Below are 867,451 nucleotides of genomic sequence, written 5' to 3'. Positions count from 1 at the left end.
TTGATCCGAAACGGTTTGGGTTCTGGGTCGTTGGAGGGGTGTGAGCGATCTGGTGGGGGACGCGCGGCATCTGTCGCCGTCGGCGCAGGAGGCCCTGCGGCTGCGGGCGGTGGCCGCGTTGGTGGCGGGGCGGGACCGTGAGGACGTGGCGGCGGTGTTCGGGGTGTCGCTGAAGGCCGTCGACATCTGGTGGGCGAAGTGGCTGGCCGGCGGTCGGGAGGCTCTGGTGATGCGGCCGCGTGGTAAGCCGGTCGGGGTGCACCAGGTGCTCGGGGAGGCCGAGCAGGCCGCTGTGCGGCAGGCGGTCCTCGATCACCGGCCCTGTGACGTGGGGCTGAGTGGGCAGTTGTGGACGCGGCGGCTGATCGGTGACCTGATCGCGAAGCTGTACCGGGTACGGCTGACCGAACCGGGGGTGGGCAAGTACCTGAAGCGGTGGGGTCTTTCCTTCCAGCGCCCGGACAAGAGGGCCGTCGAGCAGGACCCCGAGGCCGTCCGGCGCTGGCACGCCGAGACCTGGCCCAAGATCCGGGCGAGGGCGAAGGAGGACGGTGGGGAGATTCTCTTCGCCGACCAGGTCGGCATCCGCTCCGACCAGGTCACAGGCCGCACCTGGGGAGAGAAGGGCAAGACCCCCGTCGTGCGACGGGCCGGGAACCGGTTCTCGGTGAACGCGATGTCGGCGATCAGCACCAAGGGCCGGATGCACTTCATGGTCTTCACCGAGAGTTTCACCGCCGAGGTGATGTGCCGCTTCCTGGACCGGCTCGCCGGCCACTTCGACCACAAGGTCCATCTCGTGGTCGACGGGCACTCCGCCCACCGCTCGAAGAAGGTCCGCGACTGGCTCGCAGCCCACCCCGACGACGTCGAGCTGCACTTCCTGCCCCCGTACTCGCCCGAGCTCAACCCCGACGAACTCGTCAACGCCGACCTCAAGCACAGCCTGCCCAAGCAGCACCGAGCCCGGAACCAGGCCGAACTCGCCGCCGAGACCCGCCGCTTCTTCCGCAGACGCCAGCGCCAGCCGCACATCGTCCGCGGCTACTTCGGCGGCCCACACGTCCGCTACGTCCTGGACGAGAACCCCATGAGTTTCTGATCAATAGGCGCTACATCGAGACGGATGTGGGGCATCCGCCAACCGGGTGCGTAGTGGCTTACGTCGCCGCTCCCGCTCGGGCAGGACCACTACATCCACGTCGACACCACCGACTACTCCGTCGATCCTGCGGCGATCAGTCGGATGGTGACCGTGCCCTGCGACAACGACGAGGTCCTCCTCCTGTCCACCGGAGGCGAGATCGTCGCCCAGCGCCGGCATGCTGCGGGACGAGGCACCAGACCGTCCCCGCCCTTCAGCATGCCGGCACTGGGGAGGTGATGCGCTGCGAAGTGCGCGGCCATCAGGACGCCGCCCGCGGCGCGGGATGTGAGGAGCAGAGATGCAGTTCGGCTGCATCTCCTGCGGACCGGCTCAACGAGCTTCGCTCTCACGCCAACAGGATGTGACGAGGCCGGGCACACTTACCGACATGCGCCATGGCCACGACCCACCACAGGCGCGTCAGCCGTGCGGGGTTCCAACATCACAGACTCCCCTCGCCTGAACGCCGCGAGTGAGTAATCTTGCAGCACACATGGTGGGGGGGGCACCGCCAAGGTGCAGGACTCAAGCGGTCGGTGTCCAGGACCGAAGTCGGAGGGGTTTGGGTGTCACTTGACGCGAGCGAGGCCTACGCGGAGAGCCTGGACCTGACACCATCGCCGCGACTCCTTGAGGTGCTAGGCGATATCCCATATAAGCCGTGGCAATGTCTCGCAGAGCTGATCGACAACGCGTTCGATGACTTTTTGTCAGATGAGGCTCGGGACCCAGCCGATCCCCCCTATGTCCGAGTCACGCTGCCGAAGCCCGGCACGACTTCCGAGGGCGACGAGATCGTGTGCGTGGCGGACAATGGGCGCGGCATGGGACTGGAAGCATTCCAGCTCGCTCTGCGCGCGGGCTACAGCCGGAACAGCCGATACGGAAGCCTAGGGCTGTTCGGTATGGGCTTCAACATCGCGACCGCCAACCTGGGATCCGTTACCGAGGTGCGGACTACCCGATCAGGCGACCGAAACTGGCTGGTTGCCGAGATCAACTTCCTTGAGATGCAGCAGCATGGTGAATTCAAGGCCCCGCTGCGGCGTGAGCCCAAGGACGACCCCACAATGCACGGCACCGAGATCACTGTGCGTCATCTGCGGCCCGACACGCGGACTGCCCTGCGCCGCCCGCAACTGCCTTCCACCATTCGGGAGCAACTGGGCAAGGTCTACTCGTATTTGCTTCGCGGCAAGGACGTCCTCTCCGAGCTCCCTGGCGCCGAACTCAAGGGGCGCGGCTTCCGACTGTTCGTCAACAACACACTTGTACGGCCCCGGCTGCCTTGCGTTTGGGACGCCCAGCGATCGGTGGCCTATCGCGGTTCCGACGTGAGGGCGATCCAGCCGATTGATCACCAATTGACCTCGGCCTGGGCATGCCAGGACTGTGGTCACTGGCATCGCGTATCCCCCGAGGCCTGCGTCGAATGCGGCAGCGCAAATCTCGAGCTGCGGGAGCGCCGGATCGTCGGCTGGGTGGGAATCCAACGCTACTTGCACACCAGCGACTTTGGTATCGACTTCCTCAGGAACGGGCGGAAGATCCTCATATCTGATCGAAGCCTATTCGAGTGGGAGCACCCGGACACGGGGGAAACCCTTACTGAGTACCCGATCGAGCTCGGCGCGACGGTAGGTGGCCGAATCGTGGGCGAGATACACCTCGACCATGTACCTGTGACATACCAGAAGAATGACTTCAAAAGAGATTCACGGGACTGGATCACCGCCGCCCACCTCATTCGCGGTGAGGGGCCCCTTCAGCCGAACAAGGCGAAAACGTATGGGTACGCACCTAACGACACGCCGGTAGGGCGCTTGTTCAACGCCTTCCGTAGAAATGATCCGGGCCTCAAGCACCTCGTACCCGGGGACGGCTCAAACCCGCTTCACGAGCTGGCAAGAGATTGGGCCGGCTCGTTCCGTAAAGGGCTCGCCGAATTTCTCACCGACGAGAAATGGTACGAGGCCGCACGACAACACGATGAGAGCAAAAGAGACCGAGTTCCGGTCCCGCCCGGGAGTGGGGCCAGCACCGTGCCTTCACCACGGAGTTCCATCCGCAGCACACAGAGACAGTCTGATGATCTACTCAGCCGCACGGGGCTCGGGTTTGGAAACCCCTCAACCAGCAAGACGACTGGTTCGCCAGGTACAACCACGCCGCAGCCCCAGCCAGAGACGGAAGATCAGCGCTTCACGAGGTACCGAACCGGGGCGCGCCGGCTAACCGACCTCAGCGGAGCAGTATCCGTGGCCACCCTAGGCAGGCGCATGGTCACGGTGTATGTCACGCCCGAGCCACTCCTAGACCATTCCGGCCGACCGACACCATGCGTTTCGCACACTCTGCGCGGTAACGCAATTGAGGTATTCGTTCACGGAGATCATCCAGTGTTCAGGGAGTTCGGTCGCGATCCCCGCGACTACGCGATCATCGAGATCGCGGAGGCGCTACGCGCGCTCGCCAGCACCGATGACAGTGCCGCACGCGTCGCCGCTGAAGTCACTCTGCAATTCCCAGACCAGCGCTTTACCGATGCGGCCCTGCGCGAGCGGGCAAGTGCCCTGCTCGGCCGCGTGCGAGAGGGCATCCAGCGCGTTGGGGCTCCGCGTGCCGCCTCTTTGTGGGCGAGCCTCCCTACGGCGGAGAAGCAGGCTGCGGAGAAGCACGCCGCCGGGGCGGACCCTCGATTGGTTTGGCCCGTGGCAACCCAGAGCGGCGACTTCATCGCACACCTCACCGCGGAGGGCATTGCCGCGATCATTCGCGCCCATCCCGAACTGGTGATGGATGGCGCCATTTTCTCCACGACCTGGTCTACGTGGAACGACCCCGATGCTCGCGATGCCCAGGTCGAGCGCCTCGGGAGGCTGCTTGAGGTGGCTGGAACATTCCTGGGCAACATCAGCGGTAAGACCCGTCTCGATCTCGCAATGATGCGCATGACACTCGACGTGATCGAAGAAGAGATCGCTGATGAGGAGTCGGCATGAGCTCGTCCTTCATGGCTCCCGATTTCCTTCTGGACATCGGCCCTGCGGCCTTTCCGCGGCAGGTAGAGCGACTTATGCTTCACCTCGGATTTACTGATGTAGTTAACATCGACGGCCCGAACGATCATGGTGGCGATGTCCTCGGAACGCTCAACGGCCAGCGATGGGTCTTCCAGGCGAAGTGGAAGGCGCGGGGCACGGTGGCGCCGAGCGCGGTCGACGAGGTCATCAACGCGAAGGCGTTCTATCGGACAGATCGAGCTGCGGTTGTCACCAATGCCAGGTTTGGCCCGAAGAGCGAGGAACGACGCGAAGCTCTGCGCCGAGTTGGGCATCCGATCGAGTTCTGGTCGGGGCGCGAGCTAGTCGATCTGTACAACAGCGATCAGCTGTGCGCCGAGCGGCTACCAGAACGCCCCCTCCGCGAGTATCAGGCCAAGGCTTTCGAGAGGATCGTGGAGGACCTGGAAGGCACGGGCCGCGCGTTGCTGATTCTCGCGACTGGCCTGGGGAAGACGGTGATCGGCGGGGAGGTTGTCGCACGTCATCTCCGCCTGCGCCCCTCCGACAAGATTCTCGTTGTCGCCCATACAAAGGATCTCGTTGAACAACTAGAGCGTGCGCTCTGGTTCCACGTACCCAAGGCGGCGCGCACTCAACTGCTGACGGGCGACCATAAACCGGACGATCTCCGCGGTATCACATGCGCCACGGTGGCCACCGCGCTCACGTATGTGCGCAGCGGTTACAAGCCTGCACTGGTAATGGTTGACGAAGCGCACCATGTGTCTAAAGAAGGATACTTCGCCGAATTGCTCGACCATCTGGCCGATGTGCCTCGGTTCGGCGTGACTGCAACGCCCTGGCGTGGAGACCGCTTTGATATCCGGAACAGTTTTGGCGAGTCCAGTTACACCTTGGGTATCGACGGCGGCATGAGACTCGGCTATCTCGCCGAAGTTCGCTATCGACTTTTCACGGACAACATCGATTGGGATTTCGTACACACGGCAAGTCAACACAACTACAGCGTTAGGGATCTCAACGCTAGACTTTTCCTACCTGAACGAGACGAAGCCATTCGCGATCGACTTATCGAGACGTGGGCCCAAGTCAAGGAGCCTCGGGCCGTGGTGTTTTGCCGCACTATCGAGCATGCGGAACGGCTTGCCAGTCTACTTAACCAGGTCCCCCAGTGGAAGAACGTTAAGGCAGTCCATGCCGGCCTGGATCGTAGAGATCGACAGCTTCGACTCATGGCATTCCGCCAGGGTAATATTCCAATTATCACCGCTGTCGACATTCTCAACGAAGGGGTCGACATCCCGGACGTCAACATCTTGTGCTTCGCGCGCGTCACACATAGTCGGCGCATCTTCGTTCAGCAGCTTGGCCGCGGACTGCGACTCCGAGAGGGGAAGAGTCATGTCGAGACCTTGGATTTTGTTAGCGACATCAGAAGAGTAGCCGCGATCATGAGTCTTCGAGAGCAAGTTTCTGCAGACGAATTTGAAACGCTACGTTTGGCTCCGATGGGCACACGTTTTGAGTTTACCGATGCCCGGGCTGAGAGTCTAATGCAAGAATGGATCAAGGACGCGGCGAGCCTGGAGACAGCCCTAGATGAGCACCGCCTCCAATTCCCCGATCCCGGATCGATGGCAGGACAAGCATGAGCGATATCCCGGAAGCGGTCCGCCGAACGGTAATTAAGGAAATTTACCGCAAGGCGGATGAACTTGGCTGGGATGGCCTCAGCCCGGCAGATCGCACGACTTGGTACAACCGATGGATCGACGACGAGATGTTGGGCGGCGTTCTGACTCGCTACATGCCCCGTGAGCGTGCGCGCATGTGGATCAAAGACGTACCGATGAAGCATTACAACCGAGCCCGTAGCGGGATCGGACCGTACGCAGACCTGGTGAGCACCCCACTTCCAAGCGCCTACGACATAGCCCGGATCGCCCTAGGGGAAGATTGGACGGTGCTGAGTGGGACCTTGAGAGAGAAGCCGAACCGGTGTCAAGTGACGGACGGGCAAGATCAGATGCTGCTGATCTGGGGTAACCCGCGAAACCTTAAGAGCCTGGTATGGGCTGGTCTCAATGCGCGCGTTGACGGGCTGCCGTCCCCCATCGTGGTCATCAGCCTGCTGCAAGGGGAACGCCTCACCGAGAGCGAGAAGCGGCGTCACCAGAAAGTATGCGAGCTAGCCGGCCTCAACGTCCGGGTGATCACCAGTCGAGCAGCCCGTACGACGCCTGCAGACCTAGGCAGACCGTCCCTGCGGCTGCCAGAAAGCTAAGCTCACTCACGATCCTTGGGAGGTGGCCGTGCGTGACCCCGCGGTGACCAGTCGCATCATGGCTGCCGTGCCAAATCGGAACACTAGGCCTGAGGTCACGCTCAGGAAGGCGCTGTGGCGTCGCGGCCTCCGCTACCGCGTCCGCACCACACTCCCAGGCAAGCCTGACATCACGTTCCCCGGCGCGAGGCTGGCGGTGTTCGTAGACGGCGACTTCTGGCACGGCAACGCCTGGAAAATACGAGGACTGCCCAGCTTCGAAGCGCAGTTCGACCGCATGAACAATCCAGACTTCTGGCGCGCTAAACTGCGCAAGAACATGACACGCGATGCCGAGGTGAATACTACGCTGACTCAGGCCGGTTGGACGGTCTACCGAGTCTTCGAGTCGCGGCTGAAGCGAGACCTTGACGAAGTCGTGGAGGAAATTTTCCAGCTAATTCACGCCCGTACGTCTCAGTAATAAATTATTAGACACCTATTATCCGACCTCACTTAAGCCATGACAAGGAGTTCATATGCCACGGTCGGTTGAATTGTTTGCTGGCGGTGGCGGCATGGCAATAGGCATGTTCAACGCAGGTTTCGAGCACGAACAATTGATAGAGCGAGACCCGCGCGCATGTCACATTCTCCGAGCGAATGCGGACCGTTCTCCAGATCTATGGAAACGAGAACATGTCCGTGAGGCAGACGTGCGCACTTGGCTGAAGGAGGTTCCCTCTCTTGGCTTGGAAGGTATCGATCTAGTAGCTGGCGGACCTCCCTGCCAGCCTTTCTCGATCAGTGGGGCGCATGCAGCCGAGAACGATGAAAGGAACATGTTCCCGGCTTCTGTGGAAGCCGTACGCATCCTCAAACCCAAATGCTTTGTTTTTGAGAATGTCCCCGGCCTGTTGCGCCCAACTTTCAAACCCTACTACGACTACATCGCCGATTGGTTGACCAAACCGTCTGTCAGGCCAAGAAATCGGGACGAGCACTGGACAGCCCATCACGGTCGCATCCTCAAGACGAAACGACCTGGACTCTCCTACAAGGTCCACCAGCAGGTGATCGACGCCGCCGATATTGGCGTACCTCAGGCGCGTAAACGTGTCTTCCTGGTTGGCATTCGAACTGATCTACCCGGTGTGGACCGTTGGTCTCCAGTGCAACCAACACACACCATGGACCAATTGCTTCGCGAGCAATGGATCTCGGAAGCGTACTGGCAGCGGCATGAGATCAAGAAGCCGGAAATCCCGGAACGCTATCGATCTCGTGTCGAGTTGCTGCGTAGCACGGGAGACTGGGCGGACGAGGAACTCGCCTGGCGTACAACGCGAGACGCAATTTCAGATCTCCCGTCGCCGAAAGATAACATTGACATCCCCACCGTTCTAAACCACCGGGGTATCCCCGGAGCGCGGGTCTATGCCCGCCATCGCGGCGGATGGATCGACTGGCCCGCCAAAACGCTCAAAGCTGGCGTCCACGGCGTCGCAGGAGGTGAGGCCATGATCCGCTTCCAAGACGACTCGGTTCGCTATCTCACGGTGCGGGAGTCCGCGCGAATTCAGACGTTCCCGGATGACTATGAGATTCCCGGCACCAGGACGGCGGCCATGCGCGCGCTCGGAAACGCAGTCGCGGTTGAGGTCGCGGCAGAGGTCGGCCGCCGCCTCCGAGTGGTACTCGACGACGAACCGCTAGTGCAGCAACCATTGCTTCAGCCCGTGCCCGCACAACGACGGCTGGTGGCCGACGGGAGAGGTTCTGATGCGGCTTATGCAGGGCGCTAGATCGTCCGAGAAGTTTCAGGCCATCGCTCACACCAACCCACTTCTCCTCTGAGCGATGTTCGTCGGACTCGTGGACTATGGCGTGGGCAATACCTAACAGGTCCCCCACCCAATAGGTCGCTACCTGCAACATCGCCCGGGAAGCAATGGGCCTCCGGAACCACTCAGGTGTGCGTAAGCGGGATGCTTGCGCACACCATTGGCCTGTTCTCAGTTCGTAGCGAAGAATCCGAGCTCGCTCTTTCCGAGCCCACCGACCACCAAGGCACGGTCAAGGAAGCGGTTGTACTCCTCGCATGCAGTCTCAGGAAGCAGCGCGCAGCCGTGGCAGGCGGCGAGGTTGCAGGACCCGGGCCCTTGGCCCTTGCTCTCGATGCACACCGGGTCCGAGGAGCACCATGCGGCATGAGCCAGGGCGTTCTCCAGCACTACCTCCAGCCGACCGGGCTCGCCCATTCGAACCAGGCCGCCCAAGGTGCCCTCGGAGTCCCCGGCAGCGGTGTAGATGAGTATGCCGGCCATGCCGTCCGGCCCGGGGCTCACGTAGAGGCGCTCCCTCAGGGAGGCCGAGCTGTAGCCGCACTCGTAGGTGAGCTGGTTGATGAGCAGGTGCGCCAATGTGTGCAGGAGGATGAAGCGCGGCGACAGCTCGCGCTTGGTCAGGCCGCGTTGTTCGGCCAGGTCCGAGAAGCGCTGTGTGAGTAGTTCAGCCTGCGCCAGGACTGCCCGGCGCTCCTCCCAGGCGCCCAGCAGCGCCGTGTCGAGTTCCAGATATATTCCCTCGCCGCTGACAGCGTATGCGGGAAGCCAGTTGCCACCCGGGCGAGCGGGTGTGCGACGCAGCAGTGCCTTTCGGGACGCGTCATCGTAAGGGGACTCCGCGAAGACGCGGTTGAAGCCCCATAGCACCCGAGTTTCGCGGAGCTTTTCTACAAGCCTTACGCGGGCGAAGGCGGAGGCAACACTGGGGGCGTACTGTCCTCGGGGCTCGCGTACGACCAGTTCCTCAGACTCGATCGCACCGCGCAGCGTCTGGTACTCGGTGGCACGGAACGGAGCCGGGTCCTGCGCGGAGCCGGGCTCCTCTGTCTCTGAGGCTCCGGATTCGGACTGTTGCAGCACGGCCAGTGCGCGGGCGATCTCCTCGTCGCTGAAGTCCTCCAGGAGGAAGGCGTTCCCCTGGGCCGCTTTCCGGAGCATGGGAACAGGCAAAGCCTCTCCCTTGTCAAGGAAGACCGCTGTCCTGTGCCGGGCCTGTACGATCGCCCCGTCCTGGAGCGCAGCGAGGACCTTTGGGTCAGCGGTCGACGCGGCCACCTCTGGCACGAAGATGGAGCTCTTCAGGAGCGAGTAGTAGACGTTCGCGGCGCCGCGCAGGCTGCCGCGGAGAGGGCTCCCGCACGTCTCCCCTTCGCGGTCGATCCCCAGCCAAGGCGCCCCGCCGCGGCACAGGTACGCCGGCCCGCCCGGCTCGAGCTCTTCCGAGAGGAACGTGGAAGGACCGCTCTCGGCACTGCTCCTTGTTGATGTGATGCCTTCCAGGGTGCGGGTCGCGTTGCAGGAACAGGACACCCGTTGGGAGGCCAGAGTGCCGCCGCCGGAGGACCGCAGTGAGAGGCGGTGCCCCCGGCAGGAGGGCGACGCTGACCTGTGCGTCCATTCGAACCAGGGGAAGTCCTGGAGGTGCCCTCGCTCACAGATCGCGACGAAGGGGACCTGGGCGAAGAAGGGTTTGCGGCCGGAGGACTCATGCTCCTTGCAGGCCGGACGGTTCTCCTGGTGGAGCCGGTCCTTGGCCAGCTTGCGGCAGCGCGGGCAGAAGCCCCAGGTGGGGAATCGGAGGACCGGGACGGTGAGACCGGTGTTGACCCCGTTCTCCGAACGGGTGCGGTAGTCCGGAGGAGAGTAGAGCGCGTCGACACCGAGATGCTGTTCCAGGCGCCACTCGTGGATACGGAACTCTTCCTGGTTGCGGTCGTCTCCGCGTGGAAACCAGTGGTCGAGGCCTGCCGTGACGACCGACGTCCCGTCGGACAGCACGTGCATGGCCCCGGGGCCGAACGGAGCGACCATCTGGGAGCGCCGGACCTTGCCGCGGATCATGACTGTCCTTCCTGGATCGCATACTCCGAGGTGACCTCAATCTGGCATTCGGCGTCGACGCCGCGCATGGAGGAGGGGATCGCCCAGGTCATACTCTGCGCCTGCTCGTCCGCGTACTGGCCAAGGGGGCGCAGGAGCTGGTCGCCGCTGACCGTGGGCCCGAAGTCACCCCACTGCCCGGGCTGCCACGCCTCCCACTCCTTGCGCATCCTGTCCAGGATGTCGGCTGTGCGGTCGGCTTCATCGGAGTCACAGAAGTCGACCCGGTCGAGGAGAAGCTTTCTGGCCGCTTCCCAGCCTTCGGCAGGGAACGGCTGAGGCTCAAGCGCCTCCGGTCCGGTCTGCCGGATGTAGGCAACCGCGACTGCGCGCAGGGCCCGGTCCAGAGCGGGCGGGGCGAATGGGGTGGAGCTGGTCGGTTCGACCTGCGCGTACAGGCGTTCGTGGTAGCTGCGGAAGCGCTCAAAGTGGCTGCGGTCGCGGGGTTTGCCGGCCCCGTACAGGGTGACGACCAGTCCGGGAATGCGTCGTCCAACGCGACCGGTGACCTGGATGTACTGGGAGGTGCTCTTGGGCTGGCCGACAACGGCCATGAGCGAGAGGCGGGGGATGTCGATGCCGACCTCAATCAGGCTGGAGGCCAGGCAGGCGTCTACGGCCCGCTGTTCGTCCGTGAGCTGCCGCTCGAGCTTCTGGATGGCTTCGGGGATCTGGTCCTGACGGAGGCGGCTGGTCATCTCCTCGACCCAGTTGAGGTAGCGCATCCCGGTGCGGTCCGTCTCTGAGCGGTTGTTGATGGTCCTCAGGTAGTCGGGGATGTCGGACTGCATGAGCGACAGTGAGTTGCCAAGCTCGCGAAGGCTATTGAAGAAGGCGAGCAGCGTCCACCAGGGGTCGCGGAGGCCTTCGGGAAGGTCCTTGGCGGCCTGGAGCAGGGCGGCGAACGTGCGGACTTGTGTGGTCTGCATGGAGCCGAGGGCGGGGGCGTGCACGCCGATGTAGCGCCGCCCCGGCTTGAGAGTGCCGGTCTCCGGGTCGCGGTCGTAGACGGCGAAGAAGGAGTCGGAGGCGTCGATGCCGTGCGGCGGGAAAAGGTGTACCTGCTCACGGCCGTAAAGGGCCTTGACCTGCTCCTCGTGCCGCCGGATCGTCGCGGTGGAGGCGACGATCTTGGGGAGGATGCGCGTGCCGTCTCGCCGGTCGGTGCACAGTTCTTCGATAACACCCTCGTAGAGGCCCGTGAGGGAGCCGAGCGGACCAGCGATGAGGTGCAGCTCGTCCTGGATGATCAGGGAGGGGGGCGAGTAGGCCCGGGAGCCGTCCGAGCCAAGGCCGTCGGCTCCGAAGCCGAACAAGGCCCTTGCTTTGGGCCGCCAGGCAATAAGGGCGAACTTGTCCACCGTTCCGATCACGAGCGTCGGCCGGTGCTCGTAGAGGTCATCGTCAACCACGTAGACGGGCAGTGGCGAGTCCTCCGTGGAGAAGCGGCACTCGTTGTCCGGGCAGATGAAGCGCACGGTTCCGCGGTACTCCGTGTACCCGGCTACGGGTGTGCGGGCCGCTGCTCCGGTGCGCTGGCCGGTCCTACGGCGGCGCTGCCCGGGCGCGGCGTCTTCCTCCTGGCTGGGGACGGGGCCCATCTGAGCTGAGCACCAGGGACAGCGCAGCAGCAGAAACGGGTTCTCCTGCTCTCCGCGGTGGAGCCTGCCAAGTGCTGACTTCGCATCCGCGCGTCGGTTGGGAGTGGTCTCGCCACCCACCCAGATCCCGATCGAGAAGGGGACCGTTCCGAGGTCCGGCGTGTCTGCGCGCAGCTCCTCAAGCGCGCAGACGAGAGCGGCGGCGCGCAGGAATTGCTGAGCGGTCAGCAGACGCAGCGTATAGCGCATGAGGACGGTGACACTCGTGTCACCGGGGTCACGCAGACGACGGAGCAGCATCGTGAAGGCGGACAGTCCGAGGTAGGCCTCAGTCTTGCCACCGCCGGTGGGGAAGTAGATGAGGTCAACAACCTCACGGTCGTCATGGAGGGGATCGGCACTTGAGGGGACGGCGGCCAGGAGGAACGCGATCTGGAAGGCACGCCAGTTCCCCTTGCCCTTGCGGCGGGCCTCGTTCTCATCCGGCTGGGCTCCCTCCACCTGGAACCGCCCGTCGACGGACCGCGTCGGACGCAGGTCGGCCCCGGAGCGCAGCTGCTGGCGCAGCATGGCACGGTTTGCCATCCGGAAGGCACGGCCCACGTCGCTCCGGGCGTCACGGACCAGTTCGAGCCCTTCCCGCATCCGGCCCAGAGCCTTGCGGCAGCCTTCGATGTGCTGTACGGCGGTCGGCCGGAGCCGCTCGTCGAGGCCGGCAGCCTTCTCTTCGAGTCCCTCGATCCACTTCGTGTACGCGCCGACGACCTGCTCTAGGCGCTCAGGACCGCCAGGGCCGTCCCCGGAGAGTTGCTCCATAGAGACGGTGAGCGGGCTGCCGTTCTGCCGGATGTCGGGGGTGATGCTGGGTGCCTCGTACCAGGGCAGAGGGTCGGCCTTGGCCCAGGCGGCCCGGCCCTCTGTGGGGTCGGCCCAGTCCGCGGCGCAGCCGTGCCCCACGGCAAAGGTCCGTGCTTCCCGGTAGAGCAGATTGAACGAGGCGTCGTCCGGGTGCGCCTCGGCTTCGGCCGCCTCCGGGTAGGGGGCGAGCCACCCGCCCTGCGGCTCGACGGTCATCTCGGCCTGGAACAGGCTCACAGCATCGAGTGGCTGGGTTCCGGGGGCCGTCCGGTTGACGAGGGCGACTGTGATCAGCCTGCCGTCCTGGTGACTGCGCACGTTGACGATCAGCTCCAGGTCGAGCCCGTCAATGCCACGCGAGGCGTCCGCGTCCGGCTGCGGCTTCCGCAGGACCCGGTTGGCCGTGGCGATCTCGTCCGCAGACAGCTCCCAGACCGCCGTAACGGGGCTGCGTACCCACCACCGCCGCGCATCGCCCGCCACAGACACGTTCTGACGCCCGTAGCGGCCTCCTGTGAAAACGATGCGGAGAGCCGTACCACTCCCGCCCGCCAGCATGAACGACAGGCCCATGGTGCTGGGACGTCGGTCGTTCGCGCCGGCGAGGTCGAAGTCGTCGTCTTCGGGCGGCCCGCCGACCGTGCGCTGTGCAGCTTCCTGCAGACCCTCAAAGACCTTTCCGTCGAGCTCACCTTCCACGAGACCGGCGACAACCGTGCGATCCTCGTCCGCGGGCTGAGCAGCGTTCTCAGCGGGGTACAGGACGCCGACGCCGTACCGCACCAGCGGGGCCCGGTCGAGGATCTCCTCTCCTGACTCGGGGTCCACCCAAGGGCCCCGGGCTTCCTCCCAGTTGTCGAAGGGTTCCGGGGTGAGGGACTTGCCGGCGGGCGCAGGGCCGAGCAGCTCGGCCCTCAGGGCGTCGATAACGTCCTCACGCGGACCGAGGTGGTCGCTGATGGTCATGCTGCCTTCTCCTTGAAGACCTGCTTGCGGAAGCCGGGGCGTGCGTTCTGGGACATCAGCACAGTGAGTTCGTCCCTGGCGCGGGAGGCGCCCACATAGAAGAGCGTCTGTTCGCGCGCCGACCCGAAAGAGGCGATATCGGTGAGGACGACCGCTGGGGAGTCCAGGCCCTTGAACGCGTGCACTGTCCCGTATCGCACCGCCCCCGGCCGCGGTGAGCCGAAGGGCACGAGCCGGTTCCGCCAGCGGGGGTCCTGGCAGCTGCCGGCCGCGCTCTGGTCATTGCGCAGCGGTGACAGGACGACGATGTCCTCGGGCAGGAACCCGTCGCGGGTGAGCCGGGTGAGCCTGTCCGCCAGTAGCCGCTGCTGTTCCTCGCTGTCCGTCCACCACAGGTGCTCTGCGGTCCGGTCGTTGGAGGGCCGCAGCGTTCCGGCGTAGCCCGGGTCAAGGTCGGACGTCGCTTCCACGTAGAAGGTGATGTCGGGGACGCTCCTGCAGTTGTGACGCAGTATGAATACCGCTGGCTCGCCCGCCGTCCGCCCGTGAAGGGCTTCCATTCCCTCGCCGCCGGAGTCGTAAAGGGCCTGGCGCGTGAAGTCGCCGAAGGCCAGCCACTGACCGCTCGACAGACCTCCGCGCAAGGAGGAGTCGAGGACGTTGAGGTAGGACTCGCGCATCAGGTCCTGTGCCTCGTCGATCACCAGCACGTCGAACGGCGGGCCGTCGCGCTCCAACAGGGCTTCCAGGGCGAGGTCGGGAAGCTCCTCGGTGAAGAACCCGTCGTCTCCGCTTGCTGCGGGGCGTGCAGCGGGAACCAGTCCCGCCATGTAGGAGTGAAGGTGAGCCGCCGTGATCCCCTCCACCCCGGCGGTCTCTTCTTTGAGCCAGCGGCCCAGCTGCCGGTTGAAACAGCACAGCAAGACTCTCAGACCGCTTCCGGCGAACCGCCGTGCCGCCTCCACCGCCACGAACGTCTTGCCTGTCCCTGCGGCACCGCGGACCAGGCACCGCCGGTTGGCGGCGATCATGTCGAGCACCTCGTACTGCTGCTTCGTGAAGGTCTGCGTCTCCCGCTCCATCCGCTGCCGCCGCAGCTTGGGCGGTTCGGCAAACTCGAATGAGGGCCGCAGCGCCTCCAGAATCCGGTCGGTCTGGTCGGCGTCGGGAGCAGCGGATGCCGGGTTGAACCAGCCTGCTGTGGGAGTCGAGGCGAGGTGCGCGCGGTGGGCGTCCAGGACCCCGGCGACCAGCGCGGAAATGGGACGGCTGTGCAGAGCCACTGTGTCGATCGCCTGCCATGAGTGCCACTCCATGGGGCCTGACACCGCGAACCGGCTGTGCGTGAACAGCACCGCTGACGTCATGGGTACGCCTCCGAGCCCGCCGCCGTGGCCGGTCAGCTTCTCCTTGACCGCGTGCATGGCCTCATCGGCCTGCTGGAAAGGGCTCCTCAGGGTTGGCGGGTGGCCGCCCAGCCGCCACTCGCCGCTCGGCAGGCGCCTGACCTGGTGGTGGGCCTTCACCTCCAGGACCAGGATCCCCTTCCCGGGCACGACGATGACGAAGTCGGCCTCACCTTGGATCTGCCGCGGATGCTTGGCGATACCCAGCGAGTGCAGCACCACCCAGCCCTCCGTGCCGGGGTCGTCGCGAAGCCGCTGGAACACTTCCCTTTCCCCAGGACTTGGGGTGCATTCCGGGTCGAAGGCCGACGGGATCATGCGCGCCATCAGGGCACCTCCGAAGTGCGGAGCCGGCAGAGGTAATGCGGGGGAACCCAGAGTTGCCCGGGGAGAACGGCATCGACCAGGGCCGCTCGCGCGCCGGAGTCCGTATCGTCCAGGGAGATCTCGCACCAGCGCTCCACCCAGAGCTGCTGCCACAGGTCCCCGGAGACAGCACGCTGCACAGCCTCGGCGTAGCTCCGCCCGGCACTGCGGTGTGCGTGGTCGATCCGGCCGAGGGCTTCCCAGACGTCCCGTGCCTCCCCACCGCGGCCCAGGTAGTTCATGACGACAGCGAAGTCATCTTTGCGCCGGGTCCTGATGCACCACGGGCCCGTCCAGTAGTCCAGGTTGGTCGTCACCGCGCCGCGCGCCATCAGGTCCTTAGCTACCTCCCGGCGACCGCCCGGGTGCCGGGCAATACGATCGCTCAGCTGCGCCTTCCACCCCTGCTGTATCGCCCGCAGCACAGGCGCATCGTCGCCCAGTGCGGCATCGGCCCGCTCGACCAGGCTCTGATAGTAGGAGCTGCCGCGAAGCACGACGTAGTCGCCGACCGAAATCAAGGCCCCGTCGACGGCCTCGACGGACGGCTCATCGTCCGGATCCGGCTCGACCAACAGGATTTTGTGCACGCTGGATTCCACGGGCAGCAGCACGTAAGAGCCATCGGCGAGCAGGGCCGCACGGGCCTGCACCCCCTCGTGGCCATCTGAAGCACCGTCCCGTAGGGCTTCGGCGGGAAGTCCGGCGACAGCGTCTTGAGCCAGGGAAGCGACGTCGAGATCCGTCATCAGGAACTCCGCCGGCTCAGGCGTCGTACGATCCGCGAGCTTGGGCGGTGATCCGACTATCCTCGTCTCGCGGCGGCGTATGCGCGTTGGCATGGTGCCGCGCAGCACCGGGCCCTCGTCGAACAGCGGCTGTACGTCCAGCGGCTCACGGTAGAAGTCATGGTGGACCAGTCCGAGCCGCGCTGCCCGTGGGGCGTTCAGCACGCCCGGCGGAAGCCAGCTGATGGGTCCCACGACCACGGCCGATTCGTAGACCTCGGTCCCCAGCAGGTCACTGACCAGGCCGATCTCTACCGGGTAGCCGATCGCACCGAACGCCTGAACAACGGCATCCTGGTAGGAGCGGTTGGTCACCGCTACAAGCGACCTGCCCCTGCGGTCAGATGAGAGGAAAGCCATGGCCCCGGCAGCGAGCGGATTGGAGGAGTCCTCCCCCAGGCGGGTCAAAGCCTGTGCGACGGCGGACAGCTGGCCCACCAGGCCGGCATCCGCAGCCTGCTGCAAATGAGCGCTAGTGCCCGCCAAACCGCGTGCCGCCTCCTGAAGCCTTAGCTGCCAGCTGTTGAAGGGCAGCGGCACGGTACCGAGGAGCCACCTGACACGCCGGATATCAAAGCAGGCCTGGCGCCACAGGCCAGAGCTCTCCAACTCGCCCACTGAGCGCAGAAATTGCGACGCCGCCCGCATGAACGAGTGCACCCCTGAGTGGTGCACGGGCTGCTCCTCGATGACGCAGCCCGCACGCTGGTAGACCCTGTCCGCCTCCCACAAACTCACCGCGCTGTCCCCCTGCCCTTCCAGGCCAGCAGCTCGACTCCCGGAGGGATCCGGCTGGCGAGGTCTCTGGGCACACCGAGGTCGGTTACGCTGCGCCCCCGGTTTTCGTAGAGCGCGTCCACGGCCGCCAAAGCGGTCGGGCTGGTGCGCTCGACCACGGCCACCGTCACGCCCGCGAGGCCAGCTCCAAGCCACCGCCGAACCGTCGCCGCGCCGTCGAGGACGACCGCGGTCGGCCGACAGGACCGCACCACGTGGCGGTACTTCTCCGGGTCACCCCGGCTCGACAGCACCACACTTCGGTAGTGGGAGCCAGGCGAGTGGACTGCGCGCAGGCGCAGCAGCTCTTGCAGGGGCAGTCCCGCTCCACCGGGTGCCGCAACGACGACCTGGGCGTCAGCCAGAACTGTGTTCACTGCCCCTATCACGACACTGTGGAGAGAGCAGCGTCCGTAAAAGTCGGCCAACTGGCCGGCCACCAGCCCTCCGGCACCAGCGGGGATCTCAAAAGCCTCGCTAAAGCGGTGTCGGCCCGCGTAATCAACCGGCAGGTCCGGCCAGGGGAGCAGCTGAAGCCGGTAGTCGTCCGCCGGGAACCACGAAACCGGTCCGGGACGTCTGCCGGGGCTCTTGCTGCCTGCGAGCTCGTAGACCTGCCCGTGATGGTTCGCGAAGGCCCCGCCGAACACTCCTGTGTACACGCGCTGCCCGTGGCCGGGGCCTTTGATCGGGATGACCCGGACACAGGCGCCGACTGGCAGGCCCTTGGCCTGCTCGAAGTCCTGCCCCGACTCGGCAGGGTCCGTCTCGGCCTGCGACGCTTGGTTCACCACCCCATAGGCCAGCAGCACCGCAAGGTAGTCACGCGTCGGAACGGACAGCGCCACTACCGTGTTTGAGCCCCCCTCGCGCAGGTCTGCCGCCCAGTACCCGACCTCCGAGAACCATGCGGCCCACTCAGGCAGCCTCTGCCACCTGTCGCCGACCAGTGTGGACGCGCTACGGAGCAACGTCTTGCCTCTTGCCACCGCCCCCAGCCCCCAGCCCCCACCAAGAGAACGTCCCTCAGCACCGCCATCGAAGATGTCCTCCCCTGACGGTGCGTGGATCTTACAACATCTTCACAGTTAAACCACCCCTACTTCACCTTTCGAGGCGTAGGGCGATATGAAGGGAACAGCCACCCGGGAGGAGGCTGGCTCAGGGCGTCCGGCGAAGCCGTAGACGTGCCGCCTCACGTCCGTGTCCAGCCCCACGCTCCTTCTCTGTCCCGTCGGGCGCCCTCTCCTTGGCTTGCCGCAACGTGTGGACCATCCGTGGACGAGGAAGGGCCTTCTGGCGGGCCAGAGGCACACGACCTGCACGGACGTCCGGGCCTGAAGCCCCCTCCGGAGCCGTGTGCGCAGGTTAGAATCCTGCCGGGGGCACTTCGCAGGAAGTGCCCAAGACCCCGTCACCAGCGGAAACGCTGGGTGCGGGGTCTTCGTATTTGTGCAACCGCATGCCGCTCGAAGCGGGCGCCTGCCGGGGTCTGTGGACGAGGCAGGGACGGGATCTTGGAGCATCGCCGCAGGTGAGCAAGCGAAACGACGAGACCCCCCGGGCAGTTGTCACAGGGCCTCGTGCACGGCTCAGTGATCACGCCTGAGTCTCGCGAACCAGGAGGTCGTCCCCTTCGTAGAGCTCCAGGGAGTACCTCAGACCGGAGCGGCGGAGTACGCCGTCGAGCTCGTCGAAACGTTGCGGGTCGACGACACCGTTCAGCAGAACGTCCGGGCCATCGGCCGGGGCGACCTCCAGCTGACACCAGCTGGTTTCGACCTCGTAGTCGTGCCAGGAAGACGATCTCGAGCTCCACCCAGCCTTCACGAAGTGCTGGGCCACCGCAGAGGCATCCCGGAAACCGCGCAGAATCCCGCATACGTTGTTGCCGACCTCCGCCCACTCGGGAGCGAGCTTCTGGCCATCGTCGGATACGTCCACGCGGGAAGTATGAAGCCCCAGGCCGCGGGCGATCACTCGTATGCGCTCAGCAGGTCCTCGATACGCCTTTCATGTCGCGGCCGGCGGGACCTGGGTCCAAGCCTGGCGCGTCCAGGAGAACGTAGTCGGGATCTGCCTCGCGCAGGACCTTCAGCAGGCCCGGCGCCTTGTCCGCGAGGTGTTCGATGACAGGGTGACGTAGGTGTGGGCGGTGCCAACAGAAATGCGGAAACCCGCAGCCAGCTGAGCCAGGGGCATGTCGGCGCAGCTATGCCAGAGCGAGCACCGCACGCGCGGACGGTCGGAGCTTGCATCGCCGGTCATCCTCCCGAGTGACGATCAGCATCGTCACCCGCTCCACGAATGCGTGCGGCAGATCGAGTGCGGCAGGACATGGGACCAACTGAGTTCCTGAGCTGGCGAGTTGAGAACGAAAAGCCGCTCTCAACGCCACGGGAGCCCTGTCCGTTGCCTACGGTCCGGTCGTCACCCATCCGAGGCCACCCTGAAAACTCTCACCAATCGACAGATCCCTGGAGCCTGTCGACACCGCGGCATAGAGTGCGGATGGGGGTCGTCACCGAAGTTCCATGGCACTCGGGACATCCTCGTCTGATTCGGAGGGCCTGGTACCGGGCCGAATCGTTCGGAGGGGTGGGGCCTTCAAGGTGTCGGTGGACCGGGTTGACGTTTTGGTCATCGCCGCGTTGCCAGAGGAGTTGGCAGAGGCGAAGGCCGCCGGCCTCGCCGGGGAATCCGGCGGGCCTGGGGTGGCGCTGTGGGAGGAGCGCGGCGCGGGGGGATCGGCTCCGTACTGGTGGGGTGAGTACCGTCGGGAGGACGGCCGACGCTTGTCGGTGGCATTGGCACGATCGACGCACATGGGTGCCCGGGAGACGGCTCCGATCGTCACAACGTTGACCAATCAGTTGCAGCCCAGATGCCTGGCCATGTGCGGGGTGTGTGCGGGTAACCCTGACGACATGGCTCTCGGGGATGTGGTGGTGGCCGACCCGGTCTATGAATGGGACGAGGGTAAGCAATTCCCGGCAGAGCTGAAAGGCGATATTCGGCAGTTCCGGCTGAATCACCGTTGGCTCCGCGCGGTGCAGGACTTCACCCCCGGAGGGCTGCCCAGTTACCGCCCGGCCGGCGATGAGGACGCGTTGTTGTGGCTGTTGGAACGGTTGCACCGGGGCCAGGATCCGCGGAATCATCCTGCGCGTCGTCGGTATTTCCCGGAATACGCATGGGGGGCGCGGCTGCAGCAATGGGAACAGAGAGGATTGATCGGCCGTGCGCAAACCGGGTTGGAGTTGACCGACCAAGGTGCGGAGTTGGTGCAGGGGTGGTTGTACGACGATGTGGACGGGCCACAGGGTCTGCCGTTCGAGGTGGTGGCGGCCCCGATGGCGTCGGGGAGCGCGGTGGTCGCCGATCCCGGGCTGTGGGCCCAGTTGCAGCACATGGGGATGCGAAAGATCGCTGCAGTGGAGATGGAGGCCGCTACCGTCGCCACGGTGGCGCACCAGCATCAGGTGCCGTACTGCCTGATCGCCAAGGGCGTCATGGATCACGCCGACAGCGACAAGGACGATCGGTACAAGCGGTTTGCGGCCCGCGCCTCGGCTGAGGTGTTGTACGCCTTGCTTGCTCAGTTGCTGCCCACCGCCGAAGCGGACAGCAGTGGCCACGTCCCGTCGATCGCACCGTTCGTCGGAATCGACGATGCTGATATCTACGGCGACGGCGACCCGTCGACCATCGCCTTGCAGCGCGACGAGTACGGCGCCGCCACAACCGCCCCGCTGCCCGAGTTCTCCCAGGTCATCGACTACCTGAGCGGGCACCGCATCGCCCGCGTCTCCGGCGAGTCGGGCACCGGGAAGACCACGATGGCCGCCATGGTCGGACGTGACGCCACGCGGTTCGACGCGGCCTTCTACGTCGACCTGGCGAGTCTCAACGCGCCGTTCAGCGTCACCGACACGGCTCTGCTGCTCGACCGCCTCACCACCCTCGACGAGCCAGGCAGACTGATCGTCGTCGACAACACACACCTCGATGGACGTCTGGAACGGAACATCGTCAACCACTGGATGGCCACCTGTGGTCGCGGTTTCATGCTGCTGCTCTCCCGGCGCGACGAGCACGACAACCGTGTGCCGGCCGTAAGGCTGACCGTCAGCGATCGGTCGCTGCTTGCCGTGTGGCGGCGGACAGATGCCTTCGCCCATGCTGCCCTGGCTCTGCCGTCGGACGGCGCTCTGATGAAGTGGAAGGAGACGTTTCCCGATCTGGTGACCTTCTCACTTGCGATGCGCGGAAGCATCGGTCGCCTGACCGCCGACACGACCACCCTGTCCCAGCAGGACGCCGTCGCCTTCATCCGGTCGAGGTATCTCACCGGCCGCAGCGCCGAAGAAGAGGAGAACCTTCGCCGCCTTGCCACGGCCGGACAATACGAGTTCGGCCTGGGTCCCGGCTCGCTTGTCTCCAACGGCCTGTCGAAGCTCGTCATGGAAGGTCTTGTCCACTCCCGCAAGCGCTACTACGCCCTGGGGCATCCGGCTGTGGCGCGGCTGCTGCTGCGCGCACTGGGCGTATCGACCGACTCGGCGGCGCTGAAGCAGATCGCGGTCACCGACCCTTATGCCGCCTGCGGGATCGCCTCGCGGCTCGTCCAGGCCGGACGCCGCAGCGACGCCGCGCGGCTACTCGCGCAGCTGGTCGAGAACGGCATCCTTCGCGGGGACATCCTCACGAAGTTCAATCTGCCCAACCTGTCGCGGACGACACGTCAGCTCGTCGACCTCGGTGTCGCGCGGTTCTCGGACATCGACCACCAGCTTTCATCGGAGCAGGAGCTCCTCGTCACGAAGGTCCAGCAGTCTCCACCGCCGGACGTCATGCACTTCTTGGAGTTCCTGATGCTGCTGCCACGGACTGCCGACGTGTTCAGCACGCTACTCAAGCAGCCGGCGGTACGGCAGGAGTTCATAGCCTGGTCTTACGACGCGCCGGTCTGGTCCTTGCTGAGCGTCGGGAAGGCCGCCCGCCGGTTCGACGACGAGTTGAGCAGGAAGCTGCTCGCCATCCTCTTCAGCGTCCGGGCCGCCGACGTGGCCGAGAACCTGAGCCGGGCCAGCTCGTCCGACCTGGGTAGCTGCTTTCGGGCCAGCGAGATCGCGGGGCGGAACGCCGAGTTCATCGCAGTCATGTCGGAGCGGGTCGGTGCGTCGATCCCCGAGGTGGTGCGCCACTGTATTCACCGGGGGCCTGGCGAGGTGATCCAATACGACGCCTTCCTGCAGCTGCGATGCCCGGAGCTGGTGGCGGTGTTCCGGGACCGGGTCGCGAGCGCTGAAACCTGGCCCGAACTCGGCAGCGCGCTCGCCAACAGACACGTCGGGTTCCTGGTTCGCCTGTTGGCATGGGCGGACACCCACCAGCAGGCCGATCTGAGCGGGCGCCTCGAGGAGGTCATCGGCGACCGCCTGCGAGGCGATACGCTCGCCTGGGATCTGCCACTGCTCACCGCGAGCGACTTCGCCAACATCTTCTCGGCGGCTGGCAACTCCCGGACGCTCGGCGGAGCGCTCCCGGCGGTGCGCCGGTGTCTGGGCGAGCATCTGGACAACGTGGCTCGGAACACCCTCATGCGCGGGTTGGGAGAGTACGTGCTTCTGTCCGACGTCCTCGCCTCTCATTCGGCAGAGCTGGCGCCGGACTTCCGTCGTCAGCTGCTGAGCATCGAGCTCCGTGAGCTTGCCGCAGCGCAGGCGCGGCGCGTGCCCGTACACATGGTCGTGAACATGGTCGAGTCCGTCCGCGGATGGACCGCGTTGGAGCCCGCTGCCCTCGAGGAATTCCTCGAGGGCAGCGGGCTCGCCGCGGCGGCCGCCGACCAACAGGCGATCTCGCGCGAGGACGCGGCCGCCGCTGGCCAACGGGCGGTCTCACGCAAGGGCATCGGCTCGGCCTGCCGCACCTCGGATGCCGTCTTCGAGCTGCACGGTTTCGCCGGCAGCGAGGAGTGTCGGGCTGCCCTGTCGCCGGTCGGCCTCACCGCCCCAGCCGTCATCGGGCGGTACCTCGTCCTCGCCTCGCGTCCGGACTTCCCCGACCGATCGGAGGCACTCGCCGCGTTCGCCGAGCTGTACGGGAACGAGCGTCACTTCGCACTGGTCGGCGCGATCGGGATGGTCGGTACCCGTCCAGCGGACGAAAGGGCGTTCTGGGGCGCGCTGCTCTCCTCCACGGACGCCGTGCTCACGCCGCCGATCCAGCGTTCGCTGCTTGTGGGGAGTGCGGGTCGCGCGCTCGCCGTCGCGAGAGGACTCGGCGGGGCCGAGCCCGGTGCGAAGGAGTCCGTACCGAAGCTGTGCGCGACCATCGTCCGCGACTGGTACAGCGCCGCGGACCGGGTGACTCCGCATTTCAGGGGCATGTTGTACGCGTACGCGCGTGATCCTGGCAGTACGTCGCCACCGCTGCTGCCGTATCAGGTGATCTCCATGGCACATACGCTCCGAGCGATGGGCCGCGTGGACGCGGGGCTGGAGTCGAAGCTGGTCACGACGTTGCGGCGCGAGATCATGCAGAATACGAGCGCCGTGCACCGCCAACGATTCGCAGCTTGGGCCCAATACTCCGACATCGCCTCGGCCACGCTGGCTTGAGCGGGGCCGGAGACTGGCACAGGGCCTGGGAAGGCTCAGTTTCCCGCCCCCGCCCGTCACCGGGCATGAGTTGATCAAGGTTTGACAGGGGCAACCATGGTGTGGAGCACAGCAGTCGGGCGCTCGCGCCCCTGGGGGCGCGCACCGGTTTTCGAAGATCAGTCGCATGGATGTTCCCGCTGAGTAGCATGGGATTTCCGGTGCGTAGTGGTGAGTTGGCCGCTGCCGGGATATGAGGGGATGCGTGATTGGTCGTGGGGGTCGGTAGTTGGCTTGTGTTGGGGGGCGAGGATGCTGAGCATGGGCTTCCCGAGGCGGCTGGGCAGGCGGGGCTGGTCAGTCAGTTACGGCCGTTGATCCGGGAGTTGAGTGAGCCCGGGGAGCTTGTTTTTGATCCGTTCGCCGGGTGGGGGACCACCTTGGTGGCGGCCTCCGTGGAGGGGCGGCGGGGGTTCGGGATCGAGGTGGACGAGGAGCGGGCCGAGGACGCTCGCAGGCGGCTGGCCGCCTATCCGGGGCAGGAGATGATCTGCGGGGACGCCCGGAAGCCTCCGCTGGAGGCGGGCTCCGTCGACATGGTGCTGTGCGACCTGCCGTACTTCGGGACCAATCTGAACACCGATGCCACGGACGGCGCGCAGTTCTACGCCTTGCGCGACTACGACGACTATCTCGGTGCGCTGGACGAGGCGTTCGGCGCGATCGCGGCGACCATGCGGCCGGGGGCGCGGGCCGTGATCGCGGTGCAGAACCGGCGGATCGCCGGCCGGTTCGTTCCGCTGGCCTGGGACGCGGCGCGGGTGCTGGGACGTCACCTCACGCTGGGCGACGAGCGTATTCACCTGTACGACCGGCCTACGGGCGGTGACGACCCGATGTTGACCAATCGGTCTCACGAGTATCTGTTGATGGCCACCAAATAGGGCCATCAAGTAGTCGTCACCGCCCTGGGAGCTACCTCGTGCCGTACGCCTGGCCGATCTTCTGGGCCAGGTCGGTGACGTCGGTGGCGGCCTGCTGGTGCAGGCCGCCGCCGAAGGTGACGCGGGCGGCGCCGAGGGAGCCGAGGCGGCTGGGCGAGGCGTTGCCGGGGCGGTACAGGGCGTTCAGCGGCTTGCTGACGCCGTTGGCCAGGTCGGGGAGCAGTTCCTCGGGGGCCAGGATCGGGTAGACGACGTCCGCGCCCGCGTCGATGTACAGGCAGGCGCGTTTGACCGCCGTCTCCGCCGAGCGGTCGCCGAACAGGAACGTGTCGACGCGGGCGTTCAGCACCAGCCGGTCGCCGGCCGCGACGCTGACCTCGGAGAGCCATTCCGCGTGCTGTTCGGCGTCCTTGAGCCGCCCGGCGGTGGAGTCCTCCAGGTTGCAGCCGACGGCACCCGCCGCGAGCAGTCGCTCGACGATCTCGGCGGGGGCGAGGCCGTAGCCGGCCTCGATGTCCGCGGTCACCGGTACGTCGACGGAGCGGACGATCCGTCCGATCGCGGCGAACATCTCGTCGGCCGGGGTGTCCTCGCCGTCGTCGTAGCCGAGCACGGCGGCGACCGCCGCGCTGGAGGTCGCCAGGGCGGGGAAGCCGGCCTCCGCGAACGCCCGTGCACTGACCGCGTCCCAGACATTGGGGATGACCAGCGGGTCGCCGGGTTCGGTCCGGTCGTGACGTGCCAGGAACTCCCCGGCACGGGTCGCCACCATCAGGCGGTCTCCTCTTCGTGGTCGTGGGGGACGGGTGGCAGAGTCACGCCGTCGCCCAGGTGGTCCCGCGGTCGGTGACCGGGGAGGCTGCGTACATGGCCGCGAGTTCGAACGCGACGTCCAGGGACTGGCCGAGGTTCAGCCGGGGGTCGCAGACGGTCTCGTAGCGGGTCGGCAGATCCTCGAAACGGATCTCATAGGTGCCGCCCACGCATTCGGTGACATGATCTCCCGTCAGTTCGAGGTGGACGCCGCCGGGGTGGGTCCCCAGGGACCGGTGGACCTCCAGGAATCCCTCGATCTCGTTCAGCACGTCGTCCAGTCTGCGGGTTTTGTGGCCTGTCGGCGAGGACACGGTGTTGCCGTGCACGGGATCGCAGATCCAGGCGACCTCGGCGCCTGACGCCGTCACCTTGGACACCAGGTCCGGCAGCGTGTCCCGGACGGCGCCGGCGCCCATCCTGCTGATGAAGGTCAGCCGCCCCGGTTCGCGGTCCGGGTCGAGCAGGTCGATCAGGCGCAGCGCGTCGTCCGGGGTGCTGGACGGGCCTAGCTTGACGGCGATCGGGTTGCGCACGCTCGCGGCGAAGGCGATGTGTGCGCCGTCCGGGCGGCGGGTGCGCTCGCCGATCCAGAGCAGGTGGCCGGAGAGGGCGTAGCGGCCCGCCGGGGTGGTGCGGGAGAGCGCGTGCTCGTACTCCAGGACCAGGGCCTCGTGGCTGGTCCAGAACTCGCCCCCGTCGGCGGCGGTCAGTTCGCGCAGGTGGCCGAGGGTCTTCGCGGACGCGTGGTAGACGCGTCGCAAACGGTCCGGGTCCGGGGTGCGGGCGGCGGTGGTGAACACCGGGCCGTTGACCATGTCCCCCCGGTAGGAGGGGAGTTCGACGCCGTCGCGGATCTCGGTCGGGCTGGAACGTGGCTTGGCGTACTGGCCCGCGATGCGGCCCAGCCTGATCACGGGGAGCCCCGCGGCCTCGGAGATGACGGCGGCCATGAGGTTCAGGGTGCGGTACTTGGCCGCGGTGGTGTCCGGGCCGGCCTCGGCCAGGCTCTCGGCGCAGTCGCCGCCCTGGAGCAGGAGTGCCTCGCCGCGGGCGACCGCCGCCAGTTGCTCTCGCAGGCGGTTGCACTCCTCGGCCGCTACGAGCGCGGGGAGGAGGGTGAGTTCGTCCGCGACCGCGCGCAGCGCTCCGGGGTCCGGCCAGTCGGGTTGCTGCTGCGCGGCGGGCGGTCCGGACACGGCCGAGGTGCCGGGTGGTGCGGATACGGCCGACGTGCCGGGTGCTGCGGATACGGCTGACGTGCCGGGTAGTGCGGATACGGCCGAGGTACTGGGTGGTGCGGATACGGCGGTGGTGGCGGGTGGCTCGGACACCGCGGTGATGCCGGGCGGTGCGGATACGGCAGCGGCGCCGGGCAGCGCGGATACGGCGGTGACGCCGGGCCGTCCGGCCACAGCCAAGGTGCCGAGTGGGCCAGGAACGGCGGTGGCGCCAGGCGGGCCGGACTCCGCCGACGTACCGGGCGGGCTGACAACGGCCGAGGCACCGGGCGGGCCGGCAACGGCCGAGCTACCGGGCGGGCCGGCAACGGCCGACGTACCGGGCGGGCCAGGCACTGCGGACGTGCCGGGCGGGCCAGGCACAGCGGAGGTGTCAGGCAGCCCGGGCACGGCCGAGGTGTGGTTCGGGTTCATGAGGTATCGCCCCTTCGTCCGCCGCGGGCCGGCGCGGCTCTCGCGCTGCCCCGGCGGGTTCGTCCGGCACAGGGCGGCCGCGGGATTCCCGAGCCGAAGGGTGTCCCGGTGCCGAACTCGTCCTTCAGTTCGGGAAGTTGCGGTGAGGCAGTGGTGCGAGTGGAGGGGGGCGAGGGCGGTCGGGCAGAAGTGGATCAGATCATCCGGTGACGGCGTGAACGGCGTTCCAGCCCACGTCCTTGCCGTCGTCGGAGTGGTTGATGCCGAATCGCTCGGGTCCGGCCGGAGCGGAGACCCTATGTGCAGTGCGGTGCATTTCACGAAGCGTCATCGAATTTCCCCCAGTTGATTCGCCGTGATTCAACGGCGATTGCGCTTCCAGCAGTAGACCTGACGTGCCGATTGTGAATGGCGGATTAACGCGGCCCGACCGACCTCAGCGCCCCCTCACAGCAACTATGCGTCCCCCTCGACTGACCGGACAAGATCGCCGATACTTCGGTTACGCGCACTTCGGCGAAACGAAGGATGCAAATGCGAATACATTGGAATAAATCCGACACCATGGGCTTAGTAGCGTTATCCGCCGCCGACACCAAGGACGGCACTCTGGCCATCACCCTGCCACCGGACGACCCCGCCTGCCGCGAGGCGCTGGTCCGGGTCGGCGAGGCCCTGGGAGACCTGTCCCGGGCCGTCTCCCTCAGGGCCGGCCGCGCGTCGGCGGCCACCGTGCGGGTACCCGAACCGACGGTTCCCGCACGTGGGGTCGGTTTCGAGACAATCGACGGGCTGCCCGAGATCAACGACGCGATCGAGGATCTGCTCGGCAGCGTCACGTCCGAGATCCTCACCGCCCAGCCCGACGGGCCACGCCCAAGCGCGGTGCTGGCCGAGGCGCTGAGCGCGGTGCGCGACCGCATCGCGGCCGGCGTTTCCATGCGGACGCTCTACCAGCACAGCACGCGATTCGACGAACCCACGAAGGAATACGTCCGCGCGGTCACTTCGTACGGCGCTCAAGTACGTACGCTGGCGGAGTTCTTCGACCGTATGATCATCGTCGACCGGCGCGCCGCATTGATTCCCGCGAATGCGGCGCGTACCTCGGCCGTGCTGATCACCCACCCGGCGGTGGTGCACTTTCTCGCCGACATCTTCGAACGCGCCTGGGACCGGGCCGAGTCGTATCCATTTCTCCCGGTACGGGCGGCGGACGCGGCGCCCGAGGTCATTCCGGCGATCCGCGGATCGATTCAGAAACTGCTCATCGAAGGCAGATCGGACAAGGAGATAGCCCGGCGGCTCGGTCTGAGTCTGCGGTCTCTCCAGGCGCACGTCGCCCGGCTCAAGGAGGAGCACGGCGCCGAGCACCGGCTTCAGTTGGGCTATCTGATGGGCCTTCAGGGCAGTGCCGCGGTCAGCCGGGAGCACGCTGCGATCACCCGGGAGAGCGCTGCGGTCGCCCGGGAGAACACCGCGGTCACCCCGGAGAACGGCCCCGGCCCCTCCTGACCCGCTGGGGACACGGGTGCGGCCCGGCCGGCGTCCAGTGCCGGCCGGGCCGCAGCTTCCCGGCGGCATCCGGAAACGACCGGGCCACCACACCGAGCAACCCGGCGACCGGGCGACGGCTCAGCCCGCCCCGTCGCCCGGCTCCAGCACCAGTTCCTCCAGGAACCACCCCTCCAGGACCCGCAGCCGCGCCTCGCACTCCGCCCGGTCCGCCCCCGAGACCAGCGCGGTCAGCAGGAAGTCGGCGGAGAACGCGGCCTCCCCCATCGTCTGGCCCGGTCCGACGAACACCTGGTACTTCTCGACCCAGGGGAAGTCCGGCGGATCCTCCGCGATCCGCACCACCCGGCCGGGTCGCTTCATCAGCACGAGCTGTCCCACCATCCGCCGCGGTGTGCGCTTCTCCGCGCCGAGCCACTCGGGCAGCGGCAGGCCGAGCTGGGCCCGGACCCATGCCTCGCTGGGGTCCACCCCGAACATGAGGCGGACGATGTCGCGGATCGCGGCGCCGCCGGTGCGGCAGGCGATCTCGCACAGCACCAGTCCGTCGTCGGGCGTGTGGAAGATCTCCGCGTGGAAGGCGAAGTTCTCCGGCCCGCCGAGCGCCGCCAGGGCCCGGTCGGTGAACTCCAGCAACCGGCCGGTCAGCGGATCGTCCGTGTCCAGGGTCAGGTCCAGCCGGCCACCGGTGTCGGTGCGGTACGAGGCCAGCGTGTACTGGTACTGCGAGGGCCAGGCGAACACCGTCCGGCCGTCCACCACCAGCCCGTCCACATGGCACATCCGGCCCGGCACGAACGCCTCGGCGAGCAGGTTCGGCAGATGCGGTCCGTACAGGTCGAGGCCGTCGGCCAGGTGCGCGTCCAGTTCCTCGCGGGACTCCAGGATGCGCAGGCCGACCGAGCCGGCGCTGTCCACCGGCTTGAGCACCAGCGGGAAGCCGTGCCGTTCGGCGAAGCCGATCAGCTCGGCGGCGCTCTCCACCTCCAGGTACGGGGCCACCGCCAGGCCCGCGGCCGCGACCCGGCGCTTCATCAGCGCCTTGTCCCGGTAGGGAAGCACGGTGTCCATCCGCTGCCCGGGCAGCCCGAGCACGTCGCGCAGTTCGGCCGCCCGCTCCAGGTCGCGCTCCTGGCAGGCGACGAGGTGGGCGACCCGGTGCTCGCGCGCCCACTCCAGGGCGAGGGACTCCAGGTCGCCGCCGGTCTCGTACGCGTCCACGGCGGCGGTCCGCCGGTAGGCGCCGCCCTCGGACGGCAACTCCTCCGACACCAGCGCCAGATGCTCGCGCGAGGCGATCAGCAGCAGATCGCCCTCGTAGTCCGCCAGCCACTCGTGGTACGGGGTGCCCGCGAGCGAACCCCGGTGGTGCAGCACGAGTACGGCCATCTCAGACCACCTCCGGGAACCGCGCGCCGATGCCGGCCTGGGCCCGCACCAGTTCGCGGGCCGGGCGCGCCTCGGGGTCGTAGCGCACCGCGTGCACCAGCCGTCTCCCGTCGGGGCCGCGGACGGTCTCCACCGCGTACGGGTGCCCGGGGTCGGCGGGCAGCACGCCGTCGAGCGGCAGGCCCTCCTCGCGCCGCACCGCGCCGGTCACGGCCGGTTCGACCGTCAGGCTCGGTACGAGTGCCGGGTCGGCGGGCGACAGTCCGCCCGCGACCGCGGCGCGCAGCGCGGCCTCGTCGGGCAGCTCGGCGATCACCGGCCGGTCCGTGCCCCGGCGCGGCCGGACCGCCAGCGGGTAGCCCCAGCGGTGGGCCCACCAGTACAGGTCGGCGACCCGGCGCACCTCCGCCCGGGGGGTGGTGGGGATCCCGGCCCGGGTCAGCAGCGTGTGCGCGGCCACCGAGTCGGCGAGGACCAGCGCGGCCTCCCGGGACTGGCCCGGCAGTCCGAGCCGCTCGCGCAGGCCCGCCGCCCGCACCTGGTCCACCGGTGCGAGCGCGATCACCGCCCGGACCGGCGTGCGCGCGGCGGTGTCCAGCACGGCCAGTTCGGCGGCGGTGCCGCGGTCGTAGCGCTCCACGACCGTCACGCGGGCGAAGCCCGGGTGGAGGCCCGCCCGGCCGGTGATCAGGTGCAGCTCGTCGGCGGTGTCGGCGAGCCAGCCGGGACACTCGGCCGCGTACCGGCCGTCGGGGTCCAGGACGACGAGGGTCATCGGATCTCGTCCTCCACGGACACCGTCAGCACGGTGTCGAGCAGTTCCTCGCAGAGCGCGACCGCCGCGTCGGTGTCGGCGGCGGTGACGGCCAGCAGGCCGAGCCGGTCCCAGTTGTCCTGGATCGGCCGGATCACCAAACCGGTCCTGGCCGCCAGGTCGAGGGCGAGCACCGACGGGTGGGCGCGCAGTTCGTCCGCGCCGGTGATCGCGGTGACCCGGCCGGGCCGGCCGAGGATGCCGCGCACACAGCCCGCCGCGATCGGCTTCGGGCGCTCGGTAAGCGGCTCCACCAGGCCGAACGGCCAGGCGAGCGCGTAGCGGGTGAGGTCGACGCCGTACGCGGCCTGGACCAGGTCCGGGATGTGGTCGCCGCCCAGCCGGTTGTGGCCCTCGATGATCAGGGGGCCGCGCGAGCTGAGCCTCAGCTCGGTGTGGGTGGGGCCGTCGGTGATGCCGATGGCGTCGAGGAACTCGCCGACGGCGTCGACGACGCGCTGTTCGTCCGCCGGACCGAGCCGGGCCGGCTGGGCGTGGCCCAGCTCCACGAAGTGGCCGCCGTCGGTGAGCTTCTCGGTGATGGCGACGACGGTGTGCCGCCCGGCGAAGCTGAAGCCCTCGACGCTGTACTCGGGGCCGTCGATGTACTGCTCCATCAGGAACTCGGTGACCGCGTACATCGTGGAGCCGCGGTCCATGCCGGTGCGGCGGGCCGCGCCGATCCGCTCCCACACGTCGTCCACGTCCTGCGGGCCGTCGACCCGGAACAGGGCGTAACCGGCGGTCAGGTCCACGGGTTTGACCACGAACGGGTAGCCGTGGGCGGCGCCGAACGCGGCGAGGCCGTCCCGGTCGGTGAGCGGTTCGGCGGCGACCGTGGGGGCGCCGACGGCGGCGAGGTGACGGCGCATGGCGAGCTTGTCGCGGAGCAGCCGGGCCGGCTCGTGGCCGGTGCCGGCGAGGCCGAACAGGTCGTTGACCCGGCCGGCGGGTTCGAGTCCGGGTTCGGTGAGCGACAGCGCGGCGGAGAAGTTCCAGATCGTGTGGGCGGCCCGGGCGAGCGGCTCCAGCACCGACCAGTCGGTGTAGTCGGCGATCAGGGTGACGTCGGCGAGCGCGGCCTGCTCGGGCTGGAACTTCTCCTTGTGCTGGATCAGGATCACGTCCAGCCCCAGCTCCTTGGCGATCCGCACCGGCTCGGTCTGGTGCCCGATCAGCAGCAGGGTCCGCTCGGGGCGCAGCGGGGCGGCGGGCGCGGTGTGCACGGCGTTCAGGACGGCGGAGCCGGTCTCCACCCGCAGCCGTGCCTTCGTCTCGGCGGCCAGGCGTTCGGCCTCCTCGGCGGTGCCGCCCGTCACGATCACATGGCCGTGCCGGGAGCCGGAGTGCCGGGTCTCGGGCAGCACGTCGCCCTCGGTGTACGGGAAGCGGACGCCGTGCACGTGCGGGAGCGCGTCGATGTCCGCGAGGCCCTCCAGGCGGGTGATCCGGCCCGGCGGGAGGGCGAAGAACGAGATGGCCGCCGTCCGCTCGGCCGGGGTGGGCTCGGCGGTGCCGCCGACCAGCAGGTCGAAGATGGCTCCCTCGATGTCGAAGCCGGTGGCGAGCCGGATGAGCGCGGGGATCCGGTCGCCGCCGAGCCGGGCCTGCGACTCCACGACGCGGGGGCCGTCGGCGGTGAGGATGACCTCGGTGTGCGCGGGGCCGAAGCGGTATCCGGACGCGTCCAGCACCGCGGTGACCAGGTCGCCGATCGCCGTGGCGTCGGCGTCCGGCAGCGGCGCGGGAAAGACGTGGCCGGTCTCCACGAACGCCGGGGCGGGTGTCTTGCGCTTGGCGGTGACGCCGACCACCAGGTGGCGGCCTTCGTGGGTGAGCGTCTCGACGCTGAACTCCGGTCCCCGCAGGTACTCCTCGACCAGCACCGGGCCGTCGTAGCCGTGGCCGGCCAGCTCCCGCCGCCAGGCGTCGAGGTCGTCGGGGCCGGTCACCAGCCGTACCGCGGCGCTGCCCTGGAGCCGGGTCGGCTTGACCACGGCGGGCAGCCCGAAGCCGGCCAGGACGGCGTCCACCGCGTCGGGGGTGCCGGCGAGGGCGGTGCGCACCGGGGACAGGCCGTGCTCGGCGAGCAGTGCGCGCAGCACCGCCTTGTCGTTGAGCCGCCGGAGCGCCTCCGGCGGGTTGAGGGCGAGGCCGAGGGCCTGGGCCTCCTCGGCGACGGCCACCATGGTGGCCTCCTCGCCCAGATGGAGCAGGGTGCCGACGTCGTGGGCGAGGGCGGTCTCCCGGACCAGGCGGCGCAGCCCGGCCTCGTCCGAGAAGTCCGTCCACAGCATCTCCTTGGAGACCTTCTCGACCCCTTGCAGATAGGAGGCCGGCTGGAGTGTCGGGTCCCAGATCGACCAGACCTCGAAGCCGAGCGCGACCGCCTTCTCGACGAACTGCGTGTACGGCTGCACCATCAGCAGCCGGTTGTTCGCGGGTGCCGTGTGCTCAGTCACGGACGGCCCTCCCTTTCATGGCGGGTGCGGGGGTCATGCGCCGGCCTCGGCCTTCGGTTCCTCGGCCGCGGCACGGGCGTCCTGGATCCGGAACAGGCCCCGGTACAACTGGATCGCGGCCGCTCCGAAGGCCGCGTACAGCAGGGCCATGACCCAGGAGTCGACGACCGCGCCGAGGATCACCGACAGGGAGCCGACCATGTAGCCGAGCCGCACGTGCAGTCCGTAGGCGGCCATGTACTTGGTGCGGGAGTCGGCCGGCACCAGGGCGGCCACGAGGGTCTGGTTGACGGGCTGGTTCATCAGCTCCCCCAGCGTGACCACGACGGCCGCCGCGATCATCAGCCAGGCGTTGTCGCCGAGCGCCCACGCCATGTAGCCGGCGGTGAAGATCACCACTCCGGCCACCAGGCGCGACCGCTCGTCGAGGCGCCCGAGCAGCTTGCCCACCCACAGGCCGCAGACCACGACGAGCAGGGTGTTGGTGGCGCGCAGGATGCCGAGCACGTTGATGCCGTCGACGGTCACCTGCCAGGAGCCCAGCGACAGCAGTCGCTGCTCGGGGAAGTCGGAGCCGAGCCGGACCGCGAGGTAGGAGGAGATCTGGACCTCCACGGACCAGACCAGCAGGGCCGCCAGGACGAGCCGCAGGAACACCCGGTCGCGGGCCACCGCGAGGTAGCCCTGGAGGGCGGGCTTCACGCCGCGGGGGTTCAGCGCGGCCTCGGACGGCGCGGTCTCGGACAGCGCCAGGAAGGTGACCAGGAAGATGCCGCCGGTGGCGATCGCGGCCGCGGTGAGCAGGTGGAGGAAGTAGCCCTCGTAGAAGAAGCCGCCGACCAGGGAGCCGAGCATGAAGGCGACGTTGATCACCCAGTAGTTGATCGTGTAGACGGCGGTACGGCTCTCCGGGGTGGAGACGTCCACGATCATCGCCTCGTTGGCGGGCAGCGCGACGCCCGCCATGCAGGCGGCGCACAGGTAGAGCACGTAGGTCGCCGGACCGGAGTGCAGCAGCGGCGAGTTGACCAGGGCGAGGCCGATGTACGAGAGGAAGACGCCGGCCTCTCCGGCCATCAGCACCTTGCGGCGGCCGTACACGTCGGACAGATGCCCGCCGACGAGGTTGCAGCCCACCGTCGCCACCGCCACGACCAGGGTCATCAGGCCCGCGGTGGCCGCGTCGTACAGCCGTGAGAAGTGGATGACCATCAGCGGGACGAGCATGATGTCGAAGAACCGCTGGAAGAAGCCGACGCCGATGCGCAGCTTGAGGTTGCGGTGCAGTTCGCTGAATCTCACCGCTGCTCCTCCGCGGGCCACCAGCTCAGATAGCGCTCGCCGCTGTCGGGGAGGACGGTGACGACGGTCGCCCCGGACAGGTCGTGACGGCGGGTCAGTTCCCGGCAGGCGTGGACGGCGGCGCCGGAGGAGACGCCGACCAGCAGGCCGCTGTCGGCGGCCAGCGCCCGGGTCGCGGCGGCGGCGTCCTCGTCGGAGACCACGACGACCTCGTCGATGCAGTCGACATCGGTGACGGGGCTGAGGAAGCCGCCGTTCAGGCCGGGTATGCGGTGCGGGCCCGGCGGGCCGCCGGACAGCAGCGGGGAGCCCTCCGGCTCGACCGCGACGACGCGCAGCGCGGGGTTGCGCTCGCGCAGGCAGTGGGCGATCCCGGTGAGCGTGCCGCCGGTGCCGACCCCGCAGACCAGCACGTCGACCCGGCCGCCGGTGTCGCGCCAGATCTCCGGGCCGGTGGTCTCGTAGTGGGCCAGGACGTTGGCCGGGTTCTCGTGCTGCCGGGCGTACCAGGAGCCGTCGATCTCGGCGTGCAGCTTCTCGGCGCGTTCGACGCAGCCGGCGAAGCCCAGTTCCGGGTCGGTGAACTCGACCTCGGCGCCGAGCATCCGCAGGGTCATGACCCGCTCCTCGGAGGCGTTCCGGGGAAGCACGATCACGCACGGGTGGCGGCGGGCGGCGGCCAGGGAGGCTAGCGCGATACCGGTGTTGCCGGAGGTGGACTCGATGACGGTGGCCCCGGGCACGAGTGCGCCGGATGCCTCCGCGGCACGGACCATGTATAAGGCGGGGCGGTCCTTGACGCTGGACAGCGGGTTGGCCGCCTCCAGCTTGGCCAGCACGGTCACGTCCGGTGGGACGCCGTCCAGGCGCAGGTGCAGCAGAGGGGTGTTGCCGACCAGGTCCTCGAAGGAGGCGGCCACCCCCGCGGCCAGTGGGTTGGTCATCGGATACCTCGGGGCTCAGTGCTGCTCGGTGGTGATGTTCAGGGTTTCCCGTACGTGCTTCAGCGCGTCCTCGCGCTCGGTCGGGGAGGGCGCCTCGACGAGCACATGGCCCATCCGCCGGGAGGAGGACGTCAGCGGCAGGACGGTGTCGCCGGGCTTCTTGCGCAGCCGGACCCGGACGACCGACGGGTGGGCGAGGATCTCCTCGGCCCCCGAGATCGCGGTGATCGTGCCGGGGGCCGCGGTCGGGAAGTGGGTGGCGGGCCAGGAGACCGGATCGGTGCGGATCAGCTCGTCCACGGGCAGTTCGAGCGCCAGCCTGATCACGGCCTCGTACAGGTCGAAGCCGTAGGCGAGGCCGACCGCGTCGGGGAGGTAGTCGCCCGGGGTGCGCACGGCGATCTCCATGAGCGCCGGTCCGTTCCGGCCGACCTTGAACTCCAGGTGGACCAGGCCGGTCCGCATGCCGATGGCGTTCAGTACGCCCTGGGTCAACGCGTCGACCCGGGCGGCCAGTTCGTCGTCCTCGAAGCGGTGGGCGCAGCGGTGGGTGAGTTCGACGAAGTACGGCGGCGGGGTGGTCTCCTTGGCGGTGACGTTCTCGAAGAGCACCTCACCGTCGCGGACCAGCGCCTCCACGCTGAACTCCGGTCCCTGGACGGCCTCTTCGACCAGGACCTTGCCCTCGCCCGTGCGGCGGGCGACGATCTCGGCGGCCTCCTCGGCGGTGCGGACCAGTTCGACGCCCTCGCTGCCGGCCCGGGTGAGCGGCTTGACCACCACGGGGAGCCGTTCCAGCATCCAGGTGCGGGCCTCGGCCACGTCCGGCACGAGCAGGTGCTCGGGCTGCGGGACGCCGTGGGCGGCGAAGACGGCGCGCTGCAACGCCTTGTTGCGGGAGATCACCGCGGCGTGCAGCGACGGTCCGGGCAGGCCCAGCCGCTCCTGTGCGAGCGCGCCGGCCAGGACGTGCGGTTCGGCGAAGGAGACCACGCCGTCCGGTACGCGGTCGGCGACGGCGCGGGCGACGGCCGCCGTCCAGTCCTCCTCCTCATGGCCGTCGACCCGGTAGAAGCGCTCGGCGAGATGGACCGGCCGGCTCTCCCAGCCGGCCGCGGCCTCCACGGCGCGTACCCGCAGGCCGAGCCGGGCCGCGGCCTCCAGGTAGGGGCGGCCCATCGTGCCGACGCCGACGACCAACAGATCCTTGGGGGCGCTCACGACGCCACCTCCTTCTCCACGGGAGCCGGCGCGACGCCGCGCAGCATGCGGGTGACGGGCGTGACCAGCAGCCCGGCGAGGCCGAAGACCGCCCCCAGGGCGATCCAGCCGGCCGGGCCGGCCGCGAGGACCCCGCCGGTGATCAGGGCCGGGCCGACGATCCGCTGGCCGGTGTTGCCGAGGCTGAACACCGACAGGTAGACGCCCTTGCGGTCCTCGGGGGCGAAGTCGTAGCTCAGCTCCCAGCCGCCGACGGCCTGCCACATCTCGCCGAAGGTGAGCAGCACACAGGCCGCGAGCAGGACCGCCCCGGCGACCGCCGCCGAGGACGGGGCGCCGGCCGCGGCGAGCGCCAGGCAGCAGACGGTCAGCGCCAACGCGCCGAGTCGCAGGGCACGTTCGGCGCCGCCCTCGCGGTCCACCAGCCGGGAGATCGGCACCTGGAGCACGATCGACATCAGGGTGTTGATCAGGATCAGCACCGGCAGGAACCCGGCCGACACCTCGGTGGCCTGGAGCGCCCACAGCGACAGGCCGACGGACAGGATGGTGGTGTGCAGGTTGAGCACGCCGTTGAGGGCGGTCAGCAGCAGGTACCGCCAGTCGCGGAAGTCGCGCAGCGCGGCGAGCGGGTTGACCTTCTTCTGGACGGTGGCCGCGGTGGCGGTGCGCACCCGGGACAGCATCGCGGCGGACAGCACGAAGGCCGCGGCGGTGCCGAGCACGATGCCCCGGTACGTCCAGACCCGGTCGGCGGCCAGCAGGGGTGCGGCGAGCAGGGCGCCCAGCGAGAAGCCGACGTTGCGCACCGTGCGGATGATCGCCATGGTGCGGGTGCGGTCGGTGCCCTCGGTGGTGGCGGAGGCGACCGCCTGGGTCATCGGCTGGGTGGCGGCCTCCGCGGCCGCCAGGCAGCAGGAGACCACGGTGAAGCTGACCATGCCCTCGGCGAAGGCCAGGGCGACGAACCCGCCGGCCCGCCACAACTGGAGCACCACCAGGGTGGGTTTGGCGCCGAACCGGTCGGCGAGCGCGCCGATGGGCACGGTGGTGAGGAAGCCGACGACGCCGGACACCGCGAGTCCCAGGCCGACCTGAGTGGCCGTCAGGCCGACGCTGCGGACGAAGAACACCGCCGATCCTGCCAGGTACAGGCCGGTGCCGATGGCGTTGATCAGCGAGGTGACGGCGAAGGAGCGCCCGGCCGGCGTGGCCGGTATGTATTCCCTCGGGGAGGGCAGTTTCATCGCGCGTCTCCCTCGGTGCGCACGTCGATCAGGGACAGGGCGTGTTCCGCCCGGCGGCCCGCCTCGACGGCGTCCGCGCCGGTGGTGATGACGAGTCCGGCCCGCTCCCAGGAGCTGGTGACGGACCGGACGGTGGTGCCGGGGGCGGCCGAGAGGTGCAGTTCGGTGACGCCGGGCGCGGCCCGTGCCTCGTCGGCGCCGGTCACGGACCGCACCAGGCCGGGGCGGGCGATCAGGAACCGTACGGCGACGGCGCGGCGGGCGGTCAGGGGGCCGACGGGACCGGTGCCGGTGAGCACGTGCAGCAGGTTGCGCAGGATGTCGGTGTCGTAGGCCAGGTCGATCAGGACGGTGATGCCGCCGCCGGGCAGCCGGCCGGCGCACTCGACGAGGTGCGGGGTTCCGTCGGCCAGGATCCACTCGGAGTGCAGCACGCCGGAGCGGAAGCCGACCGTGTCCACCAGCCGGGCCACGGCCTCGCGCAGCGCGTCCGCGAGGGACTGCGGCAGGCCGGCGGGCACGGTGTGGCCGGTCTCGACGGGGTGGCCGTTGTCCTGGACCAGCTTGGCGGTGATGTTGGTGAAGCCGACCTCGCCCTCGTGGACGACGGCCTCGACGCTCACCTCGGGACCGGACAGCCGCTGCTCCACCAGATAGCGGGCGGTGTCCTCGTACGGGGCGCGCAGTGTCGGCTCGTCGGCGGCGGTGGTGCGGGCCCACGCCTCGGTGACGTCGTCCTCGGGGCCGAGCAGCCGTACGCCCAGGCTGGCCTGGCGGTTGGCCGGCTTGAGCACGCACCGTCCGCCGTGCGCGGCGCGGAAGCCGGCGACGTGCTCGGCGTGTTCGGCCACGGCCCAGTCGGGCTGGGCGATGCCGCTGCCGGCCAGGGCGGCGCGCAGCAGCCCCTTGTCGCGCAGGACACGGGCCGCCTCGGGGCCCGCGCCGGGCAGGCCCCAGGCGTCGGCGAGCGCGGCGGCGACCACGACGCCGTACTCGACAACGGGGACCACGGCGCGCACGCCCGCCGGGCGGGGCACGGTCTCGACCACGCGCCGCGGGTCGGCCTCGTTCTGGCTGGGCGCCGGGAACAGGGCGGCCACGCAGGGGTGCCGGTCGGCGAGCGCGGTGATGCCGCGGGCCTCGATGACGGCCGGCTCCTCCAGGACCAGCACCGAGCCGGCCGGGAGCTGCTCGTCCAGCTTGGCGAGCATGACGGGGCTGTAGCCGACCAGGACGTGCGTCACGGTGTCCGGGACCGCCGGCACGGTGTGGACGGTGACGGCGCGCCGCACCCTGCTCTCCAGCTCGTCCAGTTCGGCGACCGTGGGGGCGTCGATGAAGAAGGAGACGGCCCGGTCCTCGGAGCTGCGCAGCGGCCCCAGTTCGGTGCCGCGGTCGTGGTGCACCAGGACCGTGCGCAGGGTCGGCGGGTCGTCGGGCGCGGACGGCCCGACCGTGGGCCACAGGCCGCCCTCGCCGACCCACACCGGCTCCACGTCGAAGCCGCTCACCCGGACGTCGGTCAGCACGCCGGGCACATGCTCCAGGTAGACCTGGCGGGCGACCCGGGACGGCTTGGGGTAGGAGGCCGGTTCGCCGAGCGCGATCCGTACGATCTCCGGCTCCAGCGGCGCGCCGGTGGCGAGTTCGTAGAGGATGCACAGCCCGTCGCCTGGGGTGCGGGCGGCGACCTCCATCAGGTAGGCGCGGCCGTCGGCGCCGATGCGCCACTCGGCGTGGGCGACGCCGTCCTGGAAGCCGAGCGCCTCCAGCATGCGCCGGTTGGCGTCCAGCAGCACCGGGTCGGCCTGCGGCCGGTCGCTGGGCACGGTGTGCGACAGCTCCACGAAGGTATGGGCGTGGGAGTCGGTCGTGGCCTTGCGGGTGGCCGAGCCGAAGACGATCCGGCCGTCCTGCACCAGGCTCTCCACGGAGTACTCCTGGCCCTCGACCTTCTCCTCGACGAGGACGGTCTCGTGGTCGGGGTAGGAGCCCAGCAGCGCCGGCAGGGCGTCCGGTCCCGTCACCGTCTCGACGCCGGAGCTGGAGTGCCGGCCGGTGGGCTTGACCACCGCCGGGTAGCGGACGGCGGCCGGGTCGAAGGACGCGCGGCTCTCGGGCGGCACGGTCAGCGACACCGGGCTGAACTCCGGGAGGTACCAGCGCTGGAGGTACTTGCTGCGGCACGCCCGGGTGGCCCGCAGGCCCGGGGTGCGCAGCCCGAGCGCGTCGGCGAGCAGACCGGTCGGCTCGACCTGGGTCTCGCCGACCGCGTAGGCGCCGACGACGCGGTACGCGTCGCGCCACCGCCGGGCGGCCGAGAGGACGCCGGGCAGGTAGGAGTTGTCGCGGCTGACGTCGCCGTCGACGAAGGCGACCTCGTCGATCACGTACGCGGGATGGTCGGGGTCCTTGGCGGCGGCGAGCGCGTCCTCGCGCCAGTAGGAGGGGGTGATCAGCAGGATCTTCAGGCCGCGGCGGGCCAGTTCCGCCAGATAGAGCGGCGCCCGGCAGACCACCAGGAACGACCCGGTGAGTATGAAGGCGTCCGGCCGCGGCCCGGGTGCCGTCTGTGTGTCCATCAGTCTGTGTGTCCGTCCGTTCGCACTGTGTGTCCGTCCGTTCGCATGGGTGCGAACCGCCCCCGGACGGGAGCGGTTCGCACAGGGGTTCCGCGGGCCGGGCTAGCTGTAGTCGAGGCCGCCGGTGCGGGTGCGCTTCAGCTCGAACAGGTCGGGGTGGTTGGCGAGCACCCGGAAGCTGTCGAAGAGTTCGGCGGCCTTCTCGCCACGCGGGATGGCGCGGAGCACCGGACCGAACCAGGCGGTGCCGTCCACGTGGATCGTCGGCGTGCCGACGTACCCGCCGGCCTCGGGGTCCTGGCCGGCGTCGTGGCTGACCCGCACGGCCTCGTCGTACGCGGGGTCGTGGGCCGCGGCGGCCAGCTCCGCGGGCAGACCCAGCTCGGCGAGGGATTCGACGACGACTTCGTCGAAGTCCGTCATCTTCTTCTCGTGGATGCGGATCCCGTACGCGGTGTACAGGTCCCGCAGCACCTCGGGGCCGTGCGCGGCGGCCGCCGCCGCGGCCACCCGGACCGGGCCGATCGACTTGTCGACCAGCGTGCGGTACCAGTCCGGGAGCTCGTTGCCCTCGTTGTGGAAGTACAGGCTCATCACGTGGAAGCGCAGCTCGATCTCGCGCAGCGCCTCCACCTCCAGCATCCAGCGGGAGGTGATCCACGCGAAGGGGCACGCGGGGTCGAAGTAGAAGTCGACCTTCGCGGTCTGGGTGGTGCTGTCGCTCACGCGGCGTCTCCGGTGGTGACGGCGGCGAAGGACTTGCCCTCCGCCGACTGACGGTACTCGGACAATGCAGCGTACTTCTCCCGGAGTTGACGCTTCAGCACCTTTCCGGTGACCCCCACCGGGAAGTCCTCCTCCGAGGCGGCGATCTCCAGGAAACCCAGCTCCGGGTGACCGGCGGCACGCAGCGCCTCGTTGGCGAGGAGCAGCAGCTTCTCCGGGTCCGCGGACGCGGAGGTGACCACCGCGACCGGCACGACGGTGTCGCCGTCCCGGCCGGCCACCACCGCGACGTCCTCGACGTCGGGCACCTGGAGCAGCACGACCTCCTCCATGAAGACCGAGTAACCGGTCCCGCCGGCGGTGTGGATGGCGTCGGCCGCCCGGTCCACCAGGTAGAAGTCGCCGTTCTCGTCCCGGTACGCCATGTCGCCGGGCATCCAGTAGCCGGACAGCTTGAAGGAGTACGTGGTGGCCGAGTCGCCCCAGTAGCCGGGCGTCACCGCCGGGCCGCGGGCCGCGAGGTAGCCGACCTCGCCGGTGTCGGCGATCGAGCCGTCGGGGCGCAGGATCGCCACCTCGGCGACGCCGACCGGCTTGCCGGCGCACCGGTCCTTCGGCTTGTTGTCCACGGTGTGGACCTGGAGCAGGCAGCCCCAGCCCAGCTCGGTGGTGCCCAGGCGGTCGAAGAACGCCGACGGGGGCAGGTCGGCGCTGCGGTTCGACAGCACCTTGTCGATGTGCGCGCGGTGGACCGCGTCGCCGATCGACACCCACACCTGCACGGAGTCGAGCTGACCCGGCTTCAGGTCGGCGGAGGCCAGCTCGGCGTAGCCGTGCGCGAAGGACATCACGGAGGTCGGCCGGTACTTCTCCACGGCGGCGGCCAGTTCGTCGCCCTTGCGGTCGCTGAGCGCCACGATCGGGGTACCGCCGAGCACCGCGTACGTGGTGTAGGCGACGCATCCCAGGTGGGACTGGGGCAGCGCGGTCATCATCAGCGCGCCGGGCGTCTCGGTGTGGTCCACCAGACGGAACTTGGGGCCGGCCACGATGGTGCTGTGGGTGTGGATGGTCGGCTTGGGGCGGCCGGTGGTCCCGGAGGAGTGCAGGATGACGACCGGGTCGTCCGCGTGGTGGTTCCAGTAGTCGCCGTCGGCGAGCCGCGCGGCCGGCGGCGCGGGCAGCTCCTCGGCCGTGCGGGTCCAGGCGATGCCCGGCAGCCGGGAGGTGTCGAGCAGCGCGAGCCGCTCCCGGTCCGCGTACAGGCCGACGGGAGCGGTCTGCTCCAGCAGCGACTGGGCGATCGGACCGGTGGCGTTGCTGTTGATCAGCACGGCGACCGCGCCGATCTGCGCGATCGCGTAGTAGTGCACCGAGTACGCGAACGAGTCCTCGAACCAGACGGCGACCCGGTCGCCCCGGGACACGCCCTGGGCCAGGTAGTACGCCGACCAGCTCTGCGCCAGCGCGTCGATGTCGTTCAGGCTGAGGTCGTGGGTCTCCTCGCCCGAGGTGGTGGTGATCGCCCGGTAGGAGTGGACGAACGGCAGCTCGGGGTGCGGGTTGGCGGCGATGGCCGACCGCAGGAGGTTGCCGCCGCCCACCGTGGTGTCGGCGGCGAGCTGCTCACGCTGCGTCGGGGTCAGGACGGTCGCGGCGAACGTTGCCATGGGATGCATCTTCCTTGTCAGAGTGAGGTGAACATCCGCGCGCACAGGTCGCGGTAGTGCGGGGCGTGCTCGCCCAGTTGGTCCCGGAGCTGTCCGAGGACGGTGGCGAACTCCGCCTCGGAGCCGTGCTCCACCAGGTCGGTGAGGAGGCGCACGCCCTCGGCGAGTTCCTTGCGCACCGCCGCCGCCTCCGGGTTGGCGGCCTGGACGTCCCGGTACACGGCGGGCGCCCCGGAGCTGATCCGGGCCAGCAGGGCGAGCAGCGCCTGGTGCGGAGGCGGGGCGATCTCGCGAATCCTCGCCAGGTCGGGGCCGAGCCGGGTCAGGGCGAGACCGAAGCCGAGGACGGCCGCGTGGGTGAGCGCCTGGGAGACGCCGGCCAGCCGGTCGTGCTCGGCCGCGTCCATCGGCACCACCCGGGCGCCCCAGCTTCCGACCAGGTCCAGCAGGCCGCCGACCTGGGGCCCGTCGTTGACGACGACGGCGGCCACCGGCCGGCCCTCGAAGCCGAGGTCCGGGGCGAACATCGGGTTCAGGCCGACCGCCTGCACGTCCGGGGCGTGGGCCCGGACGGCCGCGGTGACCGGCTGTTTGACGGACAGGGTGTCCACCAGCAGCGCGTCCGGCCGCAGCACGGCGGCCAGGCCGGGGACGGCCGCCAGCGCGACGGCGTCCGGCACCGCGAGCACCACCAGGTCGGCGTGGCCGAGGTCGGCCTCCAGCCGCGCGCCGAGGGAGGTGATGTCTCCGCGCACGTAGTGGGTGCCCGCGGGCTCGGCGCCCGGCTCGACGGTGTCGGCCACCGCCACCCGGGCACCGCCGGCCAGCAGCCGTTCGGCGAACAGCCGGCCGACCGCGCCGGCGCCGCCGACCACGACACAGCGCCGGATCACGGCCGGCTCCCGGCGGGTTCCGGAGCCGTGGCGAGGGCCGCGGGTTCCGGCGCCGTGGCGAGGGCCGCGGGTTCCAGCGCGGTGGCGAGGACGGCGGAGACCACGGCACGCGACTTCACGGCCGTCTCCGTGTACTCCTCCTCCGGGTCCGACAGGGCGATGATCGCCCCGCCGACGCCGAAGCCGAGCCGGTCCTCGGTCGCCACCAGGGTGCGGATGACGATGTTCAGGTCGGCCGCGCCGCTGAGCGAGAACCAGCCGATCGAGCCGGAGTAGACGCCGCGGGCGCCGTCCTCCAGCCGGTCGATGATCTCCATCGTGCGCAGCTTGGGGGCACCCGTCATCGATCCGCCCGGGAAGGCCGCCCGCACACAGGACACCGCCGACTCCCCGGGCCGCAGGGTGCCGCGGATGGTGGAGACCAACTGGTGCACCGGTGCGTACGTCTCGACGTGGAACAGGGAGGGCACGTGCACCGAGCCGACCTCGCAGACCACGTTCAGGTCGTTGCGGATCAGATCGACGATCATCAGGTTCTCGGCGCGGTCCTTCTCCTGGGAGAGCAGGTCCTCGCGCAGCGCCGCGTCCTCGGCCGGGGTGGCCCCGCGGGGCCGGGTGCCCTTGATCGGCTTGGACTCGGCGACCCGGTCGGCGCCGATGGTGAGGAACCGTTCCGGCGAGGCGCTGAGCACCGCCACCCCGGGGAAGTCGAGCAGCGCGCCGTACGGCACGGGCGAGATCTTCCGCAGGTGGGAGTAGGTGCGCAACGGGTCGATCCTGGCCTTGAGTTCGACCGCGTTGGTCAGACACACCTCGTAGGTCTCGCCGTCGCGGATCTCCTCCAGGCTCTCGGCGATCCGGTCCAGGTAGGCCCGCTTGTCGTGGCGCGGTGCGACGATCGGCGCGGCCTCCGGGTCGGTCATGCCGACGCCGCGGAAGCCGGCCGCCTCGCCGCGCGGTTCGCCGCCGGCCCGGGGCAGGGCCCGTACGGCGGCCTCGGCGCGGTCGAGCCAGGCGACGGCCGCGGTGTGGTCCCCGCCCTCGGACAGGGCCAGCAGATAGGCGGCGCCCTCGGCGTGGTCGAGCGCGAGCATCCGGTCGGCGAACAGCACGGCGGCGTCCGGGGTCTCCGCCTTGTGCGCCGCGCGGGCGCCCGCCTCGGCCTTCAGCTCGTAGCCGAGATAGCCGACGTAGCCGAGGTTGAAGTCGAACGGCAGCCCCTCCGGCCGGGGGACGGCGCGGACGCGCATCTGCTCGTCCAGATAGTCGAAGAAGCCCTGCTGGACGAGTTCGTCACCGTCGTCGGAGCCGCCGGGCCGGGTGATCCGGACGACGCCGTCCTCGACCCGGTAGGTCACGTACTCGGCCAGCGGGCCGGAGCCGTCGCCGAGGAAGCTGAACCGGGACAGCCCGTCGATGACACTGCTGCTGTCCAGCCAGAACGCGGTGTCGTGGTCGGCGAACAGCTCCCGGTACGCGGCCTCGGCCTGCGGCTCGGCGTCCACCCGGCGCACATGCACCGTGTAGCGCGGCTCGCGCCGCTTCGCGGCGTGGTGGGCCAGCGCCAGGTCGCGGAAGTTGGCGAGCAGTTCGCGGCCGTACTGGCTGCTGATGGATTCCGGGTGGAACTGGACGCCCCAGATGGGCCGGGTGCGGTGACGCACTCCCATCACCACGCCGTCCTCGGTCCAGGCGACGGCTTCCAGTTCGTCGGGGAGCCGGCCGGCCGCGAGCGAGTGGTAGCGGACCACGTCGTACGGGCTGGGCAGGCCGGCGAAGATGTCGGTGCCGCTGTGACGCACCGGGCACACACGGCCGTGCATCGGCTCCGGCGCGTGGACGACCTCGCCGCCGAAGAGGTGGCAGATGCCCTGGTGGCCGAGGCAGACGCCGAGCACCGGCAGGCCGCTCTCCAGGATCGCGCGCCGGCTGATGCCGAAGTCCCGCTCGCGGTCGGGGCGGCCCGGCCCGGGGGAGATCACGATCGCGTCGAAGTCGTCGAAGCGCAGGTCGGCGAAGTCCGTGCCGTTCTTCACGACCACCGGCGGGCGGCCGTTGGTCTCGCCGAGGAGCTGGTACAGGTTGTAGGTGAAGGAGTCGTAGTTGTCGATCAGCAGGGTTCTCATGGCGCGGCCCCTATGACCACGTCCTCGACCCGGCAGGTCTCCTCGATGATCAGGTCGTAGAGCCGGCGCAGGAAGTCCTGGCTGATCCCGTGCTCGTCGCCGAACCGGGCGGCGCGCTCCTGGACGATCCTGATCCGGTGCGGCTGCATCATGCGGACGTCGTTCTCGCGCTTGTAGTGCGCGATTTCCACACAGGTCTCGATGCGGGCGCGGAGTTCCTCGAGGAAACGCTTGTCGATGCCGTCGAGCTTCGCCCGAAGAATTTCGAGCCCGTCATCGGACGGACTATCCAGCACGGTTCTCCCCCTTTGTCAGGCACCTCTTCTCGAAAGCGCCGGAAAAGCCTCCGCTGGCGCCCCGATGACAGTCCCGACTCTGCCTCCCGCCTCTCGCCGGTGCCACGTTCGCGATGGTTCGGATCGACGCAGTGCGCGAAATTCCGGGGTTCATGACGGTCTTTAACCGGACAAAAGACCCGCTCCGGAGGCGGCTGAAGAGGCCCGATGCGGGCCCTCGGGGCATGGAACCGGCCAGGAGCCGGTGGCGTCGGGGGGTGTCCCCGCCAGCTTCTCGCCCCATTTGTAGAAATGCGTCCCGGCATGCTCGGGCGGTCAATCGGACACCCGGCACCCGGTCGCTTGCCAAAAAGATCCGGATGAACTCATAGTGTCGATTTGTTCGGCGCATGGGAATTCATTCGAACGGGGGATGTCGTGGAAATTCTGACCGAGCACGGCCCGGTGGCTCCGGAGCGCGGAACGGACGGATCACCGAGCCTTGTCGATCTGCTTTCGGCGCAGGCCCGGATTCGCCCCGACGCCATCGCGGTGGAGTACCGGGACGAGACCCTCACCTTCGCGGAACTCGTCGGGCGGGCCACGGAGTCGGCGGCCACGCTGCGCGCCCGCGGAGTGCGCCGCGACGACTGCGTCGGCGTCTTCCTCGAACCCTCCACCGCCCTGCCGGTCGCCGTCTGGGGCGTCCTGTTCGCCGGCGCCGCCTACCTCCCCCTCTCGCCGGACTACCCGGACGAGCGGATCCGTGCGACGGCCGAGGACTCGCGTGTCTCGGTGGTGCTCACCGAGGAGCCGCTCCGGGACCGGCTCACCGCCCTCGTGCCGCCCGGCACCACGCTCCTCACCCCGGCCGGCACGGCCACCGGCCCCCGGGCCGAAGGCGCCGCCCCGGTCGGCACGACCACCGGTTCCGGCGCCGACGCCCCGGCCGGCTCACCGGCGCCGGGCGACCTCGCCTACGTCATCCACACCTCGGGCAGCACCGGCCGCCCCAAGGGCGTGATGGTCGAGCACCGCGGCATCGTGCACCAGATGCGCTGGCTGGCCCGGACGTACGGGCTGGGCCCGTCCACCACCGTGCTCCAGAAGACGCCGATGAGCTTCGACGCCGCCCAGTGGGAGATCCTCGCGCCGTGCGTCGGCAGCCGGATCGTGCTGGCGGGACCCGGCGCCTACCGCGACCCCGAGGCCCTGGTCGACACCGTCGTCCGGCACGGCGTGACCGCCCTGCAGTGCGTGCCGACCCTGCTCCAGGCGCTGCTTGACACCGAACGGCTGCCCGCCTGCGACTCGCTGACCCAGGTGTTCTGCGGCGGGGAGGCGCTGTCCCGGCGGCTCGCGCAGCGCTTCGCGGAGACCCTGGGCAAGTGCGAACTGGTCAACCTCTACGGGCCCACCGAGTGCACCATCAACGCCTCCGCCTGCACCGTGGACCCGTCGCCGGTCGCCGGCGGCCCGTCCGGCGTCCCGATCGGCACCCCCGTGGACGGTCTGGCCTTCCATGTGCTGGACGAGCGGATGCGACCGGTCGCCCCCGGCGCGACCGGCGAGCTGTACATCAGCGGCGTGCAGGTCGCCCGCGGCTATCTGCACCGCCCCGACCTGACGGCCGAACGCTTCCTGGACAACCCGTTCTCCGACGACCCCGAGCACGCCGTGCTGTACCGCACCGGCGACCTGGTCCACCGGGAGGACGGCGCCTACCGGTTCGGCGGCCGCGTGGACCGGCAGGTCAAGCTGCGCGGCTACCGGGTCGAGCTGGACGAGATACGGCTCGCCGTCGAGGCCCACGACTGGGTCAGGAACGCCGCCGTGCTGGTCAAGGACGATCCGGCGACCGGCTACCGGAACCTCGTGGCCTGCGTCGAACTCAGCCCGCGCGAGGCCGCCCTGATGGACCAGGGCAACCACGACCGGCACCATGTCTCCAAGTCCGGCCGGTTCCAGGTGCGCGCCCAGCTCTCCGACGGCGGCTGTCGCGACACCGCCGATCTGGCCGGCCGCCGCCATGTCGACCTCCCCGGCCGCACCCCCACCCCCGCACAGCGCCGCCGGGTGTTCGCCCGCAAGACCTACCGCTTCTACGACGGCGGCGACCCCCGCCCCGACGCCCTGCTCGCCCTGCTCGCGGCCCGCACCCCCGGCGCCGCCCCGCGCCGGCCCGACCACCTTTCGGCGGCCGAACTCGGGTCCGTCCTGCGCTACTTCGGCCAGTACACCAGCGACGAGCGGCTGCTGCCCAAGTACGGGTACGCCTCCCCCGGCTCGCTGTACGCCACCCAGCTCTACCTGGAGGTCACCGGCCCGGACGGCTGCGCGGGGCTGGCTCCCGGCCACTGGTACCACCACCCGGTGGAACACCGGCTGTACCTGATCGAGGCCGGGGACGGCGGGGACGGCGCGCCCGGCATCCGGTTCCACTTCGCGGGCCGGAGGCGGGCGATCGAGCCGGTGTACCGCAACAACGTCCAGGAGGTACTGGAGATCGAGGCCGGGCACATGGCCGGTCTGCTGGAGGAGGTGCTCCCCGCGTACGGTCTGGACGTCGCCGCGGCCCCGTACACGCCCGAGGCGATGCGCCGGCTGCACTGCGCCGAGGAGGACCACTATCTGGGCGCCTTCGACCTGGTCCCGTACCGCGCCGACCGCCCGGACGTCCCCGTGGACGTGTACGTGCAGATCCACCCCGGCCGCGTGCCCGGCATGATGGCCGGCCAGTACCGCTACGCCGACGGAACGCTGGAGCGGATCGCGGACGAGCTGGTGCTCAAGCGGCATGTGATCGCCATCAACCAACAGGTCTACGAGCGCGCCGCGTTCGGCATCACGCTGGTCAGCCCCGGCCCTGAGCACCCGCACTCCTACCTGGACCTCGGACGCCGGCTCCAGCGGCTCCAGATGAACGACGCCGGCTTCGGGTTCATGTCCTCCGGATACAGCTCACGGACCGGCCACGACCTGCCCGCGGCCAGGCGGATGGAGGCCGTGCTGCGGTCCTGCGGCCGGCCCACCGGCCCCTCGTACTTCTTCGTCGGCGGCCGGGTCAGCCCCGAACAGGTCGCCCACCGGGGCATGCGCGAGGACAGCGTGCACATGCAGGGGCCGACCGAGATGATCAGGGCCGACCTGGTGGAACTGCTGCCCGACTACATGGTGCCCAACCGCCTGGTGGTCATGGACCGGCTGCCGCTGACCGCCAACGGCAAGGTCGACCTCCGGGCGCTGGAGACGGCGCCGGAGACGGACTTCACGGCCGCGGGCCGGCCCTTCGTCGCGCCGCGCACCACCACCGAGCGGATCGTCCGCGACCTGTGGCAGGCCGGGACGGGGCAGCAAGCCGCCTCCGTGCGGGACGACTTCTTCGAGTGCGGCGGCAACTCCCTCATCGCGGTCGGGCTGGTGCACCGCATCAACCGCCGGTTCGGCTGCGCGCTGCCGATGCAGGTGCTGTTCGAGTCCCCGACCATCGAGGAGCTGGCCCGGCGGGTCGACGGGCTCCGGGGCGCCTCCGCCTCCCGCCTGGTACCGCTGGGCGCCGCCCGCTCCGGCCGGGCCGTGTACTGCTGGCCGGGCCTCGGCGGCTATCCGATGAACCTGCGTCCGCTGGCCCGTCGGCTCGACACCGGCCGGCCGTTCCTCGGCATCCAGGCCCACGGCGTCAACGCGGGCGAGGACCCGTACGCCACCATCGCCGAGATGGCGGCACGGGACGTGCGGGCCATCACCGAGGCCCAGCCGGACGGCCCGTACACGCTGTGCGGCTACTCCTTCGGCGCGCGGGTCGCCTTCGAGACCGCCCACCTGCTGGAGCGCGACGGGCGCCGCGTCGACCGGCTGTTCCTGATCGCCCCGGGCTCACCCAAGCTCCGCACGGCGGGCGGCGGCGGCCGCGCCTCGTACACCGACCCCGCCTATCTGACCATCCTGTACTCGGTCTTCGCCGGGGTCGTCACCGGCCCGGCACTGGAGGCGTGCCTGCGGGCCACCACGGATGAGGAGAGCTTCGTCTCCCACCTGGTCGGGCAGTTCGACGGCCTGGACGGGGAGTTGGTCCGCCGGATCACCGAAGTGGTCCGGCGGACCTACGAGTTCCACTACACCTTCGCGGAGCTGCGGTCCCGGCGGATCCAGGCACCGGTGACCGTCGTGAAGGCGGCGGGCGACGACTACTCCTTCCTCGACGACAGCACCGGCTGGTCGGCCGCCGCGCCGGAGATCCACGAACTCGCCGCCGACCACTACGGCATCCTGCGCGAGCCCGGCGTCGGCGAACTGGCCCGCCTGATCGCCGACCGCCTCGACACCGCGGACTGACCGGCAGCAGCCCCACCCGAACCATCTGACCACCAACCCAGGGAGACACCGTGCCGCACGTCAACATCAAGCACTTCCCCACTCCGGTCGGCGAGGAGCAGTCGGCCCGTCTGGTCGCCGCGATCACCGCGGCGCTGACGGAGAACCTCGGCTGTACCGAGGACGCCGTGTCCATCGCCCTGGAGCCCGTCGACCCGTCCGAGTGGACGGAGCGCGTCTACCGCCCGGAGGTGGTGGAGCGGCGCGAACTGCTCCACAAGCTGCCGAACTACTGAACCGCGGCCGCTGAAGCCCGAGAGGCCCCGCGCGGCCGGAGCGATCCGGCCGCGCGGGGCCTCGTGCCGTGGCGAACGTGGTCAGAGCCGCTTGCGGAACACCTCGGCGGTCTCCAGGAAGACATCATCGGCCCGCTGCCCGCCGATCGTGACGCGGACGCCCTCGCCCGCGAACGGGCGGACCACCACACCGGCCTCGGCGCAGGCCGCGGCGAAGTCGAGGCTGTGGTCGCCGAGCGGCAGCCAGACGAAGTTGGCCTCGGAGCCGGCGACCGTCCAGCCCTGCGCGCGCAGCGCGGCGGTGACCCGCGTGCGCTCGCCGACCAGCGTCTCCACCCGCTCCAGCAGGGCGTCCTCGACGCGCAGCGAGGCGACGGCGGCGTCCTGGGCGAGCTGGCTGACGCCGAACGGGACGGCCGTCTTGCGCAGCGCGGAGGCGATCGGCTCGTGCGCGATCGCGTAGCCGACCCGCAGTCCGGCCAGGCCGTACGCCTTGGAGAAGGTGCGCAGCACACAGACGTGCGGGCGGTCGCGGTACAGCGCGAGACCGTCGGGCACGTCGGGGTCGCGGACGAACTCGCGGTACGCCTCGTCGAGGACGACCAGGACGTGCGCGGGAACGGCGTCCAGGAAGCGGACCAGTTCGGCGCGGCGCAGGGCGTTGCCGGTCGGGTTGTTGGGGTTGCAGACGAAGATCAGCCGGGTGCGGTCGGTGACCGCGGCGAGCATGGCGTCGAGGTCGTGGGCCCCGTCGGCGGTGAGCGGGACGGACACGGGAGTGGCGCCGGCGATCCGCGTGATCACCGGGTACGCCTCGAAGGAGCGCCAGGCGAACAGGACCTCGTCGCCCTCGCCTGCCAGGGCGAGCACCAGGGACTGGGCGACGCCGACCGAGCCGGGGCCGGTGGCGATGTGCTCGGCGGGGACGCCGACGTGCCGGGCCAGCTCGGCGGTCAGCTCGCCGACGGCCATGTCGGGGTAGCGGTTGAAGGCGCCCGCCGCGGCGACCGCGGTCTCCAGGACGCCGGGCAGCGGCGGGTAGGGGTTCTCGTTGGCGGCCAGGACGAAGGAGCCGGCGTAGTCCGGCTTTCCGGGGCGGTGGGCGGAGAGGGCGTCCAGATCCGGCCGCGGACGGGGGCCGTGCCGACGTTCGGTCACGGGATTCGAGGTCACGGGATTCGCGGTCACGGGGTTCACGCCTTTCTCGGAGGGGCGGTGCGGGAGGCCGGGGGCCGGCCGAGGGCGCGGTCGACGAGCAGCCCCGCCGCCCCGGTGTAGTGGTCGGGGTCCAGCAGGCCGGCGAGTTCGCCGTCGGTGAAGGCGTCCTTCAGCTCGGGCAGTTCGGTGAGGATCTCGGCCAGGGGGCGGCCCTCCCGGTCGGCCAGGACGGAGGCGAGGGTGAGGCACCGCCGGGCGGTCGCCTTGCCGATCCGGGGCGCGAGGACGGCGGTGATCCGCTCCGTGACGAGCTGACCGCCCGTCAGGTCCAGGTTGGCGCGCATCCGTTCCGGCCGGACGGTCAGTCCCTCGGCCAGCTCCACCGCGGTGTGGGCGGCGCCGCCCGCCAGCCGCAGGCACTCGCGCAGCAGCAGCCACTCGGCGTGCCAGGCCCCGCCGGACCGCTCGTCCTCGGTGGTCAGGCACTGAGTCAGTCCGGCCGCCAGCACGGGAACTTGCAGCGCGGCGGAGCGGATCAGCGTCGCGAGCACCGGGTTGCGCTTGTGCGGCATGGCGGACGACGCCCCGCGGCCGGCCAGAGCCGGTTCGCAGACCTCCGCCACCTCGGTGCGGGCCAGGACCTGCACGTCCACGGCGAGCTTCCCGAGGGAAGCCGCGGTGTGGGACAGCGCGGCGGCCAGGTCGGCGAGCGGGGTGCGCAGGGCGTGCCAGGGCAGCACCGGCCGGGCCAGCCCCGTCTCCTCCGCGTAGGCCGCGGTGAGCCGGTCGAGGTAGTCGCCGAGGCCGTCGTCGGTGACGCCGCCGTCGACCTTCGCGTACTCCAGATATCCGGCCAGCGTGCCGGCGGCGCCGCCGAGCGACACCGGCAGCCCGTGGGCCAGGACCCGCTCCAGCCGCTCGGCGGACGCCAGCACCAGCGCGCGCCAGCCCGCCACTTTGAGGCCGAAGGTGGTGGGTACGGCGTGCAGGGTGAGCGTGCGGCCGGCCATCGCGGTGTCGCGGTGCTCCCGGGCGAGCCCGGCCAGGGCGTCGGCCGTGCGGTGCAGGTCGGCGAGGACCAGCCGCAGTGCCCGGGCGGCGACGAGCATGGCCCCCGTGTCGAGGATGTCCTGGCTGGTGGAGCCGCGGTGGACGTACTCGGCGGCGGACGGGTCGTCCTCGGCGACGACGGCGGTGAACGCCTGGACCAGGCCGACCACGGGGTTGGCGGTCTCCCGGGCGGCCAGGGCCAGCGCCCGGACGTCCAGCCGCTCGGCGCGCGCGGCGGAGCTGATCGTGGCGGCGGCGGACGCGGGCAGCGTGCCCAGCCGGGCCTGGGCCCTGGCCAGGGCCGCCTCGGCGTCGAGCATCGCCTGGAGCCAGGCCCCGTCCCCGGTGGCCGCCTCGACGGGCGTACCGGCCCGCACGGGGGAGAGCAGCCCCGCGTCGATGTCGCGGTCGTTCATGCCACGGCCTCCCCCGCGTCGACGTGGGCGGCGTCCGCGCGGGTGTCGTCCGCCAGCAGGCTCAGCACGGCCGCGGCGATCGCGTCGGAGTCCTCGACGGTGACCGAGCCGACGCCCGGCCGGATGCCGGCCGCGGTGACCCAGTGCACCGACTCGGTCGGGACACCGTGCACGAACCGGCGCGGATGGGCGCGGCCCTCGGCGTCGACCGGGTGGTGCGGCCGGCCCGACACCGCGACGGCACCGGTCTCGTACTCGCTTCCGCACTCCCCGAGGATCCGGTAGGGCACGTACTGCCCGGTCGTCAGCAGGTGGCGCATCAGCCGGTCGTCGGTGCGGCGCAGGTCCGGCTCGGGCAGCCGGGCCTCGATCAGCGCGCCGGCCCGGTGCCGCGGCCCCGGTATCCGGCGGGAGCCGACCTCGAACGCGGCGCCGCCCTCCGTGACCGCCTCGACGACCATGCCGGGCCCGACGATCTCGACCGTGCCGGCCTCCACCAGGGCGATCAGCTCCTCGATCCTGGAGGCGGGCGGACCGATCGACAGGAAGGCGTTGAGCGGGGTGTACCAGTGCTCCAGCTCGTTCCGGTGGGAGTTGGCCTCCAGCCCGCCGTGGTCGACCGCGAGCCGGATCTCGTTGCGCAGGTCACGCAGCACGTCGAGGGCCGCCTTGAGCGGGCCGCTGACGTTGCCCCGCTCGGCCTCGACGACGTCCTGGCGCAGATGCCCCAGCAGCCAGGTGCGGAAGTCGTCGGCGGTGGCGAACTCCTCCTCCCGGTACGGCTCGGCGATCCGGTCCCAGTCCCAGCGTTCGACGGCGGGGACCCCCACGGCGTCGAGCAGCCGGGTCTTGTCGGCCGCCGAGTCCGCGGCCTTCAGGAAGCGGTCGGTGAAGGACGTCAGCTCGGCCGCGTCGACCCGGCCCGCCAGCAGGGCGGCGTAGTACACGCTCTCCACCTCCGCGGCGATCAGGGGCCACAGGTGGGTGCTGAACCGGATCCACTCGCCGTCGGCCGCGAGCGCCCGCAGTTCATCCGTCTTCTCCACCGTCAGCAGCCTGGGCCGGTAGCGGCCGTAGGCGCCCTTCTCGTTCTCGCCCCGGGCGTGGTACGGCACGCCGCGCCGCGATCCGGCGAGGATGCGCGGCTCCCGCCCGGACGGGCGGTAGACCAGCCGGCCGTCCACCCGCTCGAACGAACCGCCCCGCCCGGCGGTCAACAGGGCCATGTGGTCGAAGAAGTTGAGACCGAGGCCGCGCAGTACGACGCTCTCGCCCGGCCCGATCCGGGAGTGATCGGTGTCGGCCGGGTTCGCCGGGTCGAGGTACACCAGACCGTGCTCGGCGGCGAAGGCGGCGAGCCGCTCCTCCTGGGCGGTGGCCCGGACCGGGACGTGGCCCTGCGCCAGCACCACCGCGTCCAGGCCCGACAGCCGGGTGCCGTCGGCGAGCAGCAGCGTCTGGAGTCCGCCGTGCACACCGGACTCGTCGTCCAGGGCGACCGCGTACCCCCGGTGGACCCGGATCTCCAGGTGCCCGGGCGCCTGCGCGACCAGCGTCCGGAACACCCGGTCCAGGTAGTGCCCGTAGAACGCGCGGGTGGGGTAGGTGTCCGGGCCGAGGCGACGGGCCTCCGCGAGGGCGTCCCCGGGAACGGGGACCGTGCCGGACGCCACGTCCCGGGCCCATTCGTACAGACTCGGCCCGTCCTCGACCGGCCCCACCAGATTCACGCTGGCGTCGGCGAACACGGTGACCTGGGAGGCCACGGTGTTCATCAGCAGTTCCCGGGACTGGTCGGTGCGCCACACACGGCCGGGTCCCGGCGGATACGGGTCGACGACGTGGACCGTGATGCGGCCGGCGGACGGGGACTTCCGCTCCTGGGCGATCAGGCGCTCCAGCACCGAGAGCCCACGGGGACCGGCCCCGACGATGGCCATGGACGACGTACTGCTCTTCACGAGTGTTCTCCGCTCGACGGTGGAGGGGACGAGGGAAGCGGGAAGGGGAAACCGGCCCGGCAGCCCGGGCCGGGGCGCACGGGGGCACGGATCGGCGGACGAGGCCGGAACACCGGCGGCCCGGGGAAGGGCGAAGGAACCCGCGCCGAAGGAAGCCGGGGGCGCGGCCGCGACATCGCGGGCCGGCACCCTCACGGGCCACGGCGGCCGAGGACACCGGATGCGGGGACGGGCCTCTACGGCGGCGGAGGGCAGCCGCCGAAGCGCCTGGACCTGACCTGTACCTGTCCGGACTTAGCGGAGAGGGCTGGGGATGAGGTTCTGGATCACGTCCGCACGGACGGAACACTCTTCCGCGCCACGCGCCGAAGCCCTCAGCGTGGCAGCGTCGGCCGCTGCGGCGACATCGCGCAGACCGCGGCCGGACTCCCGGAGCGCCATCGGTTTCCCCCAGTGGACAGGTCTGTTGTCACGGCCGTTCGCGGAACGCCGCTCTGACATGACAGCAACTATGTGAAGGCCGCGCCGCCGCGGACAAGGCAGTCAATCCCTCGGATACGCGCACTGCCGGGAAGCGAGGGATGTAAAGCCGGACGGATGGGCGCAGAAGGGGGTGATCCGCCGCCCGGTCGATGTCACCGCGTGGGGCCTGGAAAGGGGTCTCAGGCCCCGAGGCCGTCACGGAGCAGGGTCTGGGCCACCTTGGTACGCGACGGGGCGAGTTCCTCGGCCATCCGGGCGGTCCGGTCCGGGTCGGGGGTCAGGGCGGCCGTCGCGGGGGTGCCGGTGAGGAGGCAGGTGCGGCGCAGGTGGGTCGGGGGGTGGGTGGCGTCCACCTGGTGGCCCCGGCGGGCTCCGGCGCGGCGCTGACGCTCGTACTCGTGCTCCGGGACGGACGCCGCGTAGGCGGCGAGCCGGTCCCAGAGTTCGTCGGCGCGGGACGCGGCCTCGCGGGCGGCTCGCGGTCCGCCGAGGGTGGCGCGGTTGACCTCGCTGCGCAGCAGGACGGCGATCGGGCCGGCGATGAGCAGCCGGTCCATGAGGCCGACCGCCGCCTGCGTGGAGGCGGTGCGGGCGGCCAGCCGGTCGGCGAGGTACTCGGCCCGTGTCCCGGCCCGCGACGTCAGCCGCAGGAGCAGCACCAGCAGGCCGCGGATCAGCAGGCGCGGCACCACGTAGACGACATTGACGACCGTCTCGATCGCGGACGGGTGCTCGATCGGCTGGAGGGCGTGGTGGCAGAGGGCGAGGCTGCGCACCGCCGAGCCCACCACCAGGCCGTTGCGGATGTCGCCGTTGGCGTAGTGGGCCAGTTCGTGGCCGAGGAGCGCGATCCGCTCCTCGGGGCTGAGGACCTCCCACAGCGGGATGCCCAGCACCAGCAGCCGTCGGCCGCGCACCCCGTACGTCGTGACGGCGGCGTTGATGCTTCCGTCCACGGCGATCGCGTGCACGCTCCGGGTGCCGACGGCCGCCGCCACCTCGTCCACCAGGGCGAAGAGTTCGGGCGCGTCGGTCCGGAAGAGGACGGGTGTGCCGGTGGGCAGGGGGTCGGGCCGCGGGGCGAGACCCAATCCCAGCGCAAAAAGCACGAAACCGATCCACGGGCTGCCGCCCCAGTCCGCCATGACGCCCCAGATTCCGCCGACGACCAGCGCGAGGGTGACGCCGTGCACGGCCAGGGCCAGCGCGGTGGCCAGCACCGCGTTGGCGTCGCGTCGCGGCTGCGGTTCCCGTCCGCTCAGCATCTCGGCGAGCAACTGTTCGCCGTGGCGTCGGGCCAGGGCGCGCTCGACCCGCTCCAGCCGTCCTCCGGCCGGCTGCGGTTCCCCGGGGTCCACGTTCCAGTCGCAGGCGGCGCACCAGACGGTGAACCGGCTGTCGCCACGGATCTCCGCGCCGCATTCCGGGCACGGCTGTGTCGTCTCTCGGGCGACGGCGGGCATGGCGCTTTCCCCTCCTCCGCGGCCTCTCCCCAGAGCCGCTACCTGCTGGTACGCGCAGATCTGATCACACGGCCGGGCCAGAGTGAAGGCGGGGTCGTCCGGATCGGACGAACCGTGATCACGCCGCAATCGACCGCGGGAGAACCGCGGGGGTGGTGCGGTGCGTGTAGGGGGTGGTGGTCGACCAGCCACCGCCTTCACCGTCCAAGAGTTATGGGGGATTTGTGAAATCCGTTGTTCGGAAGGCCGCCGGCTTCGCCGGGGTCGGCCTGTTCGTCGCCGCCACGTCCTTGACCGGGGCGTCCGCGGCGCATGCGGAGGGGCCCACTCAGGGGTGTCCGTATCCGTACGTCTGTTTCTACGTGGACAACGACGCCTTGCTCGCGGGCAGGGTGCTCTCGAAGTACAAGGACGTCACCAGTGGCTATCAGGCGGTCACGCCCCGGCCGCACTACGGCGTCCTGAACACCCGGAACGACGACGTGGTGTTCCTGCGGCTCCAGAGCGGGGGGTCGATCTGTCTTCCGCCGAACAGTCAGACCGTGTTCGCCGACGGCTACCGCGTCAACGGCATCAAGATCTCCAGCAGTTCCACCTGCCCTGCCGGTCAGTAGCCCGAGGACTCGATTCCTGCCGGGACGTCGTCGTCCGGGACCTGGACCCTGATCAGGGTGAACTTTCCTGATCGGGAGCGGGATCGAGCCTCCCGCAGGGCCGCGGTCAGGGTCTCTTCGTCGGACACGGTGATGCCGTGGCCGCCGAAGGCCCTGGCCAGGTCGTCCGCCGGGGTGGAGCGCCAGGTCGTGGGGATGTGCGGGCCGGGAGTGCCCGCGCGGAGGCGGCGGGGCCAGCCGAAGCCCTCGTTGTCCAGGACGACGACGATCACGCCCAGGGCGTGGTGGTGGAGGGCGTCCAGGGCGCCGACGCTCAGGCGGAGCGCGCTGTCGCCCGTGACCAGGACGACCGGTTCGCCCGGGCGGGCCAGGGCCGCGCCGATGGAGGCGCCCAGGCCGAAGCCCATCATCGTCTGTTCGCCGGGGCAGACCGGGCGGGCGCCGTGGGCGACCGTGAGGACCGGGTAGTGGTAGGTCCAGATGTCGTGCAGGCCGTTCTCCTGCACGAGGAGGGTGTGCGGGCCCAGGACGCGGGAGATGCGGTGGAGGGTCGAGCGGACCGGGGAGCGGTCGAAGTCCGGCTCTGCGGTGGCGTGTTGGGCCGCCGATACGCGGTGTTGGGCGGCCGACCACGCCGCTTTCGTCGTTCCGGGGGTGGCGGTCAGGCGTCTCGTCAGTTCCTGGACCACCGACTGCGCGTCTCCCAGCAGTGGATGGGTCACCGTCGGGCTGCCCTCGCCGAAGGCCGCGGGTGAGGTGTCGGCCTGGACGACCGTCGCCGTACGCCAGTTCGTCCAGCCCATGCGGGCCGTCTCCTCCAGGCGGGTGCCGAGGAGGAGCAGGGTGTCCGCCGTCTCCAGGAGGTCCGTCGCCGGGGGTGTGGTGTAGAGGCCCAGGAGACCGAAGGCGCGCGGGTGGCGTTCGTCCACGGCTCCGCGGCCGGCCGCCGTGGTGAGGACGGGGGCCTCCAGGAGGTCGGCCAGTTCCTCCACGCCCTCGATGTCGTGCGGCCAGCGGGTGCCGCCGCCCGCCACGATCAGGGGGCGGCGCGCGGTGCGCAGGGTCTCGGCGGCCTCGTCCAGGTCCGCGGGCGAGGGGAGGGTGCGCAGGCGGCGTACCGGGCGGATCACGGGTGGTGGTGGCTGGTTCGTTCTTGTCAGTTCGTCCGTGATCTCCAGGGCCGTCAGGTCCGGGCGGCCGTTCAGTGCTCGGTGGATCGCCTGGCGCACCGCCCAGGTGAGCTGGCCGGGGTCGTCCACGCGGTGGGTCCAGCCGGCCAGGTCCCGGATCATGGATAGCTGGTCCACGTACTGGAACGCGCCGCGGCCGATGTTCTCCTTCGGTACGGCGGTCGTGATCACCACCAGGGGTACGGCGAGGGAGGACGCCTCCAGCAGGCCGGGCAGCGCGTTGGCGAAGCCGGGGCCGGAGTTGAGGGCCAGGACGGTGGGTTCGCGGGCGGTGAGGGCGTAGCCGGTGGCCGCGCAGGCGGCCGTGCGCTGGTCGCCGATGACCGTGACGCCGAGGCCGGGGACGGCCGACGCGGCGTCCAGCAGGCCCGGTTCGTCGGAGGGAAGCCCGAAGACGTGGCGTACGCCGCCCGCGGCAAGGGTGTGGGCGACGGTCGCCCAGCAGGTGGGGAGGTCGTTCATGCCTCGGCCCCCTTCTCCGTGCCGGGCCCGCCCAGTTCGGCCGAAAGGAGCAGCGGGCGTGCCGTGACGGTGCCGTGGGCGCGGACGTGGCCGGCGTCCGGGCCGTAGCCGCCGAGGGGTTCGTTGCCGTTCTCCGCGTCCAGGGCGGTGCGGGAGTCCAGGGACACGGCGGTGGCTATCCGGGGCGTTCCCGATGTGGTCGTCGGCGGGTGGAGCTTCGGCTCGCCGTACACCGAGACGTACATGCCTCTGCGCCGTTCCGTCGGGGTGTGCAGCCAGCGGGACACGTCCGTGGCGGTGCCGTAGCGCATCACGCAGACGACCGGGGCGAAGAACTCCGGGGGTAAGAAGGAGTCGTCCCAGGTCAGGTCCAGGAGGGTGGGCGTGACCAGGCCGGTGCGGTGGTCGACGCGGCCGCCCTCCCTGATGTGGTCGCGGTGGGCGTCGAGGAAGGTCGCCGCCTGCCGTACGGCGTCCGGGTAGCACAGGGGGCCGACGGTCGTGGCCGGGTCGGACAGAGGGCCCACGGCTGTCGAGCGGAGCGCTTCGCGCAGGGCCGTCACCAGGTCGTCCGCGATGGAGTCGTGCGCGAAGACGACGTCCGGGCAGAGGCAGTCCTGGCCGGAGTTGTGGGTGCGGGTGCGGACTATGTCCCTTGCGGTGGTAGCGAGTTCGGCCTCCGGGCCCACGACGATCGGGTTCGGGCCCGAGCCGAAGGCCAGGAGGAGGGTGCGGTGCGGGAGGGACGCGCCGACCTCTCGGGCGTTCTCCGGGCGGCCGTTGAAGACCACGGCCTCCGTCTGGGCGCACCTGGCTATGAACTGACGTTGCGTCATGTCCGTCAGCTCGATGTCCGTGGGGTGGATGGCCCGGAAGGCCGGGTCGGAGGTGATGATGCGGTGGATCCGCCGCGACTCCTCCCCCACCCTGCGGGACGGCCGCATCACGATGTGCCCCGCGAAGCCGCTCGGGATCAGGCCGAACAGGACGTACGAGTAGAGGATGTTGTTGGAGGGGAGGAAGACGCCCAGTTCCGTGATCGTGCGCGGGCGGTGGGTGTCCGTCTCGGCGCGGGCGCCGCGCAGTGCGGCGAGGGCGCTGTCGAACTCGGCGGTGGCGGCCGCCCTCGTGGTCACGGACTCCAGCGCGGCGAGGAGTTCGGGGCGGTTGCGCAGGAGGATCGCCGTTACGGGGTCCGGGTGGGGCGACTGGCTCGCGTGGTCCATGACGTGCGGCTCGGGCATGGTTCCTCCTGGCCTCGGATGTGCGTGCTCGCCTGGGGTGGCCGGTATCCGGTGGGTATGCCGTGGGGGTGTGCCGTGGGCGTGATGTACCCGGCAGGTGTCGGGTCCACGCACGCGCCGGCGCCGAGCGGTCGGTGTCGTAACGGGCACGAGTTGGTTGCGACAAGGCGGTGGGGGCGTGGAGGAGTGGGGGAGACGGTAAGGCTGCGGGCATGAATCGGGACCGGTACGTCGACTTTCTGCGGGCCTGGGCGATCCTGCTCGTCGTCGCGGGGCACTGGCTGATCACCGGGCTGGTGCGGCTGCCGGACGGGACGATCCGTGCGCCGGAGCTGCTGGTGGCCGTGCCCTGGACGCAGTGGCTGACGCTCGGGTTTCAGATCATGCCGCTGTTCTTCCTCGCGGGCGGGTACGCGGCAGGCGGGTCCTGGGAGCGGGCGCGGGCCGCCGGCGGGACGGCCGCCGGGTGGGTGGGGCAGCGGGCGATACGGCTGCTGCTGCCCACGGCCGTGTACAGCGGGCTGGTGCTCGCCGCCCTCGGGATCTGTCTGGCGGTCGGCGTGGACCCCGGGACGATCGCGCTCGTGGGGTGGGCCATGGCCATGCAGTTCTGGTTTCTGCCGGTCTACTTGCTGCTCAGTGCGCTGACGCCCGTGCTGTACGCGCTGCACCGCCGGGGTGGGCTCGTCGTGCCGGTCGTGGGCGGGGTGGGCGCACTGGGGGTGAGTTGGCTGGTCGCGGCGACTTCCGGTGCGGGGGCGGGAGTTGTCGGGGCGGTCAACTACTTGTTGGTGTGGGGGGTCGTCTATCAACTGGGGTTCTGCTGGCGGGATCGGCTGGTCGGGCGGGGGCCGGTGGTGCCGGCCGGGATGGTGGCCGGGGGTGGCGTGGCGTTCGCCCTGCTCGTCGGGGTCGGGCCGTTTCCCGTCAGTCTGATCCTGGTGAGCGGTGAGGAGTTGAGCAACACCACTCCCCCGTCGGCGGCCATGCTGGCCTGGGCCGTCGCCCAGGTGGGGCTGGCACTGCTCGTCGCGCCCCTCGTACGGCGGGTGGTCGGGCGGGCCGGGGTCGGCCGGGCCGTACGGGGGCTGGGGGCCGTCAGCATGACGCTGTACCTGTGGCACATGCTGCCCGTGCTCGTCGTCGCCGCCGCGTTCTATCTCACCGGGCTCGCGCCGCAGCCGCCGTACGGCTCGACGGGGTGGTGGCTGCTGCGGGTGCCCTGGCTGGTGCTGCTGGGGCTGGTGCTGGGGTTGCTCGTGCGGGCGCTGCGGCCGCTGGAACGGCGGCTGGCGCTCACCGCGGCGCGCGTTCGGCCCGGTGCGGGGGTGCGGGGGCCCGGTGCCTGGCGGGTGTGGGCGGGGGTCGTGGTCAGCGCCTGGGCGTTGGCGTACTTCGCCGGGCACGGGTTCGCGTACGAGGGGCGGTTCCCCGGGGCGGCCGCCGTGGGGCTGGCCGTGGGGGTCGCGCTCGTGGCGGATCCGGGCGGGTGCCGTCAGGAGCGGGGCGACGAGAAGAGCGGGGGGAGGGCGGCGCGGGTGGGGGCCGTGTGACGCGCCCCCGCGCGCGGGCCGCGATCGCGTTCTGGGTCATGCCGTGCGTTTGCGGGCCGTCGCCTTCTTCGCCGTCGTCTTTTTCGCCGTCGCCTGCTTCGCGGTCGTCTTCTTCGCCGCCGTCGTCTTCTTCGCCGCCGTCTTCGCCGTCGTCTTCTTCGTGGCGGAGGTGCTCTTCGCCGTCGTCTTGCGGGGCTGAGTGCCGGCGGAGGTCGACTTCTTGGTGTCCGTCTGCTTGGGGGTCGCGCGGGACGACTGCTTGCGCTGCGGGAGGGATCTGACCTCCGCCTCCTTGTCCTTGGAGGGCTCCTCGCCGCGCGACTCCTTCGCCGCCCGCACACTGCTCTCCAGCGCCGCCATCAGGTCCAGGACCTTGCCGCCGGACGGGGGCGCCGGGGCCTCCGGGGGTTCCTCGCCGGCCGCCTTCGCGGCGACGAGTTCCTCGACCGCCTCGCGGTACTCGTCGTGCAGGTCGTCCAGGTCGACCTCGCCGAGGGTGTCCATCAGGGCGTCCGCCAGGTCGAGTTCCTTGTCGCGTACGGTCACCGAGGCGTCCGGGGCGACGCCCTCGGGGGCACGGACCTCGTCGGGCCAGAGCAGGCCGTGCATGGCGATCGCGTCGCCGACCACCCGCAGCATGCCGAGCCGCTCCCGGCCGCGCAGGGCGTACTTCGCGATGGCGACCTTGTTGCTGCGCTTCAGCGCCTCCCGGAGCAGGGTGTACGGCTTCGCCGCGGGGGCGCCGCCCGCCTGGAGGTAGTACGCGGCGTCCATCTGGAGCGGGTCGATCCGCTCGGCCGGCACGAAGGCGACGATCTCGATCGTCTTCGCGGTGGGGATCGGCAGATGGGACAGGTCCTCCTCGGTGATCGGGATGATCGAGCCGTCGGCGTCCTCCCACCCCTTGCCGATCTCCGCGGAGCTGACCTCGCGGTCCTCCAGCTCGCACACCTTGCGGTAGCGGATGCGGCCGCCGTCCTCGGTGTGGATCTGGCGGAAGGAGATCGTGTGGTTCTCGGTGGCGTTCACCAGCTTGATCGGGATGCTGACGAGGCCGAAGGAGATGGCGCCGTTCCAAATGGATCGCACGTGCGGCTTCCTCCTGTGCGGGCGGCTGTCCGGTCGACGAGAACACGTCGGGCGTCATGTACCGGTTTCATGTGATTCTCATGGTATGACGCCGATCACAGAGGTGGAGGGGCGGAGGCTCGCGCTCAGCAATCTGGAGAAGGTGCTGTATCCGGCCACCGGCTTCACCAAGGGCGAGGTGCTGCACTACTACGCGAGCGTGGCCGACGTCCTGCTCCCCCATCTGCGCGACCGTCCGCTGTCCTTCCTGCGCTATCCGGACGGGCCGGACGGACAGGTGTTCTTCGCCAAGAACGTGCCGCCCGGGACGCCCGACTGGGTCACCACCGCCGAGGTGCCGCGGTCGGAGGGGCCGGCCCGGATGGTGCTCGTGCAGGATCTGGCGACGCTGGTGTGGGCGGCGAACCTCGTCACCGAGTTCCATACGCCCCAGTGGGTGATCCAGGATCCCGGGCAGGCCGACCGGCTTGTTTTCGACCTCGACCCAGGGGCGCCGGCGACGGTCGTGGAGTGCAGCGAGGTCGCGTTGTGGCTGCGGGAGCGGCTGGCGGCCGACGGGATCGAGGCGTACGTGAAGACGTCGGGGGCGAAGGGGCTGCATCTGCTGGCGGCGGTGCGGGGGGCGTCGTCCGGGCGGGTCACGGAGTATGCGAAGGAGCTGGCCGTGGAGGCGGAGGGGGCGCTGGCGGGGCTGGTGGTGTCGCGGATGACGCGGAGTCTGCGGGCGGGGAAGGTGTTCGTCGACTGGAGTCAGAACGCGGCGCGGAAGACGACGGCCACGCCGTACACCTTGCGGGCTCGGGAGGAGCCGACCGTGTCGGCGCCGGTGACGTGGGAGGAGGTGGCGGAGGTGACCGAGTTCCGGGGGCCGGGGAGGCTGGTGTTGGGGGCGGGGGATGTGGTGGGGCGGGTGCATGAGTACGGGGATCTGTTGGCGCCGTTGCTGGATGTGGATCGGGCGGCGCCGGTGCCGGTGCCGGCGCCGTGAGGGTGGGGCCTCTTTCCGGGCGGGGCCTTTTTCTCGCCCCCGCCGCCCCTACCCGTCCCGTCCTCCAGGGGCGCCGCCCCTTCGACCCCGTGCTTCGGGGGCTGCCGCCCCCGGGCCCCCGCTTCGGCCCTGAACGGGCCTCGTCCTCAAACGCCGGACGGGCTGCTTGGCTCACTTGCCCCACGTCCTCCGGTCCCGTGCCATCGCGTGCAACCCCTCCACGTCCGCCGGTTTCAGGACTCCGCCCAGGCGGGTCAGGGACGGAAGGTCCAGGTCCGTGAGGACGCGGACCTCCCGGGGGGCGGTGGTGAACACGACCTCCGTCGGGGAGACCAGGGCCAGGACCGGGCGGACCTCGGCCGTCAGGGCGTGGGAGGCGCGGTCGGCCGTGGTGCGGAGGTGGCGGAGCAGGGGTTCCGGGGTGTGGCGGCCCAGGGTGATCAGGGGGTCGGCCACGTGGACGCGTTGTCTGCGGGCCTGGAGGGTGTGGATCGCGAGGAGGCCGCCGGGGCCGATGGCCAGGTGGTGGACGCGGTCGCCGCCGGGCAGCGGGACCGAGTGGAGGGTGTGCCAGCCGGCGCCGTCGAGGGCGTCCAGGGCCTCGCCGACGGTCTGTTCGGCGGCGAGGGCGCGGCGGCGCGGGTCGGTGCGCAGGCGGTGGGCGGGGCCGGGGTCGCGGTCCAGGGCGATCAGGAGGGCCTCGCCGGGGCGGTTGGGGGCGAGGTCGTCGTCGGGCGGGAGGGCGAGCCGGGCCAGTTCCGCCGGGGTCGGCACCGGGGGCGGGCCCACCGCGACGGGGCCGGTCAGGAAGGGGCCCAGGGCTTCGAGGACGTCCTCCCTGCGGTCGTCGCGGAGCAGATTGACCCGGGCCGCCTCACGGTCGTACCAGGCGATGTTCCTGCCGTCGGTGAGACAGACGTACAGCCGCTCCCGGCCATGCCGCCAGGTCGGTACGACACGCAGTCCGCTCATGCGTCATCACCCCTTTGACCATGGGAACAGGAGGGGCGCTCCAGGGGCAAGAAGGCGGTTACGTCCGCGCGGAGTTGGGAAGTTCCTCCAGAAGCACGTTGAGCACGTTGCGCATGTTGCAGGCCCTCGGGGAGCGCGTTGGGGAGGCGCTGTTGCGGACCCGCAGGAAGCAGCCCGACGTACCGGCGCCCGGAAGGCCGTGGGACGAGATCGTGCCCGGTCTGTGGATGGGCGGTCATGAGTTCCGCGGCCGGACCGGGCAGCGGGAGTCCGCCGTGGTGCGGGACGAGTTCGATCTCGTCCAGACGCTGCTGCGGCTGCCCGGGTACGGGCCGGACCCCGGTGTGGAGCACCATGTGTGGCCGATTCCGGACGGTCCGCTGGACGGCACCCAGCTCGCCGGGGTGATCCGGCTGGCACAGGCCGCGGGAGACGCGCTGGACGCGGGACGTACGGTCCTGGTCCGTTGCTACAGCGGGTACAACCGGTCGGCGCTGGTGGTGGCGCACACCCTGGCCCGCCGGGGGCACTCGGCCGACGAGGCGATCCGGCTGATACGGTCGCGGCGCTCGCCGTGGGCCCTGCACAACGAGCTGTTCGTCGCGTACCTGCGGGCGGGACTGCCGACGGCCAGGCTGCTGGAGGAACTGGCCGAGTGACCGTGAACAATCGTTTCATCGACCCGCTCCCGCCCGGTACGCAAAAAGGACTTCCCTACGAATAAGGTGTACGGGGCCCCGCAACACCCTGCATCACAGGAGTCCCGTGCCACCCCGTCGCCCCGTCCGTACCGCCCTCGCCGCAGTGGCCGTCGCCCTGCTGGTCCCGGCCGCCGCGGCCTGCGGTGACGCCGGCGGGCTGGAGGGCGCGGGCGCCACCCCGACCGCCGCCGCCCCCGACAAGCTCTGGCCGGAACTGACCCCCGCCTCCAGCCCCGCCTTCGAACTGGGCGAGGTCGACACCCAGGTGATCAAGGGCGTCACCGTGCCCGGCGGCGACATCCGCGCGGTGGACCCGGTGCGGGTGGTGGCGAAGGAGATCGCCGCCCACCCGGACGAGTACACCGACGGAAAGTACGCCGAGACCGCCCGTCGGATGGCCGACTGCGGACGCGCCGGCGAGGACGGGTCGGGGGACTCCGGGGACCGGGGGCGGGAGCGGTGTCCGGTGCTGCGGGCCTACTACCGCGATCTCACCGGTGACGGCCGGGACGATCTGACCCTGGGCTTCCGGAAGCTCCCCGGCAATCTGACCGCCGTGCGCGTCTACACCGCGCGGGGCGACCGGCTCGTCGAGGTCATGGCCTACGAGGACGCCGTGAGCGGGGTCGAGCTGGCCGGGCGGTCCGTGATCATCCGGGCTCCCTCGGAGGTCGCCGGGTACGAGTACCGGCTCCAGTGGACCTGGGACCCGCAGCAGCGGGCGATGCTGCTCACCCACGACGAGATGCTGCGCACCGGCGACCCCAAACGCTCCCCGCGCCCGAAGAGTTCGGCCGCGCCCGCCTCCCCGTCCGGCTCCGCGAGCGGCCGATGAGGCTCGCGCTGCCCCGGTGGTCCGGCACGCTCGCCGTGAAGGCCGCCCTGTTCATCACGGTGATGTGCTGCGCGCTGGCCGCCCTGCTCGGCGTCCTCGTGCACGTCTCGGTGACCAACCAGACCGTCGGCCAGGCCCGTGACCTCGCGCTGGCCCGGCTGGACGACGCGACGACGGCGTTCGAGGCCGGGGAGACCCTCGCCCCGGGCGCGGGCCTCGACCCGCCGGGGCTGCCCGCCTCGCTGCGGGCGCTGGCGCTGTCCGGGGAGCGCGGCACGGTCGTCGCCGATCACCAGGGACGGCCCACGATGTGGGCGGCGGGTCCGGTGGACGGCGGCCGGGCGCTCGCCGTCCAGGTGGACTACGCGCAGAGCGCCCGCACCATCGAGGGCCTCGACCGGGCGATCCTGTGGTCGTCGGGCCTGGCGATCGGGGCGACGCTGCTGGTCGGCGCGTTCGCGGTGACCCGGGTGACGCGGCGGCTGCACACCACGGCACAAGTGGCCCGCCGGATCAGCGCGGGCGACCTGGACGCCCGGGTGGACGACCCCCGCGCGAAGGACACCGGCCGGCCGCAGGACGAGGTGGCCGCCGTCGCCGCCGCCCTCGACACCATGGCCGCCACGCTCCAGGGCAAGCTGCTGAGCGAGCAGCGCTTCACCGCCGACGTCGCCCATGAGCTGCGCACCCCGCTGACCGGGCTGCACGCGGCGGCCGAGCTGCTGCCGCCGGGCCGACCGACGGAGCTGGTGCGCGACCGGGTGGCGGCGCTGCGCACGCTCACCGAGGACCTGCTGGAGATCTCCCGGCTGGACACCGGGCGGGAACGCCTCGAGCTGGACGCGGAGGAGCTGGGCGCGCTGGCCCGGCGGGTGGTGCGGGCGTCGGGCACGGACACCGAGGTCCGGGTCGTACGGGACGCGCGGGTGGAGACCGACCGGCGGCGGCTCGAACGGGTGCTCGGCAATCTGGTCGCCAACGCGCACCGGCACGGGCGGGCGCCGGTGGAGCTGACCGTGGACGGCACGGTGGTCACCGTACGGGACCACGGGGACGGCTATCCGGAGTACCTCCTCGCGCACGGTCCGCAGCGGTTCAGGACCGAGGGCGGGGCGAAGGGGCACGGGCTGGGGCTGACCATCGCGGTCGGACAGGCGGAGGTGCTGGGCGCGCGGCTGACGTTCACCGACGCGGCGGACGGCGGGGCGGTCGCGACCCTGACCCTGCCTTCGGAGTAGGCCGTCCGAGGGCCTCAGCACCTATGGCCCAGCGTGACGGGCGACGGCCCGGCCGCGCTCCTAATGTGGCGATTAGTCAGTTTCGATCCCTGTACGGAGGTATCGCCATGTCTCTGCGCCGCTCCGCCCTCGCCCGGCTCGCCATAGTCACCGCCGCCGCCACGCTCGCCGCCTCCGCCGCCGTCGTCCCCGCCGTCGCCTCCGACCGGGACGGGAACGGCAACGGGAACGGCAATGGGAACGGGAGCGGGAGCAGCTCCAGCCAGTGGGGCAACGGGAACGGCAACGGCAACGGCTCCGGTGGCGGCAACACCCAGAGCCAGGGCGGCAACTCCCAGAGCCAGGGCGGCAACTGGCAGAACCAGGGCGGGAACACCCAGAGCCAGGGCGGGAACGGCGGCAACGGGAACAGCGGCAACTGGCAGAGCCAGGGCGGCAACGGCGGGAACGGCGGCAACACCCAGCGCCTCTACCGCGGCCGCGTCACCGCGAACCAGCTCCTGCTGCGCAGCCGTCCGACCCGCAACAGCCAGGTGATCCGGGTCGTCCACCGCGGTGACGTCGTGCGGATCTTCTGCAAGACGCCCGGTCAGAACGTCCAGGGCAACCCCCTCTGGTACCTCCTCACGGACGGCACCTGGGCCTGGGGCTCGGCGCGGTACATCGACAACATCGGTGAGGCGCCGCGCTGGTGCTGACCGTCCATCCGCCCCACGGACCGAGGTCACAAGGAGCCCTATTTGGGTAGGTTCCGGACATGACGCGAGCCGGAGTCGGCGCCGGGACCGGTGCGCGGATCACGGTGGCGGCGGGCGACGCGCCCGCCGCCCCGGTCCGCCTCCCCCGGCGCCGGGGCATCGAGCTGTCCCTGATCGTCCTGGCCGTCCTGCTGTCGGTGTACGGCTACTGCGCGGTCGGGCTCGCCAGGAACGGCACGGTCCCGCCCGGCGCCGCCGGCTACGGCGCCGGGCTCGGCGTGCTGGCGCTGCTGGCCCACACCGCCGTACGGCTGCGCGCCCCGTACGCCGATCCGCTGCTGCTGCCCATCGGGGTGCTGCTCAACGGGATCGGCCTGGTCCTGATCTACCGGCTGGACCTGGAGACGCCCGGCGACCGGGGGGCGCCCACGCAGTTGGTGTGGTCCACCCTCGGCGTCACGTTCTTCATCCTGGTCGTGGCGGCGCTGCGCGACCACCGGGTGCTCCAGCGGTACGCGTACGTGTGCGTGGTGGCGGCGCTCGCCCTGCTCACCCTGCCGATCCTCTTCCCGGCCGTGAACGGCGCCCGGATCTGGATCAGGATCGCCGGATTCTCCATCCAGCCGGGCGAGTTCGCGAAGGTGCTGCTCGCGGTGTTCTTCGCGGCGTACCTGGCGGCGAACCGCACGGCGCTGGCGTACGCGGGCCGCAGGTTCTGGTGCGTGCAACTGCCGACCGGCCGGGTGCTCGGCCCGATCGTGGCGATCTGGCTGCTGAGCGTCGGCGTGCTGGTGCTGGAGCGGGACCTCGGCACGTCCCTGCTGTTCTTCGGCCTCTTCGTGGTCATGCTGTACGTCGCCACCGGCCGCACCGGCTGGATCGCGGTGGGGCTGCTGCTGGCGTCGCTGGGCGCGGTCGCCGTGGGCCGGCTGGAGCCGCACGTCCACGGCCGGATCGAGGACTGGCTGCATCCGTTCGCCTCGATCGAGGCGGGGCTCGGCCCCAACCAGCTCGCCCAGTCGCTGTTCTCCTTCGCGGCGGGCGGCACCTTCGGCACCGGTCTCGGCCTCGGCCACTCGCATCTCATCGGCTTCGCCGTGAAGTCCGACTTCATCCTGGCGACGGCGGGCGAGGAACTGGGCCTGGCCGGCCTTTCGGCACTCTTCCTGCTGTACGGGCTGCTGGTCGAGCGCGGTTTCCGGACGGGGCTGGCCCTGCGCGACCCGTTCGGCCGGCTGCTGGCGGTGGGGCTCGCCTCGATCGTGGCGCTCCAGGTGTTCGTGATCGCGGGCGGGGTGACCGGGCTGATCCCGCTGACCGGGATGGCGATGCCGTTCCTGGCGCAGGGCGGCTCCTCGGTGGTCACCAACTGGGCGATCGTGGCGCTGCTGATCCGGCTGAGCGACTCGGCGCGACGGCAGTACGACGACGGGAAGGCGGCGCCATGAGCGGCCGGGCGGCCGGTACGGGCCCTGTGACGTCCGGGGCGGCCCGGTGACCCGGCACATCCGGCACGCGGCCTTCTTCTGCGCGCTGCTGCTGGTGGCCCTCCTGGTCAACGCGCTGCGCGTGCAGGTCGTGCGGGCCGGTGTCTACGACGGCAACCCGGCCAACCGGCGGGACTCCATCGCCCGTTACGGCCAGCCCCGCGGGGACATCCTGGTCGGCGGCGCCGCGGTGACCGGCTCCCGGGACACCGGAGAGCAGTTGCGCTTCGAACGGACGTACCGCGACGGGCCGTTGTACGCACCGGTGACCGGGTTCGCCTCGCAGGAGTACGGGACGACGTTCCTGGAGCACGCCGAGGACGGGGTGCTCTCCGGCGCCGATCCGCTGCTCGCGCCGTTCCCGCTGTGGAACGACATGACACGGGGCCGCCCGGCCGGCGGGAACGTCGTCACGACCCTCGACGAGCGGGCCCAGCGTGCCGCCTACGAGGGGCTGCACGGCCGCAAGGGCGCGGTCGCGGCGGTGGAACCGGCGACGGGGCGGATCCTGGCGCTGGTGTCGAGTCCGTCGTACGACCCGTCGGTGCTGTCCGGGAACGACGCCGGGGCCGAGCGGGCCTGGGCGCGGCTGAACGGCGATCCGGACCAGCCGATGCTCAACCGGGCGGTCCGGCAGACGTATCCGCCGGGGTCGACCTTCAAGGTGGTCACCGCGGCGGCGGCGCTGGACGCGGGGGTGATCCGGGATCTGGACGAACCGACCCTGTCCCCCGCGCCGTACACCCTGCCCGGGACCAGGACGCGGCTGACGAACGAGGGCGAGGGCTGCCGGGACGCCCCGCTGCGGGTGGCGTTCGAGTGGTCGTGCAACACGGTGTTCGCGAAGCTCGGGGTGGACGTGGGGCTGGCCCGGATGACGCGTACGGCGGAGGCGTTCGGCTTCAACCGCGCCGATCTGCGGATCCCGTACTCGGCGGCCACGAGCACCTTCGACACCTCGCTGGACCGGGCGCAGTTGGCGCTGTCGTCGATCGGGCAGTACAACACGCGGGCGACGCCGTTGCAGATGGCGATGGTGTCGGCGGCGGTGGCCAACGGGGGGCTGCTGCGGGATCCGTACCTGGTGGAGCGGACCACCCGGCGGGGCGGGGCGACGGTGGCCTCGGCCGGGTCGCGTCCGGCGCGGCAGGCGATGCTGCCGTCCACGGCGCGGCGGATGCGGGAGCTGATGGAGGACGTGGTGCGCGAGGGCACCGGGACGAACGCGGCGATCCCCGGCGCGGTCGTCGGCGGCAAGACCGGCACCGCCCAGCACGGGGTCGGCAACGCGGGCACGCCGTACGCCTGGTTCGTGTCCTGGGCGCAGGGCGAGCGGGAGTTCGAGCCGGGGGTGGCGGTCGCGGTGGTGGTGGAGGACGCGTCGGCGCGCCGCGGTGACATCACCGGGGGCGGGGTCGCGGCGCCGATCGCCCGGGCGGTGATGGAGGCGGTGCTCAGCCCGTGAGACGGGGGGTTCACGGGGCGGTCAGGAGCGTCCTACGGTGCGCGCATGACTGATGCCGCCCTCGAACTCGCCCAGGTCAACATCGCCCGCCTCAAGTTCCCGCTGGATTCACCCGAGTTGAAGGACTTCGTCGACGCCCTCGATCCGGTGAACGCGGACGCGGACGCCGCCGCCGGGTTCGTGTGGCGGCTCCAGTCGGAGGGCGGCGACGCCACCGACGTCCCGGTCTTCGGGGACGACTGGCTGATCGTCAACATGTCGGTGTGGCGGGACGCCGACGCGCTGACCGCGTACATGTACCAGGGGCGGCACCGCGAGATGCTCGCCCGGCGCCGGGAGTGGTTCGAGCGGGTGCGGGAGGCGATGTCGACCCTGTGGTGGGTGCCGGCGGGCCACCGTCCGACGGTCGCGGAGGCCGAGGCCCGGCTGCTCCACCTGCGGGCCCACGGCCCGACGCCCTACGCCTTCACCCTGCGCACGTCCTTCCCGCCCCAGGGCGCGGACCCGGTCGCCTTCACGGTGCCGGAGGAACTGGGCTGCTCGGTCTAGGGCCCGCGGTCCCGGCGCTCAGGGCAGCGGGAGCCGGAAGAGGCCGGGCGGCGGCGGCCGGTGGTGGCCGCAGTCGATCTCCGCACCGTCCTCGTCCCCGACGAACGCGTGCGACGGGGCCCACACCGTGACCGTGCCGGGCTCGTGGACCACCTCGAAGAGACCGGCGTCCTCGGCGGTGAGCGCCCAGACCACGAAGGTCTCGCCGGGCCGCAGCCAGTGGTCGCTGCCGTACGGTTCGAGGATCAGCTCCAGCAGGTCCCGGCCGCGGTTGGTCACCCGAAGACCGGCGACCGGCCCCGAGGCGGCCGTCACGCCCGGCCCCCGGCGCCGGGCAGCGCTTCCCGACGATCCAGCCAGACCGCCGGGACCCCCTCGACGCCGGTACGGCACGCCACGACACCGCCAGTGATCGCGCACGTGGTGTCGACGTCACCGAAGCCCTCGGCGGTGGTCCACAGGGCGGAGACCAGGTCGGCGGGATGACGGGCGGCGGACCAGAGGGCGAAGGGGACGGTGTCGTCGGCGCGGACGCGCCCGCCGCTGCCGAGAGCGTCCGCGGCCTTCCAGGGCTCGGTGGCGAAGGGCAGCGCGGCGGCACGGGCGAGGCCCTCGCGGACCGCGCCGTCGGGGGTGCGGGCGGCCACCGCGTCCAGGGTCAGTTCGTGCCGTGCGGAGAGCGCCGCCGCGACGGCCACCGCGACCGCCCCGGCGATGCCCTCCGGGTGGGCGTGGGTGACCTCGGCGGAGCGGACGGCCTGGTCGGCGACCCGGTCGAGGTCGGCGTGGAACCAGGCGCCGAGGGGCGCCACACGCATCGCCGCGCCGTTGCCGAGGCTGCCCTCGCCGTCGAACAGCTCTCGGGCCGACTCGGGCCAGCGGTCGGGCTCTTGGAGCAGCCGGGGCAGCAGGGCGTGCATGCCGCGGCCGTAGCCCCGGGCGGCGTCGGCCCGATGGCCGTGCGCGAAGGCGCGGGCCAGTTCGGTGCGCCGGATCTCGCCGTGACGGTCGAGGACGCGCAGGATCCCCAGGGCCATCGCGGTGTCGTCGGTCCAGTGCCAGAACGGCTCGGGCGGGGTGCGGCGGGCGCGGATCTCGGCGTACGCCTGGCGCGGCGGGCGGAACAGGGGGAACCAGCGTTCGCCGAAGGCGTCCCCGAGGGCCAGGCCCTCCAGGCTGCGGCGCGCGGCGGTGGCGGGGTCCACGCGGTCCCCCTCCCCCGACGGTGTCTCCGGACGCGGTCAGTCTCGCACGGGCGTGCGAAGGGAGGGGAGGAAGTGAGAAGTCCACGCACGGGGATTGACGGGCTTACTGACAAGCAGTCTCATAAGAGCCATGACGACCCTCACGGATGCAGACGCACTGGAAGGGCTGCGGGACGCGCTGGGCCTGCTCAAGGACCGGGAAGAGGTGGCCGAGCGGCTGCTCGCCTCCTCCGCCAAGCACTCCTTCGACCCGGACAAGGAACTCGACTGGGACGCCCCCTTCGAGGACGGCAAGTGGTTCTGGCCGCCGGAACTCGTGTCGCTCTACGACACCCCGATGTGGAAGCGGATGAGCGAGGAGCAGCGGATCCTGCTGTCCCAGCACGAGGCGGCCGCGCTGGCCTCGCTGGGCATCTGGTTCGAGATCATCCTGATGCAGCTCCTGGTCCGGCACATCTACGACAAGTCGGCGACCAGCGCGCATGTGCGGTACGCGCTGACCGAGATCGAGGACGAGTGCCGGCACTCGAAGATGTTCGCCCGGCTGATCGCCCAGGGCGACACCCCCTGGTACCCGGTGAGCCGTGCGCACCAGCAGCTCGGCCGCGTTTTCAAGACGATCTCCACCACCCCAGGCTCCTTCACCGCGACCCTGCTCGGCGAGGAGATCCTCGACTGGATGCAGCGGCTGACCTTCCCGGACGAGCGGGTCCAGACCCTGGTCCGCGGCGTCACCCGGATCCATGTCGTCGAGGAGGCCCGGCATGTGCGCTACGCCCGTGAGGAGCTGCGCCGCCAGATGGTGACCGCCCCGAGGTGGTCCCAGGAGTTCACCCGGGTCACCTCCGGCGAGTTCGCGCGCGTCTTCTCGGTCGCCTTCGTCAACCCCGACGTGTACACGAACGTCGGACTGGACAAGCGCGAGGCCCAGGCCCAGGTGAAGGCCAGCGGACACCGCCGCGAGGTCATGCAGACCGGCGCCAAGCGGCTGACGGACTTCCTGGACGACATCGGCGTGATGCGCGGCGTCGGCCGCCGCCTGTGGAAGTCGTCGGGCCTGCTCGCCTGACGGCGCGGGGCCTGCCGGCCTGACGGCACACCCGGGGGCCGAAGGACGCCCCCGGCCGCGCGGACCGGGCGCGGGCGGCGGGCGGGGCGATTACGCTGCACGTCATGACCCCCGCCGCACCCGCCTACCGCCGGCTCAGCGTGGAGGAGCGCCGCAGCCAGTTGCTCGACGTCGCGCTGTCCCTCTTCGCGATCCGCGTCCCGGAGGACGTCTCGCTGGACGACGTGGCGGAGGCCGCCGGGGTCTCCCGGCCGCTGGTCTACCGGTACTTCCCCGGCGGCAAGCAGCAGCTCTACGAGGCGGCGCTGCGCTCCGCCGCCGAGGAGCTGCGGCAGTGCTTCGACGAGCCCCGCGAGGGCCCCCTCCTCCCCCGGCTCGGCCGCGCCCTGGACCGCTACCTCGTGTTCGTCCGGCGCCACGACGCCGGCTTCGCCGCCCTGCTCCAGGGCGGCAGCGTGGTGGAGACCTCGCACACCACCGCCATCGTGGACGGCACCCGGCGCGCCGCCGCCGAGCACATCTACGCCCACCTCGGGGTCGACGAGCCCGGACCCCGGCTGCGGATGACCGTCCGCATGTGGATCACCGCGGTCGAGGCCGCATCCCTGATCTGGCTCGACGAGGACCGCCAGCCGCCCGCCGACGAACTGCGGGACTGGCTGGTGGAGCAGTTCGTCGCGCTGCTGACGGTGACCGCGGGCCGGGACCCGCAGTGCGCCGAGCTGATCCGGGGCGCGCTCGCCGCGGAGCTGTGATCGACACTGGTGCCGTGAGAAGCGAAGAGACCCCCTTCGAGGGCGGGCCCATGGACGGCCGCGTCCTGTCCGTCCTGACCGGCCCCACCGGACAGCCGCCGAAGACGTACCGCATCCCCGTCCCCGACGCGGCCGGCGGCCCGCCCACCGTGCTGGTCTACCGGCGCGTGCCGCGCGGCCACAGCAAGCGGCTGGGACTCCCGCGGGGCTGGAAGTACGAGTTCGACCCGAGCGGGAGGGCGGCGGGCCGGCTGAGATGGCCGTGGTCGAAACCGGAAGCCCCCACGCCGGACGAACGCCGGGACGACACCGACGGGTGACCCGGTTGCGCCGAAGCGCGCACACCCGGCGCGCGGACCGCGCCCGCACGCCCCATGCTCGCCCTGCGGGACGGAGGGGCCAGCCGGGCCGCTCCCCCGCGGCGGAGGTGATGACGTGTCAGAAAGGCTGCTGCGTCTGGCCTGTACGGCGGTGACGGCCGCGCTCGCCGCGCAGGTGGTCCTGGCCCCGGGGGCCGCATGGGCCGTACCGGAACCGGAACCGGCCGGACCCTCGGCCACCGCGTCCCCGGAGGCGGGCGCGACCGCGCCTCCCGAGGCGGGCACGGCGGCGGCGCCCGGCGGGCGGTCCGTGGCCGAACTGCTGACGGAGCTTCAGCGGCTGTACCGGGAGGCCGAGCGGGCGACCGAGGCGTACAACGCCACCGAGGAGAAGCTGAAGGAACAGCGGGCCGCGACCGAACGGCTGGACACCGCCCTGGCCGAGGCGCGGCTGTCGCTGCACGAGAGCCGGGGCGCGGCCGGCCGGCTGGCCCGCCAGCAGTACCAGGGCAGCACCGATCTCTCCCCGTACGTCCGGCTGCTGCTCGCCCGCGACCCCCAACACGCCCTGGAACAAGGGCATGTGATCGGCCGTCTGGCACGGGAGCGGGCCGAGACCGTGGACCGGCTGGAGGGCGGCGAACGCCGGTCCGACGAGCTGGCCCGCGCGGCGCGCACCGCGCTCGACGCCCAGCTCACGCTGGCGGAACGGCGCAAGAAGGAGCGCGACGACGTCCGCCGCCGCCTCGGTGACGTCGAGAAGCTCCTCGCCTCCCTCACCACCGCCCAGCTCGCCGCGATCGCGGAGCTGGAGCAGGCCGGTGTCGCCGAGGCGCAGAAGCGGGTCATGGCCTCCGGCGACCTGGACGACGACCGGCCGCCGTCTGCGGAGGGCGACCGGGCCGTGCGCTACGCGGTGGAGCAGATCGGGAAGCCGTACGAGTGGGGCGCCGAGGGTCCGGCGTCGTACGACTGCTCGGGGCTGACCTCCGAGGCGTGGGGGCACGCCGGGACGCCGATCCCGCGCACCAGCCAGGAGCAGTGGGCGCGGCTGCCGCGCATCCCGCTGAACCGGCTGCGCCCCGGTGACCTGGTGCTCTACTTCCCCGAGGCCACGCATGTGGCCCTGTATCTGGGCGACGGCATGGTGGTGCAGGCCCCGCGCACCGGGGAGCGGGTCAAGATCTCACCGATCGCGTCCAACCCGGTGCTGGGAGCCGTACGCCCGGACCCGGATCCGGATCCGGTGCCGGACGCACGGCCGCAGGGCGGACCTCAGGCGCCCGCCACCTCGCCGAGGTAGGCGGCGGTCTTCTCGGGCTCGTAGAAGAAGTTCTCGAAGTCCGACGGGTCGTCGAAGGCGTTGGCGAAACGGTCGGCCACGGGCTGCAACTGGCCTGCCGCGCCCAGCATGTTCACGATGTGCTCCGGCGGCGGGGCCAGCATCGCGTTGGTCCACTTGGTGACGTGCCGCGCGGTGTCCCAGTAGCGGTCGAAGGTGGCGCGCATCCACTCCTCGTCGAACTCCTTCTCGCCCCGCTCCAGGATCGACGCGAGGTACGCGGCGGCGCACTTGGAGGCGGAGTTGGAGCCCTGGCCGGTGATCGGGTCGTTGGCGACGACGACGTCCGCGACGCCGAGGACCAGCCCGCCGCCGGGCAGCCGGCCGACCGGGTTGCGCACGGTCGGCGCGTACCGTCCGGCCAACGTGCCGCCCGCATCGGTGAGTTCGACGCTCCGCGCCCGCTCGTACTCCCAGGGCGTGAACCGCTCCATGAGTCCCAGGGTCAGGGAGAGGTGCTCGGCCGGGTCCTTGACGCCGTCGAAGACGTCGAGCGGGCCGCCGGGTATGCCCTCCCAGAAGAGGATGTCGGCGCGGCCGGACGTGGTGAACGTCGGCATGACGAACAGTTCGCCGACGCCGGGGACCAGATTGCAGCGGACCGCCTCGGTGTCCGGGTGCTCCGGGCGCGGGCCCAGTCCGTGGACGTAGGAGACCGCCAGCGCGCGCTGCGGGGCGGTGTAGGGGGAGCGCTCGGGGTCGCGGGCGAACATGGAGACCAGCTCGCCCTTGCCCGCGGAGACCAGGACGAGGTCGTAGGCGCGGGAGAAGTAGTCGAGGTCGCCGACGGCCGCGCCGTGGATGACGAGCCGGCCGCCGCGCTGGGCGAAGGTCTCCATCCAGCCGGCCATCTTCACCCGCTGGTCCACGGACTGCGCGAAGCCGTCGAGCCGGCCGAGCCAGTCGATGGCGCGCTGGGTGGGGCCCGGGTCGTGCGAGCCGGGGGCGGCCACGGAGACGCCGAGTCCCTGGATCTTCGGGGCCTGGGACTCCCAGAAGTTCAACTGGAGAGCGCGCTCGTGCTCCAGGGCCGTGTGGAACATGCACTGCGTCGACATGACCCGGCCGGAGCGGATCTCGTCCGCCGTCCGGTTCGACATCAGGGTGACCTCGTACCCGTGCGACTGGAGGCCGAGGGCGAGCTGGAGTCCGGACTGGCCGGCTCCGACGACGAGTATCTTCCGCATGCGGGGATGGCTCCTAAGGGGACTTCACTCGGGACTACTCGGGGGTTTCGTCCAGCGCGTGGCCCACCAGGGCCAGAAGGGTCTCGATCACCGAGATCCGGCGCCGCGCGTCCATGATCATGACAGGTATGTGTGCGGGGATCGTCAGCGCCTCCCGCACGTCGTCCGGCTCGAACAGCTCGCTGTCGTCGAAGTGGTTGACGGCGACGACGTACGGCAGTCCGCAGCTCTCGAAGTAGTCCAGCGCGGGGAAGCAGTCCTTGAGCCGGCGGGTGTCGGCCAGCACGACCGCCCCGATCGCGCCGCGCACCAGGTCGTCCCACATGAACCAGAACCGCTGCTGGCCCGGGGTGCCGAACAGATAGAGGACCAGGTCGTCGTCGAGCGTGAGACGGCCGTAGTCCATGGCGACCGTGGTGGTGGACTTCTCGGGCGTGCCGGTGAGGTCGTCCTCGGCCGCGCCGGCCTCGGTCATCAGCGCCTCCGTCTGGAGGGGCTCGATCTCCGAGACGGTGCCGACCAGGGTCGTCTTGCCGACGCCGAAACCGCCCGCGACCACGATCTTCGTGGCGACGGGCGCCCTGGTGCGGTCGGTCTGCCAGGGGCGGAGCGGCTCGTCCGCGTCGGACGGCGCGGCAGCGGCGGGGATTCCCGGGAGGGAGGTGACGCCTACGGAGGTGGCGGCGTCAGAGACGACGGAGTCCACTCAGCACCCTTTCCAGCAGAGCGCGGTCGGGACGGCCCGTACCGTGAGCGGTACCGGTGCCGTACACACGGATCTTTCCCTGGTCCGCGAGGTCGCTCAGCAGGACGCGGACCACACCGAGCGGCATCTTCAGGAGCGCGGCGATCTCGGCCACCGTGCGCATCCGGCGGCACAGTTCGGCGATGGCGCGCAGCTCCGGCATCACGGCGGACCTGAGCGAACTGTTCGTCAACTCCTTGCGCTCCTCGGGGGCTTCGAGGGCCGCCACGAAGGTCTCGACGAGGAGGACATGGCCGAAGCCGGTCCGGCCGCCGGTGAGCGAGTAGGGGCGGACGCGGGCGGGCTTGCGGTCGCCGCCGCGGACGGGGAGCCGCTTCCTGGCGGCCGGGCCGGTGCTCATCGGCCGCTCCCGGCCGACTCCAGCGACTGCCGTAGCTCACTGCGGAGTTCGGGGGTCAGGACATGTCCCGCACGGCCCACGAAGAGCGCCATGTGGTACGCCACCACGCTCATGTCGCAGTCGGCGGAGCCATGGACGCCGAGCAGGGAGCCGTCGCTGATCGACATCACGAAGAGGCTGCCCTCCGCCATCGCGATCATGGTGTGTTTCACCCCGCCGAACTCCATGAGCCGGGCGGCGCCGATGGTGAGGCTGCCGATGCCGGAGACGATGGTGGCGAGGTCGGCGGACGAGCCGCGCGGGCCGGCGGGTTTGTCCTCGTCGCCGGTCCTGCGGCGGCGCGCGTCGCCGGGGGCTGCGGTGCCCTCGTGCAGACGCGTCCGCGCGTGCGGGAGGTCGGGGTCCGAGGAGAGCAGCAGCAGGCCGTCGGAGGAGACGACCGCCACGGACCGGATCCCGGGCACCTCCTCCACCAGGTTGGTCAACAGCCAGTGCAGGTTACGGGCTTCACTGCTCAGTCCGAAGGTACTGGGCGCGGTCAACTGCTTGCCTCCTCGACTGTGCCCCCCGTGTCTTCTTCGGCGTGTGCGTGTGCTTCTTGAGCCGCTTGCGGGGCCGGAACCTTGTTCTGGCCCGTCTTCTCGGCGATCTCCGCCTCCACCTCGCGGTACCCGGCCTCCGCCCCCCGGCGGAAACCGCCCAGCCGACGCCGGAGGGCCTCGGCGTCGACCGAACCGCTGCGCTGTCTCGGGGTCTGTGCGGGCGCGGTGATCCGGGGGGTGCGCTTGGGCAGTCCCTTGTCGGTGACCGGCTCTTCGGGCTGGTCGGGGACGCGGGTGTGTTCTTCAGAGGGCTGGGCCCGGGCCGGGACCTGGGACTCGGGCGAGTCCGTCTGCGGGGCCGGGACCTCGTCCTCGGGTGCCGCCGGGTCCGCTTCCGCGGGCGGGATCGGCAGCAGGAGTTCCATGGTCGTCTCGGCCGGGCTTTCGGCCGGGAGTCCTACGGGTGCCGCCGGGAGTCCTACGGGTGCCTCGGGGGCCGGCTCAGGGCTCGGCTCGGGGCTGGTCTCGGGGTCGGCCTGGGCCGCCCGCGCCTCGGCGTCGGCGTCGGCGCCGGACAGCGCCTCCGCCGGTGTCTCCTTGCGGGGCCTCGGGACCGTATCCCCCCGGCTCTCCTCCCCCGCCGCCCGTACGGCCTTCTCCGCCAGCGCGACCAGGGGGTCCCCCGCGGCCGGCTTCGGGCGGCCCGGGAGGACGTTGGAGTTGGCCTCCGCGTCGGCGCCGGGGAGGGAGAAGGACTGGGCCTTGGCGGAGGCCGGTGTCGCGGACGGGACCGCGGCCGAGGGCGCCTCGGGCAGCAGCGTGGCCGGGAGGACGACGACCGCCGCCACCCCGCCCTGCTTCTGCTCGCGGAGCTGCACCCGCACCCCGTGCCGGTGCGCGAGGCGGGCCACCACGTACAGGCCGAGGCCGAGCCCCTCCTCGCCCTCCTGGTCGTAGGGGGTCTCGGGGTCGAAGTCGGTGAGGCGGGCGTTGAGGACGGTGAGGCGGTCCTCCGGGATGCCGATGCCCTCGTCCTGGACGGAGAGCATGACCTCGCCGCTCTCCAGGAGCCAGCCGGAGACCTCGACGGGAAGGTCCGGCGGGGAGAACGAGGTGGCGTTCTCCATGAGTTCGGCGAGCAGATGGCTCAGGTCGTCCGCGGCGAAGCCGGCCACGTGCGCGTGCGGCGGCAGCGCCGAGATACGGACCCGCTCGTAGCGCTCGATCTCGCTGACGGCCGCCCGGACCACGTCCACCAGCGGGATCGGGCCCGCGTGCTGCTGGACGTGCTCGGTGCCGGCGAGGACGAGGAGGTTCTCGCTGTGGCGCCGCATGACGGTCGCGAAGTGGTCGAGCTTGAAGAGGGTGGCCAGCCGGTCGGGGTCCTGCTCGCGCTCCTCCAGGGTCTCGATGACGCCGAGTTGGCGCTCGACGAGACCGAGGGTGCGCAGGGCGAGGTTGACGAAGGTGCCGGTGATGCTGGACCGCAGCCGTTCGAGCTGGGCCGCCGACTCGGCGATCTCCGCGCGCAGTTCCTCACGGGCGTCGGCCATCGCCTGGCGCTGGCCCACGAGATGCCTGCGGTCGGACTCCAGCGTGGCCACCCGCTCGTGGACGGCGACGGCGTGCGCGTGCAGCGCGTTGACCGAGCGGACGACCTGGGCGAACTCGTCGTTGCGGCCGGTGAAGGTGACGGGTTCCTCGGCGGCCGGGTTCTCGGCCCCGGCGAGCCGGGCGGAGCCGCGGCGCAGCACGGACAGCGGGCGGGTGAGGCTGCGGGCCATGCCGGTGGAGACGGCGACCGCGAGCAGCATCAGCGCGCCGAGCAGGGCGATCCTGATCTCCAGGCCGGTGACGTCGTCGTCGCGCAGCGCGGCGAGGTCGTCGGCGCGCCCGCTGTAGAGGGAGGACTCGGCGCCGCGCATCAGGTCGACGCGGGCGGAGAGCGCGGCGTCCAGCTTCTTGACGCCGGTGGCGAGTTCACCGGCGCTCAGGGTGGGCTGGTCGGTGAGGCGGGCGAGGTACTTCTCCGCGGTGTCGACGTCCCCGCCGGTGACCGTGGAGTCGTACGACTCGACGATGTCCTCGGGGGCGGACGCGCGGAAGTCGGCGAGAGCCGCGTCGGAGCGGACCCGGGACTGCTGGGCGGCGGCGGTGAGGGCGTCGCGGCGCTCGCCGTCGGCCTCGGAGGAGACCTTCTCGGTGCTCGCCAGGCCGGTGACCGGGTCGATGACGGTCCGGGTGGCGGTCGGCACCCGGAGCGCGGCAAGCAGCAGTCCGCGGGTCGCGGACGCCTGCTGGACGGCGGTGTCGAGCGCGACGAGGGCGTGCGCCCCGGAGCCCGCGCGCGCCGGGGTCTGCTCGGCGAGCCGTTCGGCGAGGCCGTGCAGGGCGGTGATCACCTTGGAGTAGGCGTCGTGCGCCTCCAGGGCGGTGCCCTCGCCGGTGAGCGCGGTGCGGCGGACGGCGGTGAGGGAGTCGAGCGCGTCGCGCAGGCCGGCGGTGACGTCCGTCTCCGCGGTCAGCTCGCGGGCCTGGCGGTCCACCCGGGCGCCGCTCTCGGCGGACGGGGCCTCGGAGTCGGGGCGGCCGGCCGCGACGTACGAGGTGACCTCGTCGCGTTCGTCGGCGAGGGACCGGGCCAGAGCGAGGGCGTCCTCGGTCTGTTCGGCCAGGGTGACCAGGTCCTGGGAGTCCTTGAGCTGCCCGGAGGCGGTGAGGAGCGCGGGGGCGCCGGCACCGGCGATCGCGGCGGCCACCACGGCCACGGCCACGATCAGCCGGTTGCGTACGTGGGTGGGGCGGCCCTTGCCGACGGGGGTGCGCTCGGCGCCGCCCTCGGAGGCCGTCCGGCTGCCTTTACGCCCAGTCCGCGTCTTCTGCACCGGTGCTCGCATTCCTGACTCGTGTACCCATGGGCCGGATGTGACGCTCCGTCAAATGATGCGTACGCCCGGTTCGGTCCCCGACCCTCCCAGTGCCGGTGGGCAGCGGTCGCGCATCGCTTCCCCCGCCACCCGAAGGAGTGAACATCGGACGGGAGTTGGCGGGCAAGTTCCCGCGGCGCGCGTGACGGCCCGGTCCGGCGGGCCGGTTGGACGTGAGCGGCAGGCTTTGACAATATTCGCCACCACGTCTGCCCCGAGCCCAGCATTCCCGCCCAAAACAGGCGTCTGACCTGGGCCGGGCGAGGCTCGCACGGCGGTCCGGCGGCGCGTGTGGGACGTTCGTGGACGCTGTGGAGCGGTCGTGCAGACTGGCTGGATGCGTACGGAACTTGTGTCGGAGCCGGGCGATCGGGCCCGTCCCAACGAGGACTTCGCGAGTGTCGGACTTTCCGCCTCCGGACAGGGCGGTTCGGTCGTCCTGCTGGACGGGGTGACACCACCGGCGGACGGCGGGGGCTGTCTGCATTCGGTCCCCTGGTTCACGGCACGGCTGGGCGGGGCCCTGACCGAACTGACCGTTTCCCTCCCGGATGTTCCGCTGGCGGAGGCCCTGTCCCGCGCCATCGCGCGTACCGCCGACGCCCATGCGCGAACCTGTGACCTTTCTCACCCGCGTACGCCGCAGGCGACGGTGGCCCTGGCGCGCTGGTCCCCGGAGACCGTGGAGTACCTGGTGCTGTGCGACGCGACGCTGCTGCTGGCGTCCCCCGAGGGCACGGTCGCACCGGTCCGGGACGACCGTCTCGCCCTGCTGCCGCGCGCCCTGTTGAGGAGCGCCGCGACGGTCGACGGGACGCTGCGCAACAAGGAGGGCGGCTTCTTCACGGCCGCCGCGGATCCGGCGGTGGCGGACCGGGCGGTGGCCGGAAGTGTGCCCCGCACGGAGGTCGTCTCGCTGGCCGCGCTGTCCGACGGCGCGACCCGCTGGACGGAGACCTTCCACGAGGGCGACTGGACGTCCCTGTTCACCCTCGTCCGCGAGGACGGCCCCCGCGCCCTCGTGGAGAAGGTGCGGGTGCTTGAGGACGCGGACGCCACGGCCCGGGCCTTTTTGGGGACCGGCAAGACACATGACGACGCGACAGCGGTGTACGTGGACCTGTAGAGGGACCAGTAGATGGACCTGTAGGGAGCGTCAGGCAGGCGGGGGCCGGCGCTACTTCTCCATGCCGCGGTTGAGCTGCTGCAGCAGCCGGGCCAGTTCGGCGACCTCGGTGCGGTCCCAGTCGGAGAAGTTGCGGACGTACCGCGCGCGGCGGGCCTCGCGGACGCGGCCGACCCGGGTGCGGCCCTCCTCGGTGAGGTCGACGAGCCAGGCGCGGCCGTCGGCCGGGTCGGGTTCGCGGGCGACCAGACCGAGCTGTTCCAGGGCGCGGAGCTGACGGGACATGGTGGCCTTGCCGACGCCGATGTACGCGGCGAGTTCGGTGGCGCGCTGCCGGCCGCACTCCTCCAGCCGGACCAGCAGACCGTACGCGGCGGACTCCAGGTCCGGATGGACCTCGCGGGCCATCTCGCCCTGGTTGGCGCGGGCGCGGCGCAGCAGCACCGTCAGTTCCCGCTCCAGGGACAGGAACTCCGTGGACTCGCCGCCCCCGTGTCCCTCGCCGTGTGTGTCCTCGTGCACGTCAGCACCCCTGCTCCGGTTCCCCGTGTCCGTCTGGTCGTCTACCTGCGTAGCTTTCCATGTTCCCGGCCCGGGTCCGGCGAGGACCCGGGCCTCCTGGGAGATCCGGGTCCCGCCGTCCTTCCGGAGGCGTCCGTCACGCCGCCACCGGAACCTCCGGCGCCGCGCCGTTCGCGGCGGGCGCGAGCGCCAGTTCCAGGACCTGGCGGACGTCGGTGACGGCGTGGACGTCCAGCGTGTCGAGGACCTCCGCCGGGACGTCGTCCAGGTCGGGTTCGTTGCGCTTGGGGATGACGACGGTCGTCACCCCGGCGCGGTGGGCGGCGAGCAGCTTCTGCTTGACGCCGCCGATCGGCAGCACCCGGCCGGTCAGGGAGACCTCGCCGGTCATCGCCACGTCCGTGCGGACCAGACGGCCCGACAGCAGCGAGGCGAGGGCCGTCGTCATCGTGACGCCGGCGCTCGGGCCGTCCTTGGGGACCGCGCCCGCCGGGAAGTGGATGTGCACGCCCCGGTCCTTGAGGTCGCCGACCGGCAGCTCCAGCTCCGCGCCGTGCGAGCGCAGGAAGCTCAGCGCGATCTGCGCCGACTCCTTCATCACGTCACCGAGCTGACCGGTCAGGGTCAGTCCCGCCGCGCCGGTCTCCGGGTCGGCCAGCGACGCCTCCACATAGAGGACGTCACCGCCGGCGCCGGTGACCGCGAGGCCCGTGGCCACGCCGGGTACCGCGGTGCGGCGCTCGGCCGGGTCCTGGGCGGACTCGGGCACATGGTGCGGCCGTCCGATCAGCGCGCGCAGATCGGCGTCGGTGACGGTGAACGGCAGCTCCCGCTCGCCCAGTTCGTGCTGGGCCGCGACCTTGCGGAGCAGCCGGGCGACGGTCCGCTCCAGGGTGCGCACGCCCGCCTCGCGGGTGTACTCGCCGGCCAGCTTGCGCAGGGCGCTCTCCTCCAGGACCACTTCCTCCTTGTCCAGGCCGGCCCGTTCGAGCTGGCGCGGGAGGAGGTGGTCGCGGGCGATGACGACCTTCTCGTCCTCGGTGTAGCCGTCGAGGCGGACCAGCTCCATCCGGTCGAGCAGGGCCTCCGGGATCGCCTCCAGGACATTGGCGGTGGCCAGGAAGACGACGTCGGACAGGTCCAGCTCCACCTCCAGGTAGTGGTCCCGGAAGGTGTGGTTCTGCGCCGGGTCGAGGACTTCGAGGAGGGCGGCGGCCGGGTCGCCCCGGTAGTCGGAGCCCACCTTGTCGATCTCGTCCAGCAGGACCACCGGGTTCATCGACCCGGCCTCCTTGATGGCCCGCACGATCCGGCCGGGCAGCGCGCCGACGTACGTACGGCGGTGGCCGCGGATCTCGGCCTCGTCACGGACGCCGCCGAGGGCGACGCGGACGAAGGAGCGGCCCATGGCGTGCGCGACCGACTCGCCGAGGCTGGTCTTGCCGACGCCGGGCGGGCCGACGAGCGCCAGCACGGCACCGCCGCGCCGCCCGCCGACGACACCCAGGCCCCGCTCGCCGCGGCGCTTGCGCACGGCCAGGTACTCGGTGATCCGCTCCTTCACGTCCTCCAGGCCCGCGTGCTCGGCGTCGAGGATCGCCTTGGCGCCCTGGATGTCGTAGGAGTCCTCGGTCCTCTCGTTCCAGGGCAGTTCGAGGACGGTGTCCAGCCAGGTGCGGATCCAGGAGCCCTCGGGCGACTGGTCGGAGGACCGCTCCAGCTTGTCGACCTCCTTGAGGGCGGCCTCGCGGACCTTCTCGGGCAGGTCGGCGGCCTCCACGCGGGAGCGGTAGTCGTCGGACTCCTCGGCGGAGTCCTTGGAGTCGCCGTTCAGCTCGCGCAGCTCCTTGCGGACGGCGTCGAGCTGACGGCGGAGCAGGAACTCGCGCTGCTGCTTGTCGACGCCCTCCTGGACGTCCTTGGCGATGGTCTCGGCGACGTCCTGCTCGGCGAGGTGGTCGCGCAGTTGCCGGGTGGCGAGCTTCAGCCGGGCCACCGGGTCGGCGGTCTCCAGCAGCTCCACCTTCTGTTCGGTGGTCAGGAACGGCGAGTAGCCGGAGTTGTCGGCGAGCGCGGAGACGTCGTCGATGGCCTGGACGCGGTCGACGACCTGCCAGGCGCCGCGCTTGCGCAGCCAGGCGGTGGCGAGCGCCTTGTACTCCTTGACCAGGTCGGTGACGTGCCCCGGCAGGGGCTCCGGCACGCTCTGGTCGATTCGGGTGCCCTCGACCCAGAGCGCGGCGCCCGGGCCGGTCGTCCCGGCCCCGATCTGCACGCGCCCGCGGCCGCGGATCAGCGCGCCCGGGTCGCCGTCGGCCAGCCGGCCGACCTGTTCGACGGTGCCCAGCACGCCGGTGCTCGCGTACGTCCCGTCGATCCGCGGGACCAGCAGCACCCTGGGCTTGCCCGGCTCGGACCGCGCGGCGGCCTGGGCGGCCTCCACCGCGGCGCGCACGTCGGTGTCGTTGAGGTCCAGCGGAACCACCATGCCGGGGAGTACGACCTCGTCATCGAGAGGCAGTACGGGCAGGGTGAGCGATGCGGACGTCGAAGCCATGATCTCCCCTTCGGCAGTCAAGTTGAGCTATGCCGACTCAATGCATGGGAGCCGCGGGATGTTCCCGGGACGTCCGTCCGTTCGCTGTGGGCGATCACCCGGCGATCCCCCAGCGATCTCCGAAGGGGGAGTCACAGCCCGTCCGTCAATGCCGCACAGCTTCTTCACCCCCGCCCGACCAGGACTCTTCGCAATCCGTCAACGTTCCGTCAGAGAAATGCCACGATGGGCCGATGGTGACGCCCTACGACATCCCCGAAGTGCTGGACCGTCGCGAGGGTCCCCACGGCGAGGTGGTGCTGCGCCGGCACGGGACGCTGCTCCAGATCATCGCGAACGGCTGCTTCCTGATGGACACCTCCGACGGCCGCTCCGAACGCCTGCTGGTGGACGCCGCGCTGACCGCCCTGGACGGCCGGGACGCCCCGGAGCTGCTGATCGGCGGGCTGGGCGTCGGATTCTCGCTCGCACACGCCGCGGCCGACCCCCGCTGGGGCGCGGTCACCGTCGTGGAGCGCGAGCGGGCCGTCGTCGACTGGCACCGCGACGGCCCGCTGTCCGCCCTCTCCGCGCGGGCGCTCGCCGACCCGCGCGCGAAGATCGTGGAAGCCGACCTGCTGGACTACGTCAATGAGACATGCGACACGTTCGACGCGCTCTGTCTCGACATCGACAACGGCCCCGGCTGGACCGTCGACGAGGGCAACGACAGCCTCTACTCGGTGGCCGGACTCACGCGCTGCGCAAGGGTGTTGAGACCCGGTGGCGTGCTCGCGGTATGGTCCGCCCAGCCCTCTCCGGAATTCGAGGGAACCTTGGGGAATGCCGGGTTCCAGCAGGTGCGTACCGAAGAGATCCCCGTTGCCCGAGGCGTGCCGGACGTCGTGCACCTCGCGGTCCGACCTGGATAGCAAAGGCGAGGTGACTCCGGGTACGTTTCATGCCTGACGCCGATCATTTACGCGTCAACCGCAGTCATGCGCAGACAAGGGACCACCCCACTGGTTCCGGAAAGCACACTCAGGGGCGGGCGATGGAGCAGACACACACCGCGCACAACGGCACGACGACGGCGACCCAGGGCGCGCAGCGTCGCGTTCTCGTGGTCGAGGACGACCCGACGATCGTCGACGCCATCGCGGCCCGCCTGCGCGCCGAGGGATTCCTCGTGCAAACGGCGGGCGACGGCCCCGCGGCCGTCGACACCGCGGAGGCATGGCAGCCCGATCTGCTGATCCTCGACATCATGCTGCCCGGCTTCGACGGCCTCGAGGTGTGCCGCCGGGTGCAGGCCGCCCGCCCGGTGCCGGTCCTCATGCTCACCGCGCGCGACGACGAGACCGACATGCTGGTCGGGCTCGGCGTGGGCGCCGACGACTACATGACCAAGCCGTTCTCGATGCGCGAGCTGGCCGCGCGCGTGCACGTGCTGCTGCGCCGGGTGGAGCGCGCCGCCATCGCGGCGACCACCCCCCGCAGCGGCATCCTGCGCCTCGGCGAGCTGGAGATCGACCACGCGCAGCGCCGGGTCCGGGTCCGCTCGGAGGACGTGCATCTGACGCCCACCGAGTTCGACCTGCTGGTCTGCCTGGCCAACACCCCGCGCGCGGTGCTCTCCCGCGAGCAGTTGCTGGCGGAGGTCTGGGACTGGGCGGACGCCTCCGGCACCCGCACGGTCGACAGCCACATCAAGGCGCTGCGCCGGAAGATCGGCGCCGAGCGGATCCGCACGGTGCACGGTGTGGGCTACGCGCTGGAGACCCCCACGCCATGAGCGGCGCGGACGGTCCGAGAGACCCCGGGGAGTCCTGGGGGAAAGTGCGCCCGTTCTCGGTGAAGACCAAGCTCGGCGCGCTGGTCGTCGTCTCGGTGCTGATCACCACCGGGCTGTCCGTGATCGCCGTGCACACGAAGACGGAACTCCGCTTCATCACGGTCTTCTCGATGATCGCCACCCTGCTCATCACGCAGTTCGTGGCGCATTCCCTCACCGCTCCGCTGGACGAGATGAACGCGGTCGCCCGCTCGATCTCGCACGGCGACTACACCCGCCGGGTCAGCGAGAACCGCCGCGACGAGCTGGGCGACCTGGCCCAGACGATCAATGTGATGGCGGACGAGCTGGAGGCCCAGGACCGCCAGCGCAAGGAGCTGGTGGCGAACGTCTCGCACGAGCTGCGCACTCCGATCGCCGGACTGCGCGCGGTCCTGGAGAACGTCGTCGACGGCATCGCCGAGGCGGACCCCGAGACCATGCGCACCGCGCTGAAGCAGACCGAGCGCCTCGGCCGGCTGGTGGAGACCCTGCTGGACCTGTCCCGCCTGGACAACGGCGTCGTACCGCTGCGCAAGCGGCGTTTCGAGGTGTGGCCGTATCTGTCGGGGGTGCTGAAGGAGTCCAACATGGTCGCCTCGGCGCGGGCCGCGATGGGGTCGGGCGGCACGCACACGCGTACCGACGTGCATCTGCACCTGGACGTCTCGCCGCCGGAGCTGACGGCGCACGCGGACCCCGAGCGCATCCACCAGGTCGTCGCCAATCTGATCGACAACGCGGTCAAGCACTCCCCGCCGCACGGCCGGGTCACGGTCAAGGCGCGGCGCGGCCCGCTGCCGGAGTCGCTGGAGCTGGAGATCCTGGACGAGGGGCCCGGCATCCCGCGCTCGGAGTGGCACCGCGTGTTCGAGCGGTTCAACCGGGGAGCCGTCCGCCGGCCGCACGGGCCGGGCAGCGACGGCGGTACGGGGCTGGGTCTCGCGATCGCCCGCTGGGCGGTCGATCTGCACGGCGGCCGGATAGGAGTGGCCGAATCCGAGCGGGGTTGCCGGATTCTTGTCACTCTTCCGGGAGAGTCTTCCGTACCAAGTTGACGTAAAGTTGAATGCGGAGCCAGATGATCCACGGCCGTCCGCACGCATGGACACGTGTGATCAGGCACAGAACCGACGGCGCACCGGCGCAGGTCGGCACGGGTCCGCACGCTCGGTGTGCGCGACCTGCGTCAACGCACCCCTTTCGCAGCGCAACCGCGCTTGTTTCCCGCCATTTCCGCCCCCGAAACGCGTGTTCCGATGTGACTTACGCGACGATGGACCGGCCCGGCCTGACCTACGTGCTCTTGGAGGCGTAGCCTTTATTCCCGCTGTCCATCACCTTGTGAAGCGGAAGAGGGCGGTTGCCGCCGTGTCGCCACAGTCCCCCAGTAACGCATCGAGCCTTTCGACCGACGCAGACCAAGCGGGCAAGAACCCCGCTGCCGCGTTCGGAGCCAACGAGTGGCTCGTCGACGAGATCTATCAGCAGTACCTCCAGGACCCGAATTCGGTAGACCGTGCCTGGTGGGACTTCTTCGCCGACTACAAGCCGGGCGCGGCCGCCGCCGCTCCGGCTACGGCGGGTACTGCGGCCGCGGGGGCCGCAGGGACCACCACACCCGCGGCGCCCGCCGCCCCGGCACCCGTGCCGGCCCCGGCCGCCGCGCAGCCCGCCGCCACCCCGGCTCCGGCGCCCGCCGCGAAGGCCCCGGCCCAGGCACCCGCTCCGGCGAAGCCCGCCGTGGCTCCCCGGCCGGCCGCCGCGAAGGCAGCGCCCGCCGCGCAGCCCGCGGCCGCGCCCGAGGGCCCGGAGCTGATCACCCTGCGCGGCCCCGCCGCCGCGGTCGCCAAGAACATGAACGCCTCGCTGGAGCTGCCCACGGCCACGTCCGTGCGCGCGGTCCCGGTGAAGCTGCTGTTCGACAACCGCATCGTGATCAACAACCATCTCAAGCGGGCCCGGGGCGGGAAGATCTCCTTCACGCACCTGATCGGCTTCGCGATGGTGCAGGCCATCAAGGCCATGCCGTCGATGAACTGGCACTACGCGGAGAAGGACGGGAAGCCCACCCTCGTCAAGCCGCCGCACGTCAACTTCGGCCTCGCCATCGACCTGGTGAAGCCCAACGGCGACCGCCAGCTCGTCGTCGCCGGCATCAAGAAGGCCGAGACGCTCAACTTCTTCGAGTTCTGGCAGGCGTACGAGGACATCGTCCGCCGCGCCCGCGACGGCAAGCTGACGATGGACGACTTCACCGGTGTCACGGTCTCCCTGACCAACCCCGGTGGCCTCGGCACCGTCCACTCCGTGCCGCGTCTGATGCCCGGCCAGTCGGTGATCATGGGCGTCGGCTCCATGGACTACCCGGCGGAGTTCCAGGGCACCAGCCAGGACACCCTGAACAAGCTCGGCATCTCCAAGGTCATGACGCTCACGTCGACCTACGACCACCGGGTCATCCAGGGCGCCGCCTCCGGCGAGTTCCTGCGCGTCGTCGCCAACTTCCTGCTCGGCGAGAACGGCTTCTACGACGAGATCTTCGAGGCGCTGCGCATCCCCTACGAGCCGGTCCGCTGGCTCAAGGACATCGACGCCAGCCACGACGACGACGTCACCAAGGCCGCCCGGGTCTTCGAGCTGATCCACTCCTACCGGGTCCGCGGCCATGTCATGGCCGACACCGACCCGCTGGAGTACCGCCAGCGCAAGCACCCCGACCTGGACATCACCGAGCACGGCCTCACCCTGTGGGACCTGGAGCGCGAGTTCGCCGTCGGCGGCTTCGCCGGCAAGTCCCTGATGAAGCTGCGCGACATCCTCGGCGTGCTGCGCGACTCGTACTGCCGCACCACCGGCGTCGAGTTCATGCACATCCAGGACCCCAAGCAGCGCAAGTGGATCCAGGACCGCATCGAGCGCCCGCACACCAAGCCCGAGCGCGAGGAGCAGCTCCGCATCCTGCGCCGGCTGAACGCCGCGGAGGCGTTCGAGACCTTCCTCCAGACGAAGTACGTCGGCCAGAAGCGCTTCTCCCTGGAGGGCGGCGAGTCCGTCATCCCGCTGCTGGACGCGGTCATCGACAGCGCGGCGGAGTCCCGCCTCGACGAGGTCGTCATCGGCATGGCCCACCGCGGCCGGCTGAACGTCCTGGCCAACATCGTCGGGAAGTCGTACGCGCAGATCTTCCGTGAGTTCGAGGGCAACCTCGACCCGAAGTCGATGCACGGCTCCGGCGACGTGAAGTACCACCTGGGCGCCGAGGGCACCTTCACCGGTCTCGACGGCGAGCAGATCAAGGTCTCCCTGGTCGCCAACCCCTCGCATCTGGAGGCGGTGGACCCGGTCCTGGAGGGCGTCGCGCGCGCCAAGCAGGACATCATCAACAAGGGCGGCACGGACTTCACCGTCCTGCCGGTGGCCCTGCACGGCGACGCGGCCTTCGCGGGCCAGGGCGTGGTGGCCGAGACCCTGAACATGTCGCAGCTCCGCGGCTACCGCACCGGCGGCACGGTCCACATCGTCATCAACAACCAGGTCGGCTTCACCGCGGCCCCCGAGTCCTCGCGCTCCTCCATGTACGCGACGGACGTGGCCCGCATGATCGAGGCCCCGATCTTCCACGTGAACGGCGACGACCCGGAGGCCGTGGTCCGCGTCGCGCGGCTCGCCTTCGAGTTCCGCCAGGCGTTCAACAAGGACGTGGTGATCGACCTCATCTGCTACCGCCGCCGCGGTCACAACGAGTCCGACAACCCGGCCTTCACCCAGCCGCTGATGTACGACCTGATCGACAAGAAGCGCTCGGTGCGCAAGCTCTACACCGAGTCCCTCATCGGTCGCGGCGACATCACCCTGGAAGAGGCCGAGCAGGCGCTCCAGGACTACCAGGGCCAGCTCGAGAAGGTCTTCACCGAGGTCCGCGAGGCCACCTCGCAGCCCGCCTCCGGCGAGTCCCACGACCCTCAGGACGGCTTCCCGGTCGCGGTCCCCACCGCGATCTCCGCGGAGACCGTCAAGCGGATCGCCGAGTCCCAGGTCAACGTCCCCGACCACATCACCGCCCACCCGCGGCTGCTTCCGCAGCTCCAGCGCCGGGCCGCGATGGTCGAGGACGGCACCATCGACTGGGGCATGGGCGAGACCCTCGCCGTCGGCTCCCTGCTCCTGGAGGGCGTGCCCGTCCGGCTCGCCGGCCAGGACTCCCAGCGCGGCACCTTCGGCCAGCGGCACGCGGTGATCATCGACCGGGAGACCGGCGAGGAGTTCACCCCGCTGATGTACCTCTCCGAGGACCAGGCGCGGCTGAACGTCTACAACTCGCTGCTCTCCGAGTACGCGGCGATGGGCTTCGAGTACGGCTACTCGCTGGCCCGCCCCGACGCGCTCGTGATGTGGGAGGCGCAGTTCGGCGACTTCGTCAACGGCGCGCAGACCGTCGTCGACGAGTTCATCTCCTCGGCCGAGCAGAAGTGGGGCCAGACCTCCGGCGTCACCCTGCTGCTGCCGCACGGCTACGAGGGCCAGGGCCCGGACCACTCGTCCGCCCGCCCGGAGCGGTTCCTCCAGCTCTGCGCGCAGAACAACATGACGGTGGCCATGCCCACGCTCCCGTCGAACTACTTCCACCTCCTGCGGTGGCAGGTGCACAACCCGCACCACAAGCCGCTGGTCGTCTTCACGCCGAAGTCGATGCTGCGTCTGAAGGCCGCCGCGTCGAAGGCGGAGGAGTTCACGCACGGCGGGTTCCGCCCGGTCATCGGCGACGCCTCGGTCGAGCCGAGCGCCGTCAAGAAGGTCGTCTTCTGCGCGGGCAAGGTCTACTACGACCTGGAGGCCGAGCGGCAGAAGCGCGGCGCCACGGACACGGCGATCATCCGCCTGGAGCGGCTGTACCCGCTGCCCGGCGCCGAGGTCCAGGCCGAGGTCAACAAGTACCCCAACGCCGAGAAGTACCTGTGGGTCCAGGAGGAGCCGGCCAACCAGGGTGCCTGGCCGTTCATCGCCCTGAACCTGATCGACCACCTGGACCTGGCGGTCGGCGCCGACGTCCCGCACGGCGAGCGGCTGCGGCGCATCTCGCGCCCGCACGGCTCGTCCCCGGCCGTCGGTTCCGCCAAGCGCCACCAGGCGGAGCAGGAGCAGCTCGTGCGTGAGGTGTTCGAGGCGTAACCGCCCTCGCGCACGCCGTACGACGGCCGGGCCGCACTCCCTCGACGGGGGTGCGGCCCGGCCGTTTCCGCGCATTTATCCTTGACCCATGTACTTCACCGACCGTGGCATCGAAGAGCTGGAGAAGCGGCGCGGCGAGGAGGAGGTCACCTTCGAGTGGCTCGCCGAGCAGCTCCGGACGTTCGTCGACCTCAACCCGGACTTCGAGGTCCCGGTGGAACGCCTGGCGACCTGGCTGGCACGGCTGGACGACGAGGACGACGAGTAGCACCCGCAGCACCGGAACGACGACAAGGGCGCCCCTGGAGGCGCCCTTCTCGTGTCTACGGCGTCGGCGGCGGGGGTTCCCGACCGGGGTGCCGTCAGTCGCGGGGGCGGCCCAGGTCGTAGGCGAGCCCGAGGAGGCCGTGGGCCAGCAGCAGCGCGCCCGCCGCGATCCAGCCGGCGCTGCGCTTCCGCAGGCCCCAGGCCGTGACCGGGACGGCGGCCGTCACCTGGGCCAGCGCGAGGACGTGCGCGCGGGGTGTGCCGGACCAGGGCAGCCAGGGGCCCAGGGGGCTGTGCTCGACCGCGTTCTCCATGGCGTCGAGTTCGGTGCGGACGGTCTCGCGCCAGCCCCGCCAGTCGATCCGCTGGACGTCGTCCCGCGCGCGTGCGGCGTCGCGGAGGGCGCGGGCCGGGGCGCCGGGGGTGAACCCGGCGGGCAGGGTGAGACCCGCGCGGGTGAGGACGGCGAGCAGTACGCCCACACGCGTGTGGGCGTCGGCCTCGGGGTCCGGGCGCGTCAGCGGCTCCAGGTCCTGGAGGTCGAGGACGGGGTCGAGGCCGAGGCGGGCGGCGAGGGTGTGCAGGGCCTCGTCCTCGCCCTCCGGGGTGCCGTCGGCGAGCCAGCCGTAGCCGACGGGACGGCGGAAACCGGACGCGACGGTGAGCCCGGCCCGCCCGGCGTCCCACCACAGCCCCAGGACGGGCCAGGGGGCGCCGACGGCCAGGGCGGCGGCCCAGCGGGCGAGGACCTCGTCGACGGGGTCGCCAGTGCCGTCGCCCGAGCCTTCGTGGGAGTCGGCGCGGGCCTCGCCGTGCGTCCACGGGGTGCCGTCGGGGACCAGGACGCTCCATTCGGCACCGGCGCCCGTGAGGAGCATGCCGGTGCGCAGGAGGTGGGCCGCGGGGGCGACGGCGTCGGGGTCGGCGCGGCAGATCAGCACGGCGCCGGAGGGGCTGTCTTCCGTCGGCATGCTCCCCACGCTAGGACGCCCGGCGACGGGCCGGGATCCGGTGGTCACCCGAACGGGTGGCTTGACTTCCCGAGGCCGCGATATATCGTGAATAGCGGGAGACGCGATATGGCGCGTTGCCCTGTCGCGTCGAGGAGGTCAGCACCATGTCCGAGTGGTCCGTCGCCGAGCCCACGAAGCTCACGTTCGACGCCCCGGTGAGCAACCTGCACGTGCGCGTCGTGAACGGCACGGTGAACGTGGTGGGCACCGACGAGGAAGCCGCCCGTCTGGAGGTCACCGGGATCGAGGGCCCACCCCTGGTGGTGACCCAGCGGGACGGCACCCTGACCGTGGCCTACGAGGACCTGCCCTGGAAGGGCTTCCTCAAGTGGCTGGACAGCAAGGGCTGGCGGCGCAGCGCCGAGGTCTCCCTCGCCGTCCCGGCGGGCACCCGTGTGGAGGTGGGCGTGGTGGGCGCCGGGGCGACGGTCTCCGGGATCGTCGGGCCCACGGAGGTCAAGGGCGTCGCCGGTGACACCACCCTGGTGGGTCTCGCGGGCCCGGTCCGCACGGACACGGTCTCCGGGAGCGTGGAGGCCCAGGCCCTCACCGGGGACCTGCGCTTCCACTCCGTCTCCGGTGATCTGACGGTCGTGGAGGCCGCGTCCTCGGTCCGGGCCGACTCGGTGAGCGGGTCGATGATCGTCGACCTGGACGCCGCGAGCGGGCCCACGGACATCGCGCTGACCAGCGTCTCCGGCGAGATCGCCATCCGGCTCCCGCATCCTGCGGACGCGCGCGTGGAGGCGAACACCGCCAGCGGCTCGGTCTCCAACGCCTTCGAGGACCTCCGGGTCAGCGGCCAGTGGGGCGCCAAGCGGATCACCGGCCGGCTCGGCGCGGGCAACGGCCGGCTCAAGGCCACCACGGTCTCCGGGTCCATCGCCCTGCTGCGGCGCCCGGCCGCGGAGGACGGACCGGCCTTCGACTCGGGGGAGAATGCCCCTTCCGGCCCGGACGACGACTCCCCCGGCTCTCCGGCCGACAGCACGACCGACAAGAAGGTGTTCTGACATGCCTCCCGTCTTCGCCCACGGCCGCCTCCGCCTCTACCTGCTGAAGCTGCTGGACGAAGCCCCACGCCACGGCTACGAGGTGATCCGCCTCCTGGAGGAGCGCTTCCAGGGCCTGTACGCGCCGTCGGCGGGCACCGTCTACCCGCGGCTGGCCAAGCTGGAGGCCGAGGGCCTGGTCACCCACACCACCGAGGGCGGCCGCAAGGTGTACGCGATCACCGACGCGGGCCGGGCCGAACTGGCCGACCGCAGCGGTGAACTGGCCGATCTGGAACTGGAGATCCGCGAGTCCGTCGCCGAACTGGCCGCGGAGATACGGGCCGATGTGCGCGGCGCGGCGGGCGATCTGCGCCGGGAGATGCGCGCGGCCGCCTCCGAAGCCCGCCGGGACACCGGTTCAGGCGGACGCCCGGACTGGGAGCCGGAGTTGGGCGACAAGGAGGCGTGGCGGGCCGCCAAGGAGGAGATGCGCCGCGTCAAGCTGGAGTGGAAGGAGCAGGCCCGCCGGGCCAAGGACGAGAGCCGCCGCGCCCGTGACGAGGCGCAGCGGGCCCGCCGCCAGGCCAAGGAGGCCCAGGACCACGCCCGGGCCCAGGCCCAGGAGGAGGTGCAGCGCATAGCGCGCCGCGTCCAGGAACAGGTCCAGGACCACTTCGCGCGCGGCGACTGGCCGACGGGCGTCCGTGAGGGCCTGACCGAACTGGCCAAGGAGTTCGGCGAGTTCGGCAAGGACTTCGGCAAGGATCTCGGCCGCGACCTGGGCCGCGACTTCGGCTTCGGCCGCACCGACGGCGGCAAGGCGTCCACCGGAGCGGCGGGCGCCGAGCGGGCCCCGGAGTACTCCGACACCCCGGAGGACTTCCCGGCCGGGTACGAACCGGCCTGGGCCCACGAGGAGTCCAGCGGCGACCCGGCCCGTGACCTCGACCGTCTGCTGGACCGCTTCCGGGACGACATCAGGGACGCGGCCCGCGACCACGGCGTCACCGCCGACCAGCTCCGCGACACCCGCCGCCATCTGTCGACGGCGGCGGCACACATCGGGGCGATACTCCGGACGCCGAAGGGCTGAGCCGGGGGCTGGGGCGAGTGCCGGGGGGGGTGGGGGCGGGTCAGCTCGCCTTGGCCTCTCCCCCGCCGCCCAGCACCCGGGTCAGGGAGGCATGGGTGACCCCGTGGTCGGCCAGGACCTCGGCGGTCGGCCCGGGGCGGACGGTCATCGCCAGCAGCAGGTGCTCGTCGCCGATGTGCCGCTCGCGGCGGGCCAGGGCCATCCGCAGCGACTGCTCCAGGACACCCTTGGCCTCCCGGCCGAAGCCCGGTCGCCCGCTCCGGCGGGCACCGGCCTTCCCGTCCCCGGCCGCCCCGTCGCCCGCCATCGCGCCGACGCCGTGCGCCTCCTCGACACGGGAGACGATCTCCGAGACGTCGATGCCCAGTCCGGCGAGGGCCTCGGTCTCGGCGCGGGACAGGCCCGCCCGGCGCCGGGTCTCCTCCAGCGCCGTACGCACCGCGTCCTTGCGGTCGGCGAGCCCGAGGGCGGCCAGCGCGAAGGAGGCGCGGCTCGCCTCCCGGTCCAGCAGCGCGAGCAGCAGATGCTCGGCCCCGACGGTCCGGCCGCCCGCCTCCGCACAGTGGTCGACGGCGCCGCGCACCACGGCCCTCGCGTCCTTGGTGAACCGCTCGAACATCACTGCCTCCCGTACTTCTTGTGCACGGCCTGCCTGCTGACCCCGAGTTCCGCGGCGATCTCCTGCCACGACCAGCCCTGATTGCGGGCGCTGCGCACCTGCACCGCCTCCAACTGCTCCAGCAGTCGGCGCAGTGCGGCGACGGCGCGCAGTCCGACCCGTGGATCACGGTCACCTGCGCGCTCGGCGAGATCCGTTGCTTCGGTCATGACGTCAACGTACGTTGACAACGGGAGGATGTCAACCAGAGTTGACGTCAGGAGTGGGTGAGCACGATCTTGCCGAACTGGTCGCCGGCCGCGAGCCGTTCGAACCCCTCGCGGGCGCGGTCCAGGGGCAGTTCCTCATCGATGACGGGGCGTACTCCGGTGGCGGCGCAGAAGGAGAGCAGGTCCTCCAGCTCGTCCTTGGTGCCCATGGTGGAGCCGACCACCTTCAGCTCCAGGAAGAAGATCCGGGTCAGCTCGGCGTGCGAGGGCCGGTCCCCGCTGGTCGCGCCGGAGATCACCAGCGTGCCGCCGGGACGGAGCGACTTCACCGAGTGGGACCAGGTTGCGGCGCCGACGGTCTCGATGACGGCGTCCACCCGCTGGGGCAGCCGCGCCCCGGGCTCCACGGCCTCCACGGCGCCCAGTTCCAGCGCCCGCTTGCGCTTGGCCTCGTCCCGGCTGGTCGCGAAGACCCGCAGCCCCGCGGCCTTCCCCAGCACGATCGCGGCGGTGGCGACCCCGCCCCCGGCGCCCTGCACGAGCACCGAGTCACCGGGCCGTACCCCCGCGTTGGTGAAGAGCATCCGGTACGCGGTCAGCCAGGCCGTGGGCAGACAGGCCGCCTCCGCGAAGGACAGCTCCTTGGGCTTGGGCAGCAGGTTCCAGGTCGGCACGGACACCAGCTCGGCGAAGGTCCCCTGGTAGCGCTCGGTGAGGATGGAGCGGGGCTCCCTGGGGCCGACGCCATGGCCGCTCTGGCCGATGACGGAGTGCAGGACGACCTCGTTGCCGTCCTCGTCGACACCGGCGGCGTCGCAGCCGAGGATCATCGGCAGCTTGTCCTCGGCGAGGCCGACGCCGCGCAGGGACCAGAGGTCGTGATGGTTGAGGGAGGCGGCCCGGACCTGGACGGTGCTCCAGCCGGGACGGGCCTCGGGGGCCGGTCGCTCCCCCAACTCCAGTCCGGAAAGCGGCTGGTCGCGGTCGATTCGGGCGGCGTAGACGGCGAACATGCACCTGACGATAGGGGCCGGACGGGACGGGCGAAACCGGGGGCGACTGTGAGACATGCCCTCTTGCGTGACCGGGGGACCACGGTGCGGCAGCCCGACCGCGGCGGCCCGACCGCGGCGGCCCGACCGCGGCGGCCACTTCACTCGAACAGGCGAGCGGGCAGGCAAAGAAACGGCCAAGTGCGGGCAGGCGAATGGCCCCGCCCGATCGGACGAGGCCATTCGAGGTGTGCATGACGCACGCGTCAGCGGCGCGCGACGCCTTCCGCCCGGGCGGCCGCGGCGACCGCCGCCGTGACCGCGGGGGCGACCCGCTCGTCGAACGGGGACGGGATCACGTAGTCCGCGGAGAGATCGTCGCCGACGACCCCCGCCAGGGCCTCCGCCGCCGCGATCTTCATGCCCTCGGTGATCCGGGACGCCCGGACCTGGAGCGCGCCCGCGAAGATCCCCGGGAACGCCAGCACGTTGTTGATCTGGTTCGGGAAGTCCGACCGGCCGGTCGCCACGACCGCCGCGTACTTGCGGGCGACGTCCGGGTGCACCTCGGGGTTCGGGTTGGCCATGGCGAAGACGAACGCGCCCTTCGCCATGGAGGCCACCGCCTCCTCCGCGACCGTGCCGCCGGAGACGCCGATGAACACGTCCGCGCCGGCCAGCGCGTCCTCCAGGGAGCCGGAGAGCCCGGCCTTGTTGGTGAACCCGGCCAGCTCGCGCTTGACGTCGGTCAGGTCCGCCCGGTCCGCGGAGACGATGCCCTTGCGGTCGGCCACCGCGACGTCCCCGATACCGGCCTCGACCAGCATCTTCGCGATGGCGACACCGGCGGCGCCGGCGCCCGAGATGACGGCCCGCAGATCGCCGACCGCGCGTCCGCTCAGCCGCGCCGCGTTGCGCAGCGCCGCCAGCGTCACGACCGCCGTGCCGTGCTGGTCGTCGTGGAAGACCGGGATGTCGAGCGCGTCCTGGAGCCGGCGCTCGATCTCGAAGCACCGCGGTGCCGAGATGTCCTCCAGGTTCACGCCGCCGAAGGAGGGCGCGAGGCGCACCACCGTCTCGACGATCTCGTCCACGTCCGTGCAGGCGAGCGCGATCGGGACCGCGTCCACACCGCCGAACTGCTTGAAGAGGATGGCCTTGCCCTCCATCACGGGGAGGGATGCCTCCGGGCCGATGTCCCCGAGTCCCAGCACGGCCGTGCCGTCGGTGACGACGGCGACGACCGAGGACTTCCAGGTGTAGTCGTTCACCAGGTCCGGCTGTTCCGCGATCGCGGTGCACACGCGCGCGACGCCGGGGGTGTACGCGAGGGACAGGTCGTCCTTGTCACGGATCGGGACGGTGGCCTGCACGGCCATCTTTCCGCCCCGGTGCAGCGCGAAGGCCGGATCGAACGAGTCGAGGGGCTCCGCACCGCCCTCCTGGCCCGCATGGTCCGCGCTATCGCTGCGAGGATTGACGATCTCCGCTGCCACTGTGTCTTACCCCTTAGGTGTTCATGGATGAGGGTGGCCACTCCTGGTGAGGAGTGGGCGGGCACCGCGCAGAGCCCTGAGGTGATGCGTACGGGCGCCTGCGCGTCGGGCGCGCCGCACACGCGCCCTGAGCCCCGGATGAGGGGTGTAAAGAACCTTCTTACCGGACGGAGACCGCAGCCGACGAGTCCATTCGTGCAAGGTCACATGGCGTCTCTTGCAGGACTCCTACAGTCCGCCCCGTGCGATCGTGCCGGGCGCGCTCAGCCGTCCTACCGCCGTGACATGACTCATGCAGGCAGAAGTGGACAACGAGTGGACAAACTCTTGACGCGGACTCAAGTCAACGGACAGGAAGCATCGGAGGCAGTCACATAGTGAGACGAACCGAAGATCTTCCGGCCGAAAACCGGGATTTCCGCAGATGGTCCGGCACTGTCCGGCCGTGATGTACCGGACTGATGTGGTTCGGGGGTCGCCCGTTATCCGATTTTGACATAGCTGGACCCCTGAATGGCGCAGTCCGAATGGCAAGATGCCGTAATCACACGAGGTCGCGACACCCGAAGGTGTGTGTTCTCGTCGACCCATCGGCATTTGCCGGCCCATCGGCATCACCATCCATCCGCCGGAGGAACCCACCATGACCGCACGCACCACCCGCCACACGACCGCCGCGCGCACGCGCCTCGCCGCGGTCGGATCCCTCGCGGTCGCGGGCGCCCTGTTGCTCTCGGCCTGCGGTGACCAGACCAAGGACAACGACTCCGGAAGCAGCGAGACCAGCGCGGCCCCGCTGGCCGACAAGCTGCCCCAGGCCATCCGCGACAAGGGCGTCATCCGGGTCGGCTCGGACATCGCCTACGCGCCGGTCGAGTTCAAGGACAGCTCCGGCAAGGTGGCCGGCATCGACCCCGACATCGCCGCGGCCATGGGCGAGCAACTCGGTGTGAAGTTCGAGTTCCAGAACGCCACCTTCGACACCCTCATCGGTGGTCTGGCCTCCAAGCGCTACGACGTCGCGATGTCTGCCATGACCGACACCAAGGACCGCCAGGAGGGCATCGACGGCGACACCGGCAAGAAGGTCGGCGCCGGCGTCGACTTCGTCGACTACTTCACCGCGGGCGTCTCGCTCTACACCAACAAGGGCGACACCCAGGGCATCAAGACCTGGGACGACCTCTGTGGCAAGACGATGGCCGTCCAGCGCAACACCTTCTCCCACGACCTCGCCAAGGAGCAGGCGGAGAAGTGCAAGAAGGACGGCAAGCCCGCCCTCAAGATCGAGGACTTCGCCACCAACCCCGAGGCCGAGACCCGGATGCGCTCCAAGGGCGCGAACGTCGTCTCCGCGGACTTCCCGATCGCGGCCTACTCCGTGAAGAACGCCGGCGGCGGCAAGTACTTCGAGATCGTCGGCGACCAGGTCGAGGCGGGCCCCTACGGCATCGCCGTCGCCAAGGACAACACCGAGCTGCGTGACGCGCTCCAGGCGGCCGTCCAGGCGATCATCGACAACGGCGAGTACAAGAAGATCATCGAGAAGTGGGGCGTCGCCGACGGCGCGATCACCGAGTCCAAGATCAACGGCGGTTCCTGAACACCGGCACCGCACGACTCGGCTCTGAAAGGCTCCACCCGTGACTGTTGACGTCAACAAGTCCGACGGTCCCGACGCGACGCCCCCCGCCGGGCCGGAGGCCATCAAGGCCATCCCGGTCCGGCACCCCGGGCGATACGTTTCGGCCTTCGTCGCGATCGCGCTGCTGGTATCCGTCGTCTACGCCTTCGCGCAAGGCAACATCAACTGGGGCGCGATCCCCGACTACTTCTTCGACGACCGCATCCTCCACGGCGTCTGGAACACCCTGCTGCTCACCGTCCTCTCGATGGTGATCGGCATCGTGGGCGGCATCCTGCTCGCGGTGATGCGTCTGTCGAAGAACCCGGTGACCTCGTCCATCGCGTGGTTCTACATCTGGTTCTTCCGCGGTACGCCGGTCCTGGTCCAGCTCTTCGTCTGGTTCAACCTGGGCCTGGTCTTCGAGTACATCAACCTCGGCCCGATCTACAAGGACTACTGGTCGTCCTTCATGACGCCGCTGCTGACGGCGCTGCTGGGTCTGGGTCTGAACGAGGCCGCGTACATGGCCGAGATCTGCCGTGCCGGTCTGCTCTCGGTCGACGAGGGCCAGACCGAGGCGTCGCACGCCCTGGGCATGAGCCACACCAAGACGCTCCGCCGGATCGTCATCCCGCAGGCCATGCGCGTGATCGTGCCGCCGACGGGCAACGAGGTCATCAACATGCTGAAGACCACGTCGCTGGTGTCGACGGTCCAGTACGTGGATCTGCTCAAGGCGGCTCAGGACATCGGCCAGAACGCCGGTTCCACGGTGGAGATGCTCTTCCTCGCCGCCGCCTGGTACCTGATCCTGACCTCGATCCTGAGCGTCGGCCAGTACTACGTCGAGCGGTACTACGCCCGCGGTTCCAGCCGCAGCCTGCCGCCGACGCCGCTCCAGCGCTTCAAGGCAGCCGTCCTGCCCGCGCGCCGCCCGAAGGGAGTCTCGGCATGACTCACCCCATGGTGAAGGCCGAAGGCGTCCACAAGTCCTTCGGCTCGGTCGAGGTCCTCAAGGGCATCGACCTGGAGGTCAAGAACGGCGAGGTGTTCTGCCTCATCGGCCCGTCCGGCTCCGGCAAGTCGACCTTCCTGCGGTGCATCAACCACCTGGAGAAGATCAACGCCGGCCGGCTCTACGTCGACGGGGATCTGGTGGGCTACCGCCAGAAGGGCGACAAGCTGTACGAGCTGAAGGACAGCGAGGTCGCGCTGAAGCGCCGGGACATCGGCATGGTGTTCCAGCGGTTCAACCTCTTCCCGCACATGACCGCGGCGGAGAACGTGATCGAGGCCCCGGTCCAGGTCAAGGGCGTCAGCAAGGCCCAGGCCCGGGAGCGGGCGAAGGAACTGCTGGACCGGGTCGGCCTCGCCGACAAGGCCGGCAACTACCCCTCGCAGCTCTCCGGCGGCCAGCAGCAGCGCGTGGCGATCGCCCGGGCGCTGGCCATGGACCCGAAGCTGATGCTGTTCGACGAGCCGACCTCGGCCCTCGACCCGGAGCTGGTCGGTGACGTCCTCGACGTCATGCGCGACCTGGCCGAGTCGGGCATGACGATGGTCGTCGTCACCCACGAGATGGGCTTCGCCCGCGAGGTCGGCGACAGCCTGGTCTTCATGGACGGCGGTGTGGTCGTGGAGTCCGGCAACCCGCGCGACGTCCTGGGCAACCCGCAGCACGAGCGGACGCAGGCGTTCCTGTCCAAGGTGCTGTAGCGCGCAGTCAATGACGAAGGGGCGGTACGGAGAGATCCGTACCGCCCCTTGCGCATGCCGGGACTACTTCACCGCGAGCAGCAGCGTGTCCGAGGGCGAGCACCACACCGGGCGGGCCTCGGTGAAGCCCTTCTCCCTCAGTACGCGGGCGTGCCACGCGGGGGAGGGCATGTCGCCGTCGGCGTGCTCGCCGTAGATCTCGAAGCGGCGGGCGGTGGGGGCGGCCAGGGCCGGGTCCTGGGCGGCGAGCTGCCACCACTCGGCCCAGTCGACGGCCCCCTGGGACTTGGCCTGATCCATACGGGCGTGCCGCTGCGCGCGTTCCGCCGCGTTGATCCGGGGCGTCGACTCGTCGATCATGTGGTCCGCGTTCATGAAGACACCGCCGTCGCGGACGAGTCCCGCGATCCGGCCGTAGAGGTCCGCGAGGGGTTCGCTGTGCAGCCAGTGCAGGGCCGTGGCGGTGAGCACGGCGTCGTACGAGTGGTGCGGCAGCCGGGCCGTCCAGTCCGGGTCCTTGAGGTCGGCGGTGACGAGGGTGACGCGGTCGTCGCCCGCGAAGGTGCCCTCGGCGATGGCCAGCAGGGCCGGGTCGAGGTCGACGCCGGTGCTGGTGGCGCCGGGGAAGCGGGCGAGCAGCCGGGCGGTGATGGTGCCGGTGCCGCAGGCGAGGTCGAGGACGCGCGGCGCGGTGCCGACGAGGGCCTCGACCATGTCCAGCATGATCCGGAAGCGGTCCTCCCGGTCGGGCATGTACCACTCCTGCTGACGGTCCCAGCTCTCCTGCCAGGCCGCCCAGTCGGTTCCCGTGCCCGTTCCCGTTCCGGTGCTCGTGGTCATGAGAGCCCTCTCCTCCGTCGCCCGCGTAATACCCTTGGAGCACGATCAGCTCTTACCCGACCGCACGCACGACCATAGAGCCCCTCCGTAAGGACTACAAGTGGAACTGGCCTATTACTCGGACTACGCCGTCCGTCTCGTCAACAGCGAGGAGCCGACCCGGGGCAAGGACGCACTGACGTCGGTCGAGGCCGTCCGCGATCTGTTCGGCGGCAACCGGTCGGCGGCCCGCCGGGCCACCGAGGCGGACGTCACCCGGTTCCGCGCGGTGCGGGCCCGGCTGCGGGCGGTCTTCGAGGCGGCCGACGGCGGCGACGAGACCCTCGCCGTGGACCTGCTGAACTCGCTGCTCCTGGAGTTCCCGGTCAGCCCGCAGATCTCCGGCCACGACCACCGCGACGACGACGGCCGCCCGCTGTGGCACATGCACCTGGCCGACCACCCCTCGAACGCGACCGCGGGCTACGCCGCCATCGCCGCCATGGGCCTGGCCTTCCATCTCACCGAGCACGGCGTCGACCGTCTCGGCCTGTGCGAGGCGACGCCGTGCCGCAACGCCTATCTGGACACCTCGACCAACCGCTCCCGGCGCTACTGCTCCGACCGCTGCGCGACCCGCGCCAACGTCGCCGCCTACCGGGCCCGCAAGCGCCAGGAGGCCGACCGGGTGGACAGCACGGGCCTCGCGGCCGAGAACGCCCAGCGCACCAGCGCCAGCGGCGAGCGCTGATCCCGCTTGCGCGGCCGGTAGCGCAGCCGCGCCCGGCCGAGGATCAGCTCGTCGGGCACGGTCCCGTAGTCGGTGCTGTCCCCGCCGGCGAACGCGTTGTCGCCGAGGACCCACCAGCCGCCCTCCCGGCGCTCCGCGGCCCGCTTGACGACGAGCAGGTCCTGCTGGAACGGATGCCGCAGCACCACGACGTCCCCCGCCCGGACCCTGGCCCCGTACCGCACCACCAGCACATCTCCGTGATACAGCGTGGGCACCATGGACGGACCGGTCACCTCGGCCAGTCCGAAGAGCGCGGCGACCCTGCCACGCTCGGTCTCCCGCGACAGCTCCGGCATCGCCGGCACCTCCCCTGGTCCGTTCCTCCACCAGTCTCAGTCTGACCCCGGACTTTTGTCCTAAGCCCACGGGGGCACTCGCGAAAACCCGTCGTGCAGGGAGTAATGTCCCACCTGAGAAGACGATCACGAGGAAGGAACGCTCCATGCTTTCCCGCCTGTTTGCCCCCAAGGTCAAGGTCAGCGCGCACTGCGACCTGCCCTGCGGCGTGTACGACCCGGCCCAGGCCCGCATCGAGGCGGAGTCGGTGAAGGCCGTGCAGGAGAAGATGGCCGCCAACGACGACCCGCACTTCCAGGCGCGCGCCATCGTCATCAAGGAGCAGCGCGCCGAGCTCGCCAAGCACCACGTCTCCGTGCTGTGGAGCGACTACTTCAAGCCCCCGCACTTCGAGAAGTACCCGCAGCTCCACACGCTGGTCAACGACACCCTGAAGGCCCTGTCGGCCGCCAAGGCGTCGAGCGACCCGAAGACCGGCGAGAAGGCCCTTGAGCTGATCGCCGAGATCGACCGTATTTTCTGGGAGACCAAGGCCTGACGACCGGTCTCCCCCACCGGCGGTCGGTGCACCACCGCCGCGCAGGGACGTCCGGGAAGGGGCCCGGCCGACGCACCCCGTCGGCCGGGCCCCTTCGGCGTCTTCCGCCCCGCCTACGATCACCTCATGGACTCCCGTCACCGCGTCCGCTGGACGTACGCCTTCATCGACCGGCCCGCCGAACACCTCGCGCGGGCCTGCTCCTTCTGGACGGCCGTCACCGGGACCCGGCTCTCCGAACCGCGCGGTGACGACGGCGAGTTCGTCACCCTGCTGGCGGAAGGCGCCGACCCCTGTGTGAAGGCGCAGGGCGTCACGGCCGGGGCGGGCGGCGCCCATCTCGACTTCGCCGTGGAGGACGTGCCCGGGTTCGTCGCCGAGGCCCTGGAACTGGGCGCGCTCATCGAGGCCGCGCACGACGGATGGGCCGTACTGCGGTCCCCCGCCGGGCAGTTGTTCTGCGCGGTGCCGTGGGCCGGTGAGTCGGTCCGCCCTCCGGTGGTCGCGGGCAGCCGCCTCGACCAGGTGTGCGTGAGCGTCCCGCCGTCCGCCTACGACGCCGAAGTCGCCTTCTTCACGGCCCTGTTGCCCGAGTGGACGTCCCGGGCCGGCTCCCGGCCCGAGTTCCATGTGATCGCGCCGCCGGACGGGCTGCCGGTCCGCGTCCTGCTCCAGCGGCTCGACGGCGAGGAGCCCGTCACCGCCCATGTCGACCTGGCGAGCGGTCCGGACACCGGCGCCGTCCGCGCCCGGCACGAGCGGCTCGGCGCGGTCCCGGTCGCCGAGCATCCGCACTGGACGGTGATGCGTGATCCGGCGGGCGGGCTGTACTGCCTCACCGGCCGCGACGCGCGCACCGGCGGGCTGCCGCGCGCGGAAGCCTGAAGCCGCGCGGAAGCCGGAAGACCCTGTGGGTCAGGGCTCGCGCCGGTCGGTCGGGGGCGCGGGGGTCCGGGCGTGCTGCTCGGGCGGCGGCGCGCCCTCCTCGACGTACGCCTCGCACTTCGGGTTGTGGCAGGGGCCCGCGACCCAGCGCGGTACCCAGGCGCCCAGCGTCTTGTGGCGCCGGACGACGGACTGCACGGACTGCCCGCAGGCGGGACAGAAGCGTTGTTCCCGGTCCATGACCTCAGGGTAGGGCGGCACCGGCCGAGGCGCTCCCCGCTGTACGCGAGAAACTCGGCCGGTGCGGGCGGGTCCCGCACACCGTGGGGATGTGCGGGACCCTCGGGGCCGGCGGTCCGTCGCCTCAGGTGCTGCGGCGGGTGACGAACTCCGCCAGGGACAGCAGACCGCCGGCCGCCTCCGGGTCCGGGATCGCCCGGGCCAGTTCGGACATCGCGCGGGACATCCGGTCGGCCGCCTGCTCCTGCGCCCAGGCGCGCCCGCCCGCCCGCTCCACGGCGAGCACCGTGCGGTCCAGGTCGGCCGGTTCGAACGGGGCCGCGTACAGCGCGGCCAGCTCGTCGGCCGCCGGGGTGCCGGAGGACAGGGCCGCCACCACCGGCAGGGACTTCTTGCGGGCGGCGAGATCCGCACCGGCCGGTTTGCCGGTGTGCCGCGGATCGCCCCACAGGCCGATCACGTCGTCGATGAGCTGGAAGGCGAGCCCGGCCTCCCGGCCGAAGGCGTCCAGCGCGTCGACGTCGTCGTCCGCCGCGCCCGCGTACAGCGCGCCGACCGCGCAGGCGCAGCCGATCAGCGCGCCCGTCTTGGCCTCGGCCATGGCGAGCACCTCGTCGAGGGTGACCTCGGCGGGGTCGCGTCTCTCCAGGGCCGTGTCCACCTGCTGGCCGGCGCAGAGTTCGACCACACAGGCCGCGAGCCGGGCGACGGCCGCCGTGGACGCCGGGTGCGGGTCCTCGGCGAGCATGCCGAGGGCGAGCGCCTGGAGGGCGTCCCCGGCGAGGATCGCGTCGGCGTCGCCGAACACGGTCCAGGCGGTGGGGCGGTGACGGCGGGTGGCGTCCCGGTCCATCACGTCGTCGTGCAACAGCGTGAAGTTGTGGACCAGCTCGACCGCGGCGGCGGCCCGCGCGGCCGCCGCCCGGGCCGCCGGGCCGCCGAGCGCGGCGGCCGCGGCGAGGACGAGGGCGGGGCGGATGGCCTTGCCGGCGTTGCCGGTGGCCGGGGTGCCGTCCGGATGCTCCCAGCCGAAGTGGTAGCGCGCGATCCGGCGCAGCGGTCCGGGCAACGCGTCGACGGCGGCGCGCAGTTCGGGGTCGACGGACACCCGTGCGCGCTCCAGGATCGCCGTCGCCTCGTGCCCGTCGGCCGTGCCCGGCCCGGTCCCGCCGGTCCCGCCCTGGCTCCCGATGGACGCCCGCCCTCCCCGAGTCCCCTGCGGCCTGGTGGCGGAGGTCACCGCCAGCGGCCGATCTCGACGTTCTCCAGAACGCCCAGCGCGTCGGGGACGAGGACGGCCGCCGAGTAGTAGGCCGTCACCAGGTATTTGATGATGGCCTGCTCGTTGATGCCCATGAACCGCACGGACAGGCTCGGCTCGATCTCGTCCGGCAGGCCGGACTGGCGCAGGCCGATCACGCCCTGGTCCTGCTCGCCGAGGCGCAGCGCGATGATGGAGCTGGTGCGGGCCTCGGTGACCGGGATCTTGTTGCACGGGTAGATCGGCACACCGCGCCAGGTCGGGATGCGGTTGCCGCCGATGTCGATGGTCTCGGGCACCAGACCGCGCTTGTTCAGCTCGCGGCCGATCGCGGAGATCGCGCGCGGATGGGCGAGCAGCATCTTGGTGCCGCGCCGCCGGCTGAGGAGTTCGTCCAGGTCGTCGGGGCTGGGCACGCCGTCGTGCGGCTGGAGGCGCTGGTCGTACTCGCAGTTGTGCAGGAGCCCGAACTCGCGGTTGTTGACCAGCTCGTGCTCCTGGCGCTCCTTGAGCGCCTCGACCGTCAGCCGGAGCTGCTGCTCGGTCTGGTTCATGGGCTGGTTGTAGAGGTCGGCCACACGCGTGTGGATGCGCAGGACGGTCTGGGCGATGCTCAGTTCGTACTCGCGCGGACGGGCGTCGTAGTCGACGAAGGTGTGCGGGATGTCGGCCTCACCGGCGTGGCCCGCGGCCAGGTCGACCTCCTTCTCGCCGTACTTGTTGGTGCGCTGCTCCGGGATGGCCCGCAGCTCGTGGAGGTGGGCGCGCAGGGTGTCGGCGCGCTCCGCGACCTGTTCGACGTCCTGGCGGGCCAGGACCAGCACCGTGCAGGCGGTGTCGGCGCGGGCGGTGTACTCCCAGATGGCGTCGGCGTCGAGCAGGGCCTGCTCGCCGAAGTAGGCGCCGTCGGCGAGGACCCCGAGGACCTGGTCGTCGCCGTAGGGGCCGGTGCCGACCTTCTCCACCCTGCCGTGCGCCAGCAGATAGACCTCGTCGGACTGGCTGCCGAAGGACGCGATGATCTCCCCGGGGGCGAACTCCCGCTGCCGGCAGCGCTGGGCCAGCTCCCCCAGCACCTCTTCGTCCTCGAAGTCGCGCAGCGCCGGCAGCTCGCCCAGCTCGGCCGGGATCACCTCGACGCGGTCACCGGTCTTGACGAACGTGATGCGGCCGTCACCGACCGCGTACGTCAGCCGCCGGTTGACCCGGTACGTGCCGCCCTGCACATCCACCCAGGGCAGGGTCCGCAGCAGCCAGCGCGAGCTGATCTCCTGCATCTGCGGCGCGGACTTGGTGGTGGTGGCCAGGTTCCGCGCGGCCGCCGTGCCGAGACTCTGCTGCGGCTTGCCCGACTCGGTGCGGACCTCTTCGCCTACCGACATGAGAAATTGCCCTCCCAGCTCATGCACGGGCGCCGAACTGCGCCGGTGCACTGTTCACGCGGCCAGCCTTCCATCACTTTGTGTGCTCGTGCCATTACACGAAAGAGCGGGAATGGATCACGGTCGAGCCGGGAAGCGGAGGGTTCGGACGAACGGTGTTCGACAATGGGCGGGTGACCGACCTGCGCCCCCGACTGCCCTCGCCGCTCCAGGAGGTGGCGGACGACCGGTTCGAGCGGCACGGCGTCCGGCTGCTGCTGAAGCGCGACGATCTGATCCACCCGGAGCTGATCGGCAACAAGTGGCGCAAGCTCGTGCCCAATCTGGAGCGGGCGGCGGGCCGCACCCTGCTGACCTTCGGCGGCGCCTACTCCAACCATCTGCGCGCCACGGCGGCCGCCGGCCGGCTGCTCGGGCTGCCCACGGTGGGCGTGGTGCGCGGCGACGAACTGGCCGGGCGTCCGCTGAACCCGTCCCTGGCCCGGTGCGCGGCCGACGGCATGCGGCTGCACTTCACCGACCGGGCCGCCTACCGCCGCAAGGCCGAGCCGGAGACCCTCGCCGCGCTGCTGCGGGCGGCCGGCGCCGAGGACGCGTACGTCGTGCCCGAGGGCGGCAGCAACACGCTCGCCGTCCGCGGCTGCCGGGCGCTCGGCGAGGAGCTGCGCGGCCGGGCGGACGTCGTCGCGCTGGCCTGCGGCACCGGCGGCACGCTCGCCGGGCTGGCCGCCGGGCTCGCCCCGCAGCAGCGCGCCCTCGGCATTCCGGTTCTCAAGGGCGGTTTCCTCGGCGAGGAGATACAGGCCCTCCAGCAGCGGGCTTTCGGCGCCCGGCGCGGCGACTGGCGGCTCGACGAACGGTTCCACTTCGGCGGCTACGCACGGGTGCCCGCGGAACTCGACGCCTTCGCCGACGACTTCGAGCGGCGGCACGGGATCCCGCTCGAACGTCTCTATGTCGCCAAGTCGCTCTACGCCCTTGTCACCCTGGCCGAGGAGGGGGCGTTCGCCCCCGGGACCCGGCTCGCGGCGGTGGTGACAGGGGCGCCGTTCGGCGGGTGAACCGGTCCCGGCTAGCCGGCCTCCCGGTAGGCCGCCGCCTCCTCCAGGTCCAGCCGGCGCAGCAGGACGCGCAGCATCTCGTCGTCGATGTAGCGGCCGTCGCGGAGCCGGACGAAGACCTCGCGCTCGGCGCCGATCATCTCGCGGGCGAGCCGGCGGTAGGTGTCGTCGACGGTCTCGCCGGTGACCGGGTTGGTCTGGCCGAGGCGCTCCCAGACGGCGTTGCGGCGCCGCTCCAGGACCGTGCGCAGCCGGTCGGCGAGGGGCGGCGGCAGGGCGTTGCGCTCGTCCTCCAGGAGCGCGTCGAGGCGTTCCTCGGCGACCCGGGACGCCTGTGCCTGGGCGTTGGCCTCGGCGAGGGTGGCGGTCTGCGGGTCGGGCTCGGGGAACTTCAGCAGATGGATCAGCGGGGGCAGGGTCAGCCCCTGCACGACGAGGGTGCCGATGACGGTGGTGAAGGTCAGGAAGAGGATCAGATTGCGGTGCGGGAAGGGCGCCTCGCCGTGGTCCACGGTGAGCGGGATGGAGAAGGCGATGGCCAGCGAGACCACGCCCCGCATCCCGGCCCAGGCGATCACGAAGGGCCCGCGCCAGGTCGGGTTCTCCTCCCGCGCGCGGATGCGGGCCGACAGCAGCCGCGGCAGGAAGGTCGCCGGGTACACCCACAGGAAGCGGACCGCGACCACCACGACGAACAGGACGACGGCGTACCAGGCGGCGTCCGGGCCCTCGTAGTCGCCGAGCCCCCTGAGGACGACCGGGAGCTGGAGGCCGATCAGGGCGAAGACCGCCGACTCCAGGATGAAGGCGACCATCTTCCAGACGGCCTCCTCCTGGAGCCGGGTGGCGAAGTCGACCTCCCACGCGCGGTGCCCGAGGTACAGGGCGACGACGACCACGGCGATGACCCCGGAGGCGTGGAACTGCTCGGCGGCCGCGTAGGCGACGAACGGGATCAGCAGGGAGAGCGTGTTCTGGAGGAGGGGTTCCTTCAGGCGGGTGCGCAGCCAGTGCAGCGGGGCCATCAGGACGAGGCCCGCGGCGACGCCGCCGATCGCCGCCACCAGGAACTCCTCGATGCCGCCCGCCCAGGAGGCGCCCTCGCCGACGACGACCGCGAGAGCCACCTTGTAGGCGGTGATCGCGGTGGCGTCGTTGAGCAGGGACTCGCCCTGGAGGATCGTGGTGATCCGCGACGGGAGGCCGACCCGGCGGGCCACCGCGGTGGCCGCGACCGCGTCCGGCGGCGCCACGACCGCGCCCAGCACCAGCGCGGCGGTCAGCGGCAGCCCCGGGACCAGCAGGTAGACGGCCCAGCCGACGACGAGCGTCGCGAAGAGCACGTACCCGACCGAGAGCAGGGCCACCGGCCGCACCTGGGCGCGCAGGTCCAGGTAGGAGCTCTCGGACGCCGAGGTGTACAGCAGCGGGGGCAGCAGCAGCGGCAGGACGACGTCCGGGTCCAGGGTGTAGTCCGGCACCCCGGGCAGGTACGACACCGCCAGGCCCACCGCCACCAGCAGCAGCGGCGCGGGCACGGGGGTGCGCCGGGCCGCCGCCGCGATCGCCGCGCTGCCCGCCACCAGCAACAGGAGTGGCATCACGTCCATGTCTCGCCGTCTCGCCGCCCTTCGTTTTTCCGCGCGGTCGTCCGCACGCCCGTCGTAATCTGGCAATCATGAAACAGTGCACGCACGCCGACGCGCTGCCGGACCCCGAACCCGCCCCGTTGGGCGAGACGTGTCCCGAGTGTGTGCGCGACGGCACCCACCCGGTGCAGCTCCGGCTGTGTCTGTCGTGCGGCCATGTCGGCTGCTGCGACTCCTCGCCCGGCCGGCACGCGACGGAGCACCACAAGGACTCCGGGCACCCGGTGATGCGTACCTTCGAACCCGGTGAGAGCTGGCGGTGGTGCTTCGTCGACCACGTCCTGGTGTGAACGTCCCGGGCGCCCCGGACGTTGCAGTTCATGTACGGCGGGGCACGGTACCGGCGAGACGGTCCGGCCGTCCGACGGGTACGGTTCGACGGTCTGACGTCTGGGTACGTCAACCCGGCGCGCCCTCTTCCCTTTTGGGTCCGCAGACCCCCTAGACACGGAGCGTGTTCACAGCTTTACTGTGAGTGACGCCAGGGGGTTGGGGTCCCGGGACGGGAGACCGGAGAGCGCGGTAGCGTCACCGCTGCACCACACACGCGTTACCCCCGGGGGGAGACCCTCGGCCCCGAAAAGCTTGTACCACCTTGGAGGTGAGGGTGTCCCAGATCGCAGGCGAGCCCGCGACCCAGGACTTCGTGGAAGTCCGGCTGCCGGCTGCGGGTGCCTACCTGTCGGTGCTGCGGACGGCCACGGCCGGCCTCGCGGCCCGTTTGGACTTCACCCTGGACGAGATCGAGGACCTGCGCATCGCGGTGGACGAGGCCTGCGCGATCCTGCTCCAGCAGGCCGTGCCCGGCTCGGTGCTGAGCTGCGTGTTCCGGCTCGTCGACGACTCGCTGGAGGTGACGGTCTCGGCGCCGACCACGGACGGTCACGCCCCCGCGCGCGACACCTTCGCCTGGACCGTGCTGTCCGCCCTCGCGGGCAAGGTCTCCTCCGCCGTCGACGACGACAAAACCGTTTCGATCAGCCTCTACAAACAGCGCGGCGCGGGACCCGGGCCGGCGTGAGGGACGGGGACGGGCCGGTGCGGGACGAAGAGCGCGGCACACGGGAGCTGCCGGCCGAGGACACGGTCTCTCCGGGCGATTCCCGACGCATGACGGCGGATGGCATCAACGGCATTCCCGACCAGGCGAGACCCCACCCGGAGGACGCCCCGTCCTCCGCGGCGGCCGGTCTCCCGGAGGACGCCGTGCAGGACGGCCCGCCCCGGGAGGGGCGGATCGGGGGTCCCCCCGGCCGCTCTGCCGAGGCCAGGGCTCGACAGAGGGCGACGGGCGGGACGATGAGCGAGCACCAGCGAGACGACGAACAGGGCGTGCGGGGCACCCAGCACGAACCCCGTCAACAGCACGAGCCCCGTCACGAAGGGGACCGCAGCGGGGCACGGGCGATGTTCGTCGAGCTGCGCGGACTGAAGGACGGCAGCCCCGAGTACGCCGAGCTGCGCAACCAGCTCGTCCGGATGCACCTGCCGCTCGTCGAGCACCTCGCGCGCCGCTTCCGCAACCGCGGCGAGCCGCTGGACGACCTCACCCAGGTCGCCACCATCGGCCTGATCAAGTCGGTCGACCGCTTCGACCCGGACCGCGGGGTGGAGTTCTCCACCTACGCGACCCCGACGGTCGTGGGTGAGATCAAGCGGCACTTCCGCGACAAGGGCTGGGCGGTGCGGGTGCCGCGCCGTCTCCAGGAGCTGCGGCTCGCGCTCACCACGGCGACCGCCGAGCTGTCGCAGCAGCACGGCCGCTCCCCCACGGTGCACGAGCTGGCCGAGAAGCTCGCCATCTCGGAGGAGGAGGTCCTGGAGGGCCTGGAGTCCGCCAACGCGTACTCCACCCTCTCCCTGGACGTCCCCGACACCGACGACGAGTCCCCGGCGGTCGCGGACACCCTGGGCGCGGAGGACGAGGCGCTGGAGGGCGTCGAGTACCGGGAGTCGCTCAAGCCGCTCCTGGAGGACCTCCCGCCGCGCGAGAAGCGGATCCTGCTGCTGCGGTTCTTCGGCAACATGACCCAGTCGCAGATCGCGCAGGAGGTCGGCATCTCGCAGATGCACGTCTCCCGGCTGCTGGCCAGGACCCTGGCGCAGCTACGGGAGAAGCTGCTGGTCGAGGAGTAGAGCCGACCGGGGCGTGCCTAGCCCTGGTCCGCCGCGTTGCCGGGCCCCCGGATCCCGAGGGCCCGGGTCGTCTCCGCGTTGACCAGCAGGATCAGCCCCGTGACGGCGAGCGCCGCGAGCGCGATACCGGCCGGGATCGCGAGGCTGTCGGCCTGGAGCAGGTTGTAGGCCACCGGCAGCGCCAGGATCTGGGTGATCACGGCGGGCCCCCGGCTCCAGCTCCGCAGGGCGAGCAGTCCGCGCGCGGCCAGCAGCGGCAGCAGCGCGAGCACCATCAGCGTGATCCCGCCGGTGACGGCCTGCTGCCGGTCGTCCGGGTCGCCGGTGAAGCCCAGGACGAGGATCCAGATCCCGCCGGCGACCAGCGCCAGCCCTTCCAGACCGGTCAGCGCGGCGGCGTACGTCAGCCGGCGCGGGCGGGCGCCCTCGGCCTCGGCCTCGGGGGCGAGGGGGGTCTCGGGGGTGGCGGGGGTCTTCTCACTGCTCACCCCTGAAGGGTAGCCGTCGGCCGGGACGGCGCCCGTGGCGAGCCTCACCTCCCGATCTCCCGCCCGATCCCCACCTCGCCCTGTGCCGGGTACCACCCAGTAGGTACGCTGCAACCCATGCGTGCACTTCTCGTGGTCAATCCGGCGGCAACCACTACCAGTGCACGGACGCGTGACGTCCTGATCCACGCGCTCGCCAGCGAGATGAAGCTGGAGGCGGTCACCACCGAGTACCGCGGACACGCGCGTGACCTGGGCCGGCAGGCCGCGGAGAGCGGGAACACCGACCTGGTCGTGGCCCTCGGCGGCGACGGCACGGTCAACGAGGTGGTCAACGGCCTGCTGCACGCCGGACCGGACCCGGACAACCTGCCCGGTCTCGCGGTGGTCCCCGGCGGTTCCACCAATGTCTTCGCCCGCGCCCTGGGGCTGCCCAACGATCCGGTGGAGGCGACCGGCGCCCTGCTGGACGCGCTGCGCGAGGAGAGCGGGCGCACGGTCGGCCTGGGTCTGGCCTCGGGCACGCCGGGTTCGGAGGACGAGTCGGTGCCGTCGCGCTGGTTCACCTTCAACGCCGGGCTCGGCTTCGACGCGGGGGTCGTCGGACGGGTCGAACAGCACCGGGAGCGGGGCCGCAGGTCCACCCACGCGCTCTACATCCGGCAGGCCGTGCGGCAACTGCTGGGCGAGTCCGAGCGCCGGCACGGATCGATCACGCTGGAGCGGCCGGGCGCCGAACCGCTGACCGATCTGGTGCTCTCCATAGTCTGCAACACGGCGCCGTGGACGTATCTGGGCAATCGCCCGGTGTACGCGTCACCTAAGGCGTCGTTCGATACAGGGCTCGACGTACTCGGTCTCAGCCGTCTGTCCACCGCCGCGGTTGCCCGGTATGGCACCCAGTTGCTCACTTCGTCCCCCGAGCGCGGCCCGCACGGCAAGCACGCCCACTCCCTCCACGATCTGGACCGGTTCACCTTGCATTCCAAGGTCCCTCTGCCCCTTCAGATGGACGGCGACCACCTGGGACTGCGTACGAGCGTGACGTTCACAGGCGTACGCCGTGCACTGCGTGTGATTGTGTGAGCAGAAAGGGCTGAAGTCCTTTCACTCGAACGTTTAGGCCAGGGTCCACCCCATGGAAGTACGGCTGTGACCTAGTCGACACCGAGGAATCAAAAAAAACTTTCCGGAAGGGGTTGTATCCGCCGCTGAGGTTTGCGACGCTCTACGTGGCGATCGGGACGGCCCGCAAGACCGGCCTCCACTGATCACCAGAACCCCTCTTCGAACCACAGGACCACGCCAGCGAACCTGGCGGGTTGGCCCTTCACTTGTTGAGGGATTCGTGAAAGCGTTCACATTCACAAGCAACCTGCATGTAATACCAAGGAGAGGTAGCAGCCATGGACTGGCGTCACAACGCCGTTTGCCGCGAGGAAGACCCCGAGCTCTTCTTCCCCATCGGCAACACCGGTCCTGCGCTGCTGCAGATCGAGGAAGCCAAGGCCGTCTGCCGTCGCTGCCCGGTGATGGAGCAGTGTCTGCAGTGGGCGCTCGAGTCCGGCCAGGACTCCGGCGTCTGGGGTGGTCTCAGCGAGGACGAGCGTCGCGCCATGAAGCGCCGCGCCGCCCGCAACCGGGCCCGTCAGGCCTCCGCCTGACAACACCCGCCCCGTACACGGCCTGAGCTTGGCGGCGCGTACAGCGCGTACGCAACTCCCGCCCCCGAGCCGCAGCGCGCAGTACCCCCGATGCGCAGCTAATCGCTGGCAACGAGCATTTGAGCCCCGGACCCCTGAACGGTCCGGGGCTTCTTGCTGTGCCGGACTGTGCCGGAAGCTGTGCCGGAAAGGGAATACACCGCATTCCCCGGCGCATTCCTATTTCTGGGCCGGCACCGGAATGTCGAGGATCACCTGCGTACCGCGTTCCGGCGCCGGGACCATGTCGAACGTTCCGCCCAACTCCCCTTCCACCAGGGTCCGTACGATCTGAAGGCCGAGGTTGCCCGAGGTGTGCGGGTCGAATCCCTCGGGCAGGCCCACGCCGTCGTCCTGCACCGTGACCAGCAGGCGGGCCTCCTTCGTCGTACCGCCGCGGACCGCCGCGACCTCGACCGTGCCGGTGTCGCCCTCGCGGAAGCCGTGCTCCAGGGCGTTCTGGAGGATCTCGGTGAGCACCATGGAGAGCGGGGTGGCGACCTCCGCGTCCAGGATGCCGAAGCGTCCGCTGCGCCGGCCGGTGACCTTGCCCGGGGAGATCTCGGCGACCATGGCGAGCACCCGGTCGGCGATCTCGTCGAACTCCACGCGCTCGTCCAGGTTCTGGGAGAGCGTCTCGTGCACGATGGCGATCGAGCCGACCCTGCGCACCGCCTCCTCCAGCGCCTCCCGGCCGCGCTCGGACTCGATCCGGCGGGCCTGGAGCCGCAACAGGGCGGCGACGGTCTGGAGGTTGTTCTTCACCCGGTGGTGGATCTCCCGGATGGTCGCGTCCTTCGTGATCAACTCGCGTTCGCGGCGGCGCAGTTCGGTGACGTCCCGCAGCAGGACCAGCGAGCCGATGCGGGTGCCCTTGGGCTTGAGCGGGATCGTGCGGAACTGGATGACCCCGTCCTTGGCCTCGATCTCGAACTCGCGGGGCGCCCAGCCGCTGGCGACCTTGGCGAGCGCCTCGTCCACCGGGCCACGGGTGGGGGCGAGTTCGGCGGTGGTGTGGCCGAGGTGCTGGCCGACGAGGTCGGAGGCGAGGCCGAGGCGGTGGTAGGCGGAGAGCGCGTTCGGGGAGGCGTACTGGACGAGTCCGTCGCCGTCGACCCGGATCAGACCGTCGCCGACGCGCGGGGCGGCGTCCATGTCCATCTGCTGGTTGGGGAAGGGGAAGGAGCCCGCCGCGATCATCTGCGCGAGGTCGGAGGCGCTCTGGAGGTAGGTCAGCTCCAGCCGGCTCGGGGTGCGCACGGTGAGCAGATTGGTGTTGCGGGCGATCACCCCGAGGACCCGGCCCTCGCGCCGCACGGGGATGGACTCCACCCGTACGGGGACCTCTTCGCGCCACTCCGGGTCGCCCTCGCGCACGATCCGGCCCTCGTCGAGCGCGGCGTCCAGCAGGGGGCGGCGGCCGCGCGGGACGAGGTGGCCGACCATGTCGTCCTGGTAGGAGGTGGGGCCGGTGTTGGGGCGCATCTGGGCCACCGACACATAGCGCGTGCCGTCGCTGGTGGGGACCCACAGGACCAGGTCGGCGAAGGAGAGGTCGGAGAGCAGTTGCCACTCCGAGACCAGCAGGTGCAGCCACTCGAGGTCGGAGTCGTCGAGGGCGGTGTGCTGGCGTACGAGTTCGTTCATGGAGGGCACGCTGCGAGCGTACCCGCGGGTCAGGCCATGGCCTAAAACACCCGGGGGCGAAACACCCGGGCCCGGAAACACCCGCGGGCCGCGGCGCCTGGGAGGGACCCTCAACCCTCCCGGCACCGCAGCCCGGAGCAATATCGGCCGCGGGGTGTGCGGTCCCGTCGGCCGAAGGTGAGGAGCCGGGGCAGTCAGGGCAGAGAGCTCCGGACCCTCGGTCCGCCTTCCTGTGCGGGGAAGACGGAAGTTCGCGGTGGTGCGTGTACTGCTTCGCTTCTCCCGACCATTGTGGACTAGACCACTAGGTGTGTCCATGAGGAGGAGCAACTGTCTGATCGATCGTACGCACTCGTATCCACAACGCAGCCTAGCCTGTGGGAGTTCCCGTGCGGAGCCGGAACGGCGGGCAATGTGCGCCCTGGCGCAACCACCCCCCTCTGCTAGATTGGTCTAAACCACATAGCAGTCTCTCCAGAACGGCAGGCCCAGCGTGGAAGTTGTCATCGTTCCGGACGCCGCGGCGGGCGGCGAACTCATCGCCGAGGCCATGGCGCGGCTGCTGCGGGGCACCCCGGGCGCCCTGCTCGGTGTGGCCACCGGCTCCACCCCGCTGCCCGTGTACGAGGCGCTGACGGCGAAGGTGCGCGCCGGGGAGGTGGACGTCTCGCGGGCCCGGATCGCCCAGCTCGACGAGTACGTGGGCCTGCCCGCCGACCACCCCGAGTCCTACCGCTCGGTGCTGCGCCGTGAGGTGCTGGAGCCGCTGGGCATCGGGATGGACGCGTTCCTGGGGCCGGACGGCACCGCCGGGGACATCCGGGCGGCCTGCGCGGCGTACGACGCGGCGCTGGCGGCGGCCGGCGGGGTGGACCTGCAGTTGCTGGGCATCGGGACCGACGGGCACATCGGGTTCAACGAGCCGTGCTCCTCGCTCGCCTCGCGCACCCGCATCAAGACGCTGACCGAGCAGACCCGGGTCGACAACGCGCGCTTCTTCGACGGTGACATCGACCAGGTCCCGCACCACGTGATCACGCAGGGTATCGGGACGATCCTGGAGGCACGGCACCTGGTGCTGCTGGCGACGGGCGAGGGCAAGGCGGACGCGGTCGCGTCCACCGTCGAGGGCCCCGTCGCCGCGGTCTGCCCCGCCTCCGCACTCCAGCTCCACCCGCACGCCACGGTCGTCGTGGACGAGGCCGCCGCGTCCAAGCTGAAGCTGGCCGACTACTTCCGCCACACCTACGCCCACAAGCCGGAGTGGCAGGGCATCTGACACGCCCGAGCACACGCGAGAAGGCGCCGCCCTCCCCACGGGGGAAGCCGGCGCCTTCCGCATGACCACGGCAGGCGCCGGCCCCTAAGGGCAGCCGGCGCCCTACGCATCGCCGCAGCGGGTGCTACCCACCGACCACCTGCTCCGCCGCCGTGCGGCCACAGACCTGGACCCCAGAGCCCGTACGCGCAAAGGGCGCCAGCCAGCCCCTCCCCCTGAAGAGGGAAGCCCAGCGCCTTCCGCACGCCTGCGGACCTCAGGGCACCGCAGGGCGCGGTCCGCGGCGGGATTCCTGACACCCCCGACCACGGACTCCATCGCCGCCCGGCCAACAGATCTGCGCCCCGCCATGGGTGGCCAGGTGCAGGGCGCCGCCTCCGGCGGGACGCGCCACGCCCCCGACCAGCCCCCCCCCCAAAAAAAAGAGAAGCACCCACACGCAGAGAGGCGCCGACCGCCCCTCGAAGGGGAAGTCGGCGCCTTCCTCACAGCCGCGGCAGGTCCTACCCCCCGATCAGGACCTCCGCCGCCGCGCGGCCGCAGACCTGGGCCGCGCCGTGGGTGGCCACGTGCAGGGCGCCGCGCGGTGGGGCCTGCGGGACGCCCATCTCGACGACAACGGTGTCCGGGCGGGCCGCGAGCAGGGTGTCGAGGGCCGCCGCCATCCAGGGGTGGCGGTGTTCGTCTCGGACGACCACCACGAGACGACGCTCCCCCGCCGCGGCCAGCGCCGCGTGGCCCGCGTCCTCGCCGGTGAAGCTGCCCGTCGCCGTTCCCGGCAGCAGCCGGGCCAGTTCCGCGGCCACGCCCCACGGGGTCTCGTCACCGACGGCGATGTTCGCGACCGGGGCGAGCGCGGCGACGTAGGGCGCCTCGGTGAGCGGGGCGAAGCCCTCGGCGCCGGTGACGCGCAGCGCCCGGCGGGCGGCGGTCAGACCGACCTCCGGCTCGGCCCCGTCGGCGGCGGTGGGCGCCGAGGCGGCCCAGCCGGCCAGCTCCCGCACCCGCCGCGCCGCGTCGGCGAGCCGCTCCTCGGGCAGGTCACCGGCGCGGACCGCGGCGGTGAGGGCGTCGCGCAGCCGCCGTACCGTCTCGTCGTCGGCGAGGCCGCCGCCCACGCAGATGGCGTCGGCGCCCGCGGCGATGGCGAGGACGCTGCCGCGCTCGATGCCGTAGGTGCCGGCGATGGCCTGCATCTCCATGCCGTCGGTGACGATCAGGCCGTCGTAGCCGAGTTCCTCGCGCAGCAGGCCGGTGAGGATGCGGCGGGACAGGGTCGCCGGGTGGACCGGGTCCAGGGCCGGGACCAGGATGTGGGCGCTCATGACCGCCCGGCTGCCGGCGCCGATGGCCGCGCGGAACGGGACCAGCTCGCGCGCGGAGAGGACGTCCGCCGGGACGTCGATGCGCGGCAGCGCGTGGTGGGAGTCGACGGCCGTGTCGCCGTGGCCGGGGAAGTGCTTGGTGCAGGCGGCCACGCCGGCGGCCTGGAGGCCGGTGACATAGGCGGCGGTGTGCCGGGCGACCAGGTCGGTGTCGGGCCCGAAGGAGCGGACGCCGATCACCGGGTTGGCCGGGTTGGAGTTCACGTCGGCCGACGGGGCCCAGTTGAGGTTGACCCCGCACTCGGCGAGCCGGCGGCCCAGCTCGTGGGCGACCCGGCGGGTCAGGTCCACGTCGTCCACCGCGCCCAGCGCGTGGTTGCCGGGGAAGGAGGAGCCGGTGCGCACCTCCAGACGGGTGACGTCACCGCCCTCCTCGTCGATGGCGACCAGGACGTCGTCCCGCTCGGCCCGCAACTGTGCGGTGAGGGCGGCGAGTTGCTCCGCGGAGGCGATGTTGCGGCCGAACAGGCCGACCGAGGCCAGGCCCTCGCCCAGGCGGCGCAGCAGCCAGTCGGGGGCGGTGGTGCCCGGGAAGCCGGGCTGGAGGACGGTCAGGGCGTCCCGGGTGAGCGTGTCGGTGCCGCTGGTGATGGTCGTCATCGGGGCGTCATCCCTTCACGGCGCCCGCGGTGAGACCCGCGGCCATCTTGCGCTGGACGAGGAGGAACAGGGCGACGATCGGAACGGCCATCAGGGTGGCGCCGGCCATCATCGGGGCGTACTCGGTGCCGTGCTTGGTGGTGAAGTTGCCGAGCCACACGGTCGCCGTCTGGTTCTTCTGGCTGAGCAGCATCAGGGCGTAGAGGTACTCGTTCCACGCCTGGATGAAGGCGTAGACGGAGGTCGCGACCATGCCGGGGGCCAGCAGCGGGAAGACGACCCGGACGAAGGCGCCGGTGCGGGTGCAGCCGTCGACCATCGCGGCCTCCTCCAGCTCCTTCGGGATGTTGACGATGAAGCCGCGCAGGGTCCACACCGTGAAGGGCAGGACGAAGGTCAGGTACGTGATGATCAGGCCGGACAGCCGGTCGTACTGGTTCAGGTCGTTGAGCAGCAGGAAGACCGGGATGATCATGGCGACCAGCGGGACCATCTGGACGGCGAGGATGCCCACGATCACGATCTTGCGGCCGCGGAAGGCGAACCGGGAGATGGCGAGGGCCGCGAGCAGTCCGATGACGATGCCGATCACGACGACCGTCATGGAGACGACCAGGCTGCGCCAGACCGGGCCCCAGAAGTCGGCGATGTCCAGCGCGCGCCCGAAGTTGGAGAACGTCATGCCGGTCGGCAGCAGGCTCGGGTCGGGGTCGATGGCGTCCTTCGCCGGTTTGAACGCCGTGTTGAGCATCCAGTAGACGGGGAAGCCGGCGACGACGAAGACGAGGAGTCCGACGAGGTTCCAGCCGAGCTTGGACCGCCCCGGGGTGGAAACCGTGCTCATTCGACCTCTCCGATCTTCAGCATCTGGCGCATGTAGACGGCGACCACCCCGAGCAGCAGCAGCACCGTGATCAGGGCGATCGCGGAGCCCTGGCTGTAGTCGTTGACGACGAAGGCACGGTCGTAGGAGTACGTCGTCAGAAGCTGGAACTCGGGCTCCGGGTGGCCGTTGCGCATCACGAAGACCTGCGGGAAGACGCCCATGTCCCAGATGACCGACAGGGTCGTGAGCATCACGATGATCGGCTTGAGGATGGGCAGGGTGACGTACCGGAAGACGCCCCAGGCGCCGGCGCCGTCGAGGCGGGCGGCCTCCTCCAATTCGGCGGGGACCTGGGTGAGTCCGGCGCTGAGGGTGATCACCACGAAGGGCACCGCGCCCCAGATCACCAGGAGCATGATGACGGCGAGGCCCTGCGGTCCGCTGGCGAACCAGTTGTGGCCGATCAGATCGACCCCGGGGAGCCGGGACAGGACCGCGTTGAGGATGCCGTAGTCGGAGTCGAACAGCCACTTGAAGACCGTGGTGGCGACGATGATCGGCATGCCCCAGCTCGCCACCAGGGCGATGTTGACCAGGATCTTCACCCAGCCGGAGACCCGCTGGAGGAGCAGCGCGATCAGCATGCCGATGACCATCGTGAGGATCACACAGCCGGCGGCGAAGACGATCGTGCGGACCACGACCTGCCAGAACTCGGTGTCGCCCAGCACCTGCGCGAAGTTGTCGAAGCCGACGGACTCGGCGGGCTGGAAGCCCCAGAGCTGGGACTGGCCGAACTTCTGGAAGGACAGGGTGACCAGGCGGACCAGCGGATAGCCCATCACCAGCGCCAGGACCAGCAGACAGGGCGCGAGCAGCAGCCAGGGCGTGCCGGCGCCGGCCTCGCCGCGCCGTCGCGGTGGCTTTCTCACGTCGGCCCGGGGTGGGGGTGACGGCCGCGTCGGCGGCACCTTGGCAGGGGTGGTCGTGTCTGCGGCACTCATCCGCGCGCTCCTCAGCGGTCCCTCGGTCGTAGGGAGGCGGGGCCCCCGCCCGGTGGGGAACCGGGTGGTGGGGCCCCGCCGTCAGGTCACTTGGTGTTGATGACCTTGTCGATCGCGGCGTCCGCTTCCTTCGCGGCGTCCTCGACGGACTTCTTGCCGGTGCCGATGCTCTGGAGCATGGTCTGGAGCACCTGGGCCTTCTCGACCTGGCCCCAGCCGGGCGCCATCGGGACGAACCAGCTCGACTCAGCCGCGGTGGCCGGGACGACGGTGGCCGGGTCGTTCTTGAGGGAGGCGAGGTCGGTCAGGTTGTTGGGCAGGTTGCCCTTGGCCATCAGGCCCTTCTGGCCTTCCTTGCCGGTGAACGCGGCGATCCACTCGGCGGCGAGGTCCTGCGCGTCCGACTTCACCGGGACGGCGAGGTCGGAGCCGCCCAGGAACACCGGGAGGTTCTTGCCGGACGGACCCGGCATGACGAAGTTCTCCAGGTTGTCCTTGAGCTTGCCGGTCTTGTCGTTCTTCGGGTCGGCGGCGGTCGCGCCCTCCCAGGCCGCGCCGAAGATCATGCCGGACTTGCCCTGGCCGTAGACGATGTAACGGTCGGACTCGTCCTTGGTCTTGTCGCCGTGCATGTAGGAGTCGACGACCTTCTTGTACTCGGTGAGGCCCTTGAGGGACTCCGGCGAGGACAGGTTGGCCTTCCACTGGCCGCCCGACTCGGTGGCGATGGAGCCGCCGGCGTCGTAGACGAAGGACATGGCCGCGTACCAGTCACGGGTGGGCTGGTACCAGGCGGAGAACTTGTCGCCCTCCTTCTTCTGCACCTTGTCCAGGGCCGCGGTCAGCTCGGCGTAGGTCTTCGGCGCGGCCTTGACGCCCGCGGCGGCGAAGACGTCCTTGCGCCAGTTGCCCACGCGGCCGCCGGCGTAGTAGGGGACGCCGTAGGTCTTGTCCTCGTAGGTCACCGAAGCCTCGAGGCCGTCCAGCCAGGCGTCGGAGTTCTCGAACTTCGAGGCGTCCAGGGGCGCGAAGGCTCCCTTGACCATGTAGCCGAGCATCTCGGTGTTGCCCATCTCGACCACGTCGGGGGCCTTGTCGGTGGCGAGCACCGCGTCGAGCTTGGCGTTCTTGTCCGGCCAGCCGTAGTACTCGTGGTTGATCTTGACGCCGGGGTGCTTCTTCTGCACCGCCGCGTCGGCGGCCTTGACCAGCTCGGGCCAGTTGTTCTGGGCGTCGACGGTCAGCCAGACCGTCAGTTCCTTGGCGTCGGACCCCTTCGAGTCCCCGCTGCCACTGTCCCCGCACGCCGCGATGGAGACCATCATGCCCGCGATACCGATCGCGGCTATCAGCTTGCGCTTCACGCCACCCTCCTCAGGGATGCCACAAACCCCCCTGCCTCCCCGCCGCGGTCGAGCGTCAACGCGTACCGTCCGTGGGGCCAGGACCTGGACCATTGGTGTAGACCAGTACCGGGAGCTTGGCTCAGACCAATAGGGCTGTCAAGGGTGTGCGAGCGCGGTTGAACCGTCCGTTACGCGACCGCGATATGCAGGGACTTTTCGTTTTTCGGCCACCGGAACGGACCATGGACGGCCGCTCGCGCGCGGGTGTACCACCGGGCCTCCCACCGGCCCCGGAAGCGGAATCCTGGACTAGACCAAGGGCGGGCGTGAAGGTATACAGAGGAGATCACGGGCGTGCGAGGTCACCCACACGGGACCCCGCGCGTACCGAGCCGTGCCACGATGTGAGGCGCGGCCGACGGGGTGTCGGCCATTTCGGCACCAGGAGCCGGGAAGGCAGGCCATGAGCACCGACGTCAGCAGTGCGGAGAACGAGGGTGGGGCGACCGTCCGTACCGCGCGTGTGCCCAAGTACTACCGGCTGAAGAAGCATCTGCTCGACATGACGGAGACCCAGGCGCCCGGCACGCCGGTCCCGCCGGAGCGCACCCTGGCCGCCGAGTTCGACACCTCCCGCACCACCGTCCGCCAGGCCCTCCAGGAACTGGTCGTCGAGGGCCGTCTGGAGCGCATCCAGGGCAAGGGCACGTTCGTCGCCAAGCCGAAGGTCTCCCAGGCGCTCCAACTCACCTCCTACACCGAGGACATGCGCGCCCAGGGTCTCGAACCCACCTCGCAGCTCCTGGACGTCGGCTACATCACCGCCGACGACACCCTCGCCGGACTGCTCGACATCACCGCCGGCGGCCGGGTGCTGCGCATCGAGCGGCTGCGCATGGCCAACGGCGAGCCGATGGCGATCGAGACCACCCATCTCTCCGCGAAGCGCTTCCCCGCGCTGCGCAGGTCCCTGGTGAAGTACACCTCGCTCTACACCGCCCTCGCCGAGGTCTACGACGTCCATCTCGCCGAGGCCGAGGAGACCATCGAGACCTCGCTGGCCACCCCGCGCGAGGCCGGTCTGCTGGGCACCGACGTCGGTCTGCCGATGCTGATGCTCTCCCGGCACTCGCTGGACAAGGACGGCAAGCCGGTGGAGTGGGTGCGCTCGGTGTACCGGGGCGACCGTTACAAGTTCGTGGCGCGTCTGAAGCGGCCCACCGACTGAGTCCGGGGCGGCCCGCCGACGGAGCGAACCCCCCGACGGAACGAACTGCGTCCGAACAGTGCAGATGCCGGGGTGATATCCGGAGGAGGTCTTCCGCCGCGCTTACCCGTCACTTACATTGCCTGCGCATTACAACGTGATCAAGGCGATGAGCGACGAGTGAGGGGACGGAGCCGCCGATGCCAGACACCCCAGTCACACCAGACACCCCCGAGAGAACCGGAGATCCGGTGGTGACGCCCGTACGGGTCGTCATCGCCCTCTGCCTGCTCGCGCCGTTCGTGGCGATGCTGTGGGTGGGCTCGTACGCGAAGACGGACCCGGCGTACATCGGGATCCCCTTCTTCTACTGGTACCAGATGCTGTGGGTGCTGGTCTCGACCGGACTCACGATGACCGCCTACACCCTGTGGCGGCGTGACCAGCGCGCCCGCCGGACCCGGAGCGGAGGCGGCGCGCAGTGAACGACGGCGTCAACGGCGTGGCACTCGCCGTCTTCATCCTCTTCTTCGTGGCCGTCACGGTCATGGGCTTCCTGGCCGCGCGCTGGCGCAAGGCCGAGAACGAGCACAGCCTCGACGAATGGGGCCTGGGCGGCCGCTCGTTCGGCACCTGGGTCACCTGGTTCCTGCTCGGCGGCGACCTCTACACGGCGTACACCTTCGTCGCCGTACCGGCGGCGATCTACGCGGCGGGCGCGGCCGGCTTCTTCGCGGTGCCGTACACGATCCTCGTCTACCCGCTGATCTTTACCTTCCTGCCCCGGCTGTGGTCGGTCTCGCACAAGCACGGGTATGTGACGACGTCCGACTTCGTGCGCGGGCGCTGGGGCTCCAAGGGGCTGTCGCTCGCGGTGGCCGTGACCGGCATCCTGGCGACGATGCCGTACATCGCGCTCCAGCTCGTCGGCATCCAGGCGGTGCTCGACGTGATGGGCGTCGGCGGCGGCGAGACCACCCACTGGTTCGTCAAGGACCTGCCGCTGCTGATCGCGTTCGGCGTGCTGGCCGCGTACACCTACTCGTCCGGTCTGCGGGCCCCCGCACTGATCGCGTTCGTGAAGGACACGCTCATCTACATCGTCATCGCGGTGGCGATCATCTACATCCCGATCAAGCTCGGCGGCTTCGACGACATCTTCGCCAAGGCGAGCGAGGCGTTCGGCCAGACCAACCCGGCGACGGGCAAACCGCGCGGCTCGCTGGTCCCGGCCGAGGCCGGCCAGTGGACGTACGCCACCCTGGCGCTGGGCTCCGCGCTGGCGCTCTTCATGTACCCGCACTCCATCACCGCGACCCTGTCGTCCAAGAGCCGCGAGGTGATCCGGCGCAACACCACGATCCTGCCGCTGTACTCCCTGATGCTCGGACTGCTGGCGCTGCTGGGCTTCATGGCGATCGCGGCGGGCGTCAAGGTCAGCAACGGGCAGCTCGCCATCCCGCAGCTCTTCGAGAACATGTTCCCGGCCTGGTTCGCGGGCGTGGCCTTCGCGGCCATCGGCATCGGCGCGCTGGTGCCGGCCGCCATCATGTCGATCGCGGCCGCGAACCTGTTCACCCGCAACATCTACAAGGACTTCATCAAGCCGGACGCCACGCCCAAGGAGGAGACCCGGGTCTCCAAGATCGTGTCGCTCCTGGTCAAGGTGGGCGCGCTGGTGTTCGTCCTGACCATGGACAAGACCGTCGCCATCAACTTCCAGCTCCTGGGCGGCATCTGGATCCTCCAGACCTTCCCGGCCCTGGTCGGCGGCCTGTTCACCCGCTGGTTCCACCGCTGGGCGCTGCTCGCGGGCTGGGCGGTCGGCATGGTCTACGGCACGGTCGCCGCGTACGGGGTCGCCTCGCCGACCCAGAAGCACTTCGGCGGCTCGTCGGCGGAGATCCCCGGCATCGGTGAGATCGGCTACATCGGTCTCACGGCGTTCGTCCTCAACCTCGTCGTCACGGTGGTCCTCACGTTCGTCCTGAAGGCCGCGAAGGCACCCGAGGGCGTCGACGAGACCAGGCCGGAGGACTACACGGCCGACGCGGGCGATCCGGGCGTCCAGGTGGAGCTGCCCCCGGCCACGGCGGGCTCGGCCCACTAGGGGCCCCACACCTCCAGCGAGCGCACCACCTCAGCGGGCCGCCGAAAGCGACATCTTCGGCGGCCCGTTGACACTCTGAAACCACCCCGACACAACATCTGGGGGTGGCGCGACGGGTGAGCACAAGATGTATGCTCATGCTCGCTGTCGCCGCAGGGGAATCCGGTGCGAATCCGGAACTGTCCCGCAACGGTGTACTTGTGCATGTCCGTTCCTTCTGTTCCCGGAACAGCCATGCCCAGGAGTCAGTCCGAGGACCTGCCGACAGCGCACCCGGCCGTCCGGCTCGGGTGCCTGCCGTCCGGGCCTCGTGGAGTGGGCCGGTGGACCGCGACGCCGTGCGCGCTCGTGTGCTGCCCGCTGCCCTCCGCCAGGCCCCATGCCGAGCGAGGGAGAGCCCCACGTGACCATCGCGCCAGCCGATCCGGCCTCAGCCATCACGCTGGACACCGACGGTCCCGGGACCGCGTTGCTGCGGACCCTGACCGAGCTGACCGCCGACCTCCCCGACGCCGACCCCGGCCGGGTCGCCGCCGCCGCGCTGCGCGGCCGGTCCGCGCGGGCGGACGAGACGGAACTGCGCGAGCTGGCCACGGAGGCGGCCGCCGGACTGATCTCCGAGGACCCGGCCTACTCCCGGCTGGCCGCCCGGCTGCTGACGATCGGCATCCGCGCGGAGGCCGCCTCCCAGGGCGTCACCTCCTTCACCGAGTCCGTCGCCGTCGGCCACCGCGAGGGCCTCGTCGCCGACCGCACCGCCGCCTTCGTACGGCTGCACGCGGCCCGGCTGGACGCGCTGATCGACACCACCGCCGACGACCGCTTCGGCTACTTCGGCCTGCGCACCCTGCACAGCCGCTACCTGCTGCGCCACCCGCACACCCGCAAGGTCGTCGAGACGCCCCAGCACTTCCTGCTGCGGGTCGCCTCCGGCCTCGCCGAGGACGACACCGCCCGCTCCGTGGACGAGGTCACCGCGCTCTACGGGCTCATGAGCCGGCTCGACTACCTGCCGTCCTCCCCCACGCTCTTCAACTCCGGTACGCGGCACCCCCAGATGTCGTCCTGCTACCTCCTCGACTCCCCGCTGGACGAGCTGGACTCCATCTACGACCGCTACCACCAGGTGGCCCGGCTCTCCAAGCACGCCGGCGGCATCGGACTGTCGTACTCCCGCATCCGCAGCCGCGGTTCGCTGATCCGCGGCACCAACGGGCACTCCAACGGCATCGTGCCGTTCCTGAAGACCCTGGACGCCTCGGTCGCCGCAGTGAACCAGGGCGGCCGGCGCAAGGGCGCGGCCGCGGTCTACCTGGAGACCTGGCACTCCGACCTGGAGGAGTTCCTGGAGCTGCGCGACAACACCGGTGAGGACGCCCGCCGTACGCACAACCTGAACCTCGCGCACTGGGTGCCGGACGAGTTCATGCGCCGGGTCGACGCCGACGGGCCGTGGTCGCTGTTCTCCCCGTCGGACGTGCCCGAGCTGGTCGACCTGTGGGGCGACGAGTTCGACGCCGCCTACCGCGCCGCCGAGGCGAAGGGGCTGGCCCGCAAGACCGTCCCGGCGCGTGATCTGTACGGCCGGATGATGCGCACCCTCGCGCAGACCGGCAACGGCTGGATGACCTTCAAGGACGCCGCCAACCGCACCGCCAACCAGACGGCCGAGCCGGGCCACGTCATCCACTCCTCGAACCTGTGCACGGAGATCCTGGAGGTCACGGACGACGGCGAGACCGCGGTCTGCAACCTGGGCTCGGTCAACCTCGGCGCGTTCGTCGACCAGGCGGCCGGCGAGCTCGACTGGGAGCGGCTGGACGAGGCCGTCCGCACCGCCGTGACCTTCCTGGACCGGGTCGTCGACATCAACTTCTACCCGACCGAGCAGGCGGGCCGCTCCAACGCCCGCTGGCGGCCGGTCGGCCTGGGCGCGATGGGCCTCCAGGACGTCTTCTTCAAACTGCGGCTGCCCTTCGACTCCGCCGAGGCCAGGGAGCTGTCCACCCGGATCGCCGAGCGGATCATGCTCGCCGCGTACGAGGCGTCCGCCGACCTGGCCGAGCGCAACGGCCCGCTGCCGGCCTGGGAGAAGACCCGGACCGCCCGCGGTGTGCTGCACCCCGACCACTACGGCGTCACGTTCACCTGGCCGGAGCGCTGGGCGGCGCTGCGCGAGCGGATCGCCGTCACCGGTATGCGCAACTCGCTGCTGCTGGCCATCGCGCCGACCGCCACCATCGCCTCGATCGCCGGGGTGTACGAGTGCATCGAGCCGCAGGTGTCCAACCTGTTCAAGCGCGAGACGCTGTCCGGGGAGTTCCTCCAGGTCAACTCGTACCTGGTGCAGGACCTCAAGGCGCTGGGCGTCTGGGACGCGCGCACCCGTGAGGCGCTGCGCGAGTCCAACGGGTCGGTGCAGGGCTTCGCGTGGATCCCGGCCGAGGTGCGGGACCTGTACCGCACGGCGTGGGAGATCCCGCAGCGCGGTCTCATCGACATGGCCGCCGCCCGTACCCCGTACCTGGACCAGGCCCAGTCCCTGAACCTGTTCCTGGAGACGCCGACCATCGGCAAGCTCTCCTCGATGTACGCGTACGCGTGGAAGTCGGGTCTGAAGACGACCTACTACCTGCGCTCGCGCCCGGCGACCCGGATCGCGCGGGCCGCCCAGGCCCAGGCTCCGGCCACCATCCCCGTCCAGCAGGCGTCCGACCCCGACGCGGTCGCCTGCTCCCTTGAGAACCCCGAGTCCTGCGAGGCGTGCCAGTGATGACCAGCGAAGCCAAGAACCTTCTCGACCCGGGCTTCGAGCTGACGCTCCGCCCGATGCGCTACCCGGACTTCTACGAGCGCTACCGGGACGCGATCAAGAACACCTGGACCGTGGAGGAGGTCGACCTCCACTCGGACGTCGCCGACCTCGCCAAGCTGACGCCCTCGGAGCAGCACCTCATCGGCCGGCTGGTGGCGTTCTTCGCGACCGGCGACTCGATCGTCGCGAACAACCTGGTGCTGACGCTCTACAAGCACATCAACTCCCCCGAGGCGCGGCTCTATCTGAGCCGTCAGCTCTTCGAGGAGGCGGTGCACGTCCAGTTCTATCTGACGCTTCTGGACACCTATCTGCCCGACCCGGAGGACCGCAACGCCGCGTTCGCGGCCGTGGAGAACATCCCCTCCATCCGCGAGAAGGCCGAGTTCTGCTTCAAGTGGATCAACGAGGTCGAGAAGCTGGAGCGGCTGGAGTCGAAGGCCGACCGCCGGCGCTTCCTGCTCAACCTGATCTGCTTCGCCGCGTGCATCGAGGGCCTGTTCTTCTACGGCGCCTTCGCGTACGTCTACTGGTTCCGCAGCCGGGGTCTGCTGCACGGCCTCGCCACCGGCACCAACTGGGTGTTCCGGGACGAGACCATGCACATGAGCTTCGCGTTCGACGTGGTCGACATCGTCCGCAAGGAGGAGCCGGAGCTGTTCGACGAGCAGCTCGGGCAGCAGGTCACGGACATGCTCCGGGAGGCCGTCGAGGCCGAGCTGCAGTTCGCCCGTGACCTGTGCGGCGACGGCCTGCCCGGGATGAACACCGACTCCATGCGCCAGTACCTGGAGTGCGTCGCCGACCAGCGCCTCACGCGGCTCGGCTTCGCCCCGGTGTACGGCTCGGAGAACCCCTTCTCCTTCATGGAGCTCCAGGGCGTTCAGGAGCTGACCAACTTCTTCGAGCGCCGTCCGTCGGCGTACCAGGTGGCGGTGGAGGGCACCGTGGACCTGGACGAGGACTTCTGATCCTTCTCCCCCTCGTGCCCCTGGGCCCCGTCGTGCTCCTGGGCCTCCTCGATCTGACGGTCGATGCGCCGGTCGCGCACGATCCCGATCAGTGACGGGAGGACCAGGAGCGCGAGCATGCCCAGGACGACGACCATGGCGAGCAGTGTCTGTGTCTGTTCTGTAGTCATGACACCACTGTCGCGCCGGACACTCCTGTCGAACAGTGGCAGGACTGCCGCACACCCTCGATTTACTGCCAGTGGCGAGGCACACTGGCAGCATGCTGAAAAACGTCGCCGCCGTCCTCCTCGACGGCGTGCACCCCTTTGAACTGGGCGTCCTGTGCGAGGTGTTCGGCATCGACCGCAGCGACGAGGGCCTGCCGGTGTACGACTTCGCGGTGGTCTCGGCCGAGGGCCCCTCGCTGGGCACCCATGTCGGCGGGCTGACCGTCTCCACGCCGTACGGCCTGGACCGGCTGGAGGAGGCCGATCTGATCGCCGTGCCGGCCGGGAGCGGGTACCACCGGCGGGAGTACCCGCCCGGACTGCTCGACGCCCTGCGCCGGGCCGTGGACCGCGGGACCCGGGTGCTCAGCGTGTGCTCCGGGGTCTTCGTGCTGGGCGCGGCCGGACTGCTCGACGGCCGGCGGTGCGCCGTGCACTGGCATCACGCCCAGGAGCTGTCGCGCCACTACCCGCGGGCCCGCGTGGAGCCGGACGTGCTCTACGTCGACGAGGACCCGGTGATCACCTCCGCCGGCACGGCCGCCGGGATCGACGCCTGTCTCCACCTGGTCCGCAAGGAGCAGGGGCCCGAGGTCGCCAACCGGATCGCCCGCCGGATGGTCGTACCGCCGCACCGGGACGGCGGCCAGGCCCAGTACATCGAGCGGCCGCTGCCCAGGTCGTCGTGCGACACGGTCGGCGAGGTGCTGGCGTGGATGGACGAGCACCTCGACCAGGAGGTCACGGTCGAACAGCTCGCCGCCCGCGCCCACATGGCCCCGCGCACCTTCGCCCGCCGCTTCCAGCAGGAGACCGGCACCACGCCCTACCGGTGGCTGCTGCGCCAGCGCGTCCTGCTGGCCCAGCACCTGCTGGAGGCCACGGACGAGACGGTGGACGCGATCGCCTGGCGCACCGGCTTCGGCACGGCGGGCGCCCTGCGCCACCAGTTCGTACGGGCCCTGGGGACCACCCCGAACGCCTACCGGCGCGCGTTCCGTGGTCCCCAGGCGGCCGCCTGACCCGCGTCCGCCGCGCTCAGCTCACCCCGGCAGAACCTTCAGCCGCAGCCTGCGCGGCCGCAGCGTGATGCCGATATGGGTCCGGGGGTCGGAGCCGGGCGCCTCCTCGAAGCGGAACGCGTTCGCCACCACCGCGGTGATCAGCGTCAGCTCCGCCATCGAGAAGTGGTCGCTCGGACACTTCCGGTTGCCGACGCTGAACGGCACCATCGCGTACTTCGGCACCTCCTTGGACCGATCCGGAAGCCAGCGGTCGGGATCGAACTCCTCGTTCCGGTCGTACGAGCGCGGATCGCGCTGGATCGCGTACGGGCTGTACACGATGTCCGCACCGGCCGGAATGCGGTAACCGCCCAGCTCCGTGTCGGTCACCGCCCGCCGGGTCAATATCCATACGGCGGGATACAACCGCATGGTCTCGATGACGACATTGGCGGTGTGCCGCAGCTTTCGGACGTCGTCGAATGCGACCGGCCGGTCACCGACGACGTTTTTCACCTCCGCGCGGATCTTGTCCACCTGATCCGGATGCCGGGAGAGGACGAGGAGCAGCGACATGAGTACCGAGCCGGCGGTTTCGCTGCCCGGGGTCAGTATCGCGATGACCTGGTCGTGGATCTCCTGTTCCCCGATCGGGTCGCCATTCTCGTCCTTCGCCTCCAGCAAAGCCGTCAGCAAATCGTCCGGTTTTTGACCGGATGCCCGGCGGTCGGCGACGATCTCGTCGACGAGCCGATGCAGATCGGCCAGTGCCCGGTTGAATTCGCGGTTGGCCGGAATCGGTACCCGATAAAGCGGGCCGAGGGGCACCACCATGCGCTGGTACATGCCGGCGAACAGGGTGGCGAGCGCGGAGGTGATCCGCTCGGAGCGGGCGTCCATGTAGCTGCCGCGCATCAGACAGCGGGCGGAGATGCGCACGGAGACCCGGAAGCACTCCGCGGTGGCGTCGAGGACCTCGCCGTTGTTCCAGCGCTCCACGAGCGCGTGGGTCTCCTCCTCCATGATCGGCCCGTAGCCGGGGATGGCGTCGAGCCGGAAGGCGGGCTGGATGGTGCGGCGCTGGCGGCGGTGGAGCGGGCCGTTGGCCGTGGCCACGCCCTCCTTGCCGAGCAGGCTCTCCAGGGACTCCCACAGCGGGCCGGAGATGATGTAGTCGGGGCTGAGGGCGAGGGCGCCGGTCAGGTCCGGCGCGGTGACGGCGTACACCGTCTTGGGGCCCAGCTTCAGGCGGACGACGTCGCCGTGGTCGCGCAGCCGGGCCAGGAAGGCCAGCGGGTCGCGGGCCATCCGCCAGCCGTGGCCCAGCAGCGGGACGCGGCCGCCCGCCAGGGGCGGCTCACGCAGCTCGGGGACTTCGGACGTCGTGGGTTTCACCGACTCGACGGTCATTTCTCACCTGCCGCTTCGTTGTTGACGTACGGGGGCGTGGACCGGTCGTCCCAGCTGTCGACCATGTAGCGGCCGGACTCGTGGTGGAACCAGTAGACGGAACTGAACCAGTTCCGCATATTCGCGAGGCAGGCCCGTACGGCGGCGCCGAGTTGCTTTCCGCGAACCGTCCCGTCGTCGAGACGGTCGGCGAGCCGTAAGACGTCCTGCTCGACCACGAGGAATTCCGATATGCATTCCTCGACACGGCGCCGGACGTCGTCCACCGCCTCTTCCAGATTCAGCCCCTCATGGGTGATGAGACTGATTCCCAGATTGTGCACCTCGTCGCCCGCTATTTCCTTGGGGAGCGAACAGAGGTCGTTGTACCAGGCGGCGAATTCCTGACTCAGCAGTGCCGCCCGCCGATAGGCCGGGTGTTTGCGCACCGGATCGGGCAGTTCGCATTCCGCACTCGGTTCGAGCAGGTCCGTCCAGATCCAGTGGGCGAAGGTGAGCCGACGCAGCGCGAGATATTCTTCGACCCCGGGAATGCGGCCTTCGAGACGATTGCGGAATTCCCGGTCGTAGGCGTCGATCACCGCGTGGAAGTGCCGGGTGAAGCGGGCGTTCCAGGTGTCGGGAAGGAACGAGAAGAGCCGTCCCGCGCTGTCCGCGAGCCCGGCCACCAGCGGATCCCGGTCGTGCAGGTGGTCCGCCGGTGCGTCCAGCGCGGCGTGCAAGCGGAACCTGAGCCGCCGCCACGCCTTGGTCCGGCCGTGGACGACGTCCCGGTCGTGCCGGTCGTCCCAGACGAAGAACCACGCGCTGTAGTCGGCTATGGCCTGGAGCACCTCGTCGGGCGCCCCGAGGTAGTACCCCGCCATCAAGTCCGTGTAGCACAGGCCGTCGGCATATTCTGCGACCTTGTCCGCCGGCATCAACCGTTTTTCCAGCAGCCAGGAGCGGGTCTTCTCCTGCAACTGCGGCCAATACGGATGCAGTCGCCGGGGAAAGGCCCTCTCGATGACCGGAAGAGAGAGCGAAGGCGGGACCGCGGGCGCGGCCACCGTCGCCGTGGTGCTGTATGTGGTGCTGTATGGGAAAGCTGGCACGAACAACCCCTCTCAGCCGCCAGTGGGCGCACACCCCTCCCGCCGTGCCGGGCGTGCGCCGTTGCGTATCCCCGCACTTCCCATTCAGCACTACAACTGACCGTTCTGGGAACGGATTTGCTTCATTCACTACCCCAACATGCTGAGAATCCACCCCTGTGTGACTGGTTATGGATCAGCGGGTGTGCGTAAGCGATCGAACATCCGACGGACATACGAACGACGCCTGGCCGGGAGGTTCCGGCCAGGCGTCATGATCGCGGGGTGCGTGGTTCAGTCGTTGGCGACCACGGGGTAGCGGGGCTCGTTCTCGGCCATCTGCCGCAGCGCGTCCTTGCGTTCACGCTTGGAGAGCCGGTCGATGTAGAGGTAGCCGTAGAGGTGATCCGTCTCGTGCTGCAAACACCGAGCGAAGTACCCGGTGCCCCGCACCTTGATCGGGTTGCCCTTCTCGTCCTGCCCGGTCACCTCGGCGTAGTCCGGGCGGGCCAGCGGCGCGTAGGCGGTGGGCACCGACAGGCAGCCCTCGTTGCTGTCGTCCAACCGGCGCCGCTCGGCGGGCAGTTCGACGAGCTTGGGGTTGCAGACCACACCGGTGTGCCGGAGGCCCTCGTCGTCGGGGCAGTCGTAGACGAAGACCTTGAGGTCGACGCCGATCTGGTTGGCGGCCAGGCCCACGCCCTCGGCGGTGTGCTGGCTCGCGAACATGTCGTCCACCAGCTTCAGCAGGTCGTCGTCGAAGACGGTGACGTCCTTGCACTCCTTGTGCAGCACCGGGTTCCCGACGACGGTGATCGGCCGCGAGGTGCCGCGCTCGCGGTACGCCCGCTCCCGCTCCTCGGTCTCCTCGGTGTCGATGACGAAGCCCTCGTCGTCCACGGGAAGCACGCCCGTGTGCTGCTGATCGGTGTCCTGCTGCGCCATGACCGACGTACGCCTTCCTGCAACCTGAAGTGAGAATCTGCGAGTACAGCCTAAGGGGACCGCGGGGAGGGGCCGGCGGAAGCCGTTCAGCAGACCTCTTCGAGGTCCCGCCAGGCCCGGGAGTCCGGGCTGTCGGCGACCCAGCCGTCCAGCAGCCCGCGCACCAGCGACGCCGGCGCGGCCACCCCGCACTCCCGCTCCGGCACCCAGAGCTGTCCGTCCGTGCGGTGCCCCAGCGGTCCCGGGTGGCCCGGCTCGCTGTGGTCGTGCGGGTCGAGGTGCTCGCCGTCGCCCTCGTCCGACGGCATCCGCGACTCCGAGCACATCCGGCACAGCAGCCGCACCGACGAGGACCAGTCCTCCGCCGCGAAACCGGCGTCGGCGGCGAGCTGTTCCAGGGCGTCCCGGTCGTCCTCGCCGGCCGCCTCCAGCAGCACCACCCAGGTGGGCACCGGCGACGGCGCCCACAGCTCGATCTCGTCGAAGACGGGGTAGGCGTGCCCGGCCGACGTGGTCCGCTCGCCGTGCGGGACGCCGTCGTGCAGCACGACCTCGCCCCAGCGCCGCCCGGACGACGGCAGCGGGATCGACAGCACCTCGATGCGCGCGGGATCCAGCCGCCGCCCCCACACCACCTCGGCCTCGCCCTCCGGCGACAGGCGCACGGCCGCGCTGCCCAGCTCCATCCCGACGGGCTCGCCGGAGCCGGTCACACTGCCGGGGACGTGCAGCCCGTACGCCTGCCAGGCGCGGCGGGCCAGCGGCCAGTCCTGGAGGGCGGTGGCGGCGATCCCGACGTTCCACCAGTCGGGGGCGCCGGTCTCGCGGTCGAGCAGGGCCACGGCCCGCAGGCCCGCGGTCCGCGCCTGCTCCCAGTCGTGCCGGAACTTGTGCAGCAGGGCGAGGTTGAACCAGGACTCGGACAGCCAGGGCTCCAGGTCCGCGGCACGTGTCAGCAGCGCGCCCGCGTCCTCGTAGCGTCCGTCGCCGATCAGCGTGAACGCGCGGTCCGTGGCCTGCCGCCAGGAGGCGGAGGGCCGATGCCGTCCCTTGCCGAAGATCCTCACGATTCCCGCCTGCCAGTTCCGTGGTGTGGGCTGGCCAGTGCCCCCGGACACTCTCTCCCTCGCATCCAACCACGTGTGGCTGGAAGGCCGCTCATTACCCATGGGTTACCCACCCCCGGCCAAGGTCAGACAGGCCGGCCCGTCGCCCGCCGGCCCCCGGTCCGGGGCGCTGTCCGCCGCCCCCTCGGTTCCCGAGCACCCTGGCCAGCGCCTCCACGACCTCCGGGGCGTAGGCGCCGCCGGTGCCGAGGCGCAGCTCCTCCAGGGCGGTGAGCGGTCCGCCGGGACCGGCGTCGCGCACCTTCTCCTCGTAGGCGTTGACCACCCGGACGATCCGGGCGGCCACCGGCTGCTCGGGATAGGGGTCGGCCTGCCGCTCGACGACCGCGGCGACCTGCGGGCCCGCCCCGGTCCGGCGTACGACGGCCCCGCCGAGCAGGGCGATCCGGCGCTGCTCGGCGGCGGGCAGGTCGGCGGTGGCGCCGGCCGGGACCGGGTCGACCAGGCTGAGCTGGCCGATGTCGTGCATGAGGGCCGCGTACTCCAGGACCGTCAGCTCCGCCTCCGCCAGCCCCAGGTCCCGGCCCACGGCCTGGCCGAGCGCGGCGACCCGGCGGGCGTGCCCGGCCGGGGTGTACCCGGCGATCTCGGTGGCGCGGGCCAGGGAGGCGATGGTCTGCCGGTAGGTGGCGCGCACCGCCGCGTACCGGCGCAGGGAGAGCTGGGTGAGCAGCAGCGGCACCGAGAACACGGGCAGCGCCCATAGGCCGACGACGGCCACCGCGAGCGCCATCACCGCGCCCGTCGCGCACACCGCGGACCCGATCCCGGGCACCGCCCGCAGCTCGTCGCGGAGCAGCGGCCCGAAGGGCCAGCCGGTCGCGGAGTGCGCGAGCGCGGCGGCCACCACGGCGTCGCACAGCACGGTCAGCACCAGCAGGGCGAGCAGCAGCAGCGCGTACGCCGGGCCGCTCCAGCCGTCGAAGAAGCCCCGGTGGTAGAGCGGCTGGAAGCACACGGCGGTGAAGCCGACGGCCAGGATCCGCCGGACCAGATGGTCGAGGACGGGCCCCTGTCCCCGGGCCAGCCGCGGCACGCTGCCCAGCAGCGCGGCGGCGGCCACGACACAGACCACCTGCGCCACCCCGTGGTGGGTGGGCTGCCCGGCGTGCTCCCCGAGCAGCGCGTACGACAGGGCCCCGGCGGCGCCGAGCGGGGCGGCCTCGCGCAGCCCGGACCCGGTCGTCCCCTGCGCCCCGTGCGAGGCCGTCAGGTGCGGGGTCGCCGGGTCCGGACCGAGCCGGGCGCCGGGGCGGATCAGCTCGCCGACGGCCACCAGGACGCCGAAGGCGAGGGCGGTCGGGCGGGCGTCGAGGCCGTCGGCCAGGGTCACGAGGAGGGAGCCCGCGGCGAGCAGGGCGGCGGCGGACCGCAGGGCGAGCAGCGGGCGGCGGGAGGTCATCGGCGTACCTCGGAGGCCTGATCCGTCGACGGTTGCGCCGGTGGCGACGGCTGGGCGGGCAGGCCCGGCGCGGGCTCGTCGGCCGTGACCACCGGATGCCAGCCCTCGCGGCCGATCACCCGCACCAGGGCCGTCACCATCCGGGGGTCGAAGTGCGCCCCCGCGCACCGCCGCAGCTCCGCCAGCGCCTGGTCCACCGGCCGCGCCCGGCTGTAGCTGCGGTTGGACGTCATGGCGTCGAAGGCGTCGGCGACGGCCACCACCCGCGCGGGCTCCGGGATCTGACTGCCCACCAGGCCGTAGGGGTAGCCGCTGCCGTCGATGCGTTCGTGGTGGTGGAGGATCGCCGAGCGGGCCTCGCCGAGGAAGGAGATGCCCCGGGTGATCTCGTGGCCGTACTCGGGGTGCAGCTCGATCACGCGGCGTTCCTCGGGGGTCAGCGGCCCGTCCTTGCGGAGCAGCCGGGTGGGGACGCCGAGCTTGCCGACGTCGTGCAGGATCCCGGCGAACCGCAGCACCTCGACGCGCCCCTCGTCCATGCCGAGTTCGCGCGCGATCATCATGGACGCCTGGCCGACCCGCTCGCTGTGCCCGCGCGTGTACCCGTCCTTGATGTCGACGGCCTGCACCAGCGCCCTGATGGTGGCGCGATGGGCGGCGTGCTCGCGGTGGTACTGGGCGAACACCCACCAGGAGACGCCCACCGGGAACAGCACGAGCAGCGCGGAGACCGGCCCGTAGGGGCTGCGCCAGAGCACGGCGGTCATCAGTCCGGCCAGGCCGTGCACGGCCAGCGGCGCGAGGGAGCGGACGAACAGGCTCCGGCAGATCCGGCGCGGGGGCAGTCCCTCGGTGAGCGTGCGCATGCCGCCGTCCAGCAGGGCGAGGGCGGCGCAGTAGACGAGGACGGCCGCGCCCGCCGGGAGCAGCGCGTACGGCAGCGCGGCGCCGAGCAGGGCCTCGGGGCCGCCGAGCGCGCCGTGCACCCGGGCGGCGGCCCACACGGCGAGGGAGGACTGGGCGGCGCGCCAGATCCGGCGCAGCGGGGCGGGGCCCTGCTCGACGTGCGAGAGCAGCGCGCCGGGCAGCGGGACGAGGGCGGCGGCGGGGGCCGGCAGCAGAAAGGCGCCGGCCAGCAGCACGGTGGAGAAGGTGCCCGCGAACCGGCGCCGGGCGATCCGCTCGCCCCCGGCGTACAGGGCGGCGAGCAGCGCGACGGTCCACCAGGGGGTGCGTACGGTGGTGAGCGGGGCGAGGCAGACCAGGGCGCCGAGTACGGCCGCGGCGGCGTAGACACGCGCGCGTGCCGGTACTGCCTGCATGTGCGCCCTCCCCCAGCCGTGCCGTTCCGGGCTCAGGAGCCTAGGGCGGCCGGGGGCGGTCGTGCGGGCGTATCACCCGCCGATTAGCACATTCGAGTGATACGAGGGCCGTTCCGATACGACGGCGGTTCAGGACTCCGGTTCAGGACTCCTGGGGAGTCGGCGTCGACGAGGCCGGAGCCGCCGGGGAGGCCGTCACGTCGTGCTCGGGCACGGCCTGTCCCGAGCGGATCAGGTCGAGCCGGCCGAGGACCTTGGCGCGCAGATCGGTCGGCACGTCGTCATGTCCGCAGCACCGCTTGACCAGCTTCTTCACGGCCTGCTCCAGGCCGTACTTCTCCAGACACGGCGAGCACTCGTCGAAGTGGACCTTGATCTTGTCGCGGTCCCCCTCCGGCATCTCGCTGTCGAGGAACTCGTAGAGATGGTCGAGAACCTCGCTGCAATCCGTCTCGTGCGGCTCTCCGCAGCTCATGAGCCCGAGCCTTTCGCTTCGTTCGACTCTCCGGCGCCGGCCGGGACCAGTCCGCGCTCACGCGCGTAGTCCTCGAGCATGCCGCGCAGTTGACGGCGGCCCCGGTGCAGCCGGGACATCACCGTACCGATGGGTGTCCCCATGATGTCCGCGATCTCCTTGTACGCAAAGCCCTCGACATCCGCCAGATACACGGCGATGCGGAACTCCTCGGGGATCGCCTGCAGGGCTTCCTTCACGTCCGAGTCGGGCAGGTGGTCCAGCGCCTGCGACTCGGCGGAGCGCAGACCGGTCGACATGTGCGACTCGGCGCGGGCGAGCTGCCAGTCCTCGATCTCCTCGGCCGCGCTGCGCTGGGGTTCGCGCTGCTTCTTGCGGTAGGAGTTGATGAACGTGTTGGTGAGGATCCGGTACAGCCACGCCTTGAGGTTGGTGCCCTCGCGGAACTGGTGGAAGGACGCGTACGCCTTGGCGTAGGTCTCCTGCACCAGGTCTTCCGCGTCCGCCGGGTTGCGCGTCATGCGCAGCGCGGCCGAGTACATCTGGTCGAGGAACTCCAGCGCGTCCCGCTCGAAGCGCGCGCTGCGCTGCGCGGTCGACTCCGAACTGCTCGCGCCGTGCGTGCCCTGGCCCTCGGGCAGCTCCGCCTGGCCGTTGTCGGTCCCTGCGTCGGTACCGGTGACCGGACCCACCTCCTCAAGATCGCGGGCAGAACCGAAACCGGTCCCACTCGAATCGGAGGATAGACGACTACCCGTACCGGCCGCCCCTCGAACAGGGGTGGTCCGGGCCGCGTGCAGCACCGTCCAGTCCAGGTCGGTACGGCTGCTGCGGCTCGGGCAGATGGTCGAACCCATGCGGCGGACTTCCTCTCCCACATCGTCGGTGCCGGGTGTCCGGCGCCTCTGATCCGCACAACAGAGAGGGGGGCCTCGACATTCCCCAACCTTTACCCGAGCGACGCGGTCCAGCGCACGACGGCGGACGTGACGATCTCCAGGGCCTCCTCCTGCCCGATCCCGGCCCGCTTGGGCACGGCGAGGCCGTGGTCGCCCCACGGCACCTCCACCAGGTCGTACTCCCCGCCCTCGGGGAACTCCGCGGGCCGGCCGAAGGTGTCGTTGCCGCCCTGGACGACGAGCGTGGGCACCCCGGCGCCGAGCAGTTCGGCGGCGCGGGACTTCTCGGGGCGGCCCGGGGGATGCAGCGGGAAGCCGAGCGCGAGGACGGCGTGCGCGCCGAGTTCCCCGGCGGTACGGCAGGCCACCCGCGCCCCGGCCGACCGGCCGCCGGAGATCACCGGCAGCCCGGGCTCGGCGACGGCCGGCCAGATCCCGCGCCAGCCGGTGTCCAGCGTCTTCGGCGCCGGTGCCACCTTGCGGCCGGCCACCCGCCAGGGCTGCTCGACCAGGGCGACGGTGACGCCGTGGCCGGGCAGGACACGGGCCAGCGCCTGGAGGTCGCGGGCCTCGATGCCGCCGCCGGCGCCGTGGCCGAGGGCGAGGACGAAGCGCGGCCGGGCGGCCGGATGCCAGGTGACACGGGCGTCGCCCGCGTCGGTGGGGACGGTCTGTGCGGTCACGGTGGTCACGTCAGAAGAGTGTGCCCTCCTCCGGGCCCTCCAGCTCCTTCAGCAGCTCCGGACCGGCGTTGCGGACGTTGCTGACGGCCGTCGACACCGGGTAGGCGCGCATCAGACCGGCCGGCGGCGGCTCCAGGAGGGAGCGCAGCTCGTCCGGGTCGGTGCGGGCCGGGTCCAGCCAGGCGTCCCAGCGGTCCGGGGTGAGCATCAGCGGCATCCGGGGGTGGATGTCGGCGAGGGCGTGGGGGCCGTCGGCGGGGGCGACCGCGAGGGGCGAGGTCTCCGCCTCGGTGGTGATCACCGAGCAGGTCACCCACCAGGCCAGCGGATGGTCGTCGGGCAGGGTCCGGTCCCGCCAGAACTCGTAGAGCCCGGCCATCGCGAACACCGAGCCGTCGGCGGGCAGCACGAAGTAGGGCTGCTTGCGGGGGCGCTTCCGCTTCCCCTCGACCTCCAGCTCCCGCTCCTCCTTGGCCGTGACCCACTCGTAGTAGCCGTCGGCGGGCAGGATGCAGCGCCGGGAGGAGAAGGCCCGGCGGTACGACGGCTTCTCGTGCACGGTCTCCGCGCGCGCGTTGATCATCCGGGCGGCGCCCTCGGGCGACTTGGCCCAGGACGGCACCAGCCCCCACTTCAGCTTGCGGAGCTGGCGAACCGGGCGCGGATCGGCGGCGTCTTTCACCGGACGGTCGAGGACGGCGTAGACCTCCTTGGTCGGCGCCACGTTGTAATCCGGCTCCAGAGTCTCCTCCGGCTCCCACTTCTCGATCTCAAAGACTCCTGCGAGATCCTCGGGCCTGCGACTCGCTGCATACCGTCCGCACATGCGTGCCACACTGCCAGATCCGATACGCCGAGAGGGAGCCACCACCGAACATGGAGAGCACCGCCGCCCTTGCGCTGCCCGACCTGTGGGACCGTCTCGTCGGCACCCAGACCGACCCCGACCTGTGGGTGGTGATCGCCACCGCGGTCGCCGCGCTCGCCGTGGTGGTCCCGCACACGCTGTGGCGGATATCCCGCAACGCCATCACCATCGCCCACGAGGGCGGGCACGGCCTGGTCGCCCTGCTCACCGGACGGCAGCTCACCGGCATCCGGCTGCACTCCGACACCAGCGGGCTGACCGTCAGCCGGGGCAGGCCGTACGGCCTCGGCATGATCCTCACGGCGGCGGCAGGCTACACCGCTCCCCCGCTGCTCGGCCTGGGCGGCGCGGCCCTGCTCGGCGCCGGCCGCATCACCCTGCTGCTGTGGCTGGCCACGGCCCTGCTGGCGGCGATGCTGGTGATGATCCGCAACGCGTACGGGGCGCTCACGGTGGTGCTCACCGGCGGGACGTTCCTGCTGGTGTCCTGGCTGGCGGGTCCCCAGGTGCAGGCGGCGTTCGCGTACGCGGTGGTGTGGTTCCTGCTGCTGGGCGGGGTGCGCCCGGCCTTCGAACTCCAGCTCAAGCGGACCCGCGGCGGGGCGGGCGACTCGGACGCGGACCAACTGTCCCGGCTGACGCACGTACCGGCGGGGCTGTGGCTGTTCCTCTTCCACGCGGTGAGCCTGTGCTCGCTGATGGGCGGCGGGCGGTGGCTGCTGCGGCTGTGAGGCGTGGGAACGCCCCTGACGGCCTCACGCGCCGCAGCCCGGTCGTCCCCCGCCGACTACAGTGAACGCATGCCCGTGAACCCCGCCCACACCGCCCTCTGGCCCGCCCCCACCGCGAGCGGGGCCGTCGACGCGACGGTCCATGTGCCGGGGTCGAAGTCGGTCACCAACCGCTCCCTCGTCCTCGCCGCCCTCGCCTCCGAGCCCGGCTGGCTGCGCCGCCCGCTGCGCTCCCGCGACACGCTGCTGATGGCGGAGGCCCTGCGCGCGATGGGCATCGGCATCGAGGAGGGCGTCGGTCCCGACGGCACCGGCGAGGCGTGGCGCGTGCTGCCGGCGGGGCTGCGCGGCCCGGCCACGGTCGACGTGGGCAACGCGGGCACGGTCATGCGGTTCCTGCCGCCGGTCGCGGCGCTCGCCGACGGCCCGGTCCGGTTCGACGGCGACCCGCGCTCCTACGAGCGTCCCCTGCACGGCGTCATCGACGCGCTGCGGGTCCTGGGCGCCCGGATCGACGACGACGGCCGGGGCGCGCTGCCCCTGACCGTGCACGGCGGGGGCGCGCTGGACGGCGGCCCGGTGGAGATCGACGCCTCGTCGTCGTCGCAGTTCGTGTCGGCGCTGCTGCTGTCCGGGCCGCGCTTCAACCAGGGCGTGGAGGTCCGTCACACGGGCGCCACCCTGCCCTCGGTGCCGCACATCCGGATGACCGTGGACATGCTGCGCGCGGTCGGCGCCCAGGTCGACACCCCGGAGTCGGGCGGCGAGCCGAACGTCTGGCGGGTCACGCCGGGCGCGCTGCTGGGCCGGGACCTGACGATCGAGCCGGACCTGTCCAACGCGCAGCCGTTCCTGGCCGCCGCGCTGGTGACCGGCGGCCGGGTGACGGTCCCGGACTGGCCGGCCCGCACCACCCAGCCGGGTGACCGGCTGCGCGAGATCTTCACCGAGATGGGCGGTTCCTGCGAGCTGACCGATCTCGGCCTGGTCTTCACCGGCTCGGGCTCGGTCCACGGGGTCGACGTCGACCTGGGCGACGTCGGCGAGCTGACCCCGGGCATCGCGGCCGTCGCCGCCCTCGCGGACTCGCCGTCCACCCTGCGGGGCGTGGCGCATCTGCGGCTGCACGAGACGGACCGGCTGGCGGCGCTCACCAAGGAGATCAACGAACTGGGCGGTGACGTGACGGAGACGGCCGACGGCCTGCACATCCGCCCGCGCCGGCTGCACGGCGGGATCTTCCACACCTACGACGACCACCGCATGGCGACGGCGGGCGCGATCATCGGCCTGGCCGTGGAGGGCGTACAGGTCGAGAACGTGGCGACGACGGCGAAGACGCTGCCCGACTTCCCCGACCTGTGGACCGGGATGCTCGGGATCTAGGGACGTTCGCCATGCGCCGCTACGGCAAGCACACCGACGAGGACGACATCCGCAGCCGCCCCAACCGCAAGGGCAACCGGCCGCGCACCCATATCCGCCCCAAGCACGAGGACGCCGCCGAGGGCATGGTCCTCACCGTCGACCGGGGCCGGCTGACCTGTCTGGTCGACGACCGGATCGTGATGGCGATGAAGGCCCGTGAGCTGGGCCGCAAGGCGGCGATCGTCGGCGACCGGGTGGCCATCGTGGGTGATCTGTCCGGCAAGAAGGACAGCCTCGCCCGGATCGTCCGCATCGAGGAGCGCACCTCGGTGCTGCGCCGCACCGCGGACGACGACGACCCCTACGAGCGCGTGGTGGTCGCCAACGCCGACCAGCTCGCCGTCGTCACCGCCCTCGCCGACCCCGAGCCCCGGCCGCGTCTGATCGACCGCTGTCTGGTCGCGGCGTTCGACGGCGGCCTGACCCCGCTGCTGGTCATGACGAAGTCGGACCTGGCGTCGGCGGACGAACTGCTGGAGCTGTACGGCCACCTGGACATCCCGTACGTCGTCACCAGCCGCGAGGAGCTGGAGAACGGCGACGCGGCGGACCGGGTGCGCGAGCATCTGGCCGGGCGGATCACGGCGTTCGTCGGCCACTCGGGCGTGGGCAAGACGACCCTCGTCAACGCGCTGGTCCCCGAGGAGCGGCGCCGGCTGACGGGTCATGTCAACGCGGTGACGGGCCGGGGCCGGCACACCACGACCTCGGCGCTCGCCCTGCCGCTGGCCGGCACCGACGACTGGGTGATCGACACTCCGGGCGTACGGTCGTTCGGCCTCGCGCACATCGATCCGTCCCGGGTGATCCACGCCTTCCCCGACCTGGAGCCGGGGACCGAGGGCTGTCCGCGCGCGTGCAGTCACGACGAACCGGACTGCGCGCTGGACGCCTGGGTGGCCGAGGGCCACGCGGACCCGGCCCGGCTGTACTCGCTGCGCCGGCTGCTGGCCACGCGGGAACGCCGGGACGGGGACTGACGAAAGTGCGGGCGTCCGCGTTGTTTGTGGGTGGGTGCGGCCGGTAAGTGCATAATCGCACCGAGCCGCACAACGGGAGGACAGCACATGGCGTGGCTGCTGGTCATCGTCGCGGGACTGCTCGAGACCGGCTTCGCCGTCTGCCTGAAGCTGTCGCACGGCTTCACTCGGCTCTGGCCGACGATCGCGTTCTGCGTCTTCGCGCTCGGCAGCTTCGGCCTGCTGACCCTGTCCCTGAAGAAGCTCGACGTCGGCCCCGCGTACGCGGTGTGGACCGGCATCGGCGCGGCGGGCACCGCGATCTACGGCATGATCTTCCTCGGCGACCTGGTCTCCGTCCTGAAGATCGTCTCGATCAGCCTGGTGATCATGGGAGTGATCGGCCTCCAGCTCTCGGGCTCGGCGCACTAGGTCCTGCCATGGAGTTCTAGCCCTGCCGTTGCAGGGCGCCTCGCACCAGCTCCGCCACCCCGTCCTCGTCACCGGGCGGGGGCGCGGCGACGCAGGAGAGGGCGAGGCGGACGGCGAGTTCGCAGGAGCGGGCCAGTTCGGCCATGTCCGCGCGGGCCGCGCCGGGACCGCCCAGCGCGGCCACGGCCCGGTCGCGGACGGCCGCCATGAGGTCGCCGGGCGACGGCAGCGGACCGTCCGCCCGCCGCTGCGCCGGGACGGCGGAGGACGACGGCACCGCCGACAGCGTCGGGGACGGCAGGCGCTCGCTCCAGCAGCCGGTGAGCACGGCCCGGACCAGCGCGTTGTCACGGGCCGCGCAGACGGTCCAGCGGGCGGTGGCGGTCAGCCGTTCGCGCACGTCGCCGGGCATGGCGAGCGCCCGCTCGGCGCCCGCGAGATAGCCGTCCGCCTCCCGCCGCACCAGCGCGCGGGCCAGGCCCTCCTTGCTGCCGAACTCGTTGTAGAGGGTCTGCCGGGACACCCCGGCCGTCGCGGCGACGTCCACCATCCGCACCGCCGACCAGGGCCGCCGGGCAAGCGCCGCGAAGGCGGCGTCCAGTAGGGATTCCCGCGCTGCAGGCATCATCGCCTCCCTGGGGCGAGCGGCTTGGTGTCAGGTTTGACGCGGACGGGGGCACTGTCAAGGGTGCGCGGCAGCCGTCGGCCACGCCCGCCGTCCGCACCGCGGTCCCCTGTGGCCCCGTCCGTCCGCCGCCGGATACGGTTCGTCCCATGCCGGACTACCTCGACGATCTCCGTCTCGCGCACGTCCTCGCGGACGCCGCCGACGCCGCGACCATGGACCGTTTCAAGGCGCTCGACCTCAAGGTCGAGACCAAACCGGACATGACACCGGTGAGCGAGGCCGACAAGGCCGCCGAGGAACTGATCCGCGGTCAGCTCCAGCGCGCCCGCCCCCGGGACGCGATCCTCGGCGAGGAGTACGGCCTGGAGGGCACGGGTCCGCGCCGCTGGGTGATCGACCCGATCGACGGCACCAAGAACTATGTGCGCGGCGTCCCGGTGTGGGCGACCCTGATCTCCCTGATGGAGGCCGGCGAGGGCGGCTACCAGCCGGTCGTCGGCGTGGTCTCGGCCCCGGCCCTGGGCCGCCGCTGGTGGGCGGCGAAGGGCCACGGCGCCTACACCGGGCGCAGTCTGTCCGCCGCGACCCGGCTGCACGTCTCGCGGGTCTCCAAGCTCTCCGACGCCTCGTTCGCGTACTCCTCGCTCTCCGGCTGGGAGGAGCGCGGCCGGCTGCCCGCCTTCCTCGACCTGACCCGCGAGGTGTGGCGCACGCGCGCGTACGGCGACTTCTGGCCGTACATGCTGGTCGCCGAGGGCGCGATCGACCTGTGCGCCGAGCCGGAGCTGTCGCTGTGGGACATGGCGGCCAACGCGATCGTGGTGACGGAGGCGGGCGGTACCTTCACCGGCCTCGACGGCCGTCCGGGCCCGCACAGCGGGGACGCGGCCGCGTCCAACGGACTGCTCCACGGCGAGCTGCTGGGGTATCTCGACGGGGGCGACTGACCCCGGCAGCGGGCGCGACCGATCCCGGCAGCGGGCGCACCCGATCCCGACAGATGAGCGCGCGCGCCCTCAATTGGCCGCGCGCGCCCTCTTGTTGACCCTCGCTTTACCTGGGACGCTGACAGCACCGCCACTTGTGAACTTGTGAATCCATGAACTAGTCCCTCCGGATTGGCCCTCATGGATCCCCTAGGAGGTGCTCCAGCCCATGCTCGTCCGCGACGCCATGAGCACAGTGGTCCTCACCATCGGCCCCACCCACACCCTCCGTCAGGCCGCAGCCCTGATGGCCGCACGCCGGGTCGGCGCCGCCGTCGTCCTCGACCCGGACGCCGGCGGCATCGGCATCCTCACCGAGCGGGACATCCTCAACTCCGTCGGCCTGGGCCAGAACCCGGACTCCGAACGCACCCACGCCCACACCACCAACGACGTGGTCTTCGCCGCCCCGACCTGGACCCTGGAGGAAGCGGCGAACGCCATGGCCCACGGCGGCTTCCGCCATCTGATCGTCCTCGACAGGGGCGAGCCGGCCGGGATCGTCTCGGTCCGCGACATCATCCGCTGCTGGGCACCGGTCCGACAGCACGTCCCCGCCTGACGGCCGTCGGGTGTGACCTTGGCCCGAGCCGGGCGGCGATCCTACAATGGACACTGTCCAACTCGAGCCCGGCTCCAAAGTCACACCCGATCGGGATCTGTTCCCCCTGCTGTTAGGCTGGTGCGCATGAGTGACCTTCTGGAACGCCTGCGCGGACGCGGCTGGCGGATGACCGCGCAGCGACGCGTCGTGGCCGAGGTCCTCGACGGCGAGCACGTCCATCTGACGGCCGACGAGGTGCATTCCAGGGCGGTCGCCAAGCTGCCCGAGATCTCCCGGGCGACGGTCTACAACACGCTCGGTGAGCTGGTCTCGCTGGGCGAGGTGCTCGAAGTGGCCACCGACCGGCGCGCCAAGCGGTACGACCCCAACGCGCACCGCCCGCACCACCACCTGGTGTGCGCCCAGTGCGGCGCGATCCGTGACGTCCACCCGACCGGCGATCCGCTGGCGGACCTCCCGGCCTCGGAGCGCTTCGGCTTCTCCGTCTCGGGCGTCGAGGTGACGTACCGCGGCACGTGCCCGAACTGCGCGGCCGCGTAGTTTTTCTTCGTTTTCTTCGTTCTTCATCGGAGGACAAACACCGAGGGCCGGAATCCTTGTCGGATTCCGGCCCTCGGCCTTCAGTAGCGGGGACAGGATTTGAACCTGCGACCTCTGGGTTATGAGCCCAGCGAGCTACCGAGCTGCTCCACCCCGCGTCGTTGAATGCAACGTTACGTGAGGGAGGAGCGCAGAAGCAAATCGCTTTCCGATGTCACGCCGACAGCTCTTCCCGGAGCGCGTCCCGGAGCCGCTCCGCCCGCTCGGAGACCTCGGCGGGCCCCAGGGACACCGCCCGGTCCGCCCAGCGCTGTCCCTCGGCCAGTTCACCGCGGCGCGCGTAGACGAGGGCGAGCCGCAGCGCCGCCCGCCCGTGCCCGTCGTCGGCGGCCCGGGTCCACCACACGACCGCCTCGGGCTCGCTGCCCTCCCGGGCGAGGAGCAGCCCCAGGTTGAAGGCGCCGTTGCGCGATCCGGCCTCGGCGGCCGTCCGGTACCAGCGCGCCGCCTCGACGACGTCGCCCCGGGCCGCGGCCAGCATGCCGACCCGCACCTGGGCACGCCGGTGGCCCTGGGTGGCGGCCCGCTCGTACCACTCCTCGCACTCGGTCTTCTCGTGCACGATCTCGCCCAGCTCGTGCGCGGGCTGCGGCGGACGGCGCGCGTCGAGCACGGCCGCGAGCCGGTACGCCGCCTCCGCGCTGCCGCCGCCCGCCGCGCACCGCAGATGCCGTTCGGCCTCGCGCTCGTCGCCGTCCCGCAGCAGGGCGATGCCGACCTGGAGCGCCGCCTCGGTGTGCCCGGCCGCGGCCGCCCGCTCGTACCAGGGCAGCGCCACGGCCTCCTCGCCCCGCCCGGCGAACAGGATCCCCAGGTTGAACGCGGCGTCGACGCTGCCCGCCTCCGCCGCCTTGGAGAACCACGGTTCGGCCCCGGCGGTGTCCCCGACCTGGAGCAGCAGGACGGCGAGCGCGTTGGCGGCCTCCCGGTGTCCGGCGTAGGCGGCGCGCCGGTACCACTGCTCGGCCTGCGCGGTGCGGCCCTGTTCGGCGCAGAGCAGCCCGAGGTTGTAGGCGCCGTTGTCGTCACCGGCGTCCATCGCGGCCCGGTACCAGCGCTCGGCGGTCTGGGTCTGGCCGCGCTCGGCGTGCAGCGCGCCCAGCGCGTTGGCCGCGTTGCCGTCGCCGTCCTGGGCGGCCCGCAGCCACCAGATCGCGGCGTTCTCGGTGTCGCCGGCGTCGCGCAGCAGGAAGCCGAGGGCGCAGGCGGCCCGCGGCTCGCCGTCCTTGGCCGAGGTCAGATACCAGCGGCCGGCCTCCTTGAGGTCGCCACGCCGCTCCAGGATCGCGCCGAGGTGCAGCGCGGCACGCCGGTGCCCGCGCGCGGCGGCCTGCCGGTACCACTGCTCGGCCTCCGCCTGCCGCGAGACACCGTTGTCGGACGCGGCTCCGAGCAGCGCGGCGACCCGGGGCTCCGGGCCGCCGTCCGTGCGGTCCGGGCCGTCCGGCGCGTCCTGGTGTTCGAGGGCGCGGGCCAGCCGGTACGCCGCCTCGCGGTGGCCGCGTTCGGCGGCGGCCCGCATCCAGTGCTCGGCGCCCGCGTCGCCGCGGTGCTCCAGCAGGTCGGCGAGGGCGTACGCGCCCAGCGCGTGGCCCTGCTCGGCGGACTGGCGCAGCCAGTACTCGGCGGCGGGTTCGTCGCCGCGCTCACGGTGGTGGCGGCCGAGGGCGTGCGCGGCCGCGGCGGACCCGGCGACGGCGGCGACCCGCCACCAGCCGGCGGCCTCCTCGGGGTAGCCGCGCTGGTGCAGCAGGACGCCCAGGTTGTTGGCCGCGGCACGGTCACCGGCCGCGGCACCGGCGCGCAGATGGGGCTCGGCTCCGTCGAGGTCGCCGCGGCGCAGCAGCATGGCGCCGAGGACGCTGGTCGCCTCGGCGTCGCCGGACCCGGCCGCGAGCCGCAGCCGCATCTCCTCGACGGCCTCCCCCGTGTCGAGCGACTCGACGGACACGGCCGTCTCGACCATGTCGACGGACTCCGCCGTCTCGACGGATTCCACCGTCCTGTCCCGGCCCTGGTCCGGGGCCGGGATCGCTTCCCGATCGGAAGGCTGCACAAACCGCCCTGTCTCGAACAGAGTTGCCTTGTCCCCCATAACGTCCATCGTCGCACCACCTGCAACCCGGGTACACCTGGTATACCGCAGCCCGTGAGGTCACTTCAGCGTTTTGTCGACATGCCCACAGAGAGACAAGTCAAACACAACTCCCTCAACTCCCCACAGCGGCGCGGCGGTCCCGGGACGCGGCACATGCGTTCGCCCTCACACACCACGAAGGCCCGGATCCATGTCTGGATCCGGGCCTTCGTCTTCAGTAGCGGGGACAGGATTTGAACCTGCGACCTCTGGGTTATGAGCCCAGCGAGCTACCGAGCTGCTCCACCCCGCGTCGTGTGAAACAACCGTACCACGACGCGGGGCGGGCTTGATCACCCGTCGGCGGCCGCCTTGGTGGGACTCGGAGCGGCCGTCGGACCTGCGGACTTGCTCGGACTCGCGCTCGGAGTCGCGGCCGGGCTCGGGCTGCTCGTGGCCTTGTCGCCGTTCTTCCCGGCGGCCGCCTGGGCGTCCTCGGCCCGCTTGAGCGCGGCCTCCAGGTCGTCCTGCGCCTTGCCGTACGCCTCCCAGTCACCCTTCTTCAGGGCTTCCTGGCCGGCGGTGAACGCCTTCTGCGCGTCGTCCAGCGCCTCCTGGACCGTCGGGTTCTCGGTGGCCGGCGGCGGTGGCGTGGTGGTCCCGCCGTCGTCCTCGGGCGGCGTCGGGGTCGTGGCCGTCGCGCCGAAGACCTTGTCGAGGGCCTGGTCCAGGGTGTCCTCGAAGGCGGTGTTGCCGCCGTACGTCACCAGGACCTTGCGCAGCAGCGGGTACTGGAGTCCGCCACCGCGGACGTAGACCGGCTCCACGTAGAGCAGTCCGCCGTCGAGCGGCACCGTCAGCAGGTTGCCGTACTCGACCTCCGAGTCGCCGCCTCTCAGCAGCCTGATCGACTCGGCGATCGCCTGTTCGGAGTTGAACTGGCTCTGGACCTGCTTGGGTCCGTCGACCGTCGTGCTCGTCGGCAGTTTCAGCACTCTGATCTTGCCGTAGCCGGGGGTGCCCGCCTCGGAGTCGACCGCCATGAACGCGCTGAGGTTGTCCCGGCCGTTGGGCGTGAAGGTCGTCGTCAGCGAGAACGCCTGCGCCTTCTGGTCGGGCATCTTCATGCTCAGGTAGTACGGCGGCACCGCGTCGCCCGACTTGTTGGTCGGGTCGTCCGGCACCTGCCACACCTCGCTGCCGCTGAGGAACGTCGTGGCGTCCTTCACGTGGTAGCGGGTGAGGAGTTCACGCTGGACCTTGAACAGGTCCTGCGGGTACCGGAGATGGGCCATCAGCGCGTCCGAGATGGTGCTCTTGGCCTTCACCGTGCCCGGGAACGCCTTCATCCAGGTCTTCAGGACCGGGTCCTCGGTGTCCCACTGGTAGAGCTTGACCTGACCCGTGTACGCGTCGACGGTCGCCTTCACCGAGTTGCGGATGTAGTTGACCTGGTTCTGCTGGGCCACCACCGCGCGGTTGTCGTTCGTCGCCGTCAGCGAGTCGGCCGTGGTGTCACCGAGCGTCGTACGGGACGCGTACGGATAGCCGTTCGTCGTCGTGTACGCGTCGACGATCCACTGGATCTTGCCGTCGACCACGGCCGGGTAGGCGTCGCCGTCGATGGTCAGCCACGGGGCGACCGCCTCGACGCGCTCCTTCGGCGTGCGGTTGTAGAGGATCCGCGAACCGTCGCCGATGGCACCGGAGTAGAGGATCTGCGGCTCACCGAACGACACCGCGTACGCCGCCCGGTTGAGCGGGTTGGAGAGGTTGACCCCGCTCTTGCCGGTGTAGCTGGTGGTCTTCTCGCCGTCGTCGTCGGAGTAGTCGATCTCCTTCTGGGGACCGCCGACGATCGAGTACGACGTGGTCTTCTCGCCGTAGTAGATCCGCTGCTCGTAGTCCCCGAGGACGCCCTGGGACGGCAGGTCGGACTCGGTGAAGGCCGGCCGGCCCTCGGAGTCGGCGGTGGTGCCCTTGGCGGCGACCACGCCGTAGCCGTGGGTGTAGCGGAAGTGGTTGTTGATCCAGTTCTGCTTGTCGACCCCGGCGAGGTTCAGCTCGCGCAGACCGATGACCGTGTCCTGGTCGGAGCCGTCCACGGTGTAGCGGTCGACGTCCAGGTTGGTCGGGAAGGCGTAGTACTTCCGCATCTGCTGGAGCTGCTGGAACGTCGGCGAGACGATGTTCGGGTCGAGGACCCGGATGCTGGCGGTGGCGTCGACGTCGTCCCGCAGCTTCGTCTTGTCCTCGGTGGGGCTGGTGCCCGAGTACTCGGTCACCTGGGTGCCGGAGATGCCGTACGCCTCGCGGGTCGCCTTGAGGTTCTTCTCGACGTACGGCGCTTCCTTGGCCTGCTCGTTCGGCTGGACCTGGAACTTCTGGACGATCGCCGGGTACAGGCCGCCGATGAGGATGGCCGACAGGACCATCAGACCGAAGCCGATCACCGGGAGCTGCCAGGTGCGCCGCCACAGGGTGGCGAAGAACAGCAGGGCGCAGATGACGGCGATGCAGAACAGGATCGTCTTGGCCGGCAGATACGCGTTGGCGTCGACGTACCGCAGGCCCGTCCAGTTGTCCGTGGCCTTGAAGTCGCTGGACTTCACCGCGAGGCCGTAGCGGTCGAGCCAGTAGGCGACCGCCTTCAGCGCGACGAAGATGCCCAGCAGCACCGACAGATGCCCGGTGGCGGCGGCCGTGGCGCGCGCGCCGGGGCTGGTGACGCGCAGCCCGCCGTACAGGTAGTGGGTGAGCGCGGCGGCGATCAGGGAGAGGATCGTGGCGGCGAAGCCGAAGCCGAGCAGGAACCGGTACCAGGGCAGGTCGAACGCGAAGAACGACACGTCGAGGTGGAACTGGGGGTCCTTCTGGCCGAAGGACACGCCGTTGACCCACATCAGCCAGGTCCGCCACTGGCCGGCCGCCGAGGCGCCGGCGATCAGACCCACCAGGGCCGTGATGCCGAACAGCAGCCACCGCTTGTAGGGCGCGATGCCCATGCGGTAGCGGTCCAGGCTCTGCTGCTCCACGGACATCGCGCTCAGCGGCGGCCGCAGCCGGTGGGCCAGCCAGATGTTGAAGCCGACCGCGAGGGCCATCAGCAGACCGAAGACGGAGAACAGCCCGATCTTGGTCCACAGGGTGGTGGTGAACACCGACGAGTAGTTGACCGAGCGGTACCAGAGCCAGTCCGTCCAGAACCCGGCGAACATGGTGAACGCCATGCCGAGAACGGCAAGGACGCCCAGTGTCGTCAGCAGGGTCCTGACCCGCCGGGACGGGCGGCCCACTCTGATCCGCGGCCCTGTCGGGCCTCCGCCGCGGTCCGGCATCTGGAAAGCCAAGGTGCGCACCTCGAAAGTCGCTGTTGATCCGTCAGGCCCGCGTGTTCGTGGACCGTGAGTGGCCCCCCGAGATCGCGGGCCCACACCTATGCAACTTACTCACCCTTTACTCGGTTCCCGATTCCGGCCAGGAACGAGAGAGGATTGTGACCATGTCCAACACTCCCATGGCGGCGAGCCCGCTCACCCGGGCCGTACTCGAGATCGACGAGTACGCCTCCGGCCTCGGCTGGGACCAGCCCGCCCGCCTTTTCGCCCTCGTCGACACCGCACGGCTGCGGGCTCAGGAACCTTCGCTCGCGGCCCAGCTCGGCCTTGAGGACGCCCCCGAGACGACCGGTCTCACTCCGATCGAGCAGGACGAAGTGCCAACGGACAAGCCGCTCGACGAGTTCCTGGCGACGATCGCATGGCCCGACGCGGTGGCCGGCTGCGCACTGACCGTGGAGCGGCTGATGCTGCCGCCGTCCGCCGAGTCCCAGGTCCCGGAGGGCCTGAGCGAGGCGAAGCTGGCGCGCTGGGTGGCCGACCACCCGGACCGCCAGGAGGTCCGGATGACGGTCGCGGTGCTGCGCGACGGCACCCGTGACTCGGCGCTGCGGCTGCGCGAGAAGGACGCGCCGACGGAGGTCCTCACCGGCGCGAGCCTGGTCCCGGGCCTGGCTCAGGCCCTGTCGGCGACCTTCGAGGAGTAGCCGGCTGCCCGGCTACCCGACTACTTCGTGCACTTCGGCAGGTCGGCGGTGTCGCCGCTGCGGATGTCCTTCAGCGCGGCGAGGGCGTCGTCGATGGTGTGGACCTTGACGAGCCTGAGCCCCGCCGGGGTGTCCTTGGCGGCGGCCGCGCAGTTCTCCGCCGGGGTCAGGAAGTACTGGGCGCCCTGACCGCGGGCGCCCACGGTCTTCATCGCGATGCCGCCGATCGGCCCGACCTTGCCGTCGTCGTCGATGGTCCCGGTGCCGGCGACGAACGTGCCGCCGGTGAGGTCGCCCGGGGTGAGCTTGTCGTAGATGCCGAGGGCGAACATCAGTCCGGCGCTGGGCCCGCCGACGTCCGCGAGCTTGATGTCGATCGTGAACGGGAACGTGTGATCGGTCCCGGCGGAGATCCCGACGATCGCCCGCTTCTCGCCGCTGTCGTCCGAGGCCGCGGTCCTGATCGTGACGTCCTGCGTCTTCGTCGCCGTCCTGCGCGCCTTCTCGGCGGCGGCCTGCTCCTTGGCCGGGACGATCGTGAAGACGACGTCCTGGCCGGGCTTGTGCTTCGTCACCAGTCCGGCGACGTCACCCGGCGCCTTCACCGCCTTGCCGTCCACCGCCTTGATCACATCGCCCGCGTGCAGTCTGCCCTCGGCCGGCGACCCCTTCACCACGGTCGAGACGATCACCCAGGACGCCACCGGGATGTCCAGCTCCTTCAGGGCGGCGACCTTGGCGCTCTCCTGCGACTGGCTGAACTCCTCGGCGTTCTCCTGGGTGGACTCCTCCTCGGTCTTGCCGTCGGGGTACAGCGTGTCGTGCGGCACGACCTTGTTGTCGTGCGCCAGCCAGCCGTAGACCGCCTCGACGAGGTTCATCCGGTAGTCCGCGCTGGTCACCCGCACGGTGGTCATGTTCAGGTGGCCGTCGGCCGGGTACGTCTTGCGCCCGGCGATCTGGAGCACCGGCTCGCCGTCGTGCTCGCCCAGCGTGTTCACCGTCGGCCCCGGGGACATCTCCGAGTACGGCACGGGGATCAGCACCCCCGCGCACAGGAGCGCGATCAGCATGAGGGTGGAGGCGAGCATCGTCGCGGTGCGGCGTGGCATGACTCGACAGTACGGGACGCGTCTGTCAGCGCACCGTCAGGGCCACCACCCGGGTCAGGGGCCCTCAGGTGCCCTCAGGTGCCCGAGTGGGAGGTCTCCCTGGTGGTGCGCTCCACGACCGGGGTCCGCTCCATGACGGCGGACCTCTCCATGGCGGCGCGGAAGCGCGCGTAGCCGTCCAGCTCGGGTCCGTCGCTGCGCGCTCTGCGGGTGCGGTTGGCCCAGCTCCCCCACAGACCGGCTCCGACAGCGGCCACCAGCGGAATCAGCAACCAGGCGAGTGCCGCCATGCCGACCTCCCAACCCCGTCCCGCGAACTGACTGATCAGCAGATTAACCATCCGCACTGACAACGCTCACGGCAGGGGGCGGGTTACGCAACCGGAATCCCGGACGGGCGGGCTCGGGCGCTCAGCAGGCCCCGACCCACTCCTCGGTCCCGTCGGAGAACCGCTGGTGCTTCCAGATCGGCACCTCGTGCTTGAGGTCGTCGATCAGCTTGCGGCACGCCTCGAAGGCCTCGCCCCGGTGCGGGCACGACACGGCGACGACCACCGCGAGATCACCGACCCGCAGCTCACCGACGCGGTGCACCGCCGCGAGCGCGCGGACCGGGTACTCGGCGACGACCTTCTCCGCGACCCGCCGCATCTCGGCCTCGGCACTGGGGTGGCAGGAGTAGCCGAGCGAGTCGACGTCGGCGCCCCCGTCGTGGTTGCGCACGGTCCCCACGAAGAGCGCGGTGCCGCCGGCCGCGTCGTCCCCGACGGCCCGGAAGACCTCGTCCAGGGAGAGCGGGGCGTCCCGTACGGCGATCAGCTTCAGGGGGTCCTGCGCGGCCTGCTCGCCGGGGTGATCGTTGGTGGCTGCCATACCTCCATCGTGCCGCACCCCTGCGGCGCGACGGAACAGCCCCGTGGCCCGCCCCTCGCCCCCGCCTGCTCCCCTCGTCCGCCGCCGCTCAGCGCCGCCGCGCCTTGCGGGCCCGGCGCACCACGGCCGCCGCGCCCAGCAGGGCCACCGTCGCACCCGCGGCGCCCGCCGCCGTGGCGTCCTTGCGCCCGAGCCTCCGTCCGGCCACCGTGTGCCGCCCGGCGACCTCCTCCAGCAGCTCGGCGAGCACCTCCTCGTTGGTCCACCGCGCGCGCCAGCCCGCGTCGTGCAGCCGCGACCCGCTCACCACCCAGGGGTACATGGTGTACGCGAGGTCGCCCGCCGGGGACGGCGTCAGGCCGATGCGGTGCAGCCGGGCCGCCGCGCCGAGCGCCACCGCGGACGGCAGCTCCATGCGCCGGATCCCGCTCAGCTCCTCGACCTCCTCCTGTTCCAGCCATCCGTCGCAGCCGACGGCCAGCTCGCCGTCGACCTTCTCCAGGACGGCGTACTCCAGAGCGCTGCACAGGTCCTCGACGTGGCAGAACTGCCAGGCGGGCCGCGATCCGGCCACCACCAGCAGCCGGGGGGACTCGAAGTAGCGGGTCAGGGCCGTGTCGGTGCCGCCCACCAGGACGGCGGGCCGCACGACGGTGACGTTCAGTCCGGGGTGCGCGCGGGGCGCCCGGCGGGCCAGGCGTTCGATCTCCAGCAGGTCGCCGACGCCCGTCGCCTCGGCCGTCGCCCGCAGCTCCGCGTCCTCCGAGAGCGGCAGTTCGTTGTCCTCCAGCGCCCCGTAGACCATCGCGGAGGTGCACAGCACCACGCGGTGCACCCCGGCCGCCGCGGCGGCGGTCAGCACGGTCTGGGTGCCGCGCACGTTGTAGGCCGTCCGGGCGGCGGCGTCACTCCCCAGGTCGAGATCGAGCGCGAGGTGGACCACCACGTCCGCCCCGCGCAGCTTGTCGGCGATCGCGGGGTCCCGGACGTCGAGGATGTGCCACTGTGCCGCGTCGCACTCACCCCGCCGTTCGTCGATCGCGACGACCTGCTTGACCTCGTCCGACGCGGCGAGACGCGCCGTGAGCAGGGCACCGACCCCGGTCGCGGCGCCGGTCACGGCGACGACGGGCCCGCGCGCACCCGCGGGGGCCGAGTGGTTTCGCGCTGCGCGAACCTGCGGATCTGGGGAACTCACCAGGTGTCTCCAGCGGTTGTCTTGGCATACGGGCGCGACGGACGCGTACGTACCAGGTGGCATCCATCCTGCCGCAGGCCAGGAGTCGGCGAAGCACCGAGGCCCGATCGGGCCCCGGGGTGTCTACGCTGGGTGTTGCAGGGCAGCCGCGCTGCCGGACCAGAACCGGCGGCCTTACCAGCCGAGGAACCCCGTGAGTGACACCCCATTCGGATTCGGCCTTCCGCCGGAGGAGCCGGAGGACGGCGACGAGGGCAAGAAGAAGGACCAGCAGAGCGGTGGTGGTCAGGGACCGGCCAACCCGTTCGGTTTCGGCGGGATGCCGGGAGCCGGAGGCTTCGGCGCCCCGGGTGCCGACAATCCGCTCGCAGCCATGTTCGGTTCGCTGAACCCCACCGACCTGGGCGCCGCGTTCCAGCAGCTCGGCCAGATGCTCTCCTACGAGGGCGGCCCGGTGAACTGGGACATGGCCAAGCAGATCGCCCGCCAGACGGTCTCCCAGGGCACTCCCGACGGCGTGAAGGACGCGAGCGTCGGCTCCGCCGAGCGCACCGCGGTCGAGGAGGCCGTCCGCCTGGCCGACCTGTGGCTGGACGACGCGACCTCGCTGCCGTCCGGCGCCGGCTCGGCGGTCGCCTGGTCGCGCGCCGAGTGGGTCGAGGCGACCCTGCCCGCGTGGAAGGAACTCGTCGACCCGGTCGCCGAGCGCGTCGGCGCGGCCATGGGTGACGTCCTGCCGGAGGAGATGCAGGCCATGGCGGGCCCGCTGATCGGCATGATGCGGTCCATGGGCGGCGCCATGTTCGGCTCCCAGATCGGCCAGGCCGTCGGTGTGCTGGCCGGAGAGGTCGTCGGCTCGACCGACATCGGCCTGCCGCTCGGACCGGCCGGCCGCGCGGCGCTGCTCCCGGTGAACATCGAGGCGTTCGGCAAGGACCTGGGCGTGGCCAAGGACGAGGTGCGGCTGTACCTCGCGCTGCGCGAGGCCGCCCACCAGCGCCTCTTCACGCACGTGCCGTGGCTGCGCTCGCACCTGTTCGGCGCGGTGGACGGCTACGCGCGCGGGATCAAGGTCGACACCGCCAAGCTGGAGGACGTGGTCGGCCAGTTCGACCCGCAGAACCCCGAGCAGCTCCAGGACGCCCTTCAGCAGGGCATGTTCCAGCCGGAGGACACCCCGGAGCAGAAGGCGGCCCTGGCCCGGCTGGAGACGGCGCTCGCGCTGGTCGAGGGCTGGGTGGACGCGGTGGTGCACGCGGCCGCGAAGCCGCGCCTGACCTCGGCGGACGCGCTGCGCGAGACGCTGCGCCGACGCCGCGCCACCGGCGGTCCCGCGGAGCAGACGTTCGCCACGCTGATCGGTCTGGAGCTGCGCCCGCGCCGGCTGCGCGACGCCTCCCGGCTGTGGGCGTCGCTGACGGACGCGCGCGGGGTGGACGGCCGGGACGCCCTGTGGGCCCACCCGGACATGCTGCCCACGGCCTCCGACCTGGACGACCCGGACGGCTTCGTGCACCGCGAGCACATGGACTTCTCCGAGCTGGAGAAGATGCTCGGCGAGGCGGGCGGCGCCGCGGACACCGGGGAGCGGAAGCCGGACCTGACCAAGGACGACAAGGACGACAAGGACGGCGGCGAGAACGACGGCAAGGGCGACGACACCGAGTGAGCCTGCATGACGACGCGGTCCTCGTGCTCAAGAACCACGAGGGCCAGGACGAGCTGCGCCAGAGCTATCTGGACCACCTCGACACGCATCCGGACGGCATGTGGAAGGCGTGCAGCGACGGCCATGTCACGGCCAGCGCCCTGGTGATCGACCCCGAGCGGGGCCGGGTCCTGCTGACCCTGCACCGCAAGCTGCGGATGTGGCTCCAGATGGGCGGCCACTGCGAACCGCAGGACACCTCCCTGGAGGCGGCGGCGCTGCGCGAGGCCACCGAGGAGTCGGGCATCGCGGGTCTCACCCTGCTGCCGGGCGGCCCGGTGCGCCTCGACCGGCATGCGATCCCGGCGCCCTGTAACTGGCACTTCGACGTGCAGTACGCGGTCCTGGCGCCCGCCGGGGCGACCCAGGCGATCAGCGACGAGTCGCTCGACCTGCGCTGGTTCCCCTACGACGAGGTGGCGTCGGTGGCCGACGCCTCCGTCGTACGCCTGCTGGAAGGCACGCGCGCGCGGCTGTGAGCAAGGGGCGACCGCCCACGCGGTCGCCCCTTGCCGCGCCGTCGGTCAGCTCCAGACGTTGCCCTGGTTCTGCCCCCGGGCGCCCTGCTGGCCCATCCCGTACTGGGCGGCCAGACCGGAGCCGATCTGGGCGTTCTGCGGCGGCAACAGCTCGCTGGGCTGCACCAGCGCGAAGCCGGTGCCCATGAAGCTCAGCTCCCAGCCCTCGCCCGTGTTGCCGCGCCGGCGCCACACCCCGGAGGAGTGCGTCTGGGCCTGCATCTGCACCCGCAGCCCGGTGGACCAGGCCACGATGGCGTCGGCGTCGCAGTTGACGTACTTGTCGGGCGTGACCTGGAGCATCAGCGGGGCGCCCGAGGTCATCAGGGCGACCCGGCCGCGGCCGGTGATGTTGAGCTGGTACTTCCCGGAGCCGGAGATGCCGTAGAGGCTGTCCACGGCGATGACCTCGTGGTGCAGCGAGGAGTCCATGGCCAGGACATAGCTGCTGTCGACGGTCAGACCGTCCTGGTCGCAGTCCACCAGGTGGACGTGCTGCTTGAGGTTGGCGAGGTAGACCGTGCCCTGCCCGTGGCAGCGCATCAGGTCCAGGCCCTCACCGGTCCGCGCACGCGCGCGTGCCTGGCCTGCGGCCTGGTACTCGGCGTCGAACTCGACGAGGCCCTGGTAGGCGACCATCGTGCCCTTGCGGGCGAGGATGTCGTCGTGACCCTCCAGGTTGACGCGGAGCATCTGCTTGTTCTGGAGGCTCCAGCGCTCCTGGGACTGCTGGTCGTTGTAGGCGAAAAGCGGGCTCTGCATGGCTTTCTGGCTCCCCCTCAGCCCCGGATCCGGAGGCGGTCGGTGCTGTCCTCACTGGGCTGGACGACGACGATGCCCTGGCCGGAGAAGGCCATCTGGAACGCCTCGCCGCTGCCCCGGCCGATCAGGGACTGCGCCTTGAAGCTGCGCTTGCCCTTGACCTTGAGGTTCGGGGACCAGGCGACGAGCGCGTCCGGGTCGACGTACGTCTCGTCCTCGCCGCCGCCGCAGTCGACGACGATCGGCTTGCCCCGGGAGGTCAGCGCGACCCAGCCCTGCCCGGAGATCTTGGTGTTCCACAGGCCCTGGCCCGCGAACTTCGCCAGGCCCTTCACCCGCTCGACGCCCCAGGTGAGGTGCGCGTCGAAGGCGAGCAGATTGGTGGCGTTGACGGAGATGCCGTCGCCGTTGAGGTTGATCACGACGACGTTGGCGCCGTAGTCGGCGAGGTACAGCAGACCGTCGCCGGAGCACTTCATCAGGGGCGCGCCCTCGCCGGTCATCCAGTCGCGGGCGATCTGGCGCACGGCCGGCGGGTTGGGCTCGTACTGCACGAAGCCCTCGTAGGCGACCATCGAGCCCACGCGCGCGAGGAGGTCGTTGCCGGTCTGCATGGCGACCTTCAGCATGTGATTGCCGTGGTTCTCCATGCGGGCGGTGACGGGTGCGGGAGCGTATCCCGCAAACGGCTGGTTCATGACGGGCTCCCTCAGACCTCGTACGGCTGGACGACGATGAAGTTGCCGGGGGCGCCCCGGAACTGGAGGTTGACGCTCTCGCCGGTGTCGCCCGGGTAGGCGTTGCGGCGCATCCGCACCTGGCTGGAGACGACCACCTGGGAGGCGGCCGACCACGCGACGACGGCGTTGCAGTCGGCGAAGGTGGTGGGCGTGACCGGCAGGACGACGGGGACGCCGTGCGTCTTCACGACGATGGTGCCGGTGCCCGTGAACTGCATGGTGAACAGCGCGCCGCCGGGGATGCCGTGCCCCTCGATGCGGCGGACCTCGTACTGGAGGCTCTCGTCGAACGCGAGGACGTTCTCGGCGGAGACGCAGATGCCGTCGCCCTGGAGCTCGATGGGGTGCAGCATCGTGGAGTTCTCGGCGAGGAACACCTGGCCCTGGCCGGTGCAGCGCATGAGCTGCATCTCCTGGCCGGTGGCGTTGCCCACGATCCGGCCGGCGAAGCCCGCGCCCTTGTAGCTGAAGTCGACCTTGCCCTGGTAGAGCACCATGCTGCCCTGGCGGGCGAGCACGGGCTGGCCGCCGATGCCGAGGTCGACGCGGACGAGCTTCTTGTTCTGCTGCGTCCAGCGCTGTCCGGTGGGCGTCTCCTTGAACTGCTGGAGCGCCGCGGCCACCCCGGCGCCGCCCTGGGGCGCGCCCTGCGGGACGCCGTACGCCTGCTGGGCGGGGGCCTGTCCGAAGGGGGGCTGCTGGCCGTAGCCGGGCGGCATGGGGGCCCCCGGCGGCTGCGGGGCCTGGGGCGGCTGGCCGTAGCCGGGCGGCATCGGGGCGCTCGGCGCGGCGGGCTGGCCGTAGGGCTGCTGCTGGGGCGGCTGTCCGTACGGCGGCTGCGGCTGGCCGTAGGGCGCGGGGGCCGGGGCCGGCGGGGGCACCGGGACGCCTGCGGGCGGGGTCATGGGCGCGACGATGGTCGGCGCGCCGTGCACCGAGGGCGCGGGCGCCGGGGCGGGCGGCGGGGTCGCTCCCGGGGGCGGTGCGAAGCCCTGCGCGGGCTGCGGCGCGGGCGCCGGAGCCGGGGCGGGGGCGGGCACCGGGGCGGGAGCCGCAGGGGCCGCGGGGGCGGCGAACGCGGGCGGGGCGAAGCCGGGGGCGGCGCCGGTCTGCGGCTGGGGCGCCGGCGCGGGCGCGGGCGTCTCCTCCTCCGCGACCTCGCCGCCGAAGTTGCGCAGCAGCGCCTCCAGGCCGCCGTCGAAGCCCTGGCCGACGGCCGCGAACCGCCAGACGTCCTTCAGGTAGAAGTCGCCCAGCATCACGGCGCGCTCGGTGGTGAACTCCGAGCCGCTGAACGCGTACCGGGCGACCTCCTCGCCGCCCGCCACGATCCGGAGGTACCCGGGGCCGATCTGGGACATCTGTCCGGCGCCGTCGATGGTCGCCGTGAAGGACAGCTTCTGGATCTGCGACGGGATCCGGTCCAGGGTGATGCGGAAGGACTCGGTGTCGCCCGCCTGGGCGCCCAGGAGCTGGATGGACTCCTCGGGGGACTTCGGCTGGTTGAAGAAGACGAAGTACCGGTCGTCGGAGAGCCGCTCGTCGGCGTCCAGGCCGAAGCAGCTGATGTCGAAGCTCAGCCCGGGAGCGGTGATCTGCACGCCTACGTACAGATCGGTGCCCGCGGTGAGGTCACTGATCTTGGCCTTGTGGCCGCGCTGGAATTCCCTGGGCATGCGTAACGACCGTCCCCCATCCCGATTGCGAGTGCGTCGCGTCAGGCTAACGGCAAAGTCGGACAACGCACGATGTCGGTACAGACCCGGTACACAACCGGCGCTCGGGGTGGCGGCGGGACTACTCTCCGCGCGCGCCCGGCAGGTGGGGCAGCCGCTCGGCCGCCACCACCCCTTCCAGATAGCCGCGGGCCCGCTCGGTGCGCGGATACGCCTCCAGCAGCCGCCAGAAATCGGGGCCGTGCCCCGGGACCAGCAGATGCGCCAGCTCATGGGCGAGCACGTAGTCGATGACGTACTCCGGCATGCCCTTCAGCCGGTGCGACAGCCGGATGCTGCCCTCGGCCGGGGTGCAGGAGCCCCAGCGGGTGTTCTGGTTGGTCACCCAGCGGACCGAGGTGGGCCGGGCCCGGCCGCCGAAGCACTGCTCCGACAGCCGCTGCGCGCGCTCCGCCAGCTCGGCGTCGCCCGGCACCCGGCGGCTCTCCTGCGCGGCGAGCTTGTCGAGCATGACGCTCACCCAGCGTTGCTCCTCGGCCTCGGACATCCGGGCGGGGATGAGCACGATGGTGCGGTCGCCCTCGCGGTAGGCGGAGACGGTACGACGCCGACGGGCGCTTCTGCGGACCTCGATCGGGCTCGTCCGGGAGCCGCCGGGCGGCTGGCTCGTCGTGCTGCGCTGTGGCGCTGCGGCGCGGTGCAGTGGGTCGGCGGGCACGCCCCGACGTTACCCGCTGCACACGGCGGAAGTCCCGACTCCGGGACGGCCGGGTTCCGTGCCCCTGCCCCTGTTGTGCCTCGTACGACGGATTTGTACGACGAACTCCCCTGCCTGTGGACAACTTTCGGCACGGCTCGGCGGGGCCGGGCATGCTGGCGGTCGGGAGCGCCGTCGGGGCGTGTCCGAGGGAAGTGCGTGGAGTACGGGGGTTCTTCGATGCATCCGATGGTGAAGCCGGCGCTGCGGCGCGGCTGGCGGGACCTGAACACCGTGCAGTTCGGGATGGCTCCGGCCCACGCGCTCACGCTCGGTCCGGTGGACACGGCGACGGGCAGCTTCCTCGACCTGCTGGACGGCACCCGCGGGCTCGCCCTGCTGCGCGAGGAGGGGCGCCGGATGGATCTGCCCGACGGCCATGTCGACCGGCTGGTGGCGGGGCTGGCCGCGGCCGGGCTGCTGGACGACGCGCGCGGCGGCGGGCCGGACGCGGACGCGCTGCGGGAGCGGAGTGACGTCCTGGACCGGCTGCGCCCCGATCTCGCCTCGCTGTCGCTGACCACGTCGGAGCCGGGTGAGGCGATGGGCCGGCTGGCCGCGCGGCGCCGGACCCGGGTGCGGGTGCGGGGCGCGGGCCGGGTCGGGGCGCTGGTCGCCTCGCTCCTCGCGGGCGCCGGGGTGGGCGAGGTCGACGTCCGTGACGGCGGCCGGGTGGACCCGGCGGACGTGGCACCGGGCGGGCTGCCGGCGGAGGCGGTCGGGGAACGCCGGGACGAGGCGGCGCGGCGGGCGGTGCGCCGGGCCGCCCCGGAGCCCGCGCCCCGCCGCAGCGCGGGACCGTCGGCGGAGCCGGGCGCGGACGGCTTCTCCCTGGTGGTCCTCGCGCCGCGCGACGACGTGTCCGTGCACACGCCCGACCCGGCGGCGGCCGAGCCGCTGATCGCCTCGGGCACCCCGCATCTGTTCGCCGGTGTGGTGGAGGCCACGGGAATCGTCGGCCCGCTCGTGCTGCCCGGGGAGACGGGCTGTGCCGGCTGTCTGCATCTGGAGCGCACCGACCGCGACCCGGCCTGGCCGCGGCTGGTCGCACAGTGGCGGTCCGGCCGACGGCGCCCGGCCCGTGCCTGCGATCTGTCCCTGGCCACCACGGTCGCCGGGCTGGCCGCCGCGCACGCGCTCGCCTTCCTCGACGGCGGGCGGCCCTCCGGCGCGGACGCCCGCTGGGAGGTGTCCCTGCCCACACTCCAGTGGCATGCGAGACCGTTGTGGCCGCATCCCGCCTGCTCGTGCGGGGCCGCCGCGCGAGGTAAGCGGGAACACAGCGCCGACTCCGGGGAGTCGCACGACACAATGGCGGGGCAACGGCATTCGAAGGCATCACGCCGTACGACGGTGGCGGCGCGGCAGGCTGGGACTTGGAGGGCGCATGTCTGATCTTCCCCGGAAGGCGGTCACCCGGACCGCCAAGCTCGCCGCGCTCCCGCTCGGCTTCGCCGGCCGGGCCACCTGGGGTCTGGGCAAGCGGATCGTGGGCGAGTCCGCGGAGATCGTCGGACGTGAGCTGCAACAGCGCACGGCGGAGCAGTTGTTCAAGGTCCTGGGCGAGCTGAAGGGCGGTGCGATGAAGTTCGGGCAGGCCCTGTCCGTCTTCGAGTCGGCCCTGCCCGAGGAGGTCGCGGGCCCCTATCGGGCGGCCCTGACGAAGCTTCAGGACGCGGCGCCGCCGATGCCGACCCGCACGGTCCACGCGGTGCTCGCCGAGCGGCTCGGCGACAACTGGGCCGAGCTGTTCGCGGAGTTCGACGACCAGCCGGCCGCGGCGGCCTCGATCGGGCAGGTGCACCGCGCGGTGTGGCGGGACGGCCGTGAGGTCGCGGTCAAGGTCCAGTACCCCGGCGCGGGCGAGGCCCTGCTCTCCGACCTCACCCAACTCAGCCGCTTCGCCCGGCTGTTGGGTCCGCTGATCCCGGGCATGGACGTCAAGCCGCTGATCACCGAGTTGCGGGACCGGGTCTCCGAGGAACTGGACTACGGCCTGGAGGCCGCGGCCCAGCGGGCCCACGCGCGGGAGTTCGCCGGTGATCCCGATGTGCTGGTCCCGGCGGTGGTCCACCAGTGCGACCAGGTGCTGGTCACCGAGTGGATGGACGGCGTCCCCCTGTCGGAGGTGATCACCGACGGCACCCGGGAACAGCGCGACCGCGCCGGCCAACTGCTGTCCCGCTTCCTCTTCTCGGGACCGGCCCGCACGGGTCTGCTGCACGCCGATCCGCACCCGGGCAACTTCCGTCTGCTGCCCGGCAGTCCGGGCGGCGAGGACGACTGGCGGCTGGGCGTCCTGGACTTCGGCACGGTCGACCGGCTCTCGGGGGGCCTGCCGGGCCCGATCGGCGAGTCCCTGCGCATGACGCTCGACGGCGACGCGGACGGGGTCTACGACCTGCTCCGCGCGGAGGGCTTCGTCAAGGAGTCCATCGAGCTGGATCCGGACGCGGTCCTCGACTATCTGCTGCCGATCATCGAACCGGCCCGGGCGGAGGAGTTCACGTTCACCCGGGGCTGGATGCGCAGCCAGGCCGCCCGGATCGCCGATCCCCGCTCCCCCGCCCACCAGTTGGGCAAGCAGCTCAACCTGCCGCCGGCCTATCTGCTGATCCACCGGGTGACGCTGAGCACGATCGGTGTGCTGTGTCAGCTCGGCGCGACGGTCCGGCTGCGGGACGAGCTGGAGGAGTGGCTGCCCGGTTTCGTCCCGGCGGACGAGCTGGATCCGGCGGTGGAGGAGTCGGTCGCGGAGGCCGGGGCGTAGCCGGGACCGGAGCCGGGGCTGGGGCGTGAGCCTTCCGTGGGCTCACCACCACTCCGAGTCGAGGCGGCCCTCGATCGCCCGGAGGTTGTCCCGGGCGCAGGTCTCGCAGTAGTGGCGGCGGACGCCGTGCTCGACCGAGCAGGTCCAGGTGACGGGCGGCGGGTCCCCGGTCCGGGTGCCGCAGCGGTCGCAGCGCAGAGCGCCGGGCTCCTTCGGGGAGCCGCCGTGATCACTGCCGCCGGATGGACTCGTCACTCTCGCGACGATACGCCGCGGGGGCCGGTCCGTTCGGTCGGACCGGCCCCCGCCAGGTGAGTTTCCGCCTCCCCGGTTCGGGGAGGCCACCGCTCTTCGGTGTGATCGTTACTGCATCACGGCCATGGCGAGCGCCCGGCGGGCACGCATCGAGGCGCGCTCCGCCCGGCGCTGCATCCGGCGAGCGGTCGCCAGGCGCAGCGCCCGGCGTTCCCGCTCGGCCTCGTGCAGGCGGTCGTGCATATGCGCACGAGCCAGGGCTTCTGGGATGAGTTGCATCTCACGGGTCCTGTTCTGACGCGAGTCGATCGCGCCGGTGGTGGTGACGTCTTCGGTTGCGGAGCCTTCGGGCTCGCTGGTGAACGGCTTCATCGGGGCCTGCTTCTGGGGGTCTTGCGTGAGGGGGCGGTCGATCGTTCCTGCGGTGTTCATGCCGTGACCGGGTTCTTGCGCGGGCGACCACGCGGCCGCTTCCGGGCGACGACGACACCCTGGACGAACAGCTCGCCACCCCAGACGCCCCAGGGCTCACGCCGCTCCTTGGCGCCGGCGAGGCAGGCCTCCATCAGCGGGCAGGTGCGGCAGAGGGACTTGGCGTACTCGACGTCCGCGGGCGACTCGGCGAAGAAGACCTCCGGGTCGTAGGAGCGGCACGGGACGGGTACGCCGAGGTTCTCGATGGCGTCGTCGAGCGCGGTGAGCGCGGTGAGGGGGGTCAAGGCGGAGTCCTCCGTGAGGCCGGGCGGGGGGATCGTTTCGGAAGGCGGTACGGACGGGGCGTGCGCTTCGAGTTGCACGATTCGTCTTCCTCGTCTGGTCGGTCCGGCCCTGTTGGGCCGGGTGTCGGCGTTTCTTGTCCCGAGGCCCCTTCGCCCGTTCGTCCCCGTGCGGGGACAAACAGAAGGGCCGCGGATCCCGGGTGGGGTTCCGCGGCCCTGAAGGCGCCGGCCTGATCGACGATCAGGCTGGATCACTCCAGGGTTCTGGCCCACGGAAGGCCCACATCAGGTCGTGCTGCGTCGTCTGCTTCCGGAATCCGGCACCGGCCGCCGCGAAGGCATAGACATGCGCCTGTGCCTCTACTGCTTCCAGTGCCTCGGTCGGTCGCTCATCGCGCTCACGGGTGAGAAGACCCGTGGGGGCAACGGAGGAGGACGCCGGCAGCTCGGCACGAATGCCGGACAGACCGGTGCCCAGGTTGGAGGCGCCGAGCATGCACGTGGAGACGACCGGACGATCGGTCACTTTGGCGGAGCTGATGAAGCTGCTGCTGTTGATGATGATCACTGGAATCGCCTCCTCTCGGCGTCTAGGGGGACCAGGGGTGAGCCCGATCCTGCGGATATGAAAGTAGAACACGGAATCAGGGCCTCCGAGAAGGCCGCCGTTCCCGTGTCTAAGAACCTATGGGGATTGCCGGGGCATGCGCAAACTATTTTTTCGACGAGTTCGCATCAGTCCCCGACTTCTTCCTCGGCGAGGGGCCGGCCCGCGCAGAGGGCCAACACCTCGGCGCCGTAACGGTTGAGCTTGCGCACGCCGACCCCGGGGATCCGCGCCAGCTCGCCCGCCTCCTCGGGGACGGACTCGGCGATGGCCATCAGGGTCTTGTCGGTGAAGACGCAGAACGCGGGCTGTCCGTTGTTCCGCGCCTGCACCTCGCGCCACTCCCGCAGCCGTTCGTAGAGCCCCTCGTCCATGTCGGAGGGGCAGCCCTCGCAGCGCATCAGCTTCATCTCGCCGGCGTCGGTGAGGGTGCGCCCGCAGACCCGGCAGCGGGCCGGGGTGCGCTGTCTGCGGCGCGGCACGTCGGGCGTGCCCACGACGGCGCCGGAGAAGCCGCGCTCGACGCCTCCGGAGGCCAGGGAGCCGGTGCGGCCCGCCGCCGTCCCCGAGCCGGGGCGCAGTCCGTCGAGGAAGCGGCTGGGACGGCGGCTCGGGCGGCCCCCGGGCGCGCGGGACACCGCCCAGGAGACATGGAGGCGCTCGCGGGCCCGGGTCACCCCGACATAGAGGAGGCGGCGCTCCTCCTCGATCTGCTCGTCGGTCCTGGCGTAGGTGATCGGCATCATGCCCTCGGCGACGCCCACCAGGAAGACGACGTCCCACTCCAGGCCCTTGGCGGAGTGCAGGGAGGCGAGGGTGACGCCCTGGACGGTGGGGGCGTGCTGGGCGTTCGCCCGCTCGTCGAGTTCGGCGACCAGGTCGGCGAGGGTGGCGCCGGGGCCGGCGGCGGCGAAGTCCTGGGCGAGGTTCACCAGCGCGGCCAGGGACTCCCAGCGTTCTCTGACGGCTCCGGAGCCGGCCGGCGGCTGTGGGGTCCAGCCCTCGCCGGAGAGGACGGCACGCACCTGGGAGGGCAGGTCGACGGTGTCCTCGAGGAGGGTGTCGTTGGCGCCGAAGCGGGCCGCGCCGCGCAGGGCCACCGTGGCCTTGCGGACCTCGGGCCGGTCGAAGAACCGCTCGGCGCCGCGGAGCTGGTAGGGGATGCCGGCGTCGGCGAGGGCCTGTTCGTAGGTCTCGGACTGGGCGTTGGTGCGGAACAGGATCGCGATCTCGGCGGCCGGGACGCCGGCGGCCAGCAGTTCCCTGATCCGGCGGGCGGCGCCCTCGGCCTCGGCGGGCTCGTCGGTGTACTCGGTGTAGGCGGGGTCGGGCCCGGGGCCGCGCTGGGAGATCAGCTCCAGGCGGTGGTCGGCGGCCCGGCCGCGGGCCTGGGAGAGCAGACCGTTGGCCAGATGGACGACCTGGGGGGTGGAGCGGTAGTCGCGGACCAGTTTGACGACGGTGGCGCCGGGGTGGCGGGTGCGGAAGTCGAGGAGGTGGTCGGGGGTGGCGCCGGTGAAGGAGTAGATCGTCTGGCTGGCGTCGCCGACGACGCACAGGGAGTCCCGCTCTCCGAGCCACAGCTCCAGCAGGCGCTGCTGGAGCGGGCTGACGTCCTGGTACTCGTCGACCACGAAGTGCTGGTACTGGGCCCGGACCTGTTCGGCGATGTCCCGCCGGTCCTGGAGGACGGCGACGGTCAGTAGCAGGACGTCCTCGAAGTCGATGACCGCGCGGTCGCGCTTGAGGTTCTCGTAGGCGGCGTAGAGCTGGGCGATCTCGGCGGGGTCGCGCGGGGCCTCGCGGCCCGCCTCGGCCGCGGCGGCGGCGTAGTCGGCGGGGACGGTCTGGGTGACCTTGCACCACTCGATCTCCGCGGTGGCGTCCCGCAGCTCACCGCGGTCGAGGCGGATCCGGCAGGCGGCGGCCGCGTCGGCGACGAGCTGGATCTTGCGGTCGACGAGCCGGGGCAGCGAGCCACCGATGGCTTTCGGCCAGAAGTACTGGAGCTGGCGCAGGGCCGCGGAGTGGAAGGTGCGGGCCTGCACGCCCTGGGCGCCGAGCTGGCGCAGCCGGCCGCGCATCTCGCCGGCGGCACGGTTGGTGAAGGTGACGGCGAGCACGCTGGAGGGCTGGAGGATGCCGGCGCGCACCCCGTAGGCGATGCGGTGGGTGATCGCCCGGGTCTTGCCCGTACCGGCTCCGGCCAGCACGCACACCGGACCGTGCAGGGCGGTGGCCACCTCGCGCTGCTCGGGGTCGAGCCCTTCGAGCACCGCGTCGGCCGAGTCCGGTACCCGCGGGAAGAGGGGGGAGTGCGTTGCTGCTGTCACATGGCCATGCTGCCAGGTCGGCGGAGACGGGCGAGCCGGTTGTCCACAGGTGGGGCCCTGCGGTCGTACTAATGCGGCGGAGGTCACGCCCGTCCGCTCCCGTCCCGGAGCGTTCCCGTGCGCTCCGGGAATGCCTGCGCTTTCAAGTACGTTCTCCTCCCTGCGACCGCTCTCCCCGACCCGCCGAAGGAGCACGAGAGACATGCTGGGCACTGTGACGATGTACAGCACCACGTGGTGCGGCTACTGCCAGCGGCTGAAGAAGCAGCTCGACCGCGAGGGCATCGCGTACACCGAGATCAACATCGAGCACGACCCGGCGTCCGCGGCGTTCGTGGAGAAGGCGAACGGCGGGAATCAGACAGTGCCGACCTTGCTCTTCGAGGACGGCTCGACGCTGACGAACCCGTCTCTGGCGCAGGTGAAGCAGAAGGTCGGCGCGTAGGTCCGCCTGTGCCGAAGGGCGGCTCCCGGAGTTCCGGGGGCCGCCCTTCGGCGTGCTGTGCGGTCAGATGAAGCTGTGCGGGTCAGATGAAGGTGCGGGTCGGGAGGGGCTTGCCGTACCAGAGTTCGATCAGGCGGGCCGCGATCGAGATGCCGTACGGGGGCAGGACCTCGCCGGACTCGAAGGCCGCGCCCAGTTCGTCGCGGGAGAACCAGCGGGCCTCGTGGATCTCGTCGCCGTCGACGTCGATGTCGGTGGAGGTGGCGCGGGCCACGAAGCCCAGCATGAGGCTGGACGGGAAGGGCCAGGGCTGGCTGGCGACGTACTCGACGCGGCCGACGGTGACGCCGACCTCCTCGAAGCACTCCCGGCGCACGGTCTGCTCGATGGACTCGCCGGGCTCCACGAAGCCGGCGAGCGTCGAGAAGCGGCCCTCGGGCCAGTGCACCTGGCGGCCGAGCAGGATGCGGTCGTCCTCGTCGGTGACGGCCATGATCACCGCGGGGTCGGTGCGCGGGTAGTGCTCGGCACCGCAGGCCGGGCAGCGGCGGATGTGGCCGGCGGCGGCGATCACCGTGCGCTCGCCGCAGCGGGAGCAGAAGCGGTGGGTGCGCTGCCAGTTCTCCAGGCCGACCGCGTGCACCATCAGGCCCACGTCGCGTGCCGACAGCAGCAGTCCGGCCTCGCGCAGCCCGGCGGGGCGCGCGGACTGGTCGATACGGCCGGGCAGGGCGTCCTTCTGGAGGGCGAAGTAGCTGACGCCGTCCTCGTCGGTGCCCAGGAAGTAGCGGTGCGCCTCGGTGAGGGGCGCCTCGAAGGACGGGGTCATGACCAGTTCGGTGCGGCCGTCGGGCGTCTCGTCGATCAGGACCTGGCCACCGGAGACGACGAAACAGCGCGTGCTGGGGTGGCTCCACGCCGCGGCGAGCCACGCCTCGTCGAGCCGGTGGTGCGCGGCGCGGTCGATGCCGCTGGGCGCGGTGAGCGAGATGGGCCGTTCGGCGTTCTGGTCGGTCCAGGTGGTCACGGGTGCTTCCAACTCCCCCGGTGGAACGGTTGATTCGGCGGGTGGTTCAGCGGAATGTGCGGGAGGGGCGGTGCGCGGTGCCGTCAGGGCGCACGGCGCCAGTTCGCGGCGAGGTCGCCCCAGAGGTACGCGGTGGTCTCGACGCCCTTGAGGAGGAGGTCCAGCTCGACCTTCTCGTTCGGCGCGTGCCAGCCGTCCGAGGGGACCGAGATGCCGAGGAAGAGCACGGGGGCGCCGAGGACCTCCTGGAGGTCGGCGGCCGGTCCCGAGCCTCCTTCGCGGGTGAAGCGGACGGGTCCCTCGAAGGCGCGGCCCATGGCGCGCACGACGGACTGCAGGGCGGGGTGGTCCAAGGGCGTCAGGCACGGGCGCGTGGCGGGGCTGAACGCGATCTCGTACCGGATCCCGGCGGGCACCTGGTCGGCGGCCCAGGCGCGGACCGCCTTCTCCACCTGGTCCGGGTCCTGCCCGGCGACCAGCCGGAAGGACAGCTTCACGAACGCGGTGGCCGGGATGATCGTCTTGCTGCCGGGGCCCTGGTAGCCGCCGCCGATGCCGTTGACCTCGGCGGTGGGGCGGGCCCACACGCGCTCCAGGGTGGTGTGCCCGGTCTCGCCGTACGCGGCGTGCGAGCGGGCCGTGCGCAGCCACCGCTCCTCGTCGAAGGGCAGCTCGGCGAACAGCTCGCGCTCGCGGTCGGTCAGTTCCACGACGCCGTCGTAGAAGCCGGGGACGGCCACCCGCGCGTGCTCGTCGTGCAGGGCGGCGACCAGGCGGGCGGCCACGGTCGCCGGATTGGGCACGGCGCCGCCGAAGGACCCGGAGTGGATGTCCTGGTCGGGGCCGGACAGCCGGATCTCGCACTCGGCGAGGCCGCGCATGCCGGTGCACACGGTGGGGGTGTCCTCGGACCACATGCCGGTGTCGGAGACGATCACGGCGTCGGCGGCGAGCCGCTCGGCGTGCGCCTCGACCAGCGCGCGGAAGTGCGGGGAGCTGGACTCCTCCTCGCCCTCGATCAGCAGCTTCAGATGGACGGCCGGGGCGGTGCGGCCGGTGGCGGCGAGGTGGGCGCGGACACCGAGGGTGTGGAAGAAGACCTGCCCCTTGTCGTCGGCGGCCCCGCGCGCGTAGAGGCGGTTGCCGCGGACGACGGGCTCGAAGGGGTCGCTGTCCCAGCCGTCCTCGACGGCGGCGGGCTGCACGTCGTGGTGGCCGTAGACCAGGACGGTCGGCGCCTCGGGGTCGTCGGAGGGCCACTCCGCGTAGACGGCGGGCGCGCCGGCGGTCGGCCAGACCTCGGCGACCGGGAAGCCGGTCTCCTCGAGCTTCGCGGCGAGCCAGTCCGCGCTGCGGCGCACATCGGGGGCGTGGTCGGGCTGCGCCGACACCGAGGGGATGCGCAGCCACTCGGCGAGGTCGTCGAGGAAGGCGGCGCGGTGCTGCTCGATGAATGTGCGGACGGCGCTGACGTCGGTGTCAACGGGATGGCTCATGGTCACGAGCCTATCGGCCCGCGCCGACATCCTCGCCGGGCGGACGGGCGCGGTCCGCCTGCCCGGCCGGCCCTTCCCGGTCGCCGGAAACGGCCTCTTCGCCCGTCAACAGGCGCTCCAGGGCCGCACGATCGGGCAGCCCGGCGGGCCGTACGACCTCTCCGGTGCGCACATAGAGGAACGCCGCTGTGACGGATTCCACGGGGACGCCCTGCTGCTCGGCCCAGGCGAGCCGGTACAGGGCGAGCTGGAGCGGGTCGGCGGTGCGCAGCCGGTTGGTCTTCCAGTCGACGATCTCGTACGTCGCCGAGGCGCCGTCGCCCTCCTTGTAGACGGCGTCGATCCGGCCCCGTACGACGCGTCCGGCGAGGGCGAGCTGGAAGGGGGCCTCGACGCGGTAGGGGGTGCGGCGGGCGTAGTCGGTGCGCTCGAACGCCTCCTTGAGGGCCTCCAGGTCGTGTTCGTCGGCGATCTCCGCGTCGGCGCCGGGCAGTTCGTCCGGTTCCAGCAGCGGAAGCGTCAGTTCCTCGAAGCGGGCCTCCACCCAGGCGTGGAATCGGGTGCCCCGGCGCGCGGCGGGTTGCGGCGGGCGCGGCATGGGGCGCGCGAGTTCCTGCGCGAGCCCGTCGGGGTCGGTGGCCAGCCGCAGCACCTGGGAGGCGCTCAGGGTCGTCGGCAGGGGGACGTCGGTGACGCCGCGGCGGGCGCGCAGCAGCTCCCCGGAGAGCGCGTCGAGGTCGCGGTCCCAGGAGCCGACGGTACGGGCCTCCTCCGGGGTGAGACGGGGGCGGCGGCGGCCGGGATCGGGGGTGGGGGCAGGGGTGGTGACGGGGGTGGTGACGGGGGGCTCGGGGGGTGGGGCCTGGTGGGGGACGGTGACCCGGGTGGTGTCGTCGTACGGGTCGTCCCCGAGGGTCTCGTCCCCGAACGGGGCGTCTTCGAACGGGTCGTCGCCGAACGGGTCCTCCTCGTCGTACGCCTCGTAGCCGTCGTGCTCGTCGTCCCCGTCGGGCGGTGGCGGCCAGTCCGGGTCGTCGTACATGTCCGGATCGTGGGTGGCGGTGGCGGCGGGGTCGTCGGACGCGTGTGCGGCGAGGGCGTCCAGGTGGGCGAGGACCGTCTCGGCGGCGGCACGGCGGCGGGCGAGCGCGGCGTCGTCCAGCGGGAGCGGCCAGACCTGGTCGGCCCGTGCCGCGTGCAGGGTGGGGTTCTCCTCGTCCTCCGCCGGTTCGTCGGCCCATGCCTCGATCTCGCCGTGTCCGGCCGCGCAGTGCTCGTACAGCGCGTGCAGGAAGTCGGAGGGGCCGCGCGGTTTCTTCTGGGTGGGGCCCCACCAGTGGCCGGAGCCGAGGAGGAGGGAGCGGGGGCGGGTGAACGTGACGTAGCCGAGGCGGAGTTCCTCGGTGTGCTGGTGGTCCTTCATCGCCTCGTGGAAGGACTTCATGCCCCGGGAGTCCCAGGCGTCGATGTCGGGCAGGGTGTCGGCGTCGCCGCGCAGCGCGTGCGGCAGCACCTTGGCCTGGGCGGTCCACTTCTCGCGGCCCTGACCGCTGGGGAAGGTGCCGCTGACCAGGCCGGGGACGGCGACGACGTCCCATTCGAGGCCCTTGGACTTGTGGGCGGTGAGCACCTTGACGGTGTTCTCGCCGCCGGGCAGGGCGTTGTCGAGGCCCTTCTCGTACTGGGCGGCGGTGCGCAGGAAGCCCAGGAAGGCGAGCAGGCTCGCCTCGCTCTCGGCGGCGGCGAAGGACGCGGCGACGTCGAGGAAGTTGGACAGGGTCTCGCAGCGGCGGGCGGCCAGGGCGTGCGGGGACGCCGACAGCTCGACCTCCAGGCCGGTGACGGCGAGGACGCGGTGGAGGACGTCCATCAGCGGGTCGGACAGGGAGCGGCGCAGGTCGCGCAGTTCGGCGGCGAGCCGGGCGAAGCGCACGCGCGCGTCCGGCGAGAAGGGCAGTCCGTCGTCGCGCGCGCCCTCCAGCGGCGTCTCCAGGAAGGTGTCGAGGGCGTCCGCGAGCGATATCACCTCGGAGGGGTCGACCCCCTCGACGGCCTCGGCGAGACGGCGGTCGAGGTCGCCGTCGTCGTCCCCGCGCGCGTGGGAGACGAGCAGCCGGGCCCGCCGTCCGAGGAGGGCGAGGTCGCGGGGGCCGATGCGCCAGCGCGGGCCGGTCAGCAGCCGGACCAGGGAGGCGTTGGCGCCGGGGTCCTGGAGCACCTCGCAGACGGCGACCAGGTCGGCGACCTCGGGCAGGTGCAGCAGTCCGGAGAGGCCGACCACCTCGACGGGCACGTCCCGGGCGACCAGGGCGCCCTGGATCTCCGCGAAGTCGGTGGCGGTGCGGCACAGCACGGCGATCTCGCCGGGGGCCGTGCCGGTGGCGACGAGGTGGGCAACGGAGTCGGCGATCCAGTCGATCTCCTCGGCGTGGGTGGGCAGGAGGGCGCAGCGGACCGTGCCGTCGCGTTCGGCGCCGGGTGCCGGGCGGAGCGCCTCCACGCCCGCGTGCATGGCGCGCAGGGGTTCGGCGAGGCCGTTGGCGAGGTCGAGGAGACGGCCGCCGCTGCGGCGGTTCTCGCTGAGCGCCTGTCGGGTGGCGGGGGTGCCGTCGGCGTGGGCGAAGTGGTCGGGGAAGTCGTCGAGGTTGGCGACGGAGGCGCCGCGCCAGCCGTAGATGGCCTGGCAGGGGTCGCCGACGGCGGTCACGGGGTGGCCGGAGCCGCCGCCGAACAGGCCGGCGAGCAGGATGCGCTGGGCCACCGAGGTGTCCTGGTACTCGTCGAGCAGGACGACCCGGAACTCGTCGCGCAGGATCCGCCCGGCCTCCGGGATCCCGCCGAGCTGCGCGGCCAGGGCGATCTGGTCGCCGAAGTCGAGCAGGTCGCGCTCGCGCTTGGCGGCGCGGTAGCGCAGCACCAGCTCGGCGAGTTCCCGGCGGGCGGCGGCCGTCTCGGGGACCTTGCGCAGGTCGGCGTTGGTGAGCTTGGCGCCTTCGAGGGCGGTGAGCAGCCCGGCGTCCCAGGTGCGCAGGTCCTCGGGCCGGACGAGGTGTTCGGCGAGTTCGGCGTCGAGGGCGAGGAGGTCGCTGACCAGGTCGGCGAAGGAGCGGGTGAGCGAGGGGTAGGGGCCGGGGGCCTCGCGCAGCACGCGCGCGGCGAGCTGGTAGCGGGTGGCGTCGGCGAGGAGCCGGGCGGACGGTTCCAGGCCGATGCGCAGTCCGTGGTCGGTCAGCAGCCGTCCCGCGAAGGCGTGGTAGGTCGAGATGACCGGTTCGCCCGGCGGGTTGTCCGGGTCGATCACGTCGGGGTCGGTGACACCGGCCCCGACCAGTGCCGTGCGGACGCGTTCGGCGAGTTCGCCCGCGGCCTTGTTGGTGAAGGTGAGGCCGAGGACCTGCTCGGGGGCGACCTGGCCGGTGCCGACCAGCCAGACCACGCGCGCGGCCATCACCGTCGTCTTGCCCGAGCCGGCTCCGGCCACGATCACCTGCGGGGCGGGCGGCGCGGTGATGCAGGCCGTCTGCTCCGGGGTGAAGGGGATCCCGAGGAGCTCCTTGAGCTGCTCGGGATCGGTGATACGGGCGGGCATGGGGCGAAGGCTAGCGGCGACCACTGACAGTCGATGACAAATCGCCTCGCCGGGATGGGAGAAGCGCAGGTCAGCGCCAGTGGTGCGGTCCGTCACACGAGCCGCGTCGCACGAGCCGGGTCACACGAGCCGGGTCACACGGGTACGGCCCGATCCCCGCCGTCTCACTCGACCACGTGGCGGCCTTCGGGCCGGGCGCTGCACGACGCGCGGAAGGCGCAGTGTGTGCAGTGCTGTCCGGTGCTCGGGCTGAACCGCTCGTCGAGGACCTTTCCGGCGGCCGTGGCGAGCAGGTCGCCGACCCACTCCCCCTCCAGCGGCTCCTGCGCCTGCACCTTGGGCAGGGTCTCGCCGCCGTCCCGCTGGGCGGCGCCCTGACGCAACTGGACGAGTTCGGCGCCGCCCGGCAGCGGGCGCACGCCGTCGAAGGCGTCGTCGACGGCACCTTCGCGGACGGCGAGCTGGTAGACGGCGAGCTGGGGATGGTGTGCGACCTCGCGGGCGGTCGGGGCCTGCTTGCCGGTCTTGAAGTCGACAACATAGGCGCGGCCTTCGCCGTCCGCCTCGACGCGGTCCATCTGGCCGCGGATGCGGACCTCGTAGTCGCCCGCTTCGAGGGTGACGTCGAAGTCGTGCTCGCTCGCCACGGGTGTGCGCCCGGTGCGGTCCATGACGTGCCACTTCAGGAAGCGTTCGAGCGCCACACGCGCGTGCTCCTTCTCCTGCGCGGACTTCCAGGGCGCGTCGAAGGCGAGCGCGTTCCACACGGAGTCGAGGCGCTCCATGAGGACGGCCAGGTCGGCCGGGGTGTGTCCGGAGGCGACCTCGTCGGCGAGGACGTGCACGACGTTGCCGAACCCCTGGGCGACGGTGGCGGGGGCGTCGGCCTTGACCTCGCGGCCCAGGAACCACTGGAGGGCGCAGGTGTTGGCGAGCTGGTCGAGGGCGCTGCCGGAGAGCACGACGGGCTGGTCGCGGTCGCGCAGCGGCACCTTGCTCTCGGTCGGTTCGAACATGCCCCACCAGCGGTAGGGGTGCGCGGACGGCACCAGCGGCCGGCCGTCCTCGTCGGCGAGCGCGGCGAGCCGGGCGAGCCGGTGGGCGGCCGCCTCCCGGAGGGCGGCGGACACACGCGGGTCGACGGTCGTGGAGCGCAGTTCGGCGACGAGCGCGGCGACGGACAGCGGCCGCCGCGGGCGGCCGGTGACGTCCCTGGGTTCGACGCCCAGTTCGGTGAGGAAGCGGGACGGCTGGTCGCCGTCGTCGGCGGGCGCCTTGACGGCGGTCACGACGAGGCGGTCCCGCGCGCGGGTGGCGGCGACGTAGAAGAGGCGGCGCTCCTCGGCGAGCAGCGCGCCCGGGGTGAGCGGTTCGGCGAGTCCGTCGCGGCCGATGCGGTCGGCCTCCAGGAGCGAGCCGCGGCGGCGCAGGTCGGGCCAGAGTCCCTCCTGCACACCGGCGACGACGACCAGGCTCCATTCCAGGCCCTTGGCGCGGTGCGCGGTCATCAGGCGGACGGCGTCGGGGCGCACGGCGCGGCGGGTGAGGGTGTCGGCGGCGATGTCCTCGGCCTCGATCTCGGCCAGGAAGTTCAGGGCGCCGCGGCCGCCGGTGCGCTCCTCCGCGCGCGCGGCGGTGGCGAACAGGGCGCACACGGCGTCCAGGTCGCGGTCGGCGTTGCGGCCGGCCGCGCCGCCGCGCCGGGCCGCCCGCTCCAGGCGGGTGGGCCACGGGGTGCCCTCCCAAAGGTCCCAGAGCGCCTCCTCGGCGGTGCCGCCGCGCGCGAGGCGTTCCCGGGCCGTGGCGAGCAGCGCGCCGAGCCGCTGCGCCCCGCGCGCGTAGGTGGGGTCGTGGGTGACGAGCCGCTCGGGCTCGGCCAGGGCGCGCGCGAGCAGTTCGTCGGAGGGCGGCGGCAGGGGGGTGCCGGCGGCGCGCTCCTCCTCGCGCAGGGCGCGTCCCAGGCGGCGCAGGTCGGCGGCGTCCATGCCGGCGAGGGGGGAGGTGAGGAGGGTGAGCGCGGTCTCGGTGTCCAGCCAGCAGGCACCGGGCCCACCGGGCTCGCCGGAGGTCTTCTCCGCTACGGCGGCACCCGCGCCCTCCCCCGACGACGCCTCCGCCATGGCCACCGCCCGCAGGGCCGTCAGCAGAGGGGCCACCGCCGGTTCGTGGCGCAGCGGCAGGTCGTCGCCGTCGATGTCGAGGGGGACGCCGGCCGCCGTGAGGGCGCGGCGGACCGTGGGGATGGTGCGGGAGCCGGCGCGGACCAGGACGGCCATCTCGCCCCAGGGGACGCCGTCCTCCAGATGCGCGCGGCGCAGGATGTCGGCGACGTTGTCCAGCTCGGTGCCGGGGGTCGGATACGTGTAGACCTCGACGCGGCCCCCGTCGCGCGCGGCGGACAGTTCGCGGTGGGCGCGGACCTTCTGCGCCGGGAGGCGGGTGAGCGGCATGCGCTGGGTCAGCAGCCGGGTGGCGGCCAGCAGGGTCGCGCCGGAGCGGCGGGAGGTCCGCAGGACCTCCACGGGGGCCGGGCGGCCGTCCCGGCCGGGGAAGGCTTCGGGGAAGTCCAGGATGCCGTTCACATCGGCGCCGCGGAAGGTGTAGATCGACTGGTCGGGGTCGCCGAAGGCGACGAGGGTACGGCCGCCGCCGGCCAGCGCGCGCAGCAGCCGTACCTGCGCGGGGTCGGTGTCCTGGTACTCGTCGACGTAGACGGCGTCGTACCGGGCGGCGAGGCGCTCGGCGACCTCCTCGCGGTGGGCGAGGAGGACCGCGCGGTGGACGAGTTCGGCGTAGTCGATCACGCCGTGCAGGTCGAGGACGTCGAGGTACTCGGCGAGGAAGGCGGCCGCGGCCCGCCAGTCGGGGCGGCCGATGCGGGCGGCGAAGGCGTCCAGCGCCTCCGGGCCCAGGCCCAGTTCACGGCTGCGGGCGAGCACCGCGCGGACCTCGTCGGCGAACCCGCGGGTGGTGAGGCAGGCGCGCAGTTCGTCGGGCCAGCGCACATGCGCGAGGCCGAGGCGCTGCAGGTCGATCTGGCCGGCGAGCAGGCTGCGGACGGCCACGTCCTGCTCGGGGCCGGACAGCAGCCGCAGGGGCTCCACGAACAGCTCGGAGTCCTGGTGGGCGCGGACCAGGGCGTAGCAGTACGAGTGGAAGGTGGTCGCCTGGGGCGCGCGGGCGGCGCCCATGCGCAGCGCCATCCGGTCGCGCAGCTCGACGGCGGCCTTGCGGCTGAAGGTGAGCACGAGCACCCGCGCGGGGTCGCCGCCGCGGGCGATCCGGGCCGCGACGGACTCGACGAGGGTGGTGGTCTTGCCGGTGCCGGGTCCTGCGAGGACGAGCAGCGGTCCTGCGGTGTGCTCAACCACGGAGCGCTGTGCGGCGTCCAGGGGAGGGGGATCCGTCTGGGCCGGCCGGGAACGGACCAGTCGGTAAGCGCCACGGTTCCCCTGTCGCCCCTGGGGGTGCGACAGGTGCCTGGTGGAGAAAGAGGAGCTCACGTGGTTCGCCGGTCCTGGTGGGTGTGCTGTTGGTCACCGTCGGCGCGCCACGCGCGCCACCTGCCCCTCGAACGTACGCCATGCCACGGACGTCCCCGGCTCCTCCCGGTTCCCCCGGACGGAGTACGGGCTGCCCTCGGCACCCTCCGATGGCGGAAGCTGTCAGGTGTGAGCTTCCGCGTGTCCGCCGCCGTCCCATCGCGCGCGTCTCATGTCGAGGCGCGGCAGATGGCCCTCGGCGGCCCTGCTCGCCTCCTTCAGGGGCGTGCCCTCGGCGCGGTAGTTCTCCAGCGCGCGCAGTTCGTGCCCGGGCAGCAGACGGCCGTCCGCGCGCACCACGCGCCACCAGGGCACCGCTCCGCCGTAGAGGGCCATCACCCGGCCGACCTGCCGGGGGCCGCCCTCGTCGAGCCACTCGGCGACGTCGCCGTAGGTCATGACCCGGCCCCGCGGGATCAGCTCCGCGACGCCGAGGACCCGCTCGGCGTACTCGGGGAGGGCGTCCGTGTACTCCGGGCGGGCGTCGTCCGGAAGGCTCTGCTCGCTCATCCGACCCATCCTGCCGCACCGCACCGACAATGCGACGGGCCCGCCACCGTGCGTGACCCTCGCCCCGGGAACGGCCTTCGGGCAGACTGTGCGCCCCCGCGTTTGCACCCTGATGCCCCCGTGTGTCGGTGCGGCATGCCACCATCGTGCGGGCGGTGACCGGTGATACGAGATCAAGAAGAGACGATGAAGCAGCAGGGTGTGCACCCCGAGGACGCCGAGGGCACCTCTGACGCCGGGTCGCGCCCGGAGGCCGCCGACGACCGGCGGGAGGAGGTGCACATCGACGAGGTGGAAGGCGACGAACCGCTGCTCCCCGCGCGTGTGCACCGCCCTTCCGACCTGATGCGGCTGCTGGTCGGTGTCCTCGCGATCGCCGTGCTCCTGGGCATCGCCGCCTTCGCCCACGGCACGACCTCGGGCCTCGAACAGGACATCAACAAGGGCACCGGACAGGCGCCCGACCTGCTCATCAAGATCGCCGGACTGGCGTCCAGCATCGCGATCCTGCTGGTGCCCGTCGCATTCGCGATCGAACGCCTCATCAAACGGGACGGACTGCGCATCGCCGACGGTGTGCTCGCGGCCGTCCTCGCCCATGGTGTGACCCTCGCCACCGACCTCTGGGTGGCGAAGGCCGCCCCGGGCTCGATCCAGGAGGCGCTGACCCAGCCCTCCCCCGGTGACATCCACGCCCTCACCGACCCGGTGCACGGCTATCTCGCGCCCGTCATCGCGTACATGACGGCCGTCGGCATGTCTCGTCGGCCGCGCTGGCGGTCGGTGCTGTGGATCGTGCTGCTCCTCGACGCGTTCTCGATGCTCGTCACCGGCTACACCACCCCGTTCTCGATCATCCTGACGGTACTGATCGGCTGGACGGTGGCGTACGGCACGCTGTACGCGGTCGGCTCGCCGAACGTACGGCCCACCGGGCGCACGCTGATGGCGGGCCTGCGGCACGTCGGCTTCCACCCGGTGAGCGCGGCCCGTGAGGAGGCACCGGACGCCGCCGAGACCGGCGACCGCGGCCGGCGCTACTTCGTCACCCTGGAGGACGGTCCACCGCTGGACGTCACGGTCGTCGACCGCGAACAGCAGGCGCAGGGCTTCTTCTACCGCGCGTGGCGCAATCTGACGCTGCGGGGCTTCGCCACCCGCAGCAGCCTCCAGTCGCTGCGCCAGGCCCTCGAACAGGAGGCGCTGCTCGCCTACGCGGCGATCGCCGCGGGCGCCAACGCGCCGAAGCTGATCGCGACCTCGGAACTCGGCCCGGACGCCGTGATGCTCGTCTACGAGCACACCGGCGGGCGCACGCTCGACTCGCTGGCCGACGAGGAGATCACCGACGAGCTGCTGCGGGACACCTGGCACCAGGTGCGCGCCCTCCAGTCGCGGCGCATCGCACACCGCAGGCTGGTGGGGGACGCGATTCTGGTGGATCGTTCCGGCACGGTCATCCTGACCGATCTGCGCGTCGGTGAGATCGCGGCGAACAACCTGCTGCTGCGCATGGACATCTCCCAGTTGCTGGTGACGCTCGGCCTGCGGGTGGGCGCCGATCGGGCGGTCGCCTCGGCGGTGAGCCTGCTCGGCCCGGACACCGTGGCCGACTGTCTGCCGATGCTCCAGCCGATCGCGCTCAGCCGCTCCACGCGCGCGACGCTGCGCCGCCTGGCCCGCGAGCGCGCCCAGCGCGAGCGCGAAGCGGTCCTGGAGGCGTCCCGGCAGGCCAAGCAGGCCAGGCTGGGCGACGGGCACGACGAGCCGGTGGACCTGGAGAAGGCCGACAGGAAGGCTGACCGGAAGGCCGACAAGAAGGCCGTACGCGCGGAGCAGCGGGCCGAGAAGCGGGCCATCGACGAGGCGCTGGAGGAGGCCCGCGAGGAGGATCTGCTGACCCAGATCCGGCACGAGGTGCTGCTGATCCGCCCGCAGGCCCCGGTCGAGCCGGCCCGGCTGGAGCGGGTGCGGCCGCGCACCCTGATCAGCTTCATCGCCGGCGCCATCGGCGCGTACTTCCTGCTCACCCAGCTCACCCACATCGAGTTCGGGCCGCTGGTCGCCAACGCCGAGTGGGGCTGGGTGGCCGCGGCGGTGCTGTTCTCGGCGCTGAGCTATCTCGCCGCGGCGATGAGCCTGCTGGGGTTCGTGCCGGAGAGGGTGCCGTTCGTGCGGACGGTGGCCGCGCAGGTCGCCGGGTCGTTCGTGAAGATCGTGGCCCCGGCCGCGGTCGGCGGCGTCGCCCTCAACACGCGGTTCCTCCAGCGGGCGGGGGTGCGGCCGGGGCTCGCGGTGGCCAGCGTCGGCGCCTCGCAGTTGTTCGGGCTGGGCTGCCACATCCTGATGCTGCTGTCCTTCGGCTATCTGACGGGCACCGAGAAGACACCGTCGCTGTCGCCGTCCCGTACGGTCATCGCCGGGCTGCTGACGGTGGCGGTCCTGGTCCTCGTGGTGACCTCGGTGCCGTTCCTGCGGAAGTTCGTCGTCACGCGCGTGCGGTCGCTGTTCGCGGGCGTCGTGCCGCGCATGCTGGACGTGCTCCAGCGGCCGCAGAAGCTGGTCACCGGCATCGGCGGCATGCTGCTGCTGACGGCCTGCTTCGTGATGTGTCTGGACGCGTCGATCCGCGCGTTCGGCGACGAGACGACCTCGATCAGCATCGCCAGCGTCGCCGTCGTCTTCCTCGCAGGCAACGCGCTCGGCTCCGCCGCCCCCACCCCGGGCGGTGTCGGTGCCGTCGAGGCGACCCTGACGGTCGGCCTGATCGCGGTCGGGCTGCCCAAGGAGGTCGCCGCCCCGGCGGTGCTGCTCTTCCGGCTGCTGACGCTGTGGATCCCGGTGCTGCCGGGCTGGCTGGCTTTCAACCACCTCACCCGCAAGGGCGCCCTCTAGGCGCTCCCGGGCCGTACCTCGTACGGCCCGCGCCCCGCGCGCGGGGGCGGGGCCGACCGCAGGATGGGGGCATGCCGAACCCCTCCCGTCTGCGCGCCGCCGCCGTGTCCGCCCTTCTGCTGTCGTGCCTGGTGGCCGGGTGCGGCAAGGATGCCGGGGACGAGGATCTGACGGCGCAGAAGCTGGACTGGGAGGACTGTCCGGCCCCGTCGCAGGCGGAGGGCGGCGGCAGTGCCCCCTCCCCGCTGCCGAACGGCGGCACCTGGCAGTGCGCCACCATGAAGGCACCCCTGGACTGGGACGACCCGAAGGGCGACACGATCGGGATCGCGCTGATCCGGGCCCAAACGAGCGGCCCCGCTGACCGACGGATCGGCTCCCTGGTCTTCAACTTCGGCGGCCCCGGCGGCTCGGGCGTCAGCACCCTGCCCGCGTTCGGCGAGGACTACGAGAAGCTGCGCACCCGCTACGACCTGGTCAGCTTCGACCCGCGCGGGGTGGGCCGCAGCGCCGGGGTGCGCTGCGAGAACGACCGGCAGCTCGACGCGTACTTCCAGCAGGACACGACCCCCGACGACGCCGCCGAGCGCGCCACGCTGCTGGACAACACCGAGGAGTTCAACGCGGCCTGCGAGCGGAACTCCGGGAAGACCCTGCCGCATGTGCGCACCACCGACGCGGCCCGTGACATGGATCTGATGCGCCAGGTGCTGGGCGACCGCAGGCTGTACTACTTCGGCATCTCCTACGGCACCGAACTGGGCGGCGTGTACGCCCACCTGTTCCCGAAGAACGTGGGGCGGGCCGTGTTCGACGCGGTCGTCGATCCGACGCAGACCTCCGAGCAGGGCGCGCTCGGCCAGGCCAGGGGCTTCCAGCGGGCCCTCGACAACTACGCCGAGGACTGCACGTCCCAGGTGGAGGACTGCCCGGTCGGCGACACCGCCGAGGACGTGAAGAACCGGATCGCCACGCTGCTGAAGGACCTCGACGCCAAACCGATCCCGGGTGCCTTCCCGCGCGAGCTGACCCAGAGCGCCGCGACCAACGGGATCGCTCAGGCCCTGTACTCCAAGGACTTCTGGCCGTACCTCACCGAGGGGCTGGAGCAGGCGTACGACGGGGACGGCAGGATCCTGATGCTGCTGTCCGACTCGATGAACGGCCGCAGCGAGAACGGCGAGTACAGCAACATCGCGGCCGCCAACGTCTCCATCAACTGCGCCGACGACAAGCCGCGCTACTCCGTCGCCGACGTCGAGGCGCGGCTGCCGGAGTTCCGTGCCGCCTCCCCGCTGTTCGGGGACTTCCTGGCCTGGTCCATGGTCACCTGCACCGACTGGCCGGTGCCGGGCGCCGCCGACCACCCCGACGTCAGCGCGCCCGGCGCGGCGCCGATCCTCGTCATCGGCAACACCGGTGACCCGGCGACCCCGTACGAGGGGGCGGGGCGGATGGTGGACGCGCTCGGCGAGGGCGTCGGTGTCGAACTGACCTACCGGGGGCAGGGGCACGGCGCCTACGACAGCAAGAACGAGTGCGTCCAGTCGGCGGTGAACGGCTACCTCCTCGACGGCACGGTGCCGGCGGCGGGCACCGTCTGCTCCTGACCTCACCCCGAGACCTCGAAATCCCCGGGGATCTGGCAAAGCCGCAGGTCAAAAGGTTATCCACAGGCTCATCCGGGTGCGCCCCACTCCGCCTACCATGGCAGGACTGCCGTCCCGCCACCCGGCGCGGACGGTCCGCGAGGGGGGAAATGCACATGGCGCGATACCTACGGTGGGCGGCGCTCGGCGCCACCGCCGCACTGCTGGCGACCGGCTGTAGCGGCGGCTCGTCGGACGACGGGGGCGACGGCAAGGGGGCCTCGGCCGGCGCGCGACCGTCGGACGGCTCCCCGGCCACGGCGGCGCTGCCCGCCTCGCTGACCGGGCAGAAGCTCGACTGGGGCCGGTGCAGGTCCACCGCCGACGACTCCGCGCCCGGCGGGGAGTGGCGGTGCGCGTCGCTGAAGGTGCCGCTGGACTGGTCGAAGCCTGAAGGCAAGACCATCGACCTCGCGCTGGTCCGCGCCGCATCCCGAGCCAAGGGCGACAAGCGGGTCGGCTCGCTGCTGTTCAACTTCGGCGGCCCCGGCGGCTCCGGCGTGTCCACGCTCCCCTCCTACGGCTCCGCGTTCTCCACGCTCCGCGACAGCTACGACCTGGTGAGCTGGGACCCGCGCGGGGTGAGCCGGAGCGAGGGCGTCCGCTGCCGCGACGACAAGGAGATCCAGGCCGCCGAGTCCCTCGACTCCACCCCGGACACCGCGGCGGAGGAGCGGGCCTACTTCCAGGACGCCGAGGACTTCGGCAAGGGCTGTGAGAAGAGCGCCGGCTCCCTGCTGGCGCACGTCTCCACCACGGACACCGCCCGCGACATGGACCTGATGCGCCAGGTCCTCGGCGACACCAGGATGCACTACTTCGGCATCTCCTACGGCACCGAACTGGGCGGCGTGTACGCCCACTTGTTCCCGAAGAACGTGGGGCGGCTGATCCTGGACGCGGTCGTCGACCCGAGCGCCGACACCGTCGGCCACGCCAAGAACCAGGCCCGGGGCTTCCAGCGCGCGCTGGAGGACTACCTCAAGTCCACCGGCCAGGACCCGAAGCGGGGCAGCGCGAAGATCGCGGACCTCCTGGACCGGATCGACAGTGACCCGCTGCCGACCTCGGACGGCCGTGAGCTGACCCAGTCGCTCGCCGTCATCGGTGTCGTCCTGCCGCTCTACAGCGAGCAGAGCTGGCCGGCCCTGACCAGCGCGCTGGAGGCGGCCGAGCGAGGTGACGGCTCCGAACTGCTGTCGCTCGCCGACAGCTACAACGAGCGCGACCCCTCGGGGAACTACGGCACGACGACCCACTCCCAGCGCGTCATATCGTGCTTGGACGACAAGCAGCGGCCGACCGCCGAGGAGACGAAGAAGCTGCTGCCGGAGTTCGAGAAGATCTCGCCCGTCTTCGGCGACTTCCTCGGCTGGGACACGGCCGGCTGGTGCCACGACTGGCCGGTGGCGGGGCAGTTCGACACCCCGGAGGTGAGCGCGCCGGGTGCCGCGCCGATCCTGCTGGTGGGCAACACCGGCGACCCGGCGACCCCCTACGAGGGTGCCCGCGAGATGGCCGACGAGCTGGGCAAGGGCGTCGGGGTGCTGCTCACCTGGAAGGGCGAGGGGCACGGTGCGTACGGCAGCGGGAGCGACTGTGTCGACGCCGCGGTGGACGCGTATCTGCTCAAGGGCACGGTGCCGAAGGACGGCACGGTCTGCTCATGACGACGGCGGGGGCTCCGGGCACCCGTGGTGTCCGAAGCCCCCGCCGCTCGGCCGGTGAGGCAGGTGAGGCCGTCAGGGCTGTTCGTGCCGGGTCAGTAGACCGGCTTGCTCGGCTCGATCTGGTTGACCCAGCCGATCACACCGCCGCCGACGTGCACGGCGTCCGCGAAGCCCGCGGACTTCAGCACCGCGAGGACTTCCGCACTGCGGACACCCGTCTTGCAGTGCAGGACGATCTTCCGGTCCTGGGGCAGGCCCTCCAGGGCGGTGCCGAGCAGGAACTCGTTCTTCGGGATCAGCTTGGCGCCCGGGATGGAGACGATCTCGTACTCGTTCGGCTCGCGGACGTCGATGATCTCGATGTTCTCGCCGTCGTCGATCCACTCCTTGAGCTGCTTGGGAGTGATCGTCGAACCGGCCGCCGCCTCCTGGGCCTCCTCGGAGACGACGCCGCAGAAGGCCTCGTAGTCGATGAGTTCGGTGACGGTCGGGTTCTCGCCGCAGACCGCGCAGTTCGGGTCCTTGCGGACCTTGACCTGGCGGTACTGCATCTCCAGGGCGTCGTAGATCATCAGGCGGCCGACCAGGGGTTCACCGGTGCCGGTGAGGACCTTGATCGCCTCGGTGACCTGGATGGAGCCGATGGACGCGCACAGCACACCGAGGACACCGCCCTCGGCGCAGGAGGGGACCATGCCCGGCGGCGGGGGCTCCGGGTACAGGCACCGGTAGCAGGGGCCGTGCTCGGACCAGAAGACGGACGCCTGGCCGTCGAAGCGGTAGATCGAACCCCATACGTACGGCTTGTTCAGCAGCACGCACGCGTCGTTGACCAGGTAGCGGGTCGCGAAGTTGTCCGTGCCGTCGACGATCAGGTCGTACTGGCTGAAGATGTCCAGCACGTTCTCGGCCTCGAGCCGCTCTTCGTGGAGGATCACGTTCACGTACGGGTTGATGCCCTTGACGGAGTCGCGCGCGGACTCGGCCTTGGAGCGGCCGATGTCGGCCTGGCTGTGGATGATCTGACGCTGGAGGTTGGACTCGTCGACCTCGTCGAACTCCACGATGCCGAGCGTGCCCACGCCCGCCGCCGCCAGGTACATCAGCGCCGGCGAGCCCAGGCCGCCGGCGCCCACACAGAGCACCTTGGCGTTCTTCAGCCGCTTCTGCCCGTCCATCCCGACGTCCGGGATGATCAGGTGGCGGGAGTACCGGCGAACCTCGTCTACGGTGAGTTCGGAGGCTGGCTCGACCAGGGGTGGCAGCGACACGGGGACTCCGTTGGTCGGTCGATCACTACAGTTGTTCTCCCCGTAACACTGCCACGCGCTTCTTCATTCCGAGACACCTGTTCCGATCCGCGAGACGAGATCGTCCCAGTAGCCGGGCATGGTCTCCCAGGGGTCGCACCGGCCACCCTGGTCGTGCCGGTCGGTGAACCAGATCGTCCCCGCGCCCTGCCAGCGGGCGATGCGCAGCGCCTCGTCGAGATGGCTTCGGGGCACCCCGTGCACCAAGTGGCAGAAGCGCTCGGGCGGATGGTCCGCGGTCCACTCGGCGACCTGGGACCAGCGGTAGTCGCTCCAGGCGCCGGAGAAGGTGACGAGCTGGTCGGCCAGCTCGGCGTAGCCGGGGTGCGGATGGACGCCGTGACCGAGCACGATGTGGGGCGTGTCACGCAGCGTGCGGAGCGTGGTGACGGTGCGACGGATCTCGGGGAGCGTGGCGCGGTCGCTCGGACAGCGGTCCAGGAGGAAGCCGTCGACCTGGTACCAGTCGAGGTAGCGCCGCGCGTCGGCGATCCGCTCCGCGAAGGCGCGGAAGCCGTGCGCGGTGTCGACCCGGCCGAGGACCCGGACGCCCGCGTTGCGCAGCCGGCCCGCCGCGGCGAGGCAGTGCGGGTCGGGGCGCGCCCCGGGGCCGCCGGCGACGTCGAGGACCACCCAGTGCAGAGGCGGGCCGGGACGGGCGAGGTCGCCCCACTCGGCGGGCGCAAGGAGGGGGTGGGCGATGCCGGGGACACCGATGCCGGTGCGGACGTCGGTGGTGCCGGCCCCGGCGAGGCCCGTCGGAGTGCCCGTCAGATACGACATGCCGCCTCCATCCAGATGTCGGCGAGGGACTCCTCCAGGTTGATCCGGGGCCGCCAGCCCAGCCGGTCGCGGGCGGTGCGCACATCGGCCTGCTGCCAGCTCCCGCAGCCGTCCGGGTACGGGTACGCGACCGGTGCGGCGTGGTCGGGGTCGGAGCGGGGATGGCCGATGGTGGCCCGCAGATGGCCGCCGGGCGGTCCATCGAGTTCGTGGAGGGCACCGCCGTATCCGGCGACGCGCGCCAGGATCGCGGCGGCGTCGCGGAGCCGGACGGCGCGGCCGGAGCCGATGTTGATGACGCCCTGTGCCGCGGAGAGCGAGGCGGCGTGGACGGCGCGGGCGACATCGCGGACGTCGACGAAGTCGCGCTGGGCGCCGAGGCCGCCGAGTTTGAGTTCGCCGTCGCCGGACTGCATGGCGCGCCGCATGGCCTCGGCGAGCCGGCCCAGCGGAGATCCGGCGGGGGTGCCGGGTCCGGCCGGTGAGAACACGCGGAGCACGACGGCGTCCAGGCCCGAGCCGAGGACGAGTTCGGTGGCGGCGAGCTTGCTGACGCCGTACGGGCCGCCGGGGCGCGGTACGGCGTCCTCGGCGGTGGAGGAGCCGGGCTGGCTCGGGCCGTACTCGGCGCCGCAGCCGAGCTGCACCAGCCGGGCGCCGCAGCCGCTGCGGCGCAGCGCCTCGCAGACGGTGGCGACGGCGACGGTGTTGTGCCGGGTGAGGTCGCGGGCGCCGCCGCGGGTGGCGCCCGCGCAGTTGACGACGACCTGCGGGTGGACGGCGTCGAGGAACCGGGTCAGTGCGCCGGGGCTGCCGGTCGCGAGGTCGAAGCGGACGTCCGCGTCGTCGCCGCGGCCGAGCGCGGTGAGCTGGACGGCCGGGTCGGCGAGCAGACGGTCGGCGACGAAGCGGCCGAGGTAGCCGTTGGCTCCGATCAGCAGGACCCTCATCGTGCGGCCCTCCGGGTGTGCGTCATGGCCGGTCTCGGCGGTGCGGCGGCTCCTGTGACCGCGGGGGCTCCCGCGACCGCGGGGGCACCGGGCGCCCCGGTGGCTCCGGTCGCTCCGGATCGGGAGGTGGTCATCGGGTCTCTCCTTGAGGGGGTGGTGTCGAGCGGGTGGTGCGCCGGTCTGCGGCTGGGGCGCGGAGCGCGTGCGTGGTGCGTGGATCGGGGCGCGGCGGGGGTGGTGCCGGGCCCGGGGGCGCGGGGGCGTGGCCGGGCGTCAGCACGGCGGGGCCGTTCGGGCGTGGGCCGAGGCCCTGGTCAGGGTGCGGGCGGCGGGCACGAGCAGGGCCAGCGCCGCCGTGCCGCACACCAGGGCGGCGACGGCGGACGGGCCCCGGGCGGACACCAGGGTGTCCACGGGGACGGCGAGGAAGCCGCACCCGGGGAGTCGTCCCGCGAAGACGGTGGCGACGGCGAGCGCCTCGGCCGCCGCGGCGCCCGCGAGGGCGGCCGCCGGGGCGTGGGGGAAGCCGTGGGCGTGCAGGAGGCGGGCGGCCAGGAGGAGCGTGCCCAGGGTGAGGGTGGTGGCGTAGCCGGCGGGTTCGCCGAGGGCGGCCGCGCAGAGGGCGGTCAGCGCGGCGAGCGCGCACAGGTACAGGGCGAACGTGCCGAGCAGCAGGGGCCGTACGGAGGCGGCGAACTCCTCCAGGCCGTGGCTGGTGTCCAGCCGGCGGCGGGCGCGGACGGAGAGGAGGTGGGCGCACCAGGCGGCCGGCGCGCAGGACAGGAGGAGAGCGAGGACCGGCGCGAGGGCGACGGGCCAGGCGCCGCCCCCCGTACCGGCGGGCAGGTCGTCGGGGCCGCCGGCGACGGCGGCGCGCAGCAGGCCGTCGCCGAGGGCGGCGTGGACGAGCAGCCAGCAGGTCCAGGTACCGCTGCGGTGGGCTCCGGCGCGGATGCCCTCGCGTGGGCCCAGCGGCCCCCTGCGCAGGGCCGCGCGCAGGGCGAGGACGACGGCGAGCGCTCCCACGGTGACGAGCAGGAGGCGGGTCCTGCCGTGGGTGAGGCGCAGACCGGTGATCGTCGCGGCGCCCAGGACGCCGGGCAGCAGGGTCAGCAGCGCCCAGGTCCGCCGGGGCGCCGGGGACGCGGGCGGTGTGCCGGGCGCGGGGCGTGCGGGTGGGTCGGCGTCGCGGGGGACGCGGGCGTACATCTCCTCGGCGAGGGAGAAGACGTCCCGGTGCCGGAAGCGGGCGGCGGTGCGGTCGGTGACGCCGTGCGCCTCGAGGCCGGCGGCGATCTCCAGCGGGTCGACGGCGCGTTCGCACAGGTCGCGATGACGGTGCATCAGGGCCTTCACCGGGTCCACGGCACCGCGCCGGGCGGCGGCGGGCGACGGGGCTGTCCCACCGGGCACACCGGCCACACCGGCCACACCGGTCCCACTGGGCACACTGGGCACACTGGGCACACTGGCCACACCGACCCCACTGGGCACGCCGGCCCCACCGGCGCGCACGCCGTCACCAGCGCGCGCGCCCGCGTGCACGCCCTGCCTCCCGCTCTCCGCCCCCACGGCCAGGTCCTCGCCGACGCCGCTCATCGGGCTCCCTCCGCCGCCGGGACCGTGGAACGCGGAGTGCCCGGAGCGGCGGTGCCCCGTACCGGGGCCCCCGCCGCCCATCCGGGCACGCGCCGGGCCGCGGTGCCGACCGTTCCCGGGCCGGTCCAGCGGCCGGGCAGCCGGGCCTCGGCGGGGACCGCGAACGGCAGCGGGTCGCCGGCGGCGTCGAGGGCGGACCGGCGGACCGGGCTCCGCGCCACGATCTCCAGATACAGACCGTGGAACGCCTCGATGTTCTGCTCGACCGAGAACAGTTCCTGGGCGCGTGCGCGGGCGGCCGCGCCCAGGCGTGCACGGCGCTCGGGGTCGCGCAGCAGTGCCGTGCACGCCTCGGCGAGCGCCCGCGGATTGCGGGGCGGGACGACGAGCCCGGTACCGCCGATGACCTCGACGACCGCGCCGACGTCCGTGGACACGGTGGCCCGCCCGCAGAACATGGCCTCGACCAGTCCGGCCGGGAACCCCTCCACCACGCTGGACAGGACGACGACGGCTCCGGCCGCGTACGCCTCGGCGAGCGTGGGCGCCTCCGGGCCGCCGATCTCCTCGAAGGAGACGGGGTTGCAGCCGACGGCGTGCGGCCCGTCCGCCTCGTCGGGGAAGAGCTGCGCGGCCAGCATCCGGCAGTGGCCGAGGTAGGCGTGGCCCTCGGGTCCGGCCGGCGTACCGATGATCCGCAGGCGGGTCCCCGCTTCCGCCCGGTGGATCTCGGCGAAGGCGTGCAGCAGGGAGACCAGGTCCTTGGCGGGCTCGACCCGGCCGACCCAGACCAGGGTGCGCGGGTCGGCGCCGTCCGGGCCGTCGCCGACCTCGGCGAAGCCGTCGGCGGCGATGCCCGGGTGGACCGTGCGCAGCTTGTCGCGGTCGGCGCCGCAGCGCTCCTGCCAGCGGCGGGTGTGCGTGTTGCCGGGGGTGATGACCGCGGCCTGCCGGTAGACCTCGGCGGCGAGCCGTCCGTGGAACGCGGCGAGCAGGGCGCGTACGGCGGGCGCGGCCTCGTCGGCGGGCGTGCCGGGCGCCTGCGAGCTGAGGTAGTGCGTGCGCAGCCGCACGCCGTACTCGGTGAGCAGCAGCGGTACGTCGTAGTGGTGGCGGGCCAGCAGTCCGGGCAGCGCCGCGACGCCGCCGGACGTGGCGTGGCAGAGGTCGACCGAGCCGAGCCCCCGTGTGCCGGGCGCCCCCGTGCCGGTGCCGCCGTCGGGCTCGTACCAGTCGAGCGACAGGGGGCGCAGGGCGCGTTCGAGGTGGGCGGCGACGGCAAGCAGATCGGTGACGCGCGCCTCGCGCGCCGTGCGCCGGGCGCCGGGGGCGCGGCAGGCGCGTTCCAGGGCGCGCACGGCGCCCTCCGAGCGGAGCGCTCCCACCAGCCCGCCTTCGTCACGGGCCAGCCCGGCGAGCCCGTACAGCGCGTTGGCGAAACGGTCCGCCTGGGCATCGGCACGGGAAGCGGGGCGCTCGACGGGTCCCTGCGAACCGCCCTCCGGACCGCGCTCCGTACCGCCCCCCGCCCGGCCCTCCGCACGGTCCTCCGTCCGGCCCTCCGCCCGGTCCTCGCAGAGAACGGCCGCCAGCTCCTCGTAGCACTCGGTGAAGCGCCGGCGTGCGCGCCTGCCGTGCGCGACCCCGTCGTCCACGGCCGTCCACAGCGGTGCCGTGCGGACGCCGCTGACCTGCGGCGGCAGCGCGACCAGGCCGGCTTCCTCGTGCCGCGGGCCGCCGCTGAGCGCGTAGACCTCGAACTCGTGCCGCCCGAGCCCGCGCACGAGCCGGTCGCACCAGAGTCCGGCGTCACCACGCACAAACGGATAGCCACCCTCTGTCAGCAGTCCGATGCGCACGCACGCACCCCCGATCTCCCGTTTGGGGAGCCGCCGTTGACCCGGCGGCTCGCAGCGGGAAGAACGTATGCGGACAAGAGGGTGGTGCGACGGACGGTTGTCCGTCGCACCACCGGAAGGGGTGAACGCTCGTAACTTTCCGACGCGGAGGGCGTTCCGTCACGCTAGGAGATCACTCGGGCACGAAACGTCACCGCGGCGACGGGACGCCGGTGCCGGACGATCAACTCTTCGGGTACGCCCAGGGGTTGGGCAGACAGTGGACGTCGCCGTGGTCGAGGAACTTGGTCTGCTGCTGCATCACGGGCGCGAGATCGCCGTCCTTGTCGCAGGTCACATGGGAGTAGCCGAGCCGGTGACCAACCTCGTGGTTGATCAGCATCTGGCGGTACGCGTGGATGGCGTCGCCGTAGGTCGGTGAACCCTGGGCCCAGCGATAGGCGTTGATCATGACGCGTTCGGTGGCGGCCGAGTCGCAGGAGACGTTGTCCTCGGTGGTGTCCAGACCGGACTTGGCGCACCACTCGGCGGTGGTGCCGGGGCTGGCCAGGGTGATGACGAAGTCGGGTTCGCCGGAGTGGATCCGCTCGAAGGTGCGGGCACCGTTGTGGGCCCAACTGCGGTTGTCGTTCAGCGTCTTGTGCACGGCTTGGGCGAACAGGGCGCCGTCCAGGCCGAGTCCGCGCTCCACGTCCACGCGGTAGGTGAACTTCTGCCCCTTGCCGGGCGCCTTGTCGATGCCGGGGACGGCGTCGAACTTCCCGGACCCGTCGAGCTTCGCGCTGAGCTTGTAGGTGGCGTCCATCTTCTGGTCGTAGGTCAGCGTCACCGGGACGGGGGACGCGGAGGGGGCCGGGGCACCCGACTCCAGGGCCTTCTGCGCGCCCTGGGCGACCTGGCCCGCCCGGTCGTCGGCCCGTCCCGCGGCGGCCTGTGAGCGGGCGGCGTCGTCGTCCCGTGTGTCGGTGACCTGTCCGGCCACGACGACGGCCAGCACGGTGGTGACGGCGGCGGCCGCGATACCGGTGAACGTACGGCTCTTGGCGCCCTTCTCGGGCGCGGGCCCCCCGCCGGACGACGCGCCGTCGCCCGGCCCACCGGGGCCCCCGGGAGCGACCGGGTCCGCGTACTCGTCCAGACCGGTGCCGGTACCGCCGGCACCGGGGGCGGGGGCGTACGGGCCCGCCACGCTTCCGAAGCCACGGGGAGCCGTACCGCGCGGTGAGCCGTACGCGTCACCCGCACCCCCGTACCCGTCACCCGCACCCGCGTGCCCGTCGCCCGCGCGCATCGCCGCGTACGGCCGTCCCGCGCGCGTGAAGACGTCGTCGTCGGCGTCGAAGGCGTCGAGGTAGTCCTGACGCGGCCCCTGCGACGGCGCCCGCCCCTGCGACGGTGCCGGTCCCTGCGGCGGTGCGGGCCGCTGACGCGGTATCACCGGCTGCCCGGCGCCGCCCGCCGGCCCGCCCCTCAACTCGCCCCAGCCGCCCCCGGCCTCACGCTGCTCGGGATGCCCGCCGCGCACGCGCGGGACGCCGTGGGCCGGGGTGCCGTCCGGGTACCGGGGCACCCCGTGGGCGGGGGTTCCGTCGGGCAGACGGGGCACACCGCGCGCGGGGGTGCCGTCGTACGGGCCGGGCCGCGCGCCCGCGGTCCGGCCCTGGGAAGCGGCACCCGAGGCACCGCCGGAACCCGAACCGGAACCAGAACTGGAACCAGAACTGGAACCGGAACCGGGTCCACCGACCCCGTCGGAACCCTTCTTCGGCGCACCCTTGGGCGCCGGCCCGCGTCGACTGTGCCGTCCCACCTCTGCCTCAGCCTTCCGGCGTCGCGGACGCGGTATCGGCGAGCAGGTCGCGGAAGGCCAGGGCGACCGTGTCGGGATACTCCATCATCGCCACGTGCCCGGCGTCGGGCAGGGTCAGCAGCCGGGAGTCCCGGAAGGCGCGGGCGGAGCGCTGGGCCATCCGGAAGCCGACGAGCTGGTCACGGCCGCCGTAGACGAGGAGGGTCGGGGCGAGGACCCGTTCGGCCTGGCGCCACAGGCTGTGCTGTCCGCCGAGCGTGTAGGCGCTGAGCAGCCCGCGCGTGGAGCGCGAGAGCGCGTCCCAGAAGTACGGCAGCGTCAGGCGCCGTTCCAGTTCCTCCACCGCGTAGCGGAACGCCTCCGGGCTGACCCGGCCGGGATCGCCGTAGCAGAGCCCGAGGACGCCGCGGACGCGCTGTTCGGCCGTCCATTCGCGGGTGAGCCGGCTGAAGAGCGCGGCCACGCCGGGCAGGCCGACCAGGCCGGTGGGCACCGCGGTGCGCTGGACGCGCAGTTCGGGCAGCGCGGGCGAGACGAGCGTCAGGGTCCGCACCAGGTCGGGCCGTACGGCGGCGACCCGGGTCGAGACGGCGCCGCCGAGCGAGTTCCCGAAGAGATGGACGGGACCGTGTCCGGTGGCGTCGAGGTAGCGGATCACGGCACGCGCGTGTGCCGTGATGGAGTAGTTGCCGTCGTCCGGTGGCGGGGAGTCGCCGAAGCCGGGCAGGTCGACGGCCTCGCTCGCCACCGCGCCGTCGAGCAGCGCCATGAGCGCGGACCAGTTCTGCGAGGAACCGCCGAGGCCGTGCACGAACAGCGCGGGCGGGAGCCCCTCGCGCGCGGGCGGCCGGGAGCGGATCGTCAGCGTGACGCCGGGCAGCCCGACCGACCGCAGCCGCTCGCCCTCGGCGACCCGGACGGCGGCGGCCTTCGGCAGCACACTGGTCGGCGGCACGGAGGGCAGCTCGGTCGAAGACATGCGGGCAATGTTACGAGACGATCACGCGCGGTCTTGTGTGTTCGGCGTCACACGTGTGCGGCGACCGGACCGAGGTACCGGCGCGATTCAGGCGCACATCGCATAGCGTCCGAAACGGGTGTCTCCTAGGCTCGTAGCGAGGGCACCCGCTTGTGGCCCCTGCATGGTCCAGGGACGTTCGTTGGAAGGGAGCCCACCATGACCGTCGACCCCACCGACCCCGGGACGTTCGAGGAAGACGACGACTTCGGGGAGATCGACGTCGAGGCGCCGGAGAACGACGCCGCGGAGCAGTACGCGGACATCACCCCCGAGCGTGACGACCCCTTGGAGGACGTGGACCCCGCGCGGGCGAACGAGGCCGATCTCGCCGAGCAGGCACGCGTCGTCTCGCTCGACGAGGACGACTACCGCTGATCGAACACAGGAGCGGCGCGTCGAACAGGAGTGGGGCCGTATTTTGCCCGGACCGACCTGAATCAAACCTTGTGCACCACTTTTGTGATCGTCCGGTCCGTGAAATTCTGCGCTCGCACCGCGCACACGAGGGTTACCGAAAAGTACGATGGCCGCGCGGCGCACACCGCACGCGGTGCACACCGCAAGAGGACGACTTTGGGAGGCGGCGTGACAGCCATCGAGCAGACCGAGGCGGCACGCCCGCGAGGCACGCGCCTGCCGCGCCGTGCCCGACGGAACCAGCTTCTGGGCGCCGCCCAGGAGGTCTTCGTGGCTCAGGGCTACCACTCCGCCGCCATGGACGACATCGCCGAGCGGGCCGGGGTCAGCAAGCCCGTGCTGTACCAGCACTTCCCGGGCAAGCTCGACCTCTATCTGGCCCTGCTGGACCAGCACTGCGAGTCGCTCATCCAGGCCGTGCGCGGGGCGCTCGCCTCGACGACGGACAACAAGCAGCGCGTCCGCGCGACCATGGACGCCTACTTCGCGTACGTCGAGGACGACGGCGGCGCCTTCCGGCTGGTGTTCGAGTCGGACCTCACCAACGAGCCCGCGGTGCGCGAGCGCGTCGACAAGGTCACCAACGAGTGCGCCGAGGCGATCTGTGACGTGATCGCCGAGGACACCGGCCTCTCGCGCGCGGAGTCGATGCTGCTCGCCTCGGGTCTGGGCGGTCTGGCGCAGGTCGTGGCCCGCTCCTGGCTGCACAGCGACCGCAGTGTCCCGCGCGACCAGGCGGTGCAGCTCCTGGCCTCGCTGGCCTGGCGGGGCATCGCCGGATTCCCGCTGCACGGCATCGAACAGCACTGACCGCGGCGCGGCGTCGGACGGCACCTGTTCGCTCCTGGCGTGGACGGCCGCACGGTATCCGTCCCCTCACCGGGCTAATGTGTGCAGCGTACGGCGCGGACGCCCGCGCACTCAGTGACCGTCGGAGGGACATAGCCGTGGAGGTCAAGATCGGCGTGCAGCACGCGCCCCGCGAGATCGTTCTGGAGAGCGGTCAGACTCCCGAGGAGGTCGAGCGCGTGGTGGCCGAGGCACTGGCCGGCAAGTCGCAGCTCCTCAGCCTCGTGGACCAGCACGGCCGCAAGGTCCTGGTGCCGGCCGACCGTCTGGCCTACGTCGAGCTGGGCGAGCCCGCCCCCCGCAAGGTGGGCTTCGGCGCGCTGTAGACACACGTATCGCGCACCTCGCGCACGGAGGGGCCCGGTGGTCGTCACGACCATCGGGCCCCTCCGTCGTCTGCACACCCCGGCCACATACGGCGCACAGGTCCTCCACGGGCGAGGATTGCATTCCGCAGGTCACGGGTATGACGGGCTACGACCTTGGTGCACGGCCCCGCTGTCCTGGAGGGACCCCCACATGATCTTGGAAGCGCTCGGCTCCGCTGTGCTCGGTCTCGCCCTCGCCTGGGCGGCGCTGCACCGCCTGTCGCACCGACTGCCGCTGCGCGCCCTCGTCCTCGCCACGGGCGTCGCCGGAGCCCTGTTCGGTGATTTCGTCACCCACAGCGCGCTGGGCCCCGGCACCGTCCTCGTGAGTCTGGTGGGAGCGGCGGTCGTCTCCGCCGCGTCCCTGTCCCTGCTGGTGCGCCCGGCCGGACACTTCCGCCGGCGATCAGCCCCCGCGCGGGTCTGACGCCCCCGACGGGGCCGGAAGAGCCGCGGAGGGACCGGCCGGGAACCGCTCAGGCCGCCAGCCCCAGCGCCGCCATCCGCTTGGTGTGCGCCTCGGTGATCCGGGAGAACATCCGGCCGACCTCGGCGAGGTCGAAGCCGTCCGCGACTCCGCCCACGAGCATCGTCGACAGCGCGTCCCGGTCCGCGACCACGCGCTGCGACTGCGACAGCGCCTCGCCCATCAGCCGCCGCGCCCACAGAGCGAGCCTGCCGCCCACGCGCGGGTCGGCGTCGATCGCGGCACGCACCCGGTCCACGGCGAAGCCCGCGTGCCCGGTGTCGTCGAGCACGGCGAGGACCAGGGCGCGGCTGTCGGTGTCCAGACGCACCGCGACCTCACGGTAGAAGTCGCTGGCGATCGAGTCGCCGACGTACGCCTTGACCAAGCCCTCCAGCCAGTCCGAGGGGGCCGTCTGCTTGTGGAAGCCGTCGAGCGCGGCCACGAACGGCTCCATCGCGAGGGTCGGCTGCTCGCCGATCTCGGTGAGCCGGTCGCGCAGCCGCTCGAAGTGGTGGAACTCGGCCGACGCCATCTTCGCCAGCTCGGCCTTGTCCTCCAGCGTGGGCGCCAGCTTGGCGTCCTCCGCGAGCCGCTCGAACGCCGCCAGCTCGCCGTACGCGAGGGCGCCGAGCAGATCCACGACCGCGGCCCGGTACTGCGGGTCGGCGGACGCCCGCGCCCAGTCCTGGGCGGCGATGCCCGTGGGCGCGGCGGACTCGGCGGGCTCGTCGGACACGTGGTCAGGCTTGTCAGGGGTCGTCATGAAGCGCACAATAGCCCGCCCGTCGCACAGCGGAAGTCCCTGGTCAATCCGCGTGGCCACGACGACGCGACCGACCGGTCCCGACACTGTGACAACCACAACGTGACCGAATCGGCCATCGCGTGTGCGCGAATCCGGGGTATGGTGGTAATGCGCCTGCCGAATATTCGACGGGCCGCACGTATGAGGATGCCCGGTCGGTGGCCCGATCGGCTCCGACCCGACAGCCCTCCCCGACCGTACGGCACATCGCGTACGACCACCGGAGGGAACCCCTCAGCGGTACGAGAGCTAGAGCGTCGGCAGTGGTCCCGTGTCATACGGCTTGCCTTTCACGGCACGCCCGTACGGCGGCCGACGTCCCCGGCACGGTCCGTCACACGACCCCCGCGCTCGCCTCGCACCGCGTACACAGAAGAGGCAGCACCCTGACTACGACGTTCCGAGAGCTCGGAATCCTTCCCGAGACCGCCGAGGCCCTGGAGGCCGTCGGCATCATCACCCCCTTCCCCATCCAGGAGATGACGCTCCCCGTGGCCCTGTCGGGCACGGACGTCATCGGCCAGGCCAAGACCGGCACCGGCAAGACGCTCGGCTTCGGCCTGCCGCTCCTGGAGCGGGTGACCGTCCCCGCCGACGTCGAGGCCGGCCGCGCGAAGCCCGAGGACCTCACCGACGCCCCGCAGGCGCTCGTCGTCGTCCCCACGCGCGAGCTGTGCACGCAGGTCACCAACGACCTGCTGACCGCCGGCAAGGTCCGCAACGTACGCGTGCTGGCGATCTACGGCGGCCGCGCCTACGAGCCCCAGGTCGAGGCCCTGAAGAAGGGCGTCGACGTCGTCGTCGGCACCCCCGGCCGGCTGCTGGACCTCGCGGGCCAGAAGAAGCTCGACCTCAAGCACATCCGCTCACTCGTCCTCGACGAGGCCGACGAGATGCTCGACCTGGGCTTCCTGCCCGACGTCGAGAAGATCATCAACCTGCTGCCGGCCCGCCGCCAGACCATGCTGTTCTCGGCGACCATGCCGGGCGCCGTCATCGGTCTCGCCCGCCGCTACATGTCGCAGCCCACGCACATCCGCGCCACCGCGCCGGACGACGAGGGCGCGACCGTCGCGAACACCTCGCAGCACGTGTACCGCGCGCACAACATGGACAAGCCCGAGATGGTCGCGCGCATCCTGCAGGCGGAGGGCCGTGGCCTCGCCATGATCTTCTGCCGCACCAAGCGCACCGCGGCCGACCTCGCCGACCAGCTCAAGCAGCGCGGCTTCGCCTCCGGCGCGGTCCACGGCGACCTCGGCCAGGGCGCCCGCGAGCAGGCCCTGCGCGCCTTCCGCAACGGCAAGGTGGACGTCCTCGTCTGCACCGACGTCGCCGCGCGCGGTATCGACGTCGAGGGTGTCACCCACGTCGTCAACTACCAGACGCCCGAGGACGAGAAGACGTACCTGCACCGCATCGGCCGTACCGGCCGCGCGGGTGCGAAGGGCATCGCGATCACCCTGGTCGACTGGGACGACATCCCGCGCTGGCAGCTCATCAACAAGGCGCTGGAACTGTCCTTCAACGACCCGCCGGAGACGTACTCCACCTCCCCGCACTTCTACGAGGAGATGAACATCCCCGCGGGCACCAAGGGTGTCCTGCCGCGCTCGGAGCGCACGCGCGCCGGGCTCGACGCGGAGGAGCTGGAGGACCTCGGCGAGCCGGGCGGCCGCGGTGCGCGCGGCGGCCGCGGTGGCCGGAGCGAGCGCGGCGGCCGGGGCGAGTCCCGTCCCGCCGAGCGGTCCGAGGACCGTGAGCGCCCGGCCCGCACCCCGCGCCGCCGACGCCGTACGCGCGGCGGAGCGGTCCTGGACGGCGCGCCGGAGCAGGTCAACTCGCCGGTGCCCGCCGCCGATCCGGCGCCCGAGGCGGAGGAGGCCGGCCCGCGCACCCCGCGCCGCCGGCGCCGTACCCGGGGCGGAGCGGGCTCCGAGGCCGCCGTCGCGGTGACGGCCGCGCCCGAGGCCGCCGAAGCCGCCGTGGCGACGGCGGAGGGCCCCGCCCTCGACACCCCGGAGGCCGCCGAGGCGCCGGCGAAGCCGCGTCGCCGCCGCACCCGCAGGAGCGCGGAGAGCGCACCGGCGGAGCAGCCGGTCGTCACCGAGACGGTCACCACCGAGCCAGTCGTCACCGAGCCGGTCGTCACCGAACCGACCGCCGCCGAGACGGCCGTCGACACGGTCGCCGCGCCGGAGGCCGTCACGGCCGCGCCGCGCCGCCGCACCCGCAAGGCGACGGTTCCGGCCGAGGCCGCGACGGTCGTCGAGACCCCGGAGGTCCCGGAGACCGTCGAGGTCGCCGCGGAGACCAAGCCGCGCCGCACCCGCAAGACGGCCGCCCCCAAGGCCGCGGCGGAGACCGCCGAGGCAGTCCTCGACACCGTCGAGGCCACCGAGGCCAAGCCGCGCCGCCGCACCACCCGTAAGGCCGTCGCGGCCCCGGAGACGGCGGAGATCCCGGCGCAGAGCACGCAGGACGCGGAGGCGGAGTCCAAGCCGCGCCGCACCCGCAAGGCGGCCGCCGCCCCCGCGGAGGCCCCCGCCGAGGTGACCGAGGCCAAGCCCCGGCGCACCCGCAAGACCGCGGCCGCTGCCGCCGAGGCCGTCGTCGACACCGTCGAGGCGACCGAGGCCAAGCCGCGCCGTACGCGCAAGACGGCGGCCACGGCCGCGGTCGACACCGTCGAGGGCGCGGAGCCCGCGGCCAAGCCGCGCCGCACCCGGAAGACGGCTGCCGCCGCGGAGACGGCCGTCGAGACCGCGGACGGCACGGAGCCGGTGGCCAAGCCCCGCCGGACCCGTAAGACCGCGGCCGCCGCCACGGCCACCGCCGAGATCCCGGCCCAGGCCACGCAGGAGGCGGAGGCGGAGACCAAGCCGCGCCGCACCCGCAAGACCGCGGCCGCGGCGCCCGCCGAGGCGGCGGAGGCCGCCGCGGAGCCCAAGCCGAGGGTGCGCCGCACCCGTAAGGCGACGGCCGCCGCGGAGTCCACGGACGGCTGACCGGCCCGCAGTACCGCCGAAGGCCCGGCCCCTCCCCTCGGAGGAGCCGGGCCTTCGGCGTCCGCACCGCACCCGCACCCCCGCCTCCGCCCCGGCGCCCGGTAGCCTCGGCACGTGACCAGGCCGACCAGCACCTCCGCCGCCTCCTCCCCGTTCCCGCCGCCCCCCGGTGCCCGCGCGTACGCGCTGTCGACCGCGCGGGGCGCGTTCGCCGTCGTGGACTCGCCCGCAGCCGCCGGTGTCGAGCCGCGGGGTGTCGCGCTGCTGCTGCCCGGCTTCACCGGCAGCAAGGAGGACTTCCACCTCCTGCACGGGCCGCTGGCCGCGCGCGGCTACCGGGCCGTGGCCGTGGACGGGCGCGGGCAGAACGAGAGCGACGGTCCGGCCGAGGACCAGTCCCCGTACTCCCGCGCGGAGTTGGCGCGGGACGTGCTCGCCCAGGCGGCCGCCCTCGGCACTCCGCTGCATCTGGTCGGGCATTCGCTCGGCGGGCAGATCGCGCGGGCCGCGGTCCTGCTCGACCACTCCCCCTTCGTGTCGTTCACGCTCCTCGCCTCGGGCCCGGCCGAGATCTCCGAGTCCCAGAAACTGCGCGTGAAGCTGCTGCACGACGCGCTCGCGGGGATGTCGATGCCGCAGGTGTGGGAGGCGATCCTGGCGATGGGTCCGCCCGAGGAGGTCGGCGGCCCGGCCCGCGGCTTCGGCTCCGTGGAGCAGATGCGGCTGCGCTGGCTGAACCACAAGCCCGCCCAACTGCTCGCCACCGGACGCGAGTTGTGCACCGAGCCGGACCGGGTGGCGGAGCTGGCGGCCGTACCGCTGCCGTTCCACGTGCTGTCGGGTGCCCGTGACGACACCTGGCCGGTGACCGTGCTGGACGAGATGGCCGTACGGCTGGGCGCGCACCGCAGTGTGATCCCGGGCGCCGAGCACTCGCCGAACCTGGACCGCCCCGAGCCGACGGCCTTCGCCCTCGCGGACTTCTGGGACGGCCTGCCCACGGACGGATCCGGCCCCCGGGGCTAGTACTGCGTCTGCACGTGCTCCCAGAAGCCGTCCCGCAGGGCGCGCCGCAGGTCGGCCTGGCCGCGCAGGGAGTACTGGAGCAGCCCCTCGGCCTCCACCAGGAGGTCCTGGTCGACGGAGCCGGGCAGATAGGGGTGGCCCGGCAGCAGTTCGACGAGGGCCTCACGGCCGCGCGCCGCGAGCCACTTCGCGGCGATCTGCGCGCCGACGAACCGGACGTCCTCGCGGCTGGGCCGGGTGCCGCCGCCCGAGTCGTAGGGCTGGGCGGTGCGGCGGGAGACGTACGGCTTGAAGAAGTCGAGGTCGAAGGTGCGCTGGCTGTCGACCTCCCAGAGCAGGGGCTCGGCCTGGTTGCGGCCCTCGGGGGCCTCGATGCCCCAGAGGTGGACGCGGGCGCCGTACCCCTGGGCGGCCTCCACGGCCGAGACGAGGTCCTCGTCGCCGCCGAGGAGCGCCGCGTCGCTGATGGCGCGGTGCCGGGCGAGGGACTCCAGGTCGGTGCGGATCAGCGAGTCGACGCCCTTCTGCTGGTTGTTGGCGTTGAGATTGCCCAACCGCACCTTCACGTCGGGCAGTTCGGCGATGGACTGCTGCTCGGCGGTGTGGATGCGGCGGCGGGCGCCGTCGTACCAGTAGACGCGCAGCAGTCTGCTGTCCGCGAAGATCGTGCGGGCGCGGTCGATGAGCGCCTCGATGAGCCCCTCGGCGTCGAGGTCGAACGCCCTGCGGTCCTCGGTGCCGGCGATCAGCCGCCCGGCGGCCGCGTAGAGGTATCCCGCGTCGACGAAGATCGCGTGCGTCGAGGGCGTCTTGGCCACCTCGGCGAGCATGCGCTGGAGGAGTTCGTTCGTGCGGTCGATGCGCGCGGCGAGGGCTGCGTGGTCGTCGTTCATCGCGTCCATTGTCTCGGCGGTCACGCAATGAACACAACCGATCCCATTCAGTCTCCGGATGTCATCCCTTACTGGTCAGTAATTAGTCGTTCGAAAAATTTCTTTAGCGTAGGGAATGTTTGTAACACGCACCCCGTTGACTCCCTTGTAGCAACGTATGCAGCGAGTAATCCTCCGGGGAGGATGACCAGACGAAGGGAGAAGCCACATGCGCTTCGAGATCATGCGACTCGACGATGTCGACGGCACGCCCGTGGACAGCACTGTCGTGGACGCCGCCTCCGTCAACCGGATCGTTCAGCAGGCCGCCGCCATCGGGCAGCGGCTGTGGATCCGTCCGGCCGACTCCACGGCCTCGTAGTCACGAGCCCGTCGGCACATCACACTTCAGAGCCCCGCACGGCGACCGTCGCCGTGCGGGGCTCTGCGCGTGCCGGGGCCGCCGGTCAGCTCCCCTGGATCACCTGGGTGACGCCGTTGATGATCTGCTGCACGGCGATCGCGGAGAGCATCATGCCCGCGAGCCGGGTCACCAGGACCACGCCGCCGTCCTTGATGACGCGGATGATCAGCAGCGAGTAGCGCATCACCAGCCACAGCACGACATGGATGGCGAGGATCGCCATCCACACCGACACCTGCGTGGCGACGCTGTCGGCCTTCTGCACGGCCAGGATGACGGACACGATCGCGCCGGGACCGGCCAGCAGGGGCATGCCCAGCGGGACGAGCGCCACGTTCACGTCCTTGGTCTGCTTCGGCTCGTCGGTCTTGCCGGTGAGCAGGTCGAGCGCGATCAGCAGGAGCAGCAGCCCGCCCGCGATCATCAGCGCGGGCACGGAGACGTGCAGATAGTCCAGGATCTGGTGGCCCAGGAGCCCGAAGACGGCGATGACACCGCCGGCCACGCACACGGCCTGGAAGGCCATCCGCTTCTGCACCTTGACGGGGCGCCCGGAGGTCAGCGCGAGGAAGATCGGGGTGATCCCGGGGGGATCCATGATGACGAAGAGGGTCAGGAAGAGTGAGCCGAAGACGGCGACGTCGAACATCAGTACTAGAGCCTTGCCGAAAGAGGGTGAAGGGGGACGCCGAGGTGAGGCTCAGGCTCCGCCGGTCCCGGGCACCGGGAACGCCCCGGTCGCGCGCCGGGTGATCTCCCCGTAGACCTCGGGGTCGGTGGTGTACTCGCCGAGCACACAGGTCTTGCGGCTGCCGTGGTAGTCCGAGGAGCCGGTGACCAGCAGCCCCAGATCGGCGGCCAGCCCCCGCAGCCGCGCGCGCGTGGCGTCGTCGTGGTCCATGTGGTCGACCTCGATGCCGTCGAGCCCGGCGGCGGCCAGCTCGGCGATCGCCGGCTCCGGCACCGTGCGGCCGCGCTTGCTCGCGCCCGGGTGCGCGAAGACGGTGACCCCGCCCGCGCCCTTGACCAGCCGGATCGCCTCGAACGGGTCGGTCTCGTGCTTGGGCACATAGGCCCGGCCGCCGTCGGCGAGCCAGTGCTCGGTGAACGCGTCGCTCACGGTCGGCACCACGCCCAGCTCGACCAGCGCGGTGGCGACGTGCGGCCGTCCGACGGACCCGTCCCCCGCGATCCGCGCCACCTGCTCCCAGGTGACCGGCACGCCCAGCTCCTGGAGCCGGGCGACCATGCCCCGGGCGCGCGGCACGCGGTCGTCGCGCACCAGCTCCCGCTCGGCGAGCAGCGCGGGCTCCTCGGGGTCGAAGAGGTAGGCCAGCAGGTGCATCGAGACGCCGTCGATCCGGCAGGACAGCTCGGCTCCGGTGACCAGGGTCAGTCCGGCCGGCAGCGCGGCGATCGCCTGCGCGTGCCCGCGGGTGGTGTCGTGATCGGTCAGCGCCACCACGTCGAGTCCGGCGGCGGACGCGTGACGCACCAGCTCGGCCGGGGTGTCCGTACCGTCGGAGGCCGTGGAGTGGCAGTGCAGATCGATGCGCACGCGGGCTCCCAGCGGGGACGGGACGGAGGGGACGATTCAGCATAACGGCAATCCGGACGCCGGATGTCACACCCGAAACCCGGGGTCACCCCCTACACACGCCTGCCCCGCGCGGCGGCCGGCTACGGCTTGAGCAGGCGCGGCGACAGCGCCCCGCAGGGCACCAGGTCCACCTCCGCCCCCGCGTCCCGCAGGTCGGTGAGCACCAGCTCGTCGTACATCAGCAGTCCGGACTGCTCGGGCCAGACCACCGCCCACAGCCATAGCCCGCGGGCCTCGCCGGCGAAGACGGCGCGGTCGTCCGGTGTCGCGGAGACGTGCCACAGCGGGGTGGGCCGACCGGCGGCGAGCACCTTGGCCTGCGGCGGTTTCTCGACGCTCATGTACGGCCCCGGGTCCGGGCCGTCGACGCCCGCGTACCAGGCGCCGAGGCCGACGCCCAGTTCCTCGGCGACGAGGATCAGCTCGCCCATGCCGCCGAGCGGTCCGGGTCCGGAACAGGCCACGGCGGTGGCGCGGCCGCCGCTGCGGTCGTCACCGGCGTAGGTGACACCCGTGAAGAGCCAGCCCACCGGCAGCGGCCAGGGCATCCACACGGGCACCTGGGTGCGGTGCACCACGACGCTGAGGGCCTCGACGCTGGGCGGGATCACGGGCTGGAGTGGATGCACCGTCCCGTGCACATCGCACTGCCAGGAGTCGGAGAAGAGTCCGGGAGCCCTGACCCGGCCACCACACTTCGGGCAACTGGGTTCGCCCCTCATAGAGCCCCACGGTCCTACCCGAGCCCGCTCACGTCAAGGACGATCACCCGTCCGGACGGAAGAGGTTCACTTCCGGCCACCCCGCCGATTTAGATGTAGCTTGCATTAATTAGCTGATCTAACTTATCGTGTGTATATACCAACCTTCTCTCGAGGACCGGAGTACGCATGCAACGCACGGACCCCCTCGACACCGGAGCGGGCGGCCTGCTGCGGCAGCCCAAGGCGGTGTGGGCGACGGCCGGCGCGTCCGTCGTCGCCTTCATGGGCATCGGACTGGTCGACCCGATCCTGCCGTCGATCGCGCAGGGACTCAGCGCCACCCCCGGCCAGGTCTCCCTGCTCTTCACCTCGTACTTCCTGATCACCGCGTTCGCCATGCTGGTGACCGGCTGGGTCTCCAGCCGCATCGGCGGCCGTCGCACCCTGCTGCTGGGACTCGCCCTGGTGGTGGTCTTCGCGGGCCTGTCGGGCACCTCTGACTCGGTCGCCGAACTCGTCGGCTTCCGCGCGGGCTGGGGCCTCGGCAACGCCCTGTTCGTGTCGACCGCGCTCGCCGTCATCGTCGGCGCGGCGGCCGGCGGCAGCGCGGCCGCCATCCTGCTCTACGAGTCCGCCCTCGGCCTCGGCATGGCCTGCGGACCCCTGCTGGGCGCACTGCTCGGCGACGCGAGCTGGCGCTACCCGTTCTTCGGCACCGCGGCGCTGATGGCGGTCGGCTTCCTGTGCATCACGGCGTTCCTCAAGGAACAGCCGCGGCCGGCCCGCAGGACCGCGCTGCTCGACCCGCTCAAGGCGCTCGGCCACGGCGGGCTCGCCTCGGTCGCGGCCTCGGCGTTCTTCTACAACTACACGTTCTTCACCGTGCTGGCCTTCACGCCGTTCGTGCTGGACATGAGCCCGTACCGGTCGGGCGCCGTGTTCTTCGCCTGGGGTGTGCTGCTCGCGGTGTTCTCGGTGGTCGTGGCACCGCGTCTCCAGCGGCGGTTCGGCTCGCTGAAGGTGCTCGGCGGCTCACTGCTGCTGCTCGCGGCCGACGTCCTGGTCCTCGGGTACGGCGACCACGGCACGGCGGTCGTCTGCACGATCCTGTCCGGCGCGTTCATCGGCGTGAACAACACCGTCTACACGGAGTTGGCGCTCGGCGTGTCCGACGCCCCGCGTCCGGTGGCCAGCGCCGGCTACAACTTCGTGCGCTGGTTCGCCGCGGCGGCCGCGCCCTATTTCGCTCCGCGGATCGAGGAATGGACCGATGTGCACGTGCCGTTCGTCGTCGCGGCGGTCACCGCGGTCGCCGGCGCGGCCGTGGTCGCCGTACGGCGCGGGGCACTTGTGCGCGAGGTGGAGGAGCTGGAGCCGCGGCACGCGGCCGAGGACGGGGTGGCGGTCTTCGCCGACTGACGTCCGCCGAGGGCGAGTTGGTGACGTCAGTCACTCCCCGGCCGCCGGGACGTCAGTCCAGCGGGACGGATCTGCGGGACGGGTCGCGCAGATCCGTCCCGTGCGTCAGCCACCGCTCCTGGAGCGCCTGGGCGCCGTGCACCCGCTTCCAGGCGGCCTCGTTCGGGGTCATGGGGAGCAGCGGCAGGAAGCGGACCGGGTCGAGCGGGGCGTCCAGCTCCAGGTCCTCCACCAGACCGCCCGGCTCGGCGACCAGCACCGAGCTGAACGGGGCGCCGGGCCATAGGGGTTCACCGACGTCGAGGGAGGCGCCGGGGGCCACCACCACCCCCTCGACCTGCGGGGACGCGGCGAGCACGGCGAGCGGGCGGAGCACCTTGCCGGTCTCGGCGCGGCCGCCGCGGACGGAGAGCACCAGCTCCGCGCGCGGCCCGCGTTCCGGATCGGCGAGCATCGCGGTGGGGTCCGCCATGGGCTGCGCGGACATGCCGAGCGTGGCGTAGCGGACGATGTCGCCCTCCTGGAAGCGGAGCACCTCGATACGGTCCGTGCCCAGGAAGGTGACCGCGGCGCGGGCGTCCGGCTCACCCAGCGCGGTACGCAGCCGGGCCTCGACGAGAGGAAGAACATCAGCCATGCGGCGAGCATAGAACTCGTCAGCACCGGGCAAAGCAGCGCCTTGACACTTCAGTCGGCTGATACTCTTGCCCGGTCGTTCGGGGCAGCGCGGAACACGGCGCGGTGATCTCGCCCCGGCGCCGATGGGACTCCCTTACGAGGGACCGGCAGGAGGAGGTGGGGCTGTCATGGATCGAAGTCACCCGGGCAGTACCACTCGCTCTTCCCGCCGCTGACACCCCGGTATCTCTCCGGCTGGTCGCCACCTCTCGCGCACGTCTTCACTCGGATGCGTCGGACGCGGAAGAGCACTTCGTCTCGTTTTGCCTGATCTGTCTGATCTGAATCAGCAGCGAAGTCCGCCACCGCGACGAAGCGGTGCTCCCCGCTTTGTGGACGTGCCAAACACCTGCGGTCAGAACGTCCTCATTCCGGGTGGTTCCACCCGTCACAGCGGCCTTTCGTTGCCCGAAGCGAAGGACCCTGCCATGTCGATGATCCGCGACCTGCGAGCCGTGGTCCGTCCCGCCCGCCCGTCCGCGGGCGGTGTCCGCGTGGACAGCGGCCCGTACGACAGCACGCGCGACCCCGCGACCCCGTCGGCCGTCGTCGACTGCGCCGTCTACCGCCACGGCGCGCGCGTGGCGTCCGCGCAGCCGCTGACCCCGCAGGAGGCCATGCGCCAGGTGCGGCGCGACGGCGGCTTCGTGTGGATCGGGCTGCACGAGCCGACGGAGAGTGAGTTCTCGGGCATCGCGGGCGAGTTCGGGCTGCACCCGCTGGCCGTGGAGGACGCCGTCCAGGCCCATCAGCGCCCCAAGCTGGAGCGCTACGACGACTCGCTGTTCACCGTGTTCAAGACGATCCACTACGTCGAGCACGACCGGCTCACCGCCAACAGCGAGGTCGTGGAGACCGGTGAGGTCATGTGCTTCACCGGCAAGGACTTCTTCATCACCGTCCGGCACGGCGGCCAGGGCTCGCTGCGCGCCCTGCGCCACCGCCTCCAGGACGACCCCGAACTGCTCGCCAAGGGCCCCTCGGCCGTGCTGCACGCCATCGCCGACCATGTCGTCGACGGCTACATCGCGGTCGCCGACGCCGTGCAGGACGACATCGACGAGGTCGAGACCGAGGTGTTCTCGCCCGGCCGCAAGGGCACCCCGCGCGGTACCGACGCCGGCCGGATCTACCAGCTCAAGCGTGAGGTGCTGGAGTTCAAGCGGGCCGTCTCCCCGCTGCTGCGCCCCATGCAACTGCTGAGCGAGCGGCCCATGCGGTTGATCGACCCCGACATCCAGAAGTACTTCCGGGACGTCGCCGACCATGTCGCCCGCGTCCAGGAGCAGGTCATCGGCTTCGACGAGCTGCTCAACTCGATCCTCCAGGCCAACCTCGCGCAGGCGTCCGTCGCGCAGAACGAGGACATGCGCAAGATCACCTCCTGGGCGGCCATCATCGCCGTACCGACGATGGTGTGCGGGGTGTACGGCATGAACTTCGACTACATGCCCGAGCTGCACTGGAAGTTCGGCTACCCCGTGGTGATGTCGGTGATGGTGGGCCTGTGTGTCGGCATCCACCGCACGCTCAAGCGCAACGGCTGGCTCTGAGGGCCGTGGATAGGCTGGACGCCATGACAAGCGAGCCGCTCGACCCGGCCCTCCTCGACCAGGCGCTCGTCGAGGAGGCCACCAAGAAGTCCGGCCTCGTCTGGGTGCGGGGCGCCGGCGCCCCGGCGGCGCGTGCGCTGTGGCACGTGTGGCACGAGGGCGCGGCCTGTGTCGTCGGCGACGGCCCCGGCGAACAGCCGCTGACCGGTCTGGAGGACGGCGGCTCGGCCGAGGTCACCGTGCGCAGCAAGGACAAGGGCGGCCGGCTGCTCTCCTGGACCGCGCGGGTCGTCGCGCTCACGCCCGGCTCCCCCGCGTGGGAGGCGGCCGTCGCCGAGCTGAAGGGCAAGCGGCTCAACGCGCACGACGGCGAGGCGATGCCCGGGCGGTGGGCGCGCGAGTGCCGGGTGCTGCGCCTGGAGCCCACCGGGCGGGTGCTGCCGCCGCCCGACGGCGATCTGGCGGCCCGCCCCGTGCCGTCACCGGCCACGACCCGCCGGGCGATGCCCGCGGGACTGCCGAAGCTGCTGCTGCGGAAACGGCGGCCCCGGTAGGCGGGGCCCGTCAGGACGACGGCAACTGCTTGCCGTAGTCCACCGTGTCGTCCTCCGCCGGCTCGCGCAGGGCGAAGTCCTCGCCCCAGGAGGAGAAGCTCAGGGTGCCGGCACCGCCGCCGCGCACCAGGCGCAACGGATAGGGCTCGCCCTCCAGCGAGACGTCCAGGGTGCCGCCGTCACCGCCGTCACCGGTGATGCGGATGGTGCGCACCCCGGACTGCTCGTGGTGCCCGTCCGTGCGCACCGCACCGTGCAGGGTCAGCAGACCGTCCAGGAGGAGGTCCTTGTCCGTGAAGCCGCTGAACTTCTTGTACGAGGGGTCCCCCGTCGGGACCTTCACGTACTTGCCGTCGAGCTTGTCGGCGGCCGCCTTGTCCGCGGCGCCGGGCTTGCCGTCCTCGTGCTTCCAGAACGCGGCGTCGGCCTTCAGGAAGAGCTGGTCGTCGACCTTCAGCAGATGGAAGGTGCTGCCCTCGGCGGTCACCGAGCCGCTGCCCCCGTCGGCCTTCAGCCGCATGTCGAGCTTGTACGTCTTCCCGCTGGTGACCACGGTCCCCGACAGCCGGACCGTGTCCACGGACCCCGCGGCCTTCTGGGTGCGGGCCTGGATCTCCTTCGCGGGCAGCTTGCCGACCCCGTTCGTGCCCGCGTCCGGATCCTCGCTGCATCCCGTCGCTCCCAGACCCACGGCCAGTGCGCACACGGCGCTCACCAGCGCGGCCCGGCGGGTACGGCTCTGGGGAATCGCAGTCACAGAGAGAGCTGCCTTTCTGCGGGGATGTGCTGAGCGGCGTACGGCAGCGTACCGGGGTCCGGGAGCGCGAACGGAGCCAGTCCGTCCGGACCGCTCACCAGGGCGTATTGGATCGGGACGGGCTAGCCTGAAGCCCGCAGGAGCGGGCAATCCGGATAAGGAACCCAGCGGTAGCGCAGTCGGCAAAAGGAAGCAGGGAACCACAGCCATGGCAGCCGGTGTCCCCCGGATCTTCGTCTCGCACCTCTCCGGCGTGCCCGTCTTCGATCCCAACGGCGACCAGGTGGGCCGGGTGCGGGACCTGATCGTCATGCTGCGCGTCGGCCGCCGGCCACCCCGGCTGCTCGGGCTCGTCGTCGAACTCGCCACGCGCCGCCGCATCTTCCTGCCCATGACCCGGGTGACGAGCATCGAGTCCGGACAGGTCATCACCACCGGGGTGCTCAACGTCCGCCGCTTCGAGCAGCGGCCCACCGAGCGGCTGGTCTTCGGCGAACTCCTCGACCGGCGGGTCACGCTCGGCGAGACCGGCGAGGAGGTCACCGTGCTCGACGTGTCGGTGCAGCAGTTGCCGGCCCGCCGGGACTGGGAGATCGACCGGGTCTTCGTGCGCAAGGGGAAGAAGGGCGGCGCCTTCCGCCGGGCCAGGGGCGAGACGCTGACCGTCGAGTGGTCGGCGGTCACCGGGTTCTCCCTGGAGGAGCACGGACAGGGCGCCGAGAGTCTGCTCGCCACCTTCGAGCAACTGCGCCCCGCCGACCTCGCCAACGTGCTGCACCACCTCTCCGCGAAACGCCGGGCCGAGGTCGCCGCCGCCCTCGACGACGACCGGCTGGCCGACGTCCTGGAGGAGCTGCCCGAGGACGACCAGATCGAGATCCTCGGCAAGCTGAAGGAGGAACGCGCCGCCGACGTCCTGGAGGCCATGGACCCCGACGACGCGGCCGACCTGCTCGCCGAACTGCCCACGGCCGACCAGGAACGGCTGCTGAGCCTGATGGAACCCGCCGACGCGGCCGACATGCGGCGCCTGATGTCCTACGAGGAGCACACGGCCGGCGGTCTGATGACGACCGAACCGATCGTGCTGCGCCCGGACGCCACCGTCGCCGACGCCCTCGCGCGGGTGCGCAACCCCGACCTGTCCCCCGCCCTCGCCGCCCAGGTCTACGTCTGCCGCCCGCCCGACGAGACACCCACCGGCAAGTACCTGGGCACCGTGCACTTCCAGCGGCTGCTGCGCGAACCGCCGTACACCCTGGTCAGCGCGGTGCTCGACGACGACCTCCAGGCGCTCGACCCGGAGGCCGAGCTGCCGGTCGTCGCCGGGTTCTTCGCCACGTACGACATGGTCGCGGCACCCGTGGTCGACGAGGCCGGGTCGCTGCTCGGCGCGGTCACCGTGGACGACGTCCTCGACCACATGCTGCCCGAAGACTGGCGGGAGACGGAGTTCCACCTGGACGGCGAGACGGCGGAACCGGTGGAACCGTCGGAGCCGGCCGACGAGGACGAGGGGGTGGCCCCGCATGGTTCCTGAGCGCGACGCCACCCGCGAGCGGACGCCCTCCGGCGCGACCGCCTCCACCCGCACCCGCGCCCGGCTCGACCAGCCGCGCGCGCCGCGCCGCCGGCTGCTGCCGGAATGGGACCCGGAGGCGTTCGGCCGGCTGTCGGAGCGCATCGCGCGGTTCCTGGGCACCGGACGGTTCATCGTCTGGATGACGATCGTCATCATCCTGTGGGTGGTGTGGAACGTCTCCGCCCCCTCCGACCTGCGCTTCGACAACTACCCGTTCATCTTCCTGACCCTGATGCTGTCCCTCCAGGCGTCGTATGCGGCCCCCCTGATCCTGCTCGCGCAGAACCGGCAGGACGACCGGGACCGCGTCAACCTCGAACAGGACCGCAAGCAGAACGAGCGGTCGATCGCGGACACCGAGTACCTCACCCGGGAGATCGCCGCCCTGCGCATGGGCCTGGGCGAGGTCGCCACCCGTGACTGGATCCGCTCCGAGCTCCAGGACGTGCTCAAGGAGCTGGAGGACCGGCGCGACGGCCACGGGAGTCACAGTGGTCACAGTGGTCACAGCGGCCCCGGTGGTCACGGCGGTCCCGGGGTATTCCCGGCAGATCGGTCGCCGGGACGTGACACAGACGACCGCTGAGGGGCTGGCCGGTTGCCCCCGTGGGCGCCGTACCATCGTCCTTATGGCTAGCGAAGACGCGGTGCGCGAGGCACTGGCGACGGTGAACGACCCCGAGATCAACCGACCGATCACCGAACTCGGGATGGTCAAGTCGGTGGAGATCGGGGCGGACGGAGCGGTCGCGGTCACCGTGTACCTGACGGTCTCCGGCTGCCCGATGCGCGAGACGATCACGCAGCGGGTGACCGACGCGGTCACGGCGGTCGAGGGCGTCACCCGGGTCGACGTCACGCTGGACGTGATGAGCGACGAGCAGCGCAAGGAGCTGGCGAGCGCCCTGCGCGGCGGCCAGACCGAGCGCGAGGTCCCCTTCGCCAAGCCCGGCAGCCTCACCCGGGTCTACGCCGTCGCCTCCGGCAAGGGCGGCGTCGGCAAGTCCTCGGTGACGGTCAACCTGGCGGCGGCGATGGCCGCCGACGGCCTCAAGGTCGGCGTGGTCGACGCCGACATCTACGGCCACAGCGTGCCGCGCATGCTGGGCGCCGAGGGCCGCCCCACCCAGGTCGAGAACATGATCATGCCGCCGTCGGCGAACGGCGTGAAGGTCATCTCCATCGGCATGTTCACCCCGGGCAACGCGCCGGTCGTCTGGCGCGGCCCGATGCTGCACCGCGCGCTCCAGCAGTTCCTGGCGGACGTGTACTGGGGCGACCTGGACGTGCTGCTGCTCGACCTCCCGCCGGGCACCGGCGACATCGCGATCTCGGTCGCCCAGCTCGTCCCGAACGCGGAGATCCTGGTCGTCACCACCCCGCAGCAGGCGGCCGCCGAGGTCGCCGAGCGCGCCGGGTCCATCGCGGTCCAGACCCACCAGAAGATCGTCGGCGTGGTCGAGAACATGGCCGGCCTGCCCTGCCCGCACTGCGACGAGATGGTCGACGTGTTCGGCACGGGCGGCGGCCAGACGGTCGCCGACGGCCTGACCCGCACCACCGGCGCCACCGTGCCGGTCCTCGGCTCCATCCCGATCGACGTCCGGCTGCGCGAGGGCGGCGACGACGGCCGGCCGGTCGTCCTGAGCGACCCCGACTCCCCCGCGGGCTCCGCGCTGCGGGCGATCGCCGGCAAGCTCGGCGGCCGTCAGCGCGGCCTGTCGGGCCTGTCCCTGGGGATCACCCCGCGCAACAAGTTCTGAGGACGCGTTCCGTCCTACGGCCATGAGGGTGCCCACCTCCTCGGGGGCACCCTTTGTCGTGTCCGGTTGTCGTGTCCGGGCGCAGAGGGCGCTACGCGTACTCGGCGATGTCCTTGATCACCGAGAAGCCGAGGCCGTACGCGCTCATCCCCCGTCCGTACGCCCCCAGGTGCACGCCCGCCTCGGTGGAGCCGGCCAGCACCCAGCCGAACTCCGACTCCCGGTAGTGGAACGGCGTCGGCACGCCGTCGACCGGCAGGGACAGCGTCGACCAGTCCGGACCCGCCAGATCGTCGGCCAGCACCCACGCGGTCTCGGTCTGCTGGTCCAGCCAGTCGTCGCGCAGGCTGTGGTCCATCTGGCCCGGCCAGGTGAAGGACAGCAGCCCCACCCCCGCCAGCCAGGCCGCCGAGGAGACCGACGTGGCCTCCATCACACCCGTGCCGTCGGCGCTGCGCCGCACCGGGTTGGCGGCGACGGTCACCACGACCGCGAACCGCCCGCGGTCCTCGCCCGCCGTCTCGTGCCGTACGGACGGCTCGTCGCCGTGCCCCACGGAACCGTGCTCCACCGCCCCGTCGGCCCCCGCGCCGACCTGCATCAGCCAGCGCCGCCCCGTGAACGCCTCGTCGAGGCCGTACCAGGGAAAGGGCGCCTCAAGGTAGCCGTCGACCGTGCGCCGGGCGGAGGGGACCTGCTGTCCACCCTCCGCGGCCGGCGCCTGTTCGACAGCCCGACTCGTCGTCTCCATGTGCCCGGACGCCTCCTCGCTCTCGGCGGAGTGGTCCGGCCCGCCCCCCTTCGGGCGTACTCGTCCGCTCCGCACAACAACCAGGCAGCATAGCCACCCCGTCACGGACGGCGGTGAAGCCGCCCGGCGTCGTCGTTCAGGTGGCGTCCGCGTCGAACGGCGGGCGGTCGTCCGCGGCCGGGGCCTCGGGCTTCTTCGTCATGTCGATCCGGCCGCCGGACGACCCGCCCGCGGAACCGGCCGCGGACTCGCCGTCACGGCTGTGGACGGCGTCGGTGACCTCGGCCATCTCCTTCTTCAGGTCGAAGCCGTTGCGGATCTCCTTGAGCCCCAGCTCGTCGTTGTCCAACTGCTTGCGGATGAACGTCTTGGGGTTGAGGTCCTCGAACTCGAAGTCCTTGAACTCCGGGCCGAGTTCCTGCCGGATGTCGTGCTTGGCGCTCTCGGAGAACTCGCGGATCTTCCGGACGGTGCGCATCACGTCCTGGATGACCTTCGGGAGCTTGTCCGGACCGAAGACGAGCACGGCCAGGACGACGATCGTCACCAGCTCGAGCGGTCCTATGTCATTGAACACCTGAAGCTCCTTGCGATGTCCGCGGGTCCTCGGCCCTCGGTCGGTCTCTTCCGTGGTCCGGGCCGGGTCCACGGTACCTGTCGCACCTGTCGGACCGGTACCGTGCCGCCCGCGCCGCGCTCAGTCGCCGTCGGCGGAGCCGAGGACCAGGGAGAGGGTGCGTTCCGCGCCGTCGCGCTCGACGGTCAGCTCCAGACGGTCGCCGGGGCGGTGCGCCCGGGTCTTGACGATCAGTTCGTCACCGGAGTGGATGCGCTGTCCGTCGACCTCGGTGATCACGTCCCCCGGCTCGATGCCGGCCAGGTCGCCGGGGCCGCCCGGGGAGACGGGGGCGCCGCCGTCACCGCCCTTGGTGCCGACCCTGGCGCCGTCGCCGGTGTAGTCCATGTCGAGGGTGATGCCGATGACGGGGTGGGTCGCCCGGCCGGTGTTGATCAGCTCCTCGGCGACGCGCTTGCCCTGGTTGATCGGGATGGCGAAGCCGAGCCCTATGGACCCGACCTGGCCGTTCTCCGGGTCCGAGCCGTCGGCGGCGGAACGGATCGCGGAGTTGATGCCGATGACACGGCCGTGCGCGTCGAGCAGCGGGCCGCCGGAGTTGCCCGGGTTGATGGGCGCGTCGGTCTGGAGGGCGTCGACGTACGACACGTCACTGCCGTCGCCGCTCTCGCCGCCGGCCGTGATGGGGCGCTCCTTGGCGCTGATGATGCCCGAGGTGACCGTGCCCTCCAGGTCGAAGGGGGCGCCGATGGCGACGACCGGGTCGCCGACCTGGACGCCGTCGGAGTTGCCCAGGGTGAGCGGTGCGAGGCCGCTGACCCCGCTGACCTTCACCACGGCGAGGTCGTATCCGCTGTCCCGGCCGACGACCTCGGCCTCGGCGGTCTGGCCCCCGTTGAAGACGACGGTGATCTCGCCGCCGTCGCCCGCGGGCTCGACGACATGGTCGTTGGTGAGGATGTGGCCCCGGGTGTCGAGCACGAACCCGGTGCCGGTGCCGGACTCCTCGCTGCCGGACACATGCAGGGTGACGACGCTGGGCAGGGCCCGGGCGGCGATCCCGGCGACACTGTCCGCGGCGCGTCCGGTGGGCTCGGCGGCGGCCTGCGGCAGCTCCACCTGCTCGAACCCGCCGTTGCGCTCCAGATGGGCCCCTACGAGCCCGCCCAGCACCCCGGAAACAAGCGCGAGCGCCAACGCACCCCCGACGACCCCCTTACGAACCTTGCGCCGCCGCTGCGCTTCACTGGGCACGGCGGCACCGGTCTGATGCAGGGCCCCGGCACCGGCGAGCGGAGTCGGAGACCAGGGGTCATAGCGCCGCCAGGGGTCGGAGGCGGGCTTTCCTGGGGCCGGGTCGACCGGCTGCCCGGGGGCGGGATCCGGGGCGATCCCCGGCGCGGGGGCGGGTACCGGCCCGAGGTGGGGCGGGGCGGCCGGAGCCTGGCCCAGGTGGGCCGTGGCGGCGGGCGGCGGGGTGAGGTGGCCGGGCGAGGCCACCGCCGGGTGCTGGACCGGCGGCGCGGGCGCCCAGGGGCCCGGCTCGCCGTACGGAGGGGTGCTGTAGGCGTCGGGGTCGTGCAGGGGCTTGGGCCGCTCGACGGAAGGCGGGGGCGGGCCGACCGGCCCCGCCACGCCGGAGCCGTCGGCCTCGGGAGAGGCCCCCCGCGCTTCCCCGGCGCCAACGACAGAAGAGCCCTGGCCGTCGGACGGAGTAGCCCCGTCCGACGCGGGTATCGCCGTGCTCACCGGCCCGCTCAGCTCATAGTCACCGGAGTCGGGGCCCGCGGGTGGCAGTGGGCGGGCCAGTTCGAAGTCGCCGTCGCCGTCGCCGTCGTCCGGTGACTCCGTCCGTGCCGAAGGGGTCTGCGGGTGAGGACGGCTCCACCACTTCGCCTTCGCGGGCTTCCCCTCGTCCATGCTCTCCCCACAGTCGGCGGTCCCTTCCTGGATTCAACCAGGTTCAGTGCCGACCGGCGCTGTGAGCCGAGGAGGAGGGGTCCGGCGCCCAGGTGATGAGGGAGACCGGCGGGGTCGCCGGGAGCGGACGTATCAACGGGGACATCGCGGCCGCGCCCGCCACCACGGGGGTGGTGAGCGTGTGCCCCGAGGCCGGGGTGGGCCCGCCGGGGAGCAGCGGGGCGGAGAGCGCGGTCGGGGCGGCCGGGCTGTCCCCGAGCAGCTTGCCGCCCTGGGCGAGCAGTGGCCCGGTGGTACGGCGCCGCTGGCTGTCAGGGGTGGTGGCGGCGCCGGAGCCGGGCGAGCGGGCCGGGGTCACATTGCTGCCGTTGCCGGAGCCGCCACGGGCGTCCGTGGTGTCCGGGACGCCGGTGTACACCCCGCCGAGGGCGATCGCGGCCAGCGACACCGCACCCGCGGCGACGAAGGCGAACCGCAGTCCGCGGGAGCGCTCCGGGTCGGGCCGGCCGACCGCGTGGATGCGGAAGCCGCGGTCGGAGGACGCGAAGACGGATCCATGGCCGCCCGCCGGCACATAGCCGAACTCGAACGGCTCTTCCCCCCGCACGCCGAAGACTCCACCGGAGCCACCGGCGCCGCCGAAGGCTCCCCCGCCGAGAGGTGAGCCGCCGCTGTCGGCGTCGCCGCCGGGGAGCCCCTGGAGGCGGGCCAGGAAGCTTTCGGAGGGGGCGGGCGGGGCCACTTCCGCGAACACGTTCTTCAGCCGGCGCTGGGCGTCGACCTCGGACTTGCACTTCGCGCAGGTCGCCAGATGCGCCAGGACACGCTCGCGCGTGTCATGACCGAGCTCGCCGTCCACCAGGGCGGAGAGGCGGTCTCCCAGGTGCTGTTCCGCGAGGAGTCCCTCTGCGGGATTGCGTCGGGTCTCACTCACGCGGTCGCGCCCCCTCCTCCCAGAGCGGGAACACGGGCCGCGAAGGAGCGGCGCTTCTCCCGGGCCTCCGGCGAGCGGTGGGCGAGGGCCTTGCGGAGCTGTGACCGGCCGCGGTGGATCCGGGAGCGGACGGTGCCGAGCTTGACGCCGAGGGTCGCGGCGATCTCCTCGTAGGACAGTCCCTCGATGTCGCAGAGGACGACGGCGGCGCGGAACTCGGGCGCCAGGGTGTCGAGGGCCTGCTGGACGTCCGCGTCGAAGTGGGCGTCGTTGAAGATCTGCTGCGGGGAGGGTTCCTTGCCGGCCAGCCGCTCGGCCGCGTCGTCCCCGAGGGAGTCGAAGCGGATGCGCTGCTTGCGGCGGACCATGTCCAGGAAGAGGTTGGTGGTGATGCGGTGCAGCCAGCCCTCGAAGGTGCCCGGCGTGTACGTCGACAGGGAACGGAAGACACGGACGAAGACCTCTTGCGTGAGGTCCTCGGCGTCGTGCTGGTTGCCGGTGAGGCGGTAGGCGAGCCGGTAGACCCGGCCGCTGTGCATGCTGACGATCTCCTCCCACGTGGGCGGAGTCCACGCCTGCCCGTCCGCGTCGGTGGAGAAGGTCGCGGTCTGGGCGGGGCCGGAGGTGAAACCTGCGGCCTGGCTGTGGTCAGCAGCGGTGTCGTTCACGGATTTCGGCCTGCCTGCCGAACCGAGAAAGCGCCGCAGCACTCCTCCCCGATCCACGGGCGCGGCCGCACCTCCCCTGTCGGCTCTGGTGGTGTCCAGTGGAGCCCCTACCATAGCCACCTCGCCCGTTAGCTCCGGATAAGCGGTTTTACGAGAATTTGATCGGTGCTGATCCGGCTCATACGGCTCCGTCAGCACCTGCTGGGACCGTCGTCCCTGGTCGTGATCCAACTGTGTCCCCCCGGTCGTCGTTCCCACCCCTACAAACGCCCGGTCCCATCTGCGGGTTCCCAGCGGCAGCGGATACAGTCACGCCGAGGCAACCACGGGGACAGGAGAGGCTCATTACCGGCAACCGGCAGGCAAGCTGGGCGTTCGCAGACGCCTATGCCGCCGAGGACGAAGCGCTGCGCTGGGCCCGTGACCGGGCCCGCGAGGCAGGGCTGCGCTCGGTGTCGCCCAGCACGGGCGCCGCGCTGCGGTTGCTCGCCGCCACCGTGGACGCGAAAGCGGTCGCGGAGATCGGGACCGGCACCGGTGTCTCCGGGATCCATCTGCTGCACGGCATGCGTCCGGACGGCGTCCTGACCACCGTCGATCCGGAGCCCGAGCACCAGCAGTCGGCCCGTCAGGCGTTCCGCGCGTGCGGTTTCGCCAGCAACCGGGCCCGTTTCATCCCCGGCCGGGCGCTGGACGTCCTGCCGCGGCTCGCGGACGCCGGATACGACCTCGTCTTCTGCGACGGGGACCGGCTGGAGTTCCTGGACTACCTCGCTGAATCGTTGCGCCTGCTGCGGCCGGGCGGTCTGGTGGTCTTCGAGGGCGTCTTCGCCAACGGCCGCACGGTCGACTCGGGACCGCAGCCGACCGAGGTCACCAGGATCCGGGAGCTGCTGCGGGCGGTGCGCGAGAGCCAGGAGCTGGTGCCGTCGCTGCTGCCGGTGGGCGACGGCCTGCTGTGCGCGGTCAAACGCTGAGCGACCCGCTCGAACGGGGAGTGACCTGCCCGACGGCGGCCGCTGGGCCGTCCGGGGGAGGCGGTGGCGGCACAGCAGTCGCCCCGGCACCCAAGAGGATGCCGGGGCGACTGAAGGGGTATGGTCGCTTCCGCGTCAGCCGACGACCTTCTTGAGGGCGTCGCCGAGCGCGTCGGCCTCGTCCGGGGTCAGCTCGACGACGAGCCGACCGCCGCCTTCGAGCGGAACGCGCATGACGATGCCCCGCCCCTCCTTGGTCACCTCGAGCGGGCCGTCGCCCGTCCGCGGCTTCATGGCCGCCATGCTCGTTCCCCTTCCTGAAACCAGCTCACGTCACAGCCGACGGCCCCTGGGAGGGCACGCGCTGTCCAGCGTGGGACACGCGACACCGGCATCGAACACATTGCTTCCCAGCCATTATCCCGCATCTCAGGACCCGATGACCAACATCGGTCTGCATCGCTTGGACAACGCGCGCGAGCAAAACCACTCAATTCGGCGATGTGACTGCGATACTGCGCCGCCGCACGGACATCGGCCCGCCGGAATCGAGTCCGAATTGTTTGACGCAGGTCACACGTCGGGTCCGGTCCTCGGACAACGATCTCCGCCATGCTTTCCTCGTACCCGGGACGTACCGACGAGTAGTACGCCCGAGCCGCGACACGGAGGGGATACACCATGGCCGACACCGTGCTCTACGAGGTGAGCGACGGGCTCGCGACCATCACCCTGAACCGCCCGGAGGCGATGAACGCGCTGAACGTGGCGACCAAGGTCGCCCTGCGGGACGTGGCGCGCGCGGCGGCGGAGGACGACGCCGTACGGGCCGTGCTGCTGACCGCCGCCGGGGACCGGGCGTTCTGCGTCGGTCAGGACCTCAAGGAGCACATCGGGCTGCTGGCCGAGGGCTCGGGGCAGGTCATGAGCACCGTCAAGGAGCACTACAACCCGATTGTGCGGGCGCTCACCGAGGCGCCGAAGCCGGTGGTCGCCGCGGTGAACGGCGTCGCCGCGGGCGCCGGTTTCGGGTTCGCGCTCGCCGCGGACTACCGGGTCGTGGCCGACACGGCGTCCTTCAACACGTCGTTCGCGGGGGTCGCGCTCACCGCGGACTCCGGGATCTCCTGGACGCTGCCCCGGGTGATCGGCCCCGGGCGCGCCGCCGACCTGCTGCTCTTCCCGCGCACGATCAAGGCGCAGGAGGCGTACGAGCTGGGCATCGCCAACCGGGTGGTGCCGGCCGCCTCGCTGCACACGGCCGCCGAGCAGGTGGCGCGGATGCTGGCCTCCGGTCCGACCGTGGCGTACGCCGCGATCAAGGAGTCGATGGCGTACGGGTTCTCCCACTCGCTGGCGGAGACGCTGGAGAAGGAGGACGAGCTGCAGACGCGCGCGGGCGCCTCGGAGGACCACACCATCGCGGTGCGGGCGTTCGTGAACAAGGAGGAGCCCCGCTACCTGGGCCGGTGACGTCCTAGGCGGCGGTTCTGCTCACGCAGCCCGCCAGGTGGTCGTCGACCAGGCCGCACGCCTGCATCAGCGCGTAGGCCGTCGTCGGCCCGACGAACCGCAGGCCCTTCTTCTTGAGGGCCTTCGACAGGGCCGTCGACTCGGCGGTGACGGCGGGCACGTCGGCGAGGGTGCGCGGGACCGGGCGGCCGGCCGGGTCCGGGGCGTGGGACCAGATCAGTTCGTCCAGCTCGCCCGGGGCCCAGCCGGCGAGCGCCCGCGCGTTGGCGAGGGTGGCGTCGATCTTGGCGCGGTTGCGGATGATGCCGGTGTCGGCGAGGAGGCGGTCGCGGTCGGTGTCGGTGAAGGCGGCGACGGAGGCGATCTCGAAGCCGGCGAAGGCGGCGCGGAAGCCGGGGCGGCGGCGCAGGATGGTGATCCAGGACAGGCCGGACTGGAACGCCTCCAGGCTGAGCCGTTCGAACAGGGCGTCGTCGCCGTGGACCGGGCGGCCCCACTCCTCGTCGTGGTAGGTCACGTAGTCCGGGGTGGACAGCGCCCAGGGGCAGCGTGCGGCGCCGTCCGGTCCGGCGAGGGCGGTGCCGTCGCTCACTGCTGGTCCTCCTGGTCCGGCTTCTCGAAGGAGACCTGCGGTCCGGCGGCGCGGGCGCCGGTGAGAGCGGACTCCAGGTCGGCGATCCGGGCGTCCCGCTCGGAGAGTTCGGCGGCGAGGCGGTTGAGGGCGTCGTCCACGTCGGCCATGCGGTAGCCGCGGGCGGCGAGCGGGAAGCGCAGCCGGTCGATGTCGGCGCGGTCGAGCGGGCGGTCCGGGGGCAGCGGGTCGTGCAGCCGCTGGGGCTCCGCGTCGGGCAGCGGTCCGGTGCCCTCGCCGCCGCCCACCACGGCGAGTGTCACCGCGGCGACCACCACGGCGAGCGCGATGACCAGGAACAGGAACATAACCATCGGTGGGGCCCCCACGCTCGGAGTGCTCGGTGTCGGACTGTGTGTGGGTCCGATCGTGCCATGCGGGTCGGACAGTTAGGGTCGCAGGCGGTGGTTGCGCGGGGACGTACCAGGACGTTCGAGGAAAGGTCACAGGGGATGCTCAGGCTGGGCAGGCGGGAATTCGGGGCGCACGAGCCGGTGATCATGGCGATCGTGAACCGGACCCCGGACTCCTTCTACGACCGGGGCGCCACCTTCCGTGACGAGCCGGCGCTGGCCCGGGTGGAGCAGGCGGTGGCGGAGGGGGCCGCCATCATCGACATCGGCGGGGTGAAGGCCGGTCCCGGTGACGAGGTGAGCGCCGAGGAGGAGGCGCGGCGCACGGTCGGTTTCGTGGCCGAGGTGCGGCGGCGTTTCCCCGAGGTGGTGATCAGCGTCGACACCTGGCGGGCCGAGGTCGGCGAGGCGGTGTGCGAGGCGGGCGCGGATCTGCTGAACGACGCGTGGGGCGGCGTCGACCCGGGGCTCGCGGAGGTCGCCGCGCGGTACGGGGTGGGGCTGGTGTGCACGCACGCGGGCGGCGCGGAGCCGCGGACGCGTCCGCACCGGGTGACGTACGACGATGTCGTGGCCGACATCCTGCGGGTGACGGTGGGGCTCGCGGAGCGGGCGGTGGCGCTGGGGGTGCCGAGGGAGTCGGTGCTGATCGATCCGGGGCACGACTTCGGCAAGAACACCCGGCACAGCCTGGAGGCGACCCGGCGGCTGGGCGAGATGGTGGAGACGGGCTGGCCGGTGCTGGTGTCCCTGTCGAACAAGGACTTCGTCGGGGAGACGCTGGACCGGCCGGTGAAGGAGCGGGTGCTCGGCACCCTGGCCACCACCGCGGTGTCGGCGTGGCTGGGGGCCCAGGTGTACCGGGTGCACGAGGTGGCGGAGACCCGGCAGGTGCTCGACATGGTCGCGTCGATCGCGGGCCACCGGCCCCCGGCGGTGGCCCGCCGGGGACTCGCGTAGCCGCTGCGCCGTCTAGCGGCCGGCCTCCTTCGAGACCAGCGCGACCGCCTCGTCCACGTCGTCCGTCACGTGGAAGAGCAGGAGGTCCTTCTCGGCCGCCTTGCCCTGCGCCACCAGGGTGTTGCGGAGCCAGTCGACCAGGCCGCCCCAGTACTCGGTGCCGAAGAGCACGATGGGGAAGCGGGTGACCTTCTGGGTCTGGACGAGCGTGAGGGCCTCGAAGAGTTCGTCGAGGGTGCCCAGCCCACCGGGCAGCACCACGAACCCTTGAGCGTATTTGACGAACATCATCTTTCTGACGAAGAAGTACCGGAAGTTCAGGCCGATGTCGACGTAGGGGTTCAGCCCCTGCTCGAAGGGCAGTTCGATGCCCAGGCCGACCGAGGTGCCGCCCGCCTCGCAGGCGCCCTTGTTGGCCGCCTCCATCGCGCCCGGACCGCCACCGGTGATGACCGCCCAGCCCGCCTCGACCAGGCCGCTGCCCAGCCGCACGCCCGCCTCGTACTCCGGGGAGCCGGCCGGGGTCCGGGCCGAGCCGAACACACTGATCGCCGGGGGGAGTTCGGCGAGGGTGCCGAAGCCTTCGATGAACTCCGACTGGATGCGCAGGACCCGCCAGGGGTCGGTGTGCACCCAGTCGGAGGGGCCTCCGGCGTCCAGCAGCCGCTGGTCGGTGGTGCTCGCCGTGACCTGACTGCGCCGTCGGAGAACCGGGCCCAGGCGCTGTTCCTCCGGTGGCTGCTTCTTGCCCTCGGGGTTGCCGGTAGCCATGTGGACTCCCTCCGCTTGCGGTTGTTCGGACCTCAGCGTAGATCTACGCGGGTTACGGAGGGGGGACGTCGGTGTGACCGGTGCGCAGCGCCCGGGCCCAGGGCGGGGTCGGGGCCGGATCGGGACCGCCTCGGGACCGGCTCAGGCGGTGAGCCAGGCCCGCAGCCGCTCCTCGCCGGCGAGGATCTTCGCGGTGTCGACGCGCTCGTCCCGCTTGTGCGCCAAGTGCGGGTTGCCAGGGCCGTAGTTGACGGCCGGAACACCCAGCGCGGAGAACCGGCTGACGTCCGTCCAGCCGAACTTGGGCTGCGGGGTGCCGCCCACCGCCTCGATGAAGGCGGCCGCGGCCGGGTGGGAGAGACCGGGCAGGGCGCCGCCGCTGTGGTCGTCCACCACGAACTCCTCCACCCCGCAGCCGTCGAAGACCTCCCGCACATGGGCGAGCGCCTCCTCCTCGCTGCGGTCGGGGGCGTAGCGGAAGTTGACGGTGACCACGCACTCGTCGGGGATGACGTTGCCGGCGACCCCGCCGCGGATGCCGACGGCGTTGAGTCCCTCGCGGTACTCCAGGCCGTCGATCACCGGGTTCCGCGGCTGGTAGGCGGCCAGGCGGGCCAGGATCGGCGCCGCCGCGTGGATCGCGTTCGAGCCCATCCAGCTCCGCGCCGAGTGGGCCCGCTCGCCCGAGGTGCGCAGCAGCACCCTGAGCGTGCCCTGACAGCCGCCCTCGACCTGGCCGTCGGAGGGTTCGAGCAGCACCGCGAAGTCGCCTTCGAGCCACTCCGGGTGCGCCTCGGCGACGTGCTTGAGGCCGTTCAGGTCCGCGGTGACCTCTTCGTTGTCGTAGAAGATGAAGGTCAGATCGCGGTTGGGGGCGGGGACGGTCGCCGCGATGCGGAGCTGGACCGCCACGCCGGACTTCATGTCGCAGGTGCCGCAGCCCCACAGGACGCCGTCCTCGTCGAGGCGCGAGGGGACGTTGTCGGCGATCGGGACGGTGTCGATGTGGCCGGCGAGGATCACGCGCTGCGGCAGGCCCTGCTCGGTGCGGGCGATCACGTTGTTGCCGTAGCGGTGCACCGTGAGGTGGGGCAGCGCGCGCAGGGCGGTCTCGATCGCGTCCGCGAGGGGCTTCTCGGTGCCGCTCTCCGAGGGGAGGTCGACGAGCCGCGCGGTGAGCTCCGCGGCGTCCAGAGTCAGGTCAAGCAGGGGGTCGGCCATGGCGTCGACCCTAACGCGCCATACGTGGCGGCTCGCTCTGCCCTCCGTCGCACACGCGTCCCCCATGTCCGCCTACCGTCCAGTACCTTGTACGCGTGCCAGAGCCGTCCTCCTCCCCCAAGCGCCGTGGCCGTCTGCTGCGTTCCGCGGCGGCCTGTGTGGTCCTGTCCGCGGTCGCCGGTTATGTGGTGGTCCAGTACGTCACCGGGGGCCCGCACGCTCCCGGGTGCAAGGTCGTCTCCGCGACGGCCGGCGGGGCAGCGTACGAGTTCACCCCGGAGCAGGCGGTCAACGCGGCCACCATCACGGCCGTCGGCACCGGCCGGGGCATGCCCGAGCGGGCCGTCACCATCGCGCTGGCCACCGCGCTCCAGGAGTCGGGGCTGCGCAACCTCGACCACGGCGACCGGGACTCCCTCGGGCTCTTCCAGCAGCGGCCCTCGCAGGGCTGGGGCACGCCGAAGCAGGTCACGGACCCGGCGTACGCGGCGGACATCTTCTACGAGCACCTCGCCAAGGTGCCCGACTACACCGAACTGCCGCTGACCGTCGCCGCGCAGCGGGTGCAGCGCAGCGGCTACCCGGAGGCGTACGCCAAGCACGAGCCGGACGCGACGCTGCTGGCGGCCGCGCTCACCGGCTCCTCGGCGGCCACGCTGACCTGTGAGGGCACCCCGCGGACCACGGCCAGCTCCGGCCCGGACGGGGTGCGCGCGGCGCTGCTGCGGGACTTCGGGCGGGACGCGCTGCGCGAGGCGGGCGCCGAGGTCTCCGACGACAAGGCGTCCTCGACGGACACGGAGACCAGGACGGACGCGCCGCGGGCGGTGACCGACGGGCGGACGGTGATCCTGCCCGTCGCCGAGGACACCACGGCCGCCGGACGCGACGTCCGAGAGCGCGGCTGGCAGCTCGCCCACTGGGCGGTGGCCAACGCCTCGGCGCTGCGGATCCAGAAGGTGTCCTACGCGGGCCAGGAGTGGAAGGCGGGCCACACCGACAGCCGGTGGCGCCCCCTCGCCTCGGGCGGCACGGAGGCCGCGGGCACCGGCGGGGCCGCGGGGGCGGGCGACGACACCGGGAGCGTGCGGATCGTCACCGCGCGGTAGAGCAGTGGTACGGACACGGGTGCGGGGGTTCACCCCGGCGGGTGGTGCCCGGTGGTCCGGACGGCGGTGTGCTCAGGTTTTCGCCCCGTCACCCCCGACCGCGGCGGATCCCTTGCGAACAAAGGACTCCGCGGGTTTGGCGGACTTTCATATCGGGCGGTTTTTGCCCGTTTTTATCCACAGCCGATAATGCGACGCATTGCCAACTCTTTACGTCGGCCGTGCGCAACCTTCGTGGGCTTCGAGCGGTAGTCACTGCGTCCGGGCCCGGACAGACAGTTTTCGCTCTGTGTTCTCCGAACCCTGTTCTCTCCCGTCGAAGGAGCATCATGTCCCTCCCCCTGACCCGCCGGATCGCCCGTGCCGCGCTGCTTGTCGCTGCGGGAGCGGCCGCCGGGGTCGGTGCGGCCGGCTCCGCCAGCGCGGCCCCCGCCGCCCTGCCCGCCGCCCCGGACCTCGGCGGGCTGACCGCCCTGGACGCGGCGAACGTCGGCACCACGCTCGACGGTGCGACGCACACCGCGACCGGGCTCGCGGGTGCGGCCGGCGGCAAGGCGGTCAAGCAGGTGGCGCCGGCGGCGAAGAAGCCCGGTGGCAAGGCGGCGAAGAAGCCGGCCGCACCGGCCAAGAAGGCCGCCGGGAAGACGGCGGGCAAGTCCGGCAAGGCCGCGGGCGCCGCGGGCCTGCTCGGCGACGCCGCCAAGACGGTCACGAAGGGCGGGCTGCCGACGGAGGGCCTCACCCAGGGCGGCCTGCCGGGCGCGGGCACGCTGCCGATCGGCTGACGCCACGACGTCACTTACGGCTGGCGTCACGATCGTCCGACGCGGCGCCGAGCCGGTGACCGACGGGGTCCGGGGTCGTCCCCCGGGCCCCGTCGTGCCGTTCGTCCGGACTACCGGGCGGCGAGCCGCTCCACCGCCGCGCGGACGCGTTCGTCCGTCGCCGTGAGGGCCACGCGGACGAACTCCTCGCCCGCCGTGCCGTAGAAGTCGCCCGGCGCCACCAGGATGCCCCGGTCGGCGAGATGGGCGACCGTGGCCCAGCAGGACTCCCCCCGGGTCGCCCACAGGTAGAGGCTGGCCTCGCTGTGCTCGATACGGAAGCCGTGGCCGAGCAGCGCCTCGCGCAGCAGGGTGCGGCGGACGGCGTAACGGGCGCGCTGCTCCTGGACATGGGCGTCGTCACCGAGGGCCGCCACCACCGCGGCCTGGGTGGGCGCCGACGTCATCATGCCGCCGTGCTTGCGGATCTCCAGCAGCGGGCCGAGGACCGCCGGGTCACCGGCGAGGAACGCGGCGCGGTAGCCCGCCAGGTTGGAGCGCTTGGACAGCGAGTGCACCGCGACGACGCCGTCGTACGAGCCGCCGTTGACGTCCGGGTGCAGGACCGAGACCGGGTCGGCCTCCCAGCCCAGCTCCAGATAGCACTCGTCGGAGACGACCAGGACGCCGTGCTCCCGGGCCCAGGCGACGATCCGCGTCAGCTCGGCCTTCGGCAGCACCCGGCCGGTCGGGTTGGACGGGGAGTTCAGCCAGAGCAGCTTCAGGCCCTCGGGGTCCAGCTCGGTGGGGTCGTCGTAGACCTCGTGGTCCGCGCGGGCCAGCCGGGCGCCGACCTCGTACGTCGGATAGGCCAGCCGCGGGTACGCCACCCGGTCACCGGGGCCCAGGCCGAGCTGGGTGGGGAGCCAGGCGACGAGTTCCTTGGAGCCGACTATCGGCAGCACATGGCGGTGGGTGACCTCGCGGGCGCCGAGCCTGCGCTCCAGCCAGCCGGTGATCGCGTCGCGCAGGGCCGGGGTGCCCCAGACCGTGGGGTAGCCGGGCGAGTCCGCCGCGTCGATCAGGGCCTTCTGGATCAGCTCGGGGACCGGGTCGACCGGGGTGCCGACGGAGAGGTCGACGATGCCGTCCGGGTGCGCCGCGGCCGTCTTCTTGTACGGCTCCAGCTTGTCCCAGGGGAAGGCGGGGAGGCGGTCGGAGACTACGGAGGACACGGTGATGCTCGCTCTCTCAGGTACGGGAAACGCCCGGGTACGGGAAACGCCTCGGTCCCGTACGGCGGCGATCAGGCCGTACGGGACCGAGGCGGCACGATGTGCGGGCCGCTGGTCGCGGACTACTCGGCCTGCGGCGGCAGCGCGGCGACGAAGGGGTGGTCGCGCTCGATCACGCCCAGCTTGCTGGCGCCGCCCGGAGAACCGAGCTCGTCGAAGAACTCGACGTTCGCCTTGTAGTAGTCCTTCCACTCCTCCGGCACGTCGTCCTCGTAGAAGATGGCCTCGACCGGGCAGACCGGTTCACAGGCGCCGCAGTCGACGCATTCGTCCGGGTGGATGTACAAGGACCGGGAGCCCTCGTAGATGCAGTCGACCGGGCACTCCTCGATGCACGCCTTGTCCTTCACGTCTACACAAGGCTGCGCGATGACGTAGGTCACGCTGTCGTTCCTCCTCGATAGGGCGCTGGCGGGCCTCCGTAGGCTCCGCCGCCTGGCGCGCGGGAGCGCGGCGTCGTCGATGCCCGCACCTAGTATCTCCGTTCTTGGGCATGATCCGAACAGGAGGGGTGAACCGACCTGTGGAATTCTCGGCCGCGGGACGCCTCGAGGTCCGCATCACCGCCGCTGACGTGGGCAAACGTGTCTCCGTGCGGCGTTTGACCGATCCGGGCGTCACCGAGGGGAAATTCACCGACACGGTGGGTGTTCTCACATCATGGGACGACGGTGTGCTGGTGATCACACGGAAGAGCGGGGACAGCGTCCGGATTGACGCGTCCTCGCTGGTCGCGGGGAAGGTCGTGCCGCCGGCCCCGGCCCGCCGCCGGGGGCCCGCCGCGTCGTTCGAGGAGCTGTCCCGGATCGCGGCGCGGGCCTGGCGGCCGGTGGAGAGCGAGCGGCTCGGCGACTGGGAGCTGCGGGCCGCCTCCGGGTTCACCCGGCGCGCCAACTCCGTCCTGCCGCTCGGCGACCCGGGCCTGCCGCTGGACGCGGCCCTGGACGCCGTACGGCGCTGGTACGCGGAGCGCGGGCTGCCCGCGTACGCGCAGACGGCGACCGGCGCCGAGGGCACGCAGGAGCTGCTCTGCGGGGAGCTGGAGCGGCGCGGCTGGGTGCGCGAGGTGACCGCGGAGCTGTGGATCGGGGCGCTGGCGCCGCTCGCCGACGTCGCCGCGCCGGACGCGGGCGCGTCGGTCTCGTCGGCCCCGTCCGTCGTGCTGGCGCGTTCGGCGGACGAGGCGTGGCTGTCCCGGTATCAGCGCAAGGGGGTGAGCGAGGTGGCCCTCAAGGTGCTGGGCAGCGGGCCGTCGGTGTGGTTCGCGACCGTGCCCGGCGCGTCCGGCGAGGCGCCCGCGGCGATCGGGCGGTGTGTGGTGGACGGGCGGTGGGCCGGGTTCGCGGCGGTCGAGGTCGATCCGGCGTGGCGGCGGCGCGGGCTCGCGACGGCCGTGATGGCCGCGCTGGCCCGGCGGGCGCTGGACGAGGGCGCGTCGGCCGCCTGGCTCCAGGTCGAGGCGGACAACGCGGGGGCGCGGGCGCTGTACGGGCGGCTGGGCCTGGGGGCGCACCACGCGTACCACCACTACCGGGAGCCGCGGGAGGCTTCTTCGTGAGCGAGCCCGTGGACGGCTTCGAGGACGGTGAGGTGCGCCGGCTGTTCGCCGAGGAGGCGCGGGCCGAGCGGCCCGACCTCGCCGTGCTGTGCCTGCTGATCGGCGCGGAGGCCGACCCCGGGTTGGGTCCGGCCGGGCTCGACGCCGCGCAGGCGGAACTGGACCGGCTGGCCGGGGAGATGCCGTACCGGCCGGGCGGGCCGCACGACTGGGCGGTGGCGCTGCGCGATCTGCTGGGCGGGCGGTACGGCTTCGGCGGCTCCCCGGCGGACTATCAGCGGCTGGAGTCCTCGCTGCTGCACCAGGTGCTGGTACGGCGGCGGGGGCTGCCGATCCTGCTGTCGGTGGTGTGGGTGGAGGTCGCCCGGCGGGCCGGGGCCCCGGTGTACGGGGTCGCCCTGCCGGGGCACTTCCTGGTCGGGCTCGGGCCTTCCGACGGGCAGGTGCTGGTGGATCCGTTCGACGGGGGCCGGGTGCTGGGCGAGGGCGAGGCGGGCGCGCTGGTCTCCAAGGCGACGGGTGCCGTGCTGGAGCCGTCGATGCTGGAGCCCGCGGAGCCGCTGGAGGTGGTGATCCGGATCCTCAACAACATCCGCTCCTGGGCCGCCGCCCGCCCGGAACGCTCCGACGTCGCCCTGTGGGCGGTCGAGCTGTCCCTCCTGATCCCTCACCACCCGGCCCGCCTGCGCCACGAGAAGGGCCAACTCCTGGTCCGGCGCGGCGAATTCGTGGCGGGCGCCGTCGAACTGGAGGAGTACGCGAACCTGGTGGAGGTCGTCGACGAGCCCACCGCGGAACGGGTGAGGAACGAGGCCCGCGCGGCCCGCGCGATGCTGAACTGACGCCGCCGCGCAGGGTGTTGTCAGAGCCAGCCCTTCTCGCGGGCCGTGCGCACCGCCTCCGCCCTGTTGCGGACCGAGAGTTTCTGGATGGCCGTCGACAGGTAGTTGCGGACCGTGCCCTGGGAGAGGTGCAGGGTGTGAGCGAGTTCGGCGTTGGTGGAGCCGTCGGCCGCCGCTCGGAGGACCTCGCGCTCGCGGTCCGTCAGCGGGTTGGCGCCCTCGGCGAGGGCGGCTGCCGCGAGGGTGGGGTCGATGACGCGCTCGCCCGCCAGCACCTTGCGGACGGCTTCGGCGAGTTGGGCGGCGGGGGCGTCCTTGACGAGGAATGCGTCGGCGCCCGCCTCCATCGCACTGCGCAGATAGCCGGGGCGGCCGAAGGTGGTGAGGACGACCAGCTTGACGTGCGGCAGCTCCCGGTGGAGCTGGGCGGCGGCCTCGATGCCGGTGGCGCCCGGCATCTCGATGTCCAGGAGGGCCACGTCGACCCGGTGGGCGCGGGCGGCCGCCAGGACCTCGTCGCCGCGGGCCGCCTGGGCGACCACCTCGATGTCGTCCTCCAGGCCGAGCAGGGCGGCCAGCGCCTCGCGGACCATCGACTGGTCCTCGGCCAGCAGGACCTTGATCACGTCACCGGTCATGCCGGGGATCCTATGTCCGCGCCGGCGCCCGCCGGGACCCGGGCGACCAGCCGGAAGCCGTGCCTGGTCCGGCCCGCCTCCAGGGTGCCGCCGGCCTTCTCCAGCCGCTCGGTCAGACCGGTGAGGCCGTTGCCGGGAACCGTGCCGGGGCCGCCGGAGCCGTTGTCCTCGACGGAGAGTTCCACGACCGGGCCGTCCAGGGTCTGGCGGCGGACCACGTCCACCGTGCAGCGGCCGGCGCCGCTGTGCCGTACGACGTTGGTGACCGCCTCGCGCAGGGCCCAGGCGAGGGCGGACTCGCTCTCCTCGGGGACCCCGTCGAGATCGGGCTCGGCGGGGACGTGGGCGGTGACACCGGCGGCCGCCAGGGCGACCTGGACGCCGGCGAGTTCGGCGGCCAGCCGGGGCCGCCGGTAGCCGGTGACGGCCTCCCGGACGTCCACCATGGCCTGTCTGCTGACCTGTTCGATGTCGGCGACCTGCCGGGCGGCCTTCTCGGGGTGCTCGGGCAGCATCCGGCCGGCCAGCTCGCTCTTGAGGGTGATCAGCGACAGGGAGTGGCCGAGCAGGTCGTGCAGGTCCCTGGCGAGCCGCAGCCGCTCCTCGTTCGCGGCGAGCTGGGCGACGGTGGCGCGGGCCTCGCGCAACGCGATGGTGGTGCGGACCAGTTGGCTGACGCCGGTCATCGCGAAGCCGATGAGCAGCACCAGCACGAGCAGGTCGGCCGCCTGCTCCACGCCGGTGCGCAGGCCGACCAGCATCATCGTGGCCGCCGTCGCCGGGATCGCCCAGAACGCGGCCCGCGGCGGCAGCACCATCCCGCAGGCCACCGAGACGTAGCAGAACAGGCCGAGCCAGGGGGCGCCGAGGGTGAGGGAGAGGGTGACGGCGAGGGCGGCCATCGAGCCGATGAGGGCGACGACCAGCCTCCGCGGATAGGGCGCGTCCCCCATGTCCCTGAACAGCAGCGCGAGATAGACGCTGACGAACACCGCCAGGCCCAGCGAGCCGGCCGCCGTGCCCGCGGAGGTGTGGCGGCCGGAGACCAGGTCGTGGACCGGCGAGCTGAGGAAGACCAGCCAGACGCCGATCCACAGGGCCTTGCGCCGCCACAGCTCACGGCGGGTGCGGGCGGTCCTTCCCAGCCCGACGGCCATCTCCCGCCGGACCTCCTCGGGCAGCAGGTCGTCGTCCGTCATGGCGCTCACGCCTTCAACGTGTCCTTCCGGTAGAGCCAGGCCGCGCCGCCCGTGAACAGGGCGAAGAAGACGGCCAGGATGACGATGTCCTGGGCGTGCGGGGCCTGGTTCCGTTCGATCGCCTGCCCCAGCGCAGCGTACGCGTGCGTGGGCACCCACTCGGCGATGTCCTGCAGCCAGGACGGGAAGGTGGTCGTCGGCATCCACAGCCCGCCGAGGATCGACAGCCCGAAGTAGGTGATCATGGTGACCGGACGGACCGCGTCCCCGCTGGTCAGATAGCCGAGGGCGACCCCCAGGGCGGCGAAGACCAGGCTGCCGGCCCATATCGCGCCGGTGAGCGCGAGCCACTGCCAGGCGTCCAGGCGGACGTCCTTCACGGCGGCCGCGACGGCGAAGACGATCACGATCGACGGCAGGCTCACCACGGCCGCGCTCGCCGTCTTGGCCAGGACGTACCCCCGGCCCGGGAGCGTGGTCAGCCGGAGCTGCCTGACCCAGCCGCTCTCGCGTTCCTTGGCGATGCGTTCGCTGTTGCCCATCAGGACGGCGGTCAGGGCCCCGAAGGAGGCCATGGAGACCATCATGTACGTCGGCAGGGTGAGGCCGGTGCCGTCGACCTCGGTGGTGCTGTCGGCGCTGCCCGCGATCAGCAGGAACAGCACGGACGGGTAGATCACCGAGAAGAACAGGAACTTGCGGTTGCGCAGGGCGCGGATGAGTTCCAGTTTGATCAGGCCGTTCACTTGGTCTTCGCCTCCTCGGCGGTGGTGAGGGCGACGAACGCCTGCTCCAGGCCGAGCCCGGCGACCTCCAGATTGCGGGGGCGCAGGCCGAGGCCGTAGAGGGCGTGGACGGTGGTGTCGGCGTCGGCGGACTGGATGCGCACGGTGTGGCCCGACACGTCGAGGGTGGTGAGGAAGGGCAGGGCGCGCAGGGCGGCCTCGTCGATCTCGCCGTCCAGGTCGAAGGCGATGCGGCGGGCTCCCGCCCTGGCCTTGATCTCGGCGGCGGTGCCGTCGGCGAGCAGCCGTCCCCGGTGCAGGACCAGCACCCGGTCCGCTATCGCGTCCGCCTCTTCCAGGTAGTGGGTGGCGAAGAGGACCGTGCGGCCCTGGTCGGCCTGTTCGCGCATGGTGGCCCAGAACGCCTGGCGGGTGGTGACGTCCATGCCGGTGGTCGGCTCGTCCAGGACGATCAGGTCGCTGTCGCCCGCGGTGGCGAGGGCGAAGCGGACCCGCTGGGCCTGGCCGCCGGAGAGCTTGTCGACCTTGCGGCCGGCGATCTGGGAGACCCCGGCCCGGGACATCACCTCGGAGGGCGGGTACGGCCGCGGGTGCAGGGCGCAGGCGAGCGTGACCAGTTCGGCGACGGTGACCTCGTCCATCAGCCCGCCGCTCTGGAGCATCGCGCCGACCCGGCCGGCGACGATCGCCTCACGCGGGCTGGTGCCGAAGACGCGGACGGTGCCGCCGTCGGGCTGCTTGAGGCCGAGCAGCAGGTCGAGGGTGGTGGACTTGCCGGCGCCGTTGGGGCCCAGCAGGGCCACGGTCTCCCCGGGGTGCAGGGCGAGGGTCAGGCCGTCGACGGCGCGTACGTCGCCGTAGCTCTTGGTCACCTGGTCGAAGGTGACGGCCGGGGCGGTGGCCGGTGCCGTCCGCCGTGCTGTCCTCGGTGCGGTCGTCGTCATGACAGCAATCGTCGCCCGGCGAGAACGGCGGCGGCAGTGTCGGCTGTCCTCGGTGCCGCATGACAGATGTCATGTCACGCGGCACCGAGGGAGGGTCAGCTCGGGTCGGTCTCGATCGTCGCGGTGCGTTCGGCCGGGGTCTTGCCGAGGAGCGCGGGACGCAGGGCTGCGATCACGTCCTCGACCGTCACCCCGGTCTTGGCGCCGGTGCCGCGGGTGATCAGTACGCCGTCGAAGGTGTCGCCGTACAGCTCGGTCAGGGCCTTCTTGTCGTACGTCTCGACGAGCTTGCCGTCGACCCCCTGCACGCCCAGGAACTTCCACAGGGACTTCTGGGGGCTGAACGACACGCTCTGGCCGCTCGGCGCCCGCACGGTCACCAGGCCCGACATGGCGGGCTCGGCGAACTTCTTCATCATCCGGTCGACCTCGGCGTTGGAGATCGTCGGCTGCTTGGTGACGGTCGGGACCTTCACCGCGGTGGTGGTGCCGGTCTCGACCTGGGTGCGGTAGGCGGCCACGACGGACTCCTCGGCCCCGGCCGCGTCGACGCCCTGACCGGGCTTGCCGTAGACCGCGACGGCCTTGCCCGCCTGGAACGTGATGGTGCCGTCGTTCGACGATCCGGAGCCGCCCGCGGCGGACGCGAGGGCCGCCTGGAGCTTCTCCTCGTCGACCGGCATCTGCGGTTCGACGACCCGCTCCTGGCCGAAGAGCGTGCCGATCACGGAGACCGGGTTGTAGTCGCTCTTGGTCACGCCGTCCACGGTGGCCTGGATGTCGAACTGGAGGCCCGCCTGGTCCGGCTTGAGGGTGAGGGTGTCCCCGCCGACGGACAGCTTCAGGGGCTGGTCGGCCCGCTTGTCGAAGGCGTCCTCCAGCGTCTTGACGGCCTCGTCGCGGGTGCTGCCGCCGATGTCGACGCCGAGGACGGTGGTGCCCTTGGGCACGTCGGAGTGGTTCATCAGCAGACCGGCGCCGTAGGCACCGACGCCGCCGACGACCAGCAGGACGCCGACGAGGACCAGCTTGCTGCGGCCCTTCTTTTTCTTCTTGGCACCGGCGGTGGAGGTGCTCTGCGCGGCCGGCGCGGGCCGCTTCGGCGCGGTCTGCGCCGCGGGTCCACCGGCGCCGGGGCCGCCCGGACCGGCCGGGCCGGCGGCGGGGACGACGGGGATGCCGCTGGTGACGGTGTGCCCGGAGACGTTGTCCGCCGGACGGGCGCCGTAGCCTCCGGCGCCGGAGCCGGGGGCCGGGAACTGGGGGGTGAGCTGCGCGGTGTCGTCGCTGAACCCGCTGCCGGGGCGCCGGGTGCCGGGGGCGGCACCGGGAGCCGCACCGGGGGCGGCTGCACGCGGGCCACCCGGGGCGCCGGGCATGCCGTGGTCGCCGGGCATGCCATGGTCGCCGGGTGTCATCGGGGGCACGATCGGGCCGTCGCCGGTGACCGGACCGCCGGTCGGTCCCGCGGGGCCCTGCGGGCCGCCTCGGCCGCCGGGTCCGCCGGGCAGGTCGGGGCCGTTGAAGTCGTACGAGCTGCCGGGACCGGCGAAGCCGTGCTGGTCGGCGGGGCCGCCCGGACCCGCGTAACCGTTCTGACCGCCTTGGCCGTTCTGCCCGTTGTGCCCGGCCTGGCCGCCCTGGCCGTTGCCGGTGAAGTACGGCAGTTCGTCGCGGCGGGGTTCGGCGGGGGCGCCGCTCTGGGTCGGGCGGGTGCCGCCCTGGAGCGGGCCCGCGGCGAGCGCCTCGGTGACGTCGAAGGAGCCCGTGCCGCCGCCGTGTCCGGGGGCGACCGGACCGCCGGTGGCGCCGCCGGGCAGGCCCGCGCCGTTGCCGCCGCCGGGGCGGGGCCCGATGGCGCCGATGGACCCGGTGGACGGACCGGGACCGGCCGTGCCGCCCGGCCGGCCGCCGCCGGGACGGGCGCCGGGAGCCGGGGCACCGGGCGCGGGGGCGCCGGGGACGGTGCTCGGGGGGCCGCCGGGCAGGGCGCCCGCGGCCGAACCGCCCGGCAGTCCCGCGCCGTTCGTGCCGCCGCCGGGGCCGCCCTTGGCCGGGCCGGACTTGCGCGGCGCGAACCAGTCGCTGGTCTTCTCCTCGGCGGCGGGCGCCGGAGCGGGCGCGGCCGACGGGGCCGGTGCCGGGGCGACGGGCGCCTCGAAGGTCCCGGTGGTGTCCGCACCGGATCCCGGGGCGGCAGGCGTCTGCGGCGCGGCGGTGTCGGTGCCCGCGCCCTCGGTGTCCCCGACGGGCTTGCGCACGACGACCGGCGGAATGGGCCGCGAACCGGGGATGTTGATCCGGATCCGGGTCGTCAGCGTGGTCTCGGTCTTGCGTTCTTCCGGCGGGGCGGCCGAACGGCCCGCGTCCGCACCGGCGTCGGACACCACGGGGGTGCCGTACGGCGGCGTACCCGACGGGTATGCGGCTCCGCCGCGCCCGTTGGGCCCGGAGGACGGACTGTCAGTTTCACGACTCAAGGCAGGTTCTCCAGGTTGGCTCCGCCGCGCACCACGTCCTCACGGGCGGCTCGGCGGCGCGCACCACCATACTGGCCACTTCTGGCGCGTATCCCGTGACCGTCGTGGAAACCCACACCGGACTCGCACGGCCACGCCATGGCGAAGTGGTACGTCACTTCCCAAGTCGGACGTCGTCGCGCACCGGTTGCCGCCCCAGCGCGAGGGTGGCGCAGATCACAGCGAGTGCCATGCCGCCGAGCAGGAAGAGATAGGAGCCTCCCGCCGCGCCGAAGAGGAAGTCCCCCTCGGGGCGGCCGGCGGTGAGCACGACGACGCCGACCATCCAGCCGGCGGCGGGCGCGACGGCTCCGCCCCGGCTGTCGAGCGCCCGGGCGCCGCCGAGGAACAGACCGGCCGCGCCGAGGAGTCCGAGCAGCAGTCCGCCGGGGAACCAGCCGGCCTGGACGAGCGCCCCGGCCAGTCCGGTGACGGCGCCGAGCAGGAAGAGGACGACATAGGCGACGAGGCGCCCGGGGGACGGCATGCGCAGGGGCTGCGCGAGCATCGAGCCGCGGTCCGGCATCAGGCCACCTCCCCGGTCCCGGCGAACAGGTCGCTCTCCCTGTTCCGGCCGTCGTCGGGGGCGGGTTCGCCCTGGACGAGCTGGTAGTACTCGGTGGTGAAGAGGGGCTGCGCCAGTTCGTTGGAGAGCGCGAAGGCGCGCTCGCCGGGGGCGACGTCGATCTGGGTGGCGTGCGCGCGCATGGCGGCGGCCTTGGCGGCGGCGTACGCGGTGCCGTCGATCTCGGTGGTGATCGACGCGTCGTCCACCACGCCGGGTACGTCGGAGACGGCGGCGCTCTTGGGGAAGGGCAGCGCGGGCAGTTCCTCGCGGAGCCGGGCGAAGGCGGCCTCGGCGACGGAACGCGGGACGCGGTTGTAGTAGACCTTGGGGACCGTCCAGCCGGCGCGGGCCGCGTGCTCGACGGCGCGCAGGGCGACGCGGTGGGCCTGGATGTGGTCGGGGTGGCCGTAGCCGCCGTGGTCGTCGTACGCCACGACGACCTGGGGGCGGATCTCCAGGATCACCTCGGCGAGCGTGGCGGCGGCGGTGTCGACGTCGGCCCGCCAGAAGCAGTCGGGGTCGTCGTTGTCGGCGAGGCCCATCATCCCGGAGTCGCCGTAACGCCCCGCGCCGCCGAGCAGGCGGACGTCCTCGACGCCGAGTTCGGCCATGGCGGCGGTGAGTTCACGCAGGCGGTGTTCGCCCAGGGCGGCGCCGGTGAGATGGCGCAGCTCCGGCGGGATGACCTCGCCGCGCTCCCCGAGGGTGCAGGTGACCAGGGTCACATGGGCACCCTCGGCCGCGTAGCGGGCCATGGTGGCGCCGTTGTTGATCGACTCGTCGTCCGGGTGCGCGTGCACCAGCAGCAGACGACGGGCGGGCAGTTCCGTCATGCCCCAACCCTATTCCCCGGGGCGTCAGAACTTGATGCTGCCGATCATGCTGGCCACGCTGGTGGTCAGGTCGTTGATCGTGCCCGCCATCGTGGACGAGGCGAGGTAGAAGCCGAGCAGGATGCAGACAACCGCGTGACCGCCCTTCAGTCCTGACTTCTTGATCAACAAGAAGACGATGATCGCCAGCAGCACCACCGCCGAAATCGAGAGTGCCACGGCGGCTCACCTCCAAGAACCCGGGAACGTGGGGGAAAACAGAACGAGGGACCTTGTACATCCGTACAACTGCCAGCAGGTTCATACCCACACAGCGCTAGTGATCATAACTATGAGTGCGTGCGCATCTCTCGGCGCACGGCCGCACAAGGGGGCGCATGGCCAATATGGTCGGGGGATGACGACCGAGTCCGACTCCTTCCCCCGCCGGCACGCGCGCACCCAGCGCTTCACGCTCGGCGCGCCGCGTTCGTTCACGGTGGCTCCCGACGGCTCCCGGGTCGCGTACCTGCGCTCGGCCTCCGGCACGGATCGCGCCAACTCCCTCTGGGTGCTGGACCCTTCGGACGGCACCGAGCATCTGGCCGCCGACCCGCACGCGCTGCTGGGCGGCGCCTCGGAGGATCTCTCGCCCGCCGAGCGGGCCCGCCGCGAGCGCAGCCGCGAGGGGAGTGCGGGGATCGTCGGATACGCCACCGACGACGCCGTGGAGCTGGCGTCTTTCGCCTTGTCAGGGCGGCTTTTCACGGCCGAGCTGCGGGCCGGTACCGCGCGGGGGCTGCCCGTGCCGGGGCCGGTGATCGACCCCCGGCCCTCCCCCGACGGCCGGCTCGTCGCGTATGTGGCGGGTGGCGCGCTGCGGGTCGTGGGCGCGGAGGGCGAGGGCGACCGGGCGGTGGCCGAGCCGGAGTCGGAGTCGGTTTCCTATGGATTGGCCGAGTTCATCGCGGCCGAGGAGATGGGCCGTTCACGGGGGTACTGGTGGTCGCCGGAGTCGGACCGGCTGCTGGTGGCGCGGGTGGACGACACGCCGGTGGAGCGGTGGTGGATCTCGGATCCGGCCCAGCCGAAACGTGACCCACAACACGTGCCGTATCCGGCTGCCGGGACGGCCAACGCGGAGGTCCGGCTGTTCGTCTTCGGCCTCGACGGGGTGCGCACCGAGGTCGTCTGGGACCGGGCCCGCTATCCGTACCTGGCCCGAGTGCACTGGTCAGGGGCGGGTGCGCCGCTGCTGCTCGTGCAGGCGCGCGATCAGCGCAGCCAGCTCTTTCTGGCCGTGGACGGCGACACCGGCGCGACCCGGATGGTGCACGCCGACGAAGATCCGATTTGGCTGGATCTTTTCCCTGGAGTGCCCTGCTGGAGCCCCTCGGGACGGCTCGTGCGGATCGCCGACGAGGGGGGCGCACGGGTCCTCGCGGTGGGTGAACGCCCTTTGACCGGCGCCCAGTTGCACGTTCGGGCGGTGCTCGACGTGACCTCGGACGACGTACTGGTCTCGGCCTCGGCCGGACAGGACGCGGAACGCCCGGAAATCGGCGAGGTGCATGTCTACCGGGTCAACGAACTGGGGGTCGAGCGCATCTCCCAGGAGCCCGGCGTGCACACCGCGGTACGCGCCGGGGGCGTGACCGTCCTGGTCTCGGCGACACCGGACCGGCCGGGGAGCGTGGCACGGGTGCTGCGGGACGGAAAGCCGGTGGCGACGGTCCGGTCCCATGCGGAAGATCCCGGTCTGTCCCCGCGCGTGACCCTCACCGAGGGGGGCGCACGACGGATCCCGTGCGCCGTGCTTATGCCTAGGGACTACCCCGGTGACACCTCGCTGCCCGTCCTGCTCGACCCCTACGGCGGTCCGCACGGCCCCCGGGTGCTCGCCGCGCACAACGCCCACCTCACCTCGCAGTGGTTCGCCGACCAGGGCTTCGCGGTGGTCGTCGCCGACGGCCGGGGCACCCCGGGCCGCTCCCCCGCCTGGGAGAAGGCCGTCCACCACGACTTCACGGTCAGCCTGGACGACCAGATCGAGGCGCTCCAGGACCTCGCGAAGACGCATCCGCTGGACCTGAACCGGGTGGCGATCCGCGGCTGGTCCTACGGCGGCTGGCTGGCCGGTCTGGCGGTGCTGCGCCGCCCCGACGTCTTCCACGCGGGCATCGCGGGCGCCCCGGTGACCGACTGGCGGCTGTACGACACCCACTACACCGAGCGCTATCTCGGTGATCCCGGGGCGGATCCGGAGGTGTACGCGAAGAGTTCGCTCGTCACCGACGAGGGCCTCTCGGCGCCGGCCGAGCCGCACCGGCCGCTGATGATCGTGCACGGGCTGGCCGACGACAACGTGGTGGTCGCGCACGCCCTGCGGCTGTCCTCGGCGCTGCTGTCCGCCGGCCGCCCGCACGAGGTGCTGCCGCTGTCCGGCGTCACGCACATGACCCCGCAGGAACAGGTCGCGGAGAACCTGCTGCTGCTCCAGGTGGACTTCCTGAAGCGTTCTCTCGGGCTGACCTGACCGGTACGGGTAACGGGCCGAGGCGACATGGCGCGCCCCGGCCCGTTCACGGCACCCGCACGGCCGTACGCTGTTCAGAGTGGCCCGTCCGTATATCGGAACCGGGTCGGCCAAGTTGCCTGTGTGTTAACGCGGTTGATCCGTGTTTGGGCGGCTATTCCCGGCCTTCTTCAAGATCGTCCGGCGGTACCACCCGCTTCTCCTCCGCGAAATGGCACGCCGAGTCGTGCGCCGCCGGGCCGGTGTCGAGCCGGAACTGCGCGGGGACCGCGAGCAACGGCACCTCCTGGGCGCACTTCTCCTGGGCCTTCCAGCAGCGGGTGCGGAAGCGGCAGCCGGAGGGGATGTTGGTCGGGGACGGGACGTCGCCCGAGAGGATGATCCGCTCCCGGTGCTCCCGCGCCTCCGGGTCCGGCACCGGGACCGCGGAGAGCAGCGCCTGGGTGTAGGGGTGGGTGGGATGGTCGTAGATCTCGGCGTCCCGGCCGATCTCCACGATCCGGCCGAGGTACATCACCCCGACCCGGTCGGAGATGTGCCGGACGATCGACAGGTCGTGCGCGATGAACAGGTACGACAGCTCGAACTCGGCCTGGAGCCGGTCGAGCAGGTTGATGACCTGCGCCTGCACGGAGACGTCCAGCGCCGAGACGGGTTCGTCGGCGACGATCACCTCGGGGCGCAGGGCGAGGCCGCGGGCGATGCCGATGCGCTGGCGCTGGCCGCCGGAGAACTGGTGCGGATAGCGGTTGAGGTACTCGGGGTTGAGCCCGACGACGTCCAGCAGCTCGCGGACCCGTTTGCGCCGGTCGCCCTTGGGGGCCACCTCGGGGTGGATCTCGTAGGGCTCGCCGATGATGTCACCGACCGTCATCCGGGGGTTGAGGGAGGTGTACGGGTCCTGGAACACCATCTGGATGTTGCGGCGGACGGCGCGCAGGGCCTTGCCGGACAGCTTGGTGATGTCCTCGCCCTTGTAGCGGATCGTCCCCTGGGTCGGCCGTTCCAGATGGACCAGCATCTTGGCGACCGTGGACTTGCCGCAGCCCGACTCGCCCACGATGCCGAGGGTCTCGCCGCGGCCGAGGGTGAAGTCGACGCCGTCGACGGCCTTCACCGATCCGACCTGCTTCTTGAAGAGGATGCCCTGGGTCAGCGGGTAGTGCTTGACCAGCCCGCTGACCTCCAGGATCGGCTCAGCCATGCAGGCACTCCCTCCAGAAGTGGCAGGCGCTCCTGCGCTCGTCGGAGACCTCGTACAGGGGCGGTACGTCCGTCCGGCAGACGTCCTGGGCCATCGGGCAGCGCGGGTTGAAGGCGCAGCCGGGCGGGATGTTCATGAGGTTGGGCGGCAGGCCCTTGATGGCGTACAGCTCCTGGCCCTTCTGGTCCAGGCGCGGGATGGACTCCAGCAGGCCGCGGGTGTACGGGTGGGCCGGCGCCTTGTAGATGTCGTGCACGGGCGCCGACTCCACGATCCTGCCCGCGTACATCACGGCGATCCGGTCGGCGACGTCGGCGACCACGCCGAGGTCGTGGGTGATGAGGATGAGCCCCATCCGGTACTCGCGCTGGAGTTCCGCGAGCAGGTCCATGACCTGGGCCTGGACGGTGACGTCGAGGGCGGTGGTGGGTTCGTCGGCGATGATCAGGGCCGGTTCCAGGGCCAGCGCCATGGCGATCATGATGCGCTGGCGCATCCCGCCGGAGAACTGGTGCGGGTAGTCCTTGACCCGCTCCTTGGCGGCCGGGATGCGGACGTGGTCCATCAGCTCCACGGCCTTGGCCCGGGCGTCCTTGCGGGACATGCCCCGGTGCACGGTGAACATCTCGCCGAGCTGCTCGCCGACGGAGAGCACCGGGTTCAGGGAGGACAGCGCGTCCTGGAAGATCATCGCCATCTCGGCGCCGCGGACCGTGCGCCGCTCGTCCTCCTTGAGCGTGAGCAGGTCGCGGCCCTTGAAGAGGATCTCGCCGCCGGCGATCCGGCCGGGCGGCATGTCGAGGATCCCCATGACGGCCTGCGCGGTGACGGACTTGCCGGAGCCGGACTCGCCGAGCACCGCGAGCGTCTCCCCCTCGTCGACGGCGTAGCTCACCCCGTTGACGGCTTTGGCGACGCCGTCCCGGGTGCGGAACTCCACGTGCAGATCGCGTACTTCGAGCAGCATCCGCTCATCACCTCAGCTTCGGGTCGAGGGCGTCGCGGACCGCGTCGCCGAGCATGATGAAGGCCAGGACGGTGACGGCGAGGGCGCCCGAGGGCCACAGCAGGGCGTGCGGGGCGTTGCGGACGTAGGGGGAGGCGGCGGAGATGTCGATGCCCCAGGAGACGCTGGGCGGCTTGAGGCCGACGCCGAGGTAGGACAGGGTCGCTTCCAGGGCGATGTAGGTGCCGAGCGCGATGGTCGCCACGACGATCACCGGGGCGACGGCGTTCGGGGCGATGTGCCGCAGCAGGATGCGGGAGTTGGGGGCGCCGAGGGCGCGGGCGGCCTGGACGTAGTCGTTCTGCTTGGCGGTGATGACCGAACCGCGGGCGATACGGGAGATCTGGGGCCAGCCGAGCAGCACCATGAACCCGATGACGGGCCAGATGGTGTTGCTGGTGACCACCGAGAGCAGGACCAGACCGCCGAGGACGACGGGGATGGCGAAGAAGATGTCGGTGATCCGGGACAGGATCGAGTCCCCGACGCCGCCGAAGAAGCCGGCCAGACCGCCGAGCACACTGCCCAGGAGGGCCACGCCGACGGTGGAGCAGACGCCGACGGCGACGGAGGTGCGGGCGCCGTAGACGGTCCGGGTGTAGACGTCGCAGCCCTGGCCGTCGAAGCCGAAGGGGTGGCCGGGCTGGGAGCCCTCCTGGGCCTTGGCGAGGTCGCACTTGAGGGGGCTCATCCAGGTGATGGCCCCGGGCCACAGGGAGATGAAGACCAGGAACAGGATGATCAGCCCGGAGATGATGAAGACCGGGTTGCGGCGCAGATCGCGCCAGGCGTCGGACCACAGGGAGCGGGGCTTCTCGGCGGGGCCGGTGCCGAGCGGCCCGTCGGTGGTCTTCTCCAGCGTCTCGCCCTCGGCCGTGGCCAGGTCCATCGCGCCGCCGGCGCCGGTGTCGGCGATGACGCCCTCCTCCGGGGTGCGGGCCGCGCCGGGCACGTGCGGCCGCTTGTCAGGCGGCTCCGGGGTCGGCTCAGGCATAGCGGATCCTCGGGTCGAGTACGGCGTAGAGAAGGTCGACCAGCAGGTTGGCGACCAGGAAGACCAGCACGAGGACGGTCACGAAGCCGACCACCGTCTGGGTGTTCTGGCGCAGGATGCCCTGGTAGAGCTGGTAGCCGACCCCGTGGATGTTGAAGATGCGCTCGGTGACGATCGCGCCGCCCATCAGGGCGCCGATGTCGGTGCCGATGAAGGTGACCACCGGGATGAGGGAGTTGCGCAGCAGGTGCCGGGTGACGACCCGCCGGTGCGGCAGGCCCTTGGCGACGGCGGTACGGACGTAGTCGGAGCGCTTGTTCTCGGCGATGGAGGTCCGGGTCAGCCGGGTGACGTAGGCGAGGGAGACCGAGGCCAGCACCAGGCCCGGCACGATCAGTTCGCCGAAGGTGGCGTCGGTGGAGACCGACGGTTTGATCCAGCCCCACTCGACGCCGAGCAGCAGTTGGAGCAGCAGACCGGTGACGAAGGTGGGGACGGAGATCACCACGAGGGTGAGCAGGAGGACGCCGGTGTCGACGGGGTGGCCCCGGCGCAGTCCGGTGACCACGCCGAGGGTGACGCCGATGACGATCTCGAAGAGGATGGCGACGATCGTCAGCCTGATGGTGACGGGGAACGAGGTCGACATCAGCTCGGTGACCGGCTGGCCGTTGAACGCCGTACCGAAGTCTCCGGTGAAGACGTTCCCCATGTAGGTCAGGTACTGCTGCCAGACGGGCTTGTCGAGGCCGAACTCCTTCTCGAGCTGGGCCGCGGTCGCCGGGTCGCACTCGCGGTCGCCGCAGAGTCCCGCGATGGGGTCGCCCATCACGTTCACCATCAGGAAGATCAGCAGCGTGGCCCCGATGAACACCGGGATCATCTGGAGCAGCCGCCGGATCACATACCGCCCCATCGCGGTCAGCTCACCTTGATCTCGTTGTAGACCGGGACGGAGAACGGGTTGAGCTTGACGTTGGAGAGGCGCTCGGAGTAGCCGGCGCTGCCGTTCTGGTACCAGAGCGGGATGGCGGCCATGTTGTCGCGGACCACGCCCTCGGCCTCCTTGAAGGTGTCGACGGCCTTGGCGGTGTCGGTCTCGGCGTTGGCCTGGTCGACGAGGCCGTCGAACTCCTTGTTGGACCACTTGCCGTCGTTGGAGGAGGCGTTGGTGTAGTAGAGCGGCTGGAGGAAGTTCTGGATGAGCGGGTAGTCCATCTGCCAGCCGGCGCGGAAGGGGCCGCTCATCTTGCGGTCGCTGATCTGCGAGCGGAAGTCGGCGAAGGTGCCGACGGGGTTGCCGACGCACGCCGTCTCGTTGTCGAGGGCGTTGTTGATGGAGTTGCAGACCGCGTCGACCCACTGCTTGTGGGAGCCGGTGTCCGCGTTGTAGGTGATCTTGACCTGGCCGCCGGGGAGTCCGCCGCCCTCCTCGATGAGCTTCTTGGCCTCGTCCGGGTCGTACTCGCAGGCGTCCCCGCAGAAGCCCTCCTCGAAGCCGCCCTCCTCGCCGAGCACGGGGGAGGTCCAGTCGCTCGCGGGGGTGCGGGTGTCCTGGAAGATCGTCTTGGTGATCTGGTCGCGGTCGATGGCCCGGGAGAGGCCGGTGCGGACCTTGTCCGAGCCGCTCTTGTTCCAGTTCGGGTCGTAGAACGGGAAGGCCAGGGTCTGGATGATGCCGGCGGGGGTGTTGAGGTAGCGGTCGCCGAGGTCGTTCTTGACGTTCTTGAGCTGGGCGGCGGGCACGTCGTCGACCAGGTCGAGGTTGCCGGCCAGCAGGTCGGTGTAGGCGGTGTTGTTGTCGGTGTAGACCTTGAGGGTCACGCCGCCGTTCTCGGCCTTGTCCTCACCGGGGTAGTCGTCCCACTTCTTCAGCACCATCTGCGAGCCCTTGGTGTAGGAGTCGATGGTGTACGGCCCGTTGCCGATCGGCTTCTTCAGCCAGCCCGCGTGGTCGGAGAAGAAGCTCTGCGGCAGCGGCGCGAAGGCGGGGTAGCCGAGGGTGTCGGGGAATGTCGAGAACTTCTGCTTGAGCTTGACGGTGAAGGTCATCTCGTCGGTGACCTTCAGCCCGGAGAGGGTGCCGGCGCTCGGGGCGCTGCCGTCGTCCGGGTGGATCTTGCTGTAGCCGTCGATGTACTCGAAGAAGTACGCGTTCTTCTGGTTGTTCTTCAGGTCGGCGCCGTAGTTCCAGGCGTCGACGAAGGACTTGGCCGTCACCTTCTCGCCGTTGCTGAAGGTCCAGCCGTCCTTCACGGTGATCGTGAAGTTCTGGGAGTCGGTGGTCTCGATCTTCTCGGCGAGCCAGTCCTCGGCGGCGCCGGTCTCCGGGTTGTACCGCTTGAGGCTGCGGAAGATCATGTCGAGCACCTTGCCGCCCTGCACCTCGTTGGTGTTGGCGGGCTCCAGCGGGTTCTGCGGGTCGCCCCAGGAGGAGCTGAGCGTGGCGCCGCTGTCACCGCCGCCGTTGTCGCTCCCGCCCCCGCAGGCCGTCGCCACGAGGGCGACCGCCGCCGCGCATGCGGCCCACTTGGCGTGCGTGGCTCCACGCATGGATGCCTCCTCTTGCTTGCTCTACCTGAGCGCCGTGCCGTCCGGACCGATCCACTGATCCTTTATCGGTCCATAGCAACGCAAGACAGGGCATCACGCATGTGCACCGCGGCCGTTCGGAGGTCGGGCCGGGGACGAGCTGGGGACGGGCCGGGGGCGGGCCTGTCATGGACACCACCGATTCACCTGTCTGTGGCAGACTGCCGCGATGGTCGATCGTGCGTTCGCGGATGCCTCGTTGGCCCGGTTCTACGACCCCCTCAATCCCTGGGGGGCGGGGGACGACTTCTACCTCGGGTTCGTCAGCGGGGCCCGCTCCGTGCTGGACATCGGGTGCGGCACCGGGCGGCTGCTCGGGCGGGCCCGGGAGACGGGGCACGCGGGGCGGCTGGTCGGGCTGGACCCGGCGGCGGCGATGCTGGTGCAGGCGCGCCGGGACGGGCCGGGGATCGAGTGGGTGCTCGGCGATCTGCGGACCCGCCGCTGGGCCGGGGAGTTCGACCTGGCCGTGATGACCGGGCACGCCTTCCAGGAACTCGTGGGCGACGAGGAGATCCGGCAGGCGCTGCGCGCGGTCCGCGCCGCGCTCGGCCCGGACGGCCGGTTCGTCTTCGAGACGCGCAATCCCGGCGCGCGGGCGTGGGAGCGGTGGAACCCGTCGCGGGTGTACGAGGTCACCGACACGGACGGCAGCACGGTGCGAGTGTGGCACGAGGTGGTGGAGCCGGTCCGGGGCGACCGGGTGACGTTCACCGAGACCTACCGGGGCGGGCGGTGGGACCGGCCCGTGGTGTGCCGCTCCACGCTCCGCTTCCTGGACACCGGCGCGCTGGACGGCTTCCTCGCGGAGGCGGGGTTCCGGGTGGCCGAGCGCTACGGCGACTGGGGGCGCGGGCCCCTGACGCCGGCCGCCCCGGAGATCATCACGGTGGCGGTACCGGCGTAGGAACGGACCGGCCCCCGGCGCAGCCGAGGCGCCGGGGGCCGGTTCGTGTCACGAAGGCGGTCAGTCCTTCGTCAGGTCCTTCGGGGTGTCCTGCGGCCCCTCGGAGTCCTCCAGGGCCGCCAGGGCCGGGTCGAGGACGATGTCCTCGGCGCGGGCCTCCGTACTGGGCTCCTCCGGGAAGTGGCAGGCCGTGAGGTGACCGGCCCGGTTGCCGGAGATCTGGACGAGCGGGGGCTCCTCCGTGGCGCACCGGTCCTGGGCCTTCCAGCAGCGGGTGCGGAAGCGGCAGCCGGACGGCGGGGCGATCGGGGAGGGCACGTCGCCGGCGAGGCGGATGCGCTCCTTGTTCTCTTCCATGCCCTCGACCGGGACCTCCGGGACGGCGGAGAGCAGGGCGTGGGTGTACGGGTGGGTGGGACGGTTGTAGATGGAGTCCCGGTCGCCCACCTCGACGATCTTGCCGAGGTACATGACCGCGACGCGCTGCGAGAAGTGCCGGACGACGGCGAGGTCGTGGGCGATGAAGAGGAAGGCGATGCCCATCTCCTCCTGGACCTTCTGGAGAAGGTTCACCACCTGCGCCTGGATCGACACGTCCAGCGCCGACACCGGCTCGTCCGCCACGATCAGCTTCGGCTTCAGGGCCAGCGCCCGTGCCACCCCGATGCGCTGGCGCTGGCCGCCGGAGAACTCGTGCGGGAAGCGGTTGTAGTGCTCGGGGTTGAGACCGACCAGCTCCAGGAGTTCACGGACCCGCTTCTCCCGGCCGCCGGCCGGGTTGATGCCGTTGACCTCCATCGGCGACTTGATGATGGTGCCGACCGTTTGCCGCGGGTTCAGCGAGGAGTACGGGTCCTGGAAGATCATCTGGATCTCGGACCGCACCGGCGCGAGCTGCTTGCGCGACGCGTGGGTGATGTCCTGGTCCTGGTAGAGGATCTTCCCGCCGGTGGGCTCCAGCAGACGGGTGATCAGCCGGCCGGTGGTCGACTTGCCGCAGCCGGACTCGCCGACCAGGCCGACGCTCTCGCCCACACCGACGGACAGGTCGATCCCGTCGACCGCCTGGACGGCGCCGACCTTGCGTTTGATCGGGAAGCCGCCGTAGATCGGGAAGTGTTTGGTCAGGCCCTCGACCTTGAGGAGAGTCTCCGTCGACGCGTCCGGGGCGCTCTGCTGTGCGGGGAGGGTGAGGTTGTCACTCATGTCTCGGTTCCTAGCGCAGCCGGGGCTGGATCTTGTCGAGGAAGATGGTCTGCTTCTGGTCCGCCGTCAGATGGCAGGCGGCGGCGCGACCGGTGGCGAGCGACGGGCGCTCCCCCGAGCAACGGCCGCCCGACACCTCGCCGGTGAAGGCGCAGCGCGGGTGGAACGGGCAGCCCGAGGGCGGGTTGAGCAGGCTGGGCGGCGAGCCCGGGATCGGGGTCAGCGCCTGGCTGGTGTCACCGCCGAGGCGGGGCATCGAGCTCAACAGGCCCCAGGTGTACGGGTGCTGGGGCCGGTGCAGGACCTCGGTCACGCTGCCGCGCTCCACGGCCCGGCCGGAGTACATCACCAGCAGGTCGTCGGCCATGTCGGCGATGACGCCCAGGTCGTGGGTGATGAAGATGATCGCGGAGCCGAACTCCTGCTGGAGGTCCTTGAGCAGATCGAGGATCTGGGCCTGCACGGTCACGTCGAGGGCCGTGGTCGGCTCGTCGGCGATCAGCAGGTCGGGGTCGCAGATCAGCGCCATGGCGATCATCGCGCGCTGGCGCATACCACCGGAGAACTGGTGCGGGTAGTCGTCCACACGCGTCTGGGGCTGCGGGATGCCGACCTTGGCCAGCATCTCGATCGCCCGCTGCCGGGCCTCCTTCTTGGAGGCGCCGGTGTGCTTCATGAACGGCTCGGCGATCTGCCGGCCCACCGTGTAGTACGGCGAGAGCGCCGTCAGCGGGTCCTGGAAGATCATCGCGACCTTGTTGCCGCGGAGCTTCTCCATCTCCTTCTCGGTCGCGGTGACCAGTTCCTGGCCGTCCAGGACGATCTCGCCGTCGACGGTGGTGGAACGGGGGTTGTGCAGGCCGAGGACGGTCAGGTTGGTCACGGACTTGCCGGACCCCGACTCACCCACGATGCCCAGCGTCTTGCCCCGCTCGACGTCGAAGGAGAGCCCGTCGACCGCCTTCACAATGCCGTCCTCGGTGGAGAACTGCACCCGCAGATCGCGGACCGAGAGGAAGGGCTGCGGCCCGGTCGGGGCCTTCTCACCTTCGGTCTTGGTCAGTGTGCTCACGGTTGTTCTCCTAGCTGAGGCGTACGCGGGGGTCGATGTAGGCGTAGGCGATGTCCACGACGATGTTCAGGAGCAGGATGAAGAAGGCTCCGAACAGCATGACGCCCATGGTGAGCGGCAGGTCCTTGGACAGCGACGAGTCGACCGCGAGACGACCGAGGCCCGGGAGGTCGAAGGTGAACTCGGTGACCACCGCACCCGACAGGAGCGCGCTGAGGTCCATGCCGATGATCGTGACGATGGGGATCAGCGAACCGCGCCAGGCGTAGCGGAAGAAGACGTACCGCTGGGCCATGCCCTTCGCGCGGGCGGTGCGGACGTGCTCCTCCTGGAGCTGCTCGATCATCGTGGAACGCGCCATACGCGTGTACTGCGCGGTGAAGATCGTGGCCATCACGACCCAGGGCAGCACCAGCCCCATGAACCAGCGGCCGGGATCCTCCGTGATCGGCACGTCCGCCGGGTTCTCCATCCAGCCGGTGCTGTAGACGAAGATGCCGAGGAAGATCGGGCCGAGCAGGTAGATCTGGAAGGAGCTGATCACCACGGACGCGCCGGTGACGGCCTTGTCGACCATGGTGCCGCGCTTCCAGGCGGCCAGCATGCCGGTGCCGAGACCGAACACCAGGAAGAGCACCAGGCCGCCGACGGTCAGGGAGAGCGTCAGCGGGAAGCGGTCGATGATCGAGTCCCAGACGAAGTCGCCGGAGTCGAAGGAGACGCCGAGGCAGGGCGCCGAGCAGTGGCCGACGGCGAAGTCGCGGCCGGCGACGATTCCGCGCATGAACTCCCAGAACTGCGCGCTGATGGGCTTGTCCAGCCCGAGGTTCTCCCGGATGACCGCGAGGTTCTCCGGGGAGCAGTTCTTGCCGCAGGACAGCGCGGCGAAGTCTTGTGGGACTGCGTAGAACAGGAAGAACGTGAAGGCACCGATCAGGAACATGATCACTGCGGCGCCTGTCAGCCTGCGAATGAGGAACTGAAGCATGGCGGGTCGGATGCTCTCTTCGAAATACGGCGGCAGGAGGGGGGTGCGGCCGGACGGGGGTGCGCTCCGCCTGACGCGCACCCCCGTCTGGATCAGCCGGGACTAGGTGTTACGGCTGCTTGACGAACACCTGGTTGATGTCGATGTAGCTGGAGTTGGTGCTGAAGCGCGCACCGCCGATGTTCGAGCCGAAGAGCTGGATCTGCTTCGAGTAGTAGACCGGGGCGGCCGGGTTGATCTCCTCCACCAGACGGTGGTGAGCCTCTTCCCACTTCTTCGCGGCCTCTTCCGGCTGAAGCTTGAGGGCTTCCTGGATGAGGGCGTCGACCTTGGCGTCCTTGACGTGCGAGTAGTTCGAACCGCCGTCGGCGATCAGGCTGCCGTCGTAGACCGGGGTCACGACCGTGGACGGGGAGGACCAGTCCTGGCCCCAGCCGGTCATGTACAGGTCGTACGGGTTGTCCAGCTTGCCGATCTGCTCGTAGAAGCTGGCGCGGTCGATCTCCTTCGACTGGACGTCGAAGCCGATCTTCTCGAGGGCGTCCTTGATGATGACGGCCTGGGCCTGGCCACGCGGGCTGTTGGAGTAGGCGTAGGTGATCTTGGTGCCCTCCTTGAAGCCCGCCTCCTTCAGCAGTTCCTTGGCCTTGGCCTGGTTGCCGTTCGGGGTCTTCTTCTTGCCGAACGGGTCGTAGCTGTCGTCGTAGCCCGGCAGGGTCGGGGCGAACAGACCACCGGCCAGCTCACCGCCGTACTTGCCACCGTCGGCCTGGATCAGGGCCTGGTTCGGCAGCGCGTACGTGATGGCGTCGCGGATCTTCTTGTCCTTCAGCCGGTCCAGGTTGAAGGTCATCTGCCAGACGTAGACCTGGTAGCCCTTGATGGTGCGCTTGTTGACGTCAGGCGCGCTGACCACGTCCTGGATCTGCGCGGGGTCCACGCTGTCCGTGAACTGGATGGCGTTCCTGGCCTCACCCTGGTCGGCGATCAGACGCTTGGTCTGGCTGGCGCCGTCGATCGTCAGGCTGAAGTTGAAGCCGTCCGCGTACTGGTGACGGACCGAGTCGGTCTTCGGGTCCCACTGGTCGTTCTTGACCAGCTTGAGGGTCTTGCCGGACTTGTACTCGGCGATCTTGTACGGACCGAGGGCCTTGGGGGCCTTGTCGTACTTCTCCTTGGTGTCGTCCTTCTCCGGCACCAGGGCGTAGCCGGCCATGGCCAGCGCCTGCGGCAGGTCGGGACGGGGGGTGTCGAACTTGAAGATCACGGTCTTCGCGTCCGGGGTCTCCAGGACGGAGTCCGGCAGGTGCTTGCCCTTGTACGGGCCGTCCGGCAGCGCCTTGCGGTAGTCGGAGCCGGAGAGCCAGCTCTGCACGAAGGTCGGGCCGTCGAAGATGACCTTCGAGTACAGGCGCTCGATGGAGTGGCGGACGTCGGCCGAGGTGATGGCGTGGCCGTCCTCGTCCTTGATGCCGTCCTTGAGCGTGTACTTCCAGGTCTTGCCGCCGTCGGTGGTGGTGCCCGAGTCGGTGGCGACGTCGCCGACAACCGTCAGGTTGCCCTTGTCGTCCTCCTGGTAGTCCGTCAGACCGCGGTGGATCAGGTTGGAGAACTGACCGGCGTCGCTGACGTAGATCTGACCCGGGTCCATGTGGGTCAGGTCCGACTGCATGTAGACGTTGATGGTGCCGCCGGGCTTGGCGCCCGTGACTTCCTTCGCCGGTCCGGTCGAGCCTGCCGCGTCGGCGTACGCCACCGGCTTCGACTGCTCGGCCGCGTCCTCCTTGCTCTTCGACTCGTCCTTGGCCTTGCCGCTGCCGTTGTCAGAGCAGCCGGTGAGGGCGAGGGCGCCGGCCGCTACCGCGACCACCATGGCACGCGCTCTGCGCGATCGGATGGGCTTCATGATGCTTGAGCACCTACCTGTCGATTGGTAACCAAATGAACTGACTGACGCGCAGGGCTGGCCGGCGCGGGGGTCAGCGCCCCCCATCGATGGACGATCAGCGTCCGGTCTTTGGGTCGAAGGCATCCCGGACGGAGTCGCCGAGAAGATTGAAGGCGAGCACGAAGATCACCAACGCACCGCCCGGGAAGAGCAGATACGAGGGGTCCTGCTCGTAGATCCGGGCACCGGTCGCGAACATCCGGCCCCAGTCGGGGGTCGGCTCGACGAAGCCGACACCGACGAACGAGAGGAACGCGATCGTCAGGATGGTGCTGGGGAGGATGTACGTCGTCTGCACCAGGATCGGCGTGACGATGTTCGGCAGGATCTCCTTGCGCACGATCCGCCAGGACGAGGCGCCGGACACCTTGGCCGCCTCCACGAACTCCCGCTCCCGCAGGGAGAGCGCCGAGCTGCGCACCAGTCGGGCCATGCCCATCCAGCCGAGCACCCACATCACCAGGATGATGGCGACCGCCCGCAGATAGGTCGGGGTCTCGTCGCGCGGGTCCACGAACAGCGCGGTCACGACCGGCATGAACGCGATGAAGAAGAGCTGGCTGGGGAAGGCCAGGAAGAAGTCGGTGATCCGGCCGAGCCAGTAGTCGACCCGCCCGCCGAAGAAGCCGCTCACGATACCGAGCAGCACACCGGTGCCGACGCTGAGCACGGTCACCAGGACGGCCATGTACAGCGAGGTGCGCATGCCGTACAGGAGCTGGGTGAACACGTCCCGGCCGAGCTGCGGTTCGACACCGAACCAGAAGTCGCCCGAGACACCGCCGAACCCACCCGTGGGCATGGCGAAGTCGTCCAGCAGGAAGGGGTATTCGGGCTCCTGTGCGTAGAGCGTGTACGGGTCCTTGCCGTACAGCTTCGCGATCACCGGGGCGAGCGCGGCGATCACGAAGAAGAAGATCACCACGCAGGCCGAGATGACGCCGACCCGGTCCCGCCGGAAGCGCAGCCACATGAGCTGGCCGGGCGAGCGCCCTTCCAGGGCCTCGGGTTTCTTCTTCGGTGCCGGTTCGCCCTCTCCGTCGACGACGGTCAGAGCGTCGCCGCCGCTCTCAAGGTCGATAGAACTTGTCACAGTTCGCCCATTTCACAGGTGTGGATGTACCGAGCCCACGGCCGCGCGGAGGTGCGCGCCGCAGACCGGATCATGAAGAAGCGTCGCGGTGCCCGGGAGGGGAAACCCGCAGTCGGACGCGCGTAGGCGCAGGGACGCGCCGGGCGGCCGACAGGCTCCTCAGAACCAGTCGCTGTTTGCGCACGGACACGTGCCCGACAGGGACGTTGCGACCCACTTGGTGCTTGTGACACCGCACATGGGACTCCTCCTCATGACTCCACGCGTTCACCAACGGAAGGGGGTGGGTGTCATCTCCCCGTCACCCCTGACGGAGGGTCGGACACCCCCTGGTGCTCGTGAGCCGGCGCCGTCCCCACGGCGCGAGGCTCATTGACCCGAGCGCTACGCGGCTAACTATCTGCCATGAGCCAAGCGACCGACCACCGTCTTTAAATCTCAATTCAGTCACATCTAGCGCGTACTTCTTCCAAAATCTGGACAAACTGTTCGCTCAGAGAAGGCCACGAAACGGACGTGTTACATGCGTATCGGGTGTGGTTCACCGAACATCGGACACTTCTCACAGCGCTCGGCTCTGAAAACCGGTTGCAAAAAGCCCGGGCACCCCCCATAACGGGGAGGCCCGGGCTCAGGCGAACCGGAGTCGGATCAGGCGTGCTTGGCGCGGCTCGCGGTGCGGGCGCGGTCACGCTGGTCCAGGACGACCTTACGGATGCGCACGGCCTCCGGGGTCACCTCGACGCACTCGTCGTCCCGGCAGAACTCCAGGGACTGCTCCAGGGAGAGCTTGCGCGGCGGCACGATCGCCTCGAACGAGTCGGCCGAGGACGACCGCATGTTCGTGAGCTTCTTCTCCTTGGTGATGTTCACGTCCATGTCGTCGGAGCGCGAGTTCTCGCCGACGATCATGCCCTCGTACACCTCGGTGCCGGGGTCGGTGAACAGCACACCGCGCTCCTGGAGGTTCGTCATCGCGAACGCGGTGACGGCACCGGAGCGGTCGGCGACCAGGGAGCCGTTGTTACGGGTCGTCAGGGTGCCGAACCAGGGCTCGTGGCCCTCGTGGATGGAGTGCGCGATACCCGTGCCGCGGGTGCCGGTCAGGAACTCGGTACGGAAGCCGATGAGGCCGCGGGACGGCACCACGAACTCCATCCGGACCCAGCCCGAGCCATGGTTGGACATGTTGTCCATGCGGCCCTTGCGGACGCCCATGAGCTGGGTGACGGCGCCCATGTGCTCCTCGGGCACGTCGATCGTCATCCGCTCGACCGGCTCGTAGACCTTGCCGTCGACGGTCTTGGTGACGACCTGGGGCTTGCCGATGGTCAGCTCGAAGCCCTCACGGCGCATCTGCTCGACGAGGATGGCCAGCGCCAGCTCACCGCGGCCCTGCACCTCCCAGGCGTCGGGACGCTCGGTGTCCAGCACGCGCAGGCTGACGTTACCGATCAGCTCGCGGTCCAGCCGGTCCTTGACCTGGCGGGCGGTGACCTTGCGGTCCTTGACCGCCGCCTTGTTGTCGGCGCCCTTGCCGGTGCCGCCGCGGCCGACCAGCGGGGAGGTGTTGGTGCCGATGGTCATCGAGATCGCCGGCTCGTCGACCGTGATCAGCGGCAGCGCGATCGGGTTCTCGGGGTCGGCGAGGGTCTCGCCGATCATGATGTCCGCGATACCGGCGACGGCACAGATGTCACCGGGGCCGGCCTTCTCGGCGGGCTTGCGGGTGAGCGCCTCGGTCATCATCAGCTCGGTGATGCGGACGTTGGACATGGTGCCGTCGCGCTTGATCCAGGTGACGGTCTGGCCCTTGCGCAGCTCGCCCTGCTCGACGCGCAGCAGCGCGATACGGCCGAGGAAGTTGTCGGCGTCCAGGTTGGTGACGTGCGCCTGGAGCGGGGCCGACTCGTCGTACTCCGGAGCCGGGACGTGGGACAGGATCGTGGAGAAGAACGGCTCCAGGTTGTCGCTGTCCTGCGGGACCGTGCCGTTCTCCGGCTTGGTCAGCGAGGCGACGCCGTCCCGCGCGCAGGCGTAGACGATCGGGAACTCGATCTGGTCCTCGTCGGCGTCGAGGTCGAGGAAGAGGTCGTACGCCTCGTTCACGACCTCGTCGATGCGCGAGTCCGGGCGGTCCGTCTTGTTGATGCACAGGATGACGGGCAGCCGGGCCTGGAGCGCCTTGCGCAGCACGAAGCGGGTCTGCGGCAGCGGGCCCTCAGAGGCGTCGACCAGCAGCACGACGGCGTCGACCATCGACAGACCGCGCTCCACCTCACCACCGAAGTCGGCGTGGCCGGGGGTGTCGATGATGTTGATGGTGATGACGTCCCCCCCGTCCTTGGGGTGGTACTTCACCGCCGTGTTCTTGGCGAGGATCGTGATGCCCTTCTCACGCTCCAGGTCGTTCGAGTCCATCATGCGGTCGTCGAGCGACTCGGCGGCGTGCGCGGCGAAGGCGCCGGCCTGCTTGAGCATGGCGTCGACCAGTGTCGTCTTGCCGTGGTCGACGTGGGCGACGATGGCTACGTTGCGAATGTCGTGGCGCGTGGCCATAAAGCGGCGTTCTCCCGGAGTGTGAGGGCGACCCTTGCTGCGTACGTGTTACGCGGGCCCTGCCGGGCTTGACACGCCACGGCCTCACCCCATGGTACGTGGCCCGGCGGGGGGCGGCCTCCGCAGGGCCACGGCGATCACTTCCCGCGTCACTTCCCGGAGGGGTGCGCGGCGGGCCTGGCGCCCTTCTCCAGGAAGCCCATGTCCTCGTAGACCGGGGTCTGGAAGCCGAAGGCCCCGGCGTTGGCGAGATTCTTGCGGGCGGCCGTGAGCTGGGGGCGCTGATAGAGAGGAATCGATCCGGCAGCGGCCCAGATCCGGGTGTCCGCCTTGCGGATCAGGTCCCGCTCCTCGCCCTCGTCCAGGGTGGAGATCGCCTGGTCGAAGAGCTGGTCGACCTGGTCGGTGCCGACCCGGGTGTAGTTCTGCTCGACGTTCAGCGATCCGTCCGCGGCCGGCTGCGGCTTGGCGTAGATCGGGCGGGCGTCGGTGGCGGGGAAGGCGGAGGCGGGCCAGGAGTACAGCGCGAGGTCGTAGGAGCCGGACGCCACGTGGTCCTTGAAGTAGCTGTCGTCGGCGACCTTGACCGTCTCGGTGCGGATGCCGACCTTCGCGAGCATCCGGGAGATCCGTGTGGCGACCTGGCGCAGGGACTCCGAGCCGGGCCCGGACGGCAGCACGAACCGCAGGCTGAGCGCCTTGCCGTTCTTGGCGAGCGCGCCGGCGGCGGCACCGGCGGGCGCGGCGGTGCCCTTGGGGGCGTAAGCGCCGGGGGCTCCGCCCTGGTGGGGGTGGGTGAGCTGCTGCTTGCCGTCCTGGGCCAGTTCCTTGCCGCCGGTGGTCTCGCCGGGGGCCTTGCCGTCCTGGCCGACGATGTAGGTGCCGTCGTCGTCCTTGTTCTTGTCCTCCTCGTTCTTGTCCTTCTCCTTCTTCTCTTCCTTCTCTTCCTTCTTCTCGTCGGACTTCTTGTCCTTCGACTTCTCGCCCTTGGCGCCGGCCGCCTTCTCGCCGGTCTCCTCCTTGATCGGGCCCCCGGCCACCCATCCGGCGTCCGCGAGCAGCGCCTGCGCCTCGGCGGTGTCCTGGCCGCCGAGCGCGCCGCTGCCGTCCGCGTACGCCTCCTGTCCGGAGAGCGCGAGGTGGCTGCCGACCGGCACCGCGGGCAGGCCCAGCGGCTTGAGCACGAGGGCGGCCAGTTCGGTGCGGTCCAGGGCGCGGGCCACGGCCCGTCGTACGCGCTCGTCGGCGAGCGGGCCGTCGGCGCCGTTCAGCGCGAGCTGGGTGTAGGCGGGCTCCAGCGAGCGGCGCACCTCGAAACCGGCCAGAGAGGTGTCGGCCTTGTCGGCCTTACTGGCCTTGTCCGCCTTGTCGGCCTCGCTGGGCTTGTCGTCCGCCTTCTTCTCGGCGGCGCCGGAGCTGCCCGACGCCACGGACCGCGGCCCGGCCGCGCCCTTCGCCGCGGAGGCGCTGTCGATGCGCTGGGCGGCGGCGGGGTCGATCTCGGCCAGGTCGAGTTTCCCGGCGGCCAGCGCCGCGGCCCGCTTCTCCCGGGGCACGGCCGTCAGGACGATCTCGGAGAGCTTGGCCGGCCGCCCCCACCAGCGCGGATTGCGGGCCAGCCGGACCTGCTCGTTCTTGCGGTCGACCTTCTTCACCACGAACGGTCCCGCGGTCACCTTCAGCTTGCGCCGCGCCCCGTCGTTGAAGGAGTCCGGGGTGCCCATCACCTGTTTGGGGTAGAGCGGCGAGAACAGTGACTGCCAGTCGGCGTAGGGCCGGGCGAAGGTGACCCGGACCTCCAGGTCGTTCTCGCCGCGCTCGATCTTCTCGATGCGGTCGTAGCCGGCGTTGCGGGCGGTCCAGTACGCGCTGTCCTTGCCCGACAGGGCGCGCCACTGGGCGGCGAAGTCGGCGGCGCCGATCTCCCGGCCGTCGCTCCAGACGGCCTGCTGGTTCAGCTTGTAGAGCACGACCTGCTTGGGCTCGCTGTCGACGACCTTCGCGGACTCCAGATAGGCCGGATTGCGCTGCGCCCGGCCGTTCTCGTCGATCCGGTAGAGGGACGGCAGCACGGCCTGGGCGACCCGGGTGGTGGTGGCGTCGGCGTCCGACTGGAAGGTGTTGAAGGTCTCCGGGACCGTGTCCACGGCCCAGCGCAGGGTGCCGCCCTGGGTGACCTGGGCGCGGGCCGCCGGGGCGATGTCCTGGCCGGCCAGGGGCTTGCTGGTCTCGTCCTCGGAGCCGCAGCCGGTCAGCAGGGGCACCGCGAGCGCGCCCGCGGTGAGGAAGGCGACCGAGCGCATGACCGCGCGCGGGCCGACGCCGTCGTAGGACATCTCTGGTACCTCCGGGGAGCCGCTGCCGCCGGTGACACGGGCGCGATTGGGTGCGTTCTGATCACGTTTGGCGGTATTTTGGATTTGATCAGATCTACGGCCCACTGAAGAGGAAAGGGTTCGCCTGCCGGGCGCGACACGGCGGGGGACGGGCGCAAGGCCACCCGTGCGGAGCACAGGACCCGCCAAAGCACCCGCCAATCGCTGCACACGCCTTCACAGCGACAGGTGTGACGCGCAACACTCGCAGGCGCATGAACGTTGCCGTCCAGGGCACCGCCCACGGAAGCGAGGTCACGTCATGTCCGTGCACGACGACCTGAGTACCGTCCAGCGCTGTCTCGACGACCTCTCCCGGTCCGTCGGCCGACTGGAGCAGCAGCTCGGCAGCGGCGGTCTGGAGATGCGGCGGGTCCGCACCGACGCCGCCCATCTGCGGGAGAGCGTGGCGCTGCTGCGCGACGCCGCGGCCCAGCCCGCCGCGCCGCGCAAGCCCGAGCTGGTCACCATCCCCGACACCCCGTACGACGACTCCCTCTGGATCGACACCGACGACGAGGGACTCGGCGCCCGGGACCGGCACGCCCCCTGAGCGGTCCCGTCCCGCGCCGGTACGCCCGTCCCCGACCCGCACGCCACCCGACCCGCACCGCCCACCGACCGGAGTCCTGCGTTGGCCACTGGTACGGAACCCTCGACCGACCCTCATCCACGAGGCGGCGTACGCGGCGCCGGGCGCGCCGCGATCGCCGCCCCCCATCTGCGCACCGACCGCTGGTGGCTGGCGCCCGCCGTCACCGCCGCCGGTCTGCTGGCGTTCGTCGTGTACTCCACCTGGCGGGCCTTCGCCAACGCCGACTACTACGCCGCGCCCTATGTCTCGCCGTTCTACTCGCCCTGTCTGGCGGACAACTGCGTGCCCATGCGGGGCGGCCCCAACGCCGAGATCTTCGGCGGCTGGTGGGGCATCTCGCCCGCGATCATCATCCTGATCTTCCCGCTCGGTTTCCGGCTGACCTGCTACTACTACCGCAAGGCGTACTACCGGGGCTTCTGGGCCTCGCCCCCCGCCTGCGCGGTCGCCGAGCCGCACGCGAAGTACACCGGTGAGACCCGCTTCCCGCTGATCCTCCAGAACATCCACCGGTACTTCTTCTACGCCGCGCTCGCCGTCGCGGGGATCCTGACCTACGACACCGCGCTCACCTTCCGCGACGAGCACTACGCCTGGGGCCATATGGGCCTGGGCACCCTGATCTTCCTGGTCAACATCGTGCTGATCTGGGCGTACACGATCTCCTGCCACTCCTGCCGGCACATCGTCGGCGGCAAGCTCCGGCACTTCTCCCGGCATCCGGTGCGCTACCGCGCCTGGCAGTTCGTCGGCCGGCTCAACGCCCGCCACATGCAACTGGCCTGGGCGTCCCTGCTGAGCGTGGCGCTCGCCGACTTCTACGTGTACCTGCTCGCGTCCGGTGTCTTCGACGATCCGAGGTTCTTCTGATGAGTGGGGCGTGCTGATGTCCGTGGTCGACCGCCAGGAGTGGGACGTCGTCGTGGTCGGCGCGGGGGGTGCCGGGCTGCGCGCCGCGATCGAGGCGCGCGAGAGGGGCGCCCGTACGGCCGTGATCTGCAAGTCCCTGTTCGGCAAGGCGCACACCGTGATGGCCGAGGGCGGGATCGCGGCCGCGATGGCCAACGCCAACGAGCACGACACCTGGCAGGTCCACTTCCGCGACACCATGCGCGGCGGCAAGTTCCTCAACCAGTGGCGGATGGCCGAGCTGCACGCCCAGGAGGCCCCGGACCGGGTGTGGGAACTGGAGACCTGGGGCGCCCTGTTCGACCGTACGAAGGACGGCCGGATCTCCCAGCGCAACTTCGGCGGCCACGAGTACCCGCGGCTCGCGCACGTCGGCGACCGCACCGGCCTGGAGCTGATCCGCACCCTCCAGCAGAAGATCGTCGCGCTCCAGCAGGAGGACCACCGTGAGACCGGCGACTACGAGTCCCGGCTGAAGGTGTTCCAGGAGTGCACGGTCACCCGGATCCTCAAGGACGGCCCGCGGGTCTCGGGCGTCTTCGCCTACGAGCGGGAGACCGGCCGGTTCTTCGTCCTGGAGGCGCCCGCCGTGGTCGTCGCGACCGGCGGCATCGGCAAGTCGTTCAAGGTGACGTCGAACTCGTGGGAGTACACGGGCGACGGGCACGCGCTGGCCCTGCTCGCCGGGGCGCCGCTGGTGAACATGGAGTTCGTCCAGTTCCATCCGACGGGCATGGTCTGGCCGCCGTCGGTGAAGGGCATCCTCGTCACCGAGTCCGTGCGCGGTGACGGCGGGGTCCTCAGGAACTCCGAGGGCGAACGGTTCATGTTCGACTACGTCCCGGACGTCTTCAAGGAGAAGTACGCCGAGTCGGAGGAGGAGGGCGACCGCTGGTACGAGGACCCGGAGCACAACCGGCGTCCGCCCGAGCTGCTCCCCCGCGACGAGGTGGCCCGGGCGATCAACGCCGAGGTCAAGGCGGGGCGGGGCTCCCCGCACGGCGGGGTCTTCCTGGACGTGTCGACGCGGATGCCCGCCGAGGTCATCAAGCGGCGGCTGCCCTCGATGTACCACCAGTTCAAGGAGCTGGCCGATGTCGACATCACGGCGGAGGCGATGGAGGTCGGGCCGACCTGTCACTACGTGATGGGCGGGATCTCCGTCGACTCCGACACCGCGGCGGCGCGGGGCGTGCCGGGGCTGTTCGCGGCCGGTGAGGTGGCCGGCGGGATGCACGGCTCGAACCGGCTGGGCGGCAACTCCCTCTCCGACCTGCTGGTGTTCGGCCGCCGGGCGGGACTGCACGCGGCGCGGTACGCCGAGGCCACGGACGCGCGGCCGCCCGTGGACGAGGCGGAGATCGATGCGGCGGCGACGGAGGCGCTGCGGCCCTTCGCCGCCGGTCCGGAGGAGAACCCGTACACCCTGCACCAGGAGCTCCAGCAGGCCATGAACGACCTGGTCGGCATCATCCGCCGGCAGGGCGAGATGGAACAGGCCCTGGAACGGCTCGCTCAGTTGCGGGCCAGGGCCGCCCGGGCCGGCGTGGAGGGGCACCGGCAGTTCAATCCGGGCTGGCATCTCGCCCTCGACCTGCGGAACATGCTGCTGGTCAGCGAGTGCGTGGCCCGGGCGGCGCTGGAGCGCACCGAGTCGCGGGGCGGTCACACCCGCGAGGACCATCCGGCGATGGAGCGGGCCTGGCGCAACGTCAATCTGCTGTGCCGGCTGGCCGAACCGCCGGGCGACGGGGCCGCGATCGACCTCGTCCGGGAGAACACCGACCCCATCCGCGCCGATCTGCTCGCCCTCTTCGAGAAGGAGGAGCTGGTCAAGTACCTCGCCGAGGAGGAGCTGTACCGATGAGCGGCTACGAGGCACGGTTCAGGGTGTGGCGGGGCGACGTCGAGGGCGGAGAGCTGGAGGACTACGCGGTCGAGGTCAATGACGGGGAGGTGGTCCTGGACATCATCCACCGGCTCCAGGCCACCCAGGCGCCCGATCTCGCCGTCCGCTGGAACTGCAAGGCGGGCAAGTGCGGTTCGTGCTCGGCGGAGATCAACGGGCGGCCCCGGCTGCTGTGCATGACCCGGATGTCGGTGTTCACCCGGGACGAGACGATCACGGTGACCCCGCTGCGGGCGTTCCCGGTGATCCGCGATCTGGTGACCGACGTGAACTTCAACTACCGCAAGGCGCGGGAGGTCCCGGCGTTCGTGCCGCCTCCCGAGCTGGGTCCGGGCGAGTACCGGATGTTCCAGGAGGACGTGGACCGGCCGCAGGAGTTCCGCAAGTGCATCGAGTGCTTCCTGTGCCAGGACACCTGCCATGTGGTGCGCGACCACGAGGAGAACAAACCGGCGTTCGCCGGGCCGCGGTTCCTGATGCGGGTGGCGGAGCTGGACATGCATCCGCTGGACGCGGCCGAGGAGTCCGGCCTGGACCGCAAGCGCACGGCCCAGGACGAACACGGGCTGGGCTACTGCAACATCACCAAGTGCTGTACGGAGGTGTGCCCCGAGGGCATCAGGATCACGGACAACGCGCTGATCCCGCTGAAGGAGCGGGCGGTCGACCGCAAGTACGACCCGCTGGTCTGGCTGGGGAACAAGATCCTGCGGCGCGGCTGAGGCGGGCGCTCAGTCCTGCGCCCGGGCCCGGAGATAGCCCGAGTGCGCCACCTGCCCCAGGAAGGTGAACCGGGTGGTGCCGGCCGCCATGTGCTTGTCGAACGCCTCCTTGATCCCCGGCCACTTGGGGTGCCCGAAGTCGTCCAGGACGACGATCCCGCCGGGCGCGACGAGGGTCTCCGCCCACTCCAGGTCGGCCGCCACCCCGGCGGCCGAGTGGTCGCCGTCGACCACGACCACACCGTAGGAGCGGTCGGAGACCTGGGCGCGCACCGCGGGGTCCTCGGAGAAGCCCTGCCGGATCCGGGTGGCGGCGCCGGCCGGTCCCACCAGGCTCAGGTTGGTGCGCACGGCGGCCTCCCGCACCGGGGTGCCGGAGGCGTCGGCGCCCATGGTGGTGCCGGGCTGCAACTGCGTTCCGGCGAGCGGGTCGACGATGGTCAGCCGGGGTCGCGTCCGGCCTTCTCCATCATCCGGATCAGGGACGCGCCGAACATCCCGTACAGCGTGCCGATCTCCAGCAGGTCGTCGTTCGGCGGGTCCAGCAGCGGGACGGCGGCGAGCTTGCCGACGATGTTCATGGTGCCGCCGGCGATCCGGCCGACCCCGAGCGCCTCCATCGCGACCAGCAGCCGGAACGCCTGCGCGACGGTGCCCTCGGCGGCCTCCGGCTTCCCGGTCACCTCGGCGAGTTCGGCGATCGTCCGGTCGAGATGGGGTGCGGACGGGAGCCGGGAGGCGCCGCGCCCGGTGCCGTCGAAGAACAGCTCCAGCGGCCGCTGCCGGTTGCGCAGGGTCTTCAGTTCCCGCGCCACGTCCGACGGGACGGCCCCGCCGGTGTTCCCGACCACGCGCCGGACCTGCCGCTCGACGCGCTGGTCGACGAGTTCGGCCACCGGGCGCAGCGCCCGCCGGACGGCCTTGCTGGTGAGTAGCGATCGCATCAGTGGAAGACCTTCACAGGGAGAGGAGATGAGGACGCTAGGACCCCCTCCTCCCCCGCACAACCAACACCGGCACCCCTGTGGGAGAAGCCCGCGTGGCGAATGGGCGACGGGACGGCTACCCCCGCGGCCCGGCCCCCGCGCCCCCCGCCAGGTCCAGTGCCCGGAGCAGATTGAACTCGGCGATCTCCCGCATCGGGGCGGGGTCGGGGAAGTCGCCGTCCAGCAGCCGCAGCGGGCCCGCGACCAGGGAGAGGTGCAGGGCGAGGCGGTGGAGGGCGAGCCGGTCCGGGTCGAGGCCGGGGGCGCGCAGGACGTCGTACCAGGGGCCGAAGCGCAGCTCCAGGAAGGCGTGTTCGCGTTCCGCGTCGCAGTAGCCCAGGTCCTCGATGTCGATGAGGACCGGTTCGCCGTCCGCGGCCAGCAGGACGTGGTCCGGGCCGAGTTCGCCGTGGACCAGCGAGGAGGCGGGGCGGGGGCGGACGGCGCCGTGCAGTTCCCGGATCCGGTCCCGCAGCCGGGCGCGGGCCCGCCGGGCCCGGGGGTCGCGCGCGGCCACCTCGTCGATGTCGGCCAGGGCCCGGTCGGCGACGGCCCGCGCGCAGGCGACGCCGTCGGGCGCGGGGCCGCCCTCCTCGACGGAGGTGACCCCGCCGTGTCCGGGGGCGGTGCGGGCGCGCATCGCTTCGAGCATCCGGGCCAGCCGTTCCAGGGCGGGGCGCGCCCGGTCCGGGTCGTCGCGCAGGGCGGTCTCCAGGGTGGGGCCCGCGACGTCCTCGACGACCGCCGCGCAGGCCGGCAGGTGCGTTCCGTCCGCGTCGAGGAACAGGATGCGCGGCACCCGCACGCCGAGCGCGGTCAGCCGGCGGTGCGCGGACCGGAACAGGGCGAGCCCTGCTGCCGGTTCGGGGCGGTCGGTGGTGTCGGGCCGGGCCCAGTAGTCCTCCTGCGGGGACCAGACGTAGGCGATCGCGGTGGAGCCGTCGTCGTGGACGAGCCGGTAGACGCCCTTGCTGGTCCCGCCGGTGAGGCGCGCGGCGGCCGACAGGGTGCGGTGCCCGCCGGCCGCCGCGCGGGCCAGCGGCGCGAGGTCGGCGGTGGTCAGATGGCGGCGCGGGGACGGTGGGGTGGTCATCCGGCCGAGTCTTCCGGATCCGTCGTCACCGGACCCAGCCGTTTTCGTACGACGCCCAGTCCGTCTCCGAGGCCGCGAAGTCGACGTAGGCCGCGACGCCGAAGTTCTCGCGGTCGGCGTCGGTGCGGGAGAGGCCGAGGCGGACGCCTCGGACCGCGGCGGCGACGGTTTCCGCGTGGGCCCAGTGGCCGAAGCGGTTCTCCTGGTAGAAGGGGAGGCCCATGAGGAGGTCCGTGGAGGGCGGGGTGACCTCCAGGGCGAGGGAGGTCTGCTGGGCGACATAGCCGCCGTAGGTGCTCTCCAGGGGCTGCATGGTGTCGTACGACATCACGGCGATCTGGTCGACGCGGCGGGCTACCTGGCCGAAGAACCACTGGGACCACCACTTGGGGTGTCCTGTGGTGGCGCCCCAGAAGGAGTGGAAGCCGGGGACCGGGTCGATCTGGTGGGCGGCGACGGAGAGCTGGGCGCCCCGGGAGCGGGTGAGGTCGCGCAGGGAGTCCAGGAGGGTGAGGTAGTCGCGGTCGCCGGAGTGCAGGGGCTCCAGGTCGAAGTGGGTGCCCTCGAAGCCGGTGTCGAGGATCTGGCGCGCGGAGCGGACGACGGCGGCCCGGGTCCCGGGCTTCTCCAGCCGCATGCCGTGCGGGCTCTCCGAGGCGAGGACGTCACCCAGCCACGCCTGCACGCGGATGCCGGGGGCCTCGCGGTGGATGGCGTCGACGAACCAGGCCGCCTTGGGGTGCACCGAGGCGGGCAGGGTGCCGTCGTGCTCCAGCGGCCCGGCGTGCACGTACAGATCGTGGATGCCGGTGTCGCTCAGCCGCTTCGCGAGGCTTCTGACGTCGGCGTCGGTCTTGCGGCCGTCGACCCAGGCGTGGCCCAGCCAGAGCGCGTCCTTGCCCCGGGTGTGGGTGCCCTCGGCGGGGTCGCCCAGGTTGTTCACCCCGAGGGCGATCTGGGAGGCGACGACGGGTGCCAGGAGCAGCAGCACGGCTCCGAGGGTCCAGCGGCGCCAGTGGCGGAGTCGGCGGCGGGGTCGGGGGCGGGGGCCGCCGGGCGGCTCCGGCGGGGTCTCGCCCGTGTCCGTGGTCTCTCCGGTCGTCGCCTCGTCCGTCGTCATCCCGTTTTCCCCTCCCGTGGTCCCGTGCCCCACCGCCCCCGGCTCGGGTGCGCCCCGCTCGCGTGCCCGCAATCGCGGCCATACGCTCCGAAATGTGACGTCATCCCTGTCCCGAGGCCGGCCGCCGCGCGTCCCCTCCCACATATCCGTGCGGGTGGCGCACGCCGTGCTGGGCGCCGCGGCCGGGCTGGTGTGGCTGGTGCTGCCGGGAATGACGTCGCAGAACGAGGCACCGGTTGCGATCAAGGAGCCCGGACCCACCGCGAGCGCCGCCGCCGCGCCCGCGGACGAGGCGTCGGGCACCGATCTGGTGCTGCCGGTCGCCGCGGTCGGCGCCGCGGGTCTGCTCGCCGGGTACGGGTACATACGCCGGGTCCGGCGCACCCGTGACCGGACCACCCCCGGCTCGGCGGCCACCCCGCCGCCCCCGGCCTCGGATCCGCCGCCGGCCGGCCCCGACGAGGAGGCCCGCGAGGCGCTGGTCCTGGCGGACGACCGGCTGCGGGCCGCGCGCGCGGAACTCGGCTTCGCCGAGGCCCGGTACGGCACGGAGGCCGTGGCCCCCTTCGCCGCCGCACTGGCGCAGGCGGGGCACGAGTGGGCCGTCGCGGCCCGGATGCGACAGCGCTACGACCACGGGGAACCGGCGGAGGAGGCGGCCCGCCGGCACGCGCTCGCCGGGATCGTCGGGCGGTGCGCGGAGGCGGAACGCCGGCTGGACGCCGAGGCGGAGGACTTCGCCCGGCTCAGGCGACTGACGGAGAGCGAGGGCCTGGAGGCGGCGCTGGCGGTGGCCGAGGAGCGGTTCCGGGAGCTGGCCGGGCGGGCCCTGGCCGCGGACGCCGTTCTCGCGGGACTGCGCGAGCGGTACGCGCCCACCGCGACCGCGACGGTCGTCGGCAACCTCGAACAGGCCAAGGACCGGCTGCTGTTCAGCACCACCCGGCTCAACCGGGCCCGCCAGTCGGCCGACGCGGGGGACATGGATCGCGCGGCGCGCCAACTGCGGTCCGCCGAGGGGGCCGTGACCCAGGCGGCCGTGTTCGTGGACGGCGTCGAGCGGCGGGCGGGCGAGCTGCGGGCGGCCGAGGAGACCGTGCCGGCCGCGCTCACCGGCGCGCAGGCGGAGCTGGCCCGGGTGCGCCGGCAGGCACCAGCGGACGGCGGCCCGCCCGAGGGCGAGCTGCGCTCCCGGCTGCTGAACGCCGACGCCGTCCTGGCCTCCGTACGCCAGGAGATCACCGCGCGGCGGCCGTACGATCCGGTGGCCGTGCTGCGGCGGATCGTGCGGGCGGTCGGGGCGGCCGTCCCGGAGCGGGGCGGGGTGCTCGGTGCCGCCGCGCTGCTGGTGGCGCGGGCCTCGGCCGACGCCGCCGAGGACCGGGTGGCCACGCACCGGGGTGTGGTGGGCGCGACCGCCCGCACCCGGCTCGCGGAGGCGCGGCGGCTGCTCGCGGACGGCGATCCGGCGGACCGGGCGGCCGCCGACGCGCTCGCCCTGGAGGCGCTGGACCTGGCCGAGCGGGACGTGCTGGCGCACGGCACGCCCTACACGGGTCCGGACGCGGGGCCGGAGAGCGCGGCCGGGACGGGCGGGGCCGTGCTCGGCGGGGTGGTGCCCGCCGCCGATCCCGAGAGCGGCCCGCCGTCAGGCTTCTGACTCTCCGTCACACGGTGGCGAGCCCGCCCCTCAGAACAGGCTCAGCAGGGCCTCCGCCGGGTCCATCAGGCCCGACTGCCCGTCCGGCAGCGGGAGTTCGAACCAGACCGTCTTGCCGCGCGGGGTGCGGCGGGAGCCCCAGGCCGCGCTGAGCAGGCCGACGAGCTGGAGGCCGCGGCCGCCCTCGTCGGTGTCGCGCGCCCGGCGCCGGCGCGGCTGGACCAGGCCCGCGTCCCAGACCTCGCACACCAGCGTGCGGTCCAGCAGCAGCCGCAGTCTGATCTCGCCCTCGCCGTACCGCAGCGCGTTGGTGACCAGTTCGCTGACCAGCAGTTCCGTGGTGTCCACCAGGGGTTCGAGATCCCAGGACAGCAGTTGGCCGCGCGCGTACTCGCGGGCCCGGCCGACACTGCGCGGCTCGCGCGGCAGCGTCCAGTCGCCGACGGACTCGGTGGGCAGGCCCTGTACACGTGCCATCAGCAGCGCGATGTCGTCCTCGCCGTGGTGGGTGTCGAGGGTGTTGAGAACGTGGTCGCAGACGTCCTCCAGCGGGCTGGAGGGGTCGGCCAGCGCGCCCACGAACGCCTGGAGGCCCTCGTCCAGCGGATGGTCGCGGGACTCGACCAGGCCGTCGGTGTAGAGCGCCAGCAGCGCGCCCTCGGGCAGGTCGACCTCCACCTCCTCGAAGGGCTCCCCGCCGACGCCGAGCGGCATGCCGGGCGGCACGTCGAGCATCAGCGCGGGCTCGCCGGGTTCGACCAGGACCGGCGGGAGATGGCCGGCGTTGGCGAAGGTGCAGCGGCGGGTGACGGCGTCGTAGACGGCGTAGACGCAGGTCGCGAGGTACACCTCGGAGAGGTCGGCCTCGCGGGGGCGGCGGGCGGCGCGGGTGGCCTGCTGGACGCCGCCGGGGGTGCCGAGGCCGCGGGCGATCTCGTCCAACGCGGAGAGCACCTCGGCCGGTTCGAGGTCGAGCAGGGCCAAGGTGCGGACGGCGGTGCGCAGTTCGCCCATGGCGACGGCGGCGCGCAGTCCGCGGCCCATCACGTCGCCGACGACCAGCGCGGTGCGGTGGCCGGGCAGTTCGATGACGTCGAACCAGTCGCCGCCGACCTCGCTGGGGCGGCCCGTGGAGGCGTTCCCGGGCAGATAGCGGCAGGCGATGTCGAGGCCGGAGGCGACCGGGTCGCCGGGCGGCAGCAGGGACCGCTGGAGCATCAACGCCCGCTCGTGCTCGCGCCGGTAGAGGCGGGCGTTGTCGATACAGACGGCGGCGCGGGCGGCCAGCTCGACGGCGAGGTCCCGGTCCCGGTCGCCGAACGGCTCGCTGCCCTTGGTGCGGGAGAACTGGGCGAGGCCGACGACGGTGTCGTGGGCGACCATCGGGACGGCGAGGGTGGACTGCACCAGGCCGCCCTCCTCGCCGGGGACGGCCTTCGGGCGGGCGGTGCGCAGGGCGTCCGCGCAGGGCGAGTTGAACGGGAAGTGGTGGACGGCGCCGACCGCCACGGAGGGGCCCGCACCGGCGAACGGGGCGTCGGAGACGGCCGAGGAGAAGGCGACCCGGCGCAGTTCGGCGCTGCCGTCGGCGAGGCCGGGCGGGGTCTCGTCGCCGGTCAGCAGGCCCTGGTAGAGGTCGACGGTGGCCAGGTCGCAGAAGCCGGGCACGACCACGTCGAGGAGTTCGCGCGCGGTGGTCTCCAGGTCGAGGGAGTTCCCTATCCGGGCCCCCGCCTCGTTCAGAAGGGCGAGATTGCGCCGGGCGGCGGCGGCCTCGCGGGCGGCGGCGCGGCGGGCCGTGATGTCGGTGCCCAGCCAGGCGATCCCCATGGGACTGCCGGAACCGCTGTTGACCCGGTAGAGGTTGATCGACCAGTGCCGGCGCTCCTCGGAGCCCGGCAGGAAGCCGGTGACGTGCATGTCCGTGATGGAGTCGCCGGTCTTGAGGACCCGGCGCAGGGTGGCGGTGACCCGCTCGGCCTCGGGGCGGGGCAGATAGTCGTGGACGCCCTTGCCGCGGTGGTCGTCGGGGGTGCCGCCGAAGAGGGAGGCGAACCGCTCGTTGGCGCGGCGGACCCGCAGGTCGGGGTCGATCAGCAGGAAGCCGAACGGGGATTGGCCGAAAATGGCCTGCGAGGCGGCGAGGTCGGTCTCGATGCTGCGCAGGGTGCGGACGTCGACGACGATGCACACGGCGGCCTTCTCGCCGTCGAGGCTGCGGGTCGGCATGACGTAGACCTCGGCGAGGCCCTGTTCGCCGCGGCCGCCGCCGGGCACCGGGTCCGGCATCCGGAAGGGGACCACTCCGGTCCACTCCCGGCCGTCGAGGATCTCGGCCATCTTGCGCTGGCCGCGTTCGCGCAGGTCCGGGTCGATGAACGCGTCGATGGGGTCGATACCGAGGGCCCGTTCGGCCGGGATGCCGAAGATCTGCTCGGCGCGCAGGCTCCACTGGTCGACCAGTCCGTCGGGGCCGATGGAGAAGGACGCGACTCTGATGTAGTCGTAGATCGAGCCGGGCGGGCTGCTCTGCCACATGGGGTCGCCGGGTGTCTCGGCGGGCGACTCGACGGGTGTCCCGCCGTCCGCGAGGCCCTCGTGCGCGGCGTCGGCGGCGCCGTCGTCGGGGAGCGCGTCAGCGGCTCTCGTCCTCGCGCCGTCCGACGGGTCCTCGGACTCCGTGGCCTTCGCTGGTATCTCGCTCACGCGAACCGTCCCCTCCAGCTCACCGCGTCCGGCACCGGTCACCGGCGGCGGCTGCCCGCAGTATCCAGCACTACGCGTCACCGCGACACGGTGTTCACGATCACAGCACGGTCCAGGCGTTTTTTGGCCCGTTCCGCGACAACACTTCCAGTCTTCTAACCAGCGGACACCACGTCGAACCACACCTTCGGGGACCGGTCGTGGAGCGCGGTGCGCAGCGCGGCCGCGGCCCGGCCCGCTCAGCCGGGCACGGTCAGTTCGAACCACACCGTTTTACCGGTGTCGCCGGGGCGGCTGCCCCAGCGGCGGGAGGCGGAGGCCACCAACTGGAGCCCGCGGCCGCTCTCGTCCTCGGGCCGCGCCGCGCGTTCCAGGGGCGGGTCGGGCACCGGGTCGGAGACCTCGACCAGCAGCACACGGTCCAGTCGCGCGGGGCGCACCAGGCGGACGCCGATCGGTCCGGAGGCGTGCCGCAGCGCGTTGGTGACCAGCTCGCTGACCAGCAGCTCCGCCACATCGCCCAGACCGTCGAGGTCCCAGCCGTCCAACTGGCGGCGGACCGCGCCACGTGCGGCGCGCACCGCTCCGGGCTCCGCGGGGAACGTCCACTCGGCACAGTCGCCTTCGGTGTCGCTCACGCCGATCACTTCCCGGGCCAGCGAGTTCACCCATGTCCGGTTTCGTGGGGTTAATGGGCACATACCCGATATCCCTGGGGCATTACCGTGCCGAGGGGCGCGCGGTGGCGCGAACAGCGCGCGTACGCCGCTTGCACTCCCCGGCGTGCGCACCGGGTCCATGGGGCGGCGGAGACACGGAGTCCCGGAGTCGCGGGGTCACGGGGTCCCCGAGTCGCGGGGTCGCCGAGTCGCGGAGTCACGGGGTCGCCGAGTCGCGGAGTCACGGGGTCGCCGAGTCGCGGAGTCCCCGAGTCTCGGAGTCAGTGGGCGCGGCCGGCGGTCAGGCGGGTCAGGGTCTCGCGGACGGCGGGGACGTCCTGGTCGAGCCAGGGGACGTCCCAGATCTCGGCCGGAGCGAGCCAGCGCAGCTCGTCATGGTCCTCGAGAGGCGCGGGGGCGGCGGAGCCGGGGCGCAGCCGGGCCGTCCAGACGTGGAGGACGTAGGCGTCGCGCAGCGGCCACTCCCCCGGGATCCGCTCGACCGGTTCGGCGTCGACGCCGAGTTCCTCGCGGAGTTCACGCACCAGGGCGGCCTCGGGGCGCTCGCCGGGCTCGACCTTGCCGCCGGGCAGCTCCCAGCGGCCGGCCAGGTCGGGGGGAGCGCTGCGGCGCGCGGCGAGCAGCCGGCCGCCGTCGAGCAGGGCGGCGCCGACCACCACGATCCGTTCCGTCATGCGCCGGAGCCTACGGGACGGCCGGGGGCGTCAGTTGCGGGTGCCGTCGCCGTTCTGCGCGGGCGCCTGGGTGTGGGTCTGACCGTGAGACTGACTGTGGGCCTGGGTCTGGTTGATCCGTTCGACCCAGTAGAGCTGCTTGTGGCCGCGGGCGTCGAGGCTGTCGGCGATCTTCTGGGCCTCGGCCCGGGTGGCGTACCGGCCCACGCGGTAGCGATTGCCGTTGTCGTCCTGCCGTATGACGAGCCAGGGCAGTGAAAGGGTGCCGCCCTCGTTCATCGCGCTCCTCCGCTTCCCGTCCGCGGCCCGCTCCGCGCTCCGCCGTCTGAGGAAACCGCAATCCGCATATGCCCGAGCGTACGCCTTACCTTTACGCAGCGAACACGCCTTTGCACAAAGAGGTACGCAACCAGCCAGGACGCAGGGGGCGCACGGGAGAGAACGCGCCGTGCGGGCACCGCGACGCATCCGGTCGGCGGCGTATCGGGCCCGAACGGGACGACCTGCGGGAACGGCCGGAAACGACCGGATTCCGACGGCGCACGCCGGGTCCCGGGACGTACCGGGCCCCGGCCGGGGCGCGCCGAGGGTGTGCGCCGCTCACCGGCGGGCGCCACCGCGGGGCCGGGTCACCGCACCGGGAGGTGGTACGCGACCCGGTAGCGGTCGGCCGGGACGACCACGTCGGCCGTCTCGACCGGGCGGCCCGAGGCGAAGTAGGTGCGCTGGACGACCAGCACCACATGCCCGGGGACACCGCCGAGGGCGAGCAGCTCCTCGGCGAGGCCGGGGCGGGCGCCGACCTCCTCGGTGACGTTGTCCACGATGACGTCGATGGCGCGCATGCGCTCGACCACGCCCATGCCGCCGACCGGTCCCTCCTCGGGCAGCATCACGGGGGTGCGGCCGGTGACGGCGAGGGGCTCCCAGGAGGTGGAGAGCATCATCGCCTCCCCTGCCTCCCGGAAGACGTACTTGGTGCACATCACGCGGTCGCCCGGCTGGATGCCGAGCCGCTCGGCGACGGCCACGCTCGCCTCGGTCTGCTCGCTCTTGGACTCCCAGGTCCCGCGCGCCTGCGCCTCGGCCTGCTCCTGACGGAACGGGGTGGCGCCGCTGGCCGGCCGGTACCCGGAGCGGGAGATCCGGCGCGGCACCGGCCGCTCGCGCACATAGGTGCCGGATCCGGAGCGGCCCTCCACCAGCCCCTCCGCCATCAGCACCTTGCGCGCCTCCAGCGCCACGGTGTCCGAGACGCCGTACTCCTCGCGGATTCTGGCCTGGGAGGGGAGACGGGTGTGCGGGGGCAGCGAGCCGTCGACGATCTTCTTGCGGAGATCACCCGCGACACGCAGGTAGGCCGGCTGCTCACCGAATGTCACAAGCCACTCCCATCAGGTTGTACAGACAGCTACAGCCTGGCAACCGTGGGTTCAACCGTGCAAGCAAAGGCCAGAGAATCACTCGATGTGATGACAACCGGCCCCGGGAGGCTTTGCGCAGGCACTTTCTCCCCGCTCCCGGAGGCGATCATTCCTCCGGATCACACATCGAGGCGGCCGGAGCCCCCGCCCCCGTCGCCGCCGCTCTCCTCGTCGTAGACCGGCGGGGTGGTGGCCAGGCCCAGAGCCTTGCGGGCGGTGACGGTGGTCTTGCCGTCGACGGACTCGTAGCCGCGGTCGTAGTACGTGTAGAACCTGTCGACGTCACGGGCGGTCGCCGCCTTCCCCCAGTCCTCGCCGATGTCCTCCATCTCGGCGGCCAGTGCCTCGACGGACGTGGCGCTGGTGCCGGGCCAGGAGTGGGCGCGCAGTGCGGCGGCCTGCTCGCCGAACGCGTCCCGGACGTCGGCGGCCCAGTCCTTGTTGACCGCGAGGTCGTCCTCCGGGTAGTCCTGCGGCTCCTGGTCGAGGACGGCGTCGACGGCGTTCATCGCGTTCAGGAAGGCGACCTGATCGGCGTTCAGGGTGGACGCGTCGGAGCGCAGCGAGCCGGTCAGGGTGCCCGACTCGTCGACACTGGCGAACACGCAGGTGACCTCGTGGTCGCCCCAGTCCCAGCTGTCGGCGGTGGGCACCAGGTAGTACACGTCGACGTCCTCGCCCAGCGCCCAGGTGTCCATCGCGTAGGCGCTGCGGAGCGTCCAGCACTTGTCCTCGGCGAGGGCCGTGACGCGGTCGTCGCCGGGGAAGTCGCGGCCGGTCACCGGGACGACGGCGAAGACCTCGCCCTCGTGCTCACCGGCGCAGGGCACCTCGTCTACGTCGTAGACGTCCTCGTCGAAGCCCGGTCCCGGGACGTCGAAGCAGTCGCCCCGGTCCAGCGAGAAGCTGGACTCGGCCGCACCCTCCTTGACACCCTCCCAGAAGTCGGTCCCCGCGTTCGTGGCCAGCAGCAGCACCCACAGCGCGAGGCCCACGGAGGACAGGACCGCGCCCGTGACCGCCATGCCCTTGCCGCGTTCGCCGCGCCGCCTGATCTGCACCAGCGCGACGATCCCGAGGATCAGTCCCACGGCCGGCAGGAAGCACAGGACGCCCAGCACCAGCGCCGCGATCGCCACCCCGTTGACCGGCGAGGGCCGGGTGAAGGGGCTGTATCCCTGACCCCAGGTCGCGTAGGGCGGACCGCCGTACGGGGGCGGCGGGTAGGGGCCCGGGCCCTGCGGACCGTACGGCTGCGGCCCGTACGGGGCCTGCGGGTACGCGCCCTGCGGGGGCGTGGGCGCCGCGTACGGGTCCTGGGGCTGCTGGGGCCCGGGGGGCGGGGGTATGGACACGTATACCGTGCTCCTGGTTCGGACGGGTCGGCGGGCGGTGCCGACGGTGACGCGGCCGGGCCAGTGTCGCAGGGGGCACCGACACCATCCGAACCGGTGTACGAGACCGACCGGGGCAGTGGCGTCGACCGGCGCATCGTAAGCGGGTCAGGCGCGTCGTAAGCAGGTCAGGCGCGTCGTAAGCGGGTCAGGCGCGTGGTGAGCACAGGGGGACGGGGGCTGTATGGCGGTCGGGCGGGCGACGGTCCCGGCAGTGGACGGGCGCACCGGCGAACGGCCCCCGGTCGTGCGCGGCCGCGGTACGGCCCCGGTGCACCACGGCGAGCTGTTGCAGGGCGTGTTCGAGGGGCCCGGGGGTGTGCCGGTGCGGGCGCTGGTCACGCTGCCCTGTCCGCTGTTCACGACGCGGGCCGTCTTCACCCCGGCCCCGCACGGCGGCGGAGGCGGGGTGACGGTCCGTCCGGCCTGGCGGCGCAAGGCCCGGCGGGCGGCCGAACTGGCGCTGGACGGCACGGGGTTGGGCGGTCGCCTGGAGGTGACGGGGGACGTGCCGCTCGGCCGGGGCTTCGGGTCCTCCACCAGCGATGTGCTGGCCGCCGTACGGGCCGTCGGGGACGCCCTCGGCGCGCCGCCGACGGCGGTGGAGGCGGCGCGGCTCGCGGTGCGGGCCGAGACCGCCTCGGACGCGTTGATGTTCGAGGGGACGACGGTGCTGTTCGCCCAGCGCGAGGGCACCGTGGTGGAGGACTTCGGCCGTCCGCTGCCGCCGCTGCGGGTGCTGGGCTTCGGCACCCGGCCCGGCAGCACCGGCGTGGACACCCTCGCCCTGCCGCCGCCCCGCTACGACCGCGCCGAGCGCGCCCGCTTCGAGGAACTGCGGGCCCTCCTGCGCGAGGCACTGCGCACCGGGGACGCGGCGCTGCTGGGGGCGGTCGCCACACAGAGCACCCTCATCAACCAGCACCGCCTGCCCGTCCCCGGCCTCGACGCGCTGCTCGCCGTGGCCCGCGAGTGCAACGCCCTCGGCCTCCAGGTGGCGCACAGCGGCGATCTGGCGGGACTCCTCCTGCCACGGACCGCCGACACGGGTCCCGCCCGGGCGGGGCTGCGCCGGGCGGGGATCGGGGAGTGCTGGGAGTTCACGGTCGGGGGGTGAGGGTGCGGGTGCGGGTGCGGGGCCCTGGGGCCGACCCGCCACCCCGGGTGTAACCGGCCGCCGTACCGCCACTGCGGGAGTACCCCAGGTGTCCTCCCCGGGCCGACGCGCGGGGCACCCTCCGGGGCCGACGGTAGGGGCGTGGAATCACAGACCGTCGAACTGGCCCGCTGGCAGTTCGCCCTCACCGCGGGCGGCCACTTCCTCTTCGTATCCCTGACCCTCGGCCTCGCGACCGTGCTCGCCGTGCTCCAGACCCGTGCCACGCTGCGCGGCGGACAGCCCGTCCATCTGCGCATGGTGCGCTTCTGGGGACGGCTGTACGTCATCAACTACGCCGTGGGCATCGTCACGGGCCTCGTGATGGAGTTCCAGTTCGGCCTGGCCTGGAGCGGACTCGGCAGGTACGCCGGGGACGTCTTCGGGTCCTCGCTGGCCCTGGAGACCGTCCTGGCCTTCTTCGTCGAGTCGACCTTCCTGGCGCTGTGGATGCTGGGCTGGGGCCGGTTCGACAAGTGGGTCCACCTGGGCGTGCTGTGGGTGGTGACCCTGACCGCGTATCTGTCGGCGTACTGGGTGCTCGTCACCAACGGCTTCCTCAACCGCCCGGTGGGGCACGCGCAGGGGCCGGACGGCCGGCTCGTGCTGTCGGACACCTCGGCGCTGCTCACCAACCCCAACGCCCTGCTGGCCCTCGGGCACATCCTGGGCGGCGCGCTGCTGACCGCCGCGGTGTTCATGGCCGGCGTCAGCGCCTACCACCTGCGCAGGAGGACCGCGGACGAGGACGGGCTGCTACGCCGCTCGCTGCGGGTCGGCGTGTTCACGGCGCTGCCCGCGCTGCTGCTGACGGTGGCGTTCGGCGGGATGCAGTTCGGCGAGATCGAGGAGTGGCATCCGCTCAAGGCCGCCGTCTTCGACGAGGACAAGGCCGAAGTGGCCCGGCTCCAGGCCGAGATGGTGCGGGAGTTCGGCCCGGGGAACTATGTGCCGCCGGAGGCGCTGACCAGGGGCGCGGGGCTGCTGATGCTGATCGTGTTCGGGGTCCTCACCCTGGCCGTGCTGGTCTCGCTGGTCCTGGTGTCGGTGCGGCGCTGGGCCGTGGGGTCCCGCCGCTGGCACCTGGTGCTGATGACGCTGGTGCCGCTGCCGTTCGTGGCGATGACCGCCGGCTGGGTGTTCCGGGAGGCCGGGCGGCAGCCCTGGGTGGTCTACGGGCTGCTGCGCACGGAGGACGCCGTGTCGCACGTGACGGCGGGCCGGATGTGGCTGTCCCTGGCCGTCTTCGTACCGCTGTTCGCGGTGCTGATCGTCGGCAACTGGTGGGTGCTGCTGCGGGCCGTACGGCAGGGCCCGCAGGTGCCGGAGCCGGAGCACGCCGAACCCACCGAACCCACCGCGGCCGTCGCGTACTGAGCCGTCGCGCACTGACCGTCGCGTACTGAGAGGGAACGTCGTCCATGGAAACCCTTGCCGTGGCTCTGCTCGGCTTCTTCTTCGTCGGATACGTCGTCCTGGGCGGCGCCGATCTCGGGCTGGGCATGCTGCTGCCCTGTCTGGGCCGCACCGAGGAGGAACGGCACCGCACGGTGTCCGCGATCTGGCCCCTGTTCCTGGTCCACGAGGTGTGGCTGGTGGCCGCGGCCGGGCTGTTCATCGGCGCCTTCCCCACGCTGGAGGGTGAGGTGTTCAGCGGGCTGCTGGTGGTGTTCGTGCCGCTGATCGCGGGCTGGATGATCCGCGACGCCGGCCTGTGGTGGCGGGCGGCCGGCATGGGTCCGGCCGCCGACTGGCTGGTCTGCGGCGGCAGTTGGCTCGCCGCGGGCGGCTGGGGCTGGCTGATCGCCTCGCTGCTGAACGACTCCGCGACCGAGCCGACCGCCCTCGGACTCGGCGCGCTGACCACGCTGTTCGTGCTGCTGCTCTTCCTCGCCCACGGGCTGGGCTTCGCGACCCTGCGGCTGACCGGGACGCCGCTCGCGCGCGCCCAGCGGCTGACCGGGCGGGGCGGGCGCGGCGGCCGGCACTCGCTGCTGCTGACCTCCCTGGTGAGCGCCACGCTCGCGGTGCTGGCCGGGGCCCGGCTGCCACTGACCGAGCACGCGGCCGGCGACACCGCGCTCCGGCTGATCGTCCCGCTGTCCCTGGCGGCACTGCCGCTGCTGCTCGCGGCCCATCTGTGGCTGTGGCGGCTGGTGCGCCGGGGCGGCTTCCGCCCCTCGGCCCTCTGACCGCAACACCCGCACCGATCCATCCCCTTGTCCATCTCCTCGTCCATCTCCTTGTCCACCCCTGTGTCCCCCGCGCGCCCAGGCGCACCGGATCGTACGGAAGTGAGCCCTATGTCCCTGACAGAGAAGGATTCCCGCGCCCCGGAGTCCGGTGCCCAACCGCCCGTCGTCGCCGGGGTGTTCGCCCGGGTGGCGCGCTTCTCGCACCGGCGCCGCCGGCTGGCCCTGACGCTGTGGATCATCGTGCTGGTCGGCGTCTGGGCGGCCGCGTCGGGCGGCGACGACTACCGCGAGAACTACTCGCTGCCCGGCACCGAGTCCCAGGCCGCCGCCGACCTGCTCAACCACAGCAGCAAAACCACCACGGGCGACAGCCTCCAGATCGTCCTGCACGACGAGGACGGACTGCGCGGCGCCGACGTCCGCGGGCGGGTCGACGCCATGCTGGCCGAGGTCGCGAAGCTGCCCAAGGTCACCCAGGTGCGCAGCCTGTACGAGGACGAGTCCGCGATCTCCCGGGACGGCACGATCGGTTACGCCACCGCCGTGCTCGACGTGACCGCGCCGAACATGCCCCGCGAGGACACCGAGCGGATCCTGGACACGGTGAAGGAGGTGGAGGGCCAGGGTCTGACGGCCGAGTTGGGCGGCGGCGCGGCCCGCAAGCTGGCCACCGGCGAGGGCGGCTGGGGCGAGATGCTCGGCCTGGTCTTCGCGCTGGTCATCCTGGTGTTCATGTTCGGCACCCTGATCGCCGCCGGACTGCCCATCGTCACCGCGCTGTTCGCGGTCGGCTCGACGCTCGCGGTGATCGTGGTCGCCTCGCACTTCGTCACCATCGCGGACTACACGCCGTACGTGATGATGCTGGTCGGGCTGGGGGTCGGGATCGACTACGCGCTGCTGATCTTCGCCCGGTTCCGCAGTGAGCTGGTGCGCGGGGCCACGCCGGAGGAGGCGAACGTCAAGGCGCTGGACTCGGCCGGACGGACCGCGTTCTTCGCCGGTTCGACGGTCATCCTCGCCCTGCTCGGCCTGGTCGCCCTCGGGCTCGGCTCGCTCCAGGGCATGGCCCTGTCGGTGGCGCTGACCGTCCTGGTCACGCTGCTCGCCTCGCTCACCCTGCTGCCCGCGCTGCTGGGCGTCTTCGGCGACCGGTTCGCCCGCCAGTTCCGGGCCCGGGCCGCCAAGCGGGCCGCGTCGAGCCGTCCCGAGGAGGGCGCGGCCTGGCGCCGGTTCGCCTCCGGGGTGCAGCGCCGGCCGCTGGCGGTGCTGCTGGTGGCCGTCGTGGCGCTCGGCGCGCTGGCCTTCCCGGCGCTCAGCCTGCGGCTCGGGTTCACCGACGCGGGCAACGACAAGGCGGGCTCGACCAGCCGTGAGGCGTACGACCTGCTGTCGAAGGGGTTCGGTCCAGGCTTCAACGGCCCGCTGTACGTGGTCGTGGAGGGCAAGGACGGGGCCGAGGCACCGGCCACCGCGGTCGCGGCGGCGCTGAACGACACCGACGGGGTGGCGGCCGCGACCGGCCCGATCCCCACCGACGATCCGAACGTGGCCACGGTGATGGCGTTCCCCACCACCTCGCCGCAGGACGAGGGCACCTCCGAGCTGGTCGGCACGCTCCGCGACGACGTGCTGCCGAGGGTGGCCGAGGAGACCGGCGCCCGCTATCTGGTGGGCGGCGCCACGGCCGCCAGCGAGGACTACTCCGACAAGGTCGCCGCCCGGATGCCGGTCTTCATGGCGATCGTGGTCGGGCTGTCGCTGCTGCTGCTGATGGTGGTGTTCCGCTCGGTCCTGATCCCGCTGAAGGCGGCGCTGCTGAACCTGCTGAGCATCGGGGCCGCGCTGGGCGCGATCTCGCTGGTGTTCCAGCACGGGATGTTCGGCGTCGAGCCTGGGCCGATCGAGGCGTATCTGCCGGTGGTCATCTTCGCCATCGTCTTCGGTCTGTCCATGGACTACGAGATCTTCCTCGTGTCCCGGATCCAGGAGGAGTGGCACCGCGCCAAGGACCCGGCGGTGGCGGTCCGGGAGGGCCTCGGGCACACCGGGTCGGTCATCATCGCGGCCGGCGCCATCATGGTCGTGGTGTTCGGCTCGTTCATGCTGAGCCCGGAGCGGATGCTCCAGCAGATGGGCTTCGGCATGGCGGTGGCGATCTTCGTGGACGCGCTGGTGATCCGCTGCCTGATCGTGCCGGCGGTGATGCAGCTCCTGGGCCGACGGGCCTGGTGGCTGCCGGCACCGCTGGCCAAGGTGATGCCGGGCGTACGGCTGGAACGGCACTGAGGCGCGCACGAACGTGCCGACAGGTACCGCAGCGCTGAGCGCTGAGAGACACCGGAAGGCGCTGACCTGACGGAGCCGGAGCCGGATGTCCACCACCCCAGAACCCCCAGAACCCCCGGCCGCCCCGCACGCACCTCTCGTCCCCACCCCCGACGCCCCCGGCCGCGGCCCCGACCCCCGTGCCGAGCGCAGCCGGGCCGCCGCCCTCGCCGCCGCCCGGGACCTGCTGGTCGAGCAGGGCTGGTCGGCGGTGACCCATGTCGCCGTCGCGGCCCGCAGCGGGGTCGGCCGGTCGACCCTCTACCGTCACTGGCCCGATGCCTCCGGCCTGGTCCGGGACGTGATCGCGCAGCGCATCTCCACCGCCCGCCCCCCGCTGACCGGCGTCCTGCGCGACGACCTCGTCCACCAGCTCGACGGTCTGCGCGGCCTCCTGCACGACCCGGTGAGCGACCGCGGACTGCGCGCCGTCATCGAACGCGCGGGCGTGGACCCGGTGTTCGCCCGTCTGAAGGAGGACCTCTACCGGCACGGCTCGCAGGACTTCCGCACGATCCTCGACGCCGCCCGCGCCCGCGGCGAACTCCCGGCGGACCTCGACGTCGACCTCGCCGTCGACCAGCTCGCCGGCCCGCTGATGTACCGCCGGCTGCTGGCCGGACGGCCGATCACCGAGGAGTACGTGCAGCGGGTCGTCCAGGACTTCCTGGCCGCGCACGCCCTCCCCGCCGACGGCCACGGCACCCCGGCCGACGCCCACCCCCTCGTACCCTGATGGACATGGCCTCCGCACCCGTCGCCGCACCGGCCGAGCCCGTCTTCCGGATCGACCGGACGGCGGCACTGGTCGGTGCCTGTCAGTTACTCGAACTGGGCTGGATCGTCCTGGGCCGTACCGCGGACGGCGCGCTCGCCGCGCTCGCGAGCTGCGCCGCCGCGACGGTCGGCTGGCTGAGCCTCGGCTTCCGCGCCCGCCGTCCGCTGGCCGCCGCCGTGGTCGCCCTGCTGGTCACACTCGTCTACTACACACACGCCGGCATCAACGGCCCGACGCCCGCCCTGGTCTTCATGGTCGCCCTCTACAGCGTCGCCAGATCGGGCCAGTTGACCGCCGTCGTCGCCCTCGCGGTGCTCATCATGCTGGTGATCGCCTACGGTGAGCTGGGCGTCGTCGACCAGCAGCGCAGCGTGGACAACATGTCGATCGCGCTGCTCAGCGGCTGGTTCCTGAGCGTGATCGCGTTCAGCCACGCGATGCGCACCAGACAGGCGTATCTGGCCGAGGCCGAGGCGCGGGCGCTGGCCGCCGAACGCGAGCGCGACGTACGGGCCAAGCAGTCCGCGACCGAGGAACGGCTGCGGCTGGCACGGGAGTTGCACGACGTGCTGGGCCACAACATCTCGCTGATCCATGTGCAGACCAACGCCGCCCTGCACCGCAGCACCCGCCGCCCGGGGCAGACCGCCGAACTCATCACCGCCCTGGAGTTCGTCCGTGACACCAGCAAGGAGGCACTGCGCGAACTGCGGGGCACGCTGGGGGTGTTGCGTCAGGTGGACGAGGCCGCGCCGACCGCGCCGACCGCGGGTCTCGACCGGCTCGGCGAACTGGCCGACCGGGCCGCCGTCACCGGTCTGAAGGTGACGGTCACGGTCGAGGGCGAGCAGCCCGTCCTGTCCCCCACGATCTCCCTGGCCGCCTACCGGATCGTCCAGGAGTCCCTCACCAACATCACCCGGCACGCCCAGGCCGCGCACGCCACCATCGACGTCACCTACACCCCGTCCGAGCTGCGCGTCCGTATCGAGGACGACGGCCAGGGCTCCCCCGACACCACGGCGCGCGGCAGCGGCATCACCGGCATGACCGAACGCGCCCGCGCGCTGGGCGGCCGGCTGACGGCGCGGAACACGGGCGGAGGCTTCCGCGTGGACGCGGCCCTGCCCCTCACCGAAACCCCACAACTCCCTGTCTAGGGTGGCCTCATGACGACGACGCCACGCATCAGAGTGCTGCTCGCCGACGACCAGCGACTCGTCCGCGCCGGGTTCCGCTCCATCATCGACGACGAGGACGACATCGAGGTGGTCGGCGAGGCGTCCACCGGCACCGAGGCCGTCGAACTGACCCGTGAACTGCGCCCCGACGTCGTCCTGATGGACATCCGCATGCCCGAGGAGGACGGCCTCGCGGCGACCCGCCGCATCGTCTCCGACGAACGCCTCTCCGACGTCCGGGTGGTCATCCTCACCACGTTCGACGTCGACGACTACGTGTACGGCGCCCTGCGCGCCGGCGCCGCCGGCTTCCTGGTCAAGGACACCGAGCCGATGGAACTCCTGCACGGCATCCGGGTCTGCGCCCGCGGCGACGCCCTGATCGCCCCCGCGGTCACCCGGCGCCTGATCGCCGAGTTCGCCGGCCGCGTCGTCCAGCCGGACGTCAGCCCCCGCCTCAACGTCCTCACCGAGCGCGAGTTCGAGGTCATCCGCCTGGTCGGCGCCGGCCTCACCAACGACGAGATCGCCGAACGCCTGGTCCTCAGCCCCTACACCGCGAAAACCCACGTCAGCCGCATCATGACCAAACTCGCCGTCCGCGACCGCACCCAACTCGTGATCATCGCCTACGAAAGCGGCATGATCAAACCGGGCTGGCTGAGCTGAGCGGGAACGCTCCGGGGGTTCAGACGACGGGCGCGGCCGCCCCCTGTTCACCCGTCATCCCCAGCCGTTCCTGCTCCTCCTCCACGATCCTGCGGGCCAGTTCGGTGTCCGAGATGTCGACCGCGTCCGGGGTGGACTCGGCCACGGCGCTGCGGCGGGCGTAGGCGTCGAAGAGGCGGGTCTTGGCCTCCAGCATCTTCACCAGGCGTTCGTCCACGCCGCCGGTGGCCAGGAGGCGGTACACGCGCACCGGTCTGACCTGGCCCATCCGGTGGGCGCGGGCCACGGCCTGGTGCTCGATGGTCGGCTTGATCTGGGGTTCGCAGAGGACGACGACGGACGCGGCCTGCATGTTGAGGCCGACGCCCGCCGCCTGGATCTGCGCCAGGAGCACGGCGGGCCCGGCGACGCCGGCGAAGTCGTCGACGATCTGCTGCCGCCGCCCGGCCGCGACACCACCGGTGAGCGGACCGAACAGAGAGACGCCGTCGGTGTCCCCGAGCGCCTCCCGCACCACGCCCAGCACGTCCTTGAAGTAGGAGAAGACGACCGTCTTCTGACCGTTCTCCCCGGCCTCCCGGACGATCTCCCGCAACCGGTCCAGCTTGGCCGATTTCTCGGGGCGCGCGTACGCGGCCCTGCGCATCGCCATGAAGTTGCCCGCGCGCACGGCCTCGCGGTACGCCTCCTCGTCCGACGCGCTCAACTCCTCCCATTCGTCGGTCTGCTGGAGGCTCGGGAGTTCCGTCAGCACGTCCTCCTGGTTGCGCCGCAGATAGACGGGGGCCACGGCCTTGCGGAAGGCGACCGATCCGGCCAGGGCGTCCCGTTCGCCGAGGGCGTCGGCAACATCGCCGTCGAGCATCCGGACCAGGTTGCGGAACTCCGCGACCCGGTTCTCCATCGGCGTCCCGGTCATGAACAGCGCCCGCCCGCAGTGCTCCGCCCACAACGCGACCGCCTGCGACCGCTTGGCCTGCGGATTCTTCACGGAGTGCGCCTCGTCGACGACGAGCAGCCCGACCTCTCCACCCCCCGGCACGGGAAACCCGCGCAGCGCGTCGAACGTCGTCACCCCGACCCCGCCCCGACCCTTCCAGTCGGCGAACGCGTCGTGCCGGTCGGGCCCGTGAAGCACCATGACGCGCAGGGCACTGCGGGCCTCGATCTCCCGGGTCCAGTTCACGAGGACGCTCGCCGGGCAGACGACCATGAAGTGGCTCTGCCCTTCGGCGGCCAGGTGGGCCAGCACGGCGATCGCCTGGATCGTCTTGCCGAGTCCCATCTCGTCGCCGAGTATCACCTTGCGCTGCGCGAGCGCGAACCGCGCCCCGAACGCCTGATACCCGCGCAGGGAGACGCGCCGATGCGTGTCGTCGAGCTGCTGGGTCCGTACCCGCTCGGCGATCTCGTCCGGCAGGAAGCCCTCGGCGGCGGCCGCGTCCGGCGCCCGCCCGGAGATCTCGGCGAGCAGGCTGTAGTACTCGGCGGAACGCAGCTCGAAGTCCACCCAGGCGGCGACGTCCGACGCGGGCACCCTGAGCAGATCCACGGACGCCTGGGCGAGCAGCTCGGGCACGCCCGCCCGCTCCGCCTCCTCCACCAGCGCCCGGATCCCGGCGACGGCCGCCACCGCCCGCGCCTTCTTCTCCCGGCCGGCCAGCAGCATCCGCACCCGCCCGGTGGCGGGCCTGGCGTCCACGAGCAACGGCTCCAGCCGCTCCACCAGCCCGGCAGCCGCGTCGACCGCCCGCCGCGCCTCCGGACCTGCCTCCACCAGCACATGCAGGGCCGTCACGAGCGCGGTGGTACGCGGCTCCGGCCGGTCCACGTCGATATGCACGGCGACCGTCTCGTGCACGGCGTCGGAGAGCCGCCGGGCTGCGGCGAGCAGTTGATCGGCGGTGCGCTGCCCGACCCCGGGAATCCGCCGCAACCGATAAGGCCCCGCCTCCAGAACACTCCCCAGAGTGCGCAACCCGCTCTTCTCCACACTCCCCAGCCGCAACCGCCCCTCGGTCACATCCTGAAGCCGCCCGACGGGAATGGCGTCGAGCTCCCGCTTGACGGCAGCGTCATGAAGAGGCCGCAACGCGTCCCGCACCGCCCGCACGGCACGCTCATGATCACCCCCCACGGCCCGAGCCGCCCCACACAGCCGCGCCCCCGCCGCGACAGCCTCCCGCTCAACCCGCCCCACGCACCGCCCCTCTCGCCCCTCACCCGTCCACGGGGCATCCTGCCACCGCGCACCGACAGGGGCGGCCTACGCCTGTGCGACCACGCGCTCCTCACCGGTGACCGGTGGCCTGGGCCTGCGCCTGGCCGCGATCCGGACGGCCCGCCGCATCGGCGCGGTACCGACCGGCGGCGGCCGCGCCCTTCATCCACCCGCCTCGCTCACCGTGGCCAAGCAGCCAGCAGATCGCCGGGGCCGTAGGCGGCATCGAGCCCCGGACAGTCGACCCCGCTGCGCGAAACCGCCACGACCGGAACGGGTCGATCGGTGAGGGCGGCCCGGTGTCGATGAAGAGCCGCCAGGTCGTGCCGGTCGAAGGGCGACTGCTCCAGCCACTTGACGGAGCCGACGAAGAGCAGTTCCGTGGCGACGGGAGCACGGTCCGCCCCGACGATGTCGATCTCGACGTCGTTGGTACGGGTCCAGTAGCCACCCACCGCAGGGGCCGCGGGCAGGCTGTCATCAGGCAGCATCCGCGCCAGCGCCTCCCGGACAAGCGGTTCGACGGCTCGGCCGCGCCAGCTCGTCCAGTTCTCCCGGATGCGTGCCAGGGTCAGATCGCCCCGCCCCCGCTCGATCTCCTCCATGGACGGGCCGAGCAGGTGCAGCCAGAACCGCAGATAGGGATCCGTGACCCGGTAGCGGCGGTCCTTCGACGGCCGCAGCGACACGGGCAGCTCTCGGGCGACGATCCGTTTGTCCGTCAGCAGCTCCAGTGCCCGCTGAAGGGGCGTGGCCCCGATGCCCCCGGCCGCCCGGCCGATGTTGGTGAAGGTCCGCTCGCCGCTGCCGATGGCCGCCAGCACGGTGCGCGCCTGGGCCTGCGGGGGGAATTCGGCGGCCAGCGAGCGTTCGGCCGACACCAGCAGGGCCGAGACCGGATCGCTCAGCGCCTCGGCGAGGAAGTCCCACAGCCCGGCGCCGCGCGGCCACTCCGCGCAGATCAGCGGCAGCCCGCCGGTGACCAGCGCGGCGTCGAAGGCTTCCGCCGGTTCCAGCCCGAGCATCTGCCCCACCTCGGCGGGATTCAGCGGCCCCAGCACCATCGCCCGGCCACGCTGGTGGAAGGGGCGTCCGTAGCTGTTGAGTGCCTCCATCATCGACAGATCGGACCCGATGAGGACCAGCAGCACGGGCTTGGTCTCCAGCACCCGGTCCCAGGCGCGTTGCAGCATCCCCTCGAACGCGCCGTCGTCATCCATGAGATACGGCGCTTCATCAATCACCAGCACACTCGCCCGGTCGGCGGGCAGCGCCGCGGCCAGCACATCGAACGCGGCGTCCCAGCTCTCCGGCCGCGCGGCAGCCACCAGCCCCGCCAACGGCAGCGTCGACGCCTGAGCGTCCCGGGCCAGCCGGGCCAGCTCGTCCCTGGGGGAAGCACCTGTAGCCGCGTAGAACAGAAAGGGGACCTTGGAACGCTCCGCGAACCGCTCGACCAGCCGCGACTTCCCGACCCGACGCCGCCCACGCAACATCACACACCGCCCGGGCCGCTCCCCACCAACCCCGGCCACCACTTTCCCCAGCTCACGCTCCAGCGCCGCAAGCTCCTGCCGCCGCCCCACAAAGTCCACCACGCCCGCAGACCTCCACCCATGAAACTAACATCAATGTTAGTAACGTCGACGTTAGCAGAATCGACGCGGAACGCCGCCCCACCCAGCACAAAGCGGCACCGCCAGGAAGCCGGCAAGGTTGGATGACCCCATGGCGAGGCGAAAGCAGGAGACGAAGCGACGACCGCCCTTCGGGATGCCGAAGGGGATCGTCCTGCTCGCGACGCCGGAAGGCTGGCGCCACAGCGTCCACACCCTGGAAGGCGGGACGCTCTGCGGGCGCCTCGCCGACGTTCCGGTCGACGCCGACCCGGCCACGGCACGGGCCGCCACGGCGGCCATGGTGGCGGGACTCGCACGCGACGTCCACGGAGCACGCGTCGACGTGACCTGGGATCCGCCCCGGGAACCCGGGTCCTGGACCGCCCAGGTCACGGTCGCCGAACCCCCGCCGAACGCCGGTGGTTAACGACAAGCGGAACACTGCTGTCGTGATCAACGAGATGACCCCAGACCTTTCTGGTGCTCCCGCCGGCTCCCTGCCAGCCAGAGCACAGGCAGAGCTCGCCGGCACCGCCTGGGCAGAGCTGCCCCACGTCTGTACGGGTCGGCACGGTGTGCCTGACACACCGGACATCCTCGGCAGTGTGCTCGCCACCGACCCGGCCCGCCGGGTACGGGCGGTGGGCGATCTGTATCGGCTGCTCCTCAATCAGGAGCAGGTGTTTCCGGCGACCGCTCCGGCGGCCTTGGTCCTGGCCTGTCTTCTCGACGATCCGCGCACCCTCTCCGAAGACCGGTGGGAGCCCAGGGCCGGTCGGCGGCCGCTTCGCGCCGAACTGCTCAACTGGCTGGCTTCGTTCGCCGACATCGCCCGCCTGGACGTCGAGGACGGCGTCGGCACGGCGCAGAATCTGGCCGCCGCCAGAACGGCAAGGCCGATACTCCACGACCGCATCGCGGACTTCTGCGACGTCGACGATCCACTGGTGAAGGAGGCCGCGCTCGCGGCCACCGCCCTGCTCCTGGCCGACCCCGCCCTCGCCTCGTCCGCGCCCCGGTACGCGCCCGCCGTTCGCGAGGTCCTTGCCGTGAGCGCGGACTCGTACTACCGGTGGATCGCCAGGGAACGGCTGGCTGCCTGGGGGGAGGATGTCACCGGTCTCGTCACTGCGGAGGAGGAGCGCCGCGCGGCCCTGGACCGGGCAGGCGAGCTGGCGGAGGACCCGTTCGGCGGCCAGGAGCAGGAGCAGGCGATCCGCTGGCTGGAAGAGCAACCCGAGGACACCGCGGCTCCGAAACGACTCGACCGCCGGCGTGGGGACCGGACCGCGCCCATACCGGCCGCCGCCCCGCACGAGCCGGCACCCGAGCCGCCCGTGGCCGTCCCTGGAAGCGAGGCGGGGTACCGCGGCCCGTGGCGGATCGCCCGGCAGGAGGAGCGTGCCGAGTGGACGTTCACGCCGTACGTAGGAGTCGGCCCCCTGCACTTCGGGATGACCTTGGAGGAGATCGCCCGCGTCCTCGGTGAAGGACCGGCCGTCTCGTCCTACTCCCACCACGGCGAAGACCAGCAGCTCAACTACGCCGACTTCACCGAGAGCGGGATCAGGGCGCTCTTTCACGACGGCCGCCTGGGGTGCGTCGCCGCAGACGCCCTCACCGGTCCCCAGGTGAGACTGGACGCAGCCCCGCTGACCGGCTGCACGCCTTCCCACGTGGAGGACTGGCTCGTCCACCGCACGACACGGCCCGGCAGCCTGGCGTACAGCGTCGCCGGCGATCCGGTCTTCGCCGACCTCGGCCTCGCGATCCGCTCCCAGCGGGCCGGCGACATCGTCCTGACCCGCCCCCTCTTCCTGCTCCCCGACTGGCTCGACCTGTGGCACGCACTGCCCGGCGAGGAATGGAACGGCTCGTGAAGCGCCGTTGTGTACACATGCGACACTCGGTACCCTTGGGCGCATGACGCAGCCACTGCCCATAGAGTCCATCCGCGATGTCCGGGCGCACCTCGCCGAGGTCGTGGAGCGAGCCGACCGGGACGACGTGCCCACCGTGATCACCCGGCGCGGCAAGCAGGTCGCCGCCGTGGTGTCCATCGAAGTGCTGCGCAAGTACCAGGAATGGGAAGAGCGCGAGATCAACCGGATCATCGACGAGCGCATGGCCAATCCGGCGCGCAGCATCCCGATCGAGGACGTCATGAGGGAGACGCTGGCGCGCAGTGAGTGAGTACCGCACCGTCTTCCGACCCGAGGCTCAGGCTGAGCTTCGCAAGGTCCCGCGCGACACGGCGCTCCGTATTCTGGCCAAGTTGACCGAGCTGGAGAGCGACCCTCTGGGGTTCAACACCACCGCCCTCGTCTCCCAACCCGACCGGCGCCGCCTGCGGGTGGGCGACCATCGCGTGATCTACACGATCGACAACGGTGAGCTGGTGGTGTGGGTGGTACACGTCGGGCATCGTTCCACCGTCTACGACACCTGAGCACCGCCATGGGAACGACGAAGGGGCCGGACTCCCAAGAGCCCGGCCCCTCGTTTCGTCCGCTCAGACGTTGAACCTGAATTCGACGACATCCCCGTCCTGCATCACATACTCCTTGCCCTCCATGCGGGCCTTGCCCTTGGCGCGGGCCTCGGCGACTGAGCCGGTTTCGACCAGGGCGGCGAAGGAGATGACTTCCGCCTTGATGAAGCCCTTCTGGAAGTCGGTGTGGATCACGCCGGCGGCCTCGGGGGCGGTGGCGCCCTTCTTGATCGTCCAGGCGCGGGACTCCTTGGGGCCGGCCGTGAGGTAGGTCTGGAGGCCCAGCGTGTCGAAGCCGACGCGGGCCAGGGTGGCCAGGCCGGGCTCCTCCGCGCCGACGGACTCCAGCAGCTCCATGGCGTCGGCCTCGTCCAGCTCGGCGAGGTCCGCCTCCAGCTTGGCGTTGAGGAAGATCGCCTCGGCGGGGGCGACCAGGGCGCGCTGCTCGTCCTTGAAGGTGTCGTCGGTCAGCTCGTCCTCGTCGACGTTGAAGACGTAGAGGAAGGGCTTGGTGGTGAGGAGGTGCAGGTCGTGGAGGAGTTCGTTGCGCTCGGTGCCCTGGACGATGCCGTGCGAGAAGAGGGTGTCGCCCTTCTCCAGGATCTCCTTGGCCTCCTCGACGGCCTTGACCTTCGGCGCGATGTCCTTCTTGATCCGCGACTCCTTCTGGAGGCGGGGCAGGACCTTCTCGATCGTCTGGAGGTCGGCGAGGATCAGCTCGGTGTTGATCGTCTCGATGTCGTCCTTCGGCGAGACCTTGCCGTCGACGTGCACGACGTTCTCGTCCTTGAAGGCGCGGATGACCTGGCAGATCGCGTCGGACTCCCGGATGTTCGCCAGGAACTTGTTGCCCAGGCCCTCGCCCTCGGAGGCGCCGCGCACGATGCCCGCGATGTCGACGAAGTCGACGGTCGCCGGGAGGATGCGCTGCGAGCCGAAGATCTCCGCGAGCTTCGTCAGGCGGGCGTCCGGGACGCCGACGACGCCGACGTTCGGCTCGATCGTGGCGAACGGGTAGTTGGCCGCCAGCACGTCGTTCTTGGTCAGGGCGTTGAACAGGGTCGACTTGCCGACATTTGGCAGACCGACGATTCCGATCGTGAGCGACACGTTGCGACTTCCCGTAGTGAGAGGGCCAGGGGGCCGGTTCCCGGGGCTTCCCGCCGTGGGGACCAGGGTCAGAGGGCCGGCCGATCCACCAGTTTACGGCGTACCCGGCACCGGGCCGGCGGCCCTGTCGAACGCGCGGCCAACGTCCGCTCTCCGGCGTGTCTGAGGCCCGATTCGCCACATAAAACGACCTAACTTGGTGCAGTGGAGCAACCCAGGACGCGTTCCCCCCACCCCCGACCGCGACGCGGCACCCCGGCGGCGGCGCCGTCCCTTCCGCCCCAGGCGGGCGGGGAGCGGGCGCGCGGACGGGCGGGGAGGGAAGGAAGAGAGGGGACGACGGGGCGAAAGCCTCGCATCGTCCCCAAGGCCGCGCGGCCCGTACGGCCCGTACAGCCCGTGCGCCCCGTGCGGACGGCGGGGGCAGTACCCCGGCCCGCCGCGCGAGGCTCCGCCTCGGCCACCACTGGCTCCCCCCGCCCCCGCCGCCTGCCGAACCCCCGGCTCACCGGACTCGGCAGCGGGCTGTTCTCGATCGCGGTGATGTGCGCCCTCGGAAGCCTGGACAGCCTGCTCTTCGGGGCGTCGCTGACGGTGTACGGCGTCCTGTTCCTGCCCGTCAGCGTCCTGACCGGACTCTGGGTGCGCCCCGGCGACCTGCTGGCGCCACCGGTGGCCATGCCGATCGCCTTCGCCGTCGGACTACTGCCCGTGATCGAGGACGGCGACGGCCTCGGCGCCCGGCTGATGGGCCTGGTCACGGCCCTGGCTACCGAGGCCGGCTGGCTGTACGCCGGCACGCTCGCCGCAGCCGTGACCATCCTCGTCCGCGGCGTACGCAGAGCAACAGCCCGCCGCCGCGCGAACCCCCGCCCCCGACCCCGCATCCGACGCCGCTGACCGCTTCCCCGTACTGCCCTGTGGCGGGCGGCGGCACGGTAATGACGCCCGAGCGCGTCACCGTCATCGCCGCGGGCAGTGCCTTCCCGGCCGAATCCCGGCGGCGGTGGGCCACCTCGCGACCGCCGTCATGCGCAGGGCGCTCGCGCCGCGCCCTCGGCCGAGCACGACACCTCCACCACCGCCACGGCCACCGCCGCGAGCAGCGCCGTCCGTCATCGCCGGACGCGCATGCGCGCACCCCTGCGGCCCTCATCGAGCGTGCACGGCGACGGTCCGATCGCCGCGCGGGCACCCCGCCCAGCCACCGAGGCCGCCGGCTGTTCCCTCCCGGGTGCCACACGTCGTCATCCCGCTACCGCGCGACTCCTCCATCGCCTGCCGCAGCCCGTCTCGCACCCACCCGGCGAGCGCACGCGGGCAAGGCACCGCCAGCATGGGGGGGGGACGAGCCTCCCCGGCTCCCGGACGCGGCCCCCGCGCCCCCTCAGCTCTCCTTGGCCGCCCGCATCGCCGCCCCCACGATGCCCGCGTTGTTCTGGAGTTGCGCCGGGACGATCTCGGCTCGGATGCCCTCGATGTAGTGGAGGAACTTCTCGGACTTGCGGCTGACGCCGCCGCCGATGATGAAGAGTTCCGGGGAGAAGAGCATCTCTACGTGGGCGAGGTATTTCTGGACGCGGTGCGCCCAGTGTTCCCAGGTCAGCTCGCCGTCCTCCTTGGCCTTGGAGCTGGCGCGCTTCTCCGCGTCGTGTCCGTGCAGCTCCAGGTGGCCCAGCTCGGTGTTGGGGACGAGCACGCCGTCGACGAAAAGGGCGCTGCCGATGCCCGTGCCGAACGTCAGCAGGATGACCGTGCCGCTGCGGTCGCGGCCGGCGCCGAAGGCGACCTCGGCGACGCCCGCCGCGTCCGCGTCGTTGACGACGGTCACCGGCAGGCCGCCCAGCCGCTCGGTGAACAACGCGCGCGCGTCCGTGTCGATCCAGCTCTTGTCCACATTGGCCGCCGTACGGATGGTCGACCCGCCGGTGACCACGCCCGGGAAGGTCAGGCCCACCGGGCCGGTCCAGCCGAAGTGCTCCACGACCTGCCGCACGCCGTCGGCCACGCCGTCGGGCGTCGCCGGGTGCGGGGTGAGCACTTTGAAGCGCTCCTGGGCCAGGTCGCCCCTGTCGAGGTCCACAGGGGCGCCCTTGATCCCGGATCCGCCGATGTCCACGCCGAAGATCTGCATGGCCCTACGTTACGACGATCGACTGACAGTCACTCAGTCGGCGAGCCCGCGGGGCCGCTGCCGCCCCGCTCGGCCACCAGCGCCGCCGCCTCCTCGCGCAGGTCGCGGCGGAGTTCCTTGGGCAGCGAGAAGGTGATGTGCTCGTCGGCCGCCTTGACCAGCTCCACGTCCGCGTAGCCGCGCTCGCCGAGCCAGCCGAGCACCTCCTCGACGAGGACCTCGGGCACCGAGGCGCCGGAGGTGACGCCGACCGTGGTCACGCCCTCCAGCCACGCCTCGTCGATCTCGCTGGCGAAGTCCACCAGGTACGCCGCCCGCGCCCCGGCGAGCTTGGCGACCTCGACGAGCCGCACGGAGTTGGAGGAGTTGCGCGAGCCGACCACGATGACCAGCTCCGCCTCGGCGCCCATCTGCTTCACGGCGAGCTGGCGGTTCTGCGTGGCGTAGCAGATGTCGTCGCTCGGCGGGGAGATGAGCTGCGGGAACTTCTCCTTGAGCGCGTCGACGGTCTCCATCGTCTCGTCCACGCTCAGCGTCGTCTGGGAGAGCCAGACGACCTTCGACTCGTCACGGACCTCGACCTTGGCGACATCGGCCGGGCCGTCCACGAGCTGGATGTGCTCGGGGGCCTCGCCGGAGGTGCCGATGACCTCCTCGTGGCCCTCGTGCCCGATCAGGAGGATGTCGTAGTCGTCGTCGGCGAACCGGACGGCTTCCTTGTGGACCTTGGTGACCAGCGGGCAGGTCGCGTCGATGGTGGCGAGCCTCCCGCGCGCGGCCTCCTCGTGGACGACCGGGGCGACGCCGTGCGCGGAGAACATCACGATGTTGCCCGGCGGCACCTCCTCCGTCCGCTCGACGAAGACGGCGCCCTTCTTCTCCAGGGTCTGCACGACGTACTTGTTGTGGACGATCTCGTGGCGGACGTAGACCGGGGCCCCGTACTGCTCCAGGGCCTTCTCGACGGCGATCACGGCGCGGTCGACGCCCGCGCAGTAGCCCCGGGGGGCGGCGAGCAGGACACGGCGGCGGCCAGGCGAAGCAGTCATGCGTCCCATCGTACGGCCGTGTCCCGGGCCTCGGAGTTCCCCTCCGGAGTGAAGCGGGCGGCCCGCACCGGCCTGAGCGGCGTTGTCGGTGGCGGCCGTTACGCTCGGTCGCATGGCTGTGAACACGTCCGCGGACGCCCCACTGCCCGTCGGCCAGGTGTCGCGGCTCATCGGGGGGTGGATCGACCGGCTCGGCGCGGTGTGGGTCGAGGGTCAGATCACCCAGTTGTCGCGGCGCCCGGGAGCGGGCGTCGTCTTTCTGACCCTGCGCGACCCCTCGCACGACATCTCGGTGGGCGTCACGTGCTACCGCCAGGTGTTCGACGCGGTGGCGGACGTCGTCGGGGAGGGCGCCCGGGTCGTCGTCCACGCGAAGCCGGAGTGGTACGCCCCGCGCGGGCAGCTCTCGCTGCGGGCCGTGGAGATACGGCCGGTGGGCGTCGGAGAGCTGCTGGCGCGGCTGGAGCAGCTCAAGAAGTCGCTGGCGGCGGAGGGCCTCTTCGCGCTCGACCGCAAGAAACCGCTGCCCTTTCTGCCGCAGCTCGTCGGGCTGGTGTGCGGCCGCGCCTCGGCCGCCGAGCGGGACGTCCTGGAGAACGCCAGGCACCGCTGGCCCGCCGTCCGCTTCGAGGTGCGCAATGTCGCGGTCCAGGGGGTCCACGCGGTGCCGCAGGTCGTCCAGGCGGTGAAGGAGCTGGACGCACTCGACGAGGTCGACGTGATCATCGTCGCCCGGGGCGGCGGCAGCGTGGAGGACCTGCTGCCGTTCTCCGACGAGCAGCTCGTCCGCGCGGTCGCGGCCTGCCGTACGCCGGTGGTCTCGGCGATCGGGCACGAGCCGGACAATCCGCTCCTCGACCATGTGGCCGACCTGCGGGCGTCCACCCCGACGGACGCGGCGAAGAAGGTCGTCCCGGACGTCGGCGAGGAGCTGGAGCGGGTGCGGATGCTGCGCGGGCGAGCGCGGCGCTGCGTGGAGGGGTTCGTGGAGCGGGAGGAGCGCGGGCTCGCCCATGCGCTGGCCCGGCCGGTGATACAGGATCCGCACCGGATGATCGACGAGCGCGCGGACCAGGTGGCCTCGCTGGCCGACCGTTCCCGGCGGTGTCTGCGGCATCTCCTGGACCGCGCGGACTCGGAGCTGACACACACGCACGCACGCGTGGTGGCCCTCTCGCCGGCCGCGACGCTCCAGCGGGGGTACGCGGTGCTCCAGCGGGCCGACGGGCATGTGGTCCGGGATCCGGCGGAGGTGGCGGCGGACGAGGTGCTGCGCGCGCGGGTCGCCGAGGGCGAGTTCACTGTTCGGGCCGACAACGCCGATCACGCCGACAACTAGGACAGGACGGGACGCATGACGAGGAAGACCGAGGAAGCCCTGGGCTACGAGCAGGCGCGCGACGAGCTGGTCGAGGTCGTCCGCCGCCTGGAGGCGGGGGGCACGTCGCTGGAGGAGTCCCTCGCCCTGTGGGAGCGCGGCGAGGAGCTGGCCAAGGTGTGCCGGCGCTGGCTGGAGGGCGCGCGGGCCCGCCTGGACGCCGCCCTCGCCGAGGAGAAGGAAGAGGGGGAGGAAGAAGGAACGAAGCGGGGGGACTAGCAGCGCCGAGTCGCTGTGAAGCGGATCACGAGCATCCGCATTTTGTTGAACCTTGAACTTCATTCGCGTACGGTCGTAGCCGTCAGCCGGTCCGGTGTTCCCGGATCCGGACGCGTACCCGAGGAAGTCGACAGATGTCTCTCGTTCTTGACCCCGCCGCCCAGGACCTGCTGTTCCGCGAGGCCCGCACCGCGAACACCTTCACCGACGAGCCGGTGACCGAGGAGCAGGTCCAGGCGATCTACGACCTGGTCAAGTACGGTCCGACCGCGTTCAACCAGACCCCGCTGCGCATCACCCTGGTCCGCTCGGCCGAGGCCCGTGAGCGCCTGGTCCAGCACCTGGCCGAGGGCAACCAGGCCAAGACGGCCGCCGCCCCGCTGGTCGCGATCCTCTCCGCGGACAACGAGTTCCACGAGGAGCTGCCCCAGCTCCTGCCGCACTTCCCGCAGGCCAAGGACGTCTTCTTCGCCGAGCGCCCGGTCCGCGAGTCGGCCGCCCTTCTGAACGCCGCCCTCCAGGCCGCGTACTTCATCATCGGCGTGCGCGCCGCCGGTCTGGCCGCCGGCCCGATGACCGGTCTGGACTTCGAGGGCGTCCGCAAGGAGTTCCTGGACGACGACCACACCCCGCTGATGGTCGTGAACATCGGCCGTCCGGGCGAGAACGCCTGGTTCCCGCGCTCCCCGCGCCTGTCGTACGACGAGGTCGTCACCACCGTCTGAGACGGCCGGCCGCACCCGACGGCACACGTGAGGCCCCCGGCGATCGCCGGGGGCCTCACGTCCGTGTACGCGCTACGCGCTCACGCCGTCTTCAGGGCCTTCGCCATCTCCAGCAGCCGTTCGAAGGACGCCGTGCCCGCCACGACCGTCGTGGAGCCGTCGGTGTCCTCCAGGACGAGCGCGTCGTAGCGGCCGCCGGTGTAGCGGGTCCAGGTGCGGCCGTCGATCTCGTCGGTGGCCTTGGTCGCCGTGGAGCCCTGGCTGGCCTCGTCGATGAACCGGGCGCGCTTCTGAGTGGACTGCTCGATCGTCACGTACTCCCCGTCGGGGGCGTGGAAGCCGAGGTGCCAGGCGTCGGAGTCGGCGCCGTCGAAACGGACGGACGTCGCCTTCCAGGTCTCGGGCAGGCCCTCGGGCGCGGCCACCGGGTACGACGCCGCGCGGCGCGCCGTGAGCAGTTCGACGCGGTAGTCGACCCGCTGGATGTCGGGAGCGCGATCGTCGTGCGGGACGAACAGGTAGATCACCCACGCCGCGATGATGATGAGACCCAGGGAGAGGATCATGTCCCGGGCCGACTTCTGCTTGCCGTTCGAACCTGCCACGCCCCTATCGTCGCAGGTGCCCGGTGCGCTCATCCGTGGGGTCCCCTGCTCATTTTGTCGGACTGACGATAGAGTCGGGCCTCGAACCCTCATCCGGCCGTCGTCGTATCAGAAAGGTGCGCTCCGATGACCGAGCATCATCATTTGCCGTCCGAACTCGATGTCCCGTCCGAGGCCCCCGACCGCAACCTCGCCCTGGAACTGGTCCGTGTGACCGAAGCCGCCGCGATGGCCGCAGGCCGCTGGGTGGGGCGCGGCGAGAAGAACGGCGCCGACGGTGCCGCGGTGCGCGCCATGCGGACCCTCGTCTCGACCGTCTCGATGAACGGCGTGGTCGTCATCGGCGAGGGCGAGAAGGACGAGGCGCCGATGCTCTACAACGGCGAGCGGGTCGGCGACGGCACCGGTCCCGAGGTCGACATCGCCGTGGACCCGATCGACGGCACCACGCTGACGGCCAAGGGCATGCCGAACGCGATCGCCGTCCTCGCGGCGACCGAGCGGGGCGCCATGTTCGACCCGTCGGCCGTCTTCTACATGGACAAGCTCGTCACCGGCCCCGAGGCCGCCGAGTTCGTCGACATCGACGCGCCCGTCGAGGTCAACATCCGCCGGGTCGCCAAGGCCAAGCGGGTCACGCCGGAGGACGTCACCGTCGTCATCCTGGACCGGCCGCGTCACCAGGGCCTGATCGAGGAGATCCGGGCGACCGGGGCGCGCATCAAGCTGATCTCGGACGGCGATGTGGCCGGCTCGATCCTGGCGCTGCGCGAGGGCACCGGCATCGACCTGCTGCTCGGCGTGGGCGGGACGCCCGAGGGCATCATCTCGGCCTGCGCGGTGAAGTGTCTGGGCGGCACCATCCAGGGCAAGCTGTGGCCCAAGGACGACGAGGAGCGGCAGCGGGCGATCGACGCGGGCCACGACCTGAACCGGGTGCTGACCACCGAGGACCTGGTCCAGGGCGAGAACGTGTTCTTCGTCGCGACCGGCATCACCGACGGTGAGCTGCTGCGCGGGGTGCGGTACCGGTCGGAGACGGCGACCACCGACTCGATCGTGATGCGGTCGAAGTCGGGGACGGTCCGCCGGATCGACTCCGAGCACCGGCTGAGCAAGCTGCGGGCGTACAGCGCGATCGACTTCGACCGCGCGAAGTAGGGCCTGCCGCGAAGACGGAGCGAAGGCCGAGCAGGGCCTACGGCGAGTGGGGCGCCCCCGGTGCGGAGGGGGCGCCCCACTCGCGTGCCGAGGGGTGGGCGGGAGTCTCAGCCCGCCTGGGCTATACGGCCCGACGTGCGGGCCGTCTTCTTCAGCTCCATGTCGCGGCGCCGGCGCCGGGCCAGCACCACGCGGCGCTCGGCGGCGGTCAGGCCGCCCCACACGCCGTACGGCTCGGGCTGGAGGAGGGCGTGCTCGCGGCACTCCACCATCACCGGACAGCCGCCGCAGACCCGCTTGGCGGCCTCCTCGCGGGAGAGCCGGGCGGCGGTGGGTTCCTTGGACGGCGCGAAGAACAGTCCCGCCTCGTCGCGACGGCACACCGCCTCGGTGTGCCAGGGAGCGTCTTGGTCCCTGTCCCGCGCCGGCACTCGCTGGGCCGGGACGGCGGCGACCTTCAGGGACGAATGCGGCGGTTGCAGCACGGGTCTACTCCTGACGACGGCTTCGCGAGCGAGAGGCGATGCGGCGAGGTGGTGCGGACGAGCGATGCGAAGAGGCGATGCAGCAAGCCCTACCCGCTGTGCGCGCGCCTATGCACTCAGTTCCGAACCACCGGCTTTCGAAGACCGCCGTACGCCGCCCCGCGGACCGCCCGGTTCCGGACCGGGCGATTCGCGACCGTCAACAGTTCACAGGCCGACCGTCAATGGCCCAGATGCCGTCGCAGTTTCTTGTCGACCTTGCGCGAGACACGATCGAGAATGTCCGCGACGAGCTTGCCGCGCTTCGGGCGGCCCTCGACATTGCCCAGCACCGCCCAGCCGTCGACGTAGACGACCGGCGCCTCGGGCGAGACCGCGTCGAGCGTGTCGATCTCGAAGTTGCCGAGGACTCCGCCGCCGGTGCCGTACAACGACACGTTCTCCGGGACGCGGACCTCGATGTTCCCGAAGACGGCGAACGCCTTGATCACCACCTGCTGGTACTCGAAGAGCGCCTCGCTGAGGTCGATCTCGACGCTGCCGAAGATCGCGTACGCGTGGATCCGGCGGCCGGCGCGCCAGCGGCCGCGGCGGACGGCGCTGCTGAACACCGCGATCACGTTGTCGTCGGGGTCGGCGGGGATCGCTCCCGCGGTGGGGCGCGGAGGGGCGGACAGGGGGCTCGCGCGCCGCTCGTGCGCCGCCGGCAGGTCCCGTATGAAGACCTCCAGCTCGCCGACCGTCTTGGCGGCCAGGACGCCTTCGACGCGCTCGGCGTGCTCGTCGGCGGTGAGCCGGCCCTCGGCCAGGGCCTCGCGCAGGATGTCGGCGACCCGGTCGCGGTCCGCGTCCGAGGCGCGCAGTGCGTCGGGGGGCGTGGGGGCGGTGGCGGCATGCTTCTGAAGGTCCACGGCAGCAGCGTACCCAAACACGATAGATCGCGATAGCCCCAACTGAGCCTTACCTCACAAGCTCGCCGTCGGAGGCAGGTTCTACGCTGGTGAAGCCTGCCCGCGTCGGCAGGCGCCGCAGTCCGTCGAGTGAGGAATGGGCGACGATGCCTGAGTTCGCGTACACCGATCTGCTCCCCATGGGAGAGGACACCACCCCCTACCGGCTGGTGACCTCCGAGGGTGTCTCCACCTTCGAGGCCGACGGGCGCACGTTCCTCAAGGTCGAGCCGGAGGCGCTGCGCCAGCTCGCCGCCGAGGCGATCCACGACATCCAGCACTATCTGCGCCCCGCCCACCTCGCGCAGCTCCGCCGGATCATCGACGACCCCGAGGCGTCCAGCAACGACAAGTTCGTGGCGCTCGACCTGCTGAAGAACGCGAACATCGCGGCCGCGGGCGTGCTGCCGATGTGCCAGGACACCGGCACGGCGATCGTCATGGGCAAGCGCGGGCAGAACGTGCTCACCGAGGGCGGCGACGAGGCGGCCCTCAGCCGGGGCATCTACGACGCCTACCTCAACCTCAACCTGCGCTACTCGCAGATGGCTCCGCTCACCATGTGGGAGGAGAAGAACACCGGCTCCAACCTCCCGGCCCAGATCGAGCTGTACGCCACCGACGGCGGCGCCTACAAGTTCCTGTTCATGGCGAAGGGCGGCGGCTCGGCCAACAAGTCGTTCCTGTACCAGGAGACCAAGGCCGTCCTGAACGAGTCCTCCATGATGAAGTTCCTGGAGGAGAAGATCCGCTCCCTCGGTACGGCCGCCTGCCCGCCGTACCACCTGGCGATCGTCGTCGGCGGCACGTCCGCCGAGTACGCGCTGAAGACCGCGAAGTACGCCTCCGCTCACTACCTGGACGAGATCCCGGCCGAGGGTTCCCCGCTCGGGCACGGCTTCCGGGACAAGGAGCTGGAGGAGAAGGTCTTCGAGCTGACGCAGAAGATCGGCATCGGCGCGCAGTTCGGCGGCAAGTACTTCTGCCACGACGTGCGCGTGGTGCGGCTGCCGCGGCACGGCGCGTCCTGCCCGGTCGCGATCGCCGTCTCCTGCTCGGCCGACCGGCAGGCCGTCGCGAAGATCACCGCCGAGGGTGTCTTCCTGGAGCAGTTGGAGACGGACCCGGCGCGGTTCCTGCCGGACACGACGGACGAGCACCTGGACGAGTCCTCGGACGTCGTGCGGATCGACCTCAACCAGCCGATGGACGACATCCTGGCCGAGCTGACGAAGTACCCGGTCAAGACGCGGCTGTCGCTGTCCGGGCCGCTGGTCGTCGCCCGTGACATCGCGCACGCGAAGATCAAGGAGCGGCTGGACGCGGGTGAGGAGATGCCGCAGTACCTGAAGGACCACCCGGTGTACTACGCGGGGCCTGCGAAGACGCCCGAGGGGTACGCGTCCGGGTCCTTCGGGCCGACCACGGCGGGGCGGATGGACTCCTACGTCGAGCAGTTCCAGGCGGCGGGGGGGTCCAAGGTGATGCTGGCCAAGGGGAACCGGTCGCAGCAGGTCACGGACGCGTGCGGGAGTCACGGCGGGTTCTATCTCGGGTCGATCGGTGGGCCTGCGGCGCGGCTGGCGCAGGACTGCATCAAGAAGGTCGAGGTCGTGGAGTACGAGGAGCTGGGGATGGAGGCGGTGTGGAAGATCGAGGTCGAGGACTTCCCGGCGTTCATCGTGGTCGACGACAAGGGCAACGACTTCTTCAAGGACCCGGCGCCGGCGCCTACGTTCACGTCGATTCCGGTACGGGGTCCTGGGCTGGCGTAGGGGCTTCTCGCCCCCTCCGCCCCTTCCCGTCCCAACCCTGGGGGCTAGCGCCCCCAGACCCCCTTTCGGCCCTGAACGGGCCTCGTCCTCAAACGCCGGACGGGCTGAGAAGCTCAACCTGGGCTTCTCAGCCCGGAACAAACGACGGCACCCCCTTCGCTGTACCCCCCATGAGCGACTACCGCATCGAGCACGACTCCATGGGTGAGATCCGCGTCCCGGCGCACGCCAAGTGGCGGGCGCAGACGCAGCGGGCCGTCGAGAACTTTCCCGTGTCCGGGCAGCGGATCGAGCGGGCGCACATCGAGGCGCTGGCCCGGATCAAGGGGGCCGCGGCGAAGGTGAACGCCGGGCTCGGGGTGCTGGACGAGGACATCGCCGGGGCGATCCAGGAGGCGGCCGCGGAGGTCGCGGAGGGGACGTGGGACGAGCACTTCCCCGTGGACGTGTTCCAGACCGGCTCCGGCACCTCGTCCAACATGAACGCCAACGAGGTCATCGCCACCCTGGCCACCGAGCGGCTCGGCCGGGACGTGCACCCCAACGACCACGTCAACGCCTCGCAGTCCTCCAACGACGTCTTCCCGTCGTCCCTGCACATCGCCGCCACCGCCGCCGTCACCCGCGACCTGATCCCGGCCCTGGAGCATCTCGCCGCCGCCCTGGAGCGCAAGGCGGAGGAGTTCGCCGACGTGGTGAAGTCGGGGCGGACGCATCTGATGGACGCCACGCCCGTCACCCTGGGCCAGGAGTTCGGCGGGTACGCCGCCCAGATGCGGTACGGCGTGGAGCGGCTCACCGCCTCCCTGCCCCGGCTCGCCGAGCTGCCGCTGGGCGGCACCGCCGTGGGCACCGGCATCAACACCCCGCCGGGGTTCTCCGCCGCCGTGATCGCGGAGGTCGCCGCGGCCACCGGGCTGCCGCTGACGGAGGCGCGCGACCACTTCGAGGCGCAGGGCGCGCGGGACGGCGTCGTGGAGACGAGCGGCCAGCTCCGCACGATCGCGGTCGGCCTGACCAAGATCGCCAACGATCTGCGGTGGATGGCCTCGGGCCCGCGCACCGGGCTCGCGGAGATCGCGCTGCCCGACCTCCAGCCCGGCTCCTCGATCATGCCGGGCAAGGTCAACCCGGTGATCCCGGAGGCCGTGCTGATGGTCGCCGCGCAGGTCGTGGGCAACGACGCGACGGTGGCCACGGCGGGCGCGGCCGGCAACTTCGAGCTGAACGTCATGCTGCCGGTGATCGCCAAGAACGTGCTGGAGTCGATCCGGCTCCTCGCCAACGTCTCCCGGCTGCTCGCCGACCGCACCGTGGACGGCATCGTCGCGGACCGGGAGCGCGCCCGCGAGTACGCCGAGTCGTCCCCGTCCGTGGTCACCCCGCTGAACAAGTACATCGGCTACGAGGAGGCCGCCAAGGTCGCCAAGAAGGCGCTGGCGGAGCGCAGGACCATCCGGCAGGTCGTCCTGGAGGGCGGATACGTGGAGCGCGGCGCTCTGACGCTCGAACAGCTCGACGAGGCGCTGGACGTCCTGCGGATGACCCGTCCGTGATCCGTTCCGGGACGCTTTCCGGCCACCGGCGAGAACCGTGACGGGGACGACAGCGTCGTATGCCCATGGCACCTAATATCTGTGCATGGCAGACGGTGGAGTGGTGAGGCGCGTGGGAACGGGTGGTGCGAGGGCGTCCTGGTCGCCCGGGGACCGGATCCTGTGGCGGTACCGGGCCAACGGCGGCGCGGGCTTCCATATCGCGCGCCCGGTCACCGTCGTGCGGGACGACTCCGACGTGCTCGCCGTCTGGCTCGCCCCGGGCACCCAGGTGGTCAAGCCGGTGCTCGTGGACGGTACGCCGTTGCACCAGGAACCGCTGCACACCCGCTACACCCGGCCGCGGACCGTCCAGCTCGACCGCTGGTTCGGCACCGGTGTGCTGAAGCTGGCCCGGCCCGGTGAACCGTGGTCGGTGTGGCTGTTCTGGGACCAGGGCTGGCGGTTCAAGAACTGGTACGTCAACCTGGAGACCCCGCTGGCCCGTTGGGACGGCGGGGTGGACTCCGAGGACCACTTCCTGGACATCTGCGTGTATCCGGACCGCACCTGGGACTGGCGCGACGAGGACGAGTTCGCGCAGGCCCAGCAGGACGGTCTGATGGACGCCGCGGGCGCCGACCGGGTGCGCGCGGCGGGGCGGGCCGCGGTGGACGTGATCCGTGCCTGGGGCGCGCCGTTCGACGAGGGCTGGCAGCACTGGCGCCCGGAGCCGTCGTGGGCCGTACCGTTGCTTCCGGAGGACTGGGACCGTACGCCCGCGCACGTGTCCACATGAGACCCTTGATGCGCCCCGGGGCGGGAAACGTAGGATCGTCCTCCGCAAGAGCATGCAACAGCAACTCCCGGGGCAGGCGCCGGGTCTGACCGAACGTCACCGAGGGGCGGCAGGACGTGAGCGAGGGGTACGAACGCACCACCGGCGGGGCCGAGGGCCGCGCCCGGTTCCCCGGTGGCACAGGAACAGCCTCTGACCACGCGGGAATTCCGTTCCGGGGACGACTGTTCCGGGTATCGGGTTTTCTGCGGGACCAACTGCGCGCGCGGCGCGCAGCCCCGGACGGATGGATGCGACACGCGTGACGGAGCAGCCCACCAGCTACGAACGCCCCCAGGGCGTCGACCCCACGGACCCCCGCGGGGCGCTCCTGCGTACCCAGGTGCCGGGTTCGGCAGCCTTACCTCCCGCCGTCGACCGGGCCCAGGGCCGCACCGAGGAGCCCGCGGGTGCCACCGCGCCCCGCGGGAAGGACGGCAAGGGGAAGAACAAGGCGAAGGATCCCGGCGGTTCGGACCCCGAGCACTCCCAGCCGTCGGCCGGCGCCGAGGCGGACTCCCACCGGCCGCGTCCCGCGCCCGAGTCCATCCCGGCCCAGCCGGGCGGTGAGGCGCGCTCGGACCGCCGTACGGGCAAGGGTGTGACGCCCGGACGGCCCACGCCGATGCGCCGGGACGGCGACCGGCTGCGGTTCGTGGGCGCCGCGACCCGGCGGATCGCCCGGGGCATGGACATCGACGAGATCGTGATGGGGCTGTGCCGGGCGACCGTGCCGACCTTCTCCGACGCGATCCTCGTGTATCTGCGCGATCCGCTGCCGGTCGGTGACGAACGGCCGGTCGCCGACCGGGTGATGCTGCGGCTGCGGCGCACCGACCGCATCCCGGAGGAGCGGGACACCGAGAGCGGTTTCGCCGCGCTGGCCCTGCCGCCGCCCGAACCGGCCGAGCTGAACGCCGAGTTGTCGGCGGCCGTCGCCGAACTCTGCGAGGTGCGGCCCGGCGGGGCGCTCGCGGAGGTGCTGCGCGGCGTGCGTCCGGTGTTCGCCGACAGTCCGGCGGCCCGTGCCGCCCTGCCCGAACTCCTGGGCGAGGACAGCACCTTGCAGGTGCCGGGCGGCCAGCGGGCGATCCTCGCACCGCTGCGGGGCCGGCGCCGGGTGATCGGCGCGGCCGTCTTCCTGCGCCGCCCGGAGCGCCTGCCGTTCGAGAACGACGATCTGCTCGTGGCCGCCCAGCTCGCCACGCACAGCGCCCTCGGCATCGACAAGGCGGTGCTGTACGACCGTGAGGCGTACATCGCCGACGAACTCCAGCGCACCATGCTCCCGGAGACCCTGCCCCGCCCCACGGGCGTGCGGCTGGCCTCCCGCTATCTGCCGGCGGCGGAGACCGCGCGGGTCGGCGGCGACTGGTACGACGCGATCCCGCTGCCGGGCAGCCGGGTGGCGCTGGTGGTGGGGGACGTCATGGGGCACTCCATGACCTCCGCCGCGATCATGGGCCAGCTCCGCACCACCGCCCAGACCCTCGCCGGGCTCGACCTGCCCCCGCAGGAGGTCCTGCACCACCTCGACGAACAGGCCCAGCGCCTGGGCACCGACCGCATGGCGACCTGCCTGTACGCCGTCTACGACCCGGTCTCGCACCGCATCACCATCGCCAACGCCGGCCATCCGCCGCCCGTCCTGCTGCATCTGGGCGGCCGGGCCGAGGTGCTGCGGGTGCCGCCGGGCGCCCCGATCGGCGTGGGCGGCGTGGACTTCGAGGCCGTGGAGCTGGACGCCCCGGCGGGCGCCACCCTGCTGCTCTACACGGACGGTCTGGTCGAGTCCCGGCTGCGGGACGTGGCGACCGGTATAGAACAGCTCCGCGAGAAGCTGGCCGCGACCGCGCAGCTCACCGGCCCCGATCACCCGCCGCCGCTGGAAGCCCTGTGCGACGAGGTGCTCGACATGCTCGGCCCGGGTGACCGGGACGACGACATCGCGCTGCTCGCCGCCCGCTTCGACGGCATCGCGCCCAGCGACGTGGCGTACTGGTTCCTGGAACCGGAGGACGCGGCACCGGGCCGGGCCCGGCGGCTGGCCCGGCGGGCGCTGTCCCGCTGGGGCATGGAGGACATGAGCGACTCGGTGGAGCTGCTGGTCAGCGAGGTCGTCACCAACGCGGTGCGGTACGCCTCGCGGCCGGTGACCCTGCGGCTGCTGCGCACCGACGTGCTGCGCTGCGAGGTCGGCGACGACGTGCCGCAGCTCCCCCGGCTGCGGCAGGCGCGGGCGACCGACGAGGGCGGGCGCGGCCTGTATCTCGTCAACCGGCTCGCCCGGCGCTGGGGCGCGACCCGGCTGAGCACCGGCAAGGTGGTGTGGTTCGAGCTGAACCCCGGCTGAGCCCCGGCCACGGCTCGTCTCAAGGCGGTGTACGCGAAGGGCGCCCGGTGAATGCTCACCGGGCGCCCTCCGCCTTGTCCCCTACTGGCCGAACTGCTGGTCCAGTGGGTTTTCCGGTTCTGTGGAGGGATCCTCCGTGCTCGGTTCCGTCGGGGCGCCGGTCGTCGGGGCCCCGGTGGTCGGCTCGTCCGTCGGCGGCGCGGCCGTCGTCGGTGCGCTGGTGGTGGGCTCCTTCGACGGGGTGGCCGGGGCCGAGGGGCTCTCGGACGCGGACTCCGACGCCGACGGGGAGGACGACGGCGTCGGGGACGCCGTACGGACGGCCGCGCCCTGGTCGGTCTCCAGGTCGAACTTGCTGACCTTGGTGGAGACGCCGAAGGTGTACGCCGCCCAGATCTGCGCCGGGAAGCCACCGCCGTTGATACGGCCCGCGACCGTCTTCAGACCCGTCGTCGCACCGGTCAGCGGGACCTGGGGGTGCGGGGGCTTGGCGGACTCGCCGAACAGGCCGACCGAGGTGACCAGATCGGGCGTGTAGCCGGTGAACCAGGCCGACTTGTTGTTGTCGGAGGTTCCGGTCTTGCCGGCGACCTTCTGGCCGTTGCGCAGCGGGTTGTCCCGCACCGAGGTCCGGGCGGTGCCGTCGTCGACCACACCGGTGAGAACCGAGGTGACCGAGTCGGCGGCCTCCCGGCTGATGACCTCGTCGCCGATCGGGTCGGTGTGCTTGAACGCCGGGTAGGCGCTGTTCGTCGCCGACTTGATGATCGCGGGGGTGACCTTCTTGCCGTGGTTGTCGAGGGTGGCGTAGACGCCGGCCATCTGGAGCGGGCTCGCGCCCATGGTGCCCAGCGTCTGCGCGGGCACGGCCTTGAGGTCCTCGGTGTCCATGCCGAGCTTGCCCGCGACCTCCATCACCTTCGTCATGCCGACGTCGACGCCGAGCTGTGCGAACGCCGAGTTGATGGACTTGTTCATCGCGGTCTGGAGGGTGACGTCGCCGTAGTTCTGGTCGTCCTCGTTCTCCGGCGCGAACGCGATGTCGCTGCCGACGACCGGGCGCTCGCTGGTGCCGTCGTAGAGCGTGTCGGCGGTGATCTCCTCGCCGTCCTGCGTCCTGGCGTCCCCGTCGAAGGCGGCGGCGAGGATCACCGGCTTGAAGGTGGAGGCGGGCTGGTAGTCGGTGCGGGTGGCGTTGTTCAGGTAGTGCTCGGTGTAGCCGGCACCGCCGTACATCGCCTCGACCGCGCCGGTGCGCGGGTTCACCGAGACCGCGCCGGCCTGGACGTCGGCGTCGACGGACCGCTTCTTCTTGTCGAGCTTGCTGGTGAGCTGGTCCTTGACGGCCTTCTCCAGGGCCTTCTGCTTCTTCTTGCTGATGTTCAGCTCGATGTTCCAGCCGCCGCGGCTGACCATGGCCTCGGCCGACTTGAGGTCGTCGGCGGTGCCGGTGGCGACCAGTTCGCGGGCCAGTTCGGCGTTGGCCGCGTTGACCAGGTAGCCGGTCTGGCCCTCCTTGCCCGGGTCGGGCTTGGGGTCCTTGGGCACCGGGAACTCCATGCCGTCGCGGTCGGACTTGTCCAGCCACTTCTGCTCGACCATGTTGTTCAGGACGTAGTTCCAGCGGTTCTTCACCAGCTCCTTGCTGGTGTCGGAGGCGACGGCCCAGTCGTACTGGCTGGGGGCCTGGAGCAGTGCGGCGAGGTAGGCGCCCTGCTCGACGGTCAGCTCGTCGGCGTCGACGCGGTAGTACGCCTGGGCGGCGGCCTGGATGCCGTAGGCGTTGCGGCCGTAGTAGCTGGTGTTGATGTACCCGGCCAGGATGTAGTCCTTGGACTTCTCGCGGTCCAGCTTGAGCGAGATGACCAGTTCCTTCAGCTTGCGCGTGACGGTCTGTTCCTGGGTCAGGTAGTAGTTCTTGACGTACTGCTGGGTGATCGTCGAGCCGCCCTGCGCGCCCTTGCCCATGAGGGTGTTGAGGACGCCTCGGGTGGTGCCCTTGAGGTCGACGCCGGCGTCGTCGTAGAAGGACTTGTTCTCGGCGGCGACGAAGGTGCGCTGGACGACCTTGGGGACGGTCGCGAGGTCGACGTTCTCGCGGTTGACCTCGCCGTCGCGGGCGAGGATCGCGCCGCCGTTGTACTCGTAGACGTTGCTCTGGAGCTTGGCCTCGGGGTTGCCGACGGGTATCGGGGTGCTCACGTAGAGCCAGACCAGGGCGCCGATGACGGCCGTGGTCATGATGAGGAACGCGCCGAGGATCTTCTTCCAGGTGAAGATCCGGCGTATGAGGCTCTTCCTGCCGCCGTCCGCGCCGGCTCCCTTGCCCTTCTTGGCGCCGCGGCGGGCGGCCGCGCGGCCGCCGGGGGCGGGGCTCGTGGACGTACCGGTGGAGCCCGCGGCGGACGCGGCCGGCTCGTGCGCCGACGTCGGGGTCTCCGTCCGCGTCGAGCGGTTTTTGGGCGCCGCGCGGCGGCCACCACGCTGTCGCGCTCGTCTCTCGTCCGCTCGTCCCATGAGTCCGCTCGCTCCGCTTCCTACTCGGCAGTCACACCAGTGGCCCGGTGGCAGGTCAGCTCAGAAAGCTAACACCGTCGGCTGTGACGGAGGGCTGTCGAGCCGGGGTCCGGAGGGGGTGAGAATCAGCACCCCGCCCGCCGGAACCGGCGCACCACTCCACCAGTACCGACGTCGGGAACGCCCCAGGGGTTGCGATTCCCCGATTAAGTGATATCACTTAGATAGAACGAAGTGAGCGAGTGGGACGGGATGAAACGGCCCACTCCCATACGAAACGGGGGGAACCACCCATGACCGCAGACACCGTCGCGGCCGCCGCGCCCGAGATGCCCGCCCCGAGAGTCAACGAGTTCCCCGCGCACAGCGTGGGCGGCGGGCTCGCCCTGCTGTCCGGTCTGGTCGGGCTGCTGGCCGCCGCCGGACTGATCGCGCTCGGCGCCCAGGTGGACGCCACCGGCGCCAAGGCCGGGCTGATCGTCGGCGGCATCCTCGTCGGGCTCGCCGCGTTCCTGTCGATGTGCGGGCTGAACACCGTGGCGCCGGGCGAGGCGCGCGTGGTGCAGCTCTTCGGCCGCTACCGGGGCACGATCCGCGAGGACGGCCTGCGCTGGGTGAACCCCTTCACCTCCCGCGAGAAGATCTCCACCCGCGTCCGCAACCACGAGACGGCCGTCCTGAAGGTCAACGACGCCTACGGCAACCCGATCGAGCTGGCCGCGGTCGTGGTGTGGAAGGTGCAGGACACCGCGCAGGCCACCTTCGAGGTGGACGACTTCCTGGAGTTCGTCTCCACCCAGACCGAGGCGGCCGTGCGGCACATCGCCATCGAGTACCCCTACGACTCCCACGACGAGGACGGCCTCTCGCTGCGCGGCAACGCCGAGGAGATCACCGAGAAGCTCGCGGTGGAGCTGCACGCGCGCGTGGAGGCGGCGGGTGTCCAGATCATCGAGTCCCGCTTCACGCATCTCGCGTACGCTCCGGAGATCGCCTCGGCGATGCTCCAGCGGCAGCAGGCGGGCGCCGTGGTCGCGGCCCGCCGGGAGATCGTGGACGGCGCCGTCGGCATGGTCGAGGCGGCCCTCGCCCGGATCTCCGAGCAGGGCATCGTGGAACTGGACGAGGAGCGGAAGGCGGCGATGGTGTCCAACCTGATGGTCGTGCTGTGCGGGGACCGCGCGCCGCAGCCCGTGCTCAACACCGGGACCCTCTACCAGTGACGGTCCCCACCGGGGGCGACGCCCCCCAGGGCCGGCCGCAGCGCAAGCAGGTGCTGCTGCGGCTGGACCCGGCGGTGTACGAGGCGCTGGCCCGGTGGGCGGGGGACGAGCTGCGGTCGGCCAACGCGCAGATCGAGTTCCTGCTGCGCAGCGCCCTCGCCGACGCCGGGCGGCTGCCGCGCGACACCAAGCCGATCCCCCGCCGGGGCCGGCCACCCGGCACCCCGTCGCCATAGGAAGCGGTCGGAGCGTCTCGGCGGACCGCTGTAGCAGAACGGTGACATACGGCCCCCACCTGCGGGGCCGTCCGCGCCCCCCACCCCTCGCCACCGTCTACACACCCCGCGTATACACACCGGGTATACACCGCATGTACAGTCCTCCCCATGTCCATCGGTCACACCCTCCTGGGACTCCTGGAGTCCGGACCCCGACACGGTTACGACCTGAAGCGGGCCTTCGACGAGAAGTTCGGTCACGACCGGCCGCTGCACTACGGCCAGGTCTATTCGACGATGTCGCGTCTGCTGAAGAACGGTCTCGTCGAGGTCGACGGCATCGAGGCCGGCGGCGGTCCCGAGCGCAAGCGGTACGCGATCACCGACGCCGGCATCACCGACGTCGAGCGCTGGCTCGCCACGCCCGAGAAGCCCGAGCCGTACCTCCAGTCGACCCTCTACACCAAGGTCGTCCTCGCCCTCCTCACCCGGCGCGACGCGGCCGACGTCCTCGACACCCAGCGGGCGGAGCATCTGCGCAGCATGCGCATCCTCACCGACCGCAAGCGCAAGGGCGATCTGGCCGACCAGCTCATCTGCGACCACGCCCTGTTCCACCTGGAGGCCGATCTGCGCTGGCTCGAACTGGCCGCGGCCCGCCTGGACCGGCTGCGCGCGGAGGTGACGGCATGACCGCCCCCGAGGGATCCCTGCTGGTCGCCGAGGACCTGCGCAAGGCGTACGGCCCGACGATGGCGCTGGACGGCGCCGGGTTCTCCATCCACCCCGGCGAGGTCGTCGCCGTCATGGGCCCCTCCGGCTCCGGCAAGTCGACGCTGCTGCACTGCCTCGCCGGCATCGTGACCCCCGACTCCGGCTCGATCCGCTACGACGGCCAGGAACTGGCGTCCATGAGCGACGCCGGGCGCAGCAGGCTGCGGCGCTCGGAGTTCGGGTTCGTGTTCCAGTTCGGGCAGCTCGTGCCGGAGCTGACCTGTGTGGAGAACGTGGCCCTGCCGCTCCGGCTGAACGGCACCTCGCGCAAGGAGGCCGAGCGCACCGCCCTCGGGTGGATGGCCCGGCTGGAGGTCGACGACCTCGCCAGGAAGCGGCCCGGAGAGGTCTCCGGCGGGCAGGGCCAGCGGGTGGCCGTCGCCAGGTCGCTGGTGACCAGCCCGCGGGTCGTCTTCGCCGACGAGCCGACCGGCGCGCTGGACTCGCTCAACGGCGAGCGCGTGATGGAGCTGCTCACCGAGGCGGCCCGCTCGGCCAACGCGGCGGTGGTCCTGGTCACCCACGAGGCACGGGTGGCCGCCTACTCCGACCGCGAGATCGTCGTACGGGACGGCAAGTCGCGGGACATGGAGCGGGTCGTATGAACCTGGGGCAGTGGGCCAGGGACCTGGGGATGGGGATCCGGTTCGCCTTCGCCGGCGGACGGGAGGGCTGGGTCCGGGCCGTGCTGACGGCGGTCGGCGTCGGGCTCGGCGTGGCGCTGCTGCTGCTGTCGACCGCGCTGCCGAACGCGCTCTCGGTGCGTCACGAGCGCGAACAGGCCCGGATGGACTACTCGTTCAGCGCGGAGACGCGCCCCAAGGCCGACGACACGATGGTGATCGCCAACGTCGACACCACCTTCCGTGAGAAGGACGTGCGCGGCCGGCTGGTCGAGCCGGAGGGGCCGCGCGCCCCGCTGCCGCCCGGTCTGAGCGCCTATCCGGCCAAGGGCGAGATGGTCGTCTCCCCCGAGCTGAAGCGGCTGCTCGCCTCGGACGACGCACGGCTGCTGCGGGAGCGGCTGCCGTACCGGATCGTCGGGACGATCGGCGAGAGCGGGCTCGTCGGCTCGCGGGAACTCGCCTACTTCGCCGGGGCGACCGGGCTCGCGGCGCATGTCGAGAGCGGGCGCACCACCCGTCTGGACCGGTTCGGCGAGGTGAACCCGACGCCCGAGCCGCCGGATCCGGTGCTGATCCTGCTGAACATCGTGGTGATCGTGGTGCTGCTGATGCCGGTCGCGGTGTTCGTCGCGGCGGCCGTGCGGTTCGGCGGCGAGCGGCGCGACCGCCGGCTCGCGGCCCTGCGCCTGGTCGGCGCCGACGGGCAGATGGCCCGGCGGATCGCGGCCGGCGAGGCGATGGCCGGCGCGCTGCTCGGTCTGGTCCTCGGCACCGGGTTCTTCCTGATCGGACGGCAGATCGCGGGCTCGGTCGAGGTGGCCGGGGTGAGCGTGTGGCCCAGCTATCTCAACCCCTCCCCCGCGCTGGCCGCGCTGGTCGCGGTGGCGGTGCCGGCGGCGGCCGTCGGGGTCACCCTGCTCGCCCTGCGCGGTGTGGTGATCGAACCGCTGGGCGTGGTGCGCACCGCCAAGCCGTCGCGGCGCCGTCTGTGGTGGCGGCTGCTGCTGCCGGTGGCCGGACTCGGCCTGCTCTACCCGATGATCGGCCAGGGCCGGGGCGACGGGGACTTCAACCAGTACCTGGTGGTCAGTGGTGTCCTGCTGCTGCTCGTCGGTGTCACCGCGCTGCTGCCGTGGCTGGTCGAGACCGTGGTGGCCCGGCTCGGCGCGGGCGGTGTCGCCTGGCAGCTCGCCGTGCGCCGCCTCCAGGTGAGCAGCGGTACGGCGGCCCGGATGGTCAACGGCATCGCGGTCGCGGTGGCCGGGGCGATCGCGCTCCAGATGCTGTTCGCCGGGGTCGACGACCAGTACACCCAGGACACCGGACTGGACCTGACACGGGCCCAGATGCAGGTGAACGTGCCGGACGGCACCCCGCTGACGGCGACGGCCCGCCGGTTCGAGGACACCAAGGGCGTACGGAAGGTCACGGCCCTCGGCGAGGGCTACCTCGGCAGCTCGTCCTGGCGTACCGAGGAGGGGCCGAATCTCTCCACCGAGCTGACCGTCGGCGACTGCGCGGCCCTGCGCGAGCTGGCGAAGCTGCCCTCCTGCGCGGACGGCGCGGTGTTCGTCCTCGACGGCTCCGAATACTCCCTGGACGGTCCGAAGCTCGCCAAGCCCGGCACCCGGCTGTACATCGAGTCGTCCTCCTCGGGCACCAGCAAGGAGGCCGTCTGGACCGTCCCGGCGGGGGTCGTGAAGGCCCCGGCGTTGAAGGACCCGACCGGCAACAAGCGCGGCGGGTTCCTGATGACCCCGGGGGCGCTGCCCGACCATCTGCGCGAGCTGGTCAGCGGGCGGCTGTACCTCTCCATCGACGAGTCGGTGCCGGACGCCTTCGAGTACACCCGCAACACCACCTCCGCGGTGGACGCGCTGGCCAGTACGGCGATGTGGTCGGCGACCCGGACCTCCGAGCGCTACGACTCCATCCGCACCGGGCTGCTCGTCGGCGCCATCTGTGTGCTGCTGCTGATCGGGGCGAGCCTGCTGGTCTCCCAGCTCGAACAGTTGCGGGACCGCCGCAAGCTGCTGTCGGCCCTGGTGGCCTTCGGCACCCGGCGGCGCACGCTGGGCCTGTCGGTGCTCTGGCAGACGGCCATCCCCATCGCGCTGGGGCTGCTGCTGGCCGCGGTGGTCGGCATCACGCTGGGCACGGTGCTGCTGAAGATGACGGACACCCCGGTGGGCGTGGACTGGGCGAGCGTGCTGGCCATGACCGGCATGGGCGGGGCGGTCGTCCTGCTGGTGACGGCGCTGAGCCTGCCGCCGCTGGTCCGGCTGATGCGGCCGGACGGGCTGCGCACCGAGTAGCTCCCGGCGTCACGGGCACACGGTCCCTCCCCGCGCGGGGAGGGACCGTCCGTGTTCAGAGCCGGTACTCCCGCACCACCCTCCGGACCTGGGCGAACAGCATGCCCACGTTCACGGACTTGCGGCAGACGACCACCGCGACCACGTCCTGCTGCTCGGTCATCCTCACGAACAGGTGGGTGAGGTTGTCGCTGTTGACGAGGATCTCCTGGAAGAAGTGGTTGTCGCTCTGGATCCCGCGCCGCTCCTTGAACACGTCCTCGATCATCACGACCGTGCGGCCCTGGAACAGGTCGAGGGTCGCGCCGGCCAGCAGGTCGAGGACCTCGGGCGGATGGTTGTCCACCGTCTCGTAGGAGAGCAGCATGCCCGTCGACATGTCGACCACGCCGGAGGCGACGCAGTCGGGGGCATCCGTACGCAGTGACTTGACCAGGCCCATCACCTGGTCGGAGAAACCTGGGGTCATACGCTTCGTCGCCATCCCTTCAGACTCCTTCGGCGGTTTTCACATCGGTGAGGATCAGATCGATACGGCGCAGGGCCGGCTGGGTCGCCGTGTGCAGCCGTTCGACGTCCATGCCCTCGTCGCCGAGCACCACCATCAGCGCGGTGTCGCCGACCGCGTAGAACGCGGCGCAGCCGTGGCTGCCGTAGGCCACCGTGCGGTGCAGGGCGCCTCGGGAGGTGGCCTCGGCGGTGCGGCGGGCGAGGCCGAGGCCGGCCGCGGCGAGGGCGGCGAGGCCCTCGGGATCGATCGAGTCGGCGGTGTCGGCGGCGATGAGCAGCCCGTCCGCGGCCGCGACCGCGGTGTCGGTGATGCCGCTCACCTGCTCGCGCAGGCCCCGCATCTCCCGTGCGAGGGCTTTGTGGTCCATGGGTGCAACTCCCCTGATTCTGATCGCATATGACCGTCTGTTTCCGGTGAGGTTTTCTCGGTGTGCGGGCGCTATTTCGCCGTCGGATTGCGGAGGCGGAAGAACTCCTTCCAGCCGGTCGGGTGTCCGGGGCTCTCCCCGGTGGGGTGGTCGGTGCCGTCGCCGTCGCCGTCGCCGTCGTCTTCGGCGGTGGGCGGGTGTTCGGGTGCGAGGGCCTCGTTGATGCCGCTGGCGCCGGGGCGCCTGCGGGGCAGGGCCGCCGGGTGCGGGGGCGGTCCGGCCGGCGGGACCGGGACGGGCGGCGGGGGCGGGGCCGGTTCGCGGGGCCTGACCCCGTGTCCGTCGAGCATCCGGACCGGGATCGGGGACGCGCCCGCGCACTCCAGGAGCCCGTAGCCGAGCATCCGCGCCACCTCGACCGTGACCGTGTAGACCCCGCGCCCGGTGCGGAAGGCGAGGTCGCGGGAGGTGCGCCGGCCGTCGGCGTGGGTGAGCACCTCGCGTTGCAGCGGGCCGAGCCGGTCGGCGGTGAAGGACAGGGAGGCGGGGACCGGGCGTTCGCGCTCCGGGCGGACCGGGCGGGGCAGCGCGTCCAGCGCGGCGAGCTTGCGCGACGCCTCCTGGAGGAGCCGGGTCGAGGGTTCGCCGACGGTGACCGCGGCGGGCGGCGGGCCCAGCGACGGGGCGCGTTCACAGCCCTCGACGGCGCCCGCGACGACCGCGAACGCGGCGTCCTGGAGGGCCATCGCGCAGACCACCCGGAGCTGGGCGGCGCCCGCGTAGCCGTGGGCGATCAGCCCGTCGGAGGGCCAGCGCTCCCCGCCGGACTCCCGCACCAGGCCCGCCCATTCCTCGCCGCCGATCCGTCCGGAGCGCAGCAGCAGGGCGTCCGGTCCCGGCGCGCCCGGCGACTCGACGGCGACGACGAGCCCGCCGCGGAAGTGGAAGGTGCCGCCGGGCAGTCCCGCGACCCGTACCTCCCCGGTGAAGCCGTCCCGCCCGCACGCGGCGAGGTCGCGCGCCAACAGCTCGTAGCCCGACATCACTCCCCTTGGCAGGTCGTCCGCACGGATCGCACATACGCCTGACGCGTAGCGCTGAGGAGGGAATGTGTATCAGCCGGGGCGCATATACCAACGGCGGGTTTCCGAGCTGCTCCCAATGGACGGAACTTGCTCCGCGGGTGGGACGAATTCTCTTTCTACGGAGCCGATTCGGGAGCTGATTTGACCGGTTGGCGAACGTCAGTCCTCGCCGCCGAGGACCCGTACGGGAAGGGGGCGCAGCGCCTCCCGGAGCGCGTCCGCGAGGGTCTCGTACTCCGCGCCGCGCGCCGCGCCCGCGCGCCGGGCGAAGGCGATCCGGCGGGTGGGGGCGGGGTCGGTGAAGGAGGCGGTGCGCAGCCGGGTGCTGCGGCTGGTCTCGACCGTGACGGCGGTGCGCGGCAGCAGGGTGCAGCCGAGGCCGCCGGCGACGAGCTGGACGAGGGTGGACAGTCCGGCGGCCGTGGTGGTCACCGGGGCGTCCGCCCGGCCGGCCTCGCGGCAGATGTCGAGGGCCTGGTCGCGCAGGCAGTGCCCCTCGTCCAGAAGGAGCAGGTTCAGCTCCCTGAGGGCCTCGCGCGGGACGCCGTCGCGGTCGCCGAGCGGATGACCCGGGGGTGTGACGAGCACGAAGTCCTCGTCGAAGAGCGGGAGTTCGACGACTCCGGGGACACCGAGGGGCACGGCGAGCAGCAGCAGGTCGAGGCGTCCGCTGTGCAGGCCGTCGAGCAGGGTGGCGGTCTGCTCCTCGTGGACCTGGAGGTCGAGCTGCGGATAGCGGTCGTGGACCAGCCGCAGCACGGCCGGCAGCAGATACGGCGCGACGGTCGGGATGACGCCGAGCCGCAGCGCCCCGGTGAACGGCGCCCGCACCGCGTCGGCCTCCTCCAGCAGCGCGCCGACCTCGGCCAGCACCGCCCGGGTGCGGACGGCGAGCCGCTCACCGGCCGGGGAGAGCAGCACCTTGCGGGTCGTACGCTCCAGCAGGGTGACGCCGAGGGTCTCCTCCAGGGCGGAGACCGCGCCGGAGAGGGCGGGCTGGCTCATGCCGATCGCGGCGGCGGCGTCCCGGAAGTGCAGATGCTCCGCGACGGCGGCGAAGGCCCGGAGCTGGGCCAGACTGGGCTGGCGCCTCCTGCCGGCCTTGGGGCTCGCACTACTCACGGTCACTGATAGCCACCTCCGATCAACACAATCGAGTGTAGCCATTTCCTGAATCAATGCACCTTGTGTCACGATCGAGGCCGTCCGACCCAAGGGAGTTGTCCGCGATCCGGACAGCTCCTCGCTGCAAGGAGAGCGTGTGCTCACTGTTGGTGACAAGTTCCCCTCGTTCGATCTGACCGCCTGTGTCTCGCTGGAGAAGGGCAAGGAGTTCGAGCAGATCCACCACAAGTCGTACGAGGGCAAGTGGCTGGTGGTCTTCGCCTGGCCCAAGGACTTCACCTTCGTCTGCCCGACCGAGATCGCCGCGTTCGGCAAGCTGAACGACGAGTTCGCCGACCGTGACGCGCAGATCCTCGGCTTCTCCGGTGACTCCGAGTTCGTCCACCACGCCTGGCGCAAGGACCACCCGGACCTGACCGACCTGCCGTTCCCGATGCTCGCCGACTCCCGGCACGAGCTGATGCGCGACCTCGGCATCGAGGGCGAGGACGGCTTCGCGCAGCGCGCCGTCTTCATCGTCGACCCGAACCACGAGATCCAGTTCACGATGGTCACCGCGGGCTCCGTCGGCCGGAACCCCAAGGAGGTCCTCCGGGTCCTGGACGCCCTCCAGACCGACGAGCTGTGCCCCTGCAACTGGACCAAGGGCGAGGACACCCTCGACCCGGTCAAGCTGCTGGCCGGGGAGTGACCTGAGATGTCGCTCGACACCCTGAAGTCCGCGATACCGGACTACGCCAAGGACCTGAAGCTCAACCTGGGCTCGGTCATCGGCAACTCCGAGCTGCCCGCCCAGCAGTTGTGGGGCACGGTCCTGGCGACCGCGATCGCCTCCCGCTCCCCGATCGTGCTGCGCGAGCTGGCCCCGGAGGCCAGGGCGAACCTCTCGCCGGAGGCGTACACCGCGGCGAAGGCCGCGGCCGCCGTGATGGCGATGAACAACGTCTTCTACCGCACCCGGCACCTGCTGTCCGACCACGAGTACGGCACCCTGCGCGCCGGTCTGCGGATGAACGTCATCGGCAACCCGGGCGTCGACAAGGTCGACTTCGAGCTGTGGTCGTTCGCGGTCTCCGCCATCAACGGCTGCGGGCTGTGCCTCGACTCCCACGAGCAGGTCCTGCGCAAGGCCGGCGTCGACCGCGAGGTCGTCCAGGAAGCCTTCAAGATCGCCTCGGTGATCCAGGCCGTGGGCGTCACGCTCGACGCGGAGGCGGTCCTCGCCGAGTAGGCGACGACACCGTCGACCCGTCGACCCGTCGGCATCGTCACGAAGGCCCCGTCCACCCGAGGGTGGACGGGGCCTTCGGCTGCGCCTGCGCCTGCGTTTGTCTACGCGGAGGAGTCCTCGTCGCCGGTGTCCTTGGCCGGCGGGGGCGCCGCCGGGCCGGACGGGGCCACGGGGGCACTGGGGGCGGCAGGTGCCACGGGGGCGACGTCCATCGCCGTGGCCCCCCGCGGCTTCGGGGACGTCCGCAGGGCCGGTTCCTGGGCGTACGCCCGCAGATAGCCGACGACGGTGTTGGTGACGGCGACCAGCGGTACGGCGACCACCGCGCCGCCGATACCGGCGACCAGGCCGCCGGTGGCCACCGCCAGGACCACCGCGAGCGGATGGACCCGGACCGCGCGGCCGAGGATGAACGGCTGGAGGATGTGCCCCTCGATCTGCTGCACGGCCAGCACCACCGCCAGGGTCATCACGGCGGTGAACACGCCCTGCGTCACCAGCGCGACGACCACGGCCAGCGCGCCGGAGGCCACCGCGCCGACCAGCGGGATGAACGAGAACAGGAAGATGAAGACGGCGAGCGGGACGGCCATCGGCACATCGAGGAAGTAGATGCCGAGACCGATGAAGATCGCGTCGATCAGCGCGACCACGACCGTGCCCCGCACATACGCCGTGAGCGTCGCCCAGGCCCGCGGCCCCGCGCCCGCCACACCGGGCCGGGCGGCGGCCGGGACCAGCTTGAGGGTCCACTCCCAGATCCGCTTGCCGTCGTAGAGCAGGAACAGGGTCGAGAAGAACGCCAGCAGGATGCCGGTGAGCGCCTCGACGACGACGGTGACGCCCTCGAGGCCCGCCGAGGTGATCGAGTCGGTGTTGGCGCCGACCGCGTCGCGCAGGTTCTTCGCGATGCCGTTGATCTGCTTGTCGGTGACGTGGAAGGGGCTGTTGAGCAGCCAGCGCCGCAGATCGTCGATGCCGTCCTGGACCTGGTCGGAGAGGTTGTCGATGTTCTCCATGACCTGCCAGGTCACGAACCAGCCCAGCAGGCCGATGAACACGAACCCGAGGATCGCGGTGAGCGCCGTCGCCAGTCCCCCGGGCACGCCGACCCGCTTGAGCCGGGTGACGGTGGGTTCGAGGAGCGCGGTCAGCAGCAGCGCCACCACGAAGGCGAGGACGACGAGTTGGACGGCGCTGATGATCCGCATGAGGACCCAGACCGTCCCGGCGAGCACCAGCAGCCGCCAGCCGGCCTCGGCGGCGACCCGGACGCCCCAGGGCACCGCCTGCGCGGGGTCGGGCCGCTCGGCGGGCGGCGACTCCGGCGGGGGCGTCACCGGCGGCTCGGGGGGCACGGGCGGGGGCGGCGCGCTCTCCCGGCTCTCGCGTTCGACCTCGGCGCGGCGCTCGTCGAGCCGCTCACCCATTTCGGTCAGACCGGCTCCCAGCCGGCCCAGCCACCCCGGTACACGCGACATGATCCGTCCTCTTCCCCCGTCTCTCCCCACCACTCCCCCTGGAGTCGTCGGCTTACGACCGTACAGGGCGAAAGCCCCTCCCCTGAGGACGGGGAGGGGCTGTGCCGGGTTGAGAGACGGTGGCGGCGGCGCTCAGTAGGAGCCGTTCGCCTGCCAGAAGGCCCAGGCTTCGCAGGGGCTGCCGTACCGCTCGTTCATGTAGTTCAGCCCCCACTTGATCTGGGTGGCCGGGTTGGTGCGCCAGTCGGCACCGGCGGACGACATCTTGGAGCCCGGGTACGCCTGGACCAGGCCGTAGGCGCCGGAGGAGGGGTTGACGGCCCGGTAGTTCCAGGTGGACTCGTGGTCCACGATGTTGCTGAAGCACTGGAACTGGCCGCTGGGCACCATCTGGCGCGCGATGGCCTGGACCTCGGCGACGGTGTACGACGCCTGCTGCGGGAAGTCGGAGGCGCTCGCGGTGGGACCGCTGTCCGCCGTGGCGGACCTGGTCCGCGCCTGCGTCTGCGCCTGATCGGCCTCGCGCTCGGCGGCCTTGGCGCGTTCCTCGGCTTCCTTCTTCGCCTCGGCCTCGTCCGCGGCGGCCTTCTGCTTGGCGACCGCGTCCTCGGCCGCCTTGATCCGGGCGGCCTCCTCCGCGGACTTGCGCGCGGTGGTGTCGGCGGCCACGGCCTGGGCCTGTGCCTGCTGACCGAGGGCGGCGGACCGCACCTGGGCCTGTTGGCCGAGCGGTAAGTCGGCGAGGAGGACGGAGTCGCCCGCCGGGGCCTGTGCGGCGTCGTCCGGCTGGCCGGTTCCGGCCTGGGCGACGCCCACGACACTGCCGATCGCGGTGACCGCGGTGGCCGAGACCACCGCGAATCCGCGTACGGGGTTGCGGCTCATGGCCAACCCCTCAGTACCAGTGGTTGGCCTGCCAGAACGACCAGGCGTCGCAGGGGCTGCCGTACCGCTCGTTCATGTAGTTCAGCCCCCACTTGATCTGGGTGGCCGGGTTGGTGCGCCAGTCGGCACCCGCGGAGGCGTACTTGCCGGCGGGCAGCGCCTGGAAGAGACCGTAGGCGCCCGAGGAGGGGTTGACGGCCTGGTAGTTCCAGCTCGACTCGTGGTTCACGATGTTGCTGAAGCACTGGAACTGGCCGCTCGGCACCATCTGCGAGGCCATCGCCTGGATCTGGGAGATGCTGTAGGAGCTCTGGACGGGGAAGTCACCCGCGCTGCGGCTCGCCTTGGCCTTCGCCTCCGCGCGCTCCTTGGCGGCCTTCTCCGCGGCTTCCTTCTTGGCGACCGCGCTCTCCGCGGCCGCCTTGCGGGCCGCCGCCTCGGCGTCCTTCTTGGCGCCCTCGTCGGCGACGATGGCCTGGACGTCGGCCTGCTGCGCCAGGTACGCGGTCTGCACCTGGGCCTGCTGGCCCACAGGTATGTCAGCGAGGAGCGTCGCGTCGCTCGCCGTCGCCTCTGCGTCGTTGGGCTGCGCGACACTGCCCGAGGCAACGCCGACGACGCTTCCGACAGCGGTGACCGCCGTGGCCGAGGCCACTGCGAATCCCCGGACCGAGATCCGGCTCACACGGTTTCCTTCCAGCATCGCCCGCTTCGGTGACCCTGGCGGACGCAATCGTGCCCCTGGACGCTGGCCTCCCAACTGCGGGGTCACGGGAGGCGCGGGCCCGGTGGGCAACTCCCCGAGGGGGAGCGCCGCATGAAGCTCGGGCGGCATACGGCGACGCTATGGAGTTGAAGGTGGTGCACGTGCGGTTCCGTACCTGTGCGGGTACAGGTGTGCCGTATGCGGGGCCTGACAGGAGTGAGACTCTGCCGCACCCCGACACCGCAAGGCAATTCCGGGTTACGTGTGAAAGCTCACACCTGCCGGGACGCAGGTTGTTTCGCGAAACCCCCACATGTACCGGCGCCGCCCGGCTAGGCTCACAGCCTTTGCCGGACGGCGCCAAGTGATGCTCAAAGCTTATGAAGTTGTGCCGTCAGGGTCAGATCTGCCCGTCCTCCAGCATTTCGGTCACAAGCGCAGCGATCTGGGACCTTTCGGAACGGTTCAGCGTCACGTGCGCGAAGAGCGGATGCCCCTTCAGCTTCTCCACGACGGCGACGACACCGTCGTAGCGGCCGACCCGCAGATTGTCCCGCTGTGCCACGTCATGGGTGAGAACGACCCGTGAGTTGGCGCCGATCCGGGAGAGCACCGTCAGCAGGACGTTGCGCTCCAGCGACTGGGCCTCGTCGACGATCACGAAGGCGTCGTGCAGGGAGCGGCCCCGGATGTGCGTCAGGGGCAGCACCTCCAGCATGCCGCGGGCGGTGATCTCCTCGATGACCTCCCGGCTGGTGACCGAGGACAGCGTGTCGAAGACCGCCTGCGCCCAGGGGCTCATCTTCTCGGCCTCGGAGCCCGGCAGATAGCCCAGCTCCTGCCCGCCCACCGCGTACAGCGGACGGAAGACCATCACCTTCTGGTGCTGACGGCGCTCCAGGACCGCCTCCAGACCCGCGCACAGCGCCAGCGCCGACTTGCCGGTGCCGGCCCGGCCGCCCATGGACACGATCCCGACGTCCGGGTCGAGCAGCAGGTCGAGCGCGATGCGCTGCTCGGCGCTGCGCCCCTTGATGCCGAACGCCTCGCGGTCGCCGCGCACCAGCCGGACGTTGCCCTCCGGGGTGACCCGGCCGAGCGCCTTGCCGCGCTCCGACTGGATGGTGAGCCCGGTGTGCACGGGCAGCTCCGCGGCCTCCGGCACATACACGTGTCCGGCCTCGAAGAGGACGTCCACCTGTTCGCCGGGCAGCGTCAGTTCGGACATTCCGGTCCAGCCGGAGGCGTCCGTGATGGCGAGTTCGGCCCGGTACTCCTCGGCGAGGAGACCGACCGAGGACGCCTTGATCCTGAGCGGGAGATCCTTCGAGACGACGGTGACGTCGAACCCCTCGGCCTGCAGATTGCGGGCGACCGCGAGGATGCGTGAGTCGTTGTCCCCCAGGCGGTAGCCGGACGGCAACACGCTGGGATCCGAGTGGTTGAGCTCGACACGGACGGTGCCGCCCAGTTCCCCGATCGGGATGGGAGCGTCGAGGCGACCGAACTTCACCCGGTAGTCGTCCAGCAGCCGCAGGGCCTGCCGGGCGAAGTAGCCGAGTTCGGGATGGTGCCGCTTGGCCTCCAGTTCCGTGACCACCACGATGGGGAGCACGACCTCGTGCTCCTCGAAGCGGGTCATGGCGTTCGGGTCGGCCAGCAGGACGCTGGTGTCGAGAACATAGGTGCGCCGGTCTGGCATACGGCGCTTTGTGCTGGTCACCACGGAAGGACGTACCCCCTCGGATGAGGTCGGGGAGCGACGGAGCGGAAGCTGGACCGGGAGGGCGGGACGAACCCGACCGGTCGACGGCCCCGATGCACGGGCCGGGGACCGGCCCTCCACTGCTTCTTCCGTGCCGTGACCGCACGGTCGGGCTGGTGCAAAGGGCCTCCCGGGCGGACGGCCCCGTGCCGCCCGCTGAGATCCGACACCCGTGGTTCGGGCGTCGGCCTGCTTGGCTTATGCCCTCGAACATGCGCCACCATGCCACGGCATATGACGGCGCGCCGGTGAACTCCTTGTTACGGCGTCACGTCGCTGTCGCGCGGGGGTCGCACGGCGGGTGGTGACGGTGGAGTCGGCGCGTGGTGAAGGTGGAGTCGGCGCGCGGTAATGGTGGAGCCGGTGCGCGGTAATGGTGGAGCCGGCGCGCGGTGACGGTGGAGCCGGTGGGGTGTCCTGAGAGGCCGGTGGGATGTCCTGAGGGGCCGGGCCCCGGGGAGTGTCAGCCGCCGTAACGACGGTGACGGGCGGCGTAGTCGCGCAGGGCGCGCAGGAAGTCGACCTTGCGGAAGGCCGGCCAGAAGACGTCGCAGAAGTAGTACTCGGAGTGGGCGGTCTGCCAGAGCATGAATCCGGACAGCCGCTGCTCGCCGCTGGTGCGGATGACCAGGTCGGGGTCGGGCTGGGCGCCGGTGTAGAGGTGGCGGCCGATCAGATCGACGGTGACGGAGTCGGCGAGGTCCTCGAGCGAGGTGCCGCGCTCCTGCGCGTCGAGGAGCATCGAGCGCACGGCGTCGGCGATCTCCTGGCGGCCGCCGTAGCCGATGGCGACGTTGACCAGTATTCCGTCGACGTGCGCGGTGCTCTCCTCGGCCTCCTTCAGCGCGGTCTGCACATGGTCGGGGAGGATGTCGGAGGTGCCGACGTGATGGACACGCCAGCGGCCGTCGGCGGCGAGGGTGCGCACGACGCCCTCGATGATGCCGAGGAGGGGGACCAGTTCCTCCGCGGGGCGGTCGAGGTTGTCCGTCGACAGCAGCCAGAGGGTGACGACCTCGACGTCGGTCTCGGTGCACCAGCCGAGGAATTCCTCGATCTTGTCGGCACCGGCGCGGTGGCCGTGCTCGGTGGTGGAACCCGCGGCCTTCGCCCAGCGCCGGTTGCCGTCCATGATGACGCCGATGTGCTTGGGCACCTGAGCGTGGTCCAGGTGACCTTCCACCCGGCGTGCGTACAGCCTGACCAGAAGGCCGCGCAGCTTGTCGCGCAGGTTCACGTGATTGTCAGCCCCTCGTGCGGTGCGGTCCCCGACGACGGCGAAGCCTACCCCTGCGGGGCCTGGGTCGTTGAGCGGGGTGAGCTGAGACACAGGTGGAGGGGTAGGGCCGCTGGTGGGCACAAAAAACGGGCCGGTCCGTGGGGGGGAGACGGACCGGCCCGAGGGGGGGGTTTCCACCATAACCCTTCGTAAGGGATGCCGCGTACATCGGCGCGCCACAACTACTCTCCGGAGTCGTCCGGCGACGCCGTGATGACCGGGCAAGGCATGATTCATAGGTGGTTCATGGCCGAAACGCGACGGAATCCCAGGGGAACGACGTCCCGCACCCGATAAAGCGGAGGTTTCGACACGACAGGGGCGACACGGGCCCCACGGCCCTCACATCCCCCTCAAGGGCTAATCCGACGAGGAACGCGGACTTGACGCGGACGGGGCTCGCGACCGGGCGTGAACCGGGCTCGGACTGGACGCGGACGACACCGCGCAGCCCCCTCCACTGCGCGGTGACGTCCACGCAGCTTTGCTCACGCGAATTGCCTGGACATGAACTTACGCGAGGCCGACACCGGATGCGAAGCAGGAGCGATAACGATGTGGAAACTCCGTGAAGGGGGCGGGTGTTAGATGACAAAATGCCCGTAAACGCACCCTTACGGGGATTGTGGCCGTCGTCGATCTAGGACAGAACCTGCCCCTCCCCGCCCTACCGTCGGCGCCATGACTTTGAGGATCAGTTGGCGGGCGGCCTCCGCACGGCGCCTCCGACGCCAGTTCCTGCCCGAGCCGACCGTCGCGGAGGTGGCCGGAGCGATGCTCGGGGCGCACGCGCAGGTGCCGTCGGCAGCGGAGTTGTCGATCGGAGTACGCACCGAGGGCGCCGAGGGCCTCACCCGGGCGGACGTGAGAGCCGCCCTGTGGGAGGACGGATCGCTGGTCCGCACGCACGGCCCGCGCGGCACGGTCCATCTGCTCCCGACGGCCGAACTCCCCCTGTGGACGGCGGCCCTGACCGCGGTCCCGGACGGCCCGAACACCTTCCCGCCCGACATCCGGCTCACCGAGGACCAGACGGAGCAGGTGGTGAGCGCGATCGGGGAGGCCCTGGAGGGCAGGTTCCTGACGGTGGAGGAGCTGAGCGAGGAGGTGGTGGCACGCACCGGCCCCTGGGCGGGCGACCTGGTGATGCCGGCCTTCCAGGAACTCTGGCCGCGCTGGCGGCAGGTCCTGCACCGGGCGGGCCAGTCCGGCGCCCTGTGCTTCGGCCCCAACCGCGGCCGCAAGGTGACGTACACCCGCCCGCCGCACTTCACCCCACTCCCACCGGAGGAGGCCCTACGCCAACTGGCCCTCCGCTACCTGACGGCCTACGGCCCGGCGACCCCACGCCACTTCGCCAGGTGGCTGGCGGCGCCCACCGCTTGGACCACTGCCCTCTTCACTCGCCTGGCGGCGAACGGCGAACTGGAGGAGGTCCTGTACGAGGACACCCCGGCGTGGGTGGCGGCGGAAGACACCCACTTCCCCACCCCCACTGAGGAGTTGCGGGGTGTGCTCCTCCTCCCCTACTTCGACGCATACGCAATCGCCGCCCAGCCCCGGGAACGGCTGTACCCGGGTCCGGCCTGGCACCGGGCCCTGTCCTCCGGCCAGGCCGGCAACTATCCCGTACTACTGATCGACGGCGAGGTATCAGGAGTCTGGCACCAACGCCGCCGGGGCAGCCGCACGACGGTGACGGTTGAACCCCTGAACCCCTTGACGGCCCACCAGTCAAAGGAACTGTCACTCCGCACCGAACGCATCGGCGAAATCCTGGAGGCGACGCCGGAATTGGTGATCGGCAAGGTCACGACGGGGCCGCATGCGTGAGCGCGGCTGCGTGGGGACGAGGCGCAGTCGGCTACAGGGCGCTCGGAATCTCCGGGCCGTTCGTGCAGGGCAGTCTCTTCGTCAGATTGCGGGCCAGTCCTGCGGTCAACTCGCCCAGGAGCTTGGTATCAAAGTCGGGAATGTTACTCACCCGGGTCTCGACCTTGAGGGGAAGCCCGAGTTCCTGCTCTTGGCGAGATCCCTCGATCTTGCAGCGGAACACCGCGGTGAGGTGCAGGCCGGCGCCCTCGCGCAGAACGTAGAGCGCGCCGCCCTCGGGCTTCCAGCCTTCCTGGGACTTGATGTCCTCGAACGAGTAGCGGGACCAACTCACGTGAGATTGGAACCGCTTGCCAGTTCCGTCTATGCCCAGGTCACAGGGAGTGGACCGGACAGGACAGCCAGCGCCACGACCACCGCCCGACACTGGACAACCTCTCTCAGGTACACCTCATGTCGACATCCTGTGAGCGTCCGTCACAGCGTGTCGGGAATCTTCGGATCGTTGGTGCACGGCAGCTTCTTGGCCACGGTTCGGGCGAGCCGAACGGTCAGCTCACCCAGAAGCCCGGTGTCGAAGCCGGGGATGTTCGTGACTTGGGTCTCGACTTCGAGGGGAAGTTGGGCTTCCTGGGCTTGGTGGGAACCTTCGATCTTGCAGGGAAACACGGCAGTGATATGCAGGCCGGAATCCCTGCGCCGGACGTACACGTCTTTGCCTGCGGTCTCCCAGATCCCCTGAGCCTTGAGTGCCGCCAAAGAGCCATAGGACCAACTCACATCAGAACGGAACTGTTTACCCGTTCCGTCGGTGCCGAGGGTACAAGGACCTGATGCGAAGTGTCGGTCTCTGCCGGGTTCCCAGGATTCAGCAAGCCTCACCCAGCTGGACGTCAGTTCATCCAGCGATTTGGAGACGTTCAAAGTACGCAGAATGCCCTGCCCCATGGCCTCCTGCAACGCATCGATCCTTTCGGCACCGAACAGCGTGTTGCAGGTTCTCCAGCCGATCGGAGCGACGCCCCGATCCTTGCCATCCCCCTGCCCGGAGCCGGAGCACGCGGTCAGCACCACCAGTGCCACGACCACAGCACCAACGGAAGGAAACTTCTTACCAGTAGACCTCACGCCGACACCTTCTCATTGCTGGAGATAGCCGACTTCCCAGCCAGGTAGGACTGTTCGATCTCGGGGTTGAGTGCCAACTGCTCCGCCTGCGTCATACCGATGGCAATGGCGTAGTTCCGGACGGGCGACCAGGCTCCACGTTCCCCGACGCGTTCGAGTTCCTGAACGTCCCGCAGTGCCCGAGGGTCGTTCTTGTACTCGTTGTCCTGGAGATACTCCATCGTGTGGTTGCCGTAGGCCGTGCTGATCGTCGAGGCGCCCGACTCCATCACAACAGGAATGACGGTGGTGGCGACGACACCGGCGGCCGGGCCCAGGACGAGCGCCGTTCCACCGGCAACGCCGGCCGTGAGCACACCGGTCATCAGGGTCTTGCGCCATTCCGCCTGCTTGTTCTCCTCCATGATTACGGCGGTCTCGTCGTCCTTGAACTCCTCCCGGATCCCGTGGGACCGGGACTCGTCGAGGATGCCGTTCACCTTGGCCGCATTGTGCGCGAAGGCAAGTCCGTCGTCACGGTTGTCCTCGAGGGACGCCAGGCCACTCGCCGAGTAGACCTGGTGGGCGGCAGACAGCGTCTGGTAGCCGTCCTCGTCCGCGGCCACCAGCATCATGAAGTTACGTGCCTCCCACTGACCGAAGGAAGCGCGCTTCGAACCGTCACCGCTCTCGCCGAAGATCCGTCCACGGCCGAGTTCGTCGCCCGTACCACCCCAGTCCATGATGGAGTAGTTGAGGTCGTCGATGTAGGCCGCACCCATACGAGCGAGGCTGTCCTTCATGGCCTCGTGCGGCAGGCCGTCCTCGGAGGCGACGTTGTAGCGGCCGATCACCTTCTCCATGATCTTCCACGTCTCCTCGTCCCGGTGCAGCGCCGGCGGATCCGCGTCCCAGGCCGATCCCGTCGTCGCCGCCTCCAGTGCGTGCCCCAGTGCGTTGGGGCCCACGTCGCGGGCGTGCTTGGCCTCGTCGCTGCCGGCGTGGGCCAGGCTGTCCGGGGGCCACTCGAAGTCGTTCCTGTTCAACTCGTCGAAGTACGACTTGAAGTCAAGCGTGGCCTTCTTGTCGACCGTGCCGTCCTCGCGATAGGCGGTCGCCGGGTCCGTGAAGAACTTCTTCGCGGCCTCGGGGCTGTGCCCGAGGCCCTCCAGGACGCCGGTCAGCGGATCGTAGCCCGCTCCGCTCTTCCCCGACGGGTTGAAGCCCCAGTCGAGGTCGGACGCGCCGACGGGCCTGTTGGCCATGAACCGATCGGGATCCTTCTTGTGGAGCTGCACGACATGCTCGGCGATCGGATTGATGAACCGCGCGTCGTAGTTGCCGTAGCGAAGAATCCCGCCCAGGAGCTGATAGCCGTACGCCGACATGCCGGAATGCGGGTTGAGCTCGACCCGCTGGGTGCCCAGCTTGCGGAATTCCCCTGACCAACTCGCCGGCAGATGAGACCGGTTGTCCGGGTCGGTCGCCGAGGCCAGGGCCAGACCCATGTTGCGCTGGAGCTGACGGGTGAGGGCGAGCCGCTCCTTGTTGTCGCCCATTGTGCCGTCCAGCGACATACGGCCGTAGAACTCCAGCGCCTCCTTCGGACCGCCGAGGGATTTGTAGAAGTCTGTGGAGAAGTCCGCGTCCCGGGCGTTGAACTTCATGATGGAGTTCAACTCCATGTACTGCTTGTCGCTCATCTCGGGCCCCAGCTTGGCCAGTTCAGCCGCGCGCTCGGCCTGGGCGTCGTCCAGGGACTCGTAGGACCGGTGCCCGGCGTTGTGCTTGTCGCCGCCGTGGCTCTTGGCCAGCGCACGGGCCAGGGACGAGTCGATCTCGGAGGCGTGGGCGACCAGCCGGTTGATCCGGTCCTCCAACTCCTGCTTGGAGTCTCTTTCTTCCTGCGTACGTTCGTCGGTGTCGCCCCGGACATGCGCGAAGTAGCAGCGGACCTTGCCGCCGCCGATGTCCTCGACGCGGACACCGAGCCCCGGGGCCTCCTGCTGAACAGCGACCCTGATCTTCTTCTGGAGCGCGACGAGTTCCGTATGGCCGTCCGACAGGAGCGAGTGGATGCTGGACGCCTCGCTGTGCAGGTCGGAGATCTCCTTCGTCGTCTTCGTGACGAACTCACGGGTCACCGAGGCGTTGACGCCGGCCCATCGGGCCGCGTCCGACTTGGCCCGCATACCTTTGCGGGCACTTTCCGCAGCGGTCTTGAGCGCGTCCACGCTCTTCTTCCAGTCGGAGACGGCGGTGCCGAGCTTGCCGAGGTCGACCTCGAGGAGGTCCGCGTATGTGAGGGCCACCGGGCTGCTCCTACTGGAAGTACTTGCTGATCTGCGACGGAGGCAGGACGGCACCACCGCTGTCGAGGATCACGGCACCGATCTTGGCGTCGTCATTGGCGTGCAGCTTCTTGGTGAAGTCGAGGTGGTTGGAGATGTGGGCACATGCCTGAAGGACCGTCTTGAGCTGAGACGTCCAGATCTCGACCGTCGTCTCCAGCGCGCCACCCGTGGCGAAGCCGTTCGCCTTGAGTGCGGTGGCGGCCTGGCTGGACGTGCCCACACCCTCCTTGTTCGCCCCGGCACCGGCGATGTCCGCCCCTGCCTGGAGGTCCTCGTACAGGAGGTAGGCGTCGTGGCCAACGGCGCCGAGGTCGTCCTGGTTGACCACCAGGTCACCGCTGCCGCCACCCTGGTCCACGGGGAGCTGGTTGAGCCGCATGCCGGTCGTCCCGCCCTCGGACGTCTCCGACTTGAGCTGCTCCCATTCGTCCCAGGCCATGCCGACGCCTCCTGTCGCTTCCCCGTGGTGCCCGCGATCCGTGCCGCGCGACAAGCAATGCGCGCGGTCGGCTCGTCGCCGGCCCTTTGCCCGGACCTTATTCGAGCGGCGAGGAGGAAGGCGAAGAGCGACGGGCGGACGGGGAGCGTGTCAGGGGAAGTTGTCCGAAACGGGCGCCCTGTCAACGACCGCCGTGGACTTCGTACCGCAGCAGCACCACGCCGTTCCCGAAGCGGCGGGTCTCGAGGAGTCGGAGCGGGGTCAGGGTGTCGGTGTCGGGGAAGAGGGGCTTGCCCTGGCCGATCAGTACGGGGTGGACGCTGAGGTGGATCTCGTCGACGAGGCCGTGAGCGAGGAATGACGCGGCGAGGTCGGCGCCGCCGAGGCACAAGTCACCGGTGCCGGGCTGGTTCTTGAGGGCCTCGACCTCTGCCGGGACGACCTCCCGGACGACGGTCGTGTTCCAGTCGGCGCTCTTCAGCGTCCGTGAGTACACGTACTTCGGCATGTCCCGCCAGATGCGCGCAAATTCGACCTCGACCGGGGAGGCGTCCGGGTCGGCGTCGGCGGTGGGCCAGTAGGCGGCCATGAGTTCATGGGTGACGCGTCCGCCGAGCAGGGCGCCCATCTGACTGATCGTGTCGTTGAAGTACTGGTGCAGTTCCTCGTCGACCACATGCCAGGAGATGTCACGGTCGGGGCCCTCGATGTATCCGTCCAAGGACACCCCCATCATCAGGACGATCTTCCGCATACGACGCCCACCTCTTCGTGTCCCGGCTCGCTAACGTGCCGAGAGTAGCGAGACGACCGAGGGGAGACGGGGCATGGCGCGCTGGCAGGACGGACGGGGAGAACTCGTTGTGGGCGGGGAGACGGGCTCACGAATCCCCCTGGAGATCGCGACGTCCTACCGGGCCCGCACAAAGGGCCTGCTCGGACGCGACTCGGTGGAGGGCGCACTGCTCCTGTCCCCCGCGAACAGCATCCACACGTTCCGCATGCGCATACCGATCGACGTCGCGTACCTCGACCACAACCTGACTGTGCTGGCCATCCGCACCATGCCCCCAGGCCGCCTGGGCCTGCCCCGACTGCGGTCCCGACACGTCCTGGAGGCGGCTGCGGGGGCGATGGCGGGGTGGGGGGTGCGGGTGGGAGAGCGGGTGGAGGTCCGGGTGTAGAAGGACGAGGATTTCCCCATGCGTAAGAACGGAAGAACATGGGCGCTCGGCGCTGCTGTCCTGGTCCTGACGGCTGGAGGCTGGGTCTCGTATCAGAAAATCTTCACCGAAGGGCTCGACCGACTTCCCGCTGCCGTCTGCGACGGAAGTGTCCAGAGGGATACGGTGATCCGCGTACTACCGGACTCGCGCTCGGCGCAAGAAGGGGCCAAAGCCCATGGAACAGGGGACAGTTTCCTGTTCGGGTGCCATATCTACGCAGGCGATGATTCCATCCTCTCGGGAGATGTGCAGATCGAGGACTCTTCCCAAAAAACCTGGGCGAAGTACTACAAATCCTATGCCGGGAAATCAAAGGAGACCCCGGAGCAAGCGTCCTCCCACGGAATCGACGCCCTCGCCAGGAAAGAATACGCCAGCGTCTACGTCCCCTGCGTTCCCAAGGGAAAGGAGGCGGACGAGGCGACACAGGCGTACGCCCTGGTCGCCGAGGTGCGGGTCATCGGGGAGAGTCGGACCACGGGACGCGATCTGCATCAAGCCCTGAGCGATTTTGCCTATCAACTCACTCGGCATGCATACGAGTTGGCCGGGTGCAAGGAATCGGTCGACTTTCCCGATGAACTCCCTCGCTTCGAGAACGGCTGAGGTCTGGTCAGCTTGCTGTCCTTGGGAACGTGACCTCGACCCGGCGGTTCTTCTTGCGGCCCTCCTCCGTGGAGTTGTCGGCGATGGGGTACTGCTCGCCGTAGCCGCGGACCTCGAAGGTGATGTTCGGGTTGTTGAGGTCGGCGGAGAGTTCGGTCTGTACGGCGTCGGCGCGTTGTTTGGAGAGGACGTCGCCGTGGGCGGAGGAGCCGAGGTTGTCGGTGAAGCCGAAGACGCGGACCAGGGTGGTGTTCTGTTTCTTGATCTCGTCGGCGATCACCGCGATCCGGGCCTTCGCGGCCGCGCCCAGCTTCGCGCTGTCCTTGCCGAACAGGACCTCCGCCTGGAGGGCGAACGTCACGTCCGCGTTGGTGTCCTCACGGCGTTCCTCGCCGGCCTGGTCCTCCACGACCTGCTTGATGTCGAGCACCTTCGGCTCGGCCAGGGTGCCGCCCTCGGGGAGTTTCAGGTCGGGGTCGTTGGGGTCGACCTCCACCGGCGCGGTGGCCGTGGGTTCGGTGCCCGGGGGAACGCTGGGGGTCGTGTCCGCCCGGGCCGCGGGCGCCAGGCCGATGATCACGACCGTGGCCGTCGCCATCGCCAGAGTGAGACGTGGGGTCATGGCGTCCTCACCCGGAGATCTTGATGACCGCGCTGGGGAACAGCGGCAGCGAGAAGGTGACATCCGTGGAACTCGCGGGCGGGGCCGGGAACTGCAGGAACACGTCGATCGATTCACCGGCCTTGAGCGTGGAGAAGCCGGTCGTCGTCAACGGGCGGCCCTCCGTGTCGCGCAGGACGTAGTACCGCTTCTTGCTCTTGGAATCGACGAGGGTGGCTCCGCCGAGGGACCGGCCGTTGTTCATGATCTCGGTCTCGTTCCCGCTCAGTTCGACCGGAATGACGGCCACTTCGGAACCGTCGTTCTTCAGCTCACCGTTCACGGTCACGAAGCCACCGGAATCGCCGACGGCGGACGTGACGGTGAGCAGAAGTCCGCCGGGGCCCTTCAACTCGGCCAACGGCTCCTCGGACTTGCCCTCCTGGGCATCGGGTTGCGACCCCTCGGCCGTGGCGGTGGAGGACGTGCTCTGCGGCTTCTTGTCGTCGCCGCCCCCGCCACCACAGGCGGCAGAGCCGAGACCCAGTCCTGCCACGACCGCCAGCGCGACCATCCCCCTGCGGGCCTTCGCGGTGAACCGCATGCTCATCACTCTGCTTCCTTATCCACTCGTCACTCGTCGTTCGCTCGTCAGCCGGTGGCCAGGTGGACGTCGAAGAGGTCCTCGGGTCCGGGCAGATCGGTGAGGTCGTCCGGGTCCAGTTCCCAGTCGACGCCGTCGCAGGTGAGCCGTGGGAGGACCACTGGCTCCTCGGCTTCGCCGTCACCCTCTCCCCCGCCCTCGGGGTCCTCGCCGTCCTCGGCCGGCGGCTCGAACGTGCACAGCGGCTCGATCACCGCCGTGGCGGAGGCGTGCGCCTGCGTCGTGCTGGTGGCGGGAATGACCGAGGTACCTGCCGTCTTGTTCGTCTGCACCCTGACCGTGGTGCGCAGTCCGTCCGGTTGGCAGGCGTCCACCCGCGCGTCGTTCAGTGCGGCCAGTTCGTCGGCACGCCAGCACGAGGGCTCCAGCCCCACCTCGCCATCGAGGATGTCCCGCCATGCCGTCGGGTCGAGGACGACCTCGAACCACAGGTCGGCGAGCTGGTCCCTCGTCTCCTGTGCCGCCGCCAGTGCCGCCGCGTCGGCTGCCGTCTGCGCGCCGTTGCGGTTCACCGCCGCCTGGCCCACCGCGAAGTACGCGAACGCGAGAAAGAGCAGGCCCGCCACCACCGTGATGTAGATGGGGAAAGCCTGCCCTGAATCGTGGTTCCTACGAGGTCGTGTCAGGGAGCCACCTTGGCGATCTGGGCCGTGAGCTTGTTGACGATCGTCGCCCCGAGGTTCGTGTTCGCGATCAACACCACGATCGCCACCACCACCGCGATGATCCCCAGATACTCCACCGCCGTCTGCCCCTTGTCGCCCCCCGTGGCGCGGGCGCGGGCGCGGCGGCGTGCCGCGGTGGTGGTCGTTTCGGTCCAGCCGCTCACCCGGACCTTGGCCGCGACGGCGGTCTTCAGCAGCAGGTCGCTCATGGGGTTCCTCCCGGTCTGAGGCAGTGGCCCGAGGACGGTACGGGGTGCCGGGGGGTCGGCGCGAGGGTCCGTGGGCCCAAATCCGGGCCCAGACAGGGGCATTGCGGGGGCTCATGAGGTCACCGCCGTGCCCAGCCACTTCGCGGCCGCCTCGGCGCGGCTGCTGCTGTGGAGCTTGGCGAAGATTCGGTTGATGTGGTTCTTGACCGTCTTCTCGCTGATGAAGCAGGCGGCGGCGATCTGCTGGTTGTTCATGCCGGACGCGATGTGGTCCATGATCTCCGCCTCCCTCGCGCTGAGCCGGAACCCCTCCCTTGCGGAAGCGCCCGTTCTCGAATGTGCCATAGATGGTTGCAGTTGCGAAAGCTGTTTCGTCAAATCGAGAGAGGGTGGGGGATTTGAGGCCCTTGCGCCGTGTGCAGTCGCGTTTGCATCGCGGATCTGGGCCAGTGCCGCCGTCGCCGCCGTCGGGCTGAAGTGGGCTCGGCCGCGCACCGCGTCCCGTACGGCGGACAGGAGTTCGTCCACCGTGAACTCGCCGTGGACCAGGTAGCCTCCGGCGCCGCGGCGCAGTGCCTCCTGGACGATCTCCGGTTCGTGGCTGTAGGTGAGCATCACGACCGGGGCCAGCCCGGCGAGGTGCGGCAGGGCCGCGAGGCCGTCGACGCCCGGCATGCGGACGTCGAGGAGGATGACGTCGGGACGGTGGTGGACCGCGGCCTCGTACGCCGCGTGCCCGTCCCCCACCTCCGCCACGACCGTGATGTCCTCGCGTCCGGAGAGGAGAGCGGTCAGACCCGCCCGCACCACCGGGTTGTCGTCCGCCACGACCACCCGCACGGACGGGAACACGGGCTTCGGGGGGAGTGCCTTCTTGGCCGGCATCGTGCGGTGGGCTCCTCTCTTCCTCTCGTCGGCTGAGCGGTTCACAGGGCTGTCAGGGGGAGTTCGAGTCGTACCTCCGTGCCCCGCGCGTCGGATCCCGCGCCGATGCGGATCCGCGCGCCGACGCACGCCGCGCGTTCCACCATGCCGACCAGCCCGAAGTGGCCGGTGCGGCGCAGGTGTTCGAGGGTGGTGCCGGGCGGCAGGCCCCGGCCGTCGTCGTGGACGCTGAGGGTGAGCAGCTCGCCCCGCACACCGGCGCTGACCTCGACCCGGGTGGGGGCCGCGTGCCGGTGGGCGTTCTCCATCGCCTCGGCGGTGATGGTGAGGAGCTGGCGGGCGATGGTGGGCGGGAGGGGGAGCGTCGCACGGTCCCCCATCGCGCGGTAGGTCACCGGCAGGCCGGTGCGGTCCGCGAAGTCGTGGGTGCGGGCCATCAGTTCGGGGAGGACGTCCACACCGTCGTCCCCTTGCCCGCCCTCGCCCGGCTCCCGCCTCAGGTCCGTCAACAGTTCGCGGGACTCCGCCGCCGCCCTGCGCGCCGAGCGGGCGACGAGTTCCGCGTGCTGCCGTACCGTCGCCGGGTCGAGGTCGGTCGAGCGGGCCAGGGCGTCCGCCGCGAGCGCCACGCCGTGCAGGGTCTTGGCGACGGAGTCGTGCATCTCCCGTGCCAGACGGGCGCGTTCGGCGCCGAGCGCCTCGGTGACGGCGAGCCTGGCCCGTACGGCGGTCAGTGCGTGCGTGGCCTCGCCGAAGCGGAGCATCAGACCGCGCAGGGTCGAGCCCACCGCGCCGGTGATCACGCACAGGCCGGGCAGCAGCAGTTTCTCGGCGAGGCCCACGGCCGGGCCCTGTTCCAGGGTCGTGTGGACCAGCAGCAGGATCAGCGACTGCAGGGAGGCGAAGCAGGCGGCGCCGCGCCAGCCGTAGACGATGCCGGCCAGCAGCGGGGTGCAGACGCTGACGTAGGCGAGGGTGGTGTCGGGGCCGGCGGAGATCAGCAGCAGGGTGCCGAGGACGGTGTCCGCCGCGAGCAGGGCGGGGTGGCGCAGGAGGAGGGGGCCGAAGCGTTCCCAGTCGCGGAAGAGGACGTAGGAGCCCATGAAGGTGACGACGACGGCCCCTCCGACGAGGCGGACGCCCAGGCCCGGGGAGGCGTTGAGGAGCGCGGCGGGGGCGGCTACGGCGATCATGGCGAGGCGGAAGCCGAAGACCTGCCGGCACATCGCCTGCAACGCGTTCACCTGGAGTGGGATGGGCGTCTCCCCCGTGGCCGAGTGCCCGACCTCCGACAAGCCGGCAGCTACCACCGGGCCGGCAGCCACCCCCGGGCCCCCGAATCCGCCCCCACCGTCGTCCACCGTCACCACCGCCATCCCCCTCGCCTACTCCCCCGTGATCGAGCTGAAGTCCGTGCCGGAGCCCAGCAGCATCCCCGCGCCGAGGAGCAGCATCGTCGCCGGGACCATGAACGTGGTGATCATCAGCGTGGCCTTGGGCACCGCACGGGCCGCCTTGCGGCGGGCGTTCTGGGCGTCGGTGCGGCGCATGTCCTTGGCGATGGCGACGAGCGTGTCGACGATCGGCGCGCCGAGTTCCTCGCCCTGCTGGAGCGCGGTGACGAACATGGCGACCTGCTCGGAGTCGTTGCGGCGGCGCAGTTCCTCGAACGCCTCGCGGCGGCTCACCCCGAGGTCCATCTGGCGCAGGGTGATGCGGATCTCGTCGGCCCAGGGGCCCTCGTACTTGGAGGCCACCCGGTCGAGGGCCTGGCGGAAGCCGAGGCCGGCGCTGACGACGACGGCGAGGACGTCGAGGAAGTCGGGCAGGGTGCGTTCGATGGCGTCCTTGCGGACCCGGATCGCCGACCAGATGCCGACCTCGGACCAGAACGCCGCGAAGGCCAGCATGAGCAGGCCGACGAGGAAGCTGCCCTGGAGGAACGCGGCCAGGGCGCCGACGGCGCCGATCGCGCCGTAGACCGCGCGGCGGGCGGCGTAGCGGTCGATGGTCAGGCCGCCCGGGTTGCCGGCGAGGTCGATGCGGCGGCGGTAGCGGGCGACCTGCTTGGGGCCCATCAGCCGCAGGACGGAGGGGGCGTAGCGCATGCCGAGGCGGTCGACGAGGGAGCCGACCGCGCCGGTGCGGGTCGCGCCGACCTCCAGGGCGAGCACCAGGTCGCTGGGGAGTTTCACATCGGCCCGGTACATCCGGATCCCGGCGAAGACGCCCCAGACGCTGAGGCCCATCACGAGTGCGAGCAGCAGTTCCACGGTCCGGCCTCCTTCGGTCAGACGTCGATGCGGGACATACGGCGGATGAGGACGAAGCCGACGGCGTAGAGCCCGAAGGCGACGATGACGCACGCCTGGCCGACGGTCGAGCCGGTCATCCGGTCGAGGGTGCCGTCGGAGACGCTGTCCATGAGGAACAACGCGCCCACCCCCAGGACGGGTACGGCGTACGAGGTCATGCTGACCTGGGAGAGCTGGGTGCGGACCTCGCGCCGGGTCTCCTTGCGTTCCTCCAGGGTCTCGGTGAGGTTGCGCAGGGCGCCGACCACCTGGCCGCCGGCCCGGTTGGAGAGCACCAACGTGGTGACGAGGACGACGAGTTCGCGGGAGGGCAGCCGGTCGGCCAGTTCGCCGAGCGCGTCGTCCATGGAGTGGCCGACGGCCAACTGGTTGGCCACCTTGGCGAGTTCCTCACCGGCCGGGGCCTCCAGCTCGTCCGCGGCCATGCCGATCGCGGTGCGCAGGGCGAGTCCGGCCTGGGTGGCGTTGGCCAGGATGCGGGCCAGTTCCGGGAGTTGGTTGATGAACCGCTCGATGCGCTTCTGGCGCTGCCAGTTGAGGAACTGGAGCGCGGCCCAGACGCCGAGCAGTCCGGCGAGCGGGCCGAAGAAGGGTGCCAGGACCGCCTGGCCGAGCAGCCAGAGTCCCGCCACGGCCGCGAGCATGGCGACGACGAACTCGGCGGGGGTGACGTCCAGTCCGGTGGCGGCCAGTTTCCGTTCCAGACGGCGGCCCGCGGCGGTGCGGCGCAGCCGCCGGTCCAGGTCGCGGAAGCGGCGCCGGCGGCCGGTGAGGGGTTCCTGCCCGGTGTAGGAGAGCCGCTCGACCAGCGCGGCCCGCTGGGCGCGGCCCTTGGCGTACAGGTGCACGCCCGCGACGGCCAGGACGCAGGTCAGCAGGGTGGCGCCGGTGGTGAGGGTGATGAGGTCGTCGAGGTCCATGACTCCTACCGGGCTTCCCGTGTGGTGAGTTCGAGGGCGTCCCGGGCGACGCCGAAGGCGGGCGGGATGGGCTGGCTCGCCATGTAGAGGCGGTCGGCGGTGCGGCGCGGGAGCGGGAAGTAGGCGAAGGCGCCGTGGATCCGGCCGTCCGGGGTCATCGGCTGGGCGTTGAACCGGGCGATGGTGGCCAGCCGGTACGGTTCGCCGCCGTGGCTGTCGAGCAGGGCGATCTCGGTGATCCGGCGGGCGCCGTCGGCGAACCGGGTGAGCTGGACGATCACGTCGACGGCGCTGTTGATCTGGTCGTGCAGGGCGACGAAGGGGATCTCGACGTCCGACATGGAGGCCAGGGTCTGGAGCCGGGTCAGGGCGTCCTCGGCGCTGTTGGCGTGGACGGTGGCGAGCGAGCCGTCGTGGCCGGTGGACATGGCCTGGAGCATGTCGAGGGACTCGCCGCCGCGGACCTCGCCGACCACGATCCGGTCGGGGCGCATCCGCAGGGAGTTGCGGACCAGGTCGCGGATGGTGATGCGGCCGTTGCCCTCGACGTTCGGCGGGCGGGACTCCAGCCGGACGACGTGCGGCTGCTGGAGCTGGAGTTCGGCGGAGTCCTCGATGGTGATGATGCGTTCGCCCTCCGGGATCAGTCCGGACAGGGCGTTGAGCAGGGTGGTCTTGCCGGTGCCGGTGGCCCCGGACACGATCACGTTGAACTTCGCCTGCACCAGCCCGGCCAGCAGATACAGCATGGGCTCGTCGAGGGAGCCGAAGCCGATCAGTTCCTGGAGGGTGAACGAGCGCGGGAAGCGGCGGATGGTGAGGATCGGGCCGGTCAGGGAGAGCGGCGGGATGATCACGTTGACGCGTTCGCCGGACGGCAGCCGGGCGTCGACCATCGGATTGGTCTCGTCCACCCGGCGGTTGACGGTGGAGACGATCCGCTCGATGGTCTGCATCAACTGCTCGTGGGAGGCGAAGCGCAGCGGCAACTGCTCGACGCGGCCCGCCCGTTCGACGAAGATCGCGTCGGGGCCGTTCACCATGATCTCGGTGATCGACGCGTCCTCCAGGAGCGGTTCGAGGATGCCGAGGCCGAGCGCCTCGTCCACCACCCGGCGGATCAACTGCGTGCGCTCGCCGGTGGAGAGCACCGGGCCCTCGCGGCTGATGATGTGCCCGAGCACCCGCTCCAGCCGCGCGCGGCGTTCGGCGGCGGCGAGCGAGCTCATCTCGGCGAGGTCGATCTCCTCCAGCAGTTTGGCACGGTAGGAGGTGACCAGCCGGCCGTCCTCGCCCCGGCCGCTCTGCTCCTCGGGGGAGGTGATGCGGGACCGCAGACTCATCTCCGGCTCCTCCTCATGTCCGCTTCCTTCTCCTGGACGTCAGTGGTCGACCGGCATGGTGGCGGTCTTGCGGGCGGTGCCGAAGTCCCCGATGCCGGGGACGACGGACGGGATCGTGATCTCGGCGGTGACCCGGACCTCGTCGCCGAGGCCCGCCTCGGCGCAGGACACGTCGAGCCAACTGCTCACGGCGCGACCGCAGTCGCCCTGGGTGTCCCCGTCGAGGGAGGCGCTGCGGGCGCCGGCGCGGGCGGCCGTGCCGGCCTGCTGGGCGGTGTAGGCGATGATCCCGAGCTGGACGGCGGCCAGGGCGACCAGCAGCAACAGGGGCAGGAACCCCAGGTACTCCAGGGCGACTTGGCCCCGGTCGCCCCGGCGGGCCCGCCCGCGGCGCCTCGTGTACGGCATGTCAGTCACCGTCGTCTTCCTCTACGGCGCCGGCGTGGCCGTGCACCGGGAACGGGAAGTCGATCAGGCCGGGGAAGAGCACGGGGACGCGCAGGGTGACGTCGGCCGTCACATATCCGGCACCGCCGCAGGTCACCTCGGCGTTCCCCCTCCACGCGTCGCCCAGCTTGCTCAGGCCCGCCTCCTGGCAGGCGGCGGTCCGTCCCCCGGGCGGCGCGGCCGTTCCCGCGCGTACCGCCTCGTCGGCAGCATTCCCCGCGAGCGTGAACGTGTATCCCACGAGCACGAACTGCCACACCACGACCAGGGTCACGATGATCAGCGGGGTCATGCCGAGGAACTCGACGGTGACCTGCCCCCCGTCCCGGTCCCGGTCCCGAACTCTGCCCCGGTCCCGAACCCTGTCCCGTTCTCGGTCCCGGACCCGTTGTCGGTCCCGTGCTCGGCGTCGCGTCACGGCGTTCACTCCTTCCGCCTGCGCAGTCCGCCCGCGCCCCGGTCCCGGCCGCGTCCGCCGCGCCGTTCGAGCGCGGTCTCCGGAGCCTTGACCAGGCCGAGTTCGGCCGCGAGCGCCCACAGGGCCTGCCGTACGGCGCCCTTGCCGTCGAGGTCGTGGACGCGGCCGGCGTCGACGGCGGCCTGGAGTTCCCGGAAGTTCGCCGGGATCGTGGTGGCCGCGACGGCGGTGCCGGTGATCCGCTGGATGAGGGGCGGCTGGATCTCGGTGGTGCGGGTGTGGCGGTTGACGACGACGGTGGTCTCCTCGGCCTTGCGGATCTGGAGCCGGTCCCACATGCGGACGGCGCGTTTGGCGCCGCGGACGGCGACCACGTCGGGGGTGGTGACGAGCAGGGCGGTGTCGGCGAGTTCGACGACGGTGGCGCCGGCGCCGCCGAGCTGGGCGCCGCAGTCGACGACGACGACCTCGTAGCGGGAGCGCAGGGCGCTGACGATCTGGCGGGCGGCGCGGTCGGTGACCTCCTCGCCGCGTTCGCCCTCGGCGGGGGCGAGGAGGAGGGCGACGCCGCTGTCGTGGCGGAAGACGGCCTCGGCGAGGATGCGGGGCGAGATGTCGGTGATGGCGGCGAGGTCCACGACCGAGCGGCGGAACTGGACGTCGAGGTAGGAGGCGACGTCGCCGGTCTGGAGGTCGAGGTCGACCAGGGCGGTGGGGCGGCCGGACGCCTGGGCGGCGAGGGCGAGTTGGACCGCGGTGAGGGTGGTGCCGACACCGCCCTTGGCGCCGCTGACGGTGACGACGGTGCCGCCGGCGCCGGTGAACACGTCGGCGCCGTGGCCGAGATGGCGTCGTACGCCGACGGACCACTGGGCGACGGCCTGGACGCGGTGGGCGAGTTCCTCGTAGCTCAGCGGGAGGGTGACCAGGCCGCGGGCGCCGGCGTCCATGGCGGCCTGGAAGAGGCCGGGGCCGACGTCGGTGGTGACGAGGATGACGCCGACCGCCGGGAAGCGCAGGGCGACCTCGTGGACGAGTTCCAGCGCGGGGACGGGGCCGATGCGTTCGTGGACGACGACGACCTCGGGGAGTTCGTCGACGGACTCGGCGGCGAGCCGGGCGAGGGTGTCGACGAGCTGGGTGGAGTCGCCGACGGGGGCCACGGGTTCGGCGTCGGGGAGCTGGCTGAGCAGGGTGGTGAGGGCACGGACCGCGTCCGCGTCGCCGACGGCCGGGAGGATCCTCGTGGGCATGGGCGGCGGCCTCTCACTTGTCCGTGGCGAGTTCGTACGTACGGTCCTGGTCGGGGACCGAGGCGCTGCTGCCGGGGGCCACGAGCGCGAGGCGGACGCGCTTGGCGAAGGACTCGGCGTAGGTGAGGCGCTGGGCGTCGAGGGCGGAGAGCGCGAAGGTGATGGGGACGGCCTCGGTGGCGGAGCGGTCGCGGTCGTCGGCGTCGGGCCGCAGGGCGGTCAGCTCGCCGACGTCGAGGACCCGGGCGCCCGTGACGATGATCTTCGACTGGTCGGGGTCGCTGTCGCGGGCGCCCTCGAAGGTGGCGTAGACGTTGACGGAGGAGCCGGGGGTGATCTTGCCCGCGACGCCGGTCGCCGCGTCGATCATGATGGCGACCTCCTGCTGTCCGGGGCGCAGTGCGGGCCGGTCGACCAGCATGTCGCTCTGGAGCAGGGAGCCCTTCTTCAGCGTGGTCACGGCGATCTTCCCGCGGACGGCGGCGAGGTCGGTGACGGCGTTCTCCGACAGCCAGCGCTCCGGCATGCTGATCTTCTTGAACTGGCCCGCGTTCAGGGCGGTGTAGGGCGCGACGTCGGAGCGCAGCTCGTAGGCGGTGACCTCGGGCCCCACCTTGGAGTTCACGTCGTCTATGACGGACAGCACACCGGCGAAGGCGCCGAGGGCGCACAACACCGACAGAAGCAGAAGGATCACGCCGCGGCGCTGACGGGAGTTCATGGACCGTGCAACCTCGTTGGGGGTCGGGTCGTGCGGGAACGGGACGACGGAGCGGAACGGCGGGCCGGGAGGTTCAGCCCGTGGTCAGGGCGCGGTTCGGGCGGACGGGGCGGGCGTTGAGTTCGGAGGGGGGTGGTGGGGTGGCGGAGCAGAAGACGCAGCGGTCGCCGATGACGTCGATGCCGCACCAGTGGCAGACGCCGCGCCGGACCGAGGCGACCAGTTGGTAGAGGACCGAGAGATCGGGCAGGTAGGCGCAGAACTCGACGAGTTTGCCGGTGCCCCACCAGGCGGCGGACTCGGCGGGGGCCTCGGTCTCGCGCAGGCCCTGTACCTTCCAGGCGGGGGCGAGGGTGCCGGTGACCCAGTCGGAGGGGAGCTGGCCGCGTCCCACGAGCAGCCAGGTGCCGAACTCCGGTCCGGGCAGGGTGACATCGGGTCCGGCCTTGACCAGCGTGGGCTGGGGGTGGGCGAGCACCGCGAACTGGCTGCCGGGGACCCAGGATCTGGCGTGCGAGGTCAGGCCGACGACGGGCACCCGGTCCAGCCGGGCGACGGAGCCGAGGAGCGCGCCCGCGTGGAGGTAGTGGGTGAGCAGCCGGCCGGCCGAGGCGAGCACGCCGGGCCCGAGGTCGCAGGAGGCGAGCTGGCGCAACTGGCGGGCCAGGACGGCGACTCCGAGCGGGGGCAGGTCGGGGCGGAAGAGCGCGATGCGGTCGCTCTCCAGGAGGGCGCGGATGGTGTGCAACCGCTGTGCCACGGCCGGGGGTGTGGCCCGGGAGTACACCACGATCACGTGGCCGTGCTGTTCGACGAGGGTCTGGACGGCGGCCAGGGCCTGGTCGAGCGGCAGCCGGTCCAGGCCGTCGAGCACGGCGGCGGGCAGGGTCCGTTCGTCCTGCGGCGGCAGCGCCAGGTCGGCGCCGGTCACGGCAACGGCAGTTGGCACGCGCAGCTCCCCGATTCCGCGGTCCGGCCCACCGGGGTGACGCCGGTGCGCCGGGGTGACTTCATTGCGTGACTACGTCAGCACTGTATCCACGGCCCTGTGGCCGGAGAACAGCTTTCCGTAGCTGGTAGGCAACTGTTCTTCTCGCAAGTCGCGGCAAACCGGGGCAGGTTGCGCACACCGACTCTCCACATACGGATCTCTTGACAAGAGAATTGGTCTGGACCAACTTATTGTCATGTCCCCACATAAAAGATCGACACGGCTGTGGTCGGGCGCGGTGACCGCCGCGCTGGCCCTCACCCTGGCGGGCGCGGCTCAGGCGTCCGCCGCGGACGTGAACAACGCCAAGAACGCCGGCTTCGAGTCCGGCCTCTCCAACTGGACCTGTTCGGCGGGCAGCGGTACGACCGTCTCCTCGCCCACGCACGGCGGCGCGGGCGCGCTGAAGGCCACCCCGGCCGGACAGGACAACGCCCGGTGCTCCCAGACCGTGGCCGTCAAGCCCAACTCGACCTATTCGCTGGGCGCCTGGGTACAGGGCGGCTACACCTACCTCGGGGTGACCGGCACGGGCACCACGGACGTCTCGACCTGGACGCCCGACTCGCCCTCCTGGAAGCAGCTCACGACCAGCTTCACCACGGGCTCCTCCACCACCTCCGTGACGGTCTACACGCACGGCTGGTACGGCCAGGCCGCCTACTACGCCGACGACATCTCGGTGTTCGGCCCCGACGGCGGCGGGGGCGGCGACCCCGAACCCACGATCCCGGCGGCACCGGCCGGCCTGAGCGTCTCCGGCACGACCTCGTCGTCCGTCTCCCTCGCCTGGAACGCCGTCTCCGGCGCGACCGGCTACAACGTCTACCGCGCGGGCACGAAGGTGACGGCGGTGACCGGCACCTCCGCGACCGTGACCGGGCTCGCCGCGTCGACCTCGTACAGCTTCCAGGTGACGGCGACCAACGCGGCCGGTGAGTCCGTGAAGTCGGCGGCGGTGACCGGGACGACCACGGCGGGCGGGGGCGGCGGGGGCGGTTCGCTGCCCAAGCACGCCGTGACCGGCTACTGGCAGAACTTCAACAACGGCGCGACCGTCCAGAAGATCTCGGACGTCCCCGCCCAGTACGACATCATCGCCGTGGCGTTCGCCGACGCGACGGCGACCCCGGGCGCGGTCACCTTCAACCTGGACTCGGCCGGGCTCGGCGGCTACACCGTCGACCAGTTCAAGGCGGACATCCGCGCCAAGCAGGCGGCCGGCAAGAAGGTCATCATCTCGGTGGGCGGCGAGACGGGCACCGTCGCGGTGAACAGCTCCGCCTCCGCGACGAACTTCGCGAACTCGGTCCACTCGCTGATGCAGACGTACGGCTTCGACGGCGTCGACATCGACCTGGAGAACGGTCTCAACGCGACCTACATGACCCAGGCGCTGCGCTCCCTGTCCGCGCAGGCGGGACCGTCGATGATCCTCACGATGGCGCCGCAGACCATCGACATGCAGTCGACCTCGGGCGCCTACTTCCAGACCGCGCTGAACGTGAAGGACATCCTCACGGTCGTCAACATGCAGTACTACAACAGCGGTTCGATGCTGGGCTGCGACGGCAAGGTCTACTCGCAGGGCTCGGTGGACTTCCTCACCGCGCTGGCCTGCATCCAGTTGGAGGGCGGCCTCGCCCCGTCCCAGGTCGGCCTGGGCCTGCCGGCGTCCACGCGTGGCGCGGGCAGCGGGTACGTCTCCCCGACGATCGTCAACAACGCCCTCGACTGCCTGGCCAAGGGCACGAACTGCGGTTCCTTCAAGCCGTCCAGGACGTACCCCGACCTGCGGGGCGCGATGACCTGGTCCACGAACTGGGACGCGACGGCGGGCAACGCGTGGTCCAACGCGGTGGGGCCGCACGTGCACGCGCTGCCGTAGCTCTGTGCGGAGGTTTGATCCACGGCCGTCCGGGACCTGGCCCCACCAGGCTCCGGGCGGCCGTCCGCCGTGTGTACGGGGCTCAGCCCGTGACACTGTGCGCGGCACCCCTGCCGTACGCCGCCGCGGTCGCCCTCGGCAGGCTCGCCCACGCGCGCGTGCCTCCGCCGGGCTCCCGTGCCGCGCCGAAGCCCCAGTCGCCCTCGCAGGCGCGGCAGACGCAGGCGAGGACGCGCAGTGCCGCGCGGCGGCGGGTGTCGCAGGCGGCGGCGAGGTTCGGCTGGGTGTGGCGGGGGTGACTGTCGTAGGCGATCACCCGCAGCGTGGAGTTGCGATAGCGGAGGGAGAGATAGAAGTCCGGGGACTGCGTGAACTGCGCCGCCACGGCCGTCAGTTCGCCCACCACCTGCAACGCCGGGTCCAGCATGTCGCTCAGCCCGTGAGCCCCCAGCACCTCCCGCGCCACGGCCCGCGCCCGCCCGGGACTCGCCAGCGACGCGGGCAACGTGAGGCTGTAGGAGAGGGTTTCGGGGATGGGCGGGGTGAAGTCACAGGGGAACGCGGGGGCGAGGGGGCAGAGGTGAGGCATGGCCATGAGGGGCTCCAACTGCGTTGTGTAGCTTGTCCTTAACTGAATGTAAGGCACGCCGGGTTATGTTGCCCCCTCATTGGGAGAACATGGGCCCCGATAGGGTGATCCCGGCTTGAAGGAGGGCATCGCATGGCCGCGAGGACGTCTCCGACCGAGCGTCAGAAGAGGCTCGGGGCGGAAGTAAGGAGAATGCGGACCGCCGCCGGTCTGACCGGGGAGTACGCGGCGGGGCTCCTCGGCGTGGACCGCGGCAAGATCTCCAACATCGAGTCGGGGTCGCGTGCCATCAGCCCCGAGCGGCTGCGCACCCTGGCCTGCAACTGCGACTGTGACGACCAGGCATACGTCGACGCCCTGGTCGAGATGGCCCAACCGGCCGAGCGGGGCTGGTGGGAGAGGTACCGAGGCAGCCTCCCGGCCGGGATCCTCGACATCGCCGAGCTGGAGCACCACGCGGTACGGATCCGGAGCGTGCACCTGATCCACATGCCGGGGCTGTTCCAGTCCAGCGACTACGCCCAGGCCGTTTTCAAGGCCGTGCTGCCGCCGCTGCCCGAACACGAGGTCGCGCTACGGCTCGCCCATCGGCTGGAGCGCCAGCGGGTGGTGGAGGGCGACAGTCCCACCCCGTACGTCGGGATACTGCACGAGGCCGCGCTGCGCATGCAGTTCGGGGGACGCAAGGTCGCACGAGGGCAGTTGGAACATCTGCTCGCCGTGTCGGAGCAGCCTCATGTGACCCTGCGGGTCATTCCGTTCGACGCGGGTTCGTTCCCCGGCGCCGGGCAGACCGTGGTCTATCTGGCGGGCCCGGTCCCTCAACTGGACACCGTCCAGATCGACAGCGCGCACGGACCGGAATTCCTTTACCAGGAAACGCAGTTGTCCAAGTACCGCACGCAACTGGACTGGATGGAGGGCCGTGCGCTGTCCCCCGAGGAGTCGTACGACCTCATCCGGAGTATCGCCCACCAGCTCTGAGGAGACGACCATGCCCGAGATCACCTGGGAAGACCCGTACTGCGGCGAGGGATCGGCCTGCTTCCGCCTGGGTACCGACCCGGAGGGCAACGCCTACATCGCCATAGCCGGCGCCGAAGACACCTACCTCACCGACACCCGCGAAGCGCTCCGCACCATGATCCTCGACATCAAAGCCGGCAAAGCCGACCACCTGCTGTGAAGCCACGTCAGCCCGTCGGGCGGTAGTAGCCGAGGACCCAGGCCAGTTGGGGGAACCAGGCCCGCAGCCGTTCCGTCGGCTTCGCGCGGACCACGCCCTCGTACACCCTGCCGTCCAGGTGGACGACCGCGACCATCAGGGACTTGGCGTCGTCGCTCGCCTTGTAGTGGACGCTGCGGATCTCCGGCCAGGTGAACTCGACCGTGATGCCGTACATCTCGAAGGCCACGCCCGTCGCGTCGACGACGATCGAGTTGCGCCGGTCCACGGCCAGGAACTCGGGCAGTGCCCCGCCGGGCGGGAGGTACTGCGGCCCCTCGGCGAGGTACTGCGGCGGGGGCGGGCCGAAACCGGGCGGCGGCGGGGGCTGGGCTGTCACAAAGGAAACCTACCCGCCCCCGCCGCGAAGCGATTTCCGGCCCCCTGAAACATTTCCGGGGGCCCACCGCATCAATGAGGTGAAGGGCGACGCGCACACGGACTCTGGGGGGACCACGCATGAGGCAGGCTCGCGCCGACGAGTACGCCGAGTTCGCGGCGGCGCGCGCCGGACACCTGTACCGGTCCGCCTGTCTGCTCACCGCCGGGGACACGCATCTCGCCGAGGATCTCGTCCAGGAGACCCTCGGCAGGGTGTACGTCCGCTGGGGGCGCGTCTCCCGCGCCGACAACCCCGCCGCCTACGCGCAGACCGTCCTGACCCGCACCTTCCTCGCCCACCGGCGCCGCCGCAGCAGCCGGGAACGGGCCGTGGACGCCTTCCCGGACGTGTCCGACGGCGGCGGGGCCGACTCCGACACCACGCTGCGGCTCACCCTGCTCCAGGCCCTGGCCCGGCTGCCCGCGAAGGACCGCGCTGTCGTGGTCCTGCGGTACTGGGAGGACCGTTCCGTCGAGGAGACCGCCAAGGCCCTCGACGCCAGCTCCGCCGCCGTCCGCACCCGCTGCACCCGCGCCCTCGCCCGGCTGCGGGAACTGCTCGGCGAGGACGTCGGCGAGTACGCCCGGCCCTGAGCCACGCCCTCGGGGCCCTTGACACCTCACCTCATCACCCGCTCGTGGAACGGTGGTTCACCATGCCCTCGCACCAGCCCGACGACCCCTTCGAGAGCCGGCTCTCCGACGCCCTCCACCACGCGGGCGGCTCCTTCGACTCCCCCCGCACCGAACTCACCGCCGCCGGGGCCCGGCGCGGCCGCCGGATGCAGGTGCAGCGCCGCGCCGCGGTCGCCGGCAGCGCGGCGGCCCTCGCCCTGGTGGGCGTGGGCGGGGCGCTGATCCTGCCGGACGACCACGCGCCCGACACCCGCCCTGCCTCCCTCGCCGCGGGCGACCGCACGGCCGAGAAGAAGACCGTCTCCGGCGACGACCTGGTCCGTACGCTCCGCGAGCTGCTCCCCGAGGGGACGTTCACCGCCGCCGAGACCCGCGGCACGGACGACGAGCTGCCGCCCCTGGTGACGGGTGTGTTCGACGACGGCGAGGGCCCAGGGGCGCTCTCCCTGGGCCTGGACCGGATCGCCGCGGACGGCGACGAGCCGATCGATCCGCGGGCGCTGGTGCTGCCCTGCCCGGAGAAGGGCCAGGGGGACATGGACAGTTGCACGACCGAGCTGCTGTCCGACGGCTCCGCGCTCACCGTCTACCAGGGCTACGAGTATCCCGACCGCCGTGCGGACACCAAGGCGTGGGGCGCGGACCTGGTCACCCCGGCCGGGTACCGGGTGAGCCTCCTGGAGTGGAACGCGCCCGCCGAGAAGGGCGAGCCGGTCAGCCGGCCCGAACCGCCGCTCACTGTCGCCCAGTTGAAGAAGGTGGCCGGGGCCGAGGTGTGGCGCGGGATCATCGCTTCCCTGCCCGTGCCGGAGAAGCCGGTGTCCGCCGGTTCGGGGCCGTCCGCGCAGATGCCCGCCACCGTGGTGATGCGCAAGCTGGCCCTGCTGCTGCCCAAGGGGCTCGACCGGACGGCCGCCGACAGTCAGGAGGGGTTCGGCTCGTTCGTCCTCGACGACGGGAAGGGCGCCAGCCTGGTGCAGGTGAATGTGCAGCCGGGCATGTCCGACGTCGCCGGGGAGCTGTTCGGCGCGGACGCCGAGACCCTGCCCGACGGCACCCGGGTCACGACGCGCCAGGTGCCCGGTGAGAAGGGCGGGGCCGGGGTCGTGTGGTGGACCGTCGACACCCTGCGCACGGACGGGCTGCGGGTGGTCGTCAGCGCCTTCAACACGGGCGACCAGAACAAGGACGCGACCCGTGCGAAGCCCGCCCTGACGATGAAGCAGCTCCGGGACATCGCGCTCAGCGCCCGCTGGACGAGCGACGAGGACTGACCCGAGAGCAGAGGCGACCGGGTCCGGACGCTCAGGTGCCGGTGCCGCACTCCGACGGCACACACCGCCGCGCGCACCCGCACGTGCCGAGTTCGAACCACACCGTCTTGACCTGCCCGTCCCGCAGACAGCCCCAGTGCCGGGCGAGCGCGTCCACCAGGAACATCCCGCGGCCGTTCTCCCCGCCGCCGGCCGCCCGCACCTCGGGGACGCGGCGGCCGGTGTCGGCGACCTCGCAGCGCAGGGTGCCGTGCGCGGCGGACAGGGTGAGCCGGAAGCGGCTCGCGGAGTGCAGCACGGCGTTCGTGGCCAGCTCGCTGACCAGCAGTTCGGCGGTGTCCACCAGGTCGCCCCGGTCGGCGAGCCCCCACCGTTCGAGCTGCTCGCGCACCTGCGCGCGGGCCGCCCGGACGGCGGTGGGCCAGGGCTCGTACTCGACGCTCGAATGTCCCGCTCCCAAGGGCGGTTGGGGGTATGCGCCGTACTGAGGGTGGGGGTCCGGGAGGGGGCCGCCCCCGGAGATTCGCAGCATGAGGTCAGAGTGCCCCCTGTGGTCCCGTGGCGCACGGGGAGGACTACCCGTTTCCGTACCCGCCCGTGATCCTTCCGGGCGACCGGGGGCGCTCATCCGTACTGGAGGCGTACGGACGTGCCCCCGCCGGCGGCAGCGCGGAGGTCGACGTACGCGCAGACCTGGCGGGCGAACCACAGGCCCTGGCCGGGTGCCGGGGCGGCCGCGTCGGCGGGCGGCACGAACCCGAGGAGGGGGTCGTCGACCCGTTTGGCGAGGCCCACCTCGCAGACGCAGCCGGGGGCCTCGCCCCACAGCAGGGCGCCGGTGACGGGGCCGAGGGCGGCCGCCTCCGCGACGGCCGCCGCGAACAGGTCCGCGTCGGCGGCGCCCAGCCCGCGCGCCACGGCCCAGCCGCGCACGGCCTCCGGCACCGGCTCGGGCAGCAGCTCCGCCTCGGCGGGCACGGGCGGCAGCGGTACGGCGTCCAGCTCGACGGCGATCCGCGCGGGGTCGGTGTAGACGCCGCTGCCGGGGTGGGCGCGGCGGGCCGCCTCGATGACGACGGACCCGGCGGTGCGGGTGTCGTAGACGCACATCGCGGTGGTCGCGGTGGGGGCGAAGAGAAGGTTGGCGAGGGCCTCGTAGCGGATCCACTCGGCGCTCTCGCGCGGGGAGCGTCCGGCGCGGCCGTTCCACACGGGTTCCATGAGGAGGTGACAGCGGCCGCCGGGCCCGGCGTCGGTGGCGAGGTGGCGGGCGGCGCGGGCCACGGCGTTGGCGGCGGAGCCGGTGTACCAGTCGGTGTGCGGGACGAGGCCGACGTCCTTGGCGCCGGTGCCGAGGGCGTCGCGCAGGAGGTCCAGCTTGTCGGGGGCGACGATGGCGAGGGGTGGCGGCTCGTCGGGGGCGGCCAGTCCCTCGGCGAGGAAGGCGAGGGCGGCGGCGACGAAGTCCTCGTCGGTGCCGCAGACGGTCATGCGGTGGTCGAACCCGCCGTGCGGGGCGAGGCCCTCGGCCGGTGCGGTGGTCGGGGCGGTGGTCGGGGCCGGATGGGCGGTCATGGATCCCCCTGGGGGTGGTCGGCGGGTGCGGGTGCGGGGCCGGGCGGTCGGTTCGCCTGGTGGCGGCTGGTCAGCGCTGGGCGGCCACCCAGGCGGCGATCTGGCTGCGGTTGCTGAGGCCGAGCTTGCTGAGGATGCGTTCGACATGTCCTTCGGCGGTGCGGCGGGCGATCACCAGACGGTCGGCGATCTGCTGGTTGGCGAGCCCCTCCGCGACCAGCGCGGCGACCTGCGCCTCCCGGCGGGTGAGCCGGACGCCGTGCGCGGAGCCGGAGGGGCGTTCGGGCGGGTCGCCGCCGTTCTCCTCCAGGGCGTAGGCGACGACGTCCGGGAGGGCGAGGGCGGCGCCCCGGTCGTAGCCGCGGCGCAGGGCGGCCGGGCCGAGCGCGGCGCGGACGCGCTCCTCGCCGGCCCGGCGGGTGGCGTTGAGGGCGGCCGAGCCCCAGCGGTCGCGGTCGATGTCGGCCCAGGCGCGGTCGGCGCCGCCGAGCAGGACGGCCGCCCGCTGGTGGGCGCCGCGCTCGGCGGCGATCCGGGCCAGCAGGTCGAGGGTGAGGCCCATGCCGATCACGTCGTGCACGGCGAGTTTGAGCCGCAGGGCCTCCCTGCCGTGCTCCTCGGCCCGTTCCCGGTCGCCCTTGACGCTGTGGGCGAGCGCCAGGATGCGTTCCACGTACGACAGCACCCACCGCTCGCCGTGCGCGGCGCAGAGCGCGCGGGTCTCCTCGCAGACGGCGATGGCCTCGTCGGCGCGGCCCAGGAAGGCCAGGGCGCAGGCGAGTTCGACGCGGTCGAGGCCGACGAGGCTGAGGTGCTGGCCGGGCAGCGGGCCGCGGTCGACGCCGGCGCGGAAGTGGTCGAGGGCGCCGGTGAGGTCGTCGCTGAAGAGCCGGATGACGCCGACGACGTAGTCCGCGTGCGCCGCCTCCGCCGCGTCGCCGAGGCGGTGGGCGAGGTCGCGGGCCTGTTCGGCGCGGCGGCGGCCGCGGGTGAGGTCCTCGGGACAGCCGGCCAGCAGTCCCGCGACCCAGAGCGCGCGGGCCCGTTCGGGGGTGGGGTCCGGGTGGGCGTCCAGGGCGCGGTCGAGCCAGTAGCGGCCCTCGCGGGGTGCTCCGCAGGCGTGCCAGTGGAACCACAGGGTGCCGGCGAGCCGCAGCCCGGCGAGCGCCTCCCCGGGGGTGGTGAGGCTGAAGTCGAGGGCGGCGCGGATGCTGTCGCGGTCGGCGCGCAGCCGGGCGACGACGGCGGGCTGGTCCGGCCCGAACCAGTCCCGTTCGTACGCCTCCACATGGCGCTGGAGGTGGTCCCGGTGCCGGATCCGCGCGGCCCGCTCCTCCCCGGGCCGCTCCCGGAGCCGTTCGAGGCCGTAGTGCCGGAGGCTGTCGAGCAGCCGGTAGCGGACCCCGCCCCCGCCGGTCGCGGCCTCCCGGCACAGCACGGACTTGTCGACCAGCCCGGCGACGGCTTCGAGGACGGCGTGGGGGTGCAGGGGAGAGGCGTCGGCGGCGTCGGTGCCCTCCGGGTCCGTGCACACTGCCTCGGCCGTCTCCAGGTCGAAGCTTCCGGCCAGGACGGAGAGGCGGGACCAGGCGAGTCGTTCGCTCGGGTCGCACAGCTCGTGGCTCCAGTCGACCGCCGCCCGCAGGGTCTGGTGGCGGGGCAGGACCGCGGGGCTGCCGCCGGTGAGGAGGCGGTAGCGGTCGTCGAGGCGGGCCAGGAGCTGGTCGACGTCGAGGACGCGCATCCGGACGGCGGCCAGTTCGATGGCGAGCGGAAGGCCGTCGAGGCGGTGGCAGAGCCGGGCGACGGAGGCGCGGTTGGCGGCGGTGAGGCGGAAGCCGGGGACGACCGCGGCGGCCCGGTCGGCGAAGAGGGCGAGCGCCGGGTAGCCGTCGGCGGCGGACAGGTCGTCGTCCGGATCGGGCACCGGCAGTGGCCGTACGTCCATGAGGTGTTCCTCGGTCAGACCGAGCCGGTGCCGACTGGTGGCGAGGACACGGACGCCGGTGGTGCCGCGCAGCAGCGCGCCGGCGAGTTCGGCGCAGGCGTCCGGCAGATGCTCGCAGTTGTCGACGACCAGGAGCAGCCGGCGGTCCCGCAGATGCCGTACGAGGGCCTCCAGCGGGGGGTCCGCGGAGTGGTCGTGGAGGTCGAGCGCGTCGGCGACGGCGTGCGGGACGAGCGCGGGGTCGTGCAGGCCCGAGAGGTGGACGAAGGGGACGCCGTCGGGGAAGGCGCGGGCGACGCGCGCCGCGATCCGGCCGGCCAGGCGGGTCTTGCCGACGCCGCCGGGGCCGGTCAGGGTGATGAGCCGGGCCCTGGTCAACAGCTCGCGCGCTTCGGCCAGTTCGGTTCGCCGGTCGACGAAGCTGGTCGTCTCGACCGGCAGATGACAGTCCCGGCGCGGCGCTGATCCGCCCATGATCAGCCAGTCCTCTGGAGGGGTGCGTTCCTGCGGACCATCAGGCTTCCCCGGGGCCTACATATATGCACGTTCCGCTCACACGGGTGGGTGCACTTTGCCGTGGATCGCACCGAAAGGCGTGGCCATGCGTACACTGCGCGGCCCTCTTTCCGCATGATTCAGGCCAGCGCGACTCCTTGCCGTCTATTGACCTGCACATGCCATGCGCTCACGATGAGCGGCACCCGTACCGCCGCACAGCAAGCGCACAGCACGTCGCACGGAAGCAGCACGACCCCCCACACTTCCCTCCCCACAAGGAGATCTCATGCGACTCCGCATCCGCGGCTCAGGCTCCGGCGCCACCCGCGCCCGCGGCGGCAGGAGGCCCGCCGCCCTCGCCGCCCTGCTGGCCCTCGCCCTCGCGGCACCCCTCACGGCCACGGCCACCGACGCGGCGGCGAACGGCGCCCCCAAGCCGGCCGCCTCCGCCGACGACATCCGGCAGTACGAGATCCACGTCCACCACAGCACGCCCCAGATGCGCACGGCGATCGCCGCCGCCGGGGTGAGCGTCGACGAGGCCGACTCGGAGACCGTCGTCGTCTCCGGCCGCGCCGACCAGATCAAGAAGCTGCGCGCCCAGGGCTACGAGGTCTCCCTCGTGGGCTCCGCGCCGAACCGCGTCGCCGAGGACGAGGTACGGCTCTTCGACTTCCCGTCCGCCGACTCCCGTTACCACAACTACGCGGAGATGACGGCCGAGATCGACCAGCGCATCGCCGCCTACCCGACGATCATGAGCAAGCGCGTGATCGGCAAGTCCTACCAGGGCCGCGACATCGTCGCCGTCAAGATCAGCGACAACGTCGGCACCGACGAGGCCGAGCCCGAGGTGCTGTTCACCCACCACCAGCACGCCCGCGAGCACCTCACCGTGGAGATGGCCCTCTACCTGCTGCGCGAACTGGGCGCGGGCTACGGCACCGACAGCCGCGTCACGAACATGGTGAACGGCCGTGAGATCTGGGTCGTCCCGGACCTCAACCCGGACGGCGGCGAGTACGACATCGCCACCGGCTCCTACCGCTCCTGGCGCAAGAACCGCCAGCCCAACTCCGGTTCCTCGTACGTCGGTACGGACCTCAACCGCAACTGGGCCTACCGCTGGGGCTGCTGCGGCGGCTCCTCCGGCTCGACGTCGTCCGAGACCTACCGGGGCGCGGCCGCCGAGTCCGCGCCCGAGGTGAAGGTCGTCGCCGACTTCGTGCGCAGCCGGGTCGTGGGCGGCAAGCAGCAGATCACCGCCGGGATCGACTTCCACACCTACAGCCAACTGGTGCTGTGGCCCTTCGGGTACACCACCGCCGACACCACGACCGGGATGACCGCCGACGACCGCAACGCGTTCGCCACGGTCGGCCGCTCGATGGCCGCGAGCAACGGCTACACCCCGGAGCAGGCGAGCGACCTGTACATCACCGACGGGTCGATCGACGACTACCTCTGGGGCACGCACAAGATCTTCTCGTACACCTTCGAGATGTACCCGGGCTCGGCGGCCGGGGGCGGGTTCTACCCGCCCGACGAGGTCATCGAGCGGGAGACCTCCCGCAACAAGGACGCGGTGCTGCAACTCCTGGAGAACGCGGACTGCATGTACCGGTCCATCGGAAAGCAGGCGCAGTACTGCGCGTAGCGCCTAGTCCTCGGCGTCGGCGTCCTTCTCCTTGACGTCCGTGTCCTCGGCGTCGCCTTCCTCGAAGTAGGCGTCGAGGACCGCGTCGAGCTGGTCCTCCCACTCCTGGAAGCGGCTCCTGGCCGTCGCCTCGACCTCGATCGGGTACCAGCGGCGGTCAGGGGTGTGCACCGTGACGGTGAACCGCTTGCCGAACCGCGGTGTCTCCGTCTCCACGGCGCCGATCTCGTCCCAGCGGAACTCGCACGCCTCCTCGTCGAGGCGGAGCCGGACGCCGCGGGCGTCGGCGGTGATCCGCGCGCGGCGGTCGGACGCCTCGAAGACGGGACCGTCGGGCGTCTCGTCCTCGGCGGGGACCGTCGTCTCCGCCACGGCCTCCGCCTCCGCCTCCACGGGCGACTCCTCGGCGTCCTCGGCCTCCGTCACGCCGTCGGCCGGTGACGTGTCGTCGTCCGCCGGCTTCGCGGTCACGGGCGACGTGAGCCCGGGGATGAATGCCGGGTCGAATCCGGCGCCCTTCAGGGGCTGGCTGCTCGAACCTATGCGCTGCTCCACAGCGGGCAGTATGGTCGAAGTTCCTGTGCCGGACACAGTCGGCCCCGACTTCGTTATGAGACGCCTACACGATCGGGCCCGTCACCCCGCTGAGACACCGTCACCGGACCCGGCGGACCAGCCGAGTGCTAGCCGAGGACCGCCAGCGCGTCGATCTCGATGAGCAGCCCCGCGGGCAGGCCGACGTAGACCGTGGTGCGGGCGGCGGGCGGGGCGGTGAGCCGCTGCTCCTCGAAGTAGGCGTTGTAGAGCGCGTTCATCTCGGCGAAGTGGTCGACGTCCGTGAGGTAGACGCGGATCATCATCACGTCGTCCCAGGAGGCGCCGCCCTCTTCGAGGATCGCCTTGACGTTGGCGAGGGTCTGGAGGGTCTGCTCGCGCAGGGTGGGACCGGCGGGCGTCGGGGGCTGCCCCTCGACCGCGGGCAGGAAGCCGACCTGACCGGCGACCTGGAGGATGTTGCCCTTGCGCACGCCGTGCGAGAACTGCGCGGGCGGGGTGGTGTGGGTCTTCGGGGTGAGGGCGGTCTTCTCGGTCATCGGGACGTGTCCTTCGCTGGGGTTCTGCCGGAGTACTCGCCGCTGATGGTGTCCGCCGTACGGCGCACCAGCGGAAGCAGGGTGAGGAGTTCGTCGACGGTGACGACGACGTTCGGCGCGGAGACCGACATCGCGGCGACCACCCGGCCGTCGGCGCCCCGGACGGGGGCGGCGACGCAGTTGATGGACTCCTCGTGGCCGCCGAGGTCGGTGGCCCAGCCCTGGGCGCGGACCTTCTCCAACTCCCGTAGGAAAGCGGCCGCGTCGGGGGTGGAGCGGGCCGTGTAGAGCGGGTAGTCGAGCTGCTCGGCGACCGCCCGCCGTTCGGCCTCGGGCAGATCGGCGAGGAGCAGCTTGGCGACGGCGGCGACGGTGATGGCGACGGGCTTGCCGATACGGGAGTACATCCGCACCGGGTAGCGGCTCTCCACCTTGTCGATGTAGAGCACTTCGCCCTCCTCGTGCACGGCGAGGTGGACGGTGTGTCCGCACCGCTCGTTGAGCCGGACCAGGTGCGGGTGGGCGATCTCGCGGATGTCGAGGTTCTCCATCGCCTCCTGGGCGAGGGCGAAGAGGCGGGCCCCGAGGCGGTAGCGCTGGTCGGACTGGCGGTAGACCAGGCCGTGTTCGTGCAGGGTGCGCAGCAGCCGCAGGGCCGTCGACTTGTGGACGCCGAGCCGGTCGGCGACCCGGCCGAGGTCGGCGGGGCCCTCGGCGAGCAGCGGCAGGATGCTCAGGGCGCGGTCGACGGTCTGGCTCATGGGGCGGGTACCTCCTGCGGTGCGGCCGGGGCCTCCGTCCAGCCGGGGCCGAGTCGAAGTCTCCCCCACGCGTGGTCGTCGAGGGCGGCGAGCCGGTCGGCGTGGCCGCGGGTCGGGGGTACGGCCGTGTCGCCGGGGGTGGTGAGGGCCGCGGCGGCGGTGAGATGGCCGTGGCGCAGGCGTTCGCGTGCGCCGAGTCCGCGCAGGGTGGCGGAGAGGAACCCGGCGGCGAAGGCGTCCCCGGCGCCGGTGGTGGACACGACGTCGACGGCGAGGGCGGGTGCGAAGACAGCGGCCGCGCGGTCGGGCCCGAAGACCCTCGCTCCTCGTCCGCCGTCCTTCACCACCAGCGTCTCCGGCTCGGGCAGCAGGTCCCGGATCGCCCCGGGGTCGCCGGCCCGCACGCCCCACGCCTGGGCCGCCTCGTCCTCGCCCACGAAGACGAGGTCGGCGGCGCGGGCCAGTTCGAGGAGGACGTGTCCGGCGTCGCCGTCGCGCCACAGGCCCGGCCGGTGGTTGACGTCGAAGCTGATCAGCGGGCGGTCGGGGCCGGGGCGCAGCAGTTCGCGCAGCAGGTCCGCGCAGCCGCGCGACAGGGCCGCCGTGATCCCGGACAGGTGGAGGATCCGTCCGGCGCGGGCCGCCGTCAGGTCCACCGAGTCCACGGTCATCGCCGAGGCCGCCGAACCCGCCCGGTAGTAGGCCACCTCGTGCGCGGCCGTCGACCGGTCGTCCGCCGTACGGAAGTACACGCCCGTCGGACGCGCCGGGTCCCGCCGTACCGACGCGACGTCGACGCCGTGGGCGCCGATCGCCGTCACGAGGTGGTCGCCGAAGGCGTCCGCGCCGACCCGGCTCACCCAGCGGGCCGTGTGGCCGGCCGCCGCGAGCGCGCACACCACGTTGGACTCGGCGCCGCCGATGCCGCGCGCGAAGTGGCCCACGTCGGCGAGGCGGCCGGGGCCCGTCGGCACGAAGGTGACCATGGACTCGCCGAGCGCGACGACATCGACGGCCTCCATGGCGCCGGGGGCGTTGCGCGGTCCGGTGTCGGTCACGATCGTCGTAGCTCCCAGCCTCGGGCGGGTCGTTGACCCCGCGTCGGGCGAGATGTTAGACAGCAGCAAGCGATATACGCAATGGACGTTGCATTCAGCGCAACGCTCCTGATCAGGAGGTTCCATGAGCACCGAGGCGCTCGCCCGACTCGCCGAGGAACGCGTCGACCACCGCTTCAAGGGCCTCCCCCCGGACGCCGACGGCCTGACGGTCGGCGAGCTGACCGCGCAGCGCCGCAACCTCTTCACCGGCGGCTTCGCCACGCCCGTCCTCGCGCTCTCCGCCGAACGCCTTGAGCACAACCTGCGGCTCATGGAGACGTACGCGGACCGGCACGGGCTGGCCTTCGCCCCGCACGGCAAGACCTCCATGGCCCCGCAGCTCTTCCAGCGGCAGATCGACCGGGGCGCCTGGGGCATCACGCTCGCCGTACCGCATCAGGTGCGGGTGGCACGGGCGTTCGGCGTCGCGCGGGTCTTCCTCGCCAACGAGCTGGTGGACCCGGCGGCCCTGCGGTGGATCGCCGCCGAGCAGGACCGCGACCCGGAGTTCCGGCTCGTCTGTTACGTCGACTCCGTGCGCGGGGTGGAGCTGATGGACGCCGCGCTGCGCGGGGCGGGGCGGCCGGTGGACGTGGTCGTGGAACTGGCCGCGGGCGAGGGGGCGCGCACCGGGGTGCGCACCGAGGAGGAGTGCGCGGCCGTCGCGGACGCGGTGGCCGCCGTGCCGACGCTGCGGCTGACCGGGGTCGCCGGGTACGAGGGCGAGGTGCCGGGGGCGGACCCGGAGCGGGTGCACGCCTGGCTGCGCCGGCTGGTGGCGCTCGCCGTGAACTTCGACAAGGCGGGGCGGTTCGACGGCCTGGACGAGATCGTGGTCAGCGCGGGCGGCTCCGCCTGGTTCGACGCGGTCGCCGATGTCTTCGCGGAGATCCCCGGGCTCTCCCGGCCGGTGCTGAAGCTGCTGCGCTCGGGCGCGTACGTCTCGCACGACGACGGGCACTACCGCAGGCTGACCCCGTTCAACCGGGTGCCGGAGGAAGGGGCCCTGGAGCCGGCCTTCCGGCTGTGGACCCAGGTGGTCTCCCGCCCCAGCCCGGAGCAGGCGTTCGTCAACGCGGGCAAGCGCGACGCCGCCTACGACCTGGACCTCCCCTTCGCCCAGGTGGTGCGGCGCGACGGCGCGGAGCACCCGGCCACCGGGGTGTCGGTGACCGCCCTGTCCGACCAGCACGCCTGGCTGCGCACCCTGCCCGAGGCGGATCTGGAGGTGGGCGACTGGGTGGGCCTGGGCCTGTCCCATCCGTGCACGTCGTTCGACAAGTGGCCGCTGATCCCGGTGGCCGAGGCGGACGGCACGGTCGTCGAGTACGTCCGCACGTTCTTCTGATCCGCACGTTCTTCTGACCCGCGCGTCCTTATGATCCGCACGTTCCTCTGATCCGCACGTATCTCCGAGCGGGAGGCCGGTATGGAAGATCTCGTCGTCCGGGACGCGGACGTCGTCGACGGCAGCGGCGCGGACTCCTACCGTGCCGACGTCGTCATCGACGGCGGCCGGATCGTGTCGATCGTCAAGGAGGCGGCGGCCGCGGGCTGCCAGCGTCCCAAGGCGGTGCGCGAGCTGGACGCGGAGGGGCTGGTCCTGGCCCCCGGCTTCATCGACATGCACGCCCACAGCGATCTGGCGCTGCTGCGCGACCCGGACCACAGCGCGAAGGCCGCGCAGGGCGTGACCCTGGAGGTCCTGGGCCAGGACGGGCTGTCGTACGCGCCGGTGGACGACGCCACGCTCGAAGGGGTCCGGCGGGCCGTCACGGGGTGGAACGGCCACGGCGACGACATCGACTTCGACTGGCGGTCGGTGGGCGAGTACCTGGACCGGCTGGACCGGGGCATCGCGGTCAACGCGGCCTATCTGATCCCGCAGGGCACCCTGCGGGCGCTGGTCGTCGGCTGGACGGACCGCCCGGCCACGGACCGGGAGCTGGACCGGATGCGGCAGTTGGTGGCCGAGGGCATGGAACAGGGCGCGGTCGGGCTGTCGTCCGGGCTGACCTACACCCCGGGGATGTACGCGCCGGACACCGAACTCACCGAACTGTGCCGGGTGGTGGCGCGGTACGGCGGCTACTACTGCCCCCACCACCGCTCCTACGGCGCGGGTGCCCTGGAGGCGTACGCGGAGATGGTGGCGCTGACCCGTGAGGCGGGCTGTGCGCTCCATCTGGCCCACGCCACCATGAACTTCGGGGTGAACGAGGGCCGGGCGCCGGAGCTGGTGGCGCTGCTGGACGAGGCGCTGGACGCGGGCGCCGACATCACCCTGGACACCTATCCGTACACCGCGGGCTGCACCACCCTCGCGGCGCTGCTGCCGAGCTGGGCGGGCGAGGGCGGCCCGGCGGAGATCCTGCGCCGCCTCGCGGACGACGAGACCGCCGAGCGCGTCCGCCACGATCTGGAGGTGACCGGCTCCGACGGCTGCCACGGTGTACCGGTCGACTGGGAGACCATCGAGATCTCGGGCGTGACGGACCCGGCCCTGGGCGACTTCGTGGGCCGTACGGTCGCCCGGTCGGCGGCGCTGCGCGGCGAGAGCCCCTGGCAGACGGCCCGCGCACTGCTCCTCGCGGACCGGCTCGGCCCGGCGATCCTCCAGCACGTCGGCCATGAGGACAACGTCCGCACGATCATGCGGCACCGGGTCCACACGGGCGGTTCGGACGGCATCCTCCAGGGCGCGAAACCGCACCCGCGCGCGTACGGCACCTTCCCGCGCTACCTCGGGGAGTACGTACGGGAGGCGGGCGTCCTGTCGCTGGAGGAGTGCGTCGCCCATCTGACCGGCCGCCCGGCGGCCCGTCTGCGCCTGCCGGACCGGGGCCTGGTCCGCGAGGGTTACCGCGCCGACCTGGTCCTGTTCGACCCGGCGACGGTGGCGGCGGGCGCGACCTACGACCACCCCCGCGCCCTGCCGACCGGCATCCCGCACGTCCTGATCGACGGCCGTTTCGTCATCGAGGACGGCCGGCGCACGGACGTCCTGGCGGGGCGGGCGGTCCGTCGCAGTCCCATGTGACGGAACGCCCCGCGCGCGGCGCCTACGGCTTGGGCAGGGCGCAGCCGGCCGCGTTCAGGTTGAGCTGGTTGCCGGTGGTGAAGCAGGCCGGGATCAGATAGGTCTGCTGGGCGTAGTTGATGCCCTTGCGGACGGTGACGTTGCCGGCGGTGTCGACCTCGCAGGGGTTGTTCACCGTGCAGGACTGGCCGTCCTCGTTGCCGGTGTTGTTGACGGCGACGACCTTGCCGGTGGCCTGGTCGACCACCGGGGAGCCGGAGGTGCCGCCGATGGTCTGGCAGGCGGAGGTGTAGCGGACCGAGTCCTTCCAGGTCCAGTCGCCCTCCTTGATGCGGTACACGAAGCCGTCGATATTGCAGTTGTAGAGCCGCTTCCAGTAGCCGGACGCCACGGTGATGGCGGTGCCGGCGGCCGGGTGCGTGTCCTGCACGGTCAGCGCGGAGATGCCGTAGCTGTTGCGGATCGTCGCGTAGCTGCTGGTGAGCTGGTAGATCGAGACGTCCGTGTCGGTCATCGTCGCGTAGGCGAGCTTGGAGGCGCGCAGGGTCGCGACCCGGGTGCCGGAGGAGTTGAGCAGTCCGAAGGTGCGGGTGGAGGACTGGTTGGTGATGACCTCGCCGGGCTCCGGGAAGCCGGAGGTCAGACAGTGGCCGTTGCTGAGCACCAGCGCGGGGTCGGTGTCCAGGGAGTTCGGGAAGCGGACGACCGAGCCGGAACAGTTGCTGAGCGCGACGGTCCCGGCGAGGGTGACGGCCTGGAGCGTGGGGGCTGCGGCCTTGGTGTCGGCGGCCTTGGTCTCGGCGGCACTGGCGCTCGCGGGTGCCGCGCCCGCCCCGGCTATGGCCAGGGCGATGAGCGCGGCGACGAGAGGCTTTCTCATGTGGGGGTCCCCTCTGCACGACGGGGCGACCGGGATCCGCCGGCCGCCCGCTGAATTGTCATGTGCATTCTGATTACAGAGGGGGGCGTGGGCAAGGAGTCATTTCCGGCCGGGAGCGCCCCGGGAAAAATCCCCCTAAAGTGCGCGTCTCACGTGGTGGAAAACACGCCCCGGCGGGCGTTACCGCACCGTAAGCTCCCAGACATGCAGGTGATCCAGTCGACGAAGCTCGCCAACGTCTGTTACGAGATCCGGGGTCCGGTTCTCGAGGAGGCGATGCGTCTGGAGGCGGCGGGCCACCGCATCCTCAAGCTCAACACCGGCAACCCGGCGGCGTTCGGGTTCGAGTGCCCGCCGGAGATCCTGGAGGACATCCTCCGCAACGTCTCCTCGGCGCACGGCTACGGCGACGCCAAGGGCCTGCTGGCCGCGCGCCGGGCGGTCGTCATGCACAACCAGACCCTCGGTATCGAGACGGACGTCGAGCACGTCTTCATCGGCAACGGCGTCTCCGAGCTGATCGTGATGGCCATGCAGGGCCTGCTGGACGACGGCGACGAGGTGCTGGTCCCGGCCCCCGACTACCCGCTGTGGACGGCCGCCGTGTCACTGTCCGGCGGCACGGCCGTGCACTACCGCTGCGACGAGCAGTCCGACTGGATGCCGGACCTCGCCGACATCGAGCGCAAGGTCACCGACCGCACCAAGGCGCTCGTCATCATCAACCCCAACAACCCGACCGGCGCCGTCTACGACGAGGCCATGATCCGGGGCCTGACGGACATCGCCCGCCGCCACAACCTGCTGGTCTGCTCCGACGAGATCTACGACAAGATCCTCTACGACGGCGCCACCCACACCCCGACCGCGAAGATCGCCCCCGACCTGCTCACCCTCACCTTCAACGGCATGTCGAAGGCGTACCGGGTGGCCGGTTACCGGGTCGGCTGGATGTCGATCTCCGGTCCGCGCGCGCACGCCGACTCCTACATCGAGGGTCTGACGATCCTGGCGAACATGCGGCTGTGCGCCAACATGCCGGGCCAGCACGGCGTGGTGGCCGCCCTCACCGGGCGGCAGTCCGTGAACGACCTGGTGCTGCCCGGCGGACGGCTCAAGGAGCAGATGGACACGGCCTACGAGCTGCTCACGCAGATCCCCGGGGTGACGTGCGTGCGGCCGAAGGGGGCGCTGTATCTCTTCCCGCGCCTGGACCCGACGGTGTTCAAGGTCAAGGACGACCGGCAGATGGTCCTGGACCTGCTGCGGCAGGAGAAGATCATGGTCGTCCAGGGCACCGGCTTCAACTGGCCCGAGCCGGACCACTTCCGGGTGGTGACCCTGCCGACGACGACGGACCTGCGGGACGCGATGGGCCGCATCGCCCGCTTCCTGGACGGCTACGGCCAGCCCTGAGGCCCGACCCGACACCCTCGCCGTCACCCTGCGTGAAGCAGTGGTCCACTTCTGTCAACGACTCAACTTTAGACGAAATCCAAGCTAGGATGGCTTCCTGTCAGAGCACAGGAGGCCATCCTCATGTACGAGCCGATCCGCACCAAGTCGGTCCACAGCACGATGGCCGGCAGCTCCGCCGACTTCCCCCACCGCACCCGCGAGGAGGAGCTGGACATCCAGCTCGCCGGTCACCTCGCGGCGCTGCTCGCCGTCACCGACGAGCTGCGTGCACCGGCCCCGTCCGCCGATCTGGACAACGCGGCCGCACGGCTCGCGCAGCAGGTCAGCCGGTTGCGGGGAGGACGGACGCCGGTCCGCGCCGTGGCTTCCGACAGCCCCGGGGCACCCGTGGTGGCCCTGCACGAACGGGCGCACTCCCTCGCGGGACGCGCCCTGCTCGTCGCCGCGTCCCGCGCGGACACGGCGGCGGCGATCCTGGCGGCCCAGCGCATGGACGCGCACGCCGCCGCGCTGGCCGAGGCCGGGTCCGAGCTGACGGCCACCGCCGGCTGACCCCTCCCCGAGGGTCTCCGGTCCCCTGGGTACCTGAACCTCCCAGGGTCCCGGACCCCCCGGGCCCCCCGAACGGCCCCGGTCCGCGTGCACCCGCAGCGACGCGCGGACCGGGCGCCATGCCTCCCCGGGAAGGGACGGGCGCACCGTCACCCAGGCCGCCCAACTTGCCTACACACGGTGAGATTTGCTCACTTACGGTACGGTACGGGGATGGCCCGGCCCGTCGAGACACCCGCGCCCCGTCGCGAAGGGGTCGCCCGTCAGCTCCCCGTCTTCGCGGTCGTCGGCGCGCTGTCCACCGTCGCCTATCTGGGCCTGTACGCCGTGCTGCGGCCGGCGCTCGACGCCCAGCTCTCCAATCTGATCGCGCTGCTGGTGACCGCCGTGGCGAACACCGCCGCCAATCGCAGGTTCACGTTCGGGGTGCAGGGGACGCGGGGCGCCGCCCGGCAGCATCTGCGGGGACTGGTGGCCTTCGCCGCCGGGCTCGCGCTCAGCGGCGGCGCGCTCGCCCTGGCGCACCGGACCCTGTCGGACGCGCGGACGGTGGAGCTGGGCGCCCTGATCCTGGCCAACGGGGCCGCGACGGCGGTGCGTTTCCTGCTGCTGCGGCACTGGGTGTTCGCCGCGCGGAGCCCTTCATAGCGGAGCCCTTCATAGGCGAGGGCCCGTCGTCTCATGGGCGAGGGCCTGTCGTCTCATAGGCGAGGGCCCGTCGTCGTCCCCCCGTCGGGGCGGACGGGGGGACGACGACAGGCCCATGGCCGCGCACGCCGTTGTACGCGACTCGCCGGTGTGCACCGCGGCCGGCCGTGACGATCACTGGTCAGGGCACCCATCCCGTGCCGGCCGCGGAGTCTTCGCTGCGGAACTCAGCCCAGGCGCTGCACCAGCGCGCGGTACTCGTCCCACAGTTCCTTCGGGGTGTGGTCGCCGAAGGTGTTGAGGTGCTCGGGGACCAGGGCGGCCTCCTCGCGCCAGACCTCCTTGTCGACCGTAAGGAGGAAGTCGAGGTCGTCGTCGGCCAGTTCGAGGCCCTTGGTGTCCAGGGCGTCCCGGGTCGGCAGCACGCCGATCGGGGTCTCGACGCCCTCGGCCGCGCCGTCGAGACGCTCCACGATCCACTTCAGGACGCGGCTGTTCTCGCCGAAGCCGGGCCAGACGAACTTGCCCTCGTCGTTCTTGCGGAACCAGTTGACGTAGTAGATCTTCGGCAGCTTGGCCTGGTCCTTGTCCTTGGCCACGTCGATCCAGTGCGCCATGTAGTCGCCCATGTTGTAGCCGCAGAAGGGCAGCATGGCGAAGGGGTCGCGGCGCAGCTCGCCGACCTTGCCCTCGGCGGCGGCGGTCTTCTCGGAGGCCACGTTGGCGCCGAGGAACACGCCGTGGTTCCAGTCGAAGGACTCGGTGACCAGCGGGACCGCGCTCGCGCGCCGCCCGCCGAAGAGGATCGCCGAGATCGGCACGCCCTTGGGGTCCTCCCACTCGGGCGCGATGATCGGGCACTGGGCGGCCGGGACGGTGAAGCGGGCGTTGGGGTGGGCGGCCGGGGCGTCGGAGGACGGCGTCCAGTCGTTGCCCTTCCAGTCCGTGAGGTGGGCGGGGGTCTCCTCGGTCATGCCCTCCCACCAGATGTCGCCGTCGTCGGTGAGCGCGACGTTGGTGAAGACGGAGTTGCCCCACAGGGTCTTCATGGCGTTGGCGTTGGTGTGCTCGCCGGTGCCGGGCGCGACGCCGAAGAAGCCGGCCTCGGGGTTGATGGCGTAGAGGCGGCCGTCCTCGCCGAAGCGCATCCAGGCGATGTCGTCGCCGATGGTCTCGACCGTCCAGCCGGAGATCGTGGGCTCCAGCATGGCGAGGTTGGTCTTGCCGCAGGCGGACGGGAAGGCGGCGGCGACGTACTTCGACTCGCCCTGCGGCGGGGTGAGCTTGAGGATCAGCATGTGCTCGGCGAGCCAGCCCTCGTCACGGGCCATGACGGAGGCGATGCGCAGCGCGTAGCACTTCTTGCCGAGCAGGGCGTTGCCGCCGTAGCCGGAGCCGTAGGACCAGATCTCGCGGTCCTCGGGGAAGTGCGAGATGTACTTGGTCGTGTTGCACGGCCACGGGACGTCGGCCTGGCCCTCCGCCAGCGGGGCGCCGAGGGAGTGCACGGCCTTGACGAAGAAGCCGTCGGTGCCGAGTTCGTCCAGGACCGGCTGTCCCATGCGGGTCATGGTGCGCATGGACACGGCGACGTACGCCGAGTCGGTGATCTCCACGCCGATCGCGGACAGCGGGGAGCCGAGCGGGCCCATGCAGAAGGGCACGACGTACATCGTGCGGCCGCGCATCGAGCCGCGGAACAGGCCCTTGTCACTGGCGAAGATCTCCCGCATCTCGGCGGGGTCCTTCCAGTGGTTGGTGGGGCCCGCGTCCTGCTCCTTCTCGGAACAGATGAAGGTCCGGTCCTCGACGCGGGCGACGTCGGTGGGGTCGGAGGCGGCGTAGTAGGAGTTCGGGCGCTTGATCGGGTCGAGCCGGCGGAAGGTGCCCTTCTCGACCAGCTCGCCGCACAGCCGCTCGTACTCGGCCTCGGATCCGTCGCACCAGACCACGCTGTCCGGCTGGGTCAGTTCGGCGATCTCGTCGACCCACGAGATCAGTTCCTGGTGGTTGGTCGGGACGGAGGGAGCCGCGATGTCGCGCGCCACGATTGCTCCTAGATGAGGGGTTTTTTGTTGGAGGCCCCGTGGGGGCTGCGGCCCGGACGCTGCACGATTCCCGATCTTCGGCGCTCATCCGGTGCCGACCGCACTCATCTGATCATCCGACGCTCGCGCCCATCTGTCCAGAAGGCATCACAGGTGAGCGACGTGAGGATCGCCACGCATAACCCGCGTTCTTTGCGTCCGCTTGGCGTTCGGCTGAAGATTCTTTTGGGGGAACCCGACCCGGACCGGCAGCCGATCGCGTGAGATGATGGCCACTCTTCGCCCTTCAACCGCCGACCCTGATCCGTAACTTACGGGTCCGTAGGTACGATGCCGCCCATGACTGCGCCCGCCCCCGACGCCTCCACGGACACACCGGCCGCCGGCCGCGGCCCCGTCGCGTTGTCCCTGCCGCATCCGGTCAAGCCCAAGCTCCGCGGCTGGCTGCATCTGGCCATGTTCCCGGCCGCACTCATCGCCGGTCTGGTGCTCACCGCCCTGGCCGACTCCACCCGCGGGCGGATCGCCTGCGGAATCTACGCACTGACCGCCTGCCTGCTGTTCGGGGTGAGCGCGCTCTACCACCGGGGCGACTGGAGCCCGCGGATGGACGGCGTGCTGCGCCGCCTGGACCACGCCAACATCTTCCTGATCATCGCGGGCACCTACACCCCGCTCACCCTGCTGCTCCTGCCGGAGGCCAAGGGCCAGTGGCTCATGTGGGGGATCTGGGGCGCGGCCCTCGCGGGCATCGCGTTCCGGGTGTTCTGGGTGGGCGCCCCGCGCTGGCTCTACACGCCCTGCTACATCGCGATGGGCTGGGCGGCCGTCTTCTTCCTGCCGGACTTCATGCGCACCGGCGGTATCGCCGTGCTGGTCCTGGTGATCGTCGGCGGTCTCCTCTACAGCGCGGGCGGCGTGATCTACGGCATCAAGCGGCCGAATCCGTCACCGCGCTGGTTCGGCTTCCATGAGGTCTTCCACTCGCTGACGCTGGCCGCGTTCGTCGTCCACTACGTCGGCATCTCGCTGGTGGCGTACCAGCACGCATAGGCGCTTTCCAGCCTTTCCCCGGCCACGGCTCCTCAGCCGTGGCCGGTTTTTTCATGCCCGGACGAGCCTGGAGCGCCTCGACCGAGGGGGGCTGGCGATTGACAGAGACTACATTTTGAGAGTTACTTTCATTTCATGGACACTCTCACTTCAGAGACCGTCGCTCCCCACCCCCGTCGCTGGTGGGCCCTGGGCGCCCTGGTCGCGAGCATGCTGACGCTCGGCTTCGACATGACGATCCTCAACGTGGCCCTGCCGACCATGGCCGCCGACCTCGGGGCGACCACCGGCGAACAGCAGTGGATGGCGGACGCCTACATCGTCGTCTTCGCGGCCCTGATGCTCCCGGCCGGACTGCTCGGCGACCGGTTCGGACGGCGCCGGATGCTCGTCGCCGGACTCGGCGTCTTCCTCGCCGGATCGGCGCTCGGCGCGTTCGCCGGAGACGTGCCGTGGGTGATCGCCGCCCGCGCCCTGATGGGCGTCGGAGGCGCCCTGGTCACCCCGCTCGCGCTCTCCGTGCTGCCCTCGCTGTTCCCGCCCGAGGAGCGCACCAAGGCCGTCGGCATCGTCTCGGCCGGGTCCACGCTCGGCCTGCCGCTCGGACCGATCCTCGGCGGCTGGCTGCTCGACCACTTCTGGTGGGGCTCGGTCTTCCTGATCAACGTCCCGATGGCCGCCCTCGGCATCGCCGCCTGCGTCCTGCTGCTGCCCGAAACCCGCGACCCCTCCTCGCCCCGGGTCGACACCCTCTCCACCGCGCTCACCGCGGCCGGCCTCGGCACCCTGATCTACGCGATCATCGAGGCGCCCGCCCGCGGCTGGTCCGACCCCCTGGTCCTCGCCCTGTTCGCCGCCTCGGCCGTCCTGATCGCCGCCCTCGTGGTGCGGGAGCGGCGGGTCGCGCGGCCGATGCTCGACATGGGGCTGCTCGCCCACCGCGGATTCCTGTTCAACACCCTCGCCGCGACGCTGGTGATGTTCGTGCTGTCCGGCCTGATGTTCGTGCTGCCGCCCTACCTCCAGGCGGTCCTCGGCCATGACGCCCTCGGCACCGGGGTACGGCTGCTGCCGCTGATGGCCGGGCTGATCGTCGCCGCGCGCGCCGCCCAGCCGGTCGTGGACCGGTTCGGGGCCCGGGCCGCGGTGAGCGCCGGCCTGGTGGTGATGGCCTTCGCCGCGTTCCTCGGCAGCCGTACGACGGTCGAGACCGGCTACGGCTTCACCGCGCTGTGGCTGGTCTTCGTCGGGGTCGGCTTCGGTTTCTCCGTCGTCCCCGCGATGGCCGGCGCCCTCACCACCCTGCCCGCCGACCGGGCCGGCAGCGGCTCCGGACTGCTGATGACGCTGCGGCAGGTGGGCGGCGCGATCGGGGTCGCACTGCTCGGCAGCCTGCTCGCGGGCGCCTTCCGCGACCGTCTCGACGTCACCGGACTGCCCGCCGACGCCGCCGGCACCGCCGGGGACTCGGTGGTCGCCGCGCATCTGATCGCGGAGAAGGCCGGCTCCGCGCAGCTCGCCGCCTCCGCGAACGGCGCCTACGTCCACGGCATGACCCTCGTGCTGCTGGTGTGCGGGGCGGCCGCCCTGGTCGCGGCGCTGCTCGCCGCCGCGTTCCTGCCCGCGGCCCAAGCCGGGCGGGACGCGGAGAGCGCCGACGACGACATGGCCGCGCCCACGGCCGATGCCCGACAATGAGGCCCATGACGGCCGCACGCACCTCCACCCCCGCCGACCGCCCCCGGACCCCCGGGCCGGGCCTGCGCGAGCGCAAGAAGATCAAGACCCGCGAGGCGATCCGCACCGCGACCTACGCGCTGATCAGGGAGCAGGGGTACGACACCACGACGATCGACCAGATCGCCGAGCGGGCCGAGGTGTCGCCGTCGACCGTCTTCCGGTACTTCCCGACCAAGGAGGACATCGTCCTCACCGACGAGTACGACCAGGTCCTGCTGGAGGAGCTGCGGGCCCGCCCGGCGGACGAGCCGTGGCCGGACGCCCTGCGGTGGGTGATGCGGGAGGCCGTGCGCACCGGCGTCGAGGAGGACGTCGAGGTGGCGCGGCTGCGCACCCGTCTGATGGTCCAGGTCCCGGCGGTGCGCTCGCGGATGATGGAGAGCATGTCGGTCACCGGCCGGCTGCTGTGCACCGCGATCGCCGAGCGCACCGGCGGCGACCCCGACAGCCTGGAGGTCCGGGTCTACGCCATGTCCCTGATCGGCGGTCTGATGGAGACGTCCCTGTACTGGGCGGAGAACGGCCACCGGGACGACTTCGAGACCCTCGTGGACCGCACCGTGACGGTCCTGGAGCACGGGCTGCCGACCGGGAAACACTGAGGCCGCCCGCCCCTCCCCCGTGCCATGCTGGCCGGGTGAACGCAGCACAGATCCACGTCGAAGTCGCCCCCGAGCTGGCCCTGTTCGTCCCGCACGCCCGACGCTCCGGCGCCACCGCGCTGGCCGTCGACGGCGTCTCCACACTCGGCCATGTCGTCGAGTCGCTCGGGGTGCCGCTGACCGAGGTCGGCACCCTGCTCGTGGACGGCCGCGCGGTGGCCGTCTCCCATGTCCCGGCGGACGGCGAGGCGGTCGCCGTGCGGCCGGTCGAGCGCCCCCAGCGGGTGCCCGGCGCCCCGCTGCGCTTCCTTCTCGACGTCCACCTCGGCACGCTGGCCCGCCGGCTGCGGCTGCTCGGTGTGGACACCGCCTACGAGTCGACGGACATCGGCGATCCGGCGCTCGCCGCCCGCTCGGCGGCCGAGCGGCGGGTGATGCTCAGCCGCGACCGGGGGCTGCTGCGCCGCCGTGAGCTGTGGGCGGGCGCGTTCGTCTACAGCACCAGCCCGGACGAGCAACTGCGGGACGTGCTGGCCCGGTTCGCGCCCGAGCTGCGCCCGTGGACGCGCTGCACCGCCTGCAACGGCATGCTGCGCGAGGCCACCAAGGACGAGGTCGCCGACCAGTTGGAGCACGGCACGCGGCGGTCCTACGACGTGTTCGCGCAGTGCTCCGCGTGCGGGCGGGCGTACTGGAAGGGCGCGCACCACGAACAGCTCGAAGCCATCGTGGAGCGCGCCCTCAGCGAGTTCGCCGGCGACCGCTAGGAGCGGCCAGAAGCCGCTAGGACAGTCGCTGGCTCTTGCTCACATCACCCTTTCCGCAGGCCACGCCGTCCCGGTTCGGGTCGATGCGCAGCGGGTCGTCCTTGCCGTTGACCTCCAGGCGGCCGTAGTCGTTCGCCTTGAGCCAGGTGCAGCGGGCGGCCGCGGTCGCCTTGACCTTCTTGGGGAAGGCCGTCGGCACGCACACGTTGATCGAGCCGTAGTGCCGGTCGCAGCCGGAGACGGTCGGGGCGACCTTCTGCGAGGTCCGCTTCTTGCCGGGCCCGGTGACCTTGCCGGACAGGTCGTCGGCGAAGGTGTGGACGTGCGGGGCGGCCGTCGTGCCGTCCGAGACGGAGAACGTCGACGGGGTGTCCGCGCTGAGCGCGGCCGGGCCCTGGAGGTGCACCCACTTGGCCACCGACGGCACGCCGTTGGCGTCCACCGCGAAGAGCATGTACCAGCCGGGCGGGGCCAGGTTGGGGTTGCTCGTCACGTTCAGGTCGATGTTGTTGCCGTCGACCGAGAGCGGCAGGTCCACGAACCGCTGGTTGGGGTCGGAGGAGTGGGTGACCGCCGCGGGCCGGATCAGCTCGGCCTTGGCGATGGGCCGGTCGACGGTGATCCGCTGGGTGTCGCCGTAGTTCCACTCGGTGTCGATGACCGAGGTGATCGTCGGCCGGGTGCCCTTGAGGAGATAGGGCGGGGTGTAGATCGACACGTTGTGGTTCCAGGTGCCGTTGCCCGGGTTGTCACCGGTGGACATCACCCGGCCGTCGGGCAGCAGGAACGACGACGAGTGGTAGCCGCGGGCCTGCGGATCGGCGGTGACCGGGTCGAAGGTGTTGGTCTCGGGGTCGTAGAGCGAGGACTCGAAGACCGGATCGGCCCGGTTGTGCAGCGCGCCGCCGGTCTCCAGGACCTTGCCGTCGGGCAGCAGGACCGCGGAGACGTACATCTTGCCCTGGGCGCCGGTCTGCGGGACCTTGCCGGCGCCGAGGTCGACCGTGCCCTGCGGGATCGGCGGGCCCGCCACGTACGCGGGGTCGGGCTGCTTGAGGTCGATGACGTCGGTCAGCCGGTTGGCGTCCGGGTTGGAGTCGATGTTGCCGCCGCCGAGGGTGAGGACCTTCTGGTCCTGCGCCGGGGGCAGCAGCACGCTCGCCGACTGGTCCCGCTGGTCCTTGTTCTGGAGACCGGGGACCTGGGTGACGGTGTTGGCGTCGTAGTCGTAGATCGCCGCGCCGGTGCCCGGGATGTTGTTGCCGAAGACATGGCTGCCGGAGTAGAACAGCCGGCCGTCCTGCATGAGGATCATCGACGGGTACAGGCCCCAGTACGACCAGGTCTGGTTGACCTTCCACAGCGGCTGCCACTGCTGTTCCTCCTGCGAGAACAGCTCCGCGGTGACCGAACCGGTGGAGTCCTCGCGCAGCCCGCCGAAGGACAGCACGTCACCGTTGCCCATGATGGTGGCCGACGGATACCAGTGGCCGTCGTTCATGTCGTTGGTCTTGATGTAGCTCTCGGTGGCCGGGTCGAAGATGTACGAGTCCTTGAAGCCCTCGTAGCCGTGTCCGCCCGGTACCGGATAAGCCTTGTTGCCGCTCATCACGAGGACGCGCCCGTCCTGGAGCTGGACGTGGCCGGCGCAGAACATGTCCTTCGGGGTGGGGATGACCTTGTAGCTGCCGTTCGCCGGGTCGTACACCGCGGAGGTGAAGGTGCCGGCCTCGAACTGCTCCTCGCTGTTGCCGGAGCCGGCGATCAGCAGCACCTTGCCGTTGTGCAGGACCACGGAGTGCATGGAGCGCACCGGGTTCTCGGTGGGCAGCACGTCCCAGCGGCCGTTGGCGCACTCGTCGGCGGTGCCGGTGCAGGAGGCGGGCGGCAGGACGTCGGGGACCTGCTCCATCGTGTAGTCGTCGGTGGTGGCCGAGCCGGTGCCGTAGACGGAGACGCCCCAGGTGATCTGGTCGGTGCCGGCCGGCACCTCGGGCGTGCGCACCGACGCCTCGGTCCAGGCCGCGGCCGTCTCCAGGGTCTTGAGGTCGGTCCAGTACTGCCAGCCGGCCGTGGTGTCGTGCCGGAACAGGGTGACGGCGGTGTCGGGCGTCGTCGACTTGTACCAGAGGGACAGGTCGTACTGCTTGCCCGGTGTCACCGCGGGCGCGCAGGCCGCGGACTCGGTGATCAGCGCCTTGCGGTCGCCGTCCACCCGCCGGGTCAGCGTCACCTTCATCGCCTTGGACCCGGTGTGGGCGTCGGAGGTGTGCTCGAAGGTGAAGTCGTTGTCGCCCCAGCCGGACTTCTCCCAGCAGTGCGGCATGCCGTCCGTGCCGGCGGTCTCGAAGCCGGGATTGGTGATGAGGTTGGCGGCGGAGGCGGGTTGTGGTCCTGACAGCAACAGCCCCCCGGTGAGGGCCGTCACCGCCAGGACGGCGGTTCTCCTACGGCGTCTGTTCACGCAGTGCTCCTTGCGGTGGAACGGCTCCGGCGCAGTCCCTTGCGCGGGAGGTAGACCAGCGCTTCCGTGCCGGCGAAGCGCAGGACGAACGTGGTCACCAGCGCCAGCGCGGTCGCGGACAGCGCGTCCATCCCGAAGCGGTGCACGAACAGCGCGATCAGCGGGATGCGCAGCACCAGGTCGGCGTTGGCGAGCAGCGCGAACCGGCCGACCCGGTCCCACCAGCGGCGGTGGGCGCGGCGGTCGCGGAACAGCAGGTGTTCGATGAGGACGAAGTTCCAGGCCACGCCGAGCTGGTTGGCGAGGATCTCCGCCGGTACGTAGTGCAGTCCCGCGGCGGTGAGGGCGTACAGGCCGAGCAGGTTCGGCAGGAAGCCGCTCAGGCCGATCAAGCCGAAGCCGACCATGCGGGCGGCCGGGGAGGCGGTGCGCAGCCCGGCCAGATGGCGCAGGAAGCGCAGGCCCTCCTGCGCGGAGGACTTGGACTCGCCGGCGAAGCGGTCCTGGAAGACGAACGGGACCTCGCTGACCCCGCGCGGCCTGCTGCGGACGGCGAGTTCGAGGAGGATCTTGTAGCCGAGCGGTTTGAGGACGTCCGCCGTGACGGCGCTGCGCCGGATCGCGAAGAAGCCGCTCATCGGGTCGCTGATGCCGTGCAGCCTGCGCGGGAACAGGGACTTGGTGAGCCAGGTCGCGCCGCGCGAGACGGCGACCCGGTAGCTGCCGGCGAGTCCGGCGCGGCTGCCGCCCTTGATGTACCGGGAGGCGACGACCAGTCCGGCGCCGGAGCGTTCGCCGGTGGCGACCAGCTCCGGTACCAGGGAGGGCGGGTGCTGGCAGTCGCCGTCCATGACGACGATCCAGTCCGACCCGGCGGCCTTCATGCCCTCGACGACCGCGCCGCCGAGCCCGCCGGCCGGCACCTCGCGGTGGATCACGGTGACCGGGTACGGGCAGTCCTTGGCCGCGTCCCGGATGACCTCGGGGGTGTCGTCGGTGGAGTCGTCCACGAAGACGACCTCGCAGGGCAGCCGGCCGGGCACCGAGTCGGTGATCAGGTGCAGCAGACGGCGGATGTTCGCCGACTCGTTGAAGGTCGGGACGACGATGGTGACCGCTGCGGGTTCGGCGAGTTCGGCGGTGCGCAGATCGGGGACGGGTGCGGTGGACTCGGTGTGGTCGTGGCTCATCGGACGCCTCCGGAGACGGTCTGGATCCGCCGGATCTCGATCCGGTCCTCGCCGGTGCCGAAGGTGGCCACGGGAGTCGAGTGTTCGAGGGCGGCGCCCACGCTCGGCAGATCGCGGGCGTCGCGCCGTACGGTCGGGGAGGCGACGACGTAGTCGATGTCCCGCCAGCCGTTCGGCAGGGTCTTGGTGACGGCGGGGTCGAGGTCGGCCTTGTAGAACCAGATCGCGCCGAGGCCCGGCCGGTAGCCGGCGTGCACGAGGTCCAGCCAGAGCGCGTCGTCGACCAGGACCCGGGTGTCGGCCGGGTTCTCCACCTCGGTGGCCAGCCACTTGGAGGCGGCCTGGTAGGGGGCGTTGGCGTCGGCGGTGAGGGCGGTGCGGTTGCCGTCGTACCAGTGCGGGACGACGTAGGCGCCGGCGGCCAGGGCGAGGACGACGGCGAGGGCGTAGCGGCCACCGGTCCTCCAGCGGACCTCGTCCGGGCGGCGCCGTCTGCGCAGCACGCCGTGGGCGACGCTGGCCGCGGCGGCGGCGAGGACCAGGGCGAGGAAGGGCAGCGCCTGGATGACGTACATCGCGGGCAGGTAGCCGCTGGGCCGCATCGCGACCAGGCCGAGGATGGCCACCGCGAGGGAGGGGCCGGCCAGGGCGCGGGCGGTGACCGACCAGCGCCAGGTCAGCAGGAGCAACAGGGCGCCGGCGAGGCCGCCGACGATCAGGACGCGGTCGTAGTAGAGCCAGGACTGCAGGACGCCGTGCGAGCCGGAGCCCGCGTCCAGGATGAAGCCCGAACCGGGCCTGGTCATCTGGTACTTGATGCCGTCCCAGAGGGAGACATGGCCGCTGCCGGGGAACAGCTCGCCCTTGAGGAGGGCGAACAGCGGGTACGAGAAGCCGATCAGGGCGCAGGCGGTGACGGCGCCGGTGAGGGCGAACTTGCGGGTGTCGCGGTGGCTGTGGCGCCACATGGTGACCAGGACCGCGGGGAGGACGAAGAGCATCGTCTCCTTGGTGAGCACGGCCGTCGCGGCGGCGATGCCGGCGCCGAAGTGGTGCCAGAGGTGACGGCTGGGCGAGGCGGCCAGGGTGAACGCGAGGAGCGTCCACATCACGGCGAGGTTGTCGAGGAAGATCTCCCGCTGGAGGACGACGGACAGCGGGGAGAGCCCGAACAGGGCCATGCCGAGTCCGGCGGCCCAGCGCGGCAGCGACAGCCGCCGGCCGAGGACGTAGACGAGGACCGCGCTGACGGCGCTGACCACGAGCATCGCGGCGCGCATGGTGCCGACGGTCATCGACTCGGGGCTGATCAGCTTGGGGATCCAGGTGAGCAGGGCGAGCTGGATCCAGCCGAACGGCGGGTGGTCGTACCAGTAGGTGTAGTGGGCGAGGCCGCGGCCCTCCTGGACCGCCCACGCCTGGGCGAGATAGGTGCCCTCGTCGTCGCTGAGGGTCGGGTAGTCGGCGATGTTCCAGCCCTGGACGACGAGGATCGCCACCAGGAGGACACCGCAGAGCAGCAGGTCGGGACGGGACGAGCGGAGCCGCTTCGGCGGGGCTGTTCGGCCGGTCGGACGCGTATCAGGCACAGGTCGGCGCTGCGCGGGGACCTTGGCTGTGGTCACCGCGGGAAGGGTGGAGGTCACGCAGGAACGTCCTCTCGGGTCACCGCGGGGTCGGGTGCCGCGTCGGTCAGGTGCGCACCGGTGTGTTCGGTCAGTTCCCAGTCGTTGCGGCCGCGCTGTTCGCGCCAGACGGCGCGCAGGGCGGCTCCCGCGAGGAGCACCTGGTAGAAGGGGCCGCCCACGACGAGCTTGACGTAGTGGACGAACCGGACGCGCAGGCCGTACTGCTTGCCGAAGTCGTGCAGTCCGACGAGTTCGAAGACGAAGGTGACGAGCGCGGTCACGGCCGGCAGGAAGGTGACGAAGGCGATGCCGACGGGGACGTCGAGGAAGAGCGCGATCGCCACGTTGAGCGGGATGATCACGCCGGAGAACGCCTGAAGGAAGGGCGTCATGAGGGTGTAGCGGGCGAGGAGGCGCTGCCCGAAGCCGGGGAGCTGCTTCCAGTCCTTCTTCCGGTACACCTGGAGGAAGCCCTGGTTCCAGCGGGTGCGCTGCTTGAGCAGGGACATCAGGGAGCCCGGGGTCTCCTCGCGGGTCACCATGTCGGAGTCGTAGGCGACGACGACCTTCTTGCCGACGCTGGACAGGCGGACGCCCAGGTCGCAGTCCTCGGCGAGGCAGTTGGGGTCCCAGCCGTCGGCGGCCCGCAGCACGTCGGTGCGGACGAAGACGGTGTTGCCGCCGAGCGGGATGAAGCCCTTCTGCGCGTGGAGATGGAGCCGGGAGCGGAACCAGAAGAAGTACTCCAGGCAGTTGCGCAGGCTGTACCAGCTCGAGTGGAAGTTGATGAGCTGGACGCCGCCCTGGACGACGTCCGCGCCGGTGGTGCGGAAGGCGTGGTCGACGTGGGCGAGCAGCTCCGGGTGGACCTGGTCCTCGGCGTCGAAGACCCCGACGACGTCGCCGCGGCAGTGCGGCAGCGCCGTGTTCATGGCCTTCGGCTTGTTCTTCTTCTCGTGGGTGTCGACGACGACGCGGACCCGGGTGTCACGGGCGGCGGCCCGCTCGGCCACGGCCGTGGTCTCGGGGTCGTCGTGCCCCACGATGACGATGATCTCGAAGTCGGTGTGGGTGGACTCCAGCAGGCGCTGGATCGTGTGGTCCAGCACGGCCTGTTCGTGCCGTGCGGGAAGCAGCAGCGAGAAGGAGACGTGTTCGTCCCCGTCCGGACTGCTGAACCGGGTGGAGGCGAGCACTTCGGGCGTACGCCACGCGTGCATCTGCCACCACAGGGTGAAGGCCGCCATCCAGAACAAGGCCAGGGATATGGCGGTGATGAAGACAGACGTCAGCAAAACAAGATCCCCCCAGATCTCACTACCCCCTGTCGCGACGGCCTGTCACAGGCGTCGCGTCACTGTGAGGAGATTAGGGGGAATCTGTGAACCGCGGGGGATCTTCCGATAAATAGCTTGTTTCACAACTGACCTGCCGGTAACCGGACTTATCCCGAACAGACGCTCACCTTCCGCGTCTGTCAGGGCCTGTCACCGATGCGTTTCAGCCGTTCAGCGCGGTGCGCAGACGCTCCGGATCGGTCGTCGGAGCGTCACACGTAAAGTTACGGCAGACGTACGCCGTCGGTTCACCGTCACGCAGAGACCGTCCGGCGAGCAACGGAAACTCGTCACTGTCCGTGGCCCCATAGGCTACGACAGCGCCCGGGGCGGTGCCCAGCAGCGCCGTGCGGAGCAGCTCCCGCGCCGCCGGGTCCTCGAACCCCTCGGCCACGACGGCGACTTCGCGCGGACCGTCGAGCAGCGCCTCCGCGGCGGCCAGTCCCCAGCCGACGAACCGGGGCACCCGCGGGCCGAGCGCCGCGACCACCCCGAGGGCCTTCTCGGCGGCCGTGCGGTGCGGTTCCGAGCCGGTGTGGGCGGCGTACGACAGCAGCGCGGCCGCGGCGGCGGTCCAGCCGGAGGGCGCCGCGTTGTCGGTGGGGTCCTGCGGGCGCCGGATGAGGCGCTCGGCGTCCGCGGCGGTGTCGTACAGCGCGCCGGACTCCGGGTCGGTGAAGCGGGCGAGCACATGGTCGAGCAGCAGACCGGCGAACTCCAGCCAGACGCCCTCCCCCGTCACCGAGGCGAGCGCGAGGAACCCCTCGGCGACGTCGCCGTAGTCCTCCAGCACCCCCGCGTGGATGCCGGCCCGGCCGTCCTTGCTGGTGCGGAACAGCCGTGCCTGGTCGTCGAGATGGAGCCGCACGAGGAGATCGGCGGCGCCGACGGCGGCCTCGACCAGATCCGGCCGGTCGAAGCAGGCGCCGGTCTCGGCCAGCGCGGCGATCGCGAGGCCGTTCCAGGCGGCCACGACCTTGTCGTCCCGGCCGGGCGCGGGCCGCTCGGCCCGGCGCGCCAGCAGCCGCGCCCTGATCCCGGCCACCTTCTCCGCGTCGAACACGCCTTCCTGCTGCGGGAGTTGCAGCACCGAGGCGCCCTCCTCGAAGGTGCCCTTCTCGGTCACCCCGAAGTACTCGGCGGCCGTGCGCGCGTCGTCCTCGCCGAGCGCCTCGGCCAACTGGCCCGGCGTCCACACGTAGTAGGCGCCCTCGACGTGCCGCCCGCTGCCGTCCTCGCTGCCGTCGTCGCTGTCGGCGTCCAGCGCGGAGGCGAACCCGCCCTCGGCGGTGCGCAGTTCACGCACCATGAAGTCGGCCGTCTCCAGCGCGACGCGGCGCGCGAGTTCGGATCCGGTCGCCCGCCAGAGGTGGGCGTAGACCCGGCACAGCAGCGCGTTGTCGTACAGCATCTTCTCGAAGTGCGGCACGATCCAGTCGCGGTCGACGGAGTACCGGGCGAAGCCGCCGCCGAGCTGGTCATAGATACCGCCCCGCGCCATCCGTTCACAGGTGTCCCGGGCCATCTGGAGCGCACCCTCGGCACCGGTACGCGCATGATGCCGCAACAGGAACTCGATCACCATGGACGGCGGGAACTTCGGCGCCCCGCCGAACCCGCCGCGCTGCGCGTCGTACTCCCGGGTCAGCCCCAGCAGCGCCTGCGCCTGCTGCTGCTCCCCGGGCGGGCTGCCGTCGCCGTAGGAGATCTCACGGCCCGACAGATCCCGCACGATCTTCCCGGCGACCTCCGCGACCTCGTCGCGCCGCCCGTCCCACGCCTGCCGCACCCCCTCCAGCACCTGCCGGAACGACGGCATGCCGTGCCGGGGCGCGGGCGGGAAGTAGGTACCGAAGTAGAAGGGCTCGGCGTCGGGCGTGAGGAACACGGTCATCGGCCACCCGCCCTGCCCGGTGGCCGCCTGCACGGCCTCCATGTAGACGGCGTCGACGTCCGGCCGCTCCTCACGGTCGACCTTGACGGCCACGAAGCCGGCGTTGAGCACATCGGCCGTCTCCTGGTCCTCGAAGGACTCGTGGGCCATGACATGGCACCAGTGGCAGCTCGAATACCCCACGCTCAGCAGCACCGGCACGTCCCGCCGCCGTGCCTCCTCGAACGCCTCCGCGGACCAGGGCCACCAGTCGACGGGGTTCTCGGCGTGCTGGAGCAGATACGGGGACGTCTCGTCAGCAAGGCGGTTCGGCATACGACCATCCTCGCGCACCGGGGCTCCGGTTGCCGCCCTCGACCTGGCGTGAACCCGGGTCCGTTCGCACCCTCGCGCCCCGCAGCCCCTCACCCGCACACTTGAGCCACGGACGCTGTGACCGTTGGAGGGGGAGACGGGACGTGCGGGACAGCCACAGGACGGACGCCGAACGACTGCTGACTCGGGCCGTGGAGGAGGAGGTGCGGCGTTCCGGGGGACGTACCGACCGGCAGGCGCTGCTGACCCGGGCCCGCGGCGCGCTGGACGCCATGGCGGGCAGCGCCGCCGAGGAGTACGAGGCGTACGCGCGTGCCGCGGACGCGGCGCAGGCCCGCCGGACCGGCTTCGTGCGGCGCTCGGCGCGCGCGGGCGGACGGACCCCGCTGCTGGTGGCGGGCGTCGCCGCCGTGACCACCACCGTCGCCGACCTGGCACTGGGCACCGGGCCCGGTACGGCGCTCGGGGCGGGGGTCGCAGTCGGGGTCGTCGGCGCCGCCACGACCGTGGTGAAGGCCGCCGGCACGCACCGGCCCGCCGAGGGCCCGCCCGGCGGCACCGAACAGCTACGGCTCCAGTGGCTGACCGCGCTGGAGGTCCGGGGCATCCGCCCGTTCCTGGACCAGCAGCGGATGCTGGCCGCGACGACCGGCCCGAGGAAACGGCCGGGACCGCGGCTGCGCGGCACGGACAAGAGCGCGGCGGCCCGCGGGCGGACGGTACTTGAGCAGTCGTTCGGCCAACTCCCCGACCCGGCGGGGCCGTTCGCGGGTCGCCGGGAGGAACTGGCGCGGATCCGGCAGTGGGTGCAGGCGGCCCGGGCCGGCACCGCGACCCGGCCGGTGGTCGTCGTCCTGCACGGCCCGCCCGGCAGCGGCCGCAGCGCGCTCGCGATCCGCGCCGCGCACGAGCTGCGCGACCAGTTCCGCGGCGCCTGCGTGGTCGATCTGCGCGGCGACGGCGCCCAGGAAGGCGCGCGGGAGGGCATCCGGGAAGGCACGCAGGAGGGCACGCGGGAGGGCACGCCGGAGGGAACCCTCGCCACGCGGCCGCTCACCACCCGGGACGCGCTGCTGCATCTGCTGAACCGGCTCGGCGCACCCCGCGAGCAACTCCTCTTCCGGGAGCGCACCTCCCCCGACCAGCAGGTCAAACGGCTCGGCGAGCTGTACCAGCAGCATCTGACCGGGCTGCCCGTCACGGTCGTCCTGGACGACGCCCACGACCCGGAACAGGTCCGCGCGCTCGTCCCGGAACGCTCCGAGAGCCTCGTCCTCGTGACCGCCCGGACCCCGCTCGACCTCCCCGCCGATCTGCCCGCCCGGGTGCACGAACTGCCGGTGCTCCCCCTGGAGGCGGCCGGCGCCGAGGAACTCCTCGGCACGGTCGCACAGGACGCCTCGGGCCCCTACGACGCCGAATCCGCCGACCGGATCAGGGAGTTGTGCGGCGGACTCCCGCTGGCGCTGCGGATCGCCGGCTCCTCCCTGGGCCCGCGCTCCCCGCGCGCCCTCGCCTCCGACCTGGCCGCCTACGGCCCCGTGGAACCGGCGGAGCGCGCCCTGTGGCTGCGCTACACCGACCAGCCCGAACCGGCCCGCCGGCTGCTGCGGCGGCTCGCGCTCGCCGGCCGGGCCTCGCTCGGCGCCGCCGCAGCCGCCGCGCTGCTCGCCACCGACCGCGAGGAAGCGACCCGGCTGCTCACGGCACTCGCCGACGCCGGACTCGTCGACCGGGTGCGCGGCGACCGCTACCGCCTGCACGCCGTGGTCCGCGCCTTCGCCCACGCCCGGCTCCTGGACGAGGAGGAGCCGGCCGAGCGCACGGCCGCGCAGGAACGGCTGATCGTCAGCCACGCCGAACTCGCCGACTCCGTCCTGCGGCTGGTCGACGGCAACATGTCGACCCGCTCGGACCGCTTCACCCCGCACGGCTTCACCTCCCTCGACGAGGCGCTGCGCTGGCTGGACGACGAGTCCAGCTTCATCACCGCCGCCCTGCGGCAGGCCGAGGGCGTCGACCAGGAGGCCGTACTGAGCCTGCTGGGCGCGCTGTGCGACTACTGCCTGCTGCGCGGCGACCTCTACCGGCTCGGCGAGATCAACGAACTGGCCCAGACGGTCGGCCAGGATCTGCTGGTGCGCTCCGTGCAGTGGCGCACCGGCATCGCGGCCCGCCAGCTCGGCGAACTGGACAAGGCCCGGACGACCCTCAGCTCGGTCGTGGACCTGTACCTCCAGGCCCATCACGACGCCGGCGCGGCCCGCGCCCTGTGCTCCCTCGGCATCACCCTGCACCACCAGGGCAACCTCACCGAGGCGGCGGCCCGGCTGCGGGAGGCGCTGGACCTCCAGGCCGCGCCCGGGCTGGCTACCGACCGCGCCTGGACCATGCACGCCCTGGCCGCCGTCGAACGCGACCGGGCCCGCCTCGCCGAGTCCCTGGACCTGCTCACCCGCTCCCTGGTCCTGCACCGCGAGGGCGGCTCCCTGCACGGCGAGGCATGGGCGCACTTCCAGCTCGGCCAGCTCCATCTGCGGCGCGGCGACGTCCCCCGGGCGGAGCGCGAGCTGCGCGACGCCCTCGATCTGTACGGCCGCACCCGCGACGCCCGCGGCGAGGCGTGGGCCCTGACCCAGCTCGCGCGGGCCCGGCTGGTCGCCGGGGACGCCCCGGCGGCGGAGGAGGGCCTGCGCACGGCGGCCGCCCGGCACCGGGACAACGAGGACGCGCGCGGCGAGGCGTGGACCGTGTACCACCTGGGCCTGGCCCTGGAGGAGAGCGGCGACCTCGACCGGGCGGTCCGCGAGCTGGAACGCTCCCGCTCGCTGTTCTCCCGGATGCGGGACGTCTACGGCCTGGCCTGCGCCCGGCACCATTCGGCGCGGGTCACCCGGGACCAGCGCGCCGCCCAGACCGGCTCGCTGCGCAACTCCGGCTTCGCCCGGCAGCTCCTCGTCGACGCCCGCGCCGACTTCCAGCGCATCGGCGTCGCCCACGGCGAGGCGTGGACCTGCCTGGAACTGGCGATCGTCGAGGCGGGCAACAGCCGCACCCCGCAGGCCCTGTCCCTGTGCGACGAGGCCCTGACCCTCTTCACCTCCTACGGCGACCACCGCGGCGAGGACTGGGCCCGCTTCCTGCGCTGCACCCTCCTGCCGTACGCGTCACCGGGCGGGGTGGAGGTGGGCACGGCGGTGGCCTCGGCGGAACTGGCCCGGCTGGGCGACGCGCGGGATCCGCTGCGCGACCCGAGGCTCAGCGAGTGCGTGGAGGCGTACCGGATCCTCCTGGAGCGGGGCGTCCGGCTGGAGGCGGGCTGGCAGGCGTGGCGCCTGGGCATGATCCCGGGACGGCATGCGCGGGAGGTGATGGGGGTGGCGGTGCCGGAGGCGGAGTCGTCGTAGGCGGCGAGGCGGGGGCATGGAAACGAACCGGCCCGGGGCTGTCGCCCGGGCCGGCCGTGATGTCCCGCTCGCGGCCTCGGTCAGCCCTGTGCCGGGGAGGGCTTGCCCTTGCCCGTGGCCGCCGTGGCCGCCGTGGCCGCCGCCGCGCCGTGCTCGGCCGGCGGGGCCTCCTCGAAGGAGACCTTGCCCATGTGCTTGTTCATGGACTTCATGAGGCCCCACACCGCCAGGGCCATCACCGCGAACACGATGAAGCCGAGGACGCCGGGGGTGACCTTGTTCTTGTCGACCTCCTGGGCGAGGGGGACGAGATGCGTCATTGCCAGGCTCACGCTTGCGCTCATGTCAGGCATTGTCGCGGATGCCCGCAAAGAGGTCGTCCTCGGGGAGGGACGTTCCGACGAGGGTCTTCGCCAGCTCGTACTCCTCCGTCGGCCAGACCTCCTTCTGGATCTCCATCGGGACCTTGAACCAGCCGCCGTCGGGGTCGATCTGCGTGGCGTGCGCGATCAGCGCCTTGTCACGGATCTCGTAGAAGTCGGCGCACGGGACGTGCGTGGTCAGCGTGCGCTCGACCCGCTCGAACTCGCTCCACCGCTTGAGCCAGTCCCCGTACGGCGACTCCAGGCCGCGGTCCAGCATCGCCTGGTGCAGCGCCTCGGTGCGGGGGCGGTTGAAGCCCTGGTTGTAGTACAGCTTCTGCGGCTGGTACACCGGGCCGAACTCGGCCTCGGGGTACGTCTCGGCGTCGGCCGCGCCCTCGAAGGCCACCATCGTGATCTTGTGGGTCATGATGTGGTCGGGGTGCGGGTAGCCGCCGTTCTCGTCGTAGGTGGTGATCACCTGGGGACGGAAGGAGCGGATCTGCTTCACCAGCTCGCCGGCCGCCTTGTCGACGTCCTCCAGGGCGAAGCAGCCCTCGGGCAGCGGAGGCAGCGGGTCGCCCTCGGGCAGCCCGGAGTCGACGAAGCCGAGCCATTCCTGCTTGACGCCGAGGATCTCGCGGGCCTCGTCCATCTCCTTCTTGCGTACCTCGTGGATGTGCTCCTCGATGTACTTGTCACCCTGAAGCTTGGGATTGAGGATGGAGCCGCGCTCCCCGCCCGTGCAGGTCACGACCAGCACGTCCACCCCCTCGGACACGTACTTCGCCATGGTGGCCGCGCCCTTGCTCGACTCGTCGTCGGGGTGGGCGTGGACGGCCATCAGTCGTAGCTGGTCAGTCAAGACTCATCCTCGGTAAGTCGGCGCCCGGTGTGCACCGGCGCGATCGCAGGCTTCTATAGTGACCGAACCGGGGGGCGAATAATTCCGGGAGCCGGACGGGACGGCCCGAATGCGGGACCCGGTCCGCCCCCGCAGGACGCCCTGGCCGGGTCAGCCGAGAGGACGATCATGAGTACGGCGAGCACGCGACCGCCCGAGGGCCGCTACGGCCGGGTCTCGGACGAGCGCGCCGACCGCAGACTCAAGGTCCTCGGCGGGGTGCTCGGAGCGGTGCTGCTGGCCGTGGTCGGCTTCTTCGCCTATCACTACGTCGGCCAGAACAAGATCAGCGCCGAGGTGATCACCTTCAAGGCGACATCGGACGACGCGGTACGGGTCCACCTGGAGGTCCGCAAGGACGCCGGGGTGAGCGGCTACTGCACGGTCCGCTCACAGGCCGAGGACGGCGCCGAGGTGGGCCGGGCCGACTTCCGCTTCTCCGGCGCGGACACCCGGATCGACCAGGTCGTCACGCTGCGCACCACGGCCCGGGGAACGACGGCCGAGCTGCTCGGCTGTCACACCGGCTGACAAAACGTCCGCACTGACCTGCGTCGACGTAATTCTGGTGGCTTATGTCCTCCCCCTTTGCCCGCTGAATTGTTAGGCTCGTGGTTTCGCCCTTCCGCTGAGGAACATGCTTGAGGCAGGGCGATGCTTTGTCTTCCCAGTACCGACGAGGAGCACCTGTGACCCAGACCAGCGAGTCCGTCACCTGGCTGACCCAGGAGGCGTACAACAAGCTCAAGGTCGAGCTTGAGTACCTTACTGGTCCTGCGCGCACGGAGATCGCCGCCAAGATCGCGGCCGCGCGCGAGGAGGGCGACCTTCGCGAGAACGGCGGGTACCACGCGGCCAAGGAGGAGCAGGGCAAGCAGGAGCTCCGTGTGCGCCAGCTCACCCAGCTCCTGGAGAACGCCAAGGTCGGCGAGGCTCCGGCCTCCGCGGACGGCGCGGTGGCGCCCGGCATGGTCGTGACGATCGCCTTCGACGGCGACGAGGACGACACGATGACCTTCCTGCTGGCCTCGCGCGAGTACGCCAGCTCCGACATCGAGACCTACTCGCCCCAGTCCCCGCTGGGCACCGGCGTGATCGGTCACAAGGTCGGCGAGGACGCGGAGTACGAGCTGCCCAACGGCAAGAAGGCCTCGGTACGCATCCTCAAGGCCGAGCCCTACAGCGGCTGACCCCTCCCCCGTCTCTTCCGACGAGCCCCCGGCACCCGTGCGGCCGGGGGCTTCGTCATGCCGTCGTCCTGGTCATGCGGTGGCCGAGCGGTACTTGCGGACCGCCAGGGTGCGGAAGATGGCGATGATGACGATCGAGTAGATGATCGACGCCCAGACGGGGTGGGCCATCGGCCAGGCGTCGGACGGGGAGACGCCCGGGTCGCCGAAGAGGGTGCGGCAGGCCTGGACGGTGGCGCTGAACGGGTTCCACTCGGCGATCGGCTGGAGCCAGGACGCCATCTGTGACGAGTCCACGAACGCGTTGGAGATGAAGGTGACCGGGAAGAGCCAGATCAGGCCGCCCGAGGTGGCCGCCTCCGGGGTTCTCACGCTCAGGCCGATCAGGGCGCCGATCCAGGTGAACGCGTAGCCGAGCAGGAGCAGCAGACCGAAGGCGGCCGCGATCTTGCCGGCGTTGGTGGGTTCGGCGTAGCCGGGGCGCCAGCCGACCAGGAGGGCGACGACGGCCAGGACGAGCAGGGTCAGCGAGGTCTGCACCAGGTCGGCGAGGGTGCGGCCGGTGAGGACCGCGCCGCGGGCCATGGGCAGCGAGCGGAACCGGTCGATGAGGCCCTTGTGCATGTCGTCGGCGATGCCCGCGCCGGCTCCGGCGGTGGCGAAGGTGACGGTCTGCGCGAAGATGCCGGCCATCAGGAAGTTCTTGTACACATCCGGGTCGGTGGAGCCGCCGATGCTCATCGAGCCGCCGAAGACGTACGTGAACAGGACGACGAACATCACCGGCTGGATGAGCCCGAAGATCACCATCTCGGGGATCCGGCTCATGCGGATCAGGTTCCTGCGGGCGATCACCAGGGAGTCCCGGACGGACTGGCCGATCGCGCCGCCGGAGGCGGGGGCGGGCGCGGTGCCGCGCGCGGTGTCGGTGAGGGTGCTCATACGGCGGTCTCCTTGGCCTTGGCCTTGCCGGTGCCGTCCTCGTCGTCGCCCCTGCCGTCGCCCGGTTCCGCGGCATGTCCGGTCAGGGAGAGGAAGACGTCGTCGAGGGTGGGGCGGCGCAGGCCGATGTCGTCCATCTCGATACCGCGGACGTCCAGTTCCCGGATGACCTCGGCGAGGAGCTTCGCGCCACCGGTGACGGGGACGGTGAGTTTGCGGGTGTGTTCCTCGACGGTGGTCTCGCCCTTGCCGAAGCCGGCCAGCACCTCGCGGGCCGTGGCGATGTCCTCGCGCTCACGGACGACGACCTCGACGCGCTCGCCGCCGGTGCGGGCCTTGAGCTGGTCGGAGGTGCCGCGGGCGATGACCTTGCCGTGGTCCACGACCGCGATGTCGTGCGCGAGGTGGTCGGCCTCTTCGAGGTACTGGGTGGTGAGCAGCAGGGTCGTACCGCCGGACACGAGGTCCTTCACCACGTCCCACAGGAGTTGGCGGTTGCGGGGGTCGAGGCCGGTCGTCGGTTCGTCCATGAACATCACGGGCGGGGAGACGACGAGGGCCGCGGCCAGGTCGAGGCGGCGGCGCATACCGCCGGAGTAGGTCTTGGTCGTACGGTCGGCGGCGTCCGTGAGGTCGAACTGTTCGAGCAGTTCGGCGGCGCGGGCCTTCGCAGCCTTGGACTTCATCTGGTAGAGCTGTCCGACCATCTGGAGGTTCTCGCGGCCGGTGAGGTACTCGTCGACCGCGGCGAACTGGCCGGACAGGCCGATGGAGCGGCGCACCTCGTTGGGGTGCTTGAGGACGTCGAGTCCGGCGACCTGGGCGCGGCCGCGGTCGGGCCGCAGGAGCGTGGTGAGGCAGCGGACCGTGGTGGTCTTGCCCGCGCCGTTGGGCCCGAGAAGGCCGAGGACGGTGCCCTCCGGGACATCGAGGTCGACGCCGTCGAGGGCCTTGACGTCGCCGAAGGTCTTCACCAGCCCTTCGGCGTAGATGGCGCCTGGCATATGGGTCTCCACGTCGTTGGGGATTCTTCCGAAAGCCTAGGTCCGCGTATTTCGTCGTGCGCGGGATTTTCGTGGCGGGGCGACCACGAGACACACCATAACGCGATGTATCGCGTCTCACAACGGACTTACCCGAACGAGTGACGGGCAGGGATCCGAAAGAACGTCCCGCGTCAGCCGACGACCGTGTACCCCGCCTCGTGCAGCGCCCTGCCGACCTCCGTGCAGTGCTCCGGGCCCTTCGTCTCCAGGTGAAGTTCGACCTCCGCCTCGGTCAGCCCGAGCCGCGGATCGGTCCGCACATGGCTCACGTCCAGGACGTTGGCGTCGACCACCGTGAGCACCCCGAGCAGCGTGGCGAGGGCACCCGGCCGGTCCGTCAGCCGCACGCTCACCGTGAGATAGCGGCCCTGCGCCGCCATGCCGTGCAGCAGCACCCGCTGCATCAGCACCGGATCGACGTTGCCGCCGGACAGCACCGCCACCACCGGGCCCTCGAAGGCGCCGGGATCGCTCAGCAGCGCGGCGACCGGGCTCGCCCCGGCCGGTTCGACCACCAGCTTCGCCCGCTCCAGGCAGAGCAGCAGCGCGGTGGACAGTTCGTCCTCCGACACCGTGCGCACCTCGTCCACCAGGTCCGCGACGATCCCGAACGGCACGTCACCGGGCCTGCCGACCTTGATCCCGTCGGCCATCGTCGCCGGAGCGGGCACCGCCACCGGGTAGCCGGCGGCCAGCGAGGGCGGGTACGCGGCCGCGCCCGCCGCCTGCACCCCGACGATCCGCACGTCCGGCCGCAGCGCCTTCACCGCGACCGCGATCCCGGCCGCGAGGCCGCCGCCGCCGATCCCGACGACGATCGTGCGGACCTCCGGGCACTGCTCCAGGATCTCCAGGCCGACCGTGCCCTGCCCCGCGATCACGTCCGGGTGGTCGAAGGGGTGGATGAACACCGCGCCGGTGCGCGCCGCGTGCTCCTGCGCGGCGGCCAGCGTCTCGTCGACCACCTGTCCGTGCAGCCGCACCTCGGCGCCGTAGCCGCGGGTGGCGCTGATCTTCGGCAGCGGGGCGCCGCGCGGCATGAACACGGTGGAGCGGACGCCGAGCAGCGACGAGGCGAGCGCGACGCCCTGCGCGTGGTTGCCCGCGCTGGCCGCGACCACCCCGGCGGCCCGCTCCTCGGGCAGCAGCCCGGAGATACGGACATAGGCGCCGCGCAGTTTGAACGAGCCCGTGCGCTGGAGGTTCTCGCACTTGAGGTGCACCGGCGCGCCGATCAGCCGGGAGAGATACCGGCTGCCTTCCATCGCGGTGGTCCGCGCCACGCCCGACAGCATCTTCTGGGCGCCGCGGACGTCGTCGAGAGTGACGGGCCGCAAGGAGTCAGCCGTGCCGTAGCTCATGACACCAGCATCGCAGTTCACAGGCGGGAACGGCCGCTGTGACCAACCTCCGAGACCGGATTCCGAAGGCCCGGTACGGTGCGCCTTCCAGCCGCGTACCCTGTCCCCCAACCAGCAGCCCTTTCATGAAGTGAGCCCCCGGCCATGCCCACAACACCTGAAATGTCGATGGACATGACGACCGTCGGTGACACCGGCCTTCTCGACACGCTTCAGCACGAGGTCGCGGTGTTCGCGCGCCGTGCCGAACAGACCCGGCTCGGCGGCGTGGGGCAGGTGCGGAACTCCATGGACCGTGCCGCGTACCTGCTGCTCAACCGCCTCGACAACGAAGGCCCGATGGGCGTCAAGGCGCTCGCCGCGAGCATGGGCATCGACTCCTCGACCGTCACCCGGCAGGTCGCCCCGCTCGTCGACACCGGCCTGGTCAAGCGCACCTCGCACCCCGAGGACGGGCGGGCCGTGGTGCTCCAGCTCTCCCCGCGCGGGCAGTCCCGGCTGGAGGAAGTGCGGTCCTCGCGCCGCCAGTTGATGGCCGAGCTGACCGAGGACTGGGCGCCGGAGGAACGCGAGGCGTTCTGCTCGCTCCTGACCCGCTTCAACACCGCCCTGTCGTCCAGGATGGCGGCCCAGGGCCTGCCCGGCGCGGACCCGGGGACCACGGCGTCGTAGCACGCGCGTGCGTGCGCGGCTCTTGACCGAAAGGCTGCGCCTGGCCTCATATGAGAGCGGGGTACGAGGGTTCCCAGGGGGTCGCCGTACGGCGGGAGGCTCGATGTGCGTGAGACGCGTGCGGTACGGGACGCCCGACGGGCCCGGGAGTTCGAGGCGTTCGTGGCCGGGGCGGGCGGCCGGCTGCTGCACACCGCGACCCTGCTGACGGCCGAGAGCGACCGGGACAACCCCCGCGCGCGGCGTCTGCTGACGCTCGCCCTCGCGCACACGTACGCGTGCTGGGACCGGCTGCGCGGCGAGGACCCCTACCACCACGCGCGCGTGCGTCTGGCGCTCCGCTTCGCGCACGGGGCCTGGCACCGGTACGCCGTCCTGCCGTTCGGCCGCGGCCGCCCGTCCGCCGTCGGCCCGCTGGCCGGGCTCACCCCGCGGGAACGGCTGATCCTGGTGCTGCGGCTCTACGAGGGGGTCGCCGAGGAGCAGGTGGCGGCACTGCTCGGACTGCCCGGGGAACATGTGCGCGCGGTCTGCGACCGGGCCACGGCGACCCTGCTGCACCCCCCGCGGGGACCGGCGCCCGCGCGCGTGGGGGCGGAGGTGACGGTCTCGTGAACCGGGCGCAGCGGGAGGCCGCCGTCCGCCGGATCATGGAGGGGACCGAGCCGCGCGTCCCGCCGGGTCTGCCCGCGGACGCCGTGCGCCGCGGCAGCCGGCTGCTGCGCCGCCGGGAGCTGGCCCTGCGGCTGATGTGGCTGCTGCTGTGCGCGGCGACGGTCGCGTTCACCGTCTGGGCGCTCGTCGCCCGGCCGTGGGTGGAGCCGCCGTCGGAGACGACCCCACCCCTCACCGGCTGGTGAATCGAGCCGGTGGGTTACTTGCCCAGCGCCTGCTGGAGGTCCTCGAGCAGGTCCTCGACGTTCTCGATGCCCACCGAGAGCCGCACCAGGTCCGCGGGGACCTCCAGCGCGGAACCGGCCACCGACGCGTGCGTCATCCGGCCCGGGTGCTCGATGAGGGACTCCACGCCGCCCAGGGACTCGCCGAGCGTGAACACCTTCGCGCGGTTGCAGACCTCGACCGCCGCCTCCTCGCCGCCGGTGACGCGGAAGGACACCATGCCGCCGAAGGACCGCATCTGCTTCGCCGCGACCTCGTGACCGGGGTGCTCGGGCAGGCCCGGGTACAGCACGCTCGTCACGCGCGCGTGCCGCGACAGCATGTCGGCGACCTTCGTGGCGTTCTCGCTGTGCCGGTCCATGCGCACCGACAGCGTCTTGGTGCCGCGCAGCACCAGCCAGGAGTCGAAGGGCCCGGCCACCGCGCCCATCGCGTTCTGGTGGTACGCCAGCTCCTCGCCGAGCGTCTCGTCGGCGGTGATCAGCGCGCCGCCCACGACGTCGGAGTGGCCGCCCATGTACTTGGTCAGCGAGTGCACGACGACGTCCGCGCCGAGCGACAGCGGCTGCTGGAGGTACGGCGTGGCGAAGGTGTTGTCGACGACCAGCTTCGCGCCCGCGTCCCGGGCGATCTGGGCGACGGCGGCGATGTCGGTGATGCCGAGCAGCGGGTTGGAGGGGGTCTCCACCCACACGGCCTTGGTCTTCGGGGTGATCGCGGCGCGTACGGCGGCCGGGTCGCTGGTGTCGGCGACCGACCATTCCACGCCCCAGCGGGCGACGACCTTGGCGAACAGCCGGAACGTGCCGCCGTAGGCGTCGTTGGGGATCACCACGTGGTCGCCGGGGCTGAGCAGCGTACGCAACAGGCAGTCCTCGGCCGCCAGTCCGGAAGCGAACGCGAGGCCCCGGCGGCCGCCCTCCAGGGCCGCGAGGTTCTCCTCCAGGGCGGTGCGGGTCGGGTTGGCGCTGCGGCTGTACTCGTAACCGCCGCGCAGACCGCCGACGCCGTCCTGCTTGTAGGTCGAGACCTGGTAGATCGGCGGGACGACCGCGCCGGTGAGGGGATCGGCGGTGTTGCCCGCGTGGATCGCCAGGGTCTCGAAGTGCTGACTGATGTGCCTGTCGCTCATGGGAACCGAGCGTAGTGCGCTCACGGGAGTGCTGCCGGACAGGGCGCCCGCGGGGCCTGCGACGGGAGTGTGTCCGAAGGGTTATCCACAGGCGGGGGGACGGGTTGGCCAATTGTCGGCGCGGTCTGGTTCGCTGGAGGCATGGAGATTCTCTGGGTCCTGATGGCGCTGGTCATGCTCGGCTTCGTGGTGGTGCCGCTGCTGCGGCGCAGGCGCGGCATGATCGCGCAGGTCCCGGCCGGCCACCCGGACGGCGCGGACCCGGCGACCTACGGCTTCGCGCGCACGGAGGAGCTGGACATCCGCATGCCCGGCCCCGACCACGACCTGCTGGACGTCCTGGACGTCGTCCAGCGCACCCAGGACTACCGCGCGGCGCAGCAGTTGCTGGCCGGTACGGAGATCGAGGGCGAGCTGCGCTGGCAGCGCGTCCAGGCGTTCGCCGGTGCGGCCGCACTGGAGCTCCGGCAGCGGCCCGGCGGGGTGAGCGAGACGCCGGGCGGCCAGTGGCTGCGGGTGTGGCGGACCGAGGCGCCCAAGGACCCCGGCGGTGCCGCGGTGCACGCCGAGTTCCTGGTGCAGCAGGCGTGGCGGACGTCCACGCCGGGCACCCAGGACTTCCGGATCATCATGGAGGAGGCGCGGGACGCGTGCGGTCAGGCGGCGCTGCTCGCCCCCGACGACCCGATCCCGTACATCGTCGAGCTGTCGGTGGCCCGTGGCCTGGACTACTCGCAGGCGGAGTTCGAGCAGCTCTGGCTGAAGATCCTGGACCGCGCCCCGGCGCACATGGGGGCGCATCTGGCGGCCCTGCACTACTGGTGCGAGAAGTGGCACGGTTCGCGCGCGCAGGCGTACGCGTTCGCGGAGGCGGCCGCGGCCCGCGCCCCGCAGGGCTCGCTGCTGGCGGCCATGCCGCTGTTCGCGGTCTTCGAGCATCTGCCCGAGGTGAACCTGGTCAGCGGCTTCTACCAGAGCGAGGTCGTCACCAAGGCGATCCACGGCGCGCTGTTCGCGGTGCACGCGGCCCGTCCCGACGACCCGATGCTGGCGCACGTGCGCCATCTGCTGGTGTTCTTCCTGGTCCGCTCCGAGCGCTGGGCGGAGGCCATGAACCAGCTCGTCCACGTCGACGGCCATGTGGGCGCCCTGCCGTGGACGCTCTCGGCCGACCCGGCCGCCGAGTTCGCCGTCTACCGCGCGCTGGCGGTGGCGGGCTACGAGGCGAACGGGGGCAGCCCGGCGACGCTGCCGCACTGATCCCGCCGACGGAAACGGGCCCGCCGGAGCGGGCCCGTCACGGCATTGCGCGGTCTGCCGTCAGTCTTCCGCGCGGTCTGCCGTCAGCCCTCCGCGCGGGCGGGCAGTCGCCACCCCGGGCGCGGGAAGTGGCAGGTGTAGCCGTCCGGGTAACGCTGGAGGTAGTCCTGGTGCTCGGGCTCGGCCTCCCAGAAGGGGCCGACCGGCTCCACCTCGGTGACGACCTTGCCGGGCCACAGCCCGGAGGCGTCCACGTCCGCGATCGTGTCCTCGGCGATCCGCTTCTGCTCGTCGTCCACGTAGTAGATCGCCGAGCGGTAGCTGAGGCCGATGTCGTTGCCCTGGCGGTTCTTGGTGCTCGGGTCGTGGATCTGGAAGAAGAACTCCAGCAGCGTCCGGTAGTCGGTCCGCTCGGGGTCGTAGAGGATCTCGATGGCCTCCGCGTGCGTGCCGTGGTTGCGGTAGGTCGCGTTCGCCACGTCACCCCCGGTGTATCCGACCCGGGTCGCCGTCACGCCCGGAAGTCGGCGGATCAGCTCCTCCATCCCCCAGAAGCATCCGCCGGCCAGTACGGCCCTCTGCGTCTGCGCCGCCATCACGGCCCCTCTCGCTCTTCGTCGTCCAGGTCTCTCGGGCCACGCCGTACGGGACCCACTGACCTCAACACACGAGGGCACCCGCCGATTCCGCGCCCCCGTCACCGGCTCTCCCCCGGCTCAGCGGACGGTGAAGCCGGCCGCCTCGGGGTCCAGCGTCGAGGTGCCGTCCTGCGCGGTGGCCAGGACGGCGACGTGCCAGCGGCCGCGCGGGGACGACGCGGCGTCGGCGCCGGTGACCTGCACGGTGTAGGAGCAGCGCACGGTGTCCTTGCCGGAGGGCGTGCAGTCGGCCCGCTCGGCGGCGGCCATGTCCGAGGGGGTCAGCTCCTTCTCGGCGAGCGACGAGTCCTCGGGCCAGGCCAGCACCTTCACGCTCTGCACCCCGGAGCCCGCCGTGACGTCGGTGACGAAGGACAGCGAACCCTCGCGGTCGCCGTCGGGCGCCGTGTAGCGGGCGGTGCCGCCCGCCAGCGTCGGCGCCTGCTCGCCCGCGTGGGCCAGAGCGAAGGCACCGGCACCGGCGCCGCCGAGGACGACAAGACCGGCGGCCACGGACAGGGCGATACGTCGGGACATGGAACTCTCCATCGGGCTCGGCACGAGAATCGGACCGGCGCACTCCCCGCGCCGCTACGCCGATCCTCGCCGCCCGACACGCCGCCGGGCATGGGCGCACATACTCAACCGGCCCTGAGTAGAACCCCCGGACACCTCGGACACCTCGGACACCTCGGACGCCCCGGCTAGTCCACCTCGATGCCGAAGTCCCCGACGAGTTCTCCCAGGCCGCCCGGGTATCCCTTGCCGCCAAGGACGAAGTCCCAGTCGCCGTTGGGCCGGTGGCGGAACGAGCCGAGGACCAGGGCGGTCTCGCCCGGCCGCCCGTCGGAGACCTCCAGTTGCCCCAGCTCCGCGAAGCTCGGGTCGAGGAGGCGGATACGGGCGTCGGTGAACCCGGCGAGGTCGGCGTCCGGGTCGGTCTCCGGGTCGACGGCGGCCACCAGGACGAGCCGGTCGGCCTCGGCGGGCAGTCCGTCGAAGGAGACGCAGATCGCCGCCTTGTCGGGAGGCGTCGCGGGCAGCGCGCGCACCGAGCCGTCCGGGGTCCGCGGGTTGTTGAAGAAGACGAAGTGGTCGTCGCTGAGGACCCGGCTGCCGCGGCAGACGAGGGCGCACACGTCCAGACCGACGCTCCCGGTCCACGACATGCCCAGGACGTTGTAGTCGGCCGGCAGCGGAGCGCCCGCCCCCGAGCCGGAGGCCGTGCGGGAGGCCGAATCAGAAGCCGAATCAGAAGCTGGCCCGGATGCCCCCGCCGGTGCCGGCGCCGTCCCCCGCCCGCCGCCCTCCCCCAGACGCCCCCGCAGACCGTGCCGATGCAGCAGGTCGACGAGTTCGGTCCCCGAGACGAGTTCCAGCGGCTTCCCGTTGGCGAAGGCGTGCGAGCCGGGGCCGAATTTCGACGTCGTCACGAGGACGCCCTTGTTGGCACCGGCGTCCTGCACGGTCCCGTACAGGTCCCGTACGGCCGTGGGCGGCACGGTGTTGCGGTACCGCTTCACCTGCACGACGATCTTGCCGCCCCGGATCGGTGCCGGGTCCCGGGCGTCGACGTCCACCCCGCCGTCGTTGGAGCGCTGAGTGGTCACCGCCTGCATCCCCATGGCCCGGAAGAGATCGGCGACGAGGTCCTCGAAGGCGACCGGGTCCATGGCGAACAGGTCCGGCTCCTCGTCGCCGCCGTGGGCGACGACCCGGTTGCCGACGTCGTCCGGCCGTCTGCCGGGCCGTACCGGGGCGAGCTGGTCCGGCCGGGCCGAGAGCTGGCCGCGCAGGGCGTCGGTCAGGCAGCCGACCGCGTCCACCTGGGCGAGGTGCAGACCGTCGAACGTGGAGCGCGCGACCATGACGGTCGCGAGGACGAAGCGTCCCGGGCGGCCCGTCGTGGGGTCGTGGCCGTCGACGAAGCCGTTCAGGGTCACCGATTCGAGGGCGCCCAGCTCGCCGTCCGCCGTGAACAGCTCGTGCAGCACGAGCAGCACGCACTGGGCCAGCGCCTCCCGGTACAGGGCCCGGCGCTGGGCGGCCGGGCGGGGCACGTCCTTGTCCTGGTCGGACCCGACCAGGTACCGGACGGCCTTCGCCTCCGGCACGATGCCGAGCGCGGGCAGCTCCCAGTCCAGGACGAGCTGCCGGGCCGCCGGGTCGTAGGCCGCGGCCACCTGGCGCGGGAAGTCCTGCGGCCACGCCGTCGAGGCGTAGAGGGCGGCGGAGAGGTACTCGATCACCGAGTCGGGGTCCTGGCGCCGCATGCCGTCGGTCAGCGCGGCGACCCCGGCGTTGTGCCGCCGCACCTCGGCCAGTCGGGCGTCGGCCCACTCCTGGTACTCCCGCTGGTACGACGCCAACTGCTGCTGCCGCCGGGCCTCGGCGGCCTGGGCGGTCTGCCAGTCCCGTTCGAAGCGCGCCCGTGCCTCGGACTGCGCCTGCTGGCGGCGGCTCGCGGTCCAGCCACCCTGGGCCTGGTAGTGCTGGAAGTCCGGCATGGGCACCGGCTGCGCCAGGGCGCCGGGGGCGAACGGCTCGACCACCTCGGGCCGCAGGAGCGAGGCGACCTGGAACGCGGGAGCGCGGCAGCCCGCGGCGAGGAGCCCCTGCAACGCCGTGACCTGCGCGTCCAGTTCCTCCGTACGACGGATCGCCTCCGCCTGGCGGTACTCGCGGTGGCTCTGGGCGGCCCGGCGCTGATAGGCCCGCGCCTCCCGCTCCTGGTGTCTGCGCCGCCTGGCCTCGGCCTCCAGCTCGCGCTGCTGCTGGCGTTGCATCTCGGCCCAGACCCCGACGAAACCGGTAGAGCGACGACTCATGTGCTGCAGGCCCTCCCCAGGACGTCGGCAGCCGGAAATCACCGTGATGGCCCCCCACCCGGTGTGACGAGCCGACTCTATCCAGCGATCGCCGCTTCGCACATCCACTCGGCGAAGGCGGTCCGCCCCTCCGATCCGCGCAGGTCGACGTCCCTGTGACACCACGCGGTCACCGTGCCGCCCGGGTCACCACACCCGCCCGGGTCACCGCACCCGCCTGAGTCACCGCGCCCGCCCGCGTCACCGCGCCGCCGGGGCCGTGATGCCGAGGACGCGGTCGTGGAGGACGGGGAGTTCCGTGCGGATGCGGGTGACCTCGGACATGTCGAGGTCCGCGGTGAGCGTCTCCTGGTCCGGGCCGGCCTCGGCGAGGACGGTGCCCCAGGGGTCGACGACGACGCTGTGCCCTGCCTGGTGGATGCCGCTGTGGGTGCCGGCGGCGCAGCAGGCCAGCAGGAAGACCTGTTCCTCCAGGGCCCTGGTGCGGGTGAGGAGCCGCCAGTGCATGAGGCGTGCCGCGGGCCAGGCGGCGGGTATCACGATCAGCTCCGCGCCCGCGTCGATCAGGCCCCGGAAGAGCTCCGGGAAGCGCAGGTCGTAGCAGATGGCGAGGCCGACGACACCGAAGTCGGTGGGGACGGTGACCACGTCGTCGCCGCCGCCCATCAGGGTCGCCTCGCCGGTGTCGAAGCCGTAGCGGTGGATCTTGCGGTAGCGGCCGCGCAGCTCGCCGTTCCGGTCGAAGAGCAGGGCGGTGTTGTACAGCGTGCCGTCCGCGTCCCGTTCGACGATCGATCCGGCGTGCAGCCAGGCCCCGGCCTGCCGGGCGGCGGCGGACAGGGCGACGGCCGTGGGGCCGTCGACGCTCTCGGCCTCGCGGTCCCAGCCGTCGTAGGACCAGGCGCCGGCCGTCCACAGCTCCGGCAGGACCACCAGATCGTCGCCCGCCCGGTCGCGGACCAGGGAGGCCGCTCGGTGACGGCGTTCTTCGGCGGACTCCGACGCGTCCACGGACAACTGGATCAGCGAGGCTCGCATGGCTGTCACCTCCGGGACCGCCGTCGCACGGGGCGCGCGGTCCGGTCCGAGGGAACCCCTTCCCCTACGAGCCTAAGGACGACGAGCGGCCTCCCGCACGTCCCGGACTCCGGGGGAACCGGCCGGTGACGGCCGCCACCAGCGGATATGGCAGGGTGAGCCGACACTTTCAAGATCTCTGGAGTACGTCCGTGAACGGAAAGCGCCGCCGCCTCCTCCTGGCTGCCGTCACCCCCCTGCTGGAGCCCGGGGAGCAGGTCGAGGTGACGACCATCGTCAACCTGAGTTCCGTCACGGTGCGCCGTACGGCGGCCTTCGCGGCGGCCTCGGCGATCCTGAGCGCGGGCGCGATGGCGGTGGTCCCGGTGCCGACGCCGATGTACCTGGCGATGACCGACCGGCGCCTCTTCGTGTTCCGGGCCAACCCGACCTTCGCCCGGCCGGAGGAGCACCTGATGACGATCCCGCGCGCGGGGCTCGTCCGCACGGAGATCAAGGAGCGGATCCTGAACTCGTCCTTCGTCGTGTCGTCGGGGGCGGGCGAACAGGGCCTGAAGATCATCTTCCCGCTGCTCGGCCGCAAGGAACGCGACCTGATAGCGGCCGCGCTGCCCCTGGCCGGCTGACCGGTCGGCTGAGCTGTCGGCCGGGCTGCCGCCTGGGCCGTCGGCTGGGCTGTCGGCTGAGCTGTCGGCTGAACGGCGATTGTCGGTGCCCGGTGCTTTCATGGAGGCATGGGAAGCAGGAGCGTCGCCGTCGAGCGTCTCGTCGGGGCCGGGCAGGGGGCCGTGTGGGAGGCGCTGACCGATCTGCGCGGGATGGAGCGGGTGCTCAGCGGCGTCACGAAGGTCGAGGTGCTCACCGACGGGGCGTTCGGTGTGGGGACCCGCTGGCGTGAGACCCGCCGGATGTTCGGCAAGGACGCCACCGAGGAGATGTGGGTGACGGTCAGCGTGCCGCCCGAGCGGTACGTGGTCGAGGCCGAGTCGCACGGATCCCGGTACGTCTCGGCCTGGGACCTGACCCCGGCGGGCCCCTCGGCGACGACCGTGCGCATGACGTTCTCCGCCACCCCGACCGGCGGGGTGAGCGGCCTGCTCGCCAAGCTGATGGGCGGGCTGGGCGAGCGGGCGGTGCGCAAGGCCATCGCCAAGGACCTCGCCGACGTCGCCGCGGCGGTCGAGGGCCGCGGCGCGTCTGAAGGACCTGCCTGATCTCAGATCAAGGACCGTCCTGACCTCAGATCGTCGCCGCGTCGATCACGAACCGGTAGCGGACATCGCTCGCCAGCACCCGCTCGTACGCGTCGTTGATCTCCTGCGCGCCGATCAGCTCGATCTCCGCGCCGATGCCGTGCGCCGCGCAGAAGTCCAGCATCTCCTGGGTCTCCCGGATGCCGCCGATGCCGGAGCCGGCCAGCGTCTTGCGGCCGCCGATCACGGAGAACAGGTTGAGGGCGACGGGCTCCTCGGGCGCGCCGACGTTCACGAACGCGCCGTCCGTCTTCAGCAGCGACAGATAGGCGTCGAGGTTCAGCGGCGCCGACACCGTCGACAGGATGAGGTCGAAGGTGCCCTTCAGGTCCTTGAACGTCCGCTCGTCGCCGGTGGCGTGGTAGTGGTCGGCGCCCAGCTTCAGGCCGTCCTCCTTCTTGCGCAGCGTCTGGGACAGCACCGTCACCTCGGCGCCGAGCGCGTGGGCGATCTTGACGCCCATATGGCCGAGGCCGCCCAGGCCGACGATCGCGACCTTCTTGCCGGGACCGGCGTTCCAGTGCCGCAGCGGGGAGTACGTGGTGATGCCGGCGCAGAGCAGCGGCGCGGCCTCGTCCAGCGCCAGGGTGTCGGGGATGCGCACGACGTAGTTCTCGTCGACGACGATCTTCTGGGAGTAGCCGCCGTAGGTGGGCTCGCCGTCCTTGCCGACCGCGTTGTACGTACCGACGCCGCCGCCGGTGCAGTACTGCTCCAGGCCGGCCGCGCAGTTGTCGCACGCACGGCAGGAGTCGACCAGGCAGCCGACGCCGACCCGGTCGCCGACGGTGAACTTCGTGACGCCGGGGCCGACCTCGGAGACGACGCCGGCGATCTCGTGGCCGGGGACCATCGGGAAGATCGCCTCGCCCCAGCCCTCGCGGGCCTGGTGGATGTCGGAGTGGCAGATGCCGGCGAACTTGATGTCGATCAGGACGTCGAACTCACGGACCGCGCGACGCTCGATCGTCGTGCGCTCCAGCGGTGCCTTGGCTGCGGGTGCGGCGTACGCGGCAACGGTGGTCATGCCGGGGTCTCCTAGCGGGGGGGGGTTGCGGTCCGGTCCGTCGTCGGACCGGGTACGGCGTCCAGCCTGCCCGCCGCCGCCCGCCTCACCCAGCCCACGCCTTTGCGTACGACTGCCGTGCCTACCACTGGCAAGGTCAGGTTGACGGTCGTACGACCGTGAATACTGGACGTATGGACGAACAGCCCGGACTGTCCGGCGCGCCCCTGGACCGGCGGGCCGAGCTGAGCGAGTTCCTGCGCACCCGGCGGGCCCGGCTGAAGCCGGAGGACGTCGGCCTGCCGGACTTCGGCAGGCACCGGCGGGTGCCCGGACTGCGGCGCGAGGAGCTGGCGCAGTTGGCCGGGGTGTCGGTGGCGTACTACACGCGCCTGGAGCAGGGCAACGGGCGGAACGTGTCGGCGGAGGTGCTGGACTCGATCGCGCGGGCGCTGCGGCTGACCGACGCCGAGCACGCGCACCTGACGCATCTGGCGAAGCCGAAGCACAAGAAGAAGCACACCGCGCGGCCGCAGCATGTGCGGTCGGGGCTGCGGCAGTTGCTGGACACCATGGACGGTGTGCCCGCGTACGTCGTCGGCCGGCGCGCGGAGATCCTGGCCTGGAACCGGATGGCGGCGGCGGTCTTCGGCGACTGGGCGGAACTGCCCGTGGCCGAACGGAACTGGGCCCGGCTGGTCTTCCTGGACCCCGGCTACCACGAACTGTTCGTCGACTGGGAGCAGAAGGCGATCGACATCGTCTGCGCGCTGCGCATGGACGCCGGCTGCTACCCCGACGATCCGCGGCTGTCCGCGCTCGTCGGGGAGCTGTCCGTCAAGAGCGAGGACTTCCGGCGGCTGTGGGCGACCCATGACGTCAAGGAGAAGAGCCACGGCGTGAAGCGGCTGCGGCATCCGCTGGTGGGCGAACTCTCCCTGAACTTCGAGGGGTTCCGGCCGGCGGGCGACGGCGACCAGACGATGTGGGCGTACCACGCCGAGCCGGGTTCGGCGTCGGCGGAGGCGCTGCGGCTGCTGGCCAGTTGGGGGACGGACGCGACCCGGGCGGGGTCCCAGACCCAGACCCCGTCCCCCTGACCGCGCACCGGCCCCCGCCTGCCTGAAAAGGCCCCCGTACGACCGGCTCAGGCCGCCCCCGCGTTCTCCTTCACCGTGATCTTCCCCTTGCGGATGGTGGCGAGGCGCGGGGCCTTCCTCGCGAGGGAGGAGTCGTGGGTGACCATGATGAAGGTCAGCCCGTGCTCCTTCCACAGTCCCTCCAGCACCTCCATGATCTCGTCGCGCATGCCCTCGTCGAGGTTGCCGGTGGGCTCGTCGGCGAGGAGCACCTTCGGCTTCTTCACCAGCGCGCGGGCGATCGCGACGCGCTGCTGCTGGCCGCCGGACATCTCGGACGGCAGATGCCCGAGGCGTTCGCCGAGGCCGACGGAGCGCAGCGCCTCGGCGGCCCGCTCGCGCCGCTCCTTGACCTTGACACCGAGCGGGACGAGTGCGGTCTCGACGTTCTCCTGCGCGGTGAGCGTCGGGATGAGGTTGAAGGACTGGAAGACGAAGCCGATGTTCTCGCTGCGCACCTTGGTCAGCCTGGCCTCGGACAGCTTGGCCAGATCGGTGCCGTCGAGAACGATCTCGCCCTCGGAGGGCCGGTCCAGGCCGCCCAGCATCTGGAGCAGGGTGGACTTGCCGCCGCCGGTGGGGCCCTGGATGACGAGCCGGTCGCCGTCGGCGATGGTCAGGTCGACGCCGTCGAGCGCGTGGACGGTGCCCTTGCCGCGGGTGTAGCGCTTGGTGACGCCTCTGAGTTCGTACATGGGGAGAACAACTCCTGGTGTGGGTGAGGGGGTCGGCTGCGCGACGCGCCTGCTCGACGGGCTGTTCGACGCGCCTACTCGACGCGGCGCAGCGCGTCCGCGGGCCGCAGCCGGGAGGCGCGCCAGCCGCCGAACGCCCCCGCGATCAGACCGCCGGCGACGGCGAGGCCGACGGCCGTCACCACGGTGGTCACGCTGACGGGCGCGGTGAGCGCCACATCGAGCGTCTTGGACGCCGCCTCACGCGCGGGGCCGCCGAAGCCGCCTCCGCCGCCCGGACCGCCCATTCCGCCGGAGCCGCCCTGGCCGCCGCCCCCGCCGCTGCCGAGCTGGGCCTGGAGGGTGGGGCTGACGGCGGTGACGGCGTAGGCGCCCGCGAGGCCGAGGGCGATACCGAGGGCGCCGCCGAGCAGACCGTTGACCATGGCCTCACCGACGACCTGCCGGGTGACCCGGCCGGACTTCCAGCCCAGCGCCTTCAGCGTGCCGAACTCGCGGACCCGGCGGGAGACCGCCGAGGAGGTCAGCAGCCCTGCGACCAGGAACGCGGCGACGAGGACCGCGATGGACAGCCACTTGCCGACGTTGGTGGCGAGGGAGGAGGCGGTGGAGAGGGAGCCGGAGACGGTGTCGGCGAGGTCGGCGGAGGTCGTCACCGTCGTACCGGAGACGTTCTTCTGGATGGTCGACTTGACGCTGTCGATCTGCTGGGAGTCGGTCGCCTTGACGTAGATCGTGGTGACCTTGTTCTTCGAGTCGCTGAGGGTCTGCGCCCGGGCCAGCGGGATGTAGACGTTGGCGGCGGAGTCGCCGCTGTCGGCGGTGGCGACGCCGATCACCTTGAACTTGACGCTCTTGACGGTGATCGTCGAACCGACCTTGAGCTTCTTCTCCTTGGCGTACGCCGAGTCGACCACGGCGACCTTGCCGTCGGTCTCGGCGGAGGTGAAGGTACGGCCGCTGGTGATCTTGGAGGAGGTCAGCGGGCCCAGGTCGGGCCGGGTGACGTCGGTGCCGAAGACGGAGTAGCTGTTGACGTCGAAGTCGGCGCCGCCGCCGCGCACTTCGCCCTGCGGCTGACCGTTGCCGCCGGCCCCGCCGGGGCCGCCCTGGCCACCGCCGCCGTTGCCGCCGTTGCCGTCCTGCTGGAACTCGCCGCGGGTGAACTGGCCGCTGACCTTGAGGACCTGGAGGCTCAGTCCGCCCACCGCGTCGGAGACGCCGTCCTGCTTGCCGACCTTGGTGACGGTCGACGTGGACAGGGTCTGGAAGCCCTGGACCATCACCCGGTCGGTGCTCTGCTCCTCGTCGGAGTCGCCGTCCCGCGCGTCGAACTGGAAGCGCGGCCGGTCGGAGGCGCTCGCGGTGGGCGAGGCGGCCTTGGTGACCGTCATGTCCGTGCCCAGGCCGTAGAGGGACTGGAGGACCTTGTCCTGGGCCTTCCCCATGCCGGAGGACACGGAGGAGACCACGATGACCAGCGCGATGCCCAGCGCGAGCCCGGAGGCGACGACGAGGGCCGCCTTTCTGCGGCGGCGCAGTTCGCGCCTCAGGTAGGTGAAGAACATGCGCCGCAAGGTAGGCACGGCGCGTGATGACTGGATAAGGCGCGGATAAGAGCGGGATGAGAAGGCTGTGACGGGCCCCGGAAACACCGATGCCGCCCCTGAGGGCGGCACCGGAAAGCTGTGGATCCTCGGGATCCTCGGAGGGTCCGGAAGGCTCTAGACGGCCGAACCGGCCTTCCACTGGGCCCAGTCCATGTTCCAGCCGTTGAGGCCGTTGTCCGGGGAGACCGTCTTGTCGCCGGTGTTCTGGACGACCACGACGTCACCGACGATGGAGTTGTCGAAGAACCACGCGCCCGGCGTGCTCTTGTCGTTGGCGCCCTTGGTGTCGGACAGGCCGACACAGCCGTGGCTGGTGTTCACCGAGCCGAAGATGGACTTCGCGCCCCAGTAGTTGCCGTGCACGAAGGTGCCCGAGGTGGTCAGGCGCATGGCGTGCGGGACGTCCTTGATGTCGTACTCGCCCTTGCCGTCGTCGTCGGTGAAGCCGACCGTCGCGCCGTTCATCCGGGTCTCCTTGAACTTCTCGGAGATCACCATCTGGCCTTCGTACGTCTTGTTGTCGGGCGAGCCCGCGGAGATCGGGATGGTCCGGACCGTCTTGCCGTCCTGCGTGACCTTCATCTGCTTGGTCTTCGCGTCGACATAGGTGACCTGGTTGCGGCCGATCTTGAAGGTGACCGTCTTCTGCTGGACGCCGACCACACCGGCCGCGCCCTCGACGCCGTCGAGGTCCAGCTTCAGGGTGACGGTGGAGTCCTCCTGCCAGTAGTCCTCGGGACGGCAGTCCATGCGCGTCGTGGAGAACCAGTGGCAGACGACTTCCTGGTTGCTGCTGGTGGTGACCGAGACGCCCTTCTGCACGGCCGCCTTGTTGGTGATCTCCTTGTTGAAGTTGATGGAGACCGGCATGCCCACGCCGACGGTCGAGCCGTCCTCGGGCGTGAAGTTGCCTATGAAGCTGTTGTCCGGGGAGACCGTGGTGAAGGAGGCGTTCTCGTGGGCCTCCAGGCCCTTGGAGTCCTTCGCGGTCGCCGCGAGCTTGTAGGTCGTCGAGCGCTCGAGCTGGGCGCTCGGCTTCCAACTGGTCTTGTCGGCGGAGAGGGTGCCCTCGACGGCGGTGCCGTCCGAGGTGGTCATCTTCACCTCGGTGAGCGTGCCCTTGCTCACGGTGACGGTCGCGGAGTTGTTGATGGAGGCGTTGTCGGAGCCGTCCTTGGGCGTGATCTTGATCTGCGCCTCGGAGGACTTCTGCGCGGCCGCCTCGTCGGCCCTGGCCTGGGAAGACCTGTCGCCGCCGTCGGACGCGCTGCTGTCACCGCTGGAACACGCAGAGAGCACCAGAACACCGCCGAGCAGTGCGGACGCGGTCATCAGACCCCGGCGCCGCCTACTGTCCGTCATCACACGCTTCTCCATCGTTGCCGATTTCCCGAACCCCGAGAGTCCCCGTCAAGAGCTTCAACGCTACGACCGGTTCGTCCCGTTCCACATTGTCCCAAGGTGTGGGGCATGCCACGTCCGCGGGGCGGTGGGCCGCCCGGGGCGGGTGGCGCGGGTGATGCGGGTGCCGGTCGGTGCGCCCACTGAGACGACGTGACCCCGGGTGGCGGTTGCCGTCCGGGGTCACGATTTCCCCAAGACGATCAGCCGGCGCCGCCCGCGCGCGGGTCCTCGCCGTCCTCGTCGACATCTTCGTCCACGTCATCCTCGTCGACATCATCGTCGTCCAGGTCCCAGTCCGGCGAATCGGGGTCGTGGTCGATGCGTTCGCTGGACCAGGACGCCTGTTGGAGTTCCACCCCGGGCACCTCGCCGACCAGGTCGAACGGGTCGACCAGGGAGGCGAGCGCCTCGGCGGTGTCTTCCGTCACAGCGCTCGCGGCCTGGGCCTGCTCCGCCTCCGGGATCCGCGGGCCGTCGGGATCCTCGGCGTCCCTGGCGATCCGCTCCAGCGCGGCCCGCGCCACGGCGTCCTCGTCATGAATTTCCAGGACCAGTTCAACGCGAAGCCGGACAAATCGTGATGTCTTTTCAGTGCTCATGCCCGGAGCGTACGGCTGGTTCGTCCCGCAACTTTCCCGCGACCCGCGCCTTTCATTAGCATCGGGCCACACGGCCAATTCGCCAGCGCCACAAGGGGATCGATATTCCGTGTCATCCGCTCGCCGCCCGTTGCTGACCGCCACCGCCGCGGGAACCCTCCTGGGTGCCCTGTGGTTCGTCCCGTCCGCCAACGCGTCCCAGGACGCCCCGGCCAGAACGGAGACGACGACGCAGGTCACCACCCAGGCGCGCGCCGCGTCCACGACGACGTCCACGACATCGACGAGCACGGTGTCCGACACCTCGGCAGGCACGGCGACCGTCACGGACGCCACCACGACGACGGACGACGGCACCCGCCTCGCCGACACCGGAAGTTTCGACACCACGCCCTACGTCGTGGGCGGAACGTCGCTGCTCGCCCTGGGTGCCGGATTCGTCGTGTATTCCGTTCGCCGGGAACGTCTCGGATTTTGAATTGACTTGACTGTTTGTTGACAGCCCATTCATAGTCCGCTCATGAAGAGATCATCGGGGGCGCGGCTGTGCGCCACTGCCGCGGTGGGCGCGCTGTCGCTCGCGCTCGTGACGGGTTGTGGATCGTCGGACGAGGGGTCGAAGGACTCCGGGGGCTCGAAGGGTTCCTCCTCCTCGTCGGCCGCGGCGTCGGACGCGAAGGCGCTGACCACGGCGGAGCTGAAGAAGCTGCTGCTGGCCCAGGGCGAGCTGAAGGGGTACAAGGTCGGCTCGGGGGAAGAGACCGCCGCGTCCTCCAAGTCCGCGGTGAAGGTGGACAAGGCGGAGTGCGCTCCGATGGCCTGGGCCACGAACGGGCTGCCCCCGGGCGACACGGACGCGAACGCCACCAACAGCCTCACGGAGGACAAGGCGTCGGACGCCCCCACCTCGCTGGAGGATGTCAGCGAGGCGGACATCGAGGGCGCGTTCAACGTCACCATCACGTACGTGGGCCTGTCCTCGTACGAGGGTGACGGCGCCGAGAAGACCATCAAGACCCTGTCCGACGGGGTGACGGCCTGTGCCGGCGGGTACGGCTTCACGACCGACGGGGAGACCTCGAAGGTCACCAAGGTCGCCGCGGAGAAGGGGTCCGGTCAGGGCGACGAGTCGGTGGCGTTCATCCAGGAGGTCGACGTGGAGGGCCAGACGATCAGCGCCCACACCGAAGTGGTGCGCAAGGGGAACACCCTCGCCACGTTCTTCACGATGGACCTCGCCGCGCTCGCCAAGGGCGGCGAGATGAGCGACGTCCCGGCGGCCGTGATCGACGCGCAGGTCGCCAAGCTCAAGTAGCCCACCGCACATACAGAAGGGCCCTGCCGTCCCCGGACGGCAGGGCCCTTCAACTGTCCTACCGCAGCGGTCCGGTGACCGTCTCCGCCGCCGCGACCAGACGCCCGTCGCGCACGAACGCGTCCGCCGCCGCGAGGTCCGGGGCGAGGAAGCGGTCCGGACCCGGGCCCTGGACGCCCGCCTCACGTACGGCCGCGATGACGGCCCGGGTCGCGGGCGCCGGGGTGAGGCCCTCGCGCAGCTCCACGCCGCGGGTGGCGGTGTACAGCTCGACGGCGAGCACGCGCGTGAGGTCGTCGACGGCCGTGCGCAGCTTGCGCGCCGCCGACCAGCCCATGGAGACGTGGTCCTCCTGCATCGCGGAGGACGGGATGGAGTCCGCGGAGGCCGGGACGGCGAGCCGCTTCAACTCGCTGACCAGCGCGGCCTGTGTGTACTGGGCGATCATCAGGCCGGAGTCGACACCGGCGTCGTCGGCGAGGAACGGCGGCAGGCCGTGGCTGCGGTTCTTGTCCAGCAGCCGGTCGGTGCGCCGCTCGGCGATGGAGGCGAGGTCGGCGACGGCGATCGCGAGGAAGTCGAGGACGTAGGCGACCGGCGCGCCGTGGAAGTTGCCGTTGGACTCCACGCGTCCGTCGGGCAGCACCACGGGGTTGTCGACGGCGGCGGCCAGTTCGCGTTCGGCGACCAGGCGGGCGTGGGCGATCGTGTCGCGGCCGGCGCCGGCGACCTGCGGGGCGCAGCGCACCGAGTAGGCGTCCTGGACGCGGGGCGCGTCGTCCTGGTGGTGGCCGGTCAGCTCCGAACCGGCGAGCACGGCGAGCATGTTGGCGGCGGAGTCGCCCTGCCCGGGGTGCGGGCGGATGGCGTGCAGTTCGGGGGCGAGGACCCGGTCGGTGCCGAGCAGGGCCTCCAGGGAGAGGGCCGCGGTGATGTCGGCCGACTTGTAGAGGCGGTCCAGGTCGGCGAGGGCCATGATCAGCATGCCGAGCATGCCGTCGGTGCCGTTGAGGAGGGCGAGGCCCTCCTTCTCGCGCAGTTCGACGGGCTCGATGCCGTGCGCGGCGAGCAGGTCGCCGGCGGGCGCCACGACGCCGTCGGGGCCCTCCGCGTCGCCCTCGCCCATCAGGGTCAGGGCGCAGTGCGAGAGCGGCGCCAGGTCGCCGGAGCAGCCGAGGGAGCCGTACTCGTGGACGACGGGGGTGATGCCGGCGTTCAGGATGTCGGCCATGGTCTGCGCGACCTCGGGCCGTACGCCGGTGTGTCCGGAGCAGACCGTCTTCAGGCGCAGGAACATCAGCGCGCGGACGACCTCGCGCTCCACCCGCGGTCCCATGCCGGCGGCGTGCGAGCGGACGATGTTGCGCTGGAGCTGGGTGCGCAGTTCCTGGCTGATGTGCCGGGTGGCGAGAGCGCCGAACCCGGTGGAGACGCCGTAGACCGGGTCGGGCTTGGCGGCCAGGGCGTCCACGATCCCGCGGGCCGCGGCGAGGGCGGCGACCGCCTCCCCGGACAGTTCGACGCGGGCCCCGCCACGCGCCACGGCGAGCACGTCGGACGCCGTCACGCCGGACGTCCCCACCACCACAGTGTGCATATCCATATTCAGGAGCGTAGGCGGTGAAGACGAAGATGTCACCAGTGGGACCCGGGTTCGCCCCTTACCGACGCGTCACACCCGTACCGCCGTCAGGACCGGCCCCGGAACCGGCGGCGCTCGGCCGCCTGCTCGCGCGGCGGCTCGTCGGCGAGGCGTACGACGGGGTCGTCGGGCCCCTCCCGGCCCGCGACGACCGGCCGGGAGGGGCCCCGTATCGCCTTGGCCCGGTACTGGGCGGCGTCGGCGAGCCGGAAGAGCCGGCGGGCCGAGCGGACCGGCCCGATCGGGTCCTCGGTGGAGGCGACCCCGCAGGCCACGCCCTCGCCCAGCTCCAGTTCGTCGGCGCGGCGGCAGAGTTCGCCGGCCACCTTGACCACGGCGTCGGCGGGCGGCCCGGCCGCCAGCAGACAGAACTCGTCGCCGCCGAGCCGTGCGGCCAGGGCGCCCGGCAGCATCGCGCCGCACAGCGACAGCACCGAGCCGAAACGTTCCAGCAGGCGGTCGCCGACCGCGTGCCCCCGGGTGTCGTTGACCCGCTTGAGCCCGTTGAGGTCGCAGACCACCAGGCTGACGACCGTGCCGTCCGCCCGGTGCCGCTCGATCGCCTCCTCCAGCCGTACGTCGACGGCGCGGCGGTTGGCGAGACCGGTGAGGGCGTCGGTGAAGGCCAGCCGCCGGGCCTCCTCGAGACGCTCGGTCTGGGCGATCCCGGCGGCCACGACGGCGGCCAGGACGGTGGCGAAGTCGGCGTCGGCCCGCGCGAAGACCACGGCGCCGGCCGCACGGGCCACGTACAGCTCGCCCCAGGCGCGGCCGTGCAGCACGATCGGCGCGACCACGCAGGAGCCGCGGCCCCGGCGGCGCAGGGCGGCGACCCGCTGGTGGCAGTAGCCGGGCCGGCCCGCGGCGGGGCCCTGGGCCGTCTCCACCCAGGCGTCGGGCTCGCCGCCGGACGCCCAGCGCTCGTGCAGGAACTCGGTGATCTCGGGGAACTGGTGGACCGGGTACGCCTCGTCCTCCGGGAACTCGTCCTCGCCGGCGGCGCGGTCGCCCACGTTCACCAGGACCCGCAGCCGGCCCAGATCGCGCTCCCACACCGAGAGCGCGGCGAAGCCGCCGTCCAGGGCCCGGCACGCGCCGAGCGCCGCGGCACGCCACGACTCCCGGGGCGTGCGGGCCGCCGCCATCCCCTGTGCCAGCTCCACCACGGCCGCGAGGCGTCTGTCCTCACCCATCTCCCCAGGTTAGGGACATTCGCCGCGAAAGGTGACGTCAGAAAGTCACCCGCCGTGACCGGCCGCCCCTCGCTACTCTCCCGGCCACTCGGGCCGCCGCTTCTCGTTGAACGCCGCGACCCCCTCGGCCCGGTCGCCCGAGAACGCCACCGAACGCCAGGCCGCGTCCTCGACCTCCAGGCCCGCCCGCAGATCCAGCCCCTGCCCGAGCCGCAGCGCGCGCTTGGCCGCCCGCAGGCCCACCGGCGAGTTCGCGGCGATCCGCGCGCCCATCGCGAGGGCCTCCTCGCGGTCCCGCCCCTCGTCCACCAGCACGTCCACCAGGCCCAGCTCCCGCGCCTCGGCCGCCTCCACCCGCCGTGCGGTGAAGATCAGCTCGGCGGCCCGCGCCGCGCCCACCCGCCGGGGCAGCAACTGGGTGCCGCCGCCGCCCGGGATCACCCCCACCGACACCTCCGGCAGTCCCACCACGGCGGTCCGGTCGGCCACGATGACATCGCAGGCGAGCGCCAGCTCGAAGCCGCCGCCCAGCGCGAACCCGTGCACCGCCGCGACCGTCGGCACGGGCAGCTCCAGCACCCCGGTGTACGCGCCCCGCGCGACGGGCCGCTGCCGCACCAGGTCGGCGTCGCTGAAGGAGTTGCGCTCCTTGAGGTCGGCGCCGACGCAGAACGCCCGCTCGTGCGTCGAGGTCAGCACGACCACCCGTACGTCACGGTCCTCGCCCAGCGCCGCACAGGCCCGCGCGACGGAACGGGCCATCTCGGTCGACACCGCGTTCATCGCCTTGGGCCGGTCGAGCGCCAGCTCCGCGACCCGGCCGCCGTCCCCGTGCCGCCGCACCAGCACGAACTCCCCGAACCGCACCTCACTCATGACACCCTCCGGTCCACACAGGTTAACGCGGGTTAACATCCCGCCCGCCCGATCATCGCAGGCGGGATCCGGGAGGGAAAGTGCCGCCGGGACGGGGGCGTGTACCGGCGGCACGCCGCGTTCCGTTCGCTGATGTGTGGCCCGTCCACCCGTTCGAGTGATATCTCGCCCAACTCGCCCCTGATCACCCAAGGCAGCGCATACCGTGCCGTCCGCCCCGGCGTTGACGGGGGCGCGAGCGCACCGGGAGGGGACGCGATGGTGAGCACACCGGTGGACGACAAGCGTGACCAGGCAGAACACCCGCCGATCTGGGCGGCGCCGCGCGGCCGGCACCGGCGTCCGCGCCGACGCAGGGTGCTGTTCGCGGCGGGCGGGCTGGCACTGGCCGCCGGGGTGCTGAGCCTCGTACGGCTGACCTCGGAGCCGGGCGGTGTCGCCGGGCTCGGCACCGCCGAGGCCGAACCGCACCCCGACCCCGTCATCGGCGGCGCCCCGTCCACCGGCCTCCCGGCCGAGGCGGGCGCGACGGTCTCCCCGACCCCGACGAACGCCTCCCCCATGGGCGGCACCAGCGGGACCCCGACCCCCGAGGCGAGCCGGGTGCCGGGGGCCTCGGCCACCCCGGGCGGCCCGGCGTCCGTGGCCCCCGTCCCCGGCACCGGCTCCGGCTCCGGCTCCGCCCAGGCCACGCCCGGCGCGATCCCGCTGCCTCCCCGGGTCCCGTCCCCCGCACCGCCCGCGCCCGACGACGACCCGCGCCCCGCCGCCCCCACGACACCCACCCGGCAACCGGCCCCCGCGCCACCCGCCGCCCCGACCACCGCACCCACGGCCCCCGCACCGGCCCAACCCGGTCACCCGGGCCTCTGCGTCCCGATCATCGGCCTGTGCGTCGACGCTCTGGGCGGCCAGAACCGCTAGGCGGGCGGGGAGGCCGAGGCGAGCCCATGCGCAGCCCCGCGCCCCGCCCGCCCGGGCCGGTCCGCCGAAGCGGGGAAGGACGAAGACCTCGGCGGGCCCGCCCCTCGCCGCGCCCGAAGCAACGAGCACCGGGGGCGCCACTCCTCGCCGGCGCCCCGCACCCGCCCCGCCCGGCGCCCCGGCGCCCCGGTGCCGCAGGCCGGAGCCGCTGAGCGGGCGGGACGGCTCCCGCGCCCGCCCACCCCGGCCGGACGGCCGAAGCCGGCGAGGGCAGCGGACGCAGACCTCGGCGGGGCCACTCCCCACCGCCGCCTACTCCTCGCCCCCACCCCGTCGAGTCAGCAGCCAAGGCTCCACCACGCCCAGCCCACGCACCGGGCGCTGCCACATCGGCTGGAGGGCGAAGCGGTACGTCGGGGGCTCCTCGCCCTCCTTCTCCGCTGCGGCCGCCGCTTCCGCGGCCTCGGCCTCGGAGGCGGGGGCGTCGCCGGTGCGGATGAGTTCCTCCGCGAAGGCGCTGTCGACCAGGACCGCGTCCCGCGGCGCTATCGACGTCAGCCGTGACGCCAGGTTCACCGTCGTACCGAAGACGTCGCCCATCCGGGTCGTGACCGTGCCGAACGCCATGCCGACGCGCAGCTCCGGCATCGTCTCGTCGTTGCTCATCGTCTCGACGAGCCGCAGCGCGATGTCGGCGGCGGTGCCCGCGTCGTCGGCCGCGTAGAGCACCTCGTCGCCGAGGGTCTTGATGAGCCGTCCGCCGCGCGCGGCGACCAGGTCGGCGGCGGTGGTCTCGAACGCCTCGACCAGCTCGCCGAGTTCCTCCTCCTCCATCCGCCGGGTCAGCCGGGTGAAGCCGACCAGGTCGGCGAAGGCGACGGCGAGCCGCCGGTCGACCATCTCCTCGTCGTCGGCGGCCTGCACGACCCGCCCCGCCGAGGCGGCGAGCTGCCGGCGCCAGACGTAGACGAGGAACTCCTCCAGCTCGGGCAGGAGCAGCTCGACGATCGGATAGGTGACCTCGGTACGGGTCATCCCGGGCTCGGGCGGCTCGGTCAGGCCCTCCAGGAAGGAATCGATCTGCCACTCCGCCAACCGGGCGGTGGTCTGCCCCGTGGACCGGGCGACCTGCACCGCCATGGCCTCGCTCAGCAGCCCCGCCTCGACGAGACCGGCGAGCCGGCGCAGCGCCAGCACGTCGGCCTCGGTGAGCGCCTTGGCCTGCCCGATGTCGGCGAAGCCCATGGCGCGCCAGAAACGCGACGCCAGCTCCATGGAGACCCCGGCGCTGCGGGCGGCCTGAAAGGGCGTGTAGCGCCGCTCGGCGCCGAGGATGAGCTGTTCGAGGCGGAGGGCGAGCGGGTCCTCGCCGGAGTCGGCGTCGGACTCGGCCGCGGAGAGCCCCCCGGGGTCGGCCGAAGCCTCGAACGGGGAGGGGTCCACCCGGCGTTCCGCGCCCGCGCCGGAGCCCGTGTCGTCGACGGTCACGCCTGCTGCCCTTCCGATCTTCCGCGGTCAGGTATCGACCGGCCTCAACTCTACGGCAGTGTGCGCCAGCTCACTCCGTCGGTGACGGACAACCGCTCCCTTCCAGGACCCTGCGCACCGCCGTCCGCAGCGGAGTACGTCCGCACCGGACGACCTGCTCATCCTCACCCCTCACGACCCCTCACGCAGGGCGTCTCACGCCGGCCGCAGATGGACGACGTCACCGGCGCCCACCGGTTCGCGCACCCCGTCCGCCGTGGCGATCACGAGCCGTCCGTCGCCGTCGACCGCCACCGCCTCGCCGACCAGGGCGCGCCCGCCGGGCAGCTCGGCGCGCACGGAGCGTCCGAGGGTCGCGCAGCCCGCCGCGTACGCCTCCTGGAGTCCCCCGACCGCCGGGTCCCCGCCGGCCTCGCGCCAGCGGCCGTACCACTCCTCCAGGGACCGCAGGACGGCCCGCAGCAGCGGGTCCCGGTCGGTGCCGGCCGCGCCGGCCAGGGCCAGCGAACCGGCCTGGGGCACGGGCAGCTCGTCCGCGCGCAGGGTGACGTTGATGCCGACGCCGACGACGACGCCGTCCTCCCCGGCCCGCTCGGCCAGGATGCCGCCCGCCTTGCGTTCCTCCCCGCCGACGGTGACCAGCAGGTCGTTGGGCCACTTCAGGGCGGTGTCCACGCCCGCCGCGCGGGCCAGCCCGGTGGCCACGGCGACCCCGGTGAGCAGGGTCAGCCAGCCCCAGCGGGCCACCGGCACCTCGGCGGGCCGCAGCAGGACGGAGAAGAAGAGCCCGGAGCGCGGCGGCGCGGTCCAGCGGCGGTCGAGGCGGCCGCGGCCCGCGGTCTGCTCCTCGGCGACCAGGACCGCGCCCTCGGCGGCCTCGCCCTTGACCGCCAGGGCCGCCAGGTCGGAGTTGGTGGAGCCGGTGCGCTGCACCACCCGGACGTCCGACCACAGTCCGCCCTCGCGGACCAGGGCCCGGCGCAGGGCGGCCGCGTCGAGCGGCGGCCGCTCCAGATCGGACCAGCGGCTGTTGTCGTCTGAGGCATCTCGCGGCGTCATGCAAGCCACCCTAGGTGTGTGAAACGCCGCACTGCCGATCGGTAGGTGCGCCACTACTCTACGGATGAGTAACCGTCCCCCCTTTTGAGCAGGCAGGGAGCCGCATCCCGATGTCCGAGCCGGAAGAGCGTCACGAGATCCACGAGACCCAAGGGATCGACATCCACACCACCGCGGGCAAGCTCGCGGATCTCCGTCGCCGTGTCGAGGAAGCGACGCACGCCGGCTCCGCGCGCGCGGTCGAGAAGCAGCACGCCAAGGGCAAGTTGACGGCCCGTGAGCGGATCGAGCTGCTCCTCGACGAGGGCTCCTTCGTCGAGTTGGACGAATTCGCCCGGCACCGCTCCACCAACTTCGGTCTGGAGAAGAACCGCCCCTACGGCGACGGCGTGGTCACCGGCTACGGCACGGTCGACGGCCGTCCGGTCGCCGTCTTCTCCCAGGACTTCACCGTCTTCGGCGGCGCGCTGGGCGAGGTCTACGGCCAGAAGATCGTCAAGGTGATGGACTTCGCGCTGAAGACCGGCTGTCCGGTCATCGGCATCAACGACTCCGGCGGCGCCCGCATCCAGGAGGGTGTGGCCTCGCTGGGCGCGTACGGCGAGATCTTCCGCCGCAACACCCACGCCTCCGGTGTGATCCCGCAGATCTCCCTGGTCGTCGGCCCGTGCGCGGGCGGCGCGGTGTACTCGCCCGCGATCACCGACTTCACCGTGATGGTCGACCAGACCTCGCACATGTTCATCACCGGCCCTGACGTCATCAAGACGGTGACCGGCGAGGACGTCGGGTTCGAGGAGCTGGGCGGCGCCCGCACCCACAACGCGGTCTCGGGCGTGGCGCACCACATGGCCGGCGACGAGAAGGACGCCATCGAGTACGTCAAGCAGTTGCTGTCGTACCTGCCGTCCAACAACCTGTCCGAGGCGCCGGTGTTCCCGGAGGAGGCGGACCTGTCCGTCACCGACGAGGACCTCGAACTGGACACGCTGGTCCCGGACAGCGCCAACCAGCCGTACGACATGCACACCGTGATCGAACACGTGCTGGACGACGCCGAGTTCTTCGAGACGCAGGCGCTGTTCGCCCCGAACATCCTGACCGGCTTCGGCCGGGTCGAGGGGCAGCCGGTCGGGATCGTCGCCAACCAGCCGATGCAGTTCGCCGGCTGCCTGGACATCACGGCGTCCGAGAAGGCCGCGCGGTTCGTGCGCACCTGCGACGCGTTCAACGTCCCGGTCCTCACGTTCGTGGACGTGCCCGGCTTCCTGCCCGGCGTCGGCCAGGAGCACGACGGCATCATCCGCCGCGGCGCCAAGCTGATCTACGCGTACGCCGAGGCCACCGTCCCGCTGATCACCGTCATCACCCGCAAGGCGTTCGGCGGCGCCTACGACGTCATGGGCTCCAAGCACCTGGGCGCCGACCTCAACCTGGCCTGGCCGACGGCCCAGATCGCCGTCATGGGCGCCCAGGGCGCGGTCAACATCCTGCACCGGCGCACGATCGCCGAGGCGGAGGCGGCGGGCGAGGATCTGGAGGCGGTGCGCGCGCGGCTCATCCAGGAGTACGAGGACACCCTGCTCAACCCGTACATCGCGGCCGAGCGCGGCTATGTCGACGCGGTGATCATGCCGTCCGACACCCGCCGCCATGTCGTGCGCGGGCTGCGCCAGTTGCGGACCAAGCGGGCCTCGCTGCCCCCGAAGAAGCACGGCAACATCCCGCTGTAGTCCCGGATCCCGTGATTCCGTGATCCCGTGATCCCGTGATTCCGTGATCCCGTTAGGAGTGGTCGTGACGATCAAGGTCGTACGGGGCAACCCGACCCCGGAGGAGCTGGCCGCCGCACTGGCGGTGGTCCGAGCCCGCGCCGCGGCGGCAGCGGCGGTGCCGTCCGGCGCGGCGGGCCCGAAGGACGCGTGGTCCGACCCGGCCCGGCTCGCCGGCCGCCGGGTGCCGCAGCCCGGGCAGGCGTCCTGGGCCCGTACCTACTGGCCCGGTTAGCCGGCCTGTCCGGAAGGACCGCGGGCGCCGGTCCGAGGATCTGAGTATCCCTACTCAGGCGCCCGCGTCCGCCAGGGGTCACGCTGGTGGAATGCTGTGGTCCGACCCCGAGAACGAGCCGCCCGAGGAACTCCGCGCGATGCAGGAGACCCTCAGACGGCTCGGCTTCTTCCTGGCGTGGGCCATGGTCATCGCACTGTTCGTCCTCGCCCTGAAGTGCTGACGACGCCAAGAACACCGGGGGCGCCGCGGCGCTACGCTGACCGCATGCGCCGACTCGTCCTCGCCTCCCGTTCCCCCGCCCGACTGAACCTGCTGCGCCAGGCCGGCCTCACCCCCGAGGTGATCGTCAGCGGGGTCGACGAGGACGCCGTCTCCGCCCCCACGCCCGCCGAGCTGGCGCTCGCCCTGGCGGAGGCCAAGGCGTCCGTGGTGGCCGCCCGGCCCGACGTCAAGGGCGCCCTGGTGATCGGCTGCGACTCGGTGCTCGACCTGGACGGCCAGGCGCTGGGCAAGCCGGCGGACGCCGAGGAGGCCGTGGCCCGCTGGAAGGCGATGCGCGGCCGCGCGGGGACCCTCCAGACCGGCCACTGCGTCTACGACACGGTCAGCGGGCGGTACGTCTCGGCCACCGCCTCCACCGTGGTCCGCTTCGGCGAGCCGAGCGACGACGAGGTGGCGGCGTACGTGGCCTCGGGCGAACCGCTGCACGTCGCCGGTGCCTTCACCCTCGACGGCCGCTCGGCGCCGTTCATCGACGGCATCGACGGCGACCACGGCAACGTGATCGGGATCAGCCTGCCGCTGGTGCGCCGCCTGCTCGGTCAACTGGGCGTGAACATCACGGAGTTGTGGACCCCGGCGGAGCACTGACGACGACGGGGCCGATGTCCTTGGAGGGCGTGCCCTTCGCGGGGGCGCCCTGAGCCTCGGTGGCCGTGCCGACAGTGGTGTCCTCGGCCTGCGTTTCCTTCGTGTCCTTCGTGAGGCCGACCTTCGCCGGGGCGTCCGTCGCCGGTGTGTCCTGCGCCGAGGCGACCGGCGCGACCGTCGCCCCCGTGCCCGTCTCCCCCGCGTCCGCCTCCTGGGTCCGCTGCGGCGGGACCTTGCCGGAGGCGCTCTGCGTCGCGGGACCGCCCGCGCCCGCCGTGGCCTCGCCGGGCGCCGCCGGGGCCTCGGGCGGGGCCGCGGGGCCTCCGTCGGCCGCCGCGCCGTCCGTGGGGCCGCCAGGGCCCTGCGCGGGCGCCGGCTGACCGGCCGCGGGCTGACCGTCGTAGGTCATCAGCAGGAGCACGATCAGGGCGAGCATCACGATCATGAAGATGAACTGCGGCACGCCGAGCAGACCCCAGGCGACCGCGCCCAGCAGACCGTGCACCACCGCCACGCTGATCAGCGCGACCCGGCCGAGACCGGCCGGGGGCCGGTTGCGCAGGGCCACCAGCAGCGCGACCACGCCGCAGAAGACGAAGTAGAGCCCGAAGACGATCCCGCCCGCCTTCGACGACGTCGACATCACGTCCGGGTCCAGGCCGGCGAGGGACATGTCCTGCCGGTCCACGACCACACCCATGAACCATTGCAGCGCGGCGACCCCGAGGCCCTCCACGAAGAGCACGATCGCCACGATCCATGCCACCGGTCTGCGGACCACCGGCCCCCACCCACTTTCGACTGCCGCCCGAGCAAGACTGCGGTTACCCCAAGTACGTTCGAGACATCGCGAACGCTACTAACGGGTAAACCGCGGGACAAGGGTTCTGCGCACGGCAAAGAATCGTTGGGCCATTCGTAGGGACTCCACAAAGAAACGGAGTGTGCCGCAGCACGCTCTCACAGAGACCTTGGCCACATCAGAGGGCTAGGGTTGCCGGGAGGAGTGCTGCGTACGGCGGTACTACAAGGGATTTCGCGGTCCAGTGAGCCTCGCATCACGCTCCGTGTGGGCAAGCTCACCTTTGGGGACGGGTCGAAGTGCCGTGTCGGCAGTCCCTAAACTCGCGCTTGTTTCAAGGAGGGAGCCTCAATCGTGCGCAAGGTGCTCATCGCCAACCGTGGCGAAATCGCAGTCCGCGTGGCCCGGGCGTGCCGGGATGCCGGCATCGCGAGCGTGGCCGTGTACGCCGAGCCGGACCGGGACGCTCTGCATGTCCGGGCCGCGGACGAGGCGTTCGCCCTGGGCGGTGACACTCCGGCGACCAGTTACCTGGACATGGACAAGGTGCTGAACGCCGCGCGCGAGGCCGGCGCCGACGCGGTCCACCCGGGGTACGGCTTCCTGTCCGAGAACGCCGAGTTCGCCCAGGCGGTCCTGGACGCGGGCCTGATCTGGATCGGCCCGCCGCCGCAGGCCATCCGCGACCTCGGCGACAAGGTGGCCGCCCGGCACATCGCCCAGCGCGCCGGTGCGCCGCTGGTGGCCGGCACCCCGGACCCGGTCTCGGGCGCCGAGGAGGTCGTCGCCTTCGCGGAGCAGCACGGGCTGCCCATCGCGATCAAGGCGGCCTTCGGTGGCGGCGGCCGCGGCCTGAAGGTCGCCCGCACCCTCGAAGAGGTCCCGGAGCTGTACGACTCGGCGGTCCGCGAGGCGGTCGCCGCGTTCGGCCGGGGCGAGTGCTTCGTGGAGCGCTACCTGGACAAGCCGCGGCACGTGGAGACGCAGTGCCTGGCCGACAGCCACGGCAACGTGGTGGTCGTGTCCACCCGTGACTGCTCGCTCCAGCGGCGCCACCAGAAGCTGGTCGAGGAGGCCCCGGCGCCGTTCCTCTCCGAGGCGCAGGTCGCCGAGCTGTACTCGTCCTCGAAGGCCATCCTCAAGGAGGCCGGTTACGTCGGTGCCGGCACCGTGGAGTTCCTGGTCGGCCTCGACGGGACGATCTCCTTCCTGGAGGTCAACACGCGTCTCCAGGTCGAGCACCCGGTGACCGAGGAGGTCGCGGGCATCGACCTGGTCCGTGAGATGTTCCGGATCGCCGACGGCGAGGAGCTGGGCTACGGCGACCCCGAGCTGCGCGGACACTCCTTCGAGTTCCGGATCAACGGCGAGGACCCGGGCCGCAACTTCCTGCCGGCGCCGGGCACGGTCACCGCGTTCAACCCGCCGTCCGGTCCGGGTGTCCGGCTGGACGCGGGCGTGGAGTCCGGTTCGGTCATCGGCCCGGCGTGGGACTCGCTGCTGGCGAAGCTGATCGTCACCGGTGCCACGCGTGAGCAGGCGCTCCAGCGGGCGGCGCGGGCGCTGGAGGAGTTCCAGGTGGAGGGCATGGCCACGGCCATCCCGTTCCACCGCGCGGTGGTGAAGGACCCGGCGTTCGCGCCGGAGCTGACGGGCAGCGAGGACCCGTTCACGGTGCACACGCGCTGGATCGAGACCGAGTTCGTCAACGAGATCCCGGCCTTCGCGGCTCCGTCCGACGCCGAGGCCGAGGAGGACACGGACCGCGAGACGATCGTCGTCGAGGTCGGCGGCAAGCGTCTCGAGGTCTCCCTCCCGTCGTCGCTGGGCATGTCGCTGGCGCGTACGGGTCTGGCGGCGGGCGCCAAGCCCAAGCGCCGCGCGGCGAAGAAGTCCGGCCCCGTCGCCTCCGGCGACACCCTCGCCTCCCCGATGCAGGGCACGATCGTCAAGGTCGCGGTCGAGGAGGGCCAGGAGGTCAAGGAGGGCGACCTGGTCGTCGTCCTGGAGGCCATGAAGATGGAACAGCCCCTGAACGCCCACCGCTCCGGCACGGTCAAGGGCCTGACGGCGGAGGTCGGCGCGTCGATCACCTCCGGCGCGGCGATCTGCGAGATCAAGGACTGACCCGCCCTGTCCTTCCGTGAGGCGCCCACCCCGGTGGGCGCCTCACGGCGTTCCCGGGCCCGGGTCGGGATACCGCCCTCCCCGGGCAGGGCCGCCGTTCGGCCCGGCACCGACGCCCTCGGCGACAGCGAGGGTCCGCGGGTCCGCAAGGCGGGCACGTTCGGCACGGAGCGCTGTCCGCCTCGCTCCGCGCGTGGGGGCCGTCCATCCCCCGCGCCCGGTGCGGGTGCCACGCACCGTTTCGCGTCGCACGCCCCGCCGAGGGCCGCCCGGACGGAGCCCCTCTGAGCGCCCCAGGCAGAACGGCGTCCCGAGCCTGGGCGCGATGCGCACCGAGCGCCACGCGGGTCGGTCCCGCTGCTCGGCCCCGTCGTATCCCACCCCACGGACACTGTTCGGGCTCACGCGTCCCACGACGGTCGGCGCGCTCAGGGCCGTCCGGGCGGAGCCCCCTTTCACGGCCCCGGCCCCGCTGGGCGTCGCTCGGGCAGAGCCCCTCTCCTTGGAGATCCCGCCGGATCCCGTTCGAGCCCCCCGGCTCGACGCTCCAGGCCCCGCCGACAGGCGTCAGCGGCGGCGCACGCCAGCTACCCGGGGGCCTTTCCGTGCGAGGCGGCTATCCACACAGGACCCGGCGAACGAAGGCCCCGCCGAACCCCGTTCGAGCCCCCCGGCTCAACGCTCCAGGCCCCGCAGGCAGCCGTCGGCGGCGGATGTCGACTACCCGGGGTGTCGTGCCAGGCGGTAGTTCGCCCAGGACCCCGGCGACGAAGGCCTCCACCGGACCCGTTCGACCCCCTCGGCCAAAACACTCCGCCCCCGCCGACAGGCTTCAGCGGCGGCGCACGTCCGCCACCCTGGGGGGCGTTCCCTACCAGGCCGCTGTTCGGCCCAGGCCCCGGCGACGAGGGCCCCGCCGGACCCCGTTCGAGCCCCCTCGGCCAAAAACACTCCGCCCCCGCCGGCAGGCATCAGCGGCGGCGCATGTCCGCCACCCTGGGCCGTTCCGTGCCGGGGGGCTGTTCGCCCAGGACCGTGGCTGCGCGGAGGGGGGACGGGGTGCCGCCGGGGACCTGGCCTCGGCGGGGGGACGGCAGGGGGACGTCCCGGCGCTGCTGGGGGCGCGCCGGGACCGTGTCACCCCCCGGGCTGCCCGACGCCCCGGCCACGGCGATCTGCACCCCCTGGTCCGCAAGGGCCTGGAGTTCCGTGGCGGCACGGTCGTCGTGGGCCGGCGGTTCGTCGGTGACGAGCCGGGTGATGAGATCCGTCGGCACGGTCTGGAACATGGTGTCCGTGCCCAGCTTGGTGTGGTCGGCGAGGACGACGACCTCGGCGGCGGCCTGGACCAGCGCCCGGTCGACGGACGCCGACAGCATGTTGGACGTGGACAGCCCCCGCTCGGCGGTCAGCCCGCTCCCGGAGAGGAACGCCCGGGAGACCCGCAGCCCCTGGAGGGACTGCTCGGCACCACTGCCCACGAGGGCGTAGTTGGAGCCGCGCAGGGTCCCCCCGGTCATCACGACCTCGACTCTGTTGGCATGGGCCAACGCCTGGGCCACCAGCAGCGAGTTGGTGACGACCGTCAGGCCGGGGACGCGGGCGAGCCGGCGGGCCAGCTCCTGTGTCGTGGTTCCCGCTCCCACCACGATGGCCTCGCCCTCTTCGACGAAGTTGGCGGCGAGGTCCGCGATGGCGGTCTTTTCGGCGGTCGCGAGATGGGATTTCTGCGGAAAGCCGGACTCACGCGTGAACCCGCCCGGCAATACCGCACCGCCATGCCGGCGGTCGAGGAGTCCTTCTGCCTCCAGTGCGCGCACGTCCCGCCGTACGGTCACTTCGGAGGTCTGGACGACGCGGGCGAGTTCACGGAGCGACACGGCTCCGTTCGCTCGCACCATTTCGAGGATCAATTGGCGACGTTCTGCAGCGAACACGAAACTGACAGTAACGCGGGCGACCGTCTGCTTTCAGCTCTTTGCGCTGAATAGTAGAAGTTGTTCGCACAGAGGGTCGGAGAGTGGTATAGGGCCCCATTGGGCCCTTATTCCCGCACTCCACACCCTCCGGTCAGCCCTCCCCCGCCGTCTTACGGGTGTGCAACTGCCGGGCCACCTCGGCGATCGACCCCGAAAGGGAGGGGTACACGGTGAACGCGTTCGCGATCTGTTCGACCGTCAGATTGTTGTCGACGGCGATCGAGATGGGGTGGATCAGTTCCGAGGCGCGCGGTGCGACCACCACACCACCGACGACGATCCCGGTGCCGGGACGGCAGAAGATCTTCACGAAGCCGTCACGGATGCCCTGCATCTTCGCGCGCGGGTTGCGCAGCAGCGGCAGCTTGACGACCCGCGCGTCGATCTTGCCCGCGTCGACGTCGGCCTGGCTGTAGCCGACGGTGGCGATCTCCGGGTCGGTGAAGACGTTGGAGGAGACCGTCTTGAGGTTGAGCGGCGCCACCGCGTCGCCGAGGAAGTGGTACATCGCGATCCGGCCCTGCATCGCGGCGACGGAGGCGAGCGCGAACACCCCGGTCACGTCACCGGCGGCGTAGACGCCCGGCGCGGTGGTGCGGGACACCTTGTCGGTCCAGATGTGCCCGGACTCACGGACCTTGACGCCCGCGTCCTCCAGGCCGAGGCCCGCGCTGTTGGGGATGGCGCCGACGGCCATCAGACAGTGCGAGCCGGTGATGACCCGCCCGTCGGCGAGGGCGACCTCGACCCGGTCGCCGACCCGCTTGGCGGACTCGGCGCGCGAGCGGGCCATGACGTTCATGCCGCGGCGCCGGAAGACGTCCTCCAGGACGGCCGCGGCGTCCGGGTCCTCGCCGGGCAGCACACGGTCGCGGGAGGAGACCAGGGTGACCCGGGAGCCGAGCGCCTGGTAGGCGCCGGCGAACTCGGCGCCGGTGACACCGGAGCCGACGACGATGAGTTCCTCGGGCAGTTCGGCGAGGTCGTAGACCTGGGTCCAGTTCAGGATCCGCTCGCCGTCGGGCTGGGCGTCCGGCAGCTCGCGCGGGTGACCGCCGGTGGCGATCAGGACGGCGTCGGCGACGAGGGTCTCCTCGGTTCCGTCGGCCGCCGCGACCACGACCTTGCGGGAACCGTCGAGGGCCTGCATCCCCTCCAGCCGGCCGCGCCCGCGCATCACCCGGGCGCCGGCCCGTGTGACGGAGGCGGTGATGTCGTGCGACTGGGCGAGCGCGAGGCGCTTCACCCGTCGGTTGACCTTGCCGAGGTCCACGCCCACGACCCGGGCCGCCTGCTCCAGATGCGGGGTGTCGTCGGCGACGATGATGCCCAGTTCCTCGTACGAGGAGTCGAAGGTGGTCATCACCTCCGCCGTGGCGATCAGGGTCTTCGACGGCACGCAGTCGGTCAGCACCGACGCCCCGCCCAGACCGTCGCTGTCGACGACGGTCACCTCCGCGCCGAGCTGCGCCGCCACCAGCGCCGCTTCGTAGCCGCCGGGCCCACCACCGATGATCACGATCCGAGTCACGTACTCCATTGTCCCGCACGCGCCCCGGTGGTACGCGCCGGGGCGCCCGGGGGCCCACTCCCACCCGTGCACCCTCCCGGAACGGGGACGGCCCGGACCGGGAAGGGCCAGGTCCGGCCCGCCCCACTGCCGCACCGCGGAGCCGCCCCGGCGCCCCGCCGCCCACGTTGGCCGCCTCCGGGGACGGCAGCACCGCAGGGCGGGACGGGAGCCGCACGGGACAGGACCGTACCGGGGAGGTCCCGGCACACCGCCGGGCCGGGGCACGGCCGAGCGACCAGAGGGCCAGAGGGCCGGCGTGCGGCCGTACCGCAGCCACGACGGCCCCCGAGCGAGCGCGGCACGCGACCGGCACGGGCCCCAACCACCCCCACCACCCCACCCGCCGCCCGGCAAGGCCCCTCCCCCCGCTGCCGTACCCTCCTTCCATGTCGCTCTACGCCGCTTACGCCGGCAACCTCGACGCGCGGCTGATGACCCGCCGCGCACCGCACTCCCCTCTGCGTGCGACGGGCTGGCTGAACGGCTGGCGGCTGACCTTCGGCGGGGAGCAGCTCGGCTGGGAGGGCGCGCTGGCGACGGTCGTCGAGGCCCCGGACGACCCCGACGCGCAGGTGTTCGTCGCGCTGTACGACATCGCGCCCATGGACGAGGAGTCGCTGGACCGCTGGGAGGGCACCGGCCTCGGCATCTACCGCAGGGCCCGGGTGCGGGTGCACACCCTGGACGGCGAGACCGGCGCCTGGGTGTACGTGCTGAACGGGTACGAGGGCGGCCTGCCCTCGGCGCGCTACCTCGGTGAGATCGCGGACGCCGCCGAGTCGGCCGGCGCCCCGCACGACTATGTGATGGAACTGCGCAAGCGCCCCTGCTGACCGACCATGGGCGCATGAGCGGAACGCGCCATGTGTACGAGGTCCACTACACCGAACAGGCGGCGGCCGCGCGGGACCGATTGGCGCCGCACGAGCGCAACCGGTTCGACAAGGGTGTCTCGGTGCTGGCCCGCGACCCCTACGTGCTCGCGTCCCGGGCCGTCAGCGCCACCGGCGACGACCGCACGGTCCGGCTGACCCGGCACATCTGGGCGGAGTACCTGGTCAGCCGGGGCCGGCTGCTGATCTTCGTCATCGAGGTCTTCAGCGACGAGGACGTCCTCGTGCCGGACGAATGACCGCGGGCCGGACGAGTGACCGCAAGCGAGACGGCCGTCTCGTTGGAAACGACAAGACAACGATCGCCATCCCGTGGGCTCTGTCATCTACGCGCGTAGGCATCGACCGGCTAGGCTCATCCGCGTGAACGCATCTCTTCTCCCGGACGACATCCAGGGCGCCACCCCGAAGGATCCCAGGGTCGCCGCCGACGCCGCCGCCGCGCGCCTGCGCGAACTGACCGGCGCCGAGACCCACGACGTCGCCCTCGTGATGGGCTCCGGCTGGGCTCCGGCCGTGGACGCCCTCGGCGCCCCCGAGACCGAGTTCCAGGTCACCGAGCTGCCCGGCTTCCCGCCGCCGGCCGTCGAGGGCCACGGCGGCAAGATCCGCTCGTACCGGATCGGCGAGAAGCGCGCCCTGGTGTTCCTGGGCCGCACCCACTACTACGAGGGCCGCGGGGTCGCCGCCGTCGCCCACGGGGTCCGTACCGCGGTGGCGGCGGGCTGCAAGACCATCGTCCTGACGAACGGCTGCGGCGGTCTCCGCGAGGGCATGCGCCCCGGCCAGCCGGTCCTGATCAGCGACCACATCAACCTCACGGCGACCTCCCCGATCGTCGGCGCGAACTTCGTCGACCTCACCGACCTGTACTCGCCGCGGCTGCGCGCGCTGTGCAAGGAGATCGACCCCACGCTGGAGGAGGGCGTCTACGCCCAGTTCCCCGGCCCGCACTACGAGACCCCCGCCGAGATCCGCATGGCCCGGGTGATCGGCGCGGACCTGGTCGGCATGTCCACGGTCCTGGAGGCCATCGCGGCACGCGAGTCGGGCGCGGAGGTGCTGGGCATCTCCCTGGTCACCAACCTCGCCGCCGGCATGACCGGCGAGCCCCTCAACCACGAGGAGGTCCTCCAGGCGGGCCGCGACAGCGCCACCCGTATGGGGTCCCTCCTGGCCCAGGTGCTGGGCCGCCTGTAAACCCCCTTGCCGGCGCTCTCCCTTCCAGCCCGTCCGGCGTTCGAGGACGAGGCCCGTTCAGGGCCGACAGGGGGGTCTGGGGGCGCAGCCCACAGGTCGGGAAGGGAAAGGGCGGCGGGGGCGAACTCCGCACGACGATCCGAGAGGCTGACCACACCGTGACCGCGACCGACCACGACGCCGACGACCTCCTCGCCCGCGCCCGCACCTGGCTCGCCGAGGACCCGGACCCGGACACCCGCGAGGAACTCACCCGTCTCCTCGACGCGGGCGACGTCAAGGAACTCGCTGACCGGTTCGCCGGCACCCTCCAGTTCGGCACCGCGGGTCTGCGCGGCGAGCTGGGCGCGGGCCCGATGCGCATGAACCGCGCGGTCGTCATCCGCGCCGCCGCCGGTCTCGCCGCGTACCTCAGGGGCAAGGGGCAGGAGGGCGGTCTCGTCGTCATCGGCTACGACGCCCGCCACAAGTCGGCGGACTTCGCGCGGGACACGGCCGCCGTGATGACGGGCGCCGGGCTGCGCGCCGCGGTGCTGCCCCGCCCGCTGCCCACCCCGGTCCTCGCCTTCGCCATAAGGCATCTGGGCGCGGTGGCGGGCGTCGAGGTCACCGCCAGCCACAACCCGCCGCGGGACAACGGCTACAAGGTGTACCTGGGCGACGGCTCGCAGATCGTGCCGCCCGCGGACGCGGAGATCGCCGCCGAGATCGCGGCCGTACGGGCGCTGGCGGACGTACCGCGTCCGGACGGCGGCTGGGAGACCCTGGACGACGCCGTCCTGGACGCCTATCTGGCCCGCACGGACGCCGTCCTCGCGGCCGGCTCGCCGCGCACGGCCCGTACCGTCTACACGGCGATGCACGGCGTCGGCAAGGACGTGCTGCTGGCCGCCTTCGCGCGGGCCGGTTTCCCGGAGCCCGTGCTCGTCGCCGAACAGGCCGAACCGGACCCGGAGTTCCCGACAGTCTCCTTCCCCAACCCGGAGGAGCCCGGCGCGATGGACCTGGCCTTCGCGAAGGCCGCCGAGACCGACCCGGACCTCGTGATCGCCAACGACCCGGACGCCGACCGCTGCGCGGTGGCCGTCAAGGGCCGCGACGGCGCCTGGCGGATGCTCCGCGGCGACGAGGTCGGCTCCCTGCTCGCCGCGCACCTGGTCGCCCGCGGTGCGCGCGGCACCTTCGCCGAGTCGATCGTCTCCTCCTCCCTGCTCGGCCGGATCGCCGAGAAGGCGGGTCTGCCGTACGAGGAGACCCTCACCGGTTTCAAGTGGATCGCCCGCGTGGAGGGCCTGCGCTACGGCTACGAGGAGGCCCTCGGCTACTGCGTGGACCCGGAGGGCGTCCGCGACAAGGACGGCATCACCGCGGCCCTGCTGATCACCGAGCTGGCGTCGGAGCTGAAGGAGAGCGGGCGGACCCTGCTCGACCTGCTGGACGACCTCGCCGTGGAGCACGGGCTGCACGCGACCGACCAGTTGTCGGTGCGGGTGGAGGACCTGACGGTCATCGCCCGTGCCATGGAGCGCCTGCGCACGAACCCGCCGGCCGCGCTCGGCGGCCTCACCGTCACCCGCGCCGAGGACCTCACCCGCGGCACGGAGACGCTCCCGCCCACGGACGGGCTGCGCTACACACTCGACGGCGCCCGCGTCATCGTCCGCCCGAGCGGCACGGAACCCAAACTGAAGTGCTACCTGGAGGCCGTGATCCCGGCCGCCACACACGAGTCCCTCCCGACCGCCCACGCCAAGGCGACGACCCTGCTCGCAGCGATCAAGCGCGACCTGTCGGCAGCCGCGGGCATCTGAACGACGGCACGGGCGGGGCCACGGCAGGACTGACAAGGCCGAGGCCCCCATGGCGAGTTGCTCAACTCCAACGGACCGCGCGATACCGCCGGGGGCGCGGCAAGATCAGCACCACCGCGCCCCCACCTCCGCAGGTCGCTCAGCCCCACCGGACGCAGCCCGGGCCCCGCGGCCGAACTACTGGCCGCGATCAGCAGAGTTGTCGGCACCGCCGACACCCAAGCGACGCCACGACCAGGGGTCACGACGGGAACAGCACCGCCGTGACCCCCACCCATGGGTCGCTCAACTCCACGGACGCAGCCCTGGGTCCCTCCACATTCGCCGCGACCGAACGGCTCGCCGCGACCAAACAGGACTGTCGGCAACCGAGCAGCGCCACCACCAGAGGGCACGGCAGGAGCAACACCACCGCGACCGAGCCGCTTGCCTCGGCCAAGCAGGACATTCCCGCAGCCACCGCCATCCGAGCAGCGCCCCCACCAGGGATCACGGCAGGAGCAGCACCGCCGCAACCCCCACCCGTGAATCGCTCAGCTCCGCCGGACGCAGCCCCGGGCCCCGCCACATCGCCACGGCCGAAGGGATCGCGGCGACCAAGCAGAACCCCTCGGCGGCCACCGCCTCCCGAGCCGAGCCCCCGTCGAAAGTCACGGCAGGAACAGCACCGCCGCAGTCCCCGCCGCCGCGATCAGCGCCCCGAGCGGCCACACCGCGCGACCCCGGTGGGCCAGGGTGCTCAGTTCCGTCGGGCGCAGCTGCGGGTCGCGCCACATCGCCGTGATCTCGGCGGCCGTTCGCTCGTACGGGTGTACCAGGCCGATGCGGCGCTCCAGCCAGGCCCAGCGGGGTGTGTGCACGGTCCACTCGGGGAAGTCGCCCGTGCCGTCCACCCGCAGTTCGCCCGCCTTGGTCCGTACGGTGCGGATCTCGTCCCAGGGAAGCTGCCGTGAGCCCCGGAGCCCGTTGAACCACAGGCCCTCGCGGTCGGCGGTGACCCGCCAGGCGAGCCTGCGCGGCAGCACCAGCGCGGCCACCAGCGTCAGGCCGAGCCCGGAGACCATCCGCCACCACCCGGTGTCCCCTGCGAGGACGGCGGCGTAGACCAGCGCCAGCAGGCCCGCGAACCAGTCCGGCCACCCGGCCCGCCACCGCCCGGCCGGCACGGCACCCGTGCCGGTCTCGCGGCGCACCTGATCGGCGGCGGCCACGCGCCGCTCCTCCTGACGGGCCTCGCTCCGGGCCTTGCCCCGCGCGGCCGCGCTCCGGCGCCGCAGGGTCCACTCGGTCACCGGTCGCACGGCCCCCACGCCCACCTCGACCACGGGCGGCTCACCGGCCCGCTCGGCGGCGGTGAGGAGCACGACCTCGGCACCGTCGTACGGCACCCCGAACAGGACGGCCTCGCGCAACGGCCCGACACGCTCGTCGTCGAAGGCGTCCCCGGCGTCCTCGGCGTCCTCGCCGTCGCTCTTGTCGTCGTCACCCTCGCCGTCGACCACCCGCGTGGCGACCGTGAACAGCGGACGCAGGGCGCCCTCGTCGTCGGCGGCGAAGACCTCGGTCTCGACCTCGGCGCTCTCCCGCACCAGCACCCGCAGCACCGGCACCGGCGCCCCGCGCAGCCCGGCCGCGCGGTGCCGGGTGAGGGCCGCCGCGAGCAGCACGGTCAGTCCGAGCCCGGCCAGGCACCAGCCCGCGGCCGGGGCCCCGGCGGCGTCGCCGGGATCCTCCCAGACGCCGGTGGCGGCACCGAGCACCCCACCGGCCACGGTCAGCAGCAGCCCCGCCCCGAAGAGGAACCTCCCCCGCTCCAGGCGTCCGGCCACCGCCGACGGCAACGCGGCGGTCACACCGCCGGAGGCGATCAGCGCCGCCGCCCGCTGCGGCCCGCGCGCGGTCACCCGCGCCAGCGAGAGCGCCCAGGCGAGCACGACCGCCGAGCCGAGCGCCAGGCTCCTGAGCGGCGACGCCTCCCCGTACGCGAGGACGACGCCCACGGCGACCGGCGCGAGGATCCGGGCCGCCTCCGGCCGCAGCACCGCCCACACGAACGGCAGCACGGCGAGCGCGGCACCCCAGGCGGGCAGCACGCCGTACTCCCCGAGCAGCCCCGCCCCGGCGACCGTCACCAGCGGCAACGCCACGAACAGCGCCAGATGCGCCCGCACCGGCACCCACCGCGAGGGCAACGCCCCGGTCCACCGCCGGGCGGCCTCACCGTCCCAGGACCGACACCCCTCGGGTATCGCCGCGTCAGGCAGCCGCAGCACGCCGTCGGAACCCGTACTCATCTCTCCCCCACCCGCTCACCTGCCCCTGACCTGCTCCTTCACGGCAGGGACGCGCGCCGATGATGGCTCAGGAACGGGTGATCCACAACCCTCACCCCACGATCAGCAGAATCCCGAGCACCACCGCACCCGCGATCGCCGGCCCCACGATCTCCCAGGCCCAGCGCACGGTCACCTCGCCCTGCGCGGTCTCCTCCTTCTCGCGGGACTCCCACAGGGCGCGTACCTCGTCCATGACCTTGTCGGTCTCGGCGCGTGCCGGGCCGCCGTCCGCGGCGCTCGCGCCGGCCCCGCCGAAGCCACCGAACCCGCCGAAGCCACCGCGGCTCCGCCCCCCGCCCCGGCCCTCCCGTTGCGCCGCCTGCTGGGCGCGGGCCCGGGCCTCCTGGCGGTTCGCCTTCTTGCGGGCGCGCAGGGAGACCGGGATCGCCCAGAGCTGGTACTTGGTGCCGTCCTTGGCGACCACCTCGTTGGAGTAACCGGAGCGCAGTCCGGCGATCTCGCCCCAGGGCAGCAAGATCACCCGGAACGGGTTGCGCACCCGCAGCCGGTTCTCGCCCGCGTACACGGCGGGCCGCACGGTGAAGGCGACGACCAGCGGCACCAGCAGGATCAGCATGGCGAGCGCCAGCCACGGGGTGCGGCCGTGGCCGGACACGATCGCGTCGATGCCGAGCCAGCCGATGAGGCCGAGCAGCAGCACACCGCCGACGATGCCCGCGGGCGACCGGTAGATACGGTCGCTGGTCGGGGTGGCCGGGGGCTGCGGCGCGGGTGACTGGTCTTCCGGGGTCGTCATGGCCCCGATTCTGCCCGACGCCCTCCCGCCGCTCATCCGGGCTCCCCTGTCAGAGGAGGCACCTGGGAGGAACCCCGAGCGGAACCCTGGGAGGAACCCCGAGGGCTGTACACCCGCTACGCGCGTAGATATGCTCGTCTGGTGACCATGCCCACCAATGCACCCACCGCAGCTCACGCCCTCACGGACGTCACCACGTCCGCCAGCGCGCTGCGCCGCTTCCTCCACGGGCTGCCCGGCGTCGACGCGGTCGGCCTGGAGGCACGCGCCGCGTCGCTCGGCACCCGTTCCATCAAGACGACCGCGAAGGCGTACGCCATCGACCTCGCCATCTCGATGGTCGACCTGACGACGCTGGAAGGCGCGGACACCCCGGGCAAGGTCCGGGCGCTCGGCGCGAAGGCGGTCCTCCCCGACCCGACGGACCGGACGGCCCCCGCCACGGCCGCCGTCTGCGTCTACCCCGACATGGTGGCCGTGGCCAAGCAGGCAGTCGCCGGCTCCACCGTGAAGGTCGCCTCCGTCGCCACCGCCTTCCCGGCCGGCCGTGCCGCCCTCCCCGTCAAGCTGGCGGACGTGCGCGACGCGGTCGCGGCGGGCGCCGACGAGATCGACATGGTCATCGACCGCGGGGCGTTCCTCGCGGGCGACTACCTGAAGGTGTACGACGAGATCGTCGCCGTGAAGGAGGTCGCGGGCGCGGCCCGGCTGAAGGTCATCTTCGAGACCGGCGAGCTGTCGACGTACGACAACATCCGGCGCGCGAGCTGGCTCGGCATGCTCGCGGGCGCCGACTTCATCAAGACGTCGACCGGCAAGGTGGCCGTCAACGCCACCCCGGCCAACACCCTCCTCATGCTGGAGGCCGTGCGCGACTTCCGCGCCCAGACCGGTGTGCAGGTCGGCGTGAAGCCCGCCGGCGGCATCCGTACCAGCAAGGACGCGATCAAGTTCCTGGTGCTGGTCAACGAGACCGCGGGCGAGGACTGGCTGGACAACCACTGGTTCCGCTTCGGCGCCTCCTCGCTCCTGAACGATCTGCTGATGCAGCGTCAGAAGCTGGCCACCGGCCGCTACTCCGGCCCCGACTACGTGACGGTGGACTGATCATCATGGCATCCGCATTCGAGTACGCACCGGCACCCGAGTCCCGCTCGGTCGTCGACATCGCCCCCTCCTACGGCCTGTTCATCGACGGCGAGTTCACCGAGGCCGCCGACGGCAAGGTCTTCAAGACGGTCTCGCCGTCCACCGAGGAGGTCCTCTCCGAGATCGCCCAGGCGGGCGAGGCGGACGTCGACCGCGCGGTGAAGGCCGCCCGCAAGGCGTTCGAGAAGTGGTCCGCGCTGCCCGGCTCCGAGCGCGCGAAGTACCTGTTCCGCATCGCCCGGATCATCCAGGAACGCAGCCGCGAACTCGCCGTTCTCGAAACCCTCGACAACGGCAAGCCGATCAAGGAGACCCGCGACGCGGACCTCCCGCTGGTCGCCGCGCACTTCTTCTACTACGCGGGCTGGGCCGACAAGCTCGGCCACGCCGGCTTCGGCGCGGACCCCCGCCCGCTCGGCGTCGCGGGCCAGGTCATCCCCTGGAACTTCCCGCTGCTGATGCTGGCGTGGAAGATCGCCCCGGCCCTGGCCACCGGCAACACGGTCGTGCTGAAGCCGGCCGAGACGACCCCGCTGTCCGCGCTGTTCTTCGCGGACGTCTGCCGCCAGGCGGGCCTGCCCCGCGGTGTCGTCAACATCCTTCCCGGCTACGGCGACGCGGGCGCCGCGCTGGTCGCGCACCCGGACGTGAACAAGGTGGCCTTCACCGGCTCCACGGCCGTCGGCAAGGAGATCGCGCGCACGGTCGCGGGCTCGCACAAGAAGCTCACGCTCGAACTGGGCGGCAAGGGCGCCAACATCGTCTTCGACGACGCCCCGATCGACCAGGCCGTCGAGGGCATCGTCAACGGCATCTTCTTCAACCAGGGCCAGGTCTGCTGCGCCGGCAGCCGTCTCCTCGTGCAGGAGTCGGTCCAGGAGGAGCTGCTGGACTCGCTCAAGCGCAGGCTCTCCACCCTGCGGCTGGGCGACCCGCTGGACAAGAACACGGACATCGGCGCGATCAACTCCGAGGAGCAGCTCTCCCGGATCACCTCGCTCGTCGAGCGGGGCGAGGCCGAGGGTGCCGAGCGCTGGTCCCCGGCCTGCGAACTGCCGGAGGCGGGCTACTGGTTCGCGCCGACGCTGTTCACGAACGTCACGCAGGCCCACACCGTCGCCCGGGACGAGATCTTCGGCCCGGTCCTGTCGGTCCTCACCTTCCGCACCCCGGACGAGGCCGTCGCCAAGGCCAACAACACGCCGTACGGCCTGTCGGCGGGCATCTGGACGGAGAAGGGCTCCCGCATCCTGGCGGTGGCGAACAAGCTCCGGGCCGGTGTCGTCTGGTCCAACACGTTCAACAAGTTCGACCCGACCTCGCCGTTCGGCGGATACAAGGAGTCGGGCTTCGGCCGCGAGGGCGGCCGCCACGGCCTGGAGGCGTACCTCGATGTCTGACCGCACCAACGAGCGTCTGAGCGTCTTCAAGACCTACAAGCTGTACGTCGGCGGGAAGTTCCCGCGTTCCGAGAGCGGCCGGGTGTACGAAGTGACGGACCCGAAGGGCAAGTGGCTGGCCAACGCCCCGCAGTCGAGCCGTAAGGACGCCCGGGACGCGGTCGTCGCGGCCCGCAAGGCGTTCGGCGGCTGGTCCGGGGCCACCGCCTACAACCGGGGCCAGGTCCTCTACCGCGTCGCCGAGATGCTGGAGGGCCGCCGGGACCAGTTCACGCGCGAAGTGGCCGACGCCGAGGGCCTGTCGAAGTCGAAGGCGGCCGCGGTGGTCGACGCGACGATCGACCGCTGGGTCTGGTACGCGGGCTGGACGGACAAGATCGCCCAGGTGGTGGGCGGCGGAAACCCGGTCGCGGGCCCGTACTTCAACCTGTCCTCCCCCGAGCCGACCGGCGTGGTCGCCGTCCTGGCGCCGCAGGAGTCGTCCTTCCTGGGCCTGGTCAGCGTGGTCGCCCCGGTGATCGCCACCGGCAACACGGCGGTCGTGATCGCCAGCGAGAAGGCCCCGCTGCCCGCCCTCTCCCTGGGCGAGGTGCTCGCCACCTCCGACGTCCCCGGCGGTGTCGTCAACGTCCTGTCCGGCCGTACGGCGGAGATCGCGGCGCCGCTCGCCTCCCATCAGGACGTCAACGCGATCGACCTCGCGGGCGCCGACGAGGTGCTGGCGAAGGAGCTGGAGATCGCGGCGGCCGACAACCTCAAGCGCGTTCTCCGTCCACAGCCTGTGGATTACGCGCTGACCCCGGGCACCGACCGCCTGACGGCCTTCCTGGAGACCAAGACGGTCTGGCACCCCACGGGTTCCCTGGGCGCGTCCGGCTCGGCCTACTAGCCGCCGGCACCGCCCCGGCACGAACGAGCCGCGCCGCCCCTCCGTCCGGGGGCGGCGCGGCTTCCTGTGCGTGAAGGGGGGGGTCAGCCGAGCACCTTGGCCACGTCCCCCACCAGCGGGACCGTCCCGACCGACTGCGCCTGCGCGACCGGCCCGGTGAGCGCCTGGGACGTCAGCGGCTGGAAGTCGGCGAGCTGGGTGCCGACGCCGTTGTCGAGGGGGTCGACGCCGGTGCCCGCGAGGGGGTTGGGCTTGAGGGCGGAGACGGCGCCGGTGACGTACGGCAGCGCGCCGAGGGTTCCCTGGACCCCGGAGGCCGCGTCGAGGGAGCCGACGGGGACGGGCGCGTCGACGGCCGCCGAGGCCGCCCCGGCCCCGACGCCCAGCGCCACCCCGGCGGTCGCGAGGGCGGCGAGCGCACGCCGGCCGGTGAGGTTCTTCGGGGATGCGTGTCGGGCCATCGATGCCACCTTCTGCTGCGCAAGGTAATCCGGTCGACACGAAGGGTAGTTGAGGTGTGACGCGCGCTTCAAAGCCGACCCGCGGGGTCGTGAGGGGCCCGGCGGATGCCGCACACTGGTGTCCCGTGACCTCCCTGCCGCCCATACCCACGCGAGTCGTGCTGCTCTGCGGCCCTTCCGGCTCCGGCAAGTCCCTCCTCGCCGCCCGCTCCGGCCTCCCCGTGCTGCGGCTCGACGACTTCTACAAGGAGGGTGACGACCCGACGCTGCCGCTGGTCGCCGGGAGCACCGACATCGACTGGGACCACCCGGACTCCTGGGACGCGGAGACGGCCGTCGCCGCGATCGTCGAGCTGTGCGGCACGGGCCGTACGGACATCCCCGTGTACGACCTCTCGCTGAGCGCGCGGACCGGCACGGAGGCGGTCGAGTTCGGGGCGGTCCCGCTGTTCATCGCGGAGGGCATCTTCGCGGCGGAGATCGTCGCACGCTGCCGTGAACTGGGCGTGCTGGCGGACGCGCTGTGTCTGAGCCGGGGTCCGGTGACGACGTTCCGCCGCCGTTTCCTGCGCGATCTGCGCGAGGGCCGCAAGTCGGTGCCGTTCCTGGTACGCCGCGGCTGGCGGCTGATGCGCGCCGAGCGGTCCATCGTGGCCCGGCAGACCGCGCTCGGCGCGTACGCCTGCGACCGGGACGAGGCGCTGGACCGGCTGGCGGCCGCGGCGGGCGACCCCGCGCTGGGCAGCGCCGAACCGGCGGCCAGGACCGCGGCGTAGAACGGCGTACACACGAGAGCGGGACTGGACGGACCCCCCGGCCCTCCAGTCCCGCGTCCCCCGTGCCCCCCCCAGTGCTCCCCGGATCCCCCCGGATCCGAGGACGGTGCTTCCCCTAGTGGTGCGGTACCGCTCCCCCACGTCCCCCGTCGGGTCCCCCCGGTACCGCTCCCCCGTTACCCCCCGTGTCCCCCGTTCACCGGCTTCCCTGAGCGAAGCCGGGTCCCTCCCCCGTGACCCTCAGGCGACAAGCTCCCCGAAGGCGTCCTCCTCGTCACGGCCGAAGCTGAGGACCTCGTCCTCGCGCAGCCGGCGGAGCGACCGCCAGATGCTGGACTTCACCGTGCCGACACTGATGTCGAGGATCTCCGCGATCTCCGGGTCGGTGCGGCCCTCGTAGTAGCGCAGGACCAGCATCGTCCGCTGGAGTTCGGGCAGCCGGGCCAGCGCCTGCCACAGGACCGCGCGCAGTTCGGTGCCGCGCATCGCGTCCGTGTCGCCGGCCGTCTCCGGCAGCTCCTCGGTCGGGTACTCGTTCAGCTTGCGGCGGCGCCACGCGCTGATGTGCAGATTGGTCATCGTCCGGCGGAGGTATCCGCCGACCGCGGCCTTGTCACTGATCCGCTCCCAGGCCCGGTACGTCGAGAACAGCGCGCTCTGGAGCAGGTCCTCGGCCTCGAAGCGGTCGCCGGTGAGGTGGTAGGCGGTGGCGTACAGGGAGGCGCGGCGCTCCTGGACGTAGGCGGTGAACTCCGCCTCGGTCAGCGAACGACGCTCCCCCGTGTCCTCCCTGTACGCGGCTCCCCCGTGAGCCGCCGTCTCCCCCGATTCGACGACCGTCATGAACCCGGTGTGCTGACGCCCGGTGTTGCGAGCGCACCCCCGCCCGCTCACAACACCGGACTTCTCTGAACCCCGGTGGACGTCGTGCAGGCGCGTGATCACTGCGCTGGTGTTCAGGCCGTGCAGCTTGTTCATCTCGCGCCCCCCGTCGTGGACTTACCGGTGTTCGGTCTGTGCTTCGGCCCGGCGTTCGTCGTGCTGCCTTGCCTGTGCCGAAAAGCTTGCCCACGCCAGTTCATGGCGGTGTCCGCCGACTGTCACAGACCTGTCACAGGGGCCTGTCACCGTCACACCGCGGTCGTCGCACAGACGTCGCCGGCGGGGTCCGCGGTTCTCCCCGAACACCCCTGCGAACGGGGTCCCGCGCAAGACCGGCGCCCCACGGGTCGAACGACAGCCCCCTCATGGGCCAGAATGAGCCCGTGCCTTCCCTGTTGCTGATCGAGGACGACGACGCCATCCGTACGGCCCTGGAGCTCTCACTGACGCGCCAGGGGCACCGTGTGGCGACCGCTGCGAGCGGTGAGGACGGTCTGAAGCTCCTGCGCGAGCAACGACCGGACCTGATCGTTCTGGATGTGATGCTGCCCGGAATCGACGGCTTCGAGGTGTGCCGGCGCATCCGGCGCACCGACCAGTTGCCGATCATCCTGCTGACCGCGCGGAGCGACGACATCGACGTCGTGGTCGGACTGGAGTCCGGCGCCGACGACTACGTCGTCAAACCCGTCCAGGGGCGGGTCCTCGACGCGCGGATCCGGGCCGTGCTGCGGCGCGGCGAGCGCGAGTCGACCGACGCGGCGACCTTCGGCAGCCTGGTCATCGACCGTGCGGCGATGACCGTCACGAAGAACGGCGAGGACCTCCAGCTCACCCCGACCGAACTGCGGCTGCTGCTCGAACTGAGCCGGCGGCCCGGTCAGGCGCTCTCCCGGCAGCAGTTGCTGCGGCTGGTGTGGGAGCACGACTACCTGGGCGACTCCCGGCTGGTGGACGCCTGTGTCCAGCGGCTGCGCGCCAAGGTCGAGGACGTGCCGTCGTCCCCCACGCTGATCCGCACCGTGCGCGGCGTCGGTTACCGCCTGGACGCCCCTCAGTGACCGAACGGCACGGGGGGCTCCGCGGCTGGACCGCGGGACGCAAGGGGAAGCTGTCACGGCTGCGTTTCACCAGCCTGCGACTGCGGCTGGTGATGGTCTTCGGGGCCGTGGCGCTGACCGCGGCGGTGTCCGCCTCGGGCATCGCCTACTGGCTCAACCGCGAGGCCGTGCTCACCCGTACCCAGGGCGCGGTGCTGCGCGACTTCGAGCAGGAGATGCAGAACCGGGCGGGATCGCTGCCCGAGCATCCCTCGCAGGACGAACTGCTGCACACCGCCGGGCAGATGGCCAACAGCAGCCAGCGCTTCAGTGTGCTGCTGGTCGGCGCGGATGTCACCGGCCGCACGGTGTACGGCAGTTCGGGCGGGCTGAACGGCTTCTCGCTGGAGGACGTGCCCGCCTCGCTGCGCACCGCGGTGAACAAACAGCAGGACGGCGGCGACAGTTCGCCGTACCACCTGTACTGGCAGCGCGTCGTGGACGACGGGACGCCGTATCTGGTGGCCGGGACGAAGGTGATCGGGGGCGGGCCGACCGGGTACATGCGCAAGTCGCTGGAGCCGGAGGCCAAGGACCTCAACTCGCTGGCCTGGTCGCTGGGGATCGCCACCGGGCTCGCGCTGATCGGCGCCGCGCTGCTCGCGCAGGCCGCCGCCACCACCGTACTGAAGCCGGTGCACCGGCTCGGGGTCGCGGCGCGGCGGCTGGGCGAGGGGCGGCTCGACACCCGGCTGCGGGTCTCGGGGACGGACGAACTCGCCGATCTGTCACGGACGTTCAACCGGACGGCGGAGGCGCTGGAGAAGCGGGTCGCCGACATGGCGAGCCGGGACGACGCGTCCCGGCGGTTCGTCGCCGACATGTCGCACGAGCTGCGCACCCCGCTGACCGCCATCACCGCCGTCACGGAGGTGCTGGAGGAGGAACTGGACGCCGAGTCGGGCAGCATCGACCCGATGATCGAGCCGGCCGTGCGGCTGGTGGTCAGCGAGACACGGCGGCTCAACAACCTCGTCGAGAACCTGATGGAGGTGACCCGCTTCGACGCGGGCACGGCGCGGCTGGTCCTGGACGACGTCGACGTGGCCGACCAGATCACCGCCTGCATCGACGCGCGCGCCTGGCTGGACGCGGTGGACCTGGACGCCGAGCGCGGCATCCACGCCCAGCTCGACCCGCGCCGGCTGGACGTGATCATGGCCAACCTGATCGGCAACGCGCTCAAGCACGGCGGTTCGCCGGTGCGGGTGTCGGTGACGGCGGCGCGCGACGAGGTCGTCATCGCGGTGCGCGACCACGGGCCCGGCATCCCGGAGGAGGTGCTGCCGCACGTCTTCGACCGGTTCTACAAGGCGAGCGCCTCCCGGCCGCGCTCCGAGGGCAGCGGTCTCGGCCTGTCCATCGCGCTGGAGAACGCCCATATCCACGGCGGCGAGATCACGGCCGCCAACTCCCCCGAGGGCGGGGCGGTGTTCACCCTGCGGCTGCCCCAGGACGCCTCCGATCCGGACGATCCGGACGAGGCAGTCGATCCAGTCGATCCAGGGGATCCGGGTGAACCCGGTGAGAAGGCCGCGCGGTCCGTGCCGGACGAGGAGAAGGCTCGATGAGGGTACGGGGACTGCTCGCGCTGCCGCTGCTGGCGGCGCTGCTGACCGGCTGCGGGATACGGGCGACCGAGGTGCCCACCGACTTCGGGCCCGCGCCCTCCCGGGTGCGCTGCTCGCTCGCCGAGCCGGACATCACCACCCAGGCCGCGCCCGGGGTGCCGGTGCAGGTGTTCCTGCTGTGCGGCTCGTCGCTGGTGGCCGTCGACCGGGCGGTCCGGGTGACGGCCGGTCCCGCGGACGCGGAGCGGCGCGCGCTGGTGGCACAGGGCCTGCTGGACCAGCTCGCCGAGTCGCCGACGGCCGCCGAGAAGGAGGCCGGGTACACCACGGACGTGCGCGGCGGCATGACGGTGGACGGCCCCGGCCCCGGCGACCCGGACGACGCGCTGCGGCTGAGCACCCCGCCGAACAGCCTGACCTCGTACGCGCTCGCCCAGGTGGTGTGCACGTTCTCCGACTCGGCGGCGGCCGAGGGCGACGGCTCGGTGATCCTCGGCGGCCCCGGCGCGGACCCGCTACGCCGCTACGAGTGCACGGACGAGGTCCGCTCCCGCCCGGGCAGCGCGGAACCCCCGTCCTCCGAGGTCACGAACGACGCCTGACCGTCACGGCCGAGCCCACTCATAGAGGAGCACCGAACCGCCCCGGCGAACCGGCGGAGGCCGCGTCACCCCGAAGCACCAGTGCGAGCCGCCTCGCCGCGCACGCGAGCGAGGGCGGCCGCGCCCCGCGCACGGACGACAACCGAACCGCCCCCGTCAGACCGGCGAAGGCCGCCTCCCCCTGCGCACACATCCCGAAGCGTCGGCGGAGGCCGCTTTTCCGCGCACGCGGATGAGGCCGGCCGCACCCCCCGGGCACAGGTGCGCCTGCGGCACCGTCCGGTGCACGGGCCGGGCACCGGTCCGCGTCGGGCGCCCTTGGGGCGGCGGATTCGTCCCGATGTTCCGTGGGTCGTCGGAACCGAAGGTGCCGAGGGGTGCGTCTTGGGGGGCGTGCAGCGTCAAGGCTCCATCGGCGGCAGCGCCGCGATCCGTCTCCGCGCGACCGGGATTCTCCTCCTGGCCGCCCACCTCGCGTTCGTCGCCTGGTGCACGCTGCGCCCGCTCGACGTGCCCTGGGTCAGACCCAGCAATCTGCACCCCTTCGACGGGATCCGCGCCGATCTCCGGCTCGGCGGGCCCGAGGCGGCCCGGCGGATCGGTGAGGGGCTGGCGCTGCTGGCCCCGCTGGGTGTGCTGCTGCCGCTGGCCCACGGCCGGCTCCGGGTGTCGCCGTGGGCGTCCCTGCTCCGTACCGTCGCGGCGGGCGCCCTGATGTCGCTGGCCATCGAGCTGCTCCAGACCGGCGTGCCGGGGCGGGTCGTGGACGTGGACTCGCTGCTGCTGAACACCCTGGGCGTGGCGCTGGCGCACGCCGCGGTGGTGCCGGCGGCCCGGACCTGGCTGCGCCGCAGGAACGAGCGGCACGGGCGGGCGGCGGTCCGTACGGAGGAGGGGGCTCAGGGTCGGACCCCGAGGATTCCCAGGGTCGGGATCGCCCCCTAGAGCGACGCTTCCTCCCCTTTGTCTCCGTAGGGTCGAAGACAGAGACGGGGCAGCCGGAAGGGCCGCCTCGCACCGACGCCCGAGGGAGCCGCAGATGTCCAGCCTCGCCCGCCCCACCCAGGGCCGCATGATCGGCGGAGTGTGTGCCGCGCTGGCCCGGCGCTTCGGCACCTCCGACACCACGATGCGCGTGATCTTCCTGCTCTCCTGCCTGCTGCCGGGCCCGCAGTTCCTGCTCTACATAGCGCTGTGGGTCCTGCTGCCCTCGGAGGGGAAGGCGCGCACGACGGCCTGGTGACATCCGTCCGTCCGTACGCCGCGGGGCGCCCTCCGTCGACCTGGAGGGCGCCCCGTCGGCGTGTGCTGCGGGTGGGGGTCAGCCCAGCGGGATGCCGTTCAGGGGCAGGCCGTGGGTGGGCAGGCCCTGGCCGACCGGGAGGCCGCCGAGGAGACCCGCGACGGGCTGCGTGGGGCCGTGGGCGAGCGCCTGCTCGGCGGCCGGCTGCACGGCGGCGACGCCCGTCGCGAGCGCGGGCTGGGCCTGCTCCAGCTTGGCCTGCCCCAGCACCTTGCCGGCGCCCGGCAGCAGCTTGCCGACGTTCTCGACGGGCTGGGTGACCGGGCCCAGGGCCTGCGTGGCGTCGGGGAGCGCCGGGGCGGCGTTCGCGGCGCCCGCGCCGGCGGCGGCGAAGGCGGCACCGAGGGCGGCGACGCCGAGGGTCTTGGCAGCAGACTGCTTCATGATGAGTGCGTCCTCGAATGGGATACGGGAACCGAGCGGTCCACGACCGTAATCACGGGAAGGGGGACGCCGCAAACATCGAAATGCGGACGGATGGTGAACGTCCGTCCGCATTCCACGCCGGGAAAAAGCCCAGATCAGTCGCCTGCAACCACAGAACCGCTGGTGGAGGCGGTCTGCTGGAACAGCCATTCGGACTTCAGCTCGGCATATCCGGGCTTGATCACGTCATTGATCATGGCGAGTCGTTCATCGAAAGGAATGAATGCTGACTTCATAGCATTGACCGAGAACCATTGCATGTCGTCGAGCGTGTAACCGAACGCGTCGACAAGGTGCTCGAATTCGCGGCTCATGCTGGTGCCGGACATCAGCCGGTTGTCGGTGTTGACCGTGGCCCGGAAGTGCAGCCGGCGCAGCAGACCGATCGGGTGCTCGGCGTAGGAGGCGGCCGCGCCGGTCTGGAGGTTGGAGGAGGGGCACAGCTCCAGCGGGATGCGCTTGTCGCGGACGTAGGAGGCGAGCCGGCCGAGCGTGACCGAGCCGTCCTGCGCGACCTCGATGTCGTCGATGATGCGCACCCCGTGCCCGAGCCGGTCGGCGCCGCACCACTGGAGGGCCTGCCAGATGGACGGCAGACCGAACGCCTCGCCGGCGTGGATGGTGAAGTGGTTGTTCTCCCGCTTCAGATACTCGAAGGCGTCGAGGTGCCGGGTGGGCGGGAAGCCCGCCTCCGCGCCCGCGATGTCGAAGCCGACGACCCCGAGGTCCCGGTAGCGGTTGGCGAGTTCGGCGATCTCCAGGGCGCGGGCGGCGTGCCGCATGGCGGTGAGCAGGGCGCCGACGCGGATCCGGTGGCCGTTGGCGCGAGCCGTGCGTTCCCCTTCGCGGAAGCCCTCGTTGACGGCCTCGACGACCTCTTCGAGGGTGAGCCCGCCTTCGAGGTGCTGCTCGGGGGCGTAGCGCACCTCGGCGTAGACGACTCCGTCCTCGGCGAGGTCCTCGGCGCACTCGCGGGCGACCCGGACGAGCGCCTCGCGGGTCTGCATCACGCCGACGGTGTGCGAGAAGGTCTCCAAGTAACGTTCCAGGGAACCGGAGTCCGCGGCCTCGCGGAACCAGATGCCGAGCTTGTCGGGGTCGGTCTCGGGGAGCCGGGAGTACCCGGAGTCCCGGGCGAGGTCGACGATCGTGCCGGGGCGCAGCCCGCCGTCGAGATGGTCGTGCAGCAGAACCTTGGGCGCCCGCCGGATCTGGTCCGCGCTCGGGGTGTGGCCCGTCTGGATGCTCTGGCTCGTCATTTCCGCACCCTAACTCCTACGCGCGTAGATCGCGCGGTGAACCACACCGTCGATACGTAACGGTGACCGCACGGACGGGTGGAGTACACCACTGCTTCTGACACTGTTCTGTCATGGCACAGCAAGCGACTCCGGCCCGAACGGCCCGGCTGGGGAAGGCACTCGGCCCCGAGCCGACGACGGTGAGCGGAGCGGTCCTGCTGCTCCCCGGCGGCGAGGAGGTCTCCGACCGCAGACCGTCCCCGCTGTGGGCGACGGCGTCCGTCCGCGCCCTGGGGCGCTCCCTGGCCCGGGCGGGACAGCGGGAGGGTCTGGCCGTCCACGTCGTGCACTACCGCTACCGCGGCTGGAACGGCGGCGAGGCCCATCTCGCGGCGGACGCGGCCTGGGCGGTGGACGAGATCGTACGGCGGTACGGGGACGTGCCGGTGTGCCTGGCCGGGGTCGGCATGGGCGGCCGGGCCGCGCTGCGCGCCGCGGGCGGGGAGGCCGTCAACTCCGTGCTGGCGCTGGCCCCCTGGCTGCCCGCGGAGGACGTGGCCGCGGCGCCCGAGCCGGTCAGGCAGTTGGTGGGGCGGCGCGTGATGATCGTGCACGGCACCAACGACGAACGCTGCGACCCGGAGCTGTCGTTCCGGCTGGCGACCCGGGCGAAGAAGGCCAACCGGGACGTGTGCCGGTTCGAAGTGCACGCCGACGGACACGGGCTGCACCAGTACCGCGACGAAGTCCACGCCCTCGCCGCCGACTTCGTCCTCGGGGTGCTGTTCGGGCAGTCCTTCGCGCGGCCGGTCGAGGACGCGCTGGCGGCCCCGCCGCCGCTGGGGCTGCGGATGCCGCTGGCGGTGGGGTTCGGCAAGTCCCTGCACCACTGAGGCGGTTCAGGTCGGCAGCAGGCTGCCCCGCCGGGAGAGCAGGAACTTCTTGAAGGCCGCCACCGGCGGGGTGTCGGGACGGCCGTCCAGCCAGGCCACGCCGATCTCGCGGACCGCGCGCGGCGCCGTGACCGTCAGCTCCACCACTCCGGGGCGGGCGACGGCCGGGGGCGGCAGCAGGGCCACCCCCAGACCGGCCGCCACCAGGCCCCGCAGGGTCTCCGCCTCCTCGCCCTCGAAGGCGACCCGGGGCCGGAAGCCGGCCTCCGCGCAGAGGTCGTCGGTGATCCGGCGCAGGCCGTAGCCGGGTTCGAGGGTCACGAAGGTCTCCTCGGCGGCCTCGGCGAGCCGGACCCGGCGGCGGGCGGCGAGCCGGTGGTCGGCGGGCACGACCAGACGCAGCTTCTGCTCGTCGAGACGGCGGGCGACCAGGTCGGGGGCGTCGGGCACCGGGGAAGTCAGACAGAGGTCGAGTTCCCCCGCGCGCAGCCCTTCGAGCATCGCCTCGCCGTAGTTCTGGACGAGGCTGAAGCGGACCCGGGGGTGGTCGGCGCGGAAGGCGTGGATCAGGCCGGGCACGGTCTCGGCGCCCATGGTGTGCAGGAACCCGAAGGCGACCTTGCCGGTGGCCGCGTCGGCGTCGGCGCGGACCTCGTCGGCGGCCCGCCCGATCTCGGCGAGGGCCCGTTCGACATGGGTGAGGAAGGTGCGCCCGGCCGGGGTGAGGGAGACCGTGCGGCCGCGGCGGGCGAACAGGTCGACGCCCAGGTCCTGTTCGAGGCGGACCATCGCCCGGGAGAGCGTCGACTGCGGGACCCGCATGTCGCGCGCGGCGCGGGTGACGTGCTCGGTGCGGGCGACGCCGGCGAAGTACGCGAGCCGGGGCGCCAGCGACAGCACCATGTCTTCTGTGTCACCGGACGGTGACGGACGCTCCTGTGACCTCTGCTGATGCACCATGGGAACGATTATGGCCAGTCCATGCATTGGACGGATGAGCGGGAGCGTCCGTAGGTTCGAGGCATGTCTCCCGCCAGTACCGGGGCGTCCGCCGTCGTGGACGCCGCCCCGTCCGTGTCCCCGCCCGACTCCCGTATGGCCCCCGGTGGCCCCGGCTACCGCCGGATGAGCCTCGCGCTCTTCCTCGCCGGGGTGGCGACCTTCGCCCTGCTGTACTCCACCCAGGCGCTGCTGCCGCTGATCTCCGGCGACTTCGGGGTGGCGGCGGGCGAGGCGAGCTGGACCGTGGCGGCGGCGACCGGCGGACTGGCCCTGTTCGTGCTGCCGATGAGCGCCCTCTCCGAGCGCTACGGCCGCCGTACGGTGATGACGGCCTCGCTGGCGGTCGCGGTGACCGTGGGCGTGCTGGTCCCGCTCGCGCCCTCCCTTGGCGCGCTGGTGGTGCTGCGGGCGGTGCAGGGCGCGGCGCTGGCCGGACTGCCGGCCTCGGCGACCGCCTACCTCGCCGAGGAGGTGCGGCCCCGGGCGCTGGTCACGGCGATCGGGCTGTTCGTGGCGGGCAACAGCGTGGGCGGGATGAGCGGCCGGGTCATCACCGGCTGGGTCGCGCAGGAATGGGGCTGGCGGGCCGCCGTCGCGGCGATCGGGGTGCTCGCGGTGGGCTGCGCCGTCGCGTTCCGGCTGCTGCTCCCGGCACCGCGGCACTTCACGCCGGGGTACCTGCGCCCCGGTGACCTGGTCCGCACGGTCCGCGGCCATCTGTCCGACCCGCTGCTGCGCCGCCTGTACGCGATCGGCGCGCTGTTCATGACCGTCTTCGGCGGGGTGTACACGGTCATCGGCTACCGGCTGACGGAGGCGCCGTTCTCGCTCCCCCAGGGTGTCGTCGGCTCGGTCTTCCTGGTGTACCTGGTCGGCACGGTGTCGGCGTCCACGGCGGGCCGGCTGGTCGGCCGCCTCGGCAGGCGCGGATCGCTCTACCTGGCGGGCGGGACGACCGCGGCGGGCCTGCTGCTCTCCCTGGCCGGCTCCCTCGCCCTGGTGCTGCTCGGCCTGGTGCTGATCACGGCGGGCTTCTTCGCGGGGCACGCGGTGGCGTCGTCGGCGGTCGGCAGGACGGCCACGACGGGCCGGGCGCAGGCCGCCGCGCTGTACCAGTCGGCGTACTACATCGGCTCCAGCGCCGGTTCGACGGTCGGCGCGCTCGCCTTCCACACGGGCGGCTGGGCCGGCACGGTCGGCGTGGGCCTCCTGGCGGTGCTCGGGGTCGTGGCGATCACCCTCCTGGGCACGCGGGCGGCCCGCCGCGAGGCGGTCGTCGCGACGGCCTGACCGCGTTCCCCCGATCTCCCTGACACACCCCGTCCGACCTGGGCCTTCGTCGGCTCGGCGGGCCATTGTCAGTGGGCTGCGGTAGCTTCCGAAGTGCTGGGCGCGAAGACGCGCGACAGAGCGGAACGGCCACAGGGGCGGGTGGACGACGATGAGTGACGGCACGGCCGGTACGGCGACGGTGGAGGACCTCGACGTCAGGCTGGAGAGACACCGGGTCGAGCTGACGGGGTACTGCTACCGGATGCTCGGCTCGTCCTTCGAGGCCGAGGACGCGGTGCAGGACACCCTGGTGCGGGCCTGGCGCAGCTTCGACAAGTTCGAGGGCCGCTCCAGTCTGCGCTCGTGGCTGTACCGGATCGCGACGAACGTCTGCCTGGACATGCTGACGGCCGGCAACAAGCGGGCGCGTCCGATGGACCTGACCGAGGCCACGCCGCTGGCCCGGGCCGCCCTGTCCCCCCGCCCCGACCACACCTGGCTGGAACCCATGCCGGACACCCGTGTACTGCCCACGGTCCAGGACCCGGCGGAGGCCGCGGTCGCCAAGGAGTCGGTGCGGCTGGCGTTCATGGCCGCGCTCCAGAAGCTGCCGCCGAAGCAGCGGGCGGTGCTGATCCTGCGGGAGGTGCTGGCCTGGAAGGCGAGCGAGGTCGCCGAACTGCTCGACACCTCGGTCGCCTCGGTCAACAGCGCGTTGCAGCGGGCGCGGGCGACGCTCGCCGAGCGGGCGGAGGCGGGCGCGGACGCGGCGGTGTCCGACCCGCTGGACGAGGAGCAGCAGAAGCTGCTGGAGCGCTATGTGGCGGCCTTCGAGGGCTACGACATGGCGGCCCTGACGGCGCTGCTCCACGAGGACGCCATCATGACGATGCCGCCGTTCGACCTGTGGCTGACCGGGCACGACGACATCACGGGCTTCATGACGACGATCGGCGCGGCCTGCGAGGGCTCCCGTCTGCTGCCGGTGGAGGTCAACGGCCTGCCGGGGTTCGCCCAGTACAAGCCCGACCCGGAGAAGGGCGGGTTCACGCCCTGGGCCGTGCAGATCCTGGAGATCTCAGACGGCCGCCTCACCGGGTTCCACTTCTACCTCGACACCCAGCGCTGGTTCCCCCTCTTCGACCTCCCCCTCCACCTCGACGGGGATACCGACGAGGTCGAGCAGGGCGCGTAGCGCGGGATCGGGGCCGCGCAGCAGAATCCGTCCCCCGGCCCGCCGGGCGGCGAGCTGAAGCCGGGCCAGCAGATCCACGACGGCCAGCCCCGGCGGCCCCACCCCGCCCACATCGCAGACGACGACCCCGGCGGCCCCCACCAGCCCCCGCACCTCATCGACAAGCCCCGCCACCCGGTCACGGGCGACGGGGCCGGCCAGCACGAGCACGGGCGGTATCGGTGTCATGGGCTCCACGTCAGGTAGACCGCGCCACCCCGCCCAACTCATCGGACCTGCGCGCGGCTAGTCCGCCGGGAACTCGGCGGTGTCGATCGTGACGTCGAAGGGAGCGGGCAGCGCGAGGGGCTCGCCGAACTTCGCGACGCTGAGCGGGCGGTAGACATCGCCCTGCGGCTCCCCGAAGAGGGTCGCGGTGGGGCCCTCCGGCGACCAGCGGTCGACGAGGATGCAGAGCGGGATGCCCGCGGAGGCGTAGGCGGCGGGCTTGGCGACGCGGTCGTGGCGGGCGTTCTTCATCGAGGTCACCTCGACGACGAGTTCCGCGACCCCGGCCGGTACGTAGTTCTCCGCTTCCGGGTTGACCGGTCGCGGGGCCACTACCAGGTCAGGAATGAGCAGACCAAGACGCGACGGGACCGCAATGGCCAACGTCTGGAAGATCCCCCAGTCATCAGGGATCACGGAGTAAAGGCGGCGCTGAATGCGTTCCGCAATGTCGTTGTGACGGCATGAGGGAGCAGGTGACACGGTGACGACCCCTTCAATGATCTCCACCTTGCTGCCCTCGGGCCGTTCCATCTCCTCCCAGAACCGGACCAGGTCGTCCCAGCTCTGCTCGGGGTCGTGGCCCACGGTGAGTGCGCTCATGGCGGTCTCCTATCGGTGCGTCACCGATCCCAGCATGCCGAACGGGACCGGTGCAGGTCCACCGATCCCGTTCACCCGGAGGGGGAAACCGCAGGTCAGGCGATACGTTCCAGCACGACCGGGGACTGCGTGAAGGCCGTGCCGGGGGCCGCGATGTCGTAGGAGCCGTCGATGGCCGTGAGGGCGTAGGCGAAGCGGTCCGGGGTGTCGGTGTGGAGGGTGAGGAGGGGCTGGCCCTCGGTGACCGTGTCGCCGGGCTTGGCGTGCAGTTCGATGCCCGCGCCGGCCTGCACCGGGTCCTCCTTGCGGGCGCGGCCCGCGCCGAGGCGCCAGGCGGCGATGCCGATGTCGTAGGCGTCCAGACGGGTCAGGACACCGGAGGCGGGGGCCTTCACCACGTGCTGCTCGCGGGCCACCGGGAGGGCCGCGTCCGGGTCGCCGCCCTGGGCCGCGATCATGCGGCGCCAGACGTCCATCGCCGAGCCGTCGGCCAGGGCCTTCGCCGGGTCGGCGTCCTTCACACCGGCCGCGTCGAGCATCTCGCGTGCGAGGGCGATCGTCAGCTCCACGACGTCGGCCGGGCCGCCGCCCGCCAGGACCTCCACCGACTCGCGGACCTCCAGCGCGTTGCCCGCGGTGAGGCCGAGCGGGGTGGACATGTCGGTGAGCAGGGCGACCGTCTTCACACCGTGGTCGGTGCCGAGGCCGACCATGGTGGAGGCCAGCTCGCGGGCGTCCTCGATCGTCTTCATGAAGGCGCCGGTGCCGACCTTGACGTCCAGGACGAGCGAGCCGGTGCCCTCGGCGATCTTCTTCGACATGATCGAGGAGGCGATCAGCGGGATCGCCTCGACCGTGCCGGTGACGTCGCGCAGGGCGTACAGCTTCTTGTCGGCGGGGGCCAGGCCGTCGCCCGCCGCGCAGATCACGGCGCCGGTGGTGTCGAGGACGTGCAGCATCTCCTCGTTGGAGAGCAGGGCGCGCCAGCCCGGGATCGACTCCAGCTTGTCCAGCGTGCCGCCGGTGTGGCCGAGGCCGCGGCCGGAGAGCTGCGGGACGGCCGCGCCGCAGGCCGCCACGAGGGGAGCCAGGGGCAGCGTGATCTTGTCGCCGACGCCGCCGGTGGAGTGCTTGTCGGCGGTCGGACGGGACAGGGACGAGAAGTCCATGCGCTCGCCGGAGGCGATCATCGCGGCCGTCCAGCGGGCGATCTCGCCGCGGTTCATGCCGTTGAGCAGGATCGCCATGTTGAGGGCGGCCATCTGATAGTCGGCGACCTCGCCGCGGGTGTAGGCGTCGATGACCCAGTCGATCTGTTCGTCGCTCAGCTCACCCCGGTCCCTCTTGGTGCGGATGACGGAGACGGCGTCCATGGCCATGGCTTTCCTTCCCAGTGGTTCCAGAAGACGGTGCGAAAAAGACGTAAGCGGAAAACGTGCGGCCCCTCCGGGCCGTCAGGAGCGCCGGAGGGGCCGCACGGGGGCTCATCCGAGGTGGCCTGGACCGAACGCCTGGGGCAGCATCTCCGCGAGCGGCAGGATCCCCGCCGGGGTCTCCAGAAGCAGCTCGGGGCCACCGAACTCGTACAGGAGCTGTCGGCAGCGGCCGCACGGGACGAGGATCTCGCCCCGGCCGTCCACGCACGTGAAGTGCGTGAGCCGGCCGCCGCCGGTGTTCTGCAGCTCCGAGACGAGACCGCACTCGGCGCACAGCCCCAGCCCGTAGGAGGCGTTCTCGACATTGCAGCCGGAGACGATCCGGCCGTCGTCGACGAGCGCCGCCACGCCGACCGGGAAACCGGAGTACGGGGCGTACGCCCGGGACATGGCGTCCTGGGCCACCGCGCGCAGCTTCTCCCAGTCGACCGGCGTGGCGGCGGGGGTCACTTGCCCTGCCCCTTCCGATAGGGCAGACCGTCCGCCTTGGGCATGCGCAGCCGTTGGGCGGAGAGGGACAGGACCAGCAGGGTCACCACGTACGGGGTGGCGGTGACGACCTGGTTGGGGACCTCGTCCGTGCTGACGTACCAGATGAACATCAGGGCGGAGATGGCCGCGGTGATCGCGGCGGAGATGTACTGCTTCTTCCACGCCAGGTAGACCACGCCGGCCACCAGCAGGATCGCGAGCAGCAGGATCAGCGCGTGCACATTGGTGGCACCGCCGCGCAGGTTGAGGCTGTCGGTGTAGCCGAACAGACCCGCGCCGAGGGCGAGGCCGCCCGGCATCCAGTTGCCGAAGATCATCGCGGCGAGACCGATGTAGCCGCGGCCAGCGGTCTGGCCGTCCAGGTAGACGTTCGAGGCCACGATGGACAGGAACGCGCCGCCGAGACCGGCGAAGCCGCCGGAGATGATCACGGCGATGTACTTGTACTTGTAGACGTTCACGCCGAGGGACTCGGCCGCGACCGGGTTCTCGCCGCAGGAGCGCAGCCGCAGTCCGAAGGAGGTGCGCCACAGCACGTACCAGGTGGCCGGGACCAGGGCGACGGCGACGACGGTGAGCGGCGACAGGTTGGTGATCAGACCGCCGACCAGGCCGGCGAGGTCGGAGATCAGGAACCAGTGCTTGCCGTTGAGGGTCTGGAGCCAGTCGGACAGGCCCGGGACGTCGAAGGTGCCCAGCGACTCGATCGGCGGGGACTGCTTGGAGGAGCCCTGGGGGGCGTCCTCGAAGGTGAACTTCGACAGGTAGCGGGTGACGCCCAGCGCCAGGATGTTCAGCGCCACACCGGAGACGATGTGGTTGACCTTGAAGGTGACGGTGGCGACGGCGTGCAGCAGACCGCCGAGGGCGCCGCCGACGATGCCGAAGGCGACACCGGTCCAGGGGCCCCACTGGTAGCCGGCCCAGGCACCGAACCAGGTGCCGAGGATCATCATGCCCTCGAGGCCGATGTTGACGACGCCCGCCCGCTCGGCCCACAGACCGCCGAGACCGGCGAGGCCGATCGGCACGGCGGCGCGCAGCGCGGTGGACATCTGGCCGGTGGACGTGATGCCGTCCGCGCCGGTGATCAGCCGGACGACCGAGGTCAGGATCAGCACGCCCGAGATGACCAGCAGGAGGACGGGCAGCGACATCCGGCGGCCGCCCTTGCGGGGCTGCTTGCCCTTCGGCTTCGCGATGGTCGCGGTGCTCATCAGACCGCCACCTCCTTCTTGGTGTTCGCGGCGGCGGCGAGTTCCTCACCGACGCGCTTCTGCTGGCGGCGCAGACCCCAGGTGCGGACGACCTCGTAGGAGATGACGACCGCGAAGACGATCAGCCCCTGCATGATCATCGCGATCTCCTTCTCGTACGGCTCGGGAGTCGCGTAGTCGAGGGCGGGGGACGCCTTGTCGAGGAAGGCCCACAGGAGGGCGGCGAGCGCGATGCCGCCGGGGTTGTTGCGGCCGAGCAGGGCGATGCCGATGGCGGTGAAGCCGACGCCCGTGGGGAAGCTCAGGCTGTAGGTGTGGGCGTCGCCGAGGAGCAGCGGGAGTCCGGCGAGGCCGGAGACGCCGCCGGAGACGATCATCACGGTGAGGACCATGCGCTTGGCGTCGACGCCGGAGGCGGCGGCGGCCGACTCGGACTCGCCGGTGGCGCGCAGGTCGAAGCCGAAGCGGGTGCGGTTGAGGACGAGCCAGTAGACGATGCCGAGGGCGACGGCGAGGAAGACCAGGCCGTAGATCTCGCCGACGTCGGGGCCGAGGTCGATGCCGGGGACCCAGCCGGACTCGTTCATGATGCCGGTCGTCTTGTTGTCGCCGACCAGCTCGCCGAAGACCTCGGGGAGGGTGAGGTAGGCGATGAGGCTGGTGGCGATGGCGTTCAGCATGATCGTGGCGACGACCTCGCTGACACCCCGGGTGACCTTGAGGACGCCCGCGACACCGGCCCAGATGCCGCCGGTGAGGACGGCGACCAGCAGCAGCATCGGGACCTGGAGGAAGGCCGGCAGGTCGACATGGGCGCCGACCACGGCGGTCATCATCGCGGCCAGCCGGTACTGGCCGTCGACGCCGATGTTGAAGAGGTTCATGCGGAAGCCGAGGGCGACCGCGAGGGCGGCGATGTAGTAGAGCGACGCCTGGTTGACGATCAGGACCTGGACGTCGGAGTAGCCGATCTGCTCCAGCATGAGCGAGTACGGCTCGATCGGGCTCTTGCCGGAGGCGATCAGCACGACCGAGGTCAGCAGGATCGCCGCGACGAGCGCCATGACCGGGCCGGCCACGGCGAGGAGCACGCGCTCCTTGTCGAACTTCTTCATCGGGCCTCGTCCTCCGGACCGGCAGCTTCCTCGGTGGTGTCCGCGGTGTCCTGGTGCTCCAGGTGACCGGCCGCGGCGCCGGTCATGGCCGAACCCAGCTCCTCCGGGGTGATGGTGGCGGGGTCGGCGTCCGCGACCAGCCTGCCGTTGTAGATCACCCGGAGGGTGTCCGACAGGCCGATCAGCTCGTCCAGGTCGGCGGAGATCAGCAGGACGGCGAGGCCCTCGCGGCGGGCTTCGCGGATGCGGTCCCAGATCTGGGCCTGCGCGCCGACGTCCACACCGCGGGTGGGGTGGGCGGCGATCAGGAACTTCGGGTTGTGGCTCATCTCGCGGCCGACGATCAGCTTCTGCTGGTTGCCGCCGGACAGGGAGGCGGCCGTGACGTCGATGCCGGGGGTGCGGACGTCGAACTCCTCGACGATCCGGCGGGTGTCGTCCTGGGCGCCCTTGGGGTTCAGCCAGAAGCCCTTGGCGTTGGGGGCCTCGGTGACATGGCCGAGGATGCGGTTCTCCCAGAGCGGGGCCTCCAGGAGCAGGCCCTGGCGGTGGCGGTCCTCGGGGATGTAGCCGACGCCGGACTCACGGCGCTTGCGGGTGGACCAGGGGGTGATGTCCTCGCCGAGGAAGGCGATGGTGCCGGAGTCGGCGTTCTTGGTGCCGATCAGCGCGTCGATCAGCTCGGTCTGGCCGTTGCCCTCGACACCGGCGATGCCCATGACCTCACCGGCGTGGATGGTGAAGCTGACGTCGTCCAGGACCCGCTTGACCTCGCCGCCCTCGGGGGCGAGCGTGATGCCGCCGGTGGGCTCGGCCTCGGTGCCCAGGGAGGCGCCGCCGCTGGCGAAGACGGTGAGACCGGCGACCGTGAGGACGGCCTGGTCGGTGACCGTGGACTCGGCGGTCTCCGGGGTGGGCAGCTCGCTGCCGACCATCATCTCGGCGAGCTGGCGCGGCGTGGTCTTGGACGGGACGGCCGTGCCGACGGTCGTGCCGCGCCGGATGACGGTGATGTCGTCGGCGACGGAGAGGACCTCGCCCAGCTTGTGGGAGATGAAGATGACGGACAGGCCCTCGGACTTCAGCTCGCGCAGGTTGGCGAAGAGCGCGTCGACCTCCTGCGGCACGAGCACCGCGGTCGGCTCGTCCAGGATCAGGGTGCGGGCGCCGCGGAAGAGGACCTTGAGGATCTCCACGCGCTGGCGGTCGGCGACCCCGAGGTCCTCGACCAGGGCGTCGGGGCGGACGCCGAGCCCGTAGCGGTCCGAGATCTCCCTGATCTTCTTGCGGGCGGTGCCGCCGATGCCGTACAGCTTCTCGCTGCCCAGCACGACGTTCTCCAGGACGGTCAGGTTGTCGGCCAGCATGAAGTGCTGGTGGACCATGCCGATGCCGCGGGCGATGGCGTCGGCGGGGCTGGAGAAGGTGACCTGCTCGCCGTCGACCGCGATGGTGCCCTCGTCCGGCTTCTGCATGCCGTAGAGGATCTTCATCAGGGTCGACTTGCCGGCCCCGTTCTCACCGACCAGGGCGTGCACCGTCCCTTTTCGGACAGCGAGGTGGATGTCGTGGTTGGCGACGACACCGGGGAAGCGCTTGGTGATCCCCGCCAGCTCTACCGCGATCGTCGACGGTGCGGTGAGCGGAGGGCTGCTGGACGCGTCGATGGCGCACTCTCCTTGGGAAAGGGGCCGCTCTACGCGCGTAGCGCCCCTGCTTTAAATAGTGCCCGGACCTGATCGATCGTTTTCAAGTCTCGATCCGTTCCGAGCATTCTGCCGCGCGAACGGGGCACGAGTCGCGATGGTGCCCGTGCCCCGTTCCGCGGCCGTAACGCTGTCATTTCAGCGCACTGCCGGCCAATACCTCTGACCGGTTCGATTCACCGGGTCAGGAGGTCTTGACGGTGATGCTGCCGTCCTTGATGCCCTCTTCGGCCTTCTTGATCGCGGCCTGGATGTCGGCGTTGCCGGCGAAGGCGGGGTTGGAGTTCGACACGCTCACGCCGCCGTTCTCCAGGCTGCCGCGGACGACACCGGTCTGCGGGTTGCCGTCCTCGACGGACTTGGCCAGGTTGAAGACCGCGCCCTCGACGTTCTTCATGGCGGACGTCAGGATCGAGTCCTTGTACGCCTTCAGCGCGTCCTGCTTGTACTGGTCGGAGTCGACGCCGATCGCCCAGATGTCGTTGGCGTTGGCGGCCTTGATGACACCCTGGCCGGACAGGCCCGCGGCGGCGTAGATGACGTCCGCACCGGCGTCGATCTGGCCCTCGGCGGCGCTCTCACCCTTGTCCGGGCTGGAGAAGCCACCCTCGGCGGCGGTCTCGGTCAGGTACTGCGACTTGACCGTGACACCCTTCTTGGTGTCCTCGACGCCCTGCTTGAAGCCGGCCTCGAACTTGTGGATCAGCGGCACGTCCACACCGCCGATGAAGCCCACGACGTCGGACTTGGTGGCCTTGGCGGCGGCGACACCCGCGAGGTAGGACGCCTCCTCCTCGTGGAAGACGAGGGCGGCGACGTTGTCGGCCTTGACCTGCTCGTCGTCGACGATGCCGAAGGTGGTCTTCGGGTACTTGGCGGCGGCCTCCTTGACGGCCGGCGCGTAGGCGAAGCCGACGCCGATGACCGGGTTGTAGCCCTGCTTGGCGAGGTTCTCCAGGCGCTGGACCTTGTCCGCGTCCGACTCGCCGTCCTGCGGCTCGACGGCGGTGGACTTGTAGCCGAACTCGGCGTCGGCCTTCTCCAGGCCGGCCGTGGCGGCGTCGTTGAAGGACTGGTCGCCCTTGCCACCGACGTCGTACGCGAGCGCGAGGCCCAGGTTCTTTGCACTGCTTTCGGAGGACGAGGACGACGTGGACGAGCTTCCACATGCGGAAACCGTCACGGCGAGAGCTGCGGTGGCGACACCCGCAACCGCGATACGAGACACCCGGCGCATGGAACGAGACTCCTTTGTGCACGCGCCCATACCAGGCGCTGGTTCCGCCGCAGCGTAACGCGCGTAGACCGGGAGGAAAAACCCTTCTGTCCGCTCCGTTATCGAGCTGTGGCCACAGTTACATCCCAGAGTACGGACAGCAGTACGCCCCTTGCGGGAGGCAAGGGGCGTATGGGCTGCAAGGACGCCCGTAAGGGCGTAGCCCGGGGCCATGAAGGCCCGTTCGGCGGTGTTACGCGGTCACCCGCGGCCGGGTCACTTGGTGTCGACCGTGACCTTGCCGTCGATGATGTCCTGCTTGGCCTTGTCGACGGCCGCGACGACGTCCGTCATCGCCTTGTACTTCGGGTTGGAGTCGGCGAACCCGACACCGTCGTTGGAGAGACTGCCGCGGACCACACCGGACAGCGGCTTGCCGTCGACGACGGACTTCACCAGGTCGTAGACCGCGCCGCCGACGTTCTTCAGCGCCGAGCCGAGGATGTAGTCCTTGTAGGACGCCAGCGCCTTCTGGTTGTACTGGTCGGAGTCGACACCGATGGCCCACACCTTCTTGGCGGCGGACTCGGTGATCACGCCCTGGCCGGAGAGTCCGGCCGCGTGGTAGATGACGTCCGCGCCGGCCTCGATCTGGCCGCTCGCCGCGTCCTTGCCCTTGTCGGGGCTGGAGAAGCCGCCCTCCTGGGCCGTCTCGGTGAGGTACTGCGACTCGATCTTGATGTTCGGGTCGACCGACTTGGCGCCCTGGACGTACCCGGCCTCGAACTTGTGGATCAGCGGGATGTCCACGCCGCCGATGAAGCCGATGTGCTTGCCCTTGGACGCCTTCGCGGCGGCGACGCCCGCGAGGTAGGACGCCTGCTCCTCGTGGAAGACCATGTCGGCGACGTTCTTCGCCTGGACGGTCTCGTCGTCGATGATCCCGAAGGTGGTGTTCGGGAACTTCGCGGCGACCTCCTTGACGGCGGGCCCGTAGACGAAGCCGACGCCGATCACCGGGTTGTAGCCGGCCTGGGCGAGCTGGGTCAGCCGCTGGATCTTGTCCGCGTCGGTCTCGCCGTCCTGCGGCTCGACGTCGCGGCCGGTGATGCCGAACTCCTTCTCGGCCTTCTGGAGACCGGCGTAGGCCGCGTCGTTGAACGACTGGTCGCCCTTGCCGCCGATGTCGTACGCGAGCCCGATGCCCTTGCCGGTGTACTTCCCGGACGGCTTGGCGTCGCCGGCCGAGGTGGAACCGCCGCTGCTGGACTCGCCGCAGCCGGCGGCGGCGAGGGCGACGACCGCGACGGTCGCCGCGACCTGGGAAAGTCTGGTCTTCCGAGATATCCGACGCACAGCAAGCACCCCTTCATCCCCACGGCGCCGCTACCGGCCCGCTGTCCCCTCACGTGGCGCCGCCCCGGCCGAACTCCCCCAACAAGCCGTGCCGGGTGGCGATGTGGACGGACAGTAACGCGCGTAGACGGCCAGCGGAACGGGGTATCCCGCCGCCGTTATCGAACCGTGCCGCCGCTCGGTTACGGGCGCGTCGCGGCGGTTACGGGTGGGTGACACAAAGGGGCGAAGGGGCGCCTTTCCGGCACCCCTTCGCCCCTTTGCCTCTTCGCCCTTCGGCCCCGTGGCCCCTTCGCCGGTGCCGGAGCCGCTGTCGGCTACGCCTCGCGGGTGGCCGCGTCCAGGAGGGCCGCCGCCGTGAACAGCTCCACGCCGACGGTGATCGCGTGCTCGTCGGCGTCGAAGTCGCCCTGGTGCAGATCGCGCACGGTGCGCTCGCCGGGCGGGCGGACGCCCAGCCGGGCCATGGCGCCGGGCACCCGCTCCAGGTACCAGGAGAAGTCCTCGCCGCCCAGGCTCTGCTCGGTGTTCTCCACGGAGGACGGGCCGCGGCGGGCCACCATCGCGTCGTACAGCAGGCTGGTGACCGCGCCGTCGTTGACGACCGGCGGGACCCCGCGCACGTAGTTGATCTCGGACTTGGCGCGGTGCAGGTTGGCGACCTCGTCGATGGCCGCGACGACGATGTCCGGGGCCTGCCGCCACGCCTCGATGTCCAGGCAGCGCACGGTGCCGGAGAGTTCGGCGTGCTGCGGGATGACGTTGGGCGCGTGGCCGCTCTCGATCCGGCCCCAGGTGACGGCGAGCCCGGCGCGGGTGTCCACCCGGCGGCCGACCAGCGCGGGCACGTCGGTGACGACCCGGGCGGCGGCCGTCACCAGGTCGGTGGTGAGGTGCGGGCGTGCGGTGTGGCCGCCGGGGCCGTCCAGGGAGATCTCCAGCCGGTCGCAGGCGGAGGTGATGGCGCCCTCGCGCAGCCCGATCCGCCCGGCGTCCACCCGGGGGTCGCAGTGCACGGCGATGATCCGGCCCACGCCGTCCAGCGCGCCGCCCTCGATGGCGTCGGCGGCGCCGCCCGGCAGGACCTCCTCGGCGGGCTGGAAGACCAGCCGCACGGGGCGCGGCAGCCGGCCCTGGCGGTGCAGCTCGGCGAGGACGAGTCCGGCGCCCAGGACGACGGTGGTGTGCACGTCGTGGCCGCAGGCGTGGGCGCGGTCGGGGACCGTGGAGCGGTAGGCGCACTCGGTCTTGGTGTCCGGGATCGGCAGCGCGTCGATGTCGGCGCGCATCGCGAGGATCGGGGTGTCCCCGGACCAGGTGCCGTCGTCGGTCCCGATGTCACAGATGAGGCCGGTCCCGACCGCCAGGACGCGCGGCGCGAGGCCCGCCTTCTCCAGGCGCGCCTTGATCGCCGCGGTCGTGCGGAACTCCTGGTTGCCCAGCTCGGGGTGCATGTGCATGTCGCGGCGGAACGCGATCAGCTCTGCGCGCAGGGCCTCCGGCAGGGTGCCGGGGAGGGTTCCGGGAAAGGTTCCGGGGAGCAGGTCTTCCCCGGCGGATTCGGCCTCGGACTCTCGGGACGTCAATTGCTTCACCCTCTGAAGGGTAGGACGCCGAGGCGGTCGACTGACCCACGATCAACAAAAGATCAACCCGTTAGGGGAAGAAAAGTTGGCCGCGCGGCGCATGACTGGCGGGGGAGGTGGGTAAACTCGGCGGCTTTCGAGCCGAGCGGATCATGAGGGCCCGCTGGTGGGGGACCGGCCATCCGTACCCGTTTCACATTCACGCTGTTCGTTCACTCTGTTCGTTTCTCCCACCCATACCACGACTCCCCGGTGGCCCGCTGTGACCATCCATGCCTCGGGACCGGTCGGGGGGTGGAGATGTGTGCGTTCGCCTCACGGAGCGTGGCGGTGGCTCTCTACGCCGACGTGACGACTCTGTGTGGCCGGGCGGCTACGTCGGGAGAACGGGTGGGTGCGCATGACGGTGGAGGAGAAGGAGCGGCGGCCGGAGACACCGGCGGAGGCCGACGGCACGACGGGGCTGCTCACGGCCGTCGGCAAGATGCTGAGACTGCTGCGCGAACGCAAGGGCCTCACCCAGAAGGAGTTCGGCCGGCTGGTGGGGTACGGCCCGGACGCCGTCTCGGCCATGGAACGAGGGGTACGGACGGTCCGGCCGGAGGTACTGGAGGCGGTGGAGCTGCATCACTACTGCAGCTGCATGCGGAGCAGTTGCGGCGCTTGCTGAGCGTCAGTGCCATGCAGAACCTCGAGATCCAGGTGATGCCGACCGGGGTGGAGGAACACCCCAATATGGACGGCTCGTTCAACCTGCTGACCCCCAAGAACCATGCGCAGGTGGCCTATACCGAGATCCAGGGGTACCCCAGGCTGATCACCGACCGGGAAGAGGTCCGGAAGATCGCCGATCGCTATGGGACGATGCGGGCTGTAGCGCTCCCGCCCAACCAGTCCCACGCGTTGATCGAAAAGAAGCTGGAGGAACTGTGAACAGGGACGACCTCACCTGGTTCAAGTCCAGCCACAGCGGCGGCGAGGGCGGTGACTGCCTCGAAGTCGCCTTCTCCTGGCGCACGTCGTCCTACAGCGACGGCGAGGGCGGGCAGTGTGTCGAGGTCGCCGTGTGCGCCGCCGTTGTCCATGTGCGGGACTCCAAGGCCCCCGGCGGGCCCCGGCTCGACCTCTCCCCCGGTGTTTGGGGGGACTTCGTCTCGGCGTTCATGTCACCCCGTTGACTTGCTCCTCGGGTTGAAGCCCGAGGATTCTGGCCTTCCGGCCGGGTGTCGTGCCGCTACGCGACACAGACTCCGGCCGGGAATCCATGGCTTCCTGCTTCTTCGCGCTGCGCCGGGACAGCTCCCGGTCTTACCTGCGCTCCACAGGCCGACACCGCCAGTCCGGCGGCCGTTCTGACGTTGATCGCGGCGTTGACGTCCCGGTCGTGGAGAGTGCCACAGATCTGGCAGGTCCACTCCCGCACACGCAGGGGCTTCGGCCCGTCCAGCGCGCCGCAGACGTGACATGTCTGCGAGGTCGGCTCGAACCGGCCGATCCTCACGAACGTGCGCCCGTAACGCTTCGCCTTGTACTCGAGCATGCCGACGAAGGACGACCAACCCGCGTCATGGATCGACTTGGCCAGCCTGGTACGCGCCAGTCCCGCCACCGACAGGTCCTCCACCGCGATCCCTTGGTTCTCGGAGATCAGCCTCGTGGACAGTCGATGGTGAAACTCATGACGTGCGTCAGCGACCTTGGCGTGGGCACGGGCAACCTTCAGCCGGGCCTTCTCACGGTTCCTCGACCCCTTCCGCTTCCGGGAAGCTCCCGCTGAGCCTTCCTGAGCTTCTTCTCCGCGCGGCGCAGGAAGCGCGGGGAAGCGATCTTCGTGCCGTCCGACAACACCGCGAAATGATTCAGGCCGAGGTCGATGCCGACGGCCCTGTCACCGGCGGGCATGCGTACGGCGTCGGCGGACGGGTCGGTGCCGACGACGAACGAGCAGAAGTACCGGCCCGCCGCGTCCTTGACCACTGTGACCGAAGACGGTGTGGAGGGCAGGGTGCGGGACCATTTCACCTTCACCGCGCCGATCTTCGGCAGACACAGCCGACCACTGTCGGTGATGTTCCAGCGGGCGTTGGCGGTGAACCGGATCGACTGCCGGGCGTCCTTGCGCGACTTGAACCTCGGCGCACCCACCTTGCGCCCCTTGCGGGCGCCTCGGATGGAGGCGAAGAAGTTGCGGTAAGCGGTATCGGCGTCCCGCAGAGCCTGCTGGAGCACCACGGCAGAGACCTCGCGCAGCCACGACCGTTCCACCGTCCGCTTGGCCTCGGTGATCAGCTTCCGGGACAACTCGCCGGCCGTCGGATACGGCTGTTCGACCCTGCGGGCGTCCTCACGGGCGCGGACCGCGTCGTTGAACACGACACGGGCACACCCGAACGCCTTCGCCAACGCGGCCCGCTGAACGGCGTTCGGGTACATCCGGAAAATGTACCGAAGCTGCATGCGGAGATCGTACGAACGAACCAAACCCCATGTCGCCGGGAACACCCGTTCCCCACCTCACCCCAACCCCGGCCTCCGCCTTGCCCTGCTCCGCCGGAACACCACCACAACGCTCCGCGCCACAGTCACATGATTCGCCTCACCACCGGGCTGAAGCCCGGTGCACTGCGAATGACACTCGGTAGTGTGCGGGGACATGAGCGATCTCGACGGCGAGTTCCTTCGGGCGACACGGGATTCCTACGACGCCATAGCCGAGGCGTACGCGGCGGAGTTCCCCGATGTGGTCGGGCGGCCGCCGCTGGACAGAGCCGTGCTGTCCGCGTTCGCCGAGTCGGTCAGGGCGCGGGGCGGAACCGAACCCGTGGCCGACGTGGGATGCGGGCCCGGGCAGGTGACCGCGCTGCTGGACTCGCTCGGGGTGCCGGTGTTCGGGGTGGACGTCTCCCCGCGGATGGTGGCGCTGGCCGGGCGGGCGCATCCGGGGCTGCGGTTCCACGTGGGTTCGATGACCCGGCTGGGGCTGCCGGACCGCTCCCTCGGCGGGGTGCTCGCGCTGTACTCCCTGATCCATGTGCCGGACTCCCATCTCCCGCTGGTGTTCGGGGAGTTCCGGCGGGTGCTGGCCGACGGCGGGCAGTTGCTGCTCGCCTTCCAGACCGGGCACGGCGAGCGGGAGCATCTCGCCGAGCGGTTCGGCCGGGAGATCTCGCTCGACTACCACTGGCGGGACCCGGAGGCCGTGGCCGGGCTGCTGGTGGACGCGGGCTTCGAGATCCGGGCGCGGATGGTCCTCGAACCGGACGACGGGGCCAAGCGGCCCCGCGCCTTCCTGTTCGCCCGCACCCCGGACGCCCGGAGGTAGGACTCCACCGGGCCCCCGTCGCCGTCACACCGTGCTCACCCGTGCCAACCGGTGGACATCCCTCGCCGTGCCCGTCACCCCGGACAGGAAGCCCTGGGCCCGGGGGGAGGCGTGGGCTGTGAGCCAGGTGGGGTCGATGTCGCAGACCGCGACCTTGACGGGGGTGCCGGAGAGGGCGAGGGGGAGGGTGTGGACGACCGTGGAGGGGAAGCTGAGGACCGTACGGCCGATGGGGCCGCGGCGGGCGATCAGTTCCAGGGGGAGGTCGGGGCGGACCACCTCCAGGCCGGTCTCCACGGCCAGCCGGTGGAGTTTGTCGGTGCTCTCGCGGCGGTGGGCGAAGTAGCGGGTGGCGCCGTGGGCGCGGGCGAGGGCGCGGACCGCCTCCAGGTAGTGGTCGGCGTCCACCACACCGGTCTCGACCAACGACGTGCCGACCATGTCCGCGCCCTTGGTGACCCGGGGCGGGCCGAAGCGGGCGCGGGTCCAGGCGAAGGTGTTGGCGGTGACCGTCACCCCGTCGGGGGCTTCCGGTACCGGCATCGCGGAGAAGATCTCCACGCGGGTGTGCGCGGAGGGGGTCAGGCGGCGCCTCGCCGCGGCGGACACCGGGGCGAAGAGCAGGTCGCGGGGGCCGGGCCGGCCGCCCTTGCGGTGCCAGCGCACGAGGCGTTCGCCGCGCGCGAGCTGGCCGACGAACTCCATCGTGGCCGTGCCGTCGTCGACCACGACGAGGTCGGCCGCCCGGGTGATGGACAGCAGGAGCTGTACGTAGCGGGAGAAGGGGTCCCCCATGACCACCCGGTGCGCCCGGCGCAGCAGCGGGGTCAGACCGCCGATGGTGCGGAAGGGCGCGGCCGTGCCGCCGCGGGCCTCCTCCCAGCGGACGGTGTGGCCCTCGTCGCGGGCCAGTTCGGCCATCCGCCGCAACTGGCCGCGGGTCATCGGGTCGTTCGGGGAGAGGACGACGAGGGTGAGCTCCGCGCCGGGCGCCGCACCCGGCGCCTCGCCGGGCTGCTCCTGGGCGTGCGCCCATTCGAGCACGTTGAGGAGCTGCACCGGGCTCTCGACGAACGCGAGAGCGAGGGGGCGGGAGGTGGAGCCGGGTCGCTCACCGGCGCGGAGGCTCATCGGCCGTGTCAGACGGCGACCGGCTCGCCCGCCGCCGCGGCGATCTCCGCCTCCGCGACGACGCCGGGCACACGGCGCAGCTTCTTCATGGGGCCCAGCTCGGAGTCGTAGACCTTCTTGACGCCGTCGCCGAGGGACGCCTCGATGGTGCGGATGTCGCGGACGAGGCGGGTGAGGCCCTGCGGTTCGACGGAGGCGGCCTGGTCGGAGCCCCACATCGCGCGGTCGAGGGTGATGTGCCGCTCGACGAAGACGGCGCCGAGGGCGACGGCGGCGAGCGTGGTCTGCAGGCCGGTCTCGTGGCCGGAGTAGCCGATCGGGACGTTCGGGTACTCCTTCTCCAGCGTGTTGATCACGCGGAGGTTCAGCTCCTCGGCCTTGGCCGGGTAGGTCGAGGTGGCGTGGCACATGACGATGTTGTCCGAGCCCAGGACCTCGACGGCGTGCCGGATCTGACGGGGCGTCGACATGCCGGTGGAGAGGATGACCGCGCGGCCGGTGGAGCGCAGGGCGCGCAGCAGCTCGTCGTCGGTGAGGGAGGCGGAGGCCACCTTGTGGGCGGGGACGTCGAACTTCTCCAGGAAGGCGACGGCCTCGGTGTCCCACGGGGAGGCGAACCAGTCGATCCCCTTCTCCTTGCAGTAGTCATCGATCTGCCGGTACTCGTCCTCGCCGAACTCCACGCGGTGGCGGTAGTCGATGTACGTCATCCGGCCCCACGGCGTGTCGCGCTCGATGTCCCACTGGTCGCGCGGGGTGCAGATCTCGGGGGTGCGCTTCTGGAACTTCACGGCGTCGCAGCCGGCCTCGGCGGCCGCGTCGATGAGCTTGAAGGCGTTCTCCAGCTCGCCGTTGTGGTTGATGCCGATCTCGCCGCAGATGTAGACGGGGCGGCCGGGGCCGACCTCGCGCGAACCGAAGGAGCGCAGACGGGAGTTGGTGCTCATGGTGGGGATGTCCTTACGTGGTGAGGGGGTCGAGAGAAGGTCCGAGGATCCAGCCGGCGATCTCCCGGATCGCGCCGTCGCCGCCGGGGAGGGTGGTGACCGCGCGTGCGGCGCCGCGTACGACGTCGTGGGCGCTCGCGACCGCCACCGGCCAGCCCACGAGGGCGAAGCAGGGGAGGTCGTTGACGTCGTTGCCGACGTAGAGCACGCGCTCCGGCGCGATGCCCTGTTCCTCGCACCACTGCTTGAGTGCGAGGTCCTTGCGGTCGATGCCGTGCAGGACCGGCAGCCGGAGCTTCCGGGCGCGGGCGGCGACCACGGGGTTCTGTTCGGTGGAGAGGATCAGCAGCTTCAGGCCCGACCTGCGCAGGGCCGCGATGCCGAGTCCGTCTCCGCGGTGGACGGCGACGAACTCCCGTCCGTCGGAGTCGATCAGCACCCGGTCGTCGGTCTGGGTGCCGTCGAAGTCGAGGACGACGGCGTCGATGTCGCCGAGGGCGGGCAGGGCGCCGGGCCGGTCCGCGTCGAAGAGCGGGGCGAGGGCGCGGGCGCGGGCCAGCTCGTGCGGGTCGTCGATCTCCAGGACGCGCGCGGGGTCGGTGCGCACGAGTTCGGTACGGCCGAAGAAGCGGTGCCGGTGGGTGCGGAAGCCGGCCGCGGCCATGGCGTAGGCGGCGCCGGTCTCCAGGAAGTCCTGGGGGCGGTCCTGGCGGCGGGGGCGGTAGGACGCGTCGTGGTTGACGCCGACGCCGCCCTCGCCGGACCCGTCCTCCCCGGTCCCGTCCGAGTCGCGCCAGACGAAGCCGTGGAAGGGGGCGACGGTCACGGCGGTGTCCGCGCCCTGTTCGACGATGGCGCCGGCCACCCCGTCGACGTCCTCGCGGACCAGGAAGGGGCTGGTGCACTGGACGAGCAGGACGACGTCGACCGGGTCGCCGTGCAGCGCCTCGTGGGCGTCCATGGCGTGCAGGACGGCCGCCTCGGAGGTGGCGGTGTCGCCGGCGATGGCGGCGGGCCGCAGCACGACCTCGGCACCGGCCTCGCGGGCGGCGGCGGCGATGGCGTGGTCGTCGGTGGAGACGACCACGTCGGTGACGAGCCGGGCGGCGAGGCATTCGCGAACGGCGCGGGCGACCAGCGGAACGCCGCCGACGGGGGCGAGGTTCTTCGCGGGCACGCCCTTGGACCCCCCGCGCGCGGGGATCACAGCGAGGACGCGACGCACGCGCGCGGGTGAGTCGTCGGACATGGGCTGCACTCCTTGCAGATTCGAACGTACGTCCACCACGCCCTCCACCCGGCTCACAGCTCCCCCATCCGCCGGATCACCGGTGCCACCCGTTGCACGCCGTGCCGGTAGGCGCCGCGGGCCGCTCGGCGCACTATCTGGCGGACCGGGCCGGGGGCCTGGTCGGCGGCGGGGGCGCCGGGCAGGGGGCTGCCGTCGGGGGCGAGGTGGTGGCGGGCGAGGATGCCGGGGAGGTAGCCGGGGGCGGTGGCGGGTGTGTAGTAGGGCGTGAGGGGCGGCGGTCCGCCGGGCCGGGCGAGCAGCTTCGCGATGCGCTCGCGGGCCGGGTCGAAGGCGGTGGCGTAGCTTCCGTCGCTGGCCACGCCCTGCCGGGACACCCACTCCTCGTCGGGCACCGGCCGGTGTCCGGCGTCGAGCTGGTCCCAGGAGGCGAGGCAGCCGGAGCCGACGAAGTGGTGGTTGCCGAGGGTCTCGCGCACCCCGAGGTCGGTGAGGACGACGGTGGGGATCCGGCGGTGCAGGGACTCCAGCGCGGCCGTGGAGCTGACCGTGACCATCAGGTCGGTGCGGTCGAGGACCTCGCCCATGTTGCCGTACACCAGGCGGAAGTTGGGCGGTGTGTCCAGCTTCTGCACGAGCTTCTGGTAGGGCAGCTCCTCGATGTGGGTGGTGTGTTCGCCGGGCTTGGAGCGCAGCTTGAGCAGCACCTCGCGCTCGGGGTGCAGCCGGGCGTGCCGGACGAGCCGTTCGAGCAGGTGGGCGCGGTCCTTGCGGCTCTCCGGGACGGAGGGCTGGGCGGCGAAGACGACCGTGTAGGGGTCGTGCTCCCCGGTGTAGGGGGCGCCGCCCAGGAAGGGCAGGGCGACCTCGGTCACCGCGGAGGCGTCGGCGCCCACCCCCTCGTAGACCGCGCGGAACCGCTCGGCGTCCTGGCGGGAGTTGGCGAGGACCAGATCGGCGCCGTGCCGCAGCAGCAGGCCGTCGGCGAGCTTCTCGTAGACGACACCGACATAGCCGGTGACGACGACGGGCCGCGCGCCGCCGCCCTCCGCGATCCGCTTGAGCCCGTGCAGCACCGCCTGGACGCCGCCGCCGACGAGGGCGAGGACGACGATGTCGTACGAGGTGCGCGCGACGGCGTTCAGGAACTCGACGGCGGTCACCTCGCGCAGCGAGTCGGCGCGCACGCCGACCTCGGCGAGCTGGCGCGGCGTGGGGGTGGCGCGGCCGCGCAGCAGGAACCCGTCGAGGGCCGGGGCGACTTGCGCGTCGGGGCGCGGTCCGGCTTCCATGGACGGCGCGATCCTCGCCGCGGTCAGCGCACCCCATTTCCAGCGGGTGTCGGAGTCCGCGAGAACGGCGATCCGCGGGGGATGGGCAGTACTTGCTGGCACGCGGAAAACGCTAGGAAGCAAAACCCAGGATCGGCCCAACCCCCACTCAACGGAAAGTTAACAGCGCGCCACCGAACACCGAACTGGGCCGTCGGACGGCTCACAGAACACGGGATGCACCGATCCGACACATGGAGTTCACCCCCTGTCTCCTCTTCGGAAAGTTCCGCTGTCGGGGCCCCTCCTAGCATTTCGCGGGTGCCAAAGCTTTCCGTGATCGTGCCGTTCTACAACGTGCGGCAATTCGCCCCGGACACCCTCCGAAGTCTTCATCTCAACGCGCGCCCGGATTTCGAGTTCGTGCTGGTGGACGACGCCTCGAAGGACGAGACTCCGGCCCTTCTCGAACGGGCGGCCGACGAGCTCTCGCGGGTCGCCCGGGTGCGGTTCGTGCGCCATGAGGAGAACGGCGGGCTCGCCACCGCCCGCAACACCGGCCTCGACGCGGCGCGAGGGGAGTACCTGACCTTCCTGGACGGCGACGACTGGCTGGCCCGCGGCCATCTGGGCGAGCTGCTCACCGCGATCGAGGAGCTGGGCTGCGACTTCGTCCGCACCGACCACGTGCAGGCCACCGGCCGCGCCCGGACCGTCGTACGGCATCCGCTGGGGCGGCGCGGGGAGGTGCTGGACCCGCGCGAGGCGATCCTGCCGGCCGACCGCTCGACGTCGGTGGACTACGCGTACGCGTGGGCCGGCGCCTACCACCGGCGGCTGCTCGACCAGGGGCTGCTGCACTTCACGGACGGGCTGCGGACCGCCGAGGACCGGCCGTGGATCTGGAAGCTGCACCGGGAGGCGAAGTCGTTCGCCGTGCTGAACCTGCACGGTGTCTTCTACCGCCGCGGGGTCGCCTCCTCCCTCACCCAGATCGGCGACGCCCGCCAGCTCGACTTCATCCGCGCCTTCGACCAGGTGGTCGAGGAGACCGCGCGGGACCGGGACGCGGATCTGCTGCTGCCGAAGGCGGTGCGCACCTACTGCGCGATCATCGCCCACCACCTCGCGGACATCGACAAGTTCGAGCCCGCGGTGGCCCGCCAATTGCGCACGATGAGTTCCGCGGCCATACGGCGCATGCCGCAGGAGCTGCTCACCGACGTCCTGGACACCATGGACCTGCGCCGCTCCGCCACCCTGCGGCGGCTGCGGCGCACGGTCACCTCCGCGAAGGCGGCCGCCCGATGACCCGTACGACGCGCACCACTCAGATCTTCTGCGCCTCCACCCTCTACGGCGCCGCCACCCTCGCCGCCGCCCTGGACTGCGGGCTGTTCCCGGCGGCGGACCGCCGGCTGCTGCTGGTCTGCAACAACGCGACCACCCCGGAGACCACCCCGGCCGTGGACGAGATGCCGGGCTTCGCGCCGCTGCGGGACCGCTTCGACGCGGTGCTGTCGTGGAACGACGCGATCAGCCCCTTCCACCCGGGCGCCTGGTCGCCCCGCCCCGACGACGTGCCGCTCCTGGAGCGCTATCTGCGGCTGCTGTGGGGTCTGGGCGAGGACCGGGTGGAGATCGTCCTGGAGTCGATCCAGGTCAACCCGGCCCAGGCGATCGCCCAGGCGTTCCCGGGCGCGCCGGTCGAGGTGTACGCGGACGGCCTGATGAGCTACGGCCCGACCCGCAACAAGCTCGACCCGCTGCTCGGCACCCGGGTGCGGCGGCTGCTGCACCTGGATCTGGTGCCGGGTCTGGTGCCGCTGCTGCTGACCGAGTTCGCGGTGCCGGCGCTGACCGTGCCGGCGAGCGCGTTCCTCAAGGTGCTCGGGCAGATCGGCGAGGACACGGCGGAGCTGCCGCCGCTGCCCGAGCGCGCGGCGCTGCTGCTCGGCCAGTATCTGTCGGCGCTGGACATCCTCTCCGCGGCCGAGGAGGAGGACCTGCACGTACGGATGCTGCGCGGGGCGGTGGCCCGCGGTCACCGCCGGATCGTCTTCAAACCGCACCCGACCGCCCCGGCCCGCCACGGCCGCCTTCTGGAGGCGGAGGCGGAGCGGCTCGGCGTCGAACTGACCGTGCTGGAGACCCCGGTGCTGGCCGAGGTGCTGTTCGAGAAGGCGCGGCCCGCGCTGGTCGTCGGCTGTTTCTCCACCGCCCTGTTCACGGCGTCCGCGTTCTACGGGCTGCCGGTCGCCCGGATCGGCACCGAGCCGCTGCTGGAGCGGCTGAGCCCGTTCCAGAACAGCAACCGGGTGCCGGTCGTCCTCGCGGACGCGCTGCTGCCCGACCTGGAGGAGCGGGAGGAGCCGGTCGAGGCCGGCACCCTGACCGGGCTGGTGTCCGCCGTCGGATTCGTGATGCAGCCACAGATCCTTTCCGGGCTGCGTCCGGTGGCCGAGGAATATCTGCGGACCCGTCTCGGGCCGCGCACCCGGCGGTACTTCAAACGCAAGCGGCTGACCTCGCTGGGACTGCCGGGCGGAATTCCGGAACGGCTGGCTTTCCTTCCGCACAACTCGACGGCACGGCGGGTGGTACGACGGGCGAAGGCGCTGCGCAAAGCGATCCGCCGATAAACCCGGAAAGCGGAAGAGCAATGGGGAAGCCCGCTCGTGGACGCGAGGAGTTGGGCCGCGGTTAACCGACGCTCCATAGCGTCCCCGAATGCCGTACACAGCGTTCTCCCCAGCCCCGTGCGCGGGCGGGCCGACATGACCCAGCAGGACATACGCCCGCCCGCCGCCGCCCCCGCCGTCCCGGCCACGGTGCGAGCGGCCGCGCGGCGGCGGCCCCTCGTCTCCTATGTGCTGCCCGTCTACGACGAGCAGGACGGCATCACCGCCTTCCACACCGAGCTGACCGCCGCCCTCGCCGGCCGGCCGGACCTCGACGCCGAACTGATCTACGTCAACGACGGCTCCGCGGACGGCTCGCTCGCCCTGCTCAAGGGCTTCGCCGAGCGCGACGACCGGGTCCGGGTGGTGGACCTCGCCCGCAACTTCGGCCACCAGCTCGCCATCACGGCCGGACTCGACCTGGCCCGGGGCGACGCCGTGATCGTCATGGACACCGACCTCCAGGACCCGCCCCGGGTCAGCCTCGACCTGGTCGACGCCTGGCGCGAGGGCGCGGAGATCGTGCACGCCCGCCGCCGCTCCCGGCAGGACGGCCCCTTCAAGCGGGCCACCGCGCACCTGTTCTACCGGCTGCTGCGGTCCTGGACCGATGTGGACATCCCGGTGGACACCGGCGACTTCCGGCTCCTGGACCGGCGAGTCGCCGACGAGCTGGGCCGCTACCGGGAGCGCAGCCGGTTCGTGCGGGGCATCATCGCCTCGATGGGCTACCGGCAGAAGGAGATCTCCTTCGACCGCGACGAGCGGTTCGCCGGGGAGACCAAGTACCCCCTGGGCAAGATGGCCCGCCTCGCCGTCGACGGGGTCACCAGCTTCTCCACCACCCCGCTGAAGCTGATCACCCGGCTCGGCTTCGTGGTCCTGACGCTGTCGCTGCTCGGCATCGTCTACGCGCTGGCGATGAAGTTCTTCCGGCCCGACATCACCGTCTCCGGCTGGACGATGCTGATGGTCGTCGTGCTGTTCCTGGGCGGCACCCAGATGCTGTCCCTCGGGGTGCTCGGCAGCTACGTGGGGCGCATCTACCGCGAGGCACAGGGCCGTCCGCTGTATCTGGTGCGCGAGGTGACCGGCGCCGCGAAGGACGGCGACGGTGACCGCTGACACGACCACGCCGACGGCCACCGAGGCACCCGCACGCCAGCTCGTCCGCTACACCCTGATCGGCGGCAGCGGCATCGCGCTCGACCTGCTCGCCTTCGCGCTGCTGCACAACAGCGCAGGGCTGGACGAGCAGTTCGCCAACGCCCTCAGCACCACCCTGGGCATCACCAGCAACTTCGCGCTCAACGCGCGGTTCACCTTCGCCCGCCGCGACCGGCTCGCCGTGCGCTTCCTGCGCTTCTACGCCGTCGGACTGACCGGCATCGCCCTGACGAACCTGCTCTTCCTGCTCTTCACCGACGCGCTCGGGCTGGACGCCAACGCGGTCAAGGCGGGCTCCCTCCCGCTGGTCCTCGCGCTCCAGTTCGCCCTCAACAGAAAATGGAGTTTCGCGTGAACCTCGGCATCATCGGCGCCGGTGCCACCGGGCTGACCGCCGCCTGGGACGCCGTGCGGGCCGGGCATCAGGTGACCGTGCTGGAGGCGGCCGGTGAACTCGGGGGGCTGGCCGCCTCGTTGGAGGTCGGCGGGGTGCCCCTGGAGCGGTACTACCACCACATCTTCCGCAGCGACAAGGCCATGATCGCGCTGATCGGGGAGCTGGGGCTCGGGGACGCGCTGCGCTTCCACCGGACGACCACCGGCATCTACCGGGGCGGCGAACTCATCGACTTCAGCACGCCGTTCGACATGCTGCGCTTCCCGGAGTTCTCGCCGCTGGACGCCGTGCGGTTCGCCGGATCGTCGGCGGTGCTGAAGGCGGTCCGCGACGGCGGGAGGCGCTACAACGACGTCACCGCCCTGGCCTGGCTGCGCCGGTACGCCGGGCGCAGGGCCACGGCGGCGATCTGGGAGCCGCTGCTGCGCGGCAAGTTCGGCGACCGCGCCGAGGAGGTGTCGATGGCCTGGCTGTGGGCCCGTGTGCACTGCCGGACCTTCGAACTGGGCTATGTGGACGGCGGGTTCGAGCGGGTCTACGCGGCGCTGCGCGACGGCGTCCAGGAGCGCGGCGGCAAGGTGGAGTTCGGCAAGGCGGTGCGGCGCATCCGGCAGGAGGGCGACACGCCGGTCGTGAGCTGCGCGGACGGTTCGACGTACCGCTTCGACCGGCTGATCGTCACCACTCCGCAGCCGGCCTTCGCGGAGGCGGCCGGGCTGCCCGCCGACAGCGCGGTGCGGCAGAACCGGTATCTGGGCGCGACCTGCTTCGTCCTGGAGCTGGACCGCAGCGCGATCCCGTACTACTGGCTCAACATCAACGAACCGGACTTCCCCTTCCTCGCCGTCGTCGAGCACACCCGGATGATCGACCCGGCGGTGTACGGCGGACGGCACGTCCTCTACGTCGGCAACTACGTGGAGCGCGAGGACCCGCGGTTCACCACCGAACCGGGCGAGCTGCTGCGCACGTTCCTGCCGTATCTGCGGCGGATCAACCCGGAGTTCGAGATGTCCTGGATCAAGGACTGGCACTTCTCGAAGGCCGGGTTCGCCCAGCCCGTCGTCACCCCGCGCTACCGGGAGCTGATCCCGGCGCACGAGACGCCGATGAGCCGGGTCACGCTGGCCACGATGGCCCAGATACACCCGCAGGACCGGGGCCAGAGCTACGCGGTGGAGATGGCGCGCCGGGTGACCGCGTCCCTCGGGCTGCGCTGACCCCGCCCGGTCAGCGGCGGGTGCACACCACGGTCGGGGTGTCCGGCGACGGGGGCGGGCAGGCGTACGTCGCCCGCACCCGGGCGCGCAGGCCGGGGTCGACGAAGGCGAGCCGGAACCAGGCGCGGTCGAGGATCGCGTAGGGGGCCGGGTCGTGGTCGACGCAGTCGGCGTTCTCGGCGAAGGACGGCAGTGCGGCGACATCGGGGAGGAAGCGGGAGCGCTGGAGGAAGGTGGCGATCGGGTAGCGGCAGCGGGCCGGGCGGTCCACGTAGTACGCCGTGTCGCCGAAGGCCAGGTACAGCACCCGCGCCCCCGCCGGGATCCGCGCGCGCAGCCGTGCGGCCTCCGCCTCCTCGTGGGCCGTCTCGCGCAGGAACGCCGCGTTGGTGGCGGTGACCTTGCCGTGCCGGACCAGATGCGGGGAGCCCGGCCAGACCGGCGCGGCCAGGCAGACCACGCCCGCGAGCGTCACGAGCGCCGCCGTCCGGGCGGGCGCCGGGCGCCGCCGTCGTACGTCCGCGGCCGCCGCGAGGAGGGCGAGGAGCCCGAGCGCCCACACCGTGGCCGGCCGTTGGAGGCCGCCGGGGGCGTGCGGGTAGAGCACGGGCAGGGCGCCGTAGGCGAGGGAGACGGCGCCGAAGCGCCAGGGGGGCGGACCGGTGGTGCCTCCGACCGCGAGGCCCCAGGCCGCGGCGGCCGCCACGGTCAACTGCACCGCGTGGTACGGGAACCAGTTGCCCTGCACGATCACCACGGCGAGCGAGCCGGAGCCGACGAGGGCGGCCACGGCGAGGAGTTCGAGACGGCGGGCGCGGCCCCGGGTGCGGGCCAGGAGCAGCAGCAGCGCGCCGGGCAGCAGCAGGAGCACCGGGCTGAGCAGGGCCCGGTCGGCGAGGAAGCTCACGGAGTGCGCGAGGACCTCGCCGGGGCGCAGGCCGGTGCGGCCGAGCGCGGACTGGTTGATCCGGGGCATGTCCTCGGTCCACTGCCACTCGTGGGAGCCGAGGAGCACGCTCAGCCCGAAGAGGGCCGCCGCCGCGGGGACGGCGGCCAGGGCGACGCGGAGCGCCCGGCCCCGGTCGGCGAGCCAGACCAGCAGGACGGCGAAGGCGGCCGTGGAGGCGGTGGAGTACTTCATCATCACCGCGAGGCCCAGCGGGAGCGCGGCGAGCAGGGCGGCGGGCCAGGGGCGGCGCACGCCGAGGGCGGCGGCGACGCCGAGCACCGCGAGGAGTACGGCGGTCCACTCGGGCTGGAGGAAGTCGGTGCGCGGGGCCAGCACCAGGGCGAGTCCGGTGGCTCCGGCGGTGACGGCGGCCTCGCGGGCGGTGACCCGGCGCAGCAGCGCCGCGTACAGGGCGAGGGCGGCGGCGGCCGCGACGAGCGCGCCCTCGACGCCGATGACCGTCTCCCGTACGGCGGCCCCGCCGGCCGTCGGCAGGTCGAGGAGGGCGACGAACCACCGGTAGAAGAAGGGGCGGTGGGTGAAGACCTCCGACGGGGAGTAGCCGGCGTCGCCGCCGAGGCGCAGGGCGCCCAGCACGTACTGGAGGTCGCCGGAGAGGCGGCGGGTGAGCAGGGTGTACGCGACGGCCGCCGCGGCCGTGACGGCGGCCGCCGGCCACCACAGGGGTGACCGGCGGACGCGGGGCGCGGCGGGCGCGCCGGCCGGGGCGGCCGTCGTCGCCACGGGGTCAGCCGCCCAGCAGGGCGCGCAGATCGGCCGCGTTGGCCTCGGTGGTCTTCCACAGCTCCTGCTGCCGCCCGTGCACGTCGGCGACGGTGCGGTCGTGGTCGGCGAGGAGGTCGCGGGCGCGTTCCACGAGGACGGCGGCGAGATCGCGGTCGTGCACCGAGACACCCCATTCGGGGCGGTCGATGTCGCGCAGGAAGTACGCCATCTTGGGGTGCGAGATGAGGCTGATGATCGGGGTGCCGCAGCCGAACGGGATCATGCCCGCGTGGCCGCGCATGCCGATGACCAGCTTGGTGCGGGCGTAGAGGTCGCGGATCTCGTCGTTGGCGAAGTCGTACATCGGGATGACGGGCAGCGACACGCCGTGCTCGCGGCGCAGGTCGAAGGCGAGCTTCTCGTCGTCCAGGGAGTGCGCCGCGCACTTCACCTCGGCCAGTGCGCCGAGGTCGCGGACGGCCTGGGCCATCTGGGCGAGGAAGTGGCCGTAGTCGTGGCCGAAGCGCAGGCCCGCGCGGTCGTAGGCGGCGTTGAGGAGGATGGTGTCCTCGCGGGCGACCGGGTCCTGCCAGCCGTCGATCAGGTGGCGGGTGACGGTGGTGGGGCAGGGCTGGAAGCGGACCTTGTCGTGGAGGCGGGCGGGGAGCATCGCCCGGACCTTCTCGATGGAGCCGTGGTTGCGCAGGCCGAAGAACGCCGACCGTTCGACGAGCAGCCGCAGCGAGGAGCGGAAGCGTTCGGCGCGGTAGGACTGGCCGTCGAAGGCGTTGAAGCCGACGGCGTAGACGGCGATCGGCACGTCGACGCGGGCGAGCAGGTCGTCGGGGACGTTCCACTGCCAGGCGCTGTTGCCGTTGGGCATGGTGTCCGGGATGAAGAGTCCGCCGCCGCCGATGACCAGGCCCCGGCGGGCGTTGACGCGTTCGAGGGCGGCCTCGTCGAAGAGCCGGTGGGCGTGGACGGAGTGCCAGCGGCGCGGGCCGGTGTCGGGGCCGAAGGCGAGCCGGACGCTCTCCGGGAGCAGCTTGTCGCCGGCGTTGCCCTGGCGGTCCATGTAGAACGCGACGTGCGCGAGCTGGTCCTCGGGGCGGCCGGCGGGCTGGGCGGGGACGCCGACGGTGCGCTGGTGCCAGAGGCGGGAGGCGCGGTGGGTCGGGTCGACGGTGAGTCCGGCGGTGGCGTGGGCGCGGGCCCGGTCGTCGTCGCCGTGCACCCAGGCGATCTGGGCGAGGCGGGCGAAGGCGGTGGCGGCCCGGTTGGGGGCGGCGGTGGCCAGCAGGAGCTGGGCCCTGGCCTCGTCGTAGCGGGAGACGCTCATCAGGGCGTGCCCGTAGACCTCGTGCGGCCATGCCTCGTCGATGGGCAGACGGACCCGTTCCAGGATGTCGACGGCGGCCTGGTAGTCGCCGGCGCCGATGTGGGCGAGGGCGACCTTGCGGGCGGTGTCGACGTCTCCGGTGCGTGCGACGTGCGGGGTGCCGTAGTGCACCAGCAGGTCGTGGTGGAGGGTGTCGCCGGACTCCAGGTAGGCGGCGTGGAGTTCGGCGTCGGTCAGCTCGAAGGCGGCCCAGCGCTCCTGCGCGAGCCCGTAGCCGGCCTCGCCGCCCTGCCAGGGCTTGTGGCGGCCGGTGAAGTGCAGGACGGCGGTGTCCTCGGGGACCGGGAGGTCGCCGGAGAGCCGGCGCTTGACGAAGTTGTACCGGGGGTCGAGGTCGACGAAGTCGCCGTCCAGGAGAGCGTTCAGGATGCCCTGGTCGTGCTTGTCCAGCTCGTAGGTGCCGGCCCGGCCGATCGCGTCGATCTTCGCGCAGAACGCGTCGGTCAGATACTCCTTCTGGATGACGAGGAGCCCGCTGTTGAGCATCCGGGTCTTGTCGCCGTAGAAGAACTGCGGGACGGCGGCGAGGCCGTGGCGCAGGGTGAGGAGTTCGGTGATCGGGCCGAGGACCACCATGTCGGTGTCCAGGGTGATCACGGTGTCGTAGTCGCGGATCCGGAAGACGTCGAGGATGAAGTACGCCTTGCGGACCAGGTAGTTGTCCTGGTCGCCCTTGACGTAGGAGTCGTAGTGGGCGGCGTTCACACGACGGAACTTCACGCGCGGGTGCAGGGCGCGGACGGCGGCGACGGAGGCGGGGCGCAGCCCGTCGTGGAGGACGACGAAGTCCTCGCAGACGTCCGGGTTGGACAGCGCGAGGGAGCGCAGCAGGGCGAGGAAGCCGGGCAGGTAGTTCTCGTCGACGAAGCTCGCGAAGGCGATCCGGCGCTTGCCGGTGAGCGCGCTCGCGTCGGCGACGGGGGCGGCCGGGGCCGTGGCGTCGGCGGTGTGGGGCGCGGGGGTCGGTATGGAGGTGGTCAACGCAGGGAAATCCTCAAGTCGGAGACGCTCTGGGCCCGTTCCATGACCCACGCCTTCTCGCTGCCGTATGCGTGCACGTTGGTGATGGCCAGCTTCATCGCCTCGGGGAGGCGGTAGGCGCCGCTCTCGTAGAAGTCGAAGCCGATCAGGTCGAGGGTGGGGCTGACGTCGAGGAAGTCGAGCAGCCAGAGCATGTTGAAGCCGGAGGTGGGGATGCCGGTGAGATGGTCGGTGCTCGCGCCGCCGAGGGCGCGCACCGGCCAGCGCAGCGACTCGTCGTTGACGTGACGCTGGGCGCCCGGGACCAGCTTGTTGCGGACCGAGTACTTCCAGTCGGGCGAGTTGCCGCCGAACACGAGCCGGGTGTCGACCGGCTGCTCCCAGTTGTAGGCGTGCTTGTGGATGGTGACGTGGATGTCGGTCTTCCGGCCCGTGTGCGCCGGGTCGATGCGGTACGAGTTGAAGCGGACCACGAGGTCGTAGGCGTCGATCTCGGAGCCGAGCGAACTCTCGGCGATGCTGCCGGAGTTGGCGATCAGGCAGACCGACTTTCCGGCGATCCGGTTGCGGAACTCGCCGAGGCTCAGCCACTGCACCCCGCCGAAGAGGGGGTCGGGGACCGGGCCGCGCATCCGGTTGCGGCGGGTGTCGGCGTACCGGGCGAGGGCCTGGGTGAGTTCGGCGGTGGGCCGGGGCTGTTCGGCGGTGGCGAGGTCCAGGTACTGGGCGAACGCCTCCAGGATCTCGCCCTCGGGGGCGCCCTGCCGGTCCATGGCGCGCAGCGCGCCGACCAGCCGGGCCCGCGCGCCGTCGTGGTCGCCCGCGGTGTGCGCGGCGAGCCCGTCGGCCCAGACGTCGGTGGCGGGGCCGTCGGAGAAGCGGTCGGAGCCGGGGGCGGTGGCCTCCAGGAGGGTGAGCAGTTCGGCGCGGGCCTTGGTGGCGGCGTGGATGCCGTCGACGCGGGCGCGGACGCCGAAGCCGTCCTCCTTGGTGAGGTCGAGATAGCGCTCGTAGGCGTCGGCGGCGTCCTCGGGACGGCCCAGGGCCTCCAGGACCCGGCCGCGCAGCCGCTGGCCTGCGCGGGAGTTGCGGCGCTGCTGGAGGATCGTCTCGGTGATCAGCTCGGCCAGCCGCAGTTCGTCGTCGTAGCCGCAGACGACCGCCTTGTCGCCGACGGCGAGCAGGGCGTCGAGGACGTCGTTGCCGAGGGCGCCCGATCCGGAGGCGCCCGAGGCGGCCGCCTTGGTGCGCCGCAGGATGCCGGTGGCGGTGACCGGCGGGGCGGTCCGCTCCTGGGCCGCCCACAGGGCGAGCAGCCGGCGCAGCGCCTCGGCGAGCGCGAGGCGGCGGGGGTCGAGGCTGCCGACCAGCTTGCCGCTGTGCGCCGAGCACGCTCGCAGGGCTTCGTCCAGCGTTCGGACCCTCGTCATGGTTCTCCTGGCGTTGAAACTGCATATGAAAAGACACGTGATGGATGCGCGTCGAGGGGAGGCCGAAAGAACGTAAGAAAGCAAAACGACGCCCAGATGAACCCCTTGGAACAGGGCGGCGAATGCTGATGGCGTCGAACAGGAGTTTCGCGGGTGAAGTCATAGAGTCCGCATGGACGGCACCCAGGCGAATCCCGAGGTACACCGGCGTGACACAGACGGTCGTGAACACGGCACAGGAGAGCCCCGCTGCCGCCGCTCCCCCGCAGGCGGCGCCACCCGGCGGCCGGCTGCGCGCCCTGGACGGACTGCGGCTGCTGGCCGCGCTGATGGTGGCCTGCTACCACTACGGCGGCCGGGGCGGCGAGATCACCCACGCCTGGGGCGCCTCGCCGGACCGGGTGTTCCCGGTCCTGCACACGCCGTTCGCCTACGGCTGTCTCGGCGTCCAGATCTTCTTCGTGATCAGCGGGTTCGTCATCTGCATGAGCGGCTGGGGCCGTTCGCCGCGCTCCTTCCTCGCCTCCCGCGCGGCCCGGCTGATGCCCGCCTACTGGGTCGCGGTCGTCCTGGTCACCGCTGTCTTCGCGCTGCCCGTCGTCGCCTACGAGGCGGTCTCACCGAGCGACGCCCTGGTGAACCTGACCCTGCTTCAGCAGCCGCTGGGCGTGGACCGGGTGCTCGGCGTGGACTGGACGCTCTGGGCGGAGGTGCGGTTCTACGCCCTGTTCGCGGTGTGCGTGGTGCTGCCGGGCGCGACCCGGCGCCGGGTGCTCGTGTTCTGCGCGGGCTGGATCCTGGCGGCGGCGGTCGCGCAGGGCGCGCGGCAGCCGGTGCTCGACCTCGTGCTGATGCCGCAGTACGCGCCGTTCTTCGTCGGCGGGGTCGGCCTGTACCTGGTGCACCGCGACCGCCGTGACCCGTACGCCTGGGGGATCACCGCGGTGGGCTTCCTGGTCGGCCAGCACTACGCGGTGCGCGAGCTGTGGAACGCCGCCGACCCGGACGCCTTCGCCCACCGCACGAGCTTCGGCATCGTCGCGGTGGTCGCCCTCGGGTTCGCCGCCGTCGCGGCCATCGCGCTGGGCCTGCTGGAGCGGGTGAACTGGCGTTGGCTGACGGCTGCCGGGGCCCTCACGTACCCGTTCTACCTGGTGCACGAGCATCTGGGCTGGGTCGTCGTGGAGACCCTGCACCGGCGGCTCGGGGTGCCGTCGGCCGCGACCTTCGCGCTGACGGTCGTCTCGATGCTGGTGCTGGCGCGGGTGCTGAACAAGATGGTCGAGGAACGGCTGACTCCGCGGATGCGGAAGGCGCTGGCGGCGCCGCGGGGGTGAATTCCCGGTGAATCGACGGTAATACGCGAGAGGCTCCTCTCAGGAAATTCCGTAGCGCGCCCCGATTCCCGCGACGACGATGTCCAGACCTTCCTCGAAATGCGTGCCGTAGTCGGTGAAGATCTCCGCGCCCGCACGGGCCGTGAGCGGGAAATCCGCGAACAGCCGGGCGCGTTCCGCCACGTCGTAGCCCTCGCGCCGCTCGTCCGGCAGCGGCTGCACGCCCTGCTCCTCGACGACGAACCCGATGGTGTACGTGAACGCCGTCGTCGTCGCCCGGACGGCCTGGCCGAGGGTGAAGCCGGCCGCCGTGAACAGCCGCAGCGTCTCCTCCATCGCGTGGGCGTGCTCGGTGCCGGTGAAGCGTGAGCCGCTGAACACCTTCGCGCCGTCCCGGTAGGCGAGCAGCGCGTCCCGCAGCCCGTGGTTGGCCTTGCGCAGCCGCTCCTGCCAGGTGTCGCCGGGGTCGAGCCGGGTCCTGGCGACCATCCGCCGGTACATCTCGGTCGCCATCTCGTCGAGCAGCGCCTGCTTGTCCTTGAAGTGCCAGTACAGGGCGGGCGCCTTCACATCGAGTTCCTTGGCGATGGCGCGCAGGGTCAGCCCGTCCAGGCCGGTCTCGTTCAGCAGGGCCAGGGCGGTGTCCGCGACGCGCTTGCGGTCGAGGGGGGCTCGTCGTCCGGTGGTCACACTTGACAGTTTAACGCCGTTAAGGGCACGCTCGGGAGGGACGGCACTTAACAGCGTTAAGGAGAGAGGGATGACAGTGCACACGGACGTACTCGTCGTCGGCGCGGGCCCCACCGGCCTCGCCCTCGGCATCGACCTGGCCCGGCGCGGGGTGGACGCGGTGGTGGTGGAGCGGGGCGAGACCCTGGCCCCCGGCTCCCGCGGCAAGGGCATCCAGCCCCGCACGATGGAGGTCTACGAGGATCTGGGCGTCCTCGACGAGATTCTCGCCGCCGGCGGGCCCTACCCGGTCGGCATGATCTGGCAGGACGGCCGGCAGGCCGGGGAACACCGGATGTTCGACCCGGCGGAGGACGGCGAGGAGGGCTCGCGCTTCACCGCACCCTGGATGGTCCCGCAGTGGCGCAACCAGGAGATCCTGCGGGCCCGGCTGGCGGAGCTGGGCGGCGAGGTGCTCTTCGGCCACGAACTGGTGCGGATCGAGCAGGACCCGGAGGGCGTGACGGCGCACTTCGCCACCGGTGCGCCGGTGCGCGCCCGCTACGCCGTCGCCGCCGACGGGGGCCGCTCGGCGGTGCGGCGGGCGCTGGGCGTCACGATGGCCGGCGAGACGGTCGATCCGGACCCGCTGCTGGTGGCGGACGTGCGGATCCCCGGCCTGGGGCGGGAGTGGTGGCACGTCTTCCCGCCGGGCGGCGAAGGGGCGGGGTTCCTGGCGCTGTGCCCGCTCGCCGGGACGGAGGACTTCCAGCTCGTGGCACAGTTCCCGGACGGCACCGGCATCGACCTCTCCCCGGACGGGGTGCGGAAGGTCGTCGGCGAGCGCACGCATCTGGCGCCCGGGGAGGTGACCGAGGTCCGCTGGACGTCGGACTTCCGTCCGCGCGCGGCCCTGGCGGACCGCTTCCGCGCGGGCCGGGTCTTCCTCGCCGGGGACGCCGCGCACATCCACTCCCCCGCCGGCGGCCAGGGTCTGAACACCAGCGTGCAGGACGCCTACAACCTGGGCTGGAAGCTGGGCGCGGTGCTCGGCGGCCGGGCGGCCGAGAGCCTCCTCGACACCTACGAGGAGGAGCGCAGGCCGGTCGCGGCGCGGATGCTCGGCCTGTCGACGGCGATCCACCGGGACGAGGCCCGGCGCGGGGCCGGTACCCGGCAGCTCGGTCTGAACTACCGGGAGTCGTCACTGACCGAGGAGACGAGGGCCGCGCCCGGCGTGCTGCGCGCGGGAGACCGGATCCCCGACGTGACGGTGGACGGCGTCCGCCTGTTCGACCGTCTCAAGGGCCCGGACTGGACCCTGCTGACCCTGCCGGACGGCGTGTTCCTGGTCCGCCCGGACGGCTACGCGGGATGGGCGGGCACCACGACGGACGGCCTGGCCGAGTACCGGGCGCGGGTGGGGGCCCGACCCGTCAGGCGCTGGCCACGGACAGCTTCACCGCGAACCCGAGGAACAGCGCACCGGCCGCGGACGTCGCCCCGGCCGCCAGCCGCTTGCGCCGGCTGAAGGCCGCCGCGAGCCGGGTCCCGCCGAAGATCAGCGCGCTCAGATACAGGAAGCTCGCCACCTGCGCGAACGCCCCGAGCACCACGAACGACAGCGCCGGGTACGCGTATCCGGGGTCGACGAACTGAACGAAGAAGGCCACGAAAAAGAGGATCGCCTTGGGGTTGAAGAGGCTGATCACCAGCGCCCGCCGGAAGGGGCGCTCGTCCGAGACGGGGGCTTCCCCGGCCTCGCTCAGGGCGCGCTCCCGCCGGGTGCGCCACATCCCCCACGCGGCCCGCAGCATCCCGATCGCGAGCCAGGTCAGATAGCCGGCGCCCGCGTACTTCACGATCCCGAACAGCACGGCGTTGGCCTGGAGCAGCGAGGCGACACCGGCGGCGGACAGCGTCATCAGCACGGTGTCCCCGCACCAGACCCCGGCCGCGGCGGTGTACCCGGTCCGCACCCCGCGCCGGGCTGCGGCGGAGAGCACATAGAGGGAGTTGGGCCCCGGAAGGAGAACGATCAGAACGAGACCCGCGAGATAGGTGGGAAGGTCGATGACACCGAACATGGGCACGAGTGTCGCACGGGGGTCCGACAGTCAGTCGTCGCCGTCCAGGAGGGTGTCCACGGACAGGTCGAGGGCGACCCCGACGGACTCGGGGACCGGCACGCTCTGCCCGCGCTTGAAGCGGACGGGGTCGGGATACTCGCCGTCGGCGGGGTCGGTGTAGAGGAGGACCTCGCCGTGCTTGCGGTCGGCGACGAGGTAGGCGGGGATGCCTGCTCGGGCGTAGACATCGACCTTGGTGGCCGTGTCGTTGGTCCAATTGGAGGAGGTCACCTCCACGACCAGCCGGAAGACGAACGGGGCGTAGCAGTTCTTCTCGACGAGCGCGTCCTTGTAGTCGTCGTCGACGACGGAGAGGTCCGGCACCGCGTAGTCGTCAGGGCCGGTCGGCAGCCACAGGCCGATCCCTTGCACATACCTGAGCCCTGCCTTCCTGGCCCCGACCTCGGCGAACTTCTCGATGAGCCAGGTCAGCGTGTCCTGGTGCGGACCGTCCGGCGGCGGTGTCACGACGATGCTCCCGTTCAGGATCTCCACCCGGTGCCCGGGCAGCTCCTCCCACAGCCGGTCGGCAGCATCGGCGAGCGACGACTCGTGCAGCATCACAGCCACGGCACCCTCCTTGTCGGGAACACCCTCCACGAGCGTATCCACGAGCGGGCGGATTTGGCCCCCGATCACCCGTTCGCATGAATCACCCAGCTCAAAACACATCCGACGGCTCATAGGACCCCCACACCTCCCGGAGGGCCCCGCACACCTCGCCCACCGTCGCCCGGGCGCGCAGCGCCTCCTTCATCGGGTACAGGATGTTGTCCCGGCCCTCGGCCGCCTTGCGCAGGGCGTCCAGGGTGGAGTCGACCGCGCCCCGGTCGCGGTCGGCCCGGAGCCGGGCGAGCCGCTCCGCCTGCCGGGCCTCGATCGCCGGGTCGACGCGGAGGGGCTCGTACGGTTCCTCCTCGTCCAGGCGGAAGCGGTTGACGCCGACGACGACCCGTTCGCCGGAGTCGGTCTCCTGGGCGATCCGGTAGGCGGAGCGTTCGATCTCGGACTTCTGGAAGCCCTGCTCGATGGCGGCGACCGCGCCGCCCAGGTCCGCCACCCGCCGCATCAGGGCGAGCGCGGCCTCCTCGACGTCGTCCGTCATCCGCTCGATCGCGTACGACCCGGCGAAGGGGTCGACGGTCGCGGTCACGTCCGTCTCGTACGCGAGGACCTGCTGGGTGCGCAGGGCGAGCCGGGCGCTCTTGTCGGTGGGCAGCGCGATCGCCTCGTCGAAGGAGTTGGTGTGCAGCGACTGGGTGCCGCCGAGCACCGCGGCGAGGCCCTGCACGGCCACCCGCACCAGGTTGACCTCCGGCTGCTGGGCCGTGAGCTGCACGCCCGCGGTCTGGGTGTGGAACCGCAGCATCAGCGACCTGGGGTTGCGCGCCCCGAACTCCTCCCGCATCAGCCGCGCCCAGATCCGGCGGGCGGCACGGAACTTGGCGACCTCCTCCAGGATCGTCGTACGGGCCACGAAGAAGAAGGACAGGCGCGGGGCGAAGTCGTCGACGTCCATGCCGGCCGCCACCGCCGTACGGACGTACTCGACACCGTCCGCCAGGGTGAACGCGATCTCCTGCACGGGCGAGGCCCCGGCCTCGGCCATGTGGTAGCCGGAGATCGAGATGGTGTTCCACTTCGGGATCTCCGCCCCGCAGTACCGGAAGATGTCGGCGGTCAGCCGCAGCGACGGCTTGGGCGGGAAGATGTACGTCCCGCGCGCGATGTACTCCTTCAGCACGTCGTTCTGGATCGTGCCGGTGAGCCGGTCCGGCGCCACGCCCTGTTCCTCCGCGACCAGTTGGTAGAGGAGGAGCAGCAGGGCGGCGGGCGCGTTGATCGTCATGGACGTCGAGACCCGGTCCAGCGGGATCCCGTCGAACAGCACCCGCATGTCGTCGGCCGAGTCGATCGCGACGCCCACCTTGCCGACCTCGCCGTGCGCGATCGGGGCGTCGGAGTCGTGGCCCATCTGGGTGGGCAGGTCGAAGGCGACCGACAGGCCGGTGGTGCCGTGGGCGATCAGTCGCCGGTAGCGGGCGTTGGACTCCGCGGCCGTGCCGAAACCGGCGTACTGGCGCATGGTCCACGGGCGGCCCGTGTACATCGACGGGTACACGCCCCGTGTGAAGGGGTACGCCCCCGGTTCCCCGAGCCGCTCGGCGGGGTCCCAGCCCGCGAGGGCGTCCGGCCCGTACACCGGCTCGACGGGCAGATGGGACTCCGACTCGCGCGCCATGGGGGTGATCCCTCCCTGTCGAGGTGCCCACCGGTCCGCGGACCGGTTTTCCGTGCCGTTCACCACCATGCCGCTCCGTTCGCGGGACGTCATCCGGGGGGAACATCACTGGCATGCGGATCCGGAGATCGATCACCGCCCTGGCCGGCACGGCGGCCCTGGCGACGGTGTGCGGCTGTACCGTGCAGGCGCGGGAGGCGGACGGCGGAACACGCCCGTCCGTGCGGGCCGAGGCCACCGGCGAGCCCTCGGCGGCGGGCGCGAGCGCCGACGACAAGCCCCGCGCGGCCCCCACCCCCACTCCCGCCCCCGCCGTCCTGTGGTCCCACGGCGACACCGGGCCGGACGTCCGTGAACTCCAGGCCCGGCTGCGGCAGATCGCCTGGCTCTTCGAGGGGCCGACGGGCACGTACGACCGGGCCACCGAGCGGGCGGTGGAGGGGTTCCAGGGCAAGCGCGGGCTGCCGCGGACCGGGCGCACCGACACCGTCACCTGGCAGCGGCTGCTGGGGATGACCCGCGAACCGGGCCGGTGGGAGCTGTATCTGATGGGCGGTCAGCCGGCCGCGGCCCCCGATCCGCGCTGTCTGACCGGGCGGGTGCTGTGCGTCGACAAGACCAGCCGCACCCTGCGCTGGATGATCGACGGACGGACCCTGTCGACGGTGTCGGTCCGCTTCGGCTCGCAGTACACCCCGACCCGCGAGGGCGTGTTCCGCGTGTACTTCAAGTCCCGCCACCACGTGTCCACGCTCTACGACTCGCCGATGCCCTACGCGATGTTCTTCAGCGGCGGCCAGGCGGTGCACTACTCGGCCGACTTCACGGCCCGCGGATACGCCGGTGCCTCGCACGGCTGTGTGAACGTCCGGGACGAGGCGGCGATCGCGGGGCTCTTCGCGCAGGTCCGCACCGGCGACAAGGTCGTCGTGTCCTGGTGAGACCGGAGAGGGTGTGGGGCGCGGGCGGGACCGGGGGAACGTGTCCCGCCCGCGCCAGGTGCACGAGCCGTCGGTACGGGGGGAACCCCGGCTCAGTGCGAGGGCCGATGACCAGTCGGCTCACTTCTTACTGCGCCGGGACCTCCGAAAACGTCACACCCGGCGCGGAAAATGTTTCACGCGAGGGGAAAAGCGCAGGTCAGCGGCGGTTGTGGTGACCGCCGTGGCCACCACGGCCGCCTCGGGAGTGACCGTCACGGCCGTCCCGGCCGTCCCGCTCGCCGTGTCCCCGGTGGTGGCCGTCCCCGTCCCCGTCGTCCCCGTCGCCGCGACCGGATGCGCCGTCGCTGCCGTCGGAGCCGTCGGAGCCGTCGCCGGAGTCGCCGCCGGGGGTCTCGTAGCCGTTCCGGCCGTCACGGGTGTCCCGGGTGTCCCGGTCCTTGCCGTCCCGGCCGTCCCTGCCGTACTGACCGTCACGGGAGTCCCCCCGGCCGTCCCCCCTCCCCGCGACGCTCTTGAGGAGGTCCGCGCAGTACGTCCGTACCCGTGCCGGACCGCCGGCCAGGCGCTCCAGGGCCCGGGTGCGGTCGGCGTCCGGGGTCCGCCCCGCCCGCAGGTCGCGGCAGGAGGAGAGCGCGCCGTCGCGCCGGAGGCCCTCACCGTCCCGGGCGTCGGTGCCGTCGTCGCGGGAGTCGGTGTCGCCGGAGGCGCCGGGTGCGGCCGAGCCGCCCGCGCTGCCGGGGGTGTCGGGCGTGGCCCGGCCCGTGGCGCCGGCGGTGACGTCCGGTTCCGGGGAGGCCGACGGCCGTTCGGGGCTCGCGGGGGCCGAGACGGAGGCGCCGGGCGGGGCCGGCTCGCCGTCGAAGGGGCCCGGCAGCACCCCGGTGCCGGCCGCGACCGCGACCCCGCCGGCCAGGCCGACGGCCAGCGCGGCGGCGACCGAGAACCGGGCGGTGCGGCTCCAGCGGGACCGTCCGGCGGCCTTCGAGGGCCGGGGCCGCCCGATCCGCACCAGCCCGGCGTCGGACTCGTGCGCGACGGCGGTCCGGGGGCGCGGTACGGCGACGGAGGCGGTACGGCGGGCGGTGCGCAGGTCGGACAACTCGTCGACGGCGTACGCCTCTTGGGTGGCGTACGGCAATGCGACGGGAGGTTGCTCGGCGGGGGTCTCGCAGAGTGCGTCGGCGGCGCGGGCACTGCGGAACGCGGCCAGGGCGGCCGCCTCGCCCGGGAGTTCACCGGCGTCCGGAACGGGCGCGTCCGCGAGGGACGACAGCGCGGCCAGGGTGCGGACGAGCTGCTCCGCCTCGTCACGGTCGACCTTCGAGGCCGTGGGGCCGACCGCGTCGTCGGCCGACGCGCCGCGCAGCAGACGCTCCGCCGTCTCGCGGTCGAGCCACCCGTCCTGCTTGTCGGCCATCACATGTCCTTCTGCGTCCGCGTGCGCCCATGCGTCACTGTGGCGGACGTCACCGCGCGCGAGCGCGGGTCCCGCTGGGGCGGCAGGGCATCGAGCACGCCGGCCGTCTCCGCGTCGTCGCCGAGGAGTTCGGCGAGCTTCTTCAGACCGCGGTGCGCGGCCGTGCGGACGGCGCCGGGCCGCTTGCCGAGGGTCTCCGCGGCGCTCTTGGCGTCCAGGCCCATCACCACCCGCAGCACGACGGCCTCGGCCTGGTCCTGCGGGAGCCGGGCGATGAGGTCGAGGGTGCGGCCGGTGGCGAGCGCCTCGATGGCCTCGCCCGCGGTGTCGGACTCGGCGGGCCGCCCGGTCAGTTCGGTCTCGTCGCCGCCGATCGCCGGGCGCCGTCCGCGCATCCGGATGTGGTCCAGCGCGCGGTTGCGGGCGATCCGGGCGGCCCAGCCGCGGAACCGGTCGGCGTCACCGCTGAACCGGTCGAGGTCGCGGGCGATCTGGAGCCAGGACTCGGAGGTGACGTCCTCGGCGTCGGGATCCCCGACCAGTGTGCGTACGTACCCGAGCAGGCGCGGATGCACCGTGCGGTACACAGCACGGAACGCGCTCTCGTCCCCGTGCTGTGCCGCGAGCACCGCGGCGGTCAGCTCCGCGTCGTCCCCCACGTCGTGGTTTCCTCGGTCGAAGGTCGGTCGACGATCGGTCGACGCGCTGTCGATAGTCGGTCGATAGGTCTGTCGATGGTCGGTCGATGGGCGGTCGACGGGCGTCGGTCCGGGACCGCTGGTCGTCGCGGTGGTCATGCCGCTCGCCCGTTCGGCGCGAAAGGCACGTTACGACCTGAAACCGCCACGCGTCCATGTCCGTACAACATGCAACTAACTCGTGACACGGGAATCCCCGCGGGGGTGTGACAGAAAACGCACCCATGGCGCTGAACAGAACACGGGTCGCCGCGCGACCCGTACCGCGCGACGGCCGGGGCCTCTCCTGTGGGGGGTGGCGGCCCCGGTCGTCTCGCACAAGTCCCTTGCCGCCGACCGGTGTCGGGCGCCGCCCACCCCCGCCTCAGGCGCGGCCGCGGGCCCGGCGGGAGACCACCGCGCGCAGGACGCGACGGCCCTCCGTGCAGACCTCCAGCGCCGGGCGCAGACCGCCCGCGCCATGGCCGGCGAGAAGTTCCAGGACGGTGATCTGGCGCCGCAGTTCGGCGGCGACCAGCGGTGACATGCCCTCGGTACGGCCCTCGCGGCGGGAGTCGACGCCGACGGCGTCCTCGGCCGGGTCGAGCAGCCGGTGGATCTGGAGCGAGGCGACCGAGCAGGCGTCGGCCCACAGCCGCACCTCGGCGGGCGTCGGGTCCTCCGGGGCCGCGTCCAGCATCCGGCGGGCCAGCCGCGCGGCCTCGTCACCGCCGTCGTCACCGTCCCCGTCGCCCTGTCCGAGCTTGTTGCGGGCCTGGGCCAGGCCCTGGCCCCAGTCCCCGGCGCCGCTCTCGGCGAGGCTCGCCCACAGCGGGCGCAGGATCTCGTCGTCGCCTCCGAGCAACGGCACGCACCGATCCAAACAAGCCAACCCGCTCGCGGCCAGCCCGCGTTCGTCGGCCTGACCGATCAGTTCCACCAGGCTCATCCACGTCTCCCTCGCCAAGGCTCCACGCTTACAGAGCCCGCACTTCCCCTTACTGCGCGCGACGGGGCAAGACTGTCACAGAGAACATTTTCGGCCAAGTGTTCTCGTGAGATCGGATCGACCGAGAGTGAGAACAGGCGGTGAGAGGGGGCGGTGAGAGGGGCGTCAGCCGAGCCGGCCCGCCAGTGTCGTGAACTGCGCCCAGGACAGCGACGGCTGCCGTGCGTCCCACAGCTTCTGCGCGGTCGCCCGCAGCGGCATCCGGATGCCGGCCGCGACCTGGTCCTGTGTCTGGGAGTTCGCGAGGTCGCACCAGACGGCGAAGGACCCGCCGAGGATCTGGGCGTCGTAGCGGGCGGGCACCGCCGTGCTGCCGCGCAGCACCCTCGGGGTCCACTGCTCGTAGATGCGCTGCCCGGTGGGGTAGACGAAGGTCTGCGGCTCGCCGAGCACGTAGTAGAGGTACTCGTCGTTGTAGTTGAGCACCTTGCGGCCCGCCGCCAGATAGTCCGTGGGCACCCGCGCCCCGATCTCCTTGCCGGTCCAGTAGGCGACCACGAGGTCGGAGGCGGGCTTCACGGAGGTGTTCCGGAAGAAGCCGTCGTTCCACACGCGCATGGTCCGGCCGTGGGCGCGCATGGTGTCGGCGCGGTCGTTCAGCCAGCCGGTCGCCAGGTCGGCGACGCCCGCCCCGGAGCCGAACCGCGCCCGGGAGGCCGCGGCGAGCTGCGGGTAGGAGGCGGACGGGTTCGCGACGGTCAGCGCCTGGTACTCGTCGCCGCCGAGGTGCCACTGCGCGCCGGGGAACAGATCGGCGTACTCGTCGAGCAGGTCGTCGAGGAGGTTCGCCGAGTCCTCCTTGGAGATGTCGATCGCCCCGCGGGTCGCGACCCCGTTGACGTTGCGCAACTGGAGCGCGGGGTGGGCGGCGAGCACCGCGCCGAGGTGCCCCGGCGAGTCGATCTCCGGTACGACGGTGATGTGCCGCTCGGCCGCCAGCGCGACGATCTTCTTGACCTGCGCCTTGGTGAGGTGCTGCGGCGCCACGATCTCCGGGTGGCTGTCGGACTCGATGCGGAAGGACTGGTCGTCGGAGAAGTGCAGCCCGAGCTGGTTGAACTTCAGGTCCCCCAGCTCCCGCACCCGGTCCTCGATCCACCCGGCGGTGAAGTGCTTGCGGGCGATGTCGAGCATGAACCCGCGCTGCGGCTTGGCCGGCGCGTCCCGTACGACGCCCTCCGGGGCCGTACCCCCGCCGCGCACCTCCTGCTTGAGGGTGCGGGTGCCGTAGAACACCCCGGCGTCCGAGGGTCCGCTGACGGTGACACGGCCCCCGCGCACGGTCATGGTGTACGACTCCGGGTTCGCGCCCGCGTCGTCGTTCAGCGCCAGCCGCAGGTCACCGGCGCGGACGTCGCTCTTCTTCCCCGCGTACGTCATGCCCAGCTCGCCCGCGATCAGCCGGCCCTCGTCGGCGAGGTCGCCGTCGCTCACCACCACGCGGTGTCCGGCGGCGGGGCGCCAGCCGGGGCCGCGGGCGGGGGTGTGGGCGCCCACGGCGGGGATGGTGCGCGGGGCGGTGGACAGGGCGTAGGAGCGGCTGGGGGTCGGGGTGGCCGGGGCGCGGCCGGTGCCGGCGGGGCCGTCGCCGTCGGTGCCCCGGGCCGTGTCGCGGCCCGCCGTCGCCCCGGTGGACTCGCCGTCGTCGCCCGACGCGGCGTACAGCCCCAGCCCCAGGCCGAGCGCGACGACCAGGCCGCCGGCTATCAGAGCCCGCGGCGCGACACGCTGCTGCTGTTTCCTCTGGGGCGCCCGGCGCCGGTGCCTGCTCACGCCGCCCACGGTACGACCCTCGACGGGGTGGGGCGCGCCGGGGAAGCCCGCGGGGAGCTGTCCGGGAGGGGGACGTCCACGACACGTTCCGAAACTCTCTCGTTCGAGTGAAATTCGGGCATGCGTCGGACACATGCTGACCACTCTCGATAACGTGTCGACACACCTTTCACCGCATCCCCTGCCACCCCTCACGTGACGCGAGGATCCACGCTGTCTGCGCATCCCCTTTCCCGTTCCACCGGCCGGCTTGCCATACCGGCGCAGACCCGGACCTCCCCGGCCTCCCTGCCGGAGCTGCCGGAGCTGCTGGACGGCTTCAACGCCCTCCCGGCCGACGAGGCGACCCACCGTCTCCTCGGCTGTCTGCGCAACCTCCGCTGGGCCCGCCGGATCGCCGACCACCGCCCGTACCCGACGGTGGAGGCGCTGTTCGCCGCGTCCGACGAGGCGGCGTACGACCTGACCTCCGCGGATCTGGCGGAGGCGCTGGCGGGCGAGACGCTCCCGCCGCTGCCGGACGACGCCTACGAGGCGGCGCACATGGCGCTCGGCGCGGCCCACGCGGCCTACGAGGCCCGCTTCGGGCACGCGTTCGTGATCTATCTCGGCGACATCCCCGCCCGCGAGGCCCTCGACCGCACCCTCGAGGCCATCCGGTCACGATTGACGAACGATCCCGACGACGAACGGATCATCGCCTGGGAGGAGCTGCGGCGACTGGCCCGACAGCGCCTGCTGACCCTCCTCGCGGACACCGGGCCGCGACCTGACGGCCGCCACCCCCGCCATGGGGCGTGACCAGCCACGACGGACCCGCACTCGGGGTGTATCGGCGCAAACCCTCCCGGAAGCCGCGCCACTCACCCATACGCGTGCCACTTTGATCACACCGGTAGGCCCGACGTAAGCCCGGTGCCAGCGCGTCGCTACGATGCTGGGGGCCGGTGGACCGTACCCGGCCGGGCCCGTCCGACGCCGAAGCCGGCAGGCCCCAATCCCGCTTTCGGAGGGTTCTTCCGTGCCGGCTGGAACGCTGTACCGCGGCCGGGAAGGAATGTGGTCCTGGGTGGCTCACCGAGTCACCGGCGTCCTCATCTTCTTCTTCCTGTTCGTTCACGTCCTGGACACCGCACTCGTCCGTGTCTCCCCCGAGGACTACGACAAGGTCGTGGCCACGTACAAGACGCCGATCGTCGCGCTGCTGGAGTACGGCCTCGTCGCCGCCATCCTCTTCCACGCGCTCAACGGCCTGCGTGTCATCGCCGTCGACTTCTGGTCGCAGGGCCCCCGCTACCAGAAGCAGATGCTCTGGGGTGCCGTAGGTCTCTGGCTGGTGCTGATGCTCGGGGCGATCTACCCCGTCCTCGGCCACGCCGCTCGTGAAGTGTTCGGGAGCTGACACCGATGGCCACCACTGAAACCACCGCGTCCGGGATCGGCCCCGTCGAGGGCGGCCCGGTCTACGGCGTCGACAACCCGGCGCCCGTCATCGAGGCCCCGCGCCAGCGCACCAAGAAGACCCCGCGCACCACGCGCGGCAACTTCGAGATGGCCGCCTGGCTCTTCATGCGGCTGTCCGGCGTCCTGCTGGTCGTCCTGGTCATCACGCACCTGCTGATCCAGCTCGTGCTGGACGGCGGCGTCTCCAAGATCGGCTTCGCCTTCGTGGCCGGCCGCTGGGCGTCCCCGTTCTGGCAGGTCTGGGACCTGCTGATGCTGTGGCTGGCGATGCTGCACGGCGCCAACGGCCTGCGCACGGTCATCAACGACTACGCGGAGCGCGCGAACACCCGGCTGTGGCTCAAGGGCCTGCTCTACACCGCCACGGTGTTCACCATCCTGCTGGGCACGCTGGTGATCTTCACCTTCGACCCGAACATCCGCTAGGCACGGGGCTGCGAGAATCATGAAGATCCACAAGTACGACACCGTCATCGTCGGCGCCGGCGGCGCGGGCATGCGCGCGGCCATCGAGTCGACGAAGCGCAGCCGCACCGCGGTGCTGACCAAGCTGTACCCCACCCGCTCCCACACGGGCGCCGCGCAGGGCGGCATGGCCGCCGCGCTCGCCAACGTGGAGGAGGACAACTGGGAGTGGCACACCTTCGACACGGTCAAGGGCGGTGACTACCTGGTCGACCAGGACGCCGCCGAGATCCTGGCGAAGGAGGCCATCGACGCCGTCCTCGACCTGGAGAAGATGGGCCTGCCGTTCAACCGGACCCCGAACGGCACCATCGACCAGCGCCGCTTCGGCGGTCACAGCCGCAACCACGGCGAGGCCCCGGTCCGCCGGTCCTGCTACGCGGCCGACCGCACCGGCCACATGATCCTCCAGACGCTGTACCAGAACTGCGTGAAGGAGGGCGTGGAGTTCTTCAACGAGTTCTACGTCCTCGACCAGCTCATCACCGAGGTCGACGGCGTCAAGAAGTCCTCCGGTGTGGTCGCCTACGAGCTGGCCACCGGCGAGATCCACGTCTTCCAGGCGAAGGCCGTGATCTACGCGTCCGGCGGCACCGGCAAGTTCTTCAAGGTGACCTCCAACGCGCACACCCTGACCGGTGACGGCCAGGCCGCCTGCTACCGGCGCGGTCTGCCGCTGGAGGACATGGAGTTCTTCCAGTTCCACCCGACCGGCATCTGGCGCATGGGCATCCTGCTGACGGAGGGCGCCCGCGGTGAGGGCGGCATCCTGCGCAACAAGGACGGCGAGCGCTTCATGGAGAAGTACGCGCCGGTCATGAAGGACCTCGCGTCCCGTGACGTCGTCTCGCGCTCCATCTACACGGAGATCCGTGAGGGCCGCGGCTGCGGTCCCGAGGGCGACCACGTCTACCTCGACCTCACCCACCTGCCGCCGGAGCAGCTCGACGCCAAGCTCCCGGACATCACCGAGTTCGCGCGGACCTACCTCGGCATCGAGCCCTACACGGACCCGATCCCGATCCAGCCCACCGCGCACTACGCCATGGGCGGCATCCCGACCAACGTCGAGGGTGAGGTCCTGGCGGACAACTCCACCGTCGTCCCGGGCCTGTACGCGGCCGGCGAGGTCGCCTGCGTGTCGGTGCACGGCGCCAACCGCCTCGGCACCAACTCGCTCCTGGACATCAACGTGTTCGGCCGCCGGGCCGGTATCGCGGCGGCGGAGTACAGCCAGCGGGCCGACTACGTGGAGCTGCCGGAGAACCCGGCGCAGTTCGTCGTCGACCAGGTGGAGCGGCTGCGCAACTCCACCGGCACCGAGCGGGTGGCGACGCTGCGCAAGGAGCTCCAGGAGACCATGGACGCCAACGTCATGGTGTTCCGCACCGAGCAGACGATCAAGACGGCGGTCGAGAAGATCGCCGAGCTGCGCGAGCGCTATCTGAACGTCTCGATCCAGGACAAGGGCCGGCGGTTCAACACCGACCTGCTGGAGGCCATCGAGCTGGGCAACCTGCTCGACCTGGCCGAGGTCATGGCGGTCTCCGCCCTGGCGCGCAAGGAGTCCCGCGGCGGTCACTACCGCGAGGACTACCCCAACCGCGACGACGTCAACTTCATGCGCCACACCATGGCGTACCGCGAGGTGGGCGACGACGGCAGCGAGACTGTCCGTCTCGACTACAAGCCGGTCGTCCAGACCCGCTACCAGCCGATGGAGCGTAAGTACTGATGGCAACCCCCGTTCTGGACAAGGTCGAGGCGGAGGCCGCGGCCTCCCCGTACATCACCGTCACCTTCCGCGTCCGCCGCTTCAACCCCGAGGTGTCGGCCGACGCGACGTGGGAGGACTTCCAGCTCGAACTGGACCCCAAGGAGCGCGTCCTCGACGGTCTCCACAAGATCAAGTGGGACATGGACGGCACGCTGACGTTCCGCCGCTCCTGCGCCCACGGGATCTGCGGTTCGGACGCGATGCGGATCAACGGCAAGAACCGCCTCGCGTGCAAGACGCTGATCAAGGACATCAACCCCGAGAAGCCGATCACGGTCGAGCCCATCAAGGGCCTGACGGTCCTGAAGGACCTGGTCGTCGACATGGAGCCGTTCTTCCAGGCGTACCGGGACGTCATGCCGTTCCTCATCACCAAGGAGACGAACGAGCCCACGCGCGAGCGTCTCCAGACCGCCGAGGACCGCGAGCGCTTCGACGACACCACCAAGTGCATCCTGTGCGCCGCGTGCACGTCGTCCTGCCCGGTCTTCTGGAACGACGGGCAGTACTTCGGCCCGGCCGCGATCGTCAACGCGCACCGCTTCATCTTCGACAGCCGTGACGAGGCGGGCGAGCAGCGCCTGGAGATCCTCAACGACCGCGACGGCGTCTGGCGCTGCCGCACGACCTTCAACTGCACGGACGCCTGCCCGCGCGGCATCGAGGTCACGAAGGCCATCCAGGAGGTGAAGCGAGCGCTGATCACGCGCCGCTTCTGAGTTCTTCCCGGTACCCCTCGGAGGGCCCCGTTTCCTCACGGAAGCGGGGCCCTCCGGCGTGCGAGGCGCGTCGACGACGCCTCACCCAGCACTTCGCCCCGCCGATCGGTGATCGGCGGGGCGAAGGGGTTGCCACCCGGGGAGGTCAGCCGCGGAGGATGCGGCCTTCCTTGTCGGTGCGGTCGTTGCTGGTGAGGAACAGGATGCCGTCGATCAGGGCCCAGAAGCCGAGGCCGCCGCAGGTGAGGAGCTGGGCGACGCCCACGCCGACGGAGCCGACGTAGAAGCGTCCGATGCCCAGGGTGCCCAGGAAGAGCTGGAGGATACCGGCGACGATCTTGGACTTGTCGGAGTACGGGCGGCCCAGCGGGTCGACGCCGTAGGGGGCCTGCGGGGTGGGGACGGTCATGGCTACTGCTCCTGTGCTGCATGTCGGAACGGGGAGTCCAGGAGGGACGTGGTGACGTCGCGAAAACGCGCGTCGACCCATGTCCGCCGCTGCCGACCGACGCCCTCGCACAGCTCCGCCGTGCCAGGACATCCCCCCTGTGACTGGTGAGCCTAGGTAAAGCAGAGGGAAAAAAGGGAGGGGAGATGATCCATTGTTCCTGATCCGTGATCAAAATCAGCCAACAACGTTCCTCAGCACCGTCCATGCCACCGCGATCCCGAGGACGACGGCCACTCCCCTCGTCCCCAGACGCGGCCGCCAGACGCGCCCGCGCAGCCCCTCCCACGCCCAGCGGGCCAACAGCGCGAGGGCGAACGGCGAGGCGAGCAGCAGGACCCGGTTGTCCAGCCACGCCTGGGCGAAGTGACCGTGCATCAGGTCGTACACCATGCGGGTGCCGCCGCAGGCGGGGCAGAGCAGACCGGTGACCAGCCGGAACGGGCACCGCGGGAGCCAGTGCCCGGACGCGTGCGGGTCGGTGGCGTACAGATACGCGGAGCCGGCCGCACCCGCGGCGAGCACCGCGAGGGGGGCCGCCGCCGGGTGCCGCAGGACGGCCGGGCACCTCACGGAGAGGCGCCCGGCGTCAGCCACGCAGGACCCGCCCGTCGCTGTCGGTCGTGCTGTCGCTGACCAGCATCATGATGCCGTCGATCAGCGCCCAGATGCCGAGGCCGCCGCAGGTGAAGAGCTGGGCGAGGCCGATGCCGACATGGCCGATGTAGAAGCGGCCGACGCCGAGGGTGCCCAGGGTGAGCTGGAGCACGCCCGCGACGACCTTCGACTTGTCGGAGTAGGGACGGCCCAGCGGGTCGTACCCGTAGGGGGCCTGGGGGTCGCCGGTGAAGGTGCCGGGGGGTACGTAGCCGTAACCGGGCTGTCCGTAACCGGGCTGGCCGTAGCCGGGGTACGGCGGCTGGCCGGGCTGGGGATACCCGTAGGGGCCGGGGTAGCCGGGCTGGGTCGCGTCCTGCGGGCCCCCGCCGGGGTAGCCGTAGCCGGGCTGGGGCTGAGGCTGCGGTCCCTGGGGCTGAGGTCCCTGGGAGTGCGGGTCCTGGGGCTGGGGCTGCTGTGGCGTTTCGGACAAGGCGAGTTCCCCCGAAGTCTGTCGATCGGATCATCCATAGGTGAGATGGGCGCATGCCATCTTGCAGCAGAAATCCCGCCACGCGCAGACCGGGGTGCCCTTGACCTGTTTTCCGGGCCCCCGCGCCTAATATCTGACGGCATGTCAGACGATCTTTCGTACGAGCTGCTCGGTTTCGACAATGTGGTGCTGCCCGTCGGGGACCTCGGGGAGGCCGTCGGGTTCTACGAGCGGGCCGGGTTCGCGGTGGCGTTCCATTTCGACGAGGCCGGGATCGCGCTGCTGAGGGTGGGGGGCGAGACCCCGGGGATCCTGCTCAGACACGAGGACGGGATGGGACACCGGCCGCCGCCCTGGCCGTCGCCGCGGGTGTGGCTGGAGGTGCCGGACGCGCGCGTGGCGGCACGACGGCTGGCCGAGGCGGGCATCGCGCCGCTCGACGCGCCGTTCTCGGTGGCGACGGGCTGGACGGTCGAGGTCGCCGACCCGTGGGGCAACGTCGTCGGGTTCACGGACTACACGAAACGGCCGGAGTTGGGCCGCCGGCCGTGACGCAGGTCCCATGACCCCCAGTTGAACACGTTCAAAAGCAGCGCTACAGTCATCCCTGTCAGCGTTTTGAACGCGTTCGAAAAGGTGGGGAACATGGACCGCACGGTCATCGCCTACGTCATCTACCTGGTCGTCAGCATCGCGCTGACGATCTGGGTCGCGCGCACCCTCAGCCGCAACGGCCGGGTCTTCCTGGCCGATGTGCTCCAGGGCAACGAGAAGCTCGCCGACGCCGTCAACCACCTCCTGGTGGTCGGCTTCTACCTCGTCAACCTCGGCTTCGTCGCCCTCTATCTGAGCGGCGACGACACCATCAAGGACACCCGCGGCGTCTTCGAGGCCCTCTCGACCAAGCTGGGTGTGGTGCTGCTGGTGCTCGGCGTGATGCACCTGGGCAATGTGTACGTGCTCAACCGGATCCGGCGGCGCGGGGTCATGGAGCGGGAGCAGATCCCGCCGGTCGCCCCGCAGGGCTGGGCCGCGCCGTCGGCAGCCCCGTCGGCCGGGGCGTGAGCACCGTGGCCGCCCGACCGCGGGCCACGCCGGACCGGGGCGCCGCGCGCGTCCCGGTCCGCCGGCTCACCGTCCTCTACGACGCCGGCTGCGAGCTGTGCGTCTTCGTGCGGGACTGGCTGAACCGCCAGCCGCAGCTCGTGCCGCTGGACCTGGTCCCGGCCGGCTCCGACCGGGCCCGGGCCCGCTTCCCCGGCCTGGACCACCGCGCCACGCTGGAGGAGATCACCGTCGTCGGTGACGCGGGCCAGGTCTACCGGGGCGCGGCCGCCTGGATCGTCACCCTGTGGGCGCTGCGCGCGCACCGCCCGCTGGCCCACCGGCTGAGCACCCCCGCCGGGGCGAAGCTGGCCAAGGGCGCGGTGCTCGCGGCCGCCAAGTGGCGCGGGGCGTACGGCGGGGCGCGGGCCGCGGGGTGGGGCGGGCGCTCGTACCGCGCCGCGGACGGCTGGTCCTACGACCCGCGCGCGGGCTGGACGTACACCCCGCCCGCCTGTGCCGACGGGTCCTGCTCCACTGGTTAGGCTCTCGTCCGTGTCCGCCAACAACTCCGCCGACCACGACGGCCCCGCCGAGGCCGCTCCCCCGCCCCCGGCCGGGCCCTCCGAGGCGTCGCCCGCGTCCAAGTCGGAACAGACCCGCGCCCTGATCCTGGAGACGGCCATGCGGCTGTTCCAGGAGCGCGGCTACGACAAGACGACGATGCGGGCCATCGCCAAGGAGGCGGGCGTCTCCGTGGGGAACGCCTACTACTACTTCGCCGGCAAGGAATGGCTGATCCAGGGGTTCTACGACCGTCTCGCCGCCGAACACCGCGAGGCGGTCCGGGACATCCTGGCGCGGGAGACCAGCCTGGAGGCACGCATGGCGGGCGTGCTGCGCACCTGGCTGGACGTGGCGAAGCCGTACCACGAGTTCGCCGTGCAGTTCTTCAAGAACGCCGCCGACCCGGACAGCCCGCTCAGCCCCTTCTCGGCGGAGTCGGAGCACGCGCGCGAGGAGGCGATCGCCGTCCACCGGGAGGTGCTCGCCGGTTCCAAGGCGAAGGTGCCGGAGGAACTGCGGGAGGTGCTCCCCGAGTTGATGTGGCTCGCCCAGATGGGCCTGGTCATGTACTGGATCTACGACCGCACGGAGGACCGCGAACGCAGCTACCGCCTCGCCGGCCGCGGCGCCCGCCTCACCGCCCGAGGCGTCTCCCTGGCCCGCTTCCGCGTCCTGCGCCCCCTGGTCCTGGAGATCCACGAACTCTTCACCGACTTCCTCCCCGGCATGACCAACGCCCTGCCGGACCCGGCCACGCCGAAGAAGAAGTAGTCACGCCCGCCGGGAGGCCAGTTCGATCACCGTGATGTCGGACGGGGCGCCCACGCGGGTCGGTGGGCCCCAGGCGCCGGCGCCTCGGGTGACGTAGAGCTGGGTGTCGCCGTGGCGTTCCAGACCGGCCAGGGTGGGGTTCGCGGCCGCCGCGAACAGGTTGCCGGGCCAGAGCTGGCCGCCGTGGGTGTGGCCGGAGAGCTGGAGGTCGACGCCGTGGCGTACCGCGTCGTGGATCTGGACGGGCTGGTGGGCGAGGAGCACGCACGCGCGTGCCGGGTCCCGGTCGCCGAGCGCGCGGGTGAAGTCGGGGCCGAGGCCCTCGCTCTCGCCCGCGATGTCGTTGACCCCGGCGAGGTCGAACCAGGGCAGCTCCGTGCGGGCGTTCTCCAGGGGGAGCAGGCCGAGGCGCCGTACCTCCTCGACCCACTGCTCGGCGCCGGAGAAGTACTCGTGGTTGCCGGTGACGAAGTAGCTGCCGTGCCGTGCCTTCAGCCCGGCGAGCGGGGCGGCGGCCGGGCCGAGGTCCTTCACACTGCCGTCGACCAGGTCACCGACGACCGCGATCAGGTCGGGCTGGGTGGCGTTGATCGTGTCGACGACCTTCTGCGCGAAGCCCCGGCCGAGCACCGGCCCGAGGTGGATGTCGCTGACGACGGCGATCCGGTAGCCGTGGGCGGCGCGCGGGAGCTTGGCCAGCGGGACGGTGACCCGCTTGACGCCCGGGCCGCGCAGGACGCCGTAGGTGCCGTAGCCGACCGTGCCGACGGCCGCCGCGGCCGCCGCGCCGCCGACCACCCGGGAGACGAACAGCCGACGGGAGGGGGCGGGAGCGGGCGGCGGGTCCTGTGCCTGCCCCTTCGCCGCCTCCCCCTTCGCCGGCTCCGGCTTCGCCTTCGCGGGGACCGGGACCGGCTCGCGCTCCGGTACGGCGGCCGGCTCGGCGGCGCGGGCCGCCCGCCGTTCCAGCACGCGCCGCAGCACGGGCCGTACCGCCTCGCCCACGACCACGCCGAGCAGCAGGTAGATGGAGAGGGCCAGCCACAGGAAGCCGGGCCAGGCCAGCGTGCGCTGGAGCCAGAACGGCGCGCCCGCGCGCTCGGCGACCAGCGCGCCGATCGCCAGGGCCCAGCCGCCGCCGATCAGCACGGCGCCGCCGCGCCGCACGGGTCCCGGGCGGGCGGTGGTGTCGCGGAACAGCCGTCGCCACAGGTACCAGTTGGCCGCGACCAGGACGGCGAGGGCGAGCAGGACGAAGAGGACGACGAGAAGTGCCATCGGCTATGACGCTCCCCGCAGTGCGCGCAGACCACGCAACCCGATGACCCCGACGACCGTCCCCAATACGAAGGAGACGACGGCCAGCGTCAGATGGACCCAGAAGTACGCCGTGGGGTCGCCGTCGTCGAACGCGAGCCCGCTGCTGTCCTTGACCAGGTTTTTGACGAAAGTGACCCAGATGATCCAGCTCCACACCCCGAAGGCGAGCAGGAACCAGGAGAGGGGGCGGCTGAGCTTCATGACCTCAGTATCGCGGCCCCGTGTCCGGTTCCACGACGGGGGTGGGGAGGGCGGTGGGACTTCCCGCCCGGGGCCAGGTACGTTCTCCGTCGTGCCCGCACCCATCATGCAGACCGTCAGGCGATCCCTGCTGGTCACCTCCGCGACCCTCGCGTCCCTCGCGCTGACCGCGCCCGTCTCGCTCGCCGCGCCGAGCCCCTCCCCGTCGGGCTCCCCGTCCGCGACTCCCCCGGCGACGATGTCGACGGTCGGCGGGGTCCGGCTCGGGCAGCCGGGCACCCAGGTGGCGCTGGCCGGTGACGCGCCGGTGGTGCCGAAGGGCATCACCGCGCGGTCGTGGATCGTCGCCGACGCCGAGTCCGGGGACGTGCTGGCCGCGCACAACGCGCACTGGCGGCTGCCTCCGGCGAGCACGATGAAGATGCTGTTCGCCGACACCGTGCTGCCGAAGTTCCCCAAGAGCACCGCGCACAAGGTGCTGCCGGCCGACCTGGAGGGCATCGGCTCCGGGTCCAGCATGGTCGGCATAAAGGAGAACGAGACCTACACCGTCCACGATCTGTGGCTCGGCGTCTTCCTGCGCTCGGGCAACGACGCCGTGCACGTGCTGTCGGCCATGAACGGCGGCGTGGCCAACACCGTCGCCGAGATGAACGAGCACGCCGAGGAGCTCCAGGCCCTCGACACGAACGTGGTCTCCCCCGACGGCTACGACGCCTCGGGCCAGGTCTCCTCGGCCTACGACCTGACGCTGATCGCCCGCTCCGGGCTCCAGAAGAAGGACTTCCGGGAGTACTGCTCGACCGTCTCGGCCAAGTTCCCCGGCGAGACGAAGAAGAACAAGAAGGGCAAGCGGGTCCGCGGCTCCTTCGAGATCCAGAACACCAACCGGCTGCTGAGCGGCGACTACGACATCTCGCAGTACCCGGGCATCGCCGGGGTGAAGAACGGCAACACCACCAACGCGGGCGCCACCTTCACCGGGGTCGCCGAGCGGGACGGCCGGGTGCTGCTGGTCACGGTGATGAACCCGGAGAAGTCCGACCACAACGAGGTCTACAAGGAGACCGCCAAGCTCTTCGACTGGGGCTTCGCGGCGGCCGGCAAGGTGACGCCGGTCGGTGAACTGGTCGCGCCGAAGGGCACCGAGCAGGCCGGAAAGGCCGGCGCCAACCCGTCGGCCTCCGCCACGCCGGGCACGTCCGGCGAGGCGGGCGGCGGCGCCGCGAAGGCGGGCGACAAGCCGGTGGCGGCCGGGGCCGTCGCCGAGGACGGCTCCCGGGGCATGTGGACCGCGCTGGCGATCACCGGCGGGGTGCTGGTGCTGCTCGCGGCCGGGGCGTTCCTGGTCAACCGGCGCTGGCCGCTGCCGGATCTGGTCCGCCGCCGTCGCTGACGCCGTCCTCGTCGGCCCCGTCGGGGCCGGGCTCGCCGGCGCTGCCCGTCGCCGTCCACGAGGAGCTGTACAGGAGCAGCTTGCAGGTGAAGTTGATCCACAGCAGCAGGGCGATGGGCACGCCGAACGCGCCGTACATGCTCTTCGCGGCGACACCCTGGATGTAGCCGCTGAGCAGCAGCTTGAGCAGTTCGAAGCCGATCGCGCCGATCAGCGCGGCGACGATCAGGCGGCGGCGCGGCGGTTCGACGCCGGGCAGCAGGGTGAGGACGTAGAGCAGGACCAGGAAGTCGGCGAGGACGGCGATGGTGAAGGCGACGATCCGCAGCAGGATGCCGCCCCAGCCGCCGTCGTCGATCCCGGCCTCCTTGATGAGCCGGCCGACCAGCGCGGAGGCGAGCGTGGAGATCGCGATGGTGGCGAGGACGGCGCCGCCGAGGCCGAGCAGGATGCCCGCGTCCTTGGCCTTGGCCAGGACGACGTTCTCCTCCTTGTCGGGCAGCTCCCACACCGCGCGCAGACACTCCCGCATCTGGCTGACCCAGCCCATGCCGGTGAACAGCAGCAGGGCGCCGGCGATGAGACCGACCGTGCCGGCGTTCTGGACCAGGCTGTTGATGTCGAGCTGGTCGCCGATGCCGGGGAACTGGTCCTCGATCTTGTCCTGGAGGTCGTCCTGCTGGGACTTGTTCAGGGTCGCGGCGGCGATCGCGGCGGCGAGGGTCAGCAGCGGGAACAGCGCGATGAAACTGATGAACGTCATCGCGGCGGCCAGCCGCGTCCACTTCACCCGGTCCAGCCGCTCGTACGACCGCCAGGCGTGTGTGGTCATCAGGCGCGCGATGTACGGCCCGACGACGGGAAGCTTCTTCAGCCAGTCCATGATCCCACTCTGCCCTGCTCGCGGCCGATGACGCGGAAGACAAGAGTGCGTGTACCCCAGAAGCGCAGGACAGTCGCCAGCGCCATCCCGATCCCGGCGCCGGAGACGGTGTCGGCGCGCTGCGAGGTGAGCCCGAGGCCGTAGTGGCTGACGGTGAGGCAGAGCAGTTGGACGAGGGCGCCCGCGACGTTCACCGCGAAGAACACGGCGTACGGGCGCAGGCCCCGCACGCGCGCGTGCCGGTAGGTGCCGAGCGCGTTGCCGAGGTAGGCGACCGTGCAGCCGGCCAGGAAGGACAGGGTCTTCGCGGTGAGCGGGTCGTGGCCGGCCGGGCCGCGCAGCCAGGTGAACAGGGCGAGGTCGACGGCGTAGGCGAGCAGGCCGACGGCGGCGAAGCCCAGGAGTTCACGCCGGCCGGCTACCAATTGGCCACCGCCAGGCCGTACATGGCGAGCCAGGCGACGCCGATGAGGGCGAGGGCGCGGTCGCCGAGGACGACCTCCTCGGGCTCTCCCGCGGTGCCGCGGTCGGCGAAGACGGCGTAGCGCAGGACGGCCAGGATGAAGGCGACCATGGACAGTTGGCGCCAGGGCAGCACGCTGGTGTGCGGGACGCCGCCCTCCTCCAGCGCCCAAAGGCAGTAGCCGAGCACGGCGACCCCGGCGGCGAGCTGCCAGACGAAGCGCAGATAGCCGGTGGTGTACTCGGTGAGCAGGGCGCGGGTGGCGCCGGCCGCGCCGGCCATCTGGACGGCCTCGGAGTAGCGCTTGGCCGCGACCATGAACAGCGCGCCGAAGCCGGTGGTGATCAGGAACCAGCGGGACAGCGGGATGCCGAGGGCGAGCCCGCCGACGACGGCCCGCATCAGGAAGCCGGTGGTGACGACGACGAGGTCGACGACCAGGACGTGCTTGAGGCTGACGCAGTACGCCAGTTGCATGCCGAGGTAGGCGGTCAGGAGCGCGGCGACGGCCGGGGTGGTGAGCCAGGCCGCGGCGGTGGGCGCGAGGACGGCGAGGCCGCCGCCGACGGCGTAGGCGACGGGGACGGGGACCTGTCCGGCGGCGACCGGGCGGCGCCGTTTGGTGGGGTGGGCGCGGTCGGCGTCGGCGTCGCGGGCGTCGTTGATCAGGTAGACGGCGGCCGCGCAGGCGGTGAACAGGGCGAAGACCAGGGCGAGTTCGGTGAGGGCGGGCCAGGAGAAGAGCCGTCCGGCGGCCGCGGGGGCGGCGACGACGAGGATGTTCTTGACCCACTGTTTGGGGCGGGCGGTGCGCAGCAGTCCGCCGAGGAGACCGCCGGTGCGGCGGGGCGGGCCGCCGCCGTCGCGGGCCGGTGCGGGCAGCCGGCCGCCGGTGCGCGGGGCGGGCGGGGCGGCCTCGGCGGGGCGGGCGGTGCCGGTCAGGTGGGCGGCCTCGGTCATGAGCGCGCGCCTCCTCGTACGCCCCGCGTGTCCGGTACGGTCCGCGCGCCGTCCTTCAGCCAGCGCGCCCCAAGGCGCGCCGTGAGGGCCCCGAGGGCCGCGCCCGCCGCCACGTCCGAGGGGTAGTGGACGCCGACGACCAGCCGGGACAGGCACATCGCGGCGGCCAGCGGGCGGGCGGCCCGTACGCCCAGCGCGCCGAAGGCGACGGCGGCGGCCGCGGCGGAGGTCGCGTGCGAGCTGGGGAAGGAGTGCCGTCCGGCGGTGCGCACCAGGGGCTCGACATGGGTGGGGCGCGGTCGGCGCACGATCCGTTTCACGCCCATGCTGGCGATGTGCGCGCCGGCGGTGAGCGCGGTGGCGCGCAGCCAGGCGCGGCGCCGGCCGCCGTCCACGGCGGCGCCCGTGAGCCCCGCCGCGAGCCAGAGCGCGCCGTGCTCGCCCGCCCAGGACAGGGCGCGCGCGGCGCCCGCCACGCGCGGGTCGGCGCCCCGGGCGCGCAGCGCCGAGAGGATGCGGTGGTCCAGGTGGTCCGTGTGGTCCATGGAGATTCACTGTTCACGGGGATCGCATCAGAACACCGGCAATATTGAGCGACATCCCATTAATCACCCATTTCGGGGAGTGCGGGAGGTTTCAAAACCAAACGCACATAACAGGGCGATACGGTCACCGTCATGTCAGCCGAGACCGAGACCGTTTCCGTCACGGGATGGGGCCGTACCGCTCCCTCCACCGCCCGTCTGATCCGCCCCAGGACGTACGAGGAGGCCGTGGCCGCCGTCCGGGACTGCGGGGTCCGCGGCGGCATCCCCAGGGGCCTGGGACGGGCGTACGGGGACGCGGCGCAGAACGCGGGCGGGGCCGTGTTCGACATGACGGGCCTGGACCGGATCCACGCGATCGACGCCGACGGCGGGACCGTGCTGTGCGGCGCGGGCGTCTCCCTGCACTCGCTGATGCGGGTGCTGCTGCCGCTCGGCTGGTTCGTGCCGGTGACCCCCGGGACGAGGTACGTCACGGTCGGCGGGGCGATCGGCGCCGACATCCACGGCAAGAACCACCATGTGTGCGGCTCCTTCGCCCGCCATGTGCTGTCCTTCGAACTGCTCACCGCCGACGGCACGATCCGCACCGTCGCCCAGGACTCCCCGCTGTTCGAGGCCACCGCCGGGGGCATGGGCCTGACCGGGATGATCCTCACGGCCACCGTGCGGCTCCAGCCGGTCGAGACCTCCCTGATGTCGGTCGACACCGAACGCGCCGCCGATCTCGACGACCTGATGGCCCGGCTGACCGCCACCGACCACCGCTACCGCTACTCGGTCGCCTGGATCGACCTCCTCGCGCGCGGGGCGGCCACCGGGCGCGCGGTGCTCACCCGCGGCGACCACGCGCCCCTCGACGCGCTGCCCGCGCGCACCCGCCGGGACCCGCTGGCCTTCCGCCCCTCCCGGCTGCCGTCGGCGCCCGCCGCCGTCCCCGAGGGGCTGCTCACCCGCCGGACCGTGGGCCTGTTCAACGAACTCTGGTACCGCAGGGCGCCCCGCGCGCGGACCGGCGAACTCCAGCGGCTCTCCGCCTTCTTCCACCCCCTGGACGGCGTCCCGCACTGGAACCGCGTCTACGGCAGGGCCGGGTTCGTGCAGTACCAGTTCGTCGTCGGACACGGGCAGGAGGACGCGCTGCGCCGGATCGTGGGCCGGATCTCCGAGCGCCGCTGCCCGTCCTTCCTCGCCGTCCTCAAGCGGTTCGGGGCGGCCGACCCCGGCTGGCTCTCCTTCCCCCGGCCCGGCTGGACCCTCGCCCTGGACATCCCGGCCGGGCTGCCCGGACTCGGCGCCTTCCTCGACGAACTCGACGAGGAGGTGGCCGCCGCCGGCGGGCGGGTCTACCTCGCCAAGGACTCCCGGCTGCGGCCGGACCTGCTCACCGCGATGTACCCGCGCGCCGACGACTTCCGCGCGCTGCGCGCGGAGCTGGACCCGCGCGGCGTGTTCACCTCCGATCTGTCCCGGCGCCTCAACCTCTAGGAGCTGTCGTGAAGGACGCCTTCGGCATCCCCCAGTCCCTGCTCGTCCTCGGCGGCACGTCCGAGATCGCGCTCGCCACCGCGCGCCGGCTGATCGCCCGCCGCACCCGCACGGTCTGGCTGGCCGGCCGCCCGTCGGCCGACCTGGAGTCGGCCGCCGCCGAGCTGCGCGCGCTCGGGGCGGACGTGCGCACGGTCGCCTTCGACGCGCTCGACCCCGACTCCCACGAGGTGGTCCTCGGCAAGGTGTTCGCGGAGGGGGACGTCGACGTCGTGCTGCTCGCCTTCGGGATCCTCGGCGACCAGGCGCACGACGAACGCGACCCGGCGGCCGCGGTGCGGGTCGCCCGCACCAACTACACCGGGGCGGTCTCGGCGGGCCTGGTGAGCGCCCGCGCGCTCCAGGCGCAGGGCCACGGCTCGCTGGTCGTGCTCTCCTCCGTCGCCGGGGAGCGGGCCCGCCGCTCGAACTTCATCTACGGCTCCAGCAAGGCGGGCCTCGACGCGTTCGCCCAGGGTCTGGGGGACGCGCTGCACGGCACCGGCGTGCACGTCATGGTCGTACGGCCCGGGTTCGTGCGGACGCGGATGACGGCCGGGCTCGACGAACCGCCGCTGGCCACCACGCCCGAGGCGGTCGCGACCGCGGTCGAGCTGGGGCTGCGGCGGCGCTCGGAGACGGTGTGGGTGCCCGGCCTGCTGCGGGTGGTGATGTCGGCGCTGCGGCACGTCCCGCGCGGGGTGTTCCGGCGCCTGCCGATCTAGACGACGGGCGCTCTCAGCGGGTCGGCAGGGTGCCCCGGTCGACGCGGGCGGCCTGCGGGGGGACGACCGATCCGCCGAACGGGAACTCGCGCAGTTGGCGCCAGACGCCGTCCGTGCCCTGCTCGTGCAGGGCGAAGCCGGTGCAGGACCACTGCGCCTCGTACCCGGCCAGCTCCTCGAAGGCGCGGTCCATCGCCCGCTCGTCGATGCCGTGCGCGACGGTGACGTGCGGGTGGTACGGGAACTGCAGCTCGCGCACCAGGGGCCCGGAGGCGTCCCGGACCCGCTGCTGGAGCCAGGCGCACACCTCGGCGCCCTCGACGACCCGGACGTAGACCACCGGTGACACCGGCCGGAAGGTGCCCGTGCCGGACAGGCGCATCGGGAACGGCCGGCCGGCCGCGGCGACCTGCGCGAGATGCGCCTCGACGGCCGGAAGGGCGCCCGGCTCGATCTCGGTCGGCGGGAGCAGGGTGACGTGCGTGGGGATGCCGTGAGCCGCGGCGTCGCCGAAGCCCGTGCGCCGCTCCTGGAGCAGGCTGCCGTGGGGCTCCGGGACCGCGATCGACACGCCGATCGTTACGGTCCCCACGTCGTCTCCTGTCGTCATGTCCGCCCGGCGTGTCCGCCGGGTGTGTCTGCCGGGTTCGTACTCAGTCGTACGGCTATCGACTGTACGGCCACCGCTGTCCTGTGGGCAGGCGCAAGGGAAGTGATGTGCAGCGCTCTGCCACGAGGAACGTGTGTGCGGTGCGCCGTCGGTGCTTCCGAGCGCCGCTCAGTGCTTCGCGGGGAGGAAGCCGACCCGCTCGTACGACCGCGCCAGCGTCTCCGCGGCGACGGCCCGCGCCTTCTCCGCGCCCTTGGCCAGGATCGAGTCCAGCGTCTCCGGGTCGTCCAGGTACTGCTGGGTGCGGTCCCGGAACGGGGTCACGAAGTCGACGACGACATCCGCGAGGTCCGTCTTGAGGGCGCCGTAGAGCTTGCCCTCGTACTGCCGCTCCAGCTCCGGGACCGGGGTGCCGGTCAGCGTGGAGTAGACGGTGAGGAGGTTGCTGACGCCGGGCTTGTTCTCGGGGTCGAAGCGGACGACCGTGTCGGTGTCGGTGACCGCGCTCCTGACCTTCTTCGCGGTGGCCTTCGGGTCGTCGAGCAGGTTGATGAGGCCCTTCGGCGTGGACGCCGACTTGCTCATCTTGATCGCCGGGTCCTGGAGGTCGTAGATCTTCGCCGTCTCCTTGAGGATGTACGGCTTCGGGATCGTGAAGGTCTGGCCGAAGCGGCCGTTGAAGCGCTCGGCGAGGTCGCGGGTCAGCTCGATGTGCTGGCGCTGGTCCTCGCCGACCGGGACCTCGTTGGCCTGGTAGAGCAGGATGTCCGCGACCTGGAGGATCGGGTACGTGAACAGGCCGACGGAGGCGCGGTCGGCGCCCTGCTTGGCCGACTTGTCCTTGAACTGCGTCATCCGGCTGGCCTCGCCGAAGCCGGTGAGGCAGTTCATGATCCAGGCGAGCTGGGCGTGCTCGGGGACATGGCTCTGGACGAAGAGCGTGCAGCGCTCGGGGTCGAGACCGGCGGCCAGGAGCTGGGCGGCGGCCAGCCGGGTGTTGGCCGTCAGCTCCTTCGGGTCCTGCGGGACCGTGATCGCGTGCAGGTCGACGACCATGTAGAACGCGTCGTGCGACTCCTGGAGGGCCACCCACTGGCGCACGGCGCCGAGGTAGTTGCCGAGGTGGAACGAGCCTGCGGTGGGCTGGATTCCGGAGAGCACGCGAGGTCGATCAGAGGCCATGCCCCCCATTGTCTCAGAGAGCTCGAGGGGGTTCGGAGCGTGGGGAACTGCGGGTCGGTCGGGGTTGCCCGCGCAGTTCCCCGCGCCCCTGACGGGGCGCTGCTCCCTGGCCGGTGCTGATCAGCCCAGGTCGATCTCCGGGTACAGCGGGAAGGCCGCGACCAGGTCCGTCGCCCGGGTGGAGATCTCGTCCGCGATCTTCGCGTCCAGGACGTGGGCGGCCTTCGAGGGGGCACCCGACTTCGTCGTGCCCGGCTCGGTGGTGGTGAGGACGCGGTCGATCAGGGCGGCGACCTCGTCCATCTCCGCCGTGCCGAGACCGCGGGTGGTCAGGGCCGGGGTGCCGATGCGGATGCCGGAGGTGTACCAGGCGCCGTTCGGGTCGGCGGGGATGGCGTTGCGGTTGGTGACGATCCCGGAGTCGAGGAGCGCGGCCTCGGCCTGGCGGCCGGTGAGGCCGTAGGAGGCCGCCACGTCGATCAGGTTGAGGTGGTTGTCGGTGCCGCCGGTGACCAGGGTGGCGCCCCGGCTGGTCAGGCCCTCGGCCAGCGCGCGGGAGTTGTCGACGATCCGCCGGGCGTAGTCCTGGAAGGCGGGCTGCCGGGCCTCGGCGAGGGCGACGGCCTTGGCGGCCATCACGTGCGGCAGGGGGCCGCCGAGGACCATCGGGCAGCCGCGGTCGACCTGGTCCTTGAGGGAGTCGTCGCACAGCACCATGCCGCCGCGCGGGCCGCGCAGCGACTTGTGGGTGGTGGTCGTGACGATCTGGGCGTGCGGGACCGGGTCGAAGTCGCCGGTGAGCACCTTGCCCGCGACCAGGCCCGCGAAGTGCGCCATGTCGACCATGAGGGTCGCGCCGACCTCGTCGGCGATCTCGCGCATGATCCGGAAGTTCACCAGACGGGGGTACGCGGAGTAGCCGGCGACGATGATCAGCGGCTTGAAGTCACGGGCGGAGGCGCGCAGGGCGTCGTAGTCGATGAGGCCGGTCGCCGGGTCGGTGCCGTAGGAGCGCTGGTCGAACATCTTGCCGCTGATGTTCGGGCGGAAGCCGTGGGTGAGGTGGCCGCCGGCGTCCAGGGACATGCCGAGCATGCGCTGGTTGCCGAACGCCTGGCGCAGCTCGGCCCAGTCGGCGTCGGTGAGGTCGTTGACCTGGCGGGCGCCGGCCTTCTCCAGGAACGGGACCTCGACGCGGGCGCCGAGGACCGCCCAGAAGGCGACGAGGTTGGCGTCGATGCCGGAGTGCGGCTGGACGTAGGCGTGCCGGGCGCCGAACAGCTCCTTGGCGTGCTCGGCGGCGAGGGACTCGACCGTGTCGACGTTGCGGCAGCCGGCGTAGAAGCGGCGGCCGATGGTGCCCTCGGCGTACTTGTCGCTGAACCAGTTGCCCATCGCGAGGAGGGTGGCCGGGGAGGCGTAGTTCTCGGAGGCGATCAGCTTGAGCATCTCGCGCTGGTCGGCGACCTCCTGGCCGATGGCGTCGGCGACGCGCGGCTCGACGGCGCGGATCACGTCGAGGGCCGCGCGGAAGGCGGTCGACTGGGTGGAGAGGTTCTCGGCGGGGCGGGACTGCTGCTCTGACATGGCGTCGGCCTCCGGTGGCGTGGGCGTCAAGCGGTCACGGTTCTCGGTCTGGCCCAGGCGCACGGCACTCGGTCACACACAGGCCGCTCCCCGATGGTCCGTCCCATCCCAGCGCGCCAGTCACGGCCCGGTCAGCAGCCTACCGCCCGGCCGGGGACTGTCGGCCTACAGTCCGTCTGTGGTGTTCGGAATGGTGTGCGCCCTCGGCGCTGCGGTGTGTTTCGGTACGGCGACGGTGTTGCAGGCGATGGCCGCGCGGGCCGCCTCCGGGGGCGGTGGCGGGGAGGCGGCGCTGCTGCTGAGGGCGCTGCGGCAGTGGCGGTATCTGGCGGGCCTGGGGCTGGACGGGCTCGGTTTCGTGTTCCAGATCCTCGCGCTGCGCTCCCTCGCGATCTACGCCGTGGGGGCGGCGCTGGCGTCGAGCCTCGCGGTGACGGCGGTGGTCGCGGCGCGGCTGCTGCGGGTCCGGCTGAGCCGGACGGAGTGGACGGCCGTCGGGGTGGTCTGCGCGGGCCTGGCGCTGCTGGGCCTCGCCGCGGGCCCGGAGGGCGACGAGACGGGGCCGGGGTGGCTGCCCTGGGCGATGCTCGGCACGGCGGCCGCGGTCCTGGCCCTGGGCCTGTCCGGGCGGTGGCTGCCGGAACGTGGGCGGTCACCGGTGCTGGGCCTGGGCGCGGGCTTCGGCTTCGGCGTGGTGGAGGTCGCGGTCCGCCTGATCGACACGCTGTCCCCCGGCCCCCTCCTGACCGACCCGTCCCTGTACGCACTCCTCCTCGGCGGCGGCGCGGCCTTCCTCTCCCTGACCTCGGCCCTGCAACGCGGCTCGGTGACGGCGGCGACGGCCGGCATGGTGATCGGCGAGACGGTCTGGCCGGCGGTGATCGGCGTGGTGTGGCTGGGCGACGGGACACGGGAGGGCTGGGCGTGGGTGGCGGTCCTGGGCTTCGCGGTGGCGGTGGCGGGGGCGCTGGCGCTGGCGCGGTTCGGGGAGGCGCCGGACGCCGGCGCCGGGCCGAGGTGAGGGGTGGCGGCGGCACGTGAAGGGCTGCGGCGCCGTCGTGGCCGGTCGCGCGGTTCCCCGCGCCCCTGGGGAGGTTCAGCCCAGGTCGGTCCCCGGGTCCGAGACCCCCAGGGCCGTGCACAGGGTGGTCAGGGTGGGGGTCCAGGCGTGGTCCGGTGGGGTGGCGTAGCCGATCACCAGGGCGTCCGGGGGTGTGTCGGTCGCGTCGGGGTGGTGGTGGCGGGGGGTCAGGGGGTCGAGGGCCAGGCCGAGGTGGGCGGCGGCGCGGATCACGTCGCGTTCGGTGCCGGGCGGGAGGCGCAGGACGGCGTGCAGGCCCGCCGCGATGCCGGTGACGCGGACCCAGGGGGCGCGCTCGGCCAGCACCGAGACGAGGGCGTCGCGGCGGCGCCGGTAGCGGAGGCGGGAGGCGCGCACGTGACGGTCGTGGGCGCCGGAGGTGATGAACTCCGCCAGGGTCAACTGGTCCAGGACCCCGCAGGTGTCCACCGCGCCCTTGGCGGCGGCGAGTTCGCGGGCCAGGCCGGGCGGGGCCACGATCCAGCCCAGACGCAGACCGGGGGCCAGGGACTTGCTGGCCGTGCCCAGGTACACCACGTGGTCGGGGTCCAGGCCCTGGAGCGCGCCCACGGGCCGGCGGTCGTAGCGGAACTCGCCGTCGTAGTCGTCCTCCAGGACCAGGCCGCCGGTGCGGCGCGCCCACTCCACGACGGCCGCGCGCCGGTCGTGGTGCAGCGCCACGCCCGTCGGGAACTGGTGCGCGGGGGTGAGCAGGACCGCGCCGCCGGGCGGCAACGCGGAGGGGTCCGTGCCGTGTTCGTCGAACGGCAGGGGGTCCGTGGGCAGCCCCGCCGTCTCCGCCAGCCGCCAGTGCGCGTCCAGGCCGTACGACTCGACGGCGAGGGTGCGTACCCCGCGCGCGCTCAGGACCGTGGCGAGGAGTTGCAGCGCGTGGGCGAAGCCGGCGCACACCACGACGCGTTCGGGGTCGGCGCGCACCCCGCGGACCCGGGCCAGATAGCCGGCGAGCGCGGCGCGCAGTTCGGGCCGGCCGCGCGGATCGCCGTAGCCGAGGGCGTCGTAGGGCGCGACGGCGAGCGCGCGGCGGGCGGCCCGCAGCCAGGCGGCGCGCGGGAAGGAGGCGAGGTCGGGGGAGCCGGCGCGCAGGTCGTGGCGCGGCCGGGCGCGGGCGGGCCGGCGCGGGGCCGCCCCGGCCGAGGGGACGACGGACCGGTCCGCCACCCGGGTGCCGGAGCCCTGCCGGGCGGTGAGCCAGCCCTCGGCGACGAGGTCGGAGTAGGCCGCGGCGACCGTGTTGCGGGCCAGCCCCAGGTCGGCGGCGAGGGAGCGGGAGGACGGCAGCCGGGTGCCGGGGGCGAGGCGCCCGCCGCGGACCGCCTCGCGCAGGGCGTCGGTGAGCCCCCGGCGCACCCCCGGGCCGGACGGTTCGAGATGCAGGTCGACCCCGAGAGTGGCCCACGTTTCCGTCATGGAAATGGACCATACCCGTGGGCTGCCTCGACCCTAGGGTCGAGGACATGACCACCGAACAACGAGCCCCGCACGCCCCCGAACCCACCGCCCGACTGCCCTGGGCCAAGCACGCCCCCGAGGTGTTCCAGGCGATGGTCCGCCTGGACGGAGCCGCCCGCAGGGGCGTCGACCCGGTCCTCTACGAACTGGTGAAGATCCGCGCCTCCCAGATCAACCACTGCGCGTACTGCATCGACATGCACAGCAAGGACGCCCTGGCGGCCGGGGAGAGCGTGGAGCGGATCGTCCAGCTCTCGGCCTGGGAGGAGTCGCCGCACTTCTACACCGAGAAGGAGCTGGCGGCCCTCGCGCTGACCGACGCGGTCACCGTCCTCACCGACGGTTTCGTGCCGGACGAGGTGTACGCGCACGCCGCCGCGCACTTCGAGGAGGCCGAACTGGCCCATCTGATCGCCGCGATCGCGGTGATCAACGCCTGGAACCGGTTCGGCGTGACCGCGCGGATGGTGCCGGGCCACCACCACCCGGCCCCGCACGCCTGACCCGCCCGGAGGTCACGGCAGCCACGCCTTCCAGGTGGAGGCGTGGCGGTCGGCCCACTTCTCGGCCGCCTCGCGCGGGGTGAGCTTCTGGTCGGCGATCATCAGGGAGACCTCGTTCTGGTCCTCGGTCGTCCACCGGAACTTCTTCAGGAAGGCGGCCGCGTCCCCGCCGTTCCGCGCGAAGTCGGCGTTGAGGTACTTCTGGAGCGGGGTGTGCGGATAGGCGCAGGCGACCTTCGCCGGGTCGGCGTCGCAGCCCTCTTCGTACGCGGGCAGCCTCACCTCGGTCATGGGGACCTTCTCGAAGAGCCACTGCGGGGCGTACCAGTACGTCAGGAAGGGCTTCTTCTCCTTGGCGAACCGGGTGATCTGGGTGATCTGGGCGGCCTCCGAACCGGCGAACACGACCTGGTAGTCGAGGTCCAGGTTCTTCACCAGCGCCTTGTCGTTGGTGACGTAGGACGGGGAGCCGTCCAGGAGCTGGCCCTTGCCGCCGCTCTCCGGGGTGCGCATCTCGTCGGCGTACCGGTCGAGGTTCTTCCAGTCGGTGACGTCCGGGTGCTGCTTCGCGAAGTACGCCGGGACGTACCAGCCGATGTGCCCGGTGACGCCGAGGCCGCCGCCGCGCGCGATGGTCTTCTTGTCGTGGACGTACCGCTTCTCCTGGTCGGGATGCCCCCAGTCCTCCAGGATCGCGTCGACCCGGCCCTGGCTGAGCGCGTCCCAGGCGGGGACCTCGTCGACCTGGACGGTGTCGACGCGGTAGCCGAGTTCGCTCTCCAGCAGGTACTGGGCGACGGCGACGTTCGCCTGCGCGCCGACCCAGGACTGCACGGAGAGGGTCACGGTCCGCGCGCCGCGCGCGTCGGCGAACGGCGACGCCTGTTTCGTCATGTCGGCGGCGCCACAGCCGGTGAGCAGCAGCAGGGTGCCCGTCAGGGCGGTGAGGCGTGCGCGCATGTCACGCTCCCTTCGTCGTGCGGCGTTCGGTCGGCTGGGTCACCCGGTCGAGCGTCAGGCCGAGGCAGACGATGGCGGCGCCGGCGACCAGACCCGTCGCCAGGTCGCCCTGCGCGAGGCCGAACACGGCGTCGTAGCCGAGCGCGCCCCCGCCGACCAGGCCGCCGATCACGACGACGGCGAGGACCAGGACCACGCCCTGGTTCACGGCGAGCAGCAACGCGGGCCGGGCCAGCGGCAGTTGCACCTGCCGGATCTGCTGGGCGGGGGTCGCGCCGAGGGACCGGGCGGCCTCCAGGGCGGCCGGGTCGACCTGCCGCAGACCCTGCGCGGTGATCCGTACGACGGCGGGCAGCGCGTAGACGACGGCCGCGGCGACGGCGGGCGCGCGGCCGACGCCGAACAGGGCCACCACCGGGATCAGGTACACGAACTGCGGCATCGTCTGGAAGACGTCCAGGACGGGCCGCAGCAGCCGTTCGAACCGGTCGCCGCGGGCGGCCGCCACCCCGATGGCGAACCCGAGGACGAGGGTGACGGCGACGGCCGCGAGGACCTGGGAGAGCGTGTCCAGGGACGGTTCCCACACGCCGAGCACCCCGGTCGCGGCGAGGGCGAGCACGGCGGTGAGCGCGGTGCGCCAGGTGCCGATCGGCCAGGCCACCGCCGCGACCAGCAGCAGCACCGCCCACCAGGGCAGGCCCTGGAGACCGTCGCGGAGCGGGTCGAGGACCCAGGTGGTGAAGTGCCCGGCCCAGTCGGCGGTGCCGCCGACCACGGGGACGCCGGAGTAGAGGTGGTCGGTCATCCAGGCGACGGCGTCGTTGACGGGGGTCGCGACGGCCACCGTCCAGGAGGCGGGCCAGTCGAGGCGGCCGGACAGACGGGCGGCGACGGCCGCCGCCACGGTCACCGCGAGGGCGGCCGGGACCGCGTACACCGCGCGCGGGGCGGGCCTGCGGCCGGTGGTGTCGCCCGCGGCGGCCGTGATCCGGTCCAGGACGACCGCGAGCAGCACGATCGGGATGCCGGCGGCGAGCGCCGCGCCGACGTCCACCGAGGCCAGCGCCTGGTAGACGCGGTCGCCGAGACCGCCCGCGCCGATCACCGACGCGATGACCGCCATCGACAGCGCCATCATGATCGTCTGGTTGAGGCCGAGCAGGAGTTCCTTGCGGGCCAGCGGCAGCCGGGCGGTCAGCAGCCGCTGGCGGGCGGTGGCGCCCAGCGAGTCCACGGCCTCCAGGACCTCCTTGTCGGCGCCGCGCAGTCCGAGGGCGGTCAGCCGGGCCATGGGCGGGGCCGCGTAGACGACGGTGGCCAGGACGGCCGCCGGGACGCCGATGCCGAAGACCAGGACGACCGGCAGGAGGTAGGCGAAGGCCGGGAGCACCTGCATGGTGTCCAGGACCGGGCGCAGGACCCGGTCCAGCCGGTCGGAGAGTCCGGCGGCGAGGCCGAGGAGCGTCCCGACCGCGACCGACACGAGGACGGCGACGGCCATCAGGGCGAGGGTCTGCATGGTCGGCACCCACATGCCGAGCGCGCCGCAGGCCAGGAGGGCGGCGGCGGTGCCGAGCGCGAGCCGGATCCCGGCGACGCACCAGGCCAGCGCGGTCGCGGCCGCGGTGACCCCGGCCCAGCCGGCGGCGAGCAGCAGCAGATAGACGGCGCGTACGGAGACGACGACCGCGTTGCTGACATGGCCCAGGAAGTACAGGAACAGCGGGTGGCTGTCCCGGTTGTCGATGATCCAGTCCCCGGCGCGGGTGAGCGGGCCGGTGAGGTCGACGGTGAGGGCGCTCGGCCAGGAGCCGCTGGCCCAGCGGGCGTGGGCGAGGGGGACGAGGACGGCCGCGAGGGCGGCGAGCAGCAGGAGCTTGCGGGCGGCGGGGCGGCGGAGGACACCCGGCGGCGCGATCCGGAGGGAGGCGGCGGTGACCGTGGCCATCAGACCGCCTCCTGCCGGGCGGCCGGGGTCACTCCCGCGACCACCGCCAAGAGGCTCTCGTGGTCGACGACGCCCAGGCACCGTCCGGCGTCCATGACCCGGGCCGGGGCGCCCGCCCGGGCCACCGCCTCGATGGCCTGCGACACGGTCGCGGTCGGGGCGAGCGCCGGACCGGCGGCGGCCTCCTCGGCGGACGCGGGACGCATCGCCGTACGGACCGTCACCACCTGCTCGCGCGGTACGTCCCGCACGAACGCGCGGACGTAGTCGTCGGCGGGGCTGCCCACGATCTCCTCCGGGGTGCCGAGCTGGACCACGCGGCCGTCGCGCATGAGGGCGATGCGGTCACCGAGTCTCAGGGACTCGGAGAGGTCGTGGGTGATGAAGACCATCGTGCGGCCCTCCTCGCGGTGCAGCCGGACGACCTCCTCCTGCATGTCCCGCCGGATCAGCGGGTCGAGCGCGCTGAACGGCTCGTCGAACAGCAGCACCTCCGGGTCGGCGGCCAGCGCCCGGGCGAGGCCGACGCGCTGGCGCTGGCCGCCGGAGAGCTGGCTCGGGCGGCGCCGCTCCATGCCCTCCAGGCCGACCTTGGCGACCACGGCGGCGGCGCGCTCGCGGCGCTCGGCGCGGCCGACGCCCTGGATCTCCAGGCCGTACGCCACGTTGTCGAGGACCGTGCGGTGCGGGAGGAGACCGAAGTGCTGGAAGACCATCGCGGCCCGGTGGCGGCGGAGTTCCCGCAGCCGGGCGCGGTCCATGGCGCGGACGTCCTCGCCGTCGATGGCGATGGTGCCGGCGGTCGGCTCGATCAGCCGGGTCAGACAGCGCACGAGGGTGGACTTGCCGGAACCGGACAGGCCCATCACGACGAAGACCTCGCCCTTGCGGACGTCGAAGGAGACGTCCCGTACGGCGGCCGTGCAGCCGGTCCGGGCGCGCAGGCCGGCGGGCGGCAGCGCGGCCAGCCCGGGGTCGGCGGGGACCCGGTCGGCCTTCGGGCCGAAGACCTTCCAGAGGCCGTCGACGGAGAAGACGGGAGTTTCGGCGGCTGTACTCATCACGCACCGCCCCCGATCAGGTCGACGGCCCTCTCCCCGACCATGAGCACCCCGATCATCGGGTTCACGGCGGTCATGGTGGGGAACACGGACGCGTCGGCGATCCGCAGACCGTCCAGGCCGCGCACCCGCAACTCCGGGTCGACCACGGCGAGTTCGTCGGCAGCGTCGCCCATGCGGCAGGTGCCGGCCGGGTGGTACACGGTGTGCGCCACGCGGCGGGCGTACTCGCTCAGCTCCTCGTCGCCGGTGACGTGCGGCCCCGGGGCCACCTCGCGTCTGAGCCACCCGGCGAGCGGCTCGGTGCGGGCTATCTCGCGGGCGATCCGGATGCCGTCCACGAGGGTGCGGGCGTCGTAGTCGTCCTCGTCGGTGAAGTAGCGGAAGTCCAGGGCGGGTTTGACGGCCGGGTCGGCACTGGTCAGGTAAAGACGGCCGCGGCTGCGGGGCTTGGGGATGTTGGGGGTCATCGAGACGCCGTACGGGGGCCGTTCGTAGCCCAGTCGCTCCGGGTTGTCGGTGAAGGGGATCTGGTAGAAGTGGAACATCAGGTCGGGGCCCGGCTGTCCGGGGTCGCGGCGCACGAACAGACCGGCGTCGCTGTCCATCGCGGAGTTCTCCGGGATGGGTCCTTCCGTCTCCCAGACGATCACCGACTCGGGATGGTCGAGGAGGTTCTCGCCGACGCCGGGCAGGTCGTGGACGACCGGGATGCCGAGCGCCTCCAGGTCGGCGCGGGGGCCGATGCCCGAGTGCAGCAGCAGACGGGGCGAGTCGACGGCGCCGGCGCACAGCACGACCTCGCGCCGGGCCCGTACGAGGATCTCCTCGCCGTCCTTGCGGCGGACGTGCACACCGGTGGCGCGCGTGCCGTCCAGCTCCAGCTTGTACGCCCAGGTCTCCAACAGGAGGGCCAGGTTGGGGCGTTCGTCCATCACCGGGTGGAGGTAGGCCACCGAGGCGGACGAGCGCTTGTTGTCCTCGGGGTGGTAGGCGAGGTCGAAGAATCCGGCGCCCTCGGTGAAGGGGGCGCGGTTGAAGCCCTCGATCCGGGGGACGCCGAGGGCCTTCTGTGCCGCGTCGACGAAGTCCCGGGCGATGGCGTTGCGGTCCTTCTCGTCCACGGGGACGACGTTGTTGAGCAGCCGCGCGTAGTACGCCTCCATCAGCGCCGCGCCCCAGCCCTCGGCGCCGGCCGCCTCCCACTCCGCCCAGTCGGAGGGCAGCGGCTTGAAGGCGATGAGCGTGTTGTGGGAGGAGCAGCCGCCCAGGACACGGGCGCGGCTGTGCCGGATGTGCGAGTTGCCGCGGGGCTGTTCGGTGGTGGGGTAGTCGTAGTCGAGTTCGCCGCCGAGCAGGCCCATCCAGCGGCGCAGGGTCAGGACGTCGTCACGGCCGACGTCGCTCGGGCCGCCCTCGACGACGGCGACCGTGACGTCGGGGTTCTCGGTGAGGCGGGAGGCGATGACGGAGCCCGCGGTGCCGCCGCCGATGACGACGTAGTCGTAGACCTGGGTGTGCTCGGACATGGGGGTGCTCCAGGGGCGTGCGAGGGGGAAGGGCGGGGGCGGGTCAGCCGGCGAACCAGCGGACCGGCTTCGGCGCGAGGTTCTGGTAGACGTGCTTGGTCTCGCGGTACTCGGCGAGCCCGGCGGGGCCGAGTTCGCGGCCCACTCCGCTCTTTCCGAAGCCGCCCCACTCCGCCTGCGGGAGGTAGGGGTGGAAGTCGTTGATCCAGACGGTGCCGTGGCGCAGCCGGGCGGCGACCCGGCGGGCGCGGCCGGCGTCGGTGGTCCAGACGGCCCCGGCGAGGCCGTACTCGGTGTCGTTGGCGAGGAACACGGCCTCGTCCTCGGTGCGGAAGGTCTCCACGGTGAGGACGGGTCCGAAGACCTCCTCGCGGACGACCCGCATCTCGCGGTGGCAGCGGTCCAGGACCGTCGGCTCGTAGAAGTAACCCGATGCGGGGCGCTCGGGGGCGGGGTCGGGCCGGCGGCCGCCGGTGCGCAGCACGGCGCCCTCGGCGAGCGCGGAGTCGACGTACGACTCGACCTTGGCGCGCTGCTGTGCGGAGACGAGGGGGCCGCACTCGACGCCCTGCCCGGTGCCGCGGCCGAGGCGGATCCGGGCGGCGCGGCGGGCCAGTTCGGTGACGAAGCGGTCCCGGACGGACTCCTCGACGATCAGCCGGGAGCCCGCCGAGCAGACCTGGCCGCTGTGCATGAAGGCCGCGTTGAGGGCCTGGTCGACGGCGGTGTCGAAGCCCTCGGGGCTCGCGCAGGCGTCGGCGAAGACGATGTTGGGGTTCTTGCCGCCGAGTTCGAGGGCGACCTTCTTGACGGTCGGCGCGGCGGCCTCGGCGACCTTGACGCCGCTGGCCAGACCGCCGGTGAAGGAGACGAGGTCCACGTCGGGGTGGGCGGCGAGCCGGGCGCCGACGGTGGCGCCGGGGCCGGTGACGACGTTGGCGACCCCGGCGGGCAGCCCGGCCTCCACGAGCAGGTCGATCAGGGCGACGGTCGTCAGCGGGGTGATCTCGCTCGGCTTCACGACGAAGGTGTTGCCGGCGGCGAGCGCCGGGGCGATCTTCCAACTGGCCTGGAGCAGCGGGTAGTTCCAGGGGGTGATCAGCGCGCACACCCCGACGGGCTCATGGACGACGACGCTGTGGACGTCGGGTGAGCCGGCGTCCACCACCCGGCCCGGGGCCTCGGCGGCGACCAGGTCGGCGAAGTAGCGGAAGGCGTCGGCGACACAGTCGATGTCGATCCGGCCCTCCGCGGCCGTCTTGCCCGCGTCCCGGCTCTCCCGCAGGCCGAGGGATTCCCGGTCGCGGACGAGGAGGTCGGCGACGCGGCGCAGCAGCGCGGCGCGGGCGGCGGCCGGGGTGCGGGGCCAGTCACCGGCGTCGAAGGCGCGGCGGGCGGCCGCGACCGCCAGATCGGCGTCCCGCTCGTCGCCCTCGGCCACCTCGGCGAAGGGGCGGCCGTCGGCGGGGTCGAGGATCTCCCGCACGGCGCCGGAGACGGCCGTGCGCCACTCGCCTCCCACGTGGACGGTGCCGCGTGCCTGCTGTTCCGTTCTGTCGGCCATGGTTCGCTGTCGCCTTCCGTTCCTGTGCAGTCCCCCTGCGTCACCCGTGGATCACCCTCGGAGACCGCGAGCACCTGCCCCTGGTCGCGGGTCGCATGCGTGATCAGGGGTGGAATGTGTGATGCGTCACTGAAAAGGGGGGCATCGGGGAACATTTCGGGTGGCTGGTCGCCGGTGCGGCTGCCGGGCGCGAGCTGCGGGCCGCGTCAGTCCGGTCGGCTACCGGACATCAGGTCGCGGACCGTGGCGCGGAGCCAGGCGTGGGCCGGGTCGGCGTCGTGGCGGGGGTGCCAGGCCATGCCGAGGGTGAGGGGCGGCAGGGGGAGCGGGATCGCGAAGGAGACCAGGCCGAGGCTCTCCGCGAGCGGGACGCCCCAGGCCGTGTTCAGGCCCACCAGATCGGTGTCGCGGAGCACGAAGTAGGACGCGGGCAGCGAACCGACGCTCGCCACCACCCGCCGCCGCAGGCCGAGTTCGGCGAGCGCGGCGTCGACCGGGCCGTGCAGCCGGCCGCGCCGGGACACGATCAGGTGCCCGGCCTCCTCCGCGAACCGACGAGGCGTCAACTCGCCTTCCAGCAACGGGTGTCCGGCCCGTGCGACGCCCAGCATGCGGTCCTCGTGGAGCTGTTCGCGGTGCACCTCGGGCGCCGTGGTGTCGATGACGCCCACCTCCAGATCGGCGGTGCCCTCGCGCAGGAACGGCGCGTCGATGTGGCTCTCGCCCAGGAAGCGCAGCCGGACGCCGGGCGCCTCGGCGGCGGCGCGGGCCAGCAGGGCCGGGCCGTGCGCGGCCGCCAGGGCGTCGTGGCCGAGGATCGTGAAGGTCCGGACGGCCGTGGCGAGGTCGGTGCCGGCGGCCGGTGCGAACAGGGCGCGGGCCCGCTCCACGACCGCGCTCACCTCGGCGCGTACGGCGAGGGCGCGCGGCGTCGGCACCATCCGCCGCCCGGCCCGCACCAGTACCGGGTCCCCGAGCGCCCGCCGGATCCGGCCGAGGGTGCGGCTCATCGCGGGCTCCGACAGATGCAGCCGGCGGGCGGCGCCCTGCACGCTCTGCTCCTCCAGGAGCACGTCCAGCGCGACCAGCAGGTTGAGGTCCAGTCCCGCGGATTGCGTCATACGCATTCGTCCCTTGCGAAGGTTGCACTGGAAAGCAGGTCGGGGCCGAGCCTACGGTGGACCGGCCCGCCCGGCCCCCACGAGCGCCGTCCGGGCCTCCCACGCCGTCCAGCTCCCGAGGAGGAGCCTTGCCCCCGCACGCCCTGAAACGGTCCACGCTCCTCACGCTGTGCGCCTGCGTCCTGGTCGCCCAGAGCATGGTCGCCGCGATCAACCTGCTGATCCCGCAACTGGGTTCGTCGTCCCTGCACCCCTCGTCCGCCGAGGTCCTGTGGACCGTCGACGCCTATGTCATCGTCTTCGCGGGCCTGCTCGTCCCAGCGGGCGCGGTCGGCGACCGGTACGGCCGCAAGGGCGCCCTGCTCGCCGGGCTCGCCCTGTTCGCCGCGGGCGCCGCGACCAGTGCCCTCGCGGCCTCGCCCGCGGCGCTCATCGCGGGGCGGGGCGTCTCGGGCGCCGGTGCGGCGCTGATCACCCCGGCGACCCTGTCGATCCTGGTCCATCTGGCGGGACCGGAGCGCCGCGCCCAGGCCCTGGCCTCCTGGACGCTCGCCCTCGGCCTCGGCGGCATGGCCGGGAACCTGGGCGGCGGGCTGGTCGGCCAGTATCTGAGCTGGCGGGCCCTGTTCGGCGCGATGGTCCCGCTGGCGGCGCTGCTCGCGCTCGCCGTACTGGTGAGCACCCCGCGCACCGCACGCGCCCCGGGCGGCCGCCCCGACCCGGTGGGCACGCTGCTGCTCACGGCCGGGCTGGTCGCCGTCCTGTTCGGTGTGATCGAGGGCCCGGGCCACGGCTGGACCTCGCCGGACATCCTGCTGGCGTTCGCGGCGGGCGCCCTGCTGATCGCCCTGTTCACCGGGCACGCGCTGCGCTCCCCCGCCCCGCTGTTCGACCCGCGGGTGTTCCGCTCGCCCCGGCTGCGCGCGACCACGCTCGGCATGGCGACCGGGTTCTTCGGGCTGTTCGCGCTGTTCTTCGTCAACTCCCAGTACCTGCAAGAGGTCAAGGGGTACGGGCCCGCCCTCACCGGGGTCGCGATCGTCCCGCTGATCGTCGGCATGGCCCTGGTGCCGAAGCTGGCCGCCCGCTGGTCGGCGCATCCGCGTCCGGTCATCGGCACCGGCCTCGCCCTGATCGGCGTCGGCCTGCTCGCCGCGTCCACCGCGGGGCCCGGCACGCCGTACCCCCTCTACGCCTGCTGGCTGCTGGTCATCTCGGCGGGCACGGGACTGTCGATGCCCGCGCTGACCCTGGGCGTGGTCGCCGCCCTCCCGTCACGGCAGGCGGGCCTCGGCTCCGGGCTCGGCACCTCGGCCCGGGAGATCGGCGCGGCCCTCGGCGTGGCGGTCGCCGGAACGGTCCTCGCCGGTCACGGCGGCCTCGGCACCGGGATGGGGCCTGCGCTGCGCACGGTCGGCGCGGTGGTCCTGGCGGCGACGGTGGTTGTGGTGGCGGGACTGCGGGACCCGGCACCGGGTGCGGAGCGGGACATGCCGACGGGCCCCGTCCCGGAGGAGACCGGAGCGGGGCCCGTGAGGTGAGGCAGGATCTGACCGGGATCTGACCGGGATCAGATGAGGCCGAGGGCGCGGACCGCCTCGCGCTCCTCCTCCAGCTCCTTCACCGACGCGTCGATACGGGCGCGGGAGAACTCGTTGATGTCCAGGCCCTGGACGATCTCGTACACGCCGTCCTTGGTGGTGACCGGGAAGGAGGAGATCAGGCCCTCCGGGACGCCGTAGGAACCGTCGGACGGGATGCCCATGGAGGCCCAGTCGCCGTCGGCGGTGCCGTTGACCCAGGTGTGGATGTGGTCGATGGCGGCGTTGGCCGCGGAGGCGGCGGAGGACGCGCCGCGGGCCTCGATGATCGCCGCGCCGCGCTTGGCGACGGTCGGGATGAACTCGTCGGCCAGCCACTGCTCGTCGTTGACGACCTCGGCCGCGTTCTTGCCGCCGACCGTGGCGTGGAAGATGTCCGGGTACTGGGTGGCGGAGTGGTTGCCCCAGATCGTCAGACGCTTGATGTCGGCGACCGTGGAGCCCGTCTTCTTCGCGAGCTGGGTCAGCGCGCGGTTGTGGTCGAGGCGGGTCATCGCGGTGAAGCGCTCGGCCGGTACGTCCGGGGCGGCGGCCTGGGCGATCAGGGCGTTGGTGTTGGCCGGGTTGCCGACGACCAGGACCTTGATGTCGTCCGCGGCGTGGTCGTTGATGGCCTTGCCCTGCGGCTTGAAGATGCCGCCGTTGGCCTCCAGGAGGTCACCGCGCTCCATGCCCTTGGTGCGGGGGCGGGCGCCGACGAGGAGGGCGACGTTGGCGCCGTCGAAGGCGACGTTCGGGTCGTCGCTGATGTCGATGCCCTGGAGAAGCGGGAACGCGCAGTCGTCCAGCTCCATCGCGGTGCCCTCGGCGGCCTTGAGGGCCGGGGTGATCTCCAGGAGGCGCAGCTTGACCGGCACGTCCGCGCCGAGGAGCTGGCCGGAGGCGATGCGGAAGAGCAGGGCGTAACCGATCTGGCCGGCCGCGCCGGTGACGGTGACGTTCACGGGAGTGCGGGTCATGGCGTTCTCCGTATGACAGCTCGGTGGGGCGTCCCTGCCCCGGACGGGACGTACAAATGATCGATCTCTTGGTATCAAGAGACCCGACCAGCGGTCAGGCTATCGCGCCCGCCGGACACCGGACGGCCGGGGCCGTGTGGCCCGTCCCACAGAGTGGACCCCTCTTGCGCCGCGGCAGCCGCCGGCGGGGGGAGAGCTTGCGCCGCGACGGCCGCCGGCGGGGGGAGAGCTTGCGCCGCGACGGCCGCCGGTCCGGGAGAGGAGGAACCGTGCGACCGCCGCGGCGGGGGACCGGGTCGTGCCGGATCCCGTGGGGGTACGGTTCGCGTGCCCGCCGCGGACGAAGGTATTCCCGCCCCACCGGGTTTTTTCCACCCCCTGCCACACCTCAGCCACCCATCCGGCCGACGCGCACCCCACGTCGTGGGCGGCCGACCCGCGCGTGCGCCCCGCGTCTTGGACAGCCGACCCGCGCGTGCGCCCCGTCCGCCCGCCGGGCACCATGCATGCACTCCGCCGAGCAGACCTACGCCGCGCACCTCGCCCGGCCGCTCAGCGCCACGCACTCCGCCCGCGCCCGTCCCGCCGACCGGCGCCGTGCGTCCCGTCCGGCAGACCTGCGCCGCGCGCCCAGTCCGGCCGTCGCACCGCCACCACCCTCCGACCGACCCGCACCCCACCCGACCGGCGCCACACCCCCGTCCGCGCCCGGTCCAGCCGCGGCCCCCTGTCCCCGTCGGGCCAACCTCCGCCGCGCACCTCGCCCGGCCGCGCAGCGCCACGCACCCCATCCAGCCGCCGGCCGCATCACCACCACCCGTCCGGCCAGCCGACGCCACGCGCCTCGTCCGGCCGCCGCACCGCCGCCGCCTCTCCGGCCGGCCAACGCCGCGCGCCCGTCGAGCCGACCTCCGCCGCGCACCTCATCCGGTTCGGCCGTCGCACCGCCACCGTCCATCCGATCGACGGCCGCCCCGCGCCCCCCTACCCCGTACACCCCGTCTCCCCCGAAGCCAGCGACGCGCACGCCGTTGCCCGGGCCGGGTCCGGCACGGCGATCATCGGGGTGTAGGCGATGGTGTCGTCGGCGGCGGTGATGCGGGCGGTGTGCCGGGTCTTCCCCACGGTCACCCGCACCGAGTCTCCCGGCGCCGCCTGGACGATGCGGCCCCAGGCCGCGCCGCAGGTTCTGCTGTAGCGGACCTCGACCACGACCGTGCCGACGGTCGCGCTGCGGGCCGTGGTCACGAGGTCGCCGCTGCACCCCATCTCCTCGGCGTCCCGGCCGGTGCAGGCCGCCCCGCCGCACAGCACCCCGGAGGGCGGCGCGGTGGGGGAACTCGCGGACGGCGACGGCGTACGGCCCGAGTCGGACACCGGCTTCGGATCCCCGTCGCCGGTGAGCAGGAACCCGCCCACGACGACGATCACCACGCCCATGACCCCGGCCACGAACAGGCCCCACCGCCGCGCCCCGCCCGAGCCGCCCGGCCGGGGCGGGCCATCGGGCTCGGCCCTTTTCAGCCCTACGATCCTCAGCGCGTCCTGTGTCCCCGCGTTCCGCAACTCCGCGCGGCTCCAGGCGCGTTCGGCCGGTTCCCAGGCGGCGGTCAGTGGGTCGGCGGGGGTGCCGGCGGCCTCGGCGAGGGCGACGACCGCGCCCTTGGGGGCGAGCTGCCGGCCGTCGAGGTAACGCTCCCAGGACGCCCGGCCGTAGCCGGTCCGGTCGGCGAGCGTCCGCGGGTTCAGCCCGGCCCGGTCCACGACCCCGCGCAGCAGCTCGACGAACTCCCGTACCTGTGGGTCGAGTTCGTCGGACAGTTCCTTCCGGCGCGCCATCGGCCCCCCTCCCTGCACACGGTCCCCCCACGGGCCACGCGGACCCCGAGGTACCGACGATTCGGGACACATGGCCGAACTGTCAACGTATCGGCACGACGAGCGCACATCAGGCGCGCGTCCGTGGCAGGACCGCCACAGGGTTCCGGAACTGTCACTTCCATGACACAGCGCGTGGACAGCCGTTGAACGGGCCGTCACCGTGCGCGAGCGTGGAACACGACGGCGGCCCGTCCTTCTCGGGGGAGAGGACGGGCCGCCGCGCGTACGTCAGTTGGCGACCGTGAAGTGCAGGGTGTCCTTGAGGAAGGGGATCTGCAGCCAAGGATTCGGCTGCGCCATCATCGCCAGCAGGACGATCGCCGAGCCCAGCACCCCGTACGTCACTATGTCCGTGAAGCGGGAGCGGACGGCGAGCATGCCGACGTTGGGCAGCAGCCAGCGCAGCACCGCACCGGCCAGCAGCGCGACGCCGATCAGTATCGTCCCGATCCGGAACTGGTCGAGCGCGGTGAGCAGCAGGCCGAGCGCGACCGTCGCCAGGACCGCGATGATCGGCCACTGCCGGGCCGCCAGCGCGTCCGCGTCCGCCGCCCGGCCGCCGCCCTCGGGGCGGGCGGTGTCCCGGGTGAACTTCGGGAAGCGGCGAGTGGTGCGGCGCGGCACACCGTCGGGACCCGGCGCGCTGACGGGGTCGCGCACCTCGATCTCGTCGGGGTCCCGCACGTCCGGGGCGGTCCGGCCGCCCTGCGTGTCCTTGTCGTCCTCGGGTCCGCCCGGGGTGCCGTCAGCCGACACTGCGTTCCGCCGCCTCGACCACGTTCACGAGCAACTGGGCGCGGGTCATCGGGCCGACCCCGCCGGGGTTCGGGGAGATCCAGCCGGCCACCTCGCGCACGTCCGGGTGGACGTCCCCGACGATCCGGCCTTCGGCGTCGCGGGAGACACCGACGTCGAGGACGGCGGCGCCCGGCTTGACGTCCTCGGCCCGGATCAGATGGGCGGAGCCGGCGGCCGCGACGATGATGTCCGCGCGCCGCAGGTGCGCCGCGAGGTCCCGGGTGCCGGTGTGGCACTGGGTGACGGTGGCGTTCTCGCTGCGCCGGGTGAGCAGCAGCGGCATCGGGCGGCCGATGGTGACACCGCGGCCGACGACCACGACCTCGGCGCCCTTGATCTCCACGCCGAACCGCCGCAGGAGCGTCAGGACGCCGTGCGGGGTGCAGGGCAGCGGGGCGGGTTCGTTGAGGACGAGACGCCCGAGGTTCATGGGGTGCAGGCCGTCGGCGTCCTTGGCCGGATCCATCAGCTCCAGGACGCGGTTCTCGTCGATGCCCCTGGGCAGCGGGAGCTGCACGATGTACCCGGTGCACGCCGGGTCGTCGTTCAGCTCGCGGACGACCGCCTCGATCTCCTCCTGGGTGGCCGTGGCGGGCAGTTCGCGCTGGATGGAGGCGATACCGACCTGGGCGCAGTCGCGGTGCTTGCCCGCGACGTACTTCTGGCTGCCGGGGTCGTCGCCGACGAGGATCGTGCCGAGGCCGGGCGTGACGCCCTTCTCCTTCAGCGCCGCCACGCGGGCGGTCAGATCGGACTTGATCTCGGCTGCGGTGGCCTTGCCATCGAGAATCTGGGCGGTCATGGTCCCATCCTCCCGGATGACGGGTCCCGGGTTCCAATCCGGGTGACCTCGCAGGTGACACCCCGCGCCCGGCACCCCGCCCGCGTCCTTGATCGTGGATGTTGCACTTGCACAACACCTGCGGAATGCGGCTGGACAACAAACCGGCCATTGCAGAACGATTGACGGCACAGTGCCGCGGGCTGTACCGGGGGGATCAACCGCATCCGCACCTCTTCCTCCGAAACCGCGCCGCCCGTCGTCCCCGCACCCCGGTGCACTACGGAGGAAGGACCGCCATGAGTTTCGGCGACCCGAACAACCCCTACGGGCAGCCGCCCCAGCAGCCCGGCCCTCCCGGTTACGGCTACCCCGGCCAGCCCCCGCAGCAGGGGTACGGCGCCCCGCAGCAGGGCTACGGCTACCCGGCGGCCCCGCCGGTCTCCCAGCCGTACGGCGGCGGCTACGTCCCCACCCAGATCCCGGCCATCACGCGCGCCGCGCAGATCCTGCTCGGCGTGATCGCCCTGGCGCACGTCGTCATCTCGGGTGTCTACCTCAAGGCGCTGTCCGAGTGGGACAAGACGATGCTGGAGGCCGGCGTCACCGGTGACGCCGAGGCCGAGCGCTACGCCGACCTGGGCAAGGGCGTCGTCATCTTCTTCATCGGCCTGGCCGCCGTCTTCGCGGTGCTCGGCGTGGTGCTCCTGCTCCAGTACGCGGGCGGCGGCAACGGCGTGCGCGTCTGCTCGATCGTCTACGGCTCGTTCGCGATCGTGAGCGGCATCTTCTCGCTCGGGATGTACGGCCTCGGCCTGCTCGTCATGATCCTCGCGGTCCTGGTGATCGTCTTCGCCGCGAAGCGCGCCAGCGCGGAGTGGTTCAAGCGTCCGCGGTACTGACGCGACGCTGAACCGGCGCGGCCACTGACCAGTTCGCGCCATTCCTCCTCGGGGCCGTGTCACACCGTGACACGGCCCCGTTCCGTCACCCACCCTGATGCGGTAGGCGCGGGTGGGGAGCGGGAGACACAGCGTGTACAGCATCATCGTCGTACCACCGGGGGACCCGGGCGACGGGCGCGGCGGCCAGGAGCCCCGGCGCCCGCTCCGGCTCGCCCCCGGTGAGCGGCTGACCTTCGGGCGTTCGGCGCGCGACAACGACCTGGCGATCCCCCACCAGGGGGTCTCCCGGCGGGCGGGCGAGATCACCGCGCAGGGCGCGTTCTGGATACTGGGCAACTTCAGCCGCGAGCAGACCTATGTGGTGGAGAACCCGGAGGGCGCGGGCGAGCACATCAAGGTCGCGCCGGGGCGGCTGGACGCGCCGGTCCCCTTCGAGTTCGCGCGGATCGTGCTGCCCGCGGCGGGCGATCTGCTGCCGGTCGAGGTGTGGGCGCCGCGCCACGACTATATGGGCGCCGCGTCCGGCCTGGACGGGGCGACGACGGCGCCCGCCTTCGCCCTGGACCGCTCGAAGCGCTACTTCGCGGTGCTGGCCGCCCTGTGCGAGCCGAGGCTGCGCGGCGCGCCGCACGCCCCGCTGCCCACGGTCGAGCAGGTCGTGACCCGGCTGCGGCCCGGCTGGCCCGCCGCCTCCCGCACCTCGGTGCAGTGGAACATCGACTACCTGGCCGTGAAGCTGCGCCTCAAGCCCGGCCCGGAGACGGCGGACCCAGGACCGCGCCTCAACGGCAAGAAGGAGTCCCTCGTCTCGCTGGCGCTCCGCTTCGACCTGGTGCGCGAGGACGACCTCGCGCTGCTGGAGGTGACCGGGCGGTGAGCGGCTCCCCCGGCTCCCCCACGGTCCGGGTGCCGCCCGGCTACCGGATCGGCCGCTGGGAGGTGCGCGAACCCCTCGCGAGCGGCGCGTTCGGCAGCGTCTACGCGGCCCGGCGGCGGCCTGCCGGGAAGGCGTCTGACAACGATGCCGCGGCGCGGACGCCGGCGGACCTGCCCGAGACCGCCGCCCTGAAGTTCCTGCCCACCGGCACCCACACCCCGCGCCAGCTCACTCATCTGCGCGAACTGGCCGAGCGGGAGACAGAGTTGCTGAGCCGGCTGAGCAGCCCGCGGCTGATCCGGCTCTACGAGACCCTCACCGTGGACGACCCCGGCCGCCCGCATCTCGACGGCGCCACCGTGCTGGTCCTGGAGAAGGCCGAGACGTCCCTGTCCGCCCTGCTGAGGCGCACCCCGCGGCCGGCCGCCGGGCCGCCGCTGCTCGCCCAGGTCTGCGCGGGCCTCGCCCAACTGCACCGGGCGGGCTGGGTGCACGGCGACCTCAAGCCCGCCAATGTGCTGCTGATGGCGGACGGTTCGGCCCGGCTGGCCGATTTCAACATGGCCGGCGAACTGGAGGGCACCCACGCCTACACCCCCGCCTTCTCCACCCCCGACTACACCCCGCCCGAGCTGCTGTGGGCCGAGATCGGCGAACGGGGCCGCCGGATCCGCCCGTCCGCCGACGTGTGGGCCTTCGGCGTCCTCGCCCATCTCGTGCTCACCGGCTCCTTCCCGCTGCCCGGCGCCACCCCGACGGCCCGCCGCGACGCGGCCGTCGCGCACGCCCGCGGCACCGCCGAACTGCGGCTGTCCCCCGAACTCCCGGACACCTGGCGGGAGATCGTGCACGCCTGCCTGGCCCGTACGCACGCCGCCCGGATCTCCACCGAGGCCCTCCTGCGCCGGGTGGAGACCGTCACGGACACGGCATCCGCCGAGGGCCGCTCACGGCGCCTGGCACGCCTCCCGTCCGGCCGCCTCCCACACGTTCTCCCCGGCCGACTGGCCCGTCGTACGGCCGTCCTCGCCGCCGGGCTCGCCACCGCCGCCGTGGCGGGCCTCGGGTACACCGTCGCCACCTGGGACTTCGGCTCCGCGCGGGGCGCCGCGGCGGGCGGGGCCGCGGCGGACACGGGCGTCGTGCCGTACGGGGCCGAGCACCTGCGCACCGACCGGGGCGTGCCGGGCGCGTACCGGCTGCTGATCGTCGAGACGGCGCACGACTGCGACCATCCGTCGGTCACCCCGGCCCTGATCGCCGCCATGCTGAAGGTGGAGAGCGACTTCGACCCGGACCTCGCCGACCCCGGGAAGGACGAGTACGGCATCGCCCGCTGGACCCCGCGGGTGCTGCGCTGGTGGATGAACGAGGACGGCACACCCGGCGAGACCGTCCCGTCGCCGCCGTTCCCGCCCGCCGAGTCCATCCCGGCGATGGGCCGCTACCTGTGCTGGATCGCCCCGCGCCTGGCCTCGGACAACACCGGGGACCCGCGGGTCCTGGTCGCCGTCGCCTACCGGACGTCGTGGGACAAGGTGAACAAGTCCGGTGGGGTGCCGGCCCCGTACCGGGCGTACGCGAAGCAGGTCGCCCACTACCTCGACGCGTACACACCCCCGGACCGGGCGCCCTCCGGCCGTACCACCGGACCCTGAGAAGTCCGAGGTACCCCCCGGCCCCGGTCTGCCCGAAGGTGTGAGTGCCGCACCGGAGACGGGCGGCGACGGGGAACCCACGGGGGAAACGGGGGGACGTGCCATGAGGCGTGCGCTCGCCGCGCTGTGCGCGGTCGCGGCGGTCACGGGGGTGGTCGCGACCGGGTGCGGCACGGGCACGGACGACCCCGCCGCCGCCCGTCAGGACCGGCCGAGGCCGCTGACCTGGCAGCAGGAACTGCGGATCGAGGACGCCCAGCAGCGGCTGACCGCCCGGTGCATGGAGCGGCACGGCTTCTCCTACGCCGAGGACCGCACCCTGACCCTGCGCGAGTCCATGCCGGTGCGCTATGTGCAGGACGACGTGGCGTGGGCCGAGGCGTACGGGTACGGCGGGCGCATCGAGGCCCGGCAGGAGCGCCGGCGGCTGCACCACCCCGTCGCCGTGTACCGGCAGGGGCTGTCTCCCGCGCGCCGTGCCGCCTTCGACGAGGCGCTCGACGGCGGCGACCGCTTCCAGGTGCTGTCGGCCAAGCTGCCCGGCAGCGGCCGCGAGGTCCGCAAACGCCTCGGCGGCTGCACGGCGGAGGCCGAGAAGGCCCTCTACGGCGACCCCGGCACCTGGTTCCGCGTGTCCAAGACCGCCACGGGCCTCAACGCCCTGTACGCCGACGACCTGCTGCGCGACCGGCGGCTCACCGACGCCGTGGCCGCCTGGTCACGGTGCATGGAGAAGGCGGGACTGTCCTATCCGGACCCGCAGGCCGCCCGGGACGCGGTCCGGGAGAACACCGCCCGGCTCGGCCCAGCGGGCGCGGGGCGGGCGTTCGCCACCGAGAAGGCGACCGCCGTCGCCGACGCCCGCTGCGCCCGCGCCACCTCTCTGCGGTCCGTGGCGGCGGCCCGCGAGACCTCCTACGTCGACCGGCTCCCGAGCCGGTACGGCGAGGCGCTCGACACATATCGGCGCCTCCAGCGGCAGGCGTACGACCGCGCGGTACGGATCGTGCCGCAGCGCGCCTGACGCGACCGACACAACCGAAGCACACGACGCGACACCAACGAGGGGACCATCATGCGCAAGATCTTCACCACGGCGGCGGTCGTCGGACTGACCGCGCTCGGCCTCGGCGCACCGGCGACGGCCGCCCAGGCCGCCGAGACCGGCGCGCAGGCCACCGTCTGCAACAGCAAGTGGCCCGGCCGCAACGGCAACGTCTACGCCTGGGACGCCTTCGACTGCCAGGGCAACCCGCTCGGCGTCACCGCGGGCAACGACCCCGACTGGAACAGCGCGGGCGGCGGCTTCGCCAACGCCTGGGACAAGGCGTCGTCCGTCATGAACGCCGGCTACACCGGCGGCAACGACATCGTGCAGTTCTGGTACATCCAGCAGTACCAGACGGGGTACACGTGTCTGTCGCCCTACGAGTACTTCGCCGACGACCTGTCCGACAACACGTTCAGCAGCGGCCAGAACGTGAACAACAACATCCGCGCGCACAAGTGGGTCAGTAGCTGCAACGTGTGGCTGACCTGACCGAGGACCGGTGCGGGCGGTCCCGGCCCCACCCGGGGCCGCCCGCACCTTCGCTCACGCGCGCGTGGGCTCAGTGGAAGAAGTGCCGCGTCCCGGTGAAGTACATGGTGACGCCGGCCTTCTTCGCGGCCTCGACGACCAGCTCGTCACGGACCGAACCGCCCGGCTGGACGACGGCCTTCACCCCGGCCTCGACGAGGATCTCCAGCCCGTCGGGGAAGGGGAAGAACGCGTCGGAGGCGGCGTAGGAGCCGCGCGCCCGCTCGGCGCCGGCCCGCTCCACCGCGAGCTTCGCGGAGTCGACCCGGTTGACCTGGCCCATGCCGACGCCGACCGAGGCGCCGTCCTTGGCGAGCAGGATCGCGTTGGACTTCACGGCCCGGCAGGCCCGCCAGGCGAAGGCCAGCTCGGCCAGCTCGTCGGCGCTCAGCGCCTCGCCGGTGGCCAGCGTCCAGTCGGCCGGGTCGTCGCCCTCGGCCTGGAGCCGGTCGGTGACCTGGAGCAGGGCGCCGCCGTCGATCGGCTTGACCTCGACCGGGTCGGCGGGGGCGCCCGGCGCCTTCAGCACCCGGATGTTCTTCTTCCGGGCGAGGGCCTCCAGCGCGCCCTCCTCGTAGTCGGGGGCCACGATGACCTCGGTGAAGATCTCCGCGACCTGCTCCGCCAGCTCCTTGCTGACCGGCCGGTTCACGGCGATGACCCCGCCGAACGCCGACAGCGGGTCACAGGCGTGCGCCTTGCGGTGCGCCTCGGCGACATCCGCGCCGACCGCGATACCGCACGGGTTGGCGTGCTTGATGATGGCGACGGCCGGCTCGTCGTGGTCGTACGCGGCACGGCGGGCGGCGTCCGTGTCCGTGTAGTTGTTGTACGACATCTCCTTGCCGTGGAGCTGCTCGGCGACCGCGAGTCCGGTGCCCGAGCCGTCGACGTAGAGCGCGGCGGGCTGGTGCGGGTTCTCGCCGTAGCGCAGGGTGTTCTCGCGCTCCCAGGTGGCGCCGAGGAAGTCGGGGAACCGGGACTCGTCGACGGGCGCGTAGGACGAGGCGAACCAGGAGGCGACGGCCACGTCGTAGGCGGCGGTGTGCTGGAACGCCTCGGCGGCCAGCCGCTTGCGGGCGGCCAGGTCGAAGCCGCCGTCGGCGACCGCGGCGAGGACGTCGCCGTAGCGGGCCGGGCTGGTCACGACGGCCACCGACGGGTGGTTCTTGGCGGCGGCGCGCACCATGGACGGGCCGCCGATGTCGATCTGCTCGACGCACTCGTCCGGGGAGGCGCCGGAGGCGACGGTCTCGCGGAACGGGTAGAGGTTCACGACGACCAGGTCGAACGGCTCGACGCCCAGCTCGGCGAGCTGCTCGCGGTGGCTGTCCAGCCGCAGGTCGGCGAGGATGCCGGCGTGCACCTTGGGGTGCAGGGTCTTCACCCGGCCGTCCAGGCACTCGGGGAAGCCGGTCAGCTCCTCGACCTTGGTGACGGGGACACCGGCACCGGCGATGCGCGAGGCGGTGGAGCCGGTCGACACCAGCTCGACACCGGCCTCGTGCAGCCCGCGCGCGAGCTCCTCCAGGCCGGTCTTGTCGTAGACGCTGACCAGTGCGCGACGGATGGGCCGCTTGTTGCTCTCGGCGGTCACTGGATAACTACCTTTCGTCCCTCAATGCGATAGCCGTTGCGGGCGAGCCGCCCCACGACGTCGACGAGCAGCCTTCGCTCGACTTCCTTGATGCGCTCGTGCAGAGCGCTCTCGTCGTCCTCGTCCCGGACCTCGACCACGCCCTGGGCGATGATCGGGCCGGTGTCGACGCCGTCGTCGACGAAGTGGACGGTGCAGCCGGTGACCCGGGCGCCGTACGCGAGCGCGTCCCGCACCCCGTGGGCCCCGGGGAAGCTGGGCAGCAGGGCGGGGTGCGTGTTCACGAACCGGCCGCCGAACCGCGCCAGGAACTCCTTGCCGACGATCTTCATGAACCCGGCGGAGACGACCAGGTCCGGCGCGTGGGCGTCGACGGCCTCGGCGAGCGCGGTGTCCCAGGCGTCCCGGCTCTCGTGGTCCTTGACCCGGCACACGAAGGTGGGGATCCCGGCGCGCTCGGCCCGGGCCAGCCCCTCGATGCCCTCGCGGTCGGCTCCGACGGCCACGATCTCGGCGCCGTAGCCTTCCGCGCCGGTGGCCGAGATCTCGTCGAGCAGCGCCTGGAGGTTCGTACCGGATCCGGAAACCAGCACGACGAGGCGCTTGGCCACGGGCTTGGCGGCCACGGTGGGGGCCCTTTCTCGGGGAGGCGTGCGTACGGCCGGCCGCCCGAAGCGTCTACGGACGAAGCTTGTACGTTCGTACGAATGCATCGGGTTCCCGGATACGGGGAAGCCTACGAAGCAGCCGGCCGTCAGCAACGATACCGGCACATGGGGCGGCCCCCACGGGACGGGGGCGTGGCCGGAAGGTAGCGTCTGCGAGGAGCGGGATCGGGAACGCGGTCGCCGTGCGGCGCGTTCGTGAAGTGACAGCTCATGTCGGACAGTCGTGTTCTAGCCGTATTCACCCAAGGGGAAGACGCTCAGTTGATGCCGGACCGCAGCCCGCGACGCCACACGCTCCTCCCGCAGTACCTGCCCGGAGGAGTGCGCGGCGCGCTGCTGCTGCGCGAGCGGCCCGGCTCGCCGCCGGACGCCCCGCAGGGTTCGCCGCAGGACTCCCCGCAGGGCTCCTCGCAGGACTCCCCGCAGGGCTCCTCTCAGGGCTCCTCGCAGGACGACAACCCGTTCGCGCCGCCGCCCGAGGGCACCCCGGACCGGCCGTGGCAGCCGCGGCACCCCAGCGGTGACCAAGGTGGCCAGGGTGACCAAGGCGGGCAGGGCGGCCAGGGTGGCCAGGAGCCGCAGACGCCGCCCGGCGGGTACACGCCCTGGGGCAGTCAGTGGAGCGATCAGCAGCCCGGCCGGGCGCCCGGCGGCGGTTTCGGTGAGCGCCCCGGCGCCGGCCCCGAGGGCAACGGTCAGAACGGCCAGGGCGGACCCGGCGGTCAGGGCGGCGGCCAGGGCGGGCCCGCCTCCCGCTGGGACCCCACCGACCCGGCGCAGCGCAAGGCGCGCTACGCGCTGCTGTGCGGCATGTGGGCCTTCTTCTTCGCCCTCTTCGGCTGGCCGTACGTGGCCCTGCTGCTCGGCGCCCTGGCCCTGAACTGGGGCATCGTCGCCCTGCGCGCCAAGCCCCGCACCCCCGACCCGGACGCCCCGGCGCCCGCCGCCGACCCCAAGGGCAAGCCGCAGACCACCGCCGCCGTCAGCGGCCTGGTCACGGCGTCGCTGGCCCTGGCCCTGGTGGCCGCCACCTTCACCGCGCAGCTCGTCTACCAGGACTACTACACCTGCACGAAGGACGCCCTCACCAACGAGGCGGAGCAGGCGTGCGGCGACCTCCTCCCGAAGGAGCTGAAGGGGATCCTCGGCGCCAACACCTGACCGGTGTCACAGACGGAGCCCGTATCTCGTCATCGTGTCGTACGGCGACATGAGCGGGCTTCGACCGGGGAGAGTGACGTCGGTATGACCAGGACCGAGGAGTTCGAGGAGCTGCGGCCCCTGCTGTTCTCCATCGCCTACCGGATCCTGGGCGGGGTGAGCGAGGCGGAGGACGCGGTCCAGGAGACCTGGCTGCGCTTCGAGGCGTCCACGACCGAACCCCGGTCGGTGAAGGCGTTCCTCTCGGCCACGGTGACCCGCCTCTCGATCGACGTGCTGCGCTCGGCCCGGGTCCGGCGGGAGAGCTATGTGGGGCCCTGGTTCCCCGAGCCGCTGCTCGACGACCCCTACGAGGACCCGGAGCGGGCGGCGGAACTCGCCGACTCCGTGTCGATGGCGGCCCTGCTCCTGCTGGAGCGGCTCAGCCCGCTGGAGCGGGCGGTGTTCGTCCTGCGCGAGGTGTTCGACTTCGGCTTTCCCGAGGTGGCGTCGGCGGTGGGGCGCTCGGAAGCGGCGTGCCGCCAGCTCGCGGTGCGGGCGCGGCGCCACATGGCCGCGGGCCGGCCCCGTTTCGAGGCCGACCGCAGGGAGCGGGAGGAACTGGCGTCGCGGTTCTTCGACGCCCTGCACGAGGGCGACGTCGCCGCGCTGCGGGACCTGCTCGCCGCCGACGTGACGCTGGTCGGCGACGGCGGCGGCAAGGCGCCGCAGCTCGCCCGGGCGATCCTGGGCGCCGACAACGTCGCCCGGCTGCTGGGCTCCGTCGTCGAGCGGCTGTCCCAGGCGGGGGTCACCTTCACCCCGCACGAGGTCAACGGCCAGCCGGGCGCCGTCTTCCACGACCGCGACGGCCAGGTGCTGCACACGTTCGCCCTGGACGTGCTGGACGGCCGGATCAATGCCGTCCGTATCGTGATCAACCCCGACAAGCTCGCCCACTTGGGCCCGGTGGCGGACGCCTGGGCGATCGACCGGGAGATCCGGGCGAGGCGGCGGGCGCGGGACCGGGGTTAGGGGGCGGCTTCGGGTTCTGGTGCCTGGGGGGCCGCGGCCTCGGGCTTCTTGTCCTCCGGCGCGCCCTCGTCCGGCTCCCCCGGCTCCCCCGCCTCGGCCGCTTCCCGGAGCACCGCCCAGCGGGCCTCGCGGGGTGCGTCGTCGTGCCATACGGGGCCGGTGGGCCGGTCGCCCGTCTCCACGAGGTCGTAGGGCTCGACGTCGTACGGCTCACCGCCGAAGTCGTCGCCGGGCGTCTTCGGCGCGGGCACATCGGTCCGTGAGGGCCGCTCCGTCCGCTCCGTCCGCTCCGTCCGCTCCGTCCGCTCCGTCGACTCGGTGCGCCCGGTTCGCCAGGAGAGGTCCGGCACCCACTTCCGCCCCCGCCTCCCCCGCACCCACAGCCCCACCGGCACCCCGGCCGCCACCACCCACAGCACCACCGCGCCCCCGACCTGCCAGCCCACCGGCCCGAACCGGGCCAGCGCCCCGACGCCCAGCGGCCCGCCGGCCCATGCCGCGAGCGTGCCGACCAGCGCTCCGCAGAACACCGCTGCGGCCACCACAACCCCCGTCGTCCGCCATCGGGACCAGCCGTCCTCGCCCTGGCCCAGCAGCGCCCCGGCCCGCGCCACGAAGACGCCCACCGTCACCCCGGCCAGCACCGGCACCACCGCGGCGGCCCAGTTCCACAGGCCGCCCGGCCCCGCCTCCGGTGCCGCCGCCAGCAGCGGGAACGGCGGCAGCAGCGGCGCCGGGTCCGACAGCAGCGGGTCCACGACATGCCCGGCGCCGAGCACGAACCCCGGCCCGAGGGCGTACGCCGCGCCCCACACGGCCGCGTTCGGCACCAGCGCCATACAGAGCAGCAGCACCGCGAACCGGCCCGACCATCCCTCGGTGAGCTGGAGGAACGCTCCCCGGGCCGCGTCCGCGTGCCGCACCGACGAGGCCGCCACCAGCAGCGCCCCGCCGCCGACCAGCGCGGCCGCGCCGGCCCCGGCCGCCCGTACCGCCGCCCCGACCCACTCGCCGAGCACATGACGCCGTACCCGGCGCGGCAGCAGCCGTACCACGGCGTCCCAGGGGCGGCCGCACGCCGTCCACACCCCGGCCCCGGCCGCCAGGACGGCGACCGCCGGCAGGCACAGGACCACCCAGGGCCACGACGGGCGCAGCGCGCCGCCGGACGCGTAGAGCGCCGCCGCCGTCGCCACGGCGAGATAGCCGGCGACCACGCCCGCCCACACCGGTCGCGCGCCGACCTCGGCAGGCGGTGCGCCGCCCGGCTCGTCCGGTTCGTTCTCGCCGCCGTCGATCGCGTCGCGCGCGGCCCGGTGCAGCAGCCAGACCGGCAGCACCATCAGCAGCAGCGGCGTGACCCCGACCGGCGCCGCCGCCCCTGACAGGGTGTCGGCCCGCACCAGCTCCGCGCCGTGCGCGAGGAGCCACAGGGCGGCGGCGACATGGAGCGCGCCGCCCGGTCCGCTGTCCGGGTACGGCGAGCTGATCCACAGGACCATCACCAGCACGGCGAACGAGGCCAGTCCGAGCCCCGCCGCCAGCACGCCTCCCAGGACGCCGGCGCCCAGTCCGGGGGACCGGTCGCGGAACCGGGCGAGCAGGGGCGACAACGACGGCCGGCGGGCGCTCATCAGGATCACGACGGCATGGTCCCAACGACACGCGCTTTTCCCTTGTAACGGGCGAAGCTCCGTCGTGTCACTCAATATACGTTTATGTACTTTTTCGTACGGAGGGGCTTTCGGTGACCCAGCGTCCTGACATCCCGCTTCCGCCGCCCAAGGAGCGCCGACGTCTGCGCGAGGCAGGCGCCCTGACGCAGGCTCAGGTGGCCGCGCAGGTGGGCGTCGCCCGGGAGACGGTCCGTGCGTGGGAGTCGGGCCGCACCACTCCGCACGGACGGAAGGGGGAGGCGTACGCGCGGCTCCTGGAGTCCCTGACCACCCCGTCGGCGGAGCCGTACGAGGAACCCGCGGCCCCCCGGACGGCGGCGGGCCGTACGGGGAGACACCGGCAGCCGTCGCCGTCGGCGATCGCCACCGCCGAAGCACCGCAGCCCTCGGACGGCCTGACCCCCGCTCAGGCCTTCGACGCCCTGTACGCCTTCTGCGCCCCCGCGCTCGTCCGCCAGACCTATCTGCTCTCCGGCCGCCGCGAACTCGCCCGCGAGTCGGTCGAGCGGGCCTTCCAGACCGCCTGGCAGCGCTGGCCGGAGGTGGCCGTCGACCCCGACCCGGCGAGCTGGGTGCGGGCGACGGCGTACGAGTACGCGCTCTCCCCCTGGCACCGGTTCCGCCCCCGCTACCGGCACCCCGAACCCCCGCCGGCCGACGCCGCCGACCGCGCCCTGCTCGACGTACTCCTGACGCTCCCGCCGTCGTACCGCCGCACCCTGCTGCTCCACGACGGGGTGGGGCTCGGGCTGCCGGAGACCGCGGCGGAGACGGAGGCGAGCACGCCCGCCACGGCGAACCGGCTGCTGCACGCCCGCCAGGCCGTCGCCGCCCGGCTCCCCGGGCTCGCCGACCCGGCCGCGCTGCACCAGCGGCTGGCCGAGGTGGCGTCCGCCGAGCGGCTGCGCGCCCCCAGGCCGCCGACCGTGCGCCTGGGCAGCGAGCGCCGGGCGCGCTTCTGGACCCGCGCGGCGATCGCCTTCACGGTCACGATCATCGGCGCCACCGCGCTCACCGTGCGCACGGCCCCCACCCGGTACGAGCCGCCGGTGCCGCCCGGCGAGACGGTCCAGGGCATCCCGCCGCGGGTCGCCCCCGGCACCCTGTCCGACAAGGAGCTCAAGCTGCGCAAGAAGCTGCGCTCGGGGACGGCGCACGGGCCGCAGCGGCTGCTCCCGGAGAGCCGCTAGCCGAGCGCAGGGCGGACACGCCGACGGGCCCGGTCCCCCTGAGGGGAGCGGGCCCGTCGGTGTGCGGTCGGGCGGGTCAGCCGGCGAGGATCTCGCGGGCCAGCTTCGCCGTCTCGGTCGGCGTCTTGCCGACCTTCACGCCGGCGGCCTCGAGGGCCTCCTTCTTCGCGGCGGCCGTGCCGGAGGAGCCGGAGACGATGGCGCCGGCGTGGCCCATGGTCTTGCCCTCGGGCGCGGTGAAGCCCGCGACATAGCCGACGACCGGCTTGGTCACGTTCTCCTTGATGAACGCCGCGGCCCGCTCCTCGGCGTCGCCGCCGATCTCACCGATCATCACGATCAGGTCGGTGTCGGGGTCGGCCTCGAACGCGGCGAGCGCGTCGATGTGCGTGGTGCCGATGACCGGGTCGCCACCGATGCCGACGGCGGACGAGAAGCCGATGTCCCGCAGCTCGTACATCATCTGGTACGTCAGCGTGCCGGACTTCGAGACCAGGCCGATACGGCCCGGCTTGGTGATGTCGCCCGGGATGATGCCGGCGTTCGACTGGCCGGGGGTGATCAGACCCGGGCAGTTCGGGCCGATGATCCGGGTCTTGCCACCCTGCGAGACGGCGTACGCGTAGAACGCGGCCGAGTCGTGGACGGCGATGCCCTCGGTGATGACGACCGCGAGGGGGATCTCCGCGTCGATCGCCTCGACCACGGCGGCCTTGGCGAAGGCCGGCGGCACGAAGAGCACGGACACGTTGGCGCCCGTCTTCTCCATCGCCTCGGCGACCGTGCCGAAGACCGGGATCTCGGTGCCGTCGAAGTCGACGGACGTGCCCGCCTTGCGGGGGTTCACGCCACCGACGATGTTCGTGCCGTCGGCCAGCATGAGCTTGGTGTGCTTCATGCCCGTGGCACCGGTCATGCCCTGGACGATGACCTTGCTGTCCTTGTTGAGGAAGATAGCCATGGCTGTCTGAGTCCCTCTTCCTTACTTCGCAGCCGCGAGCTCGGCGGCCTTGTCGGCCGCGCCGTCCATGGTGTCCACGCGCTGCACGAGCGGGTGGTTGGCGTCGGAGAGGATCTTGCGACCCAGCTCGGCGTTGTTGCCGTCCAGCCGGACGACCAGCGGCTTGGTGACTTCCTCGCCCCGGTCCGCCAGGAGCTGGAGCGCCTGGACGATGCCGTTGGCGACCTCGTCACAGGCGGTGATGCCACCGAAGACGTTGACGAAGACGGACTTGACGTCCGGGTCGCCCAGGATGATCTCCAGGCCGTTCGCCATGACGGCGGCGGAGGCGCCGCCACCGATGTCGAGGAAGTTGGCGGGCTTGACGCCACCGTGCGCCTCACCGGCGTACGCGACGACGTCCAGGGTGCTCATGACGAGACCCGCGCCGTTGCCGATGATGCCGACCTCGCCGTCGAGCTTGACGTAGTTGAGGTTCTTGGCCTTGGCGGCGGCCTCGAGCGGGTTGGCCGACTCCTTGTCCTGGAGGGCCTCGTGCTCCGGCTGGCGGAACTCGGCGTTCTCGTCCAGGGACACCTTGCCGTCCAGGGCGATGACGTCACCGGAGGCGACCTTGGCCAGCGGGTTGACCTCGACGAGGAGCGCGTCCTCGGCGATGAAGGTCTTCCACAGGGTGACCAGGACGTTCGCCACCTTGTCGGCGACCTCGGCCGGGAAGTTCGCGGCCTCGACGATCTCGCGCGCCTTCTCGGGGGTCACACCCTCGTTGGCGTCGATCGGCGTCTTGGCGACGGCCTCCGGACGGGTGGCCGCCACCTCCTCGATCTCCATGCCGCCCTCGACGGACGCGATGGAGAGGAAGGTGCGGTTGGCACGGTCCAGGAGGAAGGAGACGTAGTACTCCTCCAGGATCTCCGGGGCCGTCTCGGCGATCATCACCTTGTGGACCGTGTGGCCCTTGATGTCCATGCCGAGGATGTCCGTCGCCCGGGCGACGGCCTCGTCCGGGGTGGCGGCGAGCTTCACGCCGCCGGCCTTGCCGCGGCCGCCGACCTTCACCTGGGCCTTGACGACGGACTTGCCACCGAGGCGCTCGGTGGCTGCGCGGGCCGCCTCAGGCGTGTCGATGACTTCACCGGCCAGCACCGGTACATCGTGCTTGGCGAAGAGGTCCCTCGCCTGGTACTCGAACAGGTCCACGCGCTTCCGTCCCTATCAGTGATCTCGCGGTTCGTTGGATGCGTGGGCGTGCCGCGATGGGCAACGTGACGTCCGCTTGGGTCACAGGGGGAGCGCACACGGTGTCCGGGCACGCGGCATGTCCGTCTCGCAGGTTATCTCCGCTTGCTGGAACCCCCTAAATCGAGGGTCACACCTGAGCGGTGATACCTGTCACATGATGTCGCGCTCACTGGCACGGGGTGCCGCGCGGGCGGGGTCTCACCGGACTGGGGCCGGCCCGGTGAGACCCCCTGAGCAGCCCCTTAGGGGCCAGATCGACGCAGAGTGAGGGATTCCCACCCCAATGGGCATCTCTCACCCCACTCCATGAGGTTCCGGCCGGACAAACCGATGACTTTCGGCCGTCCGGGGCCTTTCCGCTCATGAACGCGTCTGCTCGCCCTTACCCGCCGTAGACATGTCACTCCGGGGCCGGCACGGGCAGCGGGCGTCTCTCCAGGGCCGCCGCCATCACCTCCGGGAACTCCTCGGGCGTGCAGGCGAACGCCGGGACGTCCAGTGCCGCGAGCGCGGCCGCGTGCTCCCGGTCGTAGGCGGGCGCCCCCTCGTCGGACAGGGCGAGGAGCGCCACGAACTGCACGCCCGCCGCCTTCATCGCCGCGACCCGCTTCAGCATCTCGCCGCGGATGCCGCCCTCGTACAGATCGCTGATCAGGACCACCACCGTGTCCGCCGGACGGGTGAGGGCCGCCTGGCAGTGGGCGAGCGCCCGGTTGATGTCCGTGCCGCCGCCGAGCCGGGTGCCGAAGAGGACGTCGACGGGGTCGGCCAGGTGCTCGGTGAGGTCGGCGACCGCGGTGTCGAACACCAGGAAGCGGGTGCTCACCGACCGCATCGACGCCAGCACCGCCCCGAACACCGACGCGTACACCACCGACGCCGCCATCGACCCCGACTGGTCGACGCAGAGGACGACCTCCTTGCGCACGGCCCGCGACGCCCGCCCGTACCCGACGAGCCGCTCCGGCACGACGGTGCCGTACTCGGGCAGGTGGTGCTTGAGGTTGGCGGCGATCGTGCGGTTCCAGTCGATGTCGCGGTGGCGGGGGCGGGCGATGCGCGCGGCGCGGTCGAGGGCGCCGGTGAGGGTGGCCCGGGTGCGGGCGGAGAGACGCCGCTCCAGGTCCTCCACGACCGTGCGGACGACGGTGCGTGCCGTCTCCTTCGTGGTGTCCGGCATCGCCTTGGCGAGGGAGAGCAGAGTGCCGACGAGATGCACGTCCGGTTCGACCGCGGCGAGTGTCTCCGGCTCCAGGAGCAGCGCGGACAGCCCCAGCCGCTCGATGGCGTCGCGCTGCATGACCTGGACGACGGAGGAGGGGAAGTAGGTGCGGATGTCGCCGAGCCAGCGCGCCACGGAGGGAGCGGAGGCGCCCAGGCCGGCCGTACGGTCGCCGCCACGTCCCGCGCGGGGCTTGCCGCCGGTGTCCTCGTAGAGGGCGGCGAGCGTGCCGTCCATGGCCGCGTCCCGTCCGGACAGGCGGTGTCCGGTGCCGTCGGCCGCGTCGCCGCCCAGGATCAGGCGCCAGCGGCGCAGGCGCTCGTGCGCGGTGTCCTGCGGTGTCGAGGGTCCACTCGCCGTCATGTCGTCGCCACCTCCGCCGGTCCGGCGTTCCCGCCCGGTCCCCGTTCGTCGTCCCGTCCCAGCAGCAGCCGCACCACCGGCAGCACGGCGTCCGCGCGCTCCCCGTCGAGCCCGTCCGCGAACCCGAACGCGCCGGGACCGGCCCCGATCGCGCCCGCCCGCTCCCCCGGCCCCCGCCGGACCAGTTCACCGAGGGTTCTGCGCACCCCTTCCTCGTACGCCGAGAACGTGCGCCGCAGCAGCGGCAGCACATCGGTGAACGCCTCCGCCGGTACGCCGGTGAGCCAGCCGTCGACCAGGGCGAGGAGCCGTTCGTCGTGCACCAGCAGCAGTCCGCCCCCGGCCCCGCCGACGAACCCCTCGATCCACGCGGCCGCGTCCCCCGGCGGGGTCCCGGGCGACAGGGCGAGCCCCATGAGCCGCGCCGCCTCCACGGGGTCCAGGTCGCCGTCGTCCAGCGACAGCCGCACGGCCCGGCCCCGGATCAGCCCCGGCACCCGGTCCCGCCCTGCCAGCAACCGCAACACGGCCCGCCACCTTGCGCGCAGCCCAGCAGCGTCACGGACCGCCCTGCCGACCACGTCACGGGCCGCGTCCCCGCCGCCGACGGCGCTCCCGTCCGCCGCGGCCCCTCCCTCACCACCGCGCGGCACACGGGCTCCCCCATCAGCCCCGCCACCAGCTCCCTCGGGGCCCTCGTCGGGGTTCCCGTCCACCTCCGTCTCCTCCAACAACCCCACCGCCCCGTGCACGGCGTCCACGTGCTGGCGCATCTCCTCCGCCGCCTCGCCGTCAAGGGCGGCGCAGGCCGGGGGCAGGCCGACGAAGATGCGTTCGGCGAGGCCCGCGGCGACCTCCGTCAGCGCGCGCGTGTCGGTGCCGCGCACATCGCCGTAGCGCAGGGAGCGGACCAGGGCGGGCAGGGCCTGGGCGAGGTGGCCGACGTCCGTGTCGAGGGCCGCGCGGTCGGCGAGGACCCGCATCACGGCGGGCAGGGCCCGGGACAGTCCGGCCAGCAGACAGTGCTCGGCGAGGGCGGTCACCTCGGCGAGGCCCCGCGCGGCCACCGCGTCCTCCTCCGCCTTGGTGTTCGCCGCGGCCCGTACGGTCGTCCCCCACACCCCGGCCTCGGCGACCCGCACCGACAGCTCGGGCTCCCAGCGCAGCCGCCAGGTCTCCCGGAACGTCCCCGTGCCGCTCCGCGAGACCACCGGCTCGCCCCATCCGACGCCCAGGAGCCGCAGCCGGTGCAGCAGCCTGCCGCGCGCGGCGTCGGTCTCCTTGCGCAGATCGAGCTCCAGCTCGCGCTCGGCGGCCTCGGGACGGAGCCGCAGCTGGCGCTGGAGCCGGTCCAGGTCGCGCTGCAAGGGCACCGCCGGGGCACCGGCCGGCACCTCCCCCAGCACGTCACCGACCACGAGCCGGTCGTGCACGAGCGCCGCCGGGACGTCCGAGCCGTCGCACAGCACCGCCCGCACGGCGTCGGCCGTCTCGCTCAGACCGGGCAGCGGCCTGCCGCGCAGCGCGGCGAGCGTCTCCGCGAGCCGGACCGCCTCGATGACATGGGCCGGGGAGACGATCCGGTCCTCCTCGCGCAGCAGCCCCGCCACCTTGGTCAGCCAGCGCTCGACCGGCCGGTCCGGCGCGTCGAACAGATGCGCGTACCAGCCCGGCGCGTCGATGCCCGCCCCGTATCCCCCGGCGCGGGCCAGCCTGCGGTGGGTCCAGGGCACCCAGGTCAGCTCGGCCCTGACCTTCGGCAGCCCCTTGAGCAGCGCCCGGTCCGCGGCGACGGGGGCCCGCCGCCGCAGGGCGGGCACATGCCACGCCCCGCAGACCACGGCCACCCCGTCGTCCCCGAACTCCTTGCGGGCCGCCCGCACCTGGAGACGCATGTACGCCTCCCGCACCCGGTCGCGGGGGTCTTCCCCGCCTCCCCCCACTCCCCCGTCGCCGTCCGCAGCCTCGCGGAGCGCCTCCATGGCCTCCTCCAGGGCGGTGAACGGCGCGAACGGATTCCCGGGGCCCGCCGTGCGGTGCTCGACCACGTCCTCCCACCAGCGCTCGGCGTCGTCGTACCCGGCGATCCCGGCGAGCGTGCCCAGCGGATCGGCGCGCAGGCCGACGGTGTGAGGTGAGGCGGTGTCAGGCGTGACGGCAGCCGGTTCTTCTCCCACGTCCTCCTCTCCCTGCCAGGCCAGGGTGTGCGTGGCCGGCAGGTCGATGAAGCGGGCCGGTACGCCGTGCTCCAGGGCCCAGCGCAGGGCGACCCACTCGGGGGAGAACCCGGCCATCGGCCAGAACGCGGAGCGGCCCGGTTCGTCGACCGCGTGGGCGAGCAGGGCGACCGGCGGCCGCATGTCCGGGTCGGCGGCCAGCGGGATCAGCGCGTCGGCCTCGGGCGGCCCCTCGATCAGCACGACCCGGGGCCGGGCGGCGTCGAGCGCCGCCCGGACCGCCCGCGCCGACCCCGGCCCGTGGTGCCGCACCCCGAACAGGGCCGGCCAGCGTGTGTCGTCGTCCCGCCGGTCGACGCCGGCACTCCGAACCCCCGTCATGCGTCCCCCGTCCTTCACCTTCTCCGGTTCCTTCGCCTTCTCCGGCCTCTTCGCCCGCACTGCCTCTGTGTGTGCCGTTCCGCCCGCCGCCGCGCCCGCGCGGGCGTCGGTCATCCGCTCACCTCCCGGCAGGCCCGGTAGAAGTCGCTCCAGCCGTCGCGCTCGCGGACGACCGCCTCCAGGTACTCCCGCCAGACCACCCGGTCGGCCGCCGGGTCGCGGACGACCGCGCCGAGGATCCCCGCGGCCACATCACCGGCCCGCAGCACGCCGTCGCCGAAGTGGGCGGCCAGCGCGAGGCCGCCGGTGACGACGGAGATGGCCTCGGCGGTGGACAGGGTGCCGCTGGGCGACTTCACCTTCGTCCGCCCGTCGGAGGTGATCCCGTCGCGCAGTTCACGGAAGACCGTGACCACGCGGCGGATCTCGGTGATGCCGTCCGGCACGGCCGGCAGATCCAGCGAGCGGCCGATCTGGTCGACCCGGCGGGCCACGATGTCCACCTCGGCCTCGACGCTCTCCGGCAGCGGCAGCACCACCGTGTTGAAGCGCCGGCGCAGGGCGCTGGACAGTTCGTTGACCCCCCGGTCCCGGTCGTTCGCGGTGGCGACGAGGTTGAAGCCGCGCACCGCCTGCACCTCCTGCCCCAACTCCGGTATGGGCAGCGTCTTCTCCGACAGGACGGTGATGAGGGCGTCCTGGACGTCCGCCGGGATCCGGGTCAGCTCCTCGACGCGGACGGTCCTGCCCTCCGCCATGGCCCGCATGACCGGGCTGGGCACCATGGCCGCTCTGCTCGGGCCCTGGGCCAGCAACTGGGCGTAGTTCCAGCCGTAGCGGATGGCCTCCTCCGGGGTGCCCGCGGTGCCCTGCACCAGCAGGGTCGAGTCGCCGCTGACCGCGGCGGCCAGGTGCTCGGAGACCCAGGTCTTGGCGGTGCCGGGCACCCCGAGCAGCAGCAGGGCGCGGTCCGTGGCGAGGGTGCTGACGGCGACCTCGACCAGCCGGCGCGAGCCGACGTACTTCGGGGTGATCACCGTGCCGTCCGGCAGGGTGCCGCCGAGCAGGTAGGTGGCGACGCCCCACGGGGACAGCTTCCAGCGAGGCGGGCGCGGACGGTCGTCCTGCGCGGCGAGCGCGGTGAGTTCGGCGGCGAAGGCGTGCTCGGCATGCGGTCGCAACGCCTGCGCCGGCTGCTGCTGAGCGGGTTTCAGGAACGACGGGTCTACGGACACGGACATGGCGGAGGTCCCCTCCAGCTCGGCCGGTTCGGATCTGGTGTCCACCGTGCACCACGCCACTGACAATGCGATCCGACCTGCGGAAACGTCCTGGCGGAGGCAGCGTCCGGACCGATTGTCAGTGGGAGGACCTACCGTCGAGGACATGACTCAGCAGGAGGTGCGCCGGTCGGCGGACCAGGTGCTGTCCCTGGCCCCTGACTCCGTGTCACGCAAAGCGGGAAGCAAACTCGGCGTGCCCGGGCGGTGGTTCGATGCGGGCTGTTCGCGGGAGGGCGTGGTGTGGGGCGGTGGTTCACCGGAGGAAGGTGCCAAGGGCCCGGTGGGGGAAGGCGGTTCGGGGCTCGCCGATCCGGAGGCGGCGCGCCGCAGGGCGGAGCGGCGCGCCGAGCGGATCACTGCGGGGGCGGCGGAGCTGGAGCAGCGCCTCGCCGATCTGCTGCGGTCGGGTCTGGCCACGGCCGAGCGGTCGGGGTACGGGCTCTGGGAGGAGACGGCCGCCCGGATGGTCGACGCCCAGGCGCCCGGACTCGCCTCACGGGTGCGGGAGTTGGACTCTGTCGTCGCGTCCGGCCCCGACTGGCCGACTCGGCTGCTCGAGGAGTGCGCGCTGCTCCATCTCCTGAGCCGGGGCTGGCAGCACCGCGAGCGGCTGCCGGGACCCCTGGCGGCCACCGTCCGCACCCGCGTCGGCCTCCCGTCGGCACCGGCCGGCCCGCCGGTGCGCGACCACTGGCTGGTTCTCGCCCAGTACGACCTGACGGACCCGAGACTGACGACCCGTCGCATCTGGCTGTACGGCATCGGGTCGGGGCGTACGGCCCTCGTGCTGTCCTACGGCCCGGCGGGCCGGGCGCCGGACCTCGCACTGCCGGTCGGTCTGGCGCTGGACGCCGAGCTGTCCGCCCACGCGGGTTCCGGCCGGCTGCGGGCGACGCTGGGCGAGCGGTTCGCCGCGCCCGCACCGGCCACGGTCCGCCCGCCGGGGGTGACGACGGCCGGGGCGACCGTCCGGTACGGCGAGGCGCTGCGCGACGACCCGTGGCGGGAGTCGATCCCGGTGACGCTGGACGACGTCGTGCCGGTGCCGGACGGCGACGGCTGGCAGGTGGCCGACGCCTCCGGTGACACGGCTCTGCCGCTCGTCCAGGGCCCGGCGGGCCGCTCCGGTCTGTGGCGTCTGGTCGCCCTGTCGGGCGGCGGGCCGGTCACGGTCTTCGGCGAGTCCGGCCACCGCGGCTTCACCCCGCTGACGGCGTGGGCGCCCGGCTCGGGAGAGGCGGTTCGACTGTGACGGGTCCGACTGTGACGGGACCGACTGCGACGGGTTCGACTGTGACTGCGGCGAAGGGAACCCCTGTGACCACCCCCGCGACCAGCCCCGCGTGGGAGGAGCTGCTCACCGCGGCCCTCCTCGGCACGGACCGCCGTACGCCCGAGGGTGTCCCCCGGGGCCGGGCGGCACCGGGCGCGCTGCTGGACGCGGCGGCCGCCGAGACCGTACGGCGGCGGGCCGGGCTGCGGCCGGGGCGGGCCGCCGCGCCGCGCCCGGAGGCGGCCCCCGCCGACCCGCGCCCGGCGCTGCCCCCGGCCGCCGCCCGCAGACTCGCCCTGCTGCTGGCCGACCGCCCCGGCGCCGGCACGGCAGGCCGCAGAGGCACGGCGCCGGACCTGATGGAGCTGCTGCCGCAGTGGCTCCAGACGGCCAACACGCGCGGGCTCGCACCGCCCGCCGAGTCCCTGCCGGCGCTGCTCGACGCGGCCCGCGCGCGGACCGATCTGCGTCCGGCGGCGCTGGAGTTCGCCGGGCCGCGCGCCCTGTGGCTGGCCCGGCTGAACCCGGACTGGCGGTTCGCCCTGCGGGCGACACCGGGTGGGGGCGGTGCCCTGCCCGGCCCGCGGGAGACCGAGCGGATCGCGAAGCTGTGGCGGGAGGGCCTGTTCGCCGAGCGGGTCGCGGTCCTGTCGGCGCTGCGCGCCCGGGACGCGGACGCCGGGCGGGAGCTGCTCGTCTCGACCTGGCCGACCGAGCGCGCCGAGGACCGGCTGATGTTCGTCGACTCGCTGCGCACCGGGCTCGGCGCGCGCGACGAACCGTTCCTGGAACAGGCGCTGACCGACCGCAGCCGTACGGTCCGGGCGACCGCGGCGGAGCTGCTGTCGGCGCTGCCCGGGTCGGCGCTGGCCGCGCGGATGGCGGTCCGGGCCGGGGCCTGCGTGTCGGTGGACCGCACCCGGGACACGCCGACGATCGTGGTCGAGGCACCGCATGAGTGCGATCCGGGCATGGAGCGGGACGGTGTGTCCCCCAAGCCGCCCGCCGGTCGCGGGGAGCGGTCGTGGTGGTTCGGCCAGCTCGTGGAGTCGGCGCCGCTCGCCACCTGGCCGGCGCGGCTGGGCGGCCGTACGCCGCGCGAGATCCTGGCGCTGCCGGTGGCGGACGACTGGCTGGGCGAGCTGCACGCGGCGTGGTGCCGGGCGGCCGTACGGCAGCGGGACGCCGACTGGTCGCGGGCGCTGCTCGGAGCGCCGTCGGCGCCGGGGGCGGGCGGTCCCGGCGCGGTCTCCCTCGCCGAGCGGGCGAAGCTGCTGGGCACGCTGCCGGTGGGCGAGCGGGCGGCCTGGGTGGCCGGGTTCATCGCGGCGCACGGACTGTCGGAGGCGTTCCAACTGCTCGGGGTGTGCGCGGTGCCGTGGGCCGAGCCGCTCGGGCGGTCGGTGGTGGACGCGCTCAACATCGCGCGGGACGCCGGGAGTTACCCGTGGAGCTTCAGCGGGGTGATGGGGCTCGCCGAGCGCTGTCTCGACCCGTCGGAGGCGTCCCGGCTGGACGGCCTGCTGGCCGTGCCCGACGAACCGGAGGACGCCTCTCCGGGCGCCGGAAGCTACTGGGCCGAGGCGTTCCAGCGGCTGGGGTCGACGCTGCGGCTGCGGGCGGTGATGAGAGCGGAGTTCGAGCCCGCGAGCCCGCTGCCGGGGGTCACGCCCCGGCCGGCTGCCTGACGTTCGTCCGGACCCAGTCCACGATGGACGCCGTGGTCGCCCCCGGGGTGAAGATCTCCGCGACGCCCTTCTCCTTCAGCGGCGCGATGTCCGCCTCGGGGATGATCCCCCCGCCGAAGACGAGGATGTCCGCCGCGTCCCGCTCCTGGAGCAGCTCGATGACGGCGGCGAACAGCGTGTTGTGCGCCCCGGAGAGGATGGAGAGCCCGATCGCGTCGGCGTCCTCCTGGATCGCGGTGTCGACGATCTGCTCAGGGGTCTGGTGGAGACCGGTGTAGATGACCTCCATACCGGCGTCGCGCAGCGCCCGCGCGATCACCTTGGCCCCACGATCATGGCCGTCGAGCCCCGGCTTGGCGACCACCACGCGGATCGGACCGGCTGCCACACCCATCACTGCCTCCATGTCACTGCTTCCATGAAGCGACTCCGTCCATCCTCGATGGCCCGGCCACCCCTCGCCACACCGCCGGGGGAGTGAACGAACGTTATCTCCAGCATCCCGCAACCGGCAGTTTCGTGGTGCCGACCGAGGGGGAAATCACACGATGGGACAACTTCACCGCGCACTGTCCCCCCGCGCCACGGGGGAGCAGCCGCACACGGGAGCCGCACGAGGTCGCCGTACCGCCGCGCCGCAGGCCGCGCGACGCGGTGGTACGGCGCACCGGCATCGGTACGACCGGAACGCAGAGCGGGCCGGTCGCGCCCCTCGTCGGTCTGCGTCGCGACTTCCACGAGGGCACACGGGGGACGGAGCAGTCGTCCGCGTGCCGACAGGAGGTCGGCCATGCAGGTCACCCGGGCGCTGGAGCCCCTTCTCCCCTTGTGTCAGCGACTGCTTCCGAACCTTCCGAGCCTGCCCGCCGTGCCGGTCAGACTGGCCGGGCTCTCCGCCGCGCTCCTGAAGGCGACGGCCCTGGAGATCGCGATCCTCGCCGGCCACCTCCTCCTCTACCCGTCCGGCATCATCCAGGAGCGCAGGGCCGCCTCGCCCCCCGACGACCCGGGCCCGGGCACGGGCGGTACGACAAGCGTCGACAGCGGGGACGGTCCCGTGCCGCTGCCCACCCAGGCCCCGCCCCCCGTGGTCCTGCTGCACGGCTTCATCGACAACCGTTCCGTGTTCGTCCTGCTGCGCCGCAGCCTCGCCCAGCACGGCAGGCACCGGGTGGAGTCGTTGAACTACTCCCCGCTGACCTGCGACATCCGGACCGCCGCCGAACTGCTCGGCCGGCACATCGAGGAGATCTGTACGCGCACCGGCAGCAGCCGGGTGGATGTGGTCGGGCACAGCCTCGGCGGTCTGATCGCCCGCTACTACGCGCAGCGGCTGGGCGGTGACGTGCGGGTGCGGACGCTGGTCACCCTCGGCACCCCGCACTCCGGCACCCGGGTCGCGCCGCTGGCCAACGCGCATCCGATCGTGCGCCAGATGCGGCCCGGCTCGGCGCTGATCGAGGAGCTGTCCCGGCCCGCACCGGGCTGCCGGACCCGTTTCGTCAGCTTCTGGAGCGACCTCGACCATCTGATGGACCCGCTGGAGTCCGCCTGTGTCGACCACCCCGATCTGCTGGCGCAGAACATCCGGGTGACCGGGATCGGGCATCTCGCCCTGCCCGTCCATCCGGCCGTCGCGACGGGGATACGGCAGGCCCTCGACTCCGTGCCGGAGGACGCCGAAACCGCCCCGGCCGCCGGCGGACTGACGGTCGCCTGACGCCTCGGGCCCGGCCCAGTCCCCCAAAACCTCGAACAATCTTCGAACATAGAGCCAAAATCCGTGCCCGCCCTCCCCCGAATCAGGGCCGAATGCCCCTTTCCCCCGGGCACGAAACCTGCGGAAGATTGTCGCGCCCGCATACCGCCGGGTACAGTCGCCGCACTGCTCTGGCAGCCCCTGTTGTCGGCGAAAGAGAAGTTGGTGAACGACCGTCACCCGTCGGGGAGCACGACCGCCCCGGCCCCGGCTTCCGACGCCGACCCGGCGCACTACACGTCGTCGTACGGCGCGCAAGCGGAAGCCCAGTACGACGGCTTCACCACGTACGAACACGGTTACGCCACCGGCCACTTCGCGGCCGACCCCCTCTTCGGCAGCCTCCCCGCCGACGGCTCCGCCACCGGCGGGTACGACAACGGCGGGCAGTGGAACACCGGCGGCCACCAGACCCTGACCTACGACCCGTACGCCGGGCACCAGGCCGTCTACGACACCGGTGGCTACGACACGACCGGCTGGTCCGCCGACGGACAGCAGTCGGCCGTGATCCCGCCGCAGGGCACGACGACCGACACCAGCGGCTGGGGATATCCCTTCCAGGGAGCGGACGCCCTCCAGGAGAACTCCTGGAGCCGGCCCGACCAGTCGCACCCCGCCGACCCGACCCAGCAGTGGGAATGGGGCACGCAGAGCTTCGACACCGGTGCCTACGACGCCACGCAGTGGAACACCGACGGCGGCGAGCACACCGCGGCCGCCGACGCGTACGAGCAGCCGGCCGAGGTCCCCTTCGACCAGCAGGCCACCGCCACCTTCGACCAGGTCGACCAGGTCGGCCATGCCGAACCCGCCGACGGCGACGACGAGTCGACGGCCACCGGCGAGCTGCCCGCCGTCTCCGAGCGGCCCCTGCTCGACGACCAGGAGGAGCCGGTCTTCGTGCCCTCCTCCCGGGTCGCCGCCCGCGGCGCGAGCCGTTCCCGTCGCAGGCCGCCCGCGAAGCGCTCCGCGCTGCTGACCGTCGCCGTCCCCTCGGCCTGTGTGATGGGCGTCGCCGGCATCGCCGCCGCCTCGGTCGCACCGCTCGGCGGCAGCGACGACAAGGACACCACGGCGTCCGCCGCCGACGCGCAGCCCGTGAAGCCGTCCGCCGCCAACAACAAGCTCGACGCCCAGCTCGAGACGCTGAGCGCCGAGGCCGACGACTTCGGCGACCGGGTCAGCCGCACGCAGGAGCGCATCGACCTCAAGGCGCAGCAGGAGGCCGAGAAGAAGAAGGCCGCCGCCGAGGCCGCCCGCAAGGAGCGGCTGCGCCCCAAGTACGCCCTGCCGGTCGCCCAGCGCGGACTGAGCGCCTACTACGGCCAGGCGGGCATCAACTGGATGTCCCAGCACACCGGCATCGACTTCCCCGTGGCCTACGGCACTTCGGTGGTGGCGGCGACCGACGGCACCGTCCGCACCCAGTGGAACAGCGCCTACGGCAACATGCTGATCGTCACGGCGAAGGACGGCACGGAGACCTGGTACTGCCACCTCTCCAGCTACCGCGTCGCCTCCGGTACGACGGTCAAGGCCGGCGATCCGGTCGCGTACTCCGGCAACTCCGGCAACTCCACCGGCCCGCACCTGCACTTCGAGGTCCGGCCGGCCGGCGGTTCGGCCATAGACCCGCTGTCGTGGCTGCGCAGCCACGGACTCGACCCGACGTAGGACTTCGACGCTTCGGTCCGGCCCCCGCTCCTTGTGGAGAGGGGGCCGTTCGCGTCGTCGTTACAGCTTCTCCACCGGCGCGTACCGCAGCAGCAGCCGCTTCGGCTTGGTGTCGCCGAAGTCGATCGTGGCCTCGGCGTTGGCGCCCGTGCCCTTCACCCCGACGACCGTGCCCAGTCCGAACTGGTCGTGGGTGACCCGGTCGCCGACGGCCAGCGCGACCACCGGCTTCTCCGCCGCGCCCCGGCGGGTCGCGAATCCGGACGCGCCGGAGGCCGAGGAGCGCGAGCGGGACGAGGACAGCGAGGCCGCGACCCCGGACACCGGCCCGGAGGACACCGGCGCGGCCGCGCCCGTCCGCTTCCAGTCCACGTGCGTCCCCGGGATCTCCTCCAGGAACCGGGAGGGCGGGTTGTACGACGGCTGGCCCCAGGCGCTGCGCAGGGCGGAGCGGGTGAGGTAGAGCCGCTCCCGCGCGCGGGTGATGCCGACGTAGGCCAGCCGGCGCTCCTCCTCCAGCTCCTTGGTCTGGCCGAGGGCGCGCATGTGCGGGAAGACGCCGTCCTCCATGCCGGTGAGGAAGACGACCGGGAACTCCAGGCCCTTGGCGGTGTGCAGGGTCATCAGGGTGATGACGCCCGAGCCGTCCTCGTCCTCGTCGGGGATCTGGTCGGAGTCGGCGACCAGCGCGACCCGCTCCAGGAAGGCGGCGAGCCCACCGGTCGCCGCGCCCCCTTCGGCCTCGGCGGTCTCCTGCTCGAACTCCAGGGCCACGGCAGCGAGTTCCTGGAGGTTCTCGATGCGGGTCTCGTCCTGCGGGTCGGTGGACGCCTGCAACTCGGCGAGATAGCCGGTGCGTTCGAGCACGGCCTCCAGGACGGTGGCGGGGCCGGCGCCGGACTCGACGATCGTGCGCAGCTCGTCCATCAGGACGTTGAACCGCTTCACGGCGTTGGTGGAGCGCGCGGCCATGCCGTACGCCTCGTCGACGCGCTTGAGCGCCTGCGGGAAGCTGATCTTCTCCCGCTGGGAGAGCGCGTCGATCATCGCCTCGGCGCGCTCGCCGATGCCGCGCTTGGGCACGTTGAGGATGCGGCGCAGCGGGACGGAGTCCTCCGGGTTGGCCAGGACCCGCAGATAGGCCAGGACGTCCCGGACCTCCTTGCGCTCGTAGAAGCGGACTCCGCCGACGACCTTGTAGGGCAGGCCGACGCGGATGAAGACCTCTTCGAAGACACGGGACTGGGCGTTGGTGCGGTAGAAGACCGCGACGTCACCGGCCTTGGCGTCGCCCGCGTCCGTGAGGCGGTCTATCTCGTCGGCGACGAACTGCGCCTCGTCGTGCTCGGTGTCGGCGACATAGCCGGTGATGCGCGCGCCCGCGCCCGCGTTGGTCCACAGGTTCTTGGGGCGGCGGGACTCGTTGCGCTCGATGACCGCGTTGGCGGCGGACAGGATGGTCTGCGTGGAGCGGTAGTTCTGCTCCAGCAGGATCGTCGTCGCGTCCGGGTAGTCCTCCTCGAACTGGAGGATGTTGCGGATCGTCGCGCCCCGGAAGGCGTAGATCGACTGGTCGGCGTCGCCCACGACGCACAGCTCGGCCGGCGGTACGTCGAACTCGTTCGGGGGGACGTCGACCGGGTGCTCGGAGGTGCCGACCAGCTCCCTGACCAGGGCGTACTGGGCGTGGTTGGTGTCCTGGTACTCGTCGACCAGGACGTGCCGGAAGCGGCGGCGGTAGTGCTCGGCGACATCGGGGAAGGCGCGCAGCAGATTGACCGTCGTCATGATCAGGTCGTCGAAGTCGAGGGCGTTCGCCTCGCGCAGCCGCGACTGGTACATGGCGTACGCCTGGGCGAGGGTCTTCTCGAAGCCGTCACCTGCCTGGGCCGCGAAGTCCTCCTCGTCGATCAGCTCGTTCTTCAGGTTGCTGATCTTGGCGCTGAAGGACTTCGGCGGGTAGCGCTTGGGGTCGAGGTCCAGATCGCGGCAGACGAGCGCCATCAGACGCTTGGAGTCGGCGGCGTCGTAGATCGAGAAGGAGGAGGTGAAGCCGAGCTTCTTCGACTCGCGGCGCAGGATCCGCACGCACGCGCTGTGGAACGTCATCACCCACATGGCGTTCGCGCGCGGGCCGACGAGCTGCTCGACGCGCTCCTTCATCTCGCCCGCGGCCTTGTTGGTGAAGGTGATCGCGAGGATCTGGCCCGGGTGGACCTGGCGCTCGGCGAGCAGGTGGGCGATGCGGTGGGTGAGCACGCGCGTCTTGCCGGAGCCGGCGCCGGCCACGATGAGCAGCGGGGTGCCGGCGTGCACGACGGCCGCGCGCTGGTTGTCGTTCAGCCCGTCCAGGAGGGCCGCCGCGTCCAGCACCGGGCGCGGGGCGCCGTCGCGGTAGTGGGCGTCCCGGTCCGGGGGCGTGTCGAACTTCCCGCCGAACAGATCGTCCGGAAGCTGCTCCGGAGAGTGATCGTCCTCGGGCGGCGGCGGGGGCTCCTCCTCATGGGCGCGGGGGCCCTGGAGGTCCGCCAGGAAGCTGTCGTCAAAGAGGCTGCTCATCGCTCTCCGAGTCTAGGGGGCGCCACTGACAACCGGTCCCGGTCCCCGAAACATCCCGCCACTCACCTTCCGGCGCGGCCTTATCACAACCCGTGATCGAACGAGGACCCTTTCCCTCAGGTCACGAAAATGTATCGGACATATCACCCATCAACCTTCACAAGGGCCTCACACGTTGGCTACCGTGCCGAACAGGCCGTACGACCTCCACCGGCGAACCTCGCCGGGCCGCGCGGCCTCCGCCGAGTCCGGCCACGCCCCCTTCCGTGCGGCGCCCGGAGCCGGGGACCCACCGAAACTCCGGGGTGAATCGGCCCGACTCCCCGTCCCGCGCGGGGACAGGCCGTAGGGCAACCCTTCCGAACCACCCGCCCGAACCCGACAGCTAACCCGGTAGGCGGACGATGGAAGGAGTCGCCTCCTTTGGCGTCGCAGCACCGCAAGCCACGGCGTGCCTCCGGTCCGCGCGTGGCGGGCATCCGCACACCCGCCCTCGCCACCGCCGCCCTCACGTCCGTGGCCCTGTTCTCCCAGTCGGCCGACGCCGCCCCCTCCTCGGACGACGGCACACCGAGCCTGGAGGAGGTCGAGAAGAAGGTCGGCGACCTCTACCGCCAGGCCGAGTCGGCGACCGAGAAGTACAACGCCGCCAAGGAGAGGACGACCACCCAGCGCAAGCGCGTCGCCGGTCTCCTCGACGACGTCGCCCGACGCACCCAGAACCTCAACGAGGCGCGCGAGGAGCTGGGTTCCTTCGCCGCCGCCCAGTACCGCACCGGAGCCGCCGCGCCGGACACGGCGGCCTTCCTGCTCGCCGACACCCCGCAGGACTACGTCGACCAGGCCCAGCTCATGGGGCGCCTGACCGAACGTCAGAAGGGCATGGTCGACGACTACGTTACCGAGCAGTCGACGACGATGCGGAAGCGCCGGGAGGCCGGTGAGAGTCTCGCCGCGCTCACCGACACCCAGCGCGAGCTGAAGACCGCCAAGGCGACGGTCCAGAAGAAGCTCGCCACCGCGCGCGAGCTGCTGTCCCGGCTGACCGCCCAGGAGCAGGCGCGACTGGCGGCGATCGAGCGGCAGCGCCAGGAGGAGGCCGCGCGCAAGGCGGCGGAACTGGCGCAGCGACAGGCGGCCGCCGCGCCGGCCACGGACACGGGCACGTCGTCCCCGTCCCCGTCCCCGTCTCCCTCCCCCTCGCCCTCGCCCTCGCCCTCGCCTTCGCCGTCCCAGAGCGGCGTGGTCTCCACCAAGGCCGAGAAGACACTCGCCTTCGCCCGCGCGCAGATCGGCAAGCCGTACGTCTGGGGCGCGACCGGCCCCGGCTCCTACGACTGCTCCGGCCTCACCCAGGCCGCCTGGAAGGCCGCAGGCGTCGCCCTGCCGCGCACCACCTACGACCAGGTGACCTTCGGCACCACCGTCTCCCTCACCGACGCCCGCCCCGGTGACCTGGTGTTCTTCTACGAGGGCGTCAGCCACGTCGGCATCTACACAGGCAACGGCATGATGATCCACGCCCCGAAGCCGGGCACGTACGTGCGCGAGGAGTCGGTCTACTACGACGGCGAGTCGGCGATCCACAGCGTGGTCCGGCCGGCCTGACGCACGCACACGCGCGTGGACCGCTTTCCGGTGGTACGCGTTTTCGGCGGTACGCGCGCGTATGCCGGTTTTTCGCCGCCCCCGCGCGCGTGCCCCCGCTGAAGGCGCCGCGCACTCCCTAGCATCGGCTCCATGCCCGGCTCCCCCTCCTCCGCGCCCTCCTCCGGTCCCGCCGGTCCCGCCCTTCGTGCCTGGTGGGCGGAGCGTCCCCCGGCGGCCGGGGCCGCCGTGATGGCGACCGGCATCCTGTCGATCGCCCTGCACCTGGCCGGCCACGAGGGCCTGTCGCGCGTGATGCTGGCGCTGGCCGGTATCGGCTGGGTGGGGCTGGCCGCGGACTTCGTCCTCCGGCTGGTGCGGGAGCGCGAGCGCTGGCTGACGGAGGCGTCGACGCCGGGCGGGCTGACCGCCGTGGCCGCCACGACCGTCCTCGGGACCCGGCTGTCGACCCTGGGCTGGCCGGTCCCGGCCGAGGCGCTGCTGGCGGTCGCGGCGGTCCTGTGGCCCGTGCTGCTGCTGCGCGTCATGCGGCACTGGACGCGGCGGATGCCCGGGGCGGTCTTCCTGTGCTGTGTGGCCACCGAGGGGCTCGCGGTGCTGGCGGCGACCCTGGCCGCGGAGGAGCTGACGGAGTGGCTGGCGCACGCCGCGCTGGTGCTGTTCTGGCTGGGGCTGGTGCTCTATGTGCTGATGCTGGCGCGGTTCGACCCGCGGCAGGTGACCGAGGGCGCCGGGGACCAGTGGGTGGCGGGCGGGGCGCTCGCCATCTCGGCGCTCGCCGGCACGAAGCTCATCGCGGCCGACAGCGCGGAGATGTACCTGTGGAACGTCGACGACGAGCACGTCCTGCGCACGGTGACCATCGCCCTGCTGGTCCTCGCGCTGGGCTGGTACGCCGTCCTGCTCGTCGCCGAGATCGTCCGGCCGCGTCCGCGCTTCGACGTGCGCCGCTGGGCGACCGTCTTCCCGATGGGGATGACGGCGGCGGCATTGCTGTCCGCCGTCCCCGCCCTTGGCATCGACTGGCCGCAGCGGCTCGGGGAGGTACTGCTGTGGGTCGCGGTGGCGGTGTGGCTGGCGGTCGCGGTGGCGGCGGCCGTGGCGGCCCGCGCGACGATCGGCGCCGCGAGGCCGCGCTGAAACACGCACCCGCACACGCATATATGCGCTTCCATAGCAGCCCGCCGCTCCGAAGCGTCCTCGAATCGTCGCTTCGGTCAGCGCGCCACGCGAAGCCGACGGCTCCACTCCGCGTCCCCGGTCAAAAACGGTCAGACGGCGGCCCCCTCATGCCACTTCCGCACATCGCGTTACCGACCCGACACAAACGGGCCTAGCGTCCTCCCCCAGGTGACCGGCTCCCCACCGCCGCCCGGGCCAGGGGCGGCAGTCGGCCACCACCGCCGAGAAAGTCCGGCGGCGGCCGGCTCCCCCTGTGCGGGCCGTCGCCGGACGCGTCAGCCGCAGCCCCCGGGCCGTCCGTCCGCTCACACGACGGCCCCGGACCCGGGCCCGCGGACCGCCGACCGGTCGGGCCGATCCCCCTTCGGTCCACCGCCGGGCCTGCGGACGAGGCGGTCGGACGAAAGGACGTGCAAGTCCCCCGTGGCAGCGCACCGAAAGCCCCGACAGCGCTCATTCGGCGGCCACAAGGCCCGTACGGCGTTCACGCTCGCCCTCGCCGGGGCGGCGACGGCGACCGCCTTCGACGGGACCGGACAGGCCGAGCCGAATCTGACACCGGCGCAGGTCAAGGCCAAGGTGGACCGGCTGTACCGGGAGGCGGAGGAAGCCACCGAGAAGTACAACGGCGCCCATGAGAAGGCCACCGCCGCCGAACAGCGCCTGAAGTCCCTGCGCGACGAGGCCGCCCGCAAGGAGGAACGGCTCAACTCGGCCCGCGAGAAACTGGGTTCGATGGCGGCCGCACAGTACCGCGACGGCGGGCTCGGCCCCGCCGTCCAACTGGCGCTCTCCGACGACCCCGACGGCTATCTGGACGGCGCCGCCTTCGCCGAACGCGCCGGTGACCGCCAGTCGGCCGCCGTCAGCCGGGTCCGCCGGCAGCTCCGTGAGATCGAGCAACTACGGGGCTCCGCCCGCCTCGAACTCACCACGCTCAGAACCCGCCAGGCCGAACTGAAGAAGCACAAGACGACGATCACCGGCAAGCTGGACGCGGCACGCAGGCTGCTGTCCCGGCTGACCGAGGCGGACCGGGCCCGCGTCACCGGCTCCGCCGCGACCGGCGGCGGCACCGGCACCCGTGCCTCCCGGGCCACGACGGGCGCCCGCGACACCCTCCGGACACCCGGCTCCACCGCGGGCGCGCCCACCGCCCGCGCCGCGGCCGCCGTCTCCTACGCCTACTCCAAGCTCGGCAGCCCGTACGTCTGGGGCGCGACCGGGCCGAACGCCTTCGACTGCTCGGGGCTCGCCCTGGCCGCCTACCGCTCGGCCGGGATCTCCCTGCCCCGCACGACCTACGCCCAGATCGACGCCGGCCGACGGGTCTCCCGCTCCGAACTCCTCCCCGGGGACCTGGTGTTCTTCTACTCCGGCATCACCCACGTCGGCATCTACATCGGCGACGGCCGGATGATCCACGCCCCCAACCCCTCGGCGCCGGTCCGGGTGGCGCCGATCAGCGAGATGCCCTTCGCCGGGGCCACCCGCGTGGTGTGAGAGCACCCGGGAGGGCGCCCGCGCTCACACCAGGCGCCGTGCCGTCGCCCAGCGGGTCAGCTCATGACGGTTGGACAACTGGAGCTTGCGCAGCACCGCCGAGACATGCGACTCGACCGTCTTCACCGAGATGTAGAGCTGCCGGGCGATCTCCTTGTACGCGTACCCGCGGGCGATGAGGCGCAGCACCTCGCGCTCGCGCTGCGTGAGACGGTCCAGGTCCTCGTCGACCGGGGGCGCGTCCGTGGAGGCGAAGGCGTCGAGGACGAACCCGGCGAGGCGCGGCGAGAACACCGCGTCGCCCTCCTGCACCCGGAAGATCGAGTCGACCAGGTCGGTGCCGGTGATCGTCTTGGTGACATAGCCCCGGGCGCCGCCCCGGATCACCCCGATCACATCCTCCGCCGCGTCCGAGACGGACAGGGCGAGGAACCGCACCGGCTGCTCCGCGTCCCCCATCAACCCGGCGCAGCGGCGCAGTACTTCGACCCCGCCGCCGCCCGGCAGATGGACGTCGAGGAGGACCACCTCGGGCCGGGTGGCGGTGATGACGGTGACCGCCTGGTCGACGTCCGCCGCCTCCCCGACCACCTCCACACCCGTCTCCTCGGTCCGGCCGATCTCCGCCTGCACGCCGGTGCGGAACATCCGGTGGTCGTCGACGAGGACCACCCGCACCCGGCGCCCGCTCGCGCCGTCGCCCGCGCCGGCCGCCCCGGCCGCTCCCGCCGTACCGTTCTCCTCGGGCGATTCGGTCGATTCGGTCGCCCCGGTCGCCTCGGTGGGCCCCGTCGCCTCGCTCGGGTCGCTCATGACGTGTTCTCCACCCTCTCCATCTCCAGCTCGACCTCGGTGCCGCCGCCGGGGACCGCCCGCAGCCGCGCCGTGCCGCCGTTGCGCTCCATGCGGCCGATGATCGATTCTCTGACGCCCATCCGGTCGGCGGGTATCGCGTCGAGGTCGAAGCCGGGGCCCCGGTCCCGGACGGACACGAAGACCGTCCTGCCCTCGACTTCGGCGTAGACCTGCACCGCGCCGCCCTCGCCACCGTACTTGGCGGCGTTCACCATTGCTTCGCGCGCGGCCTGCATCTGTGCGCCGACTCTCTCGTCGAGCGGGCAGTCGCCCACGACCACCACCTCGATGGGGACGCCGTGCTTGTCCTCGACCTCCGCCGCGTTGCGCCGGACCGCGTCGGCGACCGTGGCCGGCTCGTCCTCCTCGTCCTTGCCGGTGCCCTCGGGCTTGTAGAGCCAGGTGCGCAGGTCGCGCTCCTGGGCGCGGGCGAGGCGGCGCACCTCGCTCGCGTTCTCCGCGTTGCGCTGGATCAGGGTCAGGGTGTGCAGCACCGAGTCGTGGACGTGCGCCGCGACCTCGGCGCGCTCCTGGGCGCGGATGCGCATCAGACGCTCCTCGGAGAGGTCCTGGGTCATCCGGACCAGATACGGACCGGCGAGCAGGGTGATCCCGACGAGCACCGCGAGCGCCGCCTGGAGCACCGAGCCCAGGTGCGCGGCGGAGCCCTGGAGGACGAAGATGCCGGAGACACCGGCGGTGACCAGAAGAACTCCGCCGACGGCCCGCAGGAGCGTGAGCGTCCGGCGTCTTCGGCCGGCCGCGACCCAGCGGGCCCGCCGGGCGTTGTCCGCCTGCCGCCAGACCAGGGCGACACCGGCGCCGACCAGGACGGCGGGCAGGAGGTACGCCTTGGCGCCGCTGCCCAGGTTCACATTGCCGACGAAGACCATCGCGACGACGACCATGAGGAGCAGGGCGACGATCTGCCCCTTGTCCGGCTTGCGCGCGACGAGTCTGCGGCGGCCGTCGGGCGCGGTCTCGGTGGAGACGAGGGACGGCGGCTTCTGGTCGCCCACCCCGCCGACGCCGAGCGGCACGAAGAACCAGAAGGCCGCGTACAGCAGGGCACCGAGGCCGTCGGCCATGAACAGGCCCACGAACACGAGCCGCACCCACACGACGGGCAGGCCGAGATGCCCGGCGAGCCCCCGCGCCACACCACCCAGCCAGCGTCCGTCACTGCTGCGGTAGAGCTTGCGCGGCGGCCGCGGTTCGACGAGTGGCGCTGCTGCGGCTTCCGGCATGCCAACGATGCTCACACAGCCGTCCGGCCCGGGCATCAGGGTTCGCCCCCGAGACGCCCCTGATCTTCGAGCCCGCCGCCGGTCGAACACCTCCCGGGTGCGGGCTCGGGGCGGATATCAGGGTCCGACCAGGGTCGTCCCGACTGCCGCCGGGGCCGTTCGACCGCCACCATGGACGCATGGCAGATCACCAGCACGCCGAGGACGCCGTGCCCGACGGGGACACCCCGCCGACCGGCACGCCCGGCGCCGCGGGTGAGAACACGGACGCAGACCCAGACGCAAGCACAGAGACAGACGCAAACGCAGACGCAGACACCGGTACAGAGACAAGGACAGGAGCGGCGGGGGCGGTGAAGGACACGCAGAACGGCGCCGGAGCGACCGCGGCCGAGGCCGCGATCGGCGCCGCCATGGCGAGGGAGTACCAGGCGGGCCCGGGCTCCGGTGCGGGGCCGGGCTCGACGGACGACCCCGGTGCCCCGGGTACGGCGGAGGGCACATCCCCCGCCCCGCCGGCCAGATTCCGGCGCGACCGGCGGCACAAGATGATCGCGGGCGTGTGCGCGGGACTCGGGCGGCAGTGCGACATGGATCCGGTGATCTTCCGGATCACCCTCGCCGTGCTCTCCGCGACCGGCGGCATCGGCCTCATCTTCTACGGCTTCGCCTGGCTGCTCGTCCCCTACTCCGACGACGACCAGAACGAAGTGCGCAGACTGCTGACCGGCCGGGTCGACGGCCAGGCCCTCGCAGCCGTGCTGTTCGCGCTGGTCGGCTGCGGGGTGTTCCTGTCGATGCTGAAGAACGGCGGGGTGCTGACCTTCGCCGTCGTCCTCTCCCTGCTCCTCGCGGGCGCCGGGTACTGGTCGCGGCACCGTGACTCCTCGGCGCCCGACCCGCTCGCCGCGCAGGCCGTCGCCGACGCCCCGCCGGAGGCCCAGGCACCGCCGGCGCCGACGGCCTACCCGTCCTGGTGGCGCGACCCCATCGTCAAGGACGGCACGCACGACGGCGGCACCGGCTATCTGTGGGGCCCCCGGGACTACCGCGGCCGGGCCTTCGAGGCCGGCATCCGGGTCGACCTGACCGGTCACGGCCTGCCCGAGGACATACCCGCCCCGCCCGGACCCTCGCGCCGGGCGGCCGGGCCCCGCTGGATCGGCGGGTGGGTCTTCCTGCTCGCCCTGGCCGTGGGCTTCGCCGCCACCCGGCTGACCTGGGACCACCAGCCGCTCGGCACCAGCCTCCAGGCCGGACTGGCGGCGGCGCTCGCGGTGCTCGGCCTCGGCATCGCGGTCAGCTCGTTCCTCGGGCGGACGGGAGCGGGGTCGGTGTTCCTGGCGATCGTCACGGCGGCCCTGCTGGCGGCGTCGTCGGCCCTGCCCAAGGACGTCGGCACCGACTGGGTCGACCGGACCTGGCGTCCGGCGGCGGTGGCGGACGTACGGGAGTCGTACGACCTGGGCACCGGGGACGCCACCTTGGACCTGTCCCGGCTGGAGCTGGCGAAGGGGCAGACGGCGCGCACCAGCGCCGAAGTGGGGCTGGGCCGGCTGCGGGTGATCGTGCCGCCGGACGCGACCGTGAAGCTCAGCATCGACGTGGGCCTGGGCGACATCCGGCTCCCGGGCGACAACAAGAAGGACGTGGACGTGCAGCCGGGCCGGCAGAAGGAGACGACCCTGTCGCCGCAGCCGGACGGCAAGGGCGGCACAAACGGCGGGACGCTCGACCTGGACCTCCATGTCGGCGTCGGACAGGTGGAGGTGAGCCGTGCTGCGTCATGAGTTCCAGCCCGGACGGCTGGTCGCCGGTGGCTTCCTCGTCCTCGCGGGCGTCGCCTACGCGGGTGACGCGGGCGGCCTGTGGGAGGTGCCGTGGTTCGCGGTGATCCCGATGGTCGTGGGCGGCCTCTGCCTGGGCGGCGCGGCGGGCGTGGTGGCCCACGCGGTACGCGCCGGACACGGCGGCCGCGGGAGACACGACGGCGGCCGCGGGAGACACGGTGGCCATGGCGGGCTCGGTGGGCACGGGGGTCATGGCGGTCATGGCGGACGCGGTGCCCCCGGCGGACACGGAGGTCACGGCGGGCACGGAGGTCACGGCGGGCATGGTGACCCCGGTGGACACGGCCCCGGCCCCGGTCGGCACATACCGACCGGGGCCGGGGACCCGGACTCACCGTACTGACCGGATACGGGGGCCGGGGCCAAGGCCCGAACCGGGATCAGGACCAGGACCGACAGCCCCGCCCCGCCGGACCGGCTCGGGTTACGTCAGCCCCTCCGCCCGCTCCCGGCGCCTTCGGCGCCAGGCCGCGTCCAGGGAGAGGACGGAGGCGCCCGCGAGGATCAGGGGGATCCAGCCCATGAGGTAGGGGAGGTCGTTGCCGTAGTAGTAGGGCTCGGCGGACCAGCTCACGGTGAGCCAGAGGCTGAGCGAGATCAGGGCGCCGCCGAGGGCGGCGAGGCGGGTCAGCAGACCCACCAGGGCGCCGATGCCGACGGCGAGTTCACCGAGGGCGATGGCGTAGCCGAAGCCGACGGGGTTCTTCAGGGCCAGGTCGACCAGGGCCGGAACGGCCGAGGAGTCACGGACGGCCCGCATGGTGTCGCCGATGGAGCCGGCGCCGCCGTCCTTCATGAAGGCGCTGTCGGTGAGTTTGTCGAGACCGGCGTAGATGAAGGTGACGCCGAGGAAGATCCGCAGGGGAAGCAGGGCGTACCGGGTGGCGGTGTCCCGCCAGCCCCGGCCGCCGCCGTCGGGATAAGGAGGGTACGTGTCACTTCGCATACTGTGAGTCATCGCCCGAGCCGCCTCTCGCCCGCCGTGGTGGGGACCCCTCGACAGACCATACGTACCGAACGAGAACAGCGCTCAACCGTCCGCGGTCACTCGGTGACGTCGATGGCGTACCGGTTGGTCTCGACGCCGGCCGCGGTGACGACCTGGACCTCGACCCGGCCGGGTTCCACGTCGGCGGGGACGGGGACGGTGAGGAGGGCGTCGCTCGGGTTGCTGAAGCCACCGGTGACCGGGACGAGCGGGACATGGACATGGACGGGCCCGATGCGGACGACCATGCGGGAGAGCCGGTCGGCGGTCTGGGCGCCGGGCGGGACGAATCCGGCGCCGCGGATCTCGATGTCGTCGCCGGTGCGGATCGGGGCGTCGAGGTCGCCGGCCTCGCGGGAGCGGACGACGGAGAGGATGACGGGGCGGCCGCCCTCCGCGTACTTCCCGGCGAGGTAGGTCGCGGCCGAGACGAGGACCACGACCGCGAGACCCCAGGGCAGGTCGGGGAGCTGGTCGGGGCGGCGGGCCAGGCGGACCGCGGCGAAGACCAGGGCGACGGCGCTGATCACGACGTACTGGATGTCGGCGAAGGTGCCGCAGCCGGAGTCGTCGGTGAGCAGGTCGGCGGCGCGGGGGCGGTGCCCGCGGACCTTCTGGAGCCGCTGGCCGAACACCCGCAGTCCGACCACGCGGCGCACCAGGACGGCGATGCCGCAGACCACGGCGAGGACCGTCACCACACCGGCGCCGCGGGCGAGGTCGAGGCCGGAGATGAGCGCGTCGCGTTCGGCGGGGCCGGAGGCGGCGGCGAGCCGGCCGACGAGGACCAGGACGGCGTAGGCGACGAGGAGGACCCAGGACGCGGCGACCGCGCGGGAGGTGGAGAGGCGGTTGTCCTCGCCGATGACGGGGGCGAGCGCGCCGCCGCGGGCGCGGTGGAACCAGGAGGCGGCGGTGAGCGCGCCGGCGACGACCAGGGCGGCGAGAAGGCCGGCGGTGCGGGCGCTGGTCCAGCCGGCGCCGATCGCGGTCAGGGCCTGGACCAGCAGCAGGGCGACGACGGCAGCCCACACCGTGCCGGCGGTGCGGACCCAGAGGCGGCCGAGCCATGCCTCGCCCTCGGCGCGGCCGCGGTCGGCGACGTGTTCGGCGGACTGGGTGAGTTCCTCGGAGACCCACTGGCGGGAGGCCGAGGCCGAGTGGGCGACGGCGGCCGGAAGTCCCTGCCCGGCCGCGAACTCGTCGCGCTTGAGCAGGAATTCGGCGACCGCGCGCCGATGTCCCGCGCGGGCACCGTGCGGACAGTCCCCGCAGGTGCAGCCGCCCTCGTGCGGGCCCGGACCCGCTCCCGGACCCGCACCCTGTCTCGCCTCCTGCACCGCCACGTCCGACGCCTGCCTTCCCCATGACCCGAACGGACGGCGGCCTTTGTGGAACCTGTTCGGGATCCCGGCCGCCGCCCTATGGACAACTCCCCTGTGATGTCAGCGAATTGTGCCCTACCGCACACCTCTCGCCCTCGGCAGGTCCGGTCAGCGCGGGTGATGTCGGGCGGGCCGTGTTGACCCGGCTGCGAGAATTTCCGTATGGCCGAGATCATCCAGCGGGACGGGACCTGGGCCTTCGACGGCACGACGGTCCGGATCACGCCGGGACTCCACCGTTCCGTGCCGCTGTTCCGGCAGTCGTACGGGGAGATCGCGGTGCCGCTGGAGGCGGTCGCCGGGGTCGTCTACGAGCCCGAGCGCAGGCGGGGGCGGCTGCGGATGCGGCTGCGGGAGGGCGCCGACCCGCTGCTCCAGGCGACGGGCGGACGGCTGCCCGACGCGGCGGATCCCTACCGGCTGGCCGTGGACGTGGACCGGGCCGGGGTCGCCGAGTACGTGGCCGAGGAAATCCGGCACGCGCTGCTGCTCGACGACGTCCCCAAGGAGCCGACCGGTGCCTATCTGCTGCCCGGCCCTCCGGTGCCGGTGTCGGTCCGCTCCTCCGACGGCAGGGTCTCCTTCGACGGGACGCAGGTGCGGATCGACTGGGCCGACACCTCGGACCGGGTGAAGCGGGCGACGGGGCCGCGCATCATCGCCGTGGCGGACCTGGTGCATGTGGAGTGGCTGCCCAACTCCGGCTACGAGGACGGCTTCCTGCGGTTCGCGACCCGGGAGACGGTGTTCTCGAAGCTGCCGCCGGAGAAGGACCCGTACGCCCTGGACCTGTGGGGCAATGTGCGCCGGGACCTGCTGACCGCCCTGGTGGCGACGGCGGTGACCGCGCGGCTGCCGCACCCCTCCGCCCGCACGGAACGGACCCGTCCGACGGATCCACCGGACGGTACACGGCCTCGGCGGCGACCCGCGTCCGTGCCCGCCCAGGCCGACCATCACGACGTACTGCTGCGCCGGCTGCGGGAGTTGGGCGAGCTGCATCGCGACGGGGTGCTCACGGACGAGGAGTTCACCCGGACGAAGTCCGTGATACTGCGCGGCTTCCGCCCGGTCTAGGTGGCATCCGGGGCGACCGTCGCGGGCCGGGTGCGGAGGATCTCGCGGGCCTGTTCCGCGGCGCGGGCGGTGCTCTCGGAGACGAAGTCGAGGAAGCGGGCGATGTTCTCCAGGCGGACGGCGGCCGGGGTGCCGGGGACGAAGACCTGGACGCCCTCCCGCGCCGTCTCGACGAGGTGGGCGATGGAGCGGGCGCTGGCCATCATCGACTGGTACCAGACGTCGTCGTCGACGACATAGCGGTCACGGCGGCGTTCGTCGCGTTCCCGGCGGACGAGGCCCTGGCTCTCCAGGAACGCGATCGCCTTGGACACGGACGCCGGGCTCACCTGGAGGCGCTGTACGAGTTCGGACGCGGTGAGGCTGCCGGTGTCGGTGAGGGTGAGGCAGGCCAGGACGCGCGCCATCATCGACGGCATGCCGGAGGCCGTCATGACGGTGGTGAGCGTCTCCTCGTAGGCGCGCACGGCCTCGGCGTCCCGGCCGTACGCCTGCTCGGGCGCCTCGGTCCCGCGCGGGGCGGGCTGCCGTCGACGGTGGGCGCGGCGCTCGGTGGCCCGGTGCGCCAGGTCGGCGCGGTAGGCGGTGGGGCCGCCGTTGCGCAGCACCTCGCGGGTGATCGTGGAGGTCGGCCGGTCGAGGCGTCTGGCGATCTCGGCGTAGGCGAGGCCGTCGGCCAGTCCCAGCGCGATCTCCCGGCGTTCCTGCTGGGTGAGCCTGCCTCCCGGCATCGCGGTCTCCTCCGTGCGTGCCCTCCGAGGGGCCCGGTGGCCCTCGGCGCCGTCAGCATAGCGTTCACCACCACCCCATTGCAATGAACCGCCTCGCCTTCATTGCGTTAAGGTAGAGCCCATTGCAATGATTTCCCTCAATTCACCTGCGAATACGGTGATCTGACGCAACAAGTTCGTTGCCAGATCCATGAACGCAACGTAGCTTTTCCTCTATCGGAAACAACGAGTCAGAGGAGAACGCAATGCAGCAGTTCGCAACCCCCGCCCCCGTCTCCGCCGTCCTCGACATCCAGGCCGGGGAGGTGCGGGTCATCGCCGCGGACCGCGACGACACCACCGTCGAGGTCCGGCCCCTGAACCCGGCCAGGAGCCGGGACGTGGAGCTGGCCGAGCGGGCGACCGTCGAGTACGCCGACGGCACCCTGCGGGTCACGGCCACGGCACCGGCGAGGAGCCGGATCCTCGGCCCGGCCGGATCGGTCGAGGTGACCGTGCGCCTGCCCGTCGGCTCCCGCGTCGAGGCCACGTCGGCCGGCGCCGGGTTCCGGGGGGTCGGACGGCTCGGGGAGGTCACCTTCGACGGCGCGCACGGCCAGGTCAAGCTGGACGAGACCGCGGGCGCCCGCCTCACCGTCCAGGCCGGGGACGTCACGGTCGGCCGCCTCGGCGGACCCGCGCACATCAGCACCCAGCAGGGCGACATCCGGATCGCCGAGGCCACCGGGGGCACCGTCACGCTCCGCACCACGCAGGGCGACATCTCGGTCGGCGCCGCCCGCGGCGTCTCCGCCTCCCTGGACGCCGGCACCACCCACGGCCGGATCCGCAACACGCTGACGAACACCGAGGGCGCCGCCGCCGCTCTCACCCTCCACGCCACCACCGCCCACGGCGACATCACGGCCCACAGCCTGTGATCCACCGACCGACACAGAATTGAGGGGGCACCTGTCATGACCGACCCGGCCAGCACCGACCCGGCCATCGAGGCGCACGGCCTGCGCAAGTCCTACGGCGACAAGACCGTCCTGGACGGCGTCGACCTGACCGTCCCGCGAGGAACCGTCTTCGCGCTGCTCGGCCCGAACGGCGCGGGCAAGACCACCGCCGTGCAGATCCTCTCCACGCTCGTCGCCGCCGACGGAGGCCGGGCCCGGGTCGCGGGCCACGACCTCGCCGCCGACCCGCAGGCGGTCCGCGCCGCGATCGGTGTCACCGGGCAGTTCTCCGCCGTCGACGGACTGATCACCGGCGAGGAGAACATGCTCCTCATGGCCGACCTGCACCATCTGTCCCGGCCCGAGGGGCGGCGCGTCGCCGCCGAACTGCTGGAGCGCTTCGACCTCACCGAGGCCGCCGGCAAGCCCGCCGCCACCTACTCCGGGGGCATGAAACGCCGGCTCGACATCGCCATGACCCTGGTCGGCGACCCGCGGATCATCTTCCTCGACGAGCCGACCACCGGTCTCGACCCCCGCTCGCGTCACACCATGTGGCAGATCATCCGCGACCTGGTCGCGGGCGGGGTCACCGTCTTCCTCACCACCCAGTACCTGGAGGAGGCCGATCAGCTCGCCGACCGGATCGCCGTCCTCGACGGCGGCCGGATCGCCGCGCAGGGCACCGCCGACGAACTCAAGCGGCTCGTCCCCGGCGGCCATGTCCGGCTCCGCTTCACCGACCCCGCCGCCTACCGAAGCGCCACCGCCGCACTGGACGAGGTCACCCGGGACGACGAGGCGCTCGCCCTGCGGCTCCCCAGCGACGGCAGCCAGCGCGCCCTGCGCTCGCTCCTGGACCGCCTGGACGCCGTCGGCGTCGAGGCCGCCGAACTGACCGTGCACACCCCCGACCTGGACGACGTCTTCTTCGCCCTCACCGGCGACACCACCGTGCCCGGCCGGCCCGACCACCCCAAGGAGTCCGCACGATGAGCACCCTGGCCCTCGCGATCCGCGACTCCTCCACCATGCTGCGGCGCAACCTCCTGCACGCCCGCCGCTACCCCTCCCTCACCCTCAACCTGCTGCTCACCCCGGTCATGCTCCTGCTGCTGTTCGTCTACGTCTTCGGCGGCACCATGAGCGGCGGCGCGGGCCGCTCCGCCTACCTCGCCTATCTCGTCCCCGGCATCCTGCTGATGACGATCGGCTCGACCACGGTCGGCACCGCGGTGTCCGTGGCCACCGACATGAACGAGGGGATCATCGCCCGCTTCCGGACCATGGCCATCCACCGCGGGTCCGTCCTGTTCGGCCATGTCGCGGGCAGCGTGATCCGGGCGCTCGCGAGCGTCGTCCTCGTCGGCGCGATCGGGGCCGCCATGGGCTTCCGCTCCACGGACGCCACCGTCCTGGAATGGCTCGCGGCCTTCGGACTGCTCGCCGTCTTCGCGCTGGCGTTCACCTGGATCGCGGTCGGCATGGGGATGAGCAGCCCGAACGCCGAAGCGGCGAGCAACAGCGCCATGCCGCTGATCCTGCTGCCCCTGATATCGAGCGCCTTCGTGCCGCTGGACAGCATGCCGGGCTGGTTCCGGCCGGTCGCCGAGTACCAGCCCTTCACCCCCGCCATCGAGACCCTGCGCGGACTCCTCCTCGGCACGGAGATCGGTCACAACGGCTGGATCGCCCTGGTCTGGTGTCTGGCCCTCACCGTCCTCGGCCACCGGTGGTCCAGGAAACAGTTCGGCTGAGCCCGCACGGCTCAGCTCAGCAGATCCGGCTCGCTGCGGCTGATGTCCTGCCACAGGGGCTGGTAGTTGATCCAGGCCACCAGGTCGCCGCCCAACTGCTCCCGGGTGGCGACCGCCGCCTTGTGGTCGATCAGGACCGGGCGGCCGGCCGCGCGGGCGGTGAGCTGGACCTGGCTGGAACGCTCCATGGACAGGAACCACCAGGCCGCCGCGTCCACCGAGTCCCCCACGGTCAGCAGCCCGTGGTTGCGCAGCACCAGCGCCTTGCGGGAGCCGAGCACCCGGGCGATGCGCCGGCCCTCCTCGGCGTCCACGGCGACGCCGGTGTAGGCGTCGTACAGCGCCACGTCCTCGTAGAAGGCGCAGCTCTCCTGGGTGATGGGGTCCAGCAGTTCGCCGAGGGCGGCGAGGGCGCGGCCGTGCACCGAGTGGCAGTGGGCGACGGCGACGACGTCCGGGCGGGCCGCGTGGACCTGGGAGTGGACGGTGAAGGCGGCCTGGTTGACGTGGTAGCGGCCCTCGACGACCTGTCCCTCGGAGTTGACCAGCACCAGGTCACTGACGGTGACGTGCTTGAAGGGCATGCCGAAGGGGTTGACCCAGAAGCAGTCGCTGAAGTCGGGGTCGCGGGCGGTGATGTGCCCGGAGACGCCGTCCTCGAAGCCCATCCGCCCGAACAGGCGCACGGCGCCCGCCAGGCGTTCCTTGCGGTGCCGGCGCTCGTCCTCCACCGAGTCGTGCATCGGCGGCATGGCGAACTCCAGCCGATCGGTGGGCAGCGGGGCAGGCGGTGTGGGCCCGTGCATCGATCCTCCAGCACTGGGTGGGTGTACGGGCGGAAGTTACCGTCGGTCAGCGCAGGAGAACAGGCTTGTTATGCAACGATGACGTCCGGCACCGCGACACCACACAAGATCGCGCCAAAATGGCGACAGAAGATGTCGGGTATCGGGGTCAGACTCGGTGCATGGCATCGACATGGGCGGCCTTCGCCGCAGCCGAACCCGATCTCGCGACGACCGTCGAGCAGCGCTTCGGCGCCTACACCCACCACGTCCTCGCGACCCTGCGCCGGGACGGCTCGCCGCGCACCTCGGGCATCGAGGTCCGTTTCCTCGGCGGGCAGGTGTGGCTCGGCATGATGCCGGACTCGCTGAAGGCGCTCGATCTGCGCCGCGATCCGCGGTTCGCGCTCCAGGCCAACCCGGGCGAGGGCACCACGATGGGCGGCGGGGACGTACGGATCGGCGGCCGGGCGGTGGAGGTGACGGACCCGGCGGCCAAGGCGGCGTACAGGAAAGAGGTGGAACCGCCGGAGCCGTTCCACCTCTTCCGCACCGAGCTGACGGAGGTCGTACGGACCTACGTCGAGGACGAGACGTACCTGGTCACCCAGGTCTGGAAGCCCGGAGAGCCGGTGCGCACCCTCAAACGGACCTGAGCCTCAGGGAGACCTACTCCCACTCGATCGTGCCCGGCGGCTTCGACGTCACGTCGACGACCACGCGGTTGACGTCCCGCACCTCGTTGGTGATCCGGGTGGAGATCTTCGCCAGGACGTCGTACGGCAGCCGCGACCAGTCGGCGGTCATGGCGTCCTCGGAGGAGACCGGGCGCAGCACGATCGGGTGGCCGTAGGTGCGGCCGTCGCCCTGGACACCGACGCTGCGGACGTCGGCGAGGAGGACCACCGGGCACTGCCAGATCTCGCGGTCGAGTCCGGCGGCCGTCAGTTCCTCGCGGGCGATGGCGTCGGCGTCGCGCAGGAGGTCCAGGCGCTCCTTGGTGACCTCGCCGACGATGCGGATGCCGAGGCCGGGGCCGGGGAAGGGCTGGCGCTGGACGATCTCCTCGGGCAGGCCCAGTTCCTGGCCGACCATCCGGACCTCGTCCTTGAACAGCTTGCGCAGCGGCTCGATCAGCTTGAACTCGAGGTCCTCGGGGAGGCCGCCGACGTTGTGGTGGGACTTGATGTTGGCGGTGCCGGTGCCGCCGCCGGACTCCACCACGTCGGGGTAGAGGGTGCCCTGGACGAGGAACTCGACCGCCGGACCCTCGTCGGCGATGATCTCGGCCTGGGCCTGCTCGAAGACGCGGATGAACTCGCGGCCGATGATCTTCCGCTTCTCCTCGGGGTCGGAGACCCCCTTGAGGGCGGTGAGGAACCGCTCCTCGGCGTCGACGACCTTGAGCTGGACGCCGGTCGCGGCGACGAAGTCCTTCTCGACCTGCTCGGTCTCGCCCTTGCGCATCAGACCGTGGTCGACGTAGACGCAGGTGAGCTGGGAGCCGATGGCCTTCTGCACGAGGGCCGCGGCCACCGCGGAGTCGACACCGCCGGACAGACCGCAGATGGCGCGCCGGTCGCCGACCAGCTCGCGGATCGCGGCGATCTGCTCGTCGATCACATTGCCGGTGGTCCAGTCGGGGGTCAGGCCCGCGCCCCGGTAGAGGAAGTGCTCCAGGACCTGCTGGCCGTACGTGGAGTGCAGGACCTCGGGGTGGTACTGGACGCCGTAGAGCTTCTTCTCGTCGTTCTCGAAGGCGGCGACCGGGACGACGTCCGTGGAGGCGCTGACGGTGAAGCCCTCGGGGGCGGCGGAGCAGGCGTCGCCGTGCGACATCCAGACCGCCTGCTCGGCGGGGGTGCCCTCGAAGAGGGTGGAGGACGTCCGGGAGACGTGCAGGTCGGTGCGGCCGTACTCGCGGGCGCCGGTGTTGTCGACGGTGCCGCCGAGGCTCTGGGCCATGAGCTGGAAGCCGTAGCACATACCGAAGACCGGGACGCCGGCCTCGAAGATCGAGCGGTCGAGGCGGGGCGCGCCCTCCTCGTACACGGACGAGGGGCCGCCGGAGAGGATGATCGCCGCCGGGTTCCTGGCGAGCATCTCCTCGACCGGCATGGTGCTCGGCACGATCTCGCTGTAGACCCGGGCCTCGCGGACCCGACGGGCGATGAGCTGGGCGTACTGCGCGCCGAAGTCGACGACCAGGACGGTGTCGGGGGCGGCGGGGGTCGCTGATGACACGGGTTGCCTTCCGGCGGTGAGCGAGGTGTGTGTGGGGCCGAGTCTACCGGGCGCCGCGCAGCCCCTTCGGGGCCGAAGCCGTCTCACGATCCGAACCGTCTTGGACACCCGGGGACACCACGGCATACTGGCCGCATGCTCACGCACCCGGCCTTCCTCTTTACCTATGGCATCCGGCCCACCGGCTGCCATGGTCGTGCTGCTTGAGCAACTGACAAGCGACTTCCCAGGCGCCCCGGGCCGACAAGGTCCGGGGCGCCTGGCGTTCGCGGACCGTGTCGCTCCGGGGCCGCCCCACTCGAATCCGACGAGGAGCCCCCATGACCGCGACCGACGTGACCGCGACCGACGTGACCGGCGCCCGCACCCCCGAGGCGGCCGAGGTGATCACCGGTGCCCGTGAGCGCATCGACGCGCTCGACGACCGGATCATCGGTCTGATCCAGGAGCGGACGGCCGTCTCCGCCGTGATCCAGGAGGCCCGGATCACCTCCGGCGGGCGGCGGGTGAACCTCTCCCGCGAGATGGAGGTCCTCGGCCACTACCGGGACGCGCTGGGCAAGCCCGGCACCGCGCTCGCCCTGACGCTGCTCGAACTGTGCCGCGGTCGCATCTGAGTTCGGTCCTCCTCTCACCCGTACGGCGCGTGACCGCCCCCGGCACGCTTCGTTGGTCCCGGTGTCCGTTCCAGCCAGGGGCGGGCCCGGAAGAACCACGCGTGGATCACTGGAGCGTTGAGGCGTACGGATCGTGCCGTGCGCCGTGGGACCTCGCTCCAGCACGTGACCGGACGGCAGGGGACAGCAGCCCGGTCACCAAGAGAACGGCCGGCCTCGGGGACGCCCGGGGCCGACCGGCTGAAACCGCAGAAATGCACAAGGGCTGGGTCAAACGGTTGCGGGGACCGTCCACATCCAGCACGATGCACACGAACCCCGCCCCCCGATACATGAATCCAGCGGCGCAACCCCCCGGCGCCGCTCCCAGGCACCGGCGCTGCCCTGACGCCGGTGCTGACGGTGAAGAAGGGCCCCGTGGATCCGTCCCACGGGGCCCTTCGTCATGCCCGGACCCCCTGCCGCACCCAGGCCCCTTCGGGTGTGACCCACCTCACATAAAGAATCTGTGAGGACGACGCAACTCCCCGGGGACTTCGCCGGTCACACCTACCGAATACCGGAACAAGGACCACTTCCGTCTCCGCCAAGGCCGACGGAACACGACTTGAACGGCATGACGAAGGGACCTGCGCTCGGAGGGGGGCGCAGGTCCCTTGGTCGTGTGTCACCACCGGGCCACCGGTGTCACTCCTTGGGCGGCACCGCCGGCATCCCCAGGAACGGCAGCCGCAGCGCGCCGAAGGCGTCCTCCGGAACCGCCGGTGCGGCGGGCTCCACCGGCCGCAGCCGCTCGTACGGCTCCCCCTGCTCCGGGCGCGGGTCCGCCTCGCCGTTGTTCGGCCAGTACGACATCGCGCGCTCGGCCTGGGCGGTGATGGTCAGCGAGGGGTTCACCCCCAGGTTCGCGGAGACCGCGGCGCCGTCCACCACCGAGATCCCGGGATGGCCGTACAGCCGGTGGTACGGGTCGATGACACCCGTCTCGCGGGAGTCGCCGATCGGACAGCCGCCCAGGAAGTGCGCGGTGAGCGGAGTGCCCATCAGCTCGCCCACGTTGGAGCCGGCGAAGCCGTTGATGTCGGCGGCGATCGCGGTGGCGGCCTCGGAGGCGGCCCTGATCTGCTTGGGGTTGGGCGCGCCGTGCCCCTGACGGGCGGTGAGCAGCCCCTTGCCGACGCCGGACGGTTTCAGATACGTCGTCAGCGAGTTGTCCAGCGACTGCATCACCAGGCCGATGATGGTCCGCTCCGACCAGCGCCGGTTGGACAGCGAGCGCAGCATCAGCAGGGGGTGGCGGGCCGCGTTCGCCAGCCAGCCGGCCACCCGCGAGGAACCCTCCGCGTACGGCACCTGGAGGATGGACAGACCGCCCATCGAGTTGGAGCCCTTGCCGTAGCGCACCGGCTCGATGTGGGTGTTCTCGTCCGGGTGGACCGACGACGTGATGGCGACACCGCGGGTGAAGTCGACCTTCGCCGCGCCGGTCGCCCTGCGGTAGCGGCGGTCGTCGGTCTGGGCGCCCACCAGGGCCTCGGAGTTGGTGCGGGTCAGCTCGCCGAGCCGGTCGGAGAGATACGGCAGCCGGCCGGTCGACTTCATCCGGTGCAGCAGGGTCTGGGTGCCGTAGGTGCCGGCCGCGAGGACGACGCGGCGGGCCGTGAAGGTGCGGCCCCGCCCCTTGCGCCGGTCGTCGGTCGGCAGGGTGGCGATCGCGTAGCCGCCCCGCGAGTCGTCGGTGACCGAGACGACCGTCGTCAGCGGGTGCACGACCGCGCCCGCCTTCTCGGCGAGGAACAGGTAGTTCTCGTTCAGGGTGTTCTTCGCGCCGTGCCGGCAGCCGGTCATGCACTCGCCGCACTCGGTGCACGCCTTGCGGGACGGGCCCGCCCCGCCGAAGTAGGGGTCGGCGACGGTGTCGCCGGGCGCGGCCTTCGCCGTGCCATCGGCGTCCTCGCCGTCGCCGAAGAAGACACCGACCGGCGCCATGTGGAAGGTGTCCCCGACACCCATGCGCTCGGCGGCCGCCTTGAGGTGGACGTCCGAGGGCGTGGTCGTCGGGTTGAGCCGTACGCCGAGCATCCGCCGGGCCTGGTCGTAGTACGGCTTCAGCTCGTCCTGCCAGTCGGTGATGTCCCGCCACTGGGGGTCGTCGAAGAACGGTTTCGGCGGGACGTAGAGGGTGTTGGCGTAGTTGAGGGAGCCGCCGCCGACGCCCGCGCCGGCCAGGACCATGACGTTGCCGAGCAGATGGATGCGCTGGATGCCGTAGCAGCCGAGCTTCGGGGCCCACAGGTAGTTCCTGAGGTCCCAGGAGTTCTTCGGCAGGGTCTCGCGGGTCCAGCGGCGGCCGGCCTCCAGGACGCCTACGCGGTAGCCCTTCTCGGTCAGGCGCAGGGCGGTCACCGAACCGCCGAATCCGGAGCCGACGACGATCACGTCGTAGTCGTAGGCGTCTTGAGGCACGGGTGTCTCCTCGTCGAGTCTCGTGCGGGTGTCGCTCACCGGAACCGGAACGCCTTCATCAGTCTCAGGCTGCGGCTCATGAACTGCGCGTACTTCTCGTCGTCCATGCCCAGCGAGGGCGCCATCGGCAGCAGGCGCTGGCGGGCCACCGTCTGGGCCTCGGTGTACTTGAGGATGCCCTCGGAGCCGTGCCGGCGGCCGAGTCCGGAGTCCTTCATGCCGCCCATCGGGGACTGGACACTGCCGTAGGCCGGGGCGTAGCCCTCGTTGACGTTGACCGTGCCGGTGCGCAGCCGGGCGGCGACGGCGGCGCCGCGCCGGCCGTCCTTCGTCCAGACCGAGGCGTTCAGGCCGTACGGCGTGGCGTTGGCCAGCTCGACGGCCTCGTCGTCGGTCGAGAAGCGGTAGACCGAGACGACCGGGCCGAAGGTCTCCTCGGCGCACACCGCCATGGGCTCCGCGACGCCGTCGAGGATGGTCGGCTCGTAGAAGTAGGGGCCGATGTCCGGGCGGGCCACCCCGCCCGCGACGACCTTCGCGCCCTTGGCGACCGCCTCGGCCACATGCCGCGTCACGGTCTCCAACTGGCGCTCGCCCACCAGCGATCCCATGTCGGCGCCGTAGGCGAGGGAGGTGCCGAGGCGCATGGCCCTGGTGCGGGTCGCGAAGCGCTCCAGGAAGGCGTCCGCGACCGACTCGTGGACGTAGAGCCGCTCGATGGAGATGCAGAGCTGGCCGGCGGAGGAGAAGCAGGCGCGGACCGCGCCCGCGGCGGCCTTCTCGATGTCGGCGTCGTCGAGGACCAGCATGGCGTTCTTGCCGCCGAGTTCGAGGGAGACGCCGACCAGCCGGGCGGCGGCGCTCTGCGCGACCTCGCGGCCGGTGCGGGTGGAGCCGGTGAAGGAGACGTAGTCGGCGTGCCGGACGACCTCGGGGCCGACGACCGGGCCCTCGCCGAGGACGACCTGGAAGACACCGGCGGGCAGTCCGGCCTCGATGAGCAGGTCACGGGCCCACAGCGCGGTCAGGCAGGTCTCCGTGTCGGGCTTCATGACGACCGCGTTGCCCGCGACGAGCGCCGGGAGGGCGTCGCCGACGGACAGCTCCAGCGGGTAGTTCCACGGGGCGATCTGGCCGACGACCCCGCGCGGGTGGCGCAGTTCGGTGACCTTCGTCAGGGTCGGCACGGCACCGGCGTGCCGCTTGGGCCGGAGGTAGGCGGCCGCCCGGCGCCCGTAGTGGCGGGCGGCGACCGCGACGGCCTGCACCTCCTCGTGGGCGTGCAGCCGTGCCTTGCCGGTCTCCAACTGGATCAGGTCGAGGACCTCGGCCTGGCGGGCGAGCACCAGATCGTGGAAGCGCAGCAGGACGGCGGCCCGCTCCCGGACCGGGATCCGCTCCCAGACGGCCTGGGCGGCGCGGGCCGCCTCGTACGCCCGCGCCACGTCCTCGGGAGTGGACTCGGGCAGTTCGGCGAGCACCTCGCCGGTGAACGGCGTGTGGTTCACGGTCCGGCCGGAGCCGACGACGCCCTTGGTGAGCTGGGCGACGAGCTGGGGGGTGACGACGTCGGCGGCGGTGCGGACGCCGGCGGGGGCGGGGGCGAGGGGGTTGGTGCCCGTGCCGGGGTCGATACCGGCCTTTTCCGGGGCCTGCGAGTCGGTCATGACGCGCAGGGTATGACGCCGGAGGGACTTTGGGTACCCGCCGGTAATAGGGATTCACCGACCGCACACAAGCCGCCAGTGTTCACTGGCAACAAAGCCGCTGATCAGGACGTTGTGTGCCGGGCTTCAGCCCGTCCCCGCCCGCTACAGCTTGTCGATCCGCAGATTGGCGATCGCCGTGCGGGCCACCTCCCGGCCGCGTTCGGTGAAGTCGCCCTTGCCCGGATAGGCGACGGTCAGCTTGTACATGTCGCCGGCCGAGGACTTGTAGTAGAAGAGCCGCAGTTCACGGGGGCGCGGGTGCTGGGAGTCGTCGGTCGTGTACCGGACCGTGTTCGCGGCGGCCTTGCGGCCCTCGAAGGTGACGTTGTCGTCGGTCTCGGTCTTCGCGCCCTTCGGCATGTCGAGGCGGTAGCTGCCGCGCTCGGTGAACTCGGCGTCGTCGGCGTACATCTCGGCGGCCGCGGACGGCTTGATCTCGTTGCTGGTGTCCTCCGCCTTGCGGGCCACCGTCAGCACCACGGACACCGCGCCGCTGGGGTCGGTGTAGCTGACCCAGTGGCTGTCGTCGGAGTCCCGCTCGGGCACGGTCCGCTGGTAGTCGGCGGGGAAGGCGAGGGTGGCGGTGACGTCCTTCTCGGCGGCCGTCTTCCAGTCGTCCGGCAGCGGCCCGGCGAACGGGTCGGCGAGCACCAGGTACGCCGTCACCGCCGCCGCGACGGCCGCGGCACCGAGCCCGAGCCACGCCTTGAGGCCCAGCCGGCGGCGCGCCACGGGCACTTCGACGTGCCGTACGACCTCGGTGGGCGCCGGGGCCGGTGCGGGCGGGTTCGCGGCGGCCGTCAGCAGGGCCCGTACCCGGGCGGCGTCGGGACGGCGCGCCGGGTCCTTCTCCAGCAGCCCGTTGACGGCCTCGGCGAGGGGGCCCTGCGCGGCGGCGGGCGGCGCGGGCGCGGCGTTCAGGACGGACTGGAGGGTGGCAGGCGTGTTGCTGCGGCGGAACGGCGACACGCCCTCCGTCGCCGCGTACAGCACCACGCCGAGCGACCACAGGTCGGACGCCGGGCCGGGACGCTGGCCCAGCACCCGCTCCGGGGCGATGTACTCGGGCGAGCCGACGAAGCCGCCGGTGTCGGTCAGGTTGGTCTCGCCCTCGATCTGGGCGATGCCGAAGTCGGTGAGGACGACCCGGTCGTACCGGCCGAGCAGGACGTTGTCCGGCTTGACGTCCCGGTGCAGGATGCCCGCCGCGTGGGCGGCCTCCAGCGCGCCGAGCACCTCCAGGCCGATCGTGGCGGCCTCGCGCGCGCCGAGCGTGCCCTCCTGGAGGGCGCTGCCGAGGGAACGGCCGTGGACCAGCTCCATCACGATCCAGGGCTTGCCGTCGACGACGGCGACGTCGTGCACGTTGACGACCGCCGGGTGGTCGAGCCGGGCGGCGGCGCGGGCCTCGCGCCGCATCCGCTCGTAGGCGTTGGCCCGTTCCCGCTCGGGAAGGTGGTCGGGGACGCGGGGTTCCTTGACCGCGACCTCACGGTCGACCGTCTCGTCCTTCGCCCGCCACACCGTGCCCATCCCGCCGTGGCCGAGCTTGGCGAGCAGCCGGTAGCGGCCCGCGATCAGCCGGCCGGTGCCGGGCTCGGGCTCTTGTGGGGGTGCGAACTGCTGGGCCGGAACACCGGGTTGCGGCACCGCGGACTGCGCCACGGCGTGCTGCGGGTTCGGCGGTTGCAGAACAAAACTCGTCGTGTCGTCGGGCTCGTGGCCGACTCCCCCGTTGTGGCTCATGACTCCATCCATATCGCGCCAGGCAGGCCGGTATCCACCGGGCGGCCCCACCGGTCACAGACCCGTGACGCGTGACGTTCCTTATGCACCATTTACCGGACCGGCCGGGGCACGTCACCGGGGCACGTCACCGGGCCACGAACGTGCCGACCGCGACGTCGAAGTACTCCCGCGCCTCCCGCACCTTGCCGACCGGCGCCGACACCCACACGTCGTACAGCCTGCCGTTCGCCTCCCAGCACAGGTCGTAGGTGTGCCGGGCGCCCTCGGCCGCGCTGAAGCCGTCCCAGGTGAACTCCCAGAGCGCCGCCGGGTGTCCGTCGTGCTCGGTCTCGGTGACCCTGCCGTCGTGGTAACCGGGGTTGTTCTCCGGCCCCTCGGCCGCCGCGCGCTCCATCGCGCCGAGGGGGCCGCCGGGCGCCGGGTCCGCGATCTTGATGCCGAGCCGGAAGGTCTCCCCCGGCGACAGATAGAACACCCGCTCCCCCTGGGGCACCCGGGTGAACTCCTCCGGGACGGCCAGGGAGAACCCGGCGGGGTCCACGGCGAGTCGGTAGCCGGAGGGCGCGGTGGCGTGGTCGTCGGAGGCGGGGGCGGCGCCGGGGGTCGCGGGACGGCCGGACGAGGGGCGCGCGGACGAGGAGGACGGTGTCGCCGGATCGCCGTGCGAGCCGGTCGCCGTCGGGCCCGGCGCCGCGCTCGTCGTCTCCCGGGACGCCGGACTCGTGGGCGAGCCACCGCCGCCGCCCCCGTCGCCGTTCACCAGCAGCGCCGCCGCCGACACGCCCGCGCCCGCCATCGCGGCGACCAGCAGCGCGGCCACCAGCACCCCGCGCGGCGACCGCTCCCGGGCGGGGGCCTCCGGTGCCGTGCGCGGCAGGTCCTCGCGGGTCGGCGTGTACCCGGACGACACCGGCGCCGGCGTGTGCCCCGTCTCGCGGAAGACCCGCAGCAGCCGCTCCGCCTCCGCCGCCCCCAACCGCCGCTCGGGGTCCCGCTCCAGCAGCCCGCGCACGACCGGCAGCAGCGGCGCGGCCTGCTCGGGCGTGCGGATGTCGGCGAAGACGACGGCGTGCAGGATGCCGCCCAGCGAGTCGCGCCGGAACGGCGACTCGCCGCTCAGCGCGGTGCACAGCAGCGCCCCCAGCGACCACAGGTCGGACTCGGGCCCGGTGCGCGCCCCCGACATCCGCTCGGGCGCGGTGTACTCGGGCGAGCCGACGAACGACCCGGTCTCGGTGAGCGTGGTGGCGCCCGAGACCTGCGCGATCCCGAAGTCGGTGAGGACGACCCGGTCGTTGTCGCCGTCGAGCAGGACGTTCGCCGGCTTGATGTCGCGGTGCAGGACACCGGCCGCGTGCGCGGCGCGCAGCGCGCCCAGCAGCGCGATGCCGATACGGGCCGCCTCGTCCGCGCCGATCGGGCCGTGCGCGGCGATCCGGTCGGCGAGCGAGCCGCCGTCGATCAGTTCCATGACGATGTACGGCCGTTCGCCGTCCTCGACGACGTCGTGCACCACGATGATGTGCGGATGGCTGAGCTGGGCCACCGCGCGGGCCTCGCGCAGGGTCCGGTCGCGCCGGCCGCGCGCCTCCTCGGCGGAGAGCGTGTCGTCCTGGATCAGCTCCTTGACCGCGACACGCCGTCCCAGCAGTTGGTCCGTGGCACGCCAGACCACGCCCATGCCGCCGCGCCCCAGCCTGGTCTCCAGCCGGTAGCGGCCCGCGATGATCCGGACGCCGTCCCCCTCGGTCCCCATACGCCCATCATGCCCCACCGGACGCCCCGCCTCCGGGTCGCCGTCCGGCCAACCACCGTCAGGAGGCGCCCGGTTCCCGCCAGCTCCGGAGCACGGACCGGAACTGCTCGGCCGTCCGCTCCCAGTCCTCGGCCGGGGACGACATGTAGATGATGTACTCCGTGCCGTCGCGGGCGATGTACGCCTCCTCGATCGCCCGGCGCGGCCCGGGGAACTCCGTGTCCTTGGCCAGCGCGGTCCACGTGTACTCCCATTCGGAGCCCTCGCGGTCGCGGTAGACGTTCTCCTCCAGCGTCACCGTCCTGTAGTCGACCAGCCGCTGGAGCTGCTGTTCGAGGTCCCTCTGATGGGCGTAGGCGCTGTCGAAGTCGGGCGAGGTGTCGATGGCGATCCGGACGAAGTGCTCGCCGCCGTCGGGGGTGTAGTCGACCTGCTTGAGGTCGCCGTCGTCCTGGAACAGCTCGCGCTCCCAGCCCTTCGGCAGCGAAAGACCGAACCCGAGCGGATCGGTGATCGGCTCCCACGAGCGCGGCAGACCGTCCTGCGAGGTGGGCGTCGCGCTGGCCGAATCGCTCGGCGTGCCGGAGGCGGAGGCACCGGCCGAGGTGGACGGGGACGGGGACTCACCGGCGTGCGAACGGCCTCCGGCGCCGTACTGCTGGAGGACCACCGCCGTACCGCCGCCGACCAGCGCGGCCACGGCGACCACCAGCGCCAGGGTGCGCAGCCTGCGGCGCCGCGAGGGGCGCGCGGAGGTACGCGGCGCGCCGTACGCGGGGACGTGCGCGGGGACGTGCGCGGAAGGGCCGCCCTGACCGGTGTGGCCGGTGTGGCCGTTGTGGCTGTTGTGGTGCGAGGGGCCGACGAGCGTCTGTCCGCCCGGGCCTGCGGGGCCGTTGGGACCTGTGGGGCCGACCGGGACGGCGGTCGCGGTGTCCGGGCCGCCGTACTGGGCCGGCACGAACACCTGCGCGCCGCCCGGACCGCCCGGACCGCCCGGACCCCGGCCCTCCGCCGCGTCGGCGAGGAGCCGTTCGGTCTCGGCGGTGGCCGGGCGGGCGGCCGGGTCCTTGCGGAGCAGGGCGGTGATGACATGGCCGAGCGGACCGGCGTGCCGGGTCTCGTCGGCCTCCTCCTCGACCACGGCCTGGAGCGTGGTCAGCGGCGAGGTCCGCCGGAACGGCGAACGCCCCTCGACCGCCGTGTACAGCGTCGCGCCGAGCGCCCACAGGTCGGAGGCCGGACCGGGGTCCTGGCCGCGCACCCGCTCGGGGGCGAGGTAGTCGACCGAGCCGACGACCTCGCCGGTCCGGGTGATGGTGCTGTCACCCTCGATCTGGGCGATGCCGAAGTCGGTGAGGAGGACCCGGCCGTCGTCGGCGAGCAGCACATTGCCCGGCTTGACGTCACGGTGCAGCACGCCCGCGGTGTGCGCGGCGCGCAGGGCGCGCAGCACCCACAGGCCGATCCGGGCCGCCTCGGCGGGCTCGATCCGGCCGTCCTCCGTGACCGCGTCGGCCAGCGAACGGCCCTCGACCAGCTCCATCACGATCCACGGGCGGCCGTCGTGGTCGAGCACGTCGTGGATGGTGACCACGGCGGAGTGGTTGATCCGCGCCGCGGCCCGGGCCTCCGCCCGCGTGCGCGCGAGGAGCCGCTCCCGGTCGCTCTCGGAGACGTAGTGGGCGGCGGTCAACTCCTTCACCGCGACAGCCCGGTGCAGCAGTTCGTCGTGCGCGCGCCACACACGGCCCATGCCGCCGCTGCCGATGGCCTCGGCCAGCCGGTAACGGCCCGCGACGAGCCGGCCCTGCATCTGATTCACGTTGCCCCGCAATGTTCTTGACAGGGTCAGCGTAAGGACCCCGGCGCTACCGGGGAACCTTCGACGTCCCAAGGAGACCGCACTGTGACGGTTGTCGCTTCTGCCGCTTAACGGGAACCGGCGGGCAGAACGGGTTCAGCCGGTGTACTCGTAGCTGTCGGCGGCCTGTTCGTACAGCCGCGTCACCTCGTCCCGCTCCGCCTCGGGACCGCGGACCTGGACGACGTGATAGCGCCCGTCGAGCAGGATCGCCAGGTTTCTGACGTACCGCTCGCGGCCGCCGTCGTTCCAGGTGAACTGGCCTTCGGCCATGACGCGTTCGCCCACCGTGGTGGTGCGCAGCCCGGAGGCGGTGGCCCAACTGGAGTCGCGGTACGGCTGGAGTTCGCTCTCCTTCTCCCGCTGGTAGACCATCGGGTCCGTGCCGTTCGCGGAGGCGCTGTCCCGGCCGGGTACGACGATCAGCTCGAAGTCACCGTGCGTGTACACGATCTGGCCGCGGCCGTTCTTCGGCGTGCGGTCCCAGCCGTCGGCGACGGCGATCCGGAAACCCGCCTCGTCCTCACGGACGGTGAACCCGTCGGCGGCGTCGGAGCCGCCCTCCGTCTCCGTGCCGTCCTGGGTGGTGCCGGAGGAGGCCGACGCGCCGTTCCCGGAGCCCGGCGCGGTCTGGTCGGGCCGGGGTTCGCTGCTCGCCTCGGGCGCCTGGCCGGCCGGCGGGGCGGTGGCCCCGGCCCGCTGGGTGGCGTCGGTGCCGGACGCGCCGTCCTCACCGGCCTTGGGCATGAACAGCAGGGCGTACGCGAACGCCGCGGCCAGCGCCAGCAGGATGAGCAGCAGCAGGGTGCGACCGAGGCTTCGCGGGGCGCGGCCGGTGTCGGGGCGGGCCCGCTTGTGCCGCGCGCGCGGTCCGGGGGCGGGCAGCCGGGCGGCGCGGCGCCTGCGCACCAACTCGCCCTTGCGGCGCACGATCGGCAGCCGGCTGGGGTCGGCGGGCGGCGCGGCGACCACATGCGCGCCGGCCTCGGGCTCCGGCGCGGACCGTACCAGGGAGCGCAGCCAGCCGCGCAGTTCCTCGAAGTCCAGCCGCTCGGTGGGGTCCTGGCGCAGCAGCGACTCCACGACGGGCCGCAGCGAACCGCACTCCTCGGCGTAGGCGGGCGGCTCGGCGCAGACCATCTGCACCAGTTCGGCGGTGGACTCCTCCGGGTAGGGCGCGTGCCCCTGTACGGCCCGGAAGAGCAGCGCGCCGAGCGCCCACAGGTCGGTCGCGGGGCCGATCGGGGCGGCCAGTTGCCAGTTCTCGTGCACCGGTCCCGCCTGCTCGGGCGCCCAGCGCTCGGTGACCGGTCCAACGACGGCCATCCGCGCCTGCCGCGCCCGCTCGGCGGCGAGGGCGGTGGCGGGGCCCCGGCGGGGGGCCGGGACGGGGGTGGGTACCTGCTGGGCCGTCGCACCGGGGGCCACTCCGGCGGCGGCTCCTGCCGCTCCCGCCGCCACCAGGTCGTCCCAGCGGGTGCCGGAAGGCGCCTCGGTGGAGGCGGAAACGTTCGGGGTGGGGGCGTGCGGGAGCGCGTGTCCGCTCCGGCCGGGTGCGCCCCGGACGCCGTACGGGTCGACGATCTGGCCGGGAGGCGTCCCGAACGGCGACGACGTCCCCGTCGCCGCGCCGTTCACCGCAGCGCCGTTCGCGGCGGTGCCCTGGCCGTCGTCCAGCGGGGTGCGGGCCCCGGGCAGGGCGGCGCGCCCGTTCTGCGCCTCCTGGACCCGGGCCGCGGCCCGCGCGCCCGCGCGGTACGCCGCGATCGCCCCGGCCCGCGCGGCCCGGATGTCCTCGCCGCTGTCCACGGCCGCCCTGCGGGCCACCGCCGCGGACGGCCCGCCCGGCTGCTCCCCGCCGGGCGGCGGCAGCGCGCCGGCCGCCCGCGCCTCGATGGCGGCACGCCGGGCCGCCTCAGGATCGGCGGCCCCGGCCGCGGGTGGTCCCGCGGGGTTCGGCGGGGCGGAAACACCGTTGCCGGGCGGGTCGTCGTCCTCCACCGGCACCGGGTCGTAGCCGCACAGCGCCTCTTCCGCGGCGCCGACGGCCAGCCCGGTCAGCATGACCCGTCCGTCGTCGCAGACCATGACCGTGCGCGCGGTGATGTTCCGGTGCACCCAGCCGTGCGCGTGCAGCACCCGCAGCGCCATCAGCACGTCGGAGGCGACCTCGGCGGCCCGGTACGGCGTCAGCGGCTTCTCGGCGAGCAGCGCGGCGAGCGGCCGCGCGGCCACCGACTCGCTCACTATCCACAGCGAACCGCCCTCGGCGAACACGTCGAAGACCTGGTCGAGGCGGGGGTGATCGGGGATGCTCGCGGCGGCCTGGGCCGCCTCGACGGCCCGTCGTACGACGGGATCGGCGGGCCTGCGCGGTCCGCCACCGGCGCCCGGTCGGGCTCCGGGCCGCCCCGCCGTGCGCTCACGTGCCGTGAACCCGGCGGGCAGTCCCTCCGCGTCGAGCACCTCGGCCTCGACGACCTCGGGCAACGGCACCTGCCGGACCAGGACTTCCTGTCCGCTGTAGGTGTCGAAGGCGCGGGTCTCGGTGAGTTCGTACTCGTCGGACGGCGGCAACGGCAGGCGGTAGCGGTCGGCGAGCACCCGACCCGCATAGTCGTCCACGTTGCCTCCCCCGGCCACCTGGTGGTCACATTCGTTCGCAGCCATTCACGATACGTGCCGGAGGCAGGACCGGAGAGGGGATGCCCAGATATCGGGCCGCGTACGCGCGCCGAACGCGCCGTGGGCCGGGGCTACTTCTTCGGTGTGAAGGTCTCCGTCAGCGTCTTCCAGGTGGACTCGCGCAGTTCGGAACCCCACTCGGCGGCCTTCGCCGTGTACATCAGCGCGTACCCCTGGCTGCCGCTGACGACGAAACCGCGGTCGACGGTGCGGTACTTGGTGCCGCTCTCCTGGTAGGTGAACTCCCAGTCGGCCGTGTTCCAGCCGCGGTAGTCCACCGCCTCTATGCGGATCTTCTTGTACTGCGAGCGCGTCATGTAGCGCTCCTGGCTCCGCCAGTCGGCGACCGGGTCGCCCTTGGGCGTGCTCGTCCAGGCGACGAGCAGCTTCTGCCCGTCGGGCCCGGTGAACCGGTCGCCCGCCGAGCCGGTGGACTCGAACTTCCAGCCGTCCGGCAGCCCGATCGAGTACCCCTGGCCGCCCTTGTACGTCGAGACGGCCCCGCCCTTCCCGGTGTCGGAGACCTCGGTCGCGCCGGTGGAGCCGTTGGTGGCGGCGCCGCTGTCCACGGTGGCGTCGTCGCCCGGGGTGGTGCCGGTCGCGGAGCCGTCCGAGGCGGAGCCGTCGGTGCCGGTCCCGCCCTTCTCGTCGTCCTTGGTGTCGGCGCTCGCGCTGCCGCTGGCCACGGTCTTGGCGCCGCCCTTCGCCGGACCGCCGGCGTTGTCGCCGTCACCGCCGCCCAGGACGAGGGCCAGGACCGTGCCCAGCACGGCCAGCGCCACCACCACGGCGATGATGACCAGCGTCCGCTTCGGCACCACGTCCGTGAGCGGCGCCCTCGGCACCTGCCGCGGCGGCAGATCCGGCGGGGTCATCACGGGCCAGCCGGAACTCCGGCCGCCGGACGCGCCGTTGACCGCCGTAGGAGAAGAGGAAGGGGAGGACGGCGAGGACGTGGTCGTGGGCGCCGTCCCGCCGACGGCACTCCGCGTCCGCTCCGTCCCCACGGAGGCGGAGGCGGAGGTCGACGTGGTGCCGGACGACTTGGTCCGGGACGCGGCCGCGGTGGTCGCCGCGCCCGCCGCCACGGCGGCCTTGCGCACGGACCGCAGCGCCCCGCGCAGCTTCACGCCCGCCTCGGCCGAACCGCCGCGCCCCTCGGGGCCGCCGGGCTGGGCGGGCAGGGGGACGACCCGCGTCGCGTCCGACGGCTCGGTGTCCTTGGGGTCGGGCGCGTGCAGCACCCGCTGGAGCTTGGCGCGGGCACCGGCGTCGTCGAGCCGCAGCTCGGGGTCCTTGGTGAGCAGCCCGTAGATGACGTCCCGGAGCGGGCCCGCGTTCTTCGGCTCCTCCAGCGGCTCGGTCATCACCGCGGTGAGCGTGGCGATGGCGGAACCCTTGTCGTATGGGGGCGAGCCCTCGACCGAGGCGTACAGCAGACCGCCGAGCGACCACAGGTCGGCCGCGGGGCCCGGCTTGTGACCGCGGGCGCGCTCCGGCGAGATGTACGACGGCGCGCCGACGAGCATGCCGGTCGAGGTGATGGACGGGTCGCCCTCGACCTGGGCGATGCCGAAGTCGGTGAGCACGACCCGGCCGTCCTCGGCGATGAGCACGTTGGACGGCTTCACGTCACGGTGCAGGATGCCCTCGCGGTGCGCCGAGCGCAGCACGTCGAGGATGGCGAGCCCGACCTCGGCGGCGCGCCTCGGCTCCAGCACGCCGTCCTCGCGGATGACCTCGGCGAGCGACTTGCCCTCGACCAGTTCCATCACGATCCACGGCCGGTCGTCCTCGTCGACCACGTCGAAGACGGTCACCGCGCTGTTGTTGCGGATCCGCGCGATGGCCTTGGCCTCGCGCAACGTCCGGGTGATCAGCCGGCGCTTCTCGTCGTCGTCGATGTTCCCGGGGAACCGCAGCTCCTTGACGGCGACCGTGCGTCCGAGGGTTTCGTCCTCGGCGCGCCACACCGTCCCCATGCCGCCGCGGCCGAGTACGTCTCCCAGCCGGTACCGCCCGGCGAGGAGACGTGCGCTCTTGTCCTGACGGGATGTCCCCGCCCGCTCCGCCTCCGACATGCGTCCCCTCATGCAACCCGCCCTGACAGAGCCTCCATTGTCCCTCACCCGACAAGTGCCCGACGCCCAGGGTGCCCCTCACTTTCCCCGGGGAAGGGACCTTTCCGGCCAGAAGGTGCAGCACGCTTCGGCCAACCCCGCCGCGGGCACCACAGGAACACCCTGCATGATGACCCGACCAGGAACCCGAGGGGAGCCCGGCGGGAACTCGGCGGGAACTCGGCCAGGAAGGAGCACCCGTGTCGTCGTCGTGGCGGAACCTGCTGGCCACAGCCGTGGCCGTGGTCCTGCTCGGCCTGGCCGGGACCGCCTCGCGGGCCGGCGCGGTCCCGCACCCGGACGACCTGCTCCCGCTGCTCGTGACCCGCGGCGGCGCCCCCGCCGCCGCCCTGCTGGCCGAGGACGGGACCGGAATCCGCTACGGCGAGGCGGGATCCGGCATCGATCCGGACGACCACTTCCGGGCCGGCAGCATCACCAAGACCTTCGTGGCGACGGTCGTGCTCCAACTGGCCGCCGAGCGGCGGCTGTCCCTGTCCGACACGGTGGAGTCCCACCTGCCGGGCCTGGTGCGCGGAGCCGGCAACGACGGGCGGGCGCTGACCCTGCGCAGCCTGCTCACCCACACCAGCGGCCTGTACGACTTCGCCCGCGACACCGGCGGCACCATACCGGTGACCGCCCGTCAGGCCGTCCGTCTCGCGCTCGACCACCCTCCGTCCGGCTCCGGCCGCTTCGCCTACTCCAACACCAACTACGTCCTGCTCGGCCTGGTCGTCGAACAGGTCACCGGCCGCTCCTACGCCCGCGAGGCCGAGCGGCGGCTGATCGCCCCGCTGGGTCTGACCGGCACCTCCTTCCCCGGTTCCCGCACCGCCCTGCCGGTGCCGCACGGGCGTGCCTACGACGAGGACGGACGCGATGTCACCGCGCTCGACCCGCGAGTCGCCGGGGCGGCGGGCGAGTTGGTGACGACGCTCGCCGATCTGAACCGCTTCTACGCGGCGCTGCTCGGCGGGGCCCTGCTGCCCGCCCGGGAGCTGGGCGAGATGCTCGACACCCGCACCGCGCACGGGGCGTACGGCATGGGCCTGTTCCCGACGAGACTCGCGTGCGGTGTCACGGTATGGGGGCACAACGGCCGCATCCCGGGCAGCTTCGTCCGCACCGCGGCCACCCTGGACGGCCGGCACGTCCTCACCTTCCGGGTGAACACGACGGAGATCGCCGACCCCGACGCCGAACCGGCCCTGCTCGCAGCCGAGTTCTGCCCTCGCACCCCTTAGGACCTGTGGCAGCCTGACGCGATGCGCACCGATCCCGCCGATCTCTTGGACTGGCCGTCGCTCGCGGCCGGGGGCTTCCCCTTCCCCGAGGCCGTACCGGCGTCCCGGCTCGCCGACGAGCTGTCGGCCATGCTGGTCTCGCCCGACCCCCAGATCCGTGACGACCACGCCTGCACCGCCGCGGCCCGCTGGATCAGGGAGGGCCGTCTCGACGGGGTCCTCATCACGCTCGGCGACACCGCCGCCGGCCGGTTCGTCCACCCCGGCATACAGGCCCGCACCTTCGCGCCGCTGGTCATCGGCTCCGTCCTGACGCGCGCACACGCCGCCCCCGGTCTGGTGCCGAGGGAGGCAGCGGAGCGCTGGTACGCCGCCTTCTCTGCGTGGTACCCGGCGGAGCGGGACACACGCGGCTGGGACGACTCGCTGGGCTGGCTGCACGCCGTCGCGCACGGGGCCGACGCCATCGCCGCGTTCGCCAAGGCCCTGCCCGACCGCCGTACCGAGCTGCTCGAACTCTGTGCCCGCAGGATGACGGCCCCGCAGGCCGACTACCGGTACGCCCAGTTGGAGGACGCGCGGCTCGCCCGTGCCCTCACGCGTGTCCTCCAAGCGCCCGGTCTGACGCGCAAGCAGGCCACCGGCTGGCTGACCACGGTGGAGAAGGCCCTGGCGGGAGGCGGCCCCGGGCCCGTCCCGGTCTGGGCGTTCAACACCTTCGCCACCCTCCAGTCCCTCCATCTGCATCTGACCAGGGGCCTCGCCGACGAAGGCGTCCCGCCGCACGCCGAGGCGGTCGCCGCCCGCGCCGCCGGCCTCCTCCGCCTGCCCTGCCACTGGCTGGCCTGACCCGGCGGCCCCGGGGCCGCCGCCGTCCTAGAGCGGCACGATGTCCGGCGCCCCCAGCCGTGCCGCGTCCGCCGTCAGGTCGTCGGGCTGGAGCTGGGACTCGCGCTCCGCCTCCACCCGCTTCTCGTAGTGGGCGACCTCGCGTTCGACGTGGTCCTTGTCCCAGCCCAGCACCGGTGCCATCAGCTCGGCCGCGTCGCGGGCGCTGCGGGTGCCGCGGTCGAAGGTCTCGATGGAGATGCGGGTGCGCCGGGTGAGGACGTCGTCCAGGTGGCGGGCGCCCTCGTGGGAGGCGGCGTACACGATCTCGGCGCGCAGATAGTCGTCGGCGGCGGGCAGCGGCTCGCCCAGTGACGGGTCCGCGGCGATGAGGTCGAGGACCTCCTCCGCCATCGAGCCGAACCGGTTCAGCAGGTGCTCCACCCGGACCACGTGGAGTCCGGTGCGCGCGGCGATCCGCGCCCGCGCGTTCCACAGCGCGCGGTAGCCCTCCGCGCCCAGCAGCGGCACGTCCTCCGTGACGCAGTCGGCGACTCGCTGGTCGAGTCCGCGCACCGCCTCGTCCACGGCGTCCTTGGCCATCACCCGGTAGGTCGTGTACTTGCCGCCCGCGACCACGACCAGGCCGGGCACCGGGTGGGCGACGGTGTGCTCGCGGGACAGCTTGCTGGTGGCGTCCGACTCGCCGGCCAGCAGCGGGCGGAGTCCGGCGTAGACGCCCTCGACGTCGTCCCTGCTCAGGGGGACCGCGAGCACGGAGTTGACGTGTTCGAGGAGGTAGTCGATGTCGGCGCTGGAGGCGGCCGGGTGGGCCTTGTCGAGGTCCCAGTCGGTGTCGGTCGTGCCGATGATCCAGTGCCGGCCCCAGGGGATGACGAACAGCACGGACTTCTCGGTGCGCAGGATCAGTCCGCTGGTGGAACTGATGCGGTCCCTCGGCACGACGAGGTGGATGCCCTTGGAGGCGCGGACGTGGAACTGGCCGCGCTCGCCGACCATCGCCTGCGTGTCGTCGGTCCACACCCCGGTGGCGTTGACGATCTGCCGGGCGCGGATCTCGTACTCCCCGCCCGCCTCGACGTCCTGCACGCGCGCGCCCACGACCCGTTCGCCCTCGCGCAGGAAGCCGGTCACCCGCGCGCGGTTGGCGGCCTTCGCGCCGTAGGACACGGCGGTGCGCACGAGGGTGGTGACGAACCGGGCGTCGTCCATCTGCGCGTCGTAGTACTGCAACGCGCCGACCAGCGCGTCCTTCCTCAGCGCGGGGGCGACGCGCAGGGCGTGACGGCGGCTCAGATGGCGGTGCGCGGGCAGGCCCCGGCCGTGGCCGCGGGCCATGGACATCGCGTCGTAGAGCGCGACGCCCGAACCCGCGTACAGGCGCTCCCAGCCCTTGTGCTGGAGCGGGTAGAGGAAGGGCACCGGCTTGACCAGGTGCGGGGCGAGCCGCTCCAGCAGCAGTCCGCGCTCCTTCAGGGCCTCGCGGACGAGGGCGAAGTCGAGCATCTCCAGATAGCGCAGGCCGCCGTGGATCAGCTTGCTGGATCTGCTCGACGTGCCCGACGCCCAGTCGCGCGCCTCGACCAGGCCGGTGGACAGGCCGCGGGTGACGGCGTCCAGGGCGGTGCCCGCGCCGACCACGCCGCCGCCGATCACCAGCACGTCGAGTTCGCGCTCGGCCATGGCCGCCAGTGACTCGGCTCGCTGCGCCGGCCCGAGTGTCGCTGTCCTCACCGCTGCCTCCCGCTGTCCGTCACGCGAGCCCCTCCCGTCAGGGCGAGGCCCGTCCCGTATCACCCATGCCCAGAATTGTGACCTTGTTGCCGCGCTTCAGCCACCACGCACCCCCAGCCTGTGGACAACGTCAAAACGGCAGATCAAAACGGCAGATCAACACAGCCGATCAATCCCACATAACGGTCATATTTACTCCTAGTCTGACATTGCGCTCGCTCGTCCTGTCCACAGGGCTTGCGCACCTGTCCCGCTTCGGTTATTGGGAAGGACGGCCCACGCCATGCCCGCAGATCTCGCCGTCATCGGACTCGGCCCCCTGGGCCTGCCCCTGGCCCAGGCCGCGGTCGCCGCCGGCATCCCCACGCTCGGCTACCGGACCGGCACCGGCCCCGAGGCGGGCTCCCTCAGCCCCGCGGAGCTGCGCCGGATGCTCTCGGGGGGCTTCCGGCACGCCACCAACCCCGCCGAGCTGGGCCGGGTGCGCACCGCCGTCATCTGCGCCCCCACCCCGCGCGACGCCGACGGCGGACTCGACCTGACCCAGGTGGAGGCCGCCGCCCGCACCCTGGGCGCCCGGCTGCGCCCGCACACCACCGTCATCCTGGAGTCGCCCGTGTACCCGGGGACGACGGAGGAACTGCTGCGGCCGCTGCTGGAGGAGACGTCCGGGCTGCGCGCGGGCCGCGACTTCCACCTGGCCTACTCCCCCAGCCGGGTCGACCCCGGCAGCCGCTCCTACTCCCCGGCCAACACGCCGAAGGTCATCGGCGGACTGACCCCGGCCTGCACCGAGTCGGCGGCCGCGTTCTACGGCCGGCTCACCGACAAGGTGGTCCGCGCGCGCGGCCTGCGGGAGGCCGAGACCGTGCAGCTCCTGGAGACCAACTTCCGGCACGTCAACATGGCGCTGGTCAACGAGATGGCCGTCCTCTGCCACGACCTCGGCGTCGACCTGTGGGACGTCGTGCGCTGCGCCGAGACCAAGCCGTTCGGCTTCCAGGCGTTCCGTCCAGGACCCGGCGTCGGCGGCCACTCCGTCCCGCTGGACCGCACCGGCCAGCCCGGCAGCCCGCTGCGCATGGTGGAACTGGCCCAGCAGGTCAACAACCGGATGCCGCGCTACGTCGTCCAGCGCGCCGCCGCCCTCCTGAACGAGCACGGCAAGTCGGCCCGCGGCGCGCGCGTGCTGCTGCTCGGCGTGACCTACAAGGCCGACCTCGCCGACCAGCAGGGCTCCCCCGCGCGCGAGATCGCGATGCGGCTGATGGAGCTGGGGGCCGCGGTGAGCTACCACGACCCGCACGTGCCGTCCTGGAGCGTCCTGGACCGCCCGGTCCCGCGCGCGGACTCGTACTACGAGGCGGCGGCCGACGCCGATCTGACGATCCTGCTCCAGCAGCACCGCACGTACGACCTCCAAGGGCTGTCCGTGAAGGCCCAGTTGCTGCTGGACACCCGCGGAGCCACCCCGACGGGGGCCGCGCACCGGCTCTGAGCGGGCGGGATGCCCGGAAGACGGCAGATAAATGACAGATGAAGAGGGCGGCGATGCCCTGCTACTCTGCGGCGACTTCTCGCACGCACGCGTGTGCGAGAACGCGTCGCTCCTGTCGCCGCCCTCTTCTTCTCGTCCGTCCCGTGGGGGGATATCTGTCATGACCGAGTCAACTCCGCCGTCCCCGGCCCCGTCGTCCCCGTCCGAGCCGCAGCCCGTCGACGGCAACCCGTACGCCCAGCCGGCCGCGGACGCCCCGCCCGCTCCGGACGCCACCGCCACCGCGACCGCCGCCCCGGCGCCGGCCCCGGCTCCCGCCCCGGTCGCGGGCGGCAACCCCTTCGCGGCGCAGCCGGGCGCCGTGCCGCCGCCGTTCCCGGCCGCCCCGCGCCAGGGCAACCTCGTCCTCGGTCTGCTCACCGCCCTCGTGGTCGCCCTGGTCACCGCCGGGATCTACGGCGGCATCGTGGGCGCCACCGAGTACGAGATCGGCTACGCGGCCGTCGGTGTCGGCCTCCTCGTCGGCTTCGCGGCCGGCAAGGTCGGCGGCGCCAACCCGGTGCTGCCCGTCGTGAGCGCGGTGCTCGCCCTGGGCGCGGTCTACCTCGGCCAGATCATCGGCATCGGGATCATCATGGCCGACATCGCCGGGGTCTCCGCGACGGAGATCTTCAGCGAGCACCTCGACCTGATCACCGAGGGCTGGAGCGAGGAGGCCGACGCGCTGAGCTTCGTCTTCCTCGGCATCGGCGCGTTCGCCGCGTTCTCCGGCGCCAAGAAGGGCGCCGCGTAACACCCGCCGTACGCGAAGGGCCCGTCCGTACCCACGGACGGGCCCTTTTCACACGTACACGCGCGCGTGCGGTACGGCGTCAGCGGCGGTGCACGGAGTCCGCGACCGTCACCTCGACGCGCTGGAACTCCTTCAGCTCGCTGTAGCCGGTGGTGGCCATGGCGCGGCGCAGGGCGCCGAAGAAGTTCATCGAGCCGTCCGGGGTGTGGGACGGGCCGGTGAGGACCTCCTCGATGGTGCCGACCGTGCCGAGGTCGACCTTCTTGCCGCGCGGCAGCTCCTCGTTGACCGCCTCCATGCCCCAGTGGTGGCCGCGGCCCGGCGCGTCGGTCGCGCGCGCGAGGGGCGAGCCCATCATCACGGCGTCGGCGCCGCAGGCGATGGCCTTGGGCAGGTCGCCGGACCAGCCGACACCGCCGTCCGCGATGACATGCACGTACCGGCCGCCGGACTCGTCCATGTAGTCACGGCGGGCCGCCGCCACGTCCGCGACGGCGGTCGCCATCGGGACCTGGATGCCCAGCACGTTGCGGGTGGTGTGCGCGGCGCCGCCGCCGAAGCCGACCAGGACGCCGGCCGCACCGGTGCGCATCAGGTGCAGTGCGGCCGTGTAGGTGGCGCAGCCGCCGACGATCACCGGGACGTCCAGCTCGTAGATGAACTGCTTCAGGTTCAGCGGCTCGTGCGAGCCCGAGACGTGCTCGGCCGACACCGTCGTACCGCGGATGACGAAGATGTCCACGCCCGCGTCCACCACGGCCTTGGAGAACTGGGCGGTGCGCTGCGGGGAGAGCGCGGCCGCCGTGACCACGCCGGAGTCGCGCACCTCCTTGATGCGGGCGCCGATCAGCTCTTCCTTGATGGGGGCGGCGTAGATCTCCTGGAGGCGGCGGGTCGCCGATTCCGCGTCCAGCCCGGCGACCTCGTCGAGCAGCGGCTGCGGGTCCTCGTGGCGGGTCCACAGACCCTCCAGGTTGAGGACGCCGAGACCGCCCAGCTCACCGATGCGGATCGCGGTGGCCGGGGAGACGACCGAGTCCATGGGGGCGGCCAGGAAGGGCAGCTCGAAACGGTAGGCGTCGATCTGCCAGGCGATCGAGACCTCCTTCGGGTCCCGGGTACGGCGGCTGGGGACGACGGCGATGTCGTCGAAGGCGTACGCCCGGCGGCCGCGCTTGCCGCGCCCGATCTCGATCTCAGTCACGTGTGTGGCCTTTCCCTGATGCGTTCAGCGTCTTCCAGTATCGCCGACGGGCACGACAAGGGCGGCCCCGGTGCTCCGGGGCCGCCCTTGTCGTACGTTCACACGCGTGTGCCGCCGCGTCCTGCTCGCGTCGGCCGGTGGCTCACTTGTGGCGGCTGTAGTTCGGCGCCTCGACCGTCATCTGGATGTCGTGCGGGTGCGACTCCTTCAGACCCGCCGAGGTGATCCGGACGAACTGGCCGTTGCTCTGCAGCTCCGGGACGGTGCGGCCGCCGACGTAGAACATCGACTGGCGCAGACCGCCGACGAGCTGGTGGACGACCGAGGAGAGCGGGCCGCGGTAGGGCACCTGGCCCTCGATGCCCTCCGGGATGAGCTGCTCGTCGGAGGCGACGCCCTCCTGGAAGTAGCGGTCCTTGGAGAACGACTTGCGGTCGCCGCGGGACTGCATGGCGCCCAGCGAACCCATGCCGCGGTACGACTTGAACTGCTTGCCGTTGATGAACAGCAGCTCGCCCGGGGACTCCTCGCAGCCCGCGAGGAGCGAGCCCAGCATCACGGTGTCGGCGCCCGCGACGAGCGCCTTGGCGATGTCGCCGGAGTACTGGAGGCCGCCGTCGCCGATGACCGGGACCCCGGCCGCCTTGGCGGCCAGCGCGGCCTCGTAGATGGCGGTGACCTGCGGGACGCCGATACCGGCGACCACGCGCGTCGTACAGATGGAGCCCGGTCCGACACCGACCTTGATGGCGTCCGCGCCGGCGTCGACCAGGGCCTGGGCGCCGTCACGCGTGGCGACGTTGCCGCCGATCACGTCCACGCCGGAGGAGTTCGACTTGATCTTGGCGATCATGTCGCCGACCAGGCGGGAGTGGCCGTGCGCGGTGTCGACGACGATGAAGTCGACACCCGCCTCGATCAGGGCCTGGGCGCGCTCGAAGGAGTCACCGGCGACACCGACCGCGGCGCCGACCAGGAGCCGGCCCTGGCCGTCCTTGGCGGCGTTCGGGTACTTCTCGGCCTTGACGAAGTCCTTGACCGTGATCAGGCCCTTGATGACGCCCTCGTCGTCGACCAGCGGCAGCTTCTCGATCTTGTGCTTGCGCAGCAGCTCCATGGCCTCGACACCGGAGATGCCGACCTTGCCGGTGACCAGCGGCATCGGCGTCATGACCTCGCGCACCCGGCGGCTGCGGTCCGACTCGAAGGCCATGTCGCGGTTGGTGACGATGCCGAGCAGCTTCTTGTTGCCGTCGGTGACCGGGACGCCGCTGATGCGGAACTTGGCGCAGAGCGCGTCCGCCTCGGCGAGCGTGGCGTCCGGGTGGATGGTGATCGGGTCGGCCACCATGCCGGACTCGGAGCGCTTCACCAGGTCGACCTGGTTGGCCTGGTCCTCGATGGAGAGGTTGCGGTGCAGAACGCCGACGCCGCCCTGGCGGGCCATCGCGATCGCCATGCGCGACTCGGTGACCTTGTCCATGGCGGCGGAGAGCAGCGGGATGTTCACCCGCACGTTCTTGGAGACGTACGAGGCGGTGTCGATCTCGTCGGGAGCCATGTCCGACGGGCCCGGCAGCAGCAGCACGTCGTCGTAGGTCAGCCCGAGGGTCGCGAATTTGGCGGGCACTCCGTCGACGTTGGCAGTCATGACACCTTCCCCAAATGGCCTTGATCGGTGCGGATGTCCATGCTAACGGGAAGCGCACCCCCCGAATTCCACGGTTCTTCCACGGTTCGACACCCGTGCGGGCTTCGTATGTTCGTACGGAATCGGCGGCCTCCCTTCTCAGGAAGTGCCGAAACCGAAGGCGGCCGGGGGCTGTCCGCTACTGCTCGGCGAGCGCGCGCAGCCGGCTGAGGGCGCGGTGCTGGGCCACCCGGACCGCTCCGGGTGACATTCCCAACATCTGTCCGGTCTCCTCGGCCGTGAGCCCCACGGCGATCCGCAGCAGAAGCAGCTCCCGCTGGTTCTCGGGCAGGTTGGCGAGCAGTTTCTTGGCCCATTCGGCGTCACTGCTGAGCAGGGCGCGCTCCTCGGGGCCGAGGGAGTCGTCGGGGCGCTCCGGCATCTCGTCCGAGGGGACCGCCGTGGAGCCGGGGTGGCGCATGGCGGCGCGCTGGAGGTCGGCGACCTTGTGGGCGGCGATGGCGAACACGAAGGCCTCGAAGGGCCTGCCGGTGTCCCGGTAGCGGGGCAGGGCGAGCAGGACCGCGACGCAGACCTCCTGGGCGAGGTCCTCGACGAAGTGGCGGGCGTCGCCGGGCAGCCGGGACAGCCGGGTGCGGCAGTAGCGCAGCGCCAGCGGGTGGACGTGGGCGAGCAGGTCGTGGGTGGCCTGCTCGTCACCGTCCACTGCGCGATGGACGAGTGCCCCGATGGTGCCCACGGCGTTGACCGCCTCGTCGTCGCGCATCGGTCCATGGTGCACTGCGGCACTTGCGTCCGCCGCACCGTGCCCGTCGTTGTGCACCGAAGCGTTATGAGCAGGTGCGCCGGAAGTCATCCCCTGCGCCCTCCCCTTCCGCTCGACCGACTCGTTCCCGAGGAACTCCACACCTCAAGGATGCGGCATCCGCGGCGAAACGAGCAGCGGGCCTCCGAGGGGGCCCCGCGCCACCCCCGCCCGCCGCCCGGCAGGCGGGGTCGTCCCCCGGTCTTCCGACCCCGTCCGAGCTGGGAGTTCCGCTCATGTCCCCGCTCCCTCCGCTGAGTGACCGGCGGACGTCGAGCCGCCTGGACCGGGCCTGGGGGACCGCTCCGGTCCCCCGGACGGCCGAGCGCCCGCACCGCCGCGCGGGCAGATCCTCCTGGGGCCTGTCCGCCCTAGCGGACCAGTCCCCATCGGAAGCCGAGCGCCACCGCGTGCGCGCGGTCCGAGGCGCCGAGCTTCTTGAACAGCCGGCGGGCGTGGGTCTTGACGGTGTCCTCGGAGAGGAACAGCTCGCGGCCGATCTCCGCGTTGGAGCGGCCGTGGCTCATGCCTTCGAGCACCTGGATCTCACGCGCGGTGAGCGTGGGCGCGGCGCCCATCTCGGCCGAGCGCAGCCGGCGGGGGGCCAGTCGCCAGGTCGGGTCGGCGAGGGCCTGCGTGACGGTCGCCCGCAGCTCCGCGCGCGAGGCGTCCTTGTGCAGATAGCCGCGGGCGCCGGCGGCGACCGCGAGGGCCACGCCGTCGAGGTCCTCCGCGACGGTGAGCATGATGATGCGGGCACCGGGGTCGGCGGACAGCAGCCGCCGCACGGTCTCGACGCCGCCCAGGCCGGGCATGCGTACGTCCATCAGAATGAGGTCCGAGCGGTCGGCACCCCAGCGGCGGAGGACTTCCTCGCCGTTGGCCGCCGTCGTCACGCGCTCGACGCCGGGCACGGTCGCGACCGCGCGGCGGAGCGCCTCTCGGGCAAGCGGGGAGTCGTCGCAGACGAGGACGGATGTCATGGCCGCCCTCCGCAGCTGATGCGCGTCACCTTGTGCCTCCAGGCTGGTACGAAATCGTCACCTGTGCGGTCGACCGTCTCGGACGCCTGCCCGAGCGTTTGTGTTTTCAACCGCCTCGCACTCTCAACGACGGTCACTCGAAAGAGTTACGGGGCTACGTGCACTCTTCGGCACTCTACGTGAGGGGGCGGACACGGTGGAGGGAGCCGCGCGGACCCTCAAGCTTTCATCACAACCCATGCCCCATTTGGCGCCATTTCTTCCCTTTAGCTGGTGTCTGAGGCTAGATTCGCAATGAGTCATATTTTCATCTCCTTAGATCGTAGTTGTACGGTCGTGGGCACCGTATCCGCTCTGAACGGCTACAAGGGGTCACGCAATGGCAGATTTCTCCCGCCTTCCCGGACCGAACGCGGACCTGTGGGACTGGCAGCTCCTGGCTGCCTGCCGCGGGGTGGACAGTTCGCTCTTCTTCCATCCGGAAGGTGAGCGCGGGGCGGCTCGGAGCGCTCGAGAGAACTCGGCCAAGGAGGTCTGCATGAGGTGCCCGGTCCGCGCACAGTGCGCGGCACACGCGTTGGCGGTCCGTGAGCCGTACGGCGTGTGGGGCGGTTTGACCGAGGACGAGCGCGAGGAGCTGATGGGACGGGCGCGCAACCGTCTGGTGTCGGCGTCGGCGGGCGCGAGAGACACCGCCTCGAACACATGAAGGAACGTTTCTGCATGCTCCTGTGAGGGCTGCGGGCTTCCCCGAGAACGGCGGGCACACGCGCGTGCCCGCCGTTCTTGTTGTTCGTGCCCGCCGTTTCTCGTGGCTTCAGTCAGGCGGGTCAGGAGGGCGCGGCCGCCCGCTCCAGTTGCTCCAGGGTCGCCGCCACCGCCGGCACCTGGGCCAGGTCGGGCAGGGTCAGTGCGACGATCTCCCGCCGCACCGCCGGTTCCAGCCGCACCGCGCGTGCGCCGCGCGGCCGTACCGACTCGATGGCGAGCTGGGGCAGGACGGCCACGCCGAGACCGGCGCCCACCAGGCCGACCACCGCCGGGTAGTCGTCCGTGGCGAAGTCGATCCGGGGAGTGAAGCCCGCGCGCTCGCACACCTCCACGAGCTGGCCGCGGCAGCGCGGGCAGCCCGCGATCCACGGTTCGGCGGCGAGTTCGCCGATGGCGACGGACTCCGCGCGCGCGAGCCGGTGCCGTTCGGGGACGAGCGCGACCAGCCGGTCCGCCAGCAGCGGCCGTACGACCAGGTCCTCCCACTCCTCGGCGGCGCCCGCGCGCGGGTAGCGGAAGGCCAGCGCCACGTCGCAGTCGCCGCCCCGCAGGATCTCGACCGACTCCGGGGGCTCGGCCTCCTCCAGGGAGACGCGGGTGCCGGGGTGGGCGGCGCGCAGGGCGGCCAGCGCGGTGGGCACCAGGGTGGAGCTGCCGCTGGGGAAGGAGACCAGCCGGACCCGGCCGGCGCGCAGTCCGGCGATGGCGGCGACCTCCTCCTCGGCGGCGGTGAGCCCGGAGAGGATGCCGGCCGCGTGCCGTACGAGGGCCTCGCCGGCCTGGGTCAGCCGCATCTCGCGCCCGCTGCGCACCAGCAGGGGGGTGCCGACGGACGCCTCCAGGGCCTTCATCTGCTGGCTGACGGCCGGCTGGGTGCAGCCCAGCTCGCGCCCGGCGGCCGAGAAGGAGCCGGTGGCGGCGACGGCGCGCAGCACGCGGAGATGACGGGCCTCGATCATGCTCCGAGCATAGCTCCATGCATAAGCGGAGCTTGGATACGGCGCCGAAAATTGCGTCGACACTTTGATCAGGGGTCTCGTACCGTACGGTCATGAGGCTTCTGTCAGTCAATCTGGGCCGCCCGAAGAGCGTGCCGTACACCGACAACCCGCAGGGTGTGACCGGGATCGACAAGCAGCCGGTCGAGGGGCCGGTGCGGGTCGCGGCGCCGGGTCCGAAGGGCGTCGCGGGCAGCGGTCTTGCCGGGGACGCGGTGTGCGACCTGCGCCATCACGGCGGCGACGACCAGGCGGTGTACGCCGTCGCGCGCGAGGACCTCGACGACTGGGAGCGCGAGCTGGGGCGCACGCTGGGGAACGGCGCGTTCGGCGAGAACCTCACCACCGAGGGGCTGGACGTCTCGGGGGCGCGGATCGGCGAGCGCTGGCGGATCGGGCCGACGGTCGTGCTGGAGGTGACCGGCGGGCGGATACCGTGCCGGACCTTCCAGGGGCATCTGGGTGAGAAGGGCTGGGTCCGGCGGTTCACGCAGAAGGCCGCGACGGGCGCGTATCTACGGGTGATCGAGCCGGGGGAGATCCGCGCGGGGGACGCGATCGAGATCGTGCACGTCCCGGACCACGAGGTGACGGCGCGGATGGAGTTCCAGGCCACCACCACCCACCGCGAACTGCTGCCGCGGCTGCTGGAGGCGGAGGACGCGCTGCACTCGGAGACGCGGGCGGCCGTCCACAAGTACCTGGCGAAGTACGGCGGCTGAGCGACCGTCGGAAGAGGCACGCGGTGAGGGCCGTCGGGAGGGTGCGTGCGGACGGCGGACGCGCCGACTCCGGGTCACTAACCTTCTGCCATGACAACGGCTCTCATCACGGGTTCGACCGCGGGAATCGGCGCCGCGTTCGCGCGCAGACTGGCGGCGGACGGCCATGATCTCGTCCTCGTGGCCCGGGACACCGAGCGGCTGCGCGAGCAGGCGACCGAACTGCACGACCGGCACGGCATCGAGGCGGAGGTGCTCACCGCCGACCTCGCCACGGACACCGGCATCGAGGCGGTGGCCGCCCGGCTCGGCGACCGCAAGAACCCCGTCGACCTGCTGATCAACAACGCGGGCTTCGGCAACAAGGGCCGCTATCTCGACGTGTCCATGGCCGACGAGCTGACGATGCTCAAGGTGCACTGCGAGGCGGTGCTGCGGCTGACCTCGGCGGCGGCCGCGGCGATGCGGGAGCGGGGGCGCGGCGGGGTGGTCAACGTGGCGTCGGTGGCCGCGTTCGTGCCGCGCGGGACGTACGGGGCGTCGAAGGCGTGGGTCGTGCAGTTCACGCAGGGCGCGGCGCGGGATCTTGCGGACAGCGGGGTGCGGCTGATGGCGCTGTGCCCGGGGTTCGTGCGGACCGAGTTCCATGAGCGGGCCGGGATGGGGACGGACAACATCCCCGGCTGGATGTGGCTGGACGCGGACAAGCTGGTGGCGGCGGCGCTGGCGGATCTGGCGCGCGGCAAGTCGCTGTCGATCCCCGATCCGCGGTACAAGGCGCTGATGGGGCTGGTGAAGGTGACACCGCGCTCACTGCTGGGCGGGATCTCGTCACGGACGGGCCGGAAGTACGGACCGCAGTGACCGGTGCGAATCGGTGACCCGTGCGGAAACGGCGACCGGTGGGAAACTGGACATACAGGCAACACCGGACCCGGGGGGACCGGAGGCGGCGTCATGACGTTCGTACAGCTCATCGACTGCAAGACGAGCCGGTTCGACGAGATGGACCGGCTGATGGACACCTGGGTCGAACAGACCCGGGGCAAGCGGACGGCGACGCACGCGGTGGTCGGCAAGGACCGCTCCGACGCGTCGCACTTCATCGAGATCGTGGAGTTCCCGTCGTACGAGGAGGCGATGCGGAACTCGAATCTGCCGGAGACGGACAAGGTCTTCCGCGAGCTGGTGGCCCTGTGCGACGAGATGCCGACGTTCACGGACCTCGACGTCGTACGGGACGAGAAGCTGTACGCGGCGACGGCACGGCAGTTCTTCGAGACGGTGGGCACCGCGGGCGAACTGCCGCCGCTGAACGGACTGATGGCGGAGAGCTACCACGACCATGACCCGTCCAACGAGCAGGACGTGATCGGCATGGACGCGATGCGCCGCGAGGCGGACATGTGGCGCGGCGCCTTCGACGTCCGCTTCACCATCGAGGACCAGATCTCCGAGGACGACCGCGTGTGCACCCGCTGGACGTTCACCGGCACCCACCACGGCGACTTCATGGGCCTGCCCCCCACCGGCCGCGAAGTCACGATGACCGGCACGACCGTCTTCCGCTTCGACGACGACGGCAAGATCGCCGAGGGCTGGTGGCAGTACGACCGCCTCGGCCTGCTGTCCCAACTGGGCGCCCTCGACCCCCTGGAAACCTGACCCCACCCAGACCCGCCCGCGAAGGGAGAAACCCCCGCCCCCCGTTCCACTACGGGACGGGGGTTTCTTCGCCCGAAGCGCCTCCCACCTCCCACCTCCCGCTTCCCGGCACTCGGCGTGCGGTGTCCGGCGCGGGGACCGAGCATGGACACAACCACACCGGCCGGCACCTCCGGGAGGACCGATGCGCCGCCTTTCCGTGTTACTGCTCGCCGGGCTGACGGTGACCGCCGTCGGCTGCTCCGACGACAAGACGGTCACCACCGCTCCGCAGAGCGCCCCGGCCACCTCCCCGACCTCGGCCGCGCAGGAGCAGCCGTCTTCCGCCGCGCCGACGGCCACGCCGTCCAAGAAGGCGGCGTCGGTCGGGGACACGCTCGGGGTCCGGGGAATGGAGGACGGTGAGTCGCTCGCCGTGACCGTCGTGAAGGTCGTCGACCCGGCTGGCGCCGCGAACGAGTTCTCCTCCCCCGACCCCGGCACACGTTTCGTGGCCGTCCAGTTCCGGCTGAAGAACACCGGCACGGCGGTCTATTCGGACTCCCCGAGCAACGGGGCGCGGCTGGTGGACGCGCAGGGGCAGCAGTTCGACGCGTCCTCCGACGAGACGGCGGCGGGCCCGGACTTCCCCGGCGGCGTCACGATCGCCCCCGGAGACACCGGCCTCGGGTTCGTGGCCTTCGAGGTGCCGGTCGCCTCGAAACCGGCCAAGGTGCAGTTCACGATGGACAGCGGCTTCGCGGACGACACCGGTCAGTGGAACATCACCCGCTGAGGCGGGGGATGCGGGCGGCGGTTAGGGTCGGCGGTCACGAGACCGTGTACGAGGAGGGCCTTGATCATCCGTCGCTGCGCCCGGTTCTTCGCGGCGCTGGCCGTTGTCGTCTGCCTGACCGCGTGTTCCGGCGCGGATGCGGACGGCGCCCGTGCCTCCGATGAGCGCTGGCCGCGGTGGGACGAGAGCGCCGGTGTGGCCGAAGTCGTCGCGTTCATGAACGTGGCGGTGCCCGAGGGGGCTACGGAGGTCGAGGGGGCCGTTCAGATCAATCCGCAGGAGGACATCTTCCTTCTCTCCTTCGTCACGGACGAGGAGAAAGCCGAGGACATCGCGGAGGACCTGCGCTCGGAAGAGCCCCTGCGGGTGAGGAAAGGGGACTCCGCCGAGGGGGAGCGCTTCGGGCACCTCGGGCTGTCTGAACCGCAGACGCTGAAGGAAGTGCGCTGGGCCGGGGTGTGCCCGCCCTGCGTGAGCGACGGCCGCCGCTCGAAAGTGCAGTGGATCGACATCTACGTCGAGACACTCAAGGCCGGTCGGGCCCGGGTCTATCTGCAAGCGTTCTGACGTGCCGAGACCCGGCACCCCCCGATGAAGGGGATGCCGGGTCTCAGGGTTGACCGTGGGGTCAGTGGGCGTGGCCGTGGCTGTGACCCGCGGCGGCCGGCTCTTCCTCTTCCTTCTTCTCGACGACCAGGGTCTCGGTCGTCAGGAGGAGGGAGGCGATGGAGGCGGCGTTCTCCAGGGCGGAGCGGGTGACCTTGACCGGGTCGATGACGCCGGCCTTGACCAGGTCGCCGTACTCGCCGGTCGCGGCGTTGAAGCCCTGGCCCTTGTCCAGCTCGGCGACCTTGGAGGTGATGACGTAGCCCTCGAGGCCGGCGTTCTCGGCGATCCAGCGCAGCGGCTCGACGGCGGCCTTGCGGACCACGGCGACACCGGTGGCCTCGTCGCCGGTCTTGTCGAGGTTGCCCTCGAGGACCTTGACGGCGTGGACCAGCGCGGAGCCACCACCGGAGACGATGCCCTCCTCGACCGCGGCGCGGGTCGCGGAGATGGCGTCCTCCAGACGGTGCTTCTTCTCCTTCAGCTCCACCTCGGTGGCGGCGCCGACCTTGATCACGCACACGCCGCCGGCCAGCTTCGCGAGGCGCTCCTGGAGCTTCTCGCGGTCCCAGTCGGAGTCCGTGTTGTCGATCTCGGCCTTGATCTGGCCGACGCGGCCCTGCACCTCGGAGGAGTCACCGGCGCCGTCGACGATCGTGGTGTCGTCCTTGGTGACCGTGACCCGGCGGGCGGAGCCCAGCACGTCGATGCCGACCTGGTCGAGCTTGAGGCCGACCTCCTCGGAGATGACGGTGGCGCCGGTGAGGACGGCCATGTCCTGGAGCATCGCCTTGCGACGGTCGCCGAAGCCCGGGGCCTTGACGGCGACCGCGTTGAAGGTGCCGCGGATCTTGTTGACGACGAGGGTGGAGAGCGCCTCGCCCTCCAGGTCCTCGGCGATGATCAGCAGCGGCTTGGAGGAGTTGGTCTGGATGACCTTCTCCAGCAGCGGCAGCAGGTCGGCGATCGAGGAGATCTTGCCCTGGTTGATGAGGATGTAGGGGTCCTCCAGGACGGCCTCCATGCGCTCCTGGTCCGTCACGAAGTACGGCGACAGGTAGCCCTTGTCGAAGGCCATGCCCTCGGTGAAGTCCAGCTCCAGACCGAAGGTGTTGGACTCCTCGACGGTGATGACACCGTCCTTGCCGACCTTGTCCATGGCCTCGGCGATCAGCTCGCCGACCTGCTGGTCCTGCGCGGACAGCGCGGCGACGGCGGCGATGTCGGCCTTGTCGTCGATCGGGCGGGCCGAGGCGAGCAGCTCGTCGGAGACGGCCTTGACCGCGGCGTCGATGCCCTTCTTCAGGGCGGCCGGGGAGGCACCGGCGGCGACGTTCTTCAGGCCCTCGCGCACCAGCGCCTGGGCGAGCACGGTGGCGGTGGTCGTACCGTCACCCGCGATGTCGTTGGTCTTGGTCGCCACCTCCTTCACGAGCTGCGCGCCGAGGTTCTCGTACGGGTCCTCGATCTCGACCTCACGGGCGATCGTGACACCGTCGTTGGTGATGGTGGGGGCACCGAACTTCTTGTCGATGACGACGTTGCGGCCCTTGGGGCCGATCGTCACCTTGACCGTGTCGGCCAGCTTGTTGACGCCGCGCTCGAGGGCGCGACGGGCGTCCTCGTCGAACTTCAGGATCTTCGCCATGACAGCGGGAGCCCTCTCGGATGTCTGTGGATGGAAAATGCACTGCGCCCCGGGCGCCCGGCTTCTTATGTGGTCGCGGGGGCCAGGGGCGCAGTGTCGAGCAATGTGTGCCTGAGGTGGACTACTTCTCGATGATCGCGAGGACGTCGCGAGCCGAGAGGACGAGGTACTCCTCGCCGTTGTACTTCACCTCGGTGCCGCCGTACTTGCTGTACAGGACGACGTCGCCGACCTTGACGTCGAGCGGCAGACGCTCGCCGTTCTCGAAGCGACCCGGGCCCACCGCGAGGACGGCGCCCTCCTGGGGCTTCTCCTTCGCGGTGTCCGGGATGACCAGGCCAGAGGCGGTGGTCTGCTCGGCGTCGAGCGGCTGGACCACGATGCGGTCCTCGAGCGGCTTGATGGCAACCTTGGAGCTGGTGGTCGTCACGATCCGACCTCCCCCTTCGGAGATCTCACGGGGTTAACTGTCTGAGGTGGCGACCAGGTGGATCCGTCGTCGCGGGTGCCGGACCTGCCCGTCGCGTTGTTGGCACTCTCCAGTGGGGAGTGCCAGAGCCGAGACTATGACTGCGATTAGCACTCGGTCAAGCGGAGTGCCAATGACGGCGGGGCGCGGGCGGGAAATCGGGCATCGTGGGGGCGGCGTGGAGCGCCGCCCCGGGTCTTCGTTCGCGTGCCTTCCCGGGCGACGGCCGTGCGCCGGGGCCGCCCCGAGGCGGGTGCTCGCGTCGGGGCGGCAGACGGGCCCGACGGGGCAATCGTGCGGCTGGGCGCCCTGGTCTCGTGCGGCTGGGCGCCCTGGTGGGGGCGGCTCCCGGCCCATCGGCCACCTGCCCCCCCGGCCGGCCGGGGGGCATAGGCGCGACCGGCACCGGCCCTACAGGTAGTCCTCCAGCCGACCCACCGTCAGGCCCTCTTCCTGGATGTGGCGGAGCAGGCGTGTCGTGCGTTCGCGCAGGGTCGGGCCGAGCAGCTCGTCCGGGTCCACGGCGACGATGTCGCCGGGGCGCAGCCGGTGGGGGCCGTGCGTGTAGGTGAGGTCGGTGGGGCCCATCGAGGCACGCCACAGGACGAGCGCGGTGATGCCGCAGTCGGCGGCGGCGCGCAGGGTGGTGGTGTCGTACCGGCCGTAGGGCGGGCGGAAGAGGCGGGGGCGCAGGCCGAAGCGGGCGTGCAGTTTCTGCTGCTGGCCGCAGATCTCGGCGCGCTGTCCGGCGTACGGCAGACCGCGCAGGGCCGCGTGGTCGAGGGTGTGGTTCTGGAGGCTCGCGCCGACCGAGCGCAGCCGGGCGAAGTGGCCGTAGCCGGGGCCGACCACGCTGTCCGTGAGGAACATGCTGACCGGGAGCCGCAGTTCGCGGACCATGTCGACGAAGCGGGGGTCGCGTTCGGCGCCGTCGTCGTAGGTGAGGAAGACGACCGGGTCGCGGGTGGTGATGTGGTCGACGACCGGCGGCAGGGCGGCGGCCCGGCCGGCGGACGTGCCGTCCGGGCCGGGGCTGCCGGACAGGGGTGCGGCGGGCGCGGGCGGCGAGGCGAGCGGGGCGGCGAGGCCCCAGCGGCGGTAGGGCTGCCGGTCCTCGCCACGGCCGCCTCCCTGGCCGTCGGTCGCGCCGTCGGTTGCGGCTTCGTGCGGGACGACCCGTTCCGCCGCCTTCTTGCCGAGCCGTTCGATCGGGTCGACCGACTGGGCGCAGCCGAGCGGTGCCGCCACCGTCAGCGCCAGCAGGAAGGCCGTCGCGGCCCGCCGCCGCGTCCTCACAGGTAGTCCTCCAGGCGTGCCACCGCGTACCCCTTCTCCGTGACCTTGTTCAGGAACCGGCGGATCATGTCGGGCATGGTGCCCTTCCAGTGGCCCTTGCCGCGGAAGTGGCTCAGCACGATGTCGCCGGGGTGGAGGTCGCGGTCCCACTCGCGGTACTCCCAGCGGTCGACGAAGACCTCCTCGGCCCAGAGTGGCGCGTACGTCACCCCGCAGGACTTCGCCGCGATCAGCGTGTCGCGGTTGTAGTTGCCGAACGGCGGCCGGAAGAGGGCGGGGCGCTTGCCGTACTTCTCGCGGAGCACCTCCTGCATGCCGCAGATCTCGTGCCGCTGCTTCCGGTAGGAGAGGCCGGGCAGGTAGGGGTGGTTCAGGGTGTGGTTGTTCAGGGTCACGCCCCGCTTCTGCATCTCGCGGAAGTAGGCGTAGTCGTCGTCGATGACGTAGTCGCTGAGGAACGCCGTGTACGGGACCTTGAGTTCGCTCATCATCCGCAGGAACGCGGGGTCCTTCTCGGCGCCGTCGTCGATGGTGAGGAAGACGACCTTCTGCCGGGTGGGGATCCGGGTGAAGACCGGCGGCAGGCCGAGTTCCTCGTGGTCGTCGACCTCGAAGCCGTCGCGGGTGGTGATCCGGGGCTTCTGCGCGGGCGGGGCCGGTGCGGTGAGCGGGACCTTCTTCAGGCCCCATCGCCAGGCGGCCGCGATCCGGGCGGTGCGCTCGGCCCGGAGCCGGGACGCCTGCTCACGGCGGGCGTCGGCGGCGTCGGCCGCGTCGGCGGGTCCGGCGGGAGGCGCCGCGGCGCCGGACTCCGGCCCCGGGGAGCCCGCACCGCCGCCGCGCTCCGCACCGCCGCCCTGGACACAGCCCGAGCCGATCGCGGTGAGGGCCAGCATCGCGATACCGCCCCGGATGCCGGCCCTGCGGCGCGCGGCACGGGACGCAGGGGTGGTGCGGGCGGTGTCAGCAGTGCCGTAAGCCCCAGATGCACCATTCTTGTCATTTTGTACGACGGATCCCATGGCGCCGGATCCTCGCAGCCGTGCCCCGCGAAACCCGGCCCGACACCGCACGACACCACCACCGGAGGCACACCGTCCTCCGACTGGCCCACAATGTCCCGGTGAACGACCTCGCCCCGCTCCTCACCCCCGAGGGCCGTGCCCTCCTCGACGCCGTGCGCGGTACCGCCCCCGCCGATGAACTCGCCGTCGCCACCCGGCTGCGCCGCGACCATCCGGCGGAGCTGGTGTCCGCCGCCCTCGGGCAGGCCCGGCTGCGGCAGCGGGCGGAGGCGAAGTTCGGGGCCGAGGACGCGCGGCGGATGTTCTTCACGCCGAACGGGGTCGAGCAGTCGACGCGGGCGAGCGTGGCGGCCTACCGGGCCGAGCGGATGAAGGGCCTCGGCATCACCTCCGTCGCCGACCTGTGCTGCGGGATCGGCGGGGACGCGATCGCGCTCGCCCGCGCCGGGATCCGGGTGCTGGCCGTCGACCGCGATCCGCTGACCGCGGCGGCGGCCCGGGCGAACGCCGAGGCGCTCGGGCTCGCCGGCCTGATCGACGTACGGGAGGCGGACGTCACCGAGGTGGACACGGCCGGTTTCGACGCCGTGTTCGTGGACCCGGCCCGGCGGGGCGGCCGGGGCCGGATCTTCGACCCCGAGGCGTACTCCCCGCCGCTGTCCTGGGCGATCGGGGCCGCCCTCGCCGCTCCGCACGCCGCGCTGAAGATCGCGCCCGGGGTGCCGCACGAGGCGATTCCCGACGCGGCGGAGGCGGAGTGGATCTCGGACGGCGGGGACGTGAAGGAGGCGGTGCTGTGGTTCGGCACCGAGCCGGGCGCCGTACGGGCGACCCTGCTGCCGGGGCCGCGCACCCTGCTCGGCACCGGGCTGCCGAACCCGGAGGTCCGGCCCGTCGGCCGCTATCTGTACGAGCCCGACGGCGCCGTCGTCCGGGCGCATCTGGTCGCCGAGGCGGCCGCCGCGCTCGACGGCGGGCTGATCGACGAGACGATCGCCTACGTCACCGCCGACACCCTGCGTCCGACGCCGTACGCGACCGCCTACGAGATCACCGACCGGCTGCCCTTCAACGTCAAGAAGCTGAAGGCGCTGCTGCGGGAGCGGGAGGTCGGGATCCTGACGGTGAAGAAGCGGGGCTCGGCGGTGGAGCCGGAGGAACTGCGCCGCAAGGTGCTGCCCAAGCCGCAGGGGTCGCGTGCGGTGACGGTGTTCCTGACCCGGGTGGCGGGCGCCCCGACCGTGCTGATCGGCGGCCCGGCAACCGTCTGATGTCCGGGCGGACGTCAGCAGGTCTCCGCTCTGCGCAGCAGCAGGTCCCGTTCGCGTCCATTGCCCGCGAGGGCGGCGGCGCGGGTGAACTCCGCCCGGGCCTCCGCCGTGCGGCCGAGGCGGGCGAGCAGGTCGGCGCGGACGCTCGGGAGCAGGTGGTAGCCGCGCAGGGCCGGTTCATCGGTCAGGGCGTCGACGAGGGCCAGGGCGGCGGCCGGGCCCTCGGTCATCGAGACGGCGACCGCGCGGTTCAGCTCGACCACCGGGGACGGGAAACGGGCCGCGAGCAGGCCGTACAGGGTGGCGATGCTCGCCCAGTCGGTGTCCTCGTAGGTGTACGCGTGCGCGTGGCAGGCGGCGATGGCGGCCTGGAGGGCGTAGCGGCCGGGGGCCGCCGGGGCGGTGGCGCCGGCCCGGTCGAGGGCGGTGATGCCGCGGGCGATCAGCATGCGGTTCCAGCGGCGGCGGTTCTGGTCCCGGAGCAGGACCGGGGTGCCGTCGGGGGCGGTGCGGGCGGCCGTGCGGGACGCCTGGAACTCCAGCAGGGAGACCAGGCCGTGCACCTCGGGCTCCTTGGGCATCAGCGCGGCGAGCTGCCGGGCCAGCCGGAGCGCGTCCTCGCACAGCGCCGGGCGCAGCAGGTCGTCGCCGGCGGTGGCCGCGTACCCCTCGTTGAAGATCAGGTAGATGACGTCGAGGACCGAGCCGAGCCGGGCCTCGCGGTCGGGTCCGTACGGCACCTCGAAGGCGATGTTCCTGGTGGCGAGGGTGCGCTTGGCGCGGACGATGCGCTGCGCGACGGTGGCCTCGGGCACGAGGAACGCGCGGGCGATCTCGGGCGTCGTGAGGCCGCCGAGCAGCCGCAGGGTGAGGGCGGTGCGGGCCTGGGCGGAGAGCACGGGGTGGCAGGTCATGAAGACGAGCCGCAGCAGGTCGTCGTCGATGTCGTCGGGGCCGGACGGCTCCTGCGGCGGCGGTACGTCGGCGAGGTCGCGGCCGATCTCCCGGAGCTTGCGGGCGTAGTTCTCCCGCCGCCGGACCAGATCGACGGCCCGTCGCCGCGCGGCGGTGACCAGCCAGGCCCCCGGCCGGTCCGGCACCCCGTCCCGCGGCCACTGCTCCAGGGCCGCGACCAGCGCGTCCTGCGCCAACTCCTCGGCGATCCCCACGTCCCGCACGACCCGGGTGACGGCGGCGACGACCCGGGCAAACTCCATCCGAAAAACGATCTCGACGGCGGCCCGGGGGTCGGTCGGCTCCCGGGCACCGGCCCCCGGACCCGGGCCAGCGGGGGCACCCACGCCGACCGGCGTATGCGTGCCGACCTCGGCCCCGGCACCGGCCGCCGTCTCCGGGCCACCCCCGGTACGAGCTCCGCCGCCCACCGCCGGACCGACCGCCGCCTCCGCGCCATCCCCGATACGAGCCCCGCCGCCCGCCCCCGAACCGGCCGCTGCCTCCGGGCCATCCCCGGTACGAGGCCCGCCGCATGCCGCCGGACCGACCTCGGCGTCGACGGCATCACCCGCCGCATGCGGGCCGACCGCGGCGCCGACGCCGAACCCCACCCCCGAACCGGCCACGGGGCCGACGGCACCGGCCCCCGACTCCGGCGCAACCGGGCCGCAGGGCTGGGCCGACGCGAGTGGCACGGCCGTCGTATCGGCACCGGACGCTGCCTCTGGGACGGGCCTGATGCCAGCACCGGCCACCGCCTCCGTGGCGGCCCCGGTGCCCGCACCGGATCCCGCCTCCGAGTCCACGCCGCTGCCGACAGGGCCGACCCCCGACTCCGGCGCAGCCGGACCGCAGGGCTCGGCCGACGCCAGTGGCACGGCCGTCGTATCGGCACCGGACGCTGTCCCCGGGACGGGCCCGCTGCCCGCCTCGGCCACCATCTCCGGGGCGGCCCCGATGCCCGCACCGGATCCCGCCTCCGACTCCGCGCCGCTGCCGACAGGGCCGGCCCCCGCTTCCGGCGCAGCCGGACCGCAGGGATCGGCCGACGCGCGTGGCACCGCCGTGGTGTCGGCACCGGACGCTGCCCCCGGGACGGGCCCGCTGCCCGCCTCGGCCACCATCTCCGGGGCGGCCCCGATGCCCGCACCGGATCCCGCCTCCGAGTCCACGCCGCTGCCAGCAGGGCCAGCCCCCGCCCCCGACTCCGCGCCGCTGCCGGCAAGGCCGGCCCCCGTGGCCGGGCGACAAGGGTCCGTCGGCGGCTCCGAGGCGGGCGTGGCGCGAGGGGCGATGGCGGGATGGCGTTCCACGTCTCCATCGAACACCCCCGGAGGGGCCCGTGCCGTGGGGTCGGGGGATCAGCCCTCGGCGATCTCGCGGACCTCGCAGGTCACCGTCCAGAAGTCCTCGTGGACCTTGAGGAAGCGCTTGGTCCATTCCAGGGCCTCGGCCAGGTCCTTGCACTGCATGATCGCGTAGCCGCCGACGACCTCCTTGGACTCGGTGAAGGGGCCGTCGGTGACGGAGATCTCGCCGCCCTCCCAGTGCACGCGGGTGCCCTGGGCGGACGGGGTGAGGCCGGCGGTGTCGAGCATGACGCCCGCCTTGGTGACCTCCTCGATGAGTTCGCCCATCCGGCGCATCAGCTCGGGGCTGGGGCCCTCGGCGGGGGCGGAGGCTTCGTCGATCTTCACGAGGGAGAGATAGCGGGGCACGGTGACTCCTCGGGTCCGGCGCCGGGTCCTTCCCGGCCGCTCACCCCTGCGTCGAACGGGAGGCCGTCGGATCGACACGCTCAGCGCAGCGATTCCCACAGTGCGCTCGCCTCCGGTTCGTCCGCCACCACCCGGTTGGGGTCGGAGGGGGCGGTGACCACCGGCATGGTGACCGTGGTGAGGTGCTCGGTGCTCAGGTCCCGCAGGCTCTCGCCGAGCCGGGTCAGCTCGCCGAGCGAGTCCAGACCGGTGTCGGTGGTGAGGCTGCCGGTGACCGCGTCGGCGACGCCGTACAGCTTGGCGGGGCTGGTCAGCAGGTCCGTCGAGGAGATCTGGGCCAGCAGGGCCTTGACCAGGTGCTGCTGGAGGCCGATGCGGCCGAGGTCGCTGCCGTCGCCGATGCCGTGCCGGGTGCGGGCCAGCGCGAGGGCCTGCTCGCCGTCGAGATGGTGGGTGCCCGCCGCGAGGTGCAGATGGCTGTCGTCGTCGTCGATGTCCTCGTCCGTGGTGACGGTGACCCCGCCGAGCGCGTCCACCAGTTCGGCGAAGCCCGCGAAGTCGACCTCGATGTAGTGGTCCATGCGGACGCCCGTGAGGGACTCGACCGTCTTGACCGCGCAGACCGGCCCGCCCACCGCGTACGCGGTGTTGAACATCGCGCCGTACGCCACCGCCGTGGAGCCGCCCGAGGACAGCGGGCAGGACGGGCGGGTGACGAGGGTGTCGCGCGGGATGCTGACCACGGTGGCGCCGGTCCGCCCCGCGTCGATGTGCACGACCATCGCCGTGTCGGAGCGCGCCCCGCCGCTGTCGCCGCCGCCGAGCGCCTTGTTGGCCGCGCCGCTGCGCGAGTCGGAGCCCAGCACCAGGATGTTGACGGCCCCAGTCGGCAGCGGGGAGGCCGAGGCCGAACCGGTGGGCGCCGAGGTGGTGAGCGCCCGCGCGGGCCGGTTGTCGCCGAGCGCGCTGTCGATGTCGACGCTGCGGATGTTGCCGTCGAGGTGCCGGTAGGCCCAGCTTGCCGCCCCGGCGCCCAGCACCAGGGCGGCGGCCAGGGCGAGACCGGCGGCCTTCAGCACACGCCGGCCCGGCCGTCGGCCCCCTCGGGTGCCGTCCTCGCGGTTCTCCTCGTGTCGCGTCACGGGGAGGAACGTAAGTCCGAATTATTAGCGGACTGTTAGGACAGCCACTCCGGGCGGGATTTCTTGTGAAAATCTCATCATTCTCCGTCGGCGTCACCCCGAACCCCCGTCCGGCCCAGCCCCGTTGTACGCCCCGCGCCCCCTCCGGCCGCCGCCCGTGCCTACGGAACCGGCGGCGCCCCCGTGCTCGCCCGCACCACCAGGCTCGTGGCCAGTTCGATGCGGGTCGCCGTCGGGGACTCGACGGCCGGGGCCCGGCCCAGTTCGAGGACCAGCCGGGCCGCCGCCTCGGCCATCTCCGTCAGCGGCTGCCGTACGGTCGTCAGCGGCGGGCCCACCCAGCGGGCCACCGGCAGATCGTCGAAGCCGACCACGCTCACGTCCTCCGGGATACGCAGCCCCAGCTCGCGGGCGGCCTCGTAGCAGCCGAGCGCCTGGAGGTCGTTGCCGGCGAAGACGGCGGTCGGCCGGTCCGGGCGGCCGAGCAGTTCACGGCCGAGCCGGTAGCCGGTGTCGTGGTGGAAGTCCCCGGTCAGGATCAGCCCGGGGTCGACGGGCAGTCCGGCGGTCTCCAGCGCGGCCCGGAAGCCGTCCATCCGGGCCCGGCTGCACATCATCTGCGGCGGACCGCTGATCGCCCCGATCCTGCGGTGCCCCAGCTCCACCAGATGCCGGGTGGCGGCCAGCCCGCCCTGCCAGTTGGTGGCGCCGATCGACGGCACGTCCGCGCCCGGGTCGCCGGCCGGGTCCATCACCACGAACGGGATGGAACGGCTGGTCAGCAGCGCCCGCTGGGACTCGTCCAGCCCGGACAGCACCAGCACCACCCCGTGCGGCCGGCGGGCGGCGACCTGGTCGGCCCAGCTCCGGCCGGGGGTGAGGCGCCCGGCGCTCTCGCTGAGCACCACGCTCAGCCCCGCGTCCCGCGCCACGTTCTCCACGCCCCGGATGACCTCCATCGCCCACGCGCTCTCCAGCTCGTGGAAGACCAGGTCGATCAGGGGCGAACGGGCCGCCTCCGCGCGCCGCCGCCGGTAGCCATGGGCGCGCAGCAGCTCCTCGACGCGGCTGCGGGTCCCGGGGGCCACGTCGGCGCGGCCGTTGAGGACCTTCGAAACAGTCGGCGCCGAGACGCCGGCCTCGCGGGCGATCTCCGCGAGGGTCGCGGTCTGCCCGGACCGGCCGTCCGCACGCGCCGCTGACCGGCCGCCGCCGGGGGCCGCCGTGTCGTCCTGGGTCCGTGTCTCAGCGGGCTCCGAGGGTGTCATGGCGGCGATCGTATCCTCGCGCGGCCTCTGGACGAACCCCGTGTTCCGCCATGGGTTCCCGGAACATTCGAAGTGAGTCACGAAAAATTCGGCCGGGTGCGGTGGAGCGCGATGGAGCCGAGCCGGGGCGGCCGGGGGTCCCCGGGTGCCGCTGTGCCACAATCCGCCGACGCCGTACAGGCGTTGCACAGGGATACGCAGGCACACACGCGACGGGAACGCGATGGACACGCCGATATCCGAGGACGGCAGAGCCGGGCGGTGGCTGCTGAGCGCCGCCCTGCTGGCGCTGTCCTGGCTGCCCAGGACCGTCCTCGCGGTGGGGTGGATCCTCGTCTGTCTGCACTTCGACCAGGTCGCGGGCGCGGCGTGCGTCGTCGCCTTCGTGACGGTGCGGGCGGTCCGGGCCGTCGGCCGGCGCGGACCGCTGCCGGGGCGGGCGCTGAACCCCGACGACGAGCCCGAACTGGCCGCGCTGGTCCGGGACGTCGCCGAACGCGTCGGCTTCGGCGAGCCCCTGCTCGTCCGGGTCGTCCCCGGCGTCGAGGCGTCCCTGGGCCGGGTCCGCGTCGGCCGGACCGACACCCGGGTCCTGCTGCTCGGCCTGCCGCTGCTGCGCGCGCTCACCGCCGCCGAGCTGGCGTCGGTCGTCGCCCACGAGCTGGCGCACGAACGGCACGTGGGCGACCGCGGTGTCGTCCTGCTGCGGTTCGCGCGGGCCTGGACGGCGGACGGCCTCGAAGGCCGCTTCCGGCCCACCGCACCCCTGGCCGGCCCGCTGCTGCGCGCCTCCCAGCCGCAGATGTGGCGGGCCGAGACGGCGGCCGACGCCGACGCCGCGCGCGTCGCGGGCACCGAGGCCACCGCCGGGGCGCTGCGCCGCACCGCGCTGCTGCACACCGTCCTGGACAACCTCGGCGAGAGCTGGCTGGACCGGCTGGCCGAGGACGGCCGGCGCCCCGAGGACGTCTACGACGCCCTCGACGCCGCCCTCGCCGACCCGCACGTGGCGCACCGCGCCGCCCGCGCCGTGGCCGAGGCGGACCTCCTGCACCCGGACCCCTACGCCACGTCCGACCACCCGCCCCTCGAACGGCGTCTGGCCGCGCTGCCCCACCACACCGGGACGCCCTACGGCGACACGCCGGTGCCGCTGCGGACGGCCGCCGCCGTCGAGGCGTGGTGCGCCCGCGCGCTGGCCCACGGCGAGGAGCGGCCCGGCACCCCGGCCTCCGACACCGACGCGCTGCGCCCGGTCCGCCTCCTGGAGCTGCCGGACGACGACCTGCGGGAGCTGGGCGGGAGCCCCCTCTCCCCCGCGCTGTGCCGCGCCACCGGCCGCGACACCCCGGCCGAGGCGGTGTCCGCCGCCCTGGACGCGATCGCCGACGGCACCTGGACCGCGCTGGCCCGCGCGCTGGAGCCGTCCCTGCGGCACGCCCCGGCCGCCGCGCGCGCCCCGATCGCCCGGACGGTCGTCGCCGCCGCCGTCGGCCACACCCTGGCGGACGTCCTGCTCGCGGCCGGCCTGACCCCCGCCGGCCGCTGGACCCGCACCGTGCTGCTCACCCCCGACGGCCGGCCGATCGACCTCTACGAGCGGGCCGCCACGGCGCTCGACGACGGCGACCCCGGCCCCCTGCGCGCCCTGCTGACCACCACCGGCCCGAAGGAGACCGCCGTATGAACCGCCCCGGCCCGGCCCTGCGCTTGGGCCTCTTCGGCGTCGCGGTCACCGTCCTCGGCCACGCGCTGTTCGCCGGCTGGCTCGGTCTCCATCTGGTCCGCCACCAGGACGCCCGCGACCGCGCCACCTCCCTGGCGGTCGGGGTGGTCGTCGCGGACGGCGTCGGCGACGCGGAGGACATCCGGGTGCGCTGGACGGACGACCAGGGCCGCACCCACGTCCAGCGCTTCGGCGTCTACGACACCGGCCGCCACACCGAGGGCACCCGGTTCCCCGTGCGGTACGCCCCCGGCGGCACCGAGGGCTTCCCGGCCGACCCGGACGAGACCGCCGCCGAGGACGACCTGCTCGTCCCGATCCTCCTGGCCGGGCTGGTCGCCCTGCCACTGGCCGGGGTGTGGGGCTGGCGCGGGCTGCGCTTCCTCGTCACGGCACGGTTCCCCGGCCGCCCGATGACGGTCCGGGTGCGCCGCCGCACGGCCGGGCGCGGGCCGAAGACCTGGCTGGAGCTGACCGCGCCGGACGGCACCCGGCACTGGCAGCGCGTGATGTGGCACCCGGCGACGACGGACGTCCCGGACGCGACGCCGGTACGGGTCCACGGCCGGTCGCCCCGGCGCCCGGCGGTCGTCGCCCTCCCGGACGGCACCCGCCTGGTCCCCCTGGGCCGCCCGCGCCACCGCCGCCCGGCGGGCGGCTTCCTCGACGAAGCCGTCCGCACCGACCTGCGAGACGCCTTCCTCCTCCCGCCCGGCACCGCCGCGGGACCGGCGCTTCCCTGGCGCGGCGCGGCCTGGGCCGCGGCAGCCGGCACGACACTCGGCACCGCCACGGGCATCACCCTGACCGACGCCTCCCCGACAGGCACGATCGCCCTCACGCTCGGCGGAGCGGCCTTGGCGGCAGCGGCCTGGGCGCTGTCGGATCCGCAGCCACGGTAGGCGCCGCCGTACGCCATGCCATTCGGCGCGGCGCACCCTCACCGGGGCGGCCCCGGCGGCACCGGCCTGGGCCCCGCCGGACCCGCTGCCCCGGCGAGGGGAGGCCGCTCGCGTACGCCAGGGACACTCGGTGCCACCAGCCCGGGCTCACCCTCACCGGGGCGGCCCCGGCGGCAGCCGCCTTGGCCCTGGTCGAGCCAGAGCCCCGGCAGGGCGACGCCCGTCGGAGCCACTCGGCGTCCGGCACCGCCCGCCGCAGGACCCCCCGTACGCCACAACACTCGGCGCCACCCGCCCCGGGCTCGCCCTCACCGGGGCGGCCCCGGCGGCAGCCGCCTTGGCCCTGCCGGAGCCAGAGCCCCGGCAGGCGACGCCCGTCGGAGCCACTCGGCGTCCGGCACCGCCCGCCGCAAGACGCCCCGTACGCCACAACACTCGGCGCCACCCGGCCCGGGCTCACCCCCGCCGGGGCGGTCCGGCGTCAGCGGTCCCACCCTGTCGGCAGCGCAACCCCTGTCGGCAGCGCAACGCGCGGCAGGGGACGCCGCTCGCCGGGCGCAACGCCGCTCAGTGCCACCAGCCTCGGGCTCACCCCGTCTGGCCCTGTCGGAGCCGCGGCCCCGATAAGCCGCCCGGCGCTACTCCCCGTCCGGCACCGACTCGAAGCGCCACCTGTGGACCGGGCGGGTCACCAACTCGACGGGCGGGTCCGGGAGTTCCGGGAGGTCCGCGTCGTACGGGGCGTTCCACCACGTGATGACCAGGACCCGGTCCTGGGGGGCGCGGAGCACCTCCCGGCGCAGGGGTGGCCGCGGGAGCCGCTGGGTGCGGGCCCAGGCGAGGAGGTCCGGGCCGCGGCCGGGGAGGGCTCGGGCCTCCCACATCAGGGCGACGGTCACGAGTAGAGGTTCTCCTTGCTGACCTCGTGCACATGGTCGTGGCCCGGGACGTGCGGGTCGGTCACCGGCAGGGAGGAGTCCGCCGAGAGGTCCCAGCTCGACGCCGCCCGGTTGCGGGCCACCATCTCCGCGCCGAGGGCGGCGACCATCGCGCCGTTGTCGGTGCACAGCTTGGGGCGCGGGACGCGCAGCCGGATGCCGGCGGCCTCGCAGCGCTCCTGGGCCAGGGCGCGCAGCCGCGAGTTGGCGGCCACCCCGCCGCCGATCATCAGATGGTCGACGCCCTCGTCCTTGCACGCGCGGACGGCCTTGCGGGTCAGGACGTCCACGACGGCTTCCTGGAAGGAGGCCGCGACGTCCCGCACCGGGACCTCCTCGCCGGCCGCCCGCTTCGCCTCGATCCAGCGGGCCACGGAGGTCTTGAGGCCGGAGAAGGAGAAGTCGTACGCCGGGTCGCGCGGCCCGGTGAGGCCGCGCGGGAAGGCGATGGCCTTCGGGTCGCCCTCGCGGGCGTAGCGGTCGATGACCGGCCCGCCGGGGAAGCCCAGGTTCAGCACGCGCGCGATCTTGTCGAACGCCTCGCCCGCCGCGTCGTCGATGGTCGAGCCCAGCGGACGCACGTCGGAGGTGATGTCCGTGGACAGCAGCAGCGAGGAGTGGCCGCCGGACACCAGCAGCGCCATCGTCGGCTCGGGCAGCGCGCCGTGCTCCAACTGGTCGACGCAGATGTGCGAGGCGAGGTGGTTGACGCCGTAGAGCGGCTTGCCGAGCGCGTAGGCGTACGCCTTGGCCGCCGAGACGCCGACCAGCAGCGCGCCCGCCAGGCCGGGGCCCGCGGTGACGGCGATGCCGTCGAGGTCCTTCGCCGAGACGCCGGCCTCCTTCAGCGCCCGGTCGATGGTCGGGACCATCGCCTCCAGGTGGGCCCGGGACGCGACCTCGGGGACGACCCCGCCGAAGCGGGCGTGCTCGTCGACGCTGGAGGCGACGGCGTCCGCCAGCAGGGTGGTGCCCCGGACGACGCCGACGCCGGTCTCATCGCAGGACGTCTCGATGCCGAGGACGAGGGGTTCGTCAGCCATGGGTGTCGGTTCCTTGTACCTGGGTGGAGGGGTCCGTCAGACGCATCACCAGCGCGTCCACGTTCCCCGGCTGGTAGTAGCCGCGCCGGAAGCCGATCGGCTCGAAGCCGAACCGTTCGTAGAGCTTCTGGGCCCGGACGTTGTCGACCCGGCACTCCAGCATCACTTCGGCGCACTCGAAGGCGGTCGCGGCCCGCAGCAGCTCGGTCAGCAGCCGGCCGCCGAGCCCGGTGCCCCAGTGGCCCTGAGCGACGGCGATGGTCTGCACGTCGGCGACGTCCGCGTTGGCCGCCAGCCCGGCGTAGCCGACGATCCGCTCGCCCTCGGTCGCGACGACGTACCGCCGGGTCGCCTCGGGCCCGCGGGCGTGGGCCAGGTCGGACCAGAACATGCCTCGCGACCAGGCGTCCTCCGGGAAGAGGATCTTCTCCAGTTCGAGCACGGGTTCGATGTCCCACCAGCGCATCTCGCGCAGCACGGGAAGGGCGGCTCCGGTCACTTGGGGGTGACCACCTTGTAGTTCTTGGGGACCTGGGCGTCCGGCCTGCGCAGATACAGCGGCCGTGGCGCCGGCAGCTCCTCGCCCCGGGCCAGCCGCTCGGCGGCGAGCGAGGCGAGGGCGGCCGCGGAGACGTGCGCGGGCTCGTGGACGTCCGGGAAGGTGTCCGGGTAGAGCAGTGCGCCCGCGCCGGCCGCCGGGAGCCCCGCGACCCGCTCCGCGATGTCGGCGGGCCGGTCCACGGCCGGGTCGGTGACCCGGGTGCGGGAGTCGTCGTAGCGCGCCCAGTAGACCTCCTTGCGGCGGGCGTCGGTCGCCACGACGAACGGTCCGGCGAGGTCGGCGGCGTAGGCGAGGCCGTCGAGGGTGCACAGGCCGTGCACCGGGACGCCGAGCGCGAGCCCGAAGGTGTCGGCGGTCATCAGTCCGACGCGCAGCCCGGTGTAGGGGCCGGGGCCGATGCCGACGACGATCGCGGTGACGGCGTCCAGCGCGCGCCCCGCCTCGGTGAGCAGCCGGTCGACGGCGGGCAGCAGCAGCTCACCGTGCCGGCGCGCGTCCACCTGGGTCGAGGAGGCGATGACGTCCGTGCCGTCGTGCAGGGCGACGGTGACGGCGGGGGTGGCGGTATCCAGAGCGAGCAAGAGCACGCCAACAGCCTACGGCTCCTCGGCGGCTGTGTCGGATGTCCCGGTCGGGGCCGCGACGGCTGCTAACGTCACGCCGGAGCGGCACCGAAAAAGGCAGAAGAGCGACAGAAGCACGACATACACCGATTTGACGATGGAGTGGTCACGGTGGCAGGCAGCAGCGCGGCGGTCGTCGCCGGTCTCACCGCGGCGGCCCTGGCGACGGTCGGGGTCCTGGCCTACCAGGCGTCCGCGAACGTGCCCGCCGGCCTGGGCAGACCCCGGGCCGAGACCGCCGCGACCCCTACGGTGACCAAGGCCCCGCGCGACAAGAGGCACCCCACGGCGCTGCCGGCCGGCTCCGGGTCGGGCCGGCGGGTGGTGTACTCGGTGGACGACGACCGGGTGTGGCTGGTCACCGGCGACGGCAAGGTGGAACGTACGTTCCAGGTGTCCCCCGGCTCGGTCGACCCGGTGCCGGGCGTGTACACCGTCACCTCCCGCTCGAACGCGGCCGTCGGCACCGACGGCACTCCCATCGAGCACGTCGTCCGGTTCGCGACCGCCAAGGGCGTGACGATCGGCTTCAGCGCGGCGGTGACCGGCTCGGCACCGGAGGCGGACCCGGGCCGGCGCACGGGCGGCATCCGTGAGTCCCGCGAGGACGGCAAGGTGATGTGGCACTTCGCGACGATCGGCGAGCGGGTCGTCGTGATCCGCTAGAGCGGCCTCGCAGCCGTACGGTCAGGCGGCCTCGGGGTGCGCGACGGGCCCGGCCGGCGCCGTACGGTCGGGGGTCCGGGGCGGGGTCGAGACGGCGCGCGCGGCCTCACAGGAGGCCAGCAGCGCGCTCATGGACACCCCGGGGAGCGTGTACGGCCGCGACGGGTCCGGTGCGGCCTCGGGGGCCCGGTGCTCGGTGGCCGACATGGACGCCTCCTCGGATGGGGCGGGGCCTGGTTAGGTAGACCTAACCAAGGTCTGGGTACCATGTGACCACGCCCACGACACCGAATGCAACATTTTGCCGACGTCCTGTCGGAAACGTTCACACGCCCGACCGGTCAGGGGGACAGGCGGTCAGGCGGACAGCACGCCCAGGTCCGCCGCCGCCCACCGCGGGCCCAGCCCGGTGAGGGTCACGTGCCGCACCTCGTCGGTGGTGTCGCCGACGGAGCGGTGGATCCGGACCTGGAGCCGCTCGTCGGTCAGCTCCTCGACCTTCCCCTCGCCCCACTCCACGACGATCACCGAGTCGGAGAGCGACACGTCGAGGTCGAGGTCCTCCATCTCGTCGAGCCCGCCGCCCAGGCGGTACGCGTCGACGTGGACGAGCGGCGGCCCGTCCCCCAGGGAAGGGTGGACCCGGGCGATCACGAAGGTCGGCGAGGTGACCGCGCCCCGCACGCCCAGCCCCTCGCCCAGGCCGCGGGTCAGCGTCGTCTTGCCCGCGCCCAGCTCCCCGCTGAGCATCACGAGGTCGCCGGCCCGCAACAGTTTCGCCAGACGGCGGCCCAACTCCCGCATCCGTTCGGGGGAGTCGACGATCAGCTCGGTCTCAGCCGGGTTGTGCGGTGCTGCTGGTGCTTCCATAGCCACCCACGGTAGCCCCTGCCGGCACGGCGCCCGCGCGGGTCAGCAGGTCGGCGAGGCGGTCGGTGACCACCTCCGGGTGCTCCAGCATCACCAGGTGCCCGGCGTCCGGCACGAGCACCAGCTCGGCGTCCGGCAGCAGATCGGCGATGGCCTCGCTGTGCTCGCTGGGCGTGACCAGGTCGCCGATCCCGGCGAGCACCAGCACCGGCATCTCCGTGAAGCAGGCCAGCGCCTCGGTCTTGTCGTGGTCGGTGAAGGCCGGGTAGAACTCGGCGACCACGTCGATCGGGGTGCCCTCGATCATCCGCTCGGCGAACCGCGCCACCGCCGGATCCACGTCCCGGGACGCGAAGGAGTACCGCTTGATGATCCCGGCGAAGAGGTCGGCGGTGGCCCGGCGCCCCTTCTCCACCAGGGCCGCCTGCTGACCGAGCGCCTTGAGCACGCCCGGCAGCACCCGCCGGACCGCGTTGACGCCCGCGACCGGCAGACCGAAGTTGACCTCGCCGAGCCGCCCGGACGACGTACCGACGAAGGCGGTCGCGACGACCCGGTCCCGGATCAGCTCCGGGAACTGGGCGGCGAGCGCCATCACCGTCATCCCGCCCATGGAGTGCCCGACCAGCACGATCGGCCCCTCCGGCACGGCCGCGTCGATCACGGCCTTCAGATCGCGCCCCAACTGGTCGATGGTGACCGGCGCCCCGTCCTGGAGCTGGGCCGCCCCGCGCGCGGACCGGCCGTGGCTGCGCTGGTCCCAGTGCACGGTGCGCACCACGCCCCGCAGCGCGGCCCGCTGGAAGTGCCAGGAGTCCTGGGAGAGGCAGTAGCCGTGGCTGAAGACGACGGTGACCGGCAGCGGAGCCTTGCGGCCGAACAGCCGGCGGCGCCGGGGGGCCGGGCCGCCCTGCGGCTCGACGTCGTCCACCTCGTAGTACAGCTCGGTGCCGTCGTCGGCCGTCGCCCTGCCGGGGGTGCCGCGCAGCGCCCCGTACGGGCCCGCCGAGTCGAGGGCGAGCCGGGCCTTGGCCCGCATCCCGCGCCCCACGGTCATCCGCTCCAGGGCGACCCCGGCCGCGGCGCCCGCGGCGATCACGCCTATCGCGGCACCGGCGATACCGGTCGCCCGGCGCCAGTTCCCGGCCGCCCCCGTCGCGGAGGCGGCGGCGACGGCCGCCGAGGCGGCGCCCGCCACCGCCTCCGCACTGCTCTCGCTCACGTACCGCTCCTCTGATCCGCTGGTCCGCCGGGCGCCTGCCGTCGGGTCCCGCCCGCGGGGCGCCCGTCCCCGTCACGTCACTGGTCGCGCGTCACCCGTTCACGCGTCGCCCGTTCACGCGTCACTCGTTCACATAGACGCGCGGGACGCGTCCGCCGATGCGTGTGACGATCTCGTACCCGATGGTTCCCGCCGCCTGCGCCCAGTCCTCCGCCGTGGGCTCGCCGCGGTCGCCGGGGCCGAAGAGGACCGCCTCGCCGCCCGCCTCCGGTTCGTCTCCGCCGAGGTCGACGACGAACTGGTCCATGGCGATCCGCCCGGCGACCGTCCGCCACTTGCCGCCGATCAGCACCGGTCCGGTCCCGGAGGCGTGCCGCGGGACGCCGTCGGCGTACCCCAGCGGGACCAGGCCGAGGGTGGTGGCGCCCGGGGTGACGTAGTGGTGGCCGTAGCTCACGCCGTGCCCGCCCTGGACGTGCTTGACCAGGGCCAGCGGGGTGGCGAGCGTCATCACCGGGCGCAGTCCCAGGTCCGCGCTGGTGCCGACCTCGGGGCTCGGCGACAGGCCGTACATCGAGACGCCCGGACGGACCAGGTCGAAGTGGGCCTCCGGGAGGGTGAGCAGGCCCGGCGAGTTGGCGATGTGCCGCACCTCGGGCCGTACGCCCTCCGCCTCGGCGTACCCCACCATCTCGCGGAAGCGGGTGAGCTGGGCGGCCACGGAGGGGTGGCCGGGTTCGTCGGCGCAGGCGAAGTGCGACCACAGCCCGGTGATCCGGACCAGTCCGTCGCGCTCGGCGCGCAGCGCCCCGGCGACCAGTTCGGGCCAGTCGGCGGGCTGGCAGCCGCTCCGCCCGAGCCCGGTGTCGGCCTTGAGCTGCACGCGCGCGGGACGGCCGGCGGCGCGGGCGGCCCCGACGACCTCCCGCAGCGCCCACATCGCGCTCAGGGACACGTCGATACCGGCCTCGACGGCCTCCCGCCAGGGCCCGCCCGGCGTCCACAGCCAGCACATGATCCGGACGTCCGCCGGCAGCCCGCCGCGGGCGCGCAGCGCGAGCGCCTCCTCGGGGGTGGCGGTGCCCACCCAGGTGGCCCCGGCCTCGACGGCCGCCCGGGCGCACGGGAACGCGCCGTGCCCGTACCCGTCGGCCTTGACCACGGCCATGAACGCCGCCCCCGGCGCCTTGGCGCGCAGGGTCCGCACATTGGCCCGCAGCGCGGCCAGGTCGATCTCGGCGCGGGCGCGGGGCGGGGCGGCGGGCGGGCGTGCAGTCTCACTCATCGCGCCCAGTGTCTCAGAGCGGCCGGACAAGCCCTCGGGGACCGGGCCGGTCCCCGCGCGACGGGCTCCCGCGGCAGCACCCGAACGCTCACCCGCCCGGCCCCGCCCCGGCCCGCACCCGGCTCACGCCGAGCCACCCGGCCGGACGCCCGCCTCACCCCCGTACGTCCCGCCACACCTCCGGCAGCGCGTCCGCCACGTCGTGGGCGCCCACCGGTGCGCCGTCCGAGGCGAAGCGGCCCGCCAGGCCGTGCAGATACGCCGCCACGCTGCCCGCGTCCCGTGCCGTCAGGCCCGCCGCCAGCAGGGATCCGGCGAGCCCGGAGAGCACGTCACCGCTGCCGGCGGTGGCGAGCCACGGGGTTCCGGTCGGGTTCACCCGGACGGGCCCCCCGTCCGGGTCGGCGACCAGCGTGGTCGAGCCCTTGAGCAGGACCGTCGCCCGGTAGCGCGCGGCGAGTTCGCGGGCGTGGGCCAGCCGCGCGGCCTCGACCTCCTCGCGCGCCACCCCGAGCAGGGCCGCGGCCTCTCCGGCGTGCGGGGTCATCAGGGTCGGCGCGGTCCGGGCCCGTACCGCGTCCCGGTCGGCCAGCCGCAGGCCGTCCGCGTCCAGCAGCACCGGTACGTCCGCCGCGAGCACCTCGGTGACGGCGGCGGCGTCGTCCCCGGCCCCGGGTCCGACCACCCACGCCTGCACACGCCCCGCCTCCCGGGGCCCGCGGTCCGACACCAGCGTCTCGGGGAACCGGGCGAGCACGGCGGGCCCGGCGGGTCCGACGTACCGGACGGCCCCCGCCCCGCCGCGCAGCGCGCCCGCGACGGCCAGCACGGCGGCCCCGGGATAGCGCGCCGACCCGGCGGCGACGCCCACCACCCCGCGCCGGTACTTGTCGCTCTCGGCCCCCGGCACCGGCAGCAGCGCGGCCACGTCGCCGTGCTGCAACGCCTCCAGCACGGCCCCGTCGGCGGGCGGCTCCAGGCCGATGCCGACGAACCGCACCGACCCGGCGTACTCGCGCGCCGGGTCGACCAGCAGGGCCGGCTTGTGCGCGCCGAAGGTGACGGTGAGGTCGGCCCGGACGGCCGCGCCGCGCACCTCGCCGGTGTCCGCCTCCACCCCGCTGGGCAGGTCGACGGCGACGACGGCGGCGCGGGTGGCGGCCACCCGTTCGACGAGCGCGGCGGCGTCCTCGCGCAGTCCGCCCTTGCCGCCGATGCCGACGATTCCGTCCAGCACCAGATCGGCCCGCCGGATCGCCGGTCCGGCGTCGCCGGGCGTCACGGTCCTGCCGCCGGCCCGCAGCAGCGCGGCCAGCCCCTCGGCGTGGGCCCGGCCGGGGGCGAGCAGGACGGCCGTCACCCCGGCGCCGCGCCGGGCGAGCCGGGCCCCGGCGTACAGGGCGTCGCCGCCGTTGTCCCCGCTGCCGACCAGCAGGACGACCCGCCGCCCGTACACCCGCCCGAGGAGATCGGCGCAGGCGGCCGCCAGCCCGGCGGCGGCCCGCTGCATCAACGCCCCCTCGGGAAGCAGCGCCATGAGCGCGCGCTCGGCTGACCTGACCGTCTCTACGCTGTACGCGGTACGCATACGACCGAGTCTGTCACCGCCGGGCGCCCGGCCCCCGGCAATCGCCGCCGAGCCGTCACCCCTCCGCGATCACCACCGCCGAGGCCACCCCCGCGTCGTGACTGAGCGACACATGCCAGGACTGGACGCCCAGTTCGGCGGCGCGTGCCGCCACGGTCCCGGACACCCGCAGCCGCGGCTGCCCGCTGTCCTCGACGTACACCTCCGCGTCGGTCCACAGCAGCCCCGCCGGTGCCCCCAGCGCCTTGGCCAGCGCCTCCTTCGCCGCGAACCGCGCCGCCAGCGAGGCGACCCCCCTGCGCTCCCCGCTCGGCAGCAGCAACTCGCTCTCGATGAAGAGACGCTGGGCCAGCGCGGGGGTCCGCTCCAGCGAGGCGGCGAACCGCTCGATCTCGGCCACGTCGATACCGACCCCGATGATGCTCATGCCGAGCACCCTACGGCTGCCCCCGGGGGCGGCCCTGCCGCCCCGCCCGCCCACCCGGATGTCACAGCTTCCTGCTAGCCTTCCGCGACTTGATCATGACAAAAAGGCGGGCGGGGGACATGAGCGGAACCGACGGCAGACCCACGACAGCGGGCTGGGGCCCGCCGGGGCCCACCTTCAGCCCCTTCGACAACACACCCGAGCTGCGCCCGCTGCGCACCGCGGCCCGCGCGGGCAAGTGGCCCGAGGTACGTGCCTGGTTCGGGTCGCTCGACTCGGTGGAGAAGGTCACCACCGGCGCGTCCGTCCTCGCCGACATCGACGGCGTCGAAACGTTTCTGGAGCAGGCCGCCGCCGACCTCCCCGCCGACCCGCTGCCCCGCACCCTGCTCGCCGAGCGGTACATCCGCATCGGCTGGGACATCCGCAGCGGCGCCCGCGCGAACCACGTCTCGCGCGACCAGTTCGACCAGTTCCACGACTGGCTGCGCAGGGCCGAGCGCCTGCTGATCGACGTCTGCGCCGAACAGCCCGGCTACGCCCCCGCCTGGACGGCCCGCCTGCTCACCGCACGCGGTCTGGAGCTGGGCCGGGCGGAGGCCCGCCGCCGCTTCGACCGGCTCTCCGCCCACCACCCGCATCTGTACCGGGCGCAGACCCAACTGCTCCAGCAGCTCTGCCCGAAGTGGGGCGGCACCTGGGAGCTGGCCCACGGCTTCGCCCGCGAGTGCGCGACCTCCGCGCCGGACGCCACCGACGCCGCCGCCGTGGTCGCCTTGGCCCACATCGAACACGCGGCGGACCTGGACGGCACCGACTCCGCCGCCTATCTGCGGGGCGTACCGGTCCGCGACGATCTGCGCTTCGCCGCCCAGGTGTCCGTGCTGCACGCCGACTACCGCCCCGGCTGGAACTCGGTCGGCGCGCACAGCGCGTTCGCGTTCGCCTTCTCCCTCGGCGGCCACCACGCGCTGGCGGCCCCGCACTTCGCCTTCCTCGGCGACCTGGCCTCCGAGTTCCCCTGGCAGTACACGGGCGACCCGAGGGCCACGTTCCTGAAGTTCCGCGACGCCGCGTTCCAGGCACAGGGAGGGGCCCACCGATGACCACCGGACTCACCGGCCCGAGCGGCCTGGACACGCTCGACGGCCTGCTCTCGCACACGACCGTCCAGGGCGTTCCCGTCCTGTACGCCCCCGGGACCGGCACGGAGATCACCGCCGGTCTCTTCTTCCGGGTGGGCCGCGCCGACGAGACCCTGGCCACCGCCGGGATCACCCATCTCGTCGAGCATCTCGCCCTGCACCGCCTCGGCCTGTCCGACCTGCACCACAACGGCGCGACGGGAAGCACGTACACCCTCTTCCACGCCACCGGCGCCGAGGAGGAGATCGTCGCCCATCTCAACGGCGTCTGCGCGGGCCTGCGCGATCTGCCGATGGAGCGCCTGGAGACCGAGAAGGAGATCCTGCGCACCGAGGCGGCCGGCCGGGGCACCGGTCCGAACCACCAGATGCCGGTGTGGCGGTACGGCGCCCAGGGCTACGGCCTGGCCGGATACAGCGAGCCCGGCACCTGGAGCCTGACCGCCGACCAGGTCCGGCGGTGGGCCGAGACCCGCTTCACCCGCGACAACGCGGTCCTGTGGATCACCGCCGGCCATGTCCCCGAGGGCCTCGACCTGACCCTCCCGGCGGGCGAGCGCATCCCGGCCCCCGCCCCGACCAGCGCCCTGCCGGTCACCCCGGCCTACATCCACGGCGAGGACGGCCATGTGGTCCTCACCTCCGTCGTACGCCGCTCCACGGCCGCCTCCGTCTACGCCGACGTCGTCGGCCGGGCCCTCTTCAAGGACCTGCGCCAGGAGGGCGGTTACTCCTACACGGCGGAGGCCGACTACTCCCCGCGCGACGCCGAGTACGCCACCCTCACCGCGTACGCCGACGCCCTGCCGGAGAAGCAGGACGCGGTGGTCGGCGGTTTCGTCGACACCCTCGCCCGGCTGCGCGCGGGCCGCATCGAGCAGTCCGAACTGGACTCCGTGCGCACCAAGCTCCTCAAGCTGTACGACCTTCCCGACCTGGGCGCCGTCTCGCTCCCCTCGTACGCGCTGAGCCTGCTGCTGGGGCATCCGATCCTCAGCCCCGACCGGCACCGGGCCGAGCTGGACGCGGTGACCCTCGCCGATCTGCGCGAGGTCGCCCGCGAGGCGTGGCAGAGCACCCTGCTCCAGGTGCCGGGCCGGGGTGTCGACTGGGCAGGCCTCACCCTGGCGCCGCAGCACTCCGAGGACCAGGTGACCGGCACCCGGCACGTGTCTCTGGAGAACGACCAGGTCGCGCTGGTGATCGGCGCCGAGGGCGTGAGCCTGGTGACGCCCCGGGGCCCGGTCACCGTCCGCTTCGACGCCCTGGCGGCGATCACGGCCCGGCCCGACGGGGCCCGGGTCCTCACCGGTCACGACGGTTTCATCGTCACCGTGGAACCCACCCTGTTCAAGGGGGTCACCGCCGAGCGGATCGCGGCGATCGACGCGGCCGTACCTGCGGACGCCGTGGTACCGCTGCCGGCCCGCCCGGAGGAGCAGATCCCGCGGCCCCGCAAGCCCGAGAAGCCGCCCCGCGACGTGCGCGGGACGGCCCGCCGCTGGGGCTGGACGGCGCTCTGCGCCGTCCTGGGCACTGCGGCCGCCGTCTGGCCGGTGATCTGCGGGTACCTGATCGTCGAGCGGATCCAGGAGGACCGCTTCCCTCCCCTGCACGGCATGCTCGGCATGGCCGTCCTGGAGTACAGCCTGTTCCGCTGGGCCCGCGCGTCCTGGCGGCGCCGCGAGGGCAACGGCTGACCGGTCGGCGCCGGGGCCTCCCCCGGCGCCGGGCCGTTCACTCCACGGTCACGGACTTCGCCAGGTTGCGCGGCTGGTCCACCTCGTTGCCCCGGGCCGTCGCCAGCTCGCAGGCGAACACCTGCAACGGCACCGTCGCCACCAGCGGCTGGAGCAGCGTCGGCGTGACCGGCACCCGGACGAGATGGTCGGCGTACGGCACGACCGCCTCGTCCCCCTCCTCCGCGATCACGATCGTGCGGGCGCCCCGGGCCCGGATCTCCTGGATGTTGGAGACGATCTTGTCGTGCAGGACCGAGCGGCCCCGCGGCGACGGCACGATCACGACGACCGGCAGATCGTCCTCGACCAGCGCGATCGGCCCGTGCTTCAGCTCCCCCGCCGCGAAGCCCTCCGCGTGCATGTACGCCAGCTCCTTGAGCTTCAGCGCGCCCTCGAGGGCGACCGGATAGCCCACGTGCCGGCCGAGGAAGAGCACCGTCTTCTTGTCGGCGAGCGACCGCGCCAGCTCCCGCACCGGCTCCATGGTCTCCAGCACCTGCTCGACCGACCCGGAGATCCGGGCGAGGTCCCGGATGACGGCGGTGATCTCGTCCCCCCACTTGGTGCCCCGCACCTGCCCCAGATACAGGGCCACCAGATAGCAGGCCACGAGCTGGGTCAGGAACGCCTTGGTGGAGGCGACCGCCACCTCGGGCCCGGCGTGCGTGTACAGCACGGCGTCCGACTCCCGCGGGATCGTCGAGCCGTTGGTGTTGCAGATGGCGAGCACCTTGGAGCCCTGCTCACGGGCGTGCCGCAGCGCCATCAGGGTGTCCATGGTCTCGCCGGACTGGGAGATCGCGATGACCAGCGACCGCGAGTCCAGGATCGGGTCCCGGTAACGGAACTCGCTGGCCAGCTCCACCTCGCAGGGGATGCGCGTCCAGTGCTCGATGGCGTACTTGGCGATGAGCCCCGCGTGGAAGGCCGTACCGCAGGCGACGATGACGACCTTGTCGACCTCCCGCAGCTCGGAGGCGGAGATCCGCACCTCGTCCAGCGTCAGCGAACCCGAGGCGTCGATCCGCCCGAGGAGGGTGTCGGCGACCGCCTTGGGCTGCTCGGCGATCTCCTTGAGCATGAAGTAGTCGTGGCCGCCCTTCTCCGCGGCCGAGGCGTCCCAGTCGACGTGGTACGAGCGGGTCTGCGCCGGAAGCCCGTCGAAACCGGTGACCGTCACCCCGTCCCGCCGCAGCTCGACCACCTGGTCCTGGCCCAGCTCGATCGCCGACCGGGTGTGCGCGATGAACGCGGCGACGTCCGAGGCGAGGAACGCCTCCCCCTCACCGACACCCACCACGAGCGGCGAGTTGCGGCGCGCCCCCACGACCACGTCCGGCTCGTCGGCGTGCACCGCGACCAGCGTGAACGCCCCTTCGAGCCGCCGGCACACCAGCCGCATGGCCTCGGCGAGGTCGGCCGTCACCGAGAACTCCTCGGCGAGCAGATGGGCCACCACCTCGGTGTCGGTCTCGGAGAGCAGCTCGTGCCCCCGCTCGGCCAGCTCGGCCCGCAGCACGGCGAAGTTCTCGATGATGCCGTTGTGCACGACGGCGACCCGGCCCGCGTTGTCGAGGTGCGGATGCGCGTTGGCGTCCGTCGGCCCGCCGTGCGTGGCCCACCGGGTGTGACCGATACCGGTCGTGCCGGTCGGCAGCGGCCGCTCCGTCAGCTCCTTCTCCAGATTGACGAGCTTGCCCGCCTTCCGGGCGGCGGCGAGCCCCCCGTCCGCCGGCACGGCGACACCCGCCGAGTCGTACCCCCGGTACTCCAGCCGCTTCAGCCCGGCCATGACGACCTCGAGCGCCGACTGAGACCCCACGTATCCCACGATTCCGCACATGCGCGGCAGCCTACGGCCGCCGGGCACCCCGAAAGAGGCTCCGCGTGCCCGATTCCGGAAATTCCCACCGGGGTACGAACGCCCCCGGGCACGTGACGGACCCCACCCGCCATCGTGTTCAAACTCCGTTAACAATGGACTGTGATCTCTCCGGTCTCCTCGATACCCCGGAGCGCCCACCGGCACAGGCCGGAGGCGACTCCCTACGTCGACCTCACCCGCCCCGAGTGGAGCGCGCTGCGCGAGAAGACTCCGCTGCCGCTGACCGCGGAGGAGGTCGAGCGGCTGCGCGGCCTGGGTGACGTCATCGACCTCGACGAGGTGCGCGACATCTATCTGCCGCTGTCGCGCCTGCTCAACCTGTACATCGGTGCCACGGACGGGCTGCGCGGCGCGCTCAACACCTTCCTCGGCGAGCAGGGCTCCCAGTCCGGGACCCCGTTCGTCATCGGGGTGGCCGGTTCGGTGGCGGTCGGCAAGTCCACGGTCGCCCGGCTCCTCCAGGCCCTGCTCTCCCGCTGGCCGGAGCACCCCCGGGTGGAGCTGGTCACCACCGACGGCTTCTTGCTGCCCACCCGGGAGCTGGAGAACCGCGGCCTGATGTCGAGGAAGGGCTTCCCCGAGTCCTACGACCGCCGCGCCCTGACCCGGTTCGTCGCCGACATCAAGGCCGGCAAGGACGAGGTCACCGCGCCCGTCTACTCCCACCTGATCTACGACATCGTCCCCGGCGAGAAGCTCACCGTGCGCCGCCCGGACATCCTGATCGTGGAGGGCCTGAACGTCCTCCAGCCCGCCCTGCCGGGCACCGACGGCCGCACCCGCGTCGGCCTCGCCGACTACTTCGACTTCAGCGTGTACGTCGACGCCCGCACCGAGGACATCGAGCGCTGGTACCTCAACCGGTTCCGCAAGCTGCGCGACACCGCCTTCCAGGACCCGAACTCGTACTTCACGAAGTACACCCAGGTCTCCGAGGACGAGGCCCTCGACTACGCCCGCACCATGTGGCGCACCATCAACAAGCCCAACCTGGTGGAGAACATCGCCCCCACCCGCGGCCGCGCCACCCTGGTCGTCCGCAAGGGCCCCGACCACAAGGTCCAACGCCTCAGCCTGCGCAAGCTGTGAGAACGGCCCGGTCCCCGCGCGATGTGCGCGGGGACCGGGCCGATCGTCTCCAAGCGAGGCTGCTAGCCCAGCGCGGACTTCACCACGTCGGCCAGTCGGCCCGCGACCGCGCGGGCCTGGTCGATGTCCGCCGCCTCGACCATGACCCGCACCAGCGGCTCGGTGCCGGAGGGGCGCAGCAGCACCCGGCCGGTCTCCCCCAGCTCGCGCTCGGCGTCGGCGACCGCGTCGGCCAGCTCGGCCGAGTCCCCGACCCGGGTCCGGTCGACGTCCGGCACGTTGACGAGGACCTGGGGCAGCCGCTCCATGATCCCGGCCAGCTCCCGCAGGGGCCGCTTCGTCTGGGCGACCCGCGCCGCCAGCAGCAGCCCGGTCAGGGTGCCGTCGCCGGTGGTCGCGTGATCGAGGATGATCACATGCCCGGACTGCTCGCCGCCCAGCGCGTAGCCGTGCTCCTTCATCTCCTCCAGCACGTACCGGTCGCCGACCGCGGTCCGGACGAGCTGGATGCCCTCGCGCTCCATGGCGAGCTTGAAGCCGAGGTTGGACATCACGGTCGCGACGACGGTGTCGGAGCGCAGTACGCCGCGCTCGCGCATGGCGAGGGCAAGGACGGAGAGGATCTGGTCGCCGTCGATCTCCTCGCCGAGGTGGTCCACGGCCAGGCACCGGTCGGCGTCGCCGTCGTGCGCGATACCGAGGTCGGCGCCGTGCTCGACGACGGCCGCCGTCAGCTTCTCCAGGTGCGTCGACCCGCACCCGTCGTTGATGTTGAGCCCGTCCGGCTCGGCCCCGATCGTGACGACCTGGGCCCCGGCCCGCGCGAACGCCTCCGGGGACACCCGGGCCGCGGCGCCGTGCGCCTCGTCGAGGACGATCTTCAGCCCGTCGAGCCGGTTCGGCAGGACGGCGATCAGATGGGCGACGTAACGGTCGAAGCCCTCGTCGTAGGCGCGCACCCGGCCGACGCCGGAGCCGGTCGGCCGCTCCCAGGGCTCACCGCGCCGGTGCTCCTCGTAGACGGACTCGATGCGGTCCTCCAGCTCGTCGGCGAGCTTGTGGCCGCCGCGGGCGAAGAACTTGATGCCGTTGTCGGGCATGGCGTTGTGGCTCGCGGAGAGCATCACGCCGAGGTCGGCGCCGAGCACACCGGTGAGATGGGCGACCGCGGGCGTCGGCAGCACGCCGACCGTCAGCACGTCCACACCGGCGCTGGCCAGACCGGCCACCACGGCGGCCTCCAGGAACTCCCCGGACGCGCGCGGGTCCCGCCCCACGACGGCCACCGGCCGGTGGCCCTCGAAGGTGCCCGCCTCGGCCAGCACGTGCGCCGCGGCGACGGACAGCCCGAGCGCCATCTCGGCCGTCAGATCCGCGTTGGCGACACCGCGCACGCCGTCCGTGCCGAAGAGTCGTCCCACTTGTCCTCCTGAGGAAGCGTCAGTTTCAAAGGCTGGGCGGCCGCGGAGCGATGTCGGAGCGGCTCCCGCATCTCAGGCATTTCATGCCTTCAACATCCGATCACACAAGCCTTTGAGCACCTTGTGCCGTTATACGCCCACGGCTGCGAGAAAACGAACGCCCCGACGGCACAATGGCGTGCCGCCGGGGCGTTCGGAGTACGCGGGAGCGAGCCGGTGAGGCTCGCTCCTGATACGTACGGGCAGGCAGCGAAGCTTAACGCTTGCTGTACTGCGGAGCCTTGCGGGCCTTCTTGAGACCGGCCTTCTTGCGCTCGACCGCACGGTCGTCGCGCTTGAGGAAGCCGGCCTTCTTCAGCGGGCCGCGGTTGTTGTCGACGTCCGCCTCGTTCAGCGCACGGGCGACACCGAGACGGAGCGCACCGGCCTGACCGGAGACACCGCCACCCGCGATGCGGGCGATGACGTCGTAACGGCCTTCGAGCTCCAGCACCTTGAAGGGCTCGTTGACTTCCTGCTGGTGCACCTTGTTCGGGAAGTAGTCCTCGAGGGTGCGGCCGTTGATCTTCCACTTGCCGGTGCCCGGGACGATCCGGACGCGGGCGATGGCGTTCTTGCGGCGGCCCAGGCCGGCGGCCGGCTGCGGGTCGCCGAAGCGGGAGGCCAGCGACTCGGAGGTGTACTCGCCCTCGACGGGCACCTCGGACTCGGTGGTGTAGCTGTCGATGTCGACGAGCTCGGTCTCTTCGAGCGGCTGCTCGGCAGTGGTCTCAGCCACGGTGATACCTCAGATTCTCTTCAGCTTGGGGTGGTGTGGCCGGACTTACTGCGCGACCTGGGTGATCTCGAACGGCTGCGGCTGCTGCGCGCCGTGCGGGTGCTGGTCACCCTTGTAGACCTTCAGCTTCGAGAGCATCTGACGGCCCAGCGTGTTCTTGGGGAGCATGCCCTTGACGGCCTTCTCGATGGCCTTCTCCGGGTTCTTGTCCAGGAGCTCGTCGTAGCGGACCGAGCGCAGACCGCCCGGGTAGCCCGAGTGGCGGTAGGCCATCTTCTGGGTCCGCTTGTTGCCGGACAGGTGCACCTTGTCGGCGTTGATGATGATGACGAAGTCACCGGTGTCGACGTGGGGGGCGTAGATCGGCTTGTGCTTGCCGCGCAGGAGGGAGGCGGCAGTGCTCGCGAGACGGCCCAGGACGATGTCCTGAGCGTCGATGACGTGCCACTGGCGCGTCACATCGCCGGGCTTGGGGCTGTACGTACGCACGGTTCGTAGCCTTCGCTTCTTCAGTGAATGGTCCTGACAGGCTCACCGAAGACGATCACGACAGCCGTGACCGCACTGCGGTGACGCAAACCGCGTGCTGGTCGCTGGTCATCGGCCCGGTGGACCGGTGTAAGGGCCCGTCCCGTGAGAATGAGCAAGCCAATACACAACGAACAAGCAGACTACCGGGGTGACCCGGAAGGGTCAAAACGGGGCCGTCTCCCGGCTGCGCCGCAGATCACGCCTCAGCTCCCCGCGGGGCCGCACGAAGATCCCCGGACCGCTCCCGGCGCGCCGCGCCGCCGCCCGTCCGCCGACCGCGTGCGCGGCCACCGCCGCCGCGAGCACGCACAGCGTGAAGGCGTCCTTGAACGCCCGCCGCCGCACCGGCTCCAGATACGGCCAGCTCACCCCCGGCACCTGCGGCACCAGCGCCAGCCAGAACCACGGCCGCCGCACCACCGACCCGGGACACGGCAGCCCGGCGAGCAGCACCGGCACCACGACCAGCAGATAGTGGTCGTACGACGGCCTGGACACCAGGAACGCCGACAGCATCAGCCCCGCCGCCGTCTCGGCGAGCCGCAGCGGCCCGGGGTCGGCCCGCCGCCAGCGCAGATACGCGCACCCCAGCCCGCCGACGCAGGCCAGCAGGGCCACCGCCTGGGCGACCGGGACCGGCACTCCCAGCCGGGGCAGCACGGCCCCGGGCGACGCCTCGTAGAGCCGTACGAAGGCGTCCTGGCCGCTCAGCAGGAACGGCAGCGTCCGGGTGACGAAGCCGGCCGGGTCGGGCAGCAGCAGCGCGCCGAGCCCCGAGGCCGCGGCCGGCACCGCCAGCAGCACGGCCAGCGCCCGCCAACGGCGCGCGAACACGAACAGCAGCGCCAGCGGGGCCAGCAGCGGCTTCAGCGCCAGCGCGGCGCCGAGCACCGCCCCCGCCGCCACCCACCGGCCCCGGCTCATCAGCAGCAGCGCCAGCGGCAGGGCCAGCGCCGCCGTCGCCGTCCAGTTCCCCAGCAGCACCAGATGACCGAAGGGCGCGAAGCCCGCCGCGAGCCCCGCGAGCCCCAGTACCGCGAACCGGCTGCGCAGCGGCACCCCGTGCAGCCGCAGCGCGCACGCCCAGCCGCCCGCCAGACAGACCGTGACCGCCAGCGGCACGAGCAGCCGCAGCGCGAGCGGCGGGAGCAGGGTCTGCGGGGCGGCCGCCAGAACGGCGCTCGGCAGATAGAGGAAGTGCGGGTCGTCGTACGGGGAGCCGCCGGCCAGCCAGAGCCGGGCGGCGCCCGCCACGATCGCGTTGTCCATCCCGCCGTCCGAGGTGGCCCGCGCCACATGTCCCGCCGTCGCGGCCAGCACCGCCACCAGCCCCAGCCACAGCGGCCACGGAGAACGCCGTACCAACCATCCGGAGATGTCGTCTTTGCCCTTGCTCATCCACCGAACGCTAGGGGCTCGGGGGTCCGACGAGGCGGAACAGCACACCTCGGCCCCGTCTAAGATGCCGCGCATGAGCTATGGGCAGGGGGGACCTCAGTCCCAGTGGGATCCGTGGAAACCGAACTCCCAGCAGCCGTGGACCGGCGACAGTGACGGTTTGTCCCCGGACTGGGCGGCGCTGGCCGACGCCTCCGAGAAGCGCAGCAAACGCCGCCGGGTGGCCCTCATAGGCGGCGGCGTGCTCGCCACGCTCGGCATAGGCACGGCCGTCGCCATGGCCGTCGTCTCCGCCGGCGACGACACGGCCGGCCGGCCCTCGTCCTCGCTGCCCGCGACCGCCGACCTGCCGAGCGCCTCGGGCACGCCGTCCTTCGCGCCGACCAGCGCCCCGCCGCCGCTGGACCCGAAGGACTTCGTCTCCAGCAAGGCCAAGGACAAGGCCCCCATCAGCGCGGACCTCCTCTTCCCCGGCACGCAGCTCACCATGGGCTCCAACGTGTACAAGAAGGGTCCGACGGCCGACTCCACCAAGTGCGACACCGGCGTCCAGGGCTCCCTGCCCAAGGTGCTCGCGGCCAACGACTGCACCCGGCTGCTGCGGGTCACCTACACCAAGGGCGACATCGCGGTGACGGTCGGCGTGGCGATCTTCGACACCGAGGCGCAGGCGCTGAAGGTGAAGAGCCAGTCCGACAGCAAGAGCATCGTCAAGGCCCTCACCGGCAGCGGCATCAAGGCCTTCTGCAACGGCCCGGTCTGCCGCTCGACGACCAACTCCTTCGGCCGCTACGCCTACTTCACGATCACGGGCTTCACCGACGGCAAGAACGTGACCACGAAGGACACCGCGGTCTTCACCGCGGGCGACGACCTCGCCGACTCCGCCTTCCAGCAGATCCGCCGCCGCGGCGAGGCCCAGGCGTCGGCCGCGGCGGCGGCCGGCTGACCGGCCCGCCCGAGGGGCCGGCTCAGCAGCAGCCGGCCCCGGGCAGCGTCCGCTTGTTGCGCGCCTCCCTGCTGCGCGCGGCGAGCAGCTCGTCGGCCGGGTAGCCGACCTCCTCCAGCGTCAGCCCGTGCGGCCGTACGACATGGACGGCCGAGTCCCGCACACCCGCGGCCAGCACCTTCCCCGGCCACTCGGCGCCCCGGTGGCCGTCACCCACGAACAGCAGCGCCCCGATCAGCGAGCGCACCATGTTGTGGCAGAAGGCGTCGGCCCGGACGGTCGCGGTGATGATCCCGTCGTCGCCCTTGACCAGGCTCAGCTCCTGGAGCGTGCGGATGGTCGTCGCGCCCTCGCGCTTCTTGCAGTAGGCGGCGAAGTCGTGCTCACCGAGCAGCCGCGCGGCCGCCTCGTTCATGGCGTCCACGTCGAGCGGCCAGTCGTGCCACAGGACGTGGTTGCGCAGCAGCGGGTCGACACCCCCCGGGTTGTCGGTGACACGGTAGGCGTAGCGCCGCCAGATCGCCGAGAAGCGGGCGTTGAAGCCGCTCGGCGCCTCCCGCAGGGCCCACACCCGCACGTCCCGGGGCAGCCGGCCCGCGAGCCGCTTCAGCAGCTTCTCGTGATGCTCACGCCAGAGCGGCTCCGGCAGATCGACATGGGCGACCTGCCCCCGCGCGTGCACCCCGGCGTCCGTCCGCCCGGCCACGGTCAGCTCGTACGTCGTCCCGTGCGACCGGGTGACGGTCCGCAGCGCGTCCTCGATCTCGCCCTGCACGGTCCGCCGTCCCCCGGCCTGCTTGGCCCACCCGGAGAAGTCCGTCCCGTCGTAGGACAGGTCCAGCCGCACCCGGACGAACCCGGGCTCCACTTCGTCACTCACACAGAGATCCTCTCAGCACCACGAAAGCGGGCCCGCCCCTTGGAAGGGACGGGCCCGCTCTACGCCAGGAAGGGGCGCTTACGCGTCCTTCGACTCCTCGGCGGGAGCCTCGGCGGCGTCGTCGGCCTTGGTCTCCTCGACCTTGGCCTCCTCGGCCTCCTTGACCGCGCGCTTCGTCGCGGCCTCGGCCTCACCGGTCGCCTGCTGCGCCACCGTCAGCGCCTCGACCAGCTCGATGACGGCCATGGGCGCGTTGTCGCCACGGCGGTTACCGATCTTGGTGATACGGGTGTAGCCACCCGGGCGGTTCTCGTAGCGCGGGCCGATCTCGGTGAAGAGCGTGTGCACGATGCTCTTGTCCGTGATCACCTGGAGCACCTGACGGCGGTTGTGAAGGTCGCCCTTCTTCGCCTTGGTGACCAGACGCTCGGCGTACGGGCGCAGGCGGCGGGCCTTCGCCTCGGTGGTGGTGATGCGGCCGTGCTCGAAGAGCGCCTTCGCGAGGTTCGCGAGGAGCAGCTTCTCGTGCGCGGCGCTGCCGCCCAGACGGGCACCCTTGGTGGGCTTCGGCATGGTGTTTCTCCTAGGTGTCTGCCCCGGCCGTATCAGGTACCGGAGTCAGTATCCGAGCAGGCGGTCGCCTGTCGGAGATCCGGGCGCCTTTTCGGACGCCCGGAGTGGTCCGCGCCCCAAAGGGGCGCGGGGAACTGCGCGACCAGCCACAGCCGGTCCGCAGCCGGATCAGTACTGCTCGGTCTCCACGAAACCCGCATCCGCGTCGTCGTCCGCACCAAAGGCGTCCGCGGCAGCGGTCGGGTCGAATCCGGGCGGCGAGTCCTTCAGCGCAAGCCCCATACCCGCGAGCTTGGCCTTGACCTCGTCGATCGACTTCGCACCGAAGTTGCGGATGTCGAGCAGGTCCGCCTCGGAACGGGCGACCAGCTCACCCACGGAGTGGATGCCCTCACGCTTGAGGCAGTTGTACGACCGAACGGTGAGCTCCAGCTCCTCGATCGGCAGCGCGAGGTCGGCCGCCAGGGCCGCGTCCGTCGGGGACGGACCCATGTCGATGCCCTCGGCGTCGATGTTCAGCTCGCGGGCGAGACCGAACAGCTCGACCAGCGTCTTACCGGCGGAGGCCATGGCGTCACGGGGACGCATCGCCTGCTTGGTCTCGACGTCGACGATCAGCTTGTCGAAGTCGGTGCGCTGCTCGACACGCGTGGCCTCGACCTTGTACGTGACCTTGAGAACCGGCGAGTAGATCGAGTCGACCGGGATGCGCCCGATCTCCTGACCGACCTGCTTGTTCTGCACGGCGGAGACGTAACCGCGGCCGCGCTCGACCGTCAGCTCCATCTCCAGCTTGCCCTTGCCGTTGAGCGTGGCGAGGACGAGGTCGGGGTTGTGCACCTCGACACCGGCCGGGGGCGCGATGTCGGCGGCGGTGACCAGACCCGGGCCCTGCTTGCGCAGGTACATCACGACCGGCTCGTCGTGCTCCGAGGAGACGACGAGCTGCTTGATGTTGAGGATCAGGTCGGTGACGTCCTCCTTGACGCCCGGCACGGTGGTGAACTCGTGCAGCACGCCGTCGATACGGATGGACGTGACCGCCGCACCCGGGATCGAGGAGAGGAGGGTCCGGCGGAGGGAGTTGCCGAGGGTGTAGCCGAAGCCCGGCTCCAGCGGCTCGATCACGAACCGGGAGCGGAACTCGTCGACGACCTCTTCGGTCAACGAGGGACGCTGAGCGATCAGCATGTTTCGTTTCCTTCAGTCAGGGACGCCCGCTATTTGACGTCCTACTGGTACTGCAAGGGTACGGGCGGCACGCCTCGAAGGAGCCGTACCGCCCGAACCTCAGTCAAGCGTGCGTCAGACGCGGCGACGCTTCGGCGGACGGCAGCCGTTGTGCGGGGTCGGGGTGACGTCCTGGATGGAGCCGACCTCGAGACCCGTCGCCTGGAGCGAACGGATGGCGGTCTCACGACCGGCGCCCGGGCCCTTGACGAACACGTCGACCTTGCGCATGCCGTGCTCCTGCGCGCGACGGGCGGCCGACTCGGCGGCCATCTGCGCGGCGAACGGCGTGGACTTGCGGGAGCCCTTGAAGCCGACGTGGCCCGCGGAGGCCCACGAGATCACGTTGCCGGCCGGGTCCGTGATGGACACGATCGTGTTGTTGAACGTGCTCTTGATGTGCGCCTGGCCGTGCGCGACGTTCTTCTTTTCCTTGCGGCGCACCTTCTTGGCAGCGCCCTGACGACCCTTGGGGGGCATCTACAAACTCCTACGGGGAGGTGGTCGGTCCTACAGCGAAGACCGCTGATGAAGCGTTGTCCGCTGAGGACTACTTCTTGCCCGGCTTCTTCTTGCCGGCGATGGCGCGACGCGGGCCCTTGCGGGTGCGGGCGTTGGTGCTGGTGCGCTGACCGCGGACGGGCAGGCCACGGCGGTGACGCAGACCCTGGTAGCAGCCGATCTCGACCTTGCGGCGGATGTCGGCCTGGATCTCGCGACGGAGGTCACCCTCGGTCTTGATGTTGTTGTCCACGTACTCGCGGATCGCGACGAGCTGCTCCTCGGAGAGGTCGCGGACGCGGGTGTTGGGGTCGACGCCGGTCGCAGCCAGCGTCTCCTGGGAAAGGGTCCGGCCGATGCCGAACACGTAGGTGAGGGCGACCTCCACGCGCTTGTCGCGCGGGATGTCAACACCGGAAACGCGTGCCATTCAATGGCTCCTGGTGATCTTCGGAGGTCTTCCGCAGGACCAGATCCCAGCCGCCGTACCAGGTACGAACTGGGTCCCCGGCCTCCGAACCGGGGGTGTCAGACGATGTCGTGCATCGACTGGGCCCTGCCTATGAACATGTTGAGCGCGTCGCGCGAAGTCCCTGCGATGTCGATGCAGAGGGTGATCAGAGTGCGGTCAGCCCTGGCGCTGCTTGTGGCGCGGGTTGTCGCAAATGATCATGACCCGACCGTGACGGCGGATCACCCTGCACTTGTCGCAGATCTTCTTGACGCTCGGCTTGACCTTCATGAAAGTGAGGTTCTCCGGGTCAGTTGCCGGCAACCGGCAAGATCTACTTGTACCGGTAGACGATCCGGCCACGCGTCAGGTCGTACGGAGACAGCTCCACCACGACCCGGTCGTCAGGGAGGATGCGGATGTAGTGCATACGCATCTTGCCGCTGATGTGTGCCAGGACCTGGTGGCCGTTCTGGAGCTCGACCTTGAACATGGCGTTCGGCAGAGACTCGACGACAGTGCCCTCGATCTCGATGGCACCTTGCTTCTTGGCCACGCTTCGCCCTTCGAATCGACTACCTTGATCGACTCCCGAGCTTTTCCCTAACGGGCGCATGCGGACATGCGGGTGCACGAGAGCCGACGAGTCAGTCTACGTCAGCCCTCTCGGAAACACGAATCGAGAAGTCTGCCCCAGGAACGAGATCATTACGCGACCGACCTCAGGCCAGCGGATCCGGTGCCGCGGTCACACCGTGCTCGGCGAGCTTCGCCTTGCCGCCATCAGGCGCCGTCAACACCAGCGGGCCCTCTTCCGTCAGCGCGACGGAGTGTTCCCAGTGGGAGGACCACGTGCCGTCCGTCGTGATGACGGTCCAGTCGACCCATTCTTGGACGCCCCTCTCGCGGGCTCGGCGCCGAGGGCGCCTCACAAGCGTCGAGCGGCTGCGCCGGCCTCCGACCGGCGGCCGAGGACAGGCCCGTCACTCAGGCCAGCGGGTCCGGGGCCGCGGTCACACCATGCTCGGCGAGCTTCGCCTTGCCACCGTCCGGGGCCGTCAACACCAGCGGGCCCTCCTCCGTCAGCGCGACGGAGTGTTCCCAGTGGGAGGACCACGTGCCGTCCGTCGTGATGACCGTCCAGTCGTCCTGGAGGACCTCCGTGCGCGGGGTGCCCAGCGAGACCATCGGCTCGATGGCCAGGCAGAAGCCCGGGACCAGCTTGGGGCCCTTGCCGCGGCGGCGGTCGACGTAGTTCAGCAGGTGCGGGTCCATGTGCATCTCGGTGCCGATGCCGTGGCCGCCGTAGTCCTCGATGATGCCGTAGCGGCCGCCGCCCGGCTTCGGCTGCCGACGGATGTACGTCTCGATGGCCCGCGAGACGTCGACGAGCCGGCTGCCGGCCTTCATGGCCGCGATGCCGGCCCACATCGACTCCTCGGTCACCCGCGACAGCTCGACCAGCTCCGGGGCGTGACCGGAACCCACGAACGCGGTGAACGCCGCGTCGCCGTGCCAGCCGTCCACGATCGCGCCGCAGTCGATGGAGATGAGGTCGCCGTCCTTGAGGACCACGTCGTCGGAGGGGATGCCGTGCACCACCACGTCGTTGACCGAGGTGCAGATGGTCGCCGGGAAGCCGCCGTACCCGAGGAAGTTCGACTTCGCGCCGTGCTCCGCGAGCACCTTGCGCGCGACCTCGTCGAGATCCTTCGTGCTCGCCCCCGGCACCGCCGCCTCACGCGTGGCCGCGTGGATGGCTGCGACGACCAGCCCCGCCGCACGCATCTTGGCGATCTGCTCGGGGCTCTTGATCTGCACCATGGGGGGCCTGCGCTCTCCGTCACTCAGGTCGATGGGGACTCGGTGGGGCATGTACTACACAACAGTACGGCCGTGGGGTCCCGGGGGACTCCACGGCCGTACAGGGACGACGGCTAGCGGTCGTCGCCCTCGCGCTTCAACGCGGCCAGCGCACGGCCGGTGACCTCTTCCACGGGACCCATGGAATCGATCGTCACGACCAGGCCCTGGGCCTTGTAGTAGTCGATGATCGGCTCGGTCTGCGTGTGGTAGACCTCCAGCCGGGTGCGCACGGTCTCCTCGGAGTCGTCGTCCCGCTGGTACAGCTCGCCGCCGCAGACGTCACAGACGCCTTCCTGCGCCGGCTTCTTGTACGACACGTGGAAGACATGGGAGGAGTCGTTGCGGCAGATGCGCCGGCCGGCGATCCGCTTGACGACCTCCTCCTCGGGGGCCTCCAGGTCGAGCACCGCGTCCAGCTTGATGGCCTCGGTGGTGAGCAGCTCGTCCAGCGCCTCCGCCTGCGACACATTGCGCGGGAAGCCGTCGAGCAGAAAACCGCGCTCGGCGTCCGGCTGCTCCATGCGGTCCTTGGCCATGGCGATGGTGACCTCGTCCGGCACCAGTTCGCCCTTGTCCATGTAGGACTTCGCGAGCTTGCCGAGCTCCGTCTGCTGGCTGATGTTGGCGCGGAACAGGTCGCCCGTGGAGATGTGAGGAACACGCAGCGTCTCGGCGAGGCGAGTCGCCTGTGTGCCCTTTCCGGCACCAGGCGGCCCGACGAGGACGATTCTCATCAGCGGAGGAACCCTTCGTAATTGCGCTGCTGGAGCTGGCTCTCGATCTGCTTCACCGTCTCGAGACCGACACCCACGATGATCAGGATGCTGGTACCGCCGAACGGGAAGTTCTGGTCTGCCCCGAAACCAGCCAACGCCATCGTCGGCACGAGAGCGATCAGGCCCAAGTACAGCGAACCCGGCCAGGTGATCCGGTTGAGTACGTAGCTCAGGTACTCAGCGGTCGGTCGGCCAGCCCGGATGCCCGGGATGAAGCCACCATACTTCTTCATGTTGTCCGCGACTTCCTCGGGGTTGAACGAGATGGCCACGTAGAAGAACGCGAAGAACACGATCAGGAAGAAGTAGAAAGTGATGTGCACCGGCGCCGAAGGGCTGGCCAGGTTCTGCTGGATCCACGTCGACCATCCGGCCTTGGATCCGGTGAACTGGACGATCAGCGCGGGAATGTAGAGCAGCGACGACGCGAAGATGACCGGAATCACACCGGCCTGGTTGACCTTGAGCGGAATGTAGGTCGACGTACCGCCGTAGGCCCGGCGGCCGATCATCCGCTTCGCGTACTGCACGGGGATGCGGCGCTGGGCCTGCTCGACGAAGACCACGAGTCCGACCATCACCAGGCCGACCAGGATGACCGTGCCGAACTCGATCCAGCCGCCCGCCAGGGTGCCCTGCTTCTTGATGGCCCACAGCGCGGCCGGGAAGGTCGCGGCGATCGAGATGAACATCAGGATCGACATGCCGTTGCCGATGCCGCGGTCGGTGATCAGCTCACCGAGCCACATGACCATCGCCGTACCCGCGGTCATGGTGACGACCATGACGATCGTGGTGAAGATCGCGCGGTCCGGGACGATCTGGCTCGCGACCGTGCAGCCGGAGAACAGGGCGCCGCTGCGCGCGGTGGCCACCAGGCCGGTGCCCTGGAGGATGGCCAGCGCCACCGTCAGATAACGCGTGTACTGCGTGATCTTCGCCGTGCCGGACTGCCCCTCCTTCTTCAGGGCTTCCAGGCGCGGGATCACCACGGTCAGCAGTTGCAGGATGATGCTCGCCGTGATGTACGGCATGATGCCGAGCGCGAAGATCGTGATCTGGAGCAGTGCGCCGCCACTGAACATGTTGACCAGGCCGAAAATGCCCTGGTTGCCGCTCGCCTGGTCGACGCAGGCCTGGACGGCCGTGTAGTCGACGCCGGGGATCGGGATGTGGGTGCCGATCCGGTACAGCACGATGATGGCAAGCGTGAAGAGCAGCTTCTTGCGCAGGTCGGGCGTCTTGAACGCCCGGGCGAACGCGGTGAGCACGGTGCCTCCTGCGACCCCCGCGCGTCTGCGTCAAGGGTGACGGTCTTGAGGTTCGACTAATAGGAACGACTTAGCTAACGGTCGACTGCCGCTCAAGGTGCCCCCTTGAGGGAACCTTGTGAAAGTGGGCAGTGCAGGTCACCTTACCCGCGACACACCTGCCCTAGGAACGACCAACCGGGGATACCCCATTTGTGGGGTATCCCCGGTCGGGATCGCTCAAGTCATCGAGACGCCTGTGGTGTTCAGACGAGCTCGGTGACGGTACCGCCGGCGGCGGTGATCTTCTCCTTGGCGGAGCCGGAGACGGCGTCGACCGTCACCTGGAGCGCCACGGAGATCTCGCCCTGGCCGAGGACCTTGACGAGGCTGTTCTTGCGAACGGCACCCTTGGCGACGAGACCCTCGACGGTGACCTCGCCACCCTCCGGGTACAGCGCGGCCAGCTTGTCGAGGTTCACGACCTGGAACTCGGTCTTGAACGGGTTCTTGAAGCCCTTCAGCTTCGGAAGACGCATGTGGAGGGGCATCTGCCCGCCCTCGAAGCGCTCCGGAACCTGGTAGCGGGCCTTCGTGCCCTTGGTACCACGACCGGCCGTCTTACCCTTCGACGCCTCACCACGACCCACACGGGTCTTGGCGGTCTTGGCGCCCGGGGCGGGACGGAGGTTGTGGATCTTGAGCGGGTTGTTCTCCGCCATGATCAGTCGACCTCCTCGACCGTCACGAGGTGGCGGACGGTGTGCACCATGCCGCGGAACTCGGGGCGGTCCTCCTTGACGACCACGTCGTTCAGGCGCTTGAGCCCGAGCGAACGCAGGGTGTCACGGTGGTTCTGCTTGCTGCCGATGTACGACTTCGTCTGCGTGATCTTGAGCTGAGCCATTACGCACCAGCCCCGGCACGCGCACGAAGCAGGGCCGCGGGAGCGACGTCCTCGAGGGGCAGACCGCGGCGGGCCGCGATCTCCTCGGGACGCTGCAGGCCCTTCAGGGCCTCCACGGTCGCGTGCACGATGTTGATCGCGTTGTCGGAGCCCAGGGACTTCGACAGGATGTCGTGCACGCCGGCGCACTCGAGCACGGCGCGCACCGGACCACCGGCGATGACGCCGGTACCCGGGGACGCGGGCTTGAGCAGCACGACGCCGGCAGCCTTCTCACCCTGGATCGGGTGCGGGATGGTGCCCTGGATACGCGGGACCTTGAAGAAGTGCTTCTTGGCCTCTTCAACACCCTTGGCGATCGCGGCCGGCACCTCCTTGGCCTTGCCGTAACCGACACCCACGGTGCCGTCACCGTCGCCCACCACGACCAGCGCGGTGAAGCTGAAGCGACGACCACCCTTCACAACCTTGGCGACACGGTTGATCGCGACGACGCGCTCAACGTACGCGGTCTTCTCGGCGGCAGCAGCGCCGCCGTCACGGCCCTTCCGGTCCCGCCGCTCGCCGCCACCGGCACCGCCACCGCGGCGCTGGGGTCCAGCCATTGGAATTACCTCTCTCTGTCTCCGCTAGCTACGGAACCAGGGCTCAGAACTTGAGCCCGGCCTCGCGGGCGGCGTCCGCCAGGGCGGCGATGCGCCCGGCGTACTGGTTGCCACCACGGTCGAACACGACTGCCTCGACACCGGCGGCCTTGGCGCGCTCGGCGACCAGGGCGCCGACCGACTTGGCCTGCGCGGACTTGTCGCCCTCGCCACCGCGGATCGTGCTGTCCAGGGTGGACGCCGACGCCAGGGTGTGACCCTTGATGTCGTCGATGACCTGGGCGACGATGTGGCGGTTCGAGCGCGTCACGACGAGGCGCGGACGCTCGGCCGTACCCGAGATGTGCTTACGGATCCGGATGTGGCGACGCTTGATCGCGGCACGCTTGTAAGCGTCGCCCTTGAGGATCTTCTGCCCGTATGCCATGGCTTACTTACCCGCCTTTCCGACCTTGCGGCGGATGACTTCGCCCTCGTACTTGACGCCCTTGGCCTTGTACGGGTCGGGCTTGCGCAGCTTGCGGATGTTGGCCGCAACCTCGCCGACCTTCTGCTTGTCGATGCCCTCGACCGAGAACCGGGTGGGGGCCTCCACCTTGAAGGTGATGCCCTCGGGGGCCTCGACGGTGATCGGGTGGCTGTAACCGAGCGCGAACTCGAGGTTCGAGCCCTTCGCGGTCACGCGGTAACCGACACCACTGATCTCGAGCTTCTTCACGTAACCCTGGGTCACGCCGGTGATCATGTTCGCCACCAGCGTGCGGGACAGGCCGTGCAGGGCCTTGCTCTGACGCTCGTCGTTGGGGCGGGTGACGTTCAGGACGCCGTCCTCACCCTTGGCGATCGCGATCGGCGAGACGATCGTGTGGGTCAGCGAGCCCTTGGGGCCCTTGACCGACACCGTCTGGCCGTCGATGGTGACGTCCACGCCGGCGGGAACCGTGATGGGGAGCTTGCCAATGCGCGACATAGCTGTCTCTCCGTTCCCTTCCGCTACCAGACGTAGGCGAGAACTTCTCCGCCTACGCCCTTCTTGCCGGCCTGCTTGTCGGTGAGGAGACCGTGCGACGTGGAGATGATCGCCACGCCGAGGCCGCCCAGCACCTTCGGCAGGGAGGTGGACTTCGCGTACACCCGGAGACCGGGCTTGGAGATCCGCTTGATGCCCGCGATGGAGCGCTCACGGTTCGGGCCGAACTTCAGCTCGAGGGTGAGGTTCTTGCCGACCTCGGCGTCCTCGACCTTCCAGCCCGTGATGAAGCCCTCCTGCTGGAGGATCTCCGCGATGTGCGACTTGATCTTGGACGCCGGCATCGTCACAGAGTCGTGGTACGCCGAGTTCGCGTTCCGCAGACGCGTCAGCATGTCTGCGATCGGATCAGTCATGGTCATGAATTGGCCTGTGGCCTCTCTCGCCGGGGTTTCCTGGTGCGCCATCCCTCTCCCCGATCCGAGACGGGACGGGTGCGGCGCGGTGGACCTACGGCGTAGTAAGTCGTACGGGCGACTGTCAGGCGCCCAACCCTCCAAGCCTAAGCCATGAAGAGGTGGGCACCTGACACGCCCATTGCTTACCGAGAGCCTCCGGAACCCCTAAATAGGGATTTACCAGGAGCTCTTGGTCACGCCCGGCAGCTCGCCACGGTGAGCCATCTCACGAAGGCACACACGGCAGAGGCCGAACTTGCGGTACACGGAGTGCGGACGGCCGCAGCGCTGGCAACGGTTGTACGCACGCACAGCGAACTTCGGCTTGCGAGCAGCCTTAGCGATCAGAGCCTTCTTCGCCATCTCGCTCACGCCTCCTTGAAGGGGAAGCCGAGGTGACGAAGGAGCGCGCGGCCCTCAGCGTCGTTGGTCGCCGTGGTGACCACGGTGATGTCCATACCCCGGACACGGTCGATCTTGTCCTGGTCGATCTCGTGGAACATGACCTGCTCCGTGAGACCGAAGGTGTAGTTGCCACGGCCGTCGAACTGCTTGGGGGACAGACCACGGAAGTCGCGGATGCGCGGGAGCGCGAGCGACAGGGTGCGGTCCAGGAACTCCCACATGCGGTCGCCACGGAGGGTGACGTGGGCACCGATCGGCTGACCCTCACGCAGCTTGAACTGCGCGATGGACTTGCGGGCCTTGGTGACGGCCGGCTTCTGACCGGTGATCGTGGTGAGGTCGCGGATGGCGCCCTCGATCAGCTTGGAGTCGCGGGCGGCGTCGCCCACACCCATGTTGACCACGATCTTGACGAGGCCGGGGATCTGCATGACGTTCTCGTAGGAGAACTCCTCACGCAGCTTGCCCGCGATCTCCTCGCGGTACTTCGTCTTGAGACGCGGAGTCGTGGTGGTAGCCATCAGATGTCCTCACCCGTCCGCTTGGCAACGCGGATCTTGTTGCCCTCGTCGTCGAAGCGGTAACCGACACGCGTGACGACCTTGTTGCCGTCCTTCTCCACGACGAGCTGAACGTTGCTCACGTGGATCGGGGCCTCGGTGGTCACGATGCCGCCGGCCTGCGAACCCTTGGCGGTCGGGCCGGCCTTGGTGTGCTTCTTGACCCGGTTGACACCCTCGACCAGGACGCGGTCCTCGCGGGGGAAGGCCGCGATGACCTTGCCCTGCTTGCCCTTGTCCTTACCGGTGATGACCTGGACCAGGTCGCCCTTCTTGATCTTCATGCTTACAGCACCTCCGGCGCGAGCGAGATGATCTTCATGAACTTCTTCTCGCGCAGCTCACGGCCGACCGGGCCGAAGATACGGGTGCCGCGAGGGTCGCCGTCGTTCTTCAGAATGACGGCGGCGTTCTCGTCGAAGCGGATGTACGAGCCGTCCGGACGGCGGCGCTCCTTGACGGTGCGAACGATGACCGCCTTGACGACGTCACCCTTCTTCACGTTGCCACCGGGGATCGCGTCCTTGACGGTGGCGACGATGACGTCACCGATGCCCGCGTAGCGGCGACCGGAGCCACCGAGCACACGGATGCAAAGGATTTCCTTCGCACCAGTGTTGTCGGCGACACGCAGTCGCGACTCCTGCTGGATCACGTCTATCTCCTGTTTGTCTGCCGGTTCCCCGGGAGCCGCTCAGCGGAGCGGCTCCCGGAGCCTGGCGGAACTGTCCTGCGGGGGATGCCTCGCAGGAGACTTACTTGGCCTTCTCGAGGATCTCGACGACGCGCCACCGCTTCGTGGCGGACAGCGGCCGGGTCTCCATCAGGAGGACACGGTCGCCGACACCCGCGGCGTTCTGCTCGTCGTGCGCCTTGAGCTTGTTGGTACGGCGGATGACCTTGCCGTACAGCGCGTGCTTGACGCGGTCCTCGACGGCGACGACGACGGTCTTGTCCATCTTGTCGCTGACGACGAGACCCTCACGGGTCTTGCGGAAACCGCGCGCCTCAGTGTTCTCAGTCACGTTGCTCTCGCTCATCAGGCGCTCTCCACCGTCTCGATGCCCAGCTCGCGCTCACGCATCAGGGTGTAGATCCGCGCGATGTCCTTGCGGACGGCCTTGAGCCGACCGTGGTTCTCGAGCTGACCCGTCGCCGCCTGGAAGCGGAGGTTGAACAGCTCTTCCTTGGCTTCGCGGAGCTTCGCGAGAAGCTCCTCGTCACCCAGTTCGCGCAGCTCGGACGCCTTGGTACCGGCCGACATCACGCTTCACCTGCCTCGCGCTTGACGATCCGGCACTTCATCGGCAGCTTGTGAGCGGCGCGAGTCAGGGCCTCACGGGCGATCTTCTCGTTGGGGTAGGACAGCTCGAACATGACCCGGCCCGGGTGCACGTTCGCGATCCACCACTCCGGAGAACCCTTACCGGAACCCATGCGGGTCTCGGCAGGCTTCTTCGTCAGCGGACGGTCCGGGTAGATGTTGATCCAGACCTTGCCGCCACGCTTGATGTGGCGGGTCATCGCGATACGGGCCGCCTCGATCTGGCGGTTGGTCACGTACGCCGGCGTGAGGGCCTGGATGCCGTACTCGCCGAACGCGACCGTCGTACCGCCCTTGGCCTCACCGCGACGCTTCGGGTGGTGCTGCTTGCGGTGCTTGACCCTACGGGGGATCAGCATGTCGGTCAGGCCTCCGTTCCGGTGCTCTCAGCCGGAGCGGCGGCGGGAGCCTCGGCCTTGGGGGCCTCGGCAGCCGGAGCCTGCTGCGGCTTACGACCGCGACCGCCACGCTCGCCACCGCGGCCACCACGGGCCGGGCGGTCGGCGCCGCCACGGGCCGGGCGGTTGCCGGCGCGGGCAGCGGCGTTCTCGGCGCGGACCTCGGCGATGTTCTTGACGTCGCCCTTGTAGATCCAGACCTTCACACCGATACGGCCGAAGGTCGTCTTGGCCTCGAAGAAGCCGTAGTCCACGTTCGCGCGGAGCGTGTGCAGGGGCACACGGCCCTCGCGGTAGAACTCCGAGCGGGACATCTCGGCGCCACCGAGGCGGCCACCGCACTGGATCTTGATGCCCTTGGCGCCGGCCTTCATGGCGGACTGCATGCTCTTGCGCATGGCCCGACGGAAGGAGACGCGGGAGGAGAGCTGCTCGGCGACGGCCTGGGCCACGAGCTGAGCGTCCGTCTCCGGGTTCTTGACCTCGAGGATGTTGAGCTGGACCTGCTTCTTGGTCAGCTTCTCCAGGTCGCCGCGGATACGGTCGGCCTCGGCGCCGCGGCGGCCGATGACGATGCCCGGACGCGCGGTGTGGATGTCGACGCGGACACGGTCACGGGTGCGCTCGATCTCCACCTTCGAGATGCCGGCGCGCTCCATGCCGGACGTCATCATCCGACGGATGGCGACGTCTTCCTTGACGTATTCCTTGTACGACTTGTCGGCGTACCAACGCGACTTGAAGTCGGTGGTGATGCCGAGCCGGAACCCATGCGGGTTAACCTTCTGGCCCATTACCGGGTTCCTTCCTTGCTGCTGACGACCACGGTGATGTGGCTGGTCCGCTTGCGGATCCGGTAGGCACGGCCCTGGGCACGCGGACGGAACCGCTTCAGGGTCGGGCCCTCATCGACGTACGCCTCGGAGATGAAGAGGCTGTCGACATCGGTGTGGTCGTAGTTGTGCGCGGCGTTGGCAATGGCGCTGTCCAGCACCTTGCCGACCGGCACGCTCGCGGCCTGCGGGGCGAAACGCAGGACCGCCTGAGCCTCCGTGGCATCCATGCCACGGATAAGGTCCACCACGCGGCGGGCCTTCATGGGCGTGACGCGGATGTACCGCGCCTGGGCCCTGGCTTCCATGGTTGTCCTTCCAGTGTCTGTCATGGTCATTCCACCCCGCTGTTAGCGGCGCTTCGACTTCCGGTCGTCCTTGACGTGACCCCGGAAGGTGCGCGTCGGCGAGAACTCGCCGAGCTTGTGGCCGACCATCGACTCGGTGACAAACACCGGAATGTGGGTCTTGCCGTTGTGCACCGCGATCGTGTGGCCCAGCATGCTGGGGATGATCATCGAGCGACGGGACCAGGTCTTGATGACGTTCTTGGTACCGGCTTCGTTCTGGGCGTCCACCTTCTTCACGAGGTGGCCGTCGACGAAGGGTCCCTTCTTGAGACTGCGCGGCATCTGAACCCGCTCCTAGCGCTTCTTGTTCGTCTTGCGGCGGCGGACGATGTACTTGTTCGAAGCCTTCTTCGGCGAACGAGTACGACCCTCCTTCTGACCCCACGGGGAGACCGGGTGGCGACCACCGGAGGTCTTGCCCTCACCACCACCGTGCGGGTGGTCGACCGGGTTCATCGCGACACCACGGACGGTCGGGCGCACGCCCAGCCAGCGCTTACGGCCGGCCTTGCCCCAGTTGATGTTGCTCTGCTCGGCGTTGCCGACCTCGCCGACCGTGGCGCGGCAGCGCTGGTCGACCAGGCGGATCTCGCCGGAGGGCATGCGGAGGTGGGCCATCGAGCCCTCCTTCGCGAGCAGCTGCACGGAGGCACCGGCGGAGCGGGCGAACTTGGCGCCGCCACCGGGACGGAGCTCGATCGCGTGGATCGTGGTACCGACCGGGATGTTGCGGAGCGCCAGGTTGTTGCCCGGCTTGATGTCGGCCCCGGGACCGTTCTCGACGCGGTCGCCCTGCTGGAGGTTGCGCGGGGCGAGGATGTAGCGCTTCTCGCCGTCCGCGTAGTGCAGCAGCGCGATGCGCGCGGTGCGGTTGGGGTCGTACTCGATGTGCGCGACCTTCGCCGGCACGCCGTCCTTGTCGTGACGACGGAAGTCGATCACGCGGTAGGCGCGCTTGTGTCCGCCACCCTGGTGGCGAACGGTCACACGACCGGAATTGTTACGGCCGCCCTTGCTGTGCAGGGGACGGACCAGCGACTTCTCCGGCGTGGACCGCGTGACCTCGACGAAGTCGGCGACGCTGGAGCCACGGCGGCCCGGCGTAGTCGGCTTGTACTTGCGGATTCCCATTTCTCAGTCCTCGTCCGATATCGGACGATCCGACCCGCTTACGCGGTCGGACCGCCGAAGATGTCGATACGGTCGCCCTCGGCGAGGGTCACGATCGCGCGCTTGGTGGCGGCGCGCTGGCCGAAGCCCGTGCGGGTCCGCTTGCGCTTGCCCTGGCGGTTGATCGTGTTGACCCCGGTGACCTTGACCGAGAAGACCGACTGGACGGCCTGCTTGATCTGGGTCTTGTTGGCGTTCGGGTCGACGATGAACGTGTACTTGTTCTCGTCGAGGAGCGCGTAGCTCTTCTCCGACACGACCGGCTTCAGCAGCACGTCACGGGGGTCCGTGTACGCCTTGCTGGGCGCGGTGACGACGGTGTTCTTGCCCTCGGTGGCGTGGCGCTTCGCCTTGGCGACGCGCGCGGCCTTGGCGGCCTTCGCGGCCTTCGCGGCGATGGAGGGGTGACGGACGGCCATCAGACCTCAGTCCCTTCGGAGTCGTTGGCCTTCGGGCCTGCGACGAAGGACTCGAGAGCGGCCTGGGTGAAGACCACGTCGTCCGAGACGATCACGTCGTACGTGTTCAGCTGGCCCGGCTCCAGGATGTGCACCTGGGGCAGGTTGCGGGCGGAGAGCCACGCGGCCTCGTCGCTGCGCTCGACGACGAGCAGCAGGTTCTTGCGCTCGCTGATCTTGCCGAACAGCGACTTCGCGGCCTTGGTGGAGATCTCGCCGTCGACCACGCCGGTGACGACGTGGATGCGGTTGTGGCGGGCCCGGTCGGTGAGGGCGTGACGCAGGGCGGCAGCCTTCATCTTCTTGGGGGTCCGCTGCGAGTAGTCGCGCGGCACGGGACCGTGCACGACGCCACCACCGGCGAACTGCGGCGCGCGGGTCGAGCCCTGACGGGCGCGGCCGGTGCCCTTCTGGCGGTAAGGCTTCTTGCCACCACCACGGACCTCGCCACGGGTCTTCGTCTTGTGCGTGCCCTGACGGGCAGCCGCGTTCTGCGCGACGACGACCTGGTGGATCAGCGGGATGCTGACCTTCTCCACGCCGAAGATCTCCGCGGGGAGCTCGACGCTACCGGTCTTCTCGCCGGCAGGCGAAAGGATGTCAACAGTGCTCATCGGTTACCTCAGGCCCCCTTGGCCGCGGTGCGGACCAGGACGAGGCCGCCGTTCGGACCGGGGACAGCGCCCTTGATGAGCAGCAGACCCTTCTCCGCGTCAACGGCGTGGACGGTCAGGTTCTGGGTGGTGACCCGCTCGTTGCCCATGCGACCCGCCATACGGAGGCCCTTGAACACACGGCCCGGGGTGGCGCAGCCACCGATGGAGCCGGGGGAGCGGTGCTTGCGCTGGGTGCCGTGACCGGCGCCGAGGCCCTTGAAGTTGTGACGCTTCATGACACCGGCGAAGCCCTTGCCCTTGCTCTTGCCGGTCACGTCGACCTTGATGCCGGCCTCGAACACCTCAGCGGTGATCTCCTGGCCGAGCGTGTACTCGGAGGCGTCCGCGGTGCGGATCTCGACGAGGTGGCGACGGGGGGTGACGTCGGCCTTCGCGAAGTGGCCCTTGAGGGGCTTGTTCACCTTGCGCGGGTCGATCTCGCCGAACGCGATCTGGACGGACTCGTAGCCGTCGGCGTCGTTCGTACGAACCTGGGTCACGACGTTGGGGCCGGCCTTGACGACGGTGACCGGAACAACACGGTTGTTCTCGTCCCACACCTGCGTCATGCCGAGCTTCTCGCCCAGGATGCCCTTGATCTGCTTTGCCATTCTCAGCTCACCGACCCTCAGAGCTTGATCTCGATGTCGACACCGGCCGGGAGGTCGAGTCGCATCAGAGAGTCAACGGTCTTGGGGGTGGGGTCGAGGATGTCGATCAGGCGCTTGTGCGTGCGCATCTCGAAGTGCTCGCGCGAGTCCTTGTACTTGTGCGGCGACTTGATGACGCAGTACACGTTCTTCTCAGTGGGCAGCGGCACCGGGCCCGCGACCGACGCACCAGTACGCGTCACCGTCTCGACGATCTTCTTCGCCGAGGAGTCGATGACCTCGTGGTCGTAGGCCTTGAGCCGGATGCGGATCTTCTGTCCCGCCATGGCTACTCAGTAGTCCTGTCTCTTCGTACGCTCTGAAGCCTGGTGTTCCCGCTTCGTTCTCCGACCCACGCGGTCGGGCGTGTCGCGCTCCCGCTGACAAAGATGTCCCTTGTTCGAACACCCCTGCGGGAATGCACACGGCCCTACCGGAACCGCAAGCCGGGGACGAAAGGCCCACCGGGCGCCTGGCCGGTGCCGCACCGCGCTTCCCGAAAGATTCCCGTACGTCCGCCCCAGCGCTGCCATCTGGCAGTTAGGGCGACGAGTACTGTGGGACTCGCTTCCGGTCCTCCCGGCGGGAGGCGCACAGCATCAACACTCGACCGAGCAACCCCGCTAGTCTGCCATACGGGGCAGCGCCTCCGCCAATCGAGCCGGAGAGAATACCCCGAGCGTGACGAAGGTCAAACCCTCGCACGCCGCCCCGCCGGTCAGCCGGTCTTGGCGACCGTCAGCAGGACCGCCGAGTCCTCCAGCGCCTCGAGCCCGTGCCGGGCGTCAGGCACGGTGATCAGGTCACCGCTCCTTCCCTCCCAGGCGGTGTCGCCGCTGGTCAGACGCACCCGGCCACGCAGGACCAGCAGGGTCGCCTCCCCCGGGTTCTCATGGTCGGCGAGGGAGGTGCCGGCGGTCAGGGCGAGCAGGGTCTGACGCAGCACGTGTTCATGACCGCCGTACACGGTGCTCGCACTGCGGCCCGTGGAGGCGGCGGCAGCGCGTTCGAGGTGTTCCCGGGCCAGGGCGTCGAGGGAGAGCTTCTGCATGGGTCAAGTCTTCCCACGGACGCCGTGCGGTGACAGGGCCATGTGGGGTAGCGCCTGTCGGTTCTCCGACGGCCCGCCCGGCGTCCGCCCCCGCGTCCGGTCCTCAGATGACGCCCTGGGCCAGCATCGCGTCGGCCACCCGCTCGAAGCCCGCGATGTTCGCGCCGGTCACGTAGTCGCCCGGGGCGCCGTAGCGCTCGGCGGTCTCCGCGCACGTGATGTGGATGTCGGTCATGATCCGGGCCAGCTCCTGCTCGACGTGGTCGGCCTTCCACGTCGTACGGGACGCGTTCTGGGTCATCTCCAGCGCGCTCACCGCGACTCCGCCGGCGTTGGCCGCCTTGCCGGGGCCGAAGGCGACGCCGGCCTGCCGGAGCAGATCGACGGCCTCGGGCGTGGTCGGCATGTTCGCGCCCTCGGAGACGGCCTTCACGCCGTTGCGGACGAGGGTCGCGGCGTCACTCGCGTTCAGCTCGTTCTGGGTGGCCGACGGCAGGGCGACGTCCGCCGGGACCTCCCACACCCGGCCCCCGGGCACGAACCGGGCCGAGGCGCCCCGGCGCTCCGCGTACGTGCTCACCCGGCCGCGCTCGACCTCCTTGACCTGGCGCAGCAGGTCGACGTCGATGCCCTTCTCGTCGACGACGTATCCACCGGAGTCGGAGCAGGTCACCGGGTTGGCGCCGAGGGCGGCCAGCTTGCGGATGGTGTGGATCGCGACGTTGCCGGAGCCGGAGACGACCGCGGTCAGGCCCTCCAGGTCCTCGCCGCGGGCGCGCAGCATGGCCTCCGTGAAGAGCACGTTGCCGTATCCGGTGGCCTCCGGCCGGATCAGCGAGCCGCCCCAGCCGGCGCTCTTGCCGGTCAGCACGCCGCCCTCCCAGCGGTTGGTGATCCTCCGGTACTGACCGAACAGATAGCCGATCTCGCGGGCGCCGACGCCGATGTCACCGGCCGGGACGTCGGTGTACTCGCCGATGTGCCGGTACAGCTCCGTCATGAATGCCTGGCAGAAGCGCATCACCTCGGCGTCGCTGCGGCCCTGCGGATCGAAGTCGCTGCCGCCCTTGCCGCCGCCTATGCCGAGCCCGGTCAGCGCGTTCTTGAAGATCTGCTCGAAGCCCAGGAACTTCACGATGCCGAGGTTGACGCTCGGGTGGAAGCGCAGGCCGCCCTTGTACGGGCCGAGGGCGCTGTTGAACTCGATCCGGAAGCCCCGGTTGACGTGGATCCGGCCGGCGTCGTCCTGCCACGACACCCGGAAGACGATCTGCCGCTCCGGTTCGACGAGCCGCTCGACGAGCCCCGGCTCCGCGTACTCGGGCCGGGCCGCGAGCACCGGCGAGAGGGTGTGCAGCACCTCGCGGGCGGCCTGGTGGAACTCGGGCTCCGCGGGGTTGCGGCGCTCCACCTCGGCGCGCAGCCGGTCGAGCGAGGTCTTGGGGTCGGGTCGAGTGGCCACAGGGTCCCTTTCCGCCGACCTCGTGGATGGTTGCCTGAGGCGGCCGACTTTCCGGTGTTACTCCTGTGTAAACCGGAAGGCCAGGGGGCTGCGTGATCGTCCGGCATCTGAGACCCGGGGTGGGACCTCTCAGTCGAGCTGGTCGAGCGTGTCCTTTCGCTCGTTGAAAGAGCTGTCGGAGGCGTCCTTTCGCAGGTCGTCCCGCACGGACGCGTCCAGCCCCAGGGCCGTGCCCCAGGTGGCGGTCAGGTCGGCGCTCTGGTCCTCCAGGGCGTCCGCGCCCTTCGCGCGCAGGGTCTGCTGCCAGGTGGCGACGAGGTGGCCGACGGGGTCCTTCGTGTACGACGGCGGCTCGGTGGCGTCCTTGGTCAGCCCCGCCAGGACCTCGTCCTGCCAGCGGTCCGCCTCCTTCGCGCCGAGGTCGCGCAGGACGTCGGCGCGCACGCCGTCCAGGGTGCCCAGGGTGCGGGAGTTGCGGGCGGGGGGCACGGTCAGTTCGGCGCCGGTGGTGCCGGGCCGCACCGCGGCGAGCCCCTCGGCGGCGTACCGGGTCGCCGCGTCCCGCAGCGCTGTGTACGCGGCGGGCTCCTGCGACAACGCCCGTATCGTACGAAGTAGTTCGAGTCTCAGTACGGACATGTGGACACCGTCGGCGTCCTCCCAGGCCGGCTCCGAGGGCACGGCGTGGGACACGTGGTCGGCGTCCCCGATGCCGAGCAGCTTGTCGGTGTCCGCCGCGTAGTCGGCCAGGGCCACGGCGAGCGGCACGCTCAGCTCCGGGTCGAGGCGCCCGCCCTTGTCGTCCAGGCCGTTCCCGACGGCGACGAGGACGTCCTTCATGGCCTGCGCCTGGCGCAGCGAGTGCTCCCCCGGTACCGACCCCACGGTGGCCTCGCGGATCGCCGTACCCAGCTCGGCGCAGTCCGTGACGGCCGCGTGGTCCTCGCCCAGCGCCTTCTGGATCCGCTTGTCCTTCAGCAAGTCGGCGCAGCCCTCCGCGTCCCCGCCGGATCCGACGAGGAACCACGCCCCGATGCCCCCGGCGACCGCCACACAGGCGACGGCGGCGATCAGCGCGGCACGGCGGCGCGGACGCCGGTCGGTCGGCGGCGGTGTCTCGGGCATGTTCTTCCTCGCTGCGCTGGTCAGTTGGTGGTGTCCGTCAGGTACTTCTGGGCCGTGCTCGACCCGCGGTCGTGGCCGTTCAGGATGTCGTCGGTGAGCACCTGGAGCTGGGCCTTGCCCTTGTCGGTCGAGGTGTCGATGTCCGTACGGTCGGAGGCCCAGGTGTCGACCATGGTGACCATCTGGTTGTGGGCGTTGAGGTACTCGTCGGCGATGCCGGCGTTGGCCGTGACGTCCGCCTCGGCCTTCATCGAGTTGCCCCACTGCCAGGCCCAGGTGTCCACCCCGCGCTGGAGGGCGTCGCCCACGACGATGGAGCCGCCCGCCGTGGGGATGGCCAGCGGGGTCACCGCGCCGCCGATGATGTGATAAGCGATCTTCGACTTCCAGTCGGCCTCGCTGTATCCGGCCATGCGCTCGTCGTTGATCACGTCCTCGCGGATGGCCGAGTACGCCCCGAGGGTGGCGCCCGCCTTGCTCAGCGGCGCGGACCGCTCGAAGTCGGTGGCCCCCTCCGGGATGCCGCGCATCTCGACGTCGATGTACCGGGACTCCGCCTTGTGCAGGGTGGCGTAGGCGTCCGGGTCCTCGGAGAGTCCCCGCATGAACTGGACCAGGTCCTTCTGGGTCACCGCCACATGCGTGGTGTCGCCGTCCCGGAAGGTGCCTTCCCCGGTCGCCGCCCGCACGTAGTCGGCGTCCATGCCGCCGAGGATCTCGTGGGTGTCGTCCGTGTACGCGGCAAGCGCGTTGGCCAGCGGCTGCCGCATGTTCGCGGCCACCCCGTCGGTGCCGGCGGAGGGCGCCAGTTCGGTGATGACCGCGTGCATCACCCGGGCCTGGGCGTCGGTGTGCTTGGTCTCGGGCCACGGGTCCTGACCGGCCGCCAGCGGCGGGTGGCCGGTCGTGGCGGCCTCCAGCGCGGCGCCCAGACCGGCCTTGTGCAGCGGGTCGTCCAACTCCATGACCGAGATGCCGGTGATCACGTGCTTGGGCCACTCGCGGGTGCCGTCGCCGCTGCCGGCCAGATAGTGCAGATGGTCGTTGCCGACGTGGTCGGCGCCGGCGCCGTTGCCCGCCGGGTCGAAGAAGGCGGTGGCGGCGTCCGGGTTACGGCTCATCACACCGAGGAGCCCGTCGATGGCGTCGGCGCGGATCCCGTCGTGGCCGGGGCCCCACTCCGTGAAGATGCCGGGGTGCTTCTTCTCCGCCGCGATGAGGTCGTCGCCCATCTGGTAGAGGAACTGGTCGTCGTACTTGGTGTCGCTGTGCTGCATCAGGCTCACGAACGACTGGTAGCCGTACAGCGGGTTGGTGTTGGACCCGAAGTTCTTGGTGCCGGCCTTCTCCAGGCCCTGCGTCCACTGGCGGTAGAAGGCGCCGTCGTCGCTGGCGAGCCAGTCCTTGAACTTCTGCGATCCGGGCGGCATGTCGGCGACCGAGCCCGGCACCTGGGTCGCCGCGGCGACGGTGTTGGCGAGTCCGCCCTGGAGGTCGAGGTAGACGCTCTTGCGGCTCTTGTCGGAGTCGTAGGCGAGGTCGTTCAGCTCATTGGTGAACTTGATGGTCGCGTCGGGGCCGAGTCCGCTGAGGAACGTCTTGTTGAACACGTCGTCCCCGGCGTTGTCCCGGAACGCGCGCCGGAGTTCGGCCAGATCGGCGTCGGAGACCTTCTCGCCCTTGGCGAGCCGGCCGGCTATGTCGTCGGCCTTCTGCGCCTCGTACTTCTCGATGTCGCCCTGGGCCTTGCCGTTGAAGCCGTTGACGGTGCCGTCGGTGATGTCCGAGTCGACGACGACGGCGTCGAAGGCGACCTTGACGCCGTCGTCGGCGTCGTTCACGGCCTGCACCAGGTGGTCGACGCGCTGCTGCCAGGAACTGACGCTTTTCCGCACGCTCTGCTGGTAATCCGGGTCGTGGCGGTAGGCGTTCAGCTCACCCGCGCCCAACTGCGAGGTGTCGAAGGTGACGATGCCCTGGTCGGACACGCGCATCCCCGCCTCGACGGCCTCCTTGCGGGCCGTCTCCAGCTTTCCGCGCAGATCCACGAACTGGGCGTGCGCGTCGCGCAGCAGCGAGGCGATGGCCTTGGCCTCGACCTGGGCGTTCTGGAACTCCTTGAGCGTGACGTCGAAACGCTTGCCGGCGGCGTTCGCGCTCAGCCCGAGCCAGGTCTGGCCCATGCTGATGCCGTACACGTCCCGCCGGTACGCCGTCTCCTGCTTGAGGAACTCCCCCGCCATGCCGTCCCAGCGTTCGGCGGCCGCGGTGAGCGTGGACAGGTCGGTCGTCATGATCTCGTTGTACGTCGGCATGGGTCCCCGTGATGCGTGATGGCGTACGGCTTGATCGGAGCGGCGGGCGCTACGGCCCTGTCAGTACCCGTCGAGCGGTGAGGTCTGGCGCAGGCCGGTCCCGATGCCGAAGTCCGTGGTCTGGAACAGCAGTCCGGTGCTGCGCAGCGCGGCCTTCTCCGAGGCGAGCCGGTTCATCAGGTTCTTGACCTGGTCACCCCAGGTCTTGTGCGCCGACTTGAGCGAGGTGGAGGTGACCCAGCCGTCGCCGTCCTTCGGGGCGAACGCCGTGACGGCCTTGCCGGTCTCGTCGTCCGCGTGGTCGCCGGCCTTGCTCGTGTCCGGCTCGATGTGGTCCTCGATGGCCTGGGCGGCGGCTTTCTTCTGAGCGGGGGTCGACACCAGGTTCGGCTGCCAAAGGCCGGGGGTCCCCGACCCTCCCGGTTCCGACGGCACATGGTCGATCTGCACCCCGAGGGGGCCCTGCTCTCCTGCCGATTGCGTCATGACGGACTCCCCCGCGCCCTCGGTTGACATACACGCGTCAGGTTAGCAAGCGCGTCCGCCCGCTTCTGGAAAGATCTTCGGACCGCGTACATTTCAAAAGGAAACCACGACCGAAGGAGACCGGACCATGACAGCCACCGAGCCCCGTGACGACGCCTCAGCCGCCTCACGGATGGACAAGTGGTCGGTCGCCTGGACCTTCCTGGCCCTGGCGCTCTGGGGCCTCTTCAGCTTCCTGCTCCTGGCCGACCACGGCCCCGACGCCCTCTGCCGAGGCCCCCTCATCGACCCCGACCCCTCCGAACAGTGCCGCGACGAAGCCCTCCGCCAGTGGCCGGCCCTCCTGAGCATCCTGTCCGTGACCCTCCTCGCGACGATCACGGCAGCGGCGACCACGGTCTACGCCAAGCTCCTGAACCGCCTGTCCCCCGCCGAGACGACCGAGCGGGACGGCGCGGAATCGTCCACGAGCGCCTGAGACTCCGTCAGCGGCGGGGGTCCCCCGCCCTGGTCAGGTGCGCGGCCTCGTTGTCGACGCTGAACAGCACGAACAGCCGACGGGTCTCGACGTACCGCGACAGCGCGGACCAGCGAGTCCTGCTCAGCCCGACGGGATTCACGGAACCGCCTTCCGGCGTGATACGGACCGACATGGCCGCGGGGACGCGCGCCACGACGACCGCGAAGCACTACCTCCGCCGCGTCGCCGACGACACCTTCGCATGCGCCCGCAAGGCCCCCAGCCACTCGTCAGTGGTCGACTCCGCAGCCGCCGTCATGCCGCACCCGCCCCTCAGTCCGCAGTCCCGGACTCCCCGGTCGACGCCAGGACCTCCGCCGTCGACGTGGCGGTGATGGCCTTCGTGAACCACCGCCCCAGCACGTCGAGGTCGTCGCAGCCGACGATCCGCTCCCGGTCCGCCTCGGTGACCTCGACGCCCCGATGGGCAAGCAGAATAAGGATGTCCTTCGCCCGGCTCTCGACCAGCCCCTCCTCGCGACCCTCCTCCCTGCCCTCCGCACGAAGCTTCTGCGCAGTCTCCGACTGGAAGAAGGACAGGTCGACGGCCATGAGATGCCTCCAGATTTCCGCGGCCGGCGTCTTGCCGAGGCCTTGTTCCATGAGTTCGATGTAGGTGCCTGCGGTGCTCTCGTCGTCGGCCGAGAGGTCCTTGAGTGCCTTGGCCAGCGCGTTCAGTATGGCATCGGCGTACGGGTCACGACGGTGCAGCGCCGCGGACAGGACCGTGAGCGGGATGTCGCGAGCGGCTTCGTCCGGGCTGTCGATCACCGGTACGTCGTCGGGCCCCAGAACGAGGGGGCGCAAGGTGAGCGCGGGCCACTGCCGTGGGCCGATGTCGACCTGCCGGGCTGCCCACTCGGCCGTCCCCCGGTCCGCGCAGACGACGAGGAGCACCGGCGGAACGCGGTACTTGGCGTACACGTACGAAAGGTAGTACGCCCAGCTCGCGGGCTTGCGCGGGTCCGGTTCTCCCTGCGACTCGACGGCCAGGAGGAAACTCCCGTCCTCGGTGTCCATCCGCAGCAGCGTGTCCACCCGGCGTTCCAGCGGCTGGGTCTCCGTGAGGTCGGTGGAGAGTTCCGTGGCGGAGACGGGAGGGGGAAAGGCGACGCCGAGGTTTCTGGCGGCGCGGGCGAAGAGGCCCGGGTCCTTCTGGAAGATCCGGTGCAGGGCCTCATGGGATGAGCTGACCATGAGGCAAAGCTAGGGATGAAACGTCATGTGCCACCCGCATTTGCCCCACCTTTCCCTCGACCGGGTGACGTCTCCGGCAGTGGAGTTGCCGCCCGGTACAGCGAAAGGGCCCGTACAACCGAGGTTGTACGGGCCCTCCCAAGGTGCTTCAGCCCAAGCTGGAGCAACCGGTCACATCAGCGAGATCACTTGTTGATCTTGATGACCTGGCCGGCGCCGACCGTGCGGCCACCCTCGCGGATGGCGAACTTCAGGCCCTCTTCCATGGCGACGGGCTGGATGAGCTCCACCTTCATCTCGGTGTTGTCACCCGGCATGACCATCTCGGTGCCCTCGGGGAGGGTCACGACGCCGGTCACGTCCGTCGTACGGAAGTAGAACTGCGGACGGTAGTTGTTGAAGAAGGGGGTGTGACGGCCACCCTCGTCCTTCGACAGGATGTAGGCCTGGGCCTCGAACTCGGTGTGCGGGGTGACCGAACCGGGCTTGATGATGACCTGGCCGCGCTCGACGTCCTCGCGCTTGATGCCACGGAGCAGCAGACCGACGTTCTCACCGGCCTGGCCCTCGTCGAGCAGCTTGCGGAACATCTCGATGCCGGTGACCGTGGTGGTGGTCTTCTCGGTCTTGATGCCGATGATGTCGACGGTCTCGTTGACCTTCAGGACACCACGCTCGATACGACCGGTGACGACGGTGCCACGACCGGTGATCGTGAAGACGTCCTCGATCGGCATCAGGAACGGCTTGTCGACGTCACGCTCGGGCTCCGGGATGGAGGTGTCGACAGCGTTCATGAGGTCGAGCACGGACTGGGTCCACTGCGCGTCGCCCTCGAGGGCCTTCAGCGCGGAGACGCGGACGACCGGCAGGTCGTCGCCCGGGAACTCGTACTCGGAGAGGAGCTCACGGACCTCGAGCTCGACGAGCTCCAGGATCTCCTCGTCGTCCACCATGTCGGCCTTGTTCAGGGCGACGACGATGTACGGAACGCCGACCTGGCGGGCCAGGAGCACGTGCTCCTTGGTCTGCGGCATCGGGCCGTCGGTGGCGGCGACCACGAGGATCGCGCCGTCCATCTGCGCGGCACCGGTGATCATGTTCTTGATGTAGTCCGCGTGACCCGGGCAGTCGACGTGCGCGTAGTGACGGGTCTCCGTCTGGTACTCGACGTGCGCGATGGAGATGGTGATACCGCGCTGACGCTCCTCGGGCGCCTTGTCGATGTTGTCGAACGCGGTGGCCTCGTTCAGGTCCGGGTACGCGTCGTGCAGCACCTTGGTAATGGCGGCCGTGAGGGTCGTCTTACCGTGGTCGATGTGACCGATGGTGCCGATGTTGACGTGCGGCTTAGTCCGCTCGAACTTCGCCTTCGCCACTGGGGTCCTCCTGTGGAGTGGTTCTGTACGCCTTGGATCGTCGGCGCCAGGTGATCTTTGCTGTTGGGTCCCGGGCCCGGGGTCGTTCCGCCACGAATGCGGAGGAACGACCCGTGAGGCTCCAGGGTCAAGCCTAAAGCGTCGTAGCGCGGTGCGTTACTCGCCCTTGGCCTTCGCGATGATCTCCTCGGCGACGTTCCGCGGAACCTCGGCGTAGGAGTCGAACTGCATCGAGTAGCTTGCGCGACCCGACGTCTTGCTGCGGAGGTCGCCGACGTAGCCGAACATCTCCGACAGGGGCACCAGGCCCTTGACGACGCGGGCACCGGCCCGCTCCTCCATGGCCTGGATCTGGCCACGGCGGGAGTTGATGTCGCCGATGACCTCACCCATGTAGTCCTCGGGCGTGGTGACCTCGACGGCCATCATCGGCTCGAGGAGCACGGGAGAAGCCTTGCGCGCGGCCTCCTTGAAGGCCTGCGAACCGGCGATCTTGAACGCGAGCTCGGAGGAGTCGACCTCGTGGTAGCCACCGTCGAGCAGGGTGACGCGCACGCCGGTCATCTCGTAACCGGCGAGGATGCCGAACTGCATGGCCTCCTGCGCACCGGCGTCCACCGAAGGGATGTACTCCTTCGGGATACGGCCACCGGTCACCTTGTTCACGAACTCGTACGACGCGTCGCCGCCCTCGATGGGCTCGATCGCGATCTGCACCTTCGCGAACTGACCGGTACCACCGGTCTGCTTCTTGTGCGTGTAGTCGACCCGGTCGACCGCCTTGCGGATGGTCTCGCGGTACGCGACCTGCGGCTTGCCGACGTTGGCCTCGACCTTGAACTCACGGCGCATACGGTCGACCAGCACCTCGAGGTGCAGCTCGCCCATGCCACCGATGATGGTCTGGCCGGTCTCCTCGTCCGAGTGGACCTGGAAGGACGGGTCCTCCTCGGCCAGGCGCTGGATCGCGATGCCCAGCTTCTCCTGGTCGCCCTTGGACTTGGGCTCGATGGCGACCTGGATCACCGGCGCCGGGAAGTCCATGGACTCCAGGATCACCGGGGCCTTGTCGTCGCACAGCGTCTCACCGGTGGTGGTCTGCTTCAGGCCCATGACGGCGACGATGTCGCCGGCGCCCACCGCGTCGATCTCCTCACGCTTGTTCGCGTGCATGCGGTAGATCTTGCCGATGCGCTCCTTCTTGCCCTTGACGGAGTTCAGCACGGCGGTGCCGGACTCCAGGCGGCCCGAGTAGACCCGGACGAAGGTGAGCTTGCCGAGGTGCGGGTCGCTCATGATCTTGAACGCGAGCGCCGACAGCGGCTCATCCTCGGACGGCTTGCGCTTGACGACCTCCTCCGCGTTGTTGACGGCGTGGCCCTCGATGGCCTCGACGTCGAGCGGGGAGGGGAGGTAGCGCACGACCGCGTCGAGCAGGGGCTGAACACCCTTGTTCTTGAACGCGGTACCGCAGAACACCGGGGTGACCGTGGTGTCCTTGGACTTGCCGGACGCGATGGTGATGCGACGGATCGCGGCGTACAGCTGCTCCACGGAAGGCTCCTCGCCCTCCAGGTACAGCTCCATGATCTCTTCGTCGTTCTCGGCCACGGCCTCGATGAGCTTGCCGCGGTACTCCTCGGCAGCCTCGGTGTGGGTGTCCGGGATGTCGACGATGTCGTACATCTCGCCCTTGGTCGCCTCGGCGGACCAGACGAACGCCTTCATGGTGACGAGGTCGACGACACCCTTGAAGTCCGCCTCGGCACCGATCGGGAGCTGCATGACGAGCGGCTGGGCACCCAGACGGTCGCTGATCATGTCGACGCAGCGGTGGAACTCGGCGCCGGTGCGGTCCAGCTTGTTGACGAAGCAGATGCGCGGGACGCCGTAGCGGTCCGCCTGACGCCACACGGTCTCGGACTGGGGCTCGACGCCGGCCACGCCGTCGAACACCGTCACGGCACCGTCGAGCACACGCAGGGAACGCTCCACCTCGACGGTGAAGTCGACGTGACCCGGGGTGTCGATGATGTTGATCGTGTGATCGACGTCGGCGAGCGGCCAGTGACAGGTGGTGGCAGCAGACGTGATCGTGATGCCACGCTCCTGCTCCTGCTCCATCCAGTCCATGGTGGCAGCGCCGTCGTGGACCTCACCGATCTTGTAAGACACACCGGTGTAGAACAGGATCCGCTCGGTGGTGGTCGTCTTGCCCGCGTCGATGTGGGCCATGATCCCGATGTTGCGGACCTTGGCCAGGTCAAGTGAAGTGGTAGCCATAAGGCTTCAGTCTTCTCTCGGTCTCGATGTGGGTAGCGACTACCAGCGGTAGTGCGCGAAGGCCTTGTTGGACTCGGCCATCTTGTGCGTGTCCTCGCGCTTCTTCACAGCGGCACCCAGGCCGTTGGACGCGTCGAGAAGCTCGTTGAGCAGGCGCTCGGTCATGGTCTTCTCGCGACGGGCGCGGGAGTAACCGACGAGCCAGCGCAGCGCGAGCGTGCTGGCGCGGCCGGGCTTGACCTCGACCGGGACCTGGTAGGTCGCGCCACCGACACGGCGGGACTTGACCTCGATGGTCGGCTTGATGTTCTCGAGAGCGCGCTTCAGCGTGATGACCGGGTCGTTGCCGGTCTTCTCGCGCAGGCCCTCCATGGCGCCGTAGACGATGCGCTCGGCGGTGGAGCGCTTGCCGTTCAGCAGCACCTTGTTGATGAGCGAGGTGACAAGAGGAGAACCGTAGACCGGGTCGATGATGACCGGGCGCTTCGGGGCAGGGCCCTTACGAGGCATTTCTTACTTCTCCTTCTTGGCGCCGTAGCGGCTGCGGGCCTGCTTGCGGTTCTTGACACCCTGGGTGTCGAGGGAGCCGCGGATGATCTTGTAGCGAACACCCGGCAGGTCCTTCACACGGCCGCCGCGCACGAGCACGATGGAGTGCTCCTGCAGGTTGTGTCCCTCACCCGGAATGTAAGCGGTGACCTCGATGCCGCTGGTCAGACGCACACGCGCGACCTTACGCAGGGCCGAGTTCGGCTTCTTCGGGGTGGTCGTGAACACACGCGTGCAGACGCCACGACGCTGAGGGGAACCCTCGAGTGCGGGCGTCTTGTTCTTCTCGACCTTGTCCTGCCGGCCCTTACGGACCAGCTGCTGGATCGTAGGCACTACTTCTCCGGTTTCTGTGTGCCGATGTGTACAGCTAACCTGGAACATCTCCGACCCACGCGGTCGGGTGTGTCGAATCCCGCGGACTTCCGCCGCGAGGCAGAAAGAGGCGCAGATTGCGGTGGCCGCACGCGGCCCCGGTGCGGTGGGAAGGCACGCACGAGGGCCAGGGCACACCCCAGGCACAAGGTCTGAGCGTACCCAGCGCAACCACTCCGGTCAAAACAAAGGCAGTGCTCCCGACACACCGCGGTCACGTTCGGGAGCCCGACCGCCCTTGTGATACCGGGGTCGTGGCCCCCTCGGGACGCTCTTCGGCCGTGTCATGGCCCACGAAAGTGTCATGGCCCACGAAATACGTCGGCCGGTTCTGCACCGCCGTGTAGATGCGGCCGACGTACTCGCCGAGCAGCCCCACACAGACGAGCTGGACCGCCCCGATGAACAGCACCCCGGTGAACAGGGAGGTCCAGCCGGGGACCGTGTGATCGAAGGCGTGCGCGCTCAGCGTGTAGACCATCAGCCCCAGGCAGACCAGGAAGGCGAAGCCGCCCAGCCAGGTCGCCACCCGCAGCGGCGCCGCCGAGAACCCGGTGACGCTGTCCACGGCGAGCCGGATCATCCGGCCGAGCGGATACTTGCTCCGGCCGGCCGGGCGCGGGGCGCGCTCGTACGTCACCTCGCCGCTGGGGAAGCCCAGCCAGGGCACCAGGAGCCGGTAGACCCGCTGCTGGTCCGGCAGCGCCTTCAGGGCGTCCACGGCGGCCCTGCTGAGCAGCCGGAAGTCACCGGCCTGCGCGGGCACCGACGGCCCCGCGAGGCGGCGCACCAGCCGGTAGTACAGGCCGGCCGTCCACCGCTTGAAGCCGGTGTCGCTGGCCCGGTCGGCCCGGATGCCGTAGACGATGTCCAGCTCGTTCCTGCGGGCCAGCTCCAGCATCTCGGGGATCTTCTCGGGCGGGTCCTGGAGGTCGGCGTCGATGCTGACCACATAGGCGCCCCGCGCGCGGTCCAGTCCGGCGGTGAGGGCGGCCTGGTGGCCGGAGTTGCGGCGCAGGCCGATGATCCGCAGCTCGGGCCAGCCCAGCCGGAACGCGGCGAGCAGCTCGGCGGTGCGGTCGGTGCTGCCGTCGTCGACGGCGATCACCTCGTAGGCGGCACCGAGGCCGTCGAGGGCCGGGCGCAGCCTGGTGACCAGGGCGGGCAGGACCTCTTCCTCGTCGTACATCGGTATGACGACCGACAAGACGGTCGCCGCCGCCACGGTGTTCGGCGCTTCGGGCACCCGTCCTCCCCCAAGCTGATGCGCACATGTGCGACTCTGTTGCGATCTTATGACCACACTTCACGACCATCCGGGCAGCGGTTCGGCTCCGTCCCCGCACGCCGGCCCGTCGTCCGAGGGGGGACCCCAGCCATGAGCACGGCCCGCAGCGACACGGCGACGGACTCGCCCCCGCCCGACGAGGCCGGCCCCACCGGCGGGCAGCAGAAGCGGCCGCCGGTGTTCCGCCGTCTCGCGATTCCGGAAGGTCTACGACCGTACCGCGCCCCCCTGCTCCTCTACGGTGTGACGAAGCTCGTAGGGCTCGCCGTTTTCGCCTGGTTGCTGGAGTGGGCCGACGACTTCCACAAGAAGGAGCCGCGCTTCGGCGGCGGCGCGCACTGGTGGGACGTCCTCGGCACCTGGGACGGCTGGTGGTACCTCCAGGTCGCGGAGAAGGGCTACGACCCCAAGCCGCTGCAGCCCCTCGGTCCCGGTGGTCTTTTCACGGTCAAACAGGACTCGGTCGCGTTCTTCCCGCTGTATCCGGGGCTGATCCGGGGCGTGTCGGAGATCACCGGTCTCGGGCTGTTCGGCTCCGGGATCCTGATCTCGGTCCTGGCGTCCTTCGTGGCCGCCGCCGGCATCTACGCCGTCGTCTCGACGCTCGCCGGGGTCCGGGCCGGGACGATCGCGGCCGGGCTGTGGGCGGTGGTGCCCGGGGCGGGCGTGGAGTGGGCGGTCTACTCGGAGTCGCTGTTCGTGGCGATCGCCGCCTGGTGCTGCTACTGCGTGATGAAGCGCCGGTGGGTGGCGGCGGGGCTGCTCGCCTTCCTCGCCGGGCTCAACCGGCCGACGTCCGCCGCGCTCATCGGCGCCGTGGGGCTCGCCGCGATCGTGACGCTGGCCCGCAGGGAGACGCGGCGCGAACACGGCGTGGCGGGACCCGTGTACGCGATGATCGCGGCGCCGCTCGGCCTGCTCACCTACGTGACCTGGGTCGGGCTCGCCATGGGCGACCTCACCGCGTACTTCACGCTCCAGCGCGAGGGCTGGGCGCACTACTTCGACTACGGCGCGTACACGCTGGACGTGCTGGGCAACATCGCGGTCGGTCACAACGACTATCTGTTCGCCTTCTCCACGCCCGACCTGATCGCCGTACAGATCGTGCTGGCGCTGCCGTTCCTGATCGCGCTGATGCTGCGCAAGAAGCCCCCGCTGGTGCTGGTCGCGTACACCCTGGCGTCGATCGTGACGGTGCTGGGGACCCAGCAGATGTTCGGCAACACCGGGCGCTATCTGCTGCCCGCGTTCCCCCTGCTGCTGGCCCCCGCGGCGGCCCTCGGCCGGCTGAAGTGGCCGAGCCTCACCGTGTTCTTCACGACCGCGGCACTGGCCTCCGGCTGGTACGCGCACTACGTGATCTTCGAACTCGGCATTCCGTAGAGCCGCCTGCCCCGGCCGCTCCCTGGGCCGGGCCCGCCGTCGCGCTCAGGAGCCCGAGGCGACCGCCAGGAACATGATCGCCAGAAAGAAGGCCCAGCCGACCACCGAGATCCAGCCGAGGACGAGCCCGGCCATCGCGAGGCCGTCGCCGCCCTCGCCGGTGCGGCGGATCTCACCGCGGGCCGTGTGCCCGAGGATCACCGCCGGGATGCCGGTGACGCCGAGGGTCATGGTGGTGAGGACACCGCAGATCATGGCGCCCACCGCCTTGCCGTTGGTGGGCGGCGGGGCCGGGAGGAAGGTGCGGGGCACGGGCGGGCCGTACGCCATCACCTGCGGGATGTTCTGCTGCTGGACGGCGGACGGGCCCTGCGGCAGGTCCGCGACGAGCAGGGACAGCTCGGCCACGGTCCGCGCCTCGTAGGCCCGCTGGACGCGGCGCTCGAACTCGGTCTGCAGCAGGCGTCCCTCGGCGAAACCCGCTCTGAGCACATCGACGGCGCGCTCGCGGTCCGCGTGTGCGGCCAGCATCGGCGGACCGCTCTGCCCCTGCCACGGCGACGGATACGACATGGACACCTCCCCCGCTGAACGCGAATGCCTTCATTGTTCTCCTACGCCGGGCGTCGCGCGATGGTTCCCGGGGCATCCCGTGACCCGTCCCACGGCGCTCTCGGCCCCGGTGGAGCGTCGCCACGGCCCCGCGCGCGCCGAAGGGCGGTCACCCCCATCGGGTGACCGCCCTCCTGTGCCTCAGCGCGCGGTGCTCAGTGGCTCAGCCCGCTCGGCGCCTCGACGGACGCCTCACTGGTTGTACGGACCGTAGTCGTAGTCCTCCAGCGGAACGGCCTGGCCGGAGCCCGTGCCGAACGGCGAGTAGTCGATGTCGTCGTAGCCGACGGCCGAGTACATCGCGGCCTTGGCCTCCTCGGTCGGCTCCACCCGGATGTTGCGGTAGCGGGACAGACCCGTACCGGCCGGGATGAGCTTACCGATGATGACGTTCTCCTTGAGGCCGATGAGGCTGTCGGACTTGGCGTTGATCGCCGCGTCCGTCAGCACTCGGGTCGTCTCCTGGAAGGAGGCGGCCGACAGCCAGGACTCCGTCGCCAGCGAGGCCTTGGTGATACCCATGAGCTGCGGACGACCGGAGGCCGGGTGACCGCCCTCCTGGACCACACGACGGTTCTCGACCTCGAACTTCGAGCGCTCGACCAGCTCGCCGGGCAGCAGCTCGGCGTCGCCCGACTCGATGATCGTCACCCGGCGCAGCATCTGCCGGATGATGATCTCGATGTGCTTGTCGTGGATCGACACACCCTGCGAGTTGTACACCTTCTGGACCTCGCCGACCAGGTGGACCTGGACGGCACGCTGACCCAGGATGCGCAGCACGTCGTGCGGGTTGGTGGCACCCACGGTGAGCTTCTGGCCCACCTCGACGTGCTCGCCCTCGCTGACCAGGAGACGGGCACGCTTCGAGATCGGGAACGCCGTCTCGTCGCTGCCGTCGTCCGGCGTGATGACGATCTTCTTGGTCTTCTCGGTCTCCTCGATCCGCACGCGGCCCTGGGCCTCGGAGATCGGGGCGACACCCTTCGGGGTACGGGCCTCGAAGAGCTCGACGACACGCGGCAGACCCTGGGTGATGTCGTCACCGGCCACACCACCGGTGTGGAAGGTACGCATCGTGAGCTGGGTACCGGGCTCACCGATGGACTGGGCGGCGATGATGCCGACCGCCTCACCGATGTCGACCAGCTTGCCGGTGGCCAGCGAACGGCCGTAGCACATGGCGCAGGTGCCGACCTGGGACTCGCAGGTCAGGACCGAGCGGGTCTTGACCTCCTCGACACCGGCCGCGACGAGCTGGTCGATGAGCACGTCACCGAGGTCGACGCCCGCCGGAGCGAGCACCTTGCCGTCCACGACGATGTCCTCGGCGAGGCAGCGCGCGTACACGGACGTCTCGGCGTTGTCGGCCTTGCGCAGCACACCGGCCTCGTCGCGCTCGGCGATGGCCAGCTTGAGACCGCGCTCGGTGCCGCAGTCCTCCTCGCGGATGATGACGTCCTGCGAGACGTCCACCAGACGACGGGTGAGGTAACCCGAGTCGGCGGTACGCAGGGCGGTGTCCGCCAGACCCTTACGGGCACCGTGCGTGGAGATGAAGTACTCCAGCACGGAGAGGCCCTCACGGAAGGACGCCTTGATCGGACGCGGGATGGTCTCGTTCTTCGCGTTCGACACCAGACCACGCATACCGGCGATCTGCCGCATCTGCATCATGTTTCCTCGGGCACCCGAGTCAACCATCATGAAGATGGGGTTCGTCTTGGGGAAGTTCTCGTTCATCGCCTCGGCGACCTCGTTGGTCGCCTTGGTCCAGATCGCGATGAGCTCCTGCGTGCGCTCTTCCTTGGTGATCAGACCGCGCTCGTACTGCTTCTGGACCTTCTCGTCCTGCGCCTCGTAGCCGCGGACGATCTCCTTCTTCGCCTCGGGAACGACGACGTCGGAGATGGCCACGGTGACACCGGAACGGGTCGCCCAGAAGAAGCCGGACGCCTTCAGGTTGTCGAGCGTCGCCGCCACGATGACCTTGGGGTAGCGCTCGGCCAGGTCGTTGACGATCTCGGAGAGCTGCTTCTTGCCCACCGAGTAGTCGACGAACGGGTAGTCCTCGGGCAGCAGCTCGTTGAAGAGCGCACGGCCGAGCGTGGTCTTCAGACGGAAGCTGTCACCCTGCTGCCACTCCGGCTCACCCTCCTCACGCGCCGGCGGGGTCCAGCCGCGCGGCGGGATGGTACCCACCGGGAAGCGGATGTCGATCGCCGACTGAAGGGCCAGCTCACCGGCGTCGAACGCCATGATCGCCTCGGCCGTGGAGCCGAAGGACCGGCCCTCGCCCTTGGTGTCACGCAGCTCGCCGTCGGTGGTGAGGAAGAACAGACCGAGGACCATGTCCTGGGTCGGCATCGTCACCGGACGACCGTCGGCGGGCTTGAGGATGTTGTTCGAGGACAGCATCAGGATGCGGGCCTCGGCCTGCGCCTCCGCGGACAGCGGCAGGTGCACGGCCATCTGGTCACCGTCGAAGTCCGCGTTGAACGCGGTGCAGACGAGCGGGTGGATCTGGATGGCCTTGCCCTCGACGAGCTGCGGCTCGAAGGCCTGGATGCCGAGGCGGTGCAGGGTGGGCGCACGGTTCAGCAGCACCGGGTGCTCGGCGATGACCTCTTCGAGGACGTCGTACACGACGGTGCGGCCGCGCTCCACCATGCGCTTGGCGCTCTTGATGTTCTGCGCGTGGTTGAGGTCCACGAGCCGCTTCATCACGAACGGCTTGAACAGCTCCAGCGCCATCGCCTTCGGCAGACCGCACTGGTGCAGCTTGAGCTGCGGACCGACGACGATCACGGAACGCGCGGAGTAGTCCACACGCTTGCCGAGCAGGTTCTGACGGAAGCGGCCCTGCTTGCCCTTGAGCATGTCGGACAGCGACTTCAGCGGACGGTTGCCGGGGCCCGTCACCGGGCGGCCGCGGCGGCCGTTGTCGAAGAGCGCGTCCACGGCCTCCTGGAGCATGCGCTTCTCGTTGTTCACGATGATCTCGGGCGCGCCGAGGTCGAGAAGCCGCTTCAGGCGGTTGTTGCGGTTGATGACGCGGCGGTACAGGTCGTTCAGGTCGGAGGTCGCGAAGCGGCCACCGTCGAGCTGCACCATCGGACGCAGGTCCGGCGGGATGACCGGCACGCAGTCCAGCACCATGCCCTTGGGGCTGTTGCTGGTCTGCAGGAACGCGGAGACGACCTTGAGGCGCTTGAGCGCACGGGTCTTCTTCTGGCCCTTGCCGGTACGGATGATCTCCCGGAGCTTCTCGGCCTCCTCGTCGAGGTCGAAGGACTCCAGGCGCTTCTGCAGCGCCGCGGCACCCATCGAACCGTCGAAGTACGTGCCGAAGCGGTCGCGCAGCTCGCGGTAGAGCAGCTCGTCGCCCTCCAGGTCCTGGACCTTGAGGTTCTTGAAGCGGGTCCACACCTCGTCGAGGCGGTCGATCTCGCGCTGGGCGCGGTCACGGAGCTGCTTCATCTCCCGCTCGGCGCCTTCGCGCACCTTGCGGCGGACATCGGCCTTGGCACCCTCGGCCTCGAGCTCGGCCAGGTCGGTCTCGAGCTTCTTGGCGCGGGCCTCCAGGTCGGCGTCCCGGCGGTTCTCGATCTGCTGCCGCTCGACGGAGACGTGCGCCTCCAGGGAGGGCAGGTCACGCGTACGGCGCTCCTCGTCGACGTACGTGATCATGTACGCCGCGAAGTAGATGACCTTCTCGAGGTCCTTGGGAGCCAGGTCGAGCAGGTAGCCCAGCCGGCTGGGGACGCCCTTGAAGTACCAGATGTGGGTGACGGGGGCGGCCAGTTCGATGTGGCCCATCCGCTCACGGCGCACCTTGGCGCGGGTCACCTCGACGCCGCAGCGCTCACAGATGATGCCCTTGAAGCGGACGCGCTTGTACTTGCCGCAGTAGCACTCCCAGTCCCGGGTCGGACCGAAGATCTTCTCGCAGAAGAGTCCGTCCTTTTCGGGCTTGAGCGTGCGGTAGTTGATCGTCTCGGGCTTCTTGACCTCGCCGTGGCTCCACTGACGGATGTCGTCCGCGGTGGCCAGGCCGATCCGGAGCTCGTCGAAGAAGTTGACGTCGAGCACTATGCGTCAATCCCTCTCAGGGTTGTAAGTCTTGGGGTCTGAAACGGGGGTCCCGGGGCCGGCGGGCCTTGATCGCTCAAGGCCCGCCGAACTCCCGTCAGACCTCTTCGACGCTGCTCGGCTCGCGCCGGGACAGGTCGATGCCGAGCTCCTCCGCCGCGCGGAAGACGTCCTCGTCGGTGTCACGCATCTCGATGGACATACCGTCGCTGGACAGCACCTCCACGTTCAGGCAGAGAGACTGCATCTCCTTGATGAGCACCTTGAAGGACTCGGGGATGCCGGGCTCGGGGATGTTCTCGCCCTTGACGATGGCCTCGTAGACCTTCACGCGGCCGGTCACGTCGTCGGACTTGATGGTCAGCAGCTCCTGGAGGGCGTAGGCGGCGCCGTACGCCTCCAGCGCCCACACCTCCATCTCACCGAAGCGCTGGCCACCGAACTGGGCCTTACCACCCAGCGGCTGCTGGGTGATCATGGAGTACGGACCGGTCGAGCGGGCGTGCAGCTTGTCGTCGACCAGGTGGTGCAGCTTCAGGATGTACATGTAGCCGACCGAGATCGGGTCCGGGAACGGCTCACCGCTACGGCCGTCGAACAGCCGCGCCTTGCCGGACGGGAGCACCATGCGCTCGCCGTCGCGGTTCGGGATGGTGTGCTGGAGCAGACCCGCCAGCTCGTCCTCACGGGCGCCGTCGAAGACCGGGGTGGCGACGTTGGTGCCCGGGGCGACCTGGTCGGCGCCGATGGCCTGGAGGCGCTGCGCCCACTCGTCGGCGAGACCGGAGACGTCCCAGCCGCGGCTGGCGAGCCAGCCGAGGTGGATCTCCAGCACCTGTCCCGGGTTCATTCGGGACGGCACACCGAGCGGGTTGAGGATGATGTCGACCGGGGTCCCGTCCTCGAGGAACGGCATGTCCTCGATGGGCAGGATCTTGGAGATGACACCCTTGTTGCCGTGCCGGCCGGCGAGCTTGTCGCCGTCCGTGATCTTGCGCTTCTGCGCAACATACACACGCACGAGCTGGTTGACGCCGGGCGGCAGTTCGTCGCCCTCCTCGCGGTCGAAGACGCGCACGCCGATGACCTTGCCGGTCTCGCCGTGCGGCACCTTCAGCGAGGTGTCACGGACCTCACGGGCCTTCTCACCGAAGATCGCGCGCAGCAGGCGCTCCTCCGGCGTCAGCTCGGTCTCACCCTTGGGCGTGACCTTGCCGACGAGGATGTCACCGGCGGTGACCTCGGCGCCGATGCGGATGATGCCGCGCTCGTCGAGGTCGGCGAGGACCTCCTCGGAGACGTTCGGGATGTCCCGGGTGATCTCCTCGGGGCCCAGCTTGGTGTCACGGGCGTCGACCTCGTGCTCCTCGATGTGGATCGAGGAGAGGACGTCGTCCTGCACGAGGCGCTGCGACAGGATGATCGCGTCCTCGTAGTTGTGACCCTCCCACGGCATGAACGCGACCAGCAGGTTCTTGCCGAGGGCCATCTCGCCGTTCTCGGTGGCCGGACCGTCGGCCAGGACCTGGCCCTCGATGATCCGGTCGCCCTCGTTGACGATGACCTTCTGGTTGACCGAGGTGCCCTGGTTGGAGCGGGCGAACTTGGCCAGGCGGTACGTGATGTACGTGCCGTCGTCGTTGGCGGTGGTGATGTAGTCCGCGGAGACCTCCTGGACGACACCCGCCTTCTCGGCCTTGACCACGTCGCCGGCGTCGACGGCGGAGCGGTACTCCATGCCGGTGCCGACGAGCGGGGACTCGCTCTTGATGAGCGGCACGGCCTGGCGCATCATGTTCGCGCCCATGAGGGCACGGTTGGCGTCGTCGTGCTCGAGGAACGGGATCATGGCGGTCGCGACCGACACCATCTGGCGCGGCGAGACGTCCATGTAGTCCACGTCGTCACCGGGGACGTAGTCGACCTCGCCGCCACGGCGGCGGACCAGGACGCGGGACTCCTCGAACCGGAGATCGTCGTTGAGCGTGGCGTTGGCCTGCGCGATGACGAAGCGGTCCTCCTCGTCGGCGGTCAGGTAGTCCACCTCGTCGGTGACCTGGCCGTCGACGACCTTGCGGTACGGGGTCTCGACGAAACCGAACGCGTTGACCCGGCCGTAGGAGGCGAGCGAGCCGATCAGACCGATGTTCGGGCCTTCGGGCGTCTCGATCGGGCACATGCGGCCGTAGTGCGAGGGGTGCACGTCACGGACCTCGAAGCCGGCCCGCTCACGGGAGAGACCACCCGGGCCAAGAGCCGACAGACGGCGCTTGTGGGTGAGACCCGACAGCGGGTTGTTCTGGTCCATGAACTGCGAGAGCTGGCTGGTGCCGAAGAACTCCTTGATGGAGGCGACGACCGGCCGGATGTTGATCAGGGTCTGCGGCGTGATCGCCTCGACGTCCTGGGTCGTCATCCGCTCGCGGACGACGCGCTCCATACGAGCCAGACCCGTGCGGACCTGGTTCTGGATGAGCTCGCCGACGCTGCGCAGACGACGGTTGCCGAAGTGGTCGATGTCGTCGGTCTCGACGACGATCGTCTGGCCGTTGTCCCCGACCGTCTCGGTCTCGCCGGCGTGCAGCTTGACCAGGTACTTGATGGTCGCGATGACGTCCTCGACGGTCAGGACACCGGCGTCGAGGGGCGCGTCCGCGGCCAGCTTCTTGTTGACCTTGTAGCGGCCGACCTTGGCGAGGTCGTAGCGCTTGGGGTTGAAGTAGAGGTTCTCGAGCAGCGTCTGCGCGGCCTCACGCGTGGGGGGCTCGCCCGGACGCAGCTTGCGGTAGATGTCCAAGAGCGCGTCGTCCTGGCCCTGGGTGTGGTCCTTCTCCAGGGTGGCGCGCATGGACTCGTACTCGCCGAACTCCTCGAGGATCTGCTCGGTGGTCCAGCCGAGCGCCTTCAGGAGGACGGTGACCGACTGCTTGCGCTTGCGGTCGATGCGGACACCGACCATGTCGCGCTTGTCGATCTCCATCTCCAGCCAGGCACCCCGGGAGGGGATGATCTTGGCCGAGAAGATGTCCTTGTCGGAGGTCTTGTCGATCGAGGAGTCGAAGTAGACACCCGGCGACCGGACGAGCTGCGACACGACGACACGCTCGGTGCCGTTGATGACGAAGGTGCCCTTGTTGGTCATGAGCGGGAAGTCGCCCATGAAGACCGTCTGGGACTTGATCTCGCCGGTCTCGTTGTTGGTGAACTCGGCCGTCACGAACAGCGGGGCCGCGTACGTGAAGTCGCGGTCCTTGCACTCGTCGATGCTGTTCTTCGGCGGCTCGAAACGGTGGTCGCGGAAGGTCAGCGACATCGACCCGGAGAAGTCCTCGATCGGGGAGATCTCCTCGAAGATCTCTTCGAGGCCGGACTTGGTGGGGACGTCCTGACCGTTCTCCAGAGCCTCCTCGACCCGACTCTGCCAGGCGGTGTTGCCGAGCAGCCAGTCGAAGCTCTCGGTCTGCAGCGCGAGCAGGTTCGGAACCTCGAGAGGCTCCTTGATCTTTGCAAAAGAGATGCGCAGCGGGGCGGTGCTGGCGCCGTTGTTCGTATTCGCGGTCGAGGCGTTGCGCGAGGCGGCCAAGAGGGGGTCCTTCCGAGGGCTCGGACTCACTACGCGCGTACCGGTCCCTCTCCCGCGCACAGAGACAGAGATCCCAGATGGGAGGCACTCTGATCGTCAATGCTCAAGTGAGGGCATGCCCCTGGTGACGGGCAGGGGACAGCTAACAGGCAGCGCAAAGGGTCAGTGTAGCCACTTGGCACACTGATGTCCAGTGCGGGTTTTTCGAGACCCTCGTTGTTCTCAACGCCCTCGGTCTGCTTGCCCTCGACGCACGGTGATACTGCCCTCTTCGCCGTCGATCCATGCCTCGGATTCGGATCCTTGTGACGACGCGTCCTGAGAATTGCGCGCTGCGTGCGGTTCGTCAAGGCCCCCCTGCCGAACCGGGATGCTCGGGAGACACGACGAAGATCACCATACCCCCCGCTCACGCGGCTTCGAGGCAACCGCGGCCGCGCTCCGGGAACGACGAAGAGCGACCACCCGGATGGATGATCGCTCTTCGGTGCACCGGCGTTACAGCCCCCGAGGGGGTTGTTTCAGCCTTTGCTCGCGGTCGTCGCCGACCGCGGGGTGTTACTTGACCTCGACGGAGGCGCCGGCGCCCTTGAGGGCCTCGGCGGCCTTCTCCGCGGCGTCCTTGGCGACCTTCTCGAGAACGGGCTTCGGGGCGCCGTCCACGAGGTCCTTGGCCTCCTTGAGACCCAGGGAGGTCAGCTCACGCACGACCTTGATGACCTGGATCTTCTTGTCGCCGGCGCCGGTCAGGACGACGTCGAACTCGTCCTTCTCCTCAGCGGCCTCGGCCGGGGCGCCGGGGACGGCGGGGCCGGCAACGGCGACCGCGGCGGCGGCGGTGACGTCGAAGCGGTCCTCGAACGCCTTCACGAACTCGGAGAGCTCGATGAGGGTCATCTCGTCGAACTGCGCGAGCAGGTCTTCCTGGCTGAGCTTCGCCATGGTGGGCGATCCTTCCACTAATTCGGCTGGTGCCGGATGTACATGTCTGGCGGGCGTACGATCGGCCCGCTGTGACCGCGTGCCTCAGGCGGACTGCCTCAGGCTGCGGTCATGCTGCGAGCCGAGTTACTCGGCACCGCCCTGCTCGTCGCGCTTGGCGCGAAGGGCGTCCACGGTACGGACGACCTTCGAGGGGAGCGCCTGGAAGAGCTGCGCAGCCTGCGTCTGCTTGCCCTTGAAGGCACCCGCCAGCTTGGCGAGCAGAACCTCGCGGGACTCGAGGTCCGCAAGCTTCTTGATCTCGTCGGCGGACAGCGCCTTGCCGTCAAGGACACCGCCCTTGATGACGAGGTTCGGGTTGTCCTTGGCGAAGTCACGAAGACCCTTCGCCGACACCACCGGGTCACCGGTGACGAAGGCGACCGCCGTCGGACCGTTGAACAGGTCGTCGAGCGAGGTGATCCCGGCCTCGTTGGCCGCAATCTTGGTCAGCGTGTTCTTCACCACGGCGTACTGGGCGTTCTCACCGAGCGAACGACGCAGCGTCTTGAGCTGCGCCACGGTGAGACCCCGGTACTCGGTCAGCACAGCGGCGTTCGAGCTGCGGAACGCTTCCGTCAGCTCGGCTACCGCGGCAGCCTTGTCGGGCCTTGCCATAGAGCGTCGGCCTCCTTCCGGGTGATGAGGACCGCTCAGAAGGGGCTGGCAAAACGAAACGCCCCGGCGCAGGCGCACGGGGCGTGACTCGACCGGAACGGCATCCAGTACGGATTCCGGGCCGGGAGCAACTTCCACAGTCACCTGCGCGGGTCGTCCGCGTATCAGCGGATCCTTCGGCCACCGTCCCCTCTTGCGAGAGCACGGCAACGACCAGCGGTCTTTGGCTTCTGTAGGAGAGTACGGGAGGCGGACGCCGGCAAGCAAATCCGCCCGTACGGGGCCGGGCGGACCTAAGAGGCCCCGCCCTGCTGGACCAGCTCCGCGAAGTCCGCGGTGTCGCTCGCCGGGGGCTCCTCGGCGCTCACCGGGGTGCCGTAGTCGCTGTAGTACGCGGTCTGGGTGAAGGCGCCGGCCGTGGTCTCGCCCTTCTCGACCTTCTTGACCAGCAGATCGTCGTCGTTGACCCAGATGTCGACGGTCTCGGTGGTGACACCGGCCTGGTCGAGCTGCTTCTTCAGGTCGTCGAGCTGCTTCTGGCTGAGGTTGGAGTTCTTCGAGGCCAGGTCGGCCACGTCGACCGTGCCCGAGTAGTGCGTGGTCTGCTGGCCGCGGACCTTCTCCTCGCCGACCTTGCGCACGTCCCCGGAGGCCAGCAGGAGCTTCACCGACTGGTTCGGGGTGGTGTTCTGCATCTGGTCCTTGAGATAGGCGCCCGAGCCGCCCGCGAGGGTCTCCAGGTCGTCGTACGCGTACTTGATCCAGTGCTTGCCGCCGGCCTGCGCCGCGAAGGCGTCGCCCATCTTGGCGTAGTACGCGTCGGGCAGATAGCGGGCCTCCATGGAGGTGCTGCCGGTCTGCCGCATCGTCTCGGCCATGGTGCCGCCGGTGTAGGTGATGGTGAGCGTGCCGGTGAGGCCGTCGCCCCAGCCGAGCGCGCCGTCGGCGGTCATCGACATCACCGAGCCCATGGTCGTGCTCGACTCGACCTTCGCGGAGTCGGCGGCGTCGGTGGACTTCTCGGCGCTGCGCAGGGCGGCCAGCGGCGAGAACCGCGCGGCCCCGTCCTTGCCGGAACCGCCGGAGCCCTTCGATCCCTCCGAGCCCCCTGAGCCCCCCGAGCTACAGCCGGTCACCGCGCTCAGCACGGTCACCGCCGCGATGGTCAGACCGGCACGCCGCAGAGTCGTGCTCTTCATTCGCTCCACCCCCAAGGAATCCTGTGTCCGCACGCTAACGCACGGCGCTGACACCCGTGCGCAATAGGTCGTACGGAAGAGTCGTACGGAAAAAGGGACGAGCCCCGCACCTCGAAAGGTTGCGGGGCTCGTCACCGACTGCTGTGAGCCGTACGACTTCGACGAGTCGACGAATCAGACCGCGGCCGGGTCCTCCTCGACGAGGAGGTTGCGGGTGCGGTTCGGGTCGACCTGGATGCCGGGGCCGATCGTGCTGCTGATCGCGGCCTTCTTGATGTAACGACCCTTGGCGGCGGACGGCTTCAGACGGAGGATCTCCTCCAGGGCCGCGCCGTAGTTCTCCACCAGCTTGGTGTCGTCGAACGACGTCTTGCCGATGATGAAGTGCAGGTTCGAGTGCTTGTCGACGCGGAACTCGATCTTGCCGCCCTTGATCTCGGTCACGGCCTTGGCCGTGTCCGGGGTGACCGTGCCGGTCTTCGGGTTCGGCATCAGGCCACGGGGACCGAGCACGCGGCCGAGGCGGCCGACCTTGCCCATGAGGTCCGGCGTGGCGACGACGGCGTCGAAGTCCAGACGGCCCTTCGCGACCTCGTCGATCAGTTCGTCGGAGCCGACGATGTCGGCGCCCGCGGCCTCCGCGGCCGCAGCACGGTCACCGGTCGCGAAGACCAGGACCCGGGCGGTCTTGCCGGTGCCGTGCGGCAGGTTCACGGTGCCACGGACCATCTGGTCGGCCTTGCGCGGGTCGACACCCAGGCGGAAGGCGACCTCGACGGTGCCGTCGAACTTGCTCGTGGAGGTCTCCTTGGCGAGACGGACGGCCTCGAGCGGGGCGTAGAGCTTCTCCCGGTCGATCTTGGCGTCCGCAGCGCGGAGAGACTTGCTGCGCTTGCTCACTACTGCTCCTGGTGATTCTGAGGAGTCGTGGTACGGGCCGAGCAGGCCCTGCCACTACTGCTGGGTACGGGGGTGAGGTCAGCCCTCGACGGTGACGCCCATGGAACGCGCGGTACCGGCGATGATCTTCGCGGCGGCGTCCAGGTCGTTGGCGTTGAGGTCGGGCAGCTTGGTCGTGGCGATCTCGCGGACCTGCGCCTCGGTGATCTTGGCGACCTTGGTCTTGTGCGGCTCGCCGGAGCCCTTCTCGATGCCCGCGGCCTTGAGGATCATCTTGGCGGCCGGCGGCGTCTTGGTGATGAAGGTGAAGGAGCGGTCCTCGTAGACCGTGATCTCCACCGGGATCACCCAGCCACGCTGCGACTCGGTCGCGGCGTTGTAGGCCTTGCAGAACTCCATGATGTTCACGCCGTGCTGACCCAGCGCCGGGCCGACCGGCGGAGCCGGGTTGGCGGCGCCGGCCTGGATCTGGAGCTTGATGAGCCCCGTGACCTTCTTCTTCTTGGGAGGCATAGCTCTCCGGGTCCTTTCGGTTCGGGTCCTGCCTGCGTTCGGGGGACAACCCGGACGCAGGCATACCGCACAACGATAACGGGTATAGGTGTGCGGCCAAAAACCGAGCAGGTCAGACCGGCTTCGGCAGCCTGTCTGACCTGATCGGAGGCGTGTGGTCCAGAACTAGTTCTTCTGGATCTGGTCGAAGCTCAGCTCGACCGGGGTCTCGCGGCCGAAGATCTCGACGAGGCCCTTGACCTTCTTCGAGTCGGCGTTGATCTCGTTGATCGTGGCCTGGAGGGTGGCGAAGGGGCCGTCGGTGACGGTGACCGAGTCGCCGACCTCGAAGTCCAGCACCTGGACCTCGACCTTGCGCTGCGGGGCGGGCTTGCCCTCGGCCTCGGCGGCCTCGCGGGCGGCCTTCTCCTCGGCCTCCGGGGCGAGCATCTTGACGATCTCGTCCAGGGTCAGCGGGTACGGGTCGTAGGCGTTGCCCACGAAGCCGGTGACGCCGGGGGTGTTGCGGACGACGCCCCAGGACTCGTTCGTCAGGTCCATGCGCACCAGGACGTAGCCCGGGAGCTTGTTCTGGCGGATCGTCTTGCGGTCGCCGTTCTTGATCTGGACGACCTCTTCCTGCGGCACCTCGGCCTGGAAGATGTAGTCCTCGACGTTCAGCGAGACGGCGCGCTGCTCCAGGTTGGTCTTCACGCGGTTCTCGTAGCCGGCGTAGGTGTGGATGACGTACCACTCGCCGGGGAGGGTGCGCAGTTCCTCACGCAGGGCGGCGACGGGGTCGACGGGCTCGGCCGGCTCTTCTTCCTCGACCTCGACCTCGGCCTCGTCCACCTCGACGTCGGCTTCGGCCTCGGTCGCGTCCTCGGCGGCCGCCTCGGTGTCCTCGTCCTCGTCCTCGGCGTGGAGCGCGGCTTCCTCGGCCGGCTCGCCCGCCTCGGCGTCGGCAGCCTCGAACTCGTCCAGGTCCTCGTCAGCGCCCTCGACGATGTCGAGCTCGTCGTCGACGTCGTCGGGCTCGATGGCGTCGTTCAGGTTCTGGTCAGACACGGTGGCTGCTTCTTCCTGGATACATGGGGGTGGAACACGCGAAAGGGGCGCCGATCACCCGGCGCCCTTCGCTCTTGGCTCAGCCGAAGACGTACTTGGCGACGTGGCTGAGTCCATAGTCAATCACGGTCACCAGGCCGATCATGACGACCACGAAGACGATCACCACGGTCGTGTAAGTGGTCAACTGACTCCGCGTGGGCCAGACGACCTTGCGGAGTTCCGCCACGATCTGGCGGTAGAAGAGGGCGAGACGCTTCAGCGGGCCCTTCTTGGCGCGCTTGCCGCCCTTGCGGCCCTTCTTCTTCGCCTCAGGCACTTCGTCCTGGGCATCAGGCGTGTCGATGGAGCCCACGGCATCCGCCATTCGTCCTCACCTGTTCCCGGGTCGTGGCCGTGCCGCGCCCGGTCTGAGCCGCACGGCGGTGCATTGCTGTACGTACATGCGCACACATCCTGGCGAAGGTGTGTGTAGCAGGGCCGGAGGGACTTGAACCCCCAACCGCTGGTTTTGGAGACCAGTGCTCTACCAATTGAGCTACGACCCTTTGTTGCGTCCCCCAACTTACCGCATCCGGCCGGGTGCTCGGTGTGCACCGGTGGAGGCAGGGCTGTTCAAGGCCAACGACGGATGAGTGTACGTGGTCCGAAGCGCCCCGTCGAACGGAAAGTGGTCTTGATCGGATTCCGTCTGGTGTTCTGTCGGCTGCCCGATGGGTGAAACCCGTGTGCCGGGCCTGTTACCCGTCTGAAAACATGGGCCGTATGAGCGCTGCTGCAACCTCTCCCACCGAGCGCCGGGTCTCCGCCCGAATCGGCGCGATCTCCGAGTCCGCCACCCTCGCCGTGGACGCCAAGGCCAAGGCCCTCAAGGCCGCCGGGCGTCCGGTGATCGGCTTCGGCGCCGGCGAACCGGACTTCCCGACCCCGGACTACATCGTCGAAGCCGCCGTCGAGGCGTGCAAGAACCCGAAGTACCACCGCTACACGCCGGCGGGCGGTCTTCCGGAGCTGAAGGCCGCGATCGCCGCGAAGACCCTGCGCGACTCGAACTACGAGGTCGACCCGGCGCAGATCCTGGTGACCAACGGCGGCAAGCAGGCCATCTACGAGGCGTTCGCCGCGATCCTCGACCCGGGCGACGAGGTCATCGTCCCGGCGCCGTACTGGACGACGTACCCGGAGTCCATCCGTCTCGCCGGCGGTGTCCCGGTGGAGGTGGTCGCCGACGAGACCACCGGCTACCGGGTCTCGGTCGAGCAGCTCGAGGCGGCCCGGACCGAGAAGACGAAGGTCGTGCTGTTCGTCTCGCCGTCCAACCCGACGGGCGCGGTCTACAGCGCCGAGGACGCCGAGGCGATCGGCCGCTGGGCCGTCGAGCACGGCCTGTGGGTGCTCACGGACGAGATCTACGAGCACCTCGTCTACGGCGACGCCACGTTCACCTCGCTGCCCGCGATCCTGCCGGAGCTGCGCGACAAGTGCATCGTGGTCAACGGTGTCGCCAAGACGTACGCCATGACCGGCTGGCGGGTCGGGTGGATCATCGGCCCGAAGGACGTCGTGAAGGCCGCGACGAACCTCCAGTCGCACGCCACCTCGAACGTCTCGAACGTCGCCCAGGTCGCCGCGCTGGCCGCCGTCTCCGGCGATCTGTCGGCCGTGGAGAAGATGCGGGAGGCGTTCGACCGCCGCCGCAAGACGATCGTGCGGATGCTCAACGAGATCGACGGCGTCCTGTGCCCGGAGCCCGAGGGCGCGTTCTACGCGTACCCGTCGGTGAAGGCGCTGCTCGGCAAGGAGATCCGCGGCAGGCGCCCGCAGAGCAGCACCGAGCTGGCCGAGCTGATCCTGGACGAGGCCGAGGTCGCGGTCGTCCCGGGCGAGGCGTTCGGCACGCCGGGCTATCTGCGGCTGTCGTACGCCCTGGGTGACGAGGACCTCGTCGAGGGCGTGAGCCGGCTCCAGAAGCTGCTGGCGGAGGCCAGGGACTGAGCTTCCCCTTTCTCGGCTCCCTCTTTCTTTCTCGCACACGCGTGTACGGGCCGTTTCCCCGCGGGGAGGCGGCCCGTTTCTTCGTGCGAGCAAGACCCCGTTCAGGGAATCGGCTACCGGGACGGCGGCGGCGTACGGCAGGATTCCTGGATGGAGCGTGTACGTGATGTCTCTGAGCTGCCGAAGGCCCATCTGCATCTGCACTTCACCGGATCGATGCGGCCCGGGACCGTGCTGGAGCTGGCCGACAAGTACGGCGTGCGGCTGCCCGACGCGCTGACCGAGGCGCTGACCAGCGGGGAGCCGCCGAGACTGCGGGCCACCGACGAGCGGGGCTGGTTCCGCTTCCAGCGGCTGTACGACGCGGCGCGGTCCTGTCTGCGCCGGCCCGAGGACATACAGCGTCTGGTGCGGGAGGCGGCGGAGGAGGACATCAGGGACGGCTCCGGGTGGCTGGAGATCCAGGTCGACCCGACGTCGTACGCGCCCCGGCTGGGCGGGCTGATCCCGGCGCTGGAGATCATCCTGGACGCCGTCGAGACGGCCTCGCGGGAGACCGGGCTCGGGATGCGGGTGCTGGTGGCCGCGAACCGGATGAAGCATCCGCTGGACGCCCGGACCCTGGCCCGCCTCGCGGTGCGCTACGCGGACCGCGGGGTGGTCGGCTTCGGCCTGTCGAACGACGAACGGCGCGGTATGGCGCGGGACTTCGACCGGGCCTTCGCCATCGCGCGGGACGGCGGGCTGATGTCCGCGCCGCACGGCGGCGAGCTGACCGGTCCGTCCTCGGTGCGCGACTGCCTGGACGATCTGCACGCCAACCGGCTGGGGCACGGGGTGCGGGCGGCGGAGGACCCCCGGCTGCTGAAGCGGCTGGCCGACCGGGGCGTGACGTGTGAGGTGTGCCCGGCGTCGAACGTGGCCCTGGGCGTCTACGACAAGCCCGCCGACGTCCCCCTGCGCACCCTGTTCGAGGCCGGCGTGCCGATGGCGCTGGGCGCGGACGACCCGCTGCTGTTCGGCTCCCGGCTGGCCGCGCAGTACGACTTCGCCCGCCGCCACCACGACTTCTCGGACGCGGAACTGGCGGAGCTGGCCCGTCAGTCGATCCGGGGCTCGGCGGCACCGCAGGACACCAAGGCGAAGCTGCTGGCGGGCGTGGACGACTGGCTGGCCGCGTAACCCCGCCCGCGCGTCCGCGTCACAGCCCGGCGCCCACCATCACCGGCTCGTTGACGAGCGTGATCCCGAAGGCGTCCCGGACGCCCGCCACGACCTCGCGGGCCAGGGCGAGCAGGTCCTCGGTCGTGGCCTCGCCCCGGTTGGTGAGGGCGAGGGTGTGCTTGGTGGAGATCCGCGCGGGGCCGCTGCCGTAGCCCTTGGTGAAGCCGGCCTTGTCGATCAGCCAGGCGGCGGAGGTCTTGGTGTGTCCGTCGCCCGCCGGGTAGGAGGGTGGCTCCACGCCCTCGCCCAGGCGCTCCCGCACGCGCGCGTGGAACGCCGCGAAGCCGGCGTCGGTGAGGATCGGGTTGGTGAAGAAGGAGCCGGCCGACCAGGTGTCGTGGTCCTCGGCGTCCAGCACCATCCCCTTCCCCGCCCGCAGCTTCAGCACGGTCTCCCGGGCGGCGGCGAGGGGGACCCGGTCGCCGGCCTCCACGCCCAGCGCGCGGGCGGTCTCGGCGTACTTCAGGGGCGCCGACAGACCGCCGGCGTCCTCCAGCTCGAAGCGCACGCGCAGGACGACGTACCGCTCGGGGTCGCCCTTGAAGCGGCTGTGGCGGTAGGAGAAGGCGCACTCGGCGTTGGAGAGCGTGACCGTCTCCCCCGCGTGCCGGTCGTAGGCGATCACCTCGGTGATCGTGGAGGAGACCTCCTGGCCGTACGCCCCCACGTTCTGGATCGGGGTCGCGCCGGCGGAGCCGGGGATGCCGGCGAGGCACTCGACTCCGGCGAGCCCGGCCTCGACGGTGCGGGCCACGGCGTCGGTCCACACCTCGCCCGCGGCCAGCTCCAGGCGGGTGCCGGTCAGTTCGACGCCGCGGGTGGCGATGCGCAGCGCGGTGCCATCGAAGCCCTTGTCGCCGATGACCAGGTTCGAGCCGCCGCCGATCACCAGCAGCGGTGTGCCGTCGGCGTCGGCCGCGCGGACGGCGGCGATCACCTCGGCGTCGGTGGTCGCGGTCACCAGCCGGGTGGCGGGGCCGCCCAGCCGGAAGGTGGTCAGCGGGGCGAGCGGGGCGTCGTGGAGTTCCAGCACGCGCCCCAGCCTACGAGACCCCACCGACAGCGCCGACACCGCCGACCGGCGCGGGTCCGCGCGGGTGGCTCCGGGCACGCCACGCGCGTGTGGGGCCCCACCGGTGTCGGCGGGGCCCCACACGCGTGTGCGCTTCTTCGAGAGCGGTACGGCGTCGGACGTCGTGCGCGTACGCCGTGCTCAGCGGTCGGCGCCCTCCAGCACCCGGCCCTCGGCGGGCCCGGCCGGAAGATCCGCCTTCGCCGTGGCCGCGCCCTTGCCGGTCCGCCGCATCGACGGAATGAACAGGGTCGCGATCGCGGCCAGGGCGACCACGGCCGCGCCGGTGACCAGGGCGGGCCGCAGTCCGTCCACGAACGTCTGCGCGCTCTCGTAGCCGCCCTGCGCGGCGAAGATCGACCCCATGACGGCGATGCCGAGGGCGCCGCCGACCTCGCGCAGCGCGTTGTTGGCCCCGGAGGCGATGCCCTGCTCCTCGGTGCGGACGCTGGACATCACCAGGTTGGACGCGGGGGCGAAGAACAGCGCCATGCCGACGCCGCTGACGATCAGGCCGGGCAGTTGGGCGGCGTAGGAGACGTCGACGGTCACCACGGTGGCCATCCAGGCGAGCCCGGCGGCCTGGAGGAAGAGGCCGGTGGCGACGACCGGCCGCCCGCCGATCCGGTCGGAGAGGATCCCGGCGATCGGCGCGACGAGCATCGGCATCCCGGTCCAGGGCAGCATCCGCAGCCCCGCCTCGGTGGGCGAGTAGCCGAGGACGCCCTGCATGTACTGGCTGAGCAGGAAGATCGAGCCGAACATGCCGAGGAACATCAGCAGGCTGGCCGCGTTGATGCCGGCGAAGGCCCGGGAGCGGAACAGCCGCATCGGCAGCATGGGGTTGGCGGCGCGGATGCCGTGCAGCACGAAGGCGGCGAGCAGGGCGCTGCCGGCGAACAGTCCGGTCAGCACGACCGCGCTGGTCCAGCCGTCGGCCGGGCCGCGCACCAGGCCGTAGACGATCCCGAAGAGTCCGCCGCTGGCGAGGAGGGTGCCGGGGATGTCGAGGGGCGCGCCGGAGCCGTAGGACTCGGCGAGCCGCAGCCGGGCGAGCGGCAGGAGGGCGAGGCCCAGCGGGACGTTCAGCCAGAAGATCCAGTGCCAGGACACGTGTTCGGTGAGGCTGCCGCCGATCAGCGGCCCGGACGCCACGGCGAGGCCGTTGACGGCGCCCCAGATCCCGTACGCCATCCCTCGCTTGGCCTCGGGCACGGCGGCCGTGAGCAGGGTGAGGGTCAGCGGCATCATGATCGCCGCGCCGACGCCCTGCACCGCGCGGGCGGCGATGAGGGAGTCGATGCCGGGTGCCATGGCCGCGGCGGCGGAGGCACCCGTGAAGATCACGAGGCCGACCTGGAAGAGACGCCGCCGTCCGAACCGGTCACCGAGCGCCGCTCCGAACATCAGCAGGACGGCGAAGGTGAGGGTGTAGGCGCTGACGGTCCATTCGAGATCGTGCAGCGCCCCGCCGAGGTCCTCGCGGATGGAGGGCAGGGCGGTGGTGACGACCAGGTTGTCGAGGGCCGCCATGAATCCGGCGGCCCCGGTGATGACGAGAGCCCAGGCGGCTCCCCCGCGCGGGGCGGTCCGGGTGCTCTGCTGTGCCGTTTCCTGTGACATCTCTCCCCCAGAGAGATCGTTGGTTAGTAATCGCTGACTAACTTTTGAGTCCATGGAACTGCCCGGACCCCCGTACTGCCGCGCACGCGCTTCCCGCGGCTACTTCTCCAGCCGGCCCAGAGCGCGGGCCGCCGGGTAGATCCCCTGCCACACCCGGTGCTCGGGTGCGAACCCCATGGCGACCAGGCAGTTGATGAGCATGCCGTACGCCATGAACGTCGTCGTCTCGTCCACGTCCGCGCCGAGCGGCACATGGACGGTGTCCCACAGCCGCATCCATCCGGCCCGCACGGCCTCGCCGAACTCACGGTCGCCGTCCGCCTCGGCGGCGGCCACGGCGAGGTACGTCTGCATCTGCATCATCAGCCGCTCGGGCTGTTCGACGATGACCTGCGCATACGCGTTCCCCATGGCCATGACGGCTTCCTCGCCCTCAAGACCCTCGGCCGCCTCCTCGAACATGCGCACGAAGTCGGCCATGCACCGCTCCGAGGCCGCGAGGAAGATCGCCTTCTTGCCCGGGAAGAGCCGGAAGAGATACGGCTGCGAGACACCGACCCGCCGGGCGATCGCCTCGGTGGAGGTGCCGTGATAGCCGCCCCGGGCGAACTCGCTCGTCGCCGCCCGGATGACGCTCTCACGCCGTTCTTCCGCACTCATCCTGGCCATGGAATGAAGTTAGTACTCAATCACTAACTACGTCAAGGGGCGGGATTCGCCTGTGGGCCGGACGCGGGTAAGGGGCGCCCCGCAATGGAGGACGCCCCTTACGCAGACAGACCGCGTTGACCCGTGCTCAGGCCAGCCGTACGACCGCCCGGGACATGCCGAGCACCTTCTGGCCTCCGCTGGTCACCGTCAGGTCGACCCGCACGGTGTTGTCGTCGAGCTTGGCCGCCACCTTGCCGGTGACCTCGATCTCGGCGCCCTGGTCGTCGTTCGGGACGACGACGGGCTTGGTGAAGCGCACGCCGTAGTCGACGACCGCGCCCGGGTCCCCGGTCCAGTCGGTGACCACGCGGATCGCCTCGGCCATGGTGAACATGCCGTGCGCGATGACGTCCGGCAGGCCCACCTCCTTGGCGAACCGCTCGTTCCAGTGGATGGGGTTGAAGTCCCCGGAGGCACCCGCGTACTGCACGAGCGTGGCGCGGGTCACCGGGAAGGTGCGCGCCGGCAGCTCGGTGCCGATCTCGACATCGGCGTAAGCGATCCTGGCCGTCATCGGTGTCTCACGCCTCCTCGGCCGCGCGGGCCACGAGCTTGGTCCAGGCGGTCACGACGTGCTCGCCGGCCTCGTCGTGCACCTCGCCGCGGATGTCCAGGATGTCGTTGCCGGCCATCGACTTGATGTTCTCGATGGTCGAGGTCACGGTGAGCCGGTCACCGGCACGCACGGGGCGCTTGTAGGCGAACTTCTGATCGCCGTGCACCACCCGGCTGTAGTCGAGGCCGAGCTGGGGGTCCTGGACGACCTGTCCCGCGGCCTTGAAGGTGATGGAGAACACGAAGGTCGGCGGGGCGATCACATCGGCGTACCCGAGCGCCTTGGCGGCCTCCGGGTCGGTGTAGACCGGGTTGCTGTCCCCCACGGCCTCCGCGAATTCGCGGATCTTCTCCCGGCCCACCTCGTACGGGTCGGTGGGCGGGTAGCTCCGCCCCACGAAGGACTGGTCGAGCGCCATGGGCTCGGCACCTCCTGGCTCTTCCTGGTTGCTCTGCGTTGTGACTCTGCGTTGTGACTGTGCGTGTGACTGTGCGTCGTGGCTCTACGGACCGGTGGTGCGGCTCTACTGGCCGGTACCGGCCCGTGAACGACGTGAGGCCGCCCCCGATCTCTCGGGGACGGCCTCACGTACGAGCCTGATTTATCGCGTCTCGCGGTGCGCGGTGTGCGCGTTGCAACGCGGGCAGTGCTTCTTCATCTCCAGTCGGTCCGGGTTGTTACGCCGGTTCTTCTTGGTGATGTAGTTCCGCTCCTTGCACTCCACGCAGGCCAGCGTGATCTTCGGGCGGACGTCGGTGGCAGCCACGTGAGTGCTCCTTGACGAACGGATAGGACATTTAACGCAAGAAAGAGTAGCCGATCGAAGGACCGACCCCGCAATCGGCTACTGTCAGTAGCGGTGACCGGACTTGAACCGGTGACACAGCGATTATGAGCCGCTTGCTCTACCGACTGAGCTACACCGCTTTGATGTGATCAGGTCCCGCCTCGCGACGGGAACCTCACACACCAGAGCCCCAATACGGAATCGAACCGTAGACCTTCTCCTTACCATGGAGACGCTCTGCCGACTGAGCTATTGGGGCGAGCGATGAAGACATTACACGGTCCGCAGCCGTTCACCCAAATCCGTTTCCGGGGGTCCGTCGCGGCCGCGCGGGAGGCCGTTTCCCCAGCCCCCGCCGCCCTCACGAGCCCCTCCCGGCTCCCGGGGCGCACCGGTACGACTATTGCGCTCCTCCCCGACAGCGCCGGGCCCCCGCCCTAGGCTCGACTCACTCTGTGTGATCTTGCGTCCCCCCGCGCAGTGCCCGATCCTCCTGGAGCGCGATGCCCGACAGCCAGCCGCAGCCGTCCCCCTGGTCGTCCTCGTCCGGCGTCCCGGGAGGCATGCCGGATCCGGCCGCCCTGCTGTTGTGCGGGGCCCGTCTGACGGACGGCCGGACCGTGGACGTACGGCTGAGCCGCGGCCGTATCGAGGCGGTCGGCACGGTCGGCAGCCTGGCCCCGGGCCCGGCCCGCTCCCCCGGCACCCGCGTGGACCTCAGCGGCTACCTCCTGCTGCCCGCCCCCGCCGAACCCCACGCCCACGCCGACACCGCGCTGTCGGCCGACGCCGACGGCCCCGTCTCGTACGCCCCGCCGGACGTCCAGCGCCGTGCCACGGAGGCCGCGCTCCTGCAACTCGGCCACGGCGCGACCGCGTTGCGCGCCCATGTGCGGGTGGGCGACGTCCAGGGCCTCGGCGCGCTGACCGCCGTCCTGCGGGTCCGGCGCTCGCTGCACGGCCTGGCGGACCTCTCGGCGGTGGCGGTGCCGCGGCTGCTGACCGGGGCGGCCGGCGCGGACGGCCTCGCGATGCTGCGGGACGCGCTGAAGATGGGCGCCGCGGTGGTGGGCGGCTGCCCGGACCTGGACCCGGACCCCACGGGGTACGTGGAGGCCGTCCTGGAGGTCGCCTCCGAGCACGGCTGCCCGGTCGACCTGCACACCGACGCCGCCGATCCGGCGCGGCTGGCCCGGCTCGCCGCGATGGCGGGCGGCCTGCGCCCCGGTGTCACCCTCAGCCCCTGCGGCGGCCTCGACCGCCTGCCCGCCGAGGCCGCCGGCCGCACGGCCGACCAACTCGCCGCCGCCGGGATCAGCGTGGTGTGCCTGCCGCAGGGCGGCTGCGGGGGCTGTGGGGGCGGCGCACAGGAGCGCGGCACGGCGCCCGTACGGCTGCTGCGCGCGGCCGGGGTGCGGGTGGCGGCCGGCAGCGGCGCGCTGCGGGACGTCTCCAACCCTGTCGGCCGCGGCGACCCGCTGGAGGCCGCCTATCTGCTCGCCTCCCGCCACGGCCTGCGCCCCGAGGACGCCTACGACGCCGTGAGCGCGTCGGCGCGGGCGGTGCTGGCGCTGCCCGAGGTCCGGGTCGAGGCGGGCTTCCCGGCGGACCTGCTGGCGGTCCGCGGCGACCGCCTCTCCGCGGCGCTCTCCCTTGCGTACAGCCGCATCGTGATCCACCGGGGCCGTGTGGTGGCCCGCACGAGCGCGGTCCGCGAGTACTGCAACTCGGCGGGCTCTTCGACGGCGACGGAAGCGGGGTTGCCTCGGCAGGGGCGGGGGGAGTTGTCGTAGGGGTGGGGGCCGGGGGGCGGCTGTGTCGGGTGGAGCCGTGGGGGGCGGCGCGGGCGTCCGCGGCGCCGACGGCCGAGCGGCATTTCGCGGGGCGGGCCCGTGGGCGTTGCGTCTTGCGTCTTGCGTCTTGCGGGAAGTCGGAGGGAGTTGCGGGGCTGGCGGTGGACGCGGTCCCCGGCTGACGGGTGCGGTCGGGCGGGGTAGCCGAGCGGCCAGGCAAGAGGAGGACCGGGGCCGCCCGGCGAGGTCGCAGTCCGGCGCGGGCGCGAACGACGACGCCCGGGCGTACGGTCGAAAGCATGCGCATTGTCATCGCTGGTGGTCATGGTCAGATCGCGCTGCTGCTGGAGCGTCGGCTCGCCGCGCGCGGGGACGAGGTGGCGGGGATCATCCGCAACCCCGAACAGGCCGACGACCTGAGGGAGGCGGGAGCCGAACCGGTCGTCCTGGACCTGGAGTCGGCGTCGGTCGAGGCGGTCGCGGAGCGGCTGCGCGGCGCGGACGCCGCGGTGTTCGCGGCGGGCGCCGGGCCGGGCAGCGGTACGGCCCGCAAGAACACCGTCGACAAGGGCGCGGCGGTGCTGTTCGCGGACGCGGCGGTCCTGGCGGGCGTACGGCGGTTCGTGGTCGTGTCGTCGATGGGCGCGAATCCGAAGCACGACGGCCGTGAGGTCTTCGACGTCTATCTGCGTGCCAAGGGCGAGGCGGACGCCCATGTGCAGCGGCAGAAGTCCCTCGACTGGACGATCCTGCGCCCCGGCTCGCTCACGGACGACCCCGGCACGGGCCTGGTCCGCCTGGAGGCGCACACGGGCCGCGGACCGGTACCCCGCGAGGACGTGGCCGCGGTGCTGGCGGAACTCCTGGACTCCCCGGCGACGGCGGGCCTGACCCTGGAACTGATCGGCGGCCCGGTACCGGTGCCGGTGGCGGTGAAGTCGGTGGCGGGCAACTGAGCAGGGGCTTTATTAAGCCCTAGAAGAGAGACAACTGACCGGGAAACTCCGGCACGGCGTACCCGTCCAACGTGGGCTGCGCGGCGCCGAGTTGTGCTGTGCGGCGGGAGCCGGGACAGGAGACCAGTTGCCCGATCTCGCGTGCGCCGGGCGGGTCGTGCCGGGCGAACCGTCCGGCGACGACGGCGATCTCGCGACGGCACTCGGGGCAGGTTCTGCGACGGCTGGACATGGGGTCAGTGTGCCCCAGTGGGCCACCCGGGTACCTCCGCGCGAGGCACGCCCCGCTCACCGCGCGGAACGGCCCCCGCCTCCCTAGCATCCGAAAGGTGGCACATACCTTCGAGGAACTCGTCCAGAAGCAGCGCGCGGCCGACGAGGCACACGTGAGGGTGCTTCACCTGCGGGACACCTACGGCGCGCCCACCGTCACCCCTTGGTCGGAGACACAGACCGACACCTACGAGACCGCCTGGCGCGCCTGGCGCGACCTCGCCCGCGACGTCCAGGCGGCGGTGACGGACTACGCCAAGGAGGAGGGCAAGCCCCGCAACGATGTCGAGGCAGACGTAAAACGCGAGGCAAAGTCCCCGGACCCAACGGCCGAACCCCCGACCGAGGACTGAGGTCGCTCCGCCGCCCGCCTACTAACCTGCGGGCCATGACGACGCCCGCCCCGCATGACGGCCCCCTGTCCGACCTGGAGTTCGACCAGTTCCGTGATCTCCTGCGCCGGTACTGCGCGCATGAACTCGATCAGTGGGAGCACTTGCAGACCGAAACGCCGTACGGGCCCGTGTACGTGTCCTTCTCCCGCGCGCTGCCGCCGGACACACCGTCCGAGGCATACAGGCCGTTCTAGGCCCCCGACTCCGCCGGAGGCGGCGGGGGCACCGGCACGAGCCGGAAACGAAATCGGTCCCCGACCAGACTTGCTGGTCGGGGACCGATTCTCTCAGCGTGGCGGCGCCAGGATTCGAACCTGGGAAGGCTGAGCCGGCAGATTTACAGCGGGCTCAGCCTGCGTCCTATGACCTGCACGTTTCCTTGATCGGTGTCTCACCGGGGGACGCCTGGGGATCCGGCTCCGCCATCCACCCACGGGCTGCGGGCCAGTCCCAGCGGCATCTGATAGACCACGCGGATGGTGTCTGCGGAACACGGCGAGGCGGAAGCCCTGCACCTGGCTCCAGTGCATAGGGGATGGACCGCCACCTGACACCAGGGGTCTCATGGCGGCTCAATGCATGAGTCTGTCTGCCCACCTGTGACGTGGCTGACGGTCCACCTCAAAGACCTCAGGAAGATGCGTCCTGACAGACACGCTGAGACCATTGCCATCTGACACGTAGAGCCCAACGACCCCTACTCCGCACTCGTTGAATCTGCCACCATGTTGCACAGATCCCGGACACTAAGGGGCGAACCGTGCGTGCGACTGTCTATCTCTTCCGAACCGAAGCAGCCTCTTTCGATGAATTGCTCCGCGAGTTCCCGGAAGGTTCACGAGCCCCCGAGCAGCGAGACCTTGCCGATGGTTTGGACATGGAGTGTGAAGTTTGGATAATGCCACAGGAGCCTAGGCCGCCCACATGGCTCAAGTACGTCACCTCGTTGGCTAACCTGTCCGACCTGAGGAACTCGACTTCCTCTGTAGCCATTCTCTTCAAGGCCGGCGATCGATTCTTCGCCGTATGTTTCGGATACTCCCAGTCCATGCTAAATCATGAACTCCTAGAACCGGAATTCGGGTTGCGCGTCACAGCAAACATGGCCGACCCAGAGAAAATTGCAGCCATGCAAGTGCGCACTCTGAGTGAAAATTCTCGGCAGCAACGCAGCCAGACGGCCAATAAATCGCGAGTAGCAGACTTCGACCTGGAAGTCGAAAGAGAATGGTTGCGCTACTTGAAGGCCGATGTGACAGCGGGCGTAGATTGGGCCAACGGTGTAGGCGGCTCACAGTCACTCTCTCTGACCACGGATCACGAGCTAGCCGAATTCCCTTCAATTCTAAGTGCACTCCTGTCGGAGTTTGAATCAGACTCATACAAGGGCAAGTTCCCGTACATAGACAACTTTACTCCCATCGCTAAAGGTGATCCGGTTCTTGATGACCTCTGGACTGCCCTGATAGAAGCGATCAAACAGCCCGACGGAAAGAAGATTGGCGTCGCATCACCTGACGACCTTCTTGGGGCAGACGTTGCTTCCTGGAAGATCTTCGGAGATGGAAAGAGAGGCAGGGCGCCAGTCGAAGAGCTGAGCTTCTCATCCATCGTCGATCAAATAGACGTCGATAAGCTGGAGGCCGACCGCGAAAAACTGAAAATCGTCCCACTGAACGTATCGGACGAGGCCATTAGAACCAAAAGACCCCTGACCGACTACTTCGTATTCGAGTTTGACTCAAGCGGAGAAACTTACGCCCTCTGCCTGGGGCAGTGGTTCCAAATATCCTCCGACTATGTCGCGGAGATCAACGAAAGAATATCCCGAATAGAGGATATAACCGACTCGATCCGCCTACCCGCGTGGAAATCGGGAAAGGAGGGTGAATATAACGAAAGGGTCTGCAAGCAATTCGGTTACATACATTTGGACGCCAAGAACTTCAGCATCGGCGGACCCCACCAGAAAATTGAAGTATGCGACTTCATAACTCCAGATTTCGACTTCGTCTGCGTTAAGAAGATGGAGGACTCTGCAACAATGTCCCACCTCTTCAGCCAGGCCGCCGTATCCGCTGACCTTTACTTCATGAATGCCCAGGGACAGGGGGCAAATAGCACCGGTTATGCCGACCACATCAAGTCTCTCTACAAGCAAAAATGGGGAACTGTCGACACGGTCGAGGCAGAAAGGAGGATGGTCCTGGCGATAGCCACGGAAAAGCCGGGCCCGATTGCAAGTTCACTATTTTTCTTCAGTAAGGTAAATCTTGCGCAGAGAGTCGAAGACCTTCGTAAGTCTGCCTTCAGGGTGGCAATCGCCAAGATTGCTCGGTGATCCTAGATGTAGGGACCTAACCCGCCTGGAACTCCGTGCGGTCAGCCCATCGCCTACTGAGCAGCACGCCCACGCCCTCGTGCGCCGGCTCCACTTCGGCCGACCTGACCGGCCGCCAGTGCTGTCGGCGTCAGACGGCCGTCTCCATTCAGAGAGCCAGATGCCCGCGGACCTGGCGCCGATTGACGCGAGCGGCCGAAAGTTGGCGTTGCATCGTCCTGTACCTTCACTACGTGCTGGCACTCTTCGACCTTGATAACACGCTGCTCAATCGCAATGAAGGATTGGCGTCCTGGGCTCGCGGTTTCGTCCAGTCACGGCGTCTCCCGGCCGGTGCAGAGTCCGTCATCTGTGAGCGTCTGCGCGAGCGCGCCTACCGAGAGGACTTCATGTATCTGCGGCGGGTGCTGCGACTGAACGAAACTCCAGACGAACTGTGGGGCGACTACGTCCAAGGTATCGCCCAATCGGTGCGCTGCTATCAGGGAGTTCGGCAATACCTCAAAGCCTTGCGAGATGCAGGCTGGACGCTCGGCATCGCGACAAATGGCGCCGGGGACATTCAGCGTGCCAAACTCAATGAGACCGGGCTCGCGCCATTCTTCCAGGGAATCGCAATATCTGAAGAGATCGGTGTCAGGAAGCCGGCGCGAAATCACTTCGAGGCGGCAGCAGAACTTTGCGGCGCATCGATCCATACCGGAGGTTGGATGGTCGGAGACGGACCCGATACTGACATGGGTGGCGGGCGAGGGGCGGGACTGCGTACGGCGTGGGTATCCAATGGCCGAAGGTGGATCTTTGGTCCCCGTGAGCCCGACGTCGTGGCGCGAGACGTCGCGGAGGCCATCGAAGCGCTCTTGGCGGCAGGCTAGGTTCCCTCGCCTTCATCGCCGCGGTGTAGATGCTCCAGTGCCTCAAGGACGCTCAAGGATGAATCTCTGCGGTCATCCCATCGCCCCATGATCGCGGCCGACGCCACCGCCAAGTCAGCAGGGAGCCCGACTTCCCGCAAGGCGTCCGCGACCTCGCCCATTTCAGGCCCCCACCGCCATGACCTCGCGGCCACCTTCGGAATGTAGGCCGTTTCCGCGAGGTAGCTGGTAGATCGCCCCTGCGCGATGTCGAGTAGTTCTTCCTCCACACCGTAATCACTGGCGAGGGCATACGAGACTGCGGCGAGGACGCGGCTCGCCTTCTGATAGCTGCTGTACGACAACTTCAGTGCGGAAGCACGGCCGATGCCGCCGGACAGGGTGCGGGCCAGTACCGCTGTGCCGGCGAACAGCGAGGCGACGGGCGAAAGCGCGGCAGCCGGTCCGGACAGGTACAAACGGGCGGACTTAGTCGCGGACGGGGGCGAGCCGATGACGGAGCCGTCAATGACGGTCGCCCCGGTCCGGCCCACGATTGTGGATACGCGCGCCATGCTGGCCGGCGAGATGGCATTGCAGTCCGCGTAGATCCCGGAGAACGGGTGTGCCGAAACCTCGGCTGCGACGTCTTCCGCGTATGCCGGCGGACAGATGCTGAGAATAACGCTGGCTCGCTCCGTCAGTTCGCCGAGGTCGGTTGCCGCGGTGAGCCCGTAACGCTCAGCCCGCTTCCTGGTTGCGAGGCTGCGACCGGCTGGGCACCAGAGAACCTGGGCACAGGATTGCCTCGCCTGCGCTGCCACAGCGGCGCCCATGCTTCCCGGATGCAGGATTCCGACGACGGTCATCCGACAAGCTCACGGATGTCACGCGCTTCTGCGGGTGCGCCGACCAACCGCGCTTCATCGACAGCTTGGGCTGCCTGAGCCGCACTGACCTTGTCTGTTCTGAGGACGAGTGACCATGGCTCGGCTGTGTGGTCCAAGAGATCCTGGCGAGTCTCGTGCCACACCTTCAGGCGGGCTTCCACGTCCTTGTCCCCGCGGTCCCTGCACCGCTGCCGCGTCACATCCTCGGGGCACCACAGGAGCACACGTACCCAGTTGATGGGGTAGGCCGTGACGGCATGCACCCCGGCCACCTGGCCGATGTGAAGGACAGGAACACTCCCCGAGCCGACGACCGCAGCGACTTCGGCACGGTCAACGGCGTACTCCGCGTCATATCGGCTGTTGCGGTACAGAACCTCTCCGGCCTGCGCCAATTCTTCGATGTGCTCGGCTGTCGTCAGCCGGTATCCCTCGGTCCGTCCGGGGCCTGCCTTGAGTCGGCGAAAGAACTTGAACTCCCCTCGAAGCACGGCGAGTTCGGCCGCGACCGTGTCCTTGCCGGACCCTGGGGGCCCGTACAGGATGACGCCCGAAGGGTTCACAGGCCGCCTCCGCTCAGCACGTCACGGGCTTCGTCAACCAGTGCCACGGCGGCACCAAGCCGGTTGTCGACGACGAAGTGCGGGCCCTGCGGGCGCATCTTCAAGTCGAGCCCTGCAAGGTACTCATCCCACGATTCCATCTTCCAAGCATCGCGCGCCGCTCCACGGAACTCGATGTACTCACGCATAGATTCCGGGTCGCACTCAACCCATATCGTCGCAACGGAGACACGCTTCGAGCGGCATCGGTTCTGGAAGCGCTGCATCCATTCAGACTGCGAGAATTCAGAAATGAATGGGGCATCAAGGATTGTCGAAATTCCGCAATCTACGTTGTCCCAAGCGGCCTCCATGAGGCACCGATATTCGAGCGGCCGAACCTTTTCCCGATACAGCGCCGAACTCCGGTCGTGAGCCTCTCCCCCGAGTGCGACCAAGAGTTGGTCGACCAAAGGGCGCGTCAGGGAGTCCTTGTCCAGGATGGGCCAGCCGGTGAGTCCGCCGAGGAACTTCGCAAACTCGGACTTCCCGGAGCCTGCATACCCCCCGACCAGGATCACGGTAGGGCCATCTACGCTTCCCGCTGCGGTGTGCCGGCGCCATGCATCCACCACGCGATTGCGCAGAGCCTCGCTATCCACGTCGCCGGTGCCTTCGCGGATGCTACTGAGCGCTTGACGTACTGCATCTGGTTGGCCGGGAAGCTTTCGCTCAGCGGAAGCGGGCGCCGGTACGTATTCCACAGGGGCATCCTCTCCGGGCAGGGCCTTACGGAAGCCAAGTTGAGCCTCATTGCGACGATAGAGGCGGCAGTACGCCCGGCGATAATGCGGGCCGGGGTACACCGTTCCTTTCTCGTGGCCCCAGATCGTCTGGAAGTTCGCGGCGATGTTGAAGCCATGACGCTCCGCGATTTCTCGGAGTTTCTCCCCCGTGTCTTCCAGAGTCAGCCCTATTTCCTCGCGATGCATTCGCAGGAGATCGGGTTTCCAATCCGGGTGCTTCCGAGCCATCTGCCCCTCCTAGATAGCTGGTCGGAGCCGCGAGTGTAGCGGCCCGACTAGGCCAATGGAAATTCGTGATAGCGCATGTGTAAGCGGATGTATAAAAGTGCCGGAACTTTCTCAGGTAGCGGGACGTGATACAGATTTCGACGTTCCGGCGGTGAACTTGTCCCCACACCGAACGAGGGGGTTCAGATGTTCCGCGGCACGCACGATGCGGCACCGATCCGCCCCGCCAGGCAGCTAGCTTCTTTCAAGGGTCGCGACGCGCTCGCGCAGGTCAGCCACCTCGGTCCGCAGTTGCTCGACTTCCTCGCGCAGCGAAGCCACGGCCCCGATTGGGTCCGCATGCTGCGTGGCACGGCCAGCAGCGTCGGACGTCAGGAAAGCCCCCTTGCCCTGATGGCTCACCACGAGCCCGTCCATCGTCAGTTGACGTATGGCCGCGCGAGCGACGGTCACTGTGACCTTGTAGGTCCGTTGAAGGTCTGCGAGCGAGGGAAGTTGGCCGTTGACGACGAACTCGCCATCGGCGATACGTCGCCGCAGGTCGTCAGCCACCTGTTGGTAGGCGAATTTGCCGGTCCACTCGACCATCTGCACCCCAAGCCTCATCTAGGTCTCTGCCTCATAGTGCACAAGCCTCAGAGCTAGAACCAGCGGCCCACACCGCTTCTTCCGCTTGGGCACTTGACCAACTCTGCCTCACAGTGCACTCTGAGACAGAGTTGAAGGCTCGGTCCCGCAAAGGCCGGAGTCCTTGCAATGCCTGCTTGACCTGCACAGATGCACAAGGCGGGGACGCTGCAATCCCGCTGAAGGCCAGGGGACAGGGCTTCGGCCCGACTGGCGAGGTGGCCCGGTGACCGCGAGCAACGGCCGGTGAGTGGGGACACGGTCCCCCTTGCAGTGCGTTTCCCCTGTTCATCTGGCTGAAGGAGTGGCAGTGAGTCGACGAATGCGATGGGCGCGGCCGTGATCGACCGGCATGGCGGCGCCGTTTCATCCCCGGTCCGTGAGCGCCTCGGAGTGCTGCGGACGACCGGTCGCCTTTCACCGATTCGCGGCGGCTAGCGCTGCGGCCGGTTGCCTCTTCCCGCCCGTGCGGAGCGCGCCTTGCGTGCGCAGGTCCGTCCGGGCGGGGCGGGGGGAGCCGGGATTTGACGGCCCCACCACACACAAGAGCGGTCCCCGGGGTGCGACCCGGGGACCGCGTACAGGCACCTGAGTGGAGGCACCTGTGATCACCAGTCTGACAGACGCGGAGCGGGCGGAACTGGCCCGTAAGGCCGCAGAGGCGAACAAGCGCAGTGAGGACAACGCGCGTGTTCGGGGCGGTCGTTGATGGCCGAGACCGAGCACGCGAAGACCAAGCCGCCGCTTCCGGTCCGTCCCCCTCGCCCACACCCGCACGCGGTAGGTCACACGGCCGCGTACGAGGAGGCGTGCTGATGGCGACCGACCCGGCTGCCTGGCGCTTGGAGGCGAGCGCGGACGCATGGGCCGCCGACCTCGGCCGGCAGGACCCTGCCCCGTCTGCTGCTGAGCTGGCCTGGCAGCAGCAGGAGATCCGCACCGCCTACGAGGACGCCGCTCACCTGACCGAGCAACCCCGATAGCGCTCCTCCCGCTTCTACAGCCCCGGCAACCAGCCGTGATGGGCGCCGGATCGGATCCGGCCCGGGGCGCTCTCCCCTTTCCGCGATGCGGCTGGGGTTTCTTCCGGAGTGGTTGCCGTCTCACCACACGCCTGCGGCCCTCCGGTTCTCCCGTCCCTCCGACTCAGGAGCCCTCATGCGCACGTACATCGGCGGCCATCAGGCCGTCTCTGTCGAAGAGTTCGCCGAACTGGCGCTCGGTACCCCGGTTGAGCTGTGGCTCGGGGTCGAGGGCGAGACGGACGAAGAGCGCGCGGCCCGCGAGGACGCCGCGCGCGACATCCTCGCCGACCACCCGGAGATGCCGGACGACCTGATCCGCATCGCGGCCGGGGTCGTAGAGGCGCATCCAGAGCTGTTCGCCATCGTCTCTCTGCACCACGCCGCCCGCCGTCGGATGCCCCGTCGGGGGGTGGCGGCATGAGCGCGCAGACCAGTGAGCGTCTGGCCGTGCCGCCGCTGACGCGCCCGGAACTGGGCCTGGCCGGTCTGGGGGCGCTCGCCGCCGCCGGGGTCGGCGCGTTGGGCTTGGTGTCGTCGTTCGACGCAGTGTCCGCTGCGGCAGTGCGGTGGGGATTCGGCGAGCCGTGGATGCTGCCGGTCGGTATCGACACGGCGATCCCGGTGTTCACGCTCGCCAACCTGCTGTTGATCCGCATGGACATGGCGTTGGCCTGGGTGCGGTTCGTGCCCTGGGTACTGACGCTGATCACGTGCGGGTTAAACGTCGCCGCCGGGCACTCGTTGTCGGCGAAGGTGGCGCACGGGACGATGCCGCTGCTGTGGGTGGTGTTCTCCGAGATCGGCGCGCACGTCTACGCCGTGCGGATCGGCGCCGCGACGGGCCGGCGGATGGAGAAGGTGCGGTTCTCGCGCTGGCTGCTCGCCCCGCTGTCGACGTTCGCGTTGTGGCGGCGGATGACGCTGTGGGAGGTCACCTCCTACGCCGACGCGCTCGCCCGCGAGCGGGAAAGGCTGCTGGCCCGTGCGGACCTGCGCGAGCGCTACGGCCGTGCCTGGCGGCGCCGGACACCGCGCCGCGAACGCGTCCTTCTGCGTCTGGGTGAGCTGAACCCCGCTGGCGCGGTCACCGACCCCGGCCCCGAGCCCGGGGAGGCTGCGGAAGAGTCCGTTCCTTCCGTTCCGAGGGCGCCACGGAAGCAGGCCGCGAAGGGCAGGGCCAAGACCGCGCCGCCGCGTTCGGTGGCGGACCTGCTGACCGAGGCGCGTACGGCCACGGCCGATTGGCCGGACGCCGGGATCAACGCCGAGGCGCTCCGCAAGGCCCTGCGCTGCGGTTCGGGTCCCGCCCGGCAGGTACGCGATGCCCTGCTCGCCGAGCGGGCGGACGCCCGCATACTGCGTCCCGTCGATCCGTCCGGACCTGAGGCTGACGCTGGGGTGGCGGCCTGATGTCCGCCTATACGAAGTGCTTCGATCCCGCCGGCGCCCGGTTCGGTATCCCCACATTCCCGTGGCAGTTCGCCCCGGACGGCTACGCCACCCGCCGCCAGCTCCGCGCGGCAGGTCTGCGGCCGGGTGGTCAGCCGGTGGCCGCACAAGTGATGCGCAGTCACCGGGGCCGCAGGACGGGAGCGCAGGTCGCCTACCTCTATCGGGTCGACCTCGCCAAGCCGGTGCGACCGATGACGTCGCGCAAGTGGGGTGCGCTCGCCCTGGCGATGCTCGCCCGCCACACCTGCCCCGCCTGCCGGACGACCTACAGCTACTGCATCCCGACCTCCCTCGGGATGTGCATCCTCTGCGCCTATCCCGAGGAACAGCGCGCCGCTGCCCACGCTGCCTGAGGCGAAAAGGGCCACCAAAGGGCAGGTAGAAGACCGGCTAAAGGACCTGTTCAGACCAGGTGCCAGCCGCAAGAGTCCCGACAGGGCCCGACCGCTCACCTCCTACAGCGTTCGGCCGGGCCCGTGCTCCCTCACGCCCGTAAGCGGAAGGAAGTTCCAGTGAAGCATCCCGACGACGACCACGAACTCTTCGACCGTCTGGAAGCCGAGATGGCCGCCGACTCCGGGGGCGAGGTGGTCGACCTCGGCAAGGCACGGTCGGCCCGCTCGGAGTCGACCGACCCGACCGCCCGGCCCGCCGCCGACCGGTCGGCCGACTCCGGTCCCGGGGAGTCGGGTGTTGAGTCGGCCGACCCGTCCGGCACGGTGTTGGTCGACTCGCCGACGCTGAAGGCGGTCGGCCCCGGCTACCTCGGTCGGCTTGCCGCAGCGCAGCGCCGTCCGATCGTCCCGGCGTGGCTGCACTCGCTCGCCGAACTGCGCACCGCGTCGGCGTGGGCAGCCCGCCACTACGCCCACACCACCGGCTACCACGCGCTTCGCACGCCGGTCTACGCCGCCCGCCTCGCCCTTCAAGCCCCGGCCGGCGCCGCTCGGTTCGTCGGGGGCACGATGCGGTGGATGGCCGACCGGGAGGGCGAACCCGTCCGACTGGCCGCGGTCCGCCGCGAGGACGCGGCCGAGTATCTGAAGCTGTCCCGGCAGCGCGACGGCCGGGTGCGGATGCGCACCCTGGTCACCGCGCTGGGCATGTTCACCGGTCTGGCGACCGCACTGGCCCTGTACGTCCTCGCCCCCGACTGGCTTCAGGCCGTCTCGGTCACCGCGCTGGTGATGGCGCTCGGAGTCGTCGGCCGCAAGGCGGACGCCCCGGTCGTCCACCGTGCGGTGGAACTGCCCAAGGCCACCAAGCTCACCAGTGACATCGTGCTGCGGGCGCTCGGGGCGCTGGGCATTCCGGCGATCAATCAGGCGCAGGCCAAGGGCCGCGACGGGTTCGAGTTCACCGCCCCGATCACTCGCGACGGCCCCGGCTGGCGCGCGCAGGGCAACCTCCCCTTCGGCGTGACGGTCACCGACGTGATCGAGCGTCGCGACCGGCTCGCCTCCGGTCTGCGCCGCCCGCTCGGCTGCGTGTGGCCCGAGGCGGTGGCGCAGGAGCACACCGGGCACCTGGTGCTGTGGGTGGGGGATCAGGACCTGACCACGGCGAAGAAGCCGCAATGGCCGCTGGCCAAGGCGGGCGCGGTGGACCTGTTCAAGCCCGTCGCCTACGGCACCGACCAGCGCGGACGCTGGATCGACGTCACCCTGATGTACATCGCCGGGGTGATCGGCGCCATCCCGCGCATGGGCAAGACGTTCCTGCTGCGTCTGCTGCTGCTCATCGCCGCGCTGGACCCGCGGGCGGAGTTGCACACCTACGACATGAAGGGCACCGGCGACCTGGACCCGGTCGGCAACGCCGTCTCCCACCGGCACGCCGCTGGCGACGACGACGAAGCCATCGGCTACGCGCTCGCCGACTTCCGGGCGCTGCGCGAGGAACTGCGCCGCCGCACCAAGGTGATCCGCTCCCTGCCCCGCGACATCTGCCCTGAGTCGAAGGTGACCAGCCAACTCGCCGACAAGCGCTCGCTCGGACTGCACCCGATCGTGGTCGGGGTGGATGAGTGCCAGGTGCTGTTCGAGCACCCCGAGCACGGCAAGGAGTTCGAGGAGATCGCCACCGACCTGGTCAAGCGCGGCCCCGCCACCGGCATCGTGATGCTGCTGGCCACGCAGCGCCCCGACGCCAAGTCGCTGCCCACCGGCATCTCCGCGAACGCGTCCGCCCGGTGGTGCATGAAGGTCATGGGCCAGACCGAGAACGACATGGTGCTCGGAACGTCCGCCTACAAGCGCGGCGTGCGGGCGACCATGTTCGCGTGGGGTGACAAGGGCATCCACTACTTCGTGGGCGAAGGGGCGGACGCCCGGATCGTCGCCGGCGTCTACGTCGACGCCCCCGGCGCCGAGACCATCGCCGCCCGTGCCCGCAAGGCCCGCGAGACGGCCGGACTCCTCACCGGCCACGCCCTCGGAGAGGCTGCGGAGGCGGTGACCGGGCCGTCCTACGACCTGCTCGCCGACATCCTCGCCGTCGTCCCCGCCGCGCAGGCCAAGGAATGGTCCGAGGCGGTCGTGGCCCGGCTCGCCGAACTGCGCCCGGACGTCTACGGCGGATGGGAGCCCGACGCGCTCGCCGCCGCACTCAAGCCGCACGGCATCTCCACCATCCAGGTGGGTCGCCGGGTGGACGGCAAGGTCGTCAACCGCCGCGGCATCGACCGCTCCCACATCACCGCCGTGATTGCGGAGCGTGACGGAAAGCGGGACGCGGGCTGACGCTCCGGGGCCGCTAACGCTAGCGGCACACCCCGCTAACGTTAGCGGCCCCGCTAGCGCCCCAAACCGCCTTTGATCAGGCCGCTAGCGGATAGCGGCCCACCTGCGGAAACCCCAGAATCCTGCCCCGGAGGGCCCCTCATGAGCCTTGCCCTGCTCGCTATCGCCTGCCTACTGACCATCACGCTCGGTTACGCCGGGATGTGCGCGGTCTCCCCGTTCGGCCCCTGCCGCAGGTGCCGGGGATGGGGGTTCGAGATGAAGACCGACCGCAAGGGCCGCATGAAGCGCGGCAAGGACTGCCGCCGCTGCCACGCCACCGGCAAGCGCATACGCGTCGGCCGCTGGCTCTACAACCGCTGGGCCCGCATCTACCGCGCCGGCACCGGCTGAGCAGGCGACCGGCGACCGCCCGTCATGAGACGGACCCCGCTCCTAGCTGGAGCCAGGCGGGCACGGTCGCCGGTCTGCGCGCCCCGAACTTGCCAGCACCCGGGGCGCGCAGAGCGTATCCACCCATCCGCCTCGCCCGAAAGCGAGTTGTCTGCCGTGATCCTCAACATCTCCGCCGTGCTGCTGTTCGGCGCCGCCTCCGTCTTCGCCGTCAAGACCAAGTCCGCCGGCGGCGGCGCCGCCCTGGTCCTGTTCCTGTTCGGGTTCTTCGCCGCCGGAACCGGCGCCTACGAGCCCATCCACAACGTCGTGCAGGCGTCCGCCGACGCCCTCACGGCCCTCGGCAACTGAGAAGGAGACCCACATGAACCAGCCCGCCCACGCCCCTGCCGCGGCGGCCGTGGAAGTCCACCGCCCCACCCCGATCGCGCCCGCGCCCCTGGCGCCGATCGCGCCCGTGCAGGCCGCTGGCATCCCGGCCGTGGCGAGCGTCGTCCTCCCCGACGGCCGTGTCGTCACCGGCTACGCCATCACCCCCGTGCAGCCGGAACCGGCCGCCGCCAAGCCGGTGGTCTCGCGGGCTGCGGTGAACGTCGCCCTCGGGGGCGTGGGGTTCCTTGCCGTGTGCGGTGGGCTGTTCCTACTGACCGCGTTCATCACCGCCCTCGCCGCCCTGGTCACCCAGCTCGTCATCCTCGCCGCCGTCATCTTCGGCGGCTTCATCGCCGTGCAGGTCTTCAGCGCGGGCGGCCATCGCGGCGGGACCACGGTCCACATCCGCAAGGCCGTGATCAAGCGCAACCACTTCCACGGCTGAGGAGAGCAACGCCTGTGATGCGACTGCGCATTCAGCTCACGACCTGGCCGCGCCGGTCCCTGGTCCTGACCGACACTCCCCACCCCGATTGCCCGCGGTGCGAGGGCGAAGGCGGCACCGCGTACGACTACGGCGACCACGAGACCGGCGAGTACGCCGGAACCGAGTGGGACCCCTGCGAGTGCTGGGACGAGAACCGCCGCTGGCTCCTCATGCCCCTCCCGCGACCGCCCCGGTGGCTGCGCCGCAACCGGCACCGCGATCCGTGGGGCCCTGTCGGCTACAGCGACGAACCCCCCTTCTGACCCGAGAGGAACTCCTGTGCCCAACCGCGACACCGACCCGATCGAGCACCCGCGCGCCGCCGCTGAGGCCGTGCGTGCCTTCAACCACACCACCGTGCGCAGCGTCGGCAGGCGCACCGGCATCGCCTACCCCGGCACCGTGTACCGCGCCATCGGCGCCTTCGGCACGCTCGCCCACCGGCTGCCGCAGGCATTCGACCAGATCGGCACCATGCTGGCCGACCTCCACACGGCCGGACACCTCACCGCCGACCACGGCACCCCCACCGAGCACGCCAACACCGTCTCGAAGGCGCTGCGCGAGGCTGAGCAGCACGCCACCGCGATGGCCGAAGCCCTGGAACGCGCCCACCGCGCCGCCGGCCCGCTCGGTTACTGCGGCCCGATCGACCACACCGACGACGACCTGTAGCTATGCCCGAGGCGGGCGCCGTCTCACCACAAGCCTGCGCCCGCCCCGGTCCTCCCGTCCCTCCAAGAGATCAGGAGACCCCCCAGCATGACCCATCACCCCGTCGCGCCGCCGGAGGGCGGCAACATCAGCCTGTGCACCGGCTCCGGTGCGCTTGACCAGGCCGTGGAAGCCGTCACCGGCCTGCCCACGGTCATGGTCGGCGAGAAGGACCCGGCCGCGTCCCGGCTGCTCGCCGCCCGCCTGCCCGGTGTCCACAACCTCGGCGACATCACCGCCGTCGACTGGGCCAGCCTGTCTGCAACGCTGGCGCGCCCGGCGGCACTGACCGCTGGCTTCCCCTGCCAGGACATCTCCAACGCCGGACCTCGGGGAGGGATCGCCGGTGACCGCTCAGGACTCTGGAAAACGATCGCCCAAGCCATTCGCCATCTTCGCCCCCGACTCGTCTTCCTGGAGAACGTCGCCGCCCTCCGCAGCCGGGGACTCGACGTCGTCGCCGCCGACCTGGCCGCGATCGGGTACGACGCGCGGTGGATGTGCCTACGCGCTGGAGATCCCGAAGTCGGAGCCTGCCACCGGCGCGACCGCTGGTTCGCCGTCGCGTATCCCGCTGCTGAAGACCCCCACCTCACAGTTGGGACGCAATGGGGGGCCGCAGCATCCGGACAAGCGCAAGGCGGGCGGGCACGGGCCGACGCTGGAGGACGAAGTGGTGTTCTTGCTGCCTCCGACGGATGGCTGAGGTTGCTGCCCACCCCGGCTGCCGCCGACGGCACCGGTGGCCCCGGCACCTCCCCCAAACGCAAGGGCGGGTTGAACCTGCGTACCGCCGTGACGCTGCTGCCCACCCCTGCGGCCCGCGACTGGAAGTCCGGCGCCTCCAACCTCTTAGGGACCAACTCCCGCCCCCTGAACGAGGTGGTGGTCAATCTGCTGCCCACCCCGAAGGCTTCCGACGGGCCGCACGGCGGACCCAACCAGCGCGACACGGCCGGCAACTACTACCTGCCCGGCCAGGCCGTGCGTCTGGACGGGCGGTGGGTGGCAACCAACGGCACCGACTACGGCCCCGCCATCCACCGGTGGGAAACGGTCCTGGGACGCCCGGCGCCGGAGCCGACCGAAGCGGGCACCAAGGGAAACCGCCGCCTGGCCCCCGCGTTCGTGGAATGGATGATGGGCGCCGATCCCGGCTGGGTGACTGGCACGGACCTGGGTCTGTCCCGCTCCGACCAACTCAAGATCCTCGGCAACGGCGTGGTCATCCATCAGGCCGCCCTCGCCTACCGCACGCTGCTCGCTGTCGACGCGCCCGAAGCGTCGGCCGATGCCCCGTCGCAACTCGCCCTGGACATCGCCTAGGTACGCCCGAGGCGGGCGCCGTCTCACCACAAGCCTGCGCCCGCCCCGGTCCTCCCGTCCCTCCAAGAGATCAGGAGAACCCCCAGCATGACCTATGCAGGCACCGTCCCGCGAGACCCCCTGGCGGCGGCCCTGGATGCCGCCGCCCGCGGCTGGCACGTCTTCCCCCTCCGCCCCGGCACCAAGCGGCCCGCTCTGCACGGCGAAGTCACCTGCCCCCGCACGGGCCGATGCGCCGGCGGACACGTGAAGTGGGAGCAGCGCGCCACCACCGACCCCGAGCGCATCCGCGCCGCATGGTCGTCCGGCGCGTTCAACGTCGGCATCGCCACCGGCCCCTCCGGGCTGGTCGTCGTCGACCTCGACATGCCCAAGTCCAAGGGCAGTGCGGACGCGCCTTGCGGCGCGACGACCTTTGAGGCGCTCTGCGAGCGCGCCGGACACCCCGTCCCCGACACCTACCGGGTGCGGACCGCGAGCGGCGGGACACACCTGTACTTCACCGCCCCACCCGACGCGCGGTTTGCCAACACCGCAGGAACCATCGGTGAGTTGATCGACACCCGCGCATGGGGCGGCTACGTCGTCGCCGCGGGCAGCACCACCGACACCGGAACCTACAAAGCCGTCAACGGCTCCGTGGCGGCTCCGCTGCCCGGATGGCTGCACACCATCCTGGAACCTGCCCCCGCGCGCTCTGCGGGGCCGCTGCGGCTGCCTGTGGTCGACGGGAACCGCGCGGCCGTGGCCGCGCTGGAAGCCGAGTGCGCGGTCGTGTCTGCGGCGCCGGACAGGCAGCGCAACACCACACTCAACCGGTGCGCCTTCAAGGTGGGGCGCTTCGTCGCGTGGGGCGACGTCCCCCGCCACGTGGTGGAAGAAGCCTTCCAAGGGGCGGGCGAGGCGCGGGGACTCACCGCCGCCGAGTGCCGCGCCACCATCCGCAGCGCCCTGGACAGCTCCATCCGCAAGGCCCGCCCCCGGGACGCGGCATGAACGCCCCCCTCACCTCCCCCTTGGAAGGCCAACCACTCGCGGACGCAGGGCAGGCCGCCGAACTCGCCTCGCCCGCACCGGCCGTGGGCGCCCCGAAGGGCGTCGCCGAAGGCGTCCGAACTTCCCTTGGCAGTAACCCGCACGGCCATGACGGGCACCGCGCCGCCTGCCCGTTGCGCAACTCTCAGGAAGGACGGGCCGCATGACCAGCCAGCCCCCCGCCTCGCCCACCATCGACGGCGCCGCGCTGCTCAACGAGGTGGAAGCCTTCCACCGGCGCTTCAACGTCTTCCCCACCGAAGCCGCCTACGTCGCCGTGACGTTGTGGGATGCGCACGCCCACCTGCTCGACTGCTTCGAGTCCACCCCCCGCCTCGCCTTCCTCAGCCCCGAACCGGGATCCGGGAAGTCGCGGGCGCTGGAGATCGTGGAAACCCTCGTGCCCAACCCCATGGCTGCGGTCGACGCATCCGCCGCCGCCCTGTTCCGCGCCGTTTCCGGGGTCGACGGCAAGCGGCCCACGATCCTGTTCGACGAGATCGACACCATCTTCGGCCCCAAAGCTGGGGAGAACGAACAGCTCCGCGGATTCATCAACGCCGGGCACCGGCGCGGCAAGGTGATGTACCGGTGCGTCGGGGACGGCGCCAACCAGACCGTGCAGGCGTTCCCCTCCTACACCGCCGTAGCGGTCGCCGGTCTCGGCTCGCTGCCCGACACGATCCTGACCCGCTCGGTCATCATCCGCATGCGCCGGCGGGCCAGAAACGAAAAGGCGGAACCATACCGCTCGCGCATCCACGAAAAGGAAGGCTTCGCCCTGCGCGACCGCCTCGCGAAGTGGGCTGAAGAGACAAGCGAGTTCATCGCGGGCGCCTGGCCGCAGATGCCCGAGGGCGTCACCGACCGCCCCGCCGACGTGTGGGAACCACTGCTCGCCGTCGCGGACGCGGTCGGCGGCGACTGGCCCAAGCGCGCCCGCGAAGCCTGCATCGAGCTGGTCAAGGCATCCCAGGTCAACGACAAGGGCAGCATCGGCATCCGCCTGCTCACCGACCTGCGCGACCACGTCATGGTGGGCATCGACCGCCTGCCCACCATCGCCGTACTCGACAGGCTCAACGCCCTCGATGACGCCCCGTGGGCCGACCTCGACGGCAAGGCACTCGACAACCGGCGCCTGTCCAAGATGCTCAGCCAGTACGTCACCGCGGACGGAACCCCCGTCGCCTCACGCAACATCCGCACGGCCGGCGGGGTCCTCAAGGGCTACTACAGCGAAGACCTCGAAGACGCGTGGGCCCGCTACTGCCCGCCCCCCTCCCCGTAGGTCCGCTACTGCCGCTACATCCGCTACACCCCAGGTCAAAGCCCCAAATCCTGTAGCGGCAACCACCCGATGTAGCGGCTACGGCCACACCCGCGCGTAGCGCCGTAGCCGCTACATCCCACACGTCCGCTACACAAGCACCCCCGCTGACCTGCGATGTAGCGGCGTAGCGGATGTAGCGGACATCTGAGAACGGGGCCGAACGGCCAGACACGTCGAAGGAGTCACCACCTTGGCTGGCACCGAGAAGCTCAAGCTCCGCGAAGTGCTCGAAGAGATCGAGATGAGCCGCGCCGCGTTCTACCGCATGCGCGCCCGTGGCAAGGCTCCCAAGCTCATCAAACTGCCCAACGGTCAGCTCCGCTGCCGCCGCAGCGACCTCGACGCGTGGTGGGCGTCCATGGAAGACGCTGCCTGACCACCTTTCGCACACACGAGACACGAGGGGCCCGCCGAGACGGCGGGCCCCTTTGGAGTTCATATGGCATTGACCTACGACGTTCGCCTCTACTCCATCGAGGTTCGCAAGGATCGCCCGAAGCCCTACCGCCTGCGCTGGCTGGTCGGGGAGCGCAAGCACTCCAAGAGCTACACGCTCAAGGTTCAGGCCGAGGGGCGCCGCTCGGAGCTGATGTCCGCCGTGCGACGCGGCGACCAGTTCGACGAGGATACGGGCCTGCCCGTATCCGAACTGCGCGCCAAACAGGGCTCCATCACGTGGTACGAGCACAGCCGCACGTACGTCGACCGCAAGTGGGCATTGGCGCCGGCGAAGTCGCGGAAGAACTACGCCGATGCGCTGGCGACCATCACCCCCGCACTCGTGAAGACGAAGACGGGGATGCCTGACACCGCGCTCATGCGGCGCGCGCTGTACGGGTGGGCGTACAACCGGAACCGCTGGAACGAGACCCCGCCGGATGATGTGGCCCGCGCCCTCGCTTGGATCTCCAAGCACTCCATGCCGGTCTCCGCCATGGAAGACCCCGCGACCGTACGTCTGGCCCTGGACGCACTGTCCCTGCGGCTGGACGGGAAAGAGGCGTCGCCGCGCACCGCGAAGCGCAAGCGGGCATGTCTCAGCGACGTTCTCGGGCTCGCCGTGGAAGAGCAGTACTTCACGATGCCGGTCAACCCGATCAGGGCCGTGAAGTGGACCGCCCCGAAGTCGGTGGAAGCGGTGGACCCTGAGAGCGTCGCCAACCCTCGCCAGGTCCGCGCGCTACTGGCAGGGGTGCGCGAGCAGGGCCCGCGTGGGCGGCACTTGGAAGCGTTCTTCGGGTGCCTGTACTACGCGGCCATGCGTCCCGCTGAGGCTGCCGGACTGCACGTGAGTCAGTGCCATCTTCCGGAGACGGGATGGGGGATGCTCACGCTGCGGCAAGGAGTCGTCCGGGCCGGACGGAGCTGGACCGACGACGGAACGGCGCATGAGACACGCCACCTCAAGGCCCGCGCCAAGAAGGACTCTCGTCCGGTGCCGATCCCGCCGCACTTCGTGCGCCTGCTGCGGCAGCACATCGCCACGCACGGCACGGCGCCCGATGGCCGGCTCTTTCGGACCAACCGCAATGGCCTACTACAGGAAACCGGCTACGGGGAGGTGTGGGCCAAGGCCCGGAAGGACGTGCTGAGCGAGGCGGAAACGGCCTCGCTGCTGGCCCGTCGCCCCTACGACCTGCGGCACGCCGGCGTCTCGTTCTGGCTCAGCTCCGGGGTCGACGCGATGGAGTGCGCCCGCCGTGCCGGACACAGCATCGCCGTACTGCACAAGGTGTACGCCAAGGTGCTTGACCAGACGCGGGAGCACGCGAACAGCCGGATCGACGCAGCTCTTCGGGAGTGGAACGAACCCGAGTGATCTTGCTCTCCCCCGGGGGACACCTGGGGGACACGCACTGATCAACGATGGGATATGGGCGGTACCGAGTGAGACACGCCCAAGCTCCGTCCGCAACGGATCGAACAGGGCGAGTCAATAAGAAACCCCCTCTGACCAGGTGATTAACCTGATCAGAGGGGGTTTCCCTCAGCGTGGCGGCGCCAGGATTCGAACCTGGGAAGGCTGAGCCGGCAGATTTACAGTCTGCTCCCTTTGGCCGCTCGGGCACACCGCCGGGTTTCGCTGCCGTTCGAACCGCTTTGCGGCGGTGCTCCGTGGCAACGACGTAAACAATACCCGATGCCGAGGGGTGCTTCGCCACCGGATTGATCTGCGCCGGGAGCAGCTCGGGTGGCTAGGCTTGTCCGGATGCGGCCCGGGTACACGCCGGGCTCGGCGGCCGCCCCACCGTCGCCGACACGCACCCCGATACCCCGATACAAGGAGCCACAGGACATGGCCGACTCCAGTTTCGACATCGTCTCGAAGGTCGAGCGGCAGGAGGTCGACAACGCCCTCAACCAGGCCGCCAAGGAGATCTCGCAGCGCTACGACTTCAAGGGCGTGGGCGCCTCGATCTCGTGGTCCGGTGAAAAGATCCTGATGGAGGCGAACTCCGAGGACCGGGTCAACGCTGTCCTCGACGTCTTCCAGTCGAAGCTGATCAAGCGCGGGATCTCGCTGAAGGCCCTGGAGGCGGGCGAGCCCCAGCTCTCCGGCAAGGAGTACAAGCTCTTCGCGGAGATCAAGGAAGGCATCTCCCAGGACAACGCGAAGAAGGTCGCCAAGCTCATCCGCGACGAGGGCCCCAAGGGCATCAAGGCCCAGGTCCAGGGTGACGAACTGCGCGTCAGCTCCAAGAGCCGCGACGACCTCCAGGCCGTCATCGCCCTGCTGAAGGGCCAGGACTTCGACTTCGCGCTCCAGTTCGTGAACTACCGGTAGCCGGCAGCAGGGAAGGGTGGGTGCCCGGGCCTGGAGCCCGAGGGTGCCCACCCTTCTCGTTTCTCGTTCACACGTGTCCGCTAGTCGCGTGAGTTGCCGAAGAGGATCCGGTAGGCGATGAGCAGCACCAGCGAGCCGCCGATCGCCGCGGCCCAGGTGGCCCCGTCGTAGAAGTCCTTGCTGATGGGGTGGTCCAGCCAGCGGGCCGAGATCCAGCCGCCGATGAACGCGCCCGCGATGCCGATGAACGTCGTCCCGATGAAGCCGCCCGGGTCGCGCCCCGGCAGCAGGACCTTGGCGATGACTCCGGCCAACAGCCCCAGGATGATCCAGCTGATGATGCCCATGTCCTGAACCTGCCCCTCCGTGCTGTGCCCTCACTGTCCGGACGCTGTGATCTTGCTCGCTCCGGACGGGCGGTACTCGCTTCATGTCGTGTCGATGTGCACGACGTCAGGACACCCCTCGCCGGTTCCTGCCGGTCAGTAGGGTGCGGGGCATGACAGGGTCCGGATCCTCCCCTCGGCTGCGACGGACCCTCGGCGTCGGCGACGCCGTCGTCATCGGGCTCGGCTCGATGATCGGGGCGGGCGTCTTCGCCGCCCTGGCTCCCGCAGCGGCCGCGGCCGGTTCCGGACTGCTCCCCGGACTCGCCCTCGCCGCACTCATCGCCTACTGCAACGCCATGTCGTCGGCACGGCTCGCCGCCCGGTACCCGGCCTCGGGCGGCACCTACGTGTACGGGCGTGAGCGCCTGGGGGCGTTCTGGGGCTACCTGGCCGGCTGGTCCTTCGTCGTCGGCAAGACGGCCTCCTGCGCCGCGATGGCCCTGACCGTCGGGGCGTACCTCTGGCCCGGGCAGGCGCACGCGGTGGCGGTAGCGGCCGTGGTGGCGCTGACGGCGGTGAACTACGGCGGCGTCCAGAAGTCGGCCTGGCTGACGCGGATGATCGTGGCGGTGGTCCTGGCTGTCCTCGCTTCCGTGGTCGTGGTGTGTCTGGGCTCCGGGGCGTCCGACGCGGGGCGGCTGGACATCGGGGCCTCGGGTGGTGTCGGCGGGGTGCTCCAGGCCGCCGGTCTGCTCTTCTTCGCGTTCGCCGGGTACGCGCGCATCGCGACTCTCGGCGAGGAGGTGCGCGATCCGGCGCGCACGATTCCCCGCGCGATCCCCCTGGCCCTGGGCATCACGCTGGTCGTGTACGCGTGCGTGGCGGTCGCCGTCCTTTCCGTGCTGGGGGCGGGGGCCCTGGGCCGGGCCGAGGCGCCGTTGGCGGACGCGGTGCGGGCCGCGGGGGTACCGGGTCTGGTTCCGGTGGTCCGGGTCGGGGCGGCCGTGGCCGCGCTGGGTTCGCTGCTCGCCCTGATCCTGGGCGTCTCGCGCACCTGCCTGGCCATGGCCCGGGACCGCCATCTGCCCGGCGCCCTGGCTGCCGTGCATCCGCGTTTCCGGGTACCGCACCGGGCCGAACTGGCCGTGGGCGCGGTGGTCGCGGTCCTCGCCGCCACGGTGGACGTGCGGGGCGCGATCGGTTTCTCCTCCTTCGGTGTGCTGGTGTACTACGCCGTGGCCAACGCCTCGGCCTGGACCCTGGATCCGTCCCCTGCTTCCCGCACGCTGCCGGTGGTGGGTCTGGCGGGGTGCCTGGTGCTGGCGTTCGCGCTGCCGGCGACCTCCGTCGTCGTAGGGGCGGGTGTGCTGACGGTGGGCGTGCTCGCGTACGGAGTTCGGCGACGGTGGGTGGGCGGCGGGTCCGGGTCGCGGTAAGAGCGTGGCGCGCGGCCCCGGCTGCTAGGCCGTAGCGCCCGCCGCCCCCTGCGCCTGATCCTGATCCTGATCCTGGTCTTTGCCCTGCCCCTGTTCCTGCGCGGGCGCCACACGTATCCGGAACTCCGTCCACGGGGCCATCTCCAGCCCCTCGTCCGGGACGTCGTACCAGCCGGTGCCGTCGAGCCAGGCGTTGAGCCAGTCGGTGAGGCTGGGGGCGTCGACGAACCATGCCTGGTCGGGGTCTCCGGGGTTGGGTTCGAAGAGCAGGACCGTCGCCTGCGGGGAGTGGCAGTCCACGCACGCGTACATCCCGCAGCCCCAGTGGGATATCGGCAGGACGCCCTCGGGCCAGGGCCACTCCGGGTCCTCCTGGCCGCTCTTGCGCTGGGCGAGGTACTGGCTGACGGCGGAGGGTTCGCCGGCGGGGGCGCTGTCGAGGAGGGGCAGCAGGCCGTACTCCGGGCCGAACCCGCCGTCCCCCGTGCGCAGATAGAGGTCGGCGAGGAGCGGGGGCAGGCGGAAACCGAGGGCGGCCTCGGCGCGGGCCAGGGTGGCCTCGTCCGCGGGATCGGGGAGTGAGGGCCAGCCCCAGGGGCGGGTCGTGGCCGCCTTGGCCGCCACCCTCGCCAGCAACTGCTCGTTCTCGGTCATGCGTTCATGGTGCACGCCGCCACTGACAATCGGGCCGGCCTGTGGACGGCCGGCCGGCTGTGGACAACCGGGCCACCCCTGCGGGGGACCTGCTGTGCCAGCGGCTCCTCAGTGCCCGGTCAGCGCCCGGCGAACGGCTCGTCCGAGGGCACGATCTCGCGGCCCAGCGGGAACAGCGAGACCGGGATCATCTTGAAGTTCGCGATGCCGAACGGGATACCGATGAGGGTGAGGCACAGGGCGATGCCGGTGACGATGTGTCCGATGGCCAGCCACCAGCCGGCCAGCACCAGCCAGAGCACATTGCCGAGGCAGGAGGCGGCACCGGCGTCACGGCGCTCGACGGTCGTGTAGCCGAACGGCCAGAGGGCGTAGATGCCGATGCGGAACGCCGCGATGCCGAACGGGATGCCGATGATGGTGATGCAGAGCAGCACGCCTGCCAGGAGGTAGGCGAGGAACAGCCAGAAGCCGCTCAGGACGAGCCAGATGACGTTCAGGATGGTCTTCACTGCGGTCGACCTGCCATTTTCTCCAGCCGGGCGATGCGTTCCGCCATCGGCGGGTGCGTAGAGAACATCTTGGACATGCCCTGACCGGGACGGAAGGGGTTCGCGATCATCATGTGGCTCGCGGTCTCGATACGGGGCTCGGGGGGCAGCGGAAGCTGCTTGGTGCCGGCGTCCAGCTTGCGCAGCGCGCTGGCGAGGGCGAGCGGATCGCCGGTGAGCCGGGCGCCGGAGGCGTCCGCCTCGTACTCGCGGGAGCGGCTGATGGCGAGCTGGATGAGGCTGGCCGCCAGGGGTCCCAGGATCATGATCAGGAGCATGCCCAGGATGCCGGGGCCGTCGTCGTCGTTGGAGCGGCCGATCGGGATCAGCCACGCGAAGTTGACGAGGAACATGATCACGGAGGCGAGGGCGCCCGCGACCGAGGAGATGAGGATGTCCCGGTTGTAGACGTGGCTGAGTTCGTGGCCGATGACGGCGCGCAGTTCACGCTCGTCGAGGATGCGCAGGATGCCTTCCGTGCAGCACACGGCGGCGTTGCGCGGGTTGCGGCCGGTCGCGAAGGCGTTGGGCGCCTCGGTCGGGGAGATGTACAGGCGGGGCATGGGCTGGCGGGCCTGGTTGGAGAGTTCGCGGACCATCCGGTAGAGGGCCGGTGCCTCGAACTCGCTGACCGGGCGGGCGCGCATGGCGCGCAGTGCCAGCTTGTCGCTGTTCCAGTACGCGTACGCGTTCGTGCCGAGTGCGATCACGACCGCGACGACGAGTCCGGCGCGGCCGAAGAAGCTGCCGATGACGATGATGAGCGCGGACAGTCCCCCGAGGAGTACTGCGGTCCTGAGCCCGTTGTGCCGGCGGTGCACGGTACGCCCTCCAAGTCGTGCAGCAGGGGAACCCTTTGCTTGCGAATCTGTGCTGTTCTCCGGTGGCCCTGGTCTCGTGATGCCACGTCCAGTGGACCCTCCCGTACTGGTCAACGCCAGGCGGAGGCCACTAGTTCCCTTGTGCAGACGGGCGCGGGTGTGGGCCGTCCGGGTGACGGCGGGGCCGTACGCGCGGGTGGACGCCGTACGGCGGGCCCGGACGGCCCAGGAGCGGTGCTCGGGTCAGAAGAGGCCGGTGTCGGCGAAGCGCAGGACGAGCTGGGGGGCTCCGGAGAGGACGATGCCGATGACCGCGGTGAGGGCGATCGCGGCGGTGAGGGGCGCGGGCACGCGGTGTCTCGCCGTTTCGCCCTCGGGGGCGCGGAACAGCAGGCCCGTCCACCGGAGGTAGTAGGAGAGGGCGATCACCACGTTGACGGCCATGACGACGGCGAGCCAGCCGAGGCCGGTGTCGACGGCCGCCGCGAAGACGGTGACCTTCGCGAAGAGACCGATCACGCCCGGCGGGAGTCCTGCGAGGCAGAGCAGGAAGAAGGCCAGGAAAAGCGCGGAGAGCGGGTTCCTCGCGTAGAGGCCGCGGTAGTCCGTGAGGCGGTTGCGCGGGCTCGTACGGCCCACCAGGGCGGCGACGGCGAAGGCGCCCAGGTTCACGGCGGCGTACATGAGGGCGTACGCGAGCGTGGAGCCCACGGCGTGTTCGGCGTCGTCGGAGTACGCGGCGGCGGCGATCGGGACGAGGAGGTAGCCGGCCTGTCCGACCGAGGACCAGGCGAGCAGGCGTACGGCACTGTACGCGCGTGTGGCCTGCTGGCGGAGGGCGCCGACGTTGCCGACGGTCATGGTGAGCGCGGCGAGGGCGGCCAGGGCGGGGCCCCAGACGTCGGCGTAGGACGGCAGGCCGACGACGGTGACGAGGATGAGGCCGGAGAAGCCGACCGCCTTGCCGACGACCGACAGGTAGGCGGCGACGGGCAGCGGGGCGCCGGTGTAGGTGTCGGGGACCCAGAAGTGGAAGGGCACGGCGGCTGTCTTGAAGGCGAAGCCGACCAGGGTGAGGACCACGCCGGTCTGGGCGAGGGTGTCGAATCGGCCGTCGACGTGCTGGATGCGCTCGGCGATCTGCGTGAGGTACAGGGTGCCGGTCGTCGCGTAGAGGAAGCTGATGCCCATCAGGCTGACGGCGGTCGCGGTGACGGAGGACAGGAAGAACTTCAGGGCCGCTTCGGAGGACCTGCGGTCGCCGTGGCGGAGGCCGACGAGGGCGAACGCGGGCAGGGAGGCGACCTCCAGGGCGACGACGAGGGTGGCGAGGTCGCGGGAGGCGGGCAGCAGGGCGGCGCCGGCGGCGGAGGACAGCAGCAGGAACCAGAACTCCCCTTCGGGGAGTCTGCCGTGGGCGTCCTTGAGGGCGGTGACCGACAGCAGGGCCGCCAGCAGGGCTCCGCCGAGGACGAGGAACTGGATGACGAGGGTGAAGCGGTCGGCGGTGTAGCTGCACACGGCCGGGTCGCCGTTCAGGCAGAACGTGGAGCGGTCGCCGTCCAGGAGGGGCAGCAGGAGGGCCGTGGCGGCGGCGAGGCCCGCGACCGAGAACCAGCCGAGCAGCGGCTTCCTGGATTCGCTCAGGAAGAGGTCGGCGACGAGGACGGCGAGGGCGACCACGGCCGCGAGGGTCGGCGGGGCGATGGCGAGCCAGTCGACGGACTGGACCAGCGACGCGGCGAGGGGCTGAGCCGGGGCGCTCATCGGGTGCCTCCTGCGAGGAGCTGCTGCACGGCGGGGTCGGTCAGGCCGAGGAGGGCCTTGGGCCACAGGCCGGCGACGACGGTGAGGGCGACGAGCGGCGTCCAGGCCGCGAACTCGTACGTCTGGACGTCGGCGAGTTTCGGGGCGTCCTGCGGCAGGCTGCCCATGCACACGCGTCGGACCACGACGAGCAGGTAGGCGGCCGTGAGGAGGGTGCCGAACGCGGCGATCGCGGTGAAGGTGAGGAAGGCGGGGCGGCTGAGGTCGTCGGCGGGGTCGAACGCGCCGAACATCGCGAGCATCTCGCCCCAGAACCCGGCCAGGCCGGGCAGGCCGAGCGAGGCGACGGCGGCGAAGGCCAGCAGACCGCCGAGGCGGGGCGCCTTGCCGTACAGGGCGGCGCCGGTCTGTTCGGCGAGGGTGTCGAGGTCGGTGGTGCCCGTGCGGTCCTTCAGGGCTCCGACCAGGAAGAAGAGCAGGCCGGTGATGAGGCCGTGGGCGATGTTGGCGAACAGGGCGCCGTTGACTCCGGTCGGGGTGGTGGAGGCGATGCCGAGCAGGACGAAGCCCATGTGGCCGACGGAGGAGTAGGCGATCAGGCGCTTGAGGTCGCCCTTCGCGCCCTTCTTGGCGAGGGCCAGGCAGGCCAGGGAGCCGTAGATGATCCCTACGACGGCGAAGGCGGCGAGGTAGGGCGCGAAGGTGTGGAAGCCGTCGGGCGCGACCGGAAGGAGAATCCGGACGAACCCGTACGTACCCATCTTGAGCAGGACGCCGGCCAGCAGGACCGAGCCGACGGTCGGGGCGGCGGTGTGGGCGTCGGGCAGCCAACTGTGCAGGGGCCACATCGGGGTCTTGACCGCGAGCCCGAGCCCGATCGCCAGAACGGCGATGACCTGCACGGATGTGGTCAGCGACCGGCCGTTGTCAGTGGCGAGTGCCACCATGTCGAAAGTGCCCGCCTTGATTCCGATCAGGAGCAGGCCGAGCAGCATGACCACGGATCCGAGCAGCGTGTACAGGATGAACTTCATCGCCGCGCCGGCCCGGCCCTCGCCGCCCCAGCGGGCGATGAGGAAGTACATCGGGATCAGGACCATCTCGAAGGCGAGGAAGAACAGCAGCAGGTCGAGGACGGCGAAGGTGGCGAGGGTGCCGGACTCCAGGACGAGCAGCAGGGCGACGAAAGCCTTCGGGGTCGGGCCCGCGGGCATCTTGAAGTACGAGTAGAGCGCGCAGAGGAAGGTCAGCAGCGCGGTCAGGACCAGAAGGGGGAGGGAGATGCCGTCGATGCCGAGGTGGATGCGCACGTCGAGTGCGGGGATCCAGCTGATGTCGGTGCCGGCCTGCATCGTCGAGGGCTGGTCGTGGTCGAAGCCGGCCGTGAGGACGATCGTGGCGGCGAGGATCACGCCGGTGACCGTGACGCCGTGCCGGAGCACGGCCTGCTCGGGCGACTTCCCCTTCAGCCCGGGCGGGGCGGGCAGCAGGGCCGCGGCGGCGCCCAGGAGCGGGCCGACGACGACGAACGCCAGAAGAAACTGCATCACGGACTCGCTGATATCGATCACGCCTGCTCACGCTCCCGAGGCGACGAGAAGGGCGGCGACCGCCAGGACGACGGTGCCGGCGAGCAGCGCGCTCACATAGGTCTGGACGTTGCCGGTCTGGGCGCGCCGTACGGCGATGCCGAGCCAGCGGGGCAGGGTGCCCGCACCCCGTACGTAGGTGTCGACGACCTCGCGGTCGAGGAACCGCACGAGGCTCGCGGCGGCCTGGACCGGGCGGACGAACAGCGCCCCGTAGACGGCGTCGAGGTGGAAGCCGACGGCCGCGTGGCGGTGCAGCGGGCCGAGCAGGAGCCGCCCGGGGTCGGCCGGGTCGGGGGCGGAGGCCACGTCCCCGTACGCGGGCGCGTGGGTGGCGATCGCCTCGGCCTCGATCTGGCCGGCGTCGCTGTCGGGGTGGGCGGCGACCGCGCCGAGCGGGGTGACGGCGGTGAGCGCGGTGAGGTGACGCCAGGTCGCGTAGGTGACGATCCCGCCGGCCAGGGCCACGCCGGTGCCGATCACCGAGGTGACGAGGGTGGGCGCGAGGTCGCCGCCGTCGAACCAGTCGGGGAGCGTGCGGTAGGCGAGCCCGCCGAGCGCGAGGGAGGGGACGGCGAGCACCCACAGCACGACGGTCATGGACAGCGGCTGGCGGCCGTGGTCGGGGGCCTCGGCGCCCCGGCCCCGGAAGGCGAGCAGCCACAGGCGGGTCGCGTAGGCGGCGGTGAGGAGGGCGGTGAGCAGGCCGGAGACGAGGATCAGCCAGCCCGCGGCGCCGGGCGCGTGCTCGGTGTGGCCGGTGGTGACGTGCTCGGCGGCGCCGAGGACGGACTCCTTGGAGAAGAAGCCGCTGAACGGCGGGATGGCGGCGAGCGCGAGGAGCGCCACGGTCATCGTCCAGAAGGCGTCGGGCACGCGGTCGCGCAGATGGCTCATGCGGGACATGGCGGCCAGCGAGTTGGTGCCGGCGGCGTGGATGATCACGCCGGCCGCGAGGAACAGCAGGCCCTTGAAGGCGCCGTGCGAGAGGAGGTGGAAGACGGCGGCACCCCGGTCGCCGACGGCGAGGGCGCCGGTCATGTAGCCGAGCTGACCGATCGTCGAGTAGGCGAGGACGCGCTTGATGTCGTCCTGGGCGAGCGCGGCGAGACCCGAGCCGACCATGGTGACGGCGGCCATCACGGCGAGGACGACCATCGCGGCCTGCGACGCCTCGAAGACCGGGAGGAGACGGGCGACGAAGTAGACACCGGCGGCGACCATCGTCGCGGCGTGGATCAGCGCGGAGACGGGGGTCGGGCCGGCCATCGCGTCGGGCAGCCAGGTGTGCAGCGGGAACTGCGCCGACTTGCCGGCCACGCCCGCCAGGAGCAGCAGGGCGATGAGCGTCGGGTGGTCGAGGCCGCCGTTCTCGACGGTGGCGAGGACCTTCGTGATGCGGAAGGAGCCGGCGTCGACGGCGAGCGCGAAGAGGCCGAGGAGGAAGGGGACGTCTCCGAGCTTGGTGACGAGGAACGCCTTGATCGAGGCGGCGCGGGCCTCCGGGGTCTCCCAGTAGTGGCCGACGAGGAAGTAGGAGCAGATGCCCATGACCTCCCAGCCGACCAGCAGCACGATCAGGTCGCCGGTGTAGACGACGATCAGCATCGCGGAGGTGAAGAGGGAGACGAGCGCGGCGTAGGAGGGGTAGCGGGGGTCGTCGCGGAGGTAGCCGGTCGAGTAGACCTGGACGCAGCCGGCGACCAGGCAGACCAGGGCGGCGACCAGGGCGGCGAAGCCGTCGATGTGCAGGGCCAGTTCGATCGGGACCGAGCCGGTGGGGGTGAGTTCGGTGGCCGCGTCGACGGCGGCGTCACCGCCCTGGCGTACGGCGACGACGGCGGCCAGCACGAGGGAGGTGAGGACGGGCAGGACGGCGATCGGGCGGACGAAGCCGGGGGCGGTGCGGCCGAGGAGCAGACCGGCGACGGCGCCCAGGAAGGGAAGGAGGGGGACGAGGACGGCGAGGGTGGTCGTGGTCACGCGGTGGCCTCAGCCTTCTCGGTCCCGCCGGTGGTGGGGGTGCCTGTGGTGGCGGCGTCGGTGTCGTCGGCCGTGGGGCTTTCGTGGCCCTCGGCGGTGTCGCGGAGCCGGTCGATGTCCGAGGTGCCGCGGTTGCGGTACACGGCGAGGACGATCGCCAGGCCGATGCCGATCTCGGCGGCGGCGATGGCGATGGTGAAGAGGGTGAGGGCCTGGCCGGAGTGCAGGGTCTCTTCGGCGGCCCGGCTGAGCCAGACGTCGAAGGCGACGAGGTTGAGGTTGACGGCGTTGAGCATCAGCTCGACCGACATCAGGACGAGGATCGCGTTGCGGCGGGCGAGGACGCCGTACACGCCGACGCAGAAGAGAAGGACGGCCAGGACGGCGGGGTAGGCGAGGTGCATCAGCGGGTGCCCTCCTCGTCACGTGAATTCTTCGAACTTTCCGTGACCGTTCGGGAACTCTCCGTGACGTCTCGGGAGTTCACAGGGGGAGAGTTCCACTCCGCCTTCGCCTTGCGGGACAGGACGATGGCCCCGACCAGTGCGGCGAGGAGAAGGACGGAGAGGGCCTCGAAGGGGAGGACCCAGTTCTGGAACAGGCTCGCTCCGGTGACCTCGGTGGAGCCGGCGGCCGGCCCGTCCAGGTCGATCCAGGTGGTGCGGAAGGCGTCGACGACCACCCAGACCAGGGCGGCGGCCGAGGCGACGGCAACCGTGAGGGCGGCCCAGCGGTTCCCGGAGTCCGCGTCCGGGGAGCGGCCGATGGGGGCCCGGGTGAGCATCAGACCGAAGAGAAGGAGGACGACTACGGAACCCACATAGATGAGGACCTGCACCCAGGCGATGAACTCGGCGGTGAGCAGAAGGTATTCGACGGCGAGCCCGCCGAGGGCGACCACCAGCCACAAGGCGGCGTGCACCAGTTGCCGGGTGGTGACGGTGACAAGGGCGGCGGCCAGGGTGACCAGGCCGACGAGGAGGAAGGCGATCTCCACTCCGGTCGGGGAGAGGAAGCCCTGCGGCGCGGCTGCGGAGGCGAGGGTCATGACTCTCCTCCCTCGGGGGTGGTGGGCTCGGATCCGGCTTGAGCCTCGGCCTCGGCGTCGGCTTCCGCCTCGGCTGCGGCCTGGGCGGCGGCCAGCTTGTCCGCGGTCTTGCGGGCGGCCGCGATCTCCTTCGGTTCCTCGGCGGCGGGGTCGAGGGCGGGCGGGGCCGGCACGGTCCACATCCACTCGCGGAGCTTGTCCCGCTCATGGGTGAGATCCCGGATGTCGGTCTCGGCGTACTCGAACTCCGGGGACCAGAACAGCGCGTCGAAAGGACAGACCTCGATGCAGATACCGCAGTACATGCACAGGGAGAAGTCGATGGCGAAGCGGTCGAGGACGTTGCGGCTGCGCTCGCGCCCGCCCGGGGCGGCGGGCGGGACCGTCTCCTTGTGGGAGTCGATGTAGATGCACCAGTCGGGGCACTCGCGGGCGCAGAGCATGCAGACCGTGCAGTTCTCCTCGAACAGGCCGATCACGCCGCGGGTGCGGGGCGGGAGTTCGGGCTGGACGTCCGGGTACTGCTCGGTGACGGTCTTCCTCGTCATCGTGCGCAGGGTGACGGCCAGGCCCTTGGCGAGGCCGCTGCCGGGGAAGGGGGCCATGGCTACCGGATCACCACCTTGACGACGCCGGTGAGGGCGATCTGAGCGAGAGAGAGGGGGACGAGGAGCGTCCAGGAGAGCTTCTGGAGCTGGTCCTCGCGCAGGCGGGGATAGGTCACGCGCAGCCAGATCACGATGAAGGCGAGCACGGCGGCCTTGAGCAGGGTCCAGACCCAGCCCAGGCCGTCCGCACCCCAGGGGCCGTGCCAGCCGCCCAGGAAGAGGACGGTGGTCAGACCGCACAGGACGACGATTCCGGCGTATTCGGCGAGGAGAAAGAGAGCGAAGCGCAGGCCGGTGTACTCGGTGTACGCGCCGAAGATGATCTCCGAGTCAGCGACGGGCATGTCGAACGGGGGGCGTTGGAGCTCGGCGAGGCCGGCGACGAAGAAGACGATCGCGCCGACGATCTGCCAGGGCAGCCACCACCACTCGAAGGCGTCCACGATGCCGGGCAGGGAGACCGTGCCGGCGGCCATCGCCACGGAGGCGGCGGTGAGCAGCATCGGCAGTTCGTAGGCGAGGAGTTGGGCGGCGGTGCGCAGTCCGCCGAGGAGGGAGAACTTGTTGGCGCTGGCCCAGCCGGCCATGAGGGAGCCGAGGACACCGACGCCCATCACGGCGAGCACGAAGAAGACACCCGCGTCCAGGACCTGACCGACGGCGCCCTCGCCGGGGCCGACGGGGATCGCGAGGAGGACGAGGAGGTACGGCAGGAGGGCGACGGCGGGGGCGAGTTGGAAGATACGGCGGTCCGCGCCGGCGGGGACGACGTCCTCCTTCTGCGCGAACTTCACGCCGTCCGCGATGAGCTGGGCCCAGCCGTGGAAGCCACCGGCGTACATCGGACCGAGGCGGCCCTGCATATGGGCCATCACCTTGTGCTCGGTCTGACCGACGATCAGGGGGAAGGTGAGGAAGACGACGAAGACGATCAGGAGACGCAGCGCGACGTCGAGCGCGTCATTCATCGCGAGCCTCCTGGAGGGGTTTCGGGCGTGGGGGGTTCGGTCGAGGGGGAGTCGGGCTGGGGCTGCTCAGAGTCCGACGCCTGGTCGGGCGCGGACCCGGGCCCAGGCTCTTGGGCAGCCTCCGGCTCCTGAGGCGACTCCGGCTCCTGGGCCGGGCCCGCCTGCGGCTCCTCGAGCGGCTCGGACCCTCCGGGCGCGGGCCGCTGCGGCTCCTCCGCCAGCTCGGGCTCCCCGGGCGCGGGCTGCTTCGGCTCTTCGGCCGGCTCGGGCTTCCCCGGTGCTGGCCGCTTGGGCCCCTCGTCACGGTCGGCGAAGGCTGGGCGGGCGTGGTGCCAGGGGGCGTCCGCGCTGCGGGGGGCCGTGGCGGGGCGGTCCGGGGTGGGCGGTTGGGTGCGCTGGGAGGCGGAGCCCTCGGAGGCGGTGCGGGATCGGCGCGGGCCGGCCGGGGGGCGGCTCGCCTCGGGGGTCTCCGGGGTCGCCTCGGGCGTCGCTCGCTGGGAGGCCGAACCGCCGCTCGCCGTGCGGGCTCGGCGGGGGCCGGCGGGAGTCTGTGGGGCGGCGGCCGGGGTGTCTGGGGCGTTCTCCGGTGTCGTCGCCCGCTGGGAGGCCGAGCCGCCGCTTGCCGTGCGCGCCCGGCGGGGGCCGGTGGGGGCCTGCGGGGGTGCAGGGGGGGACGCCGCTTCCGTCTCCCTGCCCGCGCCGGTGCCGGCAGCACCGGTCCCCGCACCTGGCGCCGGGGGCTGGCTCGCTGAGCCCTCGTCTGTCGTGCGGGTGCGGCGGGGTGGGCGTTCGCCTGCTGCCCGGGTGGGGCGGGAGGGGGCTGGGGGGAGTTGGCCCTTGAGGGGGCCCCACTCGTTGGGGTCGGGGACTCCGGGGGGCAGCATCTGGCGGCGTTTGGGGCCGCCGTGTTCCGACTCCCCCGGTTCCTTGGCGCCGGGCCACGCCTTGGCGACGCGGGCCGCGAGGACGAAGTCCTTGCGGAGGGGGTGGCCCTCGAAGTTCTCGGGGAGGAGGAGGTGGTCCAGGCCGGGGTGGCCGTCGAAGCGGACGCCGAACATCTCGTGCGTCTCGCGTTCGTGCCAGGCGGCGCCGGCGTAGAGGTCGACGGCGGAGGGGAGGGTGGGTGACGCGTGCGGGACGGTCGTGCGCACCAGGAGGCGGCGGACCGGGGTGAGGGCGACGAGGTGGACGGCGATGCGGAAGCCGGTGCCGGGTTCGTCGACGGCGCTCAGCCAGTCGAAGTAGGTGCAGGAGAGGTCGTCGCGGGCGACGCGGAGGGAGGTGAGCCAGGATGCCGGGGGGACGTCGACGGTGAGGACGTCGTAGGACTCCTCGGCGGTGGCGTCCGGGCCGAAGAGTTCGTCGGCGGGGGCGGGGAGCCAGCCGATGGTGGTCATCGGTCCTCCTGCGCGGAGGGTTCGGCCGGGGGTTTCACCAGGTCGCTCTGGAGGGCCGCGGTCGAGGGGCGGGAGGTGCCGTAGCGCTCTCCGAGGGACTCGCGGGCGATCTTCTCCTGGAGCTTGATGATGCCCTGGAGGAGGGCCTCGGGGCGGGGCGGGCAGCCGGGGACGTAGACGTCGACGGGGATGATCTGGTCGACGCCCTTGGTCACCGAGTAGGAGTCCCAGTAGGGGCCTCCGCAGTTGCTGCACGCCCCGAAGGAGATGACGTACTTCGGTTCGGGCATCTGCTCGTAGAGGCGCTTCACGGCCGGGGCCATCTTGTCGGTGACCGTGCCGGAGACGACCATCAGGTCGGCCTGGCGGGGGCCGGGCGCGAAGGGGATGACACCGAGGCGGATGAAGTCGTGGCGGGCCATCGACGCGGCGATGAACTCGATCGCGCAGCAGGCGAGGCCGAAGTTGAAGACCCAGAGCGAGTAGCGGCGGCCCCAGTTGAGGACCACTTTCATGGGCTCGGGCGCGAGGCGGGAGAGGGCGCCGAGGCGTTGGGGCTCGGGCAGCAGGACCGGCTCGGAGGCGGGTGGGGTCACGTCCATGCCAGGACCCCTTTCTTGTACGCGTACAGCAGGCCGACGGCGAGGAAGCCGAGGAAGATGAACATCTCGACGAGGGTGGTGGCGCCGTAGCCGGGGGCGGCGAAGACCGTCGCCCAGGGGAACAGGAAGATCGAGTCGACGGCGAAGATGACGTAGAGGAAGGCGTAGACGTAGTAGCGGACCTGGGTGTGGGCCCAGCCCTCGCCGACGGGGTCGACGCCGCACTCGTAGGTGAGGAGCTTCTCGGGGGTGGGGACCACCGGGCGCAGGAGGCGTCCCGCGCCGAAGGCGACGGCGACGAAGAGCACGCCGACGACGGCGAGCAGTCCGACGACCGAATACGACTGGAAGTAGTCCGCCGCGACCTCGACGGTCGGTTCCCGCACGTCCGTCCCTCGCTCCCTGGCCCAGGTCCCGGCCTGCGTGGCCGTGACCGTGACCGCTCTGGCCTCACCGGCCACTTCGTCGTCCTCGGCATCGACAGGCGCCGTCGACACCATCCGTGCCGTCGACGATCTGTACGCAGGGAGTCTAGGCCCTGATAAAGGGACGGTAAGCAGCCCGTCACGCCTCGATCCGGGACCGGGGGTTTTCCCCAGGGTGGTGGAGGCGGGGAACCTCATGGCGTCAGGGTCCGCGGCGCGGCAGGCTGGCCCGTATGACCGCATCCCAGTCCACCGCCTCCGCCCGGGGCGGCGCCCATGACCCGCGTCGGACCGCCGTCGGGGAGTCCGTCTCCCCTCGCCGTGCCGGGGCCGGCGGGTACGACGACGACCGGCCGCCGCCGGTGCATTTCGCCTACGACCCGTGGACCTGGCAGGAGATCGCGCATCTGCTGGCGAATCTGCCGGTGTCGCTGTTCGGGTTCACGTATGTGATGTCGGTGATCGTGACCGGGGCCGCGATGAGTGTCACCGTGATCGGGTTGCCGTTGCTGGCGCTCGGTCTGGCGGGGGCGCGGTTGATCGGGCGGTTCGAGCGGGGGCGGGCGCGGCTGCTGCTCGGGCTGCGGATCGACGAGCCGAGTCCGCTGCCCGTGCAGCGGGCCGGTGGGCCGTTGTCGTGGATGTGGCTGGCGTTGAAGGATCCGGTGGCGTGGCGGACCGTGCTGTACGACGTGATCCGGCTGCCCTGGGGGATCCTCACCTTCACGGTGGCGCTGACCTCGATGTTCGTGCTGTGGCCGGTGCTGCCGTATCTGGCGCGGGGTCTGGCCAACGCGGACCGGGCGATGGTGCGGGCGCTGCTGTCGCCGTCGGACGAGCTGGAGCGGCGGATCGCGGAGCTGGAGTCCGACCGGGGGGTGGTCGTCGACACGGCGGCGGCCGATCTGCGGCGGATCGAGCGGGATCTGCACGACGGGGCGCAGGCCCGGCTCGTGAATCTCGCGATGGGGCTGGGTCTGGCGAAGGAGAAGCTGCTGGAGGACCCGGACGCGGCCTCGGCGATGGTGGAGGAGGCGCACGGCGAGGTGAAACTGGCCCTCCAGGAGCTGCGGGATCTGGCGCGCGGGATCCATCCGGCGGTGCTGACCGACCGGGGGCTGGACGCGGCGCTGTCGTCGGTGGCCTCGCGGTGCACGGTGCCGGTGAAGGTGACCGCCGATCTGGAGTCGAGGCCGGCGGCGGCGATCGAGGGGATCGCGTACTTCACCGTCTCCGAGCTGCTCCAGAACGTCAGCAAGCACAGCCGGGCCCGGTCGGCGTCGGTCGACGTGTGGCGGACCGACGACCGGCTGCTGATCCAGGTCTGGGACGACGGCCAGGGCGGCGCGCGTCTCGACGGCGGCTCCGGGATGCGGGGGCTGGCGGACCGGCTGGGCGCGGTGGACGGGCTGTTCGTCGTGGACTCGCCGGTGGGGGGTCCCACGACGGTGACGGCGGAGCTGCCCTGGCGCGAGCGCGGCTGACGGGCGCCAGGGGTAGGGAAAACCCCCCGTTCCAGAGGCCGACGGCCTTCATGGTGCGCGGGCTCGGGGGCGAGGAGGGTGTGAGGTACGAGCCACCAGCCGCGCGATGAGCGGACGGGACGGACGAGACGAGTAGAACGGACGACGCGGATGGCCACGCAGTACGGGAATTACGGACCGGGGTACGGGCGCCCGGCGGCGGAAGGCGTCGGGGAGCGGCCGCACCGGGTGCCGACGGCGCTGCGGGAGCCGTTCTCCGGGCGGCACTGGCGTGAGCTGCTGTATGTGCTGGTGGGGTTCCCGGTGAGTGTCGTGCTGTTCGTCCTCACGGTCACCATGCTGTCGACGGGGGTCGGTCTCACGCTGACCTTCCTCGGGATCCCGGTGCTGGCGGCGGGTCTCGCGATGTGCCGTGGGTTCGGCGCGCTGGAGCGGGCGCGGGCGCGGGCCCTGCTGGGGCTGGAGATCTCCGACCCCGAGCCGCTGCGGGTGCGGAACCGGAGCCGGGGTGGCCGGGGCGGGGCCATGGCCTGGATGGGCGCCGTGCTGCGGAGCGGGACGTCGTGGCGGCACGCGCTGTTCGCGCTGGTGCAGTTTCCCTGGGCGGTGTTCTCGTTCTCCGTCACCCTGACGGTGTGGCTGCTCGGCTGGACGATGCTGACGTATCCGCTGTGGTTCTGGGTGTTCCCGCTGTACGGCGGGCAGGGCGGGTTGCAGCTCTACGGCGACGCGCAGCACCAGGTGTATCTGGACAACCCGTTCGAGATCACCGTGACGGCGCTGGTCGGCCTGCTGGTGACGATGGCGACGCCGTGGATCGTGCGGGCGCTGACGACGGTGGACCGGCTGCTGGTGCACGGCCTGCTGGGGCCGTCGCGGCTGGCGTCGCGGGTGGTGGAGCTGGAGTCCGACCGGGGGGTGGTCGTCGACACGGCCGCCGCCGATCTGCGGCGCATCGAGCGGGATCTGCACGACGGCGCGCAGGCCCGGCTGGTGGCCCTGGCGATGGATCTGGGGCTGGCGAAGGAGAAGCTGCGGGAGGACCCGCGGGCGGCGGCGGAGATGGTCGACTCGGCGCACGGCGAGGTGAAGACGGCCCTCCAGGAGCTGCGGGACCTGGCACGCGGCATCCATCCGGCGGTGCTGACCGACCGGGGGCTGGACGCGGCGCTGTCGTCGGTGGCCTCGCGGTGCACGGTGCCCGTGCGGGTGGAGGTGGACCTGGTGGACCGTCCGACGCCGGCGATCGAGGGCATCGCGTACTTCACCGTCTCCGAGCTGCTCCAGAACGTCAGCAAGCACAGCCGGGCCCGGTCGGCGTCGGTCGACGTGTGGCGGGCGGAGGACCGGCTGATGTTGCAGGTCACGGACGACGGCGTGGGCGGCGCGGACGCCTCCGCCGGGTCGGGGCTGGCCGGGCTCGCGGGCCGACTGGACGCGGTGGACGGGATCCTGGTGGTGGACTCACCGGCCGGAGGGCCCACGACGGTCACGGCGGAGCTGCCCTGGCGGGAGTCCCGGGGATAGCGGCCCCGCCGCGCACCTCACCTCCCCAAGCCACGCCCCCACACACCTCTCTCGGGACCGGCCCACGCGCCCGACGCCCTTGCCGGGACCGGACCCCGCGCCCACCCCCTCCCGGACCAGCCCACGCGCCCCGCACCCCTCCCGGAGCCCCCCCCCCGGCCCCGCACCCCTCCCAGGACAGCGCCCCATGCCCGCACGCCCCTCCTGGTCGCGCCCCCACCCGGCCTCCTCCCGGCCCGCTCCCCCAGCCCAACCCCAGCCCGACCCCAGCCCAACCCCAGCCCGACCCCAGCCCAACTCCAGCTCACCCCCAGCTCATCCCCCCGTTCCCCGGTACAGACGGCCCGGATACTGGAATGCTGGACCGGACCGTTGACGGGTGGACGGCCGGCGGACGGCCGGCGGACGGCTGAGGGACGGCTGGGGGGCCGAGGATCGTGGAGGACAGGGTGCGGGTGGTCATCGCCGAGGATTCGGTGCTGTTGCGGGAGGGGCTGACCCGGTTGCTGACCGACCGGGGGCACGAGGTGGTCGCCGGGGTCGGGGACGCCGAGGCGTTGGTGAAGACCATCGCCGAGCTGCACGCGGAGAACGCGCTGCCGGACGTCGTCGTCGCCGATGTGCGGATGCCGCCGACGCACACGGACGAGGGCGTGCGGGCCGCCGTACAGCTTCGCAAGGCGCATCCGGGGCTCGGGGTGCTGGTGCTGTCGCAGTACGTGGAGGAAAGGTACGCCACCGAACTTCTGGCCGGTTCCAGTCGTGGGGTGGGGTATCTGCTGAAGGACCGGGTGGCCGAGGTGCGGGAGTTCGTGGACGCCGTGGTGCGGGTGGCGTCCGGGGGCACCGCGCTCGATCCGGAGGTCGTCGCGCAGTTGCTCGGGCGCAGCCGCAAGCAGGACGTGCTGGCCGGGCTCACCCCGCGGGAGCGGGAGGTGCTGGGGCTGATGGCGGAGGGGCGGACGAACTCGGCGATCGCGCGGCAGCTCGTGGTGAGCGACGGGGCGGTCGAGAAGCACGTCAGCAACATCTTCCTGAAGCTCGGGCTGTCGCCGAGCGACGGGGACCACCGCCGGGTCCTCGCGGTGCTCACCTATCTGAACTCCTGAGGGGGGCCGGCGGGAGAACCGGGGTTCCTGGCGGTGCGTCTACCAGGGCAACACCTCCAGGCGGTAAATCATGACAAGTCGGGGTGCCGGGCCGTCTCGGGGCAGTGATTTGTCATGCGGATGGCCAAGGGAAGGCGGCCCTGACAGACGTAGGGTTGATCCAGGGAGGGTCTTCGGGAAGGCCCCTCCCGCGGGACAGCCACCTTGAGGGAGGTCCAGTTCAGTGACCAGTCAGGTCAGCAGCGCAGCGGAACAGGCCGATCAGGCTGACGGGGCCGACGGGGCCGTCGTGGGAGAACAGCGCAAACCGGCCGGGACGAAGGATGTACGCCGTCTCGACCGGGTGATCATCAGGTTCGCGGGCGACTCGGGTGACGGTATGCAGCTCACCGGTGACCGCTTCACCTCGGAGACGGCGTCGTTCGGCAACGACCTGTCGACCCTGCCGAACTTCCCCGCCGAGATCCGTGCCCCCGCCGGCACCCTGCCCGGTGTCTCCTCGTTCCAGTTGCACTTCGCCGACCACGACATCCTCACTCCGGGTGATGCACCCAATGTGCTGGTCGCGATGAACCCGGCCGCCCTGAAGGCGAACATCGGGGACGTGCCGCGCGGTGCGGAGATCATCGTCAACACGGACGAGTTCACCAAACGGGCGATGCAGAAGGTGGGGTACGCGGCCTCGCCGCTGGAGGATGGGTCCCTCGACGGTTACCAGCTCCACCCGGTCCCGTTGACCACCCTGACCGTCGAGGCTCTCAAGGAATTCGACCTCACCCGCAAGGAGGCCGAGCGCAGCAAGAACATGTTCGCGCTCGGCCTCTTGTCGTGGATGTACCACCGGCCCACCGAGGGCACGGAGAAGTTCCTGCGGTCGAAGTTCGCGAAGAAACCGGAGATCGCCGAGGCGAACCTGGCCGCGTTCCGCGCGGGGTGGAACTTCGGGGAGACCACCGAGGACTTCGCCGTCAGCTACGAGGTGGCCCCGGCCGCCACGGCGTTCCCCGTCGGGACCTACCGGAACATCTCCGGGAACCTGGCCCTCTCCTACGGTCTGGTCGCGGCGTCCCGGCAGGCCGATCTGCCGCTGTTCCTGGGCTCGTACCCGATCACCCCGGCCTCGGACATCCTGCACGAGCTGAGCCGGCACAAGAACTTCGGTGTGCGGACCTTCCAGGCGGAGGACGAGATCGCGGGCATCGGTGCCGCGCTGGGGGCCGCCTTCGGGGGGGCTCTCGCCGTCACCACGACCTCGGGGCCGGGGGTGGCGCTGAAGTCGGAGACCATCGGGCTCGCGGTGTCGCTGGAGCTGCCGCTGCTGGTGGTGGACATCCAGCGCGGCGGGCCGTCGACCGGGCTGCCGACCAAGACCGAGCAGGCGGATCTGCTCCAGGCGATGTTCGGGCGCAACGGCGAGGCGCCGGTGCCGATCGTGGCGCCCCGCACCCCGGGCGACTGCTTCGACGCGGCGCTGGAGGCGGCCCGGATCGCGCTCACCTACCGCACGCCGGTGATGCTGCTGTCCGACGGCTATCTGGCCAACGGCTCCGAGCCCTGGCGGGTTCCCGAGCTGGAGGAACTGCCGGATCTGACCGTGCAGTTCACCCAGGGGCCCAACCACACGCTGGACGACGGCACCGAGGTGTTCTGGCCGTACAAACGCGATCCGCTGACCCTGGCCCGGCCGTGGGCGGTGCCGGGGACTCCGGGGCTCGAACACCGGATCGGCGGCATCGAGAAGGAGGACGGCACGGGCAACATCTCCTACGCCCCGGCCAACCACGACTTCATGGTCCGGATCCGGCAGGCCAAGATCGACGGCATCGACGTCCCCGATCTGGAGGTGGACGACCCGGACGGGGCCAGGACCCTGGTGCTGGGCTGGGGTTCCACCTACGGGCCGATCACGGCGGCCGTACGGCGGCTGCGGGCGGCCGGGGAGGCCGTCGCGCAGGCCCATCTGCGGCATCTGAACCCGTTCCCCGCCAATCTGGGCGCGGTGCTGAAGGCGTACGACAAGGTCGTCGTCCCGGAGATGAACCTCGGCCAGCTCGCCACCCTCCTGCGGGCGAAGTACCTGGTCGACGCCCACTCGTACAACCAGGTCAACGGCATGCCGTTCAAGGCGGAGCAGCTCGCCGCGGCGCTGAAGGAGGCCATCGATGACTGATGCGAACACGCTGCTGAAGCTGGTTCCCAAGGCCGAGGCCAAGCAGTCGATGAAGGACTTCAAGTCCGACCAGGAGGTGCGCTGGTGCCCGGGCTGCGGCGACTACGCGATCCTCGCGGCGGTCCAGGGCTTCATGCCGGAGCTGGGGCTGGCCAGAGAGAACATCGTGTTCGTCTCGGGCATCGGCTGCTCCTCCCGGTTCCCCTACTACATGAACACCTACGGGATGCACTCCATCCACGGGCGGGCGCCGGCGATCGCGACGGGGCTCGCGGCCTCCCGGCGGGATCTGAGCGTCTGGGTGGTGACCGGTGACGGCGACGCGCTGTCCATCGGCGGCAACCATCTGATCCATGCCCTGCGGCGCAATGTGAATCTGAAGATCCTGCTGTTCAACAACCGTATCTACGGGCTGACCAAGGGCCAGTACTCCCCCACCTCCGAGGTCGGGAAGATCACCAAGTCGACGCCGATGGGGTCGCTGGACGCGCCCTTCAACCCGGTGTCGCTGGCGCTGGGCGCGGAGGCGTCGTTCGTCGCGCGGACCGTCGACTCGGACCGCAGACATCTGACGGAGGTGCTGCGGCAGGCCGCCGCCCATCCGGGCACGGCGCTGGTGGAGATCTACCAGAACTGCAACATCTTCAACGACGGGGCCTTCGACGCTTTGAAGGACCGGGAGTCGGCGGAGGAGGCGGTGATCCGGCTGGAGCACGGGCAGCCGATCCGGTTCGGCGCCGATCGGTCCAAGGGGGTGGTGCGGGACCCGGCGACCGGAGATCTGAGGGTCGTCGCGGTGACCCCGGAGAACGAGGGGGCGATCCTGGTCCACGACGCGCACGCCGCGTCCCCGACCACCGCGTTCGCGCTGTCCCGGCTGGCCGATCCGGACACCCTGCACAACACGCCGATCGGGGTGCTGCGTTCGGTGGAGCGTCCGGTCTACGACACGCAGATGGCCGAGCAGCTCGACGCGGCGATCGAGCAGCACGGCAAGGGCGATCTGGCGGCGCTGCTGGCCGGCGGGGACACCTGGACGGTCGTCGGCTGAGCCGTCAGGACCGCCAGCAGCCGGTCACGAGGCCCGGGAGTCCGGCTCCCGGGCCTCGTCGTATGCGGCGCGGGCCCGTTCGACCTGGTCCATGCGCTCCTGCGTCCAGCCGGCGAGGGCGCTCACCTGCTCCGCCGCCTCGCGGCCGAGGCCGGTGAGGGAGTAGTCGACGCGCGGCGGGATGACCGGCTTGGCGTCGCGGTGGACCAGGCCGTCGCGCTCCAGGGTCTGGAGGGTCTGGGTCAGCATCTTCTCGCTGACCCGGCCGATCGCCCGGCGCAGCTCGCTGAAGCGGTGCGGCCGGTCGAGCAGGTGGATGAGGACGAGGACGCCCCAGCGGCTGGTGACGTGTTCGAGGACCAGCCGGTAGGGGCACATCTCCTCGCCGGCGGGCGCGGACGGCCTCACGTTGCTTACTGCCATGCCAGTACCTTACTTCAAAGTGGGTACTTTCTTTCAGTTAGTGCAGCTTCTAGGGTGAGTGTCAGTCCCACCCACCCCCACCTGGAGTTCGCACCCATGAGCATCGTCGTCACCGGAGCCACCGGACAGCTCGGCCGCCACGTCGTGGAGCAGTTGCTGGAGAAGGTCCCGGCGCGGGAGATCACGGCCGTCGTGCGTGACGAGGCCAAGGCCGCCGACCTCGCGGCCCGCGGCGTCCGGCTCGCGGTCGCCGACTACAACACCCCCGAGACCTTCGACGGCCTGTTCGCGGCCGGCGACAAGGTGCTGCTGATCTCGGGCAACGAGTTCGACAAGGGCCGCCCGCAGCAGCACCAGGTCGTCATCGACGCGGCGAAGGCCGCCGGTGTCGCGCTGCTGGCGTACACCAGCGCGCCGGGCACGCTGACCGCCGCCCTGGCCGACGACCACCGCGCCACCGAGCGGGCGCTGACCGCCTCCGGTGTCCCCTACACGCTGCTGCGCAACGGCTGGTACCACGAGAACTACACCGAGCAGCTCGCCCCGGTCCTGGAGCACGACGCGGTCGTCTCCGCGGCCGGTGAGGGCCGGATCTCCTCCGCCTCCCGCGCCGACTACGCGGCCGCCGCCGTCGCCGTCCTGACCGGCGAGGGCCATGAGAACCGGACGTACGAGCTGGGCGGCGACGAGGCGTGGAGCCTCACGGAGTACGCGGCCGAGCTGAGCCGGCAGACCGGGCGGGAGATCGTCCACACCCCCGTGTCCACCGAGGCCCTGACCGGCATCCTGACCGGCGCCGGGCTGCCCGAGCAGTTCGCCGCGGTCCTCGCCGGTGTGGACGCCTCGATCGAGAAGGGCGAGCTGGTCGTCACCGGCGGCGACCTGTCCCGGCTGATCGGCCGCCCGACGACCCCGGTGACGGAGGCGATCACGGCGGCGCTCAAGGGCTGACGGCCCGCCGGAGCCCTCACGGACCGGCCACCCCCGCCTGTCATGACCGTATGGCGATACGGGCATGACAGGCGGGGGTCCTCGGCGTTACCTTCGCGTGGAACGCTCAGGGACGTGAGAAGAAGGAGAAGCCCGTGGCCGGGTCGTCGACGAATGAGGGCCGCACAGGTCTGCTGAACGGCTTCGCCGCCTACGGGATGTGGGGGCTCGTCCCCCTCTTCTGGCCGCTCCTCAAGCCCGCCGGATCGGTGGAGATCCTTGCCCACCGCATGGTGTGGTCCCTGGTCTTCGTCGCCGCCGCGCTGCTCTTCGTCCGGCGCTGGGCGTGGGCCGGGGAGCTGCTGCGCCAGCCGCGCCGGCTCGGTCTGGTCGTGATCGCCGCGGCCGTGATCACCGTGAACTGGGGCGTCTACATCTGGGCCGTGAACAGCGGCCATGTCGTCGAGGCATCGCTCGGCTACTTCATCAACCCGCTGGTCACCATCGCCATGGGCGTGCTGCTGCTGAAGGAGCGGCTGCGGCCGGTGCAGTGGGCGGCGGTCGGTGTCGGCGCCGCCGCGGTGCTGGTGCTGACCATCGGCTACGGGCGGCCGCCGTGGATCTCCCTCTGTCTGGCCTTCTCGTTCGCCGTCTACGGGCTGGTGAAGAAGAAGGTCAACCTCGGCGGGGTCGAGTCGCTGACCGCCGAGACCGCCGTCCAGTTCCTGCCCGCCCTGGTCTATCTGCTGTGGCTGTCCGGGCGCGGCGACTCCACGTTCGCGGCCGAGGGCACCGGTCACGCGCTCCTGCTGGCCTCCACCGGTGTGGTCACCGCGCTGCCGCTGGTCTGCTTCGGCGCGGCCGCGATCCGGGTGCCGCTGTCCACGCTGGGGCTGCTCCAGTACCTCGCGCCCGTGTTCCAGTTCCTGCTGGGCGTCCTCTACTTCGGCGAGGAGATGCCGGTGGAGCGGTGGGCCGGGTTCGCGCTGGTGTGGCTGGCGCTGGCGCTGCTGACGGCGGACGCGTGGCGTGCCTCGCTGCGACCGCGGCGGCCTCTCGGTGTGACCGCCCCCGCCACGGTGGAGTCCCCCGCGGTACCGGCCGGCGCGGACCCCGTTCGGCCCTGAGAAATTCGGTCGCGAACGCCGGACGGGCTGGTTGAGTGGGCCGTATGACTCAGACACCCGCATCCGAATCCGCGCCCGCGTCCGCACCCACGCCCGTGCACTGGAAGCTCGTGATCGACTCCGCCGATCCGCACACCCAGGCCGACTTCTGGGCCGCGGCGCTGCACTACGAGGTCGAGGACAACAGCGCGCTCGTCGAGCGGCTCCTCGAGATGGGCGCGCTGCCGGGCGCGGCGACCCTGGAGTTCCACGGCCGCCCGGCCTTCCGGGACCTGATCGCCGTACGCCATCCGGACGATCCGTTCGACGCCGACAGCGGGACCGGGCTGGGGCGGCGGCTGTTGTTCCAGCGGGTGCCGGAGGCGAAGTCCGGGAAGAACCGGCTGCATCTGGATCTGCACCCGGGCGCGGGGCGGCTGGCCGACGAGGTGGAGCGGCTCACCGCGCTGGGGGCGAGTGTGCTGCGGGAGGTGAAGGAGTCCTCCGGGCAGTGGGTGGTGATGGCGGACCCCGAGGGGAACGAGTTCTGCGTGCAGTGACGCGCGTTCGTGTGTGAGGGCTCCGGAATGTGAACTCCCTGTCCGGATGGCGCTCTTGACGGAGTGTTGGCCACGGCTTCACCATCCAGACACCCCACTCACACTGGAATCGGAGCCCCCCACATGAAGCTCTCCGTCTCCGGGCGGGCGGCGGCGTCCGTCGCCGTCGCCACCGTCACCCTGCTCGCCACCGGATCCATAGCCGGCGCGGCGCCCGCCCCCGAACCCGCGGCGGTCGCCGCCGCGCCCGACCTGCCCGTCGCCAACGTCAAGGCGCATCTCGCACAGCTCCAGTCCATCGCCACGGCCAACGGCGGCAACAGAGCCCACGGCCGGGCCGGCTACACCGCCTCGCTGAACTATGTGAAGGGCAAGCTGGACGCCGTCGGCTTCACCACCACCGTGCAGTCCTTCACCTCGGGCGGCCGCACCGGCTACAACCTGATCGCCGACTGGCCGGGCGGCGACACCAACCAGGTGATCATGGCCGGGTCCCATCTCGACAGCGTCACCTCGGGCGCCGGCATCAACGACAACGGCTCCGGCTCGTCGGCCGTCCTGGAGGCGGCGCTGACGGTCGCGCGCACGAACTACCGGCCCACGAAGCATCTGCGGTTCGCCTGGTGGGGCGCGGAGGAGCTGGGTCTCGTCGGCTCCCGGTACTACGTCAACAGCCTGTCGTCGGCGAACCGCGCGCGGATCAACGGATACCTCAACTTCGACATGATCGGCTCGCCGAACCCCGGCTACTTCGTCTACGACGACAACGCGGCGATCGAGAAGACCTTCAAGGACTACTTCGCGGGCATCGGCGTCCCGACGGAGATCGAGACCGAGGGCGACGGCCGTTCCGACCACGCGCCGTTCAAGAGCGCGGGCGTCCCGGTCGGCGGTCTGTTCACCGGCGCCAGCCGGGTCAAGACCGCCGCGCAGGTCGCCAAGTGGGGCGGTACGGCCACCGCGTTCGACCGCTGCTACCACTCGTCCTGCGACACCACGGCCAACATCAACGACACGGCGCTGGACCGCAACGGGGACGCGCTGGCGTACGCGGTGTGGACGCTGTCGTCCTGACGCCGCCGTCCTGACGCCGTCGCCTTGACGGCTACGCGTCCGCCGCCTTCCGGGCCCGTTCGGTCAGGCGGAGCATGCGGGCGCGGGCCGTGTCCAGTTCCTCGGCGTCGTCGGCGGCCGGTCCGCCCTCTGCGGCCAACTCGGTCCACAGGGCGATGAGTTCGCCGCCCAGGTTCAGGCCCTGGAAGGGGTCGCGTACGGCACGCCAGGCCGTCGCCGCGCTCTGGACGTTGCCGTACGCGGCCTCGGCGTCCCGGGCGCGGCGGTGGATCCTGGCCAGTTCGAGGGAGGCGTGGAAGGAACGCAGCGGGTCGCCCGCCAAGTAGGCGATGTACGCGCCGAGTTCACGGAGCCGGAGCACCTCGGGGTGCTCCGGCCCCAGTGTTCCCGACGCCTCGGTCACCGTCCGTTCCGCGAGGGCGGCCGCGGTGTCGGTACGGCCCGCCCGCACGGCTTCGTTGATCTGCGCCACCGACTCGCCCAGGAGCGCGGGCGCGTCGCTGCCCGGCAGGGTGCGGGGGTCCTCCCCGAGCACGGCCTCGGCGACGGCGTCGAAGCCGCGGGCGGGGGTGTGCCGGGGGTCGGGATCGTCACGGGGGCCGGTGCCGGCGGGGACGACGGAGACGACGGGGGCGGGTGCCGGTGCCGGTGCCGGTGCGACTTCCGGGATCGGTACGGCTTCCGGGATCGGTACGGCGTCCATGACCGGCGGCGGGCCGAAGACGCCGGTGGGGGCGGCGACGGTGCCGGGGGCAGAGGCGGGGGCGGGGGCGACGTGGTGGAGCTGCTGCGTGGGCAGGTCCCGACGGGGCTCGGGAGTGTCGGTGGTCTCGGGTGCCGTCGGCTGCGCCGGACGGGTGGTCGTGCGCAGGGGCTCCGCCGTGAAGTGGCTGGCGCCGTCCGGGTCGACGCGCAGGGGGACGACGTACCCGATGCGTTCGTCGTGGACGGTGACGAGGACCGGGTGCCCGGTGGCGAGGGCGACGCGGTGCAGATGGCTCAGGACGGCCCGCTGGATCTCCTCGCCGTCGGCCGCCGCGACCTGCACGCCGCCGACGGTCGCCGTGCCGTCCGCGCGGACATGGACGTCGAGGGGCGCCGCCACGGCGGGCTGCGGTTCAGGCTGGTCCAGCTTCGTCTCGTGGCTGAGTCCGTACATCGGTTCCTCACGTCGTCCAGGTGCGTGTACGCGTACACGTACCGTTGAGTTTCGCCGCTCGCCCCCGATGTGCACGTCACCGCGACGTCACAGCCTCGTTCCAAGGATCCACGACCGGTGTGCGGGACGGGACGGCGAGGAGGGGACGGGCCATGGGGACGACGGCGGACGGGGTCGGGGGCGAGGAGGAACCCCTGTCGGCGGTCGGTGTCGCCGACGCCGTGCGGAGTGGGGAATTGCGGGCTGTCGATGTCGTCCGGGAGGCGCTCGGGCGGATCCGGCGGGTGGACTCCGTCCTGCATGCCTTTTCCGAGGTGTGGGAAGACGCGGCTCTGGAGCGGGCCCGTGCCGTCGATGCCCGGGTTGCCGGTGGGGAGTGGTTGCCGCTCGCCGGTGTGCCGGTGGGAGTGAAGGGGCGGTACGGGGTGGGGGCGCTGGTCGCGGCGGGGTGTGTGCCCGTCGGGGCGACCGCCGTGCCCGGGCCCGGTACCGCCTGGCAGACCTGGGGGCTCGGTGCTCACGGCCGTACCGTCAACCCCTGGCGCGCCGACCGTACGCCGGGCGGTTCCTCCGCGGGGGCGGCGGCGGCCGTCGCGGCCGGTCTGGTGCCGCTGGCCACCGGCAGCGACGGCGCGGGATCGGTACGGATCCCGGCCGCCTGGTGCGGTGTCCTCGGGCTGAAGACGACGAACGGTCTGCTGCCGTCCCCCGACCGCACCGGCCTCGCGGCACCGGGTGTCCTCGCGCGGTCGGCGGGGGACCTGGCCGCCTGGCTGCGGGTGACGGTCGGGGACGTCCCCGACCCGTCCGCGGGTTCGGCGCCCCTTGCCGTCTTCTCCCCCGATCTGGGGTTCGCCCGGCCCGACCCCGAGCCGCTCGCCCTGGCGCGGGCCGCCGTCGCGCGGCTCGCCGCTGCCGGAGTCGTACGGGTGGCGGCGGGTGACGCGGACGTGGGGCTGGTCGATCCGGGACCCGCCTGGACGGCCTTGCGGACACCGGGAGCCGATCCACGGGAGGCCGGGCGGGTCCGGGAGACCAACGATCTGCGGCTGGTGGCGCTCTTCGAGCGGGCCGATCTGCTGCTGACACCCACCACTCCCCATGCCGCGCACGGCCACGACGGGCCGGGTGACCGGTACTCGACGGCGTTGACCTGGGCGTTCAACCTGAGCGGGCATCCGGCGTCGAGCATGCCGGCCGGGTTCGGGGCGGACGGCTGTCCCGTGGGGCTCCACCTCGTCGCGGCGCACGGGCGGGAGGAGCTGCTCGTGGCGGTGGCGCGGGCGGCCGAACTGGCCCTTCCGGACGTGTGTCCCGGCCCTCTGCCCTTTCCCATTTGATTGCATGCACATATAATGCAGGTGCGCATTATTGTCGTACGCCGACTTCTGGGGGACCCATGTCGACCCGCCGTTTCCTGTTCCTGCTCGGCAGCAGCCGCGACGAGGGCCACGAGGGCAACACCGAACTGCTGGCCCGCCGGGCCGCCGAGCAGTTGCCCGAGGGGGTGGAGCAGGAGTGGATCAGCCTCACGGAGCACCCGCTGCCCGAGTTCGTGGACCAGCGGCACGACAGTGACCATGTGCGGCCGACCGAAGGCGCCGCGGGACTGCTGCTCGACGCCACGCTCGCGGCGACGGACCTGGTGATCGCCTCCCCGCTGTACTGGTACTCCGTGTCCGCGCCCACCAAGCGCTACCTCGACCACTGGTCCGGCTGGCTGCGCACGCCCGGCGTCGACTTCAAGGCCACGATGGCGGGGCGCACGCTCTGGGGCGTCACGGCGCTCGCGCACGAGGAGTTCGAGGTCGCCGACCCGCTGTACGGCACGCTGCACCACACGGCCGCGTACCTGGAGATGCGGTTCGGCGGGGTGCTCCTCGGCAACGGCAGCAAGCCGGGGGACGTCCTGAACGACACCGCCGCGCTCGCCCGCGCCAAGACGTTCTTCGCGCAGGAAGCTCCCCTGGCCCGTTTCCCTTACGAAACCGAAACCGAAACCGAAACCGAGACCGGGGCCGGGGCCGGGGCCGGGGCGACCGCCTAAGCCGTGATGTCCTTCGTCGTGAACCGCGCCCACGCCGCCGAGCCGAACACCGCGGCGTACAGCGCCTGGAGGCCGAGGTTCCTGACCAGTTCGTCCCAGTAGACGGGCTCGCGCATCAGGTCGGCGAAGGACAGCCAGTAGTGGGAGAACAGATACGGCTGGATCGCGTGGAGCTGCGGGATCTGGTCGAGGATCTGGACGGTGATCAGCAGGCCCACCGTCGTCGCCATCGCCGCGATGCCGCTGCCGGTCAGCGTGGAGACGAACAGGCCGAGCGCCGCGACGCCGGTCAGGGACGCGGCCACGACCAGCGCGATCAGCAGGGCCCGCAGCAGGCCGTCGGTGAAGCTGATCGTCGTCCCGGAGATGGTGGTGAGGTCGCCGAGCGGGAAGAGCAGGGCGCCGACCGCCAGCGCCGACACCGCGACGACCAGCGTGGCCGCCAGGCAGAACGCCATGACGGTGGCGTACTTGGTGAGCAGCAGACGGGTGCGGCCCGCCGGGGCGACGAGGAGGTAGCGCAGGGTGCCCGCGGCGGACTCGCCGGCGATCGCGTCGCCCGCCACCACCCCGATCGCCATCGGCAGGAAGAACGGCAGGGTCGCGGCGAGCGCGGTGAAGACCAGGAACAGTCCGTTGTTGGTGATCTGCGCGATGAACGCCGGGCCGCCCCCGCCCCCGCCGCCGCCCGGTCCGGCGGGTGAGCCGTCGCCGGTCTCGATCTTCACGGCGATGCCGACCAGGACCGGCACCGCCGCCAGGACGGCCAGCAGGGCGAGCGTGCGCCAGCGCCGGAAGGCGGTCAGCAGCTCGTTGCGCAGCAGCCCGAAGGTCCACAGCACCGGTGCCCGAGGGGCCGTGTCCGCCGCCTCGCCCGCCGTCGTCGTGTCAGCCCGCGACATCGAATCCCTCTCCGGTGAGCGCCACGAACGCGTCCTCCAGGGAGGCCCGTTCCACGGTGAGGCCGCGGACGCGGACCCCGGCCGTCACCAGGGCGGCGGTCACCTCGGCGAGGTCGCGGTCCGGCGGGTCGGCGGTGACCCGGTCCTCCTCGGCCGTGACGTCCGCCGCGCCCTGTTCCTTCAGCACCCGGGCCGCGTCGCCGGTGTCCGGTGTGGTGACCACCAGACGGCCGCGCGCGCCCGCCGCGAGGTCGGCCACCGCGCCCTGGGTGATCAGCCGGCCCTGGGCCATCACCGCGGCGTGCGTGCACACCTGCTCGATCTCGTCGAGGAGGTGGGAGGAGAGGAAGACGGTCGTGCCGTCCGAGGCCAGCTCCCTGACCAGGGCGCGGATCTCCCGCATGCCCTGCGGGTCGAGTCCGTTGGTCGGTTCGTCGAGGACGAGCAGCCGGCGGGGCCGGAGCAGGGCGGCGGCCAGGCCGAGCCGCTGTTTCATGCCGAGCGAGTACGCCCTGGCCTTCTTCCCGGCCGCCGCCGTCAGCCCGACCCGGTCCAGCGCCGCCGCGACCCGGGTCCCCCGGGTGCGCGGATCCGCGGTCGGGTCGGCGGCGTCCAGGCGCAGGAGGTTGTCGCGGCCGGAGAGGAAGCCGTAGAGGGCCGGGCCCTCGATGAGGGCGCCGACCTGGGGCAGGACCCGGCGCGCGGCCCGGGGCACGGGCTGCCCCAGGACGTGCGCCGAACCGGCCGTGGGCTCGATCAGCCCCATCAGCATGCGGATGGTGGTGGTCTTGCCGGAGCCGTTGGGGCCGAGGAAGCCGAAGACGCTGCCCGCCGGGACGGCGAGGTCCAGGCGGTCCACGGCGAGCTGGCCGCCGCGGTACCGCTTGGTGAGGCCACGGGTGCGGATGACGTCACCGCCGTCGCGGCCTTCGCCCTCAGGGGCGTCGTTCCCCGGCTCCCCCATCAGCCCCTCACTTCGCCGAGTCGGCGGCCTTGACCAGGGCGTCCTTGGTGACGGCGCCGACGTAGACCGTGCCGTCGTCCGTGACCAGGGCGTTGATCAGCCGGGTGGAGAAGACGGTGCCGGAGCCGAACTTGCCGTTCACCTTGTCGCCGAAGGAGCCGAGGAAGCCGCTGAGCGCGCCGCCGGCCTCGGAGCCGAGTTCGGAGTTCAGCTCGGAGTCCGAGGGGACGCCCTCGCCGCCGGTCTCCAGGACGGCCACCGAGGTCCAGCCCTCGCCGACGACCTTGTGGCCGCCCTCGGGGCCGCCCTCGGGACCGCCCAGCTCCCCGGCGAGGCCGCCGCCGGGCAGCGGGGACCCGCCGAGGTCCTCCGGTGCCGCCTCGACGTCGTCCGCCTCGGTGACCTTCGCGCCCTTGGGCGGGGTGAAGTCGAAGGTGGACGCGGCGGGCTTGGCGAAGCTGACCTGGGTGAAGCCCGCGTCCACGACGGCGGAGCCGCCGCTCGCCGGGGTGAGCGTGAACTTCAGCGGCAGGCCCGTCTTCGCGTCCACCGCGATGCTGATCGCGCCGACCGTGGACCCGGACTGCTTCGGCTTGATCACCAGGCGGTAGGCGTCGCGTCCTGCCACGTGGACCGTGCCGTCGACGGTCACCGACGTGGTGTCGTCGACCGCCTTGAGCGCCTCCTCGGTGAGGCCCTCGGGCGTGGCCGGAGGCTTCTCCCCCGCCTTTCCGCTCGCCTCGGTGGTGGAGTGGTAGACCTCGTTGGAGGCGCTGTCGTACCCCCACACGTCCTTGCCGTCGTGGATGACGCTGTACTCGGACGCGTCCTCCAGGAGGGAGAGCTTCTGGCGGTCCGGGCCGTCGGTGGCGACGCGCAGGGTGTGGGTGCCCGAGGCGAGTTCGGTGAGCTTGGCGGACGGGTCGGCGGACGATCCGTCGCCGCCGCCGGTGGCACCGGAGAGCAGTCCGCTCTCCAGCCCGCCGAGGTCGGGCAGGCCCAGGTCGGTGGTGATCTTCACGGTGCCGGACAACTGCTCGACGTCCGACGCGGCGATCTTGTCGATGAGCTGCTGTGCGGTGATCTTCGGCAGGTCGGGGTCGCCGGAGTCGGCGAGCGCCGGGACCAGCCCGATCGTCGCCGCCGCCACGCCCACCACGGTGACCGGGACGACGTACCGCACGGCCTTGCGCCGCCCGACGCGCAGGTCGTCTGCCTCCCCGGCGGTCGTGTTGTCGTCGGTTGCGTTCGGTGCCATGTGTGCCTTACCTCCGTCGTCGGCGGCGGCCGGTCTCTCACGTGCGAACGTCCCCACCCCGAGCCGCCATTCTCACCCGAATCGGTGAGGAGTGGTGTTTTCCGTGATGTCCATCTGACCAAATCGGCGCCGACGAAGCGTCACCCCGAGGACTCAACTCCGTGTACGCCTCCGGTATGACAACCGAGGGCGGTGGCCCGCCCGGACCCGTAGGGGTCGCGCGACGACGCACCAGGGACGGAAGCGGAGGGGGACCGCGGGAGAGGGGAACGGCGGTTCAGCCCCCGGTGGCGGTTCAGCCCGCCCGGTGCACCACCGCGTCGCACAGCTCCGTCAGCGCGGACTTCGCGTCGCACTCGGGGAGCGGGGCCAGTGCGGCGCGCGCCTCCTTGGCGTAGCGCACGGTGTCCCGGCGGGCCTGCTCCAGCGCCGGGTGGTCGCGCAGCGCGGCGACCGCCTCGGCGAGCCGGGCGTCGTCGCTGAGGTCGGAGTCGAGCAGCTCGCACAGCGCGACGTCCTCGGGGAGCCCCTGCCGGGCGGCGCGCTCCCGCAGCCGCAGCACCGGAAGCGTGGGCACGCCCTCGCGCAGGTCGGTGCCGGGCGTCTTGCCGGACTCGTGGGAGGCGGAGGCGATGTCCAGGACGTCGTCCGCCAACTGGAAGGCGACGCCGAGCCGCTCGCCGTACTGGGTGAGCACGTCGACGACCGTGTCGTCGGCGCCGGACATCATCGCGCCGAAGCGGCAGGAGACCGCGACCAGTGAGCCGGTCTTGCCGCCGAGCACGTCGAGGTAGTGCTCGACCGGGTCCCGTCCGTCGACCGGTCCCGCGGTCTCCAGGATCTGGCCCGTGACCAGCCGCTCGAACGCCTCGGCCTGGACCCGTACGGCCTCGGGGCCGAGGTCGGCCAGGATGTGCGAGGCCCGCGCGAAGAGGAAGTCGCCGGTGAGGACGGCGAGGGAGTTGCCCCAGCGGGCGTTGGCGCTGGGCACCCCGCGCCGCACGGCCGCCTCGTCCATGACGTCGTCGTGGTACAGGGTCGCCAGATGGGTCAGCTCGACCACCACGGCGGACGGCACGACCCCCGGCGCGTACGGGTCGCCGAAGCGCGCCGCGAGCATCACGAGCAGCGGGCGGAACCGCTTCCCGCCGGCCCGCAGGAGGTGCTGTGCGGCTTCCGTGATGAACGGAACCTCACTCTTGGTGGCCTCGAGCAAGCCTTCCTCGACAGCCGCCAGTCCGGCCTGGACATCGGCTTCCAGAGCCTGGTCCCGCACGCTCAGCCCGAACGGCTCGACGACGGTCACGAGGGGTCTCCTGTCTGCTGGTGTCTACGGGCGATTACGCGGTTTGTCGATAGGTCTCTGCGCTCACTCAAGTCAGCGTATCCGGTCACGTTTCGATCACCGATAGCCCCCACGTCCGCCCGGGCCCGAATGCACTCGCCCGGGAGGCGCCCTGGTCAGGGCGGGCGGTGTCGGATCCCGACCGATATGTTTCTGATCAGGCGATATGAAGAGACATTCACCGCAAATCCAAGGTGGGCAATACGGGGGAATGCGGAAGCCCGACAGGGCCGCGACCCTTTACGCAGAGCATGGGCTTATTGCCCGTTTCACCCCTCTTGTGGATGCCGGTGAGTTGGCTCACTCCCCCTGGTCCGGCCCCGCGGGGCGACACCCTGCGGGTACCCCCCGACTCCTCGTGCCACTCAGGCGAGTTGAGGCTTTGCGATCACAAAGGATCAAGCACCCCATAGAGCCCTGATCAAGGTCAATAGGCCCGAACTGTGAATTGGCCTCTTGTTCCGGACATGTGCTCTCGCATACGTTCCCGGCCTGTCGAGCGGAACGCCGAATCCTGCCGCCGCCCGGCACCCACCGAGAACTCATGGCAGGAGCGGGGGAACCAGGTAAGTCGCCCTACCGAAATGTCCACGAAAACGGACACAACGGTACGGCTCGGGGTGAAGTCGCGTCCGTCCGGACGCGGCCGGGCAGCTCCCGCCCGAACCCGACAGCTCACCTCGCAGGCGCCGGAGAGGAACCTCGTCATGCCCGCTGCCGCTCAGCACCGCCGTACCCGCCGCACCCGTATCGCCCGCACCCTCGCCGTGGCCGCCGCCGGCGCCGGTGTGCTCGCCCTGCCGCTCGTCGGCGCGACCACCGCGTCCGCCGCCACCTCGGCCGGCAACACGAGCACCACCGTCGCCGGGTACCCCAACAACCTGGACGGCTGGATCCGCGAATCGCTCGCGATCATGGCCGAGAAGCGCATCCCGGGCAGCTACAACGGCATCCACCGCAACATCATCCGCGAGTCGTCGGGCAACCCGGCCGCCATCAACCTGTGGGACTCCAACGCGGCCAAGGGCACCCCGTCCAAGGGCCTGCTCCAGGTGATCGACCCGACCTTCACCGCGTACCACGTGGCCGGGACCTCGTTCGACCCGTTCGACCCGGTCGCCAACATCACCGCCGCCTGCAACTACGCGGCCGCGCGCTACGGCTCGATCGACAACGTGTTCGGCGCGTACTGAGCCGAGCCGACCCCCGGATCGGGAGTCGGTCAGGGATAGAGACGTTCGAGGACGACGGCCACGCCGTCGTCCTCGTTCGACGTCGTCACCTCGTCGGCCAGCGCCTTCAGCTCCGGGTGCGCGTTGGCCATCGCCACCCCGTGCCCGGCCCACACGAACATCGGGATGTCGTTGGGCATGTCCCCGAAGGCGACGGTCTCCGCCGGGCCGACGCCGAGGTGCTCGGCGGCCAGCGCCAGGCCGGTCGCCTTGGTGATCCCGCACGGCTGGAGCTCCACCGTGCCGGGCCCGGACATGGTGACCGTGGCGAGCGAGCCCACCACCGAGCGGGCCGTCGCCGCCAACTCGTCGTCGGACAGGGCCGGATGGCGCAGCAGCACCTTGCTGATCGGCTCGCACCACAGGTCGTCCCGGGAGGCGACGCGCAGCGCCGGAAGGGTCGGGTGCGGCATCTCGTAGCCGGGCTCGATGAGGGTGAGCCCGTCGACGCCGTCCTGGTCGACGGCCGCGTACACCTGCCCGACCTCGGCCTCGATCTTGCCGAGCGCGGTCTCGGCCAACTCCCGGTCCAGGGTGACCGACCAGAGCAGTCGGTTCGCGCCGGCGTCGTACAACTGCGCGCCCTGGCCGCACACCGCGAGCCCCCTGCTGTGCAGGCGGTCGAGCAACGGCCTTACGCGGGGCGCCGGTCGGCCCGTCACGACCAGATGGCGTGCGCCGGCGGCCGCCACCCGCGCGAGCGCGTCGAGCGACCGGTCGGAGAAGGTGTCGTCGCCGCGGAGCAGCGTTCCGTCCAGGTCGGTGGCGATGAGGGAGTACGCGGTGCGCGCGGCATATGCGAGGGGTGCGGCCATGATCAGAGAATACGTATCCCGCACCCCTCGGACTCGACGCGAACCGGACGAGGGCGAAGTCCGGTCCGCTTCTGCCAACTCCCCTGCCACAGTTGACCGGAGACGCTCACGGTGCCGGTCGAAGGCCCCGGAACCGGTTTCGGCGCATCGTCGGGTACAGACCGGTTAAAGCCTTCTGCACCGGTTGGCAACAACATGCTCCGCTACCTACCGCACGCCCGGTGTGGAGCGGTACCGTCCAGGTGTCCAGGGGGGACTTGATCGGGGGGTCAGGTTGAGCAGTGGGCGCATTCGTGTGCTGAGTCCGAAGGATCTCGGCGAGGGGGAACGGGAACGATGGCGCGCCCTGCGGGCCGCCTCGACCGCGCCCCGCAACCCGTTCATGGAACCGGAGTTCACCGACGCCGTCGGCCGGGTACGGCCGCGCGCGCGGGTCGCGGTGGTGTACGAGGGGCGTGAGCCGGTCGGCTTCCTGCCCCATGAGCGCGGGCGCCTCGGCCGCGGCCAGGCCCTCGCCTACGGCGTCTCCGACGCACAGGGTGCCGTCCTGGCCCCCGGCCTCGGGCTGAACGCCGACGAACTGATGCGGGCCGCCTCCCTGTCCAGCTTCGCCTTCGACAACCTGGAGGCGGAACAGGGGCTGCTGGTGCCGCACGCGGCGGCCGAGTACACCGCCTATGTCATCGACGTCGAGAAGGGCTACGAGACGTACGAGTCCGTGCTGCGGGCCCAGTCGCCGAAGTTCCTCAAGACGACCCTCGCCAAGGAGCGCAGGCTCGGCCGGCAGGTCGGGGAGCTGCGGTTCGTGTTCGACGAACGCGATCCGGCGGCGCTGCGCACGCTCATGGCGTGGAAGTCCGCCCAGTACCGCAGGACCGGGCGCCGCGACCGGTTCGCGCAGCCCTGGATCACCCGGCTCGTGCACACCCTGCACGAGACGCGCGCGCCGGAGTGCTCCGGCACGCTGTCCGTCCTGTACGCCGGGGACAAGCCGATCGCGGCGCACTTCGGCCTGCGGTCGTCGACCGTGCTGGCGTGCTGGTTCCCGTCGTACGACACGGAGTTCGCGAAGTACTCGCCGGGTCTGGTGCTGCATCTGCGGATGGCGGAGGCGGCGGCCGCCGCGGGCATCGGCCTGCTCGACCTGGGGCGGGGCGCGGCCGAGTACAAGGACTCGCTGAAGACCGGGGAGATCCCCGTGTTCGAGGGGGCGTGGACGCGTCCGGGGGTGGGCGCCGCGCTCTACTGGCTCGGCCGTGAGCCGTCCCGGCGGGCGCACCACTTCGTGCGCAGCCGGCCGAGGCTCGCGGCGACGGCGGCACGGGTGCTGAAGGGGGCGGGGCGGCTGCGGCGGTCGTGACGGTCAGAGCGGTGACGGTGTTCGCGAACCAGGGGGGTTCATGTTCCGCGCGAGACGTGTACATGTCCGTGTGCCCGTGAGGGTGCAGGAGGAGATCGACCGGTTCCTCGGGATCGGGGCGGTGCAGATCGCCGAACTCGAACTGGACGGCGCGGGCTCCCTGCGGCCCGGCCCCGGCAGCCCGCCCGTCACACACGGCGAGGTGTTCGTGCTGGTCAGGCGGGGCGGCCGGCCGGTGGGCACACTGCTCGGGCGGGTGCCCGAGGGGGCCGATCCGAAGGCGGTGCTCCTCGCCCTGGCCGCCCGTGAGCACGGCGGCGGGCCGGTCGCGAGCGTCTCCGCGCTCACCGTGCCGTCCGTCACCGTCGTCGTCGCCACCCGCGAGCGGTCCGAACAGCTCGCCCACGCGCTCGACTCGCTGCTCGCCCAGGACCACCCGGACTTCGAGATCGTCGTCGTGGACAACGCGCCCGTGACCGACACGACCCGGGACCTCGTCGCCCACAAGTACGCCGAGCGGGTGCGGTACGTGACCGAGCCCGTGCCCGGTCTCGCCGTCGCGCACAACCGGGGCGTCGCGGCGGCCCGGGGCGAGGTGATCGCCTTCACCGACGACGACGTGGTCGCCGATCCGCGCTGGCTCACCGAACTCACCGCGCCGTTCGCCGCCGACCCCGGCCTCGGCTGTGCCACCGGGCTGATCCTGCCGGCCCGGCTGCGCACCCCGGCCCAGGTGCTCCTGGAGAGCCACGGCGGCTTCGCGAAGGGCTTCACCGCCCGCACCTACGACCCGTACGACCCGCCCGCCGACGAACCCCTCTTCCCGTTCACCGCGGGCCGCTTCGGCTCCGGCGCCAACATGGCCTTCCGTACGGCGGTGCTGCGCGAGGTGGGCGGCTTCGACCCGGCGACGGGCGCGGGCACGCTCGCGCGGGGCGGCGACGACCTGTACGGGTTCGTCCGCGTCCTCGCCCAGGGCCACCGGCTGCACTACACCCCGCGCGCCCTGGTCTGGCACCACCACCGGGAGACCTGGCGCGATCTGGAGTCCCAGGCGTTCGGCTACGGCGCCGGCCTCACCGCCTATCTCACGGCGGTCCTGGTCAACAGGCCCGCGCTGCTGCCGGCGTTCCTGGCGCGGCTGCCGCGGGGGGCGGCGTACGCGCGGAGCCTCACGGCGAGCCGGGCGGCGGACGGCGGTGCGACGGGGGCGGACGGCGGTTCACCGGTGACGGATGTGCCCGGTGGGCACGACTCCCGCACACACGCCTGGCCGCGGCGGCTGTCGCGGTTGCAGCGGCGGGGGATGCTGTACGGGCCGGTGGGGTATCTGCGGGCGCGGCGGGCGTTGCGGGGTGTGCCTCTGGGGAGAAGCGCCTCCGCCGCCACGGCTGTCTCCTTCGCGGGTGTTTCCGTCGACGACCGGGGCGACGGATCCGTCGGCCCTCGCGAGGAGTCCCGATGACCGCCCACCCGGCCGCGGGCGGCTCCCGTGCCATCCCGGTGTTCCTCTACCACGCCGTGATGGAGGACCCGCCGGACTGGATCGCCGAATTCACCGTCACGCCGAAGCAGTTCGGCGCGCATCTCGACGCCGTCGTCGACAGCGGCCGTACGCCCGTCACCATCAGCGCGCTCGCCGACCACCTCGCGGGGCGGGCGCCGCTGCCGGCGCGGCCGGTGCTGCTCACCTTCGACGACGGCTTCGCCGACCTGCCCGGGCCGACCGCCGAGGCGCTGGCCGCGCGGGACCTGTCCGCCACCGCCTACCTCACCACCGGCGCGATCGCGCCGGGCGGGCGCAGTCTGCTGCCGCCCGCGCCGATGATGACGCTCGCGGAGACGGTCCGACTGGAGCAGTCCGGCATGGAGATCGGCAGCCACACGGTCACCCACGCCCAGCTCGACACCCTCGCGCCCCGGGAGCTGACGCACGAACTGCGCGCCTCCCGCGCGGTACTTGAGGACACCTTGGGCCATGATGTGCGCCATCTCGCCTACCCGCACGGCTACAACAGCGGCCGGGTGCGCCGTACGGCCGCCGCCGCCGGGTACGAGACCGCCACCGCCGTACGCCACGCGCTGAGTTCGGACCATGACGAGCACCACCGCATCGCGCGGCTGATCGTGCGGCGCGGCCATACGCTCACCGAGGTCGAGGACTGGCTCGACGGTCGGGGGGCGCGGGTCGCGCCGTACCGCGACAGTGCGAAGACGGTGGCGTGGCGCTGGTACCGCAGGTCCCGCGCGGTGGTGCGCGGCCCGGTCTTCGCCGGCTGAACCACCGCGACCAACTCTTCTACCCCAGAGGCTGGTTGAGGTAGGGGTCGGAGACCGCGTCGCGCAGGCCGGCCCAGGCGCGGTCGCCGGCCACCGACAGATCGCAGTGCGGGCCGGGGTCGCGGGAGTTCCACTGGAGGGCCGCCTTGACGCCCGTCAGGCCCTTGAGGACCTGCGGCACCTCGGCGTACCACTGCGCCTGCCGCTCCGGCCGGGTCGTGTCGTTCGCGGTGCCGAACTCCGAGAGCATCAAGGGCTTCTCGTCGGAGATGTTCGCGCGGATCCAGTCGTGGGTGGCCCGCTGGGTCTGCGCGAAGGAGAGCCATTCGGCCTTGTGGCAGAGGTAGTAGTTGTACTGGTTGTAGGCGACCCAGTCGACGTACTCGTCACCGGGGTACATGCGCTTGATCAGGTCGGCGTGACCGAGATAGCCGGTGGTGATCCACGTCCACACCACGTTGGTCACGCCCAGCTCCCGGAACCGGTCGTGGAGGTGGCGGTACGCCCTGACGTAGTCCTCGGGGGTGCCGTTGTCCGGGGTGCGGGTGTCCATCTCCAGGTCGAAGGAGAGGAAGACCTTCTCGCCGTACTCCTTGACGCGCCGGGCCTGGACGTCGATGACGGACTCGTCGAGTTCGCCGTCCGCGATCTGCTTCCAGGTGGGCTGCTGCGCCGCCGTGCCGCCCCACCACTTGCTCTCCCAGGAGAGCAGCAGCAGATGGCCGTCGGCCGCGACGCGCCGCTCCTCCTCGGTCAGCAACTGCCCCTCCAGCCGGGACCCTTGGACCAGTGACATGTCGTGGTACGTGTAGACGATGTCGAGCTTGCGGCCGATCTTCTTCTCGTAGTCGCGGACCTTGCCGGACAGGTTTCCCTTGTGGTGCGGCACGAACGCGCCGAACCAGGCCCCGCAGGGCGGTTCGAGCAGCGCCGTCGGCGCGCACGGCCCGCCCGTCGCGGCGGGCCGCGACCCGATGTCCCGCCCGTCGCCCGACCCGCGCGCCACCTTGTCGTGGACGAGGAGCACGGCGGTGAGGACCGCGCAGAGCAGGGCGGCGAGGGCCAGTTGTACGCGTTTCCTGTGGCCGAAAGGGTGGGGCGACCTCACAGAGCAGTACCCTTCGCAGTCCTCGGCGGGGAGGCGCGCAGCCGCGGGCAGAACGCGGCGACGGTGGTGAGCAGTGTCAGGGTCAGCAGGACCCGCTGCGCGCTGAAGGCGTGCGTGGCGATGAACACCGTGGCGACGACCAGCGCGACGGCCACGCTCAGGAAGACGATCAGCATCAGCCGCTCCAGCAGGTCGGAGTGGCGTTCGAAGGCCGGGTCCCGGCGTTCCACGGGCCCCTCGGCGGGGCGCGCGGCGAGCGCGGGCCCGCAGATTCTGACGAGGGCGGCGCCCGGCCCCGCCGCCAGGAACACGATCATCGCCGCGCCCCGCAGCGCGGAGCCGTCGGGCAGCGCGAGCGCGGAGAGGGCGAGCCAGCCGCCGAACGGGGGCACCATCCGCACCACGAGTTCCTGGGGGGTCATCGGCCTGCCTCCGTCGGCTCCGGTGTTGCCGTCCCGTTCCTGAGCGCGTACGCCGATCCCGCGCTGTTGCCGGCCACCCGCTCGAACAGCGGGGAGGCGGCGACGGACCGCTCGATGCGGTCCAACTGGCCCTTGTCGAGCAGGCCGTTCATCTCGGAGTCGGCGAACTGGCCCCGGGTGAAGAGGACATAGGCGCGGCCCGGCGCCTCCACCGAGGCCATGTCGCGGGCGAGGGTGGCGGCCGGTTCGCGGACGATCCGGTCGACGTGCTCGCGGGCGTCGTCGAGGAACCAGTAGTGGTCCACCCGCCAGTAATCGGCGAAGGCGAGCGGGTAGTTGCGGTCGGCGGCGACGACCAGCGAGCCGTCCGGCGCCTTGTCGATCACCTGCCGTACGAGGTCGACCTCGGCGGGCGGGAAGTAGCTGATGCGGTCCTTGCCGGAGTAGCTCGGCACGAACGCGAGCGTGCCGGCGAGGAGCGCGAGCAGCGGCAGCCAGACGAACCGGCGGGGCTCGGTCCTGGCGCCCTGCGCCTCGACCGCGGTCAGGGTGCGCGCCTGGGGCAGCAGGGCCGCCGCGGCGAAGAAGGCGGCGCCGGGCAGCATGAACATCAGCACCCGGAAGATCATCTCGCTGCCGTAGCTGCTCGCCGCGAACATCGGCAGCGGGGCCAGCGCGAGCAGCAGCAGGGGCAGGGCGCGGTGCCGCAGCACCGGCTGGCGCAGGGCGCCGACCGCCGCGAGCAGCAGCACCGAGCCCGACAGCAGCCGGGCCACCCAGGAGGTGGTCACCGCTCCGGTGCCGGTCGGGGTCGCGCCGTATCCGGTGGCGACGTTGCCCCCGATGTCGCCGAGGGAGCGGAGCATGTCGGGCATCGTGGCGGACAGGAAGGGCAGCGCGGCGGTGAGACACCAGGCCAGGAAGATCACGGCGGTGGTGATCAGGGGGACCTTGTCGCGGTAGTGGCGGGCGAAGAACAGGACGGCCAGCGAGACCACGAGCATGCCCGGGGTGAGCTGGTGCGAGATGACGACGGCGACGACGAGGAGGGTGAGCAGGACCGTCCAGACGGCCTGGCGCGGGCCGCCGCCCTTCCCACTCGTCCTGGTGGCGGCGCTGGTGCCGCCGGCGTACCGGCGCAGGACGATCGCGAGGATGCCGAGGTGCAGGGCGAAGGCCACGGACTGGGGCGAGAAGTAGTCCTGGCCGACCCAGTTGGCGACGGAGAAGATCCACACCGCCAGCCAGACCAGACGCCGGTCCTCGGTGAAGGTGCGGTACATCAGCAGCAGCGGGAGCAGCAGCATCAGGCTGGAGACCAGCGGCCACCACGCCATGAACTGCGCGGCGGAGTCCACCCCGAGCAGCTTCACCAGCGCGGCCTGCGCGGCGAAGAAGCCGGGCCACTGGTCGTAGACGGCCATGTCGCCGACGACGTCCGCGCTCTGGAGCCGGCCCGCGGTCAGCAGATGGTCGATGACCGCGTCGTGCTTCCACGCCCACGCGTACAGCGGGGTCGGGTAGACCACGGCCTGGGTGGCGCGCTCCATCACCAGCAGCCCGACGACGTACGCCGGTGCCCAGGCCGGGTGGCGGTACGGCCCGCGCAGGGTGAACCAGAAGCCGGCCGTGAGCAGCGCCAGCCCGGCCCAGAACGCCGGGTGCAGGGCGCCGACCAGGCCGAAGTCACCGAGGTCGGAGACGTCGGTGTGGGTCACCGCGTAGCCCCACAGGGCGAGCGAGGCGAGCAGTGCGGCGGCGGGCCACAGCGCGGAGGAGCGCCACGGCCGGGCGGGCGGCAGGTCGGAGAGGTCCGTCACCGGCTCACCCCCTGCCGGGCCGTGGGGCTCCTCGGTGACCGTGGTGCCGTGGCCCGGTACGGGCTCCGGTTCGGATCTCTCCGTGGGTGTGGCTGGCGGACGCACGACGGTTCCCCCCTGGCGGTTCGGCTCTGAAGCGTGATCAGTCGCTGGTTCGGGTGCGGGTGCGGGTGCGGGTGCCGGGTCTGCCGTCCGCGGACGAGACGAGCGGTTCCTGCGGGGCAGGTGTCTCGGGCGAACGGTGTGGATCCCGGCCGGGCTCCGCCGACGGCTCGGCACGGTGGAGCGACAGGAGCAGGACGAGCAGGAACAGCAGGAGGAGCAGGGGCAGGGCGACGGGGGCGAGCGGCTCGCGCCCCGCCCAGCCCCCCACGGCGGCGAGGAGGACGACCGCCCAGCGTGCCTCCCACGGCAGCCGGCCGCCGAGCCGCTCGCCCAGCCGGGCGAGCAGCCGCCAGCACGCGACGAGCGACAGCAGCAGACAGACGGGCGGCACCCAGCGCAGCAGCGGCTCGGGCCCGGGCAGGCCCAGCGTCTGCGCGAAGAAATCGGCCGTTCGCGTGTAGAACGTCCCGTGGAGGGCGGTCGGTTCCCGTCCGAACGCCACCGGTACGGCGTACAGCGCGAGGACGACGGCGGTCAGCGCGGTGCCCGGCAGCCACGGCTCCCGGCGCACGGACAGGGTCACGGCGGCGACGAACAGCACGAGCAGCGCCGTACCGGCGACGAGGGCCGGAACGGGCAGCCGGGCCAGCAACTCCCGTCCCTCCAGCGGCCGGGCGAGGCTCCCCGAGACCCCGCCGAGCCACGGCAGTTCGCGCAGCGCCCAGCCGAAGGCCACGGCGGCCGCGCCGAGCAGGACCCACAGCGCGGCGCGCAACGGCCGCTGCCACCGCTCGGACCACAGCCCGTTCCCCTCGTAGGCGGGCACGGGTTCCCGTGATCCGGCGGCGGACCCGCTCCGCCCTTGCGGCTGCGGGCTCGGCCGGACGATCACCGCGAGGGTGTCCGCCTCCAGCGCCTCCCGCTCATAGCCGGGGCGCCCTATGAACAGCGCGACCGTGTCCTGATCGGCCGCCCCCCGCTCGTGCGCCGCCCGGCGGGCCCAGGTGGTGCCGTACCCGGCGGTGGCGTTGAGCCGCACGCCACCGGTGCCGTACGACGTCTTGGTGTCGTACGGCGACTCGGTGTCGTACGACGTCCCGGTGCCAGCGTCGGCCGCGGCGGGCACCCGGTCGGCCGGCTCGGAGGGAACGGCGGGCATGGCGGGCATGGCCGGCACGGCCGGCACCCCGTCGCTCGCGCGCAGCGCCCTGCGCAGCCCCACCACCGACACCACGGCGATCAGCGTCATGCTCAGCAGCACCGCCCAGCCCGCGCCCGCGATCCCGGTCGAGCCGAAGAGCAGCGCCGCGCTGCCCAGCACCAGCGTGCACATGGTGCCCTGGAGCGCGGCGAGCACCCCGGTGCGGCCCTGCACCCGCAGCACCCCGATGTACAGCTCGACCACGACCCGGGGCAGTGCTCCGGCGGCCAGCAGGCGCAGCACGGTGGTGCCGTGCTCGGCGTAGTCCTCGTCGAACGGCGTCAGGATCTGCGGCGCGAACACCACCAGCACCAGCACCACCGGCACCAGCAGCAGCGTCATCCGGCGCAGCGCCCCGCGCACCCCGTCGGCGAGGTGGCGCGGGTCGTGCGAGGCGTGCGCGGTGAGCGAGGAGGCCATGTTGATGGCCATGAACTCCATGGTGCCGCCGACCGTGTAGGCCACGTAGAAGTAGCCGTTCTCGGCGGCGCTGAAGCGGACGGCGACCATCACCGGCAAGAGGTTGATCATGGCCAGGCTGAACAGCGCGCCCAGCGAGTCCCCGGCCAGGAAGCGGCCCATCTCGCGCAGCCGCGGCGGCTCCAGGTCGCGGTCGGCGGCGGCCTGGCGCGGGATCAGCCGGCGGAAGATCAGCCAGCCGAGCGGCAGGGTCGAGAACGCGATCGCGGCGGCCCAGGACACGAAGATGCCGAGCACCGGCAGCAGGGTGGCGAAGACGATCAGCAGGACCAGCTTGCCGATCGAGAACACCGCGTTGCCGATCGGCACCCAGCCCGATCTGCGCAGCCCGGTCAGCACCCCGTCCTGGAGGGTGAGCAGCGCCCACGCCACACAGGCGACGACGAACGCGGCCCCCGCCACCGGTGTGCCCAGCGGCGCGTACGAGGCGCCCCACAGGTCGAGGGTGAGCAGGAAGACGACCGCGGCGACGGCCACGACCACCGAACTCGCCGCGTACGCCCGCCACACCAGCGAGCCGGTACGGCGGCCCGCGCGCGGCACGAAGCGGACGACGGCGCCGATCATCGTGGTCGCCGTGATGCTGGCGAGCAGTCGCATGGCGGCGATCGCGGCGGATCCCTGGCCGACGGCCTCCTCCGTGTAGTAGCGGGCGGCCACCAGCCAGAACCCGAGGCCCAGCACGGCGGAGACACCGGTGCTGAGCATCAGGAAGTAGGCGTTCCTGAACAGCGAGTCCGAACCGCGGCCGCCGTCGTCCGGCTCCGGGCCGGTCATCTCCGGCTCCGGGCCGGTCACCTCCTTTCCGGCGGGCGGCGCCGGGCGCCCGGGAGCCTCGATCTCGGCCTGCGTCCCGGCCTGCGTCCCGGCCTGGGTCACGGCCCGCTTCTCGGCCTGGGTCTCGGCCTGGGTCTCAGCCACGGGTCGGTCCCAGCCCTCCCGGTACCTCGGCCGGCCGCGCCTTGGACTCGTCCAGTGCCTCGATGACCTCCCGGGCCCGCAGCGGGTCCACGGGCAGGGCGTGCCGGGCGAACCAGCGGGCGCCGGCCGGATCGGGCGAGGGGTCGGTGAATCCGTCGCCCGCGTAGTCGTCCAGCGGCGGGTCGTAGAGGTACCCGACGACGATGCCCCGCCGCGCGAGCGCCTCCCGCGCCGCGTCCCGGTCGGCGACGAACAGCGGTACCCGGAACAGCGGTTGGGCGCGGACCGGACCGACCCGGCTGTGCGGTCTGGCCCAGGGCGTCGACAGCAGCCGTTCCGTGCCGGCCTGGCAGGCGGCCAGCACCGCGTCCAGCCGGTCGAGCCTGCGCTGGATGCGCCCCAGGCGCAGCGGCCCGGCGCGCAGCCGGTAGTCGTGCATGTCGACCCTGACCCAGGAGTCGTACGCGGTGAGGTCCGGCGCCGCGGCGGCGGCACGGGTGAGGTCCTCCGGGCGCAGCGGCATCCGGATCTCCTCGCGCTCCATCAGCCCGAGCAGCCGCATCGTGGCCCACGCGGCCCGCCGCAGCCGCAGCCCCCGTACGGCCGCCTCCGCGTACGGGCGGACGGTGTAGGCGAGTTCCGCGGTGATCCGGCCGGGCAGCAGCAGGTCCTCGCAGGTCTTCTCCAGGGCGTCACGCAGCCCCGGGTCGGCGAAGGAGAGGAAGCCCCCGGCCTTGGCACCGACATGCTTGGACAGGCTGAAGACGGAGGCGTCGCCCCAGGCCCCGACCGGACGGCCGCCGACCTCGCTGCCGATCGCGTGGGCGCCGTCCTCGAACAGCGGGATGCCCAGCGCGTCGCACTTGTCCCGCAGGCGCGGCGCGTCGTCCGGGTTGCCGTACAGGTTGGTCGTGAGGACCGCGGAGAGCGAGCCCCAGACCTCGTCGGGGACGGCGTCGACATCGATCGACGCGTCCAGCGGGTTCAGCGGCGCCTGCACGGGTCTGAGGCCCGCCGCGAGCACCACGAAGAAGATCACGTCGTCGTTGACCGGCGACATCAGTACCCGTCCGCCGGGCGGGCACCAGTGGCGCAGGGCCACGAACAGCCCGAATCTGCACGACGGTACGTACACGCACTGCCGGCCGAGTCTGCCGCGCATGGTCTCTTCCAGCCGATCCGGCCGTGTCCCATGACGCGCCGACCCGAGGCCGGCCTCCCCAATGGCCATCCGCCCCCCAGGTGTGCCCTGGGACAGCCCCCTCCCCGAGGCGGTCCGGCACCCGCTCAGAGTGTCCCTGTTCGCACCGCTCCGTCAAGATTGCGGGCCATTTCGAGGGCGACTTCCGGTAGGCGAACGGAAGCGGAGAGCCAGCGCCGACGGCCCCGCGACGGGCCCGGAAACCCGCCGCTCCCGGTCCGCCCCGTGCCACTTCCCCGAGGTCGGACGTAACGTGTGCCGCGGCCCGGCGCACCGGCCCGGCCGGCGCACCACCCCCAGCACGACCCGCACCACCCCATGCAGTAGGAAAGAACGTACGAGCGAGCGCGCGTACCGGCGCACGAAAGAGAGGCAGCACCCCATGCCCCCCTTCGACCTCCCCGAGGGCGACCCCTTCGGCCCGCACAACCTTCCGTACGGCGTCTTCTCCCTGCCCGGCGCCTCGGAGCGGACCGTCGGCGTCCGGCTCGGCGACCAGGTCCTCGACGCGGCCGCGGCGGCCCGCGCCCTGGGCTCGCCGCACGCCGCGCTCCTCGCGCGCCCCACGCTCAACGCCCTGCTGGCGGCGGGCCGTACGACCTGGTCGGAGGTACGGCGGTCCCTGACGGAGGCGGTGACCGACCCCGCGCACCGCGCCACCGTCGAACCCTTCTTCCACCCCTTGTCGGCGGTGACCCTCCATCTGCCCTTCGAGGTCGCCGACTACGTCGACTTCTACTCCTCCGAGCACCACGCCCGGAACGCCGGCGCGATCTTCCGCCCCGACGGCGGCGACAGCCTCCTGCCCAACTGGAAGCACCTGCCGATCGGTTACCACGGCCGCGCGGGCACGGTCGTCGTCTCCGGCACGGAGATCGTCCGGCCCTCGGGCCAGCGCAAGGCGCCCACCGATGCAGCGCCCGTCTTCGGCCCGTCCGTGCGCCTCGACATCGAGGCCGAGGTCGGCTTCGTCGTCGGCGTCCCCTCGGCGCACGGCACGTCTGTCGCGCTGGGCGACTTCCGTGAGCACGTCTTCGGGCTCACCCTGCTCAACGACTGGTCGGCCCGCGACATCCAGGCGTGGGAGTACGTCCCCCTCGGCCCGTTCCTCGCCAAGTCCTTCGCCACCTCGGTGTCGGCGTGGATCACCCCGCTGGAGGCCCTGGAGGACGCCCGGGTGACGCCGCCCGAGCGGACCCACCCGCTGCTGCCGTACCTGGACGACGCGGCCACCGAGCCCGCCGGCTACGACCTGCGCATCTCCGTCGCGCTCAACGGTCACGTCGTCTCCGAGCCGCCCTTCTCCTCCATGTACTGGACGGCCGCCCAGCAGCTCGCCCACATGACGGTCAACGGCGCCTCCCTGCGCACCGGCGACCTGTACGGGTCGGGCACGGTGAGCGGCCCGCACGAGCACGAGCGCGGCTCCCTCCTGGAGCTGACCTGGAACGGCCGCGACCCGCTCGAACTCCCCGACGGCAAGCGCGCGTTCCTGGAGGACGGCGATGTCGTCACCCTGTCGGCCTGGGCCCCGGGACCGGGCGGCGTTCGTGTCGGCCTGGGCGAGGTGAGCGGCCGGATCGCGGCGGGGTGACACCGGCGAAGGCACCGGCGGCGGCACCGGGCGGGGTGACGCCGCTCCCGTGCCGTCCCGCACGGCGGTGCGACGGCCTGCTGTCAGCGGGCTGACTCCGGCCGGGCCCGCCGTCATACTGGCGGCGGGCCCGGTCCTCGTACCGATCCCGCCGCCCGCCGGCACCGGCACGCGATCCCGGCGTTCGGACCCGTACTTCGTCCTCGCCCGCCGACCAGGATCCGGAGCCCCCGGCATGACCGTCTGCCTGCTCCTGCTGAGCGTCGTCGCCCTGACGGCCGCCGTGCCGGTCCCGCGCGCGCTGACCCGGGCCGCCTGGCCCGAGCGGGAACCGGTGGTGGGGCTGTGGGTGTGGCAGTGCCTGGTCGCCACGGTCCTGCTGTGCTGTCTGACCGCCCTGGTGCTGGGCGCCGCCGCCGTCTTCCACACCGTCCGCACGCGGGTGTTCGCCCCCGCGCCGCCCGCCGTGACGGAGGCGTACGGCCTCTCCGCGAACTCCCCCTGGGCGGTGGCCCTGACCCTGGCGCTGGCCTGCGGGGCCGCCTGGACGACCGCGATGCTGGCCCGCGAACTGGTCGAGGCCCGCCGCCGGCGCGTCCTGGCCCGCACCCACCTGCGGGAACGCGCCCCCGACCTGCCGGGCGGACTGCCGTCCGGCCGGGGCCCGCTGCTGGTCCTCGAGGACGAGTACCCCGACGCCTGGTGGATGCCCGGCCATCCGCCCCGGCTCATCGTGACCACCGGCGCCCTGCACCGCCTGACCTCCCACCAGTTGGACGCCGTCCTCACCCATGAGCGGGGCCATGCCCGCGCCCACCACGACTGGCTGCTCCACCTGTCCACCGCCCTCGCCACCGGCTTCCCCCGGGTTCCGCTCTTCGCCCACTTCTGCGACCAGACCCACCGCCTGGTCGAACTCGCCGCGGACGACACCGCGTCCCGGCGCTGCGGTCACCTGACCACCGCGCTCGCCCTGATCGAGCTGAACCAGCACCGGGGCGTCCTGTCCTGCGCCTCCAGCCACCGGCTCCTCGGCGAACGGGTCGACCGGCTCCTCCAGCCGCCCCCACGCCTGCCGCGCCGCCACCGCGCCCTGACGACGACGGCGGCCGCCCTGGTCCCGCTGCTGCCCCTGCTCATCACCTTCGCGCCGGGCCTGACCGCCCTCACCTGAGCCCGACCCGAGCCGCGCCCGAGCCCCGCCCGCGTCGCGCGGCGGTGGCAGATCTCGCCGCCGCGGCCGGGAAAGCCCAGGTCAACGGCCCTCCTGACGCCTCAGGGACTGGCGCAACACTTCCGCAACACCACTATCCCTACCGGATAGATATGGTCCGACCATGCCGCCCACCGACCGCATCCGCGACCACGCCGGACAAGGCGCGACCACCGTCGCCGCCCACCGCGCGCGGCGCCGGCTGCGTGCCGACGCGGCTCGTCAGCTCGCCGATCTGCTCCGCCGCCAACTGCTCACCGACGGCTTCCCGGACGGCACGCTCCCGCACGAGTCGACCCTCGCCGCCGAGTACCGGGCCTCCCGCAACACCGTGCGCCAGGCCCTCGATCTGCTGCGCGCCGAAGGGCTGGTGGAACGGCTGCCCGGAGTGGGCACCGTGGTGGTCGCCGAGAAGTACCCGCACGGCCTGGACCGGCTGATGGGACTCGCGGAGACCCTGCGCGAACACGGCCAAGTCACCAACGAGGTCCGCACCATGGGCCCCGTCGCCGCGCCCGCCCCGGTCGCCGACCGCCTCCGGGTGCCCGCCGGTTCCGACGTCCTCTACATCGAACGGCTGCGCCGCCTCAACGGCCTCCCCCTCTCACTCGACCTCACCTACATCCCGCTCGACATCGGTGCCGCCCTGCTCGGCGCCGATCTGGAGAACAACGACGTCTTCCGCCTCCTGGAGGCCATCACCGGCCGACGGCTCGGCCACGCCGAGATCACCCTGGAGGCGGTGAACGCGGACGCCAACTCCGCCGCCGTACTCGAAGCGCCGCGCGGCGCCGCCGTCCTCATGCTGGAACGCCTCACCCACCTCGCCGACGGCCGCCCCGTCGACCTGGAGTTCATCCGCTTCCGCGGCGACCGCATCTCGATGAGCGGCCTCCTGCACCGCTCCCTCTGATCCACCCGCGTCGTCGGGACTTTCCTGGAGACAGCCATGCCCTTGGTGCCCCAGCGGGCCGACGTGCCCGTGACCATCGACGAGTCGAAGTGCATCGACGGCTGCACGCTCTGTGTGGACATGTGCCCGCTGGACTCCCTCGCCATCGACGAGAGCAACGGCAAGGCGTACATGCATGTCGACGAGTGCTGGTACTGCGGCCCGTGCGCGGCCCGCTGTCCCACCGGAGCCGTCACGGTCAACATGCCCTACCTGCTCCGGTGAAAGGCCCGAACCCCATGAAGCACTCCATGAAGCACCCCCTGAAGCGTCCCTCGAAACGCCGGACGATCACCGCCGCCGCCACGGCCGCCCTGCTCCTCCTGCCGCTCACCGCCTGCGGCAGCAGCGCCGAGGCCGGTGACGGCTCCACGGTCACCGTGACCGTCGGCTACCAGTCCAAGACCATCAACACCGTCACGGCCGGCACCCTCCTGCGCTCCCTCGGCTACTTCGAGAAACAGCTCGACGCCCTGGGCGACGGCGTCACGTACAAGGTGAACTGGCAGGACTACGCCACCGGCGCCCCGATCACCGCGCAGATGACCGCCGGGAAGATCGACATCGGCTCGATGGGCGACTTCCCGCTGCTCATCAACGCCGCCCGCGGCAAGCAGCTCGGCAAGCCCACCCACCTGGTCTCGGTCACCGGCTACAACCTGCGCGGCGGCCTCAACACCATCGTCACCGCACCGGACTCCGAGCTGACCTCCCTCAAGGACCTCAAGGGCAAGAAGGTCTCCACGAGCGTCGGTTCGGCGGCCGACGGCACCCTCGTCCGCGCCCTCCAGCGCGCCGGCATCGACCCCGTCGACGGCATCGAGAAGCTCAACCAGCAGCCCGCCGTGGGTGCTTCCGCGCTGTCCGCCGGAAGCGCCGACGCGCTCTCGCAGTTCGTCGCCTGGCCCGGCCTGCTCGCCTTCCAGGGCAAGGCGAAGGCCCTGTACGACGGCGCCCAGTTGGACCTGCCGACCTTCCACGGCGTCACCGCCCGCGAGGACTTCGCGAAGAAGCGCCCCGCCGTCCTGGAGGCGTTCCTCAAGGCCCAGGCGGAGGCCACCGCCTATCTCGACGAGCACCCGGTGGCCGCCGCCGAGAGCGTCGCGAAGGCGACCGGCCTGCCCGCCGAGGTCGTCTACCTCTACAACGGCGCGCACGGCATCTCCACCTTCGACCCCACCGTCAAGCCCCAACTGGTCGCCGCCCTGAAGGAGGACGTGTCCGTCCTCAAGGCGGCGAAGCTGACCGGCGACATCGACGTGGACGCCTTCGTCGACGACCGGTACGTGAAGCGGGCGCTCGGCGCGTCGTACGCCGAGCGGCTCACCGCCACGCCCCCGCCGGCCGCGAGCGAGGTGTGGCCGAAGGGCGCCACCGAGACGCGCACCTTCACCACCCCCGCCGGCCTGCTCGCCCATGTCGCCGGCCACAAGGACGGCATCCGCGCCGCGTACGTCCCCGACGCCACCACCGGCACCCTGTGGTTCGCCGACCGGGCCGTGTGGGTGGCCGACGGCGAGAACCTGCTGCCGTTCGTCGCCCCGGCCACCGCGCGGGCGTACGTCGACGCCCACGGCGGCGCGCGCGTCGTCACGTACGCCGACGCGCTGGAGCTGGCGTCATGAGCCGGTACGCGCTGCGCGCCGCCTCCGTGGCCGCCGCGCTCGGCCTGTGGCAGCTCCTGACCGGCCTGGACGTCGACCTCTGGCTGCGCTTCTCGCAGTTCCCCACCGTCGCCGACATCGCGCGGGCCTTCGCCGACCGGCTGGCCGGTGACGACTACTGGACCGACCTCACCGACAGCCTGACCCGGATCCTCACCGGCTTCCTGCTCGCCGCCGTCCTCGGGGTGGCCACCGGCGTGCTGGTGGCGCGCTCGCGGCTCGCCGAGGATCTGCTCGGCACGGTCCTCGAAGTGGTCCGGCCCGTCCCCGCCATCGCGCTGGTGCCCGTCGCGATCCTCCTCTTCCCCTCCAACGAACAGGGCATCGTCTTCATCACCTTCACCGCCGCCTTCTTCCCGGTGCTGGTCTCGACCCGGCACGCGGTCCGCGCGCTGAACCCCGTCTGGGAGGAGGCCGTGAGCACCCTGGGCGGCGGCCGGTGGCGGATCCTCGGCTCGGTCGTCCTGCCGGGCGCGCTGCCCGGCATCTTCGGCGGCCTGTCCGTGGGCATCGGCGTGTCGTGGATCTGTGTGATCTCCGCCGAGATGATCTCCGGCCAGTACGGCGTCGGCTACCGCACCTGGCAGGACTACACCGTCGTCGACTACCCCGGTGTGTTCGTCGGCATGGTCACCATCGGCGTCCTCGGCTGGCTCACCTCCACGGCGGTGGAGCTCCTCGGCCGCCGCCTCACCCACTGGCTGCCGCGAACCTCCTACGTCCCCGGCCCCCGTGCCCCGCGCCGGGCCCCCGGCACCGCCGCCCCCTCCTCCGTACCGGCCGGCTCCGCGCCGGAGAAGGGAGTCCCCCATGACCAGCTCGTCTGACGTCCACACGGCCGAGACCCGCCCCACCGACACCGACACCGACACCGGCGCGGCAGAGGCGGCCGGTGGCCGCCCGCCGTCCCCGCCCGGCGCGCGTCTCACGCTGCGCGGCGCCACCCTCGGCCGCCCCGGCGCGCCCGTGCTGCACGACGTCGACCTCGACGTGGCCCCCGGCGAGATCCTCACCGTCGTCGGCCCGTCCGGCTGCGGCAAGTCCACGCTGCTGCGCACCCTGGCCGGGCTGCTGGCGCCGCTCGCCGGGGAGGTCACCCAGGACGCGCGTCCGCTGACCGGGCCCGGCGCCGACCGCGCCCTGGTCTTCCAGGAGGACGCGCTGCTGCCCTGGCGCACCCTGCGGGCGAACGTCGAACTCCCGCTCGCCATCCGTCGGCTGCCGCGCCCCGAACGCCGCGCCCAGGCCGAGTCGTGGCTGTCCCGGGTCGGACTCGCCGAGCACACCCGGCGGTTGCCGCACCGTGTCTCCGGCGGCCAGCGCCAGCGCGCCCAGCTCGCCCGCGCCCTGGCGGGAGCACCCCGCGCCGTCCTCATGGACGAACCCTTCGGCGCCCTCGACGCACAGACCCGGGCCGGCATGCAGGACCTGCTGGTCGAGGTGTTGCGCGGGACCGGCGCGACCGTCGTGTTCGTCACCCACGACGTGGACGAGGCGCTGTTCCTCGGCGACCGCGTGGCCCTCCTCGGCGCGGGCCGCCTCACCGCCGTACGGGACGTGCCGCGGCCGCGGGAGCGCGGTGCGCACGACGACCCCGCGCGGGTGGCCCTGCGGCGCGACGTCCTGACGTCTCCGAGCACGAGCCTCTGAAACTCTCCGAGCACGAGCCTCTGAAACCCGAGCACCTGATGTCCGGCCATCCGCATCCCGAGCCTCCGAAAGGCACCCCGGTGGACACCCCCCTCCAGATCCCCGCGCTCGGCGACGCCGAGGAGCTGACCTGCGACGTGCTCGTCATCGGCGGCGGCACAGCCGGCACGATGGCGGCCCTGACCGCCGCCGAGCACGGTGCGGACGTCCTGCTCCTGGAGAAGGCCCACGTCCGGCACTCGGGCGCGCTCGCCATGGGCATGGACGGCGTCAACAACGCGGTCGTCCCCGGCCGCGCCGAGCCCGACGACTACGTCGCCGAGATCACCCGCGCCAACGACGGCATCGTCGACCAGTCCACCGTCCGCCAGACCGCGACCCGGGGCTTCGCCATGGTGCAGCGGCTGGAGTCGTACGGCGTGAAGTTCGAGAAGGACGAGCACGGCGAGTACGCGGTCCGTCAGGTGCACCGCTCCGGCTCGTACGTGCTGCCGATGCCGGAGGGCAAGGACGTCAAGAAGGTCCTCTACCGGCAGTTGCGGCGGCGCGAGATGCGGGAGCGGATCCGCATCGAGAACCGGGTGATGCCGGTGCGGGTGCTGACCGCCGGGGGGCGGGCCGTCGGCGCGGCGGGCTTCCACACGCGCACGGGTGCCTTCGTCACCGTCCGCGCGGGTGCGGTGATCCTCGCGACCGGCGCCTGCGGCCGCCTCGGGCTGCCCGCCTCCGGCTACCTGTACGGCACGTACGAGAACCCCACCAACGCCGGTGACGGCTACGCGATGGCCTACCACGCGGGCGCCGAGCTGACCGGCATCGAGTGCTTCCAGATCAACCCGCTGATCAAGGACTACAACGGCCCGGCCTGCGCGTACGTCGCCAACCCCTTCGGCGGCTACCAGGTCAACCGGCACGGCGAACGCTTCGTCGACTCCGACTACTGGTCGGGCCAGATGATGGCGGAGTTCGCCGCCGAGGTCGCCTCGGACCGGGGCCCGGTGTACCTGAAGCTGAGCCATCTCCCGGAGGAGTCGGTCTCCGCCCTGGAGTCGATCCTGCACTCCACCGAGCGCCCCACGCGCGGCACCTTCCACGCCGGCCGCGGGCACGACTACCGCACCCATGACATCGAGATGCACATCTCCGAGATCGGCCTGTGCGGCGGCCACTCCGCCTCGGGCGTACGGGTCGACGACCACGCCCGTACGACCGTGCCCCGGCTGTACGCGGCCGGGGACCTGGCGTGCGTCCCGCACAACTACATGATCGGAGCGTTCGTCTTCGGCGAGCTGGCCGGCGCCGACGCGGCACGGTACGCGCCGTACGCCGGTGAACTGCCGGCCGAGCAGCTCCGGGAGGCGCACGAGCTGATCTACCGTCCGCTGCGCCATCCTGAGGGCCCGCCGCAGCCCCAGGTCGAGTACAAGCTGCGCCGCTTCGTGAACGACTACGTGGCTCCGCCGAAGTCCGGTGCGCGGCTGTCCCTGGCCCTGGAGGCGTTCGAGCGGATGCGCGACGACATCGCGGCGATGGGCGCCACCACCGCGCACGAGCTGATGCGGTGCGCGGAGGTCACCTTCATCCGCGACTGCGCGGAGATGGCCGCGCGCGCCTCCCTGGCGCGCACGGAGTCCCGCTGGGGCCTCTACCACGAACGTCTCGACCATCCGGCGCGCGACGACGCGTCCTGGTTCCACCACCTCGATCTGCACAAGTCCCCCTCCGGTGCGATGGAGTTCACGGCCCGTCCCGTGGCTCCCTATCTGGTTCCGGTGGACGAGTTCGCCCCCGTCGGCGGCCCGTCCCGGCGGCTCGGGGAGGTCCACCCCGAGGACGTGGCGACCGCCGGCTCCCGGGACGTGGCCCCGGTGGCCTCCGGACCGACGTCCGGAGCGGCGTCCGCGCAGGACACCGTTCCCGCCCACCCGGACAGCCCGCGTACGGGCACCTCCCCCCGCCTCCTCGAACTGCTCGCCCTCGCCGAGGAGGAACCCGAACTCGCCCTCGTCGAGCCGTATCTGACCGACCCCGACCCGGCGGTGCGGCGGACCGCGGTCGCCGTCCTCACCGAGACCCTGCCGCCCGGCACCGGGCAGGCCCTGGCCGGTGCTCTCGCCGACCCCGACGGCGAGGTGCGCGCCGCGGCGGCCGCCTCCCTGCGCGAACTGGTGGAGACCCTCCCGCCGGACCCCGCGCTGCGGGACGCCCTGGCGGCCGCGCTCACCGAGGCCGACCCGGTCGTCCGCGCCGCCGCCCTCGATGTGCTGCGCGCCCTGCGCCTGGGCGACGCCGTGCTGTTCGCCGGCCCGCTGGACGACCCGGACGTCACGGTCCGGATCGAGGCGGTGCGCGCGCTGGTGTCGGTCGACGCGGTCGAACTGCTGGCCGGGGCTGCGGACGACGCCTCCCGGGAGGTCCGGGTGAGCGTGGCCAAGGCCCTGGCCTCGGTCGCCTCGGAGCCGCTCGCGCCGGGCGCCCGGGAGCTGCTCTCGGGCACCCTGGACCGGCTCGGCGAGGACCCGGACGCGCTGGTCCGCGGCGCCGCCCTCGGCGCGCTGGCCGCGGCCGGCTGCCCGGCGCCGCTCGCCCGGCGGGCCGTCGCCGCGCTCACCGATCCGGCCTGGCAGGTCCGGGTCGGCGCCGCCACCGCGCTGTCCGTCGCGGACCCCGGCACGGCCGTCCCGGTCCTCGCCAAGGCGCTGGCCGACGCGAACGCCGACGTCCGCAAGGCCGCCGTCCTGGCGCTGACCCGGCACCGCGCCACCGGCGACGCCCGCGCCGCCCTGGCCACGGCGACGACGGACTCGGACGCGGACGTCAGGGCGTACGCGAGCCGGGCGCTCTGAGGCGCACCGGGCAGGCCCTACCTACGCCTGCCCGGCCCAGCCTTATATCCAGTCCTCCTTATATCCAGTCCTCGGGCTCCGGCTCCGCGTCCATCTCCGGCCAGTGGTCCTCCGCTCCCCCATCGGCGGCGGGCGCCGAAGCCGAGCCGGACTCCGAGGCCGAGGCAGCCGCACCGGACGCCCCCGGCGCGCCCCCGAGCCCCGCCAGCACCGCCAGCACGCCCTCCCCATAGGTCGCGAGCTTCTTCTCGCCGACCCCGCCGATCCCGCCGAGCTGCGCGACCGAGGTGGGCCAGGCCGTGGCGATCTCCCGGAGGGTGGCGTCGTGGAAGATGACGTACGCCGGGACGCCCTGCTCACGGGCCTGTTCGGCACGCCAGGCGCGCAGGGCCTCGAACGCCGGGAGCAGTTCCGCGGGCAGCTCGGCCACCGCGGCCTTGGCCTTGCCCCGGCCGGAGGACGAGGAGCCGGACGTCTTGGACGCCGCCGGCCGCTTGGGCTCCTTGCGCAGCGGAACCTCCCGCTCGCGCCGCAGCACCTCGCCGCTGGCCTCGGTCAGCACCAGCGTGCCGTACTCGCCCTCGACCGCGAGGAGCCCCTGGGCCAGCAACTGCCGTACGACGCCGCGCCATTCGCCCTCTTCGAGGTCCTGGCCGATGCCGAACACGGAGAGCTGGTCGTGGTCGAACTGGATCACCTTGGCGGTACGCCGCCCGAGCAGGATGTCGACGATCTGGACGGCGCCGAACTTCTGCCCGCGCTCCCGCTGGAGCCGTACGACGGTGGACAGCACCTTCTGGGCGGCGATGGTGCCGTCCCAGGTCTGCGGGGGTGTGAGGCAGGTGTCGCAGTTGCCGCAGCCCGCCGGGTCGGGTTCCTGGCCGAAGTAGGCGAGGAGCTGGCCCCGGCGGCAGCGGGCGGTCTCGCACAGGGCGAGCATCGCGTCCAGGTGCGCGGCGGACCGCCGCCGGAACGCCTCGTCGCCCTCGCCGGACTGGATCATCTTGCGCTGCTGGATGACGTCGTTGAGGCCGTAGGCCATCCAGGCCGTGGAGGGCAGTCCGTCCCGGCCCGCGCGGCCGGTCTCCTGGTAGTAGCCCTCGATCGACTTGGGCAGGTCGAGATGGGCGACGAACCGCACGTCGGGTTTGTCGATGCCCATGCCGAAGGCGATGGTCGCGCAGACGATCAGGCCGTCCTCGCGCAGGAAGCGGGACTGGTGGGCGGCGCGGGTGCCCGCGTCCAGGCCCGCGTGGTACGGCACGGCCTCCACGCCGTTGCGCGAGAGGAACTCGGCGGTCTTCTCCACGGAGTTGCGCGACAGGCAGTACACGATGCCCGCGTCGCCCGCGTGCTCCTCGCGCAGGAAGCTCAGCAACTGCTTCTTGGGGTCGGCCTTGGGCACGATCCGGTACTGGATGTTGGGCCGGTCGAAGCTGGCGACGAAGTGCCGGGCGGTCGGCATGCCGAGCCGCTGGGTGATCTCCTGGTGCGTGGCGTGCGTGGCCGTGGCCGTGAGGGCGATCCGCGGGACGTCGGGCCAGCGCTCGCCGAGCACGGACAGCGTGAGGTAGTCGGGGCGGAAGTCGTGGCCCCACTGGGACACGCAGTGCGCCTCGTCGATGGCGAAGACGGAGATCTTGCCCCGGGAGAGCAGGTCCAGCGTGGAGTCCAGGCGCAGCCGCTCCGGCGCCAGGTAGAGCAGGTCCAGTTCCCCGGAGAGGAACTCGGCCTCGACCGTGCGCCGCTCGTCGAAGTCCTGCGTGGAGTTGACGAACCCGGCGCGCACGCCGAGCGCCCGCAGGGCGTCCACCTGGTCCTGCATGAGGGCGATCAGCGGCGAGACGACGATGCCCGTACCCGGTCTGACCAGGGCGGGGATCTGGTAGCAGAGCGATTTGCCGCCGCCGGTCGGCATGAGGACGACGGCGTCCCCGCCGGCCACCACATGCTCGATGACGGCCTGCTGCTCGCCGCGGAAGGTCTCGTAGCCGAAGACCCGGTGCAGCGTGGCCAGCGCCTCGCTCTCCGTCGGCCCCGGTGTCCCGGTGGTTCCGGTGATCCCGGTGGTCCCTGTCATGTCGTCGATCCCGCCCGTCCCTCGCATCGTCCCGTCCCCCGTGCGTCGTCTCCCGACCACTGCCTCCACGATAGGGGTCCGCGCCGACAGCGCCGGAGTTATCCACAGACCCGATCCGGTCACCCTGTGCACAGACCGCGTCACCCGGAGACGCGAAGGGGCCCGGTCCCCTCCCAGGGACCGGGCCCACAACTCGGGCTTCGCGCGGATCCACGCACGAGCAGCCCTCAGCGCACGAACACCCCCGCCTGGTTCGCCAGGTCCAGGAAGTACTGCGGTGCGACGCCGAGCACCAGGGTGACGGCGACGCCGACGCCGATCGCGGTCATCGTCAGCGGCGAGGGGACGGCGACGGTCGGGCCCTCGGGCCGCGGCTCGCTGAAGAACATGAGCACGATCACCCGGATGTAGAAGAACGCGGCGATCGCCGACGAGATCACACCGACCACGACCAGCGGCGCCGCGCCGCCCTCCGCCGCCGCCTTGAACACGGCGAACTTCCCGGCGAACCCGGAGGTCAGCGGGATGCCGGCGAAGGCCAGCAGGAACACCGCGAACACGGCCGCCACCAGCGGCGAGCGGCGGCCGAGCCCGGCCCACTTGGACAGGTGGGTGGCCTCGCCGCCCGCGTCGCGGACCAGGGTGACGACCGCGAAGGCGCCGATCGTCACGAAGGAGTAGGCGGCCAGGTAGAACAGCACCGACGAGACGCCGTCGGGGGTGGTGGCGATGACACCCGCGAGGATGAATCCGGCGTGCGCGATGGACGAGTACGCCAGCAGGCGCTTGATGTCGGTCTGGGTGATCGCGACGATCGCGCCGCCCAGCATGGTGACGATCGCGACGCCCCACATGACCGGCCGCCAGTCCCAGCGCAGGCCCGGCAGGACGACGTACAGGACGCGCAGCAGCGCGCCGAAGGCGGCCACCTTGGTCGCGGCGGCCATGAAGCCGGTGACCGGGGTGGGGGCGCCCTGGTAGACGTCGGGCGTCCACATGTGGAAGGGCACCGCGCCGACCTTGAACAGCAGGCCCATGACGATCATCGCGGTGCCGATGAGCAGCAGCGCGTCGTTGCCCATGGTGTCGGCGAGGGCCGGGTTCACGTTCTTGACGGTGCCGTCGACGACCTGGGCGATGGTGCCGTAGGACACCGATCCGGCGTAGCCGTAGAGCAGGGCGATGCCGAACAGGGTGAACGCGGAGGCGAAGGCGCCGAGCAGGAAGTACTTGACCGCGGCCTCCTGGGACATGAGCCGCTTGCGGCGGGCCAGGGCGCACAGGAGGTAGAGCGGGAGGGAGAAGACCTCCAGGGCGATGAAGAAGGTCAGCAGGTCGTTGGCGGCCGGGAAGACCAGCATGCCCGCGACGGCGAACAGCAGCAGCGGGAAGACCTCGGTGGTGGTGAAGCCGGCCCTGACGGCGGCCTTCTCGCTGTCGCTGCCGGGCACGGAGGCCGCCTGGGCGGCGAAGGAGTCGACCCGGTTGCCGTGCGCCTCGGGGTCGAGGCGCCGTTCGGCGAAGGTGAACAGGCCGACCAGGGCGGCCAGCAGGATGGTGCCCTGGAGGAACAGGGCGGGTCCGTCGACGGCGATGGCGCCCATCGCGGCGATGCCCGCCTTGGTGGTGCCGTAGCCGTTGGCCGCCAGGGCGACCACGGCGGCGAAGCCGGCGGTCAGGGCGACGACGGACACGAAGAGCTGGGCGTGGTAGCGGTGCTTGCGCGGCACGAACGCCTCGACCAGCATCCCGACGATCGCCGCGCCCACGACGATCAGGGTGGGCGACAATTGACCGTATTCGATCTTGGGTGCGTCGATCTTGGCGATCGGGTCGACCGCCGTCGTCGCCGTTGTCCACAGGCTGTGGACGGCTGATGCGCTCACTTGGCCGCCTCCACCTCGGGCTTGGGGTCCTTCTCGTGTACGTCGGACAGGGTCTGCTTGACCGCCGGGTTGACGATGTCCGTGACCGGCTTCGGGTAGACGCCCAGGAAGATCAGCAGCACGATCAGCGGTGCGACGACCGCCAGCTCGCGCACCCGCAGATCGGGCATGGCCGAGACCTCGGGCTTCACCGGGCCGGTCATCGTCCGCTGGTAGAGGACGAGCGTGTACAGGGCGGCGAGCACGATGCCGAAGGTGGCGACGATGCCGATCACCGGATAGCGGGCGAACGTGCCGGCCAGGACGAGGAACTCGCTGACGAACGGGGCGAGTCCGGGCAGCGAGAGCGTCGCCAGACCGCCGATGAGGAAGGTGCCGGCGAGCACCGGGGCGACCTTCTGCACCCCGCCGTAGTCGGCGATGAGCCGCGAGCCGCGCCGGGAGATCAGGAAGCCGGCGACCAGCATCAGGGCGGCCGTCGAGATGCCGTGGTTGACCATGTACAGCGTCGCGCCGGACTGGCCCTGGCTGGTCATCGCGAAGATGCCCATGATGATGAACCCGAAGTGCGAGATCGACGCGTACGCCACCAGCCGCTTGATGTCCCGCTGGCCGACCGCGAGCAGCGCCCCGTAGATGATGCTGATCAGGGCGAGGACCAGGATGGCGGGCGTCGCCCACTTGCTGGCCTCGGGGAAGAGCTGGAGGCAGAAGCGGAGCATCGCGAAGGTGCCGACCTTGTCGACGACCGCGGTGATGAGGACGGCGACCGGGGCGGTGGCCTCGCCCATGGCGTTGGGTAGCCAGGTGTGCAGCGGCCACAGCGGCGCCTTCACCGCGAAGGCGAAGAAGAAGCCGAGGAACAGCCAGCGTTCGGTGTTCGTCGCCATGTCGAGCGAGCCGTTGGCACGGGCCTCGGCGATCTCCGTGAGGGAGAAGTTCCCGGCGACCACGTAGAGCCCGATCACCGCGGCCAGCATGATCAGACCGCCGACCAGGTTGTAGAGCAGGAACTTCACGGCGGCGTACGAGCGCTGGGTGGACGCCGCGGCCTCGCCGTGCTCGTGGGCCCGGTCCCCGAAGCCGCCGATGAGGAAGTACATCGGGATGAGCATGGCTTCGAAGAAGATGTAGAAGAGGAAGACGTCGGTGGCCTCGAAGGAGATGATCACCATCGCCTCGACGGCCAGGATCAGCGCGAAGAAGCCCTGGGTCGGGCGCCACCGCTTGCTGCCGGTCTCCAGCGGGTCGGCGTCGTGCCAGCCCGCCAGGATGATGAACGGGATCAGCAGGGCGGTGAGCGCGATCAGCGCGACCGCGATGCCGTCCACGCCCAGTTCGTAGCGGACGCCGAAGTCGGCGATCCAGGAGTGGGACTCGGTGAGCTGGTAGCGGTCGCCGCCCGGGTCGAAGCGGACCAGGATGATGACCGCCAGGGCGAGGGTGCCCAGGGAGACGAGCAGCGCCAGCGCCTTGGCGGCGTTGCGCCGGGCGGCCGGGACGGCGGCCGTGGCCACCGCCCCGATCGCCGGAAGCAGCGCCGTCGCTGTCAGCAGAGGAAAGGACATCGGTATCAGACCGCCCTCATCAGCAGGGTCGCGGCGATGAGGACCGCCGCACCGCCGAACATCGAGACCGCGTACGACCGCACGAAGCCGTTCTGGAGCCGGCGCAGCCGTCCGGAGAGGCCGCCGACCGAGGCCGCCGTGCCGTTGACGACGCCGTCGACCAGGGTGTGGTCGACGTACACCAGGGAGCGCGTGAGGTGTTCGCCGCCGCGCACCAGGACCACGTGGTTGAAGTCGTCCTGGAGCAGGTCGCGGCGGGCGGCCCGGGTGAGCAGCGAGCCGCGCGGGGCGACGGCCGGGACCGGACGGCGGCCGTACTGCGCCCAGGCGATCGCCACGCCGATCACCAGGACCACCATCGTGGCGAGGGTGACGGTGAGGGCGCTGACCGGCGGGTTGCCGTGCGCGTGGCCGGTGACCGGCTCCAGCCAGTGCACGAAGCGGTCGCCGATGCTGAAGAACGCACCCGCGAAGACCGAGCCGAAGGCCAGCACGATCATCGGGATCGTCATGGACGACGGGGACTCGTGCGGGTGCGGCTCGTGCCCGTGCTCGTCGGGCTGCCAGCGCTTCTCGCCGAAGAACGTCATCAGCATCACGCGGGTCATGTAGTACGCGGTGATGGCGGCGCCCAGCAGGGCGCAGCCGCCGAGGATCCAGCCCTCGGTGCCGCCCTTGGCGAACGCCGCCTCGATGATCTTGTCCTTGGAGAAGAAGCCGGACAGGCCCGGGAAGCCGATGATCGCGAGATAGCCGAGGCCGAAGGTGATGAACGTGATCGGCATGTACTTGCGGAGGCCGCCGTAGCGGCGCATGTCGACCTCGTCGTTCATGCCGTGCATGACCGAGCCGGCGCCGAGGAACAGGCCGGCCTTGAAGAAGCCGTGCGTCACCAGGTGCATGATCGCGAAGACGTAGCCGATCGGGCCGAGGCCCGCGGCCAGCACCATGTAGCCGATCTGCGACATCGTCGAGCCGGCCAGCGCCTTCTTGATGTCGTCCTTCGCGCAACCGACGATCGCACCGAACAGGAGCGTGACGGCGCCGACGATCGTGACGACGAGCTGGGCGTCCGGGGCGGCGTTGAAGACCGCGGCGGACCGGACGATCAGATAGACGCCGGCGGTCACCATGGTGGCCGCGTGGATGAGGGCCGAGACCGGGGTCGGGCCCTCCATCGCGTCCCCGAGCCAGGACTGGAGCGGCACCTGGGCCGACTTGCCGCAGGCGGCGAGCAGCAGCATCAGGGCGATCGCGGTGAGCTTGCCCTCGGAGGCGTCACCGGCGATGCCGGGCTCGCCCTCCGAACCGAGCAGCGGGCCGAACGCGAAGGTCCCGAAGGTGGTGAACATCAGCATGATGGCGATCGACAGGCCCATGTCGCCGACCCGGTTGACCAGGAACGCCTTCTTCGCGGCGGTGGCGGCGCTGGGCTTGTGCTGCCAGAAGCCGATCAGCAGGTAGGAGGCGAGACCGACGCCCTCCCAGCCGACGTACAGCAGCAGGTAGTTGTCGGCGAGGACCAGGATCAGCATCGCCGCGAGGAACAGGTTGAGGTAGCCGAAGAAGCGGCGGCGCCGCTCGTCGTGCTCCATGTACCCGATCGAGTACAGGTGGATCAGCGAGCCGACGCCCGTGATCAGCAGCACGAACGTCATCGAGAGCTGGTCCAGGCGGAAGGCGATGTCCGCCTGGAAGCCCTCGACCGGGATCCAGGTGAACAGGTGCTGGGTCAGCGTCCGGTCGTCGGCGCCGCGGCTCAGCAGGTCCCCGAAGAGGATCGCGCCGAACACGAAGGAGACGGTGGACAGCAGGGTGCCGATCCAGTGGCCGACGGCGTCGAGCCGGCGGCCGCCGACCAGAAGGACGGCCGCTCCGAGCAGGGGCGCCGCGATCAGCAGCGCAATCAGGTTCTCCACGATTCTTCCGACCCCTTACAGCTTCATCAGGCTGGCGTCGTCGACCGAGGCCGAGTGGCGGGAGCGGAACAGCGACACGATGATCGCGAGTCCCACCACGACCTCCGCTGCGGCGACGACCATCGTGAAGAAGGCGATGATCTGGCCGTCGAGGTTGCCGTGCATCCGGGAGAAGGCGACGAGCGAGAGGTTGCAGGCGTTGAGCATCAGCTCGATGCACATGAACACGACGATGGCGTTGCGCCTGATCAGCACACCGGTGGCGCCGATCGTGAACAACAGGGCGGCGAGGTAGAGGTAGTTGACCGGGTTCACTTCGACGCCTCCTTGCTCCACCGGGACTTGCGCTCCAGGCCGGGCCGCTCGCCGCCGCTCCGCTCCAGCCGCTCCTGGGAGCGCTGTTCCAGGGCCTTGAGGTCGGCCAGCGCCTCGGTGGACACGTCCCGGATCTGGCCGCGCTCACGCAGCGTGGCGCTGACCGTCAGCTCGGACGGGGTGCCGTCGGGCAGCAGGCCCGCGATGTCCACCGCGTTGTGCCGCGCGTACACGCCCGGGGCGGGCAGCGGTGGGAGGTGCTTGCCCTCGCGCACCCGCTCCTCGGACAGCTCGCGCTGGGTCTTCGCGCGCTCGGTGCGCTCCCGGTGGGTGAGCACCATCGCGCCGACGGCGGCGGTGATCAGCAAGACGCCGGTGATCTCGAACGCGAAGACGTACTTGGTGAAGATGAGGGAGGCCAACCCCTCCACATTGCCCGCGGCGTTGGCCTCGGCGAGGCCGCTGAACTCCGTCAGGGAGGCGTTGCCGATCCCGGCGAACAGCAGGATGCCGAAGCCGAGCCCGCACAGCAGGGCCATCCAGCGCTGGCCCTGGATGGTCTCCTTCAGGGAGTCCGCCGCGGTGACACCGACGAGCATCACCACGAACAGGAACAGCATCATGATCGCGCCGGTGTAGACGACGATCTGGACGATGCCCAGGAAGTAGGCGCCGTTGGCGAGGTAGAACACCGCCAGGACGATCATGGTGCCGGCCAGGGAGAGCGCGCTGTGCACGGCCTTCCGCATCAGGACCGTGCTCAGGGCGCCGATCACCGCGACGGTGCCGAGCACCCAGAACTGGACCGCCTCGCCGGTGGAGGTGGAGTAGGCGGCGAGCTGCGCGCTCATGCCTGCACCTCCTGGTCTTCCGGCTTCTCTCCCTTGGAGACGGCGGCCTGGCGCTCGGTGCCGGGCGCGGCCTCGGTGACCAGCCCCCGGTAGTAGTCCTGCTCGTCCGTGCCCGGGTAGATGGCGTGCGGGCTGTCGACCATGCCCTCTTCGAGCCCGGCGAGCAGTTGTTCCTTGGTGTAGATCAGGTTCGCGCGGCTGGAGTCGGCCAGTTCGAACTCGTTGGTCATCGTCAGCGCGCGCGTGGGGCACGCCTCGATGCACAGCCCGCACAGGATGCAGCGGGCGTAGTTGATCTGGTAGACGCGGCCGTACCGCTCGCCCGGCGAGTAGCGCTCCTCGTCGGTGTTGTCCGCGCCCTCGACATAGATGGCGTCGGCGGGGCAGGCCCAGGCGCACAGTTCGCAGCCGATGCACTTCTCCAGGCCGTCCGGATGGCGGTTGAGCTGGTGCCGTCCGTGGAAGCGCGGAGCCGTGGTCTTCTTCTGCTCCGGGTACTGCTCGGTCAGCCGCTTCTTGAACATGGCCTTGAAGGTCACGCCGAAGCCGGCCACGGGGTTCTGGAAACCGGGCGTCGTCTGCCCGTCCTCCTTGGGCTCCTCAGCCATCGGACGCCTCCTTTCCATCCAGAGATCCGTCACTGTGAGTATCGGTCCCGCCACTGACAATCAGCTCCCGCTCCCGGTGCGGGCGGCGCCTGGGCACCGGCGGAAGCTGCTGTCCCGGCAGCGGCGGCACGGGGAAGCCGCCGGCCATCGGGTCGAACTCGACGGGCTCGGCCGCGGCCTCCCGCTTCTGCTTCTCGCCGCCGCGGAACATGTCGACGACGAAGGAGAGCAACAGCAGGACCAGGACGCCGCCGCCGACGTAGAGCGCGATGTCGGCGAAGTCGAGGTTCTCGTTGCGCAGGGTCCGTACGGTCGCGACGAGCATCAGCCAGGTCACCGAGACCGGGATGAGGACCTTCCAGCCGAGCTTCATGAGCTGGTCGTAGCGCACGCGCGGGAGCGTGCCGCGCAGCCAGATGAAGCCGAACAGCAGCAGTTGGACCTTGATGACGAACCAGAGCATCGGCCACCAGCCGTGGTTCGCGCCCTCCCAGAAGGTGCTGACCGGCCAGGGTGCCCGCCAGCCGCCGAGGAACAGCGTGGTCGCCACGGCCGAGACCGTCACCATGTTCACGTACTCGGCGAGCATGAACATCGCGAACTTGATCGAGGAGTACTCGGTGTTGAAGCCGCCGACCAGGTCGCCCTCGGACTCCGGCATGTCGAAGGGGGCGCGGTTGGTCTCGCCGACCATCGTCACGATGTAGAGCAGGAAGGAGACCGGCAGCAGGATGATGTACCAGCGGTCCTGCTGCTGTTCGACGATCGTCGACGTCGACATCGACCCGGAGTAGAGGAACACCGAGGCGAACGCGGCGCCCATGGCGATCTCGTACGAGATCATCTGCGCGCAGGAGCGCAGCCCGCCGAGGAGCGGGTAGGTCGATCCGGAGCTCCAGCCCGCCAGGACGATGCCGTAGATGCCGACGGAGGCGACCGCGAGGATGTAGAGGACCGCGATCGGCAGGTCGGTGAGCTGCATCGTGGTGCGCTGGCCGAAGATCGAGATCTCGTTGCCGGCCGGGCCGAAGGGGATCACCGCGATCGCCATGAAGGCCGGGATGGCCGCCACGATCGGCGCGAGGACGTACACCACCTTGTCGGCGCGCTTGACGATGAGGTCTTCCTTCAGCATCAGCTTCACGCCGTCGGCGAGCGACTGGAGCATGCCCCAGGGGCCGTGCCGGTTGGGGCCGACGCGCAACTGCATCCAGGCGACGACCTTGCGCTCCCAGACGATGGAGAACAGCACGGTCACCATCAGGAAGGCGAAGCAGAACACCGCCTTGACGACGACCAGCCACCAGGGGTCGGTGCCGAACATCGAGAGGTCTTCAGCGGCGAGGGACGGGCTCATGCCTCCACCTCCTCGGTGGCTTCGGCGGCGGGCGTCGCCGGGCCGATGCGGACGAGGGCGCCGGGGGTGGCGCCGGTCTCGGAGGCGACGCCCGCGCCCACCGAGTTCAGCGGGAGCCACACCACCCGGTCGGGCATCTCGGTGACTTCGAGGGGCAGTTCGACCGAGCCCGCGGGCCCGGTCACGGCGAGCACGTCGCCGTCCTTGACGCCGGCCTCGGCGGCGGTGGCGGCGGACACGCGCGCGTGGGCCGCGTGCCGGGTCCCGGCGAGCGCCGCGTCGCCCTCCTGGAGGACACCGTGGTCGAGCAGCAGCCGGTGCCCGGCCAGGACGGCCTCACCGGCGGCGGGCCGCGGCAGCGCGGCGGCGGTCTGGGTGGACGCGCCGGCCCGCTCGCCGTCCCAGGCCCCGAGCCGGTCCAGCTCCGCGCGCGCGGTGCGCAGGTCCGGCAGGCCCAGGTGGACGTCCATGGCGTCGGCCAGCATCTGGAGCACGCGCGCGTCGGACGGTGCCAGGCGCCGGGTCATCTGGTCGGGCTTGAGCGCGGCCTCGAAGAAGCGCACCCTGCCCTCCCAGTTGAGGAAGGCGCCCGGCTTCTCGACGACCGCCGCGACCGGCAGGACGACATCGGCGTGCCGGGTGACCTCGCCGGGCCGCAGCTCCAGCGACACCACGAACCCGGCCTCGGTCAGCGCGGCACGCGCGCGTGCCGGGTCGGGCAGGTCGGCGATCTCGACCCCGGCCACCAGCAGCGCCTGGAGTTCGCCGGTCACGGCGGCCTCGACGATCTGCCCGGTGTCGCGGCCGTAGCGATGCGGGAGTTCGGAGACCCCCCAGGCGGCGGCGACCTCCTCCCGCGCGCGCGGGTCGGTGGCCGGGCGGCCGCCCGGCAGCAGCGACGGCAGCGCGCCGGCCTCGATCGCGCCGCGCTCCCCGGCCCGGCGCGGGATCCACACCAGCCGGGCGCCGGTCGCGTCGGCGGCCCGCGCGGCGGCCGTCAGACCACCGGCCACCGCGGCCAGCCGTTCGCCGACGACGATCACCGCGCCCTCGGCGCGCAGCGCCTCCGCGGCCCGGGTGCCGTCCGCGTCCAGACCGAACCCGCTGGTCAGCGCGTCCAGCCACTCGGTCTCGGTGCCCGGGGCGGCCGGCAGCAGGGTGCCGCCCGCCTTCTGCAGACCCCGGGTCGCGTGCGTGGCGAGGGAGAACACCTGCTGCCCATGCTTGCGCCAGGCCTTGCGCAGCCGCAGGAAGACGCCGGGGGCCTCCTCCTCGGACTCGAACCCGATCAGCAGGACGGCGGGCGCCTTGCCGAGGGTGGTGTACGTGACGCCCGTACCGTCGAGATCACGGCCGTGGCCGGCGACCCGGGCGGCCAGGAAGTCGGCCTCCTCGCCGCTGTGCACCCGCGCGCGGAAGTCGATGTCGTTGGTGTCCAGCGCCACGCGCGCGAACTTGCTGTACGCGTAGACGTCCTCGACGGTGAGCCGGCCTCCGGTCAGGACACCGGTGCGGCCGCGCGAGGCGAGCAGGCCCTGGGCGGCGATCTGGAGCGCCTCCGGCCAGGAGGCCGGTTCGAGGTCGCCCTCGGCGTTGCGCACCAGGGGCGTCTGGAGCCGGTCGCGCTGCTGCGCGTACCGGAACCCGAACCGCCCCTTGTCGCAGATCCACTCCTCGTTGACCTCGGGGTCCTCGGCGGCCAGGCGCCGCATGACCTTGCCGCGCCGGTGGTCCGTGCGGGTGGCGCAGCCGCCGGAGCAGTGCTCGCACACCGACGGCGAGGAGACGAGGTCGAACGGCCGGGAGCGGAATCGGTACGCCGCCGAGGTCAGCGCGCCGACCGGGCAGATCTGGATGGTGTTGCCGGAGAAGTACGACTCGAAGGGGTCGCCCTCACCGGTGCCGACCTGCTGGAGCGCGCCCCGCTCGATCAGCTCGATCATCGGGTCGCCGGCGACCTGGTTGGAGAACCGGGTGCAGCGGGCGCACAGCACGCACCGCTCACGGTCGAGCAGCACCTGGGTGGAGATCGGCACGGGCTTCTCGTAGGTCCGCTTGCGGCCGTCGAAGCGGGACTCGGCCTGGCCGTGCGACATGGCCTGGTTCTGCAGCGGGCACTCGCCGCCCTTGTCGCAGACCGGGCAGTCCAGGGGGTGGTTGATGAGGAGCAGCTCCATCACACCGTGCTGGGCCTTCTCGGCCACCGGTGAGGTGAGCTGCGTCCTGACGACCATCCCGTCCGTACAGGTGATCGTGCAGGACGCCATGGGCTTGCGCTGGCCCTCGACCTCGACGATGCACTGGCGGCAGGCGCCGGCCGGGTCGAGGAGGGGGTGGTCGCAGAAGCGGGGGATCTCGATGCCGAGCTGTTCGGCGGCCCGGATGACCAAAGTGCCCTTGGGCACGCTGATCTCGGCGCCGTCGATGGTCAGCGTGACGAGATCTTCCGGCGGGACCGCCGCCTCGCCGCCTCCGGAGGGAGCGCTGGTGGTCACCGTCATGCGTTCACCTCCGTGTGCTGGTCCGCCCAGACGGTCGACTTGGCGGGGTCGAAGGGGCAGCCGCGGCCCGTGATGTGCTCCTCGTACTCCGCGCGGAAGTACTTGAGCGACGAGAAGATCGGCGAGGCGGCGCCGTCGCCGAGGGCGCAGAAGGACTTGCCGTTGATGTTGTCGGCGATGTCGTTCAGCTTGTCGAGGTCGGACAGCACGCCCTTGCCGGCCTCGATGTCGCGCAGCAACTGCACGAGCCAGTAGGTGCCTTCACGGCAGGGGGTGCACTTGCCGCAGGACTCGTGGGCGTAGAACTCGGTCCAGCGGGTGACGGCCCGCACCACGCAGGTCGTCTCGTCGAAGCACTGGAGTGCTTTCGTGCCGAGCATGGAACCCGCGGCGCCCACTCCTTCGTAGTCAAGGGGGACGTCGAGGTGCTCCTCGGTGAACATCGGCGTCGAGGAGCCGCCCGGCGTCCAGAACTTGAGCCGGTGCCCGGGCCGCATGCCGCCGCTCATCTCCAGGAGCTGGCGGAGGGTGATGCCGAGCGGCGCCTCGTACTGACCGGGGCCCGCGACATGCCCGCTGAGCGAATAGAGCGTGAAGCCGGGGGACTTCTCGCTCCCCATCGACCGGAACCACTCTTTGCCGTTGTTGAGGATCGCGGGAACCGACGCGATCGACTCGACGTTGTTCACCACAGTCGGGCACGCGTAGAGGCCCGCGACGGCAGGGAAGGGAGGACGCAGCCGCGGCTGACCCCGGCGGCCTTCGAGCGAGTCCAGCAGCGCGGTCTCCTCACCGCAGATGTACGCGCCCGCGCCCGCGTGCACGGTGAGCTGGAGATCGAGCCCGCTGCCCAGGATGTTCTCGCCCAGATAGCCCGCCTCGTACGCCTCGCGTACGGCCTCGTGCAGCCGCCGCAGGACGGGGACGACCTCACCACGCAGATAGATGAAGGCGTGCGAAGACCGGATGGCGTAGCACGCGATCACGATGCCCTCGATGAGGCTGTGCGGGTTCGCGAAGAGGAGCGGGATGTCCTTGCAGGTCCCCGGCTCCGATTCGTCGGCGTTGACAACCAGATAGTGCGGCTTTCCATCACCCTGGGGAATGAACTGCCATTTCATCCCCGTCGGGAACCCGGCGCCGCCGCGTCCGCGCAGACCCGAGTCCTTGACGTAGGCGATCAGGTCGTCCGGGGACATGGCGAGCGCCTTGCGGAGTCCCTCGTACCCCTCGTGCCTTCGGTAGACGTCCAGCGACCAGGACCTGTCCTCGTCCCAGAAGGCCGACAGCACGGGTGCGAGCAGCTTCTCGGGGCTGCTGCCTTTCAGCTCGGGTGCCAAGGTCATCACTCCCCCTCCTCGGCGGTGGGCCCTGCCGGGTGGGCCGGGTCGGAGGCCGATGTGTCCTGCGGCGCGTCGTGTGAACTGAGGTGCTCGGCCGGTGACGGCTCGTGCGCCGCCCGCTCCGGCACCTGGTCGTGCGGACCGCCGTCGCGCGGGTGGACCACGCGCGCGGGTGCGGCCTCTCCCCTCGCCAGGCGAAGGCCCACCAGTGACGCGGGGCCCGCGCTGCCGCTCGCCTCGACGGCGCCTTCCCGCTCGTCGGGGAAGCCCGCCAGGATCCGGGCGGTCTCCTTGAAGGTGCACAGCGGCGCCCCGCGCGTGGGCGACACCGTGCGTCCGGTGCGCAGGTCGTCGACCAGGCGCTTCGCGCTCTGCACGGTCTGGTTGTCGAAGAACTCCCAGTTCACCATCACGACCGGCGCGAAGTCGCAGGCCGCGTTGCACTCGATGTGCTCCAGGGTGATCTTTCCGTCGTCGGTGGTCTCGCCGTTGCCGACGCCGAGGTACTCCTGGAGCCCCTCGAAGATCGCGTCGCCGCCCATCACCGCGCAGAGGGTGTTGGTGCAGACGCCCACCTGGTAGTCACCGCTCGGCCGGCGCCGGTACATCGTGTAGAAGGTGGCGACGGCGGTGACCTCGGCCGTGGTCAGGTCCAGCACGTCCGCGCAGAACCGCATCCCGGTCCGCGTGACATGGCCCTCCTCCGACTGCACGAGGTGCAGCAGCGGCAGGAGCGCGGAGCGGGAGTCGGGGTAGCGGGCGATGATCTCGCGCGCGTCCGCCTCCAGCCGGGCCCGGACGTCGTCCGGGTAGGCGGGCGCGGGCAGTTCGGGCATGCCCAGGCTGACGCCACGCTCGGAAGAAGAGGTGGTCACCGGTCGACGCCTCCCATCACGGGGTCGAGGGACGCGACGGCGACGATGACGTCGGCGACCTGGCCGCCCTCGCACATCGCCGCCATCGCCTGAAGGTTGGTGAAGGACGGGTCGCGGAAGTGGACCCGGTAGGGGCGGGTGCCGCCGTCGGACACGGCGTGCACCCCGAGTTCGCCCTTGGAGGACTCGACGGCCGTGTACGCCTGTCCCGGCGGGACGCGGAAGCCCTCGGTGACCAGCTTGAAGTGGTGGATCAGGGCCTCCATGGAGGTGCCCATGATCTTCTTGATGTGGTCGAGGGAGTTGCCGAGACCGTCCGGGCCGAGGGCGAGCTGGGCGGGCCAGGCGATCTTCTTGTCGCCGACCATGACGGGGCCGGGCTGGAGCCGGTCCAGGCACTGCTCGACGATCCGCAGGGATTCGTGCATCTCCGCGACGCGGATGAGGAAGCGGCCGTAGGCGTCGCAGGTGTCGGTGGTCGGCACCTCGAAGTCGTACGTCTCGTAGCCGGAGTACGGCTGGCTCTTGCGCAGGTCGTGCGGGAGGCCGGTGGAGCGCAGGACGGGGCCGGTGGCACCGAGGGCCATGCAGCCGGCCAGGTCGAGATAGCCGATGTCCTGCATCCGGGCCTTGAAGATGGGGTTCCCGGTGGCGAGCTTGTCGTACTCCGGGAGGTTCTTCTTCATCTTCTTCACGAACTCGCGGATGTGGTCCACCGCGCCGGGCGGCAGGTCCTGGGCGAGTCCGCCGGGGCGGATGTAGGCGTGGTTCATCCGCAGGCCGGTGATCAGCTCGTAGATGTCGAGGATCATCTCGCGGTCGCGGAAGCCGTAGATCATGATCGTGGTCGCGCCCAGCTCCATGCCGCCGGTGGCGATGCACACCAGGTGGGAGGAGATCCGGTTCAGCTCCATCAGGAGCACCCGGATGATCTGGGCGCGCTCGGTGATCTGGTCCTCGATGCCGAGGAGCTTCTCGACGGCGAGGCAGTAGCCGGTCTCGTTGAAGAAGGACGTCAGGTAGTCCATGCGCGTCACGAACGTGCTGCCCTGCGTCCACGTGCGGAATTCGAGGTTCTTCTCGATGCCGGTGTGGAGGTAGCCGATGCCGCAGCGGGCCTCGGTGACCGTCTCGCCCTCGATCTCCAGGATCAGGCGGAGCACGCCGTGGGTGGAGGGGTGCTGGGGGCCCATGTTGACGACGATGCGCTCGTCGTCGGCGCGGGCCGCGGACTGGACGACCTCGTCCCAGTCGCCACCGGTGACCGTGTAGACGGTGCCCTCGGTGGTCTCGCGGGGGGAAGCGTGTGAAGTGCTCACGAGTACGACCTCCGCTGGTCCGGAGCCGGGATCTGGGCGCCCTTGTATTCGACGGCGATGCCGCCGAGGGGGTAGTCCTTGCGCTGCGGATGGCCCTGCCAGTCGTCCGGCATCATGATCCGCGTCAGGGCCGGGTGACCGTCGAAGACGATCCCGAAGAAGTCGTAGGTCTCGCGCTCGTGCCAGTCGTTGGTCGGATAGACGGAGACCAGGGACGGGATGTGCGGCTCGGCGTCCGGGGCGCTGACCTCCAGGCGGATCAGCCGGTTGTGGGTGATCGAGCGCAGGTGGTAGACGGCGTGCAGCTCGCGGCCCTTGTCGTGCGGGTAGTGGACGCCGCTGACGCCGGTGCACAGTTCGAAGCGCAGGGCCGGGTCGTCGCGCAGGGTGCGGGCGACCCGCGGGAGGTGCTCGCGCTCGATGTGGAAGGTCAGTTCGTCGCGGTCGACGACCGTCTTCTCGATCGCGTTCTCCGGCAGCAGGCCCTGCTCCTCCAGGGCGCCCTCCAGTTCGTCGGCGACCTCGTCGAACCAGCCGCCGTAGGGGCGGGCGGCGGGGCCGGGGAGCCGGACGGAGCGGACCAGACCGCCGTAGCCGGAGGTGTCGCCGCCGTTGTTCGCGCCGAACATGCCGCGCTGGACGCGGACCTCCTCGCCGCCCTCGCCGCGCTGGCCGGGGAGGTTGGAGGCGGAGAGGTCCTTCTCGGGGTTCGGGTTCTCCGAGGAACCGTTCGCGTCGCTCACCGCAGCAGCCCCTTCATCTCGATCAAGGGCAGGGCCTTGAGCGCCGCTTCCTCCGCCTCGCGCGCCGCTTCCTCGGCGTTCACGCCCAGCTTGGAGTTCTGGATCTTGTGGTGGAGCTTGAGGATCGCGTCGATCAGCATCTCGGGCCGCGGCGGACAGCCGGGGAGATAGATGTCGACGGGGACGATGTGGTCGACGCCCTGGACGATCGCGTAGTTGTTGAACATGCCGCCCGAGGACGCGCACACGCCCATCGAGATCACCCACTTCGGGCTGGGCATCTGGTCGTAGACCTGCCGGAGCACCGGCGCCATCTTCTGGCTCACCCGGCCGGCGACGATCATGAGGTCCGCCTGGCGCGGTGAGCCGCGGAAGACCTCCATGCCGAAGCGCGCCAGGTCGTAGCGGCCCGCGCCGGTGGTCATCATCTCGATGGCGCAGCAGGCGAGGCCGAACGTGGCGGGGAAGACGGACGCCTTGCGCACCCAGCCCGCGGCCTGCTCGACGGTGGTCAGCAGGAAACCGCTCGGCAGTTTTTCTTCGAGTCCCATGACTAAAGGCCCCTCAGTCCCATTCCAGACCGCCGCGCCGCCAGATGTACGCGTAGGCGACGAAGACGGTGAGCACGAAGAGCAGCATCTCCACGAGCCCGAAAACACCCAGGGCGTCGAAGGTGACGGCCCAGGGGTAGAGGAAGACGATCTCGATGTCGAAGACGATGAAGAGCATCGCCGTCAGGTAGTACTTGATGGGGAAGCGCCCGCCGCCGGCCGGCGTGGGGGTCGGCTCGATTCCGCACTCGTAGGCCTCGAGCTTGGCGCGGTTGTACCGCTTCGGCCCGATCAGCGTGGCCATGACCACGGAGAAGATCGCAAAGCCTGCCCCGAGGGCTCCCAGTACGAGGATGGGCGCATACGCGTTCACCGCTCCTCGCTCCTCTCAGTCGGCACTGACTGCTGGCGATGACATCGGGCTCACATCCGCCTCGCGCGGCCCGCAAGTCCCGCCCGTCCCGGCGAAGATCGCGAACATGTGAAGCAGGTCACAAGCCCAACTGCCTCGCATCCTATGCCCGCCGCTCTGTGATCTGCGACACGGGGTATGGGACGAGCTTTGTGATCTCCACCACCTGATGAAGGATCATGAAGTCATATCAGCAGTGATCTTCGTACCCGAAGCGTCAGAGTGATCACAAGAAGTGACATTTCCGCTCGTCACCGCAGGCGGGAGGGGGCGTCTCAATATCAAGAGACTTCCCTTGCATGCAAATTGGCGATGGACCCGGCGTCCTGATAGTGCGCCGCGTTCACACATCAGAGGGAGTTCCGGGGCGGGATGTGGACGCGTGCACGCGTTCACGAGCGGAGCCGACCTGGAGCCATGTGCCGGTCGGGCACGAGACGCAGCCCGCCGCACGGCCGTTGCGTGACGTCCGTCACACACGTAAGGGCTGGCTCAGAACCGGGCTTGGCCAACGATCCCAACCGATGGTAGGCCCAGGGCAATTCGGGCGTAACGACGAAAGCCCATGATCACAGCCTTGAGGGGGCGAGTCCGCAATGTCCGTTACGACGTCAATAAAGGTCTCCGGGAAAGGTTTTCGGAGCCCCCGTTGAACAATTGTGGCGCAGCACACGTTTCTTGAAGGTATGGAGGAGCCCCTGATACCGGTTGGACTCATGTCCCACACCGCTCACATACGCAGCCACCGGAAACCCCGCCGCAGCGCGTCGACGATCGCGATGCGGGCCGGAGTCGCCAGTGGTGTCCTCGGCACGCTGGCCGTCGCCACGGCGGCCGGTTCGGCCAACGCCGCCGAGCCGGTGACGCAGACGCTCGAACTGCCCGTGTTCACCGGCGACCTGGCGGCCCAGCTCGCGCAGTCCGCCGAGGCCACGCAGCAGGCCGCGGCGAACTACCAGCTCGCCGCCGAGCGCGACGCGGCTGCCGCCGCGGCCGCCGCGGAGGCGAAGAAGGACCTCGCCGCCGCCAAGAAGGCCGAGGCCAAGAAGAAGGCGGAGGAGGCCCGGGTGGCCGCCGCGGAGGCCGCGACCCGTTCCGCGGGCCGCACCACGCTCTCCACCACCTCGACGACCGCGTCCGCTCCCGCCAGCGGCAGCGTCGCGACCGTCATCTCGTTCCTCAAGGCCCAGGTGGGCGACGCCTACGTGCTGGGTGCCACCGGCCCCAACGCGTGGGACTGCTCGTCGCTCGTCCAGGCGGCGTTCCGCCAGGTCGGCGTCGACCTGCCGCGGGTGTCGCAGGACCAGTCGACCGTCGGCACCGACATCCCGCTGTCGCAGATCCAGGTCGGCGACATCCTGTACTGGGGCGGCAAGGGCTCGGCGTACCACGTGGGCGTCTACATCGGTAACGGCCAGTACCTGGACGCGGCCAACCCCTCCAAGGGTGTCGTCATCCAGGACCTGTCGGGCTACCCCGCGAGCGGTGCGGTCCGGGTGCTCTGACCCGCTTCACCCCATGGGTGCCGGTATGGCACCCCTCCATACGGAAGGGCCGCAGCCGCTCGGGGGCAGCGGCCCTTCGGGCTGCGCGCGTACGGCCGTTCACGCCCCGGACGGCCGGGCCGGCGCCAAGACCAGCCTCACGGCCCGCCGGTGGCCCTACGACGGCGTGCCGACCGCCGCCCGCACTCCGGATGCCTCCCGCGCCCCGCGGCGCGTGAGACGGCCGTCGGTGGCCGCGCGCCCCGACGCCGACCGGGTCGTCCCACGGAGGGCGGGTCCCCGGCCGGACGGCTGGCAAACCCGGCCCGGCCGAAAGACACCCCCCTCGCACTCACATCTCAGGCGCGCGGCGCCACCTTGCTGAGGCCGTTGATGATGCGGTCCATCGCGTCGCCGCCCGTCGGGTCCGTGAGGTTGGCGAGCATCTTCAGCGTGAACTTCATCAGCAGCGGATGGGTCAGACCCCGCTGCGTCGCGATCTTCATGACCTTCGGGTTGCCGATGAGCTTCACGAAGGCGCGGCCGAGCGTGTAGTAGCCGCCGTAGGTGTCGGCGAGGATCTGCGGGTAGCGGCGCAGGGCCAGTTCGCGCTGGGCGGGGGTGGCGCGGGCGTGCGCCTGGACGATCACGTCGGCGGCGAGCTGCCCGGACTCCATGGCGTAGGCGATGCCCTCGCCGTTGAAGGGGTTCACCAGACCGCCGGCGTCGCCGACCAGCAGCAGGCCCTTGGTGTAGTGGGGCTTGCGGTTGAAGGCCATGGGGAGCGCGGCGCCGCGGATCGGGCCGGTCATGTTTTCGGGGGTGTATCCCCAGTCCTCCGGCATGGACGCGCACCACGCCTTGAGGACCTCGCGCCAGTCCAGCTCCTTGAAGGAGTCGGAGGTGTTGAGCACGCCCAGGCCGACGTTGGACGTGCCGTCGCCCATGCCGAAGATCCAGCCGTAGCCGGGCAGCAGCCTGTCCTCGCCGGGGCCGCGCCGGTCCCACAGTTCCAGCCAGGACTCCAGGTAGTCGTCTTCGTGGCGCGGGGAGGTGAAGTAGGTGCGGACGGCGACGCCCATCGGGCGGTCCTCGCGGCGGTGCAGGCCCATCGCCAGCGAGAGCCGGGTGGAGTTGCCGTCGGCGGCGACCACCAGCGGGGCGTGGAAGGTGACTTCGCGCTTGTCGTCGCCGAGCTTGGCGTGGACGCCGGTGATCCGCCCGGTGCGGTCGTCGACGATCGGGGCGCCGACGTTGCAGCGCTCGTAGAGGCGGGCCCCGGCCTTCTGCGCCTGGCGGGCGAGCTGCTCGTCGAAGTCGTCGCGCTTGCGGACGAGTCCGTAGTCCGGGAAGGAGGCGAGATCCGGCCAGTCGAGCTGGAGCCGGACGCCGCCGCCGATGATGCGCAGCCCCTTGTTGCGCAGCCAGCCGGCCTCCTCGGAGATGTCGATGCCCATGGCCACGAGCTGTTTCGTGGCGCGCGGGGTGAGGCCGTCGCCGCAGACCTTCTCGCGCGGGAACTCGGTCTTCTCCAGCAGGAGCACGTCGAGTCCGGCCTTGGCGAGGTAGTAGGCGGTCGTGGAGCCGGCCGGCCCCGCGCCGACGACGATCACATCGGCGGTGTTTTCGGAGAGGGGCTCGTTCACGACGGTCACGGCGGGATCTCCCCAAGTTAGGAATCTGCGTGCCGACCGGCACTGGACACGGGCAGTCTATTCAGCAGAATTGATCACCCGGCTGAAGGGCTGCCCCGTGAACCGTGCTCTCCCCGTCGTACGGCTGCGTGTCCCCACGGACGAGGACGCGGTCGCCTGGCACCGGGTCTTCGGCCACCCGGACGTGATGGAGTTCCACGGCGGCCGGCCCGCGGAGCTGTCCGTCTACGAGGAGCTGACCGCGCGGCAGCGGCGGCACGACGCCGAGCGCGGCTTCTGCCTGTGGACCCTGCTCGACGAGGACGGCCGGGTCATGGGGTTCACCGGGGCGCAGCCGTGGCCGGCGGAGTGGGGGCCGCGAGGCGAGATAGAGATCGGGTGGCGGCTCGGCCGGGAGTTCTGGGGCAAGGGCTATGTCACGGCGGCCGCGCGGACGACCCTGGAGCGGGTGCGGGCGGCCGGGGTGCCGTCGGTGGTGGCGATGGTCGACGCCCGCAACGCGCGGTCGATCGCGGTGACCCAGCGGCTGGGCATGCGGCTCGCCGACACGTTCACGAGCCCCGAGTCCCGCCGCGAGGGGCACTGCTACCGGCTGGATCTCGGCACCACCGACTGAGCCGCCATCGACCCGATGTCACGCTGAGTGAGAAAATGCTACGGATCGATACTCAGCGCTTCCGGACGGTACCCCGGGCCGGTTACCCTTCCAGTACCGCTGGGGGTGACATCTGTGCTCATACCGCCCAATACACCCGAAGTGCGCGTACCGCGGTTCGTCGGCCTGATGGCCGTGGACGCGCGCGAGGCGGCCGCGGCGCGAGGCGTGCTGCTGGCCGCTCCCGACCGGCCCGAATTCCACCGCGCCGTCGTCGACTACGTCGTACGCCAGTATCCGCCGCCCGGAGTGGAGGTGCCGCGCGGGGCCGTCGTCACCGTGTGGTTCGACTTCGCCGAGGGTGAGGGCGGCGGCGGGGCGGGAGTCCGGGAGCCGCGCGTCCCGAAACCGGGCGGCGGCGGAATCCGACGCGAACTGGACCGGCCCGGGGACACCCGCCATCCCGGACATCCGGGCGCCTCGGGGCACCCCGAGAGCCCCTTCGAGCCGATCGCCCTGTAGAGCGCGACCCGGTGCGGCTCAGGACTCCTTGAAGCCCCGGTGCAGCGTCACCACACCGCCCGTGAGGTTGCGCCACGCCACCTTCGACCAGCCCGCCTTGCGCAGCCGTTCGGCCAGCGCGGGCTGGTCGGGCCAGGCGCGGATGGACTCGGCGAGATAGACGTAGGCGTCGGGGTTGGAGGAGACCGCGCGGGCGACCGGCGGCAGGGCGCGCATCAGGTACTCGGTGTAGACGGTCCGGAAGGGCGCCCACGTCGGGTGGGAGAACTCGCAGATCACCACGCGTCCGCCGGGCCGGGTCACCCGGTGCATCTCGCGCAGCGCCGCGTCGAAGTCCTGGACGTTGCGCAGGCCGAAGGAGATGGTGACGGCGTCGAAGGTGTCGTCCTTGAACGGCAGCCGGGTGGCGTCCCCGGCGGTGAACGGCAGCCAGCCGTGCTTCCGCTTGCCGACCTGGAGCATGCCGAGCGAGAAGTCGCAGGGGACGACGTACGCGCCGGTCCGGGCGAACGGCAGGGACGAGGTGGCCGTGCCCGCGGCGAGGTCGAGGATCTTCTGCGCCGGACGGGCGTCGACCGCCGTCGCCACCTCCTTGCGCCACCTGCGGTCCTGGCCGAGCGACAGCACGTCGTTCGTCAGGTCGTACCGTTCCGCCACGCGGTCGAACATCGAGGCGACTTCGTGGGGCTGCTTGTTCAGGGAAGCACGGGTCACCTCGCCATTCTTACAGCACGCCTCCCGGCGCTCACGGCACGCCCTCATGGCAGCAGCCTCGGCCGCTTCCTCGCCGCGACGTCCTCCACCCAGCCGCACAGCAGCACGAACACCCCGATCAGCAGCCAGCCGACGCCGAACAGGAACCACTGGCTGTCCAGCGGCAGATACGCCTCGAAGGCCGGGACGTCCCAGAACCGGTCGATCAGCGGGACCGCGAGGAGCAGCGCGATCTCGTGCCAGAGGTAGATCGTGACCGCGCGCGCGTTGAAGACGGTGACGATCCGGTTCGTCCGGCGGAACCGGGTCAGCCGGGCGAAGCCGATGCCGAAGCGCGCCTTCGCCCACAGCAGCGGGAGCACGAACCCGGCCGACCAGAACGCCTGGGCGAGCGGGTTCTCGTCCAGGTCGTGGGTGCCGAACTCGGCCCGGTGGGCGAGGGCGTACCAGCCGCCGAAGCCGAGCGCCGCGAGGGAGAGGACGGCGACCGCGGCCGGTCTCATCCGCCGGAGCACGCCGTCGCGGTGCGCGAAGCCGAGCAGCCAGCAGCACAGGTACGTCGACAGGTCCCACAGGGCGGTGCCGATCCGGCCGTCCGGGCCCGCCCACACGAAGTTCAGCACCAGCACCGGTACGAGGGAGAGCACGAGCACCGGGAGCGGGGCGAGCCGGAACACCCGCAGCAGCAGCGGGGAGAGCAGCACGAACCACAGGTAGGTGCGCAGGTACCAGAGGATCTCCCACGCCTGCTCGCCCCAGGCGTTGCCCGGCGGATCGCCCAGCGGGACGATCCAGTAGACGATCCGCCAGTCCGGCATCCAGCCGTGCAGCAGCATGGCGAGGACGACGAAGACGCCCCAGAACCAGAACGGCGGCAGCAGTCGGCGCAGCCGGCTTCGGACGACCTTGGGCGCGGGGCGTTCCAGGGACTTGGCCATCAGGGTGCCGGCCAGGGCGAACATGATCCCCATGGACGGGAAGACCAGCCCCGCCCAGGCCCAGTTGAAGGTGTGATACCCGACGACCCTGATCAGGGCGAGGGCCCGGAGGGTGTCGAAATAGCGGTCCCGCTGGGGAGGCGCGGACGCGGGCGCGGCTTCCCGTACGCTCACCCCCGCCAGCCCCCGCCCCCTCCGGTGCGCCCCCATCAACTCACCCCGGCCGGGGTCCCGACCTCGCCCGTGCGCTTCAGCTTCTGCCAGCGCAGCCGGCCGCCGGTGAGCGCCGTGACGCAGGAGTGGATGAGGACGAGGTACATCATCTGGCGGTAGGCCAACTGCTGGAGCGGCATCATCAGCAGATACCGGTACTTCTCGCGGTCGAGCCGGAACGCGTAGGCCGCGCACACCAGTTGGACGCACAGGACCGCCAGCCAGGCCAGCAGCGCCGCCCGGAAGTCGATGAAGATCATCGAGTAGAGGGTGAAGACGTCGATGAGCGGGGCGAAGACCGGCGTGACGATCTGGAAGAGCACCACCAGCGGCATCCCGACCCGGCCGAAGCGACCCGAAGGCCCCTTGTCCGTCAGCGACTTGCGGTGCTTCCACAGCGCCTGCATGGTGCCGTAGGACCAGCGGTAGCGCTGGGACCACAACTGCTTCAGCGAACCCGGCGCCTCCGTCCACGCCTTGGCGTGCTCCTGGTAGACGACCTGCCAGCCCGCGCGGTGCATGGCGATCGTGATGTCGGTGTCCTCGGCGAGGGTGTCCTCGCTCATGCCGCCGACCTCCAGGACGGCGTCGCGGCGGAACGCGCCGATCGCGCCCGGGATGGTGGGCATGCAGCGCAGCAGGTCGTACATGCGGCGGTCGAGGTTGAAGCCCATCACGTACTCGATGTGCTGCCAGGCGCCGATGACCGTGTCGCGGTTGCCGACCTTGGCGTTGCCGGCGACCGCTCCGACCTTCGGGTCGGCGAAGGGCTGCACCAACTGGTGCACGGCGTCCGGCTCGAAGACGGTGTCGCCGTCCATCATCACGACGATGTCGTGACGGGCGCTGCGGACACCGTGGTTGAGGGCGGCGGGCTTGCCGGCGTTCTCCTGCCGCAGGACCCGGACGTTCGTCATGCCGAGCCGGTCGGCCGCGTCGCGCGCGATCTGCGACGTACCGTCCGTGGAACCGTCGTCGACGACGAGGATCTCGATCGGATGGGTGCTCTTCGCCAGCGACTCCAGGGTGTTGGCGATGCACTCCTTCTCGTTGTACGCCGGGACGATCACGCTCACCGGGCGCGTGACCGTCGGTCCCCAACTGAAGCGGCGTCTGTTGCGTCTGCGGTGGTGGCGGCGGGCGAGGACGAGCATCATCCCGAAGCGGCCCATGACCGCGACGCCGACGACCATCAGTCCGACCGAGAGCGCCGGGACGGTCCACTCGGCGAGGGTGACCGCCGCGATGAGCGCCTTGCCCTCGTAGAGGGTGACGCCGGTGGCCTGGCGGTGGGCGGCCTGGAGAGGCGAGGCGGCCGCCAGACCGGCGCCCGGGATGCCGTTGCCCCCCGTGCTCCCGGCACCGGCGCCGGCACCGGCATCGGTACCGTTCTGCTCCGCCATCGCCCCGCTGATCGTGGTGAAGGTGTACCCCGCCGCCTTCATCTTCTCGATGTACTTCGGCAGCGCCGCGATCGTCTGCGACCGCTCCCCGCCCGCGTCGTGGAAGAGCACCGACGCGCCCTCGCCGTCCTCCGGAGTGGCCCACTTGATGATCTTCGAGACGCCGGGGCGCTTCCAGTCGTCGCTGTCGGTGTCGACGAAGACGCTGGTGTAGCCGTCCTCGCCCAGCTCCTTGTAGACGGGCCAGCTGTAGTTGTCGATGGCGTCCGTCTCGGAGGAGTACGGGGCGCGGAACAGCGTGGTCGTGATGCCGGCCGCACCGGCGAGGGCGAGCTGCGTCTGTGTCATCTCCCGGGTGACGCGGGCCTGGCTCTGGTAGGAGAGGTCGACGTGGGTGAAGGTGTGGATGCCCACCTCGTTGCCCTGCTCGACCATGTCCTTCACGATCCCCGGGTAGCGCGAGACCATCGAGCCCACGACGAAGAAGGTGCCGGGGACGTCGTACTCCTCGAGGATCTTGAGGACTTGGGGTGTCCAGGTGGGGTTCGGGCCGTCGTCGAAGGTGAGCGCGATCGTCTTGTCCGGGACGGACACGGTCGTGGCCTGGCCGCCCCGGAAGGTGAGGATCGGGCCGCCGTCGAGGATCTCGTCCGGTACGTCGCTGGAGCTGGCGCCGGTGCGGACGCGCTGGTCGCCGCCGACCTCGGCGCGCAGATAGCCGTCGAGGAGCATCACGCTGGTCAGGGCCAGCAGAAGCAGCAGGGCGAGGATGACCCGCGGCTTCTGGAGCGCGGCGGCCTTGCCCGCGGCGCGGCCGATGCGGGAGGGGGCGCGGCGGCGGCCACGGGAGGAAGTCGTCGTCATGGGTGTGGGGCTGCGTTCCGTCGAGGGGGCGGGGGCGGAGGGAAGGGATGTCAGCCGGCGGACGGGGAGGCCGTCACGGTCGGGCTCGCGCTCGGGGGCGCGGCCCCGGTGGGTAGCGCCCCGGTGGGCGGCGCCCCCACCTCCGCCCCGACACCGCCCGCGGGACCGAAGCCGCCGGGCCGCCCGCCGCCGCCCTGTCCGCCACCGCCCTGGCCGCCCCCGAACGGCAGCAGCGAGGACGGCGTCAGGGAGGTCCCCCAGCCCATGAAGGCGGCGCCGAGGACGGCGGCGTAGGCGAGACAGCCGACGCCGAGGAGGACGCCCACCCGGCGCAGCAGCTTGGACCTGCGGCCGGAGGTGTCCACGAACACGGGTCCGTCGGCGGGGCCGCTCGCGCCACCGCGTTTGCGACGGCGACCGCGAACGCGAACGTCCTCACGACTGTCGAAAGCAGACTCGGATTGCATTCCCCGGATGTTAAGGAGCCTTATGTGGCAGAAACTCTGACCCGTATATGAGGCACCCATGAGAAAGGGGTGAACCTGTCTCCTTCCTGAGAGATTCGCACTGTGCCCGTGCGATCGGTCCGCATGTGAGAGATTTCGAGTCCGGGGGTCGATTCACGAAAGCGGGTGCTTGTACATGCGGAGTTTCCTGGTGCCGACGGCCGGGCTGACCTGCCTGCTCGTCCTGGCCACGGCGGGATGCTCCACGGGATCCGGGGGATCCGCCGAGGAGCAGCAGGCGAAGGGGGCCACGCCGTCGCCGTCTGTCTCCGCGTCCGCGTCCGGCACGGCGTACGCCCCGTACGTCAGCGCCGTCGAGCCCTCCGACAACGACACGGCCGGCTCGCCGTCGACGTACAACCTGGCCTTCGTCATCTCCGACGGCAGCGGCTGCACGCCCGAGTGGAACGGGACGCACGCCGTCGACGACTCGGCGGTGACCTCGCGGATCTCCGCGCTGAAGGAGTCGGGCGCCACGGTCCGGGTCTCCTTCGGCGGGGCGTCCGGCAAGGAGCTGGGCGCCACGTGCTCCGACGCGGCCGCGCTGGCGGAGGCGTACGGCGCGGCGCTCGACGCGGCCGGTTCCACCCAGGCCGACTTCGACATCGAGGGCGACGAGCTGACCGACGCCGACTCGGTCGCCCTGCGCTCCCGGGCGATCGCGCTGCTCCAGGAGGAACGGCCGGACCTGGAGGTGTCGTTCACGCTGCCGGTGATGCCGTCCGGGCTGGACGAGGACGGGCTCGCGCTGCTGAAGTCCGCGAACAAGTACGACGTGCAGGTCTCCACCGTCAATCTGATGACGATGAACTACGGGGAGTCGTACGACGGGGACATGGGCGCGTACGCGATCACCTCGGCGACGGCGGCGCAGGCGCAGTTGAAGGACGTCTTCGGCACGTCGGACGCCACGGCGTGGCGGGCGATGGCGCTCACCTCGATGCTCGGCACGAACGACGTCGCCAACGAGACGTTCACGCTGGCCGACGCGGCGGAGGTGCGGGAGTTCGCGGAGGAGAAGGGCATCTCCTGGGTGTCGATGTGGTCGACCTTCCGGGACCAGCAGTGTGAGGAGGGCACCGCCACGGACGACGCGCTCACCAATTGCAGTGGGGTGGAGCAGAGTCCGGGCGCGTTCGCGGAGGCGTTCTCGGGGTAGCCCCGGGGGCTCACCTGGACCGGTACAGCAGACGGCCGTCGATCACCGTGGCGATGCAGCAGGACGCGCCCCGGGTCGTCAGCGCGGCCTCGTCGGGGGCGTCGAAGACGGCGAAGGTGGCGGCCGCGCCGGGCACCGGGGCGAGCGGTGTCACGATCGCCTCGCGCAGGCTCCGGCCACCGTCGGCAGCCAGCGGGTCGAGTGACGGCGGGCCCGCCGGATCGGTGAAGCGCTGCTCCACCGTGAGCCCGGCCCGGCGCACGGCGTCCAGCACGGCCGGGCGCCACAGGTCGCCCGCCACGGCCACGGTGCCGTGCGCCAGCATCCGCTGCACCCCGCGCCGGGCGCTCGCGCCCCGGCGCGTGTCGGTCGGGGCGAGCGCCGCGAGGGCCTCGCCGGTGAGCGGCTCGGTGCCCAGCTCGTCGGCCTCGCGCGGGTCGGGATGGTAGGCGTGTTCGAGGAGTTCGGGGCCGTACGGGTTGAGCAGCCCCGGGGTGAGCAGGCCCGGCCAGCGGCGCACGCGGGCCGTGGGAGACGCCTCGGCGAGTTCCTCGTACGGGCCGACGGCCGCGATGGTCCGCCCGTCCACGAGCACGGCGCCGCCGGGCACGGGAGGGTGTCGCGGATCCCCGGTCACGAGCAGATCCGCTGTATGAATCGTCAGCACGGAACGGCTAGTTGGAGGTGAGGAGCTTCAGTTCCGGGTGGGCCGTGCCGCCCTCGATGGCGGTCGAGGAGATGTGGGACATCACGCGCTCGTCGACCGGGTCGTTCGCCGGGTCGTCGTGGACGACGAGGTGCTCGTAGGTCGTCGCACGCTGGGCCGGGACACGGCCCGCCTTGCGGATCAGGTCGATGATCTCAAGGCGGTTGGAGCGGTGCTTGGCACCGGCCGAGGAGACGACGTTCTCCTCCAGCATGATCGAGCCGAGGTCGTCCGCGCCGTAGTGCAGGGAGAGCTGGCCGACCTCCTTGCCGGTGGTGAGCCAGGAGCCCTGGATGTGCTGGATGTTGTCCATGAACAGCCGGGCGATGGCGATCATCCGCAGGTACTCGAAGAGCGTGGCCTGCGTACGGCCCTTCAGGTGGTTGTTCTCGGGCTGGTACGTGTACGGGATGAACGCCCGGAAGCCGCCGGTGCGGTCCTGCACGTCACGGATCATCCGCAGGTGCTCGATGCGCTCGGCGTTGGTCTCGCCGGTGCCCATCAGCATGGTGGAGGTGGACTCGACGCCCAGCCCGTGGGCCGTCTCCATGATCTCCAGCCAGCGTTCGCCGGACTCCTTGAGCGGCGCGATCGCCTTGCGCGGGCGGGCCGGGAGCAGCTCGGCGCCGGCGCCGGCGAACGAGTCGAGACCGGCCGCGTGGATCCGCTGGATGGCCTCCTCCACGCTCACCTTGGAGATCCGGGCCATGTGCTCGACCTCGGACGCGCCCAGCGAGTGGATCACGAGCTGCGGGAACGCCTCCTTGATCGCGGAGAAGTGCTTCTCGTAGTACTCGACGCCGTAGTCCGGGTGGTGGCCGCCCTGGAACATGATCTGGGTGCCGCCGAGTTCGACGGTCTCGGCGCAGCGGCGCAGGATGTCGTCGAGGTCGCGGGTCCAGCCCTTGTCCTTGTCCTTGGGGGCCGCGTAGAAGGCGCAGAACCGGCACGCCGTGACGCACACGTTCGTGTAGTTGATGTTCCGCTCGATGATGTACGTCGCGATGTGCTCGGTCCCGGCGTACTTCCGTCGGCGGACGGCGTCCGCGGCGGAGCCGAGCGCGTGCAGGGGCGCGTCGCGGTAGAGGACCAGCGCCTCTTCCGGGGTGATCCGACCACCGTCGGCTGCGCGGTCGAGCACGGACTGGAGGTCGGCCTTCTCGGTCACCGGGCGCGTCCCTTTCGTCAAGGGTTGTGGACGGACCCGGCCAGCCTACGCCAGCCCTTTCGCCGGGATCACTTCAGGCCGTGTAGCCGCCGATCAGCAGCCCGGTGAGGGTTCCGGTGAGCATGAACGGGCCGAAGGGGATCGTCGTACGGCGTCCCGCGCGGCGGGCGACGACGAGGGCGCCGCCGTAGAGCGCGCCGTACGTGAAGCCGGCGAGGGTGCCGAGCATGACGGTGGGCCAGCCGTACCAGCCGAGGACGGCGCCGGTGCCGAGGGCGAGTTTGACGTCGCCGAAGGCCATGCCGGCGGGGTTGATGAGGTGCAGCACGTAGTAGGCGGCGCCGAGGGCGAGGGTGGCGAGCAGGGCGGTCGTCCAGCTTCCGGCGTGCTCGGGCAGCAGGGCGGCCGGGGCCAGCAGGGCGAGGGCGGCGACGGGCAGCGTCAGGGTCAGCGGGTCGGGCAGTCGGCGTACGCGCAGGTCGACGACGGCGAGCAGTACGCCGACCGGTGCGAGCGCCAGCCACACCCCCAGTTCGGGCCGGGTTCCGGTGGCCGCGGCGAGCAGGGCGCAGACGGCGGCGGTGACGAGGGGGTGGAGGTAGGTGCCGGGGGCGTAGGGGGCGGTGGGCGCCGCGCAGGCCGGGCAGTGGGCGCGGCCGAGCCAGCCCCGTAGGGGGTGGCCCGCCGGGCAGGCCGTGTGCCAGCCGGTGTCGGCCTCCTCGGACGGGACGGCGAAGCGGTAGGCGGCGCGGGGCAGGAGCGTGCCCGCCAGCGCGCCCCACACGGCGGCGATTGCGATCAGCGCCGCGTCGGTCAGGTCTGCGGTCACCCGTCGACCTTCGCCATCCGGGCCGTCGGGTTGCCCTCGGCCGCGCTGTCCGAGCGGTAGGTGAGGTCGTCGCCGGTCGGGGTGAAGCGGATGGTGTGGGGCTCGGGGTTGCAGCCGGCGTGGTTGGACGTGTCGCCCACCGAGGTGGCGACGACCTCCGTCTTCGTCACCTCCTTCAGCGTCAGGACGTCGACGCAGACACCGCCGAGCGGGTCGGTCTGGCGCAACCGGCCCAGCTTTCCGCCGACGTCCGTCTGTTCGAGGGTGACCCGGAAGGTGCCCATGGGGAGGCTGCCGCCGAGGCCGCGGCCCTGGCCCTCCCAGGTGCCGACGTACCGGGCGGGCAGCGCGGTCAGCCGGTCGCCTCCGCCGGTCGCGCTCGCGCTCGGCGGCGCGCTGGACGCGGCGTCGGAACCGGCTCCCGTTCCGGCGTCGGAGTCCTCGCGCTGGCCCGGCAGGAGCTGGAGGACGAACGCCGACCCCAGGGTGGCCACGGCGAGCGCCCCGGCGACCGCGAGCACCACACTGCAGCTCAGCCGCCGTCCGCGGCCGCCCTCACCGGGGGCGGCTCCGGCCGCCACGGTCACGGACAGCTTCCCGGGCCGTCCTCCGCCGCCGCCCTCCCCGGGCACGGCGTCCCGCGGCGCGGGCACGGAGCCGGGGGCCGGAGGCCCGCCCACCGGGGCACCTGCGCCTACCGGCCCGGCAGCGGCGATTCCCGGCCCGGCGGGCGTGGCACCGTGCCGCACACCCGACCCGGGCGTCGTGCCTCCGCCCGTCCCGGGCCCGCCAGGCGCCGCACCCGCACCCGCCCCGAAACCGGCGGCCCCGAACACCCCGCCCCCGCCGGGCCCGGCGGGCGTGGCCTCGCTTCCCGCGACCGACCCGGACCCCGGCCCCGTGGGCGTAGAGGCACCCGGGCCCGGGCCCCACCCGGCGGCACCCGCACCGTCCACCGGGGTGTCCGTCCCGCCCGTCGCCGCCCCCATCACCGGCGGCGGACCGAAGACTCCGTGGGCCTCGCCCACCGACGGGGTGGTGAAGCCGACCGGGCCCGAGGGGATCGGTTCCGCCGCCGCCTCCAGGTTGAGGAGTTCGACGGCGCTGCGGCCCACCTGGGCGATCAGGGCGCCCGGCAGCCAGCCGCCCGCGACGAGGCGGGCCGCGCCGTCGGGGGCGAGGCGGTGGGCGAGGTCGCCGGGGGCGGGGCGGGCCGCCGGGTCCTTGGCCAGGCACGCCCGGACGACGTCGCGGAGTTCGCCGGTGACCGACGCGCCGAGCACCGGCTCCTCGTGGACGACCTTGTAGAGCAGCGCGGCCGACGAGTCGCCGGGGAAGGGCGGTTCGCCGGTGGCCGCGTAGGCGAGGACCGCGCCGAGGGAGAAGACGTCCGCCGCGCCGGTCACGCCCCGGCCGAGGATCTGCTCGGGGGCCATGTAGCCGGGCGAGCCGATGGAGACGCCGGTGGAGGTGAGGGACGCGGTGCCGTCGGTGGCGCGGGCGATGCCGAAGTCGATGAGGAGCGGGCCGTCGACGGTGAGCAGGACGTTGGACGGCTTCACGTCCCGGTGCACGAGACCCAGTCCGTGCACGGCGGCGAGCGCCTCGGCGAGCCCGGCGCCGAGCACCCGCACGGTGTGCTCGGGCAGCGGTCCCGCGCCGGAGGCGACGGCGGCGGCGAGCGAGGGCCCGGCCACATAGGCGGTGGCGACCCAGGGCACGGCGGCCTCCGGGTCGGCGTCCAGCACCGACGCCGTCCAGGCGCCGCCGACCCGGCGGGCGGCCTCGACCTCGCGCCGGAACCGGGCCCGGAACTCCTCGTCGAGCGCGAGGTGCGGGTGCACGATCTTCACGGCGACCGTGCGGCCCCCGGCGCTGCGGCCCAGGTAGACCCGGCCCATCCCGCCGGACCCCAGCCGGCCGAGCAGCCGGTAGGGCCCGACGGCCGTCGGTTCGTCGGCTCCGAGCGGCTGCATGGACGTCCACCCCTCCCCCTGGGCCCGTGACCCCGTGGCCCGTTGGCCCGTCGGCCCCTTTGGGCTCTGAAGCAGGTTACGCAGGAAGGGGCCGGAGCAGTTCCACGTTCACGTCGGCGGGGAAGCCGGTCGTCGGTCCGATCCGGCGGGCGAACTCCGCGACCGCCGCCAACTGCGGGGCCCCGAACCGGAAGTCGAGGGTGGTGAAGTACTGCTCCAGGACGCGTTCGTCGAACGCCTCCCAGCGGGCGGCCTGTTCGGCGACCTTGCCGACCTCCTCCAGGGAGAGGTTGCGGGAGGCGAGGAACGCCTGGTGGACCTCGCGGGTGAGGTCGGGCTCGCGCTCCAGGTAGTCGCGGCGGGCGGCCCAGACGGCGAAGACGAACGGCAGCCCGGTCCACTCCTTCCAGAGCGCGCCGAGATCGTGCACCTGGAGGCCGTAGCGCGGCCCGTCGAGGAGGTTGGCCCGCAGCGCCGCGTCCCCGATCAGGACGGCGGCCTCGGCCTCCTGCATCATCAGGCTGAGGTCGGGCGGGCAGGTGTAGTAGTCGGGCCGTACGCCGAAACGATCCGCCAGCAGGAGCTGGGCCAGCCGCACGGAGGTGCGCGAGGTGGAGCCGAGGGCGACGCGGGCGCCGTCCAGCTCCTCCAGCGGGACCTGCGAGACGATCACGCAGGACATGACCGGGCCGTCGCAGCCGACCGCGATGTCGGGGAAGGCGACCAGGTCCTCGGCGTTCCTGAGGAACTCGACCAGGGTGACGGGCCCGATGTCGAGGTCTCCCTGCACCAGCCGCTCGCTGAGCTTCTCCGGGGTGTCCTTCGTCAGCTCGAAATCGAGGAGCGTGCCCGTTCTCGCGAGCCCCCAGTACAGGGGCAGGCAGTTCAGGAACTGGATGTGGCCGACGCGCGGCCGGGTGCGAGAATTGTCCACATCGCGAGGCTAGACCTCGTCGGGTACGCTGCGGACTCCGACCCCCTCAGTCAACCCCTTCGCCGGACGTTCAAACGTCCGGGTGACGTGATCTTGACCTCTGTTGCTTTCGGCTGCCCGCGTGCTAGGCTCGCCCGCAAGTTGCAGTTTGGTTTCCCTTGCAGTACAGAGCCTGCGGAGCATGTGACCGCGGGCTCTTGACGTTTTCAGACGTATGCAGTTGTGCGGCACTCGCTTTTCACACTTGCAGGTTCTGGAGCAGGGCAACCCTTTGGGCCCAAGGAGGGCTTATGGCTACCGGAACCGTGAAGTGGTTCAACGCCGAAAAGGGCTTTGGCTTCATCGCCCAGGAAGGCGGCGGCCCCGACGTCTTCGTCCACTACTCCGCGATCAACGCACAGGGCTTCCGTTCCCTGGAGGAGAACCAGCAGGTCTCCTTCGACGTCACGCAGGGCCCGAAGGGCCCGCAGGCGGAGAACGTCACCCCCGTGTGATCGTCACACCTCGTGTGATCGCAACCTGAGTGCAGTACCCAAGGAGCCCCGCGCCGTTCGGCGCGGGGCTCCTGCCTCTTCCGGTGACCCTTCCGGTCCCTCTTCCGGGTGAATCACCCGGGTGAATTCCTGGCGTCCGTCTGACGCGTCACACGTGCCTCACACGTGCTGCATCACGAGGACGAACGTCGTCCCGGGCAGCAACGCCTCGTACGAATGGGGGACGTCCCCCCGATAGGTCAGATAGTCCCCGGGATCCAGTTCGACCAGTTCGCCCTCCGGGCCCGCCTTCACCCGCCCCGTGCTCACGATCAGATGCTCCACCGTGCCCGGGATGTGCGGCTCCGAGGTCCGCGCCGCGCCCGGTTCGGCGCGCAGATGGTAGATGTCCCGGCGGGCGCCCGGCGGACTGGCCGACAGCAGGGTGGCCACGTACGGCGCCTGCTCCGAGGCCACCGTCGGCCCCTGGCCGGCCCGGATCACCCGGACGGCGGCGGCCGGCGGCTCGACCAGCGCGCTGAACGGCACCCCCAGCGCCACGCCCAGCGCCCAGATCGTCTCCATGCTCGGATTGCCGCTCGCCGCCTCCAACTGGGAGAGCGTGGACTTCGCGATGCCGGCGCGTTTGGCCAGCTCGGACAGGGACAGCCCGGCCCGGGCGCGCTCGCGCCGCAGGGAGGCGGCGATCCAGTCCAGCGGGAGGCGGGAGGGGGTTTCGGACATGCCGTGCACTCCATCGTTCGCTCTGTCGGTACGGGCGTTCGCCTTGACGAACGACACCCGTACTGTTCATTGTAGAAAACATGCGTTCGCCACACCGAACATCGCCGGGTCCCGGCACCCCCTCCCTCGCGCCGCTCGTCCGGGACAGTTCACTCGTCTGGGTGGCCAGTGGGGTGGTGGGGCTCTCCTTCGGCGCGATCTCCGTCGCGGGCGGGCTGCCGGTGTGGGTGCCGGTGGTGATGTCCCTGCTGGTGTACGCGGGATCGGCCCAGTTCAGCGCGGTGGGCGTGCTGCTGGCCGGGGGCGGGCCGTTCGCCGCGGCGGCCACCGGACTGCTGCTCAACACCCGCACGGCCGCCTTCAGCCTCGCCGTCGCCGACCTGCTCGGCCCCGGCCGGGCGGCGCGGTTCCTCGGCGCGCACCTGGTGACGGACGAGACGGTCGCCTTCGCCCTGGCCCAGCCCGACCCGGCGCGCCGCCGGGCCGCCTTCTGGGTCTCGGGGCTCGGTCTGTTCGCCGTGTGGAACGCGGGTGTCGCGGCCGGTGCGCTGGCCGGCACCGCGCTCGGCGACACCGCCGCGTACGGGCTCGACGCCGCCTTCCCCGCCGTACTCGTCGCCCTGGTCCTGCCCGCCCTGCGTGAGGACACCCGGCTGCGCCGCCCGGCGGCCCTCGGCGCGCTCCTCGCACTGGCGGCCACGCCGTTCGTCCCGGCGGGCCTGCCGGTCCTGCTCGCGCTGGCCGCGCTGCCGCTGTACGGCCTGCACGGCAAGGGCGGGGCCGCCCGATGAGCGCGACGGCCGCCGCGATCCTGGTGCTGGCGGCGGGCACGTACGCCTTCCGGCTGGTCGGCCCCGCCCTGCACGGCCGGGTGACGCTCCCGGACCGGGTGCGGGAGCTGCTGACGGCCGGGGCGGTGGTCCTCCTGGTCGCCCTGCTCGCCACTGGCGCGCTGACCGAGGGCGGCGGTTTCGCGGGCTGGGCGCGCCCGGCCGGGGTCCTCGCGGGCGCGGCCCTGGCCTGGCGCCGGGCGCCGTTCGCGGTGGTGGTCCTGGGCGCGGCGGGGGTGACGGCGGTGCTGCGGGCGGTGGGGGTGGGGTAGAGGGGTTGGGATGGGCGGAGCACGGTCGTCATGGCGGCACGGTCGTCAGTGGGGGCCGGTTGTCAGTGGGGGCCGGTTGTCAGTGGGGCGATCTAGGCTCCGGGGGCATGACGGCCTCCTCCTCCGATTTCCTCACCGCCACCCGCGTCTTCTACGACACCGTTGCCGAGGACTACGCCGAGCAGTTCCGGGAGGTGTTCGCGGGGGCGCCGCTGGACCGGGCGCTGCTCACGGCGTACGCCGAACTCGTCGGGCAGGGCGCCCGGGTGGCCGATCTCGGGTGCGGGCCCGGCCGGGTGACGGGGCTGCTGGCCTCGCTGGGCCTGGAGATGTCCGGGCTGGACCTGTCGGAGTCGATGCTCGCCGTCGCGCGGCGGGAGAACCCGGGGATACGGTTCGAGCGGGGCTCGATGCTCAGCATGGGCGGGTACGCGGACGGCTCGCTCGACGGGGCCGTCTCCTGGTACTCGTCCATCCACACCCCCGTGGAGCAACTGCCCGCCCTGTTCGCCGAGTTCCACCGGGTGCTCGCGCCGGGCGGCCCGCTGCTGCTCGCCTTCCAGGTCGGGGACGAGCCGCGCCGCCACGACCGGCCCTGGGGTCACTCGGTCGTCCTCGACTTCCAGCGCAGGCGCCCGGAGCGGATGACCGCGCTGCTCGCGGAGGCGGGTTTCGTGCCGCTGTCGTGCACGGTGCGGGAGGCCGACACCGGGCGCGGGGAGACGACCCCGCACGCCTTCCTGATCCTCCGCAAGCCCTGACGTGCCCGACGTGACCCGACCTCGAAAGGATCCGCCCCCGTGTCCATGTGGCTGAACCTCGCCAAGACCGACCCCGTCCGGCTGCGGGAGGCGCGCGCGAATCCGGAACTGATCGACGCCCTCTTCGACCCCGAGTCGGCGGAGGCCGACCTGCACGAGGAGGACTACCGGCAGCTCGCCGACATCGCCGAGGGCCGCGCCGCCGCGGAGGAGGGCTCGGCGGACTGGAGCAGCGCCTATCCGTGGCTGGCCCGCGCGACCGGCCAGGGCTGCGAGACCGTCGAGGAGTACGACTTCGGCTACGGCCCGGCGTTCCTGCTCACCCCGGACGAGGTGCGCCGGACCGCGGACGGGCTGGAGCGGGAGGGCTGGTCCCGCTTCCTGGAGCTGGGCGCGTACTACGCCAAGGCCGCCGCGGAGGGCAAGGGGATGATCGGCGGCGTGAGCTGAGCCGGGGGCCGCGCTGCGGCGGGCGGGGCCGGCTCAGGGCGCGTGCCCGGCCCGCCGCAGCGCGTGGCGCGTGTCTCAGACGGTGCCGGACTCCGCGATGGTGACCTTCGCCTTGGTACGGCCCGACTGGCTGCCGAGGCTCTCGATCTTCTTGACGAGGTCCAGGCCCTCGACGACCTCGCCGAAGACGACGTGCTTGCCGTCCAGCCAGGAGGTCACGATGGTCGTGATGAAGAACTGCGAGCCGTTGGTGTTCTTGCCCGCGTTGGCCATGCTCAGCAGACCCGGCTTGGTGTGCTTGAGCTGGAAGTTCTCGTCCGCGAACTTCTCGCCGTAGATGCTCTTGCCGCCGGTGCCGTCGCCCCGGGTGAAGTCGCCGCCCTGGAGCATGAAGTCCGGGATGACACGGTGGAAGGACGACCCGGCGTAACCGAAGCCGTGCTCGCCGGTGGCCAGCTCACGGAAGTTGCGGGCGGTCTTGGGCACGACGTCGTCGTACAGCTTGAAGACGATGCGCCCGGCGGGCTCGTCGTTGATGGTGATGTCGAAGTAAACGTTGTCGCTCATGGGTCCATGATTCATCGATTCGGCCCGGTTCCGGTAATCGGCACGGTGGGAGCGGGTGGGAGCCCCTTTCACGGCAACTCAAGCTCCGCCCACACCGTCTTGCCGACCTCCCGCTCGGTGACCCCCCAGACACGGGCCAGCACCGTGACGATCACGAGTCCCCGGCCGCCCTCCTCCTCCGGGTCGGTCACGATCCGCAGCCGCCGGTCGCCCCGAGTGTCGCTCACCTCGACACGGAGCGTGTTCCCCGCCAGCAGCAGCCTCAGCTCGAAGTCCCGGCCCGGTACGCGACCGTGCGTGACCGCGTTCGCGGCGAGTTCCGCGACGACCTGCTGTGCGGCGCGGTTGCCGTCGCCGCCGTGCGGGTGGCCCCAGGCCGTGAGCTGCTGTTCGGTCAGCCTCCGGGCCAGGCGTGCGCCGCGCGGGGTGGAGCTGAGGCGCAGGGTCGTCCCACCGAGGGGGGTGGAGATCTGGGTGGAGATTTCGGAGTTCACCTGACTGAGCGTGGCCGCTTGTATCTACGCTGGCCAGGGGCGACTTGGCGACTCTGGGTAGCCGTACGGCTGCGGGGCGGTGTGCGTACGGAGTGTCGTCGTCCAGGACCCACGGAGGCGTACATGACGGATGAACGCAGGCCGGAAACCCCGGCGGAGGCCGACGGCACGACGGGCTTGCTGACGGCGCTGGGCAAGATGATGAAGCTGCTACGGGAACGGAAGGGGCTGACCCAGAAGGACTTCGGCCAGTTGGTCGGCTACGGCCCGGACGCCATCTCCGCGATGGAGCGGGGGGTGCGGACGATGAGGCCGGAGGTGCTGGAGAAGGCGGACGAGTTGTTGGACGCGGGGGGCTTGTTCCTCCAGGCGGTGCCTGAACTGAGGGAGGCGATGTCGCGGGTACGGACACGGCATCCGGAGTGGTATCGGAGCTACGCGGCGTTGGAGGCGGAGGCGGTAGAGCTGCACTTCTATGCCAACCATGCCATTCCTGGGCTTTTGCAGACTAAGGAGTACGCGTTCACCGTGTTCCGCCAGAGGCGCCCCTTCCTCAGCGAGGACATCATCGAGAAGCGGGTCGCGGACCGGCTCTCCCGGCAGCAGATCTTCGACGGCTGGCCCCCGCCGATCGTGAGCTACGTCCTTGAAGAGGTGGTTCTGGATCGGCCGATCGGCGGACTGGCCATCCTCAAAGGCCAGTTGGAGAATCTCTTGAGGGTCAGCAGCCTTCGGAACGTGGAAATCCAGGTGATGCCGACTCGGCGCGAGGAACACCCCAACCTGGACAGCGCGTTCAATCTGCTGACCCCCAAGGCACATGGCCAGGTCGCGTACACGGAGGCACAGAGGTATCCCCGGCTGATCACCGACTCAGAAGAGGTCAGGAAGATCGCAGACCGCTATGGTTTCATGCGCGCGCTGGCACTCAGCCCTGCGGAGTCCCGCACCTTGATCGAAGGGAAGCTGAAGGAACTATGAGCAGCGAGAACCTCACCTGGTTCAAGTCCAGCTACAGCAGCGGCGAAGGCGGCGAGTGCCTGGAGGTCGCCACGTGCACCCACACCATCCACATCCGCGACTCCAAGAATCCCGCTGGCCCCAACCTCACCCTTTCCCGCGCCGCTTGGGCTGACTTCCTCGCCCACGCCACGGAGTGATCGCGATGGACAGCCAGAAACTCACCTGGTTCAAGTCCAGTCACAGCGACGGCGAGGGCGGCGATTGCGTCGAAGCTGCCTACGCCTGGCGCAAGTCCACCCACAGCGACGGTGGGGGCGGTGAGTGCCTGGAGGTTGCCGTCTGCCCAGGCACTATCCACATCCGCGACTCCAAGAACCCCGCCGGACCCACCCTCGACCTCTCCCCCACCGCCTGGGACGGCTTCCTCGCTCACGTCGCGGAGTGAGACCTCACCGCCGCCACCGCCTCCCTGACCTCCCGGGCGGGGTCGGTGGCGAGGTGGGTCAGAAGGGTTTCCGTGCCGGGGGTGGACCAGCCGCAGATCGCCCACACCAGTGCCTCCCGGACGCCCGGGTCGGGGTGGGCAGCCAGGCGGGTCAGTTCGCGGATCGGGCCCCGGCGGCGCTTCGCGAACCAGTGCAGGGCCTCCAGGAGGACGGCCGGATCCCCCGGCTCCCCCGCCGTCTCGATGCGCGCGAGCAGGACGCGGGGCGGCGGGCCGGGGCCGTCCAGCGGGTGCGGGAGACGCTCCCGGAGGCGGCGGTCGCCGTAACCGCCGCGCACCCCACAGCCGTAGCACGTGCACGGCCGGGTGCCGTGGGCGTCCGGCTGGTAGCGCCAGCCGAGGAGTTGGGGCACCCGGCGAACACGGTGGATCTCGCGTGGGCGGATCGCGCGGGGGACGAAGACCTCCCAGCCGCGTGGGTCCTCCAGTGCCCCGACGCGGCGTACCGCCTCCGCGGCGGTGACGGTCGTCTGGGCGCCCCGGGCGCGGTCCCGGTAGTGCCCGACCAGCACCTCCTGCGTGTCGTCCAGCCGGATGTGGACGGCGACCAGACCGCCCCGGCTGCCGAAGCGGGCCAGTTCACGCAGCCACTGGTGGGTGAGGGTGTGGGAGGGCAGCACCGGGAAGCAGTAGACGCCACGCGCGCCGTCCTGGCCGTGGCTCACGGCACGGATTCCGGAGCGGCGGACGCGCGGGGCGGTGGACGCCGACGTCAGGTGGACGAACATCGCCATCGGCCGCTCACACTCCCAGGCCGGGAGGGGGTGGGCCCAGTGGGTCTTCAGGTAGGAGCGGTGGGGCTGTCAGGGATGCCTCGTACGCGTCCCTCCTGAACACGAAGGGGCCCACAGGGAGTTCTCCCCACTGTTCGCGGAACGGCAGGCGGAAGGTGGACCAGGTGACCGTCGTACCGGTCACCCGGCGGGACGCGAGCAGTGGGGCGCACTGCCAGATGCCGCAGGGGCAGCCCAGGAGGGGGGTCTCGTCCACGTCGGACAGGAAGGACGCGGGGCTGAACTCCCTTACCCACAGTCCCTCGAAGCCGGCCCAGATCTGTTCCGCCGACTCTCGTTCCTGGTCCTCGAACTGGTCCTCCAGCTCCGGGCGCCACAACTCCCTTGTCGCCCACGCGACGTGCGCGCGCAGGTCCGTGCCGTCGACGCGGATGCCCCAGACGGGGAACTCCGGCGCGCTCTCCGCCGGGTGGTGGAAGAACTCGATCTCGTTCACAACGGCCCGCTCACCTCTCGTACAGGCCCTGTACCTGTTCACCGAAGTCTCGCAGGACGCTTCCCGTCCGTCAGACGGTGAACTTCACCGCTTCCAGCCACCGGTCGTTGCTGAACGAGCCGCCGGTGGCGAAGTCGGGGCGGGGGTCGGCGCAGCCCGTCTCGCTCCAGCCGATGTCGTGAACATGGGTGGCCTGGCAGATCCGGCCCCCGCTGCCGACGTTGATGGCGAAGGCCAGCATGTTCGGGGCGCTCCGCTTCGCGCTGCCGATGTAGATGTTCTTGCCGTCGTCCGTGTTGGGCGTCCACTTCGGCTTCCAGACCCCCAGCCCGTCGGTCGAACGAGGGTTGTGGACAAACGCGTTGGCGGCCGTACCCCCCGTCCCGCTCACGGCGATGTTGAGCGCCTTGATCGGCAGGTTCTGTCCCGTCGTCCCGGCTGTCGTGCCGTCGCACACCGGCTTCTGCCAGCCGCGGCCGGAGACGTAGGCGCGGTAGCAGATGTGCCGTCCGGACGGATCGTTCCGGGCGAGGCGCTTCACGGCCGTGGCGGCCGTCTCCGCCGGGGGCTTGGCGGTCACCGTGGTGGTGGCCTTCGGCGGTCGCACGGTGACCGTTGCGCCACCCGCCCCGCCCGGCGCCTTCGGCGTCGGTTTCGGCTTCGCCTTCGGCTTGGTCGGTGACGGGCTGGGGGACGGCGACCCCACGCTCGGGGACACGGAGACGGTCGGCGCCGCCGTCCGGGGCGACGGGGACGCCGTCCGCTGTGGTGCGGTCGCGCGGGCTGCCTGGCCCGTCGGCTCGCCGTCATCCGATCCGCCGCTTCCCAGCATCACCAGCGGGACGATGACGGCGCCGGCCACGAGGAGGGCCACCGGTCCGATGACCAACGGCCTGTCGAGCAGACGGGCGGGCTCGTACTCGTCGTCCGACTGCCGGGTCCGGGTCCGGGTTCTGCGTACGGCCGTCGGCCCCGGGGCAACAGCGGCGGGGGCCGGTTCCGGCTGTCGTTCCGGCTGTTCCGGTCGTTCCAGGAGTCTGCTCGAACCGTCCGGGGCGACCTCGACGTACGTCACATAGCCCGCGGAGGGGTCGGTGACGGCCGCCGTGACCGTGCTGTCGCGGTCGACGGCGTGCCGGTGCAGCCGGTCGAGGACCGCCGCGTCGACCGACTCGTCCGTCTCCGTCCGTACGGGCTCCCCGTCGACGGCGGCGGAGCCGTCGCCGGAGATGACCACGGTGAAGTCGGGCGCGGGCGGCCCGGGAGGACCCGCCGCTCCGGGATCCTCGGCCCCCGGCCCGTCCGTATGCTCACCCCGGTTCATACCTGCTCCTTCGGTCCTGAGACGGAATCCGGTAGCGCAACGGCCCCCGTCCCCGAACGGTTCAACCGAACCCGGTGATTAAACGTTCAATTACATAGCCGACGGCACTCAACACGCATTGAACGGGGCGGAAATGTACGTTCCGTCGAAGCCGCCGCGCGCACAACGCCGGTCAGTAGAGTCCGTCCCATGAACGCCCATGAGACGGATGTGCGATTCTCCGTGCTGGGACCGGTACGAGCCTGGCGCGGCACGGAGGAGTTGGCTCTCGGCTCCCCACAACAACGCGCGGTGCTGGCGGCGTTGCTGTTACGGCGAAGCCGCCCGGTCGCGCTCGACGAACTGGTCGACGCGGTCTGGGGCGGGGACCCACCACCCGCCGCGGTGTCCGTACTGCGCACCTACGTGTCCCGCCTCCGCAAGGTCCTCGAACCCGGACGGGCCTCGGCCGCTCCCCCGCGGACGGTCGTCTCGGTCGGTGACAGCTATCTGGCCCAGGTGCCCGAAGAGTCCCTGGACCTCGCCGTGTTCGAGCGGCACGCCGCGGAGGCGAGAAGGCTGCGCACCGCCGGCGAGGTGTCCGCGGCCGCCAAGCTGCTGCACTCCGCCCTGGACCTGTGGCGCGGATCGGCGCTCGCCGGACTGCCCGGCCCGCTGGCCGAGTCGGAACGCGGGCGGCTGGACGAGGTCCGGCTGACCACGCTGGAGACCCGGCTCGACATCGACATCGAACTCGGACGCCATGACGAGGTGATCGCGGAGCTGACCGCGCTGGTCGCCCAGCACCCGCTGCGGGAGCATCTGTCGCGGCTGCTGATGCTCGCGCTGTACCGGTCCGGGAGGCAGGCGGAGGCGCTGACCGCCTACCGGACGGCCCGCAACGCCGTGGTCGGCGAACTCGGCATCGAACCCAGCGCCCGTCTCCAGGACCTGCACGAGCGCATCCTCGCGGGTGACCCGGCCCTGGCCCGGGATCCGTCCGGGCAGCGGGAACCCGACGCCACGAGCGGTGTTCCGGAATCCGTACCCGCGCAACTTCCGCCGGGACTCGCCACGTTCACCGGGCGCACCGTCGAACTCGACCGGCTGCGCGCCCTGTTGCCCGAGGACGACGGACAGTTCACCACGGTGGTGATCAGCGCGATCGGCGGCATGGCCGGGGTCGGCAAGACCGCTCTGGCCGTCCGCTGGGCCCATGAGCTGGCCGACCGCTTTCCGGGCGGCCAGCTCTACATCAATCTGCGCGGCTTCGGCCCGACCGGCTCGGCGGTACAGCCGGAGGACGCCGTCCGCACCTTCCTCGACGCGCTCGGTGTTCCCGCGATGCGGATTCCCTCGGGTCTCGACGCCAAGGTGGCGCTGTACCGCAGCCTGCTCGCAGGGCGGCGGGTGCTGGTGCTCCTCGACAACGCCCGTGACACCGACCAGGTCCGTCCGCTGCTGCCCGGCTCCCTCGGCTCCCTCGTGATCGTGACCAGCCGCAACCAGCTCCTGGGCCTGGTCGCCGCCGAGGGGGCGCATCCGCTGACCCTGGACCAGCTCACCTCCGCGGAGGCCCACGCCCTGCTGGCCGGCCGCCTCGGCGCGGACCGGCCGGCGGCTGAGCCGGAGGCGACGGCCGAGATCATCACCCGGTGCGCCCATCTGCCGCTGGCGCTGGCCATCGTTGCCGCGCACGCCGCCACCCACCCCCGGTTCCCGCTCGGTTCCCTCGCCGAGAGCCTGCGCGAGAGCCACGGCAGCCTCGACGCCTTCGCCGGGGGCGACGACCTCAGCACCGACGTACGCGCCGTCTTCTCCTGGTCGTACCGTGCGCTGTCGGCGCCCGCAGCCCGCCTGTTCCGGCTGCTCGGTCTGCACTCCGGTCCCGACATCTCCGCGCCCGCCGCGGCCGCCCTCGCCGGGCTCACCCCGCGGGAGATCCGCGGCCCGCTCGCCGAACTGACGTCCGCGTGCCTGGTCACCGAACGCGCGCCGGGCCGCTACACCCTGCACGACCTGCTCCAGGTGTACGCGGCCGAACGCGTGGACGCCGAGGAGACACCGCAGGAACGGGACCAGGCCGTCGGCCGGCTGCTCACCTGGTATCTGCACGCCGCCGACGCCGCCTACGCGCAGATCACCCCGCACCGTGAACGGATCCCCCTGCCGCCGCTCCCCCCGGCGTTCTCCGTACCCGGGTTCACGACCCACGACCAGGCACTGGACTGGTGCGAGACCGAACGCGCCAACCTGGTGACCGGCGTGCACCAGGCCGCCGCGATCGGGCGGGCGGACATCGCCTGGCGGCTGCCCGCCACCCTGTGGGGCTTCTTCTACCTCCGCAGTCATCTGCACGACTGGGCCGACACCACCCGGGTGGGTCTGGCCGCCGCCCGCGCCGCGCACGACCTCCCGGGCGAGGCCCGGGCCCTCGCCGACACGGCCGCCGCGCTGCGCAGCAGCGGGCGGTACGAGGAGGCCATCGGCCACCTGCGCCGGGCCATGGCCGCCTACCGCGAACTCGGGGACGCCACGGGCCGCTCGCTCGCCGTGTCCAACCTGGGCGACGTGTACCTCCAGTCCGGCCGGCTCCGCAAGGCCGTCGAGTACATCCGCCGGGGACTCGTCCTCGACGAGATCAACGGCAGCGCCTGGGGAAAGGGGATCGCCCTGTCCAACCTGGGCGACGCCTACCAGCGGCTGGGCCGGTACGACGACGCCGTCGGCTGTCTGGACGAGGCGCTGACCGTCCTGCGCGCCAACGGCAACCGCTGGGTCGTGGGCGTCACCCTCGACATCCTCGGCACCGTCCACCACCGGCTCCACCGGTACGACGAGGCGGTCGGGTACTACCACCAGGCGCTGGAGACGCACCGGGCCGTCGCCAACCGGTGGGGCGAGGGCCACACCCTGAGCAACCTCGGCGACGTCCACCGGGCCGCCGGCGAGCACGCGGCCGCTCGCGCGAGCTGGCGGCAGGCACTGGCGGTCTTCGAGACGTTCGACCATCCCGACGCGGACGGGGTCCGCGAGCGGCTCGCCCGCCCGGAGAACGGCCGGGCCGGCACAGAGACCCCGGCGGACGCCTCCGCATGACCCGCCGCACACCCGACGCCGTCGGCCACCGTCCGGCATCAGCCCGTCGGCCCGCCCGCCGCCCGGTGGGCGCGGCCGCTGTCGTGGCGAACGGGTTCCGTCTCGCGCGGTTCGAAGCCCGGCGGCAACGGCGGCAGCCCGGCGGGCATCGGCCCCTCGGGAGACGGCGGGAAGTCGTCGGCCGGGGCGGCGGGGCGGACGGGGTCGTGGTCCGCGACGGGCACGGGCCGACGGCGTGCCAGCAGCCCCTGCGACGCGAACCGCCCTCCGCGGGCAACGGACATGGCGTACCTCCACCTCAACTCTCGATCACCGGACGGAACTCGGAAGGAAGTCGGAAGGAGCCCGGGCCCGCGGCGCCGTGAACTCGCCACGGGCCCGGGGGACATCCGTCAGCTCCTACCTGGTGGCGTGCTGCTGCTTCTTCTTCTCCGCGGCCTTCTTCTCCGCGGAGGACTTGGACGGCTTGCTCGTCGACGACGATCCGTGCTTCTTGGCCGCGTCCTTGCTCGAAGAGCCGTGCTTGCGTGGCCTGTCCGGGCTGAAGGCCCCGGCCGAGTCCTGGCCCAGAGGCGACTGGACCGTCGCGGAACTCGTCGTGGCCCTGCGCTTGCCGGCCGCCCGTTCGCTCAACCCGGCCGACTCACCGGTGGACGAGCGCGGCTGGCCGGACAGACTGAGGTCCTGGAGCGTGCTCGCCAGGTTCTCGTTGCCCTGGTTGGGGTGTGTGTAGAGGGAGCTGGACGAGCGGGAGGACGGCGCGAGGGCGGCTCGCGGGTCGTAGCCCGGCGGGTACTGCCCCGGCTGGTCCCCGAGCATCGGGTTGCGGTGCATCCCGTACATCTCGTACCCGGGGTCCTGGGCCGTCCGGCCGGGATCCGTGTGTGCGTGGTGCACCGCGTCCGCGGCGGTCGCGGCGCCGGCCACCCAGGTTCCGCCGCCGTCGATCATCTGCGTGGCCGCGGCGTCCTGGTCGCCGACGGCGCCGTAGGTGTTCATCGCCGCCGACACCATCCGCCCGGTGCTGGTGGCTATCTGCATCGGGTCGATGTGGCCACCCGACCGGTACTGCTGGTACTGGTCGTAGTACTCCTTGGCGGCCACACCCGCCTGCGCGGCGATGCCCACGCCCTTGGTGATCGTGGCGGCCTGGCCGCTCATGAAGGACGACGCGCCCTGGATGAGGCTGGGCGACGCGTCCAGCAGGGCCTGCCCGATGCGTCCCCGGTTGTCCGACACCCACCTGGTCGCGGACGAACTCCAGCGCGCCACGTCCCCCCCGGGGGACAACGCGTAGAACGCCCCGCGATTGCCGTTGGTGGGCGCGACGTACACGCCGGTGCCGCCCTCGGGAAGCTGCGGCGCCGTCGTCGGAACGGTCTGGTTCGACGGCGTGATCCGCGTTTCGGTACGAGGATGCCGCCTGGTGCCGGTGTTGACCTCCTGTGCCTCTACGGCCGAGTAGTAACTGCCGCTGGATCGACCGCTTTCGTCAGAATGTTCGGATCCTGGCATGTCACCCTTCCTTTCGGGGTGGGCTGATCACTCCCTACGGAGTTCTCTCTCGGCAGCACAACGGGCCCGCCACGGCTCCGGTTCACTGAACTCCGGCGGACGGGGGCGGCCCGAACGGATCGGCCGCGTCGACGGTGGGCGCCTCCTTCGCGCGGTGCGTGCCGGGCTTGCATCCGGCGAACGGACCCTGCGGATCCCGCAGGGACTCCATCACCGACGGCAGGTGGTCGCGGTGCCAGACGGCGGGCCCGGTCGCCTCCGAGCCGGGACCGGTGAGTTCGTCCCAGGCGAGCCACAGGCCGTGGAGCTGGGCCACCGCCTCGGGGTGCTCCCACCAGCGAGGACACCAGGGCGAGGCGGACGTGGCCTCCCTGCCGTAGACCGGCAGCAGGACCCGGTGGGTCCACAGGGTCAGCCGGCGCAGCGTCTCCGCGTAGTCCGGCCCCCGCAGGTAGAGGATGAACCGGGGTGGCGACGGCTCGTCCTCCTCGGTCTCTGAGGTCCCAGAGGTCTCTGGGGTCTCCGGAGCCTCCGTCGGCGTCGCTGTCATGGCCCTCCTGCTCCTGCTGCCCCGGTGGGGTTCGGTTTTCGACGGTCGGGAACACAACGGGCCGCGTACGGGGGAAGGTTCAGGCCCCCGGCCGCACCACCCCGAGGATCTCCATCGAGCCCGCCGGTGCCACGGTCACGTCGCGGCCGGGGCGCGGGGCGTGGATGATCTCGCCGTCGCCGATGTAGAGGGCCACGTGGCTGGCCTCGGCGAAGTAGATGACGAGGTCACCGGGGCGCAGGTCCGGGACGGGGACGCGTTTCAGTCGCCGCCACTGCTCCTGGGAGGTCCGGGGGATGATCACCCCCGCGTGCTCCCAGGCACGCAGGGTGAGGCCGGAGCAGTCGAACGAGTCGGGTCCCTCCGCACCCCAGACGTAGGGCTTGCCGAGCTGGCGGGTGGCGTAGGCGACGGCCTTGCGTCCGGCGGCGTCGGCCTCGGCGCCGGGCCGGTCCAGGACACCGGACTCCACCCACTCGGCCTGCGCCTCGGCGGCGGCCCGCCGGTCGAGCGCGGCGAGCTGCTCGGCCTGCTCCCGCGCGAGCCGTGACTCCAGCCGCTTCGCCTCGCCGATGCGCTTCTCGATCGTCCGGCGTTCGGCGTCCTTGGCGCGGCGGGTCGTCCGCAGCTTCCTCAGCTCCGCCGCGGCCTCCTCGTTGCGGGTCGCCAGGTCGTCCCGGGTGGCGCTCAGCGCGGTCAGCACGCCCTGGGTGGCCTGCTGCGACCGGCGGGTCAGGGAGGCGTTGTCCAGGGCGCGTTCCGGGTCGTCGGCGAGGACGAACTGGATCTCGGCGGGCAGTCCGCCGCCCCGGTACTGGGCCCGGGCCGCCGCGCCCGCCAGCTCGGTGAGGCGGTCCAGCCTGGACTCGGTCACCGCGATCCGGGCCTTGAGCGCGCGGACCTTCCCGCTCTGCTCGGTCACCTTCTCGTCGGCGGCGTTGTAGTTGTCGGTGGCGATCTCCGCGTCGTGGTAGAGCCGTTCGAGTTCGGCGCGCACCTCGGTGAGGGTGGCGGGCTCGGCGCGGGCCGGCGGGGTGGCCGTCGCGGTCAGGGCGAGGGCCACGGTGAGGGCCGCCGCCGTCCGCCGGCCGTGTGCGCGCAGGGTCCGTCTCATCCGGCCGTGGCTCCCTTCGGGGTCGTCGGGTCGGGTGGCAGGGGTGAGCCGACAGCACAACGGGGCCGCGGTGTCCGGAGGTTCAAGCGGACGTGAACCGGTGCGGTACCGCGGCCCGTTGTGCGTGCCGAGGCCATGAGACAGTCGAAGGGGCTCATGTGGATGTGGAGTTGACGGCGCTCGCGCTGTGCATCGGGTTCGGGGCGGGCTTTCTGCTGCTCGCCGGACGGTCGACGGCCACCGCCGTCCGGCTGCGGGTGCGCGGGCTGCGGGTGACGGGCGTCGTGACGGCCCGCGCGGCGGCGGACCGGCGCGGCGGCGGGCTGGTGGTGTTCCCGGACCATCTCGGACGCCGTCTCGTCCTCGATCCGGGCAGGTACGGGCGGCTGTACGGGCTGCCTCCGGCCGGCGGGAGCGTGCCGGTGGTCTTCGTGCGCGAGCGGCCCACGGCGGCCCGGGTGTGGACGATGCGGCATCTGCTCGGCCCGGCGTTCGGCTGGTTCCTGTCGTCGGCCGTGGCGTTCGGGACCGGGGTCGTGATCGCCTCGTGAAGCCGGACGAGGACGAGGACAAGGACGGGGACGAGGCCGAGGGCGCCGGGCGGGTCCGGGAGCTGGATGTACTGCGCGGATTCGCCCTGTTCGGGATCCTGCTCGTCAACGCCCAGTTGATGGCGGGTCCTTGGACGTCGTTCGGCGGCGGGCCCGGCGCCTCGGTCCTGGACCGGACGGCGGCCTGGGCGGTGACCGCCACCACCACCGTCTACCAGTTGTTCTCCTTCGTGTTCGGGTACAGCTTCGCGCTCCAGGCGGACGCCGCCCGGCGCTCGGGCGCCCCCTTCGCCACGCACCATCTACGGCGTGCGGCAGGGCTGTTCGCGCTCGGCCTCGCGCATGCCGTGCTGCTCTTCCCCGGCGACATCCTGATGACGTACGCCGTGCTGGCGCTGGTCCTGTACGGCCTGCGCGGCCTCTCGCCCCGAGCCGCCCTGCGGCTCGCGGTCTGCCTGGTGGCGGTGCTGGCGGCGCTGCTGCTCGGGTACGGGCTGCTGACGGTCGCCCTCACCGACCCGGTCACCCCGGCCGAGTACGCTCCCGAGGCCGCGCGCCTCACCGCCGCCTACCGGGGCGGTGCCGCCTCGGTGATCGGGGCGCATCTGCGGGAGCTGCCGTCGGCGCTCGGCGCGAACCTGATGTACGCGCCCGACATGCTGGCCGCGTTCCTGGCGGGCCTCGCGGCGGCCGGGACCCGGCTCCTGGAGCGGCGGGGCCAAGACCCGGTGTGGCTGCGGCGGACGCTCCTGCGGTGGCTGCCGGCCGGCCTGGCCGGCGGGGTGGTCACCGCGTGCTGTGCGAACGGGCCGCTGGACAGCCGGTGGTTCCTGGTCGGGCACGCGGTGTCGCTGCTGACCGCACCCGCGCTCACGGCGTCGTACGCCTGCGGGCTGCTCCTGCTGACCGGCGCGCGCCCGGCGGCGGCCCGGGTGCTCGCCGCGTCCGGGCGCATGGCGCTCACCCACTACCTCACCCAGTCACTGGTGCTGGCCTGGGTGTTCACCGGGTACGGGCTCGGGCTCCACGACCGCGTCGGCACGGCCGCCGTCCTGGCGGGCTGCGTGCTGCTGTACGCCGTCCAGCTCGCCTGCGGGTACCGGCTGATGAACCGCACGCGGTACGGCCCCGCCGAGGTGGTGCTGCGGACGGTCACGCTGGGGCGGCCTCCTGGCCGGGGGCCGGCTTGCGCAGCGTCACGCCCGGCATCAGGCGGCGTGCGGCCCGTTCGGTGATCGCCGCGGTCTCCGCCTTCGCCGCCGCGGCGATGGCACCCGCGCCGGGCTCCTTGTACCAGGGGCGCAGCCGGATCAGGGCGGGGCGTATGCCGGTGGCGAGGAGCAGGGCGGTGCCCTTGGGCAGGGCACGGATGCGGTCCGGGGGCAGGACCGCCTCCTGGCGGTAGGAGTACGACCGTGACGTCCCGTCCCTGCCGCGGGTGACGCTCGGCGTGCGTACGTCGTGCTGGCCGACGAGGGTGGAGATCTTCTGCACGAAGTCGGCGTCGTCCAGGCCGGAACCGAGGAGTTTGACGGTCGCCGCGCTCCACAGCGCGTCCATGCCCACCTCGCCCCACACCCGGGCCCCCTGGCGGTAACTCTGGAGAAGTGTCACGACGTTGATGCCGCGGGAGCCGAAGTGCGAGTAGAGATCGGGGAGATCGGAGATGCGGCACACGTTGGCGGCCTCGTCGAGCACCGCGGTCAGCGGCGGGTCCAGCCGGCCGCCCATGCTCTCCGCGGCGACGACACCGGCCCGCATCGTCGCGTCGGCGAGTCCCGCGATGACGCCGGCCGCCGAGCCGCCGCCGTCCTTGGAGAGGAGATAGAGGGTGTCGTGCCCCAGGACGTGCCGGTCGGGCCGGAACTCCGGCCGGTCGGGATCGGGGACGACCCAGGCGAGGACCTCGGGATCGAGGAGGCAGGACACGGTCTGCCGGGCCGTCTCGAAGATGCCGTCCCGGGTCTCCACCGCCCCCCGCACCGTTCCCTGCAACTGCTCGGCCATCGCGAGGAGTCCGACGTCGCGCAGCAGGTCGACCGGGGTGCGGTCGGCCGGGTCCGCCAGCCAGCCGAGGAGTTCGGTCAGCGGGGCCCTGCCGCGGGCCGCGGCGAGGAACAGGGCGGTCAGGGTGTTCTGGGCGGCCGCGATCCAGAAGTCCTTCTTCGCACTGTCGTCGTTGACCGAGGCGACGAAGTGGCCGGCCATCCGGCGGGCCCCCTCGATCGTGTGGCACTCGCCGAGGAGGTCCCACCACATGGCGCGCGGGGTGTGGGCGATGCCCTGCGGGTCGAACGTCCAGACCGTGCCCGCCTTCTCGCGTTCGCCACGGGTGACGGTGTAGACGTCGGACTTGTTGGAGGTGAGCAGCACCGCGCCCTGGGCGCGCAGCACCCGGGGAACGGCGATCCCGGTGGACTTGCCGGAGCGGGGCGCCATCAGGTCGAGTTCCACGTCCTCGTAACTGCTGCGCAGTTCGGGCCCCTTGGGCTCCAGATCGCCGAGGAGGTTGCCGGTCTCGTCCGGATGCAGCCGGTCACGGTCCTTGAGACCGGGGCGCAGTTCGCGGGCCCGGGCCTCGATGCCCGTGCGGCACAGGGCGGCCAGCTCCCGCCGTCCGGCGAGTCCCTTGGGGCGGGCCGCCCGGTCCAGGACCAGGCGGACGACGAGAGCGGCGGGCAGCACGAGGAGCGCCAGCAGCCCGGTCATGCCCGCGTAGACGGCGGCCGCCGGGGCCGGCCACAGCGCGCCCGGACCGTCGGAGACCAGGCGGGTGGCGGTGGACAGGGCGAACGGCGGGGCGTCCCAGCCGTTGCCGGAGAGCCCGCAGCCGAGGGTGCCGCCGGACCAGGCGACCGTGAACATCAGCAGTCCGGAGCCGGCGAGCAGGGCGAAGGCCCACGGCAGCAGCTCGTGCGGGTCGGAGCCGCGGGGGGCGCTCACGCGGTCCACCTCCCGGTGTCCGGCCGGGTGCCGGGGACGCCGGGGGGTTCCGGGACGCCGTCCCCTGTGGCCCGGGCGACCTGGCGCGCCGCACGGGCCACCGCCTGTTCGACGGCGTCCTCGTTCGTCGTCCAGCGGGTGTTGGTGTTGTGCAGCCGGCGTTCGGCGTCCGTGATGGCGACCTTGATGGGGATGCCGGGCCGGCCGCCGACCTTGATGAGGAACCGTCCGCGGCCGGGCGGTTCCTCGTTGTCGCCGGTGACGCCCCAGCCGGGCGGCGACGACCAGGACGAGACGAGGTCGATCTCGCGCCGGGACAGCCCGACCACCTTCCCGAGGTCCTCCATCTCGGTCTTCGGCAGCCCGGCGCAGACGACCATTCCGGCCCGCTCGACGAAGCCGCGGGCCTTGGCGCGGTCGGCGTCGGTGCCGAGCGCCTCGGCGTCCTTGAGGGTGTGGGTGATCTTGGCGTCGCCGAGGCCGAGCGAGCGGTTGAGCCGGGTGAGCGCGTCGATGCGGTCGACGATGCCGGAGGCGGCGCGCAGCGGGCGCCACAGCTCGTCGAGGACGGTGAAGAACCAGCGGCGGGGGGCGAGTCCGGCGTCCGCCAGCGCGTGCGAGGCGGCCACCGTGCCGAGTCCGTCGGACCACGCGGCGAGCATCGCGGCGGCGGTGAGCTGGGTGTCCGCCTCGCCGATGCCGGAGATGTCGATGCAGACGGCGGGCGCGTCCGGGTCGATCCGAGTGGACGTCTCGGAGGCGAAGGTGTCGCCGAGCGGCCCGTCGAGGATGCCGAGCAGGGACCGGTGCAGGGGGTCGACGGCGTCCCGGTAGCGGGTGTCGTCCCCGCGGTCGAGCGTGACCGTGCGGACCCGGGGCGGCCCTTCGGTGAGGACCCGCAGCACGTCGGGGAGGAGCACGGTCCGCCCGTGCGGGGTGCGTTCGCGCAGATGGTGCAGGACGGCGGAGAGCACGGACTGCTCGTGGTCGTCCATGGGCCGGCCGCGGACGATGGTGACGAGGGCGGCGACCATGTTCAGGACGCGGCCGTGGGCCTCGGCCTTGAGCACCTCGCCCGCCTCGCCGCCGATCTTCGCGGCGGCGGAGCCCATCGCGCCCGGGTCGAGGACGTTGATGCCGCCCCGCCCGCGCCCGATGGAGATCACCTGGCCGCCGAGCGCACGGACGGTGTCGGCGTAGTCCGGCTTGAGGTCGCCGAGGACGAGCGGGACGACACCCGTCGCGGCGAGTCCGATCAGCATCCGGTTGACCAGCGTGGACTTGCCCAGCCCTGGCATGCCGAGCATGAACAGCGAGGGGTTGGAGATGTAGCGGGCCCGGGTGAACCAGTTCAGCGGGTCGCCGCAGACGGTGGCGCCGGTGAACAGGTGCTGGCCGAGGGGCACTCCGGTCATCGGCGAGCCGGAACCGGCGGCGAACGGCCACATGCCGCACGCCTGCACGGTGGTGGCACGCCACATCGTGGGCGGGTCCATGTGGCCGACGCGTCCGCCGCCCGCGCCGTACCAGCCGCGGTGCGGGACGATCAACTCCCGCGGCTTCGAGGGGCCTTGCGTCCCGTCCCGCTTCTTCCCCGGTTTCCCGGATGTCCCGAGCGGCTCGTCCCAGGGCCCCTGGAGCCCGGACCGGCCCGCCTCGAACTCCCTGGCCGCCCGTTCCTCGGCCAGCCGGTCGGCCCGCTCGGCCCGCTTCCGCTCGCGCCGGCTCACAGCGCCTCCTGGAGTTCGTGGGGGACGAGTGTCTGCTCCCAGGGCAGGATCCCGGCGGGCAGGGTGCAACTGAACGCCGCCGCCTGCATCCGGTCCGCCGGCCGCATCAGCACCCGGGAGGCCGCGGTGAGGTTGCGGACCGTGACGCTCGCGTCCGCCAGGTCCTCCACGGTGTCGACGGTGACGGTCAGCATCAGCGAGAACTCCACGAGCCCCGCGCCGGACGCCTCCTCGGCCGCGGTCTGCTCCGCGGCCCGCACCTCGGAGGCCGCACGGGCCTGCACCATGCCCCGGCCGGACGACGCCATGAACTGGGCGCTGCGCCGGTCCGCCTCGACGATGCGGGCCGACGTGGCCGGGTCGATGGGCCGGTAGACCAGGGCGACCCGCTTGCGGCGGGTGCCGGGGGCCGCCTCCAGCATGCCCCGGAGCACCGAGGAGCGGACCGTGCCGCGCGGTGCCAGGGTCAGCATCCAGGTACGGGAGACACCGGAGTCGTGCTGGTAGCTGTTCACGGTCTCGACGGTGGCGGCCGGTCCGGCGTCGTCCCACTCCAGGCCCGTTCCGCCGTGCTGGGCGCGGGCGGTGAGGACGTCGGCGGCGACCGCGGGATCGTAGGCGACCCGGACGACCTCGGCGATCCGCTCGGCCGACAGCGGGTACGCGGCGCCGCCGCCGGCCGCGACGAGTCCGCTGAGCAGGCCCGGGATCCGGATGGCGAGGTCGGTGAGCACATCGGCCTTCTTGCGCCGCTGGCCCGGCGGGACGCCGTATGTCAGGGTGATGTACGTGTGCATCTCCGACGACGCGCTCGGATACCGCTCCACGACCTCCTCCATCACGGCGCGCGCGGCCGGCGGGGCGTCGGGGTGGATCCTGGGGAGCACCTCGTGGGCCAGCCGGGTGCCGGGGTCGGGGGCGGTCTCCACGATCACGGCCGCGCCGCGCAGGCCGGGTTCGTGGGCGAGCCGGGCCAGCCACTCGCCCCACAGCGCGACCCAGACGTCGACCTGGTCCGGGTCGATGAGCGAGCCGCCGTCGGGGTCGCAGCCGAGGACGATCGTGTACAGGTTGCGGACCGGGTGGTGCAGGACGCCGAAGGGTCGGTCGTAGGCGTCCCGGCCCTCGGTCACGGTGATCTTGTTGAGCAGCCCCGGCGGGCGGAACCGGCCGCCGGGGCGGGCGGACAGCGGGCCGGAGACGTACAGATGGGCGCCCTTCGCCTTCCGGCGCCACCAGCCGACGCGCAGCGTGAGGAGCTGGTAGACGTTGCGGCCGTCCTGGGTGCGGATGGCGAGCGGGGTCAGGACCACGACGGTCGGGACGAGCACGACCAGCGCCGCGTACAGCGAGATCAGCGACGCCAGCAGGGTGACGACGAGCCCGCCGAAGACCCCGAAGGTGCCGACGAGTCCGAGCGGTCCGAGCCCCGGCCGGCGTGGCCTGCGCCAGTTTCCGTAGGTCGGATGGGTGGCGGCTTCCGTGGACATGGGTCCGGTTTCCCTTCGTGAGGTGACGGGGGTCGGCGACGGTGGAGGCCGCCGGGCCCCTGGGGGGGAGGAGGAGCCCGGCGGCCGGTCGGAGAGGGATCGGCGGATCGGCGGATCGGCGGAAGGGGGCGCTCAGGTGCCCGGCCGCAGCGGCGTCGGTTCTCCGCGGATCACTTGTTGTTGCCCAGTTCGCCGTCGGAGCCCTCGACGGCGCCCGAGACTGTCGAACTGGCCACCTGTGCCGCGGCCACCGCCGTCAGGACGGCGACCCCCGCGGGGCCGCCCGCGGCGGCCGCACCGCTTCCCGCCGCCCCGGCACCGGAGGCACCACCGGCCCGGCTCGCCGCGGCCACGCCGTCCGCGCCGCCCGAACCGGTCGCCCCCGGCTCTCCGCCCGCACCGGAGGACCCGGCCGCGCCGGACCCGCCGCCGGACCCGGAGGCCCCGGACGGGCCGCTCGGACCGGCGGGCGCGCCGGCGCCGGAACCGCCGCCGCGCCCGCCGCCGACCATGACCGCGCCGGTGGCCAGGCTGGAGCCCGCCTGTCCCATGGCGGCCATCGGGTTGCCCGTGCCCATGGCGGCGGTGGCGGGCACGATGAGCTTCAGCAGCGCGGGCAGGGCGATGGCGGACAGCAGCATCACTCCGATACCGGCGATCCGGGTGTTGATGCTGCCGGCGTCGCCGGACCCGCTGTTCCTGCCCGCGTTGATCATCGCCATGCCCGCGTTGAGGACGAGGGCGACCGCGGGTTTGTAGAGCAGCCAGGCGATCAGCCAGCCGATGTGCTTGCGCCACCAGCCGGCGCCCCAGTCCGTCATCGAGGCGGCGGCGGCCATCGGGAGGGTGCCCAGCAGCACCATCATGACGCCGAGCCGGATGTACATCAGGACCGTGTGGATGATCCCGGCGATCAGCAGCAGGAACGCGAGGACCAGCAGCAGGAAGGACTGGATGCCGCTGCCGTCCGAGCAGGCGCCGACGTTGCTCAGCGACTCCCGCACGGCGTTGTTGAACAGGTAGTTCGAGAAGTCGTCCGCGACGGCGGCCCCGGCCACGACGACGGTGGTCGCGGCGCCGGAGACGAGGATCACCCGAAGGATGCCCATGAGAGCGGTCCGTCCGGCGTCGCTCCTCCGTTCCAGGGCCATCCGGGCGGCGGCGAAGATCAGCGAGCCGACGGCGAGGTAGACGACGATCCACTGCGTGTCGCCGCTGATGTTCTTCGACGTCTGGGTCTCCTCCAGCGTCGGCACGTTGGTGGTCAGCGCCGCGAACACCGCGACCGCTCCCGCGAGGATCGTCTTCGCGATCAGTTCGACGATGGTCCCGATGGGGTCGCCGAGAAAGCTGAAGAAGCCCTTCACCAGGTCGACGACCGGATTTCCGGACGTGCAGTTCACGTCGTGCCTCCCCACAGGGTGAAGCCACCGGCGCTCTGCACGGCGGACACCGGCGAGTGCAGGGACCCGTTGTCGTCGGGCCGCACCTTCCAGTCCCCGCCGCTCCAGCGCAGCGAGACGGTGGTCACCGCGTAGCCCTGGGTGCTCTTGAGGAGCAGGCGGATCACGGCCGCCGTGTCCTCGTACGAGACCACCGAGAAGCCCGCGTACGAGGCCACCTCCGCACCGTTCGGCGCGTCGGTGTCCCGCACCGTCGCGCGCTGGAACTCGAACATGTCGCGGCCCTGTCCGGCCACGACCTGCTGCTCGGTGACGGTGCGCCAGTCGGAGCCGCTCATGTGCGACGGGATGACGTGGGCGGCCAGCACGGCCCCGGTCGGCGTGTGCGCGTAGCACCACCACAGCGGGCCCTGGATCAGGGTGGGACCCGCCGAGGCGGACACCGGCACCTTGGTGACACCGAGCGGGCGCCAGGTCACGTCCTCGGGCGCGGTCTCGGTCGATTCGGCGTCCGCCCCGTCGTCCGTACGGCAGCCCCGGGGCCGGCCGTCCTGCGGAGCGGAGGGGCGGGACAGGGGGCCTTCGGAGGCCGCCGCGTTCGCGCGGCCCGTGGTCGCGTCCGATCCGGACAGCGCGGTGACGACGCCGCCCACCACGACCACGACGGCCAGGAATCCGGCCGACATCTGCCAGCCGCGCTGCCTGTAGTACGGCCCCGACTCCGCGAGCCGGCGCTCCCTGCGTCTGAACTTCACGGCTGTCCGCCCGGCCTACGCGAACACGAAGCTGATCAGGGGCCCCGCGGTGGCCACGAGGACACAGCCGCCGAGCACCATGCCGAGCCTGCTCATGTGTTCCGAGCCCTCACCGCGCTTGAGGGAGACGGCCATCATCGCGCCGGTGATCAGCACCCCGGCCACGCCCGCGGCCGTGCCCGCCCAGGCCGCTATGCCGAGCACCGTGTTGACCTTCGTGGTCAGGGCGCCGGGGGCGTTCCTGGCGGGCTGCGGGACACCGGCGGCGATCAGGGTGGAGGCTTCGTGGAGCAGAGAGGTCATCGGGATCTCCGAGGGTTCGGCACCCGGCGTGAGCGACGGGCGCGAGGGGACTGGCGGGAAGGGGGACGACTGGCGGGAAGGGAAAGGCGGTCGGGCACCGGTGCGGCGGGGCCTCGTGGTCAGGGGCCGAGGAGCTGAAGGCTGCCGAGCGCCGCGACGAGCGGGCCGGCCGTGGTGGCGAGCACACAGCTCATGACCACGATGAAGACACCGCGGAAGTAGGTGGCGCCCTCGCCGGGCTCGCCCCGGCGCAACTGGAGCGCCAGTTGGATGCCGACGATGATCAGCCCGGCGACCCCGGCGGCCGAGGCGCACCAGGCCAGCAGTCCGAGGATCGTGTCCGCCTCGACGGGCGGGGTGTAGGCGGCCAGGAACCGTCCGTCGGGAAGGGCGGGAGGGCCGCCGGGAAGGGCGGGAGCGCGGGTCACGGCGCGGCCCCCTCACCGTGGGACCCGCCGCCCACCAGCCTGGCGACGGTGGCGAGTTGGCGGGGAACCGATCTCGGTCGCCCGCCGGTGCGCCAGGCCGGTATCCACGGCACGCGGTGCACCCGGGCGACGGACCGGAGCACCCGGATCCGGCGCAGCAGGCCGAGCGGCAGCCGGCCGGGGGCGTCGGCGACGAGGACGACGGCCAGCAGATCCAGACCCTCCGGGGCCTTCCCGTCGTGCAGCGCGCCGAGCGCCTGCGAGACCGACCGCAGACCCCGCGCGCTGGTCCGGCCGACCAGGACGACACGGTGCGGTTCGCCCCGGGCGGGCTCCGGCCAACGGGCGCCCACGTCGACTCCGCCGAGGAGTTCGACGAGGGAGGTCACGCCCGCGCCGCCGTGTGCCTTGACCCACCCGATCTCGTCCCGCGACCGCGCCCTGGCCGTCCCGGCGCGCCGGGTCTCGCCCCAGGCCGCTCCCCCGGTGGCCCGCACGGGGGCGGGAGCGGTGGTTCTCGGCCCGCGCACCCATGCGCGTGGGTTCCCCGGTGTCTGCCCGGCGGCTTCCCGGCTCACGTTTCCGTTGCTCAGACTCATCCGCTTTCCATCGTTCTGAACCTCTTCGCCCCGGCCCCCGTTGTGGTCTGCCGAGCTCGTCGGACACACAACGGCCCTCCTGGCCGCTGCGGTTCAAGGCGAAGAGAAGAAGAAGGCGGACCGGCATGAGCGCAGACCCGGCAGAGGGCGGCGAGAAGGGCACCTCCGACGCCCTCAGGAACACCGTGGCCGCCGGCACCGGCTGTGGCTGCCTGCTGTCGCCCCTCGTGCTGGCCGGGACGGTGATCGTGGTGATCGTCTTCGGTGGGTTCGGGGTGCTGCTGGCCCCGGTCATCGCGCTGGTCCTGCTCTTCGGCGGCGGGGGCGGCGGCGCGGACACCCCCACCCTGGAGGCCCAGGCGAGCCAGGCGATCGACATCTTCACCGGTGACGGCAAGGGGGACCTGGAGCCCTCGACCGTCCCCGACGACCTGTACGACCCGATCGTGAAGGCCGGCGGCCTGTGCGACACCGTCGGCCCGATCGTCATCGCGTCGCAGATCGAGCGGGAGTCCGCCTTCGACGCGACCCTGGTGGGCCCGAACGGCGAGCAGGGCCTCTCCCAGCTACCGCCCGAGATCTTCACGCGGTACGGGGAGGACGACGACGACAACGACAAGGTCTCCGCCCTGGACGCGGCGGACTCGATCCTGGCGCAGGGCCGCTACCTGTGCGACCTGGCCGGGCAGGCCCAGCGGGCGATCGACGACGGCCGGGCCACCGGCACCGTCCTGGACCTCGCGCTGGCCGCCTACGACGTCGGCATGGACGCCGTGCTCGCGGCGAAGGGCCTGCCGTCCGAGGCCCAGGGCTATGTCGCCGCCGTCCGGGCCCAGTTCTCCAAGTACTCGGGGCTCGCCGCACCCCCGGAGGGAGCCACTCCCGGCGTCACCCCCGGCCCCACCGACAGCGCGCCCGGCACGGTGTAGGGCGCGAGGGAGGATCACCATGACCCGCTTCGACATCCGCATCCTCGGCGACGAACGCGCCGCCATCGACGGGGAACCCGTCGTCCCCGCCCCGGGCGAAAGCCTGCACGAGGCCGTACTCGACCGCCTCCAACGGTCCGCGCAACGCCTCGGCCGGCCCGTGGAGGCGACGGTCGACGACGGCCCGGGCGCCGCGCACTTCCTGCTGGAGGTCTCCCCGGACGGCTCCAGCAGAATCCTGACGACCGAGCCGTCCCCGACGGGTCCGAAGCCATCGGCTCCGGACACGGCCCCGGAGCCAGTGTCGCAGTCGGAGCCGGGGCGGAGGTCGAGGTCGGAGCCGGAGACGGGGCCAGAGCCGAGGTTGAGGTCGAAGCCGGGGTCGGACACGGGGCCGGACGCGAAGACGAGGGCAGAGCTGGGAACGGAGCCAGAGCCCGAATCGAAGCCGGGACCGGAGCCCGGGCTGAGGCCGGGGTCGAAGGCGGGCACGGGACCGGAGCTGGAGCCGGAGACGGGGTCGGACACGAAAACGAGGGCGGAGCCGGGGCCAGGGCCGAGATCGGGGCTGGGGCCGGAGACGGGGCTGACGTCGGGGCCGGGGTCGCAGCCGGACACGGGGCCGGAGCCGGGGGCGGAGCCAGACACGGGGCCGGAGCCGGGGTTGGAGGCGCCGTCGGAGCAAGGGTGGCCGGAGCAGGAAGCGGAACCCGAAACGGAAGCCGCCGCCCCCGGTCCGCGCCCCCGCGTCCGGGACTCCGCCGTGGCCACGGCGATCGCCCGTGCCCGGGCCACCGCGACCGCCGCCACCGCGCACGACCGCTCCGACGCCCCGCCCGACGCCCGGCCTGCCGGCCCCCCGGCCGACTCCGACGCCCGGCCCGTCGACCTCCGCCCGGCCGACTCCGACGCCCCGCCCGCCGGCCTCCCCCCGACCGGCTCCGACGCCCCACCCGAAGCCCAGCCCGCCGGCCCTCCGCCCGCCGGCCTCCCCCCGGCCGAATCCGGCGTCGGCGCCGATGTCCCGGACGACATCGCCGACCGGGTCGTCCGCATCAACGCGCTGACCGTCACGGGTCGGCTCGACGAGGCGTTCGCCGAGGCGACCGCGCTGCGCGAGAGTCTGAGTGGTGCGGCGGGCACCGGGCATCCGTACGCGCTGGAGGCACGGGCCCTGGAGGCGTACGTCGCGCACCTGCGCGGCGACCACCGCCAGGCGACGGTGCTCGCCCTGTCCGTGGCCCGGATCCGGTGCGGGGCCGGGGACGAGCGGGCGCCGACGGAGGTCGCACGGGCGGCGGCGGCCTGGCAACTCCTCGACGACGACCGGGCCGTCGTCGTCCATGGGCGTGAACTCCTCGGCATGTGGGACGGGTTGAGCCGCAGAGGCCCGCTGCCCGCCGGTCACACGGAACTCGCCGCACAGGTCCGCGCGCTCGTGGAGTCCCTGGAGGCACAGCGGGTCCTCGCCCCTCTCGCCTGACCGGCCGCCGGTCCACGACCCCGTACACCGGTCGTCAACCGGATGTGGAACCCCGCCCGGAACACTCGGTGCCCCCCCAGGAGACTCGGGCCGCGGTCCCGTGACCGCGGCCTGCCTGTCCCAAGGCAGGAGCACATCCATGAACGTCACAGTCATCGGGTCGGCGAGCGCGGGAACCTCCGAGGAACGAGCGCTGCGCGACCTCTACCTGGAACACGGCCCGGACCTCTACGCGTACGTACTGCGCCTGTTGGAGGGAGACACCCACCGCGCCGAGGACGTCGTCCAGGAGACCCTGCTGCGCTGCTGGAGCAAACAGAACCTGGCCGACGGCGAGGGCATGGCCGTACGCCCCTGGATGTTCCGGGTCGCCCGCAATCTCGTCATCGACGGGCACCGGGTGCGGATGGCCCGGCCGACGGAGGTCTCCGGCGCCACCTGGCTGACCGAGAGGGGCGCCGACACCGACCACATCGACCGGATGCTGTCGTCCGTCGTCGTGCGCGACGCCCTGCGGGCGCTGTCGCCCGCGCACCAGGACGTGCTCCTCGCGACGTTCTTCGCGGACCGCACCACCAAGCAGGCGGCGGCGGTGCTGGGCATCCCGCAGGGCACCGTGAAGTCCCGTGTCCACTACGCCCTGCGCAGCCTGCGCGTGGCGCTGGAGGACCGGGGGGCGGCGGCGTGAAAGGGCGGGCCCCGCCCCTGGCCCCGCCGGCCCCTCATCTCTCGTACAGCCCCTGCACCTGTTCGTCGAAGTCCCGCAGGATGCGGTCCCGGCGGAGTTTCATCGTCGGGGTGAGGTGGCCGGCGAATTCGGTGAAGTCCGTCGGGAGGACGGCGAAGCGGCGGATCGACTCCGGTCGGGAGACGAGCTTGTTGGCGTCGTCGACGGCCCGTTGCAGGACCGTCTGCAACTCGTCGTCGTCCAGGAGCAGTTCGACCGGGACGGGATGCTTGCCGTTCATCGCGCGCCAGTGGGTGAGGCCGTCGGGGTCGAGGGTGAGGAGCGCGGTGACGTAGGGGCGGCCGTCGCCCAGGACGAGGGCCTGGGAGATCAGGGGGTGCGAACGCAGCCAGTTCTCCAGCGGCGCGGGCGCGACGCTCTTGCCGCCCGCCGTGATGATCAGTTCCTTCTTGCGGCCGGTGATCGTGAGGTAGCCCTCGTCGTCCAGCTCGCCGATGTCCCCGGTGGGCAGCCAGCCGTCCGGGGTGGCGGAGACGACCCCGCCCGCCGCCGGATCCCAGTAGCCGCGCAGGACGTGCTCACCGGCGACGAGGATCTCGCCGTCCGCCGCGATCCGGATGCGCGTGCCGGGCATCGGCCAGCCGACCGTGCCGAGCCGGGGCTGCAGCGGGGGCGTCACCGTGGTGGCGCCGGTGGTCTCGGTGAGGCCGTAGCCCTCGTAGATCTCGATGCCCGCGCCGAGGTAGAACGCGGACAGGCTGCGGCCGAGCGGTGAGCCGCCGCAGATGGCGTGGCGGACGCGGCCGCCCATCGCGGCGCGGATCCGGCGGTAGACCAGCGGGTCGTAGAGGGCGCGGGCGGCGCGCAGGGTGGCGCCGGGACCGGATCCGGTGCCGGTCTTGTGGGCCTCGACGGCCTCGCCGTAGCGGCGGGCGACACCGGCCGCGCGGTCGAAGGTGGCGACCCGGCCGCCCGCCTCGGCTTTCGCGCGGGCGGAGTTGTAGACCTTCTCCAGCATGTAGGGGATGGCGAGGAGGCAGGTGGGCCGGAAGGCGGCCAGGTCGGGCAGCAGGTCCTCGGCCTTGAGGCTCGGCGCGTGGCCGAGGCGGACGCGGGCCCGGACGCAGGCGATGGCGACCATCCGGCCGAAGACATGGGACATCGGCAGGAACAGCAGGACCGAGAGGTCGTCGTCGGCGCCCTTGAAGACGGGCGAGAGAAGTTCGATCGCGTTGTCGACCTCGGCGAAGAAGTTGCCGTGGGTGAGCACACAGCCCTTGGGGCGGCCGGTGGTGCCGGAGGTGTAGATGAGCGTGGCGAGCGTGTCGGGGCCCAACATGCCCCGCCGGACGGCCACTTCACCGTCCGGTATGTGGTCGCCCGCCTCGGTGAGCCGGTCCACGTGCCCCTTCTCCATGACCCACACATGCCGCAGGTCGGGCAGCCGGTCGAGTTCGGGGCCGAGCGCGGCGGCCTGCGCGACCGTCTCGGTGACCAGGGCGACCGCGCCCGAGTCCTGGAGGATCCAGCGGGTCTGGAAGACCGAGGACGTGGGGTAGACGGGCACGGTGACCAGGCCGGCCGCCCAGGCGGCGAAGTCGAGCAGGGTCCACTCGTAGGTGGTGCGGGCCATGATGGCGATCCGGTCCCCGGGGACGAGCCCCTCCGCGATCAGCCCCCGGGCCGCGGCCTGCACCTGGGCGGCGAACCGCTCCGCCGTGATGTCCGCCCACTCCCCGTCCGGACCCTTGCGGCTGAGCACCACCGACTGCGGCGCGGCGGCGGAGTTGTCGTAGGGCAGATCGGCGAGCGAGCCGTGCCTGACCGGCTGCGCGAGCGCGGGCACGGACGCCTCCCGTACGGCACCGTCCAGCCGCCGGATCTCGGGCGGTACGAGGGCGGGAGGAGCGTCGTCGAAGTCTGCGGAGGTCGAGTACGGCGTGGACACGGGCGGCTCCCTGGGCGTGCAGCGGGGAAACTGCTTGCTGCATGACGTACGTGCCTCGTATGGCGAGGTGTTCAACCGGAACGCCCCCGCAGAAAGGGGTTGCTGACCGGTCCGGACAGGGGATCGTACGGTGCCCACGTGTGGGGGGTGTGGGCGTTCGGGGAGGGTCCGGCGTCGGGCCTGTGCGGGCTTCGCCGCAGTTCAGCTCCCTCCCAGGAACGCGTCAGCTCCGTTCCAGCACCGCCGTGACGCCCTGGCCGCCCGCCGCGCAGATCGAGATCAACCCCCGCGCCGGTCCGCTCTGTTCGGAGAGCAGCTTGGCCAGGGTCGCCACGATCCGGGCGCCGGTGGCGGCGAACGGATGGCCGGTCGCGAGCGAGGAGCCCGCCACGTTGAGCCGGTCCCGGTCGACGGGTCCGAGGCCCCGCTTCTCCCAGGCGGCGAGCGTGGCCAGCACCTGCGAGGCGAACGCCTCGTGGACCTCGATCAGGTCGAAGTCGTCGAGGGCGAGCCCGGTGCGCTCCAGCATGCGCGGCACGGCGTGCGCGGGGGCCATCAGCAGGCCGTCCTCGCCGCCCGCGACATCGCCGCGCACGAAGTCCACGGCCGCCGTCTCGTACGCGGTCAGATACGCCAGCGGTTCCAGGCCGCGCGCCTCGGCCCACTCCTCGGAGGCGAGCAGGACGACCGCCGCGCCGTCGGTGAGCGGGGTGGAATTGCCCGCCGTCATCGTGGGATTGGGGCCGTCGGTGCCGAACACCGGTCTGAGCGCGGCGAGTTTCTCGGCCGTGGAGTCGGGGCGGAGGTTCTGGTCGCGGTCCAGGCCGCGGAAGGGGACCACCAGGTCGCGGAAGAAGCCGCGGTCGTAGGCGGCGGCCAGCCGCTGGTGGCTGGTGGCCGCGAGCGCGTCCTGGGCCTCGCGGGAGACGTCCCAGGCGCGGGCGGTGACCGCCGCGTGCTCGCCCATGGACAGACCGGTGCGGGGCTCGGCGTTGCGCGGGATGTCGGGGACCAGATGGCCGGGGCGGATCTTCGCCAGGGCCTTGAGGCGGGCGCCCGCCGACTTGGCCCGGCGGGCTTCGAGGAGGATGCGGCGCAGCCGGTCGTTGACGCCGAGCGGGGCGTCGCTCGCGGTGTCGGCGCCGCCCGCGATGGCCGAGTCGGTCTGGCCGAGGGCGATCTTGTTGGCGGCGGCGATGACGGCCTGGAGGCCGGTGCCGCACGCCTGCTGGATGTCGTAGGCCGGGGTGCGGGCGTCGAGCTTGGAGCCGAGGACCGTCTCGCGGGCGAGGTTGAAGTCGCGGCTGTGCTTGAGGACGGCGCCGGTGACGACCTCGCCGACGACGCCGGGCACGTCGAGCCCGTAGCGGATCGCCAGGCCGTTCACGGCGGCCGTCAGCATCTCCTGGTTGGAGGCGGTGGCGTACGGACCGTCGGAGCGGGCGAAGGGGATCCGGGTGCCGCCGACGATCGCCACGCGGCGGGCGCGCGGCGGCTCCGACGGGCTGAAGGACGACGCTTCCACCAGCTTCAGCCGTGTCGGCTCCGAGGCACTCATCTCGACCTGCTCCTCACCCTTGACCTAGACTTACCCCCGGTAACCTTACTGGAGAGTAAGCATGTGTGCCGAGCCCGTGGGAGACGAGACGAACATGGCCGACCGCTATCTGCGCTTCACCGCCACCGCACCCGGCCGGGCCCTCACCCGAAGGCTCGGCCTTCCGCAACCGGCGGCGCTCAGGCGCTGGACCGTCGAACACCCGTCCCTCACAGGCTCCTTGGTGCACCTTACGGCCGGGGAGTCCGCTCTCGCCCTCGCGCCCGTCCTCACCCGCACCGGACTCCCGGTGGGTGACGCCGGCGCGGCCGACAGCCCGGCTGCCGTCGTTCTCGACGCCTCCGGTGTACGGGACGTCGGCTCCCTCGCCGCGGTGCACGCGGCGCTGCACCCGGTCGTACGGTCCGTCGCGGCGAGCGGCCGGATCGTGGTGCTCGGCGCGCCGCTCGACGCCGGGGACCACCACCAGGCGGCCGCGCAGCAGGCCCTGGAGGGGTTCGTACGGTCCCTCGGCAAGGAGATCGGGCGGGGCAGGACGGTCAACCTGGTCCGACTGACGGACGCGGAGGCCGCGTGGTCCACGCTGGACTTCCTGCTGTCCCCCAGGTCCGCCTACGTCAGCGGGCAGGTGATCGAGGTGGGTGCCCACCCCGACGGCCCCCCGGAGACAGGGGACCGTCCGCTCGCCGGGCGGACCGCGCTCGTCACCGGCGGGGCGCGCGGCATCGGTGAGGCCGTCGCCGAGACGCTGGCGCGGGACGGCGCGACGGTCGTCGTCCTCGACGTGCCGCAGGCCGAGGCGGACGCCCGGCGGGTCGCCGAACGGCTCGGCGGACGGGCCCTCACGCTCGACATCACCGCCGCCGACGCCGGTGAGCGGATCGCCGCCGAACTCCCCGACGGGCTCGACGTGTTGATCCACAACGCCGGGATCACCCGGGACCGGCGGCTGGCCAACATGCCCGCCGAGCGCTGGAGTTCGGTGCTCGACGTCAACCTCGCGAGCGTGCTGCGCACCACGGACGCGCTGCTCGCCAAGGGCACCCTGCGGCGCGGCGGGCGGATCGTGGCCACCGCGTCCATCGCCGGTCTCGCCGGGAACGCCGGGCAGACCAACTACGGGGCGAGCAAGGCCGGGATCGCCGGTCTGGTGCGGGCGCTGGCGCCGCGCGCGGCCGCCGAGCACGGGGTGACCGTGAACGCGGTCGCGCCCGGGTTCATCGAGACGAGGATGACGGCGGCGGTACCGCTGTTCATCCGCGAGGCCGGACGCCGGATGAACTCCCTTGCGCAGGGCGGACTTCCGGTGGACGTCGCCGAGACCACCGCCTGGCTCGCCCACCCGGCGTCCGGCGCGGTGAACGGACAGGTCGTGCGGGTGTGCGGCCAGAGCCTGCTGGGGGCGTGATGACCACCCTGCGCACCGCCCCGTCCCTGGGCCCGCTGCTGGCGCGCGGCGCCCTGCTCTCGCCCTTCAAGAGACCCGGTCCGGGCGCCGCCTTCGACGGGGAGCCGCTCGTGCTGTCCGGGCTGCGGGTCGACGTGGACCGGCTGGCCCGCTACGAGCGGGTGTGCGGCTTCACCCCGGGCGGCGACGGACTCCCGCTCACCTACCCGCATGTCCTGGGCTTCCCCTCAGCCATGGCCCTGATGAGCGGCCGCGCCTTCCCGCTTCCGCTCCTCGGCCTGGTCCACACGTCGATCGAGATCACCCGCCACCGCGCGCTCCCCACCACGGGCACCTACGAACTCACCGTGCACGTCGACCACTTGGCCCCCCACCGGCGCGGCACCCAGGCGTCGGTCGTCACCGAACTGCGGAAGACCGGGGAGAGCGCGGCGGTGTGGGAGTCGACCAGCACCTACCTCGCCCGGCACCGGACGACGACGGCCACCACCGACGCGCACCAGGAGCCGGATCCCCTTCCCGCGCCGCTCCCGGTGCTTGACGAATGGCGGCTCGGCGGCGATGTGGGACGGCGGTACGGGGCCGTGTCCGGCGACCGCAACCCCATCCATCTGCACCCGCTCACCGCCCGCCTCTTCGGCTTCCCCCGGGCCATCGCCCACGGCATGTGGACGGTCGCCCGCTGTCTCGCGGCCCACGGCACCCCACCGGCCGTCCGGGCTCACGCCGACTTCCGCGCACCGGTCCTGCTCCCGGGCACGGTGGCCTACGCGGCGGACGGCGACCGCTTCGAGCTGCGCCGGCCGGGGGACGACGGGCGGATCCATGTGAGCGGACGCGTGGAAGCGCTGGGGTGAGCCCCAGCCCGCCGAAGTGAGCCTCGGGCAGCCGGCGTGAGCCTCAAGCCGCCGGAGGATTCCAGGCGTTGCCCCGCATCAGGTCGGACAGGCCCGCCCAGGCGAAGTTCATCAGGGTGGCCGCCGCCTGGCGCGGGGTGACGGAGTCGCTGGCGTTGGCCCAGGCCGCGAGGGACTCGGCGGCGCCGACCAGGGCCTCGGCGAGACCGGCGACCTCGCGCTCGGGCAGATCGGGATCGCGGTGCGCCTCGCGTGCGGCGACGACGATGAGCTGGGTCACGAACGCGACGATCTCCTCGCGCATCGCGGTCACCTCGGCGGCGAACGTCTCGCCGTGGGTGCGGGCCTGGAGGTGCAGGACGGACCAGGACAGCGGGTGCGCGCCGGTGTGCGCGAAGAAGGCGAGCAGACCGTCCCAGAGCTGGCGGTCGGCGCTCTGGTCAGGTCCGATGCCGGAGCGTACGGCCGCCACCAGGGCCTGGGCCTCCCGCCGGATGCAGGCGGTGAAGAGGTCGTCCTTGGAGTTCAGGTACAGATACACCAACGGCTTGGAGACGCCCGCCAGTTCGGCGATCTCATCCATGGACGCGGCCATGTAGCCGCGCCGGCCGAAGATCTCCACGGCGGCGTCCAGCATCTGCTGTTCACGGACCGCACGCGGCATCCGCTTGGTCTTCACGGCACCCATGGGGCAAGCCTAATCGGGCCGGGCGGGGGACAACTCCCTTCCGGCCGACAGCAGTTTCGTCAGGAAGCCTGACCCTGGGCGTGCGCGGTGTCCGTCGCCGCGTCCTCCTGGGAGCGGCTGGCCTCCAGATTGGCCTTCATCCGGTCCACCCGGCGCACGACCGTCTCCGAGGCGCGGTCACGCTCCTTGCGCAGGACGACGAAGCTGATCGGCGCGGAGAGGACCAGCGCGAGCAGGATGATCCACATGCCGTTGGAGTCGCCGAGGCCGCGCGGGACGACGCCGAAGTGGACGAGGCCCCAGACGACCCCGAGGCAGCCGGCGAAGACGCCGAGGCGCATCAGCGTGTAACGGAGCATCTCAACCCACTCTTCCGTATCCAACGTATCCAAACAGGACCGATGTCCAGTGAAGCACGGCGGACCGCCGATCTTCGCGCGGGGTCACACGAGCGGCAGCAGCAGGGTGATGTCGTCGCGGTCGTCGCCCGGGGCGACCCGGATCGCGGCGGGAACCCGGCCGACCTCCTTGTAGCCGCAGGAGGCGTAGAAGCGCTCCAGGCCGAGGCCGCCGCGGCAGGAGAGCCGTACGGCCTCGATGCCGTCGAAGCCGCGGGCCGCGTCGGCGGCGGCCGCCATCAGGTCGCGGCCGTAGCCCTTGCCCTGGTGGCGGGGGTGGACCATCACCGTGTAGAGCCAGACCCAGTGGGTCATCAGCCGGTGGGTGTTGAAGGCGAGGAACGCCGTGGCGGCGACCTCGCCGTCCTCGTCGTGGCCGACGAGCAGCCGGTGGCGGCCCTCGGCCATGGCCGTGAGGTGCTTCACCAGCTCGGGCCGGATCCGCTCGCGGTCGACCGGCGCGACGAAGCCGACCGCCCCGCCCGCGTTGGAGACGTCCGTCCACAGGTCCAGGACGCCGTCGCGCAGGGCGGGGGTGACGGCCGGGTCGAGGGTGAAGGTAAGGGGCATGAGAGCAGGGTAACCATTACCCTGCTCTCGCCTCAACGGCGTTCCGGACCCTCGTCTCAGACCCGCATCGGCTGCGGCGACTCCCGGCGCTCCGGGTCCGGACCGTCGTACTCGCGGATGATCTCGTAGCGCGTGTTGCGCTCCACCGGGCGGAAGCCCGCGTCACGGATCAGGTCGAGCAGGTCCTCGCGGGTCAGCTTGTTGGGGGTGCCGTAGTTGTCGGCGTCGTGCGTGATCTTGTACTCGACGACCGAGCCGTCCATGTCGTCCGCGCCGTGCTGGAGGGCGAGTTGGGCGGTCTGGACGCCGTGCATGACCCAGAACACCTTGACGTGCGGGACGTTGTCGAAGAGGAGCCGGGAGACCGCGAACGTCTTCAACGCCTCGGCGCCGGTGGCCATCTGGGTGCGGGCCTGGAGCCGGTTGCGGACCTTGCCGTCCTTCATGTCCACGAAGTCGTGCTGGTAGCGCAGCGGGATGAAGACCTGGAAGCCGCCCGTCTCGTCCTGGAGTTCACGCAGGCGCAGCACGTGGTCGACGCGGTGCCGGGGCTCCTCGATGTGGCCGTACAGCATCGTGGAGGGGGTCTTGAGACCCTTCTCGTGCGCCAGGCGGTGGATCCGGGACCAGTCCTCCCAGTGGGTGCGGTGGTCCACGATGTGCTGGCGCACCTCCCAGTCGAAGATCTCGGCGCCGCCGCCGGTCAGGGACTCCAGACCGGCGTCGATCAGCTCGTCGAGGATCTCGGAGGCGGACAGCCCGGAGATCGTCTCGAAGTGGTGGATCTCCGTGGCCGTGAACGCCTTCAGCGAGACGTCCGGCAGCGCGGCCTTCAGCTCCCGCAGCGAGCGCGGGTAGTAGCGCCACGGGAGGTTCGGGTGCAGGCCGTTGACGATGTGCAGCTCGGTGAGGTTCTCCGACTCCATCGCCTTGGCGAGCTTCACCGCCTCCTCGATGCGCATCGTGTACGCGTCCTTCTCGCCCGGCTTGCGCTGGAAGGAGCAGTAGGCGCAGGACGCCGTGCACACGTTGGTCATGTTGAGGTGGCGGTTGACGTTGAAGTGCACGACGTCGCCGTTCTTGCGCGTGCGCACCTCGTGGGCCAGCCCGCCCAGCCAGGCCAGGTCGTCCGACTCGTAGAGCGCGATGCCGTCCTCGCGGGTCAGCCGCTCACCGGCCCTGACCTTCTCCTCCAGCTCGCGCTTGAGCCCGACGTCCATGCTCTTCCCTCTCCTCGGCAGATCCGTCAACCGTACGCCTAGACCTCTTCCGGGAGATCCCCGACCCGGTTCTCCCACTTGGTGGAGAGCACGATCGTGGTACGGGTCCGGGAGACGCCCTTCGTGCCGCTGAGCCGCCGGATGATCCGCTCCAGGCCGTCCACGTCGTTGGCCCGCACCTTGAGCATGAACGAGTCGTCGCCGGCGATGAACCAGCAGTCCTCGATCTCGTTCAGGTCCTTCATCCGGTTCGCCACGTCCTCGTGGTCGGCGGCGTCGGAGAGGGAGATGCCGATGAGGGCGGTGACGCCCAGGCCGAGCTGGGCGGCGTTCACCGTGGCCCGGTAGCCGGTGATGACACCGGCCGCCTCCAGCCGGTTGATGCGGTCGGTGACGCTGGGTCCCGACAGGCCGACGAGGCGTCCCAGCTCCGCGTAGGAGGCCCGGCCGTTCTCCCGCAGGGCCTGGATGAGCTGCCTGTCCACCGCGTCCATGCGAATCGAAGCCTTCCGATCAAGTTCCTGGAATGAGAGGTACTGCGAGTACTGCGAGGTTCCCGGTGCTCAGCCGGCGGCGCTCATGTGTCCCGGGGCGCGGACGCGCCGCCCAGTTCGCCCCGCCACCTGCGGTACAGGCCGTGCGCGACCCCAGCCGCGTCGAGCACCCGTCCGGCGACGAAGTCGACCAGGTCCTGGATGTGGGTGGCGCCCGCGTAGAAGGCGGGCGACGCGGGCACCACGCTCGCGCCGGCGTCGTCGAGGGCGACGAGATGCCGCAGCGTCTGCCCGTTCAGCGGCGTCTCCCGTACGGCGACGACCAGCCGGCGGCGTTCCTTGAGCGTCACGCTCGCCGCCCGCTGGAGGAGGTCCTTGGACAGCCCGAGCGCGACTCCGGCGACACAGGCGGTCGAGGCGGGGACGATCAGCATCCCCTTCGCGGGATACGACCCCGAGGACGGGCCCGCGGCGAGGTCCCCGGCGTTCCAGTACCGCACCGCGTCGAGTCCGGCGTCGACGTCGAAGGTGCCCGGCTTGCCGTCGGCCCCCCGCGCCAGCCATTCCCGCAGGTCGTCCCGCCAGTGCGCGTCCCGGAACGCGATCCCCGTCTCGTCCAGCAGCGTGAGCCGCGAGGCCCGGCTGACCACCAGGTCCACGCTCTCGCCCCCGGCGAGCAGCGCCCGCAGGACAGCGGCGGCGTACGGCGTACCGGACGCCCCGGACACCCCCACGATCCAAGGCAAGCGCTGTGTTTCTCCTGCGTTCACACCTTGAGCGTACCGGTGGGCGGGAGGGTCTTCAGGACCGGTGGGGGCGCGCGGGGGTCGCCGGGCCCGCGCCCCGCTCAGACGGTGAGACCCCGGACCAGGAGGTCCAGGAGCGCGCACCCGAACAGGGCGATGCCGATGAAGCCGTTGACGGAGAAGAACGCCCTGTTCAGGCGGGTGAGGTCATGGGGGCGGACGATGGTGTGCTCGTAGACGAAGGCGGCCGCGACGACGACCAGGCCGAGCCAGAAGAACGCGCCGGCGCCGGTCAGCAGGGCGTACCAGACGAGCAGGGCCGTGGTGATCGCGTGGCAGACGCGGGCGGAGCGGATCGCCGCCGGGACGCCGAAGCGGGCGGGGACCGACAGCACACCGGTCGCGCGGTCGGTGTCGATGTCCTGGCAGGCGTAGATCAGGTCGAAGCCGCCGATCCAGATGCCGACGGCGAGACCGAGGACGACCGCGTCCCAGGACCACTCGCCGGTGATCGCCAGCCAGCCGCCGATCGGGCCCATCGCCTGGGCGAGACCGAGGATGGCCTGCGGGAAGTTCGTGAACCGCTTGCCGTACGGATAGACCACCATCGGGATCACCGCGACGGGGGCCAGGGCCAGGCAGAGCGGGTTGAGCAGGGCCGCCGAGCCGAGGAAGATCACGACGGCGATCAGGGCGCCGGTCCAGGCGTGCTTCACCGACACGGCGCCGGTGACCAGTTCACGGTGGGCGGTGCGCGGATTGCGGGCGTCGATCTCGCGGTCGATGATCCGGTTCACCGCCATGGCGAAGGTGCGCAGACCCACCATGCAGACGGTGACGAGCAGCAGCTTGCCCCAGTGGATGTTGCCGTCCAGCTCGAACATCGCGGTGAGCGCGGCGATGTAGGCGAAGGGCAGGGCGAAGACCGAGTGCTCGATCATCACCAGGCGCAGGAAGGCCCTGGTGCGACCGGGCTGGGGGATCGCGGCGGAGGCGCTGGTCACAGTCCGTATTCCTTCCAACGCTTCGTGACTCGTTCGGCCGTCTCCGGGTCGGACAGCACCATCTCGGGCCAGCCGCCGTCCCGTGTGTACCCCTCCTCGGGCCATTTGCGCGTCGCGTCGATGCCCGCCTTGCCGCCCCAGAACTGCTGGTAGGAGGCGTGGTCGAGATGGTCGACCGGACCCTCCACGACCGACAGGTCACGGGCGTAGTCGGTGTTGCCGAGCGCCCGCCAGGCGACCTCGTGCAGATCGTGGACGTCACAGTCGGAGTCCACGACCACGATCAGCTTGGTCAGGGACATCATGTGGGCGCCCCAGACCGCGTGCATGACCTTCTGGGCGTGCTTGGGGTACTTCTTGTCGATCGAGACGATCGCGCAGTTGTGGAAGCCGCCGGCCTCGGGCAGGTGGTAGTCCACGATGTCCGGGACGATGATCTTCAGCAGCGGCAGGAAGAACCGCTCCGTGGCCCGGCCCAGCGGACCGTCCTCGGTGGGCGGGCGGCCCACCACGATCGACTGGAGCAACGGCCTTCTGCGCATCGTCACGCAGTCGATGGTGAGCGCGGGGAACGGTTCCTGCGGGGTGTAGAAGCCGGTGTGGTCGCCGAAGGGGCCTTCGGGCAGCATCTCGCCCGGCTCCAGCCAGCCTTCGAGGACGACCTCGGCGTTGGCCGGGACCTGGAGCGGGACCGTCTTGCAGTCGACCATCTCGATCCGCTTGCCCGCGAGGAACCCGGCGAACAGGTACTCGTCGATGTCACCGGGCAGGGGCGCGGTGGAGGCGTAGGTGACGGCGGGCGGGCAGCCGAAGGCGATGGCGACGGGCAGCCGTTCGCCGCGGCGGGCGGCCACCTGGTAGTGGTTGCGGCTGTCCTTGTGGATCTGCCAGTGCATGCCGATCGTGCGCCGGTCGTGGCGCTGGAGGCGGTACAGCCCGAGGTTGCGGATCCCGGACTCGGGGTCCTTGGTGTGGGTCAGGCCCAGGTTGAAGAAGGAGCCGCCGTCCTGCGGCCAGGTGAAGAGGGCGGGGAGCCGGTCGAGGTCCACGTCGTCGCCGTGCAGGACGACCTCCTGCACGGGCGCGTCCTTCACCTTCTTCGGCGGTACGTGCGTCATCGCGCCGAGCTTGCCGAACGCCTCGCGCACACCGACGAAGCCGTGCGGCAGCTCGGGGCGCAGCAGGCCGCCGATCTTCTCCGAGATCTCCGCGTACGACTTCAGGCCGAGGGCCTTGAGCAGGCGGCGGTCGGTGCCGAAGACGTTCATCGCGAGGGGGAGGTCGGAGCCCTTCACGTTCTCGAAGAGCAGCGCGGGGCCCTGCGCCTTCTGCACCCGGTCGACGATCTCCCCGACTTCCAGGTACGGATCGACCTCGGCCTTGACGCGCTTGAGGTCGCCTTCGCGTTCCAGTGCCCTGAGCAGGGAACGAAGATCGTCGTAAGCCATGCGACCCAGTATCGCCGAGCGGCTACCCTGAGCCCGTCACCGGGGCCGGACACGAGCGGGCCCCGCCACCACCCAGGGGGCTGTACTCCATGCTCAGGCTGCTGATGTATCTCGTGCCGCTGGCGCTGACGATCTACGCGCTGATCGACTGCCTGAACACACCCGAGGACGAGGCACGCCATCTGCCGAAGATCGTCTGGGTGTTCATCGTCCTGCTCTTCTGGATCGTCGGCCCGATCGCCTGGCTCGCCGCGGGCAAGGTCCGCACGCCCCCGGAGCAGGGCCGCACGCCGTCGGAGTGGCACCGCAACCAGCGCTTCGTCGCCCCGGACGACAACCCGGAGTTCCTCAAGTCCCTCGACAAGGACGACAAGGACGAACAGCTCCTCAAGGACTGGGAGGCCGACCTCCGCCGCCGCGAGGAGGAACTGAAGCGCCGCGCCTCGGACGAGGAACCCAAGGGCGACTGACCGCCCCCTCCACCGGGCCCCATCGCCGACGGCCCCGGCCCGACGACGCGCGCGGCCCGCGCCGCGACGGGCGTCGGCCGGCTCGCATGGCACCGACCCCACCGCGCGGAAGCCGACGGCCCGGCGACGGCGAGACCCTCCTCCCACCCGATGCGCGGTTCGTGCACGGTCCGCACCGCGACGGCGCCCGCCGGATCGCACGGCGCCAACCCCGCCGCACGCGGAAGCCGACGGGACCAGCCCGGCGACGACGCGTCTCCTGCACACCGCACACAACGCGTGGTTCGTGCGTGGTCCGCACCGCGACGGCATCCGCCGGATCGCACGGCGCCAACCCCGCCGCACGCGGAAGCCGGACGGCCCGCGCCCGGCCGACGGGACCAGCCCGGCGACGACGCGTCTCCTGCACACCGCACACAACGCACGGTTCGTGCGTGGTCCGCACCGCGACGGCGCCCACCGGATCGCACGGCGCCGACCCCGCCGCACGCGGAAGCCGGACGGCCCACGCCCGGCCGACGGACACGGCCCGGCGACGGCCGCGACGCACCCCCACTCGACGCGCGGATCATGCCCCGCCCGCGCCGCGACGGCGCCCGCCGGATCGCGTGGCAACGGCCCGCCCCACGCGGAAGCCGACGGCCCGCCCGGCCAGGGTGAGGAGTGGCTCAGCGCAGGCGGGACGACGACAGGATCGACAGCAGGTGGGCCGGGACCATCAGCCAGGTGATCGTGGCGATGGCGGCCAGGGTCCAGCGGGTCGGGTCCAGGGAGTCCGTCGCCGCGTCGGCGAAGGCCACGACCAGGAGGACGAGGGACGCCTCGATGCCGTTGGTCACCCGGTGGATCTTGAACGCGGCGGCGAGCCTGCGCACCGACGCGACGCCCTGCGAACGCGGCGCGGCGGCCTCGTCGTCGGCGACGGCCAGCCCGCGCCGGGCCCGGGCCACGTCCACCAGGTCGGTCGACGCCTTCAGCAGGACGACGCCCAGCGCGGTCGCGAGCCCCAGCGACAGCCAGCCGCCGAGCCCGGACTCCGCCGCGCGGAAGCCGATGCCGGTCATCAGCGCCGCGTCGGCCAGATAGGCGCCGAGCCGGTCGACGTAGATGCCGGTCGCGCTGTTCTGCCCCTTCCAGCGGGCGACCTCGCCGTCCACGCAGTCGAAGAGCAGGAAGAGCTGCATGAACAGCGCGGCGAGCACCGCACCGGTCAGCCCCGGTATCAGCAGCGCCGCGCCGGACAGGATCCCGCACACCACCATCGTCCAGGTGAGCTGGTCCGGCGTGACCGGCGTGCGCACGAGCTGACGGGTGAACCGCAGCGACACCCGGCGCATGTACAGCCGGCCCGCCCAGTGTTCGCCGTTGCGGCTCGCCAGCTTGGCCTGCGGCTGGCAGACCTCCCGCAGCTCCTCCAGCACCGGAGCAGCAACCATGACCGTTCCTCCCACACGCCCCACGATGACCGGGCCAGGCTAGGCGAGCCCCCAAGAGGCCGATACGGCGGGGCGGTTGTGCGGGAACGGGCGCTTCCACGGCACAGTGACGTCATGACTGATCTGGACGACGACACCGCCCGCCGCTGGCTCGGAACCGCCCTCGCCGAGGCCCGGGCCGGGCTCGCCGAGGGCGGCATCCCGATCGGCGCCGCGCTCTACGGCCCGGACGGCACGCTGCTCGGGCGGGGTCACAACCGGCGGGTGCAGGACGGCGACCCGTCCACGCACGCGGAGACGGCGGCGTTCCGCGCGGCGGGCCGGCAGCGGTCGTACCGGGGCACGACGATGGTCACGACCCTCTCGCCGTGCTGGTACTGCTCGGGGCTGGTCCGGCAGTTCGGCATCTCCCGGGTGGTCGTCGGGGAGGCGGTCACCTTCCACGGCGGCCACGACTGGCTGGCCGGGCACGGCGTGGAGATCGTGCTCCTGGACGACCCCGAGTGCGTCGCCCTGATGCGGGACTTCATCGCGGAGCACCCCGCCCTGTGGAACGAGGACATCGGGGAGTGAGCGGGGCTAGGGCGACCCCTCGACCACGTCGATCAGGCGTTCGAACCGTGCCCTCCACACCGCCTCGCCGTCCCCGCGCGACTCGCGGAACTCGTGCGTGAAGCGCAGCGCCGACCCCGTGTCGCCGTCCCGTTCCAGGTGGAAGCGGATCCGGCCGCCCTCCAGCGCGTACTCGGCGACCCGGTCCACGTCCCACGCGGTGATCTCGCCGCGCCCCGGCCCGCGCAGCGCGACCGCGCCGCCGAGCCGGGGTTCGAGCAGGTCGACGCCGGTCCACCAGCCGCCGATGCCCTCCGGGGTGGTCAGCGCGGGCCAGACGGCCTCCATGGGCCGGGGCAGCCGGACCAGGAAGTGCAGGATGTGCGTGTTCCCGTGGGTCTGGCTGGTGCCCTGTTCGACGGAACCGGTCATGACACCAGCGTGAACCCTGGCCGGAGCCGGTGCACGCCGTACGGAGGGGCTGGTCAGACGCCCGCGTACGAGTGCTTGCCGCTGACGAAGATGTTCACGCCGTAGTAGTTGAACAGCCAGCAGCCGAAGGCGGCCAGCGCCAGATAGGCGGCCTTGCGGCCCTTCCAGCCGGCCGTGGCGCGGGCGTGCAGATAGCCGGCGTAGGCGACCCAGGTGATGAAGGACCAGGTCTCCTTGGGGTCCCAGCCCCAGTAGCGGCCCCACGCGTCGCCCGCCCAGATCGCGCCCGCGATGATCGTGAACGTCCACAGCGGGAAGACGGCCGCGTTCACCCGGTAGGCGAACTTGTCGAGGGAGGCGGCGGCGGGCAGCCGGTCCAGGACCGAGTTCGCGAACCGGCCCGGCGTGCCGCCGGACGCGAGCTTGTTCTCGTACGAGTCCTTGAAGAGGTAGAGGATCGTGGCGACCGCGCCGACGTAGAACACCGCGCCGCAGAAGATCGCGGTGGAGACGTGGATGTACAGCCAGTACGAGTGCAGCGCGGGGACGAGCTGGTCGCTCGCCGTGTAGAGGACGGTCACCGCGAGGCCGAGGTCGAGCAGGACCGTGGTGATCAGGAACAGGCCGAGCCAGCGCACGTTCTTCTTCAGCGCCAGCAGCGCGAGGTACACGCCGACCGCCACCGTGGAGAAGGTGATGTTGAACTCGTACATGTTGCCCCAGGGCGCCCGCTGCACCGAGGCCGCGCGGGCGATCACGCCGCCCAGCTCGACCAGGAACGCGAGCACCGTGAGGGAGACGGCGATCCGGCCGTACATGTCGCCCTGCTCGTCCCCGCCGTGCGCGCCCGGCCCGTCGGGCACGTCCCGGGTGCCGGAGGAGGAGCGGACGACGACCTGCGGACGCTCCAGTACGGCGGTGGCGCCGCCGTTCTTCCGCACGGTGACGGCCGGGCCCTTGCCCTTCGCCCGCGCGCCGGCGGTGAGCGCGGCGGCGGTACGGCCGACCTTGCTGCGGCTGCCGAAGAGCCATTCGGCGATGTACGCGAAGAAGGCCAGGGTGTAGACGGCCATCGCGGAGTAGATCAGCGTGTTGCTGATGTTCGCGAGGTTCTCGTTGGTGGCGGCGGCGAGAGTCACTTCTCAGCCCCTTCGGCAGGTACGGCGTGAGGATCGGGGGAATCGTCGGGGTCCGGATCGGCGTCCGGGGCGCCGGGGGCGCGGTCGTAGAGGATCTCGGCCAGGGCGCCGAGTTCCTCCGGCACCTTGGCGGACTCGCTGCGGCCGAGGCCCGCCATCTCGACGACCGTGACGCCGTCCGGGCCGCGTACCGCGCGCACCCACACCCGGCGGCGCTGGATGAACAGGGAGCCGGCCAGGCCGAAGATCGCGGCGAGCGCGCCGGTCAGGGCCCAGCCGCTGGCGGGCTGCTGGGTGATCTGGAAGTTCGCCCACTCCTTGGTGCCCTCGTAGGTGATCGAACCGGCGCCGCCCGGCAGGGTCATGGTGTCGCCGGGCTTGAGGTTCGACCGGAGCTGGAGGCCCTTGGAGTCCTTGAACTCCTTCATGTTCCTCTTGTCGAGCTGGTACACGCTCTGCGGGATGCCGGAGTCGACGCCGAGGTCGCCGTGGTACGGCTCCAGGTTCAGGACCGGGTTGCGCAGGGAGGGGAAGGCGGAGAGCGTCTCCATGCCCTTGACGAAGCTCGGCAGGAAGAACGCCTTGAAGGCGAGCTGTTCGGTCACGCCCTTGGCGTTCTTGTAGCCGTCGAGGACCTTGATCACGCCGGACGAGGTGATGTTGGAGTCCAGCGGGAGCAGCGGTACGGCGTCGCGGTAGACGACGTCGCCCTTGCCGTCGCGGACCGTCACCACGGGCGCGTAGCCGTGGGCGGTGAGGTAGACCTTGGAGTCGCCGATCTCCAGCGGGTGGTTGACCTTGACGAGGGTCTTGCGGTCCTTGCCGTAGGCGCCCTCGCTGTAGGTGAGGGCGGCCTGGAAGGTGCGCGCGGTGCCCTTGTTGGGGCCGGTCGTCTCGTACGTGCCGGTGAACTTGTCCAGGGAGAAGCTGAACGGCGTGAGGTCGTCGGCCGAGAAGAGGTTGCCGGACTTGAAGTCGTCGTAGGAGATCAGGGTGTTGGCGAAGCCCCCGCCCTCGACGATCAGTTTGTTGCCCTCCGACTTGAAGAGCTGGCCCCAGGCGAAGGCGACCAGCATCACGATCAGCGCGATGTGGAAGGCGAGGTTGCCGACCTCGCGGAGGTAGCCCTTCTCGGCGGCGACGGCGTCACCGGCGAGGTGCGCGCGGAAGCGGCGCTTCTTCAGCAGGGCGAGCGCGGCCTCGCGGACCTGCTCGGGTTCCGCGTCGGTGCGCCAGGTGGTGTACGCCGGCAGCCGGGTGAGGCGTCTGGGGGCGCCCGGCGGGCGGCTGCGGAGCTGGCCGACGAACTGCCAGGTGCGGGGCACGATGCAGCCGATGAGGGAGACGAACAGCAGGATGTAGATCGCGGAGAACCACACCGAGCTGTAGACGTGGAAGAGGCCCAGCCGGTCGTAGAGCGGCGCGAGGGTCTCGTGGGCCCGGCGGAACTCGGCGACCTTCGTCTCGTCGCTGCCGGACTGCGGGATCAGTGAGCCGGGGATCGCGCCGAGCGCCAGCAGCAGGAGCAGCAGCAGCGCGACCCGCATGGAGGTGAGCTGGCGCCAGAACCAGCGGGCCCAGCCGATCACGCCGAGGCCGGGTGCGCCGGTGAGCGATTCGACGGGGGCGGTGGAGAGCTGGGAGCCGGCGGCGCCGAGGTCCTGGTCGTCCGGGGCGGACGGCGTCTCACCGGTCGTAGCGGTTGTGCTCATGGATCAGATCCCCACAGTGAAGCCGGCGGACCAGGACTGCATGTCCTGCACGAGGCGGTCCCACGTGCCGGTCAGCAGCAGCACACCGGTCACGATCATCATGGTGCCGCCGGTCCGCAGCACCCAGACGTAGTGCCGCTTGACCCAGCCGAAGGCGCCGAGCGCCTTGCGGAAGGCGACCGCGGCGAGCACGAAGGGCACGCCGAGGCCGAGACAGTAGGCGACGGTCAGTATGGCACCGCGGCCCGCGCTGCCCTGCTGCGAGGAGAGGGCGATCACGGAGGCGAGGGTCGGGCCGATGCACGGCGTCCAGCCGATGCCGAACAGCGCGCCGAGCAGGGGCGCTCCGACGAGTCCGGTGGCGGGCCTGCGGTGGAAGCGGAACTCACGCTGGGTCATCCAGGGCATCAGGCCCATGAAGAAGACGCCCATGAGGATCATCAGGACGCCGAGCACCTTGGACAGGACGTCGCGGTTGGCCTGGAGGCTGTCGCCCGCGTAGCCGAAGAGGGCCCCGCCGGAGACGAACACGGCGGTGAAGCCGAGGACGAAGAGGGAGGCGCCGGCGACCATCCGGCCGCGCCGGGCCTCGGCCAGGTCGGTGCCGGCGACCCCGGTGACGTACGAGAGGTAGCCGGGGACGAGCGGCAGGACGCACGGGGAGAAGAAGGAGACCAGGCCGCCGAGGAGGGCGATGGGCAGGGCGAGCAGCAGCGCGCCGCTGAGCACCGTCTGGTTGGGGTCGGTCGCCGCGGCCAGGGTGGTGAGTGCGCTCACGTCACTTCTCCGCGAGGACCGGGGCGATCATCTTGCGCAGCTTGTCCTCGCTGAGCGCGGCCAGGGAGCGGGCGGCGATCTTTCCCTCCCGGTCTATGACGAGCGTGGAGGGGATGGCCTGCGGGTTGAGCGTGCCCTTCTCGAAGCGGAGCATCAGCTTGCCCGTGGGGTCGTACAGGCTGGGGTAGGTGACGCCCTGCTGCTTCTCGAAGGCGAGCGCCTTGTCGGTGCCGTTGTCCCGGGTGTTGATGCCGACGAACTGCACGCCGTCGGCCTTCAGGTCCTGGTGGACCTTCTCGAAGTTGGGTGCCTCGGCACGGCAGGGGGCGCACCAGGAGCCCCAGACGTTCAGGACGACGACCTTGCCCTTGAAGCTGCCGACGTCGAGCTGTCCGCCGTCGACGGTCTCACCGGACAGGTCGGGGAGCGCGGACCGCTTCCCCTTCGCGACGGTGGAGATGCCGTCCTTGCCGAGGACGAACTTGGTGTCGCCCCCGCCGCCGGCGGTCCCTCCGGAACCGCACGCGGAGAGCAGCAGTGCCGCCGTCGCGGCGGCGCCGGTCAGGGCGGCGCGGCGTGAGCGGATCCGGGGCTTCGAGCGCTGGGGGGCGCGGCTGGCGGCACTCATGTGAAAAGTTTCGCATGCCCGTTCTGGGGATCTTGCGCACCCCCCTTGTGGGGCCCTTGTGGGGCCCCTTGTGGGGGGAGATCCGTATTTCAGGCGGCGTTCGCGGAGGTGCTGGAGGTGGGGGTCGAGGTGGTGGTCGCGGCGCCCTTCGTGAACTCCTGCCAGCCGTCGGCCGGGCGCTGTCCGACGTCCAGGGTGCGGAGCTTGTCGAGGACCTCGGGCTTCTGTACGTCGATCCAGTCGGTGAACTGCCGGAAGGAGACCAGGCGTACGTCGGCACCCTTCTCCTTCTCCCGGGCGATGTGCTTGAACGCCTCCTCGACGGCGTCCATGTAGATGCCGCCGTTCCACTGCTCGAAGTGGTTGCCGATGAAGAACGGCGCCCGGTTCGTCTCGAATGCCCGCTTGAATCCCTGTATGTACGCCTGGGCGGACTGCTTGCGCCAGCCCGGGTAGTTGTGGCTGGGGGCGTTCGTGGAGTTGACCGACTGATTGGCCAGCATGTTGTAGTCCATGGAGAGGACCTCGAAGCCGCGGCCGGGGAACGGTATCTGCTGGAGCGGCAGGTCCCAGATGCCGTCCTTCTTCGTCGGCCACACCTGGCGGCCGCCGGGCGAGGAGGCGTCGTAGCGCCAGCCGAGGGAGCGGGCGGTGGGCAGCAGGCTGTCCTGGCCGAGCAGACAGGGCGTGCGGCCGCCGACGAGTTCCTTGTCGTAGTCGAAGGGCAGCGACGGCAGGTCGGTCCAGCCGGTGTTGGTCCGCCACTCCTTCACGAAGGACTTGGCCTGGTCTATCTCGCTGCGCCACTGGGCCGAGGTCCAGTTGCCGACGGAGCCGGAGCCGCCGCAGAAGTGGCCGTTGAAGTGGGTGCCTATCTCGTGGCCCTCCAGCCACGCCCGGCGCACGTTGGTGAGCGTCATCCGGACGTGCTCGTCGGTGAGGTAGCCGATGTCGGAGGCGCCGCGCGGGTTGTTCGGCGGGTCGTAGAGCCGCTTCTTCGACTCGGGCAGCACATAGAGCCCGGAGAGGAAGAACGTCATCGACGCGCCGTGCTCCTTGGCGAGGTCGAGGAAGCGGGGGAAGAGGCCGTTGCCGACCTCGCCCGCGCCGTCCCAGGAGAACACGACGAACTGGGGCGGTTCCTGACCGGGCTCCAGCGGCTCCGGCCTGGCGGGCTGGTGGGGCTGCTTGCCGGTGAAGGAGGTGGAGCCGTCCCCGATGGGACGGGCGGTGGCCGAGGGGCTGGGGCTGCCGGAAGGATCCTTCCTCCCCTTCCCCGAGCCCTTGGCGCCGTCGCCGGAACCGCCGCCGTCCGAACCCGAGAGGCTGCCGCAGGCCGTGAGACCGGCGGCGGCCGCGGCTCCGGCGCCGAGTCCGAGTGCTCCCCTTCGGGTGATCGTGCGCATGGCGTCCTCGTTCGTCGGTCCTCTGATGTCACCCATTCAGAGGACACGACGAACGCGGCGGTTCCGTCGGCGGTTACCGGTTTCGTAACAGACGTACGCAGAAGCAACGTGTGTTCGGGTGCTGTCGGCGCCCGGGGTCTTCGTGTCTCAGGCGCCGAACGCCTTGCCCTGCCCCGTGTTGTTCTTCCCCTTCACCGGCTTGGCGCCGGCCCGCAGATGCTCGGGGACGAGGTCGATGGCGGGCTCGGAGTAGCCGACGGAGACGATCGTGTCGCCGCGGTACGTGAACGACGTCAGCGAGGCCAGCGTGCACTGCCGCTTGCGCGGGTCGTGCCAGAGCCGGCGGCGCTCGACGTAGGACCGCACGATCCAGATCGGGAGCTGATGGCTGACCAGCACCGCCTCGTGGCCGCGCGCCCGGTCGCGGGCGGCGTCCAGCGCGCCCTTCATCCGGACGACCTGGTCGACGTACGGCTCGCCCCAGGACGGCTTGAACGGGTTGACGAGGTGCTTCCAGTTCTCCGGCTTCTTCAGCGCCCCGTCGCCCACGCCGAAGGTCTTGCCCTGGAAGACGTTGTCGGCCTCGATGAGCCGCCCGTCGGTGGCGAGGTCCAGGCCGTGCGCCTTGGCGATCGGGGTGGCCGTCTCCTGCGCCCGCTCCAGCGGGGACGCCACGACATGGGTGACGTCGCGGGAGGAGAGGTGCTCGGCGACCCGGTCGGCCATCTGCCGGCCCAGCTCGGAGAGGTGGTAGCCGGACAGCCGGCCGTACAGGACGCCGTCCGGGTTGGCGACCTCGCCGTGCCGCATCAGGTGGACGACGGTGAGGTCCTTGTCGGTGGTGGTCATGCCGCAGTGGCCTCCGCAGCCGCTCGGGCCGCCGCCGGAAGGGCGTCGGCGATCCGCTGGATGGCCCGGTCGTCGTGGGCCGTGGAAACGAACCAGGACTCGAAGGACGACGGCGGCAGGTACACGCCGTTCGCCAGCAGCGAGTGGAAGAAGGCGGTGAAGCGGAAGGACTCCTGCGCCTTCGCGTCCTCGTACGAACGGACCGGGCGGTCCGTGAAGAAGACGGAGAACATGTTGGACGCGCTCTGGAGCGTGTGGGTCACGCTCTCCTTGGTCAGCGCCTCGGAGACCAGCGCCTGGATCTGCTCGGACACCGCGTTCACCTTCGCGTACGCCGCGTCGTCGAGCAGCCGGAGCTGGGCGAGCCCGGCGGCGGTGGCGACCGGGTTCCCGGAGAGGGTGCCGGCCTGGTAGACGGGCCCGGCGGGGGCGAGGTGCTCCATCACGTCGGCGCGGCCGCCGAACGCCGCCGCCGGGAAGCCGCCGCCCATCACCTTGCCGAAGGTCATCAGGTCGGGGCGGACGCCGTCGATGCCGTACCAGCCGGCGCGGCTGGTGCGGAAGCCCGTCATGACCTCGTCGGAGATGAACAGCGCGCCGTTGGTGGCGCAGGTGTCCTTGAGCCCCTGGTTGAAGCCGGGCAGCGGCGGAACGACGCCCATGTTGCCCGGGGACGCCTCGGTGATCACACAGGCGATCTCGCCCGGGTGCCGGTGGAACGCCTCCTGCACGGCCTCCAGGTCGTTGTACGGCAGGACGATCGTGTCGCCGGCCTGGGCGCCCGTGACACCCGGGGTGTCGGGCAGCGCGAAGGTCGCCACACCGGAGCCGGCGGCGGCGAGCAGCGAGTCGACGTGGCCGTGGTAGCAGCCGGCGAACTTGATCACCTTGGTGCGGCGGGTGAAGCCGCGGGCGAGCCGGATCGCGGACATGGTGGCCTCGGTGCCGCTGGAGACGAGCCGCACCTGCTCCACGGGCTCGACCCGGGAGACGATCTCCTCGGCGAGCAGCACCTCGCCCTCACCGGGCGTACCGAAGGACGTACCGCGCGCCACGGCCTCCTGGACCGCGGCGATGACCTCGGGGTGGGAGTGCCCGAGGATCATCGGGCCCCAGGAGCACACCAGGTCGACGTACTCACGGCCGTCGGCGTCGGTGAGATAAGGACCACTGCCGGACACCATGAACCGGGGCGTACCGCCGACCGCGCGGAAGGCGCGGACCGGGGAGTTCACTCCGCCCGGGGTGACGGCAGCCGCTCGGTCGAACAGTGCCTGCGAGACAGGCGCATCGTATGAATAGGGCAGTTCGCTCATGACCTGCGACTTCTCCGACCTTCTCCGACTTGCTGGACTCCGGTTGCCAGTGACTTCCCAGGGTAGGGCAGGGGGCTGGTGATGCCGCGGGGGCGCTGGACGGGGCCTGGCTGCGGCCCGGCTGGTCCGGGGGTGCGGATCTTCGTCCTCTCCGGAGATCCGGTCGCGCTCGCCCGTCATCTGCGAAACTGTGACCCGAGAGACGCGGCCGGGCGCAGATCACAGCGACGGTGGGGCGCCGGGCTGCGAAGATCCTGCGGACAGGTGTTTCAGCGCACGTTTCGGCGAGCGGCCGTGGGGGAGGTCACTGACACGATGATCGGGTTGCGCGGCCGGGGCTTCGCGTCCTAGAAAAGCAGTCGGGTGGAGATATGCATCGCGGTGGCGGACTGGGCGAGGGGACTGACGACCTTGGTCCTCGACGTGCCCAGCGGGGAAGGCACCGGCGCAACAGGGAGGAAGCCGACGAAGCACGTCAGAACCCAGGTGTGAACCAAGGTGTGAACCACCCGGGTGCGAATCAGGGTGGACCGAATGAGCCCGAGCCGAACGACCGGCGAGTCGACCGGCGGGCCGATCGCCTCCGGGCGGGGAGCAGGAATGGTGGTCGGGTGGGGGTGACGTACAAGTACTTCGGCGCGCCGGACGGCGCGACCGCGGCCCGCGTCCCGATCTCGATGCGCCCCGAGGAGCTCGGCGGCGACGAACTCGGCATGAACGGCATGTTCACCAAGATCAAGCCGGAGACGATGGCCGCGATGGTGCTGACCGGCATCGAGGGCGTCCCCCTGCACAAGGTGCCCCCGCTCGAACTGGTCGTCCTGCACCCCGACTACGCGGTGGTGAAACTCCCCATGACCGTCGTCGACCCCCTGCGGGACATCGGCGAGGAGGCGGTGGGCGCGGCAGCCTTCATCTGGTCGACGGTCCCGGACCGCGGGGGTCCGCGGGACGCGTTCAACGTGTACCAGCTCCTCCACGAGTGGCAGGACTTCAGCCACCGCCTGCACGAGGCGGGACACCAGCCGTACTGCCTGGTCTGGCCCTGAGCCGGGGTCTCACACCTGTCGGGCGAGGTCTTCGGACCTCGCCCTTCTCTTTTCTTAACTGAGCCGGGGCTCCAGCAGATCCAGGGCCTCGTCCCAACGGAAGCGATCCGCACCGCCGCCCGCCTTGGGCCGGTGCGGCTCATAGCCACCGACCAGAACCCCCATCTCCCGAAGCTGGTCCAGGCTCCGGCGGTAGGCGGGGTGAGCGGCCTGGGCCGTGTTCAGGTACGGCAGGACGGCCGTGGGCACACCCATGCCGTACGCCTCGCACAGCACCCAGGGCGAGGGTGTTGGAGATCCCGGCGGCCCACTTGTTGACCGTGTTGAAGGTGGCCGGCGCGACGGCGATGGCATCCGCGGGCGGCAACGGACGGGCCTCCCCCGGCTTGCGCCAGCCGGAACGGACCGGATAGCCGGTCCTGGCCTCGACCGCCTCGGCATCGAGGAAGCCCAGCCCCTGCGGGGTGGCGATCACACCGACATCCCAGCGCCGCTCCTGCGCGGCGGCGTGCCGTTGTTGTTTCTGCTTCTGTGGGGAGCGGTTCTTCGGGGGGCATCTGGAGTAGTGGTGGTTTTGGTTGGTCTTGGGGGTGGGGTGGGGGCGGTAGCCTCTGGGTCGGTTGGGGTGTTTTGTTCTGTTCGTGTCGTTGTTGGGAGGGCCTCATCGTCGGGACCGAGGCGCAGGCCGGTGGGGGGCAGCCCGGTGAGGCCGATCTGTTGCGGGACATGTTGCGGCGGCCCGAATATCGCAAGGCGCTGGTGTTCTGCGGGCTGATCGGGATTCCCGTGGCGCTCGTCGCCTACTGGTTTCTTGTGGCGCTCCATCAGCTCGAGCGGCTGATGTGGACCACGTGGCCGGAGGCGCTGGGCTGGGAGCGGGCGCCCTGGTGGTGGGGGTTTCCGTTGCTGGGGGTGGCGGGTGTCGTCGTCGGGGTGGTCGTCGTACGGCTGCCCGGGCGGGGTGGGCATGTGCCGGCGGCCGGGCTGCATGCGGGCGGGGTCACGAAAGAGGCGTTGCCCGGGGTTGTCGCGGCCGCGCTCGTCGGGTTGCCGCTCGGGGTCGTGCTCGGGCCGGAGGCGCCGTTGATCGCCCTCGGCGGCGGGCTGGCCCTGCTGAGCGCGAGTCTGGTCCGGGCGCCGCAGACCGAGGCCAGCACCGCGCTGCTCGGCGCGGCCGGCTCCGCCGCGGCGATCTCGGCGCTGTTCGGGAACCCGGTCGTCGGTGCCGTACTCCTGATGGAGGTGGCCGGGGTCGGCGGGCCGCAGCTCTTCGCGGTGATGCTGCCCGCGCTGCTGGCCAGCGGGGTCGGGGACCTCGTGTTCACCGGGTTCGGGCACTGGACCGGGCTGGAGACCGGCAGCCTCGACATCGGGCTGCCCAAACCGCCGCCGCTCGACGTGGGGGACGTGCTGTGGGTGCTGGTGACGGCGCCCGTCGTCGCGCTGCTGGTGCACTGGATCTTCGTCGTCGGGCGGTACACGATCCGGTTCGTGGCCTCCCGGACGGTGCGGAACACCACGCTGTGCGCGCTGGGGGTGGCCGTGTGCGTCGCGCTGTACTCCCTCACCACCGGGCGCTCCCCCGCCGAGGTCGCGCTGTCCGGGGAGAGCACGCTCGGCGAGCTGGCCCAGGATCCGCACGCCTGGCCGATCGGTGCGCTCGTCGCGGTGCTGGTGTTCAAGTCCCTCGCGTACGCGCTCTGTCTGGGCGGGCTGCGCGGCGGTCCCGTCTTCCCCGCGCTGTTCCTCGGCGGGGCGGCCGGTGTGCTGCTCTCGCCGCTGCCCGGGTTCGGGCTGGTGCCGGCCATGGCGGCCGGGATGGCGGCGGCAGTGGCGGCGGCCCTGCGGCTGCCGGTCAGCGGGGTGGTCCTGGTCGTCCTGTTGCTGGGGAACGTGGAGACGGTGGCGTTGGTGGTGCTGGCGGCCGTGCTGTCGTTCACCTTGACCGAGTTGCTGCCGCAGGGGCCGAAGGCGGCGGCGACGCCGTGAGCGGGCCGGGCGGACCGGGGCTCAGGCCTCCTCCGCCGTGACGCGGCCCGTGCCGATCGCGTCGACCAGGGTCTGGTGGTCCTTCTCGTTCTGGTCCGCGTACAGCTCGGCGAACTCGGCGAGGGCGCGGTCGAAGACGTCGCCGCCGCCGAGATACGCGGCGATGGCGATGCGGTCGCCGGAGCGGGCGTGGGCGCGGGCCAGGGTGGCGCCGCACAGCCGCCCGAAGAGGGTCATCCGCTTCGGCGACAGGTTCTCGGCGACCACGATGCCCTTCCAGTCGCGCAGTTGGCGGATGTAGAAGTCGCGGCTGCGGCCGTCGATGCCGGTGGTGCGTTCCCAGCCGAGGAAGATGTCGCTGGTGGCCTGCATCAACCGCTGGCCGGCGACGACCCGTTCGCCCTGGGTGTCGAAGCGGGTGGCGCCGGCGTAGGGCGCGAGGACGGACTCGTCGGCCTCCTTGGCCTGGAGGAACAGCGGGTCCTCGTCGTCGCGGCCGAGCAGCAGGACGATCCAGCAGCGGGTGCCGACGCTGCCGACGCCGACGACCTTGCGGGCGATGTCGGCGAGCCGGTACGTCTCCAGGAGGAAGCGGCGGTCGGTCGGGAGGGACTGGCTGTAGTGCTGGACGAGCAGGCTGATCTCCCTTTCCAGGACGTGTCGTTCGGCCGACGGCAGGAGGTCCTCCAGGCCGACCAGCAGGGGTGGGTCGGGGGCGATGCGACGGTGTCCGTCGACGACGTGGGTGAGCTTCTCGAATGCCTGGAGCGAGTCGCGGGACTGGGCCTTCGCCCTGGCCCGTTCCCACATCCGCGTGCCCTTGGACCCCATCTCCGGGGCGAAATGGGTCGCCAGCTCGTCCGCCTCGAAGCGGGTGTACCAGACGTCGAGGTTGCCCATCTGGGCGTAGGCGCGCATGCGTTCGCGGTACGACCGGACGGTGTCGCGGACCACGGAGGCGCGTTCCCTGGTGTCGAAGCCGTTCGCGCGGGCCGCGATGACGAGGCTCGCGGCGAGGCGCTTGACGTCCCATTCCCAGGGGCCGGGGAGGGTCTCGTCGAAGTCGTTGATGTCGAACATCAGCCGGCGTTCCGGGGAGGCGAGCAGGCGGAAGTTCAACATGTGGGCGTCGCCGCAGAGTTGGGCCCTGAGGCCGGTACGCGGGGTGTCGGCGAGGTCCGCGGCCATGATGGCGGCGGCACCGCGGTAGAAGCGGAACGGCGACTCGCTCATCCGGCCGTAGCGGATCGGTACGAGTTCGGGGAGCCGTCGCGCCGACTGGGCCTCGATGATGTCCACCGGGTCCTCGCGGTCGGGCGGCGGGCTGAACTCCGCGTGGCTGGAACGCGGTACGGCGGTCCGCGCGGCCCGCCCCACCTCGGCCCGCTCCCTCGGGGTGCGGTACCGCAGGTCGTGCCCGGTGGGCAGTTTCTCGGTCATGGCAGACGCTCCCGCCTATGAGTCTTCCAAGGTAGCTGTGGGGGTGGGGGGCGGCGAGTCGGGATCTTGGGAGGGGGCCCGGGGGGTGCCGATGAGGTGGGGGGCGGTGGCCGGGTGGTCCGGACGCGGGTGCGGCGGGCTCCAGGTCCCGGGAGGCGGGCCTTATGAGTCGGGGTCCGGCGGGGTAGGGCCTGGCGAGGTGGATCCCGGTGGGGTGGAGCCGGGCGGGTCGGGGCCGGGTGCGGTGGACGCCGATGAGGTGGAACCAGGTGGTGCGGAACCCGGTGGGGTGGATCCCGGTGGGGTGGAGCCGGACGGGTCGGCCCCGGGCGCGGTGGACCCCGATGAGACGGAACCCGGTGGGCGGGAATGCGGCGGAGTGGGGCCGGACGGACCGGACCCGGGCGCGGCCGACGTCGGCGAGGCAAGGTCCGGTGGGGCAGCACCCGGTGGGGCTGAACCCCCCGGGCCAGAACCGGACGGGCTGGACCCGGGCGCGACTGACCCAGGTGGGGCGGGGTCCGGTGGGGCAGCACCCGGTGGGGCTGAGCCCCCCGGAGCAGAACCGGACGGGCCGGATCCAGGCGCGGCCGACCCAGGTGGGGCGGGGTCCGGTGGGGCAGCACCCGGCGCGGCTGAACCCCCCGGGCCAGAACCGGACGGGCCGGATCCAGGCGCGGCCGACCCAGGTGGGGCGGGGTCCGGTGGGGCAGCACCCGGCGCGGCTGAACCCCCCGGGCCAGAACCGGACGGACCAGACCCAGGCACGGCCGACCCCGACGACGCGGAGTCCGGAGGGGCAGCACCCGGCGCGGCTGAACCCCCCGGGCCAGAACCGGACGGACCAGACCCAGGCGCGACCGACCCCGGCGACGCGGAGTCCGGCGGGTCAGCACCCGGCGCGGCTGAACCCCCCGGAGCAGCACCGGACGGGCCGGACCCAGGCGCGGTCGACCCCGGTGACGCGTACTCCAGTGCCGGCGGCGTGCCCAGCAGGCGGGCTGCCCATGGTTCTCGGGCCACCACCGCGCCCGCCGTGACGCAGAGGGCGATCACCACGCACAGGGTGATCAGCCAGGACAGGAGGGTGAAGACCGCGCCGAGGGAGCCGTAGGCGGCGAGGCTGTGGTTGAGGGCTCGGGGGACGTACAGCGTCGCGGTGGAGGTGAGGACGCTCAGGGCCGCGCCCGTGAGCAGGGCGCCCGGGAGGAGGGGCGCCCAGGGCACGCGGCCGGTCAGCAGCAGGTGCTGGGTCCACCACCACAGGCCGACGTCGGCGACCAGCAGCAGCGGCAGGCCCAGCCACAGTCCGAGGCCGAAGCCGTTGCGCAGGACGCCCTGGAAGCCGATCATCACCAGCCACGCCGCGAGCCAGGCCAGCCACCGCCAGGCGGCCACTCGCGCGGCGGCACCCGGCAGGCGCCAGGCGCGTTCGCAGAGCCGTTGCATGGCCCGGCTGCACGCGGTCGCCGAGATCAGCACCAGCAGACCGCTGACGAACCCCGTCGTCTGGAGGAACTCGCCCGACTCGTCGCCCAGGAACGCCTGTCTGAGCTGGGCGTCCGCGCTGCCGGTCAGCCCGAACACGTCCCGCAGGGAGTCGACGAACCGTTCCCGCAGGTCGTGCGGGGCGATGGAGGCCACGACGAACAGCAGCGGTACGGCCGTCAGGAACGTCTGGGCGGCCAGCCGGGTCGCGGAGTCGAGCACGTTCACCGAGAGGACGTGGGACATGAGGTGCGTGATCAGCGGAACCCTGGCCTCAGCGCGGGCGCGCAGCCCCATCAGCCGGGTGAGCGCCGACTCCCCGCGCTCCCGGCGCCGCCACCGCCGTCGCCGTCGCCGGGAGCGCGGGGTCTCCGAGCCGGGGTCCGGGGTCACGCCGGACCGGGGTCCAGGAACTCACGGAGGGCGAGGGCGATCAGGACGATCACCGCCGTCCAGATCACGACCGCCATGGTCGGGTAGTTCCAGGTGAACAGGACGATCGCCGCGACCAGCAGGATCGCCGCCCCGATCCACGGCTTGTAGCGGTGCGTGAACCGGCCCACCGCACCCAGCCGCAGCCCCGACGACATGGCCACGTCCCGCCCGGCGCCGATGCCCTTGCTGAAGAAGTGCCGGGTGAAGACGGCCGGCCGGGAGGGGCCGACGAAGAACGCGCCGAGCGCGGTGACCAGCGCGAGCGCGCCCACCGCACGGATGCCGGAGCGCAGGAACCGTACGAGTGCGTCGTAGATCGAACCGGCGGCGGCCTCGCTCGCGCCCGCGGGCAGATGGTCGAGGTAGATCGCGCGGAAGACCGTGAGCGCGACCCCCAGCACCACCATCGCGACCAGCACCCCGAGCGCGGCCCCGATCAGGGCGCGGCGCCGGTGGGCGGCCAGGAACACGCCGGCGGCGGCCACCAGGACGGTGATCACGGGCAGCCAGGTGCCGAGGATCTCCAGCACCCGCAGATACGTCTTGATCTTCCCGACGCTGTCGCCCTCGACCACGACGAAGTCGGTCTGCACCTCGGGGATCCGGGAGGCCAGGCCGAAACCGTCGTCGACCAGCCGCTCCTTCACCTGCTGGACGATCGGCCCGATGTCGATGGCGACCTGATTGTTCTTCAGCGACACCGCCCCGCCGGCCTGCCCGGTGAGGGCCTTGTCGACGGCGGCGTGGGCCCGGCGGTTGGCGTCCGTCCAGATCGTCTCGAAGGCGGGGCTCGACACCACGCGTTCCACCGTCGAGCCGACCAGTTCCTTCAGGCCGCTGCTGATCGGGCCGGTCAGGCCGCCGATCAGGGTCGCGGCCCTCGGCGGTACGCCCCGCTCGGCCGCCGCGTCGCTCAGCTCGCCGACCAGGCCGTCGACGTCGATCCGCTGGACGACGGCGTCGGTGACCCGGCGGGTGACGGCCTGCTGCACGTCCGGGTCGGAGGCCAGCGGTGCCACGGTGGCGACATAGCGGTCGGTGTCGCGGACGATGCTGTTCGTCCAGACGGCGACCACGGAGAGCAGTGCCAGCAGCGACGCCAGGATGATCAGCAGGGCGGAGCCGAAGGACCGCAGCCGGTGCCGGGGCTCGTGGACCGGCTCGTGCCTCCGCTGGTCACCGGCGGTCTCCAGGGCGCCGATCCGGTGCCGGAGTTCCTCGAGTTCGCCGCGCTCGCGCTCCGACAGCCTCCGGTCGTCCGAGGACTGCTCGGACAGCCGCTCCGGCTCGGGGCGAGGGGCGTCGCCGTCTGTCATGTCTTCGAGGAGATCCCGGCGGGGGCCGCCCGGCGAGGCGGGTGAGCCGACCGGGTGAACGCCCGGCGCGGGCCGCACCGGGTGCGACGACCGGCGGCCGGTGCTGCAATGGCAGGCGGGGGACCCACGAACGCACCGAGGGGACTGCCGTGAGCGAGCAGAGCGAGCAGAACGACGACATCGACGAGCTGGGACCCATCGACTTCGTGGTCGTGGAGTTCCCCGGCAACCACATGACGGGTGAGGGACTCCCGCTGCTGGTCGACCTGGTGGAACGGGAGGTCATCCGGATCCTCGACCTGCTGTTCGTACGCAAGGACGCGGACGGCACGGTGACCGCCGTGGAGATCGCGGACGTCACCGGCGACGGCGAACTCGACCTGACCGTCTTCGAGGGCGCGCGGTCCGGGCTCCTCGGCCAGGACGACCTGGACGAGGCCGCGGCGGCCATCGAACCCGGCAACTCCGCCGCGCTGCTGGTCTACGAGAACCTGTGGGCCGCGCCCTTCGCCAGCGCCCTGCGGCGGGGCGGGGCGCAGTTGGTGGCGTCGGGGCGGCTGTCGGCGGAGGCGGTGCTCGCTTCGCTGGACGCGGTGGAGGCGGCGGAGGCGGGGGCGTAGGCCCGGTCCTGCCGATGGGCGGTGGGCGGTGGGCGGTGGGCGGTGGGCGGTGGAGCTAGCCTCCGCCGCCCACCACGCTGTAGCTGAGCCACGGGGACTGGCCGGGGGTGTACGCGACGGACATCTGCGTGCCGAGGTAGAAGCTCTCGCCGCCGGTCTGCCCGGCCTGGTCCTTGCCGGCCTTGGTCAGGACGCAGTCCTCGTTGGCGTAGAGCCTGATGTCGTCGACGGTGTGGTTGGTGACGTGGTGGGCGCCGCCGGGGAGGCGGTGGCAGCCGTCCTCGTCGGGGCTCTGGATCGTCACCTCCCGCTTGGCGGGGGTGCGGTACTCGATGGTGCCCATGGCGGGGTGCTGCGTACAGCCCGCGACGGCGAGCA

797 protein-coding genes, 6 tRNA genes, 7 pseudogenes and 4 riboswitches are annotated in these 867,451 nt (G+C 71.6%); of the genes and pseudogenes, 317 read left to right on the top strand and 493 right to left on the bottom strand.

The window, feature by feature from the left end:
* Nucleotides 1-40: 40 nt before the first annotated feature.
* The 7 genes and pseudogenes from AFM16_RS26455 to AFM16_RS26435 all read left to right on the top strand — a co-directional run bounded on the left by AFM16_RS26455 (nucleotide 41) and on the right by AFM16_RS26435 (nucleotide 8,241).
* Complete coding sequence (locus AFM16_RS26455) at nucleotides 41-1,102, top strand: IS630 family transposase (RefSeq protein WP_209313206.1); 1,062 nt, start codon at nucleotides 41-43, stop codon at nucleotides 1,100-1,102.
* 84 nt (nucleotides 1,103-1,186) lie between these two features.
* A pseudogene (locus AFM16_RS40760) lies at nucleotides 1,187-1,384 on the top strand (Mu transposase domain-containing protein); the annotation flags it as partial.
* Between the two features lie 329 nt (nucleotides 1,385-1,713).
* Complete coding sequence (locus AFM16_RS26450) at nucleotides 1,714-4,149, top strand: ATP-binding protein (protein ID WP_167797256.1); 2,436 nt, start codon at nucleotides 1,714-1,716, stop codon at nucleotides 4,147-4,149.
* Entirely contained in the window at nucleotides 4,146-5,825 is a 1,680-nt protein-coding gene (locus AFM16_RS26445; protein WP_078634823.1) for a DEAD/DEAH box helicase family protein, read from the top strand. The genes AFM16_RS26450 and AFM16_RS26445 overlap by 4 nt, the downstream gene beginning before the upstream one ends.
* A complete protein-coding gene (locus AFM16_RS39130; RefSeq protein WP_143648446.1) occupies nucleotides 5,822-6,457 on the top strand; it encodes a hypothetical protein in 636 nt (211 codons plus the stop codon). Before AFM16_RS26445 ends, AFM16_RS39130 begins: the two co-directional genes overlap by 4 nt.
* 22 nt (nucleotides 6,458-6,479) lie before the next feature.
* A complete protein-coding gene (locus tag AFM16_RS26440; RefSeq protein ID WP_209313228.1) occupies nucleotides 6,480-6,920 on the top strand; it encodes a very short patch repair endonuclease in 441 nt (146 codons plus the stop codon).
* A 55-nt stretch (nucleotides 6,921-6,975) separates the two neighbouring features.
* Nucleotides 6,976-8,241 carry a DNA cytosine methyltransferase gene (locus AFM16_RS26435; RefSeq protein WP_078634822.1) on the top strand — a complete coding sequence of 422 codons (1,266 nt, stop codon included), beginning with the start codon at nucleotides 6,976-6,978 and terminating at the stop codon, nucleotides 8,239-8,241.
* 210 nt (nucleotides 8,242-8,451) lie between these two features.
* Here AFM16_RS26435 and drmB read toward each other — a convergent pair whose 3' ends face one another.
* From drmB to AFM16_RS26400, 7 genes and pseudogenes are all read right to left on the bottom strand, one after another.
* Nucleotides 8,452-10,344, bottom strand: a complete 1,893-nt coding sequence (gene drmB, locus AFM16_RS26430) for an MrfA Zn-binding domain-containing protein (protein ID WP_078634821.1) — start codon at nucleotides 10,342-10,344, stop codon at nucleotides 8,452-8,454.
* On the bottom strand, nucleotides 10,341-13,808 hold the full coding sequence (locus tag AFM16_RS26425; protein ID WP_078634820.1) for a helicase-related protein: 3,468 nt from the start codon (nucleotides 13,806-13,808) through the stop codon (nucleotides 10,341-10,343). Before AFM16_RS26425 ends, drmB begins: the two co-directional genes overlap by 4 nt.
* Complete coding sequence (locus AFM16_RS26420; RefSeq protein WP_078634819.1) at nucleotides 13,805-15,541, bottom strand: nuclease-related domain-containing DEAD/DEAH box helicase; 1,737 nt, start codon at nucleotides 15,539-15,541, stop codon at nucleotides 13,805-13,807. Before AFM16_RS26420 ends, AFM16_RS26425 begins: the two co-directional genes overlap by 4 nt.
* Nucleotides 15,541-17,106 (bottom strand): DISARM anti-phage system protein DrmE domain-containing protein, encoded by a 1,566-nt coding sequence (locus tag AFM16_RS26415; protein WP_078634818.1) that lies wholly within the window; start codon nucleotides 17,104-17,106, stop codon nucleotides 15,541-15,543. Before AFM16_RS26415 ends, AFM16_RS26420 begins: the two co-directional genes overlap by 1 nt.
* Nucleotides 17,103-17,993, bottom strand: a complete 891-nt coding sequence (locus AFM16_RS26410) for a hypothetical protein (protein WP_143648444.1) — start codon at nucleotides 17,991-17,993, stop codon at nucleotides 17,103-17,105. Before AFM16_RS26410 ends, AFM16_RS26415 begins: the two co-directional genes overlap by 4 nt.
* Before the next feature lie 751 nt (nucleotides 17,994-18,744).
* Nucleotides 18,745-19,089 (bottom strand): hypothetical protein, encoded by a 345-nt coding sequence (locus AFM16_RS26405; protein WP_143648442.1) that lies wholly within the window; start codon nucleotides 19,087-19,089, stop codon nucleotides 18,745-18,747.
* Between the two features lie 109 nt (nucleotides 19,090-19,198).
* Nucleotides 19,199-19,492 (bottom strand): annotated as a pseudogene (locus tag AFM16_RS26400) (transposase family protein); the annotation flags it as partial.
* A 271-nt stretch (nucleotides 19,493-19,763) separates the two neighbouring features.
* On the opposite strand from AFM16_RS26400, the gene AFM16_RS26395 reads away from it, so the two are divergent.
* Together AFM16_RS26395 and AFM16_RS26390 are read left to right on the top strand one after the other, a co-directional pair.
* Nucleotides 19,764-23,771: a phosphorylase family protein gene (locus AFM16_RS26395; protein WP_167797255.1), complete on the top strand. Its 4,008-nt coding sequence runs from the start codon at nucleotides 19,764-19,766 to the stop codon at nucleotides 23,769-23,771.
* A gap of 254 nt (nucleotides 23,772-24,025) precedes the next feature.
* Entirely contained in the window at nucleotides 24,026-24,694 is a 669-nt protein-coding gene (locus tag AFM16_RS26390) for a TRM11 family SAM-dependent methyltransferase (protein ID WP_306293482.1), read from the top strand.
* Nucleotides 24,695-24,725: 31 nt separating this feature from the next.
* Here AFM16_RS26390 and AFM16_RS26385 read toward each other — a convergent pair whose 3' ends face one another.
* The 3 genes from AFM16_RS26385 to AFM16_RS40200 all read right to left on the bottom strand — a co-directional run bounded on the left by AFM16_RS26385 (nucleotide 24,726) and on the right by AFM16_RS40200 (nucleotide 27,493).
* On the bottom strand, nucleotides 24,726-25,466 hold the full coding sequence (locus AFM16_RS26385) for an isocitrate lyase/PEP mutase family protein (protein ID WP_030784442.1): 741 nt from the start codon (nucleotides 25,464-25,466) through the stop codon (nucleotides 24,726-24,728).
* 43 nt (nucleotides 25,467-25,509) lie between these two features.
* Nucleotides 25,510-26,706 (bottom strand): 3-deoxy-7-phosphoheptulonate synthase, encoded by a 1,197-nt coding sequence (locus AFM16_RS26380; protein WP_209313227.1) that lies wholly within the window; start codon nucleotides 26,704-26,706, stop codon nucleotides 25,510-25,512.
* 655 nt (nucleotides 26,707-27,361) lie between these two features.
* A complete protein-coding gene (locus AFM16_RS40200; RefSeq protein WP_256861351.1) occupies nucleotides 27,362-27,493 on the bottom strand; it encodes a hypothetical protein in 132 nt (43 codons plus the stop codon).
* A gap of 203 nt (nucleotides 27,494-27,696) precedes the next feature.
* Between AFM16_RS40200 and AFM16_RS26375 the strand changes: the two genes are divergently transcribed.
* The gene (locus tag AFM16_RS26375; protein ID WP_143648440.1) at nucleotides 27,697-28,677 is read left to right on the top strand and encodes a LuxR family transcriptional regulator; all 981 of its coding nucleotides are present in this window, start codon (nucleotides 27,697-27,699) and stop codon (nucleotides 28,675-28,677) included.
* 120 nt (nucleotides 28,678-28,797) lie between these two features.
* On the opposite strand, the gene AFM16_RS26370 is transcribed toward AFM16_RS26375, so the two are convergent.
* The 13 genes from AFM16_RS26370 to AFM16_RS26305 form a co-directional block, all read right to left on the bottom strand.
* Nucleotides 28,798-30,066 carry an ATP-grasp domain-containing protein gene (locus tag AFM16_RS26370; protein ID WP_078634812.1) on the bottom strand — a complete coding sequence of 423 codons (1,269 nt, stop codon included), beginning with the start codon at nucleotides 30,064-30,066 and terminating at the stop codon, nucleotides 28,798-28,800.
* A gap of 1 nt (nucleotide 30,067) precedes the next feature.
* Entirely contained in the window at nucleotides 30,068-30,841 is a 774-nt protein-coding gene (locus tag AFM16_RS26365; protein ID WP_078634811.1) for an ATP-grasp domain-containing protein, read from the bottom strand.
* The gene (locus tag AFM16_RS40195) at nucleotides 30,838-33,342 is read right to left on the bottom strand and encodes an ATP-grasp domain-containing protein (RefSeq protein WP_245177806.1); all 2,505 of its coding nucleotides are present in this window, start codon (nucleotides 33,340-33,342) and stop codon (nucleotides 30,838-30,840) included. Before AFM16_RS40195 ends, AFM16_RS26365 begins: the two co-directional genes overlap by 4 nt.
* Nucleotides 33,343-33,375: 33 nt before the next feature.
* Nucleotides 33,376-34,644 (bottom strand): MFS transporter, encoded by a 1,269-nt coding sequence (locus tag AFM16_RS26350; RefSeq protein WP_078634810.1) that lies wholly within the window; start codon nucleotides 34,642-34,644, stop codon nucleotides 33,376-33,378.
* Nucleotides 34,641-35,588 carry a PLP-dependent cysteine synthase family protein gene (locus AFM16_RS26345; protein ID WP_078634809.1) on the bottom strand — a complete coding sequence of 316 codons (948 nt, stop codon included), beginning with the start codon at nucleotides 35,586-35,588 and terminating at the stop codon, nucleotides 34,641-34,643. Before AFM16_RS26345 ends, AFM16_RS26350 begins: the two co-directional genes overlap by 4 nt.
* Before the next feature lie 15 nt (nucleotides 35,589-35,603).
* A complete protein-coding gene (locus AFM16_RS26340) occupies nucleotides 35,604-36,809 on the bottom strand; it encodes an ATP-grasp domain-containing protein (protein WP_078634808.1) in 1,206 nt (401 codons plus the stop codon).
* Nucleotides 36,806-38,056, bottom strand: a complete 1,251-nt coding sequence (locus tag AFM16_RS26335; RefSeq protein ID WP_078634807.1) for an MFS transporter — start codon at nucleotides 38,054-38,056, stop codon at nucleotides 36,806-36,808. Before AFM16_RS26335 ends, AFM16_RS26340 begins: the two co-directional genes overlap by 4 nt.
* Nucleotides 38,053-40,638 (bottom strand): ATP-grasp domain-containing protein, encoded by a 2,586-nt coding sequence (locus AFM16_RS40190; protein ID WP_078634806.1) that lies wholly within the window; start codon nucleotides 40,636-40,638, stop codon nucleotides 38,053-38,055. Before AFM16_RS40190 ends, AFM16_RS26335 begins: the two co-directional genes overlap by 4 nt.
* Nucleotides 40,639-40,740: 102 nt before the next feature.
* Nucleotides 40,741-41,364: a mycothiol-dependent nitroreductase Rv2466c family protein gene (locus tag AFM16_RS26325; RefSeq protein ID WP_030784415.1), complete on the bottom strand. Its 624-nt coding sequence runs from the start codon at nucleotides 41,362-41,364 to the stop codon at nucleotides 40,741-40,743.
* Nucleotides 41,361-43,034 carry a class I adenylate-forming enzyme family protein gene (locus AFM16_RS26320; RefSeq protein ID WP_030784413.1) on the bottom strand — a complete coding sequence of 558 codons (1,674 nt, stop codon included), beginning with the start codon at nucleotides 43,032-43,034 and terminating at the stop codon, nucleotides 41,361-41,363. The genes AFM16_RS26325 and AFM16_RS26320 overlap by 4 nt, the downstream gene beginning before the upstream one ends.
* Nucleotides 43,035-43,051: 17 nt before the next feature.
* The gene (locus AFM16_RS26315; RefSeq protein WP_078634805.1) at nucleotides 43,052-43,927 is read right to left on the bottom strand and encodes a prephenate dehydrogenase/arogenate dehydrogenase family protein; all 876 of its coding nucleotides are present in this window, start codon (nucleotides 43,925-43,927) and stop codon (nucleotides 43,052-43,054) included.
* On the bottom strand, nucleotides 43,924-46,053 hold the full coding sequence (gene pabB, locus AFM16_RS26310; RefSeq protein ID WP_078634804.1) for an aminodeoxychorismate synthase component I: 2,130 nt from the start codon (nucleotides 46,051-46,053) through the stop codon (nucleotides 43,924-43,926). Before pabB ends, AFM16_RS26315 begins: the two co-directional genes overlap by 4 nt.
* On the bottom strand, nucleotides 46,050-46,349 hold the full coding sequence (locus AFM16_RS26305) for a chorismate mutase family protein (protein ID WP_037874949.1): 300 nt from the start codon (nucleotides 46,347-46,349) through the stop codon (nucleotides 46,050-46,052). Before AFM16_RS26305 ends, pabB begins: the two co-directional genes overlap by 4 nt.
* Nucleotides 46,350-46,772: 423 nt before the next feature.
* On the opposite strand from AFM16_RS26305, the gene AFM16_RS26300 reads away from it, so the two are divergent.
* Nucleotides 46,773-50,663, top strand: coding sequence for a non-ribosomal peptide synthetase family protein (locus tag AFM16_RS26300; RefSeq protein WP_431523113.1), 3,891 nt, complete (start codon nucleotides 46,773-46,775; stop codon nucleotides 50,661-50,663).
* Nucleotides 50,664-50,713: 50 nt separating this feature from the next.
* Nucleotides 50,714-50,938 carry a tautomerase family protein gene (locus AFM16_RS26295; protein WP_030784393.1) on the top strand — a complete coding sequence of 75 codons (225 nt, stop codon included), beginning with the start codon at nucleotides 50,714-50,716 and terminating at the stop codon, nucleotides 50,936-50,938.
* A gap of 81 nt (nucleotides 50,939-51,019) precedes the next feature.
* Here the strand turns inward: AFM16_RS26295 and hisC are convergent, their stop codons facing one another.
* The 4 genes from hisC to AFM16_RS26275 form a co-directional block, all read right to left on the bottom strand.
* Nucleotides 51,020-52,096 carry a histidinol-phosphate transaminase gene (gene hisC, locus AFM16_RS26290; RefSeq protein WP_078637099.1) on the bottom strand — a complete coding sequence of 359 codons (1,077 nt, stop codon included), beginning with the start codon at nucleotides 52,094-52,096 and terminating at the stop codon, nucleotides 51,020-51,022.
* A 35-nt stretch (nucleotides 52,097-52,131) separates the two neighbouring features.
* Nucleotides 52,132-53,562: a nitrosuccinate lyase gene (locus tag AFM16_RS26285; RefSeq protein ID WP_078634803.1), complete on the bottom strand. Its 1,431-nt coding sequence runs from the start codon at nucleotides 53,560-53,562 to the stop codon at nucleotides 52,132-52,134.
* Complete coding sequence (locus tag AFM16_RS26280; protein ID WP_370628067.1) at nucleotides 53,559-55,523, bottom strand: FAD/NAD(P)-binding protein; 1,965 nt, start codon at nucleotides 55,521-55,523, stop codon at nucleotides 53,559-53,561. Before AFM16_RS26280 ends, AFM16_RS26285 begins: the two co-directional genes overlap by 4 nt.
* A 662-nt stretch (nucleotides 55,524-56,185) precedes the next feature.
* On the bottom strand, nucleotides 56,186-57,469 hold the full coding sequence (locus AFM16_RS26275; protein ID WP_078634801.1) for a M48 family metallopeptidase: 1,284 nt from the start codon (nucleotides 57,467-57,469) through the stop codon (nucleotides 56,186-56,188).
* Nucleotides 57,470-57,693: 224 nt separating this feature from the next.
* Between AFM16_RS26275 and AFM16_RS26270 the strand changes: the two genes are divergently transcribed.
* On the top strand, nucleotides 57,694-58,083 hold the full coding sequence (locus AFM16_RS26270; protein ID WP_078634800.1) for a hypothetical protein: 390 nt from the start codon (nucleotides 57,694-57,696) through the stop codon (nucleotides 58,081-58,083).
* On the opposite strand, the gene AFM16_RS26265 is transcribed toward AFM16_RS26270, so the two are convergent.
* Together AFM16_RS26265 and AFM16_RS26260 are read right to left on the bottom strand one after the other, a co-directional pair.
* Nucleotides 58,077-59,735 carry a thiamine pyrophosphate-binding protein gene (locus tag AFM16_RS26265; protein WP_078634799.1) on the bottom strand — a complete coding sequence of 553 codons (1,659 nt, stop codon included), beginning with the start codon at nucleotides 59,733-59,735 and terminating at the stop codon, nucleotides 58,077-58,079. The two genes, AFM16_RS26270 and AFM16_RS26265, sit on opposite strands and share 7 nt — an antisense overlap.
* Nucleotides 59,732-60,979, bottom strand: coding sequence for an aldehyde dehydrogenase family protein (locus AFM16_RS26260; protein WP_078634798.1), 1,248 nt, complete (start codon nucleotides 60,977-60,979; stop codon nucleotides 59,732-59,734). The genes AFM16_RS26265 and AFM16_RS26260 overlap by 4 nt, the downstream gene beginning before the upstream one ends.
* A gap of 212 nt (nucleotides 60,980-61,191) precedes the next feature.
* Here AFM16_RS26260 and AFM16_RS26255 point away from each other — a divergent pair, with 212 nt between their 5' ends.
* The gene (locus tag AFM16_RS26255; RefSeq protein WP_078634797.1) at nucleotides 61,192-62,532 is read left to right on the top strand and encodes an acyltransferase family protein; all 1,341 of its coding nucleotides are present in this window, start codon (nucleotides 61,192-61,194) and stop codon (nucleotides 62,530-62,532) included.
* A 36-nt stretch (nucleotides 62,533-62,568) separates the two neighbouring features.
* Here AFM16_RS26255 and ku read toward each other — a convergent pair whose 3' ends face one another.
* Nucleotides 62,569-63,621: a non-homologous end joining protein Ku gene (gene ku / locus AFM16_RS26250; RefSeq protein ID WP_078634796.1), complete on the bottom strand. Its 1,053-nt coding sequence runs from the start codon at nucleotides 63,619-63,621 to the stop codon at nucleotides 62,569-62,571.
* An 85-nt stretch (nucleotides 63,622-63,706) separates the two neighbouring features.
* Here ku and ligD point away from each other — a divergent pair, with 85 nt between their 5' ends.
* Nucleotides 63,707-64,609, top strand: a complete 903-nt coding sequence (gene ligD, locus AFM16_RS26245) for a non-homologous end-joining DNA ligase (RefSeq protein ID WP_078634795.1) — start codon at nucleotides 63,707-63,709, stop codon at nucleotides 64,607-64,609.
* Between the two features lie 171 nt (nucleotides 64,610-64,780).
* Here the strand turns inward: ligD and AFM16_RS26240 are convergent, their stop codons facing one another.
* Nucleotides 64,781-65,581, bottom strand: coding sequence for a nuclease-related domain-containing protein (locus AFM16_RS26240; protein ID WP_078634794.1), 801 nt, complete (start codon nucleotides 65,579-65,581; stop codon nucleotides 64,781-64,783).
* 152 nt (nucleotides 65,582-65,733) lie between these two features.
* On the opposite strand from AFM16_RS26240, the gene AFM16_RS26235 reads away from it, so the two are divergent.
* From AFM16_RS26235 to AFM16_RS26205, 7 genes are all read left to right on the top strand, one after another.
* Nucleotides 65,734-66,240: a protein-tyrosine phosphatase family protein gene (locus AFM16_RS26235; protein ID WP_030784361.1), complete on the top strand. Its 507-nt coding sequence runs from the start codon at nucleotides 65,734-65,736 to the stop codon at nucleotides 66,238-66,240.
* Nucleotides 66,241-66,346: 106 nt separating this feature from the next.
* The gene (locus AFM16_RS26230; RefSeq protein WP_078634793.1) at nucleotides 66,347-67,117 is read left to right on the top strand and encodes a hypothetical protein; all 771 of its coding nucleotides are present in this window, start codon (nucleotides 66,347-66,349) and stop codon (nucleotides 67,115-67,117) included.
* On the top strand, nucleotides 67,114-68,355 hold the full coding sequence (locus tag AFM16_RS26225) for an ATP-binding protein (RefSeq protein ID WP_030784356.1): 1,242 nt from the start codon (nucleotides 67,114-67,116) through the stop codon (nucleotides 68,353-68,355). The genes AFM16_RS26230 and AFM16_RS26225 overlap by 4 nt, the downstream gene beginning before the upstream one ends.
* 107 nt (nucleotides 68,356-68,462) lie before the next feature.
* Entirely contained in the window at nucleotides 68,463-69,053 is a 591-nt protein-coding gene (locus AFM16_RS26220) for an SH3 domain-containing protein (RefSeq protein WP_107419157.1), read from the top strand.
* 59 nt (nucleotides 69,054-69,112) lie between these two features.
* Nucleotides 69,113-70,501 (top strand): FtsW/RodA/SpoVE family cell cycle protein, encoded by a 1,389-nt coding sequence (locus AFM16_RS26215; protein WP_078634792.1) that lies wholly within the window; start codon nucleotides 69,113-69,115, stop codon nucleotides 70,499-70,501.
* A 46-nt stretch (nucleotides 70,502-70,547) separates the two neighbouring features.
* Nucleotides 70,548-72,005 (top strand): penicillin-binding transpeptidase domain-containing protein, encoded by a 1,458-nt coding sequence (locus AFM16_RS26210; protein WP_078634791.1) that lies wholly within the window; start codon nucleotides 70,548-70,550, stop codon nucleotides 72,003-72,005.
* Nucleotides 72,006-72,050: 45 nt separating this feature from the next.
* Entirely contained in the window at nucleotides 72,051-72,554 is a 504-nt protein-coding gene (locus AFM16_RS26205; protein ID WP_030784344.1) for a DUF3291 domain-containing protein, read from the top strand.
* Between the two features lie 18 nt (nucleotides 72,555-72,572).
* Here AFM16_RS26205 and AFM16_RS26200 read toward each other — a convergent pair whose 3' ends face one another.
* Together AFM16_RS26200 and AFM16_RS26195 are read right to left on the bottom strand one after the other, a co-directional pair.
* Nucleotides 72,573-72,869 carry a hypothetical protein gene (locus AFM16_RS26200; protein WP_051780303.1) on the bottom strand — a complete coding sequence of 99 codons (297 nt, stop codon included), beginning with the start codon at nucleotides 72,867-72,869 and terminating at the stop codon, nucleotides 72,573-72,575.
* Nucleotides 72,866-73,759, bottom strand: a complete 894-nt coding sequence (locus tag AFM16_RS26195; RefSeq protein ID WP_078634790.1) for an ADP-ribosylglycohydrolase family protein — start codon at nucleotides 73,757-73,759, stop codon at nucleotides 72,866-72,868. The genes AFM16_RS26200 and AFM16_RS26195 overlap by 4 nt, the downstream gene beginning before the upstream one ends.
* A 130-nt stretch (nucleotides 73,760-73,889) precedes the next feature.
* Between AFM16_RS26195 and AFM16_RS26190 the strand changes: the two genes are divergently transcribed.
* From AFM16_RS26190 to AFM16_RS26175, 4 genes are all read left to right on the top strand, one after another.
* A complete protein-coding gene (locus AFM16_RS26190) occupies nucleotides 73,890-74,828 on the top strand; it encodes an AurF N-oxygenase family protein (protein ID WP_030784337.1) in 939 nt (312 codons plus the stop codon).
* 104 nt (nucleotides 74,829-74,932) lie between these two features.
* Nucleotides 74,933-75,583, top strand: a complete 651-nt coding sequence (locus AFM16_RS26185; RefSeq protein WP_030784335.1) for a TetR/AcrR family transcriptional regulator — start codon at nucleotides 74,933-74,935, stop codon at nucleotides 75,581-75,583.
* Between the two features lie 14 nt (nucleotides 75,584-75,597).
* The gene (locus AFM16_RS26180) at nucleotides 75,598-75,903 is read left to right on the top strand and encodes a DUF8847 domain-containing protein (RefSeq protein WP_078637098.1); all 306 of its coding nucleotides are present in this window, start codon (nucleotides 75,598-75,600) and stop codon (nucleotides 75,901-75,903) included.
* Nucleotides 75,904-76,018: 115 nt separating this feature from the next.
* Complete coding sequence (locus AFM16_RS26175; RefSeq protein ID WP_078634789.1) at nucleotides 76,019-77,206, top strand: C40 family peptidase; 1,188 nt, start codon at nucleotides 76,019-76,021, stop codon at nucleotides 77,204-77,206.
* Here AFM16_RS26175 and AFM16_RS26170 read toward each other — a convergent pair.
* Genes AFM16_RS26170 through AFM16_RS26150 form a run of 5 tightly spaced genes read right to left on the bottom strand, consistent with a single transcriptional unit; the run spans nucleotide 77,179 to nucleotide 82,965 of the window.
* The gene (locus AFM16_RS26170; RefSeq protein WP_078634788.1) at nucleotides 77,179-78,432 is read right to left on the bottom strand and encodes a styrene monooxygenase/indole monooxygenase family protein; all 1,254 of its coding nucleotides are present in this window, start codon (nucleotides 78,430-78,432) and stop codon (nucleotides 77,179-77,181) included. The two genes, AFM16_RS26175 and AFM16_RS26170, sit on opposite strands and share 28 nt — an antisense overlap.
* A gap of 34 nt (nucleotides 78,433-78,466) precedes the next feature.
* Entirely contained in the window at nucleotides 78,467-79,138 is a 672-nt protein-coding gene (locus AFM16_RS26165) for a GTP-binding protein (RefSeq protein WP_030784323.1), read from the bottom strand.
* Nucleotides 79,119-79,538 carry a DUF742 domain-containing protein gene (locus AFM16_RS26160; protein WP_030784321.1) on the bottom strand — a complete coding sequence of 140 codons (420 nt, stop codon included), beginning with the start codon at nucleotides 79,536-79,538 and terminating at the stop codon, nucleotides 79,119-79,121. Before AFM16_RS26160 ends, AFM16_RS26165 begins: the two co-directional genes overlap by 20 nt.
* Nucleotides 79,535-80,080, bottom strand: coding sequence for a roadblock/LC7 domain-containing protein (locus tag AFM16_RS26155; RefSeq protein ID WP_078634787.1), 546 nt, complete (start codon nucleotides 80,078-80,080; stop codon nucleotides 79,535-79,537). The genes AFM16_RS26160 and AFM16_RS26155 overlap by 4 nt, the downstream gene beginning before the upstream one ends.
* Nucleotides 80,077-82,965, bottom strand: coding sequence for a sensor histidine kinase (locus AFM16_RS26150; RefSeq protein ID WP_245177803.1), 2,889 nt, complete (start codon nucleotides 82,963-82,965; stop codon nucleotides 80,077-80,079). Before AFM16_RS26150 ends, AFM16_RS26155 begins: the two co-directional genes overlap by 4 nt.
* Nucleotides 82,966-83,344: 379 nt before the next feature.
* Between AFM16_RS26150 and AFM16_RS26145 the strand changes: the two genes are divergently transcribed.
* Complete coding sequence (locus tag AFM16_RS26145; protein ID WP_078634785.1) at nucleotides 83,345-84,133, top strand: hypothetical protein; 789 nt, start codon at nucleotides 83,345-83,347, stop codon at nucleotides 84,131-84,133.
* 51 nt (nucleotides 84,134-84,184) lie between these two features.
* On the opposite strand, the gene AFM16_RS26140 is transcribed toward AFM16_RS26145, so the two are convergent.
* Nucleotides 84,185-84,655 (bottom strand): MarR family winged helix-turn-helix transcriptional regulator, encoded by a 471-nt coding sequence (locus AFM16_RS26140; RefSeq protein WP_078634784.1) that lies wholly within the window; start codon nucleotides 84,653-84,655, stop codon nucleotides 84,185-84,187.
* Between the two features lie 136 nt (nucleotides 84,656-84,791).
* Entirely contained in the window at nucleotides 84,792-87,212 is a 2,421-nt protein-coding gene (lon, locus tag AFM16_RS26135; RefSeq protein WP_078634783.1) for an endopeptidase La, read from the bottom strand.
* Nucleotides 87,213-87,445: 233 nt separating this feature from the next.
* Between lon and AFM16_RS26130 the strand changes: the two genes are divergently transcribed.
* The 5 genes from AFM16_RS26130 (at nucleotide 87,446) to AFM16_RS26110 (ending at nucleotide 94,465) form a co-directional block, all read left to right on the top strand.
* Nucleotides 87,446-88,123, top strand: coding sequence for a spermidine synthase family protein (locus AFM16_RS26130; RefSeq protein WP_030784308.1), 678 nt, complete (start codon nucleotides 87,446-87,448; stop codon nucleotides 88,121-88,123).
* 122 nt (nucleotides 88,124-88,245) lie between these two features.
* Nucleotides 88,246-88,986 carry a response regulator transcription factor gene (locus tag AFM16_RS26125; protein ID WP_030784305.1) on the top strand — a complete coding sequence of 247 codons (741 nt, stop codon included), beginning with the start codon at nucleotides 88,246-88,248 and terminating at the stop codon, nucleotides 88,984-88,986.
* Nucleotides 88,983-90,083, top strand: coding sequence for a HAMP domain-containing sensor histidine kinase (locus tag AFM16_RS26120; RefSeq protein WP_078634782.1), 1,101 nt, complete (start codon nucleotides 88,983-88,985; stop codon nucleotides 90,081-90,083). Before AFM16_RS26125 ends, AFM16_RS26120 begins: the two co-directional genes overlap by 4 nt.
* 313 nt (nucleotides 90,084-90,396) lie before the next feature.
* Entirely contained in the window at nucleotides 90,397-94,197 is a 3,801-nt protein-coding gene (locus AFM16_RS26115) for a multifunctional oxoglutarate decarboxylase/oxoglutarate dehydrogenase thiamine pyrophosphate-binding subunit/dihydrolipoyllysine-residue succinyltransferase subunit (RefSeq protein ID WP_030784300.1), read from the top strand.
* Nucleotides 94,198-94,285: 88 nt separating this feature from the next.
* Nucleotides 94,286-94,465 carry a DUF6104 family protein gene (locus AFM16_RS26110; RefSeq protein ID WP_003992906.1) on the top strand — a complete coding sequence of 60 codons (180 nt, stop codon included), beginning with the start codon at nucleotides 94,286-94,288 and terminating at the stop codon, nucleotides 94,463-94,465.
* Nucleotides 94,466-94,559: 94 nt separating this feature from the next.
* On the opposite strand, the gene AFM16_RS26105 is transcribed toward AFM16_RS26110, so the two are convergent.
* Entirely contained in the window at nucleotides 94,560-95,435 is an 876-nt protein-coding gene (locus AFM16_RS26105; RefSeq protein ID WP_078634781.1) for a hypothetical protein, read from the bottom strand.
* Between the two features lie 146 nt (nucleotides 95,436-95,581).
* Here AFM16_RS26105 and AFM16_RS26100 point away from each other — a divergent pair, with 146 nt between their 5' ends.
* Both AFM16_RS26100 and AFM16_RS26095 read left to right on the top strand, forming a co-directional pair.
* Nucleotides 95,582-96,490 (top strand): DUF4097 family beta strand repeat-containing protein, encoded by a 909-nt coding sequence (locus AFM16_RS26100; RefSeq protein ID WP_030784292.1) that lies wholly within the window; start codon nucleotides 95,582-95,584, stop codon nucleotides 96,488-96,490.
* A 1-nt stretch (nucleotide 96,491) separates the two neighbouring features.
* Entirely contained in the window at nucleotides 96,492-97,565 is a 1,074-nt protein-coding gene (locus AFM16_RS26095) for a PadR family transcriptional regulator (RefSeq protein ID WP_078634780.1), read from the top strand.
* A gap of 40 nt (nucleotides 97,566-97,605) precedes the next feature.
* Here the strand turns inward: AFM16_RS26095 and AFM16_RS26090 are convergent, their stop codons facing one another.
* From AFM16_RS26090 to AFM16_RS26075, 4 genes are all read right to left on the bottom strand, one after another.
* Nucleotides 97,606-98,184, bottom strand: coding sequence for a Clp protease N-terminal domain-containing protein (locus AFM16_RS26090; RefSeq protein WP_078634779.1), 579 nt, complete (start codon nucleotides 98,182-98,184; stop codon nucleotides 97,606-97,608).
* The gene (locus AFM16_RS26085; protein ID WP_018571396.1) at nucleotides 98,184-98,393 is read right to left on the bottom strand and encodes a helix-turn-helix domain-containing protein; all 210 of its coding nucleotides are present in this window, start codon (nucleotides 98,391-98,393) and stop codon (nucleotides 98,184-98,186) included. Before AFM16_RS26085 ends, AFM16_RS26090 begins: the two co-directional genes overlap by 1 nt.
* Nucleotides 98,394-98,440: 47 nt before the next feature.
* Entirely contained in the window at nucleotides 98,441-99,406 is a 966-nt protein-coding gene (locus tag AFM16_RS26080) for a zinc-binding dehydrogenase (RefSeq protein ID WP_030784277.1), read from the bottom strand.
* A gap of 245 nt (nucleotides 99,407-99,651) precedes the next feature.
* Entirely contained in the window at nucleotides 99,652-100,881 is a 1,230-nt protein-coding gene (locus AFM16_RS26075) for an NAD(P)-dependent malic enzyme (protein WP_030784275.1), read from the bottom strand.
* Nucleotides 100,882-101,524: 643 nt separating this feature from the next.
* Between AFM16_RS26075 and AFM16_RS26065 the strand changes: the two genes are divergently transcribed.
* The 3 genes from AFM16_RS26065 to AFM16_RS26055 are packed head-to-tail and all read left to right on the top strand — an operon-like array spanning nucleotide 101,525 to nucleotide 104,224.
* Nucleotides 101,525-102,484, top strand: a complete 960-nt coding sequence (locus AFM16_RS26065) for an ABC transporter substrate-binding protein (RefSeq protein WP_030784271.1) — start codon at nucleotides 101,525-101,527, stop codon at nucleotides 102,482-102,484.
* 40 nt (nucleotides 102,485-102,524) lie between these two features.
* A complete protein-coding gene (locus AFM16_RS26060) occupies nucleotides 102,525-103,463 on the top strand; it encodes an amino acid ABC transporter permease (RefSeq protein WP_030784268.1) in 939 nt (312 codons plus the stop codon).
* Nucleotides 103,464-103,471: 8 nt separating this feature from the next.
* Complete coding sequence (locus tag AFM16_RS26055) at nucleotides 103,472-104,224, top strand: amino acid ABC transporter ATP-binding protein (RefSeq protein ID WP_179123387.1); 753 nt, start codon at nucleotides 103,472-103,474, stop codon at nucleotides 104,222-104,224.
* A 63-nt stretch (nucleotides 104,225-104,287) separates the two neighbouring features.
* Here AFM16_RS26055 and AFM16_RS26050 read toward each other — a convergent pair whose 3' ends face one another.
* A complete protein-coding gene (locus AFM16_RS26050) occupies nucleotides 104,288-105,064 on the bottom strand; it encodes a class I SAM-dependent methyltransferase (RefSeq protein WP_078634777.1) in 777 nt (258 codons plus the stop codon).
* A gap of 100 nt (nucleotides 105,065-105,164) precedes the next feature.
* On the opposite strand from AFM16_RS26050, the gene AFM16_RS26045 reads away from it, so the two are divergent.
* Nucleotides 105,165-105,794, top strand: coding sequence for a CGNR zinc finger domain-containing protein (locus AFM16_RS26045; RefSeq protein ID WP_030784248.1), 630 nt, complete (start codon nucleotides 105,165-105,167; stop codon nucleotides 105,792-105,794).
* Here AFM16_RS26045 and sodX read toward each other — a convergent pair.
* Complete coding sequence (gene sodX / locus AFM16_RS26040; protein WP_037874995.1) at nucleotides 105,698-106,132, bottom strand: nickel-type superoxide dismutase maturation protease; 435 nt, start codon at nucleotides 106,130-106,132, stop codon at nucleotides 105,698-105,700. The two genes, AFM16_RS26045 and sodX, sit on opposite strands and share 97 nt — an antisense overlap.
* Before the next feature lie 146 nt (nucleotides 106,133-106,278).
* On the opposite strand from sodX, the gene sodN reads away from it, so the two are divergent.
* Both sodN and AFM16_RS26030 read left to right on the top strand, forming a co-directional pair.
* Nucleotides 106,279-106,671: a superoxide dismutase, Ni gene (gene sodN, locus AFM16_RS26035; protein ID WP_030784243.1), complete on the top strand. Its 393-nt coding sequence runs from the start codon at nucleotides 106,279-106,281 to the stop codon at nucleotides 106,669-106,671.
* Nucleotides 106,672-106,797: 126 nt separating this feature from the next.
* Nucleotides 106,798-107,556, top strand: coding sequence for a VOC family protein (locus AFM16_RS26030; protein ID WP_078634776.1), 759 nt, complete (start codon nucleotides 106,798-106,800; stop codon nucleotides 107,554-107,556).
* A 30-nt stretch (nucleotides 107,557-107,586) separates the two neighbouring features.
* Here AFM16_RS26030 and AFM16_RS26025 read toward each other — a convergent pair whose 3' ends face one another.
* From AFM16_RS26025 to AFM16_RS26015, 3 genes are all read right to left on the bottom strand, one after another.
* Nucleotides 107,587-107,796: a hypothetical protein gene (locus tag AFM16_RS26025; protein WP_078634775.1), complete on the bottom strand. Its 210-nt coding sequence runs from the start codon at nucleotides 107,794-107,796 to the stop codon at nucleotides 107,587-107,589.
* A 124-nt stretch (nucleotides 107,797-107,920) separates the two neighbouring features.
* Nucleotides 107,921-108,988: a family 2 encapsulin nanocompartment cargo protein polyprenyl transferase gene (locus AFM16_RS26020; protein WP_245178006.1), complete on the bottom strand. Its 1,068-nt coding sequence runs from the start codon at nucleotides 108,986-108,988 to the stop codon at nucleotides 107,921-107,923.
* Nucleotides 108,989-109,032: 44 nt separating this feature from the next.
* Nucleotides 109,033-110,439, bottom strand: a complete 1,407-nt coding sequence (locus AFM16_RS26015) for a family 2B encapsulin nanocompartment shell protein (RefSeq protein ID WP_078634774.1) — start codon at nucleotides 110,437-110,439, stop codon at nucleotides 109,033-109,035.
* Between the two features lie 173 nt (nucleotides 110,440-110,612).
* Between AFM16_RS26015 and AFM16_RS26010 the strand changes: the two genes are divergently transcribed.
* On the top strand, nucleotides 110,613-111,500 hold the full coding sequence (locus AFM16_RS26010; RefSeq protein WP_078634773.1) for a 1-aminocyclopropane-1-carboxylate deaminase/D-cysteine desulfhydrase: 888 nt from the start codon (nucleotides 110,613-110,615) through the stop codon (nucleotides 111,498-111,500).
* A gap of 11 nt (nucleotides 111,501-111,511) precedes the next feature.
* Here the strand turns inward: AFM16_RS26010 and AFM16_RS26005 are convergent, their stop codons facing one another.
* Nucleotides 111,512-113,110 carry a Na+/H+ antiporter gene (locus AFM16_RS26005; protein WP_030784228.1) on the bottom strand — a complete coding sequence of 533 codons (1,599 nt, stop codon included), beginning with the start codon at nucleotides 113,108-113,110 and terminating at the stop codon, nucleotides 111,512-111,514.
* Between the two features lie 68 nt (nucleotides 113,111-113,178).
* On the opposite strand from AFM16_RS26005, the gene AFM16_RS26000 reads away from it, so the two are divergent.
* The 3 genes from AFM16_RS26000 (at nucleotide 113,179) to AFM16_RS25990 (ending at nucleotide 115,285) form a co-directional block, all read left to right on the top strand.
* The gene (locus AFM16_RS26000) at nucleotides 113,179-113,439 is read left to right on the top strand and encodes a UBP-type zinc finger domain-containing protein (protein ID WP_030784226.1); all 261 of its coding nucleotides are present in this window, start codon (nucleotides 113,179-113,181) and stop codon (nucleotides 113,437-113,439) included.
* A gap of 317 nt (nucleotides 113,440-113,756) precedes the next feature.
* The gene (locus AFM16_RS25995) at nucleotides 113,757-114,170 is read left to right on the top strand and encodes an ATP-binding protein (protein WP_030784224.1); all 414 of its coding nucleotides are present in this window, start codon (nucleotides 113,757-113,759) and stop codon (nucleotides 114,168-114,170) included.
* Nucleotides 114,167-115,285, top strand: a complete 1,119-nt coding sequence (locus tag AFM16_RS25990; protein WP_107419156.1) for an RNA polymerase sigma factor SigF — start codon at nucleotides 114,167-114,169, stop codon at nucleotides 115,283-115,285. The genes AFM16_RS25995 and AFM16_RS25990 overlap by 4 nt, the downstream gene beginning before the upstream one ends.
* Before the next feature lie 17 nt (nucleotides 115,286-115,302).
* Here AFM16_RS25990 and AFM16_RS25985 read toward each other — a convergent pair whose 3' ends face one another.
* On the bottom strand, nucleotides 115,303-115,773 hold the full coding sequence (locus tag AFM16_RS25985) for a hypothetical protein (RefSeq protein ID WP_078637097.1): 471 nt from the start codon (nucleotides 115,771-115,773) through the stop codon (nucleotides 115,303-115,305).
* A 117-nt stretch (nucleotides 115,774-115,890) separates the two neighbouring features.
* On the opposite strand from AFM16_RS25985, the gene AFM16_RS25980 reads away from it, so the two are divergent.
* Entirely contained in the window at nucleotides 115,891-116,859 is a 969-nt protein-coding gene (locus AFM16_RS25980) for a diacylglycerol/lipid kinase family protein (protein WP_030784216.1), read from the top strand.
* A 320-nt stretch (nucleotides 116,860-117,179) separates the two neighbouring features.
* The gene (locus tag AFM16_RS25975; RefSeq protein WP_016639615.1) at nucleotides 117,180-117,437 is read left to right on the top strand and encodes a WhiB family transcriptional regulator; all 258 of its coding nucleotides are present in this window, start codon (nucleotides 117,180-117,182) and stop codon (nucleotides 117,435-117,437) included.
* 219 nt (nucleotides 117,438-117,656) lie between these two features.
* On the opposite strand, the gene AFM16_RS25970 is transcribed toward AFM16_RS25975, so the two are convergent.
* On the bottom strand, nucleotides 117,657-119,123 hold the full coding sequence (locus AFM16_RS25970; RefSeq protein WP_179123386.1) for a sensor histidine kinase: 1,467 nt from the start codon (nucleotides 119,121-119,123) through the stop codon (nucleotides 117,657-117,659).
* Between the two features lie 493 nt (nucleotides 119,124-119,616).
* On the opposite strand from AFM16_RS25970, the gene nagB reads away from it, so the two are divergent.
* Nucleotides 119,617-120,402, top strand: coding sequence for a glucosamine-6-phosphate deaminase (nagB, locus tag AFM16_RS25965; protein ID WP_078634770.1), 786 nt, complete (start codon nucleotides 119,617-119,619; stop codon nucleotides 120,400-120,402).
* Between the two features lie 503 nt (nucleotides 120,403-120,905).
* On the opposite strand, the gene AFM16_RS25960 is transcribed toward nagB, so the two are convergent.
* The 4 genes from AFM16_RS25960 to AFM16_RS25945 form a co-directional block, all read right to left on the bottom strand.
* Nucleotides 120,906-122,387 carry a glycoside hydrolase family 3 protein gene (locus tag AFM16_RS25960; protein ID WP_078634769.1) on the bottom strand — a complete coding sequence of 494 codons (1,482 nt, stop codon included), beginning with the start codon at nucleotides 122,385-122,387 and terminating at the stop codon, nucleotides 120,906-120,908.
* 7 nt (nucleotides 122,388-122,394) lie between these two features.
* Entirely contained in the window at nucleotides 122,395-123,231 is an 837-nt protein-coding gene (locus AFM16_RS25955; protein ID WP_078634768.1) for a carbohydrate ABC transporter permease, read from the bottom strand.
* Nucleotides 123,228-124,217 carry a carbohydrate ABC transporter permease gene (locus tag AFM16_RS25950; RefSeq protein WP_030784198.1) on the bottom strand — a complete coding sequence of 330 codons (990 nt, stop codon included), beginning with the start codon at nucleotides 124,215-124,217 and terminating at the stop codon, nucleotides 123,228-123,230. Before AFM16_RS25950 ends, AFM16_RS25955 begins: the two co-directional genes overlap by 4 nt.
* Nucleotides 124,218-124,303: 86 nt before the next feature.
* Nucleotides 124,304-125,581 carry an extracellular solute-binding protein gene (locus AFM16_RS25945; protein WP_030784195.1) on the bottom strand — a complete coding sequence of 426 codons (1,278 nt, stop codon included), beginning with the start codon at nucleotides 125,579-125,581 and terminating at the stop codon, nucleotides 124,304-124,306.
* 445 nt (nucleotides 125,582-126,026) lie between these two features.
* Here AFM16_RS25945 and AFM16_RS25940 point away from each other — a divergent pair, with 445 nt between their 5' ends.
* The 5 genes from AFM16_RS25940 to AFM16_RS25920 all read left to right on the top strand — a co-directional run bounded on the left by AFM16_RS25940 (nucleotide 126,027) and on the right by AFM16_RS25920 (nucleotide 132,666).
* Nucleotides 126,027-126,791, top strand: a complete 765-nt coding sequence (locus AFM16_RS25940) for a GntR family transcriptional regulator (RefSeq protein WP_030784193.1) — start codon at nucleotides 126,027-126,029, stop codon at nucleotides 126,789-126,791.
* 179 nt (nucleotides 126,792-126,970) lie between these two features.
* On the top strand, nucleotides 126,971-127,255 hold the full coding sequence (locus tag AFM16_RS25935) for a DUF3311 domain-containing protein (protein WP_107419154.1): 285 nt from the start codon (nucleotides 126,971-126,973) through the stop codon (nucleotides 127,253-127,255).
* Nucleotides 127,252-128,880 (top strand): monocarboxylate uptake permease MctP, encoded by a 1,629-nt coding sequence (gene mctP / locus AFM16_RS25930; protein ID WP_078634767.1) that lies wholly within the window; start codon nucleotides 127,252-127,254, stop codon nucleotides 128,878-128,880. The genes AFM16_RS25935 and mctP overlap by 4 nt, the downstream gene beginning before the upstream one ends.
* Before the next feature lie 131 nt (nucleotides 128,881-129,011).
* Nucleotides 129,012-129,160, top strand: a riboswitch (cobalamin riboswitch).
* A gap of 123 nt (nucleotides 129,161-129,283) precedes the next feature.
* Nucleotides 129,284-131,653 (top strand): ribonucleoside-diphosphate reductase subunit alpha, encoded by a 2,370-nt coding sequence (locus AFM16_RS25925; protein WP_078634766.1) that lies wholly within the window; start codon nucleotides 129,284-129,286, stop codon nucleotides 131,651-131,653.
* Nucleotides 131,653-132,666, top strand: a complete 1,014-nt coding sequence (locus AFM16_RS25920) for a ribonucleotide-diphosphate reductase subunit beta (RefSeq protein WP_078634765.1) — start codon at nucleotides 131,653-131,655, stop codon at nucleotides 132,664-132,666. Before AFM16_RS25925 ends, AFM16_RS25920 begins: the two co-directional genes overlap by 1 nt.
* Here AFM16_RS25920 and AFM16_RS25915 read toward each other — a convergent pair.
* Nucleotides 132,579-132,836: a type II secretion system protein gene (locus tag AFM16_RS25915; protein WP_078634764.1), complete on the bottom strand. Its 258-nt coding sequence runs from the start codon at nucleotides 132,834-132,836 to the stop codon at nucleotides 132,579-132,581. The two genes, AFM16_RS25920 and AFM16_RS25915, sit on opposite strands and share 88 nt — an antisense overlap.
* Before the next feature lie 92 nt (nucleotides 132,837-132,928).
* On the opposite strand from AFM16_RS25915, the gene AFM16_RS25910 reads away from it, so the two are divergent.
* Entirely contained in the window at nucleotides 132,929-133,897 is a 969-nt protein-coding gene (locus tag AFM16_RS25910; protein WP_030784175.1) for a GlxA family transcriptional regulator, read from the top strand.
* Between the two features lie 21 nt (nucleotides 133,898-133,918).
* On the opposite strand, the gene AFM16_RS25905 is transcribed toward AFM16_RS25910, so the two are convergent.
* The 10 genes from AFM16_RS25905 to AFM16_RS25860 form a co-directional block, all read right to left on the bottom strand.
* Nucleotides 133,919-135,289: a bifunctional albaflavenone monooxygenase/terpene synthase gene (locus tag AFM16_RS25905; RefSeq protein WP_030784172.1), complete on the bottom strand. Its 1,371-nt coding sequence runs from the start codon at nucleotides 135,287-135,289 to the stop codon at nucleotides 133,919-133,921.
* Nucleotides 135,286-136,383 carry an epi-isozizaene synthase gene (gene cyc1 / locus AFM16_RS25900; RefSeq protein WP_179123312.1) on the bottom strand — a complete coding sequence of 366 codons (1,098 nt, stop codon included), beginning with the start codon at nucleotides 136,381-136,383 and terminating at the stop codon, nucleotides 135,286-135,288. The genes AFM16_RS25905 and cyc1 overlap by 4 nt, the downstream gene beginning before the upstream one ends.
* A gap of 273 nt (nucleotides 136,384-136,656) precedes the next feature.
* Nucleotides 136,657-137,307, bottom strand: a complete 651-nt coding sequence (gene def / locus AFM16_RS25895) for a peptide deformylase (protein ID WP_078634762.1) — start codon at nucleotides 137,305-137,307, stop codon at nucleotides 136,657-136,659.
* 86 nt (nucleotides 137,308-137,393) lie between these two features.
* Nucleotides 137,394-138,374 (bottom strand): tetratricopeptide repeat protein, encoded by a 981-nt coding sequence (locus AFM16_RS25890; RefSeq protein ID WP_030784162.1) that lies wholly within the window; start codon nucleotides 138,372-138,374, stop codon nucleotides 137,394-137,396.
* Nucleotides 138,375-138,468: 94 nt separating this feature from the next.
* Nucleotides 138,469-139,836 (bottom strand): HD-GYP domain-containing protein, encoded by a 1,368-nt coding sequence (locus AFM16_RS25885; RefSeq protein ID WP_078634761.1) that lies wholly within the window; start codon nucleotides 139,834-139,836, stop codon nucleotides 138,469-138,471.
* Nucleotides 139,833-141,158 (bottom strand): HD-GYP domain-containing protein, encoded by a 1,326-nt coding sequence (locus AFM16_RS25880; protein WP_078634760.1) that lies wholly within the window; start codon nucleotides 141,156-141,158, stop codon nucleotides 139,833-139,835. Before AFM16_RS25880 ends, AFM16_RS25885 begins: the two co-directional genes overlap by 4 nt.
* Nucleotides 141,159-141,300: 142 nt before the next feature.
* Nucleotides 141,301-141,633 carry a mycothiol system anti-sigma-R factor gene (gene rsrA, locus AFM16_RS25875; RefSeq protein ID WP_030784151.1) on the bottom strand — a complete coding sequence of 111 codons (333 nt, stop codon included), beginning with the start codon at nucleotides 141,631-141,633 and terminating at the stop codon, nucleotides 141,301-141,303.
* Nucleotides 141,630-142,325 carry an RNA polymerase sigma factor SigR gene (gene sigR / locus AFM16_RS25870; protein WP_030784149.1) on the bottom strand — a complete coding sequence of 232 codons (696 nt, stop codon included), beginning with the start codon at nucleotides 142,323-142,325 and terminating at the stop codon, nucleotides 141,630-141,632. Before sigR ends, rsrA begins: the two co-directional genes overlap by 4 nt.
* Nucleotides 142,326-142,582: 257 nt before the next feature.
* Complete coding sequence (locus tag AFM16_RS25865; protein WP_370628066.1) at nucleotides 142,583-143,224, bottom strand: alpha/beta hydrolase family protein; 642 nt, start codon at nucleotides 143,222-143,224, stop codon at nucleotides 142,583-142,585.
* 1 nt (nucleotide 143,225) lies between these two features.
* Nucleotides 143,226-144,041 carry an SOS response-associated peptidase gene (locus tag AFM16_RS25860; protein ID WP_030784143.1) on the bottom strand — a complete coding sequence of 272 codons (816 nt, stop codon included), beginning with the start codon at nucleotides 144,039-144,041 and terminating at the stop codon, nucleotides 143,226-143,228.
* Nucleotides 144,042-144,091: 50 nt separating this feature from the next.
* Between AFM16_RS25860 and AFM16_RS25855 the strand changes: the two genes are divergently transcribed.
* The 4 genes from AFM16_RS25855 to AFM16_RS25840 all read left to right on the top strand — a co-directional run bounded on the left by AFM16_RS25855 (nucleotide 144,092) and on the right by AFM16_RS25840 (nucleotide 147,633).
* A complete protein-coding gene (locus tag AFM16_RS25855; protein WP_078634758.1) occupies nucleotides 144,092-144,814 on the top strand; it encodes a M50 family metallopeptidase in 723 nt (240 codons plus the stop codon).
* Between the two features lie 69 nt (nucleotides 144,815-144,883).
* Nucleotides 144,884-146,200: a 3-phosphoshikimate 1-carboxyvinyltransferase gene (gene aroA / locus AFM16_RS25850; RefSeq protein ID WP_078634757.1), complete on the top strand. Its 1,317-nt coding sequence runs from the start codon at nucleotides 144,884-144,886 to the stop codon at nucleotides 146,198-146,200.
* 11 nt (nucleotides 146,201-146,211) lie between these two features.
* Nucleotides 146,212-147,222, top strand: coding sequence for a ribosome small subunit-dependent GTPase A (rsgA, locus tag AFM16_RS25845; RefSeq protein WP_030784135.1), 1,011 nt, complete (start codon nucleotides 146,212-146,214; stop codon nucleotides 147,220-147,222).
* Between the two features lie 87 nt (nucleotides 147,223-147,309).
* Complete coding sequence (locus AFM16_RS25840; protein ID WP_030784132.1) at nucleotides 147,310-147,633, top strand: DMT family transporter; 324 nt, start codon at nucleotides 147,310-147,312, stop codon at nucleotides 147,631-147,633.
* A gap of 16 nt (nucleotides 147,634-147,649) precedes the next feature.
* Here the strand turns inward: AFM16_RS25840 and AFM16_RS25835 are convergent, their stop codons facing one another.
* Entirely contained in the window at nucleotides 147,650-148,261 is a 612-nt protein-coding gene (locus tag AFM16_RS25835) for a TetR/AcrR family transcriptional regulator (protein ID WP_030784129.1), read from the bottom strand.
* Nucleotides 148,262-148,407: 146 nt separating this feature from the next.
* Between AFM16_RS25835 and hisN the strand changes: the two genes are divergently transcribed.
* From hisN to AFM16_RS25820, 3 genes are all read left to right on the top strand, one after another.
* Nucleotides 148,408-149,208 (top strand): histidinol-phosphatase, encoded by an 801-nt coding sequence (gene hisN, locus AFM16_RS25830; protein WP_030784126.1) that lies wholly within the window; start codon nucleotides 148,408-148,410, stop codon nucleotides 149,206-149,208.
* A gap of 208 nt (nucleotides 149,209-149,416) precedes the next feature.
* A complete protein-coding gene (locus tag AFM16_RS25825; RefSeq protein WP_078634756.1) occupies nucleotides 149,417-149,809 on the top strand; it encodes a CBS domain-containing protein in 393 nt (130 codons plus the stop codon).
* A 126-nt stretch (nucleotides 149,810-149,935) separates the two neighbouring features.
* On the top strand, nucleotides 149,936-150,352 hold the full coding sequence (locus AFM16_RS25820) for a Fur family transcriptional regulator (RefSeq protein WP_078634755.1): 417 nt from the start codon (nucleotides 149,936-149,938) through the stop codon (nucleotides 150,350-150,352).
* A gap of 84 nt (nucleotides 150,353-150,436) precedes the next feature.
* Here AFM16_RS25820 and AFM16_RS25815 read toward each other — a convergent pair.
* From AFM16_RS25815 to AFM16_RS25800, 4 genes are all read right to left on the bottom strand, one after another.
* Nucleotides 150,437-150,510 (bottom strand) — tRNA-Met (locus AFM16_RS25815).
* Between the two features lie 56 nt (nucleotides 150,511-150,566).
* Nucleotides 150,567-152,516: a tetratricopeptide repeat protein gene (locus AFM16_RS25810; protein ID WP_179123311.1), complete on the bottom strand. Its 1,950-nt coding sequence runs from the start codon at nucleotides 152,514-152,516 to the stop codon at nucleotides 150,567-150,569.
* 212 nt (nucleotides 152,517-152,728) lie between these two features.
* Nucleotides 152,729-152,802, bottom strand: a tRNA-Met gene (locus AFM16_RS25805).
* A 40-nt stretch (nucleotides 152,803-152,842) separates the two neighbouring features.
* On the bottom strand, nucleotides 152,843-155,827 hold the full coding sequence (locus tag AFM16_RS25800) for a UPF0182 family membrane protein (protein ID WP_078634754.1): 2,985 nt from the start codon (nucleotides 155,825-155,827) through the stop codon (nucleotides 152,843-152,845).
* A 164-nt stretch (nucleotides 155,828-155,991) separates the two neighbouring features.
* On the opposite strand from AFM16_RS25800, the gene AFM16_RS25795 reads away from it, so the two are divergent.
* On the top strand, nucleotides 155,992-156,534 hold the full coding sequence (locus AFM16_RS25795) for a PPA1309 family protein (RefSeq protein WP_030784106.1): 543 nt from the start codon (nucleotides 155,992-155,994) through the stop codon (nucleotides 156,532-156,534).
* A gap of 20 nt (nucleotides 156,535-156,554) precedes the next feature.
* On the opposite strand, the gene AFM16_RS25790 is transcribed toward AFM16_RS25795, so the two are convergent.
* From AFM16_RS25790 to AFM16_RS25775, 4 genes are all read right to left on the bottom strand, one after another.
* Nucleotides 156,555-157,646, bottom strand: a complete 1,092-nt coding sequence (locus tag AFM16_RS25790; RefSeq protein ID WP_078634753.1) for a YlbL family protein — start codon at nucleotides 157,644-157,646, stop codon at nucleotides 156,555-156,557.
* A 74-nt stretch (nucleotides 157,647-157,720) separates the two neighbouring features.
* The gene (locus AFM16_RS40185; protein ID WP_051780337.1) at nucleotides 157,721-157,936 is read right to left on the bottom strand and encodes a hypothetical protein; all 216 of its coding nucleotides are present in this window, start codon (nucleotides 157,934-157,936) and stop codon (nucleotides 157,721-157,723) included.
* 121 nt (nucleotides 157,937-158,057) lie between these two features.
* Complete coding sequence (locus AFM16_RS25780) at nucleotides 158,058-158,519, bottom strand: molybdenum cofactor biosynthesis protein MoaE (protein ID WP_078634752.1); 462 nt, start codon at nucleotides 158,517-158,519, stop codon at nucleotides 158,058-158,060.
* Between the two features lie 88 nt (nucleotides 158,520-158,607).
* Complete coding sequence (locus tag AFM16_RS25775; protein ID WP_030784096.1) at nucleotides 158,608-159,717, bottom strand: SDR family oxidoreductase; 1,110 nt, start codon at nucleotides 159,715-159,717, stop codon at nucleotides 158,608-158,610.
* A 193-nt stretch (nucleotides 159,718-159,910) separates the two neighbouring features.
* On the opposite strand from AFM16_RS25775, the gene AFM16_RS25770 reads away from it, so the two are divergent.
* Together AFM16_RS25770 and AFM16_RS25765 are read left to right on the top strand one after the other, a co-directional pair.
* Nucleotides 159,911-161,386, top strand: coding sequence for a zinc-dependent metalloprotease (locus tag AFM16_RS25770; RefSeq protein ID WP_078634751.1), 1,476 nt, complete (start codon nucleotides 159,911-159,913; stop codon nucleotides 161,384-161,386).
* A complete protein-coding gene (locus AFM16_RS25765) occupies nucleotides 161,383-161,904 on the top strand; it encodes an NUDIX hydrolase (protein ID WP_078634750.1) in 522 nt (173 codons plus the stop codon). Before AFM16_RS25770 ends, AFM16_RS25765 begins: the two co-directional genes overlap by 4 nt.
* Nucleotides 161,905-161,949: 45 nt before the next feature.
* Here the strand turns inward: AFM16_RS25765 and AFM16_RS25760 are convergent, their stop codons facing one another.
* The 4 genes from AFM16_RS25760 to AFM16_RS25745 form a co-directional block, all read right to left on the bottom strand.
* Nucleotides 161,950-162,705: an AIM24 family protein gene (locus tag AFM16_RS25760; RefSeq protein WP_030784087.1), complete on the bottom strand. Its 756-nt coding sequence runs from the start codon at nucleotides 162,703-162,705 to the stop codon at nucleotides 161,950-161,952.
* A gap of 17 nt (nucleotides 162,706-162,722) precedes the next feature.
* On the bottom strand, nucleotides 162,723-163,403 hold the full coding sequence (locus AFM16_RS25755) for an AIM24 family protein (RefSeq protein WP_030784084.1): 681 nt from the start codon (nucleotides 163,401-163,403) through the stop codon (nucleotides 162,723-162,725).
* Between the two features lie 11 nt (nucleotides 163,404-163,414).
* Nucleotides 163,415-165,121 (bottom strand): TerD family protein, encoded by a 1,707-nt coding sequence (locus AFM16_RS25750; RefSeq protein WP_078634749.1) that lies wholly within the window; start codon nucleotides 165,119-165,121, stop codon nucleotides 163,415-163,417.
* Nucleotides 165,122-165,242: 121 nt separating this feature from the next.
* Nucleotides 165,243-165,839: a M48 metallopeptidase family protein gene (locus AFM16_RS25745; protein WP_030784079.1), complete on the bottom strand. Its 597-nt coding sequence runs from the start codon at nucleotides 165,837-165,839 to the stop codon at nucleotides 165,243-165,245.
* A 219-nt stretch (nucleotides 165,840-166,058) separates the two neighbouring features.
* Here AFM16_RS25745 and AFM16_RS25740 point away from each other — a divergent pair, with 219 nt between their 5' ends.
* Both AFM16_RS25740 and AFM16_RS25735 read left to right on the top strand, forming a co-directional pair.
* Nucleotides 166,059-167,273 carry a TOMM precursor leader peptide-binding protein gene (locus AFM16_RS25740; protein WP_078634748.1) on the top strand — a complete coding sequence of 405 codons (1,215 nt, stop codon included), beginning with the start codon at nucleotides 166,059-166,061 and terminating at the stop codon, nucleotides 167,271-167,273.
* A complete protein-coding gene (locus AFM16_RS25735; RefSeq protein ID WP_030784076.1) occupies nucleotides 167,266-168,648 on the top strand; it encodes an ABC1 kinase family protein in 1,383 nt (460 codons plus the stop codon). Before AFM16_RS25740 ends, AFM16_RS25735 begins: the two co-directional genes overlap by 8 nt.
* 42 nt (nucleotides 168,649-168,690) lie before the next feature.
* Here the strand turns inward: AFM16_RS25735 and AFM16_RS25730 are convergent, their stop codons facing one another.
* The 5 genes from AFM16_RS25730 to AFM16_RS25710 all read right to left on the bottom strand — a co-directional run bounded on the left by AFM16_RS25730 (nucleotide 168,691) and on the right by AFM16_RS25710 (nucleotide 172,562).
* Nucleotides 168,691-168,903 (bottom strand): hypothetical protein, encoded by a 213-nt coding sequence (locus AFM16_RS25730; RefSeq protein ID WP_078634747.1) that lies wholly within the window; start codon nucleotides 168,901-168,903, stop codon nucleotides 168,691-168,693.
* 108 nt (nucleotides 168,904-169,011) lie between these two features.
* Nucleotides 169,012-169,335 carry a putative WhiB-interacting protein gene (locus AFM16_RS25725; RefSeq protein WP_030784072.1) on the bottom strand — a complete coding sequence of 108 codons (324 nt, stop codon included), beginning with the start codon at nucleotides 169,333-169,335 and terminating at the stop codon, nucleotides 169,012-169,014.
* Complete coding sequence (locus AFM16_RS25720; protein WP_030784068.1) at nucleotides 169,332-169,700, bottom strand: WhiB family transcriptional regulator; 369 nt, start codon at nucleotides 169,698-169,700, stop codon at nucleotides 169,332-169,334. The genes AFM16_RS25725 and AFM16_RS25720 overlap by 4 nt, the downstream gene beginning before the upstream one ends.
* A 163-nt stretch (nucleotides 169,701-169,863) precedes the next feature.
* Nucleotides 169,864-170,190 carry a hypothetical protein gene (locus tag AFM16_RS25715; protein ID WP_030784066.1) on the bottom strand — a complete coding sequence of 109 codons (327 nt, stop codon included), beginning with the start codon at nucleotides 170,188-170,190 and terminating at the stop codon, nucleotides 169,864-169,866.
* Nucleotides 170,191-170,357: 167 nt separating this feature from the next.
* Nucleotides 170,358-172,562 carry an ATP-dependent DNA helicase UvrD2 gene (locus AFM16_RS25710; RefSeq protein ID WP_167797252.1) on the bottom strand — a complete coding sequence of 735 codons (2,205 nt, stop codon included), beginning with the start codon at nucleotides 172,560-172,562 and terminating at the stop codon, nucleotides 170,358-170,360.
* Nucleotides 172,563-172,764: 202 nt separating this feature from the next.
* Here AFM16_RS25710 and AFM16_RS25705 point away from each other — a divergent pair, with 202 nt between their 5' ends.
* Nucleotides 172,765-173,007 carry a mycoredoxin gene (locus AFM16_RS25705; RefSeq protein ID WP_030784061.1) on the top strand — a complete coding sequence of 81 codons (243 nt, stop codon included), beginning with the start codon at nucleotides 172,765-172,767 and terminating at the stop codon, nucleotides 173,005-173,007.
* A gap of 82 nt (nucleotides 173,008-173,089) precedes the next feature.
* On the opposite strand, the gene nudC is transcribed toward AFM16_RS25705, so the two are convergent.
* The 5 genes from nudC to AFM16_RS25680 all read right to left on the bottom strand — a co-directional run bounded on the left by nudC (nucleotide 173,090) and on the right by AFM16_RS25680 (nucleotide 183,171).
* Nucleotides 173,090-174,034, bottom strand: coding sequence for an NAD(+) diphosphatase (gene nudC / locus AFM16_RS25700; RefSeq protein WP_030784058.1), 945 nt, complete (start codon nucleotides 174,032-174,034; stop codon nucleotides 173,090-173,092).
* 83 nt (nucleotides 174,035-174,117) lie between these two features.
* Complete coding sequence (locus tag AFM16_RS25695) at nucleotides 174,118-175,530, bottom strand: dipeptidase (RefSeq protein WP_078637092.1); 1,413 nt, start codon at nucleotides 175,528-175,530, stop codon at nucleotides 174,118-174,120.
* A gap of 10 nt (nucleotides 175,531-175,540) precedes the next feature.
* Nucleotides 175,541-179,119 carry an ATP-dependent helicase gene (locus AFM16_RS25690; protein WP_078634746.1) on the bottom strand — a complete coding sequence of 1,193 codons (3,579 nt, stop codon included), beginning with the start codon at nucleotides 179,117-179,119 and terminating at the stop codon, nucleotides 175,541-175,543.
* Between the two features lie 164 nt (nucleotides 179,120-179,283).
* Entirely contained in the window at nucleotides 179,284-182,622 is a 3,339-nt protein-coding gene (locus AFM16_RS25685; protein ID WP_078634745.1) for an ATP-dependent helicase, read from the bottom strand.
* 162 nt (nucleotides 182,623-182,784) lie between these two features.
* Nucleotides 182,785-183,171 carry an MGMT family protein gene (locus tag AFM16_RS25680; protein ID WP_078634744.1) on the bottom strand — a complete coding sequence of 129 codons (387 nt, stop codon included), beginning with the start codon at nucleotides 183,169-183,171 and terminating at the stop codon, nucleotides 182,785-182,787.
* Between the two features lie 186 nt (nucleotides 183,172-183,357).
* On the opposite strand from AFM16_RS25680, the gene AFM16_RS25675 reads away from it, so the two are divergent.
* From AFM16_RS25675 to AFM16_RS25665, 3 genes are all read left to right on the top strand, one after another.
* On the top strand, nucleotides 183,358-186,066 hold the full coding sequence (locus tag AFM16_RS25675; RefSeq protein ID WP_030784045.1) for a lysylphosphatidylglycerol synthase domain-containing protein: 2,709 nt from the start codon (nucleotides 183,358-183,360) through the stop codon (nucleotides 186,064-186,066).
* Nucleotides 186,067-186,137: 71 nt separating this feature from the next.
* Nucleotides 186,138-187,676 (top strand): alpha/beta hydrolase, encoded by a 1,539-nt coding sequence (locus AFM16_RS25670; protein ID WP_078634743.1) that lies wholly within the window; start codon nucleotides 186,138-186,140, stop codon nucleotides 187,674-187,676.
* A 155-nt stretch (nucleotides 187,677-187,831) separates the two neighbouring features.
* Nucleotides 187,832-189,385 carry an alpha/beta hydrolase gene (locus AFM16_RS25665; RefSeq protein ID WP_078634742.1) on the top strand — a complete coding sequence of 518 codons (1,554 nt, stop codon included), beginning with the start codon at nucleotides 187,832-187,834 and terminating at the stop codon, nucleotides 189,383-189,385.
* Nucleotides 189,386-189,477: 92 nt separating this feature from the next.
* On the opposite strand, the gene moeZ is transcribed toward AFM16_RS25665, so the two are convergent.
* From moeZ to AFM16_RS25630, 7 genes are all read right to left on the bottom strand, one after another.
* The gene (gene moeZ / locus AFM16_RS25660) at nucleotides 189,478-190,656 is read right to left on the bottom strand and encodes an adenylyltransferase/sulfurtransferase MoeZ (RefSeq protein ID WP_030784037.1); all 1,179 of its coding nucleotides are present in this window, start codon (nucleotides 190,654-190,656) and stop codon (nucleotides 189,478-189,480) included.
* 63 nt (nucleotides 190,657-190,719) lie between these two features.
* Entirely contained in the window at nucleotides 190,720-191,478 is a 759-nt protein-coding gene (locus AFM16_RS25655; protein WP_030784034.1) for a spherulation-specific family 4 protein, read from the bottom strand.
* On the bottom strand, nucleotides 191,466-192,428 hold the full coding sequence (locus AFM16_RS25650; protein WP_030784030.1) for an NAD-dependent epimerase/dehydratase family protein: 963 nt from the start codon (nucleotides 192,426-192,428) through the stop codon (nucleotides 191,466-191,468). Before AFM16_RS25650 ends, AFM16_RS25655 begins: the two co-directional genes overlap by 13 nt.
* Nucleotides 192,429-192,701: 273 nt before the next feature.
* Entirely contained in the window at nucleotides 192,702-194,027 is a 1,326-nt protein-coding gene (locus AFM16_RS25645) for a hypothetical protein (protein WP_245177802.1), read from the bottom strand.
* A complete protein-coding gene (locus tag AFM16_RS25640) occupies nucleotides 194,024-195,886 on the bottom strand; it encodes a DUF3492 domain-containing protein (protein ID WP_078634741.1) in 1,863 nt (620 codons plus the stop codon). The genes AFM16_RS25645 and AFM16_RS25640 overlap by 4 nt, the downstream gene beginning before the upstream one ends.
* A gap of 223 nt (nucleotides 195,887-196,109) precedes the next feature.
* On the bottom strand, nucleotides 196,110-197,696 hold the full coding sequence (locus AFM16_RS25635) for a DUF3152 domain-containing protein (RefSeq protein ID WP_078634740.1): 1,587 nt from the start codon (nucleotides 197,694-197,696) through the stop codon (nucleotides 196,110-196,112).
* Between the two features lie 7 nt (nucleotides 197,697-197,703).
* Nucleotides 197,704-198,675, bottom strand: coding sequence for an alpha/beta fold hydrolase (locus tag AFM16_RS25630; RefSeq protein WP_030784022.1), 972 nt, complete (start codon nucleotides 198,673-198,675; stop codon nucleotides 197,704-197,706).
* Between the two features lie 198 nt (nucleotides 198,676-198,873).
* Between AFM16_RS25630 and AFM16_RS25625 the strand changes: the two genes are divergently transcribed.
* From AFM16_RS25625 to AFM16_RS25610, 4 genes are all read left to right on the top strand, one after another.
* Nucleotides 198,874-199,092: an Rv3202a family protein gene (locus tag AFM16_RS25625; protein ID WP_030784020.1), complete on the top strand. Its 219-nt coding sequence runs from the start codon at nucleotides 198,874-198,876 to the stop codon at nucleotides 199,090-199,092.
* Between the two features lie 210 nt (nucleotides 199,093-199,302).
* Nucleotides 199,303-199,944 (top strand): TetR/AcrR family transcriptional regulator, encoded by a 642-nt coding sequence (locus AFM16_RS25620; protein ID WP_030784017.1) that lies wholly within the window; start codon nucleotides 199,303-199,305, stop codon nucleotides 199,942-199,944.
* Nucleotides 199,945-200,081: 137 nt separating this feature from the next.
* Complete coding sequence (locus AFM16_RS25615) at nucleotides 200,082-200,309, top strand: DUF3107 domain-containing protein (RefSeq protein WP_030784015.1); 228 nt, start codon at nucleotides 200,082-200,084, stop codon at nucleotides 200,307-200,309.
* A gap of 193 nt (nucleotides 200,310-200,502) precedes the next feature.
* Complete coding sequence (locus AFM16_RS25610) at nucleotides 200,503-200,778, top strand: hypothetical protein (protein WP_030784013.1); 276 nt, start codon at nucleotides 200,503-200,505, stop codon at nucleotides 200,776-200,778.
* Nucleotides 200,779-200,827: 49 nt separating this feature from the next.
* Here the strand turns inward: AFM16_RS25610 and AFM16_RS25605 are convergent, their stop codons facing one another.
* Nucleotides 200,828-201,592, bottom strand: a complete 765-nt coding sequence (locus AFM16_RS25605) for a ferritin-like fold-containing protein (RefSeq protein ID WP_078634739.1) — start codon at nucleotides 201,590-201,592, stop codon at nucleotides 200,828-200,830.
* Between the two features lie 512 nt (nucleotides 201,593-202,104).
* Between AFM16_RS25605 and AFM16_RS25600 the strand changes: the two genes are divergently transcribed.
* A complete protein-coding gene (locus AFM16_RS25600; RefSeq protein WP_107419152.1) occupies nucleotides 202,105-204,633 on the top strand; it encodes a DEAD/DEAH box helicase in 2,529 nt (842 codons plus the stop codon).
* Between the two features lie 114 nt (nucleotides 204,634-204,747).
* Nucleotides 204,748-205,659, top strand: coding sequence for an alpha/beta fold hydrolase (locus AFM16_RS25595; protein ID WP_078634737.1), 912 nt, complete (start codon nucleotides 204,748-204,750; stop codon nucleotides 205,657-205,659).
* Here the strand turns inward: AFM16_RS25595 and AFM16_RS25590 are convergent.
* The gene (locus AFM16_RS25590; RefSeq protein ID WP_030784000.1) at nucleotides 205,656-206,561 is read right to left on the bottom strand and encodes an NYN domain-containing protein; all 906 of its coding nucleotides are present in this window, start codon (nucleotides 206,559-206,561) and stop codon (nucleotides 205,656-205,658) included. The two genes, AFM16_RS25595 and AFM16_RS25590, sit on opposite strands and share 4 nt — an antisense overlap.
* Nucleotides 206,562-206,760: 199 nt before the next feature.
* On the opposite strand from AFM16_RS25590, the gene AFM16_RS38680 reads away from it, so the two are divergent.
* Nucleotides 206,761-206,913, top strand: a complete 153-nt coding sequence (locus AFM16_RS38680; RefSeq protein WP_106983652.1) for a DUF8834 family protein — start codon at nucleotides 206,761-206,763, stop codon at nucleotides 206,911-206,913.
* Nucleotides 206,914-206,998: 85 nt separating this feature from the next.
* Here AFM16_RS38680 and AFM16_RS25585 read toward each other — a convergent pair whose 3' ends face one another.
* The 3 genes from AFM16_RS25585 to AFM16_RS25575 all read right to left on the bottom strand — a co-directional run bounded on the left by AFM16_RS25585 (nucleotide 206,999) and on the right by AFM16_RS25575 (nucleotide 209,277).
* On the bottom strand, nucleotides 206,999-207,604 hold the full coding sequence (locus tag AFM16_RS25585) for a MarC family protein (protein WP_078634736.1): 606 nt from the start codon (nucleotides 207,602-207,604) through the stop codon (nucleotides 206,999-207,001).
* 51 nt (nucleotides 207,605-207,655) lie between these two features.
* Nucleotides 207,656-208,513: a PHP domain-containing protein gene (locus AFM16_RS25580; protein ID WP_078634735.1), complete on the bottom strand. Its 858-nt coding sequence runs from the start codon at nucleotides 208,511-208,513 to the stop codon at nucleotides 207,656-207,658.
* Nucleotides 208,514-208,635: 122 nt separating this feature from the next.
* Complete coding sequence (locus AFM16_RS25575; protein ID WP_037874931.1) at nucleotides 208,636-209,277, bottom strand: DUF6758 family protein; 642 nt, start codon at nucleotides 209,275-209,277, stop codon at nucleotides 208,636-208,638.
* 168 nt (nucleotides 209,278-209,445) lie between these two features.
* Between AFM16_RS25575 and AFM16_RS25570 the strand changes: the two genes are divergently transcribed.
* Nucleotides 209,446-210,678, top strand: a complete 1,233-nt coding sequence (locus AFM16_RS25570) for an MFS transporter (protein WP_078634734.1) — start codon at nucleotides 209,446-209,448, stop codon at nucleotides 210,676-210,678.
* 52 nt (nucleotides 210,679-210,730) lie between these two features.
* Here AFM16_RS25570 and AFM16_RS25565 read toward each other — a convergent pair whose 3' ends face one another.
* Nucleotides 210,731-211,315 carry a suppressor of fused domain protein gene (locus tag AFM16_RS25565; RefSeq protein WP_030783988.1) on the bottom strand — a complete coding sequence of 195 codons (585 nt, stop codon included), beginning with the start codon at nucleotides 211,313-211,315 and terminating at the stop codon, nucleotides 210,731-210,733.
* 469 nt (nucleotides 211,316-211,784) lie between these two features.
* Between AFM16_RS25565 and AFM16_RS25560 the strand changes: the two genes are divergently transcribed.
* Together AFM16_RS25560 and AFM16_RS25555 are read left to right on the top strand one after the other, a co-directional pair.
* Nucleotides 211,785-212,909, top strand: coding sequence for a magnesium and cobalt transport protein CorA (locus tag AFM16_RS25560; RefSeq protein ID WP_030783986.1), 1,125 nt, complete (start codon nucleotides 211,785-211,787; stop codon nucleotides 212,907-212,909).
* Between the two features lie 23 nt (nucleotides 212,910-212,932).
* Nucleotides 212,933-213,463 (top strand): hypothetical protein, encoded by a 531-nt coding sequence (locus tag AFM16_RS25555; protein WP_078634733.1) that lies wholly within the window; start codon nucleotides 212,933-212,935, stop codon nucleotides 213,461-213,463.
* A gap of 10 nt (nucleotides 213,464-213,473) precedes the next feature.
* Here AFM16_RS25555 and AFM16_RS25550 read toward each other — a convergent pair whose 3' ends face one another.
* A complete protein-coding gene (locus AFM16_RS25550) occupies nucleotides 213,474-214,220 on the bottom strand; it encodes a hypothetical protein (protein WP_030783981.1) in 747 nt (248 codons plus the stop codon).
* A gap of 208 nt (nucleotides 214,221-214,428) precedes the next feature.
* On the opposite strand from AFM16_RS25550, the gene AFM16_RS25545 reads away from it, so the two are divergent.
* From AFM16_RS25545 to AFM16_RS25535, 3 genes are read left to right on the top strand one after another with little or no spacing between them, the layout of a single operon-like run.
* A complete protein-coding gene (locus tag AFM16_RS25545; RefSeq protein WP_051780301.1) occupies nucleotides 214,429-215,760 on the top strand; it encodes a magnesium transporter MgtE N-terminal domain-containing protein in 1,332 nt (443 codons plus the stop codon).
* Nucleotides 215,750-216,388: a DUF1003 domain-containing protein gene (locus tag AFM16_RS25540; protein WP_078634732.1), complete on the top strand. Its 639-nt coding sequence runs from the start codon at nucleotides 215,750-215,752 to the stop codon at nucleotides 216,386-216,388. The genes AFM16_RS25545 and AFM16_RS25540 overlap by 11 nt, the downstream gene beginning before the upstream one ends.
* 43 nt (nucleotides 216,389-216,431) lie before the next feature.
* On the top strand, nucleotides 216,432-217,565 hold the full coding sequence (locus AFM16_RS25535) for an Mrp/NBP35 family ATP-binding protein (protein WP_030783973.1): 1,134 nt from the start codon (nucleotides 216,432-216,434) through the stop codon (nucleotides 217,563-217,565).
* 91 nt (nucleotides 217,566-217,656) lie between these two features.
* Here AFM16_RS25535 and AFM16_RS25530 read toward each other — a convergent pair whose 3' ends face one another.
* The 5 genes from AFM16_RS25530 to sigE form a co-directional block, all read right to left on the bottom strand.
* Nucleotides 217,657-218,316 carry a hypothetical protein gene (locus AFM16_RS25530; RefSeq protein ID WP_030783970.1) on the bottom strand — a complete coding sequence of 220 codons (660 nt, stop codon included), beginning with the start codon at nucleotides 218,314-218,316 and terminating at the stop codon, nucleotides 217,657-217,659.
* A 136-nt stretch (nucleotides 218,317-218,452) separates the two neighbouring features.
* Nucleotides 218,453-218,893: a sec-independent translocase gene (locus tag AFM16_RS25525; protein WP_030783966.1), complete on the bottom strand. Its 441-nt coding sequence runs from the start codon at nucleotides 218,891-218,893 to the stop codon at nucleotides 218,453-218,455.
* Nucleotides 218,894-219,013: 120 nt separating this feature from the next.
* Nucleotides 219,014-220,813, bottom strand: a complete 1,800-nt coding sequence (locus tag AFM16_RS25520) for a trypsin-like peptidase domain-containing protein (protein ID WP_078634730.1) — start codon at nucleotides 220,811-220,813, stop codon at nucleotides 219,014-219,016.
* A 43-nt stretch (nucleotides 220,814-220,856) separates the two neighbouring features.
* Complete coding sequence (locus AFM16_RS25515) at nucleotides 220,857-221,747, bottom strand: anti-sigma factor family protein (protein WP_078634729.1); 891 nt, start codon at nucleotides 221,745-221,747, stop codon at nucleotides 220,857-220,859.
* Complete coding sequence (gene sigE, locus AFM16_RS25510; protein ID WP_078634728.1) at nucleotides 221,744-222,457, bottom strand: RNA polymerase sigma factor SigE; 714 nt, start codon at nucleotides 222,455-222,457, stop codon at nucleotides 221,744-221,746. The genes AFM16_RS25515 and sigE overlap by 4 nt, the downstream gene beginning before the upstream one ends.
* 236 nt (nucleotides 222,458-222,693) lie before the next feature.
* On the opposite strand from sigE, the gene AFM16_RS25505 reads away from it, so the two are divergent.
* On the top strand, nucleotides 222,694-223,392 hold the full coding sequence (locus AFM16_RS25505; RefSeq protein WP_078637090.1) for an O-methyltransferase: 699 nt from the start codon (nucleotides 222,694-222,696) through the stop codon (nucleotides 223,390-223,392).
* Nucleotides 223,393-223,527: 135 nt separating this feature from the next.
* Here the strand turns inward: AFM16_RS25505 and AFM16_RS25500 are convergent, their stop codons facing one another.
* Entirely contained in the window at nucleotides 223,528-223,695 is a 168-nt protein-coding gene (locus AFM16_RS25500; RefSeq protein ID WP_003966491.1) for a DUF3117 domain-containing protein, read from the bottom strand.
* A gap of 378 nt (nucleotides 223,696-224,073) precedes the next feature.
* Here AFM16_RS25500 and chcB point away from each other — a divergent pair, with 378 nt between their 5' ends.
* The gene (gene chcB, locus AFM16_RS25495; protein WP_030783951.1) at nucleotides 224,074-224,865 is read left to right on the top strand and encodes a 2-cyclohexenylcarbonyl CoA isomerase; all 792 of its coding nucleotides are present in this window, start codon (nucleotides 224,074-224,076) and stop codon (nucleotides 224,863-224,865) included.
* Between the two features lie 4 nt (nucleotides 224,866-224,869).
* Here chcB and AFM16_RS25490 read toward each other — a convergent pair whose 3' ends face one another.
* Nucleotides 224,870-225,457, bottom strand: coding sequence for a DNA-3-methyladenine glycosylase I (locus AFM16_RS25490; RefSeq protein ID WP_030783947.1), 588 nt, complete (start codon nucleotides 225,455-225,457; stop codon nucleotides 224,870-224,872).
* On the bottom strand, nucleotides 225,454-225,810 hold the full coding sequence (locus AFM16_RS25485) for a DivIVA domain-containing protein (protein WP_030783942.1): 357 nt from the start codon (nucleotides 225,808-225,810) through the stop codon (nucleotides 225,454-225,456). Before AFM16_RS25485 ends, AFM16_RS25490 begins: the two co-directional genes overlap by 4 nt.
* A gap of 138 nt (nucleotides 225,811-225,948) precedes the next feature.
* Here AFM16_RS25485 and folP point away from each other — a divergent pair, with 138 nt between their 5' ends.
* Entirely contained in the window at nucleotides 225,949-226,809 is an 861-nt protein-coding gene (gene folP / locus AFM16_RS25480) for a dihydropteroate synthase (protein WP_030783940.1), read from the top strand.
* Between the two features lie 12 nt (nucleotides 226,810-226,821).
* On the opposite strand, the gene AFM16_RS25475 is transcribed toward folP, so the two are convergent.
* Complete coding sequence (locus AFM16_RS25475) at nucleotides 226,822-227,580, bottom strand: LOG family protein (RefSeq protein ID WP_030783937.1); 759 nt, start codon at nucleotides 227,578-227,580, stop codon at nucleotides 226,822-226,824.
* A gap of 141 nt (nucleotides 227,581-227,721) precedes the next feature.
* On the bottom strand, nucleotides 227,722-228,801 hold the full coding sequence (dapE, locus tag AFM16_RS25470) for a succinyl-diaminopimelate desuccinylase (protein ID WP_078634727.1): 1,080 nt from the start codon (nucleotides 228,799-228,801) through the stop codon (nucleotides 227,722-227,724).
* 95 nt (nucleotides 228,802-228,896) lie between these two features.
* Between dapE and AFM16_RS25465 the strand changes: the two genes are divergently transcribed.
* Together AFM16_RS25465 and AFM16_RS25460 are read left to right on the top strand one after the other, a co-directional pair.
* Nucleotides 228,897-229,910, top strand: coding sequence for a VldE C-terminal domain-containing protein (locus tag AFM16_RS25465; RefSeq protein ID WP_078634726.1), 1,014 nt, complete (start codon nucleotides 228,897-228,899; stop codon nucleotides 229,908-229,910).
* Nucleotides 229,911-230,239: 329 nt separating this feature from the next.
* Nucleotides 230,240-230,695 (top strand): hypothetical protein, encoded by a 456-nt coding sequence (locus AFM16_RS25460; protein ID WP_030783928.1) that lies wholly within the window; start codon nucleotides 230,240-230,242, stop codon nucleotides 230,693-230,695.
* Between the two features lie 110 nt (nucleotides 230,696-230,805).
* Here the strand turns inward: AFM16_RS25460 and AFM16_RS25455 are convergent, their stop codons facing one another.
* On the bottom strand, nucleotides 230,806-231,909 hold the full coding sequence (locus tag AFM16_RS25455) for a bifunctional succinyldiaminopimelate transaminase/glutamate-prephenate aminotransferase (RefSeq protein WP_078634725.1): 1,104 nt from the start codon (nucleotides 231,907-231,909) through the stop codon (nucleotides 230,806-230,808).
* Between the two features lie 122 nt (nucleotides 231,910-232,031).
* Nucleotides 232,032-232,352: a ferredoxin gene (gene fdxA, locus AFM16_RS25450; RefSeq protein WP_030783922.1), complete on the bottom strand. Its 321-nt coding sequence runs from the start codon at nucleotides 232,350-232,352 to the stop codon at nucleotides 232,032-232,034.
* 140 nt (nucleotides 232,353-232,492) lie between these two features.
* Between fdxA and AFM16_RS25445 the strand changes: the two genes are divergently transcribed.
* Nucleotides 232,493-233,527: a GNAT family N-acetyltransferase gene (locus tag AFM16_RS25445; RefSeq protein WP_078634724.1), complete on the top strand. Its 1,035-nt coding sequence runs from the start codon at nucleotides 232,493-232,495 to the stop codon at nucleotides 233,525-233,527.
* On the top strand, nucleotides 233,524-234,369 hold the full coding sequence (locus AFM16_RS25440) for a SirB1 family protein (protein WP_245177801.1): 846 nt from the start codon (nucleotides 233,524-233,526) through the stop codon (nucleotides 234,367-234,369). Before AFM16_RS25445 ends, AFM16_RS25440 begins: the two co-directional genes overlap by 4 nt.
* A gap of 20 nt (nucleotides 234,370-234,389) precedes the next feature.
* Here AFM16_RS25440 and AFM16_RS25435 read toward each other — a convergent pair whose 3' ends face one another.
* The 8 genes and pseudogenes from AFM16_RS25435 to AFM16_RS25400 form a co-directional block, all read right to left on the bottom strand.
* Nucleotides 234,390-235,007, bottom strand: coding sequence for a response regulator transcription factor (locus tag AFM16_RS25435; protein WP_030783908.1), 618 nt, complete (start codon nucleotides 235,005-235,007; stop codon nucleotides 234,390-234,392).
* Nucleotides 235,004-236,206, bottom strand: coding sequence for a sensor histidine kinase (locus AFM16_RS25430; RefSeq protein WP_030783902.1), 1,203 nt, complete (start codon nucleotides 236,204-236,206; stop codon nucleotides 235,004-235,006). The genes AFM16_RS25435 and AFM16_RS25430 overlap by 4 nt, the downstream gene beginning before the upstream one ends.
* 5 nt (nucleotides 236,207-236,211) lie before the next feature.
* The gene (locus tag AFM16_RS25425; protein ID WP_030783900.1) at nucleotides 236,212-236,952 is read right to left on the bottom strand and encodes an ABC transporter permease; all 741 of its coding nucleotides are present in this window, start codon (nucleotides 236,950-236,952) and stop codon (nucleotides 236,212-236,214) included.
* Nucleotides 236,949-237,797 (bottom strand): annotated as a pseudogene (locus AFM16_RS25420) (ABC transporter ATP-binding protein); the annotation flags it as partial. The pseudogene AFM16_RS25420 and the gene AFM16_RS25425, both read right to left, overlap by 4 nt.
* 194 nt (nucleotides 237,798-237,991) lie before the next feature.
* Entirely contained in the window at nucleotides 237,992-240,376 is a 2,385-nt protein-coding gene (locus AFM16_RS25415; protein WP_078634722.1) for a hypothetical protein, read from the bottom strand.
* A 154-nt stretch (nucleotides 240,377-240,530) separates the two neighbouring features.
* The gene (locus tag AFM16_RS25410) at nucleotides 240,531-240,941 is read right to left on the bottom strand and encodes a DUF6113 family protein (protein ID WP_030783892.1); all 411 of its coding nucleotides are present in this window, start codon (nucleotides 240,939-240,941) and stop codon (nucleotides 240,531-240,533) included.
* A complete protein-coding gene (mshB, locus tag AFM16_RS25405; protein ID WP_078634721.1) occupies nucleotides 240,941-241,816 on the bottom strand; it encodes an N-acetyl-1-D-myo-inositol-2-amino-2-deoxy-alpha-D-glucopyranoside deacetylase in 876 nt (291 codons plus the stop codon). The genes AFM16_RS25410 and mshB overlap by 1 nt, the downstream gene beginning before the upstream one ends.
* 24 nt (nucleotides 241,817-241,840) lie before the next feature.
* The gene (locus AFM16_RS25400) at nucleotides 241,841-242,035 is read right to left on the bottom strand and encodes a hypothetical protein (RefSeq protein ID WP_030783885.1); all 195 of its coding nucleotides are present in this window, start codon (nucleotides 242,033-242,035) and stop codon (nucleotides 241,841-241,843) included.
* Between the two features lie 178 nt (nucleotides 242,036-242,213).
* Here AFM16_RS25400 and AFM16_RS25395 point away from each other — a divergent pair, with 178 nt between their 5' ends.
* On the top strand, nucleotides 242,214-244,331 hold the full coding sequence (locus tag AFM16_RS25395) for a S9 family peptidase (RefSeq protein WP_078634720.1): 2,118 nt from the start codon (nucleotides 242,214-242,216) through the stop codon (nucleotides 244,329-244,331).
* A gap of 154 nt (nucleotides 244,332-244,485) precedes the next feature.
* On the opposite strand, the gene AFM16_RS25390 is transcribed toward AFM16_RS25395, so the two are convergent.
* From AFM16_RS25390 to AFM16_RS25370, 5 genes are read right to left on the bottom strand one after another with little or no spacing between them, the layout of a single operon-like run.
* Nucleotides 244,486-245,535, bottom strand: coding sequence for an ABC transporter ATP-binding protein (locus tag AFM16_RS25390; RefSeq protein ID WP_030783881.1), 1,050 nt, complete (start codon nucleotides 245,533-245,535; stop codon nucleotides 244,486-244,488).
* Nucleotides 245,528-246,502: an ABC transporter ATP-binding protein gene (locus AFM16_RS25385; protein ID WP_030783879.1), complete on the bottom strand. Its 975-nt coding sequence runs from the start codon at nucleotides 246,500-246,502 to the stop codon at nucleotides 245,528-245,530. The genes AFM16_RS25390 and AFM16_RS25385 overlap by 8 nt, the downstream gene beginning before the upstream one ends.
* A gap of 7 nt (nucleotides 246,503-246,509) precedes the next feature.
* Nucleotides 246,510-247,535: an ABC transporter permease gene (locus tag AFM16_RS25380; RefSeq protein WP_078634719.1), complete on the bottom strand. Its 1,026-nt coding sequence runs from the start codon at nucleotides 247,533-247,535 to the stop codon at nucleotides 246,510-246,512.
* Nucleotides 247,528-248,451 (bottom strand): ABC transporter permease, encoded by a 924-nt coding sequence (locus tag AFM16_RS25375; RefSeq protein WP_030783870.1) that lies wholly within the window; start codon nucleotides 248,449-248,451, stop codon nucleotides 247,528-247,530. Before AFM16_RS25375 ends, AFM16_RS25380 begins: the two co-directional genes overlap by 8 nt.
* 5 nt (nucleotides 248,452-248,456) lie before the next feature.
* On the bottom strand, nucleotides 248,457-250,088 hold the full coding sequence (locus AFM16_RS25370) for a peptide ABC transporter substrate-binding protein (RefSeq protein WP_030783865.1): 1,632 nt from the start codon (nucleotides 250,086-250,088) through the stop codon (nucleotides 248,457-248,459).
* A gap of 208 nt (nucleotides 250,089-250,296) precedes the next feature.
* Between AFM16_RS25370 and AFM16_RS25365 the strand changes: the two genes are divergently transcribed.
* A complete protein-coding gene (locus AFM16_RS25365) occupies nucleotides 250,297-251,034 on the top strand; it encodes a class I SAM-dependent methyltransferase (RefSeq protein ID WP_078634718.1) in 738 nt (245 codons plus the stop codon).
* 60 nt (nucleotides 251,035-251,094) lie between these two features.
* Here AFM16_RS25365 and AFM16_RS25360 read toward each other — a convergent pair whose 3' ends face one another.
* The 7 genes from AFM16_RS25360 to AFM16_RS25330 all read right to left on the bottom strand — a co-directional run bounded on the left by AFM16_RS25360 (nucleotide 251,095) and on the right by AFM16_RS25330 (nucleotide 262,236).
* Nucleotides 251,095-252,240: an ABC transporter ATP-binding protein gene (locus tag AFM16_RS25360; RefSeq protein WP_030783860.1), complete on the bottom strand. Its 1,146-nt coding sequence runs from the start codon at nucleotides 252,238-252,240 to the stop codon at nucleotides 251,095-251,097.
* Nucleotides 252,241-252,250: 10 nt separating this feature from the next.
* Complete coding sequence (locus AFM16_RS25355; protein WP_030783856.1) at nucleotides 252,251-253,312, bottom strand: ABC transporter ATP-binding protein; 1,062 nt, start codon at nucleotides 253,310-253,312, stop codon at nucleotides 252,251-252,253.
* A 10-nt stretch (nucleotides 253,313-253,322) separates the two neighbouring features.
* Nucleotides 253,323-254,300, bottom strand: coding sequence for an ABC transporter permease (locus AFM16_RS25350; protein ID WP_030783848.1), 978 nt, complete (start codon nucleotides 254,298-254,300; stop codon nucleotides 253,323-253,325).
* Nucleotides 254,301-254,409: 109 nt separating this feature from the next.
* Nucleotides 254,410-256,206: an ABC transporter substrate-binding protein gene (locus AFM16_RS25345; protein WP_030783846.1), complete on the bottom strand. Its 1,797-nt coding sequence runs from the start codon at nucleotides 256,204-256,206 to the stop codon at nucleotides 254,410-254,412.
* A 97-nt stretch (nucleotides 256,207-256,303) separates the two neighbouring features.
* Complete coding sequence (locus AFM16_RS25340) at nucleotides 256,304-257,302, bottom strand: ABC transporter permease (protein WP_245178003.1); 999 nt, start codon at nucleotides 257,300-257,302, stop codon at nucleotides 256,304-256,306.
* 690 nt (nucleotides 257,303-257,992) lie between these two features.
* A complete protein-coding gene (typA, locus tag AFM16_RS25335) occupies nucleotides 257,993-259,900 on the bottom strand; it encodes a translational GTPase TypA (RefSeq protein WP_030783844.1) in 1,908 nt (635 codons plus the stop codon).
* Nucleotides 259,901-260,049: 149 nt separating this feature from the next.
* A complete protein-coding gene (locus AFM16_RS25330) occupies nucleotides 260,050-262,236 on the bottom strand; it encodes an ABC transporter family substrate-binding protein (RefSeq protein WP_078634717.1) in 2,187 nt (728 codons plus the stop codon).
* A 301-nt stretch (nucleotides 262,237-262,537) separates the two neighbouring features.
* Here AFM16_RS25330 and AFM16_RS25325 point away from each other — a divergent pair, with 301 nt between their 5' ends.
* From AFM16_RS25325 to AFM16_RS25310, 4 genes are all read left to right on the top strand, one after another.
* Complete coding sequence (locus AFM16_RS25325) at nucleotides 262,538-262,828, top strand: Rv0250c family protein (protein ID WP_030783841.1); 291 nt, start codon at nucleotides 262,538-262,540, stop codon at nucleotides 262,826-262,828.
* 81 nt (nucleotides 262,829-262,909) lie between these two features.
* Complete coding sequence (sdhC, locus tag AFM16_RS25320; protein WP_030783838.1) at nucleotides 262,910-263,740, top strand: succinate dehydrogenase subunit SdhC; 831 nt, start codon at nucleotides 262,910-262,912, stop codon at nucleotides 263,738-263,740.
* A gap of 16 nt (nucleotides 263,741-263,756) precedes the next feature.
* The gene (locus tag AFM16_RS25315; protein WP_078637088.1) at nucleotides 263,757-265,646 is read left to right on the top strand and encodes a fumarate reductase/succinate dehydrogenase flavoprotein subunit; all 1,890 of its coding nucleotides are present in this window, start codon (nucleotides 263,757-263,759) and stop codon (nucleotides 265,644-265,646) included.
* Nucleotides 265,643-266,410 (top strand): succinate dehydrogenase/fumarate reductase iron-sulfur subunit, encoded by a 768-nt coding sequence (locus tag AFM16_RS25310; RefSeq protein ID WP_030783832.1) that lies wholly within the window; start codon nucleotides 265,643-265,645, stop codon nucleotides 266,408-266,410. Before AFM16_RS25315 ends, AFM16_RS25310 begins: the two co-directional genes overlap by 4 nt.
* Nucleotides 266,411-266,419: 9 nt before the next feature.
* Here the strand turns inward: AFM16_RS25310 and AFM16_RS40180 are convergent, their stop codons facing one another.
* The 4 genes from AFM16_RS40180 to AFM16_RS25295 all read right to left on the bottom strand — a co-directional run bounded on the left by AFM16_RS40180 (nucleotide 266,420) and on the right by AFM16_RS25295 (nucleotide 269,609).
* The gene (locus tag AFM16_RS40180; protein WP_245177800.1) at nucleotides 266,420-266,821 is read right to left on the bottom strand and encodes a class I SAM-dependent methyltransferase; all 402 of its coding nucleotides are present in this window, start codon (nucleotides 266,819-266,821) and stop codon (nucleotides 266,420-266,422) included.
* Nucleotides 266,822-266,850: 29 nt separating this feature from the next.
* Nucleotides 266,851-267,354, bottom strand: coding sequence for a hypothetical protein (locus AFM16_RS40175; RefSeq protein WP_245177799.1), 504 nt, complete (start codon nucleotides 267,352-267,354; stop codon nucleotides 266,851-266,853).
* Nucleotides 267,355-267,472: 118 nt separating this feature from the next.
* Nucleotides 267,473-268,489 carry a phosphotransferase family protein gene (locus AFM16_RS25300; protein ID WP_179123310.1) on the bottom strand — a complete coding sequence of 339 codons (1,017 nt, stop codon included), beginning with the start codon at nucleotides 268,487-268,489 and terminating at the stop codon, nucleotides 267,473-267,475.
* A gap of 25 nt (nucleotides 268,490-268,514) precedes the next feature.
* On the bottom strand, nucleotides 268,515-269,609 hold the full coding sequence (locus AFM16_RS25295) for a glycoside hydrolase family 18 protein (protein WP_245177798.1): 1,095 nt from the start codon (nucleotides 269,607-269,609) through the stop codon (nucleotides 268,515-268,517).
* A gap of 94 nt (nucleotides 269,610-269,703) precedes the next feature.
* Between AFM16_RS25295 and AFM16_RS25290 the strand changes: the two genes are divergently transcribed.
* Complete coding sequence (locus AFM16_RS25290) at nucleotides 269,704-271,269, top strand: hypothetical protein (RefSeq protein WP_078634715.1); 1,566 nt, start codon at nucleotides 269,704-269,706, stop codon at nucleotides 271,267-271,269.
* 30 nt (nucleotides 271,270-271,299) lie between these two features.
* On the opposite strand, the gene AFM16_RS25285 is transcribed toward AFM16_RS25290, so the two are convergent.
* From AFM16_RS25285 to AFM16_RS25260, 6 genes are all read right to left on the bottom strand, one after another.
* Nucleotides 271,300-273,975, bottom strand: a complete 2,676-nt coding sequence (locus AFM16_RS25285) for a SpoIIE family protein phosphatase (RefSeq protein WP_030783816.1) — start codon at nucleotides 273,973-273,975, stop codon at nucleotides 271,300-271,302.
* A gap of 239 nt (nucleotides 273,976-274,214) precedes the next feature.
* The gene (locus AFM16_RS25280) at nucleotides 274,215-274,643 is read right to left on the bottom strand and encodes an ATP-binding protein (protein WP_030783813.1); all 429 of its coding nucleotides are present in this window, start codon (nucleotides 274,641-274,643) and stop codon (nucleotides 274,215-274,217) included.
* A gap of 272 nt (nucleotides 274,644-274,915) precedes the next feature.
* Complete coding sequence (locus tag AFM16_RS25275; RefSeq protein ID WP_078634714.1) at nucleotides 274,916-275,329, bottom strand: (deoxy)nucleoside triphosphate pyrophosphohydrolase; 414 nt, start codon at nucleotides 275,327-275,329, stop codon at nucleotides 274,916-274,918.
* A gap of 30 nt (nucleotides 275,330-275,359) precedes the next feature.
* On the bottom strand, nucleotides 275,360-275,608 hold the full coding sequence (locus AFM16_RS25270) for an SPOR domain-containing protein (protein WP_037874923.1): 249 nt from the start codon (nucleotides 275,606-275,608) through the stop codon (nucleotides 275,360-275,362).
* A 350-nt stretch (nucleotides 275,609-275,958) separates the two neighbouring features.
* A complete protein-coding gene (locus AFM16_RS25265; protein WP_030783807.1) occupies nucleotides 275,959-276,711 on the bottom strand; it encodes a GntR family transcriptional regulator in 753 nt (250 codons plus the stop codon).
* 161 nt (nucleotides 276,712-276,872) lie between these two features.
* Entirely contained in the window at nucleotides 276,873-278,108 is a 1,236-nt protein-coding gene (locus AFM16_RS25260; RefSeq protein ID WP_078634713.1) for a DUF4190 domain-containing protein, read from the bottom strand.
* A gap of 253 nt (nucleotides 278,109-278,361) precedes the next feature.
* On the opposite strand from AFM16_RS25260, the gene AFM16_RS25255 reads away from it, so the two are divergent.
* From AFM16_RS25255 to AFM16_RS25225, 7 genes are all read left to right on the top strand, one after another.
* Nucleotides 278,362-279,264, top strand: coding sequence for a GHMP family kinase ATP-binding protein (locus tag AFM16_RS25255; protein WP_245177797.1), 903 nt, complete (start codon nucleotides 278,362-278,364; stop codon nucleotides 279,262-279,264).
* A gap of 141 nt (nucleotides 279,265-279,405) precedes the next feature.
* On the top strand, nucleotides 279,406-280,680 hold the full coding sequence (locus AFM16_RS25250) for a cytochrome ubiquinol oxidase subunit I (protein ID WP_078634711.1): 1,275 nt from the start codon (nucleotides 279,406-279,408) through the stop codon (nucleotides 280,678-280,680).
* Nucleotides 280,681-280,724: 44 nt separating this feature from the next.
* Complete coding sequence (locus AFM16_RS25245; RefSeq protein WP_078634710.1) at nucleotides 280,725-281,495, top strand: cytochrome d ubiquinol oxidase subunit II; 771 nt, start codon at nucleotides 280,725-280,727, stop codon at nucleotides 281,493-281,495.
* Nucleotides 281,496-281,606: 111 nt separating this feature from the next.
* Nucleotides 281,607-283,787, top strand: a complete 2,181-nt coding sequence (locus tag AFM16_RS25240; protein WP_078634709.1) for an MMPL family transporter — start codon at nucleotides 281,607-281,609, stop codon at nucleotides 283,785-283,787.
* 85 nt (nucleotides 283,788-283,872) lie between these two features.
* Nucleotides 283,873-284,562: a TetR/AcrR family transcriptional regulator gene (locus tag AFM16_RS25235; RefSeq protein ID WP_078634708.1), complete on the top strand. Its 690-nt coding sequence runs from the start codon at nucleotides 283,873-283,875 to the stop codon at nucleotides 284,560-284,562.
* A 5-nt stretch (nucleotides 284,563-284,567) separates the two neighbouring features.
* The gene (locus AFM16_RS25230) at nucleotides 284,568-285,764 is read left to right on the top strand and encodes a sensor histidine kinase (RefSeq protein WP_143648434.1); all 1,197 of its coding nucleotides are present in this window, start codon (nucleotides 284,568-284,570) and stop codon (nucleotides 285,762-285,764) included.
* 9 nt (nucleotides 285,765-285,773) lie between these two features.
* Nucleotides 285,774-286,454: a response regulator transcription factor gene (locus AFM16_RS25225; RefSeq protein ID WP_078634706.1), complete on the top strand. Its 681-nt coding sequence runs from the start codon at nucleotides 285,774-285,776 to the stop codon at nucleotides 286,452-286,454.
* Between the two features lie 19 nt (nucleotides 286,455-286,473).
* On the opposite strand, the gene AFM16_RS25220 is transcribed toward AFM16_RS25225, so the two are convergent.
* A complete protein-coding gene (locus tag AFM16_RS25220; RefSeq protein WP_179123309.1) occupies nucleotides 286,474-288,654 on the bottom strand; it encodes a DEAD/DEAH box helicase in 2,181 nt (726 codons plus the stop codon).
* A 200-nt stretch (nucleotides 288,655-288,854) separates the two neighbouring features.
* The gene (locus AFM16_RS25215; RefSeq protein ID WP_078634704.1) at nucleotides 288,855-290,273 is read right to left on the bottom strand and encodes an ATP-binding protein; all 1,419 of its coding nucleotides are present in this window, start codon (nucleotides 290,271-290,273) and stop codon (nucleotides 288,855-288,857) included.
* A 130-nt stretch (nucleotides 290,274-290,403) separates the two neighbouring features.
* Between AFM16_RS25215 and AFM16_RS25210 the strand changes: the two genes are divergently transcribed.
* The 4 genes from AFM16_RS25210 to AFM16_RS25195 all read left to right on the top strand — a co-directional run bounded on the left by AFM16_RS25210 (nucleotide 290,404) and on the right by AFM16_RS25195 (nucleotide 292,743).
* Entirely contained in the window at nucleotides 290,404-290,721 is a 318-nt protein-coding gene (locus AFM16_RS25210; RefSeq protein ID WP_143648432.1) for a hypothetical protein, read from the top strand.
* 148 nt (nucleotides 290,722-290,869) lie between these two features.
* Entirely contained in the window at nucleotides 290,870-292,174 is a 1,305-nt protein-coding gene (locus tag AFM16_RS25205; RefSeq protein WP_245177796.1) for a hypothetical protein, read from the top strand.
* Nucleotides 292,175-292,217: 43 nt separating this feature from the next.
* On the top strand, nucleotides 292,218-292,487 hold the full coding sequence (locus AFM16_RS25200; RefSeq protein ID WP_078634701.1) for a type II toxin-antitoxin system Phd/YefM family antitoxin: 270 nt from the start codon (nucleotides 292,218-292,220) through the stop codon (nucleotides 292,485-292,487).
* Nucleotides 292,480-292,743 (top strand): type II toxin-antitoxin system RelE family toxin, encoded by a 264-nt coding sequence (locus AFM16_RS25195; RefSeq protein WP_030783763.1) that lies wholly within the window; start codon nucleotides 292,480-292,482, stop codon nucleotides 292,741-292,743. The genes AFM16_RS25200 and AFM16_RS25195 overlap by 8 nt, the downstream gene beginning before the upstream one ends.
* Nucleotides 292,744-292,806: 63 nt before the next feature.
* On the opposite strand, the gene ychF is transcribed toward AFM16_RS25195, so the two are convergent.
* Nucleotides 292,807-293,895 carry a redox-regulated ATPase YchF gene (gene ychF / locus AFM16_RS25190; RefSeq protein ID WP_078634700.1) on the bottom strand — a complete coding sequence of 363 codons (1,089 nt, stop codon included), beginning with the start codon at nucleotides 293,893-293,895 and terminating at the stop codon, nucleotides 292,807-292,809.
* Between the two features lie 399 nt (nucleotides 293,896-294,294).
* Between ychF and AFM16_RS40170 the strand changes: the two genes are divergently transcribed.
* On the top strand, nucleotides 294,295-294,795 hold the full coding sequence (locus tag AFM16_RS40170; protein WP_306293481.1) for a DUF6542 domain-containing protein: 501 nt from the start codon (nucleotides 294,295-294,297) through the stop codon (nucleotides 294,793-294,795).
* Between the two features lie 487 nt (nucleotides 294,796-295,282).
* On the opposite strand, the gene ppgK is transcribed toward AFM16_RS40170, so the two are convergent.
* Both ppgK and AFM16_RS25175 read right to left on the bottom strand, forming a co-directional pair.
* Nucleotides 295,283-296,029, bottom strand: coding sequence for a polyphosphate--glucose phosphotransferase (gene ppgK, locus AFM16_RS25180; RefSeq protein ID WP_030783755.1), 747 nt, complete (start codon nucleotides 296,027-296,029; stop codon nucleotides 295,283-295,285).
* A gap of 29 nt (nucleotides 296,030-296,058) precedes the next feature.
* Nucleotides 296,059-297,087, bottom strand: coding sequence for a 4-hydroxy-3-methylbut-2-enyl diphosphate reductase (locus AFM16_RS25175; protein WP_078634699.1), 1,029 nt, complete (start codon nucleotides 297,085-297,087; stop codon nucleotides 296,059-296,061).
* Between the two features lie 103 nt (nucleotides 297,088-297,190).
* Here AFM16_RS25175 and xseA point away from each other — a divergent pair, with 103 nt between their 5' ends.
* From xseA to AFM16_RS25160, 3 genes are all read left to right on the top strand, one after another.
* On the top strand, nucleotides 297,191-298,417 hold the full coding sequence (gene xseA / locus AFM16_RS25170) for an exodeoxyribonuclease VII large subunit (RefSeq protein WP_078634698.1): 1,227 nt from the start codon (nucleotides 297,191-297,193) through the stop codon (nucleotides 298,415-298,417).
* Between the two features lie 15 nt (nucleotides 298,418-298,432).
* Nucleotides 298,433-298,675 carry an exodeoxyribonuclease VII small subunit gene (locus AFM16_RS25165; protein WP_078634697.1) on the top strand — a complete coding sequence of 81 codons (243 nt, stop codon included), beginning with the start codon at nucleotides 298,433-298,435 and terminating at the stop codon, nucleotides 298,673-298,675.
* 134 nt (nucleotides 298,676-298,809) lie between these two features.
* Nucleotides 298,810-299,400, top strand: a complete 591-nt coding sequence (locus AFM16_RS25160) for a malonic semialdehyde reductase (protein WP_030783743.1) — start codon at nucleotides 298,810-298,812, stop codon at nucleotides 299,398-299,400.
* Nucleotides 299,401-299,480: 80 nt separating this feature from the next.
* On the opposite strand, the gene AFM16_RS25155 is transcribed toward AFM16_RS25160, so the two are convergent.
* A complete protein-coding gene (locus AFM16_RS25155; protein ID WP_030783740.1) occupies nucleotides 299,481-300,005 on the bottom strand; it encodes a DUF4245 domain-containing protein in 525 nt (174 codons plus the stop codon).
* Nucleotides 300,006-300,131: 126 nt separating this feature from the next.
* Here AFM16_RS25155 and glpX point away from each other — a divergent pair, with 126 nt between their 5' ends.
* A complete protein-coding gene (gene glpX, locus AFM16_RS25150) occupies nucleotides 300,132-301,166 on the top strand; it encodes a class II fructose-bisphosphatase (RefSeq protein ID WP_030783737.1) in 1,035 nt (344 codons plus the stop codon).
* A gap of 107 nt (nucleotides 301,167-301,273) precedes the next feature.
* On the opposite strand, the gene AFM16_RS25145 is transcribed toward glpX, so the two are convergent.
* Complete coding sequence (locus AFM16_RS25145) at nucleotides 301,274-301,651, bottom strand: WhiB family transcriptional regulator (protein WP_030783734.1); 378 nt, start codon at nucleotides 301,649-301,651, stop codon at nucleotides 301,274-301,276.
* A gap of 221 nt (nucleotides 301,652-301,872) precedes the next feature.
* The gene (locus tag AFM16_RS25140) at nucleotides 301,873-302,562 is read right to left on the bottom strand and encodes a DUF1707 SHOCT-like domain-containing protein (protein ID WP_030783732.1); all 690 of its coding nucleotides are present in this window, start codon (nucleotides 302,560-302,562) and stop codon (nucleotides 301,873-301,875) included.
* A gap of 146 nt (nucleotides 302,563-302,708) precedes the next feature.
* On the opposite strand from AFM16_RS25140, the gene AFM16_RS25135 reads away from it, so the two are divergent.
* The 4 genes from AFM16_RS25135 (at nucleotide 302,709) to AFM16_RS25120 (ending at nucleotide 309,102) form a co-directional block, all read left to right on the top strand.
* The gene (locus tag AFM16_RS25135; protein WP_078634696.1) at nucleotides 302,709-304,376 is read left to right on the top strand and encodes a fumarate hydratase; all 1,668 of its coding nucleotides are present in this window, start codon (nucleotides 302,709-302,711) and stop codon (nucleotides 304,374-304,376) included.
* A 170-nt stretch (nucleotides 304,377-304,546) separates the two neighbouring features.
* Nucleotides 304,547-305,932, top strand: a complete 1,386-nt coding sequence (locus tag AFM16_RS25130) for a class II fumarate hydratase (RefSeq protein WP_078634695.1) — start codon at nucleotides 304,547-304,549, stop codon at nucleotides 305,930-305,932.
* Between the two features lie 85 nt (nucleotides 305,933-306,017).
* Nucleotides 306,018-306,710 carry a cytidylyl-2-hydroxypropylphosphonate hydrolase gene (gene fomD, locus AFM16_RS25125; RefSeq protein WP_051780288.1) on the top strand — a complete coding sequence of 231 codons (693 nt, stop codon included), beginning with the start codon at nucleotides 306,018-306,020 and terminating at the stop codon, nucleotides 306,708-306,710.
* A 286-nt stretch (nucleotides 306,711-306,996) separates the two neighbouring features.
* Nucleotides 306,997-309,102: a SpoIIE family protein phosphatase gene (locus AFM16_RS25120; protein WP_078634694.1), complete on the top strand. Its 2,106-nt coding sequence runs from the start codon at nucleotides 306,997-306,999 to the stop codon at nucleotides 309,100-309,102.
* An 81-nt stretch (nucleotides 309,103-309,183) separates the two neighbouring features.
* On the opposite strand, the gene AFM16_RS25115 is transcribed toward AFM16_RS25120, so the two are convergent.
* On the bottom strand, nucleotides 309,184-311,619 hold the full coding sequence (locus AFM16_RS25115) for a transglycosylase domain-containing protein (RefSeq protein WP_078634693.1): 2,436 nt from the start codon (nucleotides 311,617-311,619) through the stop codon (nucleotides 309,184-309,186).
* 293 nt (nucleotides 311,620-311,912) lie between these two features.
* Here AFM16_RS25115 and AFM16_RS25110 point away from each other — a divergent pair, with 293 nt between their 5' ends.
* The 5 genes from AFM16_RS25110 (at nucleotide 311,913) to AFM16_RS25090 (ending at nucleotide 316,775) form a co-directional block, all read left to right on the top strand.
* Nucleotides 311,913-312,842 carry an SPFH domain-containing protein gene (locus AFM16_RS25110; protein WP_030783715.1) on the top strand — a complete coding sequence of 310 codons (930 nt, stop codon included), beginning with the start codon at nucleotides 311,913-311,915 and terminating at the stop codon, nucleotides 312,840-312,842.
* Nucleotides 312,839-313,078: a type II toxin-antitoxin system antitoxin gene (locus AFM16_RS25105; RefSeq protein ID WP_030783711.1), complete on the top strand. Its 240-nt coding sequence runs from the start codon at nucleotides 312,839-312,841 to the stop codon at nucleotides 313,076-313,078. Before AFM16_RS25110 ends, AFM16_RS25105 begins: the two co-directional genes overlap by 4 nt.
* A gap of 150 nt (nucleotides 313,079-313,228) precedes the next feature.
* Nucleotides 313,229-313,753, top strand: coding sequence for a PadR family transcriptional regulator (locus AFM16_RS25100; RefSeq protein ID WP_030783708.1), 525 nt, complete (start codon nucleotides 313,229-313,231; stop codon nucleotides 313,751-313,753).
* Nucleotides 313,750-314,439, top strand: coding sequence for an ABC transporter ATP-binding protein (locus AFM16_RS25095; RefSeq protein WP_030783705.1), 690 nt, complete (start codon nucleotides 313,750-313,752; stop codon nucleotides 314,437-314,439). The genes AFM16_RS25100 and AFM16_RS25095 overlap by 4 nt, the downstream gene beginning before the upstream one ends.
* Nucleotides 314,436-316,775: an ABC transporter permease gene (locus tag AFM16_RS25090; RefSeq protein WP_078634692.1), complete on the top strand. Its 2,340-nt coding sequence runs from the start codon at nucleotides 314,436-314,438 to the stop codon at nucleotides 316,773-316,775. The genes AFM16_RS25095 and AFM16_RS25090 overlap by 4 nt, the downstream gene beginning before the upstream one ends.
* A gap of 55 nt (nucleotides 316,776-316,830) precedes the next feature.
* On the opposite strand, the gene AFM16_RS25085 is transcribed toward AFM16_RS25090, so the two are convergent.
* The 4 genes from AFM16_RS25085 to AFM16_RS25070 all read right to left on the bottom strand — a co-directional run bounded on the left by AFM16_RS25085 (nucleotide 316,831) and on the right by AFM16_RS25070 (nucleotide 319,866).
* A complete protein-coding gene (locus AFM16_RS25085) occupies nucleotides 316,831-317,259 on the bottom strand; it encodes a hypothetical protein (RefSeq protein WP_030783701.1) in 429 nt (142 codons plus the stop codon).
* 4 nt (nucleotides 317,260-317,263) lie between these two features.
* Nucleotides 317,264-317,653: a roadblock/LC7 domain-containing protein gene (locus tag AFM16_RS25080; protein ID WP_030783699.1), complete on the bottom strand. Its 390-nt coding sequence runs from the start codon at nucleotides 317,651-317,653 to the stop codon at nucleotides 317,264-317,266.
* A 71-nt stretch (nucleotides 317,654-317,724) separates the two neighbouring features.
* Nucleotides 317,725-318,696 (bottom strand): MarR family transcriptional regulator, encoded by a 972-nt coding sequence (locus AFM16_RS25075; protein WP_078634691.1) that lies wholly within the window; start codon nucleotides 318,694-318,696, stop codon nucleotides 317,725-317,727.
* 201 nt (nucleotides 318,697-318,897) lie between these two features.
* Nucleotides 318,898-319,866, bottom strand: coding sequence for a LysR substrate-binding domain-containing protein (locus AFM16_RS25070; RefSeq protein WP_245177794.1), 969 nt, complete (start codon nucleotides 319,864-319,866; stop codon nucleotides 318,898-318,900).
* A gap of 133 nt (nucleotides 319,867-319,999) precedes the next feature.
* Here AFM16_RS25070 and AFM16_RS25065 point away from each other — a divergent pair, with 133 nt between their 5' ends.
* On the top strand, nucleotides 320,000-320,554 hold the full coding sequence (locus AFM16_RS25065) for a peroxiredoxin (RefSeq protein ID WP_030783693.1): 555 nt from the start codon (nucleotides 320,000-320,002) through the stop codon (nucleotides 320,552-320,554).
* Between the two features lie 6 nt (nucleotides 320,555-320,560).
* Nucleotides 320,561-321,094, top strand: coding sequence for an alkyl hydroperoxide reductase (locus AFM16_RS25060; protein WP_030783691.1), 534 nt, complete (start codon nucleotides 320,561-320,563; stop codon nucleotides 321,092-321,094).
* Between the two features lie 101 nt (nucleotides 321,095-321,195).
* Here AFM16_RS25060 and AFM16_RS25055 read toward each other — a convergent pair whose 3' ends face one another.
* The 5 genes from AFM16_RS25055 to AFM16_RS25030 form a co-directional block, all read right to left on the bottom strand.
* Complete coding sequence (locus tag AFM16_RS25055) at nucleotides 321,196-322,575, bottom strand: AI-2E family transporter (RefSeq protein WP_078634689.1); 1,380 nt, start codon at nucleotides 322,573-322,575, stop codon at nucleotides 321,196-321,198.
* A 132-nt stretch (nucleotides 322,576-322,707) separates the two neighbouring features.
* The gene (locus tag AFM16_RS25050; protein ID WP_078634688.1) at nucleotides 322,708-323,460 is read right to left on the bottom strand and encodes an aggregation-promoting factor C-terminal-like domain-containing protein; all 753 of its coding nucleotides are present in this window, start codon (nucleotides 323,458-323,460) and stop codon (nucleotides 322,708-322,710) included.
* A gap of 10 nt (nucleotides 323,461-323,470) precedes the next feature.
* Nucleotides 323,471-324,145, bottom strand: a complete 675-nt coding sequence (locus AFM16_RS25045; protein WP_030783684.1) for an aggregation-promoting factor C-terminal-like domain-containing protein — start codon at nucleotides 324,143-324,145, stop codon at nucleotides 323,471-323,473.
* A gap of 421 nt (nucleotides 324,146-324,566) precedes the next feature.
* Entirely contained in the window at nucleotides 324,567-325,892 is a 1,326-nt protein-coding gene (gene phoH2, locus AFM16_RS25040; RefSeq protein WP_030783682.1) for an RNA 5'-3' helicase PhoH2, read from the bottom strand.
* Between the two features lie 502 nt (nucleotides 325,893-326,394).
* The gene (locus AFM16_RS25030; RefSeq protein ID WP_078634685.1) at nucleotides 326,395-327,168 is read right to left on the bottom strand and encodes an isoprenyl transferase; all 774 of its coding nucleotides are present in this window, start codon (nucleotides 327,166-327,168) and stop codon (nucleotides 326,395-326,397) included.
* Nucleotides 327,169-327,891: 723 nt separating this feature from the next.
* On the opposite strand from AFM16_RS25030, the gene AFM16_RS25025 reads away from it, so the two are divergent.
* Nucleotides 327,892-329,043, top strand: a complete 1,152-nt coding sequence (locus tag AFM16_RS25025; protein WP_078634684.1) for a winged helix DNA-binding domain-containing protein — start codon at nucleotides 327,892-327,894, stop codon at nucleotides 329,041-329,043.
* 31 nt (nucleotides 329,044-329,074) lie between these two features.
* Here AFM16_RS25025 and AFM16_RS25020 read toward each other — a convergent pair whose 3' ends face one another.
* The 5 genes from AFM16_RS25020 to AFM16_RS25000 form a co-directional block, all read right to left on the bottom strand.
* The gene (locus AFM16_RS25020; RefSeq protein ID WP_078634683.1) at nucleotides 329,075-329,377 is read right to left on the bottom strand and encodes a hypothetical protein; all 303 of its coding nucleotides are present in this window, start codon (nucleotides 329,375-329,377) and stop codon (nucleotides 329,075-329,077) included.
* Between the two features lie 143 nt (nucleotides 329,378-329,520).
* Entirely contained in the window at nucleotides 329,521-330,126 is a 606-nt protein-coding gene (locus AFM16_RS39125) for a hypothetical protein (protein WP_143648429.1), read from the bottom strand.
* A gap of 41 nt (nucleotides 330,127-330,167) precedes the next feature.
* Nucleotides 330,168-332,462, bottom strand: a complete 2,295-nt coding sequence (locus AFM16_RS25010) for a DUF6571 family protein (protein WP_078634682.1) — start codon at nucleotides 332,460-332,462, stop codon at nucleotides 330,168-330,170.
* A gap of 10 nt (nucleotides 332,463-332,472) precedes the next feature.
* On the bottom strand, nucleotides 332,473-332,943 hold the full coding sequence (locus tag AFM16_RS25005) for a hypothetical protein (RefSeq protein WP_030783671.1): 471 nt from the start codon (nucleotides 332,941-332,943) through the stop codon (nucleotides 332,473-332,475).
* 181 nt (nucleotides 332,944-333,124) lie between these two features.
* Nucleotides 333,125-333,697: a dihydrofolate reductase family protein gene (locus tag AFM16_RS25000; protein ID WP_078634681.1), complete on the bottom strand. Its 573-nt coding sequence runs from the start codon at nucleotides 333,695-333,697 to the stop codon at nucleotides 333,125-333,127.
* Nucleotides 333,698-333,770: 73 nt separating this feature from the next.
* Here AFM16_RS25000 and AFM16_RS24995 point away from each other — a divergent pair, with 73 nt between their 5' ends.
* Both AFM16_RS24995 and AFM16_RS39120 read left to right on the top strand, forming a co-directional pair.
* Nucleotides 333,771-334,127 (top strand): DUF192 domain-containing protein, encoded by a 357-nt coding sequence (locus tag AFM16_RS24995; RefSeq protein ID WP_078634680.1) that lies wholly within the window; start codon nucleotides 333,771-333,773, stop codon nucleotides 334,125-334,127.
* 18 nt (nucleotides 334,128-334,145) lie between these two features.
* Complete coding sequence (locus AFM16_RS39120) at nucleotides 334,146-334,775, top strand: hypothetical protein (RefSeq protein WP_143648427.1); 630 nt, start codon at nucleotides 334,146-334,148, stop codon at nucleotides 334,773-334,775.
* A 7-nt stretch (nucleotides 334,776-334,782) separates the two neighbouring features.
* Here the strand turns inward: AFM16_RS39120 and AFM16_RS24985 are convergent, their stop codons facing one another.
* The 14 genes from AFM16_RS24985 to AFM16_RS24920 all read right to left on the bottom strand — a co-directional run bounded on the left by AFM16_RS24985 (nucleotide 334,783) and on the right by AFM16_RS24920 (nucleotide 346,165).
* Nucleotides 334,783-335,397: an OmpA family protein gene (locus tag AFM16_RS24985; RefSeq protein ID WP_078634678.1), complete on the bottom strand. Its 615-nt coding sequence runs from the start codon at nucleotides 335,395-335,397 to the stop codon at nucleotides 334,783-334,785.
* A gap of 7 nt (nucleotides 335,398-335,404) precedes the next feature.
* Nucleotides 335,405-335,986, bottom strand: a complete 582-nt coding sequence (locus AFM16_RS24980; protein WP_030783657.1) for a hypothetical protein — start codon at nucleotides 335,984-335,986, stop codon at nucleotides 335,405-335,407.
* A gap of 41 nt (nucleotides 335,987-336,027) precedes the next feature.
* Entirely contained in the window at nucleotides 336,028-336,666 is a 639-nt protein-coding gene (locus AFM16_RS24975) for a pilus assembly protein TadG-related protein (protein ID WP_078637085.1), read from the bottom strand.
* Nucleotides 336,663-336,914 carry a hypothetical protein gene (locus tag AFM16_RS24970; RefSeq protein ID WP_078634677.1) on the bottom strand — a complete coding sequence of 84 codons (252 nt, stop codon included), beginning with the start codon at nucleotides 336,912-336,914 and terminating at the stop codon, nucleotides 336,663-336,665. Before AFM16_RS24970 ends, AFM16_RS24975 begins: the two co-directional genes overlap by 4 nt.
* Nucleotides 336,915-337,025: 111 nt before the next feature.
* Nucleotides 337,026-337,799, bottom strand: a complete 774-nt coding sequence (locus AFM16_RS24965; RefSeq protein WP_078634676.1) for a response regulator — start codon at nucleotides 337,797-337,799, stop codon at nucleotides 337,026-337,028.
* A gap of 41 nt (nucleotides 337,800-337,840) precedes the next feature.
* On the bottom strand, nucleotides 337,841-339,175 hold the full coding sequence (locus AFM16_RS24960; RefSeq protein WP_078634675.1) for a sensor histidine kinase: 1,335 nt from the start codon (nucleotides 339,173-339,175) through the stop codon (nucleotides 337,841-337,843).
* Between the two features lie 9 nt (nucleotides 339,176-339,184).
* Complete coding sequence (locus AFM16_RS24955; RefSeq protein WP_030783643.1) at nucleotides 339,185-340,072, bottom strand: DUF5936 domain-containing protein; 888 nt, start codon at nucleotides 340,070-340,072, stop codon at nucleotides 339,185-339,187.
* 17 nt (nucleotides 340,073-340,089) lie between these two features.
* Nucleotides 340,090-341,034 (bottom strand): type II secretion system F family protein, encoded by a 945-nt coding sequence (locus AFM16_RS24950; RefSeq protein ID WP_078634674.1) that lies wholly within the window; start codon nucleotides 341,032-341,034, stop codon nucleotides 340,090-340,092.
* 5 nt (nucleotides 341,035-341,039) lie between these two features.
* Nucleotides 341,040-342,377 (bottom strand): TadA family conjugal transfer-associated ATPase, encoded by a 1,338-nt coding sequence (locus AFM16_RS24945; RefSeq protein WP_030783636.1) that lies wholly within the window; start codon nucleotides 342,375-342,377, stop codon nucleotides 341,040-341,042.
* A 39-nt stretch (nucleotides 342,378-342,416) separates the two neighbouring features.
* The gene (locus AFM16_RS24940; RefSeq protein ID WP_030783634.1) at nucleotides 342,417-342,785 is read right to left on the bottom strand and encodes a TadE/TadG family type IV pilus assembly protein; all 369 of its coding nucleotides are present in this window, start codon (nucleotides 342,783-342,785) and stop codon (nucleotides 342,417-342,419) included.
* Between the two features lies 1 nt (nucleotide 342,786).
* Entirely contained in the window at nucleotides 342,787-343,116 is a 330-nt protein-coding gene (locus tag AFM16_RS24935) for a hypothetical protein (RefSeq protein WP_051780285.1), read from the bottom strand.
* Between the two features lie 131 nt (nucleotides 343,117-343,247).
* Complete coding sequence (locus AFM16_RS24930; protein ID WP_078634673.1) at nucleotides 343,248-344,495, bottom strand: CpaE/TadZ family protein; 1,248 nt, start codon at nucleotides 344,493-344,495, stop codon at nucleotides 343,248-343,250.
* A gap of 13 nt (nucleotides 344,496-344,508) precedes the next feature.
* Entirely contained in the window at nucleotides 344,509-345,216 is a 708-nt protein-coding gene (cpaB, locus tag AFM16_RS24925) for a Flp pilus assembly protein CpaB (RefSeq protein WP_078634672.1), read from the bottom strand.
* 73 nt (nucleotides 345,217-345,289) lie between these two features.
* The gene (locus AFM16_RS24920) at nucleotides 345,290-346,165 is read right to left on the bottom strand and encodes a hypothetical protein (protein WP_245177792.1); all 876 of its coding nucleotides are present in this window, start codon (nucleotides 346,163-346,165) and stop codon (nucleotides 345,290-345,292) included.
* A gap of 238 nt (nucleotides 346,166-346,403) precedes the next feature.
* Here AFM16_RS24920 and AFM16_RS24915 point away from each other — a divergent pair, with 238 nt between their 5' ends.
* Nucleotides 346,404-348,095 (top strand): chitinase, encoded by a 1,692-nt coding sequence (locus AFM16_RS24915; RefSeq protein ID WP_030783620.1) that lies wholly within the window; start codon nucleotides 346,404-346,406, stop codon nucleotides 348,093-348,095.
* Between the two features lie 82 nt (nucleotides 348,096-348,177).
* On the opposite strand, the gene AFM16_RS24910 is transcribed toward AFM16_RS24915, so the two are convergent.
* Nucleotides 348,178-348,690, bottom strand: coding sequence for an ATP-binding protein (locus AFM16_RS24910; RefSeq protein WP_179123308.1), 513 nt, complete (start codon nucleotides 348,688-348,690; stop codon nucleotides 348,178-348,180).
* 126 nt (nucleotides 348,691-348,816) lie between these two features.
* Here AFM16_RS24910 and AFM16_RS24905 point away from each other — a divergent pair, with 126 nt between their 5' ends.
* Both AFM16_RS24905 and AFM16_RS24900 read left to right on the top strand, forming a co-directional pair.
* Nucleotides 348,817-349,668: a helix-turn-helix domain-containing protein gene (locus tag AFM16_RS24905; RefSeq protein WP_078634670.1), complete on the top strand. Its 852-nt coding sequence runs from the start codon at nucleotides 348,817-348,819 to the stop codon at nucleotides 349,666-349,668.
* Between the two features lie 10 nt (nucleotides 349,669-349,678).
* A complete protein-coding gene (locus AFM16_RS24900) occupies nucleotides 349,679-349,870 on the top strand; it encodes a hypothetical protein (protein ID WP_078634669.1) in 192 nt (63 codons plus the stop codon).
* A gap of 7 nt (nucleotides 349,871-349,877) precedes the next feature.
* Here the strand turns inward: AFM16_RS24900 and AFM16_RS24895 are convergent, their stop codons facing one another.
* Nucleotides 349,878-350,249, bottom strand: a complete 372-nt coding sequence (locus tag AFM16_RS24895; RefSeq protein WP_030783608.1) for a hypothetical protein — start codon at nucleotides 350,247-350,249, stop codon at nucleotides 349,878-349,880.
* Between the two features lie 119 nt (nucleotides 350,250-350,368).
* Here AFM16_RS24895 and AFM16_RS24890 point away from each other — a divergent pair, with 119 nt between their 5' ends.
* Nucleotides 350,369-350,884: a SigE family RNA polymerase sigma factor gene (locus tag AFM16_RS24890; protein WP_030783605.1), complete on the top strand. Its 516-nt coding sequence runs from the start codon at nucleotides 350,369-350,371 to the stop codon at nucleotides 350,882-350,884.
* Nucleotides 350,885-350,946: 62 nt separating this feature from the next.
* Nucleotides 350,947-352,200: a hypothetical protein gene (locus tag AFM16_RS24885; RefSeq protein WP_078634668.1), complete on the top strand. Its 1,254-nt coding sequence runs from the start codon at nucleotides 350,947-350,949 to the stop codon at nucleotides 352,198-352,200.
* 31 nt (nucleotides 352,201-352,231) lie between these two features.
* On the opposite strand, the gene AFM16_RS24880 is transcribed toward AFM16_RS24885, so the two are convergent.
* From AFM16_RS24880 to AFM16_RS24870, 3 genes are all read right to left on the bottom strand, one after another.
* Complete coding sequence (locus tag AFM16_RS24880) at nucleotides 352,232-352,660, bottom strand: ATP-binding protein (RefSeq protein WP_037874919.1); 429 nt, start codon at nucleotides 352,658-352,660, stop codon at nucleotides 352,232-352,234.
* Nucleotides 352,661-352,824: 164 nt separating this feature from the next.
* Complete coding sequence (locus tag AFM16_RS24875; protein WP_078634667.1) at nucleotides 352,825-353,775, bottom strand: anti-sigma factor RsbA family regulatory protein; 951 nt, start codon at nucleotides 353,773-353,775, stop codon at nucleotides 352,825-352,827.
* Between the two features lie 70 nt (nucleotides 353,776-353,845).
* Nucleotides 353,846-356,197, bottom strand: coding sequence for an ATP-binding protein (locus AFM16_RS24870; protein ID WP_078634666.1), 2,352 nt, complete (start codon nucleotides 356,195-356,197; stop codon nucleotides 353,846-353,848).
* Nucleotides 356,198-356,507: 310 nt separating this feature from the next.
* Between AFM16_RS24870 and AFM16_RS24865 the strand changes: the two genes are divergently transcribed.
* Nucleotides 356,508-357,878 (top strand): M14 family metallopeptidase, encoded by a 1,371-nt coding sequence (locus tag AFM16_RS24865; protein WP_078634665.1) that lies wholly within the window; start codon nucleotides 356,508-356,510, stop codon nucleotides 357,876-357,878.
* 3 nt (nucleotides 357,879-357,881) lie between these two features.
* On the opposite strand, the gene AFM16_RS24860 is transcribed toward AFM16_RS24865, so the two are convergent.
* The 4 genes from AFM16_RS24860 to AFM16_RS24845 form a co-directional block, all read right to left on the bottom strand.
* Entirely contained in the window at nucleotides 357,882-358,433 is a 552-nt protein-coding gene (locus tag AFM16_RS24860; RefSeq protein ID WP_078634664.1) for a hypothetical protein, read from the bottom strand.
* Nucleotides 358,434-358,561: 128 nt separating this feature from the next.
* Nucleotides 358,562-358,972 (bottom strand): RidA family protein, encoded by a 411-nt coding sequence (locus AFM16_RS24855; protein ID WP_030783586.1) that lies wholly within the window; start codon nucleotides 358,970-358,972, stop codon nucleotides 358,562-358,564.
* The gene (locus AFM16_RS24850; protein ID WP_030783583.1) at nucleotides 358,969-359,733 is read right to left on the bottom strand and encodes an IclR family transcriptional regulator; all 765 of its coding nucleotides are present in this window, start codon (nucleotides 359,731-359,733) and stop codon (nucleotides 358,969-358,971) included. The genes AFM16_RS24855 and AFM16_RS24850 overlap by 4 nt, the downstream gene beginning before the upstream one ends.
* Nucleotides 359,730-360,791: a sugar kinase gene (locus tag AFM16_RS24845; RefSeq protein ID WP_245177791.1), complete on the bottom strand. Its 1,062-nt coding sequence runs from the start codon at nucleotides 360,789-360,791 to the stop codon at nucleotides 359,730-359,732. The genes AFM16_RS24850 and AFM16_RS24845 overlap by 4 nt, the downstream gene beginning before the upstream one ends.
* Before the next feature lie 124 nt (nucleotides 360,792-360,915).
* Here AFM16_RS24845 and AFM16_RS24840 point away from each other — a divergent pair, with 124 nt between their 5' ends.
* Both AFM16_RS24840 and AFM16_RS24835 read left to right on the top strand, forming a co-directional pair.
* Nucleotides 360,916-362,181 (top strand): amino acid deaminase, encoded by a 1,266-nt coding sequence (locus tag AFM16_RS24840; protein WP_078634662.1) that lies wholly within the window; start codon nucleotides 360,916-360,918, stop codon nucleotides 362,179-362,181.
* Between the two features lie 81 nt (nucleotides 362,182-362,262).
* Complete coding sequence (locus tag AFM16_RS24835; protein ID WP_078634661.1) at nucleotides 362,263-363,873, top strand: N-acyl-D-amino-acid deacylase family protein; 1,611 nt, start codon at nucleotides 362,263-362,265, stop codon at nucleotides 363,871-363,873.
* 22 nt (nucleotides 363,874-363,895) lie between these two features.
* Here the strand turns inward: AFM16_RS24835 and AFM16_RS24830 are convergent, their stop codons facing one another.
* Entirely contained in the window at nucleotides 363,896-364,753 is an 858-nt protein-coding gene (locus tag AFM16_RS24830; protein WP_078634660.1) for a S1 family peptidase, read from the bottom strand.
* 204 nt (nucleotides 364,754-364,957) lie between these two features.
* Between AFM16_RS24830 and AFM16_RS24825 the strand changes: the two genes are divergently transcribed.
* The 3 genes from AFM16_RS24825 (at nucleotide 364,958) to AFM16_RS24815 (ending at nucleotide 367,372) form a co-directional block, all read left to right on the top strand.
* Complete coding sequence (locus AFM16_RS24825; protein ID WP_030783569.1) at nucleotides 364,958-366,169, top strand: pyridoxal phosphate-dependent aminotransferase; 1,212 nt, start codon at nucleotides 364,958-364,960, stop codon at nucleotides 366,167-366,169.
* A 123-nt stretch (nucleotides 366,170-366,292) separates the two neighbouring features.
* Nucleotides 366,293-366,724, top strand: coding sequence for an SCO4983 family protein (locus AFM16_RS24820; protein ID WP_030783566.1), 432 nt, complete (start codon nucleotides 366,293-366,295; stop codon nucleotides 366,722-366,724).
* Nucleotides 366,725-366,937: 213 nt separating this feature from the next.
* A complete protein-coding gene (locus AFM16_RS24815; RefSeq protein WP_030783563.1) occupies nucleotides 366,938-367,372 on the top strand; it encodes a GtrA family protein in 435 nt (144 codons plus the stop codon).
* A gap of 227 nt (nucleotides 367,373-367,599) precedes the next feature.
* Here the strand turns inward: AFM16_RS24815 and AFM16_RS24810 are convergent, their stop codons facing one another.
* Nucleotides 367,600-369,420 (bottom strand): phosphoenolpyruvate carboxykinase (GTP), encoded by a 1,821-nt coding sequence (locus AFM16_RS24810; protein ID WP_078634659.1) that lies wholly within the window; start codon nucleotides 369,418-369,420, stop codon nucleotides 367,600-367,602.
* Nucleotides 369,421-369,759: 339 nt separating this feature from the next.
* Here AFM16_RS24810 and trhA point away from each other — a divergent pair, with 339 nt between their 5' ends.
* The 4 genes from trhA to AFM16_RS24790 all read left to right on the top strand — a co-directional run bounded on the left by trhA (nucleotide 369,760) and on the right by AFM16_RS24790 (nucleotide 373,582).
* Nucleotides 369,760-370,473, top strand: coding sequence for a PAQR family membrane homeostasis protein TrhA (gene trhA, locus AFM16_RS24805; RefSeq protein WP_078634658.1), 714 nt, complete (start codon nucleotides 369,760-369,762; stop codon nucleotides 370,471-370,473).
* A 135-nt stretch (nucleotides 370,474-370,608) separates the two neighbouring features.
* Nucleotides 370,609-372,171, top strand: a complete 1,563-nt coding sequence (locus AFM16_RS24800) for a DHA2 family efflux MFS transporter permease subunit (RefSeq protein ID WP_078634657.1) — start codon at nucleotides 370,609-370,611, stop codon at nucleotides 372,169-372,171.
* A 5-nt stretch (nucleotides 372,172-372,176) separates the two neighbouring features.
* Nucleotides 372,177-372,815, top strand: coding sequence for a TetR/AcrR family transcriptional regulator (locus AFM16_RS24795; RefSeq protein WP_245177790.1), 639 nt, complete (start codon nucleotides 372,177-372,179; stop codon nucleotides 372,813-372,815).
* A gap of 35 nt (nucleotides 372,816-372,850) precedes the next feature.
* A complete protein-coding gene (locus AFM16_RS24790) occupies nucleotides 372,851-373,582 on the top strand; it encodes a Mut7-C RNAse domain-containing protein (RefSeq protein ID WP_030783545.1) in 732 nt (243 codons plus the stop codon).
* A 16-nt stretch (nucleotides 373,583-373,598) separates the two neighbouring features.
* Here the strand turns inward: AFM16_RS24790 and AFM16_RS24785 are convergent, their stop codons facing one another.
* The 5 genes from AFM16_RS24785 to AFM16_RS24765 form a co-directional block, all read right to left on the bottom strand.
* The gene (locus tag AFM16_RS24785; protein WP_078634656.1) at nucleotides 373,599-376,046 is read right to left on the bottom strand and encodes a galactose oxidase family protein; all 2,448 of its coding nucleotides are present in this window, start codon (nucleotides 376,044-376,046) and stop codon (nucleotides 373,599-373,601) included.
* Nucleotides 376,043-377,236 (bottom strand): glycosyltransferase, encoded by a 1,194-nt coding sequence (locus tag AFM16_RS24780; RefSeq protein ID WP_030783539.1) that lies wholly within the window; start codon nucleotides 377,234-377,236, stop codon nucleotides 376,043-376,045. Before AFM16_RS24780 ends, AFM16_RS24785 begins: the two co-directional genes overlap by 4 nt.
* The gene (locus AFM16_RS24775; protein ID WP_078634655.1) at nucleotides 377,233-378,882 is read right to left on the bottom strand and encodes an ArnT family glycosyltransferase; all 1,650 of its coding nucleotides are present in this window, start codon (nucleotides 378,880-378,882) and stop codon (nucleotides 377,233-377,235) included. The genes AFM16_RS24780 and AFM16_RS24775 overlap by 4 nt, the downstream gene beginning before the upstream one ends.
* Nucleotides 378,879-380,159 carry a glycosyltransferase gene (locus AFM16_RS24770; protein WP_030783531.1) on the bottom strand — a complete coding sequence of 427 codons (1,281 nt, stop codon included), beginning with the start codon at nucleotides 380,157-380,159 and terminating at the stop codon, nucleotides 378,879-378,881. Before AFM16_RS24770 ends, AFM16_RS24775 begins: the two co-directional genes overlap by 4 nt.
* Before the next feature lie 205 nt (nucleotides 380,160-380,364).
* Nucleotides 380,365-382,410 carry a thioredoxin domain-containing protein gene (locus tag AFM16_RS24765; RefSeq protein ID WP_078634654.1) on the bottom strand — a complete coding sequence of 682 codons (2,046 nt, stop codon included), beginning with the start codon at nucleotides 382,408-382,410 and terminating at the stop codon, nucleotides 380,365-380,367.
* A 143-nt stretch (nucleotides 382,411-382,553) separates the two neighbouring features.
* On the opposite strand from AFM16_RS24765, the gene AFM16_RS24760 reads away from it, so the two are divergent.
* Nucleotides 382,554-385,817 (top strand): tetratricopeptide repeat protein, encoded by a 3,264-nt coding sequence (locus tag AFM16_RS24760; protein WP_078634653.1) that lies wholly within the window; start codon nucleotides 382,554-382,556, stop codon nucleotides 385,815-385,817.
* An 80-nt stretch (nucleotides 385,818-385,897) separates the two neighbouring features.
* Here AFM16_RS24760 and AFM16_RS24755 read toward each other — a convergent pair whose 3' ends face one another.
* Together AFM16_RS24755 and mca are read right to left on the bottom strand one after the other, a co-directional pair.
* Nucleotides 385,898-386,170 carry a hypothetical protein gene (locus AFM16_RS24755; protein WP_078634652.1) on the bottom strand — a complete coding sequence of 91 codons (273 nt, stop codon included), beginning with the start codon at nucleotides 386,168-386,170 and terminating at the stop codon, nucleotides 385,898-385,900.
* Nucleotides 386,163-387,044, bottom strand: a complete 882-nt coding sequence (gene mca, locus AFM16_RS24750; protein ID WP_078634651.1) for a mycothiol conjugate amidase Mca — start codon at nucleotides 387,042-387,044, stop codon at nucleotides 386,163-386,165. The genes AFM16_RS24755 and mca overlap by 8 nt, the downstream gene beginning before the upstream one ends.
* Before the next feature lie 168 nt (nucleotides 387,045-387,212).
* Between mca and AFM16_RS24745 the strand changes: the two genes are divergently transcribed.
* Both AFM16_RS24745 and greA read left to right on the top strand, forming a co-directional pair.
* Nucleotides 387,213-387,614 carry a DUF4307 domain-containing protein gene (locus AFM16_RS24745; RefSeq protein ID WP_030783516.1) on the top strand — a complete coding sequence of 134 codons (402 nt, stop codon included), beginning with the start codon at nucleotides 387,213-387,215 and terminating at the stop codon, nucleotides 387,612-387,614.
* 158 nt (nucleotides 387,615-387,772) lie between these two features.
* Nucleotides 387,773-388,273, top strand: a complete 501-nt coding sequence (gene greA, locus AFM16_RS24740; RefSeq protein ID WP_030783513.1) for a transcription elongation factor GreA — start codon at nucleotides 387,773-387,775, stop codon at nucleotides 388,271-388,273.
* Between the two features lie 72 nt (nucleotides 388,274-388,345).
* On the opposite strand, the gene AFM16_RS24735 is transcribed toward greA, so the two are convergent.
* The 3 genes from AFM16_RS24735 to ilvA form a co-directional block, all read right to left on the bottom strand.
* The gene (locus AFM16_RS24735; RefSeq protein ID WP_030783510.1) at nucleotides 388,346-389,215 is read right to left on the bottom strand and encodes an ABC transporter permease; all 870 of its coding nucleotides are present in this window, start codon (nucleotides 389,213-389,215) and stop codon (nucleotides 388,346-388,348) included.
* Nucleotides 389,212-390,219, bottom strand: a complete 1,008-nt coding sequence (locus AFM16_RS24730) for an ATP-binding cassette domain-containing protein (protein WP_078634650.1) — start codon at nucleotides 390,217-390,219, stop codon at nucleotides 389,212-389,214. Before AFM16_RS24730 ends, AFM16_RS24735 begins: the two co-directional genes overlap by 4 nt.
* Nucleotides 390,220-390,392: 173 nt before the next feature.
* Entirely contained in the window at nucleotides 390,393-391,622 is a 1,230-nt protein-coding gene (gene ilvA, locus AFM16_RS24725; RefSeq protein WP_030783505.1) for a threonine ammonia-lyase, read from the bottom strand.
* A gap of 162 nt (nucleotides 391,623-391,784) precedes the next feature.
* Between ilvA and AFM16_RS24720 the strand changes: the two genes are divergently transcribed.
* The 3 genes from AFM16_RS24720 to AFM16_RS40160 all read left to right on the top strand — a co-directional run bounded on the left by AFM16_RS24720 (nucleotide 391,785) and on the right by AFM16_RS40160 (nucleotide 393,154).
* Nucleotides 391,785-392,294: a MarR family winged helix-turn-helix transcriptional regulator gene (locus AFM16_RS24720; RefSeq protein WP_030783502.1), complete on the top strand. Its 510-nt coding sequence runs from the start codon at nucleotides 391,785-391,787 to the stop codon at nucleotides 392,292-392,294.
* A gap of 105 nt (nucleotides 392,295-392,399) precedes the next feature.
* On the top strand, nucleotides 392,400-392,909 hold the full coding sequence (locus tag AFM16_RS40165) for a sigma factor-like helix-turn-helix DNA-binding protein (protein WP_078634649.1): 510 nt from the start codon (nucleotides 392,400-392,402) through the stop codon (nucleotides 392,907-392,909).
* Nucleotides 392,906-393,154: a hypothetical protein gene (locus AFM16_RS40160; RefSeq protein ID WP_078634648.1), complete on the top strand. Its 249-nt coding sequence runs from the start codon at nucleotides 392,906-392,908 to the stop codon at nucleotides 393,152-393,154. The genes AFM16_RS40165 and AFM16_RS40160 overlap by 4 nt, the downstream gene beginning before the upstream one ends.
* Before the next feature lie 14 nt (nucleotides 393,155-393,168).
* On the opposite strand, the gene AFM16_RS24705 is transcribed toward AFM16_RS40160, so the two are convergent.
* Entirely contained in the window at nucleotides 393,169-394,326 is a 1,158-nt protein-coding gene (locus tag AFM16_RS24705; RefSeq protein ID WP_030783494.1) for a cystathionine gamma-synthase, read from the bottom strand.
* A gap of 141 nt (nucleotides 394,327-394,467) precedes the next feature.
* Here AFM16_RS24705 and AFM16_RS24700 point away from each other — a divergent pair, with 141 nt between their 5' ends.
* Complete coding sequence (locus tag AFM16_RS24700) at nucleotides 394,468-395,586, top strand: hypothetical protein (protein ID WP_078634647.1); 1,119 nt, start codon at nucleotides 394,468-394,470, stop codon at nucleotides 395,584-395,586.
* An 83-nt stretch (nucleotides 395,587-395,669) separates the two neighbouring features.
* Here AFM16_RS24700 and msrA read toward each other — a convergent pair whose 3' ends face one another.
* The 4 genes from msrA to AFM16_RS24680 all read right to left on the bottom strand — a co-directional run bounded on the left by msrA (nucleotide 395,670) and on the right by AFM16_RS24680 (nucleotide 400,090).
* Nucleotides 395,670-396,182: a peptide-methionine (S)-S-oxide reductase MsrA gene (msrA, locus tag AFM16_RS24695; RefSeq protein WP_030783488.1), complete on the bottom strand. Its 513-nt coding sequence runs from the start codon at nucleotides 396,180-396,182 to the stop codon at nucleotides 395,670-395,672.
* 120 nt (nucleotides 396,183-396,302) lie between these two features.
* Nucleotides 396,303-396,761, bottom strand: coding sequence for a DUF5707 domain-containing protein (locus AFM16_RS24690; RefSeq protein ID WP_078634646.1), 459 nt, complete (start codon nucleotides 396,759-396,761; stop codon nucleotides 396,303-396,305).
* A gap of 167 nt (nucleotides 396,762-396,928) precedes the next feature.
* Nucleotides 396,929-399,052 carry a restriction endonuclease gene (locus AFM16_RS24685; RefSeq protein ID WP_179123307.1) on the bottom strand — a complete coding sequence of 708 codons (2,124 nt, stop codon included), beginning with the start codon at nucleotides 399,050-399,052 and terminating at the stop codon, nucleotides 396,929-396,931.
* Nucleotides 399,053-399,292: 240 nt separating this feature from the next.
* Nucleotides 399,293-400,090: a carbon-nitrogen family hydrolase gene (locus AFM16_RS24680; RefSeq protein WP_078634644.1), complete on the bottom strand. Its 798-nt coding sequence runs from the start codon at nucleotides 400,088-400,090 to the stop codon at nucleotides 399,293-399,295.
* A gap of 191 nt (nucleotides 400,091-400,281) precedes the next feature.
* Here AFM16_RS24680 and AFM16_RS24675 point away from each other — a divergent pair, with 191 nt between their 5' ends.
* Nucleotides 400,282-400,716 (top strand): hypothetical protein, encoded by a 435-nt coding sequence (locus tag AFM16_RS24675; protein ID WP_078634643.1) that lies wholly within the window; start codon nucleotides 400,282-400,284, stop codon nucleotides 400,714-400,716.
* A 108-nt stretch (nucleotides 400,717-400,824) separates the two neighbouring features.
* Complete coding sequence (locus AFM16_RS24670) at nucleotides 400,825-401,304, top strand: SRPBCC family protein (protein ID WP_078634642.1); 480 nt, start codon at nucleotides 400,825-400,827, stop codon at nucleotides 401,302-401,304.
* 25 nt (nucleotides 401,305-401,329) lie between these two features.
* On the opposite strand, the gene AFM16_RS24665 is transcribed toward AFM16_RS24670, so the two are convergent.
* Complete coding sequence (locus tag AFM16_RS24665) at nucleotides 401,330-402,370, bottom strand: NAD(P)-dependent alcohol dehydrogenase (RefSeq protein ID WP_078634641.1); 1,041 nt, start codon at nucleotides 402,368-402,370, stop codon at nucleotides 401,330-401,332.
* Between the two features lie 173 nt (nucleotides 402,371-402,543).
* Here AFM16_RS24665 and AFM16_RS24660 point away from each other — a divergent pair, with 173 nt between their 5' ends.
* Entirely contained in the window at nucleotides 402,544-403,449 is a 906-nt protein-coding gene (locus tag AFM16_RS24660; protein WP_030783467.1) for a helix-turn-helix domain-containing protein, read from the top strand.
* A gap of 47 nt (nucleotides 403,450-403,496) precedes the next feature.
* Here AFM16_RS24660 and AFM16_RS24655 read toward each other — a convergent pair whose 3' ends face one another.
* The 4 genes from AFM16_RS24655 to AFM16_RS24640 form a co-directional block, all read right to left on the bottom strand.
* The gene (locus AFM16_RS24655) at nucleotides 403,497-404,183 is read right to left on the bottom strand and encodes an ABC transporter ATP-binding protein (protein ID WP_078634640.1); all 687 of its coding nucleotides are present in this window, start codon (nucleotides 404,181-404,183) and stop codon (nucleotides 403,497-403,499) included.
* A gap of 74 nt (nucleotides 404,184-404,257) precedes the next feature.
* Nucleotides 404,258-405,751, bottom strand: coding sequence for an ABC transporter permease (locus tag AFM16_RS24650; protein ID WP_078634639.1), 1,494 nt, complete (start codon nucleotides 405,749-405,751; stop codon nucleotides 404,258-404,260).
* 156 nt (nucleotides 405,752-405,907) lie between these two features.
* Entirely contained in the window at nucleotides 405,908-407,170 is a 1,263-nt protein-coding gene (locus tag AFM16_RS24645) for a L,D-transpeptidase (protein WP_078634638.1), read from the bottom strand.
* A 227-nt stretch (nucleotides 407,171-407,397) separates the two neighbouring features.
* Complete coding sequence (locus tag AFM16_RS24640; RefSeq protein ID WP_030783456.1) at nucleotides 407,398-407,796, bottom strand: hypothetical protein; 399 nt, start codon at nucleotides 407,794-407,796, stop codon at nucleotides 407,398-407,400.
* Between the two features lie 109 nt (nucleotides 407,797-407,905).
* Between AFM16_RS24640 and AFM16_RS24635 the strand changes: the two genes are divergently transcribed.
* Both AFM16_RS24635 and AFM16_RS24630 read left to right on the top strand, forming a co-directional pair.
* Nucleotides 407,906-408,274 carry an LPXTG cell wall anchor domain-containing protein gene (locus AFM16_RS24635; RefSeq protein WP_063754118.1) on the top strand — a complete coding sequence of 123 codons (369 nt, stop codon included), beginning with the start codon at nucleotides 407,906-407,908 and terminating at the stop codon, nucleotides 408,272-408,274.
* A 42-nt stretch (nucleotides 408,275-408,316) separates the two neighbouring features.
* Complete coding sequence (locus AFM16_RS24630; RefSeq protein ID WP_030783451.1) at nucleotides 408,317-409,111, top strand: hypothetical protein; 795 nt, start codon at nucleotides 408,317-408,319, stop codon at nucleotides 409,109-409,111.
* Between the two features lie 58 nt (nucleotides 409,112-409,169).
* Here AFM16_RS24630 and hutH read toward each other — a convergent pair whose 3' ends face one another.
* From hutH to AFM16_RS24615, 3 genes are all read right to left on the bottom strand, one after another.
* Entirely contained in the window at nucleotides 409,170-410,708 is a 1,539-nt protein-coding gene (gene hutH / locus AFM16_RS24625) for a histidine ammonia-lyase (protein WP_078634637.1), read from the bottom strand.
* A 92-nt stretch (nucleotides 410,709-410,800) separates the two neighbouring features.
* Nucleotides 410,801-411,946, bottom strand: coding sequence for a GGDEF domain-containing protein (locus AFM16_RS24620; protein WP_030783445.1), 1,146 nt, complete (start codon nucleotides 411,944-411,946; stop codon nucleotides 410,801-410,803).
* A gap of 72 nt (nucleotides 411,947-412,018) precedes the next feature.
* Nucleotides 412,019-412,822, bottom strand: coding sequence for an enoyl-CoA hydratase/isomerase family protein (locus tag AFM16_RS24615; RefSeq protein WP_030783442.1), 804 nt, complete (start codon nucleotides 412,820-412,822; stop codon nucleotides 412,019-412,021).
* Between the two features lie 258 nt (nucleotides 412,823-413,080).
* Between AFM16_RS24615 and AFM16_RS24610 the strand changes: the two genes are divergently transcribed.
* The gene (locus tag AFM16_RS24610; RefSeq protein WP_179123306.1) at nucleotides 413,081-413,746 is read left to right on the top strand and encodes a hypothetical protein; all 666 of its coding nucleotides are present in this window, start codon (nucleotides 413,081-413,083) and stop codon (nucleotides 413,744-413,746) included.
* A gap of 312 nt (nucleotides 413,747-414,058) precedes the next feature.
* On the opposite strand, the gene AFM16_RS24605 is transcribed toward AFM16_RS24610, so the two are convergent.
* Both AFM16_RS24605 and AFM16_RS24600 read right to left on the bottom strand, forming a co-directional pair.
* Nucleotides 414,059-415,234 carry an adenylate/guanylate cyclase domain-containing protein gene (locus AFM16_RS24605; RefSeq protein WP_030783436.1) on the bottom strand — a complete coding sequence of 392 codons (1,176 nt, stop codon included), beginning with the start codon at nucleotides 415,232-415,234 and terminating at the stop codon, nucleotides 414,059-414,061.
* A gap of 195 nt (nucleotides 415,235-415,429) precedes the next feature.
* Entirely contained in the window at nucleotides 415,430-416,293 is an 864-nt protein-coding gene (locus AFM16_RS24600; protein WP_078634636.1) for a biotin--[acetyl-CoA-carboxylase] ligase, read from the bottom strand.
* A 110-nt stretch (nucleotides 416,294-416,403) separates the two neighbouring features.
* Between AFM16_RS24600 and AFM16_RS24595 the strand changes: the two genes are divergently transcribed.
* From AFM16_RS24595 to AFM16_RS24585, 4 genes are all read left to right on the top strand, one after another.
* A complete protein-coding gene (locus tag AFM16_RS24595) occupies nucleotides 416,404-418,026 on the top strand; it encodes an acyl-CoA carboxylase subunit beta (RefSeq protein WP_078634635.1) in 1,623 nt (540 codons plus the stop codon).
* Between the two features lie 64 nt (nucleotides 418,027-418,090).
* Nucleotides 418,091-418,300 (top strand): acyl-CoA carboxylase epsilon subunit, encoded by a 210-nt coding sequence (locus AFM16_RS24590; protein WP_078634634.1) that lies wholly within the window; start codon nucleotides 418,091-418,093, stop codon nucleotides 418,298-418,300.
* Nucleotides 418,301-418,391: 91 nt separating this feature from the next.
* Entirely contained in the window at nucleotides 418,392-418,523 is a 132-nt protein-coding gene (gene mmpB, locus AFM16_RS40155) for a morphogenic membrane protein MmpB (RefSeq protein ID WP_256861345.1), read from the top strand.
* A gap of 44 nt (nucleotides 418,524-418,567) precedes the next feature.
* On the top strand, nucleotides 418,568-419,173 hold the full coding sequence (locus tag AFM16_RS24585) for a Maf family protein (RefSeq protein ID WP_078634633.1): 606 nt from the start codon (nucleotides 418,568-418,570) through the stop codon (nucleotides 419,171-419,173).
* A 286-nt stretch (nucleotides 419,174-419,459) separates the two neighbouring features.
* Here the strand turns inward: AFM16_RS24585 and AFM16_RS24580 are convergent.
* A pseudogene (locus AFM16_RS24580) lies at nucleotides 419,460-419,954 on the bottom strand (hypothetical protein); the annotation flags it as partial.
* Nucleotides 419,955-420,329: 375 nt separating this feature from the next.
* On the opposite strand from AFM16_RS24580, the gene AFM16_RS24575 reads away from it, so the two are divergent.
* Complete coding sequence (locus tag AFM16_RS24575; protein WP_078634632.1) at nucleotides 420,330-422,102, top strand: acetyl/propionyl/methylcrotonyl-CoA carboxylase subunit alpha; 1,773 nt, start codon at nucleotides 420,330-420,332, stop codon at nucleotides 422,100-422,102.
* Between the two features lie 971 nt (nucleotides 422,103-423,073).
* On the opposite strand, the gene AFM16_RS24570 is transcribed toward AFM16_RS24575, so the two are convergent.
* Both AFM16_RS24570 and AFM16_RS24565 read right to left on the bottom strand, forming a co-directional pair.
* The gene (locus AFM16_RS24570) at nucleotides 423,074-424,039 is read right to left on the bottom strand and encodes a DeoR/GlpR family DNA-binding transcription regulator (RefSeq protein WP_078634631.1); all 966 of its coding nucleotides are present in this window, start codon (nucleotides 424,037-424,039) and stop codon (nucleotides 423,074-423,076) included.
* A gap of 133 nt (nucleotides 424,040-424,172) precedes the next feature.
* Nucleotides 424,173-425,621: an NAD(P)H-quinone dehydrogenase gene (locus tag AFM16_RS24565; RefSeq protein ID WP_078634630.1), complete on the bottom strand. Its 1,449-nt coding sequence runs from the start codon at nucleotides 425,619-425,621 to the stop codon at nucleotides 424,173-424,175.
* 419 nt (nucleotides 425,622-426,040) lie between these two features.
* Between AFM16_RS24565 and AFM16_RS24560 the strand changes: the two genes are divergently transcribed.
* The 4 genes from AFM16_RS24560 (at nucleotide 426,041) to AFM16_RS24540 (ending at nucleotide 429,558) form a co-directional block, all read left to right on the top strand.
* Complete coding sequence (locus AFM16_RS24560) at nucleotides 426,041-426,487, top strand: gamma-glutamylcyclotransferase family protein (RefSeq protein ID WP_030783408.1); 447 nt, start codon at nucleotides 426,041-426,043, stop codon at nucleotides 426,485-426,487.
* A 14-nt stretch (nucleotides 426,488-426,501) separates the two neighbouring features.
* On the top strand, nucleotides 426,502-426,786 hold the full coding sequence (locus tag AFM16_RS24555) for a hypothetical protein (RefSeq protein WP_078634629.1): 285 nt from the start codon (nucleotides 426,502-426,504) through the stop codon (nucleotides 426,784-426,786).
* Nucleotides 426,787-426,910: 124 nt separating this feature from the next.
* Nucleotides 426,911-427,747 carry a purine-nucleoside phosphorylase gene (locus tag AFM16_RS24550; protein ID WP_078634628.1) on the top strand — a complete coding sequence of 279 codons (837 nt, stop codon included), beginning with the start codon at nucleotides 426,911-426,913 and terminating at the stop codon, nucleotides 427,745-427,747.
* Between the two features lie 158 nt (nucleotides 427,748-427,905).
* Entirely contained in the window at nucleotides 427,906-429,558 is a 1,653-nt protein-coding gene (locus AFM16_RS24540; protein ID WP_078634626.1) for a phospho-sugar mutase, read from the top strand.
* A gap of 650 nt (nucleotides 429,559-430,208) precedes the next feature.
* Here AFM16_RS24540 and AFM16_RS24535 read toward each other — a convergent pair.
* Nucleotides 430,209-431,852: a PH domain-containing protein gene (locus AFM16_RS24535; protein ID WP_078634625.1), complete on the bottom strand. Its 1,644-nt coding sequence runs from the start codon at nucleotides 431,850-431,852 to the stop codon at nucleotides 430,209-430,211.
* A gap of 91 nt (nucleotides 431,853-431,943) precedes the next feature.
* Nucleotides 431,944-432,651, bottom strand: a complete 708-nt coding sequence (locus tag AFM16_RS24530; protein WP_078634624.1) for a PH domain-containing protein — start codon at nucleotides 432,649-432,651, stop codon at nucleotides 431,944-431,946.
* A gap of 147 nt (nucleotides 432,652-432,798) precedes the next feature.
* Between AFM16_RS24530 and deoC the strand changes: the two genes are divergently transcribed.
* Genes deoC through AFM16_RS24515 form a run of 3 tightly spaced genes read left to right on the top strand, consistent with a single transcriptional unit; the run spans nucleotide 432,799 to nucleotide 436,089 of the window.
* The gene (gene deoC, locus AFM16_RS24525; RefSeq protein WP_030783389.1) at nucleotides 432,799-433,758 is read left to right on the top strand and encodes a deoxyribose-phosphate aldolase; all 960 of its coding nucleotides are present in this window, start codon (nucleotides 432,799-432,801) and stop codon (nucleotides 433,756-433,758) included.
* Nucleotides 433,759-433,763: 5 nt separating this feature from the next.
* Nucleotides 433,764-435,200, top strand: a complete 1,437-nt coding sequence (locus AFM16_RS24520) for an aldehyde dehydrogenase family protein (protein ID WP_030783386.1) — start codon at nucleotides 433,764-433,766, stop codon at nucleotides 435,198-435,200.
* The gene (locus AFM16_RS24515; RefSeq protein WP_030783382.1) at nucleotides 435,193-436,089 is read left to right on the top strand and encodes an aldehyde dehydrogenase family protein; all 897 of its coding nucleotides are present in this window, start codon (nucleotides 435,193-435,195) and stop codon (nucleotides 436,087-436,089) included. The genes AFM16_RS24520 and AFM16_RS24515 overlap by 8 nt, the downstream gene beginning before the upstream one ends.
* A gap of 83 nt (nucleotides 436,090-436,172) precedes the next feature.
* On the opposite strand, the gene AFM16_RS24510 is transcribed toward AFM16_RS24515, so the two are convergent.
* A complete protein-coding gene (locus AFM16_RS24510) occupies nucleotides 436,173-436,550 on the bottom strand; it encodes a hypothetical protein (RefSeq protein WP_030783379.1) in 378 nt (125 codons plus the stop codon).
* A 56-nt stretch (nucleotides 436,551-436,606) separates the two neighbouring features.
* Between AFM16_RS24510 and AFM16_RS24505 the strand changes: the two genes are divergently transcribed.
* On the top strand, nucleotides 436,607-437,326 hold the full coding sequence (locus tag AFM16_RS24505) for a uridine kinase family protein (protein WP_078634623.1): 720 nt from the start codon (nucleotides 436,607-436,609) through the stop codon (nucleotides 437,324-437,326).
* A 240-nt stretch (nucleotides 437,327-437,566) separates the two neighbouring features.
* Here the strand turns inward: AFM16_RS24505 and AFM16_RS24500 are convergent, their stop codons facing one another.
* The gene (locus AFM16_RS24500; protein ID WP_030783373.1) at nucleotides 437,567-438,304 is read right to left on the bottom strand and encodes a SigE family RNA polymerase sigma factor; all 738 of its coding nucleotides are present in this window, start codon (nucleotides 438,302-438,304) and stop codon (nucleotides 437,567-437,569) included.
* A 287-nt stretch (nucleotides 438,305-438,591) separates the two neighbouring features.
* On the opposite strand from AFM16_RS24500, the gene afsQ1 reads away from it, so the two are divergent.
* The 5 genes from afsQ1 to AFM16_RS24475 all read left to right on the top strand — a co-directional run bounded on the left by afsQ1 (nucleotide 438,592) and on the right by AFM16_RS24475 (nucleotide 442,724).
* A complete protein-coding gene (gene afsQ1 / locus AFM16_RS24495) occupies nucleotides 438,592-439,269 on the top strand; it encodes a two-component system response regulator AfsQ1 (protein WP_175522268.1) in 678 nt (225 codons plus the stop codon).
* Nucleotides 439,266-440,879, top strand: coding sequence for an ATP-binding protein (locus AFM16_RS24490; RefSeq protein ID WP_078634622.1), 1,614 nt, complete (start codon nucleotides 439,266-439,268; stop codon nucleotides 440,877-440,879). Before afsQ1 ends, AFM16_RS24490 begins: the two co-directional genes overlap by 4 nt.
* Nucleotides 440,876-441,481 carry a hypothetical protein gene (locus AFM16_RS24485; protein WP_078634621.1) on the top strand — a complete coding sequence of 202 codons (606 nt, stop codon included), beginning with the start codon at nucleotides 440,876-440,878 and terminating at the stop codon, nucleotides 441,479-441,481. The genes AFM16_RS24490 and AFM16_RS24485 overlap by 4 nt, the downstream gene beginning before the upstream one ends.
* 393 nt (nucleotides 441,482-441,874) lie before the next feature.
* Nucleotides 441,875-442,426, top strand: a complete 552-nt coding sequence (locus AFM16_RS24480) for a VanZ family protein (RefSeq protein WP_078634620.1) — start codon at nucleotides 441,875-441,877, stop codon at nucleotides 442,424-442,426.
* Between the two features lie 94 nt (nucleotides 442,427-442,520).
* Nucleotides 442,521-442,724 carry a PspC domain-containing protein gene (locus AFM16_RS24475; RefSeq protein ID WP_030783360.1) on the top strand — a complete coding sequence of 68 codons (204 nt, stop codon included), beginning with the start codon at nucleotides 442,521-442,523 and terminating at the stop codon, nucleotides 442,722-442,724.
* Nucleotides 442,725-442,802: 78 nt separating this feature from the next.
* Here the strand turns inward: AFM16_RS24475 and AFM16_RS24470 are convergent, their stop codons facing one another.
* Together AFM16_RS24470 and AFM16_RS24465 are read right to left on the bottom strand one after the other, a co-directional pair.
* Nucleotides 442,803-443,168: a hypothetical protein gene (locus AFM16_RS24470; RefSeq protein ID WP_030783358.1), complete on the bottom strand. Its 366-nt coding sequence runs from the start codon at nucleotides 443,166-443,168 to the stop codon at nucleotides 442,803-442,805.
* Between the two features lie 137 nt (nucleotides 443,169-443,305).
* A complete protein-coding gene (locus tag AFM16_RS24465) occupies nucleotides 443,306-444,469 on the bottom strand; it encodes an adenosine deaminase (protein ID WP_030783356.1) in 1,164 nt (387 codons plus the stop codon).
* A 113-nt stretch (nucleotides 444,470-444,582) separates the two neighbouring features.
* Between AFM16_RS24465 and AFM16_RS24460 the strand changes: the two genes are divergently transcribed.
* Nucleotides 444,583-445,344 carry a prolyl oligopeptidase family serine peptidase gene (locus AFM16_RS24460; RefSeq protein WP_030783353.1) on the top strand — a complete coding sequence of 254 codons (762 nt, stop codon included), beginning with the start codon at nucleotides 444,583-444,585 and terminating at the stop codon, nucleotides 445,342-445,344.
* Between the two features lie 6 nt (nucleotides 445,345-445,350).
* Here the strand turns inward: AFM16_RS24460 and AFM16_RS24455 are convergent, their stop codons facing one another.
* Nucleotides 445,351-446,304: a LysR family transcriptional regulator gene (locus AFM16_RS24455; RefSeq protein WP_030783350.1), complete on the bottom strand. Its 954-nt coding sequence runs from the start codon at nucleotides 446,302-446,304 to the stop codon at nucleotides 445,351-445,353.
* A gap of 63 nt (nucleotides 446,305-446,367) precedes the next feature.
* On the opposite strand from AFM16_RS24455, the gene AFM16_RS24450 reads away from it, so the two are divergent.
* Together AFM16_RS24450 and AFM16_RS24445 are read left to right on the top strand one after the other, a co-directional pair.
* The gene (locus AFM16_RS24450; protein ID WP_078634619.1) at nucleotides 446,368-447,636 is read left to right on the top strand and encodes an MFS transporter; all 1,269 of its coding nucleotides are present in this window, start codon (nucleotides 446,368-446,370) and stop codon (nucleotides 447,634-447,636) included.
* Between the two features lie 151 nt (nucleotides 447,637-447,787).
* Nucleotides 447,788-448,813 (top strand): sigma-70 family RNA polymerase sigma factor, encoded by a 1,026-nt coding sequence (locus AFM16_RS24445; protein ID WP_078634618.1) that lies wholly within the window; start codon nucleotides 447,788-447,790, stop codon nucleotides 448,811-448,813.
* Here the strand turns inward: AFM16_RS24445 and AFM16_RS24440 are convergent.
* The 10 genes from AFM16_RS24440 to AFM16_RS24395 form a co-directional block, all read right to left on the bottom strand.
* Nucleotides 448,697-449,041, bottom strand: coding sequence for an STAS domain-containing protein (locus AFM16_RS24440; RefSeq protein WP_245177789.1), 345 nt, complete (start codon nucleotides 449,039-449,041; stop codon nucleotides 448,697-448,699). The two genes, AFM16_RS24445 and AFM16_RS24440, sit on opposite strands and share 117 nt — an antisense overlap.
* Before the next feature lie 57 nt (nucleotides 449,042-449,098).
* Complete coding sequence (locus AFM16_RS24435; protein ID WP_078634617.1) at nucleotides 449,099-449,683, bottom strand: Uma2 family endonuclease; 585 nt, start codon at nucleotides 449,681-449,683, stop codon at nucleotides 449,099-449,101.
* 95 nt (nucleotides 449,684-449,778) lie between these two features.
* A complete protein-coding gene (locus AFM16_RS24430) occupies nucleotides 449,779-451,062 on the bottom strand; it encodes a thymidine phosphorylase (protein ID WP_078634616.1) in 1,284 nt (427 codons plus the stop codon).
* Nucleotides 451,063-451,167: 105 nt separating this feature from the next.
* Nucleotides 451,168-451,569, bottom strand: a complete 402-nt coding sequence (locus AFM16_RS24425; RefSeq protein ID WP_030783333.1) for a cytidine deaminase — start codon at nucleotides 451,567-451,569, stop codon at nucleotides 451,168-451,170.
* Nucleotides 451,566-452,828: an ABC transporter permease gene (locus AFM16_RS24420; RefSeq protein WP_078634615.1), complete on the bottom strand. Its 1,263-nt coding sequence runs from the start codon at nucleotides 452,826-452,828 to the stop codon at nucleotides 451,566-451,568. The genes AFM16_RS24425 and AFM16_RS24420 overlap by 4 nt, the downstream gene beginning before the upstream one ends.
* A complete protein-coding gene (locus AFM16_RS24415; protein WP_030783327.1) occupies nucleotides 452,828-453,943 on the bottom strand; it encodes an ABC transporter permease in 1,116 nt (371 codons plus the stop codon). Before AFM16_RS24415 ends, AFM16_RS24420 begins: the two co-directional genes overlap by 1 nt.
* Complete coding sequence (locus AFM16_RS24410) at nucleotides 453,940-455,610, bottom strand: ABC transporter ATP-binding protein (RefSeq protein ID WP_078634614.1); 1,671 nt, start codon at nucleotides 455,608-455,610, stop codon at nucleotides 453,940-453,942. The genes AFM16_RS24415 and AFM16_RS24410 overlap by 4 nt, the downstream gene beginning before the upstream one ends.
* Nucleotides 455,611-455,833: 223 nt before the next feature.
* Complete coding sequence (locus AFM16_RS24405; RefSeq protein WP_030783324.1) at nucleotides 455,834-456,886, bottom strand: BMP family lipoprotein; 1,053 nt, start codon at nucleotides 456,884-456,886, stop codon at nucleotides 455,834-455,836.
* 255 nt (nucleotides 456,887-457,141) lie between these two features.
* The gene (locus tag AFM16_RS24400; RefSeq protein WP_078637082.1) at nucleotides 457,142-458,212 is read right to left on the bottom strand and encodes a BMP family lipoprotein; all 1,071 of its coding nucleotides are present in this window, start codon (nucleotides 458,210-458,212) and stop codon (nucleotides 457,142-457,144) included.
* A 326-nt stretch (nucleotides 458,213-458,538) separates the two neighbouring features.
* Nucleotides 458,539-459,807, bottom strand: coding sequence for an amidohydrolase (locus AFM16_RS24395; RefSeq protein WP_370628147.1), 1,269 nt, complete (start codon nucleotides 459,805-459,807; stop codon nucleotides 458,539-458,541).
* 400 nt (nucleotides 459,808-460,207) lie between these two features.
* On the opposite strand from AFM16_RS24395, the gene AFM16_RS40755 reads away from it, so the two are divergent.
* From AFM16_RS40755 to AFM16_RS24385, 3 genes are read left to right on the top strand one after another with little or no spacing between them, the layout of a single operon-like run.
* The gene (locus AFM16_RS40755) at nucleotides 460,208-460,477 is read left to right on the top strand and encodes a helix-turn-helix domain-containing protein (RefSeq protein WP_431523095.1); all 270 of its coding nucleotides are present in this window, start codon (nucleotides 460,208-460,210) and stop codon (nucleotides 460,475-460,477) included.
* Between the two features lie 11 nt (nucleotides 460,478-460,488).
* Complete coding sequence (locus AFM16_RS40750; protein ID WP_431523094.1) at nucleotides 460,489-460,740, top strand: Scr1 family TA system antitoxin-like transcriptional regulator; 252 nt, start codon at nucleotides 460,489-460,491, stop codon at nucleotides 460,738-460,740.
* Complete coding sequence (locus AFM16_RS24385; RefSeq protein ID WP_078634613.1) at nucleotides 460,737-460,985, top strand: DUF397 domain-containing protein; 249 nt, start codon at nucleotides 460,737-460,739, stop codon at nucleotides 460,983-460,985. Before AFM16_RS40750 ends, AFM16_RS24385 begins: the two co-directional genes overlap by 4 nt.
* A 56-nt stretch (nucleotides 460,986-461,041) precedes the next feature.
* Here AFM16_RS24385 and AFM16_RS24380 read toward each other — a convergent pair.
* Nucleotides 461,042-462,264: pseudogene (locus tag AFM16_RS24380) on the bottom strand (RNA-guided endonuclease InsQ/TnpB family protein).
* 196 nt (nucleotides 462,265-462,460) lie between these two features.
* Between AFM16_RS24380 and AFM16_RS24375 the strand changes: the two are divergent.
* Nucleotides 462,461-463,129, top strand: a complete 669-nt coding sequence (locus AFM16_RS24375) for a class I SAM-dependent DNA methyltransferase (protein ID WP_078634612.1) — start codon at nucleotides 462,461-462,463, stop codon at nucleotides 463,127-463,129.
* Between the two features lie 24 nt (nucleotides 463,130-463,153).
* Here AFM16_RS24375 and AFM16_RS24370 read toward each other — a convergent pair whose 3' ends face one another.
* Genes AFM16_RS24370 through AFM16_RS24355 form a run of 4 tightly spaced genes read right to left on the bottom strand, consistent with a single transcriptional unit; the run spans nucleotide 463,154 to nucleotide 467,850 of the window.
* On the bottom strand, nucleotides 463,154-464,260 hold the full coding sequence (locus tag AFM16_RS24370) for a hypothetical protein (protein WP_078634611.1): 1,107 nt from the start codon (nucleotides 464,258-464,260) through the stop codon (nucleotides 463,154-463,156).
* A gap of 8 nt (nucleotides 464,261-464,268) precedes the next feature.
* Complete coding sequence (locus AFM16_RS24365) at nucleotides 464,269-465,207, bottom strand: N-acetylneuraminate synthase family protein (protein WP_030783306.1); 939 nt, start codon at nucleotides 465,205-465,207, stop codon at nucleotides 464,269-464,271.
* 13 nt (nucleotides 465,208-465,220) lie between these two features.
* Nucleotides 465,221-466,456 (bottom strand): N-acylneuraminate cytidylyltransferase, encoded by a 1,236-nt coding sequence (locus AFM16_RS24360; RefSeq protein WP_030783302.1) that lies wholly within the window; start codon nucleotides 466,454-466,456, stop codon nucleotides 465,221-465,223.
* A 53-nt stretch (nucleotides 466,457-466,509) separates the two neighbouring features.
* Complete coding sequence (locus AFM16_RS24355) at nucleotides 466,510-467,850, bottom strand: DUF6716 putative glycosyltransferase (RefSeq protein ID WP_078634610.1); 1,341 nt, start codon at nucleotides 467,848-467,850, stop codon at nucleotides 466,510-466,512.
* Between the two features lie 198 nt (nucleotides 467,851-468,048).
* Here AFM16_RS24355 and AFM16_RS24350 point away from each other — a divergent pair, with 198 nt between their 5' ends.
* From AFM16_RS24350 to AFM16_RS24330, 5 genes are all read left to right on the top strand, one after another.
* Nucleotides 468,049-469,038, top strand: coding sequence for a glycosyltransferase family 2 protein (locus tag AFM16_RS24350; protein WP_078634609.1), 990 nt, complete (start codon nucleotides 468,049-468,051; stop codon nucleotides 469,036-469,038).
* Nucleotides 469,035-470,369 (top strand): polysialyltransferase family glycosyltransferase, encoded by a 1,335-nt coding sequence (locus AFM16_RS24345; protein ID WP_078634608.1) that lies wholly within the window; start codon nucleotides 469,035-469,037, stop codon nucleotides 470,367-470,369. The genes AFM16_RS24350 and AFM16_RS24345 overlap by 4 nt, the downstream gene beginning before the upstream one ends.
* Nucleotides 470,370-470,504: 135 nt before the next feature.
* On the top strand, nucleotides 470,505-471,533 hold the full coding sequence (locus AFM16_RS24340; protein ID WP_078637081.1) for a glycosyltransferase family 2 protein: 1,029 nt from the start codon (nucleotides 470,505-470,507) through the stop codon (nucleotides 471,531-471,533).
* On the top strand, nucleotides 471,523-471,930 hold the full coding sequence (locus tag AFM16_RS24335; RefSeq protein WP_078634607.1) for a GtrA family protein: 408 nt from the start codon (nucleotides 471,523-471,525) through the stop codon (nucleotides 471,928-471,930). Before AFM16_RS24340 ends, AFM16_RS24335 begins: the two co-directional genes overlap by 11 nt.
* A complete protein-coding gene (locus AFM16_RS24330) occupies nucleotides 471,927-473,192 on the top strand; it encodes an NAD(P)/FAD-dependent oxidoreductase (protein WP_245177788.1) in 1,266 nt (421 codons plus the stop codon). Before AFM16_RS24335 ends, AFM16_RS24330 begins: the two co-directional genes overlap by 4 nt.
* 10 nt (nucleotides 473,193-473,202) lie before the next feature.
* Here AFM16_RS24330 and AFM16_RS24325 read toward each other — a convergent pair whose 3' ends face one another.
* The 3 genes from AFM16_RS24325 to AFM16_RS24315 are packed head-to-tail and all read right to left on the bottom strand — an operon-like array spanning nucleotide 473,203 to nucleotide 478,677.
* Entirely contained in the window at nucleotides 473,203-474,885 is a 1,683-nt protein-coding gene (locus AFM16_RS24325; RefSeq protein WP_078634605.1) for a hypothetical protein, read from the bottom strand.
* 4 nt (nucleotides 474,886-474,889) lie between these two features.
* The gene (locus AFM16_RS24320) at nucleotides 474,890-477,247 is read right to left on the bottom strand and encodes a glycosyltransferase (RefSeq protein WP_245177787.1); all 2,358 of its coding nucleotides are present in this window, start codon (nucleotides 477,245-477,247) and stop codon (nucleotides 474,890-474,892) included.
* Entirely contained in the window at nucleotides 477,244-478,677 is a 1,434-nt protein-coding gene (locus AFM16_RS24315) for a glycosyltransferase family 29 protein (RefSeq protein WP_030783274.1), read from the bottom strand. Before AFM16_RS24315 ends, AFM16_RS24320 begins: the two co-directional genes overlap by 4 nt.
* Before the next feature lie 209 nt (nucleotides 478,678-478,886).
* Between AFM16_RS24315 and AFM16_RS24310 the strand changes: the two genes are divergently transcribed.
* Entirely contained in the window at nucleotides 478,887-480,014 is a 1,128-nt protein-coding gene (locus AFM16_RS24310) for an acyltransferase family protein (protein WP_245177786.1), read from the top strand.
* A 39-nt stretch (nucleotides 480,015-480,053) separates the two neighbouring features.
* Here the strand turns inward: AFM16_RS24310 and AFM16_RS24305 are convergent, their stop codons facing one another.
* On the bottom strand, nucleotides 480,054-480,704 hold the full coding sequence (locus AFM16_RS24305) for a TetR/AcrR family transcriptional regulator C-terminal domain-containing protein (RefSeq protein WP_078634604.1): 651 nt from the start codon (nucleotides 480,702-480,704) through the stop codon (nucleotides 480,054-480,056).
* Between the two features lie 70 nt (nucleotides 480,705-480,774).
* Between AFM16_RS24305 and AFM16_RS24300 the strand changes: the two genes are divergently transcribed.
* Nucleotides 480,775-482,214 (top strand): FAD-dependent monooxygenase, encoded by a 1,440-nt coding sequence (locus tag AFM16_RS24300; RefSeq protein ID WP_179123305.1) that lies wholly within the window; start codon nucleotides 480,775-480,777, stop codon nucleotides 482,212-482,214.
* Here the strand turns inward: AFM16_RS24300 and leuE are convergent.
* The 3 genes from leuE to AFM16_RS24285 all read right to left on the bottom strand — a co-directional run bounded on the left by leuE (nucleotide 482,120) and on the right by AFM16_RS24285 (nucleotide 485,054).
* A complete protein-coding gene (gene leuE, locus AFM16_RS24295; RefSeq protein ID WP_030783262.1) occupies nucleotides 482,120-482,770 on the bottom strand; it encodes a leucine efflux protein LeuE in 651 nt (216 codons plus the stop codon). The two genes, AFM16_RS24300 and leuE, sit on opposite strands and share 95 nt — an antisense overlap.
* A gap of 30 nt (nucleotides 482,771-482,800) precedes the next feature.
* Complete coding sequence (locus tag AFM16_RS24290) at nucleotides 482,801-483,373, bottom strand: Uma2 family endonuclease (RefSeq protein ID WP_078634603.1); 573 nt, start codon at nucleotides 483,371-483,373, stop codon at nucleotides 482,801-482,803.
* A gap of 100 nt (nucleotides 483,374-483,473) precedes the next feature.
* A complete protein-coding gene (locus AFM16_RS24285; RefSeq protein WP_078634602.1) occupies nucleotides 483,474-485,054 on the bottom strand; it encodes an acyl-CoA mutase large subunit family protein in 1,581 nt (526 codons plus the stop codon).
* 113 nt (nucleotides 485,055-485,167) lie between these two features.
* Between AFM16_RS24285 and AFM16_RS24280 the strand changes: the two genes are divergently transcribed.
* Nucleotides 485,168-485,995 carry a L,D-transpeptidase family protein gene (locus tag AFM16_RS24280; protein WP_078634601.1) on the top strand — a complete coding sequence of 276 codons (828 nt, stop codon included), beginning with the start codon at nucleotides 485,168-485,170 and terminating at the stop codon, nucleotides 485,993-485,995.
* 199 nt (nucleotides 485,996-486,194) lie between these two features.
* Here the strand turns inward: AFM16_RS24280 and AFM16_RS24275 are convergent, their stop codons facing one another.
* The 4 genes from AFM16_RS24275 to AFM16_RS24260 form a co-directional block, all read right to left on the bottom strand.
* Entirely contained in the window at nucleotides 486,195-487,415 is a 1,221-nt protein-coding gene (locus AFM16_RS24275) for a hypothetical protein (RefSeq protein ID WP_078634600.1), read from the bottom strand.
* Nucleotides 487,415-488,074, bottom strand: a complete 660-nt coding sequence (locus AFM16_RS24270) for an RNA polymerase sigma factor (protein ID WP_030787857.1) — start codon at nucleotides 488,072-488,074, stop codon at nucleotides 487,415-487,417. The genes AFM16_RS24275 and AFM16_RS24270 overlap by 1 nt, the downstream gene beginning before the upstream one ends.
* 403 nt (nucleotides 488,075-488,477) lie before the next feature.
* Nucleotides 488,478-489,041, bottom strand: a complete 564-nt coding sequence (locus AFM16_RS24265; RefSeq protein ID WP_030787860.1) for a hypothetical protein — start codon at nucleotides 489,039-489,041, stop codon at nucleotides 488,478-488,480.
* A 165-nt stretch (nucleotides 489,042-489,206) separates the two neighbouring features.
* On the bottom strand, nucleotides 489,207-490,874 hold the full coding sequence (locus AFM16_RS24260) for a beta-N-acetylhexosaminidase (protein WP_078637077.1): 1,668 nt from the start codon (nucleotides 490,872-490,874) through the stop codon (nucleotides 489,207-489,209).
* 195 nt (nucleotides 490,875-491,069) lie between these two features.
* Between AFM16_RS24260 and AFM16_RS24255 the strand changes: the two genes are divergently transcribed.
* From AFM16_RS24255 to AFM16_RS24235, 5 genes are all read left to right on the top strand, one after another.
* Nucleotides 491,070-491,675: a 2-oxo-4-hydroxy-4-carboxy-5-ureidoimidazoline decarboxylase gene (locus AFM16_RS24255; protein WP_078634598.1), complete on the top strand. Its 606-nt coding sequence runs from the start codon at nucleotides 491,070-491,072 to the stop codon at nucleotides 491,673-491,675.
* 220 nt (nucleotides 491,676-491,895) lie between these two features.
* Nucleotides 491,896-492,276 carry a succinate dehydrogenase, cytochrome b556 subunit gene (sdhC, locus tag AFM16_RS24250; protein WP_078634597.1) on the top strand — a complete coding sequence of 127 codons (381 nt, stop codon included), beginning with the start codon at nucleotides 491,896-491,898 and terminating at the stop codon, nucleotides 492,274-492,276.
* Between the two features lie 5 nt (nucleotides 492,277-492,281).
* Nucleotides 492,282-492,764: a succinate dehydrogenase hydrophobic membrane anchor subunit gene (locus AFM16_RS24245; RefSeq protein WP_030787872.1), complete on the top strand. Its 483-nt coding sequence runs from the start codon at nucleotides 492,282-492,284 to the stop codon at nucleotides 492,762-492,764.
* 19 nt (nucleotides 492,765-492,783) lie between these two features.
* Nucleotides 492,784-494,538 (top strand): succinate dehydrogenase flavoprotein subunit, encoded by a 1,755-nt coding sequence (sdhA, locus tag AFM16_RS24240; protein ID WP_030787875.1) that lies wholly within the window; start codon nucleotides 492,784-492,786, stop codon nucleotides 494,536-494,538.
* Entirely contained in the window at nucleotides 494,538-495,299 is a 762-nt protein-coding gene (locus AFM16_RS24235; protein ID WP_030787878.1) for a succinate dehydrogenase iron-sulfur subunit, read from the top strand. Before sdhA ends, AFM16_RS24235 begins: the two co-directional genes overlap by 1 nt.
* A gap of 145 nt (nucleotides 495,300-495,444) precedes the next feature.
* On the opposite strand, the gene AFM16_RS24230 is transcribed toward AFM16_RS24235, so the two are convergent.
* The 3 genes from AFM16_RS24230 to AFM16_RS24220 form a co-directional block, all read right to left on the bottom strand.
* Nucleotides 495,445-495,708, bottom strand: coding sequence for a TM2 domain-containing protein (locus tag AFM16_RS24230; protein ID WP_030787881.1), 264 nt, complete (start codon nucleotides 495,706-495,708; stop codon nucleotides 495,445-495,447).
* Between the two features lie 216 nt (nucleotides 495,709-495,924).
* Entirely contained in the window at nucleotides 495,925-496,344 is a 420-nt protein-coding gene (locus tag AFM16_RS24225; protein WP_078634596.1) for a DUF2752 domain-containing protein, read from the bottom strand.
* Nucleotides 496,337-496,837, bottom strand: a complete 501-nt coding sequence (locus AFM16_RS24220) for a TM2 domain-containing protein (RefSeq protein ID WP_078634595.1) — start codon at nucleotides 496,835-496,837, stop codon at nucleotides 496,337-496,339. The genes AFM16_RS24225 and AFM16_RS24220 overlap by 8 nt, the downstream gene beginning before the upstream one ends.
* A gap of 141 nt (nucleotides 496,838-496,978) precedes the next feature.
* Between AFM16_RS24220 and AFM16_RS24215 the strand changes: the two genes are divergently transcribed.
* From AFM16_RS24215 to AFM16_RS24200, 4 genes are all read left to right on the top strand, one after another.
* Nucleotides 496,979-497,389, top strand: coding sequence for a VOC family protein (locus tag AFM16_RS24215; protein WP_030787889.1), 411 nt, complete (start codon nucleotides 496,979-496,981; stop codon nucleotides 497,387-497,389).
* A gap of 93 nt (nucleotides 497,390-497,482) precedes the next feature.
* Nucleotides 497,483-497,902, top strand: a complete 420-nt coding sequence (locus AFM16_RS24210; RefSeq protein ID WP_030787892.1) for a hypothetical protein — start codon at nucleotides 497,483-497,485, stop codon at nucleotides 497,900-497,902.
* Nucleotides 497,899-498,426 carry a thiol-disulfide oxidoreductase DCC family protein gene (locus tag AFM16_RS24205; protein ID WP_078634594.1) on the top strand — a complete coding sequence of 176 codons (528 nt, stop codon included), beginning with the start codon at nucleotides 497,899-497,901 and terminating at the stop codon, nucleotides 498,424-498,426. Before AFM16_RS24210 ends, AFM16_RS24205 begins: the two co-directional genes overlap by 4 nt.
* 10 nt (nucleotides 498,427-498,436) lie before the next feature.
* Nucleotides 498,437-499,219: a TetR/AcrR family transcriptional regulator gene (locus tag AFM16_RS24200; protein WP_030787898.1), complete on the top strand. Its 783-nt coding sequence runs from the start codon at nucleotides 498,437-498,439 to the stop codon at nucleotides 499,217-499,219.
* Here AFM16_RS24200 and AFM16_RS24195 read toward each other — a convergent pair whose 3' ends face one another.
* Both AFM16_RS24195 and AFM16_RS24190 read right to left on the bottom strand, forming a co-directional pair.
* The gene (locus AFM16_RS24195; RefSeq protein WP_078634593.1) at nucleotides 499,220-500,497 is read right to left on the bottom strand and encodes a metallophosphoesterase; all 1,278 of its coding nucleotides are present in this window, start codon (nucleotides 500,495-500,497) and stop codon (nucleotides 499,220-499,222) included.
* Between the two features lie 3 nt (nucleotides 500,498-500,500).
* Nucleotides 500,501-500,740, bottom strand: a complete 240-nt coding sequence (locus AFM16_RS24190) for an SCO4848 family membrane protein (protein WP_030787906.1) — start codon at nucleotides 500,738-500,740, stop codon at nucleotides 500,501-500,503.
* Nucleotides 500,741-500,831: 91 nt separating this feature from the next.
* Here AFM16_RS24190 and AFM16_RS24185 point away from each other — a divergent pair, with 91 nt between their 5' ends.
* Nucleotides 500,832-502,136 (top strand): D-alanyl-D-alanine carboxypeptidase family protein, encoded by a 1,305-nt coding sequence (locus tag AFM16_RS24185; RefSeq protein ID WP_245177784.1) that lies wholly within the window; start codon nucleotides 500,832-500,834, stop codon nucleotides 502,134-502,136.
* On the opposite strand, the gene AFM16_RS24180 is transcribed toward AFM16_RS24185, so the two are convergent.
* Genes AFM16_RS24180 through AFM16_RS24165 form a run of 4 tightly spaced genes read right to left on the bottom strand, consistent with a single transcriptional unit; the run spans nucleotide 502,090 to nucleotide 504,987 of the window.
* Nucleotides 502,090-503,019, bottom strand: a complete 930-nt coding sequence (locus tag AFM16_RS24180; RefSeq protein WP_030787912.1) for a YihY/virulence factor BrkB family protein — start codon at nucleotides 503,017-503,019, stop codon at nucleotides 502,090-502,092. The genes AFM16_RS24185 and AFM16_RS24180 overlap by 47 nt on opposite strands.
* A complete protein-coding gene (locus AFM16_RS24175) occupies nucleotides 503,007-503,444 on the bottom strand; it encodes a GtrA family protein (RefSeq protein WP_078634591.1) in 438 nt (145 codons plus the stop codon). Before AFM16_RS24175 ends, AFM16_RS24180 begins: the two co-directional genes overlap by 13 nt.
* Nucleotides 503,438-504,442: a decaprenyl-phosphate phosphoribosyltransferase gene (locus tag AFM16_RS24170; protein WP_107419142.1), complete on the bottom strand. Its 1,005-nt coding sequence runs from the start codon at nucleotides 504,440-504,442 to the stop codon at nucleotides 503,438-503,440. Before AFM16_RS24170 ends, AFM16_RS24175 begins: the two co-directional genes overlap by 7 nt.
* The gene (locus AFM16_RS24165; protein WP_078634590.1) at nucleotides 504,439-504,987 is read right to left on the bottom strand and encodes a phosphatase PAP2 family protein; all 549 of its coding nucleotides are present in this window, start codon (nucleotides 504,985-504,987) and stop codon (nucleotides 504,439-504,441) included. The genes AFM16_RS24170 and AFM16_RS24165 overlap by 4 nt, the downstream gene beginning before the upstream one ends.
* Nucleotides 504,988-505,119: 132 nt before the next feature.
* On the opposite strand from AFM16_RS24165, the gene dprE1 reads away from it, so the two are divergent.
* Both dprE1 and dprE2 read left to right on the top strand, forming a co-directional pair.
* Nucleotides 505,120-506,475 (top strand): decaprenylphosphoryl-beta-D-ribose oxidase, encoded by a 1,356-nt coding sequence (dprE1, locus tag AFM16_RS24160; protein ID WP_078634589.1) that lies wholly within the window; start codon nucleotides 505,120-505,122, stop codon nucleotides 506,473-506,475.
* 8 nt (nucleotides 506,476-506,483) lie between these two features.
* Nucleotides 506,484-507,239, top strand: coding sequence for a decaprenylphospho-beta-D-erythro-pentofuranosid-2-ulose 2-reductase (gene dprE2 / locus AFM16_RS24155; RefSeq protein ID WP_030787936.1), 756 nt, complete (start codon nucleotides 506,484-506,486; stop codon nucleotides 507,237-507,239).
* 13 nt (nucleotides 507,240-507,252) lie between these two features.
* Here dprE2 and AFM16_RS24150 read toward each other — a convergent pair whose 3' ends face one another.
* The 3 genes from AFM16_RS24150 to AFM16_RS24140 form a co-directional block, all read right to left on the bottom strand.
* Entirely contained in the window at nucleotides 507,253-507,831 is a 579-nt protein-coding gene (locus AFM16_RS24150) for a 2'-5' RNA ligase family protein (RefSeq protein WP_030787940.1), read from the bottom strand.
* Between the two features lie 186 nt (nucleotides 507,832-508,017).
* Nucleotides 508,018-509,031, bottom strand: a complete 1,014-nt coding sequence (gene trpS / locus AFM16_RS24145) for a tryptophan--tRNA ligase (protein ID WP_030787943.1) — start codon at nucleotides 509,029-509,031, stop codon at nucleotides 508,018-508,020.
* Between the two features lie 120 nt (nucleotides 509,032-509,151).
* Nucleotides 509,152-510,618 (bottom strand): glycine hydroxymethyltransferase, encoded by a 1,467-nt coding sequence (locus AFM16_RS24140; protein ID WP_078637075.1) that lies wholly within the window; start codon nucleotides 510,616-510,618, stop codon nucleotides 509,152-509,154.
* A 44-nt stretch (nucleotides 510,619-510,662) separates the two neighbouring features.
* A riboswitch (ZMP/ZTP riboswitch) is annotated at nucleotides 510,663-510,752 on the bottom strand.
* Between the two features lie 56 nt (nucleotides 510,753-510,808).
* Here AFM16_RS24140 and AFM16_RS24135 point away from each other — a divergent pair.
* Nucleotides 510,809-511,639: a DMT family transporter gene (locus tag AFM16_RS24135; protein ID WP_078634588.1), complete on the top strand. Its 831-nt coding sequence runs from the start codon at nucleotides 510,809-510,811 to the stop codon at nucleotides 511,637-511,639.
* Nucleotides 511,640-511,714: 75 nt separating this feature from the next.
* On the opposite strand, the gene pdxR is transcribed toward AFM16_RS24135, so the two are convergent.
* Nucleotides 511,715-513,130 carry a MocR-like pyridoxine biosynthesis transcription factor PdxR gene (pdxR, locus tag AFM16_RS24130; RefSeq protein ID WP_078634587.1) on the bottom strand — a complete coding sequence of 472 codons (1,416 nt, stop codon included), beginning with the start codon at nucleotides 513,128-513,130 and terminating at the stop codon, nucleotides 511,715-511,717.
* Nucleotides 513,131-513,177: 47 nt separating this feature from the next.
* Between pdxR and AFM16_RS24125 the strand changes: the two genes are divergently transcribed.
* A complete protein-coding gene (locus tag AFM16_RS24125) occupies nucleotides 513,178-513,675 on the top strand; it encodes a carboxymuconolactone decarboxylase family protein (RefSeq protein ID WP_030787962.1) in 498 nt (165 codons plus the stop codon).
* Nucleotides 513,676-513,687: 12 nt separating this feature from the next.
* Here AFM16_RS24125 and AFM16_RS24120 read toward each other — a convergent pair whose 3' ends face one another.
* From AFM16_RS24120 to AFM16_RS24095, 6 genes are all read right to left on the bottom strand, one after another.
* Nucleotides 513,688-514,635 carry an ABC transporter substrate-binding protein gene (locus tag AFM16_RS24120; protein WP_030787964.1) on the bottom strand — a complete coding sequence of 316 codons (948 nt, stop codon included), beginning with the start codon at nucleotides 514,633-514,635 and terminating at the stop codon, nucleotides 513,688-513,690.
* Between the two features lies 1 nt (nucleotide 514,636).
* Complete coding sequence (locus AFM16_RS24115) at nucleotides 514,637-516,586, bottom strand: ABC transporter permease subunit (protein WP_078634586.1); 1,950 nt, start codon at nucleotides 516,584-516,586, stop codon at nucleotides 514,637-514,639.
* Entirely contained in the window at nucleotides 516,586-517,647 is a 1,062-nt protein-coding gene (locus AFM16_RS24110) for a quaternary amine ABC transporter ATP-binding protein (protein ID WP_078634585.1), read from the bottom strand. Before AFM16_RS24110 ends, AFM16_RS24115 begins: the two co-directional genes overlap by 1 nt.
* The gene (locus AFM16_RS24105) at nucleotides 517,647-519,176 is read right to left on the bottom strand and encodes a GMC family oxidoreductase (RefSeq protein WP_078634584.1); all 1,530 of its coding nucleotides are present in this window, start codon (nucleotides 519,174-519,176) and stop codon (nucleotides 517,647-517,649) included. Before AFM16_RS24105 ends, AFM16_RS24110 begins: the two co-directional genes overlap by 1 nt.
* A 43-nt stretch (nucleotides 519,177-519,219) precedes the next feature.
* Nucleotides 519,220-520,740: an aldehyde dehydrogenase family protein gene (locus AFM16_RS24100; protein WP_078634583.1), complete on the bottom strand. Its 1,521-nt coding sequence runs from the start codon at nucleotides 520,738-520,740 to the stop codon at nucleotides 519,220-519,222.
* A gap of 206 nt (nucleotides 520,741-520,946) precedes the next feature.
* Complete coding sequence (locus AFM16_RS24095; protein ID WP_078634582.1) at nucleotides 520,947-521,867, bottom strand: LysR family transcriptional regulator; 921 nt, start codon at nucleotides 521,865-521,867, stop codon at nucleotides 520,947-520,949.
* A 122-nt stretch (nucleotides 521,868-521,989) separates the two neighbouring features.
* Between AFM16_RS24095 and AFM16_RS24090 the strand changes: the two genes are divergently transcribed.
* Nucleotides 521,990-523,402, top strand: coding sequence for an MFS transporter (locus AFM16_RS24090; protein ID WP_078634581.1), 1,413 nt, complete (start codon nucleotides 521,990-521,992; stop codon nucleotides 523,400-523,402).
* Between the two features lie 29 nt (nucleotides 523,403-523,431).
* Here AFM16_RS24090 and AFM16_RS24085 read toward each other — a convergent pair whose 3' ends face one another.
* From AFM16_RS24085 to AFM16_RS24070, 4 genes are all read right to left on the bottom strand, one after another.
* The gene (locus tag AFM16_RS24085) at nucleotides 523,432-524,421 is read right to left on the bottom strand and encodes a malate dehydrogenase (protein ID WP_030787983.1); all 990 of its coding nucleotides are present in this window, start codon (nucleotides 524,419-524,421) and stop codon (nucleotides 523,432-523,434) included.
* Nucleotides 524,422-525,405: 984 nt separating this feature from the next.
* Nucleotides 525,406-526,260: a helix-turn-helix domain-containing protein gene (locus tag AFM16_RS24080; protein WP_078634580.1), complete on the bottom strand. Its 855-nt coding sequence runs from the start codon at nucleotides 526,258-526,260 to the stop codon at nucleotides 525,406-525,408.
* A gap of 270 nt (nucleotides 526,261-526,530) precedes the next feature.
* Entirely contained in the window at nucleotides 526,531-527,058 is a 528-nt protein-coding gene (locus AFM16_RS24075; RefSeq protein WP_078634579.1) for a DUF3017 domain-containing protein, read from the bottom strand.
* A complete protein-coding gene (locus AFM16_RS24070; RefSeq protein WP_030787992.1) occupies nucleotides 527,048-527,902 on the bottom strand; it encodes a bifunctional methylenetetrahydrofolate dehydrogenase/methenyltetrahydrofolate cyclohydrolase in 855 nt (284 codons plus the stop codon). Before AFM16_RS24070 ends, AFM16_RS24075 begins: the two co-directional genes overlap by 11 nt.
* A 278-nt stretch (nucleotides 527,903-528,180) precedes the next feature.
* On the opposite strand from AFM16_RS24070, the gene AFM16_RS24065 reads away from it, so the two are divergent.
* The 5 genes from AFM16_RS24065 to AFM16_RS24050 all read left to right on the top strand — a co-directional run bounded on the left by AFM16_RS24065 (nucleotide 528,181) and on the right by AFM16_RS24050 (nucleotide 532,861).
* Nucleotides 528,181-528,783 carry a membrane protein gene (locus AFM16_RS24065; protein WP_030787995.1) on the top strand — a complete coding sequence of 201 codons (603 nt, stop codon included), beginning with the start codon at nucleotides 528,181-528,183 and terminating at the stop codon, nucleotides 528,781-528,783.
* 133 nt (nucleotides 528,784-528,916) lie between these two features.
* Complete coding sequence (locus AFM16_RS40150; protein ID WP_245177783.1) at nucleotides 528,917-529,663, top strand: FHA domain-containing protein; 747 nt, start codon at nucleotides 528,917-528,919, stop codon at nucleotides 529,661-529,663.
* Nucleotides 529,660-531,321, top strand: coding sequence for a protein kinase domain-containing protein (locus tag AFM16_RS24060; protein WP_245177782.1), 1,662 nt, complete (start codon nucleotides 529,660-529,662; stop codon nucleotides 531,319-531,321). Before AFM16_RS40150 ends, AFM16_RS24060 begins: the two co-directional genes overlap by 4 nt.
* A gap of 103 nt (nucleotides 531,322-531,424) precedes the next feature.
* On the top strand, nucleotides 531,425-532,345 hold the full coding sequence (locus AFM16_RS24055; RefSeq protein ID WP_078634577.1) for a hypothetical protein: 921 nt from the start codon (nucleotides 531,425-531,427) through the stop codon (nucleotides 532,343-532,345).
* Between the two features lie 51 nt (nucleotides 532,346-532,396).
* Nucleotides 532,397-532,861: a hypothetical protein gene (locus AFM16_RS24050; protein ID WP_078634576.1), complete on the top strand. Its 465-nt coding sequence runs from the start codon at nucleotides 532,397-532,399 to the stop codon at nucleotides 532,859-532,861.
* 70 nt (nucleotides 532,862-532,931) lie between these two features.
* Here AFM16_RS24050 and purH read toward each other — a convergent pair whose 3' ends face one another.
* Nucleotides 532,932-534,497: a bifunctional phosphoribosylaminoimidazolecarboxamide formyltransferase/IMP cyclohydrolase gene (purH, locus tag AFM16_RS24045; RefSeq protein ID WP_078634575.1), complete on the bottom strand. Its 1,566-nt coding sequence runs from the start codon at nucleotides 534,495-534,497 to the stop codon at nucleotides 532,932-532,934.
* Complete coding sequence (gene purN, locus AFM16_RS24040) at nucleotides 534,494-535,123, bottom strand: phosphoribosylglycinamide formyltransferase (RefSeq protein ID WP_030788008.1); 630 nt, start codon at nucleotides 535,121-535,123, stop codon at nucleotides 534,494-534,496. The genes purH and purN overlap by 4 nt, the downstream gene beginning before the upstream one ends.
* Nucleotides 535,124-535,429: 306 nt before the next feature.
* Here purN and AFM16_RS24035 point away from each other — a divergent pair, with 306 nt between their 5' ends.
* The gene (locus AFM16_RS24035; protein ID WP_078634574.1) at nucleotides 535,430-536,326 is read left to right on the top strand and encodes a hypothetical protein; all 897 of its coding nucleotides are present in this window, start codon (nucleotides 535,430-535,432) and stop codon (nucleotides 536,324-536,326) included.
* An 84-nt stretch (nucleotides 536,327-536,410) separates the two neighbouring features.
* Entirely contained in the window at nucleotides 536,411-537,340 is a 930-nt protein-coding gene (locus AFM16_RS24030; protein WP_078634573.1) for an RNA polymerase sigma-70 factor, read from the top strand.
* Here the strand turns inward: AFM16_RS24030 and AFM16_RS24025 are convergent.
* Complete coding sequence (locus AFM16_RS24025) at nucleotides 537,337-538,974, bottom strand: cell division protein PerM (protein WP_078637074.1); 1,638 nt, start codon at nucleotides 538,972-538,974, stop codon at nucleotides 537,337-537,339. The two genes, AFM16_RS24030 and AFM16_RS24025, sit on opposite strands and share 4 nt — an antisense overlap.
* A gap of 113 nt (nucleotides 538,975-539,087) precedes the next feature.
* Between AFM16_RS24025 and AFM16_RS24020 the strand changes: the two genes are divergently transcribed.
* Nucleotides 539,088-540,206, top strand: coding sequence for a helix-turn-helix domain-containing protein (locus AFM16_RS24020; protein WP_078634572.1), 1,119 nt, complete (start codon nucleotides 539,088-539,090; stop codon nucleotides 540,204-540,206).
* Between the two features lie 76 nt (nucleotides 540,207-540,282).
* Here the strand turns inward: AFM16_RS24020 and sucD are convergent, their stop codons facing one another.
* The 5 genes from sucD to AFM16_RS23995 form a co-directional block, all read right to left on the bottom strand.
* Nucleotides 540,283-541,167 carry a succinate--CoA ligase subunit alpha gene (sucD, locus tag AFM16_RS24015; protein ID WP_030788023.1) on the bottom strand — a complete coding sequence of 295 codons (885 nt, stop codon included), beginning with the start codon at nucleotides 541,165-541,167 and terminating at the stop codon, nucleotides 540,283-540,285.
* 21 nt (nucleotides 541,168-541,188) lie between these two features.
* Nucleotides 541,189-542,367: an ADP-forming succinate--CoA ligase subunit beta gene (gene sucC, locus AFM16_RS24010; RefSeq protein ID WP_030788026.1), complete on the bottom strand. Its 1,179-nt coding sequence runs from the start codon at nucleotides 542,365-542,367 to the stop codon at nucleotides 541,189-541,191.
* 442 nt (nucleotides 542,368-542,809) lie between these two features.
* The gene (locus AFM16_RS24005; protein ID WP_078634571.1) at nucleotides 542,810-543,994 is read right to left on the bottom strand and encodes a VWA domain-containing protein; all 1,185 of its coding nucleotides are present in this window, start codon (nucleotides 543,992-543,994) and stop codon (nucleotides 542,810-542,812) included.
* The gene (locus AFM16_RS24000) at nucleotides 543,991-546,552 is read right to left on the bottom strand and encodes a DUF5682 family protein (protein WP_078637073.1); all 2,562 of its coding nucleotides are present in this window, start codon (nucleotides 546,550-546,552) and stop codon (nucleotides 543,991-543,993) included. The genes AFM16_RS24005 and AFM16_RS24000 overlap by 4 nt, the downstream gene beginning before the upstream one ends.
* Before the next feature lie 110 nt (nucleotides 546,553-546,662).
* Nucleotides 546,663-547,793 (bottom strand): ATP-binding protein, encoded by a 1,131-nt coding sequence (locus tag AFM16_RS23995; protein WP_078637072.1) that lies wholly within the window; start codon nucleotides 547,791-547,793, stop codon nucleotides 546,663-546,665.
* A 145-nt stretch (nucleotides 547,794-547,938) separates the two neighbouring features.
* Between AFM16_RS23995 and AFM16_RS23990 the strand changes: the two genes are divergently transcribed.
* Both AFM16_RS23990 and AFM16_RS23985 read left to right on the top strand, forming a co-directional pair.
* On the top strand, nucleotides 547,939-549,087 hold the full coding sequence (locus tag AFM16_RS23990) for an SWIM zinc finger family protein (protein WP_078634570.1): 1,149 nt from the start codon (nucleotides 547,939-547,941) through the stop codon (nucleotides 549,085-549,087).
* A gap of 65 nt (nucleotides 549,088-549,152) precedes the next feature.
* Nucleotides 549,153-550,796 (top strand): DUF5691 domain-containing protein, encoded by a 1,644-nt coding sequence (locus tag AFM16_RS23985; RefSeq protein ID WP_107419139.1) that lies wholly within the window; start codon nucleotides 549,153-549,155, stop codon nucleotides 550,794-550,796.
* Here AFM16_RS23985 and icmB read toward each other — a convergent pair.
* On the bottom strand, nucleotides 550,774-551,190 hold the full coding sequence (gene icmB, locus AFM16_RS23980) for a coenzyme B12-dependent isobutyryl CoA mutase small subunit (RefSeq protein WP_030788043.1): 417 nt from the start codon (nucleotides 551,188-551,190) through the stop codon (nucleotides 550,774-550,776). The genes AFM16_RS23985 and icmB overlap by 23 nt on opposite strands.
* A gap of 396 nt (nucleotides 551,191-551,586) precedes the next feature.
* Here icmB and AFM16_RS23975 point away from each other — a divergent pair, with 396 nt between their 5' ends.
* Together AFM16_RS23975 and AFM16_RS23970 are read left to right on the top strand one after the other, a co-directional pair.
* On the top strand, nucleotides 551,587-552,516 hold the full coding sequence (locus tag AFM16_RS23975; protein WP_078634568.1) for an esterase/lipase family protein: 930 nt from the start codon (nucleotides 551,587-551,589) through the stop codon (nucleotides 552,514-552,516).
* Between the two features lie 204 nt (nucleotides 552,517-552,720).
* Complete coding sequence (locus AFM16_RS23970) at nucleotides 552,721-554,232, top strand: M23 family metallopeptidase (RefSeq protein WP_030788048.1); 1,512 nt, start codon at nucleotides 552,721-552,723, stop codon at nucleotides 554,230-554,232.
* A gap of 60 nt (nucleotides 554,233-554,292) precedes the next feature.
* Here the strand turns inward: AFM16_RS23970 and pcrA are convergent, their stop codons facing one another.
* Nucleotides 554,293-556,791 carry a DNA helicase PcrA gene (gene pcrA / locus AFM16_RS23965; protein WP_078634567.1) on the bottom strand — a complete coding sequence of 833 codons (2,499 nt, stop codon included), beginning with the start codon at nucleotides 556,789-556,791 and terminating at the stop codon, nucleotides 554,293-554,295.
* 245 nt (nucleotides 556,792-557,036) lie between these two features.
* Nucleotides 557,037-557,206: riboswitch (cyclic di-AMP (ydaO/yuaA leader) on the top strand.
* 8 nt (nucleotides 557,207-557,214) lie between these two features.
* On the opposite strand from pcrA, the gene AFM16_RS23960 reads away from it, so the two are divergent.
* The 3 genes from AFM16_RS23960 (at nucleotide 557,215) to AFM16_RS23950 (ending at nucleotide 561,084) form a co-directional block, all read left to right on the top strand.
* The gene (locus tag AFM16_RS23960) at nucleotides 557,215-558,399 is read left to right on the top strand and encodes a C40 family peptidase (RefSeq protein WP_078634566.1); all 1,185 of its coding nucleotides are present in this window, start codon (nucleotides 557,215-557,217) and stop codon (nucleotides 558,397-558,399) included.
* Nucleotides 558,400-558,531: 132 nt separating this feature from the next.
* Nucleotides 558,532-559,539: a tellurite resistance/C4-dicarboxylate transporter family protein gene (locus AFM16_RS23955; RefSeq protein ID WP_078634565.1), complete on the top strand. Its 1,008-nt coding sequence runs from the start codon at nucleotides 558,532-558,534 to the stop codon at nucleotides 559,537-559,539.
* 465 nt (nucleotides 559,540-560,004) lie between these two features.
* On the top strand, nucleotides 560,005-561,084 hold the full coding sequence (locus AFM16_RS23950; protein WP_078634564.1) for a C40 family peptidase: 1,080 nt from the start codon (nucleotides 560,005-560,007) through the stop codon (nucleotides 561,082-561,084).
* 24 nt (nucleotides 561,085-561,108) lie between these two features.
* Here the strand turns inward: AFM16_RS23950 and AFM16_RS23945 are convergent, their stop codons facing one another.
* Complete coding sequence (locus AFM16_RS23945; RefSeq protein WP_078634563.1) at nucleotides 561,109-561,897, bottom strand: LuxR C-terminal-related transcriptional regulator; 789 nt, start codon at nucleotides 561,895-561,897, stop codon at nucleotides 561,109-561,111.
* Nucleotides 561,894-563,186 carry an ATP-binding protein gene (locus AFM16_RS23940; protein ID WP_078634562.1) on the bottom strand — a complete coding sequence of 431 codons (1,293 nt, stop codon included), beginning with the start codon at nucleotides 563,184-563,186 and terminating at the stop codon, nucleotides 561,894-561,896. The genes AFM16_RS23945 and AFM16_RS23940 overlap by 4 nt, the downstream gene beginning before the upstream one ends.
* Nucleotides 563,187-563,599: 413 nt before the next feature.
* On the opposite strand from AFM16_RS23940, the gene AFM16_RS23935 reads away from it, so the two are divergent.
* The gene (locus AFM16_RS23935) at nucleotides 563,600-564,976 is read left to right on the top strand and encodes a PspC domain-containing protein (RefSeq protein WP_245177999.1); all 1,377 of its coding nucleotides are present in this window, start codon (nucleotides 563,600-563,602) and stop codon (nucleotides 564,974-564,976) included.
* A gap of 484 nt (nucleotides 564,977-565,460) precedes the next feature.
* Here AFM16_RS23935 and AFM16_RS23925 read toward each other — a convergent pair whose 3' ends face one another.
* Nucleotides 565,461-565,994 carry a DoxX family protein gene (locus tag AFM16_RS23925; RefSeq protein ID WP_078634560.1) on the bottom strand — a complete coding sequence of 178 codons (534 nt, stop codon included), beginning with the start codon at nucleotides 565,992-565,994 and terminating at the stop codon, nucleotides 565,461-565,463.
* Between the two features lie 86 nt (nucleotides 565,995-566,080).
* Nucleotides 566,081-567,370, bottom strand: a complete 1,290-nt coding sequence (locus tag AFM16_RS23920; protein ID WP_078634559.1) for a hypothetical protein — start codon at nucleotides 567,368-567,370, stop codon at nucleotides 566,081-566,083.
* A 201-nt stretch (nucleotides 567,371-567,571) separates the two neighbouring features.
* Here AFM16_RS23920 and AFM16_RS23915 point away from each other — a divergent pair, with 201 nt between their 5' ends.
* Nucleotides 567,572-568,486, top strand: a complete 915-nt coding sequence (locus tag AFM16_RS23915) for a DUF4429 domain-containing protein (protein ID WP_078634558.1) — start codon at nucleotides 567,572-567,574, stop codon at nucleotides 568,484-568,486.
* On the opposite strand, the gene AFM16_RS23910 is transcribed toward AFM16_RS23915, so the two are convergent.
* On the bottom strand, nucleotides 568,483-569,217 hold the full coding sequence (locus AFM16_RS23910; RefSeq protein WP_078634557.1) for a GbsR/MarR family transcriptional regulator: 735 nt from the start codon (nucleotides 569,215-569,217) through the stop codon (nucleotides 568,483-568,485). The genes AFM16_RS23915 and AFM16_RS23910 overlap by 4 nt on opposite strands.
* Before the next feature lie 245 nt (nucleotides 569,218-569,462).
* Here AFM16_RS23910 and AFM16_RS23905 point away from each other — a divergent pair, with 245 nt between their 5' ends.
* From AFM16_RS23905 to AFM16_RS23895, 3 genes are read left to right on the top strand one after another with little or no spacing between them, the layout of a single operon-like run.
* Nucleotides 569,463-570,137 carry a DUF4097 family beta strand repeat-containing protein gene (locus AFM16_RS23905; protein ID WP_078634556.1) on the top strand — a complete coding sequence of 225 codons (675 nt, stop codon included), beginning with the start codon at nucleotides 569,463-569,465 and terminating at the stop codon, nucleotides 570,135-570,137.
* 36 nt (nucleotides 570,138-570,173) lie between these two features.
* Nucleotides 570,174-571,154: an ATP-binding cassette domain-containing protein gene (locus AFM16_RS23900; protein WP_078634555.1), complete on the top strand. Its 981-nt coding sequence runs from the start codon at nucleotides 570,174-570,176 to the stop codon at nucleotides 571,152-571,154.
* Nucleotides 571,151-571,915: an ABC transporter permease gene (locus tag AFM16_RS23895; RefSeq protein ID WP_078634554.1), complete on the top strand. Its 765-nt coding sequence runs from the start codon at nucleotides 571,151-571,153 to the stop codon at nucleotides 571,913-571,915. Before AFM16_RS23900 ends, AFM16_RS23895 begins: the two co-directional genes overlap by 4 nt.
* An 11-nt stretch (nucleotides 571,916-571,926) precedes the next feature.
* Here the strand turns inward: AFM16_RS23895 and AFM16_RS23890 are convergent, their stop codons facing one another.
* Entirely contained in the window at nucleotides 571,927-572,721 is a 795-nt protein-coding gene (locus tag AFM16_RS23890; RefSeq protein ID WP_030788096.1) for a class II aldolase/adducin family protein, read from the bottom strand.
* Between the two features lie 161 nt (nucleotides 572,722-572,882).
* On the opposite strand from AFM16_RS23890, the gene AFM16_RS23885 reads away from it, so the two are divergent.
* A complete protein-coding gene (locus tag AFM16_RS23885) occupies nucleotides 572,883-573,356 on the top strand; it encodes a pyridoxamine 5'-phosphate oxidase family protein (RefSeq protein WP_078634553.1) in 474 nt (157 codons plus the stop codon).
* 13 nt (nucleotides 573,357-573,369) lie between these two features.
* Here the strand turns inward: AFM16_RS23885 and guaA are convergent, their stop codons facing one another.
* Nucleotides 573,370-574,944, bottom strand: coding sequence for a glutamine-hydrolyzing GMP synthase (guaA, locus tag AFM16_RS23880; protein WP_030788103.1), 1,575 nt, complete (start codon nucleotides 574,942-574,944; stop codon nucleotides 573,370-573,372).
* A gap of 320 nt (nucleotides 574,945-575,264) precedes the next feature.
* On the opposite strand from guaA, the gene AFM16_RS23875 reads away from it, so the two are divergent.
* Nucleotides 575,265-575,561: a chorismate mutase gene (locus tag AFM16_RS23875; protein WP_179123304.1), complete on the top strand. Its 297-nt coding sequence runs from the start codon at nucleotides 575,265-575,267 to the stop codon at nucleotides 575,559-575,561.
* 687 nt (nucleotides 575,562-576,248) lie between these two features.
* Here the strand turns inward: AFM16_RS23875 and AFM16_RS23870 are convergent.
* The 7 genes from AFM16_RS23870 to AFM16_RS23840 all read right to left on the bottom strand — a co-directional run bounded on the left by AFM16_RS23870 (nucleotide 576,249) and on the right by AFM16_RS23840 (nucleotide 589,871).
* Nucleotides 576,249-578,027, bottom strand: a complete 1,779-nt coding sequence (locus AFM16_RS23870) for a GMC oxidoreductase (RefSeq protein ID WP_078637071.1) — start codon at nucleotides 578,025-578,027, stop codon at nucleotides 576,249-576,251.
* Between the two features lie 35 nt (nucleotides 578,028-578,062).
* Entirely contained in the window at nucleotides 578,063-579,694 is a 1,632-nt protein-coding gene (locus AFM16_RS23865) for a succinic semialdehyde dehydrogenase (RefSeq protein ID WP_078634552.1), read from the bottom strand.
* A 144-nt stretch (nucleotides 579,695-579,838) separates the two neighbouring features.
* Complete coding sequence (locus AFM16_RS23860) at nucleotides 579,839-581,482, bottom strand: serine/threonine-protein kinase (protein WP_078634551.1); 1,644 nt, start codon at nucleotides 581,480-581,482, stop codon at nucleotides 579,839-579,841.
* 127 nt (nucleotides 581,483-581,609) lie between these two features.
* Nucleotides 581,610-583,241 carry a serine/threonine-protein kinase gene (locus AFM16_RS23855; RefSeq protein WP_078634550.1) on the bottom strand — a complete coding sequence of 544 codons (1,632 nt, stop codon included), beginning with the start codon at nucleotides 583,239-583,241 and terminating at the stop codon, nucleotides 581,610-581,612.
* 58 nt (nucleotides 583,242-583,299) lie between these two features.
* Complete coding sequence (locus AFM16_RS23850) at nucleotides 583,300-585,057, bottom strand: serine/threonine-protein kinase (RefSeq protein WP_078634549.1); 1,758 nt, start codon at nucleotides 585,055-585,057, stop codon at nucleotides 583,300-583,302.
* 144 nt (nucleotides 585,058-585,201) lie between these two features.
* Complete coding sequence (locus tag AFM16_RS23845; RefSeq protein ID WP_078637070.1) at nucleotides 585,202-587,730, bottom strand: serine/threonine kinase C-terminal domain-containing protein; 2,529 nt, start codon at nucleotides 587,728-587,730, stop codon at nucleotides 585,202-585,204.
* Between the two features lie 131 nt (nucleotides 587,731-587,861).
* Nucleotides 587,862-589,871, bottom strand: a complete 2,010-nt coding sequence (locus tag AFM16_RS23840) for a serine/threonine-protein kinase (protein ID WP_078634548.1) — start codon at nucleotides 589,869-589,871, stop codon at nucleotides 587,862-587,864.
* Nucleotides 589,872-590,110: 239 nt separating this feature from the next.
* On the opposite strand from AFM16_RS23840, the gene AFM16_RS23835 reads away from it, so the two are divergent.
* A complete protein-coding gene (locus AFM16_RS23835) occupies nucleotides 590,111-591,157 on the top strand; it encodes a serine hydrolase domain-containing protein (protein ID WP_245177780.1) in 1,047 nt (348 codons plus the stop codon).
* Between the two features lie 21 nt (nucleotides 591,158-591,178).
* The gene (locus tag AFM16_RS23830; protein WP_078634547.1) at nucleotides 591,179-592,006 is read left to right on the top strand and encodes a DUF2785 domain-containing protein; all 828 of its coding nucleotides are present in this window, start codon (nucleotides 591,179-591,181) and stop codon (nucleotides 592,004-592,006) included.
* Between the two features lie 27 nt (nucleotides 592,007-592,033).
* Here the strand turns inward: AFM16_RS23830 and AFM16_RS23825 are convergent, their stop codons facing one another.
* Nucleotides 592,034-593,740 (bottom strand): glycerol-3-phosphate dehydrogenase/oxidase, encoded by a 1,707-nt coding sequence (locus tag AFM16_RS23825; protein WP_030788134.1) that lies wholly within the window; start codon nucleotides 593,738-593,740, stop codon nucleotides 592,034-592,036.
* Nucleotides 593,741-594,023: 283 nt separating this feature from the next.
* On the opposite strand from AFM16_RS23825, the gene AFM16_RS23820 reads away from it, so the two are divergent.
* Together AFM16_RS23820 and AFM16_RS23815 are read left to right on the top strand one after the other, a co-directional pair.
* The gene (locus AFM16_RS23820) at nucleotides 594,024-595,238 is read left to right on the top strand and encodes a nucleotide sugar dehydrogenase (RefSeq protein ID WP_078634546.1); all 1,215 of its coding nucleotides are present in this window, start codon (nucleotides 594,024-594,026) and stop codon (nucleotides 595,236-595,238) included.
* Nucleotides 595,239-595,398: 160 nt separating this feature from the next.
* The gene (locus AFM16_RS23815) at nucleotides 595,399-596,031 is read left to right on the top strand and encodes a hypothetical protein (RefSeq protein ID WP_078634545.1); all 633 of its coding nucleotides are present in this window, start codon (nucleotides 595,399-595,401) and stop codon (nucleotides 596,029-596,031) included.
* Nucleotides 596,032-596,110: 79 nt separating this feature from the next.
* Here the strand turns inward: AFM16_RS23815 and AFM16_RS23810 are convergent, their stop codons facing one another.
* The 4 genes from AFM16_RS23810 to AFM16_RS23795 all read right to left on the bottom strand — a co-directional run bounded on the left by AFM16_RS23810 (nucleotide 596,111) and on the right by AFM16_RS23795 (nucleotide 600,674).
* On the bottom strand, nucleotides 596,111-597,235 hold the full coding sequence (locus AFM16_RS23810; protein ID WP_030788143.1) for a GuaB3 family IMP dehydrogenase-related protein: 1,125 nt from the start codon (nucleotides 597,233-597,235) through the stop codon (nucleotides 596,111-596,113).
* A 142-nt stretch (nucleotides 597,236-597,377) separates the two neighbouring features.
* Nucleotides 597,378-598,886 carry an IMP dehydrogenase gene (gene guaB, locus AFM16_RS23805; RefSeq protein WP_078634544.1) on the bottom strand — a complete coding sequence of 503 codons (1,509 nt, stop codon included), beginning with the start codon at nucleotides 598,884-598,886 and terminating at the stop codon, nucleotides 597,378-597,380.
* 178 nt (nucleotides 598,887-599,064) lie between these two features.
* Nucleotides 599,065-599,652 (bottom strand): sigma-70 family RNA polymerase sigma factor, encoded by a 588-nt coding sequence (locus AFM16_RS23800; RefSeq protein WP_030788147.1) that lies wholly within the window; start codon nucleotides 599,650-599,652, stop codon nucleotides 599,065-599,067.
* Between the two features lie 410 nt (nucleotides 599,653-600,062).
* Nucleotides 600,063-600,674 carry a response regulator transcription factor gene (locus tag AFM16_RS23795; RefSeq protein ID WP_003948568.1) on the bottom strand — a complete coding sequence of 204 codons (612 nt, stop codon included), beginning with the start codon at nucleotides 600,672-600,674 and terminating at the stop codon, nucleotides 600,063-600,065.
* A 379-nt stretch (nucleotides 600,675-601,053) separates the two neighbouring features.
* Here AFM16_RS23795 and AFM16_RS23790 point away from each other — a divergent pair, with 379 nt between their 5' ends.
* The gene (locus tag AFM16_RS23790; protein WP_030788151.1) at nucleotides 601,054-601,383 is read left to right on the top strand and encodes a WhiB family transcriptional regulator; all 330 of its coding nucleotides are present in this window, start codon (nucleotides 601,054-601,056) and stop codon (nucleotides 601,381-601,383) included.
* Between the two features lie 121 nt (nucleotides 601,384-601,504).
* On the opposite strand, the gene AFM16_RS23785 is transcribed toward AFM16_RS23790, so the two are convergent.
* Nucleotides 601,505-602,404 (bottom strand): LysR family transcriptional regulator, encoded by a 900-nt coding sequence (locus AFM16_RS23785; RefSeq protein ID WP_030788154.1) that lies wholly within the window; start codon nucleotides 602,402-602,404, stop codon nucleotides 601,505-601,507.
* A gap of 92 nt (nucleotides 602,405-602,496) precedes the next feature.
* On the opposite strand from AFM16_RS23785, the gene AFM16_RS23780 reads away from it, so the two are divergent.
* The 5 genes from AFM16_RS23780 (at nucleotide 602,497) to AFM16_RS23760 (ending at nucleotide 606,172) form a co-directional block, all read left to right on the top strand.
* On the top strand, nucleotides 602,497-603,165 hold the full coding sequence (locus AFM16_RS23780) for an MOSC domain-containing protein (protein ID WP_078634543.1): 669 nt from the start codon (nucleotides 602,497-602,499) through the stop codon (nucleotides 603,163-603,165).
* A gap of 90 nt (nucleotides 603,166-603,255) precedes the next feature.
* Nucleotides 603,256-604,029, top strand: coding sequence for an SDR family NAD(P)-dependent oxidoreductase (locus AFM16_RS23775; RefSeq protein ID WP_078634542.1), 774 nt, complete (start codon nucleotides 603,256-603,258; stop codon nucleotides 604,027-604,029).
* 93 nt (nucleotides 604,030-604,122) lie between these two features.
* The gene (locus AFM16_RS23770) at nucleotides 604,123-604,830 is read left to right on the top strand and encodes an ester cyclase (RefSeq protein WP_030788162.1); all 708 of its coding nucleotides are present in this window, start codon (nucleotides 604,123-604,125) and stop codon (nucleotides 604,828-604,830) included.
* A 184-nt stretch (nucleotides 604,831-605,014) separates the two neighbouring features.
* Entirely contained in the window at nucleotides 605,015-605,605 is a 591-nt protein-coding gene (locus AFM16_RS23765; RefSeq protein WP_078634541.1) for a DUF4352 domain-containing protein, read from the top strand.
* Nucleotides 605,606-605,665: 60 nt separating this feature from the next.
* Nucleotides 605,666-606,172: a hypothetical protein gene (locus AFM16_RS23760; protein ID WP_245177777.1), complete on the top strand. Its 507-nt coding sequence runs from the start codon at nucleotides 605,666-605,668 to the stop codon at nucleotides 606,170-606,172.
* Nucleotides 606,173-606,233: 61 nt separating this feature from the next.
* On the opposite strand, the gene groL is transcribed toward AFM16_RS23760, so the two are convergent.
* The 4 genes from groL to AFM16_RS23740 form a co-directional block, all read right to left on the bottom strand.
* Nucleotides 606,234-607,859: a chaperonin GroEL gene (gene groL / locus AFM16_RS23755; RefSeq protein ID WP_030788166.1), complete on the bottom strand. Its 1,626-nt coding sequence runs from the start codon at nucleotides 607,857-607,859 to the stop codon at nucleotides 606,234-606,236.
* 121 nt (nucleotides 607,860-607,980) lie between these two features.
* Nucleotides 607,981-608,289 carry a co-chaperone GroES gene (gene groES / locus AFM16_RS23750; protein WP_020132158.1) on the bottom strand — a complete coding sequence of 103 codons (309 nt, stop codon included), beginning with the start codon at nucleotides 608,287-608,289 and terminating at the stop codon, nucleotides 607,981-607,983.
* 450 nt (nucleotides 608,290-608,739) lie between these two features.
* A complete protein-coding gene (locus AFM16_RS23745; RefSeq protein ID WP_370628062.1) occupies nucleotides 608,740-609,624 on the bottom strand; it encodes a polysaccharide deacetylase family protein in 885 nt (294 codons plus the stop codon).
* Nucleotides 609,621-610,646 (bottom strand): polysaccharide deacetylase family protein, encoded by a 1,026-nt coding sequence (locus AFM16_RS23740; protein ID WP_078634540.1) that lies wholly within the window; start codon nucleotides 610,644-610,646, stop codon nucleotides 609,621-609,623. The genes AFM16_RS23745 and AFM16_RS23740 overlap by 4 nt, the downstream gene beginning before the upstream one ends.
* A 101-nt stretch (nucleotides 610,647-610,747) precedes the next feature.
* On the opposite strand from AFM16_RS23740, the gene AFM16_RS23735 reads away from it, so the two are divergent.
* Nucleotides 610,748-611,920 (top strand): THUMP-like domain-containing protein, encoded by a 1,173-nt coding sequence (locus tag AFM16_RS23735; protein WP_078634539.1) that lies wholly within the window; start codon nucleotides 610,748-610,750, stop codon nucleotides 611,918-611,920.
* Nucleotides 611,921-611,934: 14 nt separating this feature from the next.
* Here the strand turns inward: AFM16_RS23735 and AFM16_RS23730 are convergent, their stop codons facing one another.
* The 4 genes from AFM16_RS23730 to AFM16_RS23715 form a co-directional block, all read right to left on the bottom strand.
* Nucleotides 611,935-613,137 (bottom strand): RNA polymerase sigma factor, encoded by a 1,203-nt coding sequence (locus AFM16_RS23730; protein ID WP_107419137.1) that lies wholly within the window; start codon nucleotides 613,135-613,137, stop codon nucleotides 611,935-611,937.
* 1,101 nt (nucleotides 613,138-614,238) lie between these two features.
* The gene (locus AFM16_RS23725; protein ID WP_030788180.1) at nucleotides 614,239-614,595 is read right to left on the bottom strand and encodes a YciI family protein; all 357 of its coding nucleotides are present in this window, start codon (nucleotides 614,593-614,595) and stop codon (nucleotides 614,239-614,241) included.
* 80 nt (nucleotides 614,596-614,675) lie between these two features.
* Complete coding sequence (locus AFM16_RS23720) at nucleotides 614,676-615,737, bottom strand: LCP family protein (protein WP_078634537.1); 1,062 nt, start codon at nucleotides 615,735-615,737, stop codon at nucleotides 614,676-614,678.
* A gap of 161 nt (nucleotides 615,738-615,898) precedes the next feature.
* Complete coding sequence (locus tag AFM16_RS23715) at nucleotides 615,899-617,005, bottom strand: LacI family DNA-binding transcriptional regulator (protein ID WP_078634536.1); 1,107 nt, start codon at nucleotides 617,003-617,005, stop codon at nucleotides 615,899-615,901.
* A 223-nt stretch (nucleotides 617,006-617,228) separates the two neighbouring features.
* Between AFM16_RS23715 and AFM16_RS23710 the strand changes: the two genes are divergently transcribed.
* Nucleotides 617,229-618,692, top strand: coding sequence for a M48 family metalloprotease (locus AFM16_RS23710; RefSeq protein WP_078634535.1), 1,464 nt, complete (start codon nucleotides 617,229-617,231; stop codon nucleotides 618,690-618,692).
* Nucleotides 618,689-619,633: a hypothetical protein gene (locus AFM16_RS23705; RefSeq protein WP_078634534.1), complete on the top strand. Its 945-nt coding sequence runs from the start codon at nucleotides 618,689-618,691 to the stop codon at nucleotides 619,631-619,633. Before AFM16_RS23710 ends, AFM16_RS23705 begins: the two co-directional genes overlap by 4 nt.
* Before the next feature lie 638 nt (nucleotides 619,634-620,271).
* Here the strand turns inward: AFM16_RS23705 and AFM16_RS23700 are convergent.
* From AFM16_RS23700 to tsaB, 4 genes are read right to left on the bottom strand one after another with little or no spacing between them, the layout of a single operon-like run.
* Entirely contained in the window at nucleotides 620,272-620,532 is a 261-nt protein-coding gene (locus tag AFM16_RS23700; RefSeq protein WP_078634533.1) for a hypothetical protein, read from the bottom strand.
* On the bottom strand, nucleotides 620,529-621,614 hold the full coding sequence (gene tsaD / locus AFM16_RS23695) for a tRNA (adenosine(37)-N6)-threonylcarbamoyltransferase complex transferase subunit TsaD (RefSeq protein ID WP_030788195.1): 1,086 nt from the start codon (nucleotides 621,612-621,614) through the stop codon (nucleotides 620,529-620,531). The genes AFM16_RS23700 and tsaD overlap by 4 nt, the downstream gene beginning before the upstream one ends.
* Nucleotides 621,607-622,080: a ribosomal protein S18-alanine N-acetyltransferase gene (gene rimI / locus AFM16_RS23690; protein WP_175524348.1), complete on the bottom strand. Its 474-nt coding sequence runs from the start codon at nucleotides 622,078-622,080 to the stop codon at nucleotides 621,607-621,609. The genes tsaD and rimI overlap by 8 nt, the downstream gene beginning before the upstream one ends.
* A gap of 29 nt (nucleotides 622,081-622,109) precedes the next feature.
* Nucleotides 622,110-622,763, bottom strand: a complete 654-nt coding sequence (gene tsaB / locus AFM16_RS23685) for a tRNA (adenosine(37)-N6)-threonylcarbamoyltransferase complex dimerization subunit type 1 TsaB (protein ID WP_030788200.1) — start codon at nucleotides 622,761-622,763, stop codon at nucleotides 622,110-622,112.
* A 147-nt stretch (nucleotides 622,764-622,910) separates the two neighbouring features.
* Between tsaB and AFM16_RS23680 the strand changes: the two genes are divergently transcribed.
* On the top strand, nucleotides 622,911-623,465 hold the full coding sequence (locus AFM16_RS23680) for a hypothetical protein (RefSeq protein ID WP_030788202.1): 555 nt from the start codon (nucleotides 622,911-622,913) through the stop codon (nucleotides 623,463-623,465).
* Between the two features lie 21 nt (nucleotides 623,466-623,486).
* Here AFM16_RS23680 and AFM16_RS23675 read toward each other — a convergent pair whose 3' ends face one another.
* From AFM16_RS23675 to AFM16_RS23650, 6 genes are all read right to left on the bottom strand, one after another.
* Nucleotides 623,487-623,672, bottom strand: coding sequence for a hypothetical protein (locus AFM16_RS23675; RefSeq protein WP_037875402.1), 186 nt, complete (start codon nucleotides 623,670-623,672; stop codon nucleotides 623,487-623,489).
* A 150-nt stretch (nucleotides 623,673-623,822) separates the two neighbouring features.
* Entirely contained in the window at nucleotides 623,823-624,335 is a 513-nt protein-coding gene (tsaE, locus tag AFM16_RS23670; RefSeq protein ID WP_063754130.1) for a tRNA (adenosine(37)-N6)-threonylcarbamoyltransferase complex ATPase subunit type 1 TsaE, read from the bottom strand.
* On the bottom strand, nucleotides 624,301-625,557 hold the full coding sequence (locus tag AFM16_RS23665; RefSeq protein ID WP_030788206.1) for an alpha/beta fold hydrolase: 1,257 nt from the start codon (nucleotides 625,555-625,557) through the stop codon (nucleotides 624,301-624,303). Before AFM16_RS23665 ends, tsaE begins: the two co-directional genes overlap by 35 nt.
* Nucleotides 625,558-625,678: 121 nt before the next feature.
* A complete protein-coding gene (gene alr, locus AFM16_RS23660) occupies nucleotides 625,679-626,842 on the bottom strand; it encodes an alanine racemase (protein WP_030788207.1) in 1,164 nt (387 codons plus the stop codon).
* Between the two features lie 154 nt (nucleotides 626,843-626,996).
* Entirely contained in the window at nucleotides 626,997-628,430 is a 1,434-nt protein-coding gene (locus AFM16_RS23655; RefSeq protein WP_078634532.1) for an NAD(P)H-hydrate dehydratase, read from the bottom strand.
* Nucleotides 628,431-628,485: 55 nt separating this feature from the next.
* Nucleotides 628,486-628,857 carry a holo-ACP synthase gene (locus AFM16_RS23650; protein WP_030788209.1) on the bottom strand — a complete coding sequence of 124 codons (372 nt, stop codon included), beginning with the start codon at nucleotides 628,855-628,857 and terminating at the stop codon, nucleotides 628,486-628,488.
* Between the two features lie 119 nt (nucleotides 628,858-628,976).
* Here AFM16_RS23650 and AFM16_RS23645 point away from each other — a divergent pair, with 119 nt between their 5' ends.
* Together AFM16_RS23645 and AFM16_RS23640 are read left to right on the top strand one after the other, a co-directional pair.
* Complete coding sequence (locus AFM16_RS23645) at nucleotides 628,977-629,963, top strand: hypothetical protein (protein ID WP_078634531.1); 987 nt, start codon at nucleotides 628,977-628,979, stop codon at nucleotides 629,961-629,963.
* On the top strand, nucleotides 629,960-631,702 hold the full coding sequence (locus AFM16_RS23640; RefSeq protein WP_078634530.1) for a M16 family metallopeptidase: 1,743 nt from the start codon (nucleotides 629,960-629,962) through the stop codon (nucleotides 631,700-631,702). Before AFM16_RS23645 ends, AFM16_RS23640 begins: the two co-directional genes overlap by 4 nt.
* A gap of 37 nt (nucleotides 631,703-631,739) precedes the next feature.
* On the opposite strand, the gene glmS is transcribed toward AFM16_RS23640, so the two are convergent.
* A complete protein-coding gene (gene glmS, locus AFM16_RS23635; RefSeq protein WP_030788212.1) occupies nucleotides 631,740-633,587 on the bottom strand; it encodes a glutamine--fructose-6-phosphate transaminase (isomerizing) in 1,848 nt (615 codons plus the stop codon).
* Between the two features lie 141 nt (nucleotides 633,588-633,728).
* Here glmS and coaA point away from each other — a divergent pair, with 141 nt between their 5' ends.
* Complete coding sequence (gene coaA / locus AFM16_RS23630; protein ID WP_030788213.1) at nucleotides 633,729-634,718, top strand: type I pantothenate kinase; 990 nt, start codon at nucleotides 633,729-633,731, stop codon at nucleotides 634,716-634,718.
* Between the two features lie 62 nt (nucleotides 634,719-634,780).
* On the opposite strand, the gene glmM is transcribed toward coaA, so the two are convergent.
* The 4 genes from glmM to AFM16_RS23610 form a co-directional block, all read right to left on the bottom strand.
* Nucleotides 634,781-636,139 carry a phosphoglucosamine mutase gene (glmM, locus tag AFM16_RS23625; RefSeq protein ID WP_078634529.1) on the bottom strand — a complete coding sequence of 453 codons (1,359 nt, stop codon included), beginning with the start codon at nucleotides 636,137-636,139 and terminating at the stop codon, nucleotides 634,781-634,783.
* 256 nt (nucleotides 636,140-636,395) lie between these two features.
* Nucleotides 636,396-636,917, bottom strand: a complete 522-nt coding sequence (rpsI, locus tag AFM16_RS23620; RefSeq protein ID WP_030788215.1) for a 30S ribosomal protein S9 — start codon at nucleotides 636,915-636,917, stop codon at nucleotides 636,396-636,398.
* 45 nt (nucleotides 636,918-636,962) lie between these two features.
* A complete protein-coding gene (gene rplM / locus AFM16_RS23615; RefSeq protein ID WP_030788216.1) occupies nucleotides 636,963-637,406 on the bottom strand; it encodes a 50S ribosomal protein L13 in 444 nt (147 codons plus the stop codon).
* Between the two features lie 204 nt (nucleotides 637,407-637,610).
* A complete protein-coding gene (locus AFM16_RS23610; protein WP_078634528.1) occupies nucleotides 637,611-638,846 on the bottom strand; it encodes a glycosyltransferase 87 family protein in 1,236 nt (411 codons plus the stop codon).
* Nucleotides 638,847-638,919: 73 nt separating this feature from the next.
* Here AFM16_RS23610 and AFM16_RS23605 point away from each other — a divergent pair, with 73 nt between their 5' ends.
* Nucleotides 638,920-639,795 carry an alpha/beta hydrolase gene (locus tag AFM16_RS23605; protein WP_030788223.1) on the top strand — a complete coding sequence of 292 codons (876 nt, stop codon included), beginning with the start codon at nucleotides 638,920-638,922 and terminating at the stop codon, nucleotides 639,793-639,795.
* A gap of 22 nt (nucleotides 639,796-639,817) precedes the next feature.
* Here the strand turns inward: AFM16_RS23605 and truA are convergent, their stop codons facing one another.
* The 36 genes from truA to AFM16_RS23415 all read right to left on the bottom strand — a co-directional run bounded on the left by truA (nucleotide 639,818) and on the right by AFM16_RS23415 (nucleotide 663,505).
* A complete protein-coding gene (gene truA / locus AFM16_RS23600; protein ID WP_030788226.1) occupies nucleotides 639,818-640,675 on the bottom strand; it encodes a tRNA pseudouridine(38-40) synthase TruA in 858 nt (285 codons plus the stop codon).
* Between the two features lie 78 nt (nucleotides 640,676-640,753).
* Nucleotides 640,754-641,248, bottom strand: a complete 495-nt coding sequence (rplQ, locus tag AFM16_RS23595) for a 50S ribosomal protein L17 (protein ID WP_030788229.1) — start codon at nucleotides 641,246-641,248, stop codon at nucleotides 640,754-640,756.
* 168 nt (nucleotides 641,249-641,416) lie between these two features.
* On the bottom strand, nucleotides 641,417-642,439 hold the full coding sequence (locus tag AFM16_RS23590; RefSeq protein WP_003966937.1) for a DNA-directed RNA polymerase subunit alpha: 1,023 nt from the start codon (nucleotides 642,437-642,439) through the stop codon (nucleotides 641,417-641,419).
* A 114-nt stretch (nucleotides 642,440-642,553) separates the two neighbouring features.
* Entirely contained in the window at nucleotides 642,554-642,958 is a 405-nt protein-coding gene (gene rpsK / locus AFM16_RS23585) for a 30S ribosomal protein S11 (protein WP_010354218.1), read from the bottom strand.
* 70 nt (nucleotides 642,959-643,028) lie between these two features.
* On the bottom strand, nucleotides 643,029-643,409 hold the full coding sequence (gene rpsM / locus AFM16_RS23580; protein WP_030788235.1) for a 30S ribosomal protein S13: 381 nt from the start codon (nucleotides 643,407-643,409) through the stop codon (nucleotides 643,029-643,031).
* A gap of 198 nt (nucleotides 643,410-643,607) precedes the next feature.
* Complete coding sequence (rpmJ, locus tag AFM16_RS23575) at nucleotides 643,608-643,721, bottom strand: 50S ribosomal protein L36 (protein ID WP_003948619.1); 114 nt, start codon at nucleotides 643,719-643,721, stop codon at nucleotides 643,608-643,610.
* Nucleotides 643,722-643,764: 43 nt separating this feature from the next.
* Nucleotides 643,765-643,986 (bottom strand): translation initiation factor IF-1, encoded by a 222-nt coding sequence (infA, locus tag AFM16_RS23570; protein ID WP_003948620.1) that lies wholly within the window; start codon nucleotides 643,984-643,986, stop codon nucleotides 643,765-643,767.
* 431 nt (nucleotides 643,987-644,417) lie between these two features.
* Nucleotides 644,418-645,254, bottom strand: a complete 837-nt coding sequence (map, locus tag AFM16_RS23560) for a type I methionyl aminopeptidase (protein ID WP_078634526.1) — start codon at nucleotides 645,252-645,254, stop codon at nucleotides 644,418-644,420.
* Between the two features lie 113 nt (nucleotides 645,255-645,367).
* Nucleotides 645,368-646,030, bottom strand: a complete 663-nt coding sequence (locus tag AFM16_RS23555) for an adenylate kinase (RefSeq protein ID WP_030788240.1) — start codon at nucleotides 646,028-646,030, stop codon at nucleotides 645,368-645,370.
* Nucleotides 646,030-647,343 (bottom strand): preprotein translocase subunit SecY, encoded by a 1,314-nt coding sequence (secY, locus tag AFM16_RS23550; RefSeq protein ID WP_030788243.1) that lies wholly within the window; start codon nucleotides 647,341-647,343, stop codon nucleotides 646,030-646,032. Before secY ends, AFM16_RS23555 begins: the two co-directional genes overlap by 1 nt.
* Nucleotides 647,344-647,588: 245 nt before the next feature.
* Entirely contained in the window at nucleotides 647,589-648,044 is a 456-nt protein-coding gene (gene rplO, locus AFM16_RS23545; RefSeq protein ID WP_003974249.1) for a 50S ribosomal protein L15, read from the bottom strand.
* A gap of 2 nt (nucleotides 648,045-648,046) precedes the next feature.
* Nucleotides 648,047-648,229, bottom strand: coding sequence for a 50S ribosomal protein L30 (gene rpmD / locus AFM16_RS23540; protein WP_030788246.1), 183 nt, complete (start codon nucleotides 648,227-648,229; stop codon nucleotides 648,047-648,049).
* Nucleotides 648,229-648,834: a 30S ribosomal protein S5 gene (gene rpsE, locus AFM16_RS23535; RefSeq protein WP_030788249.1), complete on the bottom strand. Its 606-nt coding sequence runs from the start codon at nucleotides 648,832-648,834 to the stop codon at nucleotides 648,229-648,231. The genes rpmD and rpsE overlap by 1 nt, the downstream gene beginning before the upstream one ends.
* A gap of 43 nt (nucleotides 648,835-648,877) precedes the next feature.
* The gene (gene rplR / locus AFM16_RS23530) at nucleotides 648,878-649,261 is read right to left on the bottom strand and encodes a 50S ribosomal protein L18 (protein WP_030788252.1); all 384 of its coding nucleotides are present in this window, start codon (nucleotides 649,259-649,261) and stop codon (nucleotides 648,878-648,880) included.
* Nucleotides 649,262-649,264: 3 nt separating this feature from the next.
* A complete protein-coding gene (gene rplF / locus AFM16_RS23525; protein WP_030788255.1) occupies nucleotides 649,265-649,804 on the bottom strand; it encodes a 50S ribosomal protein L6 in 540 nt (179 codons plus the stop codon).
* Between the two features lie 23 nt (nucleotides 649,805-649,827).
* On the bottom strand, nucleotides 649,828-650,226 hold the full coding sequence (gene rpsH, locus AFM16_RS23520) for a 30S ribosomal protein S8 (protein WP_030788259.1): 399 nt from the start codon (nucleotides 650,224-650,226) through the stop codon (nucleotides 649,828-649,830).
* A gap of 213 nt (nucleotides 650,227-650,439) precedes the next feature.
* Complete coding sequence (locus tag AFM16_RS23510; RefSeq protein ID WP_030890724.1) at nucleotides 650,440-650,625, bottom strand: type Z 30S ribosomal protein S14; 186 nt, start codon at nucleotides 650,623-650,625, stop codon at nucleotides 650,440-650,442.
* Nucleotides 650,626-650,630: 5 nt separating this feature from the next.
* A complete protein-coding gene (gene rplE, locus AFM16_RS23505) occupies nucleotides 650,631-651,188 on the bottom strand; it encodes a 50S ribosomal protein L5 (RefSeq protein ID WP_030788262.1) in 558 nt (185 codons plus the stop codon).
* Complete coding sequence (gene rplX, locus AFM16_RS23500; RefSeq protein ID WP_030039760.1) at nucleotides 651,188-651,511, bottom strand: 50S ribosomal protein L24; 324 nt, start codon at nucleotides 651,509-651,511, stop codon at nucleotides 651,188-651,190. Before rplX ends, rplE begins: the two co-directional genes overlap by 1 nt.
* A 2-nt stretch (nucleotides 651,512-651,513) precedes the next feature.
* Complete coding sequence (gene rplN, locus AFM16_RS23495; RefSeq protein WP_003998823.1) at nucleotides 651,514-651,882, bottom strand: 50S ribosomal protein L14; 369 nt, start codon at nucleotides 651,880-651,882, stop codon at nucleotides 651,514-651,516.
* Nucleotides 651,883-651,982: 100 nt separating this feature from the next.
* Nucleotides 651,983-652,267, bottom strand: coding sequence for a 30S ribosomal protein S17 (gene rpsQ, locus AFM16_RS23490; RefSeq protein WP_014674375.1), 285 nt, complete (start codon nucleotides 652,265-652,267; stop codon nucleotides 651,983-651,985).
* The gene (gene rpmC, locus AFM16_RS23485; protein WP_003998824.1) at nucleotides 652,267-652,491 is read right to left on the bottom strand and encodes a 50S ribosomal protein L29; all 225 of its coding nucleotides are present in this window, start codon (nucleotides 652,489-652,491) and stop codon (nucleotides 652,267-652,269) included. The genes rpsQ and rpmC overlap by 1 nt, the downstream gene beginning before the upstream one ends.
* Complete coding sequence (gene rplP / locus AFM16_RS23480; RefSeq protein ID WP_030788270.1) at nucleotides 652,491-652,910, bottom strand: 50S ribosomal protein L16; 420 nt, start codon at nucleotides 652,908-652,910, stop codon at nucleotides 652,491-652,493. The genes rpmC and rplP overlap by 1 nt, the downstream gene beginning before the upstream one ends.
* A 5-nt stretch (nucleotides 652,911-652,915) precedes the next feature.
* Nucleotides 652,916-653,743, bottom strand: coding sequence for a 30S ribosomal protein S3 (rpsC, locus tag AFM16_RS23475; protein WP_030788273.1), 828 nt, complete (start codon nucleotides 653,741-653,743; stop codon nucleotides 652,916-652,918).
* Nucleotides 653,743-654,090, bottom strand: a complete 348-nt coding sequence (rplV, locus tag AFM16_RS23470) for a 50S ribosomal protein L22 (RefSeq protein ID WP_006130776.1) — start codon at nucleotides 654,088-654,090, stop codon at nucleotides 653,743-653,745. Before rplV ends, rpsC begins: the two co-directional genes overlap by 1 nt.
* A 42-nt stretch (nucleotides 654,091-654,132) precedes the next feature.
* Nucleotides 654,133-654,414, bottom strand: a complete 282-nt coding sequence (gene rpsS / locus AFM16_RS23465) for a 30S ribosomal protein S19 (protein WP_030788278.1) — start codon at nucleotides 654,412-654,414, stop codon at nucleotides 654,133-654,135.
* Between the two features lie 12 nt (nucleotides 654,415-654,426).
* Entirely contained in the window at nucleotides 654,427-655,263 is an 837-nt protein-coding gene (gene rplB, locus AFM16_RS23460) for a 50S ribosomal protein L2 (RefSeq protein ID WP_030788280.1), read from the bottom strand.
* A gap of 38 nt (nucleotides 655,264-655,301) precedes the next feature.
* Nucleotides 655,302-655,721: a 50S ribosomal protein L23 gene (rplW, locus tag AFM16_RS23455; protein WP_030788283.1), complete on the bottom strand. Its 420-nt coding sequence runs from the start codon at nucleotides 655,719-655,721 to the stop codon at nucleotides 655,302-655,304.
* On the bottom strand, nucleotides 655,721-656,374 hold the full coding sequence (gene rplD / locus AFM16_RS23450; RefSeq protein WP_030788285.1) for a 50S ribosomal protein L4: 654 nt from the start codon (nucleotides 656,372-656,374) through the stop codon (nucleotides 655,721-655,723). The genes rplW and rplD overlap by 1 nt, the downstream gene beginning before the upstream one ends.
* An 8-nt stretch (nucleotides 656,375-656,382) precedes the next feature.
* Nucleotides 656,383-657,027 (bottom strand): 50S ribosomal protein L3, encoded by a 645-nt coding sequence (gene rplC / locus AFM16_RS23445; protein WP_007384065.1) that lies wholly within the window; start codon nucleotides 657,025-657,027, stop codon nucleotides 656,383-656,385.
* A gap of 17 nt (nucleotides 657,028-657,044) precedes the next feature.
* Nucleotides 657,045-657,353, bottom strand: a complete 309-nt coding sequence (gene rpsJ / locus AFM16_RS23440; protein ID WP_003948644.1) for a 30S ribosomal protein S10 — start codon at nucleotides 657,351-657,353, stop codon at nucleotides 657,045-657,047.
* A 431-nt stretch (nucleotides 657,354-657,784) separates the two neighbouring features.
* Nucleotides 657,785-658,117, bottom strand: a complete 333-nt coding sequence (locus AFM16_RS23435) for a cupin domain-containing protein (RefSeq protein WP_078634525.1) — start codon at nucleotides 658,115-658,117, stop codon at nucleotides 657,785-657,787.
* A 103-nt stretch (nucleotides 658,118-658,220) separates the two neighbouring features.
* Entirely contained in the window at nucleotides 658,221-659,579 is a 1,359-nt protein-coding gene (gene gdhA, locus AFM16_RS23430) for an NADP-specific glutamate dehydrogenase (RefSeq protein WP_078634524.1), read from the bottom strand.
* Between the two features lie 129 nt (nucleotides 659,580-659,708).
* Nucleotides 659,709-660,704, bottom strand: a complete 996-nt coding sequence (locus AFM16_RS23425; RefSeq protein ID WP_030788296.1) for a hypothetical protein — start codon at nucleotides 660,702-660,704, stop codon at nucleotides 659,709-659,711.
* Between the two features lie 20 nt (nucleotides 660,705-660,724).
* Nucleotides 660,725-662,998 (bottom strand): hypothetical protein, encoded by a 2,274-nt coding sequence (locus AFM16_RS23420; protein ID WP_245177775.1) that lies wholly within the window; start codon nucleotides 662,996-662,998, stop codon nucleotides 660,725-660,727.
* A gap of 81 nt (nucleotides 662,999-663,079) precedes the next feature.
* Nucleotides 663,080-663,505 (bottom strand): hypothetical protein, encoded by a 426-nt coding sequence (locus tag AFM16_RS23415; RefSeq protein ID WP_078634523.1) that lies wholly within the window; start codon nucleotides 663,503-663,505, stop codon nucleotides 663,080-663,082.
* A 127-nt stretch (nucleotides 663,506-663,632) separates the two neighbouring features.
* On the opposite strand from AFM16_RS23415, the gene AFM16_RS23410 reads away from it, so the two are divergent.
* Entirely contained in the window at nucleotides 663,633-663,983 is a 351-nt protein-coding gene (locus AFM16_RS23410; protein ID WP_078634522.1) for a hypothetical protein, read from the top strand.
* A gap of 7 nt (nucleotides 663,984-663,990) precedes the next feature.
* On the opposite strand, the gene AFM16_RS40140 is transcribed toward AFM16_RS23410, so the two are convergent.
* From AFM16_RS40140 to AFM16_RS23375, 7 genes are all read right to left on the bottom strand, one after another.
* Nucleotides 663,991-664,125 carry a hypothetical protein gene (locus AFM16_RS40140; protein ID WP_256861343.1) on the bottom strand — a complete coding sequence of 45 codons (135 nt, stop codon included), beginning with the start codon at nucleotides 664,123-664,125 and terminating at the stop codon, nucleotides 663,991-663,993.
* A 173-nt stretch (nucleotides 664,126-664,298) separates the two neighbouring features.
* A complete protein-coding gene (locus AFM16_RS23400) occupies nucleotides 664,299-665,222 on the bottom strand; it encodes a hypothetical protein (protein WP_030788310.1) in 924 nt (307 codons plus the stop codon).
* Nucleotides 665,223-665,407: 185 nt separating this feature from the next.
* Nucleotides 665,408-666,601, bottom strand: a complete 1,194-nt coding sequence (gene tuf / locus AFM16_RS23395) for an elongation factor Tu (protein ID WP_030788313.1) — start codon at nucleotides 666,599-666,601, stop codon at nucleotides 665,408-665,410.
* A 156-nt stretch (nucleotides 666,602-666,757) separates the two neighbouring features.
* Entirely contained in the window at nucleotides 666,758-668,884 is a 2,127-nt protein-coding gene (gene fusA, locus AFM16_RS23390) for an elongation factor G (RefSeq protein ID WP_030788316.1), read from the bottom strand.
* Nucleotides 668,885-668,923: 39 nt separating this feature from the next.
* Nucleotides 668,924-669,394: a 30S ribosomal protein S7 gene (gene rpsG, locus AFM16_RS23385; protein ID WP_030788318.1), complete on the bottom strand. Its 471-nt coding sequence runs from the start codon at nucleotides 669,392-669,394 to the stop codon at nucleotides 668,924-668,926.
* A 3-nt stretch (nucleotides 669,395-669,397) separates the two neighbouring features.
* Nucleotides 669,398-669,769: a 30S ribosomal protein S12 gene (gene rpsL / locus AFM16_RS23380; RefSeq protein WP_003948652.1), complete on the bottom strand. Its 372-nt coding sequence runs from the start codon at nucleotides 669,767-669,769 to the stop codon at nucleotides 669,398-669,400.
* Nucleotides 669,770-670,022: 253 nt separating this feature from the next.
* Nucleotides 670,023-670,997, bottom strand: coding sequence for a glycosyltransferase family 2 protein (locus AFM16_RS23375; RefSeq protein ID WP_051780537.1), 975 nt, complete (start codon nucleotides 670,995-670,997; stop codon nucleotides 670,023-670,025).
* 189 nt (nucleotides 670,998-671,186) lie between these two features.
* Here AFM16_RS23375 and AFM16_RS23370 point away from each other — a divergent pair, with 189 nt between their 5' ends.
* Nucleotides 671,187-672,482 carry a putative hexosyltransferase gene (locus AFM16_RS23370; protein ID WP_030788324.1) on the top strand — a complete coding sequence of 432 codons (1,296 nt, stop codon included), beginning with the start codon at nucleotides 671,187-671,189 and terminating at the stop codon, nucleotides 672,480-672,482.
* A gap of 45 nt (nucleotides 672,483-672,527) precedes the next feature.
* Here AFM16_RS23370 and AFM16_RS23365 read toward each other — a convergent pair whose 3' ends face one another.
* The 11 genes from AFM16_RS23365 to AFM16_RS23310 form a co-directional block, all read right to left on the bottom strand.
* Nucleotides 672,528-673,055, bottom strand: a complete 528-nt coding sequence (locus tag AFM16_RS23365; RefSeq protein WP_179123303.1) for a DUF1707 and DUF4190 domain-containing protein — start codon at nucleotides 673,053-673,055, stop codon at nucleotides 672,528-672,530.
* Nucleotides 673,056-673,286: 231 nt separating this feature from the next.
* Nucleotides 673,287-677,186 (bottom strand): DNA-directed RNA polymerase subunit beta', encoded by a 3,900-nt coding sequence (locus AFM16_RS23360; RefSeq protein ID WP_030788329.1) that lies wholly within the window; start codon nucleotides 677,184-677,186, stop codon nucleotides 673,287-673,289.
* 97 nt (nucleotides 677,187-677,283) lie between these two features.
* A complete protein-coding gene (gene rpoB, locus AFM16_RS23355) occupies nucleotides 677,284-680,769 on the bottom strand; it encodes a DNA-directed RNA polymerase subunit beta (RefSeq protein WP_030788332.1) in 3,486 nt (1,161 codons plus the stop codon).
* A 558-nt stretch (nucleotides 680,770-681,327) separates the two neighbouring features.
* A complete protein-coding gene (gene rplL / locus AFM16_RS23345) occupies nucleotides 681,328-681,711 on the bottom strand; it encodes a 50S ribosomal protein L7/L12 (RefSeq protein ID WP_078634521.1) in 384 nt (127 codons plus the stop codon).
* A 126-nt stretch (nucleotides 681,712-681,837) separates the two neighbouring features.
* The gene (gene rplJ / locus AFM16_RS23340; protein ID WP_030788337.1) at nucleotides 681,838-682,368 is read right to left on the bottom strand and encodes a 50S ribosomal protein L10; all 531 of its coding nucleotides are present in this window, start codon (nucleotides 682,366-682,368) and stop codon (nucleotides 681,838-681,840) included.
* 293 nt (nucleotides 682,369-682,661) lie between these two features.
* Nucleotides 682,662-683,567 (bottom strand): SCO4651 family lipoprotein, encoded by a 906-nt coding sequence (locus AFM16_RS23335; RefSeq protein ID WP_030788339.1) that lies wholly within the window; start codon nucleotides 683,565-683,567, stop codon nucleotides 682,662-682,664.
* A gap of 174 nt (nucleotides 683,568-683,741) precedes the next feature.
* Complete coding sequence (gene rplA / locus AFM16_RS23330) at nucleotides 683,742-684,467, bottom strand: 50S ribosomal protein L1 (RefSeq protein ID WP_030788341.1); 726 nt, start codon at nucleotides 684,465-684,467, stop codon at nucleotides 683,742-683,744.
* A 78-nt stretch (nucleotides 684,468-684,545) separates the two neighbouring features.
* Entirely contained in the window at nucleotides 684,546-684,980 is a 435-nt protein-coding gene (gene rplK / locus AFM16_RS23325; protein WP_030317334.1) for a 50S ribosomal protein L11, read from the bottom strand.
* Nucleotides 684,981-685,145: 165 nt separating this feature from the next.
* Entirely contained in the window at nucleotides 685,146-686,027 is an 882-nt protein-coding gene (gene nusG / locus AFM16_RS23320; RefSeq protein WP_030788343.1) for a transcription termination/antitermination protein NusG, read from the bottom strand.
* Between the two features lie 79 nt (nucleotides 686,028-686,106).
* On the bottom strand, nucleotides 686,107-686,394 hold the full coding sequence (gene secE, locus AFM16_RS23315; protein WP_030788344.1) for a preprotein translocase subunit SecE: 288 nt from the start codon (nucleotides 686,392-686,394) through the stop codon (nucleotides 686,107-686,109).
* Between the two features lie 108 nt (nucleotides 686,395-686,502).
* Nucleotides 686,503-686,575: transfer RNA gene (locus AFM16_RS23310), tRNA-Trp, on the bottom strand.
* Nucleotides 686,576-686,783: 208 nt separating this feature from the next.
* Between AFM16_RS23310 and AFM16_RS23305 the strand changes: the two genes are divergently transcribed.
* Nucleotides 686,784-688,022: a pyridoxal phosphate-dependent aminotransferase gene (locus AFM16_RS23305; protein ID WP_179123302.1), complete on the top strand. Its 1,239-nt coding sequence runs from the start codon at nucleotides 686,784-686,786 to the stop codon at nucleotides 688,020-688,022.
* A gap of 150 nt (nucleotides 688,023-688,172) precedes the next feature.
* On the top strand, nucleotides 688,173-689,204 hold the full coding sequence (locus tag AFM16_RS23300; RefSeq protein WP_078634519.1) for an adenosine deaminase: 1,032 nt from the start codon (nucleotides 688,173-688,175) through the stop codon (nucleotides 689,202-689,204).
* 19 nt (nucleotides 689,205-689,223) lie between these two features.
* Here AFM16_RS23300 and AFM16_RS23295 read toward each other — a convergent pair whose 3' ends face one another.
* From AFM16_RS23295 to AFM16_RS23260, 8 genes are all read right to left on the bottom strand, one after another.
* The gene (locus tag AFM16_RS23295; protein ID WP_078634518.1) at nucleotides 689,224-690,279 is read right to left on the bottom strand and encodes a UDP-N-acetylmuramate dehydrogenase; all 1,056 of its coding nucleotides are present in this window, start codon (nucleotides 690,277-690,279) and stop codon (nucleotides 689,224-689,226) included.
* A 180-nt stretch (nucleotides 690,280-690,459) separates the two neighbouring features.
* Nucleotides 690,460-691,941: an MFS transporter gene (locus tag AFM16_RS23290; protein WP_078634517.1), complete on the bottom strand. Its 1,482-nt coding sequence runs from the start codon at nucleotides 691,939-691,941 to the stop codon at nucleotides 690,460-690,462.
* Nucleotides 691,942-692,040: 99 nt separating this feature from the next.
* Nucleotides 692,041-692,610: a TetR/AcrR family transcriptional regulator gene (locus tag AFM16_RS23285; protein WP_030788354.1), complete on the bottom strand. Its 570-nt coding sequence runs from the start codon at nucleotides 692,608-692,610 to the stop codon at nucleotides 692,041-692,043.
* A gap of 127 nt (nucleotides 692,611-692,737) precedes the next feature.
* Complete coding sequence (locus tag AFM16_RS23280) at nucleotides 692,738-693,166, bottom strand: MaoC family dehydratase (protein WP_030788356.1); 429 nt, start codon at nucleotides 693,164-693,166, stop codon at nucleotides 692,738-692,740.
* Nucleotides 693,167-693,173: 7 nt separating this feature from the next.
* Nucleotides 693,174-693,626 carry a MaoC family dehydratase N-terminal domain-containing protein gene (locus AFM16_RS23275; protein ID WP_030788359.1) on the bottom strand — a complete coding sequence of 151 codons (453 nt, stop codon included), beginning with the start codon at nucleotides 693,624-693,626 and terminating at the stop codon, nucleotides 693,174-693,176.
* Between the two features lie 183 nt (nucleotides 693,627-693,809).
* Nucleotides 693,810-693,974: a 50S ribosomal protein L33 gene (gene rpmG / locus AFM16_RS23270; RefSeq protein ID WP_003948671.1), complete on the bottom strand. Its 165-nt coding sequence runs from the start codon at nucleotides 693,972-693,974 to the stop codon at nucleotides 693,810-693,812.
* Nucleotides 693,975-694,062: 88 nt separating this feature from the next.
* A tRNA-Met gene (locus AFM16_RS23265) sits at nucleotides 694,063-694,135 on the bottom strand.
* Between the two features lie 46 nt (nucleotides 694,136-694,181).
* Nucleotides 694,182-694,254 (bottom strand) — tRNA-Thr (locus AFM16_RS23260).
* Nucleotides 694,255-694,498: 244 nt separating this feature from the next.
* Here AFM16_RS23260 and AFM16_RS23255 point away from each other — a divergent pair.
* Together AFM16_RS23255 and AFM16_RS23250 are read left to right on the top strand one after the other, a co-directional pair.
* Complete coding sequence (locus AFM16_RS23255) at nucleotides 694,499-695,788, top strand: amidohydrolase family protein (RefSeq protein WP_078634516.1); 1,290 nt, start codon at nucleotides 694,499-694,501, stop codon at nucleotides 695,786-695,788.
* Between the two features lie 299 nt (nucleotides 695,789-696,087).
* Nucleotides 696,088-696,744, top strand: a complete 657-nt coding sequence (locus AFM16_RS23250) for an SDR family oxidoreductase (protein WP_078634515.1) — start codon at nucleotides 696,088-696,090, stop codon at nucleotides 696,742-696,744.
* Between the two features lie 19 nt (nucleotides 696,745-696,763).
* Here AFM16_RS23250 and AFM16_RS23245 read toward each other — a convergent pair whose 3' ends face one another.
* Complete coding sequence (locus AFM16_RS23245) at nucleotides 696,764-696,976, bottom strand: hypothetical protein (RefSeq protein WP_078637065.1); 213 nt, start codon at nucleotides 696,974-696,976, stop codon at nucleotides 696,764-696,766.
* Between the two features lie 97 nt (nucleotides 696,977-697,073).
* Between AFM16_RS23245 and AFM16_RS23240 the strand changes: the two genes are divergently transcribed.
* The 4 genes from AFM16_RS23240 to AFM16_RS23225 all read left to right on the top strand — a co-directional run bounded on the left by AFM16_RS23240 (nucleotide 697,074) and on the right by AFM16_RS23225 (nucleotide 700,628).
* Entirely contained in the window at nucleotides 697,074-697,370 is a 297-nt protein-coding gene (locus AFM16_RS23240) for a hypothetical protein (RefSeq protein ID WP_078634514.1), read from the top strand.
* Nucleotides 697,371-697,405: 35 nt separating this feature from the next.
* On the top strand, nucleotides 697,406-697,606 hold the full coding sequence (locus AFM16_RS23235; RefSeq protein WP_030788373.1) for a hypothetical protein: 201 nt from the start codon (nucleotides 697,406-697,408) through the stop codon (nucleotides 697,604-697,606).
* A gap of 566 nt (nucleotides 697,607-698,172) precedes the next feature.
* Nucleotides 698,173-699,753: a TIGR04141 family sporadically distributed protein gene (locus tag AFM16_RS23230; protein WP_167797240.1), complete on the top strand. Its 1,581-nt coding sequence runs from the start codon at nucleotides 698,173-698,175 to the stop codon at nucleotides 699,751-699,753.
* 233 nt (nucleotides 699,754-699,986) lie between these two features.
* Nucleotides 699,987-700,628, top strand: coding sequence for an HAD family hydrolase (locus AFM16_RS23225; RefSeq protein ID WP_078637064.1), 642 nt, complete (start codon nucleotides 699,987-699,989; stop codon nucleotides 700,626-700,628).
* Here the strand turns inward: AFM16_RS23225 and AFM16_RS23220 are convergent.
* The 4 genes from AFM16_RS23220 to AFM16_RS23200 all read right to left on the bottom strand — a co-directional run bounded on the left by AFM16_RS23220 (nucleotide 700,625) and on the right by AFM16_RS23200 (nucleotide 703,661).
* Nucleotides 700,625-701,476: an NAD(P)-dependent oxidoreductase gene (locus AFM16_RS23220; RefSeq protein ID WP_078634512.1), complete on the bottom strand. Its 852-nt coding sequence runs from the start codon at nucleotides 701,474-701,476 to the stop codon at nucleotides 700,625-700,627. The genes AFM16_RS23225 and AFM16_RS23220 overlap by 4 nt on opposite strands.
* On the bottom strand, nucleotides 701,473-702,060 hold the full coding sequence (locus AFM16_RS23215; RefSeq protein ID WP_078634511.1) for an ATP-binding protein: 588 nt from the start codon (nucleotides 702,058-702,060) through the stop codon (nucleotides 701,473-701,475). The genes AFM16_RS23220 and AFM16_RS23215 overlap by 4 nt, the downstream gene beginning before the upstream one ends.
* Nucleotides 702,057-703,073 carry a P-loop nucleotide/nucleoside kinase family protein gene (locus AFM16_RS39465; protein ID WP_167797239.1) on the bottom strand — a complete coding sequence of 339 codons (1,017 nt, stop codon included), beginning with the start codon at nucleotides 703,071-703,073 and terminating at the stop codon, nucleotides 702,057-702,059. Before AFM16_RS39465 ends, AFM16_RS23215 begins: the two co-directional genes overlap by 4 nt.
* Nucleotides 703,074-703,307: 234 nt before the next feature.
* Nucleotides 703,308-703,661 (bottom strand): GntR family transcriptional regulator, encoded by a 354-nt coding sequence (locus AFM16_RS23200; protein ID WP_245177998.1) that lies wholly within the window; start codon nucleotides 703,659-703,661, stop codon nucleotides 703,308-703,310.
* Between the two features lie 854 nt (nucleotides 703,662-704,515).
* On the opposite strand from AFM16_RS23200, the gene AFM16_RS39460 reads away from it, so the two are divergent.
* The 15 genes and pseudogenes from AFM16_RS39460 to AFM16_RS23125 all read left to right on the top strand — a co-directional run bounded on the left by AFM16_RS39460 (nucleotide 704,516) and on the right by AFM16_RS23125 (nucleotide 716,397).
* Nucleotides 704,516-704,683: a hypothetical protein gene (locus AFM16_RS39460; RefSeq protein WP_167797237.1), complete on the top strand. Its 168-nt coding sequence runs from the start codon at nucleotides 704,516-704,518 to the stop codon at nucleotides 704,681-704,683.
* 175 nt (nucleotides 704,684-704,858) lie between these two features.
* Nucleotides 704,859-705,146, top strand: a complete 288-nt coding sequence (locus AFM16_RS23195) for a hypothetical protein (RefSeq protein WP_078634507.1) — start codon at nucleotides 704,859-704,861, stop codon at nucleotides 705,144-705,146.
* Nucleotides 705,143-706,135, top strand: coding sequence for a DUF2637 domain-containing protein (locus AFM16_RS23190; RefSeq protein ID WP_078634506.1), 993 nt, complete (start codon nucleotides 705,143-705,145; stop codon nucleotides 706,133-706,135). Before AFM16_RS23195 ends, AFM16_RS23190 begins: the two co-directional genes overlap by 4 nt.
* Entirely contained in the window at nucleotides 706,135-706,530 is a 396-nt protein-coding gene (locus AFM16_RS23185; protein ID WP_078634505.1) for an RRQRL motif-containing zinc-binding protein, read from the top strand. The genes AFM16_RS23190 and AFM16_RS23185 overlap by 1 nt, the downstream gene beginning before the upstream one ends.
* 159 nt (nucleotides 706,531-706,689) lie before the next feature.
* Complete coding sequence (locus AFM16_RS23180; RefSeq protein ID WP_179123301.1) at nucleotides 706,690-708,918, top strand: cell division protein FtsK; 2,229 nt, start codon at nucleotides 706,690-706,692, stop codon at nucleotides 708,916-708,918.
* A 141-nt stretch (nucleotides 708,919-709,059) separates the two neighbouring features.
* Nucleotides 709,060-709,311 carry a hypothetical protein gene (locus AFM16_RS23175; protein WP_078634504.1) on the top strand — a complete coding sequence of 84 codons (252 nt, stop codon included), beginning with the start codon at nucleotides 709,060-709,062 and terminating at the stop codon, nucleotides 709,309-709,311.
* A gap of 156 nt (nucleotides 709,312-709,467) precedes the next feature.
* Entirely contained in the window at nucleotides 709,468-709,662 is a 195-nt protein-coding gene (locus AFM16_RS23170) for a hypothetical protein (RefSeq protein WP_078634503.1), read from the top strand.
* Nucleotides 709,663-709,675: 13 nt separating this feature from the next.
* The gene (locus AFM16_RS23165; protein WP_078634502.1) at nucleotides 709,676-710,128 is read left to right on the top strand and encodes a hypothetical protein; all 453 of its coding nucleotides are present in this window, start codon (nucleotides 709,676-709,678) and stop codon (nucleotides 710,126-710,128) included.
* A gap of 17 nt (nucleotides 710,129-710,145) precedes the next feature.
* Nucleotides 710,146-710,433 carry a hypothetical protein gene (locus AFM16_RS23160; protein WP_078637062.1) on the top strand — a complete coding sequence of 96 codons (288 nt, stop codon included), beginning with the start codon at nucleotides 710,146-710,148 and terminating at the stop codon, nucleotides 710,431-710,433.
* Between the two features lie 16 nt (nucleotides 710,434-710,449).
* A complete protein-coding gene (locus tag AFM16_RS23155) occupies nucleotides 710,450-710,845 on the top strand; it encodes a hypothetical protein (RefSeq protein WP_078634501.1) in 396 nt (131 codons plus the stop codon).
* An 87-nt stretch (nucleotides 710,846-710,932) separates the two neighbouring features.
* Nucleotides 710,933-712,210, top strand: a complete 1,278-nt coding sequence (locus tag AFM16_RS23150) for a DNA cytosine methyltransferase (protein ID WP_078634500.1) — start codon at nucleotides 710,933-710,935, stop codon at nucleotides 712,208-712,210.
* An 87-nt stretch (nucleotides 712,211-712,297) separates the two neighbouring features.
* Nucleotides 712,298-713,206: a bifunctional DNA primase/polymerase gene (locus AFM16_RS23145; RefSeq protein WP_078634499.1), complete on the top strand. Its 909-nt coding sequence runs from the start codon at nucleotides 712,298-712,300 to the stop codon at nucleotides 713,204-713,206.
* Between the two features lie 202 nt (nucleotides 713,207-713,408).
* A pseudogene (locus AFM16_RS23135) lies at nucleotides 713,409-714,592 on the top strand (DUF3631 domain-containing protein).
* 176 nt (nucleotides 714,593-714,768) lie between these two features.
* Complete coding sequence (locus AFM16_RS23130; protein ID WP_078634496.1) at nucleotides 714,769-714,954, top strand: helix-turn-helix transcriptional regulator; 186 nt, start codon at nucleotides 714,769-714,771, stop codon at nucleotides 714,952-714,954.
* A gap of 63 nt (nucleotides 714,955-715,017) precedes the next feature.
* On the top strand, nucleotides 715,018-716,397 hold the full coding sequence (locus AFM16_RS23125) for a tyrosine-type recombinase/integrase (RefSeq protein ID WP_078634495.1): 1,380 nt from the start codon (nucleotides 715,018-715,020) through the stop codon (nucleotides 716,395-716,397).
* A 174-nt stretch (nucleotides 716,398-716,571) separates the two neighbouring features.
* On the opposite strand, the gene AFM16_RS23120 is transcribed toward AFM16_RS23125, so the two are convergent.
* Nucleotides 716,572-716,653: transfer RNA gene (locus AFM16_RS23120), tRNA-Tyr, on the bottom strand.
* Nucleotides 716,654-716,874: 221 nt separating this feature from the next.
* Between AFM16_RS23120 and AFM16_RS23115 the strand changes: the two genes are divergently transcribed.
* Nucleotides 716,875-717,363 (top strand): YajQ family cyclic di-GMP-binding protein, encoded by a 489-nt coding sequence (locus tag AFM16_RS23115; protein ID WP_030788376.1) that lies wholly within the window; start codon nucleotides 716,875-716,877, stop codon nucleotides 717,361-717,363.
* An 80-nt stretch (nucleotides 717,364-717,443) separates the two neighbouring features.
* Here the strand turns inward: AFM16_RS23115 and AFM16_RS23110 are convergent, their stop codons facing one another.
* Nucleotides 717,444-717,710, bottom strand: a complete 267-nt coding sequence (locus AFM16_RS23110) for a GlsB/YeaQ/YmgE family stress response membrane protein (protein WP_030788378.1) — start codon at nucleotides 717,708-717,710, stop codon at nucleotides 717,444-717,446.
* Nucleotides 717,711-717,862: 152 nt separating this feature from the next.
* Between AFM16_RS23110 and AFM16_RS23105 the strand changes: the two genes are divergently transcribed.
* Nucleotides 717,863-719,128: an APC family permease gene (locus AFM16_RS23105; protein WP_078634494.1), complete on the top strand. Its 1,266-nt coding sequence runs from the start codon at nucleotides 717,863-717,865 to the stop codon at nucleotides 719,126-719,128.
* A gap of 24 nt (nucleotides 719,129-719,152) precedes the next feature.
* Here AFM16_RS23105 and AFM16_RS23100 read toward each other — a convergent pair whose 3' ends face one another.
* From AFM16_RS23100 to AFM16_RS23040, 13 genes are all read right to left on the bottom strand, one after another.
* Complete coding sequence (locus AFM16_RS23100) at nucleotides 719,153-719,782, bottom strand: SMI1/KNR4 family protein (RefSeq protein ID WP_078634493.1); 630 nt, start codon at nucleotides 719,780-719,782, stop codon at nucleotides 719,153-719,155.
* A gap of 119 nt (nucleotides 719,783-719,901) precedes the next feature.
* Nucleotides 719,902-720,294, bottom strand: coding sequence for a YccF domain-containing protein (locus AFM16_RS23095; protein WP_030788386.1), 393 nt, complete (start codon nucleotides 720,292-720,294; stop codon nucleotides 719,902-719,904).
* A complete protein-coding gene (gene htpX, locus AFM16_RS23090; RefSeq protein ID WP_030788389.1) occupies nucleotides 720,291-721,154 on the bottom strand; it encodes a zinc metalloprotease HtpX in 864 nt (287 codons plus the stop codon). The genes AFM16_RS23095 and htpX overlap by 4 nt, the downstream gene beginning before the upstream one ends.
* A gap of 243 nt (nucleotides 721,155-721,397) precedes the next feature.
* Nucleotides 721,398-722,921, bottom strand: coding sequence for an NADH-quinone oxidoreductase subunit N (locus tag AFM16_RS23085; protein WP_078634492.1), 1,524 nt, complete (start codon nucleotides 722,919-722,921; stop codon nucleotides 721,398-721,400).
* Nucleotides 722,918-724,492: an NADH-quinone oxidoreductase subunit M gene (locus AFM16_RS23080; RefSeq protein WP_030788394.1), complete on the bottom strand. Its 1,575-nt coding sequence runs from the start codon at nucleotides 724,490-724,492 to the stop codon at nucleotides 722,918-722,920. Before AFM16_RS23080 ends, AFM16_RS23085 begins: the two co-directional genes overlap by 4 nt.
* 6 nt (nucleotides 724,493-724,498) lie before the next feature.
* Entirely contained in the window at nucleotides 724,499-726,493 is a 1,995-nt protein-coding gene (locus AFM16_RS23075; protein WP_030788397.1) for an NADH-quinone oxidoreductase subunit 5 family protein, read from the bottom strand.
* Nucleotides 726,490-726,897: an NADH-quinone oxidoreductase subunit NuoK gene (nuoK, locus tag AFM16_RS23070; protein ID WP_030788400.1), complete on the bottom strand. Its 408-nt coding sequence runs from the start codon at nucleotides 726,895-726,897 to the stop codon at nucleotides 726,490-726,492. Before nuoK (AFM16_RS23070) ends, AFM16_RS23075 begins: the two co-directional genes overlap by 4 nt.
* The gene (locus AFM16_RS23065) at nucleotides 726,897-727,541 is read right to left on the bottom strand and encodes an NADH-quinone oxidoreductase subunit J family protein (RefSeq protein ID WP_030788403.1); all 645 of its coding nucleotides are present in this window, start codon (nucleotides 727,539-727,541) and stop codon (nucleotides 726,897-726,899) included. Before AFM16_RS23065 ends, nuoK (AFM16_RS23070) begins: the two co-directional genes overlap by 1 nt.
* Entirely contained in the window at nucleotides 727,538-728,146 is a 609-nt protein-coding gene (locus AFM16_RS23060; RefSeq protein ID WP_078634491.1) for a NuoI/complex I 23 kDa subunit family protein, read from the bottom strand. The genes AFM16_RS23065 and AFM16_RS23060 overlap by 4 nt, the downstream gene beginning before the upstream one ends.
* A gap of 2 nt (nucleotides 728,147-728,148) precedes the next feature.
* Nucleotides 728,149-729,117, bottom strand: coding sequence for a complex I subunit 1/NuoH family protein (locus AFM16_RS23055; protein WP_030788408.1), 969 nt, complete (start codon nucleotides 729,115-729,117; stop codon nucleotides 728,149-728,151).
* Nucleotides 729,114-730,514: an NADH-quinone oxidoreductase subunit C gene (locus tag AFM16_RS23050; protein ID WP_078634490.1), complete on the bottom strand. Its 1,401-nt coding sequence runs from the start codon at nucleotides 730,512-730,514 to the stop codon at nucleotides 729,114-729,116. Before AFM16_RS23050 ends, AFM16_RS23055 begins: the two co-directional genes overlap by 4 nt.
* Nucleotides 730,511-731,116 (bottom strand): NADH-quinone oxidoreductase subunit B, encoded by a 606-nt coding sequence (locus AFM16_RS23045; RefSeq protein WP_030788414.1) that lies wholly within the window; start codon nucleotides 731,114-731,116, stop codon nucleotides 730,511-730,513. Before AFM16_RS23045 ends, AFM16_RS23050 begins: the two co-directional genes overlap by 4 nt.
* Complete coding sequence (locus AFM16_RS23040) at nucleotides 731,107-731,502, bottom strand: NADH-quinone oxidoreductase subunit A (RefSeq protein WP_030788417.1); 396 nt, start codon at nucleotides 731,500-731,502, stop codon at nucleotides 731,107-731,109. Before AFM16_RS23040 ends, AFM16_RS23045 begins: the two co-directional genes overlap by 10 nt.
* 272 nt (nucleotides 731,503-731,774) lie before the next feature.
* Here AFM16_RS23040 and AFM16_RS23035 point away from each other — a divergent pair, with 272 nt between their 5' ends.
* The 5 genes from AFM16_RS23035 (at nucleotide 731,775) to AFM16_RS23015 (ending at nucleotide 738,882) form a co-directional block, all read left to right on the top strand.
* Complete coding sequence (locus tag AFM16_RS23035) at nucleotides 731,775-733,025, top strand: sensor histidine kinase (RefSeq protein ID WP_030788421.1); 1,251 nt, start codon at nucleotides 731,775-731,777, stop codon at nucleotides 733,023-733,025.
* 150 nt (nucleotides 733,026-733,175) lie between these two features.
* The gene (locus AFM16_RS23030) at nucleotides 733,176-734,552 is read left to right on the top strand and encodes a sensor histidine kinase (protein WP_030788423.1); all 1,377 of its coding nucleotides are present in this window, start codon (nucleotides 733,176-733,178) and stop codon (nucleotides 734,550-734,552) included.
* A 449-nt stretch (nucleotides 734,553-735,001) separates the two neighbouring features.
* On the top strand, nucleotides 735,002-735,661 hold the full coding sequence (locus AFM16_RS23025) for a LuxR C-terminal-related transcriptional regulator (RefSeq protein WP_280921918.1): 660 nt from the start codon (nucleotides 735,002-735,004) through the stop codon (nucleotides 735,659-735,661).
* A 223-nt stretch (nucleotides 735,662-735,884) separates the two neighbouring features.
* On the top strand, nucleotides 735,885-737,831 hold the full coding sequence (locus AFM16_RS23020; protein ID WP_030790058.1) for a 2-oxoacid:acceptor oxidoreductase subunit alpha: 1,947 nt from the start codon (nucleotides 735,885-735,887) through the stop codon (nucleotides 737,829-737,831).
* A complete protein-coding gene (locus AFM16_RS23015; RefSeq protein WP_078634489.1) occupies nucleotides 737,824-738,882 on the top strand; it encodes a 2-oxoacid:ferredoxin oxidoreductase subunit beta in 1,059 nt (352 codons plus the stop codon). The genes AFM16_RS23020 and AFM16_RS23015 overlap by 8 nt, the downstream gene beginning before the upstream one ends.
* A 24-nt stretch (nucleotides 738,883-738,906) precedes the next feature.
* On the opposite strand, the gene AFM16_RS23010 is transcribed toward AFM16_RS23015, so the two are convergent.
* Entirely contained in the window at nucleotides 738,907-739,305 is a 399-nt protein-coding gene (locus AFM16_RS23010; protein WP_030790064.1) for a winged helix-turn-helix transcriptional regulator, read from the bottom strand.
* A 96-nt stretch (nucleotides 739,306-739,401) separates the two neighbouring features.
* Between AFM16_RS23010 and AFM16_RS23005 the strand changes: the two genes are divergently transcribed.
* From AFM16_RS23005 to AFM16_RS22990, 4 genes are all read left to right on the top strand, one after another.
* Entirely contained in the window at nucleotides 739,402-740,256 is an 855-nt protein-coding gene (locus AFM16_RS23005) for an SDR family oxidoreductase (RefSeq protein WP_078634488.1), read from the top strand.
* A 134-nt stretch (nucleotides 740,257-740,390) separates the two neighbouring features.
* Complete coding sequence (gene rarD / locus AFM16_RS23000) at nucleotides 740,391-741,362, top strand: EamA family transporter RarD (RefSeq protein WP_078634487.1); 972 nt, start codon at nucleotides 740,391-740,393, stop codon at nucleotides 741,360-741,362.
* Between the two features lie 44 nt (nucleotides 741,363-741,406).
* Nucleotides 741,407-741,901, top strand: a complete 495-nt coding sequence (locus AFM16_RS22995) for a VOC family protein (protein ID WP_078634486.1) — start codon at nucleotides 741,407-741,409, stop codon at nucleotides 741,899-741,901.
* A gap of 123 nt (nucleotides 741,902-742,024) precedes the next feature.
* A complete protein-coding gene (locus tag AFM16_RS22990; RefSeq protein WP_078634485.1) occupies nucleotides 742,025-742,975 on the top strand; it encodes a M28 family metallopeptidase in 951 nt (316 codons plus the stop codon).
* A 31-nt stretch (nucleotides 742,976-743,006) separates the two neighbouring features.
* Here the strand turns inward: AFM16_RS22990 and AFM16_RS22985 are convergent, their stop codons facing one another.
* On the bottom strand, nucleotides 743,007-744,134 hold the full coding sequence (locus AFM16_RS22985; protein WP_078634484.1) for a hypothetical protein: 1,128 nt from the start codon (nucleotides 744,132-744,134) through the stop codon (nucleotides 743,007-743,009).
* 152 nt (nucleotides 744,135-744,286) lie between these two features.
* Here AFM16_RS22985 and AFM16_RS22980 point away from each other — a divergent pair, with 152 nt between their 5' ends.
* Together AFM16_RS22980 and AFM16_RS22975 are read left to right on the top strand one after the other, a co-directional pair.
* On the top strand, nucleotides 744,287-745,474 hold the full coding sequence (locus AFM16_RS22980) for an amidase (protein ID WP_078634483.1): 1,188 nt from the start codon (nucleotides 744,287-744,289) through the stop codon (nucleotides 745,472-745,474).
* 59 nt (nucleotides 745,475-745,533) lie between these two features.
* Nucleotides 745,534-746,181, top strand: a complete 648-nt coding sequence (locus tag AFM16_RS22975) for a flavodoxin family protein (protein WP_078634482.1) — start codon at nucleotides 745,534-745,536, stop codon at nucleotides 746,179-746,181.
* Here AFM16_RS22975 and AFM16_RS22970 read toward each other — a convergent pair.
* From AFM16_RS22970 to AFM16_RS22955, 4 genes are all read right to left on the bottom strand, one after another.
* A complete protein-coding gene (locus tag AFM16_RS22970; RefSeq protein ID WP_078634481.1) occupies nucleotides 746,178-747,083 on the bottom strand; it encodes an ABC transporter permease in 906 nt (301 codons plus the stop codon). The two genes, AFM16_RS22975 and AFM16_RS22970, sit on opposite strands and share 4 nt — an antisense overlap.
* A complete protein-coding gene (locus AFM16_RS22965) occupies nucleotides 747,070-748,047 on the bottom strand; it encodes an ABC transporter ATP-binding protein (protein ID WP_078634480.1) in 978 nt (325 codons plus the stop codon). Before AFM16_RS22965 ends, AFM16_RS22970 begins: the two co-directional genes overlap by 14 nt.
* A gap of 7 nt (nucleotides 748,048-748,054) precedes the next feature.
* On the bottom strand, nucleotides 748,055-749,305 hold the full coding sequence (locus tag AFM16_RS22960) for a LolA family protein (RefSeq protein WP_078634479.1): 1,251 nt from the start codon (nucleotides 749,303-749,305) through the stop codon (nucleotides 748,055-748,057).
* A gap of 295 nt (nucleotides 749,306-749,600) precedes the next feature.
* On the bottom strand, nucleotides 749,601-750,611 hold the full coding sequence (locus AFM16_RS22955; protein WP_030790099.1) for a polyprenyl synthetase family protein: 1,011 nt from the start codon (nucleotides 750,609-750,611) through the stop codon (nucleotides 749,601-749,603).
* Between the two features lie 534 nt (nucleotides 750,612-751,145).
* A riboswitch (cyclic di-AMP (ydaO/yuaA leader) is annotated at nucleotides 751,146-751,354 on the top strand.
* Nucleotides 751,355-751,357: 3 nt separating this feature from the next.
* Here AFM16_RS22955 and AFM16_RS22950 point away from each other — a divergent pair.
* Nucleotides 751,358-751,843, top strand: coding sequence for a transglycosylase SLT domain-containing protein (locus tag AFM16_RS22950; protein ID WP_078634478.1), 486 nt, complete (start codon nucleotides 751,358-751,360; stop codon nucleotides 751,841-751,843).
* Between the two features lie 29 nt (nucleotides 751,844-751,872).
* Here AFM16_RS22950 and AFM16_RS22945 read toward each other — a convergent pair whose 3' ends face one another.
* Complete coding sequence (locus AFM16_RS22945; protein WP_030790105.1) at nucleotides 751,873-752,697, bottom strand: HAD family hydrolase; 825 nt, start codon at nucleotides 752,695-752,697, stop codon at nucleotides 751,873-751,875.
* Between the two features lie 289 nt (nucleotides 752,698-752,986).
* On the opposite strand from AFM16_RS22945, the gene AFM16_RS22940 reads away from it, so the two are divergent.
* The 3 genes from AFM16_RS22940 (at nucleotide 752,987) to AFM16_RS22930 (ending at nucleotide 756,337) form a co-directional block, all read left to right on the top strand.
* Nucleotides 752,987-754,057 (top strand): GNAT family N-acetyltransferase, encoded by a 1,071-nt coding sequence (locus tag AFM16_RS22940; protein ID WP_370628146.1) that lies wholly within the window; start codon nucleotides 752,987-752,989, stop codon nucleotides 754,055-754,057.
* 121 nt (nucleotides 754,058-754,178) lie between these two features.
* The gene (locus AFM16_RS22935) at nucleotides 754,179-755,522 is read left to right on the top strand and encodes a glycosyltransferase family 2 protein (protein ID WP_245177997.1); all 1,344 of its coding nucleotides are present in this window, start codon (nucleotides 754,179-754,181) and stop codon (nucleotides 755,520-755,522) included.
* Entirely contained in the window at nucleotides 755,519-756,337 is an 819-nt protein-coding gene (locus AFM16_RS22930; RefSeq protein WP_179123300.1) for a polysaccharide deacetylase family protein, read from the top strand. The genes AFM16_RS22935 and AFM16_RS22930 overlap by 4 nt, the downstream gene beginning before the upstream one ends.
* Nucleotides 756,338-756,356: 19 nt before the next feature.
* Here the strand turns inward: AFM16_RS22930 and AFM16_RS22925 are convergent, their stop codons facing one another.
* From AFM16_RS22925 to AFM16_RS22905, 5 genes are all read right to left on the bottom strand, one after another.
* Entirely contained in the window at nucleotides 756,357-757,445 is a 1,089-nt protein-coding gene (locus AFM16_RS22925; protein WP_245177774.1) for a glycosyl hydrolase, read from the bottom strand.
* A complete protein-coding gene (locus AFM16_RS22920; protein WP_078634475.1) occupies nucleotides 757,442-757,867 on the bottom strand; it encodes a hypothetical protein in 426 nt (141 codons plus the stop codon). Before AFM16_RS22920 ends, AFM16_RS22925 begins: the two co-directional genes overlap by 4 nt.
* On the bottom strand, nucleotides 757,864-759,687 hold the full coding sequence (locus tag AFM16_RS22915; protein WP_078634474.1) for a glycosyltransferase: 1,824 nt from the start codon (nucleotides 759,685-759,687) through the stop codon (nucleotides 757,864-757,866). The genes AFM16_RS22920 and AFM16_RS22915 overlap by 4 nt, the downstream gene beginning before the upstream one ends.
* A gap of 142 nt (nucleotides 759,688-759,829) precedes the next feature.
* A complete protein-coding gene (locus AFM16_RS22910) occupies nucleotides 759,830-762,394 on the bottom strand; it encodes a lipopolysaccharide biosynthesis protein (protein WP_435837647.1) in 2,565 nt (854 codons plus the stop codon).
* Nucleotides 762,387-763,625: a DegT/DnrJ/EryC1/StrS family aminotransferase gene (locus AFM16_RS22905; RefSeq protein WP_078634473.1), complete on the bottom strand. Its 1,239-nt coding sequence runs from the start codon at nucleotides 763,623-763,625 to the stop codon at nucleotides 762,387-762,389. The genes AFM16_RS22910 and AFM16_RS22905 overlap by 8 nt, the downstream gene beginning before the upstream one ends.
* 352 nt (nucleotides 763,626-763,977) lie before the next feature.
* Here AFM16_RS22905 and fahA point away from each other — a divergent pair, with 352 nt between their 5' ends.
* The 8 genes from fahA to AFM16_RS22865 all read left to right on the top strand — a co-directional run bounded on the left by fahA (nucleotide 763,978) and on the right by AFM16_RS22865 (nucleotide 773,514).
* The gene (fahA, locus tag AFM16_RS22900) at nucleotides 763,978-765,189 is read left to right on the top strand and encodes a fumarylacetoacetase (RefSeq protein ID WP_078634472.1); all 1,212 of its coding nucleotides are present in this window, start codon (nucleotides 763,978-763,980) and stop codon (nucleotides 765,187-765,189) included.
* 235 nt (nucleotides 765,190-765,424) lie between these two features.
* The gene (locus AFM16_RS22895) at nucleotides 765,425-766,363 is read left to right on the top strand and encodes a M56 family metallopeptidase (protein ID WP_030790133.1); all 939 of its coding nucleotides are present in this window, start codon (nucleotides 765,425-765,427) and stop codon (nucleotides 766,361-766,363) included.
* A 163-nt stretch (nucleotides 766,364-766,526) separates the two neighbouring features.
* Nucleotides 766,527-767,315, top strand: coding sequence for a GntR family transcriptional regulator (locus tag AFM16_RS22890; protein WP_030790135.1), 789 nt, complete (start codon nucleotides 766,527-766,529; stop codon nucleotides 767,313-767,315).
* Between the two features lie 36 nt (nucleotides 767,316-767,351).
* A complete protein-coding gene (locus tag AFM16_RS22885; RefSeq protein ID WP_030790138.1) occupies nucleotides 767,352-767,579 on the top strand; it encodes a 4Fe-4S dicluster domain-containing protein in 228 nt (75 codons plus the stop codon).
* A 26-nt stretch (nucleotides 767,580-767,605) separates the two neighbouring features.
* Nucleotides 767,606-768,979, top strand: a complete 1,374-nt coding sequence (locus tag AFM16_RS22880) for an ABC transporter substrate-binding protein (RefSeq protein WP_078634471.1) — start codon at nucleotides 767,606-767,608, stop codon at nucleotides 768,977-768,979.
* Nucleotides 768,976-769,845 carry an ABC transporter permease gene (locus AFM16_RS22875; protein ID WP_078634470.1) on the top strand — a complete coding sequence of 290 codons (870 nt, stop codon included), beginning with the start codon at nucleotides 768,976-768,978 and terminating at the stop codon, nucleotides 769,843-769,845. The genes AFM16_RS22880 and AFM16_RS22875 overlap by 4 nt, the downstream gene beginning before the upstream one ends.
* Complete coding sequence (locus AFM16_RS22870; protein WP_078634469.1) at nucleotides 769,829-770,668, top strand: ABC transporter ATP-binding protein; 840 nt, start codon at nucleotides 769,829-769,831, stop codon at nucleotides 770,666-770,668. Before AFM16_RS22875 ends, AFM16_RS22870 begins: the two co-directional genes overlap by 17 nt.
* Before the next feature lie 38 nt (nucleotides 770,669-770,706).
* The gene (locus AFM16_RS22865) at nucleotides 770,707-773,514 is read left to right on the top strand and encodes a fumarate reductase/succinate dehydrogenase flavoprotein subunit (protein WP_078634468.1); all 2,808 of its coding nucleotides are present in this window, start codon (nucleotides 770,707-770,709) and stop codon (nucleotides 773,512-773,514) included.
* Between the two features lie 58 nt (nucleotides 773,515-773,572).
* Here AFM16_RS22865 and recQ read toward each other — a convergent pair whose 3' ends face one another.
* From recQ to AFM16_RS22790, 15 genes are all read right to left on the bottom strand, one after another.
* Nucleotides 773,573-775,594, bottom strand: coding sequence for a DNA helicase RecQ (recQ, locus tag AFM16_RS22860; RefSeq protein ID WP_245177772.1), 2,022 nt, complete (start codon nucleotides 775,592-775,594; stop codon nucleotides 773,573-773,575).
* Between the two features lie 227 nt (nucleotides 775,595-775,821).
* Complete coding sequence (gene nuoN, locus AFM16_RS22855) at nucleotides 775,822-777,480, bottom strand: NADH-quinone oxidoreductase subunit NuoN (RefSeq protein ID WP_030790156.1); 1,659 nt, start codon at nucleotides 777,478-777,480, stop codon at nucleotides 775,822-775,824.
* A complete protein-coding gene (locus tag AFM16_RS22850) occupies nucleotides 777,477-779,048 on the bottom strand; it encodes an NADH-quinone oxidoreductase subunit M (protein ID WP_030790159.1) in 1,572 nt (523 codons plus the stop codon). Before AFM16_RS22850 ends, nuoN begins: the two co-directional genes overlap by 4 nt.
* 5 nt (nucleotides 779,049-779,053) lie before the next feature.
* Nucleotides 779,054-780,967 (bottom strand): NADH-quinone oxidoreductase subunit L, encoded by a 1,914-nt coding sequence (nuoL, locus tag AFM16_RS22845; RefSeq protein WP_030790161.1) that lies wholly within the window; start codon nucleotides 780,965-780,967, stop codon nucleotides 779,054-779,056.
* Nucleotides 780,968-780,982: 15 nt separating this feature from the next.
* A complete protein-coding gene (gene nuoK, locus AFM16_RS22840; RefSeq protein ID WP_015658544.1) occupies nucleotides 780,983-781,282 on the bottom strand; it encodes an NADH-quinone oxidoreductase subunit NuoK in 300 nt (99 codons plus the stop codon).
* The gene (locus AFM16_RS22835; protein WP_030790171.1) at nucleotides 781,279-782,133 is read right to left on the bottom strand and encodes an NADH-quinone oxidoreductase subunit J; all 855 of its coding nucleotides are present in this window, start codon (nucleotides 782,131-782,133) and stop codon (nucleotides 781,279-781,281) included. Before AFM16_RS22835 ends, nuoK (AFM16_RS22840) begins: the two co-directional genes overlap by 4 nt.
* A complete protein-coding gene (gene nuoI, locus AFM16_RS22830; RefSeq protein WP_078634466.1) occupies nucleotides 782,130-782,741 on the bottom strand; it encodes an NADH-quinone oxidoreductase subunit NuoI in 612 nt (203 codons plus the stop codon). The genes AFM16_RS22835 and nuoI overlap by 4 nt, the downstream gene beginning before the upstream one ends.
* Complete coding sequence (gene nuoH / locus AFM16_RS22825) at nucleotides 782,734-784,098, bottom strand: NADH-quinone oxidoreductase subunit NuoH (protein WP_078634465.1); 1,365 nt, start codon at nucleotides 784,096-784,098, stop codon at nucleotides 782,734-782,736. The genes nuoI and nuoH overlap by 8 nt, the downstream gene beginning before the upstream one ends.
* Nucleotides 784,095-786,599 (bottom strand): NADH-quinone oxidoreductase subunit G, encoded by a 2,505-nt coding sequence (locus AFM16_RS22820; RefSeq protein WP_078634464.1) that lies wholly within the window; start codon nucleotides 786,597-786,599, stop codon nucleotides 784,095-784,097. The genes nuoH and AFM16_RS22820 overlap by 4 nt, the downstream gene beginning before the upstream one ends.
* A complete protein-coding gene (gene nuoF / locus AFM16_RS22815) occupies nucleotides 786,596-787,948 on the bottom strand; it encodes an NADH-quinone oxidoreductase subunit NuoF (RefSeq protein ID WP_179123299.1) in 1,353 nt (450 codons plus the stop codon). Before nuoF ends, AFM16_RS22820 begins: the two co-directional genes overlap by 4 nt.
* A complete protein-coding gene (gene nuoE / locus AFM16_RS22810; protein WP_030790184.1) occupies nucleotides 787,945-788,817 on the bottom strand; it encodes an NADH-quinone oxidoreductase subunit NuoE in 873 nt (290 codons plus the stop codon). The genes nuoF and nuoE overlap by 4 nt, the downstream gene beginning before the upstream one ends.
* Nucleotides 788,814-790,136, bottom strand: coding sequence for an NADH-quinone oxidoreductase subunit D (locus AFM16_RS22805; protein WP_078634462.1), 1,323 nt, complete (start codon nucleotides 790,134-790,136; stop codon nucleotides 788,814-788,816). The genes nuoE and AFM16_RS22805 overlap by 4 nt, the downstream gene beginning before the upstream one ends.
* On the bottom strand, nucleotides 790,133-790,879 hold the full coding sequence (locus AFM16_RS22800) for an NADH-quinone oxidoreductase subunit C (RefSeq protein ID WP_078634461.1): 747 nt from the start codon (nucleotides 790,877-790,879) through the stop codon (nucleotides 790,133-790,135). The genes AFM16_RS22805 and AFM16_RS22800 overlap by 4 nt, the downstream gene beginning before the upstream one ends.
* Nucleotides 790,876-791,430, bottom strand: coding sequence for a NuoB/complex I 20 kDa subunit family protein (locus AFM16_RS22795; RefSeq protein ID WP_030790193.1), 555 nt, complete (start codon nucleotides 791,428-791,430; stop codon nucleotides 790,876-790,878). The genes AFM16_RS22800 and AFM16_RS22795 overlap by 4 nt, the downstream gene beginning before the upstream one ends.
* A 13-nt stretch (nucleotides 791,431-791,443) precedes the next feature.
* Nucleotides 791,444-791,803 carry an NADH-quinone oxidoreductase subunit A gene (locus tag AFM16_RS22790; RefSeq protein WP_030790196.1) on the bottom strand — a complete coding sequence of 120 codons (360 nt, stop codon included), beginning with the start codon at nucleotides 791,801-791,803 and terminating at the stop codon, nucleotides 791,444-791,446.
* Nucleotides 791,804-792,528: 725 nt separating this feature from the next.
* On the opposite strand from AFM16_RS22790, the gene AFM16_RS22785 reads away from it, so the two are divergent.
* Nucleotides 792,529-793,347 carry a C40 family peptidase gene (locus tag AFM16_RS22785; RefSeq protein ID WP_030790199.1) on the top strand — a complete coding sequence of 273 codons (819 nt, stop codon included), beginning with the start codon at nucleotides 792,529-792,531 and terminating at the stop codon, nucleotides 793,345-793,347.
* Between the two features lie 338 nt (nucleotides 793,348-793,685).
* On the opposite strand, the gene AFM16_RS22780 is transcribed toward AFM16_RS22785, so the two are convergent.
* On the bottom strand, nucleotides 793,686-794,981 hold the full coding sequence (locus AFM16_RS22780) for a geranylgeranyl reductase family protein (protein WP_030790201.1): 1,296 nt from the start codon (nucleotides 794,979-794,981) through the stop codon (nucleotides 793,686-793,688).
* Between the two features lie 97 nt (nucleotides 794,982-795,078).
* On the opposite strand from AFM16_RS22780, the gene AFM16_RS22775 reads away from it, so the two are divergent.
* The gene (locus tag AFM16_RS22775) at nucleotides 795,079-795,597 is read left to right on the top strand and encodes a GNAT family N-acetyltransferase (protein ID WP_107419306.1); all 519 of its coding nucleotides are present in this window, start codon (nucleotides 795,079-795,081) and stop codon (nucleotides 795,595-795,597) included.
* 141 nt (nucleotides 795,598-795,738) lie between these two features.
* A complete protein-coding gene (locus AFM16_RS22770) occupies nucleotides 795,739-796,098 on the top strand; it encodes a PASTA domain-containing protein (protein WP_306293480.1) in 360 nt (119 codons plus the stop codon).
* Nucleotides 796,099-796,116: 18 nt separating this feature from the next.
* Here AFM16_RS22770 and AFM16_RS22765 read toward each other — a convergent pair whose 3' ends face one another.
* The 4 genes from AFM16_RS22765 to AFM16_RS22750 are packed head-to-tail and all read right to left on the bottom strand — an operon-like array spanning nucleotide 796,117 to nucleotide 800,595.
* Nucleotides 796,117-796,812, bottom strand: coding sequence for a demethylmenaquinone methyltransferase (locus AFM16_RS22765; protein WP_030790210.1), 696 nt, complete (start codon nucleotides 796,810-796,812; stop codon nucleotides 796,117-796,119).
* 44 nt (nucleotides 796,813-796,856) lie between these two features.
* The gene (locus AFM16_RS22760) at nucleotides 796,857-797,960 is read right to left on the bottom strand and encodes an acyltransferase family protein (protein ID WP_078634460.1); all 1,104 of its coding nucleotides are present in this window, start codon (nucleotides 797,958-797,960) and stop codon (nucleotides 796,857-796,859) included.
* Nucleotides 797,960-800,230, bottom strand: coding sequence for a bifunctional polysaccharide deacetylase/glycosyltransferase family 2 protein (locus AFM16_RS22755; RefSeq protein WP_078634459.1), 2,271 nt, complete (start codon nucleotides 800,228-800,230; stop codon nucleotides 797,960-797,962). The genes AFM16_RS22760 and AFM16_RS22755 overlap by 1 nt, the downstream gene beginning before the upstream one ends.
* A gap of 50 nt (nucleotides 800,231-800,280) precedes the next feature.
* Nucleotides 800,281-800,595, bottom strand: a complete 315-nt coding sequence (locus tag AFM16_RS22750; protein ID WP_306293479.1) for a hypothetical protein — start codon at nucleotides 800,593-800,595, stop codon at nucleotides 800,281-800,283.
* Between the two features lie 277 nt (nucleotides 800,596-800,872).
* Here AFM16_RS22750 and AFM16_RS22745 point away from each other — a divergent pair, with 277 nt between their 5' ends.
* The gene (locus tag AFM16_RS22745; RefSeq protein WP_078634458.1) at nucleotides 800,873-801,895 is read left to right on the top strand and encodes a chitinase; all 1,023 of its coding nucleotides are present in this window, start codon (nucleotides 800,873-800,875) and stop codon (nucleotides 801,893-801,895) included.
* A 10-nt stretch (nucleotides 801,896-801,905) separates the two neighbouring features.
* On the opposite strand, the gene AFM16_RS22740 is transcribed toward AFM16_RS22745, so the two are convergent.
* The 5 genes from AFM16_RS22740 to AFM16_RS22720 form a co-directional block, all read right to left on the bottom strand.
* Nucleotides 801,906-802,562: an amidohydrolase family protein gene (locus AFM16_RS22740; protein WP_030790225.1), complete on the bottom strand. Its 657-nt coding sequence runs from the start codon at nucleotides 802,560-802,562 to the stop codon at nucleotides 801,906-801,908.
* A gap of 7 nt (nucleotides 802,563-802,569) precedes the next feature.
* A complete protein-coding gene (gene mqnC / locus AFM16_RS22735; RefSeq protein WP_078634457.1) occupies nucleotides 802,570-803,769 on the bottom strand; it encodes a cyclic dehypoxanthinyl futalosine synthase in 1,200 nt (399 codons plus the stop codon).
* A gap of 73 nt (nucleotides 803,770-803,842) precedes the next feature.
* The gene (locus tag AFM16_RS22730; RefSeq protein ID WP_078637059.1) at nucleotides 803,843-804,586 is read right to left on the bottom strand and encodes a prepilin peptidase; all 744 of its coding nucleotides are present in this window, start codon (nucleotides 804,584-804,586) and stop codon (nucleotides 803,843-803,845) included.
* Nucleotides 804,587-804,594: 8 nt separating this feature from the next.
* Nucleotides 804,595-806,574 carry a serine/threonine-protein kinase gene (locus AFM16_RS22725; RefSeq protein ID WP_078634456.1) on the bottom strand — a complete coding sequence of 660 codons (1,980 nt, stop codon included), beginning with the start codon at nucleotides 806,572-806,574 and terminating at the stop codon, nucleotides 804,595-804,597.
* Between the two features lie 76 nt (nucleotides 806,575-806,650).
* Nucleotides 806,651-807,508, bottom strand: a complete 858-nt coding sequence (locus AFM16_RS22720) for a menaquinone biosynthetic enzyme MqnA/MqnD family protein (protein WP_078634455.1) — start codon at nucleotides 807,506-807,508, stop codon at nucleotides 806,651-806,653.
* Between the two features lie 290 nt (nucleotides 807,509-807,798).
* Between AFM16_RS22720 and AFM16_RS22715 the strand changes: the two genes are divergently transcribed.
* A complete protein-coding gene (locus tag AFM16_RS22715; protein ID WP_003974443.1) occupies nucleotides 807,799-808,002 on the top strand; it encodes a cold-shock protein in 204 nt (67 codons plus the stop codon).
* Between the two features lie 159 nt (nucleotides 808,003-808,161).
* Here AFM16_RS22715 and AFM16_RS22710 read toward each other — a convergent pair whose 3' ends face one another.
* Nucleotides 808,162-808,725, bottom strand: a complete 564-nt coding sequence (locus tag AFM16_RS22710; protein WP_030790234.1) for a helix-turn-helix domain-containing protein — start codon at nucleotides 808,723-808,725, stop codon at nucleotides 808,162-808,164.
* A gap of 80 nt (nucleotides 808,726-808,805) precedes the next feature.
* On the opposite strand from AFM16_RS22710, the gene AFM16_RS22705 reads away from it, so the two are divergent.
* From AFM16_RS22705 to AFM16_RS22690, 4 genes are all read left to right on the top strand, one after another.
* The gene (locus AFM16_RS22705; RefSeq protein ID WP_078634454.1) at nucleotides 808,806-809,516 is read left to right on the top strand and encodes an AzlC family ABC transporter permease; all 711 of its coding nucleotides are present in this window, start codon (nucleotides 808,806-808,808) and stop codon (nucleotides 809,514-809,516) included.
* Entirely contained in the window at nucleotides 809,513-809,827 is a 315-nt protein-coding gene (locus AFM16_RS22700) for an AzlD domain-containing protein (protein WP_078634453.1), read from the top strand. The genes AFM16_RS22705 and AFM16_RS22700 overlap by 4 nt, the downstream gene beginning before the upstream one ends.
* Before the next feature lie 107 nt (nucleotides 809,828-809,934).
* A complete protein-coding gene (locus tag AFM16_RS22695; RefSeq protein ID WP_078634452.1) occupies nucleotides 809,935-810,588 on the top strand; it encodes a class I SAM-dependent methyltransferase in 654 nt (217 codons plus the stop codon).
* A 39-nt stretch (nucleotides 810,589-810,627) separates the two neighbouring features.
* Nucleotides 810,628-811,038: a hypothetical protein gene (locus tag AFM16_RS22690; protein ID WP_030790248.1), complete on the top strand. Its 411-nt coding sequence runs from the start codon at nucleotides 810,628-810,630 to the stop codon at nucleotides 811,036-811,038.
* Between the two features lie 75 nt (nucleotides 811,039-811,113).
* Here the strand turns inward: AFM16_RS22690 and AFM16_RS22685 are convergent, their stop codons facing one another.
* Both AFM16_RS22685 and AFM16_RS22680 read right to left on the bottom strand, forming a co-directional pair.
* On the bottom strand, nucleotides 811,114-811,605 hold the full coding sequence (locus AFM16_RS22685; RefSeq protein WP_030790251.1) for a peptidylprolyl isomerase: 492 nt from the start codon (nucleotides 811,603-811,605) through the stop codon (nucleotides 811,114-811,116).
* Between the two features lie 68 nt (nucleotides 811,606-811,673).
* Nucleotides 811,674-812,099 carry an ATP-binding protein gene (locus tag AFM16_RS22680; RefSeq protein ID WP_245177769.1) on the bottom strand — a complete coding sequence of 142 codons (426 nt, stop codon included), beginning with the start codon at nucleotides 812,097-812,099 and terminating at the stop codon, nucleotides 811,674-811,676.
* A 123-nt stretch (nucleotides 812,100-812,222) separates the two neighbouring features.
* Here AFM16_RS22680 and AFM16_RS22675 point away from each other — a divergent pair, with 123 nt between their 5' ends.
* From AFM16_RS22675 to AFM16_RS22665, 3 genes are read left to right on the top strand one after another with little or no spacing between them, the layout of a single operon-like run.
* Nucleotides 812,223-813,080, top strand: coding sequence for a helix-turn-helix domain-containing protein (locus tag AFM16_RS22675; protein ID WP_078634450.1), 858 nt, complete (start codon nucleotides 812,223-812,225; stop codon nucleotides 813,078-813,080).
* Nucleotides 813,077-813,259: a DUF397 domain-containing protein gene (locus tag AFM16_RS22670; protein WP_078634449.1), complete on the top strand. Its 183-nt coding sequence runs from the start codon at nucleotides 813,077-813,079 to the stop codon at nucleotides 813,257-813,259. The genes AFM16_RS22675 and AFM16_RS22670 overlap by 4 nt, the downstream gene beginning before the upstream one ends.
* Nucleotides 813,260-813,264: 5 nt before the next feature.
* Nucleotides 813,265-813,507 carry a DUF397 domain-containing protein gene (locus tag AFM16_RS22665; RefSeq protein WP_078634448.1) on the top strand — a complete coding sequence of 81 codons (243 nt, stop codon included), beginning with the start codon at nucleotides 813,265-813,267 and terminating at the stop codon, nucleotides 813,505-813,507.
* On the opposite strand, the gene AFM16_RS22660 is transcribed toward AFM16_RS22665, so the two are convergent.
* From AFM16_RS22660 to AFM16_RS40135, 3 genes are all read right to left on the bottom strand, one after another.
* Nucleotides 813,492-814,301 carry a HEAT repeat domain-containing protein gene (locus tag AFM16_RS22660; protein WP_179123298.1) on the bottom strand — a complete coding sequence of 270 codons (810 nt, stop codon included), beginning with the start codon at nucleotides 814,299-814,301 and terminating at the stop codon, nucleotides 813,492-813,494. The two genes, AFM16_RS22665 and AFM16_RS22660, sit on opposite strands and share 16 nt — an antisense overlap.
* Before the next feature lie 7 nt (nucleotides 814,302-814,308).
* Nucleotides 814,309-814,797 (bottom strand): hypothetical protein, encoded by a 489-nt coding sequence (locus tag AFM16_RS22655; protein WP_245177768.1) that lies wholly within the window; start codon nucleotides 814,795-814,797, stop codon nucleotides 814,309-814,311.
* Between the two features lie 70 nt (nucleotides 814,798-814,867).
* Nucleotides 814,868-816,121 carry a hypothetical protein gene (locus AFM16_RS40135; RefSeq protein ID WP_078634446.1) on the bottom strand — a complete coding sequence of 418 codons (1,254 nt, stop codon included), beginning with the start codon at nucleotides 816,119-816,121 and terminating at the stop codon, nucleotides 814,868-814,870.
* A gap of 189 nt (nucleotides 816,122-816,310) precedes the next feature.
* On the opposite strand from AFM16_RS40135, the gene AFM16_RS22645 reads away from it, so the two are divergent.
* Entirely contained in the window at nucleotides 816,311-819,199 is a 2,889-nt protein-coding gene (locus AFM16_RS22645; protein WP_078634445.1) for an AfsR/SARP family transcriptional regulator, read from the top strand.
* A gap of 38 nt (nucleotides 819,200-819,237) precedes the next feature.
* Here AFM16_RS22645 and AFM16_RS22640 read toward each other — a convergent pair whose 3' ends face one another.
* The 4 genes from AFM16_RS22640 to AFM16_RS22625 all read right to left on the bottom strand — a co-directional run bounded on the left by AFM16_RS22640 (nucleotide 819,238) and on the right by AFM16_RS22625 (nucleotide 822,378).
* Nucleotides 819,238-819,483 (bottom strand): hypothetical protein, encoded by a 246-nt coding sequence (locus AFM16_RS22640; RefSeq protein WP_078634444.1) that lies wholly within the window; start codon nucleotides 819,481-819,483, stop codon nucleotides 819,238-819,240.
* A gap of 115 nt (nucleotides 819,484-819,598) precedes the next feature.
* On the bottom strand, nucleotides 819,599-820,438 hold the full coding sequence (locus AFM16_RS22635; RefSeq protein WP_078634443.1) for a hypothetical protein: 840 nt from the start codon (nucleotides 820,436-820,438) through the stop codon (nucleotides 819,599-819,601).
* Between the two features lie 358 nt (nucleotides 820,439-820,796).
* Entirely contained in the window at nucleotides 820,797-821,264 is a 468-nt protein-coding gene (locus AFM16_RS22630; protein ID WP_078634442.1) for a DUF4913 domain-containing protein, read from the bottom strand.
* A gap of 79 nt (nucleotides 821,265-821,343) precedes the next feature.
* Nucleotides 821,344-822,378: a C40 family peptidase gene (locus AFM16_RS22625; protein ID WP_078634441.1), complete on the bottom strand. Its 1,035-nt coding sequence runs from the start codon at nucleotides 822,376-822,378 to the stop codon at nucleotides 821,344-821,346.
* Nucleotides 822,379-822,536: 158 nt separating this feature from the next.
* Between AFM16_RS22625 and AFM16_RS22620 the strand changes: the two genes are divergently transcribed.
* A complete protein-coding gene (locus AFM16_RS22620; RefSeq protein ID WP_030790275.1) occupies nucleotides 822,537-822,929 on the top strand; it encodes a hypothetical protein in 393 nt (130 codons plus the stop codon).
* The gene (locus tag AFM16_RS22615) at nucleotides 822,926-824,164 is read left to right on the top strand and encodes a DUF418 domain-containing protein (RefSeq protein ID WP_051780673.1); all 1,239 of its coding nucleotides are present in this window, start codon (nucleotides 822,926-822,928) and stop codon (nucleotides 824,162-824,164) included. The genes AFM16_RS22620 and AFM16_RS22615 overlap by 4 nt, the downstream gene beginning before the upstream one ends.
* On the opposite strand, the gene AFM16_RS22610 is transcribed toward AFM16_RS22615, so the two are convergent.
* The 8 genes from AFM16_RS22610 to AFM16_RS22575 all read right to left on the bottom strand — a co-directional run bounded on the left by AFM16_RS22610 (nucleotide 824,082) and on the right by AFM16_RS22575 (nucleotide 832,511).
* Nucleotides 824,082-825,872, bottom strand: a complete 1,791-nt coding sequence (locus AFM16_RS22610) for a type IV secretory system conjugative DNA transfer family protein (protein ID WP_078637055.1) — start codon at nucleotides 825,870-825,872, stop codon at nucleotides 824,082-824,084. The two genes, AFM16_RS22615 and AFM16_RS22610, sit on opposite strands and share 83 nt — an antisense overlap.
* Entirely contained in the window at nucleotides 825,869-827,602 is a 1,734-nt protein-coding gene (locus AFM16_RS22605; protein WP_078634440.1) for a putative type IV secretion/conjugal transfer ATPase, read from the bottom strand. The genes AFM16_RS22610 and AFM16_RS22605 overlap by 4 nt, the downstream gene beginning before the upstream one ends.
* Nucleotides 827,599-829,092 carry an SCO6880 family protein gene (locus tag AFM16_RS22600; RefSeq protein ID WP_078634439.1) on the bottom strand — a complete coding sequence of 498 codons (1,494 nt, stop codon included), beginning with the start codon at nucleotides 829,090-829,092 and terminating at the stop codon, nucleotides 827,599-827,601. Before AFM16_RS22600 ends, AFM16_RS22605 begins: the two co-directional genes overlap by 4 nt.
* A 170-nt stretch (nucleotides 829,093-829,262) precedes the next feature.
* The gene (locus AFM16_RS22595) at nucleotides 829,263-830,495 is read right to left on the bottom strand and encodes a hypothetical protein (RefSeq protein WP_078634438.1); all 1,233 of its coding nucleotides are present in this window, start codon (nucleotides 830,493-830,495) and stop codon (nucleotides 829,263-829,265) included.
* On the bottom strand, nucleotides 830,492-831,250 hold the full coding sequence (locus AFM16_RS22590) for a DUF8175 domain-containg protein (protein ID WP_078634437.1): 759 nt from the start codon (nucleotides 831,248-831,250) through the stop codon (nucleotides 830,492-830,494). Before AFM16_RS22590 ends, AFM16_RS22595 begins: the two co-directional genes overlap by 4 nt.
* Nucleotides 831,251-831,265: 15 nt before the next feature.
* Nucleotides 831,266-831,553 carry a hypothetical protein gene (locus tag AFM16_RS22585; protein WP_030790297.1) on the bottom strand — a complete coding sequence of 96 codons (288 nt, stop codon included), beginning with the start codon at nucleotides 831,551-831,553 and terminating at the stop codon, nucleotides 831,266-831,268.
* A 119-nt stretch (nucleotides 831,554-831,672) separates the two neighbouring features.
* Nucleotides 831,673-831,981 carry a hypothetical protein gene (locus AFM16_RS22580; RefSeq protein WP_245177766.1) on the bottom strand — a complete coding sequence of 103 codons (309 nt, stop codon included), beginning with the start codon at nucleotides 831,979-831,981 and terminating at the stop codon, nucleotides 831,673-831,675.
* Nucleotides 831,978-832,511, bottom strand: a complete 534-nt coding sequence (locus tag AFM16_RS22575; RefSeq protein WP_078634436.1) for a DUF6668 family protein — start codon at nucleotides 832,509-832,511, stop codon at nucleotides 831,978-831,980. Before AFM16_RS22575 ends, AFM16_RS22580 begins: the two co-directional genes overlap by 4 nt.
* Before the next feature lie 194 nt (nucleotides 832,512-832,705).
* Between AFM16_RS22575 and AFM16_RS22570 the strand changes: the two genes are divergently transcribed.
* The 3 genes from AFM16_RS22570 to AFM16_RS22555 all read left to right on the top strand — a co-directional run bounded on the left by AFM16_RS22570 (nucleotide 832,706) and on the right by AFM16_RS22555 (nucleotide 835,680).
* Nucleotides 832,706-833,509, top strand: coding sequence for a lytic transglycosylase domain-containing protein (locus AFM16_RS22570; protein ID WP_078634435.1), 804 nt, complete (start codon nucleotides 832,706-832,708; stop codon nucleotides 833,507-833,509).
* A 763-nt stretch (nucleotides 833,510-834,272) separates the two neighbouring features.
* The gene (locus tag AFM16_RS39455; RefSeq protein ID WP_179123297.1) at nucleotides 834,273-834,992 is read left to right on the top strand and encodes a hypothetical protein; all 720 of its coding nucleotides are present in this window, start codon (nucleotides 834,273-834,275) and stop codon (nucleotides 834,990-834,992) included.
* Nucleotides 834,993-835,131: 139 nt separating this feature from the next.
* Nucleotides 835,132-835,680 carry a sigma-70 family RNA polymerase sigma factor gene (locus tag AFM16_RS22555; protein WP_030790312.1) on the top strand — a complete coding sequence of 183 codons (549 nt, stop codon included), beginning with the start codon at nucleotides 835,132-835,134 and terminating at the stop codon, nucleotides 835,678-835,680.
* Between the two features lie 34 nt (nucleotides 835,681-835,714).
* Here AFM16_RS22555 and AFM16_RS22550 read toward each other — a convergent pair whose 3' ends face one another.
* Nucleotides 835,715-837,628 (bottom strand): AMP-dependent synthetase/ligase, encoded by a 1,914-nt coding sequence (locus AFM16_RS22550; protein WP_078634432.1) that lies wholly within the window; start codon nucleotides 837,626-837,628, stop codon nucleotides 835,715-835,717.
* A gap of 223 nt (nucleotides 837,629-837,851) precedes the next feature.
* Nucleotides 837,852-839,186 (bottom strand): acetyl-CoA C-acetyltransferase, encoded by a 1,335-nt coding sequence (locus AFM16_RS22545; protein ID WP_078634431.1) that lies wholly within the window; start codon nucleotides 839,184-839,186, stop codon nucleotides 837,852-837,854.
* 94 nt (nucleotides 839,187-839,280) lie between these two features.
* Here AFM16_RS22545 and AFM16_RS22540 point away from each other — a divergent pair, with 94 nt between their 5' ends.
* Together AFM16_RS22540 and AFM16_RS22535 are read left to right on the top strand one after the other, a co-directional pair.
* Nucleotides 839,281-840,594: a 3-oxoacyl-ACP reductase gene (locus AFM16_RS22540; RefSeq protein ID WP_078637054.1), complete on the top strand. Its 1,314-nt coding sequence runs from the start codon at nucleotides 839,281-839,283 to the stop codon at nucleotides 840,592-840,594.
* Nucleotides 840,594-841,451, top strand: a complete 858-nt coding sequence (locus tag AFM16_RS22535) for a MaoC/PaaZ C-terminal domain-containing protein (protein WP_078634430.1) — start codon at nucleotides 840,594-840,596, stop codon at nucleotides 841,449-841,451. The genes AFM16_RS22540 and AFM16_RS22535 overlap by 1 nt, the downstream gene beginning before the upstream one ends.
* A 43-nt stretch (nucleotides 841,452-841,494) precedes the next feature.
* On the opposite strand, the gene AFM16_RS22530 is transcribed toward AFM16_RS22535, so the two are convergent.
* The 8 genes from AFM16_RS22530 to AFM16_RS22495 form a co-directional block, all read right to left on the bottom strand.
* Complete coding sequence (locus AFM16_RS22530) at nucleotides 841,495-842,139, bottom strand: TetR/AcrR family transcriptional regulator (protein WP_030790327.1); 645 nt, start codon at nucleotides 842,137-842,139, stop codon at nucleotides 841,495-841,497.
* A gap of 59 nt (nucleotides 842,140-842,198) precedes the next feature.
* Complete coding sequence (locus AFM16_RS22525; RefSeq protein WP_030790330.1) at nucleotides 842,199-842,498, bottom strand: DUF4229 domain-containing protein; 300 nt, start codon at nucleotides 842,496-842,498, stop codon at nucleotides 842,199-842,201.
* Nucleotides 842,499-842,582: 84 nt separating this feature from the next.
* Nucleotides 842,583-843,107, bottom strand: a complete 525-nt coding sequence (locus AFM16_RS22520) for a GNAT family N-acetyltransferase (RefSeq protein WP_030790333.1) — start codon at nucleotides 843,105-843,107, stop codon at nucleotides 842,583-842,585.
* A 56-nt stretch (nucleotides 843,108-843,163) separates the two neighbouring features.
* On the bottom strand, nucleotides 843,164-844,327 hold the full coding sequence (gene mqnE, locus AFM16_RS22515; protein WP_030790336.1) for an aminofutalosine synthase MqnE: 1,164 nt from the start codon (nucleotides 844,325-844,327) through the stop codon (nucleotides 843,164-843,166).
* Nucleotides 844,328-844,365: 38 nt separating this feature from the next.
* Nucleotides 844,366-844,821, bottom strand: a complete 456-nt coding sequence (locus tag AFM16_RS22510; RefSeq protein ID WP_030790339.1) for an Lrp/AsnC family transcriptional regulator — start codon at nucleotides 844,819-844,821, stop codon at nucleotides 844,366-844,368.
* Between the two features lie 83 nt (nucleotides 844,822-844,904).
* Complete coding sequence (locus AFM16_RS22505) at nucleotides 844,905-845,567, bottom strand: UbiX family flavin prenyltransferase (protein WP_078634429.1); 663 nt, start codon at nucleotides 845,565-845,567, stop codon at nucleotides 844,905-844,907.
* Between the two features lie 101 nt (nucleotides 845,568-845,668).
* Nucleotides 845,669-846,571 (bottom strand): menaquinone biosynthesis prenyltransferase MqnP, encoded by a 903-nt coding sequence (mqnP, locus tag AFM16_RS22500; protein ID WP_078634428.1) that lies wholly within the window; start codon nucleotides 846,569-846,571, stop codon nucleotides 845,669-845,671.
* On the bottom strand, nucleotides 846,568-848,019 hold the full coding sequence (locus tag AFM16_RS22495) for a menaquinone biosynthesis decarboxylase (RefSeq protein ID WP_078634427.1): 1,452 nt from the start codon (nucleotides 848,017-848,019) through the stop codon (nucleotides 846,568-846,570). Before AFM16_RS22495 ends, mqnP begins: the two co-directional genes overlap by 4 nt.
* Nucleotides 848,020-848,108: 89 nt before the next feature.
* Here AFM16_RS22495 and AFM16_RS22490 point away from each other — a divergent pair, with 89 nt between their 5' ends.
* On the top strand, nucleotides 848,109-848,489 hold the full coding sequence (locus AFM16_RS22490) for a PLD nuclease N-terminal domain-containing protein (RefSeq protein WP_030790351.1): 381 nt from the start codon (nucleotides 848,109-848,111) through the stop codon (nucleotides 848,487-848,489).
* A 668-nt stretch (nucleotides 848,490-849,157) separates the two neighbouring features.
* Here the strand turns inward: AFM16_RS22490 and AFM16_RS22485 are convergent.
* Entirely contained in the window at nucleotides 849,158-849,925 is a 768-nt protein-coding gene (locus tag AFM16_RS22485; RefSeq protein ID WP_030790354.1) for a CDP-alcohol phosphatidyltransferase family protein, read from the bottom strand.
* A 114-nt stretch (nucleotides 849,926-850,039) separates the two neighbouring features.
* On the opposite strand from AFM16_RS22485, the gene AFM16_RS22480 reads away from it, so the two are divergent.
* A complete protein-coding gene (locus tag AFM16_RS22480; RefSeq protein ID WP_078634426.1) occupies nucleotides 850,040-850,498 on the top strand; it encodes a nucleoside deaminase in 459 nt (152 codons plus the stop codon).
* A 6-nt stretch (nucleotides 850,499-850,504) separates the two neighbouring features.
* Here the strand turns inward: AFM16_RS22480 and AFM16_RS22475 are convergent, their stop codons facing one another.
* The 8 genes from AFM16_RS22475 to hemL all read right to left on the bottom strand — a co-directional run bounded on the left by AFM16_RS22475 (nucleotide 850,505) and on the right by hemL (nucleotide 858,736).
* Nucleotides 850,505-850,909: an SRPBCC family protein gene (locus AFM16_RS22475; protein WP_030790359.1), complete on the bottom strand. Its 405-nt coding sequence runs from the start codon at nucleotides 850,907-850,909 to the stop codon at nucleotides 850,505-850,507.
* 53 nt (nucleotides 850,910-850,962) lie between these two features.
* Nucleotides 850,963-852,048: a c-type cytochrome biogenesis protein CcsB gene (gene ccsB / locus AFM16_RS22470; RefSeq protein WP_078634425.1), complete on the bottom strand. Its 1,086-nt coding sequence runs from the start codon at nucleotides 852,046-852,048 to the stop codon at nucleotides 850,963-850,965.
* Nucleotides 852,045-853,760 carry a cytochrome c biogenesis protein ResB gene (gene resB, locus AFM16_RS22465; RefSeq protein WP_078634424.1) on the bottom strand — a complete coding sequence of 572 codons (1,716 nt, stop codon included), beginning with the start codon at nucleotides 853,758-853,760 and terminating at the stop codon, nucleotides 852,045-852,047. The genes ccsB and resB overlap by 4 nt, the downstream gene beginning before the upstream one ends.
* 3 nt (nucleotides 853,761-853,763) lie before the next feature.
* Complete coding sequence (locus AFM16_RS22460; protein WP_030790366.1) at nucleotides 853,764-854,537, bottom strand: cytochrome c biogenesis CcdA family protein; 774 nt, start codon at nucleotides 854,535-854,537, stop codon at nucleotides 853,764-853,766.
* A 1-nt stretch (nucleotide 854,538) separates the two neighbouring features.
* Nucleotides 854,539-855,165 carry a TlpA family protein disulfide reductase gene (locus tag AFM16_RS22455; RefSeq protein ID WP_030790368.1) on the bottom strand — a complete coding sequence of 209 codons (627 nt, stop codon included), beginning with the start codon at nucleotides 855,163-855,165 and terminating at the stop codon, nucleotides 854,539-854,541.
* 89 nt (nucleotides 855,166-855,254) lie between these two features.
* On the bottom strand, nucleotides 855,255-856,571 hold the full coding sequence (locus AFM16_RS22450; protein WP_078637053.1) for a polysaccharide deacetylase family protein: 1,317 nt from the start codon (nucleotides 856,569-856,571) through the stop codon (nucleotides 855,255-855,257).
* A gap of 147 nt (nucleotides 856,572-856,718) precedes the next feature.
* Complete coding sequence (locus AFM16_RS22445; protein ID WP_030790373.1) at nucleotides 856,719-857,420, bottom strand: histidine phosphatase family protein; 702 nt, start codon at nucleotides 857,418-857,420, stop codon at nucleotides 856,719-856,721.
* Complete coding sequence (gene hemL / locus AFM16_RS22440; RefSeq protein ID WP_030790376.1) at nucleotides 857,417-858,736, bottom strand: glutamate-1-semialdehyde 2,1-aminomutase; 1,320 nt, start codon at nucleotides 858,734-858,736, stop codon at nucleotides 857,417-857,419. Before hemL ends, AFM16_RS22445 begins: the two co-directional genes overlap by 4 nt.
* A gap of 611 nt (nucleotides 858,737-859,347) precedes the next feature.
* Between hemL and AFM16_RS22430 the strand changes: the two genes are divergently transcribed.
* Entirely contained in the window at nucleotides 859,348-859,785 is a 438-nt protein-coding gene (locus tag AFM16_RS22430; RefSeq protein ID WP_010353923.1) for a hypothetical protein, read from the top strand.
* A 54-nt stretch (nucleotides 859,786-859,839) separates the two neighbouring features.
* Here AFM16_RS22430 and AFM16_RS22425 read toward each other — a convergent pair.
* Nucleotides 859,840-860,290: pseudogene (locus AFM16_RS22425) on the bottom strand (flavoprotein); the annotation flags it as partial.
* A 221-nt stretch (nucleotides 860,291-860,511) separates the two neighbouring features.
* Here AFM16_RS22425 and AFM16_RS22420 point away from each other — a divergent pair.
* The gene (locus AFM16_RS22420; protein WP_078634423.1) at nucleotides 860,512-861,774 is read left to right on the top strand and encodes a chloride channel protein; all 1,263 of its coding nucleotides are present in this window, start codon (nucleotides 860,512-860,514) and stop codon (nucleotides 861,772-861,774) included.
* A 21-nt stretch (nucleotides 861,775-861,795) separates the two neighbouring features.
* On the opposite strand, the gene AFM16_RS22415 is transcribed toward AFM16_RS22420, so the two are convergent.
* The 3 genes from AFM16_RS22415 to AFM16_RS22405 form a co-directional block, all read right to left on the bottom strand.
* A complete protein-coding gene (locus AFM16_RS22415; protein WP_078634422.1) occupies nucleotides 861,796-863,214 on the bottom strand; it encodes a DUF2252 domain-containing protein in 1,419 nt (472 codons plus the stop codon).
* Between the two features lie 162 nt (nucleotides 863,215-863,376).
* Nucleotides 863,377-864,948 (bottom strand): YhjD/YihY/BrkB family envelope integrity protein, encoded by a 1,572-nt coding sequence (locus tag AFM16_RS40130; RefSeq protein WP_245177995.1) that lies wholly within the window; start codon nucleotides 864,946-864,948, stop codon nucleotides 863,377-863,379.
* Between the two features lie 143 nt (nucleotides 864,949-865,091).
* Entirely contained in the window at nucleotides 865,092-866,453 is a 1,362-nt protein-coding gene (locus AFM16_RS22405) for a hypothetical protein (RefSeq protein WP_245177765.1), read from the bottom strand.
* Between the two features lie 233 nt (nucleotides 866,454-866,686).
* On the opposite strand from AFM16_RS22405, the gene AFM16_RS22400 reads away from it, so the two are divergent.
* Complete coding sequence (locus AFM16_RS22400) at nucleotides 866,687-867,073, top strand: DUF6325 family protein (protein WP_370628145.1); 387 nt, start codon at nucleotides 866,687-866,689, stop codon at nucleotides 867,071-867,073.
* Nucleotides 867,074-867,128: 55 nt separating this feature from the next.
* On the opposite strand, the gene AFM16_RS22395 is transcribed toward AFM16_RS22400, so the two are convergent.
* Nucleotides 867,129-867,416: a hypothetical protein gene (locus AFM16_RS22395; protein WP_051780678.1), complete on the bottom strand. Its 288-nt coding sequence runs from the start codon at nucleotides 867,414-867,416 to the stop codon at nucleotides 867,129-867,131.
* Nucleotides 867,417-867,451: the final 35 nt, after the last annotated feature.

It is taken from the genome of Streptomyces antibioticus, assembly GCF_002019855.1.
GTDB lineage: Bacteria > Actinomycetota > Actinomycetes > Streptomycetales > Streptomycetaceae > Streptomyces > Streptomyces antibioticus_B.
Note: the sequence above shows the minus strand (reverse complement) of the source record. Positions and strands in the feature narration are given on the sequence as shown.

What these genes read in the sequence shown, in the direction of transcription:
- AFM16_RS26445 (WP_078634823.1), top strand. Translation starts at nt 4,146, where the DNA reads ATGAGCTCGTCCTTCATGGCTCCCGATTTCCTTCTGGACATCGGCCCT.
- AFM16_RS39130 (WP_143648446.1), top strand. Translation starts at nt 5,822, where the DNA reads ATGAGCGATATCCCGGAAGCGGTCCGCCGAACGGTAATTAAGGAAATT.
- AFM16_RS26435 (WP_078634822.1), top strand. Translation starts at nt 6,976, where the DNA reads ATGCCACGGTCGGTTGAATTGTTTGCTGGCGGTGGCGGCATGGCAATA.
- drmB (WP_078634821.1), bottom strand. Translation starts at nt 10,344, where the DNA reads ATGATCCGCGGCAAGGTCCGGCGCTCCCAGATGGTCGCTCCGTTCGGC.
- AFM16_RS26425 (WP_078634820.1), bottom strand. Translation starts at nt 13,808, where the DNA reads ATGACCATCAGCGACCACCTCGGTCCGCGTGAGGACGTTATCGACGCC.
- AFM16_RS26420 (WP_078634819.1), bottom strand. Translation starts at nt 15,541, where the DNA reads ATGGCGCGCATGATCCCGTCGGCCTTCGACCCGGAATGCACCCCAAGT.
- AFM16_RS26385 (WP_030784442.1), bottom strand. Translation starts at nt 25,466, where the DNA reads ATGGTGGCGACCCGTGCCGGGGAGTTCCTGGCACGTCACGACCGGACC.
- AFM16_RS40200 (WP_256861351.1), bottom strand. Translation starts at nt 27,493, where the DNA reads ATGACGCTTCGTGAAATGCACCGCACTGCACATAGGGTCTCCGCTCCG.
- AFM16_RS26375 (WP_143648440.1), top strand. Translation starts at nt 27,697, where the DNA reads ATGCGAATACATTGGAATAAATCCGACACCATGGGCTTAGTAGCGTTA.
- AFM16_RS26370 (WP_078634812.1), bottom strand. Translation starts at nt 30,066, where the DNA reads ATGGCCGTACTCGTGCTGCACCACCGGGGTTCGCTCGCGGGCACCCCG.
- AFM16_RS26365 (WP_078634811.1), bottom strand. Translation starts at nt 30,841, where the DNA reads ATGACCCTCGTCGTCCTGGACCCCGACGGCCGGTACGCGGCCGAGTGT.
- AFM16_RS26345 (WP_078634809.1), bottom strand. Translation starts at nt 35,588, where the DNA reads ATGACCAACCCACTGGCCGCGGGGGTGGCCGCCTCCTTCGAGGACCTG.
- AFM16_RS26335 (WP_078634807.1), bottom strand. Translation starts at nt 38,056, where the DNA reads ATGAAACTGCCCTCCCCGAGGGAATACATACCGGCCACGCCGGCCGGG.
- AFM16_RS40190 (WP_078634806.1), bottom strand. Translation starts at nt 40,638, where the DNA reads ATGGACACACAGACGGCACCCGGGCCGCGGCCGGACGCCTTCATACTC.
- AFM16_RS26320 (WP_030784413.1), bottom strand. Translation starts at nt 43,034, where the DNA reads ATGGCAACGTTCGCCGCGACCGTCCTGACCCCGACGCAGCGTGAGCAG.
- pabB (WP_078634804.1), bottom strand. Translation starts at nt 46,053, where the DNA reads ATGAGAACCCTGCTGATCGACAACTACGACTCCTTCACCTACAACCTG.
- AFM16_RS26285 (WP_078634803.1), bottom strand. Translation starts at nt 53,562, where the DNA reads ATGAACGACCGCGACATCGACGCGGGGCTGCTCTCCCCCGTGCGGGCC.
- AFM16_RS26275 (WP_078634801.1), bottom strand. Translation starts at nt 57,469, where the DNA reads ATGCCCGCCGTCGCCCGAGAGACGACACAGCCGTGCCCGGAATGCGGC.
- AFM16_RS26265 (WP_078634799.1), bottom strand. Translation starts at nt 59,735, where the DNA reads ATGAACGACCTCCCCACCTGCTGGGCGACCGTCGCCCACACCCTTGCC.
- AFM16_RS26260 (WP_078634798.1), bottom strand. Translation starts at nt 60,979, where the DNA reads ATGCCCGAGCCGCACGTCATGGACCACGCGAGCCAGTCGCCCCACCCG.
- AFM16_RS26255 (WP_078634797.1), top strand. Translation starts at nt 61,192, where the DNA reads ATGAATCGGGACCGGTACGTCGACTTTCTGCGGGCCTGGGCGATCCTG.
- ligD (WP_078634795.1), top strand. Translation starts at nt 63,707, where the DNA reads ATGACGCCGATCACAGAGGTGGAGGGGCGGAGGCTCGCGCTCAGCAAT.
- AFM16_RS26240 (WP_078634794.1), bottom strand. Translation starts at nt 65,581, where the DNA reads ATGAGCGGACTGCGTGTCGTACCGACCTGGCGGCATGGCCGGGAGCGG.
- AFM16_RS26225 (WP_030784356.1), top strand. Translation starts at nt 67,114, where the DNA reads ATGAGGCTCGCGCTGCCCCGGTGGTCCGGCACGCTCGCCGTGAAGGCC.
- AFM16_RS26220 (WP_107419157.1), top strand. Translation starts at nt 68,463, where the DNA reads ATGTCTCTGCGCCGCTCCGCCCTCGCCCGGCTCGCCATAGTCACCGCC.
- AFM16_RS26215 (WP_078634792.1), top strand. Translation starts at nt 69,113, where the DNA reads ATGACGCGAGCCGGAGTCGGCGCCGGGACCGGTGCGCGGATCACGGTG.
- AFM16_RS26205 (WP_030784344.1), top strand. Translation starts at nt 72,051, where the DNA reads ATGACTGATGCCGCCCTCGAACTCGCCCAGGTCAACATCGCCCGCCTC.
- AFM16_RS26190 (WP_030784337.1), top strand. Translation starts at nt 73,890, where the DNA reads ATGACGACCCTCACGGATGCAGACGCACTGGAAGGGCTGCGGGACGCG.
- AFM16_RS26185 (WP_030784335.1), top strand. Translation starts at nt 74,933, where the DNA reads ATGACCCCCGCCGCACCCGCCTACCGCCGGCTCAGCGTGGAGGAGCGC.
- AFM16_RS26170 (WP_078634788.1), bottom strand. Translation starts at nt 78,432, where the DNA reads ATGCGGAAGATACTCGTCGTCGGAGCCGGCCAGTCCGGACTCCAGCTC.
- AFM16_RS26160 (WP_030784321.1), bottom strand. Translation starts at nt 79,538, where the DNA reads ATGAGCACCGGCCCGGCCGCCAGGAAGCGGCTCCCCGTCCGCGGCGGC.
- AFM16_RS26145 (WP_078634785.1), top strand. Translation starts at nt 83,345, where the DNA reads ATGCGTACGGAACTTGTGTCGGAGCCGGGCGATCGGGCCCGTCCCAAC.
- lon (WP_078634783.1), bottom strand. Translation starts at nt 87,212, where the DNA reads ATGGCTTCGACGTCCGCATCGCTCACCCTGCCCGTACTGCCTCTCGAT.
- AFM16_RS26130 (WP_030784308.1), top strand. Translation starts at nt 87,446, where the DNA reads ATGGTGACGCCCTACGACATCCCCGAAGTGCTGGACCGTCGCGAGGGT.
- AFM16_RS26125 (WP_030784305.1), top strand. Translation starts at nt 88,246, where the DNA reads ATGGAGCAGACACACACCGCGCACAACGGCACGACGACGGCGACCCAG.
- AFM16_RS26120 (WP_078634782.1), top strand. Translation starts at nt 88,983, where the DNA reads ATGAGCGGCGCGGACGGTCCGAGAGACCCCGGGGAGTCCTGGGGGAAA.
- AFM16_RS26110 (WP_003992906.1), top strand. Translation starts at nt 94,286, where the DNA reads ATGTACTTCACCGACCGTGGCATCGAAGAGCTGGAGAAGCGGCGCGGC.
- AFM16_RS26105 (WP_078634781.1), bottom strand. Translation starts at nt 95,435, where the DNA reads ATGCCGACGGAAGACAGCCCCTCCGGCGCCGTGCTGATCTGCCGCGCC.
- AFM16_RS26100 (WP_030784292.1), top strand. Translation starts at nt 95,582, where the DNA reads ATGTCCGAGTGGTCCGTCGCCGAGCCCACGAAGCTCACGTTCGACGCC.
- AFM16_RS26095 (WP_078634780.1), top strand. Translation starts at nt 96,492, where the DNA reads ATGCCTCCCGTCTTCGCCCACGGCCGCCTCCGCCTCTACCTGCTGAAG.
- AFM16_RS26090 (WP_078634779.1), bottom strand. Translation starts at nt 98,184, where the DNA reads ATGTTCGAGCGGTTCACCAAGGACGCGAGGGCCGTGGTGCGCGGCGCC.
- AFM16_RS26085 (WP_018571396.1), bottom strand. Translation starts at nt 98,393, where the DNA reads ATGACCGAAGCAACGGATCTCGCCGAGCGCGCAGGTGACCGTGATCCA.
- AFM16_RS26080 (WP_030784277.1), bottom strand. Translation starts at nt 99,406, where the DNA reads ATGTTCGCCGTCTACGCCGCCCGAATCGACCGCGACCAGCCGCTTTCC.
- AFM16_RS26065 (WP_030784271.1), top strand. Translation starts at nt 101,525, where the DNA reads ATGACCGCACGCACCACCCGCCACACGACCGCCGCGCGCACGCGCCTC.
- AFM16_RS26055 (WP_179123387.1), top strand. Translation starts at nt 103,472, where the DNA reads ATGGTGAAGGCCGAAGGCGTCCACAAGTCCTTCGGCTCGGTCGAGGTC.
- AFM16_RS26050 (WP_078634777.1), bottom strand. Translation starts at nt 105,064, where the DNA reads ATGACCACGAGCACCGGAACGGGAACGGGCACGGGAACCGACTGGGCG.
- sodX (WP_037874995.1), bottom strand. Translation starts at nt 106,132, where the DNA reads ATGCCGGAGCTGTCGCGGGAGACCGAGCGTGGCAGGGTCGCCGCGCTC.
- sodN (WP_030784243.1), top strand. Translation starts at nt 106,279, where the DNA reads ATGCTTTCCCGCCTGTTTGCCCCCAAGGTCAAGGTCAGCGCGCACTGC.
- AFM16_RS26030 (WP_078634776.1), top strand. Translation starts at nt 106,798, where the DNA reads ATGGACTCCCGTCACCGCGTCCGCTGGACGTACGCCTTCATCGACCGG.
- AFM16_RS26025 (WP_078634775.1), bottom strand. Translation starts at nt 107,796, where the DNA reads ATGGACCGGGAACAACGCTTCTGTCCCGCCTGCGGGCAGTCCGTGCAG.
- AFM16_RS26015 (WP_078634774.1), bottom strand. Translation starts at nt 110,439, where the DNA reads ATGTCGGTAGGCGAAGAGGTCCGCACCGAGTCGGGCAAGCCGCAGCAG.
- AFM16_RS26005 (WP_030784228.1), bottom strand. Translation starts at nt 113,110, where the DNA reads ATGGACGTGATGCCACTCCTGTTGCTGGTGGCGGGCAGCGCGGCGATC.
- AFM16_RS26000 (WP_030784226.1), top strand. Translation starts at nt 113,179, where the DNA reads ATGAAACAGTGCACGCACGCCGACGCGCTGCCGGACCCCGAACCCGCC.
- AFM16_RS25980 (WP_030784216.1), top strand. Translation starts at nt 115,891, where the DNA reads ATGCGTGCACTTCTCGTGGTCAATCCGGCGGCAACCACTACCAGTGCA.
- AFM16_RS25975 (WP_016639615.1), top strand. Translation starts at nt 117,180, where the DNA reads ATGGACTGGCGTCACAACGCCGTTTGCCGCGAGGAAGACCCCGAGCTC.
- AFM16_RS25970 (WP_179123386.1), bottom strand. Translation starts at nt 119,123, where the DNA reads ATGAACGAACTCGTACGCCAGCACACCGCCCTCGACGACTCCGACCTC.
- AFM16_RS25960 (WP_078634769.1), bottom strand. Translation starts at nt 122,387, where the DNA reads ATGACGACCATCACCAGCGGCACCGACACGCTCACCCGGGACGCCCTG.
- AFM16_RS25955 (WP_078634768.1), bottom strand. Translation starts at nt 123,231, where the DNA reads ATGAGCACGGTTTCCACCCCGGGGCGGTCCAAGCTCGGCTGGAACCTC.
- AFM16_RS25950 (WP_030784198.1), bottom strand. Translation starts at nt 124,217, where the DNA reads ATGAGTGCCGCAGACACGACCACCCCTGCCAAGGTGCCGCCGACGCGG.
- AFM16_RS25940 (WP_030784193.1), top strand. Translation starts at nt 126,027, where the DNA reads ATGAGCACCGACGTCAGCAGTGCGGAGAACGAGGGTGGGGCGACCGTC.
- AFM16_RS25935 (WP_107419154.1), top strand. Translation starts at nt 126,971, where the DNA reads ATGCCAGACACCCCAGTCACACCAGACACCCCCGAGAGAACCGGAGAT.
- AFM16_RS25920 (WP_078634765.1), top strand. Translation starts at nt 131,653, where the DNA reads ATGACCAGCGAAGCCAAGAACCTTCTCGACCCGGGCTTCGAGCTGACG.
- AFM16_RS25915 (WP_078634764.1), bottom strand. Translation starts at nt 132,836, where the DNA reads ATGACTACAGAACAGACACAGACACTGCTCGCCATGGTCGTCGTCCTG.
- AFM16_RS25910 (WP_030784175.1), top strand. Translation starts at nt 132,929, where the DNA reads ATGCTGAAAAACGTCGCCGCCGTCCTCCTCGACGGCGTGCACCCCTTT.
- AFM16_RS25905 (WP_030784172.1), bottom strand. Translation starts at nt 135,289, where the DNA reads ATGACCGTCGAGTCGGTGAAACCCACGACGTCCGAAGTCCCCGAGCTG.
- def (WP_078634762.1), bottom strand. Translation starts at nt 137,307, where the DNA reads ATGGCGCAGCAGGACACCGATCAGCAGCACACGGGCGTGCTTCCCGTG.
- AFM16_RS25885 (WP_078634761.1), bottom strand. Translation starts at nt 139,836, where the DNA reads ATGACCTCCCGCCGCCCGCTGCTCGCCCTGCGGTCCGCCGCCGCCCTG.
- AFM16_RS25880 (WP_078634760.1), bottom strand. Translation starts at nt 141,158, where the DNA reads ATGCAGGCAGTACCGGCACGCGCGCGTGTCTACGCCGCCGCGGCCGTA.
- rsrA (WP_030784151.1), bottom strand. Translation starts at nt 141,633, where the DNA reads ATGAGCTGCGGAGAGCCGCACGAGACGGATTGCAGCGAGGTTCTCGAC.
- AFM16_RS25860 (WP_030784143.1), bottom strand. Translation starts at nt 144,041, where the DNA reads ATGTGCGGACGGTATGCAGCGAGTCGCAGGCCCGAGGATCTCGCAGGA.
- AFM16_RS25855 (WP_078634758.1), top strand. Translation starts at nt 144,092, where the DNA reads ATGGAGAGCACCGCCGCCCTTGCGCTGCCCGACCTGTGGGACCGTCTC.
- aroA (WP_078634757.1), top strand. Translation starts at nt 144,884, where the DNA reads ATGCCCGTGAACCCCGCCCACACCGCCCTCTGGCCCGCCCCCACCGCG.
- rsgA (WP_030784135.1), top strand. Translation starts at nt 146,212, where the DNA reads ATGCGCCGCTACGGCAAGCACACCGACGAGGACGACATCCGCAGCCGC.
- AFM16_RS25840 (WP_030784132.1), top strand. Translation starts at nt 147,310, where the DNA reads ATGGCGTGGCTGCTGGTCATCGTCGCGGGACTGCTCGAGACCGGCTTC.
- AFM16_RS25835 (WP_030784129.1), bottom strand. Translation starts at nt 148,261, where the DNA reads ATGATGCCTGCAGCGCGGGAATCCCTACTGGACGCCGCCTTCGCGGCG.
- hisN (WP_030784126.1), top strand. Translation starts at nt 148,408, where the DNA reads ATGCCGGACTACCTCGACGATCTCCGTCTCGCGCACGTCCTCGCGGAC.
- AFM16_RS25825 (WP_078634756.1), top strand. Translation starts at nt 149,417, where the DNA reads ATGCTCGTCCGCGACGCCATGAGCACAGTGGTCCTCACCATCGGCCCC.
- AFM16_RS25820 (WP_078634755.1), top strand. Translation starts at nt 149,936, where the DNA reads ATGAGTGACCTTCTGGAACGCCTGCGCGGACGCGGCTGGCGGATGACC.
- AFM16_RS25810 (WP_179123311.1), bottom strand. Translation starts at nt 152,516, where the DNA reads ATGGACGTTATGGGGGACAAGGCAACTCTGTTCGAGACAGGGCGGTTT.
- AFM16_RS25800 (WP_078634754.1), bottom strand. Translation starts at nt 155,827, where the DNA reads ATGCCGGACCGCGGCGGAGGCCCGACAGGGCCGCGGATCAGAGTGGGC.
- AFM16_RS25795 (WP_030784106.1), top strand. Translation starts at nt 155,992, where the DNA reads ATGTCCAACACTCCCATGGCGGCGAGCCCGCTCACCCGGGCCGTACTC.
- AFM16_RS25790 (WP_078634753.1), bottom strand. Translation starts at nt 157,646, where the DNA reads ATGCCACGCCGCACCGCGACGATGCTCGCCTCCACCCTCATGCTGATC.
- AFM16_RS40185 (WP_051780337.1), bottom strand. Translation starts at nt 157,936, where the DNA reads ATGGCGGCACTCGCCTGGTTGCTGATTCCGCTGGTGGCCGCTGTCGGA.
- AFM16_RS25780 (WP_078634752.1), bottom strand. Translation starts at nt 158,519, where the DNA reads ATGGCAGCCACCAACGATCACCCCGGCGAGCAGGCCGCGCAGGACCCC.
- AFM16_RS25760 (WP_030784087.1), bottom strand. Translation starts at nt 162,705, where the DNA reads ATGCAGAGCCCGCTTTTCGCCTACAACGACCAGCAGTCCCAGGAGCGC.
- AFM16_RS25755 (WP_030784084.1), bottom strand. Translation starts at nt 163,403, where the DNA reads ATGAACCAGCCGTTTGCGGGATACGCTCCCGCACCCGTCACCGCCCGC.
- AFM16_RS25750 (WP_078634749.1), bottom strand. Translation starts at nt 165,121, where the DNA reads ATGCCCAGGGAATTCCAGCGCGGCCACAAGGCCAAGATCAGTGACCTC.
- AFM16_RS25740 (WP_078634748.1), top strand. Translation starts at nt 166,059, where the DNA reads ATGCATCCGATGGTGAAGCCGGCGCTGCGGCGCGGCTGGCGGGACCTG.
- AFM16_RS25735 (WP_030784076.1), top strand. Translation starts at nt 167,266, where the DNA reads ATGTCTGATCTTCCCCGGAAGGCGGTCACCCGGACCGCCAAGCTCGCC.
- AFM16_RS25725 (WP_030784072.1), bottom strand. Translation starts at nt 169,335, where the DNA reads ATGAACACCGCAGGAACGATCGACCGCCCCCTCACGCAAGACCCCCAG.
- AFM16_RS25705 (WP_030784061.1), top strand. Translation starts at nt 172,765, where the DNA reads ATGCTGGGCACTGTGACGATGTACAGCACCACGTGGTGCGGCTACTGC.
- AFM16_RS25695 (WP_078637092.1), bottom strand. Translation starts at nt 175,530, where the DNA reads ATGAGCCATCCCGTTGACACCGACGTCAGCGCCGTCCGCACATTCATC.
- AFM16_RS25690 (WP_078634746.1), bottom strand. Translation starts at nt 179,119, where the DNA reads ATGCCCGCCCGTATCACCGATCCCGAGCAGCTCAAGGAGCTCCTCGGG.
- AFM16_RS25680 (WP_078634744.1), bottom strand. Translation starts at nt 183,171, where the DNA reads ATGAGCGAGCAGAGCCTTCCGGACGACGCCCGCCCGGAGTACACGGAC.
- AFM16_RS25675 (WP_030784045.1), top strand. Translation starts at nt 183,358, where the DNA reads ATGAAGCAGCAGGGTGTGCACCCCGAGGACGCCGAGGGCACCTCTGAC.
- AFM16_RS25670 (WP_078634743.1), top strand. Translation starts at nt 186,138, where the DNA reads ATGCCGAACCCCTCCCGTCTGCGCGCCGCCGCCGTGTCCGCCCTTCTG.
- AFM16_RS25665 (WP_078634742.1), top strand. Translation starts at nt 187,832, where the DNA reads ATGGCGCGATACCTACGGTGGGCGGCGCTCGGCGCCACCGCCGCACTG.
- AFM16_RS25655 (WP_030784034.1), bottom strand. Translation starts at nt 191,478, where the DNA reads ATGTCGTATCTGACGGGCACTCCGACGGGCCTCGCCGGGGCCGGCACC.
- AFM16_RS25650 (WP_030784030.1), bottom strand. Translation starts at nt 192,428, where the DNA reads ATGAGGGTCCTGCTGATCGGAGCCAACGGCTACCTCGGCCGCTTCGTC.
- AFM16_RS25645 (WP_245177802.1), bottom strand. Translation starts at nt 194,027, where the DNA reads ATGAGCGGCGTCGGCGAGGACCTGGCCGTGGGGGCGGAGAGCGGGAGG.
- AFM16_RS25630 (WP_030784022.1), bottom strand. Translation starts at nt 198,675, where the DNA reads ATGTCTTCGACCGAGCTGCCCTCCGTGCCGCCGACCAGTGTGCTGCCG.
- AFM16_RS25625 (WP_030784020.1), top strand. Translation starts at nt 198,874, where the DNA reads ATGACCGTCGACCCCACCGACCCCGGGACGTTCGAGGAAGACGACGAC.
- AFM16_RS25610 (WP_030784013.1), top strand. Translation starts at nt 200,503, where the DNA reads ATGATCTTGGAAGCGCTCGGCTCCGCTGTGCTCGGTCTCGCCCTCGCC.
- AFM16_RS25600 (WP_107419152.1), top strand. Translation starts at nt 202,105, where the DNA reads ATGACGCTCCCCGTGGCCCTGTCGGGCACGGACGTCATCGGCCAGGCC.
- AFM16_RS25590 (WP_030784000.1), bottom strand. Translation starts at nt 206,561, where the DNA reads ATGGACGCGATGAACGACGACCACGCAGCCCTCGCCGCGCGCATCGAC.
- AFM16_RS38680 (WP_106983652.1), top strand. Translation starts at nt 206,761, where the DNA reads ATGCGCTTCGAGATCATGCGACTCGACGATGTCGACGGCACGCCCGTG.
- AFM16_RS25585 (WP_078634736.1), bottom strand. Translation starts at nt 207,604, where the DNA reads ATGTTCGACGTCGCCGTCTTCGGCTCACTCTTCCTGACCCTCTTCGTC.
- AFM16_RS25575 (WP_037874931.1), bottom strand. Translation starts at nt 209,277, where the DNA reads ATGAGGGGCGAACCCAGTTGCCCGAAGTGTGGTGGCCGGGTCAGGGCT.
- AFM16_RS25570 (WP_078634734.1), top strand. Translation starts at nt 209,446, where the DNA reads ATGCAACGCACGGACCCCCTCGACACCGGAGCGGGCGGCCTGCTGCGG.
- AFM16_RS25565 (WP_030783988.1), bottom strand. Translation starts at nt 211,315, where the DNA reads ATGGCTGATGTTCTTCCTCTCGTCGAGGCCCGGCTGCGTACCGCGCTG.
- AFM16_RS25560 (WP_030783986.1), top strand. Translation starts at nt 211,785, where the DNA reads ATGTCGATGATCCGCGACCTGCGAGCCGTGGTCCGTCCCGCCCGCCCG.
- AFM16_RS25555 (WP_078634733.1), top strand. Translation starts at nt 212,933, where the DNA reads ATGACAAGCGAGCCGCTCGACCCGGCCCTCCTCGACCAGGCGCTCGTC.
- AFM16_RS25545 (WP_051780301.1), top strand. Translation starts at nt 214,429, where the DNA reads ATGGCAGCCGGTGTCCCCCGGATCTTCGTCTCGCACCTCTCCGGCGTG.
- AFM16_RS25540 (WP_078634732.1), top strand. Translation starts at nt 215,750, where the DNA reads ATGGTTCCTGAGCGCGACGCCACCCGCGAGCGGACGCCCTCCGGCGCG.
- AFM16_RS25535 (WP_030783973.1), top strand. Translation starts at nt 216,432, where the DNA reads ATGGCTAGCGAAGACGCGGTGCGCGAGGCACTGGCGACGGTGAACGAC.
- AFM16_RS25530 (WP_030783970.1), bottom strand. Translation starts at nt 218,316, where the DNA reads ATGGAGACGACGAGTCGGGCTGTCGAACAGGCGCCGGCCGCGGAGGGT.
- AFM16_RS25520 (WP_078634730.1), bottom strand. Translation starts at nt 220,813, where the DNA reads ATGGACGAGGGGAAGCCCGCGAAGGCGAAGTGGTGGAGCCGTCCTCAC.
- AFM16_RS25500 (WP_003966491.1), bottom strand. Translation starts at nt 223,695, where the DNA reads ATGGCGGCCATGAAGCCGCGGACGGGCGACGGCCCGCTCGAGGTGACC.
- chcB (WP_030783951.1), top strand. Translation starts at nt 224,074, where the DNA reads ATGGCCGACACCGTGCTCTACGAGGTGAGCGACGGGCTCGCGACCATC.
- AFM16_RS25485 (WP_030783942.1), bottom strand. Translation starts at nt 225,810, where the DNA reads ATGGTTATGTTCCTGTTCCTGGTCATCGCGCTCGCCGTGGTGGTCGCC.
- folP (WP_030783940.1), top strand. Translation starts at nt 225,949, where the DNA reads ATGCTCAGGCTGGGCAGGCGGGAATTCGGGGCGCACGAGCCGGTGATC.
- AFM16_RS25475 (WP_030783937.1), bottom strand. Translation starts at nt 227,580, where the DNA reads ATGGCTACCGGCAACCCCGAGGGCAAGAAGCAGCCACCGGAGGAACAG.
- dapE (WP_078634727.1), bottom strand. Translation starts at nt 228,801, where the DNA reads ATGGCCGACCCCCTGCTTGACCTGACTCTGGACGCCGCGGAGCTCACC.
- AFM16_RS25460 (WP_030783928.1), top strand. Translation starts at nt 230,240, where the DNA reads ATGTCCCTCCCCCTGACCCGCCGGATCGCCCGTGCCGCGCTGCTTGTC.
- AFM16_RS25435 (WP_030783908.1), bottom strand. Translation starts at nt 235,007, where the DNA reads ATGACCGGTGACGTGATCAAGGTCCTGCTGGCCGAGGACCAGTCGATG.
- AFM16_RS25430 (WP_030783902.1), bottom strand. Translation starts at nt 236,206, where the DNA reads ATGACGGACGACGACCTGCTGCCCGAGGAGGTCCGGCGGGAGATGGCC.
- AFM16_RS25410 (WP_030783892.1), bottom strand. Translation starts at nt 240,941, where the DNA reads ATGCCGGACCGCGGCTCGATGCTCGCGCAGCCCCTGCGCATGCCGTCC.
- mshB (WP_078634721.1), bottom strand. Translation starts at nt 241,816, where the DNA reads ATGACGGAACTGCCCGCCCGTCGTCTGCTGCTGGTGCACGCGCACCCG.
- AFM16_RS25395 (WP_078634720.1), top strand. Translation starts at nt 242,214, where the DNA reads ATGACGACCGAGTCCGACTCCTTCCCCCGCCGGCACGCGCGCACCCAG.
- AFM16_RS25390 (WP_030783881.1), bottom strand. Translation starts at nt 245,535, where the DNA reads ATGGCTGAGCCGATCCTGGAGGTCAGCGGGCTGGTCAAGCACTACCCG.
- AFM16_RS25385 (WP_030783879.1), bottom strand. Translation starts at nt 246,502, where the DNA reads ATGCTGCTCGAAGTACGCGATCTGCACGTGGAGTTCCGCACCCGGGAC.
- AFM16_RS25380 (WP_078634719.1), bottom strand. Translation starts at nt 247,535, where the DNA reads ATGCCTGAGCCGACCCCGGAGCCGCCTGACAAGCGGCCGCACGTGCCC.
- AFM16_RS25375 (WP_030783870.1), bottom strand. Translation starts at nt 248,451, where the DNA reads ATGGGGCGGTATGTGATCCGGCGGCTGCTCCAGATGATCCCGGTGTTC.
- AFM16_RS25370 (WP_030783865.1), bottom strand. Translation starts at nt 250,088, where the DNA reads ATGCGTGGAGCCACGCACGCCAAGTGGGCCGCATGCGCGGCGGCGGTC.
- AFM16_RS25365 (WP_078634718.1), top strand. Translation starts at nt 250,297, where the DNA reads ATGGTCGATCGTGCGTTCGCGGATGCCTCGTTGGCCCGGTTCTACGAC.
- AFM16_RS25360 (WP_030783860.1), bottom strand. Translation starts at nt 252,240, where the DNA reads ATGAGTGACAACCTCACCCTCCCCGCACAGCAGAGCGCCCCGGACGCG.
- AFM16_RS25350 (WP_030783848.1), bottom strand. Translation starts at nt 254,300, where the DNA reads ATGCTTCAGTTCCTCATTCGCAGGCTGACAGGCGCCGCAGTGATCATG.
- AFM16_RS25345 (WP_030783846.1), bottom strand. Translation starts at nt 256,206, where the DNA reads ATGAAGCCCATCCGATCGCGCAGAGCGCGTGCCATGGTGGTCGCGGTA.
- typA (WP_030783844.1), bottom strand. Translation starts at nt 259,900, where the DNA reads ATGGCCACGCGCCACGACATTCGCAACGTAGCCATCGTCGCCCACGTC.
- AFM16_RS25330 (WP_078634717.1), bottom strand. Translation starts at nt 262,236, where the DNA reads ATGTCCTACGACGGCGTCGGCCCGCGCGCGGTCATGCGCTCGGTCGCC.
- AFM16_RS25325 (WP_030783841.1), top strand. Translation starts at nt 262,538, where the DNA reads ATGTCCGTGCACGACGACCTGAGTACCGTCCAGCGCTGTCTCGACGAC.
- AFM16_RS25315 (WP_078637088.1), top strand. Translation starts at nt 263,757, where the DNA reads ATGTCCGTGGTCGACCGCCAGGAGTGGGACGTCGTCGTGGTCGGCGCG.
- AFM16_RS25310 (WP_030783832.1), top strand. Translation starts at nt 265,643, where the DNA reads ATGAGCGGCTACGAGGCACGGTTCAGGGTGTGGCGGGGCGACGTCGAG.
- AFM16_RS40175 (WP_245177799.1), bottom strand. Translation starts at nt 267,354, where the DNA reads ATGCGATCGCTACTCACCAGCAAGGCCGTCCGGCGGGCGCTGCGCCCG.
- AFM16_RS25300 (WP_179123310.1), bottom strand. Translation starts at nt 268,489, where the DNA reads ATGACCACCCCACCGTCCCCGCGCCGCCATCTGACCACCGCCGACCTC.
- AFM16_RS25295 (WP_245177798.1), bottom strand. Translation starts at nt 269,609, where the DNA reads ATGACGACGGACGAGGCGACGACCGGAGAGACCACGGACACGGGCGAG.
- AFM16_RS25275 (WP_078634714.1), bottom strand. Translation starts at nt 275,329, where the DNA reads ATGACGGAACGGATCGTGGTGGTCGGCGCCGCCCTGCTCGACGGCGGC.
- AFM16_RS25270 (WP_037874923.1), bottom strand. Translation starts at nt 275,608, where the DNA reads ATGAACGAGGGCGGCACCCTTTCACTGCCCTGGCTCGTCATACGGCAG.
- AFM16_RS25245 (WP_078634710.1), top strand. Translation starts at nt 280,725, where the DNA reads ATGGAAACCCTTGCCGTGGCTCTGCTCGGCTTCTTCTTCGTCGGATAC.
- AFM16_RS25240 (WP_078634709.1), top strand. Translation starts at nt 281,607, where the DNA reads ATGTCCCTGACAGAGAAGGATTCCCGCGCCCCGGAGTCCGGTGCCCAA.
- AFM16_RS25235 (WP_078634708.1), top strand. Translation starts at nt 283,873, where the DNA reads ATGTCCACCACCCCAGAACCCCCAGAACCCCCGGCCGCCCCGCACGCA.
- AFM16_RS25230 (WP_143648434.1), top strand. Translation starts at nt 284,568, where the DNA reads ATGGCCTCCGCACCCGTCGCCGCACCGGCCGAGCCCGTCTTCCGGATC.
- AFM16_RS25225 (WP_078634706.1), top strand. Translation starts at nt 285,774, where the DNA reads ATGACGACGACGCCACGCATCAGAGTGCTGCTCGCCGACGACCAGCGA.
- AFM16_RS25210 (WP_143648432.1), top strand. Translation starts at nt 290,404, where the DNA reads ATGGCGAGGCGAAAGCAGGAGACGAAGCGACGACCGCCCTTCGGGATG.
- AFM16_RS25200 (WP_078634701.1), top strand. Translation starts at nt 292,218, where the DNA reads ATGACGCAGCCACTGCCCATAGAGTCCATCCGCGATGTCCGGGCGCAC.
- ppgK (WP_030783755.1), bottom strand. Translation starts at nt 296,029, where the DNA reads ATGCAGATCTTCGGCGTGGACATCGGCGGATCCGGGATCAAGGGCGCC.
- AFM16_RS25175 (WP_078634699.1), bottom strand. Translation starts at nt 297,087, where the DNA reads ATGGGACGCATGACTGCTTCGCCTGGCCGCCGCCGTGTCCTGCTCGCC.
- xseA (WP_078634698.1), top strand. Translation starts at nt 297,191, where the DNA reads ATGGCTGTGAACACGTCCGCGGACGCCCCACTGCCCGTCGGCCAGGTG.
- AFM16_RS25165 (WP_078634697.1), top strand. Translation starts at nt 298,433, where the DNA reads ATGACGAGGAAGACCGAGGAAGCCCTGGGCTACGAGCAGGCGCGCGAC.
- AFM16_RS25160 (WP_030783743.1), top strand. Translation starts at nt 298,810, where the DNA reads ATGTCTCTCGTTCTTGACCCCGCCGCCCAGGACCTGCTGTTCCGCGAG.
- glpX (WP_030783737.1), top strand. Translation starts at nt 300,132, where the DNA reads ATGACCGAGCATCATCATTTGCCGTCCGAACTCGATGTCCCGTCCGAG.
- AFM16_RS25135 (WP_078634696.1), top strand. Translation starts at nt 302,709, where the DNA reads ATGCCTGAGTTCGCGTACACCGATCTGCTCCCCATGGGAGAGGACACC.
- AFM16_RS25130 (WP_078634695.1), top strand. Translation starts at nt 304,547, where the DNA reads ATGAGCGACTACCGCATCGAGCACGACTCCATGGGTGAGATCCGCGTC.
- fomD (WP_051780288.1), top strand. Translation starts at nt 306,018, where the DNA reads ATGGCAGACGGTGGAGTGGTGAGGCGCGTGGGAACGGGTGGTGCGAGG.
- AFM16_RS25120 (WP_078634694.1), top strand. Translation starts at nt 306,997, where the DNA reads ATGGATGCGACACGCGTGACGGAGCAGCCCACCAGCTACGAACGCCCC.
- AFM16_RS25115 (WP_078634693.1), bottom strand. Translation starts at nt 311,619, where the DNA reads ATGGGACGAGCGGACGAGAGACGAGCGCGACAGCGTGGTGGCCGCCGC.
- AFM16_RS25110 (WP_030783715.1), top strand. Translation starts at nt 311,913, where the DNA reads ATGACCGCAGACACCGTCGCGGCCGCCGCGCCCGAGATGCCCGCCCCG.
- AFM16_RS25100 (WP_030783708.1), top strand. Translation starts at nt 313,229, where the DNA reads ATGTCCATCGGTCACACCCTCCTGGGACTCCTGGAGTCCGGACCCCGA.
- AFM16_RS25095 (WP_030783705.1), top strand. Translation starts at nt 313,750, where the DNA reads ATGACCGCCCCCGAGGGATCCCTGCTGGTCGCCGAGGACCTGCGCAAG.
- AFM16_RS25090 (WP_078634692.1), top strand. Translation starts at nt 314,436, where the DNA reads ATGAACCTGGGGCAGTGGGCCAGGGACCTGGGGATGGGGATCCGGTTC.
- AFM16_RS25085 (WP_030783701.1), bottom strand. Translation starts at nt 317,259, where the DNA reads ATGGCGACGAAGCGTATGACCCCAGGTTTCTCCGACCAGGTGATGGGC.
- AFM16_RS25080 (WP_030783699.1), bottom strand. Translation starts at nt 317,653, where the DNA reads ATGGACCACAAAGCCCTCGCACGGGAGATGCGGGGCCTGCGCGAGCAG.
- AFM16_RS25075 (WP_078634691.1), bottom strand. Translation starts at nt 318,696, where the DNA reads ATGTCGGGCTACGAGCTGTTGGCGCGCGACCTCGCCGCGTGCGGGCGG.
- AFM16_RS25060 (WP_030783691.1), top strand. Translation starts at nt 320,561, where the DNA reads ATGTCGCTCGACACCCTGAAGTCCGCGATACCGGACTACGCCAAGGAC.
- AFM16_RS25055 (WP_078634689.1), bottom strand. Translation starts at nt 322,575, where the DNA reads ATGTCGCGTGTACCGGGGTGGCTGGGCCGGCTGGGAGCCGGTCTGACC.
- AFM16_RS25050 (WP_078634688.1), bottom strand. Translation starts at nt 323,460, where the DNA reads ATGAGCCGCAACCCCGTACGCGGATTCGCGGTGGTCTCGGCCACCGCG.
- AFM16_RS25025 (WP_078634684.1), top strand. Translation starts at nt 327,892, where the DNA reads ATGACTTTGAGGATCAGTTGGCGGGCGGCCTCCGCACGGCGCCTCCGA.
- AFM16_RS25005 (WP_030783671.1), bottom strand. Translation starts at nt 332,943, where the DNA reads ATGGCCTGGGACGAATGGGAGCAGCTCAAGTCGGAGACGTCCGAGGGC.
- AFM16_RS25000 (WP_078634681.1), bottom strand. Translation starts at nt 333,697, where the DNA reads ATGCGGAAGATCGTCCTGATGATGGGGGTGTCCTTGGACGGATACATC.
- AFM16_RS24995 (WP_078634680.1), top strand. Translation starts at nt 333,771, where the DNA reads ATGGCGCGCTGGCAGGACGGACGGGGAGAACTCGTTGTGGGCGGGGAG.
- AFM16_RS39120 (WP_143648427.1), top strand. Translation starts at nt 334,146, where the DNA reads ATGCGTAAGAACGGAAGAACATGGGCGCTCGGCGCTGCTGTCCTGGTC.
- AFM16_RS24985 (WP_078634678.1), bottom strand. Translation starts at nt 335,397, where the DNA reads ATGACCCCACGTCTCACTCTGGCGATGGCGACGGCCACGGTCGTGATC.
- AFM16_RS24980 (WP_030783657.1), bottom strand. Translation starts at nt 335,986, where the DNA reads ATGAGCATGCGGTTCACCGCGAAGGCCCGCAGGGGGATGGTCGCGCTG.
- AFM16_RS24970 (WP_078634677.1), bottom strand. Translation starts at nt 336,914, where the DNA reads ATGAGCGACCTGCTGCTGAAGACCGCCGTCGCGGCCAAGGTCCGGGTG.
- AFM16_RS24965 (WP_078634676.1), bottom strand. Translation starts at nt 337,799, where the DNA reads ATGCCGGCCAAGAAGGCACTCCCCCCGAAGCCCGTGTTCCCGTCCGTG.
- AFM16_RS24960 (WP_078634675.1), bottom strand. Translation starts at nt 339,175, where the DNA reads ATGGCGGTGGTGACGGTGGACGACGGTGGGGGCGGATTCGGGGGCCCG.
- AFM16_RS24950 (WP_078634674.1), bottom strand. Translation starts at nt 341,034, where the DNA reads ATGGACCTCGACGACCTCATCACCCTCACCACCGGCGCCACCCTGCTG.
- AFM16_RS24945 (WP_030783636.1), bottom strand. Translation starts at nt 342,377, where the DNA reads ATGAGTCTGCGGTCCCGCATCACCTCCCCCGAGGAGCAGAGCGGCCGG.
- AFM16_RS24940 (WP_030783634.1), bottom strand. Translation starts at nt 342,785, where the DNA reads ATGCCGTACACGAGGCGCCGCGGGCGGGCCCGCCGGGGCGACCGGGGC.
- AFM16_RS24935 (WP_051780285.1), bottom strand. Translation starts at nt 343,116, where the DNA reads ATGACCCCGCTGATCATCGTGACCCTGGTCGTGGTGTGGCAGTTCGTG.
- AFM16_RS24930 (WP_078634673.1), bottom strand. Translation starts at nt 344,495, where the DNA reads ATGCCCACGAGGATCCTCCCGGCCGTCGGCGACGCGGACGCGGTCCGT.
- cpaB (WP_078634672.1), bottom strand. Translation starts at nt 345,216, where the DNA reads ATGAACTCCCGTCAGCGCCGCGGCGTGATCCTTCTGCTTCTGTCGGTG.
- AFM16_RS24915 (WP_030783620.1), top strand. Translation starts at nt 346,404, where the DNA reads ATGTCCCCACATAAAAGATCGACACGGCTGTGGTCGGGCGCGGTGACC.
- AFM16_RS24910 (WP_179123308.1), bottom strand. Translation starts at nt 348,690, where the DNA reads ATGGCCATGCCTCACCTCTGCCCCCTCGCCCCCGCGTTCCCCTGTGAC.
- AFM16_RS24905 (WP_078634670.1), top strand. Translation starts at nt 348,817, where the DNA reads ATGGCCGCGAGGACGTCTCCGACCGAGCGTCAGAAGAGGCTCGGGGCG.
- AFM16_RS24900 (WP_078634669.1), top strand. Translation starts at nt 349,679, where the DNA reads ATGCCCGAGATCACCTGGGAAGACCCGTACTGCGGCGAGGGATCGGCC.
- AFM16_RS24890 (WP_030783605.1), top strand. Translation starts at nt 350,369, where the DNA reads ATGAGGCAGGCTCGCGCCGACGAGTACGCCGAGTTCGCGGCGGCGCGC.
- AFM16_RS24885 (WP_078634668.1), top strand. Translation starts at nt 350,947, where the DNA reads ATGCCCTCGCACCAGCCCGACGACCCCTTCGAGAGCCGGCTCTCCGAC.
- AFM16_RS24875 (WP_078634667.1), bottom strand. Translation starts at nt 353,775, where the DNA reads ATGACCGCCCATCCGGCCCCGACCACCGCCCCGACCACCGCACCGGCC.
- AFM16_RS24870 (WP_078634666.1), bottom strand. Translation starts at nt 356,197, where the DNA reads ATGGGCGGATCAGCGCCGCGCCGGGACTGTCATCTGCCGGTCGAGACG.
- AFM16_RS24865 (WP_078634665.1), top strand. Translation starts at nt 356,508, where the DNA reads ATGCGACTCCGCATCCGCGGCTCAGGCTCCGGCGCCACCCGCGCCCGC.
- AFM16_RS24855 (WP_030783586.1), bottom strand. Translation starts at nt 358,972, where the DNA reads ATGACCGAGAAGACCGCCCTCACCCCGAAGACCCACACCACCCCGCCC.
- AFM16_RS24850 (WP_030783583.1), bottom strand. Translation starts at nt 359,733, where the DNA reads ATGAGCCAGACCGTCGACCGCGCCCTGAGCATCCTGCCGCTGCTCGCC.
- AFM16_RS24840 (WP_078634662.1), top strand. Translation starts at nt 360,916, where the DNA reads ATGAGCACCGAGGCGCTCGCCCGACTCGCCGAGGAACGCGTCGACCAC.
- AFM16_RS24835 (WP_078634661.1), top strand. Translation starts at nt 362,263, where the DNA reads ATGGAAGATCTCGTCGTCCGGGACGCGGACGTCGTCGACGGCAGCGGC.
- AFM16_RS24830 (WP_078634660.1), bottom strand. Translation starts at nt 364,753, where the DNA reads ATGAGAAAGCCTCTCGTCGCCGCGCTCATCGCCCTGGCCATAGCCGGG.
- AFM16_RS24825 (WP_030783569.1), top strand. Translation starts at nt 364,958, where the DNA reads ATGCAGGTGATCCAGTCGACGAAGCTCGCCAACGTCTGTTACGAGATC.
- AFM16_RS24820 (WP_030783566.1), top strand. Translation starts at nt 366,293, where the DNA reads ATGTACGAGCCGATCCGCACCAAGTCGGTCCACAGCACGATGGCCGGC.
- AFM16_RS24815 (WP_030783563.1), top strand. Translation starts at nt 366,938, where the DNA reads ATGGCCCGGCCCGTCGAGACACCCGCGCCCCGTCGCGAAGGGGTCGCC.
- trhA (WP_078634658.1), top strand. Translation starts at nt 369,760, where the DNA reads ATGACTGCGCCCGCCCCCGACGCCTCCACGGACACACCGGCCGCCGGC.
- AFM16_RS24800 (WP_078634657.1), top strand. Translation starts at nt 370,609, where the DNA reads ATGGACACTCTCACTTCAGAGACCGTCGCTCCCCACCCCCGTCGCTGG.
- AFM16_RS24795 (WP_245177790.1), top strand. Translation starts at nt 372,177, where the DNA reads ATGACGGCCGCACGCACCTCCACCCCCGCCGACCGCCCCCGGACCCCC.
- AFM16_RS24780 (WP_030783539.1), bottom strand. Translation starts at nt 377,236, where the DNA reads ATGAGCCACGACCACACCGAGTCCACCGCACCCGTCCCCGATCTGCGC.
- AFM16_RS24765 (WP_078634654.1), bottom strand. Translation starts at nt 382,410, where the DNA reads ATGCCGAACCGCCTTGCTGACGAGACGTCCCCGTATCTGCTCCAGCAC.
- AFM16_RS24755 (WP_078634652.1), bottom strand. Translation starts at nt 386,170, where the DNA reads ATGCCTGACATGAGCGCAAGCGTGAGCCTGGCAATGACGCATCTCGTC.
- AFM16_RS24745 (WP_030783516.1), top strand. Translation starts at nt 387,213, where the DNA reads ATGAGTACGGCGAGCACGCGACCGCCCGAGGGCCGCTACGGCCGGGTC.
- AFM16_RS24735 (WP_030783510.1), bottom strand. Translation starts at nt 389,215, where the DNA reads ATGAGCACCCTCACCGACACCGCGCGCGGCACCGCGCCCGCCCCCGCC.
- AFM16_RS24730 (WP_078634650.1), bottom strand. Translation starts at nt 390,219, where the DNA reads ATGCCAGGCGCCATCTACGCCGAAGGGCTGGTGAAGACCTTCGGCGAC.
- ilvA (WP_030783505.1), bottom strand. Translation starts at nt 391,622, where the DNA reads ATGAGCTACGGCACGGCTGACTCCTTGCGGCCCGTCACTCTCGACGAC.
- AFM16_RS24720 (WP_030783502.1), top strand. Translation starts at nt 391,785, where the DNA reads ATGTCGATGGACATGACGACCGTCGGTGACACCGGCCTTCTCGACACG.
- AFM16_RS24705 (WP_030783494.1), bottom strand. Translation starts at nt 394,326, where the DNA reads ATGAGCGACAGGCACATCAGTCAGCACTTCGAGACCCTGGCGATCCAC.
- AFM16_RS24700 (WP_078634647.1), top strand. Translation starts at nt 394,468, where the DNA reads ATGGAGATTCTCTGGGTCCTGATGGCGCTGGTCATGCTCGGCTTCGTG.
- msrA (WP_030783488.1), bottom strand. Translation starts at nt 396,182, where the DNA reads ATGGCGGCGCAGACGCAGAGGGCCGTACTGGCCGGCGGATGCTTCTGG.
- AFM16_RS24690 (WP_078634646.1), bottom strand. Translation starts at nt 396,761, where the DNA reads ATGTCCCGACGTATCGCCCTGTCCGTGGCCGCCGGTCTTGTCGTCCTC.
- AFM16_RS24685 (WP_179123307.1), bottom strand. Translation starts at nt 399,052, where the DNA reads ATGAGTCGTCGCTCTACCGGTTTCGTCGGGGTCTGGGCCGAGATGCAA.
- AFM16_RS24680 (WP_078634644.1), bottom strand. Translation starts at nt 400,090, where the DNA reads ATGCGAGCCTCGCTGATCCAGTTGTCCGTGGACGCGTCGGAGTCCGCC.
- AFM16_RS24670 (WP_078634642.1), top strand. Translation starts at nt 400,825, where the DNA reads ATGGGAAGCAGGAGCGTCGCCGTCGAGCGTCTCGTCGGGGCCGGGCAG.
- AFM16_RS24665 (WP_078634641.1), bottom strand. Translation starts at nt 402,370, where the DNA reads ATGACCACCGTTGCCGCGTACGCCGCACCCGCAGCCAAGGCACCGCTG.
- AFM16_RS24660 (WP_030783467.1), top strand. Translation starts at nt 402,544, where the DNA reads ATGGACGAACAGCCCGGACTGTCCGGCGCGCCCCTGGACCGGCGGGCC.
- AFM16_RS24655 (WP_078634640.1), bottom strand. Translation starts at nt 404,183, where the DNA reads ATGTACGAACTCAGAGGCGTCACCAAGCGCTACACCCGCGGCAAGGGC.
- AFM16_RS24650 (WP_078634639.1), bottom strand. Translation starts at nt 405,751, where the DNA reads ATGTTCTTCACCTACCTGAGGCGCGAACTGCGCCGCCGCAGAAAGGCG.
- AFM16_RS24645 (WP_078634638.1), bottom strand. Translation starts at nt 407,170, where the DNA reads ATGGAGAAGCGTGTGATGACGGACAGTAGGCGGCGCCGGGGTCTGATG.
- AFM16_RS24640 (WP_030783456.1), bottom strand. Translation starts at nt 407,796, where the DNA reads ATGAGCACTGAAAAGACATCACGATTTGTCCGGCTTCGCGTTGAACTG.
- AFM16_RS24630 (WP_030783451.1), top strand. Translation starts at nt 408,317, where the DNA reads ATGAAGAGATCATCGGGGGCGCGGCTGTGCGCCACTGCCGCGGTGGGC.
- hutH (WP_078634637.1), bottom strand. Translation starts at nt 410,708, where the DNA reads ATGCACACTGTGGTGGTGGGGACGTCCGGCGTGACGGCGTCCGACGTG.
- AFM16_RS24620 (WP_030783445.1), bottom strand. Translation starts at nt 411,946, where the DNA reads ATGGGTGAGGACAGACGCCTCGCGGCCGTGGTGGAGCTGGCACAGGGG.
- AFM16_RS24615 (WP_030783442.1), bottom strand. Translation starts at nt 412,822, where the DNA reads ATGAGTGAGGTGCGGTTCGGGGAGTTCGTGCTGGTGCGGCGGCACGGG.
- AFM16_RS24610 (WP_179123306.1), top strand. Translation starts at nt 413,081, where the DNA reads ATGGTGAGCACACCGGTGGACGACAAGCGTGACCAGGCAGAACACCCG.
- AFM16_RS24600 (WP_078634636.1), bottom strand. Translation starts at nt 416,293, where the DNA reads ATGACGCCGCGAGATGCCTCAGACGACAACAGCCGCTGGTCCGATCTG.
- AFM16_RS24595 (WP_078634635.1), top strand. Translation starts at nt 416,404, where the DNA reads ATGTCCGAGCCGGAAGAGCGTCACGAGATCCACGAGACCCAAGGGATC.
- mmpB (WP_256861345.1), top strand. Translation starts at nt 418,392, where the DNA reads ATGCTGTGGTCCGACCCCGAGAACGAGCCGCCCGAGGAACTCCGCGCG.
- AFM16_RS24585 (WP_078634633.1), top strand. Translation starts at nt 418,568, where the DNA reads ATGCGCCGACTCGTCCTCGCCTCCCGTTCCCCCGCCCGACTGAACCTG.
- AFM16_RS24565 (WP_078634630.1), bottom strand. Translation starts at nt 425,621, where the DNA reads ATGGAGTACGTGACTCGGATCGTGATCATCGGTGGTGGGCCCGGCGGC.
- AFM16_RS24560 (WP_030783408.1), top strand. Translation starts at nt 426,041, where the DNA reads ATGTCGCTCTACGCCGCTTACGCCGGCAACCTCGACGCGCGGCTGATG.
- AFM16_RS24555 (WP_078634629.1), top strand. Translation starts at nt 426,502, where the DNA reads ATGAGCGGAACGCGCCATGTGTACGAGGTCCACTACACCGAACAGGCG.
- AFM16_RS24535 (WP_078634625.1), bottom strand. Translation starts at nt 431,852, where the DNA reads ATGAGTACGGGTTCCGACGGCGTGCTGCGGCTGCCTGACGCGGCGATA.
- AFM16_RS24530 (WP_078634624.1), bottom strand. Translation starts at nt 432,651, where the DNA reads ATGACGACCCCGGAAGACCAGTCACCCGCGCCGCAGCCCCCGGCCACC.
- deoC (WP_030783389.1), top strand. Translation starts at nt 432,799, where the DNA reads ATGCCCACCAATGCACCCACCGCAGCTCACGCCCTCACGGACGTCACC.
- AFM16_RS24520 (WP_030783386.1), top strand. Translation starts at nt 433,764, where the DNA reads ATGGCATCCGCATTCGAGTACGCACCGGCACCCGAGTCCCGCTCGGTC.
- AFM16_RS24515 (WP_030783382.1), top strand. Translation starts at nt 435,193, where the DNA reads ATGTCTGACCGCACCAACGAGCGTCTGAGCGTCTTCAAGACCTACAAG.
- AFM16_RS24510 (WP_030783379.1), bottom strand. Translation starts at nt 436,550, where the DNA reads ATGGCCCGACACGCATCCCCGAAGAACCTCACCGGCCGGCGTGCGCTC.
- AFM16_RS24500 (WP_030783373.1), bottom strand. Translation starts at nt 438,304, where the DNA reads ATGAACAAGCTGCACGGCCTGAACACCAGCGCAGTGATCACGCGCCTG.
- AFM16_RS24485 (WP_078634621.1), top strand. Translation starts at nt 440,876, where the DNA reads ATGAGGGTACGGGGACTGCTCGCGCTGCCGCTGCTGGCGGCGCTGCTG.
- AFM16_RS24475 (WP_030783360.1), top strand. Translation starts at nt 442,521, where the DNA reads ATGTCCAGCCTCGCCCGCCCCACCCAGGGCCGCATGATCGGCGGAGTG.
- AFM16_RS24470 (WP_030783358.1), bottom strand. Translation starts at nt 443,168, where the DNA reads ATGAAGCAGTCTGCTGCCAAGACCCTCGGCGTCGCCGCCCTCGGTGCC.
- AFM16_RS24465 (WP_030783356.1), bottom strand. Translation starts at nt 444,469, where the DNA reads ATGACGAGCCAGAGCATCCAGACGGGCCACACCCCGAGCGCGGACCAG.
- AFM16_RS24460 (WP_030783353.1), top strand. Translation starts at nt 444,583, where the DNA reads ATGGCACAGCAAGCGACTCCGGCCCGAACGGCCCGGCTGGGGAAGGCA.
- AFM16_RS24455 (WP_030783350.1), bottom strand. Translation starts at nt 446,304, where the DNA reads ATGGTGCATCAGCAGAGGTCACAGGAGCGTCCGTCACCGTCCGGTGAC.
- AFM16_RS24450 (WP_078634619.1), top strand. Translation starts at nt 446,368, where the DNA reads ATGTCTCCCGCCAGTACCGGGGCGTCCGCCGTCGTGGACGCCGCCCCG.
- AFM16_RS24445 (WP_078634618.1), top strand. Translation starts at nt 447,788, where the DNA reads ATGAGTGACGGCACGGCCGGTACGGCGACGGTGGAGGACCTCGACGTC.
- AFM16_RS24440 (WP_245177789.1), bottom strand. Translation starts at nt 449,041, where the DNA reads ATGACACCGATACCGCCCGTGCTCGTGCTGGCCGGCCCCGTCGCCCGT.
- AFM16_RS24435 (WP_078634617.1), bottom strand. Translation starts at nt 449,683, where the DNA reads ATGAGCGCACTCACCGTGGGCCACGACCCCGAGCAGAGCTGGGACGAC.
- AFM16_RS24430 (WP_078634616.1), bottom strand. Translation starts at nt 451,062, where the DNA reads ATGGCCATGGACGCCGTCTCCGTCATCCGCACCAAGAGGGACCGGGGT.
- AFM16_RS24420 (WP_078634615.1), bottom strand. Translation starts at nt 452,828, where the DNA reads ATGAGCACCGCGACCATCGCGAAGCCGAAGGGCAAGCAGCCCCGCAAG.
- AFM16_RS24415 (WP_030783327.1), bottom strand. Translation starts at nt 453,943, where the DNA reads ATGAAGAAGTTCGACAAGGAGCGCGTGCTCCTCGCCGTGGCCGGCCCG.
- AFM16_RS24405 (WP_030783324.1), bottom strand. Translation starts at nt 456,886, where the DNA reads ATGCGCCGGGTGTCTCGTATCGCGGTTGCGGGTGTCGCCACCGCAGCT.
- AFM16_RS40755 (WP_431523095.1), top strand. Translation starts at nt 460,208, where the DNA reads ATGACGGTGGAGGAGAAGGAGCGGCGGCCGGAGACACCGGCGGAGGCC.
- AFM16_RS40750 (WP_431523094.1), top strand. Translation starts at nt 460,489, where the DNA reads ATGCAGAACCTCGAGATCCAGGTGATGCCGACCGGGGTGGAGGAACAC.
- AFM16_RS24375 (WP_078634612.1), top strand. Translation starts at nt 462,461, where the DNA reads ATGAGCGATCTCGACGGCGAGTTCCTTCGGGCGACACGGGATTCCTAC.
- AFM16_RS24370 (WP_078634611.1), bottom strand. Translation starts at nt 464,260, where the DNA reads ATGAGCCTCCGCGCCGGTGAGCGACCCGGCTCCACCTCCCGCCCCCTC.
- AFM16_RS24365 (WP_030783306.1), bottom strand. Translation starts at nt 465,207, where the DNA reads ATGAGCACCAACTCCCGTCTGCGCTCCTTCGGTTCGCGCGAGGTCGGC.
- AFM16_RS24360 (WP_030783302.1), bottom strand. Translation starts at nt 466,456, where the DNA reads ATGTCCGACGACTCACCCGCGCGCGTGCGTCGCGTCCTCGCTGTGATC.
- AFM16_RS24345 (WP_078634608.1), top strand. Translation starts at nt 469,035, where the DNA reads ATGACCCGTACGACGCGCACCACTCAGATCTTCTGCGCCTCCACCCTC.
- AFM16_RS24340 (WP_078637081.1), top strand. Translation starts at nt 470,505, where the DNA reads ATGACCCAGCAGGACATACGCCCGCCCGCCGCCGCCCCCGCCGTCCCG.
- AFM16_RS24315 (WP_030783274.1), bottom strand. Translation starts at nt 478,677, where the DNA reads ATGACGAGGGTCCGAACGCTGGACGAAGCCCTGCGAGCGTGCTCGGCG.
- AFM16_RS24300 (WP_179123305.1), top strand. Translation starts at nt 480,775, where the DNA reads ATGACAGTGCACACGGACGTACTCGTCGTCGGCGCGGGCCCCACCGGC.
- leuE (WP_030783262.1), bottom strand. Translation starts at nt 482,770, where the DNA reads ATGTTCGGTGTCATCGACCTTCCCACCTATCTCGCGGGTCTCGTTCTG.
- AFM16_RS24290 (WP_078634603.1), bottom strand. Translation starts at nt 483,373, where the DNA reads ATGCTGCACGAGTCGTCGCTCGCCGATGCTGCCGACCGGCTGTGGGAG.
- AFM16_RS24285 (WP_078634602.1), bottom strand. Translation starts at nt 485,054, where the DNA reads ATGGCGCGCGAGTCGGAGTCCCATCTGCCCGTCGAGCCGGTGTACGGG.
- AFM16_RS24280 (WP_078634601.1), top strand. Translation starts at nt 485,168, where the DNA reads ATGCGGATCCGGAGATCGATCACCGCCCTGGCCGGCACGGCGGCCCTG.
- AFM16_RS24275 (WP_078634600.1), bottom strand. Translation starts at nt 487,415, where the DNA reads ATGGCCGACAAGCAGGACGGGTGGCTCGACCGCGAGACGGCGGAGCGT.
- AFM16_RS24265 (WP_030787860.1), bottom strand. Translation starts at nt 489,041, where the DNA reads ATGAGCCTGGTGGAACTGATCGGTCAGGCCGACGAACGCGGGCTGGCC.
- AFM16_RS24245 (WP_030787872.1), top strand. Translation starts at nt 492,282, where the DNA reads ATGGCCACCACTGAAACCACCGCGTCCGGGATCGGCCCCGTCGAGGGC.
- sdhA (WP_030787875.1), top strand. Translation starts at nt 492,784, where the DNA reads ATGAAGATCCACAAGTACGACACCGTCATCGTCGGCGCCGGCGGCGCG.
- AFM16_RS24235 (WP_030787878.1), top strand. Translation starts at nt 494,538, where the DNA reads ATGGCAACCCCCGTTCTGGACAAGGTCGAGGCGGAGGCCGCGGCCTCC.
- AFM16_RS24230 (WP_030787881.1), bottom strand. Translation starts at nt 495,708, where the DNA reads ATGACCGTCCCCACCCCGCAGGCCCCCTACGGCGTCGACCCGCTGGGC.
- AFM16_RS24215 (WP_030787889.1), top strand. Translation starts at nt 496,979, where the DNA reads ATGTCAGACGATCTTTCGTACGAGCTGCTCGGTTTCGACAATGTGGTG.
- AFM16_RS24210 (WP_030787892.1), top strand. Translation starts at nt 497,483, where the DNA reads ATGGACCGCACGGTCATCGCCTACGTCATCTACCTGGTCGTCAGCATC.
- AFM16_RS24195 (WP_078634593.1), bottom strand. Translation starts at nt 500,497, where the DNA reads ATGGCACTTCTCGTCGTCCTCTTCGTCCTGCTCGCCCTCGCCGTCCTG.
- AFM16_RS24190 (WP_030787906.1), bottom strand. Translation starts at nt 500,740, where the DNA reads ATGAAGCTCAGCCGCCCCCTCTCCTGGTTCCTGCTCGCCTTCGGGGTG.
- AFM16_RS24180 (WP_030787912.1), bottom strand. Translation starts at nt 503,019, where the DNA reads ATGGACTGGCTGAAGAAGCTTCCCGTCGTCGGGCCGTACATCGCGCGC.
- AFM16_RS24170 (WP_107419142.1), bottom strand. Translation starts at nt 504,442, where the DNA reads ATGACCGAGGCCGCCCACCTGACCGGCACCGCCCGCCCCGCCGAGGCC.
- AFM16_RS24165 (WP_078634590.1), bottom strand. Translation starts at nt 504,987, where the DNA reads ATGGACCACACGGACCACCTGGACCACCGCATCCTCTCGGCGCTGCGC.
- dprE1 (WP_078634589.1), top strand. Translation starts at nt 505,120, where the DNA reads ATGTCAGCCGAGACCGAGACCGTTTCCGTCACGGGATGGGGCCGTACC.
- trpS (WP_030787943.1), bottom strand. Translation starts at nt 509,031, where the DNA reads ATGGCCTCTGATCGACCTCGCGTGCTCTCCGGAATCCAGCCCACCGCA.
- AFM16_RS24140 (WP_078637075.1), bottom strand. Translation starts at nt 510,618, where the DNA reads ATGTCAGAGCAGCAGTCCCGCCCCGCCGAGAACCTCTCCACCCAGTCG.
- AFM16_RS24135 (WP_078634588.1), top strand. Translation starts at nt 510,809, where the DNA reads ATGGTGTGCGCCCTCGGCGCTGCGGTGTGTTTCGGTACGGCGACGGTG.
- pdxR (WP_078634587.1), bottom strand. Translation starts at nt 513,130, where the DNA reads ATGACGGAAACGTGGGCCACTCTCGGGGTCGACCTGCATCTCGAACCG.
- AFM16_RS24125 (WP_030787962.1), top strand. Translation starts at nt 513,178, where the DNA reads ATGACCACCGAACAACGAGCCCCGCACGCCCCCGAACCCACCGCCCGA.
- AFM16_RS24120 (WP_030787964.1), bottom strand. Translation starts at nt 514,635, where the DNA reads ATGCGCGCACGCCTCACCGCCCTGACGGGCACCCTGCTGCTGCTCACC.
- AFM16_RS24115 (WP_078634586.1), bottom strand. Translation starts at nt 516,586, where the DNA reads ATGGCCACGGTCACCGCCGCCTCCCTCCGGATCGCGCCGCCGGGTGTC.
- AFM16_RS24110 (WP_078634585.1), bottom strand. Translation starts at nt 517,647, where the DNA reads ATGAGTACAGCCGCCGAAACTCCCGTCTTCTCCGTCGACGGCCTCTGG.
- AFM16_RS24105 (WP_078634584.1), bottom strand. Translation starts at nt 519,176, where the DNA reads ATGTCCGAGCACACCCAGGTCTACGACTACGTCGTCATCGGCGGCGGC.
- AFM16_RS24100 (WP_078634583.1), bottom strand. Translation starts at nt 520,740, where the DNA reads ATGGCCGACAGAACGGAACAGCAGGCACGCGGCACCGTCCACGTGGGA.
- AFM16_RS24095 (WP_078634582.1), bottom strand. Translation starts at nt 521,867, where the DNA reads ATGCGTATGACGCAATCCGCGGGACTGGACCTCAACCTGCTGGTCGCG.
- AFM16_RS24085 (WP_030787983.1), bottom strand. Translation starts at nt 524,421, where the DNA reads ATGACCCGCACTCCCGTGAACGTCACCGTCACCGGCGCGGCCGGCCAG.
- AFM16_RS24080 (WP_078634580.1), bottom strand. Translation starts at nt 526,260, where the DNA reads ATGGCGCGCCGGAAGGAACTGTCCGACGAACTCGACCCACAGGTACGG.
- AFM16_RS24070 (WP_030787992.1), bottom strand. Translation starts at nt 527,902, where the DNA reads ATGACCGCCCAGATTCTCGATGGCAAGGCCACCGCAGCCGAGATCAAG.
- AFM16_RS24065 (WP_030787995.1), top strand. Translation starts at nt 528,181, where the DNA reads ATGAGTTTCGGCGACCCGAACAACCCCTACGGGCAGCCGCCCCAGCAG.
- AFM16_RS24055 (WP_078634577.1), top strand. Translation starts at nt 531,425, where the DNA reads ATGAGGCGTGCGCTCGCCGCGCTGTGCGCGGTCGCGGCGGTCACGGGG.
- AFM16_RS24050 (WP_078634576.1), top strand. Translation starts at nt 532,397, where the DNA reads ATGCGCAAGATCTTCACCACGGCGGCGGTCGTCGGACTGACCGCGCTC.
- AFM16_RS24035 (WP_078634574.1), top strand. Translation starts at nt 535,430, where the DNA reads ATGCCGGACCGCAGCCCGCGACGCCACACGCTCCTCCCGCAGTACCTG.
- AFM16_RS24030 (WP_078634573.1), top strand. Translation starts at nt 536,411, where the DNA reads ATGACCAGGACCGAGGAGTTCGAGGAGCTGCGGCCCCTGCTGTTCTCC.
- AFM16_RS24025 (WP_078637074.1), bottom strand. Translation starts at nt 538,974, where the DNA reads ATGAGCGCCCGCCGGCCGTCGTTGTCGCCCCTGCTCGCCCGGTTCCGC.
- sucD (WP_030788023.1), bottom strand. Translation starts at nt 541,167, where the DNA reads ATGGCTATCTTCCTCAACAAGGACAGCAAGGTCATCGTCCAGGGCATG.
- AFM16_RS24005 (WP_078634571.1), bottom strand. Translation starts at nt 543,994, where the DNA reads ATGACGGCGAGTGGACCCTCGACACCGCAGGACACCGCGCACGAGCGC.
- AFM16_RS24000 (WP_078637073.1), bottom strand. Translation starts at nt 546,552, where the DNA reads ATGACGGGGGTTCGGAGTGCCGGCGTCGACCGGCGGGACGACGACACA.
- AFM16_RS23995 (WP_078637072.1), bottom strand. Translation starts at nt 547,793, where the DNA reads ATGTCCGTGTCCGTAGACCCGTCGTTCCTGAAACCCGCTCAGCAGCAG.
- AFM16_RS23990 (WP_078634570.1), top strand. Translation starts at nt 547,939, where the DNA reads ATGACTCAGCAGGAGGTGCGCCGGTCGGCGGACCAGGTGCTGTCCCTG.
- icmB (WP_030788043.1), bottom strand. Translation starts at nt 551,190, where the DNA reads ATGGGTGTGGCAGCCGGTCCGATCCGCGTGGTGGTCGCCAAGCCGGGG.
- AFM16_RS23975 (WP_078634568.1), top strand. Translation starts at nt 551,587, where the DNA reads ATGCAGGTCACCCGGGCGCTGGAGCCCCTTCTCCCCTTGTGTCAGCGA.
- pcrA (WP_078634567.1), bottom strand. Translation starts at nt 556,791, where the DNA reads ATGAGCAGCCTCTTTGACGACAGCTTCCTGGCGGACCTCCAGGGCCCC.
- AFM16_RS23955 (WP_078634565.1), top strand. Translation starts at nt 558,532, where the DNA reads ATGCCCGGCTCCCCCTCCTCCGCGCCCTCCTCCGGTCCCGCCGGTCCC.
- AFM16_RS23945 (WP_078634563.1), bottom strand. Translation starts at nt 561,897, where the DNA reads ATGAGCGACCCGAGCGAGGCGACGGGGCCCACCGAGGCGACCGGGGCG.
- AFM16_RS23940 (WP_078634562.1), bottom strand. Translation starts at nt 563,186, where the DNA reads ATGCCGGAAGCCGCAGCAGCGCCACTCGTCGAACCGCGGCCGCCGCGC.
- AFM16_RS23935 (WP_245177999.1), top strand. Translation starts at nt 563,600, where the DNA reads ATGGCGAGGGAGTACCAGGCGGGCCCGGGCTCCGGTGCGGGGCCGGGC.
- AFM16_RS23925 (WP_078634560.1), bottom strand. Translation starts at nt 565,994, where the DNA reads ATGACTCACAGTATGCGAAGTGACACGTACCCTCCTTATCCCGACGGC.
- AFM16_RS23915 (WP_078634558.1), top strand. Translation starts at nt 567,572, where the DNA reads ATGGCCGAGATCATCCAGCGGGACGGGACCTGGGCCTTCGACGGCACG.
- AFM16_RS23910 (WP_078634557.1), bottom strand. Translation starts at nt 569,217, where the DNA reads ATGCCGGGAGGCAGGCTCACCCAGCAGGAACGCCGGGAGATCGCGCTG.
- AFM16_RS23905 (WP_078634556.1), top strand. Translation starts at nt 569,463, where the DNA reads ATGCAGCAGTTCGCAACCCCCGCCCCCGTCTCCGCCGTCCTCGACATC.
- AFM16_RS23900 (WP_078634555.1), top strand. Translation starts at nt 570,174, where the DNA reads ATGACCGACCCGGCCAGCACCGACCCGGCCATCGAGGCGCACGGCCTG.
- AFM16_RS23895 (WP_078634554.1), top strand. Translation starts at nt 571,151, where the DNA reads ATGAGCACCCTGGCCCTCGCGATCCGCGACTCCTCCACCATGCTGCGG.
- AFM16_RS23890 (WP_030788096.1), bottom strand. Translation starts at nt 572,721, where the DNA reads ATGCACGGGCCCACACCGCCTGCCCCGCTGCCCACCGATCGGCTGGAG.
- AFM16_RS23885 (WP_078634553.1), top strand. Translation starts at nt 572,883, where the DNA reads ATGGCATCGACATGGGCGGCCTTCGCCGCAGCCGAACCCGATCTCGCG.
- AFM16_RS23875 (WP_179123304.1), top strand. Translation starts at nt 575,265, where the DNA reads ATGACCGCGACCGACGTGACCGCGACCGACGTGACCGGCGCCCGCACC.
- AFM16_RS23865 (WP_078634552.1), bottom strand. Translation starts at nt 579,694, where the DNA reads ATGACCGACTCGCAGGCCCCGGAAAAGGCCGGTATCGACCCCGGCACG.
- AFM16_RS23860 (WP_078634551.1), bottom strand. Translation starts at nt 581,482, where the DNA reads ATGAGCCACAACGGGGGAGTCGGCCACGAGCCCGACGACACGACGAGT.
- AFM16_RS23855 (WP_078634550.1), bottom strand. Translation starts at nt 583,241, where the DNA reads ATGGGGACCGAGGGGGACGGCGTCCGGATCATCGCGGGCCGCTACCGG.
- AFM16_RS23850 (WP_078634549.1), bottom strand. Translation starts at nt 585,057, where the DNA reads ATGCAGGGCCGGCTCGTCGCGGGCCGTTACCGGCTGGCCGAGGCCATC.
- AFM16_RS23840 (WP_078634548.1), bottom strand. Translation starts at nt 589,871, where the DNA reads ATGTCGGAGGCGGAGCGGGCGGGGACATCCCGTCAGGACAAGAGCGCA.
- AFM16_RS23830 (WP_078634547.1), top strand. Translation starts at nt 591,179, where the DNA reads ATGCGCACCGATCCCGCCGATCTCTTGGACTGGCCGTCGCTCGCGGCC.
- AFM16_RS23820 (WP_078634546.1), top strand. Translation starts at nt 594,024, where the DNA reads ATGCCCGCAGATCTCGCCGTCATCGGACTCGGCCCCCTGGGCCTGCCC.
- AFM16_RS23815 (WP_078634545.1), top strand. Translation starts at nt 595,399, where the DNA reads ATGACCGAGTCAACTCCGCCGTCCCCGGCCCCGTCGTCCCCGTCCGAG.
- guaB (WP_078634544.1), bottom strand. Translation starts at nt 598,886, where the DNA reads ATGACTGCCAACGTCGACGGAGTGCCCGCCAAATTCGCGACCCTCGGG.
- AFM16_RS23800 (WP_030788147.1), bottom strand. Translation starts at nt 599,652, where the DNA reads ATGCGCGACGACGAGGCGGTCAACGCCGTGGGCACCATCGGGGCACTC.
- AFM16_RS23795 (WP_003948568.1), bottom strand. Translation starts at nt 600,674, where the DNA reads ATGACATCCGTCCTCGTCTGCGACGACTCCCCGCTTGCCCGAGAGGCG.
- AFM16_RS23790 (WP_030788151.1), top strand. Translation starts at nt 601,054, where the DNA reads ATGGCAGATTTCTCCCGCCTTCCCGGACCGAACGCGGACCTGTGGGAC.
- AFM16_RS23785 (WP_030788154.1), bottom strand. Translation starts at nt 602,404, where the DNA reads ATGATCGAGGCCCGTCATCTCCGCGTGCTGCGCGCCGTCGCCGCCACC.
- AFM16_RS23780 (WP_078634543.1), top strand. Translation starts at nt 602,497, where the DNA reads ATGAGGCTTCTGTCAGTCAATCTGGGCCGCCCGAAGAGCGTGCCGTAC.
- AFM16_RS23775 (WP_078634542.1), top strand. Translation starts at nt 603,256, where the DNA reads ATGACAACGGCTCTCATCACGGGTTCGACCGCGGGAATCGGCGCCGCG.
- AFM16_RS23770 (WP_030788162.1), top strand. Translation starts at nt 604,123, where the DNA reads ATGACGTTCGTACAGCTCATCGACTGCAAGACGAGCCGGTTCGACGAG.
- AFM16_RS23765 (WP_078634541.1), top strand. Translation starts at nt 605,015, where the DNA reads ATGCGCCGCCTTTCCGTGTTACTGCTCGCCGGGCTGACGGTGACCGCC.
- groL (WP_030788166.1), bottom strand. Translation starts at nt 607,859, where the DNA reads ATGGCGAAGATCCTGAAGTTCGACGAGGACGCCCGTCGCGCCCTCGAG.
- AFM16_RS23740 (WP_078634540.1), bottom strand. Translation starts at nt 610,646, where the DNA reads ATGGGATCCGTCGTACAAAATGACAAGAATGGTGCATCTGGGGCTTAC.
- AFM16_RS23730 (WP_107419137.1), bottom strand. Translation starts at nt 613,137, where the DNA reads ATGGAGTTTGCCCGGGTCGTCGCCGCCGTCACCCGGGTCGTGCGGGAC.
- AFM16_RS23715 (WP_078634536.1), bottom strand. Translation starts at nt 617,005, where the DNA reads ATGACACCCTCGGAGCCCGCTGAGACACGGACCCAGGACGACACGGCG.
- AFM16_RS23710 (WP_078634535.1), top strand. Translation starts at nt 617,229, where the DNA reads ATGGACACGCCGATATCCGAGGACGGCAGAGCCGGGCGGTGGCTGCTG.
- AFM16_RS23705 (WP_078634534.1), top strand. Translation starts at nt 618,689, where the DNA reads ATGAACCGCCCCGGCCCGGCCCTGCGCTTGGGCCTCTTCGGCGTCGCG.
- tsaD (WP_030788195.1), bottom strand. Translation starts at nt 621,614, where the DNA reads ATGGCTGACGAACCCCTCGTCCTCGGCATCGAGACGTCCTGCGATGAG.
- rimI (WP_175524348.1), bottom strand. Translation starts at nt 622,080, where the DNA reads ATGCGCTGGTGGGACATCGAACCCGTGCTCGAACTGGAGAAGATCCTC.
- AFM16_RS23675 (WP_037875402.1), bottom strand. Translation starts at nt 623,672, where the DNA reads ATGTCGGCCACCGAGCACCGGGCCCCCGAGGCCGCACCGGACCCGTCG.
- tsaE (WP_063754130.1), bottom strand. Translation starts at nt 624,335, where the DNA reads ATGGAAGCACCAGCAGCACCGCACAACCCGGCTGAGACCGAGCTGATC.
- alr (WP_030788207.1), bottom strand. Translation starts at nt 626,842, where the DNA reads ATGAGTGAGACTGCACGCCCGCCCGCCGCCCCGCCCCGCGCCCGCGCC.
- AFM16_RS23655 (WP_078634532.1), bottom strand. Translation starts at nt 628,430, where the DNA reads ATGCGTACCGCGTACAGCGTAGAGACGGTCAGGTCAGCCGAGCGCGCG.
- AFM16_RS23650 (WP_030788209.1), bottom strand. Translation starts at nt 628,857, where the DNA reads ATGAGCATCATCGGGGTCGGTATCGACGTGGCCGAGATCGAGCGGTTC.
- AFM16_RS23645 (WP_078634531.1), top strand. Translation starts at nt 628,977, where the DNA reads ATGAGCGGAACCGACGGCAGACCCACGACAGCGGGCTGGGGCCCGCCG.
- AFM16_RS23640 (WP_078634530.1), top strand. Translation starts at nt 629,960, where the DNA reads ATGACCACCGGACTCACCGGCCCGAGCGGCCTGGACACGCTCGACGGC.
- glmS (WP_030788212.1), bottom strand. Translation starts at nt 633,587, where the DNA reads ATGTGCGGAATCGTGGGATACGTGGGGTCTCAGTCGGCGCTCGAGGTC.
- AFM16_RS23610 (WP_078634528.1), bottom strand. Translation starts at nt 638,846, where the DNA reads ATGAGCAAGGGCAAAGACGACATCTCCGGATGGTTGGTACGGCGTTCT.
- AFM16_RS23605 (WP_030788223.1), top strand. Translation starts at nt 638,920, where the DNA reads ATGAGCTATGGGCAGGGGGGACCTCAGTCCCAGTGGGATCCGTGGAAA.
- rplQ (WP_030788229.1), bottom strand. Translation starts at nt 641,248, where the DNA reads ATGCCGAAGCCCACCAAGGGTGCCCGTCTGGGCGGCAGCGCCGCGCAC.
- AFM16_RS23590 (WP_003966937.1), bottom strand. Translation starts at nt 642,439, where the DNA reads ATGCTGATCGCTCAGCGTCCCTCGTTGACCGAAGAGGTCGTCGACGAG.
- rpsK (WP_010354218.1), bottom strand. Translation starts at nt 642,958, where the DNA reads ATGCCCCCCAAGGGTCGTCAGGGCGCTGCCAAGAAGGTGCGCCGCAAG.
- rpsM (WP_030788235.1), bottom strand. Translation starts at nt 643,409, where the DNA reads ATGGCACGCGTTTCCGGTGTTGACATCCCGCGCGACAAGCGCGTGGAG.
- rpmJ (WP_003948619.1), bottom strand. Translation starts at nt 643,721, where the DNA reads ATGAAGGTCAAGCCGAGCGTCAAGAAGATCTGCGACAAGTGCAGGGTG.
- map (WP_078634526.1), bottom strand. Translation starts at nt 645,254, where the DNA reads ATGGTGCAGATCAAGAGCCCCGAGCAGATCGCCAAGATGCGTGCGGCG.
- AFM16_RS23555 (WP_030788240.1), bottom strand. Translation starts at nt 646,030, where the DNA reads ATGAGAATCGTCCTCGTCGGGCCGCCTGGTGCCGGAAAGGGCACACAG.
- rplO (WP_003974249.1), bottom strand. Translation starts at nt 648,044, where the DNA reads ATGGCGGAGAACAACCCGCTCAAGATCCACAACCTCCGTCCCGCCCCG.
- rpmD (WP_030788246.1), bottom strand. Translation starts at nt 648,229, where the DNA reads ATGGCTCAGCTCAAGATCACGCAGACGAAGTCGTACATCGGCAGCAAG.
- rpsE (WP_030788249.1), bottom strand. Translation starts at nt 648,834, where the DNA reads ATGGCTGGACCCCAGCGCCGCGGTGGCGGTGCCGGTGGCGGCGAGCGG.
- rplR (WP_030788252.1), bottom strand. Translation starts at nt 649,261, where the DNA reads ATGGCATACGGGCAGAAGATCCTCAAGGGCGACGCTTACAAGCGTGCC.
- rplF (WP_030788255.1), bottom strand. Translation starts at nt 649,804, where the DNA reads ATGTCGCGCATTGGCAAGCTCCCCATCACGGTTCCCGCCGGCGTGGAC.
- rpsH (WP_030788259.1), bottom strand. Translation starts at nt 650,226, where the DNA reads ATGACCATGACTGATCCGATCGCAGACATGCTGACGCGTCTGCGGAAC.
- AFM16_RS23510 (WP_030890724.1), bottom strand. Translation starts at nt 650,625, where the DNA reads ATGGCGAAGAAGGCTCTGATCGCTAAGGCTGCTCGCAAGCCGAAGTTC.
- rplE (WP_030788262.1), bottom strand. Translation starts at nt 651,188, where the DNA reads ATGGCTACCACCACGACTCCGCGTCTCAAGACGAAGTACCGCGAGGAG.
- rplX (WP_030039760.1), bottom strand. Translation starts at nt 651,511, where the DNA reads ATGAAGATCAAGAAGGGCGACCTGGTCCAGGTCATCACCGGTAAGGAC.
- rpsQ (WP_014674375.1), bottom strand. Translation starts at nt 652,267, where the DNA reads ATGAGCGAGAGCAACGTGACTGAGAACACTGAGGCGCGCGGTTTCCGC.
- rpmC (WP_003998824.1), bottom strand. Translation starts at nt 652,491, where the DNA reads ATGTCGGCCGGTACCAAGGCGTCCGAGCTGCGCGAACTGGGTGACGAG.
- rplP (WP_030788270.1), bottom strand. Translation starts at nt 652,910, where the DNA reads ATGCTGATCCCCCGTAGGGTCAAGCACCGCAAGCAGCACCACCCGAAG.
- rpsC (WP_030788273.1), bottom strand. Translation starts at nt 653,743, where the DNA reads ATGGGCCAGAAGGTTAACCCGCATGGGTTCCGGCTCGGCATCACCACC.
- rplV (WP_006130776.1), bottom strand. Translation starts at nt 654,090, where the DNA reads ATGGAAGCCAGGGCCCAGGCGCGGTACATCCGCGTCACGCCCATGAAG.
- rpsS (WP_030788278.1), bottom strand. Translation starts at nt 654,414, where the DNA reads ATGCCGCGCAGTCTCAAGAAGGGACCCTTCGTCGACGGCCACCTCGTG.
- rplB (WP_030788280.1), bottom strand. Translation starts at nt 655,263, where the DNA reads ATGGGAATCCGCAAGTACAAGCCGACTACGCCGGGCCGCCGTGGCTCC.
- rplW (WP_030788283.1), bottom strand. Translation starts at nt 655,721, where the DNA reads ATGGCCGTCCGTCACCCCTCCATCGCCGCGAAGGCCGCGAAGGCCGCC.
- rplD (WP_030788285.1), bottom strand. Translation starts at nt 656,374, where the DNA reads ATGAGCACTGTTGACATCCTTTCGCCTGCCGGCGAGAAGACCGGTAGC.
- rplC (WP_007384065.1), bottom strand. Translation starts at nt 657,027, where the DNA reads ATGGCAAAGCAGATCAAGGGCATCCTGGGCGAGAAGCTCGGCATGACG.
- rpsJ (WP_003948644.1), bottom strand. Translation starts at nt 657,353, where the DNA reads ATGGCGGGACAGAAGATCCGCATCCGGCTCAAGGCCTACGACCACGAG.
- AFM16_RS23435 (WP_078634525.1), bottom strand. Translation starts at nt 658,117, where the DNA reads ATGCAGAAGCTCTCCCTCGACGCCCTGGCCCGGGAACACCTCGAACGC.
- AFM16_RS23425 (WP_030788296.1), bottom strand. Translation starts at nt 660,704, where the DNA reads ATGCCCGAGACACCGCCGCCGACCGACCGGCGTCCGCGCCGCCGTGCC.
- AFM16_RS23420 (WP_245177775.1), bottom strand. Translation starts at nt 662,998, where the DNA reads ATGACGACCGACCTGTCCACGCTCACCGCGGCCGCCGAACGCTGGGAC.
- AFM16_RS23415 (WP_078634523.1), bottom strand. Translation starts at nt 663,505, where the DNA reads ATGACGCAATCGGCAGGAGAGCAGGGCCCCCTCGGGGTGCAGATCGAC.
- AFM16_RS23410 (WP_078634522.1), top strand. Translation starts at nt 663,633, where the DNA reads ATGACAGCCACCGAGCCCCGTGACGACGCCTCAGCCGCCTCACGGATG.
- AFM16_RS23400 (WP_030788310.1), bottom strand. Translation starts at nt 665,222, where the DNA reads ATGGTCAGCTCATCCCATGAGGCCCTGCACCGGATCTTCCAGAAGGAC.
- fusA (WP_030788316.1), bottom strand. Translation starts at nt 668,884, where the DNA reads ATGGCTACCACTTCACTTGACCTGGCCAAGGTCCGCAACATCGGGATC.
- rpsG (WP_030788318.1), bottom strand. Translation starts at nt 669,394, where the DNA reads ATGCCTCGTAAGGGCCCTGCCCCGAAGCGCCCGGTCATCATCGACCCG.
- AFM16_RS23375 (WP_051780537.1), bottom strand. Translation starts at nt 670,997, where the DNA reads ATGTACGACGAGGAAGAGGTCCTGCCCGCCCTGGTCACCAGGCTGCGC.
- AFM16_RS23370 (WP_030788324.1), top strand. Translation starts at nt 671,187, where the DNA reads ATGAGCACGGCCCGCAGCGACACGGCGACGGACTCGCCCCCGCCCGAC.
- AFM16_RS23365 (WP_179123303.1), bottom strand. Translation starts at nt 673,055, where the DNA reads ATGTCGTATCCGTCGCCGTGGCAGGGGCAGAGCGGTCCGCCGATGCTG.
- rplL (WP_078634521.1), bottom strand. Translation starts at nt 681,711, where the DNA reads ATGGCGAAGCTCAGCCAGGAAGACCTGCTCGCGCAGTTCGACGAGATG.
- rplJ (WP_030788337.1), bottom strand. Translation starts at nt 682,368, where the DNA reads ATGGCAAGGCCCGACAAGGCTGCCGCGGTAGCCGAGCTGACGGAAGCG.
- AFM16_RS23335 (WP_030788339.1), bottom strand. Translation starts at nt 683,567, where the DNA reads ATGAAGAGCACGACTCTGCGGCGTGCCGGTCTGACCATCGCGGCGGTG.
- rplK (WP_030317334.1), bottom strand. Translation starts at nt 684,980, where the DNA reads ATGCCTCCCAAGAAGAAGAAGGTCACGGGGCTCATCAAGCTCCAGATC.
- secE (WP_030788344.1), bottom strand. Translation starts at nt 686,394, where the DNA reads ATGGCGGATGCCGTGGGCTCCATCGACACGCCTGATGCCCAGGACGAA.
- AFM16_RS23305 (WP_179123302.1), top strand. Translation starts at nt 686,784, where the DNA reads ATGGGCCGTATGAGCGCTGCTGCAACCTCTCCCACCGAGCGCCGGGTC.
- AFM16_RS23300 (WP_078634519.1), top strand. Translation starts at nt 688,173, where the DNA reads ATGGAGCGTGTACGTGATGTCTCTGAGCTGCCGAAGGCCCATCTGCAT.
- AFM16_RS23290 (WP_078634517.1), bottom strand. Translation starts at nt 691,941, where the DNA reads ATGTCACAGGAAACGGCACAGCAGAGCACCCGGACCGCCCCGCGCGGG.
- AFM16_RS23285 (WP_030788354.1), bottom strand. Translation starts at nt 692,610, where the DNA reads ATGGCCAGGATGAGTGCGGAAGAACGGCGTGAGAGCGTCATCCGGGCG.
- AFM16_RS23280 (WP_030788356.1), bottom strand. Translation starts at nt 693,166, where the DNA reads ATGACGGCCAGGATCGCTTACGCCGATGTCGAGATCGGCACCGAGCTG.
- AFM16_RS23275 (WP_030788359.1), bottom strand. Translation starts at nt 693,626, where the DNA reads ATGGCGCTCGACCAGTCCTTCGTGGGGCGGAGCTACCCGCCCACCGAC.
- AFM16_RS23255 (WP_078634516.1), top strand. Translation starts at nt 694,499, where the DNA reads ATGCCCGACAGCCAGCCGCAGCCGTCCCCCTGGTCGTCCTCGTCCGGC.
- AFM16_RS23250 (WP_078634515.1), top strand. Translation starts at nt 696,088, where the DNA reads ATGCGCATTGTCATCGCTGGTGGTCATGGTCAGATCGCGCTGCTGCTG.
- AFM16_RS23245 (WP_078637065.1), bottom strand. Translation starts at nt 696,976, where the DNA reads ATGTCCAGCCGTCGCAGAACCTGCCCCGAGTGCCGTCGCGAGATCGCC.
- AFM16_RS23235 (WP_030788373.1), top strand. Translation starts at nt 697,406, where the DNA reads ATGACGACGCCCGCCCCGCATGACGGCCCCCTGTCCGACCTGGAGTTC.
- AFM16_RS23220 (WP_078634512.1), bottom strand. Translation starts at nt 701,476, where the DNA reads ATGACCGTCGTCGGAATCCTGCATCCGGGAAGCATGGGCGCCGCTGTG.
- AFM16_RS39465 (WP_167797239.1), bottom strand. Translation starts at nt 703,073, where the DNA reads ATGGCTCGGAAGCACCCGGATTGGAAACCCGATCTCCTGCGAATGCAT.
- AFM16_RS23200 (WP_245177998.1), bottom strand. Translation starts at nt 703,661, where the DNA reads ATGGTCGAGTGGACCGGCAAATTCGCCTACCAACAGGTGGCTGACGAC.
- AFM16_RS39460 (WP_167797237.1), top strand. Translation starts at nt 704,516, where the DNA reads ATGGCGACCGACCCGGCTGCCTGGCGCTTGGAGGCGAGCGCGGACGCA.
- AFM16_RS23195 (WP_078634507.1), top strand. Translation starts at nt 704,859, where the DNA reads ATGCGCACGTACATCGGCGGCCATCAGGCCGTCTCTGTCGAAGAGTTC.
- AFM16_RS23190 (WP_078634506.1), top strand. Translation starts at nt 705,143, where the DNA reads ATGAGCGCGCAGACCAGTGAGCGTCTGGCCGTGCCGCCGCTGACGCGC.
- AFM16_RS23185 (WP_078634505.1), top strand. Translation starts at nt 706,135, where the DNA reads ATGTCCGCCTATACGAAGTGCTTCGATCCCGCCGGCGCCCGGTTCGGT.
- AFM16_RS23175 (WP_078634504.1), top strand. Translation starts at nt 709,060, where the DNA reads ATGAGCCTTGCCCTGCTCGCTATCGCCTGCCTACTGACCATCACGCTC.
- AFM16_RS23165 (WP_078634502.1), top strand. Translation starts at nt 709,676, where the DNA reads ATGAACCAGCCCGCCCACGCCCCTGCCGCGGCGGCCGTGGAAGTCCAC.
- AFM16_RS23160 (WP_078637062.1), top strand. Translation starts at nt 710,146, where the DNA reads ATGCGACTGCGCATTCAGCTCACGACCTGGCCGCGCCGGTCCCTGGTC.
- AFM16_RS23150 (WP_078634500.1), top strand. Translation starts at nt 710,933, where the DNA reads ATGACCCATCACCCCGTCGCGCCGCCGGAGGGCGGCAACATCAGCCTG.
- AFM16_RS23145 (WP_078634499.1), top strand. Translation starts at nt 712,298, where the DNA reads ATGACCTATGCAGGCACCGTCCCGCGAGACCCCCTGGCGGCGGCCCTG.
- AFM16_RS23125 (WP_078634495.1), top strand. Translation starts at nt 715,018, where the DNA reads ATGGCATTGACCTACGACGTTCGCCTCTACTCCATCGAGGTTCGCAAG.
- AFM16_RS23115 (WP_030788376.1), top strand. Translation starts at nt 716,875, where the DNA reads ATGGCCGACTCCAGTTTCGACATCGTCTCGAAGGTCGAGCGGCAGGAG.
- AFM16_RS23110 (WP_030788378.1), bottom strand. Translation starts at nt 717,710, where the DNA reads ATGGGCATCATCAGCTGGATCATCCTGGGGCTGTTGGCCGGAGTCATC.
- AFM16_RS23105 (WP_078634494.1), top strand. Translation starts at nt 717,863, where the DNA reads ATGACAGGGTCCGGATCCTCCCCTCGGCTGCGACGGACCCTCGGCGTC.
- AFM16_RS23100 (WP_078634493.1), bottom strand. Translation starts at nt 719,782, where the DNA reads ATGACCGAGAACGAGCAGTTGCTGGCGAGGGTGGCGGCCAAGGCGGCC.
- AFM16_RS23085 (WP_078634492.1), bottom strand. Translation starts at nt 722,921, where the DNA reads ATGAGCGCCCCGGCTCAGCCCCTCGCCGCGTCGCTGGTCCAGTCCGTC.
- nuoK (WP_030788400.1), bottom strand. Translation starts at nt 726,897, where the DNA reads ATGCACCTCGCCTACCCCGCCGTCCTGGCCGTCCTTCTCTTCTGCGTC.
- AFM16_RS23065 (WP_030788403.1), bottom strand. Translation starts at nt 727,541, where the DNA reads ATGACCCTCGCCTCCGCAGCCGCGCCGCAGGGCTTCCTCTCCCCGACC.
- AFM16_RS23060 (WP_078634491.1), bottom strand. Translation starts at nt 728,146, where the DNA reads ATGGCCCCCTTCCCCGGCAGCGGCCTCGCCAAGGGCCTGGCCGTCACC.
- AFM16_RS23055 (WP_030788408.1), bottom strand. Translation starts at nt 729,117, where the DNA reads ATGAATGACGCGCTCGACGTCGCGCTGCGTCTCCTGATCGTCTTCGTC.
- AFM16_RS23050 (WP_078634490.1), bottom strand. Translation starts at nt 730,514, where the DNA reads ATGACCACCATCGGCTGGCTCCCCGCCCCCGCCGACGAACTCTTCGGC.
- AFM16_RS23045 (WP_030788414.1), bottom strand. Translation starts at nt 731,116, where the DNA reads ATGGACGTGACCCCACCCGCCTCCGAGCCGGTCCTGCTGCCCGAGCCC.
- AFM16_RS23035 (WP_030788421.1), top strand. Translation starts at nt 731,775, where the DNA reads ATGACCGCATCCCAGTCCACCGCCTCCGCCCGGGGCGGCGCCCATGAC.
- AFM16_RS23030 (WP_030788423.1), top strand. Translation starts at nt 733,176, where the DNA reads ATGGCCACGCAGTACGGGAATTACGGACCGGGGTACGGGCGCCCGGCG.
- AFM16_RS23015 (WP_078634489.1), top strand. Translation starts at nt 737,824, where the DNA reads ATGACTGATGCGAACACGCTGCTGAAGCTGGTTCCCAAGGCCGAGGCC.
- AFM16_RS23010 (WP_030790064.1), bottom strand. Translation starts at nt 739,305, where the DNA reads ATGGCAGTAAGCAACGTGAGGCCGTCCGCGCCCGCCGGCGAGGAGATG.
- AFM16_RS23005 (WP_078634488.1), top strand. Translation starts at nt 739,402, where the DNA reads ATGAGCATCGTCGTCACCGGAGCCACCGGACAGCTCGGCCGCCACGTC.
- AFM16_RS22995 (WP_078634486.1), top strand. Translation starts at nt 741,407, where the DNA reads ATGACTCAGACACCCGCATCCGAATCCGCGCCCGCGTCCGCACCCACG.
- AFM16_RS22990 (WP_078634485.1), top strand. Translation starts at nt 742,025, where the DNA reads ATGAAGCTCTCCGTCTCCGGGCGGGCGGCGGCGTCCGTCGCCGTCGCC.
- AFM16_RS22985 (WP_078634484.1), bottom strand. Translation starts at nt 744,134, where the DNA reads ATGTACGGACTCAGCCACGAGACGAAGCTGGACCAGCCTGAACCGCAG.
- AFM16_RS22980 (WP_078634483.1), top strand. Translation starts at nt 744,287, where the DNA reads ATGGGGACGACGGCGGACGGGGTCGGGGGCGAGGAGGAACCCCTGTCG.
- AFM16_RS22975 (WP_078634482.1), top strand. Translation starts at nt 745,534, where the DNA reads ATGTCGACCCGCCGTTTCCTGTTCCTGCTCGGCAGCAGCCGCGACGAG.
- AFM16_RS22970 (WP_078634481.1), bottom strand. Translation starts at nt 747,083, where the DNA reads ATGTCGCGGGCTGACACGACGACGGCGGGCGAGGCGGCGGACACGGCC.
- AFM16_RS22965 (WP_078634480.1), bottom strand. Translation starts at nt 748,047, where the DNA reads ATGGGGGAGCCGGGGAACGACGCCCCTGAGGGCGAAGGCCGCGACGGC.
- AFM16_RS22960 (WP_078634479.1), bottom strand. Translation starts at nt 749,305, where the DNA reads ATGGCACCGAACGCAACCGACGACAACACGACCGCCGGGGAGGCAGAC.
- AFM16_RS22950 (WP_078634478.1), top strand. Translation starts at nt 751,358, where the DNA reads ATGCCCGCTGCCGCTCAGCACCGCCGTACCCGCCGCACCCGTATCGCC.
- AFM16_RS22945 (WP_030790105.1), bottom strand. Translation starts at nt 752,697, where the DNA reads ATGGCCGCACCCCTCGCATATGCCGCGCGCACCGCGTACTCCCTCATC.
- AFM16_RS22930 (WP_179123300.1), top strand. Translation starts at nt 755,519, where the DNA reads ATGACCGCCCACCCGGCCGCGGGCGGCTCCCGTGCCATCCCGGTGTTC.
- AFM16_RS22920 (WP_078634475.1), bottom strand. Translation starts at nt 757,867, where the DNA reads ATGACCCCCCAGGAACTCGTGGTGCGGATGGTGCCCCCGTTCGGCGGC.
- AFM16_RS22905 (WP_078634473.1), bottom strand. Translation starts at nt 763,625, where the DNA reads ATGGCCATTGGGGAGGCCGGCCTCGGGTCGGCGCGTCATGGGACACGG.
- fahA (WP_078634472.1), top strand. Translation starts at nt 763,978, where the DNA reads ATGCCCCCCTTCGACCTCCCCGAGGGCGACCCCTTCGGCCCGCACAAC.
- AFM16_RS22895 (WP_030790133.1), top strand. Translation starts at nt 765,425, where the DNA reads ATGACCGTCTGCCTGCTCCTGCTGAGCGTCGTCGCCCTGACGGCCGCC.
- AFM16_RS22890 (WP_030790135.1), top strand. Translation starts at nt 766,527, where the DNA reads ATGCCGCCCACCGACCGCATCCGCGACCACGCCGGACAAGGCGCGACC.
- AFM16_RS22885 (WP_030790138.1), top strand. Translation starts at nt 767,352, where the DNA reads ATGCCCTTGGTGCCCCAGCGGGCCGACGTGCCCGTGACCATCGACGAG.
- AFM16_RS22880 (WP_078634471.1), top strand. Translation starts at nt 767,606, where the DNA reads ATGAAGCACCCCCTGAAGCGTCCCTCGAAACGCCGGACGATCACCGCC.
- AFM16_RS22875 (WP_078634470.1), top strand. Translation starts at nt 768,976, where the DNA reads ATGAGCCGGTACGCGCTGCGCGCCGCCTCCGTGGCCGCCGCGCTCGGC.
- AFM16_RS22870 (WP_078634469.1), top strand. Translation starts at nt 769,829, where the DNA reads ATGACCAGCTCGTCTGACGTCCACACGGCCGAGACCCGCCCCACCGAC.
- AFM16_RS22865 (WP_078634468.1), top strand. Translation starts at nt 770,707, where the DNA reads ATGTCCGGCCATCCGCATCCCGAGCCTCCGAAAGGCACCCCGGTGGAC.
- recQ (WP_245177772.1), bottom strand. Translation starts at nt 775,594, where the DNA reads ATGACAGGGACCACCGGGATCACCGGAACCACCGGGACACCGGGGCCG.
- AFM16_RS22850 (WP_030790159.1), bottom strand. Translation starts at nt 779,048, where the DNA reads ATGTCCTTTCCTCTGCTGACAGCGACGGCGCTGCTTCCGGCGATCGGG.
- AFM16_RS22835 (WP_030790171.1), bottom strand. Translation starts at nt 782,133, where the DNA reads ATGAGCGCGCAGCTCGCCGCCTACTCCACCTCCACCGGCGAGGCGGTC.
- nuoI (WP_078634466.1), bottom strand. Translation starts at nt 782,741, where the DNA reads ATGGCTGAGGAGCCCAAGGAGGACGGGCAGACGACGCCCGGTTTCCAG.
- nuoH (WP_078634465.1), bottom strand. Translation starts at nt 784,098, where the DNA reads ATGAGCCCGTCCCTCGCCGCTGAAGACCTCTCGATGTTCGGCACCGAC.
- AFM16_RS22820 (WP_078634464.1), bottom strand. Translation starts at nt 786,599, where the DNA reads ATGACGGTGACCACCAGCGCTCCCTCCGGAGGCGGCGAGGCGGCGGTC.
- AFM16_RS22795 (WP_030790193.1), bottom strand. Translation starts at nt 791,430, where the DNA reads ATGGGACTCGAAGAAAAACTGCCGAGCGGTTTCCTGCTGACCACCGTC.
- AFM16_RS22785 (WP_030790199.1), top strand. Translation starts at nt 792,529, where the DNA reads ATGGAGGAGCCCCTGATACCGGTTGGACTCATGTCCCACACCGCTCAC.
- AFM16_RS22760 (WP_078634460.1), bottom strand. Translation starts at nt 797,960, where the DNA reads ATGGGGGCGCACCGGAGGGGGCGGGGGCTGGCGGGGGTGAGCGTACGG.
- AFM16_RS22755 (WP_078634459.1), bottom strand. Translation starts at nt 800,230, where the DNA reads ATGACGACGACTTCCTCCCGTGGCCGCCGCCGCGCCCCCTCCCGCATC.
- AFM16_RS22745 (WP_078634458.1), top strand. Translation starts at nt 800,873, where the DNA reads ATGCGGAGTTTCCTGGTGCCGACGGCCGGGCTGACCTGCCTGCTCGTC.
- AFM16_RS22725 (WP_078634456.1), bottom strand. Translation starts at nt 806,574, where the DNA reads ATGCAGCCGCTCGGAGCCGACGAACCGACGGCCGTCGGGCCCTACCGG.
- AFM16_RS22715 (WP_003974443.1), top strand. Translation starts at nt 807,799, where the DNA reads ATGGCTACCGGAACCGTGAAGTGGTTCAACGCCGAAAAGGGCTTTGGC.
- AFM16_RS22710 (WP_030790234.1), bottom strand. Translation starts at nt 808,725, where the DNA reads ATGTCCGAAACCCCCTCCCGCCTCCCGCTGGACTGGATCGCCGCCTCC.
- AFM16_RS22705 (WP_078634454.1), top strand. Translation starts at nt 808,806, where the DNA reads ATGCGTTCGCCACACCGAACATCGCCGGGTCCCGGCACCCCCTCCCTC.
- AFM16_RS22700 (WP_078634453.1), top strand. Translation starts at nt 809,513, where the DNA reads ATGAGCGCGACGGCCGCCGCGATCCTGGTGCTGGCGGCGGGCACGTAC.
- AFM16_RS22695 (WP_078634452.1), top strand. Translation starts at nt 809,935, where the DNA reads ATGACGGCCTCCTCCTCCGATTTCCTCACCGCCACCCGCGTCTTCTAC.
- AFM16_RS22685 (WP_030790251.1), bottom strand. Translation starts at nt 811,605, where the DNA reads ATGAGCGACAACGTTTACTTCGACATCACCATCAACGACGAGCCCGCC.
- AFM16_RS22675 (WP_078634450.1), top strand. Translation starts at nt 812,223, where the DNA reads ATGACGGATGAACGCAGGCCGGAAACCCCGGCGGAGGCCGACGGCACG.
- AFM16_RS22670 (WP_078634449.1), top strand. Translation starts at nt 813,077, where the DNA reads ATGAGCAGCGAGAACCTCACCTGGTTCAAGTCCAGCTACAGCAGCGGC.
- AFM16_RS22665 (WP_078634448.1), top strand. Translation starts at nt 813,265, where the DNA reads ATGGACAGCCAGAAACTCACCTGGTTCAAGTCCAGTCACAGCGACGGC.
- AFM16_RS22660 (WP_179123298.1), bottom strand. Translation starts at nt 814,301, where the DNA reads ATGGCGATGTTCGTCCACCTGACGTCGGCGTCCACCGCCCCGCGCGTC.
- AFM16_RS40135 (WP_078634446.1), bottom strand. Translation starts at nt 816,121, where the DNA reads ATGAACCGGGGTGAGCATACGGACGGGCCGGGGGCCGAGGATCCCGGA.
- AFM16_RS22645 (WP_078634445.1), top strand. Translation starts at nt 816,311, where the DNA reads ATGAACGCCCATGAGACGGATGTGCGATTCTCCGTGCTGGGACCGGTA.
- AFM16_RS22640 (WP_078634444.1), bottom strand. Translation starts at nt 819,483, where the DNA reads ATGTCCGTTGCCCGCGGAGGGCGGTTCGCGTCGCAGGGGCTGCTGGCA.
- AFM16_RS22630 (WP_078634442.1), bottom strand. Translation starts at nt 821,264, where the DNA reads ATGACAGCGACGCCGACGGAGGCTCCGGAGACCCCAGAGACCTCTGGG.
- AFM16_RS22625 (WP_078634441.1), bottom strand. Translation starts at nt 822,378, where the DNA reads ATGAGACGGACCCTGCGCGCACACGGCCGGCGGACGGCGGCGGCCCTC.
- AFM16_RS22600 (WP_078634439.1), bottom strand. Translation starts at nt 829,092, where the DNA reads ATGTCCACGGAAGCCGCCACCCATCCGACCTACGGAAACTGGCGCAGG.
- AFM16_RS22585 (WP_030790297.1), bottom strand. Translation starts at nt 831,553, where the DNA reads ATGACCTCTCTGCTCCACGAAGCCTCCACCCTGATCGCCGCCGGTGTC.
- AFM16_RS22570 (WP_078634435.1), top strand. Translation starts at nt 832,706, where the DNA reads ATGAGCGCAGACCCGGCAGAGGGCGGCGAGAAGGGCACCTCCGACGCC.
- AFM16_RS22555 (WP_030790312.1), top strand. Translation starts at nt 835,132, where the DNA reads ATGAACGTCACAGTCATCGGGTCGGCGAGCGCGGGAACCTCCGAGGAA.
- AFM16_RS22545 (WP_078634431.1), bottom strand. Translation starts at nt 839,186, where the DNA reads ATGAGTGCCTCGGAGCCGACACGGCTGAAGCTGGTGGAAGCGTCGTCC.
- AFM16_RS22540 (WP_078637054.1), top strand. Translation starts at nt 839,281, where the DNA reads ATGGCCGACCGCTATCTGCGCTTCACCGCCACCGCACCCGGCCGGGCC.
- AFM16_RS22535 (WP_078634430.1), top strand. Translation starts at nt 840,594, where the DNA reads ATGACCACCCTGCGCACCGCCCCGTCCCTGGGCCCGCTGCTGGCGCGC.
- AFM16_RS22530 (WP_030790327.1), bottom strand. Translation starts at nt 842,139, where the DNA reads ATGGGTGCCGTGAAGACCAAGCGGATGCCGCGTGCGGTCCGTGAACAG.
- AFM16_RS22525 (WP_030790330.1), bottom strand. Translation starts at nt 842,498, where the DNA reads ATGCTCCGTTACACGCTGATGCGCCTCGGCGTCTTCGCCGGCTGCCTC.
- AFM16_RS22520 (WP_030790333.1), bottom strand. Translation starts at nt 843,107, where the DNA reads ATGCCCCTTACCTTCACCCTCGACCCGGCCGTCACCCCCGCCCTGCGC.
- mqnE (WP_030790336.1), bottom strand. Translation starts at nt 844,327, where the DNA reads ATGGACGTCGGGCTCAAGCGCGAGCTGGAGGAGAAGGTCAGGGCCGGT.
- AFM16_RS22510 (WP_030790339.1), bottom strand. Translation starts at nt 844,821, where the DNA reads ATGGACGCGGTGGACAGGCAGCTCATCCAGGCCCTGCGGGAGAACGGC.
- AFM16_RS22495 (WP_078634427.1), bottom strand. Translation starts at nt 848,019, where the DNA reads ATGGCTTACGACGATCTTCGTTCCCTGCTCAGGGCACTGGAACGCGAA.
- AFM16_RS22490 (WP_030790351.1), top strand. Translation starts at nt 848,109, where the DNA reads ATGCTCAGGCTGCTGATGTATCTCGTGCCGCTGGCGCTGACGATCTAC.
- AFM16_RS22485 (WP_030790354.1), bottom strand. Translation starts at nt 849,925, where the DNA reads ATGGTTGCTGCTCCGGTGCTGGAGGAGCTGCGGGAGGTCTGCCAGCCG.
- AFM16_RS22480 (WP_078634426.1), top strand. Translation starts at nt 850,040, where the DNA reads ATGACTGATCTGGACGACGACACCGCCCGCCGCTGGCTCGGAACCGCC.
- AFM16_RS22475 (WP_030790359.1), bottom strand. Translation starts at nt 850,909, where the DNA reads ATGACCGGTTCCGTCGAACAGGGCACCAGCCAGACCCACGGGAACACG.
- resB (WP_078634424.1), bottom strand. Translation starts at nt 853,760, where the DNA reads ATGAGCACAACCGCTACGACCGGTGAGACGCCGTCCGCCCCGGACGAC.
- AFM16_RS22455 (WP_030790368.1), bottom strand. Translation starts at nt 855,165, where the DNA reads ATGAGTGCCGCCAGCCGCGCCCCCCAGCGCTCGAAGCCCCGGATCCGC.
- AFM16_RS22450 (WP_078637053.1), bottom strand. Translation starts at nt 856,571, where the DNA reads ATGCGCACGATCACCCGAAGGGGAGCACTCGGACTCGGCGCCGGAGCC.
- AFM16_RS22445 (WP_030790373.1), bottom strand. Translation starts at nt 857,420, where the DNA reads ATGACCACCACCGACAAGGACCTCACCGTCGTCCACCTGATGCGGCAC.
- hemL (WP_030790376.1), bottom strand. Translation starts at nt 858,736, where the DNA reads ATGAGCGAACTGCCCTATTCATACGATGCGCCTGTCTCGCAGGCACTG.
- AFM16_RS22420 (WP_078634423.1), top strand. Translation starts at nt 860,512, where the DNA reads ATGTTGCGGCGGCCCGAATATCGCAAGGCGCTGGTGTTCTGCGGGCTG.
- AFM16_RS22415 (WP_078634422.1), bottom strand. Translation starts at nt 863,214, where the DNA reads ATGACCGAGAAACTGCCCACCGGGCACGACCTGCGGTACCGCACCCCG.
- AFM16_RS40130 (WP_245177995.1), bottom strand. Translation starts at nt 864,948, where the DNA reads ATGTCCCACGTCCTCTCGGTGAACGTGCTCGACTCCGCGACCCGGCTG.
- AFM16_RS22405 (WP_245177765.1), bottom strand. Translation starts at nt 866,453, where the DNA reads ATGACAGACGGCGACGCCCCTCGCCCCGAGCCGGAGCGGCTGTCCGAG.
- AFM16_RS22400 (WP_370628145.1), top strand. Translation starts at nt 866,687, where the DNA reads ATGACGGGTGAGGGACTCCCGCTGCTGGTCGACCTGGTGGAACGGGAG.
- AFM16_RS22395 (WP_051780678.1), bottom strand. Translation starts at nt 867,416, where the DNA reads ATGGGCACCATCGAGTACCGCACCCCCGCCAAGCGGGAGGTGACGATC.